The sequence below is a fragment of the Metabacillus hrfriensis genome (assembly GCF_030127205.1).
Lineage (GTDB): Bacteria > Bacillota > Bacilli > Bacillales > Bacillaceae > Bacillus_P > Bacillus_P dongyingensis.
Window position 1 is genome coordinate 387,672 of the sequence record NZ_CP126116.1, and the last position, 922,746, is coordinate 1,310,417.

Genomic DNA, 922,746 nt, shown 5'->3' on the forward strand with positions numbered 1-922,746 from the left:
TATGCTTTTGCTTCCTTCTCAAGAACTTTTAACCTTTTATAATAATCAGGAAATTCGTTAAGATGAGCCAATGCAATTTTTCCGGTAATTAGAGGGTCATCCCCAGTAACATTAGTTTGGCTGGATAGTTTACCGTGTTCAAGTTCAGTATTTACTCCCATCCAAAACTCATCTAAATCAAACTTACTTTTAATAAAGTCAATACCTAAAAGTAAAGCTATTGCTGCTGCTTCCTCTTTTGAAAAGCTAGTTCTGATCCTATTTAAACTATTCAATGCAATATTATTAGTTGTAAACTTTGTTGGATATTTGTTAAGTGAATTTCTATTTGATAAATGAGTGAAATCCATATCATAGTTATAATAATTAAGGCAGTGATTCATATACGGAAAATTATTAAAGTAGTACACATAATTCACTCCTAAAACAGTAGTTATCAATACCATATGTAAATTACTGATTTATGAGCTTGTATTTAACTTTTATAAAATAATTATGGAGCAATATGAACGATATGTTACTCTTTACCTTATCCTAAAATTCTGAGGGGCATCTGCCTTAACTTTTAAATTATATAGCTTAAAAATCTAAGTTTTAAATTCAGGAATCAATCCGATGTAGATGTAGAAACTATTTCAAATGATAAAAAGATAAATTAGTAATAGATCATGAAGTATTTGGTTATATAAATAAATTTGACATAATGGACAAGGTTAAGTAATATACCCATATAGGTATTATTGCAAGGAGGTGCTGGTTTGGAATATACACAAGAAATGAAAAATCGTTTAAGAAGAATTGAAGGCCAAATTCGTGGTGTCTTGCGCATGTTAGAAGAGGAGCAAGATTGTAAAGCCGTTATCACCCAGCTTTCTGCCTCACGAACCGCTATTGATCGTACGATTGGATTAATTGTCGGCACGAACCTTGAACAATGCTTGCGTGATCAAATGGAAAACGGAGAAAAAATGAACTCCGATCTTGTAAAAGAAGCCGTTCAGCTTCTTGTAAAAAGCCGCTAATATCTGTCATAAGCATCGTCTGTTGACAGATTTTCTTTTATCATTTAATATACCCCTACGGGTATAATGAGGGTGGAGGTGACAGTTTTGGATATTACGGAAAAAGCGATCAAGTACATTCAAGAAAAATCTGTTGCTCCATATAATGTGAGAATTTTCATTGCTGGTTTTGGCTGGGTGTTGCCCTGGATGGGGGCACTTAAGCAAGTCATTCATAGAACCATATGAAAGATGCCATTATAGATTTAAATCAAATATTTTTTATGAAGGAACTTAGAGTAAGAAGTAAAATTGCAGTGTGCTAAATTTTTTTAGATTTTAATATACCTATACGGGTATAAGTATTTCGTATCATGAGTTTTGTAAGAGAGGGGGTAATAAACTGTGTCTTTTAAAACTATTGAACCACAAGAAGTTGAACGTTTAATTAAAGACGGAATTCAATTAAACCTAATTGATGTTCGTGAAAACGATGAAGTAGCTCAAGGTATGACACCTACTGCGAAACATATCCCGCTAGGGGAAGTTCCTTACCATATGAATGAATTAGATCAATCAACAGAATATATCATGGTTTGCCGCTCTGGTAAACGTAGTGAAAAAGCGTGCAGCGTTTTAGCTGCCAACAACTTCAAGGTCATTAACATGACCGGTGGCATGCATAACTGGAATGGTGAAATTAAATAAAGACAATACGGAGGTTTTAACAAATGAGTATTAAAGTAGATCAAGTTTTAGACTGTAAAGGACTTTCTTGTCCAATGCCGATTGTACGCACGAAAAAAGCAATGGATCAGCTTGAAGCGGGTCAAGTCATTGAAGTTCAGGCAACAGATAAAGGTTCATTGGCTGATATTCAAGGATGGGCTAGAAACACAGGAAACCAATATCTAGGTACAAAGGAAGAGGGAGATGTTCTTAAACACTATTTAAGAAAAGCAAACCCTGGTGAAGGAAAAGAAGCAGCAAAGTTTGAGCATACGATTCAAAACGATGAATTAGAAAAAGCTTTGGCTGAGAATAAAGACGATATGATTCTGCTTGATGTGAGAGAACCCGCAGAATATGAGTTCAAACATATACCTGGGGCAGTATCTATTCCTTTGGGAGAACTTGAAAGCAAATTAGACACACTTGATAAAAACAAAGTAATCCATGTGATTTGCCGTACTGGCTCAAGAAGTGAAATGGCTGCACAAATCTTATCTGAAAAAGGTTTTGAGCGTGTAAAAAATGTATTGCCTGGAATGTCAGAATGGATTGGAACAACTGAAGCAGGAAACCAATAATGGCTAACAAAACTGCAATTATCGCAAGTAACGGAAGTGCTTTTGACGCATACAAGGTATTCAACATCGCAACAGCTGCAACATCTGCAGATTACGAAGTAACGATTTTCTTCACATTTGAGGGCTTGAACTTAATTCATAAAGAAGGCTATAAAAACTTGCCGCTTCCAGCAGGAAAAGAAAATATTGCTGAAGGATTTAAAGCAGCAAATGTTCCTTCAATTCCGGAACTGGTTGAAATGGCTGTAGAAATGGGCGTTAAAATCATCGCATGTCAAATGACGATGGACGTTATGAACATGAAAAAAGAAGACTTTATCGATGGAATTGACGTTGGCGGAGCGATGATGTTCTTAGATTTCGCAAAAGATGCAAACATGACATTAACTTTTTAATAATAATTTTTTAGAATAAATTATACCTGGGGAGGTATTTAGTAAAATGGTTAAAGGATTAACAGCTAAAGAAGTAGCAAAACGTGTTGTTGAAGGCAAAATGTTTATTCTAGATGTTCGTAATGAAAGTGATTTTCAAGACTGGAAAATCGAAGGTAAAGGTATTGAGTCGATCAACCGTCCGTATTTCGATCTAATTGATGGTGTAGAGGACGTATTAGAACAACTTCCAAAAGAAGAAGTGTTGGTTGTTTGTGCTAAAGAAGGTTCTTCTGTAATGGTAGCGGAGATGCTTGATGAAGCAGGAATTAAAGATGTTTATTACCTTGAAGGCGGTATGAAAGCTTGGAGCGAATACTTGATGCCTGTGAAGATCGGCGACTTAAAGGATGGCGGCTCTATCTATCAATTCAACCGTATCGGTAAAGGATGCCTTTCTTACCTTGTTGAATCAAACGGAGAAGCAGCAATCATCGATTCTGCTCGTACAATTGAAGCTTATGAAGATTTTGCTAAAGAAAACAATATTGAAATTAAGCACATGATTGATACTCACCTTCATGCTGACCACATTTCGGGCGGACGCCGTCTTGCGGAAAAAACTAACGCAACGTACTGGCTGCCTTCAAAAGATGCTGAAGAAGTAACGTTCTCTTATGAAGCATTAGAAGAAGGCAAAGACATTACAATCGGTAATACAAAGATTGAAATTCAGCCGCTTTATACTCCAGGTCATACGATCGGAAGTACTTCTATGATCGTAGACGGACAATATTTGCTTTCTGGAGATATTCTGTTTGTTGATTCAATCGGACGTCCAGACCTTGCTGGTAAAGCTGAGGACTGGGTAAGCGATCTGCGTGATTCTTTATACAACAAATACAACAATCTTTCAAAAGATCTATTAGTATTGCCAGCTCACTTTGGTAAAATCAGCGAACTTGATGAAAAAGGTGCTGTTCAAGCTCTACTAGGCGAGCTGTTTGAAATGAACGAAGGGTTAAAAATCGAAAGCGATGATGAATTCCGCAGAGCTGTAACGGAAAACTTACCGCCGCAGCCTAATGCATATCAAGAAATCCGTCAGACAAACATGGGGAAAATTGATCCAACATCTGACGAACAGCGCGAGATGGAAATTGGTCCAAACCGCTGTGCAATCACTGAGTAAATAAAACAAAACTTAAACTAAAATTACCAGGAGGTTTTTCAAATGAACGTAAAACAAACTTTAGACACAAAAGGGTTATCTTGCCCAATGCCAATCGTAAAAACAAAAAAAGCAATGGATGCTCTTGCCAGCGGAGACATCTTAGAAGTACTTGCAACTGATAAAGGTGCAGTAAATGACTTATCAGCATGGTCAAAATCATCTGGTCATGAACTGTTAGACCATAAAGAAGAAGACGGCATATTCAAGTTCTGGATTCAAAAAGGTTACTAAAACATGAGGGGGGTATGTTCACATGCCTCCTTATGACATGTAAATCTAGGGGTTAATTATGAGGAGGAGATTTAATAATGGAACAACAAACACAAGATAAATCAACTATGGTCGTATTCAGCGGTGACCTTGATAAAGCGATGGCAAGTTTTATTATCGCAACAGGTGCAGCTGCTATGGGGAAACAAGTCACGATGTTCTTTACATTCTGGGGATTAAACATCTTAAGAAAAGAAGAGTACGTAAATGTGAAGAAAACATTCATGGATAAAATGTTTGCAAAAATGATGCCAAGAGGACCAGAGAAGCTTGGTATTTCTAAAATGAACTATGGCGGTCTAGGCGGAAAGATGATGAAGTATACGATGAAAAAGAAAAACATCGTAACACTTAAAGAATTAATTGAAATGGCTCAAGACCTAGATGTTAAGATGGTTGCTTGTACAATGTCAATGGATGTTATGGGTATTACGAAAGATGAACTTATTGATGGTTTAGACTATGCAGGTGTAGCTTCATATCTTGCCGATGCAGATGAGTCTAAGATCAACTTATTTATCTAATTAAAAACAGTCATGGGGAGGTGAAGTCATGGAAATAGGATTCATTATAACGATTTTTCTTATTGGCTTTATAGGTTCTTTTATATCCGGAATGGTAGGAATCGGCGGATCGATCATCAAGTATCCAATGCTTCTATATATTCCAGCGATGCTAGGCTTCACAGCATACACAGCTCATGAGGTTTCAGGTATAAGTGCTGTTCAAGTATTCTTTGCTACAATAGGCGGAGTATGGGCTTATCGTAAAGGTGGTTATTTGAACAAGACGCTAATCATCTATATGGGTACTGCCATTCTTTTAGGAAGTTTTATCGGCGGATACGGGTCACAGGGTATGACAGAGGGCCAAATCAATATTGTGTACGCAGTATTGGCTACTTTAGCTGCTGTGATGATGCTTATTCCTAAGAAGGGCATCGATGACATTCCGTTAGATCAAGTTAAGTTTAATAAATGGCTTGCAGCGGCACTAGCATTTATTGTAGGTGTAGCAGCAGGTATCGTAGGTGCAGCTGGAGCGTTTATTCTTGTACCGATCATGCTGGTTGTTCTTAAGATACCAACACGAATGACGATTGCAACATCCCTTGCTATTACTTTTATTTCTTCTATCGGTGCGACCGTTGGTAAGATTACGACTGGGCAAGTATTATTATGGCCAGCTGTAATAATGGTAGTAGCAAGCTTGATCGCGTCTCCGCTTGGAGCTCAATTCGGTAAAAAAATAAATACAAAAATCCTTCAATTTATCTTAGCAGCACTTATTATTGCAACGTCAATAAAGATTTGGCTAGATATTTTAGGATAAAAAAAGAGAAAATCCGCCTTCATTTTAGGCGGATTTTTTTAACAGGTAATAATAAATCTGCTGTCTTTATCAATTCTTAATCTTTATTGTGTGTAATGGATACAGAGGTGAGACAATATGGAGATTATTCAAATTGGGAGCATGCCTGTATCTATACAGACGCTTTCTATCTTTCTAAGCTTGGGAACTGCTTTTATAGGTTTGCTGCTGATTTACCATTATTTGATTGCCGGAAATGTTGATATAGGATAATGTGAATAAATATTTATTTTAAAGTGATAACAAATTGACCACATGATCACACGATGACCACACACTTAAGTTTCTAAAGTAAATTCATTTAACCTTAAAGTATGAAGGAACTTGGATTTACGCACTTAAATCAATTAAATAAAGTGTAATAACTAGGGTTTCATAAATACCTAATACGACGCATTGTGAAGCGGTCGCGTGTTTGGAGTTGGTATAATAGAAAAGCAGTTGATATAGAAAAAATCTATACCATCTGCTTTTTTGTTTATAAAAATACCATTCAGGACCGATTTTCGTTAAAATAAACATTGCCGATTTTCACAATAGTTTTTCACAAATTATAAATGTCCAAATGTACTTGTGTTTGATAATAAGTTATTAAGCATGATATAAGTGTAAAAGAAGTGGAACATTTGGCTTTATATTTTTTGACCGAGAGTTTGAAGTTGTATCTATAGTGAGAGGATTGAGTTTGAAATGATAGATAATTTTTGGCGTGATTTGCCACGGCCATTTTTTGTACTTGCACCAATGGAAGATGTGACAGATGTTGTTTTTCGTCACGTAGTAAGTGAAGCCGGTCGACCGGATGTATTTTTCACAGAGTTTACAAACTCGGATAGCTATTGTCATCCGGAGGGCATGAAAAGTGTGCGTGGCCGTTTGATGTTTACAGAAGATGAACAGCCAATGGTGGCACATATTTGGGGGGATAATCCCGAATATTTCCGTCAAATGAGTATTGGTATGGCAGAGCTAGGATTTAAAGGCATCGATATTAATATGGGCTGCCCTGTACCGAATGTGGCATCGAGAGGGAAAGGTAGTGGCCTTATTCTGCGTCCAGACGTTGCGGCAGAACTTATTCAAGCAGCAAAAGCGGGCGGACTGCCTGTCAGCGTGAAAACACGGCTTGGCAATAATGATGTAAATGAGTGGGAGGAGTGGCTAACGCATATTTTAAAACAGGATATTGCGAACCTTTCTATTCATTTACGTACAAGAAAGGAAATGAGCCAAGTAGATGCGCATTGGGAGCTAATTCCGGAAATCAAAAAATTACGTGACCGTATTGCGCCAAATACGCTGCTAACAATCAATGGAGACATTCCTGACCGTCAAACCGGGCTGCAGCTTGCTGAACAATATGGTATTGATGGCGTTATGATCGGTCGAGGGATTTTTAAAAATCCTTTTGCTTTTGAAAAAGAGCCAAAAGAGCATAGCAGTAAAGAATACCTTGATCTTTTAAGACTGCAGCTTGATCTGCAAGATCAATATGCGGAAGCAGTGCCGCGTTCAATCACAGGTCTTCATCGCTTTTTCAAAATTTATGTCAAAGGATTCCCTGGTGCTGCTGAATTACGAAATCAATTGATGAACACGAAATCAACAGATGAAGTGCGTGCATTGCTTGATAACTTTGAAAAAGAATATTGATGGGACGGGGACAGTGAAATGATGTTATTCTCAAAAAGTTAGAGTGAATTTATGAATTACATCAACTCATGTGTACTTATTTTATTCAGCATCACATGTGTTGTCACATACACACCACACATGTGGAGTGTGTGGCACAGTTAGTTTTAAACGAATAAATAGGTTCCTAATAAGAAACCTGCTCCTGTTCAAATGCGGGGACGGCAAATCGGTAATGAATAACCGGGGTGCCGTCCTCTTTTACATTGATCTGATGTCTGTGACAACACCCTTAGCCTGAAGCACTTCCTATGAGCGGTACAAGAGTAATCTTTCTTGTAAACCTTCCAAGACTTCTTCTGGCATCTCCATGACCTTAACATCTGGACCTAGAAAAAGCAGCCAACTGGTTATTTCGATCAGTTCTTCGGTCTTGTTCACATTGATAAAAGTCTTTAGAATAGCTGTGGTTTGGTATGGATTTGTATAGGAAATTGAAATATTTAAAGGATGATATTTTTTGAACTGGGCGATCGCTTCTGGGCCTAGCTCAAGGACAAGGTTGTGTGCTTGTTCCTGTTTTCTTAATTTTTCTAAGATCTTTGTCTTGCTGACTCTTTTTCTTGCCGGGTAGGGTTTGACATCGGTGAGATGGTCGACAGGAATGATCTTCTTTTTTTCTTCTTTTAAGTCAAAGCCTTCAATCAACCATGCGCTTTTTTCACGATAAAGGTGCAGGAGATAAATTGGATATGACATTGTTTCCTTCTCTTCTTTAATGGTAATGAATAGATAGCTGTCTGTAAGAAGGGTTTGGATGAGTGTTTCTAACATGGGGTGTGGGAGGTCAGAAAGATCAAGCAGGTCGGGGTTATGGGGATTGGTCCCTTCAAAAAGCAGGATTTGATTTAGAAGAACAAGGTCATCCTGCTGGTTTTCGGAAATGAGGCCAAGTAATTTTTCAGCTAAAGACTGACGGCTCTTCAGGTAGGGAAGCTGCTGGTTTCTTGTGGCCATAAAGGCAATAAACAGTGCTTTGACCTCATTGTTGGTAAAACGAACATCCGGAAGGACGGAGTTGTGCATGACAAAATAACCCCCATCCCTTCCAACCTCTGCCACAAGCGGCATCCCCATGGCCTCAATTTCTCTAATATCTCTAATGGCTGTCGAACGGGAGATGTTAAACTCCCGCATAATTTCAGAAATGGTAAAGCTTGCGCGGTTATTGATATACCGCATGATGATATTAATCCGTTCAACTTTTTTCATGAGAGCTCCTAAACAGTATCATTATTTGACATGATTTAAGACTATGATATACCTAGAAAGAGAATAATACAAATCATTGAAAAAATGTAGAAAAGAGGTATTGTTAATGGCGATTTATACGCTGGAAGAAAAAGAAGGCTTTACCGTGATCGGTCTTGGAACTGAGCTTAAGAGCGATTACACAGACTATGCAGGCATAAACAAAGAAAAGTCCGATTTTTGGCAAGCTGTCAGCCAAGATGGAAGACTGGATGCTTTAAAATCCATGGCTTCCAATGACTTCGTTTTTGCTGTGAACGAAGCGGTAAATAACAAGATGATGCATTATGCTGGTGTCATGACAGAGGAACCGGCACCAGAAGAAGCGAGAGTAATCCAATTTCCTAAAGGGGAATACGTAGTGGTTAAAGGGGAAGGAAAGACAGCTGATGATTTGAATAACAAGCTTGCTGCTGTTGCCTTTGGTCAAGTCTTTCCAGAAGCAAAGGATGTTGCCTATGTTGGCGGACCAAATGCAAGTGTTGAGATTGAGCATCGAAACGGCATGATTTATGGTGAAATGTGGATTCCTGTAGTCAGAAAATAAGAAAAGGAGGAAATGCAATGTCCTGTATAGTTGATTATAAAAACGTGTCAGCAGCTGGTTTAGAATCTTCATCTGCAGCTGAAGCTCTTGCTGGTTTACGTGCAAATGAATCCCGTTACTTTATGAACAAATACAAACACGAATTTGCGGTTGTACCAGCGAGCGAAAGCCAGGAGACGCTCGATTATGTGAACCGGATTTTAAAGGAGGAACGTGATATCGAATTTGCGGCCAAACCATTGGAAACGTCCAGGTTTCAAGTGGCAAATATTAAATTTGCCTACGTCTTTTATGAGGATGGTCTCGCGGTCAACGTCATGTATACGGTTGATGATCAGAAGAAGCGGGCAGTGGGTTTTAAGCTTTCTGAGGGAATGGAGATACCAAAGGAGTTAGAAGGCAAGTTTAAGTTTGCCAGACAGAAGTCTAAACTCGCTGGAACCATCCGGGGCTCGTTTTTTGTCATCAAAGGAGAATATTAAGGTAGCGCAGTACAGTGAAACGGAAAACAATTTTATTGAACAGGAAGATAAATAAACTCACCAGCAAATCGCCAGTGTTGCTACAAACACTCAAGGAATGTGGAATGTGTGACAAAGCTCGTTTTAAATTATGAAGCAGAAACCATTAAAAGGTTCCTGCTTTTTTTCATTGAGATTAAATGTAGGATTCAAAGGTTGATTTCATGATAAAATAATATTGGGAAATTACGGAAAGAGAAAATTGTGAAAAAAAAGGCAACAATATTAAGCACTTGATTGCCCTTTAGACAACAGGTGTTTTTGTCTTTTTGACGATATGAACGACACTTATGTGTTACGAATCACAGGAGCCATAAATAAAAAACGCAAGACTTCTGTAAGAAAATGGGATAAATCATTGAACTTGGGTAAGAGATTGATTTTCTATAAAGAAGTATTATGAAAATTATCATAAATTATTGCGGGATATGGGAGGTACTCATGGGAAGATTAGTTCATTTTGAAATTCATGTGAGTGACATGGAACGGGCAAAGAAGTTTTATGGAGAGGTATTCGGATGGTCATTTCAAGATTGGAGTGAGTATGCAGGAATGCCTTACTTTGGAGCAGTGACTGGCAATGAGAATGAACCTGGAATCGATGGTGCACTGATGCAGAGGCATAGTAGTGCAGCGCCGGAAACAAACCAGCCTTTAAATGGATTTGCTTGTACGATGGGAGTGGAAAATTACGATGTAACAGAAGCTAAAATTATTGAGAATGGCGGCACGGTCGCATTACCCAAATTTGCACTGCCTGGAATGGCGTGGCAAGGATACTATATTGATACCGAAGGCAATACATTCGCAATTCATCAGCCCGATGCGAATGCAAAATAGAATTTAGGTGAATAAAAAACATGAAATCACAAGACACGGCAGGCATGCTTGAAAATTTGCGCAATATCTGTCTTGCACTGCCCGAAGCTGTTGAAATAATTGACGGTTTCGGCCACAATACGTTTAAAATTAATGGAAAATCATTCGTGATATCAGGTGAAAGCGAAAAAGGATTCAGCATGTCGTTCAAGTCAGATCTGGAAACTCAAGAGTTATTGCTGCAGAAGGAGCATTTTTTCAAAACCCCATATATAGGACATCACGGCTGGGTATCTATTCTAAATCCGGTTGGGGAAGACTGGGATGAATTGACCGATCTAATTCAAGAAGCCTATTTACGTGCGGCACCGAAACGTTTGGTTAAGAAATGGATTGAGCTGCATAAAAAATGAAGAAAGGCAGAATATCTGCCTTTCTTTTATCAGCTTTTAAAGATACTAGTAGACAAAAGTAACGACCATTAGTTAAATTGATTTCACCTGCCCGTATACGATCATGAAAGCCCTGAAAACTGTTTTTTTTATATTCATATCAGTTTGGGGTCCATTAAAGTGAAGATCCCCTGCCAGTCCTTTAAGTCAAGCTCAGAATGAAACTCTCCGGCGGAACATTTTGCAAAAAGGGACTTGGTTCGCCTGCACTGTATAGCTGCAAGTGATGCAAAGCCCGGGTGCAGGCGGTGTAGAACAATCTGCGCAGGCTCTCATCGCCGTATACTTGCGCAGATGCGTCATAAATGATGACAGCGTCGAATTCTATGCCTTTGGCTAAATACGCCGGTATGACAACAACGCCTTGCTCATACTCAATCGAGCTGCTCTTCACCAGCTTGATTTCTTCGACGCTGCCCAATGCCTCGTATGCATAGGTGCTTTCCGCAGCGGATTTGCATATAATCGCGATCGTATTATACCCACGCTGCCGAAAGTCTGCGACTGTAGACGCGATGCGGCGGTGCAGTTCGGCACGATCGGACAATTGCGTCAGCACAGGCTTCTCGCCGTCACGTTCAAAAGCGGTAATCCGTTCTCCGTCAGGCACGAGTCCGCGTGTAAATTCGGTAATCGGTTTTGTGGACCTGTAGCTGCGGCTCAAGATTATCGCATCTGTTTCATCCGGTCCGTATAAGCCGGTGAGGGTGTGAAAATCGGCCATTTCGCTGGCATGGACGAATATAGCCTGGTTGAAATCTCCGAGCACGGTCATCTTTGCCGAAGGAAATAAACGTTTCAAAAACTCAAATTGAAACGGAGAATAATCTTGTGCTTCGTCTATAAGCACGTGCTTGATTGAGGTGTTTGTCTGAAACCCTTGAATCTGCTCTTTCAAAAGTAAAAACGGAGTAGCATCTTCGTAAAACAGCTTGCCTTCGTCCATCATATTCATTGTCAACAGACAAATATCCTCCCACTCCTCAGGTGTTTTCCCGGCCATCCACAATTTGATCCGCGCTGGATTGGAAAAAAGCTGCTTGTAGATTTCCGTAAAGTTGACGAAACGAAGCGTTCGAACCCATTTCCGGAGTGGCTTCAATTTCTTGCGGACGATCATTCTCCCTAGCACTTGGATTTCTTTCTCGTAATCGTCAAGCATGTCTTCCTTATAGCCATGTTTTTTCTGTAAGTAGGTATAAGCCTTTTGATACTCATCTTTGCTGAGCAATTCGATTTCTTCCTGTACCCACGACTTGGTCAGCTCGGATTTTTCCATTTCATCTATTCGCTCGTTTAGCCATTCTGTCAACTTCTCAATCCTGTTGTGAAAGCGGAGAGAGGTGTCGCTGCTATAAAACCTTTCCGCGATTTGTTTGGCGGAGACTAGTGGTTTTCCTCTGAATTTAATTCCTTTGAAGATCATACCGGATAATTCCAGAGACTGACTGTATGTTTTGATTGTCTCAAAAAAAAGGGCCGATGCCTTGAAGCGGATGCTCTCGGTCCTAGTACGGTGGGAAGGATCTTCCGTTGCAGTCAGCACATATTCCAATTGCTCATAAGGATCCTCGACTTGAAATGCGTTGCTCAGCCGATGGTACAAGTATTCTTGGAAGGTAACCTGCTGCATATTCTCTTCTCCGAGTTCAGGCAAGACATTGGATACGTAGCTGTTAAACATCGAGTTAGGCGAAAATAGAATGATTTGATCGGCCTTCAGCCTATCTCGATACTTGTAGAGCAAGTAAGCGATCCGCTGCATGGCAGCCGATGTCTTTCCGCTGCCGGCGGCGCCTTGCACTATGAGCAGCCGGCCGCTGACATGCCGAATGATCCGGTTTTGCTCCTGTTGAATGGTGGCCACTATGCTGTGCATATGTTTATCTGTTCCTTTGCCCAGAACCTGCTGTAAAATCTCGTCTCCAATGGTGAGACTGGTATCGAACATTGATTCAACTACGCCCGCGCGGATGATATATTGCCACTTTTTCTCCAGCTTGCCTTGAATGACGCCTCCGGGTGTAGTGTATTCAGCCGGACCGGGCGGATAATCGTAGTAGACACTCGAGACCGGCGCCCGCCAGTCATAAATCAGGAAGTTCTCTCCGCTTGTATCCGTTAGCGTTGAAATGCCGATATAGATTTTTTCTGCTGTCTGAGTTCCTTCTTCAGTGAAATCGATACGTCCAAAATAAGGCGCTTTATGCATACGCTGCAGGACAGATTGCCGGTTGGAGGCATGCCTGTGGGTGCTTTGGCTTACGGTCAGGGCTTGAGCCTGCTGTCTTAAGCCGATGATCGTCTCGAGATAATCGTCAAAAGTATCTGTGTTAACCTTGACTTCATCCCAAAAGTGTTTTTGAATATGGACTACTTCTTTTCGACGCCGGCCAGTTTCGTCTTCCAGCTTGCCGATTTGCTCCGTGATCGTCTCGACCACGTTATCCAATCGTTCTTGCTCCTGCCGAAGTTCATTATTCATACAAGCACTCCTTCAAAAAATGAAAATAGGGATTGACTGAAGACAATTTTTAGTGTAAGATTAAAATAAGGATAATTATATATTATAATCTACAAAAAAGTGTTTCTATCATAATTTAACACAGTTTCTCGTTTTTATCAATGTATACTTGAATATGAAACCGCGGCTTTTTATTAGCTGCTAAATAAATAGTTAAACAAGGCGAGCATAGGATTAACTACGCTCGCCTTGTTTATTACACCAATGGTCTCTTTGATTAAGCCGTAAAATTGCCGTCATAACTTAACATAATCGCCGATTTAACGCCTTCCATACTTGAAATATTATTAATAAAGCTCATGTCATTCTCTTTGACGCGGATTTCGTAGGTCACTTCAAAATCATTACCGGGCATAACCGATTTTGATTTAAGGGAATGTTTTTTTTTGCATGTCCGGAAATAACATGTTCAAGAGAGTTTTCAATGGATGTTTCATTGTAGCGGACGACTAATAAATAAGGATTTTCAACGGTAATGCGATTAATAAATATGATCAAGACTAACCCGATTAAAATAGAACCGATAATGGCGAGCGGAATGAAGCCTGCACCGCATAAAATACCGGCAACAATCGCCCAGAAAATATAAACAATATCCATAGGGTCTTTGATGGGTGTTCTAAAACGAACGATTGATAATGCGCCGACCATGACTCATATCTATAAAAGAAAAAGGCCATTCATTTTGAACGGCCCTTTTCTTTGTGTCTAAGTATCGTTTAAAATGGGCCCACCCCTGGTTGTTTGGCCAGGGAATAAAAAATCCAAAGATCATAAGGGTGAACATTTTGAAAACTTTTGTGAACAATGTTTAATTAATCAGCGTTTAAAATTCATATTTATTGCTCTTGATCCTAGAACAAAAAATGTTATATTTTCTTCCATTTTATATTTTTTGTGTTAGATAATGTTCCTTTTTTTAACCGGAATTCCATTTGAGGTGATACTATATAATAAATTCATGTAATGGTGAGTCAATTTGACAATCAAGAAGGAACAAAATTCCTTGTCAACAGCTGCCCGTGAAACAATTGTAATCTTAGTAAGAAAACGACCGAATTTGAAGACAATGTATTAGTAAGGATACATCAAAACGTCAAATACAAAAAGTATAGTAAGCATGTTCATGTCAGGCGCACAAGCTGTACGATGACTTTTCATGCTTCTGGAAAAGACAGCAAAGATGCTGTTAGGCCATTAAATACGATTTATTACAAAGTGATAATGGAATAATCGTGCAGGACTGTGTCTGCGAAGATAAAGGGGGTTATCAATGAATGAGGGAGACATGGAGGATTACCTCGCAAAAAGCGATTTTTGAGTTCAGTAAACTTCCGGCTTTTCGTATCGCTATCCCATCAATATTACAATTTATCTTAAATGCATCATTAATCATACTTGCGACGGTTTTATGTATTTTAATGGCTAAAGAAATCATTCATTTTTTAGAATTCATTGTCACATCTGATAAACCCAATTTTCAACATTTCCTCGAACAGATCCTTGTCTTTTTTCTCTATTTTGAATTTATCTCAATGATCTTAAAATATTTCCGCGAAAACTACCATTTTCCGATGCGATACTTTCTCTACATTGGCATTACAGCAATGATCCGTTTAATTATTGTTGATCATGATGACCCATTCAATACATTATTACATGCTTTCGTTATCCTCATTTTAATTTTAAGCTACTATATTATTAACAATACACCTGCCAGGAAATCCTCCAATGCTAAATAATAGGTTAGAATTCGATGATGCCAGGCTTGCTGTCAATACGATTACGTTGTTTACATGTCTTCAATGTAAAATTTTTAAAGACTTTTTACTCCTAAGGATAGATAATCGTGTATTTACAACGTTAAGGGTATTAGAGCATTAAAAATCCCAATTTCTCATTGTTATAAATGAGAAATTGGGATTAAATTATTCAACATTTTTTAAGAACTTTTTTAGCATTATTGTATTATTTTTCTTTTCCAATTTTCAGAAAGAAACGAAGCTATGTCGCAGTAGGAGGAGGGTTTACAGCCGTGAACTTTAGTAAGTTATAAACATTACCTATTAAAATCTAAAAGTCCGATATAAAAACACCCCTCCGGCTACTCATAACCAGAGGGGTAAAACATCGTACCTTTTTATTAACATCGCAACTTTGATTCAAATCTGCACTGAAAGATCAATCATTCTTATTGTGGTTATGTGCCAGTCTGAAATGAGTTACCTCTTTGTCAGTTCACAGCACCTTGCTTCATTTTCAAACTCTGTTCTTCAGGCACAGCCCGTTTGATAAATAATGAAACGATCCATGCGATGGCAACTAGTCCGAATGCAAACAGGAACGCGCTTTTCATTCCAGAAATCATCCCTAGAATTTGTAAGGTAGCCGCGTCTTCCTTAATCAGTGTATTTTCCATAAAACGAGCAGAACCATTGGTCATGATAGAGACAAGCAATGCTGTCCCGACAGCGCCGGCAACCTGCTGAAGCGTACTGATAATAGCCGTACCGTGCGGATATAACGGAGGCGGCAGTTGATTCAAAGCGTTGGTCATGATCGGCATCATAACCATTGAAATCCCCAGCATTAACAGCGTATTGAAAATCATAATCGTGCTGTAGGAGGTTGACACTGTGATAAAGGCAAATTGCCACAGTGTATTCGCGATCAGCCCCAACCCGATAAGTGCAAGCCACTTGGCACCAAATTTATCAAATAACCGGCCTGTAATGGGTGACATGATCCCCATGACAATCCCACCCGGAAGCATGACCAAACCTGCCTTCAACGGACTGTAACCTAACGCATTCTGGAGAAAAATCGGCAGCAGCATCATCGCTGAAAACATCGCCATCATGATAATCATCATAATCAGCGTTGACATCCTGAAAATGTTGTATTTAAAAGTTCGTAAATTCAGCAGCGGCTGTGAAATCGTCAATTGCCTCCAAGTAAACAAGGCTAAAGAAACAACGCCGATTGCAAGTGGGATGAGAACTTCATAGCTCGACCAACCACCCTGTCCTTCTCCGGAACTGCTGAATCCGTACACAATCCCCCCGAATCCTAAGGTTGAAAGGAGAAGCGAAAGCGGATCAATCTTCGGATTACTTGTCTCCGTCACGTTTTTAAGCTTCATAAATGCAAAGATAATAACAATCAGTGCGATCGGCAGAACGCCGTAAAAGAGAACCCGCCAGCTGAAATGCTCTACAATGATCCCTGATAGAGTAGGCCCAATCGCGGGAGCAAACGTAATGACAATTCCAATGGTCCCCATTGCCGAACCCCTTTTTTCAATAGGAACGATTGAGAATACCACATTGGTCAGTAAAGGAAAGAGCAGCCCTGTACCCGCTGCCTGAAGCAGCCTTCCGATTAAAAGCATTTCTATCCCTGGTGCGATAGCCGCTACAAATGTCCCCGCCGTAAACAATCCCATAGCTCCAAGGAACAAGCTTCTTGTCGTGAAACGCTGAATTAAATAAGCGGTGACCGGTATAAGTACACCTATAACAAGGAGATAACCAGTAGTCAGCCATTGCGCGGTACTCGGCTCAATTCCGAAGTCATCCATAATTTTTGTTAAGGCTACGTTAAGCAGCGTTTCATTTAAAATGGCTACAAACACACCCAGAATCATAATCATGACCAGCAAAAAATTTTCTCTGCTCCCGAATGTTCCTCCGTTTTGAGCCGATTCGTTTTGATTTTTCAAATTCTTTCTCCTTTCATTTGCAAAATGCCTAATTAAAATATTGTTGCATCAACGTCAGAAAAGTAACAATGATAGGATCGTAAGTTCAGAACATTTGAAGTTGCTGTGCATTACTTTCTCGTTTCATTTCTTGTTGTGTTCAGGCGTGATGAAATCATCTGCTACAGAAAAATACTCAGTCGCTATCCTGCACCTGCTTTCTGTCCATATTCTTTTATTCTTGCCAAATACAGAACAAATATTCGCATTAATACTACCACATAAATGGAACTTTTGCCAAACGATGAAACCTAAAAACACGTGAGCCTACACCAAGGATATGCTTCCTGTTGTTGGGGATTTAGAATAGAAGAATTATTTTAATGAGCTGTAATATATATTGGGGGAAAACTTTTTGGCTTCAGCATTCAATACTGCTGCATGGGAGTATATCACACTAGCAGACACCTTTGATGATTTCTTACTGCAATTGTTTCGTGTACCTTTATTTGACCCTAACAAATTATAATGACAGGTTATGAATGAAAAAATGATTCAACTAATTCAGTTTATAAAAGCTCACTCTTATTCCATTAGGCTTTTTGAAGTAAGAATAGAGCTCTATCATTTATGTATATGGCTATTTAATTGAATAAGACTTCCAAACAAAGCGTAACAGCACCACAATAACCTAATGTCCTTTGTGTTTGTATAACATATATTAGTGAGAAAAATAGACGGGTTGCCCCGCCTATCTTTTCAAACGACTGATTTATTTTGTTTTTTTTCAACAGATATTAATTCCTCTTTTTCTTTCTTTTCCTCTGACAATAATCCTTTTGTAGCACTCTTGAATTCTGTTAAGGTGCGTCCAAAAGCTCGTCCAATTTCCGGAAGCTTTGAAGGGCCAAAAATAATCAAAGCGATAACTAGAACCAGAATTAACCCTGGAATTCCAATGTTTGATAACATATACACACTCCTAATAAATGAATGATTTTATAAGGTGAAGTGAATTAATTCATCACTTTGTCGTGTTTTTTGTCCGTTTGTTTTTCATGTGCACGGCTATGGGCACGGTTGCGGTCTTCCTCCACTTCATTGGAAACTTTAACTCCTTGTGGAACTTGATTTGCCTCTACTTTATTCAAGCCCAGGCCATCTTTTTTATAAACAAATGAAGCTCTTGTTGAAATGGCGGCACCCGGTTCTGTCACAAATGGAATTACTCTGTAATCAGCTTGCCATCTATCCGGTGTGACTGTACAGCGGACATATCCGCGATAATTATTAAAGAATTTAATATGGGGGTTTTCCCCTAAAATATGATCTGTATCTGCTCTTTCATCGGACCCGTTCCCACCTGAGGTGATGGAGGTGCCTACAAATTCTGCACCAATTTTCTTGGCGTTTGGATTATTGAAATCTTCCAATAGGTTGGATGCCCAGCTTGCATGAACATCACCCGTAATTACTATTAGATTGTTCATATTCTTGCTGCTGACGTAATCTATGATGCGCTGGCGTGCAGCCGGATAGCCGTCCCAGGAATCCATACTGTATATTGGTGCAGAACTAGTCCCGAAATTCCATTTGGCAAAGAAAATCTGTTGTGCAAGCACATTCCAGTGAGACTTCGAATTGCCAAGATTTCGCAGCAGCCAATCTTCCTGGTCTTTTCCAAGGAGCGTGCGAGCAGGATTCATAGATTCTGGCGATGGTGCTTTGTTTCCGTCATCATTTGCCTGATCATCACGATATTGACGTGTATCCAGTACATTAAAAGATGCTAAATTACCGAACGTAAAATCACGATAGAGCTGCATATCGGCACCGTTTGGCAACGATGATATACGAAGAGGCATGTGCTCGTAATAGGCTTGATATGCAGCTGCGCGGCGTTTAATAAATGCTTCAACAGATTGGCCCTTCTCAGGAATAATATTTGCGTAGTTATTTTCGACTTCATGGTCATCCCATGTAACAACCCAAGGAAAAGCAGCATGAGCAGCTTTAAGATTCGCATCTGAACGGTACTGGGCATGACGATTTCGGTAATCTTCAAGCGTGATAATCTCCGGACCGCTGTGAGTACGAACATTTCCTGTTCCTGATACATATTCATTTGGACCGTACTCATAAATATAATCTCCTAAATGGAATACAAGGTCTAAATCTTCTTTAGCCATATGTTCATATGCTGTATAGTAGCCATGCTCATATTGCTGGCAGGAAGCAAAAGCAAATGTCATGCGGGCAACATCGGCACCAGCTGCTGGAAGTGTCTTCGTTTTTCCAACAGGGCTTAGTTCATGACCAGATATAAAACGGTAATAGTAAATTTTGTCCGGTTTAAGTCCATCCACTTCTACATGAACAGAATGAGCTAATTCTGGTCTAGCAATGACTCTTCCTTGTTTTACAATTTTATGAAAATCCTCATCTTTTGCCATTTCCCATTTGACTGGAACAGACTGATTTGGCATCCCACCCCCATTAAGCGGATCAGGAGCTAATCGTGTCCATAAAACAACACTATCGGAAAGAGGGTCACCAGAAGCAACACCGAGTGTAAAGGGATAGCTTTGAAACTTTGGTGCGGCACTAACTTTTGATTCTCCTAAACCCATTGAACCGGCGATGGTTAATCCTAAAGATAGACCAGCAATTTTACCTGCTCCCTGTAGAAAATTGCGACGATTAAACTCTTTCTTCTCTAAACTATCCAAATTCAACTTCTTAATCAATTCATCAATTTGTCTTTCCGACATCCTTATTTTCCCCTCTCTTAAAAAAACTATAAATTCGACATTTATTATAGATAGCTTTTATTAATGATTTATAAAGAATTGTTAAGAGGCCAATATGTATCTTTCAAAAAATAAGCTAAATGTAATGAGACTTTTATATTGGAAAAATTCAATATCTCCAAAATTACAATGAAAAAATGTTTTTGTTTTATAAATAGTGACAAATTCTTCATTGTTCACGGTCTTTCGCTCCTGTATTTCTTTACTTTATTTTTAAAGAAATATAACAAAAAATAGTAAAATATTTCGGATTAAGCTCTTTGATATGATTTTGATTTTCTATATCTAGATTCACCCTATAGATCAGCTAAAATATACAACCTTAACGTCAAGTTCCGGGTCATCAACTAATTTTACTTTATTAATTTATATAGTTTTTCAGGAGGAGAATGATGGCTGCTGTATCAAAGAATTGATAAAGCAATCTAAATCATTATGTAATCGGAACATTAACGATAATCCTATTAACTAGAATTCTGCGATATAACAACGATTCATAAAGGGGTTTTTTTGGGGAATTTCAACGTGTTTTGTATTTTTCCGTATGATTTTGTAGTTCATATTATAAATTAAAGCTAAATCTAATTCGGAGAAAGTAGGTGAAAAGAAAAGGGGTCATACTACATCTTTACTATCCTGCTACTTTAATTTTAGGATTCTATGAGGGAAGGTATTTTCGGCTTTAAAATGCAAAATTCTCAATCAATCTATGGAAAAGGCTAAAGAATGCTTAATTGGAGGAATTTTTCTCGTGTGGATAATCACTGCCCATTTAAAGAACAATATCAAAATGTATGAATTTGACAATAAAAAAGAAGCCAAAGAAGCTTTTGAAAGAATTCAAGGTTATAAAATACTTACTGAAGTAATTTACTTTAATGATTATTGTTTAGTTAACTCATAAAAATCTGGAAGCATCTACAGTCGATTTAACAGATCTTCCTTTTCAAATTTTAGTGTTAATTTAGATGGCGAGCCTTGTAACAGAAACAATCTAAAGATGTCCAGACCATAATGTGTCTGAACATCTTTTTGTCGTTACATGGCATTTTCTTTATTTAAGGATGAAATAGCTTGAGAGTGCTCCCAACATTCAATGTTTTCATGATTCTTAATAGTATCTTTATAAAATACAGGATTTTTACCATCCTTTTTCTGGTTTATGTAATCATTTAATGCAGCAAAGGCCACTTTTGATAATAAAAGAATGGCAATTAAGTTTACGATAACCATGAAGCCCATAAATAAATCAGCCAAATCCCATACAAGCTGAACCTTTGCAACTGAACCGAATACAACCATGGCTAAAACACTTATTTTATAAAGCATTAACAATGATTTACTTTTGGTTAAAAATTCGATATTAGTTTCTCCGTAGTAATAATTACCAATTAACGTACTAAAAGCAAATAATAAAATCATAAAGGCGAGGAAGCCTGATGCCCAAGAACCAATGTGCGTGCTTAGAGCAGCTTGTGTAAGCTCAATACCACTTAGTCCTGGTTGTTTATAAGAAGAGGATAATAAAATAATAAATGCTGTACTCGTACAAATTACCAAAGTATCTGTTAATACACCAAAGGCCTGAATAAGTCCTTGCTTTACCGGGTGACTTGTTACTGCAGTTGCCGCAGCATTTGGTGCACTGCCCATACCTGCTTCATTTGAGAATAATCCACGTTTAACGCCATTGATTATTACAGCACCAAGTGAGCCGCCTACAGCTTGTTCAATACCAAAGGCATTTTTAACGATAAGAGAAAGTACTACTGGAATTTGCGTAATGTTAGTAAGAACGATGAATAAAGCTACCCCAATGTATACCACTGCTAGAATAATAACAATGTACTCGGACATTTTTGCAATACGCTTAACACCGCCAAAAATAATGGCAGCCAAAACAATTGTTATGATTATTCCTAATGTTAAGCGGTCTGTGCCAAAGGAGTTTTCAAATGCAATTGTAATCGTGTTTGATTGCACAGCATTAAATACAAGACCGAAAGACAGGGTAATTAATATGGCAAATATAGCACCCATCCAACGTTTATTTAAGCCTTTTTCCATATAATACGCGGGACCGCCGCGGAAACCATCTTTATCTTTCACTTTATAAACCTGTGCTAACGTACTTTCAATAAAGCTAGACGCTGAACCAATTATCGCAATAATCCACATCCAGAATATCGCCCCTGGTCCACCTAATGCAATTGCAATCGCAATACCCGTAATATTACCTGTCCCAACACGAGCTGCCATACTAATACAAAACGCTTGAAACGGTGAAATACCGTCTTTAGAACCCGATGTACCTTCTTTTAAAACACGAACCATTTCTTTTAACATGACAATTTGTAAAAATCTCGATTTAAATGTGAAATAAAGACCAAAAGAAACAAGCATAATAATTAATAAGTTTGACCAAAGAAAATCGTTTGTTACGCTAATAATTTCTTGAAGTAATTGTTGCATGTTTATCACCCCTGTAAAAGTTTAATAGCTTGATAGCAAAATCTAAAGATATAGCGACTTATTGTCTTCCTTTATTATTTTCACCAAAAGCAAAGTTTCTACATTATGCTTTTTAGAAAATACTCAGATCCCATTCTTGTGCTATATGTTTCAGTAACTTAACACCCGTTAGGCTATTCCCATATTCATCAATAGCGGGTCCATATATACCAATACCACATCCATTTTGAAATGGCAGCTCTTTTCTAACGCTTGGAGGTACTAGTGCCATAATGCCTCCAGATACACCACTTTTGGCTGGCAAACCTACAAATGCTGCAAATTTACCAGAAGCATTGTACATACCACAAGTAAGCATTAATGCTTTGGCTAATTTAGCCACATTTTTAGGCAGGACTTGCTCTTTACGAATTGGATGATATCCATCATGTGCAAGAATCAGTCCAATCAACGCTATGTCTTCTGTATTAACTTCTATTGAACATAGCTTTAGGTAAACCTCTAAAGATTCTTCCACCTCCGATTCTAAAAAACCGGTCTCTTTTAAATAATAAGCTAAGGCTCTATTTCGATGAGCCGTCTGCCACTCTGATCGAAACACTTCCTCATTGATGGTCGGGCGTTTCCCTATCATTTTTTCAATGAATACATCTAGAAATTCTAATTTATTTTGTGATGATTCCCCTGGGAGTAATGAAGCTATGGTAATTGCTCCAGCATTGATCATGGGATTAAACGGTTTTCCTGGTTTATGCATCTCTAAACGAATAATGGAGTTGAAGGCATCTCCAGTTGGTTCCACATCCACCCGTTCTAACACATAAGGAATACCGCGACTCAAACATGCAGCTATAAAGCTTATCACTTTTGAGATACTTTGCAAAGTGAAAGAGACTTCACAATCCCCTGACTTTATCATTGTTCCATCTGGTACAATGATGCAAATGCCTAAATGGGATGAGTTTATCGTTCTTAAAGCAGGAATATAATTGGCGGTTTGTCCATAAGTAGAATAGGATTGATAGTGTGTTACCCATTCATCTAAGCAAGCTTTACTTTGACTATACATCTGAACGTTATTCTCTTTTATTCTATCTTCAACCATATTATTTCACTCCTCACATTTTTACACTTTCATAATTTCTCATATATAAAAAGATAATAAAATTTGTTGTTCATACCGTTCGTGCAACAAGATTTGATCTTTTTACGTATTTAGCTAACACCGGTCAACAATTCATAGTCGCAGCTTTAGCATCATAGTCCTATAATGCTATTCCTAACTCTTATATAATGCATACCTGTAATAGCTTTTGCTGAAAAAATAATCACATATTCATTTGAAAATAGTGTAAAAACTTACATTGTTAAGCGCTTTCAATTATGACCTGCAAAAACTTAGATTAAATTTATAACTGAAACTACATGATTATACAAAAAACTACAAAAATAAAATTTTTTTAAAAAATAAAGGTTGAAAAGTTTGACAAGTATGATGCTAATATTATCAATAGATAAATAGAGTATTGTTGAAGATTAGCCGTATCAAGAAAGTAAGCGTTGTTTTGACGCAGATAAAGCTATATACTGATTTTTAAACAAAATTGGGAGGATCATCTTGAACTTTAGTACTTTAGTGAAAAAAGACGTTTATATTATTGTTCTGATGTTGCTTACAGTGCCACTAGCAGGTGAAATAAAGTTTTATCCATTAAATGAAACGTTTCGAGTAAGTTTTGGTGCGCCGGTATTTTTCTTTTTTTTATTATTATTACAGAAAACACCAGCAGTTTTATCGGGTATTTTGACAGGAACGATAGTTGTTAAATTTCGAATTCTAATAGACTTTATTCAGCAGGAGAATTTTGACTGGACATCCTCTTTTCTAGTCCAATATCCCAGTTTTTTCTTTTATTTCACTTATTCTTGCCTCTTCTATTTAGTGAAAACCAACCGTTTTCATAACAGACCTTTGATAATCGGATTTTTCGGCCTCATAATTGAAATATTGTCTGACTGTGTAGAATTAATCATTCAATTTTTCGTGTTGCAAACAACGATTACGTTTGCGGATCTAAATGAAATGATCATGATCGCTTTCGCTCACAGTTTTATTGTTCTAAGCTTTTTTAATATGATGAAACTGTATGAAGCACAGACGAGGGAACGACAAATAAGAGAACAAAATGAACACATGTTAATGCTCATTTCCAATTTATTTGAGGAAACAGTTCATTTAAAGAAAACATTAAAAAATGCAGAGAATATTACAAGAGAATCGTATCTTTTATATCGGAATTTAAAAGAACAGGAAAAAGAACAGAATGTATTTAAACAGCAGTTTAGTCAAAAAGTGTTGCGTATTGCTGGTGAAATACATGAAGTTAAAAAAGATAACCAACGAATTTTTGCAGGTCTCTCTAAATTGATTACTAACGAAAGTTTAAAGGACTATATGACTGCTGCTGAAATCATTCAATTAATTATACAAATAAATAAAAAATATGCCGTTTCACTAGGAAAAGATATTAAATTTTTATACTCGGTAGAAGGGAACCATCCAAATTATCATGTATATACTGTGTTATCTCTTATCAATAATTTAGTAGCAAATGCAGTAGAAGCAATTAAAGAGAAGGGAACAGTCAGTTTAAGTTTGGGTAAACTTAACGATACTGTAGAATTTCAAATTGCTGATAGCGGACCTGGCATATCGCCAAAATATGAGGATGCTATCTTTAAGCCTGGATTTACCTCGAAGTTTGACCATTTAGGAACACCTTCAACAGGGATTGGGCTCTCATATGTAAAAGAAGTAGTGAAAGACCTTGGTGGAGAGATCATATTTCAGAATAAACATAACATCGGTGTCGTTTTTTTGATAAAGTTACCGATTAATAATTTGATTCAGAAGGGGTAGGGTGATTCCGTGCGTTTTTTTATAACAGATGACGATTACGCTATACGTTCAATCTTAAACCAAATTATAGAAGACGAAGATTTAGGAGAAGTTGTGGAAGAAGCAGAAGATGGCTATCTATTAGATGGACACATTTTGAATTTAAAACAGATCGATATATTATTTATTGATTTATTGATGCCAATCCGTGATGGTATTGAAACAATTCGCCATTTAAAAGGCATTTTTTCCGGAAAAATTATCATGATTTCGCAAGTTGAATCAAAAGATCTAATTGGTGAAGCTTACTCTCTTGGGATCGATTATTATATTACTAAACCAATAAATCGTATGGAAGTGTTAACAGTTATTCGAAAAGTAATGGAACGTATTTATTTAGAAAGGTCGATCAATAATATCCAGGCTTCTTTAAATAGTTTAGTAAATTTAGCTCAGCCAAAAGTTGATACTTTTAATGAGAAAAGTATTCTAAAGGTCGGTGAATATCTTTTGTCTGAATTAGGAATCGTGGGAGAGAATGGACATAAAGATTTTATAGAAATACTTCAATATTTATTTGAAAATGAAAACGCTTATACTTTTGAACAGCAATTTCCAACTCTTAAAGATATTTTTGAAGAAATATCGAAAAAAAAACTCGGACCATCAGCTGCACAAGCTGATATTAATCGTGAGATAAAAGCTTCTGCACAACGAATACGCAGAGCGATTAATCATTCATTAAATTATTTTGCGTCACTTGGTTTAACAGATTTTTCAAATCAAAAGTTTGAAAATTACGCTTCAAAATATTTTGAATTCACAGTCATCAGCCAAAAGATGAAAGAATTGAAAAATGCAAAAAGACGTCTTACTCCTACTCAAGTAAATACAAAAAAATTTATTCAAGTATTCTATTTTGAAGCGAAGCGTTTGATTTCAGGGGAATATTTATAAGAAGATAAGACGTCTTCTTTTTGGAAATTGGAACATTGGACGTTAACTTGTGTTGAATAGTAGGAAGCAAGCGAGACATAGTATTTATGGTGCCTTTCCTTCCAATTCTCGCTTAGCTCTAATAAAAGCAATAAATTGGTGCATTTCTTCTACAGAAAGAAAGATTCCATCGACTGCCAGCTCTAAATTTGGTAGATCAGTTAATTCCATAAATTGAACTGACTTTATTGTATCCTCTTCAAGCTGAAAAGTTGGATGATCAACTCTACCTAAAAGGTAATCGGTTGATGCGTCAAATAAATCAGCCATTGATTTAAGGGCTTCTAATGAAGGGCGGCGGTGCCCCGATTCGTAACCGGCATAAGTACTCTTTGCGATTCCGAGTCGATCAGCCGTATATTGCAATGACCACCTTTTGCCCTTCCTTAATGTAGTTAATCTATTTAAAATCATCTTATTACTCTCCTTTTATTTCAATTTATTATATCATCATATGAATACAAAATGTACGCGTTATGAATATCATTTGCTTGATTTCACCCTGAAACATCACTATAATTACAAATAAAGTACGCGTAACGCGTATTTTACTAAAAATACATTTTTTTCTGTCAATATGCTTATAGTAATTTTAATGCTGAAACAAGGGAGTTTTTAGGGAGGAATTATATTGAAGAAGTTGATGTTACTTACTACCGGTGGGACAATTGCTTCGTTAGAAGGGGAAAATGGGCTAGTTCCTGAGATGAAAGCCGAAGAAATTTTAAGTCATCTACCGGGATTAAATAGTCTCTGTCAGATTGATAGTAAGCCTTTGATGAATATTGATAGTACAAATATGCAACCGGAATATTGGGCTGACATGGCAAAATCTATTTATGAAAAATACAATGATTACGACGGCTTTGTTATCACCCATGGGACGGATACAATGGCTTACACTTCAGCTGCGCTCTCATATATGTTACAAGATGTAGATAAACCAATAGTGATTACAGGTTCTCAAATCCCAATTGCCTTTAAGAAAACAGATGCCAAAAGAAATATCTCTGACGCGGTTCGATTTGCTTGTGAAGATATTGGCGGGGTATATGTGGTTTTTGACGGTAGAGTTATCCAGGGAACAAGGGCCATTAAACTGAGAACGAAAAGCTATGACTCGTTTGAAAGTATTAATTATCCTTATATTGCCTCTATACATGAAGATGATATTAAGTATAATAAGTCTTTTCATTCACCAAAGAATAAGGAAATTAAGTTAGATACTTCCCTTTGTACGGATGTTTCTTTGGTTAAGTTACATCCCGGGATTAAGCCAGAATTCTTTGATTTTCTGAAAAATCAATGTAAGGGAATTGTAATTGAAAGCTATGGAAGCGGTGGCATTCCATTTCAAGGAAGAAACATTTTGCAGAAATTGAATGAGTTGACCGAGTGTGGAATATCAGTTGTCATTACTACTCAATGTTTAGAGGAAGGGGAGGATATAGATATATATGAAGTGGGGCGAAAAGTAAATCAAAATATCATCATTCGTTCCAGAAATATGAATACAGAAGCTATCGTTCCTAAATTGATGTGGGTATTAGGAAAGACACAGGACCCACACAAGGTGAAGGAAATGATGGAAACACCAATTGCAGATGACATTACAGTCTAAAACATACAAGAGGAGCAGGGGAAAATGGTCAGAGTTGAGAGAGCATACCGAATTGAGAAAGATTTTCTCGGTGAAAAGGAAATTCCTGCAGATGTTTATTATGGAATACAAACGTTACGCGCTGTAGAAAATTTTCCAATCACTGGCTACAAAATTCATAATGAAATGATTAAAGCGCTAGCAATGGTAAAAAAAGCAGCCGCACTAGCCAATATGGATGTCAAGCGTCTATATGAAGGAATTGGTGAAGTAATCATTCGATCCTCAGATGAAATACTGGAAGGAAAATGGCACGAGTATTTTATAGTCGATCCAATCCAGGGCGGAGCCGGCACTTCAATGAATATGAATGCAAATGAAGTCATTGCAAACCGTGCGCTTGAACTGCTCGGTCATAATAAAGGTGAATATGGAAAATTAAGTCCGAACAGTCATGTAAATATGTCGCAATCAACGAACGATGTGTTTCCGACAGCCATTCACATCTCAACCCTTAATTTGCTGGAAAAGTTACTGGATACCATGAATGACATGTTGGATGTCTTCAAGAAGAAAGCTCAGCAATTCGATCATGTCATAAAAATGGGACGCACCCATCTTCAAGATGCCGTACCAATTCGCCTTGGTCAAGAATTTGAAGCTTATAGCCGCGTATTGGAACGGGATATTAAACGAATTGGGCAAACACGCCAGCATCTTTACGAAGTGAATATGGGCGCGACAGCGGTAGGGACAGGTTTAAATGCGGACCCTCGCTATATCAAAAATGTCGTCAAGCACCTTGCAGACATAAGCGGATTGCCGCTTGTCGGCACTGAGCACCTTGTCGATGCAACACAAAACACGGATGCCTACACAGAAGTGTCAGCTGCATTGAAGGTTTGTATGATGAATATGTCCAAAATCGCGAACGACTTACGATTGATGGCTTCCGGCCCGCGTGCTGGACTTGGTGAAATTACCTTACCTGCACGTCAGCCTGGTTCCTCCATTATGCCTGGAAAAGTCAACCCAGTAATGGCGGAGCTCATTAACCAAGTCGCCTTTCAGGTCATCGGAAACGATCATACAATTTGCTTGGCCTCTGAAGCGGGACAGCTTGAATTAAACGTGATGGAACCCGTGCTAGTCTTTAACTTGCTTCAATCCATCAGTATTATGAATAATGCGTTTAAAAGCTTTACAGACTATTGTCTAACCGGTATCGAGGCAAACGAAGACCGGATGAAAGAATATGTTGAAAAAAGTGTGGGAATAGTTACAGCCGTGAATCCGCACTTAGGATATGAAGTTGTATCCCGAATTGCACGGGAAGCCATTTTAAAAGGCAAATCGGTGCGAGAGCTTTGCCTGCAATATGACGTGCTGACAGAGGAAGAACTCGATTTGATTTTAAACCCCTACGAAATGACAAATCCTGGTATATCAGGTGGTGCTTTATTCGATCGAGAGTAACCATTAAATCTCCAGATGAAATAAATGTATTTTGAATTTCTATAGGAAGAACCTGCCTATTAGGTGCCATAGCTTGATAGGCAAAGTCATTGATCGTTTATTTATTCTAATTCGATTTTGGTTATGAGTCACTTAACTGGCGAATGATTGTAAAACAAGGATGAATTTTTAAAAACAAGATTTTGAAAGCGTTTTATTTAAAGGGGGCGTAAGAGTGAAGCATGTACGATTACCATCTATGTTAGAAATTATTTTTACATTGGGGTTGTTTTTAGCCATTGTTTTTTCATTTACCGCGATGTTTGATTTACCGATACAACTAGCACTATTTATATCGTGGTTCATTGTTATTTTACTTGGATTACGATTAGGACACCGATACCAGCAACTGCAAGGCGCTATTACAAACGGGATTTCGAATGGTCTTGAGGCTATATTAATTCTGATTGCAGTCGGTGCCCTTATCGGGACGTGGATTGCAGGAGGAGTCGTACCGACACTTATTTATTACGGATTGGAATTTATCCACCCTAGCATTTTCTTATTAGCCACTCTCGTCATTTGCTCGATCACATCTTTGGCAACAGGTACGTCTTGGGGAACAGTCGGGACTGCTGGAATCGCAATGATGGCAATTGGAGAGGGAATGGGTATCCCTCTGCCGCTTGTAGCTGGTGCCGTTCTTTCCGGTGCATACTTCGGAGATAAACTTTCTCCATTATCTGACAGTACCGTACTCGCAGCATCAATGTCGAAAGTGGATGTTATTGCACACGTACGTGCCATGTTATATTTAGATGTCCCTGCATACATCATTACTGCTATTCTTTTTACCATAGCAGGGTTTATGTATGGCGGGAAAAATACAGATTTAGAAAAAGTAGAATTTCTGAAGACTGCATTACTAGAAAACTTCGATATTCAAATTTGGATGCTAATTCCTGCGATATTTGTCATTCTAATGCTCGCACTAAAACAACCTTCTATGCCAACGATTGCTGCAGGGGCTCTCTTAGGGATCATTTGGGCTACCGTATTCCAAGGGATGGATTTTTCTGCGGCCCTCGGTACGGCTTACAGTGGTTTTTCAATTGATACAGGCATTGAATTCATGGATGATCTTCTAAACCGTGGGGGGATCGAGGGAATGCTTGGCTCAATTGTTGTTATTATTTTCGGATTGGGATTTGGTGGTCTATTGGAGCATTTAGGAGTACTAAAAGTAATTGTTTCCAAATTCCAGAACCAGCTAACTTCAGCAGGTAATGTAACCCTGTCAACATTAATTGTTGCCTTTTTAGCAAATGTATTTGGTTGTGCTATGTACGTTTCATTAATTTTAACACCAAAGATCATGGAAGAAAACTATGATAAATTACACATTGATCGGAGAGTTTTAGCTCGAAATTCTGAGGTCGGCGGTACGCTAACATCTGGGATGATTCCTTGGTCCGACAACGGAATTTTCATGGCAGGGATTCTAGGTATATCTACCTTTTCCTATGTTCCATTCATGTGGTTAAGTTTTGTTTCCATTGCACTTGCGATCATTTATGGTTATACAGGGAAATATATTTGGTACACTAACAATAACGTACAGGCGCTGCAGCAGAAGGCTAATTAATCTCGTCTGCACAATGGTTTATAGTTGAGTCTCAAGAAAGCTAGCAAATACTTACGCCTAGCTATGGTTTAATTAGAAGTGTTTGCAACGAATTGACGATTCCAGTAAATGTAATGATTTGGCCGCATACCCGGAGCTTTGTTATTCCGATGCAGAGTTGAATATTATGTTAGAAGATATTGAAACCTGCAGGAAATTAGGTGCAGCTGGAGTTGTTATTGGTGCTCTTACGAACGAGAAGGAAATACATGAAGAAATGCATACTAAATTAATCAGAGCAGCAAGGGTTAGATATTACCTTTCACCGCCCATTTGACGAGGTCGATCATCAGGTCACTGCTTTAGGAGTTCTTCAAAAGTACTCTGACATATCTAGAGTACTCACATCTGGCAGCAAGGATAAAGCTACAGAAGCTATAGAAGAGCTAAGTCAGCTGACAGATCTTTCAGCAAGTACTGGTCTTTCAATTATGGCAGGATCAGGGTTAACACCTTTAAATTTGCCTGCATTCTTAGAAAAAGTTAACGTGAGAGAAGTTCATTTTGATTCGGGAATCCGTTATGAATCAACTTATAGTGACCCTATCGATTCCATTCAAATAAGAGCGATCAGAAAAATTGTATCAGAATAGAACTGCAAAAAAAAAGCTGCATGCATAAATGTCAGAGGTGCAAAACACTAAAATCGTATACAAAATAACACATCATTTAGCACACCAATAGCACTTCCTATAATGGTTGGAGCTACAGGATTAGATCTTTTCAAAAGCTGGAATCATCTAAGCATAAGTGAGTTACCTATGTTTGTTGTTGGTTTTATTACTTCTTTTGTGGTAGCTCTTATGGCAGTTGTCACTTTTGTGAAGTGGATTAGTAAAATCGGTTTAATTCCCTTTGCTTTATATCGTTTTGTTTTAGCCATCGCGTTTTATATTTTCGTGTTGTACTAAAACCCTTATTCAACAATCGGGGGCTTATCAGGAATAACTGGTAAGCCTCTTAAGTATTAATTGATCTTCCGAATCGGGCCATTATATTGAATAAGAGGTTGCATAAAACCCCACTTTTTTATGCAGCCGCCAGGCTTCTTCAGAAGTCAAAAATGTGAATTTAGGTTTAATTATGATCACAATAAATTTGTGAATCTTTATCTATACCTTTTATAATTGCATACTTATTACCCCATTCACACATTGTGTTTAATACTGGTACAAATGATCTTCCTAGATCAGTTAAGCTGTATTCTACTTTTGGTGGTACCTCTTTAAATATTTCTCTTCGTACAAGTCCATCTCTTTCTAATTGTTTCAATTGATCTGTTAAGACTTTTTGTGTAATTCCAGGTATTAATTCGTAAAACTCTTTTGTCCTTACTGATTTTTGGCTTAAGAAAAAGAGTATTAAACATTTCCATTTTCCACCCGCAATGTTCATAAAAATGTTGATTCCAGTATTATAGTTAACCATGTGCTGTCCCTCCTGAATAGGCACTTAAAAGTGGCTATACCACATTTTTGTGCGTTATTTTCTCATTTATTATTGCTTACTATAATTAAAGGAGCAATAAATAAAAATTTCGGAGTTGATAAAATGAGTGTAAAAAATATCTTGGAAAAAAGACGATCAGTTAGACATTATGATTCAAGTTATAAAATAAGTTCAGAAATTCTAACCTCATTAATTGAAAGTGCGAGTAAGTCACCTAACGGAAATAATATTCAAGCAACTCGATACTTGATTATTGATGAACCAGACTTGAAAAATTTATTGCTACCTATAGCTTTTAATCAACATCAAGTGGTAGAAGCTTCAACTTTAATTGTTATGTTGGGTGATTATCAAGCATTTGATAAAGATAATATTATTAAGATACATGAAGAAGGCTTTCAAGCAGGTTTTTTTGATGAATCGCTAAGAGATTATCTAGCGAATGCTGCAATAAAATATTATGAAAATAAATCGAATGAAGATCTAAAGCTAGAATTAACTAGAGATATAAGTCTTGCGTCAATGTCATTAATTTTGTTAGCAAATGAAGCAGGTTTTGAAACAATTACTATGTCAGGCTATGATTCTAAGAAATTAAAAGCAATCTTAAATATTTCTGATAGGTATTTAGATGTTATGCTTATAGCTATTGGTAAAGGTACTAAGGCCGGTCATAATACCGTAAGGCATAATGTAAATAAGGTAATGTATAGAAACAAAATAATTTAGGGTTCTTATCTGATTATGTGAAATAGGTATACAAATAACTTTTCATATTTCTCAACACTTGGTTGTTAATTTTGATATTTAAAAATAAAAGGAAGAAAAGGAGTGACAGCTCCTTACACATGCGGGGTGCTGTTCACTACTTGTAAAAAAAAGAATAATAGATGTAACGAGGAAAAGATCTTATCGAATAAATGGATAAGATCTTTTTTAATATTATTGGTGAATTGTATAACTTGAAGTTAATTGTTAGATTTCACTTTATTTTAATCTAGCATATTAGTATTCTTTACCTTTGTGTTATAGGAAATTAATAATCTACTGCTAATCTTAAAAAGTAGTTTATTAAGAGATGGGAGATGGAAAGATTGAAAAGAAAATGGGTGTCGGTGATAGGTGCTCTGGTCATTGGAATCGGTTTTACAGCAGGCGGAGGAACAGCTATGGCAAAGGAAAAACATAAGGACATCGTAAATGTGTCACACCGAGGTGCATCTGGATATGCTCCAGAACATACCATTACATCCTATCAAATGGGCGATAAAATGCACGGGGAATATATTGAAGTAGATTTGCAGATGACAAAGGACGGCAAGTTAATTGCCATGCATGATGAGACCGTAGATCGAACGACAGACGGGACAGGTCTTGTTAAAGATTACACACTAGAACAAATCAAGCAGCTGGATGCAGGCAGCTGGTTTAATGAAAAATACCCGCAATATGCAAACCTGGATTATGCTGGATTAAAAGTGCCGACTCTTGAAGAGGTTTTTCAAAAGTTCGGAAAAAATGCAAAATATTATATCGAAACGAAATCGCCTGAAGTTTATCCTGGTATGGAAAAAGAACTTTTGCGTCTGGTAAATGATTATAATATCAACAAAAATACGCTTCTAGTACAGTCTTTTAGTTCTCTCAGCCTGAAAACAATGAATGAACTCGATCCATCGGTCAAGCTCGTTCAATTGCTTTCCTATAAAACCAATGCTGTTATAACTGACGCTGAAATTGCAGCCATCAAACAATACGCAATGGGCGTTGGTCCAAACTATACTTATTTAAATCAAGATTATGTTCAAAAAGTGGCAGGCAGCGGACTAGCAATACACCCATATACCGTAAATGACAAGGAAACGATGAAGAAGCTGATTGACTGGGGTGTAACAGGAATGTTTACTAACTTTCCAGACAGACTGCATGAAGTAATGAAAGGAAAGTAGGCCAAGCAGATTTGGTAAGGCCGGAAAGTAAAAGATAATAAGGACCAAAGATATAATTGAGGTAAATGAATATCAAAAAGTTAAAACTTTATATATAAATTTATCAGAGGTGCTAAAAGAAGAAGCAGGAACCATTTAAATGATTCCTGCTTTTTTCGTTTAGAGTAAATGCCTGTAAATAATCAACATAAAAACTTTATCGATACAGAATTGGATCTAGTTCAAGTAGGTAAAACCAAAATCACTAACGACTGGACTTTTTACGTTTTAAGCGATTTTGGTTTTTTGTTTGAGGATACCTTAATTGAACTGCAAAAACCACTTAAGGTAGCCGATAGAAAGATCTATTCCAAACGACGAATAGTAAAAACAGCGAGCAATGGGTCACTTTTAAAAGATATAATAATAGATTCCAGTTTAGCAGGGATAAGGGCATTTATGAGTTTACCTTTTGGTCATATTGGGCCCTGAGACGCTTTACATCTTCTCTAGGCGGAGAACCAAACATACGGGAATATTCACGGCTGAATTGTGATGGACTTTCATAGCCAACCCGGAATGCAACTTCAGCGGCATCCGCAGACTCGGACAATAACAGGCGCCGGGCTTCCTGAAGTCTCAGTTGTTTTTGGAACTGAATTGGGCTCATAGCGGTTACCTCTTTAAAGTGCCTATGAAGGGAAGCAACACTCATATTCGCTATTTCAGCAAGCTCCTCAATTCGATAAGACCTATCATAGTTATTCGTGATTTGTTCGATAACTTCTCTGATACCATAGGCAGAGCTTCCTTCTATTGCAATTTGTTCAAGCGTGCTCCCATGCTGCCCTTGCAGAACCCTATAGATAATTTCCTTCGTAATTAAAGGAGCAAGTACCGGTATATCCTTCGGATTGTCCAGCAAACGGGCCAACCTCAATACAGCATCCAACATAGATAACTCGATGGTGCTGACAAACATGCCTCGCTTCTCACTGTCTTTCTTTCTGCCTCGTATTTCAGTATCATTTAAAACTTCTAAGATTTGGCTTGGAGTAAATACAAGATTGAGAGCTAAATACGGAACGTCGTAAGAGGCTTCCACAACTTGACTGGTAACCGGCAGGTCAACCGATGAAACCAGGTAATTGACAGGATCGTACCTAAAACGCTCCTGTGCTAGCAATACCTCCTTCGCACCTTGAACAATAAAGCATAAGGAAGGCTTGTAAACACCGTTCTTTGGCCCGGTAACATTAGAGTGGCGAATAAAAAATACAGATGGAATCAAAGTCGAGTGAACACCATCCTGTCCTGAATAACGCTCTATGAGTTTGGCAATCTCATCCTGCAGTTGATAGATTCGGTCAGACATAAGATCCTCCTTATTCCTTCATCCTTAATAGTTCCATTATAATGCATTTTCGTGAGTGAAAAATGGGTGTGAGAAGATTAGGCAATCATTTGCGACAAATAGGATAACGGTCTTTTTTTTCTTGCTGCATAATTAAATAGAACGCAACTCTGACATTACTCTTTTATTTGCTTTAGGGTCAGTTTAATAATTAGTCAATAAACAGCCAGGTTCTTTTATCTGGCTGTTTTTATAAATATTGGTGGAAGTAAAGAATGATCTGTTGTTTATTAGCAGCATTTTTGAACTCTAAGGAGGGGGAATTTTGTATAAACGGTTTAAAAAACTGTTTGCGATAAAAGGATATCGTTTATTTGTCATTTGTATATTGCTGGTTGGTATCGGTATTTCTATTACTCAGCCGTATTTATCCTTGTATGCTACAGAAGATTTGGGAATGAGTGCAGGAGCTTTTGGAGTTTTCATGGCAGTGAGTTCATTAAGTGGAGTGGTGGTCAACTCGCTAATTGCTAAACGATCCGATAGCGGGATGGACCGAAAACAGTTGATTATTTTAGCGATGCTTTCATCTGCTTTGGGATATGCTTCGTATTTAGTCTTTCATAACTACTTTATTCTGTTGATCGTCATCACTTTTTTTAATGGATTAGGGGCTCCTGCCATGCCGCAAATCTACGCTTACGCACAGGAATCGGCAAAGGCAAGTCAAACCAATGATATGACTTTTGCGATGTCTGCATTACGTTCTCTAGTATCTCTCGGATTCCTGATAGGACCATTAGTCGGTACATTCATTTTGGGGGTACTTGGATATAAAGGACTTTTCCTGGGGACATCCGCCATCTATCTTACAATTGCATCTCTAGTATTCTTTTTTCTGCAAAAACGAAAATCTGTTCAACCTGATGACAGGAAACGAAAAAGTACAGGCAGTTCATCTCTTGAAAATAGGAAAATCATGCAGCCGCTTATCGCCTTAGTCTTTCTGTTTGCGGTCAATGCGATTAATGGAATCAACACTCCGTTGTTTATTGTAAATGAGCTCAATGGTACGCTTACGGATGTCGGTTTAGTTGTTAGTATTTCTGCTGGTATGGAAATTCCCATAATGCTTCTTTTAGGTGCCCTGGGCAGAAAAATATCGAACCATTCCTTAATGATGATCGGCTGCTATGTGGCTCTGGCCTATTACATCATCTTAAGTATATCAACCGATTCTTGGCACCTTATCGCAGCACAGCTCCTTCAGGCAACGTATGTAGCTATAGTCATGGGTAATGGACTAAGCTATTTCACAGATTTATTACCTAATTATCCGGGGCTGTCCACAACACTTTATTACAATGGGTCAATCATTGGAAGGCTAGTGGGAAATATGGGGGGAGGTATCATTGCCCAGTTTGTAGGGTTTCGCCATGTATATTGGGCGTGTCTCGCAATTGTGATTTTCTCGTTGTTTATCTTATGGAGAACAAAACCTCATAAGGAAATCGAAGCAGGATATTAAAATTGATACAAAAGTATAAAGGTTCCATGGTAAATGTTGATTTAACGGTATTTAGATACTTACACTTGCAGGTCACTCTTCAGGTTGAGCAGAGAAGGGGCAGTATACATGAAGTTACTCACCTCTGCAAAACATCTTACAGTGTGCACATTAAAGCCCGTTATATCAACAAAAAAAGGGTACAAATCGCCGTGCAATTTAGTACCCTTTTTCGTCTGAATGATGATTCCTGCTTTTTAACACTGTTAGTCATACTACTTAATAATAGAAGCGCCTACCAATGATTCAGGTGTCATGCCAAGTATTAATTGACTGATTTTTGAGTAACCGGTACTTCTGTATTCAGAAAAAGTTTGTTTCAGTACTGGGAAATCAAGGTCATCTTTTAATTTTTGCAATTCTTTTTTATACAATTTCAGAACCGATCCATATGCAAATTTCGGGGTATATGCACCAGGATCTTCATTCATAATTAAACATCCCAGGTAATGGTATTTAAATTGAAAGGCACGAGTAAGAAAAACCATATCCAACAATTTTTCAAAAAGGTCTGGATAGTCTTTTTTTAACTTCTCAAGGGCATCTTTAGTATCTTTCAATTCATCAATACTAGATAAAGTTATCATCATACTTCCTCCTCTTAATTGTCCCAAGGTTTATCCAATGAAATATACGCAGCTAATTCTTTACTTTTCTGTCTTCTTAATTTGCGCATTTCTGCTCTTTCTTTCCCTGTTTCGTAAAGAAATGCTTCTTCTTCTGTTTCAGGAATGATACTCGGAACTTCAACCGGCCGTTTATTTTCATCTAAGGCTACAAAAGTCAGAAATGCTGTAGCAGCAATTCTGCGATTGCCATTCATCATATCTTCGGCAATCACTTTACAAAAAATCTCCATAGAACTTTTTCCTGTATAAGTTACAAACGATTCGACACAGACTGAATCAGTCTGATGAATAGGGCATAAGAAATCGATATGGTCAGTAGATGCCGTTACGCATTCTTTCACTCGAGAATGTCTGCGGGCTGATAAAGTTGCGGCGTCATCGAGCTTTTTCATCAAAACTCCGCCAAACAGTGTATTATAGTTATTTAAATCGCATGATAATACTTGAGCTGTATTAATAATGCGGCTTTCTTTTGCTTTTTTTGCTTCCATTAAAATGCTTCCTTTCATGAATGGATGCTAGATAGTTAATACTATATCCACGTGATTAAAGGTTTTTTTTACCTAAAACAAGTGTACGCCGCGCTCGATTGTAAGTAAAATGGTTATATTTTATCCAAAGCATAGCTTTTATCTATGTAAATGCTTTCAATTATTCCGTTTATAAATAGGAGATTATTAGAAAAAAAGACGGTTCAATTAAAATGAACCGTCTTCCGGGAATATGGATCATATTAAATTAATCATCTTTAAATCCCTTTGTGAGCTGTTCTTTCGTGAACTGCAGCCATTCTTTTGCAGCATAAGAGAAGTATTGATTTTTGCCCCAAATAATCGCTAAGTTCCAGCTGATTGACGGGTTTACTACTCTTACCGACTTTACATTTGTATTTAGATTATCACAGATACTCTCAGGCAAAAGAGAAATTCCAAGTTTGTAAGCAACCATTTCCTCAATGAAAGACTGCTGTGAACTTTCAGAGATAATATGCGGATTAAAGCCTACACTGTTGCAAGAAAGAATAATTCGATCGTTTAAGACAAAGTCCTTATTAAACAAAATAAAAGATTCATCAGCCAATTCAGCTAATTGGACTTCCTCTTTTTCTGCCAATGGGTGTGAAGGGTGAAGGATGAGCTTAAGGTCTTCTTCCATAAAAGAGAAATGGTCGAAGATGTCGTTCTTAGTCGGAAGAACAATGATCCCAACATCAAGAAGATTGTTGGCCACATCTTCTTCTATTTTTTTTGAACCGTCTTCTACTAATTGAAAGGTAATCCCAGGATATTTTTCGTGAAAGCTGCTGATAATTTTCAAGAAAAAATGCGCATCAAATATTGGCGGCAACCCAATACGAATATGCCCTTTTTTTAGCCCTGTCAGGTTGTCCAATTCCGTTTCTAAATTATTAAAGGCTTTGTCAATTAATTTTGCCTGCTCCAAAATGATCTGTCCTGCATCGGTCAAGGCTAATTTCTTGCGGGAGCGGTCAAAAAGTTCAACTCCGAGCTCCGTCTCAAGATTTTTAATCATTTTACTAATAGTTGGCTGGGTGATAAATAAATGTTCTGCCGCACGGGAAAAACTATTAAAATTCGACACCTCAATAAAATATTGTAAATGTTTGATATCCAAAATCGTACACCTGCTTGTGGTTTTTAGGTTATGTTTCCACTTTGATTGGAAATAACAGAAATTCTATATAGCTTAGCGATCCTATCCTTTGCTATAGTATATCCTTTTTCTTAGTAATAAAAGAAGCAGTGAAGTGAAAGTAGAAAGTGAAGTAGCCATTCACTATAAGTGTGGTTTAAAATGTAGTGACAGGTTTTGATGAAACTGCACGCTAATAGGAGGTTTTATGATGGATAATAACGATATTTTAATTCGATTAAGATACGCACTGGATCTGAAAAATACAGAAATGGTTGAGATTTTTAAGCTTGGCGGGATTGAAGTGAGCAGGCAGGATTTGCCTAAAATCCTCACGAAATCAAAAGACAGCTACGACGATGAGATCGCTGAGGATGAAGAGAACATTAAATGTGACAACGTGATGTTTGAGTCCTTTTTAAATGGCTTCGTTACGTTTAAAAGAGGCAAACAGGAGCAAAAGCCGGGCCAGCCTGAAACACCGGAATTAACTTTGGGGAGAAGCGCTAATGTGAACAATCTTCTTTTGAAGAAAGTGAAAATCGCCCTCGCAATGACAAGTGAGGACATGCTTGATATCTTCGAAAAAGCGGGCATCCATGTGACAAAAGGGGAATTAGGCGCTTTATTAAGAAAAGAAGGCCATAAGAATTATAAAGAGTGCGGGGATAAATTCGCAAGAAACTTCCTAAAGGGTTTGGCTGTCAAATACAGAGGAGAATAAGCGAGTATGATTCATACTTACTCAGGGGAGACCATTCAGTTTGAGGTTACGTATAAAAAGCGTACGTCCATTGGCCTTTCGATGGACCAATATGGGAATGTAGAGGTCCTGGCTCCGAAAGGAACATCTGATGAACGTGTGCTTCAGATATTAGAGGAAAACTGGGACCTGATTCAGGAAAAAGCAAAAGAAATGAAGCATCGGATGCTTGGGCCGAAGGAGAGAGTGTATGAACACGGTGAAACTTTTCTTTTTTTGGGAAGGGACTATCCGATTCAGATTGTTCATGATGAAAACATCCAGCAGGATCATGCTGTGTTTGAAGGAGACAAGCTCCATATCTATGTGAAGCAGCTTGATGATGAGAAAATCAAACAGGCGCTGAAACGATTTTATTATCAGCAATGTAAAACGATCGTTGAGAAGAGCATCAAGTCCTATCAAAGCAACTTTAAAACTAAGCCGCGTTCGGTCCGTATTGTAGATAGCAAAAAGAACTGGGGAACCTGTGATGCAAACCTGCAGCTGACCTTTAACTGGAAGCTGGCCATGGCACCTTTGAAGGTGATCGAATACGTAGTCGTTCACGAAATGTGCCATATGGTTCATCTGAATCATGACCGGTCTTTCTGGCGTCTGGTTGGAAAGATTATGCCGGGTTATAAGGAACAGGAAAACTGGTTGGCTGTATCAAGTTGGAAAATGACTGTTTAAGGAAATATAGGTGCCTGACCCTCAGTATGATAATGGGTGACAAATCCCTAGCTTGTTATGACCAAAACCATATAAAAGGCCTGACCTTAACTTAAGGGCCAGGCTTTCTCTCATTTTGACTTGCTATTCACCTTTTTGTATTAAAATTCAATTATATAAATTATAAAATATGAATCATGGATTGATAATCTTTTTTAAGCTAGAAAAGCATACTAATTTGGAGAGGGAAAACAAAAAGAGACGCAAGACCTCGAAGGACCTTGCAGCCATTTCCTATCTTTTACTGAACCGGTCGATCCTCGAAATCATAGTCGACTGGACCAGGTGCAACTCTGGCATGTTCCAAAGCCGGAGTATCCGGTCTAGCAATCTGGTAAACAGATGCTCCAACAATTTCTGCCGCTTCCTGCAGTTTGTTTTTATCAATTTTATCAATCGTGTCAGCTGGAGTGTGGTACCATGGTTCAACCGGTGAGTGGATGAACAAGGCTGCCGGAATACCAAGCTCATGGAAAGGCTGGTGGTCACTTCGACCCAGCTGGCCGTAAGGAATGACTTCCGCTGCTGCTGTTCTCGCGCCTGCTGCCGCGGCTAAATCTGTTACAAGGTTTTTCTTTCCGTCAATCGTATACATAATTAAGCCGCCTGCAGGATTATCCCCTCCGGCATCCTTGCTTCCGATCATATCCATTTGAAAATGGGCGACAATTCGATCCGCCTCTTTATCACTTATAGTACTTGCATAATGATAGGAGCCCAACAGCCCTTTTTCTTCTGCCCCGAATGTAACAAAGCGGAGCTCTGTATCCGTTGGCATGTTGGCCATTACTCGGGCAAGCTCAAGGACTGCCGATACACCGGATGCATCATCATTAGCCCCCGGTCCGCCGTGGACAGAATCGTGATGTGCGCCAACCATGACGACTTGGCCATTATCTTTGTTTTTATGTGGTTTCAATTTGGCGATGACGTTGTAAGATGTTTTTTCAACATAGCCTGAACCAGTTACTTTAATCGTGGAAGTAAGCGGCTCTGTCTTTAATTTATCCACTAAAGCAAGTCCTTCAGCTCTAGTAATGGCCACTGCAGGGATATTTTGTCCATAGGCAGCCTGTCCAAAAGCATTTGAACTTCCGCTGCTATTGTACATGATGACCCCGATGGCACCTTTGTCCTGAACATGTTGGATTTTTTCCACGAAGGTGATGTCTCCGCGCTCAATAAGAGCGATTTTTCCTTTCACCTCATCAGAAACTGTACCGGCAAGAGCTTTGCCGACGTGAATCACCTGTCCTGATACCTCAGCACTGTAAGAACCGCTGAATACATAAGGAGTGAATACTTGGCCGTTCACTTGAAGGGCGCCGGATGCATTATTTCTAACTGTCTCATAAAAAGGAAACGGCTGCAATTCAGTCTCGTAGCCATACTTCTCAAATTGACTTTTTATGTACTGAGCTCCCACCAGTTCTCCGTCGGTACCAGCCTCACGCGGTTGCTGCGACAGTTTTGCAACTGTGTTATACATATTATCAGAGCTGATCTTCTTGATAATCTTGTTGTCAAAAGCAGAACTGGATTGAGCGTTAGGTGCCTGAACCGGGCCTTCAGCCATAACTCCATTAAAACTAAACGCTACTCCGGCGGCTAATAATCCCGCCATGGTTTTTCTATACATGTAACTCCCCCTCACTAGATAAATAGGATACTGACTAATAAATTATCAACTATTAGAAAAAATTGTTAAATAGAAAGAAAATGACAAAACATGACAAAGAGTTAAAATTTCAATGATTATTTTCTAATACCATCGTAATATATTTGTAATTTCCTGTTGGTATTAGAAGAATTTTAGAAGAAAAACAGGAGGATTCACACATAAATCTTGTTCTATCTTGCAGGAACATGGCGGTTTTTTAGGGAATAGGTAATAGTTTGACATCGGCTGTTGAGGCACGAAAGCAGAGGAGAGAAACATGAACGAGATTTTCGCAAAATATAACTTCAAACCAACAAAAGAAACAACCAAAGCAATAGAATACGAACATATTATAAGTAAAGACGTTATCTACGCATTGGCGACTAAGGGAATTGGGATTGTTCTTCATCCGGATACGGCAGAGTCGCTTAAACTGACCGGCAGGAGCGATGGGTTTGTACATAATACTGCGCTGAGCAGGTTTCCCAGAAGGAAGAATGATGGGAAGACGTATATTCATTATGGTAGTTCATTTAAGTTTCAGTCTGAGGAGCAGTTGGACGAATTCATAAATGGTTTAGGTGAGTTATTTAAAAATCGATAAAAAATAAGAAAAACGATCAGTCACTGATCGTTTTTCTTTTAGTCATTTTGTTTATTTATAATTCATAGTTAAATCCGTCATAACAGGATAATGATCGCTTGGGAATTGACCATTCTTTTGGTAGTTAATAATTTCAATCGTTTTTGCTAAGATGTTTCCTTTTGCAAGAATCCAATCAATACGGCTTTCAGGTCCCTTGCCAGTAGGATCATTAAAACCATTAAACGTTCCTAAATCTTCGTTCACGCGAGTTTGAGCTGTATCCCAAAGATCACTGAACTCCCCGTCTTTTGTCAGGGTCTGATGTGGAAGACTGGCAGGACCAGCATTGAAATCACCTGTTAAGATGACAGGTAAATCCGGATTGAACGATTTTGTTTTTTCTAAGATTAATGCGGCGCTTTTTTCTCTGGCTTCTGGTGATTGGTGATCAAAATGAGTATTTACTACGTAGAATTGCTGGTTGCTCTTTTTATCAAGAAACTTTGCCCACGTTACCATACGTGGAATTTTGTTCCCCCAAGATTTAGACCCAATAACATTTGGAGTATCTGAAAGCCAGTAGTGATCATATTCAATTGGGGTATACTTGTTTTCGTTATAGAAAATAGCTGAGTATTCACCTTTGCTTCCGCCTTCACGACCTAAGCCAATCCAATTGTATTCAGGTAGTGTGTCTTTTAAATCTTGAATTTGCTGGTAGACAGCTTCCTGAGTTCCAATGATATCTGGCTGTTCCCTCTGAATAAGCTTCTTAATAGTAGGAATCCGCTCCGCCCAAGTATGCGGGGAAGGATCAGTGCTGTTTAAGTATCTTAAATTATAAGTCATAACCCTTAAATCTACCTCTGATGCTTGTTTGGATTTTTCTGTAGCTGAAACATTTTGCATTCCTGAAAACAAACTGCTTACCATGGCGAGTACCATTGCCGCGAATAAAATAGGTTTTAATCCTTTTTTCAACTGTTTTCCCTCCTAGTATGTATGCTTACCTACCAAGCATAACGTCTGTTTGTAAAAAGTATGTTTTAGAGGGAATAATGTTTGTAAAGTAGAATACGAGTTAGGAATACTCTTGAAAAAACAAGGGTTTGACTGTTAAATTTAGGAGATTAGTTTTATAGAGGTGAGAGATTTATTTCCTAGAAAAATTTACAGAGGTTTTATTATGTTACGTCAATTTAACCAAGTGGACGAAGTTTTGCAAAGCAGTTGCTGATATTTACTTGATTAAAAAGCCTGCCTTCAAATAGAAAGCAGGCTTTTATTAACGTTCAACAGCTTTATTAAAAACAAAAAACGCCACAAAAGTCCCCAAACTCCCCAATCCAAGCAGAATCAGAAGAGGAAAGATGCTGGTACTTATGTAAAACAGGATCCCAATCCCCACGGTAATCCCAACTGTATGCAACGGCTTCCCAATCGACAGCAGCATTGCGTTCTTAAGCGATTGAAACAGTTTCAGATGAAAGTGCACCGTGTTGGAGAAGAAGTGCAGCGTGAAAACGAACATGAATACGCCTCCGGCCAGGAAGAGATAGTAGAGCGGCGAGCTGGTTTTGGCAAAGTAAACGTAGTCGATGACCAGGATGAACCAAAGCGGAACAATAAGCAGGCCGCCTATCATGCTTCGGATATAATTTTCTTTGTAGAAACGCCAGTAGGAACGGATCAGAGGAACTTGGCTGTCCGTAGTCACCCATTTGCGTATAATACCAAAGAGAGCGGTTGTGGCCGGAAACAGGATGAACGGAGCGAAGAACGCAATGGTCAGTCCGTTGACAATTAAGCCCGCCGGGTCCTTGATTGCAAATAGATTGAAGGTTAAGTAGACGATCGGCAGGTTGAAGAATAGCCATAGAATGTTGGCTGTGAAGATTTTGGTGATCCATTCGGTTACGGTGTTGAGCTGCTGCAGCAATCCTCCGGTTTTCATTGATATCCCCCTGATTAATTGAAAACGTTTTTCTCGTTTTTCTCTTATCATAGCATATTCATTTTGAGCTTTGGACGGTATCCAACAATGAAGAAGTAGAAGAGTTTTTAAAGTTTAACAAGTTAATAGAATCACAGGTAGTGCATTAGCCTATGGAAGTTGTAGGCAATGCTTTTTATTTTGACAGATTAAATGTCAGGTGAAAAAGATAACAACTTTTTAGAACCTTTAGTTGAAATTTATATCAATTAATGAACAACAAAAGTCCCTCTAAGAGAGCAACGGTTTAACGAGTTTTCTTATTTTCTCACGCCCATTACATTCCTAAGCAGAAATAAAATAATTGTATAGGGTATTATGATATGGTATTATAAAAACATCAAATCACATATATGATTTAGAATCACATATGTGATTTCGGAGGTATGACATGTCAGTAAAATCTGCAGAACGAGTATTAAGAGTATTTGAATTAGTAGCTCATCACCCAGAAGGTCTAACTATTAAAGAAATCAGTGAAAATCTTTCGTTCCCACAGAGCAGTACATCTAATTTAGTTGGTACTCTTTTTGAGGAAGGATATCTAAACCAAGATTCCCTTAAGCGTTATAAATTAGGGCCAAAACTGGTTCAGCTTGGAACACTTGCAATGGAATCTCTGGACATTTCTTCTCAAGGAACACCACATCTTAAAAAACTGATGGAAGATGTGCAAGAAACAGTATTCATGGCTGTATTGTCAGAAAGAGAGTTAGTTTACGTGGCTAAGATAGACAATAATCGGTCTATTCGAACAACCGCTCAACCGGGTTATCGGAAACCTTTATATTGCACGGGACTGGGCAAAGCATTTCTGGCTTTCCTGCCCCAGAATGAGAAAAATGCTATTTTGGACTATGCTGAACTTTCCCCTATCACAAAAAATACAATCACGGATCGCCAAGAATTAGAGAAGGAATTGAAAAGGTTTGCAGGTATGGGATATTCCATTGATGATGAGGAAAATGAAGAGGGTTTATATTGTTTAGCAGCACCCATTTTCGGTGCCGATCATACCATTCAAGCAGCCATTAGCGTAGCCGGGCCAAAAGAAAGAATGATCAGCCGCAAGGAGTTCATAGCGGACAAACTTCTTCAAACATCAAAGGAAATCTCCAAAAGCATAGGGCATTCATAAGAGCTGCAAGAGAGAGAAAAGGAGGCGCAGTATGGATGTAGTGAGTATGGGAGAAACGATGGTTTTGTTTACTCCGGATACACAAGGGCAGATGAGGTACGCCAGGAATTTCTCGTCAAAAATGGCTGGTGCCGAAACCAACACATTAATCGGGCTGGCAAAGCTCGGCCACAAGACAGGATGGATCAGTCGTGTAGGGAAGGATGAATTTGGATCGTTCGTCCTTTCGGCTGTCAGGGCTGAAGGAGTCGATACAAGTCAAGTCACAACTGACAAAAATGCACCAACAGGTATCTTTTTTAAAGAGATGCTGAATGAAAAAAATGTTCGAATATACTATCATCGAAAATATTCTGCGGCCAGTTTTCTGGATCCTATTTATATCAAAGAAGAGTATATCGCGAACACGAAATACCTTTACATAACAGGTATTACTCCAGCACTAAGCCAATCTTGCCGAGACAGCATCTTTTATGCTATTGAGATAGCAAAGAAACATGGCAAAAAAGTTGTCTTTGATCCTAATATTCGACGTAAATTATGGAGCGATGAAGAAGCTCGAAAAACGCTTCTTGCAATCGCTGAAATGGCTGACATTGTGCTGCCGGGCATTAATGAAGGGGAATTTTTGTTTGGAACAGAAGATTGTGAAGAATTAGCAGAGCTATTTCATAATCATGGAGTTGCAACCGTTATCATCAAACGCGGAGAAAAAGGAGCTTATTATTCGGCTTCTTCTGAAAAAGGATATGTACAAGGCTTTAAAGTGGAAAAAGTAGTGGATCCGGTCGGTGCAGGTGACGGTTTTGCAGCTGGTGTGCTTTCAGGTTTATTGGATGGGCTTACTCTTGAGAAGTGTGTGCAGAGAGGCTGTGCCATTGGTGCTTTAGTAACGACTGTTAGCGGAGATATTGAAGGGCTGCCTGACCGAGAAATATTGGAAGCGTATACTGAGTTGCCGGGTTCAGATGATGTTACACGTTAAATAGAAAGAGGAGGACCATAATCTCTATGGATATATTGTCAAGCATTCTAGAAACCAAAATTGTAGCTATTATCCGCGGTGCAAATCCAAATGATGTTTTAAAGATTGCAAAAGCACTTCATGAAGGCGGAGTAGGCGCTTTGGAAATTACGATGAATTCTCCAAAACCTTTATCTGTGATCGAAAAGGTATCAGATGAATTGGGAGATCAAGTGATAATAGGGGCGGGAACAGTTTTGGGTCCTGAAACGGCCCGTGCCGCTATCTTAGCGGGTGCTAGTTTTATTTTGTCACCTACTGTCAATATTGAAACGATTAAAATGACGAAGAGATATGGGGCGGTAAGCATTCCAGGTGCGTTTACTCCGACTGAGATTCTATCAGCCTATGAAAATGGCGGAGATATTATTAAAGTTTTCCCTGCTGCTTTAGGACCTGGCTTCATAAAAGATATACGGGGACCTCTTCCGCAAATTCCATTACTTCCAACAGGCGGCGTAGATCTAAGCAATATTCAGGCATTTATGAAAGCAGGTGCTGTTGGCTGTGGACTTGGAAGCGCTCTTGTGGATACGAAGCTTGAGGTAACAGATGAATATTTAGTGCAATTAACAGAAAAAGCGAAACAATTTGTTTCAGCTGTAAAATCAAACGACTAAAAAGGGGAGTATCTATTATGAAAATTACTAGTTATGAATTATTTCAAGTACCGCCGAGATGGTTGTTTTTAAAAATTGAAACAGATGAAGGAATTATCGGATGGGGCGAACCTGTTATTGAAGGAAGAGCTGAGACGGTAGGAACAGCCGTAAAAGAATTAATGGAGTATTTGATTGGAAAAGATCCGTTAAGAATTGAAGATCATTGGAATTATATGTATCGATCAGGTTTTTATAGAGGCGGCCCTATTTTTATGAGTGCAATTGCTGGAATCGATCAAGCGCTTTGGGATATAAAAGGGAAATTTTATAATGCGCCAGTCTATCAGCTATTAGGCGGAGCATGCAGGGATTCCATTCGCGTATATTCATGGATAGGCGGAGATCGCCCTGCTGAAGTGGGATCTTCAGCGAAGGCAGCTGTTGAAGCCGGATTTACTGCAATAAAAATGAATGGAACCGAGGAACTGCAGATCATTGATTCCTATGAAAAAATTGATCAGGCAGTCGAACGTATTGCTGCTGTTCGTGAAGCTGCCGGACCTTATGTCGGTATAGGCATTGATTTTCACGGGCGAGTACATAAGCCGATGGCAAAAATATTAGCGAAAGAACTTGAAGCCTACCGGCCAATGTTCATCGAAGAGCCGGTGCTTCCGGAAAATAATGAGGCGTTAAGGGAGATTGCGCGGGCAACCAATATACCGATTGCAACGGGGGAAAGAATGTTTTCAAGATGGGAATATAAGAACCTTTTAATGGATGGTTATGTAGATATTATTCAGCCGGATTTATCCCATGCAGGCGGTATTACAGAATGCAAAAAAATAATCTCGATGGCTGAAGCATTTGATGTTGCTGCAGCTCCGCACTGTCCTTTAGGACCAATTGCATTAGCTTCATGTCTTCAAGTTGATGCTACGTGTCACAATGCGTTTATTCAAGAACAGAGTCTTGGAATTCATTATAATCAGGGAAGCGATTTACTGGATTACATTGTCGATAATCGTGTATTCAAATATGAAAACGGTTACGTGAAAATACCGGATGGTCCTGGTTTGGGAATTGAAATCAACGAAGAACATGTGAGGAAAATGGCAGAAATCGGTCACAATTGGAGAAATCCAGTTTGGAGACATACTGATGGAAGCATCGCTGAGTGGTAATAATAAATACGGATGAAGCGGGTGGTTAAAGTGAGCAAGAGAATGACAAAAGTGCGGTATGGTGTTGTTTTTATGTTGTTTATCACCGTCATTATAAATTACATGGATCGAAGCAATATTGCAGTAGCTGCCCCATTTATTTCAAAGGAACTAGAGTTAGACCCTGTGCAGATGGGCCTTATATTTTCGGCGTTTGGATGGACCTATTGTGCTCTTCAAATACCTGGCGGATGGATACTGGACAAGCTGGGAAACAGAAAAACCCATGCCATAGGCATAGCTGGATTCTCTATAGCAACTTTACTGCAGGGGTTTGTACACGGTTTCTCGGGATTTATCTTACTTCGCGTTGGATTGGGAGCGTTTGAGGCACCAGCTTTCCCGACAAATAGTAAAGTAGCGGCCAGCTGGTTTCCGGAAAAAGAAAGAGCTAGAGCCGTTGCGATTTATACCTCTGGACAGTTTATAGGATTGGCCTTTTTAACTCCAGCCTTAATTTTTTTACAGCAATGGTTTGGCTGGAGGGGCCTGTTTATCATTACAGGTATTATTGGAATATCTTGGGCAATTCTTTGGTATTTACTTTATCGTGATCCTCAGCACAGTAAAAAGGTTAATAAACAAGAACTCGATTATATTCGTGAAGGCGGAGCAATCTTTGATGCTATTGCAGATGATAAGTCTGTAAAATCTACAGTAGGCATAAAAGACTTTGCAATCGTATTAAAAAGCAGGAAGTTATGGGGTATATACATTGGACAATTTGCAGTGGCATCCACGCTATGGTTTTTCTTAACCTGGTTTCCCACGTACCTTGTTGAATATAGAGGATTAACGTTTGTAAAAACCGGTTTATTGGCTTCATTACCATTTTTAGCAGCATTTGTAGGTGTATTATCTTCTGGATTCTTGTCTGATTTCCTTGTGAAAAAAGGGGTTTCTGACAACGTTGCTAGAAAAGTGCCTGTTATTACTGGGTTATTGCTGGCAACCTCTATAATTGGGGCAAACTATGTGGAAAATACAAATTTAGTCATCATGTTTATGTGTATAGCTTTTTTCGGGAACGGTTTCGCTTCGATTACCTGGGTGTTTGTTTCACTGTTGGCACCAAAACGGCTTGTTGGGATAGCTGGAGGGGTATTTAACTTTATTGGCGGTACAGCATCTATCATTATTCCTATTGTAATTGGTTTTTTAGCAAAAGGAGGAAATTTTGCTCCTGCACTTACTTTTATCGCCTGTGTAACTCTGATAGGAGCTTTATCATACATTTTCTTAGTTGGAAAAGTTGAGCGGATTCAGGTAAAAGAAGAAGAATCTTTAAAAGGTTATGAATCTGCATAACTTATAAATAGGTATATGGGAATTGTGGTGTTTAAAGACTAATCCTAAAGGGATTAGTCTTTTTTATTTATAGGGGAATCAAACGCTCTCTATGAGTATCCAAATCTAGGATTGTGCCAGTATAGGGGAATCAAACGCTCTCTATGAGTATCCAAATCTAGGATTAAGCCTGTAAAGAGGAATCATACGCTCTCTATGAGTATCCAAATCCAGGATTAAGCCTGTAAAGAGGAATCATACGCTCTATGAGTATCCAAATCCAGGTTTGAGCCTGTAAAGAGGAATCAAACGCTCTCTATGAGTATCCAAATCTAGGATTGAGCCAGTATAGGGGAATCAAACGCTCTCTATGAGTATCCAAATTTAAGATTGAGCCAGTATAGAGGAATCAAACGCTCTCTATGAGTATCCAAAACCAGGATTGACCCAGTATAGGGGAATCATACGCTCTCTATGAGTATCCAAAACCAGAATTATGCCTGTAAAGAGGAATCAAACGCTCTCTATGAGTATCCAAATCCAGGTTTAAGCCTGTAAAGAGGAATCATCCGCTCTCTATGAGTATCCATATCCAGGATTAAGCCTGTAAAGAGGAATCATCCGCTCTCTATGAGTATCCAAATCCAGGATTAAGCCTGTAAAGAGGAATCAAACGCTCTCTATGAGTATCCAAATCCAGAATTAAGCCTGTAAAGAGGAATCAAACGCTTTCTATGAGTATCCAAATCCAGGATTGAGCCAAAATAGGGGAATCATACGCTCTCTATGAGTATCCAAAACCAGGATTAAGACTGTAAAGAGGAATCAAACGCTCTCTATGAGTATCCAAATCCAGGATTAAGCCTGTAAAGAGGAATCAAACGCTCTCTATGAGTATCCAAAACCAGGATTGTGCCTGTTTAGGGGAATCAAACGCTCTCTATGAGTAATTGAGACTGTTCCTCTGCAAACGGAGATTGCAACAACAGCTAAGTGTCCGGCAAGGGAAGAGATGTTGATGATGTGGCCTTGTTTTCTTCCTCTCATCCTTCTTAAAAGGAAAAAGCCAAAGTTTCCTCTGGCTTTACTTTTTCATGGATTGGATAAAAGGTGTTTTATTCTTTTTACGTAAACAGTTGAATTATGAATGAAATCAATATTCCAACGACCCCAAAGTCCGAATCTCCAAATGTTGTCCCTTCAAATCCTAATGATCCAAGGACAGGCAATAACAGTGCCGGTAAAAATGAGATTAATAGCCCGTTGGCAAATGCTCCAATAATAGCGCCGCGTCTGCCGCCAGTGGCGTTTCCGAATACTCCTGCAGCAGCACCTGTGAAGAAATGGGGGATGAGACCTGGTACGATTATTTTTAAGTCCAGTATAGGCAAGATAAACATGGATAATGCCCCAGCCAAAAAGCTTGATAGAAAGCCAATGATTACAGCATTTGGTGCGAAAGGGAAGACGGCGGGTGCATCAAGAGCGGGCTTCGCATCCTTTACAACTTTATCCGCGATTCCTTTAAATGCAGGAACAATTTCAGCAATTAACATCCGAACCCCTGCTAAGACAATGTACACCCCAGCAGCGAAAGTGATTGCCTGCATAAATGAGAAGACAAGGAAGTTTGTGCCGCTGCTTAGTTCTGCTTCGACAAAGCTTTTTCCTGCTATCGGGGCGACAATCAAAAAGAGGATTGTCATCGTTAAGCTCATTGCCACTGATGTATCGCGCAAAAATCCAAGGGATTTGGGCACTTTGATATCCTCAGTTGATTTCGATTTGTCTCCTAATCTTTTTGCCAGAAAGGCAGAAGTGAAATATCCAATGGAACCAAAGTGGCCAAGAGCGATGCTGTCATTGCCTGTAATTTGCCGTACATATGGCTGGAGCAGTGCAGGCATGAGCACCATCAAACTCCCTAATATAAGTGACCCGATAATAATTAACGGAATGCCCGTTATTCCGCCTGTTGCGAATACAGCAGACAGCAAGCAAGCCATAAATAAGGTATGATGCCCAGTTAAGAAAATGTATTTGAACGGAGTGAACCGTGCAATCAGGATGTTAACGAGCATCCCGAAAAGCATGATCATGGCTGTTTCCGTTCCAAGCGTTTCTTGTGCAATCGCAACGATTGCTTCATTATTAGGAATAATCCCCTGAATATTGAACGCTTTTTCAAACATGCTGCCAAAAATGTCAAGAGCACCAATTAATATCGTGGCTCCGGCACCGAGAATAACAAATCCCATAATGGTTTTCAGTGTTCCTGAAACCGTATCTGCCATTCCTTTTTTCTGAAGAAGCAGTCCAATAAATGCAAACAATCCAACAAGAATGGCTGGTGTACCCAGCACATCCTTCATAATAAAATCAATCATTCGAGACCCTCCTCTTTACTTGAGCAGTTCTTTCTATTTAAGGTGTTTTTCTAAGACTCTTTTAAGCTCATTTGTGTCTAAAATATTCGTTAAACCTTCCACTGTTCTTGTTCCATCATCAAGTGATTCTACTAAATCCTTTGATCCTAAATACAGGTCCGCCTGCTCAGATTTACTTGTTGTTAAATCTGTATGAGATACTTCAGCTTGAACGCCAAGCTCATTTAAAATCGTTTTTACATTCATTTCAACAATAAAGCTGCTTCCTAATCCATTCCCGCAAACTACTAAAATCTTTTTCATCATTTTTCCTCCTAATTGGTTGAATATTTTTCGATAACGGCTAAAACCTCATCTGTTGTTTCGGCTTGTACCAGTTTATTGATATTTTCTGGATTTGAGAGCATCATTGAAAATTGAGATAATGCTTTTAAGTGCGTTTCATTGTCGATTGCTGCCAGAACGAATAAAAGGTTTACCCGGTGCTCAGGTTTTTCTGTAAATGAACAGCCCTCTTTTATTCTGAGAAAACTCATTCCCACTTTGTTTACTCCATCTTCTGGTCGTGCGTGCGGCAGAGCGATTTTTGGAGCAATGACGATATAAGGTCCGAGTTTTTCTACATTGCTGATCATTGCCTCGATATAGCTTTCCTTAATCGACTTATTTGCTAAAAGAGGCTTTGCACCGAGCTTTATCGCTTCCTTCCAGCTGTCAATCTGATCTGCAAACTGAATGGTGTCTTTGGTTAAGATGTCATTTAACATTGGTTTCTTCCTCCCCTGATTATCTGATGATCGATTTGCTATAAAGTATTGGGAGAGTTCTTGCTGCAGTCCTTTTTCATCCGTGATCACACCATGTTTTTTCATTATGGTCATTAATGCTTCAATTTCCCCCGGCAGTGAAGGATTAGGAGAAGCTTCTATTTGTGACAGCAGATTGGCCTTTTCAGTATGGGTTAAAATGGGATGAACAATGAAAACAGGAACATCCCGTTTCTGAATAGGAGTTGTCGAGATGACATAATCAATCTGTCCGAGCTCGCTTTCATGATATTCTCGTTTAGTCATTACCTTAACTACATCTAATGTTGGAATTAAATCCTCCAGCTGTTTTTGCACAATTCGAGAGGTTCCAATCCCGCTTCCGCATACAACTGCTGCTTTCTTCCGGGCTTTTACTGAAACACCTTCTTTTTCGATCCAGCCCCCAAAATGCAGGGCTACATAGGCAATTTCATCTTTAGAAACCTTTTTTCCAAGCACATCTTCAAAGTGATAAATCACTTTTTCTGTTAACAAGTAAATATCCTGATATTTATCTTTTACAGAGGAAGTCAGTGGATTTTCAAGGTCAATTCCATATTTAATTCGATAGTATGCAGGCCTTAAATGCAAAAATAGGTTTTTCTCCAGAGCCTTTCTTTCTGTAAATACTACGCATGCATATGTTTGAAAGGAATCCACCATCCTGGAGATGATTTTCTTCATGTTTAAAGCATCTTGATCATCAATCGGTTCCCGTTTATACTCGCTGATTTTGGCTCCCAGAAGATAGGTTGTTAGATAATAAACTTCATCTTCCGGAACGGAAATACGGTAAACGTTTTCAATTTTTAAGGAAATAGATTTAGCTGCCTGAAATTCTTTTGTTTGTTTAATAACCTGTTTTTCTACATCATTTATTGTTACAAATTTTGATTGTGCAAAACGTTTAATAAATGAAGCAAGGTGGACGCTCATTTGATTGATAATATCATCAGTAAACCTGACACCTATTACCTGCTCCGCCTCATTTAATAGAGTATGAATCTCATGAATGGTGAGTCTGTTAAAGTCTTGCAGAGGAGTTGGTCCGCATGCTGTTAAGCTGTGCTGGACTTCCGTTAAAAGCTGATCTAATCCATGTCCGTCAATCAGCTCTGTGATATATGAAACCAATGCACTTCGTTTGTCTTGCTCAGATCCTGATAGATAGTACCCTTTTTCTTTTTTGAATAGAAGTATTAGGTTGTAGCTGCTTAGCTCCTGTTTTATCTGTTTAATATCCGTAAGCATGGTGCTTCGGCTAACAAGAAAACGGTCAAGAAACGTTTTAAGAAAAACAGGATTTTCCCTTGTAAGAATCATCACCACAGCCCAGGCTTTTCTTTCTCTGGGAGAATCTTCATACACATGAGCCTGCCGGGTTTGTGCGATTTTTTGTTTGATTTGTTCACGTGTCACATCGGTTACATAAAAACCGGCTGAGCGGATATAATTTAAAGCTTCAAGCTCTTGATTCTTCAGCCAATCATTAATCTTATCGACATCATAATAGACAGTCCGCTTTGAAATGTTCATCTCTTCCATAATCTCTGAAGTCGGCACATAGCGGGGAGTTTGCACAATTTTGTTTAATATCCCCACACACCGCTGATCTAATGTCACAGGAATCCTCCTTCCTTAATAGTGAAAAGAGATTTTTTTCATTCTATGTGGAGTTTGCAAATATCAAACTTCAATAAGTATTTCTTACTTTCATTATACTGCGCAGATACTAGATGATAAGTCCAAATGTTTACTTAGGAAGTTTGCAAAGATTGAACTTTTATTTAGCATCATGTCAAATTATAGGCTTCCAGATAAAGAGTATGATGGATTGTAGATTGAAACAAAGGGATAAAGGCCTCCCGCAAAGAATACATTCCAATAGAAACAAATCTGAGGCAGCAGCAAACTGTCTCATTTTGGAGTGTGAAAAAATGAGTGCTCAGGAACAGATTATCAGTGTGAATGGCTTGGTCAAAACATATGGGGATTTTACAGCGGTTAATGGCATCGCTTTTGATGTATTTAAAGGCGAAGTGTTTGGAGTGCTGGGTCCGAATGGAGCGGGGAAGACGACCACTTTGGAGATGCTGGTGGGACTGCGGAAGCCGGATGGCGGTTCGGCTGATATTGGCGGGTTTGATGTGGTGAGGGATTTAAAGAAGGTGAAGGAAGTCATTGGTGTCCAGCTGCAGTCGACAACTCTTTTTGAGCTTTTGACGGTGGAGGAGATCCTCCATTTGTATGCGAGTTTTTACAAGAAACAGATTCCGATTCATCCGCTGATTGAGGATATGCTGCTCACGGATAAAACGAAGAGCCGGATCAAAAGCCTGTCAGGCGGACAGAAGCAGAGACTTGCGATTGCGCTCGCTCTTGTTCATGATCCGCTGATTATTTTTCTGGATGAGCCGACAACAGGACTAGATCCCCAGGCCAGAAGAACACTGTGGGATATTATTTTTAACCTGAAGGAAAAGGGAGTTACGGTTGTTTTGACTACTCATTACATGGATGAAGCCCATGTGCTTTGCGACAGAATTGCCATTATGGATCAGGGAAACCTGATTGCACTCGATACCCCTGCCGAGCTTGTGCGCAGTCTTCACTCTGAAAATGCGGTGGAATTCCGGTTTGAGGAAGAAGCAGCTGAGATGGATCTCACTCAAATTGAAGGCGTCAAGCAGGTTGGAAGGCAGAAGGATGCAACCATTCTGTATACGGATAATCTTCAGGCAACCTTAACGAGCCTCATTCAAACGGCCGCAGACCTGGGCTTGAAATTGGCAGATTTACAGATTCGGACGGCAACGCTTGAAGACGTCTTTATCCATATGACGGGAAGGAGGCTGCGGGAAGCATGAAGGCATATTGGCAATTAACGTTAACCCAGCTGCGTATTTTCCTCCGCAATCGCCAGGTATTATTTTGGACGCTTGCGTTTCCGATTTTTCTTATGATCATGCTAGGGTCGTTTCTCGGGAATGGCAGCAGCATGTCGGTTACGGTTGGAGTCGTCGATCAGGATCAATCCGGTGAATCGAAGGCATTTGTTGCGGCATTAAAGAAAAATAAGGCGATGGAGCTTGAAATGGAGCTGAAGGAGGACAAAGCCTTCAATGAGGTAAAAAAGGGAAATCTGCAAATCTTGATTGTGATTCCAAAAGGTTATAGTGAAGAGCTTGGTCAAGAGTCTCCTTTTAAACTCCCAGTCTATTATGATGAAACAAATACGGCGGCCTCCCAGGTAGGCCTGCAGCTTGTAAACGGAGCGGTTGATCAGATCAGCAAAGAAAAAGCAGATTACAAGCCTGTGGTCGTCACTGAGGCAAAAGGAATCGAAACGCTGAACCTGCAGTATATTGACTTTTTGGTACCCGGAATTGTGGCGATGATGATTATGAGCAACAACATGAACGGGGTAGCCGGGCAAATTGCTGCGTGGAGAGAGCGGGGCATTTTGAGAAGAATGCAGGGAACGACGCTTAAGGCATCTACCTTCATTGCGGCGCAGATAACGGCTCGTCTTATGCTGAATGGCTTGCAGGCTTTGCTTGTACTTGTAATAGCACAGCTTATTTTCGGAGTCGATGTGCGCGGATCCTGGCTGACACTTATCACCTTCGTGATTTTAGGTACTCTTGCCTTTATGGCGATTGGATTTATCATTGCCGGAATTGCAAAAACACCGGAAAGCGCCGCGCCGATCGCAGGATTTCTTTCCTTCCCAATGCTCTTTTTAGGAGGCGTCTTTTTCCCGATTAAAAATATGCCCGAATTTTTGCAGCCGATTGTCGGTGTGCTCCCGATTTCCCACTTAAGCCATGCATTAAGGGAAGTCATGAACGTCGGAGCATCCTTTTTGACGCTTGGAACCGAAACCTTGATACTGGGATGCTGGGTCTTGGGTGCGTTTATTGTGGCGAGCTATACGTTTAAGTGGGAATAAGGAAGTGGAATAGAGAGAAAAAGATATGGGAAGCTGCAATGTCGATCATTCTAGTGAGGACGCTCTTCAAAAGTTTAAAAATAAGCAGGGCAACTTATCTAAAAAGTTCGCCATCTATACCACAGCAGCCTGTCAAGAAAGTCCCGAACATCATGATAGCAAGTAATAAATATTCAAAAAAACCTTAAAATAAGAAGCTGACTCAAAATAGTCGTTATTCAACAACCTTTTGAGTCAGCCTCTTTTATTGTAAGATAAAAAAACAAGTTTATTCTCTCGGTAATTTTTATAATAAAGGTTTCAATAGTATACTCTAATTACCAATACCATCACTTAAAAGAGGGGGGATAAAGCAATTATTGTTATTCAACAAGAATAATTTTTTTCCAATAATTCATACTATTATATTACTTTATACTTATGCTATATTATAGAAAAGTAATATTGTTATATCCTACATAGTAATAATAATCTAAGATTGGAGTGTTTTGAATGAAGAAACTGGGTTTGCTTAGTATGTTTTTGATTCTTACTATCTTTATCGCAGCATGTGGAAACAATGATACTGCAGGCGAGAAAGAAAAAAGTGATAAGGTATATAAAGTGGGTGTAGATACAACGTATCCTCCATTTGAATTTAAAGAGGGAAACGAGTATAAAGGAATTGATATTGAATTAATCAATGCAATAGCGAAAGACCAGGATTTTAAAATCGAACTTTCTCCGATGGACTTTGGCGGAATCATTCCAGCGATGCAAGCCAATCAGCTTGATGTGGCTATTGCAGGGATGAGCATTACAGATGAGAGAAAAAAGGTAGTGGATTTCTCAACTCCGTATTTTAATGCAGGATTAACAGTAGTAGTTAAAAAGGATAATACAACTACTAAATCAGTTGATGACCTTAAAGGAAAAACGGTAGCAGTTAAAAAAGGAACAACAGGTGCTAAATATGCACAGGATAATTCCGCAAAACTGGGAATCAAAGTTGTTCAATTCAATGATAGTCCCGCTATGTTCCAGGAAGTGGCAAACGGCAATGCCGATGCTCTTATAGAAGATTATCCTGTTATCTCCTATGCCATTGCTCAAAAAGACCTTGGTTTAAAGACCGTAGGTGATCGTTTGAATGGAGATAAGTATGGTATTGCTGTATTGAAAGGACAAGACAAGGATTTATTGGAAAAGATAAATAAAGGTCTTGCTAATCTTAAAAAAGATGGAACATACGATAAAATTATAAAATCCTATCTTGGTGAATAAAAATTTTATGCTCATTAAGCGCGCTTAAGGCGCGCTTTCTTTTTGAAGGGAGATGAATAGAATGGATATCATTATTGCGGCTTTGCCGATTTTATTAAAAGGACTTCAGGTAACCCTTTATGTCTTTATCATTGCCATTCTTCTAGGTTTTTTAATTGGTTTAGTTGTTGCCTTGATGCGGTTAGCACCTGTCAAAATCTTGACCTGGATTGCAAAAGTTTATATTGATGCTATACGAGGAACGCCGTTTATTGTTCAATTGTTCTTTATCTATTTCGGCATCAATTCACTGAATTTAATTTCATTAAACAGTACAACAGCTGGTATCATTACCGTTGCAATTAATGCAGGGGCCTATTTTGCTGAAATCATAAGAGCAGGCATTCAGTCCATTGATAAAGGCCAAACAGAAGCAGCAAGATCAATCGGATTTACTGGTGGACAAACAATGCGCTATGTCGTGCTGCCCCAGGCTTTCAGAAGAATGCTCCCTACGATCACGAATCAATCGATCATTAGCTTAAAAGATACTTCTCTTTTGTCTGTCATTGGTATTGCAGATTTAACACAGCAGGGACAAATTCAAGCCTCGGCTACCTTTGAAGCATTCAAAATTTGGCTTGTTGTCGGTATCATTTACTTTATCGTCATTTATTTGTTATCCCTAATTGCTAATTTCGTAGAAAAGAGGTTTGAACTTCGATGAGCATGATAACGGTAAAAAACCTGAGAAAATCATTTGGAACCGTCGAGGTTTTAAAAGATATTAATGCAATCGTGCAAGAAAAAGAAGTCGTTTGTGTAATAGGCCCTTCTGGATCGGGAAAAAGCACATTCCTGCGCTGTCTGAATCTCCTGGAGGAAATTTCAGGCGGTGAGGTAGTCATTAATGGACATGATATAACGAATCCAAAAACAAAAATCAATATAAACAAAGTTAGACAAGAAGTTGGAATGGTTTTTCAGCATTTTAATCTTTTCCCTCATAAAACTGTTTTAGAAAACATCACATTGGGACCTATTAAAATTCGAGGCACCCAGAAAGCAGAAGCGGAAAAATTAGCGCTTGAACTGCTGGATAAGGTAGGACTGAGGGAAAAAGCAAATAGCTATCCTGGAGAACTATCCGGAGGACAAAAACAACGGGTTGCCATAGCGAGGGCACTGGCAATGAATCCGAAAATCATGCTATTTGACGAACCTACTTCTGCACTTGACCCTGAAATGGTCGGAGATGTTTTAGAGGTAATGAAGCAGCTTGCTAAAGAGGGTATGACAATGGTCGTTGTTACCCATGAAATGGGCTTTGCCCGTGAAGTCGGAGACCGTGTTATATTCATGGACGGCGGGTATATCGTTGAAGAAAATGAACCGAATGAAATATTCGGCAACCCTCAGCATGAGAGGACTAAATCCTTCTTAAGCAAAGTTCTTTAGGCTGCAAGGAATGCAGAGTGTCAAAGTGACTGCCTAAAAGAATGAAAGCGTCCGAACGCCGCAGCATCCTTTTTGGAACCTGGAACTGTGTCAGCAGTGTTGTGGTCGCTTTGATCGTGGTAAGCTTTGCATTTAAGCGGGAGTATGAAAGTGTTAAAAATAGAAATAAATTGGTGCCTGATCCCATGAAGGGGTCAGGCACTTTTACGTAGGATGAGAGATGGCGGGGGATATTAAGTTTTTATGTTCGAGTAACAGTTAAAGTCAGAAAAAAGGTATAATTTACGTGAAAAGGATATTGCTTAAATAAAAGATAAAGGAGCCGTTAAAATGACTACACCAGCCACTTGGAAGAAAGCAGACGATTACTTTATTTCTAAACTTCATTCAGCTGACCCGGATATGTCTTACATCCTTAAAGCAAACGAAGAGGCGGGGCTGCCTGAGATTGATGTAGCACCTAATCAAGGCAAACAGCTTTACTTGCTTGCGAAGCTGAAGGGTGCGAAAAAGATTCTTGAAATAGGGACGCTCGGCGGCTATAGCAGTATTTGGCTGGCGCGGGCACTGCCTGAAGACGGTAAGCTTGTCACTCTTGAATATGAGGAGAAGCATGCGAGGATCGCAAAGGAAAATATGAAAAAAGCCGGCCTAGATGATAAAATTGAAATTATTGTGGGAGCTGCGCTTGATACGCTGGATACATTACAAGATCGGGCACCGTTTGATTTTATTTTTATTGATGCAGATAAAGTGAACTATCCGGGCTATTTCGAATGGGCGGTGAAGCTTTCTAAACCTGGAACCGTTATTTTTGGAGACAATGTTGTCCGCGGCGGGAAGGTCATAGATGAAAACAGCGGGGATGAGAATGTGAGCGGTGTCCGCACCCTTATGGATTTTCTTTCAGAGGAGCCCCGAATTGAGGCAACGGTTATTCAAACGGTTGGCAGCAAAGGATACGACGGGTTTATTCTCGGTATTGTAAAATAAAAGGGGTGCAGCTGCTAAAACTATGGCAGCTTCTTTTTTGTGAATGAATAGCAAATCATTGGCTGAGGCAACTTTCATTGGCTTTTTTGATTGTTTTCGCTGAAAAAAAGCGAAAAGAAAAAGGAACTGGCATCATTAAAAAGAATTATTAAGTAACATATTAATTAGACAGGGAGACAGCATATGAAATACTGCATTATTAAAGAAGATAATCCGTACAGCAAAAATATCGTCAATCAGAAGCTTTATGAGTACAATTCCTTGCACTTTCCGGAGGATTTAAACGGCAGGTATGAAGAAATCAATTTGTACCTCAAAGATGAAAACGGCATGGTCCGCGGAGGCATTTTAGGAGAAATCTGCTGGAACTGGCTTGAGATCCATACCCTTATGATCGATGAGGACCTGCGCCATTCAGGGCATGGATCAAAGCTTCTGGCAGAAGCGGAGAACCTTGCTGCGCTCAAAAAATGCGACTTTGTTAAAGTAGACACCCTCAGCTTTCAGGCAGTTGATTTTTACAAAAAGCATGGGTACGAGGTATATGGCACTCTTGATGGAGTTGGAAGAGACTTTAAGCATCACTACTTGAAAAAAGACCTGTAAAAGGAGCAGATCTATGGCGTACGAATTGAAAACGAAGCAGACTGACAACAGCGTGATTGAATTTATTGAGGCTGTAGATTCGCCGAAAAAGCGGGAGGATGCTTACCAGCTGCTTGATATTTTTACAGAAACGGCAGGCTTTGAGGCTAAGATGTGGGGGCCAAGCATTATTGGATTCGGTTCTTATCATTATAAATATGCGTCAGGTCATGAAGGGGATGCGCCGCTTGTCGGCTTTTCACCCCGGAAGGCAAAAATCAGTTTATACTTTGCGCCTGGTGAAACGAAGCGGGAAGAGCTTTTAAAAGAGTTTGGAAAGCATACGAACGGAAAGGCATGCGTCTACATAAACAAAGTAGCTGATATTAATATTGAGGTGCTGAAGAAGCTGATACAGGAGTCAATTACGTTTTTGCAGAAAACGTATCCGGCTCAATAAAGGGGGGCATTATGGCAGATTCTCTGTTTGTAGATGATGAGATCCTTATCGACGCTCCCCCTGAAACAATTTGGAGGGTGCTGACAGAATCAAAATATGTAGCACAGTGGGATGAACTGCCTGAGGGTTATCCTGAAGGAGCCATGAGTACGGGAAGCAAGGTGGTTTGGGAGCTTCCTGACGGGGGACAATCTATCACCACGATCATAAATGCAGAGCCTCAAAAAGAGTTAAAGATTTCTCTTTTCGTCTCAAAGTGGGAAGAAAAGATAAAAGAAGGGGATATAGCTTATCTATATCAGCTTGAGGAGCGCGGCAGGAGCACACTTTTAAAAATCAGGATCGGTGATTTTTCTTTGATTAAAAACGGCCGGAACTATTATGAGGCTTCTGTTGAATTTGCAGGTAACTCTAAAAAAGTGATTAAGGAATTGGCAGAGTCCTAATCGGAGAGGTTCTTTAGAAGATTCTAACCTGAGGAACAAAAGAAATAAAGGTGTGAATGAAAAGCAGGACTTCTTCCAGTTAGTATGAGATTTGAGGAAAGCGGACAAATAGTCCCTTTCCTTTTTTCGTTTACAATGAAATTTAAGAGAGTCATTTACCAATAAACATTATAACGTTATATATTTTTATTCTAAACATTATAACGTTATATTTACTTTATTAATATTTTATGATATCCTTCAGGTGTGAATGTAAGCGCGTTCCGAGAGGATCATGGAAAAGGGTGACAGGTATGAAGGAACGATTTGTATTGCGAAATGTAAAGCTTGTGAATGAAAAGGAAATGGATATTGTGGTTGAAGACGGTAAAATTGCCGAGCTGACAAAGGCTGGGAGCGGATGCGGAGAGGAAGTATACGATTACTCTGGTGCTTATGTTTCAAGCGGCTGGATTGATTTACATGTCCATGCCTTTCCTGAATTTGATCCGTATGGCGATGAAATCGATGAAATAGGAGTAAAACAAGGTGTTACTACCATTATAGATGCGGGAAGCTGCGGGGCGGACCGGATTGCGGATCTTGCTGCAAGCAGGGAAAGGGCTAAAACGAATTTGTTTGCCTTTTTAAACATTTCCCGGATTGGCTTAAAACGAGTGGATGAATTATCTAAGTTAGAATGGATCGATACAGAGAAAGCTGTACAGGCGGTACATGAGTATAAAGATTTCATTGTCGGATTAAAGGCGCGGATTAGTAAAAGTGTAGTTCGTGACAGCGGCATTGATCCTTTGCGTATTGCCCGGGCCCTTTCAAGGGAAACATCTCTGCCCTTAATGGTGCACATTGGCTCTGGACCGCCAAACATTGAAGAGGTCATTCCGCTCTTGGAAAAAAGGGATGTGATTACTCATTATCTCAACGGAAAAGAAAATAACCTTTTTGATGATAAAGATAAACCGCTTCAAGTATTTACAGATGCGATCAACCGCGGTGTGCATTTGGATGTCGGTCACGGAACGGCGAGTTTTTCATTTAAGGCAGCGGAAGCAGCAAAGGCTAATCTCATAGGTTTAAATACAATCAGCACGGATATCTACCGAGGGAACCGAGAAAACGGTCCCGTCTATAGCATGGCAAACGTTTTAACGAAATTCCTTTATTTAGGATACTCACTTAAAGAGGTGATCGCAGCTGTCACGACTAATGCTGCAGGATGGCTTGAAAAACCGGAACTGGGACGAATCGAGGTTGGAGACGCTGCAAACTTAACCCTATTTACCGTGCAAAGCGATCCAATTACTCTCATCGATTCCGAAGGGGATGAACGGGTAGCTGAAAAAAGGATTGAAACAAAAGGAGTGGTTGCAAATGGCGAATTCATTAAATGCTAAATATGGACTGAAACGAGTGATTAATGCAAGCGGACGAATGAGTATCCTTGGTGTATCAGCTCCGACGGATACGGTGATGGATGCAATGAAACAAGGCGGTCAAAGGTATACAGAGATCGCAGATTTAGTGGATAAAGCCGGCGATTATGCAGCGGATATCCTTGGTTCAGAGGCAGCTGTTATCGTGAACTCGGCATCGAGTGGGATTGCGCTTTCAGTTGCGGCGCTGGTGACTAAAGGGAATCGCCGGAAGAGCGAGCGCCTTCATCAAGAACTCATTCCTCAAAATGAAATCATCATGCTGAAAGGCCACAATGTCCAATACGGAGCACCGGTTGAGACGATGATCTATTTGGGCGGCGGAAAGCTCGTTGAAGTTGGCTATGCCAATGAAGGAAAGGCAGAACATGTTGAAGATGCCATTTCAGAAAACACAGCAGCCATTCTTTATGTCAAATCGCATCATGCTGTTCAAAAAAATATGATTTCCGTTGAGGAAGCATGGGAGGTTGCCATGCGAAACGGCGTACCGCTTATTGTGGATGCTGCTGCGGAAGAGGATCTTCAGAAATATGTGAAATACTCGGATCTTGCGATTTACAGCGGTTCAAAGGCTATTGAAGGACCGACTTCCGGAATCGTGGGCGGCAAGAGAACCTACATTGAATGGCTGAAAGTGCAGCTTCATTGTATAGGAAGAAGCATGAAAGTCGGCAAAGAAACGACGTTCGGCCTCCTTCAGGCACTTGATGAATATGGCGTAAAGGAAGATAAAAGCGAACAAGAAAAAGATGCCTTGCAAGTGTTGATGCCGCTGAAGGAGATTCAAGGAGTCAATGTGACGATTGTACAAGATGAAGCGGGCCGGGCCATTTTCCGTGCGCGCATTCAAATAGATCCAGAGCAGGCAAATACAACTGCAAAAGATATCGCAGCGGGACTGCGTGAAGGGGACATTGCCATCTACACACGTGATTATGGTGTGAGACAAGGCTATTTCGATATCGATCCGCGTCCGCTGCAAGGCGATGATATCCATGTCATAGAAGCGAAAATCCGCGAATTAGCAGAAGGGGGAAAATAAGATGTCAACTATAACAAAACGGTTTTACAAAGATCGTGTTGCATTAAATGTTCTGGCCAGCAGCATAGAAAATGCGAAAGAAGTATTTGAAGCGGCAGAAGGGCATGTTTTAGTCGGTGTTCTTTCAAAAGATTATCCGACAGCAGAAGAAGCAGTTGCAGCGATGAAAGAATACGGAAAAGAAATTGAGGAGGCTGTATCGATTGGACTGGGTGCAGGTGACAATCGCCAGGCTGCTGTAGTGGCGGAGATTGCGAAACACTACCCTGGCAGTCATATTAATCAAGTTTTCCCTGCAGTTGGAGCAACACGTGCCAACCTTGGGGAAAAAGACAGCTGGATCAACAGCCTGGTATCTCCGACAGGACGCCCGGGATATGTGAATATCTCAACAGGCCCCGTTAGCGCTGCACAGGACGAGCATGCGATTGTACCGGTAAAAACGGCCATTGCCCTTGTGCGTGATATGGGAGGCAATGCATTGAAATACTTCCCAATGCAAGGATTAAGCCGTGAAGACGAGTTCCGTGCTGTTGCAGAGGCATGCGGTGAAGAAGGATTTGCGCTTGAGCCGACTGGCGGAATCGACAAAGAGAATTTTGAAGCCATCTTGCGCATTGCCCTTGAAGCGAACGTACCGCAAGTTATCCCTCATGTGTATTCATCGATCATTGATAAAGAAACCGGAAAAACAAATGTCAGCGATGTGCGGGAATTGCTTGAAACGATGAAGAACTTGGCTGATCAAAATGGCTAAAAAAATTGCGGCTTTTGGTGAGATCATGATGCGCTTGCAAGTACCTGGATATGAACTCTTGTCACAAGCGGGCACATTAAACTATTCCTTCTCAGGGACGGGCGTGAATGTCACATCAGCGCTTGCACGTTTTGGGCATACCGGGTACCTCGTATCCGCACTGCCGGATAATACAATCGGTGAAGCTGCCCTTTCGCACCTTCGAAAATTGGGAGTTTCTCAATCATTCATTGTACGGGATGGGAAATATGTTGGCATGTACTTTTTAGAAAACGGATTCGGAGCGCGGCCGAGCCGCGTAACCTATTCAAACCGTCAGGAAAGCAGCTTCAATACAGCCCCTGCAGGAACGTATGAGTTTGAAGAGATTGCCAAAAGAATCGATATTGTTCATTTTTGCGGTATAACACTCGCGATGAATGATTCGGTCCGCCATCATATGAAAACGTTCGCAGCAGCGGTCAAAGAAAATGGCGGCACAGTTGTCTTCGATTGCAACTACCGCCCGTCCCTTTGGGGGAATGACGGGTATGAAAAAGCGAAGCCGGAATATGAAGAAATGCTGCATCTGTCAGATACAGTCATGATGAATGAAAAAGATGCGATGTTTGTTCTTGGTATGGAAACAGAGAAGGAAGAACGGACTGAACAGCTTATGGATCTGATTCCAGCGATTGCAAAAAAGTATAATATCTCCGTCATAGCGGGCACTCATCGTTCAATCAATGGCGACAATACTCATTCCTTGCAGGGCTTTATGTTTAAGAATCAAGCATTCACCTTTTCAAAAGAACTCACGTTTTCCGTCTATGATAGAATAGGTGCTGGAGATGCCTATACTAGCGGTATCGTACATGGTGAGGCAGAAGGATTTTCACCGAAAAAAACGGTAGCGTTTGCAGCAGCAGCAGCAATGCTTGCGCATACGATTGCTGGCGATACCCCAATGTCAACGGAGAATGATATCCTCCGCGCAATGACGGAATCAGTGGGCGATGTAGAAAGGTAGAGGATGTAACAGTGAACGTATCTCGAAAAAAAGGACCCTTATATTTACAAATAAAGAAAATCTTAAAAGACCGGATTTTACATGGGGTGTATCCTCTTGAAGCAAATATACCTTCAGAACCGCAATTGGAAAATGAATTCGAGGTGAGCAAAATTACTGTCCGCAATGCCATAAATGAGCTTGTTCTGGAAGGATACCTTGAAAAGAAGAGCGGCAAAGGCACGAAGGTTATCCGAAATACTTCTGCCTCAAAGCTTTCCAAAGGGAAACGTTTTACGGAAGTATTAGTAGAAGAAGGGCATAAAATTCAAAAACAATTGCTGAAAGCTGAAATAATAAGCAATCAAGAAGGCTCAGAACCGTATCGATTATTCGGGGAGCATTGTTTTCGAATCGAACGGCTTTATCGTCTTGATGGGGTTCCCTATATTCATTTCACGCATTATTTAGATACAAGGTGTATAAAAGGGACGGACCCATCAGATTTAAGTGTGCAATCCTTATATGATTTGATTGAAGAACAAGATATTTCTTTAGAAAAGTTTCGGGATGGGTTTGCTGTTGCCATCGCACCTTCGTCTGTGGCGGAAATATTGCGTGTGAAAGAGAGAACATCTTTATTAAAGAGGTCGCGTTATTCCTATGATGAAGCGGGCGATGTGATCGAATACAGTGAAGGTTACTATAACACGGACATGCAGCATTATATAGTTAATTTTGATAGATAGGAAACGCGGGAAAAAAGGGATGCAGCACCTTTTCCTGACGGGCTTTTGAAAGCGTTTTCTGTATGGGGGAGGGGGAATTTAGTATGGAAATGTATCTATTAATGGTTACTTTTTTATCCATTGTGATTGTTATTTTAGGAGTAGCATGGTGGAAATGGCATGCGTTTATTAGTTTAACGGTTGCAAGCTTGTTCTAGGCCATCATGTCTGGATTATCAATGGATAAAATTATTGGAGCTTATGAAACTGGAGTTGGAAGCGTTTTAGGTCACCTGGTTGGGATTTTGGCGCTGGGCACGATTCTAGGAAAGCTGATGTCAGATTCAGGTGCCGGAATGCAAGTAGCAGATTTTTTCATTCGGTTCTTTGGTGTAAAGAGATTGCCGTGGGCAATGCTTTTCTCAGGTTTTATTATTGGAATCCCGGTATTTTTTGAAGTGGGAATCGTGATCTTATTGCCGCTGGTCATATCAATTTATAAAACTACAAAACAGAACATTTTATTAATCGCACTGCCTGTTATTGCAGGATTATCCATTGTACATGGTCTTGTTCCGCCGCATCCGGGGGCAATGACCGCAATCGGCATCTATGATGCCGATATGGGAAAAGTCCTGATTTATTCTCTTGTTATTGCGCTGCCTGCGTCCATCATTGCAGGACCATTGTTTGCGAAGTGGGTGCATAAACGCGTGATTCCTGAAGGAGAGCCGGAGCTGATCCGTATCAACACGGCATCAAAAAAATTACCGGGTACAGGAATTTCATTCGTCATTATCTTATTACCTGTTATCTTAATGATTCTGTCGGTTGTTGCGCCTTATATGGCACTGCCTGATGGCGTCGTGAAATTCTGCCTGTTCATCGGCAGTCCAGTAATGGCCCTTCTAATTGCTTGTTTTGCAGCCTACTACTTCCTTGGATTTCGCCAAGGTTTCGATAAAAACTTATTGAAAAAGTTAACGGACGAATGCCTGCTTCCGGTTGGTTCAATCATTCTCATCATCGGTGCAGGAGGCGGGTTTAAGCAAATCCTTATTGATAGCGGTGTCGGCACTTCAATTGCTCAAATGTCTGAGCAGGCATCCTTATCTCCTATTGTTTTAGCATTTATGGTAGCAGGTTTAATTCGAATTGCGACAGGTTCGGCAACGGTCGCATTAACAACCGCTGCCGGTATCGTTTCACCAATTATTGAGCACATGTCCGGTGTGAACTTGGAATTATTGGTTATTGCGACTGGTGCAGGTTCACTCATGTTCTCACATGTAAACGATGCCGGTTTCTGGCTGGTAAAAGAATACCTGGGGTTAACTGTAAAAGAAACCTTTAAAACATGGACTGTATTAGAAACATTATTGTCATTTATCGCTTTTGGAACTGTTTTGCTGTTTGATCTGTTCTTATAAAATCAATGCCCCTCTGCATGCCAGCAGAGGGGGTTTTTATTTATAAGGAATATTTTTTGATAGAAAGGTATGGGAGTAAAAGTAAAAAGAACAATCATTCCCTGAAGAAGTGAGCATGATCATGATCGTGCTCTTTTTGTTGTTGGTTATCTCTTCTCATTAGAGAGGTTCTTCTAATTCTGTGATTTATACGCATCCAGCAAAATAGCAATTTGACTGATAGTGAAGGTAATAGAATCAAAAAATACGCATTCAGTTGAAAGGATTATAATCTTTGCTTGCTGATCCTGTTAGGATTTTTTTACATAAAATTAATGAAAATTGGTTAATGAATTAATATAGCAATCTTAAAATATTATTAAACACACATAAATTGGACCAGCCGTTACAACGATCGATGATCTTAAAATATGGAAAAGATCACTTACGAACACTGAAGTTAAGGCTCTTTCAGACTCATATAAATAAATGATTAGAAAAATGGAGAGGCGGCCCTTATAAAAAAGGTGCTGCCTTCTTTCATTCATCACCTCGCAGCATGTTTTATAAGGGACATCGCTCCTTATTTATGGCATGATAAAAATAGCTTCCCTGTATTTTGAAACTTTCCGATGTGTTCTTTCGTAAATAGTGATATAAAGGAACGGTTGAAAATAAGTGCTGAAAATAAGAACCGAACAGGTTTGGCTATTGGGATTCACTGGGAGCGGGAATTGGCATTGCACTTGATAATCTTGCTTGCTATGGGAATTACAATCGGGATTGTTTTTGGAATAGCATTCAGTTAAAAAAATAAATCGTAAGGCGGGATCGCATGAAAAATTGGACGGTTGTATTTCTTTGTCTCTTTTCTGCCTCTATTGCAGGAGGTATGGCGCTGAATTCTATTATTGATTACGCCATGCTTGCAGGTTCGGGGCTAGGGATTTTCTGTTTGCTGACGGCTGGCTTTTTTCAGGGCAGAAAAATGGAAGCTGAAATGGAGGGGAAGCAATGAAGGAAAACATGAAAAAGGAAATTTGGAGCTGGACGAAATCGCTCCTGCTTGCCGTCGCTCTTGCTTTTATTTGCAGGGAATTCCTTTTCGCGCCGGTCTTGGTGGAAGGAAAGTCCATGCAGCCGACATTTGAAGATCAAAACCGGCTGATTATCTCCAAAACGAGCGAAATCCAGCGTTTTGACAAGGTGGTCTTTCACTCGCCTGAGCCAGGAAAAGATTACATCAAGCGTGTCATCGGGCTTCCAGGTGATACGGTTGAAATGAAACAGGATACTTTATACATTAACGGAAAGAAATACGATGAGCCTTATCTGGCTGAATCTAAGCAGAACCTCCCTGAGGGGGAACTGCTGACTGAAGACTTTCAGGCAACCGTACCTGAAGACGCCTACTTTGTTATGGGAGATAACCGGAGACAAAGCAGGGACAGCCGTGAGATAGGCGAGGTTTCTGCGAAGGAAATGATTGGTGAAGTAAAGCTGCGGTTTTTTCCGTTAAATGTTGCAGGTTTTCCTGAATAAGTGAACTTGCACTCTCTATTAACTTGTCTGCAGGAGCAGGCAGGCGAGGTAAACAGAATGATGAAGGTGCTGTCTTCAATTGATGACAGCACCTTTTTTATGGAGCTTTTTCTTTTTCCACGGCTTCCAGACTGAAATGATGATGATGAAAATAGTAATGGCAATCTGAATAATGACGGCGTACTGTCTGATGGAATGATTCTGAATGAATACGGCATTGCTTAAAGCTGCGCTGCCTTCAGCCTCAAGAAGAGCCATGTTTGCCATCATCAGTTTGTCGACGATAAAAATTCCATTGAGAGTCTGCAGGATGAAAAGAATCCATTTCACTGCAAGCCAGCGGTGCCTGAAAAATCCCCAATTCGTAAAAAATCCATAAATAAATGCAAGAAGCAAAGTTCCAATGGCACCGGTCCGAACAATCAAATCGCTTATTTCAACAAGGTGTTTGTACGTTGAAAGCGTATCTGTATAAACGGCCAGTGACAAGCCATAATTCAGCGCTAATGAGCTCATGATTCCGCCAAAGAATAGGGAAATGAGCAGAATGTGAGCAATTTTGAGCCATTTCAATCCGGCGGGTCCAGCTTTTTTCATGAAGTTCCTCCTTTCACTATTTTCATGAAGCCTATTCAGTCTATCAATCGAAAAGAAAGGCAGGGATGGTCCGCAGATGCATTTGCAGATAGGGCGGGAGGCTGATTTTAAAAATGGATACATGTTCATCAGAGAGGATTGCCGATATATGATATCTGAGCCCATTTCAATATAGATGTTTATGTCCGTTATTTAATGGGGAATTTTAGTAATAAACATTCGGAATGGAGGCACCTCGTTATGGATCCTGCACAATCGGCTCAAAGGGAGGCATATTCTTCCCGTAATCTGCTGTCAGGCATTTTGTTTGGCCTGGGTCTTGTGGCATTTATTGATGAAACTATATTTCATCAGCTGCTGCACTGGCATCATTTTTATGATAAATCCACAACGGATATCGGATTAGTCTCGGATGGTCTGTTTCATGCGTTCAGCTGGCTTGCAACAATAGGAAGTTTATTTTTGTTTGCGGATCTAAGACGCCGGAATGCCTTGTGGATTAAGAGGTGGTGGGGCGGTGTCTTGTGTGGGGCCGGGGCTTTTCAATTGTATGACGGCACAGTTCAGCATAAGCTGATGGGGCTTCATCAGATTCGGTACGTGGATCATGTGTACATATATGATTGGATCTGGAATATCATCGCAGCGTTGATCCTGATTGCCGGGATCATTCTCATCGCCCGGACAAGAAAGCGGAAAGCTGATTAGTATGCATCATTCACATCATGTTATCGGAATCGGGCCTCAGTTACTGTTGGCCCTGCCATTTATCGCTGCTTTGGTTTTGTATGGTATTGCTGTATCGATCTCTAATCGCAGCCGAAGAAAATGGCCTGTTTACCGGTCTGTTTTTTGGTTTATTGGGATTTTTTGCGCTGTTTCTGCAGTGAGCGGTCCTTTAGCCAACCGTGCCCACATGGATTTTACCGCGCACATGCTCGGACATTTGCTCCTCGGCATGCTGGCGCCGCTTCTCATGGTGCTTGCTGCACCAATGACTCTCCTCATGCGATCCTTAAAGGTGAATCAGGCAAGAAGGCTCACTCATGTTCTGAAAAGCTTGCCAATACGGATTTTAAGTGATCCTCTCACTGCTTCCTTGCTGAATGTGGGAGGACTTTGGCTCCTTTATACGACGGATTTATACCCAGCCATGCATCAGAATTCCATTCTCCATATCGTTATCCATTTTCATGTTTTCTTAGCGGGGTATTTGTTCACCGTGTCTATGATTTATATTGATCCGGCACCGCATAGGACGAGCTTTGCTTATCGTGTGATTGTGCTGGTGCTGGCGTTCTCCGGCCACGGAATTTTGTCTAAGTTCATTTATGCTCATCCGCCAAATGGAGTGTCTCTGGAGCAGGCCGAGGCTTCGGGAATGCTAATGTACTACGGCGGAGACGTAATAGATATTGTGATTATTTTTATTCTCTGCCTGCAATGGTACCGTGATGCACGTCCGCGTGTCGGGGAGCTATCCGTAAATTAGAAAGGAGGTAACCTAAATGACAGCTCATCCATTTTGGACAGAGGAAAACGTAAGAACAACCCTTCCGAAAAGAGAGGCTTCAGGTCACAAAGGAACCTACGGAACTGGTCTCCTTTTAGCGGGAAGCAGAGATATGCCAGGAGCAGCGCTGCTTTCAGGACTTGGAGCGATGCGCAGCGGGATTGGCAAACTGGAAATCGGGACTGATGAAGAAGTGATCCCGTATATTGTCCCTGTTTTGCCTGAGGTGACCTATTTGAGAAATGGATTGCAGAAAACGGCGGAAAGTTCCGTTGACCTGGCAAAATATAAGGCTGTTGCTGCAGGTCCTGGTATAGAACCAAATGAAGAAACGGAGAAGGCCACTCATCAGCTGATGAAATCGGAATCTCCCCTCATATTGGATGCGGGGGCTTTAACTGAGCGGATGTATGATGAAAGACAGGAACCTGTGATTCTCACTCCCCACCCTGGTGAATTTTCGAAAATAACGGGAGTTGACCTAAAAGAGCTTCAGCAAAATCGCTCGCATCATGCATCCATTTGGTCTGAGAAGCTTGGTGTAACCATTGTTCTTAAAGGAAACGAGACAATCATCGCTTTCCCTGATGGTGAAGCCTGGACAAATCCGACAGGGAACAGCGCGCTTGCAAAGGGAGGCACCGGCGACACACTAACTGGTATGATGCTTGGCATGCTGTGCTGCCATAAGGAATGGAGACATGCGGTCTTAAACGCGGTCTATCTTCACGGAGTATGTGCCGATAAATGGTCCGAGCAAAGGTCAGCCCATACGATGCTCGCCCATGAATTAACGGAGCTGCTTCCTGTGGTCTGGAAGGGGTTTGAATAGGTTAAGGCCGGAACAGCAGGTTTAAGAGTTCAATACTAGATTAACAAGCGAACTAACTGACCAAGTATATCCTAATTAAAGGGGGCAATTGCAGCATAAAGCAATCGTCCCCTTTAGGTCATATAATGGCTGGATGCTGAGTAAGATTTCTTAGAAAAAATGCCTTGTTCCTTTTTTTATAAAAATCCCTTATAAGGGGCAGCACTATAAAAGTTTTAACTCAATGGTTGTTGAGAACCAGCTGGGACGTAAAACGGCGGTACTTTAATCCATCCGCGTTTACGCATTAAATGTTTTAATCTAGTCGCGTAAGCCAATTTTTCTGCTTGAAACTGAACAAACAATAAACCAACATCTGTACGAATTGACTCAGTAGCGGCACCAGCTGCTTTCATAATCAAACTAATGATTTTTAAAGATAATTCGTTTGCAATCACATCATCCGTTAATTTAACACCAAGAGGAATACTGTTAGAATCTGATATTGGCATATCTTCAGGGGCAGGAGGCAGTGTAATGCCTTCCTTAATCATGAAATCATGGAGTTGTTTCCTTTGACTGTTTCCGAGTTTCATATCTTCTTCAAGAATTGCTTTTAATTCATCATCCTCCGTCGTATTTAAACCTGCTTGAACGGATACTTTGGCTAATTCAAGACCTGCCAAGTAAATCCAGCATGCCATCACTTCTCCGACATGAAGAGGTTGATCTTTATCTTGAACTGTCATTGATTTCATTGCATCCAAAACTGTTTCCCATACATTTACCATGTGATTCCCTCCTGCTTTTGTCGCTTAATTATTTATATTGTTTGTCCCATAAGATTTTTTATTCAATAGTTGATAATGAGAGATTAGGGATTAGGGAAAAAATATATTATTTTTATTTTGTAATCGGGGCGCTTTTCTTTAATTGGAACGGCGTCTTTCTTTATGAAACGGGCCAGTATCCAAAATCCTGATTGTGAGGGTTTTGGGTAATCAAACAATCTTTTTGAGTTTCCAAAATCCTGATTATGCGGGTTTTGGGGAATCAAATGCCCTCTATGAGTATCCGAAATCCTGATTATGCGGGTTTTGGGGAATCAAATAACCTCTTTGAGTATCCGAAATCCTGATTATGCGGGTTTTGGGGAATCAAACAATCTCTTTGAGTTTCCAAAATCCTGATTATGCGGGTTTTGGGGAATCAAATGCCCTCTATGAGTATCCAAAATCTTGATTATGCGGGTTATGGGTAATCAAACGCCCTCTTTGAGTATCCGAAATCCTGATTATGCGGGTGTTGGGTAATCAAACGCTCGCTATGAGTATCCAAAATCCTGATTATACGGGTTTTGGGGAATCAAAGAACCTCTTTGAGTATCCAAAATCCTGATTATGCGGGTGTTGGGTAATCAAATGCCCTCTATGAGTATCCAAAATCCTGATTATACGGGTTTTGGGGAATCAAATAACCTCTTTAAGTATCCAAAATCCTGATTATGCAGGTGTTGGGTAATCAAACGCTCGCTATGAGTATCCAAAATCCTGATTATGCGGGTTTTGGGGAATCAAACGCTCGCTATGAGTATCCAAAATCCTGATTATGCGGGTTTTGGGGAATCAAATGCCCTCTATGAGTATCCAAAATCCTGATTATGCAGGTTTTGGGGAACCAAACAACCTCTTTAAGGGAAGGGATTTTCATAATAAATCGAAGATACTTAGAGGATGTAATTTCTGTTAGCGATCAGGACATTTGTTTCAGCAAAAATAAAATAAGGAAATGATTTGTCATGACATTACGAACGATTTCAGAAGTACGGTTTAATTGATAATCCCGGATGAGCTAGTATAATTTATCTTAAAACAAACTAATTGGCGCTTTAAAGGGAAAATGCAATTGCTGAGTTTGTTCAGAGATGGAGTGAAAGGTATGGAAAGTACCAAAGTTTTAGTAATTATAGATGTTCAAAAAGCTTTTAACCACAAAAAATGGGGAGAACGAAATAATTTTCATGCCGAAGAAAACATTAAGAAAGTGCTGGATATATGGCGTGATAAAGGATGGGAGGTAGTCCATGTTCAACACTTATCTGAAAAACCAGGTTCAGTTTTTTATTATAAAGAGGACGGTTTTTCTATAAAAGACATCGTTGCTCCTCTCAATCATGAAAAAGTAATAACCAAAACGGTTAATAGTGCTTTTATTGGAACTAATCTTAACGAATATTTAAAAAGTATTAATACGGACAAAGTAGTAGTTACTGGCTTAACTACCCCGCATTGCGTTTCAACCACTACAAGAATGAGCGGGAATTTGGGTTATGATACTTATCTGCTTTCAGATGCAACAGCAGCTTTTGGAATGAAGGATCATAACGGTGAATATATAGATGCAGAAACGATTCATAATCTTTCTCTTGCGACTGTTCACAATGAATTTGCCACCGTGTTAAACACCGAGCAATTTATTAAATCTATTTTGTGAATTCAATGGACTGAACCAGTTAATTACGAATTGCTAGAGCAGATAATTGAATTTAATATCAAGGATAAGGCTTTAGAATTCGAATTTTTGGCGGCAATAGCATAATATCGAAGGAGGAAGACATGGAAGTTTTCGCAAAATATTTAGCAGGTATTGATAACCCCGACCACCGCGATCGAACAGAGGAAATTTTGACGTGGGTTGCTGATAAATTCCTGAATTTGGAACCGCACATCAAGTGGAATACGCCAATGTTTTCCGATCACGGCACATTTATCATCGGCTTTTCCACAGCGAAGCATCATTTGAGCGTTGCACCCGAAGAAGCAGGCATTACCCACTTTGCCGATGACATTGCACAAGCTGGCTACAGCGCTACCAAAGGCTTGTTTCGAATTCGGTGGGCTGAGCCGGTAAATTACGAATTGCTTGAGAAAATGATTGAATTTAATATACAGGATAAAACAGAATATACGAATTTTTGGCGGGAATAATCCATTACGCCGTATCTAAAAAAGCATGACACAAAAAATGTCATGCTTTTTTGCAGCTCAGGTAGTAGCCGTATGCGAACGCCCGTTAAAATACTTCCCCAGCACCGGTTATTAGATGTTAGCGAGTATGAAGAGGATTCTAACGTTTTTTCATATATAGAGACAAAACATTTTGATCATTTCTTCCAAAAGGAGAAATGCTCTTTTTTATTGAAGTAAAGGGCAGGATTTTTAACAATTACTGACGAAATCATTATTTTTAAAGGAAAACTGTTCAAGGAGGAGATGACTTTGAATCGTATTGAATTCCTTATAAACGTGCTAGATTCGACGTTTGATAAGGAGAGTTGGTATGCTCCGCTTAAACATGCAATTGAAGGAGTCACGGCAGAACAAGCCAGTTGGAGACCAGCTGGAGAGGCAGCCAAAACAATCTGGGAGAATGTTAATCATCTCATTTATTACAAAGAGAGACTTGTAGCAGACATGGAAGGCCGTGAATGGACACATCATCTAAGCGGTGACGAAAACTTCTATCTCACCGAACAATCAAATGAAGATAAGGAATGGAAGAAAGTCATTGAACGTGCTGAAAACGTTCATCGCAGTTTAAGGCAGATACTGAGTGGAACTTCTGTTGAAGAGCTTGACCAAAATTCCCTTGAAGGGAAACTGCTGGATATATTTCTTCACGACGCTTACCATACGGGTCAAATTATTCAGATCAGAAAAATGCAGGGGTCCTGGCCATCCCATCGTTGACCGAACGAAGAAATACTGGGTGAAATAAATTATTATATATCTAACCAGATTATAAATAGTCTCTAAAGGCAGCGTAGCTGTCTTTTTAAAATAATTCAAGTGAAAGAGGTGTCCATTAAGGACACCTCTTTCACTTGAATATTCCTTCATGCTTTACGATGTCATTTCAAACTTGCCTGTTGCAATAGGTTGACTTTTTTATCCTGAAAATACCTTTTAGGATTTTCTGCGTCAATTTTATTAGGAAACTTGCTTTGGGTTTTTAACTAATTTCATTTCTTGCTCTTTTTTTGCGGATTTTTTCGCCCAGTACGTGGCAATCAAAGGTCCAGAAATATTGTGCCACACTGAGAAAATCGCACTCGGAACAGCAGTAAGCGGTGAGAAATGGGCGGTTGCTAATGCTGCAGCAAGTCCTGAGTTCTGCATCCCGACCTCAATCGAGATTGCCTTTTGATCGGCATAAGGGAATTTACACCATTTTGAAATAAAGAAGCCTAATAGCAATCCAACAAAATTATGCAGAACGACTACACCGAGGATCGCCAAACCGGATTCAAGGATATTATCTTTATTCCCGGCTACCACTGCTGAGATGACGCCGACGATCCCAATTACTGAGACAAGCGGCAGGATTTTCGCCCCTTCTTCTGCTTTGTCCTTCAATATCCATTTGAAGACGATACCGAGAATAATAGGAATAAGAACGATTTGAACCGTCGAGAGAAGCATATCTTTTCCTGATACAGGAAGCCACTGGCTCGCTAATAAGTAAATAAGCGCCGGAGTCAGGATAGGTGATACCAAAGTCGCTACCGATGAAACCGCAACTGACAGGGCGACATTTGCTCTTGCCAGGTACGCCATTACATTCGATGCAGTTCCCCCAGGGCAGCAGCCGACCAATATCACGCCAACAGCCACTTCAGGAGGAAGATTCAACCCTACGGCCAGAAGATAAGCGGCACCAGGCATAATGATGTATTGAGCAGCAACCCCTACGAACACGGCCAGGGGCTGTTTGAATACAGCCTTGAAATCTTTAAAAGACAGCGTCAATCCCATTCCGAACATGATAATTCCAAGAAGGAGCGGGATAAAAGGTGCTATCCAGGTAAAACCTCCTGGAAACAACAAGGCCAAAGCCGTGAATAGTAAGACCCAGTAGATAAAAGTGTTACCTGCTGCTGTACTTATTCTTGCTAGCAAATTCATTCTATAAGCCACCTTTTTTAGAATATTTTTTATAATATTCAGATAATATATCATATTTTTCGATAAAAAAACACAAAAACCCCAGAATCCGAAAATTTTTAGCGGATTTTGCTATTTGACAGGTTCACCAATAAACTTCGATTTTTATATCTGCCAAACTTCATTAGCTGAATCCTCATAAGCTGTGCGGTATTATTAAGAGGCTTTTGGATACTAACAGGCAGGATTATTTATCGTTTTAAAGATGGAAAATTGGTTCTATTCAACAATCGGGGGCAATTATGAAGAAAAATAAACCCAAATTTCACATTTATGATGCTGAGAAACTGGGCTTTTAATTTGGGAAATTGATTGTTCCCCTATTCGGCAAGTCTGCTTATTATCATTGATAAACGGCGCAGACCGTCTTCTAAACTTGGAAGAGATGCAAAGGAATAGGAAATGCGCAGATATTGGCCAGCCTGATTATCATAGACGTTTCCGGGGTTTAGTAATATGCCTTCTGCAAGTGCATGTTCAAATAGTTTTCTTATAGAGATTGACGGCAATAAACGTACCCAAACATAAAATCCTCCACTTGGCTTTTCCCATGTTGCAATACTGGAAAAATACTGGTTTAAAGTATTTAATGTAAAATCTCTTCGTATTTTAAGCTGTTTTCTTATTTCCTTAAGATGCTGATCATAAAGTCCGCTGGAAAACCATTCTGCTGCGGCCCACTGTGATAAAGAACTGGAACCATAGTCGGTTTGCATTTTAATATCTGCTAAGTGCTCAATAACTGGTTCTGGACCAACTACCCAACCAATTCGAAGACCTGGACTTAATGATTTAGATAAACTTCCCAAATATAAATCAAGGCCATTTTTGTCAAAAGCCTTAAGGGGTTTTGGCGGTTTTTCCTCTAACCATAACTCTCTATATACATCATCCTCGATTATTGGCAATTGTTCTTGTTGACAGATGTTTAACAATTGATCTCGTCTTTCAACAGTCATTAAAGTTCCAGTAGGGTTGTGAAAAGAAGGAATTGTATAAAGTAATGCAGCTTTATGTTGTTTTTTATATTGTGGGATATGTTCTGCTTCAATTCCTTCTTTATCTAACGGGATGCCGACTAATTGCATACCTGCTGATTGGAAGACATGCACTGAATTGAGATACGATGGCTTTTCTGTTAATACGGTAGAACCTTTATGTAATAAACCAACACTAATAAGCTGCAGGGCTTGTAAAGCAGGTTGTAACTGCATATGATGAATTAACAGCGGAAGGACTTATTGAAGGAAAAACCGGCAGTGGAACAAGAGTGGTTAATAATACATGGAACCTTTTAACAACTGCCCCTCCCCCGGATTGGAGTTCCTACGTAAATTCTGGCATTCACAAACCCAACTTGCCAACGATTCAAGAAATAAATCAAGCTGAATTTATTCCTGACATACAGGTGAAGACTTATTTGGCTTCCAATCGATTGAAAACATCCAATGGTTCTCCTTTTTATTATTTATTATATTATTTGGTTGGTTTGAATTCCATCCAATTGGTCGGAGACATGGTCCATATCTTCAACTAAACTATGACTAATTTAATAAAATGGAAGAAAGGGAGAACATTGGATGTTAGAACCATTTATTCATGGATTTATTCTTGCACTGGGATTGATTCTGCCTCTTGGCGTCCAAAATATTTTTGTTTTTAATCAAGGGGCGCTGCAGCCGCGATTTATTAAAGCATTACCTGTTGTGATTACTGCCTCTTTGTGTGATACGCTTTTGATTTTAGTGTCTGTCTTAGGGGTTTCCTTACTGATTCTAGGTTCATTTTGGATCAAAACAATCCTTGTTGGGGGAGGTTTTATCTTTTTAATTTATATGGGATGGACCACATGGAATAGTAAACCGAGCAATGAAAGAGCAGAAATTGCAAAGAAATTTTCTTTGAAGAAACAAGTCTTGTTTGCGGCATCTGTTTCCTTACTTAACCCTCATGCAATAATGGACACGATGGGTGTGATCGGACCAGGTTCGTTAAGATACGAGGGGGAAGAAAAAGTTATATTTGTTTTTTCATGCATGGTGGTTTCGTGGAGTTGGTTTTTAGGACTTGCGCTAATTGGGCGAATGAGTGGAAAACTCGATAAATCAGGAAACTTTATGTTTGTATTGAATAAAATATCTGCCTTAGTAATGTGGGGGGCAGCCGTTTATCTTGGACTATCTTTAATTAATCATTAAGCTAAGTAAATAAAGTTGTAAGGACTTAAATCGGCTGCAACACTCGGGGGCTTTCTTTTGGATAAGCCCCGTTCCTATTTACTGAGCTGGGTTTTTCATCTGATTGCAGGAATCTTGATCTTCACCGTAAATTCCTCTTTTTTATAAACAAAATCTAAATATCCCTGATGCTCGTTCACGATATCATGAATGATTTTCGTGCCGAGACCAGCATGTCCGTCTGATTTTGTCGTGATCCCGTATATTTCATACAATTGATCTAGAATATCGTTTGGAATTGGCATGGCAGTATTCTTGCATATGAGTATGTAAAGACCGCTTTTTTTGTAAAATTGCAGGGAGATCTGTGCCTGTTCTTTATGTGCTTCCTGCCATTCTTTGCTTGCATCAATGCTATTGGATAGAAGATTGCCAATCAAAGCCACGATGTTATGGTCTGAAAACGGCAGGGAAGATAAAGGGAGGTCGAGATCATAGACAATGGAAATGCCGGCCGCATGAGCAGTTTTATACATCTGGTGCAGGGCTCCCGCGACAATTCCCCGTTCTCCTTTAATCGAGAGGTTCGTTTCTTCATATCCGCCAACTAATTCATCCAAATAGTCTTTCGCTTCCTTGTTTTTGCCGTTTTCAAGCAGGAAATGAACAGCAGAAACATGTTTCAGAAAATCATGCCGTTCGCTTCGGACAATTCTGAACGTTTCATTCATGTGATTCCGCTGTTCTTCAAACTGCTGAAGCTCGTGAGATAAAGTGTGCAGTTTCTTTGAACCGGCTTGCCGGACCGCTTCTAGACCGATAAAAATCAGAAAAGGGACGAGCTCTATTAAAAAAGGCAGATCCGCTATATAAAAGGTAATGAGTATCATCTGCATTAAGAATAAATAAATATGCCATTTTACTTCCAGTGCACTAAGGTTTAAAGCGGATTTTCTATAAATAAAATAAGCGATTCCTAAGGCCAGTAAACTAGTATAATAAATGGGCGTTTTCCAAGGAAGGTTCATGACCAAAGCCTGAAGATGAACCGTTCCAAGGATAGCAGTCAGTGCCCAGTATAATTTATGTGTTTTCACCATTTTCCCGCCTTTAAAAGTAATGCTGCTGCAAGAAATCCACTTTTTCCTTCGTAATCATGGCTTGTGCATCCAAGCCTTCAAATGTCACGATGTAGGAATTTTTGGCATACAGCGAAAAGTTTTTTACGTAATGGATATTGATGATAAAAGACCGGTGGGACCGGATGAAATCCCGTTCTCTCAGTTCTCCTTCAAGTTCATTCAGCGTCAGGTACGTCTTGATAGAACCAGATTTGGTATAAATGGTCGTTGATCTGCCTGATCGTTCAATGAAAATGATGTCTTTCTTCTGAAGGATATGAATGTCATTTTTTTGTTTTAAATACAGTCTTCCGGCGATTTCCGCTGATTTTGATTTTTCTTTCAATCGTTCAATTGATTTGATCAGCCGTTCTTTCGAATAAGGCTTCATAATGTAGTCATGAACATTCAGTTCAAATGCGTGAACGGCATAGCCGCTGCTTCCGGTCACAAAGATAACTGAAATATTCAGTGCATGCGAATGAATCACATCGGCTAGTTCATAGCCCGACAGATTCGGCATTTCAATGTCCGCAATCAGTACATCAACTGCCTCTTTCTTTATATGCTCGTATGCCTCCTCAGCCGATTGAGTGGAGAACACAATTTCGAGTTCTGGTATGCCTGCGATTATTCCATTTAATTTATCAAGGTCAATAAACCGGTCGTCTACTAGTCCAACTTTCATTGATATGTCTCACCTGCCGTCGTATTGCTGAACTTCTTAATTTGTAAGATTCTCTTTATTTTACCATTTATATGATGTTATTTGGCATATTCACGACACCAAACGGACGATTCACGACATAAGTGCAGATTCCTCTGCGGTTTGTTTGTATATTAATGACAAGAAGACACACAAAGAGGTGGAATAATGATGATTGAGATTCATGAGGTTACGAAAACGTTTCAGGATAAAAAAATATTTGTCACAGCGCTTAAGCATGTATCATTTTCCATGAAAAAAGGAGAAGTGGTCGGCTTGCTTGGAGAAAACGGAGCGGGAAAAACAACGCTGCTGCGGATGATCGCGACTCTGCTATCTCCAACTGAAGGTCAGGTCAGTGTGGCAGGGTACGACACGATAAAAGAACCGGATGAAATCAAGAAACGAATTGGCGTGCTGTTCGGAGGGGAAACCGGCTTGTATGATCGCCTCACCGCTCGGGAGAACTTGGAATACTTTGCCCGATTGTATGGACTCAGCAAGCATGAAACAAAGGTGCGAATAGATGACTTAGCAAAAATGTTCGGAATGAGGGATTATTTAAACCGGAAAGTTGGCGGCTTTTCAAAGGGAATGCGTCAAAAAGTCGCAATAGCCAGAGCGATTATCCATAATCCCGACATCATTCTTTTTGATGAACCGACAACGGGTCTGGATATTACTTCATCTAATGTCTTCCGCCAGCTTGTTCATCAGCTGAAAAGAGAAGGAAAAACGATTGTATTTTCAAGCCACATCATGGAAGAAGTCACTATGCTCTGCGACTCTGTTGCGATGATGCACAAGGGAGAGCTAGTCTATCAGGGAAACCTGGAGAGTCTTTATCAAGCAGAAGGCAGCCGTGATTTGAATTATATTTTCATGAGCAAGCTAGTTAGGAGAGATGATTATGCTTCTTGAAATCTATCTAAAAGAAATGAAGGACTGTTTCCGTGACCGGAGAACGCTATTTTTAACTGTATTGCTTCCGATTGTGATGATGACTGGATTGACGCTTTTTTATGAGAGTTTAGTATCAGACGGAGAAGACAATACGTACACGCTGGCTCTTGATGAAAACATAAGCGGAGCGGAAGCCGACATTTTTAGTGTTCTTGAAAATGTGAAGATTATCAAAACGGAAAATCCTGAAGAAGTCATTAAAGAAGGTGATGCGCAGGCAGCCGTTCTTCTTGACTCTGATTTCACTGCTAAGATTGAGGACGGTCAAGCAGCATCCATCACAATCATTGGGGATTCTTTCAGTCAAAATTCATCTGCTCTTATGACACTCGTATCAGGTGCCTTGACGGCATATGAAAAAACAATTGTTTCCGAAAGGCTTGCTCAAGAGGGAACAGATCCATCCCTTATTCAGCCGCTTTCTATTGAACAAAAAGAAGTATCGGAAGAAGACCCGACGATTAACTTACTTGCGCTTCTGGTTCCGATGATTCTTGCATTAGCAGTCGGCATCGGGGCTGGTCCTGCTGCATCCGATCTTTTTGCTGGAGAAAAAGAGAAGAAAACAATGGAGGCGCTCTTAATGACTCCAGTGAGCAGGTCAACGCTGCTATTCTCAAAATGGCTGACCATTTCTTCTATAGGGACCATTACAGGTATGATCACACTGGCTGTAGTAGCACTTGAGATAGCCTTTTTAACAGAAAACCTCAGAAAAGCTGTTTCATTCGGTGACGATGCTCCGCTTATTATCGGCATTGCTATTCTTATTTCTGTCATCTATGCCATGTTTATTGCATCAGTGCTAATGGTGACGAGCATTATCGGCAAAACGGTAAAAGAATCGCAAAGCTACAGCACACCAATCATGATGCTTGTCACGATCCCTGCCCTTACAACAGCAAACCTCAGCATCAATGAACTTGCGTTTCATCACTTTGCGATTCCAATATTGAACCTCTTCAGTCTTCTGAAAGAATTGCTGTTTGGCGTCATTCAGTATGATCACATCCTAATCGTGATTGGCAGCAATGTATTGTTTATGGCACTCGCTTTTGTAATCGGAAGAGCGCTGTTTATGAAGGATAAATGGGTTATAAATTAGAAATCTGTCAGAAAGTGTCCCGTTATTAGAATGGGGCACTTTTTTCAATGAATACTTTCCATTTTCAACAAAATACTTTCTTTTTTACTAGATTTACTTTCTATAATCGGAATTTTACTTGCCGGAGCAGCTCAAATACTTTCTTTTTTCCAAATGTCTCCCAGACCATTCTCCAAATATCAGCAAATAACCCGATTACAGCCGATTATTCCTGTTTAAACGAATTCACTCATAGGTAACCCCTCAATGATAACGCTTCCCTTCACTATCTCGGTCTATTCCTTATAATTGTCCTGTATTCCCTTGAATCTATCTCTCAGCATGTTACGATAATAAACGTTGAAAAAATACGAACGGACACGAACAGAGTTTTTGAGGGGGCTCATTATGTTAAGAGAAAAAACAGTTGCATTTTTAGGGGCAGGTTCGATGGCAGAGTCAATGATTTCAGGGATTGTACAGGTCGGCATCATTCCGGCAGAAAATATTTATGTCACAAATAGAAGCAATCAATTGCGGCTTGAAGAATTGAATCATGTGTACGGAGTAAATGCGGTCCATCAGAATGACTTGCCTTACGAAGAAATTGATTTGTTTATTTTAGCCATGAAACCTCAGGGCGCAGCGGATTCACTCCGAGCACTAAAGGATAAAGTTAGAGCGGATCAGGTAGTGATTTCTGTTTTAGCGGGGATTTCGACAACGTTTATGGAAGATCATTTAAGAATGAATCAGCAGGTTGTGCGCGTGATGCCGAATACATCGAGCATGATTCAAGAATCGGCTACAGCCCTAAGCCCTGGCAGACATACGGCGGTGGACAACGTGCTTGCTGTGAAAGAGCTGCTCAGCTGTATGGGAAAAGTCTTTTTAATTGAAGAAGAGCAGATGGATATTTTTACAGGGATTGCAGGAAGCGGCCCGGCTTACTTTTATTATTTAATGGAGCATATGGAGCAGGCTGGCGTTGAAAAAGGAATGGACGAAGAGATGGTCCGCGAGATTGTTGCTCAAACCATCCTTGGCGCAGCGAAAATGATTATGGCAAATGACGAAGCACCGGCGAGTTTACGAAAAAAAGTCACTTCACCAAATGGAACGACGGCATCAGGACTTGAAGCATTGCGGAAAAATAATGGCGGAAAAGCCATTTCACAGGCGGTTCATCATGCGGCGAAACGTTCAAAAGAGCTGAATGAAGAGATGGCAGGGGCATTAGTGACGTCTTAACCCGAATATGAATTGCAAGGCTAGACAGAAAAAATCAGGAGGGATAGGATGTTGAAAAAAGAGAAGCAGATAAAAAGAGTTGTTATTAAGATCGGAAGCAGCTCGCTGACAAGCATGCACGGTGAGATAAGCCGCAGAAAGCTTGAGAAGCTTGCAGATCAGATAGTAGAGCTTAAGGATGCCGGCTACGAAGCAGTTGTAGTTTCATCAGGAGCTGTTGCAGCGGGCTACCGTAAGCTAGGATGCATTCAGCGGCCGTCATCGCTGCCTGAGAAGCAGGCCGCAGCTTCCATCGGACAGGGTCTGTTAATGGAATCTTACTCAGAACTCTTTTTATCTCACGGCTACGTCGCTTCACAGCTTTTAATTACTAGAAGCGATTTTTCCGATGAAACACGCTATGGCAATATGAAAAATACGATGAATGTGCTGCTGGAACGCGGCATTATTCCGATCGTAAATGAAAATGATACGGTAACAGTAGACCGGTTAAAGTTTGGCGATAATGATACGCTCTCTGCTAAGGTTGCAGCATTAATCGGCGCAGATATGCTGATTATTTTATCGGATATTGATGGGCTTTATAATGGTAATCCAAACAGTATTCCGAATGCTAAACTTCTTGAGAAAGTGGATGCCATTACCCCTGAAATCGAAGCAGCAGCGGGCGGTTCAGGCAGCGCAGTCGGAACAGGCGGCATGAAGTCTAAAATTGCAGCCTTCAAAATTGCGATGGCATCAGGCATTCAATCCTTCTTAGGAAAATCAAGTACAAGAGATATCTTAATGCATGCTGTAAACGGCACAGCGAAAGGCACGTATTTTAAACCGAAGCCGAATGCTTTCAACCTTGATAAGAAAAAGCAATGGATTGCGTTCCATTCAGGTCCTGAAGGCAAGATTATGATTACTAATGAAGCGAAAACAGCCATGATCGATAAACAGCGAAACATTTATCCGATCGATATACAGGAAGTGAACGGACGCTTTAACGATGGTGCGGTCGTCACAATCCTTGATGAAGACGGAGAAGAATTTGGTCTTGGCAGAATCAATTTTTCAACTGAAAAATTAATGGATAAAACGAAGTACGGAACAACGGCAGTGATTGATCAGGAGACATTTGTCTGCTCTCTCGATTTTTCAATAAAGGTACCAAGTTAAAAAATGAACTGGAGGCGTTTTGATGAGTATTGCAGCTCTTAAACCAATGACGGTGGAAGAACAGGCAATCACAGCAAAAAAAGCACAGAAAGCATTAAACATGTTAACAACAGATGAAAAAAATCAAGGACTTCGAATTGCTGCAAATGAGTTAGAAAACGAATACCAAGTCATTTTGGATGCGAATAAAGAAGACCTGGAAAAAGGCAGAGAAAAGGGCTTTGATGAAGCATATATGGATCGACTGGCTCTCACTCAGGAGCGTATTGCCGATTTTGCAGAAGGTCTGCGCCAAGTAGCTGATCTTCCAGATCCAACGGGGGATGTCTTATCTGATTGGACGCTTGAAAACGGCCTTAAGGTAGAAGAAGTACGAGTTCCACTCGGCGTCATCGGCATGATTTATGAGGCACGCCCAAATGTAACGGCAGATGCGGCAGGACTTGCCTTAAAGTCCGGCAATGCGATTTTGCTGAAAGGCGGATCTTCGGCTTTATCGTCCAACCAAAAGATAGTTGAAGTGATGCATCGAGCACTAGAAAAAACGAAGATCCCGAAAGAAGCTGTTCAGTTTATCGCTTCAACTGACCGTGCGGCAACACAGAAGCTCTTCACTATGAAGGAGCATATTGATGTTTTGATTCCAAGAGGCGGCGCTTCATTAATCAAAGCGGTTGTTGAAAATGCCACAGTACCTGTTTTAGAGACAGGTGTAGGGAACTGCCATATTTATTTTGATAAAGAAGCTGACACGGAAAAGGCACTGAACATCCTCATTAATGCGAAAACAGACCGTCCGGCCGTATGCAATGCAGCAGAAACACTGATCGTTCATAAAGACTGGCTGCATGGGAATAAAGAAGTGCTTGCAGATACTATTAAGAAGAACGGCATTACCATTCATGGTGACAAAGAAGCAGCAGATACTCTTCCAAATGTCATACCTGCAAATGAAGAAGACTGGGCCAATGAATATCTAAGCCTGGATCTTGCGATTAAAACAGTGAACAGCCTGGATGAAGCCATTGATCATATTGATCAGTACGGCACGAAGCATTCTGAAGCGATCATCACAGAAAACGCTGAGTCAGCTAAGCGGTTCATGCACTTAGTTGATGCCGCAGCCCTTTATCATAATGCGTCAACGCGATTTACAGATGGCCGCGCGCTCGGCTTTGGAGCAGAAATCGGCATCTCGACCCAGAAGCTCCATGCACGCGGACCAATGGGGCTGCCGGCGCTGACAACGATAAAATATATGATGACAGGGAATGGACAAGTGAGGTAAGTTATTAAAATAGCATTAATAGCAGAAAACGCCCGATTATTAGTTGGGCGTTTTTATCTTTTTTACTTTATAAGAGACTTAAAACGGCGGGGAGTTTTGCTGTAAAAGTGTATTTATGAAGATGATGTATCAAACAGGTCTCCACCGGGATTTTGAGCAGTCATACAACCGCCTCTATGATTACCTTTGTCTAAGAAATTTATGGATTTGAGTACTCATACCGCCTTTATGGTTACCATTGTCTAAGAAATTTCCGGATTTGAGTACTCATACCGCCTCTATGGTTACCATTGTCTAAGAAATTTCCGGATTTGAGTACTCAAACCGCCGCTATGATTATCTTTGTTTAAGATTTTCCCGGATTTGAGTACTCATACCGTCCCTATGGTTACCTTTGTTTAGCATTTTCACGGTTTTGGGTACTCATAAAGCTTCTATGGTTACCTTTGTTTAGCATTTTCACGGTTTTGAGTACTCATAAAGCTTCTATGATTACCTTTGTATAAGAATTTTCCGGATTTGTGTACTCATCCTGCCTCTATGGTTACTTTTATTTAGCATTTTCACGATTTTGGGTACTCATCCAGCTTCTATGGTTATCTTTGTTTAGGATTTTTCCGGATTTGAGTACTCAAACCGCCTCTATGGTTACCTTTTTTTAAGAATTTTCCGGATTTGAGTACTCAAACCGCCTTTATGGTTACCTTTGTTTAAGAATTTACCGGATTTGGGTACTCATACCGCCTTTATGGTTACCTTTGTTTAGCATTTTCACGGTTTTTGGTACTCATAAAGCTTCTATGGTTACCTTTGTTTAGGATTTTTCCGGATTTGAGTACTCATACCACCTCTATGGTTACCTTTGTTTAGCATTTTCACGATTTTGAGTACTCAAACCGCTTCTATGATTACCTTTGTTTAGTATTTTTCCGATTTTGAGTACTCAAACCGTCTCTATGGTTACTTTTGTATAAGAAATTTCCGGATATGAGTACTCAAACCGCCTCTATGGTTACCTTTGTCCAAGATTTTCCGGTTTTGACAGTATAAAAAGCGGTCCGGATTGCAGATGGCTTTATTCAATAAAAGTAAAAGTGAGGTGCCTGCGCAGCTCACTTTTTTAATACCATAATGTTTTTTGGGGAAGAAAAAGTGAAACCGATTGAACCTTCCATTTCGTTATATATTATGTACAAACCAAAAGGGGGGCCTCCCAATTGAAGAAAGAGGATGAGCTTATAAAGAGAATCAGAGAAGGGGACAAGGATGCATTTGGTCATTTAGTCAAAGATCTGCTGTCTTCAGCCTATCAAACCGCCTTCTTGATTATCCGGTCAAAAGAGCATGCGGAGGATGCCCTTCAGAATGCTTTGGAAGGTGCGTATATCAGCATCATGAAAAACAGTGATATGACTCATTTTAAACCTTGGTTTTACCGGGTTGTCTATTCAAAATCAATTGATTTATACAGAAAAAACAATAGGCATGGGGTAACGGAACTGGATGATTACCATCAGCAGGAAGGGAATGGCGGCTTTAATTCAGCCCAGCAGATCATCATCCAGAAGGAGAACAAACAGGAAATGCTGTCTTGTATCCTGGAGCTGAAAAAAGAACAAAGCCTCCCAATCTATCTTCATTATTATGAAGAGATGAGCATTAAAGAAATTTCGCTTGTTCTGGGAGAAAATATGAACACTGTGAAAACAAGAATGAAACGGGGAAAACAAATGCTCGCCCGCGTTCTGAAAGACTCAAACAGGTACACTGAGGGGGTTAAAGCAAATGGGCTCTAAAAGGGAAAAAAACATCAAGGATTTCAGTGAGTGGCAGGTGCCAGGCTCAATCGAAACTTTCATAGGAAAACTTCCGGAACGGTATTCGGAAGGACAAATCAGGATAGAGGCGGAAGGTCAGATGGACTTGGAATGGCGTGCTTTTCAGGCAGACCTTAAAAAGAACAGCTTCTTTAAGAAAAAACCGGTTCTTGCTGTGCTCTCTTTAGCTGCTGTCATCATGCTTTTCATTGGCACTGCCTTTGCGTTGCCTAGTGTAGCGCAGGTCGCTGCAAAAATTCCGATTTTAAATCTTTTATTTGAAACAGAAAAACAGCCGCTTATGGAAGAACTGCAAAAAGCGCTGGAAGATAAAGGGTACAAATGGGACGGCTTGGGGGTTGGGGTGCAGCCGAGGGAGATCAGCGTAAGAATCGTCGGCACCGATGAATATTATGATGATGTGAAGCAGGATGTGGAAGAACTGATTCAAAGAATTTTAATGAAAAGAAACGATAATGCTTATACCATCGACATCTCTAAATCAGAACCAGTGGAAGAACCATCAGAAGCTGACTTAGATCAAGTGAGAGAGCAGCACAAAATAAGTGAGGATGTGCTGGAAATCCTGGCAGAATACGGATATACACAGACGGGCTTTGGCATTCAAGAGGGCGTGATTGAATTTAATCTGCCAAAGGATGAACCGCGAATAGAAGAAATCAAAAAAGCTGTCTCCGATCGTATTAAAGAGAAACAGTTTGGTGACTATTCAGTTAAAGTGCGTACATTCAACAGAGCCAAAAAAGAGCGTGAAGACAGATGGATGCCGATCTTTAACACCATTGCAGACGGCCTGACTGCCAAAGCTGAATATAAAGTAAAAGGGATCGGCTACACGAATAAATATGATTATTTCGCCATTTATATCACGACAAACGTTTCTATTAAGGACGATGATGCCAAGGAACTTGCGGATGCTATTGAAAAAACAATTGACGTTTATTTAACTTCTGAAAAAGTAAAGAATTCTATTATAGGAGATGACTATAAAATCATCGTAAACAGCAAGGAAGGTAAACAACTGAATGATTGAGGAAGAAGCCTGGAGAATTCCAGGCTTTTGTTTTTCTGGAAAATGTTATAAAAAAGGTTTATCTTTTTATGGGCAGGTGGTATTAGATAATTGGGATATTTTTCTTTAATCCTATCATCACAAAGTCCTAATGATTTCCTAATTTGAACAATAGTCTATTCAAAAGCATTACTTTCCTCGCTCAAAAGTCTGAACATTCGGTCTTAGAAAATGTTACTGGAGACTTATGGAAATTGGAAATTGAATCTAGTAATATTTTCTTATATGTGTAAAACGGGATGATTTTGTAGAAATTTGAAGGATATACATAGAAAAATGTAAGAATTGGTGAGGTGAAAATAATGAATTCTGAACACGTCAGAGCACTTGCAAGGGTATTTCAGGAAGCATCAGATTCCGTTAAAGACCAGGAAGCAAAATTGCTTCAAGACATAAACAATAATGCAGCTACATGGAGCGGTAAAAGCCGCAGCAAATTTGATTCCGCCATGGACGAAGCCCAGATTCTGTTCCAGAGACACTCAGACAACCTCTACGACATCAGCCGCGAACTCGAAGCCGCCGCCGACTCCGTTGACAGAGTGCGGGAAGAGATTGAAAGACAAGAAGAATTAGAGAGACTTGAGAGAATTCTCCGCCTGAAAAAATTAGATGTGCAGTAGAACAGTTAGGGGTGCAGCATGAATCATCGTTCAGGCAAAAAGAAAAAGAAAGTGGACGAAAGACAGGGAATGAATGACGGCTGCGTGCCGGGATGCGTCGACTTTTTTATCATTCCGATTCAAGTCGGCATCGTTGCTTATCAATTGATTCAGATATATATCATATAAGTTTTCTGTTGTGTGATAAAATGAATCCTCTATATGATCATGATCCAAATTATAATCGTAAGAAAAAGAAGAGAGATATACCGGGTGACGAAGGATACTTCCCTAGCTGTCTTGATATATTCTTACTTCCTTTACAAATAGGAATATCAGGGAAATTATTTCCAATAACTTATTTAATAATGTTTTAATTTAGGATAATAGAAAAAATGCTGAGGTGCAGAATGAGCAATTATGATAAGAATAAGAAAAGAAGTAAAGAAGAAGCTGATGATGCTGCAAGGGGCGGCTGTATGTTGCCAGGATGTATAGATTTTTTTATTATTCCTTTGCAAGTCGGTATCTTGGGGTACCAATTTATCAATATGATTTAAAACTAAAATCTTTGCTCAAGAAATGAGGTCGAAAAAACTAATGAGTGGTAAAATATCCGTCGATCCGAATAGACTAGATGAACTCGCCAACCAATTCGTTTTTAAATTAAATGACATCGAAGAAGAATCTAAGCGTCTGCATATTGAACTTGCAAATTTGATTTTGAGTGCTCCCCCGGAGTACAGTCATTGCTTTTATTCTATCGGTGATTCATGGGGAACAGGTCAAGCTCTAGCAAATAGATTAAGTGAGTTGGAACAGGATGTCAGAATGACTGCCAACAAGTTTGCTGAAAGAGATGACCTGCTTGGGCGACTTTTTAATATGCATGAAAAATACGGCACAATGGTTGCAATGGGTGGTTTGGTATCCAGACAGCTTGCTTATTATGGTTTGGGTTTCACTCAATTTGCTAAAAATGCAGATGAGATCTATTCATTCCGTCATATGAGTGCACTCAGTAAATTTTCAGAAGTTGTAGATGGCTCAAAGTATAAAAGAGCTGCTAAAGGATTAGTCAGCTGGACCTTTCTTTCAGGAAAATATAAAGATACTCCATTTGCAGATCTTGTACATAAAAAGTATTCAAAATATTTGCCTGGTGATGTTGTGGACTTTACCTCAAGCACAAGGGGAGTATGGGGTGGAATGATTAAAAATAATGTAACATCGACCATGTGGAAAGATCTTGGGAAGAATGCATTGAAATTTGGTAAAACCAATGCTGCTAGTGCATTAGTTGTAACAGGTGCTATGGAAACTGTTGGAATGGGGCTTAAGATATCTGAGAATTATGCTAAGTATGGAGACATGCCTGATGTTCTTAAACGGGAAAATGCTAAAGCGGTAGGTAAAGCTGTTAATAATACAGTTGCAATTTCTGCAGGATCAATAGGCGGTGCTGTAATTGGCGGAGCGATTGGAAGTGCTATAGGTCCAGTGGGAACAGTGGTAGGAGCTGCAGCAGGCTCCTTTGTTGGCGGATTAGTTGGAGAACAAGTCGGGAAATTCACGGCAGGTTTTGCTGAGAAAGCAGCGATTGCTCTTGAAACACCAATTCAAGGTACTTTAGATTTAGTCAGAGGCGGTTTTGAACAAGCTGGAAAAGCAGTTGAAGGATTTAATAAAGTAAAAGATGCAGCTAACGAACAAATAAAAGAAGCTATTGTTGATCCTATTGGAAAAGTTAAGGATATAGGTGAAGGACTATCTAAGGCAAAAGATACGGCAGATTCGCTGATTGACGGAGCCAAAAGTTTTATTGGTAAAAAAATTTCTTGGTAAAAAATTCTCATTCTCATAAGGAGGAATTATGGAAACGATCAAGTTAAGTATTGAAGAATTAATTTTCTCATTTTATAGTGAGGGTTTTTTTGAACAAGGAATGTCAATCAAAGAAATGTATTTTCCTGAAATGAAGGATGAAGAACTTAAAATTTTGTTAGAATTTGCATCTCGTTCACTTTTAGCAAAAGATTTGGTGACAGAAGTAAATAATCGATATAAAGTTAAGGAAGATTATATTGGCTTTATAAAAATAATGAATCATGCAGAAAGAACTGTCAAAGCATCTAAGTTCAGTACAGACTTAAAAAATGAAGAAACTATTTCAGTTCATATGAGTGGGGATGAAGTTTATCTTCATAAACTTTTATATGATAATCAGATTCATCAAATTAGTAAGATTTCCAGCAAAGAAGACACAATGGAATTAGTTAAAGAGTTTTTCAGTTTTAAAGATTTAACAATAGCTCATAATGAAGTTCTTTTCTCGATGAAGAGGACAGAGTTTGAGGAACTTTTAGAAACAGTTAGCCAAGGATTACCTTCTCAGTCTTTTATGGAAGGTTTTACTGGAAATGAAATGATTAAAGAATTAATAAATGATTTAATCTATAGAAAAGCAAGGATGGATAGCTTGCTCTATATGGAGTACGACGAGGAAAATACCCCTGATCTATTAGACGTATGTTTTGTGATTCCAGGTAAAGCTCAATCATGGTTAGTAACAAGAAATCAAACTGATGAATACAACTTTGAAAAATGCAATGAAAATACGTTAGGTCAATTTATTTTTAAAAATAAAGTTATAACCCTTTAAAGGAGCTGAAAAACTTGTCCAATACACCTGGAGATAACAGCATAATAAAAGTAAGAGGTCCATTATTAATGTATATATGGATGGGACTTTTTGTTTTTGGAGGTTTAATAGCTTGTTATATTTTAATCACCTACGGATTGAAGTTTGAATCGGATTATTCCTTAATATATTTGGGAGGCGGCCTAATTTTATCTCCTTTTTTTATTTACGAAGCACTTTGGGCATTTCCGGGATTTGTTCCAGGGAAGGTTTTATTTAGAATACATCAAGGAGAAAATGGCAGCATTGTCTCTAAGAAAAATACTGTTCAGTTCAAGAATATCAGGAATATTGATTTAAAGAGAAACCCTTTAAATTTCTTTAATGAGGTTTTCGTAAAGACATATGATAATAGGACAGTTAAGTTCAAAACATATAATTTACTTCATGAGGTAAACTTTTACGATGTTGTGGATGAACATATCTTTCCGCATATGACAGATGAAGCAAAAATAGTTTGGAATAGAAAAATCACAGATGATCAGTTCCTTAAAAGTATGAATTATGAGAGAAAAAATCATAATGTGGAATAAATTTATTCAATGAAGCGGTCAGGAATATACCTGGCTGCTTTTAATATATACTAAATCAAACTCAAGGAATCTAATTATTAAATAATGTGAACAAAATTGGAAACACATATGGTGTCAGGCATACAAGCTATTACAGTAAAGAGGGGGAGAAGTCGTTGCTAAACTTAAAGAAGGAAAATCAATTAATCAAAGTGAAAGGCTCTAAGTTTATGTACGGATGGATGCTTCTTGCGACATTTGGCGCTTTGGCTGCCAGTGTATTTTTGATCCTGAATGGGTTCAAATTTGAGTCAAAGTACTCGCTGATTTACATTAGTGGTGGATTTGTATTTTTACCGGTTTTTCTCTACTTAACATTATGGTCTCTTCCAGGTTTTATTCCAGGGAAAATACTGTTCATTCTTAAAGAAGGAGTGAATGGTTCAGTAATTACTAAAAAAAGAAAAATTCTCTTCAATGAAATTCTTAATTTAGCATTTGTCAGAAATCCAGTGAACTTAATAAATGACATTATCATTGAGTCAATTGATGGAAAAATCACAAAAATATGTACTTATAATTTAATCGATGATACCGACTTTGCTGTTCTGGTAGATAAATATGTTTATCCAAACATGAGAGAAGATGCAAAGGCAGTCTGGGACCGTCAAGTGAATCAAAGTGAGTTATATCAACATGCAAAATATGAGAGAAAGACAGACATCTAATTTTATATGAGTCCAGCGATTATTTTTGGAGGGAACAAATGCTTAATGCAATATCAAAGAACTCAAAACTATATATTAAAGGAAACAAGTTTTACTACGGAGTTTTGGCAGTTTTTATTTTAGGAGGGCTATGTGGGTCAAGTTATGCAATCTCAGAAGGGTTTGGGTTTGTTGGCGGCTTTCTATTCTTTCCAATCTTCCTCTACTTGTTTTTCTGTTTTTTTCCAGGACTCATTCCTGGTAAAGTGCTTATTTCGCTCGTCCAAGGTGAAAATGGCTATTTAGTTACCAAAAAAGGCAACGTCCCATTTCACCATATTCGACAAATCAACCTAATGCGTAACCCTCTCAACTTGGTTAATAGCATGGTAATTGAAACTTCTGATCAAAAAGTTCATAAGATCCCGACTTATGATCTTATCGATGAAGTCGATTATGTTGTAATTGTAGATAAATATATATTTCCGCATATGACTAGTGAGGCGAAGGCGGTATGGGACCGCAAAGTAAACCTTGATAAGTTATATGAGGAAGTAAAGTATGAGAGGAAATTTGATTTGAAGAGCTAATCATTTTCCAAACTCCTAATAAATACTGGACTAGTTCAGAGTATTAAAAACATAGAATTGGTTAAATAAAATCAATAAACCCCCAATCCCCGTATTCCGACCGAATACGGGGATTTTTCATCCCCATAACGAGAAAAAATCCCTTTCAGATCACTTTGTAATCATCTTGTAACAAAATTGACATTCTTGTCTTAATTCTCTTTGAGATCTTCAGAAACTCCCTCCATTAAAGCATTTTATAATTACGTTTTCCAAATCTGAAGCGGAATTAATAGAAAATCATGGTAAGGGATTTCATCTATTTTCCAACCTATGTTTTAAGCCAAGTTTTAAAAGGTATATCCCAAATAACAAAGCGATTAGGGCTTGCCCAAATTTACATCGTCAATGAAGGGAGCTAAAAGAGAGATGAGTATTCAAAAAAGTGCGGATAGTTCGAGTTTAGCGGAAGTTATTGACCGGATTCTTGACAAAGGAATTGTAATTGATGCATTTGCCAGGGTATCGCTTGTAGGAATTGAGATTTTAACGATTGAAGCAAGGGTTGTAATTGCAAGCGTCGATACGTGGCTGCGATATGCAGAGGCTGTCGGGCTGCTGCGTGATGAGGTGCAGGAGGAAGGTCTTGCAAATCGTCAAAAGAATGAACGAAGCTCACAATCAGCTTTTAACATTTAATATATGAATCATTATTAATAAGAAGAAATGGGGATAAATCATGGCGGGCAAAGATAAGAAAGAAAAAATGGAAAATCAGGAAGAATCAAATCAGCAAGAAGAACAGAATCAAGAAGAGAAGCAGCACAATTCCTTAAATTACGCCATTTTAGGCGGAGTTGTTGGAGCGGGTATCGGATTGCTGTCAAGTCCTGAGACAAGTAAAAAGGTGTTTAACAGTCTTGGGCAATCAGAAGTGGTAAGAGTGGCCGGCAAGGAATTAAGAAGAACGGCACAGGAAATCATTACTGAGCAGGCAATGGCTGCGCTCAGACAGACAGCAACAGGCTACCTTGATAAAGGAAACTTAAGCAGCCTGCTTGCTCCGAAGAAAAAGAAAGAATCTTCTTCAGAAAATGAGAAAAGTGAGGATAAGGAATTAGACTCTTCTCAATATGATGAGCTGAAAGAGGAAAACAAAAACATGAATGACCAGCTTCAGCGCATTGAAGAAATGCTGAATCAGCTCATTGAAGCAAAGAAATAATTGATCTGCCCTGAAGGGGTGATTAGATGGATAAAATGAAAAAAGCTGCTTTAAAAGCTGGAAAAAAAATCATTGAAAATACGCCTGAACCTATTAAAGAAAAGGTTGAGGATAAGATCAAAGAAAAGGCGAAGGAAAAATTCGTCGAGAAGACAGAAGAAAAGCTGCAGGAAAAAGTAAATGCAGCTGCCGAAAAGCTTGGCCATGCAAAAGACGAGAACGCGGATAAAGTTCACGGCAAAGCTGAAGAAGCGAAAGAAAAGGTTCAGGATATTCTGCTGTCTGTCAGAGATAAGCTTGGAAATGTGAAAGAAGCAGGAGAAGATTTTCAAGAAAAAATCTCTTCTAAAGATGATAAGAAAAAAGTAAAAGGCTATAAAGGCATCAAAGGCGTTAATCAAATTAAAAGCTCCACAGATCTAAAAAGCTCTACGAAGATCAAAAGTTCCAATGATATTAAATCTTCTACAGATATAAAATCAATTGGATCTTAACCTGAGAGGAGAATACAGAAATGTCGATTCAAAAAAGCAACAACAGTTCAAGTTTAGCAGAGGTTATTGACCGGATTTTGGATAAAGGGATCGTAATTGACGCATTTGCAAGGGTGTCAGTAGTCGGAATTGAAATCTTAACGATCGAAGCACGTGTCGTAATTGCGAGTGTTGATACATGGTTGCGATATGCAGAGGCTGTTGGCCTGCTTCGGGATGAAGTAGAAGAAAAAGGTCTCCCTGCACAATCGAATGAAAGAAGTTCACAGTTTAGTATTTAAGATGATTAAGGCTTGGAGCCATTCACAAGATGGCTCCTGCTTCTTAGCTTAAAACGGCTGAAGGAACAATCGGAGGCGACACTATGGCTATAAAAGATATTTTGAAAAACGTAAACGACTTTTTCAACGAACATGTAGCACCGCCGCACAAAATCACTTCTGTTGAAGCGATGGAAGAGGGCTGGAGAGTGACGGTTGAAGTGATTGAAGAAAAAGAATATATGAAGAAATACGCAAAAGATGAAATGCTCGGAACCTATGATTGTCAGTTAAATAAAGACGAAGAAGTGATTTCGTTTAAACGGCTGGACATTCGGTACCGAAGCGCAATCGGTATGGAACAGTAAGGGATGAGCGGGCAGGAGGCAAGGAAAGATGACGGTCTTAAAAGAAAAGGTAAAGAAAGATGCAAGAGCATTGATACAGGACGATGAGACGAAGGATATTCTCAAGCGTTCACTGCAATACTTGAAAGCCGGATATTCAGTTCATTTTACAGGCCCCTCAGGTGCAGGAAAAACCTCCCTTGCGCTTGCTCTTGCCAAAAAAAGAAAACGGCCGGTCATGCTTATGCACGGAAATCACGAATTAAACAATAAAGATTTAATTGGAGATTTTACAGGGTATACGAGTAAAAAGGTCGTTGATCAGTATGTCAGATCTGTTTATAAAAAAGATGAAAGTGTCAGTGAAATGTGGAAAGATGGCCGGCTCCTTGAAGCAGTTAAAAACGGATATACGTTAATTTACGATGAGTTCACCAGGTCACGCCCTACTACCAATAATATTTTTCTATCGATTTTAGAAGAGGGTGTTCTGCCGTTATATGGCTCTAAGTTAACAGAACCATTTGTCCGGGTGCATCCCGATTTCGCAGTCATATTCACCAGTAATCCTGCTGAATATGCAGGAGTTTATGATACTCAAGATGCCTTGCTTGATCGCTTGATCACGATGTTCATTGATTATAAAGATGTTGAACGCGAGACGAGGATCGTAGCCGAAAAAACAGATGCAGAAGAAAACGAAGCAAGAGCTATTACCACTCTCGTTACGAATTTGAGGGATGCTTGCTCAAACGATAAAAATAATGGTCCTAGTTTGAGAGCTTCGATTATGATAGCGAAGCTTGCAGCAGAACAGGATATTCCAATAGATGGCGCGGATCCGGATTTTCAGCGCTTATGCATTGATATTTTATGTCATCCCATCAGCCGGTGTCTTGATTCGGATCACGCAAAAGCAGATGCAGAGCAGTTAATAATTGATGAATGCAGCAAAATGGACGTCTTGGATTAGAGGAGTGTTGGATAATGAGTGAACAAGAAATGGGTATATATATTTTCAGCGGAATTCAAACGACGGAAGATGAGGAATTTGGGACAGTAGAGATTGAAGGCGAAGAGAGGGAAACCTTTACGATTCGCTACAAAGATGCAGCGATGGTTGCAGCTGAGGTGCCAATGAAAATCTATAATCCGAATCGTCAAAATTTGATGATGCATCAGCACGCTGTTGCCGCAATTATGAGCAAAAATGATACAGTCATTCCGATCAGTTTCGGGAATGTTTTTAAGTCCAAAGAAGATGTAAAAGTCCTTCTGGAAAATCTGTATCCTCAGTTTGAAAAGCTCTTCCCGGCGATTAAAGGGAAGATTGAAGTCGGGTTAAAAGTCATCGGCAAAAAAGAATGGCTTGAAGCAAAAGTAAATGAGCATCCAGAGGTCGGAAAAATGTCAGCTTCTGTGAAAGGCAAGTCTGAAGCGGCAGGCTATTATGAACGCATTCAGCTTGGAGGCATTGCCCAGAAACTGTTTGCTGATCTTCAAAACGAAGTGAAAGCCGAGGTATTCACACCGCTTGAGGAAGCAGCTGAAGCCGCAAAAGCAAATGAACCGACTGGAGAAACAATGCTTTTAAATGCCGCATTTTTAATTGACCGTGATTCTGAGGAGCTTTTTGATCAAAAGGTTAATGATGCACATGAAAAATGGAAAGATAAAGTCGATTTTAACTACAGCGGTCCATGGCCTGCATACAACTTTGTGAACATCAGGTTAAAAGTAGAGGAAAGCTGATATGCTTCATAAATTGGTTACCGCACCAATGAATCTTGTAGTTAAAATCGGACAAAAGGTACAGGAAGAAGCAGAAAAAGAGTTATATGACCTTCCTACTATTCAGCAAAAGCTCATTCAGCTCCAAATGATGTTTGAGCTCGGCGAGATTCCTGAGAAAGCTTTTCAAGAAAAAGAAGATGAGCTTTTGACAAGATATGAAATTGCCAAGCGCAGGGAAATGGAAGAGTGGGATAAGCTGACGAAACCAAGAAACGAGGGATAAGCAGATGGGCGACTTGATTTATTTATATGGATTGATACCAACTAAAGAAGCGGCAGCACATCAATCGTTTCCATCTTTTACAGGCTTTGATGGTGAACGCAAGCTATACACCATTCCGATCAACAATGTCACAGCAGTTGTTTGCAAACTGGATTCTGATCATTATTCAGAAGAAGCCATTAAAGACAAGATCGACAGTGATATGGACTGGCTGCAGGAAAAAGCGTTCCATCATCATGAAACGGTTGCTGCCCTTTATAAGAGCTTCACAATCATTCCGCTTAAATTTTGCACGATTTATAAGAATGAAGATAGTCTGAAGCAAACCATTCAATCTAGTGAAACGAGGATTGAAGAGACTCTTTCCATGCTTTATGGAAACGAAGAATGGAATGTGAAAATCTATTCTGACGATAATGAACTGAAAAAGCAGGTAAGTGAAAACAATTCAGCAATCGAAGCGAAGAAACAGGAAATAAGCGAGCTGCCTCGCGGAAGACAATTTTTTGAAAAGAAAAAGATTGATAAGATGATCGAGGATGAGCTTGAAAATGAGAAGAATCGAGTTTGTGAACACGTGCATGAGAAGCTGAAGGAGCATTCGCTTCATGCAGCTATTAAGAAAAATTGGAGCAAAGATGTCACAGGTCTAAAAGAAAATATGGCCTGGAACAGTGTGTTTCTTCTTCCGATTCCGAAAGTGGAAAGCTTCTTGGAAGAAATGAAGCAGTTTGAACAGGAACTTGGCGGCACTGGCTGGAGATTCGAAGCTACAGGCCCATGGCCGGCGTACCATTTCTCCAGTTTTTCATAAAAAGTGAGGGATCTGACAGATGTCTCTTAGAGAATCAGTTGAAAACAAGGATATAGCACTTATTGATATTTTAGATGTCATTCTCGACAAGGGTGTGGCCATCAAAGGTGATTTAATCATTTCGATTGCAGGTGTAGATCTAGTGTATTTGGATCTAAGGGTTTTGATTGCTTCAGTTGAAACGCTTGTCCAATCAAAAGCAGGCAACCGAAAGCCCGTCACATCTGATCAATTCGATAAACAGAGGGAGGAGTTAGTCGATGCAACAGGCCAGCCGAACAAATGGTAGGATTCAGCTTGATCCTGACAATGCCGAACACGGACTTGCGCAGCTAGTCCTGACCGTCGTTGAGCTTCTCAGGCAAATTGTCGAACGTCATGCGATGAGGCGGGTGGAGGGTGGAACGCTGACGGACGAGCAAATTGAAAATCTTGGTGTAGCCTTGATGAACCTGGAAGAAAAAATGGAAGAATTGAAAGAAGTCTTTGGCCTTGACGCTGAAGATTTGAATATAGATCTCGGTCCTTTAGGCAGCTTGTTATAACCTAACGCGGCCACTTGGAGGGACATGAAATGGCAGTCCAAACTACTGGGCAATCGAGCTCAATTGTAGATGTACTTGAAAAGATTTTGGATAAAGGGGTCGTCATCGCAGGCGATATTACCGTCGGAATTGCGGATGTCGAACTGCTGACAATTAAAATCCGCCTCATAGTCGCTTCTGTTGATAAAGCAAAAGAAATCGGCATGGACTGGTGGGAGAATGATCCTTATCTAAGCTCCAAAGCGGAGAATAACAATACAAAGGCTCTGGAAGAAGAAAACAGGAAATTGAATGAACGATTAGAGCTGCTTGAAAATCAGCTTGGCTCAAATCGTTTAAATACAGCTAACCAACTAAAATAATGGAGGGATTTACAATGGCAGAACAAACAAAATTAGACAACTCACAGGTGGAAAATCAAAAGGAAAATACGAAAGCCGCGAACTCAAATAAAGAGAACTCGAACAAAGAGCAATCTACTCAGGAAAAATCATCAAGAAGAAGCGCGCCAATTAAACGCACTGTCGCAGGCAGTATACTTGGCGCTACAGTAGGCTATCTGGCAACACCTGAAAACGGGAAGAAGCTTCTTGCCCGCATTGATACAGATGAAATAAAAAGCAAAGCTGCGGACTTTGGAAAAGCAGCTAAAGAAAAATCATTCCAAGGTGCTTCAAGCTTAAAATCATCAGCTACTAATCTATTTAAAAAAGATAAAAATCAGTCAGATGATTCTGATCAAGAAGATTCAGTGAACAATTCATCAGAAGAAGAAACTGCATCTTCAAATTCAAATGAAGAATTCGAGGCATTAAAGCAGGAAAACCAGACTCTTCAAGAACGTCTTCAGCAGCTTGAGGAAAAAATGAACCAATTAAGCGGCCAAAGCAATTCAGAAGAAGATGATGAAGAAGACGATGAGGAAGAAGAAGAAACACCAAGCAAGAAAAAAACAAGCAAATCAAAAGCGGAATCTGATGACTCAGAAGAAGACGAAGATGATGATGATGAGATAGAAGAGGACGAAGAAGAAGAAGAAATGATGTACGATGGCAAAGATGAAGACAAAAAGCCGAAAAAATCAACACGCGGAAGAAAACCAAAGACTTCAAAATCATCAAAAGCTAAAGATGAAAAAGCTAAGGATGAAAAAGAGGAAGAAGAATCAGAAGATACTTCTCTAAGCAGCGACGATGATACATCATCTTAACTGAGACTAAAAAGGAGGAGAGATGGAGATGAGTACAGCAGCAGCCTCATCAAAAGACAGTGTACTTGAATTCTTTGTACATGCTTCAAATAAACATGACTTTGCATTAGACATCACGTTAAACGTTAACGGGGCAGTCATTTCCGGCACAATTGTTTCTGCTAAGGAATACTTTGATGCCCTAAGTGAAACGTTTGAAGACGGAAGTGAAGTCGCCCAAAAATTAAGTGAACAATTATCACGTGCAAGCGAATCCGTTGAATCAAACGGAGATGCTGAAGCCCATTTCATCCACTTGAAAAATACAAAAGTGTATATCGGCGACAGCAAATCCACCCCTTCTAAAGGACAAATCCTTTGGAGAGGCAAGTTAAGTGAAATTAATGGATTTTTCCTGGGGAAAATCTCAGATGCCAGACCAGCAAGCAAAAAAACAGAATAGAGTTAGAGGCAAAGCCGGGACCAGAGTTTCCCGGCTGTTTTTTTTTGGCTGGAGAAAACCCTGCTTAATTGACAGACGCACAAAATTTGAGCTCTTGATCAGAAAGTAATCTGCGCACCTCTCTACGTCTCAAGTCCTACATCTCCTACTATTGCCGACCAATAGAAAAATCGGCGGCGATGCTGTATATTAATGAGAAAGGACTATTTTCCATTTTTATTCCACCAGGACTGAAACCCTTCACTATATACATACGTATTAAAATAGAGACTTTATGTAAGGAGTCGATTAATAATGAATCCGTTTATGGCATTCAGTGTCCGGATGATGGCCGCAATACCGGCTGCAGGGACAGTTGGGACTGTTAGTTTTATCGGTTTTGACCAGCCTTTTTTAGCGGCAGCCGCATATTCTATTGCTGGGGGAGCGTCTGCATATTCGATTGCTTCTGTGAGTATGAACTCCAGATTTTTAAAGAAAAATTCTCTTACCCGCAAAGATTATAAATACATTAAAAAACAGCTGGACGAAGCGAAGCCTAAGATGGCACGCCTGCAGAAGACGCTTTTAACTATCCGTCATCTTCCTTCTTTAAAGGAGAGAATTGAGCTTGTGCGTGTCGCCCGCAGAATTTACAGCCTGACGATAAGAGAGCCGAGGCGTTTTTACAAAGCCGAGAAGTTTTTCTTTTCTCATTTGGATTCTGCTGTGCTTCTCACTGAGAAATACGTCTTTTTATCCTCTCAGCCAAAGAGGAATTGGGAGCTTGAGAAATCATTAAATGAGACGAGAAAAACATTAAACGAACTGACGCGTCTGATTGAACAGGATTTGTACTTGGTGGTGCAGGACGATGTCGATGAGCTAAATCTTGAAATTGATGTAGCAAAGCATTCCATTAAAACAAATAAAGATACGAAACATCTCGATGAAAGCCGGAAATTTAAATGAACGAGATCGATTTATTTCAGCAAGTAAACACGTCACGGCTTATCGATGTCCTATCTGAAGAAGAAAAAGTCAGGGCACACAAGCTGGCCGAACAAATTAATCCGAAAAACCATGCTCTATTGGTATCATTCGGACTGCCGGCGCAATCCAAGCTGCTCGCTTTCTCAAATGTGATGCTTGAGCAGGTACAGCGAAAGGATATCGGGCAGGTTGGTGAAATCCTTGACGAATTCATGAAAAACCTGAATGAGGTTCATCCTGAGGATTTACAGCAGGAAGAAACCTCTTTTTTAGCGCGTCTGTTTGGAAAACGAAAGAAATCCATTCAAGAGGTTCTCTCCCGGTTTCATAAAACAGGGGCACAGATCGACAGAATCAGTGTAAAGCTTGAGCGCAGCAAAAATATGCTTTTATCAGATAATGTGATGCTCGACAGGCTCTATGAAAATAACAAAGACTATTTTCACTCATTGAATGTGTACATTGCAGCAGGAGAAATGAAGCTCGAAGAACTCCACAATAAAACAATTCCTGCTTTGAAAAAAGCGAGTCTTGGTTCGAATGATCCAATGAAGCAGCAGGAAGTCGAGGATCTTCTTCAATTTGCTGATCAATTGGACCAGAGATTGTATGACTTGAAAATCAGCAGAGAAATGACGATACAAAGTGCACCTCAAATCCGCATGATTCAAAAGTCAAACCACAAAATGGCCGAAAAAATTCATTCCTCTTTAATGACCGTTATTCCACTTTGGAAAAACCAAGTGACCATTGCTTTGGCATTAATTCGTCAGAGTCATACAGCAGCCGCAGGAAGGAATATTTCAGCATCTGCAAGTGATCTTTATCAAAAACAGTTCAATTTTATAACAGGAACTGAAAGAGGACGATTTGAGATAGAGACACTAAAAGAGATACAAGGAAATTTACAGGCCTCCATTCAAGAAACATTGGAAATCCATTTTGATGGGAAGCGAAAGCGTGAGGATGCTGGAGCTGAACTGTCTGTAAGAGAAGGAGAGCTTAAGCGGAAACTGAATGCTTGAGAAAACAGAACGATTTCTGAAGTCGTTCTGTTTTTGCATTCTAGCCCATTTACAATTGAAGAATTTAAGGATAAACAAAAAAAGCAGCAAAAGGCTGCTTTCCATTAAAAACCGTCTTCAGCTGTAAACGGAATATTGAGTCTGTTTTCGACTGCACGAAGGCGCTGGTTTAAACGGTTTAATCGTCTTGTATGGCGCTCAACCACTTGGTTAAGTCGATTCACTTCCTGATTTGTTTGGTTAAGCTCTCTTCTGAGATTTCTGAGTTCCTGGTTTTGACGGTTCAGTTCTCTTGATTGCTGCTCGTTTTGTCTTTCTAGAGCATTAATTCTTCTTTCAAGGGACTGAAATTGAGGCGGCTGGCGATCTGGATCAAATTGATCTTGTACTTGCTGCGGCTGATAAGGGTTGTATTGATAATTCATATAATAATCGGTTTGCTGAGGGACATAGCCTTGATAAAACTGATATGGATTCATATGGACTGCACTCCTTTTTGTGTAATGATACTTAAATAGCCTATGTATAGAGGCCTGGAGTGACAGGGCAGATGCCCATAGACAGCCTAAAATAATTCTGAAGGGAGCAAAAAAGCCATGAGCTTTTAAGCCTCAAGCTCATGGCAGCCGTGATAAAAGGATTGATAATGGGATTCGATGATTTCCTCGTCTGAATGAGGAACTTCTATTCCTTTTACAATTTGCGCTCCATTTATGCAGCCGCTTGTAAGGAGGATGATGTCATCAGGTTCACCTGCTGAAAGAGAAGCGATGACTCCTTCTTTTCTGGTGAGGGCAGCTCTGATGTTCGGCGCTTTCGGTTCCGAAAATCCTTTCATCACTTGATCAATGATGATTTGCGGATCATGATGTCCGGGGTGGTCAACTGTTACAATCACTTCGTCTGCTTGGCCTTCAATTGCTGCTGCCATCTTAGGCATCTTATTAAAGTCACGAATGCCTATACCTGCAATCATGACAATCAGACGGTTGTAATCCATCTTTTTGACTTCCTCCACCAGGCGGGTGAGTGCCACGGGGGTGTGTGCATAATCCAGGATGATTTTTTTATTGTCTGGGCCGGTTATAACCTGGAAGCGGCCTTCAGGACTTTCAAGCATCGGCAAGACGCGCAGAATATCTTTTATTTTGTAGTCGAAAAGCAGGGCAGTACCTATGGCAGCAAGTGCGTTGGCAATATTATAGGTTCCGAAAATAGGAGCAGTCGCCTGATGAATCTTCCCGTTATAAGAAAGATCAAACGTAGTTCCGATATCTGAGAATTGAATATTGTCAGCGCATAGATCAGCTCCGGTCAGAGGAGATAAGCTATAGGTGATTTTTTTGCCGCTGTATGTCCGGTCAAGCTCAAGGCCCATTTCGATGTCATCGAGATTAATGACAGCCGTTTTAGTCTGATTAAATAGAGCCAGTTTGCATTTTTTATAGTGTTCAATCGTTTTATGATATTCAAGGTGTTCTTCAGAGAAATTCGTCAGAATCGCTGCATCAAATTCAATGCCGTGCACCCGTTTTTGGTCTGTTGAGATTGAGGAAACTTCCATAACGGCTGCTTTGTCCCCAAGCTCCGCCAAATCATGAAAGATTTGATGCAGATCAGTGGATTCAGGTGTTGTCGGCGTGCTCTTTTTATATGTAAGCTTGTGAGTTGAAGCCCATATTCCCGTTGTGCCGATTGAACCTGCTGGAAGATCTAATAAAGTCAGAAGAGAGCGCACATAGGCGGCAACAGTCGTCTTTCCATTAGTGCCGGTCACTCCGATGGTTTTCAATTTTTCATCGGCATGATCATGGAACATCTTTGCTAAAAGAGCCATTGTTTCTCTGACGTCTTCAGCAAGTATGAAAGTATGATCAGGGTATTCGCGGCTAAGCTGCTCAAGCTTTTCAGAACTCGTTCCGATAACGGCAGCGGCTCCGTGCGCAATGGCCTCATCAATATACTGGTGACCGTCATGCTCTTCGCCTTTCATGCTGAAAAAAAGGGAACCGGGCTTGACCTGTTTTGAATGAAAAGCAAGGCTTGTTATGTTTTGAGAGGCTTGTCCGAAAATATGCTGCAGAGTAAGGTTTTCTAGTTGATCAAATTGGATAATCATTCGTGTTCCTCATTTATGATTCTGAATTTGTATTAGTCTTTATATTTTCCAATACAAGCGCCCTTCCTATACTAAAAATTTATAACAATCAGTAGCCTTTTTTATAATCGACTAAGTTAATAGAAGGAGTGTCTCCCTTTAGATACTGCTTCAGATTAGGAATCAAAATGTTTTCTGCAAGGCGCTTGTTATAGAATTCAGTTGAACCGGATGTATGAGGGGTGATGATCACATTTTCAAACTCCCACAAGAGACTCTTTTCCCCGAGTGGTTCATTTTCAAACACATCAAGACCTGCTCCAGCAATTTCTTTTTCCTGTAGCGCTTTTATGAGATCTTCTTCCGACACTGTTTCGCCCCTGCCGATATTAATAAAGAAGGCGGAGGATTTCATTTTTTTAAACTGCTCATATTTGAAAAGCTGGTGAGTATCTTTTGTAAGCGGCAGTGTCACTACGACATAATCACATTCAGGAAGGACATGATCCAGCTCCTCACTTGTATACATTTCATCAACAAACTCTGCAGGCTTGCCCGAATGGCGCACACCAATCACATTCATGCCAAACGCTTTAGCGATCTTTGCTGTTTCCTGACCGATCGCTCCGACCCCAATCATTCCAATCGTTTTTTCGTGAATCTCAAGCTTCATATCGGCATGATGCCATTTCCGTTCGGCCTGGTTTTTAACATAGGTATGTATTTTTCTCGTCAGCCCGAGCATGAGAGCAAAAATCGTCTCTGAAATAGGAAAAGCGTGCACGCCGTTTGCGCTGGTTAAGAGAACCTCTTTCTCTTTAAGAGCTTGAAGCGGCATACTATTGACACCGGCACTCCAGGACTGCACCCATTTAAGCTTTGAGTCTGCTGCAAGGCACTCTTCTTCCATCCCTTTTTTCCAGCCTGCAATCACTTCAGCGTCCTTAAGATGAGCCTGCCAAACGGATTTGTCTCTTCCTGCAATGATTTCCCAATCAGGGATGCTGGCAGTAATTTCACTTAAGTGTTTTTGTTCCAGGTCTTGTGTGATGATGAGTTTTCTTTTAGTCATGTCTGAACCTCCTAGTTATGTCTGTATAAAGGTAATATTATCAGAAAATTCGATTTATCTATGCATGGGAAGTTTTATATTGACTAATTTATATTTCTTTCTATGTAATTTTCAAAAAAAATTGTTTTTTCGCTTGAAATATGGGTATAGAGTTAGGAGGGAAAATTTCCTAGTTTTGCAGCGAACTATAGATGATGAGGTGATTTTCAACAATATGAAAATACTTCAAGAGCGTTTTTATCCAAGTGTCAGCAGGGTTTTGGCATTAGCAGGAGATCATGAGAATAACCCGCAGTTTCTGATTGGCTATGACGTAGAAGGCAATCAGCTCTTTCATGTAACATGCCCAAATGGCTATTCCTTTCTCTACTTGTCATCCCATCTCAATGCTGATGCAGCTGTTGTTTGCGGTACGGAGAATAATCAATCAGAGTCTTGGCCCGATTTTCATTTTTCTGTGGATCACGAGAGCGGAGCGCTGAACCGAATTTGCCGTGCCAAATGAATACGCCTTTCCTTTGTTTCGCAATCCAACTATAATTATGTGTATTAATTATGCAGGAAAGCGAGAATAAAACATGTATCTTACGATTAAAGAAACAGCCGAGCATTTATCCATGCCTGAAGCGTATATTGAAAATCTGATCTTGCAGAAACAAATCAGAGCGGTTCATGACGGAGAGCAGTATTTGATCAACAAAGAACAGTTTACGACACACTTGGAACAGATGGAAAAATACAAAGAACAGCTGGAAGAGTGGCTCAGCAAGCCAATTCCCGAAGACATAGACATCAAGGATGAAGATTAAGAAGTGCACACGCTGCACTTCTTTTTTGTCGTTAACCAGGATAAAAAAAGTCAAAAGGTTGTTGATTATTAAATAAAGGTATCTGCGTCCAGCTCCGGCGCCTAGATCCTCGGTCAGAACGAATCCGCCAAAAAAGTCAAACCCGGACTTTTCTGTCGGATTCTTATCTGCCTGTCGGATCTAACCAAGGCGCCTCCGCTTTTGTTCTAAGAAAAACATGACGGCTGCCAAATTAAAGCCAATGGTCCTATTCAACGGTACTACTATCTACCTTATACTATAAAATATGGAAATTAATTCGATCAGAGGTGATCAAAATGAGTTTTTCGGAAATGCTGAATCAAATTCATGGTGCGATATCCTATCAATCATCTGAACTGAACGACCAGATTAATAGACTTCAGCGAGCAAAGCAGCAGATTGAACACGAACAGACCGAATGCATGAACGAGATGCGCAAAATCCTTGACCCTGAGCTTGATCATTTATGGAAAGGGTCAAGAGCGGATGACTTTCACGAAGATCGCAATGAGGCTTATAAAGTGATGCGGAATATTGCAGATGAAGATTACGATGCTTATAAGCAGCGCATTCAGGGGAAAATTAACGCCCTTGAATTCGACAGAACGGTCTTAAATGCAGTAAGCGGACTTGCACATGAAGCAGATAAACTGCTGGCGGTGGGCGAAGATGCATTTGAAGAACTTGGAAACAGACTAGATGATTTAAAAAGGCGGTTGTTTTAAATGACCCAAATTAAACTGAATCATGCCGAAATGATGAAGCAGCTGGATGAAATCAAACGGGCATTGGATGCATTGGTTTTGGAAGGAACAGACGATGTCGGCCAAAACAAGCTTGATTTTACACAAAAATGGCAGGAGCGGGAGGAAATGATTCATCAATTTGTCTCGCAATACGTAACAATTGTTCAGAAAAATGTGGAAGATACGCGTGCAAATGTGGATTCATTGAAAGAACAAGATGAAGCGATTGTCCACAGATAAAAAAGGACAAAAGGGAGGTGGCAGAGATTAAAGTTTATGAAGCAAAAACGTTAGTGTCCGCTATGGAAAAGAGAGCCAAGCAGTACGAAGAGCTGAAGGAACAGCTGAATCAGCTGAAAAAACAGTTTTTAGATATCGTAAATTCTGGTGATGAATTCCAGGGAAAAGGCGCAGAAGCGATAAAAGGCTTTTATTCTGCCCAAGTCGATGTAGTGGAAGCCTGGATGAGGCTGATCGATAAAAACATTGCTTTTTTCAGGGGAATTCCCGGCAACACGGAAGATATGAAGCTCTCAGGCGATACCTTTGTCCAAATGTCCTTTTTAGAAGAAAATGTGCCGCGTGCTCAAAATCGTGCGAAAGAAATGGTCCAAGGCCAGCAGGATGCCATGCAGTCCATCTTCCGCAGTATTGATGATCTTGTCCCGCTGCATGTTTTTTCAACGGACACATTCGAAGATCACATGGCAAAAGCCGAAAAAGAACGCACCCAAACGATAGACGCGGTTAATCAGCTCGATCAGGCGCTGACAGAAGAATACGCCATCTCAGAAAACGATCAAAGCTACCTGGTCGGCCTGTTCGGACAGCTGCTAGAATCATCAAGACAGGGCAGCACCATCACACCGATCAACTTCGATGCAAAAGCCTATCAAAACAGCGAAATCTACAAAATGAAAAAGGACATCGAAAACAGCTCCAAAGAATATCTCGCCTTCAAGAACGATCTAGCAGAAGCAAGAAAACAAGCAAAAATTGCCGAGGAGCTCGAAAACCGCCCATGGTACGAAAAAGCATGGGACACCACAAAAACCTTCACCGGCGAAGTATCCGGCTACTACGACTACAAACGAGCCACAGAAGGCGTCGACCCCGTTACAGGAGAAAAGCTCACAGATGCCCAGCGCATCGCAGCTGGAGCCATGGCAGCAGCAGGCTTCATCCCTGTTGTCGGCTGGGCAGGCCGCGCTGTCAAGGGAGGAAGTGCGATTTACAAAACGGTTAAAGCGTATAATGCAGCGGATCATGCGCTTGATGCTTATAAAACTTCTAAATCGTTTAGTGCTCTGCAGAAGACGGAGATGGGGATTTATGGGCTGGTGTCGGCTAATGGGCTGGGTGAGGCTGTGACAGGCAAAGATATGTTTGGTAATCAGCTGACAGATCAGCAAAGGCAGCAGAGTCTGATGCAGGCCCTTGGGATTTTGGGAGTTGGCGGAGCGGCTTATGGATTGGATAAATTGGCTGCGAAGAGTGGCGGATTGTTGCCATATAGTAATCGGTTTGTTAATCAGAAGATTGAACATGCGAATGCTATTTTAACCGATATTGGAAGAAGGGTAGGTAATATTCCTGTTCCGATTAGGGTTAAAAGTGAATCTTTGGCGACTAATACTGGGTTGAGTATGAGTGGTTTTAACGTGGAGTATAAGGCTTTAGGTGATATAATATCATTGGCGAAGAGTGATGTTGTTTATAAGGGAACTGGCAAAGGTGTTTTGGGTAGTAATAGAAGTGATATCCCGCCTGCCTTTAAGCAAACTGAATTTGCCAGTTCATACGAATCAAGACTAAGCCAAACCCCTGCGCCTAATAATTTAAAGGTTTGTTTTGAAGGAACAAGGGGTGAATCTGAATGCATACTCAAGCCGCCGCCAGATCGTCTATTAGCACAAATCTTAGATGAAGTTGGGATTAATGGTATCCAATATCAACATGCTATTCCTGATTTTTCACCAGTAGCAAAAGCACAAGTAGAGATTGAATATATGCTTGGTGGCAAAGGGGGATTTGGTGCGAAAGCTAGACGAGCTAATTTTATTCAATCAGACCAAAAATTAGCTGATCAACTTAATGATTCACCTGAATTAGCAAGCCAATTTGGTATGGAGTCTGGTGAAATTAGTGCAAGAGATATAAAGTTATATCGAGAAAAAAATAAATTAACTTGGCATGAATTGAATGATGTTAAAACAATGCAACTTGTGCCAACAAAAATAAACAGTGAATTCGGCCACCTGGGTGGTGTAGGTGAGGTAAACGCAGGAGCATTTGAACCTGGAGGATTTGCTAATAAACAAAAAGAGGAGATACTGAAATGACAATAAACGATCCAATTTTCGGTGAACTCGAGTATGAATATGGTTGGACTAAGGATACCACAATTAAATTTTTTGGAAAAGAAACGGATATAGCTTTGATGATAGATGGTGAAGAAGATGGCAATTTTGAGGAAGCTCAATATACAGCATATCAATCATTAATGCAAAAGTGGGAAGAGTTGCAAATAAGTATATTGCAATCCATTTTAGACTATTACAATCAAAAGCGAATTGAACTAGGTTATGATATTGAAGTAAACGAAAATTATCCACTAGTTGAAACAACAGATCAAATACTAGAAATGATAAGTTTAGATGGAATAGTTGTTCCATATGCGGGTATTTATGAAGGTCGAGATATGGGAATTACATTTAATTGTATATGGGATACAGAAAACGGACTAGGACTTCGTCTATTAAATGAAAAAGTAACTGAAGTAGGTTACCAGGATGTTGCAATTTAATTATTGCTATTTGCTAGGAATACACATAAAAGAGTATAAATGACTGTTTTATTTTGAAAGTTAATGAAAAAAACAGCAGAGATGGATTCTAGAAATCTCTGCTGTTTTTTATATGCAAACGGGAAGATTACACGCGAAGTAGCAGGATACTACGACTACAAACAAAATTCTCAGATGCCCAGCACATCCCAGCCGGAGCCATGGCCACTGCTGACATGGTCCCTATAGTGGGGTGGGCAGGCCGAGCATTTAAAGGCGGTACCGACAACTACAAAACCGCAGATTCCGGACTGGATGCCACTAAAACTTCTAAATCGTTTAGTACTCTGCAAAAAACAGAGATGGGCATCTACGGACTCGTCTCCGCTAACGGTCTGGGAGAAGCTGTGTTAGGAAAAGACATGTTCAGCAACCAGCTTTCTTAAAAACAGAGACAACAGAGTCTGATGCATGCCCTTGGGTTTTTGGGAGTTGGCGGAGCTGCTTATGGATTGGATAAATTGGTGGTGGTGGACAAGCAATCGCCATTCCACAACCGTTGCATCCAGGTAGTGGAGGGATCCATAATATCGAGAAACAGTTAGGTATATGGCCAATTCAGTCACCTGCTCGAATCCTCCAGACAGGGAAACAGCATCATACCGATTCATTTTGACGCAAAAGCCTACAAAGACAGCGACATCTTCAAAATGAAAAAATACATCGTGAACAGCTCGAAAGAATACCTGGCCTTTAAAGCAGAACAGGCAGAAGCCAGAAAGTAGATGAAAATCGCCCAGGAACTCGAAGACCGCCCGTGTTTCGAAAAACTCTAGGACACAACCAAAACATTCACGGGTGAAGTATCAGGCTACTATGTCTACAAACGCGCCACAGAAGGCGTCGATCCCGTCACCGGCGAAAAACTTTCAGATGCCCAGCGCATCGCAGCAGGAGCTATGGCCACGCCGGCATGGTCCCGGTAGTAGGCTGGGCCGGTTGCAGCTCCAAATACGGTACCCAGAAGGGAAGAGTAGACATGTCCTAGGGGAAAGACGTGTTAAAAGAAATAGAAAAAATTGTAGAGAAATATGGAAGTTCATTTAGAAATCCAGTATCAGATACAGAAATTATTAAAATGAAACAACATATTCAGCTGAAATTTGGAAACATTGCATTACCTGAGTCAACAGTAGATCTTTGGGAAAGGTGGTATAACAAATAATGTATCAGAACGAATACCGATTTTTAGTCGATGAGGTTGTAGAGTTTTCGAAAAAATTTAGTGTATCTTCAAATTTAAATGCTTCAATAAGAATTAGTGCAATCAGTGACATTGATGAAGCTATGCATCTCGCTTTTGATGAAGTGTATGGAGAGGAAGAATACTCTTGGAAAGATATTAGAGAGTTGGAAATGAGTCAAGTTTGGGATGTATACTATACCCTCTCTGAAGATGTAAGACCTGTTAACTTAGAAGAATTATTAGAACTTATTTCTGAAAATGTTAGAAACTCACTAAATAAATATGATGAGTTTTATGAGGAAATAGTAACTGATTTAAACAATTGCGCAATTAGCCGTGCAGTGAATGGAAAAGATGAAACTAATTTTTTTGAAAAGTTATTTGAAATTCACAAAGCAGGAGAATTACCTTGTGGCTGGCAAGGTGAATATCCAGATGGGAAAATAGTTGCATATTTACCTTGAGAGTAAGTATTTTGCATTGCAAGGTTAACAAAGAAAAATGATATAAAAAAAATTTCATTGGGAACATACTTTGAAGTCATTTTTTGTTGATAAGGATCTTAGGATTCTCAATAGATATACAAATGATATTAATTAATAATTAACCCCTATGAAGTTGAAAAGATAAGAATCGTTCAAAATTCGAAGATATTAATGTTAAAAGACTTTAACTACCTTGAATGGATAAGTGCCTTTCAAGGCTTTTTCCTTTTATCTTTAAAGGTACTTCTAAAAGGCACATCTTATGAAGACAAAATATTACCTCAATTAATAGAACATTATGGTGAATCTATAAAGGAAAACTTTAATAGTGTGATAAGGCTTTATGATTTTGAGTACAATGAGGTTGAAGATGAGGTCAAATCAGCGAATAATAATATTCTATTTATGAGTGCAGTAACTTATTAAGAATGGGATGAATAGTTATTAATTTTAAAAACGTGAAATTTATTTTATATCCACATTTTTTGCTTACAAAGTTTTTTTAGCACATGAAATTTTAAAGAATATTCATAATTGAATTCATAACTCATGAAGGTTGTACCATTTCTAATAACAACAAAGATCAAAAAGTGATAATGGAGGAGGTTTATAAATGATTTCACCCCAAGAATTTTTAGAACGTTGGAACAAAGATATATATGGACTAGTTAGTTTTAAAGAAGAGGGCCTAAATGAAATTGGAATTACTTCTTCTGCTAAAGAATTTTTGTTAATTGCTGGATTACCAGAGTCTGCTGCACCTTTCTTAACTTTTGAAGGTTCAGACCAAGGTGGAGGAAGTCCATTGAGTAATAAATATGAAATAAGCAGAGACAAGGTTAGTGAATATATTTATATTGGATTTACTGGAGAAAATGACCCCATATGTATTTCTAAAAATAATGGAAATGTTATTTGTTTTGATTATCAGAATGATTTTATGGAGATTTTTATAAATTCAAATATCAATCAATTTGCAGAATCTCTTTTAACATATGTTGAATTTATAAGTAAAATAAAATCAGTCAACGGAAGAAAGGCTTTTTTAGAAAAAAACGCACCTAGTGAATCAATTTTGTGGTTAGAAAAAGAACTAAAAAGAATAGATAAAAACTCTTTAAATGAAAGCAGTTTTTGGAAGACAGAGATTGAAAGTTATGCAAATTAGACTTCTGAAAAATAAGAAACATTTATAAAAGATAATTAAGGAGTTGGATAAATTGATATCACCTGAAAATTTCTTGAAGAATTGGAACACTGCAAAAGAAGGAAAATTAATAGTTTTTAATGAAAATGATTTAATTATTAATTCGATTTCTCCACAAACAAGAGATTTCTTGGTGAATGCTGGTTTACCTGAAACACCCCCACCCTATCTTGAATTTACTTCATCAAATGGAATTTTGCACAGTCTTATAGAAAAATTTAATATGCCTTCAAAATTTAAAGATTATTGGTATTTAGGTACTACTGGCTCTGGTGATCCAGTTTGCTTAAAGGTAAATGATAATATCGTTTATTTAAATAATGGTGATAATTATAATGAAATATTTATAAACTCTTCAATTAATCAATTTGCTGAATCAATTTTACTTTTCAATAACATGATTGATAAAGCAATAGAAGTAAATGGAGAAGATGCTTTTCTTGAAAATGATATACCTGAGGAATTGATTACAAGGTTAAAAGAAGACTTAAAAAGAATTGACAAGAAATCCATAGATTCTAATTCATTTTGGAGAACGGAAATTGAAAATTTACAGGAGTAGTTTAAATTATGAAAAGAAACCTTAAAGTATCAATAAGTATGGATATGATATATGGAATGAATTTTTGAACACATTTCCTTGATAACTTAATTAATGGGGGCAGTTGAATAACTTATGCAAAAAGAAGGTTTTGTATCCTTATGGGTAGGTAATATTAATTCCTCTAAGGAACCAGATAATCTGCTGAAAACTTCTTATACAGAGGATGGAGATTTTATTCCATCTAAGTTTGCCCATAGTTTTGATATTGAAAGATATGATGATGCTACTCGTGAAGCGGAGTTTTATGATGATGCTGATAATACACTTAGTGGATTATTAGAAGATTTTTCTTATGATGATATAATTATTCCGAAGTTTTCATTGGTATGTGGAGAACACTTGAATTGTCATTATAATCTTGTTATTCTTTTATACAATTTTAAGTATGAAGGTGTGAAAAAGAAAACGAATGTTGATACAAGTGAGCTGGAGTTTTTAGATTCAGTGGAATACATATAATGAAATTAGAATCCTTGAGAGGTCTTATTCCTTTCAAGGTTTTTTTCTTAAATAAAATAAATACCTTATCAAAGATTCGCTGCATAATCCATTGACACCCACCCCAAAATAAGATATAAATAAATTAACAATTAACAACTTGTTAATTAAAAACGAAATAAGGAGCCAGTTATTCATGTCAAACGATGAAGCTCTTAAGAAATACGATATAAAAAAATATCGGACTCCTGATGGATACACGTCAGATATTTGTGTGTTTACGATTGTGTCTGAAAGCGACGGGGAGTATAAGCCGCCGTTGATGGATTTGAAGCTTATGCTGATCCAGCGTGCAGCGTTAGATGCAGAGGGGAATCCAAACATTGAGGCAAGCAAGTGGGCGGTACCAGGGGGATTTGTTCAGGATGATGAATCAGCGTTTGAAGCGGCAAAGCGGGAATTAGAAGAGGAAACGAGTGTTTCCGGGGTTCATATGAAGCACTTTGGTGTGTATGATAAGCCGGGACGTGATCCGCGCGGCTGGATTATCTCGAATGCGCATTATGCAATTGTTCCTGAGCATTCGCTGTCCCTGAGAAAAGCTCAGGATGATGCTGCAGAGGTAGACCTTTTTTCAATCAACGATGTTCTGAATCTGGATCTCGCTTTTGATCACAGAGAAATCATTGAAGATGCCATTAAAATGATTACGAATGATCTTTTGCAGACGACTGTGGCAAAGAATTTTCTTCCGGAATACTTTACATACTCGGAGCTGCAGGCAGTGCTGAAGACGGTGACGGATGATCCTGCCATTGCAAGTGACCAGTCTTTTTCAAGGAAAATTAAGACCCTTCCATTTATCAGGGAGGCTGAAGGAAAGACATCACGAACGTCCAAAAAACCGACGCAGCTTTATACATTTGTTGAGATGGATGTTGTCAAACCGATCTATACGGCACGTTATTAGATTTGATAATTAACAATTCATTAAGTGTTAAATACTAAAGGGGAGTGGACATTTATGAAAAGAGCGTTAATTAACATAGACTATACAGTGGATTTTGTAGCGGATGACGGGGCTCTTACTTGCGGAAAACCGGGGCAGGCAATTGAGGATGAAATTGTAAAGCTGACAGAGGCTTTTATTGATGCAGGGGATTATGTGGTTTTTGCGATTGACAGGCATGATGAGAACGATGAGTTTCATCCTGAAAGTGCTTTGTTCCCGCCTCATAACATTGAAGGAACAGATGGCCGCAGACTTTTTGGGAAGCTAGAAGACGTTTATGAGCAAAATAAAGAGAAAAATCATGTACAATGGATGGATAAAACAAGATACAGTGCGTTTGCGGGTACGGATCTTGAATTGAAGCTCCGCGCACGGGGCATTACAGAAATTCATCTGGTTGGGGTTTGTACGGATATTTGTGTGCTGCATACGGCAGTTGACGGTTTTAATAAAGGCTTCAAAATGGCTGTTCATGAAAAAGCAGTGGCAAGCTTCAATCCTGAGGGTCACACATGGGCGCTATCTCATTTTAAAAACAGCTTAAATGCACGGGTTGAATAGACAGATGGAGGTTCCTTTGATGAAATACACAGACGACAGTTTAATGCTTCACACGGATCTTTACCAAATTAACATGGCAGAAACGTACTGGGAAGATAACATGCACAACCGGAAAGCAGTATTTGAAGTCTTTTTCAGAAAGCTGCCGTTCAGCAATGGATATGGGGTTTTTGCCGGTCTTGAACGCATTGTCGAGTATTTGCAGAGTTTTTCATTTACAGAAAGTGACATTGAGTACTTAAGAGATGAATTGGGATACAAAGAAGATTATCTGGAGTATTTAAAAGAGGTTCGTTTTACTGGAACCGTCCGTTCAATGGTTGAAGGAGAGCTGGTTTTTGCCAATGAACCGATACTGCGGATTGAAGCGCCGCTTGCAGAGGCGCAGATGATTGAAACAGCTTTGCTTAACATTGTGAACTATCAAACATTGATTGCGACAAAAGCTTCACGCATCAAGCACGTTGTAGGCGAGCAAAGTGCGATGGAATTCGGAACACGCAGAGCGCATGAAATGGATGCGGCAGTGTGGGGCACCAGAGCTGCTTACATTGGCGGTTTTGATGCGACTTCTAATGTGCGCGCAGGTAAAATGTTCGGCATTCCTGTTGCGGGCACTCACGCTCATGCATTGGTTCAGGCTTATCGTGATGAATACACTGCGTTCCATAAATACGCGCGCCGTCATAAAGACTGTGTTTTCCTCGTCGATACATATGATACGTTAAGATCCGGGGTTCCTATTGCGATTAAAGTGGCCAAAGAGCTTGGCGATAAAATTAACTTCAAAGGGATTCGCCTCGATAGCGGAGATCTTGCTTATTTATCGAAGAAAGCAAGAAAAATGCTGGATGAAGCAGGATTTACAGAGACGCAGATTATTGCTTCGAACGATCTGGATGAAAATACGATTATTAACCTGAAATCTCAGGGTGCACAAATCGATTCATGGGGTATCGGCACGAAGCTGATTACCGCTTATGATCAGGCCGCTCTTGGTGCTGTCTATAAATTAGTATCTATTGAAAATGAAAACGGGGAAATGAAGGACACGATTAAAATCAGCGGAAATCCTGAAAAGGTGACAACGCCGGGGATTAAAAAGGTATACCGGATCATCAATTCCCTCAATAAAAAATCAGAGGGCGATTATATTGCGCTTGAGGATGAAAATCCGCAAGCGGAGGAGCGCTTAAAAATGTTCCATCCTATTCATACATTCGTCAGCAAATTCGTGACGAATTTTGAAGCGAAGGAACTGCACCGTGATATTTTTGTAGATGGAAAATTGGTTTATAAACTTCCTGAGCTCCAGGAGATTCAAGACTATGCCGCTCAGAATATGGATGTTCTATGGGATGAGTACAAACGGACCATGCATCCTGAGGAGTATCCGGTCGATTTAAGCGAGCGCTGCTGGGAGAACAAGATGCGAAATATTGAAGAAGTTCAATCTAAGGTTAAGAATATGATTGAACAGGGAAAGAAGTAAGTAGAGGACGATGGGAGAGAAGCGCAAGTGGGGAAGATAGGGATTTACGGTTCGTCGTTTGATCCGATTACAAATGTACATTTATGGACGGCAAGCACCGTTGCACATCGATGCAGACTTGATAAAATTATTTTTCTGCCATGTTCAAACAAACGGAAAGATAAAGTGATGAAAACATCTGATCTGCACCGCTGGAATATGCTTGAGCTTGCACTTCAGGGAAATGACAAGTTTTTGGCTGATGATTATGAAATTAAGCAGGAAGCCTGGAATGTCTATACGTATTACACGCTGGAGCACTTTAAAAAGAAATACCCGAATGATGAAATATACTTTATTATGGGTGCAGATCTGCTTGTTGATATTGCAGACGGCAAGTGGAAATATGATCAGGAACTGATTTCAAGCAATAAATTTATTGTCATGGCTAGAGAAGGCATTGATATGCTCCGTACAATTTCCCGTTCCCCGATTTTGCGGAATCATGATGACGGTTCAACTTTTCACTTGATTGATAAGGGGCTTGCGATGGAGATCAGCTCTACATACATCCGGGATGAGTTTTCAAAAGGCGGGGAACCGCGCTACCTGCTGCCTGATGCTTGTTATGATTACATTAAAAAACATTCTTTATATCAATAGGAGGAATTTTTGATGAGCTTGCAAGAGAAGATTATGAGTGATTTAAATGTTAAACCTGAAATTGATCCGAAGGCAGAAATAAGAGAACGCATTGATTTTTTGAAAGACTATCTGAAAAAAACGGGTGCGAAAGGATTTGTTCTTGGTATAAGCGGAGGGCAGGATTCTACTTTGGCAGGGCGTCTTGCCCAGCTCTCTGTTGAAGAGTTAAGAAGTGAAGGCAAAAGCGATGCGAAGTTCATTGCCGTCCGCCTTCCGCACGGCGTTCAGCACGATGAAAATGATGCGCAGCTTGCTCTCAAGTTTATCAAGCCTGATCAATTAATTACGTTTGATATTAAGTCGACGGTTGATGCCTTTGAAAAGCAATATGCAGATGCCGTTCAGGATGAGCTGAGTGATTTTAATAAAGGAAATGTGAAAGCAAGAACACGCATGATTACTCAATATGCGATCGGAGGCCAGGCTGGATTGCTTGTCATCGGTACAGATCACGCTGCAGAAGCAGTCACTGGATTCTTTACGAAGTATGGTGACGGCGGAGCAGATCTTCTTCCGTTAGCCGGTCTTACTAAGCGCCAGGGCAGAAGCTTGCTGAAAGAGCTTGGAGCAGAAGAGAGATTATACTTGAAGGTTCCAACGGCTGACCTGCTTGACGATAAGCCGCAGCAGGCTGATGAGACGGAGCTCGGCATTACCTATGATGAGCTTGATGACTACTTAGAAGGGAAATCCGTTTCAGAGGAAGTTGCTTCTAAGGTGGAAAAGCGCTACTTAATGACTGAGCATAAGCGCCAATTGCCTGCAAGCAAGTTTGATGGCTGGTGGAAATAAGTAAGGAAAGCAGCTGCATGTGCGGCTGCTTTTTACGTTGACTGTGAAATTCTGCTGAAAAATATGGAGAATCGGCAGTAAGATTCTCGAATCCGGCTGATAAAAGAGTTACAGTGTTTAGCAGCGGCTGCACACTTTGCTATTTTTTCATACTATGACTCACTGCCTTCAAGATAAACAGTTTTTCCTGTGAACTCAGCATTCTCCAGCTGCCTGCTTTGATTCTCATGATTCATCGTCCTCCTTTCTGCTTAGTATTTATTTAGTTCATCCCTCATTTTTCTTTGTTAGTACGTTTATACCGCGAAAAATCAAGATTAAAACCATCCAAATCTCTGCAATGTTCGGGTTGGACTTTGACTGGAATTGTAAAAAGAGACGCTCAGGCGACGGGATTCATCTCGATAGGACAAGCTTTTTACTCTTGTCCTATCGAATGCTGAAGAACATTTCGTAAAAAAAAGACCTAAATTTCTTTGAAATTTAGGTCTTTCATATGTTTATTATAATTTAAACGAGCTTTTTAAAGAGACAATCCGGTTGTAAACAGCTTTTTCTGGCGTTGTATTCTTCGGATCCACGTTGAAATACCCGTGTCTGAAGAATTGGAATTTGTCCTGACCCTTCACATTATTCATGTTCGGTTCTACAAAGCCTTGAACGACTTCCAGCGATTGATCGTTCACGTAATCAAGGAATGTTTTTTCTTCTTCCTCTTCGCTTTTTTCCGCTTCCAGGTCTGCGTCAAGAATTAACGGCTGATACAGACGGAATTCTGCAGGCACGGCATTTTTCGCATCCACCCAGTGGATGGTGCCTTTTACTTTACGGCCTGTAAAGCCTGATCCGCTCTTAGTTTCAGGATCGTATGTGCAATGCAGTTCTACGACATTTCCATTTTCATCTTTGATGACATCTTCACATTTGATGAAGTAGGCATGCTTGAGACGAACCTCGTTGCCAGGGAAAAGGCGGAAATACTTTTTCGGAGGATCTTCCATGAAATCGTCCTGTTCGATATAGATTTCTCTTCCGAACGGAATTTGTCGCGAGCCCATTTCAGGAACCTCTGGATTAATCTCTGCATCAAGCATTTCAGACTCGCCTTCAGTATAGTTCGTAATCACCACTTTAAGCGGCTTAAGAACACCCATTGTCCGAGGTGCTTTCAGCTTAAGATCTTCTCTTGCGAAGTGCTCGAGCATGGCTTCGTCAACAGCGCCGTAACCTTTAGAAACGCCTGTTTCCCGTACAAAATTACGGATGGCATCAGATGTGTATCCTTTTCTTCTGAGTCCTGAAACCGTTGGCATGCGCGGGTCATCCCAGCCGTCTACAAAGCCTTCATCAACAAGCTGCTTCAGCTTGCGTTTACTCATGACTGTGTTCGTGATATTTAAGCGGCCAAATTCAATTTGCTTAGGCTTGCTTTCCATTTCACATTCTTCGACAACCCAATTGTAAAGAGGACGATGATCCTCAAATTCAGTTGTACAAATGGAATGTGTCACGCCTTCAATCGCATCTTCAATCGGGTGTGCGAAATCATACATCGGATAAATGCACCAAGTATCTCCTGTATTATGGTGAGTCGCGTGTGATACACGGTAAATAACAGGGTCACGAAGATTCAGGTTTGGTGACGTCATATCGATTTTAGCACGCAAAACCTTGCTGCCTGTTTCAAATTCGCCTTTGCGCATTTGATCGAACAGCTCAAGATTTTCTTCAGCAGAGCGATTGCGGTACGGGCTTTCTTTTCCAGGCTGAGTCAATGTGCCGCGGTATTCGCGGATTTCATCAGCTGTGAGGTCATCTACATACGCTTTGCCTTTTTTGATTAAAAGAACAGCGCGGTTGTACATTTCCTCAAAGTAATTTGATGCAAAGTGAAGCTCGTCCCATTCATAGCCAAGCCATTTCACATCTTCTTTAATGGAATCTACGTATTCCTGATCCTCTTTTAAAGGGTTCGTGTCATCAAATCGCAAATTGGTTCTGCCGCCAAAGTCATCGGCAAGTTCAAAGTTGATTAAGATTGATTTTGCATGGCCGATATGAAGGTAGCCATTCGGCTCAGGCGGGAAACGGGTGATGACCGTTGAATGCTTTCCGCTCTCCAAGTCCTCTTTTATGATGCTTTTGATAAAGTTTGACGAGTTATTTTCCAATATCTATCGTCCTTTCTTCTATGTAAACTTCATTATATCCATAAATCATCTATTCATTTTACAATTATATGTTTCCCGCGCCATTTATTCAAATGAATTCAGCTGTTATTTCGCCCGTGAACAAAAAGGACAAAAAGGAGCTAAAGGTTTTTATGCTCTTTACGTGTATAAACTATATTTTTTCAGAATCCTCTGTAAAATTAAGAAAACGCTTACAAAGGAGGATTTATATGTTCGGATTAAAAAAGGTATCCATGATTATGTGTGCAGGGGCACTTGCTTTTAGCTTAGGTGCCTGCAGCAGCGGAGAGAAAGCTTCTTCGGGCAGTACAGGTACAGGCTATCCATCAAAGGCTTTAACGGTTGTCGCTCCATCAGGTGCCGGAGGAGGATGGGATTTAACAGCGAGGTCGTTCGTGAAGGTGTTAAGTGAAACCAAGCTTGTAGACCAGCCGCTCACCGTAGAAAACAAACCAGGCGGAGGCGGAGCGGTATTCATGGCTGAATATGCCACACAGGATGTGCAAAATAATGAGCGGTTATTTGTCAATTCGCCGCCTGTTATTATCAATAACCTGAAGAAGGAAGGAAACAGTCCTTACGGATATAAAAATACAACTCCTCTTGCTCAATTGACGAAGGATTATGGGGCAATTGTTGTTAAAGAAGATTCAAAATACAAGGATCTGCAATCTTTATTGGAAGATGTGAAAAAAAATCCGGGCAAGCTTACGTTTGCCGGCGGATCAGCTCCAGGTTCAATGGATCACCTGATTTCAATTCTTCCAGCTTATGCAGATGGAGTGGATCCGACAAAGTTAAAATATGTTTCCTATGATGGGGGAGGAGAGGCGATTACAGCTCTTCTAGGGAACAATGCTGACGTAATTGGAACTGATGTATCAAGCGTCAAGGAGTTCTTAAAGGCAGGCAAGGTAAGAGTACTTGCTACAACTGCATCCGAACGGCTTCAAGGCGAACTTAAGGATCTTCCAACTGCGAAAGAGCAAGGAATTGACGCAGAATTCACCATTTGGCGAGGAGTTTTTGGCCCAGAGAAAATGTCTGATGAAGCTTATAAATATTGGGAGAAAACAATTAAAAATTTAGTAGAGTCTGAAGAATGGATAAAGGAAGTCGAAACACAGGGATGGGAAATGGAATATAAGAATGGCGAGGACTTTAAAGCATTTTTAGGAGAGCAGGAAAAACAAGTGCAAACCCTGCTTAAGGCTGTTGGAATGTCGAAATAATTGTGAAGCTGAAGAAGGAGGCAGTCTCCTTCTTTGCTTCAAGTTTTTTAGAAACCTTAAAATTTACCGTTTCTATATCTAGCTCCACCGCCCAACTCCCCGGCCAGAACAAATTCACTCAGGATAGTCAAATCAGACTTTTCTGAGGGAATTCTAATCTGTCATGCCTGAGCTAAACGGGCGGTTCCGCTTTTCCTATTAGAAAGGATGATTCAGATGTCAATCAAGTTTGACAGGGCAGCAGCCGTTTTGTTTTTAGCGGTGGGAGCGCTCTTTATGTATGGCAGTATGCAGATAGCGGAATCTTCATATGGAAGTGTTGTCGGACCTAATATTTTTCCGTTCTTTCTAGGTGCCATTCTTTTTCTGCTTAGCCTTCGTTTGTTTTATGAAACCTTTCATTACGAGAAAAAATACGGAAAAAAAGAACCTTTGCAGATGAAAGCTTTCATCATTATTTTTCTTGCAGCACTGCTTTACATAGCAGCACTTGAAACAATCGGATATGTTATCACGACATTTGTTTTTCTATTTATATGCTTTCAAACAATGGAGCGCGGAAAATGGTTGAAATCGATTGTAATATCTGCTTGTTTTTCTGCCGGGATCTATTACTTATTTGTTGTTGTTCTAAAAGGAACCCTGCCAAGCTTTCCGGTATGGTCTTAAGTAAATGAGATAAGAGCGTACAAAATTAAGCACATTGATGGCAAGCGCAAGCGCCTGCCCCCTCCGTCAGAACGGCTCCGCCAAAAAGTCAAATCCGGACTTTTTCACCGGATCCTTATCTGCCTGCCGGAGCTGAACAAGGCGCTTAAAGCTTTTCTTATTAAGGGAGGAAATGCACAATGGGAACTCTTGATTATCTGCTGCAGGGCTTTCAGTCAGCCTTCATTTGGTATAACATCCTTTTTGCTTTTGCAGGCGTCCTGATTGGAACGGCAGTAGGCGTCCTGCCTGGAATCGGACCAATGAGCGGTGTAGCTCTTTTAATACCGGTCACAGCTTCAATGACTGGGGGGCTGCCGCCGGAACAAGCGGCAACAAGCGCCATTATCCTGCTTGCCGGGGTTTATTACGGAGCCATGTACGGAGGCTCTACAACATCCATTCTATTAAATACACCTGGAGAATCATCTTCTGTTGTTACCACACTTGATGGCTACCAAATGGCGAAGAATGGCAGGGCGGGAAGTGCTCTTTCCATCGCTGCAATCGGATCCTTTTTTGCGGGCATCGTAACACTGATCGCACTTATTCTATTAGCAAAGCCTTTATCCAGCATAGCAATTAAGTTTGGCCCGGCGGAATACTTTTCACTGATGCTGCTTGGTATTGCAGCAGTCAGCGGTCTTGCAGGCAAATCGGTGACAAAAGCACTTATCATGACGATCACAGGCTTATTGCTTGCAACGATTGGAGTGGATAATGTTTCAGGTGTTGCAAGATTTACGTTCGATTTTCCGTGGCTTTATCAGGGAATTGAATTTTTAACAATAGCGGTTGGACTGTTTGCATTAGGAGAGGTCTTCAAGACAATCCTTGAAAAAGAAGAGGAAGACACAGAAATTGCTAAAATCAATAATATCTTACCTTCAAAAGAGGAATTGAAGGAATCCGCAGGTCCGATCGCAAGAGGTTCATTATTAGGATTCTTCATTGGAATACTGCCGGGAGCCGGCGCCACATTGGCTTCATTTTTCTCATATATTATGGAAAAGAAAATCAGCAAGGATCCATCTAAGTTCGGTAAAGGTGCAATTGCAGGTGTTGCTGCACCGGAATCTGCCAATAACGCGGCATCCGGCGGTGCGATGATTCCATTATTGACGCTTGGCATTCCGGGATCAGGGACAACTGCGATCCTGATGGGTGCCCTGATGATGTATAACATTCAGCCGGGTCCGCTGCTGTTTGAAGATCATCCTCAAGTTGCGTGGGGGTTAATTGCAAGTATGTTCATTGGAAACATTATGCTTCTCGCTTTAAATATGCCGCTTGTTAAGGTGTTTGCGAAAATTATCCAAACGCCGAAAAAGTATTTGATTCCTATTATTATCGCAATTTCGATTTTTGGTGTATATGCAGTGCAGGTATCCGTGTATGACTTACTCCTTCTCCTTGCATGCGGCGTTCTCGGCTACTTTTTATCCAAGAATGATTACCCGATTGCTCCACTGGTATTAGGCTTGGTATTAGGCCCGATGATTGAAAACAATATGAGAAGAGCGCTTACCATTTCAAATGGAGACTACAGCATTTTCTTCTCGCGTCCCCTTTCAGTATCATTCTTAATACTTACGGCGCTTTGGCTTCTGATTCCTGTTTTAATGAAAAAACGGGGAAAGGATGTAGTCATAAACGTAGAGGGCTAAAAAAACTCCTTTTTAATAAGGAGTTTTTTTACTATGATTATTCAGAGGTGAGTGAATGCGTTTACATGCTAAGCTGATGATTGGGATAAGTCTTGTGGTAGTCCTGATGGCAGGTATATTTGAACTAACCTTTAAGTCCATCATGGAGAACAATTTGAAGAAAGATAAGGGTATGCAGGCGCTGTCTGTTGCAGAGACAATCGCATATATGCCTGAGATCGCGGAAGCCTTCTTAACGGAAAATCCGTCTGAAATCATTCAGCCGATCGCAGAGAAAATCCGCAAAGAGGTGGGAGCGGAATTTATCGTCGTAGGAAACCTTGATGAAATCAGGTATTCACATCCTGATGCTGATCGTTTGGGCGAAAAAATGGTTGGCGGAGATAATGAAGAAGTATTCAAAGGGAGAACCGTCATTTCTGAATCTGTCGGTACCCTTGGACCATCTCTTAGAGGAAAAGCACCCATATTCGGTCAGAATGATAATGTAATTGGAGTCGTTTCTGTCGGATTTCTTCAGGAGGATATTGAAAAAGAACTGACAAACCTTGAAAACAAAATCTTATTTTCTACGATTGTTATCTTAATAGGCGGGATTATTTCAGCGTTATTAATCTCATTAAACATTAAAAAAGCAATCTTTGGCCTTGAACCGCGTGAGATTGCCTGGATGTATCAGGAAAAACACGCCATATTGGAATCTATACATGAAGGGATCATTGCCATTGATACCGACGGGAAAATCACGGTTGTGAATGAAAATGCCCATAAAATCCTGGAGATTCCAAATGAGATTCTTTTAAGGGGAAAGCGGATCGAAGAGATCATTAAAGACACCCATCTGCTGCAGGTTGTTGATTCCGGACAAGCTGAATATGATCAGGAATTCATCATTCTTGAGGATGTTTTCGTCGTAAACCGCATCCCTATTTTTGATAAAAGAGGAGAAGTTATAGGCGCTGTAGCGAGTTTCCGGAATAAATCTGAACTGTCACAGGTGCTGAAGGAACTGTCACACGTCAAAGCATATGCAGAGGGGTTAAGAGCGCAGACACATGAATATTCGAACAAGCTCTACACCCTGCTCGGACTCATCCAATTAGGGTCTTACAAAGAAGCGATTGAGTTTATTTCGACAGAAGTAAATGTTACGCAGGGATTTATTGGCTTCATCATGAGGGAAATTCCCGATCCTATTCTTGCGGGATTTATATTAGGAAAAATCAGTCTTGCAAGCGAATTAAAAATCCATTTTTCCATAGATGAGGAAAGCAGCTTTAAGGATGTTCCGGACTCATTGAATCGTGATGCTTTAATAACCATTTTCGGCAATCTGCTGAATAATGCCTTTGAAGCTGTCAGAGAAAAAGAAGACGGAGATAAAAAGGTATCGCTCTTTTTAACTGATCTGGGCAAAGAATTGATTATTGAAGTTGAAGACAATGGACCAGGTATAGATGAGGAGCATTTCGAGAGCATTTTTCAGCAGGGGTTCTCTACAAAGAGCAGGGACAAAAATGCAGGAATCGGTCTGAGCCTTGTCCGGCAGGCTTTGAAAAAAGTAGGAGGAACGATCACTTTTTCATCGAAGAAAGGAGAAGGAACAGCGTTTACTGTAGCCATTCCAAAAAGCAGGAGGTATGATGATGAATCAAGCCATTGAGGTGCTGATCATTGAAGACGATTTAAGAATTGCCGAGATTCAAAGAAGATTTCTTGAACAGATAGAGGGGTTTCACACCATTGGCATAGCTGCTAATTATGCTGAGGCAAAAAACTTGATTGATATATTAAAACCGGATTTAATTTTACTTGATGTGTATTTTCCTGATATGAACGGATGCGATCTTTTAAAGGAAATCAAGCAGCTTGATAAGCAAACGGATGTCATTATGATAACAGCTGCGCGGGAAATTGAGACGGTGCAGGAAGCCATAACAATCGGAGTGTTTGATTTTATTATCAAGCCTGTTGTTTTTGAACGGTTCAAGCAGTCCTTAAAAAGATACGAAGAACATTACCGCAAACTTAAAGCAATCAGATTGGAAAACAAAATCATGGGTCAGGAAGAAGTCGACAGGCTTCTTTATAAGGTGCATGAAATTTCTGAGAAGCCCCTGCTGCCAAAAGGGATCGATAAACTGACGCTGATTAAGGTCATGGAAGTGCTGGATGCGGGACAGGGAATAACGGCTGAAACAGTAGCGAAGCAAATCGGTGTGAGCCGGACAACTGCAAGGAGATATTTGGAACACCTCATCTCCCAGGAGAAAATTGCGGCTGATTTATCCTATGGAACAATTGGAAGACCAGAACGTGTTTATGTACTTAAATAAGGTTGTTTTAGTGGAATAAATGACGTGAAGTTTTTAATATATTCTAATAGTAGGAAGGAATAATTTCTTTTCTAGTCATATTCGCCTATGTGCAAAAATAGTTTAATAGATAGTTGCCGGATTCATCCCCATATTTTAACATAACTATAAGATGCTTCTAAAACAGGAAGAAGGACGTGGAAAGAATTTGTTGGATATGATCGAAGACTTCTTTGAAGACTTGGAGAGAAAGAGAAAGCAAGCCGAATACAATCGTGATGCAGATGAACTCGAAGCATATCTGGCTGCTGTTAATCGTGCAATGGGAACGTTTGATGACGGAGTTTTTCATTTTCATAACCTGCATCAGCAGTATGCAGATGAATGGACTGGTCAAACAAAAATAGCCTATGAAAGTATTCGGGATGACATTCGTGTCACTTATAATCATATATACGATATGAAGGATGAGCTTTTTCAGGAGCTGAGAAACGAAATCGGAAGGCTTAGAGAACTGGCCGCTGGCCTCGCCTAATACAGCGCTGCAATTGTTTTAGAGGAACAAAGGAGAGGTAGACGCACATGGAAATTAAAATAAGACCAGAAGAGCTTGAAGCGTTCGCACAGCACATTGAACAATCCCGCTCATATACGGGAGAAGCCCTTGATCTGTTAAACTGGGAATCTGCCAGACTGCGCTTTACCTCTGTTGCACGTGTAGGAAGGGCTCTTGATCTCCAGGAAGAGATCCGGCACTTGGTGAATCGGTTTCATACGCTGACAGATGATGCAAAAGCATTAATTGAAAACACCGCAAATGGCATGAGAGAAGCAGATGAGGCCGCCAAATCGTCTGCTTCTTCAGGCTGGGGCGGTTTTTTCTCAGGATTATGGGATGGCGCTAAGAATGGACTTACAGACGCTTGGGACGGGCTTGTATCCCTCACGGAATGGGAAACATATGAAGCAATGTGGGATGCCATCATTCACCCCCTTGAAACCCTTGAATCAATGTGGAACACGCTCTCTGAAGCTTGGGAAACAAAAGTAATAAATGGAGATATCTACAGCAGAACGGAATTCTTTACATATGGTGTCGTCTCTATTGGACTTGGCATTCTTGGAGGCAAGGGAATCGATAAGCTCGGAAAAGCTGCGAAGCTGACAAAAGTACCTGATGGGACATCCTCTAAGCCGAAAGTGGAGACTGTCACTCATGGGACAGATACGAGTTTTGATTATGCAAAACTTTCGCAGGGGAAAGGGTTTGCTGCTGAGATTAATTCGGTGCTAGATGAAGCGGGGCTTTCTAAGCAAGAATTTTTATCCCTTCAATCACAATATTATAAAGATTTAACACCTGAGGAATTGGACAAAATGCATCAAGTCCGCGAAGCTGTACCGCCTGTCAATGGATCCACCGTTTTGCAGAAGGTCATTGATCAGGATAAAATGACCTTGTATTTATCAGGTCAACTTACAGACGTCGGGGGATGTATAGCAAAAATGGATGATGTCAGCGATATTACAACGTCTGCAGATATGTACAATTCCTTGCGGATGGACTATCCGAACACACCGTTTTCTCCTGACAAAGAATACGCTGTGATCCGATTTACAACAGAACAAAGCGACCGTCTCAAAATTCCATATGCAGAGGAGCTTAATAGCCCTCATGCAGCAAAGCCTAATGAATATATCAGCTATCCCCAAACTGGCCATGGATTTACAGCTGCAGAAAATGGTAAGATTGTCCCTGAGTTTGAAACGGTTTATGGAAATAATGCCAGACCTAGCGCAGGTGAAATCTATGTTGTCAAAGACGGCGCAGAAGAACTGGTAGGAATCTATGATAAATATGATCAAAGATTTTACAGTATAGAGGAGTTAAACAGTCATGATTAAAAAAGGAGAATACGGCATCTATCAAGGAAAAGAGTATTCAATCATCCCTGAGGGAAGCGGAAAGGTCACTTTGCGCACGCGAGACAAAGCAGCTCAAGGCGCGGGATTTCAGGCAGCAGGATTGAAGAAAAACATTTTCATTAAAGAAATTGCTCAATCTGAATTAGAGGCTGCCTATGAGTATAAACCTTATGCCATCTATAAAGAGCGGGAATTTATTATTGAAGGCATCAATGAGGCAGATCAATCGGTCATCTTGAAATCTATTGATCCAAACACAGTGGATGAACTTGGATTTTCATCCCTCGGAAAATATGAGTATATAAAAACCGTTGATATAGCTAATGTAAGTATATCGGAGAAAAAGAGACCGATTTTAGGATTCGGAGAAAAATGAGCAATCCATTCAACACCTTAGAAAAAGCTTTGATTGATGCCATGAGCCACAGTGATAAAATAGCAGACTTTTACGAAATACTCGGAAAAAGTACGATTTGGCTGATTGAAAAGCAGACAAATGAAATAGCGGCAGAAGGACAAGATGTTTTTTCACTGGAGCAGTTTCAGATTATGGAGAAGAAAAACCGGAAGCTATTGCCTGTTTTTTCTTCAAAATTTCCAATTGAGAAAATGTTCAAAAATAGTACGGCATTCGCTGTGTCTTTTCAGGAAGTGCTTAATCAGATAGATGGACAAACAGGGGTCATTTTAAATCCGGACACTCCTATATCAAAGCTGCTTATTCCGCAGGAGCTGGATATGATGAGAAAGAAACAGAACTTTTTTAAAGGTTGAGAAAAAAGAAGAAGCTAAAGAGAGGAATAGGCCTCTCTTTTTTACTGCTCTTGAAAGGGACTGGTTGCCTTTTGTTATGGCAGAATCAGCCTTTCAAAAATGTTTTCGGACAAATTAACTTTTTTTACCTGTAAAATGAGCCTTTTGAATCACACGCTAATCACATAAGGGATTATTCTCCTTTAATTTACCGGTGTTTACCATTATTTCAAGGGAATCTGGATTATTTAATCACATGGATACCAACTTAAAGCCCAGGTATATATCAAATGCTGACCCGCCTAGATCCTTAGTAGTGTAAAAACCGGCAAAACGGGTATACATAAATAAAGCATTCTAAATGCATCTTTTGATAGAATAGACTATTATAGATAAGTTTCTAGTGTACGTTAGGTGGAGGATAAAATGACAAACGACAAACAGTTGATTCATAAAGCATATTTTGAAAGGTTTATGGAAGACAGTGCTTCTGCTCAGCCTGTACAGGTGCTTGGAGAACTTTATTTCGAGGAGCAGGCAAAGGAAGTTTACGATCTGTCCTATATTCGCTTTGCACAGGGTGAGGTCTATTTTCACAACAAAGATTATGAGACTGCGATCTTCAAGTGGGAAAATATCAGCAATGAATTAGAGCCATGGGCCAAGAAAAATATTGCGGACTCATATTATGCTCTTGGTCATCTTTCAGCTGCAGAGGATATTTACACATCTATTCAAAGTGATTCGAAGACTTTGAAAATGGAAGTGGCGCTTGAATTATTTTCACTTTATCTATTGAGAGACAAAATTGAACTTGCATATAAGGTTATTAAAAAGGCGCTTGATATTCATTCAGATTATCCGAATGTAACGGATCTGGCACGATCTTTCTATGAGGATCAGCAGGACTGGAAGAATGCCGTTGAGCTTGCTGTTGCTGAAGGCGTGCGAGCGGAATCGCTTGAATGGTTTGAGCTGCTGGATGAGTATGTTCAAGCGGGATATACGAAATCGTTTGATCCTGAATACTTTTATCAGCCGCTTATTTCACTTTTCCGAATCAATCAAAAATTATTTCAGAAGGTTACGGCTTCTTTGTGGGACAGCTACCGAAATGAAGATTCCTACTTATCATGGCTGAAAACCGTTAATACAATCTTCCTTAATGTTGAGGTGCAGCCTTTTGAATCCTGGACGAAGATGTCTGATATCCACCAGAATACTTACTTAAGTGTGATTAATGGCACTTATTTGGTAAAGGATTTAGAAGATATTATTCCTGTGCTTTTAGCAAACTGGCAAAAGCTTGCGAATCAGTCAAAAGCGCTATTTGCTGCAACAGCCGTACTTGCATGGAATGAAATTTTCCCATCGTCTATGGATGCTGCGACTCTTAAGACAGCGGAAAAGCTGATCTTTGATTCTGAGCATGACAGCATCAGTCTTGAATACAGCCTGGATTTATTTAAGTCTCTTGTTTCATGGGCAGAGAATAACCATATTGAAGTGGGCTATAAAAAGACATGGCTCGTTTCAGGACTTTCCGATTTAAAGACAACCCATCTTTTAATCAGCGGCACAACGGAAAGCGGAAAATCCGCATTTATTAATCATATCCTTCAGGAAAATCTGGTCAGCAACACTAGTTCACCTGTGTTTGTACGTTCTGAAGGTGATTTGGCGGAAATGAATGAAATTACAAATGCCGGCATAAGAAGGATATCTGACAATCCTGAGTATCAGGAATCAGAAAACACTTGGATTGAAGTGAAATGGCCTTCTGCTCTTTTAGAAGAGAACAATACGGTGTTCCTGCATACACCTGAATTGGATCGTATTGGAGATGTAGAACAAACAGCTGAATTTCTGCCGATATCAGATGGAATGCTGTTCGTCCTTGATAAAAATACGCCTTTTAATGAGCACGAGCTTGAATTGCTGATGAAGCTTCAGGAATATGCTCTTGAAACACCGTTTCACTTTATTCTGAATCACTCATCTGAACAGTGGAAATTGGCAGAAGAGCTGCAGGGAACAATCAACCAGTTCTTCCCGCAGTCACAGGTATTTGCTTTTTCCCCGGATAATCTTGGTCGTTTGAGTGAATTTTTGAATACTGTTTTCAGTAAATCGGACGCGAAGCTGGAAGAAAAACGCACGGCAAAACTTCTATATTTCATACGCAAAACACTCACGGATCTTTTGAACAAACGCGTTCAGATGGAGAATCGATTAGTAGAATCGGTTAAATGGAATGAGGATATTTTAGTAAGACTGAACGGCTTCATGAATCATTTAAGAGACGTGGAGCAGGAAAAGGCGAAATCCATCTCGGCTTCTTATCGTGAAGTGACTGCTGAGATGAAAAGTGACATGGCTGTGCAGCTGCCGAAAATCCTGCGCAACTGTTCTGCTCATATAAGTGAAAACAGTGATTTCAGCCAAATTCACATATCGTTAAACAAGAAAATGAATGAAGAAATTGGCGCTTATATCCATCAGAACCTGATTCCAAAATTCCAAACGTCTCTGCGTGAATGGCTTTCCCAATCAAATGAAGAGCTAAACGAAAGCCAGGCGTATCTTGATGAAATGAGTCTGTCTTTCAACGGTTTATACGGGGAAGAAAAAATGAAGCTTCTCTGCGATTTTAAAGTCATTGAAGACTGGCGCCGTGATTTAAACAGAATGACAAGCAGAGCGGATGTTGACGAGCAGAATATCCTGCTTAGATTTAAGCCGACTGAATTCCTGCTGAAAAGCGCCGGAAAGCTGTTCGCCGCTCTTCCTCAAAACAAGTCAATGCTGTACAACCAATATAAAAAATATGTCGAAAGCAAAAACTACGAGGACACAGCAGAAGAAATTTCAAAAAAATTCTTCCTTGAATTCGATTTATTTGAAAGGGCTCTGAAAGCAGATATCATCATGTTCTTCCAAAATCCGATTCTGTATGTGGAACAGACCATTCAAGAATCAGAAAATGAAATTTCAGGTTCAAAAGCAACCCTTGAGAAAATGAAAGCAAGTCCTGAGATCTATTACGATCCACTGCGTCTCTTTGAAGTAAGACTCCTTCAATATGAATTTATGGTGAAGGCAAATGAAGAGAATACGTATATTAAAAATCAATAAACAGAAGGACCCTTTATTTTAGGGTCCTTTGCTTTGTGCAAAAATTGATAATCCCCCAAAACTCAGATAAACTGAAACAAACTACAAACATAAATCCTGACTTGAAGGGGAATATCAAGCTATTGGAGAGAACATAAAGATGAAGAGTCAGCAAAATTATTCTTATGAGATCATGGAGGTTTGTCTGCTTGCCGGAAAAATTATGCTGATCAGCGGAGCTGAAACGTACCGGGTAGAAGATACGATGATGCGGATTGCTGCATCATTCGGTGTGAAGAATTCGCATAGTTATGTGACACCGACTGGCATTATCTTCTCGATAGAGTCAGATGAGCCGACGAAGACGAAATTAATTCGAATCATGGAACGAACGACGGATCTTGATAAGGTTACGAATGTGAACGCCATTTCAAGGAAAATAAGCAATGGAGATTTAAATGTTGATGAAGCCTATGATTTGTTAAAAGAAATTGATGAGGCGAACTCTACCTACTCTCTCTTTTTGCAGGTAATTGCTGCAGCGATTGCCAGCGGCTGCTTTCTGATTATGTTTCAGGGGCAGTGGTCTGATTTTATTCCTGCTGTACTGGCAGGGGGGCTCGGTTTTATGGCTGTTATTTATTTCCATCGCCTTGTGCCTATTAAATTTTTTGCGGAATTTCTGGCGGCATTCATTATAGGACTGCTTGCTTATTTGTTCGTAAGGACCGGTTTTGGATCTGAAATGGATAAAGTGATTATTGGCTCAGTTATGCCATTAGTTCCAGGACTGCTGATTACAAATGCTGTCAGGGATTTAATGGCCGGGCATTTAATATCAGGACTTTCAAAAGGAGCAGAAGCGTTTTTAACTGCATTTGCCATCGGATCTGGTATTGCGGTTGTTTTTTCATTATTTTAAGGGAGAGAAAAAATGATGTGGGTCTTGGGACAGCTAGTGACAAGCTTTATTTCTACAGCTGCATTCGGCATTATTTTTCAGGCGCCTAAACCTTCCCTCATTAAATGCGGACTTGTAGGGATGTGCGGCTGGATGATCTATATATCTTTGGTGGGCTATGGCTTTGATGCAGTTCCTGCTACTGTCATTGCAGCAGTATTTGTAGCTGTGACAAGTCAGGTTTTTGCAAAGATCTACAAAACGCCGATTATTATTTTCAGCGTAGCCGGCATTATTCCATTGGTTCCTGGAGGAATGGCGTATGACGCGATGAGAAATTTCGTTGAAAATGACTATAATACCGCGATTACATTAGCTGCAAAAGCATTTATGATATCAGGTTCCATTGCGATCGGCCTTGTTTTTTCTGAGGTAATCAATCAAGTCATAAGAAGGTCTCAGCTTCGTACAAAGGTTAAGTAAATGGGAATACAAATGAAACCGGAGACAGCGTTAAGGAGACTTGGGGAGACGGAGCTTATATTCTCAGCGCTCGGACTTGGCACGTGGCAGTCAGCAAAGGCAGCTAAATGCCTGCCCTGCAGCCTTAAAACGTATGCAGCCGCTTATTGAGCTGCTGGATCAATTGGCGCCTGAATAAAGAGAAAAAGGATACTAAATTGCACAGCAATTGGTATCCTTTTTTTACGTTTTGTGAGAAGTGATTATTATTGTCTTTCAAGTGAGCGGGTCTGTTTTGGGGAATCAACCGCCCCTTATGATTCCTCAAAACTTGTAGTAGTGCTGTTTGGGGAATCAAAGGCCCTTTATGAGTATCTAAAACCATGAAGTAGTGCTGTTTGGGGAATCATAGACCCGCTATTAGTATTCAAAACCGTCAAGTAGTGCTTGTTTGGGTAATCATAGACCCGCTATGAGTATTCAAAACCGTAAAGTAGTGCTTGTTTGGGTAATCATAGACCCGCTATGAGTATTCAAAACCGTCAAGTAGTGCTTGTTTGGGTAATCATAGACCCGCTATGAGTATTCAAATCCATGAAGTAGTGCTGTTTGGGGAATCAAAGGCCCGCAATGAGTATTCAAAACCGTCAAGAAGTGCTTGTTTGGGTAATCAAAGGCCCGCTATGAGTAGCCAAAGTGCTGTTTGGGTAATCAAAGACTCGCTATGAGTATTCAAAACCGTCAAGTAGTACTGTTTGAGGAATCATAGACTCGCTATGAGTATTCAAAATTATAAAGTAGTGCTGTTTGGGGAATCATAGCACGCATGAGTATTCAAAACCGTGAAGTAGTGCTTATTTGGGTAATCAAAGACCCGTTATGAGTATTCAAAACCGTCAAGTAGTGCTGTAGGAGGAATCATAGACTCGCTATGAGTATTCAAAGTTATAAAGTAGTGTTGTTTGGGTAATCATAGCCCCGCTATGAGTATTCAAAACCGTCAAGTAGTGTTGTTTGGGGAATCAAAGGTCCGCTATGAGTATTCAAAACCGTAAAGTAGTGCTTGTTTGGGTAATCAAAGACCCGCTATGAGTATTCAAAACCGTCAAGTAGTGCTTGTTTGGGTAATCAAAGGCCCGTTATGAGTATTCAATACCCAAGAGAAGTGCCGTTTTGGGAATCCATCCACCAAATCCACCATCAATGAGTATCCAAAACCCATGAGTAGTGCTGTTTGCAGAATCATTCACACGAACCTCGTAGTATTCCTGTAAGATGATTCTCCGCCCGAAATGATTCTCCAAAATCCGCGATTTTCCCAAGGTAGATACGTTTATGCTAAACGGTTTCTTGTATTTTACAAACCCCTAACAATTCCTTCATATAAATCTATATTATCTTCATACTGGGTTTACCTTAAAGAGGTATGATGGAATTCGTTAAGGACAAGTGAATTTAGCCATGTGGGAAAAATACCCTCAATTAAAAGTGACAGTTGATCAGCTGCATGACACAAAAGCAAATGCAGTGACACAGGGAGCGTTAATATCTGTTTTCCCTGAATCAAGACAAAGATTGTATCAGGAATGGAAAACTTTATCAGGGAATGAACCCTCAAAAAGCATTAAATCAGGCGGCGAAAGAAACAGTTCGTGCACTTAAAACAGCAGGGAAGAAACAAGGGAAATAATAGGAGGAACTGATGAATCAGTCTTTTAGATTCGTCGGTTCCTATTTTGACAGAATCTCAGAATTGCTTCATGGAAAGGAGGACAAAGTCTTGAGCAAGCCAGTTGAAATATACGCACACCGGGGATGCAGCGGCGAGTTTCCTGAGAACACGATGGCCGCATTTGAAGCGGCCTGCAAGATTGGGGCAGATGGCATTGAGCTTGATGTGCAGATGACAAAGGATGGAGAAGTTGTTGTTATTCATGATGAACAAATTGACCGGACAACGAATGGGATTGGATTTGTAAAAGATTTCAGATACAAACAATTAAAGTTGTTTGATGCAGGAAGCTGGTTTCACCCTAAGTTTTCGCGGCAAACCATTCCCTCTTTACAGGATGTCCTGGACTTAATCAAAACAAGCGGTTCTGAAATGAAAGTAAATATTGAACTGAAAAATAACGTCTTTCCGTATGAAGGGATCGAGGCGAAAGTGCTGCAATGTGTTCACCAATCCGGAATGGCGGACTCAGTCATTCTCTCATCCTTTCAATTTAAAAGCTTGGGGAAAATACGAGAGCTGGACAGCAGCATACAAACGGCCCTTTTATTTGAAGGAATCCCATCTAATATTATCGAGGAAGCCCGGAAGGTTCGCGCTAATGCTCTCCACTCTGAAGCTTCTTTTGCCGTCTCAGCTGCTGGAAAGAGAACCATTGATGCAGGGTATCCACTAAGAGTTTTTACTATTAATCAGACAGATAAGCTTGAAGCGTTCCGGAAATCAGGAGTTTCAGCCATTATTACCGACTATCCAGGCCTTTTCCTGGAGAATGAGAGTGTGCCTTTTTAGGCACACTCTTTCTTTATGTACTTTTTTTAACACGAAATGTAAGTAAAAAGAACCGAAATATATATGGGTTATTTGCGTTCTCCAAACTATTTTCATGTAACAAATGGCACATATTCTATCAAAATAGTGATTGTGCAGTTATGACTTATCACTTATAATCTAAAAAGAAAGAAAATTCAGTATTATGAGGGGGATTTTTATTGGAGGCTTTTGTTAATAGCTTAAACAGTGTTCTCTGGAGCACACCCGTTATTTACATTTGTTTGGCTGTAGGTTTTCTTTTCTCCATCTTGACCCGATTTATGCAAGTGCGTCATATCAAAGATATGGTGCGTCTGATGTTTCAGGGGAAAAGCTCTGAAGCAGGAGTTTCTTCTTTTCAGGCATTATCAATTGCGTTATCAGGACGTGTTGGTACTGGAAATATCGCTGGTGTTGCGACTGCTATCGGCTTCGGCGGACCAGGAGCAGTATTTTGGATGTGGGCAATTGCCTTCATTGGAGCATCAAGTGCTTATATTGAATCAACACTGGCTCAGATTTATAAAGTAAAACAGGACGGACAATACCGCGGGGGTCCGGCTTACTATATTGAAAAAGGAACAGGCTGGAAATGGTACGGCATTATTTTTGCATTTGCTGCTTTACTTGCGATGAGCTTGCTTATGCCTGGTGTTCAGGCTAACTCCATTGCGCTTGGCCTTGATAATGCTTTTGGCTTAAGCCCTGTTATTACTGGTTTAGGACTTATTATTGTTTTAGCACTTATTATTTTTGGCGGTGTTAAGAGAATTGCGAGTGTAGCTCAGGTAGTTGTGCCATTCATGGCGCTTGGCTACATCCTGGTTTCTCTTGTTATTATTGCTTTTAATATTACTGAGCTTCCTGCAGTTATTTCGCTTATTTTTAAAAGTGCATTTGCATTAGATTCTGCATTTGGCGGAATCGTTGGTATGGCTATTGCTTGGGGAGTTAAGCGCGGCATCTACTCAAATGAAGCTGGTCAGGGTACAGGACCTCATCCGGCTGCTGCTGCAGAAGTTTCGCATCCTGCTAAGCAAGGCTTAGTACAAGCTTTCTCTGTTTATATCGATACTCTTTTCGTATGTTCTGCTACTGCATTTATGATTTTATTCACCGGCATGTACAATACACAGGCTCCGGATGGAACGTTCATTGCGAACGAACTTGGAGCTAAGGTTGAGCCTGGCCCTGTCTTTACACAGGCTGCAGTAGAATCGGTTATTCCGATTCCGGGATTTGGTTCAGGATTCGTTGCAATTTCACTGCTTTTCTTCGCTTTTACAACAATCATGGCTTATTACTATATCGCTGAAACAAACATTGCTTACTTAACGAGGGGGAAAAGCAATAAAATCCCGATGTTCCTCGTTAAAGTCGTTCTTCTTGGAGCAACCTTCTATGGATCTGTTAAAACAGCATCATTGGCATGGGCTCTTGGGGACGTTGGACTTGGCATCATGGTCTGGCTGAACTTAATTGCCATCCTGATCTTGGCCAAACCGGCGCTGATTGCTCTGAAAGATTACGAAGCTCAAAAGAAGCAAGGTCTTGATCCAGTATTTGATCCAGTAAAGCTTGGCATTAAAAATGCAGATTTCTGGGAGCATGAATACAAGTATGAAGCCCCAGACACAGATTCTGTGCTGGATAAAAAAGACCGGACTTTAAATTCTTAAATGGCTGGACCTCTTGTTTTAGGCAAGAGGTCTTTTCATGTCGTTTTAAAGATGATCATATGGAATCATCTGCCTAGATGTGAAGTATTGACAGTTTGGCCATAAAAATGATTAATAGATAGTAAGAATCTGAGTCAGGGGGGATCATGAAGCGCTGTAAGAAGAACCCTGGGCTTGTTGCAAGGCTGATGCAGCTTCCCTCTTGTCAAAAAACTATCGAACCGCGCACGAGGGGATTCTTGCAGGCGGAAGGGAAATCACCAGAGCTGATGTCGTTCATTTTTTATTGAAGGCATGGATTCAAAATGATTTTATTCATACTTCTGCAGGTCTTTCCTATTAATGGATACGCTAATGCTGTCACTTGAGCGTATCTCTTTTTGGTTTCATTTAGATGAGAGGATTACATTAAAAGTAAAATCTAAATATTCAAATTTTAACCAATAAGGAGTATGATAGAATAGATGAAATTCAAGATATTAGTCCAGCTAAATATGTACATAGAATGTTGCAACGTTTGGAGGCAGCCACATGTCGAAAGTATTTTCTTTGCTAAGGCCTTACCGTCTTGCGATGGGTGTGGCCCTGACCCTGATGCTGATCGAGCTTGGGGTAGAGCTGCTGCATCCGCTTTTAATGGCAAAAATAATTGATGATGGCATTTTAAAAAATGATTTATCAGTTGTCATCTATTGGGGAAGCGTCATGGTTGGGATTTCAATTGCGGCCTTTGCTGCAGGTGTGACGAATTCCTTTTACGCGGCTCACGTCAGTCAGAGCTTTGGGTATGATGTACGCAAAGATTTGTTTGAGAAGGTCCAGTCCTTTTCTTTTGCGAATTTCAGCCTGTTTCCGACATCGTCTCTCATCACGAGGATGACGAATGACGTGACTCAGCTTCAGAATACGATTTTTATGAGTCTGCGGATTATGCTGCGTGCTCCCCTATTAATAGTAGGGGGGACGATCATGGCTTTAATCGTCAATTTTCAGCTGGCACTTATTCTCCTCATTTCTATTCCGCTTTTAATAGGTTTCTTATTGTGGATGATGAAAAAGGGAAGCGGTATGTTCAAAGCCGTACAGGACCGGCTTGATTCCGTCAATGGCGTTATGCAGGAGAATCTGACCGGAATGCGCATTATCAAGGCCTTTTTAAGAAGAAACTATGAAGTCTCAAGGTTTACAAAAGCGAATGAAGAGTTAAGGAGCGGGACCGTTTCAGCACTCAGGCTGATGGAGATTGCCATGCCTGTTTTATTATTGGTTATGAATATCAGTATTCTTGCCATTCTCTGGTTTGGCAGCATCAATGTGGGCACAGGAGATGCGAAGGTTGGGGAAGTAGTGGCGATTGTAAACTATGCGCTGCGGATTTCCTCTGTTTTATCCATTTTTTCTTTTATCATCATGGCTTTTTCACGTGCAAAAGCATCAGCTGACCGCATCAATGAAGTTTTGGAGACTGAAGCGGACTTGACTGATTCACTTGATGCAGAAGAAATAAGTGTGATTGAAAAAGGCCAAATTGAATTTAAATCCGTTTCTTTTACTTATCCGGGAACGGACACCGCTGTGCTGAATGACCTTTCCTTTACTGTGAATGCCGGAGAGACAATTGCCCTCCTTGGAGCCACAGGCTCTGGGAAATCGTCCATTTTCAATCTGATTCCAAGGCTTTATGACGTGACGGACGGGGCGATTTACATTGATTCAAAGAATCTGCTTGATATGAAGCTTGATAGTCTCCGGGGACAAATTGGTTTTGTCCCGCAGGAGTCCCTCTTGTTCACAGGCTCGGTCAAAGAGAATATTGCATGGGGAAAAGAAGGGGCATCACTTGAAGAAATCAAGGAAGCGGCAAGAAATGCCCAGATTCATGAAACGATTGAAAGACTTCCGAATGGCTATGATACAAGGGTGGGCCAAAAAGGAGTCAATCTATCTGGAGGCCAAAAACAAAGACTTTCGATAGCGAGAGCACTAGTCCGCAAGCCTAAAATTCTTCTGCTTGATGACAGCACAAGCGCTCTTGATTTAACTACAGAAGCAAAGCTATTAAAAGCGTTAAAATCATATGACTGCACGATTTTTATCATTACACAAAAAATCAGCACAGCTATGGAGGCGAGCCAGATCCTCTTACTGGATGAAGGAGAAGTTCTGGCTCAGGGTTCTCATCTTGAATTAATGGAAGAATCGGCTCTGTATCAGCGGATCTATGAATCCCAGTTTGGAGAGGAGGCCCTGCAGGATGTTCAAAGAGCTAAGTAAGCCATTCAAGTATCCAAAAGTAAAACAGGAAGAACCACTACAGAAAAAAACAGTGAAACCAAAAAACTGGTTTGTCACGATAACAAGGGTATGGTCGTATCTTTCTTTGAATAAAGGACTGCTTAGCCTGGTTCTTCTTATGGTAGTTCTTAGTTCCTTTTTGGCCCTTCTTGGTCCTTACCTGATTGGGAGAGTCATTGATGATTATATTGTCACCAAAGAAAGCAGCGGGTTTGTTAAGCTGCTGATTGCCTTGGTCGTCATTTACCTTGTCCAATCCGTTTCTCTGCTGCTGCAGAACGTCTGGATGATCGGAATCGCCCAGAATACCGTTTTCACCATGAGAACTCAGCTTTTCCGCCATCTGCACAGCCTGCCGATTTCATACTTTGATAAACGGCAGCACGGGGAACTGATGAGCAGGGTAACGAATGATATAGAAAACGTCAGTTCGACGTTGAACAGCTCTGTTATTCAAATTTTCTCCAGTATCCTGACACTTGCAGGAACCATTGGTGTCATGCTCTGGCTAAGTCCGCTGCTAACATTAATAACTCTTGCCATTATCCCGAGTATGTTCTTTGGGATGAGGTGGATCACGAACAGAACAGGAAAGTTATTCAAAGCACAGCAGCAGAACTTGGGGAATCTTAATGGCTTTATTGAAGAAACCATTTCAGGCCAGCGCATCGTTAAGACGTTTTCACAGGAGCAAAAAGTGATAACGGAGTTCCTGGAAAAGAGTCAGCGGCTTAAAGGAGCAGGTTTTTGGGCTCAGACCATATCGGGCTTTATTCCGAAGCTGATGAACGTCCTGAACAATTTAAGCTTTGCAGTGATTGCAGGAGTTGGCGGCATCCTCGCTCTGAATGGTCTGGTTTCAATCGGGGTAATCGTAATTTTCACTGAATACTCCAGACAGTTCACACGTCCTCTAAATGAACTTGCGAACCAGTTCAATACGATTCTATCTGCTGTAGCAGGTGCTGAGAGAGTGTTTGAAATTTTAGATGAACACGAGGAAATGAAGGATGAGAAGGATGCTTCTAACCTTCAAGAAGTGAGGGGAGAAGTTAGATTTGACGGGGTTTCATTCTCTTATGAGGAAGAACAGCAGACAATTCGAAACCTGAGTTTTCATGCATCTCCCGGTGAAACGGTAGCCATCGTCGGTCCTACCGGTGCAGGAAAAACAACGATGATTAACCTGTTATCACGGTTTTACGATCCTGATGATGGAAAGATTCTGATTGATGGGACGGAAAGCACAAAAATCAGGCGAAGCAGCCTGAGAGAGCACATGGCCTTTGTCCTCCAGGATCCCTTCTTATTCACAGGGACAATCATGGAAAACATTCGCTACGGCCGATTGGATGCAACGGATGAAGAAGTGATGCAAGCTGCAAAAGAAGCAAATGCCCATCCTTTTATCATGAAAACAAAAAATCAGTATGAAACGGTTCTTACTCAGGACGGAAGCGGGATCAGCCAGGGGCAAAAACAGCTGCTTTCCATCGCAAGAGCGATCCTTTCTAGTCCTGTTATTCTAGTTCTTGATGAAGCGACAAGCAGCATTGATACCATTACAGAGCTGAAAATCCAGGAAGCCCTTCAAAGATTGATGAAAGGCAGAACAAGCTTTGTGATTGCACACAGGCTGAATACCATTCAAAAAGCTGACCAAATCCTTGTGCTTGAGAATGGAACGCTGATTGAAAAAGGAAGTCACGAGTCTCTTCTTCGTGAAAAAGGATTTTACTGCGGTCTATATCAAAGTCAGCTGAAAGACGATGTTATTTGAATGCCTCTGTTTTTCATTAGTGAAATGGTCATGCTATACTGAATGTGGAGGTGGGACAATGCGTTTATCAAATAAAAAAGTTATTGCGCTGGTCAGTGCTGATTTTGAAGATCTTGAATTATGGTACCCTGTGCTTCGTTTACAGGAAGAAGGGGCAGCAGTCCACTTAGTAGGTGAAAAAGCAGGCGAAACCTATATCGGAAAGTATGGTGTTCCAGCCACATCGGATTATGCTTTTGGGGATATACGCTCTGAAGATTATGACGCCATTTTGGTTCCCGGAGGATGGGCGCCTGATAAATTAAGACGATATCCAGAGGTTCTTCAAATGGTGAAGGACATGCATGAGAAAGAAAAGCCGATCGGACAAATCTGTCATGCAGGTTGGGTGCTGATTTCAGCCAGAATATTAGCAGGCAGAAATGTAACAAGCACACCAGGCATCAAAGATGATATGGAGAATGCAGGTGCAACGTGGCATGATGAAGCAGTTGTAGTCGACGGACATATCGTTTCGAGCAGAAGACCGCCCGACTTGCCTCCTTATGTAAAAGCTTTTGCCGATGTTTTAGCTGAAAAATGAATATATAAAGATAATAGATAGAGAGTATCATGGAATGTGATGCTTTCTTTTTTATTTTTATATAAATTATTGCATAAATACTATTGATAATGATAGATTTTAGCCTGCTGTCTTGATAAAGGGATCAAAAGCAGCTGAAATGTCAATAGATAAAAAGAATAGAATACTATAGACGAATAGCAAATAATATTATAATATATTTTCAGAATATTAATGTTTTTTAGAAGAATCATATTATTGGGACTAAAGATCCTTTTAGGAGGTGATTCGCTTAGAATCAGGAACTGACAAGACCGAAAGTTTGCATCAAAATATGATCAAAAACGGGGGATACAAATGAAAAAGAGAAGATTAATGGCAGTGTTTATGTCACTTATGATTTCAGCTGGTGTGATGGCTGGATGCGGTGCAAAAAGCACAGGTTCATCCGAAGGAGAGACAATAAAAATCGGAGCGAACTTAGAATTATCCGGCGGGGTGGCGTCTTACGGGCAATCCATTTCAGAAGGCCTTGAACTTGCTTTAGAAGAGATCAATAAAAAAGGCATTGACGGCAAAAAGATTGAACTTGTTGAATTTGATAATAAATCAGATGCAGCTGAAGCAACAAATGGCGCTATCAAACTTGTAAGCCAAGATAAGGTAGCTGCCATCATTGGAGCTGCAACAAGTACAAATACTCTGGCTCAGGTGCAGATTGCACAAGATAATAAAGTGCCGTTAATTACACCAACTGGAACGAACCCGACAATAACAAATACAGATGGCAAAGTGAATGATTATGTATTCCGTACATGCTTTATCGATCCGTTCCAAGGAACGGTAGCTGCAAACTTTGCAACAGGCGACTTATCAGTAAAAAATGCGGCTGTACTAATCGATAGCTCAAGCGATTATGCAAAAGGTCTGGCAAAATCCTTCAAAGAATCATTTGAAAAAAGCGGCGGAAAAATTGTCTCAGAGGAAGCTTATGTGGCTAAAGACACAGATTTCCGTGCAACTCTTACAAGAATTAAATCATCAAATCCAGAATTTGTTTTCCTTCCTGGCTACTATGAAGAAGTAGGCCTAATTGTGAAACAAGCCCGTGAGCTTGGCATTGATGTTCCTTTCATGGGAGGCGATGGATGGGATTCTCCGAAGCTGATTGAAATTGCAGGCGGAGAAGCTTTGAACAACACTTTCATTACAAACCATTATTCTGCTGCTGATCCAGATGAGAAAATTCAGGATTTCGTAAAAGCGTTTAAGGCGAAATACAAAGATAAATCTCCAGATGCATTTAATGCTCTTGGCTATGATACAGGCTATTTCCTTGCTGATGCGATTAAACGTGCAGGAGGCGCTGACCCTGAGAAGCTTCAAAAAGCAATCGAAGAAACAAAAGATCTTGCTCTTGTTTCAGGCAACCTGACGCTTGATGAACTTCATGATCCGGTTAAGTCTGCTGCTATCCTTGAATACAAAGATGGCGAGCAAACATTTAATACGAAAGTAGATCCTGAATAAATAATCACATAACAGATGGAGTAGGGGGCCATGCCCCCTATTATTCTGAAATTAACAATGAAAACTGCCATACAAAATAAAAGACTTTCAGGGGAGAAAGAGACTATGGAAATTTTTCAGCAGATTGTCAACGGAATATCTCTGGGCAGTATTTATGCTTTAATTGCACTTGGCTATACAATGGTATACGGCATCGTGAAGCTCATAAACTTTGCCCATGGCGATGTGTTCATGATAGGCGCCTTTGTAGGTTTTTACTCGATTACGATTTTAGAACTAGGGTTTTTCCCGGCATTAATCATCTCTATGGCAGTTTGTGCATTATTCGGAGTATTAATCGAGAGGATAGCTTATAAACCTTTGAGAAATGCGACTAGAATTGCAGCACTTATAACAGCAATTGGAGTTTCCCTCCTCATTGAATACGGAGTTATTTACGTGAGAGGAGCACAGCCGGAAGCATATCCTGGAACAGTTCTTCCATCGGAAAGCGTTTCAATTTTCGGCGTCACAATTAGCAGTCAGTCATTATTTATTCTGGGTATTTCTGTCGGGCTTATGATCTTGCTTCAATTTATTGTTCATAAAACGAAAATCGGTAAAGCCATGCGCGCGGTTTCACATGATGCAGATGCAGCAAGGCTGATGGGAATCAACGTTGACAATACCATTTCAGCGACTTTCGCAATTGGCTCTGCTTTAGCGGGTGCAGCGGGTGTTATTTTTGGAACTTATTATATTAAAATTGAGCCGCTTATGGGGATTATTCCAGGCTTGAAGGCCTTTGTCGCTGCAGTATTGGGCGGAATCGGGATTATCCCGGGTGCGATGGTTGGCGGATTACTTCTCGGAGTCATTGAATCACTGGTAAGTGCAATGGGCTACTCCTTATGGCGTGATGGTGTAGCATTTATCGTCCTTATTCTCATTCTTATCTTCCGTCCATCAGGGTTGTTTGGCAAAAACGTTAGAGAGAAAGTGTAAGGGGGGATGACAGCAATGAAGAAATCAAAAGGGTTTTGGTTATCTATCGGTTTGGCACTTGTTGGTTTCATCGTCGTACAAGTTTTAATCACGGGCGGGTTCTTGAACATTTATCTGGTCAATGCTCTTTACTTTATGGCCATTAATATTATGCTGGCTGCAAGTCTTCATCTTATTATCGGAATTACCGGTCAATTTTCAATTGGACATGCAGGGTTTTTAGCGGTAGGGGCATATGCTTCGGCTATTATTACAATGAAGATGCAATTGCCGTTTTCGGTTGCCCTGATTGTAGGCGGACTAGCTGCAGCTGTTGCCGGTCTTATTATTGGAATACCAAGTTTGCGTTTAAAAGGGGACTATCTTGCAATTGCTACACTTGGATTTGGTGAAATTGTCCGCATTGCGTTTTTGAATATTGATTATGTTGGCGGAGCAAGCGGCATGCAGGTATCCCATCTTACAACTTGGCCGTGGGTGTTCGGATGTTTGCTCATTACGATTCTTGCCATTGTCAATTTTACGAATTCAACACATGGACGAGCTTGTATTTCTATTCGTGAAAATGAAATAGCAGCTGATGCGATGGGAATCAATACAACGTACTACAAAGTTGCTGCCTTCGTGATTGGTGCCTTTTTCGCAGGAATTGCAGGCGGACTGTTCGCTCATAACTTTTACATCATACAGCCAACAAACTTCGGATTTTTAAAGTCGTTTGATATTTTAATCTTTGTCGTTCTTGGCGGGCTCGGCAGTATGTCTGGTGCGGTTCTGGCAGCAATCCTGCTTACGATTGTTTCTACTTTCCTTCAGGAATACCCAGAGACGAGAATGATTATTTACAGTCTTGTCCTGATTGTAATGATGCTTTATCGTCCTCAAGGTTTGCTGGGTACGAAAGAGTTCACTTCATTTTTCAAAAATCGTAAAGGCATGAAAGGGGGTGCAGGTCATGACAGCAAAAACACCGTTGCTTAACGTGCAGAATTTAGGCATAAAGTTTGGGGGTCTTAAGGCTCTCTCATCTGTCACTATCGAATTGAATAAGGGTGAGCTTGTTGGATTGATCGGCCCAAATGGAGCTGGAAAAACGACCTTTTTCAATCTGTTAACAGGCGTATATGTACCAACAGAAGGATCGCTGATGCTTGAAGGTCAAAAACTGAACGGTCTTGTACCCTATAAAATTACGCGCAAAGGAATCAGCAGAACGTTTCAAAACATTAGACTGTTCAGTGATCTTTCTGTTTTGGATAATGTAAAAGTGGCCTATCATTCTCTTGCAAAGCATTCCATTGCAAGTTCTATTCTCAGGCTGCCTTCCCATTTTTCCGGAGAACGTGAAATGGAAGAAAAAGCGATTGAATTTCTTAAGATTTTTAAGCTTGATAAAGTGAAACATGAGAAGGCAAAGAATCTTCCATACGGTCAGCAGCGCCGTTTAGAAATTGCCCGTGCACTTGCAGCTAACCCTAAACTTTTGCTTCTTGATGAGCCTGCAGCAGGGATGAACCCGCAGGAAACAGAAGAACTGATGAATTTGATTGCATTTATTCGCGCGAAGTTTGATTTAACGGTTTTGCTGATTGAACATGATATGCCGCTTGTCATGGGTGTTTGTGAACGAATTTATGTACTTGATCATGGCCAGTTAATTGCTCAGGGAGTGCCTGAGGAAATCAGAAACAATCCAAAAGTCATCGAAGCGTATCTCGGCGAGGAGGTTTCATAATGCTGAAAGTAAATGGAATCAATGTATACTACGGAAATATACAAGCAATAAAGGATGTATCTCTAGAGATCAATCAAGGTGAAATTGTGACCTTGATCGGTGCAAATGGAGCGGGGAAGAGCACACTTTTAAAAACCATTTCTGGACTTTTAAAGCCTAAAAAGGGAGAGGTGCTTTTCCAAGATAAATCAATTGCAGGAAAAGCAGCTCAAACAATCGTTAAACAAGGCATATCACATGTTCCTGAGGGACGCAGGGTGTTTGCCAACATGACGGTTGAGGAGAATTTAGAGCTTGGAGCTTACTTGCGCAAAGATAAAGCAGAAATAAAAAGGGATTTTGAAAAAGTATTTGAACTCTTTCCTAGGCTGCTTGAGCGCAAAAAACAGCAGTCAGGAACACTGTCAGGAGGGGAACAGCAGATGCTTGCAATGGGACGCGCGCTAATGGCGCGCCCTAAGCTGCTCCTCCTGGATGAACCATCAATGGGACTTGCTCCGCTGCTGGTTAAAACGATCTTCAGAATTATTGAAGAGATCAATAAGACTGGCACAACCATTTTATTAGTTGAACAAAATGCAAACATGGCTTTGTCGATTGCTGATAGAGTATATGTGATTGAAACAGGCAAGGTTGTGCTGTCTGGAACGGCAGATGAATTAAATGCAAGTGATCAGCTGAAAATGGCTTACCTGGGAGGCCATTAATAGAAAAAAACCCTTCAACTCTTAAAGGTTGAGGGGGTTTTTCATTGTCTAGGAAATTATAAAAGGTAATAGGTTGTGGATAACAAAATAAAGTTATCTGCGTCCAGCGCAAGCGCCTAAATCCTCGGTCAGAACGAATCCGGCAAAAAAGTCAAACCCGGACTTTTCTGTCGGATTCTTATCTGCCTGTCGAATCTGACCAAGGCGCTTGCGCTTTTGTTCTGTTAAAACAGCTGTTTGGCTTTTGTTTCTTTTCCAAGAACGATAACAGCCAGTACACCGATCAGAATGGATACACAAAAGATTGAAAAGATCATGGTCATCGGGGTATCTTGAGCAACAAGATAACCAACAAGCAATGGCCCTAAAATTCCTCCAATACGACCGAATGATGCAGCCATTCCGGCGCCTGTTCCGCGAACAGCTGTCGGATATTGCTCAGGAGTATAAGCATATAACGCTCCCCAGGCTCCGAGATTGAAGAATGACAGGAATATTCCTGATGCAAGAAGCAGAGTGAGAGATTCAGCCGTTCCAAAGAAATAGGCGCTTAACGCAGTTCCGACTAAATAGGTCGTTAACACAAACTTCCTGCCGAATTTCTCTATAAACCAGGCTGCTGTGAAATAGCCTGGAAGCTGAGCAAGAGTCATGATAAGAACATATTGAAAGCTCTTGATTAAACTGAAGCCTTTCATAACCATGACACTTGGCAGCCATAAAAACATGCCGTAGTAAGAAAAGACGACACAGAACCAAAGAATCCAAAGCATAGTGGTCTGACGGATGTAATCCTTTGACCAGACCGTTTTAATATTCTCCAAAATGGAAGGCTTCTGTTCTTTCTTAATCTCCAAAAACTGTGGAGAGTCCGGAAGTTTGATCCGTAAGTACAGCGCATAAAATGCAGGCAATGCACTTAGAAGCAGTGCCGCTTGCCATCCGTAGCTTGGAATGATGAAATAAGAGATAAGGGCGGCAATAAGCCAGCCTGCAGCCCAGAAGCTTTCGAGCAGGACAACAATTCTTCCCCGTTTTTCAGGCGCTACACTTTCAGACACGAGAGTCGATGCAACAGGAAGCTCTCCTCCAAGCCCCATTCCAACAAAAAACCTTAATATGAGGAAGGCGGTCAATGTAGTTGTGAAAGCAGACAGTCCGCTTCCGACTGAAAAGAGAAGCAAAGTAATTATAAAAACATGTTTCCGTCCGATCCGGTCAGACAGTAATCCAAACACGAGGGCGCCAACGGCCATACCGATAGAATTCATGCTGCCGATCCAGGCCATTTGTTTAACGCTTAAACCCCATTCAGATTGAAGCGCCGCTATAATAAATGAGAGCATTCCAACATCCATGGCATCAAAAAGCCAGCCAAGTCCTGCAATTCCAAGCAGTTTTCGGGTTGGAAGTGTATTCTTTTTCTCCATCGTATCCTCCTTAACAGCTTTCACCGATAATAGAATGAAGTAATCTTTCTTATTTTAGTCTACCTTCTGAATTATATCTATCTTTGGATGAGTCTAAAGAAGGTTATTTTTAAAAAATAAGATAACTAAATTTACATACTTTTCAGATAAATATATAATGAGAGTGTGAAAATTTGGAATTAAAGGAGGTTTGGGTTTTTTATAAACTTTTAACTAAGGGGGAACCAATAGTGAGTAATGAAGAACAACAATTGAAGTCCGCACAGTCCTCAGTAGATTACACCAAAATTGTTCAGTCGCAATCCTTTCAAAAACTGCTTCAGGCAAAACGAAATTTCATCTTGCCAATGTCATTATTTTTCTTAGCATTTTATTTTACACTGCCGGTGTTAACGGCTTATTCCACCGTGCTGAATGAGTATGCAGTCGGCGCGATCAGCTGGGCATGGGTATTTGCCTTTGCCCAATTTATTATGACTTGGACGCTGTGTATGCTTTATTCCAGCCGTGCAAAGAAGTTTGATCAGATGGTAGAAGAAATCAAAGCTGAAGCAAGAAGGTAAAGGAGGAAACTTTCAATGAACATGCTGGCATTCTCTCTCTTTTTGGCAATCGTTATTATGACATTATTTATTACCTATTTTGCCTCAAAACGCACAAAGACAACCAGTGATTTTTACACCGCAGACAGCAGTTTAACCGGCTTTCAAAACGGACTGGCTATCGCTGGCGATTATATGTCCGCTGCATCCTTTTTAGGTATTGCCGGAATGATAGCGCTTTCGGGCTTTGATGGTTTCTTTTACAGCATAGGATTTTTAGTTGCTTATCTTGTGGTGTTATACATAGTGGCTGAGCCCCTTCGGAATTTGGGTAAGTATACAATGGCTGACATGATAGCAGCAAGGTTTAATAACAGTAAAGTGCGCGGTGTAGCGGCTCTGAATACGATTTCTATTTCAATCTTTTATATGATTGCTCAGTTAGTGGGAGCGGGAGGGCTTATTCATCTTCTCCTTGGCATTGAATATGTGTATTCTGTTCTGATTGTTGGCACTCTGATGACAATCTATGTGGTATTCGGAGGAATGACTGCAACGAGCTGGGTGCAGATTGTAAAAGCTGTTCTTCTTATGATAGGCACATTTATAATCTCAGTTATTGTGTTTGCTAAATTTGATTTCAGCATCATGAAAATGTTCTCTGAGATGCAGACGGCGACGCCGCTTGGCGAAAGCTTTTTGAATCCTGGGAATAAATTTAAAAATCCGCTTGATACAATTTCGCTGAATCTGGCGCTTGTTCTTGGAACAGCCGGACTTCCTCATATTCTGATTCGTTTCTTTACAGTGAAGGATGCCATTACAGCACGTAAATCCGTTGTATATGCAACCTGGATTATCGGTGCATTTTATGTGATGACTGTCTTTTTAGGTTTAGGAGCTGCAGCGTTTGTCGGCTATGATAATATTATAGCTGCCAACTCAGCTGGGAACATGGCAGCGCCATTGCTTGCAAAAGCGATCGGCGGGGATTTCTTATTCGCATTTGTTTCGGCAGTAGCATTCGCAACAATACTGGCTGTTGTAGCGGGACTCGTGCTATCAGCTGCTTCTGCATTTGCACATGACTTTTACAGCCATATTCTTCGCCGAGGAGAAGCAACTGAGAAAGAGCAGGTTGTCGCAGCCAGGTGGGCATCTATCGGTGTGGCGGTTCTTTCCATTCTTCTCGCATTGTTTGCGCAGAACATGAACGTTGCATTTTTAGTCGCACTGGCCTTTGCTGTTGCGGCAAGCGCCAATTTGCCAATTCTCCTGCTGACGATTTTCTGGAAACGGTTTAATACATCCGGCGCTGTTACAGGTATGCTGACTGGTTTGTTCAGTTCTTTGATTCTTGTAGCTATAAGCCCGAATGTATGGTCACCAGAAGCAGGAGCAGCCATTTTTGTTGGAGATCCTTTGTTCAGCCTTTCTAATCCGGGTATCGTTTCAATCCCGCTTGGATTCCTTGGTGCTTACATCGGAACCATCGTTTCAAGCAAAAAAGAAGATGCGAAGAAATTTGATGAGATTCTCGTGAAGGCGAATACTGGAATGAAATGAGGCATAAAAAATCCTTCCGCTTTGAAGCGGGAGGATTTTTGTATAAGACCAGTGACCTGATTCGGGCTGAACAAAAAGGCGGCCCGAAAGAATTGGAAAAACGGCTGAAAAAATCGCTATTTCCGCTGAAAGATTAATCACTTGAAGATTCATCTTTTGTTTTATGTTTCTTTTTTTCATCCTGAAGTCCGATTTTCACCTCTTCGGTTGGGATAGCGTCAACGGTCATTTCATTTTCCTGTTCAATAAGTGTTTTTCCGTCACGGCCTGGTATCTGCTCGGGGTTATCTTGTTTTTGTTTCGTTTTTTTATCAGTCACGCCAATCACCTCCATGTATGTACAGATACCTGTTTTACTGAGGGTTAAAACATTAAATAAACGTTTGTTTAAATATAATCTTCATTAAAAAAACAAAGAGGAGTTATGCGATTTTTGTCGAATATCAACTCAATACACAAATATAATTGAGGAAATTACGATGCTTGCAGAGAAATTAACATTACATGTTTTAATCGTTTTGGTTCCTGTCTTACTTTATACGGTTATTTTTGAAAACAAGCGCATTACGGCATCTCCTTATTTCTCCGGAGTTATTTACGGAATCGCTGCCTTTTTGTGCATGATTTTTTCGTTTTATGATTACGGTCTTTATTGGGATTTAAGGTATGTCCCAATGGTGCTGGCATTGTTGTATGGAGGTCCTGCTTCAGGCCTGATTGTTTTCTTTTTCATCCTGCTCGCCAGAACATACATAGGCGGGGAAGCGATCGTTTTTGGATATATAAGCGCCTTCCTTGCATTGATTGGACCGTTCCTATTTTCAAAGCGTTTTAGAAAGTACAAGCCTAAAAAAAGAATTCAGCTTTCTATCATTATTGGATTCTGGCCAGCTGTTGTCCAGCTTTTCATTCTGCTTTCTTTTTTAATCACATCTGATTACACCTTCAGCAGCAGCAGGGAGCTGTTATTTTATGTGTTTATCTTCGGAACTTTACAAGTTATCTCTATTGGGATGGCTGCTAAACTGATTGAAGCAGGCATTGACAGGAAGATGATGAAGCAGGAGATTATCCGTACAGAAAAACTGAACACAATTGGAGAGCTTGCTGCATCCATCGCACATGAAGTTCGAAATCCATTAACCGTTGTAAAAGGTTTTTTGCAGCTTATGGAAAAAGAAAAGAAGACCGAAGAACAATATATGCGTTTAATTTTGAGTGAGCTTGGCAGAGCAGAGTCCATTCTGAATGATTACCTTAATTTTGCTAAGCCTAAGCTTAAAAAAATTGAAGAATTTCAGCTCTCAGAAGTTATTCAGGATGTTGTCTATTTATTAAATGCACTTGCGGTCAAGCAAGGAGTTAAGTTATCCTGCCAGCTGCAGCCGGGCCTTTATGTTGAAACAGACCGAAGCCAGCTGAAGCAGGCACTTTTAAATTTCATTAAAAATGCAATTGAAGCAACTCCCGGAGGCGGAAGGGTCCGAATACAGCTTTTTTTGAAAAACAGCCATGCCCATACAGTCATATCTGATACAGGCAAGGGGATGACAACCGCGCAGCTTTCCCAGATTGGCACTGTCTTTTATTCTACCAAGGATAAAGGCACCGGTCTTGGAACAACCGTTTCTCTTCGCATTATTGAAACCATGAAAGGAAGAGTAGCTTATAAAAGCGAGCTTGGTGCAGGTACAGAAGTGACCATGATCCTGCCGGTGAAAAATAAGAAAAGAGGCGCACCACAGTAGTTACTGTGGTTTTTTATACTCTATTCAGGAAAAACGCTATTCCAGGCACCCAAAACAAAAAGAGCACTTAAATCACATCTTCCAATCTAAAATTCTAGTATTAACCTACTAAATTAGTAAAAATAATTATTTAAAAATTCAGATAACAAAAGTATAATAGGTTTGTATGTTACAGAAGGGGTGATGCAGATGAAGGCTTTGAGGTCTATTATTATTTGGGGGTTAGTCTCTGCACTGGGAGCAGCAGGATTTGCAGTCATCGCTCTCAATCAGGGGGAGAGCATTAATGCAATTTGGCTGCTGACAGCTGCTGTTTGTTCGTATGCGGTTGCATACCGTTTTTACAGCCGTTTTATTTCGAACAAGGTATTTGAGCTTGATGACAAGCGGGAAACACCTGCAGAGACACACAATGACGGCAAGGATTATGTGCCGACCAACAAATGGGTATTGTTTGGTCATCACTTTGCAGCAATCGCGGGAGCAGGACCGCTTGTAGGGCCAATACTTGCTGCACAAATGGGTTATTTGCCGGGTACGATCTGGATTATCGTCGGCGTTATCCTTGCAGGAGCCGTACAGGATTTCATTATTTTGTTCGGTTCAATGCGCCGAAAAGGAAAATCATTAGGGGAAATGATTAAAGAAGAAATTGGTCCGATAACGGGAATCATAGCCATGGTCGGTATTTTAGGTATTATGATTATTTTATTAGCAGTTTTGGCTCTCGTTGTTGTGAAAGCGCTTGTAGGAAGTCCGTGGGGAATGTTTACAATCGCAGCAACGATTCCAATTGCTGTGTTCATGGGCATTTACATGAGGTATATTCGCCCGGGAAGAGTGGGGGAAGGTTCAATAATAGGTGTCGTGCTTCTTCTATTATCGATCTTCCTTGGACAGTACGTTGCGGAAACTCCGGAACTTGCAAAGCTATTTACATATAAAGGCGAAACAATTGCTATTTTAATGATTATATACGGTTTCATAGCTTCTGTTTTGCCGGTTTGGCTCCTGCTTGCACCGAGGGATTATCTAAGTACATTCCTGAAAGTCGGAACGATTGTTGGTCTCGCACTTGGAATCATCGTTGTAGCTCCGGATCTGCAGATGCCGTCTGTTACACCATTTATAGATGGTACAGGTCCTGTATTTGCAGGGAATATGTTTCCGTTTTTATTTATCACGATTGCATGCGGTGCTGTTTCCGGTTTCCATGCTCTAGTATCTTCGGGCACAACGCCGAAAATGATCGAAAGAGAATCGCATGCCCGTCCAATCGGATATGGCGCGATGCTTACAGAATCTTTTGTCGCTGTTATGGCGATGATTGCTGCCTGTGTTCTTACGCCGGGTATCTATTTCGCTATTAATAGTCCGCCAGCATTGATTGGGACGGAAGCTGTACAAGCGGCAGCAACCGTTTCAAGCTGGGGCTATACGATCACACCGGATGATTTGACAGCGCTTGCAGACGATGTTGGAGAAGAAACGGTTCTCTCAAGAACTGGAGGAGCTCCAACTCTTGCAATCGGAATGGCTTATATCTTTTCTGAAGTCATCGGCGGTAAAGCGCTTATGGCCTTCTGGTATCATTTTGCCATTTTATTTGAAGCCCTATTTATTCTGACAACAATTGATGCAGGAACCCGGGTTGGGCGCTTTATGATTCAGGATTTATTGGGTCATGTCTATAAACCTTTGGCCAGAACGGAATATCTTCCGGCCAATATTCTTGCTACCGCACTTTGTGTTTTTGGCTGGGGGTATTTCCTCTATCAGGGTGTTATCGATCCGTTAGGCGGAATCAACACACTCTGGCCGCTGTTCGGCATTGCCAATCAGATGCTGGCAGGAATTGCATTGCTGCTTGGAACGACGATTCTTTTCAAAATGGGCAAAAAAGCATACGTTTGGATTACACTTGTTCCGACGACTTGGATTTTAATCGTAACGATGACAGCCGGATGGCAAAAGCTTTTCCATGAAAATCCGAAAATAGGATTCTTATCACATGCAAATCTGTTTAAGGGTGCGCTTGATAAAGGAGAGGTACTTGCCCCTGCTGCAAATGCCGCTCAGATGAAGCAGGTATTGGTAAATGATTATGTTGATGCAGGTCTTTGCGCCATCTTTATGCTTGTAGTAATCGCCGTCTTGATTTCGGCCATCCGCATATGGATAAAGGTATTGACCAACAAGAAGACCACATTGCACGAGGCGCCGTATATTGCCAGGTCTGAAGGAGGCATAAGCCACCATGTATAAGAAGCTGTCTACCATTCTTAAGTTCAGAAAGCAGTTTATCAGCTTGATGGCAGGTGTTCCAAGCTATGAAAAATATGTGGACCATATGATGATGCATCACCCGGATCAGCCGGTCCAAAGCAGAAAGGAATTTTTCTGCGAGGCACAGGAAGCACGCTACAACGCAAAAGGCGGAAAGGTTTCGCGCTGCTGTTAATGATGAGAAATCGCCCATCTTCCAGGTGGGCGATTTCTTTTTATCCTGAGGCTAAAACCACTAAATATCTGATAAAATAATAACAGGTGATGTCGAATGAAAGAAGTGCATATTTCAGTCAGAACACTAGTAGAATATGTTTTTAGATCGGGAAGCATTGATTCAAGATTCAGGACAGCTGCAACGATGACAGAAGGGACAAAAGCACATCAGACGATTCAGAAGACATATGAAGAAGCGGATCAAAAAGAAGTATTTTTAAAGACTGTCATCGAGCATAACCACCTCTCGTTTTTAATTGAGGGGAGATGTGACGGGCTTCTGTTAACTGAAGATATGCCATATATTGATGAAATAAAATCAACTGCGGGTGACCTTTCTTTATTAAAAGAGGATTCTCATCCAGTTCACTGGGCCCAGGCGAAATGCTACGCTTATATTGTTTCAAAAGAAAGAGCATTAGATCACATCGGTGTGCAGCTGACCTATGTCAGCGTAAAGTCAGGCGAACAAGTAAGGTTCAGAAAAATAGTTTCATCAGCAGATCTCGATTCTTTCATGGAGGAATTGGTAAAAGCTTATTCTCCATATGCTGAATTAAGAGCAGGGCATCAAAAGAAGCGTGATGAAAGCATTGAAAAGTTATCTTTTCCTTTCGAAACATACAGAGAGGGTCAAAGGAAGCTTGCTGGAACAGTCTACAAAGCGATCAGTGACAAGGAGGACTTGTTTGCTCAAGCCTCAACCGGAATCGGCAAAACGGTTTCTGCAGTCTTTCCAGCTTTGAAAGCTATGGGAGAGGGTAAAGTAGAAAGACTATTTTACTTAACGGCTAAAACGATTACAAGAAAAGCAGCAGAAGATACCTTTTCTTACATGGAAACAAAGGGACTGTGCTTAAATACCGTTACGATTACAGCAAAGGACAAGGTTTGCTTAAAAGATGAGACCCGCTGTCAAAAGGATTACTGCGAATTTGCAAATGGATACTATGACAGGATTAATGGTGCGGTGCTTGATATCCTCTCAAATGAAACCCGTTTAACAACAGACGTCATTAAGAAGTATGCGTTAAAGCATACCGTTTGCCCCTTTGAATTTTCCTTAGACCTCGCATCTGCTTCTGACGGAATGATTTGTGATTACAATTATGTGTTTGATCCGCGCGTATCCTTAAAACGTTTTTTCGATGAACAAAAGAAAAAATCGGTCCTGCTGATTGACGAAGCGCATAATCTGGTCGACAGGGGAAGGGCGATGTTTTCCGCAGACTTGAAAAAATCGGAATTTCTTCAGCTGAAAAAGGAATTTAAAACGGACAGCAGGTCCATTTTCGAACATGCAAAAAAAATAAATGATATTTTCATTGCTCTTAGAAAACAATGTGAAAATCATGAAATGCTGATGGAGAATATCCCTAATGAGCTAATTGAGCAGCTGGAACCATTTATTTCAGACGCAGAAAAAGAGCTTTTAATGGGAAGTCAGTCACAGCTTCTGTTAGATTGTTACTTTCAGGCTCAGACGTTTGTAAAAATGTCCAAGCTCTATGATGAGAGGTATGTGACGACAGTGGCAGCAGATCGAAGTGAGGCTGTGATTAAACTGCTGTGCCTTGATCCATCCTATCTTCTGCAGCAGGTGAAAAAACCGTTTCGCTCAAGTATTCACTTTTCAGCCACACTCTCTCCTATCCATTTTTACATGGACATGCTTGGAGGAGTTTCTGACGATTATCAAGTGAAAATTCCTTCCCCATTTGCCAGGGAAAACTTAGATGTCTATATCAAGCCGCTTTCTACCAGATATCACGACAGGGAAAAAAGCAAGAAGCCGATTTCTGAAGTGGTCATGCAGCTGCTTGAAGAACGGGGTGGAAACTACCTTATCTTTTTTCCTTCTTACGTTTATATGAAGGAGGTATATGAATCTTTGACAGAGGTGAATCCGCCTTTTGAAATGATGATTCAGCAGCCTCAGATGACGGAAGCAGAGAGAGAAGCTTTTTTAGCTGCCTTTCAAGAAAACAGCAGCACGACATTGATTGGATTTGCCGTCATGGGCGGGATCTTTTCAGAAGGTGTTGACCTTATAGGCAACCGGTTAAATGGGGTCATTGTTGTTGGAGTGGGTCTGCCTCAGATAGGCTTTGAAAGAAACATTATGAAAACCTATTTTCAGCAGACGGGAAAAAACGGGTTTGATTATGCCTATGTTTTCCCTGGGATGAACAAAGTTCTTCAGGCAGGCGGAAGACTGATTCGTTCTGAAAAAGATACCGGAACCATTGTGCTGGTCGATGACCGTTTCTTAACCGATAAGTACCAATCACTTCTGCCGTATGAATGGAAGAACTTTGTCATTTTAAACTGAGACCTCTTTTCTATTCATTCAAACTCTCTGTACAAGGGTTTTTAATCTGCGTATAGGGGTAAAAAGGGAAAAGAGGTGATAATAAATGAGTGAATTTTTAAAGGAATTCTTTCTATTTATAGGCGGATTCTTAAATATCGGAGTAATCCTGATGTTTGTCGTACTTGTTTTTGTCGTAATTGGAGTAAAACGAAAAAACAAACGCAAGGCTGGTCATATGAAAGATCAAAATCATTAATAGGAAGAAAAGATGCACTTCAGACAGGGGTGTATTTTTTTGTGCTTTTAGGTTTAGGGAGCACTAGTCTCATTCTCTCATCTTTTGTAAAAAAGCAGGATTATGACGCAAATTTACAAAAACGTCATAAATAGTTAATGTTCCCATAGTATTCTATTTTCGTGATAATCAGAAAAATGAGGAGGAATACCATTTTGCTTAAAAACAAACATGCTGCAGTGATCGTAAAACTGGCACTTATGATTAGTTTATTTATTCCTGTGTTTCAAGCTTCGCCATCACAAGCTTCAACTGGAGACGGCTCTTGGACAGCACCGTATTCAGTAGCTCAGGCAAATGCCAATCAAACTGGTTCTGTTAAAACGGTTAAAGGATACGTTGTGGGACAGCCGACCGCCGCTAACACGGTAGTGACATCCAATTATCCAAATGATTATGCACTTGCTCTCGCAGATTCACCGTCAGAAACAAGTACTTCTAAAATGATTTATGTCCAAATTCCATCCTCGTTCCGAACACAATTTGGTTTGAAAACGAACCCTTCTCTAAAAGGCACGGAAATGAAAGTGACGGGTAAACTTGCAGCCTATTTTTCTCACAGTGGGATAACGGGTGCGACAGCTATGGAAAAACAATCTGGAACCACTGACCCGACTGACCCGACTGACCCTAGTGATCCACCCCCTTATGATGACACATATTATCAATCTGCTATAGGGAAGACAGGCGAAGCTTTAAAGACGGAACTTCATAATATCATAGACGATCATAGAGAGCTTTCTTATGACAATGTCTGGGAAGCACTCAGAAACACAGATGAAGACCCAAACAATCCGAACAACGTCATTCTGCTTTATACAGGACGTTCACAAAGCAAACTTTCAAACGGCGGAAATGTGAATGATTGGAATAGAGAGCACGTTTGGGCCAAATCACATGGCGACTTTGGAACAAGTGCCGGTGCCGGTACTGATATCCATCATTTAAGACCAACTGATGTTTCAGTAAACAGTTCAAGAGGCAATCTTGATTTTGATAACGGAGGAACACAGCACTCTGAAGCTTTAGGCAACTACTATGACTCTGATTCATGGGAGCCGAGAGACGCTGTGAAAGGTGATGTGGCCAGAATGTTATTTTACATGGCGGTCCGTTATGAAGGTGACAGCGGCGAGCTGGATCTTGAACTGAACAACAATGTTAACAATGGATCAGCCCCGCTGCATGGAAAAATGTCTGTTTTACTTGAATGGCACAGGGAAGATCCAGTAGATGCACGAGAAAGAAGAAGAAATGACATCATCTTTAAAGACTATCAATCTAACCGCAATCCATTTATAGATCATCCCGAATGGGCTGAATCCATCTGGAACTAAGTAAATATCGGTAGCCTCCCAATCTGTATCGGGAGGCTTTTTATGTTTGATGGAATAAGAAAAAGGCAAATAGATTAGTATAAATGAAACCAAAAAGGAGACTAAATCATGCTGAAAGCTCTCTATTTGAATTGCTCTTTAAAAAAAGGAAACGAACCCTCCAACACAGAATCATTAATGAGACAATCCCAAAAACATATGCAGAATGAAGATGTTCAAACAGAAGAATTGCGGATTGCGGACTACAATATTGCATTTGGCATGTCAGAAGATATGGGCAGAGGCGATGATTGGCCGCTGATTATGAAAAAAATAGCCGAAGCTGATATCGTTGTGGTCGGAACTCCGCTGTGGCTAGGAGAAAAGAGCAGCATTGCTTCTCTTGTTATGGAAAGACTTTACGCATCAAGCAGTGAAACGAATGAAAAAAGCCAGTCTATTTATTATAATAAGGTTGGGGGAGTTGCAGTAACGGGCAATGAAGATGGCGCGAAGGAAGCAGCCCGCTCCATTTTATACGGACTGCAGCACATTGGATTTCTTATCCCGCCTAATGTGGATGTGTATTGGGTTGGAGAAGCAGGGCCGGGGCCTTCCTACATGGAAGCGGGAAAAGAAAATGCGTTTACGATTAAGAATACAAGAACAATGAGCTTAAATTTAGTTCACTTGGCGAGGCTTCTGGCCAAGCATCCGATTCCTGCTGCAGGAAATACATTATAAAAGCAATGGAGTGTGTACGATGATAATCAATGAATCCATTCAGCATGTCAGCCTGTCTGTGACAAATCTTGAGATGGCAAAGCATTTTTATGAAAATGTATTATGCCTAAAAGAAATCGAAAGACCGCCTTTTGATTCTGATGGCGTGTGGTATGAAATCGGCGACTCACAGCAAATTCATCTAATTGTCGATGAAGATTCGCAAACACTGAGAAAGAATTATACCCTGAATTCCAAAGAAGGACATCTTGCCCTGAGGATTGCCGATTATCAATCTGCGGTTGATTGGCTTATTTCACATCAAATTGAATATCGGGAAGACATAAATGGAGTGAGCGGTTTTGATCAAATATACTGCTGTGATCCAGACGGCAATTTAATCGAGCTGAATGTTGAACAAAATAAGTAAGAAAGAGGGATCATGTGTCTCTCTTTTTTTATGGGAAAGGCTGAGTTCGACATTTCCTTGGAAATAAATTAGGTTATTTGCGGATTCCTGTAGAAAAAGGATGAGAAGTTTATTGTGATTTATCCAAGCTTGTCAGTCACATAGGAATGGAAAATATCTTATGCTAGTTTTTGTGCATCTAACTGCTGTACAATATAATGAAACATTATACTAAGGGCGGATAAATAAATGAGCATTCTTTCTGTAGAGAATTTATATAAAACATATGGCGAAAAGACTTTGTTTGATCATATTTCATTTTCAATTGCTGAAAGGCAGAGAATTGGATTAATCGGGACAAACGGAACAGGGAAATCAACCCTTTTGAAATATCTTTCAGGACTTGAGACTGTTGAAGAAGGAAAAATGATTCATGCAAATTCGTTTCATATTGAATACCTTCCGCAGCAGCCTGAGCTTGAGGAAGAATTGACTGTCCTTGAACAGATCTATTACGGGGATTCCTTGATCATGCGGGCGATGCGCGATTATGAGCTTGCTCTTTCTGAACTGGAAGCAGATCCGTCTAATGAACAAAAACAGTCCAAGCTTCTTTCAATGCAGCAAAAAATGGATGAAAATGACGCCTGGGAAGCAAGTACTGTTGCCAAAACCGTCTTGACCCGACTGGGCATTTCCGACTTTGCAAGGCCGGTAAGGCTTTTATCCGGCGGTCAAAAGAAACGTGTTGCGATTGCAAAAGCTTTGATTCAGCCGGCAGATCTGCTGATTCTTGATGAGCCTACAAACCATCTGGATAATGAAACGATCGAATGGCTGGAGACTTTTTTAGCACAATACAAAGGCTCTATTCTTCTCGTGACCCATGATCGTTATTTCCTTAATCGGGTAACAAACCAAATTTTTGAATTAGAAAATGGCAAGCTGTATGTTTATGAGGGAAACTATGAAGTGTTTCTGGAGAAAAAAGCAGAGCGTGAATTCAATGCCGAACAGTCTGAAAGCAAGCGCCAAAACCTGCTGCGCAGAGAGCTTGCCTGGCTGAGACGCGGGGCTAAAGCCCGGACAACAAAACAAAAAGCACGCATTGGACGTGTGGAAGACCTTCAGGATCAGGAAGGACCGGCAGCAAAACAGAGCGTTGATTTTGCCATCGGGTCAACAAGACTTGGAAAAAAAGTAATTGAGCTTCAAGGTGTTTCAAAAGCATTTCAGGACCGTATTTTAATGACAAATGTAGATTATCTTGTGGTTCCGGGAGAGAGACTTGGAATCATCGGACCTAACGGAAGCGGAAAATCGACACTATTGAACATGATAGCAGGGCGCATTCAGCCTGACAGCGGCAAAGTTGAAATTGGCGAAACCGTTAAAATCGGCTATTATACTCAGGATCATGAGGCAATGGATGAAGATCTGCGTGTCGTTGAATATATAAAAGAAGTCGCGGAAGTTGTGCAGACAGTAGATCATCAAACGATTACAGCAGAGCAAATGCTTGAGCGCTTCATGTTTCCAAGATCGATGCAGTGGACATACATCCGCAAGCTATCAGGCGGAGAGCGCCGCAGATTGTATTTGCTTAAGGTATTAATGCAGGAGCCAAACGTTCTCTTCCTTGATGAGCCTACAAACGACTTAGACACTCAAACACTAAGCGTCCTCGAGGATTATCTTGATCAATTCCCTGGCGTTGTCGTCACTGTTTCCCATGATCGCTATTTCCTTGACCGTGTAGTGGATCATCTCCTTGTTTTTGAAGGCAGCGGCAAGGTCAGCCGATTCCAGGGAAGCTACACAGATTACATGGATGCAAGAAAAAGAATGAAAGAAGCTGAAAGTGCAGCACCAGCCCCTAAAGTTCAGGAAACGGCGGCAGCTCCGAAGCAGAGAAAAAAACTCTCCTATAAAGAGCAGCAAGAATGGGATGTTATTGAAGATAAGATTGCGGAACTGGAAGAAAAAAGAGAAGAGCTTGAAGGCCAAATCGCTTCAAGCGGCAGTGATTACGGCAAAATCCAGCAGCTGATGGAGCAGCAGAATGCTATTGATGCGGAGCTTGAAGCAACAATGGAGCGCTGGGAAGAACTCTCGCTTATGGTTGAAGAAATAGAAAATGCGAAGCAGCAATAAGTGTAAACAAGCAGCCCGGAAGGATTTTCTTTCCGGGCTGTTTGCTGCTTAAGAGAAAGGATGAAATTTTGCGCATTGGTGTCTTGCTCCACCTCCTGGCCCCTCGGCCAGAACAAATTCCCTCAGGAAAGTCAGACCCGGACTTTTCTGGGGAATTCTTATCTGTCTGTCGGGTTTGGCCAGTCGGTTCCGCTTTTCTTATTTCTTCAGATCCTTTTTCGTTTCTTCACTTCGGATGTTGATTTCTTTTGAGAATTCAGTATCCTGCTTCTTGTTGTTGGGATATTTGTTCTTCGATTCACGATTATCGTTGCGGTTAGTCAAGGTTATTCCTCCTTTAGTACAGATTAGAAGTTTATTTTGGTCCAAATCAGGCTTTTTTATCCGAAAAAAACACCTTCAGTTTAGAAGGTGCTGCAGGTTAAAGCAATGATTCTGCTCCATCAATATAGACTTCAGTGCCCGTAATATGACTGGATAAATCGGATGCAAGAAAATAAACTAGATCTGCCACTTGTTCAGGCGAGCCTGCTTTCTTTTCTAAAGGCTGCTCGCCCTCTGGAAACTCGACTGGGATTTCTACCTTTTTTATGTTTTCTTCTTCTGTAAAGGTATTGCTGTCGATGTTTGTTTCAATGGCTCCAGGACAGATCATATTGACTCGGATTTTATATCCTGCAAGCTCCAGGGCAGCCATTTTTCCAAATCCGACCTGGCCTATTTTTGACGTGCTGTAGGCTGACCGGCCAAATCCTCTGTATAAGCGGTTGCCATTAATAGAGCTGGTAATGATAATGCTGCCGCCATTTTCTTTCATATACGGAATCGCATATTTGACACTCAGAAATGTACTTCTTAAATTCGTGTTGATTGTTTGATCCCAGTCCTCTGGAGCAAGGTCCTCAATCGGGGTCCATCTGCCGTTAATCCCCGCGTTTGCAAACACGATATCGATTTGCCCCCACGTGCTGATGACTTTTTTGTAGCTGCTCTCCATTCGTTTCGCATCGGATACATCACACTCAACAATGATGGCCTCTCCGTTATTAGCTTCAATCGCAGATTTCACTTTTTTGGCATTTTCCTCTTTTATATCTAAAAGAGCTATTTTTGCTCCCTGTTCTGCAAGTTTCATTGCGGCAGCTTCACCGATGCCGGAGCTTGCGCCAGTAACAATCGCTACTTTGCCAGATAGATTCATAATGGGGACAGCCTCCTTATTATTGCACTTTTCTTGTTATTATCCCCTTATTGCCGAGTAAGGAAACCCCTTTATAAAAAGGCTGTGGCCGGATGCTTTATGTATTGTATATCTGAAGTAGTGAAGATCTCGCCATTAATATCGTTGTGTTGACTGATTTTACAGTGTGCACCATAACATTTCAAACGCATCGGGTACAAAGTGAAATTCAATCTTTGAATAGGTAATAAAAGAAAAACAGGTACATTTATGTAATGTACCTGTTTTTTGTTAAGCGCCTTTTCTGATAGGTTCATGCTGCTTTTTATTCTGAAAAAGGAATTTGGCAACATGGTTTGTTTTTGCTGAAAAAATCGGATTTAAGATGAATAGAGTCAAGAAGTTAGCTGATAATCCCCAGAAACCTTCATAAACTCCAAAAGAAAGGCCTGTTCCATATACTGTGAATGTTACCGTCAGTCCTACGAGGAGACCGATAATGGTTGCTTCCTTCGTCTGCTTTTGCCAAAAAAGGCTGAGCACGATGGCAGGGAATATCTGAACCATTCCTGATACCCCAAGCAGCTGCAGGGATACAAGAGCAGTCGGAAATAATAATCCAAAGATTAAGGCTAAACCGATTACCAGAAAAACCATGCTTCTTGTAATCATTGTCAGCTTTGCCGGTTTTACTCGGGGATTGATTAAATCTCTATAGATATTATTAGCGAATAAATTCGATGCGCCAATCGCCATGATGGAGCATGGAATGAGAGAAGCAAGGGCAATTGTTGAATAAGCGAGGCCCTGTGCAACACCGCCATAGGATGTCTGAATCAGCGTCAGCAGTGCAAATCGCGGATCCGTATCTCCCGGCAGAACGAGAAAAGCAATGAATCCCAAGAAGATGACAAGAATTAATACGACATTATATAAAGGCAAAAATATCGAATTCTTACGGATGGCATCTGCGCTTCTGGCTGTAAATACACCTGTAGCAGCATGAGCCCACATAAACAGGGCAAGAGAAGAGACAACTGCCGCACTAGAGAACCACATCAGCCCTTTTGGTCCTGATTCAGGGATCGTTAAAAGCTGGGGAGCTTCTGTCACTACTTTATCGATCATCGGTGTCCATCCCCCAAAGTGAATGATTGGAAGAGATGCAACCATGAAAAGCATAATGGCCCATACAAGAACATCTTTAATAATGGCTGTGTATGTTGGACCTTTGATTCCACTGAAGAAAGTATACAGTGCAACTAAGAAAAAAGAAGTAATAACAACGACGGTTACATTAATATATCCAGTTCCCGCAACACGCAATGTATCCATAATACCGCTGAGCTGCAAATCGATATAAGGAATCAGCATAAGTACGCCAACGATAGCAATTAACGACGAAAGCAGCTTGCTGTCAAAGCGCTCGCGTGCATAATCTGCAAGTGTTGTCAGCTGAAATTTTTTTGCCACCTTCCAGAGCTTCGGAAGGAAAAAATAAGCGATAAAGTACGCGAGCACCGAATAAGGAATCGCGAAAAAGGCAATGCTCCCGGCCTGAAATGCTGTACTGGTCAAACCAAGAAAGGTATAAGCGGTGTATAGATCTGCACCTACTAAAAACCAGACAAGCAGTCCTCCAAATTTTCTGCCTCCAACTGACCACTCTTCAACAGAGCTTCTCGATGCTTTATCACGTCCGGCTAAAAAACCAATTAATACAACCGTTAAAATAATGAATATCGTAATGCTTAGTGCTGTCACATTTCCCTGCTGCATCATTCAAGACCTCCCTGATTCTTTTGGATTTTAAAGATTCCCCACGTACATAAAGGAGTCAGGGCAATCCACAGGAAGAGCCAGAGGTGAAGGAACGGCAATCCGAGTATGATCGGATCGATCCTGTTTACGAAAGGAAGCAAGATAATCTGTAAAAATGGGATAAAAATAAGTAAACCAATAAAATATTGCTTTTTCACTAAAATGCCTCCTGTAGTTACATAGTTGAATGTTCATTATGATAACAAGGAAATAAGTATCGGACAAGAGGGAATTTTTAAAATTATATAAAAATTTAATATATTAGAAGGAATAATGTTGGACCATGCGGTCTCATGGACTGCTACGCCTCAAGTCTTAGTTCAAAATAAAGCTCTGGCTCGTTATGAGAAAACCGCAGGGAAGGTAGGATAGAGATATAGAAAGGAGGAACAGAATATGAAAAAATTCGGTTTATTGATCGCAGGGGGAATAGCAGCCATAGTCCTGCTCGCAAATCTTGCCCCAATGCTGGCACTGGCCATCAGTCTGGTTATCCTTTATTACTCGTATAAAGGATTCATGAAGACTGATTCAACTGGAATGAAAGTTTTCTGGGCAATCGCCGGAATCATTGCCTTATGTGCGTCGGCATCAAATCTTCCAGCCGTACTTGGCGCAGTCGCAGCTTACATCCTTTATATTGTCTATAAGAAATGGAACAACAAAGAAAAGACTGCTTTTAAAGAAACAAACGACCCATTCACAAATTTTGAAAGACAATGGGCAGAAATGAAAAAAAATCAATAATTGAAAGAGGAGAGGTAAAAAATGAGTAATTTGTTTACAAGAATTAAGGAAACAATCAAGGCAGATTTTCACGAAATTCTGGATCAAAAAGAGCAGAAAAATCCAATCGCTCTGCTGAATCAATACTTAAGAGAATGTGAGCAGGAAACTGATAAGGTCCGAAACCTTGTGGAAAGACAGTATTTATTAAAAGAGGAATTCACACGCGAATATAAGCAGGCAGAGCACCTTACTGAAAAACGCAAGCGCCAGGCAGAAATTGCAGCACAGGCCGGCGAGACAGAACTGCATGAATTTGCAGTGAGAGAACATGAACAGTATCAGGAGCGTACAGTAAGATTGAGCGAATCCTTAAAAGAAGTAACCCGTCAATTAGAAGATCTTGAACGCAAGTATGAAGAAATGAAGCATAAACTAAAGGACATGTATATCAAGCGCATGGAACTGATGGGCCGTGAAAATACAGCACGCGCTTCTCACCGCATGAACAAAGTATTAGACAACAGCAGCTATTCGGCTGGTTCGTATGGCCGCTTTGATGAGATGGAAAACTATCTTGAGCGATTAGAGCATCAGGTCAATACAGGCTATCACCGCAATACAATTGATGGCAGAATTGCACAGCTTGAAAAAGAACTTAAAAAAGAAGATTCTATTACACAATAAAAACATGGTATTCTAGAGAAGGCGTAGGTTTCTGCGCCTTTTTAAAAACAAAATCGGGAAGGAAAGGAGGTAAGCCCATATGCTCAAAAAAGCGAACGCTGATATGATGACGTATATTTTACTCATTGGAATCGTGCTGCTTATGCTTGAAGTCCTGTTTGATCATGGAGGGCTTATCTTTTTTCTGTTTTTCTCATCAATCTGCATATATCTTGGGAAAAAACGCCTTGCCAGGAAAACGGGAAAACTTCTCTTTTGGTTTGGCTTAATAAGTTTGATTATCACGGTCATGAATTTATGGGCAGTAAAATTTTTGATTTTCGCTTTCGCTATTTATTTATTGTTTCAATACAGGCAGTCTAAAAAAACGCCCGCTGTTATTACACCTGAAATCAAAGAATCCATTTCTCTGCAAAAAGAAGATGTTGTTTATAAGAAACCACTGTTCGGCAACAACGTTTTTGGCCAGCAGACTTCTGCAGAAGAAATCTATGAATGGAATGATATTAATATCCAAAGCGGAATCGGAGACACGATCATCGATCTCAGCAACACCGTATTGCCGAAGGAAGAATGCATCATCGTGATCCGGAATGTCATCGGAAATGTAAAAATCCTTCTCCCTTATGAGCTTGATGCAGCTTTTCAGCATTCTTCATGGGCCGGAGCAGTATCCATCTTTGAACATCGTGAGCCAAAGTTTTTTAATCAGGTTGTTTCGTATCAGACAAAAGGCTATGAGGATGCCGTGCAAAAGGTAAAAGTGGTGACATCTTCGATAGTTGGTGATCTAGAGGTGAAAAGGATATGAGCAGCATTTTTCGGCAAATGGCTTTAGGTGCAGCCATTTCTTTTTCCGTTCTCATCTTCTTATCTGCCAGTTTTTTTGTTATGTTTCCGCTTGATGACTGGAGCATTTTATGGGAAAGCGAAATGCTGGATCTTCCTTTAATCTATTTCGTTCCTGCAGTCAGTCTTTTAATTGGCTTGTTTCTCGGCTTTCTCTCGGGGATTTTTCTGCGAAGCGATATTGCACAGCTGTCGGATGGACTTTCACAGCTGGAGCAGGGAAAGTATGTAGATGGCGCTTTTAGCCGAAAATCAGGAGAGTTTGAAAAAATCTGGATACATCTGCGCAATCTTCAAAAGCACATGACAGAGCAAACAAAGCTTTCTCAAAAGCTTGCAAATGAAAAAGCGGAAGAGCAGGAAAAGCGCATTCAAAAAATAGTTTCTGAAGAGCGCAACAGGCTTGCAAGGGAGCTTCATGATTCAGTCAGTCAGCAGCTTTTTGCAGCATCCATGATGATGTCGGCAGTCAATGAATCAGCTGATCATCGCAGTGAGGCAGAAAATAAACAATTAAGCATTGTCGAGCAGATGATTCATCAGTCTCAGCTGGAAATGAGGGCTCTTCTTCTGCATCTCAGACCGGCTGCCCTAAAGGGGAAAACGCTTCACGAAGGAATGCAGGAGCTGTTAGAAGAGCTGCAGCAGAAGGTTCCGATGGAGATCTCATGGAAAATGGAAGAGATGAAGCTTGATAAAGGAATTGAAGATCACCTTTTCCGCATCCTCCAGGAATCTGTTTCAAATACTCTGCGCCATTCAAAAGCAGAAACACTTGAAGTGCTTTTTATTCAACGGGATGATCTGATATTGCTTAGAGTGATGGATGATGGAGCAGGATTTAAAGTAGATGCAGCTAAGACAGGAAGCTATGGTCTGCAGAATATGCACGAACGCGCAGCTCTGCTTGGCGGCACGATGAAAATAGTGAGCTTCCCCGGAAAAGGAACGAAGCTCGAGGTTAAAATACCAATTGTAAGGGGTGAGAATAATGATTAAAGTTTTATTTGTAGATGATCATGAAATGGTGCGGATTGGTGTGTCATCCTATTTAGCTGCTCAAAGCGACATCGAAGTAGTCGGCGAAGCTGATAACGGATTTAAAGCAATCGAACTTGCACTCGAGCTCCGTCCTGACATAATCTTAATGGATCTTGTCATGGAAGGAATGGACGGGATTGAAGCAACCAGACAAATCATCGAGAACTGGCCAGAAGCCAAAATCATTATTGTCACAAGCTTTTTGGACGATGAAAAAGTGTATCCTGCTCTAGAAGCAGGCGCCACAAGCTATATGCTGAAAACATCTAAAGCAAGCGAAATCGCAAATGCAGTCCGGAATACGTTTCATGGGCAATCTGTTCTCGAACCAGAGGTAACTGGGAAAATGATGATGAAAATGCGTCAAAAACCTATTCATAACCCTCATGATGAGCTGACCGCCAGGGAGATGGAAATTCTGCTGCTCGTGGCAGAAGGAAAAACGAATCAGGAAATTGCCGATGAGTTATTTATAGCATTAAAAACAGTAAAAACCCATGTCAGCAATATCTTAAGCAAGCTCGGCGTGCAGGACCGCACACAAGCCGTTATTTATGCATTTAAACATTCCCTTGTACAATAAGGCGTGAAGGGATACATAGAGTGAGGACAAAGTGCAGATCACAAAAGATTTGCGCTTTTTTTTTTGCGGACAATAAATAGATTTGGGACTTTAGTTTTATCTTTTTATGCCGATAGTAAGAATAGAATGTCATTTTTAAAGATTGAACGTTTTTAGATCTTCTTAATAATAGAAATCAATTCACTAATTAAAAATAAGGGGTACGAGCATGCTGAAACTTTTCTCAAAAAAACAGACGGCAGAAACATTTAATCCTGTCATGGGGTTTCCTGATAATAAACAGATGGTATTTGTTGAAGATAAAGAATTATCTTCGAGGCTTGCATACATGGGTTATACCAATGAACAGCTCGAAACATTAAAAGAACTGAAGCCAGTTGTCCTGCCGCTGCTTGATGAGCTCCTTGAATCAGTTCTGAATCACTTATATAAGCAGCCTGTATTAAGCAGGATTGCTATGGATCATACGACAAGAGCACGCTTAAAAACAGTGTTTGCTGATTATTTTAAAAGTCTCCTGAGCGGTGAAATGGATGAACGATTTTTTGAGATGAGAAACCGTATCGGCGGAACGCATAACAGTGCTCACTTGCCTGTTACATGGTTTTTGGCGACATACTCGGCAATCAGCTCCCTGCTGATTCCACAAGTCATTCAGGTGCTTCAAAATGAGCCTCAAAAACTCTCTGTGGCCCTGCTGGCTCTTACACATGCAATAAATCTGGATTCACAGTTAGTAGTTGATCAATATATGCAAAAAAGAATGAATGAGCTGAATGATCTGAACGAAGAAAATGTAAACCTTCAACGGGAGCTGTCTTCCATCAGCCAGGAAATGGCGGCATCTGTTCAGCTTACAGACTCCACTATGAACGATACAAGCTCAAAGGCCGAACAAATCCGGGAAGAAATTCAATCAACTCAAAAAAGCAGCAAAAACCTCCTGAATTTGACGAACAAGAACGAAGAGCAAATGGACGAAATGGTTTCAGCGTTTGGAGAGGTTATTGAAAAAGTGGAAAACTCTCTTGAAGGCATCGGCAACCTTAAAGGCATATCAGATCAAATTACGAGAATGACAAAAGAAATTGAAGGCATTGCAGATCAAACGAATTTACTGGCTCTAAATGCATCAATTGAAGCTGCACGGGCAGGAGATCATGGAAAAGGCTTTGCTGTTGTAGCCAGTGAAGTCAGAAAGCTTGCGGAAGATTCCAAGAGAACGAGCAACGAAATTAACTCATTAATATCAAACAGCAATAAGCATATGGATACGATTGTCTCTATCATGAGTTCAATGAATGATTCAACTCAAACCTCCCAATCTCAAATTGCACAAGTTAGAAGCGGTCTGATAACTGTAAAAATGGAGATGGAGAATTACATGGAAATGTTTGGGCGGAATAAAGTGGATTTGGACGCAATTGTTGATTCCATTCAAGAAATTAATAAAACGACAGAAAGCTTATCGGAACTGGCCAACGTTTTACTGCAAAAAGCGGAGAGACAGCTATAAATTCCATATCAATTCTATTCAATCAAAAGGCCTTACCTGAAAAAGGCAGAGCCTTTTAATTTTGGTTCCTTCAATGTCTTTAACTGGAAAGGTTTCGATATTCACTTGGCGAACAATTTTTCAAACGGCGAAATATCTTGTAAAAATTTGAAGGACTTTGGAATCCAGTTTCAAAGCAAATATCCAGATTATTTTTGTCCGTGCTTATCAGAAGATGGGCAGCCTTGTCGACTCTTATTTTTTCCAAATAGGATCGTGGAGTTTCAGCCGTTTCCTGTTTGAATAGCCGTTCGAGATAAAACGGACTTACTCCGGCATGTTCTGCAATATCCTGTAATTGGAGCTTTTGATTATAATTGTTTACCAGGAAAGCAATAACCTTTCTGACAAGTACAAGATGAGGAGAGTGTTCTATTTCTGGCTGACACCTCTTGCAGGCACGGAATCCGGCTTGTTCTGCACTTAATAGGTCATTGTAAAATTCAACATTTATTTTTTTAGGCTTTCTGGATCGGCAAGAAGGACGGCAATAAATTTTAGTTGTTTTCACTGCCGTAAAAAATAACCCATCATAGGTTTGATCACAAGCAATGATTTTCTCCCACTTTTCTTCAAAAGAAAGGTTAACATCCGGCATAATAGGACACCCCGCCTCAAGGTTATTTCTCGTATAAGTGTGCAGTATCGCTATACTCTAATAAGTGAGCGGCATTCATCTCTAATAAAGATATCATTTTGTCAGATAGTGCATTTCCGAAGCTGAAGCGTTTAACTCCTAATTCTTTAAGCTTAGTACCATTCGTTAGCCCAGGTAAAGATAAAATATTAAGCGGAGCGTTTACATGAAAGACAATTTCCTTTATTTCTTCATCTGCTGACAAACCGGGAACAAAAACTCCGCTGGCTCCGCTTTCTGCGTATGCCTTTGCCCGATCGATTGTTTCCAAAAGAGGATGTTCCTTTTGGAGATACGTATCGATTCTGGCATTTATATAAAATCCTTCAAAGCCAGTACGATCTAACTCTGTTCTCATTTTTGACAATAAGCAGCTGTGCTGTTCAACTTCTTTAAGTCCCATTTGTTTCTTCAGTGAATCCTCAATATTTATACCTGCGACACCTGCATCAGCTGTTCTTAACACATTAGAAACGATTGTATCCATGTCTTCTCCATAACCAGCCTCAATGTCTGCAGAAACGGGGATTTTAACAGAATCAGCAATCCTTTTAATAATCTTTAAATGACTATCAAAATCAATGTTTTCACCATCTGTAAATCCAAGAGAGCGGGCAATTCCAAAGCTTGTCGTGCCAATTGCTTTAAACCCTGCTTTTTCAAGTGCCAAAGCAGACAGCTGGTCCCAGGCATTGCCTAAAAATAATAAATCTTCTGTTGAGTGGAGCTCATTAAACGTATTTATTTTGTTCATTTTCCAGCCTCCTAATGTTTTGGATGTTCCTATTTTAACAAGGAAGCTGGATCCATTTCGTCCTCATTCTTGCTCTTATGGTCTTTCGGTGAGTATGGGGCTCAGAGAGGCTGAATCTTAATTATTTCCACGATAATCATACCTCGCTTTATTCATTACAAGATAAAGGAAGACCAGTATACTTGCTGTGAAAAAGCTGATCCAAATGGAGAAAATGGAAGATTGATAAAAAAGGGATATTGTTCCGGCCGTCCATCCTGCTAATGAGCAGTACGGCAAGTAAGCGGGAATTTCCTTTCGGTAGAAAATAACTGCTGCCATTGTTGGGATAATCGATGCATAGACTTGCCCAAAAAAGAAAATGAGCTCAAGTAAATTGGGAGACAGAAGAGAACTAATTGCAAACAGCGACAGAGAGAGAATACCCGCAGCGATGTAAGTATTTTTAAGCTGGGTACGTTCGTTCCAATTAAATTTGTCAGTAAGCATATTTCGGATAATCATAATAGATGTTGCATGCAGTTCGGCGCCCACTGTAGATGCTAGAGCACTGAAGCAGCAGCCGATAAACAGCAATAATAAAAATAATGAGTCCATTTTATCAATGAGCTGGAAGAGTACGGAATAAAGATTTTCATATCCTTGGCTGAAAATCGCTATGACAATCATTCCGGAGAAGGCAATGGGAATGGTTGCCCAAATAATGCCTGCCATCATGAATGATGTCCTGATTTTCTTTTTTTCAATAATGTAGAGTCGCTGCCAGCTGGCTCTATCTATCAAGACCTGCCCAAATCCGATTAATAGAGCAGTAAGGACAAAGGGGGTGACAGAGCTGTTTTTGAGAAATAATAAGTAGGGATGGTAGAGATGAAGGCCATCATAAACAGGAAAAATCCCTTCTTGGATAAAAAAATAAACGGGTATTAGAATAATAGCAGCAAAAATAAGGGAAATATGTACCCCCTCAAATTGATGAATTTTCTTCATACCGCCAATTCCACCCAGTAAAAAGCAGTATACAAAAAAAATGAACAGCCCAACAAAAACAGGAATGTCAAATAGCAAATGAAGCAATATACCTGCCCCAAGGGACTGTATAAAGAGGGAGTCAATACTTGTAATCAATAAGACTGTCATGACAAACCAGTAGGAATTCCCCTTGAGCCTTGTCGTTAAGACATCGCCAATTGTCATGGCATCTGGAAAGCGTTCTCGTATAATCGGGGCAATCCAGCCAAAAGAAAAGAGAGCAAAGGCACCCATTAATGCGTAGCCCACACCTCCTAAAAGTCCATATTTAACAAGTGTTTCTGGTGATGAAAGAATGGTATTGCCTGTAATCCATCTCGCTAAAAGAGAAACGACGCCATATGCAATCCCGAATTTAATGCCTCCTTGAATATAGTGATGATAGACTCCCTGCTTCATAATTAAACCTTCTCTCTAAGCCTGTATTCTCTCGGTGATAAACCAGTCTGTTTTTTAAATAAAACGCTAAAATAATGCTGGCTATTAAATCCGCACTCTTCTGAAATAGAAGATATGGATTTCTCTGATTCCTGCAGTAATTGTTTCGCCATTTCAATTCGATAGTCATTTAGATATTCAGAGAAACTGATTTTCATTTCTTCGTGAAACTTCCTGCTTAAATAGGCACTGTTGATATGGATTTGATTCGCCAGAAAGGAGAGGGAGAGTTTTTGGCTATATTGTTCATGGATAATATTTATTGCTTCTTGAATGATGTGTGATTGAACATCCGAATGCTGATAGTTCTCTAACACCTTGCACAGCTCTTCTTCAATAATCGGCTTGGTAATATAATCTTTTGCTCCTAATCGAATGGAAGCTTGTGCATAATCAAAAGACTGATAGGCGGTTACCATTACGATGTCAAGTTTTTTTAGCCTTTTTAATTCTAGACCTAGTTCAATGCCGGACTTTCCTGGCAGCTGAATATCCAGCAGAGCAAGTGAAATAGGATATTCATTCATTACTTTTACAGCTTTTGATGCATCAATTGCTTTATGGATAGTCCAATAAGGAAAACGGTGCTGTATGATATATTCGAGTTGTTCTAGTTCAAGAGGTTCATCATCGACAAGCAGTATATGCATATTTAACTCTCCTTTTGGAAATTATAGCGGTTTTCTATCAATAATTTTGGCCAGAGAGTTTGAACGTTTGTCCCATGCTCTTCTTGCTGCAGTTTAAGATAGGTCTGTTTTAGCGGGAACAGCATTTGCAGCCTTTTTTGAATATTCAATAGACCTAAGCCTATTTCATCGTCTTCCTGATAAGATGCGTAATCAACTTCAGGAGAAGAGGTATTCCATACATCTAATTGAATATGTTCGTTTTCTTCTTTAATAGAGATGATTAATTTGACACTGCCGGGTGTCTTTTCCAATCCATGTTTAAAAGAATTCTCAACAAGAGTTTGCAATAAGAAAGGCGGGATAAGGGCGCTTAAAACCTCATTCTCAGTTTTCCATATGATTTCAAGTCTTTCTCTGAATCGGATTTTTTGAATATCCAGATAGTACTGTGTGTATCTTGCTTCCTCTTCAATCGTGATGAAAGGCTCTGTTTCTTTGTATTTGAATTTTAAGTATTTAGAGAGAACTTCGATGGAGGAAATCAGTTCTTCTCTTCTGTTTAATCTTGCTAAACTAAGGATGACATTCAGTGTATTGAAAAAGAAATGCGGCTGTATTTGACGGCTAAGCTGATTGTATTTTGCTTCTTGAAGCTCCTGTTTCAGCATTAACTCTGTTTTTTCCTTTTTTAATTGATCTAATCTTTTCTCAAAAATGAATAAGAACAATAAGCTAAAAGCCCCGAGTAAAGGGGCTAAAACACAAATCATTATATAGAAGGAAAAGGACTCAAGTGTAATCATTGTAAGACTCCCCGAACTAATTATGTATCTATTCTAGTAGAAAAAGAAGATTCTGAAAACATCTATTAAACGTAATGACAGCGGGAAAAATGACCATCTTTTCCAATCATAGGGGGGAGTTCAGCTATACATAGATCTGTCGCTAAAGGACAGCGAGTATGGAATTTGCATCCGGACGGCGGATTTAAAGGAGAAGGAACATCTCCTTTTAAAATGATTCTCTCTTTTTTCTTTACTGAAATTTCTGCCACTGGAATTGCTGATAGTAATGCTTTTGTATAGGGATGCTGCGGCTCCTGAAACAATTGGTGTTTTGATCCTACCTCTACAAGCTTCCCTAAGTACATGACCATCACACGATCAGAAATATGTCTTACTACACTAAGATCGTGTGAAATAAATAGGTACGTTAATTGCAGCTCTTTTTGAAGCCGTTTTAATAAATTCAAAATCTGTGCTTGGATGGAAACATCGAGAGCAGAGACGGCTTCATCACAAATGATGATTTTAGGGTTAACTGAAAGCGCACGGGCGATGCCGATTCTTTGTCTTTGGCCGCCGCTGAATTCATGAGGTAAACGGTCTAATGAAGCAAGAGGAAGACCGACATAATCCATGAGTTCTTTCATTCTTTGCTCTTGCTGTGATGGTGGAAGCACCTTCTGAATAGTCATTGCTTCTTTCAAAATTTTTCTTACGGTTTGACGCGGGTTTAATGATGCATATGGATCCTGAAAGATAACTTGAATATCACCTCTCATTTTTCTTAGGTCTCTTTTAGATAGACTGGTTAGGTCTATTCCATTATATTTAATGACTCCCTCAGTTGGTTTTTCCAGCTGCAGGATAGCACGGCCGGTAGTTGATTTTCCGCATCCCGATTCCCCAACAATACTTAATGTTTCCCCTTCATAAAGGGTGAAGCTGATGTCATCAACTGCTTTTACTTCCTGTTTGGGCTGAAACAGAGATTCACGTTTAACAGGAAAGTATTGCTTGAGTCCACTGATTTCTAATAATGGCTTTTTTACTGCTATCGCTTCTGTCATTTTGCCTTCACTCCTTTTTTTGGTGAGTCTGGGGTATAAAGGAAACAGCGAATTTGACTGCCATCCTCTAAAGTAGCAAGAGATGGTTCCTCCTCATGGCATTGCGCTGTTGCCAGCGGACATCGAGGAGAAAAACGGCACCCCTTCGGCATATCGTATGGCGAAGGGACATTTCCTTTCATTGTTTGTAATTCTTCCTGGTCTTCATGCAGTTTAGGCAGAGAGGACATGAGACCGGTTGTGTATGGGTGTTTCGGGTTTACAAATAGCTGTTCAGTTGTACTGTATTCAACGATCTGACCTGCGTACATAACAGCAACTTTGTCACATAATTCAGCAACAACACCAAGATCATGAGTGATAAAAATAATGCCCATATTTAATTTCTTTTGAAGATCTTTCATTAATTCCAGGATTTGCGCTTGTATAGTTACATCAAGTGCTGTAGTCGGTTCGTCTGCAATTAATATCTCCGGATTACAAGCTAGAGCCATTGCAATCATTACCCGCTGACGCATTCCGCCGCTTAACTGAAAGGGCTCCTGTTTTGCCCGTTTATCAGGAGAAGGTATCCCAACGAGATCCAGCATCTCAACCGCTTTTTTCCACGAGTCCTTTTTAGACAGCCTTTGATGAACCCGTATCGCTTCAGCAATTTGTTCTCCAACCGGTATGACTGGATTTAAAGAGGTCATTGGTTCTTGGAAAATCATCGAAATTTGATTTCCTCTCATCTGACGCAGCTCTTTCTCAGACATTTGTAAAATATCTTTCCCCTTAAAGTTAATTGTTCCATCAACAATTTTTCCCGGGGGAGAAGGGATAAGACGAAGGATGGAAAGCGATGTCATACTTTTTCCACAGCCTGATTCCCCGACAATCCCAAGAGTTTCCCCTTCATGCAGAACAAAATCAATGCCATCGACAGCTTTGGTTACGCCCTTTTTTGATGAAAAATAGGTTTTGAGATTATTTACTTTCAGCACAACTTTTTTATCCATACCTGATCACTCCTAATTTAACTCGATTCGTTTATTAAAGAATCGATATAAAATATCAACAAATAAGTTAACAAAAACGAAGACGAGGGAGGCGATAAGAACGCCGCCTTGTACCATTGGCAAATCCCGCATGCGTATGGAATCTACGATCATACGCCCGAGACCGTTAATGGCAAAAACGGATTCGATCAAAACTGTTCCGCCAAGTAAAGCCCCAAATTGAAGTCCTACTACAGTGATAACTGGTATTAGTGCATTTCGAAGTGCATGTTTATAAATAATGACGTAACCTTTTAGACCTTTCGCTTGAGCCGTGCGAATATAATCCTTTCGCACAACTTCAAGCATGCTCGAGCGGGTCATTCTGGCTACGATTGCAGCGCCTCCTAACCCAAGGGTAAAAGCAGGTAAAATAATGTGGAGGATACTGTCCCACCCTGCAACAGGCAATAGATGCAATTTAACGGAGAAAACATACATTAAAAGCATCCCAAGCCAGAAGCTTGGAAGAGAAATACCTAATAAGGCCACAATCATGACAGTAATATCAGTAGGAGAGTATGGTCTTACTGCCGAGATAATACCTGCTGCCATTCCAAGGACAATGGTAATCATTATGCTGTAGAACGCTAATTCAATTGTAATAGGCAGTCTTGCAAGGACCTCTTGAAGGACAGGCTGCTGACTTTTTAATGATGTTCCCAAGTCTCCTTGAAAGACATTGAGGATATAGTCGCCATATTGCATGTACAGAGGTCCATTTAGACCTAATTCTTCTCGTATTTGATTGATTGTTTCTTTTGATGCACCTTCACCTGCAAGTAATACTGCTGGATCCCCTGGCACCATCTGCATAATTAGAAATACAACGAGTGTTACTCCAAATATGACTGGGATTATTTCCAGTAATCTTCGAAAAATATAAAATATCACAATTTTCTCCTCCGGTTCATTATGATTTTAGCCGCGGATCCAAGGCATCGCGCAATCCGTCTCCAAATAAGTTAAACCCGAGAACAAGAACAGAAATGGCGAGCCCTGGGAATAATGCGATATATGGAGCACTGAACAGAAAATCTCTGCCGCTGGATAGCATCGTTCCCCATTCTGGTGAAGGGGGCTGAGCTCCCAAGCCTAAGAAAGAAAGACCTGCGGCTGAAAGAATAGCTGTTGCTAAGCGCAATGTTCCTTGAATGATGATAGGTGATAGGATATTCGGCAGAATATGCTTGAAAATAATTGTCCCATCATTTGCTCCCAATGAACGAATGGCGTCGATATATTCGAGTTTTTTTGTTTCAAGAGTTGAGCCTCTCACTACCCTTGCGAATAAAGGAACCGAAAATATTCCAACAGCAATCATGACATTCACTAGACTTGGTCCTAGCGCACTGATAATGGCAAGTGCTAATAGAATCCCAGGGAAAGCGAGCATAACATCTAAAATCCTGCTGATTATTGTATCAACCCAGCCGCCATAATATCCTGCTGCAAGTCCCATGATAATTCCGAAAAATGCCCCAAATGAAACTGCAGCAAATCCGATTCCCATGGATAATCTTGATCCATAGAGGATTCTTGCCAGAATATCCCTTCCCTTATCATCTGTTCCCATCCAATGCTCAAAGCTCGGCTGCTGAAGCTTTTTGTCTAATTGAATTTCAAATGGATCATGTGCAGCAAGGAGCGGAGCAAAAAGGGCAATTAAAATATAAAAAAGGATAATCGCCCCGCCGACTACGGCTGCTTTGTTTTTAGAAAAGATTTCCCAAAATTGTCGTAACCTTCCGATGAACAGTGTTGGGCCAGGTTCAGAAAAGCTTCTTTGTACCTCTTCAGCCTTTAGTTCTGTCGTCATCATGTGTCCCCCTCATGAAATTTTTTTGTGTAACCTAAAGATAGTGGAAGCAGAAAGAAAAAAATAGACAATCTTTTAGAATTGTCAAAATAGTAAAAAAACAAGTAAAGATATTGCAAAAAATTCTGTGATTTCTTTTTTATAATGCAATTAAGCCTTGCAAACATAAAAAAGGAAGAAGGGGAAAAATGAGGAATTCAAGAAAACTTAAGAAGAGTATGAAAGGTCTTATGGTTCTATTCATCATCATGTCGATGCTTTTGGTGCAAGCATGTTCTACAGGCAATACCAGTAATGAAACAGCATCAAGTGATGAAAGCGGAAAGAAGAGAGGGGGGGTTCTAAAGGTCGTTCGACTATCTGATGCCACGAATCTGGATCCTCATTTTATTACGGATATTCCCTCGGCAAATGTTTTATATCAAAAGGTTTATGAAACATTGGTCACATTTGATAAGGACATGAAAATTGTTCCCGGATTGGCTAAAAGCTGGGAACAGACTGATGATATAACATGGGAATTCACTTTAAATGAAGGGATTACTTTCCACGACACCTCCAAGTTTAATGCAGATGCTGTAAAGAAAACCTTGGATCGTTTGATAGATCCAAAGACAGGCTCCCCTCAAAAGGATAAGCTCGGCATGATTAAGGAAGTAAACGTTCTTGATGAGAACAAGGTTCAAATCAAACTTAGTACGCCATATGCCCCTCTCCTTTCGATTTTAGCCAGTAATGAAGGGAGTATTATAAGTCCCAAAGCAATTGAAGAAAGTTCAGATACCTTATCAAAAAAACCAGTAGGAACTGGACCTTTTAAATTTGAATCCTGGAAATCAGGCGAGTCCATTACCCTTGTGAAAAATGATAAATACTGGGGAGAGAAACCTCTTATTGATGGGATTGAATTTGAAGTTGTTCCAGAGGATTCTACTCGTATTGCGATGGTTGAAACAGGAGAAGCCCATATCAATGATCAGGTGCCTGTAACGGAAATTGATAGAATTAATAACTCAGACACTCTTAACCTCTACCGGACAGAAGGACTGGCCGTTGAATACATTGGATTTAATACACAAAAAGCTCCTTTTGATAATGTGAAGGTACGCCAAGCGATCTCTTCTGCCATAGAAAGAGAAGCGATAATAAAAGGGGTTTACAACGGAGCAGGAACACTGGCCAATGCGGCAATGAGCCCAAAAGTGTTCGGATACAGCAAAGAAATAAAGCCATACGAGTATAATCCAAATAAAGCAAAAGATTTGCTGAAAGAAGCCGGCTTCAAAGACGGATTGGAGTTAACGTTAATAACAAGTGACCGTAAAGAGAGAATTAACATGGCAGAGGTCATTCAGTCACAGTTAAAAGGGATTGGCGTTAACGTAAATATTCAAGTATTAGAGTATGGAGCCTATATTGAAGCGGTGGATAAAGGTGAACAAGATATGTTTATTGGAGGGTGGGGAAATGCCACAGGAGATGGAGATTATAATCAGTATAACTTGTTCCACTCCGACTCTCATGGTTCTCCGGGAAATCATTTCTACTATACGAACAAAAAAGTCGATCAATTAATTGAACAAGCCAGAAAAGAAACAGATCCAGAAGTGAGAAAAAAGCTGTATGAGGAAGCGATGGCCATCGAAATGGACGACGCTGTGTACATTCCAATAAGAAACTACGAGCACATGGCCATATATAACAATGAAGTAAATGACTTCTGGCTTAATGCTGTCAACTATTTAATGGTAAATGACGTTACACTAGAGTAAGAGGAATAGGTGGCTCAGGCGAAAAAACGCTCCGGGTCACCATCCTTGGTTAATAGAAAAAATCAATATGGGGGGAACTTTACAGTGAATACATTTTGGCTGAAAAATGTCAGGCTTGAAACGGGTTTTAAAAAGGAAAATGGCACAGTTACGGGGACCGTTGCGCAAGAGTTTCATTTGAAAATAGAAAATGGAAAGCTAACGTCCATGACAGCAGATGAAAACGAGATCAAGAATTCTTTACCTGTTGTTGATGCAAAAGGAAAGCTCATGCTGCCATCCTTTCGTGAAATGCACATACATATTGATAAAACGTATTTTAGCGGTCCGTGGAAAGCGTGTCGTCCAATTACAAATGGCATCTTTACCAGAATTGAGGAAGAAAAGGACCTGCTGCCTAAACAATTCCCATTTGCTCAAGAACGCGCAGAGAAAATGATTGAGCTGCTGCTGCAAAATGGCCATACACATATCAGAACACACTGTAATGTTGAACCGACATCTGGCCTGAAAAATCTTGAAATAACAATAAATGCGCTAGAAAAATATAAAAATTTCATAACCTATGAAATTGTTGCCTTCCCTCAGCACGGGTTATTGCGAAGCGGCTCTGTGCAATTAATCAGAGATGCAATGAAAAATGGAGCAACACATGTAGGCGGAGTGGATCCAGCGACAATCGACCGAAATATTGAAAAATCTTTGTGGACAACATTTGATATTGCGGCAGAACACAATGCAGGTATAGATATTCATCTCCATGAACCTAATTCATTAGGAGCCTTTACTTTTGAACGTCTTGCTGATTTTACGAAAGAAGCCAAAATGAAGGGGAAAGTGACAATCAGTCATGCCATTGCACTGGGTGATCTAGAAGGTCAGCCGCTCGTAGATATTATGAATGTTTTAAAAGAACAAGAAATTGATATTACAACTACTGTTCCGATAAATCGTCATACTATTCCAATTCCTGCATTAGATAAACATGGACTAAAAGTATCTGTTGGCCACGACAGTCTTACTGATCATTGGTCTCCATTTGGAACTGGGGATACAGTGGAAAAATTAAGTGTTTTAGCGGAACGTTTCCGTTGTATTGATGAATTTTCATTAAATAGATCTTGGAAATATGCCTCAGGCGGTGTCACTCCTCTTAATGATGCAGGTGAACAAGTGTGGCCGAAAGTTGGGGACCAGGCAGACTTTATTTTAGTGGATGCAAGCTGTTCAGCTGAAGCTGTTGCAAGAAGAGCACGAATTGTATCTGTCTATAAGAATGGGAATAAAGCAGATCAATCTTGCTTAGAAAGGAATGATGAACTTGAAATGGCTGAAGAACGTTAAATTAGAGGTGGGAAATCAGCTTAACGAAGATGGACTTATTGAAACGAAAACAGATCTATTCCATATTGGAATTAAAGAGGGAAAAATTATGGAGCGGCTGCACCATACTGAAAGTATCTCAGAACAGGCAGAAGTAATTGATGCAAACGGATTACTTGCGATTCCAACCTTCAAGGAAATGCATAATCATTTGGACAAAACCTATCTATCTTTGGATTGGAAGGCTTGCAAGCCAGTAAAGAATTTAAATGAACGGCTCCATTTTGAAGCGCAGGAACTAAAAGAACTTGCACCAACAGCGAAGCAACGGGCAATGAGCATGATTGAAATGATCTTATCCAAAGGCTCAACCCACATCAGAACGCATGTTAACATTGATCCCTATATTGGTCTGAAAAATTTAGAAGGTGTTCTTGAAGCACTAGAAGAGTTCAAAGGTGTGATTACCGCTGATGTCATTGCTTTTCCGCAGCATGGATTATTAAGAGATGATGTTCCGCAGTTAATGAGAAAAGCGATGAGAAATGGAGCTACAATGGTCGGAGGACTGGACCCTGCTGGTATCGACCGCTCGATTGAGAAATCATTATACGAAACAATGGAAATTGCTGCAGAGTTTAACGCAGACGTTGATATTCATTTACACGATGGAGGAAACGTAGGAACCTATACAATAGATAAGTGGATGGATTACGTTGAAGAAGCGAACTGGCAGAACCGCTCTGCTATCAGCCATGCTTTCTGTATCGGAGAGGTTCCTGAAGCTCAGCAAAGAGCACTTGCAGAACGCTTAAGGGAAAATGGTGTCTCAATTATGTCAACCATTCCTCTTACAAAATCTTTACCGCCAATCGAGCTTTTAGATGCTCATGGCGTAGATGTCCACTTTGGCTGTGATGGTTTTTATGATTCATGGAGTCCTCATGGGAATGGAGATGTGCTCGAGAAGGTTCAAAAATATGCACAAATTAGCCGCAGAATTGATGAGGTGTCGCTTCGGAGCACGTTAAAGTGGGCAACGGGAGGCGTAACAGCGTTAACAAATAAAGGAGAATATCTATGGCCGAAAGCTGAAGATAAAGCAAATTTCATTTTCATAGAGGCTGCTTCCTCAGCAGAAGCAGTTGCAAGACGTCCAGATCGGAAAGCCATCATGATAAATGGGGAAATTGTATACGGAACGTTAAGTAAATTAGAGTATACAGTATGAAGCATATTCTTATGAGAAAGCCCATGTTCATCTATATGGGCCTTCTTTTTTGTGTCATTTGCTGGGGCAGTAACTTTATCTTTGGAGCAATCCTGATAAACTATTTCCGTCCAATGGAAATTGCATTCATACGGCTCCTTTTCATCAATCTCTTTTTATTTATCATTTTGTTTAAAGTTGTTACCGCTCATCAGCCATTTAAAAAGGGCGTCCTATTTCTTATGATGATCGGATTCATTGGTGTTACATTAAATCATTGGAGTTTCTATGCAAGTTTAACAAAAGCAGAACCTGTTACTGCGGCACTTATCTTAGCGACTGCACCCATTTTCACAGCGTTTATTAATTTTGTATTATTTAAGGAAGCAAAGAAAATCCTCTTTTGGGCTTGGAGTATGCTTAGTTTTGCAGGTGTGACTCTGGTTATCGTGAAAAAAGGTTCTATTGTAATCGGTGCTGGAGAGGGATACATCTTTCTTACTATGTTATCTTTTTCTTGTTTTATGGTTATGGTTGAAAGATACGCAAACAGTTTCTCTTCTGGAATCATAACCTTTTACTCCAGCTTTTTTGGCATGGTATTCATGACAGCCGCCCTTCCATTCTCGGACGTCAGCCTAACGAGAACTGCACCGGCAGGTATGTGGTTATTGCTCATAGTGACCGGCATTATCATGCATGGAATCTGTCCGCTTATTTGGAATCATTGTATTTCCAAGGTCGGTTCTACCAATGCATCACTGCTATTAAATATGGAGCCATTTATTGCAATGATGGCAGGTTATCTGATTTTAAAAGAAACGGTAAGTTCCATCCAATTTATTGGATCGCTGCTGATCATTACAGGGGTTGCTATGGCGATACAGTCGAATAAACGGAATGCCTTAGTAGCGGGAGACGGCATGAGCAATGAGTTTTTGCGTAATCTTGGAAAAAAAAGAGACAAATCTCTTAAACTTTAAATTGAAAGTAAGGCTGCGGGTATGTATGATACGCAGTCTTTTTGCATTGAGATAAAAAATTAACACAAATGATAATAAGAAAATAATGTAAAAAATGGTAAAGTAAAATGATGGGAGTGATTCACGTGGAGTTATTTCAATTTTTTAAAATCCTTCATATTATTGGCGGATTTATTGCTTTGTTTGTCTTTTGGGTTCCAATCGTCACGAAAAAAGGAGGCAAGGCCCACCGGGTAACAGGCTGGGTTTATACCGGCGGTATGATTGTGGTGGCAATCAGCGCTTTTTATATGGGTGCATACCGCATTTTTTTTGACCAGCATGCAAATCCAGAGCTCGTTTCATTTTCATGGTTTTTAATTTTTATTGCCATTTTAAGCTCAGCAGCAGCTTATTATGGCATTCGTGTCCTTCGGTATAAAAATCGAAAGGATCGGCACAGAAATGTACTTGATCTCTTCTATCCTTTGCTGCTCCTTTCATCTGGAATTGGAATGTGCATCTACGGGGGTGTAAATGACGTTCCTTTGCTGACATGGTTTCCGCTTGTTGGTATATTTCTTGGAATCTCCCAGCTTTCATATTGGCTTCAAAAACCGAAAAAGAAAATGCATTGGTGGTTTGAGCATTTTTCCGGTATGCTTGCCTGCTGCATTTCGACGATCACGGCTTTTATGGTATTTGGAGCTCCAAGGCTGCTTGCAATAGAATCAGTTAGTATCCTCTTGTGGTTCCTGCCGACAATCGTGATTACGCCTTTAATCGTCGGATTATCGATTTATTACAGAAAAAAATTTATAAAGAAAGCTGCTTAAGAAGAACAGAGGGGCATGGTCCCCTCTGTTTCTTTTTGATTTTAAAGACAAAGGAATACAACAAAAAAGCACACAAAACAAATTCTTAACTCCACGTTAATATTTGCTTAACATTGTGGTTTTATATTGTATTTGTAAGGAAAAATACTAAACGGGGAGAAAAAACAATGAAAAACCACATTCTTAAGCTTTTCGTTTTACTTATGTCTTTCACACTGTTGGCTGCTTGCGGGTCAAATGCAACAAACGGAGAAGCAAACAAAGAAATAGAAGGTGAACTTACGGTTTACACTGCTATTGAAGAAGAACTTATTCCAGAATACTTAAAATCGTTTGAGGAGAAATACCCGAATATTAACTTAAATATTGTCCGCGATTCAACCGGAATTATCACAGCTAAGCTTTTAGCAGAAGGTAAAGATACTGAAGCAGATGTTGTTTGGGGACTGGCTGCTTCAAGTCTGCTGGCGCTGGATGGGAAAGAAATGCTGGAAGGCTATACCCCAAAGGATTCAGATAAAATTCTTCCGGAATATAAAGATGCCAATCAGCCTGAAAAATGGGTTGGAAATACAGCATTTATGACTGGGATAGTTGTAAACGAAGTGGAGCTTGAAAAGAAAAACCTGCCAATTCCAAAAACGTATGAAGATTTAACGAAACCTGAGTACAAAGGGTTAATCGTTATGCCTCACCCTGCATCATCAGGCACAGGATACTTAACGGTAAATGCATGGCTGCAGATGATGGGCGAAGACAAAGGCTATGAATACATGGAAAAACTGCATGAAAACATCGGTACCTACACACATTCCGGGTCAAAGCCTGCTAAGCTATCTGCAGCTGGCGAATATCCAATTGGAATTTCATTAGTATACAGTGGTGTCACACAAAAACAAGATGGTGCCCCTGTAGATGTCATCCTCCCTGAAGAAGGCTTGGGCTGGGATGTTGAAGCGAATGGACTTATTGCTAAAAATGAGATGAAAAATGAAAAAGCTGCAAAAGCTTTCTTAGATTGGGCGATTACAGATGATGTGATGAAGAAATATTACGATGCAAATGGATTTTCAACAATGGAAAACAAGTTTGAAAAAGCAGAGGCATTTCCTGAAGGTGTACAAGATAAAATGTACAAAAAAAATGATCTGAATTGGGCTGCAGAAAACCGCGACATGATTCTTAAGAAGTGGGAAGCTGAATTTGGGGAAAAAGCAGAACCAAAAGAGTAAGAAAATGAGGCTGGGCGAGGACTTAGTTTCTCGCCAAATCCATTAGAAAGGCTGGTATAAAGATGCCGAATTCCTATCTGAAGGTCGAAGGAGTAAGTAAAAACTTCAATCAGTTTACAGCTCTTAACAATGTATCTTTTGACATTCGTAAAAATGAATTTGTTTGTCTGCTCGGACCGAGCGGATGCGGAAAAACAACCCTGCTGCGCATCATTGCAGGACTTGAGGAACCAAATGCAGGATGTGTTTATGTGAATGGCAAAGATATTACAGGTTTGCCTCCGGCTAAACGCAACTTCGGAATCGTGTTTCAATCCTATGCGCTGTTTCCTAATCTAACAGCTCTTCAAAATATCGAATTCGGACTGAAAACCCGCAAGGTTCCGAAAAAAAGAGTGAAAGAGAAAGCCCTGGAAGCTCTGAATCTAGTAGATCTTCTGCATGTTAAGGACAAATATCCGGCACAGCTCTCAGGCGGTATGCAGCAGCGTGTTTCACTTGCAAGAGCGATTGCACTTGAGCCGGACTTCCTGCTGCTTGATGAACCGTTATCAGCGCTTGATGCAAAGGTGCGTGAAAAACTGAGGTATGAAATTCGGGCCATTCAAGAAAAGATTGGGATCACAACCATTATGGTCACGCATGATCAGGAGGAAGCATTAACAATGGCAGATAGGATTGTCGTCATGAATCATGCTCAAATTATGCAGGCGGGTACACCGCAGGAAGTGTACCATCAGCCTAATCAGCCATTTGTTGCGAACTTTATCGGTTCTATGAATTTCTTGAACTCTGACACAAATCACCTGATGGCGATACGGCCTGAGCATGTTCAGGTTACGAATGACAGCGGAGCAAATGCAGTGATTGAAGCAGTTGAATTCAAAGGTCCTGTCTATCGTGTGAAAGTGAAAATAATAGAAAAGGAATCAAAGCTATATAATCAGAATTTGCTTGTAGATTTATCGGCTCATATGGCGCACCGGATGGATCTCTCGAAAGGGAAATCTTTGAAGATTACGCTGCCTGATCATCGATTGTTAGCCTACAAAGAACAGGTGGTTGTCTAAATGGAGATGCGTATTGCAACCGCACATTCAAAACTTTCATCGAAAAAACGTAAACAGCAAAAAGCAGGATTAAATGAATGGCTGCAGCGTTTGCTCTTGATCTTCTCGCTTTTAGCTGTTGCTGCAGTATTAGTGCTCCCATTACTGATGTTGTTTGTACAAGCATTCATTGACAGTGAAGGTATTTTTATTGGCCTGCAGAATTTTGTCAGTTATTTTCAGTCGGAAATTCTTGTTCAATCCTTGCAAAATACTCTCTTTGTTTCAAGCATTACTACAATCCTGGCAGTGAGCCTGGCATTTGTATATGCATTTGCAATCGCCCGGACAAACATTTATGGAAAAACGATCTTTCGCTATTCTGCTTTGCTTCCGTTATTTGCCCCTACGATGATGCACGGAATTGCCTTGATGTATCTTTTTGGTAATCAAGGCTTAATTACAAATGGATTTTTTGAAACGATTCCTGGGTTTAAGATCGATTTGTATGGTCCAATCGGGATCATTATGGCTGAAACAATTTACACCTTTCCACAGGCATTCCTGATTTTAATGGTTGCTTTATCAGGTGCCGATCAGCGTCTATATGAAGCAGCTGACTCTATGGGCGCAAGCGGAATAAAAAAGTTTTTCACGATTACGCTTCCATCAGCGAAGTACGGCTTAATCAGTTCCATTTTTGTTGTGTTTACTCTGAGTTTTACAGATTACGGGGCACCTAAAATAGTAGGCGGCCAATATAACGTTCTTGCGACAGATGTCTATAAGCAGGTCATTGGCCAGCAAAACATGGGGATGGGAGCCACGGTCGGCATAATTCTCATGCTTCCGGCGATACTCGCATTTGCAGCTGACCAGCTATCACAGCGGAAACAACAAGGTGCTGCCAGTTCAAAAGCAGTTCCTTATCAAATAAAACACAATCCTTTAAGAGATCGTTTAGCATTTCTTTATTGCTCTGGCATATCATTAGCCGTTTTAATCCTGTTTTTAGCTGTTTTCATTGCTGCCAGCGTGAAAATCTGGCCCTATAATATGACGTTTACTTTAGAGCATTTTGCCTTTGACAGCTTTACTGGCGATGGCTTAACGGCTTATAAAAATAGTTTGCTGGCAGCGATCCTGACTGCTGTCTTTGGAACGATTTTCACGTTCATTTTTGCTTATATGATTGAAAAATTCAGAGGCATGATTGGATTAAGGAAATTGAGTACCTTTTTGTCTCTTATTCCACTCGCAGTTCCTGGTCTTGTTATTGGTCTCGGGTACATCTTTTTTTTCAGTAAACAAAATCTATCAATCTTTGGATATACGATAGCAAATCCGTTTCATTTTCTATACGGAACCATAGCTATCATTGTCATTGTAAATATCGTTCATTTTTATTCCGTTTCGTTTATTACCGCAACAACGGCATTGAAAAAACTGGACAAAGAATTTGAGCTCGTGTCAGAGTCTATGGGCGTTCCATTTTATAAAACCTTCATGAAGGTGACGGTTCCAATGTGTCTGCCGGCTATTCTTGAAGTAGCGATGTATTATTTTGTGAATGCCATGGTGACAGTTTCAGCGGTCATTTTCTTATATACAGCTGATTTTAAACTTGCCGCAGTATCAATCGTAGGCATGGATGATGCCGGGAATTTAGCATCAGCAGCTGCCATGAGCATCTTGATTGTTGCGACGAACATTTTTGTCAGGGTTTGCTATGAACTGACTGTAAAATGGATGAAAAATCGAAAAGCATTGAAGGAGGAACTATAAATGGGGAAAATTGAAGGAATAATCTTGGATTGGGCTGGAACAACGATTGATTATGGATGCTTTGCACCGCTCCAAGTGTTTATAGAAGTTTTTGAGAATCGGGATGTGAGCATTACAGCAGAAGAAGCACGCAAACCGATGGGATTATTGAAAATTGATCATATTCGCGCACTTTGCGAAATGCCGCGCATTAAAGAAGAATGGGTGAATGTTCATGGACAGGAGCCTTCTGATCAGGATATTGAATCGATGTATGATGAATTTGAAAAGATTTTATTTGCCATTCTTCCGCAGTTTACGACACCCCTTCCTGGTGTGGCAGGAACGATACAAAAGCTACGCGGACAAGGTTTGAAAATTGGATCTACCACTGGCTACACAAAAGAAATGATGAAAATTGTGGCACCTCATGCAAAGGAAAAAGGATATTATCCCGATTATCTTTTCACTCCTGATGATGTAAAAGAAGGCCGTCCTTATCCCTGGATGTCATACATGAATGCTATGGAAATGGGCATTTATCCAATGAACAAGCTTGTAAAAGTCGGTGATACCGTTTCAGATATGAAAGAAGGCATCAACGCTGGCATGTGGGCAGTAGGAGTTATTCTTGGCAGCAATGAGCTTGGACTGACTGAAGATGAAGTGAGCACACTTGGTCAAGAAGAACTAAAGGAAAAAATGGATGCAGTCAGAGAGCGTTTCTATGACGCTGGTGCTCATTATGTAATCAATAAATTTGAAGAACTGATTCCTTTATTGAAAGAAATTGAAGAGGGGAAGACAATACATGAATAATCCATACTTGCTGTTAACGCCAGGGCCATTATCAACTTCAAAGACAGTCCGCGAGTCGATGCTGAAAGACTGGTGCACGTGGGACAAGGATTATAATGCGATCGTACAGGATATTAGAAATCGATTAACAGCTCTTGCAGCTCCCGGTTCAGAAGAATACACAGCTGTTCTCATGCAGGGGAGCGGAACATTCTCCGTTGAGTCTGTCATTTCAAGCGTAATCCCAAAAGAAAAGGGGAAGCTTCTCGTTGCATGCAACGGGGCATATGGCGAACGAATTGCAGAAATGGCGGATATCCTTGAAATTCCGACGATCATTAAAAGAACAGATGAGCAGTCTGTTTTAGATATCGAATCCATTCAAGAAATACTTGAATCCCACAAAGATCTTACGCACCTTGCAGTCGTGCATTGCGAAACTACAACCGGGATGCTTAATCCAATTGAAGATATTTGCCGTCTTGCAAAGAAGCATGGATTAATCACAATTGTTGATGCCATGAGCAGTTTTGGCGGAATTCCGATTGACGTCTCAGCCTTGAAAATCGATTATATGATCAGCAGCGCCAATAAATGCATTCAAGGTGTTCCGGGTTTTGGATTTATCATTGCTAAAAAAGAAGAGCTTGCTAAATGCAAAGGCAATGCGAGATCTCTGTCTCTTGATTTATATGATCAATTTGAAACGATGGAGAAGCATGAAGGAAAATGGAGATTTACATCCCCAACACATGTTGTCAGAGCTTTCTTTCAGGCCCTGAATGAGCTTGAAGAAGAGGGCGGTGTTTTGGCAAGGTATGAACGCTATAAGGAGAATCAGCGGCGTCTTGTCGATGGCATGCAGAAAATGGGTTTTGCTGCATTGCTGAATCATGAAAACCAATCTCCGATTATTACGGCATTCATGTATCCTAAAGACACTTCATTTACATTTGCCGGGTTTTATGAAGCATTAAAACAAAAAGGATTTGTGATCTATCCTGGGAAAATATCTAAATTGGATACCTTCAGAATCGGAAATATCGGCGAGGTTTATCCGAATGATATAGATCAATTATTAGCTGCAATTAAAGAGACATCATCAGAGGAGGCTGTGAAACTATGAAAGTATTTTGCTTAGGCGGAGCAGGGAAAATTTGCAGAGAAGCGATTTTAGATTTAGTGGAGCATTCGAAATTTGAAAAAATCACAGTAGCAGATTTCAATGAAGAAGAAGGCAAGAAGGTTGTAGAGTGGCTGAATGATCCGCGAGTCGATTTTGTAAAAGTGAACGTGTTTGATCATGAGGATACAGTCTCCAAAATGCGGGGCTATGATATTGTAATGGACGGCACCACGATAACGCTGAACGGAAAATCAACGGCTTGCATCGCCGAAGCGGGCTGTCATGGCATTAATTTAAACGGCTTTGGCGAAGAGGATTCTCAGCACGAATTATTTCAGATAAATGAAAAAACGTGTCTTCCCGGTTTTGGCATGACGCCCGGCCTGACCCAAATGATGGCCATGCATGCTGCAAATCAGCTTGAGACAATAGAGTCTGTAAGAGTCAGCCACGGTTCATTCCGTCCTATTGCGTTTTCTCGCTCGATTGCAGAAACAACTTCCTATGAGTATGATCCGAATCTCCCATCACGGGTCGTCTTTGAGAACGGTGAGTTCATACAGGTGCCTCCATTTGCGAGACCAATGGAAATTGAGCTTCCGCAGCCATATGGAAAAGGTGTGCAGTATATTATTCCGCACTCAGAAACGAAAACATTGGCTCAAGCTTTAAAGCACAAAGGAGTTCAGTTAATTGAAGTCAGAGGAACTTGGCCGCAGCAAAATATGCAGCTTGTTCGGGCATTATATGATTATGGTATTCTGCGGAATGATAAATTTGTCATAAACGGTACAGAAATAGGGATAATGGATTGTATCTCAGAGTACTTATATCAATCAAAAGAAGGCACAGAAACAGAGCAATATGGTTATGCCCTTCATATACAGGTCATTGGAACGGCAAATGGCGAAAGAGTTGAGCATATTCTAACCCATACGCATCCTTCTTCAGATGGCACGGTTCAAGGCTGGGAAGGATTGAGAGCCTACACTCGCAACGTAGCGATTCCTTTTGCAATCGCAGCAGAGCTGATTGCAAAAGGTGAGGTTGAGAAAAAAGGAATCGTAATACCAGAGGATGCTTTTACCGATCCTGTACAAATATTTAATCAGTTAGAAAAACGTGGTATATTTATCCATGAAGAAATCAATAAATTGGATGAAAATAATATTTAATATAGGAGTCTGAGGAATGTCTTTATTAGCAGAGGAAAGAAAAAGAGTCATTGCGGAGCTAATAGAAAAACAAGGTAAAGTGAAGGTCAACGATCTTGCTAAGGATTTTGACGTATCAACTGAAACCATCAGGCGTTACTTAGAAGAGCTTGAAAGTGAAAAAAAACTTAAAAAAGTGTATGGAGGCGCCGTAAAAGTTTCTGATGAAAAGGAAGAACCAGCACTTTTTGAACGGGAAATCATTAGAATTGAAGAAAAGCAGTGCATCGCACAGAAGGCTGTGTCTTCCATTAATAAAAACGACGTCATATTCATTGATGAAGGAAGTACAACTTTGCAGATGGTCAGGCCATTATGTGATTGTCCAAATGTGACCGTCATTACAAACTCCTTTCCAGTCGCATCGCTCTTGATCTCATACGCCAATAAGAATTTATTTGATGGAGAGGTTATATTTATCGGCGGAAGCGTAAGAAGCAAGCACTATCGGTCTTCGGGAGCTCTGGCAGAGCAAATGGCAAAAGAATTTTACGTGAATAAAGCCTTTATCTCGATAGACGGCATTTCCGCTGAAGAAGGCATTACTTGCTATGATCTTGAAAAGGCGGTTTTATCAAAGATACTCATCCAAAATGCAAAGGAAGTCTATGTTTTAGCCGATCACTCAAAAATTGGCTCACGCGCCAACTATAAAATGGTGCCTATAGAAAAAGTGGACAAAATTATTTCTAATGCCGATAAACCAGCAGACTGGGATATTTTGTGCGATTGGATACAATGCTGAAAAAGTCGACCGATTATGGTCGACTTTTCGTTATAGGAAGGAATATTTTACAAAGTCGGCTCAGCAATCTTTACAGGCTGCTTTCCTATATTCGTTCCTTCAAACAAGCCAAGGAATGCCTGTGGAATGTTGTCAAAGCCGTCAACGATCGTCTCTTCATATTTCAGCTTGCCTTCCTGCAGCCAGCCTGCAAGCTGTCTTGCGCCATTGCTGAAGCGGGAAGAGAAGTCTCCGACTACAAATCCCTGCATAAGGACACTTGATTTGATCAGCGTTGTTTCAATGCGCGGACCTAAGTCAGCACCTTCTGAATTATAAGTTGAAATTGCACCGCATACCGGAACTCGCGCGAACTTATTCAGCTGTTTATGGACAGCATCTGAAATTTCTCCGCCAACATTGTCAAAATAGACATCCACGCCATTCTGAGCATGCTTCCGCAAGTGCTTTTTCTACATCTTCTGTTTTATAATTAATAGCAGCATCAAATCCAAGTTCATCAATCAAATCCCTACCTGAAACAACGGCTGTTGCGCCTTCTCGATATCCCCTTGTTTTAATTTACTGCCTTTTGAATCAACAACTTCACCAACAACTCCGCCTGAAATTGGGTCATTCAGCTGAAAAGGTGCGACATAGGATTTCCCTTCATTCATGTGGCCTCTCATATAGGGGGCAACAGATAAATACAGAGAACGAATAAGGACTTGACCTTCCTCAGTGGTGTGCACAGGCGGTCTGTTGGTTTTCCTGTTGGACGATCTGCAAACAATATTTGTTTTTGTGAATACGTCATTTAATTCATCCTCCTGATAGTGTTTTTATTACCGCAACACTGATAAAAGAGTCTTTTAACATGTTCTAATGAAAAGGAAAGGGGGAATAAATTGATTACAATAAAACGATTGGATTCAGCAGATTCGGAAGGGATTTCAAAGCTTGTTGAGGAAAGTAAAGAAGATGGATTTCGTTTTTTGGAAAGACTCGTTACTGAGTATCAATCCGGAGAAAATACGTTTCAAAAGCCAGGGGAAATGCTGGTGGGTGCATATCATGATGAAACTCTGATTGGTATCGGGGGCATAAATCAGGATCCATATTCACAGCATGAAAAGGCAGGGCGGATAAGGAGGTTCTATGTTTCAAAAGAACATAGAAGGCAAGGTGTCGGCGAACTTCTATTAAGTGCTCTATTAACGGCAGCTGATGATTTCTTCGATTTCGCTGTGCTAAGAACAGATACTAAGGAAGCGTCCCTCTTTTATATACAGGCGGGATTTATAGAAGATAATCTTTTTGAAAACTCAACACATTATTTAGATTTGACGCGAAAGGGGGAAAATCAATGAAAACGAAAGACGAAATTCGACAGGATAAGTGGGACAGGCTTGAGAAAGAGAAGCTTGGAGGATTTCCGTTTCCTTTGAAAAATAGAATTCCGAATTTTAAGGGAGCAGCGGCGGCAGCAGAATATGCAGCACAGCTTGAGGTATACAAGAACGCTGATGTGATAAAGATTAATCCCGATGCGCCACAGCTTCCCCTTCGTGCCCGTGTCATAAAAGACGGAAAAACACTTCTCGTTCCGACTCCTAGGTTAAAAGCAGGTTTTATTATGCTGAAAAGAGAATGGGTTCCTGAAGGAGAAGAGCGCCGGGCTGTGAGCTTGAAGAATATTAGAGAATATGGAAAAGAAATTCCGTTATCCGGCCTGCCGAGAGTTGACTTAATTGTGGCCGGATCTGTGGCAGTTCATAAAGACGGAAGAAGAATCGGCAAAGGAGAAGGGTATTCGGATCGGGAGTATGCCATTTTGAGAGAGCTTGGGAATCCTCATGTTCCAGTCATATCAACGATCCACAGCATCCAAGTGACGGATGAGGAGTTTGAGGTGGATACATATGATTTGCCTGTGGATTATATCGTAACAGAGCTTGGTGTGATGGAAACGAACACACCATACAGGAAGCCGGACGGCATTCATTGGGATAGGGTAACAGAAGAAGAAAAACTGGAGATGCCGGTTTTAAATGAGATTTGGGAGCTGACGAAATAAACCTAAATTTCAGGAAGTTTTCACGTTTCTGCTTTTTTGTTAAGATAACTTGTACCACAAAAGAGCATAGAACATGAGTAAGGAGAGACGAGCATGAGTTCAAATAATGAAGAATTAGCAAGAGGACTGAAATCAAGGCATGTGACTATGATTGCCCTTGGCGGAGCGATCGGAGCAGGCATTTTTCAGGGCAGCAGTTCATCCATTGAGCTTGCGGGACCTGGCGTTATTTTATCTTATTTATTAGCGGGCATTATTTTATATTTTGTCATGCAGGCTATGGCTGAAATGGCTGTTCAGCAGCCTGAAGCGAAAACTTTGAGAGATTTGATTCAGACGATTCTCGGACCATATGCCGGATTCTTTGCAGGGTGGATTTATTTCATCAGCTGGATGCTTGTTATGGCAGCAGAAATGGCAGCTGCAGCCGGGTTTTTGAAATATTGGTTTCCAGATACACCGCTATGGCTGCTGTCGCTGCTTGTTTCTGTATTAATCACAGTTATTAACTTGTTTGCGGTTAATATATTTGGAGAGACAGAGTACTGGCTTTCTGCGTTAAAGGTATCCGTTTTGACCCTGTTTATTTTACTTGGAGGCGTTCTGATTTTTGCAGGCTTTAATGGAGAAAGTGCAGCCGGGTTTGGAAATCTTACCGCGCATGGCGGCTTTCTTCCGTTTGGCATATCAGGCATTGCCGCTTCTATGCTTGTTGTTATGTTTTCATTTGGCGGAACTGAAATGATCGGTATGACGCTTGGAGAAACAGAAAATCCCGAAAAGGTTATACCAAAAGCAGCACGCAGCGTTATTATCCGAATATTAGTCTTTTATGTCCTTCCGATACTTGTCATTGTCAGTCTGATGCCATGGAATGAGGTTGGCAAGCAAAGCCCGTTTGTAACAGTATTCGATACACTTGGCATTCCTTATGTAGGAGGCTTTATGAATTTTGTCCTGCTGACTGCTGTGATATCTGCGGCAAACACTGGGATGTATGCTGCATCCCGTCTCCTGTATACACAGGCTTTGGACGGAAACGCACCGAAATTTTTCTCGAAGTTATCTTCTAAGCGTGTTCCTGTCAGAGCGCTGCTTGCAAGTACTTCATTCTTATATGTCGGAGTAATCATTGCGGTATTTGCTGAAGGCGAAACGTTTGGCTATCTGATGGTGGTGCCTGGTTATGCGATTTTAACGATCTGGATTATGCTTACGATTGCTCATTTGAAAAGCAGAAAACCAGGAGTTGCATTAAAAGGTTTTTTTGTAAAAAGCTATCCATATACATCATGGTTTTCACTAATTGCATTACTTGCGATTCTAGTTGGGATATTAATGACTTCACCGCCTATTGGTACGTTTATCACACTGGCGATATGCATCATTTTGTCGCTGATATACATGATTGGTGCAAAAAAATAATCCAAGGGGATTCCCCTTGGATTTTTTTTAGAGATAAAAAAGTATAGAACTTTGCGCATTTTTGTCTAGTTTCATCGCCAGAACAAGTCCTGCAAAAAAAAGCCCGGACTTTTTTGCAGGATTTGTTCTGGCATGCCTGAGCTAAACGGACGCTTCCGCTCGTCCTATTATACCTTTTGACTAGAGGAACTGGCTGAATCAGAACAATCCTTCTTCTTGTAGACAAAACGGTAGAGAAGGAATAGGACAAGCGCCAATCCGGCAGCAATTATCATATAAGTCTGCATATCAGACATGAATGCAGTAATCGATTTTAGGCTGCCAATTTGTCCAAGCCAGAGCATGGTGATATTTAGAGGGAATACCCCTAAAAATGTAAGGCCGGCAAATGGCAAAGCCTTCACTTTTGACAGTCCTGAAACGTAAGAAATATAATTGCCGATTCCTAAGGGCCGTGCAATGGCAATGCTCCAAAGACCGCATTTATTAAACCAGCGCTGCGTTTTTTCAAATGTTTTTTTCTTTTTTGTCAGCTTCTTTTTCATTTTATGCTCTAATTTATATCCAATCCAATAAGGAATAAAACTGAATACCGTGTAAACTGCACTGCCTAAAAGGGCAATCCAGATTAATTGGAGAATCGATAAATCCAATAAATAGCCATACGCAAGGGTTATAAGTGAACCTGGAAAAGGCAGGGATGAAGCTTCAATTGCAAGACCCGCCATCAGACCCCATATTCCAAACTCCCGCAATAGATTTATGATGAAATCTAACATGAGATCTCCTTTCTCCTTTTTCGTCTTCTTACCGTGAAAATACCCTCTGTCATATATATCAAAACTGGTACATTCAGGAGAAATCAGTCAGGACAGTATTTTTTCTTTCTCCGGCAGACGCGCATCGCATTTATTTCACCGCCAAGCAAAATGGAGAAGGCTGTGAAATACAGCCAAATCAGTAAAATAATGATGCCTCCCAAACTTCCATAAGCAGCATTAAATGCTTTGAAATTATCAACGTAAAAAGAAAACCCATATGAGCTTATAATCCATAGCGTTGTGGCTAAAAGAGAACCGAAATAGATATCAAAAAATTCAAGCTTTTCATTTGGCGCAAAATAATAAAGGGCGAGCAAAACCAGGTTAATCATGAAAAATGAAAGAAACCACCTGGCCTGATTCAATAGCGGATGAATATTTTCAAGAAAGGGCGCATACCGAGTCGCACTGTAGATGATAACTCTCCCAAATACAGGCAGAAGCAGGGCAATTGTAATGATAATGATAAGGCCCGCTGCCAACAGCAAGGCATCAATGCGGACTTTAATGAAAGGACGGGTTTCTTTAATTTCCAGTGCCCGGTTAAATGCCCGAATCAAAATATGTGTTGCGTTACTTGCAGACCAGAGCGCTGCGATCAGGCCGAATGCGAGAATGTAGCTATTTGTTTCCCCAAACAGACTTTTGATCTGTTCTGTAAGCAGTTCAGCTGTTTCAGAAGGAACGTAGTGATTAATCCATGTTAATAATGGAGAAACATCGAGCGAAAAATATGGAAACATGGCAATTAAAAAAATAAGCAGCGGAAAAAGGGAAAGTAAAAAATAATAGGCAATAACGGCTGATAAGTCGTTTAATTCGTGCTGGTGAATTCTTCTTAGCAAATCTTTCATAGTCGGCCTCCCTATAACCTTTTTAATTTCCCCGTGAGATATGAAGGATAAACACAAAAAGAAGAAGAAAAGATGACAAAATAAAAAAAGCTGCTTCTTTATAAAGAAGCAGCCTTCATTTACATGCTAATCTCTGTCTCAACACCATAATGATCTGAAACGACAGGTTTATATTCACCGTTGAAAATAACTTTGGATGACAGAACTTTAACCTCATCACTTGATAAAATCAAATCAATGCGCAAATCCTGTTTATTTTCGTCCCAGCCGGCAATTTTGCCTTTAACGGTTATGCCTGAATCCTTTTCTTCAGCAAGTTTATAGGTATCATATAAACCGTTTGACAGGAGGTAGTCATAACCTTCATCTCTTATATCAGCGCTGTTATTGAAGTCACCCATTAAAAAGTAGGGATGGGATCGGTCAAGCTTTTGAAGAAGAGAATCCATCTGGAATTTGCATGGCTCCTCTTCATCATGCCACCAGCCAAGATGACATGAGTAAAAGGAGAGTAATCGCTCATTGTATTGAATCGTGGCACAAACGATAGAGCGGGCTTTCCAGGTATTCCGACCTTCGGTAACGAAGAAGATTTCTTTATTGGTTATAGGATGCTTGGATAAAATGGCCAAGCCTTCCTCGTATCCAGGATATCCCATGTGAGCAAAGCCCCAAACGAGGTGATAATCAGTTACTCCAAGCTGTTTCAGCTCATCGAGAAGTACTAACGCATAATTGTTCTTTTTTAACTGATCATAAACGATGGGCCCATCTTCAAGCTGGCTGACTTCCTGAAGGGCAATGACATCATATGATTTTTCCTGGATTGTGTTTGCCAGTGTTTTGATTTTCTCCATCTGGTTTTCTTCTTGCCAAGAGTGACAATTAAGTGTTAATAATTTCATGGTTAAGCTCCTAACGTATCTTGAATATCAGATTTTAAAACATCTGCTTTCGGTCCGTAGATTGCTTGTACACCTTTGTCTTTAATAATTAAACCAAGAGCGCCGTTCTCTTTCCATTGCGCCTCGCCTGCAACCTTGCCTGAATCTTTTACAGTAACACGAAGGCGTGTCATACATGCATCTACATCTTCTATATTAGCAGATCCGCCAAGTAAAGTAATGATAGCAGAAGCCTGTGAATCGCTGTTTACTGCACCAGTGCCTTTAGCAGCAGGCTCTTCAGAATCGATGTAGTTTCCATTGCGGCCCGGAGTAGGGAAGTTAAATCGTTTGATCATGAAGTTAGCGATTCCGAAGTTAAGACCAAAGAATACTAAACATGCAAGAACAAAGTTCACAATATCCATCCATAATCCGGCTTTAATGATCATTGGAGTACGGGTTAATAACTCAATGAAACCAAATGAGTGAACACGGATGTCGATGATATCTACGATCGCAAATGCAAGCCCTGTTGTAATAGCGTATACAACATACAGTACAGGAGCAGCGAACATGAACATGAATTCGATTGGTTCTGTTACACCAGTTAAAAATACTGCAAGACCTGCAGATAAGAACATTGATTTATATTTCGTGCGTTTTTCTTTATCAACATTGCGGTACATCGCATAAGCAATACCGATCAGTGAAGCTGTAGAAAGAATCATTTGTCCAACTTTAAAACGGGCTGGAGTCACTTCATTTAACAACTGATTGTAGCTTGCAGTATCTCCTGCTGCAAGGAAGTTATTTAAGTCGGCAATCCATGCAAGCCATAAAGGATCTTGACCGGATACTGTTGAACCAGCGCTTCCGCCAGTTAAGATTTCGTATGTTCCGCCAAGAGACGTATAATTCATCGGCACTGTCAGCATGTGATGAAGGCCGAAAGGAAGAAGCAGACGCTCAAGTGCGCCAAATATAAATGGTGCAACAATTGGTGCCGTGTTGCGTGAAGTGGCAATCCATTGACCGAAGTCATTTAAAAGTCCTTGAATAAATGGCCAAACTAGAGATAATACGATAGCGGTTACAACAGATCCGCCGATAACTGCGAAAGGCACAAAGCGCTTGCCGTTAAAGAATGAAAGCGATTCTGGAAGCTTATTGTAATTGTAATATTTGTTGAACAGGTTTGCACCAAGGAAACCTGCGATAATCCCCACGAATACACCCATGTTTAATGCCGGAGCACCTAATACAGATGTGAAGTAATCCTTAACAATTAATTCTTGTCCGAATAAAGAATTTACAGTCGCTTCAGGGTCTGCAAGCATAGCAGAATTAACTCCGAAGATCGCTCCTGTAATACGGTTAATAAGAATGAAGGCGATTAATGCAGCGAATGCTCCGCCGGCGCGTTCCTTAGCCCAGGAACCCCCAATTGCAACTGCAAACAGGATGTGGAGATTGGTAATAATTCCCCAGCCGATGTCTTCCATTACACGTGCAATCGTTTGCACGAGCGTGATGTCTCCGCCTGACATGGCGATTAACTTGCCAAGTGAGATCATAATACCGGCTGCTGGCATAACTGCTACAACAACCATCAAGGCTTTTCCGAATTTTTGCCAGAAATCAAACGATAATAAGTTCTTCATCTTTTGCCCTTCTTTCCGTTATTAAATATAAATAGTGTAAACGAATTCATTATTAGGAAGAATTGCTTACTTATTTTTTCATATAATGTTGTGCAAATATGAGTGCAACTACGTGCAATCGCTTGCATAAACCTATTTTAAATAAAGGGCTTTCATAATGCAACAAAAAAATGATAAGTTTTTCATATTTTTATAGAATATCTTTTTTCTAAAGTGAAATTCCTCCTGAGAGATATGAATTAGGCGAGAATCCTTCATGTTATATTTTCCGTATAGAAAAGTTCATCAAAGTTTTGCTTGCAATAAAAGTATGCTTGAATAGGGATGATATACTGTAAGGATATCGGAAGGAATTTTTTTTTGAAAAACTTACGTAGTTCTTACTATATAAGCTTGGTTTATTTAGGAGGTTATCGTGGCTGCACAACTTGAATATATGATAGAGGCAGAAAAATTTATCAGACAATGTTATCAGGAGCTGGGCAAAACGGAAGAAGAAACCGTTGCCCGTCTTTTGCAAATCAAATCTCTGCTGGGTAAAGAGGGTCAGTATCATTTAACGTTTGAAGAACTTGAGCACGGAGCTAAACTGGCGTGGAGAAACAGCAATAAGTGCATTGGCCGCTTATTCTGGAACACGCTAAGAGTTGTGGATGCAAGAGACCTTGTGGCGGAAGAAGAAATTAGGGACGCACTGTTTTCGCATATTGAATATGCAACCAACAATGGCAAAATCCGTCCGCTGATTACGATTTTTAAGCCTGTTGAGGATGGGACCGAACCTGTCCGAATCTGGAATCACCAGCTGCTGAGATATGCGGGCTATGAAACGGATTCAGGCATTGTCGGCGATCCAGGGTCCATCGCATTTACAAAGAAATGTGAAGAGCTTGGATGGGCGGGAGGGGGAACGGACTATGATCTGCTTCCGCTTGTCATACAGGCAGGAAATCGGGAGCCGGTGTGGTATGAAATCCCTTCTGAAATTGTGTTTGAAATTCCAATCACGCATCCTCAATTCCCGGAGTTCTGCGAGCTGAATTCCAAATGGTACGCTGTTCCGATTATATCCGACATGAGCCTTGAGATAGGCGGGATAACGTTTCCTGCAGCACCGTTCAATGGCTGGTATATGGGAACGGAAATCGGGGCAAGGAATTTAGCTGACGAGGGAAGATATAACATGCTTCCAAAAGTGGCTTCAATTATGGGAATGGATACCTCCTCCAATGCGACGCTTTGGAAAGACAGAGCACTTGTTGAACTGAATGTTGCTGTATTGCATTCTTTCAAAGAAGCAGGAGCAAGCATTGTAGATCATCATACCGCTGCCCAGCAATTTAAACGCTTTGAGCACAACGAAGCGGCAGTGGGACGGGATGTAACTGGAGATTGGACATGGCTGATTCCTCCGGTTTCACCTGCTGTGACTCATATTTTTCATAAACAGTATGAAAATAAAATCGTAAAGCCGAATTATTTTTATCAGGATCGTGCTTATTAGGACAAGCTTATTTATAGGCTTGTTTTTTTAATTTCAATGCTTTGTTCTAATGGATATACCAGCTAAAAGCTTGACAGTATTATTCTGTCTCTTCTATATTGTGTACTCTTCTTATCTAATTAAAGGTCCCTTTTTTATTGAAAAAGCATCTGCCTTTCACCCAAGCAGATGCTCCATTTATGTGTTTCTTCTATTTAGAATTGATTTTGCGTTTCATAATTAATTTTTATAAGGAAAAAGGTATTAATTTTGATTAAAAATAACTAATTTTTGTTCCGTCATTTCCTCAATGGCGTACTTTACACCTTCCCGTCCAATCCCGCTTTCTTTTACACCCCCATAGGGCATATGGTCCAGACGGAATGTAGGGATATCATTTACTATAACGCCTCCAACGTGCAGCTTTTGCGAAGCCATTAATGCCGTACGGATGTTCTCTGTGTAAATACCCGCTTGCAAGCCGTAGCGAGAATCATTGACAAGCTCTATAGCTTGATCAACTGTTGAGAATTTATTGATCAATACGATAGGGGCAAACACTTCTTGGCAAGACACTTTTTGGGACGGATCCACTTCCAATAAAACAGTGGGATGCAAAATATTCCCTTCCGATTTACCTCCTGTGGCCACTATTGCCCCTTTCTGCTTCGCTTCCTCAATCCATTCGAGGGATCGTTCTATGTCTCTGGGACTTATTAATGCAGAAACATCTGTCATCGGATCAAGAGGATCTCCTAGTTTTAGCTTTTGAGTCGCTGCAACGAATTTTTCTACAAATGTTTCATATAGTTCTTCATGAACATAAACCCGCTGAACGGAAATACAGACTTGTCCTTGAAATGCAAATGCTCCCGATACACAACGTGAAATGATTTTGTCAATATCAACGCCTTTGTCAATAATGACCGCCGCATTAGAACCCAGTTCAAGGGTGACCTTTTTTAATCCAGCTTTATTCCGAATGCCAATGCCTACGGAGGGGCTTCCTGTAAAAGATATCTTTTGAATTCTTTCATCTGTCACAAGCTTTTCCCCTATTAATCTCCCGCTTCCTGTTACCACATTGAATGCTCCTGCCGGCAACCCGGCTTCCTGGAGTAACTCAGCAAGAAATAATGAGGACAATGGTGTTTGTGCAGCCGGTTTTAAAACAACAGAATTGCCTGAAGCAAGTGCAGGTCCAACTTTATGTGCTACTAGGTTCATAGGAAAGTTAAAGGGTGTAATAGCCGCAATGACTCCTATTGGCTCCCGGACAGTATAGGCAACTCTTCCTTCTCCTCCTGGAGCAGCATCAACCGGTATCGTTTCTCCATGTATCCGTTTTGCTTCTTCAGCAGAAAATTTATATGTTTGAATCGTGCGATCAACTTCCCCTTTTGCAGTAGTTAGTGGTTTAGCTGCCTCCAGAGCAATTATTTCTGCCGCTTCATCTGATCGTTGTTCTAATAGAGCTGCAAGATTCTCTAAAATCCTTGCACGCTGGTGACTTGGCATAACTGCCATTGTTTTTCTGGCTTCATAAGCGGCAGTCAACGCCATTTCTACTTCTGTAAGAGTTGCTGCAGGAACTTCTGCAATCACCTCTCCACTGTAAGGAGATAATAAAGGACTATAGCTTTCTGCATGTACCCACTCACCGTTAATAAATAAGTTTTTTTTCATAATAAATCTCCTCGCCTTGCATATTTGTGTATGAATCATTTTTTTGTTTACTTGGCTGCACAGTTTTCTGAAGCAAGATCTGCTTCGATAACAGAGATAGAATGGTTTAGAATCTCAATCATTTTCTTGATTTCATCTTTATTAATCGTTAACGGCGGTGCAAATACTACTATATCTTGATCATCCAAGACGACGGATCTGCAAATAAGGCCTTGTTTTGCAGCTTCTAAAACAATTGCTGGAGACATAGGGGCAGCGAAACGTTCTTTTGTATTTAAATCTTTGACAATTTCAATACCTGCCATTAATCCAAGTCCTTTTACTTTACCGACTATTTTTCGCTCTTGCTTGATTCGGTAAAGTCCATTTAGCAGTTCCTGTCCCATTGCTTCAGCATTTTCTATTAAATGTTCCTGTTCAATAATCTCCAAATTTTTCAATGCAACCGCACAAGCCATCGGATGCCCGCTATACGTGTAACCATGCAGCAAAGTGCCCGTTGAGAGCTCCGTTAATTCCTGATGGATCTTTTCTGATATCATGACCCCTCCAAGCTGAGCATACCCGCTTGTGACACCTTTTGCAAAGCACATCATATCAGGTGCAACACCGTAATGATCCATTCCAAAGTACGTTCCTGTTCGGCCAAATCCAGTTATCACTTCATCTGTAATAAATAAAACTCCATACTCATCGCAAATTTCACGTACTTCCTTAAAATAATTTTCCGGAGCTACGTGAATGCCCCCTGCTCCTTGTACAGGTTCTGCAATAAAAGCCGCAATCGTTTCAGGACCTTCTGCTGCAATTAATTCACGTAAAGATTGAGAAGAAAAGTTGTCTGCGTACAGAAAATCAGGAGCCAGTGAGTTTGTGAAATCCCGAAAAGCTTTCAGCCCAGTAGCACTTGTTGCCCCCATTGAGACCCCGTGATAGGATTTTGTTCTTGAAATGATCTTTTTTCTTCCTGGCTGCCCTTTTAGAATCCAGTAATGGCGTGCAAGTTTATAAGCTGTATCATTCGCCTCCGAACCGCCAGAAGTGAAGAAAGTTGCGCTTAAATCTCCAGGAGCTATTTGTGCAAGTTTTGCGGCCAATCGAATGGCAGGTTCGTTGCTATAGGTGGCAAAACAGGAACTGAAACCCAGTTTTGACATCTGCTCCATCGCCGTTTTGCCTAATTCCACACGTCCATGCCCTACGTTTACATTCCAGAGAGATGACATACCATCAATGACTTTTTTTCCTGTTGCATCTTGAAGATAGACTCCCTTTCCTTCTGTAAAAATAAAAGCAGGCCCCTGTTCTTGCTGCTGTTTAACTGGGGATGTTGGATGGATAAAATGTTTTTTATCTAACTCTCTTAATTCCTGGATTGAGTTTTCAGTATGTGTCATCATGAACACCCTTTCATTTTGAAAAAATAAATATGATCTTACCTATTTATTATGCAAGATTCGTGCCAACTATTTTTCCTGGAGAGAAGGCTGTTTTTTAGTTTGATTGATTTAAAATTAAATCAAATATGTGGTTTTTGATTTAATTATTGATTATTTTCTCTTTTTTGATTTATATTTTAATCAACATCTATAGACATTAAAGGAGGGGACCGTATTGGAAGATGGAATACTGGAGATGGAATTAAATAAAATTATCGAAACATCGAATAATAACATTACAATTACTGATGAAAAAGGAATTATTTTACGATCTAATCGAGAACATTGGGCAATTTACGATATGCAGCCTGATACATACATCGGTACATCGGTTTATCAATTAGAAAAAGAAGGGCTGCTTTCACCTTCCATCAATGCAATCGTTTTAAAGGAAAAAAAATTCACTCGTATTATGCAGCATACAAGAACAGGCCGAGTTGTCATGTCAACTGGCTATCCACTTTTCAATAAGGAAGGCCACCTGGTTAGAGTGATCAGCTATAGTCAGGATCAAACCGAAATATGGAAATTGCAGGAGCAATACGAGGAATTACAACGCAAGGTAAAGGGCTATCAGACAGAAGTCGAGGATTTAAGGGAAAAGGAACTTGGTCATCATTCTTTTATTGCTAGAAGTAATCAAACTCAGCAGATTTTAAAAACGATTCAAAATGTCGCTAAAACCGATGCCACGATTCTTTTTTTAGGACCATCTGGGGTAGGGAAAAGTACGTTTGCACGCGCTCTTCATAATCAAAGCAATAGAATTAAAGAGCCATTTATAGAGGTGAATTGCAGCACAATCCCAGAAAGTTTGTTTGAATCAGAGATATTTGGATATGAACCAGGATCCTTTACAGGGGGGAACAAACAAGGCAGGCAGGGACTGATTGAACAAGCTGACAGCGGTACTCTTTTTTTAGATGAAATCGGGGAACTCCCCCTTGCCCTGCAAGCAAAATTATTGAAAGTGCTGCAAGAGAAAAAGATAAAGCGCATCGGCGGAAAAAAAGAAAGACTTATTAACTTCCGGCTGATCGCAGCAACAAATCAGGATTTGGAGAAGATGGTAAATGAGGGGAAGTTTAGATTAGATTTGTATTACCGTTTAAATGTGATCCCCATTCAAATTCCTTCATTACTTGAGCGTAAAGAAGATATACCAATCTTAATTCAGCATTACTTGCAGAAAACCAATGATAAATACCAGACATTAAAAAAATTACATCCCTCGACTTATGAAGTATTGACTCATTATGAATGGCCTGGAAATATACGGGAATTAGAAAATTTAATTGAACGGTTAATTCTGACCATTGATGAACCCGCTATCTATCCCAAACACCTTCCCCTCGCCATCACAGGGGCAGTGGAACAGAATGAAGATTCCTCTTCCTTCTCAATTGAACAGGAATTAAACGGAAAACAAGATCTTAAAAAGACGTTGGAAAAGATTGAAATACAATTGATTGCCAAAGCATATAAACAATGTAAAACGACATATGAAATGGCAGATTATTTGGGAATTAGTCAGCCGTCAGTCATCTATAAATTAAAGAAATACAAGGAACATCTTTGAATCATCAGAAAGAATCTCTGAAACCATATAAAAGAAATTTATCAGCTGATGAGGCTAATCCGTCATCCGCTAAACTAAACAATGGGCGGTCATTCCGAAAGCCGTTTTTTTCACCAATCAGCATCATTGGCCGGGAGTCGAATCCCTTACAGGCCATAGCAAAAGCACTTGATATTTTCTGAGTGCTTTTTTGTTCTATCATCTTTGAAAATGGAATTTTCAGATTTACATAGTTAAAGAGATAAATAGTTCAAATCCAAATGCTATAATTTACAGGTAATACTATCAATTACATAGAGCGGAGATGAAGAAATGAAATCTTTAGCAAATCAGTTTTCCACTCACTTTGAATGGATATTGAATGTGATTAATGTTGGTGTCCATATCGTTAATAAGGATGGAGATACCGTATTCTACAATGAAATGATGGCTCATATCGATGGGCTGAATCGTGAACAGGTGTTAGGAAAAAATATCTTTCAGCTGTACCCATCATTAACTGATGAATCCAGTACGCTTTATTTGGCATTGGAAAAAGGCATAGAAACGAATGAGTCTATTCAAACCTATGTCAATTTAAAGGGGGAAAAAATAACTTCTATTAATAGTACGTATTCTCTATACGAGGAAGGTAAAGTTATTGGAGCAGTGGAAATCGCCAAGGATATTACTAAGGTCATGAGCATGTACGATCAAATTGTGGATTTGCGTTCTCAGCTGGCCGAAACCCACAAGAAAAGCAAGTTCTTTGCAGGTACAGCCACTTATCATTTTAGTGATTTAATTGGGGACAGCCCTGCGTTTCAAGAAGCTATTTCTTTGGCGAAAAAAGCGGCCCGTACACATTCTCCAGTCATGATTTATGGACCTACAGGAACAGGGAAAGAACTAATTGCTCAAAGTATACATAATGTAAGTGCTCGGCGAAATCAGCCATTCATTGCACAGAATTGTGCTGCTGTTCCAAAGGAATTAATGGAGGGACTGCTGTTTGGTACAACGAAAGGGGCATTTACGGGAGCTGTGGACCGTATGGGTATTTTTGAACAGGCAAATGACGGTACCCTGTTTCTTGATGAACTGAATAGCCTAGACCTTGGACTGCAGGCAAAATTGCTGCGGGTTTTACAAGAAGGGGAAATACGCCGTGTTGGTGGATCGAAGGACCAGAAAATTAATGTGAAAATCATTGCTGCGATGAATATTTCTCCAGATGAGGCGTTAGAGCGGGAAATTATTCGCTCAGATTTATTTTTCCGTCTAAATGTTGTGACAATCCAAATGCCATCTCTCCTGGAACGCAAAGCAGATATTCCTGAAATCGCAAATCACTTTATTCACAAATTCAATCGATCATTCGTTTCGGACGTACAAGGGATCAGCCGAAAAGCTATGCAACGGCTGCTTCAATATCCATGGCCGGGAAACATTCGGGAATTGGGTCATGCTATAGAGTTAGCTTTTAACGTCATGGACGCGGGGGAAAAAACAATCGATGAACATCATCTTCCTGCTTATTTATTCCCATCAGGAAAGTATTCCGCATCAAATACGCAGAACCATCATCCTCCATTAATAAATGAGATTGATTTACCTGTCGTGCTGGAGGAAATAGAAAGGGATATGATTATAAATATGTTTGAGAAATGCAACGGGAATATAAGCAAAACAGCTGAGGCACTCAATATAAAGAGACAGGGTTTACAGTATAAGCTAAACAAATACGGGATTGAGAAAGTATTTACCGGAAGAACAAAAAAATAAAAATAATCAAGATAATTTTGGAAACGCTTCCAGTCGGATGAGGCAAAAGTAAAATTGTAATAATTGCCTTAGAAAGGACCTGCTCTTTTGTGCTGTATCATTTGGCGTAACTTTTTAGCAGAAGGCATTAATAAATTTAACTTGGAGCAAATTAATTGGCTGCAAAACATCATGCGTAACGCAAAATATCTTGCGTTTTTAAAAAGAAAGAGGGCATACAGCCCTCTTTTTTCTATGTTTTCATAGTTTTGTATGTTGGCATCATTCTTGCAAGTAGATAAATATAAAGAACAATCCAAAGTTCTTAAGATAGAAGGAGGTAATTTTAATGAGTTTGATGGAGATGGACTTAAAACGTAAAGAATACCTTGGTGGACGCAGACACTATAATGAGATTGAGCTGTGGAAAGATGTAACGGAAGAGAAATGGAATGATTGGCTCTGGCAATTAACAAATACAATTAAAACTCTTGATGATCTGAAAAAAGTTGTGAACTTGACACCGGAAGAAGAAGAAGGGGTTCGAATTTCGACTCAAACAATTCCTTTAAATATTACCCCTTACTATGCATCCTTAATGAATCCGGATGATCCTCGCTGCCCGATTCGTTTACAGTCTGTACCGCTTTCGGCAGAAATGAACAAGACCAGATATGATTTGGAAGATCCGCTGCATGAGGATGAAGATTCCCCAGTGCCAGGTCTGACGCATCGTTATCCGGACCGCGTTCTATTTCTTGTCACGAACCAATGCTCTATGTATTGCCGTTACTGTACTCGCCGCCGCTTTTCAGGCCAGGTTGGCATGGGGGTTCCTAAAAAGCAATTAGACGCAGCGATTGAATATATTCGAAACACTCCAGAAGTGAGAGACGTTCTGATTTCAGGAGGAGATGGTCTGTTAATCAATGATAAGATTCTCGAATACGTATTAAGTAATTTACGTGCTATCCCACATGTGGAAATCATTCGGATTGGTACTCGTGCACCGGTCGTTTTCCCGCAGCGGATTACAGAGAATTTATGCAATATTTTGAAAAAGTATCATCCAATCTGGTTAAATACGCATTTCAATCATTCACTTGAACTGACGGAAGAAGCGAAAAAGGCATGTGATATGTTGTCGATGGCTGGAGTGCCGCTTGGTAATCAGGCTGTCATTCTTGCTGGGATTAACGATAGTGTTCATATCATGAAAAAGTTAATGCACGACTGTGTTAAAGCTAGAGTGAGACCTTATTACATTTATCAATGTGATTTATCTGAAGGGATTGGCCATTTCCGTGCCCCGGTTTCTAAAGGACTGGAAATTATTGAAGCGCTTCGCGGCCATACATCAGGATATGCGGTGCCGACCTTTGTGGTAGACGCTCCTGGAGGAGGAGGAAAAATCGCCTTGACTCCAAATTACCTCCTTTCACAGAGTCCTGATAAAGTGGTCTTACGAAACTTTGAAGGTGTTATCACCAGCTATCCGGAACCTAAGAACTACATTCCTGGAAGTGCAGATGCTTACTTTGATGAGGTGTATGGTACGGAAGAAAGAAAAGAAGCCGTGGGAATTGCTGCTCTTATGACAGACGAAAAATTCAACTTGGTACCAGAAGGCCTCCGCCGCCTCGACAAGAGAAAAGCGTATGAGAGTACTGAGGAACATGCATCCTTAAAGGATCGCCGTGATAAACGGGATGAAATGAAAGAAAAATTGATGAAAGCTCAAGAAAAAAAGAATCAGCCGACGGTGTAGACTCGGTAAATAATAAGGCAAGGGGGAATAAAAATGGATTGCTTGTGGTGTAATGCCCCAAACGTGGAGGAAAGTGAAAAGAAGGATTGTTACTGGATTATGCCTGATGGTAAAAGATCAATAAAGGTTCTTCAAGTTCCAGCTCTGAACTGTCCGAATTGCGGAATCTATGTGTCTGACATGATGAATCAAAAGGTAGATGAAGCTTTATATATATATGACGTGAGTGAGTATCCTGATGAGTTTACGTATGAACAGCTTCTTTCAGCGCCTGTAAAGAAATTGTTTAATTGGAAATAGAATGCCGGGAGAAGGAGATGAAATCATCACTTCTCCCTAATTTAGATGAGGAGGGTACATAATGTCTGTTCAAAACCTGCCTTTTTTCACCCGAATTGAGACTGGGGAATGTTTTACGCTAGAGCTCTTTCTTGATCATGCGAATCTTCGCTTACGCATTGATGATTATCAAGGAAATATCAATAAAGCGATAGCCCGAGCACTTGTCATCGCTCAGGAACATGGTTTTACAAAAGTGATCCTTAAAGCTAGACAGGAAGATTTATCTGCGATATTGGCTCATGGATTTATGCTGGAGGGGAAATTGAACAGGTATTTTAAAGGGAATGATGCTTATTGCATGGCATTGTATTTTACCAATGAGAGGCGAACAAGCGACTATTGGATGAAAGAAGACAAAATTCTAAAAGAAATCATTGAGATTCCCAGGCTGATAGAAAAGCCGCAAATACCTGAAAATTACTCCCTCCGATTTGCTGCAGTTGAAGATGCACACGAGCTGGCAAATTTATATCGTACAATTTTTGAAACCTATCCAACGCCAATGAATGATGAGCATTATATAAAAAAAGTGATAGAAGAAGGTACGGTCTTCAGTGTTATCCAATATGAAGGATCCATCGTGAGTGCCGCATCCGCGGAGGTTAATGATATCTATCATAATGCTGAACTAACAGACTGTGCGACTATCCCTCATCATAGAAAGCATGGTTTTATGAAAGTACTTATCTCGGCATTAGAACAAGAACTGATCAGGCGAAATATTTATTGTGCCTATTCTTTAGCACGAGGTTTGTCAATGGGCATGAACGCCGTTTTTCACCAGCTGGGATATGAATATGGAGGAAGATTAACAAAGAATTGCAATATTTGGGATAAGTATGAGGATATGAATATTTGGGTTAAAGATTTATCTTCTTTAAATAGATTATTAAAATAGGAGGAAATTTTATTGGCTAAATACACATGGGTAGATAAAGATACTTGTATTGCCTGTGGAGCATGCGGTGGAACAGCACCAGATATTTATGACTTTGATGAACAGGGCCTTGCTTTCGTTGTCTTGGACGAAAATCAGGGGAGTGCCGAAATTCCGGAGATTCTTCATGATGATATGAATGAAGCAATGGAAGGCTGTCCTACAGAATCAATTCTCATTCAGGATGAACCTTTTAATAGGTAAACTCGGTTTCATAGATTCAAATTTGCCATTTATTCTTTCATTTATTTAATCGGATTTTTCCAATAGATTAAGTTGATTTGGACGTACACTCACACCTCATTTACCCTTGAACTTCATAGATCATAATATATGGTATTACCAGCTTCTAAAACAAATTGTACGAATGTACGGAATGCAGGGAATGGACAGTGGAAATCTAAATTGTTGTTCCTTTTATATATTCAAATTAATAGGTTAACTGACTCATAGAAAAAGGGCAGTGGGCAAGAAACTTAAAAAAGGAGAGATGAAATGAAGCGGAGTCATTTGATTAAGCCTATTCTAGATCATAACTATCCCACCGTCTCTCATGGGAGTGGAATATATCTTTATGACATGGATGGAAATCAATACATCGACGGATCATCAGGTGCGGTTACAGCAAGTATTGGTCATGGAGTATTAGAGGTTGTTGATGCCATGACGGAGCAGGCAAGCAAAGTTTCTTTTGCATATAGATCTCATTTCACAAGTGAAGCCGCAGAGACATTAGCACAAAAGTTAAGTGAGTTAGCTCCAGGAGACTTAAATTGGACGTTTTTTGTAAACAGCGGATCTGAAGCGACGGAAACGGCGATGAAGATAGCGATTCAGCATTGGCAAGAAAAAGGATATGAGCGGAAAAATCGCATCGTCTCCCGCTGGACGAGTTATCACGGGATTACGATGGGTGCTTTATCAATGTCCGGTCATGTGTTAAGAAGAAAACGTTTTGTTCCGCTATTAGAGGATTTTCCTGGTATCTCTGCTCCGTATTGTTATCGATGTCCTTATAATAGTGAGCCTTCTAGCTGCAGGCTGCAGTGTGCAAATGAATTGGAGACGGCCATTCAAAGAATTGGATCTGAGAATATTGCCGCATTCATTGCCGAACCAATTATCGGGGCATCCGCAGGTGCTGTTACACCGCCTGACGGATATTATCAAAGGATTAAGGAAATATGCGAACGTTACGACATTCTTTTTATTGCTGATGAAGTTATGACAGGAATCGGACGTACGGGAAAAATGTTTGCCATGGAACACTGGGGCGTAACCCCGGATATCATTGCATTGGGTAAAGGAATGAGCGCTGGCTATACTCCGATGGCTGCCACTTTGGTTAGTGATCGTGTTATGGAACCCATTTTAAAAGGCTCAAAATCAATCATGGCTGGACACACGTATAGTGCAAATCCACTATCTGCTGCTGTTTCCTTAGAAGTTCTTAATTACATTGAGCGAAAGAATTTGGTTCAGGAAGCGGAAGAGAAAGGACAATACCTATTGCAGCAATTACATGGACTTGCTGAGAGATTTGACATCATTGGTGATGTGCGGGGAAAAGGGCTTCTTCTGGGACTTGAGTTTGTTTCCAATAGAATATCAAAAAAGTCATTCCGCTTGCAAAATGGCATAACCACAAGGATCGTAAATAAAGCATTTGAGAAGGGATTGCTGATCTATCCCGCTTCTGGTGCCATCGAGGGAATCGAGGGCGATGCGGTTATTATTTCTCCGCCGCTGGTTATTTCAAATGAAGAAATTGACCGCCTTGTAAAGATGCTGGAAGCATCAATTGAGGAATTACAGCATGAATTGCACGCGGAAGGCCTGATAGAGAACATGCAGGCTATTTAGGAGGAACGATATGAAGCAAGCCATTGCGAAAAAAAACAAAATTGTAACCATAGAAGAAGCACTCAAGCATATCAACGATGGATGTACACTCATGTATGGCGGGTTTGGGGGAGTGGGGACTCCGCCAACACTCATACAGGGCATCCTGAACAAGGGTGTTAAGGAACTGACTTTGATTGGCAATGATGCAGGATTCCCTGATATCGGAATTGGCCGGCTGGTGTCTGATGAAAGAGCAAAAAAGGTCATCGCCTCTCACATCGGATCCAATCCTAATGCGGGCCGGCTCATGAATGAAGGAAAGCTGGAAGTAGAATTCTCTCCGCAAGGGACATTAGCTGAAAGGATTCGTGCAGGCGGAGTAGGCTTGGGCGGGATTTTTGTCGATATCGGAATTGGCACGATAGCTGAAGAAGGCAAGGACAAAATCGTAATCGACGGAAAGGAGTATTTGATTGAAACGGCTTTAACCTCGGAAGTGAGTGTTGTCTATGCCAAAAAGGCAGATCCGCTTGGAAATCTGGTGTATGACAAGAGTGCCCGCAACTTCAATCCGCTGGCAGCGATGGCAGGGGCCTTTACCATTGCAGAAGTCGAAGAAATTGTTCCGGCAGGCGAATTGGATCCGGAGTGTATTGCCACTCCAGGTATTTATGTAGATATGGTAATTCCGACAAAAGGAGTGAATTGGAAATGGGCATGGGAGTAGATGTACGAAACCGCATCGCCAAACGCGCTGCCAAGGAAATCCATGATGGATTAATCGTCAATTTAGGTATTGGCATTCCAACCTTAGTGGCCGATCATTTACCTCAAGATATCCATGTGCTGTTCCATGCGGAAAACGGTGTCCTTGGTACAGGTCCCAGTCCGAATCCAGGGCAAGAAGATCCTGCTCTCTGTAACGCAGGCGGGTTCCCGATTACGACCGTAACAGGGGCTTCTTACTTTGACAGTGCAACTGCATTTGGCATGATTCGTCGAGGATACATCGACATTACCATCCTTGGTGCATTGGAAGTGAGTGAAAAAGGGGATTTGGCCAACTGGATTGTCCCAGGCAAACGGGTACCGGGAATGGGCGGAGCAATGGAGCTGGCCCAAAAAGCCAAAAAGGTGATTGTCTTGATGAATCACGTGAATAAGCAGGGTGAATCAAAGATATTAAAGGAATGCACGCTTCCTTTAACCGCAAGACGAAGTGTAGATTTAATCATTACCGATATGGCTGTCATGGAAGTTAAAAAAGAGGGATTGGTGCTGAAGGAAGTTATGGCACCTTATACAGTGGATGAAGTGATTGCGAATACAGAGGCGACGCTTAAAATCCCGGCTGTTGTCAACAGCATTGAATAGCTGAGAGGAGGCAGAAGCATGAATGAGGTTGTCATCGTTGCTGGAGCGCGAACGGCAGTCGGATCATTTGGGAAATCACTCCGGAATGTTAATGCTGCCGAATTGGGCCGTCAAGTATTAGAAGGCTTAATGGAAAAGTCTGGGATAGGTAAAGAAAAGGTCGATGAAGTGATCTTTGGACATGGCTATGTTCATGGAGGCGGTCTTAACTCTGCCCGGATTTCATCGCAGATGGCTGGTTTTCCGCAAAATATCCCTGGTCACATTGTAATCAAAGCATGCGGATCAGGTTTAAAGGCCATTACCAGTGCGGCTCTAACTATCGCTGCTGGACAAGAAGACGTAATCATCGCCGGCGGAGTGGAGAGCATGAGCAATGTACCTTATATCGTGAAAAATAGATGGGGCGGTAAATTTGGAAACGTAACGTTGGAGGATGCTCTGCTGGCAGATGGATTAATATGCTCCTTAGAGAATGAGCATATGGGAATAACAGCTGAACGTCTGGCTGAACAATACGGTATCCGTCGCGAGGAACAGGATCAATTTGCTTATCAAAGCCACAAGAAGGCCTGGAAAGCTGGGGCAGAAGGTCGCTTTGATCAAGAAATTATTCCGCTGAAAATCAAGGATCGAAAAGGTCTTCATATCTTCAGCCAAGACGAAGCGGTTCGTGAGGACATTCATCTGGATCAACTAGCAGGCCTTCCTGCAGTATTCAAAAATGAAGGAACCATTACGGCAGGTAATGCCTGTCCCATGAATGATGGAGCAGCAGCTGTACTTTTAATGTCCAAGCAGCAAGCAGAAGAAATGGGATTAAGATCGCTCCTGAAAATCAAGGCTTTCGCCAGTGCAGGTGTTGAACCGGGAGTTATGGGGATCGGACCCGTACCAGCGACTCGAAAAGCATTGGCAAAAGCAGGACTATTGTTAGAGGATATCGGCCTGGTTGAACTTAATGAAGCCTTTGCTGCTCAAGCACTTGCGGTGATCAAGGAGTTAGATTTGAATCCGGATATCGTCAATGTCAATGGAGGGGCAATTGCACTTGGTCACCCTGTAGGAGCAACAGGTGCAAAATTGACAGTCACATTGATGCATGAAATGCTGCGTTCTCAGGTTAAGTACGGAATGGTAACGTTATGTATGGCAGGCGGAATGGGACTTTCAGTTATCTATGAGAATATGTGCATATAAGGAGGATAAAAGTGCCAGATATTAAAAAACGCATTCACCAATGGATCAAGGATCACCGGGAAGAAGGAACGGACTTATTGCAACGATTGGTACAAGCCCCCAGTACGCAAGGAAATGAAGCCGCGGCGCAGGATATCGTCGCCCAAAAACTAAAGGAAATGGGTCTGCAGGTTGATATTTGGGAGCCTGACGGTGAGGAACTGAAAAAGCATTCTTATTTCTATTCTCCTCGCAGCGATTTTTCAAACAGCCCTAATGTGGCGGGAATTATGAAAGGATCCGGAGGAGGCCGCTCCATTATCTTGAACGGACACATCGATGTGGTTCCAGATGGTGATCGGGAACAGTGGGATGACGATCCATACAGCGGAGCTATCAGGGATGGAAAAATGTTTGGACGTGGCGTAACAGATATGAAAGGAGGCAATGTATCCCTTATTCTGGCAATGCAGGCGTTACAGGAAAGTGGCATCCATTTAAAGGGGGATGTGATTTTTCAAAGTGTGATTGAAGAAGAAAGCGGCGGAGCCGGAACTTTAGCAGCCATTTTGAAGGGATACAAAGCCGATGCTGCCCTTATCCCTGAACCGACAAATATGAGGATTTTTCCCAAACAGCAGGGTTCGATGTGGTTCCGTATTCTGGTAAAAGGCCGGTCAGCCCATGGCGGAACAAGGTATGAAGGAGTCAGCGCCATTGAAAAGAGTATGACCGTAATAAATCACATTCGTGCTCTGGAAGAAAAGCGAAATGCACGCATCAGTGATCCGCTTTATCAGAACACACCTATCCCGATTCCTATCAATGTAGGGGTTATTGAAGGCGGTAATTGGCCTTCCTCCGTTCCCGACCTTGTGAAAATTGAAGGGAGAATGGGTGTTGCGCCGGAGGAAACGATGGAGCAGGCGAAGAACGAAATGGCTGAATGGCTGTTACAGCTAAAAGAAGTTGACGAATGGTTTAAGGAGCATGCTCCCGTTTTAGAATGGTTCGGAGCACGCTGGGTACCTGGGGCAATCGACGCAGAACATGAACTGATGAATACGCTCGTCCATCAATATCGGCAAGTTGCTGGACAGGATCCGGTCATTGAAGCTTCTCCGTGGGGGACTGATGGAGGATTGCTGACTCATGTCGGTGAAACGCCTGCAATCGTCTTTGGTCCTGGAGCAACAGAGGCTGCCCATTATCCAAATGAATACATCTTACTAGATAACGTGTTTACGACAGCGGAGATTATTGCCCTTACTTTAATTCAATGGTGTGGTATTGAAGGGGAGTAAAAAACCGATTTGCGAATGATGTGAGTCTGAAAATGTACACGGAACAAACGAAACCGTAAATTGGGAGTTGCCTGCTGGAATAATGTTTAGTGAAAATTCAAGCAGGGAGTAAGGAATGTCGTACCAATTGAACGAGACATTGATAGAAATTGAAGATCAACCCTTTATAATTTACACAAGACGGATAGAAAAAAAAGTTATGAGATTTGATGTCTAATCCCCGTTTCCTTATAAATCCAGTAAAGTGAAGCTTCCATTTGGGTAGTGGAACGAATCAGGTTCTTAAGTTAGAATAGATATGAATCTACTATCTGCTGTTAGACAATTCTCTTTTATTATTTCTGAAAATTTAAAATTCAAATGAATAGTAGGTGGGAACTAAATGGACATGAATCTCATTGAAAATCAGGAACCGACAGTTAAAAGAAAATTGAAAGCAAGGCATATGTCTATGATCGCGATTGGAGGTTCTATCGGAACTGGCTTATTTTTGGCAAGCGGTGCAACCATCCAAAGTGCAGGACCTGGCGGTTCTCTCACTGCATATGCATGCATAGGAATTATGGTTTATTTTCTTATGACTAGCTTGGGAGAAATGGCGACATATATGCCTGTATCGGGATCCTTTTCCACCTATGCTACACGTTTTGTAGATCCCGCATTTGGTTTTGCGCTTGGCTGGAATTATTGGTTTAACTGGGCGGTCACCCTTGCGGTGGAAATAGCTGCGGCAGCTATCATTATGAAATTCTGGCTCCCTGAAGTGCCAAGCATTATTTGGAGTGCATTGTTCCTTGGTCTCATCTTTATACTGAACGCTCTATCCATTAGAAGTTATGGTGAATCAGAATATTGGTTTGCCCTAATAAAAGTCGTGGCCATCATTGTTTTTATCATTATTGGATTATTGACAATTTTGGGAATTTTCGGCGGAGATATGATTGGATTTGAAAACTTTACCAAGGGTGAGGCTCCTTTCAAGGGAGGATTTTTATCGATTATTAGCATCTTTCTTATCGCCGGATTTTCTTTTCAAGGTACAGAACTGGTTGGTATTGCTGCTGGCGAAAGTGAGAATCCTGAAAAAAATGTTCCGAATGCGATTCGCCAAGTATTTTGGCGCATCTTATTGTTTTACATCGGAGCCATTTTGATACTTGGCTTGTTAATTCCATATACGAGTCCAAGTTTATTAAGCGGGGATTTAGAAAACATTTCTGTAAGCCCTTTCACGCTCGTTTTTGAACGGGCAGGACTTGCGTTCGCAGCTTCTGTCATGAATGCTGTTGTTTTAACATCATTACTATCTGCAGGAAACTCGGGGCTTTATGCATCAACTCGGATGTTATGGTCGATGGCAAAAGATAATCAGGCTCCAAAGTTTCTGGCAAAAGTTAATCGCAGGGGAATCCCTATGAATGCTTTGATTATCACGACTTTAATTGGAGGACTGGCTTTTTTAACGTCTGTTTTTGGGGATCATGTATTTACATGGCTATTAAATGCTTCAGGATTAACGGGATTTATCGCTTGGATTGGAATTGCCGTCAGCCATTATCGTTTTAGACGTGCGTACATAGCACAGGGCGGTGACTTAAACGAGTTAAAATACAAAGCAAAATGGTTTCCGCTCGGTCCGATTCTTTCATTTATCCTTTGCATGATTGTCATTGCAGGGCAGAATTACGAGGCGTATTTAAGCGGCAGTATTGACTGGTATGGGGTCGCAGTTTCCTACATTGGTTTACCATTATTTCTAGCGATTTGGCTGGGGTATAAGGTTTTTCATAAGACCAAAATAATTTCATTGAAAGATTGCCATTTTGAAAAATCACTTTAGGACATATAAATAGAGTCAAGCAGCAGATAGAAAAAAATGATATCAAGTAACCTGAGGTCCCTGCGGGACTCAGGTTCTTTTATTTAGATTGAGAAGGATTTAATATCAAGCTTTAATAAAGAACACACATATTTGATTATATGTGCGTTCTTTTGTTTTCGTATGTTTCCTTAACAAACATAAATATAAAAGAATAAAGCTATTTTTTATTTACTTGACGTCCGCTTTTTTTTTGGCTCTGTGAACTAGAATTACCGATAGAATATTCGTTTCCTGATTCAACATCATTTCTTAGATCCTGTTTCTCGATTTGATCTCTTGTCTGATTATTATTATGCATACCTTGTTTAGACATTCTTTAATCCATCTCGTTTTCATATTTAATCATCTTTAATATGCTCAAAAATAAGGGAAAAAATGATGAGTTTGAACAAAAGGAAATTACGGTTGATTCCTAACGGTGTAAATGGAAGAAGAGCATATGCACGGACACCTGGTTATTTGAATTGTACCCGAGAGAAAACGCCTGAATTGGGGGTTTTCTGGAAAAAGGGAAGTGAATGCTGAATTTATGAAAGTATCTTAAAGAAATTGGCGAGTAAAATGGTGAAAATGGAAAGTAAACATCTATCACAGTAGTACTGTTTAAAAAAGAACACATTTAATGTGTCGATGTGCCTGTTTTCGTTAAAATTATCTGTACTCACAGCCCTATCAGCATGCTTTTTAATACAATATTTCAAATGCAGCAAACCTCTCAGAATCACGTTTCTCTGTTACAGAAACGTTTTCTGCTTTGGAATATCGATTCCCTTTTTTTAAAGCATTCAGAAAAACTTCTAAATGCCCGCTTTGTCCTTGAGCCATGATTTCCACCGACCCGTCTTCTCTATTTTTCACCCAGCCTGTCAGTTCGTTTTCCGCAGCTGACGTTTGGGTGTAAAAACGGAATCCGACTCCTTGTACTCTGCCAGTTACGATTATATGTAATGTTTTCATCCTAAAATCGCCTCCTTTTTTGCCTTTTCCCGTTGTTTTCTTATTATAATCAAAATATAAGTGTCACAAAGGAGATGATGCAGTTGAAATGGGAGAAAGAAGGATACATCGTATCAGATGATAAAACACTGCTTCAAATGGGAAAAATAGAAGCATGGATCAGCGGAGCGTATTGGGCAGCAGGCCGCTCTAGAGAAATCATCGAAAAAAGCATCCAACACTCCTTGTGCTTTGGAATGTATGATAAAGATGGCAGGCAAATAGGTTTTGCCAGAGTCATTACAGATCAGGCGGTTTTTTCGTGGATTATGGACGTGATCATTGATCAGGAATTCAGAGGAAAAGGCCTCGGAAAAAAGCTCGTTGAATGTATAATCTCACATCCGGACATAGTGCATACTAAAATGGGATTAGCTACAAAGGATGCTCACGGGCTTTATCGGCAGTTTGACTTTGAAATGGATGAGTGCATGAGGAGGCCGCTCTTATAAAAAGCTGTGTACGCATAGATTGTTGGTTTTCATAAATAGGTTTCTTTCACGTCTATTAGTAAAGTATCGAGTTGCTTTCTAATAAAACCGCTCAAAACTCACCCTGAAAAAATTTGAGCGTACTTAAAACAACTTGAAAAGCAACGAAGCTTTTAGAAAAGGGCCTATAAAAATATCAGCCCGTATGCCAATAAATGCAACGGGCTTTTCTGCTTAATGTATCATTCCTTTTCTTAGTCTGACAGCCACAGCCTCTGCTCGATGCTTCACCCCTAATTTTCGAATGACGGCACTTATGTAATCCCGCAAAATCAGGATTTTGGATACTTAAAGAGGTTGTTTGATTCCCCAAAAGCCGCAAAATCAGGATTTTGGCTACTCAAAGAGGGCGTATGATTCCCCAAAAGCCGCAAAATCAGGATGTTGGTTACTCAAAGAGGTTGTTTGATTCCCCAAACCCCGCAAAATCAGGATGTTGGATACTCAAAGAGGTTGTTTGATTCCCCAAAACCGGCAAAGTCAGGATGTTGGATACTCAAAGAGGTTATTTGATTCCCTAAAAGCCGCAAAATCAGGATGTTGGATACTCAAAGAGGTTGTTTGATTCCCCAACCCCCGCAAAATCAGGATGTTGGATACTCAAAGAGGTTGTTTGATTCCCCAAAACCGGCAAAATCAGGATGTTGGATACTCAAAGAGGTTGTTTGATTCCCCAAAACCGGCAAAATCAGGATGTTGGATACTCAAAGAGTGCGTATGATTCCCCAAAATCGGCAAAATCAGGATGTTGGATACTCAAAGAGGTTGTTTGATTCCCCAAAACCGGCAAAATCAGGATGTTGGATACTCAAAGAGGTTGTTTGATTCCCCAAAACCGGCAAAATCAGGATGTTGGATACTCAAAGAGGTTGTTTGATTCACCAAAACCGGCAAAATCAGGATGTTGGATACTCAAAGAGTGCGTATGATTCCCCAAAATCGGCAAAATCAGGATGTTGGATACTCAAAGAGGTTATTTGATTCCCCAAAAGCCGCAAAATCAGGATGTTGGATACTCAAAGAGGTTGTTTGATTCCCCAACCCCCGCAAAATCAGGATGTTGGATACTCAAAGAGTGCGTTTGATTCCCCAAAAGCCGCAAAATCAGGATGTTGGATACTCAAAGAGGTTGTTTGATTCCCCAACCCCCGCAAAATCAGGATGTTGAATACTCAAAGAGTGCGGTTGATTCCCCAAAACCCTCAAAATCAGGATTTTGGATACTCATAGAGCGGGAATGATACCCCTAACCCGAAACAGCCCTATTCTCAAGGCGCTAAAATAACAACAACTTTTATGTTGCTTGCACCATTTTTGTGGGAAAATAATGATAAATAGTCTAAGACAGGATGGGGACGCCGTGAAAAGTAAAAAATATGCATTGGAATCACTGAATGTTGGCCAGCCAAGGAAGGTTTTATATAATGGACGTGAAATTGAAACGGGAATATATAAGGAGCCTGTTGATCGTCAGCTTTTCCTCTCAAAAACGAATTTTGAAGGAGATGGCCAGGCAGATCTCGTACATCACGGAGGAGAGGACAAAGCAGTTTGCGTGTATTCGTATGATCATTATTCTTTCTGGGAAAATGCCTTGAGTATACGATTAGAGCCGGGAGCTTTCGGAGAAAATCTTACAGTCAGAAGGCTGACGGAGGAAGATGTATATATTGGCGATGTCTATCAGCTTGGAGAAGCTATAGTAGAAGTAAGCCAGCCGCGACAGCCGTGCTTTAAGCTTGCTATGAAACACCAGGTGAATGATTTGCCGGTTCAAGTTCAAAATACGATGTTTACCGGCTTTTATTTTCGTGTTTTGAAAGAAGGAAAAGTCAGCAAAGAAGATGCACTGGAGCTGATTGAATCACAAGCAAACGGTGTTTCCATTGCGGCTGCTAACCATATAAAATACCACGATAAACAAAATACACAGGCTATAATGAGGATCCTTGAAGTAAAAGCATTGTCAGACAGCTGGAGATCCTCTTTTGAAAAAAGACTTTAGAGTACAGTAAATAGCACACGGACTTAAATCCGTGTGCCAGCTGTACTTCTTTTCTCATAAACCGAAAACATCAGCCAGTAGAGCAGCGCACTTACGAATGCAAGGATCCCGAAAATGGCGAACGTCCATTGAAAACCAAACCAGACTGTCATCGGGATGGAAAGCGGGGCAATCGTCCGTCCTACGGTATATCGAAGACTGGCTGCGGCAAAATATTGTCCTCGCATGTGTTCAGGAGCAAGCTTTGAGATGAAGCTTTGCTGCAAACCTGCCGTCATCAGTTCAGCAAATGTAAAGAGCGCCATAGCAAAAATAAGTCCCCAGATAAAGCTGAACTGTCCAAAGAGGAAGATCGACACTCCGTATAAAATAGAGGAAAGAATAAAAACGTTCCTTTCTTTATAGGCCGTCATCCACTTAGTTACAGAAATTGTCAGGACGGCTACAAGCAAGCCATTTTCTGAAAGCAGAAACCCGAAAGCCTGCTCACCCCCGAGAGAGACGGACCATTCTCCAATTGAGAACAGCTGCTCATTCTGCACGGTTTCTTTTGTATACACAGGAATCAGCATATCAAGCTGCATAAAGGTTTGAGCTGCAAGCACGCCTGCACCAATATAAAGCAGGAATGCTTTATCCTTAAAAATAATCTTGTACTCCCGAATCTGATGAAGAAGAAATTCATACCACTTGGAGCCGCTGCCAAGCTTGCTGCCGGCAAAAGGGGCGGTTTCGCGCGTCCATAGAAAAAGCAATCCTGCAAGCAAGAAACAAACGAATCCTGCAAACACCAATAATTCAAAAAAATAATTCACATAGAAAATAGCACCCAAAATCGGGCCAATGACGACGGCCAGATTGAGGGATGTGTAGAAGACGGCAAACACATTGCTTCGGTCTTTTTCTTCTACGACATCTGCAATCATGGCCTGACTTGCCGGCCAATAAAATGATCCGAAAACTCCTGCAAGCGCAAAGCAGATAAAACCAAGCAGCGGAGCTTCAAACCATGGTGAAACGGAAAGAGCAAACGTAAGAAATGACAGGCCCTGACCGGCAGCAGACAACACCATCATTTTCTTCCTTCCGAACCGGTCCGCGCAGTAGCCTCCCATTAAATTCGCCATAACAGAAAAAATCTGCGAAAACACAAGCAGAAATCCCGCCTGCTCCTTCCCGAATTCCTCAGCAAAATAAATCGTCAAAAAGGGGAAAAACATCCAATATGTAATATTCATCATTGCTTCGCCAAATAAGCGTATTTTTAAATTTCGATCCCAATCCCTAAGTCTCATGCTGTTTTCCTCGCTTTTTCAATATCACACCTTCTCTATGATACTCCTCAGCAGAATAGAAGAGCAACGCATTCATGCTTGTGAATACCTTTAAGAGATGATAGGTTTTAATGACAGACCGTTTTAGATTTATTTTATAGAATAATAGAAATAATTATCCGCTTGAAGAAAAGGAGTGAATCTATGGAATTCAAACTGGATCACATTGTTCATTTTGTTGACAGGCATCCACTTGAAGCCGCAAATATGTTCATAAAACAGGATTTACATGCTGTTATGGGCGGACGTCATGAAAACTGGGGGTCTCACAACAGCCTATGTTATTTCAGCGATCTGGCCTACTTGGAGTTTCTTGCTGTTGAAGACCGCGAGAAAGCAAATACGGCAAATAATCCGCTTATTCACCGGCTGTTAAAGCAGCGTGCTGAAGGCTTGGGGCAGCTTGCAATCCGGACTGAGCGGATTGAAGAAGTGAAACAGAAGCTTGAAGAAAAAGGGCTTGAGACAGGAGAAGTCATAAATGCCAGCAGAAAAAGAGAGGATGGCACTTTATTAGAATGGAGAATGCTCTTTATTCAACAAAGCGATGAAGACTGTCCGCTGCCTTTTTTTATCCAATGGAACCAGACAAATGATGAACGGAAGCAAGACTTGCATAAGAACGGTGCTTTAGGGGCTCAAAATCTCGACGTATCTATTTCAGCCGTCCATTATATCGTAAAAGATTTAAATTCCGCCGTTACCAAATGGAGAAAGTACTTTGATTTGCCAAGGGGAGAGGAAACGGTGAATGATGAGTGGCGTGCAAGAAGCTATGCCATCCAGCTTCCATCCTTTAAGCTCATTTTTACAGAAGCATCCGGAGCGGGCACCGTTCAGCAAATGCTTGAGAAGAAAGGCGAAGGTCCATATTTGGTTGAATTCGAGCCGCCGGTTTTTAAATCATACTATCAAATTTGCGGCAGTATGTTTAAATAGAAAATCCGCTTCCTTTCTATCTGGAAGCGGATTTTTTATTAAAGAATGGTTGATCTTCTTTAACTTTATTTAATAAGCTTAACCACAATAGCCTGAGAGCTTTTTTTAATCAAACAGTCTTTTAATTCTTCTTCTGAAACCATTCCAAGTGTAAGGGCGGCATCAATTTTTTGCTTGTCAGGCTGTTTTACTGAAATAATACAATCAGTTAAATTTAAGTCTTCTAAAACCTTGACTGTTTTCTCAGGATGATATTGTTCTGAATGCCGGATTTGCCTCTGAATCTTATAATCACCGATTCTCTCTTCCCCTTTGCAGAGCTTTCCGTGCGAATGATCAAAAAAGGAATTGAAGATTTTTTTCATCTCTGCAAGTTCCTCTTCAATCCTTTTCGCCTTTTCATTCAATGAAGCATATCGTGCAACCATTTCCTCAGGGATTTGAAAGGTTTTTGAATCGCTCATATGGATGCCTCCGTTTTTCGTGTGATTCTAAACTATATGCTATACAGCCCGGCTGTAGAACGTTTGTTTGATTCTTTGTCATGAAACATCTATATTTTAAGAAGGAATAACGCAGCTGATTGTATAACCTAAGTAAGAGAAGGATTTTTAAGTGGAGGGAGAAAAATGGATTTTTTCACGATTCTTTCAGAAGATAAAATTAAACAGGCGATAAAAGATGGTGAGTTTAAACAGCTTCCCGGTATGGGAAAGCCTCTTGAGCTTGAGGATTTGTCCCATATCCCGCCTGAACTCCGAATATCCTATAAAATACTGAAAAATGCGAATATGATGGATGAAGACATCGAGCTGAAAAAAGCGATTCATACGTTAGAGCAGCTGATTGCCCAATGTCCTGATGAAATGGAGAAAGAAAAGCTGCAGGTGCAGCTGAACGAGAAAGCATTTCAGCTTGATAAAGTTCTAAAGAAAAGAAATACCTTCAGTTCAAGAGCTTCTGCTTTTTATAAAGATCAGATTTTTTCGAAATGGTCCTAATAGACATCGATGATGGAGTGATTCTCATGAACGTCGTCTGGTTTAAACGTGATTTACGTATAGCTGATCATAAGCCGCTTGCTGACGCAGCTCTATATGGGGAAGTCCTCCCGCTGTATGCAGCCGAACCATCTATATGGTCTGGGGAAGACTATTCTGCAAGGCACTTTCAGTTTGTCAGGGAAAGCTTAGAGGAACTGCAGAGCGCTTTGGAAGATAGGGGCGGCAGATTATTCACCTATATGGGGGAGATGGAAGAGGCGCTTTCTGCACTCTTTAAAACATACGGCCCATTCACTTTGTATGCTCATGAAGAAAAAGCAGGGAAACGTGTACATGACAGAAATACAAGAGTGAGAGAATGGATGAGTGACAGAGGTCTCAGGTTTTTGGAGTATCCCATTAATGAAAAAAACAGCGGAAGAAAACTTCAGGAAAGATGGAACGGTTTTTGTCGAAGTGAGCCTCTCAGCCGCCCTGAGCGTGTCGAAGTACCAAAAACCATTCCAGAAAGCTTTTTCATTGGGGCGGAAAAACTTAAAGCTTTTCCTGTCAGTGGGGAACCAATCAGATTTGGCCAGCAGGGCGGTGAACAGCAGGCGCTTGAAACGCTTGAAACTTTTTTGGAGGAACGTTTTCACTTATACGAAGAGCATGGTTCTAACCTGCTTCAATCAACTGTTTCATCAAGCAGGCTTTCGCCATATTTGGCATGGGGAAACATTTCGTTTCGTACAGTTGTCCAGAAAACGTCGATAAAGATAGAAAATTGTGATAATTTGTTTCTTGTGAAACAATTAACATCTTTTCAGGAGCGTCTTAAGGAAAGGTGGAAGCTGATGGAGCAGGGAGATCTCTTTGAATTGCAGCCTTTTCCTGATGAAAAAGGTGCAGGCGATGATTTGTTTTTGAGATGGTTTGAAGGGAAAACTGGGATTCCCATGATAGATGCATCAGTAATTTGTCTTCATAAAACCGGGTGGATCCCCTCAAAATATCGGGGTATGCTTGCGTCTTTTGCAATCAATACGCTTTCCCTGAACGTGAAAATATGTTCGGATGGGCTAGCTTCCCTTTTTCTGGACTATGAGCCCATCATTCATGTTCACCAGATTCAAAAGATGCCGGAGAAAGTGCTGGATCCAGTGAAAATAGGAAAAAAAGAAGATCCAGACGGAGTTTTTATTAAAAGATACTTACCAAGTCTTTCGAATGTTCCGGCTAAACATATTCAGGAGCCTTGGCATTATCCAGGTTTTTTTCGCCTGGATTATCAGGCGCCAATAGTAGATATTAAAAAAGCGAATCAGGCTGCAAGGAAAACCAAGTCGGGTATATCAGAACGTCCTTCAAAGTCTTCTGATCATGAACAATTGAAATTCGATTTGTGAAAAGAGACTGATTTAAAACCACGCTAAATAGGGTAAGGGGCCGTTTTGAATCCTCACAATCACACCCTATTTAGCACTAGAAAAAACACCAAGATTCGCAGATTAGATCGCACCGCTTTAAGCGGAGTTTTTTGCACGCCAAAAAACTCAGTCCTTATTTGAACTGAGTTTATAACATTTTTTTATAGTTACATTATTAAAGTCCCCGATTTTCACAACCCCCCTCCAAAATTATGTAGTAGAAATCTATTGGTGGTAGTAAGGGACAGCCGTTAATTTCACCGCCTCCTTAAAGTTTGCGGCTCTTCGGACGCAGCGCCCACGAGGCGATATTTAGTGCAGCATATGAAAGCGGAAGGATAATATGAAACCCGTAATCACCAAAATCGTTGGCAAACGCATGAGATAAAGCCGCACCGGTCATTAAAAAGAAGATACCAGCATGAACCCATTCTTTAAGCCGAGGAAAACCTGGCACCACGAGAGCGATGGCTCCAAGCACTTTCCAAATCCCGAGAATGGTCAAGACGTATGATGGGTAACCAAGATTCGTCACTAACTCGAGGTTTCCCCCATATTGCATCAGTTGCCCGATACCACTTAACATAACAGCTGCTGCGAGTAGTAATGTGACTGTCCAATAAGCAATCATTTTTCCTCGGGGCTTGGTTTCTACTCTCGCGGTTGTTTCCGCACCGATTATCTTACTCATATGTTTCCTCCTCGAGACTGTTTGTTATTAATCCTAAGCTGGAACGACAGAGTCGCCATAAAAACAGTTACTCCTAACAAGAACAATCTTCCTTACGTTACCACATATACCTAAATGGCTAACCCTTCGGCGTATCCTTTAGATAGCTATTTCTGAGCTCATATGTTTCAAGTTCAAAAGACACTCTCCCTTCACTTTTAAGGAATAGTTATAGGTATTCTTTGGATTCTTTAATAATTACTTATTCAACAATCCTGCCCTTAAATTAAACAAACAAGCTTTACTCCTTCTTAAAGTAAAGCACCCATTAGTGAGATCCCTACTTTAGTTTCCAATTCATTTAAATGTGTAGCTTTCTTTGAATCATTGCCGATCTAACCTTAGTCTATGATTGATATGCCTATTAATTTTTCAATGCATTATACATCGAATAATCCACTTCACCTGAAATATTTTCCAAGCCGTTTTCACTTAACTCCACAGCCATTAAATACTCTTCTGAAGGCGGAAGGTTATTCTTGGATGCATATATACCAAATTCAGTTGATGTTCTAAACCCAAAGCGTCGATAGTATCGATAATCACCTTCAAACGATTTATTAATTGAGACAACTTCTTGTTCTTTATAATAAGACCTGCCTATAATCCCCCTTTTGTGCTATTTGCTGTTTTCTTCCCCTAATCGGAATCCCTTATAAATAGAGCGTACTTTTTTGTTTGCGGAAAATGGACTTGGGCAGTCATAAATGTTCTATTAGCGGTCAGAAAAAGGGAAAGCCCATTATAAATCATGCAAAGCATCCAGAAAAAATATTAAATAGAGTGCTTTTTTGCAGGAGTTAGAGGGTATGGATACATGAAGTGTGTGAACACAAGATTCACGAATGTCAAAAACGGAGGGATTTGGTAATAGCCTGTATAACAGAATAAGCAGCCAGAAAAATGAAAACGATTACTCTTTTTTGTTGACAACATGTATATACAGGACTACAATATGCTTATAACTTGTATATACAGGAGTGAGAAGAATATAAATTGCTGACTCTTTAGGCAATACCAGGTTATTAATGAAAACGATTACGGGAGGTTGAAATAGATGAGTGTGAACAAACAGGAAGTCCGCGATATCGTTGATGCTGTCGGCGGCAAGGACAACATTGCAGCAGCCACACACTGTGTCACTCGCTTACGATTTGCCTTGAAAGATGAAGGCAAAGTGGATAAAGAAAAACTGGAACAGATTGATATGGTTAAAGGCTCTTTTTCAACAAATGGACAATTCCAGGTTGTGATTGGACAAGGTCTTGTTGATAAAGTTTACAAGGAAATGGCAGAACAAACGGGAATGGGCGAGTCTTCAAAAGAAGATGTAAAAGATGCAGCTTCAAGCAACTTGAATCCTCTTCAAAAAGCTGTTAAAATGCTGGCTGATATTTTTATTCCGATTTTGCCGGCTATCGTAACGGCTGGTTTATTAATGGGAATAAATAATATTCTGAGCGGTTCGGGAATTTTCTTTGATGATAAATCTCTGATTGAAGTTTATCCGCAATGGGCTGATTTATCAGGCATTATCAACTTGATTGCGAATACAGCGTTTACATTCCTCCCGGCTCTAATCGGCTGGTCGGCTGTGAAACGCTTTGGAGGAAGTCCGCTTCTTGGGATTGTCCTTGGTTTAATCCTCGTGCATCCGGATCTTCTGAATGCATGGGCATATGGTGAAGCCCAGGCTAAAGGGGAGGTTCCGGTGTGGAACATATTCGGCCTCGAGATTGAAAAGATCGGCTATCAGGGGCAAGTTCTTCCTGTTTTGTTTGCCTCTTATTTACTGGCTAAAATTGAAGTCTTTTTAAATAAAAGAGTACCTGATTCAATTAAGCTATTAGTGGTTGCCCCAATTACCTTATTAGTGACTGGCTTTGCTGCTTTTATCTTAATTGGACCAATTACGTTTGCAGCAGGAAACTTCATTACAGACGGTGTTATTGCGATTTTTGATAACTTTGCAGCTCTTGGCGGTTTGCTCTATGGAGGCTTATACTCACTGCTTGTTGTAACAGGTATGCATCATACTTTCCTTGCAGTTGACCTGCAGCTTGTAGCAAGTGCTGGAGGCACATTCCTTTGGCCGATGCTTGCATTGTCGAACATCGCACAGGGTTCAGCAGCATTTGCCATGATGCGCATTGTGAAAGATGAAAAACAAAAAGGTTTGGCTCTGACTTCTGGAATCTCGGCTTACCTTGGTATTACAGAGCCTGCTATGTTTGGTGTGAATCTTAGATATCGCTATCCATTTTTCGCTGCCATGATCGGTTCTGCAATTGCAGGTATCTTTATTACAATCAATCATGTAAAAGCATTTTCAATTGGTGTTGGGGGAATCCCTGGATTCTTATCGATCCAATCCGAATACTGGACGGCATTCTTTATCGGAATGGCCATCGCAATCGTTGTGCCATTCGTACTGACTTACGTATTTGCCAAGTTTAATTGGAAGAAAAAATAATAAACAAAAAGGACAAGCCATTGTCCTTTTTGCCGTTTAAATCTAAAAGATGGTGGTGCATATGAAAATGAAACAGCCTTGGTGGAAAAAATCAGCGGTTTATCAAATTTATCCGAAAAGCTTTAATGATACGAATGGGAATGGAGTAGGCGACATTCAGGGCATCATAGAAAAATTAGATTACTTAAAAGAGCTCGGCGTTGATGTTGTATGGCTGACGCCAATTTATGAATCTCCTCAAAAAGACAACGGTTATGACATCAGTGACTACTATTCCATTCACGAGGAATATGGAACGATGGAGGATTTTGAATCTCTGTTGCAAGAGGCTCACGATCGCGGGATTAAAATCATCATGGATATCGTTGTCAATCATACTTCTACTGAGCACGCATGGTTTAAGGAAGCAAAATCATCAAAAGAGAATCCTTACCGTGATTTCTATATTTGGAAAGAAGGAAAGGAAGACGGCTCTGAACCGACTAACTGGATTTCGAAATTCGGCGGTTCAGCCTGGAAGCTGGATGAAAAAACAGGCGAATACTATCTGCATCTGTTTGACGTCACTCAGGCTGACTTGAACTGGGAGAATGAAGAAGTCCGCAGAAAAGTCTATGAAATGATGCAATTCTGGTTTGAAAAGGGTGTAGATGGCTTTAGACTTGACGTAATTAACCTCATTTCAAAAAATCAGGATTTCCCGGATGATGACGGAAGCACAGCTCCTGGCGACGGCCGCAAGTTTTACACAGACGGTCCGCGCGTGCATGAATATATGAAAGAAATGAATAAGGAAGTTTTCTCGAAATATGACAGCATGACAGTTGGGGAAATGTCTTCAACGACGATCGAAAACTGTATTGAGTATTCCAATCCGGAATCCAAAGAACTAAGCATGACATTTAATTTTCATCATTTGAAAGTGGATTATCCGAACGGGGAGAAATGGGCACTGGCAGATTTTGATTTTGGTGCACTTAAGCAAATTCTTTCAACATGGCAGGTGGAAATGCACAAAGGCGGGGGCTGGAACGCACTGTTTTGGTGCAACCATGATCAGCCGCGGATTGTTTCAAGATATGGAAATGACGGTGAATACCGCACCCAGTCCGCTAAAATGCTTGCGACAACGATACACATGATGCAGGGAACTCCTTATATTTATCAGGGGGAAGAGTTTGGCATGACTAATCCTAAATTCGAAAGCATCAATGAATATCGGGATGTAGAAAGCCTGAATACATTCGAAATTTTGAAAAACGCAGGGAAGTCAGAAGAAGAGATTATTGAGATTTTAAAAAGCAAATCGAGAGATAACTCACGTACACCAGTCCAATGGAATAATTCCAAGCATGCCGGGTTTACAACAGGAACACCTTGGATCAAACCTGCAAGCAATTATCCGGAAATCAATGCCCAGAATGCTCTTCAGGATGAAAATTCTGTTTTTTATCACTATCAAAAACTGATTCAGCTTAGAAAAGACATTGATTTAATCACGTACGGCGATTATGAACTGATCCTTGAAGATCACAGCCAGCTGTTTGCTTATGTGCGAAACGGTGATGGAGAGAAGCTGCTGGTCATCAACAACTTCTATGAAATGGAAACAGTATTTACTTTGCCGGATCATATTGATGCAGAAGGATATAACAGTGAAATTCTTATCTCCAACTATCCTGATTCTGCGCAGACATTTAAAGAAGTAACATTGCGCCCGTTTGAGTCCGTCGTTTATCATCTTAAGAAGTAATGGTAAACTAATAGTGGTGGTTAAAGATGAAAACAAACAATAAATATTTGGCGATTTTTCAGGAGTTATCAGACAGGATTAAACAAGGACTTGTAAAAGTGAATGAAACCTTGCCTTCTGAAAACGAGCTCGCTGTGCAATATGAGACTTCAAGGGAAACGATTCGCAAGGCACTTAATCTCCTTGCCCAAAATGGGTACATTCAAAAAGTTAAAGGTAAAGGATCAATTGTTCTCGATGTAACGAAAATGAGTTTCCCTGTTTCGGGTCTCGTCAGTTTCAAAGAGCTTTCGCAGAACTTAGGAAGAACCTCTCAAACAACAGTTGAGAAATTCGGCCTCATCAAGCCAGGTGATTTTATCATGCAGCAGCTGAACCTCGGTGCCCGTGACGAAGTCTGGGAGGTTGTACGCTCAAGAAAAATTGATGGCGAGAACATCATCCTTGATAAGGATTATCTCAATCGCAGGCACATTCCTTTTTTAACAAAGGAAATATGCGAAGACTCAATCTACCGCTACATTGAAGAAGAATTGAAATTAAAGATCAGCTTTGCAAAAAAAGAAATTGTTGTGGAAGAGTGCACAGAGGAAGATTATCAGTATTTGGATTTAAAAAATTTCCAGCATATTGTCGTTGTGAAAAATCACGTTTATCTGGAAGATACAAGTCTGTTTCAGTACACAGTATCACGCCACAGACTTGATAAATTCAGATTTGTTGATTTTGCGAGAAGAGGACATTAAAAAAGCCAGGCTTAATTGCCTGGCTTTTTTTAGTGGAAGCATATGAGCTGGGTTTGAATGGCTCAAGACGGAAAAATATGAAGATAAAATTTTGATTTTCACTGAAACATTTAGAAAAACGGGTGAATAGCTCTCATAAACGGCTGAATAAACCACGAAATTGGCTGTGAAAAAACCGCCGCACCGACTTTGTGCATTCTTATTCCTCAGTTAACCGTATTTCTTTCACTGTACTGTTAGCAGTCACAGACCCCAAAGTTTCAATTGCTCTGCATAATTAAAAAAACTTTTACAGAACTTAAAACAGCAGCTTTACATTTTTCACCTATGATGAAAGAGAATAATATGATGGAAAAAAGGGAAGTGAAGGTGATTCCATGTGGATTATTGTTTGTTCCATACTCGCCGTTTTATTAACTATCCTCGCTGTGTCCTGCTTTTTCAGCAGCATGATTACCGTTCCTAGAAAAGTGGCATACGAAAAAACGTATTTGCTTGGAGTAGAGAGCGGTGAAATCAATACTGATATTTTTGAAAGCGCTCAAAAAGAAGAGTGGTTTATCGACTCTTTTCATGGCTATCAAATTCACGGAATGTGGTTTCCTGTATCTGAGAGCAAAAAAGCCATCATTATCGCACATGGAATTACCTGGTCTCTGTTTGGGAGCTTCAAATATGTAGAAATGTTTCAAAAAAGGGGATATCACGTGCTCCTATGCGATCACCGTTTTCATGGTTTGAGCGGAGGAGATCACACATCTTTCGGTTATTATGAAAGTGATGACTTAAAAGCATGGGTGGACTGCCTTTATGAAAAACTGGGGAAAGATGCTTTTGTAGGGATTCTTGGGGAATCACTTGGAGCAGCTTCTGCCCTGCAATATGTAAAAAAAGATCCAAGAGTCGCGTTTTGCATCTCGGATTGTGCATTCAGCGATCTGACGGAATTGCTGAAAACAAGGCTCAGAATTGATTTTAAGGTTAAGTTTTACCCGCTGATTTCCTGGACCAGTCTTGTAACAAAGTTTCGCTACGGCTGGGGATTTGAAGAAATAAAGCCTGCCCGGGACCTTGAACATACGAAAACGCCGATTCTTTTTATTCATGGAAAAGAAGATCATTTTATCCCGATGAAAATGACGCTTGATATGTATCATTTGAAAAAGGGAATAAAGCAGCTGTATTTAGTTCCAAAAGCAGGGCATGCCCAGGCTTTTTTAACAGATCCTAAAGGATATGAGAGAAAAGTTCTGGAGTTTATTTCAACTATAGAAGAGTATAAAGAGAGTGCAGCGGAGATGATTTAAGGTTGAGCATGATCAGAAGGGTCTTTCAGCAATTTACTCCATAAAATAACCCCTTCTCGTTTTGAGAAGGGGCTTTTCTTCATTAGGTATTCCCTAACCGGCGTCTTTGAATGAAGTAAAAAATGCTTCCTGCAAGCAAAATGACTAAGCCTGTCAGGATGATGTTGAATGAGCTTGTTGCTGTGTGAGGAAGTCCGTTTCCTCCGCCATTGTGATTGCCTTTATCAGGGGTGTTTCCTTGTCCTGGGCTGCTGCCGCTGCCAGGATTGTTTCCATTCCCGGAACCATTGCCAGGATTACTTTTATCATCTGATTCCAAGACAGTAAACTCGCTGAAATGGCTTGTAGACCCATAAACAGCCCCGTCTTCATAAGCTCCATCCAGTTCTGTAAGTTTTTCTTTTTCACGGTCCACGTAGTAGACTCGAGGATTTTCAGCCTCTTCAACGAAGAAGGCAATCGCTACTTCCTCTTTGAATTTAGTCAGTGCTTGACCATCTTGAGTGAGCAAAAAGTCATATGTGTCTGTTAATGCATCTTCAATTTCTTCCGTTTTTGCAAATGAAATACTCGTTTCTTTTTCTTCAAGATTTGAAAGCGGAATATCAAGTCCGACAGCTTCATTATTGAAAGACAGACTGGAATCTTTCGCTTTTAATGCTGCGATTTGGCTGCTTGTGAACTTCAGTTCAACTGCATCAAATTCAGATGTTCCGAAAAGGTCAATCAGGACCTCATTTGTATGTTCAACATAAGGAATGAAAGTATCATCAAATGTAATCGTTGCTTTATTATCTTGAACATCAACTGAAGGTGTGAAATATTCCATAATGCGTCCTTCAATTTCTGGCTGAACGGATTTTTTTGCTTCAAGCTGCTCAAGGAATACTTCATAATCTACGAAGAAAAGATCTTCAGCATAAGAGGCTTCCTTAAAGACATCATATCCGTCACCGCCGGCACCCATAAATCCATTTGTTGCAATACGGTATGATTTTTCCAGCTCTATAGCAGAGAAGGTACCATCTTCATTCTCAACTTGAACATCCATTATTCTCTCTCCTGCAGGAAGACCTTTAGAGAATGAGAATTTAACTCCAGCAACTTGAGGGAACTGTCCTTTTCCTTCTTCTGCCGCACTTACTCCGTGCTCAAGAGCTTCGATAATTTGCTCCCCTGTTATGTCAAGAACAAATAATGTATTTCCGAAAGGCATGACGGTCAATACTTCTCCGAGGGTAATATCACCTTCGTTGATGGATTCACGGATTCCTCCGCCGTTTGTAATCGCGAGCTGAGCACCTTTTGCTTCTTTCGCTTTTGCAAGCATTCCATCAGCTATCAGGTTTCCAAGGTTTGTTTCTTTAGAACGGACGTTTTCGCGTTTTCCGTCCAGAGCAACTTTTGTATGTCCGACTACTTTATCTTTAAAGCTGTTAATCTCTTCTTTGTAGCCATCCAGCAATGCTTTTGCTTCAGGATCTTCTGCTATTGTTTCATCGATGGCAATCAGTTCTGTACTTGATTCAGCAGGAACAACTAAACCATCTTTGTTAAAGGCAACATCAAGTTTACCGAGGAACTTGCCGTAATCCTGCACTTGGGCAACGATCGTAGGCGTTTCATCCTGATCTACGACTTTTAATGTATCGACTAGTGTATGTGTGTGGCCGCCGATAATCACATCAATTCCTTCAACCTTCTCTGCAAGCTCAAGGTCTTTCTCGTATCCAAGGTGAGTAAGAGCAATTATCTTATCGACTTTTTCTGTTTCTGTAATGGTCTTTATTGTTGCTTCAGATGCTTTGATTGCATCATTGAATACAATGTTTTCACCAGGGCTTGAAGCTTCAGGCGTATCTTCTGTGGTCAGACCGTAGAGAGCAACCTTCTCCCCATTCACATCAAGAATGACGTACGGATAGATAACACCATCTTTTTTCGAAGGAAAGTCTTTAGGATCTTTTACTAGATCACTCAATTTTGATTCGTTGGCCACATCTACATTGGAACTGACAATCGGGAACTTCGCTTTTTCAATAAAAGCTCGTAATACTTCAGGTCCTTTGTCAAACTCATGATTTCCAAACGTCATTGCATCATATTGCATCATGTTCATAAATTCAACATCGGCAAGTCCGTTCCATCTAGTAAAATATAAATCTCCTGAGAATACATCGCCGGCATCTAATAGAATGCTGTTTTCTTCTTTTGCACGAATTTCTTTTACTTTTGCAGCACGTCGGGCGACGTTATCCAGATGTGCATGTGTGTCGTTCGTGTGCATAACAGTTAACTTCCAGCTGTCTGCAGGAGGCGTGACTTCGCCGCCTTTTAAATCAAGGGAATACTTTGCAAACTCATCAGCTGCTTCTCCTGCATATCGGATATTTTTCGTTTTTTCGGCAAAATCCCTTGCAGCCGGAGTTGACTCAAATACAACTTCAGCTTCTCCCTTAATTGGAGCAATGGACCAGTTTCCGTCAGCAGAAGGGTTGATTGTCTGTTCTTCTGTAATATAGTTCATTAAGGCCTGACGGTTTTCATCAGCTGAAATGTACGCAATATTTTCCGGCTTCATGTTAGGGAATCCGCCGCCTCCGGAAGCACGGTAGTTATTCGTCACAATTAAAAACTCTTGCTCCGGATTAACTTCCTTGCCTTCATATTGGAAGTTAACAATTCTGCTTGAATCAGCGTTTATCACTTTTCCATCTGCCGAGTATTTAGCGGGCTTTGTCACATCAATTTGATAGGTAACGCCGTCAATGACATCAAAGTTATAAGATCTGAAGTTTGCATCAAGCAATGCCTGTTCGCCTGTTTTAGCAGGATCAATCTGATTAAATTGTCCGGCAGACATCTCTAGCCATTCCTTTACTTGAGATCCGTTCAGCTTTATGATCTGCACAGTATTGTCGTAAAGGTATAGATCACCGATATTTTTGATGGCCAAATCGCCTTTTGCAATATTTGTGTAATAGTCAACACCGTTGCGTCCGCCGGCTTTAAACGGTGCAGCAGCGGAAAGGATCGGCAGCCCCTGTAACTTAGGGTTTTCAGCAGCGATTTTTTTCGCATACCATTTTTGAGCATCGTTCACAATTTGCACAGAAGGATCATCCTGGACTAAAGCAAAGAAGCTGTTAATGGGTGCTTCTGTCGTTCCAACTGCTTTTCTTACATAGTTAAGAGTACTTTCGTGAGTTGATTTGATTGTATTTACGATTTCTTCATCTTTAGTTGTGACAGAAGTGATTGGAGCTGCAGTTGACTGAGAATCAGTAACCGTCCATTTTCCGTCTTTTTGTCCTAATTTCAAATCGATTAAACCTAAGTGGCTTCCCCAGTTTTTAGGCATGACTACCGGGACGCCGTTTACTGTCCCTTTAGCATTGTCGATTTCAGCAATTCCATTGTACTTTTTGTCTCCGGGGAAAAGACCATGCTGATGACCTGATACGATTGCATCTATGCCTGGTACTTCTTTTGCCAAATCAAAGACCATATTTTCAGATCCTGCAGCCTGCGAAGCCGTCTCTATTCCAGTGTGAGCCATGACAACAATTAAGTCTGCACCTTTTGCTTTCATTTCAGGTATGACCGTTTTGGCTATTTCAACTATGTCTTTTGTGACAACTTTTCCTTCAAGATGCTTCTTGTCCCAAACGTTGATTTGGGGAGGGACGAAGCCGGTGTATCCAATTTTAACGGTATGCTTATTGCCGGTATTATCAATAAGTTCTTTTTCTTTAATAGCGTATTGTTTGAAATAAGGCTTGTCAGTTTGAGCATCAAAAACGTTTGCACTTACTACAGGGAAATTTGTCCCTTTGAGAGAGCCGTTAAGATAGTCTAATCCGTAATTGAACTCATGATTTCCAAGCGTGCCTGCATCATACTGAAGGGTGTTCATTGCGTCGAAAATAGGATTTGTTTTAGTGCCGGCTGCTATATCAGCACCTAAATTTTTATAAACATATTCACCCAGCGGGTTCCCTTGAATAAGATCTCCGTTATCTACTAAAATACTGTTTTTTGCACTTTTTCGGTATTCATCAATTAAAACAGCTGTGCGGGCTAATCCGTAGCTCACCGTTTCTTTATCTGAATAGTAGTCATAGTCCATAATGTGGGCATGAATATCGGTAGTTTCCATCAAACGCAGATCAATTGAGGGAAGCTCCTCAGCAGCTGCATTTAATGCCGGGAAGGGGAGAACACTGAGTAAAACAAGGAAAGCAGCAAATGAATTGAATAATTTCTTGCCAAATGTATGGCTTGTTTTTCTTTTCACAAACATCCACCTTTCAGTATTTTTCACAACATTTAAATTTTATAAATTTTTTGTCTATAAATCTATGAGTATTTTGTCATTTATTGTTAAAATAAAGTAAAGATTTACAAAACTTTGTATTTACATTTACCGTCTTTTTATGGATATAAATGACCTGTTATTGAAGATTTTTTTGTCTTTTGAAAATGGTTCGTGGTTAAAAAGTACTTGTATTTTTATAAAAATTTTCATTCTTTACACTAGCAGCCTTCATAATTCGACAAGAGCAACTATTCCTGTCATATGTTTTGTTTCTTTTACAAAGGGTAGATTAAAAAGTGTTAACAAGTAGAGGAGGTTCTAGGAGATGAGTAAAAAAATTGCTGTTGTTGTAACGGATCATTTTGAGGACTCTGAATATACGGAGCCTGCAAAAGCTTATCAAGAAGCTGGTCACCAATTGACTGTTATCGAAAATGAAAAAGGCAAAACAGTAAAAGGGAAACAAGGACAGGAAACAATCAAGGTAGATGCATCGATTGCTGAAGTAAATGCGGATGACTTTGATGCGCTGTTTATTCCAGGAGGTTTTTCACCGGATATCCTGCGCGCTGATGATAAGTTTGTCACATTCACGAAAAAATTCATGGATGATAACAAACCGGTCTTTGCTATTTGTCATGGTCCGCAGCTGCTCATTACAGCAGAAACGCTTAAGGGGAGAGATGTGACTGGGTATAAATCAATTGCCGTTGATTTAAAGAATGCCGGTGCAAATTTCCATGATAAAGAGGTTGTCGTATGCGGAAATCAGCTGGTGACAAGCCGCACGCCTGATGATCTGCCTGCTTTTACACGTGAATCGCTGAATCTTTTAAAATAAATAAAAGAATAGCCCGCGCAGAAGGCGCAGGGCTATTTTTTATCTTCCAGATCTGGATTCTCCGCATTGGGGAGCGGATCTACATTTATAGCATCTTCTGTGTGAATCGCAGTCTTAAGTGAATAAACAACAAAAACAATACAAGTAATCAATAACAGGAATAAAACAATTGTTGCAAACCACCACATTGCAGCCATTTTTCAGCCCCCTTTGTACACATATATGCAAAAGGGGACGTGCTGAGAATCTTTTTTATTCTTTTTAGAAAGGAAAGTCCGATTTAAACTTTGCGGAGGTTTCCTAGTTCTTCAACAATAGCCTGCATTTCATTGGGTGAAAATGTATTCTTCTTCATGACTAAATCGTATATATCCTTCAATTCTTCATACATTTCTTCGTCAAAATGTGACGGTTTAATCGCTCCAATGTTAATGACGCGCAGTTTTTCTTTAATTTGTTCAATCATGTATTCTACATTTTCCACTGATTTTTCTGATAGATTATTCAACTGCATTCATCCTTTCAAACTTTCCCATTTAAGTATTATTTATTGTAACATGTTTTATGTAAATAAAAGATGCTAATTATAAAATCACTTGTGTAAAGAATAGAGAAATGTACCATAAACAGAGCAAGAGGAAACATACATATAATAAAGCTTGGTTTTTACGGCACATTGTCTTAATCGCAGGAGGAAAATGATGATTAAAGTAGTATTTGTTTGTTTAGGGAATATATGCCGATCCCCGATGGCAGAAGGAATAATGAGGCACTTAATTGATGAGCAAGGGCTAAGCAGGGCTATTGTGACAGATTCAGCCGGAACAGGAGACTGGCATATCGGCCATCAGCCCCACGAAGGAACAAGGAATATTCTTGATCATCACAAAATCGGGTATGAAGGGATACAGGCAAGAAAGGTGACCCTTGATGATCTTCTGGAAGTCGATTACATTATTGCGATGGACAATGAAAACCTTGGTTACTTAAGAAGGCTTGCGGGCTACTCCAAAACCGGCTTTGTCGGAAGGTTAATGGACTTTGTGCCGGATTCAGATCTGGCAGACGTACCGGATCCTTATTTTACAGACAACTTTGAAGAGGTTTACGAAATGGTGTACACAGGATGTTCTCATTTGCTTGCGTGTATTAAAATAGAACATAACTTATAAGAAGAGGGGTTATTTCAGATGAGTAATGAATCGAACAGTTTGTTTCTAAAAGGCTTATTCGCCGGTGCAGCGGTTGGAGGAGCACTTACTCTTCTCCATAAGCCGACAAGAGATCAGTTTGTCGCACAGGGAAAATCCTTAAAAGACAAAACAGCCCTTTATATTGAAAATCCATCTCTATTGACAGAAGAGATTAAACAGCAAATTGATCAGGCAAAAAACGTGATTCAGGAAGCTAAAGAAGATATTGAATTTATCAATGAAAAAATAAATGAACTAAAAGAAACAGCGCCTCAAATGATTGAAATGATAGAAGAAACAAAAGAAAGGTTTATAACAGATCAAAAAGAGAGGTGAATAAATGAAAAGCGTGAAGCAGCGCCAGCATAAACAGAGATCCATCCTGAGAGATCTGTTTGAGCGTTTTTCAAAAGATGAAATCATTGGCCTTTCGGCAGAACTCGCCTATTTCTTTTTACTTTCACTGTTTCCGTTTTTAATCTTTTTAATGACTCTTATAGCCTTTCTTCCGCTTTCTCAGGAAGATATACTGAATTTTCTTGCGCAATATGCACCCGGAGAATCCGTTGCTATTATCAAAGAAACATTGGCTGAAATCATCAGCAATTCAAATGGAGGATTGCTGTCGTTTGGGATCCTTGCCACTTTGTGGTCTGCCTCAAATGGAATTAACGCCATTGTCCGTGCCTTTAATCGCGCCTATGATGTCTCTGAGAGCAGATCATTTATAGCAGCAAGGGGTATGTCGGTTTTGCTTACAATTGCGATGGTTTTTGTCATTTTAGTTGCCCTGCTTTTGCCTGTATTCGGGAAAGAAATTGGCATGTTCCTTTTTTCTGTATTTGGACTGTCAGATGAATTTTTAACCGTGTGGAATATGGGAAGATGGATTGTCAGTGCGCTTATTTTGTTCATTGTTTTTACAGCTCTTTATTTCTTTGCTCCGAATAAGCATTTACACCTGAAGGATGCAATGCCGGGTGCTGTTTTAGCAACAATTGGATGGGCCTTCGTGTCATTTGCCTTTTCTTATTATGTCGGGAGCTATGGCCATTACAGTGCCGCCTATGGGAGTTTGGGCGGAATCATTGTTCTGATGATCTGGTTTTATCTTTCCGGAATGATCATTATGATTGGCGGAGAGTTAAATGCCATTCTATACAAAAGAAAAGGGTCTCATTAATATTTCCAATGATTGTGTGTCATAGAGAGCGGAAAATAGTGAAACAGTAAAGAAGAAGACATGGTCTTCAAAATCTTGCTGGGCAGGTGAATCTTCATGGCAAAGCATACGAAAAAAGGCGGAAGCCATAACAAGCAGAATTCAAAAAGCAAGCCGCAGCATAAAACAAGTGGCAGTGCAAACGGTCAGAACGGCTACCATTAAACAAAAAAAGCAAACCGCTACCTGTGCGGTTTGCTTTTTTTATCTGTCTGTCGCCTCAGGCTTTCTTCTGAAATCAAGCTGATTGTGCTTTTAACTCAGGATTAATGCTAAATAGAAAAGAATTCGGCAAGTTAATTTAATTACTTATATCTAAAATATGAACGGCTAAATTAAACTTAATATCGGCTAAATAAAACGGGAAATCCGCTAAATAATTGTGAATTTCAGCTAATAAAATGGCGATTTCGGGTAAATGCTGACTCAGCAGAGCAGCTGCCACTAAAAAAAGCAAATCGCTGTCCCTGCGATTTGCTTTTTTGGGTTCCGCTTTTTGTATTATTCAGCAAGCTGGATATAACTATGGTATGCCGAAGAATAAATATGCTCGATATCCTCATCAGTCATATACATCAATGTTTCTGTTTCGATATCCTTCATTTTTGCGATAAATTCGATCATGTTTTTGCGCTCTTGTCTTTTCATAATAATAATTCCTCCTGTTATATTATTGTTATGATACAGAATGTATTTGTTAATACTATTATATAACAGACAATTCAAAATGTTCAACCTATATTTTAAAAAAAACGCCAATTTTTTAGAGATTAGGGAGTATGCAATTTTTGCGCTTACATGTCTGGCTCCATCGCCTAACTCCTCGGCCAGAAAGGATCCGCCAGTAAAGGCAAAAAGCGCCTTTTCTGACGGATCCTTATCTGTCTTTCGGAGCTAAACAGGCGCTTGCGCTTTTCTTAATTATTGGCGGTTTTATAAGCAGGCTGTTTAAAGAAAGCGGTCGTTATGAAAATAAGGAGTAAAATAAAGCTGACTACATGAAAAAAATTAGCCGATGCCACATGCTCAATATATAATCCGCCTAAAAAAGGACCGGATATGCTTCCGATGCTGAAAAAGATGCCGCACAGCAGGTTTCCTGCAGGAAGCAGGTTTTTAGGAAGCAGATCAGCCATAAAGCTGATGCCAAGCGAAAAAGTGGACCCAACAAGCATGCCAGCTGTAAAGAAACAGATAACGAGCGGAATGAGTGTGTCTGCAAAGCTTGCGGCCATAAAACTAATAAATCCAAACAGCATGACGAACAAAATGGTATTTCTTCTTCCGAATCGGTCGCTGATGATCCCGAGAGGAAGCTGAAAAACAATGGCTCCGATGGCAAAGGAAGATAAGATAATGGAAACAGATGAGACATCTAATCCTGTCCGAAGCGCATAGACAGGGTAATTTCCGTTAAGAGAGGCTTCCAAAAAGCCATATCCGAACGTAGGAAGAAATGCAACCCATGCAAGCTTTGATGCTTTTGCAAAGCGTTTTGCCGTCCCAAAAAATGAAGTCGATCCCATGTCTTGTTCAGGAAAATCATTCTTCAGAAAAAAGACGAAGGCCCATGCGATTAAACTAATGCTGCCAGAAAGAATAAAAGGCAGGCTTGGGCTTATTTCAGCAAGCGGAACCATAAGCGGCCCTGCTGCAAAGCCAAGTCCAAAAAACAGTCCATAAAGAGAGATATTGCGTCCGCGTTTTTCCTCAGAAGAGATGGATGTAATCCATGTTTGCGTTGAAAAATGGAGCATGTGATCACCTACACCAATTAAAAGCCTGAGTAAAAACCAGAACCAGAATGACTGAATCCAAAGAAAACCAAACAAGCTGAGAGCAACCATGATTCCTCCAACTAAAATCAGAGGCTTAAAGCCAAACCTCTTCAATGGCCCTTCCATAAAAGGAGAAGCAATCAAAACACCTATGTAGAGCCCTGTGGCATGCAATCCATTGACAGATGATGAGTATCCTTCCTGCTCAAAGATGATGGCGATTAATGGGAGAAGCATTCCCTGTGAAAAACCTGAAATAGCGACAATACTGACGAGGATAGCGAATTTGAATTTCGGCATAATCTTGACTCCTTACTCTATTTTCCATCCTGAATGTTACACTCATTATTCAAAGCAGACAAGAAAAATTGCATTTCCTTTTTGGGTATGATGGGAGAAAGAAAGGGATGGTGACAGTGAAATTTAAAATGAGGGAAGCAGGATTCAGCGCAAATTTTGAATACGGGGAACTGCATGCTGCAGGAAATAAAAAATATGGTTTTCGTCCCTATCAGCTTATGGTTTCGTCAATTGCCGTTTGCAGCGGCCGGAGTGCTCAGGGGAATTCTTGAAAAGAAAAGATTAGCTGCAGAGGACATCACGAAAAGAAACGAAAATCCAGTAGCACCAGTACCCAAATTCAGGGTTGAGCCAGAAAAGAGGAATCATACGCACTCAATGAGTACCCAAATTCAGGGTTGAGCCAGAAAAGAGGAATCATACGCAAGCAATGAGTACCCAAATTCAGGGTTGAGCCAGAAAAGGGGAATCATACGCACTTAATGACAGAAAAGAGGAATCATACACACTCAATGAGTACCCAAATTCAGGGTTGAGCCAGAAAAGAGGAATCATACGCACTCAATGAGTACCCAAATTCAGGATTGAGGCAGAAAAGGGGAAACATATGCACTCAATGAGTACTCAAATTCAGGGGTGAGCCAGAAAAGAGGAAACATACGCACTCAATGAGTACTCAAATTCAGGGGTGAGCCAGAAAAGAGGAATCATACGCAAGCAATGAGTACCCAAATTCAGAGTTGAGCCAGAAAAGGGGAAACATACGCACTCAATGAGTACCCAAATTCAGGGGTGAGCCAGAAAAGGGGAATCATACGCACTCAATGAGTACCCAAATTCAGGGTTGAGCCAGAAAAGAGGAATCACACGCAAGCAATGAGTACCCAAATTCAGGGGTGAGCCAGAAAAGAGGAATCATACGCACTTAATAAGTAGTACGCCCGTAGCACCCGTTGCGAGCGAAACGGATCTTGAGCATTGCCCTTCATTTTGTCATTTAGGGTAATGACCTTCCCGTGAAGAAAATAGAGCAGTCCATTAAGCTTGCCAGTGCGATCGGTGAAAGTCAGCAAAATTACTTAAAACCTTAGAAATTAAAAAATGAGACTGTGCATATCGCACAGTCTCATTTTAAAGTTCGATGATTTCAGGTTCGCTTCCCGCTTTTTGATAATACCTGATTGATTTAGGTGTTATTTTTAAAAGTAAGTAGTTTGGATCGTCTGGTCCGGAAATCCACTCTTTTAACTCCCCGTTCCAGAATTTTTCTTTTAATTCGGCAGATTCTTCTACAGAAGCACTGCCTTCTATTTCTGCATAATCATTTTTCCAGGCGTCGCCATTAAAGCCAAGAAGAACATGAACGCTTGGATTGTTTTCAATATCTTCTGCCTTGTGGGTATCTTTGTTTGTAGCTGTATATAAAGTTAGTCCATCGTGGAAAAACAGCATGAACCTCGAAAATGGTTTGTTTTGACGGATTGTGGCAAGTGTGCCGATTTTATGTTCTTTGAACATTTGCAGAACTTTTTCTTTAGGTTCACTCATATTCATTCACTCCTTTCATATCTTTCATTAATCTGCATCAAATGCGTCTTTTCATACGCAGCAAAAGCGTGTGGTTTAATTTTTCGCGAAATAGAGAAAGAATAAGTAGAAGAAAGGGTGAGAATGAAATGAATCGAATCTTTTTTATTGTTGTAATGGCAGGTGTTCCTCTATCTGTTATAGGGAGTCTAATGCACTGGCCGCAGATCCTCATGTTTGCCATTTATTGTATTACTATTATTGCTCTTGCCGGCTATATGGGAAGAGCCACAGAAAGCCTGGCAATCGTGACAGGTCCACGAATAGGCGGACTGCTTAATGCTACGTTTGGAAATGCTGTTGAGCTCATCATCTCTATTTTTGCATTAAAGGCAGGTTTAATTGGAGTGGTGCTTGCCTCATTAACAGGCTCTGTTCTTGGAAATTTGCTTCTTGTAGCCGGCCTTTCGTTTTTCGTAGGCGGATTAAAGTTTAAAAGGCAGGAGTTTAATGTATACGACGCGAGGCATAATTCTGGTCTATTAATTTTCGCTGTTGTTGTGGCATTTGTGATCCCTGAAATTTTTGCAATGGACATGGATGAGACAAAAACGTTAAACTTAAGTATAGGCATTTCAGTTATTTTAATTATTTTATATTTAGCAGCCTTATTCTTTAAGCTTGTTACTCACCGCGGTGTTTATCAGCATAAAACAGATGAAATCGAAGATCACGAGAAGCCTGAATGGACTGCTAAAAAAGCATTGTTTATTCTGTTGCTTGCAACAATTGCAGTAGCTTACGTTTCGGAGAATCTCGTACATACATTTGAGGCTGTTGGCGAGAGCTTCGGCTGGAGTGAACTCTTCATCGGGGTCATTATCGTTGCAATTGTCGGTAATGCTGCTGAGCATGCATCAGCAATCATTATGGCCTATAAAAATAAAATGAATATAGCAGTTGAGATAGCGGTAGGGTCCACACTGCAGATCGCCATGTTTGTAGCACCGCTTCTGGTCCTGATTTCCTTAATGTTCACAAAAAAAATGCCGCTTGTCTTTACAGTGCCGGAATTGATTTCAATGGTAACGGCCGTTCTGCTGACCATTTCCATTACGAATGATGGGGACACCAACTGGTTTGAAGGGGCAACCCTTCTGGCAGCTTACTTGATCATGGGCATTGGTTTTTATCTTTTGTGAAAAAAAAAGGGACTCTGTGCAAAGCACAGAGTCATTTTTACGTGTAGGACGAAACAATTAGTAAGAAGCTAACCCTCATGAAATCATGTGAGTTATTATAAATGTAGCATGTTATTTAAAAAATGTAAATATTCAGTTTTTAAATTCTCTGCTGCTAAAGAAGGACATACATATAGAGAGAAAAGGGGATGGAGAGCATGATTTATCGATTGGGCTTTTTTGTAATCGGTTTATTTGTTTTGGCATTTGGTGTGACACTGACGATTAAAGCAAACCTGGGAGCTGGAGCATGGGATGCATTAAATGTGGGATTAACCGATCAAATCGGCTTAACAGTCGGCAGCTGGATTTTTATTGTGGGAATCATAATTATTTTGTTAAACGCTGTTCTTATGAGAGAAGCTCCAAAGGTACTCGGCGTCTTTACCATTTTATTGATCGGCTTTTTTGTTGATTTTTGGATGCTTTCTATTTTTCAGGATATCATCATACAAAATCTATTTTTTAAAGCAGTCATTTTATTTTTAGGGATTTTATTAATAGCAATTGGAGTTTCTATTTATCTTCAAACAAGCTTCCCTGCAAATCCGATTGACCAGCTCATGCTGACGCTGCATCAGAAGTTTGGACTGAGTCTGATGGCTGCAAAGACGATTGGTGAAGTGGGTGCGCTTGTTCTTGCTCTGTTATTTGCAGGTCCTATTGGCCTTGGAACAATCATTATTACATTCGGAATCGGACCGCTGATTCAGCTGTGCAATCCTCCTGTAAACGCGGTAATTGGAAAATGGATGGCGAAAACTTAGTTAAAATATTGGATAAAGAAGTAAGAGCTTGAAAACAATAATTGTAAAGCAACCGAAAGGGGTTTAGGAAATGAGAAAATGGATGCTCGTTTCAATGGCTTTGCTCTTATCAATTAGTTTTTCAAGCTCTGTTCTTGCGGCGAACAAAGCAAGGGTGCCAAGCTCTGTTCTGGATATCTCCAAGGAGAATACGTATCCGAACCCAACTCAGGATCTGCCGTATCTTCAGCCGAGTGAATTTGCTCAAAGCCTGATTGAAACGTCTAAAATTCCGATTGAAAATCCTAATTTAATCCGTCTCTTGAATGAATCATCAATCTCTGATAATCCGCTGTCAATCGGATACAGAGCAACGATTTTCCTCGGGCAATGGGCATTAAATTATGAATCAAGCGAAACCGCTGTTAACTGGGAGTTCCAGAAAATCAATACAAATTTCTTTGATAACCGCGGCGGCAAGGCAACAACTCAAATTCATTATAAGCAAGAATCCCAAAAGCAGGTAAAAGGCGGATTAACTGCTCATATTCCCAGTGAAGATGATGTAAAAAAAATGATGCTCTTAAAGGCGATGAAAAAGACAAACCTGCCTTTATCATTTCAGACAATCATCGGAACAGGGTCAAAAAAAGAACAGATCTATAACATCCCGCCAAAAAGAATCGGATATTTAAATGCATACGCACCGGCAGTCAATGAAAAGGGCAAAGTAACATATGGCGAAGTCTACTTAGTGTTAAAAGGAAATAAAAGAAGAATTTCTGTTCAAAATGTGACATCCCAGGGAATAGGGGCCTGGATTCCTGTTCAGGATCATGCATCTTTCGGATTTACCGTTTCAGAACAACCGAGATAAACAAAAAAGCGAGCCTTAAACGGCTCGCTTTTTTATATGAAGGATTTCCTTTTTTGAAAATCTATATCCTGATAATAACTATTTTTCACTAAAAGGTTTGGACCAAGACATGAAACAGCCGGGCAATGGCAGTTAAGCTCGCGGGCAAGCTTAGATTCATTCCAGCGGTCATAGGCGGATTGGAGCGTATCATTTTGAATGTTGCCAAGCTCAGGCGTATCTCCAAAGTCTGTCACAATGATGTCCCCATTGAAAATATTGACATTAAGCCTTGAACGGCCGTCAGGATCATTGCGCACTGTTACGTTTTTACTTTCCCGAAGTCGTCTAATGAGCTTTATATCTTCTTCTTCCTCACTGCAAGCGTAAAAGGGCAGTGTGCCAAAAAGCATCCATACATCTTCATTTCGTATATCAAGCAGCTGATGAATAGCTGCTCTGACTTCATTTAAAGTAAGTGTCTCAAGGGCACTTGCGAAATCTGAGGGATACATTGGATGAATTTCATGACGCTGGCATTTCATATCATTCACGATTTGCTCGTGAATTTTTTCAATATGAGGCAATGTACGCTTATTCAGCATCGTTTCTGCAGAGACCATAATTCCTGCATCTACAAGGGCACGGCTGTTTTCAATCATACGATCAAAATAAGCAGTGCGCTGTTCATAAGTTGGCTTCCTGTCCATCATCGCAAATCCGCCTTCTGCGAAATCATCGAGCGTTCCCCAGTTATGAGAGATATGTAAAACGTCCAGGTATGGAGCGATTTTTTCATAACGCGCCAAATCAAGCGTCAAATTAGAGTTTATTTGCGTACGAACTCCCCGTTCGCGGGCATACTTTAGTAAAGGAAGCACATAATTGTCTACTGACTTAAGCGACATCATTGGTTCTCCGCCTGTAATGCTGATTGACCTGAGCGTTTCTGCTTCGTCCAGCCTTTTTAGGATTAAATCAATCGGCAATGCTAACGGATCTTTCGGGGAGAGTGTATAGCCTACAGCACAATGCTCACAGCGCATGTTGCATAGAGTCGTTGTCGTAAATTCAACATTTGTTAAGGTTAATTTACCATATTGCTTTATATCTAAATAAGCCTCCCACGGATCATAAGAAGGTGTAATGGGCTGCAGTATATTTCCAGCTGATGCATTCATTCATAAAACTCCTTTTTCAAGTTCACATAGAGAACATTCTATCATGAACATCATATTTTGGAATACCTTCTCCGATTGTACTGTTGTCAAAGAAGGACGAATAAGCTACGATATCACTATCAGTGAAAGGAGAGATACATCTTGGGCAACGCCGTTCATGATAAAGACTCACAGTTAAAATATTTAAAAACACGCTTAAATATGTTTATGAATGTCATCGATTCAATGGATCCTGAGTCAACAGACGTCGAGGATATTGATCGTTTAATTAAAATGCTTGATGAGCTTGAAGTGAAGCAGGAACAGTTTAAAAAGGACTGGGATAAAAAATAGAGGGAATCAGCTGCTGAGGCAGCTGTTTTTTTTATGTAATTACAAGTAAAATCAGGTGATGATTGGTAAAAGCTTTATGCGAGTAAAAAGAACATTTTGGAAAGTAATGAATATCCCCTTGTAAAAGTTTTTCGGGTAAATTCTTTCCAGGCTGTAAGCCTTTCCAACTAAAACGCAAAGGAGTATAATAAAAATTGAATGAAATTGACCGAATACTATAGACAATAAGGGGAGAAACAGGATGGAAAATTTTTATCAAAGCATGTACAACTTAATTGTCGAGACATCTACAAACCTTCCTAAGGATGTCCGCCGTGCAATCTTGAAAGCAAAAATGAAAGAGAATGCAGGTACGCGCGCTGCATTGTCTCTTGCGACTATTTCTGAAAATATCAAAATGGCGGATGAAAATGTATCGCCAATTTGTCAGGATACAGGACTTCCGACTTTCAAACTGAAAGTTCCCGTTGGTGCTAATCAGCTTCAAATGAAAGAAGAGATCAAACGCGCCATTGCTCAAGCGACAAAAGACGGAAAGCTTCGTCCAAACTCAGTGGATTCGTTAACCGGTGAGAACAGCGGAGATAATCTTGGATATGGCACACCCGTCATTAAATTTGAGCAATGGGAAAAAGACTATATTGATGCCCGTTTAATTTTAAAAGGCGGCGGCTGTGAAAATAAAAATATTCAATACAGTCTGCCGTGCGAGCTTGATGGACTTGGAAAAGCTGGCCGGGACTTGGACGGCATCCGCAAATGCATTCTTCATTCTGTTTATCAGGCACAAGGACAAGGCTGCAGTGCAGGGTTCATTGGAGTGGGAATTGGCGGAGACCGCACTTCCGGCTATGAGCTTGCAAAAGAACAGCTTTTCAGAAGTTCAGAAGACGTCAATTCAAACCCGGATCTTCAAAAACTTGAAGAGTATATTGTGGAAAAAGCCAATCAGCTCGGAATAGGCACAATGGGCTTTGGCGGGGAAGCTACTCTTTTAGGGTGCAAAGTTGGAGTGATGAACCGGATTCCTGCCAGCTTCTTTGTATCTGTTGCATATAATTGCTGGGCATATCGCCGTTTAGGGGTAAACATTGATGCTGCAAGCGGTGAAATTCAAAATTGGCTGTACCAAGAGGGCGAGATGCCAAACTTGAATGATGCAGATCAAACGGATGAAGCACCGGATTCACGTGAAGTTGTTCTGGAAGCGCCAATTACAGAAGAAAAAATCCGTGAATTAAAAGTTGGCGATGTTGTTCATATCAATGGAATGATGTACACGGGCCGCGACGCGATTCACAAATACTTATCTGACAATGACGCCCCGGTCGATCTTGAAGGTCAAATTATCTACCATTGCGGTCCAGTTATGCTGAAGGATGAAGATGGGAATTGGCACGTGAAGGCTGCCGGGCCGACAACAAGTATTCGTGAGGAGCCTTATCAGGGCGATATCATGAAAAAATTCGGTATTCGCGCAGTCATTGGAAAAGGCGGCATGGGGCCAAAAACGCTGAAAGCCCTTAATGAACATGGAGGAGTCTATCTGAATGCGATTGGCGGAGCCGCACAATACTATGCAGATTGCATTAAATCAGTTGAAGGTGTTGATCTTATGCAGTTTGGCATTCCAGAAGCGATGTGGCACCTGAAGGTTGAAGGATTTACCGCGGTAGTCACAATGGACTCACATGGCAACAGCCTGCATGCAGATGTTGATCAGTCCTCTCTTGAAAAGCTTTCACAATTCAAAGAACCTGTTTTCAGTTAAGGCGAAGCCGGATTATTCCGGCTTTTTTTATTAAAATAATAAGAGAAACTTGGCTAAAAAGACAAAATGACGAGGAAGTATTTAGTGAAAATCAAAAAAATTACATCCGTAATTAAACTCAAAAACCCGCTAAATTAATGGTGATTTTCGCAATAATAAACCTATGGACTTTCTTGAAAAACTCTTCGCAGTTCCTTCCCATATGTTACCTGCTAAAAAACAGTATGTAATTTATGCTCTTTCCGACACTATAGATAGAAACTATGTCAGGGGAGCGATTATTTTGAGATACTGTTGCGCTATTTTAAGCGTTCTGCTGTTTTTATCATTCGGAATTCATGAAGCAAAAGCGTCTGTCTCTAACCAGCCGATCAACTGGGGCTTTGAAAAAAGCAAAAATCACAAATCTGCAAATCCCGGTTTGCCGATGGAGAAGCTGCTGAATAAATATGATTCTTTTTTTATGGGTGACCCAACTCAAAAATATATTTACTTAACATTTGATAATGGTTACGAAAACGGCTATACAGGAAAAGTCCTTGATGTGCTGAAAAAAAGAAAAGTACCTGCCGCTTTTTTTGTAACAGGTCATTATTTGCTCGATCAGCCGCAGCTTGTCAAGCGTATGGCTGATGAAGGCCATATCGTTGGAAACCATTCATGGCATCACCCGGACTTAACAAAAGTCAGTGATGAACGATTTAAGAAAGAGCTGGACTCGGTAAGACTGAAAACGGAGCAGTTAACAGGCTACCATGGCATCAATTATTTGCGCCCGCCAAGAGGTGTTTTCAGTGAACGGGTTCTGTCTTTATCAAGAGAACTTGGCTATCAGCCGGTATTCTGGTCGCTTGCCTTTGTCGACTGGCATACGAATGCACAAAAAGGCTGGAGATACTCATATGATCAAATCATGACTCAAATTCACCCAGGATGTATTCTTTTGCTGCATACTGTCTCAAAAGATAATGCAGAAGCACTTGACCGTGCGATAGATGATTTAACAAAACAAGGCTATATCTTTAAAAGCCTTGATGATCTGATGATTGACCGAACATTTCACCAGAAATTCCTTTACTCCCTTTGACCTATGCTCGGAGGGAGTTTTGCGTTTCCCGCTTGTGTATTCATGGTATAATACACAGTATCAAAAATAAGGGATTTGAGATGACTATGTGGGAAGAACGTATACGTATAGAACCTCCATATGATTTTGACCGTGTGCTCGATCGTTTATCCATGGATCCGCTTCATCATGTTCGTTTAGAGGAGCGTGAGGTTTCTATACCTCTCCGAAACCAGAACAATGATCCATTTGTTGTAACCGTAAAAGGAATGGGGACAAAAACGGCTCCTGAATTTCTTCTCAGCGGCAAATCGGATAAAGACTTTGCAATAAAAGAAACGATGCGTATTTTTCAGTGGGATTTTTCTTTAGTTGATGTTCAAACACATTTTCGTTCTACAAACATTGCAGAAATATTCGAAGCGCATGACGGGACGCCGATCGTCCTTGAATTTAGTCTTTACGGCTGTCTGATGAAGTGCATTATTCATCAGCAGCTCAACCTGAAATTCGCCCATACACTGACAGAACGTTTTGTTCATACATTCGGTGAGAAGATTGACGGTGTATGGTTTTACCCGGCTCCTGAAAAAGTGGCTCAACTTGATTACAGTGATTTAAGGGAGCTTCAGTTCAGCGGCCGCAAAGCGGAGTATGTGATTGATACATCAAAGCTTATAGCTGAAGGCAAAATAAACCTTGAAGAACTTCAGAATATGGAAGATGCAGCTATTCTTAAGGAACTTGTAAAAATACGCGGTGTAGGTCCCTGGACAGTCCAGAATCTGCTTTTATTCGGACTCGGCCGTCCAAACCTTTTTCCGTTTGCAGATATAGGTATACAAAATGCATTAAAAAAGCATTTTCAGCTTGAACGGAAACCAACCTTTGAAGAAATGGAAATCCTAAGCAAAGAGTGGTCACCTTATTTAAGCTATGCATCTCTTTATTTATGGAGAAGCATTGAATAGAAATGGAGCGGCAAACATGAAGAACAATCAGAAAAACATCGGAATTACCCTTGAAAAAGGACAGACTTTTCCACTTACAATAAAAAGACTCGGCATTAATGGAGAAGGGGTAGGCTACTTTAAAAAACAAGTTGTTTTTGTGCCAGGCGCCCTTCCGAACGAGGAAGTTGTCGTAGAAGCAACGAACATCGGACAGAAATTTGCAGAAGGCAAGATCAAGAAAATCAGAAAGGCATCTCCTCACAGGGTAGATGCGCCGTGTCCGATTTATCATGAGTGCGGGGGCTGCCAGCTTCAGCATTTTTCCTATGAACAGCAATTAAAAGAAAAGAGAGACATTATTGTTCAGGCAATGGAGCGGTATTCAGGACTTGATCTGGGCAAAGTTGAAATCAGACAAACAATCGGCATGGATGATCCCTGGAACTACCGGAATAAAAGCCAGTTCCAGACTGGTTTGCGAAACGGAAAAGTCATTGCCGGCCTATACAGTAAAAACTCTCATCATCTTGTAAATATTGATCACTGTATTGTACAGCATGAAGCAACAAATAAAGCGACTCAAACAGTAAAGCAGATTTTACAGGATTTGAAGGTCTCAATTTACGATGAACGTAAGCGCAAAGGAATCGTACGTACGATTGTCAGCAGAATCGGCTTTACAAGCGGTGAGGTACAGATTGTTTTGATCACATCACAGGAGAATCTTCCTCGCAAAGAACTGATTGTCAGTGAAATTCAGAAGCGTCTTCCTGAAGTGAAATCCATCATGCAAAATGTGAACGGTGAAAAAACGTCATTGATCTTCGGAGAGAAAACCATTCACTTAGAAGGAGAAGAAGTGATTCAAGAGGAATTGGGCGATCTTTCTTTCGAGTTGTCAGCTCGGGCATTTTTCCAATTGAATCCTGTTCAGACTGTCAAGCTGTATGATGAAGTGAAAAAAGCTGCACAGCTTACAGGTTCTGAAAAAGTAGTTGATGCATATTGCGGAGTCGGCACCATTGGCATGTGGCTCTCAAAGGGTGCAAAGGAAATCAGGGGAATGGATACAATCGCAGACTCCATTGCAGACGCGAAGAAAAATGCAAAGAAGCATGGAGTTAAAAATGCAACTTATGTAAAAGGAACGGCTGAGCACTGGCTCCCAAAATGGCTCGGCGAAGGCTGGCGCCCCGACGCAGTCGTTGTCGACCCGCCAAGAACAGGCTGCGACCAAAAGCTGCTTGGTGCGATTCTTAAGGTGAAACCAAAGAAGTTTATTTATGTATCATGTAATCCGTCTACATTGGCTAAAGATATTAAGACACTTTCGAAGGCGTATAAGGTTGAATATATTCAGCCTGTGGATATGTTTCCGCATACTGCGCATGTGGAGTGTGTGGTGAGGTTTGTTTTGAAAAGTAAATAGTCAGAGTGAAGTATAAATTTAGTGAGAGAAATAGAAATTATTTCTCTCTATTTTTTTGTTTTATAGCTTAAAGATACATATGGCGATTGATTGATGTGGTATTATTTGGATAGTGAATGCGGATGAATCAGGGAGTTGTATAAATGTAACTATAGAACGTTTTCAAAAAATATAAACACCATTTGGATTAAAGATTAAGCTTGAGTGTGAAAATGAACCTTGCTGCCTGGGCAGCTGATTGAAAGCGGTAAGACTATTCCTTCTAAAACAACGCACAAAACAAAACCCAGGAATGCTCTTTGCGTTCCTGGGTTTTACTTCAATTCTTCCTCTCAAAAAGATCTTCTTATTAAGAGAAACTAGTCTCAAACTCAATCTTCCTAAACGGACTGTGTTTGGATGCCATCAGTTTAATCAAAGTGTTTTTCTGGAAGTTCAAGTATTTTTCCTGATCGTCTGTACTTTTCTGGACAAATTCTGCTCCTGCTGTGCAGGCGGTCAGGTACTCGCTCCAGCTTGTGTACATGGTCTGGGCAAGTCTGACTGCCCGGATTTCGTAGGATTGTGCTTCTTTCTGGGTAAGGAGGCCTGTCCTTTGTGCGTGCTTTGTGAGCAAAAGCGCACTGGAGAGATCGAATGCTCCGATGCTGTGCTCATTTAAGCGATGCATGTACTTCTTCACGGCAGAGAGCTTGGCAATGAGCGTTTCATCTTCGCCGATGGAAAGCAGCTCTTTGGCCTCAGCCTCTGAGAGGAAAAGGAGGGAGCTTTGCAGGACGTAAAATTCTCTTCTGTTTCCCGTTGTTAAAAACCACTCCAGTCTGTCCTGGGCGGTGTTTTTGTCTGTGATTTCATACTGTTTCAGATGTTTTCTGGCTGTGCGCTTGCTGAATGGAACCTCTGAAAGATAGAGAGAGTAGTAGAAAGTGTAATATCCAATCATACACAGGGGTGCCAGTGTGTTCACATATTTTTTCTGTTTTCGGTTCATACGGCTGCTCCTCCTTTCTATAAGAACGTTTTTCGGACGCGGTTCCATTCTTTTAACAGGGTTATGACGGTTATTGTCCATATCATCGTCCAGAACAGCGGTGTTAATGTGTACTCGAAATAAAAAGAAAGAACCGTGTATTTAAAAATAGAAAAGAGGGCGACAATGACCACCCAGACTGGATTTGACTGCCATTCTTCTCCTAGAGCAAGAAGCCTGTTATGACTCACCATTAAAAAGCTGAGAGCAAAAATCATCTTCCATTTCAAATGACAGCCCAGAAAAGCAGTCAGCTTTTGGCTGAACGTGTCAGGTCTGACATCTTTTTTAATTTCTTTCTTCGTCAGGGGCTTTCGCTTAAAGCTGTTTCTGAGAAGGAAATCATTGATCTTAGCCAGGTAAACAACTGTCTCTGCATCTTTGCCCTGAATGCTCTCTAGATGCCTAAACTGTTCACGGGCTTTCTGCCATTCCTCGGTTTCTAAATAGATTCTGCCTAAAAGACTGATGGCATCCGGGTCATCCGGATGATCAGAAAGGAACTTGAGGAAGTCCTGCTCCGCTTCTTCCAGTTTGCCGGCTTTATGCAGCAGCTTTGCAAGCAGCGTGCGGTTCTTAGTGTTTTCAGGCTGGAGCGTGCATGCTTTTTTTAAAGCAGCAGCAGCTTCTTCAAACCGGCCGATTCGTTCGAAAATCATTCCGGCTATTGTCTGCAGATGCGGGTCATCCTGAAAAATGGACAGGGCGGTCTTCAAATACGCTTCCGCTTCTTCCAGCCGATTTTCAAGGAGTTCATCAAGTGCTTTTTCCCGGTTCATCAGATAAAGATCATAGGGAATGTTCTCTATATGTAATAATGCTTGATACGAAAGAGATGGATAGAGTCCAGTGTTGTCGTTCAGACGCCGCAGAAATGCCTCAGTTTCTTCCTCACCGAGAAGGTACGGATCCTCCCGAAGCAAGTCAATCCATTGGAACGTGTCTTCAAGCAGTTTCCAGATGTAGTCAGGAAGATACGGGTTCAGTTGAAGAAAAGTCAGAAGCCGTTCACTTAGATAGTCTCTTTGCTCCAAATCCCACAGAGCATCATCATTCAGGAGCTCAAGCCATTTCTCTCTGTTAATACGTGAGGGGAAATCCTGATAGAGCTTCTCAACTTTCTCCATAAACAAATCGATAGATGCTTGGGGATCTGCTTCTGTCTCGTGCCATTCCGGAAAAGGAAAATGAGAGGAGATGAAAGGGGCAGGCTCCTCTATTGGTACGGTGACAGTCTCTTTGTAGACACTTTCCTCGCTTGTCTGGAAATTCCGGGCTATTCTTTTTCTTTCTTTTTTTACAGTTTCAAAGGCCTCCCGCAGCCTCTGATAGCCTTCAGGATCGTCTTCAGGGTGATGGATTTTGAGCTTTGCCGAATAGGCTTTTTTAATAACAGTGAGGTCGTCAGTCGGTTCGACTCCTAGAATATTCCATGCTGAATTCATCGCTGTCTGCTCCAGTTTTCCATCTCTTCGAGGATCTCTTTTAACCGTGCTGCTGCTGCGCGGATTTTCTGATCATCCTGTGAGGCGAGGATGTGTTCAAACTGTTCAAGGGCAGCGGCTGCAGCTTCCCGTTCGCGTCCGAGCGTTTCTTCATATAATCGTTCGCCTCTTGCGAGAAGGAGCCTGTTTTCTGTGCGGTCTCTCGGATGGATTTTGAGGGCCTTCAGCTCCTCCATTCTCTTTTCCATTTCAAGAGGGGTCATGCTTCCTGCGTTTTTTTCAATCATCATTTTCTGTTTGCGGCCGGTGCTGATGGTTGTGACCTCAACTTCAAGCAGCCCGTTAATGTCGTATGTATAGCGCACATCGACGGATTCCTCTCCTGCAGGCGCTTTTGGGATCTGAACAGTCAGTTCGCCGATCTTCAAATTGTTTTCAACGCGTCTGCTTTCTCCCTGATAGATGTCAATGACAATCCGGTTCTGGTTGTCCCGGATGGTGTACAGGCGCTCCACTCTGCTGACAGGAATCGGCGTATTCCGCTCTATAATCGGAAGAAAATAGCCGGAAGTATATGAGTCAGCATCATGCTGCTTCACGACGTCTGTTCCAAGTGAAAAGGGGCAGACATCTGTAAGAATCAGCTCGTCCACGGCTTCATTTCGTTCCTTCAGGGCTACCTGAACCGCTGTTCCAAGAGCTACTGCTTCATCAGGATGAATCGTAAGAAAAGGAAGTTTGCCGAAAATCTTTGTCACAATGCCTTTGATCATAGGCAGTCTTGTGGCTCCGCCAATTAGGATGACCGCATCAATCTCGTCCGTCTGCAAATCGGCATCCCGCAGCGCGCGCTCAATCGGATTCCGTAATTTCAGCATGAGCGGCTGGGACATTTTTTCAAAGGAGGACCTGTCCACACTGGATGAATACTCCTGTCCGTTGTGATGGAGTACCATATGGCCCCGCTGATGATGGCTGCCAAGCTCCCGTTTGCATGCTTCTGCCTGTTTAAACAGAACAGATTGTGCCCGTGCATCCAGGTCATCTGCCGCAAGCTTATGTTCGTTCAGAAAATAATGCATGAGCAGGTTCGTAAAATCCTCGCCTCCGAGAAAGTTGTCCCCCGCAATGGACTTAACCTCCATTACCCCTTCGAAAAGCTCGAGAATCGATACATCAAAGGTTCCGCCGCCGAGGTCAAATACGAGGAAGCGGGTATCCTCATTCTGCTGGTGAAAGCCGTATGCGATGGCAGCAGCGGTTGGTTCGCTGATCAGACGGTCGACCGTAAGTCCGGCAAGCTCGGCTGCACGCTTTGTCGCTTTCCTCTGCTGGTCATTAAAATAAGCCGGAACACTAATAACTGCATGCGTGATTTCTTCCTGCAGGAAAACTTCTGCATCTCTTTTTAAAGACTGTAGAACAAAAGAGGACAATTCCTCCGGAGATAAATGATAGGTTCCAAGATGATAGGTTTTAGCCGAACCCATATAACGCTTAAAAGCAGATGCTGTGAGGTGAGGATGTGAAATCTGACGTTCTTTTGCAATTTCGCCGACGAGGATTTCGCCGTTATCATCAATGCTGACAATGGATGGAGTCAAATTGCTTCCGAGTATGTTGGGAATAATCTTCGGTCCTTCTTCAGACCAAAACGCTGCAAGGCTGTTGGATGTTCCAAGGTCTATGCCAATGACGGTCATTCTGTTCTCTCCTCTATGAAAAGTTCTTTTTATGGAGTCTATTATATAAGCTAGAACAGAAAATTTAAATCAATAACTGGTAATTTTCAGGATGTTCTTACCGCTAGAAAGTTCAAGAGCTGTTTTTCCCTCCGCCGAAATGGTATATAATAAGAAAATGCGTCTTTCTTTATGAAAGACGGACTTCAGATACGAAAAGGTGAAAACAAATGAACAGCACATGGTCACTGCTTGAAGAAGCAAAACCATTTTTACAGGAAGCCTGGAAAAAGGCCTCGTATACAACTCCAACCGCTATACAGGAAAAAGCCGTGCCTGCCATATTGGACGGCCGCGATGTGATTGCAGAATCACCGACTGGAACAGGCAAAACGCTTGCCTATCTGCTGCCTGTCCTGCAGCGCATCAACCCTGAAAGCAAGAATGTCCAGACATTGATTATGGCGTCTTCAAGGGAACTTGTTATGCAAATCCATCAGGAGATTCAAAAATGGTCGGAGGGAAGCGGCATTTTAGGAGCTTCTTTCATCGGCGGAGCAAATGTGAAAAGACAGCAGGAAAAGCTGAAAAAGCGTCCGCAGATTATTGTCGGTACGCCGGGCCGTGTCTCTGAGCTTATTAAACAAAAGAAAATCAAAATGCATGAAGTTAAAACAATCGTCCTTGATGAAGGCGATCAGCTCCTTCAGCCTGAACATTTGTCCGATATTAAAAATATCATTAAAACAACACTTAAGGATAGACAGCTCTTGCTTTTCTCGGCAACTCTCCCGGAAAAAACAGAAGCAGAAGCGAGAAGCCTGATGCAAAACCCGGAAGTCATAAAAGTAAGCAGAGATGAAAGTGTCCAATCAGAAGTTGATCATATTTACTTCACTGCAGAAGCCAGAGATAAAATTGATTTACTTCAAAAGCTCTCAAGATTAGATGGGGCTAAAGCGATTGCATTTGTTAAAGATATTGGAAATGCAGCTGTTTTAGCAGAAAAGCTTATGTACAAAGGATTGCCGCTTGGTATTCTTCACGGGGATTCTACAAAGCGCGAGCGGGAAACAGCCATCAAAAGTTTCCGTGCAGGAGAGCTTCCGATGCTCCTTGCAACAGATGTAGCGGCAAGAGGCCTCGATATTGAAGGGGTTACACACGTTATTCATTATGACCTTCCCGAAACAGTTGAGCAATATGTTCACCGCTCAGGCAGAACAGGCCGAAATGGAGCAGACGGAACGGTCGTTTCGCTTGTGACAGAACGAGAAGAGCGTGAACTGAAGCAAATCTGCAGAGGATTAAAGGTTGAGCTTCATAAAAAGCGTTTTTATAAGGGTGAAATAGTAGAATCTAAATAAAAAAATCCCGCAGCCATCTGGCTGCGGGATTTTTTATATACGTCTCTCCTTTCTTGCTTATTACAAAACGTGTAAGGAAATGTAACATACTTACTACTTTTTTCAAGGATATATGAAATAATGATAATCTCAACTACCATCTTGAAGGATGTTGGAGGTTTCGAAATGACTAAACAAAAATTAGTAGTAGTAGGAAACGGGATGTCAGGGGCCCGATGTGTGGAGGAAATTGTTAAGAACGGCTCCGAAATGTTTGATATTACTGTCTTCGGAAGTGAACCCCACATTACTTATAATCGAATTTTATTATCTACCGTTCTGCAGGGCAGTATGACTTTTGAGGATCTTACAATAAATGATCATAATTGGTATGCCGAACATAATATACAGCTGTTTGCAGGTGAAACAGTGTTGAATATTGATACTTTGAATCAAATCATTCAAACAGATAAGGAGAGGGAGTTATCCTATGACAAGTTAATTCTTGCCACTGGTTCTGTTCCTTTTTTTCTTCCTGTCCCAGGAGCTGATAAAGAGGGAGTAATCGCTTTTCGCACAATTGATGATTGCCGGAAAATGATTGAAAGTTCGCGTCAATATAAAAAAGCGGTGGTTATTGGTGGAGGATTATTAGGCTTAGAAGCGGCGAGAGGACTATTAAACCTTGGCATGGAGGTTAGTGTCGTCCATATTTCAGAATATTTAATGGAGAGACAGCTTGATCAGACAGCATCTATCCTTCTTCAAAAAGAGCTGGAAAGGCAAGGCATGCACTTTCTTTTAAAAAAGGTGACACAGGAAATCATCGGAAACAGCCGTGCAAAAGGCGTTCGTTTTCAAGATGGAACAGAAACAGAGGCAGATTTAGTGATTATGGCTGCGGGAATCAGACCAAATATAAAGCTTGCAAAAGATAGCGGAATTCTCACAAACCGCGCTATTACTGTAAACGACTATTTAGAAACAAGTGCCGCCAATATTTACGCTGTCGGAGAGTGTGCAGAGCATCGCGGCATCGTTTACGGACTTGTAAAACCTCTTTATGAGCAAGGGGCTATAGCAGCGAAGCATATTTGCGGCATCAAAACTCAAGGTTATCAGGGATCAGTCCTTTCTACTCAGCTTAAAATTTCGGGAGTGGATGTATTTTCAGCCGGGCATTTCGATGATCAAGATTCAACAAAATCAATAACATCATTTGATGAACTTGACGGCTGTTATAAAAAGGCGGTTTTTCAAGATCGAAAACTCGTTGGCGCTGTTCTTTTTGGTGATACAAGGGCAGGTGCAAAATTATTTGATTTGATCTTGAAACAGAAAGACATATCCACAGAGGAAAAGAATAGCCTGTTTCAAACCTCCACACATTCCGGCGGAAGTCTCATTGCTGAAATGGCATGGAGTGATCTGATTTGCAATTGTAACGGAGTAACAAAAGGAGGCATTATTGAAGCTGTACAAAAGAACGGATTAACAACAGTTGAACAAGTGAAAACATGTACAAAGGCATCAAGTTCTTGTGGCGGCTGTAAGCCGGCAGTAAACGAACTTTTATTATATGTAAATAGTGATGAATTTGATGAAGTGATTGAAATAAAGAGCATGTGTTCATGTACTGATTTAACAGAAGATGAAGTCGTGCATGAAATGCAGCTCCAAAACTTATCATCTAATCAAGAAATCATGACTGCCCTTGGATGGAAAAATAGTGACGGCTGTCCAACCTGTAAGCCTGCTCTTACGTATTATCTGGGAATGATTTACCCAGAGTATGAGAACAGTCAAAAACTGATTTTTATAAACGAAAAAATGAATGCTGTCCGGCAAAGTGATGATCTGTACACGGTTATTCCCCAAATGTACGGTGGAATGACGAATGCTGAAGAACTCCGGAAAATTGCTGATGCAGCAGATAAATATAACATCCCAAAGGTTGCTGTAACAAGTGAACAAAGAATTCATTTAATGGGTGTTAAAAAAGAGGATCTAAAAGGGGTCTGGAGTGATTTAAACATGCCGCTTTCTTCTAAGGCCGGCAGCTATGTTCAAAACATCAAAACATGTACTGGAGAGCATATCTGCAGCTGCGATAAACAGCAATCCCTCATACTTGCCGTGGCTTTAGAAAAGAAACTTAATCTTATATCAGCGCCTTATCGTGTGAAAATAGGTGTATCTGCCTGCATGCATAATGGAGCAGGATCCACAACGAAAGATATAGGAATTATGGGAATTGACAGAGGCTGGGAAATATATGCAGGTGGGAGCAGCGGACGCAATGTGCGGGCGGGGGAATTATTGGCCGTAGCCAGTACAGATGAAGAAGCCATTAAATTAACCTGCGGTTTTATTCAATATTACCGTGAAACAGCCAATTATTCAGAAAGGACTTGGCAATGGATTGAGCGCGTAGGCTTACTTCATATCAGGGAAGTATTGTTTAATGAAGAACTTCTTTTGCAGCTTCTTCATTATTTTGAAAGCGACGCATCTCATCGGAAAAATTTGATGGAGAAGCAGCCGCTTATTACTTAACATTTCAGATTAATAATAAAGTGATTAAGCAAAGGACGTGAGAGCTTGACAGAGTTATTATTGAAATATTTCCGTGAGAAGCAGCAGGAAGTGCAATCGGAAAAATCATATGATACACAATGTCCATTTTGCAGTGTGCAGTGTAAGATGCAATTGCTTGAACAATCGATTGTCACAAGAAAAAAGTATGTGACAATTGGCAAAGACAATCCTGCTTCTGAGGGCCGTTTATGTATAAAAGGGATGAATGCCCATCAGCACGCTTTGCACAATGAACGTCTTAAATTTCCGTTATTAAAAATAAATGGTGAATTTATTCAAGTTTCCTGGGAGCAGGCTCTGGAACACATCAAAGAAAATTTTTATGAAATTCAAGCAAAAGATGGGCTAAATGCTTTATCTGTTTATGGAAGTGCATCCATTACGAATGAAGAAGCTTATTTACTTGGAAAATTTGCAAGAGTGGCTTTAAAAACGAAATACATCGATTATAATGGCCGTTTGTGTATGTCTGCAGCGGCTTCAGCTGCAACTCAAACTTTTGGGATGGATAGAGGTTTAACAAACAGCTTATCAGAAATTCCGTTCACAAAATGTATTATATTGGCGGGGACAAATATTGCGGAATGCCAGCCAACAATTATCCCTTATTTTGAAAAGGCAAAAGAAAATGGTGCCTTTATCATCGCAATTGATCCCAGAGAAACCGCGACAACGGATCTTGCTGACTTACATATGAAAGTTAAGCCTGGGAAGGATGCAGCTTTGGCTAATGGATTGCTGAAAGTGCTGATAGAGGAGGACCTTATCGACCATGAGTTTATCAGGAAACGTGTGGATAGTTTTGAGGAAGTAAAGGAGTATATTACTTCTTTGGATTTGGAAGAGATTGCTCACATGACTGGTGTTTCTGCTGATCAAATCCGTTTTGCAGCGAAAACGTTCGGGCAGGGAGAATCAGGAATGATCTTTACAGCAAGAGGTGTTGAACAGCAAACAGATGGATCTGCAGCAGTTCGAAATTTCCTGAATATTCTCCTCGTTACAGGGAAAATTGGAAAGCCTAACTCCGGTTATGGAGCTATTACGGGACAGGGAAATGGTCAGGGCGGGAGAGAGCATGGTCAAAAAGCAGACCAGCTGCCAGGATACCGCTCTATTGAAAACGATGAACACAGATCATATATTGCGAGTGTGTGGGGAATCGATAAAGGAGATTTACCAAGAAAAGGTGTCTCTGCTTATGAAATGATAGAGAAAATACATGAAGGTGAAATTACCGGAATGTTTTTAATGTGCTCAAATCCTATTGTTTCTAATCCAAATGCTGATTTTGTCAAAAAAGCATTAAAAAAATTAAAGTATCTTGTAGCTGTGGATATGTTTGTTTCCGAAACTGCAAAATTAGCAGATGTGATTTTGCCTGCTTCCTCCTATCTGGAAGATGAAGGAACGATGACCAATTTAGAAGGCCGAGTTACATTGCGGGAAGCAAGCTTTCCATCACCTGGACATGCGAAGCATGATTGGCAAATTATTTGTGAGATCGCTCGTGTCCTTGGAAAAGGCGAGTATTTTTCCTTTCAATCCGCTGAAGAAATTTTTAATGAATTAAGAGTGGCAAGCCGCGGGGGAACAGCTGATTATTATGGCATTACATATGATCGTCTAAGAAAAGAAGGAGGAATTCTGTGGCCATGTCCAGATATTGAACATGTTGGGACGAAAAGATTATTTGAAAAAGCTTTTGCACATCCGAATGGAAAAGCGGCTATGACACTCGTTCCAAACAGCCCGAATGTCCCGAAAGAAGAGCCGACTAAAGAGTTCCCATTATTTTTAACAACTGGAAGGGTTATGTCACACTACTTGACAGGGGTGCAAACAAGAAAAAGCTCATCACTGGCAGCCAGAAATTTCGAATCATTTATGGAAATTCACCCTAAAACAGCCAAGGAGTATCACATTAAAAATCATACGCTGGTGAAAATTGAGTCAAAGCGGGGCAGTATAATAGTCCGAAGCAAATGGTCAGAAAAGATTCGCCAGGATACCATTTTTGTCCCATTTCATTGGGCAGACTCTCAAAATATCAATCTGCTTGTCTCAAAAGAATTAGATCCGGTATGTAAAATGCCTGGATTTAAAGTGAGTGCAGTAAAAATAGCGCCTCTTGTTGAATCGGCAGAATAAATCAGAAGAATAATCCTAAAACCGGCTGCTTTTCACAGCCGGTTTTGCTTTTAAAAACATACGTTTGAAAGCAATATTTTAAATTATCAAAAAAAACAATGTTAGAAAACCTTACATAATAAGTTAAGTTTATTTCTTGCTGTGATATAGTTTAAGAAACTTTCTAGGAGGAGGAACGCCAAGTGAAGAAAAAGCTAATTCTTATCGGTAATGGAATGGCCGGCGTCAGAACCATTGAGGAGGTATTGAAGGTATCAGGCGAAGAGTTTGAGATTACGATTTTCGGAAGCGAACCACATCCGAATTATAATAGGATTTTACTTTCAAAGGTCTTGCAGGGAGATACAGAAGTTAAGGATATTACATTAAATGATTGGGAGTGGTACCAAGAAAATAACATTCAATTACATACGGGAGAAACGGTCATAAAAATTGATGCGGAGATGAAGACTGTTTTTTCTGACTCAGGAAGAGTCGAACGTTATGATGAGTTGATTTTAGCTACGGGATCTAATCCTTTTATTCTCCCTATTGCAGGTGCAGATAAAAAGGGTGTTACGGCTTTTCGTGATATAAGCGATACAGATGAAATGCTTGAAGCCTCCAAGAAATATAAAAAGGCTGCTGTCATCGGAGGAGGATTGCTGGGGCTGGAGGCGGCAAGGGGACTGTTAAACTTAGGTATGGATGTCTCTGTGATTCATCTGGCGCCAAGTTTGATGGAACGTCAATTGGATCCAATAGCTGGAAAGCTTTTGCAAAAAGAATTAGAAAACCAAGGGATGAAATTTCTGTTAGAAAAGCAAACTGAAGCGATAATCGGAAATGATCGGGCTGAAGGTTTGAGGTTTAAAGATGGTACGGAAATAGAAGCTGATTTAGTCGTAATGGCAGTTGGCATCAAGCCTAATACAAAGCTTGCAAAGGAAAGCGGGCTTTCGGTAAATCGGGGAATTATCGTCAATGATTACCTGCAAACAAATATTCCTCACGTATATGCGGTAGGCGAATGTGCAGAACATGACGGAATAGCCTACGGGTTAGTCGCACCGTTGTATGAGCAAGCGAAAGTATTAGCTAAACACATTTGCGGGAATCATACAGATCCATATAAAGGATCTGTTGTATCTACTCAATTGAAAGTATCAGGTGTTAACGTATTTTCTGCAGGCGATTTTATAGAAGGAGAAGATAAAAAAGCGATCAAGGTTTTTGATGATCAAGATGGAATCTATAAAAAAATCGTATTGCGGGGGAATCAAATTGTCGGCGCTGTTTTATTTGGAGATACGAATGAAGGCAGCCGTCTTTTCTCGATGATTCAAAAGCAAGCCGATGTTTCAGGGACATCCAAAGTATCCATCCTTCAGCCTGCAGGCGAATTGGCTGGATCAAGCCTTGTAGAAAGCATGAGTGCTGAAGAGATGATATGCGGATGCAATGGAGTATCAAAAGGAACCATTGTCGATGCTATTCAAAAGCAAGGATGCTCCTCAGTTGATGAAATAAAAGCTTGTACTAGTGCTTCCCGTTCATGTGGAGGCTGTAAGCCGCTGGTTGCAGAGCTATTGCAATGCACGCTTGGAGAAGATTTTGATGCCGGCTCTCAAAAAGAAGCGATTTGCAGCTGTACAGACTTATCAAGAGATGAAATCGTCGATGAAATTAAAGCCAAAGGATTATCGCATACAAAAGAGGTCATGAACGTTCTAGGATGGAATACAGAGGAGGGCTGTTCAAAATGCCGTCCAGCTCTGAACTATTATTTAGGGATGGTAAAACCGACTGAATATAAAGATGAGAGAGAATCACGTTTTGTAAACGAGCGCATGCATGCGAACATTCAGAGAGACGGAACATACTCGGTTGTACCCCGTATGTATGGCGGTGTTACAAATGCCAAAGATTTAAGGCGCATCGCAGATGTTGTAGAAAAGTATGAAATTCCGTTAGTAAAAGTAACTGGCGGACAGCGCCTGGATTTGTTTGGAGTTAAAAAAGAAGATTTGCCAGATGTATGGAAGGAGCTGGATATGCCTTCTGGTTATGCTTACGGTAAATCCCTTCGTACAGTGAAAACGTGTGTTGGGGAACAGTTCTGCCGCTTCGGCACACAAGATTCCATGTCACTTGGTATTGCCCTTGAAAAAAAATTCGAAGGATTGCAAACTCCGCATAAAGTAAAAATGGCCGTTTCTGCCTGCCCTAGAAGCTGTGCAGAATCTGGATTCAAGGATATTGGATATATTGGCATTGAAGGCGGATGGGAACTCTATGTAGGAGGAAATGGCGGAACGCACGTACGCGGCGGAGACTTGCTGATCAAAGTAAAAACGGAAGCAGAAGTGATGGAAATCACAGGTGCATATTTGCAATATTACCGGGAAACGGCAAACTATTTAGAGCGTACCTCCGCATGGATAGAGCGGGTTGGATTGACTCATGTTCAATCTGTTTTGGAAGATAAGGAAACATGTAAAAAGCTTAATGACCGAATGAATGAAGCTCTATCTGTCTATAAGGACCCTTGGAAAGAAATTGTAAATAATGATAAAACAAAAAAAGAATTGTTTGAGAATGTCGTTATGTCTTAATACAGCGGTCTGCAATGAAAAGGGGGAAATCATTCATGGTAAATAATAGTTTAATAAAAGTGCTGGTTTGTGCTGCTGATGAACTTCCAGAACGTTTAGGAAAAACGGTTCGTGTTGAAGGAAATGAGGTTGCGGTATTCAGATTATCTGATGGAAGAGTTCGTGCTGTCGAAAACCGCTGTCCTCATAAAGGCGGGGTGCTCACAGAAGGAATTGTCAGCGGTGAATATGTCTATTGCCCAATGCATGACTGGAAGATCTGTTTAGATAATGGCATGGTCCAGGATCCAGATAATGGCTGTGTAAAAACATATGAAACGATAATAGATGATAATGATATTTATCTTCTTTTGTAGAATGGGATCCGGTCAATGTAAATAGTATGGAGTCCAGAATCAGTTAGATACTTCTCAGAGCTGGAGGAAAAGGATGAAAAAAGGAAAAGTCTATATTGTTGGAGCTGGACCTGGTGACCCGGAATTAATTACCCTCAAAGCTGTGAAATGTCTTGCAGCAGCAGATGTCATCCTGTACGACCGTTTAGTCAATCCTGTCTTGCTGGAACATGCAAAGGAAGAAGCTGAGTTCATATACTGTGGTAAAATTCCGGGAAACCACTGTGTTCCACAAGAGGTTATTCAGAAATTGCTCATTGAAAAATCTCTTGAAGGGAAAACAGTTGTGCGATTAAAAGGCGGAGATCCATTCATCTTCGGGCGGGGTGGAGAAGAGGCAGAAGCGCTCGCCCGACTTGGCATTGCTTTTGAAATTGTGCCTGGCATAACAGCAGGAATAGCAGCGCCTGCGTATGCAGGCATTCCTGTTACCCACAGGGAGTATGGAGGTTCCTTTGCTTTTGTCACAGGTCACTGTACGACAGGTAAACCCGATAACATCCGATGGGAGTATTTAGCTAAAGGGGTTGACACGATATCCATTTACATGGGGATAAAAAATCTTCCTTATATATGCAGCCAGCTTCAATCTTGCGGTAAAAATCCCCAAACTCCAATAGCAGTAATCGAACAAGGCACGACAATGAATCAGCGGATTGTAACAGGGACTCTCGAAACAATCGTTGAAACAGTTAAAAGTGAAGCAGTCACAAATCCGGCCATGATTATTATAGGGGAAGTTGTTAATTTGTCGCAGCGTTTATCTTGGTTTTCACCAAGAAAAAGAGAGAAGGTATTCATATAAAACGGCAGTAGCTAATCAATATAAAAACGCTTAGGGAAATACCTAAGTAGCTCCGTTTTGGGAGAGCAGGCTAATTCGCAAGCGAATTAGACCTGCTATTTTTGTTGCAGTATTATGATTTTCACCGATTATGACCACTCAATTGGCTAGCGGGCAATAGTTATTGTCCAGCGAAATTTTTGTGTTAGTGTGCTATTCAACCTGTAAAACGATCCTTCTTTCTATTACGCAGTTTATTCCCAAACGTTTAATGGGATATTATTATAAATATGGGTTATTCGATTAAACGGCAGGTTAGTTGAATAATGACAAATAATTTACTCATGAATGAGTGTTGTAAGACAAGCAAAACCCCTTCAGATACATTTGAAGGGGTTTCTAAATACTATTTTTTCTCGTTGATAACGAATAAAACACCTGTGAGAATCAGGATAGAACCGATCCAAAACGTTACACCTATGTTCTCTCCCAGAATAAGCCATCCAAGTAATGTTCCAACCACGGGTTGAAAGAAGAAAAATATTCCTCCACTTGAGGCGTTAAGCATTTGTAATCCGCGATTCCAGAGTAGAAATCCGCCTGCTGTTGAAACAATACCCAAATATAAGAGTCCTCCCCAAATAGTCGGGTGAGTCAGTTCAGAGATATGAATTTCGTGTAACCGCGGCAAAACGAAAGGAGTCAACACGATTAGGGCTACTAAGATGGAATAGGTGGTTACCACAATTTGTGGATAATCACTTGGCAAAAGCTTTACAAGTACAGACATGAGTGCCCATGTTAATGCTGCAATAAGCAGTGCAATACCTCCAAGTGTGCCGGACATATTCACATCACCAATTCCGACAATGAGAAGTACTCCAATTGTCGCTAAACAAACGGAGATCCCCTTTTTTAACGTCAACCGTTCTTTAAGGATTAAGCGAGCAAAAATAACCATAAATGCTGGTGTTGAAGAAGTTATAATGGCTCCCATTTGTGCTGTGGAAAGCATTGTACCAGTTTCCTGAGCAACAATTGAAATGGTATTGCCAATGACCCCAATAGCTGTGATTAATAAGAAATAACGTTTCTCAATTCGCCAGTTTTGTCGTGTTATCAGGCCGATAACGAGAAGTGCAGCAATTGCCACTAAATATCGCATCCACACAAGTTCTAGTGGAGGTATGACCGATACTACAATTTTAACAACAACGTACATACCGCCCCAGATACTGGAAGCTAAAGTTAAATATAAAGAACCTAATAAGGTGTTTTTCATTTTTTATACCCTCCGTTTTTTAATTAGGTCGAAAATGCCCCTAACGGAGAGATGTAGTCACCTTCCCTCCACTAAGAGCAGAAGTGTGCTACTGGTACATCGTTTTCAAATAATGGAGTCCAATACATTATGTTCACCCCTAGTCCATTTTTTTCTACCTGCAATTATATGTATTTTATTATAGCAAAGAATATTATACCTGCGTTATCAGGCTTAATAGGAAATTACTATACTGAGAGCAGATTGTAAAAGGAGTGTACAAAGCAGGGTGCGTTAGTTAAAGACAAATTGTGGGTTGAGCAATTTAGGACTGAGGCCATATTGTAGTTATTCTATTAAAGGGGGGATAATGGAGTAAGATTTGAATACGGATCAAAAAGCCCAGTCCTAAAGGGACTGGGTTTTAGTATGCAAAAAACACCTCTAAAAGCGGTGCGAGATTTTAAGTTTTCCCCCTGTAAACGGACCCTTAGAAAATATCTAAGTGTTTTTTGATTTTCACCAACTTATTTGTTAAATATTATCTAAATTCTACTATAGAAGAAAATGCGTAATTAAAGCTAAATTTTGACTGACTTCTTACTGATAATCCACGTCTTTCTCCACGAAAACTGTGCTGATATTAAGATCGTCAATGCGGCAATTCCAACTACAGAAAAAACGGCAAATCCAGCATCATATGTGCCCGTAATTTGTTTTAAAGTACCAAGTATGTTTGGTACAAGAAATCCTCCTACACCGCCAGCTGCCCCTACAATTCCGGTAATAAAACCAATTTCTTCGGGAAATCGCTGTGGAACTAACTGAAAGACAGCTCCGTTACCCATACCAAGGAACAGCATGCCGAGAAACAGCAGAACCGTAACGGCAGTAAAAGATGATAGAACACTAACTCCAAGCATACTGATCGCAACGCCAACAAACAAGAACAATAGAAGTTTAACTCCGCCTATCTTGTCTGCGATAAATCCTCCAACTGGACGAAAGAAACTGCCTGCGATGACACATAATGTTACAAAGTCACCTGCTCTAACCCTGGTTAACCCGTATTCATCCACAAAATAGATGCTCAAAAAGCTGGTAAACCCTATAAAACCTCCGAAGGTTACACTATATAGCAGGCAGAAATACCAAGTATCCTTCATTTTAAATACATTAAAATATTCTTTGACTGGTTTAGCAGCAGGCTGTGATGGAGCGTCCTTTGCGATTAATAGATAAATGACGAAAACGATAGATAAAGGGATTAAGGCTAATCCCATTACATTATGCCAGCCAATTGATTCTGCAAGACGCGGTCCGAATAATGTTGCAAAAAGTGTACCGCTATTTCCTGCTCCAGCTATCCCCATGGCAAGGCCCTGCAAGTGGGGAGGATACCAGCGGCTGGCCATAGGAAGAGCAGCAGCAAAGCTTGCACCTGCAACTCCAAGCAAGATTCCAATCATATAAAGTTCTGCTAAACTTTCTCCTAATAACCATCCCCACAAAAGGGGAATCATTGTAACCAGCATACCGCCGATTGCTGTTTTCCGAGGGCCGATACGGTCTGTCAGAATACCTAAAATGAGCCGGAATAACGATCCTCCTAAAATTGGAATGGCCACAATCAATCCTTTTTCAGCTGGTAAAAGTCCAAAATCCTTTGTAATATAAACCCCTAATGCCCCTAATAAAACCCAAATCATAAAACTGACATCAAAATAAAGAAATGATGCAAAGAGGGAAGGGGCATGACCGCTTTTTCTCAAGTCATTTAATTTCATTATCATCTCTCCTAATTTAATTTTTTTAAATATTCACTTATTCTACTATTAGTGAATGGAGATTTCTTTATTCGTGTAAGGAAACATGACATACTTTTAGTTGGAGATGCTATAAATAAAAAAAGAGCTGCCTGCTGGCAGCTCTTTTTCAGATATCATGATGACAATCATTGATGTATAGTTAAAATTTGTAAAATCTCCAAAAAATATACGAATATCCATTAAAATATTTATCCACAATGAAAACCCATAAAATTTAAAGGGTCCACAAATTTATACACATTATTCACAGTTTAAATAGAGGTTGTCCACAATATTACTAAAAAATCTGACAATTTTTCATTCAATCATATTAATATGTGTCTAATTTATATTATCCACAAAATTCACATGGGTGTGGATAACATTATCCACAGATTATCTAAGAGAAATAATAAAAAGGAGAGCGCATTAAGCACTCTCCTTTTTGTATCGTATATAAATCGTTTATTTTCCCTGACGCTCATCTGCAGCTTTAGCTCTTGCTTGAGCTGTTTTATCTGCCTGATCTGCGAGTTCAGCCGAATATTCTTCATAAACTCCATCAGATTCTTTTTTAAGATTTTTTGGAACTTGTGCTAAATCATTTTTGCTTTTGCTTCTAGAATGCTGACTGTTTGCTCTGCCCATTTTTTAGCCCCCCTGAAGTTAGCTTGAACATTCATATGTTCATTGCTTAGTTTTATCTCAACTGGAGGATGGTATGCTGGCAGTTAATGACTTGATTTGCTGTTTATGTATCCGCCTGCACGGTCAGCCATTTTAAAAGCTCTTGAATAGGTTACTTCCTGTGCACCGCTTAAAGAATTGCGGGTTTTTTCGCGTTTTCTTTTATCAGCCATTTCGTTCACCCTTTCTTTTATGTGTCAGCACTATTTTTGTCATCTTTCATGAATCTCATACAAAAAAACCTGCTCAAGAAGATAAGCAGGTTTTGTATCATTATGCTTCTTTAAGATGCTGTTCCCCGGTTTCAGCGGCAGTACGCATCGTATAGAAGGTATATAGGTCTTTTGAAATTTCGTATAAGTTATAAATATCCTCGCCCTGATTGATTTCGTCGAGAAGAGGCTTTCTTGTTTCATTGGCATTTACGACATAAGGCAGCTTTTCAGCGGCTTTTGTTGAGCGAATGTTTTTCTTTCTGATGCGGAGAAAAATCCGTTCAATGTCAAGCTCAAAAAAGAGTTCATTGAAAAAAGCATCTTTAGCAGCCTGGTTATAGCCTTTTCCGTGAAATGGCTTCCCCAGCCATGTACCAAGAAACCCCGCATTGTCCTGAACATCAAATAAACTGATCGTTCCGATTGGAGAGCCCCATTCATCGAGAATGGTACGTGAAATCAATTCCCCGCGCTCTTCTGCTTCAATCGTTTGTTTGGTTAAAAATAGATATTCATCAATTGATGCAGCTTTGTGGCGCACAAAAGGGAAGACATCAGGGTGAACCATTTGATCATAGAGCGGCTGACTGTCTTGAATATCACGTTTTTTTAGCATCTGCTATCCCTCCAACCAGAGGGCAGACTTACAGACTTGTCGTGTTGAAGTCCCACCCTCGAAATTTTTTAAATTAGATAAAAAAATTTCGGGGTGGGAATCGAACCCACTAGGACCAGTTTACTGGTGGCGCACCATTTGCCTTCCCACGCATTTGCATCATTCGGTTTTTAGTAATTATTTTATTACTCTATCCTCTCGTATCATACTCGATTTTTTTTCAAAATGAAACTATTTTTTTGTTATTTTTTTATGAATTTAAGTACATTTTTTCATGCGGGAAAATGCGTATATTTCAAGAGGGAAATTCAGGTTTTTTGAAAGGCGATTTTCCCGTCAATCATTGTCAGCTCGGGCTTTGCAAGGTAGTGAAAAGGGTGGTGATTCCATAGGACTATGTCCGCGTCTTTTCCTATTTCAAGACTCCCTGTGCGATCATCAATTAACAGGTTTTTGGCAGCAGTAATGGTAATGGCTTCTAGCGCCAATTTTTCCTCAAAACCTTCTCTTACGGCGATGGATGCCACAACATTTAAGTACTGTATAGGTGTATATGGATGATCTGTTGTAATGGAGACCTCAACGCCGCGGTCTGCTAATGCCTGATAAGTAAGCCAGCTTTTATTTTTAAGCTCTACTTTGGACTTTCTTGTCAGAGTAGGACCTACGCTGACCTTTATGTTTTTGCCTATAAACTCATCTGCAATAAGATGTCCTTCTGTACAATGTTCAATTCTGAAATCAAGATTGAATTCTTCAGCAAATCGTATGGCTGAAAGGATATCGTCTGCACGGTGAGCATGAATACGTACCGGTATTTCGCGATTTAGCACTTTGCGGATGGAAATGGATCTGAAATCATCAGGCTCTTTGCTGCACTGTGCTTTGTAAAAAGCCTCTCTGAGCATCCCCATAATACCCATTCTCGTAATGGAATCTTTGTTGCCATGACTGTGAATGCGTTTAGGATTTTCCCCAAGTGCGATTTTCAAAGCGGCCGTTTCAACGACGATCATGTCCTTAATATTTACGCCATGTGTTTTAATGACAGATGTTGTGCCTCCGATCACATTTGCACTTCCAGGCATAATATGAACGGTGGTAATGCCATACTGAACGGCATCTTTAAAACCTTGATCAAGAGGATGAACCCCGTCAAGAGCGCGAATGTGAGGAGAGAGCACTTCAATGGTTTCATTGGCATCATTTCCTGCCCATCCTGTACCTTCATCATAAAGGCCAAGATGTGTATGAACATCAATGAAGCCAGGTAACAAGAATTGCTCCTTGCAGTCAATGATTTTAGTTCCTTCCGGGCATGGCAGCTGTTTGCCGATTGCCGTAATTTTGCCGCGGGAAACATAGAGATCGGATTGATAAAGTACTTTTGATGTAACGGGATAAATTGTTGCGTTCCTAAATAAAAAGCTATCCATGATAAACTCCTATTCTGGTGTCCTTATGTGGATTTTAATATGTCAGATAGAGCTTCTTCAAGCACTGAATGAGAAAATTGAAAGTTATTTTCCAGTGCGACTTTCGGAATCACCCGCTGGCCTTCGAGAACAAGCATGCTTTTTTCTCCGAGTGCCAGCTTTAAAGCGAAGCTTGGTGCGGGAACCAAATGAGGACGGTGCAGCACTTTGGCAACCGTTTTTCCGAAATCCTTCATTTGAACAGGATTTGGAGATGCTGCATTAACAGGACCTTCAATCGATTTTTGAAGAAGCAAAAAGTGAATAAGTTTCACTACATCATTTATATGAATCCATGACAGCCATTGTGTACCGGAGCCAACCGTTCCTCCAGCAAATAATTTATAAGGCAGTACAATAGAAGGAAGAGCGCCTTTCTCTCCTAAAATAATACCGAAGCGGGTAAATACAGTCCGAACACCAAGGTCTGATATCCTGGCTGCTTCTTGCTCCCATTTAATAACCGTTTCTGAGAGAAAGTCTGATGCTTTCGGTCGTGATTCCTCTGTAAATGTCTCTTCTTCCGATGTCCCGTAAATTCCGACCGCGCTTGCATTTATTAGCACCTCTGGCTTAGTCTCCAGGTTTTGAATGATCCTGTATACTTCACTGGTCGTTTTGACTCGGCTTTCAACAATTTGTTTTTTGGCTTCATCCGTCCACCTGTCATTTATGGATTTACCTGCAAGGTTAATGAAAGCACTTATTCCATCTAGTTCGCGTTCAGGAGCTGCACCTTCAGTCATCCATTCAATGTATTGAAGTCCGGATTTCGTACTTTCTTTTTTCGTTCTGCTCAAAATCAGCACTTGGTTTCCGTTTTCTAAAAGATAGTCAGTGAGCTTCTTTCCTATAAAACCGGTTCCGCCAGCAATCGCAATTTTCATTGTATCACTCCTTGTTATTCTCTATCCTTATATTTCAGCAATCAAACCCCGATAATCCTTCTTAATATGCTGAGAAACATAAGTTTCTTTAAATGGTGCGCCGTCGCTTACACTAAGCCTTCTAAAAGCGAAATATGATAAGATGAAGGAGAGGTGTCAATATGCCAATAATAACGAAAATTACGGCTCAAAAAAGCAGTGAAGAGCGTTTCAATATCTTTTTGAATGAGGGAAACGGCGAAAAATTCGCATTCAGTGTCGATCAGAATGTCCTTTTAAAATTCGGTCTTAAAAAAGGTCTTGAACTGGACGAGATGGAAATCCTGGAAATTCAATATGGAGATTCCGTGAAAAAAGCGTTCAATAAAGCCATTGAATTTTTAGGATTCCGAATGCGCTCCGAAAAAGAAGTTGCGGACATGCTTCTGAAAAAAGAATATGCAGAAGCCGTTGTTTCTGAAGTGATGCACCAGCTGCGCCACTATAAGTATGTAAACGATGAAGAGTTTGCAGATGCTTATATCCGCACGCACTGGAAAACCGGCGGAAAAGGGCCCGGTGTGATGAAGCAGGAGCTTTCATTAAAAGGAATCAGCAAGGACATTGCCGAAAAAGCTCTTTTGCAGTATTCAAAAGAAGATCAAGTGGAACAAGCGATGGTCCACGCCGAAAAGGTCGTTCGGAAAGAATCGAAGATCTCCACTGTACAGATTAAGCAAAAAGTGGAACAGACACTTATGAGAAAAGGCTTCAGCTATGATGTCATTTCTATTGTAAAAGAAGAATTAATGTATGAAAATAATGATGAAGAAGAGTGGAATTCTCTTGTTCTTCAGGCAGAAAAACTGAAAAGGAAGTATGCCAAAGGAGCAGCACAGTCACAATATAAAATGAAAATGAAGCAGGCTTTATACAGAAAGGGTTTCTCAATTGAAATCATCGACCGTTATTTAAGCGAAGAAGAGCAGGATTGATATCCTACTCTGCAATGATTTCTGTTCTGCCGTCATCAAGACGATAAATCTTTTCTGCAATAACTGCCGGTGATTTAAGACGGGTTTTATCCTTAATGTGTTCGTTATTGTCCCAAAAGGGTGTATCCATGCCGCCCATATAAGCTCCGGCAATCGAAATGTCCGTTCCGTCCAGCTCTTTTACAAGACTTTCTGTAAAACCTCTGACGGCGAATTTCGATGCGACGTACACACTTTCGTTTACCTTGCCCCGCAGTCCGGCGGTAGAGATAATATTTAGAATTTTACCTGTACCTTTTTTCGTAAATTCTTTTATAAAAGCCTGGGTTAAAAAAATGGTGCCTTTAACATTTGTATCCAGCATTTCACTGATTTCTTCAGCAGATAATGAAGTTACGGGCCCAAAGTGGCCTACTCCCGCATTGTTAATGAGTGCAGCTGCATCGTGCTTGGTGAACAACGATGTGCATAAAGTCTCTACTTCATGCTGGTTTTGGATATTCACGGTATATGTAAAGACTTCAAGCTCCTGGCTTTGCAGCAGAATGTCTTTTGTTTGCTGAAGCCGTTCTTGATTTCTCCCGATTAAAATAATTTCATTAAAACTATTGCTGTATTGCAGAGCAAGTGCTCGCCCAAGCCCAGATCCGGCTCCTGTAATAACTATAGCTGACATTGGCTCACTCCTTCTAATTATTACTTATATTCTATACTTATTTTAAAGAAATGAGAAAGGATGATCATTTTGCAGACAAAACGATACAGTACTCTGACTGAATATGAGCTAAAAACAGAAATTGCCCAGCTGCGTGAAAAAGCTCGTAAAGCGGAACAATTGGGAATGGTTAATGAATTTGCGGTTTTAGATCGTAAAATGACAATGGCGCAAGCCTATTTACTGAATCCGGACAGCTTCTTGCCGGGAGAGGTTTATGAAATAGAAGGGGCACCAGGAACGTTTTTCAAAATCACCTATATGAATGGTGTCTTTGCCTGGGGCTATCGTCTGGAAAGCCCAAGTGAAGAAGAGGGTATTCCGATTTCAATGCTCGGTGAGAAAAAGGATGAAAACGAACCACACTGAATATTTTCATTCAGCATGATTCGTTATTCATTAAAAATCTATGATCTTTTTCTTGTTTGTGCTTCTAAAATAATTAAGTCCTGGGTCAGCTGTGTCTGTCCATTTACCTGAGAATGTGCATGTTTAGGATTAGCCCAGGGCTGCTGAAACGGATTTTCATATCTGTTGTTATAGAACTTCTTATGGTTTGAACCCATTATAAGCACCTCCGCAAAATTTATGCAAAATCAAGAACCAATATCATTGCGTTCGCCTGATGCTCTCATTCTTTCCTGCGGGTTAGTGTTGGTCGTACCATTCGCTCTTTTTGAGGCGAAGTCATCTTTTGCTCTTGGTTCTCCCTCAAACTTATTGCTGGATTGAATCGGAAAGTCTTTTGCTTTATTCCGCATGCGTATGACCTCCAATGGGTTTAAAATAGCTTCAATAACTGAAGCGTATTTATAGTATGTGATGCTGATGCTAAAACTATAAGCAAGAATCAATGCCACGAGGTGATGAAAAATGGAAACATATTATGAACGTTTAACTAAGCTGCTGATGGAAAAAAATCCGTCTTTAAGCTATGAAAAAGCCCGGACGTGGATTGAACTCCTTTGGGAGGATTTTGAAGCAACCTACGCCAAAGCTGGCGAAAAATACCGCGGAAAAAATGTAACGGAGAAAATAGTGACGCAGTGGATTACCAACTACGGTGAGCATTTGCATGAGTTTTTAGCAACAAATCCTAAATATAAACATTTATTGAATGATGATGATCATTTGCTGCATTAAAAAAGTTTGATTCATGAGAAATGTTATCTTTATTGAAGGGGATAACCGAAAAATATAGATGAAAATGGGTACTGAATTTCACCGAAATTTGTACCCGTTTTTTTTGACCGATTTGTAGTCCTGTTTAAAGAATTAGTGGCCATCTTTGAGTTCTCAAAAACGGAAAGTAAATCTGTTTGAGGACTCAAAGGGGTGCTATGAGTCCTCTAAATGGGAGAGTAAGCTTGTTTGAGGACTCAAAGTCATGTTATGAGTCCTCAAAAAAGGAAAGTAAACCTGTTTGAGGACTCAAAGGCGTGGTATGAGTACTCTAAATGGGAGAGTAAGCTTGTTTGAGGACTCAAAGGCGTGGTATGAGTACTCTAAATGGGAGAGTAAGCTTGTTTGAGGACTCAAAGTCATGCTATGAGTCCTCAAAACCGGAGAGTAAGCTTGTTTGAGGACTCAAAGTCATGCTATGAGCCTCAAAAGCGGAGAGTAGTCCTGTTAGAGAACTCAAAAGTGTGGTATGAGTCCTCAAAACTGGAGAGCAGCCTTGTTAGAGGAGTCATAGGCGTGGTATGAGTCCTCAAAACCGGAGAGCAGCCTTGTTAGAGGACTCAAAGGAGTGGTATGAGTCCTTAAAAACGGAAAGTAAACCTGTTTGAGAACTCAAAGGGGTGCTATGATTCCCCAAAAACGGACAGTAAGCTTGTTAGAGGACTCAAAGGCGTGGTATGAGTCCTCTAAATGGGAGAGTAAGCTTGTTTGAGGACTCAAAGGAGTGCTATGAGTCCCCAAAAGCGGAGAGCAGCCTTGTTAGCGGACTCAAAGGAGTGGTATGAGTCCTCAAAACCGGAAAGTAAACCTGTTAGAGGACTCAAAGGAGTGCTATGAGTCCCCAAAACCGGAGAGTAAGCTTGTTTGAGGACTCAAAGGAGTGATATGAGTCCCCAAAACCGGAGAGCAGCCTTGTTAGAGGACTCAAAGTAGTGATATGAGTCCCCAAAAAACGAAAGTAAGCTTGTTTGTGGATTCCACCACCATCTATAATTCCCCGAAAAACTAAAAAAACGCCCAGATAATGAAATCAGGCGTTTTTGTTCTCTGTTAGGCTCAAGTCTTCTATTCAGGCAATAAATCCAATTTCTTTCTGAGCTTTTCCTCACTGAATATCCAGCCTGTATAAGAACTGACAATGTTTAAATCCTGATCGAGCTGAACGATGGCAACAAAGGGATAATGCCCTTTGCTCCGGTAGCGCAAGTCGATAAATTTCACCTCGTAATGGTCTGTATATTCGTCAACCTCCCACCTGTAAACAGGGGAGAAAGATAAGAACGCAGAAATATTTTCATCCTGTTCAGCAGCTTGAATAACATCTGTTTGAGGTACTGGAACCCGGTCATATTCATCAAGGATTGTCAGTTCATTATTAAGTGAACGTCCCACATAATAATGGTTTTTTGAAATGATCGCGATCCGCCATTTTCTGAATTTCATCGTCGGAGAAATAATGATTTTTTCTACATCGCCATATTTCTCATGGATTTTATGAACAATTCTTCTCTTCATGATAAATCTGAGAATGTAGTACCCGAATGCAACGATAAAGACAGTTATAAATGTATAGCCTGCAGGTGTTCCAAATATCCAAACCACAATTCCTGCTGTGTAAATCAAAAACAAGATTGGATCAAAGGTATTAATCATGCCAAGTGCGATCCACTTTTTTGAAAATGGACGAAGTGCCTGGGTTCCGTAAGCATTAAAAATATCAACAAATACATGAAGTACAACAGCAACTGAGGTCCATACGGCCAAATGCAGCAAATCAGCTCGCGGGATGATCCAGTACAAAAGAGCAGTAATTAAAACGGACCAAAGAATTACAGCAGGTATAGAGTGAGTAATCCCACGGTGATTGCGAATATATTTAGCGTTATTTCTGAATTTTAATACGGTATCAAGATCGGGAGCCTGAGACCCTGCAATGGCTCCGATCATAACAGCCTGTGCAGTCACAGGATCTGTGCCTACTGCCGGATCAAGTGTTGCAAGCCCGCCGAGAGCAATACCCATCACAACATGTGTGCCTGTATCCACCCATTAAAACCTCCTGTCACTTTCATATGATGTATAAGGTTTTCTCATCCCTTTATTTTATAGGATATATTACTGATTATTATGGTTTTTGTGAGTAGGCATGCCTGCCCCTTTTTAATTTGCGGCGAATGCTGTATGATTTTTTAGTTGACACAATCAAAGCGCAAGCGCCCGTTTAGCACCGACAGACAGATAAGAAATCACCCGAAAAGTCCGGGGTTGTATTTTTTTGGAGATTTTATTCTGGGCGCGGAGCTAGAAATCAAAGCGCAAAATTTTTATACTTTCTTAAAACTCAAATGAAAGCCTACCATCTATTTTCCCAAATTTCCTATAAAAATAACATACGGAGGATATTTAAATATGCTCGACTCAATTGAAAAAAATTTACATTCAATGAATATAGACGAATTTAGAAAAGATTTAATTTCGTGGTATTTGCTTGAGAAAAGAGATCTGCCTTGGAGACTTGATCAGGATCCTTATAAAATATGGGTTTCTGAAATTATGCTTCAGCAGACAAGAGTTGATACAGTAATTCCGTATTTTCTTGCCTTCACAGAAAAGTTCCCGACACTTGAAGCACTGGCTGATGCGGATGAAGAAGATGTTCTGAAAGCGTGGGAGGGACTTGGCTATTATTCAAGAGTACGCAACTTGCATTCGGCTGTTAAAGAGGTCATGAGCAGCTACGGGGGCATTGTACCTGATACACCTGAGGAGATCAGTAAACTAAAAGGAGTGGGTCCTTATACAAAAGGGGCCATTTTGAGCATTGCCTACAACGTGCCGGAGCCGGCAGTAGATGGTAATGTGATGAGAGTGATGGCGCGTATTCTATCTATTTGGGAGGATATCGCAAAGCCGAAAACACGCAAGATTTTTGAAAACATTCTATATGAGGTAATCTCAAAGGAACAGCCTTCAGAATTTAATCAGGCATTAATGGAGCTTGGCGCGATTATTTGCACCCCAACGTCCCCAGCATGTCTTATGTGCCCTGTCAGGGAGCATTGCCACGCGTTCCATGAAGGTGTTCAAAGTGACCTCCCTGTCAAAAGCAAGAAGAAAAAGCCTAAGCAAGTCACTATGGCCGCTGCCGTTCTTAAAGATGAAGATGGCCATTATTACATCCATAAACGCAATTCTTCAGGACTTCTCGCAAATTTATGGGAGTTTCCAAACTGTGAAACATCGATTGACATCGTCTCGCAAAAAGAACAGCTTGTGAATTTCCTAAATGATGAATATGGGACTGATGCTGAGCTTGAACCGCTTACAGGCACCATTCAGCATATATTTTCTCATTTAGTCTGGAACATTTCCGTCTATACCGGTCAGCTTAAACCTGGCAGCAGCTATAAAGATCTTGTAAAAGTGACAGAAACTGAAATGCAGAGATACGCGTTTCCTGTTTCACATCAGAAGATTTATCAGATGTCACTTCAGTAATGTTTTTGATAAAACGGGTGAGAGTGTGCAAAAAAATTTGTGGAAATTAAGTGAGTTTGCCATAATTACATAATTTACAGAGATAGGAGTTTTTCACCCGTGAACAAATTGATATGCATGCTTCATTTAAAAACACAAAACCGGCCTGATTACGGCCGATTCGTGTTAGTCATAGCTTATTTTTGTCCCGTGTGTGTAATCAGCTTCATTGCGGTTTAAACCGCCCCGTTCTTCAATTTCCTGGATGATCTCACGGTGTATTGTTTGTCCTTCGGCGTTTAAATAAAGCATCATTTGCTGAAGTCCATGATGAAAGTAAGCTAATTCATTGTCCTTCCACTCATGGATGGACATCATGGATAATTCAGTCATATCACGGCCTACATACATAAGCAATCCTCCTCTACTACTCGCTTGTCCTATTGTTTGATACAATAAAAGCAACTATACGATTAACAGCAAATAAGGAGATGTAAAAATGAACCAGAACAAAACAGCACTAATTACAGGAAGCAGCCGCGGAATCGGAAAAGCAATCGCACTCCGTCTTGCTAAGCAGGGATACAATATTGTCATCAATTATGCCAGAAGCAAAGGTGCAGCTCTTCAGACAGCAGAAGAAATTGAAGAGCTTGGCGTAAAGGCGCTTGTAGTAAAAGCAAACGTAGGAAAACCTGAAAAGATTAAAGAAATGTTTGCCGAAATAGATGAGACCTTCGGCCGTTTAGATATATTTGTAAACAATGCTGCATCAGGTGTATTAAGACCATTAATGGAGCTTGAAGAAAGCCATTGGGACTGGACTATGGATATTAACAGCAAAGCTCTTTTATTCTGTGCTCAGGAAGCTGCGAAGAGAATGGAGAAAAATGGCGGAGGAACAATAGTCAGCATCAGTTCTTTAGGTTCGATCCGCGTTCTTGAAAATTACACCACAGTCGGAGTATCAAAGGCTGCGCTCGAATCTTTGACACGCTACCTGGCAGTCGAGCTTGCATCAAAAAATATTGTAGTGAATGCTGTTTCAGGCGGAGCTGTTGATACAGAAGCACTGAAGCATTTTCCAAACCGCGAGGAACTGCTTGCTGATGCGAAAAGAATGACTCCTGCAGGACGTATGGTGGATATGGAAGATATGGTTGATGCTGTTGAATTTCTCGTTTCAGACCAGGCATCGATGATCAGAGGACAGACCATCATCGTGGATGGCGGACGTTCCCTTCTGATGTAGAAAACTGCAAAAATCAAAAAAAATTAAAACCTTTGGATATTAATTTCACCTCCGGGACATGATATATTTCGTGGAGGTGATAATCATGGCAAATCAACAACAACCAAACAAAACTCAAGCTGGCACTAACGTACAACAAGTAAGACAACAAAACGCTCAAGCTGCGCAAGGTCAACAACAATTCGGAGCTGAGTTCGCTACTGAAACAGATGCTCAACAAGTGAAAAAACAAAATCAACAAGCTGAAGCTAAGAAAAACCAAAACTCTTAATTTTAAAAACAGCTAAATAAGAGACACTTCTTCCTTGTGAGAAGAAGTGTCTTTTCTATTTTTATTTTAGCGTTGACAATCCCTTTCAACGTTTTTAATAGAGCAGCTGGCCCGACAATGTAACAATCTGCACAATTCTGCATCCGACAAAACCTCTTATTCCTCAACATATAAAGTCAAAGGAAAATGATTTATGAAGAAGAAAAAGTATGTGTACAAATAGGCAAGACGGAAGAGAGAGGTGTAGTTGGATTGAAAGATTTTGATCAATTAGTCGGCAGCCAGCTCCAGACGATGGAAAAGCTGCTGTGCCTGCAGTCTGAAATTGAGAGATGTCAGCAGTTAAAGGAGCAGCTGTGCAGTTTTCCGGATGAAATAAAATGCAAGGAGATTGAGTCAGAGATTGACTTTATGAAGGATGAACTGCATATGATTCAGAAAGTGTTTGAAAAGCAGACAGAAGAGGTAATTCTTTCTTATCAGGCTGTTCTGCCATTACGCAAATAAAGGCTATTTCAAGAGTCTCCCAAAACCTCAGGGGCGGCTCTTTTATTTTCTTTTTTTTCCTGCAAACGGTATAATAGTAAAAACAATTAGTTGAAGATCTTTGCTCTTTAGCAAAGCGGCGATACGGAAAGTAGGGGAGTAAAATGGGATTTCCCAAGGAAGGAGATAACATACAAATTCATAGCTACAAACATGATGGGCATATCCACCGAATTTGGGATGAAACAACAGTATTGAAGGCTAGTCAGCATTGTATTATCGGCGGAAATGACAGGACCGTTGTGACAGAATCCGATGGCCGAACCTGGATTACCCGTGAACCTGCCATTTGTTACTTTCATACTAAGTACTGGTTTAACGTAATAGGCATGATCCGGGAAGACGGCATTTATTATTATTGCAACATAAGCTCGCCATTCGCATGGGATGATGAAGCGCTGAAATACATAGATTATGACCTTGATGTTAAAATTTTTCCTGATATGACCTATATCATCTTAGATGAAGATGAATATGAATATCACCGTAAAAAAATGAATTATCCTGATGTCATCGATCTTATTTTAAAGAGCAACCTTGAAAAATTGCTGCGCTGGATCCGACAGCAAAAAGGTCCGTTCTCAGCAGAATTTATCGATGAGTGGTATGAACGTTATTTAACACATGTAAAATGATTTGTTATCCGTTCACACTTCCTGATGTACAGCATATAGATAGCAGATTTGGGGATGCACAGCCTGAAAGCCTGTTTGATAAACAGGCTTATTCTTTTTGCCGGTATATTTTTTAAAGCCAATCAATGCGCTGCAAAGGCAGGTATGAGATGTTCTGCTGCGCGCAAAATAGACAAAGAAAGGGGGAGACAAAGACCCTTGAGTTCTGTAAAGCGTTACATGAAATTCGTCAAACCATATAAATTTCAAATAGCAGGAACGATCCTAATTGGAATTATAAAATTCTCTATTCCTTTATTAACACCGCTGCTGCTTAAGTATGTAGTAGATGATATATTAGGCGGAAAAATGTCAGCGGATGAAAAAACGGCAAAGCTGCTGACAATAATGGGAATCATGTTCGCCATTTTCCTTATAGTCAGGCCGCCAATTGAATATTATCGTCAATATTTTGCACAATGGACAGGCAGCAAAATCCTTTATGATATAAGGGACAGCCTGTTTACACATCTGCAAAAACTCAGTCTCCGCTACTATGCAAACACAAGAGCGGGAGAAATTATCTCGAGAATCATCAACGATGTTGAACAAACGAAAAACTTTGTCATCACCGGTCTAATGAACGTATGGCTTGATATTTTTACAATCGTGATCGCAGTGATCATCATGTTTACAATGGATATCAAACTTACACTGGTATCAATCATTCTGTTTCCTCTTTACGGCTTTTCCGTCAAGTACTTTTACGGAAAGCTGAGACATCTGACTAGAGTAAGATCTCAAGCTCTGGCGCAGGTGCAGGGACATCTTCATGAGCGAGTTCAGGGTATGCCTGTCATCCGCAGCTTTGCCATTGAAGAACATGAGCAGGCTGAATTTGATAAAGAAAACCATAACTTTTTAACGAAAGCGCTCGATCATACAAGCTGGAATGCTAAGACGTTTGCAGTTGTGAATACAATTACGGATGTTGCCCCCCTGCTTGTTATATCATATGCTGCCTATCAAGTTATTCATGGGAACATGACAGTTGGGACAATGGTAGCATTTATTGCTTATATTGATCAGCTTTATAATCCGCTCAGACGCCTTGTTACTTCGTCAACTACTCTCACTCAGGCCCTGGCATCCATGGACCGTGTGTTTGAACTAATTGATGAAGAGTACGATATCACAGACAAACCGAATGCAATAGAAGCAAAAGCGGTAAATGGAACAATTGAATTTGAAGATGTCTCGTTCAAATATGAAGAGAAAGAACCGATGATCCTTGATCATGTCTCTTTAAAAGTGAACAGAGGGGAAACAGTTGCCTTAGTAGGCATGAGCGGAGGCGGGAAATCCACGTTCATCAGCTTGATTCCGCGTTTTTACGATGTTTCAGAAGGGCGCATTCTTCTTGATGGGATTGATATCAGAGACTACCGGGCTCAAAGCCTGAGAGATCAAATTGGTATGGTTATGCAGGATACGTTTTTATTCAGTCAGTCTGTTAAAGAAAATATTCTGATCGGCAAGCCTGGAGCATCGGATGAAGAAGTGTTTGAAGCCGCAAGAGCTGCAAACGCCCATGAATTCATTTTAGGCTTTCCTCAAGGCTATGATACAAAAGTCGGTGAACGCGGGGTTAAGCTTTCTGGCGGACAAAAACAAAGACTTGCCATTGCAAGAGTTTTCTTAAAGAATCCTCCTATACTTGTTCTTGATGAAGCAACGTCAGCTCTTGATTTGGAAAGCGAGCACCTCATACAGGAAGCACTGGAGAAGCTTGCTCAGGACCGAACTACGTTTATCGTAGCTCATCGTCTTTCAACCATTACACATGCAGATAAAATTGTTGTCGTAGAAAACGGGAAAATTGCAGAACAGGGGAATCATTCTGAGCTAATGGAGAAGCAAGGCCATTATTATTCTCTATTCCAGATTCAGCAATTGGATTAGTTCATGTTTTTCTATCATAATAAAATCACATTTTTAGGAAAAAAGAATTCCATATTAAGTAAAACAAGCAATCCTTTCGGGATTGCTATTTTTTTTGCTTCAAAAATGCTTCAAAAGTGCTTCAAAGGACATGAATTTAATTAACATAATCACTTTATCAAAGTAATGCAATAAAACTATTTAGGTACAAAGGACTATTTTAATATTTAGAATATTTAGTCTATAATTTGTACATATCCAATTTTTTTGTATTTTGAATAGTATCTTACAGAAATATCAAGAGAGAGCAAAGAGGATGATCCGGCATCATATGTTTTTATGGTGTTGGAAAAAGAGTGTCCTCACTGGGGGTGAACGGTCTGACACGGGAAAAAATTTTAGAAATCAGGGATTTAAGCATTACATTTATGCAAAGCAAAGAAGAAACGCGTGTTGTGGATTCCATTCGCTTTGACGTACATAAGGGAGAAATTTTAGGTATTGTAGGAGAATCGGGATGCGGAAAAAGTGTGACATCGCTTTCGATTATGGGGCTATTGCCAAAGAAAACATCAAAGCTTACAGGAGAAGTGCTGTTTCAAGGGAAGGATCTTCTGAAGCTGAACGAAAAATCACTCCGGAAAATGCGCGGAAATGAAATCGCGATGGTCTTTCAAGAGCCAATGACTTCGCTCAATCCATTATTTAAAATAGGCAACCAGCTTGAAGAGTCACTTCGTGTTCATCAGAACTTAACTAAAAAACAGGCAAAGGACCGGGTCATTCAAATTCTAAAGCTGGTAGGACTGCCGAGACCTGAGGAGTTATACGGAGAATATCCCCATCAGCTCTCCGGAGGTATGAGGCAGCGTGTCATGATTGCGATGGCGATGATCTGCGATCCGAAGGTGCTTATAGCCGACGAGCCGACAACTGCACTTGATGTAACAATTCAGGCGCAAATACTGAAATTAATGAAAGACCTAAATGAAAAGCTTGCAACGTCCATTGTCTTTATCACACATGATCTTGGTGTGGTAGCAGAAATGTGTGACCGCGTCATGGTCATGTATGCAGGTCAAGTTGTGGAAGAGGGAAGCGTCAAAACCATTTTCAAAAATCCTAAGCATCCTTACACAAAAGGGCTTATGAAATCAGTGCCTGATATCCGGCATAAAAATGACAGGCTATATTCCATTTCCGGGCAGGTGCCGCGTCCTGGCACCGTTCAACAGGGATGCCTGTTTGCAGGGCGCTGTGAATATGCAATGGCTGAGTGCATAAATGATGCACCTCCGCTGTACAAGTTAGAGGATTCCCATCAATCAAGATGCTTTCTGGCACGAGAGGAGGCTATTCATCATGACGAAGCCTTTGCTTAAAGTTGACAAGCTGTCAAAGCATTTTCCGATAAATGGCGGAGTGTTTGGCAGAAAAGTAGGTGCAGTCAAGGCGGTAAATGATTTGTCTTTTGAAGTATATGAAGGAGAAACACTTGGAATCGTCGGTGAATCGGGCTGCGGGAAGTCAACTATGGGCCGGCTTTTGCTGAAACTGATCGATGCTACAGAAGGCACTGTTTCATTTCAGGATGAACAGCTGCTCTCTAAGTCTCAAAAAGAGATGAGAAAGATGAGACGGGAGCTGCAGATGGTTTTTCAGGATCCTTATGCATCTCTCAATCCTAGAATGACTGTAGAGCGAATTCTTGAAGAGCCGCTTATCGTACATAAAATTGGAAACAAGGAGCAGCGCAGGCAAAAAGTAAAAACGATGCTGAAAATTGTCGGTCTAGATGAAGCTTACGGAAAAAGATACCCGCATCAGTTCAGCGGAGGACAGCGGCAAAGAATCGGGATTGCAAGAGCATTGATGACGAATCCGAAGCTGATCATTGCAGATGAGCCAGTTTCTGCTCTTGATGTTTCCATTCAATCTCAAATTCTGAATCTATTAAAAGACCTGCAAAAGGAATTTTCATTAACTTATATTTTCATTTCCCACGACCTGGGAGTGGTTCGCCACATCAGTGACCGGCTTGGAGTCATGTATTTGGGAAGTTTAGTAGAGCTTGCAGACAGCGAGCAGGTGTACGCTGAACCGCTGCATCCGTATACAAAAGCGCTGCTTTCTGCCGTGCCTCTCCCGGATCCTGAGGCAGTTAAAGAACAGATTGTTTTAAAAGGGGATCTTCCGAGTCCGGCCGATCCGCCTAAAGGGTGTGCTTTTCATACGAGATGCCCTGCCTGCTTTGAACCATGCAAGGTGAAAAAGCCCGCATGGACTGAAGTAAAAGAAGGTCATTATGTCGCGTGTCATTTATATCAATAATGGCACAGATGTGATTGATAGATTGATTAATAGTTTGATTAATAGGAAATAGGGGGATGTATGCGTGAAAAAGAAAAGCCTGTTGGTCTCAATTATGTTTGTGCTGCTGTTATCAGCGGCATTGATGGGATGCAGCTCAGATGACACCTCATCAGATGGTAAATCAGAAGGCGGAAGCAGCGAAAAGAAACAGGATAGTCTTGTTTTTGGACGCGGCGGGGATTCTACATCACTTGATCCAATTACAACAACAGAGGGAGAAGCATTTAAAGTAACTGTCAACGTATTTGAAACACTGTTGAATTACGGTGAGCAGGATACAACTGTTCAGGAAGGTCTTGCAACAAAATGGGAAGTTTCTGAAGATAACCTGACGTATACTCTTACTTTAAGAGAAGGTGTTAAATTCCATGACGGAACGGACTTCAACGCTGAAGCTGTTGTGTTCAATTTCGAGCGCTGGATGAATGGGGATGCCGATAAATTCCCTTACTACACAATGTTTGGCGGATTTAAAAAGGATGAAGGCCATGTTATTAAAGAAGTGAAAGCAGAAGGTGAGAATAAAGTTATTTTCACACTAAAGCGTCCGCAAGCTCCTTTCTTAAAGAACCTTGCGATGTCTCCATTTGGAATTGCAAGTCCTGCTGCAATTGAAAAGCACGGAGATAAATTCAGAGAAAATCCTGTTGGAACAGGGCCATTTAAATTTGTAGAGTGGAAGCCGAACGACAGAATCGTTCTTGAGAAAAATGAAGACTACTGGATGAAAGGATACCCGAAATTAAATCAGGTAATCTTTAAATCCATTCCGGAAAACTCAGCCCGCTTAAATGCATTGCAGACGGGAGAAATTGATTTAATGGATGGAGTGAATCCATCTGATACTGCATCTATTACAAGCAATAAAGATTTACAGACGTTTGAGCGTCCGTCCATGAATATAGGGTATGTCGGATTAACGACAAACCGCAAGCCTCTTGATAACAAACTTGTGCGTCAGGCATTGAACCATGCAGTAGATAAACAGGCGATTATTGATTCTTTCTATGGCGGCCTTGCTGAACCTGCGAAAAATCCAATGCCGCCTTCATTAGAAGGCTATAATGATGAGATCGAGCCATACCCGTATGATTTGGAAAAAGCAAAAGCGCTTCTTGCTGAAGCTGGACATCCTGATGGCTTTAAAATGGAGCTTTGGGCAATGCCTGTACCGCGTCCGTATATGCCAGAGGGTATGAAAGTGGCAGAAGTTCTTAAGTCAAGCTTTGCAAAAATCGGTGTTGAAGCTGAAATCAAAACATATGACTGGGCAACTTATTTAGACAAAGCAAGCAAAGGGGAAGCGGATTCCTTTATGCTCGGCTGGACTGGAGATAATGGAGATGCTGACAACTTCCTTTATACTCTTTTAGACAAAGACAGCATCGGCAGCAATAACTATACGTACTACAGCAATGATGAACTTCATGACATTCTGATTGAAGCACAGTCTAATGCTGACCAGGAAAAACGCAACGAGCTCTATAAAAAAGCGCAGGAAATCATTAAAGAAGATGCACCTTGGATCCCGATTGCTCACTCAACGCCAATTTTGGCCGGAAGCAGCAGCTTAACTGGATTCATGCCGCACCCAACTGGATCTGACATTTTAACAAAGGTTGAATTTAAGTAATCTTGAAGGAGGAGGACTTGTCCTCCTCCTTTTTTCAGAAATAAATGCGAGGTGAGACGATGGTTTCATACACAGTAAGAAGAATTGGATTGCTCATACCGGTTTTAATTGGGATGACACTAGTCGTTTTTTCTATAATCAGAGCCATTCCGGGCAACCCGGCACAGGTCATTCTCGGGCAGCGCGCTACACAGGAAGCAATCGAAAAATTAACGCAGCAGCTTGGTCTTGATCAGCCTTGGTACATCCAATATTTTGATTATGTTGGAGGACTGCTGACCGGTGATCTTGGTCAGTCCATTCGAACTGGAGCACAAATCAGCCAGGAGATGACTCCATATTTGGCTGCAACAATGGAATTGACGATTTTTGCTATGATAATTGCTATCGTGGTAGGAATCAATGCAGGAATCATCAGTGCCTGGTTCCGGAATTCCTGGTTTGATTATACAGCAATGGTTATCGCATTAGTCGGCGTGTCGATGCCGATATTCTGGCTTGGACTAATGGAGCAGTATGTCTTCTCCATTCAGCTTGGCTGGCTTCCTACTACAGGGCGGGAGGAAATTCGGAATCCGATAGATTCTATCACAAATCTTTACTTGCTCGACACCCTTCTGCATGGAAGATTTGATCAATTTATAGAAGTTCTCAAGCATATTCTTCTGCCGGGAATTGCGCTCGCTACGATTCCAATGGCGATCATTGCAAGGATTACCCGTTCAACCATGATTGAAGCAATGGAGTCGGATTTTATCCGGACAGCACGCGCTAAGGGCCTTCATATGTTCTGGGTTGTATACAAGCATGCTTTAAAAAATGCCATCATTCCGATTTTAACAATTATTGGACTGCAAACTGGATTATTGCTTGGCGGAGCCATTTTAACAGAGACCATTTTCGGCTGGCCGGGGATGGGAAGGTATATTTTTGATGCCATCAGCTATCGTGATTATCCGGTTATCCAATCCGGAATCTTAATTATCGCAACGATTTTTGTATTTATTAACCTGATTGTTGATCTTTTATATGCTGCAATTGACCCAAGGATTAAATATTAGGAAAGGGGGAGACTGCTATGTCACTACCATCGCTGCAGGAGCAGCAGACTGCCATTATAAAACAGGAGAAGGTTGTCACTCCTTTTCAGCAGAAGCTGCGCGTCTTTTTACAAAATAAATTAGCAATCGCAGGAAGCTTTCTCGTCCTTTTCTTTGTTATTATTGCAATCACGGCACCGCTGATTGCCCCTCAAGGCATTGATGAGCAGGAGCTCTCAAAGAGATTGCTTCCTCCTTCATCTGAGCATTGGTTTGGAACGGACGATTTTGGCCGGGATATTTTTTCAAGAGTCCTGTTTGGGGCAAGAATTTCCCTGTGGGTTGGCTTTTTCTCAGTCCTTGGATCAGCAATAGTGGGAACGCTTCTTGGTATTATGGCAGGCTACTACGGCCGTATCATTGATACCATCATTTCAAGGATTTTTGATATCATGCTTGCCTTTCCGAGCATCCTGCTTGCCATTGCGATTGTTGCTATTTTAGGACCTTCCCTGCAGAATGCACTGATCGCCATTGCTGTCATTAACATTCCGAACTTTGGCAGGCTGATCAGAGCGAAAGTGCTGAGTGTAAAAGAAGAAGAATACATACACGCAGCAAAAGCGGTCGGAACAAGCGATACCCGAATTCTGCTTGTTCATGTTCTGCCGAATAGCCTTTCGCCGATTATTGTACAAGCTTCTCTTGCGATTGCAACGGCCATTATTGAAGCAGCTGCTCTTGGATTCCTTGGACTTGGCGCACAGGCTCCAAATCCTGAATGGGGGAAAATGCTTGCCGATTCCAAGCAATATTTAGTTCAGGCTCCTTGGACACTGTTTTTCCCCGGTCTTGCCATTATGCTTACCGTTCTTGGGTTTAACTTAATGGGTGACGGACTTCGGGATGCGCTTGATCCAAAAGGGAAGCATTAATAAAAAAATACATGAAGAGTCCAGATCCTATGGGATTTGGACTTTTTTATTTGTGGGAAATACTAACGGGGAAAGAAAGATTTTTTTAGAAGGTATCTTTCGCAGTTTGTCTAGCTCCAGAACGTATCTATTAAAAATTTAAAACCCAAAAGGTACAGCTTAAAAAAAGAGGACTAACCATTAACGGGTTAGTCCTCTTCTTATTTGCAATCAATTCAAATCAGCTGGTTTCTTCGATTTCATTAATTTGAAGTTCATTTTCATCTTTATGATAATTATGGAAGCTGTTTATAAGAGTATCTAAATGCTCAAGCTGTTCGCTATAGTCAATGATGACAGCGATAAGAGGGAGCAGATGATAGAAGCATTCCTGATCAATGCAGTTTCCTTTAAATTTCATAAAAGTATCGACAAGTTCCTGCTTGTTAAACTGGCCTTCCTTAATAAGGTCAGTTGTGGACTGCGGTTTAATTTTGCCAATAAATTTCAGGAGGCTTCTTTCATGAAAATCGATCAAATAGTCCAGCTCATTGACAAGAATTTCTTTAAAATCTTCTGGAAGGTGATGCAATTCATTTTCCAGCCTGTGAAGCTTTTTCAGGGTATCCAAGGAACGATTCGATGTAACAAGCATTTGCCTGAACAGGACGAGCTTGCGCGATTTTGCATAGATATTTCTTTTGAAATAAGCCCGTTCTTCCTTATACAGCAGATAAAGCTGATCAAGCTTAATCATTTTATCTTTTATTTTCTCAATGTCTGTTTTCAGTTCGCTGTAATCGGAAACCTGCCTCATGTTAATGCGGATCCATTTAATTATTTCCTCTGTATTGTCGACAATCCTGTAATATAGCTTTGTCTCGTATTTAGGCGGGATAAAAATTAAGTTGACTATGAAGGCCGATAAAACTCCGAGCAGGACTGTTCCAAACCGGATGAGGGAAAATTCAATGAAATCTTCCCCGGGACTTTCTAAGATCGCAATAACTGTAACGATGGATACAGGAATCGTATTTTCAATTTTTATTTTTAAATTAATCGCTATGACAATAATCACAGTTAAACCAATAACAAACGGATGGGGACCAAAGATCAGCCCGAACAGTATGGCAAAGGCTGCTCCGATGATATTTGCCTGTACTTGCTCTATGACAGATAGATAAGAGCGATATATGGTTGGCTGGATTGCAAAAATGGCTGCAATACCTGCAAACGCGGGAGACGGTATATTTAATAACGTGGCCAAGTATAGAGCCAGCGTAATGGCTATCCCCGTTTTTATAATGCGGGCACCAAGTTTCATAAGGTGTGTATGGACATTCCCTTCTTTACTAATTGTTGTTGGGCTGTTTCGCACAAATGAAAAAGAACAATGTTTGCTGAAAAGCCTTCTTGTCAAATAATTAATGACTATACAACGTTTAAACAAATTATTCAAGTTACATTTTTCCGTTTTGGTAAAAAAAAAATAACACCTGACAGGCAGGTGTTATTTGAAAGTAGTATTATTCAGTTGATACAGATGGATCTGCCTGCTCTTTAACAGGCACCAGCTGAATAAAGTTATTTTTTAAATCCTGTAAAAGCAGTTTCAGTTCTTCAGCTTCATCATGTTGACCATGACGCCCGAGAGCCTCGATATATGTTGTTAGCAATTCTGATACATCACTCTCGCCTTTTGAATTTAGAGGTGAAATGTCAATTTTAGCGCCTTTTGCAATTCGGCGTTCTAAAGCCTGCTTTGTTAATCCAAGCTCAGGCTGATGTCTGACATACACGACCCCGCCAGTCATCCCTGCACAAATCCATGGGCCTGGATCTCCCATGACAAGTCCTCTGCCGTTTGTCATGTATTCGAACGCAAATCCTTTAATATTGGCGTTTACTCCAATATTACCCTTCTCATTTGCAGGAATTGGCTTATCAATCTTACCGCCAATAATCATGTCTGCTCCTGAGAGGCGAATTCCAGCGCGTGCATCCGCATTGCCTTGTACAAGCAGCAGGCCGCTTTGCGCGCCATAGCCAAATCCTTTACCAACAGAACCGTTGTAGTACTTACCGTCAGTTCCTTTAGATTTGAATACTTGGATGCTGCCTCCAAATGACGTTTTCCCTGTGCCATCCTGCGCTCCGCCTTCAACTCGGATATTAATGCCGCTTGAATTGTAGGCGCCAAGACCGTTTCCTGGAATAGAGCCTTCTTTATAATAAAGCTCAACGTCATCCAGTTTTTTGTACGAGCCATCGAGACGGCCGCGCACTCTGTGACAGGAAACCCGGCTGCCGAGGATGCGCTGTTCAGATGTAACGCTTGAGAATTCTCTTGAATCATGAAGTTCATTGTCATCGTAATCTAAATACTCAGCTCCGGCTGCAACAGCGAGACGTTTGCTTTCTAAGCTTGCTGCAACTTCTTTATGAGAAAGATTTTGAATATCCAATGTTTCAAGCAAGAGTGACAGATCCATTTCTTCTTTGCCGCGCGTTTGCTCAAGCAAGTCAGATCTTCCGACAAGCTCCTGAAGATTTGTAAATCCAAGTGATGCTGTCAGTGCCTGAAGCTCTGAACCGAATGCGCTGAACAAATTAACAAGGCCCTGTACAGCGGGATCGTATTTTCTTGGAACAAAGCGTCTTAAGCCATGCTCTTTTGCCTGAGCTTCTGATTCAATTTGAGTGGCAATCCCCACGTGGCATGTATCTAAATGACAGCCGCGGCATGTTGTACAGCCGATTGCAATCATCGATAATGTTCCAAACCCGACGCGGTTTGCTCCAAGCAGAACGACTTTCATAACGTCGAGTGCACTTTTAATTCCGCCGTCTGCCCAGAGCTCTACTTTTTCACGCAATCCAGCTTCGAGCAATGCGTTATGTGCCGCTTTAACACCGATTTCAACAGGCAGCCCAACATGCTGAAGTGCATGGATGCGGGCTGCACCAGTACCTCCGTCAAATCCGCTCAGCGTGATGATGTCGGCTCCGGCTTTTGCAATTCCTACAGCTATCGTTCCGATGTTAGGAACAACAGGAACTTTAACGGAAACCTTTGCCTGGTCATTAGCTGTTTTCAGTTCAGAAATCATTTGCGCCAAATCCTCAATCGAGTAGATATCGTGGTTATTTGACGGCGAGATGAGATCTGATCCGATCGTGGCATTCCTGGATTCTGCAATTTTCGCTGTTACTTTTGAACCCGGCAAGTGACCGCCTTCACCAGGCTTCGCTCCCTGGCCGATTTTAATTTCCAGGAGGTTGGAAGAGTTCAGAAGCTCTGCATTTACACCAAATCTTCCTGATGCGATTTGCTGTCCGCGTGTGCGCGGATATTTACCGAGCATATCTTTAATTTCTCCGCCTTCACCGTTCAGACTAACCATATTTAATTGTTCAGCAGCTTCTGCATAAGCACGGAATGCTACTTCATTTTGTGAACCGAAGGACATGGAGGCGATCACGAATGGAAGACTGTGCTCTCCGACTCCGATATTTACTTTTTCTTTTGGCACAGCAGTTTTAGTTGTTTTTAAGTCAGTTAAATGTCGAATGGTAATCGGATTGCTTTCTTCCTGCTCTGTCAGTTTTTCGCGATAACCGTCATAGCTGCCCAATTTTGCAACATCGCCAATCGCTTTCCAGATTCTCGGGAAAATATGGAATGTCTTGCTTGGACGGGCTTTTTCATTTTCAAAGTCCTGGCTTCGTTCAAGTGCATCGGCTTTGAGGCTTTCAAAATTATATTTAAGAGAACGAGAGCCTAAAAAGTTTACAATGTTAAGCTCTTTTTCGATTTCTTCATTTAATCCGATAGCCGAGAAGAGACGTCCATATCCTCTAAGCTCATGAATGCCGATTGTAGAAATGACCTTCTCAAGTCCTTTGTTTAATGATTCATACAAGTTAACAGCAGGTTTTGCAGATTCTTCCTCAGCAACAGTAGCAAAAAGGATATATGGATTGATTAAATTTGCTCCAAGACCGTATGCAATCATAATGTCATGCAGGGATCTGATGGCCCCTGTGCGAAGAACGATCGAGCAGTTTCTGCGCAGGCTTGCTTGAACCAATGCCTGATCAATAACGGCAGTAATCAAGTGCGGATCAATCCACAGCTTTCCGTTTTGATGGGCTTCCTGATCGTCAAGCACAAGTAATACAGCGCCTTCGTTTACAGCTTGAATAGCTTCAAGCTTCAGACGGTCAAGAGCGTCTTTCAGGCTCTCACTTTCAGAGTAAACAGCAGATAGGACATACAGCTGTTTTTCCTTAGAGAATGTCTCGATAACTTCTTCATATGGAAGCTGTTCAATATGCTCAGTTGCCATGATTCCAAGCTTGCCTTCAAGCAATAATGGTGAAGGAAGCTCAATCATAGCTGTTCTTTCCTGCTGCTCAGTCAGTGAAGGGCGTTTCCCGATCACAGAGCGGATGGAGAAATGCTCTGACTCGCGATCACGGTCAATCGCCGGATTGGTAACAACAGCAACACTTTCTTTAATAAAGTCAGCAATGTTTTTCCGGTCTGGATGGATGGCTGCAAGAGGACCATCATGTCCGAGCGAGCGAATCGGCTCTGCTCCTTTTTCAGCCATTTGCTCAAGCAGCTGAATGTGCTCGCGATCCCAGCCGAATGCAGCGTAATGTCCATTGTGAACTTTGAAAATAGGGGACGCTGAACATTTGCCTTTGCTGACTGGATGCGCTAATCTTCTGCGGTACCCGTCAATATCCGTTCTGCCTGAAAATCTTTTATAGACTTCCTCCTGAAGAGAAGGATATTCAAACAGTTCAATATCGTCCTTGTTCCATTTAAGTCCAAGCTTCTCGCCAGGTCCAAGCGGTTTAGGCTCGCCTGCATAAAGAGAAGTCGGAATGATTCCCGGTTCAGATGCAAATATATAGGAAGATTTTGATTCTACCTTCCACAATGGTCTGAGTCCCAAAGCATCTACGCTGAAAACTGCTTCATCTGCGAATCTCGAGATAATGCCTGCAGGACCTTGTGCGAAATGTCCCCAAGCTTCACGAATATACGTGTATAAGTCCTGAAGGTGGTCTGGATATGCTTTAATTTCATTAATAATAGGAGGAAAAAGAACATCCAGTGCTTCAAACAGGCTATAGCCGTCTCTTGCCACCAATGTTTCAATCGTTCTGTTCAAGTCTTGAGAATCACTTCCGCCGTCTGTTAGCGGAACATTCATCATTCTTGCTTCGTCACGAAGCTTTGCAATTGTATTGATTTCACCGTTATGACCTAACAGGCTAAATGGCTGCACACGAAAAAAAGTAGATAATGTATTAGTAGAATACCTGTTATGTCCAAGAGTCATCGTTGATGCTGCAAGCGGATCTGCAAGATCATGATAAAACTTCGGAAGTACATCTCCCGCACCCATAACCTTATATACAGCAGCATGCTGACTGAGCGATGCGACATGAACATTGAGATTTTTCTCAATCTGAATCGTCAGCTCAAAAAGATCCTTATTAAGAGAATCATGCTTGCCGGCTGGAATCATGGCAAATTGCCAAAAGAGAGGTTCTTCTTGCAGGGCGATGGGTCCTAATGCAGATGATGTTGTGACTTTATCTGTTTCGAAAACAAGTTCGAAATTCTTTTCGGATAGAAGGTTTTTGATTTCTTTTTTCAATTTATCAGGGCTTTCGTTTTTAGACAAAAAGAGGTGTCCGACGATAAAATCGCCACGCTCAGCCAGTTGCTGATCAAGCTTTGCGTCTGCAAGCTTCTGCTTCCACAGGGCTCTTGGAATATCAATATGAATGCCGACACCGTCTCCTTCGCCGTTTATAAACCCGGCGCGGTGATTCATCGTAATCAATGCATCTATACATAAATCAATGTTTTCTTTAGTCGGCACGTTCCGTTTTTCGATGACTGATACAATGCCGCAAGCGTCATGCTCTGCGTTGTAATATTCCTTAAACTTACTTGGGCTCCAATTTTCTTTCATAAAAGCGGCTTGAAAGGGGAATTTGTTCCCGCTTATAGCCTTCACCTCCCGATAAAATATGAATCTATCATTTGAAAATATAGATTTCTTGTGAGATTTAATAACAAAATTTTCAGAAATGTAATACTTATCATATCATTTAGATTGAAAAAATTCAATTATTTATGCATGTTTTTGAGAGGCACATACAAGTTTGAAAAGTTTAAATATTCATGAAAACTTGCGGTTGCTTATTTGTAAACGTTTTCAGCGAGGAATAAAAAAATAAAAAAACAGGGACTAAAATCCCTGTTTGAATAAATTGTATATTTATACATTATGCAATTTATTGAATGAGCGCTCGACTGCAAGCAATGTATCCTTGATATCTTCTTCTGTATGAGCTGTTGTAAGGAACCATGCCTCGTACTTAGAAGGAGCAAGATTAACCCCTTCATGAAGCATCAATTTAAAGAACTTGGCGAACATTTCGCCATCCGTTCTTTCCGCCTGTTCATAATTGACAACCTTCTCTGTCGTAAAGTAGATGGTCAAAGCACCTTTTAACCGGTTCATCGTAATTGGAATTTGATAGGTTTCTGCATGTTTTTGAATGCCTTCTTCAAGTATTTGTCCAAGTCTATCGAGATTTTCATATACCCCTTTTTCCTGAAGCACTTCAAGACAGGCGATCCCTGATAAGATAGAAGCGGGGTTGCCTGCCATTGTTCCGGCTTGATAGGCAGGACCAAGAGGTGCAACTTGTTCCATGATTTCTTTTTTTCCGCCGTATGCACCAATTGGCAGACCGCCGCCAATGATTTTCCCAAGGGCAGTCAAGTCGGGTGTGACACCAAGCATATCCTGTGCACCTCCGTACATAAAGCGGAAAGCTGTGATGACTTCATCATAGATGACAAGTGCTCCGGCATCATGAGTAAGCTCGTTAATTGCTTCTAAAAAACCTGGGTAAGGTTCGACAATCCCGAAGTTTCCTACGATTGGCTCAACCAGAACAGCTGCAACCTCGTCTCCCCATTTCTCAAGTGCTTCTTTAAAAGGTTCAATATCATTAAAAGGAACCGTGATCACTTCATTTGCAATGCTTTTTGGAACCCCTGCAGAGTCGGGTGTGCCGAGAGTCGAAGGTCCGGAGCCCGCCGCAACAAGCACAAGATCTGAGTGGCCATGGTAGCATCCTGCAAATTTAATGATTTTATCCCGGCCTGTATACGCCCTTGCAACCCGGATTGTTGTCATAACGGCCTCTGTTCCGGAGTTGACAAAACGTACCTTGTCCATTGCCGGCATTGCCTCTTTCAGCATTTTAGCGAACTTCACCTCATGGGGAGTCGGAGTTCCGTAAAGCACGCCATCTTCTGCTGCTTTTTGAATGGCCTTCGTAATGTGGGGGTGAGCATGTCCGGTAATGATTGGGCCGTATGCTGCCAGGTAGTCTATGTACTTATTGCCGTCAACATCCCAGAAATAAGCTCCTTTTGCTCTTTCCATCACGACTGGAGATCCGCCGCCTACCGCTTTATAAGAACGGGAAGGACTATTAACCCCGCCTACAATATGCTGTAACGCTTCTTCGTGAAGCTCTTCAGATTTAGTGAATTTCATGTCTTCCTCCTGAAAAAAATTTCTAAAGTCTATTCTAGCATGTTTAAAAAGGATGAAAAACTTTTGCGCATCTTTTAGTATAATAGAAAGAAATAGATGATTCAGTAAGTAAAGGGTGGACGCGGACAAGTGCTGAAAAAATACCTGACTTTTCTTATTAGTATAGTTTTCTTAACATCATGCGCCTCTCAGCAGAGCGGACCTGAAAAGAAAACCGTTTTGCTTGTTTCGGCTGCAGTAAGTTTAAAAGATTCATTGAATGAGATAAAAGAACAATTTGAGGAAGAGAATCCTTCTATTGAAGTTCGCTATAATTTTAGTTCGACCGGCGCTCTAAAGCGTCAAATAGAACAAGGGGCTCCGGTAGATGTCTTTTTTTCTGCTTCAAAAGATCTTTTTGAACAGCTGGGTAAAAAGGGCTTACTAAATGAATCCCTTCAAATGGATTATTTGGGAAACAGCTTAGTGCTTATTACAAGTAAAGAGAATGAAACATTAAAAATGCAGGATCTCGCATCAGGTGATATTGGCAAGATAGCAATAGGCACACCGGAAACGGTTCCTGCCGGCAAGTATGCGAAAGAAGCTCTTGTGCATGATGATTTGTGGGAAAGAAATAAAGATCGAATAGTATATGCCAAAGATGTGCGACAGGTCCTGTCCTATGTTGAAACAGGCAATGTTCATGCGGGAATTGTATACAAAACAGATGCCGCGACTTCAGAAAAAGTGAATCAGACCCCGATAGAACCGGCCTCTTATGAGAGTATTATCTATCCAGCCGGTGTGCTGGAGGAAACTGAACACGAAAGAGAAGCCGAAGTTTTTTTTCGTTTTCTGCAGAAAGAACAATCGATAAAAGTATTTGAGCAGCAGGGATTTAAGGTGCTTCATAAAGGTGATCGCGATGTGGAGTGAATTCAGTCAGCCTATTGCGCTGTCGCTTCAGGTTGCAGTGGTATCTAGTGTAATAGTCGTATTAAGCGGAACTTTTATTGGCAGGATCATGGCAAGAACCTCGTTTAAAGGGAAGACAGTGATTGAGACATTCCTCATGCTGCCGCTTGTTCTCCCGCCTACGGTTGTTGGATTTCTCCTGATTGTCATTTTCGGAATGAATAGCCCGGCTGGTCAACTTATTGAACGCATTGCAGGATTTCCAGTTATTTTCACCTGGTGGGCAGCCGTTATTGCGGCATGCGTAGTTTCTTTTCCGCTTATGTATCAGGCTTCTAAGCTTGGCTTTCAAATAATTGATCGTGAAATCGAAGATGCTTCGAGGGTAGATGGAGCGGATGAACGCCAGGTTTTCAGGCATGTTTCGATCCCGCTCGCGATTCCGTCACTCGTCACGGGGGCGGTTCTTGCGTTTACAAGAGCTCTCGGTGAGTTCGGGGCAAGCCTGATGTTTGCAGGGAATATTCCGGGGCAGACACAGACGGCTGCAACTGCTATATATGTTGCAATCGATTCAGGGGATATGACGATCGCGTGGCTTTGGGCTGGAGCGCTTGTCTTGCTTTCGTTCAGTCTTTTGTTCGCTGTCCAGCTTATAAGAAAATAGATGCGAAATTTAAAGACAGGCCGAATATTAAGGACCTTCTTGTATATATTGTACCATTACGTGTTTTGAACATGAGGTGCTGCATATATATGGGAGGGTTATTTGCTATAGCTGTATCGCTGTGTTTGCTGATGAGCTTTACCATCTTCATCCGCACTTTTAAGGAACGAAATTTTCTATCTATAGATACACTGTTAATTGTCATCTTCTTATATCTTTCAATTTTGATTGGCTTTAGTATGATTTTCTTAATTTTGGACTCCAGCGGGTTTGAGGTGCTTGTTGATAATGGGGTTATTATGGAAGGAACCTATCTTGACCGTTTGCATACTTGCCTGTATTTCAGCGCTGTTACTCTTTTTTCATTAGGATACGGAGATGTCATTCCGATCGGGTTTGGCAGACTGCTTGCTGTTCTCGAAGCGCTTATAGGCTATGTTCTGCCTGCTGTTTTTGTTGCAAGAACGGTATGGGGACTGGAAAAAGGGTCATAAGTTGAATCATTCTGTGGAATTGGGTAGTCTTATACTAAACCAATTTTGCGGAGGCTGATATTTTTGACAACTCAAATCGGACAAACTGCACCAGATTTTGAACTGACAGCTGATAACGGGGAAAAAGTGAAGCTTTCAGATTTTAAAGGAAAGCATGTCATACTTTATTTTTACCCAAAAGATATGACCCCGGGCTGCACAACTCAGGCATGTGACTTCAGAGATCAGCACAAAAGCTTTGAGGAGCTTGATGCTGTTATTCTTGGAGTCAGTACAGATGCACAGAGCAAGCATGAAAAATTCAAAGCCAAGTACGATCTTCCATTTCTTTTATTGGTGGATGAAAATCACGAAGCTGCTGAAAAATACGGAGTATGGAAGCTGAAGAAAAACTTTGGAAAAGAATATATGGGAATTGAACGTTCAACTTTCCTTATCAATAAGGACGGCGAGCTTGTCAAAGAGTGGCGGAAAGTAAAAGTGAAGGGTCATGTTGAAGAAGCCCTTCAATATATGAAAGAAACTTTGTCATAACAAGCCTTTTTTTTAGGAACTGAGTCAAACGTCCAGACAAAAAATAAGAACCCGGAGTATGTTGTAAAGAAGGCATAACCTCCTCATTCGTTAGCGCAATTAAGTGCAGGAACTTTGGTTCCTGCACTCTTTTTATTTTTGGTAAAATAAAAGGAAAAAGGAGAAATTGGTTTTGAAGATTTTATCAACAGTAAAGCTGCCTGTTTATTTAAAGGAAGAATTAGTAAATGAATTTCCTGATTTGGATTTTAATTTTGACAACAGGATAAATGATGTTCTTAATGAGGTAAAAGAAGCTGAAGTGATTTTGACATACGGGGAAGATCTGACAGCTGACATTATTGGGCAAGCAAAAGAACTGAAATGGCTGATGGTTGCGTCTGCAGGGATGGACAAGCTCCCTTTTGATGCTTTAATACATCAAAAAATACTGGTAACCAACTCTAAAGGCGTGCATAAGATTCCAATGGCTGAGTATACAATCTCAATGATGCTGCAAATTTCAAGAGAGTCACAGCAGCTGCGCGAGAATCAGCAGGAGAGAAAATGGGACCGCAGAGTCAAAATGCATGAACTTCATGGGAAAAAGATCTTTATATTAGGAGCAGGTGCAATCGGAACTGAAATTGCAAGGCTCGCAAAAGCTTTCGGGATGAAAACGGAAGGGATGAACAGATCCGGGAGAATCGTTGAATATTTTGATGAAATTCGTACATACAATGGTTTAGAAGAAGGAATGAGAAAAGCAGACTTTGTTGTATCTGTTCTCCCTAGTACAAAAGAAACAAAAGAGTTGTTGAATTATAAAGCATTCAGCTGGATGAAACCAGCAGGCATATTTATTAATATCGGACGCGGAGATGCTGTATGCGAAGCGGATTTAGTAAAAGCATTAAACGAGGGAAAGCTAAAGCATGCAGTGCTTGATGTGTTCGAAGAGGAGCCATTGAGAGAAAATCATCCATTCTGGAGAATGAAGGATGTCACAGTAACACCGCATTTGTCGGGCATAACTGAGAACTATCTACCAAGAGCGATGGCTATCTTTAAGAGAAATTTGGCGTTATATATAGATGGAGATTATTCATCCATGGAAAATGCAATCGATCTAAAACAAGGATACTGAGGCCTAAAATAAAAAGAAGGCTGTCTAACCGCAATTGACAAAAGTCCCAGTCACAATGTACACTATTTATAAATATTATAAAGTAAGAATGTTTTTCAGGAAAGAGGTGCATAGCAGATGTCTGAACATCAGTTAAAAGAAGCACTTGACACGCTGAAGCAGACTGGAGTGCGCATTACTCCCCAGCGTCATGCCATTTTAGAATACCTTATTCAATCTATGACTCACCCTACAGCTGATGATATTTATAAATCCTTGGAAAGCAAATTTCCAAATATGAGCGTTGCAACGGTCTATAACAATTTGCGTGTATTTCGCGAGGTAGGCCTTGTCAAAGAATTAACATACGGGGATGCTTCGAGCAGATTTGATTTTGTCACAACGGAGCATTACCATGTTATTTGTGAAAAATGCGGAAAGATTGTAGATTTTCATTATCCGGGACTAGATGAGGTAGAACATCTTGCTTCACACGTGACAGGTTTTAAAGTAAGTCACCATCGCATGGAGATCTACGGAGTGTGCGGAAGCTGCGAAAAGAAAGAAGCGCATTAAACGGACTGAATGTCTTTATAAGCATTCAGTCTTTTTTTCTAAAATATAAGCGGGGTGCATATACTGCACTCCGCTTTTTTTATTCGACCGTTTTGCGATTGTATTTTTCATCAAAGTCTTTGCCTTCCAGATTCGGATCCAGCGTCAGCGGTTCGTTGCAATACATGCACATATCAACCCTGCCGAGAATCTTCGTTGTTTTGCCGCATGAAGGGCATGTTACTTGAACAGCTTTAGTCGAGAGCATGCCGATCCAGAAGTAAACAACCGTGCTTCCTACTATAGATAATAACCCGAGCATCATGAATATGGTCATGATAATCGGAGAAGTTCTGAAGAAGATGCCAATATACATAATAAAAAATCCAATAAAGACTAAACTCAATGCAAACGTGCGGATTTTATTAATCTTGCTAGAATATTTCGCTGCCATTATTCCGACCTCCCAAATACCAATATAGCACAAATGTAAGGGATTTCGCAGAAAATATCCAATGGTGCCTTAAATAAAAAAGACAGGAAATCTCAGAAAATAATAGATTCTCTATCAGCATTCACTTATAATTTTGAAGTGCTGTATTTGAAAGGGATTTTATCTCCTATGTAGAATTCTGATATATAGTCATAAATTAAATGGGGGAATCACAATGGAAAATCTTCTCCGTCCTATTTATCAAGAGAGAGCAAGTCATCCAGACACATTAGCAATCGTCATGATTGAAAAGAGAAACCAAACATCACCGCTTACAGATAATTTGGATGTCGCGCTGCTTGTTATTGTAAAAGAAGCGAAGCAGCCTGTTTATATTAAGCATTATGAATTTGATAATCAAAAGGCTTCACTTAATATCGTGACTGATGAACAGATTCAGCAGTGGATCCTGCTTGGAACAAACCGGCGCATTGTAGAATGGATTTTAAACGGGAAAGTTCTCTTTGACAGAAATGAATACCTTGGCAAGCTTTTGGATCGTCTAAAAATGTTTCCTTTCTCAGAACGCAGATTAAAAATCGGCCTTGAGTATGGCAAGCTTATTAGAAGATACTTGGAAGGCAAGGTGTTTTTTGAATCAAAGCAGTTCCTTGATGCGTACAATCATATCGTTCACGCCCTTCATCATCTGGCCAGACTTGAAGTGATTGATCATGGATTTTATCCTGAGGTTACGGTCTGGAATCAAGTGAGGCAGATGGAACCGCAGGTTTATAAGCTGTATAAAGAGCTGGTTGAAAGTGAAGAGTCATTAGAAAAAAGACTTGAACTTCTCTTTTTGGCGAGTGATTTCCTGATTCACTCCAAATCAGAAATTGGTGCAGGACATCTGTTAAGCATCCTTTCTGAAAAAGAAGTGTGGCACTATGCAGAGCTTCTCGAGCATCCGGAAGCTAAATATTATTCGGTAGACTTAAGTGTGTTATTAGAGTTTCTTGTAGATAAAAATTTCGTTGAAGTTGTTCAGATTGAAACGAAAGGACAAAGGATTTTCCATCGCGGATATTCTGTTACAAAAAAGTATTGACTTTAGTTTTTTACGATGATATATTAATAAGCGTCGCTGCTGAAGCAAGTTCAAACATGACGGCGCAGACAGCGACTTTCAATTAAAAAAACTTCTTAAAAAAATGTTGACACTGAGTTAACGAAATGTTATATTAAGAAGGTCGCTTCAAGAGCGAAAATGATCTTTGAAAACTAAACAAAACCAAAAGCGTACCAAACGTTTTAAATTTTTAAGTCAGCAACAAATCGAGTCACAAATTTTCTTCGGAGAGTTTGATCCTGGCTCAGGACGAACGCTGGCGGCGTGCCTAATACATGCAAGTCGAGCGGACCTCTTCGGAGGTCAGCGGCGGACGGGTGAGTAACACGTGGGCAACCTGCCTGTAAGACTGGGATAACTCCGGGAAACCGGAGCTAATACCGGATAGTATCTTGAACCGCATGGTTCAAGTTGGAAAGACGGTTTCGGCTGTCACTTACAGATGGGCCCGCGGCGCATTAGCTAGTTGGTGAGGTAATGGCTCACCAAGGCAACGATGCGTAGCCGACCTGAGAGGGTGATCGGCCACACTGGGACTGAGACACGGCCCAGACTCCTACGGGAGGCAGCAGTAGGGAATCTTCCGCAATGGACGAAAGTCTGACGGAGCAACGCCGCGTGAGTGATGAAGGTTTTCGGATCGTAAAACTCTGTTGTTAGGGAAGAACAAGTGCGAGAGTAACTGCTCGCACCTTGACGGTACCTAACCAGAAAGCCACGGCTAACTACGTGCCAGCAGCCGCGGTAATACGTAGGTGGCAAGCGTTGTCCGGAATTATTGGGCGTAAAGCGCGCGCAGGCGGTTTCTTAAGTCTGATGTGAAAGCCCCCGGCTCAACCGGGGAGGGTCATTGGAAACTGGGAAACTTGAGTGCAGAAGAGGAGAGTGGAATTCCACGTGTAGCGGTGAAATGCGTAGAGATGTGGAGGAACACCAGTGGCGAAGGCGACTCTCTGGTCTGTAACTGACGCTGAGGCGCGAAAGCGTGGGGAGCGAACAGGATTAGATACCCTGGTAGTCCACGCCGTAAACGATGAGTGCTAAGTGTTAGAGGGTTTCCGCCCTTTAGTGCTGCAGCTAACGCATTAAGCACTCCGCCTGGGGAGTACGGTCGCAAGACTGAAACTCAAAGGAATTGACGGGGGCCCGCACAAGCGGTGGAGCATGTGGTTTAATTCGAAGCAACGCGAAGAACCTTACCAGGTCTTGACATCCTTTGCCACTTCTAGAGATAGAAGGTTCCCCTTCGGGGGACAAAGTGACAGGTGGTGCATGGTTGTCGTCAGCTCGTGTCGTGAGATGTTGGGTTAAGTCCCGCAACGAGCGCAACCCTTGATCTTAGTTGCCAGCATTCAGTTGGGCACTCTAAGGTGACTGCCGGTGACAAACCGGAGGAAGGTGGGGATGACGTCAAATCATCATGCCCCTTATGACCTGGGCTACACACGTGCTACAATGGATGGTACAAAGGGCTGCGAGACCGCGAGGTTTAGCCAATCCCATAAAACCATTCTCAGTTCGGATTGCAGGCTGCAACTCGCCTGCATGAAGCTGGAATCGCTAGTAATCGCGGATCAGCATGCCGCGGTGAATACGTTCCCGGGCCTTGTACACACCGCCCGTCACACCACGAGAGTTTGCAACACCCGAAGTCGGTGGGGTAACCGCAAGGAGCCAGCCGCCTAAGGTGGGGTAGATGATTGGGGTGAAGTCGTAACAAGGTAGCCGTATCGGAAGGTGCGGCTGGATCACCTCCTTTCTAAGGAAGATATGAGGACGCTTTTGGTTTTTGTTTAGTTTTGAGAGATCATTCTCTCTATGATAGAAGACAAATCATCCGATTTGTCGGTTGTTCTTTGAAAACTAGATAACGTAATTGATAACAAGTAATTCACTGAGATTTACGCTTACCATAATTAGTGATTTTCTAGACATTTATGTCTAAACAAACAACGAAATGCGAAACGCATCTTATGATGCGGTTGACCATTTAGGTTAAGTTATGAAGGGCGCACGGTGGATGCCTTGGCACTAGGAGCCGATGAAGGACGGGACTAACACCGATATGCTTTGGGGAGCTGTAAGTAAGCTTTGATCCAGAGATTTCCGAATGGGGAAACCCACTGTTCGTAATGGAACAGTATCTTTATCTGAATACATAGGATAATGAAGGCAGACCCGGGGAACTGAAACATCTAAGTACCCGGAGGAAGAGAAAGCAAACGCGATTTCCCAAGTAGCGGCGAGCGAAACGGAATTAGCCCAAACCAAGAGGCTTGCCTCTTGGGGTTGTAGGACACTCTATACGGAGTTACAAAGGAACGGGGTAGATGAAGCGACCTGGAAAGGTCCGTCAGAGAAGGTAATAACCCTGTAGTCGAAACTTCGTTCCCTCCAGAGTGGATCCTGAGTACGGCGGGACACGAGAAATCCCGTCGGAAGCAGGGAGGACCATCTCCCAAGGCTAAATACTCCCTAGTGACCGATAGTGAACCAGTACCGTGAGGGAAAGGTGAAAAGCACCCCGGAAGGGGAGTGAAAAGATCCTGAAACCGTGTGCTTACAAGTAGTCAGAGCCCGTTAATGGGTGATGGCGTGCCTTTTGTAGAATGAACCGGCGAGTTACGATCCCGTGCAAGGTTAAGTTGATGAGACGGAGCCGCAGCGAAAGCGAGTCTGAATAGGGCGTTTTAGTACGTGGTCGTAGACCCGAAACCAGGTGATCTACCCATGTCCAGGGTGAAGTTCAGGTAACACTGAATGGAGGCCCGAACCCACGCACGTTGAAAAGTGCGGGGATGAGGTGTGGGTAGCGGAGAAATTCCAATCGAACCTGGAGATAGCTGGTTCTCTCCGAAATAGCTTTAGGGCTAGCCTCAAGTATGAGAGTCTTGGAGGTAGAGCACTGATTGGACTAGGGGCCCTCATCGGGTTACCGAATTCAGTCAAACTCCGAATGCCAAAGACTTGCTCCTTGGGAGTCAGACTGCGAGTGATAAGATCCGTAGTCAAGAGGGAAACAGCCCAGACCACCAGCTAAGGTCCCAAAGTATACGTTAAGTGGAAAAGGATGTGGAGTTGCTTAGACAACCAGGATGTTGGCTTAGAAGCAGCCACCATTTAAAGAGTGCGTAATAGCTCACTGGTCGAGTGACTCTGCGCCGAAAATGTACCGGGGCTAAACGTATCACCGAAGCTGTGGACTGTTCTTACGAACAGTGGTAGGAGAGCGTTCTAAGGGCGTTGAAGCTAGACCGTAAGGACTGGTGGAGCGCTTAGAAGTGAGAATGCCGGTATGAGTAGCGAAAGAGGGGTGAGAATCCCCTCCACCGAATGCCTAAGGTTTCCTGAGGAAGGCTCGTCCGCTCAGGGTTAGTCGGGACCTAAGCCGAGGCCGAAAGGCGTAGGCGATGGACAACAGGTTGATATTCCTGTACCACCTCCTCACCATTTGAGCAATGGGGGGACGCAGGAGGATAGGGCAAGCGCGCTGTTGGATATGCGCGTCCAAGCAGTTAGGCTGAGAAGTAGGCAAATCCGCTTCTCATATAAGGCTGAGCTGTGATGGCGAGGGAAATTTAGTACCGAAGTTCCTGATTCCACACTGCCAAGAAAAGCCTCTAGCGAGGTGAGAGGTGCCCGTACCGCAAACCGACACAGGTAGGCGAGGAGAGAATCCTAAGGTGAGCGAGAGAACTCTCGTTAAGGAACTCGGCAAAATGACCCCGTAACTTCGGGAGAAGGGGTGCTTTTTAGGGTTCATAGCCCTGAAAAGCCGCAGTGAATAGGCCCAGGCGACTGTTTAGCAAAAACACAGGTCTCTGCGAAGCCGCAAGGCGAAGTATAGGGGCTGACGCCTGCCCGGTGCTGGAAGGTTAAGAGGAGAGGTTAGCGCAAGCGAAGCTTTGAATTGAAGCCCCAGTAAACGGCGGCCGTAACTATAACGGTCCTAAGGTAGCGAAATTCCTTGTCGGGTAAGTTCCGACCCGCACGAAAGGCGTAACGATCTGGGCACTGTCTCAACGAGAGACTCGGTGAAATTATAGTACCTGTGAAGATGCAGGTTACCCGCGACAGGACGGAAAGACCCCGTGGAGCTTTACTGTAGCCTGATATTGAATTTTGGTACAGCTTGTACAGGATAGGTAGGAGCCTTGGAAGCCGGAGCGCCAGCTTCGGTGGAGGCATTGGTGGGATACTACCCTTGCTGTATTGAAATTCTAACCCACAGCCCTGATCGGGCTGGGAGACAGTGTCAGGTGGGCAGTTTGACTGGGGCGGTCGCCTCCTAAAATGTAACGGAGGCGCCCAAAGGTTCCCTCAGAATGGTTGGAAATCATTCGCAGAGTGTAAAGGCACAAGGGAGCTTGACTGCGAGACCTACAAGTCGAGCAGGGACGAAAGTCGGGCTTAGTGATCCGGTGGTTCCGCATGGAAGGGCCATCGCTCAACGGATAAAAGCTACCCCGGGGATAACAGGCTTATCTCCCCCAAGAGTCCACATCGACGGGGAGGTTTGGCACCTCGATGTCGGCTCATCGCATCCTGGGGCTGTAGTCGGTCCCAAGGGTTGGGCTGTTCGCCCATTAAAGCGGTACGCGAGCTGGGTTCAGAACGTCGTGAGACAGTTCGGTCCCTATCCGTCGTGGGCGCAGGAAATTTGAGAGGAGCTGTCCTTAGTACGAGAGGACCGGGATGGACGCACCGCTGGTGTACCAGTTGTCTTGCCAAAGGCATCGCTGGGTAGCTATGTGCGGAAGGGATAAGTGCTGAAAGCATCTAAGCATGAAGCCCCCCTCAAGATGAGATTTCCCATCACATTAGTGAGTAAGAACCCTGAAAGATGATCAGGTTGATAGGTCTGAGGTGGAAGCGCGGTGACGTGTGGAGCTGACAGATACTAATCGTTCGAGGACTTAACCACAGTCTAATAAAGTGTAAAACCTGAGTGAAACTTGTTATCATACGTTATTTAGTTTTGAAAGAATAACTTCTTTCGAAAAAAAAAGCTTGAAATCTTCGGATTTCATAGTATAATAATTTTTGTCACTATGTCTGGTGATGATGGCAAAGAGGTCACACCCGTTCCCATGCCGAACACGGAAGTTAAGCTCTTTAGCGCCGATGGTAGTTGGGGGTTTCCCCCTGTGAGAGTAGGACGTTGCCAGGCTAGTGAAAATATTATTCCGCAGTAGCTCAGTGGTAGAGCTATCGGCTGTTAACCGATCGGTCGTAGGTTCGAGTCCTACCTGCGGAGCCATTTTGGAGAGCTGTCCGAGTGGCCGAAGGAGCACGATTGGAAATCGTGTAGGCGGTAACCCGTCTCAAGGGTTCGAATCCCTTGCTCTCCGCCACTACTTATATAAATGGCCCGTTGGTCAAGCGGTTAAGACACCGCCCTTTCACGGCGGTAACACGGGTTCGAATCCCGTACGGGTCACCAATATCATTTTCACTGCGGAGGATTAGCTCAGCTGGGAGAGCATCTGCCTTACAAGCAGAGGGTCGGCGGTTCGAGCCCGTCATCCTCCACCATCTTTACTGAAATAAAGCAGCAAAAAAACTTCATTTATTATTGTCGCGGGGTGGAGCAGTCTGGTAGCTCGTCGGGCTCATAACCCGAAGGTCGCAGGTTCAAATCCTGTCCCCGCAACCAAATGGTCCCGTGGTGTAGCGGTTAACATGCCTGCCTGTCACGCAGGAGATCGCCGGTTCGATCCCGGTCGGGACCGCCATTCTTAATTAAAAAAGAATAAAATGGCTTGGTAGCTCAGTCGGTAGAGCAAAGGACTGAAAATCCTTGTGTCGGCGGTTCGATTCCGTCCCAAGCCACCATTTACACTTAAATGCCGGTGTAGCTCAATTGGTAGAGCAACTGACTTGTAATCAGTAGGTTGGGGGTTCAAGTCCTCTTGCCGGCACCACTTACAGTGTGGAGGGGTAGCGAAGTGGCTAAACGCGGCGGACTGTAAATCCGCTCCCTCCGGGTTCGGCGGTTCGAATCCGTCCCCCTCCACCATTTTATTTAAAGAATATAGGGGTATAGTTTAAAGGTAGAACAGAGGTCTCCAAAACCTCCGGTGTGGGTTCGAGTCCTACTACCCCTGCCAATTTAATTAATCTTATATAGTATAATGGCGGTTGTGGCGAAGTGGTTAACGCACCAGATTGTGGCTCTGGCATTCGTGGGTTCGATTCCCATCAGTCGCCCCATTTTTTACTTAATAGGGTTTTTATTTCTGTTTTGGGCTATAGCCAAGCGGTAAGGCAACGGACTTTGACTCCGTCATGCGCTGGTTCGAATCCAGCTAGCCCAGCCATTTTCAATCTAAAGTCATCTTTGTGCAGCTCCTGCATAAAATACATTACAATGCGATTTGCGGAAGTAGTTCAGTGGTAGAACACCACCTTGCCAAGGTGGGGGTCGCGGGTTCGAATCCCGTCTTCCGCTCCAATAGTTGAGGCGGCATAGCCAAGTGGTAAGGCAGAGGTCTGCAAAACCTTTATCCCCGGTTCAAATCCGGGTGTCGCCTCCAATTTTTATTTATCACCCTTGCCGGGGTGGCGGAACTGGCAGACGCACAGGACTTAAAATCCTGCGGTAGGTGACTACCGTACCGGTTCGATTCCGGTCCTCGGCACCATCTTCATCACAATTTCATTTGCCGGTGTGGCGGAATTGGCAGACGCGCACGACTCAAAATCGTGTTCCTCTGGAGTGCCGGTTCGACCCCGGCCACCGGTATCGAAATTTTATTACTTTCAATTACAAGTGAATTAAGTAATATCAACGTTTAAAAACGTCTCTACAGTTATTGTAGAGGCGTTTTTTTGTTGTCTTTTTATCTTTTTTTCACATGACATCCTCAAATGAAATCGTGTTCCTTAATCGTGTGCACCGTTGAAGGAGGAATTATTATGACAAGGCGTAAGAATGTTTTAAATGATGATGAACTGGCTGTTATTCAAAGTAAGTAAAAGCTTATGTAGAGACATTTAAAGATGCTATTCAATTGTTCATTAAGGATTGCGAATTTCGAAATTTAAGACCTCATACAATTCAATATTACTTGAATGGAATACAAGCATTTTTAAATCAACTTAAAGATCAGGGTATTGATATTACTTTATTGAAACCATCTAACCTAACTGAAGAACATATTAAAAACAATGTGATTCTCTATATGCGTAATTTTAAGGGTAGCAGAATCGGCAGTTACTGGAACTTCTTTTCCTAAGCCGGAGTTGATTTCAGAATGGTTAGCACTTATATTTAATATTCAAATTAAATTATTTAATATTTAAGTTCGCTTTTATAAATTATTTTAAGTTGATATTTGATATTATTAAAAAACGTAGTATAATATGGTTAATAAAAGAAAGGAGCAAAACATGGCATATCCTTTACTCACAAATTGCCCGGTTTGCAGCGAATCATTAAAAATTACAAAGCTACAATGCGGACATTGTCAGACAACAATAGAAAATGAATTTGAAGCTTCAAAACTGTCTGCTTTAGGTCAGGAACAACTGCATTTTATTGAAACTTTCCTTAAATGCCGCGGGAATATAAAAGAAGTGGAGAAGGAATTAGGCATTTCCTATCCAACGGTCAGGGGTAAATTAGATGATATCATTTCCATCCTAGGATATAACGCACAAAAGAAACCGGGAGTCGATAAGAAAAAGATTGTTGGCCTTTTAGAAAAGGGAGAAATTACAGCGGAAGAAGCAATCCGTTTATTAAAAGAGGGGGAAGCAGAATGAAGGATGAAATTTCAAGGGTATTAACGTTGATGGAAGAAGGAAAGATTGATAAAGAAAAAGCGAGTGAATTAATTAATATCCTCCGAGAAAAAGACCAGCCAGAACTTTTTTCATTAAAGAAAGAAGTACCATATGGCAATAAAATATTAAAGATTCGTGTTACCTCTGAAGAAGGTGATAATGTAAATGTGAATTTACCAATTAATCTGGTAAAAGCTGTTTTGAAAGTAGGTACAAATATTGCGGAAAAAATCCCCGAGGCAGAAAAATATGTAAAAGATATTAATGTTGACCTGCTCATCGAGGCAATCGAAAACGAATTGGACGGACAGATTGTTGATATCACCTCGGCTAACGGTGATAAAGTTTTCGTGGTGATTGAGTAGTTTATGTTAAAAGTTAAGGTGAAAGTAAAGGATAAGCGGTTCTCCATTCCCGTTCCTTATGCGGTTTTAAATATGGTTAGTTTGATTATTACTTCAAAGAGAGTTAACCGCATAATTAATAAGGCAATTGAAAAGGATGGCAGTAAATTCAGTTTTCCGGAAATTGAAAGAAAAGATTTAAAACCATTGTTGCAAGGACTTTCTATGCACAAAGGCCTAGTGCTTGTGGAAACCAAATTAAAAGACGGTACCGAAGTAAAAGTGAAGTTGTGAAGCATTATTCGAATAGGGATAATGCTTTTTTAATAGGGGTAGCGTCATGGAGTTGATTTACAACTTTAAGGAAATTACAATATAAAAAAGCCCAATTTTCAGCACTGAAATTTTGAAATTGGGCTTTTTTATATTTACTTATAGTGCAAAATAGCACTTAAAATAGCCCCTAAAGGGACAGTTCAAGCAGCAAGTTATGAAGAAGGAGAAATACTAGAAAATGAAATAATCAAGCAACTAGAAGAACTTCAAAAGTAAAGTTCATGACGATTTCAACTGATGCTGGACCGCTGTTGACAGCTCTTAAACGATACGTTTCATCCCACCGAGCGGTTATTCTCCATTGCTGGTTGCCGCAGTCCAGGTACTCCCAAACTTGCACATCGTCTCCGGCAGAGATTCCGGAAGCATCCAGTACGAACTTGCTTCACCCACGTGTACTTTATATGCTCCATGGGAAACTCCATCTATCTTCCACCTTTGATCGTTCTAAATCAGGAGACATCAGTTTTTCTGATAAGTTTTCCGCCTATCATGAAACAAGAGTTACGCCAAAGAAAAAACGAGTGAAACTGAGTATTTTCGTAGACGAATCTTCCATTGAGGTATTTGGAAACGACAGCCTTTCTGTATTCCAAAATGTTGTGTTTCCGGACGGAGCAAGTGATGGCCAGAGCTTTTACAGCAAGGGGGTTCCGTTCAAGATCAGACTATAACGTCGTGGTATACATTTACTGCAGGAAATTTACAGTTATGAAATATCATCTTTGTCAATAAAATGAAAGAGTTATTTATTTTACATAAGGAGGTTTGTATATTGGGAGAAAAACTTAAGATTCTTGTGATTATGAAACACTTTCAAAAACAGTTTCCGACTTATCAATCTCTTTATGAAACGATAACTGAGCTGGAAAAACAGGCTGAGATTAAATACTGGGATAAAGATGGAGATATTCATGATATCCTGAAAACATTGAATTTTTTACCGGATTTTATTCTTCAATATGACGTAGCCTGGAATCACGCTTTCTCACCAAAGGGTAAACGGACTTGGTGAAGTCGACATACCAAAAGGCTGCATTGTCATAGATATCCATTATTCCCCTCAAATAAGGAATCAATATTTTAATGATACGAAAATAGATCTTATCTTTTCACTGACTAAATCAGCTTTTTTAAACAGGTTCGAACAGTATAGAAATAAATTTAAATGGTTTCCCTTTGCCGTCAACCCTATGATCTACAAAGATTGGAAAATGGATAAAAAAATAAACTTCTTATTGATGGGGCAAGTGCATGACCGTGAAGGAAGAGCAATTGATGTTCCAAAAACTCCCCGCGGAAAATACCCATTCAGAGAAGAAGTGCTGATAAAAATGAGGGATGTTGAAGGCTTTGTTTTCAATCCTCACCCCGGGCAAGCGACAAGGTCAAAAAATGCCATCATCAACGAGAAATATGCACAAGAAATCAATAAATCTAAAATTTTTTTTACTTGCGGGTCCATCTATAACTATCCCGTACAAAAATTTTTTGAAGCTCCTGCCTGCAGGACCTTAATGCTGGCAGAGCCTGCAGATGACATTTCAGAGTTGGGGTTTAAGGACGGACATAACTTTGTTTCATGCAACAAGGATAATTTTTATGAGAAAGCAATGTATTACTTGAAAAACGAAGAGAAAAGGCAGGAGATAACGGATAATGGGTATACGTTTATTCATCAGCATCATACAAACAAAGAAAGAATAAAAAGATTACTGCAGGACATTCAACAATTCATTGAAAGCAAAAAAAACACTACTTAGGAAGAGTTTCAGACTGTCGACAAATCCCCCTTTTTTGGGGGAATTGTCGACAGTTTTTTTTATAATTAAAGTAGAACAATTCAGAGGTGATTTGGATGTTGTCAAAAACTTGAGAAGATTACACTTGAACAGTTGGTGCCGAAAAATCACTTAGTCCGTTAAATTGAACAGGCTCTCGATTTTTCTTTCAGCAATTCTTTAGGAGAGAAAGTCTACTCCGCAGATCGAGGCCGTCCAAGTATTGACCCAGTTATTTTGATTAAAATGGCCTTCATCCAATACCTTTTCGGTATTCAATCACTGAGAAGAACCATAGAAGAGATTGAAAGGAACTGTGCCTACCGGTGATTTTTAGGATTTGCCTTATCCAAATGAATAAAAATATAGTCAAAATATTGCACCTTCTTCGTCAATTTAGTCTCCCTATATAAGTAAGCGCTACTATTATAATAAAAGAAAGCGATTACAATAAAAGGGGTGGTGATACGGTTGGAAACGAAAATTCAAACGGATCCGGTAAGCACGAAATCTCATATGGAGGCAGTACCTAAAAAGAAATTTAAGTATAAGAGTTTACTAACATACGCTGCCTTTGTTGGACCGGCACTTTTATTTTTCTTAGTTATTCAAATTTTTCCGTTCTTAATGGGTCTTTATTATTCATTTACTTCATGGAATGGAGTCAGCTCAGCTGTTGAGTGGGTAGGAATTGAGAATTATAAGAAGATCTTTACGAACGATCCGGCCTTTTTTAATTCTTTTATGTTTACGACGAAATTTATGTTTGCGGCTGTTATTATTAGTAACTTAATAGGTTTTGCGTTTGCGCTGATTTTAAATGCTGCGCTAAAAACCAAGAACATATTGCGGACCGTGTTTTTCATTCCTAACGTGATCGGCGGGTTATTGCTCGGATTTATCTGGCAGTTTATTTTTGTAAAAGGATTTGCTTCGATCGGGAACATGACGGGCATCGAATTTTTCAAAATGCCGTGGCTTGGGGATGAAACGACAGCGTTCTGGGGAATTGTCATCGTATTTGCATGGCAGACCAGCGGTTATATGATGGTCATCTATATTGCAGCGCTTCAAGGTGTGGATAATTCACTGCTGGAGGCTGCGAAAATGGATGGTGCATCAAGCTTCACACTTTTAACAAAAATCATTATTCCTTTGATATTACCGGCATTTACGATTTGTCTGTTCTTAACGATTTCGATGGCATTCAAGATCTTTGACCTGAATATTTCCCTGACAGGCGGGGGGCCATTCAATTCAACTCAGTCTGTAGCGATTAACATTTATCAGGAAGCCTTCCAGAACAACCGTTATGGATTAGGTACAGCGAAGTCCATTCTGTTCTTTGTAGTAGTTGCAATCTTTACTACAGTTCAGGTAATGATGACGAAGAAGAGGGAGGTTGAGGCTTAATGGGTAACCGGTATACAAGCAGGACGTTTATATTAGAGATAATAGCCATTGCCGTCGCGCTCATTTTCCTTGTTCCTTTTTACTTCGTGCTGATCAACTCTGTCAAGCCGTTTGCGGCAATCCTCATTGATGCTGCAGCATGGCCGAAGGAATTCATGTTTTCTAACTATGCCAAGGTGTGGGAGATCATCAACTTCCCTCGTGCATTCTGGAACTCCCTTGTGATTACAGTTTTCAGTAACATTGGTTTAGTTATCATTAGTTCGATGGCTGCATGGAAAATGGTCCGCACGCCAGGAAAGTTCAGCAAGATTTTATTCATTCTCTTCGTAGCTGCCATGGTCATCCCGTTTCAGACGGTCATGATCCCGCTTATGAAGCTTGGCGGTACGCTCGGGATAACAAATAGTATTCCAGGCTTAATCATGATGTATTTTGGATTTGGTGTTCCGCTGTCGCTGTTCTTATATCATGGATTCGTAAAAACAGTTCCTGTGGAAATTGAAGAATCAGCGAAAATAGACGGATGCAGCGAGTTCGGAGTATTTTGGAGAATTGTTTTCCCTCTCCTAAAACCGATTACTGTCACGGTCGTTATTTTGAATACACTATGGATCTGGAATGATTATCTGCTTCCATTGCTGGTTCTTCAGGATGCAGAGCTGCGGACGATTCCGCTTGCAGCAAGCTCATTCTTTGCTCAATATACGAAGCAGTGGGATATGGGTCTTGCCGCGTTAGTGCTTGGTATTACACCAGTGGTCATCTTCTTCTTATTCTTACAGAAGCACATAATCAAGGGAATTGCTTCTGGCTCGATCAAGTAGATATAAAGTTTCTGCATTCATTGGATGTAATGAGTGCAGAAAATTATATAATATAATAGTTATCAAGGAGGTCAATCCATTCATGAAACGCTTTCTGTTATTATGTATGTCTTTAGTATTCGTATTTGGTATTATGGCTGGCTGTTCTTCTAAGGAAACGGCTAAAGATGGGGAGTCAGGCGGAGATTCTAAGTCTGGTGATGAAGTAGTAACGCTTAATTTCTTCCAGTTCAAGGTTGAAATTGCTGATCAGCTTCAAGAGATGATTAAAGAATTCGAAGCTGAGCATCCAAACATTAAAGTAAAGCTTGAAACAGTTGGCGGAGGTGCCGATTACGGTGCAGCGCTTAAAGCAAAATTCGCTTCAGGTGAAGAGCCGGATATTTTCAACAACGGCGGATTTAAAGAATTAGAGCTTTGGAAAGAAAAGTTAGCTGATCTATCAGGTGAGCCATGGGTTGAGCATGTTCTTCCAATCGGAAAAGTGCCAATGACAGATGCAGACGGCAAGCTTTATGGTATGCCTGTAAACCTTGAAGGATATGGATTTGTTTACAACAAAGATTTATTTGAAAAAGCGGGTATTACAGAGCCGCCTAAAACGATTGATGAATTAAAAGACGCTGCGAAAAAGCTTGAAGCTAAAAAGATCACTCCATTCTCTGCCGGTTATGGCGAGTGGTGGGTAATTGGACAGCATTTACTTAACATTCCATTTGCTCAGCAAGAAGATCCAGAAGCATTTATCGCAGGATTATATGATGGTTCTGAGAAAATCACAGGCAACAAGCAGTTTAAAGAATTTAAAGAAGTATTAGACACAGAGCTTAAATATGCAAACGATAATCCATTAACAACAGATTACAATACTCAAGTTACACTTTTTGCTTCTGGTGAAACAGCAATGCTTCAACAAGGAAACTGGACTGAGAACATGATCACTGAAATCAATCCTGAAATCAATATGGGCTTCCTTCCAATTCCAATCAGCAATGATGAAAGTGCAGGAAACCTTCCTGTAGGCGTTCCAAATAACTGGGTATTGAATAAAAACTCAGAGCACCTTGAAGAAGCTAAAACATTCTTAAACTGGATGGTTTCTTCTGAAACTGGCAAACGCTTCATCACAGAAGAATTTGCATTCATTCCAGCATTTGATAACATTGAGCCAGCAGGTTTAGGCGATCTTGGAACATCAATCCTTGATTACTCTAAGGAAGAAAAAACAATTCCTTGGACTTGGTTCAAATGGCCGGATGGAGCGAATAAAGAATTCGCAGCAGCTATTCAGGAATACGCTGCAGGCAAAATCGATTATGATACACTGCTTGAGAGATTCCAGACATCTTGGGATAACTTGAAATAATAATAGCAGCAGAAAGCATGCCTTATGGGCATGCTTTTTTGCCGGTTCATAAATTCTCATAATAGAGGCTTTAAGCTATAAAAAGGTGATTTCAGATAATAGTAAAAAAATCAGCTTAAAAAACAGAAAACCGATTAAATAAAAGGTTCGAAATCTATAAAAATTGTTAAAATGGCTAATAAAAATTGAATTCCCTCTAAAAAGATGGTGATTTTGGCTAAAAACCAGGTTCATCAGCTTCTATTGTTTACGCTATTCAATGACTTCAGCTCAGTCTCCCTGACCCTCTGTAAATACAGGCGCCTCCGCTCTTCGAGGTATTTGCAGGAAGATTCGAAAAAGTCCTTTTAAGAGTAAGAACCTCACTATATACTAAAGGTTAAGTAAGACCTGGGAGGTCCGTCCCCATGCTGAAAAAAAGCATCCGGAATAAACTAATTGTTTTATTAATGATTACTACAATTGTGCCTTTTGGCAGTTCGATCATTATTACCTATTTATATACGAAAGGCTCCATGGAGGACCAAGTCGTTCAGGAAAGCAGCAATCTGCTGTATCAGGGCAAGGTTAACCTGGAGAGCTACCTTAATGAGCTGAATGGTCTAACTCTTTCTCTCTACAATAATCCTGATTTCATTAACTATATGAGATCTCCGGATACTGAGAATAATTATTTAACCATTGGAATTGTTAAAAATGTGATGCAGACCATTCTTTATACAGCGGATACCATTAATGAAGTGAAAATTTCATTTGCAAAGGATGACCGGGTTATTTCTGCGACGAAACGTTCTACAGTTGTTTTTTCCACAAGCATAGAAGATTCCAGGAATGAAGCGTTTAACAGTGCAGAACGCAGTCCTTATAACATGTATATTGAACCAATCTTTGCAAGCCACGAGAACAACACAAGAGGAGCAAGAGACATCATTAAAATCCACAGGGCATTGACGAATGTTCCCGGCAATGAGGTCCTTGGTTATATTACACTTGGGATTTCACCTGATAAGATTATCGATTTAAGCAGAAATTTATATAATCGTGATACAGAAGAATTCTATCTATTATCATCAGAAGGAGAACTAATTTACAGCTCAGATACAGATATCCCCGACAATCAAAATCATCAAAAATGGATTGACCGCGTTCTTGAAGCAGAGAAATCTTCAGGAACAATGGAGTGGAAAGAAGACTCTTTTAATGGGGTGATGATGTACGATCAGCTTTCGGCTTCATCTGGAGGCTGGATTTTAGTGAAAAGGGTTCCATATCACATCTTATATGAAAGTGCTTATAGTGTAGCCAAAATTAATATTCTATTTGGGGTTATTGGATTATCATTGGTTGTATTAGCTACCCTGTTTGTTTCATTTAAAATCACATCGCCTATCCGAATTTTGCTTCAAAATATTGAACAAGTGGAAAAAGGAAATATGAAGGTTCCGGTTCAGTCCTTTGGTTCAGATGAAATCGGCATTCTCGGATACAGGTTTCAGCAAATGATTGAACGGATCAATCACTTGATCACCCGTGAGTATAAGCTTGAACTGGAAAACAAGACAAATCAGCTAAAAGTGCTGCAATCACAGATCAATCCGCACTTTTTATACAATGCGCTGCAATCAATCGGTACAGTTGCTTTAAAAAATAAAGTTCCGCAAATTTATTCCTTAATTACGCACTTATCTAAAATCATGAGATATGGAATGAACATGGAGGAAGATTTAGTTCCTTTGAGTAAAGAAATAAATTATACGAAAGCGTTTCTTCTTTTGCAAAAGGAACGCTTTGGCGAAAATCTTGATTACACCATAGATGTCGATGAAAACGTCCAAGAGGTTCAGGTTCCAAAAATGATTTTGCAGCCGATTATTGAAAATTATTTTAAACATGGGTTTGATAGTCGTGAAGGTGTTGGGAGCATCCGGCTAAAGTGCTACAGGGAGAGCGATGAGCTTGTCATGAAAATAAGCGACAATGGAATCGGAGTGACGGAAAACAGGTTAAATGAGATATATGAGCATTTTAAAGCTGAGGCATTGAATAAAAAAGGAAAAGAAACAAATATAGGGCTGAAAAATGTATATGTCCGGCTAAAGCTCTATTATAATCTGCAGGCTGATTTAAAGCTTGAAAATCAAGAAGAAGGAGGCTTTATGGTAACCATGAGGCTGCCTATATGGATGGAAGGTGAAGGAAATGAAAGCAATCATCATTGATGATGAAAAGCATGTTCGTGAAGGTCTGCTTTTATTGGCGGATTGGGATAGGCACGGAATTCACACCATTCTTGAGGCTGAGGATGGCGAGGAAGCGGTAAAGCTGATCACAGAGCACAGGCCGGAAATCATTTTTACGGATATGAGTATGCCAAGAAGAGATGGTATAAGTCTGTTAAAATGGCTATATTCCGCTGATTTAGGCAGCAAAACGATTGTCGTAAGCGGATATGATGACTTTGATTATATGCGAAATGCCATTGCTTACAAGAGCTTTGATTATATTTTAAAGCCCATTGAGCCGGATGTCTTAAATGAAACATTGGAACGGGCTGTGACAGAATGGAAAGAGCAGGCCCATTCAAGAAATTCTCAGGCTGAGGAAAGCCGGGTTATGAATGAAGTGAAGCCGCTCTATTGGGACCAGCTGTTCTCGGGCCTCTGTACAAAAAAGGAAATACCGCAATCAGCAGAAGAGAAAATTGAAAAAGAATTTGGCATTTCAATGACGCTCGCTGAAAAAACAGCTGCCATCCTTCCAATAAAAGCAATTGTCATGAAATCATTCCAGGGTGATTATGAGCTTGCCTATTCTGCCCTTTCAAATATGTTCAGCGGATTATTAAGAAAACAGAATGACGGTGTTTGTTTCAGGAACATTAATAAGGAAGAAGAGCTTGTTATCCTCTTTTGGAAGAATAAGAATGTGACTTATCTTTCAGAAGAAATCAGCGCTTTAATTTATCATTCTTATAAAATCAATTGTATTCTTGCTTTGGGAAAAAGATCGATTGATTTAAGCGAAGCCTATGATTCTTCTGAGCAAGTATATATAAAACATAATTTATTGAGTAAGCAAAAGATTGTGACAAGTAATGAGGTTGATTTAAAGCCGCTTCTTCATCTGTTTGATTTTTCAAACGAACTGAAATGGGCGCTTAAATCGGGGAGTGCTGCCCAGGCGGAAATACAGCTGGATCAAATTTTCACCAAGCTGATCAATGATCATACGCTGTCGCTGGAGCAGATTAAACTATGGGAAAATCAATTTGACTTATTGAGAAGCAATTGGATCAAAGAATATGAGGTCCATCATCATCCGGCTTTTTATTCTGGTACGGATTATTGGAAGGAAGACGGTTCTTTTTCTTTTGAAAAGTTCAAAGAAGAAAAGAAAAAAGAATTCGGACAGCTAATCAAATTTCTCTCTAATGTGAAGTATCAGAAAGAAAAAAACAACATGCAGCAAATTGAAGAATACCTGCAGCAGCATTATCAGGAGGATATCAATCTCCAGGATATTGCCGATCGGTTTTTCTTAAGCCGTGAATACATTTCAAGGAAATTCAAACAGGATTATCAAGCAACACTAACAGATTATCTGACAAATATCCGCATGGAAAAAGCAAAAAAACTGCTTGAGAATCCTTATTTAAAAATATATGAAGTGGCCTATGGAGTAGGCTATCAAAATGAAAAGTACTTCAGTAAGGTGTTTAAGAAACAAGTTGGGCTTACACCAAATGAATACCGGCATTCCCTGACTTCTAAACCGTAATTGAGGATAAAGAAAAAGCAGAAATTCCTGTTTTTTCTTTATCGTAATTTCGACAAAATGTGATTTTTTATGTTGAAGAAGGGTACATTTTTTGCTATAATGTCTTTATTACCTTTTGCGGGTGTAGTTTAATGGTAAAACTCTAGCCTTCCAAGCTAATGTCGTGGGTTCGATTCCCATCACCCGCTCCATACATATATTAACGCAGTGTTTCGTTTTTTGACAAACGGGGCATTGCGTTTTTTATATTTTTGTTAAAAACGAAATCCCTCCCTGCAAATCAGGGAGGGAATGCTATGTATGCTGCTTTATTTAACTAAGCTGAACTTTCCTTCTCCGCCATGAATCTGAATGAACATTTTCGTTAATGATGATAACATTTCATCCGCATTTTCATCATTCATGCTTGGCTGGAGATAGATTAAGTGAAGTGCGTTTACCGTTTTTTCAGTGACAGCTGTCCGCTTTGAGTCCACATAAGGGCTTCCAAAGGCACCTTTCTCATCTGCTGAAAGCAGTTTTCCGTTCATGGAGACATCCCGTCCATTGATGGCCATATAAACATCAGATTCCTTGCCAACTCTGATTTCAATATTCCCGGATAGCTTATCGATATCGTAAATGCCGAATGGGATTTGATGCTGCAGAGAGAAGAAGTTATTTAAATCGACGGCTGAATGGATAGGTTCAAGATACTGCTGCTTTTGAATTCTGCGGTACAGCGCTTCGCTTGAAGGACGATACCGGCCTGGATCTGCGCCAAGCTTTTTAAAAATGCTTCGCCATTCCTGAATCGGTTTTAGATCCTGTACTTTTTTGTCTTCCATTTCAAAGAAGATTGATTCCTGGAAGAGCCTCATTCTTCCTTTAAGCATTTGCGGGGATTCTGATACACTTATTGCTGTATACTCAATAACGCCCAGCTTAAACTCAGGAAAATGCTGTTTGATTTGAGGGCTTATAGAAATTTCCATCATTTTATCCTCCACTTTTTAATGTACTTATTTTACCATATAAGATAATGTCTTTCGAAAATATAAACCGAAGGGAGGTGCAGGACATGAATTATGAAGAGCTTAAACAGGATATTCTTTCATTCAGCAAGAGCATTGGCATTGATAAAATCGGGTTTGCGCAGGCGTCTGTTTTTGATGAACTGAAGCAGCGGCTGATTGTTCACGAACAAAAAGGATATCATTCCGGTTTTGAAGAGCCTGATCTTGAAAAGCGGACAAATCCCGATCTTCTTCTGCCAGGGGCGAAATCGATTATTTCCATTGCGCTTGCTTATCCATCCAAGCTGAAGAATGCACCAAAAAGCACGAAGGAAGATAGAAGAGGTATCTTCTGCAGAGCATCCTGGGGACAGGACTATCACCATGTGTTAAGGGATCGTCTGAATAAGCTCGAGGCATATATGCGGGAGCGGGTTCCTAACGCAGAGCTTAAGTCAATGGTTGATACAGGGGAACTGTCAGACCGGGCTGTGGCAGAGAGAGCGGGCATTGGCTGGAGCGGAAAAAACTGCGCGATCATCACTCCGGAATTTGGTTCGTATGTATACTTGGGCGAAATTGTCACAAATATCCCATTTTCGCCGGATACACCAATGGAAGACCGCTGCGGCAGCTGCAATATCTGTGTGGATGCTTGTCCGACAGGTGCGCTTGTTCAGGGCGGCCAGCTTGATTCTGCTAAATGCATCGCCTTTTTAACGCAGACGAAGGGCTTTTTAGCAGATAAATACCGGAAGAAGCTGGGAAACCGTTTATATGGCTGTGATACTTGCCAAACAGTATGTCCAGAGAACAAAGGCAAGGATTTTCATCTTCATGCAGAAATGGAGCCTGACCCTGAGATTGCAAAGCCGAAGCTTAAACCCCTTCTTACCATGAGCAACCGGGAATTTAAAGAGAAGTTTGGACATGTATCGGGGTCATGGAGAGGGAAAAAACCGATTCAGAGAAATGCGATTATTGCACTCGCGCACTTTAAGGACCTAACCGCTATCCCAGAATTAATACAGCTGATGCACAAAGATGTGCGTCCGGTCATTCGCGGAACGGCTGCATGGGCAATCGGATCAATTGGTGAAAAAGAAAGTCTGATCGACCTGCAAAAAGCCCTTCAGCTTGAAGAAGACGAAGAAGTACGGAAAGAAATCAAAAAAGGAATATCGCTTATAGATGCGTAAGCTTCATACTTGCCAATCTCCTTTCATATGGTCTTACTAAAGACAAATATGGCGGTGAGGCATGGATGAAAAATAATCTTTCAGCTGCAGTAAAAGCTAAGTTAGAGCTGCTGATCAACAATCGGCGTGCTAAAGAGCTTGATATAATAGAAGACAGCAAAGTGCTGCTGCGGAAAAAAAAGATTCTCGAAAACAGGAATGTCGAGATGGTAAAAGGAAATGCTTCCGTTCAATTGCAGAATATTGAAAAGGTATCTAAACGGGAGCAGCGTGTTTCCTACCAGTGTCATTATAAGTATTTTCATAAAGATCAGGAATCCTTTTATCTTGAAGAAAAAACGGAAGACCGTATCGCTGTATTTCAAAATGGAACAATCATCAGGGATTATAAGGTAGAGCATCAATATGATGAAGCTTTTGCAGAAAGCGATGATTCTTCTAATGAAAGAGTATCTTTCTTGTACGACAGACTTGCTGCCGTTCAATATGCCGAGAGATGGTGGAACACCCACAATCCAAAGTTTAAAAATTTCGATGTAAACTGCACGAATTATGTTTCCCAGTGTCTTCATGCGGGCGGAGCTCCAATGAGAGGGTACCCGGGGCGATCAGCCGGGTGGTGGATGCAGAATAATATCTGGAGCTACAGCTGGACGGTTGCCCATTCTCTCACCCTGCATCTCGGGAATTCTAAATCAGGCTTAAGAGCGAAAGCAGTGGGAGCACCAGAAGCGTTAATGCCGGGGGATGTCATCTGCTATGATTTTCAAGGCGATGGCAGGTTTGATCATACTACCATTGTTGTCGCGAAGGATCAGGCAAACATGCCTCTTGTGAATGCAAATACGTACAACAGCAGAATGCGTTATTGGGATTATGAAGACTCAACAGCTTACACACCGAACATTAAGTATAAATTTTTTCATATCGAGGATGATTCGGGTTCTAAAAAATAAACAGTGGTATAATACGGGTAACAGATTTTGATGAGGTGAAGAAAGTGGCATTACATGTCGTACTCTATCAGCCGGAAATTCCGGCAAACACAGGAAATATTGCACGTACTTGCGCTGCAACCAATACAACGCTGCACTTAATCCGTCCTCTTGGATTTTCAACGGATGACAAAATGCTGAAGCGTGCAGGACTTGATTATTGGGAGTATGTGAATGTGGTTTATCATGATTCCTTAGATGAGCTGTTTGAAGCATATCCGCAGGGCGAATTCTACTATATAACGAAATTCGGAGAAAAACCGCATACAACATTTGATTACAGCAATCATGAGGAAGATACCTTCTTTGTTTTCGGGAAAGAAACGACAGGACTTCCGAAAGACTTAATCGCAGAAAACCTGGAAAGATGTCTGCGTTTGCCGATGACAGGAAATGTAAGATCCCTGAACTTATCGAACACCGCTGCGATTTTAATCTACGAAGCATTAAGGCAGCAGAACTATCCTGGATTACTCAAAAAAACGACCTGAGAAGCGATTCTCAGGTCGTTTTTTATATGTTTATTTTTTCAAGCCTGGCTTATCATTGTATCCAGCAGTGAATATAGAAACTAAGAAAGTGATGCATACCCCTAAGATTAATGCCGTTTTCATCGTGCTGATTCCTCCCTTATATGTAAATGATGACCCTTACATAGCTAGTCCTATTATATCCTATCCCAAATATCATGTGAATAAAAATGGGAAGATTTCCTGAATTATCTTTTTTTAGGAAGAGGCAGAAAGTATTTAGACGGAAACTGATAAATGTTTGATTTAGACTGATAAAAATGCAGTATAGACCGATAAAACGCCGTTTTAGACTGATATTTCTTTAAATTACAACGATAAGTTTTGTGGTTAGACTGATAAAACTAAGTTGGATCATTTTATGAGGCAGACTTCGATGAAACCAGCTGGAAAAGGATGATTTCATCAGTTTCGATTAAGTTCAAATAGGAGCTTTTCTATTAGAATCTTTTCTGTCTGCCGGAGCTAAACAGTCGGTTCCGCTTTTCTATACAAAAAGAGAATGTTAAAGGACATCCTTGCATAAAGTGTATTAATCGCGCTCAAGTATCACCAATGATGGAGGAGGTCCTTATGGATATCTTAAAAAAAATTGAAAAGTACAGAGAAGATGAACAGCGACTGAAGTGGGAAGGAACCTTCGTTGAGTATTTAGAGATGTTAAAAGAGAAACCATGGGTTGCACAATCGGCTCACTCACGAGTTTACAATATGATCAAAGATGCCGGTATAGAGGAAGAAAACGGATCAAGACGCTACAAGTTCTTTGATCATAAGCTGTTTGGACTTGAAGAGTCGCTTGAGAAACTTGTAGAGGAGTACTTCCACCCGGCAGCTAAGCGATTGGATGTCCGGAAACGGATTTTGCTGCTTATGGGTCCTGTCAGCGGAGGTAAATCAACGCTCGTGACCATGCTGAAAAGAGGTCTTGAGACGTATTCTCTGACAGATCGCGGTGCTGTATTTGCGATTAAAGGCTGCCCAATGCATGAGGATCCTTTGCATTTAATTCCCCACCATCTAAGAGAAGATTTCTTTCAGGAATACGGTATTCGCATTGAGGGGAATCTGTCGCCTCTAAACCTGATGAGACTTGAGCAGGAGTACGGAGGCCGCATTGAAGATGTGCTGATTGAGCGGATCTTTTTCTCCGAGGATAAGCGGACAGGAATCGGAACGTTCAGCCCGTCTGATCCGAAATCACAGGATATTGCAGACTTGACTGGAAGCATTGATTTTTCAACCATTGCGGAGTTTGGTTCAGAGTCTGATCCTAGGGCCTATCGTTTTGACGGCGAGCTGAATAAGGCAAACCGCGGGATGATGGAGTTTCAGGAGATGCTGAAATGTGATGAGAAATTCTTGTGGCACTTGCTGTCTCTTACGCAGGAAGGCAATTTTAAAGCAGGTCGATTTGCCTTAATTTCCGCCGATGAGCTCATAGTAGCGCACACCAATGAAACTGAGTACCGCTCCTTTATTTCCAACAAGAAAAACGAGGCACTCCATTCAAGGATTATCGTGATGCCTGTTCCTTATAACTTAAGAGCTTCTGAAGAAGAAAGAATTTATGAAAAGATGATTATGGAAAGTGATGTATCAAATGTTCATATTGCACCTCACACGATGCGTGTTGCAGCTATGTTTACCATTTTAACGAGATTGAAAGATCCTAAGCGCGGCGACATTGATCTCGTCAAAAAGATGCGCTTGTATGATGGCGAGAATGTAGAAGGCTACAATAACGTCGATGTAGAGGAGCTGCAAAAGGAACATGTAGATGAAGGAATGAGCGGTATTGACCCGCGGTATGTCATCAACCGAATTTCTTCGACCATCATCAGAAAAGAAATACCTTCTATTAATGCACTCGATGTCCTCAGATCTTTAAAAGAAGGATTGGATCAGCACGCATCCATCTCAAATGAAGACCGCGAACGCTACTTGAACTTTATCTCCGTTGCAAGAAAAGAATACGATGATCTTGCGAAGAAAGAAGTGCAGAAAGCATTCGTTTATTCTTACGAGGAGTCTGCTAAAACGCTTATGGATAACTACCTGGATAATGTGGAGGCTTATTGCAATAAAAATAAGATCCGCGATCCGCTGACTGGGGAAGAGATGAATCCGGACGACAAACTGATGCGCTCAATTGAAGAGCAAATCGGAATCTCTGAAAATGCGAAAAAAGCATTCAGGGAAGAAATATTAATCCGAATTTCTGCTTACGCCCGGAAAGGAAAACGATTTGATTACAACTCTCATGAGCGTCTTCGCGAAGCGATTCAGAAAAAACTGTTTGCTGATCTGAAGGATGTAGTGAAAATTACAACGTCCTCGAAAACACCGGATGAGCAGCAGCTGAAAAAGATCAATGAAGTTGTGAAAAGACTCATTGATGAGCACGGCTATAACTCAACATCTGCAAATGACCTGCTGCGCTATGTAGGCAGCCTGTTAAATCGGTAAAGGTAAGCCGGGCTAAAGTGCCCGGCTTTTATCACGTGTAAAGGGGTTGGCTGATAGGAACTGAAATCCGGCGGTTATAATCAAAAAAAGGGATGAAAGATTTCCATTTTCGGCTACAAACTGTCCAATTTCAGTAATATCCCCGATTTTGGCGGAAGAAACATAATTTAGGCAGGCGGATCCAAGGTTTGTCTATTATTCCTCATCCTTACCAAAGAATCTTAGTCCAGTTCGCATATCACATTTAGGTTTCAATTTGGATAATATCGGGAAAAGGAAAAATAATACTGGAGGTGCTTACCATGACGAAAAAAAATGAAACAGAAACAGAGAATGGCTCAATGGTGCGCAATATGAAGGATTTAGTAGAGCATTCGAAGATCATGGAGCATATGAAAACAAATCAGGAAGTGAAAAAAAGCGGCAAAAACCCTGATCCTGCTCAGCATGAAGATCATAATAAATAAAAACTCTCTGATGTGAATGTCAGAGAGTTTTTTTCTGTCCTGCTTTACACGATCACATTGCTTGGTTATAAAAAGATGCATATGTATAAAATCAGGCTTCACATGATAAGGGATATTGATCCGCTTTTTTTTGAATAAACCCAAACATGGCTTTAATAAATATACAGAATGAAACTTGTCTATTTTTTAAAGGGACAAGTCTAATTTTCTAAATTATTTGTCAATTATCTCTTTTTTCAGCATAGGATAGAGTAATCTAAACAATACCGAAATCTAGACCCAAAGCTATTTTATGTAAATAGGTGCAGTTTGGTGAATCAATTCCAAAATTTTTTTTGGAGGGGGAGAAAATAAGATGATAGAAGGAAATGGGCGCAACTTTGTCATTTCGAATGAAGATTGGTCCCTCCATCGCAAAGGCCACGATGATCAGAAACGTCACCAGGAGAAGGTTCAGGAAGCTATCCGCAGCAATTTGCCAGATCTTATTACAGAAGAAAATATTGTGATGTCAAACGGTAAAGATGTCGTTAAGATTCCGATCAGGTCACTGGATGAATATAAAATCAGATACAATTATGATAAAAACAAACATGTTGGTCAAGGAGATGGAGACAGTAAAGTCGGCGATGTTGTAGCAAGAGATGGTTCTCAGCAGAATGCAAATGGTCCCGGAAAAGGGCAGGGAGCAGGCGATCAGGCAGGCGAGGATTATTATGAAGCAGAGGTTTCGCTGATGGAACTTGAGGAGGCGCTGTTCAAAGAGCTTGAGCTGCCGAACCTTAAGAGAAAAGAGTTAGATCAGATTGTTGTAGAAAATATTGAATTTAATGATATTAGAAAAACAGGATTGATGGGAAATATTGATAAAAAACGAACAATGCTTTCTGCCTATAAGCGCAACGCGATATCAGGAGCACCAAAGTTTCATCCGATTTATCCTGAGGATTTAAAATTTAAAACGTGGAATGAAGTTGTGAAGCCTGAATCACGCGCTGTTGTTTTAGCGATGATGGATACAAGCGGATCAATGGGCATTTGGGAAAAGTATATGGCAAGAAGCTTTTTCTTTTGGATGACAAGATTTTTACGCTCCAAGTATGAAAAAGTGGAAATTGAGTTTATTGCCCATCATACAGAAGCAAAGGTTGTCTCGGAGGAAGATTTCTTTTCAAAAGGGGAAAGCGGCGGAACGATCTGTTCATCTGCCTACCGGAAAGCACTTGAAATTATTGAAGAAAAGTACCAGCCGAGCCGCTATAATATTTATCCTTTCCATTTTTCAGATGGAGATAATTTAACATCTGACAACGCCCGCTGCGTCAAGCTGGTGGGAGAACTGATGAAGGTTTCGAATATGTTTGGATACGGTGAAGTTAATCAGTACAATCGCCATTCTACTTTAATGTCCGCTTATAAGAATATCTCTGATGAAAGATTCCGCCACTATATCCTCAAGCAAAAAGTCGATGTGTTCCACGCGATGAAAGGTTTTTTCCGGAAAGATGAAGAGCAGATGTATGCTTAGAAAAAGAGGACGAAACATCGTCCTCTTTTTCTGCTTTTCAATAAAAAATGACCTTTCATTCAAGCTTAAAAATAGGTAAAATAGGATAGTTCATATCGCATACAGAAATTACATAATCCGGAGGTTCGAATGTCAGAGCATATACACAGAAAAGAACATATTTATTTTATTATCCTGCTATTAATCAGTATCCCGGTGTATTTAATACTTATCTTTACGGGAGTCGGACTTTTAATTTTACTTCCTTTTATACTGATCCCGCTCATTGCTCATTTGCTTTCTATCGGAATGATCCGCGGCAATGGAGTGAAGGTTACCCCTTATCAGTTTCCTGAGATTTATGCAAAGGTGAATGATCTTGCGGTCAAAATGGAAATAAAGAAGCTGCCCGATATTTTTATCGTTGAATCTGAGGGCATGCTGAATGCGTTTGCGACAAGATTTTTGGGCAGAAACATGGTTGTACTTTATTCCGGATTAGCTGAACTGCATGTAAAGGGAGGAAAAGAAGAACTTGATTTTGTCATTGCACACGAGCTTGCGCATATTAAAAGAAATCATCTATTAAAAAATCTCTTCGTTCTATTTGGAAACTGGGTGCCGTTCCTCGGCAGCGCCTATTCAAGAGCCTGCGAGTATACAAGTGACGCCATCGCTCATTATTATACGGAAAACCTGGATGCATCAAAACGCGCATTGACTGTCCTTGCAATTGGTCCAGTGCTATATAAACATGTTAACGAGACTGATTATCTGCAAGAAAGCAGCCGCGAAAAAAACCTGTTTGTCTGGTATAGTGAAAAATTATCTACACACCCTGTTCTTCCAAAGCGAATTCATCAATTAAATGTAAAATTTGGAGAGCCTGATCCATCCATCACATTTAAGACAACTGCTTTGTTTAAAGCTGGACTAGCAGGAGTATTTGCCTTTCTTTTGCTTCTCGGAGCAGGATGCGTCTATTTGGTTCCAATGCTGGCTAAAACAAGTCTTTACAGTGATTTTGTGCTGGACAGCGAGGAAACAACCCAGCTTATGGTTGCAGCTTCAGAGAATGACTTAGAGCGTGCAGAAGAGCTAATAGAAGATGGTGAAGATGTCAACGCTCAGGATGCATTTGGCATGACGCCCCTTATGTATGCAAGTTATCCACCCGCAGATGAGTATGAAGAAGAGCTGATCATCAACACTGAAATGGTTGAGCTGCTCCTTAAACATGGGGCAGATCCAAACATTATTTCAGATAATGGAGATTTGGCTACTGTAGATATCATCTACTCAGGCAATCTTGATTTGGCTGAACTGCTTATTGAAAAAAATGCCGATATCAATTTAGAAGACGGCTACGGGCAAACAGCGCTTACTGCTGCTGTATATGAAGAAGATGTGAAAATGGTTGAACTTCTGCTGAATGCAGGGGCTGATCCTGATTATGTCACAAGCGAAGAGGAAACAGCCCGTTCAGTAGCAGAGGAAGTGAAGGTGCCAGAAATTACTGCCATGTTAAAGAAGTAGCTTGCTAATCTTATAGAACAGGTAATTTACAACATTACACTTACAATTATTGTTCTCGTGAATATGTATGTTCTCAGTATTTTAACCTTAGAGGTAAAAATCCGCCGCGTGTGCAAGCTGCTTCCGGTAATATGGCTGTTATTCAGTCTTATCAGGAATTCCGGCCAAGATAAAAATGAACTCTCGGCTTATAGATGAGTGAAAATGATAGGTATTAAAAGTCCAAATCCCATTTGATTTGGACTTTTTTTCTGCTAAGATTCCGAGTTATTAAGTCTATACGTAAGAAAATATAAGATACGAAATTCATATCAGTCAGAAATTTTAGATGTGTTCAACTAGCGGAAACTAAAGCCTAATTTCTCACATGAAACACAGAGAAATTAGGCTTTAGTATTTGTATACCCTTAACTCCTTCATTTCCAATGAATCTATGCCTCCTGAAATTCCCCGGGTATTCTCCGATACTAATAGAAAATGAATTGACACACTAAGCAAAAAGGAATGAACACACTGACACTTTCAATACCAACACACTATTTAATGAATAAAACACAATGATCCCTCTGGCTTGATAACTCAGAAGATAAAAGAGTTGGCACAGGACTTGCATTATAAATAAGTGATAGAGAAAAACAAATGGAGGGGAAACGATGAATATTTTACTTGTATGTTCAGCAGGAATGTCGACCAGCATGCTGGTGACAAGAATGGAAAAAGCAGCGGCGGAACTAGGGGTTGAAGCAAAGATTTGGGCAGTTTCCGGTGACGCGGCAAAAGAAGAAATGAAACAGGCGGATGTTGTTTTGCTCGGTCCTCAAGTAAGATTTTTGCTGAAAAATATGAAAGCGATTGCTGATCCGCAAGGTATACCGGTCGAAGTCATCAATTCCATTCAGTACGGAATGATGGACGGCAAGGCTGTCCTTGAGACTGCTGTAGGCTTAGCGAAAAGATAGATTCTATATACTTTGAGATTGAGGGTGAAAGATGATGATGGAGTTTATTGAAAAGTATATTCTTCCCGGTGCTGTTAAATTTGGAAATAACCGTCATTTATTAGCGATTCGCGATGCACTTATTGGTATGATTTCTATAACGATGATCGGATCGTTTGCCGTCCTGTTTAATAATTTAGGCGCAGCCATTCCGCCTTATCAAAAAATGATGGTATGGATTTTCGGGGATACGTGGACAACTCTTGGCGGAGATATATGGTGGGGCACCTTTGCATTCATGACAGTCTTTGCTGTCGTTGGAATTGCCTATAAACTTGCAAGGTCCTATGATGACGATGGATTTGAGGCAATGCTTGTTGCACTGGCATCATTTTTCGTCCTTGTTCCGCAAGTTGCAAAAGTAACACTGACGATTGCAGATAAACCTGAAACAGGGGACGCATGGGGCTTTATCAGCAATACGTATTTAAACTCTACTGCTTTGTTTACAGGAATCGCAGTTTCTCTTCTTGCAACAGAAGTTTTTGTCAGATTGGCCAGAGTGAGGTTTTTAATCATCAAACTTCCAGATGGTGTACCGCCTGCAGTTGCAAGAGCCTTTGCAAAGCTCGTTCCTGGAATGATTACCATTTTTGTGTTCGGTCTTGCCGGTTTGCTATTCAGAAAGGCAACAAATGGCATGTATTTAAATGACTGGCTGAACCAAGTACTTGTTGCACCGCTTACAAATGCAGCCGATTCTCTGCCGTTTGCCATTTTACTTGCGTTTTTTATTCATGCTTTTTGGGCAATTGGTTTACATGGCCCGAATATTCTTGGAGGAATTACAACGCCTTTATTTACACAGCTTGGAAACAAGAATATTGACCTGGCTGCTGCCGGGGTTGATGATCTCAGCAAATATGCTGTTATGGCAGGTCCATATTTCGATGCCTTTGTTTTCTTGGGCGGATCAGGAGCAACTCTTGGACTATTAATTGCCTTGCTTGCTGCATCAAAAAAGCGCAAGCAAATCGTAGCCCTCGGCATGCCGCCGGGAATCTTCCAGATTAACGAACCCGTCTTATTCGGATTGCCGATTGTGCTGAATCCAATCTGGCTCATTCCATTTATCTCAACACCAATTGTCCTGACGATTACATCTTATTTAGCCATAGACATTGGTCTTGTCCATCCTGTTGTTACGAACATTCCTTGGGTTACACCTCCGATTATCGGCGGCTACCTTGCAACAGGCGCCCATTTATCAGGAGCCGTTATGGCAGGAATCAATCTCGTTATCTCAATTGCTATCTATCTGCCATTTGTCATCATGCAGGAGCGGATTGATACGAAAAAAATAAAAGAACAAACAGCAGCGGACAATAACAATTTATCTGTTTAATGAAAGGGAGGAAGCACGACCATGACAGCAAGCATTTCAATTGAACAAACGGCCTTCCAAATCATCCTTCACAGCGGCAATGCACGCAGTTCACTAATAGAGGCGATGCAATATGCAAGAGAAGGAAAATTTGAAGAAGCGGAAGCATGTTTTGAATTGGCAAAAAAAGAGCTGACAAAGGCTCATCATTCTCAAACGGGACTTATTCAAGAGGAAGCGCGCGGTCAGAAAGCAGAAGTGTCCATCCTTTTAGTGCATGCCCAGGATCATTTGATGAATACGATCACCGTCCGCGAGCTGACACAGGAGATTATCTATTTGCACAAAAAGATTGAAGAAAAAAACTGAAAAAAGAGTGAAGGAGAACGAACTGTTAACGCGCGGATGATTCCTCTTTTTTAGCCCCATCCTGGATTTGGGTACTCATAGGGTGCGTATGATGCCTCTTTTTTGGCTCTATCCAGGATTTGGATACTCATAGAGTGCGAAAGCTGCCTCATTTTTGGCCCCATCCTGGATTTGGGTACTCATAGGCTGCGGATGATTCCTTTTTTTTGGCTCCATCCTGGATTTGGGTACTCAAAGGGTGGGAAAGCTGCCTCTTTTTTGGCTCAACCTGGATTTGGAGACTCATAGAGTGCGGATGATTCCTCTTTTTTTGCTCCATCCTGGATTTGGGTACTCAAAGGGTGGGGATGATTCCTTTTTTGTGACTCATTCTTGGATTTGGTTACTCATAGGGTGGGTATGATTCCTCTTTTCAGGCTCTATCTTGGATTTGGGTACTCAAAGGGTTGGAATGATTCCTCTTTTTTGGCACAATCCTGGATTTGGTTACTCATAGGGTGCGGATGCTGGCTTTTTTTTGGCTCCATCCTGGATTTGGGTACTCATAGAGTGGGTATGATTCCTCTTTTTTTGCTCCATCCTGGATTTGGGTACTCATAGGGTGCGGATGATTCCTCTTTTTTGGCTCCATCCTGGATTTGAGTACTCATAGGGTGCGGATGATTCCTTTTTTTTGACTCAATCTTGGATTTGGTTACTCATAGGGTGGGTATGATTCCTCTTTTCAGGCTCAATCTTGGATTTGGGTACTCAAAGGGTGGGAATGATTCCTCTTTTTTGGCCCCATCCTGGATTTGGTTACTCATAGGGTGCGGATGCTGGCTCTTTTTTGGCTCCATTCTGGATTTGGTTACTCATAGGGTGGGGATGATTCCTTTTTTTTTGACTCAATCTTGGATTTGGTTACTCATAGGGTGCGGATGCTGGCTCTTTTTTGGCTCCATTCTGGATTTGGGTACTCATAGGGTGCGGATGATTCCTTTTTTTTGACTCAATCTTGGATTTGGTTACTCATAGGGTGGGTATGATTCCTCTTTTCAGGCTCAATCTTGGATTTGGGTACTCAAAGGGTGGGAATGATTCCTCTTTTTTGGCACAATCCTGGATTTGGTTACTCATAGAGTCCATATGATTCCACTTTATTGGCTCAACACTGAATTTGGATACTCATAGAGTGCGAATGATTCCCCTTTTTTGGCACAATCCTGGATTTGGGTACTCATAGAGCGCGAATGCTGCCTCTTTTCAGGCTCAATCCTTGATTTGGTTACTCATAGAGTCAATATGATTCTTCTTTTTTGGCTCAACACTAAATTAGGATACTCATTGCGGGCGTCTCCGTTCTTTTTTGGAAATAAAAGTTTTTATGTATTGATGTCTAGTTTGCCCAGTTCCTTTGCCAGAACTCTGTCATGTCAAAGCTAAACGGGCACTTGCGCTTTTCTAATTAATTTTAATGAGGTGAATGGGATGAAAATTGTAACGATTGGCGGCGGTTCAAGCTATACACCGGAATTAATTGAAGGATTTATCAAACGCTGGAGCGAGCTTCCTGTGTCGGAAATATGGCTCGTTGACATCGAAGCCGGAAAGGAAAAACTGAAGATTGTCGGACAATTGGCCAAGAGAATGATTGAAAAAGCAGGACTTCCAATAAAGGTTTCTTTAACAACAGATCGGAGACTTGCACTGAAAGGAGCGGATTTTGTAACCACCCAAATGCGTATCGGCTCCATAGATGCCCGAATATTGGATGAGAAAATTCCGCTTAAATATGATGTGATCGGTCAAGAGACAAATGGACCGGGCGGGTTATTTAAAGGGCTGCGAACCATCCCGGTGATACTTGATATTTGCCGCGATATGGAGGAGCTCTGCCCTGATGCCTGGCTGATCAATTTTACAAATCCTGCAGGAATGGTGACAGAAGCTGTATTAAGATACAGCAAGATTACGAAAGTTGTAGGGTTGTGCAATGTACCGATTGGCATGAAAATGCACATAGCTAAAACCCTGAATGTTGAAAGCGGGAGAATCCATATTGATTTTGCAGGATTGAATCATATGGTATTCGGATTGCGTGTATATTTAGATGGGAAGGACAAAACAGCTGAAGTCATTGATAAGCTGATTGCTGGGGAGAAGCAAATGTCGATGCAGAACATTGCTTCCCTTGAATGGGAACCGCAATTTTTGAAAGCACTGCAGGCCATTCCATGTCCATATCACCGCTATTATTATAAAACAAGAGAAATGCTGCAGCAGGAAAAAGAAGAAGCTGCCGTAAAAGGATGCAGGGGAGAAGTTGTGAAACAGCTTGAGAACGATTTGTTCGAACTTTATAAGGATCCAAACTTATCGATTAAACCTCCGCAGCTGGAAAAGCGGGGAGGAGCTTATTACAGTGATGCAGCCTGCAGCCTGATCAATTCCATCTATAACAACAAAGGGGACATTCAGACTGTAAATGTCCAAAATAAAGGAGCCATTACGGGTCTTTCATATGAATCTGCTGTAGAAGTGGACTGTATCATTACAAAAGAAGGTCCGAAGCCGATTGCAATGGGAGAGCTCCCAGTTGCTGTAAACGGACTTGTTCAGCAAATCAAATCGTTTGAGCGGACGGCGGCAGAGGCAGCAGTTACAGGCAGCTATGAAACGGCTTTGCTCGCCATGACTATTAATCCCCTTGTTCCTTCTGATCGTGTGGCCAAGCAACTCCTTGATGAAATGCTGGAAGCGCATAAAGAACACCTTCCGCAGTTTTTCAAAGAAGCATCTTATCGTTAATGGTATTTTTAGAGTTTGGTATTGGCGAAGAAAATGGGGTCTGTCATTTTTTGAAAATAACGATGTGAAAACAGGTTTTATTAGAAGACAGGAGGAGTCTTATGCCTCATTTTATTATCAATGCAGATGATTTTGGCTATTCACGGGGTGTAAATTACGGAATCATTGATGCACATACTGACGGCATTGTAAATTCAGCGACAATGATGGTGAATATGCCTGGTGCACAGCACGCCGTTTCGCTTGCTAAGGAGCATCCCGAGCTGCAGGTTGGCATTCATTTAACGCTCACTTGCGGAAGGGCTGCAAGCGATCAAGTACCTTCTTTAATAGATGATAATGGCTACTTTAACATTAAGAATGATCCTAACCAGAATCAGAATATAAATGCTGCCGAAGTTGAGATTGAATGGGAGACGCAAATTCAGCGGTTTTTGTCATTTGGCCTTGCTCCTTCTCATCTTGACAGTCATCATCATGTTCATTCATGGCCAGTACTAGAACAGGTTATAATGAATCTGGCAAATAAGTATGATTTGCCGGTAAGGCGTTTTTGGGAAGGGGAAAAGGAAGGACTGCAAGCATTCTCTGATGTATTTGTGCATACTTTTTACGGGGATGATTTAAGTCCGGATTATTTTACGGAGTTGAAAAAATCATATCAAGGGGATATTCGTGTTGAAATCATGTGTCATCCTGCGTATATCGATGAAGCACTATTAAAGGGTTCTTCCTACTGCTTGCAGAGAAGCAATGAACTGTCTATATTAATGGCAGCTCGACGTATATAGCTTGCAGGTCAAGAGCAAAGTGCCCAAAGGAAACTAATGAATGTGATATGTGAAAAGTGTATTAAGAAGTGAGTGATTTTGAGAAAGAAGAAACTTCAAAAGATACAAAGAAAAGCTGAAGAATCACTTCAGCTTTTTTGCAGTCTAAAAATCAAATGAGGTAATCTTACAGCGGGATTCTGCATATAGCTTCCGTGCGAACGGCGTCAGAGGAAACGTCAAATAGTGATAGCTGTAATTTATTACAAAAAAAGTAGAGTTTAAATTGACATAAAAATCAAATAAAACATCGTTGACAAATACAATAGACTTTACACATACTAACCATATTAGTTGAGGGAAATAAGAATGATTATCTCTAATGTTATAAAAGGAATCCAAGATTATCTATTAAATTTCTAAGGAGTTAGAAAATGGAAAAACCACTGTTTGATATTCCGTCAAGTACCTATTCAATGTTAAGTGAGACCGAACGTTATCTTCTTGAATATATTCACAAAAATTTAAATGATATTGCAACTATGTCGATTGTCACACTAAGTGAGCGTGCAGCTGTTTCTACGGCAACTATCGTAAGGTTAATGAAGAAAATAGGTTACAATGGCTACACTTCTTTTAAGTATAGATTAAAACAGGATAAGAAAATGGTTGATTACGATGATCAGCTTGGTGATATTGATGTTTCAATTAAGCAAGCGATAAAGAAAAATGAGGAAGAAGTTCTTAGAACGATTCAGCTTCAAAGCATCGGACAAATTGAGGATGCTGTACAGAAGATATACAATGCGGAAAAGATTTATATCTTTGGCCGCGGCTTCTCGGAAATGCTGGCCAAAGAAATGACGGTCAAGCTTCAGGTATTGGAAAAAACGTGTGAGAACCACGATGACCCGAACATTATAAGAATCAAATCTCGTAAAATGGAGAAAAATGAACTGGCTATTTTCATTTCGTTAAATGGTGAAACTCCAGAGCTCGTTGAAGCTTGTCAAAATCTAAGCATGAAACAAGTTACTACAATCACTCTAACCACCCGGATCGATTCAACTTTAAGCAAGCTATCTGATATGACATTACTAGGGTATAAGAGCGACCAATCTCTATTTCCAGAATATGAAGTTCGCTCACGTCTCTCACTCAATGTCATTGCTCGGATTCTTCTTGATGCCTATGTGATTCGTACTAGGAATAAATAATTTCAAGCCCTTCAAATTACAAGATTTGAGGGCTTTTTTATGTGGTGAGCTAAATCAGAGTTCATATTCCCAAATCGCGGATGTTCAATAATCCGGTTGGGGTTATCCTAAATGATGATACTTAAGGAAATTCAGATAGTGAAATACGAGTAAGAAAGGCTTTACATAATCTGAAAACATTTTCAGAAATAAACATGAGATACTTTCCTTATCAACAAATGAAGGAAGGTGAAGCAACCGTGCTTTATACATGCACCATGAACACTGCCATTGATTTGTACGTAGCGGTTGATGAATTAAAACCAGATACAGTAAACCGCACGCACGATGAGGATTACCAGCCGAATGGTAAAGGGGTCAACGTATCAATCATGCTAAAGCGCTTAGGTATTGAAAGTGTTGCTTTAGGGTTTATCGCTGGGTTTTCTGGTAGATATATAGAAGAATCATTACTGGAAATGGGCATTAAGACTGATTTTGTCAAAGTCGATGGCATTACACGCATTAACGTTTTTATAAATTCAGAGAATGAATACAAACTCGTTAATCAAGGACCGATGATTGAGCAAAAAGAGCAAGAGATCCTTCTGAAGAAAGTGAAGGAGATCCCTGCTGGCAGCATGCTCATTGTCTCGGGGAGTCTTCCAAAAGGTGTGTCTGATTCCATTCTCGTTGACATCGCCAAAATTTGCAGCAAACATGACGTGAAGCTCGTTCTTGATTCAAGTGTGTGCACAGTAATCGAAACGCTTGAGTATAAGCCATATTTGCTGAAACCAAATGAGGAAGAAGTAGCCAATCTATTTAATAAGGCTCATCCACTTTCAGAGACAGAGCTTATTGAATGCGGGAAAGAGCTTCTTAAACAAGGAGCTCAGAATGTAATTATCTCAAGAGGAAAGGATGGAGCCCTTTATTTTTCACAAGAAGATTTGTTAAAAGCCACGTCACCACAAGGACAAGTTGTCAATACTGCTTGCTCGGGTGATGCAATGCTTGCCGCCTTTATCGGTAAGCGTATGCAGGAAAATTCTTTGGAAGACGCACTCGCTCATGCCGTTGCAACAGGTGCATCTACTGCTTTTTCAAAAGGGCTAAGTGATTTAGCCGATATACCATCTCTTCTTAATCAAGTAACCATTTCAGCTTATAAGGGGGCATAACCATGGGACGCAAAAAAATAATAGCCGCAACTGGCTGTCCGACCGGAATTGCACATACATTCATGGCTGCTGAAGCGTTAAAAAAAGCAGCTGCTAATCTAGATGTTGATATTAAAGTCGAAACACATGGTCAAGTTGGAATTGAAAATGGTTTAACAGAACAGGATATTCGCGAAGCAGATGGAGTTATTGTCGCTGCAGATAAGGATGTTAATACGGACCGTTTCCATGGCAAACGTCTAGTAGAAGTACCGGTTGCACGAGGCATTCGTGCACCAAAAGACTTAATCAGCCAAATCTTAAATGAAGAAGCGTCTGTTCACTATGTTAGCGGTTACACAAAAGACAACCAGAAAGAATCGCCGAATTCAGCTGGAAAGGAAACATCATCAACTAATTCAGGCAGCAATAAAAAATGGCTGCATACCATCTATAAAGATCTTATGAACGGTGTCTCTCACATGCTCCCATTCGTTGTCGGAGGGGGAGTGCTCATTGCACTTTCGTTCTTGTTTGGAATTTATTCATCTGATCCCAATCATGAACAGTACAACCAGTTTGCCGCCTTATTAAATAAAATCGGCGGATTAAGTTTTAGCTTAATGGTTCCAATTCTTGCGGCTTTTATCGCTGAATCCATTTCAAAGCGTCCAGGTATGGTTGTTGGTTTTATCGGAGGTCTTCTTGCTAACCAAGGAGGAGCTGGCTTTCTGGGTGGGATAATTGCCGGTTTTCTAGCCGGTTACCTTATTATTTTGTTACAAAAGCTGTTGAAAAACATGCCAAAATCTTTAGATGGATTGAAATCAATTTTCTTGTATCCAGTCTTAGGTATTTTCCTGATTGGTGCGATTATGACACCGATTCTTGTCCCTGTTACAGGTTTAAATGAAGGAATGATGGCCTTCTTAGCCTCTGTACAATCATCTAATCCGCTTCTTCTTGGGATTATTGTTGGAATGATGTCTGGCTTCGACATGGGCGGTCCCTTTAACAAGGCGGCTTACGTAACTGGAACCGCGTTATTATCTGAAGGCAATCTTTACTTTATGGCTGGTGTATCTGCGGCTTGTATTGCACCGCCGCTTATTATTGCCTTTGCTACAGTGTTTTTCCGTAAGTATTTTACGAAAGATGAAAGAAATGCAGGAATGATTAACTTTATTTTAGGATCTACGCACATCACAGAAGGAGCGATTCCATTTGCGGCAAAGAATCCAGTTGTCGTCATTCCGATTATCATGCTAGGGTCTTCAATTGCTGCCATTATGACATATATGTTTGGCGTACAGGTCCCAGCTCCACACGGAGGGTTTTTAGTTCTTCCAGTAGTGACAGGCGCCATCCAATGGGTGTTTTCCATTCTGGCAGGTTCCATTATCGCAGCCGTAATTTATGGCTTGTATCGTAAAAAAATAGCCAAAAATATCCCAGTAGAGGAGTAATTAATCATGACAAATTTGATCCAGCCAAATTTTATTCAATTACAGGCTACAGCTTCATCGCAAACAGGTGTCTTTCAATGCATAGCGGACATCGCTGTTCAAAATGGCATTGCCACATCAGCAGATGAGGTTATTAAAGGCTTACAAACTCGTGAAGCTCAAAGCACAACTGGCTTCCAGGATGGCTTTGCTATCCCGCACACACAAACAGCAGCTGTAGTAAAGCCTGCCATAGTAATTGTTCGTACCGAAACGGGTATTGATTGGGAATCATTTGACGACCAGCCAGCTTTTTTCTTTCTTTCTCTTCTGATTCCGAAATCAGAAGCTGGCACAACACATCTACAAGCATTGTCATCTCTATCACGGGTTCTCATGGACGAAGACAAACGACAAGAACTGCTGGATGCGAAAACCAATGAAGCACTGGCTGCATTCATAGAAAAAGCAATCAGGGAGGAAAACTAAAATGGCTCTTTTATCAACAACATCTATGCTAGAGAAAGCAAAGCAAGATAAACACGGCATTGTCGCATTCAATGTTCATTCGTTTGACAGCATCTTTTGGGTACTAGAAGCAGCAGCCGATTTAAAATCACCAGTCATTCTGCAAACAACTGTTGGTACAGTCAAATCACTTGGTGCCAAAAACATTGTTGAAGTTGCAAAAGCTGCTTCCGAACATTTCAATATTCCAACAGGCTTGCATCTTGACCATTGCACAGACTTTGAAGTAATTAAAGAAGCCATACGGGCTGGCTATACATCAGTCATGATTGATGCATCGATGCATCCTTTTGAAGAGAACGCAGCCCGGACAAAAGAAGTAATGAATCTCGCTAAGTCACTGGGTGTTAATGTAGAAGCAGAGCTTGGAAAAGTAGGCGGAGTAGAAGATGATATCGTTGTAGCAGAGGAAGATGCCGAAAAAGCAGTACCAGGAGAATGTAAGCAGTTTGTAGAACTGACTGGCGTTCCAACACTTGCACCTGCAATCGGTACTGCACATGGCATATACAAGGGGAAGCCGGATATTGACTTTGACCGAATTGCAGAGATTGCTAATCTTGTAGATGTTCCCCTCGTTCTCCATGGCGGCTCTGCAATTCCTGATGAAGACGTACGCCGCTGTGTATCTCTGGGTATGGCAAAAGTCAACGTATCAACAGAACTGAAAAATGCTTATTCAGCAGCTATTCGTAAACATTTTGAACAAGAGCCAGACAGCCTAGACCCGCGTGCTTACTTGCAAAAGGCTAAAGAGGCAGCAATAGACATGGCAAAATCCAAAATTCAAATGGTGGGAAGCGAAGGCAGAGTAGTTCCATCGTTTGTATAAGACAAGATCAATGTATAGATCGGCGTAAATGCGCTATGAAAAGGTATGAGGAAAAAAAGCCGATTGTTCGTATGAATAGGACAATCGGTTTTTGGTTTTAACAAAGACTAACGTAAGGAAGGGTTATCATATGAAATTAATTGCCGTTGATTTGGATGGAACACTGTTGTCAGAAGATTGTTCAATTAGCCAAGTAAACAGGGAGGCAATTCATGAGGTTCAGAAGCAAGGGAATATTATTGTCATATCCTCTGGCCGTTCTTTTCATGATACAAAGCAAATTCTTCAAAAAGCTGGTATAGAGTGTCCAATCATATCGGGGAATGGGGCTATTTCATTCCATACAGAAAAAATTATTCAAAACTTTTCCCTTCCTGTTAATGTCATATCGGAAATGATGGAAATTTTAGATGAAACCAATTTTTACTACGAGATATATACAAGAAACGGTATTTTATTAAAACAGGATGGAAGAGACCTGTTAAAAAAGGAAATCAAATATATGCAAGAGCAAGAAACCGGTTTTCCTGAGGAATGGGCTTATGGTGAAATTGATATTCAATACAATCAACATGGTTTGCTTCATGTTCCCCACTATCAAGATATAGATTTTACCCATTTAGAGGTATACAAATTATTTGTTCTATCCTTCGATAAATGTAAACTCATTAAACTCCTGGAAAGGGTATCGGGAAGAAAAGATATATCAATTACGTCTTCAGGAGGTACAAAACTTGAAATTGGCCACTTGGATATAAGCAAGGGGAATGCATTAAAATTCATGGCAGATTATTTGGGGATCCCTTTAGAAAAAACAGTTGCAATAGGTGATAACTTGAATGACCTTTCTATGTTTGATGTTGCTGGAATGAGTATAGCGATGGGGAATGCTGTAGAAGAGGTAAAAAAGAACGGTACTTTTATTACGAAAAAACACAATGAAAATGGGGTAGCATTTGCTTTACGAAAATATATTCTTGCATAACAATCTTCTACCCCCTAAATGCCTGTTTTAAATATTGAAGAAAACTATAGGCAACATACGAAATAACAAAAATAAACAGGGTATATAGCTGGGTCCAAACCAAATTCTCTGTAATGTTTTTCAGTTCTAAAATATTTAACCCCAAATCAATTATTTTTATGAAAAAAACATGAATAATATAAATACCAAGAGCATTGCTGCCAATTTTCGTTAAAAACAAACCCTTTCCTAACTGTTTGTTATTCAGTGCAAAGGAAAATAAAAACACGGTTAGAAAAATTGTGGATAAAAAATATTCTCCATGACTGCCTGATAATATCTTTTCTAAAATGTAGCCCTCCATCACTTGCAGAACTGAAAAAACAAAAAATAAGTATAAATAAATATTTTTGTTTATTTTCAGGGGTTTCATAAATTGTGAATGAAAAGCAAAGCAAAATCCCAAAGTTGTATAAAATAAACCGAAGAAAATGGCATCTCTTGTACTTAGTGGAATTTTGTAAAACATTGAATAGGATTGTCCGAAAAGGCCTATTAAGTTCGAAATAAAACAAAGTGTTAACAGCACATTTATTTTTTTTAGTCTGAAAAAAATAAACACAATGATAATACTCCAAATTAAGGACGTTAAAAACCACAATTGATATCCGCTAGTCCCTTTGCCATAATACAAAAGATTCAGCATTGTAAATTCATCAAAATACTTTATTAATTTTTGGTTTACATTAGAATCACTTAGATATATGACGAGAACATCGTATATTGTATAAAAAATGAGCCAGCAAACGTAAATTTTAACTATTTTTATAACATACTTTTTGAAATATACAACAGACTCACTGGTATATACTATTTTAATTCCGAACAAATAACCTGAAGCGGCAAAGAAAAAAGGAACAGCGAATCTAGAAAGGTTATCAAGAATAAACAATCCAATCTGACTATCTAATGGGAAAGTATGTATCACTACTACAGCAAAGATCGCAAAAAATTTTATAAAGTCTATTGCATAATTTCTCTCCATTATTTAACCCCTTCGTTTTAAGCTTTTACCTTGTTTTAGAATTGTCTTATTATTTACTGATATTGCTTTAATAATTAAAAAAATGTCCGTCTGGAATATATCAGACGGACGTTTTATTAGTTTTAGCACTGCTCTCATTTTTTAATAAGAAATCCATAATGAAACATACTTCATCATTCGGAATGGCAATTTGATAAGCTTCTTCGATTTTATTGAGCGCTTTTCTGATTTTTAAATAGAGAAGATAATGTTCATTGATTTTCGCATCTTTATCAGGATATTTGACAAACGGCTGATTTTTCCGGAGCCTGTCCAGCATGCAGCTGATATGAAGAACAATGCCCATCAGACTTTCATGATTTAAATATGTATTTGTCTGCAGCTGGAGATCATTTAAAACGTTCCGCACAATTGTAATGACTTCGCCTGCATCGTCAATTGTGAGAGTCTGCTGCAGGGCATCAGCCATTTTAATATACGTTTCTTCATGAGTAATCAGCTCTTGAATTGTCTTGATCTCTTTCATATTCAGGATATCCTGAACATGAATGGTTCTGTATGGCAAGGCAATCTCAAAGTTGCAGACAACACAGAGAATGCTGCGCTCCTTTGATATATTAGTCAGCATTTTTTGCATTTCTTTTCGGTTGAAAATACTGATCGGCAAAATTTCAATGATTTCTGAATTAAAATGCAGATAATTTTCAAGGATATTTTTAAGGGCAATCGCACTGCCTTCCCCGGTTAAGCAGGCGGTCAGGATCACTGATTTCAGCGTCTTGCTGTTTGATTGCTTCTCTTTTTGAGTCTGCATATAAAACGGTGTTAAATTTTTAACATCCTCGTAAAGCTCATCCAAGTGATAGCCAAGGCTTGCTTTTCGTGATGCTTCGATGACATGGGCGGTGCTGACCATAGGTATGACTTTAACGGGAATAGAAAACTCCGTTTCAATCATTTCTCCGATGAAGGCAAGAGACCCCATATCGATTAACAGGAGCAGTCCGGTGCAATGGTTCAGAGGCTGCATTTCTCTTTTAACACGCTGCAAAAATTCCTCAGGCGATTCATGGAGCGGCATATCAATGCCGGTGACGTCTTCATTTCCAAGCAGATGGTTGGTTACAGCTGCCATCTCTCTTGCAATTCCATTTCCATGTGCCAAAACGAAGACTGCGGTTTGAAAGCTTGGCGTTTCATCAGAATCGACGACGAAAAACATTGTAAGAAACGCAACTTCATCAAATGGTATCGTGATCGAAAACGTATCCTCTACGAGCCTCATACTTTCTATGGCCACATTGAACTGATCCCGGTACTGCTCGCGTATCGCCGTTAAATTGGGATGGTAGATTGATTTGTGGGATTCAAGACGCTGCATTAAGGTTTGCAGATGAAGGGACAAGCCTACAAATACCTTCTCATCAAATGTGCGATTTAATCTTTTTTCAGCTAAATGAATGATTTTTTCACTGACTTTTACAATCTCGGCTGACAGAATTTTTTGGAGGTTATCTTTGCTCATCTGCTGAATCGTTTGTTTTAAATATTGTTTGAAAAGAGACTGAATGTTATGGTCCATCAGCATCGCAAGCTCTGATTGATCAATATCCCGATTTTTCAGTTCCTCATATTTCAAATCAATATGCTCATAGATAGAATGGTCAAACGAAGGCTGACTCTGTACCGAATAAGACTCGGTAGGGCTGAATGTGTACTGTTCATTCATTTGAATAAGCGTGTGCTTCGTTTTCTTTTCAATAAACAAACCTTCTTTGATATACCAGTTCAGGTCTGAAGACCGGATATGAATACTTTGTTTTTTATTGGTGACATAGTCGGCATAGGCTTTAGCACATGTCAGCTGAATATCTGCTTTCAGCTGGCCAATGTTGCTTGAGCAGGGATAAAAGAGCAATGCCCTGATGGTATTCGTTGAGACTGAGATTTCTTTCCCCAGGCGGATGCTTTCATCTGTGAAGAAGCGTTTTATTAACAGCAGCCGTTCTTCAGAGGAGCGTTCCCTAAGCGGGGGCAGGGTGATAAACATCGGCATTCTCCGCTTGAATGTCCCGAGCAGGGAAGAAACAGGATCTTCCGTTGTAGCAGCCAGAATGAGAACCTGTGCCGTCCGTTCATTCTCTGATTCTCCCAGTCTGCGGTACATGCCACCGTCAATAAATGTAAACAGCATCTCCTGTCCTTCTGGTGTAAGACGATGCACTTCATCTAAAAACAAAATGCCGCCGTCTGCTTTTTCAATCAGCCCTTTTTGCTCAACAGCACCTGTATAGGCCCCTTTTTTTACACCGAACAGCTGGCCAAGCAAAAGCTGAGGGTTATTTGCGTAGTCTGCACAATTAAAGACAACAAAAGGAGCCGTTTCATGCAGCCGGCCTGCTTCAAGCGCAAATTGATGCATGATGGATGCAAACATGGATTTTCCGACGCCTGTTTCACCGAAAATGAGCGTATGCATGCCATGTGGAGGATATAGAATAGCAGATTTAGCCTGATCAATGGCTGTCCGTAAACTGCGGTTTTCCTTTTGGAAAGAGTCTAATAAACTGACCTCGGATTTATCAGCTGCCAGATCACGATCGGCATTTAAAAAGAAAACGACAGGCCTTGATGAAGACTTTGAAAGCAGTTCTTCTTTCACGAGTTTATTCAGATCGCTGCTTACATTTGCACGGTCAAGCTGAAGCAATTCTGAAATTTCAGCTGCAGAATAGGAGACTCTGCTCTGCTTTTTAAATAAGCTGTAAATCAAATCCTTTCTTTTCATAAAATACAACAGCCTCCTTGCACAAACTAGTATAAAGCGCTTACAATAAATGGCGGAAATCTCCTGTTTTCAGTGGATAATCTACTATAAAAATAGCATAGAGTCTATAAAATGAACATCATTTTCAGGGTGTAAAATAGATCCAATGGAACAGGCCCGTTCCTAAATTGGACGGGCCTTGCTAGAAGATTTAAAGCGGGAATTTAAGCGTAATGACTGTACCTTTGCCAAGCTCGCTCCAGACGGCGATCTCGCCATTATGAGCAAGAATCAGCTGCTTTGCAATGGCAAGTCCGAGTCCGGTCCCTTTTGTTGATTCTTCTGTATTTGTGCCTCTGAAGTAACGATCAAACAGATTATCCTTTGTTGCCTCATCCATCCCATTTCCAGAGTCTTTAATCAGGATAGAGAAGTACTCTTCTTCTTTTTTTAGAGAAATCCCAACCTCTGTTGAAGATGGATTATGCTTGAATGCATTAGCAACAAGGTTTTCAATAATGCGTTGAAACCATCTTTTATCAATAGGATAATAGATTGCATCTTCCGAAGGGTGAAAATCTATTTCCCGTTCTTGATAAAGCGGGTCATTTAAAAAATGCACGATGGATCTTCTGATTGTTTCATTCATTTCCTCTGATTCAATATGAAGCGGAAGAGCATTATTTTTCAGCCGATAGGTCAGATTGAAGTCTTCAATCAAAGATGTCATATAGCTTGCTTTATCTTTCATAATTCCTGCGAAATCCTGAACCTCTTCCTTTGTCCAGTCATATTGATCAGACTCCAGCATGTATGCATAGCCGTACAGAGAGCTTAAGGGAGTCTTCAAATCATGAGACAGACCTGTAATCCACCCTTCTCTTCTTTTATCCATCATGGCCCTGTCTTTATCCTTTTGAATTAAATTAGAGGTAAGGACATTGAGAGAGTAGATAATGTCGTGATAGATTCTAAAAGAGTTTTTTAACTTTCCGTTTTGTCTCGAGCTTGCCCGGACGCCTTTTTTTGAAAGAGGTTCCTCATATCTTCCAGTGGCGAGATTTTCAAGCCATAGAATCGTATGAAGCAGCGGCTTTCCAAGCTTATTTGAATACCAGATAGAGATAATGAAAAATAAGATTCCAGTGAAAAGAACAAAAACGATTATCCATTTGAATAAAGTGATCATGAGACTGTTGTCAAACTGATCGTCGGGGAAGTACTCTTTATTTGGCGAACCAATGACATATTTATAGCCGGTTGCCGGATCGGCATAAGTGGAAATAGACGTTTTATGATTCCACGGTTCTTTTTTATAAGACATGATCTCGAAGTATTTTGGCAGATTTTTATTCTGTTTATTATGAAAGTAAATTAAAGAGTACTCAGAATCATAGACCGCAAGCCAGGCTTTTTGTTTTGAAAAATTGGCCTGCATTTCTTTAGAAAGCACTGGCTTCTCATTAAATGAAAGGCCGTTATCTATAAGGTCAGTCATCAGATCGGTATTAGCGGAATGCTTTCCGTAGAGGACAATATAGGAATCTTCTTCCTGGTGAAGCATCCAATACGTCTGGTCATAGTGAAAGGCTTTTTCCACATCTGCAAAAAAGTGAGGCAGTGAATATTTCTTCGGTATGGAAGAAGGAGTCAAGTATGAAAAGACAACGCTCCCTTCCTCATCAATTACCTGCAGCCAGCCATTTTGTTTTTTAATCGCATCTCTGGCAGACTTGTCAAGTGAGATGTCATCATCTGAAAACTGAAAGATATCTCCTATGTACAGCGGGTCAATGCGTTTCACTTCTTTTTCAAGCATGTTATTGAAATCCTGTGTCATCAAGATCGCGAGTGATGCACCCGTGATGGTTAAAAAGAAAATAAACCAGACAATCATATGAAAAATAAAAAAACGAGTGAGCTTTCTTTTTAAGTTCATGGTTTGACCCTGTCATCCACAAATTTGTAGCCAAGGCCTCTGATTGTTTTGATGTAGCGCGGCTGACTTGGATTTTCTTCAATTTTCTCTCGGAGCTTTCTGATGTGGACCATTACCGTATTATCATCGACCATGTAATGCTCATTCCAGACGTTTTCATAAAGCTGATGTTTGGTAAAAACACGATTTGGATGTTTGCAGAAGAAAATCAGCAGCTGAAAAAGCTGCGCGGAGCAGTCAACTGTCTGATTCGCTACGGTCAGTTCTGCTGAAGAAACATTTATGCTAAAGCGCTGATACTCATACTTCTCCTCTGCCGCAGTCTTTTGACTGGATTGAGGCATGGTGCGTTTTAAAAGGGCTTTAGCGCGTGCAGCCACTTCAAGAGGATTAAAAGGCTTAGTAATATAGTCATCAGCGCCGTATGCAAAGCCTGATAATTTGTCGAGATCACTGCTTTTTGCGCTTAAAAAGATAATTGGCGCATCTGTTTTTTGTTTAATAAGCGGGCAAAGCTCAAATCCGCTTAAATCAGGCAGCATGATATCAAGCACGATTAAGTCATATTTTCTATTCTCAATTGCCTTAAGAGCGCTTGCTCCCGTTAAGGCTTCATCTATATGTGAAAAGCCTTCTTTTTGCATAACAGTTCGGACGAGCTTAATAATGGCTTCTTCATCGTCCACTAATAGTATTTTGCATGTATGAATCAAGGAAATCTTCCCCTTTCTGTCCTTCATTACCTTAATTCAAATCAGTGCATATGTTAAGAGTTTCCTGCATGTTTTCATTTCTTTTTTTGTGTCATATGGCAAACAGGCCGCTAAAAAACAAAGCACCAAACAACAAGTGGTGCTCCTCTTGCGAATGATCATCCAAAATCTCTTGAAATCATCAATACACACATGCACCTTTTGCGATGAACCTGAAAATGATTCATTTAGTAAACTCTTATGCTTGCACTCTCACAAGTCTATCAGCTGAAGCTTTACACATAGTTATCAAAACCTTAAAAGCAGCTTAATTGTTAAAAACAGGAAATATATATTCAGGGGTGATTTTATCGTTATTTAATGATTGTAACAGGGGTCTATATCTTTTTTACGGAGCGGCCAGAATGGCAGTAGAATTATCAGGGATACCTATAAAACATATCTAGATTACTTTCCTTATATTGGATGACTATTTTTCCATGTCTTACTTGCTGAAAGTTCCCATTCACAAATGACCGGCATATTCTCTCTCTTTAAAAATATAATTTTATCAATGATTTTTTATAAAGGGGGGAAATTTTAATGTATAGCTATTATCGTGCAAATCAGGCTGAAATAGATCAAATTGCAAAAGCACTTGCTGGAGAATATAATGCGATTCAGTGTTATGAACATATGGCAAATTTGGCGAAGAATGAAGAAGAAAAAAAGCAAATCATGGAGATTAGAAATGATGAAATAAACCACTACCAGACATTCGCTGCTATTTATCAGAGTCTGTCCGGGATGCAATACAGTCCTAAACAAACGGAAAAATGCCCTGGGGATTATATTGGAGCGCTGACAGCGGCTTTTAAAGACGAGCAGGAGACTGTGGATTTTTATCTTGATATTGCAGAAAATGCAAGTAGCCCTTATATTCGAAAACAATTTAAAAGAGCATCAGCAGATGAACAGAATCATGCCGTGTGGTTCCTGTATTACTTTATGCAGAACAAGTGAGGCATAAATTTCATCGCTGATGCCAGCCGTTACTTCAATTGATAATCGACCTTGCTGTACAGCTTCGTTCCGTTATGAAGACCAAGCTTTTTTTCCTGATTTTCATCAAGACCGTTAATGCTGATGACAATTTCGTCTCCTCGAAGGGAAATCGTTCCTTCAACCGGCTTTTCAAGTGCAGGATCCTCTATTGTAAAAGGGCCATCGCCATTTCCGCGAATGGTCGTTTTTGTTTTGTTCTCACGCAGAATCTTGTTATCCTTCGATTTCAGTCCAAGTGTCAGCTCTGCAACCTGCCCATCCTCTGGAAAATTGACGATGGCAAAATTGCCTTCCTCTTTCACTTTTACCCGGTCTACCCAAGTTCCGTTATATATACCCTGCATACTGTAATCTTCATTCTTAAGCTGCGGACGGTTGCATCCTGCGAGAATGACTGCAGCAATAGCAACGAACAAAAGACTTATTTTGAGTTTCTTCATAGCAGATCCCTTCCTGTTCCAAATCTCTCTCTTATTATCGCCTAAAAAGGGGGAAAGAAGCAAAGGATAGGGAACTTCCGGCCAGATATGATTAAGCATTATGCAGAGCGACAGACTCGGTACCAGGGAGCCCAACTCGCAAAAATTGCTTGCCAATTAGCGAAAAAGAAACTCCAACTTGCAAGAATCCCGGTTCAACTTGCAGAAAGGAGCATTCAATTCGCAAGGCACAAATTCAATGAAAAAACCACTTAATAATGCCCATTTCTAGCTGCGGTTGGCCAGTTAAAAAAAGATTCAGCATAAAAATAAAGAGTTTCAGCTGTGTAGAGCATCAGGGCATGGTACCAGGGAGCCCACCTCGCAAAAATCGCTGGCCAATTAGCAAAAATGCAACTCCATTTCCCAGGAATCCCGGCTCAACTTGCAGAAAGGAGCATTCAATTCGCAAGGCACAAATTCAATGAAAAAACCACTTAATAATGCCCATTTCTAGCTGCGGTTGGCCAGTTAAAAAAAGATTCAGCATAAAAATAAAGAGTTTCAGCTGTGTAGAGCATCAGGGCATGGTACCAGGGAGCCCACCTCGCAAAAATCGCTGGCCAATTAGCAAAAATGCAACTCCATTTCCCAGGAATCCCGGCTCAACTTGCAGAAAGGAGCATTCAATTCGCAAGGCACAAATTCCAATGAAAAAACCTCATAATAATGCCCATTTCTAGCTGCGGTTGGCCAGTTAAAAAAAGATTCATCATAAAAGTAAAGAGTTTCAGCTGTGTATAGAGCATCAGACACGGTATGGGGGAGCCCAACTCGCAAAAATCGCTGGCCAATTAGCGAAAAAGCAGCTCCAACTCGCAAGCATCCAGGTTCAACTCGCATAAACGGGCATTCAATTCGCAAGGTTCAAATTCCAATGAAAAAACCTCATAATAATGCCCATTTCTAGCTGCGGTTGGCCAGTTAAAAAAAGATTCATCATAAAAGTAAAGAGTTTCAGCTGTGTATAGAGCATCAGACACGGTACGGGGGAGTCCAACTCGCAAAAATCGCTGGCCAATTAGCAAAAATGCAACTCCATTTCCCAGGAATCCCGGTTCAACTCGCGTAAACGGGCATTCAATTCTCAAACAAAATTCAAGTTAAAAATTTCAGCTGAACAGATAAGCAGAGATATCAGTTATCTAAAATAAGTCCGTTTAAAGTAAAAAAAAAGGGGTATACATATAGCTTACGACAAGAAAATCGCAGAAGACGAGAGGATTCCATAAATGAAATTAAAAAAGAATATCGCACTTATAGCAGCAATTAGTTTAGCAGCAATCGTTTTTATCATTCAGACTATAAAGCCAGAGATTTCAAATGGAGCCAGTGATGGAAAGCACGAAGGAACGCCGACTGTCTTTGTGCATGGCTATAGAGGCACGCTGAATTCGTTCGAAGGCATGATGGAAAGATTTCAGTCGGATTATGAATGGGGAGAAAAAACTCTTATTTGCACCTCTGATAAGAGAGTCGCGGAGTGTAAGGCCCTGACAGACGAAAAAGTGAAAAACCCCCTTATCCATGTTTACTTTGAAGACAACGATTCGAATTTTGAGAAGACAAGCATAGAACTCGGAAATATTCTTAAGCTTTTAAAGGGAAAATACGGACACGATAAGGTCAATATCGTTGCGCATTCTATGGGAGGTCTTGTTTCCGTCAATTACATTCAGGAAACAAGACAGGAAAAAGAGTTTCCTAAAGTAGAAAAGCTCGTTACAATCGGAACTCCTTTTAAAGGCATTAAGAGAGAAGTATTTGAAAAAAGATATAAGGAGAAAAAGCATGATTTAATCGCAGATTCACAGGCGATTCAGGAATTATATTCAGAAAAGGATAACTTTGATCCAAATACACAAGTATACTCAATTGCAGGTAAAATCGGTAAAAAAGAAGATGGCGACGGTCTTGTCTCAGTCCATAGTGCAACTTCCTTAAAAAATGTAGTCGCTTCAGATCATTACCGCGAACAAATCATTGTATCGAAGAAAGCAACACATAATGGATTGCATGAGAATAAAGAAGTCGATGAAGAAGTCGGCAGATTTTTGTGGAAGTAGAAGAATTGAGAGTCCAGTGCGGGCTCTTTTTTTGTGGATCAAATGCAAATTGCTTAAGGATAAAAAATTAAATATTTTCCATATTGTAAATGCTTTCATATGGTGGTACTATAAATTTACGAAAACGTTTACGTAAAAGCAGGGAGAAGGTGGGAAATGAATTATACCATCAAAGATGTAGCAAAAAAAGCGAATGTTTCGATTGCAACTGTTTCAAGAATTCTTAATAATCAGAAGGGTTACTCTGAAAAAACGAAACGGAAGGTACTTGAAGCGATTGAAGAATTGGACTACCATCCAAACGCCATTGCAAGAGGACTTATCAATAAGAAAACGTCAACGATTGGTGTATTATTTCCGGCACTATCAAGTATGTTCGTAACGGAACTGTTAGCCGGAATAGAAAAAGCAGCTCATCAGCTTGGATCAAGCGTGATTGTCTGCCATACAGAGTCCAACGGTTCAAAAACAATGAAATACCTGCAATTGCTCAATGAAAAGCGTGTTGACGGAATTATTTTCACAAGTGAAATCCTAAAAGAGGAATACTATGAATTTATTCAGAAAATGAGTATTCCCTTAGTTCTTTTATCGACGGAATCACGTATTTATTCAGTGCCATACGTCAAAGTGGATGACAGGCATGCGGCGTATTCTGCGGCTCAGTACTTAATTAAGAAAGGCCACAAGCGCATCGGCATGATCAGCGGAAATCAAAATGATCTTATAGCAGGAAAACCAAGAATTGATGGGTTTAAGGATGCGTTACTAGATCATGGCTTTCCTGTTCATGACAGTCAGATTGTCTGCAGTGAAGGATTTACCTTTGCAGACGGCAGAGAAGGATTAAAGAAAATGAGACAGCTGGCGCCTGAAGTGACAGCAATCTTTGCGGCAAGCGATGAAATTGCTTTTGGAGCGATTTCAGAGGCTTATCAGCAGGGCATAAGAATACCCGAGGAATTATCGATTATCGGCTACGATAACTTGAGTATTGCCGAAATGTCGATACCCCCGTTAACTTCACTCGCTCAGCCCTTATATGAAATGGGTGAGAAGGCAGCAAAAATGATATTTGACATGATCAATGGCGATCAGCTCGTAGAAAGCCGGATTATGCCGCATTCCATTAAGGAAAGAAGCAGTGTAGTAAAAAAAGAGGAATAGCTTCTTCTTTTTTGTAAATGACGTAAACGTTTACGCAGAATGAGCGGCAATTATTTTTTTTGCAGAAAAGAGTAAACGTTTACTTATTATGAACTGGGAGGCGAAATGATGTTCAAGAAAATTACTGCACTTTCCGCAGGCTTGGTGCTTGGCGCTGCCATATTGGCGGGATGCTCTTCAGGGGAAGAAGCGGACGGGAAGGTCACGCTGAATCTTTTCTCCAACAAATCTGAAAATATCAATACATATAAAGGTCTGATAGAAGAGTTTGAAGCAGAAAATCCAGATATCAGGATCAAATTTGATTCTCCTCCGGAAGCAGAAACCGTGCTGCGGACAAAGCTTATTAAGAATGATATTCCTGACGTTATGCTGATTGCAGGTAATGCTACATACGGTGAATTGGGAAGAGCAGGAGTGCTTGAGGATTTTGCTGATACAGAACTTATCGATTCCATCCAGCCTTCCTATCTCGACATGATTGACCGCTTAGTAGGCCCTGAAAAAGATGGGGTCTACGGACTGCCATATGCGACAAACGCAAACACGGTTATCTATAACAAACAGAAGTTTGAAGAGCTTGGCCTTGAAGTTCCGAAAACGTGGGATGAATTTATCGCCATATTGGAAAAAGCTAAAGCTGCTGGTGAAATACCAATCTATTTGACTCTTAAAGATGCATGGACTGGAATGATTTCCTTGAACTCTCTTGGAGGAAATCTGGCAGGCGAAGAATTTGCAGAAAAGAAAAGCTCTGGAAAGACGTCATTTGTAAAGAGCTACGATGAAGTCGCAGACAAGATGCTGACCCTTACAGAATACGGACACAAAGACAACTTTGGAATTGCCTACGGCGATGGCAACAATGCGTTCGCAGCAGGCGAGGGTGTCATGTATATTCAGGGGAACTGGGCGATTCCTGAGATTTTAAAAGCAAATCCTGAAGCAGAGCTTGGCGTTTTTCCGATGCCTGTAACCAACGACCCAGAGCAAAACAAACTTGTTTCAGGTGTTGATGTTCTGCTGACAATCAGCAAAGACAGCGAGCACAAAAAAGAAGCCGAAAAATTCCTCAAATTTATGCTGAAGAAAGAAACAGCAAAACGGTACATTGATGAGCAAAAGGCTTTCTCTGCAATAGAGGGAGTTTATCAGGAGGATCCGGTTTTCGAAGGAATAAAAGAAAACTTTGAAAAAGGAAAAATCACCAGTTTCCAAGATCACTATTATCCAGCAGGAATGGGAGCAGAAAACATCCTTCAGGAATTTCTGATCGAGAAAAAGAAAAGCGCTTTTTTGAAGAAAATGGATAGAGAGTGGGAGAAGGTAGAGGATCGCTAATAATTTTTAGAAGGGAGATAAATCAATGAATAATAAAAACAAAGTATTTCTCATCATGACTGTTCCTGCCGTTCTCCTGTTCTTTATTTTTCATACGTATCCTGCCCTTCAGGGGATATTCTACAGTTTTACGGACTGGAGAGGATACGGGGAGTGGAACTTTGTCGGTCTGAAAAACTATCTGAATGTATTTAAAGATGAAAGAGCTCTCAATGCGTACGGCTTCACCTTTAAGTTTGCCATTATTTCAACGATTCTTGTGAATTTTTTCAGCTTGCTTGTGGCAATGGGGCTTAATGCAAAGATTAAGTTTCAAAAAACACTTCGGGCTGTCTATTTCATGCCTTATATCCTAAGTATTCTGATCGTTGGTTTTATCTTCAACTTCATTTTCACTCATTTTCTGCCTGATATTGCAGGCGGCCTTGGAATTGAGGCATTATCTAAAAATATTCTCGGTGATCCAAACCTTGCCTGGGTTGGTATCGTTATCGTAGCTGTTTGGCAGGCAATCGCGTTCAATACAATCCTGTACCTTGCAGGTCTTGTAACCATTACGGAGGATTTATATGAAGCCGCAAGCATTGACGGTGCTGGAATTTGGACAAAGTTCTGGAAAATCACCTTTCCGCTGATTGCACCATTTTTTACTATTAATATGATTTTATCCATGAAAGGTTTTCTGATGGTTTTTGACCAGATCGTTGCCCTTACAGGCGGAGGACCCGGTCAATCAACAGAATCGATTTCGCTTCTGATCTATAGAGGCGGCTTCCAGGGCGGAGAATTTGCCTATCAGTCTGCAAATGCGGTCATTTACTTTATTGTTATTGTTATCTTTTCTATCTTTCAGCTTAAGATTCTTGAAAAAAGAGAGGTGGGCAACTGATGATCAGCAAAAAGACAAACTGGCCTGTCACCATTCTCTTAATTTTAGGGGCAATTTTCATTATCCTGCCGCTGTACTTAACCATTACCATTGCATTTAAAACACCGCAGGAGCTTGCGGGAAACCTGCTTGCTCTGCCGCAGTCATGGTCTTTTGACAACTTTGCGAAAGCGATAGAAATGACGAATTTCTTCAATGCATTAAAAAACAGCGTATTCGTCACTGTATTAGTCGTCATTTTTACTGTCCTGACGAATTCAATGGTCGCTTATGCGATTGCACGCAACATGCATAAAAAGTTTTATAAATTCACGTTTTACTATTTTGTCAGTGCGATGTTCATCCCTTTCCCGATCATTATGCTTCCGATTGTAAGACAAACAGCATTGTGGGGCATGGATAATCTGGTGGGATTAGTCATTTTGTACATTGTCTACAATCTATCTTTCAATATCTTTATCTATGTAGGGTATATAAGATCCATTCCGAAAGAATTGGAAGAAGCTGCAATAGTAGACGGCGCAACAACATGGGGAGTATTCTGGAAGGTCATTTTCCCGCTGCTTGCACCAATGAATGCAACTGTGGCCATCCTTACATGTCTTGGGGCGTGGAACGATTTTCTCCTGCCGCTCGTCGTTCTGAGCGACAGCGACATGGCAACATTGCCGCTTGTGCAGTATATTTTCCAATCACAGTTCAGCACAGACTATAACCTGGCATTTGCCTCTTATCTGCTTGCACTGATTCCGATGATTATTGTCTATGTTTTTGCACAAAAATGGATCATCAGCGGAGTAATGAAAGGATCAATTAAATAATTAGGCTTAATTAATAGGCTGGATTATTGTATATTGAAATAGATAGATTAGCTTAAATATTAAAAATAATTCACTATAGGGAGATTTAACAATGAAAATTACAGTTTGGAACGAAAACCGCCATGAACAAAAAAATCCAACAGTAGCAGAAATTTATCCTGAAGGCATTCACGGCGCCATCGCTAACTTTTTAAAAGAAAACGGCTTTGATGCTGCGACTGCAACATTAGATCAGCCTGAACACGGTTTAACAGAAGAAGTATTAAGCGAGACAGACGTTCTTTTCTGGTGGGGACACCTTGCACATGATGAGGTAACTGACGAAATCGTTGAACGAGTTCAAAAACGAGTACTTGAAGGAATGGGCTTAGTTGTTCTTCATTCAGGACATTTCTCAAAAATCTTTAAAAAGCTGATGGGTACATCTTGTGACCTTAAATGGCGCGAAGCCGACGACAAAGAGCGTCTATGGGTTGTTGATCCTTCTCATCCAATTACGGAAGGAATCGGCGAGTACATCGAAATTGAAAAAGAAGAAATGTACGGAGAGCATTTTGATATTCCGGCACCAGATCAATTAGTATTTGTCAGCTGGTTTGAAGGCGGAGAAGTGTTCCGTTCAGGATGCACATACCAAAGAGGAAACGGAAAGGTTTTCTACTTCCGCCCTGGCCATGAAACATACCCGACTTACCATAACAAAGAAATTCAAAAAGTATTAGTGAATGCGGCTAAATGGGCAGCACCTACAAAACGCGAGTATCCGGTTTACGGAAATGCTCAGCCGCTTGAGAAAATTACTGTTAAGTCATAATGAAAAAGGGTACGAAATTTCACAGGAATTTCGTACCCTTTTTTTGTTGTTTTGACAGCGTGATTTGTGGGGGAGAAGAGGGGAATTTGGGGATGAACCGCTATATATGAGTTCCCAAATACCTGAGAACAGTCCTGTTTGAGTACTCAAAGGGTAGTTATGTGTCCCCAATCCGCGCTAGAAATTCTGTTTGAGTACTCAAAGGGAAGTTATGATTCCCCAAATCGAGAGAAGAGTCCAGTTTGAGTACTCAAAGGGTAGTTATGAGTCTCTAAATCGAGAGAAGAGTCCAGTTTGAGTACTCAAAGGGTAGCTATGAGTCTCTAAATCGAGAGAAAAGTCCAGTTTGGGTACTCAAAGGGTAGCTATGAGTACCCAAAACGAGGGAGATATCCTGTTTGAGTACTCAAAGGGTAGCTATGGTTCCCCAAATCGAGAGAACAGTCCGGTTTGAGTACTCAAAGGGTAGCTATGAGTCTCCAAAACGAGGGAGAAATCCTGTTTGAGTACTCAAAGGGTAGCTATGGTTCCCCAAATCGAGAGAACAGTCAGGTTTGAGTAATTAAAGGGTAGTTATGAGTCCCCAAATCGAGAGAAGAGTCCAGTTTGAGTACTCAAAGGGTAGTTATGATTCCTCAAAACGAGTGAGAAATCCTGTTTGGGTACTCAAAGAGTAGCTATGATTCCCCAAATCGAGAAAAGAGTCCAAGTTTGGGTACTCAAAGAGTAGCTATGAGTCCCCAAATCGAGAGAACAGTCAGGTTTGAGTACTCAAAGGGTAGTTATGAGTCCCCAAATCGAGAGAACAGTCCAGTTTGAGTACTCAAAGGGAAGCTATGTGTCCCCAATCCGCGCTAGAAATCCTGTTTGAGTACTCAAAGATTAGTTATGAGTCTCCAAATCGAGAGAACAGTCCGGTTTGAGTACTCAAAGGGTAGCTATGAATCCCCAAACCGCGCTAGAAATCATGTTTGGGTACTCAAAGAGTAGCAATGATTCCTCAAATCGAGAAAGAAATCATGTTTGAGTACTCAAGGATAACTATGAACTAGTAACTAAGCTCTTCCTGAAATAAGATACTTGTTTACAGGCCTCCCGACACCGCCATATTGAATATCAATCTCTAATTTTCCTTCTCGTTCAAGGTGTTCAAGATATCGTCTAGCTGTTACTCTGGCAATTCCCACGCTTGAGGCTACATTCTCAGCTGATACAGGATCGCTTTGATCTTTGAGGTAGGTAAGAATTTTATGGAGAGTCACCTCATGCAATCCTTTTGGCAAGTCCTTTTTCTCTTCAGGCTCTTCTTTTTGAAACCTGATTGAATCAAGTTCTTTTTGTGTCAGACGGGATTTATCTTTCAGCTTTCTGCGGTAGGCTGAATAGTTTTCAAGTGATTGCTTCAGCCGTTCAAATTTGAAGGGTTTCATTAAATAATCAACGGCTCCGTGAAGCAGAACATTTCGGACTGTTTCCATATCACTTGCGGCCGTTATCGCAATAATATCAGAGGCATGTCCTTCTGCCCGAATGGCTTGAATGGTCTCAAGTCCATTCATTTTGGGCATATACATATCAATCAAAATCAGATCAGGAGCAAGCGTTCGCACAAGCTCCAGGCCTTCAGCGCCATTTGATGCGATTCCAATAACCTCAAAACCATTCACTCTGTCTAAAAACTCCCGATTCACTTCCTGGACCATTAAATCATCTTCTATCAGAAGTACGGAAACTGGTTTATCCGGCATCAAATCTCCTCCATATAAAATGTAACTGTGAAGCTTGTTCCCGCCCCTTCTGCAGACTCCGCCATGATCGTGCCATTTGCCTGCTGAACAAGCTGATTGACTAAATAAAGCCCGATTCCCCGTTCATGGCCTCCTTTTGTAGAAAAACCCTGATCAAAAATGCGGGGGTAATCTGCTGCTTTTATTCCGCTTCCATTATCTTCGACTAAGAGTGTCAGTATTTCTGCATCCTGCTCGATGCTGATAAAAATATGAGGGAAGGGACCTTGATAATGTTTAAAAGAATCAAATGCATTTTCAATCAGGTTGCCAAGGATCAGAACAAAATCATGATGATCAAGCCTATCTGGGAACCTATTAAACTGGCTGTTGCGGTCAATTTCCACGCTGATTCCAAGTTCGGTTCCTCTGCGGATTTTACTGAGCAGCAATCCCGCAATGCTCTCATCTCTGATGTTTTTACTCAAAAATTGAATCAGTTCTTCTTGCTCTTCAGTGGTTTGAAAGACAAACTGGAGCGCTTTTTCGTGATTCCCCAGCTGAATCAGTCCTGCAATCGTATGGAGCTTATTATTGTATTCATGATTCTGGACACGTAAAGCGTTTACAAAAGCTCGTACGCCTGTTAATTCTTCCGCCATCTTTTTCACTTCGGTCCTGTCCTGAAAGATGGCCACAGCTCCAACCGTTTGGCCGCTTACTTTAATCGGAACCCGATTGCTTAAAATGTTCAGGTTGCCTACATTAAGTTCTTTGCTGTATATCGCATGATCAAGCTTAAGAATTTCAGGCAAGGCGGTATCCGGAATAACCTCTCTGATGGATTTTCCAATCACGTGACCGTTTATCCGCATCATTTTCATGGCTTTATTATTAAAAATAGTAATCTTTTCATTCGTATCAATAGCTATTACACCTTCGTGCATGGCATTGAATGTTTCAGTGCGCTCGACAAGGAGCCTTGCAATTTCATGAGGCTCAAGGTGAAACATCTGTCTTTTAATTTGCCGTGCCAGAATCCAGGCGCCCCAGCCCCCAAATAATAAAGAGAGACTTGATGTGATGAAGATTTCAAGCACAAGGCTTTGCAGCACTTCTATAAAGACTGGAAGTTTATATCCCGCAAGGACGACTCCAATCTGTTCATGGTCATCGTTCATGACAGGGACAAATGCACGCATGACAGTCCCGATTTCTCCATTAGCCTTAGATGTGTAGGAGTGTTCTGCAAAGGCCGGGCCTTCATCGTTTCCCTGTGAGCGGGTGCCGATCATATCATGTACGGGATGTGTCAGTCTTTCGCGATCCATGTTTAAAACAACAATATAATTTGCGTTGTTGATGATTCTTAGGCGGTCGATTACTTTATTAAGATCATTCTGACTGCTTTCAAGAGCTTCTTTCACTTCAGGAAGTTCGGCGATCGTCTGCGCTGTTACGAATGAACGCGCCTTTAACTCTTCTTCTTTTCCGCTTATATAATTGCCGATTAAAACAATGCCTGCCAGAAAAAGAGAAAACCCTAATATAAAGAAGATTAAGCCTGTAATTTTCCATAAGATTGAAATTCGTCTCATATTGGTTCCTCATTATTCTGAAGAATAAAATATCTTTCATTGTAACATGCACCAAAATCTCATGATACAATGAATCTACTAAAAAATTGTTGAAACGGTGGATAGTATGAAATGGTTTATTAGCGCAAGTCTTTTAACTGTGCTCTTTTTAGTGGCAGTTTTTTCACATGATCCTATGCACAAAATAGAAGATGACGATGAACAGCATGGTTTGAGTGATCAAATTGTCATTAAGTTCAGTCATGTGGTTGCTGAAAATACACCTAAGGGACTGGCTGCAGAAAAATTTGCAGATATTATCGCAGACCGGACAGATGGAAAAATAAAAGTGGAAGTTTTTCCGAACGAAATTATGTATTCCGATGAAAAAGAGCTGAATGCGCTTAAAAAGGGCGATGTTCAAATGATTGCTCCTTCTTATTCAAAAATGACGGAGGTCATCCCCGAATGGCAGGTGCTTGATTTGCCTTTTATTTTTCAGGATGAGCAGCATGTACAAAACGTTTATACAGGAGAAGTTGGAAAACGGCTGCTGGGCGAACTTGAAAGTGAAAATATTAAGGGCCTCGCATTGTGGGGAAATGGCTTCAAACAAATGACAAGCAGCAGGGGGGCATTGATCGAGCCTGAGGATTTTTCAGGACAGCGCTTTAGAATAATGCCAAGTGATACAATTGCAAAACAGTTTGAATTGATGGGTGCCATTCCAAAAGCTTCTTCCTTTAATGATGTTTACATCGCTTTGGAAGGAAATGAATTTGATGGCCAGGAAAATACGATTTCAAATATTTATTCAAAAGGATTTTATCGGCTGCAAAAAGACATGACGGTTTCGAACCATGGCTATTTAGGCTATTCTGTCTTAATGAATGCAGAATTCTGGAACAGTCTGGAACCTGAACTGCAAACTCAAATACAAAAAGCCATGGATGAAACGACTGAGTGGATGCTTAAAGAATCAAAAAAGATGAATGACTCACAGCTAATTAGAATGAAACAAAATTCAAAGTTGAAAATCCATGAACTGAGTGAAGCCGAAAAAGATAGATGGCGTAAGGTGTTCATGCCGCTTTATGAAACGTATTCCTCTGAATATGGGGAGCGGTGGATTGAGGATATCCGGAATGTTCGATAAGAATTTTGGATGCATAACAAGGGACAGATAGACAGCATCTTCGGCTAAATAGCTAAGATGCTGAGATATAAGGCAAACTTCGGCTGAAAAGCTAAAATCAAATGACTCCTAAAAAATGAAATAACGGCTATTTTGGCTGATAGAGAAGCTTCAACTTAAAATGGTTGGAGCTTTTTTATGTGATTTCATAATTACGAACTCCTCGTCCAGAACGTATTTCCCAAAAGTCAAATCCGGATTTTTCCGGTGAATCCTTATCTGCCTGCGCTGAACGGGCGGTGCCGCTTTTCTGGTGACCAAAAAGACCAAAAAGAACAATAATACCAAAACGGAATGATGTCTAAATTATCAGTTAATATAAAGGTATTCTTGTAAGCGTTATCAATGAGGAGAATGGAGGATACTATGAAAATTAACTTTAAGAATTTGACGGTTCAGGTCATTATCGGAATTATTTTAGGTATTGCTGTTGGCTTTTTGTTTCCAAGCTTTGGGGTTGAGCTGAAAGTATTAGCAGATGTCTTTATCAAAATGATTAAAATGGTGATTGCGCCTATTATCTTTTTTACGGTAGTAATCGGAATTGGCAGCATGGGTGACTTAAAGAAGGTCGGAAGAATCGGAGGCAAGGCTCTCCTGTATTTTGAAATTGTGACGACCTTTGCGCTTGCAATCGGAATTATTGTAGTAGGAATTGTAAAGCCTGGCGAAGGCTTCAACACAGATGCCGTTGAGGGTGGAGATGTATCTCAGTATACGGAACAGGCAGAAGAAACAAGTCATGGCTTCATTGACTTTGTAGTCGGCATTATTCCTGAGAATGTTGTAGGCGCGATGGCTGAGGGAGAACTGCTCCCTATCTTATTCTTTGCTGTCTTGTTTGGAATTTCAATGGCAGCGATTGGGGAAAAAGCAAAACCGGTTGTCGTTTTGTTTGAAAGGCTGACAGATATTTTCTTCGGTGTTGTAAACATGATCATGAAAGTTTCACCGTATGCGGCTTTCGGAGCAATGGCATACACTATTGGACAATTTGGATTAGGATCGCTTGTTGCTCTCGGTAAGCTGATGGGATCTGTTTATATCACCATGTTCCTATTTATCATCTTTGTTTTAGGGGCCATTGCAAAATATTATGGTTTCAGCATTACAAAATTTATCGCTTTTATTAAAGAAGAGATCCTGCTTGTACTTGGAACATCTTCATCAGAATCCGCACTTCCGAAGATGATGGAGAAGATGGAGAAATACGGATGCTCTAAATCTGTTGTTGGACTGGTCATTCCGACAGGCTATTCCTTTAACTTAGACGGCACATCAATCTATTTATCAATGGCGGCCATGTTTATTGCACAGGCATATGGAGTAGACCTCAGTATTTGGCAGCAGCTGACCCTTCTTGGAATTCTGATGCTGACATCTAAAGGGGCGGCAGGAGTAACAGGATCCGGCTTTATTACATTGGCAGCAACGCTTGCTGCATTCCCGATGATTCCGGTTGAAGGCATCGCCTTACTGCTCGGAGTGGACCGTTTTATGTCTGAAGCCAGGGCAATCACTAATCTCATTGGAAATGGTGTTGCAACTGTTGTTGTTTCTAAAATGGAAGGTGAATTTCATCCTCCGGCTGAACAAGCAGAACCTGCAAAAATTTCAATTGCTAAGTAAAAAAAAGCGGAGTTTCCGCTTTTTTTTGTGTTTTTTTAAAGTTGTGTAAATTTGCTTAGAAATCATTACCATAGAAATATTTTACTAATATTAATACTTTGTAAAGATATTGTAAAAATTAACGACAAAGTCTTTTCGTATTCGACAATTACGTATATACTTTTTAAGTTGCAAATAATAGAGAGAAAAACAAAAATATATGGCTCCATGGAGGAATAAGCAATGGCTATCAAAAGAAGAAAAGATAAGTTTTCTGAAATGTTAAGTCAGATATCTGAGAACTTAAAAGAAACTGGGCAGTATTTTGTTGATTTCAAAATCAATAATGCCAATGATCTAAAAGTATTCTCAGAAACAATTAAGGATTATGAGTCAAAAGGCGACTCGTTTGTTCATACCATCATCATGGAACTGAACAATGCATTCATTACTCCGATTGAACGTGAAGACATTCTTCAGCTTGCAATGATTATGGACGATGTTTTGGATGGCATCGAACATTCTGCTGCATTGTTTGAAATGTATTCTGTTACACAGCCGACTGACTACATGGTAAAGTTTGTTGACACAATTAATGAGTGTACAATTGAAATTGCTAAATCAATTGAATTGCTTTCAAACAAAAAGTTAAGCGATATCCGCACTCATGCTATCCGTTTAAAAGAACTTGAGTCAAACTGTGATAATTACCTGCGTACTGCTGTGAAAAATTTATTTGCAATTGAAAAAGATCCGATTAAAATCATTCAATATAAAGAGATATACGAAACACTTGAAGAAATTGCTGATAGCTGTCAAGGTGTTGCCAACACACTTGAAACTATCATCATGAAGAACGCGTAAGAGGCGATATTATGGATACTATATTAATTCTTACCATTCTGGTTGTTATTTTTGCCTTAGCGTTTGACTTTATTAACGGATTTCATGATACGGCAAATGCAATTGCAACATCTGTATCAACTAAAGCCCTTAAACCAAGACAGGCAATCATCCTTGCATCTGTCATGAACTTTGTCGGTGCAATGACATTTACAGGAGTAGCAAAAACGATCACAAAGGACATTGTTGACCCGTTTACCCTGCAAAATGGATCTGTTGTTATATTAGCTGCACTGATTGCAGCCATCACGTGGAATTTAATTACTTGGTATTATGGAATTCCAAGCAGCTCCTCACATGCGATTATTGGTTCAATCGCAGGTGCTGCGATTGCTGCGGCAGGATTTAATTCTCTAAACTATTCAGGGTTTTTGAAAATCCTTCAGGCACTTATCATTTCGCCTATCTTAGCGTTTATAGTCGGTTATATTGTTTACAGTATTTTTAAAGTTGTCTTTAAAAACAATAACCTGACTAAAACAAACAGAAACTTCCGTGCGATTCAGGTTGCAACAGCTGCTTTGCAATCTTACACTCACGGTACAAATGATGCTCAAAAAGCAATGGGTATTATCACGATGGCCCTTATTGCCGGGAATCTTCAAGACTCAACTGATATTCAATGGTGGGTTCAATTCTCATGTGCACTTGCAATGGGACTTGGTACAAGTGTCGGCGGATGGAAAATCATTAAAACTGTTGGCGGAAAGATCATGAAAATTCGTCCAGTTAACGGTGTAGCAGCTGACTTAACTGGGGCAGCCGTAATATTTGGCGCTTCGATTATTCACTTGCCTGTCAGTACAACACATGTTATTTCATCTTCAATACTTGGCGTAGGCTCTGCACATCGAATCAAAGGTGTAAAATGGGGAACGGCTAAAACGATGGTCATCACATGGTTCATCACCTTGCCGATTTCTGCTACATTAGCAGCGATTTCCTACTTTATTTTAAATCTATTCTTTTAATTAGCAAACCCTCCTTAACTGGAGGGTTTTTTTTTAGGATCGTTTATAACATAAGGAGTGATCGTGCAAGAAGTCTCAAAGCTTTGAATGGACCAGAAAAACGCGCCCGCTCTTTGAAAAAAGTGCATCAAAGCAAGTGAATGCCGCAAAAAAACGCGCCCGCTCTTTGAAAAAAGTGCGTGAAAGCAAGTGAATGCCGCAAAAAACCGCGCCCGCTCTTTGAAAAAAGTGCATCAAAGCAAGAGAATGCCGCAAAAAAACCGTGCCCACCTTGAAAAAAGTACATCAAAGCTGCGAATGAAGCACTCACAGAGCGATTGGGTACTCTAAATGAACAATTCGGGATTTTGAGCACTCATAGAGCATGATTGAGTACTCAACCTGGAGTCCCCCTAGTTTTTGAGCACTCAAAGAGAGCAGTTGAGTACTCTAAATGAATAAATTCGGGATTTTGAGCACTCATAGAGCATGATTGAGTACTCAACCTGGAGTCCCCCTAGTTTTTGAGAACTCAAAGAGAGCAGTTGAGTACTCTAAATGAACGAATTCGGGATTTTGAGAACTCAAAGAGAGCAGTTGAGTACTCTAAATGAACGAATTCGGGATTTTGCGAACTCAAAGAGAGCAGTTGAGTACTCTAAATGAACGAATTCGGGATTTTGCGAACTCAAAGAGCGCAGTTGAGTACTCTAAATGAACAAATTCGGGATTTTGAGCACTCAAAGAGTATGATTGAGTACTCAAATTGAATGAATTCGGTATTTTGAGAACTCAAAGAGCGTGATTGAGTACTCACCCTGGCCTCCCCCCTAGTTTTTGAGAACTCAAAGAGAGCAGTTGAGTACTCTAAAAGAACGAATTCGGTATTTTGAGAACTCATATAGCTCAGTTGAGTACTCTAAATGAACAAATTCGGGATTTTGAGCACTCAAAGACCGTGATTGAGTACTCAACGTGGCCTTCCCCTAGTTTTTGAGAACTCAAAGAGCGCAGTTGAGTACTAAACTGGATTACAAAGCGGTGATGTACAAAACACTCCTTAAGTCCGCTTCCTATTAACCCTAGAAGATGAATACAATATCTCTCCTTCAATAAAGAAGTCACCAGTCTTAAATTGACGAAAAAAATACAGAGTGATACTATTGCTTTAGATGATAGTGAAAATCGTTATCAATTGGAGGAGAAAAAGATGATTCAGCAGCAATCTATTTCAGCAGTAATACGGGAAAGAATCTCAATCAAATCAAATTACCTTCCTCTTGAGGTAAAGGAAGAAGATATTGTAACTCTGCTAAATGACGCTGTCTGGGCGCCTAATCATGGTCTAAGAGAGCCCTGGCGGTTTTTATTTGTAAGCGGAGAGCGGAAGGAAGCTTTTATTCAGACTGTTCTTGCGTGCTACGAAGCAAAAGCACATGAAAAAGTTAGGTCAAAGCTTGCAGATGTTCCTGCATTTTTAGTTGCCATTATGCCTGAAGATCCCCGCCAGAAAATATGGGAAGAGGATTTTGCGGCGATCAGCACCCTTATTCAAAATCTGCAGCTGCTTGGCTGGGAAAAAGAGCTTGGAATGGTATGGAAAACGCCAAATCACATGTATGACCCAAAATTCCGCCGTGCCATAGGAGTTCAAAATGGTGAAAAAATCGTTGGCATTCTGCAGCTTGGCTATTTTGATCCTGCCCTGCATGTGAAAGATAGAAAACGGACGAATGCATTGGAAAAACTAAGTTCATTTTGAGAAAGATCCTTTTGTTTTCATGAATAAAGCTTGGTAAATTCAATGAAATTTCCCATACTTAAAAAATCCGTATTTCCCGGATCGAACGATAAAGATGCATGAATCCTCGAATGGGTTCATGCGTTTTGAATTTACGAATATAAATACTTAAAAATCTCGGGCACTCTCTTTCTCCATGCTGCTTCATTGTGTTCAGCATCTTCGATTACTTCATAGCGGCAATCGCTAACCTTTTCTTTTAGAATATCATATACGGCATCACTGGAATCAATATAATCCTGATGATGAAAGGAAGCAGTTATTTCTTTTGTGCCGACATCCATATAAAATTTTTCAATTGCTGACAAATCACTATCTTTTATCAAAGCTTCTATCTCTTTTTGATTAAACCAATAAGCAGATGAGAGAGAAGCGGTTTTTCTGAAGATATGCGAATAGTTGCAGGCGGCATATGTAGATATTAATCCTCCCATCGAACTTCCAGCCATTGAGGTTTCATCAGGAAGTGTGCGATACTTGCTGTCAATCAGCTGCTTTAATTCATGAACGATGAAGCTGATATATGCATCGCCTTCGCCTCCAAGATCTTCATCCTGTCCAAACAAATCCTGAGCGAGACTGCGGTTAATCCACGGACCATATTCATTAAATCGATTGTATCCGGTATGATTGCAGTCGATGCCCACCACAATCAATTCTTGGCCACTTTGTTCAAGATAATCTTTTATTCCCCAGCTGAACCCAAAGCTTGCATCACGGTCTTCAAATAGATTCTGGCCGTCGTGCATGTAAAGAACTGGATAAGATTTAGAGCTGTCTCTGTAGTTTTTAGGTAAAAAGACTGTAATTCGCCTTTCCCGTTCAAGTGTTGAGATGAATACTTCAAATTTTTCAATCATGATCGTACACTCCTGTTTAAGCTAGCTTGATATTTATATTATAGTGAAAATTTTAGAATATAGCTTGAAATATATAGCCATGACGGCAACTGCAAAACAGAAAAATATCAAACAAAATCATATTATTCTCATACTCCGCAAACAATAATAAAAAAGCGATTTTAGGAGAATGAAATGAATATATTGATTATTTATGCTCATCCGAATCCGGAAAGCTTTAATGCAGCGATATGTGATGCCGTGGAAAAAGAATTTAAAAGCAAAGACTTTCAGGTGAGAAAAAGAGATCTCTATCAGATGAAGTTCAACCCCATTTTGACAGAAGACGACTATTCATCCTTTTATCAGGATAAAGTTCCAGCTGATATTCAGGCGGAACAGAGTGAACTTATATGGGCAAATATTTTTGTCTTTGTTTTTCCAACATGGTGGGCCGGGATGCCGGCGATTTTAAAAGGGTATTTTGACAGAGTTTTTACAAACGGTTTTGCTTTTCGGTATTCTGATGAAGGTCCGGAGGGATTGCTGAAAGAAAAACAGGCACTAATTTTCCAGACTACAGGGCAGCCTGAGAAGTCTTTGAAGCCCCCGCAATTGACAATGGCCATGCAGGCATCGTTTGATGTTGGCATTATGAATTTTTGCGGAATCGAAACGCTCGCCCACAAGTTTATTTATTCGGTTCCATATGTTGATGAAGAGACACGGAAAATAATGCTGAATGAAGTCAAAGAAGTTGTTGAAATGATTGGGAAACAAAAATAAAAAAGATCTTCCTGTAAACTAACGGGTTCGGTTCAGAGGTGCAAAACATTAAAACAGCATAGTAAATAAGACAACATTTAACACCCCAATTATCAGCATAATTGGGGTGTTTTATCTTCCAATATAACCTTTTCAACTGTGTGATTTGAAATGGAAATAATGGTTATTCAGCAAGCTATTCAAAAAGCCTTATACGTAACCTGCATGGAAAAAGGCAATCCACAGAGAATGGATTGCTCTTTTTAGTTATCCCTATTAAATAAATAAAAGTAGCTTAGTGGCAAATAGACAAACGGGTTCAGAAGAAACGAAAATCCTGAGTCCAATAGAATGTGGAACCAGGTTGCCTAATTTCTTTTTTACATTTTTAAACTGATTTTATACTGAATTTTAACAAAACTCGGATTTTTACTTAATAATTTACATTTAATCTATTACTGATATAAAAAAATATTGGTGAGGAGATATGTACTTTATGAGTAGTCAAACATCTAATAATGGCATGAATAGGAGAGATTTCTTAAAAGCGGGAGGAATGGGCACACTTGCTCTAACCCTTGGATCGACTGGAGTACTAGCACTCGGTTCAAAAGCATTTGCGGATGCTGCCGATAATCCAGCCAGCGGATTTGGCGGATATGGCCCTTTGGTTCCGGATCCGAATGGTATTCTTGATCTTCCAAAAGGCTTTCATTACAAAATTATTTCCAGAGAAGGCGACCTGATGACAGACGGAAGCAAAATCCCTGGAGCTTTTGATGGAATGGCTGCATTTGAAGGGCCAAACAATACAACTATTCTTGTTCGTAACCATGAATTAAAGGATGGCCCAGCATTTGGAAGCAATCCATATGATGCAGCTGCTTTAGGTGGTACAACGGCTCTAGTTGTAGGTCCAAATCGCGAAGTTATTAAAGAATATGTAACATCTTCAGGAACGATCCGAAATTGTGCGGGTGGTGCTACACCTTGGGGTACTTGGCTGACTTGTGAAGAAACACGTTCCGAAACACACGGATATGTATTTGAAGTAGATCCACAGCAGCCGGAGAATGAAATGTCCAGAACCCCAATTAAGGAAATGGGGCGCTTTTCTCACGAAGCTTGTGCCATCGACTCTGCGACAGGTTATGTATACTTAACTGAGGATGCAAGCCCAAGTTACCTTTACCGTTTTATTCCAAATGACTTGAGCCAAAAACCAGGCGCGTTACAAAAAGGCGGTAAGCTTTATGCAGCTGCGATTGAAGCGGTAACTGATCCAACAGCAAGCACCTTTAAAACAGGACAAACATTTAAGATTGTTTGGAAGGAACTAGATCCTCATTTATGCCGCGAGGACGCTAAGGAACAAAACTGCATTGAATTCAGTAGACTAGAGGGAGCGTTCTTCCAAGAGGGTGTTTTCTGGTTCGATGACACCTCTGCCGGTGACAAAAAACTTGGACGCGTTTACCGTTATATTCCTCACACTAATACATTGGAGCTTTTCTATGAGGGAAATGATGCACGAGAAATGGAATATCCGGATAATATCTGTTGTACTCCATGGGGCGACCTTTGGTTTGCAGAAGATGGTTCAGGCCAAGATCGTATTATGGGAATTACCCCAGAAGGCAAGGTCTATCCTTTTGCCGCCAACCGTTTAAGTGGTGATGAATTGGCAGGCCCAACCTTCTCACCAGATGGAAACACACTTTTTGTCAATATTCAAAGCCCAGGCAAAACCTTTGCCATCTGGGGACCGTTCCAACGCAGAAACTCTGCGCGCGCAAGGGACATGTCTTATGCTGCTCCTGCAAATCTTGCACCGCAAGTTTCAGAAAAAGTGGCTAAGGTTGCCGAGAAACAAGGTATGTCCGTTCTAGAAGCGGCAGCATTTGAGCGCCACGGAGTAAAAATGATTTAAATTGTTTTACAGGATACCATAAAAAAGATGTAAACTAACACTTTGTATGGTTTACATCTTTTTTTACATTCCAGAGTATTTGTTGCAGGTGGACATTAAAGTGGGATCACATGTCCAGATAACCTACACTTTGATAGTAAAGGAAACCTTTGTGGAGTGGAAGATTTTGGATCGGCTTTTGTATGCCTGATACTAAAGATATTTTGTAATAAAGTTTGATCAAAATCCAGTATTGATTTAAACAGGATTTTTCTTTTTTGCTTTTGCCGATGTTGTAAAACTCCATGCGTGTTACTCCACTAAAGGGCCAAATCGTTGATTAAAGGAAGGAATTATTAGAAAATTAAAACTGAGCTTTAAGTTATTCAATTGTATGAGTTAGTTGAAGATCGGAATGGAATAAAATGTTTTTTTATCCTATTTTTTCAAAAATGATTATTCCATAAAGAATAGAAAAGCCCCTGAACAGAAGATGTCTAGGGGACACTAGTATGTTCCGGCTAAGACTTCCTTGCGAACAATACAACAAAATTAAAGTATTTATAGACACAATCTACATCTTTAAAACCACTATTTATTAGCCAATTAATTTGATTGACTAGTGTAGTCATCTTATCAAGTTTCATTCGCTCATGTGCTGCCTGAATTTCGATACCCTTTAAGCCACTCCTATTTATTTTATTTTTCCAATCATTTTTATAAATGGAATCTATAAATGGTGTATGACCAAGTACTTGATCAGCATTTATGAAAACCCCATCAGGATTCAATATGAAGTAAATATTATCGAACAACTTCTTTTTTGCTTCATCTGTTAAATGATGAATCGAAAGTGAGGACACCACAATATCAAACTTTTCTTCAAATTTATGCTCAGTATAGTCAGCAATCAGATAGTCAATATAATCATCTTCTTTAAATCGACTCTTAGCTTGTTCCAACATATTTTCGGAAATATCGATTAGTGTCATTTTTGCTTTCGGAAACTTTTTTCTTATGAAGGAAGAAAATAACCCAGTTCCAGCCCCTATGTCTAAGACCCTTGGTGATTCCTTATATGTCTCGATAATTGATATTGGAATGGAATAAAAGTCATCAAAACAAGGAATTAACTTCCTGCGTTGATTATCATATTGAAGTGCGTTTTGGTTAAACTTTTCTTTTACCTTATTAATAGTGGTATCCATAATTCATTCCCCCTGTGATGAATTTATATTACTAGAATAATCCAATTGTAAAACATTTTAGTATATAATGGAAAATAACAAAATTGTTGAAAATCGATAACTAACTGTTATTAATAAAAAGGGCTGAAATTTCATGGACATTAAGTGGTTAAAGACTTTTATAATAGCAGCAAAATATGAAAACCTTCGCCGGGCTTCTGAGGATCTCTTTTTAACACAACCAGCTCTCAGCAAACATATAAAAAGCCTTGAAAACCATTTGAATACTATATTGTTTGATCGAGTCGGCAAAAACATTTCTCTAACTCCTGCCGGTTATAAGTTTCTTTCATTTGCTACACAGATTGTAGAAAAATATGATAAGGGTATGGAAGAATTTGAAGGCTGGAAACAAGGATATAATCGCAAACTGACTATTGCTGTAGCTCCGCAAATCGCATCCTCTGTACTCCCGGATATTCTGCGGGGCTTTATAGATGAACATCCTGGTATAGAGGTCATTATAAATATTGTAAATTCATTCAAAATAGGGGAACAGATTAGACTTGGCAAAGCAGACATTGGCATCTCCAGAATGGAGCCTATTCAAAAAGACTTATCCTATGAAGTTATTCATCGAGACCCGGTTATCCTAGTGGCACCATATAGGAAGGAAAAAGAACAAAATGAACATCTTCCTGTTGAGGTAGAAATACTTAAACAATATAGGGTTTTAACAAATAACCATCCCACTTATTGGAGCAACCTTCTAACCGAGATTAAAAGATATTATCCAAGCATTCGGACAATGCCAGTTACTCAAATTGAAATTTCCAAACGGTTTATTGAAAAGGGATTAGGGGTATCATACTTGCCTTTATCTATGGTCCGCGAAGAATTAAAACACCAGAAAATGATCGAAGTAAAGCAAGATAAAATCCTTTCACCAATGTCTTTTACTTACGTTGTTACCAAAATCGAAACTCCTGAAGTGAAACTGTTTATATCCTTCCTAACAAAGGCATTTGAAAAATAGGAATAATGTTGATCACCCAAATAGGCAACTCAATTGGGCATTTTATTCTTGAACTAACAGATGCTTTTATTCAAGAGGGAGACAGTAATTTCTTACATATTGATGTAGATTGGATCTTCAACATTCGGGTGCGATTGCTTAACAAAGTGTCGCCTCTTCTTATTAAGGCAAAGGGCAGTTTAACAGAGTAAGCGGATACTGAAGTTCTTCTACATAAGGACCAGATAATTGAATAACACTTGGTTGTTAATTTGGATATTTTAAAATAGAGATTGTGAAGGAATATACTTATAGTAACGGGGCAGTTTAGTTTAATAAAAAATGCGTTACTGTTAAATAAAAAATGGTCAACCAAATATCTGGCTGACCTTACTCATAACTTAGCAATTTAATTTATTTAAAACAGAGAGATAAGAATAAGAGCAATAATTTATTACACTCCATAAATATCTATATTAATTTTTTTAGCTTCTGTAATAATATTTCGAATTAATGATTCAACGGTTTGACTTTTAGCTAATCTTGGACTCTGACCAGACCAAAGTGACATTAATTCTTTATTATTTTGTGCACTAGAAGTCTTTCTAATATCCTGGGTTAGTATATTTTGAACAGGAAAATCTGGAATATGGAAAAGTTAAAACAATATTCATTTATAGAAAAGATAAATATGTACCTACGGCATTAATTAAATTTAGCAATATGTTAGGTGAAGAGGATGGATTGTAAATAATAAGGTTTATTTTTAAAGGGTTAGCCATTGACCTGAATTATCTAGATTGTGAAGAATTAAAATTAAAGTAACGGGTGCTTGAGTTCAATAAGTGCGAGCCAGCTTCAACAGCCTTTTATCTTCAACATTCGGGTGCTTTTCTTCGATAAGACAACATAAATGATATTCAACAATCGGGGGCAATAATTGAAGAACGAAAAGGAACTCCATAAAAATCTGGAGTTCCTTATTTTTATTTACCCAATTAAATTGGTATTAGAATTAGCAGTACAAATAAACGCACTCTGCTGACCAGCATATGCTTGCTATTTCTTATGCTAATTTATGTGTTGAAAATAGCATTGTTTCCCTATATAACCCTTATAAATCAATAAAAAAACATACCAGAAGCTATGCTGATTTGTGAGCTATTTATACTGCTAATTAAGATGTTTGCACCCCGCAACCGAACCCGTTACCTGTAAACGGGAAGATCTTTTTTTACGCACAGCGTTTATTTTATAGAACTTTCGGGGAGCAAGAGCTGCAAGACTGAGGGATTTCTCTATCATAAGACTCATGAGACATGCTGCCAACAGGGGGGCGAGTATGATTTCAAATGTGAGAAAACCATTTCAAAATTTAGTCATTATATTTAGGTTTAGAGGTCTTTTTCCCAGTACAACAATCCTATGTTCATGTGATAGATTAGTAGAGTATAGAAGAAAGTGAAAAATTTTCTAATCTTGGAAACTCGGGGGAGCTGGTAGTTTTGGGAAAAGGCGTTAAGTTAACCGCTTTAATAACTTCACTTTGTGTAGCAGGAAGTGTTGTATTTATGCCGAATGTTCAGGCGGAAGCTGCACCGCAGAAGCAGCAGCTGGAGGAACTGAAGCTGAAGGAAGCGGGGTATGCATCATTCCGCAGCCATAATCGGTCCGGCGGAAAAGCGATGTTTAAAATGGAGAGCTATATCAGCAAACTTCCAAAGAATATGAAGAAGAGGCTTGAGCAGACAAGTTCAAAAAACTCGCTGTATGTCGTGCAGTTAAGAGGTCCAGTAACAGAAGCAGACCGATTATTGATTACAGGTACAGGTGCAGAAATCATTGAGTATGTACCTGATTATGCATTTGTGGTGAAGGCGGATAAAAAAGCGGTTCATTCTTTAAAAAAGGGAAAGGATACTGCGTCTGTCAAGGCTTACCTGCCATTATATAAGTTAGATCCAGCTCTATTTGAATCAGGATACAGCAAGCTCTTTGATGTTGAGTTAAAAGACGTCAACAAATCGAAGAAAAAATTGGTAAAGAAAAATCTTACAGAACTTATTGAATATGCCACTCAGGAAAATACTCTTTTTATAGCCAAAGAAAATACGTTTCAGCTTAACAACGATGCGGCAGCCGGTATAATGAAGGTCAATACAACAAGCAGCACTTATGGACTTTCAGGCGCAGGCCAGACAGTTGCGGTTGCAGATACCGGCCTTGATACAGGCAGAAACGATGCTTCTATGCATGAAGCATTCCAAGGCGGAAAGATTAAAGCACTATACGCATTAGGACGGACGAACAATTCCAGTGATCCAAACGGCCATGGAACACATGTAGCAGGATCTGTGCTTGGGGACGCTCAATTCAAAGGAATGGCTCCTAAAGCTGGACTCGTTTTTCAGTCGATTATGGATGCGGGAGGTGGCCTCGGAGGATTGCCGAGCAGCCTTAACACACTTTTCTCACAGGCCTACAGCGCAGGGGCAAGAATCCATACGAATTCTTGGGGCGCTCCTGCAGCCGGTGCGTATACATTAGAATCAAAACAAGTAGACGAATATGTCTACAATAACGATGATATGACTGTGCTGTTTGCAGCAGGCAATGATGGGCCGAGTGCCAAAACACTGAGCACACCAGGCACAGCTAAAAATGCGATCACAGTCGGTGCTTCTGAAAATAACCGTCCGTCATTTGGATCGTACGCGGATAATATCAGCCAAATCGCTGCTTTCTCATCTAGAGGGCTTACTTCAGATGGAAGGGTGAAGCCTGATATCGTTGCACCTGGAACATTTATTTTATCCACCCGTTCTTCGCTCGCGCCAGATTCAACTTTCTGGGCGAATTATAACAGTAAATATGCTTATATGGGCGGAACATCAATGGCCACTCCGCTTGTAGCGGGAAATGTTGCTCTGTTGCGCGAGCACTTTATTAAAAATAAGGGAATTACTCCAAAGCCTTCCCTTATTAAAGCGGTTCTGATTGCTGGTGCACAGGACCTTGGACTTGGCTATCCAAGCGGAAATCAGGGCTGGGGCAGAGTCTCTCTGGACAAATCAGTCAATGCTGCTTTTACAAACGAAGCAAAAGCACTCAGAACAAATGAAAAAGCAGCTTATTCGTTTCATGCTGCAAGCGGCAAACCGCTGAGAATTGCTCTGGCATGGACAGATTATCCTGGAAACCCATCAGCATCTGTTTCATTAGTCAATGATTTAGATCTTGTCATTAAATCACCTGGCGGAAAAACTTACACAGGAAACGATTTTATTTCTCCTTACAATAATCAGTGGGATGGAAGAAATAATGTAGAAACGGTTATTCTGCCAAATGCGGAAGCCGGGACTTATACGATTGAAGTGCAGGCATACAATGTTCCGTCAGGCACTCAGGATTTCTCTTTTGCAGTTGTACAATAGAACAGATAAAAGGAGCGGCTTCATGCAGAAGCGGCTCCTTTTTTGATGACATCATATCCATTAATGATTGTATGTTTTAAACGGCTAAATTTTTTCAGATTGATTTTATTGCAATAAGAGATTGACAGATAAGGAAATAAAGAATATAATTACTTTGAATTCAAGATATTTTAATTAAAAGTAATTTCCCTGCAAGGTCTGCATATAAATTAAAGAGTAAATTTTTTTAAGAATATATCTCGAATTAAAAATAATTGAAAGAAGGATGATCAGGATGTTATTAGATTTAGGACTTTTACTTATTCGTTTAGTGATTGGACTTTCGTTCATGGCTCATGGAGCACAAAAACTGTTTGGTTCATTTGGAGGTCACGGCATTAAAGGCACAGGGGGTTTCTTTGAATCAATTGGAATTAAACCTGGAGTTGCAATGGCGGTACTTGCCGGCCTTGCTGAGTTTGCCGGCGGAGCATTTTTTGCAGCAGGATTCCTTACCCCGCTTGCAGGAGCTGCATTAGCTGGCACAATGCTTATTGCGATTGTTAAAGTTCATGGACCAAACGGCTTCTGGGCTGCTCAAAATGGCTATGAATTCAACCTGACTTTGCTTGCTGTTGCAATTGGTGTAGCTTTAACAGGTGCAGGTGCTTATTCACTTGATGCATTATTCTTCTAAAAATAACAAAAGGAACTCAGTGCTTTATCAGTTCTGTACAGAGTGAAAAACAGTATATCGCAATGCAGGTTGCCCGCCATCTAGCAGTTTAAATGGCGGGCTTTTTCGTTTATATATTTGAGGCAGGTAATTGGACATTTATGCTAATATGGAAATATAAGTTATTCCATTAAAAAGATTACGGAATAAGGAGATAGCGAAACAAGCATCAAAATACTGAAAAAGTCATGTGGTGAAAGGAAAATAAATAATTACATAAGAAAAGGAGACATCTTATAATGACAACTTCACAAAAAAATTTAAGGACTTGTAATAAAGGGCACAAATATTATAAAAGCAGCGATTGTCCAACCTGTCCGATTTGTGAGCAAGAACGTAAACCTGCTAATGGATTTCTTTCCTTGCTCTCGGCACCAGCAAGACGAGCATTGGAAAACAATGGGATCAGTTCTTTGCAGGAGCTATCAAAATGCAGTGAAAAAGAGATTTTGCAATTGCATGGTATGGGACCAGCTTCTTTGCCTAAACTTAGGACTGCTTTGAAGGAAAATGGGTTATCATTCAGAAACTAAACACCAAGAATTAATACAGGAGTATGATTTTATTTGATTTTTTCTCAAGTAAATTATTAAAAATTATTATGAATGGCTGAAATATTTTCAGCGATTTTTTTGTTAATTAAAAATGAACGTTTATTCTGTACCATGAAAATAACCTTCTATAACTCCGAAAAACGACAATTGTCGCCGAAGGACTGGGGAATTGCGCTCCTCGCTGTTAAGAAGGCCTCACTACAAATCTCAATAATAAATCGACTTTTGGCATCTGATAATTTTCATCTCCCTGAATATTCAACGTCATTAGCCCGGAAAGAAGGGATAAATAGCATGATATCAGTTCACTAGGATTATCTTCTACAAGTTCCCCCTTCTTCTGTCCTTCAATGAATAGGGGTTCCAATATGTCGATGTAAGTCTTCATTGTATTCTCCTCAATAATCTTTTTGGCGGTTATTGGTACTTCATCTGACGTCCGAGCGTGATGCATCAGCATGAAATAAAGCTGGGAACCTTCATTGAGTATCTCAGCGGTTAACGTTTTTATTTTATCTAATGGGGACCCAGGCAGTTGATAGATGCTCTTGATTCCGGTAATTGATTCGTCTATTGCTTGCTGAACGAGTGTAGTAAATAGTTCGTCTTTGGATTTAAAATAGCGGTAGAGAAGCCCGGCACTTATTCCAGCTTCACTAGCGATCATGCTCATTTTCGTGCCAATAATTCCTCTTCGGGCAAAGACCTTGAGGGCTGCTTCTATAATTTGTTCTTTTCGTTCATCACGAATTTGCTGCAGCTGTTCTTCGTTTAAAGGTGCAATGATGTTTCACTCCTAGATTCATTTCATTATTATTTGCATTCAAATATTCATAAGCTGTTGAGGGAAAGGTTGGTATAATCTGAAACAATTGTTCATCAAGTGTCTGACCACTTGCCATTGAGAGTTCAGAGTGCAATTCTTTACTTTCGGAAGATGTTTCTTCAGAAGCAAGAATGGCAGCTAACATTTGCGAATTTATTATTTTATTTAGTGGTAAAAGTAAAGTATTCACCGCCCAATACAAACCATATCGTTCAAAATTACGTTTGGCAGTGGCATGTTTAATATACAATGCAAAGTATTTTTGGGCAAATTCAATCCCTTTAAGCGGTTTGCCTGCATATGTTACTCCTTGCCACGGCAGATCAGCAGCACAATTCAACCACCAGGCAGGTTCAACAATTTCATTCACTTTTTGGAGTATGTTGCGTTCAAAATAAGGCAAGGGATGATTCCGCTGTTCACGCAAGCAGGATTCTAACATTTCTGCTTCTATTGCAGCCATTGTAATTCCTTGGCCAAAAATCGGATCAAAATTGCAGTAAGCATCTCCTAAAACCAACAATCCGGATGGCCATCGCTCCATTTCTTCAAAGTGATGACGGACTAATTCATTTACTCTATAACCTCTAGGAGCTGTAATTGGTTCAAGCTCTTGCAGCACTTCTGCTATTAATGGATCGGCCAGCTGGGCAACCTCTCTTTCATATTCAGCGGCATTCGTCGTTGGATAATGCCCGCCAAGACTATAAAGTACTGTTTCAGCTATGTTATTCTCAATTATGGAAAATACCCCAGTTAAAGTCTTATTGGAGGGATCTCCAGCAATTCGAATGACATCCCACTTTACTGACAAATGAGAGGGAATCTTATAATGGCGAGTGCTGTAACCAAGCGAGACTTTGAGGATATCAGGATTTGGTACATCAAATCCGAGGTGCTGCAGCCATTTTCCCAATTTAGATGAACGGCCGCTAGTATCAATTACTAAGTCTGCCATCAGTGTTTTCTGCTGATCTAGTTGTTCTCGTTCTCGCACATGGACCCCTGTTACAACGGTTTGATCTGATGTCATTAGCAAGCCGATTACGTCAACTTTTGTAAGAAATTGAACATTTGAAATCCCTTTTACTCGCTGACGACATACCCACTCAAGCAGAGCTCTGCTGAATGTTGCATCATTTTCTGTGTTGGGCATTACAAGGGATCCATATTGATTGGTCTGGTGAATCATTTTATTTTGTGTGGATGGAGCGCCGCAAGTCAGTAATTCATCATTAAATCCAGTGAAGAATCGTTCCATTATCATTTTACCTCGAGGTGTAAATCGATGTGGGTGAAAAGCTTGAGGAGTGCCTGCGCGAATATCGGGTTTTACAGGCAGATCATCTTTTTCTATGATAAGCACTTCTGCATAATAATCAGAAAGTACTCTTGAAGAGAGTAATCCAGCCATTCCTCCACCAATTACAATCGCTCTTTCCCACTTGCCTTTTTTTAATGTTTCCCCTGTTTTGATCATCTTTATCGCCCCCATTAATATATTCATTACAAAAGCATTAATAATAAATTAGCTTGTAATGATAAATTAGCCCCGAAGAATGAATGAACAGTTCATTCAACAAAAGAATAAAATGAATTACATAAAATGTCAACAAAAATATAAACATTAATTCAGCTCTGAAAATAAGAAAATATTTGCAGTCACAAGGAGGGCTTTGCATTTAATAAATTAGAGCACATCTCAGAAAACCAACAAATTTCACCTTGGAATATTTTTTCAGCTTCAAATAAAAAAGAACTATAACAAAAAGAGGATTTCCAAAACAAAATTCTTTTAAAAATGAAGGTTGTTTATGTTAAGTGATTTTTGGTGTAACGAAAAATCCCAATTCCTCAGCATTAAAATTGAGAAATTGGGATTTAGGTATATCATTTTTTTTTACTAAAGGGAGCTACAAAATAATACAGCGAATCAACCAATTAGTGAATCAAGAAATACTCTATGGTTGTTCAACTGATTAAGGCAGTACATTACCTGCAGCACGATAAATGCCATACCACTCCTCGCGAGTAAGACGGATATCACTTGCCTTACAGCAATCCTTTAAACGGCCTTCATTCATCGTGCCGATAACCGGCTGCATGTTTGCTGGATGTCGCAATAACCACGCGATAGCGATGGTTGAGCTGCTTACTTCATATTTGTTCGCGACTTCATCAATCTTTTGATTCAATTCAGGAAACTTGTCGTTACCCAGGAAAACTCCCTCAAAGAATCCGAATTGGAAAGGGGACCATGGCTGAATGGTAATATCGTTCAGTCTGCAATAATCAAGTATGCTGCCATCTCTGTTCACAGCAGAATCATTAACCATGTTCACATTAAATCCATTAGAAATCATATTTGCATTGGTAATACTTAATTGAAGTTGATTAGCGACGATTGTTTGCTTCACCGACTTCTTAAGTAATTCGATCTGCATTGGATTCTGATTGGAAACACCAAAGTGACGAACTTTTCCAGAACTTTCAAGAATATCGAAAGCTTCTGCTACTTCTTCTGGTTCTACCAACGTATCCGGACGGTGCAGAAGCAGAATATCCAGGTAATCTGTATTCAATCTCTTTAAGCTTCGGTCAACTGATTCTAAAATATGTTCTTTTGAAAAGTCGAACATTCCTTCTCGAATACCGCACTTAGATTGCAAAACAATCTTTTCACGAATATCATCGTTCATATGGATGGCTTCAGCAAATATTTCCTCGCATGTTCCACCCCCATAAATATCAGCATGGTCGAAGAAATTTGCACCTAATTCAAGTGCTGATTGCACAAAGTGTTCAGCCTCGGCCTTTTCCAGAGAATTAATGCGCATACAGCCCACTGAAACAACAGGCACCTCTAAAGTACTTTTTCCAAGTTTCATAGTCCTCATGATAGATCCTCCCTAATGTAACTGTGTAATTTCATATAATTCGTTTGAACTTTTCTTCGGCAATGGTAGTCAATAAATTGAAAATTCGGTTATGTATCCCTTATTGATTGTGACACACTGGTAAAGCGTTTTCAAGAAATTACTCCGATGTATTCAACCTTGTCCTCCATACAGAGGGCAGTTGCTCTTTTCCATAAAAATAGTCAGACCTATATTGATATAAACCCTATTTCCCTTTTCCCTATTGTCATTAGCAAAAGAGTTCCTATTGCAATTTGCCCAGCTTACACAGCGGCGTTAAAAGAGAACCCTTATTTTATCTGTATTAATTATAAAATGAATTTAAATCTTAATAATCCTTTACAAAAATTAACTTAACGATTAATAAAGAAATGATAAAACTAAATATCTGGAGGTGAATTAATGGAGAAAAAAATCCTTGTAAAAAATAATCCTATTATAGCTGCTGTACGTGATGTCTCCTTAATTGAAAAAGCGGTTCTTTCACCTGTAGAAACGATATTTTTAATGTCCGGTGATATTTTTACAGTTGAACACTGTGTGGAGGAAAGCAGAAAAAACAACAAATCTATTTTTTTGCATGTTGATCTTATAAAAGGGATAGCCAATGACCGTGAAGGAATAAAGTATTTGTCAAAAAAAGTGAAGCCAGATGGAATTGTTTCAACAAAAAATCAGTTGATTCAAGCAGCTAAAAAAGAGGGATTACTAACCGTCCAGCATTTATTTATGATAGATACACAAGCTTATGAAAATGGTATACGAAATATTTCTACTATAAACCCCGATGCAATTGAAATTATGCCGGGATTAATGCCGCGAGTGATTCGAGAATTTTATGAAAAAATTGATTGCCCTATTATTACAGCGGGATTAATCAAACATCCAAATGAAATAAGAGAGGCAGTAGATGCTGGAGCACACGGAGTAGCCGTTGGAGCACCTGAGTTATGGGACCTGGACTATAAAAACTATTAGAATGAACTTTTTATTTAAATAAAAATGAAAAAAACACATAAAAAAATTCTATTTTAATAAATGAGTCTTAAGATTGAATTGTTGATAGGTAAAATCAATAATTCTTAACGTAAAGCTTATATAAAATTTACAATGCTATGTCAAAATATCCTTATAAGCAACAACAACTGCACACTTAACATACCCCAGGGTGGAGTATATGGAGAAAACCCAGGTATAGTTACTAGTTCTATTAAACATATAACCGTATGTTTTATTAGGACTGACTATACTTGGGTTTTTTGTTGCTAAGCTTATAAAATATCAGTTTAATTAGGAGGGAAAAACATGCCTTTTGGCAACATTGGAATTCCTGGATTAATTTTAATCATCATTCTAGCCCTTATCATTTTTGGCCCCTCAAAGCTTCCTGAACTTGGAAGAGCTGCTGGAAGTACACTGAAGGAATTTAAGAATGCAACAAAAGATCTTATGAGTACGGACAAAGAGACGAATAAGGATCAAAAATAAGATTATCGAAAACAAGTCTAGTAATCTATTAGGTTCCAGGGTAGAGGTGCCGTAGTATGAACGATAATGAGATAGAACAAATTGCTCACTTAGAAGAGTTGAGAAAGCGTCTGATGGTTGTTCTTGACCTATTTTTACATAACAGTAACGCCTGTTCTATTACTCCGCCTAATTTGATTTCAAACATTTTAGTTCTAGTTCCTCACGTTCAGCTTAGAATCTGGGGATGCAATTAAAGTTTGCAGCAGGTATATATCGGAAAATTAGTGATCTAGCAATGTCCTTACCTTTAAAAACGATCAAATGGGAGAGATACAGTTGAAATACGAAAATTGGTTAAAGGATTTTAACTCTAAAAAAATGACACGCCGAAGCTTTCTAGAATCCACTGGAAAAACAGCTGCCTTTACAGCACTCGGCTTCTCGCTGCCTGCAATCAAATCGGTTCAAGCAGAGGAGGCACCAATTTTTTCTGCTTACCCATTCACTCTTGGCGTTGCCTCTGGTGATCCATTGTCAGACAGTGTTGTTTTATGGACAAGACTTGCTCCAAACCCGCTGGCAGAGGACGGAAACGGAGGAATGGACAATCGGTACGTCCCGGTCGAATGGGAGATTGCAGAAGACGAGCAGTTCAAAAAGGTTGTTCGAAGCGGTAAAGAAGTTGCAGGCCCAGAGTTAGGTCATTCAGTGCATGCAGAAGTCTTTGGTTTGAAACCATGGAGAGAGTATTATTATCGTTTCAAGGCCGGAACAGAACTCAGTCCAATTGGCCGGACGAAGACTGCTCCTGAAGAGGGAGACCATCTGAAGAGTCTCTCGTTTGCAATCGCTTCATGCCAATCCTGGACAGGTGGCCGCTTTGCAGCTTATAAAAATATGGCACAAGAGGATTTAGATGTTGTTTTCCACCTAGGAGACTATATCTACGAAAAAGGCAATACAGAAACGCTGACAGATTATCGCCTTCTTCATGCTCAATACAAAACATCACAAGATTTGCAGGAAGCTCATCTAGCCTTTCCGTTTATCGTGACGTTTGACGATCATGAGGTTGACAACGATTGGGCGAATGATATTTCGGATCCGAATTTTCCGGAAGGGGAGCGTGAGCGTTTTCTGGCAATTCGTGCGGCAGCATTCCAGGCGTATTATGAGCACATGCCGCTTAGACGCCGTTCGAAGCCAAACGGCCCTGATATGCTTCTTTACCGTAAATTTACCTTTGGAGATCTTGCAGAGTTTAGTGTTTTGGACACAAGACAGTATCGGGATAATCAAGTCGGGACAGGATTCCCGGGAGGACCGCTTGATCCAGAAGCTTCGAATCCAGAACGAACAATCATGGGTTCTGAGCAAGGAGCCTGGCTAATCAATAACCTCAGTCGTTCGCGTGCAAAATGGAATGTGTTAGCGCAGCAAACGATGATGGCACAATATGACTATGACACAGGCGATGGCATCAGTGTAAATCATGACCAGTGGGATGGGTATTCCGCTGATCGGGACCGTCTTTTTGAATTCATTAAAAGACGCCGGCCATCCAACCCGGTTGTTTTAGGCGGCGATTGGCATTCAAGCTGGGTCAATGATCTAAAGGAGGACTTTAACAATCCTAAGTCCGAAACACTGGCAACTGAGTTTATTGGAACGTCAATCAGTTCTGGTTGTGGCTGGAAGGACAAGGTAGAAGAGGCGCTATCCGTAAATCAGCATGTAAAGTTCTTTGACGGTGACTATCGTGGATATGTACGTTTCCATGTCACACATAAATCTTGGCAAAGCGATTATCGTGCTGTTTCTTCAGCTAGTGATCCAAATGCTGCCGCTAGCTCCCTGGCATCTTTTCTTGTAAAGAATGGAAAACCTGGGGCCATCCGCATCGGTGGAATCGATGTATCCAATATTGTTGCGAAAACAATGTTCTCGGGAAAACCAAACCCTGTTTTAGTTGACCTTAGCAACGGGACAGAAAAAGCAGTTAAGGTAAAGGTGGGCATAAAGGTTGCAAAAGAATGGAAGTGCGAGTTCAAAAATATCGTCCTTGAACCGGGCAGTACGACAACAGTGGAGTTCATGGTAACACCTCCTCCCCGCATGCCGGTTGCGGAAAAACTTAGCTTAGATATAAAAGCTGGCAAAACACCTATTTATGGAGTCGCCAGAGAGTTATATGCTGTCTCAGTTCCATCAAGTGACGAGCTTGTACTCGCGCTCGATTCAGGAGGTACTTCAAGTCCAATTCTTCCGTCTTATGCCAGACTTTCTCCTGATGATAAATGGGATGAGGCCAAAGGGTATGGATGGATCGGAACTGTGCCGGAATTTAGAGACAGAAATAAGCTAGATGAACTGCAGCGTGATTTTACCTTATCTCGCAACGGAACAACCATTCTTAGACTTAAGGTGCCTGCAGGGATTCATAAAACATCTATACTGACAGGAGATGCTACTTTTTCTTCTGGAAATACAATCATAAGATCGGAGAGCAATCTTCTGGGTGAATCTGGAGAAGAACTGACTCCTGGTCAATTTAAATGGATTACCTTTGACTTAGACGGAGGAGCACTGGGAAGAGAAATTGATCTTGAAATTACCGGGGCTTTGAAGGAAGGGTTTTGGCGTATAGTTTCCTTAATTATGATGTAATATAAGGCACTTTGATCTTATAAAATGGGGCGATGGCAATATTATTGTCACCATCTTAAGCATACTGCCAAGCGTGGAGTATAGGTAAAAACCCAGGTATAGCCTTAGTTTGATGTGACATAAACTATAAAGTTTGTGTTTATGCCTAACTATACTTGGGTTTTTTCTGTTTTCTTTCATAGAAGACTGGCAAGTGATGGCTAAAAATACCTTAGTTTTTTAATTAGCTCAGCGCTGAGTTCCTTTTTCTTCTATTATCAACGCTTGATCAGACTCCAGCCTTTCAAGAATTCTTCTTTTCTGATATAACATAATTCCTGTTTCAGCAATATCCTTAACCATCGAACGATTTGTATATGCCCCGAACAGCATGCCGGCAACCGGCACCATCTGCAGCAATTTTTTCAGTCCAAATTGGTCGCGGTATGTATAAACAACCTCGCGCCATCCCTGAAGTTTTGACATCATTTCGGCAGGCTCCATGCTGCGGTTATAATATCCCGATAGTTCGTTTAGGATCGCTTGTTTGCCGACAATATCTGCTGAAGCAAATTGAAGGCACTTTACGATGAATATCCTCTCTTCCTTGTCTTCAGGATCATAGCCATAAGCAACCGAGATTTCCTGGAGCGTTTTTAAAGAAAGTCCGAGCAGGACAGGAATGTCAACGGCAAGAGTGAAAATTCCTCCAAATCCGGTTGTCGCACCCTGCACAGTGGCAACATTTCCCCGGTTTGTTCTCAGATCCCCGCTTACGAGGTTCATGACTTTTAAAGGCACTTTTTTCATATCATCTATGGTGTTTACCGTCTCATCCGGAATGAGCAGCTGGACTTTTTTCAGAATGCCGTTTTTTTGTGTTAAATACTTGCCGCCGCTTTGAATGAAGCTTCCCAGTTCATCAAGCAGAACACCGATTTTCTTTTGAATAAAAGAAGGTGTCAGCTTATCTAATAATTTAAAGGGAATCCGGCCGATTTTCTCCCAGAAAAATAACCCTTTTTGGTCATCTTCCCATTTTTCAATCTCTTTTAAATGACTGAGGAGCTGTTCTTTCGTTTCCATTGCACAAACCGCACCCTTTCACATAACAATCTTCTTCCATTTTAGCAAAAAGAAGGTGGAAATAGAAAATATGAGTCATATTTTTTGGATTTTGCAGAAGTTTATCAGATAATGAAGATAAAAGCTGAAAGGGGAATGATATCATGGCAAAAAATCTGCAGGATTCAACATTATTACATAATGGCGTGAAAATGCCTTGGTTTGGACTTGGAGTATTTAAAGTAGAAGATGGAGCCGAGGTTGTCAATTCAGTGAAATGGGCAATTAAAGCAGGCTACAAAAGCATTGATACTGCTGCTGTCTATGGAAATGAAGAAGGCGTAGGACAAGGGATTAAAGAAAGCGGCGTTCCCCGTGAAGAATTATTTATCACAACAAAAGTGTGGAACGCAGATCAAGGATATGAATCCACTTTAAAAGCATTTGATGAAAGCATGAAAAAGCTTGGCTTGGAATACTTAGATTTATATCTTGTTCACTGGCCTGTAAAAGGAAAGTATAAAGATACATGGAGAGCGCTTGAAACGCTTTATAAAGAAGGAAAAATAAAAGCAATTGGCGTAAGCAACTTCCAGATTCACCATCTAGAAGATGTGATCAAGGATGCTGAGATTGTACCGATGGTTAATCAGGTGGAATACCACCCTCGTTTAACTCAGAAAGAACTTCAGGCATTCTGCAGGCAGCACAGCATTCAGCTTGAAGCCTGGTCACCGCTTATGCAGGGAAAACTTCTTGATGATGAAACGTTAACTGAAATTGCTGAAAAGCACGGTAAATCTGTTGCCCAAGTCATTTTGCGATGGGATCTGCAGAACGAAGTTGTCACGATTCCAAAGTCTGTTAAAGAACACCGCATTTATGACAATGCATCGATCTTTGATTTTGAATTATCACAAGAAGAGATGGAACGCATTGATGGTTTAAACCACGACGAGCGTGTAGGTCCGGATCCGGATAATTTTGATTTTTAATTAATAAGTGAGACAGGCTGTCCAATGCGGATAGCCTGTTTTTTCTTGTTTATTAGCAAAAAATTTACAGCATCCAAATCAAGCTCCTGACCCTTAATCCAGTCCATTTATTTGGAAAATTCTGATGTGCAGTTTAGACATATTTGATATAATCAGATTGATTAAATGCGCGGACAAAGGGGAAGTGCCGATTCCATGAATATATTCAAAACCTTTTCACTCTTATTAATTATTGGAGGCCTTCTTTTTACGGGATATGGTGTATGGCAGATTGTTGAGACAAATGTAAAAACAAATCAGTCATTGGCAGACGCACAAGCTGCGATCAGGTCATCAGAGGAAAAGAAAATGCCTTCTCCATCACAAGAGAAAAGGTATGAACCGGAGATTGGGGATGCTGTCGGTATTCTTAAAATTGACCGCTTAAATGCAGAGCTGCCGATTGTGGAAGGAACAGATCCGGATGACCTGGAAAAAGGAGTAGGGCATTACAAGGGGAGCTACTATCCGAATGAAAACGGCCAGATCGTGCTGTCAGGGCACAGAGATACAGTGTTCCGTAAAGCGGGAGATCTGATAATTGGCGATTCATTAAAAATTCTGCTGCCATATGGCGAATTTGAATACAAAATAAAGTCCGCTAAAATTGTCGATGCAGACGACATGAGCATTATCACGCTTCAAAATGAAAAAGAAGAGCTCATTTTAACAACGTGCTACCCTTTCAGTTTTGTCGGCAATGCGCCCGAGCGCTACATTATTTATGCGGAAAAAGTAAATTAGCGGAGGTTTATCATGATTGCTATTCGGGAGATTAAAGAGGAAGATAACTTTAAGAAAGCTTATCCAGTTATGTCTCAATTGCGCACAAATCTCAGCGAGGAAGAGTATCTTCATTTGCTCGAGCCGATGAGGAAGCAGGGATACCGTTTAATAGGCCTATTTGAAAATGAACAGGTTAAGGCATTAGCAGGTATCATCGAGCTTACAAATTTCTATAACGAAAAGCACATTTATGTATATGATTTAGTCACAGATGGAGCATCTCGATCAAGCGGGTTTGGGGAAAAGCTGTTAAACTGCGTTGAAGAACTTGCTAAAGAAGCCGGCTGCGGCATGATTACATTAAGCTCAGGCAATCAGCGGATTGATGCGCATCGTTTTTATGAAGAGAAGATGGGCTTTGACCGCGTCAGTCATGTATTTAATAAGAGATTATAAAAGAATGCCCCAGAAATTATGGGGCATTTTCTTGTTTTAGGAGGAAACTGGAAAAAAGAAAGTAAAAGGCTCTTTTTGGCAAATAAATCAGAAGTTTAAGCAAGTAAATGTCTTTTTCCTGCAAGTAAAACCGGTGATTTGGAAAGTATTTGCACAAACCCCAAAATGTGATCTCTTAAAATTGCAGCTTCATCATTAATTTTTTCATATCTTCTGGGAAATCCGCGCTTACTGACACTTTTTCAGCTGTAAAAGGATGCATAACTGTTATTTCTGAAGCGTGCAGAGCTTGGCGGTTTATCAAGTTTTTGTTCCCGCCATATAAGTCATCCCCTGAAATCGGATAGCCAATGTGGCTCAGATGGACACGAATCTGATGGGTTCGGCCGGTTTCCAGCTGCAGTTTAACAAGTGACACATCAAAACGAGTATTGTAATCTTCCGTTTTAAAATGAGTTAGTGCAGGCTGACCGCTGGGAGATACTCTTCGACGGGTCGAATGATGCCGATCCTTTCCGATCGGCTGATCAATCTTTCCTTTTTTCTGCTTCAATTTCCCTTGTACGATGGCTGTATAAGTTCTTTTGATTAGCCGTTCTTCAAGGAGGCGGTCCAGGATAGCATGAGATAAGGCATGTTTGGCAAAAACGATTGCACCTGAGGTATCGTGATCAAGTCTGTGTATATGTCTTATTTTTCTAGTCATCCCCTGAACCTGTAAATGAAAGGCGACTCCATTAGCAAGTGTGCCGGTTTGGCCCGGTTCATTTGGATGTGTATCCATTCCGGCAGGTTTATTGACGATTAAAAAATGCTCGTCCTCAAATAATAAATCAAGCTCCATGTATTCTGGGATGATATCAAGATCCTCATCTTGAAATAAACGAATCATAATGGAGTCTTTTTCATTTAATGGCGCCGTCCAATTTGGAAGGGAGTCATTTATTTTTACTTCATGTTCCATCCGCCATTTATGAATGAGCGTTTTTGGTGCATTCAGTTTTTCTTTCAGAAACTGCTGGAGGGAAATCCCTGCCCATTCTTTCTTAACCGGAAATTCCATCCATTCTCCTTTGATTTTCATTGCAATCCCCTATCTATCAGTAGTCTACCAAGTATACTAAAGATGCTAATTGGATGTCCAAGCTAGAAACGGAAACACTTACCTCTCCTTCAGGCATTAGAGCTATGTTATTCTAGCAGTAAGATAAATGCCCGATCGCATTAAAGAGGTGAATGAATTTGAGAATTGTTTTTGCATCAACCGAAGAGCAGGAGCAGTACATTGAAGAACTGATTGAAACTATGTATGAAGAAATTTTCCCGCAGTATTTTTCAGATGAAGCGATTGATCAGCTGGATGAACTTGCCGTTTTAAAGCCGCAAACAGAAGACATGCAGTATAATGGCACGCTAAAAGAAGCCTTTCAAATCATGTCCAGTCTTCAAGCCCTTACAGCATTGCTTAATCATTTGGATCAGCGGTCTGAAGAAGAACACAGGGAACTTTACGACCGAAATATAACTATCTTAAAGCAGTACGGCTATCAATTCCCCCTTACATTTGATCATTTTCTTTCTTCAAAAGAGAAGGCTGAACAAATCAGCAAGTACGGGAAGCCGGCAAATAAGTGGATCGTATAATAAAAGGGTACACGGCCGTGTACCCTTTTTTTTGTATTTAGAACCCGGACTTTTCTGTCAGAGCCGTATCTGTCTGCCGGGGCTAAATGGGTGATTCCGCTTTGCTTATTTCCAATTACTCAATAAATCCTTAAAATAAGCCCCATCATTATAGCCTTCTACACGATCGACTTCTTTTCCGTTTTGATAGCGGACAAGTGTTGGAGTAGCTTCGATTCCGTACTGCTGCCAGCCGTCTTCAAACTCAAGCAGGTTGAATTGGCCGATTTCTACCCCTGCTTCTTCTGCAGCAGGCATTAATTCAGGAGTCGTTCTTTTGCAGTGTTCACAAGTTGGACTGAAGTAATAAACAACAAAGTCCTCTTTTTTATCCATTTTTTCATCTACTTCTTCAGGAAGAATGATGTTCTGATAATTTGGGTCTTCAAGCTGGTCAACAGTAGCAGGATTCAGCTTGTCCTTGCCATATGGATTGCCTTCTGCTTTTTCTGTTTGCTGATAATTTGTTACAAATGCCAAACCGCCGAATAACACGATAACAATACCTGCAAAAATTAAGAGCTTCTTCATATTAACGACCTACCTTCATTTTTCTGTAAATATTTAAGCTTGTCACAAATACAATTGTAAATCCGATTAGTGCCAGAAATGGTATTGTAATAAATCCAAGCCAGTTGATGTATTCTCCAGTACAGGGAACAATGCCGCATGATGCTGAATTTTCGCCTACAAAATCAATTTTTTGAACCGCATAATGATAAATGGAAATCGAACCGCCAATCGCAGATAAAATCATGGAATAAAACGCAATTTGGTAATCCTTCTTATAGATCGCAATGCCAAGAATGACGACAAGAGGATACATTAAGATCCGCTGGTACCAGCAAAGATTACAAGGGATGAATTCCATAATTTCTGAAAAGTATAAGCTCCCAAGCATTGAGATGAATGAAGCCGCCCATGCAATAAATAATTGATTTTCTATGTATTTTTTAAGTTTCTCTGACACATTATCGCCTCTCCATTCATGAGTTTACACTACATATTATAGTCCTCGATCAGAGTCTTGTAAAACCAAACTTTCAAACGGTCCGAAATTGAAAAAAAAGGCCCTGATATGCTGATCCGCTCATGTTTCTTTTTCTATATTCTTTTGTCTTTTTGTTTCGGTCTGATGTTCCAAATTTGTACAGTTCTGAAGCAATCCATATTAAAGGAAAACATGATCGTTTCAAATGAAGGATCCTGTTACGCCGCTCCATTTTAGTCTGCTTTCTTCTTTCAAAACGTTTATCCTCTACACCTCTTAATGAAAAAGAAAGGTGAATGCCAACTTCAAATTACCGGCAAAAATTCATGGATTTAATTGAGAGTAAAGGTCACATTTTCTAAAAGAAAAGACAGAATTAATGCACATACTATTAGCTGAAAGGAGCTGTTTTAAGTTGAATTCATCTATCAGAGAAAGTATGTCAAAAGATCTTGTCACGATTTCTTCCTCACAAAGCATTCAGGAGGCTGCAGAACTGATGAGCAGCAAAAATGTTGGTTCCATTCCTGTTGTGGACGGGGGGCAGGTAAAAGGCGTCATCACAGACCGGGACATCACGCTCCGTTCAACAGCACAAGGCAAGTCTAATGATACGAAAGTGGCAGATGTCATGTCTTCAAACCTTGTGACAGGAACACCTGACATGAGCAGCGAAGAAGCAGCGCAGCTGATGGCGTCAAATCAGATTCGCCGCTTGCCGATTGTTGAAAACAATCAGCTTGTAGGCTATGTTGCACTGGGTGACCTTGCAACTGATCAAATGTCTAATGAAGCCGCAGGACATGCACTGACTAATATTTCAGAGCAGCACTAATAAGGGAGGCACCTGCGAAGTATAAGCAGGTGCTTTCTTTTCTTTTTCCGTTATATAATGTTCTTATTAATGACAGGGGGGAAGATTCATGATTAAAGCCATTATCTTTGATTTTGACGGATTGATTCTTGATACAGAAACGCACGAATATGAAGTCCTCCAGGAAATTTTTAAAGAACAGGGCAGTGAATTGCCTATATCAGTATGGGGTAAAGTGATAGGAACCGCATCTGATTTCAATCCATTTGCGTACTTGGAAGAACAAATCGGAAAATCAGTCAATCATGAACATTTAACACACTTGCAAAAAGAGAAGTTTGAAAAGAGAATAGCAGCTGAAGCTGCCAGACCTGGTGTAGAGGCTTATTTAATGGCTGCAAAGGAATTGGGGCTGAAAATTGGCCTGGCATCAAGTTCAAGCTATGAATGGGTATCCTCGTACTTAGAAAGCTTGAATCTAATTGATTATTTTGAGTGCATACGCACATCCAATCATGTTGAATTCGTTAAACCAGATCCTGCCTTGTATATAGAAGCAGCTAAATGCCTAGGTGTTGAACCAAGCGAGTGTCTGGCCTTTGAAGATTCCGCAAATGGCGCACTCGCTGCTAAAAAAGCAGGCATGTTCTGCATCATCGTTCCAAACAGCGTGACCAGTCATTTGGAGTTTGAAGACATTGATCATCGTTTAGAGTCGATGGCTGAAATGGATCTTGAAAAAGTCATCTCGCTTATTGAGTCAAGGAACTGAATATGTTTCGGAGCGGACTAATTAGGGAATAAATTGCTGTTACTATATAAAGGAGCGATTGTTTTGACCGATACAATTGATTTGTCCAAATTCGAGAAAAAAATGATAATCAGAAATATTGAGGAGAAAGACATAGATGAAATATTAGCCATGCAGGCTTTATGTTTTCCAGGGATGGTTCCTTGGGAAAGAGAACATTTAGAAAGTCACTTGGAGCATTTCCCTGAAGGACAGTTCTGTGCTGAATTTGAAGGAAAGATTATTGGTTCATGCTCAAGTCTGATCATTAACTTTGATGAGTATGATGACCGTCACACTTGGGATGACATTACGGATAACGGCTATATATCAAACCATAATCCTGACGGCTACAATATGTATGGAATAGAAGTGATGGTACATCCTGAGTACCGCCGGATGAAAATCGGCCACAGGCTTTATGAGGCAAGAAAAGATCTTGCGAGACGGCTGAATCTTAAAAGCATTATAATCGGGGGTCGAATCCCGAATTATCATAAGTTTGAAAAAGAAATGTCTCCGCGTCAGTATGTGCAGGAAGTCATTCATCATAAAATCTACGATCCTGTACTCTCGTTTCAGCTGCTGAACGGATTTTTGCTGATGAGAATTAATCCAAACTATTTGCCTGACGATCGTGCTTCCGGTAAATACGCAACTCTAATGGAGTGGAACAATGTTGATTACATGCCAAACACTAAAAGATTCTATAAAACGGCTCTGCCGGTGCGTATTTGTGTTGTGCAGTATCAAATGAAACAAATTAACTCGTTTGAAGAGTTTGCGAACCAGGTGGAATATTATACAGACGTTGCATCTGATGCATCTGCTGATTTTGCTGTATTCCCGGAATTGCTTACGACTCAGCTGATGTCCTTTTCTGATGAAAAATCACCAAGCAGGGCGATCCGCAGACTGACTGAGTATACAGAAGAGTACATTAGTCTTTTTACAGAGCTTGCAGTAAAATATAATGTCAATATCGTTGGCGGTTCTCACTTTGTAGAGGAAGATAACGGAAAAATTTTTAACGTTGCCTACCTTTTCCGCAGAGACGGCACAATTGAAAAGCAATATAAAATTCACATCACTCCAAATGAACGCAAATGGTGGGGAATCAGCAGAGGGGATGATGTCAAAGTTTTTGATACTGACTGCGGCAAGGTCGCCATTCAAATCTGCTATGACATTGAATTCCCTGAGCTTGCGCGCATCGCTACTGAAAAAGGGGCTAAAATTATATTCACGCCATTTTGTACAGAAGATCGCCAGGGCTACTTGCGTGTCCGCTATTGCTCACAGGCGAGAGCCGTGGAGAATCAGATCTATACTGTCATTTCAGGTACAGTCGGAAATCTCCCGCAAACAGAAAATATGGATATTCAATACGCACAATCCGCTATTTTTGCTCCGTCTGATTTTGAATTTGCAAGAGACGGCATAGTTGGCGAGTGCAATCCGAACATTGAAATGGTCGTGATCGGAGATGTGGATCTTGAAATACTCCGCAGGCAGCGTCAATCCGGAACAGTCAGACAGCTGAAAGACCGCAGACATGACGTTTATGGAATTCGATATAGGAAGAACTAGGGCAAAGATAACTCATCTTTGTCTTCTTTTTTTGAAGGTATAGGAATGCACTTGATTGCAAGCGGAAGCGCCCAACTCCTCGGTCAGAACGGATCACCAAAAAAGTCAAAACCTGACTTGATACTTACCTGCCCATCGGGCTGATCAAGGCCTTTCCGCTTTTCTTGATAAAAAGAAACCTTGAGTTTACAGGAATATATGTAGTACATTCCATTTAAGCATTTATAATAAATAATTAAAGTGGGAGGTGCAGACGATGAGTTTTGAAGGTCAGCAAATATTGCCTGCTATCCGCAATATGAAGCAGTTTGAACGATTTTTGGAAAGTCCGTATCAGTACGGAGTTCTTCTTGATACTCATCTCGGACAGGTTCGAAATATTGTCAGACTGGCAAATGCTTCGAACAAGAAAATTCTCATTCATGTCGACTTAATTCAAGGCTTGAAGCATGATGAGTATGCAGCAGAGTTTATCTGCCAGGAAGTAAAGCCGGCAGGATTAATTTCAACCCGGTCAAACGTGATTGCAAAAGCAAAGCAGCGGGGTATTTATGCCATTCAGCGGCTGTTTCTTCTTGATTCGAGTGCACTTGAGAAAAGTTTAGAGCTGATTGCAAGAAACAAACCGGATTATATTGAGGTACTTCCAGGTCTTGTTCCTAGTTTGATCCAAGAAGTAAAAAAGAAAACTGGAATACCTATTTTTGCAGGCGGTTTCGTCAAAACCTCTGAAGAAGTGCATAAAGCGCTCGCAGCAGGTGCTACAGCAGTAACATCATCAGAAATGGGTTTATGGAAAAATTATCAAAAAATATAATATTTTTCTGTTGACACCGCTTACATTAGCATGTACCATAAAGGCAAGTTAATAAATGTGATGGAGAAACGGAGATCCACAGCAAATCTTTACTTATTGTAAAGTCATTTGCTGTGGATTTTTTTATTCTTTTAATCTATAAAAATCACATTTATCAGATAGGAGGATATAAAAAATGACGGCTTTTTGGGGAGAAGTAATAGGTACGATGATTTTGATTGTGTTCGGCGGAGGTGTATGTGCAGGCGTCAGCTTAAAGAAATCATTCGCGCATAACTCTGGCTGGATTGTCATTACAATGGGATGGGGATTTGGTGTTGCCATGGCTGTTTATGCAGTCGGCGGAATAAGCGGGGCGCATTTGAATCCGGCTGTTACATTTGCTCTTGCTTTTGCAGGTTCCTTTGAATGGAGTCAGGTGCCATCTTATCTTTTAGCTCAAATGATTGGAGCATTTTTAGGAGCAGTGCTTGTTTTCCTTCAGTACCTGCCGCACTGGAAGGAAACAGAGGATCCAGGTGCAAAGCTCAGTGTGTTTTCAACAAGCCCAGCGATTCCAAATCACTTTGCCAACTTTATCAGTGAAGCGCTTGGAACATTTATCTTTGTGCTCACATTACTTGCGATTGGAGCGAATACATTTACTGAGGGCTTAAATCCGCTTATAGTAGGATTTCTGGTCGTTGCAATCGGGCTATCTCTTGGAGGTACTACAGGCTATGCAATCAACCCTGCACGTGACCTTGGGCCAAGACTGGCACATTTTGTTTTGCCGATTGCAGGAAAAGGGAGTTCGAACTGGAAATATGCATGGATACCAGTTGTTGCACCTTTAGTAGGCGGATCTTTTGCAGCGGTCTTTTATAATTACGTATTTAAGGGCAATATCAATACTGCCTTCTGGTATGTAGCAGCTGCTCTTGTATTTATGCTTGGAATTGTCTATGCACTGTCAAAGAAACAATCGAGTTCGGAAAGCACAGCAACTTACTAAAGTTCAGGGGGATTTAACATGGAAAAGTATATTTTGTCTTTAGACCAGGGAACGACTAGTTCAAGAGCTATTTTATTTAACAAACAGGGTGAAATTGTTCACATTGCACAAAAAGAATTTAAACAATATTTCCCTAAGCCAGGCTGGGTAGAGCATAACGCAAATGAAATCTGGGGTTCTATTTTAGCTGTAATCGCAACTTGTTTATCAGAAACGAATGTAAAACCAGAGCAAATTGCAGGAATCGGCATCACGAATCAGCGCGAGACAGCTGTTGTCTGGGATAAAAATACTTCACAGCCTGTATACAATGCGATTGTATGGCAATCAAGACAAACGGCTGGCATTTGTGAAGAATTAAAAGAAAAAGGCTATAATGATACATTCAGAGAAAAGACAGGATTATTGATTGACGCTTATTTCTCTGGAACAAAAGTAAAATGGATATTAGATAATGTTGATGGTGCAAGAGAGAAAGCTGAAAAAGGCGATCTTTTATTCGGAACAATTGACACATGGCTGATTTGGAAGCTGTCAGGCGGTAAAGCGCATGTAACTGATTATTCAAATGCTTCCCGCACATTAATGTATAACATCCATGAATTAAAGTGGGACGATGAGCTATTAGAATATTTAACTGTGCCAAAATCCATGCTTCCTGAAGTTAAGCCTTCATCGGAAGTGTATGCAAATACAATAGACTATCACTTCTTCGGTCATTCTGTGCCAATTGCAGGCGCTGCAGGAGATCAGCAGTCAGCATTATTTGGCCAGGCATGCTTTGAAGAAGGGATGGCTAAAAATACGTACGGTACAGGCTGCTTCATGCTGATGAACACAGGCGAAAAGGCAATCCGTTCTGAAAATGGCCTGTTAACGACTATCGCATGGGGTGTGGACGGCAAAGTTGAATATGCGCTTGAAGGAAGTATTTTCGTAGCCGGTTCTGCGATTCAATGGCTGCGTGACGGACTCCGCATGTTTAAAGATGCAAAAGACAGTGAGCGCTATGCTGACCGTGTCGAGTCAACAGAAGGTGTTTACGTTGTTCCGGCATTTGTAGGGCTCGGAACACCATACTGGGACAGTGACGTGAGAGGAGCTGTTTTCGGCTTAACACGCGGCACTTCAAAAGAGCATTTTGTCCGTGCTACACTCGAATCACTTGCATATCAAACGAAGGATGTCCTTACTGCTATGGAAGCAGATTCAGGGATTTCATTAAAAACACTTCGTGTTGACGGCGGTGCTGTTAAAAATAATTTCTTAATGGATTTCCAAAGCAACATGCTTGGCGTGCCGGTTGAGCGTCCTGAAGTAAATGAGACAACTGCGCTTGGTGCAGCATACCTTGCAGGTCTTGCTGTCGGCTTCTGGGAGGACAAATCTAATATTACAAAGCAATGGAAATTAGATAAGCAGTTTGAACCGGAAATGGAAGATGAAGTCCGCGATGAGTTATACGGCGGCTGGAAAAAGGCAGTAAAAGCAGCTCAGGCTTTTAAATAAACACATCTTGTGATATACTAAAATCAAGTTAATAGAACGGTTGGAGATTTGGAGAGGCCACAACACTAGAGCAGGCATTTAATTGCTGCACTAGCTTGTTGTGGTCTCTTTTTTAATCCCTTCTGGAAAATTTTAGGAGGAATATCAAATGGCTTTTTCAAGCGATAAAAGACACGATATCTTAAATAAAATGACGCAGGAAACGTATGATGTATTTGTCATTGGCGGAGGAATCACAGGGTCCGGCATCGCGCTTGATGCTGCTTCAAGAGGAATGAAAATCGGTCTTGTTGAAATGCAGGACTTTGCAGCGGGAACTTCAAGCAGATCGACAAAGCTTGTGCACGGCGGACTCCGCTACCTCAAGCAATTTGAAGTCAAAATGGTGGCAGAGGTCGGTAAAGAAAGAGCCATTGTGTATGAAAACGGACCGCATGTAACAACTCCTGAATGGATGCTTCTTCCAATGCACAAGGGAGGAACGTTCGGACCATTTTCAACATCCATCGGTCTTCGTGTATATGATTTTCTTGCAGCTGTTAAACGCGGAGAAAGAAGAAAGATGCTAAGCGCCAAGGAAACACTTGCGAAAGAGCCGCTTGTGAAAAAACAAGGACTAAAGGGCGGCGGCTACTATGTGGAATACCGGACAGATGACGCAAGACTTACAATCGAAGTCATGAAAGAAGCTGTGCGCTTCGGTGCAGATGCAGTTAACTACGCAAAAGCAGACGGGTTTATTTACGAAAAAGGAAAAGTCATCGGTGTTCATATTGTGGATACGATTTCTGGAAAAACATATGATGTGTACGCTAAGAAAATCATCAATGCTGCAGGTCCTTGGGTCGATCAGCTGAGAGAAATGGATAAATCTAAAAATGGAAAATCTCTTCAGATGACAAAGGGAATACATCTTGTCTTTGATCAAAAAAAATTCCCGCTGAAACAGGCTATTTATTTTGATACGCCTGATAAACGAATGGTATTCGCGATACCGCGTGACGGCAAAACTTATGTAGGCACAACAGATACAGTTTACAAAGAAGATCCGAAAAATCCCCGTATGACAGTGAAAGACAGAGATTATGTGATTGAGTCCATTAACTATATGTTCCCTGACTTGTCGATCCGTGCTGAGGATGCTGAATCAAGCTGGGCCGGCATTCGTCCGCTTATTCATGAAGACGGCAAAGATCCTTCTGAAATATCAAGAAAGGATGAGATTTGGACATCTGAAACAGGACTCATCACCATTGCAGGCGGAAAACTGACAGGCTACAGAAAAATGGCAGAGCACATTATTGACTTCATTGTAAAAGATTTTAAAGAAGCAGGATTAAAGGATTTTGGAGCATGCAAAACAAGAAATATGCCCATCTCAGGCGGACATGTAGGCGGTTCATCAAGTCTTGAAACCTTTATCAAAACAAAAACTGAACAAGGCAAGACCCTTGGACTGACAGAAATGCAGGCGAAACATTTATCAAGAAGGTATGGATCTAATGCAGATGCGCTGTTTGAAAGAGTAGAGACGTTAAAACCGTTTGCTGAAAGATACGGTTTGCCTATTTACATTCTCGCTGAAATTGACTATGCAATAACAGAAGAAATGACAGCCACTCCGTCCGACTTCTTTGTCAGAAGAACAGGTGCCGTGTACTTTGATATTAACTGGGCGAGAACCTATCAGGAGCCTGTTACAGATTACATGGCGGACAAACTGAAGTGGAGTCCTCGTCAAAAGCAGCAGTACTTTGATAAGCTTCAAACTCATCTGCACGATGCAGTTGTGCCTGACGAGGTAAGAAAAGCAAACTGATAATATGAATCCGGCAGCCGAGTGATGCAAAATCACAATCGGCTGCCATTTTTCATTAGATTTTATTTTTTTGAAATTGAATTTTTTTAACAAAATTAAAATATCAGCAAGTCCCAATATGTGTTAAAATAGCTTTGGAATCGACTGATTTCTATTTTTTACATACGAATTTAGGCAGGAATTGTCTAAATAATGAAGAAATAATTACATAACACTTACAACCTAAAATTATTGGAGGTACATTATGAGTTTTGAAAAAAGCTATCAGCGCTGGAAAAGCAAAACAGATTTAGATTCAGAATTAAGACTTCTTTTATCAGATTTAGAAAATAACGATAAGGCGCGCGAGGATTGCTTTTACAAAAACTTAGAATTTGGAACAGGCGGCATGCGCGGGGAAATTGGACCTGGAATTAACCGCATGAACATGTATACTGTCCGAAAAGCATCTGAAGGCCTGGCGCTTTATATTGAGTCTTTCGGCGAAGAAGCGAAAAAACGCGGAGTGGCGATTGCTTATGATTCACGCCATAAATCACCGGAGTTTGCAATGGAAGCTGCAAAAACTCTTGCAAGCCATGGCATTCAAACATATGTCTTTGAAGAATTGCGCCCGACACCTGAACTGTCGTTTGCAGTACGGTATTTAAATGCGTTCTCTGGCATTGTCGTCACAGCCAGTCATAATCCTCCTGAATATAACGGCTATAAAGTATACGGCGAAGACGGAGGACAATTGCCTCCTGCAGCAGCAGATGAAGTCATCGCCAAAGTAAACGAAATTGAAGACGAACTTAGCATCCAGGTAAAGGATGAAGCAGAATTAAAAGCTTCAGGGCTTATTAAAATGATCGGAGAAGAAATTGACTCCGCTTATACTGACAAGCTTGTAACGATCTCTGTGAATCCGCAGCTATCTGAAGAAGTAGAATTAAATATTGTTTTTACTCCTCTTCATGGAACAGCAAATAAGCCTGTTCGACGCGGCCTTGATGCACTTGGCTATAAAAATGTAACCGTTGTATCAGAGCAGGAACTGCCTGATCCAAACTTCAGCACAGTCAAGTCTCCAAACCCTGAGGAGCATGCAGCATTCGAGTATGCCATCCGTGACGGCCAGAAAACAAATGCGGACTTATTGATTGCAACAGATCCTGATGCAGACCGCCTTGGAATCGCAGTGAAAAATTTAGAAGGAGAATATGTCGTTTTAACGGGCAATCAAACAGGGGCCATTCTTCTTCACTATTTATTGTCCCAGAAAAAAGAAAAGGGCATCCTGCCTGCCAATGGAGTTGTTCTGAAAACCATCGTAACTTCAGAAATCGGCAGAGATGTAGCGGCGTCCTTCGGTTTAGATACAATCGATACACTGACAGGCTTTAAGTTCATCGGTGAAAAAATCAATGAATACGAGCGCACTGGCCAATATACTTTCCAATTTGGCTATGAAGAAAGCTACGGATATTTGATTGGAGACTTTGCACGTGATAAAGATGCTGTCCAAGCAGCAATCTTAGCTGTTGAAGTGGCAGCTTATTATAAAAAACAAGGCAAGACGCTTTATGAGGGCTTACTCGAAATTTTTGAGCAAATTGGCTATTACCGTGAAGGACTTGAGTCATTGACACTTAAAGGAAAAGATGGAGCTGAACAGATTCAAAGCATTTTAACTTCATTCCGCAGCAATCCTCCTCAGACGATGGGAGATAAAAAAGTTGTGACAATTGAAGATTATAAAGCAGGAACCCGCTTCAACGCAGAAGCTAAAACGACAGAAGAGATCACGCTGCCGTCGTCTAACGTTCTGAAATACTATTTAGAAGACGGATCATGGTTCTGCCTGCGTCCATCCGGAACGGAGCCGAAAGCGAAATTCTACTTCGGTGTAAAAGGAGAAACACTTGCGGACAGCGAACAAAAGCTTGAAGCACTTACTTCTGCCCTTATGAAAAAAGTAAACGAATTGATCTAATAAGGAAGCTATTTTAAAAAATGCAGCTGGAAAAGGAGATGACCTTTTTCAGCTGTTTTAATGGGAAAGAGGTTTTATCATGTTGAAAAATCAGACGGCAATCGTAACGGGAGCATCTAGAGGCATCGGAAAGGAAATTGCCATTCAGCTTTCAAACCAGGGCATGAATCTCGCTTTAGTTGGAAGCTCAGATGAAATTTTTCAAACAGCTAAGGAACTTGCTGAGGCCGGCAATCAAAATATAAAAGCTTTTCAAGTGGACATTGCAAATGAAGAGCAAGTGACAGAGATGGTTAAAGAAACGATTTCTGCCTTTCAATCCATTGACGTCCTTGTAAACAATGCAGGCATCGGTTTTTTCAAAACAGTAGATGAAACATCGCTTGATGAGTGGAAAAAAGTGTTTGAAGTAAATGTACAAGGCGTATTTGTAGCTAGTAAGGCTGTTTTATCCCATATGAAAAAGCGCAAAGCTGGAACGATTATTACAATCTCATCTGATGTCGGAAGATACACGATTGCAAATGGTTCAGCGTATACAGCGACTAAATATGCGGTTCAAGGCTTTTCAGGCTCACTTGCTCAGGAAGTGCGCGAATACGGCATTCGCGTAGGCACAATCAATCCAGGAATGGTCGATTCCTATTTCAACAATGGAGTTCAGGGTGCGGAGGAGAAAAAAGACTGGCTTAAAGGAAAAGACATTGCAGATGCAGTTGTCTATATGGCAAGCGCGCCAAAGCATATGATCATTGATGAAATTGTCGTTCATCCGCTTGTACAGCAATATCCGATTTCGTGAAATCCGCTGATTCAGCGGGTTTTTTTGCTCTTTTTTCAAATCCTGGAGGGGAAATTTACATATAAGCAGCTAAAGCAAAGTAAAAAGACAGTCTCCGGGAGGAGTCTGTCTTTTTTATTCAACGTATACCGATAATGGTGATGATGGAATGTGAATCAATTATGATTTGGTTCCAACGCCAATTATTCAACTTTTCTAACAGAGTTCTCAATAATCGTTTTTGTAGGAATAATCGTACGTGCCTGCACATTTTTATTCTTCTTGATTATGTCAAATAGGAACTGGCTGCCGGCATCTCCTAATTTTTTTACTGGAATTTCTATACTAGTCAATGCTGGAGACAAAAATGGTGAAAAGTTCGAATTACTGTAGCCTACGATTGATAGCTCATCTGGAATAGATACACCATGTTGTACAGCAGATCTATAAATACTCATCACTTTTAAATCATCTGTTGCAAAAACAGCAGTCGGCCGTTCCTGACTGTCGAATAACCCTTTAATCGATTCAGATGCACTTTCGACTGTGTAGCCACTATCAATTACCCATTCTTTCCGGACCGGCAATCCATTTTCTTTCATGCAATTTTTATATCCTTCCAATCTGTCTATTGACACATAATAATCTAGAGGCGAATGCAGACAAGCAATATCACGATGCCCGTGATCTATTAAATACTTCGTTAGATTATAACTATCTTGATAGTTATTTGTATCGATGGAAAAAACATTCGTATAGCTTCCTTCTACTTTTCCTATCACAACAATTGGTATGTTAAAACCATCTAATTGTTTGAAGAAATCTTCATTTACAGGGGAACTTAGCATAATAATCCCTTTAATCATTTTTGCTTTAATTTTAGTTATGCACTTTTCTAATTCTTCTTTACTGTTTTTTGATGTCTGCAAAATGACATCAAAATTTTCATCCTCAGCTTTTCTTGAAATGGCGTTAATGATCTCAGAGAAAAAAGGATTGCTCGCAGTTGTCTTTGTAGAGCGTGATACAATCATGATGGCGTCAAAACCAGTGGATAGTGCCCTTGCTAATTTACTTGGCTGGTATTCTAATTCTTCTATAGCTTTTAATACACGAAGCCGTGATTCTTCAGAAATGTTACTTTTGTTATTTAGCACCCGAGATACAGTAGACTTTGAAACCTTTGCGATACGGGCGATATCATAAATAGTGTGGGCCAATATACCTCCCCCTTCAGCAGGATATGATCTCCCGTGAAAATAAATATTTATTATAATACTTATTTATGACCACGGCTAAGATTTTAATGTGTGAAATAGACTAATAAAGCATTTTATATACGTTCATTTGAATGTGTTTTCAATAATAATTGCATCTAACAGGTCAGGATGTTCAGCAATACGCATCAATTTTTTAAGTGCAGGGAGCGATATAGGATAAATTATAGTAATGAATGGCAGAGGTAGCAATAAAAAAAAATTTGGAAATAGATAGAGAAAAAATCTCTCATGAAAAATTTGCTTTAAATGATAGGGAATCACTAGGATAAATGCATAAAAAAACCATAGTTTCTTTTGTTGACAGTAAGCGTTTTCTATATTATATTTACTTCGTGGGAGCGGTACCACAGATGTGGTTCTATTAAAATAATATAAACTATACTTACTTTTGTGGAAACGGTACCACAAGTGTTTTTTTATCTTTATGGGAGCGGTACCACGAGGAGGATATGATGAAAAAAATTAAAGAAAGACTTTCATTTATTTATAACAATCAAGATATTGAGGGACTTTTTACAGAAATAGAGAAACGCATTGCAAAAACAAAGGCTAAATCCCTTAAACCACGAAAACAAAATTGGGATCAAGAGGATCTGGTGTTAATTACTTATGGTGATCAATTCTATGAAGATGATTATCCTACTCTCGAAACCTTTAAAAAATTCTTTGATCATTATTTATCAGATAAATTTGATATGGTTCATCTTCTTCCTTTTTACCCTTATTCATCAGACGATGGATTTTCAGTAATAGATTATAAAAAAGTAAATCCAGTCCTTGGGAATTGGGATGAAATAGAGAAGCTGTCGAAATCAACCAGAATTATGTTTGATGATGTATGTAATCATATTTCTGCAGAAAGCGATTGGTTTCAAGAATACTTAAAAGGTAACCCAGAATATGACGGCTTCTTCGTTGAGATGGATCCATCAGCTGATCTAAGTGTAGTAACAAGACCAAGAGCACTCCCATTGTTAACGAAATTTACTTTAGCAAATGGAGAAGAAAAACATATTTGGACAACATTCAGCGAGGATCAAATTGATCTTAATTTCAGCAATCCTCAAGTACTGTTCAGAATGATAGATGTCTTGCTCTTTTACCTTGAGCAGGGAGCAGAATACATTCGTCTCGATGCAATTGGATTTATGTGGAAAGAGATAGGGACTTCGTGTATTCATCTTGAAAAAACACACGAAATTGTAAAATTATTCAGAGATGTAGTAGAGGAAGCGGCAAAGGGAACAGTAATAATCACTGAGACAAATGTACCGCATAAAGATAATGTTTCTTATTTTGGAAATGGAAAAGATGAAGCACACATGGTTTATCAATTTCCACTGCCGCCATTAGTCCTTTACTCCATTCACAACGGAAATGGAAGGGCACTGACCAAATGGGCGGATGAGCTGCCTCCAACAGGGATTGATACAACATTTTTCAATTTCTTGGCTTCTCATGACGGGATTGGATTAAATCCAATCCGCGGGATCATTTCTGAAGATGAAATCCTTGAAATGGTAGAGGATTTGATAAAAGAAGGGGCACTGGTTAATTACAAGAAAAATCCAGATGGAAGTGAAAGCCCTTACGAAATTAATGTGACCTATCTGGATGCGCTAAATAAGAAATCAGATGAAGATGAGATCCGCGTAAAAAGATTTTTACTGGCTCATTCTATCCTTTTAACACTCCCAGGTGTACCTGCTGTATATATTCAAAGTATGCTGGGTTCCAGAAATGATTATGAAGGCGTTTCAAAAACAGGAATGAATCGGTCCATAAATCGGAAGAAGTACAGCATTAATGAGATAGAAACAGAATTAATGAGTACAGACTCTTTAAGGCGCAAGATCTTTACTGAATTGACAACTATCATTCAAACCCGCAAAAATGAATCTCTTTTCCATCCGAATACAGCAATGGAAGTAATGGATTTGGGGGATAAAGTGTTTGCTTTTAAACGAATGAACTCTAGAGACGACAGTTTAATAGTTATCAACAATTTGACAAATGAAACAGTAACCTGCGATCTGACAGGGAGCTTCATCAATATTAACACTGGAGAAAAAATAAGCTTTGTTGAAGATATGCCGTTAAATCCTTATCAATTCCTTTGGTTGAAACCAATTAAACAGGAGGGAAAGTAAATGCTGAAAAAAGGTTTAGGACTTATGATGATGCTGCTGCTGGCAGCAGTAATGACTGCTTGCGGCGGTGATGAGAGCGGCGATGGAAAGACAACAATTGAGTTTATGCATTCTTCTGTGGAACAAGAGCGTCTTGCTGTCATTAATAAACTGGTTGAAAAATTCGAGAAAGAAAATCCAGATATTAAAATAAAACAAGTTCCTGTAGAAGAAGATTCTTATAATACAAAAGTTGTTACATTAGCAAGTGCAGGAAAGCTTCCGGCAGTCCTTGAAGTCGGACAAGACTTTGCAAAGGTAATGGATAAAGATGAGCTAATTGACAAAGATGCAGTAAAAAATACACTTGAAAAAGCCGGTGAAGGTAATTTTTATGAAGGCGCTTTGAAATTAGTTAAAACCGAAGACGGCAAAAGCTATACCGGCGTACCGATAAGCGGTTGGGTACAAGGTATATGGTATAACAAGGAAATGCTTGCATCAAAGGGATTTGAAGAGCCTGAAAATTGGAATGATGTTCTTGCAATAGCAAAAGCATTTACGGACAGCGGAAATAAAAAATACGGAATTGCTTTGCCGACTGTTGAAGGCGGATTCTCAGAGCAGGCCTTCTCTCAATTCGCTTTGTCAAACAATGCGAATGTGCTGGATGAAAAAGGAGAATTAAACATTGATACAAAAGAGATGAGAGAGTCTCTAGCTTATTATCAAGAATTAGCACAGTACACAATGCCTGGTTCAAATGATACAACCGAGGTTAAGGATGCATTCATGAACGGAACAGCACCGATGGCCCTCTATTCCACTTATCTCCTGCCTTCTGTTTATGAAGAAGGAGAGACTGATAATATTGGTTTTGCGATTCCAGCAGAAAAAACAAAGTCTGTTTTTGGAATGGTATCGGCCTTAACCATTTCTTCTGGATTGGAAGAGACTCAAAAAGAGGCTGCACAAAAATTCACTGCATTTATGTCTGAACCAGAAAACATGACAGAATGGGTGTTAATGTCACCTGGCGGCGCACAGCCTGTGAATAAAAAAGTAACAGAAAATGCAGCTTACCAGCAAAATGAAATTGTAAAATCCTTTGGCGACCTTTCAACTGAAATCGCAGCAGCTTTTAATGATATTCAAGTATTTGGTTTAGTAGATAACAAAAACTTCTTAAAAATGGGCGATGTAACGAGTTCTGGAGCTATTGCTAAAATGGTAAATGGCACCACAGTTGGCGGAAAAAGTGTCAAAGAAGAGCTTGAAAAGGCTGAAAGTAAAATCAAAGATGTCTTAAATAAAAAATAAAATGAAACAGAGGGGAATTACCTTGGGCGGTAATACCCTCTCCTTTTTAAATGATGTTGCCTGAGCAACACCGATAGCTATAAAGAACTAAGATTTCATCAGCAAGCAAAAAATAGTGTATTTTGGTCAAATGTTACATGACAGCGTTATCGATCTTATATGAACGAAAAGGTTCATAAACAAAAACATTACTCCGGGGGGTACTATGAAAACGATAAAGAGAGGGAAATCGGATATAAAGCTTGCGGCCGCATTACTTTTTCCTAGTGTGTTTTTAGTGCTGCTGCTTGTTGCATACCCAATGATATCCAACATTCAAATCAGCTTCTTTGATCAGCCGATTAACCCAAGGTTAAGTGCAACCTTTGTCGGGCTGAAAAACTATATAGATATTCTTACAGATCCGGCATTTATTAAATCATTAGGGATTACGCTTTTGTACATGATCCTTGCAGTCGCAGGAAGTACAGCGCTTGGATTGGCGGTTGCAATTTTCTTTAATCGGCCATTTAAATTCCGGAAAATTGCCCGATCATTAATCATTTTATCTTATGTTACACCATCTATTTCATTAGTCTTTGCTTGGAAATATATGTTCAATAATGGATATGGTGTCGTGAACTTTTTGGGCGGAGACGTTTTACATTTGTTTGATAAGGCACCTCTTTGGTTTGACAATCCGGTCAGCAGCTTTATCCTGGTCGTTCTATTTGCGATATGGAGATATTTCCCATATGCTTTCATTTCATTTCTTGCCATTTTGCAAACCATTGATTCCACCCAATATGAAGCAGCTGAAATAGACGGAGCATCAGCATGGGGGAAATTTAAGATTGTTACCCTTCCGGCAATAATGCCTGTCTTGGTGACGGTTATCACATTGCGCTCCATCTGGCTGTTCTATATGTTCACAGATGTGTATCTGCTGACAAATAAAGTGAATATTCTCGGTATTTACCTGTATGAAACAGCATTTGCATTCAATGACCTTGGCAAAGCAGCATCCATTTCCGTCATTCTTTTCATTATTCTCTCGATTGTTATTATTGCAGCAAGAAAGCGGGTGAAGTTTTAATGGCAATGGCTAGCAGCAAAAAAAATAAAGCAGTAAAAAAAGTAGCATTTTACGCTGGATTAATAAGTCTGTTGACGGTTTCCCTGTTTCCATTTTTCATTATGCTGATGACTTCCTTTAAAAACTCAAAGGAAGCGGTGGCGACCAATCCGACATTCTTTCCAAAGGAATGGACAATTCAGCATTATGTAGATATTTTCAATCCGGATATTTTCCCGTATATTACCTATTTTAAGAATAGTTTAATAGTGGCGCTCACAGCAGCAGGCTTAGCTGTGGTCATTGGTATCTTCGGGGCATATGCCCTATCAAGACTGAAATTTATGGGACGGACAACAATTAATGCCAGTTTTTACACAGTATACATGTTTTCCGGCATTTTACTTGTCGTGCCTTTGTTCAAAATCATTTCTGGTTTGGGTTTATATGACACAAAAACGGCGCTAATCATAACGATGATTGTTCAGACATTGCCAACGGCCATTTTCATGTTAAAAAGTTTTTTCGATACGATACCGGATGACCTGGAAGAAGCAGCCATGATCGATGGATTAAATCGTGTGCAGATCATCTTCTATATTATTATTCCATTATCCATTACAGGAATTATATCGGTATTTGTTTATTCTTTTATGGTTGCATGGAACGATTACTTATTTGCATCCATTTTCTTATCCGATTCGGCAAATTTCACGCTGCCAATTGGGTTAAATACCTTGTTTAGCACACCTGATTATGTTTGGGGCCGTATGATGGCCGCATCGCTCGTAACAGCACTGCCAGTTGTGATTATGTATGCCATATCCGAGCATTTTATTAAAGGAAACTTAACAGAAGGCGGCGTAAAAGGTTAATCCGCCTATTCAGAGAGGAAGTAATACGATTATGAAAAAGCTTGTTGCTGTTAAACCAAGAGAAGCTGCATTGGTAGAATATGAAGATCGTACGGTTCAACCACATGAAGTGAAAATCGAAGTAGAATTTGCCTCGCCTAAGCATGGTACAGAAGTAATAGACTTCCGCGGGCAGACTCCTTTTATGGATGAGAACTTTTCTGAAGAATGGCGTATGTTTATGCCTCGAGAAGAGGGTGCTGAAAAAGGGATTGTATTCGGTGAGTTCCAGCTTGGAAATATGATTGTTGGGAAAATCATTCAAGCTGGAAGCGAAGTTGTTGAATACCAAGTGGGAGAGACGGTTTGCACGTATGGGCCGATTATGGAAACTGTCATAGTCAATGGAGTTGACAATCACCGCTTGCGCAAGATGCCAGAAGGTGCTAAATGGCAAAATGCCGTTTGTTATGATCCTGCACAATTTGCTTTAAGTGGTGTAAGGGATGCAAATGTCCGTGCAGGAGACTATGTGGTCGTAGTTGGATTGGGTGCAATTGGACAAATTGCAATCCAGCTTGCAAAAAAAGCTGGTGCAAGCATCGTTATTGGTGTTGATCCTCTTAACCATCGCCGTGATATTGCTCTTCGTAATGGCGCAGATGTTTGTTTCGATCCAATTTCATGTGATGTGGGATTTGAAGTAAAAAAACTTACAAACAAATTGGGTGCAGATTCAATTATTGAAACGAGCGGAAACGCTGCTGCTCTTCAAGCTGCACTAAGAGGAATTGCATACGGAGGCACCATTTCTTATGTAGCTTTTACAAAACCATTCCCTGAAGGGCTGAACTTTGGCCGTGAAGCTCATTTTAATAACGCCAAGATTGTTTTCTCACGTGCAGCAAGTGAACCTAATCCGGATTACCCGCGCTGGAACCGCAAGCGCATAGAAGATACGTGCTGGGAATTATTAATGAATAGCTACATTAATTGTGAAGATATTATTGATCCGATCGTTTCGTTTGAAAACAGTGCTGAAGCATACATGGAGTACGTGGATCAGCATCCGGAACTAAGTATTAAGATGGGAATCGAATATAAAAAATAGAAGAAAAGCTAATAGGGCTGGCCTTAGCGGTTGGCCTAAAAGCTTCTAATAGTATGAAAATGGCTTAATGACTAAAATCCTTCTATTTTAGATGGGTTTTGGCTGAAATAATAAATAGGAGGAGTTATCAATGAAAATTGGCACACAAAATCAGGCATTCTTTCCAGATAATATAATTGATAAGTTCCAATATTTAAAGAAGGCCGGATTTGAAGGCTTTGAAATTGACGGCAAGTTATTAGTCGACAATATAGATGAAGTAAAAGAAGCGATTGCTGAAACGGGAATTCCTGTTACCACTGCTTGTGGCGGATATAGCGGCTGGATCGGAGACTTCATTGAAGAACGCAGATTAAACGGCTTAGCAGATATCAAACAAATTTTAAAAGCATTAGAGGGAGTTGGAGGAAAAGGAATTGTTGTACCAGCGGCATGGGGAATGTTCACCTATAGGCTGCCGCCAATGGTCTCACCCCGCAGCGGGCAAGGGGACCGGAAAGCAGTAAGTGAATCTCTCATTTATTTGAATGAGGCTGCGGAAGAAACAGGCACATCCATTTTCCTTGAGCCCTTAAATCGTTATCAAGATCATATGATAAATACATTGGCAGATGCGAGAAGTTATATAGAAGAAAATGAGTTGAAAAATGTGAAGATTATTGCCGATTTTTATCATATGAATATTGAAGAGGATGACATTTCTAAAGCACTCCACGAAAATCGTGATTTAATTGGGCATATTCATCTTGCAGACAACCACCGATATCAGCCGGGCAGCGGGTCTCTTGATTTCAAAAAGCATTTTAATCAATTAAAACAAGATGGATATGAAGGATTCCTGACGCTTGAATGCCGTATAAGAGGCAACAATCCAGAAGCTGAATATTTAAAAGCATTACGACACCTGCAGGAATCATTAATCTGAGAGGGGTAACATCGTGGAAAAAAAGAGAGTTGCGATCATTGGAGGAGGACAAGTTGCAGAAAAAGTTCATGTTTCTTACTACGGTTCTCGGGAAGAAATTGAATTAGCTGCCGTCGTAAGTCCAAATGCCGATCGAGCAAAGAACTTTGCTGAGCGTAATGATATCCCTCATTATTATACGGATGCATCGGAAATGTATGCTGCGGTAAAGCCTGATATGGTCAGTATTTGTACGCCAAATCGGAATCATTATGAAAATGTCATGCTGGCTTTGGAAAATGGCTGTGATGTATTGTGTGAAAAACCACCTGCTATCTCAGCTGATGAAGCAAGGAAAATGCGGGATGCTGCCATTCAAAACAACTGTCTCCTGGCCTATAATTTTCATCATCGTTTTGCGGATGATGTGACCATTATAAGAGAAAAAGCAGAAGAAGGCATGCTTGGAGATATTTATGTCGTAAAGGTAAAAGCATTGCGACGCTGCGGAATTCCAGGCTGGGGGAGCTTTACAAATAAGGAAGTGCAGGGGGGCGGCCCTCTCATTGACTTAGGTGTTCATATGCTGGATGCTGCTTTATATGTGTTAGATTTTCCAAAGATTGAGAAGGTAACTGCTAAAATGTACCAGAAAATTGGCACAAAAAAATCTGCCGGAACCCTTGGAGAATGGGATCCGGAAAAATTTGAAGTTGAAGATTCACTTTTTGGATTTGTTGAGTTAGAAGGCGGACGATTGCTCCAGCTCGAAACATCGTTTGCTTTAAATATAAAAGAAACATCCATTATGAATGTTGAATTCTGCGGAGATCAAGCAGGAGCCACGCTTTATCCAGCTCAGATTTATACAGATGAAGGCGGAGAGCTGGTTTCGCTCTTAAAAAGAGAAATCGCTGATGCAGACAGGCATCAAAAAAGCATGCGTTCTTTTGTTGATAAATGTTTAGGGAAAGACGTAATGGTGGCTGATGGGGAACAAGGATACGTCATCCAGCAGCTCATCGAAGCACTATATGAATCTGCAGAAAAAGGTGAAAGTGTGTCCTTATGATGAGAGAACAAGTAATTTATGATAAACATTTTGATCTGCATTATATAAATAAGTTTGCTAGTTTAATGACATTAGGAAATGGCTATTTAGGTCTTCGTGCTACGCACGAAGAAGACTACGCAGAACAAACTCGCGGTATGTATGCAGCTGGTATTTATAATAAAGCTGCGGCTAATGACCCGTCAGATTTAGTGAATCTGCCAGATATGATCGGAATGAGAATAGAAATCGACGATGAGATATTCTCGCTATTAAATGGAAACATCCTTTCATATGAACGAAAATTAAATCTGGCTAATGGAGAATTGCAGCGTGAGATCCTCTGGAAAAGCAATTCAGGCTCTCGGTTTCGTCTGATTTTCCAACGTTTTGTTGCTAAAAATGACTTGCATTTACTAGCAGCAAAAGTAACGATCACTAGCTTAGACAAAAAGGCTAAGTTAAAAATTGTGACTGGAATCAATGCTCAACAAACAAACTTTGGCAAACAGCACCTTATCGAAGAGAAGGTGCGTGTTATTGATGAACAAATGATGCAGGGAGTATATAAAACGACTGAATCAGGACATACGATTGCACTCGCAGCAAGCTGCAGGTGCTCAGTTCAAAGTGATGTTTCCTTTACAGCTAAGAACAGGCAGCTGCTGTCAACCATTAAGCAAGACCTTACGGTTAACTCACCGTTTGTTCTTGAGAAAATTGGTAGCGTTTTTACATCACTCGATCAAGATCAAGCTTGCAATGACCCTGAGTCTTCAAGTGAGAACGCAATAAAAACAATTGAATCTTTTAGCTATGACGATTTACTGGCACAGTCAACACGTAAATGGGAGCAATTTTGGCAGCGAAAACGTGTAAAAGTTACGTCAACCAAAGAGTTTGATCAATTTTCACTTGATTTCGCTTTGTACCAGGTAGAGATTATGACACCTGCACATGATGCCAGATTCAGTGTTGGAGCGAAAGGATTGACTGGAGAAGGCTATAAAGGGCATGTTTTTTGGGATACCGAAATATTTATAGCACCGTTTCATCTTTTTACTGAACCGGAAACAGCCAGGAAACTTTTAAGCTATCGTTATCTGCGTTTAGAACAGGCTAAAGAAAAGGCAGCACTAAATGGCTATGAGGGAGCCCTCTTTCCATGGGAAAGTGCTTTTTCAGGAAAAGAAGAAACGCCTGAATATGCAGCAATAAATATTAGGACAGGGGAACGGCAGAAAGTAGCTTCAGCATTAGCAGAGCACCATATTGTTGCAGATATAGCTTATGCCGTGGTTCAGTATTACAGCAATACACATGATTATGCATTCATGAAAAAAGAAGGACTTGCCCTTCTTAAAGAAACCTGCCGCTTTTGGATTAGCCGTGCAGTGAAAGAAAATGGCCATTTATCCATTAAAGACGTAATCGGACCTGATGAGTATACAGAACATATCGATAACAATGCATTTACAAACTATATGGCTGCTTATAATGTGGAGCAAGCTCTCTATTTTATGGATAAGTTCGGGGACATTGATCATTTACTTATGGACCGCGGACAAGATTTCCTAAACCATTTATATTTGCCGAAACCAAATGTACATCATATCATTCCACAGGATGATACATTTTTGTCTAAACCTGAGATTGATTTAACCCGCTATAAAGAAAATCAGGGCAGCCAAGGTATTTTACTGGATTATTCCCGCCATGAAATTAATGAAATGCAAATTTTAAAACAAGCGGATGTTGTCATGCTTCTGTATCTTTTTCCAGAGCTATTTCCAAGCGAGGTGGTAACGAAAAATTTACATTATTACGAGGAGCACACGATTCATGATTCCTCACTGAGCAAAGCCATCCATGCGATTGTTGCAGCCCGATGCGGCGAAAATGAGAAAGCCTACCGCTTTTTCCAGGAGGCATGCCTGATCGATTTAGGTCCAAACCCTCATTCATCAGATGAAGGGCTTCATGCTGCATCCCTTGGAGCCATTTGGCTTGCTGCAATATTTGGATTTGCAAATCTATCTTTTAAAAACAATCGGTTAATTCTAAACCCTAAACTTCCGGCCAGCTGGTCTGAGCTTACATTTCCGCTTCACTTTCGCGGTACAAGCTTAACCATTTCATTAACCCATCAAAAAATCAAATTGACGAAGGTTGAAGGACCAGAGATTACAGTTGAGGTAAATGGCGAAGAAATTAGAGTATCCGACAAAATAGAAGTCTTCCGATAATCAAGAGGAGAAAATGAAATCTGTTGCTGTACATTCATTTAGCTTCGGAAAGAAGGGAATAAAAACATGAGTAAAAGGAATATTGATGCTGTTGTTTTTGACCTGGATGGGGTCATTACCGATACAGCACATTATCATTTTTTAGCATGGAGACAGCTTGCTGAAGAACTGGGAATTGTCATTGATGAGGTATTTAATGAAAGGCTGAAGGGTGTAAGCAGAATGGACTCTCTTGAGTTAATCTTACAAGAGGGAAATCAGCAGCATAACTTCAGTTTAGCCCAAAAAGAAGAGATGGCCGCAAAAAAAAATCTTCATTATTGTGAGTTTTTAAAGGAGTTAACACCTGATGACGTATTGCCGGGAATTTTGAACCTCATTGCAGATATTAAATCTGAGGGAATTTCAATCGGGCTTGCTTCTGTTTCAAAAAATGCGAATACGGTCTTAGAGGCATTAGAGCTGCAAAAGGTATTTGATTTTTGTGCAGACGCAGCAAAAATAAGCAAATCCAAACCTGACCCAGAAATTTTCCTGACTGCCTGCAATGGACTCGGTGCTCTGCCGCAACGGTCGATTGGCATTGAAGATGCTGCAGCTGGAATTGAAGCTATTAAAGCAAGTGAAATGTTTGCAGTTGGAGTAGGAAGCTCCCTGCACAAAGCCGATTACCAGGTAGAAAATACTGATCAGCTTTGTTGGGATAAAATTAAAGAGGCTCATAAAAACTGGATAAGCATTTAGATATTAAAAAAACTTGTAAATTTCAAATTTACAAGTTTTTTTATATATTTAAGATATCACTTATATTTTGGGATTCTCCATCAAAAGTCTGAGAAAAAATCAGTCACATTGAGAAGGCAGCAAAAGGGAAAACGCTGATATACTATCAATATAAACACTGTGAAGGAGATAGATATGTCTAACGATGAAAAACGCATTTTGGAACTGCAGACACTAAAGACAATCGCTGAAACACTGAATCAGTCAAATGATCTTAAACAAATGCTTGATGACGTTCTCAGAAAGCTTCTTCACGTAACAGGACTTGAAACAGGCTGGATCTATCTTATTGATTCAGATAAGCAATATCGATTAGCTGCGGATCATAAGCTTCCTCCTGCACTTGAAACAGATAATAAAAAAGCAATGTGCAGAGGGGATTGCTGGTGCATCGATAAATTTGCGGACGGACGTTTAAATAAGGCTGCAAATATCATAAACTGCAAACGTTTAGAAGACGCGGAGCAATTTGAATGGGGCGAAACGAATGAAATTACCCATCATGCTACCGTTCCGCTTAGAACGGGGAATGAAAAAATCGGTTTATTAAATGTAGCTTCTCCGAATAAAACCCATTTCTCGACCGAAGAGCTTGCCTTGCTCGAAGCTGTTGCTTTTCAAATAGGCACTGCCATGAAACGGATGAAGCTTGTGGAAAACGAACAGCATCTTGCTCTAATTGCGGAGAGGAACAGGCTGGCGCAGGATTTGCATGATTCCGTCAATCAGCTTCTTTTTTCAATTATGCTAACTGCAAGAGGTTCAAAGGAAATGACAGAAGATCAACAGATGAAAGAGATGCTGTCATATGTTCAAGATCTCTCACAGGAGGCTCTTTCAGAAATGAGGGCTTTAATCTGGCAGCTTAGACCTCAAGGGCTGGAAAATGGGATTGCATCTGCGCTGATGAATTACGCAAAAGTATTGGGCCTAGAACTTGAAACGGATATTCAGGGTGTTCAAACCCTCCCATGCGATACGGAGGAAGCCTTGTGGAGAATCGGTCAGGAAGCGTTAAATAATTGTAAAAAGCATGCACAAATAAAAACTGCTTCCATTCGCATACACCGTTTGAAAAATGAGGTAATCATGACAATTAAAGACCAGGGAGCAGGTTTTTCTTACAATGAAAAATTGCCGCTGCCTTCAATGGGGCTTCAGGGAATGAAAAATCGCGTTCAAAAATTAAACGGCACCTTTCAAATAACCGCCGGAATAAATAGAGGCACGGAAATAGAAGTGAAAATACCAATCTAAGGGGGCATGAACATGGGAATTCGCCTGTTAATTGCTGACGATCACAAAGTAGTCCGCAGAGGGCTGCACTTTTTTCTCTCTACCCAAAAGGATATTGAGATTGTCGGAGAAGCTGAAGACGGGGAAGAGGCTGTAAAGATGGTGCGCACGCTGCTGCCAGACGTGATATTAATGGACCTCTCCATGCCCGTCATGAATGGAGTAGATGCAACAAAGGAAATCCGCACATTCAACGAACAGATAAAAATCATTATTTTGACGAGCTACGCCGATCAGGACCATGTGATCCCAGCCATTCAGGCAGGAGCATCTGGCTATCAGCTTAAGGATGTCGAACCGGATGAACTAGTTCATACGATAAGGGAAGTGCTGAAAGGAGAAAGCAAACTTCATCCCAAAGTCACAACTCACGTCATGTCCCATTTGATGCAAACGAATCAAAAAGATGAAAAGCTATTGACACCGCTTACGAATCGGGAGAATGATGTATTAAAGGAAATTGCAAAAGGAAAAAGCAATAAAGAAATTGCCGCTTCTTTATACATCACAGAAAAGACCGTAAAAACACATGTGTCAAATATTTTATCCAAGCTGTCGCTCTCTGACCGCACACAAGCTGCCCTATATGCAGTCAAGAATGGCTTAGACAAATAAGAGAGGAAGAATGAAAATGAAATTGCTTGTTATTAATGGAAGTCCAAGAAAAAAAGGAAGAACCCGTCTTGCAGCAGCATTTATTGCTGAAAAATACGGAGCAGCGCATATCGATTTAAGTGTTCTGAATCTCCCAATGTTTAATGGAGAGGAAGACCAGGAAAAGCTTGAAGCAGTCCAGGAACTGAAAAACCAGGTTAAAGCAGCAGACGGTGTCATTTTATTATCACCTGAATATCACAGCGGCATGAGCGGAGCATTAAAAAATGCCCTTGATTATTTAGGAAGTTCTCATTTTGCACATAAGCCTGTTGGCCTGATTGCTGTTGCCGGCGGAGGAAAAGGCGGGATCAATGCTCTGAATAATATGAGAACCGTGATGAGAGGAGTTTATGCAAATGCCATACCAAAACAGCTTGCCCTTGATCCGATCTGTTTTGATTATGAAAACAAAAAACTTCTTGAGGATTCAGCGGCGGTGCTAGTTGCCCAGCTAATCGAGGAACTAAAGATGTATGTGGAATTTTATATACAAAAGCAAAAGTAAAATGGAGGGGATTCCCTCCATTTTTTTTATTAGAAATGTTAAGTCAGATAAGCATATTCTGCATCCTCAAACTCATGTCCTATTTCTACAGCGTGATCGATATAGCGAAGGAGTGAATATAATTTCTTTTCGACTTCTCCGTAATTGTTTTCGAAGTTGTATGCGTGCAGGAACTGCTCAATCCGTTTTGAGAGCATATCATCTTTTGTTCGCACCATTAAGATCAGAAGATTATCCCATTGTGATCGGTGAGTATAATATAATGCTTTGTCGTAATCGACTGTCTCCACAAACATTCCTCCCTTGAAGGAGATATGTTTATTTTGTGTGAAACGGACAATGATTTTCTGTGTAAAAGTTGGAGGGCCTGTATTCATCAGCTTGGAAGTGTTTCCCCGGGATAATTGTTCTGTAAGCGGCTCATAAACATCTTTGTTCAGGAGAAGAATAATGATTAATCACCTGTATTAGGAAGTGTAAAGAATGGATTTTTTTCATGGTCAGGAAACTCTTACATCCATTCAATGGATTCTGAGAGCTGTTTTTGCTTTTTTCTTTTTAGCCTTGTCCGCTAAAGTCATGGGCCAGAGATCGATTGCCCAGCTCCGGCTCCTTGATTTCGTGATCGCACTCATCATTGGCAATATCATGGCTCATCCCCTTTCTGATGAAGGACTTGGACTAAAAGGTTCAATGATCACGATGACCGTTTTAATTATTCTGTATACAGCGGGCATATTTATCAGTCTAAAGTGGCATGCGTTTCGTGTATTTCTTGATCCGTCCGCTTTTCCTTTAATCACAAATGGCAAGATTTCTTACAAAAACTTAAAAAAAGCAAGATTAACCATTGAAGATTTGCTTTCGGAACTTAGGAAACAGCAAATTGAAGATCCTGAAAAAGTTGCCGCAGCCCTTTTCGAATCAGACGGCAAGATATCCTGTTTTTTAAAAGCGGATCATCAAACCGTTACAAATCTTGATCTGAATTTAGCCCCGGCTCCTTTCGATCTTCCTGCAACCATCATCCGGGAAGGCAGCATAAATCAGAAAGAACTTCAGCGTTTTGGGAAAGATGAAGAATGGCTGGTCACTGAACTTAAAACTGTTCACCAGACAAAAGTGAATGAAATCCTTCTTGCCATTATGGATCAGCAGGGCAGTCTGAGGGTGTTTCTTTATTCATAATATCTCCTTAAAACAATTTTAAATGAAATACAAAATTTTGAAAAAACATGGGCATACCGATAAAAATCAGGTTTTACTAATAATGTGTAACCGGTTACATATATTTGGTAGTGCATAAAAAAATTTTATTTTTCAAGGGGGATGGCATGAGCAAAGAAATCCGGATTTTGTCACCATGCGGCATGCTTGGATACGGTTTTCCGCTTGAGAGCTTTCAGAACGGCATGAGAAAGAAGCCTCATGCGATTGTTGTGGATGCCGGTTCTACAGATGCAGGTCCGCATAAATTGGGGGCAGGTGTCGGCATCGTTTCAAAGAGAGCTGCGAAAAAAGATTTGGAGATCCTTATTTCTGCTGCTTTGGACAATCACATTCCACTTATTGTCGGTTCAGCGGGAGGGGCTGGTGCAAAACCTCATGTTGAATGGACGCTGGATATAATGGAAGAAGTCCTGTCAAATAAGAAGAGCAGACCTAAAGTTGGCGTCATTTGGGCGGATTTTAATAAATCGTCCATCACTCATGCCTTAAATGAGGGGAGAATAGAGAAAATGAGTCCGAATGTGCCCGATTTAACTCATCTATCTTTGACCGACACTCATTCAATTGTTGCCCAGATGGGACATGAACCGATTTTAGAAGCGCTTCATCAGGAGTGTGAACTTATCATTTGCGGGAGAGCATTTGATCCATCTCCGTTTGCGGCTGTTGGCATTTTTCACGGCATGGATGCAGGCCTTTCCTATCACTTAGGAAAGATATTAGAATGCGGTGCCTTATGCGCTGAACCTGGAACGACGAAGGATTGTATTCTCGGTACAATTAAGGAATACTCGTTTACTGTTCAGTCTTTAAATCCAATCAGAAAATGCAGTACAACAAGCGTGGCAGCTCATACCTTTTATGAAAAAGATCATCCCTATCTGCTCCATGGTCCAGGATTTTTATTGGATTTATCTCAGTGTGAGTTTAAAAGTGCAGGCGAAGGTTTAATTGAAGTATCTGGCAGCAAATATGTTCCTTCAAAGGATTACCATGTGAAGCTTGAAGGAGCAAGAGTGAAAGCATACAGAACATTTGTCCTTGCAGGGGTTCGAGATCCGGTTTTAATTAATAATATCGAAAGAATTGAAGCCTCTGTAAAAGAAGAAGTAATAAGCCATTATAAGGATATCCCTGAACATACTTATCAAATCAACTTTTATCATTATGGAAAAAATGCCGTATTAGGAGAAAGTGAGAGTGAACCCTTTTCAGGTCATGAAATAGGTCTTGTATTTGAGGTTGTCGCAGATACTCAAGAAGCGGCAAGCAGCATATGTGCAACACTGCGCTCCACTTTTTTGCATTACGGCTATGAAGGAAGAAAGTCGACAGCTGGAAATCTGGCCTTTCCTTTTGCTCCGAGCGATATTGAGTTTGGACCTGTATATGAATTCTCAATCTATCATCTTATGAAACTGAAAAAAGGTGAGATCCCGTTTCAATTGGAGGTTCTATGACAACTTTAGGTGAATATTCAAAGGTGCTTAGAAGCAAAAACTCCGGTCCATTTGAAATCACGCTGGATGTTCTATTTTGCAAAAGCATTGATTATTTTCATGTGAAGCATTCAAACAAAATTACCGGGGACGCTATTTGCAGGCTCTATCGTCTTAAAGCGGAGCAGCTGAAGCATATTGTTTTTTTTGATCAGGCACTTGGATTCAAGATTACCTTTTTCAGAAGCCATTCGTCCGGATCTGTGTTTGACCGGGATGTGTATGGTGCGCAGCAGCATGCACCATTAATGGACCTTGAAATAGATTAGGAGATTTGACTATGAATAAAATAGCGGTCATTGGCAGTTTAAATATGGACCTGGTTGCCGTAACAGATATTTCTCCTAAAATGGGAGAAACCGTAATAGGGAAGGATTTTCATATGTTTCCCGGCGGAAAGGGAGCCAATCAGGCAACCGCTGCTGCTAGGCTCGGCGGCTCAGTCAAGCTATTTGGAACGCTCGGAGACGATCAGCACGGAAAATTTCTGCTTCATCAATTAGAAAACAATAAAGTAGATGGATCAAGCATTCAAATGCGGCGGGATGCACCGACCGGCTGCGCGATAATTGAAATCTGCGAGGCCCAAAACCGGATCATCGTGGTCCAGGGTGCAAATGCCAAAACGGATGAAGATTATTTGCAGAAAAAAATAAATGATCTTTTAGAAGCTGATGTCATCTTAATTTCAATGGAAATTCCGATGCAGCCAATAGAATACATTATCAAAGAGCTTGCCGATCACGAAAAAATCATCATTCTGAATCCTGCCCCGGCTGTTCCTTTATCTGATGAGTTAATCAGCCATTGCACATACTTGCTTCCGAATGAACATGAAGCAAAAATTATTTTTAACGGCAAGTATGAAGAAACAGAGGCTTTAAAAAAGTATCCAAATAAGCTCGTGATTACAAAAGGAGAACAAGGCGTCACCTTCTTCAATGGACAGAAAATGGAAACCGTACCGGCCATCAAAGTAAATCCAGTTGATTCAACAGGTGCAGGTGATACGTTTGCAGGTGCATTTTCTTATGCGCTTTCAGAGGAAAAGCCTCTAAAAGAATGTATTCAATATGCTGTGATCGCTGCAGGATTGAGCGTTGAAAAACGCGGGGCGCAGAGCGGGATGCCGACCGCAGCAGAAGTAAAAGAATATTGCAGCAGGGCGGCTGTTGATGATTAAACAAAAATTAGCGCTCATGCGCAAAGACTGGGTCTTATACTTCATGATTTTCCCTGCGCTCCTGTACTTTGCTGTCTTCCATATTGTGCCCTTGATCGGCATGAAGCTCGCGTTTCAGGATTACAGAATTATTGGTGACAATGTGTGGGTTGGCCTGAAGCATTTTAATGTCCTGTTTGATTCGCCAGCGTTTTTCTCCGTGCTGAAAAATACGATCATCATCAGTACGATGAAAATCATTTTTGTCTTTCCAATTCCCATTATTCTTTCTCTTCTCATCAACGAAGTCAGAAATATGCCTTACCGGAAATATGTTCAGTCGATTGTTTATTTGCCTCATTTCCTGTCATGGGTTGTCATAGCAGGGATTTGGATCAGTCTGCTGAGCCCTGTAGACGGCGGAGTGAACGTAATCCGGAATTTCTTTCAGCTGCCTTCGCTTGACTACATGACAAGCAAGGATCAAATACGCTGGGTGCTCGTCTTTTCTGAAATGTGGAGAAGCGCCGGCTGGGACTCGATTATCTATTTAGCGGCGATTATGAAAATCAGTCCTTCTCTGTATGAAGCGGCTCGCATGGACGGAGCATCAGGCCTGCAGCAAATGAGGTATATTACGCTGCCTGAAATGAGCAATACGATCATTACGGTCTTTATTCTGAATTTAGGTTTCTTTATGAATGCAGGTTTTGATCAGGTGTTTAACTTTATGAATGATTCCGTTATCAGCGTTGTCGATATTCTGGACACATATGTATACAGAATCGGAATTCTGAACGGTCAGTATGCCTACGCTACAGCAGCGAGTCTCTTCAAAGGCGTAATTGGGGTCGTTCTTATTTTCGGCACTCATTTCCTTGCAAAACGGCTGACCGGGAAAGGAGTATGGTGAGGAATTCTTATGAAAACATTGAAACTGTCTAAAATCCTGCTTTACTCAGCCTTATTTTTAATAACACTTACAATGATTATTCCAATTGTGAATCTGCTTGCCATGTCCCTTACAGCACCTGAGAATGCTCACAAAATGACGGGGCTTTCTCTGATTCCGAAAGGGTTTTCGCTGATTAATTATCAAATTCTGCTTTCCAATCCGCTTATCGTGAAAAGTTTATTCAATTCAATTTTCATTACCGTTTCGGGTACTTTGCTGAATCTTCTTCTTACTGCACTGGCAGCCTATGTTTTAACAAGAAAAAGGCTTGTCGGCAGAAAGTTTTTTATGGTCATCCTGATTTTGATCATGGTTTTTGAGCCGGGATTGATACCTGAATATTTAGTTGTAAAGGATCTTGGTCTGCTTGATTCCTATTTATCTCTTATTCTCTATAAAGCCATCAATGTCTATTACTTGTTTATTATGATGCGATTTTTTGAAGATGTGCCCGAAAGCATTCAGGAAGCAGCGAGAATTGACGGAGCAGGTCACTTGAATATATTTTTTAGAATTATGCTGCCGCTGTCAAAGCCGGCACTTGCAACTCTAGGCTTATTTTATGCTGTCTTTCATTGGAACGAATTTTTCAGAGCTTCCATTTATCTTACGGACCCGGGAAAATGGCCTCTGCAGCTTGTGCTCAGGCAATTCGTTGTTGAACGGGATAATGCATCATTAGTCGGAGTACAGACCCTTTTAGAGTACAAAAGTGTCGCCAATCTTGATTTTGGCTCGCTGCAGGCAGGTACGATTATGCTTGCCATCGTACCCCTCTTAATCATGTATCCCTTTATTCTGAAGTTTTATGCAAAGGGTGCATTAGAGGGAGGAGTAAAGGATTAGAAAGGCAAATTCATCATAAAAAGGAGAATGGCAATGAAGAAACTTTTGCTGATTATGCTTGCAGGTCTATTTGCTTTTGCTGCAGGCTGCTCGGAAAAAACAGAAACGGCAGAGAAAAACGAGGATGGTTCAACTGCAATCCGCATAGTCATGAAGGATGAAAATCCGTCGAATCCTGCTTCAGTTGCTTACTTCGAAGCGCTGGAAAAAGGATTAAAGAACGATGAGAATCTGAATGTGAAATTTGAGCTTGTAGAAATGCCTCAGGGAAACTATGCAGAAAAACTGAATTTGCTTCTGCTGAGCGGTGATATTCCGGACATCATTTATTTCCAGGGGGGAGATCAGCAGATTGCAGATCAGGATTTGCTGGAAGATTTAACGCCTCATATTGAAAAATCGAAGTATTTGAAGGACAGTCTTGAGCCGTGGAACGAAAAGAGACTTGAAAATTATCCGTACTTATTGTGGGTGAAGCCTCTTTCTCAGAAGACGCCAGTGATCAGAGGCGATTGGTTTGAAAAAATGAAATTGTCGAAAGCGCTAGTTGCCGATCCTACGATTGATAACTACTATAATTTCTTTAAAGAATTAAAAACGAACCCTCCGGGCGGGGCAGGAAAACCTGCGTATGCTTTTACGGCTGCTGGAGATCTCGAGGAACTGAATGCCATTTTCAACATGTCGTTTGGCATTACCTCGTCATGGCTGAACAGCGGCGGGCAATTTGAGTACTACAAAGTATCGAATCAGGAGAAGGAGAAGCTTGCATTCTATCAAAAGTTATATAAAGAAGGTCTCCTTGATCCAGGCTATATCACGAAAGAATGGGATACAAAAGAAAAAGCCTTTTATGATGGGGAAGCTGGTGTGATTGTCGGTACCGCGGGCAAAGTCATTGATATCTACAATGGGAAAATGATGCAGACTAATGGCGAAAATACCGGGGTGAAGGTATTGCCGCCTGCTAAAGGAGAAGGCCAGGGATTTGGCGCTGCAGATGTCACAAAAGAAGCAAGAGGAGTAGCGATATCCTCACAATCAGAAAAGAAGGAGCTTGCATTTAAAATTCTGGATTACCTGGCCAGCCCTAAAGGACAAATGATTGACCGCCTTGGTTTTGAAGGGGAGCACTATGAGGTAACAGACGGAAAAATTGATCTTACAAGCACGTATTATGAACAATGGTTTGCGAGATTCTGGGAGCCATCTGAATTTAAACCCGAAATGCCTCTTAAAAAGCCGCTGCTCGGAAAAACGGCTGAAGAATCTTTGAATATGGTCAATGAATTCTACAAGGAAGATAACCTCTTTATTTTGCCTGAAGAATATATCGCAAATTGGGATGCAATGGAGAACCTTTATAAAGAATATGCAACAGACATCATCACGGGAAAGCGTCCGCTTGAGGATTTTGATGGATTCGTAAAAGAATGGAATGCTGCAGGCGGAAAAGAGATTACAGAATATGCAAACAAGCAATTGAAATAGAAAAAGAGAGAGCTTCTGAATTCGGGGTCTCTCTTTTAAAATGAATAAAGTTTGGCTCATCGATGGCGAGCGGAATCGCCCAACTCCTCGGCCAGAACAAATCCGCAGGAAAAGTCAAACCCGGCCTTTTCTGCCGGATTCTTATCTGTCTGTCGGAGTTAAACGGACGATTCCGCTTTTCCTATAAAAAACATAGAATGATAGCCTGTCCCCAAACGTAAGTTAGAAAGAACAGCAGGAATTACAGCGAAACTGAAATGGGAGAGGGGAATGGCGTTGATTCCTGGAGATTATCTTGAGCGTGTGTATGCAGGGTTTCTTGGAATGAATATTGGAATAAGGCTCGGAGCGCCGGTTGAGCCTTTGGAATGGACATTTGAGAGAATCGAAGATGTGTATGGTGATATAAAAGGATATCTTAAAGACTATAAAACCTTTTCTGCCGATGATGATGCGAACGGACCAGCTTTTTTTATCAGGTCTTTATATGACGATGCAGCTGACCGTGAGCTGACGGCTGAAGATGTCGGACGCGCATGGCTGAACTACACCCGCCAAGGAATCGGGATGTTCTGGTGGGGAGGAGAAGGGATCAGCACGGAGCATACGGCATATCTGAATTTGCAGAGAGGAATTCTGCCTCCTCAATCAGGATCTGCAGATCAAAATGGCTTAACGCTTGCGGAACAGATCGGGGGGCAAATTTTTGTCGATACTTGGGGGCTGCTTTTTCCGGGAGACAGCGAAAAGGCGGCTGATTATGCAGCCAAGGCGGCAAGTGTCTCGCACGACAAGAATGGTATTTACGGGGCGAGATTTATTGCTGCATGTATTGCGGAGGCTTTTCATGCAGAGAGTATCCCGGAGATCATTTCAAATGCTTTAAAAACCATTCCGTCTGACAGCACCTACGCCAAAGTCGTTAACGAAGTAATTGATTTTCATTGGGAGCATCCCGAAGACTTTAGAGCCTGCAGAACGTTTTTGGAGGAGAACTGGGGGTACGATAAATATCCGGGTGTCTGTCATATTATTCCTAATGCAGGTGTATGCATTCTAGCGCTTTTATACGGAAATGGAAGCTTTGAAAGAACGATCGAAATCGCAGCCATGTGCGGATGGGATACAGATTGCAATGCAGGCAAAATCGGGACGATTACGGGGGTATGGAATGGAACCCAAAAAATACCGGATCATTATAGGAAGCCGATCAATGACTTTATTGTACTATCAAGTGTCTCGGGCTATTTGAACATCATGGATATTCCTACATTTGCAAAAGAGCTTGCCCTGCTCGGCTATAGGGTGTCAAAGCAGCCGGCTCCAAGCGGTTTGCTGAAAAGCTTCAAAGAAGAGCACATCTATTTTGACTTTACCCTTCCAGGATCGACGCACGGTTTTCAAACGAATTATCCTTTCAAGACATTCATCAGACACAGCAATGAAATCGGTTATGAAACAAATGGGGCTCTCGAAATATTTATTGACCGGATGATAGAAGGAGAAGCAAGCAAGGTATTCTTTAAACCTTTTCACAGAAGAAAAGACTTTAATGACGAGAAGTATAAACCGTCATTTGCCCCTAAAGCCTGCAGCGGCCAAAAGGTCAGCATGCAGATTTATTGTGATAAGTGGCAGGGGGAGGATTTTTTTGTCACTCCGTATGTGAGAAACACGTTTAATGAGGAGGATATTAAACTTGAACCACTCAGGCTGATCAATCAAGCGTGGAATAATATAGAGTTTATTATTCCTGAGACAGACGGAGCGATTATAGATGAGATCGGAGTAATGATAGAAAGTCCATCTCCGCTTTTAAACCGGTCATTTGGGAAGCTATTTATAGATGAGTTTCAGATAGCAGGAAAAGCGAACTATAAAATTGATTTCAGCAAACAGGCAATAGAGTTTCAATCTGTTACACCTTTTGCCCATCACAAGGGTGCAGCTAGCCTCGAACACGGAAAAATGAGATGCAGGTCTGAGGTTGAGTGCTCTTCTTTTACCGGGAATTATTATGCCAAAAACTATAAGTTCAGAGCCGCTGTTCAGCCGCTCAGCGGTGTTCAGCACATGATGATCCTCAGGGCGGAAGGAATCTGCCGGCATTACAAAGCCGGTTTTGACGGGCAGAATAGGGTTTCTTTGGTCTTAACCGATTTTGGCATGAAAAGACTGATAGAGGTGCCATATAAGTGGACCGCTGGCGCGGAGTACTGGTTTGAAGCAAGCTGTGAGGGAGACATGATTGAGTTTTTCATAAACGGCAAACGGATTTTTCAGGTTGAAGATGATCGATTCAAGCGGGGAATGTTTGGATTCTCTGTCCTTGGAAAAGGCGAAGCTCTTCTATCAGATATAGAAGTGAAGGAACTATAGAATCATCAGGGGGAAATCACTTGAGGGAGAAGAAAGCAACGATTCGGGATGTGGCAAGGAAAGCGGATGTTTCAGTTGCCACCATTTCCAGATATCTGAATAAAAAAGGATATGTCAGTCATGCAACCGAAAAAAGAATTCAATCTGTCATGGAAAATCTGAATTATAAACCAAATGAAATTGCAAGAGGCCTCGCCAGGCAAAAAACGAATACAATTGCCCTGTTTATTCCTGATATCAGCAACCCTTTCTTTCCCCAGCTTGTTCAAGCAATCGAAAAAGAAGCAGCCCGCAAAGGATACAAAATAATCCTGGTGCCAGCCGGCTGTAAAGAAATGACGGGTATTTTTATGTGGGAAAGCTTTGAAAATATGTATATTGACGGGTTTATTTTCGCTCCCTATCAGCTTAAGGAGAAATCAATTAAGCTTCTGAAGGAAAAAAAGATTCCGTTTGTGATTATTGACCGTGCAGCCAACATAACTTCTGCAAACTCAGTGGCAGTCGATCATTATACAGGTGCAAAGCTTGCAGTCTGCCACCTAATAGATGTCGGGTGCAGAAAGATTATTCACATAGGCGGGCCGAAACAGCTCATTCCATCAAATGAGAGGCTGAGAGGTTATGCGGATAGTATAAAACAGTTTTCCAGGGAGCACCCTGTGATTCATTATGAAGGTGATTACAGTCTTGAAAGCGGGAGAATTCTGACTAAGGAGGCGCTGAAGCAGCATCCTGATGCAGATGGATTTTTTCTTGGAAACGATTTAATGGCAATTGGCTGTTTGAAAATGCTGAAGACTCTTAGGATAAAGATTCCTGAAGAGATTGCGATTGCTGGTTTTGACGGCATTGACCTCACGGCGCTTGTAGAGCCCGAGATTACAACGATTGAGCAGCCTGTGTATGAAATTGGACTGGCTGCAGCAGGCAAGCTTATTCAATTAATTGAAGGGAAAACAGGAGGGGATGAAGCATTTCCGAAGCTTGCATTAAAACTGCTGGCAAGAGCCTCCACTCTTGGTTTTAAGGGAAAGGAGAGGGACAATGACGGAGCGGATGCTTGAAAAAATAGAAGGTGTTCTATATGGCGGTGCTGTCGGGGATGCAATGGGTTCTCCGACAGAGGGGCTGCTCCCTGAAGTAATCAGGGAGAAATTCGGTGTTGTAACATCATTTCGGGAGCCGGCAAGTGATGCGTGGAAGGAACCAGGCAACATGAGACCTCTCGAAAAGGGAAACGGACACATAACGGATGACACCTTAATGGTAGAGGCGCTCCTTAAGGTATATGAAAAAAAGCAAAGGCATTTAACAGCTTATGATATAGCAGAAGAACTAGTGGAGGAAATAGCTGAAAAGAAGGTCTACATTCCTGAGCTGCGAAAGGAAGCGCCTATTATAACAAGACTTTATTATCCAGAGCAGTATCTCTTTCTAAGGCACAGGCTAGCAAATGTGGATCCCCGGGAAGCGGGCATCGGCAATATGGTGAATTGCGGAGCAGCCATGTATATGAGTCCAGTCGGAATTATGAATGCAGGAGATCCTGAACGAGCCTATCACGAAGCAATTGATCTTGCCGGTGCTCATCAAACAAGCTACGGCAGGGAAGCAGCCGGTGTAATGGCAGCTGCTGTTGCTGAAGGCATGAGCGAAAACGCAACAGTGCAAAGTATTCTAAAAGCCGTACAGACGCTCGCTAAAGACGGTACAAAGCTTGCTATTGATGCAGCGCTGGATGCTGCAGCTGTTCATTTGGATGTTCTCGAAGCAAGAGAGGATCTAAGACGGGCTATTGAACCTTTTGATACAGTGAAAACCTTTTCTGACCGCAAAAAGCAGGGAAAAGGAAATGCCAACACACCGAGCAGAATTCATTCTATTGAGGAATTGCCGATTGCCCTGGCTTTATTTTTGACAGCAGGAGGAGACACGATGAAGACGATCATTGGCGGTGTGAATTACGGCCATGATTCAGATTCTATCGCAAGCATGGGCGGAGCAATCGCAGGGGCATTAAATGGAAAATACTCATTGCCTGAGGAGCTTATGAAGGAACTTGATGCTGTTAATAAACGCTCGTTCAAAGAACTATCAAAAACAGCATATGAAACGGCCATGACTGTGATCAAGAAGGACAAAGCTTATTTTGAAAAGAGGATAAACAGAATAGGGTTGTAATAAATCTGCCGCTGCAGGATAGACTGCTGCGGCAGTTATAATTTCATAGGGATTATCCATTAAATGGATATAAATAAATGTGTAATCTGTATGAAGAGGGGGTAAAGATTAGTACAAACTAAAGAAAGAGGTACAGCGATGAGAAAACCTACCATTTACTTTCTGTCGTATTTTAACTCTTGCAGGAGCTTAATTGCAGAAGCATGGGCAAAAAAGCTGTTCTCCAGTAAGTGGCAAATCGAAAGTGCAGGTCTTGTCACATCACTGGCCGACCCTGCTTGCGTAAAGGCCATGAAAGAAGTAAATATGTTTATTGAAGACCTTGACTCGGATAAAATTAACCTGGAACTAATAAAAAATGCATCAGTTGTTGTTCAAATGTACGATTACAAACAGGAAAAAACACCTCCTGTTGAAGAAGGAAAGAATGTTTTTTCATGGAATCTGCCCAATCTGTCCATGTATTCATTTGAAAGTGACGAGGAAGAATTTGCCCACTACCAGGAACTTTGTGATGACATTGCCATGAGAGTGAAAAACCTCAATGAGAAGGTTGAAGGCAAGACATCGAATCATACCTCTTTTGTGATGTAGTGCACGGAAAAAGCTTGGCAGCTGCCAAGCATACATAGTTTATGCTAAGTATTGTTCAACCGCAGATTTAATTTCCACTTTATCCATCGCCGCTCCGGCATTGATGAAGCTTAGGCTCATCTCTGCTCTCATCCCTGTAAGAATGGTTTTTATTCCAATCAGACATACACCACGATCTCATCAACCTTTTATACTCCCGAAAAGTCGACGATCAGAGTGTTTAATTTTCAGCTTTGATACTCGAGATAATGATTGTTCAATTAAAACATTTGCTCTCTTTTCATCAATTTCGCTTAGGATTGGAAGTATGGGCATTAGGGAGGTGTTGTTTATTTTTGTGAAATAAGACGAAAAAAGACCTGTTCACTTATCATGTGCAGGTCTTTACTTCGTGCTTGCGAAAATTTCTTATCGATTTTTTCTTTTATTAACGGAAAACATAAAGCAGCGGCAGTTGCATCTGTTTACGGTGAAGAGGCATGAGGGCAGCTCAAAGAAATCTGCAGAAGCCACATTGATACTTTGTAGATTACGTATGAATTAAGCAAACACCGGTTTTGAGTACTCATAGAGTGCGTATGATTCCCCTATCAAGCAAACACCGGTTTTTGGGTACTCATAGAGTGCGTATGATTCCCCAAATCAAGCAAACACCGGTTTTTGGGTACTCAAAGAGTGCGCATGATTCCCCAAATCAAGCAAACACCGGTTTTTGGGTACTCAAAGAGTGCGTATGATTCCCCAAATCAAGCAAACACCGGTTTTTGGGAACTCATAGAGTGCGTATGATTCCCCAAATCAAGCAAACACCGGCTTTTGGGAACTCAAAGAGTGCGTATGATTCCCCAAATCAAGCAAACACCGGTTTTTGGGAACTCAAAGAGTGCGTATGATTCCCCAAATCAAGCAAACACCGGCTTTTGGGTACTCATCCATGGCGTTAAAACATACATTTTTTAGCGAAGTTCCATTACTGCGCACGAAGACCATTTTCAAACATATATAACAAACCCTGTTCAAACCCTGCAGCCCAAACCTGCATCCCGTGGCCGCCGTTTAAAATTCTGAGTTCAGCCGGGCTTCCGGGCACAGGTTCCCATTTCTCAAAAGGCCGATTAAAGACATTCGATCTGTGCAGGAATTGATAGGAGGTGACTGCCTGAACTTCCATATTGTATTTGAAGGCATCCTCCGGCAAATCCTCTTTTTCACTTATATGATTCCAGTCATCGTCTCCGGTCATAATAAAAATCGGCACTTTGAAAGGCTGCTGGCCATATGCTTCAAGAGCTTTAGGATAGTTTAACGAATCCCATATTGCAGCATCAAAGGGATCTCCGAATGAACCTCGTTCAACTGCACCTGATGTTTTAGGTGCGTCGAAAGCCTGTATGGCAGGACTTAATAGCGACGTTCCGCCGAAGAGGTGAGGATAAACAAGAGAATAGCGCAGTGCTCCATATCCGCCCATTGAATAGCCAACCAGACCGCGCCCATTCCTGTCTGGAATCGTTTTAAAATCCTTATCTATTTTCTTTATCAAATCGTTTATAAATGCAGATTCCATATTTCCATATTTGAGAGAATCCACCCAATAGCTGTTGCCTGTCACAGGTGCAACAGCCATGACGGGTTCTATCTTTTTCTCTTCAATCATTTTATCTAAAATTGGCCAGAATTTGTCCCAGCTTTTTTCATCTCCATAAGAACCATGGAGCAAGTAGAGGACTGGATATTTTTTTTCAGCAGTTGGATTATATTCTTCAGGCAAGTACACGACATACTTTAATTCATCATCGCCAGGTGTTTCATCTTGGATCAGACTTGGTGCATGGAGTGAATAAGTATTTACAGTTCCTTTCTTTTCAGAGCTGTAGCTGTCAGGATCATAGATTGGAGAAAATTCAGGACTTTCAGCTTTTCCGAACATATACTTTAATCCTTCTTGAAATCCCTTCAGCCACACATCAAGTCCATGGCCGCCTCCTATGATTCTTAGTTCAGCGGGACTTGAGGGGACATCTTCCCACTTTTGAAAATCTATGCTGAACAGGTTTTTCCTGTGGAGCTCCTGATACAGCTGCACAGCCTGAACCTCCATATTATATTTATATGCATCAGGAGGAAGGTCTTCTTTTTCACTCAAATGATTCCAGTCATCATCTCCTGATACAATATATACCGGTACCCGATAAGGCTGTTTTACGTAACTATTGATTGCAGTCGGGTAATTGTTTGCCTTCCACAGAGCAGGATCATATGGTTCTCCGAAACTGCCTCTTTCAACTGCCCCGGATGTAGCAGGAGGCTCTGCGTTTTGGATAGCAGGGCTTAAAAGAGTTGCTCCTGAAAAGAGATCAGGATAAACCATTGAATATCTGAGTGCCCCGTATCCGCCCATTGAATAGCCTGAAATAAATCTGCCGCTGCGGTCTGCAATAGAATTGTATTTCTTATCGATATGCGGAATTAAGTCATCTATAACGGCACTTTCATAATGACCGAACTTTTTAGAGTTTACCCAATAGGAATTGCCCGCTGCAGGTACTACTGCAATAAACGGTTCAATTTCTTTTTTTTCGATCATTTCGTCAAGCTTTCCAAAAAAATCATCCCAGCTGTTTTCATTTCCTTCGCTGCCATGCAGCAGATAAACGACCGGGTATCCATCAGAGCGTTTTTTATCATATCCTCTTGGAAGATAAATCTTATAGGTGAGCTTATTGTGCTTTGGCCGCTCATCTGTCAGCAAAGCTTTGGAAGTGATCGTTTCTACAACGGTTTTGCTTGCGGGATCATGCGGATTTTTTGCTGCAGTGAAAGAAGGAATTGTCAGGTTGATCATGATAAAGACAAAAAGAAGCACAAGCCATACTTTTTTGTTCCCCACTTTGGAACCTCCTTTTGAAATATTCCACTTTATATAGGTTATTTAAATGATCCTGATTTGATCATATAAGATTATTTACAAACTATTCTTATAGTCGAGCTCCAGATTGTCTCATGAAAATAAAAAAACTGCCTTATCAGCAGTTTTCTTCCATGTTATTTAATAATCGCACCAGCATCGGTTTGTTTTTAACCAGGTCTGCAAGCGTATAGCCGTCAAGCACTTCAAAATAAGCCTGCAGCGCTTTATGAAGCACCCCTTTTAATGTGCAGGCAGGGGATATCGTACATGCATTGCGTTCAGGATCGAAGCATTCCACAAGGCTGAAGTCGTCTTCGGTTTGACGGACGATGAACCCGATATTGATTTCTGAAGGATCTTTCGCCAGACGAATGCCGCCGCCCCGGCCTCTTATTGTTTCAATTACATTTAATTTGCCAAGCTCATAGGTTACTTTCATTAAATGATTTTTAGAGATTTGATAGGCTTCAGCTATTTCTTTTATATTGGATAGATTATCTTTTTCTTTTGCTGCCAGATAAATCAGCACCCGCAAAGAATAATCTGTATAGTTTGTTAATCGCATAAATTTCACATCGCCCCATTACATGAAGTACGTCTATCTTACCACAGCAGCAGAAACTTTAAAAAAAGTTGAATTTAAATTGTGACAGTTTTTCTAAAGATGTATTTGAAATATTGCTTTAAATGTTTTTTCGATCTAAGATAAAGATGTATTTTAAATACTACTTTAAAACGAAGGGGAGCATCGAAATGCTTACTCAAAAAACAATCGAAATTATTCAATCTACTGTTCCAGTATTAGAAGAAAAAGGTGTAGAAATCACATCTGTTTTCTACAAAAATCTATTTGAAAGCCATCCTGAGCTGCTGAATATTTTCAATCATGCCAATCAGAAAAAAGGAAGACAGCAGACCGCCCTTGCAAATACGGTATATGCTGCAGCAAAACACATTCATCAGCTTCATATGATACTGCCGGCAGTGAAACAAATTGCTCATAAGCATAGAAGTCTGGGTGTAAAAGCGGAACACTATCCAATCGTTGGAGAACATTTGCTTCAGGCGATAAAACAAGTTCTTGGAGAGGCTGCAACGCCTGAAATCATAAATGCCTGGGCTGAAGCATATGGCGTCATTGCCGATGTATTTATCGAAGCGGAAAAAGAATTATATGAGGGCGCAGATTGGTCTGGATTCAAGCCTTTTAAAGTCGTGCGCATTGAGAAAGAAAGTGAATCGATCTCCTCTTTCTATTTAGAGTTGCCAGAAGGCCTTCCAGCTTTCAAGCCAGGCCAGTACATTTCCGTAAGAGTCAGCATTCCTGGTGAAACATATACGATGAACAGACAATATAGTTTGTCAGGCAGCAAAGATATGCCGCATTTAAGAATTTCAGTAAAAAGGGAAGGCGGACCCGAGACTGAAGCAGGGAAGGTGTCCAATTATCTTCATGATCATATAGCAGTCGGAGATATGATCGAAATCAGTGCCCCTGCAGGTGAATTTACATTAAATGAGGCTGCTGAAACACCTGTCACTTTTATAAGCGGAGGAGTAGGCATCACTCCATTTATGAGTATGCTGCACACTATTGCAGCTGAGCAGACAGAGCGGGAAGTGACGTTTGTCCATGCAACACAAAACAGCAGCACTCATGCATTTGTAAAAGAAACAGCATCATTATGTGCAAAGCTGCCTAACAGCAGAATGTTTGCCTTTTACAGCAGCCCGTTAGATCAGGATTGCACAGATCAGCGCTTTTATAAAGAAGGCTTAATCTCTAAAGATGATTTGGAGCGTATTCTGCAGAATAAAGAAGGAGATTTCTATATTTGCGGACCTGTATTATTCATGAAAGCCATGATTCAAAATCTGCTGTCTCTCGGTGTTGAAGGAGACAAGATTAACTACGAATTCTTTGGGCCGGCAATGGACTTAAAGATAGACGTTCAACCTGTTTCTTAATATCATAAAAAGTTCCAATCCTTTCTCGTTGACAGAATGACGCCAAACAACTTAACATAGTTAAGTATTTGAAAAATGAAATACCTGATGCAGCAGTTTATTATAGAAAGAGGGGCTGTCATTTTGTCAGCAGAACAAAAGAAAAAAATGTTTATTTTGATGATCAACATGTTTATTGCGATTGGAAGCTTTGGGATTATCATTCCCATTCTGCCTGCCTATCTGGAATCCATTAATCAGGGCGGTACAGCAGCGGGTTTAATGATTGCTATTTTTGCCGGAGCACAGCTTATCTTTTCTCCAATAGCCGGAAAATGGGCGGATGAATACGGCCGCAGAAAAATGATTATTTACGGGTTAATTGGATTGACTCTTTCCATGTTTGTCTTTTATGCAGTTGATTCCATTTGGTGGCTTTATGCTTCACGTGTGATTGGAGGAATCGGAGCAGCGCTGCTTGTTCCGGCAATCTTTGCATATGTTGCAGATATCACGTCAATGGATCAGCGGGCAAAAGGAAACAGTTTTGTTTCTGCAGCAATGTCGCTCGGCATCGTAGTAGGACCTGGAATCGGCGGATTTCTTGCAGATTTCGGCCTGAAAATGCCTTTTTTGATTTCGGCGATCGTATCTTTGGCAGCCGTGATTTTCTCTATCGTTGTCCTTGAAGAAAGCGAAACGAAGGATGTTTCCGCAATGGCTATGCCGCAAGATACTGAATCAATGGCTAAAAAGATGGTGCGCTCAGTGCGCATGCCGTATTTTGTCCCGCTTTTGATTACTCTTGTCATGAGCTTTGGCCTAATGGCTTACGAATCAGTGCTTGGCCTTTTTGTAGACAATCAATTTAATGCCACGCCGCAGCAAATCGCCCTTATGATTACATCAACGGGAATCATAAGTGTTATTGTCCAGCTATTTGTAGTGGACCGTGTAGTAAGGCGATTTGGTGAAGGAATGGTCCTGAACATTTTCCTTGCCATAGCAGCCCTAGGATTTTTTCTGTCGCTGTTTGCTTCAAGCTATGTTCTTTTCTTTGGCGTTACACTGCTTATTTTCCTTGCAACATCTATCCTTCGTCCCGTGCTTAATACGCTTATCTCAAAAATGGCTGGAGACGAACAAGGTTTTGCAATGGGAATGAATAATGCCTATATGAGCATCGGGAATATTCTTGGACCAACACTTGCAGGTATGCTTTATGATGTTCAGATCGTGTATCCTTTCGTATTAGGTCTTGCCTTCCTTGTTGTGACGCTAGTTATGACAATCATTTGGCAAAAACGAACGCTAAAGCAAAATATGTATGTAAAGCCTGAACGGGTTTAAATAGAGTAAAAAGCATGGATCCTCCCATAAGGATTCATGCTTTTTTATTTGTATCGGAAATTTCTAATCTGCGCGCTAAAATGAAAGATACAATCAATAGAAAGAATAATGGCTCATTATACATAAGTTAAATCAGAAAAATCGTTCGCCAGTAAATTTCTGAAAATGGCTGAATGAATGAGAAAAATGGCTGGGAAAAACAAGATTTCGCTTTTAAAGTTTCCGTTTTTGCTGATTGCCACCCTGCATTGCACCTGCTAACCTCTTTTCTGAAGTATGATTCCTCTTTTCTGGGTCAACCCTGAATTTGTGTACTCATTGCTTGCGTATGATTCCTCTTTTCTGGGTCAACCCTGAATTTGAGTACTCATTGGGTGTGTATGATTCCTCTTTTCTGGGTCAACCCTGAATTTGAGTACTCATTGGGTGTGTATGATTCCTCTTTTCAGGGTCAACCCTGAATTTGAGTACTCATTGGGTGTGTATGATTCCTCTTTTCAGGGTCAACCCTGAATTTGAGTACTCATTGAGTGCGTATGATTCCTCTTTTCTGGGTCAACCCTGAATTTGAGTACTCATTGGGTGTGTATGATTCCTCTTTTCTGGGTCAACCCTGAATTTGTACCGGATTTCCTTCATCTTTTCCGCCCGCCATTCATACATTGTCTTAAAGACGAGATAGGGGGAAAACGCGTGAACGAAGCTTACAGAAAATCACTGGAATATGCCATTGCGGAAATCACGGAAATTGCAGATGGATTTGGACTTGACTATTATCCGATGCGGTATGAAATTTGTCCTGCTGATATCATTTATACATTTGGCGCTTACGGAATGCCGACCCGTTTTTCACACTGGAGCTTCGGAAAACAATTCTTCAAAATGAAGCTTCACTATGACCTTGGATTAAGCAAAATCTACGAATTGGTCATCAATTCGGATCCATGCTATGCGTTTTTGCTTGATACCAACTCCCTGATTCAAAATAAATTAATTGTGGCTCACGTCCTTGCCCACTGTGACTTTTTCAAAAATAACAGCAGGTTTCAAAATACGAAGCGCGATATGGTTGAAAGCATGGCTGCGACAGCCGAACGGATTAAACAATATGAAATTGATCATGGCAGGGCAGAGGTAGAGACATTCTTGGATGCCGTGCTTGCAATTCAAGAGCATATCGATCCGTCCTTAATGCGGCCGAAGCTTTCCTGGACAATGGGAGATGCTGAGGAGGAGGATGTTAAAAAGGCTTCACCGTATGATGATTTGTGGAAATTGGATGATAAGGAAAAGCCAAAAGGAGCTCCTCCAAAAAAGAATAAGAAGTTTCCGCCATCACCTGAAAAGGACATCCTGCTGTTTATTGAAGAATACAGCAGGGACCTGGAAGACTGGCAGCGCGATATCCTTACGATGATGCGAGAGGAAATGCTCTATTTCTGGCCGCAGCTCGAAACAAAAATCATGAACGAAGGCTGGGCATCCTTCTGGCATCAGCGGATACTGAGAGAGCTTGACCTCACAACAGATGAATCCATTGAATTTGCAAAGCTGAATGCAGGTGTCGTTCAGCCGTCACGGACTGGTATTAATCCTTATTATTTAGGACTTAAAATTTTTGAAGACATCGAAGAACGCTACAACAATCCCACAGAAGACATGATAAGACGAGGGGTAGAGCCCAACTCTGGCCGAGAAAAAATGTTTGAAGTGCGTGAAGTCGAATCTGACTTGTCATTTATTCGAAATTATTTGACAAAGGATCTTGTTAATAGAGAAGACATGTATCTCTTTCAAAAGCAGGGAAGAGATTACAAGGTTGTCGATAAAGAGTGGGAAAATGTCCGAGACCAGTTAATCAACATGCGTGTAAATGGAGGGTTCCCGTACATTACAGTGAACGATGGGGATTACCTTAAGAATAATGAATTGTACTTGAAGCACTGGTACGAAGATATTGAACTCGATTTAAAATATCTTGAAAAAGTGCTTCCTTATATTCATCAGCTGTGGGGACGCGCAGTGCACATGGAGTCGATTCTGGAAGGGAAGCCTGTTTTGTTTACGTATGACGGGAAGGCGATTCACCGCAAGTATTTATAAAAAAGGAAGCAGCCTGCGCTGCTTTTTTTTGATGTACAAATTTTCAGGATTCAATTGATGTTTATTAAAGATATAATTAATGAAAGATTTGTGACTTTTCTTGCTAATGAGGGTTAGTAGTCCATAGAATAGATATAGATCTTTCTAGGAGATGTGAAAAATGAAAATCAGAGCCGTTTTATTAAGCAGTGCAACAGCTTTTACATTATTACTTTCAGCATGTTCTGATCAGCCAGAGGTAAAGGGAAGTACAAGTAATGAAGAACACGCTGACCATGGTGATCATTCTTCAACTGGAGACATTCGAGAAGAAACAAAAGGTCTTGGTTCCCTGCCTTCCTTTTTAGAGGACAAACCTGAAGATATGCAGTTAATTTATTCAGCAGCAGCAAAAAACAGAGAACTTTTAGAGAATATTCCATGTTACTGTGGTTGCGGTGAATCGGCAAACCATAAAAACAATTATGATTGCTTTGTTTATGAGAACAAGGAAAATGGAGAGATTGTCTGGGATGACCATGGAACAAAATGCGGAGTTTGTCTGGAAATAGCAGCACAATCCGTTTTACAGCTGCAGGAAGGAAAATCAATTAAAGAGATCAGATCTGAAATTGATGAGAAATATAAAGAAGGATACGCTAAACCAACTCCAACCCCAGAGGTTTAATAATAAAAAGATCATTCATCAACCAAGGAAATGACCGCCAAATTTTGAGATTTTTTTTATCTTTAGTGTTTTGATGGCTGCAATATTTGCTGCTATAACATATGTAGGGATGAATATTCATATTCATTCAATAAAACTAGATACCATATTTATGAGTATGGCTATATGAGCCTTAACCTATGTTGTTTTCGTTGAAATATTATATAAAGGCTTCAAAGAAATAACTTTTCAGTCACTTTTCATTAATTTACTGGGTGTTTTAATGATCAAGGTCTATTTTCTTTTAGAGTGATTGGTTTTAGCTTTGCATGTTAATTGACTTGTATATTTTTTATTAAGACGAATTGCAGCAGATAACATAAATAAGGGAACTCCCTCTTTATTTGGAGTTCCCTCAGTTATTCATTTTTCGCCACCGATTGCGGAATATGAAAAGAACAAATCAACTCTCAGATCGGTTTGGTGGACAGTATTCATTTTAAAATTTCATCATTCTTTTGTTCTGCGAGACCATATCACGACTGGAATGAGTAATAAGGACAAAATTCCCCCAGTAAATGATAATGTTGTGTAACTTGAATTAGCTACTATCATTCCAGACATTGCTCCACCAGAAGCTCCTGCTAACGCAATAAAAACATCTACTGTCCCTTGAGTCTTGGCACGTGTTGAAGATTCTGTTGAATCGACAATTAGAGCGGTACCACTTATCAAGCCAAAATTCCATCCTAATCCAAGTAAAGAAAGAGAAATAACTAGGAGAATCATAGAATCACTTGGTGCAATTGCCGCAATTACACCTGCAAGAAGTAAAGTAGCTCCAGATGCAATAGTCATAGCAGTTCGGCCTATCTTATCTACAAGGATTCCCGTTATGAGTGAAGGGAGGAACATTGAACCTACATGCACACCAATAACAAGACCAATTTCACTTAAACCATGTCCATGATGTTTCATATGTACTGGTGTCATTGTCATAATGGCAATCATCACAATTTGAGTAAGGACCATAATTGTGGCTCCAACTGCAATGCCTCGTTTGTTATTTGCTTGTTCAGCAGCTGCCAAATTCTTTTTATGGTCACCATGTTCTTGTTTATATGCTTCTATCATTTTTGCCATTATGAATGGGTCTGGACGAAGCATAACGTAAAGGACAAGACCTGCTAAGATAAATGCGGCTGCGGCTAATATGAAAGGACCAGCAAGTGCCGGGACGCCAATAGAAAGGGCAAAATTGCCCATTACATCCACTAAGTTTGGACCGGCAACTGCACCAAACGTTGTTGAAACCATCGCAATACTAACAGCAGTCCCTCGCTGTTTCTTATTTGCCAAGTCCGTGCCTGCATAACGGGCTTGTAAATTTGTCGCAGTACCTGCACCATAAATAAGCAGGGAAGCAAATAAGAGGAAAACACTATTTGTTATAGCTGCAATGACAACACCAATCGCCCCAAGTCCTCCTGCCATAAAACCTGTCGTGAGACCTGTGCGGCGTCCAAAACGTTGAGAAAGTCTCCCTACTAATAAAGCAGCTCCTGCAGAGCCTAACGTAAATAAAGCAGCTGGCAGTCCTGCAACTGCATCTGTTCCGAGCATTTGTTGTGCAAGAAGTGCACCTACAGTAATACCAGCAGCTAGTCCTGCCCCACCAAAAATTTGTGAAATACTCACAATGATTAACGTGCGTTTGTATAACAATTTTTGTTTTTCTGGAGAATCTATATAACTCTGGGTTGATTCATCCGATTTACTAGACATTTTTATACACCTTCTTTATAAAATTCGCTGCATATTTAGTGCTAAAAAAGGTGACAATCTTGTCAGCACATTTTACAATTATAGTATAGATTGAAGACTATGGTACTGAAAACCTCTGCGTTTTATTTACTTAACTTTTAAGTATATGGATTGGTAAAATTTATATGTATCTATAGTTCAAGAGTAGAGATGTTATGAGTTCTGTTTTGAAGTATAAAACAATTACATTCAAATCTAACTAGAAAGAAAAATAAGAGCCTGACGAATGTTTCTCAGGCTCTTTAATGTATCCTGAAAAATTTGTTATTTTCCATTTTCTTTTTCATCATCTTTTCCATCATCCATCATTCCTTTAGTTGACTGCTTGAATTCTTTTAGGGTTGTGCCGACAGCTCTGCCAAGTTCCGGGAGCTTCTTAGGTCCAAAAATGATTAATGCCATCGCTCCTATTAAAACAATACTACCTGGTCCTACCATGTAAATCCCTCTTTAGAAAAAATGCGGTGAAGTACATAATCAAGATTCCAATGGTAAAACAAGTCTCACTGCGCTACACGATAAAAAAAGATACAGCAATTCTGAATCGTATAAACCACTTTTTATAGTAAGACCCTGTTTATTATTAGAATGGATAGCTTTCACAAATAGGCCGTTTACTAACGGCTGTTTTAGGCCAGTTGCTTATTTAATAAAAAACTGAAAAACAAATAATAAAATACTTGTAAAATGCAAATAATAAGCGTATAACTAAAGTATGAGGTGATTATATGGAAAACACTCGAGAACTATTTCAAATCATGACCCGGCGCTTTGGCTTACTAAATAAAAACTGCTGTACAGCAGGCGGAATTGATATTTCTTTAATTCAGAGCCATATTCTCTATGAAATTGAACATATGCATCAGCCGTCTATTCAGCAAGCAGCTGACGTTCTCGGAACAGATATTACGACTTTCAGCCGTCAAATCCAATCTTTGATAAAGTTGAACTTAATTAAAAAGACGCCGCATCCTGATGATAGAAGAGTTCATGTTCTTTCGCTGACAACCGAAGGGAAATTTGTTGCAGCAACAATTGATCATCAGATGAATGCTTATTTGGATGAGGTCTTTTCTCACATGAATGAGTTTGAAAAAGAAACGGTCATTCGCTCAATTAAACTGCTGAATGCATCTATGGCAAAATCGAGCGTATGCTGCACTCCTTTGGGGTGATTTCTTTTTAGTTAATACTTGCAAAATGCAAATAATTATTTTGCATGATGCATACTAATAATTTTATTTGATTTAAATTTAATCATAATGAGGAGGATTTTTTATGGTAAACCTTACTATCTCACTTAAAGCAAACGGGTGCTGTGCACCACAAAATCAATCTTTTCCAACAAATGCTGAGGTGTCTCATGAGCCTAAATCAAAACTGCCCGTCGCCATTATTGGAGCAGGTCCTGTAGGCCTTGCAGCAGCTGCTCATTTAGTGAGCAGAGGAGAATCCTTTATCTTATTAGAAGCTGGTCAGCAGGCCGGTGCTAATATTTTAACCTGGGGCCACGTTCGTTTATTTTCACCATGGCGGTATAACATGGATAAAGCGTCTTTAGCATTACTTGAAAAACATGACTGGACTCAGCCGGAGCCAGATGCTTTGCCGACCGGAAAGGATCTCGTGGAACAATATTTGCAGCCGCTTTCGAACCTTCCTGACATCCAGCCATTTTTACATTTAAATACAAAAGTTTTATCTATCAGCAAAAAAGATACCGATAAAATGAAAACGGCAAATCGCGATGGAGTTCCGTTTATCATCTGCGCAGAAAAAGACGGCATGTTTCAAACGTTTGAGGCAAGAGCGGTATTGGATGCAACAGGAACATGGGGGAACCCAAATCCATCTACTTCAAATGGAATATGGCTGAATGATGAAAAATCTCTTCAAAATCATATTTTTTATGGAATTCCTGATATATTGGGAAAAGAAAAAGAGCGGTATGCAAAAAAACGTGTGTCCGTTGTGGGCGGCGGCCATTCAGCAATTAATGCTTTATTAGAACTTGCAAAACTGAAAGAATCTTATCCTGATACAGAAATCATTTGGGTGATGAGAAGGCAAAGTGTTGAAGATGCCTATGGCGGGGAAGAAAAAGATGCTCTGGAAGCAAGAGGTGCATTGGGCAGCCGCATTCATCAGCTGGTTGATCAAAAGATGATAAAAGTAGAAACGCCATTTTTTATTCAGAACCTTAAAAGGTCTGAAAACGGTATAAATATGATCGGTACACAAAATGGAAAACAGCGAACTCTTTCAGGAATAGACGAAGTCATTGTTAATACAGGCAGCCGTCCAGATCTTACAATAGTCAGTGAACTGCGTACATCAATCGATCCTTCAACCGAGAGTACAGAAGCCTTAGCCCCTCTAATTGATCCTAATATTCATAGCTGTGGAACTGTACGTCCGCACGGGGAGAAGGAACTTCGCCAGCCGGAAAAGAATTTTTATATGGTCGGTGCCAAGAGTTATGGGCGTGCGCCTACATTCTTGATGGCAACAGGATATGAACAAGTCAGATCAGTTGTTGCATATTTAAGCGGAGATCATGCCGCAGCTGAAAAAGTTGAATTAGATCTTCCTGAAACAGGTGTGTGCAGTTTGAACCTTAAATCTAAATCCTCATGTGACGAAACTAGTTCTTGCTGTTAATTAGAATAAGGGAGAATTCAGTTCTCCCTTTCTGTCTGAAAAATAAACTGGATAAAGAGGTGAGTGTATGGTGATCAATCACGCAGGCACTTTAAGGCCAGAGTTTTTCATTGCCTATATGAATTTGATTATGAATGCATTTGAATGTTCAGTCGAACAGGCCCGCAATTTGACATTTGAACGCCTCTTTCAATCAAAAGAAGATGATTTAGGAAATGAAAGCTATAAACAGTTTCTTAAAGCGTATGAAGCAATAAAACAATAGGAATTTGAAAGCAGGTGATATGCAGCAATGGAGGATTCAAAAAGGAACGATCAGAATCAAAAAGTGATTACAATGGTTGCCATCATTACAGCACTAAGTTTACTGGGAGATTCCATGCTTTATATTGCCTTGCCTATTTTCTGGAGAGAAGCAGGCCTCGACTCTATTTGGCAGGTGGGAATTCTTCTTTCCATTAATCGGTTTATTCGTCTGCCCTTTAATCCAATTGCAGGATGGATTTATAAAAAAATCTCCTTAAAAACCGGGCTGATCATTGCGATCATTATTGGAGCATTTACTACGCTTGGGTATGGTATATTTAAGGGGTTTATCGCTTGGGTTATCCTCCGTGGCTTATGGGGAATTGCCTGGTCATTTTTTCGGATCGGCGGACTTTCCAGTGTGGCATTATATGCGGATGAAAACCATCGCGGTGAAGCAATGGGGTTATACAACGGAATCTATCGTCTGGGCAGTTTGTTTGGAATGCTGCTTGGAGGATTATTCGTTCCGGTTTTAGGTTTGACTGTGGTCTCTATAGTATTCGGCATGCTGACGTTGCTTGGACTTCCGCTCATTTTATTTTCCTTTTCAAAAAAGAACGATGCTCAAAAAGACACCCAATCAGATCCATTAATGCCCGCTGCCTTATCATTTGTATTTAAGCGGAAACTTCTCATTATTATCAGCGGCTTTTTTATTACCTTGCTGATTCAAGGAGTGCTGACCTCCACGTTAACCTCACTCATAGACTATCATTATGGTCAGGAAATCAGTTTCTTTGGCTTAATCGTCAGTGTGACTTTTTTATCAGGAATGATCCAGTCTGCAAGATGGATGTGGGAACCGTTCCTTGGCAGAAAAATTGGTTTCTTGTCAGATGGACCAAGCGGAAGAATTCCCCTATTTATCTCTTCCTGTATCTTAACAGCGGTTTTATTTGGACTGATTTCATACAGTCTGCCCATATGGTTATGGACCATTGTGATGCTTTCAGTTCTATTAGGAGCTACAGCTATTTCTACCCTGTCAGATGCCATTGCAATTGATGCAGCAAAGAGTGCAAATGTTGTTTCTTTCCTTACACTCTACTCAATCGTTCAGGATGTAGGAGCCGCATTGGGGCCATTCCTAAGTTACATGCTCATTGAGCTTAACCGCGGATTTATCTATTTGTATTGGGGAGGAGCCTGCGTGTTTACAGCTATAGGATTTCTATGGTTTCTCCTATACCTTGCTGAAAAGACAGCGGGATCAATTCATAACTTACATAGTTGATTAAAATTTTGAAGCTTGGAGCGTAAATCCAAGTTTTTTTGTTTTTTGATTTCAAAAAACGAATATGTTTACAATAAATTTACACAGTTTTTATACATAAGCACTTTATTATATAAGTGAAAAATTATATAATGATTTTCGACATGGAGGTGCTGGTAATTTGGAAGTGAGTTCAACGCTTGATATTCAGAAAGTGTCTCAAATACTTAAATTGCTTGGAGATAAAACACGTCTCACGATGATGAAAATGCTCGAGACAAATGATTGCTGTGTCTGTGAATTTACAGCGATTTTTAAAACAAGTCAGCCAGCAATCAGTCAGCATTTGCGTAAACTTCGTGATGCAGGATTGGTAAAAGAAAACCGGAAAGGCCAATGGATTTTTTATTCCACGAATAAAGAGAATGAATACTATCCAATCATTAAAGGATTATTAATTTATTTACCTGCACAAGATAACTTATTAATAGAACTAGAAGCACAAGGATTGCGTATTACCTGTGAATAGAGAGGGGAAGAAAGATTGACTTCAGTACTTTTAGCATCCATCATTTTTCTTTTAACTCTCATCTTAGTGATTTGGCAGCCTAAAAATCTCTCCATCGGCTGGTCAGCCTGTGGAGGAGCTTTAGTTGCTTTATTAGTTGGAGTAGTTGATTTTGGTGATGTCATGGATGTCACGTCGATTGTCTGGAATGCGACACTTGCATTTATTGCAATTATTATCATCTCTCTGATCTTAGATGAGATTGGTTTCTTTGAATGGTCTGCCTTGCATATGGCAAGAGCAGCAAGAGGAAACGGCGTAAGAATGTTTGTTTACGTATCGATTTTAGGAGCACTTGTCGCTGCGTTCTTTGCGAATGACGGTGCCGCTCTCATTTTAACTCCTATTGTTCTTGCAATGGTCCGGAACCTGAATTTCGAAGAGAAAATGGTCTTTCCATTTATCATCGCAAGCGGGTTTATCGCTGATACAACGTCATTGCCGCTTGTAGTCAGTAACTTAGTGAATATCGTTTCTGCTGATTACTTTGATATTGGTTTTATCGAATATGCTTCAAGAATGATTGTTCCTAACTTTTTTTCTTTAGGTGCGAGTATCCTCGTTTTATACTTGTTCTTCCGTAAAAGCATACCGAGAAATTATAACCTTGGTGATTTGAAGACTCCAAAGGCTGCGATTAAAGACGAAAAGATGTTCCGCCTTTCTTGGATCGTGCTAGGGGTTCTGCTCATTGGATATTTTATTAGTGAGTTATTGCATATCCCAGTATCTATTGTTGCTGGTGTCGTCGCCATTTTCTTCTTGGCTATGGCTAGACGCAGCCCAGCTGTTCATACCAAAAAAGTTTTAAAAGGGGCTCCATGGGCGATCGTTTTCTTCTCTATTGGGATGTATGTCGTCGTGTATGGTCTCAGAAATGCCGGATTAACGGCTGTTTTAGCTGATGTGATTCAGGCAGCAGCTGATCAAGGGTTATTTGTCGCAACCATTTCAATGGGCTTCATTGCCGCAGTCTTATCTTCGGTCATGAACAACATGCCGACTGTCATGATTGATGCATTAGCCATCGCAGGTACAGATACTGCGGGCACGCTAAGAGAAGCATTGATTTATGCAAATGTGATTGGTTCAGATTTAGGACCTAAAATTACACCAATCGGTTCTCTTGCCACGCTTTTATGGCTCCATGTTTTGAGCTTGAAAGGCGTCAAAATCTCTTGGGGCACGTACTTTAAAACAGGTATCATCTTAACGATTCCAACCTTGTTTATTACTCTAATTGGACTCTATCTGTGGCTGCTCATCATATAAAACATCAAACTCAACTTAAAAGGAGACAACAACTATGTCTAAAAAAACAATCTACTTCTTATGTACTGGGAACTCTTGCAGAAGCCAAATGGCAGAAGGCTGGGCAAAAAAACATCTTGGCGAAGAGTGGGATGTGAAAAGTGCCGGACTTGAAGCACATGGATTAAATCCAAACGCTGTAAAGGCAATGAAAGAAGTTGGGATCGATATCTCAAACCAAACATCAGATGTGATTGATCCTGAAATCTTAAACAATGCGGATTTGATTGTTACACTTTGCGGACATGCAGCTGACAATTGCCCTGTAACACCTCCACATATCAAACGCGTACACTGGGGATTTGATGACCCAGCGAAAGCAGAAGGAACAGAAGAAGAAAAATGGATGTTCTTCCAGCGTGTACGTGATGAAGTTGGCGAAAGAATTGAGCATTTTTCCAAGACTGGCGAATAATAAAACTGAAAACGCCGCTTCATCTTTTCGAGGCGTTTCTTCTGTCATATTAAAGTCTCAGAAATGAGGCTTTTTTCTTTTAAATAAAAAAGCTGAATTTTATAATAAATTAGAAGGAAACAAGAGATTGAGGGGTGCTTGCATTGAACTATCAAATTAAAGAAATGATTGACAGCGACTGGGATCAGGTTAAAACTATCTATCTTGAAGGCATTGCGACTGGTCATGCAACATTCGAAACGGATGCGCCTTCTTGGAAAAGCTGGAACGAAAGTCATTCAAAAACGTGCCGGCTTATCGCTAAAGACGGAAATAAAACCCTTGGCTGGGCGGCATTAAGTCCTGTCTCAGGGAGATGCGTGTACGCAGGAGTAGCAGATGTCAGCATTTATATCAGCCAATCATACAAGGGACAGGGGATTGGAACTGACTTGCTGCGTTCCATAATAGAATTAAGCGAAAAAGAAGGATTTTGGACACTTCAGTCAGGAATTTTTCCCGAAAACACTTCGAGCATAATATTACATAAAAAGGCTGGTTTCAGAGAAGTTGGGATTAGAGAACGCTTAGGCAAAATGAATGGAGTTTGGAGAGATGTCGTCCTATTAGAAAGAAGAAATGGGATTCTTTAATCTTTCAATGAAAAATAAAAAACGAAGAGTTCTTAAACAGTCTCTTCGTTTTTACTATTAAATTCAATGGATTTTCCCATTCATCTCTATTATTTGCTTAACTGTTTTTTCATCCAGTCGTTTGATGACTTCATAAAGAAGTTCAACTGCATGATCCAGATCGTCTTTGTGTACGATGGAAACGTGGCTGTGAATATATCTTGCCGGAACGCTGACTACCAGTGTAGGAACCCCCTGATAACCAAGGTGGAATTTCCCTCCATCGGTTCCTCCGCCAGGCATGATATCTACTTGGTACGGGATTGAGAGATCTTTTGCCACATTGACGACAAAATCACGGAGTTTTGGATGAGGGATCATGCTTGCATCGTAAAAGCCAAGCAATGGCCCTTTTCCTAATACCGTATGTCCTTCTTTCTCTTTCATTCCGGGTGTATCGCCAGCTACTCCAACATCAAGTGCAAACGATAGATCAGGATTGACTTTATTGACTAAAGTCTGTGCTCCTCTCAGGCCTACTTCTTCTTGTACAGTGGCCCCTGCATATAAAATATTTGACGCCTTTTTATCTGCAGCGATTTTCTCTAATGTTTTCAGGGCTACGTAGCAGCCCGCACGGTTATCCCAATTCCGGGCAAGCAGAAACTTAGGGTTTGGCAGCACTTCGAATGGGCAGACAGTCGCGATCGGATCGCCGGCCTGAACACCAAAACTCTCTGCTTCTTCTTTACTTGAAGCACCAATATCAATAAACATATTTTCGGGCTTCAGCACATTTTTGCGTTCTTCTACGGATAGAACATGAGGAGCCTTAGAACCGATGACACCTGTCAAATCTCCTTTTTTCGTCAGCACTTTTACGCGCTGCGCAAGCATGACATGACCCCACCATCCGCCTAATGTCTGAAACCTTAAAAATCCGTCATTTGTAATGGTTTTTACCATAAGGCCGACTTCATCCATATGACCGGCGATTAAGATTTTCGGGCCTTTTTTTCCCGTAACTCCAACAATACTTCCAAGATGATCTTTTTGTATCTCAGGTGTAATTTGACTTATGTTTTCTTCTAGCACCTTATGAATCCTTGCTTCAAAACCTGAAGGTCCTTCAGTTTCGGTTAATTGTTTCAACAGCTGTAAGTCTTTTTCCACTATACATCCCTCCATTAAGTAGGATGCCATGGATCAGGAGATTCTACGCTTATTTTTATATGGCATTCAAAGCTCGTTCATTCCGATTAATAATCCTATAAATGCCAGTAATAGCCCGCCTCCATATGAGAAGAGGAGATATTTAATAAGAACAGGCTTGTTATCCTTTTCACTCAGCTGGATATTCTCCAGTTTGAATGTGGAAAACGTTGTAAAAGCTCCCATAAATCCAATGCCGAACATCGAATAAAAGCTTTCAGAAACCCCTTCTCCAGTCATCCACCCGAGCAAGAATGAGCCGGCTAAATTGACCGTGAGTGTGCCGGCCGGAAATCCAGTCTGACTTTTTATATTCATCCGTGAGCTGATAATAAAACGGGCAATTGCCCCTAAACATCCGCCTGCAGCAATTAATAATAAATTCATGATGCAGCTTCGCCCCTTTTCTTGAACATGCCGCGTCCCAGGGTGTAACCGCACCACGTCACGAAAAGCCCTCCTGCAAAACTGAGCAGCACATAGATAAACGCAATGAGGATTGAACCGCTCCGAAGCAGCATAACTGTCTCAACACTAAACGTGGAAAAGGTTGTGAATGAGCCGACAAGACCTGTTCCGAGCCCTGCTAAAATATGAGGATGAAAGAGCTTCAGCCTCACAATACTAGTTGTAAACCATCCGAGAATAAAGCAGCCAATTAAATTCGCAAGAAGGGTTCCCAAGGGAAAACCATCGCTGAGCCAAGGGTGGGTAAGTACGCCTAAAGAATACCTAAGCAAACTGCCAATTATTCCACCGGCACCGATCAATAAATAAATCATCTTGCAAACCTCCAATTTCAGATAAAAAAATAGACTCCTGCCCACATTGATTATGAGCAGGAGTCATCAGCACAGAGGCGGTTGCGGCGAACGCCATCGCCTATCATCATGTCTTAATAGCCTTATTTTAATAATGAACCTCATCTTTTTCAAGTTTTTGTCATTGGAACTCTTTATAAAAACTCATAAAAACTTCACATCATTGTTATAAAATAAGGATTATACTTTGGTATAGAACTTTAAAGCTGGGTCTGAATTGAGTATACAATAAAGGTTATCATCATTGATGATGAAGAAACAATGACACATACCTCATTCAAACAGCATGGGGTGTAGGCTATAAATTTGAGGTGTAATGATTGAAACGTCTGAACTTAAGCCAGAAAGTGCTGATGCTGATCGGCATCTGCATCATTTTCAGTATCTTATTCTCGTTCTTTTTTCTTCATTTTTTATATAAAGAATTGTACTTTAACAGCATTAAAGAGTCTGTCATTTATCAAGGCGAGCGAACTGCCGCCCACTATCATTACGGTTCTCTGAGTGATGAAATTATTGAAAAAATTCACTGGTACAATGTCGTCTCTGAATATGAAGTGATTGTACTGGATGATATTGATGATTTAAGCACGTATTTTCCCTATGAAGTGAATTATGAAGCTCTCATAACAGGTGAAGACCGCAAAATCCTTGAAAATGGAGATTACATTGTAAAGGATGGCTACGTAAAAGAATTGAACCGTGAAATTATTGGCGCCGTCTTCCCGATTATGGGCGATAAAGGGCTTATAGGTTTTATCTATATATATGTTCCATTAGCAGATCTTCAAGAAGTATTCGAAGGCAGTCTGCCCATTCTTCTGCTTGTAGGCTCGCTCTTTTTTATGATACTCTTTTTAGCCGTTAATCAAATTCGGCGATCCCTTTTTCAGCCGCTGAATGAGTTTCAGGAATTTTCAAGAGAGGTGTCAAAGGGCAATTACTCAAATCGCCTTCTAAACAAAAATCATGATGAAATTGGGCAGCTGGCGCACGCCTTCAATTCCATGAGTCAGTCGCTTGAGGAGCAAGAAGCCAGGAAAAAAGAGTTTCTTGCAAATGTCGTGCATGAGCTTCGAACGCCTCTAACTTATATTGGAGGTTATAGTCAGGCACTTAAACACCAAATGTATGCCTCACCAGAAGAAGCGGATCATTATTTGATGACGATTGAAAGAGAGACAAATCGCCTGAATAAGCTGATAACCGATTTAATTGACCTTGATCATCTTCAGGAAAACATGTACACGCTGAATGCTGAACCTATAGCGATTGTTCAGCTGTTTTTAGATACCCTTGCATTATTTGATATCAGAATTAATGAAAAGAAGCTAAAAACAGAACTGGATATTCATGAAGATCTAGTCGTTACAGGAGATCCAAAACGGCTGCAGCAAGTGTTCTACAATCTCCTGGATAATGCTATAAAGTACTCTTCGGAGGAAAGCTATATTAAAATGACCCTTACTGAGGAAAACAAGCAGCTATTGTTTCGTCTGAACAATAAGGGAAATGAAATATCAGAAGATGATCTGGCCCATATAGGAGAACGTTTTTTCCGTACGGATAAAGCAAGAAGCCGAATGACAGGAGGAACGGGTCTTGGTATTTCAATTGTTAAAGAAATTGTCAGGCTGCATGAAGGTGAATTTACGATCAGCAGCGATAAATCAAACGGGACAACAGTAACTGTATTACTGCCGGGACTATTATAATTCCGCTAAACCGTCCGATTTTTTTGGACGGTTTTTCGCTGTTGATTAAAAGTGAAGTTTCTATTCTTAGTCATTGATAAGATCAAAGAGTATGAGTGGTAACGCTTGAAATGGAAAAAAAGTGTCCCAAACGCCTTTTCTGAGTCTCACAAAACACTTCTATCAGAAAAAAGTGTCTTCATCCGAAATAAAAGAAAAATGAGATTTCAATCATACCTGTGTGAAGCGGTAATGGGGGAGCAGTTGAATAAAATAGCCACAGCCGCCAATGAGATTGGCTGTCAGCTCATTTATAATGTGGAGAAAGCGTAAGCATCAAGGGAAATCAGGTGCATCAGTTTAATCAAAGAGGCCCCGCAGGGAAACATCATTAAAGGAAATTAAACAGGCCGTAAGCTGAAAGTAAAAGTTTCATTTAATAAAATGGAGGGAAGATAACCTTTAATTAAAATAATTAAGAGAGAAAGAAGGTAAATGCGATGTTATGGACGATAATTGGACTATTACTTTTATTTTGGGTGCTCGGTCTTGTATTTAATGTAGTTGGAGGAATCATTCACGTTCTTCTTGTTCTTGCTGTGATTGTATTTCTTTATAACTTTTTTGTGAAAAGACGCAAAACGAGGGTTTAAATTGAAAAGAAGACTGAGGTGAAGGCACAATGCGTGCTTTTGTCTCAGTCTTTTTTTATACCGTTTTATTAATGCCTTTCTTAGGCAGAAGGTGTGATACAATTAAATAATAGCTGTAAAAATAATGACTCGGAAAAAGAAAGTGATCAACAGTGCTAGGAGACTAAACATGACAGTAGAGAAAAATGTAAAGATTATTCCGCTTGGCGGAATGGGTGAAATCGGGAAAAATATGTACCTCGTCGAATATGAAGGTGAGATTGTGATTGTCGATTCAGGAGTAAAATTCCCTGATGAAGAATTAAGAGGCGTAGATTACATCATCCCTGATTATACATACTTAGTGAAGAATGCCCATAAAGTAAAAGGGCTTTTTATCACTCATGGACATGAAGATCATATTGGCGGTGTGCCTTTCTTATTGAAAAAGCTGAATGTTCCTGTATTTGCAGGAAGACTAGCTATGGGATTTATCAGAAGCAAGCTTGATGAGCATAACCTGCTCAGAGATGCAGAGCTGCATGAAATTACAGAAGAAAGTACGATCAATCTTGAAAGTCTGAAGGTCACGTTCTTCCGGACCACTCACAGTATTCCGGATTCGTTTGGCGTAGTCATCCATTCGCCAATAGGGAACATTGTTCACACTGGCGATTTTAAATTCGATTTGACACCGACAGGGCCGGAGCAGGATTTATCAAGGGTTGCCAAGGTTGGGCAAGAAGGTGTCCTTTGTTTGCTATCCGACAGTACTAACAGTGAAGTACCCGGTTTTTCTGTATCTGAAAAAAAGATCGGGCAAAATATTTTAGATTTGGTCCGAAAACAGTCCGGGCGGATTATTGTTGCCTTATTTGCATCTAATGTCTTTCGCCTTCAGCAGGTGATTAAAGCATCTGTTGCCTGCGGCAGGAAGGTAGCCTATACAGGAAGAAGCATGGAAAGAGCGATATCAATCGGCCTTGAGCTTGGCTATATTGAAGCGCCAAGCGGAACGTTTATTGATCCGGATGAAATCAGTTCCTATAAAAACAGCGAACTGACAATCCTGTGTACAGGCAGCCAGGGGGAGCCTTTTGCAGCTCTTTCAAGAATTGCAGAGGGAAAACATCGCCACATCCATATTGAGGAAGGCGATACCATTATTTTTTCATCGTCCCCTATACCGGGCAATGTTCTAAGTGTAAACAGAATTATTAACAAGCTGATGAAAGCCGGAGCAGATGTTATTGATAATAAGCTCTATGACATTCATACCTCAGGACATGGCGGACAAGAGGAGCTCAAGCTTATGCTGAAGCTGCTGAATCCAAAATTCCTGGTGCCGATTCACGGTGAATACCGCATGCAGAAAATGCATCAGACACTTGCAATGGAGTGCTTTATTCCAGAAGAAGACATATTCATTTTAGACAATGGACATGTCTTAAATGTTTCCAGCGATAAGGCGTATCCTGCTGGGAAAGTGCCGGCGCGTTCTGTCTATGTGGACGGAAACGGAATCGGAGATGTTGGAACATCTTTACTTGGCGAACGCAAGCAGCTTGCAGACAGCGGAATCATTTCCATTCTGATCTTTAAAAATGGAGAAGCTATCATCCGCAAACCGCAGATCATTTCAAGAGGCTTTGTTTACTTAAGAGAATCCAATGATTTCATTGTGGAAATTGAAGCATTGGCTGCTGCTGTTATCAGGGAAGATAAGATTGTTGGGGATATCGAGAAACATTTGAATTCAGTGATTTCCGATTTTATATATAAAAGACTTAAAAGATCTCCTATTGTTGTTGTTAAAGTGATTGATGTGAAAAAAGAAAAATAACACAAGCTAAAGCTCTGTACATGTACAGAGCTTTTTATTGTCTTTCAATCGGAATTTGTTCAATTTTGCCTAAAACCACAGTATAAAAGAGCAATCCAATTACTAAAACCGCCGCTGCAAGAACAAATGCTATATTAAAGGATCCTGTCTTATCAACGATGTACCCTGTCAGAAAAGTGGCAATGATCCCCCCGAATAAATTGTTCGAAAAGTTAACCATCGAGCTGAGGATAGCTGTAGTGCCCGGTGGTGAAAGCTTAGCTGCAATCGTCCATCCAACGGGGGCAGTAGCGGAAATACCAGCTAGTCCAATAGAAATAAAAAGCATAGACAGGATTGGATCCTTCGTGAAAATAGAAGCTAGAAATGTAAGGCCGACTGTCATTCCAATGATGATGATTCCCTTATAAACTTTGTTTGGAGCATAGCCTTTTCCAATGAAAAAATCGACGAGCCATCCTCCCGCAATAATTCCTGAAAGAGCGGCAATCAGCCATGGAATGGCCGTATAAAGGGAGGAGGAAAGTAAATCAAGTTTAAACTGCTCCCTGAAAAAAGTCGGAAGCCAGAGCAGCAGCAAATTAAAGGTATAGCCGTAACCAGTAAAGCCAATCATTAGTCCCCATACTTTCCTATTTTTAAAAAAGGTTTTTAATACACGAAGAACTTTGTAGGATGGTATATCTGCAAGATCCCCATACTTTTGAATGTAATTGATTTCTTCTTTTGAGATGCTCTTATGTGAACGCGGTTCATCATAATATTTCCAGAAGATGATCGTAAAGATGACATTAATGACTCCAATCGTTAAAAAGGCCATTTTCCAATCATAAAGAGTAATCAAAATTGCAACAAGCGGCCCTCCGATTACATTGGACAGTTTTGCTGATGAATCAAAAAGAGCGTTTGCGAGCCCTCGTTCATGAAAAGGGAACCAGTTGGCTGTAGCTTTTGCTGCTGCAGGAAAAGCGGATGAGCTCGTAATTCCTGTGAAAAAGCGGAGAATATAAAGAAGTAGTGTTCCTTGAACGAATACAATACTGATGGTTAAAATTGTCCAAAGGATCATGCCGATTCTCGTCACCCATCCGACTCCCCATTTATCGAGCATTCCGCCAATTGGAAGCTGCATAAGGGTATAAGCATAGTTATAAATAGTGAAAACAAGTCCCATTTCAAATGCACTGAGGGAAAAAGCCTTCTGAAGTTCAGGTGCTGCTGCAGCTACTGCTACTCGGTCAAAATAATTTAATATAATAAAACTGCTAAGGAGGGAGGAAATGGCCCATCTCGTGTTCTTGCCGTGAGGACGGATTATTTTTTCTGAATTGCTCAGGGACAGACACCTGCCTTTCAGCTGAGGAATGGAATAAAAGGATTTCCTGCTTAAGGTTTCCTCTTTTGCCATTCATCATTCTTACCGATAGGGATACACAAAAATAATTCTCTCAGAGAACGAAAAAGAGATGCACGGATGTGCATCTCTTAAGAATTAATGGTTTGCTGCTTTCGTATGTGATTTGTCATATACGGCTAATTTATTCAGAAGATTGGAACTGTCGTTATTCAGTCCTGTCATTCTGACTTCTGTTCCATTTTGCCTGTACTTAAGAACAATCTTATCAATGGCTCCTGCAGCTGAATCGTCCCAAAGATGAGCATGATTTAAGTCAATCACGACAATGTGAATCTCTTCTTTGAAATTGAATTTAGAAAGAAAATCTTCCACTGAAGCAAAAAAGATCTGACCGCTGACTTTATAAGTTTTTATTAAAGTTTTATCATTTATAGAGGTTTCTACATGAACTTTGGAAATTTTTGCTGCGAAGAACAGGGCGCTCAAAAGGACTCCTGCAAGTACACCTCTTGATAAATCATGAGTAGCAACAACTGTTACCACTGTCACAATCATTACCGCCGCGTCTGTTTTTGGCATATGATGCAGCTTTGTTAAAGAAGACCAGTCAAATGTGCCGATGGACACCATAATCATAACACCGACAAGAGCTGCCATTGGAATTTGGATAAGAAGGTCGTTTAACAATAAGATCAGAACCATTAAGAATACACCGGCAACGAAGGTTGATAATCTTCCTCTTCCGCCTGATTTAACATTAATAACAGATTGTCCGATCATCGCACATCCTGCCATACCGCCAAAAAATCCATTGATTATATTAGCAATACCCTGGCCTTTTGCTTCCTTATTTTTATCACTTTCCGTATCCGTCATATCATCTACAATCTGTGCTGTCAGCAATGATTCCAATAATCCTACAATAGCTAAAGCGAATGAGTACGGAAAAATGATTTGCAGAGTTTCAAAGTTTAATGGAATATCAGGTATCAAGAAGAAAGGCAGCGCTTGTGTGAGTTCTCCCATATCTCCTATCGTTCTTACACCTGCTCCTGTCATAACTGAAATAATCGAAATCACTATGATTGCAACTAATGGAGAAGGAACGGCAGTAGTAAATCTGGGAAGGATATAGATAATTGCTAAAGCACCTGCTACCATGGCGTACATGATCCACGTTTCACCAGCAAAATGCGGAAGCTGAGCCGTAAAGATCAGAATAGCCAATGAATTTACAAATCCAACCATAACAGACCTTGGAATGAATTTCATCACTTTTCCGAGCTTTAACACACCCATAACAAATTGAATGACCCCTGTCAGCACAGTTGCAGCCAATAAATATTGCAGGCCGTGATCAGCAACGAGCGTCACCATCAGCAATGCCATTGCTCCTGTAGCGGCCGAAATCATACCTGGTCTTCCGCCTATAAATGAAATCACAACTGCAATACAGAAGGAAGCGTATAAACCGACCATCGGATCAACTCCTGCAATAATAGAGAAAGCAATCGCTTCAGGAATGAGGGCTAAAGCAACGACGATACCAGATAAAATATCTCCCCGGATATTGCCAAACCACTCTTGTTTAATTGTCTGTACGTTCAACCTAAAAACACCTCTTTATCTTATTTTATTGGGACTTTCAACTCTCATGAAAGCCGTGGCCGTTGATAACCTGGAAATTATACCACCCTTTATGAATTAGACGTAGTTTGAAGTAAGCGAGTACATTTGCATATTGCTCTTTATTGCCTCTGTTTTCGGCCATTCACGCTGAAAAATATAAACATAGTATTGATAGCTATTAAACTTCCAATTTCCATACTGCATTTGGCCATTGTCCAAAATCAACAAATAAAGCGCTTGATTATTGTATTTTTAGAACGTTGTGAAAATTGTCGAAAAAAAGTAAGATTATCTTGTGATTACAACTTCTACAGGAGGTGTGCGTTGGCGATGGAAGCGATTACAAGGGATTTTTTCTTATTCTTATCCAAAAATAACTTACTTAATAATATTGCAAAGAAGCGCGGCGGCAGTTTTGCTGCTGGAAAAATTATTGGTGGAACAGATTTTCAAAGTTCCATCAAATTCATTAAACAGCTGAATGAGAGCGGCCTGCTGGTAACAGTCGATCATCTTGGAGAATTCGTAGATTCAGAGGAAGTAACAAGAGAAAGAACAGCGGAATGCATCGAAACAATTGAATTGATCAGCAGGGAAAAGCTTGATTCACAAGTATCTCTAAAGATGACATCCCTCGGTCTTGATATTGATCATAAGCTGGTCATTGAAAATATGACGAAAATCCTTGATACGGCGGAAAAACACAATGTTATGGTTACAATTGACATGGAGGATGAAGTCCGCTGTCAGGCTACTCTTGATATTTTCAGCCAGTTCAAAGCAAAGTACAGCTGCATCAGTACAGTCTTACAGGCTTATTTATATCGTACAGAGAAGGATTTAAGAGACCTCGCGCAGTATAAGCCATTCCTGCGTCTCGTAAAGGGAGCATACAAAGAGTCTCCTGAAGTGGCTTTCCCTGAAAAGGCAGATGTTGATGAAAACTATAAAAAGCTGATTGAGCAAAGTCTGCTTAATGGCAACTATACTGCCATCGCGTCTCATGATGACCAAATCATCGAATATACAAAAATGCTGGCTAAAAAGCATAACATTCCTAACACCATGTTTGAATTCCAAATGCTTTACGGAATGAGAAGCAAAACGCAATTGGAGCTTGTCAAACAAGGATACAAAATGCGTGTCTATGTACCATATGGGCTTGACTGGTATGGATACTTCATGAGAAGACTTGCCGAAAGACCTTCTAATATTGCATTTGCATTCAAAGGCATGGTGAAAAGTTAAGTTTTTTAAAAAAATTATTCTTAAGGAGCGATTTCTAATGATTCCATACAAACACGAACCATTCACTGATTTCACAAACGAGGAAAACAAAAAAGCCTACCAGGAAGCTCTTCAAAAAGTAGAAGGCTATTTAGGACAGGACTATCCTTTATATATCGGGGCAGAAAAGGTAACGACAGATGATAAAATTGTGTCTTATAACCCTGCTGATAAAGAAGAAGTGATCGGCCGTGTATCAAAAGCAAACCGCGACCATGCAGAAAAAGCGATGCAGGAGGCTTCTGCTGCGTTTGAAAGCTGGAAAAAAGTAAAGCCTGAAATCCGTGCTGATGTCCTATTCAAAGCCGCTGCCATCATCCGCCGCCGCAAACATGAATTTTCAGCCCTTTTAACTAAAGAAGCAGGAAAACCATGGAACGAGGCTGATGCAGATACTGCTGAAGCAATTGACTTCCTTGAGTTTTATGCACGTCAAATGCTGAAGCTGAAAGATGGAGTTCCTGTTGAAAGCCGCCCGGGCGAATATAACCGCTATGACTATATTCCATTAGGCGTCGGCATCATCATTTCACCTTGGAACTTCCCGTTTGCTATTATGGCGGGTACTGCTGTTGCTGCAATCGTAACAGGCAACACGATCCTATTAAAACCGGCTTCAACTACACCTATTGTTGCTGCTAAGTTTGTAGAAGTCATGATGGAAGCCGGACTTCCTTCAGGCGTTCTGAACTTTGTTCCTGGAAGCGGAGCGGAAGTGGGAGACTACCTTGTTGACCATCCAAAAACTCGTTTTATCTCATTCACTGGCTCTCGCGATGTAGGCCTTCGCATCTTTAACCGTGCGTCACAGCTGAATGACGGCCAAATCTGGCTGAAGCGCGTGATCGCTGAAATGGGCGGTAAAGATACAATTGTAGTAGATAAAGAGGCAGACCTTGAGCTTGCAGCTCAATCGATCGTAAAATCAGCATTCGGTTTCTCAGGACAAAAATGCTCGGCTTGTTCCCGCGCAGTTATCGTAGAAGATGTTTACGATCAGGTCTTAAACCGCGCTGTTGAATTAACAAAACAATTAACAGTCGGCAATCCAACAGAAAATCATTTCATGGGACCTGTTATCGACCAGGCTGCTTTTGACAAAATCATGAGCTATGTTGAAATCGGGAAAGAAGAAGGACGCATCCTTGCAGGCGGAGAAGGAGACAGCTCTAAAGGCTACTTCGTGCAGCCGACAATTGTTGCTGATGTTGATCCAAAAGCACGTTTAATGCAGGAAGAAATCTTTGGACCGGTTGTTGCGTTTGCAAAAGCAAAAGATTTTGACGAAGCACTTGAAATTGCCAACAATACAGAGTATGGTTTAACAGGTGCTGTCATTACGACAAACCGCTCTAACATGGAAAAAGCACGTGAAGACTTCCATGTCGGAAATCTGTACTTCAACCGCGGATGTACTGGCGCAATCGTAGGCTATCAGCCATTCGGCGGCTTCAACATGTCAGGAACTGATTCTAAAGCAGGCGGACCAGATTACCTTCAGCTTCATATGCAGGCTAAAACAACATCTGAAACATTTTAATAGATAAAGAATCAGAGATTCCATATCCATTCTTACATTATTCATGTAAGACAACTCCAGATTCAATTTGAGGAAGTGACAAAAAAGGTTGCTTCCTCTTTTTAAAAAAATATAGAAATTTCTTGGTTATGAAAGGGGTTCCTCTATGATTGATTACGCATTGGTTTTATCTATAAGCATTTATATGGCGGGAATGCTGCTTATCGGTTATTTTGCCTATAAAAGAACGTCCAATCTAAATGATTACATGCTTGGAGACCGCGGTCTCGGAGCTGCTGTTACGGCTTTAAGCGCTGGTGCAGCAGATATGAGCGGTTGGCTGCTGATGGGACTGCCGGGCGCTATGTTTGCGACAGGACTCAGCTCCATCTGGATTGTCATCGGTTTAACGCTTGGCGCTTATGCCAACTGGCTTTATGTTGCACCTAGATTAAGAACGTATACGGAAGTAGCGAATAACTCGATTACCATTCCGGCTTTCCTTGAGAATCGATTTGCGGACGGAACACGGATTCTGAGATTAATTTCGGCTTTAGTTATCTTAATATTCTTTACTTTTTATGTATCATCAGGGATGGTATCCGGCGGTGTTTTATTTCAAAGTACATTTGGGCTTGATTATCATACGGGATTATGGATTTTAACTGGTGTTGTGGTGGCCTATACATTATTCGGCGGATTTCTTGCGGTAAGCTGGACCGATTTTGTTCAGGGTATCATCATGGTTGTTGCCTTGATTCTTGTACCTATTGTTACACTTATTCATGTTGGGGGTTTTGGACCTTCCATTGACACAGCACGATCGATTGACCCTGCACTTTTAAATATTTTTACTGGAACGAGTCTTTTAGGAGTTATATCATTATTTGCCTGGGGACTTGGCTATTTTGGCCAGCCGCATATCATTGTCCGCTTTATGGCGATTAATTCAGTAAAAGAAATCAAAAAAGCCCGTAACATCGGGATGGGCTGGATGATATTCTCAAGTATCGGTGCGATGCTGACGGGATTTATCGGAATCACTTATTTTTCTCAAAATGATATGAAGCTAGACGACCCGGAAACGGTTTTCATCGTATTAGGAGAAGTACTGTTCCATCCATTTATTACAGGATTCTTAATTTCTGCTATACTGGCAGCGATTATGAGCACAATCGCTTCACAGCTTTTAGTAACTGCCAGCTCATTAACAGAGGATATTTACAAAACGTTCTTCAGACGCTCTGCTTCAGATAAAGAGCTTGTCTTTTTAGGCAGATTGTCCGTTCTGCTTATCTCGGTTATTGCCCTTATTCTTTCTTGGGAGAAAAACGACACGATCCTTGGACTTGTCGGCTATGCATGGGCTGGATTTGGTTCATCTTTTGGACCGCTGATTCTGCTCAGCCTCTTCTGGAAGCGAATGACGAAATGGGGAGCATTGGCAGGGATGATCGTAGGTGCCGCAACGGTTATCTTCTGGTCGATGGCAGGCCTGTCAGAAACTCTTTATGAAATGATCCCTGGTTTTGGAGCAAGCTTACTTGCTATTATTGTGGTCAGTCTGCTTACTGCTCAGCCTTCAAGAGAAGTAGAAGCACAATTTGAAGAGTTTGAGAAAATTGTAAAAGAATAAGTTTGAAGGGCCGGGATTTCCCGGTCCTTTTTATTCGCTGATAAATCCTGAATGACTTATTTTTGATCTCTAATGCAGCCGCTATTCCCTTCCTGCTGTTAAAAGTATTATAATTAGGTTCATCATTTATATTTGAAGCAGGAGGGCCATATATGTTGCTGGAAAAAATTCTGACACTGACAAACATTAACGATATTACAGATATGGTCAGCACTAATTTAAAAAAACCAGTCGTCATTGAAAATGATCAATTCTCTTTGCTGTCCTACAGTTCTTATTACATAGACCATTTCGATCAAGCCAATCAGCAGACCATTTTTACAAAGCATTGGCCAATTCCTATTCTTGAGAAATTCATGGATGAAGGCATTGTCGATCAGCTAAAAACGATTCCCCATCCGTTTCGGGTGAAACAGATAAAAGAAATCGGCTTAAATCAGAGGGTTGTTGTAAGCGCAATCTACAGGGAGCAGGTTTTTGGCTATATATGGGTTCAGGAAACAGAAACTATGACAGATTCAGATCTGAAATTCCTGCATGAAGTTTCGCATCATATCGGCAAACTTCTTTATCAGAAAAATCAGATCAGCCTTAGAGAGAATGAAGAAAAAAATGAGTTCTATAAAAAAATCATCGGTGAGGCGTTCCAGACTGAAAATCAGATCAAGTGGGAAGCAGCTAATCACAGTATCCTGATTCCCGAAACGTTTCTTGTTAATATTTTTACCATTTCTCAAAATGATGAAGAATTGTTTGAAGAAGTAACAGAAACAGTTCGATTATTTGCAAATGCCTTAAATCATTTGTCCCATGTTTTTACGGAACAGCTGAAGATTGTCGTTATAATCGGGAGCAATACAAAAGGCTTAAGCCAGCTTTCGGAAAGCGCAGAGGAATTAACGAGTACGGTCCTCTCCCAATTTAATGGACGAAAAGTGTATGCCGGCATTGGAAGTGAGTATTCGTCTATTCTTCAATTGAAGAAATCTTATCTTGAAGCGCTTGAAGTAATCAATGCAGCCAAATTTATCGGAACACCTGATAAACTTCCTTTCATATACAGCAAACTCGGAATTTTCCGTTATCTCGAAACGATCTCCAAGCATCATGGGATAACAGGCTACATCAATAAAAATATTCAGATTCTGCAAAAAAAGGATCAGGAAAGCCAGACAAAATTACTTCAAACGCTTGAAATCTATCTTCTTAACAACTGCCGCATCAAACCGACAGCCGAACAGCTGTTTATACACACAAACACGTTAAAATACAGAATCAATCAAATTGCTGATCTTACCTCCATTGATTTCGATGATTTTCATTCACGAATCCAGCTTTATATTGATTTACAGCTCATCAAGCAGGAAAGCTAATTCGTCTGAAAGAGCAGGGGGAAATCTCCCTGCTTTTTTAGGTGCATAAAGGGGTGGCAAAATGGTTTACACAATCTGTTTATTCTTGCTGGCAGGCCTTGCTGAAATTGGCGGGGGATATTTAATTTGGCTCTGGCTTCGGGAAGGAAAACCCATTTATTGGGGAGTTTTTGGAGGTTTATCTTTAGCTCTTTATGGAGTCATTGCTGCTATGCAGACTTTCCCTTCTTTTGGAAGGGTGTACGCTGCATATGGAGGTATTTTTATTGTGCTTTCAGTTCTGTGGGGATGGGGAGTTTACCGGAAAACACCTGATTTCTATGATATATTTGGTGCAATCATTTGTCTTGCCGGAGTGTCAGTTATGCTATTTGGGCCAAGAAATTAAGCACCTCGAGAGGTGCTTAATTTCATTAGATTTTTGAATCAACGTCTGATGTATCAACCTGATCGCCAAACCATTCAACAAGCTTTTGTTTAGCCTGATCCTTTATATCCTGATCAATGTACATGGCTACTTGCAAAAGTGCCAGGCCGAGAGCTCCAAGGTCATCTGTGTAGCCGACGCCGACAGCTAAGTCGGGAATGAGATCAAGCGGCAAAATGAAATAGCCGAGGGCGCCAATAATAATCGCTTTTGTTTTTGCCGGCACTTCCGGTTTTTGAAGCGTAAAATATAAAAGCAGCACGGCATAAACAACTGAGGATCCTGCCTTTTTTCCATACTTCTTTAATTTGCTCCAGAATTTCGTCTCTGAATAGTGTTTTTCAGATTCCTTCAATTGCTCGTATGTTTCCTGTTCCTGCTTTGATGGCACGTATTTCACCTGCTTTTCATAAGGTTTAAGTAAATTTTTGCATTGATTGGCAAGCGGAAACACCTAGATCCTTGGTCAGCACGGCTCAGTCAAAAAAAGTCAGATATTTCTCTGCCTGTCGGAGCCGGACAGTCGGTTCCGCTTTTCTAAGATGTCTAGCTTCACCTCCTAACTCCTCGGCCAGAACAAATTCCCCGAAAAAGGCAAACCCGGCCTTTTCCGGTGAATTCTTATCTGCCTGTCGGAGCTGAACAGTCGGTTCCGCTTTTCTAAGATGTCTAGCTTCACCTCCTAACTCCTCGGCCAGAACAAATTCCCCGAAAAAGGCAAACCCGGCCTTTTCCGGTGAATTCTTATCTGTCTGTCGGAGCTGAACAGTCGGTTCCGCTTTTCTAGTATACCGTACCATTATTTTACTACAATCCCTGCCCTTCATGTTAAGACTTCGATACTTAATATAAGCTGATAAACAAAATGGTAAAGAACTCCTGAATATTGTACATTGTTCACAAAAAATCCATTCTGACCGGTTTGGCTGGATAGTTTTACAGGGGATATGATAAAAGAAAGGGGAAAACTAAGAAAAACCGGAACGCAGGAGGGATCTCAAAAATGTTTTTTCATCCAATGGATATTTTGATTTTTGCGGCATTTGGACTGGCGCTTTGGGCGCAGTTTAAAGTGAAAAGTAATTTTAATACATGGTCAAAAGTTCAGGCTTCTTCAGGAATGACCGGAATGGAAGTTGCAAGGAGAATTTTAGACCACAACGGCCTTCATCATGTTCCGGTAGAACCTGTTAGAGGAAAGCTGTCGGATCACTATGATCCTTTAAAAAAAGCTGTACGGTTATCTGAACAGGTTTATTACGGAAACTCCATTGCCTCAATCTCAATTGCTTCACACGAAGTGGGTCACGCCATTCAGCACAAAGAATCCTATGGGGCTTTAACCTTAAGGCACAAAATGTTCCCGGTCGTGAATATTTCCTCAGGGATTGCTCCCTTTTTGCTTATAGGAGGCTTTTTATTAGGATCCTTCAATCTAATCGGTCTTGGAATTATCTTTTTTTCAGCTGCAGTGGCCTTTCAATTAGTCACACTGCCTGTAGAATTCAACGCCAGCAGAAGAGCAAAGGATTTTATCATTGCAGAAGGAATCATCCGCAATGAAGAAGAGCGCGGCGTAAACAAAGTTCTTGGGGCAGCAGCGCTGACATATGTAGCAGCAGCTCTCATTTCACTGTTTGAATTGCTGAAGTTTATTATGATTTTCAGCCAGGGGCGGGAAGAGTAGAAAAAGACAGCTAACTCATAATTTTGAGCCAGCTGTCTTTTTTTGCTGAAAGTGGAAAGAGGAATTAACAGAACTTTACGCTAAAAAATGCATACCGCCTTTTGGTGTTTACCAGCAACTGATACAATAAATTTATTCATTACGACACTCGCAAGAAGACTCGGAAACCCGGAAAAATCTTATTCTTCCCGGAAATGATGCTGTTGTTGCAATTTAATGAACTGCGGACCATTATAAAAAGGATATAGAAAACCTTGGAGTAACAGGAGGAAAAAAATTGCTTACTTTAATTAAAAACACAGAAGTATACGCACCCCATTATTTAGGCCGCAAGGATGTTCTGCTTGCGGCAAATAAAATAGGCTATATAAAGGATACGATTAATTTGGATTCCTCATCTATTGATGTAAAAATAATTGATGGAACAGGAAAGCTCCTTGTGCCGGGATTTATTGATGCTCATGTACATTTAATCGGCGGAGGAGGAGAAGGGGGCTTTAAAACCCGAACACCTGAACTGAATTTAACAGATGCTACAACTGCGGGAATCACAACGGTAGTTGGAGTGCTCGGAACCGATGGAACAACAAGACGGATTGAAAGTCTGCTTGCTAAGGCCCACGCTTTGGACGAAGAGGGAATCACGGCTTACATCCACTCCGGATCGTATCAGATTCCGGTGAAAACATTAACAGGGAAGATTGAAGAGGATTTAATATTTATTGAGAAAATACTTGGTGTAGGCGAGATTGCTATATCTGATCATCGTTCTTCTGAACCGGCTTTTGAAGAACTGGTGAAAATCGCAGCTGCAGCCCGAAATGGCGGTTTAATTACCGGAAAAGCAGGACTTTTGGAAATACATGTAGGCGACAGTGACCGCAAACTTGATCTTTTGTTTGAGATTGCAGAAAAGACGGACATCCCTATGCATCATTTTCACCCGACCCACATTAACCGAAACGCGGAATTATTTGAAGAAGGCATCAGGTACACGGAAATAGGCGGATATGTGGACTTAACAACAAGCACGATTCCTCACTTTCTTGAGGAAGGAGAAGTGAAGTGCAGCAAAGGCTTGCGGCTGATGCTTGAGAGAGGCGTTTCAATTAATCAGATTACGTTCTCATCAGATGGACAGGCAAGTCTCCCATATTTTAATGAAGATGGCGATTTTGCGGGTCTTCAAGTCGGGAGAGTGTCATCTCTTTATAAGGAAGTACGTTCATCTGTATTGGATGAAGGAATTCCGCTTGAATCAGCTCTTCAGGTCATCACCTCTAACCCGGCACGAATTTTAAAGCTTAAAAACAAAGGTGAGATCAAAGAAGAGAAGGATGCTGATCTTGTAGTACTGGACAAAGAGAAGCTGACGATTGATACCGTTATTGCAAAAGGAAAAGTGATGGTCGAAGGAGGAGTCCCGATCATTAAGGGGACATTTGAAAACTAAATAAACTGGAGCTGAAGGAATAACCGGCAGGTGGCAGCATTTATATTGGTGAGGCAATACTGTGGGGCTAAAGAAGAAAATCGCAGTGATTCATACCAGGTATAATTGACCATCATTTTGACAACAAAGCACAGCTTGGCAGATTGATTGCAGTGGTTTATGAAAAAGGAGAAAGCAATCAGCCGTCTATTATGCCGCTTATAAAGTTGAAAACAAGAATAATCAAGACCTTCAGGAGAAAATGCTTGAACTGAAGTCAAACAGAAATTAATTATTCTGAACTTTTTAATATCCATTGTTCAATGAAACCAATTCCTATATACTTCTAACTATTATTTTAAATTTTATATTCTTGTATAATTTCAGTCAAGATGGTCTGATCGTTTCTACCTGGCAGCCGCTAAAATGCCAGACTACAAGAAGGTATGAACAACAAAGATGAGAAGATGGAATGGTAAGGTATGCTAATCATCGATTATCCTGTTTGCTTATTAGGATTGTCTTTGAATTGCGTATTGCACAGCGATTCCGTATGCACGCTCTTATTTTTTCGTACTTTCTGTCTTGCGGCTGAAGGTATGAAAGAATAAGGGCTTTTTGGATATTGTAAAAGAATGAATGCCAGCTGATGTATAAATTCTTAACAGCCAGAGGAGAGAGACAGATGGAATTGCTAAAAGGAACGGCGCTATTATTAGTGGTACTTGGGTTATTTTCTTTATTCAGCTATAAAGCACCAAAGGGTATGAAGGCGATGGGAGCCCTCGCCAATGCAGCAGTTGCCGCTTTTCTTGTTGAAGCCTTTCAGAGGTATGTTGGAGGAGATCTTCTGAAGATTGAATTTCTTGGGGAAGTCGGGGATGCTGCAGGCGGCATGGGCGGCGTAGCAGCAGCTGCTCTTGTGGCGCTTGCTCTTGGTGTGTCCCCGGTTTATGCTCTGATGCTTGGCGTGTCATGTGCCGGACTTGGTTTGCTTCCGGGCTTTTTTGCAGGGTATCTGGTTGCATTCCTGGTAAAGGTGATCGAGAAAAAAACGCCTGCAGGTCTTGATTTGCTGGTCACCATTATAGTGGCAGCCCCGCTTGTCAGATTAATTGGAAATGCCCTTACTCCGGTTGTCGATGCAACGCTTTTGAACATTGGCGGCATTATTACTGAAACAGCCAACAGCAACCCGATTATAATGGGGATTATCCTTGGCGGTGTGATTACCGTTGTAGCAACGGCTCCTTTAAGTTCTATGGCTCTGACAGCCATGCTTGGATTAACTGGACTGCCTATGGCGATTGGTGCATTGGCTGTATTTGGTTCATCCTTCATGAACTTTGTTCTTTTCAGCCGGTTGAAATTTGGAGACAGAAGAACGACAATTGCCGTAGCCATTGAACCTCTCACTCAGGCAGATATTGTTACAGCTAACCCTGTCCCCATTTATATAACGAACTTCTTCGGAGGCGCTGCAGCCGGAGTTGTCGTCTCCTTATTCGGACTTGTTAACAACGCAACAGGAACCGCAACCCCGATAGCAGGTCTTGCTGTCATGTACGGGTTTAATGACCCATTAACAGTTACCATTACTGCCGCGCTTTGTGCTCTTGCCGGCGGAATCTCTGGACTCCTTGGATCGATTGTGTTTAAAAATTTTAAAATCAAAACAGTTTCTGATATTAGAGAAAGCAGTGATTTTAAGGAGGCTGCGTAACGAAAAAAAAGCTTCTGGAGAAATTCTTTCCTCAGAAGCTTTTTTCTTTCCTTGCTTCGATATTCAGCTTTTTCATTCTGTATTGCAGACTCTGGCGGCTTAGGCCCGCTTCTTCTGCGGTTTTTGAAATGTTGTACCCGTTTTTTTTCAGCATGACTTTTATATAGTGAGCTTCCGAGCGGTCCATGTGTTCTTTTAGCTTGGATGATTCGATTGTTTCTTCATACAGCTGTTCTTGTGCAGAAGAAGCCGTTTGTACTTTTGACTTTGAGCGGAAATGCATGGGCAGATGGTTAAAGCGAATCGTTTCCTCATCTGCCATTAAATTCATTGCTCCCTCAATCATGTGCTGAAGCTCTCGCACATTGCCCGGCCATTCGTAAGTATGAAGAGTTTCCATGACTTCCTGATCAACACGCTGAACATCCATTTGGAAGAGCTCATTGTATTTGCTGATAAAACGCTGGATAAGCAGGGGGATATCTTCGGTTCTGTCTCTTAGCGGAGGGACAAAAACAGTTACTACACTCAGTCGATAGTATAGGTCCTTCCTCATCCGTTCTTTCGTGATGGCTTCAATAGGATCTTCATTTATTGTCGCTATGATTCTTACATCGATTGGTGTATCTTTCGTATCGCCAATCCGCCTGATCATTCTCTCCTGCAAAGCCCTCAGCAGCTTTGACTGCAAATGGGGATTCAAAGAGTTAATTTCATCAAGCAGCAGTGTACCTCCTTCTGCCTGTTCAAATAAACCCGGGTGATCAATTGCCCCTGAAAAAGCTCCTTTTTTGGTGCCGAATAATAGGCTCTCAATCAGACTGTCGGGCAGTGCAGCACAGTTCTGAGAAATAAAAGGAGCCGCAGAACGGCTGCTTCCGTTATGGATGCTCTGGGCAAAAAGCTCTTTTCCTGTACCGGTCTCCCCGACTATCAAGACCGATGACGCTGTCCGGGTCGCCCGTTTTGCACTTTCAATCACTTCTTTTATCGCGGGTCCTTCTCCGATAATGCTCTCAAACGTATACCTTGTTCCTCCCTTTCTTTTAATAGTGTCCTTCATCAGCCTTTCTATCTTTGTAATATCTTTTGCAATCTCAACAGCACCGACGATCTCTTCTCCATCTCTGATGGGGAAAGTATTGTTGACTGTTGTGATTTCTTTTCCTTTGTTGTTGAAATAGGTCTGTTTGATATTCTTTGTTTCTGTACCGTTCTGAAGAGCCTGCACTAGTGTGCTGTCCCCGTCTTTAGAAAACATGAACACATCGAGTAGGTTCTTATTCATGACATCCCGGCTGTCCATTGATTCAATCTGCATCATTTTTTTATTGTAGAGGATGGTGTGTCCTTTTTTATCAATCACGTGAAGACCTACATCGATTTCATCAATGATGGCACCCATAAACAGATGCAGATCTTCTTTTTTCAGATTCATAGTCAGTCCCCCCGTTTTGACTCTTTTATTCTATTTTATCCTGTCAGCCGTATTGAAGGCAAAAAAATTTTGCGTCAAGGGTGCAAAGAAATTATGCAAAGCAAAATAATTTTGCATCTGAAGGACCTTTTACTGGCGTGATTACATGTTGGCACGAAACTTGCATTCTATATATCTGAAGAAACAAATTAGGAGGAATTGCCATGACCGTTCCATACAAACATGAGCCTTTTACTGACTTTGCAATAAAAGAGAATCAGCAGGCCCTTCAAGAAGCACTTGCATACGTTAATACCCAGCTGAATAAAGAATATCCGCTGATCGTCGGTGAAGAGCGAATTACGACAGCTGAAAAAATAACATCGGTTAATCCAGCCAATAAAACAGAAGTAGTCGGAGTTGTATCCAAGGCTACAAAAGAATTGGCAGAAAAAGCAATGGAGAAGGCAGCAGTTGCCTTTGAAAAGTGGAAAAAACAGAAGCCTGAAGCGCGTGCATCCATTCTGATCCGCGCAGCAGCCATGCTCCGCCGCAGAAAGCATGAGTTTTCAGCCTATCTGATTAAAGAGGCAGGCAAGCCATGGAATGAGGCAGATGCCGATACAGCAGAAGCCATCGACTTTCTTGAGTATTACGCACGCCAGATGCTGAAGCTGAAGGACGGCGTTCCTGTACAGAGCAGAGAGGGAGAGCAGAATGCGTTCAGCTATATCCCGCTTGGAGTAGGCATCGTCATTTCCCCGTTCAACTTTCCGCTTGCCATTATGGCGGGAACGGCAGCCGCCGCAATTGTTGCGGGAAATACGATCCTTTTAAAGCCAGCAAATTCAACACCTGTTGTTGCAGCCAAATTTGCAGAGCTCCTTGAGGAAGCGGGACTTCCTGCCGGTGTCCTGAATTACATTCCGGGAAGCGGTGCTGAAGTAGGAGATTATTTGGTAGATCATCCGAAAACCAGATTTATTTCCTTTACTGGTTCGCGTGAGGTGGGGTGCAGAATCTATGAACGCGCTGCAAAAGTCCACAGCGGACAGATTTGGCTGAAACGAGTCATTGCTGAGATGGGCGGCAAAGACACTGTAGCTGTTGATAAGGATGCAGACCTGGATTTGGCCGCTTCTGCCATCGTTGCTTCTGCTTTTGGTTTTTCGGGACAGAAATGCTCAGCGGGATCACGTGCAGTTGTTCATCAGGATGTTTATGATGAAGTTCTTGAAAAAGCAGTGGAGCTAACAAGAAAACTTACTGTGGGGAACCCAGAAGAAGCAGGTACTTATATGGGGCCTGTCATCGACCAGAATTCCTACAGCAAGATTATGAGATATATAGAAATTGGCAAGGAAGAAGGCAGGCTCATGACGGGCGGTGAAGGGGACGAATCGAAAGGATTCTTCATCCAGCCTACTATTTTTGCAGATATAAGTGAAAAAGGCCGTCTTATGCAGGAAGAAATCTTCGGACCAGTCGTTGCTTTTTGCAAAGCGGATGATTTTAACCATATCCTTGAGATTGCCAATAACACAGATTATGGATTAACCGGTGCACTCATCTCGAACAACCGTGAACATATTGAGAGAGCGAAAGAAGAGTTTCATGTCGGTAATTTATATTTTAATAGGGGCTGCACAGGCGCAATCGTCGGGTATCAGCCGTTTGGCGGATTTAATATGTCAGGAACAGATTCTAAAGCCGGCGGTCCAGATTACTTGCTGCTTCACATGCAGGCGAAAACTACTTCAGAGACGTTTTAAGGAGGAATAAAAATGACAACATTGACAAAATCCCAAGAATTAATAAAGCAGACATCCCAATACGGTGCAAACAATTATCATCCGCTTCCAATTGTTATTTCAGAAGCAGAAGGCGTTTGGGTAAGAGACCCAGAAGGCAATCAATACATGGATATGCTGAGTGCCTATTCTGCTGTAAACCAGGGACACAGACATCCAAAGATCATTCAGGCGCTTAAAGACCAGGCAGATAAAATTACGCTCACATCCCGCGCGTTTCATAACGATCAGCTTGGACCATTCTATGAGGCTGTTGCAGCATTGACTGAAAAGGAAATGGTCCTCCCAATGAATACAGGTGCAGAAGCAGTCGAGACGGCGATTAAAGCTGCACGAAGATGGGCTTATGATGTTAAAGGAGTTGCAGAAGATCAAGCTGAAATCATCGCCTGCATCGGAAATTTTCACGGACGCACGATGTCTGCAGTTTCCCTGTCTTCAGAGGAAGAATACAGGAGAGGTTTTGGGCCAATGCTGCCTGGAATTAAGCTGATTCCATATGGAGATATAGAGGCATTAAGATCTGCCATCACAGCTAATACAGCGGCTTTCTTGATTGAGCCTATCCAGGGCGAGGCAGGTATCGTAATCCCTCCGAAAGGATTTTTAAAACAGGCAGCAGAGATGTGCAGAGAGAACAATGTTGTTTTCATTGCAGATGAGATTCAATCCGGACTCGGCAGATCCGGAAAGACATTCGCGTGTGACTGGGAAGATGTAAAGCCTGATATGTATATTCTCGGCAAGGCTCTTGGGGGAGGTGTATTCCCGATTTCCTGTGTGGCAGCAGGTAAAGACATTCTCGGTGTGTTTAATCCGGGTTCACACGGTTCAACATTTGGAGGCAATCCGCTTGCATGTGCCGTTTCTGTTGCAGCCCTGCAGGTTCTAGAGGAGGAAAAACTGGCAGAGCGATCTCTTAAGCTTGGAGCTTATTTTAAAGAGAAGCTCTCTGAAATAAAAAATCCGCTTATTAAGGAAGTGCGGGGAAGAGGCTTGTTTTTAGGAGTTGAACTCACAGTGCCGGCACGTCCGTACTGTGAAAAATTAAAAGAAGAAGGACTGCTGTGCAAAGAAACGCATGAAACGGTCATCCGTTTTGCCCCGCCGCTTGTCATCTCTGAAGAAGATCTGGATTGGGCGATTGCTAAGATCACACGCGTTCTATCAAACTGAGAAAGCTGGCACAGGGGTTTAATCTCTCTCAAAAAGATGAATTCGCGCGCTTTCAAAAGTAATTCACAATACATGCGAACAAGTAAAACTCACAAGTAAAAGTAAAACAGTTTATTATTCATATCAATGGGGTGGAATCATGGGGATTGTAAAGGACATACAGGCAGATAAAGAAAAAGAAAGCTTAAATTTATTTAAATCCACGCAGACGATTATTAAAGAAGCGCTGAACAAACTAGGCTATTCAGAAGAATTTTTTGAGCTTTTAAAAGAACCGATCAGAATGCTCACTGTCCGGATACCGATTCAAATGGATGATGGTTCGGTAAAAGTATTCACAGGCTACCGCTCCCAGCATAATGATGCAGTTGGACCGACAAAAGGCGGCGTCCGCTTTCATCCGGAAGTAAATGAAGACGAAGTGAAGGCTCTGTCTATTTGGATGAGCCTAAAATGCGGAATTGTGAATTTGCCATATGGAGGCGGAAAAGGCGGAATTATTTGCGATCCGAGGGAAATGTCGCTGAAAGAATTAGAGCGGCTGAGCCGCGGTTACGTCCGCGCAGTCAGCCAAATCGTAGGTCCTACAAAAGATATCCCTGCCCCGGATGTGTTTACGAATTCTCAAATTATGGCGTGGATGATGGATGAATACAGCAGACTGCGTGAATTTGACTCCCCTGGTTTCATCACCGGAAAACCGCTTGTCCTTGGCGGATCACACGGAAGAGAAACAGCTACAGCCCGCGGCGTTACCATTTGCATAGAAGAAGCTGCAAAGAAAAAAGGAATTACTCTTGCAGGAGCTAGGGTTGTGATACAGGGTTTTGGCAATGCTGGAAGTTTTTTGGCTAAATTTATGCATGACGCAGGTGCAAAAGTCATCGGCATTTCAGATGCATATGGCGCACTTTATGATGCAGACGGTCTTGATATTGATTACTTGCTTGATCGGCGTGACAGCTTCGGTACGGTCACAACACTATTTAACTCAACGATTACAAATAAAGAATTATTAGCGCTGGATTGTGACATTTTGGTGCCCGCTGCGATTTCGAACCAAATAACAGCTGAAAATGCACATCAAATTAAAGCGTCCATCGTGGTCGAGGCTGCAAATGGTCCAACAACCATTGAAGCCACTAAAATTTTAACGGAGCGGGGCGTTCTGCTTGTACCGGATGTGCTGGCAAGTGCTGGCGGTGTTACCGTATCATACTTCGAATGGGTTCAAAACAATCAGGGGTATTATTGGTCAGAGGAAGAAGTCACAGAAAGACTTCAAAAAGTGATGGTTGATTCTTTCGAGAATACGTTTCAAACAGCACTTGTCCATAATGTAGATATGAGACTCGCAGCATACATGATCGGAAGCCGGAAAATGGCGGAAGCTTCACGTTTTAGAGGCTGGATTTAAGAGGCGGCTGTAATCTTGATTACTCTGCTCCTCATACTGCGTTCACAATTGTACGGAATTATTTTGGAAAGTCTCGGAATAAACTCCAAAAGTCTTGGAATAAAGTCTGGAAGTCTCGGAATAAATTCCAAAAGTCTCGGAATAAAGTCTGAAAGTCTGGCTGCCTCTATTTAGCGCGCATTAATGCCAAATATCGTATACAAAAAGAGCCTGGAGAACTTCTCCGGGCTCTTCTATATTTTCGCTTTAAATTTCAGGGCCACAATACAAATGACAAGCCACGCGCCTCCCGCAGCAAACCCTGCAATCACATCGCTTGGGTAATGCACACCTAGATAGATTCTACTGAAGCCAATTAAAAAAACGATGAAAAAGAACAAGGCCATAATAAGAACTTTCAGGCTTTTCTTTTTGACCATTAGAGTTAATAAGTATGCAAGAATACCAATGAACGAAAAGGAAACCATAGAATGTCCGCTTGGAAAACTATAGCCGCTTTCTGTAATAAGAGGATTAAAAGTGGGGCGGTCCCTTTTAAACATCCATTTCAAATAATAATTCAAAAGAGATGAACCAGCTACTGCCACAATTAAAAACAGCCCTTCCCACCACTTACGGTTGATGAACAGCAGAATGAGAGCGATGGACATTCCAATCATGATGCCGGTTACTGAACCAAGGGAAGTAATGCCAGACATGATTAGGCCAAGCAGAGGGGTGCGCAATTCGTGTATATATTGCATGATGGGGGTATCAAAGGAGCGCAGCTCCATTTCGATGACTTCATCAGCAAATTCAATAAAGATAAAGCTGAATGCCCCGATCATCAGGATGGAATACATGATAAAAGCCTTTGACATCTTTTCTTGTGCATCATTCTTCATTGCAAAACTCCTTACCGTATTTAATAAAGAAAATACCACTTTTGATTTTACAGCAAACATTATCGATCGTTTCAGGTTTTAAGATGCAGATTTAAGGAAAAAGAATACTACAATTGGAGGTGTCGCAGATTGATTAAAGAACTTATTAAACGAATACAGCTGCATGAAACAGGAGATCAGGCAGCTGTGCTGTCCCACTTCTTTTTACTATCCTTATTTCCGCTTCTTATTTTTTTGGTCGCATTGCTTCCTTACTTTAATATTGAAACGAGCAGTATGGTTGATATTATAAACCAATATGCGCCTGCAGAAGTAGGGGGAATGCTTTCTGACCATTTAGAAGGGTTAATAAACGAACCTAACGGAGGCTTGCTGTCATTTGGTATTTTGGCTACTATTTGGTCAGCGTCTAATGCAACAAATGCCCTTATCCGGTCGTTAAACAAAGCGTTTATTGTGGAAGAATCCCGTCCATTCTGGAAAATTCGTCTTCACGCAGTTATTATGACAATCGGTCTTGTCATTACGTTTGCCCTTACACTTTTATTGCCTGTGTTTGGAAGTGCTATTATCGGATTTATTGGCAATTATTTTTCATTTGTAAGTGACAATGAAATTATATTAAATGTAATGAGGTTTTTAATATCTTTTCTAATGATGTGTGCGGTGCTGATGGTTTTGTATTATTTGGCTCCTAATGAAGAGATGACTTTAAAAGGTGTCTGCTTCGGGGCAATCATCGCAACAATCCTATGGCAGCTCGTATCGCTTGGGTTTGCATTCTATGTTTCTCAGTTTGGGAATTTTAATGCTACATACGGCAGTCTTGGCGGTGTCATCGTTCTCATAACCTGGCTTTATTTATCGGGATTTGCGATATTGATCGGCGGAGAAATAAATGCCATCAAGGTTTGTGAGAGGAACGGAAAAAAATGTGTATAAGCCTTGATGGAAGAAACGACAGCTTTATAAATAAAAAAAAATAACTATTGACATTTAATAATAAATGATGTTAAAATTAAAAATTTGATATATACACCTCCATATGGTATACTGTAAATAGATACCATATGGAGGTGTTTTTTTGTTCAAAATAGGCGACAAAATTATGTACCCAATGCACGGAGCAGGAATTATAGAATCTGTAAAAGAGATGGAGATACAAGGCAAGAAACAGGAGTACTTTGTTATTAAGCTGTCCATCGGGAATCTGCAGATTATGATCCCTCTGCAAAAATTGAATAAGCTCGGCATTCGTCCTGTTGAAAATCAAGGAAAGCTTGAAGAAGTATTGGTTGTTTTCCATGACGGGGAATCAGATGAGCTGCTGCCTTGGAAAGAACGATATAAAACCAATATGGATAAAATAAAATCAGGGGAAATCCAGCAGGGGGCAGAAGTAGTTAGAGACCTCATGCGGAAAAGTCACGATAAGGCCTTAAACACAAGTGAAAAACAAATGCTGAACAACGCCCGGAATATCTTTGTCAGCGAACTTATCTTAATCAAAGGCTGCACGGAAAATCAGGCTAATGAAATGCTGATGACCAGAAAAATATCATAAGCTGTGCCCAAAATAGTGAGAGCTATTTTTTTTTTGCGAAAAAATCACAAAAAACATTAAAAAGTGATCTCTCAGTCTCCCTAATCCTCTCGGCAGTTTGATTTAAACAGGCTGCATAATTCATTTGAAAGAAGCTGATTCACTTCTCTTTTATTAAAAGAATAATAACTCCAAGTGCCTTTTGACTCTTTTGAAATCAACTCTCCGTCCAATAAAATTTTTAGATGATAGGATAATTTAGATTGGGGCATGTTTATCATTTCACTCAAATCGCAAACGCACACGGACTGGTGCTGGCAAATGAGATGAAGAATTTCCAGGCGTTTTTGGTCAGCGAGCGCTTTGAATTTTTTTTCAAAGAGTGCTAATGTTTCGTTATTTAGAGCTTGTTCCATATTTATCACCTTTCATCAGGATTGATCATCTTTCATCAAGGATTAAAGTATATTCGGTATGAAACGATTTGACAATGTTTTAACAATAAAAGTTGATTAATTGCTCGGTTGAAACGGAAATAGGACAAAAAACGTCTATCAGAGAAGATAGACGTTTTTTGTGTTAGAAGATGGCTGCGATAACAAGTCAGTTCTGCATTCTTTATTCCCACTTCACAAAAGCCTCCAGCAAAATTGACAGCAGAATTCCCATCATCAGACCGTTAGATAATAGCGGGGAAATATAGACGGATAAATCCTGAAAAACAGCTGGATCTGTGTTCATGATGCTTACGCCGAGCAATAAAGGAGCTGCAATCCGGAAAATGGTTTTTGAGTCAAAGTTTGTTCCTTGAATGCTTTTAAGTGCTGTGCCGAAAAGCTGCAGATAAGCAACGAAGAGGACAGCGTTTCCGACTGTTATCGGAAGCGTGACAAGAATGGCAACGAGCGGCGGGAAAATGCCCAAAAGGGTAATGAGAGCCCCGCCAATGAGAAAAGGCTTGCGCCTGAAAATTTGAGTGCTTTCCAGAAATCCGATTGTTGAAGTAAAGGGTGCATATGAAACAAGGCCAAGCAGGGAAGCACCTGCAGAATAGGAACCTGTTAAAAAAAACGACCTCCTGAAAGAAGCAGCATCAGGATGATTTTTATAAAGCTTTGCAGCAGCCTGTATAGATGCAATCGTATTGCTGAGGTTCATCATGCCTCCAAGAAAGGCAATCAGGATAATCCCCCATTCCAGATTTGGTTTTCCAAGCGGGAAGAAGATGGAACCCTGCCCGTTAACGGCCTGCATGGACCCTTCCGAAGGAAATAAAAGCAAATACAGAATCCACCCGACGACAATTCCAAGGAGGATAGAGAAATTGCCCAGAAAAGCATTTCCCTTTATTTTTAATAAGCTGACGAAAAAAACAAGGGCAATGGAAAATAAACTTACAGCAGCATTTATTGTTCCATCCGGTTCTATTTTCAGCATTCCTTTGAAAAAGGTCAAAATTAATTGAAAAGCAAGCAGGAAAAGATACACACTGGAAACCATCGGTGTGAAAATCTTCTGCACGGCGGAAGTTAAGTTTAATGCAGCCAGCACGATCGTTACAATTCCTGCAAGCATTATTCCTGTAGCAATTCCTCCGCCAATTTGCGAAAAGCTCATGCCGAGTGAAGAGGCTGACATGCCGAGATTTAAAATCAGACCCCAAATAATCCCGGAATGTCCCTCCATTATAGGGTATCTGTGGCCAATCCACCCTTGAAGAAAGCATGCGAGACCTGTAAAAATCAAAGAGCTTCTGAGAGTTATGGCAATTTGGTCTGGTGTAAGTCCAAATGCAGTACCTACTGAAATAGGAACGACAATCGTATTTGCAAAGATAAAAAACAGCCACTGTATCGAGGCAAGCGGAGTTGTAAATCGGGATAATTTCATTATTCTTTCACCTATTTCGATTATGCCTTAGAACAGAACGATAAGAAGAATATATTCTTAAAGGCGTTATTTGGAAGACGTGGCGCATTATTTATGATCATATAAAATGATCCTGAATCAATCCTTTTCATGCTATTAACTGACTAATTCCCCTTCCTATGCAGCAATGGTTTTTCTCTCATTTTTTTCGTTTCCTATTATTTATGCTATCATACGATTAAGTATATGAAAAATATTTATTTAATCAATAAACTATATGAATTTAGTATATGGAAAAGGCAGGTTATATATGGATATCAGACAAATGAAGTATTTTATCGCCATTGCAGAAGAAGGCCAAATAACTGCGGCGGCAAATCGTTTGAGAATGGCACAGCCTCCTCTCAGTCAGCAGCTGAAAGCGATGGAAACTGAGCTTGGTTTACTCTTGGCGGAAAGAAAGGGAAAATCCCTTGAGCTTACAGATGCAGGACGTAAGCTGTATCAGCATGCTCTTAAAATAACAGATGCCATGGAAGAAGCCGTGCTCGAAGTAAAAGAAACAGGATCAGGTAAAAAAGGAAAGCTTTCAATTGGAGTGAATACGTTATCGAATTATGATTTGCCGAGATTATTAAAAACATTTCAAAAAAGATATCCAGGTGTATCTTATAAGATTCAGCAAAATGAATCTACGCAGCTGTGCAAACTTCTTAAAGAAAGAGTAATCGATCTCGCAATAGTGAGATTGCCGCTTGAACTTGATGAATTTGACGCAATTTCGCTTAAACCGGAGCCTTTTTATTTCGTAACTGCTGATTCATCACTCATTATGTCATCTTCTGTTGCGTTTGAGGAGCTTACTGATATTCCGCTCATTATCCCAAGTACAGAGGGGCTTGGTTTGTATAACAAAATTTCTTTTGCTTTTACGAGCAGAGGGTTAAGTCCCGACATCATGTGCGAGTGCTCTGATATTTCCATTCTTTTTGATTTGGTTTCCTCTAAATTCGGATCTACCATTGTCCCCGAAACAGCGGTCAGACTAAATTCGCTGAAAGATTTACATGTTTATCTTGTAGAGGACACAGAAGAGCTAGGGGAATCAGGTGTAATTTTCATTAAAAATCACTACTTGCCAAAAACAGCTCAAAACTTCCTTGAACTAGTACAAGAAGGGTAATATGGCTAAACAAACAGAGGGGTAAAGGGAAAAAAGTTGTTTTAGAAACGGGTTATAAATTTTAAGAAAATCACACAGATAAGCAGGAGCCCCTGCATTTTCTGGCGAAAATAGTGGCTAAGGAGGGTTAGGAAGGAGCAAACATACAGAAAAAAACAGACGTTATCTTAATTGGCGGCTGAGTCATGAGCGCGACTTTGGGATCATTACTGAAAGAGTCGGAACTGAAATGACATATACTCTCTAAGACTTTCTAACATTGGTATTCGATTCTAAAGCCTATAAAAAATAAATATTCTAAATATATTGACATTTTTCCTTAAAAGAGATAATTTTAAAATTATAAAGTTATAATATTATAAGGAGAATTATAATGCAGATAGATAAAAACCAGCTTATTCCCCTTTACAAACAAGTGGAACACGTTTTAGAGGAGAAAATAACATCAGGTCATTGGGAAGTAGGGAGTCAATTACCAACTGAACAAGAATTATCTGACCTTTTTGATGTTAGTACCATTACTGTTAAAAGGGCCGTAATTGAGCTTGTAAATAAAGGATATCTTTTTAGGCAAAGAGGGAAGGGAACTTTTGTCTCGGGAGCTGTAAAAGAACAAGATATCAATTCTTTTATTTCTTTAACAACTGATTCTGAAGAAGAGCATCCGCATGAATTGATTAGTTTTTCTATTGAGGATGCGGGAATCGAGGTTGCAGAGAAAATGAATCTTCAAAAAGATTCACCAGTGATTAAAATAAAGCGCTTAAAAACCGAAAATAGTGAACCGCAAGCGCTTGAATATACATATCTTCCAGCCGCAAAATGCCCTGGTCTTACACCAAATGATATCAACAATGAGCTTATTTATAATTTACTTAAAGGCAAATTTAATATTGCATTAGGAAGAGCCAAGGCAATTATTAAACCTTTCATTGTACTTAATGAACAAGCGAAACTGCTCAATATTGAATCTGGCAGCGCCGTTTTTGAATGGGAAAGGTTTACCTATACAAAACAAGAAGAGATTATCGAGTACTCGAAATTTTATATTCGGCAAGATAAAGAAACTTATTATACTGAAGTCTTTTTTTAAAAAAATTGATTCCATTTACACAAGTTATAAAAATATAAAGTTATAATATTATATTTTTTTAATCATTATTATCTGATAATTTATAATATTATAATAATATAAATTATAGATGGAAAAAGGAGTGAAAATCCATTATTCTTCATCACGATCAGCTCTTTATGTGCAGGAAATGCAAGTTAAATTGTTGAGGGGGAAAAATGATGAAAAGAACAACCTTTTTTACCGTATTAATTTGTTTACTGCTAGCCATAGCTTCTGGCTGCAGTAGCCAAGCAGGAACTTCAGGTGCAGGCTCAAAAGAGAAAGATGGACAAAAAACATTAGTTTTGGCTGCCTACGGCGGTAGCTATGAACAAAAGATGAAAGAAGTTCTTATCCCTAAATTTGAAAAGGAACATGACGTAAAGATTAAGTATATTACCGGAAGTTCGGTTGATACTTTGTCAAAGCTGCAAGCTCAAAAGGACAATCCGCAAATTGATGTTGCATTTTTAGATGATGGTCCGCAGGCACAAGCAAAAGCCTTTGGGTTACTTGCGCCTTTAGATCAGGAAGTAGTTACTAATTTAGAAAATGTATACGACATCGCAAAGGATAAAGATAATATTGGAGTCGGTTTTGGAATCATTTCGACGGGACTGGCGTATAACAAAGAATTCTTTGAGAAAAATGGCTGGGAGCCATTAACATCTTGGAATGATTTGGCTGATCCTAAGTTTAAAGGGAAACTTGTATTGCCTTCGATTGCCAATACTTACGGGGTTCATATGCTTCTCATGACAGCTATTGCTAACGGGGGCAGTGAAGAAAATATAGAGCCAGGTTTTGAAAAATTAAAAGAAATTGCCAAAAATGCAGTCACATTTGATAAAACGGCAGACGTTTCCAACTATTTCATGCAGGGTCAGGCTGTGGCAAGTGTATGGGGCAGCAGCCGTGTATACACGCTGCAGGACACAGGTTTTCCAATCGAGTATGTAGTACCTGAAGAGGGGGTTCCTGCACTGATGCCAACTATTAGTGTAATTAAGGATGCACCAAATGCAGAACTTGCGCAAAAATTTGTCAATTTTATTTTAGATGAAGAAGCACAGACTTTATTTGCTAATTCATTGTTTGATGGTCCGGTTAATAAAAACGTGAAATTAGAGGGAGATATTACTAAAAAGATCATTTATGGCGAAGACCAAATTGCAAAACTTATAAAGGTAGATTGGGATGTTGTGAATAAAAAAAGAGCAGAGTGGACTGAAAAAGCAAACAAAGAAATTGAAGTAGCCCACTAACGAAGAGGTGATATGATGAGTTTTTTAAGCCTTGAAAATGTGTTAAAAACATTTAATAAAACAGAAGTGGTAAAAAAGTTAACTCTTGAGATCCAAAAAGGGGAGCTTATGTCCTTTCTTGGTCCATCTGGATGTGGAAAGACAACAACCTTAAATATGATTGCGGGATTTTTGGATGTGGATGGCGGAAAAATCAAGGTGGACGGGAAACCCGTTCACCTGACTCCTCCAAATAAAAGAGAAATGGGCATGGTATTTCAAAACTATGCTTTGTTTCCTCATATGACTGTTTTCAATAATGTGGCATATGGGCTGAAACTTCGGAAAGTCGGAAAAAGTGAATTGAATAAGCGTGTGCTTGAAGCATTGGAAATGGTCCGATTATCAGGCTATGAAAAACGTTATCCGAAAGAGCTTTCAGGCGGACAGCAGCAGCGTGTCTCCTTGGCAAGAGCTTTAGTTATCAAACCGAAAGTACTGCTGCTTGATGAGCCATTAAGTAATCTCGATGCAAAACTTCGCCAGGAAATGCGCGAGGAAATTGTGGATATTCAAAAGAAGGTCGGAATTACCACTATATTTGTTACACATGACCAAGAGGAGGCACTTGCGATTTCAGACCGGATAGCGGTTATGTATGAAGGGAGAATTGAACAGGTTGATACTCCTGCTGAAATCTATAATCACCCGAAAACTGATTTTGTGTCCCAATTTATTGGAGAAGTAAATCAAATTCAGGGAAAAGTGCTGGAAATCTATGAAGATAACAAATGCAAAATGCACTTTTTCGGTCATGAACAGATTGTTTCGGTCAATTCGAAGAAGAATTCAGAGGTTGATTTTTTTATCAGGCCTGAAAAAATACAAATCTCTTTAGTAGATCCCTCTGATAGAAATGCAGGTTTTCCGACGAAAGTCGAAAGGAAGATGTTTCTGGGTGCTAAGACAAGATATATTTTAAAAGCACAAGATAAACAGCTGGTTGCTGATATATCAAATACAGTATTAAATCCTAATCAAATTCACGAGGGAAACAACGTATTTGCTATTTGGAATCCAGAGGATTTATTACCTTCCAGAAAGGTGAGGTGACAGATCAAATGCAAACCCCTATCGGAATGGAACAAGATATATTGCTAAAACAGAAGAAAAAGAATAAAAACAGGAAACGCCTTGATACGTGGCTATTATTGGTTCCTGCTCTTGGAATATTCATCTTTTTCTTTTTACTTCCTCTCTTTTTCCTTTTTATCACCAGTTTTAAGACGTTCGATGCCGGAAGTGGAATTGGAAGTGAATGGACATTCCAAAATTATATCAAATTCATTTCGGACCCTTTTTATTTAAGCGTCGTATGGAGAACGGTAAAAATCGCTTTGCTGACAACATTGGCTTCAATCATCATTTCTTACCCTGTGGCATTTCAAATTTCAAGAGCAAGCGGAAGAGTGAAAAATTATTTAACATTGCTTGTATTATCGCCGCTGTTGATTAGTATGGTCATCCGCTGCTATGGCTGGGTTATTTTACTGTCAAATAACGGTGTAGTGAATAATACTTTGATAAACCTGGGCTGGATTGACCAGCCGTTAACTTTACTGTATACGGAGTTAAGTGTGGTTATCGGTATGGTACACGTCTTATTGCCATATATGGTGTTAAGTATCATGGGTTCGCTTGAAAGAATCGATCCTTCCGTTATAAGGGCCTCACAAAATCTTGGGGCAAGCTCATTTAGAACATTCTTTTCGGTTTTACTGCCTTTAACATTACCGGGAATTTTTGCAGGATCTGTTATGGTATTCAGTTTAAGTGTAAGTTCATTTGTTACACCTGCTATTCTTGGCGGTCCACAGGTGAAAGTTATGTCCTATTTAACATATGAGCAGGTTGCCGTTATGTTGAACTGGCCATATGGTGCAGCAATTGGCTTCTTATTAATTATTATTGCGACGATTACGATCATCGCTTATAGCAAAGTTCTTGCCAGTTCGGAAAAAGGAGTGGCAATTCAATGAAGAAAAAGAAATTTCCCAAATTTCTATTTAACTTTGTTTGTTTCATAGTATATGTCTTTTTACTTGCACCTATTGTCGTTGTATTAATGTCTTCATTAACAACCACAGATTATATTGTTTTTCCGCCAAAAGGATTGACTCTCAAGTGGTATGTTGAGCTTGTCGAACATCCCGAATTTATGCAATCTTTGGTGCTAAGTATTATTGTGGCAGTTGGTACTTCAATGATCGCAACGGCAATCGGGACGCTTGCATCCATCGCTGTTGTCAGGCGTCAATTTAAAGGGAAAACAGCCATTGTCCAATTAGTTGGATCACCTCTCTTAATACCATCCGTCGTGTTTGGAGTGGCCCTTCTCCAGTTTTATTCTTGGATAGGTTTGGCAGCAAGTCCTCTTGCTTTAATAATTGGACATATTATTCTAACAGTACCTTTCGTTATGCGCTTAGTAGTTGCTAGTTTGGCAGGCTTTGATCGCTCCATAGAACAAGCTGCCATGAATTTGGGGGCTGGGCAAGTTAAAGTGTTTTTCCAAATTACTCTTCCTGTTATTAAATCCGGGGTAATAGCAGGTGCCATTTTTGCATTTATCACATCATTTGATGATTTAACAGTAGCGTTATTTATTGTAAGTACCGATGTCGTTACGCTGCCGGTCCGGATCTATACTTACATGCAATACCAATATGATCCAATCATCACATCTGTATCAAGTATTATGATTTTATTAACCATCGTGCTGATGCTTGTCATTGAAAGAGTTTTAGGTGTAGGAAAGGTCTTTGCATCGAAAAAACAATAAGAAGGGTGTTTTTATGCATATTGAAAATCATCCCGTATTAGGGAAACAACTGACAAAGCCTGTAACGATCTATTTTAATAATAAAAAATATAAGGCATATAAACAGCAGACGGTTGCAGCAGCCTTAATAGCCAATGGAGAAATTAAATTCGGCTTAAGCAGGAAGTTAATCCAGGCAAGAGGGCTTTTTTGTTCCCGGGGCAGATGCTGCAGCTGCTATATGACGGTGAATGGAGAGGAACATGTACGCTCTTGCATGGTAAGGGTTGAAGAAGGGATGGAAATATATCCAAACCTAGAAGACCCAGAGGTAAGGAGCGATGACTATGGAGACTGATGTTCTCATTATCGGAGCCGGACCTGCGGGACTTGCAGCCGCATATGAAACGGCATCAAAAGGGATTGATGTAACGATCGTAGAGGAATCCATTTCAGCAGGCGGACAGCTAATCCAGCAAACGCAAATCATACAATCATTGCCCTCCTCTTTTCAGCCAATGCGGGGTTTTGAGCTGGCTGAAAAATTAAAAGGTCAGTTAAAAGAATTTCCTATTCGTTATTTATTCCAACATCGAGTGATTGGCTTATATGCAGATGGCAGTGTTGGAATTACGGATGAACAGAATGTTTTTCCGGTGAAAGCAAAGAAAATAATCGTGGCCACTGGAGCAGCTGAAAGCGCCGTTCTTTTTCCGAAATGGACCTTGCCGGGAGTAATAACGATTGGTGCAGCTCAAACATTAATCAACCGGGATTTTGTTCTGCCTGGCAAGGAAGCTGTCATCGTTGGTTCAAGTGACTTTGCGATGGAAGTTGCTCTCCAGCTCATAGAGGTTGGCGTTAACATTAGGGGGATTGTTGAAAGTCAGCCTCAGGTTACTGCCAGAGATAAGGAAAAAATGGAGCAAGTGGAAAGATGCGGAGTTCCATTTTATTTAAACTCTTCTATTAAAGAAGCGAGAGGAAATGGGCAGCTTGAAGAAATCGAGATTCAGCTCCAGGATGGAATATTAACAGAAAAAATCGATCTGGCTTGTATCGATGGCGGGAGAACGCCGATTCTTGATTCTTTTTATCAATTAGGATGTTCGTTCAGTTATCAGGAAAAGCTTGGCGGTTGGATCCCACAATATAATAAACGTTTCCAAACAGATCGTGAAAATGTTTTTTTAGCCGGAAATGCAGCAGGTATCAGCTCACAAGGAGTACTGCTAGTAACCGGTATGATAGCAGGTATAAGTGTATGTGAGGCCTTACAGGCAATAAGCAATGAAGCTGCTGAGGAAATAAGGCTTTCCCTTTGGGATGAGTTAGAGCTGCTCGAAACAAAACTAAATACGGAAGTCTTGCAGGGAAGAAATCAGCATATTGAAAGTTTTGCAAACCCAATGCTTAAAGATCAATTTATTTCATAGATAAATAGAATAAGTGACTAGAAGGTGAATTAGTTGGATAAAACAACAATCATTTGTCGATGTGAAGAAATAAGCTATGAGGAAGTTGAGGAAACCATTGGACATGGAGCAAGAACCTTTGATGATGTTAAAAGACTGACACGATGCGGCATGGGTCCATGTCAGGCGAAAATATGCACAAACCTTGTTGCAAATGTGATTCATGAACAAACAGGCAAGCCATTTCATGAGATTCCATTGCCTCGGATGCGGATGCCCCTATCCCCAATAAAACTTGAAACATTAGCGACTGACAGCACATTGTTTTCCGCAGTGAAATCTGTTTTAGATGAGGTGGAATTAGAGGACGGGAAGGTGAGATAAATGGAAACACGTTACGAAACAGTTGTTATTGGTGGCGGAGTCATTGGGAATGGAATTGCCTATCACCTTTCTGAACGCTATAAGGAAGGGGTACTAGTTCTTGATAAGAAATATCCTATGTCAGGAACATCAGGATCCACCCAAGCCTGGGTGTGGGTACATAATAAAACCCCATCCTGGTATGCTGAATTTAATATGTACAGTGCTGAACTCTATCCGTACTTATCTAAAAAAATTGGAGATGTTGAATATAAACGGACAGGCGGTCTATCTCCATTTTTCAATGAGAAAGACCGGGAAAAAGCATTTCAGCTTGCAGAGTCATACCGGAAGATTGGCATTAAAATTAAAGTGCTGTCAAGAGAAGAAGTACTGGAGAAGGAGCCCTCTATCAATCCTGAGGTCGCAGGAGCAACTTATAGTTCGATCGACGGAAACGTCAATCCATTTCGGTTGATAGACATGTATATGAGAGCTGCAAGGAAAAATGGTGTGAATTATTCTACTTATAACAAAGTAATAGACATACAAAAGCAGGAAGAAAAATTTATTGTTGTTTCAGACAAGGAAACCTATGTATGTAAAAACCTCATTCTCGCTGGCGGAACTTGGTCAAAGGAACTGGGAAGTATGCTTGGAATCAATATTCCGGTGAAACAATTAAGAGGGCAAATTCTTGTTTCGGAACCTCTAAAACCATTCCTGAATTATACGATAAGCGGGCTGAGACAGGCTAATAATGGTGAGGTATTAATGGGGTATTCAATGGAGGAGGCAGACTTTGACCGCTCAACAACTCTTGATGTTATTCAGGAAACAGCAAATATGGCTGTTCACTATGTACCTTCATTGAGAAAAGCAAAAGTTGTCCGTGCCTTTTCAGGAATTCGTGCCATGCCAGAGGATGGTTTCCCGATTATTGGAAAAGTGCCTGAAATTGAAAATCTATATGTGGCAGCTACACACAGCGGTGTAACACTATCTCCTCTAATTGGAACGCTAATAACTGAATTAATTTTGGATGGAGAAACATCTATTCCGATTGATCGGTATTCGGTTAGCAGATTTGGGTGAGAGTATTACATGTATTAAACAAAGGTTTATGCTAAAAACACTTAATTTGGAGGAATATAAATGCCCCACTTAATTTTCAGAGGGATTTCAGTTGAACAGGTCAAAACGATAAGTAAACCATTAGTACAGGAGCTAGCTGAAATCTGTGCTTGCGGGACTGATAACTTTACTCTAGAAATAGTACAATCTACTTTCGTATTCGATCAAAATGAAGTGCCGGGATATCCTTTTATTGAGGTGAAATGGTTTGAACGCGGCCAAGACATCCAGGATCAATTTGCCAAAGCTGTTACAAGAAATGTTCATTCTCTTGGTATTCCAGAAGCAGAAGTTGCATTTACTGCATTTTTAGAGTCTGCTTATTATTCTAACGGAAAGAGTTTCGCCGAAGAGTAAAGGACCAGGCACTACTCGTTTAGTGATTAGAATTTATAGAATAATACCTTAACCAAATATAAACCTTATCAGGTTTTAGTTCTTATGATTGCTGCTAATACTCTTGCTGCCGTCAAAGCATTTATCTATGTTTCTGCATGGGCTATTTGGTTATAAACCGGTCTACTATTATATGAAAGGTGCTGGGTAAATGGAGACAGAAGTAATCGTTATAGGCGGTGGTGTCATTGGCTCTTCTATTACTTATCACTTAGCACGTGATGGTGTAAGAGTTAAGCAATTGGAAAAGGGGAGCATCGCTAATCAAGGCGCTGCATCAAGGGCATCTGCAGGTGGAATTAGATTAAACAATCGTGATCCAAGAGAATTATCATTGGCAAAAGCGAGTATCCTTAGGTGGGAATCACTTGAAGAAGAGCTTGAAGCTGATTTAGAGTATTTGCCGGCAGGTCAAATCATGTTATTTGATCATCGCTATAATATGGAAGATCTCTTTAATCAGGTAAAGGAAGATCGAAAAAATGGGATTGTCTCTCGAATTGTCGATCAGGACGGTTTAAAAGAGTTAATCCCATTCATCTCACCTTTAATTTCAAAAGGGATCTTTTATTCAAGCGGCGGTCAAGCAAATGCATTACTTACGACAATTGCGTATTCATCAGCAGCACGGCGTTTAGGCGCAGAAATAATAACTGGCATTGAAGTACACTCGATAGCAAAACAGAATCATGCAGTTACAGGTGTATACACAAGTTCTGGCTTTATGCCATGTAATATGGTCATTAATGCAGCCGGAGTATGGGCGCCTAAATTGCATGAGACTTTAGGACTCTCCCTTCCACAAATAAAGCCTTTCTGTCATCAGATGTCTGCAACATTTGCTGCTCCTTTACTATTGCCGGGTCCCACGATTAGTGCAAAAGGGACGAAAATATCCCTAAAGCAAACGGTTGATGGACGAATAAGAGCAGGTGGAGGTTATGCTGCTAAGCCTGGACCAAACAAATATACTGGTCTATTCAATGAAGAAAGTCTTAAAGAGCAGCGTAATACTGTTTTATCCATTATTCCAGCCATTAAAGATTATGAAGTAGATTTTACATACTACGGTGCAGAAGCTCACTGCATTGATGATATTCCAATTTTAGGTCCAATCCCTGAAATTACAGGGTATTTATTGGCAGCTGGATTTAGCGGACATGGATTTACAATTTCCCCAGCTGTTGGGCAAGTATTGTCTGAAATTGCCCAACAGAAATCACCTTCGATTTCAATTGATGAACTCTCTATCAATCGGTCATTTGATGCAGAAAAATCAAAGGATCATGCAATTCGTCACATCCCAGGATGAATAAATAATAATTTATTGTAAGCACTTAATGACTATTATTTCTGAAGAACAATCTAGTGATCAAATGAAGTCCATAAAATGCTCCAGAATTTGGAGTTATTTAATCTGGAGCAGAAATTACTTTCTGTGCAAACGAATAAGTATGCAGTGAGTCATAATAGATCCAGTATCTTTCACACGAAAAACCATAGGCGGCAGATAAAAATATAAGGAAATTTCTGAAGAGCATGATCACGATCTGATCAATTGCTCTTTTAGCATTTTATTCTAGAGATTAATAAAATGAGTGATTTACATAAAATTTACTTACTTCCTAAATGAAGTAAATTATTAACTTATATCCTATTTTTATCATATCAAAAAGGAGAAACAATTTATGCGAATGAAAACTATCATAATGGCCTTATCACTCGTATGTATGATGGTTTCAATCTTTGCTTATCCTGCAGAGGCTTCTAGGTTGGCTGTACAAAAAGAATCTGACAGCATTGTGGCGGATTGGAAATTTTCGAAACAACATGTAAAAAGAGGTACGATTGAAAGCGGGAATTTGATTATTGAAGACGCAAGTGAAAACGGGAATGATTTAGAGCTAGTAACGATTGGAGATCCAGCTTCAACAGAATTAGAAAATATGATTAAATGGTCAGAAGAAGATTATTATCATCAAAAAAGTGTAGATACTTTACAATTTTCTAATTATAAGAATGCTCCTGCAGGAAGATATTTAAGAACAATCAAAGATGCACAAATCAATAAGGAAAACTTTGATAATGGATTTACCTTCGAAGCAATTTTCAAACTGCCGAGTGATTTTAATAGCAGTTTACATAGCTGGATGGGGATATTAACAAGACAAGGGCAAGCTGCTGACCTTAATAAAATGGAAGGCGAGAAAGAAATACTTACTACATTATCTGTATCAAGTGACAAAGAAATTCAATGGACAAGCCATCCATCTAATCTAGACTATAATGTAAGCAACTGGTCTCGTTCATTAAATACTGATGAGTGGTATCATTTAGCAGTTGTTAATGACGGCCAAACAACGACATTAACTGTTAATGGCGTTAGCGATTACGGAAAATCAGAACAAGTCGCAGGAATTGCAGCTTTAGAAGGTAAAGGCTGGAACATTGGTGCATCTGAGTGGGGAAATGAATTAGATGCACTATTTGCAGGCAACATCCAAGAAATACGAATTGCTAATGAGGCTTTAACCGAAGAAGAATGGCTTGTGCAAGGTGCTGAAGACGATGAACCATTCGAAGGAACTAACGATAGAATTCCATTTTTAACAAACAAAAACAATTTTAATTTTCTTTTTGTCCCAGATACACAAAAATATTCAAGCCAAAATCCAGAGATTTTTTATAGCCAAATGAATTGGATTGCTAAAAACACTAAGAAGAACAATATAGTAATGAATACATTTGTTGGTGACATTGTCGATAGTAATTCAGAAAAGCAATGGCAGAATTCCCTTGAAGCCATTTCGTATTTAGATAAAAAAGATATTCCTTATATGATTGCAGCTGGGAATCATGACTATGCCGAAGGAGATCCGTTCTTAATCCATTACGGACCGCAGCGTTTTGAGAATAAAGAATACTATAAGGGATCTTCTCCTTCCGGATATGGCTCTTATGCAATAGTTGAAGCAGGAAGTTATGAATACTTATTATTAATAGTTGATATGGAAAATCTTCAAACAGACATTGAATGGTCAAAAGATGTTTTAAATCGTCATAAAGATAAACCGACTATTATCGCTTCTCATGATATTATTTATCCTGAGATTCAAAAGAATAAAACTGTTGTCGCTGAGTCGTCTAACGGCCGACTGATTTGGGATGAACTTGTAAATGATTACAATCAAGTGTTCATGACGGTAAATGGACATTATTTTGGAATCGCTCACCACGTTAAACAAAACGCATCAGGGAACGATGTCATTCAAATGCTAGTCAATTACCAATCAAATTATCGAGGGGGAAATGGCTGGCTAAGACTTGTAGAATTTGATGAAAAGAAAAACAAATTGTTTTTCCGTACTTATTCCCCATTTGTCGATAAAATGCCAAACAAAGAAAAAACATATATCGATTATAGATTTTTAACAGATGAATACAATTTATTTGAATTAGATTTGAATTTTAAAAAGAGATTTAACTTGAATTGAAGATCCATTTAGGATGGTTCGTTTTGAGGAAGAAATTTTATATTTTTTTACTTTAAGTTTTATTCCTTCTATTTTTGTCGTTAAGGAATGCTCCATTTCGTTAAGCTGTAAGCAGCTGAATGGAATGGAGCTTTTCTTTGGAAGCTGATTCCTGAAAGGGTGCAGTCTTCGTCAGACTTTGGAAAGAAGCTTTTTGACTGTTATAGGATAAAGCGGTTACAATAGTTATCGTGTATAGACTGCTTCTTAATAGGAGAGGAAAAATGAAATGAATCGAATACTAGCAGCTTTATTTTTAATAGCCGGTTTAATGCTTGCCTCGGCCTGCACGATGGACTCAGGTGATAACTCAGCTGAAGGTTCTTTAATGGTTAACGCTGATATAAGACTGCCTTCTGAAATCAGCAAAAATAAAGAAGAAACGCTCTCTGTCGCTGTAACACAAGGCGAAGATGCTGTAGATGATGCTTCCGGCGTGGAATTCGAAATATGGAAAGCTGAAAGTAAAGAAGATAGCGAAATGATCAAAGCGGTACATAAAGGCAAAGGCATCTATGAAATCAAGAAAACGTTCAGCGAAGATGGCATCTATTTTGTTCAAACACATGTGACCGCCCGTGACATGCACGTTATGCCTAAAAAAGAATTTACCGTAGGGGAATTTCCTAAAGAAAAGGCTGAAAAAGCAAAAGAAGCTGAAAAGACAAAAAATGCAGAAGATGATCATAGTCACCACTAGGAGGCCAGGGCCGATGCTCTGGTCTCTTTTGTATTCTTAAAAAAGATAAAAAGAGGATTATTGCGGTTAACCTTTTTATCATTCAATCTTTACATAAAATTAATAATTATTTGTTACATTATTGCTAAGCAATATCGAAATCCGATATTAAGGAGGCGCTTCTTATAATTGCGTGAATTCATTCTTGGAGCCATTAAAATTCACATTCTGTATCATGCGAAAATCGAGCCGATTTACGGCTCATTCATGATTGAGGAATTGCGCAGCCACGGCTATGAAATTGGACCGGGCACACTATACCCGTATCTGCACAACCTTGAGAAAGCAGGATTCCTTACTAGGGAAGATAAAAAAGAAAAGGGGCGGATCCGCAAGTATTACAGCATAACAAAAGAAGGGGAGAAGGCATTGGAAAAATCAAAAGAGATGCTGAGAGAGCTTGCCAGAGAAGTCTTAAAGGAGGAATGGTGAAAATATGTTTAGAACGTGGCTTGAAATCCTTCTTGTGTCTACTAAGCTTGGGCTGACGTCATTTGGCGGTCCTGTTGCACATTTAGGTTATTTCAGAGATGAATATGTAAAGAAGAGGAAGTGGCTTGACGAACGGGGCTATGCTGATTTAGTGGCCTTGTGCCAGTTCCTTCCGGGTCCGGCGAGCAGTCAGGTCGGAATCTCAATTGGCATAGTCCGGGGCGGCTTGGCAGGAGGATTTTTATCATGGTTTGGATTTACAATTCCTTCTGTCATTGCCCTCATCTTATTTGCTTATTTTGTAAAAGGCTTTCAGGCGGAAGACGCAGGATGGATCGATGGTCTGAAGGTTGTGGCTGTGGCAGTTGTTGCGCAGGCCATTTTGGGCATGGGGAAAAATCTGACTCCGGACAGGCCGAGAATTACAATGGCCATTATTGCTGCTGTTTGTGCCCTTTTCTTTCCAACCGCCATTGGGCAAATCGCTATTATATTAATTGCAGGTGCTGCTGGATATTTGATATACAAAAATAAAGAGGTTTCAAAGGCAGAAAAGTTGAATCTATCCATAAGCAGAAAAACAGGTATCATAGCCTGGGTTTTATTTTTGGGGCTGCTGATTCTTCTTCCGGTGATCAGGCAAGTGTTTCCCTCTATATGGACGGCTATGTTTGATACCTTTTACCGTGTTGGTTCAATCGTATTTGGCGGGGGACATGTCGTGCTCCCGATGATTGAACGGGAAGTCGTGCCGCAAGGATGGGTAAGTGAAGAGATCTTCCTTGCCGGTTATGGAGCTGCACAGGCAGTACCGGGACCGCTGTTTACTTTTGCAAGTTATCTGGGTGCATCGATCAATGGTGTATCAGGTGCAATTGCTGCAACAGCAGCAATGTTTTTGCCGTCGTTTCTGCTCGTCGTTGCTATGCTCCCTTTTTGGAATACGCTAAGAGAAAAAAGCAGCGTACAAGCCGCATTAATGGGAGTGAATGCGGCTGTTGTCGGTATTCTGCTTGCAGCTCTTTACAATCCGGTATGGACAAGTGCAATCAAAACGTCCAGCGATTTTGCCCTCGCTTTAATAGCATTTGCACTTCTTGTCTACTGGAAGCTCCCGCCTTGGCTAGTGGTTCTTGCAGGGGCTGCCGGGGGAGTTCTCATTCAAAAACTTGGATAATAAAAGAAGAGAGAATAGTTGGAGAGGGATGATAAAATGCAAGATTTAAAGTATCCTATTGGTCTTTTTTATGCACCTGAAAAAATAGAAACAATCCATTTGAAAGGCTGGCTAGATGAACTGGCTGCAGCGCCCTCAAGATTAAAAACAGCCGTTTTGGATTTATCAGATTCACAGCTGGATACGCCCTATCGCGAAGGAGGGTGGAGTGTGCGCCAGGTAGTTCATCATTTGGCAGACAGTCATATGAATGCCTATATAAGAATAAAACTTGCCTTAACAGAAGAGAACCCGGTTATTCGTCCATATGAGGAAAAGGCATGGGCAGAATTATCAGATTCAAAGCATGGGGAAATTGAGGTGTCGCTCGTATTGCTTGAACATTTGCATAAACGCTTGGTCATGCTTGCATCGTCTCTCTCTGAATCTGATTTAAACAGGACATTTTATCACCCTGCGAATAAAACCTCCGCTACATTGGCTGAAACACTGGGTGTTTATGCGTGGCATGGGAATCATCATATTGCTCATATTGAGAGCCTTAGAAAAAGAATGGGCTGGTAAGTAAAAAGGAGATCTTCACTAAGAGATCTCCTTTTTCATTAAAAATATAGATATGGGCTAACCTGCCCAACCCCTCGGCCAGAACGGATCCGTCAGTAAAGGCAAAAAGCGCCTTTTCTGCCGGATCCTTATCTGTCTGTCGAAGCTAAACGGGCGGTTCCGCTTTTCTAGGCAGCAGGATCAACCTCAACTGCTTCATTTAACACTTCTTCAGGAATAGAGAAGTTCTTAAGCTCATTCATTTCAGAGAATTCAGATGTGATCGTTTGCTGCATCTCGATCTTCTGTTCATTTTCAGTGATAAACATTTTAATGTCCATTTTTAGTGATTTGGGGAAATAAGTTTCTTTGTCCAGTGTGTACGTATAATCAATTTGTTCTATGTCCATTTGCTCCAATGCTGCCTGCATTGTAGGATCAGAGCCCATCATATTCCCTGTAAGACTCATCAGTTTTTCACCATTGCCTTTAACATTAAGTATATATTCACCTTCGGTTTCTTCCATCTGGATATCATCTGCCATTTTTTCCAGCTGTTTGATTTGCTCAGCAGGAGTCATCGTTTTCTGCTGATTCATCATTTCACCCATGCCTGGTCCGGCCTGTTTCATTTTAACCCATCCGCCTGACTGTACATCTTTTATGTAAATGAATTCCTTATCCATATACATTTCAATTGTATTTGTTTGTCCTTCAGCTTCCATTTGCATCGTTTGCTGCATGAAAAGTGGCTCTACATTTGTTTTTGTCTGCATGTCTGCATTTGTTTCCATCGTTCCTTCTTCAGTTGTCATAATCATTTTCAGTGTGCCGTCCATAGCGAAGTTTTTAAGCTCAGCAGATTTTTCACTGGCAGCAGCCAATACTTCTTGAGATGTTGCATTTTTGTCAGTTTCACTTGTTTCTTTGGTTTCAGCTTCGGTTTCAGCAGTCTCTGCCGCTTTATCTTCTTTTTCTGTAGTAGCGGTGCTTTGACCGCATCCGGCTAAAAGCAATGCAATCAATAAACTGATAATCCATCCTGATTTTTTCAAAATTAACGAGCTCCTCTCCAATTTGGTGAATCAAGGTGTACACTTTCTTAAACGATTAAAACTAAATAAAGTTTCACTTTTTTTCCATAACCCCTAATTTATATTTGGAAAACATTTGAACTATCCCCTTTAGTATCCAATTTGAAACGCTTATTTAGAAAAAATGACAAACAAAAAAGACCATTTAAAAATGGTCCATTTTGTCTAACCTTTTATTCAGTTTCATTCATTCCCCATGTTTTCACTCCGTCTGATTCGAAAATGCCAAGAGTGACATCTGCAATATCAGGATCGGTATATAAGTGATCCTTCACCCTGATTTTAATATCATCTGCAACAGCTAGAGATAACCCGGGTTTTAGTTCCATATAGCTTTCAACATGGTATTTGCGCCCCTCCTGAAGAATACGGAGATTTTTAATGTCTTCAACGTCAGGATCAGATAGAATCATTTCTGCAATTCGGTCCTCTACATCTTTAGGGGCAGCAACTCCGATTAATCCAATTGTATTTTCATAACCGATTTTAATGGCAATGCCTATCAGCAATACTCCAATCATCATCGTACCTACACCATCTAAAACGTAAAAACCGGTGAAATAAGACACTACGATTGATACAAGGGCCAATAATGCACCAAATGTAGCAATAATGTCTTCGTAGAAAACAAGTCTTGTTGGAGGCGAAGCAAGACTTACATGTTTAAATGCATTTGCTGCAACGCCAAATCCTTTTGCTTCTGTTCTTGTCTCATGTGCAATTTCTTTCATTGCTTTAATAAGAATGAGACCGTCAATTATAACAGCGATAACAAGGATTCCCGCATTTAACAGGATATTTGTGGTTGCTTTAGGGTGCTGAATCAGTTCCCAGCCTTTATGGAGCGTTTCGTATGCCATAATGGAAATTACGATAACCGCAATCAAAACGAAGAGATTCACTACACGGCCGAAGCCGGTTGGAAATCGTTTTGTCGGAGCTTTTTCAGCAAGAGCACTTCCGATAAAAACAAACCCCTGATTAATGGCATCCGCTGCTGAATGCAAAGTGGTGGCAAACATGGTTCCATTCCCGCTTATAAAAGCAGCGATTCCTTTAATAATCGTTAATGCCGTATTCCCGAGAGCTGCAATGCCTGAAGATTTATTTCCCTTTTTAAGAAGCTGAAAAAACGTCATATGCACACCTGCCAAATCATGATTATTTTTCTATTGTTACTATCCTTCAAACCTGCTGAAATTACTCAATTTCAATGTCCGCATTCGTGTTCCGGATTGGATCGAGCCGCTCTTTCCTGAGAAGGTAAAGTCTGTAAGAATGGCTGCATATGACCTTCAATATGGCGTAGGTCGGAACGGCAAGCAGCATTCCAAGCAATCCTCCCATGCTTCCCGCAACAATCAGGAGCAGGATGATAGTTAAAGGGTGAATATCAAGTCTTTTGCCCATAATCAGCGGTGAAGAAATATTGCCGTCGATTTGCTGAACAACAATAACGACTATAAGTACTTGTACAACCATAAACGGTGAATCCAGGAAGCCTACTATTACAGCAGGAATTACTGCTATAAACGGTCCAAGGAAAGGAATGACGTTTGTCAGCATCGCAAACATCGCAAGCAGAATGGAATAATCAAGTCCAATAATTAAGTAACCTATGTACATCATTACACCAACGACAAGACTGACAAGAGCCTGTCCCTGAATGTACGAGCTTAGGGCATGATCCATATCCTTTAAAATGAGCTTCGCTTCGTTTGCTTTTGTATAAGGCAAAAAGCGCAAAACTTGTTTTGGAGCATATTCACCATCTTTCAGCAAATAAAAAACAATAAACGGCACCGTAACAAAGATTGTTGCAATGCTTGTCAGAATGCCAATGAAATTAGAAACGCTGCTGCCGATATTGCTTACATTCGACTGGAAATAGTCTGTAACAGAAGCTGTCATCTTTTCGAAAGTCAAAATATCATTCTGTTCAAACCGGGCAAACCATTTATTTTCTCTTAGAGCAAGAAGATTATCCTGCAGGGTTTGCACAATCTGAGGAAAGTTATTGATCAGTTCTTGAAATTGTTTCTGAATAACCGGTCCGATCAAGAAGATTACTAATGTTCCAAGGCCAATAACGAGCAGATAAATAATGATGATCGAGATGGTATTCGGAACGCCTTTTCTTCCTAAAAATCGCACGATCGGGCGAAGTAAATAAAAGATGATTCCTGAAACCAAAAACGGGAAAAATAAGGTCGTGAATATGATTTCAAGCGGTCTGAAAATGAAATCTACTTTAGTCGACAGCAGAATAATCGTTAAAAAGATAATGATTCCATAACCAATTTTAAAAATGCGGTCCTTCGGCAAATGATATGCACCACCTTTTGATGTATTTCTCACTTCCATGAGTTTGCGGAGATTTGCCATATGTAGCTTTTCCCATAAGGGGGAAAGGTGAAACAAATTGTTTTCATTATATCATTCCATAGCCCAGTCTCACTAACTCGGTTACAGGGATAAATGCAGCAGGCTGCGCCATGCCATTCTGTCATTCCCATAGTTTGTAATGCTTTTCAAGCTCATTAAGGGATAGTAAGTTTTTTTGCAGGGCTGGAGGACAAGAGCGGTTATATTTCATAATTTCTTTATTAATTTGTTCAGCTTCTGTTATACGTTTTTCATCATCAGTGAGTTTCATCAATTTTTCTATGCGCTGCTTAATTTCTTTCTGCATTCTAATCCATGCAGGGAGGTAGTTTGCATTTTTGACAATTTTCGTGAAGATATCCCCCTCAAGAGCGCTTTTTGGAAGTGGCTTACCCATGCCCGGCAGTTTTTCAGCACCGCCTTTTTTTTCAAAATCCTTATAAATAGAACTCATTAAATCTCTGTTTGATAAATCCTCATTGTTTTTCTTCAAAAAAAGACCCCCTATTGTTCATTTATAAGGATAACTTCTTGATGAATTTGGAAAGTCCTGTAAGAATCTTAGTCAAATTTGTGAAATAGAAAAACCTATCATAAAAGATAGGTTTCAGAGGGCGGTGTTTATGCTTTGAACATAGGTGACATCATTGTTCATTGAAATCTGTTTGGATAAAAGATGTCATAAGTAATCTATTATATAGGAGGAAGAAACATCCAGGGACTTTCATTAGGAAAATCTTTTTCCTTAGGCCAATTTCTAGACGATAAGCTGAATGTTGCGATAAAATAGACTTATTCCTCTATTAATTCTCTTCAAAACGTTGTGTAAAATGAAACTATGAGGTGATGCAGTATTGTCGTTTTCTGTTGATAATATCATATTAATTTTAGCTGTTCTTTTAACAATCGGTGTTTTGACTGCAAAGTTTTCCTCTCGGCTTGGTTTGCCTTCACTCGTTTTTTTTATTGTTGTCGGTATGGTGCTCAGCAATTATATTTATTTTGATAATGCAAAGCTTGCCCAGTTATTTGGAATTATTGCCCTGGTGATTATTATTTTTGACGGGGGATTGCAGACAAAATGGGTGGATGTCAGAAGAATTCTTGTGCCATCATCCATGCTTGCTACAATCGGCGTTTTTATTACGACGATCATAATCGGCTTATTTGCAAAATTTATTCTCGATTTAACCTGGCTTGAGGGGTTATTGTTTGGGGCAATCGTCGGATCAACTGATGCAGCAGCAGTGTTTGCTGTTCTCGGCAACAAAAACATCAGAAAGAAGTTGACGTCTACTCTGGAGGCTGAATCTGGTACGAATGATCCAATGGCCGTATTTCTGACAGTAACGATCATTCATCTGATTGGGCAGCCAGATACGAGTTTTATTGAACTTGTCTTAAGGTTCTTCTGGGAGATGGGTTTTGGTCTTGCAGCAGGTTTGCTCTTCGGAAAGCTTGCAGTGTGGACCATTAACAAAATAAATTTGGATTCATCTGGACTTTATCCCGTTTTATCGCTTGCATTTGCCATTTTAACATACAGCTTAACCACGTTCGCACATGCAAGCGGACTCCTTGCTGTTTATGTCATGGCTGTCATAGTCGGAAATTCAGATTTAACCTTCCGGCATTCCATCATTCGTTTTAATGAAGGCTTTGCTTGGATGATGCAAATTTTAATGTTTATATTACTTGGCTTGCTAGTGTTCCCGAATCAGCTTTTGGGCATCGTTTGGGAAGGTTTGCTGCTGTCAGTGATCTTAATGATAGTGGCGCGTCCAATAGGAGTCTTTATCAGCATGTTTGTTTCAAAGTTTTCAATAAAGGAAAAACTGTTTATTTCCTGGGCGGGATTAAGAGGAGCTGTTCCGATCGTTTTGGCTACTTATCCGATGCTTGCTGGACTTGAGAACAGTCAGCTGATCTTTAATGTCGTTTTCTTCGTTGTCCTGACTTCGGCATTGCTTCAGGGTGCGACGATAACACCTCTTGCCAATAAGCTGAACCTGTCAGAAAGCAAGAAAAATTCATTGAATCATACCCTTGAATTAATCTCGATCGGCAAAACTAATAATGAAATGATTGAGCTTGAGGTTGGGGAAGGCGCCAATGTTTCAGGAAAAGAATTAAAAGACATTGAGCTGCCGAATGATGCTTTAATAACGGCTGTTATAAGAGATGAAAAACTTCACACTCCGAGAGGAGATACAAATATTTTTTCAGGTGATACCTTATATATTCTCGTCTCCAAGAAAAACCGGGAAAAGATTAAAGCGATTTTTCAGGGAGAAATCGTGGAGAGTGCCGGTAATTTTGATTAAATGCAGAGGGAGAAAGCGATGCAGCACAAGCTGCATCGTTTTTTTATTGGGTTATTTAAATTCTTATCAAAACATTATTCTTGCTTTTTTTACAAAATTCGTTCTTTTTTACTACATATTGTCAGTATTGATATATAATAACATTGAATAGTGAAAAAATTACGATTAATCAGTAAAAACCAATATGAAGGAGGAATAAAAAATGAGAAAAATCATCGCGTGTGTATTAGCCATTTTCTTTTTTACCGTATATTCAGCAGTTCCTGCCGTTTTCGCTGAAGAAAACACAGGATTAAGCGAAGAAGAAATCCTTCAGCTGGTAATGGAAACAAACGAGAAGATCGATTCTTTAATCGTAAAAGCCGTTGCAGAAGCAGAGAAGATTGAGAGCAAGTACTTACATAATAAAAACAAGACGGAAGAGAAAATGGCGCAATTGCAGGCAGAACTGACAAAATTATCCTCAGAATTTCCGGATGCAAAAGATGATGAAAAAATGAAGAAGAGAATAGAGAATTTGGAAGAAAAGCTGCTGAAAGAAAAAGAAAAATTTGCAGAGTTTCAGAACGAGTTCGACAGAGAGCTTGGTGACTTAATTCAGAACTTGGTGGATGTAACAAATGAAATGTCTGCTAAGACCATCAGCAAAGCTGCTGAAAATGGCGTAACTGTGGAATGTACATGGGTTTTAGTTGAGCTCGGCGGAAAAAAGGTCTGGGTGGATCCGCTGAAAGTTGTTGGACCATAAACAGAGAACAAGGTTCCGCAATCCTTTTCTAATTTGGGGGGCTATCATATGGAAGGGCTGCATATTTTTAAAAAGGGCAGTTACATCAATAAAGTAAAACAGGAGTCGGCAGAATTAAGTCTGCTGCTGAAAAATGAAGGAACTGAAATTCTCTTTCAAAGCATAGTGAAGGATCGCATGTTCTACATTTATCCAGGAGAAAAGAGAGACTCCTTTGAATTTTATTACATCATTAAAGGGGAAGTTCTCTTTGAGGAGAATAACGAAAGCAAAGTACTGAAGGAGAAAGATTATTTCTATGTTCAGGACTTGAAAAAACCAATTTTTTTTAAAGCATTAACCGATTTAGAACTGCTTTGGTTTATTACAGAACCGGCATTTGATGATTTAAGCGACGAAATAGAGAAATGGACAAGCATGGTACAAAAAGTAGAACAAAAAGATCGCTACACATATAATCACAGCATGCGGGTTCAAGAGTATTCCATTAAGATTGCCAAAGAGATGGGGCTTGATAAGAAGAGGCTTGAGAATCTCTATGTTGCATCGCTGCTTCATGATATCGGGAAAATTAATGTAGGGACTGATATCTTAAATAAACCAGACAAACTGACTGATGAGGAATTTTCTATCATTAAGAAGCATCCCGCAGACGGAGCTGATATTTTAAAACATCAGAAAGGTGTAAGTGACATCATTCTTCAGCATCATGAAAAATTAGATGGTTCAGGCTATCCTTTTGGACTGAAATCGGAAGAAATCCTGCTGGAATCAAAAATCGTGACAGTAAGCGATACATATGATGCGATGACACAGGATCGTGTTTACCGGAGTGCGCTTAGTGCAGCCGAAGCGGTGCGGGAACTGAAGAAATGGAGTGGAATCCATTTTGATCAAGAAATCGTGAATACGTTCATTTCCCTCTTGAAAAAGGAAGGTAAAATTGACTAAGGCATCTTCCTATTCTAAAGCTTTTTATCTTAGTATAATGGAACATACATAAAGATGAAGGCAGTGAGAAAATGGAGATTTCGGAGATACTTGTTTTTATAGAGGAGTATGGCTATCTTGCCTTGTTTGTGATGCTTTCTGCCGGAACCTTTTTTATTCCTCTTCCGAATGAAGTGATTGTTATGATGGGCGGATTTGCTTCATCCCATGGGATTCTGCACCCAGTACCTGCTTTTTTTTCATCCTATTTAGGGATCATGACGGCACTCACCTTCTGGTTTTTAGTTGGGAAAAGCTTTGGGGAACTGGCTCTGTCTTTTTTAGTCAGAAGAGAAAGAGCGCAGAGCAGATTTATCAAATTTCAGCAATTATTTGCAAGACATGGCGATTATACACTGGGCATGACCTATTTTTTCCCGCTGCTGCGGCATCTGGGTCCAGTCCTGGCAGGGATGAATAAATTAAAGTTCTGGAAATTTGCTCTGCTGGCATATGGTTCATCCTTTTTGTGGGCCATTCTCTTTTTTTGTATGGGCAATAAATTCGGCGCTTCCATTGATGCAGTAAATGGGTATCTTTCTAAATTTGGACCGTTTTTTATCGGGGTTGGATGTATTCTATTTCTGTCGATTATTATTATTAGATATTACCGAAGAAAGAAATTGAGATCACCCAGAAAAGGTAATTGAATAAATATAGAAACATTTTTGTTCGAAGAAGCCATTCAGGCATATTGAAAGACACAGATAAGCAGCTTTTATATATCGATATTAAACAATTGCAGATAACTGCTGAAAAACTCGGGTCATTTTATTCTCGGGTTTTTTTTATTAGATTGAACATCCAAACAAAAGAGTATACCGTTAGCTTATTAAACAAACCTTTAAAAGACAGTGTTTAGAAAACTGTCGAATTTCTGCGAATGGGAAGATGACGGATCATGTTAAGATGAAAGTTGAATCTAGGCATAGAAAGGAATAACGATATGAAAAAGATACTCTCTCTATTAGGAATGCTCGTTTTAGTTATTTTACCGAATACAGTTTTTGCGCATACACATATGACTTCTTCAACTCCTGAAGAAGGATCAACAATAACGGAACCAATCAAAGAAATTGAGTTAACCTTTGATACAGCGATTGAGTCACTGAGTACGATTACATTAACTAAAGATGGTGCTGAGGTTCCACTGGAAGTGAAGGCTGAAGGAGAAACACTTAAAGGAATTTCATCGAGTGAACTCGAAAATGGATCATACACAGCAGACTGGAAAATTATCGGAGAAGATGGACATGAGATGGAAGGCACTCTCGCCTTTACGGTTCAGCAAGAAGTCAAGGAAGAAGAGCCTCAATCATCAAAGGAAGACGAATCAGCTGTAAATGAGGCTGAGGATAATCAGAAAGCTGATAATGAAAAGGCAGCACAAACAGATGAACAAACAGAAAGTTCGGAATCAGAGCAGGCTGAGAACAGCCCAGTCATGACGATTATCCTTGTTGCTATTGGTGTGATTGCCGTTATCGGTATTGTTTTCTTAATGAAAAAGAAAGGCTGATAAACATGGCTTATCTCATACCGATTGGAGAAGGGATCACGTATGTTCTCTTCTCTTTCTTAATTGGGCATGTTGTCCTGCAGTTTGTCAAAAAAGACAAGAAACCTGAAATTCGAATTCCAAAACCATTTTTGCTTCTAACAGTTTTGCTGGTCGTTGTTTTTTCTTTTCTGCCGGTATTAAAAATTATCCTGAGTTTTTATCATATGGCTGGTCTCAGTCAAACGATAAAATCGGTATTGGCTGATTTTCAGGCGGGTCAATCGTGGTTAATGACTGCAGCCGCAGCAGCATGTCTATGGATTGCCATATACTTGGACGGTTCTAAATATTTTCAGGGAGTACTTTTACTTTTCATGATCGCTGCATTGGGATATGCAAGCCATGCTGCAACATTATCCTTCTGGCCGGGGATCGCATCTCACAGCATTCATTTTCTTTCCGTCACATTGTGGACGGGCGTATTGCTTCATACAGCTTGGTTTTCAAAAAAAACAGCGAATTGGCAGGCTTTCCTCAGCTGGTTTACGCCGTTTGCGCTCGTATGTATGACAGTTTTGACTGCAAGCGGGTTAATCGTCATGACATTTGTCGTTGATCTGAATGATTATGTCCATGCATGGAGCCTATCTTATGGACAAGTGATTCTATTAAAACATATCAGTATAGTCCCGCTGCTGGTCTTTGCTTTTCTGAATGGCTTTGTAGGCAAAAGGGCCGGTCATATCCAGACTCTTGTCTGGGTAAGAGCCGAGAGCCTTGTCGTCATGATCGTTTTCTTTTTAACAGGAGTATTAGGGACACAGGCTCCTCCGCATGATGTCAACACAACCTTTCGTTCAGACGGTGCTTCGCCTTTATTTGAATTCATTAAAGACTTAAAGATCCAGGCGCCGATTGAAATCGGATTTGCTTTCTCACTGAATGGAATGCTGCTTTTTATTTTTGCAGCTCTTTTTCTTGGCATGATCGTGATCAGTTTTATTAAAAAAAGAAATGCATATGCAGCTTGTGCATTTGCGGTATTATTTATTGTTTCTGCTTATCTTGCTTTTATGGCGAATGTTGCTGTGAGTTAATCAGCGGGCCGATAATAAGACAATATTCTATAATAAAGGAAAGGAGGGATTCTCATGCCGGAACATTCTTTTCATTTAAAAGCACATTGGCCAGGCCTTAGAAATGACGTCGGGGAAATCGAAAGCGGAAATTTAAAAACACAGGTGTCGATTCCGCCGGAGATGGAAGGTCCTGGTGTTGGAACAAACCCTGACGAGATGCTTCTTGGAGCTGCTGCAACCTGCTATATCATCACACTTGCAGCTATGATGGAGCGCAGCCGATTGGAAAAAGAAGACCTTGCGATGACATCAGAGGGAATCGTCGATGTTACAAAAGGTGTGATTACGTATAAAAAAATTATTCATCGGCCTGTCATTGTGTTAAAAAGCACAGCAACTGTCAAAGATGAAGAGCTTGCAAGAAAGCTTGCAGAGAAGGCAGAGAGCTCTTGTATGATCAGCCGTGCGATTAAAGGCAACGTTGAAATGGGTCTTGAAGTGAGCATCATTAAAAAAGCAGTCACCTCCTAGAGGCAACTGCTTTTTTTTAGATTGAACACAAGATTCCAGTGTTGAAGTCAGAGCCGAATTCCTATAAGCAGTTTTTCTGATTAAACGTGTAATCTCTTCTTCTTAAGTGTGGTTATAATGCTATATGAAACTTCTTTCCACAGCGATTCGTCTTCTTTATACGATGCTGTTAAAGTCTGGATCATTTCTGATTGCTTTGCTTTGAAATCCGGGTGCTCTTTATCCGGCAGCGATTTTCTTAAACGTTCAACGAGCTGCTGAATTTTTGGAGCCCGGGGTCCCCAGACAGCTTTTTCGTTTCCAGCTTGATCGAAGAAGATAAAGATAGGAATCGCACGTGATGTACCGTTTGTTAAATATTGATCCATGAGCTCAAGGTTTGAGTCGCGCAGCAAAAAGCGGACGTCCATACCTGCTTCTTCTGCAATTTTTAATAGAATGGGATTGTTCAGCATGGCATCTCCGCACCAGTCCTCAGAAAGAACAATGACACGAAGGGATTGATTGCGGATGCTCTCAAGAATGGATACATCGTCTTCATCCAATGAAAACTTCTGATAGATTGTGTTCATTTCTTCTTTATTTACATTCATTTTTTCGATATATTCCTGTGCAGTTAATCCTTTAGCAAACCATGTATTTAGTGACATATTTAAGACCTCTCCCAGGATTGATTTAATGATAACGGTATCAGAATCTCCTGTAAAAATCCAGAAAGTTGAACTGATTATTTAAATTTACGATTTGTCTTTATAATGGAGCTCAGATTCATGTACAAGAATGACGCGTAAATAGCCTCTTGTTTTTAAAATTTCACAATATCCGCTTTCATATTTATGAAAAAGAGTATAGATTTCATTTTTGTAAATCACGAGGTCCTGCATTTTTCTGCCGCCCTTCAATTTGTTTTGTTACAGGAAAGACGCAGGAAATATCCTCAAAGTTACCAGTTTTTATAAAAAAATAGGGACCAAAAGACGATGAGGTTTTCGAATAGTTTAGTATAATAGTATTTTGTTAATACATAAGGTATACAGAGTAAGGGGAGAAGTTCATGATTGAAAAATATATGACGACTGAAAGTTTAATTGAAATTGCTGTAAGCATCGGTATTTTCGTGCTGTTTATGGTCCTTCGAAAACTTTTTACGAAATACGTATTCAAAATGATTTTGAAGTTCAGCAACAAAACACCGACTGATATTTTCAGGAATGTCCTGGTTGCCTATGAAAAACCGCTCCGCATGTTTTTTATTCTGATCGGTTTATATATGGCCATTCTGTATTCGCCTTTTTTAGATAACCAAAGGGACGTTCTTAGTCAATTCTATCGATCTTCCATTGTGCTTGTGCTTGCATGGGGTCTTTACAATCTGACGGCATCTTCATCTCTCTTATTTGATAAAGTGAATCGCCGTTTTGAACTTGAGATGGATGATATTCTTGGTCCCTTTTTATCCAAGGTTATGCGCTTTCTTATTCTTGCGCTGACATTCAGCATCATTGCTCAGGAATTTAAGTATGATGTAAATGGTTTTGTGGCAGGGCTCGGACTTGGCGGTCTTGCATTTGCCCTTGCAGCGAAAGAGACGATCGGCAATTTTTTTGGCGGAATCATTATCATTACAGAAAAGCCTTTTACGCTCGGCGACTGGATTAAGACGCCAAGTGTCGAAGGAGTTGTAGAGGATATCTCATTTAGAAGCACGAGAATCCGGACATTTCCGCAGGCGCTTGTAACTGTGCCAAACTCAACACTTGCCAATGAGCCCATTACGAACTGGACGAAAATGGGCAAAAGACAAATTCAATTCACTATTGGCGTGACATACGATACAACAGAATCTCAGTTGAAAACATGTGTGAAGAGAATTGAACATATGCTGTCTGAGCACGATGGGATTCATGATGACACAATCAATGTCATCTTTAATGCTTTTGGCGACAGCAGCCTTGATATTTTCTTAAACTTCTTCACGAAAACAACAGCCTATGCAGATCATTTAAGTGTGAAGCAGGATATTAATTATAAGATCATGGCGATCCTTGAAGAAGAGGGTGTAGGTTTTGCATTCCCAAGCCGCACAATATATGTGGAAGGCGCTAAGCAGGATGCATTTGAAAAAACAAAGCAGTATAGCTAGGGACCGGTGTTAAGACACCGGTTTTTTTGTGCTCTCAAGTTTGATAAAATAACGAAAGATGATAAAGAGAGGAAGAAGTTTTTTGAAAAAAAGCACGATTTTATTTATTGGGGCAGGCCGAATGGCGGAATCCATCTTATCTGGACTTGTACAATCTCCAAACGTAAAGGACATTTATGTATCGAATCATAGGAATAAAGAGAAACTGTTTTACCTTCAGAAAAAGTATCAGGTAATCCCTTCTTTAAATTGGAGGGAAGATATTGAAAAAGCGGATATGGTGGTTCTTGCAATGCCGCCAGAAGTTCATTTGAGTTTATTGCAGGATATGTTGCCGTTTATTCATAATCATTTTGTTGTTACAATAGCAGCCGGGATCGGGCCTTCTTTCTTGGAAAAGCATTTGCCTGAGAATACTCCTGCTGCATGGGTGATGCCTAATACTGCATCAGAAATCGGTCAGTCGATGTCCCTTGTCGCATACGGGAAAGCTGTGCTTGAAAATCATAAAAGCATGCTGAAGCAAGTACTTGATGCAATAGGCGAGGCTGAGGAGTGCTCAGAAGAGCAGGTTCATCAATTAACAGCAATCACAGGAAGTGCCCCCGCTTTTCTTTATGCATTTTCAGAGAGTTTAATTGACCAGGCTGAGTCCTACGGAGTCTCTCATGAAACGGCTGTCAGACTTGTCGCGCAGATGCTGGCCGGCTCATCTTCCATGCTGAAAGCCAAGCTTGCTCCACAAGAACTTAGAGAGCAAGTGACAACACCCGGAGGAGCCACCGCTGAGGGAATAAAAGTGCTTCAAGAAGGCGGATTTGACGACTTAATTAAAAATGCAGTCATTGCTACAAATAAAAAAGCCATGAGCAAAGGGAAGGAATAAGCTAAAAAGACAGGGAAGGGTCAGGCGCGTTTCGAATTTTTAATAGTTGTTTCGCGCTTTCCCGTCCCATTGCAAGCTGGGCATGTTTTTCTGAAAAATGGAAGCTTTGATCTGATCTGTCCTTTTCCGCTGCATTTTACACAAATATTAATCATTTTCATTCGCATCACCGTCTGAATTTTCTTACTATTTATTTTACCACAGAATATCAGCTTAGAGTTAGTATCAAACACCCTGAATATGGGTGTTTTTTTTTTTCAAAACAGTCATTTCAGCGATAGTCTGCACCTATATTTTAATATATAAACTAATTGGAAAAGAGTGACTAAAAGGAGGAGGATAAATGGAGCCCCATCAAATGTCCGTCATCAAACAGCACAAAAAGCTGCCAAAGGCTGAAATTGGCAAACGTATGGTGCTGATTTGTTTCGGTGCAGTCTTGATGGCAATAGGTCTGGAAATCTTCCTCGTTCCTAATCGTGTGATAGATGGCGGGATTGTGGGAATTTCCATTATCCTTTCTCATCTGACCAAAGTTAAGCTTGGTATTTACTTGTTTTTTCTGAATGTGCCCTTTTTCTTCATTGGGTATAACCAGATTGGAAAGACGTTTGCGCTTTCTACTTTGTTGGGTGTAGGAGTTATGTCTTTTACGACGGCTTTGCTTCATCCTGTTCCTGTTTTGACTGAGGATCTCTTGCTTGCATCTGTTTTTGGAGGAATTATACTTGGCATCGGAGTCGGTCTGGTCATCAGGTATGGAGGATCCCTTGACGGTACAGAAGTTCTGGCGATTTTATTTAATAAGCAATCTCCTTTTTCCGTTGGGGAAATTATCATGTTTTTTAACCTGTTTATTTTAGGAAGTGCCGGTTTTGTATTTGGCTGGGACCGGGCGATGTATTCTCTTATTGCTTATTTCATTGCTTATAAAACGATTGACGTGGTCATACAGGGACTTGATGAATCGAAATCTGCATGGATTATAAGCGAAAATCCGGATGAGGTGGGTCAGGCAATCTTAGCCCGCCTCGGCCGCGGAGTTACGTACTTGAACGGGGAAGGAGCGTATACCGGCGATAATAAAAAGGTCATTTTTTGTGTGATTACAAGACTGGAAGAAGCAAAGTTAAAATCCATTGTTGAGGAATTAGATCCTTCTGCTTTTTTAGCTGTTGCCAATATTACAGAAGTAAGAGGAGGCCGCTTTAAAAAGAAGAGTATCCATTAAAAGACATATTTTTTTAAAATACAGCAGGATAACAAAAAAAATTACACGTGCAGCTAAGTAAAAAGACCCGAATTCTTTGTAAATTGTTAAATCGTGTCGCGCCGGTCTCTTTCCATTACGAGAGTCGAAAATCTCCATTAAAAGAACGATGTATTTTGCCCTTAACCTAGTCGGGATTCAATAAATAGTCAAATAAATAGGGATAAATCATCATTTACTAAATTTTCAGATTAATTATGATATCAATAAAGGAGGAGATAAAATGGGTAAAGGAAGAATTCGTGTGGAAGAAAGTATTAAAGTGCAGACGGATGAAGAAATGTACGAAGCAACTTTAATTGAAAAAGCGGAAGAGGAAGAAGTAAAGTAAGAATCAGCCGTTTTAAGACACCGTGTGAATCCTTGATGATTTTGTCTCTAGTGAAAAAAGGTATGGTTTGCCCTGATTGTTGGATCAGAGATTTATGAACGAAACGAAGAAGAAAGGTAAAATGTTTATTACCCAGATCCTAAAGCTGAGCAATAAAAGCAGAACAGGAGATTCATAATTGCAATCGGGATATGAACAACTTTCATGGACAATAAATGGGGAGACTATCTTAGCGGATAGTCTCTTTTTTGATTTCTGTTAGAAGATTCAGAAAATAGAGTTTTAGCATATAAAAAAGAGGGTACGGTACACCGTACTCTCTCTAAGTGGTTATAGCTGTGAAGCAAGAACCACAGCACCTTCAGGAGCTTTGTTTCCTGCTTTTGGTTCATATCGTTATGGCTATAGTATCCCAATTGAGCTCGCCTTCCAGGTTCATTTCGTACATGACGGCACCATGTCCGGATGAATCTGGAACGAATGAACCGGCTGCGACTGGATTTTCATTCTCAATCAGCCAGATTTGATAGACTTCGCCGTCTTTCAGCTGCTTCAGCTGTTCAGCCTGAAGGATGACCATTTCTTTTGAATCGTTTTTCATCAGTGAGGCCATTGCCGTTACGCTATTCATTTGCTCATCTACCGGGGCAAGTGCAACTTTTTTTTTCAAATCTTCGCTGCTGAATGCTGCTCTATTGGAGGATTATCTGACATTTGTTTTAAGAAATAGCCGTTTCCGAGATGTGATGCGAAAAGCAAGGCAGCTGCTGAAGGAAGAAGTAACCTGTTGGGCCGTTTTCAAGTGTCATTTCCCAATCTCCTCTAATTTGATCATTCTTTCATAAATTAAAGGATATCATCAATAGTCGCAATTTGAACTTCTGGAGATGTCCTTCATCGTATATATAGGATAACGGATATAAAATCATTTTGTATCACTTTTTATCTAAAAGCGGCAAACAAATAAACCGCCTTTAAAAACGGTTTATTTGTTTTGTTATATATTATAGGTCATCAAATCCGTTGTCGATGGAGTTGACTTTCGTATACTGACGTGATTTTTGCTCAAAGAAATCAGACTTTCCGAGATCTACTTCTTCATAAGCTTTGATCCACTTCAGCGGATTTGTCCGGTTTTCCTCAAATGGGCGGTCAAAGCCAAGCTGATTGCACCTGACATTTGCATAAAATTTTATATAATCCTCAACGTCCTTCATATGAATTCCGTCTATTTTATTGCCTATGATAAAGCGTCCCCACTCAATTTCAAGAGCTGCAGCTTCCATAAAGGTTTCTTTGACAAAAGCTGCGAGTTCCTCTGTATGATATTCCGGGTACTCGCGCAGAACTTCTTTGAATATTTTTACAAACAAATCTACGTGTATTTGTTCATCACGGTTAATGTAGTTAATCATCGTGCTTGTCGCGACCATTTTTTGATTGCGGGCAAGGTTGTAGAAATAAGCAAAACCTGAGTAAAAAAACAGACCTTCAAGAATGACATCATACACAATGGATTTAAGAAGATTGCTGACGTTCGGCTCTTCAGCAAAGTCCTGATATCCATTCGTGACAAACTCGTTCCGTTTTCTTAAAATGGGTTCGCTTCTCCAATATTCAAATACTTCATCCTGCACATGCTTCGGAACAATGCTTGACAGAACATAAGAGTATGAATGATTATGGATGACTTCCTGCTGTGCGAGCATGATCATCAATGCGTTAATGCTTGAATCTGTTATATATTCCGAGACCTTTCCTGCATAATCGGTCTGGATGCTGTCAAGCAGTGCGAGCAGACCGATGATTTTCAGAAAAGCATCCTGCTCTTCTTTTGATAATTGAGGGAACTGCTTAATATCGCCGGACATATTAATTTCAAAGGGTGTCCAGAAGTTTGCCAGCATTTTTTTATATTTTGCGTAAGCCCAGGGATAGGAAACATCGTCCCAGTTCAATACATTGGAGCTGCTGCCGTTAATAATGGCTGTGGACCGGTTTGGTGCCCCTGCATCCATAATTGACCTTGCTTTCAATGAATGTGTCATGATTTTTCTCTCCTTTTAGCTCGCGCAAGACTCACAGTCTTCTATGGCACTTGAAGTAGACCGGACATAATAGGTGGTCTTTAAACCTGCCTTCCAGGCTGATAGGTGCAAGTTCAGCAATTCTTTTGCTTTTATCGTGTTCTGTACATAAAAATTAAACGAAACCGATTGATCAATATGCTTTTGTCTTGCGGCATTCTGCCTGATGCTCCACATTTGATCAATGAAATAGGCTGACTTATAGTACCATGTGGTTTCGGCATTTAAATCTGGAGCAGTAACAGGTATTTTATAATCCTTTTTCTCTTCAGAGTACATTTTTTGGAAAATTGGATCGATGCTCGCTGTACTGCCAGCAAGAATGGAGGTAGAAGCATTTGGCGCCACAGCCATCAAGTAGCCGTTGCGAAGCCCTTTTTCCATAACCTGCTGTTTTAATTCATCCCATGGCATATTTTCCGAAGTGTAATCTCTGCTTTCGAAATACTCTCCGGTATGCCATTTTGATCCCTCAAAAACTGGATAGGCTCCTTTTTCAGCAGCAAGCTTCATACTTGCCTGGATCGTGTAAAAGGCAATCTCTTCATATAACTTGTCAGCATACTGTACGGCTTCTTCGTCTTCCCATTTCAGACGTTTTAAAGCAAGCAGGTGATGCCAGCCGAATGTTCCAAGGCCGACTGCACGGTATTTCTGATTGGTGAGTTTAGCCTGCATCACAGGTATGTCATTCAGATCTATCACGTTATCGAGCATTCTGACCTGGATGGTAATAAGACGCTCAAGCACTTCATCAGCGGCAGCTCTTGCAAGATTAATAGATGACAGATTGCAGACAACAAAATCACCCGGCGTTTTAACGGTGATGATTTTTCCGTCTTCTGTGAATTGCTCATCCATTGTCGTTGCGCTCTGATTTTGAGTTATCTCTGTACACAGATTGCTGCAATAGACCATGCCCTTATGTGAATTCGGATTGCTGCGATTCACTTCATCACGATAAAACATGAATGGGGTGCCTGATTCAAGCTGGCCTTTCATGATGCCTTTCATAATTTCAATAGCAGGTACGGTTTGTTTAGATAGATCAGGATGATTGACGCATTCCCAATACTTATCGCGGAAGGAGCCGAAACCTTTTCCTTCATCGTAAAAATCTTCTAAGGAATACCCCATCACTTTACGGACTTCATGCGGATCAAATAAATGCCAGTCGCCGCGGTTTTCCGCCTGCTCCATGAAAAGATCCGGCAAGCAGACACCTGTAAATAAGTCATGAGTTCTTAAACGCTCATCGCCATTATTCAGCTTTGAATCCAGGAATGAAAAGATATCTTTATGCCACACATCCAAATAGACAGCGATGGCTCCTTTCCTTTGACCGAGCTGGTCTACACTTACTGCCGTATTATTCAGCTGCTTCATCCATGGGATGACACCGGATGAGACCCCTTTAAAGCCTTTGATGTCACTTCCGCGGCTGCGGATTTTTCCTAAATAAACTCCGATGCCTCCGCCTGATTTTGAAAGATTTGCAATATCTGTATTGCTGTCAAAGATTCCTTGCAGACTATCATCTACTGTATCTATAAAACAGCTCGACAGCTGGCCAACAGGCTTGCCGGCATTTGAAAGCGTCGGTGTAGCAACGGTCATGTACAAATTGCTGAGGGCCCAGTAAGCTTCTTTGACAAGCTGCAGACGGTGCTCTGTCTTTTCATTGGCCATTAGCGTCATGGCAATGACCAAATAACGTTCCTGAGGCAGTTCAAATATTTTTTTATCAAAATCTCTTGCTAAGTAGCGGTCAGACAGAGTGCGAAGTCCAATATATGTAAACAGCTTATCTTTTTCCGGCTGAATGATGGAAGAGAGGCTTTCTATTTCTTCATGTGAATAGGCGTTAAGCAAATGCGGACTGTATATGCCCTTATCAGTGAGTGTTTGGATTAAGTTCACAAACGAATCATATCCATTATGCTGATTGCGGTTGAATGCAGCTTCCTTATAAAGCTTTCTTAGATAAATGCGAGCACAAAAGTAAGTCCATTGAGGCTCAAGCTCACTAATATTGGAGAGGCCTTCGAGAATAAGGAGATTGGAGATTTGGGATGTTGTATATTCACTGCGGCCATCGATGCTTTGGATGACTCTTGTGCTGTAATCATCCAGGTCAAGCTCTTTAAAGTCGTGTCCGATTTCATCTATGAAATTCTTAATCCGTTTTTCTGAAAATGGGGATTTCTCAAGTGTAAGTTCATTAAAAATAATAGTTGCCATTGTGGTTGCCATTTGACATCCTCCTAAAAAATAATAAAAAAGCGCAAGCGCCATTATCAGCTTCTAGTTCTGAACGGGGAGCCTGAATTTTTATGCCTAAAAAAAATCCGCTCATGGGATCATGAGCGGATCAAACGATAGAATAACAGGGTGAAAGCAGTCCTGTTATTAACCATCGTTCCATCTCCTCAGTCCCCGAAGAATTCGAAACTATCTAGCAATCAAATGGCAGGTCTCCTGACTTGTGATCATTCTTCGCTGAGTCCTTCCCATACTTCAATCTCGTACAGTGGTAATCCCAGTTCGTCACACTTACAGTTGCGGGGACAGTTCCGGATTTGCACCGGATTCCCTTTTAAGCCAATAAATTGGCACCTTTGCTCGCTGTTGTTTTTCAATATGTAGTATTGTAGTTTTGATTAAATATCAATATGTTGTGTTCTTGGCTAATTTCATCATAATGGACAGGAAAAGAAATTTCAACTTAAATCTTCTGAAATTCAAATAAAAATGTAAAACCATTTTACAGACCAGCGTGTTTCATCATAACATAGGGAGAGGAAGTTTTTCATTCAATCACATTTATTCGATCCGATTTATTTTTGAAAACAGCTTTCAATCTAAATAAAGGAGCCTTCATATGTACATACTTTTAAACGGTAAATTTAAACAGAAAAACGAAGTATCCATTGACTTTGAGGATAGAGGATATCAATTCGGGGATGGTGTGTACGAGGTTATTAGAGTATATAATGGCTCATATTTTGCGATGAAAGAGCATATGGAGCGATTTGTCAGAAGTGCAAAAGAGATTAAGATTGTACTGCAGAATACAGCAGAGGAATTAACGGCGATGCTTAATGAGCTGCTTCGGAAAAATCAAGTGCAGGACGGCGCGGTCTATATGCAAATCACACGGGGCGTAACAGGGAGGAAGCACCTTTTCCCCGGGCAAGACGTTAAGCCTCAAATTGTGGCCTATCCAATTCCCTGTTCAAAACCTGCAGCAGAACAGGAAAAAGGAATTAAACTGCATTTGATGGAGGATGTCCGCTGGCTCAGATGTGACATTAAAAGTTTGAATTTGCTGGGGAATGTCCTTGCAAAGCAGGAAGCTTTTGAAAATGGTGCATATGAGGCTCTGCTGCACAGGGGCGAGCATATAACGGAAGGCTCTTCATCCAATTTTTACGGAGTAAGGAACGGTGTGATTTATACTCATCCTGCCAATAACTTGATTTTAAATGGCATCACACGGATGAAGGTCGTTGAACTGTGTGAAAAAAACGGTTTAACGCTAATCGAAGAAATGATCAAAGCAGATGATCTTGTAAACCTTGATGAAGCTTTTATTACTTCAACAACCAGTGAAGTCATTCCAGTTATTGAGATTGACTCAATGAAAGTCAATGGGGGAGTACCGGGTCCGGTTACGAGAGAACTTCAGCGATTGTTTGAGGAAATGATAGATTAAGATTTTCAGGATCATAATAAAAAAGGAAAGAGCTATAGCTCTTTCCTTTTTTTATTATGATGCAATTGATTCTAAGTTTGGATTCCCGTTATTTTTACGTTCAGGAAGAAACCCGTACAAAATGCTGAACAAAGGAGAAAGACATAAAAATAATGCAAATGGGATGTATACGATGGCGTCAACACCAAGAGTCTGTGCGAAAAAGGCTCCGCTGACCCCCCATGGAACTAATGGATTGAAGAGTGTACCGCCATCATCAAGGGATCTTGATAGATATTTTTTATTGATATTCAGTTTTTCATAAACTCCCTTGTAGGATTGACCGGGAATAAAAATGGATAAGTATTGCTCACCTGTAACTAAATTGACTCCTATTGAAGAAGAAACCGTTGCAAGGATAAGCTGGCCCTTTGTTTTTACCCGACGTATCAAACCGTTCAAAAGTGTTTGAATCAACTGCAGCTTGTCCATTAATCCACCTAAAGCAAAGGCGATCATGATAAGTGAGATGGACCACATCATGGACTGCAGACCGCCGCGATTCAGCATATTTTGAACCATTTCTTGTTCAATGCTGAAAGTTGTGCCGTTTTGAAGAACATTTAAGAATTGGGCAAAAGTGGCATGATCCTGAAATAAGATTCCAGTTGCACATGCCGTGGCAACTCCAACTGCAAGAGCAGGAATGACGGGAACTCTTGTCATAGCGAGAACAATCACTATAAGGGGAGAGATTAACGTCCAAGCACTAATCTGCACATGCTGCTGCATCACAGAAATGATTTCCTCAATATTAGCCAAGGTTGCAGCATTTATGGTTAAAGTTGTCCCTAAATACCAAAAAATAATGGCTGTGATTAAAAAGGCAGGGCCTGTTGTTTTAGAAATATGACGAATGTGCGTAAAAATATTGACTGATGAAACACCTGCTGAAAAGTTTGTCGTATCAGACATTGGCGACATCTTATCTCCGAAGCATGCTCCGCAAATAACTGCTCCCGCAGCCCATGGGGCAGGAATCCCAGCGGCAACAGCAACTCCCATTAGAGCAACTCCAACTGTACTGACTGTTGTAAAGCTGCTTCCAACCAATAATGAAATAATCGTACAGCAAATAAGCGAGAGAATGAGCAGCGATCCTGGTTCAATCAGATTTAATGCATAAACCATAACAGTTGGAATCGTTCCGCTGAACATCCAGGCACCAATCAAAATTCCAATTAAAGCCAAAATGATAATAGGCTGTACACCTGACTGAACTCCCTTAACAAGACCTTCTTCAATTTCTTTCCAGGAAAACTTATAGATGAGAGCAATTCCGCTTAAAAGGACGAGACAAAGCATAAGCGGCAAGTGCGGCTCTGTTTTTAAATAAAATAAACTAATCAGTATAATGGCAATCATGGATATGAAAATCATAACTGATGATGCAAATGAAACAGTTTTTGGATGATTCATTAATTCTAATTCCTTCCTTTTATACTTAAACGCTTTTATGCTTTTGCGCATAAAAGTATTATATCAATCTATTAACTTATGTCAACTGGAGAAATTAGTAAGCAATTAGTCCTCTGTTCAATGAGAAATATTATATAGCTGCCTAATATGGACTTTTCCTTTCATGAATACAATTTTCACTTGCGGAAACCGGTATAATACTTGCCAATGAACGCTTTTTTTTTCCATAAGTCACTAAAGAGACACAATAGAGTAAGACAGCTGAAGCAGCTTTGCTGGATTGAAGACTGAAGGAGTGCTGATGCGGGTTATAGGAGAAATTGAATGACTTTACCCTTACAAAGAATGAGAAGCCCAATAAAAAGAAAGAGCAAGCTTAACTAGTAACGGGTTCTGGTCAGAGGTGCAAAACAGCAAATCGCAATGTAAGTAGCACTCCATTCACAATCGGGCTATATTCTTGAATAAGAGAGGAATTTTTAGATAGTAAAGTTATATCTCTCCGTTGATTAAATATACAATCAATTGTATATTTATAACATAAAAGGGAGGGATTTAACTTGGAGGTAAAATTTGCTGAGGTATCGCATGCACCGATAATACACGACTTAATGATCAAGGCATTTATGGAATATAAAGACGAAGTACCACCCTCAAGTGCTTTGGAGGAAACTATACAATCTGTAGTAATTGCTTTAAAAGACGGTGAGCAGGGTTTAATTAGCTATGTTGATAATCAGCCTGTTGGAATGGTTCGTTTTCAATTAAAAGAAGACGGTTTATATTTTTATAGACTATCAGTAATTCCAGAAAAACAGGGTCTTGGTATTGCGAAAAAAATATTAGGGTCTTTAGAAGATGCCGCAATAAAAAAAGGAGTAACTACGATATTTTGCAAAGTTCGTATGACTGTGCCTAAAAATATAAAGTTATATCGTTCAACTGGGTATGGAATCTATGATGAGGAAGTTGTACATAAGCCAAACGGCATAAATATTAAAGTTGTTTCTATGAAGAAGAGACTCGATTTGGGCAAGCATCACAATAATTGATTGAGGAGTGGAGCTAGTGTATCTAATATGTGAAAGTGATAATTCAGAAGAATATTTGCTTGAATTAAACGAGATTAATTATTCTAACCCTTTGATAAAGTCGAAAGTAGATGAACTATTTAATCCATCTCAATCTGAAATTGAAAAGGCAGAGGTTGCTTTTGAATTTGTTCGAGATGAAATATCTCATTCGTGGGATATCCAAGGGAAACGAGTTACGTGTAAGGCATCAGATGTATTAACCTATAAAGAAGGGATATGCTATGCAAAATCCCATTTACTAGCATCTTTATTACGTTCACAAGGAATACCAACTGGTTTCTGTTATCAACGTTTGATGCTGTTTGATACACCAGAAAAAGGGTACTGTATTCATGCTTTGAATGCTGTCTTTTTCAAAGCACTTAATAAATGGCAAAGGCTAGACGCTCGTGGAAATAAAAAGGGAATTGAAGCCCAATTTTCAATTGATAAAGAAAAATTAGCTTTTACGCCCCAAGAGAAGTTTGATGAAAAGGATTATCCTATTATTTATAGGGAACCACATCCAAAAACAATAGCTGTGTTAAAAGAACAAACAGATGTATTAGAAATGTATAAATATCATTTACCAGAGAGCTTATAGTTATTCCATTTAAGGGCGCTATTCTTCGGTAAGACAAACTAAATGATCTTCAACAATCGGGGGCTTTCAGGGAATATCTATGCAGCGTTGATGTTCTAAGATGATCTTCAACAATCGGGCGCGTTAATCGAGGATGAAGGCTAACGACTCTGAGGTTTTTTAAAAGTTTAATCAAAATGTATCCCAAATAAAACATTGGATGTAAAATACCAAATGGCTAAGTAAAGCCTTTTTAGAAACAGGCACCAAAATTCAAGCGCATATTTTCACTCACACAGGTAACATTACTACTTGTACGATCCAAGCACATCCCTTAGGTGGTTTTCATACATCGACAAACACCGTGTGGAGACTGGTGATGTGACGCTTCATAAGGACATTGTTGAGGAAGAACAATCAGTGAATGTCCCTGTTTTACATGATCAAGTCGTTATTGAACAAAGAGCCGTTGATCACGAACCAACAGATGAACCAATTACAGAGGAAGAAACGGTTCACATTCCAGTAACTGCTGAAAAAATTAGAAAAGCATACAGTCGTCACTGGTGAAGTCTCTGCTCATAAACGTTCGGTTCAGGAAACAGAACAAGTACGCGACGTACTTCGGAAAGAAGTTGCAGATGTTGAATCGCATGGTAATACAGATATTATAAAAGAGGACTAATTGTGCCTACCTACTTAACTTCTAGTTAAGTAGGTTTCTTTCCATCCTCATATATATAAAAGAACTTCAGGAGGTCCTATGGGAAAGTATATTACTATTGGTGCGATAATCGGTAGCATAATCGGTTGGGTAACAGGTTTTACAATCGTTACAGGACTCGTTATAGGAGCAATCGCAGGCGGCATTAGTTATACAATGAATTCGAGAAGGAACATCGACAAACCGACTAAAAAAACAAATGAAATTAAAGAACAAACGCTTCAATTACGAGAAGAGCAGCTGGATATAAAAAAAAAACGAGTACAAACGGGGGAGGTTAAAGTTCATAAAGAAGTCGTCGAAGAACAGAAAACGTTCACTGTTCCTATTAAGCGTGAAGAATTGGTAATAGAGGCAGGAAATGGGGAGGAACTTCGAATTCCTCTGAAAGAAGAAGAAGTTGAAATAAACAAACACCCTGTGCAAGTAAATAAAGTATTGGTTACAAAACGACAAATTGAAGAAATAAAACAAATAAAGGAAAAGCTGAAAAAAGAAACAGCACAAGTTTACGTTACAGGTGATAATGTGGATGTCATAAAAAAGCCGCCTTCTGTAACAAAGGACTAAACCATTTCCCGCCTTATTCGTGTAGGGCAGGTGAAGGCGCTAATCAACTCCTGCTCCTTTTACGTAACCTTCGAGACCACCTTCGCCTCCAGCAATCAACAGCGCTGCATTGATAACACTATTGCAGTAAACTGCATCACAATTGAATGAACTTTCTCATGTTCCAGAGCCTCATCAGCCTACATAAGACCTCAAGAATTGATTATGAAATTAGTCCATATCAAAACATTGCCAGCATCATCAAATCCATGATAGCAAATATTAGATGAAGGAAGGGAAAAGTTTTTGCTTTCCAAATATAAAAAGAGGAAGTGCTTGAAAATGAATAACTGGATAACCGCGCTTTTGAATACAGGGAGAAGACAAAACTTTTTAAAGATGTTTGGCAGGAAAAGAAACAATAGAGGCATGATGTGGGTGTCTTTATTAGGTCTTGGAGTTAGTGCAACCGCATTTGGATTAGGCAGGAATCGAAACAGAAATATGCTGCGTCCTGTTCAAAATGTAATGAATAATATTCGAACCCGAACAGCTGGCCAAATGCCAAACGCTACTGCTATAACAGAGTTTTCAAAGGAATTAGTACCTTACAAAAATCCTATAAAAAACAAATGAATTTCAGTACACATAAAAATGCCTACTACAATGTAGGCATTTTTATGTGTAGAATTGGAACCGGTAAAAACCGAATCAAAATTTTCTATTGATAAAAGACAGATTACTGTTACAACTAATAATAATCATACATGTTTTCGACAAAAATATAGCTACTTTTGACGGGCGAAAAAACCGACTTTTTACAAAGTAATCCCTTATCGTTATTAATCTGCATTTTGCTTGTGATACTCTGAAAAAAGAGTTTGCTTTTTTTAACTAATCTGATTCCATACTCTTTCCATATCTAATGGGACATATATCTTATCCCCATTTATCTCCCTATGCACGATGGGATTTTTAAAGCTGTTCTCTAAATAATACATTTGATTTTTACGCCTTGCTTTACGATGTACTCCTAATATATTTTCTAAGCTTTCTCCTGACGTTTTCATTGTACCTTTCTCCTTTTATCTATGTTGTTTATTTATTTTCAGGGTATGGTGTCTATTTTATTAGTAATAACTGACCAAATAAATACTGCAGTAACTAGCGATAGTAATAATATATGAATCGTTTTTTATCTTTTCCCATATTTTTCACTCGAATAGACTTATGATATTTTGTAAAAAACAGAAATTTCTAAAGGGTGGTTTACACGATCAAAAAAAACAATACATTGAAAAATATGGGATTTTTATTTGTTTGAGATAATACTAAATTCAACTTGTGCATTGAGTAAGGAAATTTTAATTCCTTACGTGCTCTTTAAACATCCTTTATGAACAACTCTTGTATATTTTGTAATATATTTTCAACCTCGATAATCTTATATTTCCTTTAAAGCATTTTTTTATTATCAATTGTTTTGGTAACAAACACCTTAAATTATTTAGTTTTTTATAGCCAAGATATTAAGGTTCAGGAAATGAACAAAAATCTTAAAAAAGGTGATATAGATGAAGACAAACATGGATAAAATTTTACCGGTTTTCGCTTCAGTCGGAGTAGGTATTGCAGCTTATCAAATGATGAGTGGAAATGGTGGGAAAATGAAAAATATGATACCACTGGCCTCAAACATGATGGGAATGGGGACTGGGATGCAAGGACAGAATCAACAACAGTCCGGAAATCAATAAGGCTATGTATTAAATCAATCCTTTATGGATGAAAGGTAATTTTTATTTCAAAGCGTTCTTTGATTCATTCATTATACAGATTAGTGTTATGAATTTAAGAACGCTTTTTTTTACTCTAAAACAAAAGAACAAAATAGGAAGCCGTTTAGGCATCCAAGAATTATATTATCTTGAATCTACCCGACGGTTTGAAGCTGCTTTTTACAAATAATTAGAATCTACATTTGCTGTTTCTCAAAAGCGTTGATTTGCTTACTAGTTTGTACAGTTCATTATATTCAGTTCCAAGATGATTTTGAATTTTGGTCTATTCATTTAAAATGTCTCATCATATTTAGCTAAAATTTGTCCAACCATTACGGAAAAGTCCTGTTTTGATAATTGTTGGTGATAGGAGTTAAATTGTTTATCTAAAACGCTTCGATGCCGTTCGCAATATAAAATTGATAGTATCTGTTCTTCAAGATGTGATTTTGTTTTCCAATTTTCCAAATGGAAAACGAGGCCGAGTTTTTTTAAATATCGTAAATTAATTTCTTCCTGGCCGGGCAATGCGTGATACACAAAAATAGGAATTTTTTTGTATAAACTTTCGCTTATTGTTACTCCGCCAGGCTTCGTAATAATTGCGTCAGCTTCATTGTACAACTGATTCATTTCTTCTTTTGATGAAATGTATGACAATGGTTTGATCATCGGATTGCTCATTTGCTTAATCAAGCGATACAGCTTGTTGTTTTTTCCACATAAAACTTTATAGTGAATATTGCCAGCCGGCTCAAGTTTTTGAACGAATGTTTTGATTGAACCAACACCAAGGTTTCCACCTGATATCAATATTGAGTATGTTCTTCGTTTTTTCGGCTCACTTGTTCCTGTCTTTAACAACGGATGAATCGGAATACCAGTTACATGAATACGCTCTGATTCAATACCCCGACTTATTAAATATTCCTTTAACTCTCTGCTTGGAACGAAATGATAATCTATCGCTTCAATCCCCCATATTTGATTAATGAAGTAATCAGTATAGACATTGATAACAGGAATGGCATGTTTTTTTCTGCTTTTTAACTGGTTCAACATATAAGAAGGTAATGCATGTGTACATATAATTAGGTCCGGTTTTTTTTCTCTAATTAACTTTTCCATCCAAACTAAAAACAACAGTTCATATAAACGGAAACGTTTTTTCTCCTGCTCGTTTTCAAACACTGATTTCCGATAAATCCAACTGTACATACCAGGAAAGAGATGAATCCACTTTAGATAGAACGCTGACACAAACGTTTCCATTTTCCCATAGCTATAAGACAAAATATCAATCTTTTCACAACATAAAGATTCATCTATTTCATGCATGTATTCCATCATTCCATCTGCTGCATGATGATGACCAGATGATATCTGCAAAAAAGGCATAAATAATACCCGTTTCATGAACGCACCCACCTTTTTTTATTTAGCTTGTGTTATTGACTGTGAATCATTCCCCTGAAATTCCCATCAATATTTGTAAGAAAGCTTAGTCAAAATAAGTGTATAATCTTTTCCGCTTTATAAAAGACAATTGCAAGGAGAATAACAATGAGAGTAAGACTTTACGTTATTTCAGCTTGGAGTATAATTGATCCTTTGTATTTTTTCTTTACTCGCTTGCACTACCTTGAACAAACGAAAAAAAATGATACTATTTTCAGGGTAAGACTAACTCGCTATAAAGGTCGTTTAGTCGTCCTGTCTGATGGAACAATGATTAAGAAAAATGATGTTCTAGTCAAGATACATCTACATAACGCTCGCTTATTAAAAGAACTTCAAAGCATTGACACTGATTTTAAAAAAGCAATGCTACTTTATAAAAAAGTAAAAGAGTCGTTGCCTCATCTTGCCTTATATATTCAACGTCATAAAAATAAAGGCGAAATTAAAGGGATAATTGGTATTACGATGCTAACCAAAGGCTGCGAACGATTAGGATTTGAGTCTTATACAATTTCGAGTCCCACGTATAAATGGTTTAAAAAACTGGCACTCTACCCAATCTATCTCCTTTCAATGTCAAAACTGCCTCCTAAAGGCAAAAAAAGACCTTCTCCGAAGTACGTATTTATGTCAAAAGAAAGCTTGTATGAAAAAAGTGAACTCAATAAATCTGGATGAATCTCCATTAATTACAGGTAACAATATCCCCTCCTTTTTCCTATAATTGTTTAAAGGAGGGGATACTATTGTACATTTGGTTGACGATTATGTTGGTTGCATTTATTGTCAATTTATTATTTTTCATTGTTTACAAAGGCTATAAGAACACCCAAAACATTGTAATCAACAACGTTTCAATAAATACCAAACAAAATGAGCATCCTTATCGTGTTTTGCACATTTCCGATATGCATCTTGAAAATATCTCTATTACACCTGAACAGCTTTATGAAAGTCTAAGAAATCAACCGATTGACTTAATTGCATTAACAGGTGATTTTTTAGATCGAAAACGAAGTATTCCAAAATTAATTCCTTATTTAAAGGTGTTTAATAAATTAAAGCCAAGACACGGAACGTATGCCGTATTTGGTAATCATGATTATGTGTTGAGTCACCCAAACTTCCTTAAACTAAAGCAAGTGTTAGAGGAATATGGATGTAAAACAATGCAAAACGAAAATGATGTACTCATGATTAACGGCAAGCCATTGAATATTATTGGGATCGATGACTTTAGTACAAAACGAAGTGATATTCACAAATCATTTAAAGGACTTGCAAACGGATATAATCTTGTATTGACACATGATCCAAATATCGTTCTCAGAATGAAAGACGTTCCTTTTGATTACTTGATTTCAGGTCATTTCCATGGTGGGCAAATTCATTGGCCAAAGCCGTATCACCTAGTTAAGATGGGCAAATTAGTACGAATGAACATGGTGAAAGGTTTGCATCATCATGACGGAAAGCCATTTTATATCAGTGAAGGCTTGGGACAAACGGGACTAAACATTCGTATAGGAAGCCGACCAGAAATTACGTTTCACAATCTAAGGCTTAAGTCGAGCACAGATAAAATAGAAAAAACAGCGGAAGCAGTCTAAACCACCCAAAGAAAAAAATTCTTGGGTGGTTTTAATTTTGTCTCGCTTTTAAACTTAGAATATTTACGGTTGGCGCAAGTCATTTCCGTCGTATTAATCTTTGGAGAGGTGAGCATATTTTGGTGCCGTCAAACGAAGGGCAGTATAGTTGAAGAGTGGTTTCAAGAGTTTGATCAACAATCGGGCCAGATTGTGGAATAAGTAATAGTGAGGGCGCTTATACAGAAAAAGCATCTTTAATATTAACAAGTCTGATTTAAAGAAGCATTTATTTGATGCCATTAATTAACGAGTACAATAAATAAAAATCCAGCTGCCATTTCAGGCAGCTGGATTTTTATTTATCATAGTACGGGTTAATATTACCTATAAGAGTCATGAGTTGGACGAAACAAATCTTCCTCTGAATATCTGACCATCGAAAAGTGTTCGACATTATCATGACCATGAAGGGTACGATTATGATGCTTTATAATTTGTTCTGCACTTAAAACATCATTGTCCGTTGTTGAATGCCCATCACCGACCAATGTTACATCCAAACCACACATAGTAGCTGTTCTGACTGCACTATCTATACAGTATTGTGTTTTACAACCCATAATAACAATATGTTCAATCTGGTGAGTTTTTAAATGTTTTAGAAGACCTGTCCCGTGAAAGGAATTCGTCGCAGACTTATCGAAAATCTTTACATCCGTGGGTATATTGATTTCGTTGTGAACTTGAAATCCTCCACCTTTTCCCTCAGCAACATCAAGATCCCTTACAAACACAACTGGGACATCAGCTTCTTTAGCTTTTTCAATTACTTTATTGATATTCCTGATAAGATGTTCTTTATTAAAAACAGGACTTTCTTTTTGAGTACCATCAATTAATTCTTGTTGAGCATCGATGATTAATAATGTTTGATTCAAATGATTTTCCCCTTCCAAATTGTGGGGAAACGTTAAACTGCTTAATTAGTTAGACGTTATCCCCTTAGAATTTTCCACGCTAACATTTACTTTGTTTGTCATAATATCTACCTCCTAAGCAAGGGTTGTCTAAATATTTAAATTAATAATTTTAATATTTAGACAACTTTATTGTACCATATTTCTTCAAAAAACATTCCTTTTTTTAGAAGTGATGCATGTTTGCCTTCCATTCTTTCTTCATAGAGGGAGTTTGATAAGATTATTGTTCTTTTTCTTATTCAGCTAACCCAGCTAATAGAAGCTACCCAGTCTTCCCTATAGGTTGCTTGTATGTATAATGAAATAATTGGAAGAATCGGAGAATATAGATGCCAAAAATACACTATCTTTTAAAAGAAATGAAGAACAATATATATTAAACTCATGACTCAGGAGACAAAGACGAAATGGTATGTTATTCCATTAAAGGGCAGTTTAACGGAGTAAGCGGATACTGAAGTTCTTCTAAATAAGGGCCATTATATTGAATAAGAATTAGTTTCTGTTCAAATTTAAATTCAAATGTTATTCAGCTTCTTATCTGAAGCAAAATAAAGCCGTTTTCCTTAAAAATTACTAGGAAAATGGCTTTATTCTTAATGATACCAAGCATCTGTTTTATAAAAACACGTTGGATGCTACTTTCTTATTTCTTATAGATTCTTGCCAAAGAAATCTGTTAACTTAGGTACAGCTTGACCTATATATTCTGGGATATCATACATAGCAATATGCGTTGCACCTTCAACTTCAAATAATTCTTTTGGTCCATTTGACAATGAGTAGAATTGGTCGCTGTATCCTCGTGTGTCAGCCTCAGTTCCTACAATTAATAACATCGGTTGAGTTAGGTAGGTGCCAATTTGGCTTGATGCTGAGAATGACATCAGTTTGTCCATACTTGTAAATTGGAATCGATTTGTAGAATTAGGATGCTGTGCTCTAGGTGTTCTATAGTAGTCATAAGCTTCACGTAAAAGCACAGGTGTATCTTCGTTAATTTCTTCAAGCGTATCAGGTGCCCAAGTAAGTTGGTTCACTTCTGTACCGTTTGCTTCGGCAGTACGCTGCTTCGCAACTGCCTCAAGTGTTTGCAATTGTGTTTCAACGCTTGCTTCTCCTCGGAACATGGCACCAATATCCACTGCACTGACAGTTGCTACTGCTTTGATGCGACGTTCAGTTTGAGCGGCAGAAACAGCATAACCGCCACCGGCACAAATACCTAGTGCTCCAATCTTTTCTTGATCAATATATGGAAGAGTCGTCAAATAATCGATTGCACAACGGACATCTTCTACCCGGGCATATGGGTCTTCAAGTAAACGTGGTTCTCCCTCGCTCTCTCCCTGACAAGACGCGTCAAATGCTAACGCAACAAAACCATTGTCAGAAAGCTTTTGTGCATATACCCCTGCAGTCTGTTCTTTTACTCCTCCACCAGGATGTACAACAACAATCCCAGAATATTTTTTACTTTCTTCAAATCCCTCTGGTAAATAAAGGTTCCCTGCCATCTTTAAATCACCATTTTTAAACGTTACTGATTTTTTCATGTTTTTTTCTCCTTTTATCAAAAATTTAGCACCTACCTTCAGCCTATACACTGAAAAAGTAATCCTTTTTTGACCATATATATTTTGTTTAGCAAATAATTTTTTAGTCACCATAATGACAACAATGACATTTAATTAATTCCATAGAAAGTAAGATAATTAATTATTTCTTATTGAAATTTCCATCCCTTCTTTCGTTGAGATTTACCTGTTTTATTATGTTGCAGGCAGTGAAATGAAACACGAGAGAAATAATGCGTGTTGATGTATTATCTCGCCTGTGTGTATAATATAAAAGAAAAACAGGATGTTTTCAAACGTCAATTTCGTTGGATTCATGTATTAATGCACGAATCAATTGAAATTGTGTATTAATTTTCAAGAAAGTTTGGTGACTAAGACAATGACTAAAGTGGATAGAAGAATACTTAAATCTCAAGAAGCCATAAAAAACGCTTTTATTGAACTCATGTCGGAGAAAGATTTTGATAAAATTACGGTAAAGGATATTTGCGATGGAGCGAATGTAGGGAATAGAACGTTCTATCTACATTACCTAGATAAATTTGATTTACTCGATAAACTCATTGAAGAATATATCAATGAGCTTAAAATATTGTGTGCATCGGTATCTGAACTGAGTTTTAAAAAAGCGACTCTCATTTGGTTTGAATTTTTGGAAAATCATTATTTATTCTTTTCGACGATGTTAACAGGGAAAGGAGCCTTTGCTTTTCATAAACACTTTTTAGAATTCATCATAGAAGAATTAAAGAATGACGTAGATATTATAGATGGGAAAAATAAAGGGTTCAGTGAAACCATGATTCTTACCTTTTTTGGGTCAGCTATTGTAGGAGTAGTGGAAACCTATTTTATGAAAGGAATTCCTGATCCACCTGAAGTTGTAGCAGAACAATTGGGGATGTTATTAGATAGAAATCTGTAGTTATGAAAAAGTATCTTCATTCGAAGATACTTTTTAAAATTGGTTAATTATATTCAACAATCGGGGGCGATTGCTAGATAAGTTGTCACTCGCACCTTTATTAAAAATTGGGTGGTTTAGTTAAGGAAGATTAGCTTGAAAAATTGTAACGAGGTGAGCACTTATGGCAATTAAATTTAAAGAATTAGAAGAACGAAAACTTTATGCTGCAATGTATTTTCTTTTTAAGGGAATATCTTTATTGGATGATGTAAATTCAACTGTTTTTGAAAGATTGGATTTTGAAAATGAAATATAAAGAACCTACTGTATCAAAGTCATTGATGGTATACCCTCTGTTAATTTTCATGAACAGCAATTCTCCAATTACTGAAATTTATAAGTAATAACACCAATAATTAATAACAGGAATAATGCAAAAATGCATATCGTTCCAATTGAAGCTAAAACATTAAGGATTTTATTTGCTTTTGTACTAAACAGCTTACAAAATACAATATAAACTCCAACTCCAATAATTCCACCTAATGTATTTCCCATAAGGTCAGTTATATCGCTACCTCCTATAGCAAAGATGAATTGCAATACTTCAAATAACAAACTAACTCCTGCTATTACTGCAATCTTTTTCAAGAAAGACCAATTTGGTTTTAGCATACTGATATAAATTCCAAATGGGATAAATGCAAGTACATTAAAGATTATTTCATTAAAATCTATTTGATTATTAACACTAGCTGAACCAGCAAAAGGGATTAAGTTGATTCCCCTAAAATCCGGCAAGTCTTGAAATGAAAATTGCATTTTAACGAGTATAATCCATGTTAATACAAATAAATATACGGCCAACAAGCCAGCAGTTATTTTATTTTGATTTTTCCATATAAATCCTCAATTCCTACATAACATAGCGTTACTTCTTTTTATTTTTCTTATCGAGACTAGATCCGATAGCTACTCTAAAACAAAGACCCCTTCTTCGTCTGAAAATGTCGTTTTTAATGCGACTGCCTATCCGGAGGTTCATTTATACTGCCCGATAAATATTTTTAAAGTGTTACATCCAAGATGGATGATATAGAGTTTACAGTAAAAGATATAAAATATGCCAAAAATAGTGATCAAAGTTATCTTGATCACTATTTTAAGTTCCAAATTTCCTATGTCTTCTATATAGCAATAGTCAATATGGGTTTCCTAAATTATGAATTATATGTTTCTCTGTTTAAATTCACAATATCTTTATGTGAAAATTCAGCTGAAAACTTTTCCATTGCCTTATCCCGTAGGAATGGGGCTTTTTCTTTATTTGCCTTTTTCAATGCTTCCGTTAGTTCCTCTTTTGTTAGTTCTGTGCAGTATGCAGGAGTTCCCGGCTGTTGTCTCCACGAATCACTTAAAGAACCACTGTCTACTGCGTCGAAGCCTAGCTCGTTTACTATGTCCATAATTATTTGTTTTTGTGATAGGTCATTACCAGCAATTGCCATGGCAATGCGTTTACTAGTACCTTCGGGGGTTCCTTTATTTTCTAAAGTATAAGCTAATTGATTGTTGAATGCTTTAATGATAGGTCTACCTAATTGATTTGAAACCCAAACACTTTCAACCATCCCGTTCTCAATTTCTTCAATTTTATTGTCTCTAAAAGGATAATAATTTGAAGTGTCTACAACGATTACTTCCTCTTCAGATTTATCTACAATGTTGCGAATACTTGGCATTACATGAAAAGGGATAGATATTATAAGAAAGTCAATATTTGTTATTACATCTTCTACACTCACAGGTGTTCCAGCAAGCTCTTTTCCTTCTAAACGTTCAATTCCTCGAGCATCTGCAATTTTGACATCATGTCCATTCTTAACTAATTTTTTAGAAATAATTGCCCCTATTGGTCCTGCACCTATAATTCCAAATCTCATTATTGTTCCTCCTAAATATAATTTGTTCGATTATGATTAAATATCAGCTATGGAATTTTCCAATACCTCAACACGAAATTGTCTACATTCCTTTTTTGCAAGCATTAAGGTAATTGAGTTTTGGTTATAAATAATATAATGAACTCATTACTCTTACTTTTAAAGTAGGCAATAAAAAATGATATAGTACACTTTTTTGTACTTTATAGAAGAAAAGGGATGTAAGTATGGCTAGAATATGCAAGGATGGATTTGAAAAAGAGTTTATTAAGGAGCAAAGAGACGTTTATGGTATTGCGTATACTCAAAATATGCTTTCAGGACGCTGGAAGTATCTTATTCTTTGGTTTTTAAAAACAAAGGAACGTCGTTATAACGAAATTAAAACTTTTTTATGGGACATTTCACAAGGTTCTCTTACAAAACAGTTGAGAGAATTAGAAACAGATGGATTAATTAAACGAGAAGTTTTTCCTGAGGTACCTCCACGTGTTGAATATTCATTAACAACTAAAGGGCGTGAATTTATCCCAATACTTGATTTGATGGAGAATTTCGGCAAAAAATTCGGGGAGAAACCTGAGTGAAATAATAAAATGATATTTTTTATTAATTGGGCCGATATTGTGAAGTGTTGTACTTAAATTAACGGGGGCGTTTCTGAAACAACGGAAACGCACTTTTCTTCTTTAAGTAACCAGCTAATAGAAGCTCAATCTTATTCCATTAAAGGGCGCTATTCTTCGATTTAACGGAGTAAGCGGATTCTGAAGTTCTTCTACAAAAGGGCCAGATTGTGGAGCAACTTCTTTAAAGAAAATTGGATTTCTAAGCTGAATTTTAAAGGAGATTGTGAAATTATGTACTTAAAGTAACGGGGCAGAATAGTTTTAGAAAAAAATGTAAAAAAGAAAACGATATGATAAATAATAAGTTATATTATGGAGGTGTTATTGTGATTTGGTTATATTTATTGATACCTGTCGTTATTATAGGTGGTATTGCTGTTTATCTTGAAAAAAAATCTGGAATGACTCCACCCGATGAAAATATACAAGATGAAAAGCTAGGGGAAATTTTTAATCAAAATGGCATCAATTCTAATGGAACAGGAACAGATTATTTTAACTAACGGGTAGCGGGTGTTTAAGAAGAATTGTGAATTGAGTGAACAATTTTAGGACTGAATCCAAGTTGTAGTTATTCCATTAAAGGGGGAGATTGCTTAACAAAGTGTCGCCTCTTCTTTATTGAAGTAAAGGGCAGTTTAGTTGAATAAGAAACTATAGTCAAATTCAGTCTTAAAGAAGACAACACATTCCTTTATGGCGAACAACCGAGCTAAAAAAAAATCCAAACAACTCTATTTAATGTATTAATAAATAAGAACCCAATTTCTCTAATTTAATACAGAGAAATTGGGCTTTTTAGTATTGAAGTTTCCTTAACGTTGTAAAACCGTATTTTCCTGACGCTACCCCTTATTGAGTAGAGCGTACTAAATTAATAAACTTCCTAAGTCCTTCAGAGATTTGTTCTTCACTGGCATAGGAATAGCTTAACCGGAGCCATGAGGATGGCTCCTTTAAGGGGTCAAATATTTGGCCGGGAACAAAGGAAATTGATTGCTCCAGACTATTGACCAATAAGTCTTCTGTTGACAGGCAGCCTGGGAGCTGTACCCATAAATTCAAGCCACCATTTGGGCTGGTCCATCGCCAATCAGTTACGGACAGTTCTTCCTCCATGATTTCCTTTCGTATTTGCAGCGCAATACGCAGTTTCTCAACATGTTGCTGCAGCCTTGGAGATGATAAGTAACGCAGGAAAATCTTTTGATTTAAAAGCGGTGATCCATTATCGGCCAATGATTTTACTGCTAGCAGTGATTTCACCACGGAAGACTGACAGTTCATCATGACGGCTATTCGCAACCCCGGTGATACATATTTGCAAAAGCTTTTGATATAAATCACCATTCCGGATGTATCATAGGTATACATGGGCGGCGGAGGCTCCTGATCAAAAAAGATGTCGTTGTAAACATCGTCTTCTATTAACAGACAACGGTAGTCCTCGGCTAACTGGACTAATTGCTTTCTTTGAGCCGATGGGACCGTGTATCCGGTTGGATTATGGAAGGTTGGATTCAGATAAAACAGACGAGGTTTGTGTTTTTTCATGATGAATTCAATCTGCTCTAAATCATATCCGTACGGATGAATATCGACGGTTACAATATTGGCTCCTTGTGCTCGAAAAATATCAATGGCAGAACTATAGCTCGGCCTCTCCAAAAGGATAGTGTCTCTTGATTTTACATATGCCTGGGCAATCAGATGAATGGCTTGCTGGGAACCGGTCGTAATTAATAGCTGATCTGGATGTGTAATCGTTTTATATTGCTGATTAAAATAGTCAGAAAGTGATTGACGCAGTTGATGATCGCCTTGTACGGTGGAGTAGGTGGAGAGAACCTTTGGGTAGAGGTCAAAAACTTTTTTTACATAGTCCGTTATGAAGCGATTTGGCAAAAGATTAGGGTCAATTAATGCCTGTGAAAATTGATAGGAAACAGGTGCCTGATGGATTTCCGATAAATGATTTTTTTGTACATATGCAGAAACGATCGGATTTTCCAGGCTTTCTAATTTATTAATTTCACGGGATTGGACATAATAGCCGGATTTATCTTTGACATAGACTCTATTTTCCTGTTTAAGAAGCTGGTAGGCCTTTAATACGGTTAAGCGATGAACCTTCATCTCAGCAGCTAAATTTCTAATTGAAGGGAGCTTTTCATTCTCATTCCATTCATTGAGTTCGATTCGATGTAATACATAATCGTATACTTGTTTAAATAAGTAATCTCCATTCATTTCTTTCCCTCCCAACCCCTTTGATTTTAGCATATTTCTCCTTGATCTGGTCTAATGATTTTCATCTGTTCTATTCTCCTTCACCTATAATGGAGCAAAAAGGAGGAATTGATATGGATTTTTATATCGTAGATGTCTTTGCTGAAGAAAAATATGAGGGAAATCAGCTTGCTGTTCTAGTGTCAGACAGTAATCTCACAACGAAGGAGATGCAGCAGATTGCCAAAGAAATTCATTTTTCGGAAACGACCTTCATCATGTCCAATAAACAAGAAAATGGCGGGTATGATGTTCGAATCTTCACCCCAGATGAGGAGGTGCCCTTCGCGGGACACCCTACCTTGGGCACAGCGTATATCATCAACCGGATTATGGAAAACGGAAAAGCCTCCAAAGTCGTCTTGAACCTGCCTGTCGGACAGATTCCAGTTGTTTTCAACGGCAACACTCTCACCATGAGCCAAAACGAACCTTCCTTCGGCATGAAGATAGACCAGCTCGAATTTGTCGCAAGGGTGCTCAATATTCAAGTGGAGGACATATGGATAGATTTTCCAATCCAGCTGGTCTCCACAGGACTGCCCTGCATCATTGTCCCACTGAAAACGGTCGACGTGGTACAACGATGCAGCCTCGACCATGTACAGTTCAAACGCTTTCTGGAAACTTATTATAAATGTAACCTGCTTGTTTTTTCTGAGGAGGAAAGCAGGGACTCAAACTGCCTTCGTGTGCGTGTATTCATGAGCGACACAGGATTTTATGAGGATCCTGCGACAGGTAGCGCAAATGGAAATTTGGCGGGCTACCTTCTGAAATATCGGTTCTTCGATAAAGAAAAGATCGATGTTCGTGTCAATCAGGGCTACGAGATGGGACGTCCCTCAAATGTGAATATTGCCGCCAAATTAAAAAATGGAACATATGATATCCAGATTGCCGGGAAGGTGCAACTGGTCGCAAAGGGAGACTGGTTATCGAGTGACTGAGAGGAACACGGGGACAGGTCTCTCGTTCTACCGTATATTTACATTTGACAGAATTGATTCTGCTCTGTGGTGAGGAATTTCTGCAGGGCTCTTCTCTTTTTATATTCATTTCTAAAGTAAAAGTAAGAACAAAGTATTAGTCTGAGTACAGCACCAGATAATTTTTCTGCTCAAAGACTATACGAAAAAAATGGATACATACGGGATTCACAATTTTATCATTATGAATTAAGTTTGACTTAATAACAGTCTGATCAATTATTCAACTAAAGGGCGGATTGCGTCCTTTATTCAATTAAAGGGGACGATTGCTTAACAAAGTGTCGCCTCTTCTTATTGAAGTAAAGGGCAGTTTAATTGAAGAGTGGATTCAACTTTTTGTTCAGCATTCGGGCCAGATAATTGAATAACACCTTCAAATAGTACTGGATATTTATGTTATTATTATATGAGATTGTGAAAGAATGTACTTAAACTATTGAAGCAGTTATGCAGAACTAGAAACCACTACGCTAATCTATTCAAAATGAGGTGAAATTCCTTAATGATAATAATGATAAATGGAGCATTTGGAGTAGGTAAAACCACTATCTGTAACGAACTTTTGATAGAGATAAATAATAGTATGTTATTTGACCCTGAAGAGGTAGGTTTTATGTTAAGAAATATTATCCCAGAGGAAGTAAAGCGACTTGAAGCTGAAACAGGGGATTTTCAAGACTTGCAATTATGGAAAGAGTTAACTGTTAAGGTAGCAAAACTTTTAATTACTAAATATAATGTCAACTTAATTGTTCCTATGACTATTAGGAAACCAGAATATTTTAACTACATTTTAACTGGATTTAAAAGTGTTGATAAACAAACTTACCACTTTTGTTTGACAGCAAGTAAGGAAACTATTTACAAAAGGCTAAGGAAACGTGGAGAGGAAGAAGGAAATTGGTGTTTTCAACAAACTGAGAAATGTATAGAAGCCTATAAAGAATACAACTTTGGAGAGTATATAGACACTGAAAATGTTAGCATCACCGCCATTATCGAAAATATAAAGGACAAGCTAAACCTTTCTTGAATAAAATCGATATGTTATTACGGGTGCGTTGATCTAAGAAGGATTAGTGCTTTTTCTGTTGAAGTTATTGTACCAAACCAGCTATAGAAACTTTAATGATCTTCAGCAATCGGGCGCTTTTCCAGAACAAGGAAAGCGTGTTTTTAATGATTATTCCACTAGCGCAGGTATAAATAAATGTTTTTGTTGTCACCAATGTTACTAACGGCTAATCAAGACAGTAAATGAGTACTTATAATGTTATACTAAATCTAAATAAAGAAAAAATACGTTGAAATTCTAGGGGTTCTTTTAATGAACATACTAATCAAAAGCATAATACTTGGAATTGCTGCCACTATACAAGGTGTTGCGATGGCGACTTTTTTATTCCCGCACTTTATTCCCTCAGGTGGTGCTGCTAGTGTTGGTGTTTTGTTAAATTACATAATAAATATACCGTTTGCGATTACACTTTGGGTTGTAAATGCTAGCTTGTTACTAGCTGCAGTAAAATGGCTTGGAAAAAGTAGTGCACTTTGGACAATGTATTGTGTGTCAGTAACTTCTGCTACGATCAACTTTATTTCCCCGTTTATGAAAAATCCCATATCAAATGTGATGATTGATCTCACTTTTGGTTCAGTTGTCTTTGGTATAGGACTAGGTATATTGTTTCGAATGGGAGCCTCTTCAGGTGGGATGGATATTTTGGCCTTAATACTTTCCAAAACAAAAGGACTTTCACCAGGAAAAGCGCTCTTTTGGATAAACGGAAGTTTAGTAGTTTTAACCGGAATTGTCGTTGATTGGAAAATCATTTTGTATGCGTTGGTTTGCCAATATATTGGGACAAGGGTTTTAGATCAAATCTATAAATTCCCAATTAAATCGAGGTATTTTGAGGTTGAAAAAATTGAATCATTTTGATTAGGCTTAATTAGCTAAACAGCTAATCGAAGTTATAATGATCTTCCACGAACAGGGGGCTTTAGTGGGAGTCTCCTTAAAATAAGTGTACATATACTAATATCGATTTTCAGCCAAACGGGCGCTATTCTTCGATAAGACAACATAAATGATATTCGACAATCGGGGGCTATAATGGAATAACTGAGGGAACTCCAAATCAAGCTGAGTTCCCTTTTTATTTTACTCTGTTGTAATACCGGGTAATAAATGGCGGTACAAATAGCACCTCAATTAGCAGGACTTTATTTAGCAGCAAAGTCCTGCTGATTACTATACGATTTGATATGTTAAATATGACACACGGAAACTCTTATAAATCAATAAAAAAAGCATACCAATTCCTATTCGAATTGATACGCTAATTGATATGTTATTTGCCGTGTTATATAGCGGTTTGCACCTTTCAACCGAACCCGTTCCTTAACTAGCCTGCTCTTCTTTTTTGTATATATACAAGGTATCATCATCACCATAGTGGAAATGTATGTTGTGGCCATTACTATTTAACACTGGAATTAGGGTGTTGTGATACTCTTCATCATTAACATCTCTAAAATGAAGCTTCAAAGCTTTATTCGTCATAGAAACTTTACCGCTCAGCATTTCAAGATGCTCGGCATCTTCAATTGAGGCACGGAGAAGATTTGGATTAAGGATAAAGTATTCATGAATGTCATATAAAACAATATTTAAATTACTCATCAGCGGTCCTCCTGAATATAGATAATTTATTTATATCCAAAAGAGAAGGGAGGCATACAGTTCTGCTATAAGTCATTTGCAAACAATTTTAAGGTCGTTGATCTACTTTGAACATCGGATAAACTTGAAAAAATAGTAATGAAGACAAAAAAACGAATGCAGGAGAGCATTCGTTTACTGGGTTATTTGGCGATCAGCACCGAAATAGCTGAGTTATGGGACACTTTATCGCTTACTCCGCCAAACAGCAATTTTTTGAGACCGCCTGAATCTCTGCTGCCCATTACGATTAAATCAGCATTTATTTCTTCTGCATAATTCAGAATCGCATCTGATGGAGAACCTGATAAAATTTCAATCTCGCCAATAGCCTGATTCTCATCCATTTTCATCTTGATTCTTGAAACGATTTGATCTGCGTTATCAAAATAATCATGCTGGGTGTGAGTTTGATCGAGCTGATGTGACGGGTCAGGCGCGACCGGATAGTTTTGCAGATTGTCTGTCAAATAGCCATTAGCTGGAGCACTCGGAATAACGGGCTGAACTCCTTTGGTGTGCATCACGTGTTCTTCTTGGTAAACGTGGACAACAGTCAGTCTGGATGCTAATTGTTTGCTCAAATCTATTCCTGTTCTTAAAGCTGCCTGACTTTCATCCTGTCCATCATAAGCTACCACTATATGATTAAACGTATTCATTTTATCAAATCCTCTCTAGAGAAAATGTGTTTATTAATCAATACCCTTTTTCTGAAAAAATAATCAATTATCATAAAGAAAACGGTTTTATAAAAATATTTTGGACCTGACAGACACATTTTTCTCTAAATAGGCGTACCCCTTTGATAATTAGGGTAATAAGTAGAAGGATTTATTTTTAAATTACTAATAGAATAGAATTGTGCGCATTGATTTCTCTCTCTACTGTCCAGCTTCCGGCCAAAACATATCAGACAAAAAATTAGAAACCCGGACATTCCTCCCGGATTCTTTATGTCTGCCGGAGCTTTAGCTGGCACTTGCGCTTTTCTATATTCAGGGGGTTACTCATGGTCAAGTCACTTTTTTCAATTAAGGGTGTTTTTACGAAGCTGATTATTTTCGTGCTGCTGGCAATCATCCTTGTGTTTATGGTACATAATGTAGTCATCGCATCACAGGATGTCAGCAAATTAGAAGAAAGAGCAAATGCGCCAACTATTATTTATGATCAAAATGGCAAGATTGCAAGCAAAATTTCAACCTCTAAAAATGAATGGATAGATTATCAGGATGTGCCGGAGCATTTCTACGAAGCTCTTCAAGCGACGGAAGATCAAAATTTCTACAGTCACGGCGGCATCGATTATTTCGGCATTGTGCGCGCTGCCTTTAAGAATGTGGCGGCAGGAGGAGTAGTTGAGGGAGGAAGCACACTCACTCAGCAGCTTGCCAAAAATACGCTGCTGACTCAGGATCAAACGTTTAAACGAAAATTTGATGAGTACTTTATTGCAAAAAAGATTGAAGAAGAATATTCAAAGGAAGAAATTTTAGAACTCTATGTCAATAAAATCTATTTCGGAGAAGGAGCATGGGGGCTGAAAAGGGCAGCTAAAGTTTATTTTGGAAAAGAAGCTGCTGATCTTACAATAAATGAATCAGCTATATTAGTAGGACTTATTAAAGCGCCGACGCACTATTCTCCTGTGAAAAATCTTGAGAAATCATTAGACCGCAGGGATGTTGTCTTAAGTTTAATGAAAAATGAAAAGTTCATAACGGAAGAAGAAATGAATGAAGCGAAAAATGAAAAAGTCGTGCTCGAAAGAAAGGAACTAGATGAATATAAGGGACGCTTTCCATTCTATGTGGATCATGTCATTGAGGAAGCCATTAAAAAATATGGCCTGACTCAAAATGAAATTTTAGCTGGCGGCTTTGAAATTCATACAGAGCTGCGACAGGATATGCAATCATCCATTGAAGAGGTTTATAAGAATGATGCTAATTTTCCTGAGAGTCAGAGTGATCAGCTCGTTCAAAGCGGAGCAGTTCTCGTTAACCCTAAAACAGGAGGAGTACAGGCACTTGTTGGAGGAAGAGGGGAGCATTCATTTAGACAGTTTAACAGGGCAACTCAGCTGAAAAGGCAGCCTGGTTCGACGATGAAGCCAATTGCTGTTTATACACCTGCCTTGGAAAACGGAATGGACGTTTATTCAAAATTGAAGGACGAACCGCTTGATATAAACGGTTATTCACCTAAAAACTTTGACGGAACCTATCATGGCGAGGTTACCCTGTATGAAGCTCTAATTAAGTCATACAACGTTCCGACAGTATGGGCTCTAAATGAAATTGGCGTACAAGCGGGCGTTGATGCCTCTAAACGCTTTGGCTTGCCGATTACCGAGAATGACCAGAACTTAAGTTTAGGCCTCGGGGGTCTTGATAAAGGCGTGGCTCCTTTGAATATGGCAGAAGCTTACACTGCTTTTCCAAACGAAGGAACCCGTGTTGAGGCTCATGCCATTACCAAAATTGTAGATGTTCAGGGAAATACGATAGCAGAATGGAAAAAGAAAGAAACAAACGTTACTACAAAGGAAGTAGCTCAAAAAATGACCCATATGATGCTTGGGGTAGTAAAAGAAGGAACAGGGAAAAAAGCACAGCTTGAAAATCATGAGCTGGCCGGAAAAACCGGCTCCACACAGCTTGGTATTGATGGAATAGATGGAGTAAAAGATCAATGGTTTGTCGGATATACTCCTAACGTTGTTGGTGCCATGTGGCTTGGCTACGATCAAACAGATCAAAACAATTATCTGAACACATCAAGCAGTGCGACAGCTGCACCATTATTTAAAGTTATTATGGATGCAGCCCTTAAAAATGAAAAACCGGAGGAGTTTAATCTTCCTCCTCTCAAGGAAACGGAAAGCAAGTCAAAGAAAAAAGATCCTTCAAATAAAGAAAGCAAAAAGATACAAGCAGAAAAAAGAAAACAAGAAGCCGATGAAAAAGCTAAACGGGATGAACAGGCAAGAAAGGAAGAACAGGAACGCTTAAAACAGGAAGAAAAAGCAAAAGCCGATGCGGCTAAGCAAAAGGAAGAAGACCAAAAACAAGAGCAAAAACGCAAAGAAGAACAGGCTAGAAAAGAAGAGGAAGAAGCTAAAAAAGAAGAAGAACGCAGAAAAGAAGAAGAACGTAAAAAAGAAGAAGAACGTAAAAAAGAAGAAGAGAAAAAACAAAATGAAGAAAAACCGGCAGAACCTGAACCTCCGGCAGAACCGACAGAACCGCCAGCGGATCCAGAGCAGCCTGAAGAGCCTCCAGCAGATGGAGGCACTGACAACGGAGATACATCAGGAAATTAACAGGAAAGCTGAACGAGATCAATCTCGTTCAGCTTTTTTAATGGGCTCCTGCTCATTTACAGTCCAGCTTCTCAGGTCAGGAGGAATCTTTTTCAAAATAAAATCCACACCATGCAATGCAGGGTGTGGACTTGAAAATCTGAATTTAGTTATTAAAACATTGGTAAAATATAAGTAATTAAAAACCAGATAATACCGAAGAATATAACCAAATATGCCGCATATTTAATAAAAGTGGCTCCAAGAAGACTATTATTCGTTTTATGTTCTTCTTTTCTCTCAACATTTACTTGTTTATGTTCAGACATAAGGTTCCTCTCCCTTGTTTATCTTTATAGAATTACATTAAGCAGCCAGCCGATAACAACAATTGCTCCAATAACGATTAAAATAGTTCTGATCATAAATAATAATCTCCTTTTCTCTGATGTAATGTAAGTAAGTCATACTCCCTTATCATTTGTAGGGGTTAATTGATTTTATACCTTTACTTTTTCAGCTGTGTTTAAAAAATTAGATGAAAATCTTGATTCGGTTGAACAGATTGTGTCCATTTCATTCAAGATTTCGCTCGGATTATCCCCATCAATCAGCACTTTAATCTGTTTAGATCCAGATGTTATCAGAAAGAAAGTAATCAAAGAAGGAAACTTTGAGACATCGACAATGCTTCGTTTTCCATCTAAGAAGTACACCTTTCCTTTATAGTTTTTTGCGAGCTGATTCAAACTGATAATTTGATCCATTCTTAATTGATCCTGGGTACATAGACTAGTGGAAACTAACTGGCTCATTGTTTTCCTCCTTCAATTTTCCTGAACTTCTGTTGTTTGTTACAGTTCTTTACCTTGTTTTCTGTTATTTGAAACATCCAGAAGGTGAAAATAGTGATTTGTGCCTATTCGGCGTTCTTTTTATGGGGGTCGTTTTAAAACTGAGTAGTTGAAAAGATGCAGCTGAAAGAGGGAGGTTCATGCAATCCATCTTCATGCTCCTCAGTTTCCTGACTCATTTTGCTTCACATAGTATCGATGTGTACTTTATTTACAGTGTTAATGGCCGGACTGAAAGAAAAAAGGAGGATGATGAAAGTGATAATTGTAACCACTGACTTTGTTCCGGGAAAAGAAATTAAAGAACTTATAGGATTTGTCAAAGGAGCAACTGTGCAGACAAAGCATATAGGAAAAGATTTAATGGCGGGGCTTAAAACGATTGTTGGAGGAGAGATTTCTGAATACACTGAGATGATGGAAGAAGCAAGGCAAAAGGCAATCGGACGCATGGCCGAGGATGCAAGAAATCAAGGAGCAAACGCGATCATAGGCATGAGGCTGCAGAGTTCTGCCGTTATGCAGAATGCCTCTGAAATTATTGCCTATGGAACGGCTGTGTTTGTTGAAGATTAATTATGGGACGAAAAGCTGAAAAGAAGGAAAAATCCCAATTGACAAAATAATGAAAAAGATGGTAATCTATCTAAGGATAAAAACAATAAATTGGTAAAGGAGGGGTTTAACATGAAAAAATTAATTGTGATTGCGTACGATCGTAACGTTATTTCTTGTGCAGCCCCGCCATACCTTTATACCGTTTAGAGAAAATCAGTCTCTGAATATAAAAAGGAAAAGGCACAGGGTATGCTGCATTGTATACTTCTGTGCCTTTTTATGTTTGATTGTAAAAAGGCAGACCCCGGCATGCGGAGGTTTGCCTTTTTTATATAAATTAAATCTTAAAGGAGGAAGAAAAGATGTATGTAATGATGCTGAAAGCAGAGAAATTAGTGAAAAAGGGAGATCCAGAAAGCGGTTAGCTAAAAAGAGATAGAGAAACAAAGGAGATGATAACATGTTTGCGGTGTTAGTGAAGTTGGGATGGTTTTTTAAAAAGTATTGGAAGCGGTATACAGCTGCAATCGTATTGCTTTTAATTGTAAATGTGCTTGAAGTTATTCCCCCTAAATTGCTTGGGAATGCAATAGATGATATTCAGATTGGAAAGTTTTCGAGTGAGCTGCTTGTTCAATATATTGTATTGTTTCTTGGACTTGGTGTACTTGTTTATATTTTATCTTATTTCTGGATGTACAATTTATTTGGCGGCGCTCATTTAGCTGAAAGAATCCTAAGATCAAAACTGATGGGGCAGTTCTTGGTTATGACACCGCGCTTTTATGAGAAAAACAGAACGGGAGATTTAATGGCCCGTGCCACGAATGATTTGAAGGCTATTTCGACAACTGCCGGATTTGGTATTTTAACATTGGTTGACTCAAGCATGTTTATGCTGACGATTCTGTTGACAATGGGAATTCTCATCAGCTGGAAGCTTACTTTTGCCGCGATTCTTCCACTGCCGATTATGGCGATCGCAATGGGAATCTACGGCAAGAAAATCCACGCCAGATTTATGGCAGCTCAGGACGCTTTTGGCGACATGAATGACCAGGTGCTTGAATCAGTGGCAGGCGTGCGTGTGATTCGTGCCTACGTTCAGGAAAAAGAAGATGTAAACCGTTTTAACACATTAACGGATGATGTTTTTCGGAAAAATGTAAGTGTAGCAAAAATTGACGCTCTGTTTGAACCAACAATGAAATTGCTTGTCGGGATCAGCTATTTAATTGGACTCGGATACGGAGCTTACTTAGTCTTTCATAATGTAATCACTCTTGGTGAACTGGTGTCCTTTAACGTTTACCTGGGAATGATGATCTGGCCGATGTTTGCAATTGGAGAACTGATCAATATCATGCAGCGTGGAAACGCATCACTTGACCGGATCAACGAAACATTATCTTATGAAGCGGATGTGAAAAATCATGAGCAGCCGCAGCATATAGATTCACCTAAAAAGATTGAGTTTAATAATGTATCGTTCCAATATCCCTCATCAGAAGTGGTGAACTTAAACCATGTCAGCTTTACTGTAAATAAAGGGGACACAATCGGCATTGTCGGCAAAACCGGCAGCGGAAAGACGACAATCGTCAAACAGCTGCTCAGACAATATCCGGCTGGAAGCGGTCAGATTACAATGTCCGGGGTTCCGATTGAGAAAATCCCGCTTGAAACATTGCAGCGTTTTATTGGCTATGTTCCTCAAGATCACGTGTTATTTTCAAGAACGGTAAGAGAGAATATTTTATTCGGAAAGAAAGATGGATCAGATGCAGAACTGAATAAAGCGATTGATCTTGCTTTTTTCAGAAAAGATCTTGAAATGCTGCCGGATGGTCTGAATACATTAGTAGGGGAAAAGGGTGTTGCGCTATCCGGAGGTCAAAAACAGCGGATCTCTATTGCACGTGCACTTCTGGTCAATCCGGAAATCCTGATTTTAGATGATTCCCTGTCAGCTGTTGATGCAAAAACGGAAACGGCCATCATATCTAATATTAGAAGTGAGCGTGCTGATAAGACAACATTCATTACGACACACCGTCTGTCTGCTGTAGAACACGCAGACTGGATACTTGTGCTTGATGAAGGGAAAATCATTGAAGAAGGCAGGCACCAAACACTGCTTGCGAATAACGGCTGGTACAAGGAGCAATATGAACGCCAGCAAATTGAAGCTGAAAACGAAGGCGGGGTGGGAGCATGAGCACAGGAAAAAGACTGATTCGCTATGCAGCCCTTTATAAAAGAACATTAATACTGGCCTTAATCATGCTTGCGGTTGCAGTCGGGGCTGAACTTACAGGTCCGTTTATCGCAAAAAAAATGATTGATGACCACATATTGGGCATTGAGAAAAAGTGGCATGAAACAGCAGAAGGAGAAAATGCTGTAAACTACAATGGATCCTGGTATAAACGTGAGGATTACTTTGAACCAGGTGAAGAAAAAGGCAAGGAAATTCACATTCTGCAAGTGCAGCGTGATTATTATTTCATACCGGGTGAAATTCAGTTTGACGGAGACAGAAGAGCGGCTGGCAATTCGGTCATTATTGAACGCGGGACAGAGTCTGCTTCTTATACAGGCAACAAGCTTACTTCTGAACAGCTGTTTACGTTCTATCAGCCTGAAATCAAAGGGCTCATTACTTTGATTGCCATTTATTTTGGTTTACTTGTATTTGCCTCATTCTTTCACTATGGGCAGCGCTATTTTCTGCAGATTACATCAAATCGCATTATTCAAAAAATGCGTCAGGATGTATTTGAACATATCCAGCGCCTGCCGGTTGTATATTTTGATAACCTTCCGGCCGGCAAGGTTGTTGCAAGAATTACAAACGATACGGAAGCAATAAGAGAACTGTTTGTAGCGGTGCTCTCAACATTCTTTACAAGCGCCATTTATATAACAGGTATTTTCATTGCATTATTCCTGCTTGATGTAAAACTAGCGTTAATCTGTACAATTATCCTGCCTATCCTTGTCGTCTGGAGCATCGTATACCGAAAATACGCTTCAACCTACAATCATAAGATTCGTTCCCTTGTCAGCGATATTAACGGAACAATCAATGAATCAATTCAGGGTATGACGATTATTCAGGCTTTCCGCAGGCAGGAAGAAACGAAAGCGGAATTTGAAGAATTAAATACATCCCATTTTCACTATCAGAATAAGCTGCTGAGTTTGAACTCCCTGCTGTCGCATAATTTGGTAGGATTTATGCGGAACTGTGCGTTCGTGGCACTCATCTGGTATTTCGGCGGAGCCTCTTTAGGCGTTGGTTCAATCGTATCAATAGGAGTTCTTTATGCGTTCGTAGATTATTTAAACAGACTTTTTCAGCCAATCACTGGGATTGTGAATCAATTCGCCCAGCTTGAAACAGCACGTGTTGCTTCTGAAAGAGTGTTTAGCCTGCTTGATGAAAAAGGCACGGATGTCAGCGAGAAAAAAGAGCCGCGATATAAAGGAAATGTCGCGTTTAAAAATGTTTGGTTTGGCTATAAAGAAGACGAATATGTTTTGAAAAATATCGATTTTGAAGCGAAACAGGGTGAAACCGTAGCACTAGTCGGACACACTGGTTCCGGAAAAAGTTCGATTATGAATTTATTGTTCCGTTTTTACGATATAAAAGAGGGTAAGATCACAATCGACGGCAAAGATATTCTATCAATGCCGCGCCAGGCGGTTAGAGAACATATGGGAATTGTGCTTCAGGATCCATTTTTGTTCACAGGAACGATCGCTTCGAATGTAAGCCTTGATAATTCGGATATCACCAGAGAACAAGTGGAGAAAGCATTAAAAGATGTTGGCGCTGATCAATTGCTTAAGCATTTGCCGCTTGGGTTCGATGAGCCTGTTATTGAAAAAGGCAGCACGCTCTCATCGGGACAGCGTCAGCTGATTTCATTTGCAAGAGCACTTGCTTATGATCCTGCAATCCTCATATTAGATGAAGCTACGGCAAGCATTGACACAGAAACAGAAGCTGTCATTCAAGATGCACTTGAAGTTCTGAAAAAAGGCAGAACAACGTTTATCATTGCTCATCGGCTTTCTACTATTAAGAATGCAGATCAAATTCTTGTCCTTGACCGGGGTGAAATAGCGGAGCGGGGCAATCACGATGAATTAATGAAGCAAAAAGGAAAGTACTATCAAATGTATGAACTGCAGCAGGGAAAACAGAATACCCTTGCAGGATAAGAAAAGCACGTTCCTGATATTTTAATCAGGAACGTACTTTTTTGTTTGCCCAGAAAACAGTAAAACCTTAGTAAGCAAGTCCAGCACGTTTACAGATAAAGGACCGTTCAGTGAGAACCTGATAAGTGAAATAACCTGTATCTTCAGCAGATATTTGCTTTCCGTCCTGGGGAAGATAATCTTCTTCAAATCTGAATTTCTTTGTTAATTCTCCATCCGGCAAATAGGTGGGACAGACGATTGTCCATTGGAGATTTGACTTTTTAAGTGTCAGGAAGGCATTTAAATGTTCGTTCGCTGCTCTCGTCATTGTCCGTTTTGACTCATCTGATTGAAATCTGTAAAGCTCGGGGTTAGACCGTGCCTGTAAAATACCAGCTGTACCAATTGTAATCACTCTGTTAATGTTTGCGCTTTTCATTGCCTGGACAATAAGCGGCACTGAGACTGTCAGAGTATTATCTCCGTCCGTGCCGAGACAGCTGACAACAGCATTACAGCCTGAAACTGTATTTTCAATACATTGAAGGTCCCGTGCATTTCCGTTAATGATTTCAGCATTTTTATGTATGTCCTCTATTTTTGCAGGATCTCTGACAAGCATTCTAACCTGGTGACCGCCATTTATGGCCTGTCTTAAAAATGCTTTGCCAACTCTCCCTGTTCCGCCAATTAATGCGATTTTCATAACAAACTCTCCTGTCTTTTTCTTTCATTTTACTTCATTTACAGGAGAAGAGAAAACATACTCTGTTCCAATCTGGTTACACTAAATAAAAATAAAACAAATGAATTGACAGAAGGAAGTCTTGGAGGTAAGATTCTAACGTACTTAAATAAAATCCGATAAGATTAGTGGGGGTTGGTTTACTATGAAAAGATATTTTAGTCTATTTGCGCTTTTATCAGTGTTTGTACTGATTTTGTCTGCCTGCGGAACAGGCGGAGATACTAAGAACGAGGGAGATCAGGCAGGTTCTGGCAGTGATGCTGAACTGTTTGATAAAGTAAAAGAAGAAGGTGTCCTTGTCATTGGTACAGAAGGTACATATCCGCCTTTCACATTCCATGATGACAAAGATAAATTAACCGGTTTTGATGTAGAGATCGCACAAGAGGTTGCAAAGCGTCTTGGTGTGAAAGCTGAATTTAAAGAAACTCAGTGGGACGCAATGTTTGCCGGTCTTGATGCTAAACGCTTTGATATGATTGCCAACCAAGTCGGAATCAAGCCTGAGCGCGAAGAGAAATATGATTTCTCTGAACCATATATTTCATCGGCAGCTGTACTTGTCACACATAAAGAAAACAAAGACATCCAATCATTTAAAGACTTAAAAGGGAAAAAAGCAGCTCAATCCTTAACAAGCAACTACGGGGAAATTGCCAAGGAAAACGGAGCTGAGCTTGTTGGGGTAGAAGGATTTACACAAGCAATTGATCTCATTAATTCAAAACGTGCAGATGCAACGATTAATGACAAGCTTTCAGTACTCGATTTCCAGAATCAGCGCGGCAACGCTCCGATTCAAATTGTAGATGAGAGCAAAGATGCTGCACACAGCGGATTAATGTTCCGTAAAGACAGCGGCAAGTTAGTGGAAGAAGTGAATAAAGCATTAGCTGAAATGAAAGAGGACGGCACATACAAAAAAATCTCCGAAAAATGGTTTGGCGAAGATGTATCTGAATAATATTTTTGCAGACCCTGAACGGTTAGAACGTTTGGCCAATATTGCACAAAGTTCCCTTCTCCCTTTGGTGAAGGGAGCTTTGTATTATACTCTTCCATTAACACTCATAACATTTGTCATTGGACTTATTTTAGCTGTTCTTGCTGCTTTGGCAAGAATCTCAACAATAAAGCCTCTTCAAATAATTGCAAGAATATATGTATCAATCATTAGAGGAACACCTTTGCTTGTTCAATTATTTATTATTTTCTATGGCCTTCCAAGTGTCGGAATCACAATCAGTCCGTTTATTTCTGCAGTTATAGGGTTTTCCCTGAATGTTGGAGCTTATGCATCTGAAATAATCAGGGCAGCAATATTGTCAACACCTAAAGGACAATGGGAAGCTGGATATTCAATTGGAATGAGTTATGCACAGACTTTAAAAAGAATTATTTTGCCTCAGGCAACACGCGTGTCTATACCGCCGCTGTCCAACACCTTTATCAGTTTAGTTAAGGATACGTCACTTGCATCATTAATTCTTGTAACAGAGATGTTCAGAAAGGCACAGGAAATTGCATCGACGAATTATGAATTTCTTTTGATGTATTCTCTGGCTGGTCTTTTATATTGGATTATCTGTTTTATTCTATCTGTCATCCAGCAGCGCATTGAAGGGAAACTTGATCGCTATGTTGCAAGGTAATAAAGGAGCACTCATATGATTTCAATTAAAGGATTGCATAAAAGCTTTGGTGAGCTAGAAGTTTTAAAAGGCATTGATTTAGAGATTGAAAAAGGAAAAGTTGTTGTTGTCATTGGTCCATCCGGATCAGGGAAAACAACTTTCCTAAGATGCTTGAACGTACTTGAACTTCCGACAGAAGGAATCATTCAGCTGGATCAGCAAACACTCGATTTCAGCGGTAATGTGGCTAAAAAAACAATTACGGAGTTTAGAAGCAATACCGGCATGGTATTTCAAAGCTATAATCTTTTTCCGCATAAAACAGCTCTTGAAAATGTGATTGAAGGACCAGTCATCGTTAAGAGAGAAAACAAAGAAACAGCCGTAAAAAAAGCAAATGCTCTCCTTGAAAAAGTTGGTCTTGGGGATAAAAAGAATTTTTATCCTTTTCAGCTCTCAGGAGGACAGCAGCAGCGCGTAGGCATAGCAAGAGCTCTTGCTATGGAGCCTAAAGTGATGCTGTTTGATGAGCCTACCTCAGCCCTTGATCCAGAACTCATCGGAGACGTACTGAATGTCATGAAAGATTTAGCTTCAGAAGGAATGACCATGGTGGTAGTCACTCATGAAATGAGATTTGCAAAAGAAGTGGCTGATGAAGTGATCTTTATGGATAATGGAGTAATCGTAGAACGCGGTGCACCATCTGAAGTATTTGATCGGCCAAAAGAAGAACGGACAAAACGTTTTCTTAGAAAACTTGAAGAGTAGGCGCGAGCAAAAGCAGCCTGCTCTTTTTTTGCGGGAATTATGAATTTCCAGATGGAATCACAACTTTACTGATTTAACATCTTTCAACAGCTGCTTTTTTTCCTGTTCAAAATAATACACTCTGGGCAAGTTAAAGTGAACAATCATTTCATGTGCAAGGCTTGCACAAACGAATGTGACAGATCTCCAATCAATGGTTTCAAACATTTGAGCATTCTCCTTCTGGATGTCTTATTCATGTATATGGAGAAGGGAACTTGTTTGATACTAAGGGGCGAATAAGAAATGTTTGCTTATATCAGAAAAGAACCCGGCAGAATGCCAGGGTCCTTTAAGCCATGTTATTCAATTTTCTTATTTAGAAAATCCGCTCATGTTTGATTGAGCAAATGAAACTAAGCGCTTTGTGATTTCTCCGCCAACAGATCCGTTAGCACGAGAAGTTGTTTCTGCACCTAAGTTTACTCCAAATTCAGAAGCGATTTCGTACTTCATTTGATCAATTGCTTGCTGTGCACCAGGTACAACTAGTTGATTTGAAGAATTGCTGTTTGCTTGTGCCATGTAAATACACTCCTTGATATAATATAGTTTTTGGGTAAGCTGGAGTTGCACCAGTGCATGAGTCTTAATGATTCATGGCCTTCTCGGCTAACCCATCATGATAAGGTGCTGCTGGTTGTTTATCTGTTGTTATTACGTATTATGTATTTCCCGAGAAAATATATGCACATGCTAAAATGGTAATTATTATGGAAAAATAGGTATTACATAAAGTGAAAGAGAGTTAGGGAATATATAAAGAGGAAGCAAGTATATGAAGCTGCAGGTGATAAAAATGAACATGTGCCCGCTTTGTAATGGGTTTAACGATGAAGTCGAAGCTGCAACCTGTCCGAATTGCAAAATTAACATGATGGATCATGGGAAAATAACCGATTATATGGATGCGTACAGCGCATATATGGAGATTGATACAATGAAGCTTTTCGATGGGGTAATGGATTCTCTTGAATCACATCAGTGCATCCATTTGTTTTCATGCAGCAATTGTCTGCATGAAGAAGCAAAACAAATCAGGGAGCAGGAAACGAATGGTTATGCGGAGGGAGAAGCCTTGCAATAAAAAAAATCAGCCTGAGAGAATCTCAGGCTGATTTGGTATTTATTATTGTTCACTTGCCGGACGGATACGAACCTCTGTCTCTTTATCAAAGAAGTGAGATTTGTTCATATCAAGAGCAAGCTGAATAATTTGGTCTGGTCTTACATCTGTGCGTGAATCTACGCGTGCAATGAAGTCCTGGCCGTCGATTTTAGAGTAGAGCATCGTTTCAGCACCCATAAGCTCAGATACTTCAATTTTTGCATCTACTTTTGATCCGCGAGAAGATTCGATGAAAACTGGCTCATCATGGATATCTTCAGGTCGAACGCCCATGATCAATTCTTTGCCGACGTAGCCCTGCTCGCGAAGATACTTCATTTTCCCTTCAGGAACAACGATGGATTGAGTTCCGATTGAGAACTTGCCGTCTGTTAATTGACCTGTAAAGAAGTTCATGGATGGTGAACCGATAAATCCGCCAACGAAAAGGTTTTCAGGCTTTTCATATACTTCTTTCGGAGCGCCGACCTGCTGAATGATACCGTCTTTCATAACAACAAGGCGTGTTGCCATTGTCATTGCTTCTGTTTGGTCATGTGTTACATAAATTGTCGTTGTTTGCAGACGGTGGTGAAGCTTAGAAATTTCAGCACGCATTTGCACACGTAATTTGGCATCTAAGTTTGATAATGGCTCATCCATTAAGAATACTTTTGCGTCACGGACGATGGCACGTCCAAGTGCAACACGCTGACGCTGACCGCCTGATAATGCTTTTGGCTTGCGGTCTAAGTATTGATCAAGACCCAAAATGCGTGAAGCATCTTTCACACGGCGATCGATTTCTTCTTTAGGGAATTTGCGGAGCTTAAGTCCAAATGCCATATTGTCATAGACAGACATATGAGGATAAAGCGCGTAGTTCTGGAATACCATCGCGATGTCGCGGTCTTTCGGCGCAACATCATTCATGCGTTTGCCGTCAATTGAGAAGTCGCCTTGTGAGATTTCCTCAAGGCCTGCAATCATACGAAGAGTCGTTGATTTACCGCAGCCTGATGGGCCAACGAAAACGATGAATTCTTTATCTTGAATATGAAGGTTAAAGTCTTCAACTGCCGTTACCTTGTTATCATACAGTTTATAAATATTGTTTAATTTAAGCTCAGCCATTTGAATCCTCCTCAGAAATGAAAACGTTTTATTTAATAAATTCAGTGTAATTCATTTTTGAAGATAAGCCTATGGACAGGTTGCACAAAAAAAATGTAAGGGTTTTCGTGCAAGATGAACAGCTGAGTTATTCAGTAAAGTGTTCTAGAAACTGCATAACTAAAAATGCAGCGGCAGCTTCATGGAAGTGCTTAATATCTATTCCGGTTTTTTCTATGAATTTCTCGATTCGGTATTGGACGCTGTTCCTGTGCATATATAACTTTTTAGCGGTAAGAGAGACGTTAAGATTGCATTCAAAGTAAACTTGGAGTGTTTGAATAAGTTCCCTATCCTTAAATGATTCGGTTAAAAATTCGGAGAATACTTGCTCGCTGATCAGGCTGCTCCCATCAAAAATAAGGATGGGCAGAGCTTCATGGAAGGTTATGCATTTCTTCCGTCTAAAGGACTTATAAATCGTCTCAAAGCAGCTTTGTTCTGCAAGTATTTTCGTCTTTAATGAGCCGGTCATTCTGTGAAGCTGTCCAATATAAACATACAGCTCAATGAAAAAATCACTTGTAAATGTATCAATCCACTGATCGAAGCTTTCTTTATCAACAACGGGATCAGAGTTTTCTTCAAAAATAATCCCTTTATGACGGCTGATCCATAATATCGTCGAAGATGGAATCGATCCCTGCATCGCTTCTTCAAAGTTTTGTTTATCTGCGACCTGGTGCTTGCTGTAGAAATAATAGCACCTGATGCTGTTTGAAGAAGGTAGAAATGGAGGACTGTTTTCACCGTACAAATAATGCAGCCATTTTTCAGAACGATTGCTGTGTTCCCCGAATCCATGGTCATATGGTGTATATAATGTGGACAGCAAGTTTTCCTCCTGCTCTGTCACAGCACTTTTCAAAATGCCAAACAGCTGCCCCTCATCTGATTTAAACCACAAATATTCGGCCTTATCATGAGAATAGGCAAGAGAGAAGGCTTCTTTGTAATGGGATGCTAATTTCTCAATCATAATGATATCTCCTTTCCCTGCCTTTCTATTATATAAAAAGAAGAGAGCCTGGCGATAGCCTAGCTCTCAATTTGAGCGGGAGGTTCTTCTTGTTCGAGGTCACGTGCTTCTTCAATATTCGTGTACTTATCCCGCATATGCACAGAACCGCCTGATAATCCTTCATTGATCATTCGGTCTATATCCAGATATGCTTGATCTCTGCCCTCATACTCCGTATCTTTTTGTTCATTTGTTTCCTTGTTTTTCATGATGATCCCTCCTTCGGTGTACTGTTTTTATTTTGCGAAGGAAGAGTGGAAATTAACCATCATAAACATGAAACAGCATTAACTCGTGAATATGAGAACGAATCTGTTCTTCATCATCTAATGGAGGAGTGGAAGTTCCCCATTCGATTTCGCCATTTTTATGGTAAACCGCATCGTAGTGAATTCCTTTAAAGTAAAAAGAGACCCGCCAGCCAGGCAAATTTGTTTGTTTGAATAAAGGCTTCCATTGAAAATGTGTAATCATCTCATACATCGCTCCTTATCATTTCATCTTAAAGGAAGTTGAGAGCGAAGTGAAGATGTTCCTGCAGACAGCTGCAGAAATAAATCTGAAAGCTTGTCGATGCGGTGTGTTTGAATATGGGACTCATCAAAGCTCATAGGCTTGCTGTTTACTTCGTAAATGACCGGGCCTTTTTCTGTTACTCCAATATCCATTGAAAATTCTCCGATCTGCCCAAAATGGGTGACTAACTCCCTGCCGGCAGTTTTTACAATCAGCTGAAGCTCCTCCATGCTGACTCTGTCTGCAACTGATTCAAATGATAAAATTGACCCGCCATTTCGAACATGTGTGGTAAGTGTCTGATTATTGGCAGCTAAACGTACGCCAATTCCGCAGATGAGAAAATCATTTCCTGATAGAAGAGCAAGTAACCGAAGGTCATATTTTTTGTGATTAAACGTATTGGCGGCCATTTCTTCTTGCATGAGATAGCCATCATAAAAAGGGAATTTTTTTGCTGCAAAAACCTGTTTATCGAAGAATTCACATGTGCCGTCAACCGATGTTACCTCATAATGATGGACTGAAGAGCGTATCCGGTAGATACCCTTGCCCTGACTGCTCCTTAATGGCTTCAAATACGCACATGAACGGGAAGAGAGAAAAGATTTGATATCCAGTGCAGAATGAACTTTTTCTGTATAGGGAAGATAGGAATGCAAAGATTTGGACAGGACTTGGTGCACCTTCCACTTATCAAAAAAGAAAGGATTAAAAAATGGGATTTGTGCTGAAATCATTTGTTCTTTGAATAACTGAAAGTGCTCTCTGCTTTCTTCATCCCGGGAAGCGATCCGGTTGTAGATGACATCCGGATACGGACATGAAACTTTTGCCCATTGCTGTTTTTTCATACTGAAGGCAAATCCTTCAACATGGCGATCTTTCACGCCGCTCAAAGTAAACACATAGCAAAATCCGCCAATTGCTTTCATTTTGCGCTGAAGGCTTTTAAAGTACGTTCCATCTCCATGAAATATTTTCCCCTGTCCTCCTTCACCCGTAAGGATGCCGACGATTGGTCTGCAGAGAAGCAGGCTCATTCGTAAAGGGCCTCCGGTTCTTCAATCGCTATTTTTGTCAAATACAAAGCGTACTGCAGAGACAGCTTTCTCGAATGCAAATCTTCTTCTTTTAATGCAGGATGAGAAAAGATGGATCTTCCCGGTTTTGAATTTGCCTCAAACAGCCACACATTTTTGCAGGCGTCAATGCCCAAATCAAAACCAATCTCACCAATAAAACCCTCAATGCTTTGGTCAATCTTCTCACTTAGGACGAGAGCTGCAAGAGTGAGTGAATGAAAAGCCTGATTACGTTCATCTTCCTGTTCAAAAAGCTCTTCAAGGGTCTTGATCATCCCGCCATTATCAACATGAGTAGTAACACAGCCTTTACCTGCCATTTTGGCGGCAATGGCTGTAACATGAAAGCGGCCTTGTGAATCCTTATTTGTATGAACACGAAAGTCGATCTGCTGCTGATCAATCCGGATTAGTTTTATCCGCTCTTGCAGGAGATAATCATCCATCTTCCTGCTTCCAAATGAATACATGAAAAATTGATCCAGCGATCTGTATTTGCGCAGAATGTTATCTTCCTGATCTGAACGGTATCTGCAGTAGTAAGTCTGCTCATCTGGAGAATAGATTAACTGAAATACACCTAGTCCAAGACTGCCGTTGCGCGGCTTTAGATACACGCTATTATGCCGATGGAGCATTACTTCTATCTCCTCTTTAGAGGGAGCAAGCTTTGTTTCCGGCAAATACAAGGCTGTCTCAGCGTGGGGAAGGAGGAGCTGGTGAATGGTCCATTTATCAAAAAAACCAGGATTAAACCATGGAATTCCATACTCCGTTCTAAGACGCCTTTTGACCATTTTCAAGGCATGATGTTCTTCAATCTCCCGGTTCGGCAAACGGTCATATACAACGTTCGGAAGCGGAATCTTAAATTGTCTCCAGCCATCATCATCAAATGTAAAACCATTTACGATGCCAGTTTCCCAATCAATGTGGTGTGCCCCAAATACATAAGCAAACAATCCTGCTGATTTTTGAGCTGTTAAGTACTTCGCAAAAAATAACGAGCGATTTCCTATTGGCCGCAGAATCGAGCCGGTGAATCCGGCAGTGAATATGCCTATCAGCGGTCCAAGGTAGACAGTGTTCTGGTGAAGAATCAATTGCGTTTTTCCAAGAGGAAGGAGGAGATCATCCATTAAGTCCTTTGAAATTTTAATGGCTCCATTCAGCTCCTGAAATTCGACAAAACAACTGGAAGCTGCGGTTCCAAAGATAACCTCCGTAATATCATGATTTGTTTCATGCCTTGCGGAAGCCGGCAGAATCAATGTTTTTGAGGCCGTGAAAGTGACGGTTATGTTGTAAGAAGGATTCATAGAACACCTCCTGCATATTTTTTTATGTCAGCTTAATGGCTTTCATCCTTATAAGATTCGCTTAGAAATAGACAGTAATCAATAATTGAGCGCGCTGATGGACGTGCTCCCAAGGATTTGCGCTCTTCTGCATTTTTGGAAGGCTTTGTGTTGACTTCAATAATCCATGGATGACCTCCTGAATCAATGGCAAGATCAATTCCGAATTCGCCGAAAAGCCCGCCTGAAAACATACCAAGCGCCTCCCCAATCTCAAGTGAGAGTTCATTTAAAAGCTTTCTAATATGAGCAGCTTCTGACAATTCAAAAGAAGAAGATAATGCATCTTTAATCGTATACAGCGAGCCGCCGCGGGCTAAATTAGCTACAAATTGATTTTCTGCTGAAACCCGGGCTACGGCAGAAGAAATTTTCCACTGCGAGAAATTTCTTTTATGGCACAAAATCCGAAAATCCATTGGCCTGTTCTCGTAATTCAGCAGGTCGATTCCTTCCTGCACGATAAAAGCCTCCTTCTTTATTCTTGGAAGCAGACTTTGAAAAAGCTCGTCGAAAGAAAGGTAATCCCTCAGCAAATGTCCTGAAAATGTAGAATAATCAAGTTCAAATCCTTCATCTGAATGAGAGATTCTGTAAATCCTTTTTCCCTGGCTGCCGTTAATAGGTTTGAGGAAAACAGCAGGGTACAGTTGAACCATAGAGTTAAGAACCGTTTTTGACGTGATCAATTCTGTTTTCGGCAGGAAGGGAGTCAGGTGGGAATTTGAACTTAAAATCTGATGAACTTCCCATTTATTTAAAAATCGGTCATTAAAATAGGGAACTTTATGGTGTATGAAATCTGCTGTCATGTTAAAAAAGTCCTGTGACTTTTCCAGGGTGCGGGAATGAATGCGATTATGAACAGCACTTGGATGCGGTACGGAACATTCCTGCCATTCATTCTGTCTGAGGATGTAGCCTTTCATCTTTTCTTTATGAAAATCAGACAGGCAGAAAACATAAAAGAAGATTCCCTTATCAAAGCTGCAAGAAGCGAGTTCTCTGCAAAACAAATCAATACTTCCAAAGGATATAGGATTCTCACAAGCATTCATTTCAGTTAAAACCGCAAAAACAGGCCCAAGCTGAAGCAAGTTTCTCTCTGAATCGTATCTTATGCTTATCGTAAATGAATGAACAGGAAGCGAAAGCTCTTTAAGCAGTTCTTCATGAACAGAAACATGTGAATGTTCTTCATTCATACATACGATTTTTGCAAAAATACTATTCCTTCCGCACACTACTTTTGAGGAGCCTGATGCAAATGGCAATCTTAGTTTTTCTCTCAAAGAATGACTGATTCGAATGCTTTTTCTTCCATAAATTGTAAGGTGGGGTGATACATCTATTTTTTCTATATTCATAGGAAACCCTCATTTGCTCACTGTTCTAACAAGCACTATAATAAGTTTATAGGCAGACGCTGATATGAGCATAGTATGATAAATCAGGGAATCGGTGTGATTTGGAAGGCAGATGGATATAATTGAATTGATATTCATTTTGTTTATGGCTGCTATTGGAGAAATGCCAAACCACCTTGCTATGAAGATGTTCTTCAAGCCGTTATGCTTTTAGGATAGAGAAATGGGCACGAAATGAAATTTGTTGAATAGTTTGTTATAGTTGTAGGGTGCTTTAAGGCACTGCGTGAAAAGATGTTAGGAGGAATACTTATGGCAGCGAATGTTTATGACTTAGGATATGATCTTGAGAAAGCACTTAGAGAAAGCGATGATTTCAAAACACTAAAGAGACTTTATGATGAAGTGAACGCAGATGATTCAGCACGCACTTTGTTTGAAAGCTTCAGAGATATTCAATTAAATCTTCAGCAAAAGCAAATGTCAGGCCAGGAAATTTCTCCTGAAGAAATTGAACAGGCACAAAAATCGGTTGCCCTAGTTCAGCAGCACGATAAAATTTCTAAGCTGATGGAAGCTGAACAGCGTATGAGCATGACAATAGCAGAATTGAATAAAATCATCATGAAGCCGCTTGAAGAGCTTTACGGCAGTCTTCAGCAATAATAAGGATGAACGGAGCGAAATAGATGCTCCGTTTTTTTTATGGGTGGACATTTGCAGCTAGTAAATTGTGATTTTGGCTAATTTAAGGCACTTTCAGCTTATTGGTATGAATAATGGCTTAAACATCAATCAAAAGGATAAATCAAAATTCGGTTCAAAATGAAAAAACAGCTAATCAAAATATAACTTTCGCAAATAAATTGGGAATTGCGCTAAAAAACATGGTCCCTCCGGCATATAAGGTGATGGATTCGTTTTTTCTTAACTGCCGATCAGCAATACTTGATTATTTTTCAGAATAAAACAAATAATAAAACGCTTTCATTTTTTTATTAAAACCTCTTGTCAAAATAGGCTTAACTTGCAATAATAAATGTAAGCGTTTTTATTGCACTTATTTAATGGTTGCGATTATGGGGATAATCGCTTGAACCGTTCTGTCTTCGGAGTTTGCGGGTAACAGATTCCGGCACGTTCTAATGGGAGAAAGTTAAATATAGGGGTTTTTCACTTATATAAACAGCTCTGTGACTTGATTCACAGAGCTGTTTTCGTTTTTTAGAGGATTGATTTTTAAATCACTTAACAGAGGGTGCAGGGCATTTCGTTCTAATTTAGGATGAAAGGACATATCCTCATATTAGAAATCAGACATCAGCTGAAGGGGGATTCACAGTGATCTACCGACTACTAGCGTTAAATATTGATGGAACATTGCTTCGTTCCAACGGTCGACTTCAACCTTCTACAAGGGAAGCGGTCCATTATGTTCAAAAAAAGGGAGTTTACGTCACTCTCGTTACAAGCCGCCATTTTCAGATGGCCAAAAAACTTGCAAAAGCGCTTAAGATAAACAATATTTTGATTACGCACAGCGGTGCGTTCATTTCCGATAAAGTTGACAGATCTTTATATGAAAACAGAATATCCGAAGAAAAGACATTTAACCTTGTTCAAGTGCTTGAAACATTTGATTGCAATGTCCGGATCGTGCATGAGCGTTTTTCTCTCGGAAACCGGAAAAAAGTATCATCAAATATCGTTGGAAAAACATTATTAAGCCCAACGGATCCTTTGTTTTATCCAGTCCAGTTTGTTGATTCACTTGGAGAAAACTTAAGAGATGAACCGCTCTCGGCTCCAAAGATTGAAGCGTACTTTTCAGAAGAACATGATTGCAGAGAGGTTGAAATGATCCTTTCTGATGCGTTCGAAGGCATTACAATAAGGGTCAAAAACCAAACAGTGCTTGAAATTACAGCGAAAGGCGTTTCAAAGGAGAACGGCTTAAGGCTGCTCGGTCAGCATTTAAACATTCTGCCAGAAGAAATGGTCGCAATTGGAGACGCGGATGATGATAAAGAAATGATTGAGATGGCCGGTCTTGGAGTAGCGATGGGGAACGCGCCAAATCATGTAAAAAAAGCTGCTGACTGGATTACCAGAAATAACGATGATCAGGGTGTTTCATACATGGTAAAAGAACATTTCAGAAAGCAGCACCGGATCGAGTTTTTAGATAAATTGAAGGTTGACCGATAAAAGGAGACCACAGCTTAATAGGCTGTGGTTTTTTTAGTTCACCCTTCCTTTAAAGCTAATTGTAAATTCTATGTTAATCTGTATCCTTTTAAAAAGGATTTTTATAGATTAATAAGAAGATATAAGGATGCTGAATAAGGAGGCCCATCATGATAAACAAAGCAGCTGTACGAAAGCCGTTTCAGTTTCTTATGAAAATGTGGGAACATTACCCGAAGCTTTGGAAAGGATTAATTGATTTTGGAATACTGATGAAATACAGGACACTAGATATCAGCAAACTTCCAGACAAGATTGTGCTGCCGTCCTCAACCGTTCTTTTTGTCGATGCAAAGGAGAATCGGGGCAGAGCCCTGCTGATCAGAGGGGGAGTAACACAAAAGAGGCTTCTTTCTTTTTGGCAGCATGCTGTTGAAACGGTGAAGCCGGACTATATCATTGATATTGGCGTAAACTACGGCGAATGTATTTTCTCAGTGATTTATCCGAAACATACAAAGATATATGGGATTGAAGCAAACAGAAACCTGCTTACATATATCAGCCAATCTCGGGATGCTCATCCGAATCATTCACAAATCAGGATAGTTCATGCTTTTGCTTCTGATTCAGACGGAGAAGATAAACTCTTTTTTATAGATAATCATTGGTCAGGCACATCTTCAGCCTCCTATATGCCTGCGCATCAAATGGTAGACGAGGTCTCAATCAAGACAATAACAGTTGATTCATTATTTAAAAATGGCATGGAAAATGGAACGGTTCTTTTTAAAGTTGATGTGGAAGGATATGAGGCTTTCGTTTTAAAGGGAATGAAGCAAATATTTGAAAACAGCCGTTCAGTTCTTGGTTTTATTGAATTCAACAGTGAGTATTTTGAAAAGTCAGGAGTAGATCCGAATCACTTTTTCGAGTATCTGAATCAGTATTTTACCATTTATATTTATAAAGAGAATGACGATATTGTAAAAGTAAAATCACTCAAAATAGAAAAACTCCATGAAATGTTCGGATCTCATTATGTTCATACAGATCTTATCTTAGCGACAGATGAAGAAATGGCAGATTCATTAACAGGGATTGAAAAGAGCTGATGCATACAGCTTTTTTTTTTGAGATTTTTGTATTCTTATTAAAAACAATCTATGCAAAAACAGTCATTGTTCAAAAGAACGAGAAGGTATTTACGTTTTTATTTAGAAATAATAAGATATATATTTTTTTCGAGTGATAAGAGAGTATAAAATTTTGCGCATTGATGTCTGCCTCAACGCACAACTTTTCGGACAGAACTAATGCGTCAAAAAAGTCTAATCCGGACTTTTCTGCCAGATTCTTATCTGCCATGCCTTTAGCTGTACAGGCGCTTGCGCATTTCTTATCATGTACGGGGCAATCACACTATTCTTGGGTCACTAACTAAAGAAAGAAGGTAAAGAGATGAAAGGGGACTTCTTTTCAAATTACGAAAAGTATATTATTTTGCCGCTCGAAGTACAAAATGCTAATAAGGAATTTAATCCAGGCGAGTATCAATCGCATTTTATTCTTACACTGTCCCTTTATGATTCGCTCATCTCAAATTGGAGTGAAGCATGCAAATTTGAGATTGAAATAGGAATGGGCCTTGAAAAGGTTCTTGAAGATTTTAACCGTAAACATGGGGATAGTTATCATCTGCAAGTTCTCGAACTGGATCATGAAAAGCCATATTTTGTTTTGGCTTTCTCAAGTAAAGCCAAAATTGCGAGTGAAGAAGCCGAAGACCGGATTTCCTATGTGTTAGAGATCCTGCTTTCAAATCACTTTTATGTCGGTCAAAGCTGGTACAGGCTGATTGGTGATAAAGGGAGAATTAAACGCCAGCTTTTCAGCTACTCTATTAAAGAGTACATTGCAATGGAATCCGCTAATGTTTAATGAATAATAAATCTGTTTTAACAAGTAATATGAGACAGCTGCAGGCATTCATTGGTTTATCAGCCGGGAAAATGATATTCTATGTAAAGAGCTGACAAGGTATAGGAGGATTTTTACATGAATATTAAACTTATTGCACTTGATATGGATGGCACACTTCTAAATGAAAAAAAAGAAATTTCAGAAGCAAATCGAAAAGCGATCAGAGACGCTGAAGCTCGGGGCATACATGTCGTGATAAGCACCGGCAGAAGCATGGCGACACTGAGGGATCTTGCTAAGTCACTCAGCTTATCTTCTTATTTGGTAACTGTAAATGGAAGCGAGATCTGGGATGAGCATGGGGAACTTGTAGAGAGGAGTATTGTCCATAATGATTTGATGACATGGATGTTCGACCTTTCTAAAACACATAAAACGGGCTATTGGGCAACGAGCACAGAAAGAGTCTTCTTCAATGAAATGCCGGAGGACTTGAGCACTTATCAGTGGCTGAAGTTTGGATACGAAATTGAAGATGATAAAGCCCGCGAGACCATTTTAAAAGAACTCCGCAGCAGAGGGGAATTTGAAATCACCAATTCAAGTCCTACAAACCTTGAGGTGAATGCAATTGGAATCAATAAAGCCAAAGGCATTGAGAAGGTATGCGCACTGCTCGGCATTACAATGGAAAACGTGATGGCCTGCGGCGACAGTATGAATGACCTGGCGATGATTAAAGAAGCCGGTCTGGGTGTTGCCATGGGAAATGCACAGGAGATCGTCAAAGAAGCAGCAGACTGGGTCACTTTGTCAAATGATGAAGACGGAGTTGCAGAAGCAATTAAAAAATACGTGCTTTAAATTGGGAACAGATGGCGTTTTAGCCATCTGTTTTTTAACTTTTCCGGCTAAAAAGATGATTTCAGCTAAATCAAATATGCAGATTAATGCAGGAATGATTGGCTAGAACGAATAAGCCGTTAGCTAATTAAAATGTTTGAAATGGCTTGAATGAATCAGAAAAACCGCTATAAAACTTAAGTTTTCGCTGCTGAAAATACCATTTTCACAAAATGGCCAGCTGCATTTGGTTCAGGCTCACTGCTTCTGGCAGATTCCAGATAACAAATCCATCTCTGGTGCTTGCGAGCGCCTCTGCTTTTCTAAATTGACCATAAGCTCCAGGTTTTGTACACTTAAGGAAGTTTTGAATCTAAAAGAAGATAAGGTGAGAGTCTTGCGTTTTAATATAAATGGCATAAGCGATGAACGATTTCATCGTCCGCTGCAGTTAATTTCAAATTTGTTTTATGAAGAAACAGAGCTGAAGTTTGAAGAATCAGAAGCGGACATCAGCATTGTTTTTCAAATAGAAGAAAAGAATGGCAGCATCAGCGTCCGCGGAACATTGTCGGATGCGAAAGGATATGAACAAGCCGCAGGGCACGAAAAAGTCATTTCAGATGATCTGAGTGAAAAAGAAGTATTCAAAGCGGTCAAACATACACTCGTTTACGTGCATCTGAACCTGCTTCAGGATTACACGGGCATTATTCAGCAGTGGGGTATTTTAACGGGCATCCGACCGACAAAGCTTCTTCATAAAAAATTGCGTGAAGGCATGTCAAAAGAAAAGGCTCATCAAATGCTGAAGGAAGAATATTTAATTTCAGACGAAAAAATTCAGCTGATGCAGCGGATCGTAGACAGGCAGCTGAGCGTTGTGCCTGATTTATATGACCTTTCAAAAGAAGTGAGCATATATATTGGAATCCCGTTCTGTCCTACTAAATGTGCTTATTGCACCTTCCCGGCATATGCAATCGGCGGAAGACAGGGATCAGTCGATTCATTTCTCGGCGGACTGCACTATGAAATCCGCGAGATGGGAAAATGGCTGAAAGAGAAAAACATAAAAATCACGACAGTATATTATGGCGGAGGAACTCCAACCAGCATTACGGCAGAAGAAATGGATATGCTGTATGAGGAAATGAACGCAGCTTTTCCCGGTGTGGATCAAATTCGTGAGCTGACAGTAGAAGCGGGCCGTCCAGATACAATTACTGAGGACAAACTGAATGTGTTAAAGAAATGGAATATCGACCGAATCAGCATCAATCCTCAATCATATATTGATGAAACATTAAAAGCCATCGGCCGGCATCATTCTGTTCAGGAGACCATTGATAAATTCCATTTAGCACGCCAAATGGGCATGAACAATATTAATATGGACTTGATTATAGGACTGCCAGGTGAAGGAATTAAAGAATTTGATTATACTCTATCCGAAACAGAAAAATTGATGCCTGAATCCTTAACGGTTCATACCCTGTCCTTTAAACGCGCATCAGAAATGACAAGAAATAAACAAAAGTACAAAGTAGCAGGCCGTAAAGAAATCGAAGAAATGATGGAACATGCTGTCAAATGGACAGATGAGCACGGCTATACACCATACTACTTGTACCGTCAAAAAAATATCCTTGGAAATCTTGAAAATGTCGGCTATGCTCTTGAAGGCCAGGACAGCATTTATAACATCATGATCATGGAGGAGCAGCAATCCATCATTGGAATCGGATGCGGCGCTGCAAGCAAATTCATTCACCCTGAAACAGGTAAAATTACGCAATTTGCAAACCCGAAGGACCCAAAATCCTATAACGACAGCTTTGAGCATTATACAGAAGCGAAAATTAAGATTCTGGAAGAAATGTTTGGGTGATCAGAATATAATAGGCTTTCCCGTGGGGGAGCTTCTTTTTTATGGATTTTTAATGAAGCTGAAAAATCAGATGCAATTTAGAGCCTTTATTTCACTTATGAAAGGGATTGGGGCAATTTAGTATTTATTACTTAACATGATAGAAAGTATAGTATATTAGTTCACTTTCAAAATGAATAGAATGATCCATCGTTTTAATGAAAGATTTAGTATATGGTAGAAATAGGCAGGGACAGAAAAAATCGGAAGAATATTTCTTTAGGAAAGGAAAAAGCGGCGGCCTTCAATATAGTGACTATCATAATAAGAGCTTTTTTTCTTTCGAACTTGAGCATTTTTGGAATGCATTCTTTTGATTATGGCGGATTTCTCCCTTATAAGAATTTGAACATTTTTCATCATATGTACGGCACCCTAGTATTTACCGCCTGTAAGACAAGACGCCGTGCAGAAAGCTATCATTTGTCGTTCCTATATCGTATAGTGCCCAAAACATTAGATATGGAGGTAGGAAAATGAAGAAAAGATCGTATTGGCTATCCGTGGCCCTGATTCTGACGGTAGTGTTTAGTTTTTTAGTTCCTCCGGAGTCGATTGAGGCCAGACAGAATCAAGTGTCAGACGTTGAAGGTGCGAGTAAAAAAGTATCCTCGGAAAGTAAACCGCAGATGTATATTATCCCGACTAGTGACCCGAAAAAAGCTGATGAAGTAATGAAACAGCTTGAGCGGGGTAAATCTCCAAAAGAACTGGGTCTGATTTCTGATCAACAGCATGCCCCAAGAAAACAAACCTTGCAGCAGATGGCATCTGAAGCTGCAAAAAGTAAAAAATTCTATCCGGTTAGTGTGGACAATTTTAGAACGGCTGCTGAAGGGGACGATTGGACTCCGCCTGTTTTTGAGTATGATGATATACAATTTGATGCATGTGTTGAGAACGATCAATCCTCTGAAGGCTGGATCAAAAACCACTATTCATATTGCTGGTCTAATTATATCGTGTATTCCGATCCAGCTGGATGCGGTCCAAGCCCATTCCCGTTCTTTTGCGATTGGGTATCATTTAGATTGACCGTTATTGGCAATAGTATGAATGGGGCGCGAACCGTCTTCTACAATTATACAGTAGACGACATTGATATGGACTTTGACAGTAAAGGCTGGATCGGTTCTAAAGTATCAGTCAGTATTCAGTGTGACGGCATCTCTGAGAACCGTGATTGTTTAGGGGATGATTCACCAACCACTCGCACATTGGCTCAATGGAAATCAAATGATGATGGATCAACCTTATTTGATTCAGATCCGCCGCCAATTACTGCAGGGAATAAGGATCAAATAAGTTATATGGACCTGTGGCCGAGAGTGACAGTCGACCCGCCTGGTAATAAATACCCGCCGATTACCAATGATGGACCTAAAGAGAAGATTCGTATGGACTCAGCTGATTATCTGTTTGTGTTCAATCCTAATTTCTATCCAAAAGAAGGGGCGGTTTTTGCTAACGTCCAACCGGTTTTCTTTTATGATATGGATAAACCCTACTTTAGTGTTATGAAGGAGGCTTTTCAACATCATAAGGACGCACTTACATCCCCAGGAAGCTTAATCCCGGGGGTAGAAGGAAGGCCGCCTCTCACTCGATTGTATTCCAAATATGATCCTGCGCAATATGCAGCTAATAGAAAAGCCAAAGATGCAGCCTGTTCCAAACTAAGTAAGCCTGAAGGGTATGAATGTGACGAATTTCCGTTTGCCAGCACTTATGAAGGGGCTGGGGCAGGAGATGGAAGATTTTCGGTGCGATATATTCCAAGAGCAGCTAACAATACTCATGGACGCTGGCTTGGCGCATGGTACGCTTATGATCGAATTTTACACAAAGATCCGTTCTATATCGGATTTAAATAGTATAATTGAAACGGTTTACGCTGGGAGAGACATGATAGAAAAAGTGAGCAAAGTGTAGCCAGTTCCTTCAGATGTGTAAAACAGTAAATCGCATAGAATGTAACACACCATTTAACATAAAATGGTGTGTTTTTTTAGTTCAATTATAATGCAAGGCTTAATATAGATGACTTTGATTCATATGCCTGATCGATTCTTGCATATCAAGCATCATTAGCCTGGGGAAAATGTTTCACAATGATTGAGGACAAAACCTGCTTATCCAATTATTTTGGCATCCGGGTACGATTAACATTGGCATTAGCCGAGAACATATCATAAGAAAGGGCATATAAATATTATGTAATTCTTTATTTATGCATAGTAGATAGGAAAACCGTGATTGGCACATAGGTACCCATGTGAAAGTATAGCCGCTATTTCTTCTAATTTCTTCCAGCATACTATCTGGCATGGCGATACAAATGAGGCGAATCAAAGGAGGACTTTACAGTATGGCTGGAAATACGTTCGGCGAGGTATTCAAAATCACGACCTTCGGAGAATCGCATGGAGCGGCGGTCGGTGTCATCGTGGACGGTGTGACGCCTGAGGTCGATCTGAGCGAAGAATATATTCAGATTCAGATGAATCGCAGAAAGCCAGGCCAATCCGCCGTGACTTCACCGCGCAAAGAATACGATATCGTCCATATTTTATCAGGTGTATTTGAGGGAAAAACGACCGGTACGCCGCTTTTTGTGATCCTGCACAATCATGACATGGACCCGGCAGCTTACAGCAGTATTCAACATGCTTTCCGCCCGGGCCATGCGGACTTTACGTATCTCAAGAAGTATGGAATTCGTGATCACCGAGGAAGTGGGAGGGCATCCGGAAGGGAAACAGCAGGCCGAGTAGTAGGAGGGGCAGTTGCTCGTAAACTACTGGAACGAAGGGGTGTGCAGGTGCTCGCTTATACGAAAGAAATCGGGGGAATTGCATGCCGGTTGTTCGAAGAGCAAGCCATCGAGAAAAATGCCGTCCGTGCCTGCGACCCGACAGCAGCAGCTGAAATGACGAAGAAGGTCGAGCAGCTGGCGGCGGTTGGCGACAGCTGCGGAGGCATCGTAGAATGCCGGATCCGCGGTGTCATCCCCGGCCTTGGTGAACCGGTATTCGATAAGCTGGATGCAGAGTTAGCCAAGGCAATGTTATCTATCGGTGCAGTGAAAGGCATAGAATTTGGTTCTGGCTTCTCAGCAGCTTCGATGCTTGGAAGTGAGCATAACGACGAGATGAGCTCCGCTGGTTTTTTGTCTAATCATTCGGGCGGGATTATCGGCGGAATAAGTACAGGACAAGAAATCATTTTCCGAGTTGTCGTAAAGCCGACGTCATCGATTTCTGTTCCGCAGAAAACGATCAACATTAGAGGGGAAGAACAGGTGATTCGGACAGAAGGCAGGCATGATCCATGTATTTGTCCGAGAATCGTGCCGGTCATCGAGGCGATGGCATGCCTGGTATTGGAAGATCATTATAAACGACAAACCGCTATGCTGGGCTGAAGATTATTTGGAAGGGGGAGTTATGCATGTCTGACGACAAGCTGGAGAGAGAGAAGAAATTAATGGATTTACTGGTACGTTTAACGGATTCGCCATTTTACAGACGAAAATTAGCGGATTATAATCTGATGAACATAGGACTAAAGCAAATCTCTACATTGCCGATTACAGTAAAAGGCGAACTTCGAAAGGCAGGAGCATTTGACAATCTTGCTGTTGACCGTAAAGAAGCGGTGCATTATTGCGAATCGTTCGGCACTGCTGGAGAACCGACATCTGCTTGGTTTACGAAGGAGGATTTGGAAACCGGCATAAGACAAATAAAAGGGTGCGGGGTACGGTTTGCCAAAGAAGACATTGTACTGCTTCGATTTCCACATGGATTGACGGCTGCAGCATTGCTAATGCAGCAAACCTGTCTTAAAGTGGGGGCGACCATCATCCCCGGGCACAGTTCGGCTACACCTTATCCTAAGGTGCTTGATCTCATGAATCGATTAAACGTCACGATCATTGCCGGATCTCCTCGAGAGATAGAATTATTGGCCGAGACGACGCGCTTGCTTGGATTAAACAGCAGCGAGCATTTCCCCTCTCTTCGGGCGATCATTGTTACCGGAGAGGTAGTGGGTGAACGTCGGAAGGAGCATTTAAAACAGAGGTGGGGTGTTCCAATAATTGATATATATGGTACTGCCGAGACTGCTAATATTGCAGCTATGTGCGTGCATGGCTCGATGCATGTCTTAGAGCAGGACGTTGTGGTTGAAGCGCTGAAGGAAGATGGTTCCGGGCTTGCCAAATCGGGGGAGAGGGGGCTCGCTGCGATAACGACATTGTCCCATCAAGCTTCACCGCTGCTGCGGTATCTCAACGAAGATGTGATCTCCGTCGAGCATGGTTTATGTGCATGCGGCCAAACCGAAAGCAAGCTCGTCCATTATGGTCGACTGAAGGATAGAACTAGATTTGGGGAGATTGTGCTGGATGACAAGGATATTCAGGACGCCATATACTCGTTGACTCCCGTACCAGATGCTTGGAAAGCTATACAGCAAGAGAACGGATTTCATATGATTCTCGATTCGGAGCGATATGCCGATTGGTCGTTGGAGGGAATTCAGGTTCAATTATCCGAAATGCTGAAGGTGACGGTAACCGCGGAGATCGGCTTCGGTATGCTGCTTAACCGGGATGAGCTCGTACGAAATGTTGCTTCAAAGAGACAGGTCTATATATGTAAGCGGGACAACGAAGATCCCGACACAAGCAGCTCCATTCTACTGCGAGACTTGCTTCGTCGCGGTTACAGCGAGTTTATGAGCAGCAAGTACGAGAAAGCACAGCAATTGTTCGAAGAGGCGGTAGCACTGATTCCCGGCAGTGCAGAAGCACATGCATGGCTGGCTGCGGTTTACGGTCGGCAGATCGATGCCGCTTGGAGTTTGACGGAGAAAATTAAACTTTTTCCGAAGCTGGAAAACGAGATCACAACCGCTCTTGAAATCGACCCTGCATTGCCGCTCGCCAGGAGAATGAACGGATCCAAATTGTTGAATACGCCGGATATGCTGGGGGGAGATCCCGCCGCCGCCGCCAATGAATTCCGTTATTGTATCGACCAGGGGATGAATGACGTTGAAATATGGGTATCCCTGGCTGAATGCTATATGAAAACGGATGATCCTGTTAAAGCGAAAGAAGCACTAAAAGCAGCATTGGCTATAGAGCCAATGAATGAAAAGGCGGCACAATTATTGGAGCAAGCAAAAAAACGCAAGAATTTATGAAAAATAACGAGAGTAAAAGGTAAGAAAGTATAAAGTTCCTGAGAATATCACAGCCATAGTAACTGTGATATTTTTTGATATAATAATATCAGAATTTATAAATGGGTTCCTCATATAAGCCTGCTCGAAGAAGGGGGAAGGCTTCTATGTGCATGCACCGAAACAGAAAAAGATTGTCAAAGAGCTGTTGCAATATATTGCAGGTTATATTCGCCGATCTGTGATAGCGTTAGGACGGATCGAGGAATATGGCGGGGAGTATGTAACTTTTAAGTACGTCGATAAAAACAAATGGGAAAGAGAAGCGAGAAACACTCTCCGCAGAAGCATTTAACGGACGATTAGTGCCTCATATACCGAATGAACATTTTAAAACATTTCGTTATATGGGGTATATTCACGTCACCTTAAACGTCAAAGCAAAAAAAAATCAGCTTGTTTCAACAAACCAGCCGTCGTCAAATCGTGAAAGTGAAACGGATAGGGAGTAAAAGAAATTTGAGAGAGCGGATACAATACCAGACAGGGGAAGATCCGATGATTTGTCCTAGTGTTCGTGTTATGATGAATACAAAGGAGAAGTCTTTCCTTTTGATGGCGAGTTAGTGAAAAAGGCAGTATGTGAAACTATCATTGCTTGGATTGTTAAGAGGAAGGGGAAATTCCTTATGATGTCGTACTAGATTTTGACATCATAGATGAAGGAAATCCGACCATCCCATCACAATTCAGCTGTGAAAAATGCAGAACAGAAATGTATCCAGAATACTGCAAAGGCATTCATGGCCAGGAATACAAACTATCGGATGTCCTCTCATCATGACAAAGGACCGGGCTGGTTATGCCCGGTTTTTCTTCATACTCTTTAACCCATTCGTCATCATCTCTTGTCCAGCTGCTTTGGCACCATTCCTCAAGGTAGTAAGGATTGGGGGAGACTGATTTAAACCACTGCCGCTCGCCGCATCATCCATTTCATTGATGACTCGGGTAGCACCGGCGATCAAAGCAGTTGCAATGATAGGCTTGGATTGTTCGCCTATTTTCTTAACGATCTTCATTACAGCATCTTTTGACATGCGTGTCACCTCCTTTCAAAACAAACTTTCCCTCCCTATGGCCTGTTGCAGCATGGACTAGCGCCGTCCTTTCTTTTTGAGCTGATTGTGAGGGGTTTCTTCTTTCTTTAGCTGCTCCGCCCAGCTTATGAGCTCGCTCCCGGCGGCACGAACGGCCTTTCTTATCAAAATTGATTTGATGCTCTCGGCGTTCGGAATTTGCTCAACAGCTGGTTTCCCTTCCAAAGGCTTAAGCTTTAGGTTGAGGAGATGCAGAAAATCAGGATCCTGCGTTTCGTTCTTTAGCCTGTTCCAGCACATAGCCGCAGCCTGATTTTGACCGATCCGGCAGTATACCTCGCCAAGTTCGTAGATAAGCTGCAAGTATTTTTCGGTCTCAAGGAAGCTTTCTTTACCCTGATCGATGAGAAAGGTATAATCTTCAATCGCAGTTTGGGCCCGGTGGAAATGCTTTTCAGGCAACATATACGCGGCCTTGCCTCGCAGCAGTCGGATCATGATATCATGAGGGGCAGCACTTACCGCTCCATCAAGAAGCTTCAGTCCTGCTTTCGACCACCTCAATTTTTCCAGCGGTTTTGTCTTATCCCGAGCGATTAGAATCATGGTGCTGCCATGATATGCATCCGCAAGCGGGTGGCCCGGATAGTCGGATCGCACCCGTTCCAACAACTGATGCATATCTTGAACGGCCTTTTCATTGCCTTCCACGGCTTCCTTGTGTAGCGGAATAACCTGCTCAAGTAAATTCCCGATATCCTTCTCGCTTACATTCACCAATGTCTATTCCTCCCCTAGTATTTTTTTTTCTGTTACTTTTTCTTTGATTTCAACTTGGTTAATCGTTGCGATACTTCATTCGCCTCGCCAAATTTCCCTATATTTTGGTAAGCAGTACTTAGATCCTCCATAATTCCCCTCACTTGCTTATTAGTAAGGTAACTGGAATCTTCTTTATAACGATCAAGCAGGAAGTTGAAGTCCTCGATCGCCGTCTGTGAGCAATGGAAGAAGGACTCTGGCAGCCGCAGACATACATTCGCACGCAACAACCGAATTTCTTTCTGGTTCGGGTCCATGGAGATTGCTTGATTCAATGAATCTAGCCCTTCTTGAGCTTTATCCGCTTTTTCCAGAGGCTGAACAGCATCTCGTCCTAATAGCGCAAGAGTGCTGCCGTAATAGGCTTCAATAAGAGCATTGTCGGGCTCGGAATTGCGAAGCTTTAAGAAAATCTCATAGGCGATTTTCACAGCCTTTTTATCTCCGTCTACGCCTTTAAGAAGAATCTTTTTTCCTTCCTCGAATTCCTTCATATTGGTGTCGTTTTTTTTCATTTCAATTTTCCCCTCCCAACGAAAAATCTGGATCAAGAACAAGAATCTGATACACCTGCTGCGCTGGCAATGATACAAATCGAGAGATTCTAAATTCGGGATTGTAGACATAGATTCCGCCATCCAAGCAGCAATTCGAGAACTCGTGAGGGATTCGTAAAACATGCCTCATCCTGCTCTGTCCGATAAAGATCGTATCGTCCGTTATTGCAAGTCCTCGTGTAAAACCTGGCAGTTGAATCGGCGCCTCGTTCCCGACTATGACACTGAACGACATAGAGTCACAATATGATAGTTTGTTTTGATGCACCATTATCGAATGAGGCATATACAAACTCTTTACGACGACATGATTCGCCGGGTCTATGTCGAGGTTTTGTCCGGGATGAAAATCGGTCAAATCAATCGCGACAATCGCACCGTTTTTATGAATCGGGTCCAGATACCATTTTCCATATGGAGAAAACATAGAAACATATAAAGTACGACCATCTAACCAAATGTCATTAATATGATGAACGTCTTTATCCTCAGAATTGAATCGAATCTCCCCTATTCGGGTGAACGTATCGGTCTCATAGCATCCGATCGCATTAATCGCCGTTTCCACAACCAAAACAACATTATCATTAAACTTAACGATGTCGTGAAAATCGAGTTTCAAGTGTTTCGTTTTCTGGATGACTTGGAACCTCTGGTCCATAGTAATGATCTGATTATCGTCGGACGCTATGAATAATCGATCCTTAACCAATGTCATTCCCGAGCAACTGCCGGTATAAAGCTTCTCCAAAGCGTTATTTTTAAAGTCCAGCAAAAATAGTCCACCCTGATCTGAACCACTGGCTGGACAGCTTACCAGAAGACGTGTATTGAGATATTCAAAATCTTGATCATTCTCCAGTCCGAATAACAACACGGATCAATCCCCTCCTTAAAATAAACGATTTGTGCTAGTTACGATATGTATGGTTTATATGAAGGGTTTGGACAGAATACTCATTTTTATAAAATGTGTATTTGTCCGAATCAAGTCTGACTTTCCGTGCATTTCATAAAGAGTAAAGGAAGGAGTGAAGAACATGAGTGATGGAAAGAAAAATAAAGAAGAGAAAAAAGCCAAAAAAAATAAAGAGAAGCTGGCAAAAAAGCAGGGTAAAAATAAATCGAATTGCCAAAAAGGTTGAAGCAAGAAATTAATATAGATGGATCAAAACTGTCCAAGGAAACAAATCGCAGTATATCTAGGTTGTAAAGCTGTTTATAGATGAGGGTATGGCACGGACCGTGCCCTCACTCGTTTTTTACTTCTTAAAGGTGATTTTATCAAAATTTATGTAACGCGTTCGCTCGGCGAATGCGAAGGACGCGAACCTAAAGGTCTATATAAAAAGGTCAATGAAGGTGAAATATCCTATCCTTATGAATTCTAGTCCACAAGAGACCGTTATAGAAACCGACAATCAAACGGTAAAGATATCGTGCGCAGATCCTGTATTGCTTTACATTTCTATAATTATATTTTCTAAGAGACGCAATGATAGTTTCCGTTGGGACCGCCAAATCGATTCTATGCTTCAGGTGGCTGTAGGATGTTGTCTGCCTTAGGGCCATTGGTACATGCAGTTTAGGCAGCGCAGATTCTAAGAGTATAAAGAATACATGGAATGGAGGACTTAGATGAAGTTTCAAACTCATAAGATGACAGTTTCCGTTGACGAACATTCATCCCATCTAGAACAATTCAAGGAATTTTATAAGCAATTGGATGATGAAGGAAAAACCATTGAAATAATTTCTCATCAAAAAATAGAAGATTATCAGTTAAGAGCTGTTAACGCCACACTTGCTCATGTGTGGAACCGAAATGAATACTACCGTTCGACGTTGGAAGAGGCAGGCTTCACAGAGCCTAAAATCGATAGTCTCGATCAATTAGCTTCCGTACCGATGCTGATGAAAGATGTCATTAGAGGCGATAAACAAAAGATATTATGCGTCGATCCGAAAGAAATAGGCCAAGTTCACCTAACCAGCGGCACATCGGGTAAGCCCATATATACCTCTTACACATTAGCTGATCAATATGTATACGATCTGCTGCCGAAGTATTTGGAGCTGTTTAAGGAGTCGGACGATGATGTCGCGGCAGTAGCGCTGCCTTATGAATTTGCGCTGCCCGGCCTTGGATTTCAGCGATTATTTCAATTTGCGTTTGGTACGGCGGTTCTATCGCTTGGCAAAGGCGGTTACATGGCTCCTATTGATAAGTCGCTGGAATTAATGAAGGAATTTCAAGCCACGGTCCTTACTACAACCCCTTCTTACGCAGCACTCCTAGCAGAAGAAAGCGAGAAGTTCGGTATAAAAATTGGTGAAGATATTCGCCTGAAGAAAATTTGGCTTACCGGAGAAGGATGCTCCTCCACCTTCCGCGAACGGCTGGAAAAGTGGTGGGGATGCGAAGTCTCGTTCTTCTACGGCTCAACCGAGTGCGGAGTTATCGGTGTAGAATGCAGTAAGCATAAAGGGTATCACGTCATGGAAGGGCATGTGAAAGTCGAAATCGTTGATCCTGTTTCTGCGGAAGTGCTCCCGTACGGTCGAACGGGAGAAATCGTTGTGACAACGCTGCTGCGTGAAGGAATGCCGATGGTACGCTATCGGAGCGGGGATCTTGGCAACTTGCAAAAATCCAAATGCGATTGCGGAATCTCATTGGACGTTATGCAGCTAAGAGGCCGAATGGAGCACATGCTGCGCGTGGGTACTGAAGACTATTCTCCATTCTTGATCGAGCACTTTCTCATGGAAATTCCCGAAGTAGGTTTATGGTATCACCTAAAGCTGGATCAAGGAGTGCTCACAATTGAAGCCGAGAAGTTTCGAACGAAGCTAAGTGACGAGCAATTGGCGGCAAAAATTCAAAAGCATATGGCTGATCGGATTGGGCTGCAATGCGAAGTTGTAATCAGACACGATATCCCTCGTACGTTCGGCAAAGCGACCAGAGTATTCAATTAGCTATATACAAAAAAGGAGAGAGGAGGTGTCTTAATGAGCGACATCGATAGAGAGAGGGCGCGAAAGTTTCAGGAGATGTTTGTGCGTATTCTAAAATCCCCTCTGTACAAGAGGAAATTATCGGACTATACATTAAACGGCATTGGATTGAGTCACATCCAGTCACTTCCGTTAACGACAAAGGAAGATCTGCGGAAAGCCGGCATCTTCGGTCACCTCGCCGTCGATATGAAGGAAATCGCTCAATACCACGAATCGACCGGCACGACCGGGGAGCCCTCCGCTGCCTGGTTTACGCAAAAAGATATGATAATTGGCGGAAGACAATTGAAGGAATGCGGTGTGCGTTTGACGTCAGAAGATCTGGTGCTGATCCGCTTTCCTTATGCAATGGCTCTGCCTGCATTCTTAATGCAGCATGCAGCTTGGCAGACAGGAGCTGGGGTCGTTCCTGCAAGCGGACGTACTGTAGTTACCCCTTACCCCAGAGTATTAAGCCTGATGAAACATCTTTCTGTAACTGTGTTGGCGGGGCTCCCGCGTGAGATGGAACTGCTGGCCGAAGCGGCTCGTCTCAGTGGTTCTGAACCGAGCAAGGACTTTCCGGCTCTGCGCGCCATATGCGTCGCCGGTGAATTAATGAGCGACAAGCGCAGGGAGCATATAGAAAAGCTGTGGAGCGTGCCTGTATTTAATATGTACGGTTCGACGGAAACTGCCAATATCGCTACAATGTGCGAGAATGGCACAATGCATATCGTAGAACAAGATTTTTTCGTAGAAGTACTGAATGAGGACGGTTCAAGCCCCGTCGCTTATGGAGAAAGAGGGTTTGCGGCGATTACGACGCTTTCCCATCAGGGTTCTCCTCTGCTGCGATATTTTAATGAAGACATTATCTCTGTAGAGCCCTGTTTATGCAATTGCGGCCGAGATGGAACCAAGCTGGTTCATTACGGCAGAAGCAAGGATCGAATCCGTTTCGGAAACATCGTCCTAGATGCAATGGATATTCAGGAAGCCGTATATTCGTTGTCTCCTGCTCCGGATGCTTGGAAGGTGCTAGAGCAGGAAAAGGGGTTGCACTTTTTACTGGATTCGCATGATTCCGGGAAGTGGTCGGAGGAAAATGTTTGTTCTCGATTATTTTCTCGACTTCAAGTGCCGGTCACCATTGAAATCACTACGTTGCTCGATCGTGTCGATCTCATGAGTAACGTTCCATCGATAAAGCCTGTATATATCAAAAAGCGAAGTAATGGCGCATAGTAATAGATCCATTGAATTCGGATAGCAAAACGATAATTGGTTAGGAAGATTCCTATTAATTAGGCTGAAAGAAAGGATTGTTCATCATGAGCGACAAATTGCAACAAGAGAAATCACCGCTTCTCGTAAGCCGCCGCCATAAAAGCGAGGATACGATTATTAATATTAAGCAAGCGGTGATCGGTGGTTCTTCGCATACGCTGATCTCAGGCCCCTGCTCGGTCGAATCGAGAGATCAGCTCGTAACGGTTGCTTCCGCTTTAAAGAAAGCTGGCTTAACGGTCTTACGCGGCGGGGCATTCAAGCCGAGAACTTCTCCTTACGATTTTCAAGGGCTCGGTGAAGAAGGATTAAAAATTATGAAGGATGTGGCGGATGAAACCGGAATGGTGACAATCAGCGAAATTATGAGTCCCGCTCAAATCGATACAGCCGCCCGTTATATCGATATCTTTCAAATAGGCGCGCGCAACATGCAGAACTTCGACCTGCTGAAAGCCGTCGGCCAAACAAAGAAGCCCATCCTGCTGAAACGCGGCCTTTCCGCTACTTTGGAGGAGTTTATGCTCGCAGCAGAATATATTCTGCACCAAGGGAATGACCAGGTCATGTTAATGGAACGCGGTATACGCACTTTTGAGAAAGCGACTCGCAATACGCTTGATATTTCCGCTGTTCCAATCTTAAAGCAGGAGACCCATCTTCCAGTGCTGGTGGATGTCACTCATTCTACCGGGCGGAAAGATATTCTGCTTCCTTGTGCTAAGGCAGCGCTTGCCGCTGGCGCCGACGGGATTATGGTTGAGGTGCACCCGAATCCCCCAGCCGCTCTCTCCGACGCGAAGCAGCAAATCAACATTGAGGAGTTTCAAGCATTCTGGAAGGCGCTCTGCGATTCCGGTTTGTACCATTAACAATTTTCAAGTAACTGGCGAAGAGAGTCGCGCACAATTGTCTAATGGAGGTGAAGTATGATAGATCCACAGTTTGAGGGAAAGGCGTCGGATGTTTTACACGGATTGATATTTGACTTTCTATTAGTAACGGATGGACGGACAACGGATTTGCTGGAAATGCTGTTGAACGAGAAAATGATTGTACATGTGGTCCGGCAAGAACAAATAGGTGAAGAGGATGCAAACCTGATGGGTGAATCCTCGGGAGGTCCGTACTATATTCGAGAATCGGTTTTGATCGGCGAGAATAGTCGATTTGTCGTGTCACACAACATTGCGCTTGTATATTCTAAGCATGTACCTCCCGCTTTGTTCGAGAAAATTGCACATCAACAAGAGGGAATTGGAAAAGCGATCAGCTCACTCGGAATGCGTACATTCCGAAAGGTTGCCGACTCCGGATTCATGAACGAAACGGAAACGGTCGATCTTTTCGGGCGGCCGATCAAGATCCACTTTCCTAATCTGCAAAATAAGGTGCCTTACAAAAGATACTTCATTTATTTCGGACGTAAACCAGGGATTCAGATACTCGAATATTTCCATCCGAGCATCATCGGACACCGGTTACAGCAAGGGATGACGAAAGAGCAATCGAACAAAGAAGAATAAGATTCTAATAGAAATAACTAATCAATGGCTGGCTCTGCAGGGAGAAACGCATCCCTTAGAGTCAGCCATTGCTTTTGAATATGCAGGCCCAAGCAGTGAATTAAATGCAGCAGGCTTCCTTATTTTTTTCTCGATTTTGCTTTCATTTGTTCGAAGATATCGACTCCGGAGCCGGCCATTTGTTCACCAGCATAATGTACACCCTTCTTTACGGCTTCGAATAATTTTCCTGCAACGATATCGATGGGTTGATCACGATCTTTTACAGCTTCAATGATTTCTTGTTCGGCTAGGTCTGCTCCGTTTTTGACCGCCGTCGTGTAGGTAGCGGTAAAGGATCTAAATTCCCGATTGATTTCGCTGAAAATTCGTGATAACACTTGATTTTTCCTCGACAACTGTTTCACCTCCTTACGAAACTATATTTAGCCATTCTCGGCTCTTTCCTCGTTCAACAAATCACTGCAATACTCCGCTTCCTGAAAACGATCGACCCGTTGATGCGCTTCACCAAATTCGTAAATCATTCTATAATAAGTGTCTTTATCAAGCCCGGTTGACGTATTTCCCACTCAGGTAAGATGGATATAGTCTTCTATGGCTGTTTCCACAGGATACAAGAATCGAAGGCAACTTCACCCGAGAAGCCTCAGCTCTGTCCCGCCTGCTCTTTCTTTTCTATCTGATTCAAGGCACCCCATGCCATTAAAACCACAACGCTGCCGTTCGTTACCCGAGCATCCGGGATGATCCAGACACAATTGTGCGAATATGCGGTTTGCTTTCTAAATGGCGTCTGCATTTCCTTCTGCCCATTTATTATGAAACTAAAATCGCTTCAGCCAGCCTTTACTCGTCGGATTCAGCTTTTAACGCGATCGCAGCCTCGTCTTCCTGCATCGGAACGGACTCAATCGTTCCCGTTCGTTTCTTGCCGTCCCTAGACGTAAGCAATGCAACGATAACGCCCGCCACTAGTACGAAAACAAACACGCCGCATAAAGTCATACCGAGAATGAATAAGATTCTATCCCTAATAAAATCTATGTTTCTTGTTTTCATTCTGCTTTCAGTCCTTCCTTATAAGAATAGTTCAGTATATGATTAAATGTCCTAGATCATATAGGTAATGGACTATTATTGGGTGAATTCCGCTTCAGCCCAATCCAGATTCGCTAACTCACATAAACATATACAGAGTCATTTAACATATAAAAGGAGGTTCCCAATCAATGGATCATATCCAGAGGGAAACTGATTCTAATCCGGTCGCAGATGAAGCAGCACTTTCGGCAGTTTCGAAACAGGAGGGCGATTTGGAGTGGAAGCGGTTTATCCAAAAAGAGTTAGATAAACTAGAAAATCAGGAAAAGGATGAAGGGAAAGAAGACTCAGAGAAGGCCCCGCCGGCTGAGACGGAGTTTACTCTCAGTTCCCTTATTGAGCAGATACCTGTAGAAAAATTGATCGGTTCGGCAATACGAATGTTTAATAAGAATACAGAACCGGAAGAAACAGACGACAACCCAAAAAAGGCATCTATTATAGAAAATGAAGATGAAAAAAAGATAAAAAAGGAGAAAAGAGAAAAAGAAAAAGAAAAGAAAGAACGCAATCAATTGACAGAGAAAAAACGACAAATAGATGAAAGTAATAATAACTACCATGAAGAGAAGAAAAAGAAAAAAGAATCTAATAAAGAAAAGGAAGAAGAGAAAAAGAAAAAAAAGGAGAAAAAAGAAAAAGAAAAGAAAGAACGCGATCAATTGACAGAGAAAAAACGTCAAATAGAAGAAAGTAAAAATAACTACCATGAAGAGAAGAAAAGGAAAAAAGAATCTAATAAAGAAAAGGAAGAAGATAGAAAGATAAAAAAGGAGAAAAAAGAAAAAGAAACGAAAGAACGCAATCAATTGACAGAGGAAATCCGACAAATAGAAGAAAGTATAAATAACTACCATGAAGAGAAGAAAAAGAAAAAAGAATCTAAAAAGCATGATTATGATAAATATGAAGATGATCAGGAAGAAGAAACATTCTTAATCATCCGTTCTAAAAGGAAAAAATAAGGATTCCCGCCCTAATTTTTTCTCATTTCGTCTGTGATGTGCAATGGTTCAGATGCCGGAAAAAACAGAACCGGTAAAAAGAGAATGGCCAAAGCGACTAAGAGAAGGAGCATCTCGACTGATGAAGGAGACTCTTTTATTTTATTCCACTGTTTTACGAAATATAGCGTCATTGTTCTTATTTGGGACACTTATTATCATTTTACAAACAAATCAATACCTGCTGATGAGTATTTGGGGAATATGCGCATGGTTATTCTTCATCAATAAATCAATGAGATTTTTTATCGTGACAACGATGGCTTTCGGAATCGGATTCTTTCTATATGTCTATGTGAACTCACATTGGATCACTGACCTGAATCCTGAGGGAATGCACATCATTCTCAACAGGTTGTCGTTGATTTTTCTCATTCTTCCGTTAACAGCCATATCGCTTATTTACAAACTTCCTTTCATGCGCTATTGGCAGCTGCCGCAATGGGGTGAGTCGGTTCGCGTACCGTTTATTTTGTCAGGCTTCCATCAAACCAAGGTAAGTGCATTTCTCTCCATTGCGATGATTATAAATCTCATTGCTTTTATGCCATTTATTGTGAATAATGGCTGGGCATACATCCAGGAAATTTGGCAGTTCATGATTATTTTTTCAATCATTAACTCCGTGCTTGAAGAAATCATTTGGAGAGGCATGCTTCTAAGTCGTTTTTCTGAGCACTTTGGCAATCGATGGGCGGTAATGATAACGAGCATAGGCTTTGGGCTGCAGCATTATTCCCTTGGATACTCTTGGGGCAGTTGCCTTGTATTTACTTTGGGAGGGCTGTTTTTCGGGGCTATTACAGTCAAATCAAAAAGTATCGTTCCTGCAGTAATATGGCATATGTTAATCAATGCCTTAATGGTTCTTAGCGGAATGATATTAAAATAAACCAATGTATGGATGTCCCATGCCAAATGAAAGGAAAATCTGAAGACCAGCGTGAGAAAGAGCCTGTCCCAAAACGAAAGGAAGACATAACTCAACCTATTCCACAGCGATGATATTGAGGACGTTCATTATGAAAGAGGTGAATCTCACGGGATCGGAATTAAATCGATCCCGTATTTCCCGAGGGACAGGGGGACAGAATATCAATCTATCTTCACCAGTATCGTCAATTTCCCGTTCATTAGAGACTAGGTTTTTCGATTTCCTAATGAACTTTGTCGAACCGTATCCATAAATAATCTTAACCTCTGCTATATGTAAGTCGTTCCATTAAAGTCAATCATTTTAGGGTCTTATTTCTTTTGTGAATTATCAGCAATTCCATTTTACATAACCATCTAATGAGAGATTTAGAGATGCAATGAAGGAATTTTCAGAAAAATGATGAATGTTAATAAAGGGTTCATTTAAAAAGGCAAGACTATTACCTTATTTTTTGTAAACGCTTTCTATATAAAGGAGGAGTTTCTATGTATTTAACAATTGGAAAGACTTTTGATTTGACTGCTGAGAAATACCCAGCAAAAGAAGCAATTTACGATGTCCGCAGGGGTATTCGCTTATCGTATGCCGATTGGCAGAAGGAAGTGAATAAGCTTGCAAATGCTTTTTTAGAAGCGGGCGTAAAAAAAGGAGACCGCATCTCAACGTATCTTTTTAATACGATTGAGCTCGCAACCGCTTATTTTGCAAGTGCCAAAATCGGTGCAGTCATCAATCCAATCAACTTCAGGCTGAAAGCTCAGGAGGTCGCTTATATTTTAAATGATGCCAAGCCTTCCATCGTCCTTTTCGAACGGGCGCTTGAGCCTCAAATCAGTGAAATACAATCTCAATTTGATCAGATCTCCTTCTGGTTTATAGACAGTGAACCGCCTTCATATGCATCAAGCTACCATGATAACGTGAAGGATACAAAAAATAATCTTGAAGAAATTGAAGTAACTGAAAATGATTTATATGCCATCATGTATACGAGCGGAACGACTGGAAGGCCTAAAGGAGTTCTTCATCGTCACCGCGATATGATTGAGCAAAATCATGTTTGTATCGCTTCAAAAAGGCTGACAAAGGATGACCGGGGATTGGTAGCAGCGCCAATGTTTCACTGTGCTGAGCTCCATTGCTGTTTCCTTCCGCGTGTTCAGGCCGGCGGGAGCAATGTCATCCTACATCACTTTGAGCCGGAGCTTGTCCTCCAGCTTATTGAAGAGGAAAAAATTACGGTTTTCTTCGGAGCGCCAACGATGTGGAACATGATGCTTCAAGAAAAGATTGAAACCTATAATCTCACATCCTTGCGTTTAGGGTTATATGGGGCAGCGCCAATGGCACCGGCTCTTGTCAAGCTATGCAAAGAAAAGCTTGGAACAGATCTTATTCAGGCGTATGGCATGACTGAGATGGGTCCTGCTGTAACGTTTTTGTCAGAGGATGAGCAGCTGACAAAGGCAGGCTCGGCTGGGAAAGTATGCTACGGGCATGAACTGCGGATTGTAAAGCCTAATGAAGACGGACCATCAGAGCCTGATGATATTTTACCGCCTGGTCAGGTTGGAGAAATCATTGTGAAAGGGCCTTGTATGATGGCAGGCTATTTCAACATGAAAGAGGAGTCCGAAAAAGCGCTGTACAAAGGATGGTACCATTCAGGCGATTTAGGATACCTGGACAATGACGGCTTTTTATATGTGGCAGACCGTGTAGATGACATGATCATCAGCGGCGGAGAAAATGTGTATCCGCGAGAAGTAGAGGATATTTTATTTGAGCATTCAGGGGTTTTGGATGCTGCTGTTTTAGGGCAGCCGCACGAGAAATGGGGAGAGTGCGTAACTGCCTTTATTGTAAGGAAGGATTTGAATTTAACCGAAGAAGAGCTTGAGGAATTCTGTAAAACGAGTGATAAGCTTGCTCCTTATAAAAGACCGCGAACGTATCACTTTGTCGATGCACTGCCTAGAACCGCAAGCGGGAAAATACAGAAATTTTTATTGAGGGAAAAACTCGCAGAACAGCCAAGCACATAAAAAGGGGGACCTGATTCAAATGCCTGCAGCATATTTGCAAGATGAGCATCAGATATTTCGTGAAGCACTAAGAAAATTTCTTCAAAAGGAAGCAGTACCATATTATGATCAGTGGGAAAAAGCCGGAATGGTTCCGCGGGAGCTGTGGATTAAAATGGGAGAGCAAGGTTTTCTCTGTCCATGGACCGATGAAAAATATGGCGGATCAGGCGTAGACTTTGCTTATTCCGTCATAATAAACGAAGAACTTGAAAAAGTGGGCTCAAGTTTAATAGGCATAAGCCTTCATAATGATATTGTAGTGCCTTATTTTGATTCTTATGGAACGGATGAATTGAAGCAGAGATTTCTGCCGACTTGTGTAACGGGAGAAACGATTTCGGCAATCGCAATGACTGAGCCTGGTGCGGGCTCAGATCTCTCTGCCATTAAAACGACAGCTATTAAACAAGGAGACTGCTATATCTTAAATGGAGAGAAGACATTCATTACGAATGGGATCTGTGCTGATTTAATTGTTGTAGTCTGCAAAACGGATCCAAAGGCGGTGCCTGCTCACAAAGGAATCAGCCTTCTTGTCGTTGAAAGAAACACACCTGGCTTTAAAAGAGGAAGAAAACTGGAGAAAGTAGGCTTGCACGCTCAGGATACAGCAGAGCTCATATTTGAGGATGCTAAAGTGCCTGCAGCAAACCTTTTAGGTGAAGAAGGCAAAGGGTTCTATTACTTAATGGATAAGCTGCAGCAGGAGCGTCTCCTTGTAGCAATCGGAGCACAGACGTCTGCAGAAAGAATGCTTACGATTGCCAAACAATATACAAAGCAAAGGAAAGCTTTTGGAAAATCTATCAGCGATTTTCAAACCGTCCAGTTCCGCTTAGCAGAAATGGCAACGGAAATAGAGATTGGCCGGACATTTTTAGACTCTGTCATTATCGAGCATATGTTAGGGAAAAACGCTGTGACACGCGTTTCCATGGCTAAATATTGGATTACGGATATGGCAAAAAAGGTCGCATCAGAGGTCATGCAGCTGCATGGGGGATACGGATATATGGAAGAATACGAGATTGCCAGACGATATCGGGATATTCCGGTTTCAGCCATTTACGCCGGCACAAATGAAATCATGAAAACCATCATCGTAAAAAATTTAGATTTAGCTTAATCCAATCACCATAAATCAAGGGGGACTCACTTCCATGAGTATACAGAAAATAGCTGTTATCGGTGCAGGTTTAATGGGGAGCGGGATTGCCCAATCCTTTGCAGCGGCAGGAAAAACGGTTCACTTATATGATGTTTCAAAAAAAGCGCTGGAAAAAGCACAATTTAAAATTGATAAAAGCTTATCAAGGTTTGTTAAAGCGGGTCATCTTTCAGAAGCTGAAAAGTCAGCAGCATTAGAAAATATCCGCCATTTTACCGTGCTGGCAGATGCAGTGAATGCAGCAGAGCTGGTTGTTGAAGCAGTTCCTGAAAATCTGGACCTCAAAAAAGCGATCTTTAAAGAACTTGATGAATTAACCGAAAAAGGTGTTATCCTGGCAACAAATACGTCAGAACTAAGTGTTACAGCCATTGCAGCTGCAACAAAAAGACCGGATCAGGTTATTGGCATGCACTGGTTTAACCCGGCCCCTGTCATGAAGCTGATCGAAATTGTAAAGGGCATAGATACCTCTGACCAGACCATAGAAGCAATCAGGAAATTATCAGCTGAAATAGGGAAAGAAACGGTGTTAGTAAAAGATGCTCAGGGCTTTGTCACAACAAGAGCTCTGTCTGCTCATATGCTTGAATGCATCCGGATTTATGAGGAAGGCATTGCAAGTGCAGAAGATATCGACAAAGCGGTTAAGCTTGGACTGAATTATCCAATGGGTCCGCTTGAGCTTGCTGACTTAGTCGGCCTTGATACGATGCTGTTTGTCAGCAATGGGATGGCGGATGCATACGGTGACCGCTTTTTGCCTCCGCAGCTGTTAAGAAAGCTAGTTGAAGCCGGCCATTACGGGAGAAAAACCGGAAAAGGATTTTACATATACGAAGGAGAGAGAAAATGACACGGGAAGTAGTAATTGTTGAAGCGGTAAGAACGGCTGTTGGAAAAAGGAAGGGCGCCTTTAGAGAAACACATCCTGTTCATCTAGCAGCTGCGGTGTTAGATGAGGTTGTAACAAGAGCAGGTATGCCGAAAGAACAGGTTGAGGATGTGGTCATGGGCTGTGTATCCCCAATTGCAGAACAAGGCTTTAACATTGGCAGGCTCGCCGTTCTTGAAGCCGGATTTCCTGTCACCGTGCCTGCCGTTCAAATTAACCGCATGTGCGGATCAGGCCAGCAGGCAATTCATTTTGCCTGCCAGGAAATCAGGTCGGGTGATATGGACATAGTCATTGCAGCGGGTGTAGAGAGCATGACGAAGGTTCCGATCCTAAGCGACGGCAACGATGAAACGATCCCTGTGAGCCTGCATGAAAAATATAACTTTGTTCATCAGGGCATTTCAGCCGAAATGATTGCAGAAAAACATCAGATTACCCGGCAGGAGCTTGATGCTTTTTCACTCAGGAGCCATCAAAGGGCTCTTGAAGCCATTAAAAGAGGAATCTATCAAACTGAAATTCTGCCTCTTAAAGGGCTGAATAAAGAAGGAGAAGAAATCGTATTTGATCAGGATGAGGGCCCTCGTGCCGATACCTCTCTTGAAGCTCTGGCAAAATTAAAAACAGTCTTTAAAGAAGATGGCGTTGTAACGGCAGGCAATGCCAGCCAAATGAGTGATGGGGCAGCGGCAGTGCTATTAATGGAAGGAGACAAAGCACGAGAGCTCGGACTTAAACCCAAAGCAAGAATTGTGGCACAAGCCGTTGTAGGCTCTGATCCCACCTATATGCTTGAAGGAGTCATTCCTGCGACTCAGAAGGTACTTGCGAAAAGCGGGCTTACTGTAAACGATATTGATCTTTTCGAAATCAATGAAGCATTTGCTCCAGTTGTCCTTGCCTGGCAGAAAGTGATCGGGGCAGACCTTGAAAAAGTAAATGTAAATGGTGGAGCGATCGCTCTTGGACATCCTTTGGGTGCTACTGGGGCAAAGCTTATGACGAGCCTCGTCAATGAGCTTGAACGCAGGAATGCTCGCTACGGTCTGCTGACAATATGCATTGGACACGGAATGGCGACAGCCACAATTGTGGAGAGAATTTAAATTATCTGAAAATAATATCAATTCTTTTCAGAACGAGCTATAATAAATGGTGAGGATGGAAATTGAATTAAGGGGGATGGGTATGGAAACTGTTACATATTCGGTACATGGAAGATATGCAACGATTGAAATGAACAGGCCTGATGTTTTAAATGCCATGAATGAACAAATGCTGAGAGAACTACTTCAGGCATTGAAGCTTGCTTGTGAAAGTGAAGCGGATATTGTGGTTCTGTCTGGAAGCGGACGGGGATTCTCGGCTGGCGGGGATATTAAAACCATGCTGAATTCAATGGATAATTCAGGTTTTTCAGGGGTAATGGATTTAATTTCAGAGGTTATCACGACGCTTTATACACTGCCTAAGATAACGGTCAGCGCCATTCACGGACCGGCTGCCGGCTTAGGATTCAGTCTTGCTTTAGCGGCTGATTACGTTGTCGCACATTCAAGCTCTGTTCTTGCCATGAATTTTATCGGCATCGGTCTGGTACCTGACGGAGGCGGACACTATTTCATGGAAAAACGCTTAGGCGAAGCGAAGGCCAAGCAATTGATCTGGGGCGGTGATAAGTTAAGCGCGGATGAGGCTTACAAACTTGGACTTGTTGACCTAGTCTGCGATGTTGATTTAAAAGATGCCGTACAATCTCTTGTCAGCGAATGGCTGCAGAAACCTGTAAAAGCGATGATTGCCAGCAAAAATATTTATACTGCTGTAAAGAAATCAGAATTGGAACAAATCCTCTCACTTGAAAAAGAAACACAATATAACATGAGACAATCTAAGGATCATCAAGAAGGCATAAATGCTTTTTTAGAAAAAAGAAAACCTCAGTTTACAGGTAAATAAAGGGAGAGCGGTTGCGATTGTTGTAACCGCTTTTTTATTTCACTTTGGGAATTAGGAGGTGAATGGAAATAAGAAAGTAAATCGTTCTTTTTGGAAAGTATTTAGCAGACTTTGGAAAGTAAGCCGATCTTTTTGGAAAGTAAACACAGTTTCTGCTTGGAACAGTGCCCTTTCAAACAACAAAGTTTAACTGCAACTAGGAAAAAACTATGCGTTTTATACCGATAACTGGAAAAGAGCATTTTGAGAAGACATTTAGAGTTGCATCTAAACATAAAGAGAATGATTTCAAATAGTTACCGCCAGATTGTAAGTATAGAACGATTAAAAGGACATTCCATATAAGAAATGCCCACATCAACTTCTTTATGATATTACTATTCTTATCTTTCAAATAAAATCAATTTACCGCTTGCCGATGTACAGCGGTGCGTTTTTTTCAGATAATTTTTTTCATCAAGCATTTGCTCGCCGACTTTTTTTGCTTCCACGTCGCTGTCGGCTTCAAAGCTTTCATCCATTAATTTTTCCCCGTCTTTATTAAATGCCGTTAAGTAATACTTGCCCATTTAATAGCCCCCTTTGCATATGAAGTATAAAAATTTTATATAGGCTTACACCTATAATTCTCATTATCTTCTCTTTTTCCTGCAAGGAATGAAACATTTGCTTAATGGGATTCGTACATAAGATAGACAGGAGGAATCAGGATGACATTAAAATTGGATGGAATTACAAAACGATTTGGATCACACACTGCGGTTGATCAGCTTTCATTAACGATTCCAGAGAGTGAAATGTTTGGTTTGCTCGGGGCCAATGGCGCTGGAAAAACGACAACATTCCGGATGATTTTAGGCTTATTAAATCCATCAGCCGGACAAATTTCATGGGACGGAAAGCCAATCGGATATGATGCGAGTGATGAAATTGGCTATCTCCCGGAGGAAAGAGGGCTTTATCCTAAAGTGAAAGTGCGTGATCAGCTTATTTATTTAGGGCGGTTAAAAGGGCTGAATAAGCAGGCGGCGCAAAAAGAAATGAATGAATGGCTTGAACGTTTTAAAATTCCGGAATATGCAAACAAGAAAGTAGAGGATCTTTCAAAAGGAAATCAGCAAAAGATTCAATTCATTACAGCAGTTCTGCATCGTCCTAAGCTGCTGATTCTGGATGAGCCGTTCAGCGGTCTGGACCCAGTTAATGTAGAGCTCCTTAAGGAGGCTGTATTGGATTTGAAAAACGGCGGGACATCCATTGTATTTTCCAGTCACAGGATGGAGCATGTAGAGGAGCTGTGTCAGCATTTGTGCATTATGCATAAAGGAAAGCCGGTAGTTCATGGGGCATTAAAGGATATTAAGCGTTCCTTTGGAAGGAAAAACGTGATCGTTCATGCTGATTTTGATTTGTCCTACTTGAAGGAATTTGAAGGTGTGACAAAATATAAGCCGTTATTTGAAGGAATTGAGCTTCAGGTAACAGGCGAAGTGGTCTCGCAGGAAATAATGGCTTCTTTGCAGGGCAAAGGATTTGTCCGGAAATTTGAACTGGCAGAACCATCTCTGAATGATATTTTCATTGAAAAGGTTGGTGCGGCGTATGAATAAATTTTGGATCATCTTTTGGCATACATATTTAAGCAAATTAAAGACAAAATCATTTTTAATTACAACAGGAATTACGCTGCTGCTGATCTTTGGGCTGACAAACCTGCAAAATGTAATTGAGTTTTTTAATAATGGGGACAAAGAAGCGACTAAGGTTGCTGTTATTGATCAAACGGGAGACAAAAGTCTATATCCTGTTTTTGAGCAGAATGCTTCAGCACTGGATGAGAAACTGCAGCTGAAACGTGCAGAGAAGTCAGAGGAACAGCTGAAAAAGGATGTCCTTGATGAAAAAATGGAAGGATATTTGATTCTGAGTCTTGACCAAAATGGTTTGCCGCAGGGCTCCTTTTTTGCAAGGTCCATTGCAAATTCAAGTGTTTCAGAAACAATGGAGCAGGCCCTTCAGCAAACGAAAATAGCAGCAGGTACAGCAAACCTTGGCTTGAAAAGTGAGCAGCTGAATCAGCTGTTTGCCCCTTCAGAGCTTAAGAAAACGGCTCTTTTAGAAAATGCAAAATCTGAAGAAGAGCTCGATCAGGCAAGAGGGCTGGTTTACGTTCTGCTGTTCATTATTTATTTTTCAGTAATCTTATATGCAAGTATGATTGCGATGGAGGTAGCTGTAGAAAAATCATCACGGGTGATGGAAATTCTGATCAGTTCTGTTTCTCCCATCAAGCAAATGTTTGCGAAGCTGCTTGGAATCGGTTTACTGAGCATAACACAGTTCGGTCTTATTATCTTGGTTGGATACAGCTCTATGAAAGGGAATATGGAAAATGCCGATTTAATGGGTGACGGATTCTTCAATTTTTCAGAAGTACCTGTTGCAACATTAATCTATGCAATTGTTTTCTTTATTCTCGGGTACTTTATTTTTGCAACTCTCGCTGCTTTTTTAGGTTCGCTAGTAAGCAGAATTGAAGATGTTCAGCAAATGATTTCACCCATGACGTATATAATTGTGGGTGCATTCATTATCGCGATGTTCGGTCTTGGAAATCCTGAAGCCTCTTTCATCACGGTTACCTCCTTTATACCGCTTTTCTCTCCAATGATCATGTTCTTGAGAGTAGGCATGCTGAGTGTTCCTGCATGGGAAATCGGGTTATCAATTGGAATTTTAGTTATTACCATAATCGCTCTTGCGGTATTGGGCGCTAAAGTTTATAAAGGCGGCGTGCTCATGTACGGCAAATCCTCTTCATTCAAGGATGTCAAGAAAGCCCTGCAAATGTCAAAGGATCAATAAGAAGAAGGAAGCAGAGTCTATGCGGCTCTGTTTTTTATTTTGAATGAAGATTTGCAGTAGTTCTTATGGGCGTTTCCATATTCGGTTAAAAGTTGATTTGGCTGAAAAAGGATGATTTCAGCTGATAGAAAAGAAAAACGGCTGTAAAAATTCAATTTCCGGCTGATAAAATTGTGAATTAGGCTTAATGATTGGGTGCGGTTGTCCAAGTTCGACGGGTGACTCCGCATTTCTTATTGTCCGGCTTCACCTCCTAACTCCGCGGTCGCAATGAGTACACAAATTCAGGATTGAGCCAGTAAAGAGGAATCATACGCAAGCAATGAGTACAAAAATTCAGGATTGAGCCAGAAAAGAGGAATCATACGTACTCAATGAGTACACAAATTCAGGGTTGAGCCAGAAAAGAGGAATCATACGCAAGCAATGAGTAAACAAATTCAGGATTGAGCCAGAAAAGGGGAAACATACGCACTCAATGAGTACACAAATTCAGGATTGAGCCAGAAAAGAGGAATCATACGCACTCAATGAGTACACAAATTCAGGGTAGAGCCAGAAAAGGGGAATCATACGCACTCAATGAGTACACAAATTCAGGATTGAGCCAGAAAAGAGGACTCATAGGCAAGCAATGAGTACACAAGTTCAGGGTAGAGCCAGAAAAGGGGAATCATACGCACTCAATGAGTACACAAATTCAGGGTTGAGCCAGAAAAGAGGACTCATATGCAAGCAATGAGTACACAAATTCAGGATTGAGCCAGAAAAGAGGAATCATACGCACTCAATGAGTACACAAATTCAGGGTTGAGCCAAAAAAGAGGACTCATACGCAAGCAATGAGTACCCAAATTCAGGGTTGAGCCAGAAAAGGGGATTCATACATACGCAATGAGTACACAAATTCAGGATTGAGCCAGAAAAGAGGAATCATACGCACTCAATGAGTACCCAAATTCAGGGTTGAGCCAAAAAAGAGTACTCATACGCAAGCAATGAGTACACAAATTTAGGGTTGAGCAAAAAAAAAGAGGACTCATACGCACTCAATGAGTACCCAAATTCAGGGTAGAGCCAGAAAAGGGGAATCATACTCAAGCAATGAGTACACAAATTCAGGGTAGAGCCAGAAAAGGGGAATCATACTCAAGCAATGAGTACACAAATTCAGGGTAGAACCAAAAAAGAGTACTCATACGCAAGCAATGAGTACACAAATTCAGGATTGAGCCAGAAAAGAGGAATCATACGCACTCAATGAGTACCCAAATTCAGGATTGAGCCAGAAAAGAGGACTCATACGCAAGCAATGAGTACACAAATTCAGGGTTGAGCCAAAAAAGAGTACTCATACGCAAGCAATGAGTACACAAATTCAGGATTAAGCCAGAAAAGAGGACTCATACGCACTCAATGAGTACACAAATTCAGGATTAAGCCAGAAAAGAGGACTCATACGCATTCAATGAGTACACAAATTCAGGATTGAGCCAGAAAAGGGAAATCATACGCACTCAATGAGTACACAAATTCAGGGTAGAGCCAGAAAAGAGGAATCATTGAACGGCTCCTCCAGTAAAGACAAAAAGCGCCTTTTCTGTCGGATCCTTATCTGCCTGTCGGAGCTGACCAGTCGAATCCGCATTTCTTGTTGTCCAGCTCCATCGCCCAACTCCTCGGCCAGAACAAATTCCCCGAAAAAGTCAAAACCGGACTTTTCCGGTGAATTCTTATCTGCCTGTCGGAGCTAACCGGGCGTTTCCGCATTTCTGTTGTCCAGCTTCACCTCCTAACTCCTCGGTCAGAACGGCTCCGCCAGTAAAGACAAAAAGCGCCTTTTCTGTCGGATCCTTATTTTGCCTGTCGGAGCTGATCAGTCGGTTCCGCATTTCTTGTTTTCCAGCTCCATCGCCCAACTCCTCAGCCAGAACAAATTCCCCGAAAAATTCAAAACCGGACTTTTCCGTTGAATTCTTATCTGCCTGTCGGAGCTGATCAGTCGGTTCCGCATTTCTGTATAGAACGTGCATTCGTATTTCTGAGGTGGTACAATATAGAATAAGAGAGAAGTAAAGGAAGGAAACAAGGATGGAACCTATTCGATTTATTCATGCAGCGGATTTACATATAGACAGCCCGTTTGCCGGAATGCATCAGCTGCCGGAAAGAATTTTTGAAAGGCTGAAAGAAAGCACGTTTGCCGCTCTGGACAATTTGGTTCGCCTAGCTATCAGCGAAAAGGTTGATTTCATATTGATAGCCGGGGATTTATACGATGGTGAGGACAGGAGCTTAAAGGCGCAGCTGAAGCTGAAAAAAGCATTCGAACAGCTTGAGCAGCACAGAATTCAGGTATACGTAATACACGGTAATCATGATCATATGAGCGGAAGATGGCTGGACCTTAGCTGGCCGCAAAATGTTCATGTTTTTTCAGATAAAGAAGTGGAGTGTAAAACATTCTGGAAAAACGGAAATACACCGGTCAATTTATATGGATATAGCTATCCAAAGCGCGCTGTCGTTGAAAATATGACATCTTTCTATAAAAAGCATGGAGAGGCCGGTTTTCACATTGGACTTCTTCATGGGTCGATTGCAGGCAATACAGACCATGATGCGTATTCTCCTTTTTTGATCAGCGATCTGCTTGAAAAACAGTTTGATTATTGGGCCCTTGGCCATATTCATAAACGGATGCATCTTCATGAAAATGAACCGCCGATTCTGTATTCAGGCAATATTCAGGGAAGAAACAGAAAAGAAACCGGAGATAAGGGATGCTTTCTTGTTTCCATGTCAGAGAGCACCGTCTCTTACATGTTTAAACCGCTTCATGATGTGAAATGGGAAGAACTCGCAATTGAGATTAAAGGAAGTTTTCAGGAGTGGATCGACAGCCTGCATCAGCAGCTGCAGCAGCTAAGAGGCAACAATGAACCGCTTGTGGTTACGATCCGAATAAGCGGAACAAATGAGCTGTACCATTTGCTTCAGGAAGAGAATGTTCTGGAAGATTTAATGGATCAATGGAATGAAGAAGAAACAGGGCGTGAGAACTTTGTATGGATCTCCTCCATCATCAATGAATCAATGCCGGTTATCAGCAAGGAATCGCTTCAGCTTGATTCTCATTTTTTATCGGATTTAACAGACATTATTGAAAGCTTTGATGACTTTGAGGACACCATTCAGCCGCTGAAACAGCATGCATTATACAGGAAACACATTCCTGAATTTGATGACAAAGAACAGCAGCAGATTGAAAAAGAAGCTGAATATCTGCTGTTTCAGGAACTATTAAAGCATAGAAGACTGTGAGGGTGAAAAGATGAAAATCATTGAACTGAATATCTATGGGTATGGACAATTTAATCATATAAATTTCACCCTTCATCCCCATGCCTTTCAAGTTATTTACGGAAAAAATGAAGCAGGAAAATCTACCATTATGTCATTCATACAGAGTATCTTATTTGGATTTCCTGCAAAAATTCAAAATGAAAACAGGTATGAACCAAAACGAGTGAAAACATACGGCGGAGCCCTGATTGTCGATACAGAGCAATATGGAAAAGTCAAAATTGAGAGATTGCCTGGAAAAGCGGCAGGTGAGGTTACGCTGTACTTTGAAAATGGAGAAACCGGAAGCGGAGAACTCCTTAATCAAATGCTGGCTCATTTTGATAAATCGATGTATAAGTCTATCTTTTCATTTGATATTCACGGCATTCAGCAGGTCAGTAAAGTAAGTGCTGATGAACTCGGGAAGTTTTTATTGTCATCAGGCTTGCTTGGGACAGATGCTCTCTTACAGACGGAAAGCCATCTCTTGAAAAAACAGGAACTGCTGTATAAGCCTAATGGCAAAAAACCGGAGATTAATGCAGCATTAAGCAGACTAAAGAGTATTCATTCAGAAATGCTGAAAGCAAAAGAACTGATTCAGCCTTATGAAGAACTTATGAAAGAAAAAGAAATGATTGAACATCAGCTTAAGGAAAAAGAAGAAAGCAAGTCCATGCTGGAAGCAAAATCAAGAAGGTTTGCTGAAATAATAGATGTTCTCCCATTGTGGCTTGAAGAAGAGACGATTCATACAGAATTGACAAAGACAAATCAGGCATTTCCGGCAGATGGATTAAAGCGAATGGATGAGATTGAAGCTAAGGAAGAGCCTTTGCAATCTGAAAAGCTGTCCCTTATGCGTTCAATAGAAGACCTTCAACAAACCATTGATCAGATGAATGTCAATGAAACTATCCTTTCGCATCATGCGGAAATCGACCATCTCAGGGAGACATACTCCGCATATCATGCGAAAAGAGATCAGCATCAGCAGTACAGTCTAAAGCACGAGTCACTTACACGGCAAATTTTTGATGAAAAAATGCGGTTCTTTGCAGAAAATATAGATGATAAAGCCGTGCTTTCATTTAACACTTCTATAACAGCTAAAGAAGAAATAAGAGAAATCGTTACGGATTATCAGCAGCTGCAGCAAAGAAAACAGTTGCTTGATCAGCAGTTTGAACGGGCAAAAGAAAATCTGGAGGAAAGCGAAAATAGATTAACAGACTATGCAAAAGGAATGCTTGATCCAGAAGAGAGAAAACTTCTGGAAAAAAAGGTAAAGCAGCATGAAGCCATGCAGCAGCAAGTGCTGGATGAAAAAAGATTACAAGAAGAATATCGGAATAATGAAAAGAAAATCAATGAACAAAGCAAGACGAACCAATCTAAAAAGAATCAAATGAAAATGATGAAGGCGGCTGCGGCAGTTTTACTGATTTTATGTTCCGGATGGCTCATATATGAGCAGCAATGGCTCATCTTGCCGTTTCTCTTAGGCGTAACCGGGCTCGTTTTATTCTTTATTTTTCAAAATGATAAAGGAGAAGACGCGTTTCTCATTCATTTGCGGGACAAACAAGAGGAATTAAAACGTCAGCTTGAACAATCGAGGGTGCAAGGTTATACAGAAACGGAAGAGCTGGGAGGCATCCTTTGGAAAGATGAGCAGCTGAGACGATCTCATGAACTTGAGCAAGTGACATTTACACAGAATGAGAGAGCGTACCACCGCACAGTAAGCGGTTTTGATGATTGGGAAGAGGAACTTTATCAGTTAAACCGAAGAGTCAAAAAAGCGTACAGTCATTTTAGAGTGAGCAGTGAATTCTCTCCGCTTGCCCTGCCAGATCTTCTGCAAACATTGATTCAGCTGCAGAAAGATGTCCGGGAGAGCTCTCAAATTGAAACGAAACTTTCTGAGCTCACAGCTGCTCTTTCGGCTTATGAAAACAGGCTCGGGGAAATATGTGAAAAATGCGGTTTTGAACAAAAGACTGATTTGAATGAAACAATGCGAAATTTGTCTGCCGCACTTCAAGATTCGATTGAAAAGAAGAGCAGCCAGCTTATGTATAAAGAGAAAATAGCTGATGCCGAGGAACGATTAGCAAAAATCGAAGCAGAGCTCAGTCTTCTATCTGATAAGAGAATAGAGCTTTTCATCTTATCAAATTCAGCTGATGCAGAAGATTTTCGGAAAAAGGCAGAAGAAGCGAATCAAAGAAAAGCATTTGAGCAAAAATTAAAATGGATTCAGCAGCAGCTCCAGGCTAAACAGCATTTGCTCAAAGATGGAAAGCTGGATCTTCTGATCGATTATAAAGAAGAGAAGCTTTTATGTGATAAGCTGCTTAGAGCAGAAATGGAACAGGAAAGCGGCTTGCATCGGCGGCTGGCAGAGCTAAAGGCTTCTCTTCGGAATATAGAGAGCTCAGGCCTTTACTCTGAGCTAAAACAGAAGTATGAGCTTGAAAAGGGCGCAGTAAAGCAGCTTGCACACAAGTGGGCCGTGCTTGCAGCCGCGAAAAATATGCTGAATAAAACAGTGGAATTTAACCGCTCAGTGAGACTGCCGAAAGTATTGAAAGAGGCAGAGCACTTTTTCTCTGTCATGACGAATCAACAATACAGAAAAATATTTCTGCCGGATGCTGAACAAACATTAATTGTAGAAAGAATGGATGGAAACCGATTTGCTGCAAATGAACTATCTCAGGCAACAGCAGAACAATTATATATTTCACTGAGGCTTGCCCTTGTCCGTCACTTGAGCACAGGACAGGGCCTCCCGATTATTATTGATGATGGTTTTGTGAATTTTGATTTTGAAAGGACAAAACAAGTCCTGTCACTGCTGAAGGAATTTTCAAAACAGCACCAGATTATTTTCTTTACTTGCCAGGAGCACCTGCTGCCGCTGTTTGAAAAAGATCAAATTCTTGATTTAAAAGCAGTTGAATTAGCTTCAAAACAAGTATCTATTGGTCAGAGATTATTGTAAAATGAACTGACGAAAGGTACCTGAAAGGAAGTACATAATGCAGCAAAATAAACATGAGAAAAAGCCTTTGGGCAAACCTCTTTTTTTACTGAGCTTTAACTTATTTATTATTATGGTGGGCATAGGCTTAGTCATCCCGATTCTGCCGTTTTATGTTGAAAAATTCGGAGCAGATGCAGCAACGCTTGGATTTCTGGTTGCTGTATTTGCACTCATGCAGTTTTTTTTCGCCCCGATATGGGGGCGGTTATCTGACAGAATTGGCCGAAAACCGTTGATAACACTTGGTTTGTTTGGATTCGCATTAGCTGAGTTTATTTTCGCTTTTGCAACGGATTTATGGATGCTGTTTTTATCAAGGATAATTGCAGGTATATTCGGTGCGGCGATTATGCCGAGTGCAATGGCATACGTTTCTGATGTAACAACACCTGAAAAACGCGGACAGGGTATGGGGTATTTGGGCGCCGCAATGGGTCTTGGTATTGTAGTTGGCCCGGGGATCGGCGGCTGGCTTTCTGAATTCAGTCTTTCTTTTCCGTTTCTTTTTGCGGGTATTGCGGCATCACTGGCAGGAATTGTATCAATCTTCGTTTTGCCTGAGTCTCTGTCACAAGAAGCGATGCAAAAGACTGCTGCTGAAAATAAAAAACGCGAAAATCAGTTTATTCTAATCAAAAAAGCCCTTCAAAGCCCTGTTGGCTTTTTACTGATTCTTGTCTTTATGATGAGTTTCGCATTAACGATTTTTCAGGCGATCTTTGGCTTCTATACATTAGAGCGCTTCGGTTATGGACCTCAGGAAGTCGGTTTGATTATCCTTATAACAGGGATTGTTGGAACAATCACACAAGGAGCAGCAGTTGGAAGGCTTGTGGCTAAATTCGGCGATGAACGGGTTGTCACCTCTGCTCTTTTGTTGAGTGCATTTGGATTTGTGATTATGACATTTGCAAACTCCTTCGCAACGGTCTTATTGACAACCTCTGTCTTCTTTCTGGGGAATTCTATTTTGAGACCTTCCTTAAATACGTTTATCTCAAAATTAGCAGGAAGCAAGCAAGGTATGGTGATGGGGCTTAATAATTCTTTTATGAGTCTTGGGAATGTTGCGGGTCCTATTTTAGCGGGCTACGTATTTGAGTATCAAATCAATCTTCCTTATTATATTGGTGCTGCGGTCATGCTTGCTGCACTTATTTCAACTAAGATTTGGATTTCAAGAAGACAGCAAGCTGATGTCTCAGCCTAGCTGCAGGCAGGAAGAATAGACAAAATTTATGCTATACTCAGGATACTGAGGCAATTTGGGAGGGACCATTTTAATGATGACAAAAGGAATTAATCATTACGAGGTAGGCGAGCAAGCGGATGTTTTTCTGCTCGTTAAATCATCGACTAAAGGAATAGCCAGTAACGGAAAACCATTTTTAACATTGATTCTCCAAGATCAATCAGGGGAGATTGAAGCAAAGCTATGGGATGCAGGACCAGATGATGAGGTGTCCTACAGTTCACAAAGCATTGTAAAGATATATGGCGATATTCATCACTACCGTGGACGAAATCAGTTGAAGATCCGCAATATCCGAACTGCCTCAAACACGGATAACGTAAAAGTTTCTGATTTTCTTGAAACAGCTCCTGTTGGACAAGAAGAAATGATGGAAAAAGTAACACAATATATTTTCGAAATGAAAAACCCTAACATACAGCGTGTGACAAGATATCTCATGAAAAAGCATCAAAGTGAATTCCTTGAATATCCGGCTGCAACAAAAAATCATCACGAATTTGTATCTGGATTAGCTTATCATGTTGTTTCAATGCTTGATTTAGCAAAGTCCATTGCAGCTTTATATCCAAGTCTTGATACAGATTTGCTTTATGCAGGAGTCATTCTGCATGACCTCGGGAAGGTAACTGAGCTGTCAGGTCCGATCGGCACAACTTATACAGTCGAGGGAAACCTGATCGGCCATATTTCCATCATGGTAAATGAAATTGCCAAAGCAGCAGAACATTTAGGCATTGAGGGAGAAGAAATCGTGATCCTTCAGCACCTTGTCCTCAGTCATCATGGCAAAGCAGAGTGGGGAAGCCCTAAACCGCCGCTGATCAAAGAAGCCGAAATTCTTCATTATATTGATAATCTCGATGCGAAAATGAACATGCTTGACCGTGCATTAGAGCGGGTGAAGCCCGGCGAGTATACGGAACGTGTTTTTGCACTTGATAATCGGTCGTTTTACAAACCAACATTTCATAACTAATTTTGAGAGTCTTTCTTCTTTGAAGAAAGGCTTTTTCAGCTGTTATTGATCAATCGGAATATAGCTTGAAGTCTAGAAATAAAAATGGGAAGTCTCGGAAATTCGGAAATCGGAAAAAAGTGTGGAAGTCTCGGAAAAAAGTGTGAAAGTCTCAGAATAAAGTGTGAAAGTCTCGGAAAAAAGCGTGAAAGTCTCGGAAAAAAGTATGGAAGTCTCGGAATTAAGTGTAAAGTCTCAGAATTAAGTGTGAAAGTCGGAAAAAAGTGTGGAAGCCTCAGAATAAAGTGTGGAAGTCTCGGAATTAAGTGTGAAAGTCGGAAAAAAGTGTGGAAGTCTCGGAAAAAAGTGTGAAAGTCTCAGAATAAAGCGTGAAAGTCTCGGAATTAAGTTAAAAGGTCTCTGAAATGCTTCGGAAACTGACTATCCCGATTTATAGCATCCAAGAATCATAACAAGTTCTCTTTTCATCTTATAAAAATCATGTATAAATGGATCGAGATCCTCATATAGTGCAGTAAAGGGCTTGTCAATGAAAAGGGGGAAGCGGGAATGATCTTGCTGCCGTGGTGGGTTTACCTCTGCATACTTGGGATTTTATACAGCGGTTACATGGCTTTTTCAACAACAAGGAAAGAGAAAATTGTTGAGGAAGCCTATATAGAACAAGAGGGTAATGTATATATTGAAAGAATGCTTAAGGAACGTGAGATTCGAAGAAAAAATCAGGATGATGAAATGTGAAAAACTCCCCCATTTTTTATATGGGGGAGTTTGCTTGTTATTTTCCTTCAGCAGGCTCTGCAGGAGCTGCAGGTGCTTTGAATGTATCTTCTAATTCTTTGTCTTTAACCTGAACGTCTGCTTCTTTAAGAGCTTTGTCCAATGCTCCCTGAACAGCATCAGGCTGACTTGTTTTTTGTTTTTTTACATCTGCTTCAAGTTCTTTTTTCATTTCTTCATATGGCTTCACCGTTTTTGTCACTTTAATGATGTGATAGCCAAATTCAGATTTTACAGGCGCGCTTACTTCGCCTTCTTTAAGTGCAAATGCTGCTTTTTCGAATTCAGGCACCATTTGTCCTTCGCCGAACCAGCCTAAATCTCCGCCGTTTTGTCCAGATGGATCTTTAGAAGCTTCCTTCGCTAAATCTTCAAACTTTTCGCCTTTATCAAGACGGGCTTTGATTTCTTTTGCTGTTTTTTCATCTTCAACGAGGATGTGGCTTGCTTGTACTTTGCCTTTTAGGCTTTCATAGTATTGTTTTGTATCTTCTTCTGTTACTTTGACTTCTTTTTCAGCTGCTTTTTTGCGAAGCAGGTCGACTTTTACCATATCTTTAACAGTCTTTTCACCTTGCTGCTGAATGACTGCTTCAAATTGTGGGCCGTATTGCTGAGTTAAATTGTCAATTTCTTTATTTACTTCTTCGTCAGAAACTTTGTATTCTTTGCTTAAAACTCTTTCATGTACAAGCTCTGTTAAAACATCTTTTCCGAAGCGGTCTTTCATAGCTTCATAAAATTCATCTTTCGTTACATTGCCTGCTTTTGTTTCAGCAATGACCTCGGAACCGCTGTCATTATTACTGCATGCGCCTAGCGCCAAAACACTTGATGCTGCTGCTAATGCAAGAGCAAATCTTTTCATCTGATACAACTCCTACTTCTGTTAAATTTAAAGACTGCCTAATAATTGGAACACTACCACATTGTGCCATGAACTAAAAAGTTTTGCAATAGGACTAGAGTAATCAGGGCATTCGTCTAGGTCAAAATGGGAAACCGTCCATATGATGTATGGAACGCCGATAAGGGAGGTTTTAACATGGGTGGAGGATATTCAAACGGTTTTGCATTACTTGTTGTTCTGTTTATTTTGTTGATCATTATTGGTGCTGCTTATATTTGCTAGGAAGCAATAAGGCCTTTAGTTTTTTTAAAAAAGATTTGCCTAAAACAAATGATATATGCCTATTCGTTACATGATGATCGTGCATAGAATACCTTACCGACGCATAAAGGAGGTGTCATTATGGGAGGATACGCTGGAGGCTTCGCGTTAATCGTTGTTTTGTTCATCTTATTGATCATTGTTGGTGCAGCTTGGCTGTAAGCCAAAATAAACATAGCTGACAGGTAAATCTGTCAGCTATGATTGTATAAGCTGTGTGCTAATGATTGCATACAGCTTTTTATAATGGTGAAATCTAAGTAAATAAGATTTCTATGTAAGAAGAAACTAATAAAATGGTAATCAGGACGTTGATTGTCCTGAATACTTTTGTTTGTCGGTCTTCAGGAATCTCTCGGACCAGGCACAGCGTATTGGTCAATTTATTTATATAGAATAAAATGAACACGGCAAACAAAATGAAAAATGCTATCATATGAGATTCCCCCTCTCCTCACTGATACATATTACATTACCAAAAAAATGATGAAAAAGATAGCGATGACTCCTAATAAATAGCAAAAGAAAAGCTTCTCTAAAAAGAGAGGCTTTTCTTATTTATAAAGCATTTTATCTTCATGCTAAAAAACTGCTTAATCATATGGCCAGAATTTCTTTTATTTCTGAAATAAAATTTCAAAGCTTTCATCGGCTTCTTCAATGAAACAGGCTTTCGGAGCTTTAGAAAGCTGGCTTAAAAAAATGAAATCAGTGATACACAACCCGGTATGAAAGGCAATTCCTAAACAAAAGTAGTGCAAATAAGAAGGAAATTGAATCAGTCCTGCAGTCATAAATGCAGTGACAACTATAAAAGGTGTAATAAGAGAGAGCAGCATATTGGCTTTACTTACATTGCAGTTTGTTTTCAAAAAAAGAATCGGCATGAAAGACTGGAACTTCAGTTTAAGTGATACGCGGTATCCGGACATCCACAAAGGCAGGGCATGAAGCAGTTTGTGACATGGCACGATGCCTGCGATAAACAGCAGCAATAAGAAAAAGTAATCTTCTTTTAATTGGATAGAAGGAAAAAAGACCACAAGAGGTAAATATATGCTAATAAAGGTAATCATCATTATTAATACAGAGACTATAAAAAGTCTATGGAATCCATAATCTTTTGAAAGATTAATGGTTTTCCAGCAATTCATTTAAATCACCGTCCGAAAGTTATAAATGTTCATGCAGGAGCATGATGGATCAAGTCCCTACATACTTTACGATGTTAAGTTGGAAAAAGCAATATGAAATTTTGCGTGTAAGCGTTTTAAATAAAATAAGTAAAGTTTTACAAAATAAGAAACTTTCGAAAAAGAGAAGAATGATTTAAAATAAATAAACGAAGAAGAATGAAAGAAGTGAACCTTAGTGGAATCCTTGGAAAAAAGAATGGCAAATTTGGAGTACTACCAGAGGTTGCTTGTGCAGATGGCTGACGCGGAGAAATACCCTTTTTATCTGTCGGTCATGAAAACAGGTTTATCTGCTGAAGAAATTGAGGACATTCATCGCATTTGCGCGGAACTTGAGCAAATGCTTGCAGAACAAAAAGAGCAAGGACTCCTCGATTACATGAGCCTCCTTACTCTTTTCGCCGGACAGCTGAATCATAAGCTTTCAGTTGATGATACGATTCTTGCCTTACATAAGCAGGGAATGTATGTGCCGCTGATGACAGAATTCAAAAAAATTATTCGGAAATAGCTGAAGCCGTTTCAGCAGCAGGATCTTCCCGTTTTTTGAGCTTCCTGTTTTCCTCAACAAATTCTTTCTCGATATTCGTAAAAGAATGTTCGAAGATCTCCATAAAGTCATCTCCGTATATGTTTCGTATGATACACATCATTTCCATAATTTCAGGAAATTTCCCATATAGGTTTTGTAGCGGCAGAGCGCCTTTAAAGACAGCGTTTCTGCTTGGATCATAATCTTCTAAAAGCTTCAGCAGTATTTCCTCTCCTCGTTCCGTCAGCTGAATGTACGTATTGCGTTTGTCATTCTGCTTTTTCGAAAACTCAAGATAGCCCCTCTCTTCAAGCTTTTTTGAAAAGTTGAATGCAGTCGATACATGCATCACTCCAAATTTAGCAATCTCTGAAATAGAAGCACCCTTTAAATGATAAGCAATCCATAAGATATGATGCTCATTGATATTCAAATCATAGGGCTTAATCCATTGCTGCCAGTCTTTTTCGATGGATTTCCACAAAGCTTTGCTGAGCTGCGCGATTCTTTGGCTGAATAAAAGCGCTTCTTTTATAGAATAATCCTGTTCGTTACGTTTCATCCCCAGTCACCTACTTTTTCTCTTTTGCTCTTATATTCTATTATGCCAATAAAATAAAGATTAATAAAGATTAAATTTACGAAATTTTTAAATAAATCTTAAAAACTTAGGAAAAGCGTTGCATTTTCAGGTAAAAAAAAAGAGCGGCATGTGATGAAATCTGCCGCTCGTACAAGTTAATTGCTTTGTCTACAAAAATATTCTATTTGTTTAATGTTTGCTCTAATTCTTTAATTTTCTGTTCGATTTCATTAATTTCTTTTTGAAGTTCATTTTTATGAGGCTCAATTTCTTCTTGCCAAGTCTCAATTGATTTTTGGAGATCCGCTGTTACATCTTTTAGGACTGCAGCACTTTCTTTAGCTGTTTTCACCACTTGATCTTTTAGTGATACACTGTCATCTTTCAGCTGAATTAAAATATTTTCGAGTTTTTGTTTATTTTGCTTTAGCTGGCTGCGCAAATCTTTTCCGGAAGATGGAGCGGATAGGATTGTTGCTAACCCTCCAATAACGCTCCCAACTAAAAGACCAGCCATTAATGATTTTCCTTTTGCCATAGGTATCACTCCATTTGAGTATAATAGTATGTACTTTTCAAGAAATGAACAGGAAAGTCCTTCTTATATAAGTACCCTTTGTCAGGATAGATAAACGTTGTTTTATTCATAGCTTATGATGCCTGTGCATAGATATGAGTAAAAGGGGGGAGGAGCTTGGCTGGTGTCATCTTTCTATTTTTCGCCATAAGCTTGCTTTGTTTCATAGGTGCTTTTCATTACCTCAAACTAGCGCAGCAATCAGCATCCTATCCGCCAAAACATGTTGTTCACCAAAAAGCTGCTGTGCTTGCGGGAGGCGGCGTACTTGCTCTGATGCTCGGCATTTTATTCTATTCTTTCCAATAGGCTTCATTTTCATAGATTTTCACAAAAAACCCGACCGGCTAGGATCGGGTTTTCTTATATGTTATTCAACAGCGATGTTAGAACGCTTTAATATAGTCTGTACAATCGGATAAATGAAAACCATTGCGATAGTATTAAGGGCAACTGTCGGCAAGACAACTGCTATGAATAATGCCATAAATCCTGCACCGCCCGGAAGACCGACAATGAATAATGCGGCTGTCAGGAATACAGTACCGGAAATAAGTGTTCCGACTGCTGTCAGAATTCCTGCTCCAGCAGTGGATGCAGCAAATTTCTTAATGAAAATAACTAAAAGATAAAAAACAAATGCAGTCACAAATTTATCAATGACATTCGGCAGAAGTCCGCCTGGAAAACCAGTTGTTAAACCGGACAAGACACCAGTAACAGCTCCAAGTAAAAACACATTGCGAATGTGAGGGAACAGCAGGATGCCTAAGAACATCATAGTGAGCATCATATCTGGCTTCATCCCACTGAAAAATGGCGGGATAATACTGTGCAATGCCAGTCCCATTGCGACAAATAAAGATAAAACGACTAAAACTTTTGTATTCATTTCTCAACTCTCCTCAGACTAAGCTCTTATTTTTGAACTCCCCAATAATGACCTATGTCTTATTGCAGAAGAACTTACAAAATAGTATATCAGGTATTTCAGACCTTGTAAAAATAATTATTCGTGCTTTTTCTGGAATTCAGCCATGAATTCAGCAAGTGCTTCGCACGCTTCTAACGGCACAGCATTATAAATGGAAGCCCTGCAGCCCCCAATTGACCGGTGTCCGGCAAGACCTGAAAAGCCTTTTTCAATGGATTCTTTTAGAAAAGCCTTCGTTAAATTTTCATCTTTAAGAGTAAATGTAACATTCATTGCTGATCGGCTATCCTTTTCAGCGTGTCCCTTATAGAAGCCGCCGCTTTGGTCGATGCACGAATAAAGCAGACTTGCTTTCTTCTTATTCAGCTCTTCAATCGCTTTTAAACCGCCATTATCCTGCATCCACTCCAGAACAAGGGAAAGCATGTAGATTGCAAATGTAGGAGGTGTATTGTATAGGGAATTCTGCTTTGAATGAGTGCTGTACTTCAAAATAGCAGGGATACCCTCATTTGCATTCTCAAGCATTTCTTTTTTTACTATTACGACTGTAACACCTGAAGGGCCAAGGTTTTTTTGAGCACCGGCATAAATAAGCGAGAATCGGCTGACGTCAATTTCCCTGCTCATGATGTCGCTTGACATGTCAGCAATTAAAGGCAGTTTTGTTGAAGGGAATTTTTCCCACTGCGTGCCGTAGATCGTATTGTTTGAGGTTAAGTGTACATAGCTTCCTTCTTCAGGATCCTCAAAGCTTTCCGGAATATATGTATAACGATCTTCTTTACTTGTTGCAAGGATAGTCGTGCTTCCGAGTTTGCCTGCTTCTGATTGTGCTTTTTCAGACCAGACTCCGCTCATGATGAAATGGGCAGAAGCCCCGTCTTTTAAAAAGTTCATCGGAATCATGGCAAACTGAAGGCTTGCCCCGCCTTGAAGAAATAGTACTTCATAATCCTCAGGGATTTCCATCAGTTCTCTCAATAAAGAGGCTGCTCGGTTGTGAACTTCTTCATAAGGTTTGCTTCTGTGGCTCAGTTCCATGACTGACATGCCTGTTCCGTTAAAATCAACAAGTTCGCTTTGCGCTTTCTCCAAAACAGCAAGAGGTATTGCTGCTGGCCCTGCGTTAAAGTTATACGTTCTTTTCATGGGAAAATGACACTCCTTACTTTGTCGCGTTGCATGATTAAATACTTTTTATTATCCTAACATGAAAAAGGGGGTTGGAGTCGGAATTTTAAAAAAATATTACAATCAACAAAAAAACCCGCATTATGCGGGGGTTAGAGCAAGTCTTCCTGAATGGATGATGCGATTTGCTTTAAGTCTTCTGGTGTATATTCTTCTGTATGCGTTTTCCAGACAGCGCCAAAACCATCGCCCTTTCCATAGCGGGGAATCAGGTGAATATGATAGTGAAACACAGATTGTCCAGCTTTTTCGCCGTTATTATTAAGAATATTCATGCCGATAGGCTCGAATTGTTTTTTTATGGAATTCGCAATTTTTGGAACGACTTCAAAAAGATTTCGTGCAATATCCGGAGTAAGCTCGTAAATATTTTCTTTATGTATTTTTGGAATAACTAGTGTATGTCCTTTTGTTACTTGACTAATATCCAGAAAAGCAACCACATGTTCGTTTTCAAAAACCTTTGCGCTCGGAATCTCACCGTTCACAATTTTGCAGAAAATACATCCGCTCATCATGTTTCATCCCTTTCTCATTATAAACTGAACTTAACCGTATTTTACCATAAATAATTGAGGGATAAAATCACTTAAGAAAAGTGCAAGCGCCTTTTTGTGCAGGGATGGCGGATCCGTTCCGGCCGAGGAGTTAGGCCATACTCTGCCATCTTTGTGCAAACCCTTTCTCTTTCCTAAATAAGAAACAGGATGATCAAAAAGATCATCCTGTCCTGCAGAGGAAGCAAACTGGCGCAGCTTAAAATTTAAGGCTCGCAAAACTCTTTGTCATCTCCCTCATTTGCTAGGAAATGAAGGAAAAAAAGAGTGAATAATCGTTGTTAAACATTGTTCAAAGCAACCATCCCCTAGTTAAGAAAATCACATAAAGGATAAACTCTTAACAAATCAGTAAACGGTCTTTGACGAACACCTCATTCACAAAATGAATTTATATATGAGCATCTATTACTAAAAGTAACGGCCCGTAGACACCTCATCTCGAAATGGAAATTGATCATCATTTTATCAATGTTAACTTACTCATGGATTCCTTAACATAAACTGTCTTTAACACACACCTCATTTGAAATGAATGTCTGTGACAGCTGCTTTCCTCTACACTCATTATGATGTCCGGAAAAGAATTGATTATGCATTGTAAATTAGCAAAAGTGTCACGTGATTTGTTAAAATAAAAGAAAACGGTGAAGGGACGAAAACATGAGCTTATTAAAAGTAAATCACCTGACAGGAGGATACACACGTAATCCTGTCTTAAAAGATATATCATTTGAAATTGAAAAGCACCAAATTGTCGGTTTGATTGGTTTAAACGGAGCCGGAAAAAGCACAACAATCCGTCATGTGATCGGGTTAATGGAGCCGCATAAAGGTGAAATTTCCATTAACGGCATTTCCTTTCACCAGCAGCCGACTGAATACCGCAGCCAATTTTCATTTATTCCTGAAACACCGATTCTTTATGAGGAATTAACGCTTTATGAGCACTTGGAGCTTACGGCGATGGCGTATGGACTAAGTCAGGAAACGTTTAAACAGCGTCTTCACCCATTATTGTCTGAATTCAGAATGGAAAAAAGACTAAAATGGTTCCCAAGTCATTTTTCAAAAGGCATGAAGCAAAAAGTTATGATTATGTGTGCGTTTTTAGTTGAGCCTGAGCTGTACATTATTGACGAGCCATTTGTCGGATTGGATCCGCTTGCAATCAATGCTCTGCTTGAGATGATGAACAAAGCGAAAAAAGACGGAGCGGGAATTTTAATGTCAACACATATTTTAGCAACAGCTGAACGCTACTGTGATGCGTTTATTATTCTACATAATGGAAAAATCAGAGCAAAAGGGTCGCTTGAGGAGCTCCGGTCGGAGTTTGGAATGAGGGACGCAACGCTTGATGATTTGTATATCCAGCTCACGAAGGAAGATCAAAATGAGCAGCATTGATCAGATTTGGAAAACCCGATTAGAGGCTCATCTAAAAGAAGTGCAGTCCTATACAAAATATATGTTTAACGACCATTTAATTTTTGTTCTTGTATTTTTGGGAGCAGGCGGTGCTCTATCTTATCAGGAATGGCTGAAAACAATGCCTGATGACTTTCCGGTACTTGCGATTATGACGGCTGTATTTGCTCTGATCATTACGGCATCGAGTGTCCGGACGCTCTTAAAAGAACCTGATTTAGTTTTTCTTTTGCCTCTGGAAGAAAATATGGCCGGCTATTTTCAAAAAGCTCTTGTATACAGTTTTTTTAGTCAGCTGTATGTGTTTTTGATCGCAGCATTAGTGCTTTCACCCATGCTGTTCAGGGCTGAGAGCTTAACCGGAACAGACTTCCTGATTATCTGCATTCAAATCCTCCTTGTAAAAGGCTGGAATTTAATGCTGAATTTCCGAATATCCTTTTATACTGAGCCGTCAGCCAAAATATATGATTTTATTGTCCGACTCGCAATAAATGGATTAACCATTTTCTTTTTGCTGTCAAAAGCCTATATTTATGTATTCATTATGTATGGAGTAATGGCAGTGCTCTACATTTATTTTCAAAAAGCCACAAAAGCAAAAGGAGTTAAATGGGAGAAGCTGATAGACCTGGAGCTTGAGAAAAAGCAGTCATTCTATAGAATTGCAAACCTCTTTACAGATGTTCCAAAGCTTAAGAAAAAAGCAAAGCGCAGAAAGTATTTAGACGGTCTGCTTGCGTTTGTGAAATATAAACAGGAAAGCATGTACAGTTATTTATATACAAGGGCATTCTTTCGTTCCAATGATTATCTGGGCATCTTTTTGCGTCTGACAATAATCGGGGGAATCGTTCTCTATATTATCCCGACAAATCAGTTTAGTGTGCTCGCGATAGCAATCCTTGTTCTCTATTTAACCGGGATTCAAATGATCGGTCTTTATAAGCATTACGACATGCTTGCTCTGCCGGACTTATATCCGGTTCAGCCACAGTTTAAAAAAGCAAAATTCCTTAAACTTCTGTTTATCATGATTGTAAGCCAGCACGTGATATTAACTCTGATCGCTCTGATTTCGGGGAATATCATTCCTGCTCTGATTCTCTTTGCAGCCGGATTTATTTTTGCTTATGGGTTTGTTTATCTTTATGTGAAATTAAGGCTGGTGAAAATGGATGCCAGCGTATTCTAGGGTAAAGGCAGCTGATGCAGATGATTTATGAAAAACAGCTGGAAGAGGATCTATTTCAGTGGAAAAAGAAATTGCTGAGAAAGTCTTCCATGCTAGAACGTGTTTCTAAAAAAACACAAACGAAGATTAATGAGCATATTCCGGAAAAAGTCCATGCAATCATTACGGAGAGCATTAAAAAGATGGTGCAGGCAACACTTGCCGGATCAAACCTCACAACAAACGAAAAGAAGCTGGAAGGACTGTCACTTGAAGAAAAAGAAAAGAAAGTCAGGCAAACAATCGGCACCTTTCAAAAGACTGCTGCTGTAGAAGGAGCAGGAACCGGGGCCGGCGGAATTTTGGGGTCGGCTGCTGATTTTCCTTTACTCCTTGGCATTAAAATGAAGTGCTTATTTGAAATTGCGACTTTATACGGGTTTGACCCTAAACAATATGAAGAGAGATTGTTTTTACTCTATGTCTTTCAATTGGCTTATTCCAGTGATGAACATCGAAGGAATACGTTCGAGCTGATTGAAAGCTGGGACAAAAGAAAAAATGAACTGAAAGAGATTGACTGGCAAACCTTTCAGCAGGAATACAGAGATCACATTGACCTTGTCAAATTGCTGCAGATCATGCCGGGAATCGGCGCTGTTGTCGGCGGTGTAGCGAACTATCACCTTGTCCGGCATTTAGGTGAAACGGCAATGAATTGTTATCGGCTTCGAATTATGAATAAATAAAAAGAGTGCGATTTTAAAATCGCACTCTTTTGGATTCTACTATTTATTTCTCAACCGAAACAGTTTTGTGCTCAGACTGATAAGTCAATAATGCCAAACTTAATGTTTTTGCTGCGATCAGCATAGCTTTTTCATCAATATCGAATTTAGGATGATGGTGAGGATAAACTGTTTCTGAATAAGTTGGTTTCGCTCCTGTGAAAAAGAACGTGCCTTTAACATGCTGCAGGTAATAAGCAAAGTCTTCGCCGCCCATTTGCATTGAGCTTTCTTCGACAATTTGAACCCCGGGCACCTTTGAAGCAAGCTCTGCAAGCTGCTCTGTTTCCTCGCGGTGATTGACTACAGCTGGGTAGCCTCTCTCAAAATGATATTCGTAGTCAGCGTCATAAAGGGCGCAGGAAGCTTTGACCACACGTTCGATTTCTTTCTCAATCAAAGTGCGCACATCTTCTTCAAAAGTACGTACCGTTCCAATCAGCACCGCTGAATCTGCAATGACATTAAAAGGATTCTCAGCCACAAAGGATCCCACAGATACGACCGCTGAATGAACTGGATCAACTTTTCTGCTCACAATCTGCTGCAGGTTCAGGACAAGCTGTGAGCCAATGACAACTGCATCTTTCGTTTTATGAGGCTGTGCTCCATGTCCGCCTTTTCCATTAATCGTAATCTGGAACCGATCGGCAGCAGCCATGATAGGGCCGACACGATATTGAATTTTCCCAGTTGGTTCTCCTGCCCATAAATGGGTTCCGAAGATGACATCAACCCCGTCTAAGCAGCCATCTTCAATCATGGAAACCGCTCCGCCCGGTGCATATTCTTCAGCATGCTGATGAATAAATACTACGCTGCCTTCAAGAGTACTGCTATGTTTATGTAATATCTTTGCTAGTACAAGTAATGATGCAGTGTGGCCATCGTGGCCGCAGGCATGTGCTACACCCGGGACAGTCGATTTATAAGGAACATCTTTTTCATCCCCTATAGGAAGTGCATCAAAATCGGCGCGGAGAGCAATGGTCTTTCCAGGCAAATCACCTTTTATAACAGCAACGACTCCATTTCCGCCTACACCTGTTCTGGCTTCAATGCCAAGCTTGTGATAAAACTCGGCGATGTAGGCTGCCGTTTTGAATTCCTGGAATGAAACCTCCGGATGCATATGAAGATAGCGTCTGATCTCCACCATTTCTTCATAACTCGCATCTAAATCTGAACATATGTCAGTGTACAAAATTTCTCATCCCTTCTTTTTTAAAGACTTATATTCATCAAATCACTAATAAGATAAAATAAAACAGATATTACAATAAATTCTAGATAAGTTGTTTGAAAATTACAAGAATAAAGTTTGGAAGGGGAAAAAGATGAAAAATGAAAAAAGGTTACTTGATTGCATATTTTCTTATTCTTACAATTGGAATCATTCTTTCAATGGATACTGCATTTATAAAGCAGGCGGATGCTATTTCGCTTGAGGCCGTTTCGTGGGTTCATAATTCAAATTTCCTGCTGTCTTTTTTAGATGGTATAGGATTCCTTGCTTCGAAAACAGGAATCATAAGCATACTTGCTCTTGCCGCGATATTACTTGCACTTTTATATAAGCATATTCTTCAGCCGCTACTAATTGTATTGGCTGTTTATCTGGGAGACCTGCTTAACAAAGCATTAAAAAGCTTTTTTGGGCGTGAAAGACCTCTTGAACCGCTGCACATTGAAGAAGGCTTCAGTTTTCCAAGCGGGCATGCGATGGTCGGTGTTATTTTCTATGGATTTTTAATCTATTTGCTTGCAGGGAAAATAGCGTCATCAGCTGTAAAAAGGTGGCTTTACGCTGCCGTGAGTATTCTGATGCTGCTGATCGGCATGAGCAGAGTTGTCACAAATGCCCATTTTTTATCTGATGTAATTGGCGGATATTTCATTGGTCTGATTTGTTTAATTCTTGTGATTGCGGTATATGACAAACTGAATGAATTTCTTTCTGCTGCAAGAAGCAAAAAAAGCGGCGTATCTGTTTAAAACAGTTCAGATGCAATTCAAAGAGGCACTCTTTCGGGAGTGCCTCTCATTTATATGCTGATCTTATCTCTGGATGAGGGGACATTTTTAAGATTTGGTGAATAAATGAGCTTGGGACGTCACTTTTCTTTCTATTTATATAAGAAACATAGCCACAATCGTTGTCACAATCAGCCCAATTGTCACAGGCAGGATATTTCGTCTTGCGAGTTCAAATGGATCGACTCCGCAAATGGCAGCAGCGGGAATCAGCGCCCATGGTATGAGTGTTCCGCCTCCCACCCAGATGGCTGTGACTTGGCCTAATGCGGTTAAAGTAGCAGCTCCCGTACCAATTGCTGTGGCAAACAAGCTGGCTATTGAGCCTGCAAGCGATATACCTGAAAATCCAGAGCCATCAAGACCTGTGAGTACACCAACACCAGTCAGTGTAATTGCCCCAATTTCTTTTGTTAATGGAACAACAGTTGCGAGAGCAACCCCGAGGTCATTGACTATTCCCTGTGAAGTATTTGGTAAAAAGTCCCCGACAATTTTAATAAATCCTGCATCACCCAGATAAAAGAAAGCTGCAATCGGAATGACAGGACCAAACACCTTAAAGCCAAACTGAAATCCTTCAATCATGTATCCGGTTGTTTTTTCAAGACTTGCATTTTTATGGGCGAGCAAACAAACGGAAAGCAGAATTACCAGTGCAGTTCCTCCGATTAAAGCTGTTGCATCTCCGCCCTGCAAGTTAAGCTTAACCATTAGAAGAATATCAATCACAAATAATATGGGGATAAACATGGCCATTAACAATTTCATCCTGTCCGTCAGCAGCTGCGTTTTTTTCTCAGCAGAGATTGGCATTGTAAGAGATGGGAAAGACTTTCCAAGCTTCATATCTCTCATTAAGAAGAAATAAGCTGTAATGGTTGTAACTGCCCCCATCACAATAACGAGCGGAATGGACGCGCTGATTACATCACCAATCGGAAGACCGGCTGCATCTGAAGTAAGTTTTGGAGCGGCTTGAATGACAAAGTCGCCTGAGAGAGCAATTCCATGGCCGAATAAGTTCATGGCCATTGCTGCCCCTAATGCCGGGAGACCTGCTTTAATGGCAACAGGAAGCAGTACGGCGCCAATCAGGGCAACAGCGGGAGAAGGCCAGAAAAACCAAGAAATCGTCATCATTAATAGCCCAATTGTCCAGTAGGCAAGCGTTGGATTGCGAATGATCTTCGTAAATGGCGACACCATGGATTCATTGATTCCGGTTATTTCTAAAATCTTGCTCATTGAAACAATGATAGAGATAACAAGAATTGTCGGCAGCAGCTCAGTAATAGCATAAATGAAGCTGTTAAAGACACTTGTAATTGAATGACTCAAAGAGTGGCTTGCAACAAATGAAATGATAATGATTCCAATAATACTGATTACTGTTGTATCTCTTCTGAAAAGCATAAAGCCTATGATGCTTATAATAAAAAACACATAAAACCAATGTATGAGCGTTAACTCAGCTCCCATAGTAATCACCCCTGTATATGCCTAAATTCCTGTAATACAGGTTATGACCGGCATAGCAGGGTGTGATTGTTATTTTATAAAGAATAGGGTGCAGTATATTAGTAGAATGCTGTCATTTCCAAGGAAATATTGTCACACGAAGAGCAGAGCCGGTGTGACCGAGGAGTTTAGGAGGTGCGGTAGGACAGAAGTGTTCAAAAATCTTATCTTTGAAATAAAAAAAACCCCGCACAATGCGAAGGTTCAGTTTTTTCATTTATTCAGATACAGTATGGTAGGTTGTAACGTAAGAAGGTCTTGGGAAAATCGATTTTTGGTCCGAGCCTGCGCTTGTCCCTCTTTTTTTATGAGCCTGTTCAAAGGATTTTGATTGCTGCCAGTTTTTAAATGAGGATTCATCTTCCCATAGAGTAAGAATGACATATGTATCATCATTTACAGGTCTAAGGACGCGAATCGCGACAAATCCCGGCTCGCCTTCAATCATTCTGGCCCGTTCTTTGAAGCGCTGTTCAAAGAGAGGCTTTCCTTCGTCAGATACAGGGATATTGTTCAGCACAGCATAGCTTCCTTTTTGAAAGTCACCAGCGCCATCAAGTACTTCGTATTTTTTAGGCTCCTTAAAAAGTGATGTCGCATCGCTTTCATGTAATAGAATCCCTTTATCCTCATTTTGCATAAGAAGCATTTTTTCATTTTGATGTTCAGATACTGTTTTAGCTAAATAGTCTGCAGTTCCAAATGTGACATAAAAATTCATTTTACATTCACCTCTTTTTGTTTCATTATAACAATGATTGCACAATTATTGCTATTTTCAGCCTCCATTGTACATATTCATTCCTTTTTTTAACAATAATAAGCTTATCTAAATTAAACGAATTGTAGGTGATGATATGCAGAAAAAAATCATCCTTTCAGCAACTGTTGCGCTTTCAACAGCTATTATTGCTTTTGCAGTCTACCTGCTCATTTTAGTGATCGGCGATTATTCAATTGATGAGAAAAAGCTAGTTATGGATTCGACAACTGCTTTAGTGGATTTAAAAGGCAACGAGGTTGCAGAGCTGTATTTGCAGAACCGCGATCCTGTCACGATAAAAGAAATTCCGGCACATGTCCGCAATGCATTTATTGCTGTAGAAGATAAACGATTTTATGAACATAATGGAATCGATTTGAAGGCTATAACGAGAGCTTTGTCTAAAGATTTGATTGCAGGCCAGAAAGTAGAGGGCGGAAGCACAATTACTCAGCAGCTTGCAAAAAATACGTTTCTCTCTAACGAGAAGTCTCTTTTAAGAAAAACAAAAGAAGCTGCCATCGCCATGAGTCTTGAAAATAAATACAGTAAGAATAAACTGCTTGAAATGTATTTAAATCAGGTTTATTTCGGTCACGGTGCTTACGGCATTCAAAGTGCTGCACTTTATTACTTCAATAAGGATGCAAAGGATCTGACGGTTGAAGAAGGAGCAATGCTTGCGGGTCTCCCAAAAGCACCTTCGAATTATTCTCCGATTCTTCATCCTGAAAAAAGCAAAGAGCGACGTGATACGATTTTAAGTTTGATGGGCGATCAGAATTATCTGACACCTGAAGAAGTCGTCCGCTCACAAGGGAAGACTCTGGGTTTAAACATCTCTGAAGAATCAGAAACCCCGTGGCTTACAACCTACATTGATATGGTCATGGACGAAGCGAAAGAAAGATATGCTTTATCTAATGAAGAATTAATGCGGGGAGGCTATACAGTCACGGTTCCTATAAATACGGAAATGCAGGAAACAGCCTACGAGCTGTTCAAAAAAGAAGAATACTTTCCGGGAACAGATCAGCATGCAGAAGGAGCATTTGTCCTCCTTGATAATAAAACAGGCGGAGTTTTGGCTGCGATCGGAGGCAGAAATTATACACAAAAAGGGTTTAATCGCGTCAATACTAAAAGACAGCCGGGTTCAACATTTAAGCCGCTTGCCGTATATGCCCCGGCAATGGAGGAAGACGAATTCGGACCATATTCTCTTCTTAAGGACAAACCGGTTTCATATAACGGGTATCAGCCCAAAAATAATGATCTGAAATATGATGAAGAAGTAACCATGTATGACGCCATTGCTGCTTCTAAAAATGCACCGGCTGTATGGGCATTAAATGAAATCGGCATTTCAAAAAGCAAGAAGTACCTCAAGAAGTCGGGTCTTTCAATAAAAGATAACGGTCTTTCGATTGCCCTCGGCGGATTAAAGGACGGGGTTTCTCCTCTGCAGCTTGCAAATGCCTACAGATCATTTGCTGAGTATGGAGTTTATAGTGAGCCGTTTGTTATCAAAAAGATAGAGGACCGTGAGTCAAAAAAAATTGGCGAAGTAAAACAAGAAAAGAAGCGGATCTTTTCTTCCCAGACTGCCTGGAATATGACAAGGATGCTGCAAGAGGTTGTTGAAGACGGAACAGGACAGACAGGTTCGTACGAAGGTGAGCTTGCTGGAAAAACAGGAACAACCTCTTATGTCGATAAAAAAGGGGCTGTGAAAGATGCATGGTTTGTAGGCTACACCCCGAAAGTCTCAGGTGCTCTCTGGATGGGCTACGATAAGACAAATCGGGAGCAGCATCTAACAAATGGCAGTTCCTATCCAACGAGACTTTTTAAAGAAATCTTGATGAATACTTCGATGGATCAGGATGCTGCGTTCAGCCTTCCAAAAGATGTAGAGGAGTTGGAAGAACCAATCAGGCTGAAAAACCTGGGTGAGGTTGATGCAAAATATACATTCAAGCCGCTTGGATTATTCACCGTCACACTGAACTGGGAAGCTCAGGAGGATGACCGTGTCGTCTACAGGATTTATGAAACAATAGGAAATGAGGACAAGCTTGTTGGCTATGTTAAAGGAAGAGATTCATATGAAATCCCATATTCTAATCTTTTCTCAGAGGCTTCCTATAAAGTTGTTCCTTATAATGAGCAAACCGAAAAAGAAGGGAAAGGCTCAAAACCTGTTAAACCGAAACTATTTACATCGGCTCCTTAATAGCGGGCAGTATTTCAGCCTTTGTTAGATTTTAAATTTGCGAAACGCTGTCTGGTTTTTGCGCTAAGCCCTAGAAGGATCTGGCAGTTAAGTCAAAACCGGACTTTTCTGCCGGATCCTTATCTGTCTGCCTGCGCTGAACAGTCGGCTCCGCTTTTCGGTGCTGTCTAGCTCAGCCTCCTAGCCCCTCGGCCAGAACAAATTCACCGAAAAAGTCAAAACCGGACTTTTCCGGTGAATTCTTATCTGTCTGCCGGAGTCTGAACAGTCGGCTCCGCTTTTCGGTGCTGTCTAGCTGCGCCTCCTAACTCCTCGGCCAGAACGGGTCCGCCAGTAAAGGCAAAAAGCGCCTTTTCTGTCGGATCCTTATCTGTCTGCCTGCGCTGAACAGTCGGCTCCGCATTTCGGTGCTGTCTAGCTCAGCCTCCTAGCCCCTCGGCCAGAACAAATTCACCGAAAAAGTCAAAACCGGACTTTTCCGGTGAATTCTTATCTGTCTGCCGGAGTCTGAACAGTCGGCTCCGCTTTTCGGTGCTGTCTAGCTGCGCCTCCTAACTCCTCGGCCAGAACGGCTCCGCCAGTAAAGGCAAAAAGCGCCTTTTCTGTCGGATCCTTATCTGTCTGTCGGGTCTGAACAGTCGGCTCCGCTTTTCGGTGTTGTCTAGCTGCGCCTCCTAGCTCCTCGGCCAGAACGGCTCCGCCAGTAAAGGCAAAAGCGCCTTTTCTGTCGGATCCTTATCTGTCTGCCTGCGCTGAACAGTCGGCTCCGCATTTCGGTGTTGTCTAGCTGCGCCTCCTAGCTCCTCGGCCAGAACGGCTCCGCCAGTAAAGGCAAAAGCGCCTTTTCTGTCGGATCCTTATCTGTCTGCCTGCGCTGAACAGTCGGCTCCGCATTTCGGTGTTTACGTCAATTTTTTGACATTTAATTTTGAAATCTATACAAGCAAGATTGAAACAGTTATAGTGTAAGAAGCAAAACTTAGGATAGCGTGTTTGTTTTACATAGAAAGGTGGATTTGAGGATTTATGACGGATATAAAGCAGTTTAATGATACATTCCTTAGGGCGTGCAGAGGTGAAAAAACAGATCATGTTCCCGTATGGTATATGAGGCAGGCAGGAAGATCGCAGCCTGAGTACCGTGCTATTAAAGAAAAGTACAGTCTGTTTGAGATTACACATCAGCCCGAGCTTTGTGCATATGTCACGAGATTGCCGGTGGAGCAGTATGGTGTAGATGCGGCTATTTTATATAAGGATATCATGACACCGCTTCCATCAATTGGGGTAGATGTAGAAATCAAGTCAGGGATTGGTCCTGTAATAGATAATCCAATTAAATCGCTGTCAGACGTTGAAAAGCTTGGCGAAATCGACCCTGAAAGCGACATTCCATATGTGCTGGATACGATTAAATTGCTGACAACAGAGCAATTGAATGTTCCATTAATCGGGTTTGCGGGAGCACCATTTACAATGGCAAGCTACATGATTGAAGGCGGACCGTCTAAAAACTACAATAAAACAAAAGCATTTATGTATGCAGAGCCGAAAGCATGGTTTGCGCTGATGGACAAGCTTGCAGACATGACCATCATTTACTTGAAGGCTCAAATTAAAGCAGGGGCAAAAGCGATTCAAATTTTTGATTCATGGGTCGGAGCATTAAATGAATCGGATTATCGTTACTTTATTAAACCTGTAATGGAACGTATTTTCACTTCAATGAAGGAAGAAAATGTTCCGATGATTATGTTTGGTGTGGGAGCAAGTCATCTTGTACATGAATGGCACGACCTGCCGCTTGATGTAGTCGGTCTTGATTGGAGACTGCAGGTAGATCAGGCCCGCTCTATGGGACTTACAAAAACGTTAATGGGGAATCTGGATCCTGCAATCCTTCTTGCGCCTTGGGAAGTGATTGAAGAACGTGCTAAAACCATTCTTGATCAGGGAATGAAACAGGACGGTTATATTTTCAACCTTGGACATGGTGTTTTCCCTTCTGTCAGTCCGGATGTTCTCAGAAGATTAACAGGTTTTATTCATGATTATACAAAAACTGCCAAGCGCGCGAAGAGCATCTGATTTGGAATCTTGCCCTGAGTAATGGCAAAATAAGACTAGATCTTGTAACTAACCAAAGAGGTGTATGAAAATGACAAAGAAAACGATGGGTCTGCTCGTTATGGCATATGGAACACCATATAAAGAGGAAGACATTGAACGCTATTACACACATATTAGACACGGCCGTCCGCCTGCTCCTGAAATGCTGCAGGATTTAAAGGACCGCTACGAGGCAATTGGCGGCATTTCACCTCTTGCTAAAATCACATTGGATCAAGCCAAGTCCCTTGAAGAACATTTAAATGCTGTTCAGGATGAAGTGCAATTTAAAATGTACCTGGGACTTAAACATATTGAGCCTTTTGTTGAAGATGCAGTGAAGCAAATGAAGGAAGATGGCATTGAAGAAGCCGTCAGCATCGTGCTTGCCCCTCATTTCTCAACTTTCAGCATCAAATCATATAATGGCCGGGCAAAGCAGGAAGCAGAAAATCTGGGCGGACTTGAGATTACATCTGTTGAGAGCTGGTATAAAGAGCCTAAATTTATCGATTACTGGACGAAAAAAGTAAAAGAAACATATGCATCAATGACCTCAGAAGAACGGGAAAAAGCTGTTTTAATTGTATCTGCCCACAGCCTGCCTGAAAAGATTATTGCAGCGGGAGATCCATATCCTAATCAGCTTCAGGAAACCGCAGATCTGATCGCACAAGCTGCAGGCATTGAAAACTATGAAATTGGCTGGCAAAGTGCGGGAAATACACCTGAACCGTGGCTTGGACCAGATGTACAGGACTTAACTAGAGATCTATATGAACATAAAGGATACCGCACGTTTGTCTATATACCAGTCGGTTTCGTTGCGGATCATCTAGAGGTTTTATTTGATAATGATTATGAATGTAAAGTTGTTGCAGACGAACTTGGCGCCAAGTATTACAGACCGGAAATGCCAAATGCCAAAAAAGAATTCATTGACTGTCTGGCAACGGTTGTCTTAAAAGAATTATCGATGAAAAAGTAAGGCTCTTTCTGTGAGAGGCCAAAAGTAAACAAAAAAGAAGGCGATAAACAATGACTGACAAGAAAAAGAAAGTTGTCATCATTGGCGGAGGGATAACTGGATTATCCGCGGCATTTTACTTGCAAAAAGAAATACAGGAAAACAACCTTCAGGCAGAGTCAATCTTGATTGAAGCAAGTCCAAGACTTGGCGGTAAAATTCAGACTGTCCATAAAGATGGATTTATCATTGAACGCGGACCTGACTCGTTTCTAGAAAGAAAAGCAAGTGCACCGCAGTTTGTTAAAGATGTTGGACTCCAGTCAGAGCTTGTAAACAATGCAACAGGACGATCATATGTCCTTGCAGGAGACCGGCTGCATCCGATACCGGCAGGCGCTGTAATGGGAATCCCGACACAAATCCTTCCATTTGTTACAACAGGGTTATTTTCCATTCTGGGGAAAGCAAGAGCTGCCGGTGATTTTATCCTTCCTGCGAAACGGGAAACGGGTGATCAATCACTGGGTCATTTTTTTAGAAGACGTCTCGGGAATGAAGTTGTAGAAAATCTGATCGAACCTCTCCTTTCAGGGATTTATGCAGGGGATATAGATAAGCTGAGTTTAATGTCAACTTTTCCGCAATTTCATAAAGTGGAGCAGGATTACCGCAGCTTGATACTTGGAATGAAAAAAGGACTGCCTGCATCGAATCAAAAACATGAACCAGCCCGAAAAAAAGGGATTTTTCAAACCGTAAAAGGCGGACTGCAGAGTTTGGTGGATGCTGCAGAAAGCAGGCTTACTGATACAAAGATTTTAAAAGGTGTTAAAGTGGAAAGCATTGCGAAAAATGCCGCTGGATATATTCTCCGGTTAAGCAATGGGGAGATGATTGAAGCTGATTCCCTTATCATCACAACTCCTCATCAGCAGACTGCAAACATCCTGCCTGATAAAGAAAATTATCAATACATGCAGGAAATGCCCTCAACATCGGTCGCTACTGTTGCCATGGCTTTCCCTGAAGAAGACGTTGATATTGCAGGGAACGGCACTGGATTTGTTATTTCCAGAAACGGTGATTATACGATTACTGCATGTACATGGACTCACCGAAAATGGCCTCATACGGTACCGGCAGGCAAAGCGCTGATCCGGGCATATGTGGGAAAAGCTGGCGATCAGGCGATTGTGGAGCAGCCTGATCATGAAATTATCGCTGCTGTTTTAGAGGATTTAAATAAAATCATGAAGATTGATAAAAAACCGGATTTCACCGTTGTTTCAAGATGGAAAGAAGCGATGCCGCAATATAACGTCGGTCATCAGGAGAAAATTCTTGAGGTGAACACAAAAATCATGAAATCATATCCAGGGATGTTTTTAGCAGGTGCTTCTTATTCCGGTGTAGGGATTCCAGATTGTATTGATCAGGGAAAAATGGCTGTTGCAAATGCATTGGACTATCTCAAAAAGGCAACTCTTTAATAGAGAGTTGTTTTTTTAATGATTCATTTAATTAAATCTTGATTATGAGAAAGTCATGTGATATATTTATTTCTGTACTAATTGACCGAAATTGTCATTTGGTCATTTCGGATGGAGGTTAGACAGTTGAGCATTGATCGAAAACATTTGATTGTGGAGGCTGCAAAGAGGTCGTTTACACAATTTGGCTATAAGGCTACAACAATGGACTCTGTCGCAAAGCTTGCCAACGTGGGCAAAGGGACCATCTACACATTTTTCAAAAACAAGGAAGAACTATTTGATGAAATTGTTTCTACGCTTCTTGCTGAAATGAAAATAGAAGCAGAAAAAGCAATGGATGATGATCTGCCTTTTTTCGAAAATGTACATCGTGCTCTTTACAGCCTGCTTGAATTTCGGAAAAAACATCAATTCACGATCAAAATCTTTCAAGAAAGTACGGATGTTGGCACTCCTGCCGTCCAGGAGGTTGTACAGCGCCTTGAGAAAATGATTCTGCAATTTATTGCAGCAAAAATAGAAGCTGCAATTGCAAAAGGTGAGCTCCGGGAATGCAATCCCGAAGTAACGGCATTTGTCATGGTGAAGCTATACATTTCTCTTATTTTCGATTGGGAAAAAAATCACGAACCGCTCGAAAAAGCGGAAATAGCAGATCTTTTTCAGCTTTACTTATTAAAGGGATTGTCAAAATAGATGGTCCTCTATTTTTTTAAACAGAATTGACCAAATGAACAAAATGGTCAATATGTATATTTATAGGAGGAGATTTTTGAATGAGCTTAATTGCGAAAGAATGGAAAGCCTTAGTTTCCAACAAAAAAGTTCTAATTCCAGTACTCGCTGTTTTATTTATTCCGCTAATGTACGCCGGAATGTTCCTTTGGGCGTTTTGGGATCCATATGAACAATTAGATCAGCTGCCGGTTGCAGTAGTAAATGAAGATACTGGCGCTGACTACGAAGGAACTGATTTGAAAATTGGTTCAGAACTTGTTGATAATTTAAGAGATAATCCTGAATTTAAATGGGATTTTGTTTCAAAGGATGAGGCAGTAAGAGGCCTTGAAAATGAACAATATTATATGATGATTGAAATTCCGGAAGACTTTTCTAAAAATGCAACTACTTTAATGGATGAAAACCCTCAGTCCCTGGAATTAAAATACGTTCCGAATGAAGGCTTTAACTTCTTATCAGGGCAGATTGGGGGAACAGCGGTTGCTCAAATAAAAGAAGAAGTCTCAAATACGATTACGAAAACCTATGCAGAAAGTATTTTTGAAAACATTGATAAGCTTGCAGACGGTATTGGTCAGGCAAGTGACGGTGCCAGCGAGATAAATAACGGTGTAGGTGAATTGAAAGACGGATCAGGCAAACTGAAAGAAAATCTTCAACTTTTGGCTGAAAAATCAATCAGCTTTAAAGATGGATTGAATAGTGCATCTGCTGGTTCTAAGGAATTGACAAACGGCATCCAAAGCTTGGACAGCGGACTTGGTCAGCTCCAGAACGGCGGAAAGCAGCTTCAGAACGGATCTTCTGAAGCAGAAGCTGGGACTGGTAAGCTGAACGAAGGGCTGGGTACATCTCTTGCAGGGATGAAAAAGCTGCAGGAATCAGCTCCGCAGTTAACAGACGGTTCAGCTAAGCTTAGTGCGGGTGCGGGAGAGCTTTCAGGCGGTTTAAATCAGCTGGCTGATGGAGGCAAAGCATTATCAGCAGGTGCAGGAGACCTCTCAAGCGGCTTAAATGAACTTTCAAAAGGAAATCAGGCTGCACAGGCAGGAGCTGCTGAATTATCAGCTGGGTTATCTAGTCTGAATGATCAGTTGGCATTGATGCTTCCTCAAATTGAAAAGCTTCCTTTACCTGAAGCTGAAAAACAAAAATTAATTGAGGCAGCAAAAGGTGCAAGTCAATTATCAGAAGGAAGCAAACAGCTTGAAAGCAGTCTTGGGCAGCTTTCAGCCGGAGCTCAAAAGGCTGAAGCAGGCGCATCAGCCCTATCTGAAAAATCTATGGCTCTTTCAAAAGGTGCAAATGATTTGAGCAGCGGCGCCGCTGACCTTTCAGAAAAATCCGGGCAGCTTGCAGCAGGTCAAAAACAAGTTGAATCCGCGTTAGATCAGCTTGTTGCAGGTCAAGAAGCTTTATACGATGGTTCCGGCAAGCTTTTAACCGGCCAGCAGAAGCTTACAAATGGATTAGAAACATATAATCAGAAATTCGCCGAAGCAAAAGCAGGATCTGCGAAGCTTGCAGCAGGCAGCGGTGAACTCAATTCTGGAATCTCCAAGCTTGCAGACGGTTCATCTGCTATACAAGATGGAACGAATCAGCTTGCTGACGGTGCCGGAAAAGTAGATGAAGGTGTTGGCAAACTGTCAGAAGGAACAGGAGAGCTATCTTCTAAACTTGGAGAAGCTGCAGAAGAGACAAAAGACACTGGCGGCTCAGATAAGACCTACGACATGATTTCCGATCCTGTAAAAGTGAAAGATGAAAAAGTAAATGCAGTTCCTAACTATGGAACAGGCTTTGCACCTTACTTTTTGTCACTTGGTTTATTTGTTGGGGCATTGCTGCTTTCAATTGTATTCCCATTGAGACAGGCGGCTGGCGAACCTAAAAGTGCAATCGGCTGGTTTATGAGCAAGTTCGGCATTCTCGCAGTCATTGGCGTGATTCAGGCATTGCTTGCAGATGCGGTGTTATTATATGGATTAAACATTGAAGTACAAAGTGTTCCATATTTTATCCTGTTCAGTATTATTACGAGTCTGACATTTATTACACTTGTACAATTCTTAGTTACAACATTAGGTGATCCGGGAAGATTTGTTGCGATCATCATCCTGATTTTACAGCTTACAACAAGTGCAGGAACATTCCCGCTTGAACTGATTCCAAATGCGCTGCAGATCTTTAACGCATGGCTGCCGATGACTTACTCAGTCTCAGGCTTCAAAGCAGTTATCTCATCTGGTGACTTCTCCTTCATGTGGCAGCAGGCAGGAATTTTGGCTCTCTTTATCGGTGCTATGATGATTGGTACAATTGGATATTTCTTCAATGCTTTAAGAAAGAATAAAAGAGAAGAATTAGAAGAGGCAGTATCATAATAGAAAAACGTCTAAAGCGATATGCTTTAGGCGTTTTTTTCTGGAATTGTTTAGAGGGGTGCGAGCACAAATGCTTGTTGCACTTGGAAATTGACGGTTAGATGGCAGCCTCTGTCAATTAAAAGGGTTAAAAAGAAGGAGAAGAATGATGCTTAAACGAAAAGTGCAGAAACAATCAATCTTTTTATATATTGAAAGCCCTTACATTTTAAAATATAATGGTAAATGAGAACGATTTCATTTTTATAGAGACACCATTTGTTTGCAAGATGAGGGGGAAAGCAAGTGTCTACAATTGAGGATGTTGCCAGACTTGCAGGACTGTCAAGAACCACGGTATCACGAGTCATCAACAACCATCCGTATGTATCTGAATCTAAAAAAAGGGTTGTACTGGAAGCGATGGAAGAGCTGGGTTATGTACCTAATTCATCCGCCAGAAGTCTTCGCAATCAAAAAACAGAAATTATAGCTGTGTTCATTCCAAGAGTTCTAAATCCTTTTTTCAGCCAGTTCATTGAGACATTGGAGATTGCTTCGTCTGAAAGAAACTATCAGCTGATTGTCTGCCAGACACAATATTCTAAAACCAAAGAACTTAAATATTTAAACCTGCTTAAAACAAAGCAGGTTGATGGCGTGATTCTTGCATCCCTTGAAAATGACTGGAGCAAAATCGAACCGTATATGGAATATGGTCCAATCGTATTATGCAATGAGTTTGAAGAGAATGCAAAAGTTCCCATGATCAGGCTAGATCAGGCATTTGGAGGCTACATAGCGACAAAGCACTTGATTGAGCAGGGCCACAGACATATCGCGTATTGCTGCGGCGGCCACAGAAGCAATGTTGCAAAAGAACGGGAAAGAGGATTTAAACAAGCCTTAGCAGAAGCAGAGCTGCCTTTTGACGAAAAAACCGCGTTCAGAGACGCATTTAATATTGAAGACGGAAAGAGAGTTTTTCGTGAATTAAAAGAGCTGGAAGAAAAGCCTACAGCGGTTTTTACTGGTGCTGATGAAGTAGCTGCAGGAATCATTTCTGAAGCAAAAAAGCATGGCTGGAACGTTCCGGAGGAGCTTGCGGTCGTGGGCTTTGATAACCAGGAAATTACGGAATTGCTTGATCCAATGATTACAACTGTTCACCAGCCTGTCGGAGAAATGGCTAAAAAAGCAATGGATGTGATGATTGATAAAATTAACAGGAAAATCTATCATTCTCTTGAAATATATCAGTTTCCGCTGAAGCTTATTGTCAGGGATTCGACTGTGAGCAAGGATCTTGCGAAAGTATGAATTAAGAAGAATCATTAAATCTACTCAAAAATTTTTCTGCTAATAAAAACTTTATCTAGGCAGGCTAACATCAGCTTCTGTGAAAAAGTATAAAAAAAATCCTCGGATTAAAATAATCCGAGGATACAACTATTTAGAAATCATAATCGTCTATATTATCTTTTGTAAAAATTACACGTTCTGGCAACAGAATAATCCCGCTGTCTTCCGCTTCATAATCGTAGCCTTGAATGGAGTTAGGCTCAATCTTCACTTTACCTACATCTGGAACCTCGAATTCATCTCCAACCTTAAGCTCTTTGCCTTCTGCAGTCATTAAATAAGCAACATAAGCCGCTAATGCCCCTTGCTTTTTGACATCCCATAAGCCAAATTGTTCAACAGTACCCCGTTTGACGTAGTCTCTCATAACATTAGGAGTTGAGAACCCAGTAACAACCACTTCTTTCTCTTTTTTGAGATTTTCTGCTGCCTGAGCCATTGCAGGAAGGGCTGTCGCATCCGGGCAAATAATAGCGTTAATATCAGGGTATGTTTTAAGAATGCTTTCACCTACAGAGAGCGATTTTTGTGCATCATTTTCCCCGTATTGAGTAGTAACAATTTCCCATCCAGGATATTGCTTTTCAATTATTTCTTTTGCTTTAGTAACCCACTGGTTTTGGTCAGTAACGGTAGGGCTCGAGTAAAAGAAAGCAACTTTGCCTTTATCTCCAATTTGGTCAGAAGTCATCTTTATTAAAAGTTCCGCTAATTGTTCAGGGGTTCCTTGATTTATATAGAATGAGCGATCCTTAGGATTTACATCAGAATCCCAAGTCAAGATTTTGACCCCGCGGTGCTTCGCTCTTTTCAGTGCTTGACTCAGGCCATCCACAGAAACAGATGAAATCATAAGAGCATTGTAGCCTTGGTTTACGAAATTGTTAATATATTGAACCTGACCTGCAACAGAGGCTTCTGTAGGCCCGTCATATTTCAGGTTAGTTCCTAATGATTCAGCCATTTCTTTAGCGCCCTGTCCGCCTGAGGTAAAAAAGCCTACACCAGTAAGTTTAGGAATAAAGGCAAGTTTTACATCTTTGGTATTTTTCTTTTCTTCCCCTCCGCCAGAAGATGAGTTCACATCAGAACTAGACTTTTGATTCCCGCTGCAGCCCCATATTACGCTCATCATTAAAAGCACAATTAAGAATAATGAAATCATTTTGAAATTCTTCATTTTTGATTCCCCCTTACTATTTTTTCAAAACGGATGGTCTATTCCTTTTGAAGTTGGAACTAAGGAGATTTTTAAGATTATTCCAGTTAGTGCTTCTGAACAGAACCGCAATAATAAGCATTGAACCAATTACAATATTGGTTTGCTGGCTTGACATATTTGCCATTTGCAAACCATATTGCATCAACCCAATCACAATACTTGCTATCGCTGTGCCAAAAACACTTCCCTTGCCGCCAAAAATGCTTGTGCCTCCTAATACGACAGCAGTAATAATAGGCAATACAGCTTCAGCACCTAAATCAGAACGTGCCGAACTAAAATATGAAGTGAGAATAATCCCGCTTAAACCACCTCCAAAACCTGATAACATGTAGGTGCTCATGACTGTCCATTTCGTTTTTATACCGCTATACCTTGCAGCTTTTATATTAATCCCCACTAAATACACGTTACGTCCATAACGGGTGAAGTGAAGTAAAGCCCCAAATAAAATCATTGAAGCCAACAATATCCAAATTGGATTGGGGATCCCGGCTATTTGTCCATTTGCAATCTCAACAAATTCATTTGGAAATCCCCCAATGCCTTCATATCCAGATGCCTTTGAGCCACCTGAGAGTACAAGAGCTATTCCAGAAAATAAAAACATTCCGCCCAATGTCACTACCAATGGCTGAACATCAGTTAGCGCTATCAGCAGGCCATTAATGGAGCCAGCAATAACTGCAATTAGTAGTGCGATAATTAAGGCTGGCCAAACGTTAATTCCATTCATCCATAATACTCCGAACGTAATTGAAGATAATCCCATAATCGAACCAATAGAAACATCTATCCCGCCAGTAATGATAACAAAAGTCATTGGAATCGCCGCTAATGCAATATATACAAAATCATTAAGACTATATAAAAGATTATTTACATCAAAAAAATTGGAAGAAAGCTGGCCGAAAAAGAAGATTTCTGCAAAGAGAAATATAAATAATGCCAACTCCCATTTAAGTAGCCGTTTTATTTGGGGTGTCATGCTCTGTATCTCCTTTTTAAAAAATCTTTTGATTTATAATTTTTCCTTTTCTTTCACTTCTAGTAGTCTGCTTGATTAAATACTTTTGGAATTTAGAATCACCTACTACGATTATTAATAATAGAAGCCCTGAAATAGCGTCATTCCAGTATGCAGGTATTTTCAAGTAAACTAACGAACTATTAATCACCGTAAAGAAAACAGCACCTAATCCAGCTCCTACAACACTTCCAACCCCACCTGTTAAACTAACCCCGCCTAATACTGCAGCCGCAATTACTTGTAACTCCATTCCGCTTCCAGCCTGATTAGGAACAAATCCTATATTCATGACAAAAACCAATCCGGCTACAGACGCGGAAATACCGGAGAATATAAATGCCAGAACCTTGATTTTTTCTACTGGCAATCCGACAGATCTAGCGCCATTTTCATTGTCCCCGACAGCATAAAAATATCTGCCTGACCTTGTTCTTGTCAGATAAAAATGTGCTAGAAAGAGAATAGCTATTGTTATCCATACAGGCAATGACACCCCCAATAATGTTAATCCGGATAATTTTTTATAAAAATTCGGGATGTCTTCAATCCACATCCCCTCTGTATAAAGAAGCATAATGCCCCTAATGATGCCCAACATACCAAGTGTCATAATAATAGAAGGAATTTTAAAATAGGAAACGCCTATCCCATTTACTAATCCAATAACTGCCCCAACTAGAACAACCGCAAAAAATACTAGCCATATATTGTATCCGCTTGTAAGAAGAACACCGCAGACTGCAGCCGCAAAACCCATAATGGATCCAACAGATACATCGATATTAGAAGTGAACAGCACAAAAGACTGTCCAATTGCCATTACTAGAAGAATGACACTCGCTTTTACCATTAACGAAATGGTAGCTCCTGCGATGAATTCGTGGTTTATTGCCCCCACTACTACGAAAAAAAGGATCATAAATAGAAGAATGGATAGTTCTCTGGCTTTTAGAAGACGAAATAATAAGGACATTAAGTAATCGCCTCCTTATTGATTCCGAAAGCGGAAGTGGTGATTTCGTCAAATGTAATATCCCTTTTTTCAAGTGTCTTTACGATATGTCCCTCGTGCATGACAATAACTCTGTCGCTCAATTTTTGAATCTCTTCAATATCTGAGGAAATCAGCAAGACTGCTCGGCCTTCTGCCTTTAAATCCTCAATCATTCGATAAATATCTGTCCGGGCATTTGCATCGATTCCTCTGGTTGGTTCATCTAGCATGATTACTTTTGGTGCTGCAGCCAGGTATTTTGATAAAACTACTTTTTGTTGATTTCCTCCTGATAATTCCTTAAGCTCTTGATCACTATTCGTTGCTTTGATTTTTAAATCTGAGATGTATTTTGATGTGAGAAGTTTTTCGTGTTTAACAGGTAAAAATATACCTTTTAAACGATCTAATATAGTAGAGGTGATATTATTCTTAATTGAAGTAATTGAAAATATCCCATGAGTATGCCGGTCTTCGGGGAGATAAACGAGTCCTTTATTAATTCTTTGTCGAATTGACAGCTTACTTATATCAACTGCATCTAATAAAATTCGACCTTGCGAAAACTTGCCAATTCCAAATATAGATTCTGCTAATTCAGTACGGCCCGCTCCAACTACACCTGCAATTCCAAGTATTTCACCTGGGAAAAGCTGAAAGGAAATAGTGTGGAAACACTTACTTGAAAGTTGGTAAACATCCAGAGCAGGTTTAGTTGAAACTGTTTCTTTATTGGAAATTACGGCAGGCCCGCTATCTAAAAAATTTGTTTCTTCTTTATGTCTTCTGAGAGAGGATGCTGCAGGCACAAGTCCTTCAAGCAATTTTTCGTAGTTGAATTTTGAAACAGGACCTTTTGCCGATATTATCCCGTCTCTTAAAACTGCTACAGAATTTGCCAAAGTAAATATTTCAGAGAATCTGTGAGTTATATAGAAAACCCCTAAACCTTCAGAAGATAACTGTTTAATTGTTTGAAACAATGAGTTAATCTCACCGAAAGTAAGAGTAGATGTAGGCTCATCAAGAATCAATATTTCTGCTTCACGAACCAGGCCTCGTATAATTTCAACCAGTTGCTGTTCTGCTATAGCAAGAGAGAAAGCATTTTTTTGTAAATCAAGTGTCCAGCCTAAACGGATGAGGATTTTCTCAATTTTCTTTTTTAAAACTGTTTTCGTTTCGGATAGACCGATCATAATATTTTCTTCAACAGTCATATTCGGAAAGATCAACGGTTCCTGAGGTACTAAATAAATACCATGCAGATGGGCATCATGTGTATTTGAGAAAGAAACCTGTTTTCCTCTAATTATCATGGTTCCGCTGTCAGGCTTATATAAACCTGTGATAATTTTCATTAAAGTTGATTTTCCTGCGCCATTACCTCCAACTATGGCATAGATCTCCCCTGAACGGAGAGTTAAATCAACCCCTCTTAATACTGGATTGCCTGAAAATTTTTTATATATTTGATTGATTTCAAGTAAGCAGGCAAAGTCATTCAAGTTATTTTTCACCAGATTTTCACCACCTATATTATTAATAGTCAAAAATAAAACGCTTTCATTTTTGAGTCTAACAAGAAGTTGTGATGATCATTTTTTAATTGTATGATTATTTGTTTATTGCAGAAGAGTGCTTGTTAAATATTTACACAAATCATAAAACAATAAAAAAGGTAAGTCAACAATACTTTTATAATTTTCAGACTTTTTAAAATAAAGATTGATTTGTAAAAAAACGGATGATATACTTTTTGTAAATTTAGAACAATTATTCATCGTTCGGACAAAAGTTGAAAGGTTGATTCTTCAATGAATAAAAATATTTTTACGGAAAATTTATTAATAAAAGTCGCTTGGTACTATTACAAAGAAAATTTAACTCAAAATGATATCGCTGAAATTTTGAATATTTCTCGAAATAAAGTAGTGAGACTGCTTGATAAAGCCAGAGCAGAAGGTGTTGTACAATTTCAAATAAAAGGATATGGATCTAACTGTCTAAGTATAGAAAAAGAATTTAAGGAGACTTTTTCACTTCAAAATGCATTTGTTATTCCAACTCCCATTGCAGAAAATGATTTAAGTGCTTCATTAGCTAAGGCTGCAGCGCAATTTATTCAAAACAAGCTTGAGAAGCAAGACCTGGTAGGTTTTGGTTGGGGAAAAGCAGTTTCTAATACAATCGAACATCTGTCATTGGAGCCAGACAATGAATTATCTGTCGTAACTCTAACAGGAGGTGTGAATTATTATTTTCCTAACAGCAACTCAGTCAGTGGAGGGATTGGGAAATTTAACAAAATACATGTTATTCCGACCCCCTTCATGGTTTCAACTGAAGAAATGGCAGCTAAGTTTTTAAATGAGCCATCTGTAAAGGAATTTCTTGATCTCGCTAAATTATCAAAATATGTGGTTGTAGGAATTGGCGGTATTTATCCGGATGCAACAATTATACTTGAAGAAAAAATGACCATTAATGAACTGACTCACATTAAACAGCAAAATGCTGTAGGAGATATATTAGGTCAGTTTTTTAATAGAAACGGGGAAGTTCTGGATTTGCCTCATCATGCCAGATTGATAGGTACAAAGCTCTCAACACTTAAAGAAATGAACAATGTCATTGCAGTAGCGGGAGGTGATAAGAAAGTAGAAGCGATTTACGGCGCTTTGAAAGGTAAATATATCCATACTATGATTACAGATGAATCAACTGCAGAATCTCTAATTAAAATGGAGGTGGAAAGCAAGAATGAATTACATTCTGGCGCTTGATGCGGGCACAGGGAGTGTCCGTGCAGTTTTATTTGATTTAGAAGGTAACCAGGCATCTGTTTCACAGGCGGAATGGACTCATTTATCAGATGAAAATTATCCAGGCTCAATGGACTTTGACTGGAGCAAGAATTGGGAGCTAACTGTAAGATGTATAAAGAATTTGTTAGAAGAAAGCAACATAGATCCACATGAGATTAAAGCTATCAGCGCTACTAGTATGAGGGAGGGATTTGTGCTATACGATGAAAACGGAGAGGAGATATGGGCTTGTGCAAACGTAGATGCACGCGCTTCAGAGGAAGTTAAATTGCTTAAATCAATAGATTCAGACCTAGAACAGAAAATCTATGAACTATCTGGACAAACTTTTGCTTTGGGCGCTCTTCCCAGATTGTTGTGGCTGAAGAATCATAAACCTGAACTTTACGAAAAAGCTGCATCTATTTCAATGATAAATGACTGGATTCTTTATAAGTTGTCTGGAGAATTAAAGGCAGATCCTTCCAATGGCTGTACCACTGGCATCTTCGATTTAAGTAAACGCACATGGACTTCCGCAGTCACTGATCTTTGCGGAATAAAAAGCAGTATATTCCCTCAAGTAAAAGAAGCTGGCACCATTCTTGGCACAGTCACAAATGAAAGCGCATCCATAACAAGCTTGAAACCTGGCACCCTGGTGATTTCAGGTGGAGGTGATGCACAAATGGCATCGGTCGGAGTGGGTGCAGTCCGTAAGCACCAAACCGTTATTTCGGGCGGATCGTTTTGGCAGCAAGAGGTGAATATCGATAAGCCGCTGGTTGACAGACATGGGCGTATCCGTGTGAACTGTCATGCTGTACCAGACTTATGGCAAATTGAAACAATAGCTTTTTTTCCGGGACTTGTGATGCGGTGGTTTCGGGATGCTTTCTGTGATAGTGAGAAAGAACAAGCAGCTGCTTCCGGGAAAGATGCTTATGAAATACTAGAAGAAAAAGCAAAAGATGTACCAATTGGGTCTCATGGAATTATGCCTATTTTTTCAGACGTCATGAATTACATGTCTTGGCGACATGCATCACCTTCCTTTATCAACCTTAGTCTAGATCCTCACAAAGCAGGCAAAAAAGAAATGTTTAAATCACTCCAAGAAAACGCCGCCTTAATCACCCTAGGAAATCTAAAAATCATTCAAGAAGAAACTGGATTCTATCCAAAAGAAGTTATTTTTGCAGGTGGAGCTTCAAAAGGGAAACTATGGAGCCAAACATTGGCTGATGTTTTGGGGATTCCAGTGAAAATCCCTGCAGTAAAAGAAGCAGCTGCGCTAGGTACAGCTTTATTTGCAGGGATTGGTGCAGGTCTATATTCCGATATCTACGAAGCCGTTGAGAAAGTAGTAAAGTGGGATCGTATTCACACCCCTAATCCTGTCAGTCATGAAAAATACCTTGTTATTTATGAACATTGGAGAAATATTTATATCGAGCAGCTGCGCATTGCTGACAGTGGATTAACAAATCACATGTGGAAGGCTCCAGGCCTATAAAATTCACTTTGAAGGGAGGTGAATAGATGAAAAAAGTGAATGAAAATGACTTTGAATATCGCTTTGGAGATAACGGGCCCAAATACTTACTTCAAGGCCCTAATGTTGATATAGGGATTGTTGTTTTAAAACCGGGTCAGGATTTTCCCAATCACTATCATACAACCTGTGAAGAGGATTTCTATATTCTTGAAGGATCGATAGATTTTTATATTAATAATAATAAATATACGGCAAAGCCAGGAGATTTAATCCAATGCCGGCCTGGTGATTCTCATTATCTGTTCAATAATTCATCTGAGATATTTAAGGCTGTATTTATTAAGTCACCTCATATAACTGAAAAAGATTCCGTCATTGTTGATAACCCTATCATTAATTAAGGAGAGGATAGATTATGAGTTGGGGATTTAGAAATCGTTTGAATAAAATATTGCCGGATGGAAGAGCTGTCATGCTGGCTATTGATCATGGTTATTTTCTAGGACCAATCAGCGGGCTGGAAAAGCCGGGAGAGACGGTAAAAGAACTGCTGCCTTATACAGATTCTTTATACTTAACCAGAGGGACGCTTGCTGCAAGTATTTCCGATAACACTGAAAAGCCTATGGTCCTGCGAATTTCTGGAGGGCCAACAGTAGTTGGGAAAGACCTGGCAAACGAAACGATTGTCACATCAATAAAAGAAGCAATTCGTCATAATGTTGTTGGAGTGGGTGTTTCTGTGTTTGTTGGTTCAGAATATGAAACTCAAACAATTACAAATCTTGCACATGCTGTAACAGATGCACATGACTTTGGGCTGCCTGTTCTAGGTATTACAGCAGTTGGGAAAGAGCTTGAAAAGAGGGATGCCCGCTTCCTTGCTTTAGCATCGAGGGTAACGGCGGAAATGGGAGCAGATATTGTCAAAACCTATTACTGTGATGATTTTGAAAAAGTCACTAGTAAATGTCCAGTTCCAATCGTTATAGCTGGGGGACCTAAATTTGATACTATTCGCGAAGCATTGGAAATTACCTATAATGCAATGGAGCAAGGTGCGGCTGGAGTTGATATGGGCCGCAATATTTGGCAATCATCCCATCCTACAGCCATGATTAAAGCGATCCATTCAATTGTTAAACAAAATTACTCTGTCAATGAAGCTGTTGAGTTATATGAATCTGTTACAAGAGTTAAGACATCATAAATCTTTCAAAATCTTGAAGGTGAATAATGCAGGCAGCGAGACACTGTAAAGGCAGTGTCTTTTTTATTTTTACTCTAATTTTACAAAAAGCCTGTTTTAATTAAAAATGAGTTTCATTGCCGAAATTATGTGGTAATTCAATAGAGTAAATATAATAGAACGGAAGGATGAATCAATTGGACAAGCACTCTAAAAACAGCAAGGACGAACAGTTAGAAGCCTACCGGGTTGATGATACAGGGAAAAAGCTGACAACGAATCAGGGGCTGCGTGTTTCAGATGATGAGCATTCTTTGAAAGCGGGTGTCAGGGGCCCAACACTTATGGAAGATTTTCATTTCAGGGAAAAGATGACTCATTTTGATCATGAGCGCATTCCTGAACGAATTGTGCATGCTATGGGCTACGGGGCTCATGGTTATTTTCAGGTTTACGAGCCGATGAAAGAGTTCACAAAAGCTAAATTTCTTCAGGATCCATCTGTTAAAACACCTGTATTTGTCCGTTTTTCAACGGTGGCGGGCTCCAGGGGTTCAGGTGATACAGTAAGAGATGCAAGAGGATTTGCAACGAAGTTCTATACGGAAGAAGGAAATTATGATCTAGTCGGAAATAACATTCCGGTTTTCTTCATTCAGGATGCGATTAAGTTTCCGGATTTGGTGCACGCACTAAAACCTGAACCGCATAATGAAATGCCTCAGGCATCTACTGCTCACGATACGTTTTGGGATTTCATTGCTAACAATCAGGAATCAGCACATATGATTATGTGGGCAATGTCCGACCGGGCAATCCCGCGAAGCTACCGGATGATGGAGGGATTTGGCGTACATACCTTCAGATTTGTAAACGAGGAAGGAAAGGGCCGTTTTGTTAAATTTCACTGGAAACCAAAGCTTGGTGTTCATTCTCTTGTCTGGGATGAAGCTCAAAAGCTTGCAGGAAAAGACCCTGATTTTCATAGACGGGATCTCTATGAAGCTATCGAAAACGGTGACTATCCTGAATACGAGCTTGGTGTTCAAATTATAGAAGAAGAGGATGAATTTAACTTCGACTTTGACATTCTCGATCCGACAAAACTATGGCCGGAGGAAATCATTCCTGTAAAATTGATTGGAAAAATGACATTGGACCGCAACCAGGATAACGTATTTGCAGAAACTGAACAGGTTGCGTTTCATCCGGGAAGTGTAGTACCCGGCATTGATTTTTCAAATGATCCTTTGCTTCAGGGGCGTTTATTTTCATATACAGATACACAGCTCTCAAGACTTGGCGGTCCAAACTTCCATGAGCTTCCGATCAATCGTCCCGTCTGTCCGTTCCATAACAACCAAAGAGACGGCATGCACCGCATGACGATCAATCGCGGTCAGACGGCTTATCATAAGAATTCACTTGCTCAAAATGACCCTCGTCCCGCTGCTGAAGAAGAAGGAGGCTATGTCCATTATCAGGAAAAGGTAGAGGGAAGTAAAATCCGTCAGCGCAGTGAAAGCTTTAAGGATCATTTTTCACAGGCTAAGCTGTTCTGGAACAGCATGACAGAAATTGAAAAGCAGCACATAACTGCAGCCTTCCGCTTTGAGCTTGGAAAAGTGAAGAGCAAAGATGTTCAGCAGCAGGTTGTGGACATGATCAGTTCTATAGATATGAGGCTTGCAAAAGAAGTCGCAGCAGGCCTTGGAGCTGCCGTCAATAATGCTGCTTTAGAGTCAGGTGCAACGAACTCATCACCTGCACTCAGTCAGGAAAAAACAATAAAAGTTCCGGACACACGCAAAGTAGCGGTACTAGTTGAGGACGGATACATTGCTGCTCAACTAAATCCATTCTTAAGTGCTTTAGAAGAAGCAGGTATGACGCCAGAAGTGGTCAGTCACACCCTGAGCCCGCTTAAAAGTGATGACGGTCACGAGCTTGAAGTGGACCATACTTTCCTAACCAGTGATTCCGTTTTATTTGACTCCATTTACATTGCAGGAGGTACTAAAAGCAGGGATCTCTTACTGCAGAAAAAAGAAGCGATTGCATTCTTGAAAGAAGGCTTCAGCCATTTCAAAGCGATTGGGGCAGCATATGAAGCTGCCGAGATTCTAGAGGCAGCAGGAATTGGCAATGGTTCAGGCGTAGTAGTTGCTGAAGAAGCAGAAAAAGCGGCGACTTTCTCTGATGCATTTATTGCAGCTGCAGCCGAGCACCGCCACTGGGACAGAGAAGTTTAATAGAAGAAAAGGCACTGTTTTCTCAGTGTCTTTTTTTGCATAAAAAAAGAGAAAGAACGCAGGGCTCTTTCTCCAAATATAGGTATTGTTAGGATGAACAAAGGTTAAATGTGGTTGATTTTCATGCATTTATCGCATGTATTGCCATAACACTCATGCTGTTCTTCAATTTTATCCCCGCACTCCAAACACTTCTTTGCAGGCAGGTTTTTGAAAAATTCAGTCATTTTAACTAACATTGGTATCCCCTCCAAGTTGTTGTTACTGTTATTGTATTATAACAGATGGCAATATGTCAACATCTGTTTTGTAACAATGTCATAAAACATGCAATTTTTTATAAAAATGGGTATATTGAGAGGTAGGAATAAAAATAAAGGAGGATTGTAATGAAGGTAACAGTTGTTGGTTTTTGGGGCGGGTATCCTGCTGTTAATGAGGCGACATCAGGATATCTTTTTGAATCGGACGGGTTTAGGCTGCTTGTAGACTGCGGAAGTGCTGTTTTATCACAGCTGCAGAATTATGTGAAGCCTGAAGAACTTGATGCTGTCATTCTTTCCCACTATCACCATGACCATATTTCAGATGTGGGACCTCTGCAATTTGCAAGGCTGATTGCAGCGTATTTAAAAAAGAGCAATAAAGCACTGCCGATCTATGGACATGCTGCCAATCAGAAGGAATTTGCAGGACTTACATATAAAGATGCAACAATAGGGAAGGCTTATAATCCAAATGAACAGATTCAAATCGGTCCTTTCACCATTCGTTTTTTAAGAACAAAGCATCCGGTTGACTGCTTTGCAATGAGGATTTCTGATGGTGCTGCAGAAGTCGTTTATACAGCTGACTCAAGTTTCATTGATGAGTTTATTCCCTTTTCGGAAAATGCAGACCTGCTTCTTTGTGAGTGCAATTTTTACGGAGAGATGGATGGGTCAGGTGCAGGCCATATGAATAGCTACGATGCAGCTAACCTGGCGAGCCGTGCTTCCGTAAAGGAATTAATGCTTACTCATTTGCCGCATTTCGGTAATCATTTGGACTTAGTGGGAGAAGCCAAGACCATATATAAAGGCCCTGTCCGCCTTGCTGCTTCCGGCTTACAGTGGACACAGGAAAATTAGGAGGAACAAAAAATGCTATTTATCGATAATCAAGGGATTACGGATCCAAGAATAAACCTGGCGATCGAGGAGTATTGCCTGAAAAATTTAGATCCTGAACAAACTTACCTTCTTTTCTATATTAATGAACCTTCCATCATCATTGGGAAGAATCAAAATACAATAGAAGAAATTAATACGAAATATGTAGAAGATCAAGGGCTGCATGTTGTCCGCAGATTATCAGGGGGCGGAGCGGTTTACCATGATCTTGGAAACTTGAATTTCAGCTTTATTACGAAAGACGATGGAGACAGCTTTCACAATTTCAAAAAATTCACTGAACCTGTGACCCGTGCATTAAAACGTCTTGGAGTTGATGCAGAGCTTAGCGGAAGAAATGATATTTTAGCTGAAGGCAGAAAAATATCAGGCAACGCTCAATTCTCTACGAGAGGCAGAATGTTCAGCCATGGTACACTTCTGTTTGATTCTGAGATGGAGAATGTTGTTTCCGCTTTAAATGTGAAAAAGGACAAGATTGAATCCAAGGGCATAAAATCGATTCGCAGCAGGGTAGCAAACATCAGCGAATTTCTTGAAGAAAAAATCACGATTGAACAATTCAGAGAGATCATTCTCCGTTATATCTTTGATACAGATGGCGAAATTCCCCAGTATAAACTGACAGAATCAGATTGGGAAAAGATCACTGAACTCTCAAAAGAACGCTATCAAAACTGGAACTGGAATTACGGCAAATCTCCAGCCTTTAATCTTCAGCACTCAAACCGTTTTCCTATCGGCCAAATTGATGTTCGCCTGGAAGTTCATAAAGGCAGGATTGAAAACTGCAAAATCTTCGGGGATTTCTTTGGAGTCGGAAATGTTGAAGATATTGAAAATCGCTTAAAAGGCCAGCAATATGATCGTTCATCGATTGAAATGGCTTTCAGGGATGTTGATATCAAACACTATTTTGGAAATGTGGAAAAAGATCAATTTATCGAGCTGCTGTATTAACATAAGTAAGGGGATGTCCGAAAAATCGGGCATCTTTTTTTTGAAATAATTTAGGTGAGCCGTTTCTTGAGAATTTCTGTACCATAAAATATAATAGACTTATAGTTTTAAATTTTTAGAAAATGAATGGTTGTTCATTCATTTTTAAAAGGGGTGGGAGAATGAATTTATTATCACAGTTGTCTTTATCCGCAAAAACGCATAAAGACAAGCCGGCGTTTATCTTTGAGGGGAAGGAAACATCCTATGGGGAACTGGATGTATTAATCAGTAAATTTGCGGCCGGTCTGCAGAAGCTCGGGGTGAAAAAAGGGGATCACCTTGCTCTTGTGCTTGGAAATTCACCATATTTTGTTATATCACTATATGGAGCAATGAGGGCTGGTGCTACAGTCATTCCAATCAATCCAATCTACACACCGGATGAAATCGGGTATATTTTAAACAATGGTGATGTAAAAACAATTGTAACCCTTGATGTGCTGCTGCCTTTATTTGAAAAAATGAATGATGTTTTGCCATTGGCGGAGCATATCATATCATGCGAAACTCCTCCATCTGATGCTGGATCAGGATTGGATGTTTCGGCTCTCTCAATCAGCACAAAATTGAAATCGTTTACAAGTTTACTTGCTACATCTGTGTCTGAGCCGGAAGAAGTCATCCAGTCAGAAGAAGATGTTGCCGTCATCTTATATACATCAGGCACCACAGGTAAGCCTAAGGGAGCAATGCTCACTCACAAGAATCTATACAGCAATGCGAAGGATGTAGGATCTTATTTGAAAATGAATGATGCGGATAAGGTGGTAGCGACACTGCCAATGTTCCATGTTTTTTGTTTGACGGTTTCACTGAATGCGCCGCTGATCAGCGGAGCAACACTGTTAATCGTGCCGCGCTTCAGTTCTGCTGAAGTTTTTAAGCTGATTAAAACCTATGAAGCTACTGTATTTGCGGGTGTGCCGACGATGTATAATTTCCTATTGCAGCATGAGGCGGGAGATGCAAACGATTTACAGTCTCTCAGACTCTGCATTTCAGGGGGAGCATCCATGCCGGTTGCTCTATTAAAAGGATTTGAGCAGAAGTTTAAGGTCGTGATTTCTGAAGGCTACGGTTTATCTGAGGCTTCTCCTGTTACGTGCTTTAATCCGCTTGATCGTCCGCGCAAGGCAGGCTCAATCGGCACGAACATTCTAAATGTCGAAAATAAAGTAGTAAATGAATTAGGCGAAGAAGTCCCTCCTGGACAAGTCGGCGAACTGATTGTAAAAGGGCCGAATGTCATGAAAGGGTATTATAAAATGCCTGAGGAAACAACCCATACAATTAGGGACGGCTGGCTTTATACAGGGGATCTGGCCACGATGGATGAGGAAGGCTACTTTACCATTGTTGACCGCAAAAAAGATATGGTGCTAGTCGGCGGATACAATGTTTATCCGCGCGAAGTCGAGGAAGTTCTATACAATCATCCTGGTGTAGTTGAGGTTGCTGTTGTCGGCGTTCCCGATCCAAATCAGGGAGAAGCAGTGAAATGCTTTGTTGTATTAAAAGATCAATCACTGACAGAAGAAGGATTAAAAGCATACTGCCGCGAACATTTAGCTAAGTATAAAGTTCCAAGTTCCATTGAATTTTTAGAAGAACTTCCTAAAAATACTACGGGGAAAATTTTGCGCAGGGCGCTTAAAGATCAAGTTCTTCAAAAATAGTCAGGAGGAAGTCTGTTTTGAGCAATATTTTATACACATTAGAAAAGCACCTGGCCGTTGTCACGATAAACCGTCCAGAGGTATTCAACTGCTTCAACTATGAAACACTGCTTGAGCTTGAGGCAGCAGTTGAAGATATCCGCACGAACCCTGAAGTGAGAGCTGTGATTTTTACAGGTGCAGGGGAAAAAGCATTTTGTGCAGGCGCCGATCTGAAAGAGAGAAAGACTCTGACAGATCAGCAGGTAAAACGGAATCTATTTAAAATTGGCGAGGTATTCACAAAGATTGATGCCCTTCCTCAGCCCACCATTGCAGCCATCAACGGGTATGCATTCGGCGGTGGCATGGAGCTTGCTTTGTCATGTGATTTCAGGCTGATAGCAGAAGGCACGTCTGTCGGGCTGACCGAAACGGGCCTTGGCATCATTCCTGGTGCAGGGGGAACGCAGCGTCTTCCGCGCATTATCGGCGAGGCTAAAGCGCTTGAGCTTATTTTAACTGCCCGCAAAATTACTTCCAACCAAGCACTGGAGTATGGTCTGGTTTCAAAGACAGCTCCTGATGTCATGGCAGCTTCAGCAGAGCTTGCAGAAGAGATTCTCAGAAATGGGCCAATTGCTCTCCAGCAGGCTAAATTTGCAATCAAACAGGGAATGAATGCAGATCTTCAGACAGGCTTGCATATTGAGCGCAAGGCTTATGAAGTAACGATCCCGACCGAAGACCGTGTTGAAGCTTTAGCGGCTTTCAGCGAAAAACGAAAGCCTGTTTTTAAAGGGAAATAAGAAGGAGCGGCCAAATACCCGGCCGCTTTTTCTATGGTCTTTTTTCCCTTGGCTCCAAGTTACGATTACCATATCTTTACTATCCTCTTCTATCCTTTTTATGACACCTTCGTCAATTTCCTTTTTTGTCAGCCATCTCGAACCATCTGCTTCTAAAACAAATCCAAGAAGGATCGAACGATATAAACAGTTTGGCCATACACCAACTTGCTGCTTCCTTGAATATGAAACAGCCGCCATCTAACAGTCGATTTTGAGACTTCCTCATGTCTCATGCTTCAAAAGCGTAAGAATGAATCCAGCCGACAACAAGTGTGATTGGGCCATATCTTTCAATCGCCATTTTTATGTGCGTATTCAGCATGAAAGAATCGAGAGATAGATGGAGATTTCCTTGGACTTTAGTCTTAAAAATCAGAATATTGCTATTTCTATATTGTTCAAAATATAATACGAATGTATACTATATAAAACAAATGAAAAGGGAGAACTTATGAAATCACTGCAGGAACAAATTGGCATCAATTTAAAAAATGTCCGTAAAATGCGGCAGTATAGTCTTGATCAGCTTTCAGCCGTTACGGGAGTGAGCAAAGGCATGCTTGCGCAAATTGAAAAAGGCCAATCAAGTCCAACCGTTAATACGCTCTGGAAAATTGCGAACGGACTTGGCGTTTCTTTTTCGTCTCTTGTAGAAGAAGAACAGACTAGTGTTGCGGTTGTACGCAGGACAGATAAAACAGCCGTTCAGGATTTGAATGAATTATATAATGTCTTTTCCTATTTTCCATATGATCAGCAGAAGAAATTTGAAATTTTTCTGCTTGAGCTGCTTCCGGGATGCAAGCATGTATCAGAGCAGCATCTAAGCGGAGTCGAAGAGTATCTATTTGTAAGTGAAGGTGAAATGGCCGTTTCCATTGGTGAAGAGCATTATGAGCTGAAAAAAGGAGACTCCATCAAATTCACCGCTAATCGTAAGCATGTGTATGAAAACAAAGCGGATGGGTCCGCAACCTGTTTTCTGCTGATTTATTATCCGTAAAGAAGAGAGGGAGAAGGATGGCAACAACAGCATTTTTGAGAAAACAGTCACATTTTTCAGAAGGAATAACAGCAGGTCTCAGCATTGCAATAGGCTACATGCCTGTTGCTATAACATTCGGGCTTCTTGCAAGTGATACCGGCCTCACTCTTTCAGAAACCGTCTTAATGAGTATTTTCGTTTTCGCAGGTGCTGCACAATACATATCGCTAAGTCTGATAGCAGCAGGAACCGGGGTCTTTGAAATTATTTTTACTACTTTTATTGTGAATATCCGGCATTTTTTGATGTCGGCCTCATTAAATGAAAAGGTCGAGGAAGACAGTTTATGGAAAAAAGCGCTGTATTCATTTGGGATTACAGATGAAACATTTTCGGTTGCTTCTATGAAAGAGGGAAATGTATCAGCGGGTTATATGTTTGGGCTTATTTTCATATCCTACTCGAGCTGGGCAGTGTTTTCAGGCGTTGGACATCTGATCGGCGCCAATTTGCCGGAAACACTGCAGGAAAGCATGTCTGTAGCGTTATATGCGATGTTTATCGGGCTTTTAGTTCCTTCTATGAAAAAACAGCGGAAAGTTGTATTTTTAGCATCAGCTGCTGGGGTCATTCATTCGTTTATTTACCTGACTGGCCTGCTTTCAACTGGCTGGGCAATTGTTTGTTCTACGCTGCTTTCAGCTATTCTGATCGAAATGATCTATCCGAAGGAGGAGAAGCGCAATGATCAGTAATGTTCTGATGATGATCATCGGCATGGCAGTCGTCACATATTTGCCAAGAATGATCCCTCTGGTGGCTCTAAGCGGAATTGAATTGCCTCCTTTTGTTCAAAATGTATTAAGAAATGTTCCGTATGCGACACTTGGCGCATTGATTGTACCTGGTGTTTTTCTTATTCAGGAAGATATCTGGTTTGGAATCATTGGGGCGATTTCGGCTTTTGCCGTTGCTTATCTGGGTGTCAATGTCATTGTCGTAGTGATGAGCTCAATCCTGACGCTGATTGTATACGGACTCTTGTTTTAACCTGAATTTTAGTTCTAACTCTCTTTGTCTTGAACTACACTTATACAAAGAGCTTGTTCGAGGGGGCATCATCATGCGCAAATGGCTGACTGTATCAGTCCTTATTTACTTCTTATATGGCCTGTTTGTTTATTGGTATATCTATATGGGGGCAGACTCCGCCCTTCCAACTCAATTTCAGGGGAGCTCTGCGGACCCAAATACGTTTATGAACAGTCGTGAGCTGGAGCTGTCAGGCGAATATTCCAGTTTGAGGGATTTTCTCTATTTTGTCACTGCGCCATTTGAATGGTTTATCTTCTTCGTCATTCTTGTAATAGGATTTTCTAAAAAAATACAGCAATGGTCTGAAGGCATTTCACGCTTCTTTGTGATTCAGACAGCGGTATATGTGTTTTGGCTTTCTTTTATCGTGGCACTTTGTGCATTTCCAATTGAATGGCTGCGCTACAAGATCTCGCTTTCTTATCACATTACAACGCAAACCTTTACTGGGTGGATGAAAGATCAAATCATTGATTTCTGGGTCAATTATGCATTTATGATTTTAATTGTTGCTGTGCTGTATGGTCTTATCCGCAAGTTTTCCGGGAAGTGGTGGCTTTTTGCCTGGATTCTGTCGATTCCATTCAGTCTGTTCTTAATGTTTATACAGCCTGTTTTAATTGATCCGCTTTACAATGATTTTACCCCGTTAAAAAATAAAGAACTTGAGACCAAAATCCTTGCTATAGCGGAAAAAGCGGATATTCCCGCAGAGCATGTGTTTGAAGTGAACATGTCGGAAAAAACAAATGCGCTAAACGCCTATGTGACCGGAATTGGAGACAATTCCCGAATTGTCCTCTGGGATACAACGTTAAATAAGCTGAGTGAAGACGAAATCCTGTTTATTATGGCACACGAAATGGGACATTACGTTATGAAGCATATTTACATCGGAATTGCCGGCTACCTTGTTCTAACTCTGATTGGGTTATATCTGATCAACAGGTTAATGAATTTTACGATCAGGCGGTTCGGGCATATTCTCAATATCACCGAAAAACAGCAGCTTGCTTCACTGCCGTTATTTCTGATGCTCCTTGGGATGCTCACCTTTGCCTCAGATCCATTTTCCAACATCATTTCGCGCCATCAGGAAAAGGACGCAGATCTATACGCTATTGAAATGACTGAAAATCCCGAAGCAGCCGTCAATACGTTCCAGGAATTGACGAAAGCAGGCTTAAGCCAGGTGAACCCGCCTGGACTGGTGAAAATTTTCAGATACAGCCATCCAACGATTCTTGAGCGGATTACCTATCTTGAAGAGTGGGGAAGCAAAAATCCTGATAAGTAAAAATAGTAACAGCGCTGTCTCCATGTGGAGAAGCGCTGTTTTTATTTTCCGTAAAATGGGCTCTATTTTCATCTGCAGAACCAATCAACTCCAAAACAGCAACCGCGGAAATCTCATTCTATCAATCATTCAAACACCAAAAATAAAAAATTCAAAAAATTTAAAAGAAAATGATTCCATTTTCAATTAATCTGTTATATATTAATACTATAAAATCTTAACTGTATTATAACAAACTAAACAAACTATTGGAGGGATCAGGAAATGACAAACGAAAGAGTACAAAAATTAAAAGAGAATTGGGAAATGGATGCAAGATGGAACGGAGTAGAAAGACCATATACAGCGGAAGAAGTAATTCGTCTTCGCGGTTCCATTGATATTGAACATACACTTGCACGCAGAGGTGCTGAGAAGTTCTGGAACCTGCTGCAGAAGGAAGATTATGTACATGCACTGGGCGCACTAACAGGAAATCAGGCAGTTCAGCAAGTAAAGGCAGGATTGAAAGCGATTTATTTAAGCGGCTGGCAAGTAGCGGCTGATGCAAACCTTTCAGGACACATGTACCCGGATCAAAGTTTATATCCGGCAAACAGTGTGCCGTCGGTTGTAAAACGAATCAATCAGGCTCTTCAGCGTGCCGATCAAATTCAGCATCTTGAGGGAGAAGGAAATATCGACTGGTTCGCTCCGATTATTGCTGATGCAGAAGCTGGCTTCGGCGGACAGCTGAACGTATTTGAATTAATGAAAGGAATGATTGAAGCTGGAGCAGCAGCGGTTCATTTCGAAGACCAACTGTCATCTGAGAAAAAATGCGGCCACCTCGGCGGAAAGGTATTGCTGCCGACACAAACAGCTGTAAAGAATTTAATTTCAGCACGTCTTGCAGCTGACGTTATGGGCGTTCCAACATTAATCATTGCAAGAACAGATGCAGATGCAGCTGACTTAATCACAAGTGATGTAGATCCTGAAGATCAGGCATTTATTACAGGGGAGCGCACACCGGAAGGCTTCTTCCGCACAGCTGCCGGCATTGATCAGGCAATTGCCCGCGGACTCGCTTACGCTCCGTATGCAGACTTAGTCTGGTGCGAAACGTCAGAGCCGAACTTAGAGCAGGCGCAGAAGTTTGCTGATGCCATTCATGCAAAATTCCCAGGCAAGCTGCTTGCCTACAACTGTTCGCCATCTTTCAACTGGAAGAAAAAATTAGATGAAAAGACAATTGCCCAGTTCCAAAAAGAAATTGCTAAAATGGGCTACAAATTCCAGTTCGTTACTCTTGCCGGATTCCATGCACTAAACTACGGCATGTTCGAACTTGCAAGAAAATACCGTGATCATGGCATGGCTGCTTACTCTGAGCTGCAGCAGGCTGAATTCGCAAGCGAGCAATACGGCTATACAGCAACAAGACATCAGCGTGAAGTTGGAACTGGCTACTTTGATGAAGTATCACAAACCATTACAGGCGGAACTTCTTCAACAACTGCATTAAAAGGTTCAACAGAAGCAGAGCAGTTCACGGGTGCTCAATCTTAATAGGACAGAAAAGCTGCCGCATCATTTTGGTGCGGCAGCTTTCTTTTCGTGTACTGGAATTTAATTTCGCTGTATTTTTGAGATCAAAGAACACATATGATGCGCTTCAACCGAGAAAATCTTAAATAAAGGTACCCATAAGAGCTGTATGATGCCCCAAAACCGGGAAAATCTTAAATGAAGGTACTCATAGGAGCTGTATGATGCCCCAAAACCGAGAAAATCTTAAAAGAAGGTACCCATAGGAGCTGTATGATTGCCCAAAACCGGGTAAATCTTAAAAGAAGGTACCCATAGGAGCTGTATGATGCCCCAAAACCGAGGAAATCTTAAAAGAAGGTACCCATAGGAGCTGTATGATGCCCCAAAACCGGGAAAATCTTAAATGAAGATACCCATAGGAGCTGTATGATGCCCCAAAACCGAGAAAATCTTAAAAGAAGGTACCCATAGGAGCCGTATGATGCCCCAAAACCGGGAAAATCTTAAATGAAGGTACCCATAGGAGCTGTATGATGCCCCAAAACCGAGAAAATCTTAAAAGAAGGTACCCATAGGAGCCGTATGATGCCCCAAAACCGGGAAAATCTTAAATGAAGGTACCCATAGGAGCTGTATGATGCCCCAAAACCAGGAAAATCTTAAACGAAAGTAATCAAAGAGGCTGTTTGCCGACCTCCGAATTTTCCATCAACAACATAAAAGCAAGCCCCGCTTCGGGGCTTGCTTTTAAATGATTAAACGCAGTTCTGCATATTCTTTGGCTAACTTTAAAAATAACGGTTTGTCATTGCGGTCCAAGGACTCATCGATCTTTTCCTGAAGGAGGGACAGTTTCCGGGTTAACACAGCTTCATCCAACACCATTTGAATGTAAATATCAAGTACGGTTTCCTGTTTCTTTTCCATCTTGAATGTGTTACGGGACTTCATGATCTCGGTATACGTTTTCCTGTTTTTCACGAAAGATCACCCCTGATGCCTTTTTTTAATTATATGGATAAAAGGCCTAGAAATCAACTAAATATTTATAATTTTTAGAAAACTTATTTCTCCAAATTCTGCAATTATTAAATGGAACCGAAACAGGAGCATGAAATAAATAGGTCTGTAAAGTATGGATGAAAAGATCTCATGATGATCTTTTTGCAGAAAAATAGTCATTTTAAGGCGAATGTATTGATTAACCATTAATTGAAGAGTTTTAAAGAGTATTGATTGAAACAGGCAGCCAAGCTTTGCTGTCTGTTTTATTTTGTTTTAATCACTCAATAGGAGATAGGCACTCTTGTGAACTTTTATTAGTTATGGTGGAAAAACCTTATCATTTCATATCGTTTCATTGACTCTACTTTTCAATCAAAATATTGTTAAGGTATTAAACGAGAAACCGCTTACAATAATGAGGTGAAAAAAATGAAAAATAAGAGAACAGCACATATCATATCACACTCCCATTGGGACAGGGAATGGTACATGTCTTTTGAGAAACATCGATATTATTTAGTGAAATTAATCGACGAACTACTTGAATTATTTCAAAAAGAACCAGATTTTAAAAGTTTCCATTTAGATGGACAAACGATTCTGTTAGAGGACTACCTTGAAATTCGACCTGAAAAAAGGGAAGAATTAAAAAAAGCAATAAGTGAAAAAAAGCTTCACATTGGACCATGGTATGTTCTTCAAGATGCTTTTTTAACAAGCTCTGAATCAAACATACGAAATCTTCTCTATGGCTTAAGGGATGCTAAAGAATTTGGATCGGTCTCAAAGCTAGGTTACTTCCCGGATACGTTCGGGATTTATGGTCAGGCGCCGCAGCTGTTAAAGCAAGCAAAAATCGAGACAGCTGCATTTGGAAGAGGTGTAAAACCTACTGGATTTAACAATACGGTGGAAGATGCAAAAAACTTCGAGTCACCCTTTTCAGAACTAAAATGGGAATCACCTGATGGTTCATCCATCCTTGGAATTCTTTTTGCGAATTGGTATTCAAATGGCAATGAAGTACCAGAGGATGAGAAGGATGCTCTTAGCTTTTGGAATACAAAAATTGAGCAGGCCATGAAGTATGCGGCGACTCCACACCTGCTTTTCATGAATGGGTGTGATCATCAGCCAGTTCAGCACAATCTTCCAGCGGCCATTTTAACGGCTAAAAAGCTTTTTCCTGACATCGATTTCGTTCATGCAAGCTTTGATGATTATCTGAAAAACCTTAAAGCATCTTTACCTAATGAATTACAGACAATCACAGGGGAGCTGCGAAACCAGCGAACAGATGGATGGTCTACACTTGTGAATACAGCTTCCGCAAGAATCTATCTCAAACAAATGAATCAGGAGTGTCAGGCGTTGCTTGAAAAAGCAGCCGAACCTCTTTCGGTCATGGCACATCTCGTTGGGTTTGAATATCCGAGTCACTTCTTAAACTATGCATGGAAAACATTAATGAAGAATCATCCGCATGACAGCATATGCGGATGCAGCGTAGATGAAGTACACCGCGAGATGGTAAGCCGGTTTGAAAAAGTTTTGCAGATAACTGAAATGATTGTACAAGAAAAAGGAAAAGAAATTGCTTCCCGTATTGATACAAGGATAGATAATGACTCAAAAACTTGTATCCCTATTGTTATTTTTAACGGATCGGGTTCGAAGCGTGAAGAAGTAATTACGAAAGAAGTTGAACTTGAGAAGATTTATTTTTCAGAAATGGATTTTCAGCAAATCCCAGCTTATTTTGCCGGGAAATCTATGCCAGAGCTTGAAGTGAGTGATTCGATGGGAATCGCAGTTCCAAGTGTCTATCATGATAAAGGTATCCGTTTTGGCTATGACTTACCTTCTGACGGCTTTAGAAGACCCTATTTTGCCAGGATTGCAGAACTCACATTTTTAGCTGAAAATGTGCCCCAAATCGGTTATAAAACGTATTACGTAAACCAAAGCGAAAATCCGGCTCAATTTAAACAGATTGACATTATGAATCATGACCGTGAAATGGAAAATGATTTTGTTCATATTAAAATCCATGAGGACGGCTCTTATACTCTTACAAATAAGAAAAGTGAAAAAACATATGAATGTTTAGGAATATATGAAAATACGGGCGATATTGGCAATGAATATATGTTTAAAAATACTTTGGACTCACTCCCGCTTACTACAAAGGGTCTGAAAGCCCAAATTAAAGTGCTGGAAAACAATAGCCTAAGAGCAAGGGTTGAAATGATCCACAAATGGGTGATCCCAAAGAGCGCAGATCAAGCATTTGAAAAGGAAAAAAGGATGTTAGTCTGGCACAAAAACAGAAAAGCGTCTCGTTCAGCGGAGACCGCAACTATTCAGATAAGAACCATTATGACGCTAGATCAAACATCAAGAGGACCATCCTTTCAGGCTTTTATTGAAAATCAAGCAAAAGATCATCGAATAAGAGTGTTATTTCCAACAAATATTCAAACGGACTCTCACCATGCAGACAGTGTTTTTGAAATCGTTAAAAGAAAAAACAGCCCTGAAATAGAATGGGAGAATCCTAGCTTTGATCATCATCAACAAGGTTTTGTCAGTATGTCAGATGAACGGAAAGGATTGACCATTGCAAATAAAGGCTTACATGAGTATGAAATCATAGAAGAAAACAAAACCATCGCCTTAACATTACTTCGTTCTGTCTCAGAGCTTGGGGATTGGGGAGATTTCTCTGCACCTGAAGCTCAATGTTTAGGGGAGAATGAAGCAGAATGGATGGTTATCCCTCATTCCGGTGATGTGATTACATCTGAATCTTATCATCTTGCCTATCAATTTCAGGCGCCATTAACGATGATTCAAACGGATCTTCACCATGGGGAATTGCCTAAGGATAACCATTTCCTCGAATGGAATGGTCCATCGCTTGCCATGTCGACTTTCAAGATGGCTGAAGAGGGCGATCATGTGATCACCAGATGGTTCAATACTTCAGATGAAAAAGTTGATTTAAAAGTAAACATGCCTCTTGTTAAACAAGGATTTGCCAGCAATATCATTGAAGAGAAGCTAGAAGTTCTGCAAAGCAACAACATTGAAATAGACTTAAAACCGTTCGAGATTAAGACGGTAGCCTGGACCCATTAAAAGGAGTAGATGATGTGAACGCAACGATACCTGAGTCAATGAAAAAACTCATTTCAAGAGTGAACGAACATTTTCCGAATGATAAAAAACTTCAGGAGATGTTTGCACAATGTTTTATTAATACCTATACAACAACTTTAAAACCGCAAGAAGATGGAACAACCTTTGTAATTACAGGTGATATACCTGCAATGTGGCTAAGAGATTCAGCAGCACAAGTGAGACCTTATCTCATCTTGGCTGAAGAAGATGAGCAAATCGCAGAAATGATTGAGGGGGTTGTTTCTAAACAATTCCAGTTCATTAACCATGATCCTTATGCAAATGCGTTTAATGAAACCTCAAGCGGTAAGGGTCACCAAGGCGACAAAACAGACATGACTCCTTATATTTGGGAAAGAAAATATGAAGTGGATTCCCTTTGCTATCCCTTGCAGCTTGCCTATCTGCTTTGGAAATCAACGGGACGCACTTCCCATTTTAACGATTCTTATCAAGCGGGATTAAAAAGCATTTTGAACGTGTGGAAGGTAGAACAAAATCATGAAAATAAATCAACATACCGTTTCGAACGTGAAAATGTTCGGCAATCAGACACACTCACGCGCAGCGGCATGGGATCAGAGGTAATAAAAACCGGTATGACTTGGAGTGCATTTCGTCCCAGTGATGATGCTTGCCACTATGGTTACCTTGTTCCAGCCAACATGTTTGCGGTTGTAGCTCTTAAATATTCTGCTGAAATTTGTCTTCAGGTCTTGCTTGATTCCGAACTTGCTAAAGAATGCATGCAATTGGCTTCTGAAATAGAGGAGGGAATAGAAAAATATAGTGTGATCAACCATCCTGTCTATGAAGAAATGTACGTCTATGAAACTGATGGCAGGGGAGGTTATAACTTAATGGATGACGCGAATGTTCCAAGCCTTCTCTCGATGCCATATTTAGGTTATTGCGATTTTAACGATCGAATCTACCAAAATACGAGACATTTTTTGCTGAGCCGGGATAACCCTTATTATTATGAGGGGAAAGCAGCAAGCGGAATTGGCAGTCCGCATACCCCAGATCATTATATATGGCATATCGCCTTAGCCATTCAAGGTATGACAGCACAAGAGGAATCTGAAAAACAAAGAATATTATCCGTTTTTAAAGAAACGGATGGTGATACAGGCTATATGCATGAAGGGTTTAACTCAGATGATCCAAAGGAGTACACAAGAGAGTGGTTTTCATGGGCAAACTCTATGTTCAGTGAATTTGTTTTAAGTCTTTGCGGATATACAGTCAAAGGAAGTCCGCTGAATCAATGGCTTCAAAATAAAGAATGAAGAGGGGATGTAAGGTATGGTTCGGTCTAAAAAGGGGTTATGTTCCATTGTCGTTTTTCTGTCTGTTTGTTTTGTGATCTTTATGCCATCCGGCAGCTTTGCAGCTCAGCCGGAATCATCTTATTGGTTTCCAGAACAACTCCTTAAATGGAGTCCTGAAAGTGATCCTGATGCTCCATTCAATCGAAGTACAATTCCTTTAGCAGATAGGGAGACGCTTTATAATGTCAACAGCAATGCTCAATCAGAAGCAAAACTTGTTGCATTATCAGCGTTAAACAAAAACACTAGCGGTGTACCTTCTCAAGGAGGGAAAGAGTTCTTTGCCAACACGTTTAGTTATTGGCAGTATGTCGATTTAATGGTGTATTGGGCAGGTTCATCCGGCGAGGGCATCATTGTTCCTCCAAGTGCAGATGTGATTGACTCTTCCCACAAAAATGGTGTTCCGATTTTAGGGAATGTTTTCTTCCCTCCTGCTGTATATGGAGGAAAAATAGAGTGGTTGAATCAAATGCTTGAGCAGCGCGCGGACGGTTCATTTCCTGCAGCAGATAAATTGCTTGAAGCAGCAGAATATTATGGATTTGATGGCTGGTTTATTAACCAGGAAACAGAAGGCGGAAGCCAAGAAACCGCTCTGAAAATGAAAGAGTTTCTCATGTACCTTCAAAAAAATAAAAAAGACGGCATGCACATCATGTGGTATGACTCGATGACAGAAGATGGCAGAATTAATTGGCAAAATGCCTTAACTGACAAAAATAATGCCTTTTTGCAAGATGGAAATAACCGGGTATCCGATAGCATGTTTTTGAATTTTTGGTGGAAAAACCAGGAAGCATCTAACTTGAAAGCTAAGGAAATCGGAAGATCCCCCTATGATTTGTATACGGGCATTGACGTGGAAGCAAAAGGAACACTAACAAAAGTTCCATGGAATGGAATTTTCCCGGAAGGAAAAAGTCCAAATACTTCTTTAGGAATTTATCGTCCTGACTGGACATTTAACTCTTCTAAAACGATGAATGAATTTTATCAAAAAGAACAGGATTTCTGGTCTGGCCAAAAAGGGGATCCTTCCAGTACGGATGGAAATGGCGATTGGAAAGGAATGTCTCACTACTTTACAGATAAAACGGCAATTACTCACTTGCCATTTGTGACTAATTTCAATACTGGCAGCGGACAATTTTTTGCCGTAGAAGGAAATAGGCTGAGTCATAAATCATGGAACAACAGAAGTTTGCAGGATATCCTTCCAACTTGGAGATGGCTCATTGAAGGAACACCAATCTCTGTTCAATTTGATTGGAACCAAGCGTATACAGGTGGAAGTTCTTTAAAAGTGTCAGGTGAACTAAACGGGAATGAATCATCCCATATTAAATTGTACAAAACAAAGCTTCCGGTTGAGAAGGATACGGAACTTTCGATTACGTATAAATCTGCAAAACCAAATATGAAGGTTGGCATCAGTTTCTTAGACAAACCGAATCACTTTGAATTTTTCGATGTGAAAAAAGAGGCAAAAGGAAAATGGGTAACTCAAAAGATTAAACTGAAAAGGTTTAAGGGAAAAGAAATCGCTGCCATCTCTCTCAAATTTGATCAACAAGAAGCCATCGATATTAATATTGGTGAGATAAAAGTCTCTAACAAAAAAGATGACATAAAAAAAGTTCATCAACCTGAAAATGTCATGATAAAAGAAACGGAATTCCAAAATGGGATTTATGCAAATGTTTCTCTGACTTGGGAAAGAAACAAACAAGCAGATTACTATGAAATTTATCGGGTGCTGCCAAATGGTGATAAAGAATGGCTAGGCGGAACTCCAAACAACTACTTTTATCTCTCTGATTTAAAACGAGAGGGAAAAGAGACGAAGACCGAATTGGAAGTAAAAAGTGTTTATAAAGGAAATCAGCGCAGCAAATCTGCTGAAGATGTATTTGACTGGCCGCCCTATCCAATGCCGAAAGCGAATTTCAGTTCAGATAAAACACTGGCAGCACCAGGTGAAGAGATTCAATTTATGAATCAATCATCAGAAGTGACAGAGGAACTTGAATGGCGTTTTGAAGGAGGATCACCATCCAGCAGCACAGACGCGAAACCTGTTGTTACGTATGAATCAGAAGGAACTTACTCTGTTACTTTAGTGGCGAAAAATAGTGAAGGGGAAGATATTGTCACTAAGGATGCCTATATTACGATCTCAAAAGAAGCAAATAATGTTACGAATGCAGCATTGAATAAGCAAGCTGCTGCTGATGGTCAATGTGCTTCATCTGAAGGTCCAGGATTTGCACTTGACGGTTCTAAATCCAGTAAGTGGTGTGCTCTGGGAGATGCACCTCATTGGTTAAAGGTGGATCTTGGCAAAAATTACGCACTTTCTAAATTCGTCCTTCACCATGCCGCAGCAGGGGGAGAACCAAATGCCTTTAATACAAAAGCTTTTAGAATTGAAGGAAGTACAGATGGGGAGAATTGGTCTGAAGTTGTTAAAGTGACAGATAACGCAGCAGATGTTTCCGAACATAGTATTCAATTGACTGAAGCAAGATATGTAAGGCTATGGATTGATCAGCCTACTCAAGGGGGAGACCAAGCAGCCAGAATCTATGAATTTGAAGTTTTTGGTTATCCTGCTCCATAGACAAGTATTAAGGGGAATCCATCAGGGTTCCCCTTAAAAGCAGAAGAACCGTGTGGCATAGCGGGGGCGGCGCTTTAGATAAACATAAATGAATATCGGAAACTTATATTCTGGTATCCGCCGAAAAAAGGAGATGACGGTATCATGGGCAAATTTGTCCAGGAAGCAAGTGAGTGGATTTGGAGAATTCTTGTCGCAAACGTGTTATGGGCAGGATTTACACTGCTGGGCATTGGAGTATTTGGTCTTTTTCCATCCACAGTTGCCTTATTTACGGTTACAAGAAAATGGGTACAAAAGGATTTGGATTTTTCTATATGGAAAGTATTTAAAGATACATTTAAAAAAGAATTTATGCCTGCTAACAAATTGGGAATTTTCTTTTTAGGCATAGGATCCTTTTTGTATATTGATTTAAAATTTGCTTTTGCCATGCAAGGAACGGGGTCTGTCATTCTCTATTTCTTTTTAATCTTTGTCTCCTTTTTATTTGTGTTAACACTTATTTATTTCTTTCCATTATATGTTCATTATCATTTATCTTTTTTTCAATACATCAAACAGCCATTTATTCTCGCAATTCTTAGTCCTAAAACGACTATATTGATGGGAATCGGTCTGTTTTTTATTGGATATTTGATTAAATCGATGCCAGGGCTGTTCCCTTTTATAGCAGGGGTATTTCCGGCGTATTGGATCATGCATGTTTGTTACAAAAGATTTACAGAGGTAAAAACCGGCATTGGAAAGGAGAATACCCTTGTTTTATACGGAAAATAAGCTTGAAGCAAGAATAAAGGAATTATCAGAATACCGGTACCGGCATAAACAGGAGATTTCAATCTTCAATTGTACGCAAGATACTGGGGAGATCGGAGCCTATCCGCCGGATAAACCATCAGGCAAGACAATTAGTATTGGAGACAAATGGAGAGGCCGGGATGTTTATTTATGGCTCCAGACAGATTTAGAGATTCCGGCAGAGTGGAACGGAAAAAAAGCAGTTGGATTATTTGACTTTGGCCGGACAGGTGGAGGAAATAATTCAGGATTTGAGTCTCTTTTATTTTTAAATCAAAAGCCATTTCAGGGAGTGGATTCTAATCATCAAGAGGTCTTTTTCCCAGAAGATGCTGCTGGTCATTCTATTCGGCTTGATTTTCGCTTATGGTCAGGACTTGAAGGGGGCGGACCGCAGAAAGAGCAGGAATATACGATTCGCACTGCTGAGATTGCATGGCTTGATGAACAAATAGATGATCTATATTTCACCTCACAAGCTATCTATGAAACAATTAAAGAATTAAGAGAAGAGGCTCCAGAAAAGCAGTTATTGTTAACGTCCCTGAACCAGAGCTACAAAGAAATTGACTGGACGGAACCTGGAAGCAGCTGCTTTTATGAGTCTTGTTATCAGGCCCGGGCCATACTTAATGATCGGTTGGAACAAATTGAAAAAAATCATTCTGTTACGATTCATGCCATCGGCCACACGCATATAGATGTCGCCTGGCTGTGGAGATTAAAACATACACGAGAAAAGACGGCCCGATCTTTTTCTACAGTCTTAAGATTAATGGAACAATATCCTGATTATGTTTTTTTACAAACGCAGCCGCAGTTATACGAATATTTAAAAACAGATTATCCAGAGATCTATGAACAATTAAAAATGCGGATTAACGAAGGAATGTGGGAAGCTGAAGGGGCCATGTGGCTGGAGGCGGATTGCAATATTCCAAATGGAGAATCTCTAGTCAGACAAATTTTATATGGCAGCAAATTTTTGAAAGACGAATTTGGGATTACATGTCGTTATTTATGGCTTCCAGATGTTTTTGGTTATAGCTGGGCTTTACCGCAAATCTTAAAAAAATCAGGTATAACCACGTTTATGACCACGAAAATCAGCTGGAATCAGTATAATCGGATGCCGCATGATACCTTCAGGTGGAGAGGGATAGACGGAAGTGAAATCTTGACACATTTTGTGACGACGCCAGAACCTTGGAATTCAGATGACTCTTGGTTTTATACCTACAATGGTTTGATTACTGCTAAAACAGTTAACGGAGCTTGGAAATCCTATCGTGATAAAGATATAAATCAAGACTTGCTTCTTTCATATGGGTATGGGGACGGCGGCGGCGGAGTCAACCGTGAAATGCTTGAATTTAGGAGAAGATATGACAAGATGCCCGGTTTGCCGCATGTAAAGCCTTCAAAAGCAGGTGATTATTTTACAAGACTTCATGAAAACATCCAAGCAGCAGAAGGCTATGTTCATGATTGGGATGGAGAGCTTTATTTAGAGTATCATCGTGGAACATATACAAGCCAGGCCTATAATAAAAAAATGAATAGAAAGCTTGAGCTTGCCTATAGAGAAACAGAATGGCTGCAAGTATTGCATGCCCTTCAAAGTGAATGGAGTCACTATCCGAAGAAAGAACTGGACCAGGGCTGGAAGATCATCTTGAGAAATCAATTTCATGATATTATCCCAGGGTCATCTATTAAAGAAGTATATGAAGACTCGAAACTTGAGTATGATGAGGCGTGGAAAAAGCATAAAAAATTTACAGACCATGCAGCAGCTCAATTAACAAGTTCAAACACGGGGAAGCATTACACAGCCTGGAATTCCTCACATTGGCAATGTGAGGAGCTGGCTTTCATCCCTTTTGATGATGATAATCAAAAGGAAGGGAACTGGCATGATGACAAGGGATGCGAATTAACTGCACAGCAAACAAATGAGGGATGGCTTGTTAAACTTACCAAAACCCCGTCATTTGGCGGAATAGCACTAGAATTTCGTGCATCTTCCTTGAAAGAGAAAAAGATCATAAAAGCACCATTTCAAATGAATCAGAATTCTTTATCCACACCTTTCTATGAGATTGCTTGGAATCATGCTGGCCAATTAACTCAAATATATGATGTGTCTGAAAAGAGAGAAGTGTTAGCGGAAGGTTCAAGGGCAAATGTCCTGCAAATTTTTGAAGATAAGCCATTAGCACATGATGCATGGGATATTGATCTCTTTTACCAGGAAAAAATGCAGGAGGTAACAGAACTTATTTCAATAGAATTGATCGAATGCGGTTCAATTCGCACGATTGTACAGTTTAATTGGAGCTTTAACCAAACAAAAATCAAACAGCAGATGATTGTTTATGGTCATTCCAAACGAATTGACTTTAAAACGCATATTGATTGGCAAGAACGCCGCAAACTTCTAAAGGCTGCCTTTCCTGTAGATGTCAGAACGACAGATGCGACTTATGATATTCAATATGGGAATGTAATGAGGCCGAATCATTGGAACACAAGCTGGGATATGGCCAGATTTGAAAGCGTTGGGCATCAGTGGGCAGATTTATCTGAAACAGGATATGGTGTAAGCTTGCTTAATGATTGTAAGTATGGTTACGACATTAAGGGAAATGTTCTCCGGCTGTCTTTATTAAAGGGTGCAATGTACCCTGACCCAACCGCTGACTGTGGAGATCATGAATTCACTTATTCGATCCTTCCTCATAAAGGAGATTGGCGAGAAGGCGGGACTGTTCGTGAAGCTTGGTTTCTGAATAGTCCGCTCCTTGTACATAAAGGTAAGTTATCGGATTGCAGCCAATCATTTCTTTCTCTGTCCTCTCAAAACTTGCATATTGATGCCGTAAAAAAAGCTGAGGAACATGACATGGTGATTGTTCGGTTGCATGAATTTGAAGGAAGAAGAGGCGAGGTTACTCTTTCCTCTGATTGGAAAATAGAAGAATGGCACGAAGTGAATTTACTAGAAGAGCCCCTGTCAAAGACAAAAAGAGGTTCAAGCGTCACATTTAAAATCAAGCCATATGAAATTAAAACCTTTGCTATCCGTTTCACATGAAGCCTATGAAAGCGTTTTAAGTTTCTTTATAATAGACGTAGTGCCATTTAAGGTACTGCGTCTGTTTTATCTTTAAAGTAAGATTGATCAATGATAGAGGGAGTAACTGCTATGCTATTAAAAATAAGAGAATGGCGGAATAAGATTTTCCATCGCATTTTGTTCACATATTCTGTCATTATTTTATTGTGTATGTTTTTGCTGTTTTCGCTTTTATCTCAGTATTATACAGAAGTAGTTGTCCAAAGAGAATTGGATGCAAATACGAGAATACTAGAGAGAGTGGAAACTTATTTTAATCGCAAACATGATTATGTTGACAGTGTTTTTAAGGAACTCTATTTTAAAACAGATCTTATTGAAGATATCTCATTCGCTTTGCAGCACGATTATAATCAATATCTTTCTTATCGGCTTGACCGTTACAGTGAAAGCAGCTCTTTTGTACCAAGTGATCTCGAAACATTCATTGAGAATTACTTTAGTCAAGATTCAGATGTTAATGCGGTCAGCATCAACAGTGATGCTACCCTTAGTGAATATTTGTATATCTTTAATCACTACAGATGGTCGCAGTCAGTTAATCAAGTTAGTGAAATAAATTTAGATAAAGATTTCCTAATATCTGAAAGGAAATCCAGCGGACTTGTAAATGATATCAGTCAACGATCCATTCAAAACAGCTACCATGTCACGAAGAAATTAAATGACCCCGGCACATTAAAAAAACTTGGTGACATATCAATCTATTATAGCTTTGAAGGTTTAGAGAATCTCCTTCATTTACGTCAGCAGCAATTAAAAGGGACAGTTCTTATCTATAATAACTTAGGTGATCTTCTATATCCCTCTAAGGCAGCTTCGATAGAAAAGGAAGGAAGTAAGCCTGATTTTCAAACCATTTTAAAAAAGACAAGAATTAAAGGGGAAACCTATTATGTCAACACATTAGCAGATGAACGCTCACAGCTTATGATTGTTGGTCTAATTCCTGAAAAAGAAATCCAAGGCGTTACACTAGTTCACCGGACCATGCTGCTGATCACGATTTTGTTAACGGCTGCCGCCATTTTGCTTACCTATATTGCTATGCGAAAATACTCAAAACGCATTCAGGTCATCGAACATTCCATGTCTGAGGTACAAAAGGGAAACTTGGATGTCAGGATTCAAGATGTTCATCAAAAAGATGAATTGAGTATGATTTCAACCAGCTTTAATCAAATGGCAGAGGATTTAAATCGCTATATCGATCAAATGTTTATTTCAGAAATCAAACAAAAAGAAGCCGAAATGAAAGCCCTGCAATCTCAAATCAATCCCCATTTTTTATATAATACCCTTGAAGCGATTCGTATGAAAGCAATCGCAGATGGGTCAAAAACAACCAGCACGATGATTTATTATTTAGCTCAATTATTCCGCTATTCTTTAAAAGATAGTGAAGCTGTCACCGTACAAGATGAAATAGAGCATGTGAAACAATATCTGCAATTATTTCAGGTGCGCTATCCAGAGCGTTTACATGTACATTACGATATAGAGGAACAGGTACTAAACTATGAAATTCTTAAATTTATGCTTCAGCCCATTGTCGAAAACTATGTCATTCATGGATTAAAAAAGCATGAAAGCACGAATCATCTATACATTGGAGTTCATAGGAAGCAAACTCAATTAATCATCATGATTCGCGATAATGGAAGAGGAATCGCACCTGATCGATTAGCTGACATTCAAAAGCGGTTAAAAGAAGAACATGAAACATTTGAATCGATTGGATTATCCAACGTCCTGCAAAGGATAAGGCTGAGATTTGGAGATGAGTACGGATTAATCATCGACAGCACAGTCGATGCAGGAACAGAAGTCCAGATATCAATGCCAATCATAGGAGGAAATGAGCAGGATGTATAACGTTTTTCTTGTTGATGATGAACCATTTATTATTGAAGGAATGAAATCAATTATTAATTGGGAAGATATCGGGCTTCAAATAATCGGGCATGCCTATGACGGAGAAGAGGCTCTAAAAACACTTCAAACAAAGGAATGCGACATTCTTCTTACGGATATCATGATGCCTCAAATGAACGGTTTAGAATTGATCACAGCCTTAAAAGTCATAAAGCCTCATATGAAATATATTGTGCTGTCAGGCTACCAAGAATTTGAGTATGTTAAAAAGGGCATTTCACTTGGAATTGAAAACTATCTATTAAAACCGATTGATGAAGAAGAGCTTGCTGCAACATTACGTAATACAATCGAAAAGCTTCAGCAATTGCAGCACGAGGATGAAGACTACTATGTGCTAAGAGACAATGCAATCTGGAGATGGTTAAACAGGGATATCAGCCACCAGGAATTAAAAAAACGTTTGGACATTTACGATCTTCATCTTCATGATTCAACGCTCGTATTTGCCATTGTGCAGCTGGAACTTGCAGCTGATCATAGGGGAGAACGATCAGGGATTCGCAAATGGATTGAAGAATGCTTGGGATGTCTATGTGTGATAAATCCAGAGGAAGAGATGATATTAATTTGGTTAAGCAAACGGCCTGATGAGGTTGAAAGTGATTTACATCATTTACAAATGAATCTTGATCAAAAGCAGGAGGTTCACGATTATTTCATCGCTCTTGGAAAGGAAAATTGTTCAGCAGATGATATTTTTCTAAGTTTTTATCGAACCAGGGATCTCCTGAAATATAGATTTGTCATTTCTGAGGGCACAAAGTTAATTCTTGAAAAGGACGCAGAAAAGTTCTCCGAGACCACAGAAATGATTCGGACATTTAACTTTCAGGAACTTTTGAAACAAGTGCTGACGGGGAATCACTGTGAAGTGGAGAAATGGATACATTCTGCTTTCGATCAATTTTCTGAACGGATATCTTTGGATACCTCACAATTAGCTAAAAGCTTTTCCATCGAATTAATGTCCACCATCCGCAGTTCACTCGATTTGCCAAATGATTTAATGAAGCTTGCAAAAGAGACATCAAGTGTTCTTCAAGCGGATACAATCACTGAATTACGAAATGTGGTGATTGCATTTTTAAAAAATCTAATGGAGCAAATAAAAAATCGAAATGACCAAATGAGCCCGATTATCCATAGTGTTCTTCAATATATTCAGACCTCATACCATGAAGAGCTCTCCCTAAAAACGTTAAGTCAAAAGTTTCACGTAAACACCATTTATTTAGGGCAGCTCTTTCAAAAAGAAGTCGGAAGCGTTTTCTCTGATTATATTAATCAGCTGAGAATTGAGAAAGCAAAGATGATGTTAAAGGAATCCCATTTGAAATCGGGGGAAATTGGAAAAAAGGTAGGGTATTCAGACTCCACTTACTTTTATAAGCAATTTAAAAAAAGCATGGGTGTAACTCCAACCGAATGGAGAGCACTGCATAGTTATGAGAGCCAGTCTTAAAAGGGCTGGCTTTTTTTGTTTGGTGGACACGGCTAAATGGATCCATGAAAGCTCCTCGAGGTCACTTGAAAGACAAAACCGAACTTCTTAGCTCTATGCAGCTTGCCCCAGGGTGAACAAGGTGTTATCACTTTTCGAAGGAATCCTAAATTAGTCCATCAAATCTAAAAATTGTTAACTTTTAACCAGAAGCGTTCAAATTTACAATAAGAGTAGGAGAAGAAAGGGAGGGCCTCTATGAAACGGATCAAGAATTTCTTTGTTAATGTGTACAAAAATCGTGTGTGGCTCCTCATGGTTTTGCCAGGGACGATTTGGTTTTTATTTTTCTCTTATTTACCGATGTTTGGAACCGTTATTGCTTTTAAGAATTTTCGCTACGATGCTGAAGGATTTTTGGCAAGTGTATTAAATAGCGAATGGGTTGGATTTCAGAACTTTGAATTTTTGTTCAGTACAAATGATGCCTTCGTAATTACCAGAAACACAATCTTATATAACGCAGTCTTCATTATTTTAGGATTAATACTTTCTGTTTTTATTGCGATTGTGCTGAGTGAATTAGCGAATAAAAAACTTGCAAAAGTGTATCAGACCGGAATGTTGTTTCCTCATTTTTTATCATGGGTTGTTATTAGTTATTTTGTTTTTACCTTTTTAAGTGTAGATAGAGGATTGCTGAACAAAATTTTTGAGTGGTTTGGATTGGAAGCGGTTTCCTGGTATAGCGAAACAGAATATTGGCCTTTCATTCTTATCTTTATGTCAATGTGGAAAGGTGTAGGGTACGGAAGCATCGTCTATCTGGCAGCGATTGTTGGGATTGATCGAACATATTTTGAAGCTGCAATGATTGACGGGGCTAATAAGTGGCAGCAAATTCGCCATGTGACGATGCCGATGATTACACCGCTTATTGTCATTTTGACTATTTTAAACGTCGGGAAAATTTTTAACTCTGACTTTGGTTTGTTTTTTCAAGTGCCGAGAGATTCCGGTGCATTATATCCCGTTACAAATGTTATTGATACCTATGTCTATCGAGGACTAACGACTATGGGTGAAATAAGCATGAGCACGGCTGCAGGACTCTATCAATCGGTCGTTGGCTTTATCCTGGTTATGCTGACGAATTATCTTGTTAAGAAGATTGATAAGGAGTATGCATTATTTTAAAAAGAAAGGAGACAAAAGTGTGGGACCAGCAAATACTCAAGTAAAAGATCCGGATGTAAAGATTGACGTGCAGAAAAAAAAGAAGCGGCAAAGAAAATATAACCCGCATGAATTAAATGGCTTCCCAAATCTGATCATGAATGTGATCTTAGGCGGATTTGCCATGGTATGTGTGTTTCCTTTTATATATGTTATTATGATTTCTTTAACGGATGAAAAGACGCTTGCCGCTAATGGGTTCCAAATTATTCCTGAAAAATGGAGTCCCGCTGCCTATCAATATTTATGGGCTATGAAAGATCAGTTGTTTCAATCCTATTTCATTACGATACTCGTTACAATTTTAGGTACATTAATAAGTGTGATGACGATCTCTTTTTATGCTTACGCAATCTCAAGAAAACAGTTTTTGTACCGCAAATTTTTCACATTTTTAGCTTTCTTTACAATGTTATTTGGCGGAGGATTAGTTCCTTTTTATATCGTGGCCACTCAGGTTCTGCAATTGAAAAATACGATCTGGGCTCTAATTCTGCCGCTTGTTGTAAACGCTTTCTACATTTTGATTATGCGAACCTTTTTCATCAGATCGGTACCTGAATCTGTATTAGAATCAGCACGCATTGACGGCGCAAGTGAATGGAGAATCTTTTTTCAAATCGTTTTGCCATTATCCTTGCCTGGTATCGCAACCATCGCATTATTCAGTACACTTGGTTACTGGAATGATTGGTTTAATGCCTTGTTATTTATTGATAATCCAACACTGGTTCCGTTGCAATCTCTTTTAATGAAGGTTGAGGGCAACTTGGAATTCATTCGCCAGAATGCATTAACAAATGGTCAGCAAGCAGGAATATTAACCGCCATTCCGCAAGATGCAGCAAAAATGGCGATGGTAGTCATTTCAACCTTGCCGATCGCGATTGCTTATCCATTTTTCCAAAAATATTTTGTTAGCGGGCTGACAATCGGCAGTGTAAAAGAATGATAAGTTAAAAAGTAAACAAACAATAAGGGGGAAAAAACGTGCAAAAGAAATGGGTATCGATTTTTATGGCAGTGATTAGTTTAACCTTGATTTTATCAGGATGCATGGGGGGAGCCAAGGAGAGCAATTCAACTGAAAATGGGGAACTAAAACCATATGAACTGACGTGGTATATGATCGGAACACCTCAAAAAGATGCCGATAAAGTCATGGAAAAAGTAAATGAATACACAAAAGAAAAAATAAATACTAAAATCAACCTGAAAATGATCGACTGGGGTGACTATGATAAAAAAATGCAGGTCGTGATTGCCTCGGGTGAGCCGTTTGATATTGCATTTACAAGTTCATGGGCAGCAAACTATGTATTAAATGCCCGAAAAGGTGCTTTTGTCGAATTAGATAAATTACTGGATTCTGAAGGAAAAGAATTAAAAGAAGCATTAGACCCTGCCTTTTTAGAAGGGGCAAAAATTGACGGGAAATTGTATGCCGTTCCAGCCAATAAAGAAGTAGGACAGCAAAGTGTTTATGTTTTTAATAAGAGATTAGTTGAAAAACACAACCTGGACATTAAGAAAGTTCAGTCACTTGAAGACTTAGAGCCATTATTAAAAACCATTAAAGAAAATGAACCTGATTTCACCCCGATTTCTACGTTTAATCCATACCTGCCGTTTGATTATATTTTAGATGATAAAATGCCGTTTGCTGTTCATCTGGATTCATCGGATCACAAAATTGTCAATGTGTATGAAACACCAGAGATGGAGCAAGCATTAAAAACGATGCACAGCTTCTATAAAGCGGGATATATTAAGTCAGATGCTGCAACCAGCAACGATCCTTGGCCGCTTGAAGTAGAAAACTGGTTCGTTCGCAAAGAAATGTATCAGCCATATGCTGAGCTTACATGGGCCCGTACTTCAGGATATGATTTAGCAGTTCAGCCAATTCATGAGCCGATCACTTTTAATGGTTCAGTAACAGGCTCGATGCAGGCTATCTCTGTGACATCAAAAAATCCGGAACGTGCGATGATGTTCTTAAATTTATTAAATACAGATCCATATTTACGAACTTTATTGGATAAAGGGATTGAAGATGTTCATTATGAAAAAGGAGAGAATGATAAAATTAAAGATTTACAAGCACGTATTGATAACTTTAATATGCCAAGCTTTGCCATCGGAAATCAATTTATCTTACCTTTATATGACAATGATCCAGATGATAAATGGGATGCCTTTGAGAAATTCAATAATGATTCTATAGCTGCTCCTACGCTTGGATTCTATTTTGATCCAAATCCAGTCCGTACGGAAATCGCTGCTATCGCAAATGTCTCAAGTGAGTTTTCAAAACCGCTCATGACAGGTTCAGTAGACCCGGAAGAGTACTTGCCAAAAGCAAACAAAAAGTTTAAAGAAGCCGGACTTGATAAAGTCATGGCTGAAATTCAAAAGCAATATGATGCTTGGAGAAAAACACAGGGTAAATAATCATACATGACACCAAGCTGGATTAAGCGGCTTGGTGTCCTTTTTAAGAAAGGGGTTTAAAACTTGGAAAAACAAATGAATTATCTTTTTCCTGACGATTTTTGGTGGGGGTCTGCATCATCCGCAACGCAAATGGAAGGACATGCAGAAGGAGACGGCAAAGGGCAAAATATTTGGGATTATTGGTTTGAGACAGAACCACACCGTTTTCATAATGGAGTAGGACCCAATCATACTTCAAAGTTTTATGAGAAATACAAAGAAGATATTCAATTAATGAAAGAAGCCGGACATAATAGCTTCCGATTTTCCATCTCATGGTCAAGGCTGTTTCCGGACGGAGAGGGAGAAGTAAATCAGCAAGCGATTCATTTCTATGAAGATGTCATTAATGAATTAATTATCCATAACATCGAACCTTTCATCAATCTCTATCATTTTGATATGCCGCTTGCTCTGCAAAAAAGGGGAGGATGGGAAAGCCGTGAAGTTGTGGATGCTTATGTGAAGTACGCAAGCACCTGCTTTAAACACTTTGGTGATCGCGTGAAAAAGTGGTTTACCCATAACGAACCGATTGTGCCTGTCGAAGGCGGTTACTTATACGGATTTCATTACCCTGCTATTTGTGACTTTAAAAAAGCCGTACAAGTAGGTTTTCATACCATTTTAGCCAGTGCAAAAGCTATTGAAGCATATCATGACAGCAGGCAAGACGGAAAGATCGGAATCATATTGAACTTGACTCCTTCCTATCCGCGCAGTCAGCATCCAGAAGATGTCAAAGCAGCGAGAATGGCGGACCTATTCTTTAACCGATCGTTTTTAGACCCAAGTGTAAAAGGAAAGTTTCCTGAAGAACTAGTTGCTCTTTTGAAAAAGGAAAACTTCCTGCCTGAAATGAAAGAAAAGGATTTAGAAACCATCCAACAAAACACTGTTGATTTATTGGGGATTAATTATTATCAGCCACGGAGAATAAAAGCAAAGGAACACCTTCCAAACCTTCATGCCCCATTTGTGCCGGAAAGATATTTTGATTATTACGAAATGCCTGGAAGGAAGATGAATCCTTATCGCGGATGGGAAATCTATGAGAAAGGCATCTATGATATTTTGATGAATGTCAAAAAGGACTATGGAAACATTGAATGCTTTATTTCTGAAAATGGCATGGGTGTAGAAAATGAGGAGCGTTTCAGAGATGAAACAGGCAAAATTATTGACGATTACCGAATTGAGTTTATGCAAGCGCACCTTAAATGGATTCACCAAGCATTAAAAGAAGGCGTGAATGTCAAAGGATATCACCTCTGGACTTTTATGGATAATTGGTCATGGCTGAATGCCTATAAAAATCGATATGGGCTTGTCTCTGTTCATTTAGAAGATCAGTATAAAAGATCAATAAAGAAAAGCGGTCAGTGGTTTGCTCAGCTTTCAAAAAATAATGGATTTTAAAATTTAGAAAGCGGAGGGAGATAGTTGGAACTAACAGCGGTATTTGATATTGGAGGAACATCTGTTAAATCAGCCGTCATGAATAGTGATGGGAAGGTAATTGAATCAAACGTGCATCAAACACCACCACAAGGGAACAATGAAATTTTCACCATGCTTATTGATCAAACGGAAGAATATAAACAAAAATATTCTGTTAAAGGGATCGCACTCAGCGTTCCTGGAGCTGTTGATGTTCAAACAGGGAACGTCTTTTTTGCTGGGGCGGTAACGGATTTACAGAACAAAAGGGTTAAGGAAGAGCTTAAAAGTTTGAAACTGCCTATAGAATTAGAAAATGATGCCAATTGTGCGGCGCTTGCAGAAAAATGGAAAGGTAACGCAATCGCTAACAATCATTTTGTCGTCTTAACAGTTGGAACTGGGATTGGCGGTTCTATTTTTATCAACAATGAGTTATACAGGGGAAGACAAGGTATGGCTGGAGAGTTTGGTTTAATGTGTCTGCAAATAACGGAAAAGCTTCCTTTACTAATGGAAACAGCTACACTGAGCAGATTAGGCTCTACCTGGAATCTGATCGACCGTGTGAATAATCGGCTTCATCAAGCTTATACAGGAGAAGAGATATTTGACCTTTATCAGAAAAAAAATCAAGTGATAACCGAAGAAGTGGAAGCATTTTTCACGGCCCTTGCAGTTGGGACTGTCAACATCATTCATTCTTTAGCTCCAGAAAAAATTCTATTTGGAGGAGGCGTAAGCTCACAGGAAGCTTTCATTTCTTTATTGAAGGATAAGATTGGACTGATACGGCCTGAAGCTTTGGAACTAACGAATATCGATCATTGCCGGTACTTCAATCAATCAGGCTTGCTGGGTGCTTTATATCATTATCATAGACAAAGAAATATTGTATAGATCAAAGAAAAAAAGAGAGATATAACAATCTCTCTTTTTTTATACTAGATAGTCTGTTTTATGGTGAGTAAAAGCAGGCAATATTGGGAATTTGCAGAAAAAAAGGAAGAATACGCTAGATTTTGAAAATAGTAATTGAATAAAAAAAAAGAGTAAGCTAAAATAGATAGAGAAAGCGCTTACCTTATTTTCTTTCTTTAAATTTCTGAATATTTAGTTATTAAAACGTAAGAATTTATTGTCAGGAGTGATCACGATGGCTAAAATCCGCTGGGGAATCATTAGTGCTGCAAATATTGCATACAACGAACTAGTTCCGGCATTGCGGCGTTCAGACCGAGCAGATGTAAGAGCTGTGGCATCTAAAAGCTTAGAAAAAGCGAAACGTTTTGAAACACCTATTATTTATGAACAATATGAACAGCTTCTTGATGATCCATCCATTGAAGCCGTTTACATTCCACTGCCAAATTCACTTCATGCCGAATGGGCGGTAAAGGCATTAGAAAAAGGAAAACATGTTCTTCTTGAAAAGCCAGCAGCGTTAACGGAAGCGGAAATGGAAGCTGTGAAAACAGCAGCTAAAGACAATAACGCAGTCTTTATGGAAGCATTTATGTACCAATTTCACTGTCAGCACAAGCGAGTAAAGGAATTGCTCGGATCCGGCCTCATCGGGGAATGCCGCCATGTGAAAGCCCATTTTTCCTGGATGCTTGAAGATGAAGAAGACATTCGCTTAAATTGCGAATTAGGCGGAGGCGCTATGCGTGATGTCGGATGTTACGGTTTGCATGCAGTCACACAAATTGCCGGTTTTAAACCTGTTCAACTTTCAATGAGCGGAAAAATTCGCAACGGAGTAGATACAACATCGACTTGTGTATTAATAGATAAATATAATCGGACAGCTGAAGTATCAGCTTCAATGGAACTTCCATTTATTAATCGGTATGAAATCATTGGTCCTAAGGGCTCCATTATTGTAGATTCCTCGTTTCGTCCAGATGTATCAGCTGATGGATACGGGAAAGTAACTGTGAGAGACGAAAATGGCAATGTGATTCTTTTTGAAAGGTTCAAAGACGATCAATATTTAAATCAGGTTGAACATTTTCATGACTGTATCCTTGAGGGGAAAAAAACGGTTTACAATGAGGAACATTCCCTTTTGATGGCCCGTTATCTTGAAAAAAGCTATCAATCACTTCACAGCAAGTCTGTGTTAACAGACGTTTAATAAAAGGAGATTAAATACAATGACAAAAAAAATTCGCTCGGCTGTATTTGGATTAGGAAGGCTTGGGTATTGGCATGCAGTAAACGTGGCTAAAATTCGAAACGCAGAACTTGTGGCTGTATGTGATATGAACATTGAGACGGCCAAACGGGTTGCAGAAGAACTTGAGGCGCCGGTTTTTACGGCAAATCCTGATGATATTTTTCAAGATGATACAATTGAAGCCGTAATCATTGCCTCCCCAACGAGCACTCATTTTGATTTGTTGAAAAGAGCATCAGAATCAGGTAAAGCTATTTTTGTTGAAAAACCGCTGACAATTGATTTAAAAGAAGCAAATGAAATTAAAGGCATGATAGAAAAAAACAATTCAATCTGCCAGGTTGGTTTTATGCGCCGATTTGACCCTGCTTATGATGCAGCAAAAAAACGAATTGATGCAGGTGATATCGGTGATCCGATATACTTCCGCGGAATTTCCCGTGATCCCCATGCGCCTCATGAGGCATTCATCAAGCATAGCGGCGGGATGTTTGTAGATGTGTCCATCCATGATTATGATATTGCCCGTTATTTGATGAAGTCTGAGGTCACTTCTGTGAGCGCTCATGGCCGTGTTTTGAAATATCCTTTTTTGGAAAAGTATGGGGATGTCGATCAATCCCTTACTTATATAGATTTTGCTTCTGGTGCTGCAGGAGATGCAGAAGCAAGCCGTAACGCTTATTATGGCTACGATATACGGGCAGAGATCATGGGGACAGAAGGCTCGATTTTTATTGGAAATCTTCGGGAGCATAACATTCAGATATTAACTAAAGCGGGTAACACGCACGATATATTACCGGATTTTCCATCTCGTTTTACGGATGCCTACAATTTGGAACTCTCAGACTTTTTCCGGGTTGTAGCTGAGAACGGAACACCGCGTGTCACAGTAGACGATGGCGTAAAGGCACTCGAAATTGCTTTGGCAGCACGGGAATCCTATGAGACTGGACAAAAATTTGAGCTTTCGCAACTAGTAGTGAGTGTTAAGCAGAGTTGAAGAATAAAAGAGTGCTGTTTTTTTGAAAAAAATAAATATTCAAAATATGTTGAAATTAAGATGCGAAGTCATTATACTTCATATTAGGAAAGCGCTTTCTTAAAAAACATAAATGATGGAATGAATAGAAAGGGGTCTGTACATGGTTACTCATGCAGGAAGCCTCCTCGAAATAAAAGGAATTAAAAAGAGCTTTGGTCAAAACCATGTTTTAAAAGGGATTGATTTAGATGTAGTAGCCGGTGAAGTTCATGTTTTACTTGGTGAAAACGGTGCAGGTAAATCGACTCTCATAAAAATTTTAACAGGCGCTTACGAAAAGGATGACGGAGAAATTTATTGGGAAGGCAAGCGGGTCGAACTTAATACACCTGTTGAGGCTATGAATCTAGGCATTGCTACCATTTATCAAGAATTAAATGTCATTCCTGAATTAAAGGTTTATGAAAATATTTTCCTTGGAAGAGAATTAAAGCGTGCCGGAAAGTTGTCGCTTCTTAACCAAAAAGAAATGCGCAAGGAAGCAGAACGCTGTTTGGAGATGCTGGGCCAGAGCCCTTCACTGGCAGATAAGCAGCTTGGGGAGCTCGGAATTGGGCAGCAGCAACTTGTTGAAATTGCGAAAGCGCTTGCCCTGGATGCTAAATTGATTATAATGGACGAGCCAACATCCAGCCTTAGTGGAACAGAGGTAGAACAGTTATATAACTGTGTTGAACAGCTTACGGAAAAAGGAATCGCGATTGTATTCATTTCCCACCGCTTGGAAGAAATCAGAAGGATGGGCGATCGGTTAACCATTCTTCGAGACGGATTTAAAATAGATACACTGCAGGTTAAGACTACCGAAACTGATTACTGGATTGAGCTAATGGTTGGCCGTGCGCTTGATGAAAAGTATCCCAAGCAATCGTTTATGCTTGGAGACGAAGGATTTCGGGTTGAAAACATAATGGTAACTGGAACTTCAGAACCAGTTGGATTTTCCATCCGTTATGGTGAAATTGTTGGCATTTCCGGACTAGTCGGCGCAGGCCGTACAGAACTGGCACGAGCCATTTTCAGCGCAGATTCACATGAAGGCGGAAAAGTCTTCATAAATGGTGAGGAAGTTCGAATTAAGTCACCTCGGGATGCAATTGATGCCGGCATTGCCTTTATTACAGAGGACAGGAAAAGTGAAGGTCTCCTGCTTGATCAGCCGCTCGATTTCAACATTGCTATGGCTAATATGAAAAAATTTACAAATAAATCTAGATTAGTTGATTTAAAAGGTATCCGTGAAGAAGCAAAAAATTATATTAAAGAATTGAAGGTGCGCCCTGATAACATTGACCTTCATGCCCGAAATTTAAGTGGAGGCAATCAGCAAAAGGTTGTTATTGCCAAATGGCTATGCACACAAGCAAAGGTATATATCTTTGATGAACCGACAAGAGGCATTGACGTTGGAGCTAAAGTTGAGGTATACCGCTTAATGAATCAGTTAGTTGAAAGCGGTGCCATAGTGTTGGTGATTTCTTCAGACCTTCCAGAAATTCTTGGTATGTGCGATCGAGTCCTAGTGATGAGTGAAGGAAAAATAACCGCTGACCTGGAGATAGAAGAGGCTTCTCAAGAGAGAATTATGAAAGCGGCAACAGGAGGTTAATATAATGAGTGAAGCAGTTTTGAAAAAAACAGACAATGATGCACCAAAACAAAGCAGAAAGCTAAAGAGTTACTTAAGTAAATTTGGACCGCTTATCGGTCTTGTCCTTTTAACTACAGTGCTCACATTTTTATCGGACAAGTTTTTAACATTGAATAATATAATGAACATTGCCCGACAATCTTCTATCAATGCCATTCTTGCAATGGGGATGCTTCTTCCAATATTAACAGCAGGGATTGATTTGTCTGTTGGATCCATTCTTGCAGTCTCCATTATGGTTATGGGAATTGTCTCAGTTAACATGGGCTTGAGTCCAATCCTAGGTATTATTGTATGTCTTGCCGTCGGTGCTGGATTTGGTTTAATAAACGGGTTGTTATTAACAAAATTACGTTTGCCGCATCCGTTTATTTCTACACTTGGTACAATGAACATCGCACGTGGGATTGCGCTAATTTTAACTGCTGCAGCTCCGATTGCTGGTTTCCCATATTTAATTCAATTTATAGGCCGTGAATTTGTAGGTCCTATTCCAGTTAGTTTCCTTCTTGTTATAGTTGTATATATCATCTTTCATATTTTCCTAACCAGAACACAGACAGGGCGTTATATTTACGCCATTGGCGGTAACAAGGAAGCTGCTCGTCTGTCAGGTATTAATGTCGATCGCGTGTTAATTATTGTGTATACAATCAGTGGTTTAATGGCGGGGCTTGCAGGTCTTGTAACAGTTGGCCGAGTTAACTCTGCTTTTCCTCTTGCTGGACTTTCATACGAACTTGACGCAATTGCGGCAGTTATTATTGGCGGCGCTAGCTTTATGGGAGGCGTTGGGACTGTTTGGGGTACATTAATCGGAGCTATGATTATCGCTGTCCTGCGTAATGGCCTAAACCTTTTAAACGTTCCTGCTGATTTCCAAATGGCAGTAATCGGATTTGTTATTATCGCCGCCGTATATGTAGACGTTCTTCGACAGCGCAAAAGTAAGAAAGGGTAAACTTGTCTACTTTGGTAAAGCGCTTTACTAAAAATAAAAAAGGGGGAAATGAAATGAAAAAACTTAAATTGATTGGAACGGCATTGGCAGTATCATGTATAGCATTTGCTGCAGGCTGCAGCGGTGCAGATAAAGAAGCAAGCGGCAACGGGGACGAAAGCGTTGCAGTCGTATTAAAAACATTATCAAGCCCTTACTGGAAATATGTAGAGGCAGGAGCTAAAGCTGCCGGGAAAGATCTTGGAGTAGATGTAACGGTAGTTGGACCATCTGCAGAATCGGAAGTGATCCAACAAGTAAATATGCTCGAAGATCAAATAAGTCAGTCACCTGGTGCTATTGTAGTCGCTCCATCTCAGCCAGAAACAGTTGTTCCAGTATTAGAAACTGCATCTCAATCGGATTTACCAGTTCTTCTAATAGATTCAGATGCTGAGTTTGCAGGAAAAACAAGCTTTATTGGTACAGAAAACCATACAGCAGGTATAGAAGGCGGAAAATTGCTCGCTTCTATGCTTCAAAAGGGAGATAAAGTGGTCTTAATTTCAGGAGCGCTCGGTAATCCTGCTACAGATGACCGAATTAAAGGTGCGAAAGAAGCACTTGAAGAAGCAGGTCTCGAAGTTGTCGCTGAACAACCTGGAGATAGTGATAAAACAAAAGCTATGTCTGTTATGGAAAATATTCTTCAGAAAAATGGGGATGTAAAAGGTGTTTTCGCAGCCAATGATGATATGGCGCTGGGTGTATTGCGTGCAGTCGAAGCTAAAGGAAACGATATTAAAGTAATCGGCACAGATGGAACAGAAGAAGCAGTTGAATCTATTTTAGATGGGAAACTTGCTGGTACAATTGCACAAAGTCCTTACAACATGGGCTATCAAGGTGTCGAAAACGCATTGAAAGCAATTAAAGGGGAAAAGGTCAAAGAGCGTATAGACAGCGGAATAGACATCATTACAACTGAAAACGCAGAAGAAAAATTAGAATTTTTAAAGAGTATTTCTAAATAAGGTCTAAATTTGGTACAGCAAATTTCCTTCATGCTAAACTAATGAAAAAGACAATTCGGAGGAGTTTGAAAATACATGAAGCTCACTATCTATGATGTAGCAGAAAAGGCGGGAGTCTCAATTGCTACGGTTTCCAAGGTGCTGAATAATACAGGACGGATCAGCAATAAAACAAGGAATAGAGTAATGGAAATCATGCAAGAACTTGAATACCAGCCAAGCAGTGTAGCAGCAGCGCTGACAGGTAAGAAAACTTTTACAATCGGAGTGCTTGTTCCTGATATTTCCAACCCCTTTTTTGCTGAGGTAGCCCGGGCTTTGGAAAACAGCGCACGGGAAACGGGTTATGCCATCATATTATGCAGCACAGATTATCAGCGAGAACGTGAACAAGATTATTTAGAGCTGCTTTTAAAAAAACAAGTTGATGGAATTATTATTGCAACAGAACCAAAGGATTGGAAGGTTTTTAAAAAACTCCAAAGCAAGAGTATCCCTCTCTTAATGTTTTCGATTGATCATCCATCTTTTGCTTCTCACGTTGTTACGACTGATGATGTACGCGGCGGATATCTGGCAGGCCGTTACTTGCTGGATAAAGGTCACACGAAAATTGCTGTGATTGCAGAATTAAACCGTGCGAGCGGTGTGCTGCGTTTGCAGGGCTTTAAACATTCTCTTGCTGATGAGGGAATTCATTTAGATGAAAACTATGTTGTACATTCAAAATCAAAAATAGAAGAAGCGAAAGCGGCTGCCCGGCAAATATTGAAAATAGAGGTTAAACCCACTGCAGTATTTGCTTCTACGGATCTAATCGCTGCAATATTCATTAATGAAGCAAGAAAAGCGAAAGTGGCGATTCCACATGATATATCAGTGATTGGTTTTGATAATACGATTCATGCGGAGTTAGCAGATCCAGGTTTAACTACAATCGCACAGCCTATTGAGGAATTGGCACACTATGCTATTCAAAAGCTGCTGCTGTCAATTGGAAATCCAGATATGCCTGGACACAGAATTATGCTTGCACCAGAGCTGATTGAACGTCATTCTGTCAGAGATTTGAATGAAATTGAGGCTAAGAGATAAGGATTTAACTTGCCGGCTTGGGCCGGAATTTTTTTCAAGTCAACAGGAAAGCGCTTAATCGAACCTATAAAAATTTAAAATTAACGATTTAGGGGGAATCGGTCGATGACATTGACTGTGGGAATTATTGGAGCTGGACGTATCGGAAGATTGCATGTTGATAATTTGAGGTTGATTCCGCACATTCGGATTAAAAGTGTATCGGATGTTGCTGCCCAACATCTTGAAACAAGGGCAGAAGAAAAGCAGATTGAAGTATTAACAACAGATTATCATGAATTGCTGAATGATCCTGTTATACAAGCAATTTTTATTTGTTCGCCAACAAATACTCATGCAGACATTATTAAAGAAGCAGCAGCTGCCGGAAAACATATTTTCTGTGAAAAGCCAGTCAGCTTCTCGGTGGAAGAAACAGAGGAAGCACTTGCTGCTGTTGAAAAAGCCGGTGTAAAGCTGCAGGTTGGTTTTAACCGCCGTTTTGATCCAAATTTTCGAAAAATTCGTACACTTGTTCAAAAAGGAGAAATCGGAACACCTCACATTTTGAGAATCACCTCACGCGATCCAGAGCCTCCAGGTGTTGATTATATTAAATCATCAGGCGGATTGTTCATGGACATGACCATACATGACTTTGATATGGCGCGCTACGTAATGGGCAGTGAAGTGGTGGAAGTTTTCGCGAAAGGTGCAGTGCTTGTTGAACAGGCGATTGGAGAGGCAGGAGACATTGATACAGCTATTATTACCTTGAAATTTGCAAATGGCGCTCTTGGTGTAATCGAAAATAGCCGACGTGCAGTTTACGGTTATGACCAGCGTCTTGAAATCTTTGGTGATAAGGGAGCAGCGGAGGTAAATAACAATCGGGCAACAAACGTTGAAGTTTCAACCATTAATAGTGTAACGAAAGAGAAGCCGCTTTACTTTTTCCTTGAACGGTACACTCAAGCATATATCGATGAAGTAACTGAGTTTGCTGCTGCAGTCCTAAAAAACCATGAAGTGAGCTGCAATGGCTTTGATGGTTTACAGGCTGAACGTATTGCCAGAGCAGCAAGACAATCACTTGAAACGGGGGCCCCAGTTCAATTAAAGCCGGCTGCCCAAACTGCAGCAAATTAATTGTACGGAAGGAAGGATCATATGAACCCGCTCAAATTTGTAAAGGATAGACCCCTTGATATTATTGCTGTCGGCAGGCTTTGTATTGACTTAAATGCCAATGAAACAGATCGCCCAATGGAAGAAACGAGCACATTTACCAAATATGTCGGCGGTTCCCCGGCCAATATTGCGATTGGTTCTGCTAGATTAGGTCAAAAAACGGGATTTATCGGCAAAGTTGCTGATGACCAAATGGGCCGTTTTATCACAAATTACTTAAAGAAAAACAACATCGATACAAAGGGCGTAACAGTTGACCAAACAGGTGCGGTCACAGGTCTTGCTTTTACTGAGATAAAAAGTCCGGCTGAATGCAGTATTTTGCTGTACCGTGACAACGCCGCTGACTTGAAGCTGCATCCTTCTGAGGTAGAAGAGGATTATATTAAACAATCAAAAGCTCTATTAATTTCAGGAACAGCTCTGGCTAAAAGCCCATCCCGGGAAGCTGTATTTTTGGCGCTCGAATATGCGATTAAACATAAAGTAACGGTTTTCTTTGATCTTGATTACCGCCCGTATACATGGACTGACGAATCCGAAACAGCTGTTTATTATAACTTGGCTGCTGAAAAATGCGACGTCATTATCGGGACTCGCGAAGAGTTCGATATGATGGAAAAATTGTTGAATATCGATGAATCAGATGACCATTATACAGCGTCCCGCTGGTTCTCATACCGTGCAGATCTTGTTGTCATTAAACATGGCGGTGCAGGATCCATTGCTTATACAAAAAACAATGAATCACATAGAAGCGGAATCTTCAAGACGAATGTTCTGAAAACGTTCGGTGCAGGCGACTCTTACGCATCTGCTTTCATTTACGGCCTAATGAATGGAAAAGACGTGTCGGAAGCGATGAAGATGGGCAGTGCCTCGGCATCCATTGTTATTTCCCGCCACAGCTGCTCAGATGCCATGCCGACAAAGGAAGAGCTGATCACTCAAATGGAAACAGCAGTTTACGAACCAGTTCAAGTATAGAAAGGGAGAATATAAAATGACACAAACAACTGTAAAAACGCTAAAAAACTATATTGGCGGTGAATGGGTAGAGTCAGCTTCTGAAAAAACAGAAATCGTCTATAACCCGGCAACAGGTGAAGAGCTTGCTATAGTACCTCTTTCTACAAAAGAAGATGTGGACCGTGCTGTGCAAGCAGCGAATGAAACGTTTAAAACTTGGTCCCAGACATCCGTTCCAAAACGCGCGCGTATTCTTTTTAAATATCAGCAGCTCCTTGTAGAGAAGTGGGATGAGCTTGCAAAGCTTATAACAATTGAAAACGGAAAAAGCTTTCAAGAAGCACACGGCGAGGTGCTTCGCGGCATTGAGTGTGTTGAATTTGCTGCAGGCGCACCTACGTTAATGATGGGTAAACAGCTTCCTGATATTGCGACAAACATCGAATCTGGTATGTATCGCTACCCAATCGGTGTAGTCGGCGGAATCACACCATTCAACTTTCCAATGATGGTTCCCTGCTGGATGTTCCCGCTTGCAATTGCTTGCGGCAATACATTCGTTTTGAAGCCGTCTGAACGAACTCCGCTTCTTGCGGTACGTCTTGCAGAATTGTTTGAAGAAGCAGGCCTTCCTAAAGGTGTATTAAATATCGTGAATGGTGCACATGACGTTGTTAACGGCATTTTAGAGCACAAGCATGTAAAAGCTATTTCGTTTGTCGGTTCACAGCCTGTTGCAGAATACGTCTATAAAACAGGCACTGCAAACTTAAAACGTGTTCAAGCATTGGCAGGAGCTAAAAACCATTCAATTGTATTAAAAGATGCAAACATTGATGCAGCAGTTACACAAATTACAAGTGCCGCTTTTGGATCAGCAGGTGAACGCTGTATGGCAGCGGCTGTTGTAGCAGTCGAAGAGCAGATCGCGGATGAGCTGATTGAAAAGCTTAACAAAGCTGCTGATGAGATTACAATCGGTAATGGACTGGATGAAGGCGTATTCTTAGGACCGGTTATCCGTGAATCTCATAAAGAACGTACACTTGGCTATATCGAATCTGGTGTTAAGCAAGGTGCAACGCTTGTCCGTGATGGTCGAGGCGATGAAGCGGCAAACGGTAAAGGTTACTTTGTTGGACCTACAATTTTCGATCATGTCACACAAGAAATGAAAATTTGGCAGGATGAAGTATTTGCGCCAGTTCTTTCGATCGTGCGCGTAAAAGATTTAACAGAAGCGATTGATGTAGCAAATGCTTCACCATTTGCAAATGGGGCATGCATCTATACAGACAGTGCATATGCTATCCGCCAGTTCCGTGAAACAATTGACGCAGGCATGTTAGGTGTTAATGTTGGAGTTCCAGCACCAATGGCATTCTTTCCATTCTCAGGCAATAAAGATTCATTCTACGGCGACCTTCATGCAAATGGTACGGATGGTGTCGAATTTTACACCAGAAAGAAAATGGTTACCGCTCGTTTCGTGAAGTAAGGATTAAAAAGGGAAGTGGCGGGACCGGGTGCCGCTTCCCTTTTTCATTTTGCACTAGGAAGGCTTCAGGAAATTTTCTTTTTCAGACAAATCATGTGTGTTTCTTAATGAGAGAGGAGAGTTATAAGTGAAGACGATACAAATGACAACGGCACAGGCACTCGTGAAATTTTTAAATGAGCAGTATATAGAATTTGATGGAAAACAGGAACGTTTTATAAAAGGGATTTTTACTATTTTCGGTCACGGGAATGTGCTTGGACTTGGCCAGGCACTAGAAGAAAATCCAGGAGAACTGGAAGTCTATCAGGGACGAAATGAGCAGGGAATGGCTAATGCTGCGATGGCGTTTGCTAAACAGAAACATCGGAAACAGATCATGGCATGCACCTCATCCGTTGGACCTGGAGCAGCAAACATGGTCACTTCTGCCGCTGCTGCTACAGCGAATAATATTCCTGTTCTATTATTACCCGGTGATGTGTTCGCAACACGCCAGCCGGATCCAGTGCTTCAGCAGATCGAACAAACCCACGATCTGTCCATTTCAACAAATGATGCATTCCGGACTGTAAGTAAATATTGGGATCGCGTTACCCGGCCAGAACAGCTTATGTCTGCGATGCTGAATGCATTGCGTGTATTGACGAATGCTGCAGATACAGGAGCTGTCACGATTGCACTTCCGCAGGATGTACAGGGTGAAGCATGGGATTTCCCTCAAAGCTTTTTCGAAAAACGGATTCACCGGATTGACCGCAGGCTTCCATCTGCTGAGAGTGTGCAGGATGCAGTGAAACTTATTCAGGTAAAGAAAAAACCATTGCTGATTTTTGGCGGAGGCGTCCGTTATTCTGAAGCAGCTGACTCTTTAGTGAAATTTGCAGAAACGTTTAATATCCCATTTGGTGAAACCCAGGCTGGCAAAAGCGGTGTGGAAAGTAATCATCCGCTCAATTTGGGCGGAATCGGCGTAACGGGCAACTCGGCTGCTAACACACTGGCAAAAGAAGCAGACCTGATTATTGGGGTCGGTACGCGTTTTACTGATTTTACAACAGCGTCTAAGCAGTTGTTTGGAAAGGCTGACGTACTTACGATAAACGTTTCGGAATTCCACGCAGCAAAACTTGATGCTGTAAAAGTAGTCGCCGATGCAAAAGCCGGACTTGAAGCCATTGCAGCAAAACTTGGAGACTATCGTTCTGCTTATGAAAATGAAATTGAAGATGCGAAGCAAGGCTGGCAGAGTGAATTAAACCGATTATACGGGATTACTTATGGCGATCGCTTCACACCGGAAATAGCTGGTCACCTCGATGAAAAGCTGCCTGAATATAAAAAAGCGCTTGGCACTGAATTGACACAGACAAGCGTGCTTGGAGCATTAAATGAAATGGTGGCTGATAATGCGATTGTGGTTGGGGCAGCCGGCAGTCTGCCAGGCGACATGCAGCGTATGTGGATTTCGAGAACACGCAACACCTATCACATGGAATATGGCTACTCATGCATGGGCTACGAAATAGCTGGAGCTCTGGGAGTTAAGCTTGCCGAGCCGGACCGGGAAGTATACGCGATGACCGGTGACGGCAGCTATTTGATGCTTCATAGTGAACTCGTCACATCCCTGCAGGAAGGGAAGAAAATTAATGTTGTCCTGTTTGATAATTCAGGTTTTGGCTGCATTAACAATTTGCAGATGGAAAACGGAATGGGCAGCTTTGGTACAGAATTTCGAAAAAGAAACCCTGAAACGGGAAAAATGGATGGTCCGGTCATGGCTATTGATTATGCAAAAGTTGCAGAAGGCTATGGTGTTAAAACATACTCCGTCAGAACGATGGATGAACTTCACGCAGCCGTCATTGACTCGAAAAAGCAAACTGTAAGTACACTGATAGACATTAAAGTGCTTCCAAAAACGATGACACACGGCTACGATTCATGGTGGCATGTTGGTTTAGCCCAAGTTTCTGAAAAAGAAAGCATCAAGAGTGCATTTGAAAATAAGGAAACCAATCTTGAAAAAGCGCGTGCGTACTGACGGGGGGGAACAGCAATGTTTAAAACCAATCAAGTGAAATTAGCTATTGCACCAATCGGCTGGACAAATGATGATATGCCTGAGCTTGGCGGGGAAGTGACATTCGAGCAATGTATTAGTGAAATGGCGCTATCCGGATTTACAGGAAGTGAAGTGGGAAATAAATATCCGCGTGACACAAAGGAACTAAAAAAGGCATTGTCTTTACGCGGTTTAGAAATTGCCAGCGCATGGTTCAGCTCCTTTTTAACATCAAAACCATTTGAAGAAACTGCGGATGCGTTTAAAGAACACCGTGACTTTTTGTTTGAGATGGGTGCAAAAGTGATTGTGGTATCTGAACAAGGCAACAGCATCCAAGGACAAATGGAGACATCGCTGTTTGAGCATAAGCCAGTCTTCACAGAAAACGAATGGACACTGCTATTGGAAGGTTTGCATCATCTTGGAGATCTCGCAGCGGAAAAAGGAATGAAAATTGTCTACCATCATCACATGGGTACTGGTATTCAGACGACAGAAGAAATTGCCCGGTTAATGACTGGAACGGATCCTGAAAAGGTTTCGCTTCTATACGATACAGGGCACCTTGTATTCTCAGGGGAAGACCATCTTGCCGTGTTAAACACCTATATGGATCGCATTCATCATGTTCACTTAAAAGATGTCCGGGCCGATATTGTTAAAAAAGTGCGTGAAGAAAAGCTGAGCTTTTTACAGGCTGTCAAAGCCGGTGTATTTACAGTGCCGGGAGATGGTTTAATCGATTTCAAGCCAGTGTTTGAAGCGTTGAGTGCAGATGAATATAAAGGCTGGTTTGTCGTTGAGGCTGAGCAGGACCCAGCAGTTGCCAATCCTTTTGAATATGCAGTGAAAGCACGCCAGTATATTCGTGAAATAAGCGGGATTTAAAGTTTTGCAAATTGAGGAAGTACGTTTGAAGCAGTCCACGCTTCATTTAACCATGTGATTGAATTGGCGAACGGGGAAGCACCTTTCCGTAATTACTCAGGGCGTACCCTATATCGAAGGAGGAACTGTACATGTATGAAAAATTAGGTGAACTAACAGAAGGGTATACGGAAATGACAAAAGGCGACGGCAAACACAGCGATATGATGCAGGATATCGGTATTTATGCCATGCAGGCTGGTAAATCGGAAACGCTAAGCGACAGTATTCAAGAAACAGCGATACTGCTTCTTGAAGGTGCCGTTCAAATAGAATGGAGCGGGAAGACACAGGAAATGAAGCGTGATAGCGTTTTTGAAGAAGATCCTTGGTGTCTTCATGTTCCTAAAGGTGTAGATGTAACGATTACGGCGCTTTCAGCAAGCGAAGTGCTAGTTCAAAAAACAGACAATGACCGTATATTTGAAGCGAAATTATATACGCCGAAGGATTGTAAGAGCGCGATCGCCGGAGAAGGCGTCTGGAACGGAACGGCAGAACGTGTCATCCGGACTATTTTTGATTATAATAGTGCTCCTTATTCGAATCTTGTTATAGGAGAAGTCATTTCCTATCCAGGCCGATGGTCCAGCTATCCGCCTCACCATCATGCTCAGCCGGAAGTGTACTATTACCGTTTTGATAAACCTCAAGGCTTTGGATGTGCAATGGTCGGACCGGAAGCATACCGCGTTGAGCACAACAGTTTTATTACGATTCCAGGTGACCTTGATCATCCTCAGGCTACTGCACCGGGATATGCTATGTATTTCTGCTGGATGATCCGCCATCTGGAAAACAGTCCATGGACAGAACGAATCATGGAAGAGGAACATAAATGGCTGCTTGAGCCCGATGCAAAAATCTGGCCGGAAAAATAAATACTCCCCGCCTGCATGCATTCGAAAAGCGTGCAGGTTTTTCTGACTTTTGACAGTAAACAGACATATCAGCTTTAGCGCATGGAAGTTTCAAGGGATGGAATAGGGGAAGAAGGAAGGTGTTTTAGGGTGATCAAAGATAAAATGCGGCAGCCTCAGAATTTTCATATCGTTTTTCTCAGTATTGTTTTTTGCTTTTGGTTTTCGATGTATATTTATATCCCAACATTCAGTATTTATTTGGATGTATTAGATATGGGATATTATGCCTCAGGAATAATCATGGGCAGCTATGGGATCATGCAAATAATCATCAGATTCCCATTAGGCATCGCGGCGGATAAATATAAAATCAGCAGCAAATTATTGGTGGCCTTCGGGTTTGCCGTTTCATTCATTAGCGCACTATTGCTGGCCTTGACGAATGACTTTATGCCAATCTTTTTCGGACGGTTTCTTGCGGGTGTTACAGCTGCCATGTGGGTAGTCCTGACCATTTGGTATAGTTCTTCTTTTGAAGAAAGCCGGTCACTAAAAGCAATGGGCATTTTACAATCAATGACTGTTGCCTCTCAATTGATCAGCATGGCAATCAGCAGCTGGATTGCTGATGTTCTGGGTTTTACAAGTTTATTCTGGATCGGTGGAATTTTTGCTTTAATCGGACTCTTCCTTGTCCTATCCCTGTCTAGTGCTGACACGGTGGAGGCAGAAGACAAAACAGGGGAAGGTAAACAGGGTAAATCAATTGTCAAGCATGTGGTGAAAAATCGGAATTTGTGGTCACTAAGTCTTTTATCCCTCTTGTCCCACGCGGTTCTCTTTACAACTATTTTTGGTTTTTCATCCGTCTATTTTAATGAGCTGAATGATCATGCTGCAGCCATACTTCTGCTTGTCATCGCTTTTATGGTACCGCACGTCCTTGCTCCTGTTATGCTTGCATTGAAAAAAAGATCCTTCACTAACCCCTTTTTAATAATGTTCATTTGCTTTGTTATAGGAGCTTTATCCCTATTCCTGATGGGAGGCACAAACAATTGGGCTGTTTACTGTTTTTTGCACACGATATTAGGTTTGTCCCTTGGTTTTATCTTTCCTGTTCTCTTGGACCAAGTCAGCAAAACAAACCATAAAGCGGGATCCAAAACGGCAATGGGATTCTATCAGTCCCTCTATTCAATCGGAATTGTTGCGGGACCGATAGCAGCAGGCTATGTTGCCAGACAAGTGGACCTTAGCGCCGTCTTTATCATGTCGTCCATTTTGCTTTTCATTGGAGGTATGATATCTGCTGCAGAAAGCGCAGCTTACCAGAAATCAAGAAAATATAAAAGGGAGCATCAAGTTTCAACATAACTTTGTTTCCCACATATTTATTTCCTCACCTTGTTAAAATATTGTAAAATTGTAGAAAAAAGGAGGTGGATATGCTAGATTAAAAATAGTTCTATACTCCTATATTATTGAAGAGGTGAAAACATTTGGGAAATGAGCAAGAAGAGTATTTAACTGTATCTCCTTGTCTCACATAACCAATATTCATTATTAGACTCCTTTCGTCTATAAATTAACAATATTTTACACCTTTAATTGTAGAATATCTTTTTTTAATATAAAGTACATAAAAAATAACTTATAAAAATAAGTGTCTAGAAGTTACAACTTTTATACAAATCTTGATTGATTATAAATGTAAATAAAAGAGGAGATTTGAATCGTTCACTATTAAACAAATTTTCCTAATGGATATTTTTTGAAAGAAAACTTTTGCATAACGTTTTTGATAGTGAAAAAGGAAATAAATTAGAAAAAGGAAAATAAAATGAAAGTTCGTAATTTTACATACTGGATAGCAGCAAAGATCAAAATGAAGAACGTCAGCTTCAAGCCATGCTGGAAAATGGTCTCAATGAGCGAGATATCTTTTTGGATAAACAAAGTGGGAAAAATTTTAATCAAGAGCTATATCAGCTGCTAAAGCGGATGATCCGAAAAGGAGATATTCTTTACATTCATTCCCTGGATCGTTTTGGCCGGAACAAAGAAGAGATACTTCAAGAATGGAATGACATTACTAAAAATATTCAAGCAGATATTGTAGTGATGGATATGCCGTTATTCGACACTACCCAATATAAAGATAGCCTTGGTACATTTATCGCTGACTTGGTTTTACAGATACTTTCCTGGATGGCTCAGGAAGAACGAGATCGCATACGAAAACGGCAGCATGAGGGTATAGATGTTGCTATAAAAAACGGAGTAGCTTTTGGAAGACCAAGAGAAAAGGCTACAGAAGAATACAAAGAAGTTTATGAGCGTTGGAAATCAGGAGAGATAACTGCAGTAAAAGAAATGCAAGATTTAGGCATTAAAAAGACAACTTTTTAGAAGTTAGTTAAAGAATATGAAAATGCTATTAAAAAGATCACAATATAATAGTGGAAACTCGTCAGAATAACAGTTTCTAAAAAAAACCAAGGGTGCAAGGGAAGAAAAGTTGCTGCTACCATACCGAACAGTGAAATCATAATTGATACGGATTCCATCTATATCTTCCTTTCTTCTTTTTAGGATAATTATTCCATTTTACATTTAATCAAACCACCCCAAATTAGTGAATTTTGTATCAGTAGTTGAAAAAAATGGTATAGAATATATGTTAATTTTTATCTCTCATAGGGTTGAATTAGTGATCTAATCAATACATTTAAATCAAAAAAATATATTTAGAATGGTTTTCGCTGTGAGGAGGAGGGCCCTAGATGTTTACTCACTAGCACTAAGGGTGTGGTAGGAGTCCTTAGCAATACCTATGAGAATAAAGGGAGGCAATTCATTATGAAGCTATCATTACATCAAGCATTAATCGAATTGAAAATGTTAAACAAACGTATTCTCGGAGCTATCAATGAAAAGAAATACGTAACATACCAAATTGGAGATTTGATGTTGATTTAGAACAGTAAAAAAATAGCAAATTATGATATAATTAGACTATTGATGGAGGTGCTAAGTTGAATTTCCAAATACCTATACCAACAGACAGCGAAGGATTCTATTCTTTAAGATGTCCACATTGCAAAGGAAGATTTAAAGCCCAGGCTGGAGACATAGACGCAGAAGAGACAATTGATTTATTTTGCCCATCATGTGGCTTAATGGCTGAAAGCTCAAATTTTACTCCGCCTGAAATTATTGAGCATGCTACTATAATTGTTAAGAATTATGCTCAGGAACAAATGTTTAAAGCATTTAAACAATCAAGTAAGAAATTAAAAGGTTCAGGTATAAAAATAAAGGTAACTAAACCAAAAGAAGAGCTCCCTAAGATTCTTACTGAAGATGAAAATCTTGAGGAAATTACTCTAATTTGCTGCGACAAAACAATTAAACTTGACCTTGATCAGATAGCTTCGGTTGTTTATTGTCCTTACTGCGGGGTGAATTGATTTGTCTCAAAGCATAACCCTAAAAGAAAATGAGTTTAAAAAATTTTCTAAGCAATTCAGAATGATGGCAAGTAGGTTTTTATACACCTCTTATGATGATGCAAATGATAACTTAGATAGGTTTTTACAGTTTATCAATAGTTCTCCTATCATTTCTTCCTTTATTGAAGAACATAACAAAACCGAATACGATATGCATTCACTCATAGAAGGAAGTCAATTTAATACGAGATACAAATTACCTCTCGATCCATCAGAGGAAATTGCTTATGTGTATCAAATGCTCTCGTATGTTTCTACCAATAATATTGACTTTTTCAGGGTTATTATGGGTTATTCAGGTAGAAGATTCCAAGAAATGACTGATAGTTTTAACAACCAAGTTGTAAAAGTACTTATAGATCATATTTTAACTTATTTAGGGGAGTTGGCAGTCGATATGGGCTATGATAAAAAGTCTGGTGGTACTCATTTTAACTTTGGTGGAGATTTTAGAGGTCAACTCAACCACGCAGAAGGGCAATCTACTATTTCTGCAAATCAAACTTATATTGAAACACAAATTGCTGAGTTAAAGGGAGTTAGCCACAAATATATCAAGGCGTTAGCGGACGACCAAAGCATACCATCTGAACAGAAAGAAGAAGTTGCAGAATTTTTAGAAGCAGCAGTCGTTGAAGCTGAATCAGACAAACCTAAAAAAGCAATTGTTAAAACAGCAACTGAAAAATTACAAGATGTTCAAACTGTAGCAACAACAGGTTCTGCTGTTTATACACTCGGAGAACAGCTTCTCACCTTAGTACAAGGAATAATATCATAAAAATAATCGTCTCTAATGAGACGGTTTTTTATTTTACAAGGACTTTAGCAGTTCTTTTTTATTTGGAGGAAAACCATGACAACTATGATTACTAAAGATTCAGATGTACGTTTCACGATTGAAAACGAGACGGGCTTTTTAAACCATAGTAGAAACTCGTTAATAAACTGTAGATTATCATATTTCTAAGAAAACTTCTCTTAGAATTAGACAGTACTATTCAACTAAAAAAACATAGTAATTTATTGTAAATTTTGATATATTTATACAGTGAATTGCGATTACATTAGAAAATTTTCCTAAAAAATATAAAAGCTAGAAAATATATTTTAGGCAACGGGATATGTTATTTGTTAATTTCCTCCGAATTATGTTCTTATATGGGAGCTATTTTGAGTCATTTGTGATATTTTATCTAAAAGGCTACTCCTATAAACTTACATCAAATATTGGAGATCAAGGTTTAGATATTATCCTATACATACACAAAAGGAGTTCGCAATTGCGGCTCTTTTTTATGAATTTAAGTATATAAGTGAAAAAGGGATGAACATAATGGCCAATGAAGATTTAATAAATTTTATAGATAAAGATCATTTGAAAACATTGTTTCCTTTAAGGTCGACTCAATTTATAGCAAAGTATGGATATAAAGAAATACTTACATATATAAACGAATTCATTTTTAAAGAAAATAATGAAAAAAACCATCAAGAAGAATTTTTCTTTTTATCACAACCTTTAGTTTATGCTGCTAAAAACAGTCATCATTTAAGACAGTGTTTCTTTTTAGATCCCATTGCAGTAATTTATTTATATGATTTTGTGTTTAGAAATTCTAAATATTTTCAAATGCAAAGTATTAATTATCGTCAACGATTTGGCTACAGCTTTACAGGTAATAAATCAAATTCATCTACAAATGAATATAAAGCATTTAGAGATAGAATATCTGAACTTAAAATAAGATATTCCTATTTAGGAATGATAGATATATCAAATTGTTTCAATAATATATATCATCACGATTTAAAAAGTTATCTCTGTAGAAAAATAAGTAATAAAGAAGGCAGCAGGTTTGGGAAATACTTACGTGAAATAAATGAGGGAAGGTCTACAAGTTGTATGCCTCAGGGGTACTTTCCTATAAAAGTAATAGGAAATCACTTTCTAAGTTTTATAGAACAATCAAGAGAAATTAAAAGTGAACATATTGTAAGATTCATGGACGATATTTATCTCTTTTCTCATAGTATGGATACCATAAAAGAAGATATATTTGTGATTCAAAGATTAATTGGAGAAAAAGGTCTTTCTCTCAATGAAGAAAAAACATTTGTAGGTAATTCTAAAGATAAAGACAACAATATAGGCGATATAAAAAAATCTTTGCTGGAAAAAAGACGAACTTACATTACTTCATACCTTGATGATTATGAAGAAGATGAAGTTGATTTAATTTTGACTGAAGAAGAGACACTTTTCTTGAAGGAACTTCTTCATAATGAGAAATCTTTATTAGATGAAGATATAGAATTGATACTATCTTTGTTAATTAATGATTTAGAAGAAACATTAGATTTAGTAGAATTAGTATTAGAAAATTCCCCCCATCTAACAAAAGCACTTTATCACCATCTAAGAAAAAACGACAATATACCCAGCAATATTATTGACATATTCGATAAATTTCTGGAAAATGTCAGGATCCAAGAGTTTCAATTATTTTGGATAACAAAAATAATGATTGATTATTTTGAAATAAACGAAGACACAATTGACTTATTATTCAAAATATACTTCCATTCTTCTGCATCTAACATTATTAAATGTCTTATACTTGAATTAAATGAAAACAACTATGGATTGCTTGAAATTAAACAAAAGGTAGCTAGGGGCGCTGCTCCAGAATTAGTGATTAGTGCATTAATTGGATTGTTAAATCACGAAAAATCCAATAGAAATCATATATATAATTATGTGGGGAAATCAAGCAAATTTATGAAGATTATAACTGAAGTATTAAAAAAGATTGATATAAAAGAAGATACTGATTTATATCTTAATAAGAAAAAAGAAGTAGTGTTAATTAAGAAAGCTGTTAAGAAAAATCAATCATTAGAATTTTTATTTGGTGATTCTGATGATGATGACCTTCCATTTTAATTTATGTTTTTTGTAGAGTATTACCAATCTATTATTATATTTATACTACAGTTTACATAATGAACCTTATTTCCGGTAAAGAGCAGTTAGCGCTGCTCTTTTTGATGTATTGGCGCAGGTATCAATTTTTATGTATTTCAAAGTGTCCTGTTTTTTAAATGGAAAGGAAGGGATACAAACAGCGCACTTGAAATACAATTTATTCAACAATCAGGCCAGATTCTAGAATTAGATATTGTATAAATTTAGGTAATTTGAAATAATTGTTATAGAGATAATAGGTAAATATATCTTTTTTGACAATACTTTTTGTTATCAACACCTTATTTTAAGACTATTGCAAATAGATAGTTTAGTTTTAGAGGTTGGCCTGAAATTGGAGCGATCAGCACGGTTAATCTTTATTGTAGCCCTAAAAATGAATGAGAAATTTTAACGGTTTGATAAAAAACGATTGAATGGGAGAACACATTTAAAATGAGTGATTTTACTTATACGTTACCTTTTGCTAATGAGAAGTATCTTTCAGGAATACTTAGAGAGCTTAAAAGAAAGGGTGAAATAGAGTTATATAACTTTTTAAATAAATCTAGTCTTTCAATAGATAATTTGGGTACTTCCTTTTATGTTGATCGTTCAGGTAGGTGGAATGCACAGGGTATTAATATTAAATTCTATGTAAATCCTGCGAATATCGACTCTCTCAATATAGATACTAACAAACATAAATTATTTATAATATGCAATAATTTAATACCTGGAGAAGTAGGTTTTGATCTTAAAGAAATTGTTTTTGCTCCTGATCTGAGCATTGATTTCGAAGATGAGGAGGATATTCTCACAGATTTGGAAAATAAAGTAGGTCAAACGTCTAATTCTATTCTTAAAAGAATACTTCCAGAAGATATTAGAGAAAAGGGTAAATACATGGCAGAAGTATATACATACCTATATTCAGTGGAAAACTCACTAAGAGTTTTTATTGAAATAGTTTCGAAAGAGAAGTATGGTGAAGATTACTTTAGCAAACTAAAAATAACAAAATCTTTAGAAAATACCATATCAGGCAGAAAAGAAAAAGCTAAAAATAAGAAATGGTTAAGTGTAAGAGGTAATAATGATTTATTTTATTTAGATTTTAAGGATATTGGAACTTTAATTAACAATAATTGGGATATATTTGAAGGGTATTTCGACACCCAAGATTTTATATTACCTAAGATTAACGAGATGGCTGAGTGTAGAAATCTGATTGCTCATAATAGTTATATAGGCAAAACTGAAAGAGATTTACTTAAATCTTATTACAATTCAATTTTAAAGCAGATAGAAGATAAATTTGATGACAGCATTAATGATGTTTGGTTTTAGTGCTGTATTTGATGCAATAAGGAGAATTAACAACAATAGAATTCAAATTGATAGCAAATTATACAGCAGGAGAATTCATTATACTTATCCAAGAATTAGTGAAAATGCATGAATTGAATTGAAAACAAAATTAGTTGAGAGAGAGGTACTGGTTGTAAAGGATCTATTTGGTATATGTTAAGTTCTTTTCAATATACAATATTACCTATTTTTACAAAAAATAATATCACAGTTTATTTATAATAAGGCGTATAATTGTATATTGATATACTTACATTGTTTTCCTGCATCTTGTTTATATTCGTACCTTAAGACAAGGAGTTTAATCATGACTAATGAAGAATTAAAGAAATTAAAAGCTAGGTTATGGCAGACAGCCGACCAATTACGTGCTGGAGCGGGATTAAAATCAACTCAGTATGCTTCTCCGATACTAGGGCTTATTTTCCTGCGCTTTGCAAATAGTAAATATTCAAAATATGAACTCGAGATTCTTGAAGAATATAATAAGTCAAAGGGCACAAGGGCAGAAAGGGAAATCCATGAAATAGCAACTATTAAATGTGGATTTTACCTTCCTGAAAATGCTCGATATGATAAATTACTTAACCTTCCAGAGGAAGAAAATTTAGCGTTTAAGATAAAAGAAGCTATGATTGAAATAGAGAAATTTTCTCCAGAACTTGAAGGTGTTTTGCCTAAGGATGAATACTATGCAATAAACTCCTCCGAAGATAAATCTTTGCTTAAAAAGTTGCTTAAAAATTTTAAAGATATTCCTGATAATATAAGCATTGATATATTTGGTGAAATATATGAATATTTCCTTGGAGAATTTGCTTTAGCTGAGGGCCAAGGTGGTGGAGAGTTTTTTACACCATCTTCAGTCGTTCGATATATGGTTGAGGTTTTAGCACCAACTGAAGGGAAAATATTAGACCCTGCATGTGGTAGTGGGGGAATGTTTGTACAAACAGCACATTATATAGCAAGGCATAAAGAAAAACATGGAGAAAGCAATGAGATAAATCTACGGGCCTATGGAGTAGAGAAAACAAGCGAAACAGTAAAGTTAGCGAAAATGAATTTAGCCCTTAATAATATTAGAGGAGAAATCATTGAGGCAAATTCTTATTACAGTGATCCTCACAATAGCTATGAATCATTTGATTATGTAATGGCTAATCCACCTTTTAATGTTGACGAGGTTGAGCTTGACTTGGTTAAAAACCAGAGACGTTTTAATGAATACGGTGTTCCACAAAATAAAACAAAGTCATCTAAAAAGGATAGTGATAAGACTGAAAAAGTACCAAATGCAAATTATCTTTGGATAAATCAATTTGCAACTGCATTAAGGCCAAATGGCAGAGCATCTCTTGTTATGCCCAATTCTGCATCTGATGCGGGAAAGAGCGAAAAGGATATAAGGATTAAACTTATAGAAAGTGGGATTATCAGTCAAATGGTGACTTTACCATCTAAAATGTTTAATACTGTTACTTTACCAGCAACTCTTTGGTTTTTTAATAAAACAAAACCTAAGCCAGACGAGATACTTTTTATAGATGCAAGAAATATTTTTACATTTGTAGATAAATCACATCGTAAATTTACAGAAGAACAAATAAAAAATCTTGCTATTATTTCAAGACTGTATGAGGGGAAAAAGGAAGAGTTTTTTGCTCTTATAGATGAATACAAGTTAAATATGAAAAATGCCTTGAACAAAAATTATTGGCAAGAAAATATTGACTGGCTATTAGAGAGGTTCCCGAATGGTGAATATCAAGACATAATAGGACTCTGTAAAGCTGCTACCATTGAAGGCGAAGAGGGAATTAAAGAGCAGGATTACTCTCTTAATCCTGGAAGATATGTTGGTGTTGTCATTGAGGAAGATGGAATGACAAAACAAGATTTTAATAAAGTAATCCATGAACTAAACGAGGAACTAACGACACTAAATAAAACTGCTCAACAGCTAGAAAGGAAGATAATTGGAAATTTGTTGTCTTTGGTGAGTGAGTAATGTGGGAAAACGTACCTATCGGTTCGTTAGGAAAAGTAATTACTGGGAAAACACCTCCTACGGATCAAGCAGAATACTGGGGTGGTGATGAGTTATTTGTTTCTCCAAAAGATATGGAACGAGATAGCAGATATATATATAAAACTCAATCTTTAGTTACTTTAAAGGCTATAGAAAAATTTAAAAATCAAACGCTACCTCGGAATGCAGTGATGTACACAGCACTTAGTTATGGATTTGGAAAAATTGGTATTGCATCAAAGAAGTTAATAACAAATCAACAAATTAACTCGATAATTGTAAATGAGGAAAATGATTATCGATTTGTTTACTATTTGTTAAGGGTAAGCACTCCATATATTTTTGCATATAACTCCGGTATTGATACTCCGATTGTTCCAAAATCAGTATTTGAAAAAATAAAAGTTCTTGTTCCAAAACTTTCTACCCAAAAAAAGATAGCAGATATATTATCTGCTTATGATGACTTTATAGAGAACAACAACAAAAGGATTGAACTTTTAGAAAAAGCTGCAAATGAAATATTTAAAGAATGGTTTGTGCGTATGCGTTTTCCAGGTTACAAATCATTAAGATTTGAAAACGGTATACCACAGGGATGGGAGATAAAAAGGATTAGTGATTTTGGTAGAGTTGAGACAGGTAAAACACCTCCTACATTTAATATAGATAATTATGGGGGAAATATAATGTTTATAAAAACCCCCGATATGCATGGAAAACTTTATGTTATTGAAACTGGAGAATATTTAACCGAAATCGGACATAGCACTCAACACAAAAAATTATTACCGGCAAATTCTATTAGTGTTAGTTGTATCGGAACGGGTGGTATTGTATCCATAAATGCAGAACCTGCACATACTAACCAACAAATAAATTCAATTATTTTAGACGATATAAAATATTTAGAATGGATGTTTTTTACAGCGAGATCATTAAAGCAAACAATTGAAATGTTTGGTTCAACAGGTACAACAATGACCAATTTAAGTAAAGGGAAATTTGAGAAGTTGAAGGTTATTTGTCCAACTGAAGAATTGGTGTATCAGTTTAATGAAATTGCTTCTCCAATTTTGGAAGAAGTTAAGTGCTTACTATTGCAAAATAGCACCCTAGTTAAGCAACGTGATTTATTACTACCACGCCTTATTAGTGGTAAAATCGAGTTAGATTAGTCTTAGTAGATATGAAGCTTTCATTTATTTAAAGGGGGTTGATTTCATGGCAAAGATTATTACTGAAGATATGTTAGAAAAGGCGATGCTAGATGTATTAACATCACCAAAGCTTTCTTACTCACATATGAATTGTTTTACAATAGACCCTGATGATTTAAATGATGGTACTAATCGGGAAAATAAAAAACAAGTTATTCTATATAAAATTCTTTTGCAACAATTAAAGAAAATCAACCCCCACATTCCTATAGATATATTAAAAAACCTTGCAAATGATCAAGTTACTTCAAGATTAAGTATTGATTTAATGAAAGTTAACTATTACAACTATAATAAAATTAGAAATGAAATAAAAGTTGAATATCAAAAGAATGGCAAAAAGGAAATAGGGTATGTGAAGCTTATTGATTTTAATTGCATATATAATAATGACTTTACGGTCTGTTCTCAAATGTGGATCAAGGGTGAAACTTATTACAGGCGACCAGATTTGATTATATTCATAAATGGACTACCTATTGTATTTATAGAACTCAAAAACTCGGACATAAAGGTAAAAAATGCTTACGATAAAAACTTGAAGGATTACTTAAGAGATATTCCGCAGCTTTTTTATTTTAATCAAATTTGTGTACTTTCAAACGCTCGTGAAACAAGGCTTGGTAGCTTTAATGCTGAATATGAGTATTTTTTTGAATGGCTTAAGTTTGAAGAGAAGGAAACACCTGATAGGAAAAAAATTAAATCTGATGGAGTTAGTCTATTATATCTTGCTGAAGGATTACTTTTAAAAGAGAATTTATTAGATTACATTGAAAACTTTATTTTGTTCGATCGAAAACAATCAAAATTAATAGCAAAAAACCACCAATATTTAGGGGTTAACAATGCTGTTAAAGCATTTGAGAACAGAGAAAATTTAAATGGTAAGCTAGGAGTTTTTTGGCACACTCAAGGTAGTGGTAAAAGCTATTCTATGGTGATGTTTACTAGGAAGATAAATCGGAAATTTAAAGGCAATTTTACCTTTCTAATCATTACTGATAGAGATGATCTGGATGGTCAAATTTATAAGAATTACTTGCGAACTGGTGTTATTTCTAAAGATGAAAAGGTTCGCCCCAAAAACAGTTCTCAACTGAGGGAATATTTACAAATGAATAAAACATATATATTCTCTCTAATTCATAAATTTCGATATGATAAAGGAAAAAAATACCCAGTTCTCTCAGAACGTGATGATATTATAGTTATAGTCGATGAGGCACATAGAACACAGTATAAAGAACTTGCAGAGAATATGAGAGCCGGACTTATAAATGCACAATACATTGCCTTCACTGGAACACCTCTATTAGGTAATAAGCGCCTTACTAATGCTTGGTTTGGAGATTATATAAGTGAATATAACTTTGGACAATCTATTGAAGATGGAGCAACAGTTCCTCTTTTTTATTCAAAGCGAGTACCAACAGTTGATTTAATTAACATTGATTTAGATAATGACTTCGCCGATATTATTGAGAGTGAGGATTTATCTGAAGAAGAGCAAAAACGTCTTGAAAAGCATTACAGCCATGAATTGGAAGTGCTAAAGCGAGATGATCGTCTTGAAGCTGTTGCTAAGGATATCGTCTACCATTTCCCACGTCGAGGTTATCTCGGGAAAGGTATGGTAGTCTCTGTTGATAAATTTACTGCAGTTAAAATATATGATAAGGTGCAGTATCACTGGAACGAAGAGATAAAGCGTTTAAATAAAGAGATTAAAAAGGAATCTGATGAAATAAAGAAGGCAACGCTTAAAAATATTGTTGATTATATGCGATCAGTTAAAATGGCAGTTGTAATAAGTCAGGAAGACGGAGAAGAAGAGAAATTTGCTAAACAGGGTCTAAATATAAAAATCCATCGAGATAGAATGAACTCTGTAGATGAAAACGGGTTTGATATTGAGGACCATTTTAAAAACCCTCAACATAAGCTTTCACTGGTTTTCGTATGTTCAATGTGGTTAACAGGTTTTGATGTCCCTAGTGTATCTACAATTTATTTAGATAAACCCATGAGGGGTCATACGCTCATGCAGGCTATTGCAAGAGCAAACAGAGTTGCCCCAGGAAAAACGAGTGGTATTGTTGTTGATTATCTTAATATTTTTAAATATATGAAAAAGGCACTTGGAGAATATGCTGATTCCAAAGATGACATTGAAATGCCTGTAAAGGACATGAATAATTTAATTGAATTAATAAATCAAACTTTAAATGAAACAGAGGAGTTTTGTAGTTATATTGGGATTGATTTAAAAGCCATAATAGATGCTGATAATACATTTGAAATGTTAGAACTCTTCATGGATTATGCTAATGTTATTCTTGGCAACGATGATAATAAAAATCAGTTTAGAGTTTACTCGAATTTGGCAGAGAATTTATATGAAGCTAGTAAACCAGAGATTTTTTCTACTCAATGGGATAATCCATTACTGAAGGTAATTTTGTATTTACGGGGTATTATTGACGGCACTGTTAGCGATGAGAGGATTGAAAATGCAAAAACAAAAATTAGTGTATTGCTTGATCAGAGTATCGAAGCGGCTAGAGTAGAGGGGGCAAGTGGGGAATATGGAATTGTAAAGTCAAAAGTAATTGACCTTTCAAAGCTTGATATTGATAAAATAAGAGAACAATTTAAGGTAACTCCATATAAAAATATAGAAATTAGTGATTTGAGAGTGTTTATTGAGGAGAAACTTAATGCAATGCTGAACAAAAATGTAACTCGCTCTAAGTTTTCGGAATTGTTTAAAGGAATTATAGACCGATATAATGCTGGGGGTTCTGAAAATGAGGAATTCTACGAGGAGTTACTAAAATTTATTGAAAAAATGCATGAAGAAGATGAACGACATATTAGAGAAAATCTTAAAGAGGAAGAATTAGAGTTGTTTGATCTCCTAAAGAAAGATAAACTAACCAAAAAAGAAGAACAACAAGTTAAGTTATCTGCTAAAGAATTATTTGAAACTTTGGTAGAAAAGAAAAATGGGTTACTAATTGTTGATTGGTATAAAGATGAACAACCAAAACTAAGAGTACAGTCAGTTGTTCAAGATGTGCTCGATAAAACATTACCTCAAAGTTATGATAGATTAATATTCAAACAAAAACTTGATGTGGTTTTTAACCATATAGTGGATAGAGCTACGACTGGATATAACTATGTTGCAATGTAGCAGTAATGGTTGATGATTAATAATTATTTACAAATTCTAATAATTATCGCAAAACCCAATTGAGTGCTTTTTAAAAAACTTACTGAATAAGTAAAAATCAAGCAGGATGTATACCAAATTGTTAGTGTTCAAGAAAGGTCGGAAAGGATATATCTCATGAGCAAGCCTGAAGAATATCTGTCCGAAAAAATACGAGTGGTAATGTCCTGCATAACTAGCACTCTAATTACCTTGTTAACTTAATACAGATTATAGACAGCAGAAATATTTTAGAAGAGCAGTGAGAACTGCTCTTTTGATTGTTGACAACTGCTGCTGTTGGATGACAATAAAAAGTTTCATTTCAAATAAAGTTGTTACTTTTACAATAATAATTGTTTATATCTCCAGTTAGTTTTCCATCTAATTTACATACAAATTTATAAACAGCAACTAGAAAATGAATAGGAAGGGTCAAGAATAGCTGAGTACGATAACCTCCACCATCCATAATTAAAATAACCAAAGGCTGCGGAAGAAGGGTGAATGATTCATAAATTAAAATCCCAACAACCCAAAGGGATATATAAAATACCTTTACATACATCGTGAGCTGAACAAGCACTAATTACTTTTTTAGGACTTTAAATAAATAATCCTCCATCAGTTCGCATACTTTATTGCGTATTCGGGGATTAAAATAATTGTGCTGCTCCTCGTAGCCTTTAAAGATGAATGAATACATGGTAAAGGCTTCATCCCTTTGTACCTGGCTGACTTTAATGCTGTTTTTTTTCAGTTCATGGCGTACGACTGTCAGATCCTTTTGTGCAAGCTTGAGTGATTCTTCCACGATGTTAAGATAGGGCTGTTTAAGCTTGAATGGACTTTGTTCAATGATAGATAAGTCCCGGTTGAATATGGAAATGGTCATCGGGAGGTAAATGGACATTTCAATTGCATCTCGAAGGTCTGAGGGAATTCTCGTCATCAAAAAAACCTCGCTTCAACATTATAAAAAGAACGTATGTTCGATTTTATTTTACTTTATCAGCTTATGAAATGCAAGACTGTTTTATGCATGCTCCACACCGCAATATACCCTCTATGTTTAAAGTCTTTACACAAAAGTGTAAAATAATAGCATAGATAAAGATATAAGGAGCTTACCGCATGGAACTTGAGGCGTTTCTGGATTATTTTACAATGGAAAGAATGATGGAGTTTTTCAAAGATTACCGTTCGTTTGGCCCGCTGCTCGGCATAGGCCTGCCTTTGCTTGAAGCATTTCTGCCATTTTTGCCGTTAGTGGTTTTTGTTGTAGCCAATGCTAATTCGTTTGGTCTGTGGTTTGGTTTTATCTATTCATGGATTGGCAGCTGCCTTGGGGCACTCATTTTGTTTTGGATCATACGTAAATACGGACAGGAGAAGTTCTTCAGGGTTTTCAGCCGGAACGCGACTGTGCAGAGAATGATGGGGTGGCTTGAGAGGCACGGGTTTGGTCCTTTGTTTTTACTGCTTTGCTTCCCGTTTACGCCTTCTGCAGCAGTTAATATCGTAGCAGGACTGTCCAAGGTGAGTATTTGGCAATTCAGTTTGGCTGTGCTGTCCGGAAAGTTTGTGATGATCTTTTTGATCAGTTTCATCGGCTACGATTTGCGGGCTATGATTACGCAGCCTGAAAGAACTGTCATTGCCGCTGTTGTGATTTTTTTATTGTGGTTGATCGGCAAGCAGCTCGAAAAGCGCCTGAATGTTAAAATGCTTGAGAAGAAAAGAGATCATTAAATTTACGGAGGAGTTAAGATGAGAAAAAGATACTTGTTTTTTTCAACTGTCATCACTTTCTTGCTCATTATTACCATAAAAAATCTCGTTTTCGTTGATTACAAAGTAGAGGGTGTTTCCATGCAGCCCACTTTAACAGCCGGACATCTGCTGTCCATAAACAAGGTAAATCACCGCCTGTTTGATTTCAAGCGTTTTGATATCGTTGTGTTTAAAGCACCAGGCGGAGAAGATGCTTATATCAAAAGAGTGATCGGTTTGCCCGGGGATGAACTGGCATATAAAAACGATAAGCTGTTCGTGAATGGCAAAGCTATGGAAGAACCCTATTTGAAGTCGCAGAAAAAAGGGACTCCTTTCGGCAGATTAACAGGGAACTTTACATTAAAAGATATCACCGGAAGAAAAACAATTCCTGAAGGCTATCTTTTTGTTTTGGGGGATAATCGTCTCGTAAGCCGTGACAGCCGCCAATTCGGATTGATCAGCCAGGATGATGTGATCGGGAAAGTGAAAGAATGAGCTTATTTTCTGATTGTAAAAAGAACGGCTATGCTGTAAAAGACTGAGAATAAAAACAGAATTTCATGAAAAGAGAAGATGCCTGCAATTATAGGGCCTAAGCTTGCACGGCTAAAAGCAGAAATGAACAGAGGGATACGGCAGGTGCCCTGCCACGGCCTCCGTATTCGCCGGTAAGTGAAATGAATGCGGGTATACAAACAGAAAGCGATGCCGTGTATAAGACAGAAAATCCGGCTGACATGTAAAGGTTCGGGCGTGAAAATGTAAATGAAAGGACCATTCCAATCATTGCATACCTGACAATAGTCAGTTTCCCGTATTTTATAATCAGCTTAACACTGATGAGCGAGAAGAATACCCCGGTTAACCCTGCTGCTTTGCTCCAAAACAAAACCTCATTTGAAACAGTTCCTCATGATTATCGGAATAGCATATAATGCTGCTTGCGACCATAATGGCGGTGAGTAAAAAAAGAATGAAAGCAGATTGATTCTATTCCCTTTTCTGCCTTCGTTAACCTCCTGTTTCTGCAAAACTTGGCAAATGTGCGGGAATGGTATTCCCATGTCTTTTCAAGTAAAATAGAGGGAGAGAATACGACTGAAATAGATGAAAAAATAAAAAGGCATAATGGTATGCCTTTTTATTCTTTAAAGATAAGAAAAGATAAAAGGCTAAAGACCCAGAGTAAGGTCAAAGCGCGGTGCGCTTTTCATAGGAAACGATAAAATTTTGATCAATGATGGCAAGCAAGCGCCTAAATCCCCGGTCAGAAAGGCTCCGCCAAAAAACGTCCAGCCCGGACTTTTCCGTCGGTTCCTTATCTGCAAGCTGGAGCTGAATAAGGCGCTTGCGCTTTTCTAAGAGAGGGGTCCTGAATGTGGGAGTAAGATTTGTTTTAGGGAGATCTGGAAGCGGGAAAACACACCGGCTGTTAAATGAAATCCGCATGGATCTTTTTGATCAGCCTGAGGGAGACCCAATCGTTTATTTGGTGCCGGATCAAATGACGTTTGGCATTGAATATGAGCTGATTAAGACGCCTGATTTAGGCGGGATGATGCGGGCTCAAATATTCAGCTTCAGCCGTCTGGCCTGGAGGATTCTGCAGGAAACCGGAGGAATCAGCCGTTATCATATTTCTGGCACAGGGATTCAAATGATGCTCCGGAAGCTTGTAGAACAGCATAAGCAGGAGTTTAAAATTTTTGCAAAAGCAAGCAGCAAAAGCGGATTTATCGAACATATTGAGTCGATGATTACAGAACTGAAGCGCTATTGCCTCACGCCGCAGGATATGGAAGAGAAGCTCGAGAGGATGTCAGTAAATGCCACCCGTCAGGAAAAGGCGCTTGCTGATAAGCTTCATGATGTTATCCTCCTTTATAAACAGCTTGAGGTTGAACTCAGCGGAACGTATGTTGATTCAGAGGATTACCTCAAGCTTTTGGCAGAGAAAATTGCTGAATCATCTTATATTCGAAGTGCTGATATTTATATAGATGGATTTCACAGCTTTACACCGCAGGAGTATGAAGTAATCAAGGCAATTATGAATCATGCGAAAAGCGTAACCATTGCACTTACAGCGGACAAGCCGTTTCATGAGCATCTGCCGCATGAGCTGCATTTATTCAGAATGACGGGAATGACCTATCATAAGCTCTCAATGCTTGCTGAGGAATCAAAGATGGATGTGGATGAGGTGCTCGTATTAAACGAGATGCCGAGATTTATAGAACGTCCGTCTCTTGCCCATCTTGAACGATATCTTGAGTCAAGACCATTAAAGCCGTACGAAGGAGAAACAAACGCGGTGATTGCCCAGGCCGCGTCCCGCCGCTCAGAAATAGAAGGGATAGCCAGAAAAATCCGCGGTTTTGTTATGAATGAAAGGTACCGCTATAAAGATCTTGCCGTTTTAATTCGGAATATCGGCGACTATCAGGACTTAATTGAACAAGTGTTCAGAGATTATGAGATTCCATTTTTTATCGATCAAAAGCGTTCCATGCTGAATCACCCTGTCATTGAACTGATCAGATCCGCCCTGGAAGTCTTAAATGGCAACTGGCGCTATGAAGCTGTGTTCCGCTGTATTAAAACAGAACTCCTTCTTCCTCTTGATGCCGACAAGCAGGATATGCGGGAAAAAATGGATCAGTTTGAAAACTACGTGCTTTCATATGGGATTCAGGGCAGCAAATGGACGAAGGAAGAACGCTTTGTTTACCGCAGATACTATTCTCTGGACGATGAGTATGTCAGAACAGATGAAGAAAATGAAATGGAAGAAATGATCAATCAGCTAAGGGATCTGGTTGTCCGTCCGCTTCACGGACTCGCTCAAAGAATGAAAGGCGCTAAAAACGGCATCGGCATGGCTGAGGCTCTGTACCTGTTTCTTGAAGATCTGGATATCCCGCTTAAGCTTGAGCAGCTGAGAGTGGAAGCTGAGGAAGCGGGAAGACTGATCGAGGCAAGAGAACATGCACAAGTATGGAGTGCTGTAACAGGAATGCTTGATGAATTTGCTGAGATGATGAATGAGCATTCCCTTTCCCGCAAGCTATTTTCGGAAATGATTGAAACGGGTCTTGAAGCAATGAAGTTTGCGCTGGTTCCGCCAGCAATTGATCAGGTTGTCATCGCAAGCTTAGAACGCTCAAGGCTGCTTAACGTAAATATTTCATTTGTTGTTGGTGCGAACGATGGTGTCCTTCCTGCCAGACCGATGGAAAAAGGTGTGCTGACAGAGGAAGACAGGATGTCCCTCCACCATCAGGGGATTGAGCTTGCGCCAACTGCGCGCGAGCAGCTTTTAGATGAGAGTTTTATCATTTATTTAGCATTGGCTGGCGCATCCCATGAGCTGTATATTTCCTATCCTCTTGCAGATGAAGAGGGAAAAGCTTTGCTGCCTTCCATGATCATAAAAAGGTTAAGAGATTTATTTCCGGACATTCAAACGGAAATCTTTATAAATGAGCCTGAGGAGCTGCCTGAAGAGGAGCAGCTGTCCTTCATTGTGAATGAAGATGTTACGATATCTTATTTGACATCCCAGCTTCAAGCCTGGAAACGAAGCTATCCAATCAGCTCCATCTGGTGGGATACGTATACGTATTTTACCAAGCATGAACAAAAAGAGACGTTATCGAAAGTCGTGGGAAGCCTGTTTTACCGAAACGAGGCAGAAACGCTGCAATCAGACATCAGCAGAGAGCTGTACGGCGAGCACATTCAAGGCAGTGTTTCGCGGATGGAAATGTTTAAGGCCTGTGCGTTTTCCCATTATGCTACGCACGGATTAAAGCTAAAGGAACGGCAATATTTCCGCTTGGAGGCACCGGATATCGGTCAAATGTTTCACTCTGCTTTAAAGCTGATTTCAGATCGCATGCAGCAATTAAAGCTTGATTGGAAGGATTTATCGAAAGACCAGTGTGCCCGTCTTTCCCATGATGCAGTTGAAACGCTGGCTCCAAGGCTTCAAAGGGAAATTCTATTAAGCTCAAACCGTCATCACTATTTAAAAAGAAAGCTTGTCAGCATTATAACGAGAGCATCGTCTATCTTAAGCGAGCATGCGAAGGCAAGCGGATTTGCGCCGGCCGGTCTTGAGCTCGGTTTTGGCAAAGGCGGTCCGCTTCCTCCTATCCGTTTTCAGCTGGATAATGGATGCACGATGGAATTGATCGGAAGGATTGACCGCGTGGATAAGGCGGAAAGCTCAAAAGGGGTTCTTCTCCGAATCGTTGATTTTAAATCAAGCGATAAAGCTCTGAATCTAGCAGAAGTGTATTACGGACTTGCCCTGCAAATGCTGACGTATTTAGATGTGATTATTACACATTCTAAAAGCTGGCTTGGAGTGGAAGCGACTCCTGCAGGCGTGCTTTATTTCCATGTGCATGATCCGATGATTCAGACTGCATCTCAGCTGCCTCAGGATAAAATTGAAGAGGAGATTTTCAAGAAGTTCAAAATGAAGGGGCTGCTCCTTGGAGATGAGGAAGCTGTACGGTTAATGGATCAGACATTAGACAGCGGTCTTTCGAAAATTGTATCTGCCGGCCTTAAAAAGGATGGCAGCTTCAGGTCTGACTCTGCGATTGCAAGCGAAGGCGAATTTGATTTGCTCCGAGGACATGTGCGCTCCATTTTCCAAAGCATAGGAACCGATATTACAAACGGAGTTGTTGACATCGCTCCATACAAAATGAAGGAGAAAGTGCCATGCACGTTTTGCTCCTTTAAGTCAGTCTGTCAATTTGATCAATCATTGGCGGAAAATCAATACCGCATGCTGAAGGATGACAAAAATGATGTTATTCTCACTAGATTGCGGAACGAAGCAGGGGGGGAAGAGAATGATACCGAAACCAAGTGACAGCCAGTGGACAGATGATCAATGGAAAGCGATCGTCTCAAGCGGGCAGGATATTCTTGTGGCAGCAGCTGCAGGATCAGGAAAAACAGCGGTGCTCGTAGAGAGAATCATCCGCAAAATCATTTCAAAAGAAAATCCGGTCGATGTGGACCGGCTATTAGTCGCAACTTTCACGAATGCTTCTGCGGCAGAAATGAGAAACCGGATCGGCGAAGCTCTTGAAAAAGCATTGAAGGATAACCCCTCTTCCCTTCATTTGAGAAGACAGCTGTCCCTTTTAAATCGGGCAGCGATTTCTACGCTGCATTCCTTCTGCTTGAATGTGGTGAGGAAATACTATTACTTAATCGATTTGGATCCGGGCTTCCGGATTGCAGATGAAACAGAGGGACAGCTCCTGATTGATGAGGTGCTCGATGATATTTTTGAAGAACAATACAGCCTTGCAGATAATGATGCTTTTTTTGATCTAGTAGACCGCTATACAACAGATAGAAGTGATACAGACTTGCAGACACTTATACGTGCACTCTATCAATTTTCACGGTCACATCCGAATCCTTCCATGTGGCTTGACGAGCTTGCAAAGATGTACAGCGAAGAAGAACGGCTTGAAAACTTGCCATTTTTCCCATATCTTACAGCAGATATATCCATGCAGCTTACAAGCAGTCTCGAAAAACTGCAGCGGGCGCTTGCACTGACTGAAAAACCTGGCGGCCCCGCTCCGCGTGCGGAAAATCTGACTGATGATATCAGACAGGTCCAGGAACTGATTGAAGTAAGGGATTCTTGGCAGGAATTGGCGGGGAAAATGGCGCTGACGTCATTTTCACGGGCAAAGGCATGCAGGGGTTCTGAATACAGCAAGGAATTGCTGGAACAGACTACAGCGCTGCGAAATTCAGCAAAAAAACAGATTGAACAGCTGCAGGAAGAGCTGTTTGGACGTTCTTATGAAAGCCATTTGCAGGATTTACGGGAATTAAAACCTGTCATTGAAACACTTACAGGGCTTGTGAAGCTGTTTGGAGCACGTTTTGATGAAATGAAAAAGCAAAAAGGAATTGTTGATTTCTCAGATCTTGAGCACTACTGCCTTCAAATTCTTGGAACACCTGATGAGCTTGGTCATCTGCAGGCAAGTGAAGCAGCTCTTGATTATCAAAATCAGTTTAAAGAGGTTCTTGTCGATGAGTATCAGGATACCAATCTTGTTCAGGAAACCATTCTCAAGCTAGTAGCAAAAAGGGGTCCGGGAAACCTGTTTATGGTTGGGGATGTAAAACAATCAATCTACAGATTCCGTCTTGCTGAGCCGTTCTTATTTTTAAGCAAATATAAAACCTTCTCAAAAGAAGGACAGCACAGCGGCCTCCGCATCGATTTATCTAAAAACTTCAGAAGCCGTTCAGAAGTAATCGACGGCACAAACTTTCTTTTCAAACAGCTGATGGGAGAGAAGGTTGGGGAAGTTGCATACGACCTTGATGCTGAGCTGAAGCTTGGGGCGTCTTATCCGGATTCTGAGAAAATGCGGGCTGAACTTCTGCTTATAAACCGCGGCAAAGATGAGGAAGAGGACGATTCAGAGGATGATGCACCATTCCATCCCGAAGAACTTCAGACCGTTCAGCTTGAAGCAAGAGTCATGGCAAAGAAAATCCGCGGCATGATTCAGGATAAATTTCAGATTTATGACCGCAAAATCGGCGGAACCCGGAACATCACATACAGGGATGTTGTGATCCTGCTCCGCTCTATGCCATGGGCGCCCCAAATTATTGAGGAGTTTAAGCAGGAAGGCATTCCTGTGTATGCCAACCTCTCAGGGGGCTATTTTGAAGCAACAGAAGTCGCTATTATGATGTCACTGCTTAAAGTGATTGATAATCCATACCAGGATGTTCCGCTTGCATCCGTTTTAAGATCGCCTGTTGTTGGACTGAATACAAATGAACTGGCAATCATCCGGACGTATTCAAAAAAAGGCGCGTATTTTGAAGCGTTAAAAATTTTCTTAGCAGAAGCATCCATAGAAGACGCTGGACTCAGCAGAAGACTCCAGTCATTTTATAATCAGCTGCAAACATGGAGGGAACTCGCCCGCATGGGCTCAGTTTCCGAATTAATCTGGCAGCTGTACCGGGATACGAAATTTTTTAATTATGTCGGAGGAATGCCGGGCGGCAAGCAGCGGCAGGCAAATTTGCGGGCGCTTTATGACAGAGCCCGCCAGTATGAAGCAACAACCTTCAGAGGACTTTTTCGTTTCCTTCGCTTTATAGAGCGCATGCAAGAGCGCGGTGATGACCTTGGTGCTGCAAGAGCTCTTGGAGAGCAGGAAGATGTGGTCAGGCTGATGACCATTCACAGCAGCAAAGGACTGGAGTTTCCGGTCGTATTCGTTGCAGGGCTTGCAAGACAGTTTAATATGATGGATATGAATAAAAAATATTTGCTCGATAAGGAACTCGGATTTGCTACGAAGCTGATTCAGCCGTCCCTTCGAATCAGCTACCCGACCTTGCCGCTCTCAGCCATGAAGAAAAAGATGAAAATTGAACTGCTGTCAGAAGAGCTCCGTGTTTTGTATGTTGCTTTAACACGGGCAAAAGAGAAACTTTTCTTAGTTGGCACTTTGAAAGACGCAGGAAAAACGCTGTCTGATTGGCAAAATTCAATGACACAAGAGGAGTGGCTGCTCCCGGATTTTGAACGGGCACAGGCTAAATCGTATCTTGACTGGATCGGTCCGGCATTAGTCCGGCACGCGGATGCAGAAAGGCTCAGGGAGAACAGCGAAGAGACTAGTCCTTTCATTCTGGATCACCCATCCAGGTGGGAAGTGAACGTAATGGATGAAGAGGAACTGTATGACAGTCAAAAAGAGGAGAAAAAGTACGATCAGGAAATGCTAAGTGCATTGAAAAACCTTGAACCTGTTGCACAGCAGTCAGATTATCAAGATCAAATAAAAGCCCGGTTATCATGGACGTATCAGCATCAGTTTGCCACCGTATTCCGTTCCAAGCAATCTGTATCGGAAGTGAAAAGGCAGCAGGAATTCAGAGATGAATACAGTGATGAAACCATTCTGCGGACTCAGATAGACACCTTTATGTTTGATCGTCCAAAATTCATGCAGAAAAAATCGCTCACGGCTGCAGAAAAAGGGACAGCTATGCATGCTGTCATGCAGCAGCTCAACCTGAGAGAACCGGTAACGTCCAAAAATACCGAACAAAAAGTACAAGAGCTAATCACAAAAGAAATTCTGACGGAAGAACAGGCAGGCAGCATTGAGATTGACTCCATTGTTCATTTTTTCCAGACGGATATCGGAAAAAGACTTCAAAAAGCAGACCGAATTGAGAGGGAAGTTCCCTTCAGTTATGCATTGCCTGCGGAAGAACTATATGAAGAAGCAATGGGTGAACATGTCTTGATTCAAGGGGTAATTGACTGTTTATTTGAAGACAAAGATGGTGTTGTTTTGATAGATTACAAAACAGATGCCATTCAAGGCAAGTATCCGGGAGGATTTCAGCAGGCACGTCCTATTTTAGCGAAACGCTACAGGGTTCAGCTTGATCTTTACGGAAAAGCCATTGAAAAAATAACGACGAAACCTCTTTCATCAAAAATTCTTTACTTTTTTGATGGAGGAAATGTACTTGAAATATAGCAAATGAGAAAGAAAGGCTTTTCTTTTTTATATTGAATATTTGATAGATTGGCTAGCGCAAGCGCCGGGCTTTCCGGTCAGAACGGCTCATCCGCAAATGGCTGAGCTGACCAGGATGCTTGCGCTTTTCTTAATAGATAAGAAAGTACAAATTTTTGCGCATTGATGTCTAGCCGCATCGCCCAGCTCCTTGGCCAAAATAAATCCGGCAAAAAGTCAATCCAGGACTTTTCTGCCTGAAACTTATCTGTATGTCGGAGCTAAACGGGCGCTTGCATGAATAGAAAGGACGGGAAATCTCTATGCGGATTCTACACACAGCAGACTGGCATTTAGGCCGAACGCTTGAAGGGCGAAGCCGTCTGCGCGAGCAGGCCCAATTTTTAGACGAGCTTTCGCAGATCGTTATTGATGAAAAAGCGGATGCGGTCATTATGGCAGGAGATGCCTTTGATACCGTGAATCCTCCTGCAGCGGCGGAACAGCTCTTTTATGAAAGCATTTCGAGGCTTTCAGATATAGGCCGCCGTCCTGTCGTTGTGATAGCGGGCAACCATGACAACCCTGAACGGCTGCAGGCAGCTTCACCGCTTGCAGATACACAGGGCATCCATCTGATTGGATACCCGGCCTCAGGCGTTATAACCGTTGATGTGCCGGCTGTCAATCAATCAATGATGATGGCGGCGCTTGCTTACCCTTCAGAAGCAAGATTAAAAGAGGTGCTCTCAGACAGTCATGATGAAATTCTTTTGCGAAATTCCTATGATGAAAGAATAAGGGATTTATTCGCATATATGGCAGAGCAGTTCAGAAGTGATACAGTTAATCTGGCAATGAGTCATATATATGTAGCAGGGGGAAGCTCCACTGATTCTGAACGACCGATAGAAGTGGGAGGCGCATATACGGTAGCAGCTTCTAGTCTTCCTGAAAAAGCGCAGTATGTGGCGCTTGGGCATCTGCATCGTCCTCAGACTCTGAAGCGCGCGGGCACAATGGCAAGATACTCAGGTTCGCCTCTTGCCTACAGTTTTTCAGAATCTGGCTATGCCAAATCGGTCTCCATTGTAGACATAGAGCCGGGAGGACAGGCTCAAGTTTCTGAAGTGTTGCTCTCAAGCGGAAAACCATTAGTGAAATGGAGAGCTAAAGAAGGCTTGCACCAGGTGCACCGGTGGCTGGATGAGGGAAAAGATCAAAACGCCTGGATTGATTTAGAAGTCCATTTAAAAGATACGCTGTCACTTGAAGAGATTCATAGATTGCGAAATTCTCACCCCGGTTTTGTGCATATACGTCCTGTCTTTGAAAAAAATATAAATGAACAAAGCCGGGAAAGCAGAGCGAATCTTCCTATAGATGAACTTTTCGCCAAGTTTTATGAGCAGCAGACCGGGGGGGCACAGCCCGATCAGGAAACGATGAAACTCTTTCTGGACATGATTCACGATGAGCCCGAAGATGAGGAGGACAAGGAATGAAGCCAATATCCCTTACCATTTCAGGATTGCACAGTTTTAGAGAAAAGCAGGTTATTGACTTCAGTTCTCTTTGCGAAGGCGGCGTGTTTGGCATATTCGGCCCGACAGGCAGCGGAAAATCCTCTATTCTTGATGCGATGACACTTGCTTTGTACGGAAAAGTAGAGCGGGCAGCCAATAACACTCAGGGAATTTTAAATCATGCGGAGAATGCCATTCACGTATCTTTTACATTTGAACTTGAGAATGCAAGCAGTTCCAGACGATATTCCGTTGAACGAATGTTTAAGCGAACGGATGAGCAGCGTGTTAAAACTTCGCTTTGCCGCATCATGGAGCATACCGAAGAAAGCGTAGTTCTTGCTGATAAAGCGGCAGAAGTAAATGAAAAAGTGTATGATCTTCTTGGTCTTACAATTGATGATTTCACAAGAGCGGTCGTTCTTCCTCAAGGAAAATTTGCTGAATTCCTGTCCTTAAAGGGAGCGGAAAGAAGGCAGATGCTGCAGCGTTTGTTTCATTTAGAGCAGTATGGGGATGAGCTCGTTAAAAAGCTCAGAAAAAGATTGCTGCATGCCAAAGGGAAGCAAAACGAACTGACAGCTGAACAGGCGGGGCTTGGAGATGCTTCAATTGAAGCAGTTAATCTTGCTGAACAAGAGCTGCAAGGGGCAAATATCCTTTTTGAAAAAAGACAAAAAGAATACGATCAAACACTCAAACAATATGAAGAGTACGAAGAAGTGTGGCAGCTTCAGCTTGAAAAGGGAGAGTATGAAAGCATACAGTCAGGCCTTGAGGAGCAAAAAACTGACATTGCGGCGCTGTTGGATCGTCTGGAAGCTGCGGAGAAAGCGGACTACGTCAAGCCATATGCAGAGGCGCTTCAATCAGCTGAACAAGAAAAGAACAACAGCAGCACACAAATGAAAGAACTGCAGCAAGTCCTTATGCAGCACAAGAACCGTTATGCAAAAATAGTGAACTCCTATGAGCAAGTACGTGAAAAGAAAGCTGCAGAAGAACCCATTTTAGTGGCGAGAAAAGAACAGCTATTGCAGCTTAGGGAGTTGGAGAAAGACCTAAAAAATGAATTGACTTTCATTAAGGAATTGACGGAAAAGGCTAATGAGGCATCGAAAGATCTAAAGCAGCGGGAAGAAGCAGCGGAGCGGGCAAATGAATTATTGAAAAAAGCGCTTGAAAAGCAAAAGGCGCTAAAAGACCAAATAGATCAGAATACTGTTACTGTTCAAGAGAGAGAACAAATACGGATGGCATCCGAGCAAAGGTTTCACCTCGCTAATACGGAGGCATCCTTAGCTGAGTGGAGGAAGAGAGCGGATAAAAAAGAGGCTCTTGTCAAGCATGCAGAAGAACAGCTGAGGGACACAAGACAGAAGCACGAGGCTTGTGGCACTAAAATAAAGGAATGCTACGGTGAAGTGCAGCAATTTTATCATAGAAGCTGCGAGCTTCTTAACGTGCATCAACATCAGGCTGAAATACGCAAACGGCGCCTTTTGGATGAAAAAAACAAAGCTGAAAAACAGCGTGATCAGAAAATGGCGGCCGAGCTTGCAAAACATCTTTCACATGGCGATCCCTGTCCGGTATGCGGCTCGTCCCATCATCCGGAGCCTGCCAAAGAGACGGATCTATTAGAAATATCAGGTTCACTGGTTGAGGAGCTTGAAAAGAAAACAGCTGAAGATACAGCAATCAGCGCGCATCTTCAGCACTTAAAAGAAAAATGGGAAGAACTCTCAAGAGAAATGATTTCTGCCTGTCCCTTTTTGTCGGAGATGGTTGTTTCTTTAAATGAAGAAGAGAACCAGGATATTGATCCCCATACGGAATATAAAGCGCTGAACCAGGATTTTCTGCAAACGAAAGAACGGTTTCAAAAGCTTCAAAGCATCGAAAGAGAATGGCAGGAGAAAATCAATCATAACCTTTATACTCATAAGAACAATGAAGAAGATTTAAAGGAATTGAATGAAAAGCATGGTCAAATTGAGTCAGAATATCTTGCCGGACTTGAAAAATGGAACGGGCAGTTCAGCGGGCTCTCCTTTCTGCAGGCAGAAGAAAAGCAGCGGCAGATCAGTGAAAAGGATGCTGTTCTTGAAGACCTGAAAGCAAGAGTGAAAATAAGCGTTCAATTTATTGAAGAAAAAGAGAAGCAAATCAAACAGCTGGAGCACGAAGCCCAGCAAATCAAAAATACTCAGATAGAGCTTTCAGCTTCGGTTCAAAATAGGCAGCAGGCAGCAGACGAGAAGCAGAAAAGGCTGAATCAAGAGACAGTAAACGGTGACATTGCCTCCTTGCTCCAAGAAACAGAGCGTACATTAGAAGAGCTTGTTCAAAAGGAAAAAAATCTTTACAAAGAGTGGCAGACTGCCCTGCAGGATGTTCAAAAGGCTGAAAGCAGCAGCCATGCAGCAGAGAAGGCATTTGAACATGCAGAGCTGCGTTTTGCCCAGGCTAAAGCGAAATGGGATCAGGTAAAGCAAGCGACTCCATTCGCAGATATTGAAGCTGCTGTGAAAGCACTGGTTTCATCTGCAGAGAAACAGAAAATGAAAGATGAAATTGATTCCTATCAGGATAAAAAGAAACAAGTACTGGCAGACTTAAAACGTGTAGAAACAAAATTGAATCATCGTTCTGTCAGCCTTGAAAAATGGACAGACATTAAGCAGCTCAAGTCTGAAAGCAAGGCACAGATTGACCTTGCAGCGGAAGAAAAAGGAGCTGCAGCAAAAGCATTGCAGCTGCTGAAAGAGAAACATAAACGCTTTATGGAAATAGAAGAAAAGCGTGTGGAACTTGACAGCCTTGCCGCGCGTCTTGAAAAACTTCAATCTGTCTTTAAGGGCAACGGCTTTGTGGAATTTTTGGCAGAAGAACAGCTTCACCTGGTAGCAGAGGACGCTTCCGAACGTTTAGGACAATTGACGAGACAGCGTTATGCCATTGAAGTAGATTCGGGCGGCGGCTTTATTATGAGAGATGATGCAAATGGGGGAGTGAGGCGTCCTGTATCAAGCTTATCCGGCGGAGAAACGTTCTTGACTTCGCTTGCTCTTGCCTTGTCCTTATCCTCTCAAATCCAGCTGAGAGGGGAATATCCGCTTCAGTTCTTCTTCTTGGACGAAGGATTTGGGACTCTTGATGGGGAGCTGCTTGAAACGGTAATATCAGCCCTTGAAAAGCTGCAGTCTGACAATCTTGCTGTAGGCGTCATCAGCCATGTCCAGGAGCTTCGTGCCAGATTGCCGAGGAAGCTTATTGTAATGCCTGCTGAGCCGACTGGAAATGGAACAAGCGTATTGCTTGAAGTGATGTAGGGATAAAAAGGATGGATGGATATGGCGAAAAAAGGGCCGGGAACATGCGAGCTATGCCGACGGCAGGATGTAGAAACGACAGAACATCATTTAACTCCAAAAGAAAAAGGCGGGACCTTTTTGCCGACAGCACAGCTCTGCATACCGTGCCACAAGCAAATCCATGCTTTGTATACGAATGATGAGCTTGCCATTCGCCTGAATACAATAACAGAACTAAGGAATGACCCTAAACTTGCAAGCTATGTAAAATGGATCCGCAAGCAGCCTTCTTCAAGACTTGTCAGGACTAAAAAATCAAATGAGCGGAAGAAAAGAATATAAAATGAAAATGACGTGCTGTCTAATAGGCACGTCATTTTAGTTATTTCCAACAATATTTTGATCATTTAAATCAGGATCGATTGAATTCGTAGCACTTACAATATTATTTACGATGATAAAGTCACCTGTATTTCCCCCGCCAGAACCTGATGAAGACTTTGATGAACTCTTAGGAGAAAGATAAAACGAGTCACCGAAGTTTACAACACCGCCTCCGACAGAATTAATGCAGATAGGACCAATAATAGCTGGCATGAACGAACATCCTTTGGCTTTCTGTCATATTCACAGTCTATGCATTAAGGCTGTTTACGTTCATTCCCGCTCAGCAATTGTCTGATGTGCTTCACACGTGTTTCAGCTGAGATCGTGTTTGTGGAACCGAATTGAACAACAGCAGATGAAGAAATAGATATTACTTTAACTGCCCCAACTTTAATGGTTGGATTTTCATGATGAAAAGAGGTCTGAATCTTTTCTGTGATCAGAGGTTTTGGCAAAAGCTCCGAGTAAAAGCTGTATTGCTTTAAGTCACCCTCGTTTCCCAAAAAGATTTCTGCCTCCCTTTGCACGGCATAGACGTTAGTTCGCGGAACGATATCTACACTGTCTCCGATCTGAAAAAGCGAACTGATCCCGATGGAGTTAACATACGCCTTGTTAACTATAGATAATCGATTGATCATTGCGGCTTATTGCGGTGCAAGAGGAACAAATGGACCTATAATCAATGATTCAGGCGGCGTATCAAAAACCGATGACAATGTAATGCAGTTCACATCGCCAATAAGGAAGACGCTGGAACTTGCAACAGCGGCCACTTGGATGGCACCAACTGAAAGTTCTTTATTTACTACGTTAAAATTCATGAGTTGCTGTCGACCCCTTCTTTTGGCAGGGCTTGGATAAAGTGCGTAATGGAACGCTCCACATCCTGCTTTACTTTAGATGTAATATCCTCAATTAACGCGCTGACAGGCACGGCTTCATCATATGTTCTTTGTTTTAAGTAGTATCTGATCCGGCTGTCAATTTGCTTGCGGATATCCTCAATGATAAATTCCTTATGCGCATCATCAAGCTCATAGCTATATTGTGCAGCGAGCTGTTCAATATATTTGACGCAGTCTTCGTTCAGAAAAGCAAGCAGCCTCGCCTGAACAGCTTCAAATATTTCTTCCTCGCGCTTCGTGTTATTTACTTGGTTAACTTGAAGTCCTCTTTGATCCACCTCAAAGTTTTCAATTTGATCAGGGACGGTTGGATTAAGTCCTATATTTAATGTGCCTTCCAGCGTTTCTACTTTTAATTGATCAAATTTATACTCTATTTTTTCAATTGTTGTACTAGGGCGCTTTTTCAATTCTTCTATTTCGTCCATCATGGCGGAAACAGCGGATTCAAGTTTTTTGATTTTCTGATCCTGAGCCTGAACAATTCCGTATAAATGCTGCACACACTGCACCATTGATTGATCATAGTACAATTTCATTCACCCCGCTTATAAAATCACGTACATAGTATCTAGATTTATTTATATGCACCGTACTAAAAATGGGTGAATGCCTATGCCGGATTAAATTGGAGCAAGCGGAACGAATGGACCTTCTGTTTGAGTCTGCCATCCCGGACTTACTGCAGCAGGAGCAGGTGCTGTAAATGCCCCGGTATTATAAAGGTTTGACAGCGGTTTAATAATACCTGCGCTTCCGATTTGAAGGACAGAAGAGTTGCTTACCGCCTCCACCTTCAGGTGATTAATTTGGATTGTCTGGTTAATGTAAAAATTCATGTTTTCACCTCTTTTTATGCATTTCCCGCTATTGGCTGGTCAATCGTATCGTTGTCGTAAGTATTCGTGACACTATTTTGATTGTAAATTTTCAAACCATCTCCCGTATTGAAAGATCCAGCCCCTGCAAAGGTTTTGACTTCGCTGTATGGCGAGATGGTAATGACATCCCCGATATGAACAATGCTGCTCGTACCAACGGCATTTACTTTAAATGCTCCTACTATGGCTGGCATATCCAACATCCTTTGCTTTTTGAGGTAAAGTACTGCACCTTTAAAATATCGTATGAAAGATAGGCAAACTTGTGATAAATGCGGATTTATTTAGAGGATTTTGTTTAGCGGTATCACTGCTGGTATAGAAAAAGACCAGCACAAATTGCTGGTCCTTTCAATTAAAGCCGGTTTCACTTTTTTAGTTATTTCATTCCCGATATCGTATATCCTTCAATAATGTGCTTCTGAAATAAGATGAAAATGATTATGATTGGAACAACCATAAAGGTTGATCCAGCCATCTGAAGGGCAAAGTTTCCGCCATACTGGCCTTTTAATAAAGACAAACCAACTGAGAGGGTATACAGTGCTTCGTCATTTGCGATAATCAATGGCCAGAGGAAGCTGTTCCACCCTGCAATAAATGTCAGGATTCCCTGAACAGCAAGAATCGGCTTAGATATCGGCAGAACGACTTGTACGAAGACGCGAAATTCGCTTGCCCCATCCAGTCTTGCCGCCTCAAGTAATTCATCTGGTATTGTGGACATAAATTGCCTGAACAGAAAAATACTGAAGGCTCCAACAAGACCAGGCAGGACAATTCCAGCCATTGTATTTGTCAGCTGCAATTGATTTAAAATTAAATAAACAGGAATCATAGTGACTTGTCCAGGAATCATCATAGTAGCAAGCACCATATAAAAAATCTTTTCTCTTCCTTTAAAATTAAATTTTGCAAATGCATAACCCGCCATCGCATTTAGAAACAATCCAGCAAAAGAAAAAAGCACTACGATAATGGTGTTTTTTAAGTAAACGGTAAAATTCATGTTTGCGAACAGATTAACAAAATTTTCAAGAGTAAATTCACTTGGCCATAATGTTGGCGGTATCTGCATAACTTCACTCTCAGTTTTAAAAGCAGAGAGTATCATCCATATGAATGGAATGGAGATAAGAAAGCCTCCAATTGTTAAAATGATGCCAAGTGTCCACTGTTTATAACGCTCTTTTGAAGTTAAATACACAGGCTGTTTCATTGTCTTTGTTTTCATCGTTTTCACCTCTTCATCCTCAATAATCAACATCTTTCTTCTGTAATCTGAATTGAATCATTGTCACAATGATGATGGCGATAAACAAGATAAACGAGCCAGCAGCTGCATAGCCAAAGTTGCTGAGCTGAAATCCATTACGGTAAATAAATAAGGCGACGGAGGTTGTGCTGTCAAGCGGTCCGCCCTTCGTCATAATAAATGGTTCCTCAAAAAACTGCAGCCAGCCAATCATCGTAGTAATCGAGACAAAGAAAATCGCATAGCGCAGCAAAGGGATGGTTATTTTTGTTAACTGTTTCCAATCACTTGCACCGTCAAGCTGAGCCGCCTCATAATACGTTTTGGGGATACCTTGAAGCGCTGCTAAAAAAATAATCATATTGATCCCAATAGCCCGCCATAATGCTAATGCAATTAATGATACTTTTGCCATAACAGGGTGCTGCAGCCAGGGGACAGGAGGAATGTGGAGAAGCTCCAATATGTAGTTAAACAAACCAAATTGAGGGTTATATAAATAACTCCATACAACGGCGACTGCCACAACATTAGTGATCGAGGGCATGTAGAATACAGCTCTGAAGGCTTTAAAAATACGTGCTTTTCCATAGTTAATAAGCAAAGCGATTCCAAGGGAACAGATAATCACAAGCGGAACCCCAAAGATTACATAAAAAAGGGTGTTAAGGATAGATTTAATGAAAATCTCATCGCTTAAAACATCTGTATAATTTCGCAGCCCAATAAAGTTAATAGTTGACCAATCTGCTAAGCCTGCTAAATCAATATCAGTGAAACTGATGATCAGCGCCACGAAGATTGGCAGCAATGAAAACAAGAACAACAAGATAATCGCAGGCGCTATGAAGAAATATGGTGTTTTGTTGTTAATGATGGTTTTCAAGGGAATCCCTTCTTTCACGTTAGCCGAAATAATTGATGATGTCTGACAGACAGAGGATTCTGCCTGTCAGCACAATGCTGTCACCTTATTTGTTTAAAATTTCTTCGGACTTCTTGTTGAATTGATCTAATTCTTTTTCAACATCTGCACCGCCGCGGTAAATCTTTTCAAAAGTGCTTAAGTAAGTTTGTGCGATTTTTTCCCATTCCTTCATAACAGGCATTGATTGTGAATGCTTCATTTGCTCTCCAAACGTTTTGTAAAGAGGGTTTTCTTTTAAGGATTCATCTTCCCAAGCTGCTTTTGTTGATGGCAGTGAATTTGTCATTTCCATCCACTTAAGCTGTGTTTCAGGTTTACTCATGTACGCTAAGAATTTCAGAGATGCATCTTTATTTTTTGTATGTTCAAAGATCGATAGATTTGATCCGCCAAGTGCCGAGATATTATTTTCTTTTGCAGGAAGAACAGCAGTAGCCCATTTTCCTTCAAGTTCTGGTGCCTGGTCATTAATCAGTTTAATCATCCATGGGCCGCTGATGAACATTGGAAGAATACCGTCATCACGGAAGCCTTGGATGATATCAATTCCCAGTTCATCTTTAGGCGCTGAACCATTCTTGAAAAATCCGTTTAAGTACTCAACAGCTTCAGTAAATTCAGGTTCGTTAAACAGCGGCTTATTTTGTTCATCAAGCAGGGTTGAACCATTTTGTCTTGCGAACATGAATGCCAGGCTTTGTTCTTTTATATCAAGGCTTATGCCATACTTGCCTTTGCCGCGTTCAGATAATTTTTTTGCTGCATCCTGAAGTTCATTCCATGTCTTTGGTGCTTCGTTATAGCCTGCTTCTTTTAGTAAATCTGTACGATAATAGAGAACTCGCGTATCAATGTACCAAGGAACTCCAACCGTTTTATCTTCAAATTTCGTTGTTTCTACGGATCCTTCATAATACTTGGCAGGATCAAGTTCTGGATAATCTTTGATATGGGGTGTTAAGTCCATTAATGCATTTGCAGAAGCAAATTCAGGAATCCAAGTCGTCCCCATCTGCAGTACATCAGGGCCTTTTTTTGAAGCAACAGCGGTTAATAATTTATCATGCGCTGTATCCCATGGAATTGCCTGAACTTTTACGTCAATTTTCGGGTTTTCCTTTTCAAATTCATCAGCAATTTTTGGAAGGGACTTCGCTTCCTCGCCCATGCCCCATACTGTGATCGTGGTTTTATCTGATGATGCAGAATTACTTGAACAGCCTGCAAGCGTACCGGAAACCAGCAATGTGCCTAATACTGCTGCACTGATCCATTTTTTGCTTTTAAATTTAGCAGAATTCTTCTTCATTTTATTTCCCCCAGTTCATGTAAGTCATTGACCTGAATCAATGGTTTAAACTCCAAGCATTAAAAGTATGAAATGTGTAAGATTGAAAGATTTAACCCATCCCCCTTTAGTGAAACGTTTCTATTAAGAAGAAAAAATATAGATTGACTGATTACAGCAACGTTAATCCATCCTTTTGCAAAGTAAGAAATAAACTAAAAGGTGTAGAAACGTTTCGATAGGGCTATTATAATTGAGAGTGTAATCGTTTTCAACATAAAAATTTCAGATTATATTAATTTTTACAACACATTCCGATCATATATATACGGATAAATTAGAAATATGGATAATTAACACCTTTAAAAACGTTTCGATATAGTTTGACTGATAAAATGAAAGCGTTTATAATCCAATTAAATAGTAAATCGAAACGTTTTTATTGCATATTCCTAAAAAACTGTTAATATATGGGGGATGAAAAATAGTGAAGCAGAAACTAAACTCTATGATCCAAAAGATGACACTAGATGAAAAGATTGCTCAGTTTATTCAGCTCGCAACTCCTTTTTATAAAGGAGCAAGCAGTGAAGGGCAAATAACAGGCCCTATGGCAGAAATGGGAATCACAAAGGATATCATTCAAAATAGCGGATCCGTTTTAGGTGCATCAGGAGCGCAAGAAACAATGGATATTCAAACTGCCCATATGAAAGAAAACCGATTAGGAATACCGCTATTATTCATGGCGGATGTGGTACACGGTTATAAGACAATTTTTCCTGTACCGCTTGCTGTCGGATGTTCATGGGATCCTGAATTAGCTGAAAAAAGTGCGGAGATTGCTGCTAAAGAAGCAGCTGTGTCTGGTGTTCATGTGACATTTGCACCAATGGTTGATTTAGTCCGTGATCCGAGATGGGGTCGAGTGATGGAATCAACGGGGGAAGATCCATATCTTAATAGTCTATTTTCAAAAGCATTCGTTCTCGGTTTTCAGGGTACGGATTTAACATCCGATCTGAATCGGGTAGCGGCGTGCGTGAAGCACTTTGCCGCTTATGGAGCCGCAGAAGGCGGACGTGATTACAATACCGTTGATATGTCTGAGCGTGCGCTGCGTGAATATTATCTTCCCTCTTATAAGGCAGCGCTTGATGCAGGCTGTGAGATGGTTATGACGGCTTTTAATACAGTAGATGGCATTCCTGCAAGCGGAAATAAAAAGCTGATGCGGGATGTACTGAGAAATGAATGGGGATTTGACGGTGTTCTTATTTCTGATTGGGGAGCAGTCAAAGAGCTGATTCCCCATGGCGTCGCCGCTGATGAATCAGAAGCAGCCCTTAAAGCTTTCCAGGCAGGAGTTGATATTGAAATGATGACTGCTTGTTACGTAAAACATTTAAAGAGTTTAATAGATGCCAATTTGCTCGATGAAAAGCTTGTTGATGAAGCAGTCATGAGAATTTTGGAGCTGAAGCAAAAATTAGGATTATTTGATAACCCGTATCGGGGTGCAGATGTGCAGCTTGAAAAAGAAGTAGTTCTTAGCAGGGAGCACCGCCAAACAGCGAGAGAGCTTGCAGCCAAGTCTTGTGTTCTATTAAAGAATAAAAACGTTCTTCCTTTGAAGACAAGCCAGAATATAGCGCTCATTGGACCGTTTGCGGAAAGCGGAGATCTTTTAGGGCCATGGTCATGGCTCGGTTCAAAAAATGAAACTGTAAGGCTTATAGATGGGTTTCAAATGAAAATAGATTCTTCAAAGCTCCAGACTGCCATAGGCTGTGAGATTGAAGATGGGGATAAAAGTCAGCTTGAAGAAGCTCTAAAGGCAGCACAAAAAGCAGATGTGATCGTTCTTGCTTTAGGCGAGCATACTGGTATGAGCGGAGAAGCAAAAAGCAGGTCTAATATCCGCCTTCCTGAAATACAGGTTGAGTTAATCAAGACAATGAAACAGCTGCATAAACCGATTGTAACAGTTCTCTTTAATGGCCGTCCTTTGGATTTGCACGGTGTGATCGATCAATCGGATGCTGTCCTGGAAGCGTGGTATCCTGGGACAGAGGGCGGTGCAGCCATAGCAGATTTATTATATGGAGACGTTCATCCATCAGGTCGTTTATCAATGTCATTTCCATACTCTGTCGGACAAGTGCCTGTCTACTACAATAGCTTCAACACCGGCCGCCCGCCTGAAAATGCACAGGATGAGTATGTTTCGAAATATTTGGATATCCCTAATGAACCGCTGCTTCCTTTTGGATTCGGTCTAAGCTATACAAATTTTGCTTATAGCGGTGCCCGCCTATCTGCAGATGAGATTACACAAAATGAGACTTTGCAAGTATCAGTGAAGGTGACAAATACAGGAGAAGCAGCAGGGGAAGAAACCGTACAATTATACGTTCAAGATATTGCTTGCGAAGTAATCCGTCCTTTAAAAGAACTAAAAGATTTCCGGAAAATTCACCTCCAGCCGGGGGAAACAAAAGAAGTGACCTTCAAATTATCCGAAGCAAAGCTTCGCTACCATCATTCAGATCTGACCTATAAAAGTGATCCTGGCAAGTTTCGTATTTATATAGGTCCAAACAGTGCGGATGTTATGGCTCTGCCATTCGAATTATTGAAAGAATATGAGGGATAAAAACATGACAATGATGACGGATTCAACATTTGAAATTAAAGCGGGAGATTTTTGCTTCAGCTTTTTAAACAGCGGTGATCTGCGATTAGCCGCCCATAAAGACACAATGATTAATCAGTGGATTGCAAATCCAATAGACGGTTCATTAAATAATCTGTATTTGCGCTTGCATAAAGAGAATGAGATTGAATTTTTCCCTTTGATTGGCGTACAATCCAACAGCACAGTATCATTTTCAGATTCCGAGGTTATTTGGGAAGGAAAAGCAGAACAAGTTTCTTATCAAGTGACGTTTCATTTAACAAAAAGAGGCATTTGGTATTGGAATATTGATCTTGATGGGCATGACGTAAGTGCAGACGTAGTTTATGGACAAGATATAGGAATTGCAAACAAAGGGGCTGTCCGTACAAACGAAGCATACCTTTCCCAATATATTGATCATCGTGCATTTGAACATGATCGTCTCGGATATGTGGTCTGCTCCCGCCAAAATCAGCCTCAGAGTTCTGGATTTCCTTATATTCAACAGGGTGCTCTGACAAAAGCTGCTGGTTACTCAACGGACGGATTTCAGTTTTATGGATTATCTTATAAAGAAAAAAACATTCCTGAAGCTTTACTGAAAAAAAATCTGGCAAATGAAGTGTACCAATATGAATTTGCTTATACAGCCCTTCAATCTGAAAGAGTAACATTAGAAGGCAAAGCCCAGGTTGTTTTTTATGGGCTGTTTAAAGAAAATCATCCGGAAGCCGTTGCCGTACTGGAATATTCAAATGAGGCAGAGGATGCTTGGAACGAATACAGGACAGAAAGCAGGAAACAATCTCAATCTATTGAAAAGGTTTCAATATCTTCTGACATAGGAACTCCGTTAAAAACATTATCTATGTCTTTAGAAGAAATTAATCAATACTTTCCAAACAGACATCAGGAAGAATGGGAAGGAGACACCCTGCTTTCCTTCTTTACAGATACACATGAGCATATCGTTTTAAAGGAAAAGGAAATGCTTGTCGAACGTCCGCATGGCCATATTCTGATGACCGGGAACAATGATAAAGTGTCTGAACACATCCTGACTACCTCTTCCTTTATGTATGGGGTATATAACTCGCAGCTTGTAATCGGCAATACATCCTACAATAAAATGTTAACAAATACTCGTAATGCGCTGAATGTGATGAAAACATCCGGACAGCGCATATACGCGGAAATCGAAGGCGTTTATCAGCTTTTAACTATGCCTTCGCTGTTTGAAATGGGATTCAATTATGCCCGCTGGTACTATAAGCTTGAAAAAGATATGCTGATTATTACAAATTTCACGACAGTTGATTCACCTGAAGTTCATTTGCATGTACGTTCTTTAAATGGCAGCGCCTATCGCTATCTTGTTACGAACCAAGTTTCAATGAACAATAATGAATATGAGACCTCGTTCAAAATGGTGAAAGATGGACAAACTCTCACTTTTTATGCAGATGCTGCTTCAGATAGTGCTGGTGTTTATCCGGAATTAAAATATCGTCTTCATCTAGATGGTGCAAATGCTGTGATCAAAGATGAAAGCACACTTGCTCAAAATGCGGAGCCCCTTTCTGCTTCCTTAGTTGTAATGGAGCTATCCGAATCAAATGAATGGACCATTCGAATCACGGGGCATTTGAACGGGGAAGAAAGGTCTTCATCACTTCTTGACGCAGAACAGGAAATCGAGCGCTATCGTGCGTTTTATAAAGGGGTAATGAATGGATTCCATTTATCAATGCCAGGCGGTGAATCTGAAGAAGTTGAAAAGGTAAATGACCTTGCCTGGTGGTACACACATAACATGCTTGTCCATTATTCTGTTCCTCACGGCCTTGAACAGTACGGAGGAGCCGCATGGGGCACACGGGATGTATGCCAGGGGCCAGCTGAATATTTCATGGCAACCCAAAACTATGATTCCGTTCGCGAAATGATCAAAATCGTGTACTCTCATCAATATGAAGATGATGGAAATTGGCCGCAATGGTTTATGTTTGACAACTATTTTAAGATTCAGCATGGAGAAAGTCACGGTGACATTATCGTCTGGCCTCTTAAAGTATTGGGTGATTACCTTGCTGTTACGAAGGACTACAGTATTTTAACTGAAAAAGTGCCTTATACCATCCGCGGATCTTTTCAATTTACAGATGGAGAAAAAACAATTTTAGAGCATGCAAACAAGGAAATTGACTATATTAAAGAGCACTTTTTACATGACACCTGTTTATCTTCTTACGGGGACGGAGATTGGGATGATACTCTTCAGCCGGCAAATGCCAGTCTGAAAAAATACATGGTCAGCAGTTGGACAGTGGCATTGACATATCAGGTGATCAGCCAGTTTTCACAATGTCTGAGGGAAGTGGATGAGAAAGAGGCAGAAAGCCTTGGGAATCTTGCTGCAGGAATTAAAGCTGATTTCAATAAATATATGCTTCAGACTGATGTGATTCCTGGGTTTATTTATATGGAAAAAATGGGTGAGGAAGAGCTTATGCTGCATCCTGATGATACGAAAACAGGCATCAGCTATCGGCTTCTCCCAATGACGCGGAGCATGATCAGTGAATTGCTGACGCCAGAACAGGCGGAAGCACATTACAAGCTGATTAAACGTGAACTTTACTGCCCGGACGGTGTCCGATTAATGAACCGTCCAGCAAAGTATGCAGGAGGGGTAAGCACTCACTTCAAACGGGCAGAACAAGCAGCAAATTTCGGACGTGAGGTAGGACTTCAATATGTTCATGCTCATATCCGTTATGTTGAAGCGATGGCTAAGCTCGGAAAAGTAGATGAGGTTTGGGACGGACTTTCGCTTATTAATCCGGTTGGCATTATTCAATCAGTCCCAAACGCGGAACGCCGCCAAAGCAATGCGTACTTCAGCAGCTCGGACGGGAAATTCAATACTCGCTATGAAGCACAAGAAAGGTTTAACGAATTGCGCGATGGCACAGCTCCTGTGAAAGGCGGATGGAGAATTTATTCAAGCGGGCCTGGCATTTATATGAATCAATTAATTTCCAATTGCCTCGGAATCCGGCAATTTCAAGGTGACTTAATCATCGATCCCGTGATTCCTCAAAGATTAGATGGCCTTAAATTCCAATTTGAGTATATGGGACGGCAAATAACGTTTAATTATCACATAAAAGGTAAAAAACTAAGCCATGTTCTAATTAATGGGTATGAGATTGAAGGGGAAGTCCTAAAGAATCAATACCGCGCGGGCGGTTTACGCATTTCAAGAGATGAACTGGAAAAAGGGCTTGAACACCATACAGCTGAGATTGAAATCTTCATGTAAAGCACAGATACGGTATAATTGCCCGCCAACTTGTATAATAGCTGTAATGATAAGGGAAGAGATAGGAGAGAGTTTCTTGGTCAGTATTAAAGATATTGCTAAAAAAGCAGGAGTTTCCATTTCGACGGTTTCATACGCACTAAACGGCAGCCCGAAAGTAACAGAAGAAACCTCTGCCAAAATTTTAGCTATTGCCAAAGATTTAAATTATATTCCTAATGCTTCGGCCCGTAACCTTAAAAAGAGAGAGACAAAAGTCATTGGTGTCTATTTGACTGATTTCAGCGGAGCATTTTATGGCCAATTGCTTCAGGGGATTTTGGAATCTCTCAGCAGGAACGACTACGGACTGATTGTATGCAGCGGAGAGCATTCTCACCGGTATTTGCCTGAGCGCATGATTGATGGTGCAATTGTTCTCGATTCAACTTTTTCAAGCGACGAACTTTTGACTTATGCAGAGCGGGGGCACAAAATTGTGATTCTCGACCGGCAAATTGAACATCCCAATATTAATCAGGTTTTATTGGATAATAAAGCTGGCGCCACACTTGCCATTGATCATATTGTTGAAAAAGGACATACAAAACTGTATGTGGTGACAGGTCCGGAAGATTCATTTGATTCTATGCAGAGATTACACGCAGTAAGACAAGCCGCAAAAAGGTATCCGCATATTGAATATACAGAAATAGCAGGGGACTTTACTAAAGAAGCAGGTGAGCGGGCCGCAGAGCAAATAATGAATGAATATGATCAAATTGCTGCTGCCTTTTGTTTAAATGATGAAATGGCTATCGGCATGTACAATTACTTGGCTAATACAGAGTACAGGGCAGGAGAGCATATTCATATCATCGGATTTGACAACCTGGAGGTTTCACATTACACTAAGCCCCGGCTATCTACGATTGACTATTCAAAACGCAAATGGGGTGCACTGGCTTCCGAACAATTATTGAAGCTGATCAAGGGTGTTCCTGTTGAAAATGAACGGATTTATGTTACCTTGATTGAAGGCGAATCGATTAGTGAAAAAAAAGCTTAAACCGTATAAGGCGGGAGTGAAAGGAATCAGTAAGGATTCTTTTCATTCCCGTCTTTGTTTGTTCACTGCCAAAATTAAATTTCTCCTGCTGTACACCCCCTAAACTTAGTGAGAAATCTATATTTAGGATCTGGCGGTGCCGTGTTTTGTATTTCTTTTTCAAAGAAGATGTTTCATACTGTAGATAGAATGAGAGGACATCAGGTACAAATAAAAAAACTCTTATATGTTTTTCTTTGGTAAAAAATATAGTTCATGATAAGGATTACTCCATAAAAAATGATGGTATCAGAGACGGGAATATTATTAGCAGCATTAAATACTGTCATTGATAGATAATCCTAATTTCTCTTGTTTTTAATTTATTTTAAAAAACAAGTGTGCTCAATACTTAACGGGTTCGGTTCAAAGGTGCAAAATGAATATTCACAATAAAATTGTTGAATGACCATAAAGATGTTTAATTACAAATTAAGTTGCTACATTTACAATAAAGTTTGAAAACCCAGCCATGTTATTCCATTAAAGGGCCATTTAATTGAGTAAGAGGTTGAACAAAACTCCACTTTTTTATGCAACTTCCAGGCTTCTTAAGAAGCCCAAAAAGTATAAATGTATACCTCCATTATGTCCTCGACCTTTGGTTTGAGAAAAGGGTTAGAAAACAGTGCAAAGGACAAGCATATATAGTGAGATATGCAGATGATTTTGTTTGTTGTTTTCAATATAAGAGTGAAGGTCAGGAATTCTTCCATTCTTTAAAGATGAGATTAAAGAAGTTTAACCTAGAAATAGCTGAGGATAAAACCAAAATTATTCCCTTCGGGAGGTTTGCGGAGAAAAATGCAAATCAAAAGGGAGAGGGTAAACCAGCAACCTTTGATTTCTTAGGCTTTACAAACTCAAGGAATCTAAAGAATGGTTAAAGAATAATAGAAATAAAGATATTCATATGATTATGGATAGATTCAAACGCTCACTAACAGGTTATTACAACTATTACTGCATCACAGATAATACCCAAAATGTTAACAACTTCAAAGACAAAATCCAATACTTATTGTTTAAGTGGCTCAATAGAAGAAGTCAAAGAAAATCCTTTACTTGGGGTAAGTACAGACTCTTTCTTGATAAATATCCACTACCATCACCAAGAATTAAAGTGAATATATACGATTTAAGAAAAGAGATTAGCTACATTCTGTAAATGATGACTAGGAGGAGCCGTGTGCGTTAATAGCGCAAGCACGGTTCTGTGAGGGGGGAGAAACACAATCTACCGCAAGGTAGAGAGGTTCTCTTCTACTCGACTTGTTTAAATAGAATCTTTTAAAACAATAAATGCATGAATTCCAAAGAAGGAGATTCATGCATTTATTGTTTTTTCATGTATCATTCTAAAACGCTTTATATCTTCTCTTGGTGGTAACCCAAACATCCGAGAATATTCACGACTGAATTGAGAAGGACTTTCATAACCAACCCTAAATGCTACATCGGATGCATCTGAAGACTCAGATAATAACAAACGGCGTGCTTCTTGAAGTCTCAGATGTTTTTGGTATTGAATCGGACTCATAGCAGTAACCTCTTTAAAATGCTTGTGTAGCGTTGCTACACTCATACTTGCTATTTCCGCAAGTTCTTCAACCCTGATTGTTCTTTCAAAGTTGTTCATAATATGTTCGATAACATCTTTGATACGTAAGGTACTACTCCCCTGTACTGCGATTTGTTGCAATGTAGCCCCTTGTTCTCCGTTCAGTACCCTATATAGAATTTCCTTCTTGAACAAAGGTGCAAGTACAGGAATATCCTGTGGATTGTCTAGTAAACGTACTAATCGGATCACAGCATCCAACAAAGGCGAATCTATACGGCTAACATACATAGCTCGTTTAGTGGTGCCTTTGGACTGAACAAATAACTCTGAATCCCTTAAAACATCTAATATTTCACTTGGGTTAAACTCAAGTTTGAAAGCTAAATATGGAGATTCGGGAGTGGCTTGGATGACCTGACCAGTTATAGGCAAATCAACTGATGCTATAAGGTAATCTGAAGGTCCGTACTTATAGCTTTCCCGTCCCAATAATATCTCTTTATCACCTTGGACGGTAATACACAAGGAAGGGTTGTGAACTCCATAATTTGGACCTGTAACATCGGAGAAACGAGACAAAAATAAATATGGAATAGTTGTAGAATAATATCCATCCTGACCCGTGTGCCTTTCAACTAAGTCAGCAAGTGTTTCTTGCTTTAAAGGTAATTCTTTAAACATAATATCATTCCCCCGTTAGGTGATTATTTAAATCTTGCTACATATTCATAGGATTTATAAATGGGATTAAGAGGATTAGGCAAATATTTAAGATTAATTTGATAACGGTGGCTTTTGAGTCTGCTGCATAATAAGTTTATGCCACTGTAATACTCTTACTATCAAAATAGATAAATAAGCAAATAGGAGGAATTATTTATGCAAAAAGTAACATTAAACAATGGTGTTGAGATGCCTATTCTTGGCTTTGGGGTTTTTCAAATTCAGGATGAAAACGAATGTGAACAAGCTGTATATGATGCAATTATGGCAGGCTATCGTCTAATCGATACAGCTGCTTCCTATCTAAACGAAGAAGCTGTCGGTAGAGCAATCAAGAGAAGTGGTGTTCCAAGAGAAGAATTATTTATTACTACAAAACTTTGGGTTCAGGATGCTGGTTATGAAAGCACAAAGAAAGCATTCACAAAATCACTCGAAAGACTTCAATTAGATTATTTAGATTTATACTTGATTCATCAGCCATTTGGTGATGTATATGGTTCATGGCATGCAATGGAAGAATTGTACCGAGATGGAAAGGTTAGGGCAATTGGAGTAAGTAATTTCCATCCAGATCGTTTAGTTGATTTAATTATTCATAATGAGGTAGCTCCTGCCGTAAATCAAGTTGAAACTCATGTCTTTAACCAGCAAATCGAAAGTCAAAACATTATGATAGAGAACAATGTTCAGATAGAGTCATGGGGACCGTTTGCTGAAGGGAAAAATAACATGTTCCAGAACGAATTATTAGTATCAATAGCAGAAAAGTATAATAAATCTGTTGCGCAGGTTGTCTTACGATGGTTGACACAAAGAGGTGTCGTGGCGATTCCGAAGTCTGTTCGTAAGGAAAGAATCGAAGAAAATATCAATATTTTCGACTTCGAATTAAGTCCAGAGGATATGGAAAGAATCGCAACGTTAGATACGAAAGAGAGCTTATTCTTTTCACATAGAGATCCTGCAATGGTGAAAGGGATTGGTACTCATAAAATTCATGACTAATTTTCATCGTAAAGTTAAAAAAACAAGGGATTTCCTTAGGGAAAACCTTGTTTTTTTATATTAAAATCAACTCTTATTCAACAATCGGGGGCGTTTGCTGCATAATGTGGTAGCTCACTTCATTAATAATCATATTAACTTTTTATTTTGTTTAAGGGGTAAACCAATGAAAAAAAGAATTAGGAAAAAGCTTAATAAGAGGAACAGAGAAGAATTAGTCAAAGCCATTTATGAAGGTCATTTTGGAAAAGTGAAATTGTTAGTTCGAAGTAATTCAAGTGCAGATAACAAAGACGAGGATGGATGGACCCCACTCCATTGGGCAACACAAGAATGCCAAATGGAGATTATCCAATACCTTTTGTCTAAGGGAGCTAACATCAATACCAGGGATATTAACGGCTTTTCTCCGTTGTATCAAGCAGCCTCTGAAGGTCGTTATAAAAACCATTTCTAAGGACTTTGAAGCCACATATAACATTGACTTGAATATGATATTCAACAATCGGGGACGATTGCTTAACAAAGTGTCGCCTCTTCTTATTAGTAAAGGGCAGTTTAATGGAGCAAGCGGATTCTGAAGTTCTTCTACATAAGGGCCATTTAATGGAATAAATCTAACCGTTTCTAGAGGAAACGGTCAGATTGACGAGAGAAAGTTTATTCACTCGTATTTCTTTAAAACAATAGCTGCATTATGACCTCCGAAACCAAATGAGTTAGATAGACCCGTATTTATTTTCACTTGGCGAGCAACAGATGGTACATAATCTAGATCACATAATGGATCAGGATTTTCTAAGTTAATTGTTGGAGGAACTATCCCTTCCTTTATGCTCATTGCTAAAGCAATTGCTTCAACTCCACCAGCTGCCCCTAACATATGACCAAGCATAGATTTATTAGCTGTTACTGGAATCTGATAAGCTTGTTTTCCAAACAGCTGCTTAATAGCCATCGTTTCAGAGATGTCCCCCACTTTTGTACTTGTTGCATGGGCACTAATAACATCAATTTCTTCAGGCGATAAATTGGCATTTTTTAAAGCTGATCTCATTGCAAGATAGGCACCTTTACCTTCCGGATGTGTAGCTACGATATGGTGTGCGTCTGAACTTGCACCATATCCAATAACTTCTGCATAAATCTTTGCGTCTCTACGTAAAGCATGAGATAAAGATTCTAAGATTAGAATTCCAGCTCCTTCTGACATGACAAATCCGTCTCGATTTTCATCAAATGGACGACTAGCTTTAGTAGGCTCATCGTTTCTTGTTGATAGTGCTGTAGCATTACCAAAGCTTGCTATTGATAAATCTGTTATAGCTGCCTCCGTTCCACCCGCAAACACAACGTCAACTTCTCCATAACGAATTAATCTAAAGGCTTCTCCAATAGCTGTATTTCCAATTGCACAAGCAGAAACAGGCGACATAGAAGGCCCCATCGCGTTCCACTTGATACTAATTTGTGCTGCTGCAGCATTAGAAATCATGGCAGGTACTAGGGTCGGGCTGACTCTTCTTGGCCCCTTCTGCCTAAGCGCATCAATATTTTCAATGAAGGTTTCAATTCCACCTATACCTGAACCTACGTATACGCCAAACCTTTCTACATCTATACGATCGAGGTCTAACTCAGAATCTGCCCAAGCTTGTTCAGCTGCAGCCAAAGCAAATTGAGAAAAGCGATCTAAACGTCTTGCTTCGTTCTTTCCTAAAACTTCATCTGCATCAAAATCTTGGACGATACCTGCAATTTTTGTTTTATGATTAGTAACATCAAATGTATCAATAGTGGATATACCAGATTCCCCGTTAATCAGATTGTTCCAAAATGTTTTGATGTTGTTTCCTATAGGAGACACTACTCCCATACCGGTAATCACAACTCTTTCCACTTTTCATCCCTCCAAATCAATAATTTACTTGTATTTTACATCTCTTTTATCCTATTACAAGGGATAGTTTATCCTGGTATAATTACTACTAGGTTAAATTGATAAGATGAGGAGTTTTAAAAATGAATGATCAAACTAGGCTTGAAGCTTTGTCGACATTCTTAAAAGCTAAGCGTGCCCAAATTAAGCCAGAGTCTATTGGTTTGCCTGCCGGAACCCGGAGAAGGACACCTGGGTTACGAAGAGAAGAGGTTGCACAATTAGCAGGTGTTAGTACCACTTGGTATACATGGCTAGAGCAAGGAAGAGATATAAAAGTTTCTTCAATCGTACTTGATTGTATTTCTGCAGCTCTACAATTAAATAATGATGAAAGAGACTACATATATGACCTAGCATTAGAGGCAAAATCAGAAATTACCCATCAAGAAAAGGATCAATCAGAGCTTAGCCCTTCTTTAAAGCGAATACTAGCTGAATTAATATATTGTCCGACTATCATTACGGATCGACATTGCCATATTGTGGGCTGGAATCCTGCAGCTGCTCATGTTTTTTTAGATTTTGAACGAATACCGAATGATCAAAGAAATTTGATTCGTTTAGTGTTCACTAGAAAAGAATTAAAAGCATTGGCCGTCAATTGGGAACATTTTGCGAAAGGTTTTCTTGCTATTTTCCGTACCTATTATGGACACTATTTAGGCGATGAATGGTACAACCAATTTATTAAAGAAATGAGTCATTCACATTCAGAATTCCAGGATTTATGGCAAGAAAGTCAAGTGAGTAAGGCTCCAGAAATGGTAATTGAATTTAGACATGCTAAAGCAGGCAAAATGTTGTTTAATTTAACTTCTCTTCAAGTTCAAGGTGATATGGATTTGCGGTGCAGTATCTATACACCAGTAGAGGAAACAGATACAGAAAATAAATTAAAGCGATTAATGAAGAGGGTTTCCGTTGAAAATTAATAAAGTAATTTCATTACACTAGCGAAATGATACTGATTACTTAACGAAGTTATTATTCCTTATGGTAAAAAGAGTTAACTTTACTGTTGTCCTCTTGTTCTGCCATGATGCTTTGAAAATACTGAACTTCTATATTGAAAAGAGATCAGTAAATTATGTAGTAGATGTCGATATTAAAGGATTCTTTGACAACGTTGAGCACAAATGGATGATGGAGTTCTTAAAACTTCGAATCGCTGACCCTAACCTACTAAGAATAATTGGTAGGTTTCTTAAAGGTGGATACATGGAGGAAAGTAAGAAATACAAAACAGACAATGGCACACCGCAAGGTGGAGTAATATCTCCGGTATTAGCCAATGTGTATCTCCATTATGCCCTCGACTTATGGTTTGAGAAAAAGGTCAAGAAACAATGCAAGGGACAGGCATATATAGTAAGGTATGCAGATGATTTTGTGTGGTGTTTTCAATATCAGAGCGAAGCTCAGGAATTCTTCCAATCATTAAAATTTAGATTAAAGAAATTTAACTTGGAAATTGCCGAGGATAAAACCAAAATTATTCCCTTCGGGCGATGTGCCGAAAAATATGAAAAGCAAAGGGAAATAGTAAACCAGCAACCTTTGATTTCCTAGGCTTTACACACTATTGTGGGAAAAGTAAACAAGGGAAATTTCGGGTGAAACGGAAATCGAGTAGAAAGAAAGTCCAAGGTAAATTAAAAGAGTCTAAAGAATGGCTGAAGAAGAATAGAAATAAAGATATTCAAATGATCATGGACAGATTTAGACGCTCGCTTATAGGTTATTACAACTATTATTGCATCACTGATAATACCCAAAATGTTACCAACTTCAAAGACAAAATCGAGACCTTACTGTTTAAATGGCTCAATAGAAGAAGTCAAAGGAAATCCTTTACATGGGATAAATTCAGACTATTTCTTGATAAATATCCACTACCTTCACCAAGAATTAAAGTGAATATATATGATTTAAGAAAAGAGATTAGCTACATTCTGTGAATGATGACTAGGAGGAGCCGTGTGCATTAATAGTGCAAGCACGGTTCTGTGAGGGGACGGAGTGCAATTTACCGTAAGGTAGAAAGGCTCCCTTCTACTCGACTTCTGCAGCAAGAATTGTGATCTTTCTTTATGTTAAGGGCCATTTTCTTGAATAAGAAGTTGCATAAAATCCCACTTTTTTATACAGCCACCAGGTGCGCTTGAGTGTGCGCAAACTTTTATTAATGATAAAATCCTGCATAAACAGTAAATAGTGACAGGTTGAACCCCTTAGTTCCCAAGGTGTTTTAAGAGGGAGCTTCTGTTAGGACATATTATGTCAACCTAATATATTAACATATATACATAATTTTTGTTCTTTTTTGGAAATATAAAATTGTACCGTTTATAAGAAATAGCGTGGAAAAATGAGAAGTAATGAACTTTCTGAAAGTAGTAACCCTGAATTGTGAATAAGGAAGTGACCAGCAATGATTACCAGTTTTAAAGACCGAATCACGACTGAGCAAGTAACTGTTATTGTAATCAATGCTATATTCGGGGTAGGAATCCTCACCTTGCCCAGAACTGCAGTAGAGAAGGTGAAAACCCCAGATATATGGATCAGCGTTATTTTAGGCGGTCTGATCGCGATGATCGCAGGAGTGATCATTGTTAAATTAAGCCAACAGTTTCCCGGAAAAACCTTTTATGAATACAGTCAAGAAATTGTTGGTAAATGGGTTGGAGGGTTACTTAGTCTGCTTATTGTATGTTATTTTTTTACAGCTTGTGGGTTTCAAGTCCGAGCGCTAGCAGAAGTATCGAATTTTTTTTTGTTGGAAGGCACCCCTACCTGGGCAATCATAATGCCATTTATGTGGGTAGGTCTGTATCTAATCATTAGCGGAATAAATCCAATCGCCCGAATATTTGAAATTATCTTGCCTATTACCGTCATCTTTTTTATAATTGTTGCCTTTATGAGCTTCAAAATATTTGAAATTGATAATCTACGCCCGGTTCTAGGGCAGGGAGTGATACCGGTACTAAAAGGAGTACAGACAACTGGTCTATCATACACTGGTTTTGAAACCATTTTGTTCCTTTTGCCATTTATGAAAGAACCAAAGAAAGCAGTAAAAGCCGTTCTAATTGGAATTGCTTTACCGTTGATTTTTTATTTGATGACAGTCGTGATGGTCATCGGAGCATTTTCCGTCGATGGAGTAGTTACAAGAACATGGCCGACGCTTGATCTCATGCGAAGTTTTGAAATTCCCGGTTTGATCTTTGAACGGTTTGAGTCTTTATTGCTCGTGATATGGATTATGCAAATGTTTTCTTCCTTTACGATCTTCTACTATGGTGCTGCTTTAGGACTGGCTCAACTCTTCAAAAAAAGCATTCGTCCATTTATGTATGGCTTGCTTCCGGTTATCTACATCATTGCCATGATTCCGAAAAATATCAATGATATGTTTAAATTAGGGGATTTACAGGGCAATGTCGCGTTGTATTTATTCGGTTTACTGCCACTGGTGCTTCTAATGGTCTCGCGATGGAAGGTTAGAAAACAAGAAGTAAAGTCATAACAATTTACGGTTTCTTTTGGTTTCGTTGTTGGTTCTTTTTCTCCTATCTCTTACCATAGATTTCTAATAAAGCGACTTCCGATAACTATTTTCATGTAAAATAGGCAGACAAGTTTATTCCGCAATCGGGCTATATTGTTGAGTAACTTATTTTCAAAAATGGATATATAAGTAAATGTCGGTATGAGATTGTGAAGAAATGTACTTAAAGTAACGGAGCAGGATAGTTTAATAAGTACAATAATATCGTCGGCTTGTTTTTGAGGGAAAGTCAGGTAATTTAGATTAAAACGTATGCAAATGTCGCTCTTGTTTGGAATAGCAGAGATGTAACTAGCCCTATTATTAAAGAAAATGCAGAAATTTGCCAAAAGACCTGTCCGAATTTCAAAGGATTTAGCGGTGAAATGGAGGAAACTTCAGAAGTATTTAACAGCTTTTTTAAGAATGGAAAGTATGAGTTTAAAAAGTATCAAAATGATTTGCTATTTGATTATGAAGGATTTTTAGGAAGGAATTTATCAGCGTCCTATGCTCCGAAAAAAAATGACGAAGAGTATGGAACTATTTATTTTGAAGAAGCCTACGTTAGAAAACTGATCGTTCTTCTTGCGTAAAAGATTTTTATGTATTATAATGTAATTGATCAATCACTAACTATTGTTGAAGCAGGTGTTTTATGTTGACTAGACCAAAAAAAGAGGAACGCAGGGAAGATATTCTTGAGGCTAGTTTGGAAGTATTTTCCGAAAACGGCTATTATAATACAACTACTGCACTCATTGCAGAAAAAGCTGGAATATCACAACCATATGTTTTTAGATTTTTTAAAACAAAAGAGGAGTTATTCATAGCAGCTCTTGATCGTGCATATGAAAGGATACTCCAAACGTTTAAAAATGTAGAGGCAGAGCCTGAGCAATTGGTCACCAAAATGATTGAAGCTTATGAAGAGTTATCTGTGTCACATCCTAATGAAATTGAGCTGCAAGTCATTGGACTTTCAATCACAGAAGAAACCATAAAAAAGTCTACAAAATCAGGTCTTTCTAGTATTAGGAACTACATTTTGGAAAGGTTTCATTCAGCAGGTATTCCCAATTCGGAAAAAGAAGTTACGACATTCTTAGCAAGAGGAATACTTTGTAATATTTCTTATTTTATCGACTTTCCGGAACTTATTGATGGAAAAGGTAAATAGCCGAGTATCTCGGTTTTTCATTTCAAATTTTAGTTAGTGATCAATCACTAACTAAAATTTGAAATATAGGAAATACCTTTAACTTTTTTCTGATGTGTTCTAGTTGATTTAAAGGAGATGATAGCCATGTGAAACAAAAAAATTATTCTTTTAACAACTTCAATAATATTAGGCATAATAGCCATTGAGACATTATTATTTTTCATTTTAAAATGAGTAAAAGAAAATTGGTAGGCATAAATCACTAACTAAGTTTTTTTTAAATTAATTGTAATTGATCAATCACTAACTAAGGATTTTTTAATAAAATTTAATTGATTAATCACTAAATAAAAGGAGAGGTAAAAAATGAATAAAGCAATCGTATTAGGAGCAACTGGCGGGACTGGTCAAGTAATTGTTACAGAACTATTATCCAGAGGAATAGAAGTGATTGCATTTGGACGGTCTGAAAATAAATTAAAGGATTTAATCACACAACACCATTCTACACCATTGTTAACATACAAACTTGGCGATATCTTTGAATATCAAACCATTGTCGAAGCAGCAGTTGATGCGGATGTAATATTTCAGTGTGCAAATGTTCAATATCATGAAATGGCTGATAAACTACATTTACTTGGAGAAAGTGTGATGAAAGCAGCAGATATTTTAGGCAAGAAAATTGTAATAGTTGATGGAATTTATGTCTACGGCCGCCAAATTGCAAAAGGAGATGAAAATCATTTAAAACAACCTCATACAAAAAAAGGGAGTATTAGGGTAGAATTTGAGAATTTAGTATTTGATAAGAAATGGAAGAATGCAAAAGCATTAATTGTAAGATTACCGGATTATTATGGTGTAACTTCTCAAAATTCTTATTTACAACCTACATTGACGGGGCTAGCTGCAGATAAAATATCTGTTTTTATAGGCAATTTAAAAACACCAAGAGAATATGTTTATTTACCAGATGCAGCTAAGATGATTGTGGAAATAGCAATCAAAGATGATTCCTATGGGGAAAATTGGAATATTCCTGGCGGAGGATTGATTACAGGAAAAGAAATAATAAAAATTGCACACGAAATAACTGGAAATAGAAAATTAGTCATTCCTTTAAACAAAAATGCAATTCGAATCATTGGCTTATTTGATCCAGTTATGAGGGAAGCAGTAGAAATAATGTATCTTACAGAGGAAGGATTTATTCTAAGTGGTGAAAAATATGAAAATAGAATAGGGAAAATTGCAGCAACACCATATAAAGAAGGACTAGAGGAAACGTTAAAACTGTTAATGAAAAAAGGAAAATCTTAAAACGACATTTTAAACAATGATTCTTCCGCAATCGGGCGCATTTCTGGAATAAGGAAAGCGTCCGTTTCCATGTTTCCCAACAACTTCGAGCTTTTACAATAAAGTAAATCTATTAGATTGTTGAATAACCATCGTATAAAATCTACTCTTCCTGTTCATACTAGTCTCAAGATTAAATATTGAATTATAGGTGGAATTTATAGATATTAGTTTTATAATGTCTCTCTTTATCACTAAAGGCAGCACTACTTCTAAAGTAATGCTGCCTTTTAATCTAATTGGAAAAATTTCCTTATTTTGAAAAAATTAAAAAAATGAACCTCCAGGTTCTCTATTGGTAATAAGTAAGTGAAAGGAGGCATTATTTTGGATGAGACAATATTAATTAAAAGAGCTTTAAAAGGAGATGACGATGCTTTTAACACTTTATTAACGCCATATATAAAGCGAGCTCATCAAACTGCTTATTTACTTTTAAATGAATATACTCTTGCGGAAGATGCCGTACAAGAAGCACTTATTCAAACTTATTCTTCACTAAAAAGGTATGACTCTAATAAAGCTTCTTTTAAAACGTGGTTTAATCGAATTGTTGTAAATTGTTCTTTAAAGCAAAAAAGAAAAAAACGTTCTCATATTCAACTGAAAGACATTTATCCAAGTGATGAAAACGCAGAGATAGACTATGTTCTTAAAGAAGAAGAACATTCCATTTTTACTGCAGTAAGTTCTCTTAAAGAAAAGTATCAAACAATTTGATAATGCATTATCAACAATGGCATCAATTATAAATGAAGATGATGTTCTGCTTTTTTATTTTTCTGGGAATGGTCAAAATTTTGATCAACAACATCATCTTATATTAAGTGACGATTTTATAAGCACAAACGAGTTAATAAAGAAATTAGAAAAAGTTCCTGCAAAAAGTAAAGTAGTATTTTTAGATTGTTGTTATTCTGGTAATTATTCAATTGAAGACCCAGTAAATCCAGAAGTTAATCAAATGATTGCAGACTTTCAAGGAAAAGGTTACGCAGTTTTCTCCTCAAGTAATGCGGAACAAGTCTCATATGGACATCCGGATAAACCGATTAGTATCTTTACAAGTTTTTTATGTGAAACATTTGAAAACAAATTGATTGTTAAAAAAGGTAGAGTTTCTTTAAAAGATATACATAAACTGGTAAATATTTATTTGGATGTTTGGAATAAAAGAAATCCTACATTGCAACAAAATCCAATTTTCAAAAGAAATATGGAGGGAACTATTTTCTTTAAGGTTGATGATTACAAACCTTTCAATACAGTGAAGATATATTTCGAAAGCAATCAATATATCATTTATGAAGTTGAACCAGTGCATACTGGGAAATGTAAAAGATATGGAGTAAAGGTCATTCTAAAAGAACCACTTTCCTTTGAAGAGATCTCTAAAGTATCCATTGAAATAAGGGATAAAATTAAAACGGCTGAAGGATATAAAAATCAAAGAAGTTCTGAAAGGTGGAATGGTAAATTAGCCAATATAGTATGGATATATTTTGGCTTTGATGAAAGTGACATGAAAAGAGGTAATTTCATATGGCATACGACTTGGTGTGATGATAATCAGAACAAAGATTGGTGGTATAATATAGATGGTTCAAACAAGTTTATTATAAAAGACACACATTTTAATGTGCATGCTTATTATGAAAGCCTCAAAACTCTTAATCAGGATAACACAGGTAACAAAGAAGAATTAATGTTAGCTGTAAAAGAAATATCTAGAACAATGTTAAAATCAGCTGAAGAAGTAATTAGTCTTTATAATGAATATACGAACGGATTAATTTCAGAAGCAAAATTTGGTTGAGCAAATAGCGCCTGCACTTTCTAAAATTGAAGAATTTTTCATGGCAAGTACAGAATCAGAACTCGCGCCTAATGATTTATATGACTGGATGCAAGCTTACTCAAATATTTTTGCAACAATTCATGACTTTACATTTTGTTATAACAAAAAACATATATCACAACGTACACCTGAAAATAGAAAAGCCTGTATGGAAATGACTATTAAAAATTACTATACTGAGTTAGAAGAAATAGTAGAATTAGAAAGTTAGAAGATTTATAACTTTTTAACGAAGTAAAATTAAAAAGCGTCAAATAATGTTCGCATTTCTGGGCGTGATATTATTTGACGCTTACTTGTTTGACTTATTAAAAAAGTCGAACAAGACTTATACCTTATAATATATAGAATAAAGGAGATTGACCTATAAATGGGATGCGTATTAATCTTGGCAGAAAAACCTGATCAGGGGCGTAAACTCGCTGCTCCATTTCCTTTTGTTAAAAGAGAAGGATACTTGGAGATTGGGTCATGCTCTGCTTTTCCAAATGGTGCGAAGGTCACGTGGGCAATCGGCCATTTAGTTGAGCTTAAAAATCCGGATGAATATAAAGATGAATGGAAAAAGTGGAGGCTTGAAACTCTGCCGATTATTCCAGACCAGTTTTTGTATAAAGTAAGTAAAGGAAAAGTGAAGCAATATAAGATTGTTAAAGATCTATTAAAAGAAGCGGACGAAATTATTATCGGAACAGATCCGGCACGGGAAGGTGAAAACATCGCACGCCTGCTGATCATGATGGCTGGAGCAAACCAAAAGCCGATAAAACGGCTCTGGACCTCTTCTTTGACAGAGAATGCGATCATAAAAGGCTTTAACGAGCTGTATGACGGCAGCAAAACCATTCATCTGTTCCACGAAGCACAGGCCCGGCAAATATCGGACTGGCTTGTCGGATTAAATGCAAGCAGGCTCTATACCCTTCATCTTCAAAAAAAGGGGATCCGCGATGTGTTCAGTGTCGGCCGTGTGCAAACCCCTGTATTAAAATTAATTTATGACAGGCAAAAAGAAATCGAGAATTTTAAACCAGAACCTTTCTTCGAGCTTCAGGCAGCCTTCAAGGTCGAGAACGGGGAGTATACAGGCAAGCTGAAAGGCCGATTTAAAACATCTGAAGAGTTGTTTGCAGCAGTAGCACCTGATATAACGGAAAATCAGAAAACGTATGATGCAAGGGTTAAAAGCACCGAAGTTGCTGAAAAACGTGTGCCTTCGCCTAAGCTTCACAGTTTGTCCACCCTGCAGGCAAAGCTGAATAAACAAAGGAAATTGAGTCCGAGCCAGGTGTTGAAAACGGCTCAATCTTTGTATGAAAAAGGATATATTTCTTATCCCCGGACGGATTCGCAATATATTACAGATGAAGAGTTCAGTTACATCAAAGCAAACATCAGCCAGTATCAGCAGGCACTTTCCCTGTCTTTTAACCCTGTGCGCCTTCATCCATCCAAAAGATATGTAGATTCTAAGCGTGTCAGCGATCACTATGCCATCGTGCCGACTGAAAAAAAAGTCAGTCCTTCTGTTTTTAACTCTTTTAGCTATGAACAAAAATCCGTCTACGAAGAGGTAATCAAAACGGTACTTGGAATGTTCATGGATGACTATGTATTTGATGAAACAACCATTGTCACTTCTATTGGAAAAAATGAGTTCATCAGTAAAGGAAAAACAATGAAAAATCGGGGATGGAAGTCGCTGTATCAAAAGGAACCCGTTGAAGCGGATGAAAAAAAAGAAGATCAAATGCTTCCGAAAGTAACCAACGGTGAAGCAGCCGTTGCCTCTGTAAAAGTAAAGGATGGCATGACACAGCCGCCTAAACCTTACACTCAGGGCCAGCTGATTACCCTTATGAAAACTGCAGGCAAACATGTTGAAGACAAGGAAATGAGAGAAGCGCTGAACAGCACCGAAGGCCTTGGAACAGAAGCAACACGCTCTGGAATTATTGATACCTTGCTGATGAGAAAATTTATTGAAGTCAAAAAGAACGAGGTTTTTGTTACAGGGAAAGGAGAAATTCTCTGTGAAGCTGTTGAGGGTACACTGCTTTCCAAACCAGAAATGACGGCTAAATGGGAGGTTTATCTGAAAGGAATCGGCAGCGGTGAAAAGTCAAAAGATGTCTTCATTGATACTGCAAAAAAATTCTGTTTCACATTGCTGGATCAGGCAAGTGTAAGTATGGAGAAATTAGAAGTGACTGCACAGCCGGCTGCTGCAGACACAAGAGAAGCCATCTGTCTTTGTCCTGCATGTAAAACGGGCAGCATCATGGACCGCAAAACTTTTTATGGGTGCACGGATTACAAAACTGGCTGCAAACAGACGTTTCCGAAAAAGCTTTTGGGAAAATCTATTTCGGCGGCGCAAATTAAACAGCTTTGCCTTAAAGGAAAAACGAACAAGCTGAAAGGCTTTAAAGGGAAGAAACCATTTGATGCAAGCCTTGTCCTTAAAGAAGGGAAGATCGAATTTTCATTCTCATAAATCACTCATTAAAATCCCTGGTCTTTCATTAATCAGCCTATAATTTTCGCTGAAAATGAAGGGAGAGCAGGCCGCAGCATAAGCTGTGCTATGGCAACAGAACGGCGTCAATCCAGAAGATATTTTGAAGCTTGCAGATCAGGCGCTGTATGTTTCTTAGACTTCGGGAAAAGATAGATGAGTTTTGTACAAAAGAAAAACGCTTAGGGAATCGTTCCTAAGCGTTTTTTCAATCAACTCAAATCCTTATTCGTCTGATTCTTCACCAGAACGGCTTTTTTGAGTCGGAAGTGTATCCCAAAAGCTTACATCCGCATTCTCGATTGATCCGTCTGCGATGGCTCTGACTGTAGAGTCAAGCGTTGTGATCGTTTGTTTAATCAGGTAGCCATTGCTTTTTTGTCCAAGCGCATAGGATTCAATATAGTGATCGGACATTCCGCGCATTTCAAACAGAAGAGTAGAAATGCCATAACGGACAGCTGCTCCGTTGCGTCCGATATTTTGACCGCTGCCTCCATCGTATTTGCCAATATGGCCCCAGCCAGTGTTTTCAATAGAATGATAGACAACCGATCCCAGTTTTTTGGAACGCTCAAGAACATCAGCATCGACATTAGAATTAGTCGGATGCAGAATTGATCCTGATACAAGCTCCCCCTCTGTTTCACTTAGTGTTCCTTGATGATGAAGGTCTATCATGTAATCAATCTTGTACTTTTCAAACACATTTTCATATAAAGCTTTAACTTCTGCCTGCATGCTGCCAATCGGTTTATCATGCTCCCGGTTTAAATCAATCTCATTTGCATTATACCGGGTTAAATGGCGGCCGCCATCAGCTAAATAGTTATCCAGTGAAAAATTCACATCACCCATGGCACCGTCAGCATTTAGCATTGGAATGACCAGGATATTCACATTCTCTAGAATACCTTTTGTTTTATTGGTGCCTAAGTGTTTGATGAATTCAAGGGCTCCCTCTGTTGTCAGCTGCTCGTTGCCGTGCTGCTGTGTTAAAAAGAGAATAGTAGGGTTGTCCGGGTTTGATATGTATTTTGCTAAGTAAATATCCCGGCCTTTTACTGTTTGGCCGATGATTTCAAGCTGCATGGCCTCCTGCTTGGCATCTTGTGTTTTTAAATAGTCTACCATGCTGTCATAAGTATGAAGAATGGATGTTTGGATTGATCCATTCCCTGCGCCAGGTCCATTGCCGACTGCACTTACTGGTGAAGAAACAACGGAAATAGCGCTAATTGCCATAAGACCGGATAGAGAAACAGACAATACTTTCTTTTTAAGATTCATTGAAATCCTCCAAATGTTTAATGATAAATAATTCGTTATGCGAAATATTTATACTTATATGCTATCTTCTAAAGGTTTCTTTGTTAATAAAAGGTTAGTCCTGTTGTTTTGACAGTTTATTCTGGGTATTAAGGCGATAAAATCAGATTTATGGGCATTTTATATGAAAATAGTAACTGATATCGCGTTTTTTATACTGGAGGAAATACCTATAAATAATCTTTCATTCAATTCTGCAAAAAAAATGTCGAAAGGAAATAGTCATGAGGATATGTAATAAGAAAAAGGGCGTTTATAGACTTGTAAAGCAATGTGATATGATATTTTGTAACTAGAAGAAATTGGAGGATATGATGGATTCATTATACGCAATACATAAAAAAGACCGGCTTCATGTACTTGACATCTTGAGAGGGTTTTCGCTGCTGGGGATTTTATTGGTGAATATGAAATCGTTCCATGAGCCTGCTTTGTACGAAAGCAGCTTTGTAAGCAGTACGACTTCACTGGATAGGCTTATAGAACAATTTATTAATTTATTTGCACAAGCGAGTTTTTATCCGCTTTTCTCGTTTCTTTTCGGTGCGGGAAGTGTGATTTTTTATGAGAGGGCAAAAGAAAAAGGACATTCGTTTGGCCGATATTATTCAAAGAGGCTGATCGGACTTTTCATCATCGGAATACTTCATGCAACTTTGATTTGGCACGGGGACATCCTGATTAATTATGCAATCATTGGGTTTATCTTTATGATTTTTCTTAAATGGAGTGCTGAGCGTCTTATGAAATGGGCACTGTGGATTCTAATCCTGCCGAATGTCCTGATGTCGCTTGCTCTGTTGATTGCATATATGGGGGAACCAGGAAGTCTTGACCCAGGAAAATATGGATCACAGGAAGCGATTCAGCAATCATTGGAGGTTTACCAAACGGGAAATTTTATTGAAATCACGCAGCAGCGGCTGACGGATTGGGCGTATGTAAACAATGCTGAGAATGCTATTTTTCTGATCTTATCGATTCTTCCGCTGTTTATGCTTGGAGCGGCTGCATATAAGAGGGGCTGGTTTCATCAGTCCATGATAAAAGAATGGAAACGGACGGCGATCATTACAGGTGCTGCAGCTGCCGTTTTTAAAGCCATGCCATATTATTGGGATGAAAGTATCCTTACTCAGCATCTGCAATTATCACTTGGAGGGCCTGCTTTAACCCTTTGTTATGTATCGCTTGCCCTGCTGTTTTTATATAAATTCAAATTCAGGCTTGAGCCAATAAGAGCTGCAGGCAGAGGATCACTCAGCAATTATCTGCTGCAATCGATCATATGCACGTTTATCTTTTATTCTTACGGTCTTGGGTTCTATGGTGAAATTTCTGAATGGACTGGTTTCATCCTTGTTCTATTCATTTACGGGATACAGGTGTTTTTAAGTCACCTTTGGTTTAAGCGCAATGCATTTGGACCTGTTGAATGGCTGCTGCGAAAATGGATTTACTTTTCACATCGGGCTTAGTTGACAGCAGACTGAAGGGGCATATGATTTTTAAGCTGCTGTTTAATTTGTTCGATAATCAATAAATCAAGTTCCTGGCTGCAGCGCACGGTTTCTGAGGAGTTCATGCCATAGTCTTTTGCAGCTTCGAATAGCTTTTGTCTGTAGTTTTCAATCTCGTTCAGTGCCATTATCTTTTCTCCAACTTTCATGGTTTAATGTGTCTTGTTTTCAGGCGGGAAATGTACCTGAAATTGTGAAATGGATTCCTGAAAAAGCATGTCTGTATAGGTAATAAACTTATTATACACAGGGTTGTACAAAATGGTTTACATTCGATAAAATAACAAAAAACATTACAGATTTCTACAAAAACCCGTTGTTTTGCGGATTGGGTAGAGTGATTGCTTCATATTTTCAGAATGGAAGCTTGCGCTCTTGCAGCTGCAGATTTTCAAGTTGAAAGTTGACTGGGTTTGAAACTTCACCTGTTTTTTTAGAGGAAATATGTCATTGTTTAGCGAATATTTTACTTTAGAGAAGGCAAGGTACAAGCAAATGTTCAATCAAAGGCAAAATGGGGGAAAACTATGAGACTAGCTACTGCACAGCTTCACGGTCGAACATTCATCGGACTGATTATGGAAGAAAATAAAATTCTCGATATTCAAAGGGCAGAAAAAAAATTGTTTGATTTGACTTCAGCCCCGCAGACGGTTATTGAATGCATTGAAATGGGAGAAAAATTCATCAATCATTTAAAACAGCTCGAACTATGGGTGAAAAAATCAAATGAAACCGAATCTTATTTATATTCATTTTCAGATATCAAATGGCTCGCACCTATCCCGAATCCCCGCAAGAATATTTTTTGCGTCGGAAAGAATTACCGGGAACATGCGATTGAGCTTGGAAGCGAAGCGGATATTCCTGAACATGTTATGCTTTTTTCTAAAGCGCCCACGACAGTGATTGGGCATGAAGAACCGATTGATCCGCATTTGCATCTTACAAGAGAACTTGATTATGAAGGGGAACTTGCGGTTATTATCGGGAAAAAAGGAAAACTCATTTCTGAAGAGGAAGCCATGGATTATGTGTATGGCTATACCATTATTAATGATGTAACGGCGAGAGACCTGCAAACAAGGCATAAACAATTTTTGCTCGGTAAAAGCCTCGATACATCATGTCCGATGGGTCCTTACATTGTACATAAATCAGCTGTGCCGGATCCATATACACTGAATCTGATGACAAAGGTGAACGGGGAAGTAAGGCAGAATGGACATACGAAAGACATGATCTTTCCAATAGAAAAGGTGATCTCCACGATCTCGCAGGGAACAACACTTGAGCCGGGGGATATCATTGCTACGGGAACACCTGCAGGCGTCGGCAAAGGGTTTAAGCCGGCTAAATATTTAAAGCCGGGTGATGTTGTAGAAATTACGATCGACAATATAGGTACACTCTGGAATAAGATTGGAGAATAAATGAAACACGCCAGTGGAACTGCTGGTGTGTTTTTAATAGGAGGAAACATATAAAAGCTGTTTTTTATGGCGGATCGATCGGCAATGGGAATATGATAGAGACCCTGAGAATTGTGGTGGATCCATATAAATGGAAAGATTTCATCCAAAATAAGAAAATCAGGCCAAATAGGTAAGGGAAACGTTCTGTTATACGAAGACTTTAAAAGACTAATAGAGCATTTAATGCATTTAATTATTTAAACTTTGCTCCTCAAACAAAAACAGTGTTAATCCAAGGACGATTAACACTGTTTAAAGAACTATTAGGCGAGAACCTTTTTCACTTTTTCAATCGCCCAGTCAAGATCTTCTTTTGAGATGACAAGCGGCGGTGCAAAGCGGATCACTGTTTCGTGCGTTTCTTTGCAGAGAAGTCCTTCTTCTTTAAGCTTTTCGCAGTACGGGCGTGCTGATTCAGTCAGTTCCAAGCCGATGAATAAGCCTTTGCCCCGTACTTCTTTAATAATCGGATTTTCAATTTCGCGCAGGCGGTCCTGCATGTAGCTTCCAAGTTCCAATGAGCGCTCAGAAAGTTTTTCATCAACAAGCACATCCAAGGCTGCAATGGAAACAGCACATGCCAGCGGATTACCGCCGAATGTTGAACCGTGTGATCCTGGCTCAAAAACGCCAAGTACATCTTTATTAGCGGCTACACATGAGATCGGGAAAACACCTCCGCCGAGTGCTTTTCCAAGAATATACATATCCGGTTTAACATCTTCCCAGTCACAGGCAAACAATTTTCCCGAGCGGCCAAGTCCTGCCTGGATTTCGTCTGCCACATAAAGGACGCTGTTTTCTTTACAGATGTCATATGCAGCCTTCAGGAAGCCTTCTTCAGGAATGTGAATGCCTGCTTCGCCCTGAATTGGTTCAAAGATGAAAGCGGCTGTATTTGGCGTAATTGCCTCTTTGAGCGCTTCCAAATTGCCGAATGGAATCACTTTAATGCCAGGAAGCATAGGGCCGAAGCCGCGTTTGTATTCTTCGCTTGAGCTCATTGATACCGCTGTCATTGTACGGCCATGGAAATTCTCCTCGCATACAATAATCTCTGCTTGATCTGACGGAACACCCTTTACATCGTAAGCCCAGCGGCGAACGGTTTTAACGGCTGTTTCGACTGCCTCTGCGCCTGTATTCATTGGAAGAACCATTTCTTTTCCTGTAAGATTAGAAACCTTTTCATACCACGGACCAAGCTGATCGTTGTGGAAGGCTCTTGATGTTAAAGTGATTTTATCTGCCTGCTCCTTTAGAGCAGCAATAATTTTTGGATGACGGTGTCCTTGGTTTACAGCAGAATAGGCGCTGAGCATGTCCATATACTTGTTGCCTTCAGGATCTTCTACCCAAACTCCTTCTGCCTTTGAAATAACGATTGGCAGCGGATGATAATTGTTTGCTCCATATTTTTCAGTCAGGTCGATGATTTGTACTGATTTTGACACAATATCTCCTCCGAATACGATTAAGTCTGGAAATACATAAATCTAGCATTCCCTCATGTACTACAATATCCTACCTTTTTTAAGAAAACAATAGACAAGTCAATGCGCTTACATTTCATTTTTTATAGGCATTCATGATACTATATGGATGGGAAGTTATGAAAAAGAGGAGGATTTACCAATGACTACACACTTACATATTACGACATGGGTTGTCGCACTTATTCTATTTTTTGTCGCGAACTCCCTCTTTAAGTCGGGAAAAGAAAAACCTTTCAAAATTGTGCACATGACTTTAAGACTTTTCTATTTATTGATCATCGCTTCAGGCCTGCAGTTATTACTCAGTTTGGCAGTTATCAGCGGCGAATATATCGGAAAAGCAATTCTTGGCATCTACGTGATTGCGATGATGGAAATGATCCTTGTTCGAGCTAAAAAGAGAAAGCCGACACGCGTTTTCTGGATTCAGTTTGTGATTGTTCTGATTGTCGTGATTTTGCTGGGACTGCGTTTGCCAATCGGTTTAAGATTATTTTAATGGAAAGAACCTCTGCCGGGTGCAGAGGTTCTTTTTATAGCTTGAATTTGTTTTCGGATAAGCAGAGATGAATAGAGCAAACCGTATTTTGCAGCTATTGCTGCATCTGTGTTAAAATCGCCCTTTTTCCCGTGCAAGTTGTAAATTCAAAACGGTCTTCATTCTTGCTGCCCCTAGAAAAGTGATGCTGTACTCCGCAAATGGCCTCTTCGTTGTCAAATTGAAAGAAAGAAACCCCTTTTTTATCCGTTTTTCCGTCCTGAAAAACCATATGATTATAGCTGTATATACAATCATGGATAGAGAATGACAAAGCATTCAGCTTAGCTGTAAAAGCAAGAAAAGAATCGTCACTGGATTCCTTCAGCATATATTCTAATGCGAAAGGCACCTTTTTTTGAATGCGCAGCGTATCATTTGTTTTCAATTGATGGATGCCCATCGGAATAGAAAGCTGTCCATCTTTTAAATAGTTGCCCGTATACCAGCTGTCATTCAGCAATATCTCCAATGATTCATCCTGTTTAAATTGCAGAATGGAAACCTCTTCATGCACATCATCATAAAATAATAATTCCTGATCTTCGCCAATTTCAATTGAACCTGTGACGTGAGCCCGTTCCTGCCGCTCGAGCAGGCGGTGTTTTTGTTTTGAAAGCACCTGAATGAACCTCCCTTAAAATAGATTCTTTATCGTTCGTTTTTTCCATTAAGAGGGAAGTTTATTCAATACACCTTTTTATGGAAAGGAAATTTGTGATCGATTATTCACAGACATTCGGGCTAAACTTGCCAAAAGCACCCCTTTACAAATAAAAACGTGATACGGACAAATCAACTCTTCATAAGTTAAGCATAGGATAGGTACATCTTTTACTGTCTGAGTAAAACTCAGGCTGTTCAAATGGGGGAGATGATAGGCGGATGTGTGGAATAACAGGCTGGGTTCATTACCAGAAAGATCTGCAGCAGCATAAAAATGTCATAACAAATATGGCGGAATGCTTATCAAAGAGGGGACCGGATGATGCGAATGTGTGGGGAGAGCAGCACATTCTTTTTGGCCATAAACGTCTTGTAGTTGTCGATCCTGCAGGAGGAAGACAGCCGATGACCCGCAAAAAAGGAGAAAATACATTTACAATTTGCTACAATGGCGAGCTATATAATACAGAAGATATCCGCCTGGAATTACTAAAGCGGGGGTATACCTTTGCAGGCCATTCTGACACAGAAGTTCTGCTTTCAGCGTACATGGAGTGGAAAGAAGAATGTGTGCATCATTTAAATGGTATTTTTGCCTTTGGGGTTTGGGACTCGGGTAGTGAAAAACTCTTTATTGCAAGAGATCGATTAGGGGTAAAGCCGCTTTTTTATTCAGAGCAGAAGGCATCTCTTATTTTTGGCTCAGAACTGAAGGCAATCCTTGCACATCCTGATCAAAAGGCCGTTCTTGATCGGGAAGGATTAAGTGAGGTATTTGGACTTGGACCTTCCAGAACTCCTGGAATAGGCGTTTTTAAGGGAGTAAAGGAGCTCCGTCCTGCTCATGCAATGACGTTTTCAAAAGAAGGGCTGAAGGTTTGGAGATATTGGAACGTACAAAGCAGAAATCACCTTGATTCTTTTGATGAAACAGTCAGCCGCGTTGGATTTTTAGTCAATGATGCAGTGACTCGCCAGCTTGTTTCGGATGTTCCAGTGTGCACATTTCTTTCAGGAGGACTTGATTCAAGTGCGATCACCGCCATTGCTGCAAAAGAGTTTGAAAAAGAAGGCAAAGGTCCCCTTCACACGTTTTCCATTGATTACGAAGATAATGATAAGTTTTTTAAAGCGAATGAATTTCAGCCAAACTCAGACGCTCCATGGATTGATAAAATGACGGATGCTTTTCAAACGGTTCACCACCGGTCAATCATCACACAGCAGCAGCTTGTTGATTACTTAACGGAAGCCGTTGAAGTCAGAGATCTGCCTGGTATGGCGGATATTGATTCTTCTCTTCTATGGTTCTGCAAAGAAATTAAAAAAGATTTTGTCGTAGGACTGTCAGGGGAATGTGCAGATGAAATATTCGGCGGATATCCGTGGTTTCACAGGCCGCAGGATTTATCCGAAGATGCATTTCCGTGGATGAGATCAACGGATGCGAGGATGAATCTGCTTCGTACAGATTGGCAAAGCAAGCTGAATTTAAAAGAGTACGTGAAAACAAGATACCAGGAAACATTGAAAGAGACACCTCTTCTTGATGGTGAGTCTGAAACGGAATCTAAACGCAGGCAGCTGTTTTATCTCAATATTCTTTGGTTCATGACGACCTTGCTGGACCGGAAAGACCGCATGAGCATGGGAGCGAGTCTCGAAGTCCGTGTTCCGTTTGCGGACCATCGCCTCGTAGAGTATGTTTGGAACATTCCATGGGATATGAAAATGCATGGAAACCGGGAAAAAGGAATTCTCCGCAAAGCATTAGAAGGCGTGCTTCCGGAAGAAGTCCTTTACCGTAAAAAAAGCCCGTATCCAAAAACACATAATCCTCACTATACAAAAGCCGTAAAAACTTGGCTTCAGTCATTGACGAAAAACCAGGATTCTGCCCTTCACGTCTTTTTTGATAAAAAAGCGCTGAACGATATTATCGAATCAGAAGGCAATGCGTTTCAGGCGCCTTGGTACGGACAGCTTATGACAGGTCCACAGCTGCTGGCACACCTTGCGCAGATTCATGTCTGGTTTGAAAAGTACAGAATCAATATCGAGGAATCTTAAAGAGTCAGCTGAAGTAAGCTGGCTTTTTGTTTTTGTGAGCGCGCAGAAATATAGCTGTAACCTATTAAACAGTAAGAAGATCTTTATAAAAAGGATTAAGTTTGAAGGTTGTCCGCAGATCCAAGGAGTGAGCCAATTTAGGGAAATCATACGCTCTCATTGAGTATCCAAATCCAGGATTGAGACTGTAAAGAGGAATCACACGCACTCAATGAGTATCCAAAACCAGGATTGTGCCTGTTTAGGGGAAACATACGCACTCAATGAGTATCCAAAACCAGGATTGAGCCTGTTTAGGGGAATCATACGCACTCTATGAGTATCCAAAACCAGGATTGAGACTGTAAAGAGTAATCACACGCACTCTATGAGTATCCAAAACCCGGATTGTGCCTGTTTAAGGGAAACATACGCACTCTATGAGTATCCAAAACCAGGATTGAGACTGTTTAGGGGAATCATGTGCTCTCTATGAGTATCCAAAACCAGGATTGTGCCTGTTTAGGGGAATCATACGCACTCTATGAGTATCCAAAACCAGGATTGAGAATGTTTAGGGGACATACGCACTCAATGAGTATCCAAAACCAGGATTGAGCCTGTTTAGGGGAATCATACGCTCTCTATGAGTATCCAAAACCAGGATTGAGACTGTAAAGAGGAATCATACGCACTCTATGAGTATCCAAAACCAAGTTTGAGACTGTTTAGGGGAAACATACGCACTCTATGAGTATCCAAAACCAGGAGTGAGAATGTTTAGGGGAATCATACGCACTCAATGAGTATCCAAATCCAGGATTGAGACTGTAAAGAGGAATCACACGCACTCTATGAGTATCCAAAACCAAGTTTGAGAATGTTTAGGGGAATCATGCGCTCTCTATGAGTATCCAAAACTAGGATTGAGACTGTTTAGGGGAATCATACGCACTCTATGAGTATCCAAAACCAAGTTTGAGAATGTTTAGGGGAATCATACGCACTCTATGAGTATCCAAAACCAGGAGTGAGAATGTTTAGGGGAAACATACGCTCTTTATGAGTATCCAAAACCAGGATTGAGCCTGTTTAGGGGAAACATACGCTCTCTATGAGTATCCAAAACCAGGATTGAGACTGTAAAGAGGAATCATACGCACTCAATGAGTATCCAAATCCAGGATTGTGCCTGTTTAGGGGAAACATACGCACTCTATGAGTATCCAAATCCAGGATTAAGCCTGTAAAGAGGAATCATACGCTCTCAATGAGTATCCAAGATTTTCGGCTAGGCTAATAAGAGGGCATGTTAACTTAATAAAATGAGAAATCACAAAATACTGCGTTTTTCAGCTTAATCAAATAAGGGTATGGCAAAATAAAGTATTTATTAATAGATTCTTATCTGTCTGCATCACACTTTTTTGATTATTCTAAAATAATGATTGACAGAATGAAGCTGTGAGTATATTATACAGATATTCGAATTTAATAGCTTGCTTATCAAGAGAGACTGAGGGAACAGGCCCTGCGAAGTCCGGCAACCTCCTTAAATGGAACGGTGCTAAATCCTGCAGAATGATTATTCATTCTGGAAGATAAGTCGTCATACATACGATTCCTCTTTCTGAATGAAAGGGGAATTTTTTGTGTAAAAAAAGGAGGAGAACAAATGAAAAAAACAGTTTTAGCACTTATTGTACTTGTAATGGGAGTATTATCTGCATGCGGAGCAGAAGGCTCAAATGGAGAAAAGAAAAGCATCAAAATTGGAGCATCGGCAGGTCCGTACACGGATATGGTTGAACTGGCGATCAAACCGGGACTTGAGGAAAAAGGATACGAGGTTGAAGTTGTTCAGTTTAATGATTACATTCAGCCAAATCAGGCGCTCGGCAATGATGAGCTTGATGCCAATCTGTTTCAGCATAAAATCTATATGGAAACCTTCGCAAAACAAAGCAAAATGGATTTATCTGAAGTGATTACTGTCCCTACTGCTCCGATGGGGATCTATTCTGACAAAGTCAAATCACTCAGTGAAGTGAAAGAGGGCGCGACCGTCGCCATTCCGAATGATCCAACGAACGCAGCGCGTGCGCTTCAGATTTTGAAAGATGGAGGATTAGTTGAGCTGAATGAAGATGTGAGTCCTATCCAAGTATCTGAAAAAGATGTGACTGAAAATCCAAAAAAATTAACCTTCGTTCCAGTAGAAGCGGCCCAATTGCCAAGAGCGGTGGAAGACACAGACTTGTCAGCTGTACCGGGAAATTTCGCTTTAGCCGCGAAAATGAATCTTGCAGATTCCGTCCAGCTCGAGAATATGAATGATGTGCATCGCAATCGTGTAGTGATGAATACGAAAGATGCAGATTCAGAGCTTGCTAAGGATATTAAAGAAGTTGTTGAATCTGAAGGATTTGAAAAAGCAATTGATAAAAACTTTCAGGGATTCGGAAAACCCGATTGGATGGAACAGAAGAAATAAAGAGAAAAACCACTTCATGGGAAGTGGTTTTCTTTAAAAGAGCTGTTCAATATCTTTTTGCTAAAGCCTCTCCTGAAATTATTCTCCTTTTCTTTCAAGCCGTAGTCTTTTTACCTGAATTGCTTTCTTCAACAGCTGCAAATGATTCAGGATAGCCGTAGCTGCCATGTTCACTCATATCGAGTCCGATCATTTCTTCTTCTTCCGTTACGCGGATTGTGCCCATAACTTGTTTCATCACTTTTAAAATGACGTAGGAGATGACAAACGCGTAAGCAGCGCATGATACGATTCCAATCGCTTGAACACCAAGCTGAGTGAAACCTCCGCCGTAGAATAATCCTGCTAAACCGCCGTTTCGTTCTGCGAGTTCCGGAGTTGCAAAGAAGCCGGTCGATAAAGTTCCCCAGATTCCGGCAGCACCATGAACAGACAGGGCGAAAATCGGATCATCAATTTTAGCTTTATCAAATAGCTTCATGCTGAAATAGACAATGACCCCGCCGATTAATCCAATTACAACAGCTGCCCAAGGAGCAACAAATGCACAGGATGCTGTAATAGCTACAAGTCCTGCCAGTGCGCCATTCAAGGTTGTTGGAATATCCGCTTTTCCTGTCATCATTCGAACAATAATCATTGCAGCAACTGCACCTGCAGCAGCGGCTAGCTGAGTGTTTAATGCTACATAGCCAAAGAATCCGTCTGACACGCCAAATGTGCTTCCTGCGTTAAAACCAAACCATCCAACCCAAAGGATCAGAACTCCTAATGCTGTATACACTTGATTGTGGCCGGATAATTGATTCGTTGTTCCGTCTTTCCCGTATTTCCCTAGCCTTGGTTTAAGGACGATTGTAGCTGCAAGAGCTGCCATTGCGCCAGTTAAATGAACAACAGTAGAGCCTGCGAAGTCCTGTTTGCCTAAATCCTTCAGCCAGCCTGCTCCCCAAATCCAGTGTGCGACAACAGGATAAACCAGGGCTGAAAATAGAACTGCGAAGATTACGTAAGCTGATAATTTAGCACGCTCTGCAAAGCCTCCGAAGGCAATTGTCAATGCAATTGCTGCGAATGCCAGCTGAAAAAAGAAATCAACCGAAGTCGTTAATCCGTCCTGTGCAGGTGCTGCATCTCCATAAAAGAAACTAGATAGACCGATGAATTTATTGCCATCCCCATAAATAAATCCATAGCCGACTGCCCAGAAGACAAGAGATGCAATTCCGATTGTGAAAATGGTTTTGCCGGCAATGTGGCCTGCATTTTTCATTCGGGTAGAACCCGCTTCAAGTAAAATGAAGCCGCCTTGCATAAGCAGAACCAATATTCCTCCAATAATTACCCACAAATTGTCCATTAACACTAAAGCATCCATAAAACACGCTCCTTCTTTCAAAATGGTGAACAAGAAATAAATAAGACCAAAGACAGAGAGATGATTCAAAGTGATGTTAGGAAATATAACACTTGTTGTTATGTTTATTATCATATGCCATGAATATGCAGAAATCAAGTATTTTTCTGAAAATTTAAATAAAAAATATAGGGAGAAAAGACTATAAATAAATGAAGCGATTTCGTTTCCTGTTAATTTTTCTAACATAAAAAAACCTGACTGATTAAGTCAGGTTTATGATACTGCTTTTTGTGATTGTAAAATAAATCCTTTATTCACCCATACTTTTGATCTCCATCGAATTAACATCAGGATGCCCCGAAGCCATTCATCAGCTATAAAAGCCACCCAGATTCCTGCAAGGCCTAATTCAAAATGTATTCCCAAAAGGTATGCGAGCGGAACGCTTATTCCCCACATCGACAGAATTCCCATATAGACAGGAAATTTGACATCTCCTGTTGCCCTTAAAGCGCTGATAATCACAAGATTAAATGCCCTGCCTGGTTCAAGAATAACCGTCAGCAGCAGAATGGTCGCGCCAATTTGCAGAATTTCCGGATTGCTTGTAAAGATTCCGAATAAGAAATCAGTGGAAATACTGAATACAACAGCAATTGCAGTGGACATTCCAATCGCCCAATAAAGTGTATTGATACATCGTTTATAGGCTCTGTCATACTCCCGGGCGCCTGCCATTTGCCCGATAAGAATCTGATTTCCCTGACTGATGGCTAAGCTGAAAAGAAAAATGAACATCATTAAATTTTGAGCATAAACCTTTGTTGTTAACGCTTCAGCTCCAATCATTGTAATAAAAATGGTTATGACAATCTGCGATCCATTGTATGACAAATGTTCACCAGCTGAAGGAACGCCGATTTTAAGCAGATTTTTAAGATGTGATACGGGGAGTTTGAAAACTTGCCGAAATTTTTGTTCAAATGAAATTCGTTTTACAAGAAGATAAGAAATGACGATCAGTCCGATGAATCTAGAAGCAACAGTAGAAAATGCAACACCTTCAACACCAAGAACCGGCAGTCCAAAAGGCCCGTAGATAAAAATATAATTTCCAAAGATATGCAGAATATTCATGCCGATTGTAATGTACATCGTGTCTTTTGTGAAGCCGTAGCTTTTTAAAACGGCACCGATCGTCATAATCAAGGCCTGAATGAAGCATAACCCGCCTACTAAGCGAAGATAATAGTTAGCTTCTGGCAGCAAGTCTGCAGGAAGATTCATCATTTTCAGCATGGATTCGCTGAAAATGATCACAATCAATCCTACCGCAATGCTGAGAATCAAATTGGCTGCAATCGAAATTTGAGAAATCTCAAGCGCACTTTTATTGTTATTTGCACCTATATTTTGAGTGATTAGAACAATGGTGCCAGTTGCAATAAAACCAAACATGACAATCAGTACATTCAAGATCTGGTTAGCAACTCCGACAGCTGCAACAGAATGATCTGAGTATTGACTAAGCATGATGGTATCGGCGCTTCCCATCAGCATATGTAAAAATAATTCAATGAATATAGGCCAAGTAAGAGCGAATAATGTCAATTTTCGATCTTTTATTTTTTGAGGCAAGCAGGGCACTCCCTTCTGAAAAACACTTATAAAATCATTACTAGTTTACATAGGATCTTATATAATAAAAAGAGATGATTTCGATCATTCTTGGAAAAATACGACCTGACAAAAGGGAGAACAGCATGACTTACATTGGTTTTGATATTCCGCCGTTTCCTACTTTTATTACAGGAGGAGATGCCATATTTAAAAAAGGAACGAAACACTTTAAACGAGTTTTTACCGTTTTTGATATGCTTTATGTTCAGTCAGGAGAGCTTTATATAACTGAAAATGAACAGCCATTTATAATAAAAGAGGGACAATATCTTATATTGATACCGGGGTTTGAGCATTATGGCCATAAAGCCTGCAGGGAGGATACTAGAGTTTACTGGACTCATTTCAAAATGGAGGGCCCATTTTCTCTTTATGATAAAGGAAATGAAAACTGGGCAGAGGTGCAAACCGTCGACGGGGATTTCGTGGAACCATCTAAATTTCATTTTAAGATTCCTGCTTTTGGGGAATGCATACATATAGACTTTGTAGAAAAGCTGTTTGATAATTTGGTCAGCATGAATCATCAGACCCCTGATTATCCTTTAAGACAGCAGATCTACTTTGAAGAATTGATTCTTCATTTGCAAAAGGAGTCTCTGCAAATACCGAGTGCTGCCGAAAAAGTAGTGGAGGAAACTCTAAGGTTTCTAAGAAAGAATTATATGGAAGAGATCAAAATGGAGGATTTTGCGAGAGAGCTGCATTTTCATCCGGATTACATCACCCGGTGCATGCAGAAAACGATGGGGCTGACGCCAATTCAATACTTGACCCACTACCGGATGGAGCAGGCTAAGCGGCTGCTGTCGACTGCGGATCACAAAATTTCATCGATTGCAAAAGAAGTGGGAATCCCTGACGCTGCTTATTTCACTAAAATATTCAAACGTCTTGAAGGTGTATCCCCGCTTGAGTACCGCAAAATTGTTTCAAGAAAGAAATGAAATTTTGATTAAATTGCCGGATAATAGGTGAGGATGGTACTACTTTAAAATGGAGGAGATACAATGCCGACAATACATGTTCCTGGGAAAGGCTCGTTTGAGACAGAAATGGGAAGAAAGCTCGTTTTAGCCCTTGAGGATAACGGAATTGACATTCTTCACCGCTGCGGCGGGAAAGCAAAATGCACATCCTGCCGAGTCGAAATTCTTGACGGTGATTTTGAGGATTTAACGAATGTAGAAAAAAACGCCTTTGCAGAAAAAGGCGTTGAAGACCATTTGCGTTTATCGTGTCAAATCCGTGTAAATGGCGATGTAACCTGCAGGCCGATTATGACCGTTGAAAGCAGAGGCATTGATGCCGGGCCGCGTCCCGAAGAGTGATTGATTGGATAGAAAGAAGGCAGGCTGATTAACAGCCTGCCTTCTTTCCTGAACAGTTAACTAATTTTATGATCGGCATATGTTTTATCGTTTTTCTTGTGATACCCTTTGCCGTAATAAATCCCTACAAGAAGCAGGATCCATGCAGGTCCTACAATTAAGGCAATTCTCGTATCAGGGAAAAATGCCATAAGCCCAACCACCAATACAAGAAATGCAAGTGAAAGGTATGAGGTGAAAGGATATAGCGGCAGTTTGTATTTTAACTTCTTCGATTCACCTGGTTTCAGTGATTTACGGAACTTCAGCTGAGAAAGCAGAATCATTGACCATGTCCAAATTGCACCGAATGTTGAGATGCTTGTTACATACATAAATACCTTCTCAGGAACAAGATAGTTTAATACAACACCAATCAGTAATGCTCCTCCAGTTGCCATAATAGCAAAACCAGGAACGCCGCCTTTTGTGAGTTTTTCAAAAGATTTTGGAGCTTCGCCCTGTTCAGCTAGATTAAACAGCATCCGTCCAGTACTGAAGATTCCTCCATTACAAGATGATAATGCAGCAGTTAAAACAACGAAGTTAATAATGCCTGCTGCTGCAGGTATCCCGATTTTTTCAAAGGTTAAAACGAATGGACTTCCCTGTGTTCCAATTTGATCCCAAGGATAAATGGACATAATAACAAACAGTGCGCCTACGTAGAAAATGAGAATTCTCCAAAAAACAGTATCGATTGCTTTTGTTAACGTTTTTTCTGGATTTTTTACTTCTCCTGCAGTAACTCCAATGAGTTCAATGCCAAGATAAGCAAACATAACCATTTGGAGGGACATCAGGACACCTGTAAAGCCGTTAGGGAAGAATCCTCCATTTTCCCATAAGTTGCTGATGCCTGTCGCGACACCGCCGTTACCGAATCCGAACAAAATCATTCCAAATCCAACAATGATCATAAAAATGATTGCGACTATTTTAATCATAGCAAACCAGAATTCGAGTTCACCGAAAAACTTTACAGCCAGAAAATTGACCGTTGTCATAATGGCAAGAGCAGCCAGAGCCCAGATCCATCTTGGCACATCAGGATACCAGAATTCCATATAGATGCCGACAGCAGTGATTTCAGCCATACATGTAATCACCCATAAGAACCAGTAGTTCCACCCGGTAATGTATCCTGCGAGCGGTCCCAGATAGTTCCTTGCATATCTGCTGAATGAACCAGCTACAGGATTATGCACGGCCATCTCGCCTAGTGCTCTCATAATAAAGAACATGATCATTCCGCTAAATGCATACGCAAGCAGAATCCCTGGGCCTGCCATTTGAATCGCCTTTGCAGAACCGTAAAACAGACCTACTCCGATAGCAGCTCCCAAAGACATTAGTGAGATATGTCTTGGTTCAAGACCACGCTGAAGTTCTTGGTTGTGTTCACTCATTTTTTAATCCTCCTATTGTTAAAACTGCAGATGAATGTGAACGCTTTCAAAAGTTATTGAAAAAATAAAACATAATGGTTATTGAAAAGCATTACTCCATAAAGCTGATGAATGATAAAATCATAGCAAAAGAATCGATGAAAATCAAATATATTAATATAGTAAAATCTGCTTAATAAAGTCTAGTAATTCTATAGGGAAAGAAAAACTGGTAAAAATCATGATGATTCTTACCAGTTATCCATTAATCTTCAATTAAGAAAAATGCCATTTCGTAAGGCTGAACGTCAACAGTCAGTTTCTTTGCATGCGCGGCATATTCTTTGCCTGTCATTAAGTCGATTAATTTTTTATCCTTTAAATCAAAAGGAAGAGCTGCTGTTAACTCTGTTTCAGAATTATTAAGGACTGAAATCATTTTTTGCGCTTCGTTTTGTTTCGTGAAAATGACATGATTGGTTTCATCGTTTGCTTCAATAAATGTAATATCTCCGCCGTTTCCGAATACAGGATATTGCTTGCGGAGGCCAATCAGTTTTTTCACATAATTGAAAAGCTCACGATCCTGCTTCTCCTCATCCCAGATCATGCATTTGCGGCAGCCCGGATCCTGTTCTCCGTCCATGCCGATTTCGTCACCGTAATAAATACAAGGAGAGCCGATAAAGCTTAATTGATAGGCAAAAAGCAGCTTAAGTTTCGCTTTGGAGTGCTTTGCTGTATTTAAGATGCGCGGAGTATCATGGCTGCCAAGTAAATTGAAAGCTACTTCATTGACGTTTTTCGGATAAGAGTGAAGCACGCTTTCCATAATATTTACGAATTCCTGAGCCCGTACTTTATCATTGGCAATAAAATTCATTGTGCCCGTAGTAAACGGATAATTCATTACAGCATCAAACTGATCGCCTAAGAGCCAGGGCATCGAATCGTGCCAGATTTCTCCTAAGATATAAACATCTTCTTTTTCAGCGCGTACCGCCTGTCTGAATTCTCGCCAGAACTGATGATCCACTTCATTTGCAACATCAAGTCTCCAGCCGTCAATGTCAAATTCGCGAACCCAGTAACGGCCAACCTCAAGCAAGTATTCCTTCACTTCAGGATGTTCAGTATTCAGTTTGGGCATGCTCTCTACAAAAGCAAATGCATCATAGTTTAATGTATGATCTTCATTTTTCAGCGGGAACTGATGAATATGGAACCAATCCTTATACTTGGAATCCTTTCCATGTTCGAGCACGTCCTGAAATTGAGGGAAGTAATAGCCGCTGTGATTGAAAACCGCATCAAGCATAATTTTAATTCCGTTATCATGACATGTTTGAACAAGTCGTTTGAACGTCTCTTTATCTCCAAATTGGGGATCGAGCTCCATGTAGTCGATTGTGTCATATTTATGATTGGAGTACGCTTTAAAAACAGGTGTGAAATAAAGGCCGCTTACGCCCAATTCTTTCAGATAACCGATATTTTTGATAACGCCTTCAAAGTCTCCGCCAAAGAAATTGCCGCTCGTCGGCTCCGTGCTGCCCCAGTCTAATGTCTCTTCTGGATTAATAGAAGGATCTCCATTTGCAAATCTTTCGGGGAATATTTGATACCAGACTGTATCCTTTACCCATTCTGGTGCTTTAAAGACATCAGCCTTGTTCAAAAAAGGAAACGCAAAATAGGGAGCAGTGTCATCTGTTGTTATTTCATTCATAAACCCTTTTTCTGTATAAATGAGCTTTTCTTCTCCGGAAGAGAGCTGAAATCCGTACCGCAGCCGGCGGTATTCGGGCTGAACAGCTGCAAACCAGTAATCAAACAGCTCGTCCGAACCGCTTTTATGCATCGTATCCAGTTTGAATTGCCAGCCTTTTTCGCTCCATTCATATGGATCGCCATGAATCAGACTGACAGCGTCAGCGTCATTCTTTTTTGTGCGGAGTCTGAGATGCATTGTTTTTTCATCATAAGCATAAGCAAACTGATTTTTAGGGCGGTGGTAGATGGCTTCTTTTAACAAGATGTTCACTCTCTTTTCTTTATAAATATGATGGATTAAGGCGAATTCAGCAGAGACACGCAAAAATAGAAAACATGACTTTCATCCTATTCTATTGATTACCTGCATTAGCCAAAATTTAGAATATGTACCCATTATAAAACATTGGGAAAACGTTTGCATATATTTAGAAAAAAATATTGACTTTTAATTCTGGCAATCTTAAAATAAAAATTAGTTAGTAGGGAAAACGTTTGCACAACTGATTGCAGACTGTGCTCACAAGTTGATTTCAGTTTTTTTTTGAGAATGATAGGAAGCGTTTTCACTATTGGACTATGAGACTTTGGTTTCAGTTGTGCGCATTGCCTTCGGGCACTAAGTGCAATGAAATAGATTACAACAAAATAAAAGGTGGGGAAATTATGAGAAAGATTTTATCTTTATCTCTCATTGCTTTGTTGATGTTTGTTATGGTTGCATGCAGCAAGCCTAGCAGCCAAGAGCCGGCAAAAACAGAAGGCGGCGACAAAGAGGGCGGCAAAAAGACAGAAGAAAAAGTAGATTTAACACCTGAAGAAGGGGCAGAATTAGTCCTTTGGGATAACGCGGATTCAGAAGCTGAATGGGCATCTTATGTAGCAGAAGAATTCACAAAGAAATACGATATCCCTGTTGAAGTACAAGAAGTAAACCACGTTGACGCTGCTGGAAAGCTTGAAGTTGACGGACCTGCTGGCCTTGGTGCTGACGTATTCCACGCACCTCATGACCACGTAGGAAACATGGTTAAAGCTGGTCTTATTTATGAAAACGTTTTAGCAGATGAGTACAAAGAAAGCTTCCTGCCTGCTGCAATCAGCGGTACTTCTTACACTGAAGAAGGCGGCGAATCTACTCTTTACGGATTCCCGATGGCAATTGAAACTTATGCACTTTACTACAACAAAGATTTAGTAGACAAGCCTGCAGAAACTTTTGACGAAATTTTCGATCAATCTAAAGGCTTTGCTGGAGACGGCAAATACGGCTTCATGATGGAGCCTGCAAACTTCTACTTTGCACATGCATTCTTCGCTGGATATGGCGGATACATCTTCGGAAACGAAAACACAGATGCATCTGATCTTGGGATTAACAATGAAGGCGCTGTTGCTTCAGGTGAATTCATGCAGCGCATGAATAAAGAACTTCTTCCATTGAAAAAAGAAGATATTACTGGTGACTTAATCAGTTCTTTCTTTAACGATAATAAATTGATGTACCGCATCTCAGGTCCATGGGATATTAAAAACCATGAAGAAGCAGGCATCAACTTCGGTATTGCTCCGCTTCCTAAATTAGACAACGGCGAAACTCCAAAAAGTTTCTCTGGAATCAAAGCTTACTATGTAAACTCTTACTCTAAATATCCAAAAGCTGCTACTTTGTTAGCACAATTCGCTACAAGCAAAGACATGCTTGAAAAACGCTTTGAAATGACAGGACAGCTTCCTCCTCAAACGGAATTAATTGAAAGCGAAGCTATCCAAAACAACGAAATCGCTTCAGCATTCTTAGAGCAGGCTGAATCAGCACTGCCAATGCCTAACATTCCTGAAATGCAATCTGTATGGGGTCCAATGGAGACAGCTTACACAACAATGTGGAATGATGGCACAGAACCTAAAAAGGCACTTGACGCAGCACTTCAGCAAATTGAAGATGCTATCTCTTCACAAACGAAGTAATAGTCAGTTTGAGCCGATACCTATGGTATTGGCTCAAATTTTATACATTAACCTTTATTGGCAGGCAGCAGCCTCTACCTCTATGCGTATGGGATGCATGGAAAAGAGGTGCAGGCTAACTGCCCGTAAATGGGGACAGCAAAGGGACAATGGGGTAAAAAACAAAATCAATTTTCTCAAATGACACTACTTTCAAACAACGTGAGGAGGCCTGACATAATGCGCGGACCAGCTAGAATAGGTGCATTACTATCATTTTTATTAATGGGGCTTGGACAAATCTACCACCGTCAATATCTTAAAGGAATTTTATTTATTCTTTTAGAAGTTTACCTTCTGGTATTCTGGTCTTTGCCTTTCAGATATGCAATGTGGGGCTTAACAACACTTGGCGACACCCCGCAATCAAGAAATGGATTTACAGTCGTACAAGGTGATCACTCCATTTTCTTAATGATCGAAGGAATTATTTTCTTAATATCCTTCCTGCTTTTCTTATGGGTTTACTACTTAAACATTCGTGATGCATATAAAGTAGGAAAAATGCGCGAGCGCGGCATTAAGCCAAACACAGCAAAAGAAACACTTACTAATGTATGGGAAAACGGTTTTCCTTACATCCTTTTAACACCATCGATTCTATTTACAATGTTTTTAACAATTCTTCCTCTGTTATTTGGAGTCATGATCGCATTCACAAACTATTCCGGTCCAAATCATCTGCCGCCAAAGGCTTTGGTTGACTGGGTAGGATTTGATACTTTCTTAAACCTTTTCCAATTAAAAACATGGAGCACAACGTTCTACGGAGTTTTTGGCTGGACGGTTGTATGGGCGATTTTATCAACAGCGACTACATTCTTCCTGGGGTTGATCTTTGCTGTACTGATCAATCATAAAGGCATTAAGCTCAAGCGCTTATGGCGCAGCATCTATATTCTGCCATGGGCTATTCCTCAATTTGTCAGTATTTTAATCATGAGAAATATCTTCAACGGTGAATTTGGACCGCTGAATCAATATTTAAAAGCACTTGGACTTGAGGCTATTCCATGGCTGTCTGATCCGATGTGGGCAAAAGTAACGCTTGTAACAGTTAACATGTGGTTTGGATTCCCGTTCTGGATGGTTCTTATGAGCGGTGTTATGACTACGATTGATAAAGAAATGTTTGAAGCGGCAGATGTTGACGGGGCAACGCCTTGGAGCAAGTTCTGGAAGATTACAATGCCGATCGTTATGTTCTCAACAGCTCCGCTCCTAATCATGAGCTTTGCAGGCAACTTCAATAACTTCAACATTATTTACCTATTAACTCAAGGTAATCCTGTTAACGTGAATTACAGCTATGCCGGATCAACGGATATCCTTATCAGCTGGATTTACAAAATGACGCTTGAACAAAGTCAATTTGCTACCGCTTCTGTTGTATCGATCTTGATCTTTATCGTAGTAGCAACTCTTTCTATCTGGAATTTCAGAAAAACAAAAGCATTTAAGGAAGAGGATATGATGTCATGATGAATAAAAAATTAACTGATAAACTCGTCGTTGGCTTTATATACGCCATTTTAATCATAACAGCGATTCTTGTTCTTTATCCTGTTTATTTCATCCTGATCGGATCATTAAATCCAGGAGATTCATTGTTTGCAACTAAACTGATTCCTGAAGCATTAACTCTTGATCACTATCGTTATTTGTTTGAAGAAACAAAATATCTGACATGGTATCAAAATACGTTCAAAATTGCCTTTTTTAACATGCTGATTTCAACATTCCTTGTAGTAACTGCAGCATATGCTTTTTCGCGCTTCCGTTTTCCGGGCCGCAAACAGGGATTGATGGCGATGCTTGTTCTGCAAATGTTCCCGAGCTTCATGGGGATGATTGCGATTTACATTTTACTTCTTCAAATCGGCTTATTAGACAATCACTGGGGCCTTATCTTAGTGTATGCAGGCGGATCGATTCCTTTTGGAGCATGGCTTGTAAAAGGGTACTTTGACGGCCTTCCAAGAAGTTTGGAAGAAGCAGCTAAAATGGACGGTGCCAGTCATACTACGATTTTCTTTAAAATTATGATGCCATTGTCAAAACCTATCTTAGTATTTATTGCTGTTAATAACTTTATCGGACCTTGGATGGACTTCATTTTTGCCCGTCTGATTCTCCGTTCAAACGAGAACAAAACACTTGCAGTTGGTCTATTTGAATTCGTTACAGGCAGAACGAGCACTCAATTTACTACTTTTGCAGCAGGAGCGGTTTTAGTAGCTGTTCCAATAACGATTCTGTTCTTGATCTTCCAAAAGTACATTGTTGAAGGATTGACAGCCGGAGCGAATAAAGGGTAAAATTCGGAAATCGATTTCATATTGAAATAAAAGACATAGTTTAATAGTCTTATACGTAAAGCTGTCTGGAATCCGCACTAATGGAGACGGGGCAGCTATTACGCAGTAAGGGGGGCTGAGGGATGTATAAACGTATATTTCAAGTACTGATCATCCCTTTTTTCCTTCTCTCAGGTTTTTCAGTAAACACTGTTCGGGCACAAGAGAAGGAAGAACGATCGTGGCAAGATGAAAGTATGTATTTTATTATGATTGACCGTTTCAATAATGGAGATACAAGCAACGATTTTGAAGCAAATCCTAAAAATCCGAAGGCATATCATGGCGGTGATCTCCAGGGAATTATCGATAAACTGGATTACATTCAGGAAATGGGGTTCACATCTATTTGGCTGACTCCGGTCTTTGATAATGAAGAAGGCGGATATCACGGATATTGGATTCGTGATTTTAAAAACGTTGATGAGAACTTCGGAACACTTGATGATTTTAAGACGCTTGTAAAAGAAGCGCATAAACGAGATTTGAAGGTCATGCTTGATTTTGTCGTCAATCATACTGGCTATAAGCATCCATGGCTGAATGATCCGGAAAAGAATGACTGGTTCCATGAAAAAAAGGACATTGCCAACTGGCAAAATCAAGAGGAAGTAGAAAATGGCTGGCTGTTTGGATTGCCTGATTTAAACACAGAAAATCCTGAAACGAAAGCCTATTTAATGGATGCTGCCAAATGGTGGATTACCGAGACAGACATCGACGGATATCGCCTGGATACTGTTCGTCATGTACCAAAAGCCTTTTGGGAGGAATTTTCAAAAGAAGTAAAATCAGTAAAGAAAGATTTCTTTCTGATGGGCGAGGTATGGGATAAAGATCCGCGCTACGTAGCGGGTTATACGGAATCAGGACTAGATTCTGTGGTTGATTATCCTTTTTATGAAGATGCTTCCAATGTGTTTTCAAAAGCAGGAGGCTCAACAGGCATGCTTGCCAACGTGTTTAAGCGCAATCAAGTTCTTTATAAGGATCCTTATCTATTAGGAAATTTTATTGATAATCATGATAATGAACGATTTACAAGGAAAGCTATTACAAATAATCAAAATCCGGTTACCCGGCTGAAAATGGCATTGACGTACATGTATGCTGCACCTGGTATGCCGATTGTGTATTATGGGACAGAGATTGCGATGGATGGCGGCAATGATCCGGACAATCGCCGGATGATGAACTTCCGTGCCAATGATGATCTCATCAAGTATGTGTCAAAGCTTGGGAAAATCCGCTCTGAATTTCCATCTTTAAGACGCGGTGACCTGGATGTTTTATATGATGAAAAAGGAATGACCATTCTTAAAAGATCCTATAAGAACGAGGTAACTGTTATTGCCCTAAATAACTCCGCTGAATCAAGAAATGCTATTGTCCCTGCAAAAGCTCTTGATGAAAATAAAGAATTGCTCGGGTTGCTCACAGGCGATATAACGGAAGAAAAGAATGGAGAGTATGAATTTATTCTCGACCGTGAAACTGCTGAGATCTTTGAGGTTGGGGAAAAAACAGGCCCAAACTTTCCGCTGATCAGTGTATTCGTGGCAGTTCCAGCAGTATTTGCGGGATTCTTATATATGAACAGAAGAAAGAAGCAAGCATAATGCAAGTGTTCCAAAGGGAATGATCTAAGTCCCTTTGGTTATAAAGTCTTTAAACTGAATGCGTTTACAAAATTGGCTATTTTAATAAAATATGTTAAATTAGACTTTTCAATTTGGAGAAAAAACGGCTCCAAACAAGTTGAAAGTAAGAGAGGGATGGGATTGTGGCAACAATAAAAGATGTCGCAAGGTTAGCAAATGTAGCTCCATCAACTGTTTCGAGAGTGATTGCTAATAACCCGCGTATAAGTGAGAAAACAAAAGAAAGAGTAAGAGAAGCAATGACTGAGCTTGGATATCATCCTAATTTCATTGCCAGAAGTCTTGCAAATCAATCAACTCAGGCAATTGGAATTGTGATTCCAGGTTCTGCTGACAAAGCGTTTTTAAATCCCTTCTTCCCAGAAGTCATTCGCGGCATCAGTAAAGGAGCCCACCAGAAACATTATGCCCTGCATATGTCCACTGGTGAAACCGATGCAGAAATTATGGAAGGTGTCGTGCAGATGGTTGAAGGAAAACGGGTCGACGGCATTGTTCTCTTATATTCACAAGTAGATGATAAACTGACTAAATATCTTCTTTTGAAAAATTTCCCGTTTGTAATCGTTGGAAAACCATTTAAGGACGTTGAGTTAATCACACACGTAGACAACGATAATTACCGGGCTGCAAAAGAAGTAACAGAACATCTGATAGAACTTGGACACGAACGAGTTGCATTTATTGGCGGTAATCTCAAGCTGGTGGTAACCGTTGAACGCCTTTTAGGCTATGAAAAGGCCATACGCAATGCAGGTTTGGAATACCGCGATGACTATATTGTACATGCTCAATTTCTTAAAGAAGGCGGACAGGCTGCGGTTCAGGAATTGTTTAAATTGAATGAGCCGCCAACTGCACTTGTCGTAGCCGATGATCTGATGGCACTCGGAGTGCTGAACATGCTTGATGACATGGGCATCAATGTTCCTAATGATGTCTCTGTTGTATCGTTTAATAACGTAATGCTGTCAGAAGTTTCAAGACCGCCGCTTACGACTGTGGATATTAACATTTTTCAATTAGGCTATGAAGCTGCCAAGCATGTGATCCAGCTGGTTGAAGATCCACTGGACCCGATAAAACGGATTATCATTCCTCATAAATTGATGAAGCGTCAATCCTGTATAGAATATCACTCAAAGAAAAAACTGCACCAGGAATAATGGTTAGAGGCTGCCCGGAAAATTTCAGGCGGCTTTTTTCTTTTATCGGATGACGGGAACTAATTTCAATCATTCCCAAACTGCATTTAGTTGGAAGTGAATTTTTATTAGCGGAAATGTTGAATTATTTAGCCAAAGACGGTAATTTTTTATCCAAGCCCTCATTTATTAACATTTTGTATCATTAATATGGAACATTTCGCAGGAAATGAAGTAAATTCGTCAGCCGCAGCCGACAAAAAAATCTTCAAAGCTAACATCCTGAATAAAAACAGACAGCATGCAAAGGCATGATGTCTGTTCTTATCATTCCGGTCATTTCTCCGGCAATAATGTCAATTTCTCTCCCGCATGCTCAGGCTGTATATCCGTCACATGATAAGTACCGTTTACCCAATCCTGAAGCTGATCCTGATACCAGCTGCTTCTGACATGACCTGACTGGCCCGGTCCGACAATGTGATGTCCTTTGGCGAGGTCTGCTGCATCAATGACAAACCTCCAAGAAGCGCCGTGGTCCACAATTCCCTCTTCATTGTAATTTGCTGCGCCCACCGTAATTTGGCTGCCGCCGACAGGCACTGGTTTCTCATGATTAAACAGCCATTTTAAAACTGGGGAGGCATTTGAGAGAGGGTGTCCGAAATAAAGCTGATGATAGTCACCCCATTTCCATGCCTTAGGGTTATCCCCGTATTCTTCTTTAAGAGAAACTACCACATTCTCAAAAGAAGTGAGCAATACTTGATCAAGGCCGCCCTTATCTGAGAACCACTCAGATTCATCGCCGTTAAATGCACGTCTAAGGAGTTCATCAACGATTCCCTGTTTTCCTTCAAATAAGTCATCCATTTCTTTTGGTACAGCATCCTTAAAAAGGGTGAGCGGAATTTCTTTCATCAGCAAGTGAAAGAGAAGAGGAGCTGCCAAGTCTTTATCATCTGTCATATTCCATTTTGAAAGCAAATTCACAGAAGCTTTTTCGGCCTTATTCAGATCACCCGCTCTAATCCTTTCAAGAATAAAAGGCAAAAATTCTTCGGCATATAAATTCCGCTGATCCATCTGCAGTTTTTTCATATCATTTAAAGTGAACTTTTCTTCTTTCTCTAAAACCTCTTTTATCCTCATATACCGATAAGGCTGGGCCCAATGATGACTGAGATGGTAAGGATAAGAATCATCAATCACCTTATTGTTTGCCGTAGCAACAAACCCTTCTTCGGGATTGACCGAACGGGGAAGCTCGTCATAGGGGATGAATCCTTCCCATTCATATTCATCTGTCCAGCCCGGTACAGGAATCATGCCGTCTCCTTTTTTCCTGATTGGAATTTTCCCGTTGGCTTTATAGGCAATCGTTCCGTCTGCCCCGGCAAAAACAAAATTTTGCGTTGGAACGTGAAAATCTTCAAGTGCCTGTTCGAATTCGTTCCAATCTTTAGCTTTGTTCATTGAGAGCACTGCCTGGAATTCTGTTGACGGCATAAGGGCTGTCCATTTCATTGAGAGTGCTGTATTCTGTTTTTTATCAAATGCAAATTCAGACATAATCGGACCGTGTCTTGTTTCAATAACCTCATATTCAAGTGTCTTTTCATCCTTAACCGCAATTGGCTCTTTAAACACTTTCGCATCTTCCCATTTGTTGTTATATAAAAATTGGTGCGGATTAACCGGATTTCGTTTTTCAATATATAAATCCTGTACATCTGGTCCTGTATTTGTCACCCCCCAGGCAATATGATCATTGTGTCCAAGAATAATTCCCGGGACCCCGGCAAAGACAACGCCGCTGACATTCATGCTGTCACTTTGCAGATGCATCTGATACCAAATCGACGGTGTGGCGAGTGAAAGATGGGGATCATCTGCAAGCAGCGGCTTTCCGCTTTCGCTTTTCTCACCGCTTACAACCCAGTTGTTGCTTCCGTTAAATTCAGGTGGAATAACGGCACTTGCAAAACTTTTTTCCAAGTTCATATCCACTTCCTCATAAGCGGACAGAATTTCAGGTGCATCCTTTGGATAGGACGGGAATAAGTCATATGCTTTCTCTTTTGAAAATGTACCTAAAGCCCAGTAGCGAAACGCCTGCCCGGACCAGTGACCGCCTAAATCAAAAGCCATGTATTTGCCGATTGTAAGTGAATCGATTGGTGTCCATTCTGCCGGCTCATATTTCAGCAGTTTAAATTCAAGAGGCAGCGTACCTTCTGCTTTTGCTTCTTTCATAAAAGCATTTACACCGTCTGCAAACCACTGCATAGCATCTCTGGAGGATTGATCATACTCAGGATATGAAGCTTCAGCTGCCCTTCTTAAGCCCAGCGTTCTGAAAAACTTGTCCTTATCAATAGTGTCCGTGCCTACCACTTCACTCAGCATTCCTGATGCCTGTCTCCTGCTTAAATCCATCTGGAAGAGGCGATCCTGAGCCTGTACATATCCCTGCGCGATGTATAAATCCTTTTCAGATTGCGCGGTAATATGCGGAACTCCATTTTTATCCCTGGTTACTTCAACTGCATTGGTCATTCCGCTTACAATTACTTCTCCCTTTAGTTGGGGAAGACTTTTCTCAATGAAAAGGTTTACAAAAATAAATGCACTTATTAATAGAAAGAGAAGTGCACCAAGTCCAATCCATAAACTCCTTCGCCGCTTAGGTTCAAATCTTCGTTCAGCCTTTGCTTCCATGATTCTCACACTCCAAATATCAGTTAAGTGAATATATTACACTCTGTTCGTGAAAATCCTGTATGCTAAAAAAATTTTGAACTAATCCTCTTTTTTCGGAGGAAAACGTATCATTCAATCTTTTTTAAATCCATATATATAACCAACTGACAATAGAAAATAGGTGGATTCATAATGAAAAAGATTTTACTGTTTGCAGATCCCGGCATTGATGATTCTTTAGCCATTATCTATGCTTTATTAAGCCCCGAGATTGAGCTATTAGGCATTGTTACAAGTTATGGAAATGTAACGAAACAGCAGGCAACAGAAAACGCAGCATATCTGCTTAAGCTCGCAGGAAGAGAAGACATTCCAGTGGTAGAGGGGGCGACCTTTCCTTTGAGCGGCGAGGTTTCGGTCTATTATCCTGAAATACATGGAGAAGAAGGACTGGGCCCGATTAGACCTCCAAAGGGATTGAATGTAGTTGTGAGGGATTTTAGTTATATTTTCGATATCATTAAACAAAACAAAGATATCACCATAGTTGATACCGGCAGAACTACCTCTCTGTCTAATGCATTTAATTTAAAACTTGAATTGATGAAAGAAATCAATGAAATCTATTTAATGGGAGGTGCTTTTTTTGTACCGGGAAATGTAACCCCTCTTGCAGAAGCAAATTTTTATGGAGATCCAATAGCTGTTAATGTTGTCTTAGACTATGCAAACGAAGTCTATATCACACCTTTAAACGTCACCAACCGAGCTATTGTTACAAGAGAAATTGCTAATTATATTTATTCAATAGCCTCAAATCCTTTCAAAGAGCTTATTCCGTCCATAACAAACTATTATGCAGATGCTTATGCTAAACTGAGGCCTGGAGGGAGAGGGGCCTCTATTCATGACGTGTTTACGCTTTACTATATGCTGAATAAAGACAAGATTTATTCTGTTACTAAAGATGTGGAGGTATCTGTCTTAGAAACGGCAAGAGGACTCAGCTATGCTGATTTTCGCACTAATCAGATGCAGCCAGGTGCAAGGCATACCATTGCCCTTAATTTTCAGTATCAGGACTTCCTGGCTGATTTTATTAAAGTTATGTCTTCACCGCTTAGGTAAGCAAATTGTATGCTCTGATAACCTGCATATTGTACTTGGTGTGCAGGTTTTTTTATTAGAAAAAAACGGCTTACAAACTATATAAAACAAAGTATATTTAAAGAGAAGAAATTTACATTCTGAATAATCTGGCGAGGGGTAAAAATGAAGATATCATACATAGAAGAAATGCTGAAAAAACATGACTATTCTGCTGCAATCCGTCACTTTTTAGAAGGATACAGGGAAGTCGCGGAGGAGAAAAAGCTTACGCGTTTCCGCGGTTTCATCCGGTCATTCCTGGATGAAAGCCAACTAAAATACTTGCTTCAAGTTTTAGATGCATCATTAATGGACCAACTTAGCGGTATCATTATAAGAGACAGTTACCGCAGATTAAAATCTCCTCAAACGGCTCTATGGTATTGCGAGCAGCTGATTGATGAGAACAAGCTGATTGAGGCAGAAGAACTTTTAAAGGAATTAGAAGAGCAGGAACTACCCGATGAACTGAGGGAAAAGCTTTATTTTACAATGGCAAGTGCACTTATTGGGATGCGGCGATTAAAGGCTGCCGAGGCTTATCTGAAGAAGTGCGAATCAGCAGCCGATGATCCGATGGATACACGCTGGGCGTACTTTTATTTGCAGACCGGAGAATGGGACAAGGCTGTTTCATACTTAGAAGCAGGTACAAAAGATAAAAAAGATGGTGTGATCGCTTATTTGCTGCTTGTTCAGCATTATGCCATTCAAGGCGAAGCCGGAAAGTCACAGACTCTATTGGAAGAAGGACTATTACTTTATCCAGCCTATCCAAAACTGATCCTTGAAAAAATTAGACTTAGCTATAAACAGAAGCGCTGGACGGAGATGGAGAAAGCAATCTCAGACTTAAATCAGCTGGCTCCTTTTCATGAATATAAAAGAATGGCAGAGTATTACACGGCTGATTCCTTATATGACCAGAAAGAATTTGAGAAACTTCAAGCATTTTTGGCAGAGCATAGTGAATTTAAAAAAGAATCCCATTATAAAAATTTTACTGGCCGAACGGACGATGCTGCTAAAATGCTGAACTTTAAGCCGGTTGTACAAAAATATAATTATTGTGTCCCGGCATGTGCCGAAATGATTTTCAGCATGTACAGCAAATCATATAAACAGGATGAAATCGCAGACTTTGTTTATTCAGTTTCAGGTTCAAAACTCTCCAAAATGATCGAGTATTTTGAAGAAAAAGAGTTTGCAGGCAAATACTTTTTTGGAAATCCCGACGTTTTCAAAACCCTGATTGACCAAAATACGGCTGTTATGATTAATATCGACTTTCCAACGACATCCCATGTTCAATTTCTTGCGGGCTACGATGACAATTTACAAGTCTTCCACGTTCAGGATCCTAATCTCAGAGACACACATGAAGTGATGTATGAGGACCTTGAACGGGAGTATGGGAACAACGGAGCCTTGTCATTAGCTATTCTTCCTGAAAATGAAACTGCAAAATTGGAGGTTTTGTCTGACAATGAACACGAATTAGCAATCAAACTCTTTTCATTGACCGAGATCTCTCACGGGCAGCTGAGTGATTCTGAACAATCCTTTTTAAAAGAAAATCTTCACAATATGGCTGTCTCTGCCTATATCATTAAATATCTTCCTGATTTAGTAGCAGAAGAGATTTTGGATGCAGCGGCAAAGCATGTTTTTGAGCATTCGAAGGAGTCAGAATACCGCAGCCTCTCTGCAGCCATGGCGTATTTCAGCGTAAAAAACAATGACCGCGCAGTGGAATACTTGGAACAAATTCCTTTTAGGCATAACCTTGCTGCTTATTGGTATGCAAAAGGCAGATTATGCTATAACAAGGATGACTATGACAGTGCTTTTACGGCATTTACTGAAGCCTTGAAATTTGAACCGGATGACCATATTCTTTGGGGCTATCTTGCTCTGACTGAACTAAATAGAGACCGTGTAAAGGAAGCTTTGAGATATTCGGAGATTGCGATGGATATTAATGAGGAAGATGGGTTTTCACAAATCAACCATGGAATTATTCTAATGGATATGAACGAGCATGAAAAAGCGAGAAACCTCTTCCACACTTTCTTGAAAAGAGAAAAGCAGGACGGGTATGTATGGTTTCAGCGGGCGTTGTGCGATAAAGAATTAGGCAGATACCATCTTGCAAGGAGAGGATTTCAGACTGCTATTGCACTGGAGCCGGAAACACCGCTTGGATATAAAGAGCTTGCAGGGCTTTATGAATTTGTATATGAGGATGTTCCTGCAGCGAAAGAGATACTTGAGCAGGGGATTAAAGCTGCTGAAGATAAACAGATGCTGATCCATGAAGCGGGAGATTTATTTGAGCGTGCCGGAGAATTTGATCAAGCAAGGCGATTCTATCAACAGGCAGCTGAGCTGAACCCGAAAGATGTGTATGCTCGTATTTCCCTTGCAGCTCTTTATAAAGAGGAAGGTAAAACAGATCAATTTTTCAAGACCATTCACCTTGATTTTGAACAATTTCAAAAGGACAGTGAATTTCTAATCAATGCCGGAAAGCTTATGTTTGCTGCTAGTGTTGAAATGGAAGAAAAGGATTCATATATGGACCTGGCACTTTCTTATGTAGAAAAAGGAGTTTTATATGCAGATGCAAATATAGGGGAAGCCGTTGAGATTTATGTTGATCTGGTGTCTGAAACGCCATATTCACGCCGAGGGGTGGAGTTTTTAGAAAGCTTGAAAGAAGGAAAAAAAGACGAATTTTTTCTTATCAGCTATATCGGCTGTTTATATGAGTCTCAGGGTCTTTTGGATAAAGCAAAGCAGTATTTAAAGCAGGCTATTTCCTTAAATAATGATGATGTTCTTCCTTTTTACCGGCTTGGGGAGATCGCCTTAAATCAAGAAAATTTTGATGAGGCAGAAAAACAGTACAAACGGGTGCTCGCGCTTGATCCTGCACATGAGCAGGCGTTGCTGGATCTCGCTTCCATAGCAAATGCCAGAGAGGACAGGGAAGCAGAAAAAGAATACCTGATGTCTGCATTTAAACTCGATCCATATTGCATTTCTGCAGAAGCAGTACTTGGAGTACTGGAGTCTGAGCAGGAAGTTGAAGCGTTTAAAGCTCTTCTGATGAGCGTGAAAGTTGAGAAAGCTTTCCTCTATGATACTCTTGCCCATATACACGGAAAGCTTGGAAATCTGAAAGAAGAGGAAGAAAACTTGATTAAAGCGTTTGAACTTGCGCCATCCCAATTCCAGATCCTGCATCATCAAGTCAAACTCTGGATAAAGCAGGGCAAAACGAAACAAGCAAAATCCCAGCTTCACACGCTGCTTATGGAAAACAAAGAGAATAAAATTCTTTACGATACATGGATTGAATTGATGCTGAGCACAAAGTCCATGCATAAAATTGAGACTGAAATTAAAAAAATGAAGCTTTCCAATGAAGAGAAAAGCGTAGTCTTTATGAATGCAGCAGCTGCATACGAACGTCAAATGCAATCCATTCGTGATGCCTGCGAAGAAATGGAAGAACAAAAAGGATGGCTGAAGCGGTTCACGAATTTTTCAAAGATGAGTCTGAAATTCGGTATGGTAATTGGACTATATGAAGAGGCGATGAAGCATGACCGTGAAAATGTAACAGCCGTTATGTGGTACGTCGATTTTCATTTAGAGGCAGGATTAGCAGAGGATGCCATTAAAATTCTGGAACAGTGGCTCCGCTACCAGTGGGAGCCTGATGTTGCCTCCAGGCTTGCTGTTCTTTATGTAAATGAATTTGAAAATGTTCCAGAGAAAAAAGCAGTTAAGTATTTGTCAGGAGCATGCAGCCTAATTGAAACGCTGCTTGAAGAAAACGAGGATCCAGACTATCTCATTTTGCTTGGAATGGCTTTACTTGAACTTGGCGAATATGAAGAATCAGAAAAAGCTCTCATGCGTGCATTAGAAATTGAGCCTGCTGTGGAAAAAGGATACTTTCACCTGGCTAGAGTCTATGAAGCTATAGATAAATACAGCAAAGCAGAAGAGGCAATCCGGCAAGCAATCGCTGTAAATCCAGACGATCATGACAACTATAATCAGCTCGGCCTGATTTATAGACATCAAAATAAACTAAAACCGGCACTAGAAGCAGTTGAGAAAGCTATTTCAATGGAGCCGGAGGATTTAATCAATTTATATAACAGGGCTTGTTATCTTTCAGCTTTGGGCAGATACAAAGAATCTGGCGAGCAGCTTGAATCTCTATACGAGCTTGATGAAACATTTATTTTCACTGAGATGGCAGAGGAAGACGAAGATTTAGAACCGTTGAAGGAAGCGGGATATTTTCCAATGAATCCGCTTCTGAAGAGATAATAATGAATGAGATGGACATTGTCGGCGAAGGCTCTACAGCCATTATATATTCTTATGGAAAAGATAAGGCTGTGAAGATTTATAGAGTTCATTCACCTGATATTCACTGTGAATTTCAAGTGAACAGCTACTTGAATCAGCATTCCGGAAGCTTATGAGCTTGTGGCTTTTGGAACTGCCTTTAGCTGCAGCCAGACTTTCAGTGCCAACTCCGCAACATGAAATGCAACAGCTGCCTGTAATCATAAGACCACACTTGAAAAAGTAAGCAAAACGGTTAATAATAAAGTGTATCTTCAAATAAACTTAAAAAAATAGACAGTAAACGGCACAATTTTCTGTTAAAATAAGAAAATATACGCCCTTTGATGCGGCAAAAAATCTATAGTATTTACAGCAAAGGAGTTTTTTAGATGGAAAAAGTTTTAATCTTTGGTCATAAAAATCCCGATACAGATACAATTTGCTCTGCAATTGCGTATGCTGATCTTAAAACAAAACTAGGATTAAATGCTGAACCGGTGCGCTTAGGTGAAATCAACGGTGAAACTCAATTCGCATTAAATGCATTTGGAATCGAAACTCCCCGCCTTGTAGAAACGGTGGCAAATGAAGTAAGCGGGGTTATTTTAGTTGATCATAACGAGCGTCAGCAAAGTGTAAGTGACATTGATGATGTCCGAGTACTTGAAGTTATTGACCATCATCGCATTGCCAATTTTGAGACAAGCGATCCATTGTACTATCGTGCAGAGCCAGTTGGCTGCACAGCTACCATTTTAAACAAAATGTACAAAGAAAATGGCGTAAGCATTTCTAAAGAAATTGCTGGATTGATGCTTTCTGCCATTATTTCAGATTCTTTATTATTTAAATCTCCTACATGTACAGAGCAAGATATTGCAGCAGCCCGCGAATTAGCGGAAATTGCAGGCGTTGATCCGGAGGTCTACGGCCTTGATATGCTTAAAGCAGGTGCAGACTTAAGCGACAAAACAGTAGCTGAGCTGATTTCACTTGATGCTAAGGAATTTTCTATGGGTAACTATAAAGTAGAAATAGCGCAAGTAAACGCTGTAGATCCAAACGATGTATTAATTCATAAAGAAGAAATTGAAGCATTGATTTCTGCTGTTATCGCTGAAAAAGAATTGGATTTATTCATCTTCGTTGTAACAGACATTTTAATTAATGATTCCGTAGCATTGGCTCTTGGACGCGAAACACGTGCTGTAGAACAGGCATATGATGTAAAGCTTGTGGATAACACAGCTGTTTTAAAAGGTGTCGTTTCCCGCAAAAAACAAATCGTGCCAGTCATTACAGACATTTTAACAAGTACACAAGTTTAATATGAAAACGCATGGATTCTAATCAATTCATGCGTTTTTTCTATATGAAAAATCAGAAACGGCTTACCTATAAGGCAAGCCGTTCATTTGTTATTAGCAGCAGCCGTGGCCGCCGTAGTCAGCTCCGCCGACAAAAGAAGCACCGATGATGATCAATAAAATAAACAATACGATAATTAACGCGAAACCGTTGTTGTAGCCGCCGCCGCAATTTCCATCTTTACTCATTAAAAATTCCTCCTAATTTTAAATCGAGATGATGAGCATTTTCATGACTCAAAGTTAAGGTATGCCAGATAAAGAATTATGTTAGCCTATTTATGGTTTAGTCAAAAGCTTCAATATGTATAAAAAAAGACCGGCAATCCAATTGCCGGCCAAAAAACATGACTACTTATTAAATAAGCTTTTAACGCCGTGAAAGATTAGAACAAAAGAAAAAACTAAAATTGCTAAAACGCCCACGACAGTTGTGAAAGGCTCAATGCTTGCCAAGAATGTACCTGCTAACGGCATTTCAACTAAAGCAAAGCCGGCAAGAATAGCAGCTAAGAATAAGAAGATTAATCGATCCATGATTTTCCCCCCTTCCTAGTACATTATATGTAAACGCTTCCAAAAAAGTATTAGTCATTCACACATTTTATAGAGGGGGAAAATAAAATTTCAAACAAAAAAACGCCTGAATCTTCAAACTCAGGCGTTCCTGAAACTAGGTTTATCCGTTAATGATTTTTCCGCCATTTACGTGAATCATCTGACCCGTTATATAAGTAGAATCGTTGCTGGCAAGGAAAACGTAGCTTGGAGCAAGTTCATCAGGCTGGCCGGGACGCCCCATAGGAGTGTCAGCCCCAAATTCCGAAACTTTTTTTGCATCAAAGGTAGATGGAATGAGAGGGGTCCAAATTGGGCCAGGGGCCACTCCGTTTACCCTTATACCTTTTTTTACAAGGGACATGGAAAGAGATCTTGTAAATGTTGTAATTGCACCTTTCGTTGATGAATAATCAATCAGCTGCTCATTGCCCGCATATGCTGTAATGGAGGACGTATTGATTATACTGCTTCCTTTTTTCAGATGAGGAAGTGCTGCTTTCACCATATAAAAAAAGGAGAAGATATTCGTTTTGAACGTCCGTTCGAGCTGTTCTTTTGATATCTCTTCAATTCCTGCCTGAGGATGCTGCTCTGCGGCATTATTTACAAGGATATCGAGTTTTCCAAGCTGATTGATGGTTTCTGAAACAATTTGTCCGCAAAAAGATTCTTCGCCTATATCTCCCGGCATAAGAATACATCTTCGGCCTTCTTGTTCAATAAGCCGTTTCGTTTCATTTGCATCCTCATGCTCGTCTAAGTAAGAAATGACGACATCTGCGCCCTCCTTTGCGTAATGGACTGCAACTGCCCGTCCAATTCCTGAATCTCCTCCTGTAATAATAGCCACTTTATCAAGCAGCTTCTCACTGCCCTTATATTGAAGTGCATCAAATTCAGGCAGAGGGTTCATTAAGTTCTCATGTCCCGGCTGTACATCCTGATGCTGTGCTGGCATTGTTTTTTTGCTTTGATTATCTTGACTCATCCAAATCCCTCCATGGTTTAATCATGATTAGTATGGTGAAAAGTATGTTGAATATGTAGCTGTTCTTTAGAATATATTCCCTGAATAAATGAGATGAAACGTAAAAATTCCCATAAAAAAAGAACTAAAACCTAAGTTTTAGTTCAATACATTGAAATATCTTGCTTCTGGATGGGCAACAACGAGTGCCGTTACTGACGCTTCCGGCTCCATCATGAAGCCTTCAGTCAGGTTCACGCCGATATCTTCCGGAGATATGAGGTCAAATAATTTAGCCTGGTCATCCAGATTCGGACAGGCCGGGTATCCGAAAGAAAAACGCTGACCCTGATATTTCGCAGAAAAGCGCTGATCCATAGTAAAATCCGGAGGATCAGGAAAGCCCCACTGGTCACGGATCAGCTGGTGAGTCCGTTCTGCAAGGCCTTCGGCAAGCTCAAGTGCCAATGCCTGTACAACATGGCTCTTTAAATAATCTCCCTGCTCTTTAAAACGGTTGGCAATTTCCCTTACTTTTTTTCCGGCGGTTACCGCAAAGAAGGAGACATAATCTCTTTGTTTGTTCTCATCTTTTGGACGGATATAATCAGATATGCAGCGGTGCGGCAGCTTTGATTGCCTTGGGAATTCAAATGTCTGCAAGGTTTTTTCCGTTTCGGGATCCAGAATATGAAGCATATTGCCATCTGACTCTGCAGGGAAAAATTGATAAACGGCTGCAGGCTGGAACCATTTTTCCGCGTAGCCCTGTTTAAGAAGCTCATCTATTGTTTCTTTTAAGGCAACAGCTTTCGGATCTTTATTTTTAAGCATTTCCTTTACTTTTCCTTTTAGGCCAAGATGATGGCCAATCAGCATCTGCATGTTAATGTAAGGAATCAGATGTGACAGTTCGATATCTTTAATAATATGCCGCCTGCAATCCTCTGGCACAAAATAAGGAGAGGGAGTGAGTGCAGCCCTTTTTTCCAGCAGCTCTATTACTGCCGGAATTGCTTTCTTTTCAGCAGATCTTTCAGGAACGGCTTCTTTTTTCTTAAATTGTGTAGGATCTATTCTGATTCTGTTTGCAAGGGACAGTCCATCCATTGCATCCTTGGCGTAAATGACAGGTCCGCCGTACTGTGGAGCAATTTTTCCGTCAGCAAATTTTCTGGATAAGGCAGCACCGCCAACCATGATTGGCACGGAGATTTCAGCTTCTTTTAAATCCTGTGCAGTCAATACCATTTGCTGGGCGGATTTTACGAGAAGACCCGAAAGTCCGACGATATCGGGATTTTCTTTTTTGACAGCCAGAATTAAGTCCTGAGGTGTCACTTTTATGCCTAAGTCTACAACCTTGTAGCCATTGTTGCTCAAGATGATATCGACTAGATTTTTGCCGATATCATGAACGTCTCCTTTTACCGTAGCAAGCAGAATTTTGCCTTTCCCGCTGTCATCCTTTTTTTCCATGTGTGGCTCTAAAAAGGAGACGGATGCTTTCATGACTTCTGCGCTTTGCAGCACTTCGGCAACAATAAGCTGGTTTGTATTAAACAGCTCTCCTACCTCAGCCATGCCTTTCATAAGTGGACCGTTTATTATATCCAGCGGTGTTGCGTACTCTTTTAAGGCAATCTCAAGATCTGCAAGCAGTCCTTCTTTCGTACCCTCGACCACATATTGAGCAAGGCGTTCTTCTAGAGGAAGAGACTGAACCGGTTTTTTTACGGTTTTCTTTTTGCCTCTGTAGTGATTTGTAAAGGCAGCCAATGTTTCGTCATTCGTATTGAAAAGAAGAGTTTCTGACATTTCAATTTCTTCTTTTGGAATCGATGCAAATCGTTCGAGTTTCTCCGTATTGACGATTGCATAATCAAGTCCTGCCTGAGTGCAATGATACAAATAAACGGCGTTCAGTACTTCGCGTCCAACAGGCGGGAGGCCGAAGGATACATTGCTGACTCCAAGGATTGTCAGGCATTGCGGCAAGCGTTCTTTAATTAAGCGGATGCCCTTTATCGTTTCTTCTGCTGAGCCGATATATTGCGCGTCTCCTGTTCCGACAGGGAATACGAGCGGATCAAAGATGATATCTGATGGATTTAACCCGTATTTTTGAGTCAGCAGCTCGAAGGAACGGACTGCGATATCAAGCTTTTGCTCAGCAGTCAGCGCCATTCCTTTTTCATCAATCGTTCCAACAACAACAGCTGCCCCGTATTTGTGAATGAGCGGGACGACTGCTTCAAATCTCTCTTCACCGTCTTCTAAGTTGATGGAATTGATGATCACTTTCCCTTGAGAATAGGAAAGTGCCTTTTCAATGACTAACTCATCCGTTGAATCTATGACAAGAGGTGCCTTTACTTTTTTCGTAATCTCTTTTATGAAGGCTTCCATATCTTCTACTTCTTCGCGGTCAGGATCAGCCAGACAAATATCGATTACATGGGCGCCATTCTTAACTTGAGCTCGGGCAATTTCAGCTGCTTCTTCAAATTTCCCCTCCGCTATTAGTCGTTTAAACTTTCTGGAGCCAATTACATTTGTCCGTTCTCCGACGAAGAGAGGCCGCATGGAATCATCATAAATAAGCGGCTCGATGCCAGAAACAGTATGAGCCGGATCACGTTCCGGAACGGAGCGGGGCTCGAGTTCACCTACAGCATCAGCAATGGCGGTAATATGTGCAGGTGTAGTCCCGCAGCAGCCTCCGACAATGTTCAGCCAGCCCTGTTCTGCAAATCCTTTTACTTTCTGAGCAAGAGAACGGGGAGATTCATGATAATTTCCTTCCTCATCAGGCAGGCCGGCATTAGGATAGCAGCTGACAGCTGTATGGGCCATGCCTGATAGCGTCCGGATGTGGTCGGTCATGAATTCTGGCCCTGTTGCACAGTTTAGACCTACAGATAAAGGCTTCATGTGCTCAAGCGAGATGAAAAAGGCTTCGATATCCTGGCCGGCAAGCGTCGTTCCCATAGGTTCAATTGTCCCTGATATCATCAGCGGAATTTCTTTGCCTGCTTGTTCAAAGGCGCGTTTAATGCCGAGAAAGCCTGCTTTCACATTTAATAAGTCCTGGCTCGTTTCAAGAAGAAGCAAATCAGCACCGCCTGCAAGCAGGCCGAGCGTCTGTTCTTCGTAATTTTGAATAAGCTCTTCAAACGTTGCTCCGCCTGTAACAGAAAGTGTTTTTGTCGTAGGGCCCATTGAGCCCGCAACATAACGCGGCCAGTCAGGAGTTGAATATTTTTCAGCTGCCTTTTTGGCGATCTCCGCCGCTTTTTTATTTAACTCAAAAGCGAGGTGACCGAGATTATATTCATCAAGAACAATCTTGGTAGCGCCAAATGTGTTGGTTTCAATAATATCTGCTTTAGCGTCCAGGTAAGCATCATGAATGGATTCGATGACTTCTGGTGCAGTAATCGTTAAATACTCATTGCAGCCCTCGTATTCTTCTCCGCCGAAATCATCTGCAGAAAGATTTGCATCCTGTATCATGGTGCCCATCGCTCCGTCCAGAACGAGGATTTTTTTCTCAAGCTGCTTTTTTATATCAGACATGCGTAATCTTCCTTTCATTGACCTCAATTTGTTTCTTGTGAATGTAATTTGTCAGTTCAACGGTTAATTCATAGTTTAAAAATGGTGTAATTAAGTAGATTCCATTAAATAAGTCAAAGGCAGCATCGATCAGTCTTTTAGAAATCGCCAATCCTTCCTGATAGGCTTTCTCCCGATTGTCGCCTGCCCGGGCCATTCTTTCACGAATACTGTCAGAAAGAGTAATGCCCGGAATTTCGTTATGGATAAATTCTGCATTGCGGCTGCTTGTGAGCGGCATAATGCCGATATAAATCGGAACGGTTAAGTGCTTCGTTTCCTCATAAACATCAATCAGCTGTTTTTCTGAGTAAATTGGCTGTGAAATGAAATAATCTGCACCGCAGGCAATTTTCTTCTCCAGTCTTTTTACCGCTTTATCTAGATATTTAACATTGGGATTAAACGCAGCGGCAACTGAAAAATTGGTTTTTTCCCCAAGAGGTTTTCCTGAATAAGAAAGACCATCGTTAAATTGTTTAATTAAGCTGATCAAATCAAATGATGAAAGATCATAAACGGAAGTAGCTCCCGGAAAATCCCCGATTTTTGATGGATCGCCCGTAATCGCCAGCACATCCGTAAGTCCCAGCGTATGAAGACCCATTAAATGAGATTGAAGGCCAATTAAGTTGCGGTCGCGGCATGTAATATGAATTAAGGACCTGAGTCCAAGTGTTTGCTGAACGATGGACCCTACAGCCACATTGCTTATTCTCGGTGATGCAAGTGAGTTGTCTGCAAGTGTTAAGGCATCGATTCCAGCAGCTTGCAGTGCTTTTGCACCTTTTATAAATTTGTCCAGCCCAAGCTTTTTAGGAGGATCGAGTTCTACAATCAGAGAGCGCTTTTTATTGACTATTTCCGGCAGGGGAGGGTACTTTCTTTCCGCTGCAGACGTGACAGAAATCTCTTTCTTTCTTATTTTAACTTTCTTTTCTGTAACTGGAGGGAGTCCTTTAAGCGCTGCTGCCATTGCTTCGATGTGGATTGGGGTTGTGCCGCAGCAGCCTCCAATCAGTCTTGCTCCCTGATTTCTGAAGGCTAGAGCGCTTTCTGCAAAATATTTTTCTCCAGAGCCATAGACAAGTCTTCCTTCTTCAAGAGTAGGCAAGCTGCTGTTGGGATAAACAGATAAGAACGCTCTTTCCGGGAGCGGAATTTCTTCAAGTGATGAAAGCATATGGTAAGGACCAAGTCTGCAATTCAGACCGACAACGTCAGCACCAAGGGCCTCAAGCTGAGAAAGGCCTTCTTGCAGGGGTGTTCCATCCTGCAAGACTCCAATTTCGTGAAGGGAGATGTTTGTAATAATCGGGATATTCGTTTCTTTTCTGGCGATCTCTAATACGGTTTTAATTTCTTCAAGATCATAATAGGTTTCAAGCAGCAGACCGCTTACCTCTTCACTGAGCATAAGGTAAAGCTGTTCTCTGAAATTTCGTTTAATGTCCTCAAGGGAATAGGCATTTTTCTTGAAAGCACGGATGCCGCCTATTGTTCCAAGAACATAGGTGTTATTGCCGGCTGCTGCTTTTTTAGCAATCTGAACGGCAGTACGGTTAATTGCTCTCACTTCATCTTCAAGTCCATATCTTGATAGTTTAATATAGTTTGCACCGTAAGTATTTGTCTGAATGACATCTGCACCGGCTGCAATATACGCCTTATGAACATTTAATATTTCATCAGGCTTCGATAAATTCAATTCTTCAAAACACCTGTCAACTCCGTGTGAGTAAAGCAATGTTCCCATTGCTCCGTCGCCAATCAGGATCTTCTTCTGTAAATCGTTTAAAAGTGTCAAACTCCAAACCTCCTTAGTGCAATAAAAAAACAAAAAAAGCCTTCCAAGAAGAAGACTTTTGAACGTTCAGGACTTCTTCTTATCGTTCGATGGATGCATCGCTGGAATTAGCACCTTGGATTGAAATCTCTGATGAAGACAGATGATTTCATTATGCCAGGTTGCTGAAGCTTCAAAGGGCCAGTCCCTCAGCTTCTCTAGATAAGAATGGTGAAATATGAAATTTTAGAAAAAGATATTATATCTAATTTACATGTTTTTTCGGATAGATTCAATACAAAAATAAAACTTTTCTGAATAGACGGGGAATTTGTTGAGGGGAAATCGAAGCAGATACTTGCAGAACAACGAAAAAAACACTCAGCAGAGGATAGCCCGAGTGTTTGTTCACTTTATCTGAAATTAATGAATTGAACATCTATCGGCAGGTCGGCTCCGCGAACGGCTGCGATCACCTGCTGAAGGTCGTCCTTATTTTTGCCGGTCACACGGACCTGATCGTCCTGAACCTGAGTTTTTACTTTTAATCCGGAATTTTTAATAATGGCATTAATCTTTTTTGCATTATCCTTATCAATACCCTGAATGAGCTTAGCGCGCTGGCGAATCGTTCCGCCCGATGCACCTTCGATTTTTCCGTAATCAATATTTCGTGTCGCTACATTGCGCTTTATCAATTTAGAAATAAAAACATCCTTTAACTGATCCATTTTAAACTCATCATCTGAAACTAAAACAATCTCTTCTTTTTCAAGAGAAATGCTGCTTTTGCTCCCTTTAAAATCATAGCGGGTGCCAATTTCCTTCATTGTCATCGTAATTGCATTCGTCACCTCAGGCATATCCACCTTTGAAACAATATCAAAAGAACTGTCCTTCGCCATAAGAATCCTCCCAAAAGTTTATATTATCTATAGATTATAGTAGAATGAACAGGGGATAACAACTAACGAAGTGCGGAATCGCCCGTTTAGCTCCGACAGACAGATAAGAATTCCGCCGAAAAGTCCGGGTTTGACTTTTTGGGGGAATTTGTTCTGGCCGAGGAGCTGGGCGATGGAGCCGGACAATACGAAGTGCGGAATCGCCCGTTTAGCTCCGACAGACAGATAAGGATCTGCCAGAAAAGGCGCTTTTTGCCTTTACTGGCGGATCCGTTCTGGCCGAGGAGCTGGGCGATGGAGCCGGACAAGACGAAGTACAAAACGTAAAAGTTGGAGTAGTCTGCAGCAATGAGGATGAAGTCCGGGTTTGACTTTTTGGGGGAATTTGTTCTGGCCGAGGAGCTGGGCGATGGAGCCGGACAATACGAAGTGCGGAATCGCCTGTTTAGCTCCGACAGACAGATAAGGATCTGCCAGAAAAGGCGCTTTTTGCCTTTACTGGCGGATCCGTTCTGGCCGAGGAGTTAGGCGATGGAGCCGGACAATACGAAGTACAAAACGTAAAAGTTGGAGTAGTCTGCAGCAATTAAGCACCCGATTAGCCCAGACGATTAGCCGTTAAGGTGCACATTCATACATAAATGTCCGCTTCAATTTGAAAACTAACAGCAGATGCAACCTGCAAAAGAAAGGAACGAAATACAATTGATGAATCCAGGAACGTTTATGACGCTTTCGATAGATGAAAAATTAGATTATGGCTATTATTTAACAGATGGGGAAAGCCGTGTGCTCCTTCATAAAACGGAAATCACGGAACCGATTGATGACAAAGAAGAAGTAGAGGTTTATTTAATTGTTGATCATGAAGACCGTCTTGCTGCAACAATGAAGAAACCGAAAATTACCGAGGATCATTACGACTGGGTTGAAGTTGTAAGCGTAAGAGAAGACATGGGAGCGTTTGTTGATATTGGTTTATCCAAGGATGCCCTGGTAGCAAACGATATCCTTCCAGCGTTTATCGAGGTTTGGCCTGAAGAGGGGGACATGCTTTATTGTTCTTTGAAGGTAACGAAAAATGGCAGGTTTTTCACGAAGCTTGCAACGGAAGATGTCATGCAGGAGAATATCGTATCAGCAGAAGGTGCAGCCAACAATCAAACTGTGACAGGCAGAGTTTACAGAATGATTATTGCCGGCTCATATATTATTACAGAAGAAGGCTACAAAGGATTTATTCACTCTTCGCAGCGTAAAAGAGAGCCTCGTTTAGGCGAGCTGGTAACAGGACGTGTAATTGAAGTGAAAGACGATGGAACAATCAACGTATCTCTGCTTCCCAGAAAGCATGAAGCATTGGATGAGGATGCACAGCAGCTTTATGATTACATGGAATCAAGAGGCGGAGCGATGCCATTTTTCGATAAGAGCGACCCAGAGGATATTAAAGAACGCTTTAACATGAGCAAAGGCGCGTTCAAGCGTGCAATCGGATCATTAATGAAAGCTGGGAAAGTTTATCAGGAAGACGGCTGGACATATTTCAAAAAGGAACAGTAAGCGAGTTGATCGCTTGCTGTTTTTTTTGAGCAATTTCAGGTTTGGTTGATAAAAATCCCAATTTTAGCGGATAAATTCTGAAATTTAATTAATATCATTATGCGTCTCAGTTATCTCAAAAAAAATTTACTCGCTTTACCCTTCCTGCAATAAAGATTTCCGTAAATCAGTCGATATGACATGAGGAGATACTTTTAAAGGGGAGAATACATCAAATGAAAAGAAAACATATTGCTGTGCTGCTTTCATTTTGCATCACGATTTTGCTTGCAGGCTGCGGACAAGCTGCAATGGAGAGCAATGCAGATGAAAAGATAAAGGTTGGGATTATGCTATCTGACGTCGGACTGGGAGATCAGTCATTTAGTGATTCAGCATTTGGCGGACTAATTAAATCCCGTGATGAGCTTGGAATCTTATTTGATTATAGGGAAATTAAAGATACTGGCACCTATGAAAAGGGGTTGACTGAATTAGTTGAAGAAGGCAATGACCTTGTTATCGGACTGGGTTTTATGGTTCAGGAGGATCTTGAGAAGACGGCGAAAAAATATCCGAAACAGAAATTTATATTAATTGATGCGATTTCAGAGCTGGATAACATCACGTCGATTACGTTTAAAGAGGATGAGGGAAGCTTTTTGGCAGGAGTTGTTGCCGCCATGACATCAAAATCGAATACTGTAGGATTTATTGGAGGAGCGGATGTTCCGCTTATCAATAAGTTTGCAGATGGATTTTCAGAAGGTGCTAAAGCGGTTAAACCGGATATTGCCATTATCACGGAATATGCCAATGATTTCGGCAACGATAAACTTGGCAGTGAAATAGCGAAAAAAATGATTGGCAATAAGGCTGATGTTTTATATGCTGCTGCTGGCTTTACCGGAGTAGGGGCACTAAAAGCAGCACAAGAAAACCGTATTTACGCAATTGGAGTTGACAGCGATCAGTATTTTTACGCTGAGAAATCAGTGATAACCTCTATGCTCAAGAATGTAGACGTGGGTATCTACCAGCTGCTTAAGGAGTATGCAAGAGAAAATAAGGTTCCTGAAGGACATATAGAATTAGGTTTAAAAGACAATGGTGTTCAGCTGGCGCCAATCCGCGTTATTTCGCTTACGGATGAACAGCGGAAAACTCTTGATGAATGGCAGAAAAAATTAGCAGAAGGCAACTAGGGGGATGACTTGTGTCACTTAAGAAAAAACTTTTGCTGAATTCACTCAGCATCATTATTATGGCAACTTTGATGATTGGTTATATTATCGTGAATATGCTTTCCATTCAATCATCTAATCAAAATGAGGTTCCTGTTCTGCTAAATATTGAAAAGCTGCAGGGAGAGCTTACTGTAACAAAACAAAGTCTGAACAACTTTGCCTTTTCATTGACAGATGCTCAAAAAGAAGAGACTCTTCAATCACTTCAGAGAAATGAAAAACTGTTTGAAGAAATAAATCAAACCGTGAAGGATAAAAATACAAAACAAGCATTTCAAAAGGCTTCAATTAAATTTAAAGCTTTTAAAGAAGAAACAGGCCAGGCTCTGAATCAAAAAAATCAAGCAGAAGCCAAGCGCCAGTCTGTTCGTGTTGATGGGATTTCCAATGATGTGCACTTGATGAATTTTTATGCGAATGAACGATATGAGATGCTTCAGGAGAACTTGAAAAAACAAATCGAATTCGTTATATTATCGGCAATAATCGGTACAGCTCTTTTAATTTTATTATCTTCTTATATTGTGATTCGAATGACAAATGCCATTACAAAGCCTCTCAAAGGGCTTTCCCATCAGGCAAGTGAAATTGCAAATGGAAATTTGGCAGTGGCTGCTATTTCCTATAAGGGAAAAGATGAAATAGCAGCACTGAATGATTCTTTCACTTCAATGACACATCAGCTTAAAGGACTTCTATTCTCAATCGACAGCGTGAGTAAAGAAGTAGAAGGTTTTGCAAAAGATCTCGAGGAAGAGAACAGAGCATTAACTGAAATCAGTAATCAGGTAGCTGTTTCTACAGATGAATTATCTGCAGGATCACAATCGATCTCCTCCGATCTTCAAGATGCGGTTACTTTGATTGAGAGAATGGATTTTGATTTCAGCGTAAATGTAACCCGGTCTGAGCAATCCGTTCAATATGGAAAAGAAACGGTGAATGCCATCACATCAGGACAGAGCGCGATTAAAGCACAGCGGCTGCTTATTCAGGAGAATATGAATACGACCCGGCAAATTGAAGAATCAACAAGAACATTTATTGGGTATATGACGAAAATAGAAGATATGGCTAAGGTTGTTTCAAATATTGCGGATCAGACGAATCTGCTCGCTTTAAATGCCGCCATTGAGGCTGCGCGTGCCGGTGAGGCAGGCAAAGGTTTTGCTGTTGTTGCTGCTGAAGTGAGAAAGCTTGCAGAAGAATCCACCGGTGCAACATCTCAAATATTTGAAATGGTCAGTTTAATTCAGTCAGGAATATCCAGTATTTCAGAATCTGTTGTGAATGGGGTATCGATTGCTCAAAAACAGCAGAACGGAATGGATCATACAACAAGTGCTTTTGAAGCTATCGATCATAAAGTAAAAGGAATTACATCCGAATTGAATGATTTAAAATCAGGAATATTGAATTCCAAGAAACTTGGAGAACAAGTGCTGCAAAATGTAGAAAGCATCAGTGCCGTTGTAGAAGAGACAGCAGCAGGAAGCGAGCAAATTTCTGCTTCGACAACTGAACAGCTCCTCGCATTCGAAAAAATGGTGGAAAAAGTGATTGAACTCAGACAGCTGACAGATGATTTAAATCAGACGCTTTCGAAGTTTAAGCTTCAATAAAACAAAAACAGCAGCGGAAAATCGCTGCTGTTTTTATATAAGAAATTAAGAAATTTTGCGCATTTATGTCTAGCTTCAGGCCTAATTCCCAGGTCAGAAAGGATCCGCCGCAAAAAAGTCAAACCCGAACTTTTCCAGCAGATTCTTATCCTTTCAGAGCAAACCAGGCCGCTTTTGCTTCTCTTATAAACGGTCGGTCTTTTTAGAATATTGTCTTTCGCCTTTTTGGCGGTTTTTCTCGCGCATCATGTTTCTTTCATGTTCTTTGGCATTATTGTCTTTTGCTTTTTTGTCGTTATCGCTTGTATGCGGCATCATAAAAACTCCTTTACTGAAAAGATACGTTTATGTTGCCCTGTAAGTATAATATTATGAGATCGGTTTGTTTGAAAAGAAAATGGCAATCGTGCCAGGTCCGGAATGCGCTCCAACTGAACAGCCGACTGTGTTTATATATACTTCTTTCGGATGAAATTCAGTTTCAATCATTGCTTTTATTTCCTTGGCGGAGACCTCATCATCCCCGTGACTGATGGCGATGGTCTGACTTTCAAGATTTACGCCCCGCTCTTTCATCAGCTCGATGACCCTTCGGAAAACTTTTTTCCGGCCTCTTAGTTTTTCAAGCGGAATCAGCTTGCCGCCTTCGACATGAAGAAGCGGTTTGATGTTGAGAAGACCGCCTACAAAGGCAGATGCTTTGCTGATTCTGCCGCCTCTTGCTAAATATTCTAAGTTGTCGACGGTGAAGATGTGCTCTGTATGTTCACAAAAGTCTTTTACAGAAGCTTCAATTTCTTGCAGAGTGTTTCCTTTACTGGCCAGGTCAACTGCATATTTAACTGAAAGTCCAAGGCCAAGGGAAGCACATTTGGAATCCACAATGGAAAGCTCAAAATCAGGATATTCTTCTTTGACTTCGTTTCCAATCATGACAGCAGTCTGATAGGTTCCGGAAAGCTCCGATGAAAAAGCAACATACAATACCGGCACTTTTTTCTTAGCAAATTCAGTGAATGTCTCTTTTACATCAAGAGGAGAGATTTGAGTCGTTTTAGCTATTTTCCCTTCACGCATCGCGTCGTATACTTCTTTAGGGGAAATCGTGACTAAATCGCGATAGTCATTTTCCTCAATATGTACACCAAGAGGGAGAAGTGTTACGCCGTGTTTCTCATAAAATTCAAGCGGCAGATCGCATGCGCTGTCTGCGACGATATGGACCGTCATTTTGACACCTCATTTCATCTGGTTTTACCCGCAAAACGGGATAATAGCCTCATATATAGTTCTAAATTAGCACTTAGCCAAAAAGAAGTAAAGAATGTTACGCTGTCCTAAAACACAATATTTGTATTGATCTGCAAGAAATTGTGGTAAATCAGAAATACTATCATTATCTTATAGCCCGGGAGGATTTTCTGCAAATGGTTTATGATGAAGTAAAAAAAACGGTTGTCGTTATTTTTGGAGCGCTGCTGAATGCTGTCGGCCTGAATTTATTCATGATTCCTGCTGATGTTTATGCGAGCGGATTTACCGGCATCGCCCAGCTTTTATCAAGTGTAATTAAAGAATACACCCCCCTTTACATATCGACAGGGGTGCTTCTGCTCCTTCTTAACATTCCAGTAGCCATACTTGGATGGAAAAAAGTTGGGAAATCGTTCACGCTGTACAGTTTACTTAGTGTAGCAGCCACCACAGTATTCTTATCAATCGTCCCTTTATATCCTTTGTCGGAGGATATTTTGCTTAACGCTGTATTTGGAGGCGTCATTGTTGCGATTGGCGTAGGCATTACGCTTAAATATGGTGCTTCAACAGGCGGACTGGATATTGTAGCTATGATCCTTTCGAGAATGAAGGATAAACCTGTCGGCACTTATTTCTTTATCTTAAACGGAATTATCATTTTTACAGCGGGATTGCTATATGGATGGGAAAAAGCGCTTTACACTCTTGTTACGCTTTATGCTTCAACACGTGTTATTGATACAATTCATACACGACATGAAAAATTGACAGCCATGATCATTACAAAAAAAGCTGATGATCTAAAAAAGGCCATTCATGCTAAAATGGTAAGAGGGATTACAATGGTTCCTGCTAAAGGTGCTTTTACAAACGAGCAAAAGGACCTGCTGATGATTGTGATCACACGCTATGAGCTTTATGATTTAGAAAAAATCATTAAGGAAGTTGATCCAAAGGCATTTACAAATATCATTCAAACAACAGGAATCTTTGGTTTCTTCCGCAAAGAATAGGAGACGTGCACGATATGAAAAAGCTTGTATTCATTATGCTGGGCTTATTATTTCTTGTCGGCTGCGGTCAAACTGCTGAAAATAAGGATGAAGCGGAAGAGGTGTCCGGTGACGTGGAAACGAAAGAAGTTCAATTAGCTGTTGAGACGAAGGAAAGCCCTGAAAGTGTGCAAATCAATATCACTCTAAAAAACAATACAGATGAAGAAAAGAATTTCGAGTTCTCATCAGGACAGAAATATGAAATTATCATTACAGATCCAAACGGAGCAGAAGTGTACAAATATTCAAAGGGAAGAATGTTCACTCAAGCACTGCAGTATCTAAAGCTGCCTTCAGGAGAGAGTCAAACCTGGCAGGAAACATGGGACAAGAAAAGTGCAGGGAATAAAATTGAAGCCGGTGAATACACAGTAAAGGTTTTATTAACCGGAAAAGCAGAAGGTGTAAAAGCCTTAGAAGCAAAAGCTAAATTCACGGTAACTGAATAAAGAGAAAAGCTGCGGAAAATTCCGCAGCTTTTTTATTACTATGGGCTAATCATGATGCCCTGCTTCATTGCTGACATCTTGGTGCGAACGGATCTGCCAGTAAAGAAAAACGGCTATTTCTGCTTATCTGCTAACCGGCCGTTTTAGCCCTTTTTACTACATATTCTTCAATTCGTCTTGAAGTTCGCTTAGCTGTTTTTGTTCCGCAGGAGAAGCGTTTGCAAAGGCGGACATGAGTGCACCTTCTGCTTTTGCTTTTGCGTCTGCATCTACGCCCTGGTGGCTGTTCTGTGCGCCATTTTGGCCTTGGTGCTGACTTGAATACTGATTTTGCTGACTGTCATCATGCTGGCTGAATTGGTTCTGCTGATGATTATGATCGTCATTCATCTTGCCGCTTAAAACCTCGCCAGCCTTTTCTACCGCTTTTCTTGCTGCCTGAAATAGTTGATTGCCCATATTAAAAGCCTCCTAAAGAGGATTTTTCTGCCATTTGAGCTTTGCGCTCTTCTGACTCAGCCATTGTTGTGTGATAAGGGAAACGTTCATCATGTTTCGTAACGGAATCTTTACCTTGCTGTACAAAGCGTTTAGATTTATTGCTGCTCATGCGAAATTCCCCCTAAAAGAATATTTGCTGACGCTGCTGATGCGTCTTCTTTATTTTGTCTCATTGGGGTTTGTTCTATGGATGGTAATCTTCACTAAAAAAGGACGCCCTTATAGCGACAAGGTGTCCTTTAAGTAAATGGCAATGCCATCCTCTTCATTTGTTTTCGTTTCTCTGTTCGCAACCTTCTTGAGTTCAGGAATGGCATTACCCATTGCAACACCCTGACCAGCATATTTCAGCATTTCAAGATCATTGTCTTCATCGCCGAATGCAATGATTCTTTCTGCGGGAATGTTGTACGAATCAGCAATTTTTTTTAATCCCACGGCTTTATTCATTCCGTGCTTGATGATCTCAATAACGTGCCACGGGGCAGCCCAGCGTCTGTGATCGACAAGCTCAGCATGAACATCTGATAAGTAGTTGCGGATATTGTCCACTTCTTCCTCAGAAGCATGGATTAGAATACTTGTTACATCATCTCCAAGATTTTTACGCAGGTCTCCAACTGTGATGTCTGAAGTATTCATTGTGAAAATATCCAGAAGTTTTTCGTCGTGATAATGGAAATACACATGATCCATTACTTCAGCAAGTATATTATTGACGTTGTGCTTTTCGCACACTTCAACGATTTGCTTTACAACATCTAAGGAAAGAGTTGTGTGAAACGCTCCCCACTTATCATCTTTTGGATGATGGACGAATGCTCCGTTAAAGTTGACGATTGGCGTATCGAGTCCAAGCTCCTCGTAATACATTGAACTGGCACGATACGGCCGTCCTGTTGAAATGCAGACAATATGTCCTGCTTCTTTTGCTTTTTTAATGATTTCTTTTGAATAAGCAGAAATCGTTTTATCATCTTTTAATAAAGTACCATCTAAATCAAGGGCAATTAAATAAGGTTTTGTTGTCATAGAAGCTCCTTTATTCTTTGAATTAAAAAACCAGTCCTACTAACAGTGTATCTTTTTTCCAAGATTATTGTCTACATGTTACACTTAAGATAAAGAAAAAGAGGGAGGCATAAAACATGATCGCTGTTGAAAAAATGAATGCAGCAGGTATTCCATTACTTCATGTGGTAAAGGATTCTGCCAAAAATGAAAAAACGCCGTTTGTCATTTTTGTCCACGGTTTTACAAGCGCGAAGGAACATAACCTGCACTATGCCTACCTGCTTGCTGAAAAAGGAATTCGTGTTGTACTGCCGGATGCCCTGCATCACGGAGAAAGAAGTGAAAATCTTGCAGGACTAGAGTTAAATATGCAATTTTGGAGCATTGTAATAAATGAAATCAATGAATTGCAGATAATTAAGGACTATTTTGAAAATGAAAAACTGATTGATCCCGGTCAAATCGGTGTTGCAGGAACTTCCATGGGCGGGATTGTGACCCTTGGAGCATTGACGCAATACAAATGGATCAAAGCAGCTGCAAGCTTAATGGGAAGTCCTTATTATGAACAGTTTTCCCGGCAGCAAATACAATATATACAAAAAATGGGCATTAAAGTTCCGCTCACTGATGAAGAGCTTGAGCAGCACTTCTTAAGTCTGCAGGCTTATGATTTAAGTATACATACTGAAAAGCTCGCAGCACGTCCATTATTATTCTGGCACGGTAAGAAGGATCAGGTCGTTCCTTTTGATCCGACCTACACGTTTTTCCAGGAAATCAAATCGTCCTATGAGGAAAAGCCTGAATATCTGAAATTTATCGCAGATACTAATGCAGATCATAAAGTTTCAAGAGAAGGACTTATTGCAACTGTCGACTGGTTTGCCGATTTTTTACTTGAAAGCAGATAATTTCAGATTGCTGCATGGTTTCGATATACTTTGCTATGAGGAGTGATTGCTATGGAAGAAGCATTAAAAGAAAATATATATGGAGCGCTTGAACTTGTCGTTGACCCGGAGCTTGGTGTTGACATTGTGAATCTTGGACTTGTTTATGATGTAGAGCTTGACGAGAACGGCACAGCGCTTGTCACGATGACCTTAACTTCAATGGGCTGTCCGCTTGCCGGGACAATCATTGATCAAGTAAAAACAGCCTTGCGTGATATTCCTGAAATTAAAGAAACAGAAGTAAACATCGTCTGGAATCCGCCTTGGACAAAAGACAGAATGAGCCGAATCGCAAAAATAGCATTAGGCGTGCAGTGAGAGTAAATTCCAGTTCTATATTTATAGGGCTGGGATTTTTTTTTTTGAAATCGGGAATCATCTGAAGCTATTTAGACTCGTCCAGACTGGATTTATTCCAAATTGCCAAAATCTTCTGAATCGGCATATTCCGGAATTTGTTCTTTTCCTTTTCGCAATCAATCTATAAAACTTAAAAATATTTAAATATACAATTGATTTTATTTTTATGCAGTATTATAATGGGTACTAATTCAAACAGCAGAACGATATAAATTAAAGGGTGATACATTTGAATGTAGGTATTATAGGCGCAACGGGCTACGGAGGCAATGAGTTATACCGGCTTCTCACAAAACATCCAAAAGTGAATAAATGTATTCTTTATACATCTTCTGAAGAAGGAAAGCCATACAGGGAATCTTATCCGCATTTAACCGGCATCAGTGATGAATTACTGGTCAGCATAGACAGTAAAAGGATTGAAAAAGAGGTTGATACCCTTTTTATGGCTTCTCCGCCTGGAGCTGCGGCTGAGATTTTGCCTCAAATCAACCTGGATGAGGTAAAGGTAATTGATTTATCAGGAGATTTGAGATTAAAAGATTCTGCTTTATACGAGAAATGGTATAAACGAAAGGCTGCAGACCAGAGGATTGTTGATGAAGCGGTATATGGTCTTTCTGAGCTGAATAAACCATCTATTATGAACGCATCCATTCTGTCAAATCCAGGCTGCTTTCCGACAGCTTCCATCCTCGGCATTGCGCCGGCTGTATCTAGTGAGCTGATCAAGGAAACTTCCATTATTATAGATGCGAAAACAGGTGTTTCCGGTGCAGGCCGAAAAGCAGGCGCAGGTGTTCATTATTCAGAAGTAAATGAAAACTTGAAAATCTACAAAGTGAATGAACATCAGCATATTCCTGAAATTGAACAAGCGCTTCAGTGCATGAATGAAAACATTTCAGCTATTACCTTTCAAACGCATTTAGTTCCAATGACAAGGGGTATAATGGCAACCATCTACGCGAATACAAAAGGAAAAATGAGTTCAGAGGAATTACTTGCATGCTATCAAGCTTTTTACAGAGATTCCTATTTTGTAAGAGTGAGGCCGCTTGGGGAATTTCCATCAACTAAAGAGGTATACGGTTCAAATTTTTGTGACATCGGTCTTTCTTATGATGAGCGGACAGAAAGAATCACGATCGTTTCAGTGATTGATAACTTAATGAAGGGCGCTGCAGGCCAGGCAGTGCAAAACTTTAATATTATGAATGGATATCAAGAAACAATGGGACTTGAGCTCACACCGCTATATCCATAGGAGGTTGTATTATGCTGAAAGTTAAAGAGTCAATCGGGCTCCGGAAAATAGATGAAGGATCGGTTACATCGCCTGCTGGATTTACGGCAGATGGCGTACATACCGGGTTGCGATATGCAAAAAAAGATTTAGGCGTTTTGATAAGCGAAGTTCCGGCAAGCTGTGCTGCAGTTTACACGCAAAGTCATTTTCAGGCAGCCCCGCTGAAAATAACACAAGAAAGCATTGAAATGGATCACAAACTGCAGGCACTTATAGTGAACAGTGCGATTGCCAATGCATGTACAGGAGAGCAGGGATTAAAAGATGCATATGAGATGAGAGCTTTGTGCGCGAATTCTTTTGCATTAAAAGAAGAGCATGTGGCTGTTGCTTCAACAGGAGTTATCGGAGAATACTTGAAAATGGACTGCATTCGGAATGGTGTGGATGATATTTCTCCTTCAAAAGACGGGTCACCGGCTTTTCAAGAGGCGATTTTAACGACCGATACAGTGACGAAGAAAACATGCTATGAGATGACGATTGACGGAAGAAAAGTCACAATCGGCGGCTGTGCAAAAGGCTCAGGGATGATCCATCCCAACATGGCGACAATGCTTGCATTTGTTACAACTGATGCCTCCATAGAAAGCAGTGTTCTGCAGCAGGCCCTCAGTGAATTAACAGATGTATCTTTCAATCAAATTACGGTCGATGGCGAAACTTCAACGAACGATATGGTTTTAGTCATGGCAAACGGCTTGGCGAATAATGAACCTCTGACACCGCAGCATGATGATTGGGTTACCTTCAAACAAGGCCTTAAACTTGTATGCGAGGATCTTGCAAAGAGCATAGCAAGAGACGGTGAAGGCGCTACGAAGCTGATTGAAGTGACAGTTGAGGGAGCAGCAAATGATGCGGAAGCCAGAATTACAGCAAAAAAAGTGGTAGGTTCAAGTCTTGTTAAAACAGCCGTTTATGGATCTGATGCAAACTGGGGAAGAATTATCGGTGCAATCGGCCACAGCAGCGCAGAAGTGAATCCTGATAAAATCGGCATCTTTTTAGGTGATCAATGTCTGTATCATAATGGCCAGCCTCAGAATTTTTCAGAAGATAAGGCAAAAGAAGTGCTGGACAAAAACACAGTGAATATTCATATTGACCTCCGAATCGGAAACGGAGAGGGAAAAGCCTGGGGCTGTGACCTGACATATGATTATGTCAAAATTAACGCAAGCTACAGAACGTAAGGAGAGAATCATGAGCAAAGTTGTCGTGTTGAAGTGCGGAGGAAGTATTGTTGATGAACTGTCTGAGGCTTTTTTCGGAAGCCTGCACGAGCTGAAAAAACAAGGCTATAAAGTCGTCATTGTCCATGGCGGCGGACCTGCAATCAACAGCGTTCTCAAAAGCATGAACGTTCAGACTCAATTCATTAATGGGCAGAGAAAAACAACAAAGCAGGTCCTGAATATCGCTGAAATGGTGCTTGCAGGCCAAATCAATAAGCAGATTGTAAGAGCTTTGGAACAAAATAATCTCATGTCAGCAGGAATTGCGGGCTCTGATGGCGGAATGCTGACTGCCGAGTTTTTGAATGAAACAGAACTTGGGTACGTCGGAAAAATTTCTAACGTCCATACTCACCTGATTAAAACTCTGATTGACGGCGACTACGTACCTGTCATCGCCCCGATAGCGAGAACAGAAGATCATCAAACTCTTAATGTTAACGCTGATACAGCAGCTGCAGCTATAGCAAGTGCACTTGGTGCCCAAAAACTGCTGTTTGTTACAGATGTGCCAGGCATTTTGAAGGAAAAACAAGTAATTAATCATACAACGCCAGATGAAATCGAAGAAATGATTGGTGCAGGCATTATTAACGGCGGGATGATTCCTAAAGTCCAGGCAGCGATGAAGTCATTGTCTCAGTCTTTAAAAGAAGTGATGATTGTCAGCGGTCAATCAATGTTTGTTGCAGAACAATCCATCTTGGGAACAAAAATTACCATGAACAAGGAGGCTGCATTAAAATGAGTCATGTATTTCCTACATATGCGCGATGGGATTTGGAGATAAAGGAAGCAAACGGTTCAGTCGCCACCGATCAAAATGGCAAAACCTATCTTGATTTTATCTCTGGAATTGCTGTTTGTAATTTAGGCCATGGAGACAAAGATGTGAAGCAGGCTGTTCAAGATCAGCTTGATAAAGTCTGGCACGTTTCCAATCTTTTTCAGCATTCATTGCAAGAGGAAGTTGCGGAAATTCTCACAGCAAACAGCTGCGGTGATGCAGTATTTTTTTGCAACAGCGGCGCTGAAGCAAATGAAGCTGCGATAAAGCTTGCGAGAAAGCACACGGGCAAAACGAAGATTGTTACCTTTAAGCAATCGTTTCATGGAAGAACATTTGCTACGATGTCTGCAACAGGCCAGTCCAAAATTCATGATGGCTTCGGACCATTATTGCCGCAGTTTGAATATTTGCCTTATAACGATACAGAGTCTCTTCAGCAATTAGAAGGAGATGGTTATGCTGCTATTATGCTTGAGGTTATTCAGGGAGAGGGAGGAGTCGTACCGGCAGAAGCCTCTTTTATAGAAGAAGTAAAAAAGACATGTGAACGTCTTTCCGCCCTCCTGATTATTGACGAAGTGCAGACTGGCATTGGACGGACGGGACTACCGTTTGCTTATCAGCATTTTCAAATTGAGCCTGATATTATTACAGCAGCCAAAGGACTCGGCAGCGGATTTCCTGTTGGAGCCATGATCGGAAAAAAAGAATTGATTGCATCCTTTCAGCCAGGCTCACATGGGACGACGTTTGGGGGAAATCCACTTGCTATGGCTGCAGCAAAAGCCACGCTCACAAAGATTTTTCAGCCCCAATTCTTGCATGAAGTTGTGAAAAAATCAGAGAAAATGGCCGATTTGCTTAAAGATTCATTGCTTCATGCTCCTGCTGTAACTGAGATTAGAGGTAAAGGCTTTATGATCGGTATTCAATTAAATCAAGAATCAGCCCCAATTATTTCTGAACTGAGAAGCAATGGTTTATTAACACTCCCTGCAGGTCCTGATGTAATCCGTCTTCTTCCTCCGCTTACTGTAACGGCTGATGAGATAGATGAAGCGATTGCTATCATTGAAAAAACGATCAAGCACACAGCACTGACAGTAAGTCAGTAACATAAATTTTTTTGTGATAAATTGTATAATTATACTTATATATTAATAAAAATTCATTACGAGGTGAATGAAAATGAGCGGTTACCTGCTTCTTGAGGATGGCACAAGCTACAAAGGAAATCTGAACGGTGGCGACAGTGAGGGCGAGATCGTATTTTATACAGGCATGACAGGCTATCAAGAGGTGCTGACAGACCCTTCCTATCAAAATCAAATCATCGTATTTACTTATCCTTTGATCGGCAATTACGGCATTAATGCAGTTGATTTTGAAAGTGAGAGACCGCAAGTAAAAGGTGCCGTTTTTTATGAATGCTGTGAACATTTCTCTCATTATGAGGCCGCTTATAGTGTTAAAGAATACTTAAGCAAATGGAATATTCCATTTATCAGTCATGTTGATACTAGATCCATCGTCAAGCAGATCCGCAAAAACGGGACGATGAAAGCACAGCTCTCGGCGGATTATTCAAACCTAATACAGAGTCAGCCGATAAAGAAGAAATTGCCTGAAATCGAACAGGGGATCACTACTCTTGGAGAAGGATCCATCCACATTGCATTACTTGATTTCGGATTCAAAAAATCAATCCTGCAATCTTTTCTGAAGAGAAACTGCAAAGTAACAATTATTCCTTATACAGAGCTGAAGGAACTTGAACGTATTCAGCCTGATGCAGTGGTTCTTTCAAATGGTCCTGGAGATCCGAAAGAACTTGAAAACTATTTGCCTGAAATAAACAAGATTGCCGGCAGCTATCCAACTCTCGGCATTTGTCTTGGGCATCAGCTCATTGCTCTAGCTTATGGAGGAGACACGATGAAGCTGCCGTTTGGTCATAGAGGAGCAAATCACCCTGTCATGGACCGGAAAAAAGGAAAAGTCTTTATGACATCCCAAAATCACAGCTATGTGGTGACGTCGGGTCATCATAAAGAGTTCGGAGTCAGGTTTGTGAATGTGAATGATCAGTCGGTTGAGGGCATGTTTCATCAGACACTTCCGATTCTATCTGTTCAATTTCATCCAGAAGCACATCCCGGACCTGCCGAAAGTGAATATATCTTTGATGAATTTCTGGAAATGGTTCTAAACACAAGGAGAGAAATGGTATATGCCTAAACGTCATGATATAAATAGCATCTTAGTAATCGGCTCTGGCCCAATTATCATTGGCCAGGCTGCAGAGTTTGATTATTCGGGGACCCAGGGCTGTATTGCCTTGAAAGAAGAAGGCTACAAGGTCGTTCTTGTGAACAACAATCCGGCAACAATTATGACGGATCATCAATATGCAGATGAGGTCTACTTTGAACCATTAACGGTAAAGAGCCTCACGAAAATTATTGAAAAAGAAAAACCGGATGGCCTGCTTGCAACTCTTGGAGGTCAAACGGGACTCAATTTGGCTGTAAAGCTTCATGAAGCCGGTGTCCTGCAAAAACATAACGTGCAAGTTCTCGGTACATCCGTCCAGTCGATCCAAATGGGAGAAGACAGAGAAAAATTCAGAAAACTGATGTATGATCTGAAACAGCCTGTACCTGCGAGCGAAATTGTAACAGGTGCACAAGAAGCGTTGGCCTTTGCAAAGGAAATCGGCTACCCGATCATCGTCCGCCCGGCTTACACACTTGGCGGTAAGGGAGGCGGAATTGCGGATAACGAGAAGGAATTGATTGAATTGATGAAAAGCGGGTTAAGTGCAAGTCCGATTCATCAATGCCTAGTTGAAAAAAGCATCGCAGGCTTTAAAGAGGTTGAATACGAAGTCATGAGGGATGCAGCCAATACGTGTATAACTGTATGCAATATGGAAAATATCGATCCTGTCGGGATTCACACTGGGGATTCAATTGTTGTAGCTCCTTCACAAACTTTGACTGATCATGAATATCAAATGCTCCGGAGTGCTTCATTAACCATCATTTCTGCTTTAAATGTAGTTGGGGGCTGCAACATACAGTTTGCTCTAGATCCGGTAAGCAAGCAATATTACGTCATAGAGGTGAATCCGCGTGTCAGCCGTTCATCAGCTCTTGCCTCAAAGGCGACTGGCTACCCAATCGCAAAACTTGCAGCAAAACTTGCAGTTGGCTATGCGTTAAGCGAGCTTAAAAACCCATTGACACAGTCTACATTTGCAAGCTTTGAGCCTGCTCTTGATTATGTGGTCGTGAAATTTCCAAGATGGCCTTTTGATAAATTTAAAGACGCTGACCGCACACTTGGCACCAAGATGAAAGCAACCGGTGAAGTGATGGCGATTGAGAGAAATCTCGAAGCGGCTATTCAAAAAGCAGTATCATCACTTGAACTCGGAAATATAGGAATATACTTTGAAGAGATATCACTGCTGTCAGATCTTCAACTTTTAAACATCATTAAAAAGGCAACAGATCAGCGGTTCTTTGCCATTATAGAGCTGTTAAGAAGAGGAGAAAGCTTAAACGTCATTCATAATGAAACAGGAATTGATTATTATTTCCTAAACAGCTTTCTCTCACTTGTCACATTGGAAAAACAGCTTAAATCAGAAACATTGCATCAGTTGACAAAAGACCTCCTTTCATATGCAAAGGAAAAAGGCTGTTCAGATGAGTACCTCGCACATTGTTTAAATGAAGATGAATCAGCTGTTAGAACTCTGAGAAAATCATACGGCATCACAGCTAAATTTAAGCTGGTTGATACATGTGCAGCGGAATTTGAAGCAAGAACCAATTATTATTATTCGACTTATTTCGGAGAATGCGAGCTTGAAAAAGCTGCAAACCCAAGAAAAAAAGCACTGGTCCTTGGATCAGGTCCTATCCGCATCGGACAGGGAGTTGAGTTCGATTACAGCGCTGTGCAAGGAATACAAGCCTTGCAGAAGCTTGGCTATGAAGCGATTATGATCAACAATAATCCTGAAACAGTCAGCACAGATTTTGAAACTGGAGACCGTCTGTACTTTGAGCCGCTGACAGTCGAACACGTACTGAATGTGATTGAAGCTGAACAGATAGACGTAACGATCGTGCAATTTGGAGGGCAAACCGCCATCAATCTTGCAGCTGGACTTGAGGAAAGCGGAGCAGTCCTTCTCGGAACAGATTCAGAAACACTTGATATTCTTGAAGAACGGGAGAAATTTTATCACCTATTAGACGAATTAGACATTGCTCATCTTCCGGGGACAACTGCCCATAACGCAGATGAAGCTATCATGGAAGCAGAAATAATCGGCTATCCTGTGTTAATCAGACCTTCTTACGTCATCGGGGGGAAAGGCATGATTGTGCTTGAGAATAAAGAGCAGCTTAAGAAACAGGTTGAAAAAGCCGGCAATCAATCTTATCCCATCTTAATTGACCGCTATGTCTTAGGCCAGGAAGCAGAAATTGATCTCGTTGCAGATGGGGAAAGCATCCTTATTCCAGCAGTGATGGAGCATATTGAACCAGCTGGTGTGCATTCAGGAGACAGCATGGCGATTATCCCTTCCAAGAATATAAGTGACGAGTTGAAGCAAGAAATGCATCTTGCGGCTAAGAAGATTGTGAAGCAGCTTGGCTTTAAAGGAATCATGAATATTCAGTTCCTGATTCAAAATGAAAAGCTGTATGTTCTGGAAGTCAATCCAAGAGCAAGCCGGACAGCACCGATTGTCAGCAAGGTGATGAATGTCCCTATGATTGAACTAGCAGCTGGGATGATGAATGGCGAAAAGCTGACACATGTTTATATAGAAGACGAAAGACCATATACGGCTGTAAAATATCCCGTTTTTTCCAGTCATGCCCTTCAGAATGTAGATCTTAAGCTAAGTCCTGAAATGAGATCAACAGGGGAAGGCTTGTGCCTTGCACCTACATTGAAGGAAGCACTCGGAAAAGTATTTGATGAAGATCGTGATAAAAGCAGCATCAGTATTTTTATGGATGAAATCGATTATTCCCTGCTTCAAAAAGCAGAAGCCGCTGGACTGAAAACAGAAACTGAATCCTTTGAAAAATGGGCTGACACTGCTGAGAACGGCGTGTTTGTCAGTCTGAAAAGTGAAGAATCCAGAGAAAAACGCCTGCTTGCTGCTGAAAAAGGAATAAAGGTGTTTTCAGATGCATCATCCTTTAAGGCTTACTTGAAAGCGGCACCTGACTACGAGGTTTATTCAATCAGAGAATTAACAAGAACGGGAGTGAACATGATATGAGTTCTGTAAAAGTGGCACAAACTAAATCTGCACTATTGGGAAAAGATTGTTTGACCCTGCTTGATTATACGACTGAGGAAATTCTGCATCTTGTTGAAGAAGGCATACAAATGAAGAAATTTCCCATTCAATCCATTCTGTCCGGAAAAATATTGGCAATGATTTTTGAAAAATCGTCAACTCGGACTCGGGTTTCGTTTGAAGCGGGAATGCAGCAGCTTGGAGGCAGCGCGCTCTTTTTAAGCAGTCAGGATCTTCAATTGGGCCGGGGAGAAAGCGTAGCTGATACAGCCAAAGTCCTGTCAGGTTATGTAGATGCCATTATGATCCGCACGTTTGAGCATGAAAAAGTAGAGGAGCTTGCGCTGCATGCTTCGATTCCTGTTATTAATGGACTGACAGATACCTTCCATCCATGCCAGGCCCTTGCAGATTTAATGACGATTCTGCAGCTGAAAAAATCGTTTAAAGGAACAAAGGTAGCTTACGTTGGCGATGGAAATAATGTTGCGCACTCTTTACTAATTGCATGTGCGAAGGTAGGAATGGATGCAGTCATTGCTCATCCAGAAGGTTATGGGCCAGATCACCAAGTGATGGGAAAAATAGCTGAGATCTGCAAACAGACAGGTGCTGTGATCACAGCCGTAACGAATCCGCAAGAGGCTGTTCATCAAGCAGATATCGTGTATTCAGATGTATGGACGAGTATGGGGCAGGAAAAAGAAAATGAAATCCGCCTCTCGGCTTTTAACGCCTATCAAATTAACGAAGAGCTAATGAGCTTCGCCAAAAAAGACAGTCATTTTCTTCACTGTCTGCCGGCTCATCGGGGAGAAGAAGTTACAGCGGAAATTATTGACGGAAGCCAATCTGCCGTCTTTCAGCAGGCCGAAAACCGTCTGCATGTTCAAAAAGCGCTGCTGAAAGAGCTGCTGATCGGGTAGTTACTTCTAGGCTGTCATTGAACTGTAATTTTGAAATAGCACCCTGCAAATAAAAAACGGATGGATCAGCGGTCTGATCCATCCGTTTTGTCATGCGAGAACATTAAAAGCAGCCTTGCAGGTTAAATTTCTATTTCAAATTACATGTAATCATAAGAGATTTGCCATACTAGTTAAAGAAGGAACCTTAAGGAGGGATCTTATTTTGGGGCAGCAGCATCGCTTTAGATCAGGTCAAAAAGCACCTAATAATGGCATCTACGTAGAAGTTGGAGAAACAGGTTCAATGGTCAAAAATCCTCAAAAAATTAAGCTTCAGGCAGGAGATCGTTTCCCTGAAACGTCAAATGATGACCGGCACTGGACGTATCAAAGAAAACCTTAATAGTGAAACCAAAAAAAAACCCTACTATCTATAGTAGGGTTTTTTGTGTGCAGAGTCGAAAATTAGGTATTAATGATGTCCATCTGCAGTTCGGTCCGGCACAACTTCCCCGAGGATCAGGATGAGAACGGTTGCAACAACAGCAAGAATAGAAGCAGTAACAAAGTTATATGCAACACCTGTCATTGAAGAAACGACGTAAGCCATCATTTGCATTAATAAAAACGTCCAAAAAAATGTCCAAAAATAGCGCAATCTGTTCACCTCATTCTTCAAACAATTCTATGTCCATATTATCATACATAGATTGTGGAATAAAAGCTTTATTTACCCTTAATGTTGACTATTTCTTGAACGTTCATTGCTGAATAATTAGGTATATATCCATTCGCTTTCACATGACCGAACATATCTTATATAAAGTGCTCAAAGTACGAATGAAAGGTGGTGGGCAAAAGATGGGAATTACAAAGCGGTTTTTTCAGCTGGAATCAGAATGGAACGTCATCCATTACCCTTATAAACCAAATGGATTCGCGGTCTTTATCTTAGGCGACAAAACGCATTTTGTGGATGGAGAAACGAGCTTTTGGCTGCAGCATTACGGCAGAAATCAGCTCCTTTCAATCTTGCTTGACGCAGGCTATACAGTTTTCACATCTAATCTTTACGGTGCGAATTGGGGCAGTCCAAAAGCGCTGAATCTTACAATGAAGATTTATCATATAGTCATGAAAAAAGAAATTTTAAATGAGCGGGTTCATATTCTTTGTGAAGGAATGGGAGCTCTGATAGCAAAAGAATTTATGAAGCTTTCAAACGAAAAAATTCGTTCTGTCGCAATGCTTAATCCATGTTTAAATCTGCAAGCCCACCTTGAAAAAGAAAGAGAGAATATGTTTTTTTATAAGAGACTGACGAAAGAAATAGCTAATGCATATGAGATAGACTCAAAAAAGATTAAAGACTGCAGTTTTGAATCAAGCTTCGACAGCTCAAACCTCCCCGTTCATATATGGCAGAGAATGAACAGCATCACATACCCTTATCATGATCACAGCAAAATTTATGAAGACTTCAGAAGCAAGCAGGGCTCCCCGATCGACTTGACCTTTCACCTGGCTGATAACCAATACAGGCTAAATCATTCCGTAGTGAAATTTTTCAAAGAGAATGAAAAAAAATTATAAACGAATCGTTCCTGATGATACTGGGGACGATTCTTTTGTGCTGAAATGCTGCATACGATACTATAACGCTTTCTAAAAGGAGGAAAGGAATTATGCGAAAAGCATTAATTGCAGGATTCGGACAATTTGTAGGTTTTGCTCTATGCAGCCGTCTGCTCGAAGAGGGCATCGGGGTTGATGGATATATGAATAAGTATCAAGATGATCAAGAACAAAAAATAGCCGAAGAAAAAATGATGCTGATTGGCAGAAACGCTTTGTTTGAAAATATATCCTCAATCACAGAAGCGAAAGAAAACGATGTCATATTTTATTGCATTCAGGATCCAACAGATCAGGAGAATAGACTCGATTTGAATTTATTAAGGGATTGTGCTGATCTTTCTATTAAACAAAAAATCCCATTTATTCTCATATCATCTGCTGAAGTATTCGGCGAGATGCAAAAGGAGATTGAAAAGGACACAGTTCCCGTTCCTTCAACCGAAAATGGGAAGGCACATCTGAAGCAGGAGTCAGAAATCAGAGAGCTCTTTGGAGAATCGGAGCAATTTAAGATTGTCAGGATTCCTGGACTTTATGGACCATGGCAGCCGCAGTCAAGCTTTATTCACCAGTCCATCATTTCAGAGTTAACGGGAAAAAAATCAGCAGCTGATGCAAACGAAGAAAAAAGAGATATTCTTTACATCGATGATGCTGTCAGAACTCTATTGGATATCGCAGCCACATCTCCTTTTAAGGAACCAGTTGTTCACCTCTCATCCATGAAAGAGGGCCAGTGGAGTGAAATAGTTGAATTATTTTCTGAAAAGGCCGAGAGAAACCCTTCTTATAAGTTATCGAAGGATATCATCCACCCAGTTAAAAATAGTGTTTCATTAGAAAGAGGAATACAGATACAAACAGAATGGGTCAAGCAAAACCTGTATATTTACCAATAATTTTAGATAAAATTCAAGTTTTAATCGTTATTGGGAAATATATCCTTGTGCGATGAATTGATTACAGTCTAAAATATAGGTGTAATCATGACTTGCACAAGCCAAAAGGAGTTGCTTGTAATGCTGAAGAAAAGTATTCTTTTTGCCATATGCCTTTTTTTTCTGACAGGATGCGGACAACCAAGGCAGAATGAACTTGAGAAAGTGGGCTTGCTTGTCCCGGATACAATCAGCGATCAAGTATGGGGCACGAAGGGATACAAAGGATTATTAAAAATACAATCACGTTACGGTATTGAAGTTTTTTATAAAGAAGGGATGAATAACCAAGAAGTAGTTAGAGAAGCGGTAAAAGAGTTTTCGGGAAAAGGCGTCAATCTCATTTTCGGTCATGGCAGTGAATATGAAACTTTTTTTGCAGAATTGAATGAAGAATATGATGATATTCATTTTGTCTTTTTCAATGGAGAGGCAAAGGGAGATAATATGACAAGCCTTAATTTTGACTCAAATGCTATGGGTTTTTTCGGGGGGATGATTGCCGGTGAAATGACAAAGACAAATAAAGTCGGTATACTGGCAGCTTATGAATGGCAGCCTGAAATTGATGGTTTTTATGAGGGTGCGAACTATCAGAATCCTGATGTTCAGGTTAAAATCCAGTATGTGCAAAGCTGGGATGATGTAAAAAGCGCCCTTAATCATACAGATGAAATGCTTGCAGAAGGCATAGATGTTGTATATCCTGCAGGCGATGGGTATAATGTACCTGTCATTGAGCGGATAAAAGAGAAAGGTTTGTATGCAATTGGTTTTGTTTCCGACCAGTCAGATCTTGGCGAAGCAACTGTCCTTACAAGTACGATCCAGCATGTAGACCTTTTATATGAGCTTGTTGCTGAAAAATATTTGAATGGTGAGCTTGAAAGCGGAAATTTGTATTTTGATTTTCAGGATGATGTCATTGAACTCGGCAAGTACAGTCCAAATGTGGACAAGTCCTTTCAAAATAAAATCCAAGAGCATATAGAAATATACAGGCAGACAGATAAGCTGCCTAATCAATTTTAAAAAAGGAGAATACATATGAACAACGAACCTAAAACATTAGAATTTATGCAAATCGCCATGAAATATCTTCCGGAAGCCAAAGCAAAGCTTGATGAAGCAGGCATAGAAATTACGGCTGACCATCTTCAGCCGATGATGGAACTGCTCACAAAAGTTATGAATGATGCTTACGAATTAGGAAAAAATGAAGCAGGCAAATAATGAATGAACCGCAGCAGAACATGCTGCGGTTTTAATATGTAATAAAACCGGATATGCTATCCGGTTTCATAGATTATTTCTTATTTGCTTTTTTTCGCTCTTTTTTCTCTATATAGGCGAGTTCTCTTTGCAGCTTGCGATAGCTTTGAAGTCTGGAGGCAGTTAAATTCCCTTCCTCTATTGCCTGGTTAATGGCGCATTTAGGTTCGTTCTGATGGCCGCAGTCTCTGAAGTAACAGGCTGAAGCAAGTGACTCAATGTCTTCAAAGCTATGCTGAAGTGATTCTGAATCCCAAAGCTGCAATTCTCTCATACCAGGTGTGTCGATCAGAAGTCCTTTTTTTGGAACGGCTATTAATTCGCGGTACGTTGTTGTATGCCGGCCGCGGCTATCGTCTGCCCTCACTTCTCCGGTCTGCTGCCTTTCTGTTCCTATTAAGGCATTTATCAATGTTGATTTACCTGCACCTGACGAACCAACAAAAGCAGAGGTGGAACCTTCTTTAAGATAAGTTGAAAGCTGTTCAATACCGCTTCTTTCAAGCGCGCTTACCGGATGTACCGGGACTCCGAACGCTATACTTTCCGCAGAACTGACAAGTTCGTTAAGTTTACTGCAAAGATCTGATTTAGTTAATAAGATAACAGGGTTTGCCCCGCTTTCCCACGCCATGACGAGGTAACGCTCAAGTCTTCTTAGGTTAAAATCATGATTCAAAGCCATAACAATGAAGAGATTATTAATATTTGAGGCTATTAATTGCTCCCTCCCGCTTGTTCCTGCAGCTTTTCTCGATAGCTTGCTGAATCTTGGCAGCACGTGATGTATCGTAGCCTTCATTTCTTCTCTCATTGATAGGGCTACCCAATCCCCGACTGCCGGATAATCCTCCTCCGAATAAACTTCAAACCGGAACTTACCGGATAAAGACGCTAAAACCTCACCATGAGCAGTCATTACTCGATATAAGTGTTTGTGTTCTAATGAGATCCGCCCGAATATAAGCGGCTGATAAGAAACACTTATTTCCTCAAAATAATCGTTCCAGCCCAAATGCTGTTTGCCATTGAATAAATTCATATTGTTCCTCCTGAACTGTTTTTGAATATGAAAAAAAACCATGAGCAGACACAGCCCATAGTTCCTTGATCAATCAATTCAGGTAGAAAATGATCATCATTCCGGAAGATGAACAGCGGGCTGTGTATATGAAATTAACGGCATCAGTACAATTAACATTTTCATAAAACATCCCTCGCTCTCTCTTGGTTAATAATTCCATAATATGAAAATAATTCGGGTTTGTAAACGTTTATTTTAATTTTTGTTTGAAATAGTCCAAAATAGGAGAAAATTCCTTTATCACTGGCTTTAATTCTTTTAAAGAGTCCATAATATCATCAATTTGCATAAAAATCTGAAAAAAATCAGTCCCTGACTGAGGTTCCTGCTCATCTAGAGCGGGGCTTTCTTCAGCTTCCTCCTGTTTTATGCTCCGCTCTCTTTTTTCTCCAAACATAAAGGATGAAAAGAAATCTCCTGACTCTTCAGATCGTCTTTTTTCGCTCAACACAAACACCTCGCTTATTCTTCCTTATTCATACTGTATGTTTTGTTTAATAACTTGTACGGGGCATGTGCACAGATTTTTGATTGAAATTTTAAAATAGATAGGATAAAATTAGTACCAGGTAATAATAATTGATTCTAAATACAAGATTAAAGGAGCTGCGTATATGAGTGCAGGGATAATTGGAATCGGACGGTATAATCCAGAACGCGTTGTAACAAATGCGGATTTGGAGAAAATAATGGATACGTCGGATGAATGGATACGCACACGGACTGGTATTGAAGAGCGAAGACTTGCAAATGATGAAACAGATACTTCTGATATGGCCTATTATGCCGCAAAAAAAGCAATTGAGAATGCGGGAATAACAGCTGAAGATATAGATATGATCTTGGTGGCTACTGTCACACCTGATCAGGCCTTCCCATCTGTAGCGTGTATGCTTCAAGAAAAATTGGGAGCAAAAAAAGTGGCTGCGATGGATTTGAGCGCAGCATGCGCGGGCTTTATGTATGGATTAATTACGGCCCAGCAATTTATTGAAACAGGTGCTTATCAAAATGTTCTTGTAGTAGGAGTAGAAAAACTCTCAAAAATCACAGACTGGAATGACCGGAATACAGCTGTTCTTTTTGGAGATGGCGCAGGAGCAGCAGTCGTCAGTAAAGTTACACCGGGCAAAGGTTTCCTTGCATTTGAGCTTGGATCAGACGGTTCTGGCGGAAAGCATCTCTATCAGGATGAGAAGCTTATTATGAATGGACGCGAGGTGTTTAAATTTGCGGTCAGACAAATGGGTGAATCCAGCGTAAATGTTATTGAAAAGGCAGGACTTAAAAAGGAAGATGTTGATTACTTGATTCCGCATCAGGCAAACATCCGAATTATGGAAGCTGCCAGGGAACGTTTAGAGCTTCCGGTGGAAAAAATGTCAAAAACGGTTCACAAGTATGGGAATACTTCTGCAGCATCTATTCCTATTTCTCTTGTTGAAGAACTGGAAGCAGGAACGATTAAAGACGGAGACGTCCTTGTTATGGTTGGTTTTGGCGGAGGTTTAACATGGGGTGCCATTGCTATGAGATGGGGCAAATAATAAATATTACAGCTAGAGAAAGGTATGGTGTTTTTATATGAGTAAAAGGCGAGTTGTCATTACGGGTATGGGAGCAATTACTCCGATTGGAAATGATGTTGCATCAACATGGGAGAGCGCGGTAAATGGAAAGTCAGGCGTAGGTCCGCTTACCCGCATTGATTCAAATGACTATCCGGCTAAGGTAGCTGCGGAAATAAAAGATTTTGATGCTGAGAAATTTATGGATAAGAAGGAAGCCAGAAAAATGGACCGCTTCACTCAGTATGCGGTAGCTGCATCTTTCATGGCCGTACGTGATGCCAATCTTGAAATTACTGAAGAAATCGCTCCGCGCGTTGGCGTCTGGATCGGTTCTGGAATCGGCGGAATGGAAACCTTTGAAAATCAGTTTGAAACACTTCTTACTAAAGGCGCAAGACGCGTAAGTCCATTTTTCGTTCCAATGATGATTCCTGATATGGCAGCAGGACAGGTTTCAATTGCTCTAGGCGCAAAAGGCTTTAATTCCTGTACAGTGACAGCATGTGCTACTGGTACAAACTCCATTGGTGATGCTTTTAAAGTTATTGAACGGGGAGATGCTGATGTCATGATTTCCGGAGGAACGGAGGCGCCAATTACCAGAATGGCATTTGCAGGCTTCTGTGCAAGCAAAGCTCTTTCAACAAATCCGGATCCTGCTACAGCAAGCAGACCATTCGATGCAAATCGCGATGGATTTGTCATGGGTGAAGGAGCGGGGATTTTAGTCCTGGAAGAACTTGAACACGCCATTGCCCGCGGAGCAGAAATTTATGCAGAAATTGTCGGCTATGGCGCAACAGGCGATGCCCACCACATTACAGCTCCTGCTCCGGGCGGGGAAGGCGGAGTACGTGCCATGAGAATGGCCATGGAAAACGGCGGACTTTCACCTGAAGACGTTGATTATGTGAACGCTCATGGAACAAGCACATCCTACAATGATAAGTTTGAGACGCTTGCCATTAAAGAGGTTTTTGGAGAGCATGCTTATAAGCTTGCGGTTTCATCAACTAAATCAATGACAGGCCACTTGCTTGGAGCAGCCGGCGGAGTTGAAGCGATTCTTTCTATTCTTGCAATTAAAGAGGGCATCATCCCTCCTACGATAAATTACAGCGAAAAAGATCCTGAGTGCGACCTGGATTATGTGCCGAATGAAGCGAGAAAAGCACAAGTGAATGTGGCTTTAAGCAATTCACTTGGATTTGGCGGACATAACGCAACGATTATTTTCAAAAAATACGAGCAGTAAAACAGAAAAGTCAGCATAGCTGGCTTTTTTTTTATTCACGGAATCATGTAATGGGGGCTGCTCATCCATTCACTTCCTTAAATACACCTTCATAGAATACGGCAGGAGGGAGTGTGGGGGTTCCATGACGGTCGTCAAAACAAACGAATGGCTCGAACAATCCGCAGATCATTTGAAAATATGCGAGCGGCTGAAACCGTACTTTCATGAGAATAATCCTGAGGACATCAGCAAATATCTTCATGCATTTGGAATGTTCAGAGGAGAGCAGACTGGTCAAAGCCTTTATTCAAATTTAAAGAAGAACAAAGTTTGGGAGTTTGTAAAATCAGATGAAGCTTTTTTGAAAAAAGAGTGGGGCGGCCCAGACGTGCCGATTTTTATTTTGCCGGCAGATGCAGGTAACCGGAAGATGAGAAATGAATTTGGAGGAAAATCAGGCCTGGCTTTTCATGATAAGCTTTTTTTATTTTTATCCGATAACAGCAAAAAAGAGATTCAGGTCATCCTCACGCATGAGTACCATCATGTATGCAGACTTGCTAAGGACCCTAAAAAAGAAAAGGACTATACGCTGATTGATGCCGTCATTCTTGAAGGTCTCGCTGAGAATGCTGTGCGGGAGAGAATGGGGGAAGAGTTTGCCGGTTCATGGACAAAACGTTATTCAAAAGAGCAAATCTCTCAATTTTATCAATCAATCATTGAACCTAATCAGGATTTAAAAAGAGATTCCCGCAAGTTCTCTCAATTGATGTTTGGAACCGGCTTTTATCCAAAAATGCTGGGGTATGCCGCAGGATATCATATAGTTAAATGTTACATGGAGATGACAAAAACGAATATTAAAGATTTATTCGCCGTTTCATCAGATGAAATAGTGAAAAAGTCATTGATTAAACCCAATTAAGGGTTTTTTTGTTGGTATTTTTTCCTAGTAATGGTCGTATTATTAATATAAAATTACATTTTTTTAAAAATTAGCTTGATTTTGTAAAACTTTTGTAATACTATACAAATATATATTTTCTGACTATTCTATTTATATAAAAAGTTATGATGATTTGTAAAATTAAGTTTTTAAGCGGTTTTATCTTTTACATCATAGGGCGGTGAAGGGTATTGTCAGTACTGTTGGAAGTTAAAAATCTAAAAACATATTTCTACAAAAAGAAACAAGCTGTCCCGGCTGTGGACGGTGTTGACTTAAAGATACATAAAGGCGAGACGGTTGCATTAGTAGGAGAATCTGGTTCAGGTAAAAGTATCACTTCTTTATCGATTATGGGACTTGTTCCAAGCCCTGGAGGCAAAATTGTTGATGGCGAGATCTTATTAAATGGCAAGGACTTGGTGAAGTTACCTGAAAAAGATTTGTGTAAAGTCCGCGGAAATGATATATCGATGATCTTTCAGGAGCCGATGACATCTTTAAATCCGGTGCTTACAATCGGAGATCAGATTACAGAAGTGCTTATGTATCATCAAAAACTTCCAAAAAATCAAGCAGTTAAAAAAGCAATTGAGTTACTTAGATTAGTAGGCTTCTCTCGTGCTGATGAAATCATCCATGATTATCCCCACAGATTATCAGGCGGTATGCGCCAGCGTGTGATGATCGCCATTGCCATGAGCTGCAATCCGAAGCTGCTTATAGCAGACGAGCCAACAACAGCACTGGATGTAACCATTCAGGCGCAAATTCTTGATTTAATGAAGGACGTCAGTCAAAAATTTGATACTAGTATTCTATTAATCACTCATGATCTGGGGGTTGTATCTGAAATTGCAGAGCGGGTGGTTGTTATGTATTGCGGTCAGGTGGTAGAAGAAGCTTCTGTTGATGACTTGTTCAATGAGCCGCTCCATCCGTATACACAAGGATTAATGGAGTCCATTCCTTCCATTGATGGAGATATAGAAAAGCTTAATTCGATTCCGGGAAACGTTCCGACTCCTGATAATCTGCCGGCGGGATGCCGATTTGCTCCAAGATGCCCGAAAGCATTTGACAAATGCTTCAGTGCACTTCCCGCGTTAACGGAAAAATCAGCTCATCGCTCTGTCCGCTGCTTTTTATACGATGATGAGGAGGCCGCTGTTTAATGAAAGTAGTAGACGCAGAAAAAAAATCACAGCTTCTGAAACCGGATGAAACCATCCTCCAGCTGATAGATGTTCAAAAGCACTTTCCGATCAAAGCAGGGATTCTGCAGAAGACAGCAGGACATGTAAAAGCTGTTGACGGCATTAATTTAACGGTAAAAAAAGGTGAAACCATTGGAATTGTAGGAGAATCAGGCTGCGGAAAGTCTACAGCAGGCCGCACCATTATCCGCCTGTATGAACCGACAGGCGGCAAAATTATTTTTGACGGCCAGGATATTTCACATCTGCCCGAAAGTGAACTCCGCAAAACTGTCCGCAAAAATATTCAAATGGTGTTTCAGGATCCATTTGCATCATTGAATCCAAGAAAAACACTCGGTTCCATCATTAAAGAACCAATGGATACACATAGTTTATATAAAGGAAGAGAGCGCTTAGAAAGAGTAGAAGAGCTGCTTGAAAAAGTAGGCTTAAACGCCTCTTTCATTAACCGCTATCCGCATGAATTTTCCGGTGGCCAGCGGCAGAGAATCGGCATTGCAAGAGCCATCGCCCTGAATCCGCAAATGGTTATTGCCGATGAAGCAGTTTCAGCGCTTGATGTTTCCATTCAGGCTCAAATTATTAACCTGCTTGAAGATCTTCAGGATGAGTTTAACTTAACATATATGTTCATCTCGCATGATTTAAGTGTAGTCCGCCATATCAGTGACCGTGTGGGCGTTATGTACCTTGGTAAAATGATGGAGCTTGCAGACAAGCACAGTCTCTATTCAGATCCACTGCATCCTTATACTCAAGCCCTTTTGTCCGCAGTGCCAGTTCCAAGAAAAGCAGGTCAGGCCAGACGTGAGCGCATCGTTTTAAAAGGAGAGCTTCCAAGCCCGGCCAATCCGCCGCAGGGCTGTGTTTTCCATACAAGATGTCCTGCTGCTACAAGCGTATGCCGCGAAGCGGTGCCTCAATTTAAAGAAGTAAAGAAAAATCATTTTGTTGCCTGCCATCTATACTGATGGCAGGATCAGCATATAATCACCTTCTTGAAGGGAGGAGATGGACCAACAATAATAGGCATGTTAAGAAAACTATAAATTCGAATTTTTAAGGGGGAAATACGAAGTGAAACAACGTAAAAGTTTATTAACATTACTCAGCTTATTGTTAGTTTTCTCTTTGTTCTTAGCTGCTTGCAATAGTGGCGCAGGCGAAAAAACACCTGCTTCAGGGTCAGGCGGAAAAGAAGATAAACCGGCTGAAGATGCAGGCGAACCGCAAATGGGCGGAGACTTAGTTGTTGGTTCAATTGGCGGACCAACATTGTTCAACCCTATGTATTCTACAGATGCTTCAAGCTCTGATATCGAAGGCTTCATTTTTGACGGTATTGTAAGCTCAGACACTGAGTTCAACCCGACTTTGAACTTGGCAGAAAAAATTGATCCGTCTGAAGATGGCTTAACATACACTGTAAAACTCAGAGAAGATGTTAAATTCCATGACGGAGAACAGCTTACTGCTGATGACGTAGTATTTACATACGGCATCCCTAAGAGCCCTGACTATGTAGGTGAGCGCGGTTCTGCTTTTGAATCTTTAGAGTCTGTAACGAAAAAAGGAGACTATGAAGTAGAATTCAAGCTTTCTAAGAAAGATGCTTCATTCTACCCTGTAGCTCTTAGCTACGGAATCCTGCCTGAGCACATCCTTGGAAAAGTTCCGGTTGGTGAGCTTGGCGAAAACGAATTCAATACAAAATCTCCAATCGGTACAGGACCATTCAAATTCGTTGAGTGGAAAGACGGAGAATATGTAAAAGTGGAGAAAAACCCTGATTATTTCTTGGGCGAGCCTTACTTAGATTCAATCACTTATAAAATTGTTCCTGACCAGGATGCTTTATTGGCACAGCTTCAAGCTGGCGATGTTCATTTCACTGAAGTTCCAGGAACAGATATTGAAACAGTTAAAAGCACATTCAGCGGTGTGAAAGTTGAGTCTGGCTTAGGTCTTTCTTACACTTACATCGGCTGGAACCAAAAGAACGACCTATTCAAAGACGTGAAAGTGCGTCAAGCTTTAACAATGGCACTTGACAGAGAATCAATGGTTTCTTCTGTTATGAACGGTGACGGAGAAGTTGCACACGTTCCTGAAAGCCCGCTATCTTTTGCTTACAGCGACGATGTAACAAAATTCTCTTTTGACCAGGAGAAAGCTAAATCATTATTAAAAGAAGCTGGCTGGGAAGATACTGACGGCGACAAAATCTTAGACAAAGACGGCAAAAAATTCTCATTCTCTTTAAAAACGAACCAAGGAAACAAAATCCGTGAAGACATCGCTGTAGTTGTTCAGCAGCAATTAAAAGAAATCGGCATCGAAGTAAAGCCTGAGATCATTGAATTCTCTGCTTTCATCGAGCAAGTGTCTGCACCAAACTGGGATTTTGATGCAATGATCTTAGGATGGAGCTTGTCAACATTCCCTGATCAATATGACATTTTCCACTCAAGCCAAATTGCTGAAGGCTTAAACATGATTGATTACAAAAACGAAGAAGCAGATAAGTTAATGGAAGAAGCGAAACAAATTCTTGATCAAGATGAGTATGCTGCAAAACATGCTGACATCTACAAAATTCTTGCTGATGATCAGCCATACACATTCTTGTACTATCCTAACGTTCACCGCGTAATGCCTGAAAACTTACAAGGCTATGAGTTCAACGCTAAGAGCGAATACTACAACATCCACAAATGGTGGTTAAAACAGTAATTATTCATTGATTGCTGCAACACTTCGGGGAAACATGCAGAGGGAAGGGAATACTCCCTTCCCTCGTTTTTTATGAATTTGAAAATTGAACGGGTCTGCTGAGTATTTTGGACATTGTTTTTATTTATAGAAAAATGAGAAGGAAAGGGGAGAACTAGCTGTGCTTTCTTATATCATCCGCCGTACATTAATGGCTATTCCCTTATTATTAGGCATCACCATTATCTCTTTTGCGATCATTCGTTTAGCTCCAGGAGATCCTACAACCTTATTGATGGATCCATCAATAAGTCCTGCTGATAAAGCGAAATTTATGGAGAAATACGGATTAAATGATCCTGTGCACATTCAATATTTAAAATGGCTTGGAAGCATGGTGCAGGGAGACTTTGGCACATCATTGATCCGTAAAGGGGTACCTGTAAGTGAAATGATTATGAACCGTTTGCCAAACACTTTGCTGTTAATGGTTGTATCAACTATTCTTGCTTTAATTATTGCCATCCCGTTTGGAATTATTTCTGCAGCTAGACCGTATACGAAAGTTGATTACACTGTTTCGGTTACTTCCTTTTTAGGTCTGGCTACACCCAATTTTTTTCTCGGTTTGATTTTAATTATGGTATTTGCAGTCCATCTTAACTGGTTCCCGACAGGGGGGACCTCCACCTTGAATGCTGAATTCAGCGTGTGGGACAGAATCCATCATCTCATGCTGCCTGCATTTGTACTGGCCTCAGCCGATATGGCAGGGTTAACCAGGTATTCAAGGTCCAGTATGTTTGATGTCCTTAAACAGGATTACATGAGAACAGCCCGTGCAAAAGGCTTCAAAGAATCGAAGGTCATCATCAAACATGGTGTCCGCAACGGATTAATTCCAATTATCACGATTTTTGGTTTGATGATTCCTTCATTTATTGGGGGAGCCGTTGTCGTTGAGAAAATCTTCTCATGGCCTGGTATTGGTCTATTGTTCATTGATTCAGCATTCCAGCGTGATTATCCGGTCATAATGGCTTTAACAGTTATCTCAGCTGTATTTGTAGTCATCGGAAACTTAATTGCGGATATTCTTTACGCAATCTTTGATCCGAGAATTGAGTATTAGGAAGGGGGAGCAAAATGGCACAAACAAACCTAACACCGGAAACCTCTAATCAGCTGGCGATTCATGGGAATTTAAAAGAGAACCCTGATACGTTAACGAAAATATTTTTCAGGAAATTCTGCAAAAACAAATTAGCTATAGCTGGCGCTGTTTTTCTAATCTTCATTATATCTACAGCGATCTTAGCGCCTGTCATTGCGCCATATGCTTACGATACTCAGGATCTGACTAAAAAACTGGTTCCTCCTGGAGGCAGTGAAAACATTCTCGGAACGGACCGGTTTGGAAGGGACTTGCTGACGCGTTTGTTGTACGGTGCCCAAGTATCCTTACTGGTTGGATTTGCCTCTGTGCTCGGTTCCATTACAATCGGTACGGTAATAGGAGCTATTGCTGGTTACTTTGGAGGCATCATTGATGCTATTTTAATGAGATTTGTTGATATTGTTCTTTCCATTCCTCAAATCTTTCTTCTTATTACACTAGTGACAATCTTTAAACCAGGTGTAGACAAGCTGATAATTATTTTTGCTGTACTGGGATGGACAACAACTGCACGTCTTGTACGAGGTGAGTTTTTGTCGCTGCGGACACGCGAATTTGTCCTTGCATCCAAAACAATTGGGACGAAAAGCTTTAAAATTATCTTCTCGCATATTCTTCCCAATGCGATTGGACCAATCATCGTATCTGCCACGCTTTCTGTAGGGGGAGTAATCCTTGCTGAATCAACGCTGAGCTACCTGGGTCTTGGAATTCAGCCTCCAACGGCGAGCTGGGGCAACATGCTTCAGGACGCACAGAACTTTACTATTCTTTTGAATTCACCATGGTATCCGTTATTACCGGGTATGCTGATCCTCTTTACCGTCCTTGCCTTTAACTTTGTAGGAGACGGGCTGCGGGATGCACTCGATCCAAAAGTGAATGAATAAGACAATGTAGTCAAGAATTTATTCTTGACTATTTTTTATGGCTTTGTTCAGCTCAAAGTATTGAGCGATTTTACTGCTTCACGGATAAAAACGTATTTTCGCTGATAGAATTGCCTTTAACTGTTTGAACAGAATAAAGATTGATTCAAAGAATACTCAGGGAGAACTTTATTAGGGTCGGGCATGGAAAAACTACTATTTATGTGGATATACGATGATAAAGGTTAGTTTATTTTTCTCTTGTAAAATTGACTCACTTTTTCCTGATGGGAGAGCCTTTTTTTGTGCTGCAAGCTCCAGTTTGACGCACTTCCTTCGGGGAAGAGAGCCTTTTGTGTGCTGCAAACTCCGATTTGACGCACTTTCTTCGGGTGAGTGATCCTACTTTGTGCTGCAAACTCCAGTTTGACGCACTTCCTTAGGGTGAGTGATCCTACTTTGTGCTGCAAACTCCAGTTTGACGCACTTCCTTCGGGTGAGTGATCCTACTTTGTGTTGCAAACTCCTATTTAACGCACTTCCTTCGGGTGAGTGATCCTACTTTGTGCAGCAAACTTCGGTTTGAAGCACTTCCTTCGGGTGAGTGATCCTACTTTGTGCAGCAAACTCCGATTTGACGCACTTCCTTTGGGTGAGTGATCCTACTTTGTGCTGCAAACTTCGGTTTGACGCACTTTCTTCGGGTGAGTGATCCTACTTTGTGCAGCAAACTCCAGTTTGACGCACTTCCTTAGGGTGAGTGCTCCTACTTTGTGTTGCAAACTTCGGTTTGACGCACTTTCTTCGGGCGAGTGATCCTACTTTGTGTTGCAAACTTCGGTTTGAAGCACTTCCTTAGGATGAGTGATCCTACTTTGTGCAGCAAACTTCGGTTTGACGCATCTTCTTCGGGTGAGTGATCCATCTTTGTGCTGCAAACTCCAGCTTGACGTACTTCCTTCAGGTGAGTGATCCATCTTTGTGCAGCAAACTCCGATTTGAAGCACTTCCTTCGGTCAGGAGAGCCATTTTTGTGCTGCAAATTCCTATTTGACGCACTTTCACCTGGTTGGAGAGCCTTTTTTGTGCAGCAAACTCCAGTTTGACGCACTTTCTTCAGGTGAGTGATCCATCTTTGTGCAGCAAACCCCGATTTGAAGCACTTCCTTCGGGTGAGTGATCCATCTTTGTGCTGCAAACTCCGATTTGACGCACTTTCTCCTGGTTGGAGAGCCATTTTTGTGCTGCAAACTCCAGTTTGACGCACTTTCTTCAGGTGAGTGATCCATCTTTGTGCTGCAAACTCCGATTTGAAGCACTTCCTTCAGGTGAGTGATCCATCTTTGTGCTGCAAACTCCGATTTGAAGCACTTCCTTCGGGTGAGTGATCCATCTTTGTGCTGCAAACTCCAAGTTTGACGCACTTCCTTTGGGTAGGAGAGCCATTTTTGTGCTGCAAACTCCGATTTGAAGCACTTCCTTCGGGTGAGTGATCCATCTTTGTGCAGCAAACTCCGATTTGAAGCACTTCCTTCGGGTGAGAGAGCCATTTTTGTGCTGCAAACTCCGATTTGAAGCACTTTCTTCGGGTGAGTGATCCATCTTTGTGCTGCAAACTCCGATTTGACGCACTTCCATCGGGCCAGAGATCCATTTTTGTGCTGCAAATTCCGATTTGAAGCACTTCCTTCGGTCAGGAGAGCCATTTTTGTGCTGCAAATTCCTATTTGAAGCACTTCCTTCCACGAATTTCGTTTAGACTGATAGAACATAGATTTACACTGATACAATTTCATTTTTACTGAGAAAACACAAAAAACACTGATAGGAAAACTCTAAGTGTAAAAGACTAATAACAGACCTTGCTCAAAAATTGTCGAAAGAAAACATCCATAAAATGAATGGAATGGAATATATTTTCTTCTCCCTGCCTATACTGAAAGACAAAAGCATCGGAAGTGAGGGGTAATAAATGTTGTTTCTTCATGATGTATGGGTGAACTGGTTTGAAGGAGAAGAAAACGGGTACAATGTGTGTCATTTTCATGAATGGAGAAAAGATGACAGTGTTGAGCTTCTGGACCAAGTTCCTCTATTTAAAGTAAACTCGGTCTTATACCATTATATTGAGAATGATTTGTCGGAGCTGCCGCAGGGACTGTTAAAAGATGCCTTTCAAAAAGCGTATATTCGCAAAAATCATGAGCGCATTCAGCTGGATTACTGTTTCGTCATAACAGACGGACAGGGTATACTTGCAGTCGATACGATCGGCTACAGCATACCAGTCCGCAAAAGCCGGTTAATTCCGCGCCAGGAACAGCTTGTCTATGAAATGATTAAAGATGTTGAGGCAGAGGAATACTTGTTTGAGGCGGAATCGATGGAAAAGGAATTTCATATCCTGTCGCCAAGTCCGTCACATATGAGCGGTTTAACAAGAAAAGAACGCCAGTTAAAACAGCTGCTGTTTATGGCCCTGGATCAGCTGCAGTCAACAAAAAATGCTGCTGAGGTTAAATACTGGTACACAGAGTGGAATCCGACAATGTATGAAACGATTCAAGAACTGAGCTTTGAGGACGTTTGGAGAAAGCTTTACGATGAAACGGTAAGCGGCTGGAGTCCCAAGCATAAGACGCTATGTGAACATCTGATAAAAGGGCAGCCTTTTTTTGAGAAGCTGTGGGAAATGGAGCATGAATCAAAAGTGAATTAGGACAAGCATTAATGAAAGAAACCAATTCTATATATAGAATATGGTTTCTTTTTTTATGTGAAAAAACGGTATGAACTGAAAATGAATGGTAAACTAAACAGTATGCGACTATTAACGATTAGCGAGGGTTCATATATGAGCAGTGAAAAAGAACAAATTGCAGCTTTACAGTCGGAAATTCTCGAACTTAAAAAGCAATTAGAAGCAAGTGCTGAGATAATAAAGGAGATTTCTGTTCCGATTATCCCGTCCATTATTCCTGATACTATACTTGTGCCCATAACAGGAAGGCTTTCTTCTGAAAGGTTTGATCAGATTATCTCAAAAATATTAGAGGTTTCCCATTCAGATGAAATTTCTAATGTTATTGTCGATTTTTCAGCAATCTCAGAGAAAGAAATATGGGAGCTTGATCTGTTTGGAGCCTATATCCATAATATGACGTCAGCAATCAGGCTGATGGGCATTCAAATATTATATGTAGGCTTTGGACCGGCTTTAACCCAGCTGCTTGTCACTTCTGGATTAACGAACTACAATGATATTCAGTCATTTTTGACGTTCAGGACAGCCCTTCAATATTTAATGAGTCAAAAAGGATTGGAAATTGAACAGCAAATATAAAAAGAGCATCGCAAGATGCTCTTTTTATATTTGCTATCTTTTTCTGCCAAGTCCCATTGCGTTTTCCATTTTTTTAATCATTTTATTAGCTGCAGCATTTGCTCTTTCTGCGCCCCGGTCTAAAATTTGATCCAATTCTTCTGACTCTAATAAAGCATGGTACTTTTCTTGAATTGGCTTCAGCACTTCAATCACAGCAGCTGCTGTATCGTTCTTGAAATCCCCGTAGCCTTTGCCTTCATATTTTTTTTCTAAATCAGCAATTGATTCTCCAGAGAGAATGGAATAGATAGATAGAAGATTCGAAACACCTGGCTTGTTTTCTTTGTCGTATTTTACAATTCCTTCTGAATCAGTTACTGCGCTCTTTATTTTCTTTTCAATCGACTTAGGTTCGTCTAAGAGAGTAATAAACGATTTTAAGTTTGAATCTGATTTGCTCATCTTTTTCAGAGGGTCTGCAAGCGACATGACTCTAGCGCCGACTTTTGGAATTCGGACCTCAGGGATTGTAAAGATGTCGTTATACTTCTTGTTAAAGCGCTCTGCCAGATCACGTGTAAGCTCTAAATGCTGTTTTTGATCTTCTCCGACAGGAACGATGTCCGTTTTATATAGTAGAATGTCGGCAGCCATTAGTGGAGGATAAGTTAATAATCCAGCAGAAACAGCTTCTTTTCCAGTAGATTTATCCTTAAATTGCGTCATTCTCTCAAGCTCCCCGATATATGCAACACATTGAAGCATCCACCCTGCCTGAGCGTGCGCAGGAACTTCAGACTGTACAAATAATGTTGCTTTTTCAGGATCGATGCCGATCGCGAGGTAAAGTGCTGCAAGACTGCGGATATTTTTGCGCAGCTGGAGGCGGTCCTGAGGGACAGTTATAGCATGCTGATCGACGATGCAAAAGTAGCAATCGTAATCATGCTGCAGATCAATAAATTGCTTCAATGCCCCGATATAATTTCCTAATGTAACGTGTCCTGAGGGCTGAATGCCCGAAAAAATGGTTTTCATTTTATCACTCCTATATTGGTTTACATACAAAAAAGCCCATTCGTGTCCTGCTGAACAGGGACGAATGGACCGCGGTGCCACCCTAATTATTTCTAAAAGAAATCACTTAACGTCTTTTAACGCAAGACGAAACGGCTGATCCTACTAACTTTCAGTCAGCTGCTCAAAAGTCCATTCCACAGTTTTCATTACCCGCATCCCAGCAGCAGCAGGCTCTCTATAAATGAATTCACTATGTACTACTCTTTATCATCGCTTTTTAAATAAAGATTTTATTAAAGATATAGGAAAGTTTAAAGTTTTGCAGACATTGATGTCCAGCAAAAGTGCCTGATCCCCGGTCAGAACGGATCCGCCTTTCGGAGCTGACCAAGGTTCTTCCGCTTTTCTTATTATAAAAGCTTACACCAAGATAATCAACTGCATTAGAGGTAATAGAACACCAATCCTGTAAACATGGTGGCGGCAAGAAGAAGTCCTGCTAATAGGAAGGGCATATATTCAACGCTGAGCAGCTCTGAAAACAGCCTCATTTCCTCTACCTCTTCCTTTTCTAAATCTCTGCCTTTTGATTGAAAGGTTCTTCGGAAGCCTTGGGTAATTCCATCAAAAAATCCGCCCTCAGCTACAAGCAGGAACATCGAAATGAAGAGCAGGATTCCAGATAGATAAAAAGAAATATTGATATAGTGAAGAAGCGTAATTTCTCCATAAAATAAAAGGGAAAGCATAAAAACTAGAACAAACGACACGGAAAACGCTAATAAAAATAAATTTCGTTTCATAAATACCCTCTTTTTTTAACTAATTATACTAAAGTGCAATCCGTTAAATAGTAATTTTGTATAGAAATATACGAAAGATATTATAGCAAGAATAATAAAACTAGTCAGAATCTTTTCATTATGCCCGCAAAATAGTTTATTAGCTATTGTTGTATATTGTATACATTTTATATTTTACACACTATTTAACTTCTTTACAAAGACTAAGCCTTTAGTATTCGCTGTGTTATTCAAATGAAATATCAGGACTAATTCCGACACTTTATATAGGTATAAAGAACTATTTTTCATTCAAAATAGTCTTAATTTTATTGCATTTGTGTAAATTTTATTAAAAAAATGAATGTACAAAAATTCGAAAGCTTGTATAATAGTGTTTGTAAGAATTTTTTAAAAATAAAAGGGAGGGTTATTAATGAAAAAGTCAAAATTTTCATTGCTTTTAGTTCTTTCGCTTGTTTTAAGCGTTTTCTTAACGGCTTGCTACGGCGGAGGCAATCAGGGTTCTTCTGACGGAGGAGACAAAGATAAAGACTCTAAAGAAGAATCAAATGTGGCACAGGAGCTTAAAGTTTTAGAATCATCTGAGATTCCATCGATGGACTCAGTACTAGCTGAAGATACTATCAGTTTATCTCAATTAAACAATACGAACGAGGGTTTATACCGTATTGATGAAAACCAAGAGCCAGTGCCTGGTATGGCTGACGGCGAGCCTGAAGCCAATGAAGACGGCACAGAATATACAATTAAATTAAGAGAAGATGCTAAATGGTCTAACGGTGAGCCTGTTACTGCAAACGATTTCGTATTTGCTTGGCAGCGTGCTCTTAATCCTGAAACAGGATCTGCATATGGTCCATACATGATGATGGGTAAGATTAAAAATGCAGAAGCATTATATAATGGAAAAGCGAAACCAGAAGATTTAGGTGTTAAAGCTAAAGATGAAAAAACATTGGTGATTACTCTTGAAAAACCAATTCCTTTCTTTAAATCATTAATGGCTTTCCCGACATTCTATCCTCAAAACCAAAAGTTTGTTGAAGAACAGGCTGCAAATTTCGGTAAAAAATCAGAAAATTTAGTGTTCAATGGACCTTTCACGATTCAAGGATGGGAAGGACCTGCTGATACTGAGTGGACTTTAGAGAAAAATGCTGAATACTGGGATGCAAAAAATGTAAGCCTTGAGAAAATTCAATTTAACGTTTCAAAAGATCCTCAAGCTGCAGCAAACGCATTTGAAGCTGGAGAAGCAGATGTGACTCCTAAACTTTCAACACCAGCAGTTATCGCACAATATGAAGGTGACGACCGCCTGTTAAGATGGTTAGAGCCTACAATTTTCTGGCTTAAATTAAATCAAAAGAACGAGGCGCTTGCAAACGTTAACATCCGTAAAGCAATTGCTATGGCTTTCAACAAAGAAGATTTAACAAATGAAATCTTAAACAATGGTTCTATTCCAGCAAACTATGCTGTACCAAAAGAATTCGTTACACATCCTGAAAGCGGCAAAGACTTCCGTGAAGCTAATGGAGACTTACTAACTTATAACGCAGAAGAAGCTAAAAAACTTTGGGCTAAAGGCTTAGAAGAAATTGGCCAAAAAGAAGTGACATTAGTTTACCTAGGCGGAGATACTGAAACGTCTAAAACAGTTGACTCTTACATGAAAGATCAGCTTCAAAACACACTTGAAGGATTAACGATTGATGTACAAAGTGTTCCTTTCAGTGTTCGTTTAGATCGTGACAAAACAATGGATTATGATATCCAGGCTGCAGGCTGGGGTCCTGACTATCTAGATCCAATTTCATTCTCAGATCTATGGATAACTGATGGCGGAAATAACAGAATGGCATACTCTAACGAAAAGTATGACAAATTATTGAAAGATGCTCAAACAACTTTAGCTAACGATCCAGCTAAACGTTTCGAAGCACTTCAAGAAGCTGAAAAAGTTGTATTAGATGAAGATGCAGGTATCGCTCCAATGTATCAGCGTGCTTCTAACCTTCTTATCAACAAAAACGTTGAAGGTTTCACTTATCACCTTGTAGGACCTGAATACAGCTACAAGTGGATTAAAATCACTGACGCTGAGTAATAATTATTTACGAAATTAAGGCAAATGATTATAATCAAAAAGAATAAAAAGAGAGTATATGGTATATACTCTCTTTTTACCTGCTAAAGAATTGTCGAATTATGTAGATGATTCTGAATTTTCCATATAGTTCTAGGAGGTGCACACATGGTTAAATATTTAGGCCAACGTATGATTTACATGCTTATTACTCTTATATTAATTGCTTCATTTACATTTTTCCTTATGAAACTGATCCCCGGTACTCCATTTAATAACGGTAAGTTGTCAGATGCACAGGTGGAAATTATGAAAGACAATTATGGGTTGGACCAGCCTGTACCCGTGCAGTATTTTACTTACATGACAAACTTGGCTAAAGGTGATCTTGGAGTATCATTCCAATTTGACAACACTCCGGTATCAGAGCTGCTTGCTGCTCGTATAGCCCCATCTGCTATCCTCGGATTTCAGGCAATGTTTGTAGGAACGTTATTCGGAATATTTCTAGGTATTATCGGTGCACTGCGCCAAAACACTTGGGTAGATTACGGTGCAACATTCTTTGCTGTAATCGGTAAATCCATCCCCTCATTTGTTTTTGCCGGTTTATTGCAATATTACATCGGAGTCAAGCTCGGATGGCTGCCAGTTGCATTCTGGCGCGGACCTGAATACAGCATTTTGCCTACAATAGCTCTTGCTATGTTCCCAATTGCGATTGCTGCACGTTTTATGAGAACGGAAATGATCGATGTTTTAAATTCTGATTACATTACACTTGCAAAAGCAAAAGGTGCAAGCTACTTTGAAATTGCCTTTAAACATGCCCTGCGAAATGCATTAATTCCAGTTGTAACGGTTTTAGGACCGCTTGCAGTAGGACTCATGACAGGATCACTTGTTATTGAGAAAATATTCTCCGTTCCTGGACTTGGCGAACAGTTTGTTAAGTCAATTACTGTGAACGACTACCCAGTCATTATGGGTACAACCCTTTTATTTGCTTTCCTATTTGTCTTAATTATTCTTGTTGTCGATATTTTATACGGCATCATTGACCCACGAATTCGTTTAGCGGGAGGTAAAAAATAATGGCACAAAAAGAAATCAACAAAGAATTATTTCAACCCGCTAAAATTGATTCTTCAAAGAGTGAAGAAATAAATAAGCCGAGTCTCAATTATTGGCAGGATGCATGGCTGCGAGTAAGAAAGAATAAAGCTGCCGTTTTCAGTTTAATTGTAATCGTTCTATTAACTCTTTTAGCATTTATCGGGCCTGCTGTCAGCGGATACGACTCAGCCCGTCAAAAAGCAACACATGCTAATTTGCCTCCACGTATTCAAGGACTTGAAAACATCAGCTGGCTGCCTTTTGATGGAACAAGAACTCTTAATAATGGTGAAGAAATAAAGATTTATGAACAAAAACAAATTAAAGAATATTACTGGCTTGGAACAGATAACCTGGGCCGAGATCAGTTTACCCGCATCTGGAAAGGGACACAAATTTCTCTCTATATTGCCTTTTTAGCTGCATTCATCGATATGATCATCGGTGTAGCTTACGGTGCAATCTCCGGTTACTTTGGAGGACGAATTGATAACGTCATGCAGCGTATCATCGAAGTTCTGATGGGGATACCGAACCTTGTTGTCGTTATACTCATGATATTAATTTTAAAACCTGGTATTATCTCCATCACAGTTGCATTAACCATAACTGGATGGGTTGGAATGGCCAGGGTCGTTCGTGCACAAGTTCTTAAACTTAAGAATCAGGAATTCGTACTGGCATCGAGAACACTTGGTGCAAGTCATGGAAAAATTATCTTTAAACATCTCATTCCAAACTTAGTTGGGGTAATAATCATCAATACAATGTTTACCATACCGAATGCTATTTTCTTCGAGGCGTTCTTAAGCTTCATCGGACTTGGATTACAGGATCCTCTTGCCTCTCTAGGAACGTTAATTGACGAAGGGTTTAAATCAATGAGAGCGTTCCCTTATCAAATGATATACCCGGCGATCGTAATCAGTGTCATTATGATTGCATTTAACATGATTGCAGATGGACTGCGCGATGCGCTGGATCCTAAGATGAGAGACTAGAAAAAGGCAGGTGACCCAAAGATGGAAAAAATATTAGAAGTAAAAGATTTGCATATATCGTTCCACACGTTTGCAGGAGAAGTACAAGCCATTCGCGGTGTGGACTTTGACTTGAAAAAAGGGGAAACTCTGGCGATTGTAGGTGAATCAGGCTCTGGTAAATCAGTTACAACAAAGTCCATCATGCGATTATTGCCTGAGAGCAACTCTGAAATCAAAAAAGGGGAAATCCTCTTTAATGGAAAGAACTTAGCTTCCTTAACGGATAAGCAAATGCAGAAGATCCGCGGTAAAGATATTTCGATGATCTTCCAGGATCCTATGACTTCTTTAAATCCGACGATGATTGTTGGAAAGCAAATCATGGAACCTATCGTAAAGCACCAAAATATGAGCAAAGCCCAGGCAAAGGAAAGAGCGATTGACCTTTTGCGCCTCGTTGGAATTCCAAAGCCTGAACTGCGCTTCAAACAATATCCTCATCAATTTTCGGGCGGTATGAGACAGAGGGTTGTTATTGCCATCGCGCTTGCATGTAATCCGAAAGTTTTAATTGCGGACGAGCCTACTACCGCACTTGATGTTACGATTCAGGCACAGATTCTTGAGCTTATGAAGGATCTGCAAAAGAAAATTGACACATCGATTATTTTCATTACCCACGATCTTGGAGTAGTTGCAAATGTAGCTGATCGTGTAGCAGTTATGTACGGCGGAAAAATCATCGAGATCGGAACAGTAGATGAGATTTTTTACAATCCGCAGCATCCATATACTTGGGGCCTGATTAGTTCAATGCCGAGCCTTGATTCACAAGATCAGGAGCTGTATGCGATACCTGGAACGCCTCCAAACTTATTGCATCCTCCAAAAGGTGACGCTTTTGCACCGCGTAACGAATATGCGATGCAAATTGATTTAGAAGAACAGCCGCCAATGTTTAAAGTATCTGATACACATTATGCTGCAACATGGCTGCTTCATCCTGATGCACCAAAGGTTGAACCGCCTGCAGCGGTAAAACTTCGCCAGCGCAAGTTCCCTGAAATGAAGGAGGGAAAGTAGAAGATGAAAAGAGAAAAACTTCTTGAGGTTAAAAACCTAAAACAGCACTTTAATGTAGGAAAAGCAAATGAAGTAAAAGCAGTTGATAATATTTCATTTGATATATATAAAGGTGAAACTCTTGGTCTTGTAGGTGAATCAGGCTGCGGAAAGTCAACGACCGGCCGTTCAATTATCCGTTTATACGACGCTACAGACGGTGAAGTAAAGTTTAACGGCGTAAATGTTCACGGAAAAAAATCCAAAAGCGAGCTGAAAACCTTTAACCGCAAAATGCAGATGATTTTCCAAGATCCATACGCTTCCTTAAACCCTCGTATGAAGGTATCTGACGTTATTGCCGAGGGAATTGATATCCACGGTCTGGCAAAGTCCGATAAAGATCGGATGGAAAGAGTGTACGAGCTTCTTGAAACAGTAGGTCTGAATCGTGAGCATGCAAACCGTTTTCCTCATGAATTCAGCGGCGGACAGCGTCAGCGTATCGGAATCGCGCGTGCACTTGCAGTAGATCCGGACTTCATTATTGCAGATGAGCCAATCTCTGCTTTAGATGTATCGATTCAGGCACAAGTAGTAAACTTAATGAAGAATCTGCAAAAAGAAAAAGGACTTACGTATCTATTTATTGCGCATGACCTTTCAATGGTAAAATACATCAGCGACCGCATCGGTGTAATGTATTTCGGCAAGCTGGTTGAGCTTGCAGACGCAGAAGAGCTTTATAACAATCCGATTCATCCGTATACTCAAGCTTTGCTTTCTGCTATACCGCTTCCGGATCCTGATTATGAGCGCACTCGTATTAGAAAGAAATACGACCCGGCTCAGCATCAGTATACAGAAGGAGATGAGCCGCAGTTCCGCGAAGTAAAACCAGGCCATTTCGTGATGTGTTCAGAAGCTGAATATAAGCAGTACAAAACTTTATATGCAAAATAATGAAAAGTGATCTCATGAACTGAGATCACTTTTTTTTTGAAAAGCATGAGAAATGACAACAGAAAGCTGTTGGAAATTGTCAAAATAAGTCCCAATACATGTATAAACATCCTGATTTTTCATTTATAATGAGGACAGATCAGCAAATGGAGGGTGTTAACCGTGGCTTTTTTTAAAAAGATTGTACCTGCATGCCTGGTAGCAGGTTCTATAGCTGCAGCAGGAGCAGGCAGTCAGACAGAAGCAGAAACAGGCTTAGTTGCATCTGCACACGATAGTAAAGCACTTGTGTATCAAAAGAAAGAACTCCCGGAATCGATGCCCCGTTTTGTTTTTGACTCGGGACTGAACTTTGAATATCCAGATGCAATCAGAGGAATCTACGTGTCGGGACACTCTGCCGGCGGCAGTAAATTTGCACAGCTGACAAAGCTAATGGATTCGACTGACCTAAACGCAATGGTTATTGATGTGAAAGATGATTATGGAAATTTAACTTACCGCCCTGATCCATCTTCTCCTTATTACGATATTAGTCATCAATACATAAAAGATCCGCGGGCGATGCTGAAAGAGCTTGAGAAAAAGAAAATCTATCCGATTGCGAGAGTTGTTGTATTTAAGGACTCGGTTCTCGCAAACAAAAAGCCGGAATGGTCTTTTAAAGATGGAAACAGCGTCTGGAAGAACGGGCGGGGAGAGTCATTTGTAAACCCATTTGTAAAAGAAGTATGGGATTACAATGTACAAATTGCCATTGAAGCTGCAAAGCTCGGTTTTCAGGAAATTCAATTTGATTACGTCCGTTTTCCTGAAGGATTTGAGAATAAAGATGCCACGTTAAAATACAGCCATGGTGATTATACAGATACCAAACAAGATAATGTTCAGAAGCGTGTAACAGCGGTAACGGACTTTGTTGAATACGCGAGGGGAAAATTGAAACCTTATGGCGTTAAAACCTCAGTTGATATCTTTGGATATACAGCTACATTGCCAGAAGCACCGGGTATTGGCCAAAACTTTACAAAGATCTCTGACCATGTTGATGTCATATCATCGATGATTTATCCTAGTCACTGGACGGCCTATTTTGGAATTGAGAAGCCCGACTTAAAACCATACGAACTCATTACAGAATATGCCAAGCTTGAAAATAAAAAACTTGATGAGCTGAAAACAAGACCAGTGTCGCGGCCATGGCTTCAGGATTTTACGGCTTCATGGCTCGGCAGCGGAAACTACAAAAAGTATGGAAAAGAAGATATAGAAGCTCAAATCAAGGCATTGAATGATCAGGGTATAAAAGAGTACCTTCTGTGGAATGCCGGAAATAACTATACAAAAGGCGTAGATTACACGCCTTGATTATCAGCAACTGCTTATTTAAATAATCGGATTCTTTTTGAAGGGATACAATTGCACTGCAATTTGTATCCTTTTTCTGTTGGTTTTGTGCAGTAAGTGCATTCTATGTTCCAAAAAAACCTGTGTTAGGTCGGTTTTGGTGAGTAAATGAACTGTATGATTCCCCAAAATTCAGTATCTGTGTGATTAGAGTACCCAAAGGCTTGCTATGATTCCTCAAAATTCAGTATCAGCGTGATTAGAGTACTCAAAGGCTCGCTATGATTCCTCAAAATTTTGATTCAGTCTGATTAGAGTACTCAAAGGGCGTCTATGATTCCTCAAAATCCAGATTCAGCGTGATTAGAGTACTCAAAGGCTTGCTATGATTCCACAAAATCCAGACTCAGCGTGATTAGAGTACTCAAAGGGCGTCCATGATTCCTCAAAATTCAGTATCAGTGTGATTAGAGTACCCAAAGGCTTGCTATGATTCCCCAAAATCCAGACTCAGCGTGATTAGAGTATTCAAAGGGCGTCTATGATTCCTCAAAATCCAGACCCAGCGTGATTAGAGTACTCAAAGGCCATCTTAGATTCCCCAAAATCCAGACCCAGCGTGATTAGAGTACTCAAAGGCCGTCTATGATTCCTCAAAATCCAGACTCAATGTGATTAGAATACTCAAAGGGTATCTATGATTCCCAAAAATTCTGATTCAGTCTGATTAGAGTACCCAAAGGCTCGCTATGATTCCCCAAAATCCAGATTCAGCGTGATTAGAGTACCCAAAGGCTTGCTATGATTCCCCAAAATTCAGTATCAGCGTGATTAGAGTACTCAAAGGCTCGCTATGATTCCTCAAAATTTTGATTCAGTCTGATTAGAGCACTCAAAGCCCGTTTATGATTCCACAAAATTCAGTATCAGCGTGATTAGAGTACTCAAAGCCCGTCTATGATTCCCCAAAATCCAGCCTCAGCGTGATTAGAGCACTCAAAGCCCGTCTATGATTCCCCAAAATCCAGCCTCAACCTGATTAGAGTACTCAAAGCCCGTTTATGATTCCCCAAAATCCAGACTCAGCGCAAATAGAGCACTCAAAGCCCGTCTAAGATTCCCATCAATCGGATTTCTCTCACTTCAAATCAAAACAAAAAAAGCGGTCAAAAATGACCGCTTTTCTTCATTAAATATTAACTTCGTCTGCCGCCGACTTTTCGCCATCCTGCCTGGGTTTTTAAAGTGTGTTCAACGTTTTCATTTTTCTTTTTTCCGCTGAAGATGGTTTCTCCGATTCCATTCGTTATGACTCCCATTAAAGCTGTTATTCCAATAACCAATACAGCAACAAGCAGAAAATCGAACGCATATTCAAACAAAATCCTCACCATCCCATTATTTACTTATAATTTTATAGTAGCTCATGTTTAACACTAAGAAAAGAGGGTATATCTAAATTAGAAAGAAATGAACGTAAAAACGTGCAAGGAGCGGGTCAATGAACTGGTATGAGAAATTAAATCAATACTTTCCTATTGAGGAAATGAAATCTAAAGAACACATTGAAACTCTTTTGAAAGAGCGGGGTGATATTTATCATAAAGATGAAGGGGAATATCATGTTCTTATGTATGCTGAATTAGAAGATTTCATCTTTATTGATTACTTGTTTGTATCGAAAAAAGCAAGAGGACAGGGTCTCGGACATAAGCTGATTTCAAATTTAAAAGAATTAGGAAAACCAATTATTCTAGAGGTGGAACCCGTGGATGAAGATATTCTTGATACGGGCAAGCGCTTAAAGTTCTATCAGCGAGAAGGATTTCAGCATGCAAAATCAATCGGATACAGAAGAAAGTCGCTTGCTACAAACGAAGTGAATGCAATGGAAATTCTTTATTGGTCCCCTGAAGATTCTTCAGAAGAATTAATTTATGAAGCAATGAAAAAAACATACTTAATGATTCATACTTATAAAGATAAAGAATTTTACGGAAAAGAATATCAGGATGTACAGGAAGTTTTATCCATGCAGGAGCAGGATAATCAGAAAGATATTTTCGATGGACTGGATTAATTGAGAATCAGATGACCGCATTCAGAGGGATTAATGATGTTGAAAGAACAGGGATTCTGAGTGAATTTGATAAAAGTATTACATATATTCCTCCAATATTTACGGAATTGTAACTGTTTTGTCAAACATTTGTATTTAAAAAGTGTATACTTACTTACTTTTCTATAGTATAATTCGTTATAGATATTACTTAATTGTAGTAATTTCAATTTAAAAGCAAAGTAATACTTATTACTATTATAAGCAGTCTGCTCATTTTACACAAAAAGGAGTGAAAGGTTTATGGTAACGTTATATACTTCACCAAGCTGTACTTCTTGTCGTAAAGCGAAGGCATGGTTAGAAGAACATGAAATCGCATATACAGAGCGCAACATTTTTTCTGAGCCGCTATCAGTTGACGAGATTAAAGAAATCTTGCGCATGACTGAAGATGGAACAGATGAAATCATTTCTACTCGTTCAAAGATCTTTCAAAAATTGAACGTAAATGTTGAAACAATGCCTCTTCAAGATCTTTATGATCTGATTCAGGAGCACCCAGGCCTATTAAGACGCCCTATCATCATTGATGAAAAGCGATTGCAGGTCGGATACAATGAAGATGAAATCAGACGCTTCTTGCCTAGAAAGGTACGCACATATCAGCTGCGTGAAGCACAGCGTTTAGTGAATTTCAGTTAATGAATCATAACCCATAGAAAACCTTCCTTAGCTGTTAAGGAAGGTTTTCGTTTTTTTCTATGCGCTGATAAATGAAGCCAGATAAAATCAAAAACAAAATGAGCAAATAAGGAAGCATGACCCCCATGCTTGGATGAGTATGGAATATTGGCGCAAGCTTGTGTTCATGGATAATCATTTTGCCTGCCGTATAAGCAAGCATTCCTCCACCGATATAAATGAGAGCAGGATATTTGTCTAATATTTTTAGAATGAGATTGCTGCCCCAAATCATGATCGGGATCGAGATTAACAAGCCGATTATCACTAGGAATGTCTGGCCATTAGCTGCCCCGGCAACCGCAATGACATTATCCATTCCCATCAGCATATCAGCCAGTACAATCGTCTGAACCGCTTTTCTCAAAGATTGATGGCTTTTTATTTCTTCTTCTTTTTCCTCAGTTCCTACAATTAAGTGATAGGCGATATAGAGGAGCAGAATCCCGCCAATCAGCTGCACAAAAGGAATCTGGAATAAATAGACTGCGACTGAAGTAAGCATGATGCGAACCCCTATTGCGAAGACCGTTCCTAAAATGACTGCTTTTTTTCGCTGTTTAGGGGGCAGATTTCGGCTTGCCATTGCAATAACGATCGCGTTATCTCCTCCAAGGAGCAAATCAATGCCGATAATCATAATCAAAGACATGAGAAATTCCTGTTCCATTTAAGTACCTCTTTCCCTGTTATTGACTGCTCGTACCATATATATGAAGCGATCTTTGAATTATGAGCCATTCTATATAGGTAAATAACTGTTTTTGTAAATTCAAGGTTTTTTTATTTCATTCGGAGCTGTTTTATCATAAAATAGGAGTACAAGAATCTTGAAAGGCAAGTCTCATTTTCAAGACAAGTTTTATAAGCTAATGATGCGTTGCGCTGACGATTAAATAGCTGCTGATTTGGGTAAAGTGTAGAAAAGTGCAACTTATTTAGGGGTTTAGTTGTCCCTTCACCATCATATATAGAAGGGAAGGTTGTAAAGATGGAGATAGAACGTATTAATGAATATACCGTAAAGTTTTATATTTCATATCTTGATATAGAGGAACGCGGTTTTGACAGAGATGAAATCTGGTACAACCGCGAAAGAAGTGAAGAGTTATTTTGGGAAATGATGGATGAAGTTCACGACGAGGAAGACTTCATGGTGGAAGGGCCGCTATGGATTCAGGTTCAGGCTCTCGATAAAGGCTTAGAAGTCATTGTAACAAGAGCTCAGCTGTCAAAAGACGGCCAGAAAATTGAACTTCCTTTATCTGAGGATAAAGTGAGGGAATTACCGGTCGATGAGAACATTGAATCTATTTTAGATCAGCACTTTAATGATGATCTTGATGATAAATCAGACGGTTCGGCGGAGGAAGAAGAGCAGCAGCTGCAATTTCTGATAAAATTTAATGATTTTGAACATATTATTGCTTTAGCACAAGTTCCTGTGAGCGGATTTGTCAATTCACTTTACTCACTGGATAAAAACTACTACCTATATGTAGAGTTTGATGAGCAGCATTCAGATGAAGACATTGAGAATATGCTGAGTATTATTCTCGAGTATGGACAAGAATCGCGCATGACCATTCACCGAGTCACGGAATACGGCAAGGAAATTATTGCGAATGAAGCTCTTGACGTTGTTAAGAAACATTTTAGCTAAAAAGTAAGAAATGCCGATTTCATGAAGTTTGAAGTCGGCTTTTTTTAGCATTAAATTTTATACAGGCTGTTTTCGGACAATTTTTTTGTATAAGCATCCGCAGTTATCGCTAATACTAAAGAACCTTTTATAAAAGTCAGGGGTAAAACATGAAAAATACGGTTCGAGTGCTTTTGTTTGCAATTATTATTGGTTTTTTTATCTACATAATTCAAAATTTTACGGGCAGTATTTCAAGTGAATGGATGATTACAGCTACCACTGTTCTCTTTGCATTTTCAGTTATCTTTATCGGATTTGTCATTTTTCTTGAAAACCGGAAACCCTCTCAAACGATTACATGGCTTGTCGTTCTTGGAAGTTTTCCGCTGATCGGCTTTTTATTTTACCTTGTATTTGGACGCAATGTGAGAAAGAAGAAGTTATTTGACCGAAAAGCGCTGGTTGATGAAAAAATCATGTTTGAAATTGAAGGTAATCAATCGTCTTATGAGGATAAGATTGATTTAATGGGCGACCATCAGCAAATGCTTTTTAATTTAGCGCATCGCCTTGGACATACTCCAATTTCATTTGCTACAAGGACGAAAGCCTTGACGAATGGCAATGAGACATTTAATCATATTTTCGGGGAAATTGAGAAGGCTGAGCATCACATCCATCTTGAATATTATATTGTCAGGCACGATGAAGTCGGCAACAAATTAAAGGATGCTTTGATTAAGAAAGTGAAAGAAGGCGTAGAGGTTCGCTTTTTATATGATTCAGTCGGAAGCTGGAAATTATCAAAGGCGTACATTAAAGAAATGCAGCAGGCAGGCATTGATGTTGTTTCATTCCTACCTGTGAAAATGCCCTTTTTGAATAACAAAGTCAATTTCCGCAATCACAGAAAAATCATAGTCATCGATGGAACTGTCGGGTTTGTCGGCGGCTTGAATGTCGGTGATGAATATTTAGGCAAGAATGAGTTTTTCGGTTTTTGGCGTGATACCCATTTAATGGTGTGGGGCGAAGCCGTCCGCACGCTGCAAATGATCTTTCTTCAGGATTGGTATTACATGACGGGAGAAAATATTGTGAAGAAGGAATATATGACGCCTTCTGTTAAGCTTGAAGAGCATGAAGGGGGCGTACAGATAATTGCTGGCGGACCTGATAACAAATGGGAGGTCATTAAGAATCTGTTCTTCTCGATGATTACATCTGCCAAAGATTCCATCTGGATCGCATCTCCTTACTTTGTACCGGATGAAGATATTCTTTCAGCCTTAAAGGTAGCTTCATTGAGCGGTGTAGACGTAAGGCTGCTTGTGCCGAAGCGTCCAGATAAAAAAATTGTCTTCTATGCTTCAAGGTCTTATTTCCTGGAATTGCTTGAAGCTGGTGTGAAAATTTACGAATATGAAGAAGGCTTTATGCACAGCAAGATTGTCATTGTTGATTATGAGCTTGCTTCTATAGGAACTGCAAATATGGATATGAGAAGCTTCCATTTGAATTTTGAAGTGAATGCCTTTCTTTACCGGACAAGAAGCACGCAAAAGCTTGTCGATGAGTATGAGCGTGATCTCAAAGTATCTCATGAAATTATCATGGATGAATTCAACAATCGCCCATTCAGGCAGAAGCTTTATGAATCAATGTCCAGACTGCTTTCCCCCTTGTTATAATTTAAGGAGACATGCCGTAAATGGCATGTCTTTTTTTGGTCGTATTGATAAAATTTACGTGCTTATATGGCTAGCGCAAGCGCAGATCCCCGGCCAGAAAATATCGGCCAACTTGCGCTTTTGTTATAAAAACAGATTCCTTAATAAGGAAACTTTTTATATAATGAAGAAGATCATAACAAAGGAGCTGATGCAAAGTTATGCTAGTTGCCAAAACCGGCAAAGGAACTATGATTAATCTTTCGGACAAGCAATGGGAAGCACAGATCCTTATGCAATTAAGAAGGAAAGAGGCCTTCTACTGTCCAGTGTGTGAAAATCCGCTTGATTTAAAGATTGGCAGCATTAAAGTCCATCATTTTGCACACCAAAAAAATAAAACGTGCTCCATAGAGACTGAGCCTGAAAGCGAGTACCATCTGAATGGGAAGCTCCAGCTTTATAAGTGGCTTCAGGGGCAAGGAGTCCAAAGTGCAAAGCTCGAACAATACCTCCCAAGTATTTCTCAGCGCCCTGATGTGCTTTTTAAAAACAGGAATAAATACACAGCTGTAGAATATCAATGCTCAGTGATGCCTGCTTCTCTTTTTTCAAAAAGAACCAGCCAATATAAAAAAGCCGGGATTAATGAGATGTGGATATTAGGCGGTAAAAATACTGCACGGTTAAGCAGTCATACCTTTCGCATTTCCCCTTTTCAGTGGCTGTTTGCAAGAGCAGGTGAAGACCCGCTCGATCCGCCGTTTATCCCTACGTATTGTTCAAAAGTGCAGGCATTCCTTCTGATTGAACACCTCATTCCTTTTTCAAAACAAGTCTTCTTCTCCATTCCAAGATATTTGCCTCTAAATCAAACCGCCATTTCTGATCTTCAAAGTCCAAAAACGCATTCTATTAAGTCCCATCTTTCAAAGTGGATTCACCTCATCAAATCACATCGTTTAAAACCGGCTGTACATCTTCAGAGGGAAATGATCCTGCTTCAGAAAGAACTTTATGAAAAGAAGCAGACTCCGCTTTCCCACCTTCCTGCTGAAGCCTTTCTTCCAATCAAAACCAGCTATCTGTTTGATTCCCGCATTTGCCTTTGGCAAACCAAAATTCTCTTGTTCATAGATCAGATCCAAACACACACAGTTTTTACTCTTGAAGAGGTTACAAGGGAAATAAGGGCAGATCCTTCAACTAAAGTCCGTGATCTAACACATTTAAAGCATCTTACTATTGGGGCACCGATTCTTGAATATTTGGAGGCATTATCGTTTATGGGCATGCTTCAGCGTGTAAATAAAAACAAATATGTGAAACAAAAAGAAATTACATGGCAGAGTAAACCTGCTGATTTATTAAAGAGAGATGAGCTTGTTATGAAGCTATTTACTCAATATAAATGATTTGTATGAACAGGGTAAGGACGAAGCAACCTATGAAAGAGTGAATATGAATGGAGGAATGATGATGTTTTATAAAAAAAGAAGGAAAAGCAATTTGTTTGATTACACCTTAACAGCTGTCAGCACAGGAGCCATTGCATACCTGATGACGAAGTCGATGCGCGAAAATGGAGAGAAGGATGTCGACAGCCGTCAGGACTTGTCTGATATGCAGGGAAAATAGCAAGACTCTTAGATTGATTTGCAAGAAAATATAGAATATTATTGGGTTAATCATGTTAAAAGGGGGATTTGGATAACTATGGCAGAACAAACAGCCGTTAAAACATTGCCGAAAAGAACGGACATCGCCGTCGAAGATACATGGAAACTTGAGGATATTTTTGAAAATGATGAAGCTTGGGAAGCGGAGTTTAAAGAAGTGAAAGCTTCCTTGCCTAAAATTGGAGAATTCAAGGGCAAACTCGGAGATTCAGCTGATGGTTTTCTAGAAGCACTTACATATCAGGATGCTGTGATGGAGAGATTAGGAAAGCTTTATACATATGCCCACATGAGATACGATCAAGACACAGGGGATTCACACTATCAGGGCTTAAATGACCGTGCATCAAACCTTTACACACAGGCGAGCAGTGTTTCGTCCTACATTATACCTGAAATCCTATCAATGGATGAAGCGAAAATTAAAGGCTTCTTAAATGAAAAAGAAGAGCTGAAGGTTTACGGGCATACGTTAGACGAAATTAACCGCCAGCGTCCGCATGTATTATCTGCAGAGCAGGAAGCCCTTTTAGCGCAGGCTTCAGATGTATTGGGATCATCAAGCAATACATTCGGCATGCTGAATAATGCAGATCTTGAATTTCCTTCAATAAAAGATGAGGACGGCGAAGAGGTAGAAGTAACCCACGGCCGCTATATCCGATTTTTAGAAAGTGAAGACCGCAGAGTTAGGCAAGATGCTTTTAAAGCGGTATACAGCACATATGATAAATATAAGAACACATTTGCAAGCACGCTTGGCGGAGCGATTAAAAAAGATAACTTCTACGCAACAGTAAGAAATTATCAGTCAGCACGCGAAGCAGCCCTCAGCAATAATAATATTCCTGAAGAAGTGTATGAGAATCTCGTTAAGACGGTAAACGATAATCTCCACCTGCTTCATAAGTACATCGAGCTCCGCAAAAAAGTGCTCGGACTTGATGAGCTTCATATGTATGACCTTTTCACACCGCTTGTGAAAGACGTCAAGATGAAAATTCCTTATGCTGAAGCAAAGGACTATTTGCTGAAAGGTCTTGCTCCGCTTGGCGAGGATTACCTGGCTATCTTGAATGAAGGCTTTGAAAACCGCTGGGTTGATGTGCACGAAAACAAAGGGAAAAGAAGCGGTGCCTACTCTTCTGGAACTTACGGAACAAACCCATATATCCTGATGAACTGGCAGGATAATGTGAACAATCTCTTTACATTGGCCCATGAATTCGGTCACTCCGTGCACAGTTATTACACAAGAAAATCTCAGCCGTATCAATATGGACATTATTCAATCTTCGTAGCAGAGGTTGCGTCTACATGCAACGAAGCGTTATTGAATGATTATCTGTTAAAAACCATTGATGATAAGAAAAAACAGCTTTATCTCTTAAATCATTATTTAGAAGGATTCAGAGGCACAGTATTCCGTCAAACGATGTTTGCTGAGTATGAACATACGATTCATAAAAAAGCACAGGAAGGCGAACCGCTGACCCCAGATCTATTAACGAAGCTATATTATGATCTGAACAAAAAATACTTTGGTGAACACTTGGCAGTGGACGAAGAAATAGGCCTGGAATGGGCAAGAATTCCACATTTCTACTACAATTACTACGTGTATCAGTATGCAACTGGATACAGTGCAGCAACTGCACTCAGCAAGCAGATCCTTGAAGAAGGAGAGCCTGCGGTCCGGCGCTACCTTGAGTTCCTCAAATCAGGAAGCTCGGATTATCCGATTGAAGTGCTGAAAAAAGCAGGCGTGGATATGACGTCGCCCCAGCCAATTGAAGAAGCATTGAAGGTATTTGAAGAGAAGCTGAATGAGATGGAGCAGCTTTTGTCAGAGTAAAATAAGAAGAATGCAGCCTGGGAGCTGCATTCTTTTTTAGTATCTGCAGAAGGCGGGAAGAGAATAAAAAAGCCTTAAAAGTACTATTAAATGACCGCTGTTTTTCTGTTCAAAAAACGGTTCAGCTAAATGTTACTTAATATTTCTGGGAGAAGCTTGATAATCGGCTAAAAAATTAACAAATTCCGCTTGAAAACGATGGCTTGAAAGAGCTGGCCAAAATACTGGTATCGATTGAATTTAATCAGTATACAGAGCCGCGGCTAAAACCCCTTAAAAGTTTTCCGGTGATTCATTAAATATAGTGTCACAAAGATTGAAATAAACAAAAGCGGGGACGATACCAGCAATGGAAACATCTCCATTAATCCAAGTATATTTAGAAAGAAACTAATAATAAGCAGAATGATACTGATAATCAGGGGAAGGCTGCTGTTCAATTTGAAATCCTCCTTGTTTGTCCTTTCTAAAAAATATGAAAGCCACGCTGTATTTATGTTTGTGACAAATTTGTGAAATGAGTTTCAATGGGTTGTCATAACTCGACAATTTCTGATATATTATAGATGTGAAATCAATCACAAACAAACATTTACCCCTTTGTTTGACCGTGAAAAATTTCTCCCATCCCCTTTGTTGTCGTTAAGACATACAGAAGACTCCGTATTACCCGTGCGGAGTCTTTTTAAGAATAATAAAGTAAACGTTTTCAGGTTAAAAAAGAAGAAATCCGGTACAGGAAATTGTACCGGATTTCTTTCTTTTTTATCCAATGTATCTCCAGAACGTACCATGCTTCGCTGGCACGCGCTCAACCTTTTGAGCAAGCAAATACTTTTTCATTTCCTTTTCCGCGTCTTCTGCCGTCATATTGTAAACTGCCGCAATCTCGGCTGTAGCGACAAATTGAAAATAGCTTAAAAAGATTTCAAGCGGCGGAGCTTGAGATGGCTTCGGTACATCCCCGAGCATTTCTGATAAGATGCCAACATACATTTCATAAGGATAATACCCGCTGATTTTCAGCCCTTCCTGATCAACATTCTGATTAAAGAAAGTGAGTGTAGGATTTTCCTGAACGTCCATTTCCGCAGATATTTTTAAATCACATTGCAGCGCTTTGGCGGCACTGGCTGAATGAAGATCTTTTACAAACTCATCAGCATCAAGGCCGACTTCTTGTGCTATTTGTACAAGAACTTTCTCTTCTGCAATATTCTTTGTTTGAAGAAATAAGACTTCCTGAAGTTTCCGCAAATAGCGGATACCTGCTTTTCTGCCCTGAAGTTCTGCTGATTTTATCGCAAGCGAAGCTGCAAATGGAGATGAAATCGAACTTTCAGATCTTAGTATCCCATCACAGGACATCCCAGTTAAACTGGCTGTTTTTTCCCAGGCTTGCGCAAGATTTGCCGGATTTTTCCGTTTTATCTGGTTAAGCGTTTTGATGCGTCCGCTGATAATATGTTTTAGTGTAAAGAATCTCCCATATTCAATCAGCAGTTTTTTTATGATCGGTTCAAGTGCCCAGCAGTCAGGGCATAGTGGGTCGATGAAGATATAGATTTCGAGCGGTTTTTTTGAATTGCCCTGACAGTGAGAGAAAAATGGAGCTGATTTTTGATTCTCACTGTGCTGAATCATCATTGCGGAGAACCCTTCGGCTGCTGTTTTTCATCTGGAGTGTTAACCATGTGCTGGGCTGTCAGTTCCAGCCGTTCAAAAAACCATTCCCGAAATCGTTCATCAAGGTCTAATTCATCCATAGCTTCTTCCATGCAAGAAAGCCATGCCCCGGCTCTTGCAGGGGTAATTTGAAAGGGTAAATGTCTTGCCCGCAGCATGGGATGTCCATGTTCTTCTGTATATAAAGACGGTCCGCCTAAGTATTGCGTCAAAAATTGTTTTTGTTTTCTAGCTGTTTCCGACAAATCATCTGGAAAAATCGGAGAGAGCAGAGGATGCTTGTGCACTTTATGATAGAAGGCATCAACCAGCTGCGAAAGTGTATCTTCCCCAATCGCTTCATATGGTGTTGCAAATTGATCAGCCATGCCTGTGATCTCCTTTATTAATAAGATAAGCTTATTGTAACAATTGACCTAACATTGCTCAAACAAACTGCCTTGAAAAGAATATCTTGTTTAAGATAATAGCGGTCATGTTATATTCTAATCCATATAATCAAGATGGAAAATGGGCGATAAGCCTTTTTTTAGTCTCAGTATTTATTTAGTCTCCAGGAGTATATCTCCAGCTCCATAGCTTATATCAAAGGTCAGATGGGATCTGGAGCTGCTTCCGCTTTTCTTAGTATATGTGCAGGGCTTCTTTCTATGAAATGAAAAAGGGAGCTGATTTAAAGCCGCTTTCGCTTTAAATCAGCTCCTTTATTAAGCAAAATAGGAAGCAGTAATTTTTTGTACGTAGTTTTGTGTTTCTTTAAACGGGGGAATGCCGCCGTACTTATCAACATTTCCAGGCCCGGCGTTATATGCTGCAAGAGCAAGTGGGATATCACCATTGTATTTCGTTAGCATCTGCTTTAAATACTTTGTTCCGCCTTCAATGTTTTGAGCGGGGTCAAAAGTATTCAAAACGCCAAGTGACTGTGCCGTTTTTGGCATAAGCTGCATAAGTCCTGCAGCCCCTGCAGCACTCTTGGCATTAGGGTTGAAACCCGACTCTTGAGAAATGACGGCTCTGATCAGTTTTTCATCCAAGCTGTATTTGGCTGCCATTTCAGAAATAAGGCTGTCAATTTCCTTGCTGCCTGCCGGTTCAGAAGGTGTCGTACGGACATTTACGTTTACTTGCGGCATTGTCAAAGGGACGGCAGCTTGCTTAAATTGAGGCGGGACTTCTTCAGTCTGACCGTCAATATAAGACTGAAAGATATCCTTGAACATGTACGCAGATGAGGACTCGGACGTTTCATCCGTTTGGGACAGGCTCCGTAAAGCCTGAAGCTGCATCATTGCTTTCATATGGTTAATTTCCACTATTAAGCTCCTTCTCATTAGCGATCTGACGTTTATGATCATAAAAACGTTTAATTTTGTTTGGCGTTGTGCGCAGAGGAATCTGCAGGGAGGCGAGCAGCTCGTGAAAAGCAAGCAGTCCTTCTTCTGCATCCAAGACCTCATATTCAACCTCATAATCCTCTTTATTTATATATCGGCTGTGATCAAGAACAATTAAGCCATTTTTATAGGTTTTCTCTGCCCGATTTGTGGATAAAGTTCCAAAGAAGGAAATGCCTTCAGAAAGGATTCCGAGTAAGAGTATCCGTTCTAAAACCTGGCCTTTTGGAAGAGCTGAAGCGGATGAAAGAAGCTCAGCCGCTTTTTTTTCTGTAATTTCCTGGTGAGTTTCAAGCAGGCCGACAGGTGCAGGTTCTTTTAATGTCAGTACGTACCTGCCGTTTTTAAAGCGAATTCGAAGGGCCGCACCCAGCTTTTTAAGATGGAATTCGGGCGTATCAAAATAATGATTTTCCTGGTGTCTGAAGTCATCATCAGAGATTTGAAAAAAATCAGTCAGTCGGGAGAATTCATTTTCAGTAAGCAGATTTTTATATTCAATTTCAATTTCCTGGGTCATGGTTATAACGTTCCTTTCGGTTATCAGATATTAATATGGTAAGCAACATTGCATGCGGGCTCCGCTTTTCGGTGTTGTCCAGCCCCAGAACGGGCGATTCCTCATTTCTATTTATTATGGCAATTAAAAAAACGGTTTTCAATATTTATCATGCACAGGGTGAATATGATAAAATAGACGTGGAATTGATTTGGAAGGAGATTTTTATGAAACGAAGAATTGAAGTGAATGAAGCCGTACTTGATCAAGAAAGAATGATACTTAAAGCGATGCCTTTTGGAGAAAATGATTTGAATGGTTTGACTGCAAAGGGACAGATGCTGGTCGACTCCGATCAATTGGCGTTTATTTACATAATGGATAATAAGGAAGACTTTATTTATACAAACCTGCCAGCAGAAGTTTGGCCGCAGCTGAAAACTGCATTAGACAGCGGAATCCCCGTAGATCTGAATGTAAACGGATTGACGATTGAGCTGACAGATATCCATGATGAATTATCCTATTTGCTTGAAAATATTAAAGATAACGCAAACTATGGGGAAGAAATGGAAAAGAAAGTCGTTGAGGCATTTGGTTTAGATGACTAATACATAAAAGCGTGTTTATTTATAAATAAGATAAAGTTTGCGCATTGATGGCAAGCGGAGTGGTCCAACTCGCTCGGCCAGAACAAATCCGCCAAAAAAGTCATACCCGGACTTCTCTGCCGGATACTTCTGCCATGTCAGAGCTAATCGGGCGCTTCTGCTTTTCTAAATGACGAGGGGGAAGGCTATGATCGGCAGAAAATGGGAAGTATTTTTAGCACCGTATCATCAGGCGGTTGATGAGTTGAAAGTAAAGCTTAGAGGAACAAGAGCGCAATATGAACTAGAAGGCAGCCATTCGCCGATTGAATTTGTTACAGGAAGAGTTAAACCCATTGCCAGTATTCTTGATAAAGCAAGACGCAAAAATATTTCGCTTGATGCGCTTGAGACTGAAATGCAGGATATAGCTGGAATTCGCATGATGTGCCAGTTTGTAGATGATATAAAGCTTGTCGTCGAAATGCTCAGACATCGGAATGATTTTGAAATCATTGAAGAACGTGATTATATTTCGCAAAAAAAAGCAAGCGGATACCGCTCCTATCATGTAGTGGCCAAATATCCTGTTCAGACAGTTTCAGGTGAAAAAAGCATTTTGGTTGAAATTCAAATCAGAACGCTTGCGATGAATTTTTGGGCAACTGTTGAACACTCTCTTAATTATAAGTACAGCGGGAATTTCCCCGAAGACATTAAGATCAGGCTGAAAAGTTCAGCAGAAGCAGCTTTTCTTTTAGATGAAGAGATGTCCAAGATTCGCGGAGAAATAAGAGATGCACAAGTCATTTTTTCAAGGAAAACAGAAACGAAAGATAAATGATGAATAAAGGGGCATGCTGTTATGAAATTTGCGGTCACTTCTAAAGGAGATACCGTTTCAAATACACTAATGCATAAGATGAAAGCCTATTTAATGGATTTTCATCTCGAATATGATGAGGACAAGCCTGATATTGTGATTTCAGTCGGAGGAGACGGGACACTTTTATATGCCTTTCACCGCTACCGCAGCAGGCTTGATAAAACGGCATTTGTAGGAGTACATACTGGTCATCTGGGTTTTTATGCCGACTGGGTTCCGGATGAGATTGAGAAGCTTGTGATTGCGATTGCAAAGACACCATATCAGGTTGTTGAATATCCGCTGCTTGAAGTCATCATCAGACATAATGACGGAGGACGGGAAGCACGCTATCTTGCCTTAAATGAATGTACCGTGAAAGCGATTGAAGGCTCTCTTGTCATGGATCTTGAAATCAAAGGGCAGATTTTTGAAACCTTCCGCGGAGATGGTCTTTGCATATCTACACCATCAGGAAGTACAGCTTACAACAAGGCACTTGGCGGAGCTATTTTGCATCCATCAATTCCTGCGATTCAGGTTGCGGAAATGGCTTCTATCAATAACCGGGTATTCAGAACAGTAGGTTCTCCTCTTGTTTTGCCGGATCACCATACTTGTTTATTAAAGCCGGTTAATGATGTTGATTTCCAAATCACCATCGATCATTTAACGCTTCTGCATAAAGACGTAAAATCGATTCAATGCCGTGTTGCCAATGAAAAAATCAGGTTTGCGAGATTCAGGCCATTTCCATTCTGGAAAAGAGTCCGCGACTCATTTATTTCCGAATAGGATCCTGAGAGGAAGATAGTTGTGAACGCGTTTCAATTAACATGGACAATCCCTGCTGCTGAAGAAGGCATGCTCATAAGGGATTATCTTAAGGAAAAGAATATATCAAAGCGCGCTTTAACCGATATCAAGTTCGGAGGCGGATGCATTTTAGTAAATGGTGAACATGCAACCGTCCGCTTCGAGCTTAAGTCAGGAGATGTGCTCAAAGTCATCTTTCCTGTTGAAAAGCCAAGTTCAGGCATGCTTCCTGAAAAAGTAAACTTTGATATTGTGTATGAAGATGAATGGTGTCTTGTAATTAATAAGCCGCCTTATCTTCCAACAATTCCCTCACGTGAACATCCAGGCGGGACGCTTGCAAATGGTCTGCTCTTTTATTACAGGGAAAAAGGGATCGATGCAACTATTCATGTTGTCAACCGTCTCGATAAAGATACATCCGGGCTAATGCTTGTCGCAAAGCACCGTTTCGCACACTCCTTGTTTTCCTCTCTTCAAAAGCAGGGCGGAATCAAACGGACTTACGCTGCTTTGGTTGAAGGGAAAGTGTTGATGAAGCAGGGTACAATTTCTGCGCCAATCGGCAGGAAAGAGGACAGCATTATAGAACGGACCGTCAGAGATGATGGCAAGCTTGCTGTTACCCATTACCATGTTATTGCGTTTTCCGAATGCAATACACTAGTTTCCCTGAAGCTTGAAACAGGAAGAACGCATCAAATAAGAGTTCATATGTCCCACATCGGCCATCCGCTGTGCGGCGACAGTTTATATGGGGGAAGTCATCAGCTTCTATCAAGGCAGGCGCTGCACAGTGCTGAACTTTCATTCTTTCATCCGTTTTTGGAAAAAGAAATGAACTTCAAGATTGATTTGCCGAATGATATCCAATCGGTTATAAATAAGAAAGACTCATGCTGAGTACGGCATGAGTTTTTTTGATATTTAAAAGTGGTGATCGGAAATAAATCCGATGATATCGAAAATAGATTTACTCTTACCCTAATATCAGGCTCTTCAATCCATCTCCCGGAACCTAGATTCGTCATACGGCAAAGATGATTTGACTGTGACAATCTCTTTTTCGGGATATCTGAGCGCTGTTAAATAGCCTCCAAATACTGCTCCAGTATCAATGTTCACCGTATTGCCGACAAACCGTGCTTCCCGTACTGGTGTATGCCCATAGACAATGAACGGTTTACCTTTATAAAGCTTTGCCCAGTCTCTTCTGACAGGAGTTCCGTCAGGGTTAGTCTGGCCGGTTATGTCCCCGTAAAGCACAAATTCTTTTACTTTTTTGTGCGTTTTACCTATGTAGTCAGCCCTGATTCCTGCATGGGCAATGACCAGTCTGCCCTCATCCAATACCTGATAGAGAGGAGATTGATCGTAGAGCTTCATAAAACTCTGATAGACATCCTTTCGTTCCTCTTCTCCCAATGCTTCAAGTTCTGCCGCTGTCGTTTCCAAACCGTGTGCAACCTGGACTTTGTTTCCGAGCATGTAACGGTAAAGTTTGTTGCAGTGGTTGCCTGGCACATAATATCCTGCTTGGTTCGAAGTGATTTTTATAACGGCCTCGATTACTTTTATAGAATGGGGTCCCCTGTCAGCCAGATCTCCTACAAAAGCAAGTTTTCTGGTGCTGTGAACAGGAAACCCATTATTCCAATCATAGCCAAGCTTTTCCGTAAGCTCGCAAAACTCGTCAAAACAGCCGTGAATATCACCGATAATATCAATTTTCATCTGAATCCGTCCTCATTTGTCTCTTTTTCTAAGATGATAGCAGATATCTTTAAAGAATCAAAAATATCATATACCTTCATCGTTCCATTAAAGAAAGAAAAGAATTCAGGATAAAAGAAAAAACCCGTTATAAAAACGGGTTTCATCATTAGTCAAACATATACTTTCTGGTTCGTGATCTGACATTCAACACAATGCCGATGGCAATCATGTAGGTTGCAAGTGAACTTCCTCCATAGCTGATAAAAGGAAGCGGGAGTCCTGTAATTGGAAGGAGGCCAACGGTCATGCCGACGTTTTGGAAAACCTGAAACGTGATCATGCCGATGACTCCTGTGCATAAAAAGCTTCCGAATGGGTCGTTGCTCTCAAGTGCAATATGAATCATCCGGTAGATAAGAAGGAAGAAAAGAGAAATCACGATACTGCCGCCGATAAATCCGAACTGCTCAGAGATAATGGCGAATATAAAGTCTGTATGCCCCTCAGGCAAGTAAACCTCAAGCTGCTGATATCCTTTTCCGTAAAGCTCACCCGAACCGATTGCAAGAAGAGATTTGATAAGCTGAAATCCGATATCGCTGGAATATTCATACGGATTAAGCCAGCCATAAACACGATCTAGTTTATAAGAATTGGTGTCTAAAATGTACTTGTTGAAGAAATCCGGAAATGTGAAAAAAATAAATACGCCAATAGCGGCCATTCCCGCACCTGATAATATAAAGCTGAAGATGATTTTCCATTTAACACCCGAGACAATAATTAATGAACCGATAATAGCGCAAAAGACCATTGTCATCCCTGTATCCGGCTGTCTCATCAGCAGGAGTATGGGAGGTGCCGCTGCGGCAAATACTTTACCTAACAGGAGCAGGTCATCTCTGACTGTATTTGTGGCGTATTTTTCCCGGTGGTCAGTAATGATTTTGCTAAGAACAATAATCATAAAAATTTTCATCAGTTCTGATGGCTGGAAATTACCGATTCCAGGAAGGGTATACCAGCTTTTTGCACCTTTAATCGGCTCTACAATAGGCGACGGCAGAACTTCAAGCCCCAATAGCAAAATCATCCCAAATCCATATAAATACCATGAGAGCTGTTTGAAGCGGTCAAAATCAATGACCATTGTTCCGATGACTGCGATAATACCGATGATGTACCATCTAAGCTGAAGAAAGGCAAAGTTTATATTCTGCAATTTTTCGGGTAGAGTAGGTTGGGCACTGCTTATCGCAATGGCACTGGTCAGCGCCATTAAAAACATGATAAAAATAAGTGTGTAGTCTAACTGCTGCTGTGGGGATTTATCTGTGTTCATTATGGATCCCTTTCTATTAAAAAACTAATAATGCAATGAATGATATTTTTTATTCTCAACCACCAAACAGTGGGGAATAAACTCCCTGTGAGTGAAGTTTCACTTTATCAATCTTAGCGAAAATTAATGAATTTGCAAAGGATTCATTTGTAAAACATCGCAAAACATGCTACCTTATCACAAGGAAAAAACGACAGTACAGAGCGCAAACGCTAGTGCTGCGCATGTTTTCTGCATGTATATAAAATGTATCACAATTTGATGACATTTTGATGTCTTGGCTTTAATATAGGAACGGATTGGGGAAGGAGGAGACTCTGGATGTCAGATGAAAGAGAAAAATTAGAGATTGAAGCTGCGGAATTGGTAACAGCTTTGGAAAATGAAGACTTAGACGGGTTTCGCTCCATGTTTTTGGAGCAGCATCCGTATGATCAGGCGAAAATCTTTGTGAAGCTTGAGCAAGAGGAGCGAATGAAGCTTTATCATTATTTGTCTCCTGAAGAAATGGCTGCTCTTTTTGAGAATATTGAAGATGAAGAGTACAATTACGAAATGTATTTATCCGAAATGGATCCGCGTTTTGCATCACAAATGCTTGAGCACATGTACGCGGACGATGCGGTAGACGTGCTTAACGAATTAAACAAAGATCAGGTAGCAAGCTATCTGACCATCATGGATGATGAAGCTGCACAGGAAATTCGTGAACTTCTGCATTACGAAGAATTTACGGCAGGAAGTATCATGACCACGGAATTCATTGCCATTATTGCAAATCAAACTGTCAAATCGGCCATGCATATTTTAAAGCATGAAGCTCCTGACGCTGAAACGATTTACTATCTTTATGTAATCGATGAAGATAAGCATCTAGTGGGCGTTATCTCGCTTCGTGATTTAATAGTCAGCGATGATGATCTCATGATTGGCGAAATTATGAGTGAACGGGTATTTTCCGTATCTGTAGGAGAAGATCAGGAAGATGTAGCAAGAAAAATGAGAGATTATAATTTCCTTGCACTGCCGGTAGTTGATTTTCAGAATCATCTTTTAGGAATTATAACGGTTGATGATATCGTTGATGTTATCGATGAAGAAGCATCTGATGACTATTCGAAGCTTGCAGCTGTATCTGATGTGGATTCCATAGACAGGGGTCCTCTGTCAGCCGCTAAAAAAAGATTGCCCTGGCTTGTGATTCTATTATTTCTCGGAATGTTAACGGCAAATTTAATAGGACAGTTTGAAGAAACGCTTAATAAAGTGGCCATTCTTGCTGTTTTTATCCCGTTAATTGCCGGAATGGCGGGGAACACTGGTACTCAGGCACTTGCGGTAGCCGTCAGAAGAATAGCGATGGGTGACCTTGAAGAAGGCGGTAATTTTAAAATTATTGCCAGAGAAGCTGGTACAGGAATTATCAATGGTGCCGTGTGCGGGGTTCTAGTGACAGGCGTCGTCTATTTTTGGCAGCATGATTTCTTCCTGGGACTTTTAGTAGGCATTTCCATTCTTGCAACCCTGACTGTTTCGACAATCGCGGGCGCTTTTGTCCCGCTGGTGATGCACCGGCTCAAAGTTGACCCTGCTGTTGCATCAGGTCCATTTATTACAACGATTAATGATATTATTTCCATATTTATTTATTTTGGTATGGCTACATTGTTCATGCAATATTTAATCTAGATTTAGTTAGGAGGGAAATACTGTGCATGGAGATTCCTTTTCATCACTAGTTATCGTACTGTTAGCCGCTTTTGTAACCCCTCTCCTGCTGCATCGCTTTAAAATTAAAGTCATGCCTGTTGTAGTTGCCGAGATTATAATGGGGATTATTATCGGGCAAAGCGGATTTAATCTTGTTCAGGAGGATATGTGGCTCGAAACGCTATCCATGCTCGGTTTTATTTTTCTTATGTTTTTGAGCGGACTTGAAATTGATTTCACTGCTTTTATCGGTGGACGGAAGAAAGAATTGCTGCCGAGCGGGAAGGAAGCGCCAAATACGTTTGCCGTTTCTTTTCTTGTCTTTGTTGGCATCTTTATCTTGTCTCTGCTCTTATCGTATTTGTTTGTTTTCTTTGGTTTTATAGAAAATGCCTTCTTGATGACGCTGATCATTTCCACCATATCGCTCGGGGTGGTGGTCCCTACACTGAAGGATGCAGGCATTATGAAGTCGAATATCGGACAGATTATCTTGCTCGTTGCTGTCATAGCAGACTTAGTGACGATGATTCTGCTTGCCGTGTTTGCATCGATTTATGGAGGAGAAAATACAAATACATGGCTGCTGCTGCTGTTATTTGGTGCTGGAATTGTTTTATATTTTCTCGGCAAAACCTTTCAGAGCAGATCATTTATTGAAACGATGTCTAAAGGTACGATTCAAATTGGGACAAGGGCTATTTTCACTCTGATCATTGTCCTTGTTGCCTTATCAGAAACAATCGGGGCAGAAAACATATTAGGAGCGTTTTTAGCGGGTGTTCTGGTCTCACTGCTGTCCCCAAACAAAGAAATGGTTCAGAAAATGGATTCCTTCGGCTACGGATTTTTGATACCGATCTTCTTTGTTATGGTTGGTGTCGATCTTGATGTATGGTCGATGTTTAAGGATCCAAAAATTTTAATGCTGATCCCATTGCTGTTTATTGCCTTGCTGATCTCTAAAATTGTGCCGATTTATTTACTGAAGAGATGGTATGACACAAAAACAACGCTTGCTTCAGGATTTTTGCTGACATCAACCCTTTCCCTTGTTATTGCGGCAGCTACCATTGGAGAAAGAGTAAATGTGATTGATGCACAAATGTCAGGTGCGCTCATTTTAACGGCTGTTCTGACGAGTATTTTTACTCCGATTGGATTTAAGAAGCTTTTCCCTGAACAGCTGTCTTCGCAAAAGAAGCTGAAGGTAGCTTTTATAGGAGCCAATCAAATGACACTGCCGGTGACACGCGAGTTAAATCCGAAGATGTACGATACGACGGTGTATCATACTTATGTCGATAAAAATGAACAGCAGATCGCTGAATCATTGTTTCATATTGAGGAGCTTGAAGATTACTCAATTGAGACCCTGCAGTCCCAGGGAGTATTTGAAGCTGATATCCTTATTGCTGCTGCAGGAGATGAGGATACGAATGCTGAAATCGCCATGTTTGCAAAAGAGGTTGAAGTTGGACGGGTGATTGCAAGCATCTCATCACCATTATTAGACGAGCAGCTAAGAGCGAAAGACATTGATGTCTTCTCTGTTCTGCTTTCTACCAAAACCTTGCTGAGGGCTCTTATTGAAGCACCTGGCATCATGAAGATTCTGACCAATAACGATTCAGCTCTTTATCAGATAAAAATGAACAACAGACGCTACGATGGCATGGTGCTCCGCAGCTTTCCATTTACAGGCGACGTTATTTTTGTCCGTATTTTCAGGGAAAATGAATCGATTGTGCCGCATGGCGATACAGAGCTGAAACGCGGAGATTTACTGATTCTGACTGGATCAGCTGAATATGTGGATGAGCTCAGGCAAGAGCTTGAGTTCCATAAAAGTTGATAATTTTGACTTGAAAGTTTCTTTGAGCATGGTATGATGTACATGTAAATATTTCTAAAATAATATATAAACAACCGCTAGGGGAGCCCTTTTAGAAGGGCTGAGATTGAAGTTTGCCTTCAAGACCCTCCGAACCTGATCTGGCTAAAACCAGCGTAGGGAAGTGGTGTAAAGGTCTATTCATACACCACTTTTCTATGCGAAAAGTGGTTTTTTGCCGTTTTTATACTAAAAATGAGGAGGAACAAAACATGTCATTTTCAAAAGAATGCCGGGAGTATGCAGATAAATGGTGGGAAGGAAGCTTTGAACATCCTTTTGTAAAAGGAATTGGCGAAGGCAGCCTTTCAAAGGAGAAATTTAAATACTATGTGATGCAGGATTCTTATTACTTAACGCATTTTGCAAAAGTGCAGGCTTTTGCAGGGGCGATGGCCCCTGACCTTCATACAACATACCGGATGTCCGTTCATTCACAGGGAACCTATGAAGCAGAGCTCTCTTTGCATCAGCAATTTTCTGTCCTGCTTGGAATCACAGACACCGAACGGAAGGAGTTTAAGCCATCGCCAACTGCGTATGCTTACACCTCCCATATGTACCGTTCAGTTGCGACAGGAAATCTTGGTGAAATCATTGCAGCTCTGCTTCCATGCTATTGGCTCTATTATGAAGTCGGGGAGCACCTGAAAGATTGCAAGCCTGGTGATGAAGTTTATGAGAAATGGATTGCGACTTATCACGGTGATTGGTTTAAAGAGCTTGTCCTCGAGCAGATTGCAAGATTTGACGAGCTTGCTCTGCGTGCAAGCGATCACGAGAGACAAATGATGAAGGAAAACTTCCTCATCAGCTCGATGTATGAATATCGTTTTTGGGATATGGCGGAAAAGATGGAAGCGTGGGATGAGACACAAACCATGCTGATGCAAAAGTGAAATTGCACCTTGTCACAGATGGACGGCACTCTGCTGCAGAGCTCGTAAAAATCATCACAGATATACATACCTCTGCAGATGCCATTCATATTAGAGAGAAGAATAAATCAGCTGGGGAACTGATCAGCTTAATTGAAGAGCTCCATCAAAATGGGGTTCCGAAATCAAAGCTTGTCATGAATGACCGTGTGGATGCAGCTGTTCTTTCTGGTTTGCATCAGGTTCAGCTCCCATCGCACAGCTTCAATGTGAAACTGGTGAAACAGCGCTTCCCGCATCTTGAGGTAGGCTGTTCAGTCCACACTGCTGCTGAAGCAGTATATTGTGCTGAAAATGGGGCAGATCGTCTCCTTTTCGGGCATGTATTCCAAACATCATCAAAAAATGGTCTAGAAGCAAGAGGGATAAGCAAGCTTGCGGAAATAGCGGAATCTGTCAGCATTCCAGTCATTGCAATTGGAGGAATCAATCCTGCTGTCATTCCTGATCTAAGAGATATAAAGATTGAGGGAGCAGCCGTGATGTCCTATGTTTTTTCAGCGGAGCATCCAAGTCATGCGGCACTTGAACTTGCTGATCAATTAAAAAGGGGGATGGGCCATTGAAGCCTTTATTTGATGCCGGCATTATCGGCGGAGGAGTCATCGGGCTTGCCTCTGCCTATTATTTAGCGAAAGCCGGACTTCGAGTTGCGGTATTTGAAAGCGGAAAAACAGGCAGCGGAGCATCCAGTGCTGCGGCGGGTATGCTTGGCGCCCATACTGAAACTGAAAAGGATGATGCTTTTTTCAGGTTTGCTAAAGAAAGCCAGGCGCTTTATCCAAAATTAGCTCATGATTTACTGCTGGAAAGCGGAATTGACATACAGCTTCAATACAATGGAATGTACAAACTGGCAATGACGGCTGAGGAAGCCGATTCTTTGAAAAAAAGAGCAGAAATTGAAAAGGACGTAGAATGGCATTCCAAAGAAAAAGTCCAAGAATATGAAAAAGGCATAACAGATGCGATTTACGGGGCTCTGAAAATTGAAAAAGATGGAAAGCTTACTCCAGCCGCGCTGTGCAAAGCCTTTACAAAAGCCATTCAGCTGATGAGCGGAAAAATCTTTGAAAACACACCAGTATACAAAGTCAGCAGATTTGAAGGCTCACACTATGAAATCGAAACGCCTCAAGATACGTTTTTTTGCGAAGCTCTTATTCTTGCAAATGGCACATGGAGCAGCCGGCTGATAAAGGAGTTCACACGCAATATATTTGTACATCCTGTTAAGGGCGAATGTTTGTCTGTGACAATGAAAGATGGAAAACTATCTTCTACTGTTTTTCATGAAAGCTGTTATCTTGTGCCAAAGCTTGATGGAACAATAGTTATTGGGGCAACGATGAAAGAAGGAACCTGGAATACAGAGCCTTCCGTACAAGGAATCGCTGCTCTCATGAATAAAGCAGTTAAAATTATGCCGGCAATTGAAGATGCCTCTTTTCAGCGTGCATGGGCAGGATTAAGGCCGGGAACAGCCGACAGCAAGCCATTTATTTTCAAGCATCAGGGCATACCGAATCTCTTTGTGGCAACAGGGCATTACCGAAATGGCATCCTGCTCGCTCCCAAAACAGGTGAAATGATCAGAGATTTATTTTTTAATCGACCGGCAGCTGAAGAATACGTTCATGCATTTAGAATGGACCGTGCGGCAGGGGTGAAACTATGAACATAAAAGTGAATGGCAGCATGATAGAAATGCAGTCTTCAGTGCGCACCGTTCAAGATTTGCTTGCTTTTTATGAGGTGAGCAAAAGAATCATCATCGTGGAACATAATTCAGAAATAATAGCCAAAGAAGAATACGCGAAAACAGTTATTAATGATGGGGATGTTTTTGAAATTGTTCAATTTGTAGGAGGAGGATAATTTATGTTAACGATTGCAGGAAAAACCTTTCAATCAAGACTGTTGCTTGGAACGGGAAAATATCCCTCTTTTGATATTCAAAAAGAAGCGGTAAAAGCGGCTGAAGCAGATATTTTAACATTCGCTGTGAGAAGAATGAATATTTTTGAACCGTCTCAGCCTAATTTTCTGGAGCAGCTTGATCTTTCCCGCTACACGCTGCTGCCGAACACCGCTGGTGCGAAAACGGCTGAAGAAGCTGTCAGAATCGCAAAACTCGCTAAGGCTTCAGGGTTATGTGATATGATTAAAGTAGAAGTGATCGGGTGTGCGAAAACATTGCTTCCCGATCCTGTTGAAACCTTAAAAGCAAGTGAGGAGCTTGTAAAGGAAGGATTTATTGTACTTCCTTACACGTCTGATGATGTCGTGCTTGCAAGGAGACTTGAAGAAGCAGGCGTTCATGCGATTATGCCAGGCGCGTCTCCAATCGGTTCAGGACAGGGCATTATCAACCCTTTGAATCTATCATTTATTATCGAACAAACGAATCTGCCGGTTATTGTGGATGCAGGGATTGGATCAGCTGCTGATGCAGCAAAAGCGATGGAGCTTGGAGCGGATGGTGTTCTGTTGAACACTGCTGTTTCTGCTGCAGGCAATCCGGTAAAAATGGCAGCTGCTATGAAGCTTGCCATTGAAGCAGGAAGGTTAAGCTTTGAGGCAGGCAGAATACCAGTAAAATCTTATGCATCTGCAAGCAGCCCTGAAGAAGGAATGATTACATCCTAAATGGAACGGTACTCTAGGCAAATCTTATTCTCTCCAATAGGAGAAAAAGGACAGCAGAACATTCGAAATGGTCATGTGTTAATCATCGGTGCGGGAGCTCTTGGGACAGCAAATGCGGAAATGCTTGTTCGTGCGGGTGTCGGCACACTGACGATTGTGGACCGTGATTACGTAGAATGGAGCAATTTGCAGCGTCAGCAGCTTTACACTGAAGAAGATGCGGTTTTGCGTCTTCCTAAAGCAGCTGCTGCAAAACAAAGACTTTCCCAGATTAATCATGAAGTGGAAGTCCAGGCGGTCATTGAAGATGTAACAGCTGAAAATATTTTTGCATTCAGTCAGCATGCAGACGTTATTGTAGATGCGACGGATAACTTTGAAACTCGTCTTGTGATAAATGATGCAGCGCTTAAGCAGGGTATTCCGTGGATCTACGGCGCATGTGTCGGAAGCTACGGCCTGACTTATACAATTATACCGGGACTCTCGCCATGTTTGAATTGCCTTTTAAAGCAAATTCCAATGGAAGGCCAGACGTGTGATACAGTTGGCATTATTAGTCCAGCGGTCCAAATGGTTGCCTCTTATCAAACAGGGGAAGTGCTGAAATTGTTAACCGGTGCAGCGGATCAGGTGAGAAAAGAATTGCTTTCTTTTGACGTTTGGAGAAATCAATTTTCACAAATAAAAGTGCATGCACTAAAAGACGAAGCCTGTCCATCATGCGGGGACTCTGCCGTTTATCCATTTTTATCACGCAGTAATAGTGTGAAAATGTCGGTTCTCTGCGGCAGAGATACGGTTCAAATAAGGCCGGCAGTCTCTAAAGAAATGAACTTTAAGGAGCTTGCAAAAGCACTTGGAAGAGCAGTAAATGATATAACTGCAAATCCGTATTTGCTCTCTTTTCAAACCGAACATCACAGAGTCGTTGTGTTCCAAGACGGGCGAGCCCTGATTCATGGGACGAAAGATATGGCTGAAGCAAAACGTATTTATCAGCGTTATTTGGGATAAGAATATAGAATAAAAAAACTGGCCATGATTTTGGCCAGTTTTTTATATGATATGATTGGATTTATTTCTCTTTTTAGACTAGCATGGATAAAAAGATATACTTTTTCATTTTATTTTATAAAGATTGAGGGTACGAACATGTCTAATAAATCAAAACATTTGGCAGGAATCTCACTTGCCATTATGGGAACGGGGTTTGCAGCAACAATTCCTTTTCAAGGAACAATTGCTGGAGAATTTTTGCAGGGAGGATTTGAAGCTGGCCTGGTTGGGGGATTAGCTGACTGGTTTGCCGTTACAGCGTTATTCAGACACCCATTCGGCGTGCCTATTCCTCATACAGCTTTATTGCCAAAAAATCGAAACAGAATGATTAGGGCTCTCGTTAACACAATTGAAAATGATTGGCTGTCAAAGGAGAGTATTCAAACTAAATTAGCCCAAATAAACTTGACAGAAAAGCTGCTGCCAATACTTGAAAAAGAGCTTCATTCCGATTCTTTCAAGAAAACAATGAAATCTCTCATCATGCAAATGATTGAAAGTGCAGATTTGGAAAAGATTGCTCCTCTTATTAAGAATCAGCTAAAAGGATACCTTACATCCAATGAAGTAATGAAACTGCTTCAAGCTCTCATTCATCAAGTACTTGAGCGGAAATATGATGAAAAGTGCTTTGATTATCTGCTTTTAAAGACTGAGGAATGGGCATCAAGACGTGATCAAAGAGAGGAATTTGGCAGATTTGCCATGAGAGCAATGGACCATGTAGAGGCAGATGGATTTTTGCAATTCGCCTTAAAATCCTTTCAAAATATTGTAAATGAAGAAAAGCTCGGAAAGATCCTTCAAGATATTATTCTTAATGTCATCAGAGGTTTGCGCAGACCAGATAGTGAAAATCGTCAGGCAATCCTTGATCATATTCGAAAAGAATTGCTCAATATTCAGGAAAATCAAGCACTGGCAGTGGAAATAGACCGCGTGGTTTCAGAGTGGGACCCTTCCGGAAAGCTGCTGACAATTTTAAAGAAAACTCAAATAAAAGCACTAAATTATATAGAAGAAGGTTCTTTTATTGAGGATCATCTCATGCCTTTTGCTGCTCGATTACTGGAAAATATCAGTGGTGACAAGGAAAAAACGGATGCAATCGAGAACAAAGTACAGGAACAAATTACTCTTTTCATTGAAAAAAATCATTCAAAAATCGGTAAACTGGTCGAAGAGAATTTAAACAAACTGGATGATGAGAAATTAATTGATATGATAGAAAATAATGTAGGGAAAGATTTACAGTGGATCCGTGTGAACGGTGCGGTGTGCGGATTTTTCATCGGTATCGTTTTGACGGGACTTAAAATGCTCTTTTAATTAGCTGAAATGATCCAGGTTCATTCATGAAATCCAGCAGCGGTCTAGAAATACGGCAAATAGCATGCTATAATTATAACCAGGTACTAATAACATGTATTAATTAGGAGGATTCCAAATGAATTTATCATTAGCTGGACGCAATGTAGTCGTAATGGGCGTCGCAAACAAACGAAGCATTGCCTGGGGAATTGCCCGTTCTCTTCATACGGCAGGAGCGCGTCTTATTTTTACATATGCAGGTGAACGCCTTGAAAAATCAGTGCGGGATTTAGTTGAAACGCTTGACCGCAATGATTCGATTGTTCTTCCTTGTGATGTAACAAATGATGCTGAAATTGACACTTGTTTTGAAGCGATTAAAAATGAAGTAGGCGTTATTCATGGAATTGCACATTGCATCGCGTTTGCACAAAAGGAAGAACTGAGCGGAGAATACATGAATACAACCCGCGACGGATTTTTGCTTGCTCACAATATCAGCTCTTATTCACTGACAGCTGTGGCAAAAGCTGCAAGAGGCTTGATGACAGAGGGCGGAAGCATTGTGACACTCACATATCTTGGCGGAGAAAGAGTCCTTCCTAACTACAACGTTATGGGAGTTGCGAAGGCATCACTTGATGCAAGTGTGAGATACCTGGCAAGCGATTTAGGAAAAGACGGCATTCGCGTGAATTCGATTTCTGCCGGCCCAATCCGTACGCTTTCTGCTAAAGGAATCAGCGATTTCAACTCCATCCTGAAAGATATCGAAGAACGCGCGCCGCTGCGCCGTACAACAACTCCAGAAGAAGTTGGGGATACAGCACTTTTCTTGTTCAGTGACCTTGCCAGAGGGATGACTGGAGAAAATCTTCATGTAGACTCTGGATATCATATCTTAGGTTAATCAAAGCCTGCAGTCTCTTTAATTTTAATGGAGATAACAAAATACAGAAGAAAACGGGTAATGAATTGCACAGCAATTTTTGCCCGTTTTTTTTTGTTTGGGTGAGTATTGTCAAGTTGTGATTTTAGGAAATACCGTGTTTAGGGGCTCAAAGGGCCTGTATGATTTTCCGAATCAAGGATGGATGGTGATTAGAGGACTCAAAGTCCCCGTATGATTCCCCAAATCCAGGAAAGAGGATGATTAGAGGACTCAAAGGGCTTGTATGATTCCCCAAATCCAGGAGTGAAGGTGATTAGAGGACTCAAAGGGCCAGTATAATTCCCCAAATCCAGGAAAGAGGGTGATTAGAGAACTCAAAGGGCCAGTATGATTCCCCAAATCCAGGAAAGAGGCTGATTAGAGAACTCAAAGTCCCCGTATGATTCCCCAAATTCAGGAAAGAGGATGATTAGAGGACTCAAAGGCTCGGTATGATTCCCCAAATCCATGAAAGATGGTGATTAGAGGACTCAAAGGGCTTGTATGTTCCCCAAATCCATGAAAGATGGTGATTAGAGGACTCAAAGGCCCTGTATGATTCCCAAAATCCAGGAAAGAGGGTGATTAGAGAACTCAAAGGGCCTGTATGATTCCCCAAATCCATGAAAGAGCGTGTTTAGAGAACTCAAAGGGCCTGAATGATTCCCCAAATCCCGGATTGAGGGTGAATAGAGGACTCAAAGGCCCTGAATGATTCCCTAAATCCCGGATTGAGAGTGATTAGAGAACTCAAAGGGCCTGAATGATTCCCCAAATCCCGGATAGAGTGCGATTAGAGCACTCAAAGGCCCTGAATGATTCCTCAAATCCCGGATTGAGAGTGATTAGAGAACTCAAAGGGCCTGAATGATTCCCCAAATCCAGGATAGAGTGCGATTAGAGGACTCAAAGGGCCTGAATGATTCCCCAAATTCCGGATAGAGTGCGATTAGAGCACTCAAAGGCCCTGAATGATTCCCTAAATCCCGGATTGAGAGTGATTAGAGAACTCAAAGGGCCTGAATGATTCCCCAAATCCCGGATAGAGTGCGATTAGAGCACTCAAAGGCCCTGAATGATTCCCCTAAAACAGTAAAGAGCGCGTTTAAAGGATCTAAAATCCCTGTATAATTCCCCAAATCCAGAAAAGAACGCGTTTAAAGGAATCAACTACCCTCCTGATAGTCTCTTTAATGAGGCGGTTTTTTTATTCCTGAAACAAAAATGTTTTTGCTTGTCTATGCGGTGTCTCCAATTCTGATAAAATATGGATAAGGAATAAATCCTAATCATAAGGAGGATTGATTATTGCATGAGTGAATTTCAAGATCAAGTCACTGTAAATGCACCGCTTGACCAAGTATTCAATTTTGCCGCTGACGTTGAAAATGCCCCTCTGTTTATGCAAAATGTGACGAAAGTCGAGAAGCTGACGGATGGACCTGTTCAAGCAGGCACGAAATACAGAGAAACCCGTGAAATAAGGGGAAGAGAGGCTACAGCGGTTATTGAATTTATAGAGTATGTTCCGAGCGCAAAGTACTCAGTTAAAAGTGAAATGAAAGGGATGGAAGCCATCTATCATTACACGTTTTCTGCATCAGGCAATCAGACGACAATCCGTTTTGAATGTGAAATCAATGCGAAAAAATTCACAATGAAACTCATTAAGCCGGTATTTGTGAAGATTATGAAAAAAGAAGACGGAGATCATCTTCAGCATCTAAAAAAAGCATTGGAAGCTCAGGCTGCAGAAGATAAAAAAGGACAGTGACCAATTATGGGGTTAACATTTAAACTGGCAGCATCAGACGAATTAGAAGAAATTTACGAATTAGCCGGCGAAAACCGCAGGGAAGCAACCAATCACGTTTCGGACGATAATAAGGAAAAAATGATTGAAGTCTATGAACATTCCGCAAAATATCAGGCTTATTTTGTTTGCTTGATGGACGGCAGCACACTGCTTGGCTGGATCATGATTGATAAAGCATTCGATTTCTTAACGGGCGATGAAATTGGCTGGATTAATGATCTATATGTAAAAGTGCCATACAGAGGCAAGGGATACTCCAAGTTATTGATGGAGGAAGCAATAAAAGAATTCAAAAATAGCGGGTACAGCGATGTTAGGCTGAATGTGTATGCACATAACCAAAAAGCAATGAAACTGTATGAACAAATGGGATTCAAAGACGTCAGCAAATTTATGAAAATATCTCTATAACCCTCTCATCATAAAACTGATCTCCTTGCATATACTTCTTTGTAGAGCATGAACATGAGGAGGGACGTCTGTGAAAAAGCATCAATCTGTTAAAAATCCTCCGCTGCTGTATATCGTTCAGCCGGAATTGGAACCTGTTTTAACATCTATGCAAAAAACATATGTCTTAAGAAAAGATCTGCCGGCAGAAACAGCAGCGGTACCTGAAGAGCCAGTATTGAGCGGGGAAGTGAAAGCAGAGCCTGCTGTGCTAAAAGAAAAAAGGCTGACAAAGCCTCTGCATTCGTTTAACGATCTTACAAATAAAGAGAAAATTGAGCTGCTTCTAAATTTACCTGAGAGACTCTCCAGTTTAAATTGCAGCATCAGTACAAATGTAAAGACTCATATTGGAAAAGTAACAGAATATAAAGATGAGTGTATTTTGATTAATGGGGAGAAGATTCCGTTAAACGAGATTCAGGCTATCACTTTAAAAGATTTATAAAAGAACCCCGGTTTTCCGGGGTTCTTTTATGTTCTCAAAAGATCTTTTTTCTGTCTCTTTCTTCTTTTAAAATTTCTACGGCTTCTCTAAACCTCTGAGAATGAATGATTTCCCGTTCCCTTAGAAATCTGAGAGAATCATTTAAATCAGGATCATCAGACATATCAATAATCCATTGATAGGTAGCGCGGGCTTTTTCTTCTGCAGCAATATCTTCGTATAAATCAGCAATAGGATCTCCTTTTGCCTGTATATATGAAGCAGTAAAAGGAACTCCAGCAGCATTTTGGTAAAACAATGCGCTGTCATGACTTACGTAATGATCTCCAATCCCTGCTTCTTTCAATTGCTGGGGGGTTGCGTCTTTTGTTAATTTATAAATCATTGTAGCGATCATTTCTAGATGAGCGAATTCTTCTGTTCCAATATCAGTAAGAAGTCCAACAACTTTATCAGGAATGGTATAGCGCTGATTCAAATAACGCAATGCAGCAGCAAGCTCACCGTCCGCTCCTCCATATTGTTCCATTAAAAATTTGGCCAAAGTAGGGTTGCATGTACTGACTCTAACAGGGTATTGCAGCTTTTTATCATATGTCCACAAACTGATCCACTCCTTTCGTCATACTTGCCATGGCCATGGACCGCTTTTCCATGTCCAGTATTCTCCAGAAGGATTAGGACTTCCTTGACTGAGAGGTCCAAATTGAGATTCGAACGTTCGTTTGATTTGTCTGCCATATTGTGCATACTGGTTATATTGGGAGATCGCCTGAGAATCATCAGGATGCGTGTCTAAATATAAGGTTAGTTCGACAAGAACAAAATCAACCGCCTGGATTTCCTCTAACTTCTGATAGTATTCGGGCGGAAGTGTTTTAGCCATCTTCAGCTTCCTCCTTTTTTATATGGATTTTCATAATAATCATAAAAAACAGGCCATAATGTACCTTTTTTTAAGGCTTCATATGGGGAGAATTGAGGAAGATTGGGCGGCTGAAATCCCAGATATAAGTTTGGGGGGGTCGAGTAGTATTTTTTGCCGATCGGCGGACAGGGATCGAATTGGCTGTGAAAAGGAATATAGGATTTAACCGTGGAGAAAGATTCCTGATTTTTCATTTTCTTACACCTCTCATTATTTTAGTCTCTTACGAATGTATTCCTTTAGTAATTAAATAATGAATGACTTGGAAGGATATAGATTTGTACCAAGATTAATGGTTTAACTCAGCATGGTTTTGTCTTTTATTAAAATAAAAAAAGATGACAGCAGCCAGCAGCTGAAATCATCTTTTGATTAACTTTATGAATTAATTAAGCTGTTTAAATGTGCTTCTTTGATTCTTTCATACTGGAAAGCCTGAGCAAGCTCTTCTGGTAACATATCTGTTTTTCTGACGAACTTTTCCCGAGCAATATCATACATTTCATAAGGGAAAAGCATATCGATATACATCACTTCTTTTTGTTCAGATGTTAAAGGATTGACACTTTCATAAGCATTCATCATTAATTGGAATCTTGCTTCATCCCACACTCCTGTTGTATCAAGTAAAGGTATAATCATTTTTCGCAGGTCGCGGATAGGAAGATCATAAGAGACCGTATCTAAGTCGATGACCCAAATCTTGCCGTCATTCCCAAGCACAGTATTTCCTGCGCCATAATCCTGATGACAAAGGGTTGGATTTGCAGACTGTTCTTCAATCCAAGGGACATACTTTGAATTCATCAGACGGTCAAGGGTTTGGCGTCCCTGTTCGATGAAATAGTCAATTTCCTGCAGATACAATTGAGAGAACGGGTTATCTGGAGTATTTTGGGCGATGATTTTCCATGACTCCATTTGCTGACATCTTTTAATATAGTGATTTGGCCAGCGTCCGAGCTTTTTAAACACAGGAATGCCCTCTGGCGGATGATAACCTTCAGACCAAAGATGAAACTCCGCCAGGCCTTTCATAACTACTTCCAAATCAGGATCCACTGCTAAATCAAATACGCCGCCTTCAATCCAGTCATAAAGAACGAATAAAAAAGGACCTTGTTTTGTAAAGAGATCGTTGTGTATGTTACGGATGATTCCAGGTACTCTGCCGCCTTTTTCGGCTAAGTAATTCTGTGCATTAATGGAGAATAATGCTTTCTTCTCAGGACGGTGAATCCGCTTTAAACAGACCGGTCCATTGCTCGTGTGAATTTTCCAAACGAGTGCCATTTGCCCGCCTTGAATGACTTCAATCCGGTCAACCTGAACGTCCCAGCTCTGAATAATGTATTCCGCAAGCTTAACAAGTTTGGCTTCTTCTTCAGGAGTAAGAACGTATACTTCTTCTTCTTCGTTCGCTTCCTTGCGATCCTCTTTTTTCATTTTCGCTTCTTTGAATATTTTTTCAGTAAATGGGTCAAGTGCGATAAAATCATCTGTCGTTTTTAGTTTTTCTTTTCTTGCTTTTGCCTCAGATGACATCGGTTTCTTTTTCTTTTTTTCCTTCTTTGATTTTGGAACACTTTGCTTTGCAGAGACAGTGTTTTCTTCCTCTGCTGCTGTTTCTTTTTCTGTTCTTTTTGCCGAAGTTTCTTCCAATGCTTTTTTGCCTGGCTTTTGTTCTGGCGTCGCTTCAGATAAAAATTTGACAGAAGCATGTTTTTTCTTTGAATTGTTCCTGCTTTTTTGGCGCCTTCTTGAGCTTAGCACGACTTGTTCAGCTGAATCTGTTTCTATTGTTTGCTTTGGTGCTTCTATTGATTGATTAGGTGCATTGTCAGCAGCTTTTTTTTGATCAATAAGTGAAAAAATATTTACCGTATCCTTTACTGAAGCATGAAAGGATCCTGTGTTTGCGTTTTCTTCCAATATGGTCACCATCCCATCCTTTTACTTCATAGATTATGAGAAAAGGTTGTTTTTTGTCCTAGGATAAATGCCGCCGTCTGAAAAAAGATTAAAAAATAATCATATCGCCTTTTTTGAAAATGTTACATGAAGAATAGCACATACTCCCAGTTTTTTCGTATTTTAAGATAAGGGCTTACTAGACGAATGGAGGTAACGTATGAAGATTGCATTAATAGCGACTGAAAAACTCCCTGTTCCCGCAATTAAAGGAGGAGCCATCCAGATCTATCTGGATTCCATTGCCCCGCTTATTGCACAAAAACATGAAGTGACAATCCTTTCAATTCAGCATCCAGATCTTCCTGAAAATGAAACGAGAAATGGTGTTCATTATATACGTTTTGCACAAAGCGAATATCTGTCTTTTCTCGGGGATCATTTAAAGAATACAAAGTACGATGTGGTTCACCTGTGCAACAGACCAGCCTGGATTCCTGCCCTGCATGCCCAGTCGCCGAATACGAAATGGATTTTAAGTGTTCACAATGAGATGTTCGCGGTAGAAAAAATGACGGATGAAGAGGGCAGAGCCTGTATTGCAGCCGTTGCTCAAATCGTAACGGTCAGTGATTATATTGGCCGTACCATTACAGACAGATTCCCTGAAGCAAAAGGGAAGGTAAAAACCGTTTATTCAGGTGTAGACCTGCAGACTTATTTTCCCGACTGGACGCAGGAAGGCAGAAGGCTCAAGGAAAAAGTGCGTTCTGAATTAAATCTGAAGAATCAGAAAATCATTTTATTTGTAGGACGTTTAAGTAAGGTAAAGGGGCCTCATATCCTCCTGCAGGCAATGCCTAAGATCCTTGAAAAACATCCTGATGCTGTTATGGTTTTCATTGGCTCGAAATGGTTTGGCGACAATGAAGTCAACAACTATGTCAGACATTTATATACACTCGGGGCCATGTATCCTGAAAATGTTCAATTCATTCAGTTCGTTCAGCCTAAAAATATACCCACTCTGTATGCCATGTCAGACATTTTTGTATGTTCATCGCAATGGCAGGAACCGCTGGCACGTGTTCATTACGAAGCGATGGCCTGCGGTCTTCCAATCATTACAAGCAACCGCGGGGGTAATCCCGAAGTCATTGATGAAGGCAGAAACGGTAAGGTTATCAATAATTTTGAAGAACCTCTTGCTTATGCTGAAGCCATAAACTCCCTGCTTGACAGCTCTGGAAAACGTAATGAAATGGGAAGATACGGAAGATCAAAAGCAGAACGTGAATTCAGCTGGAACACAGTAGCCGGGAATTTACTTAGAGTTTATGAAAATGGAAGATAGAAAGGGTGAAACATCTTGGATACAGAACTAAACAAGTATGAGCTCCAAATGAATATCCTAAACTTGTACCCTTTTGATGTGCAGTCGATAACCCTTTTAACCAACAAAAGCGGGCGTACGACTTGGAAAGTAGAGACGGGTCAGGGTGTGAAGATTTTAAAGAGAGTTGTCATGAAGCCTGCAAGGATGCTTCTGATTGCAGAAGGACATGAGCATCTGCAGGACAATGGTCTGCCGATTGCAGGCATACACCGCACAAAAGCAGGAGCAATCTGTGTCGGAGCTGATAATTCAGCATATGTCCTGTATGATTTGCAGGAAGGAAAAGAAGTGCTCTATTATGATAAAAAACAAATGCTTCAAATCATGGAGTTCATTGGAAAGTTCCATCAAACCTCAGCAGGCTATATGCCGGATGAAATGAGCAAAAAAAGAAGCCGTCTCGGCAAATGGCATAAATTATTCAGATGGAAGCTGCAGGAACTTGAAGGAAATAAAATGCTCGCTATAAAATCGGATAAAGAAAACAATCTTCCAGCTCCGGCTGTCATCGAACCTGATGCAGAACAAACATGGCTTCAGGATCCCTTCTCAAAAATGGTGATTGAATCAATTGATGAAATGATTCTCCGCGGCAAGCAGGCTCTTCTGGAACTTGATGAAGGGCATTATGAGAAATGGTCTCTGGAATGCCTTGAATCCAGAATGTTTTGCCAGCAGGATTTTACCCTTGCCCGTTTTATTGAGACGGAAGAGGGGCTTGCTATGAAAGAACTGCATTCGATTACATCCGATCTTCCATCAAGGGACTTACGGGTTATTTTAAATAAAGTGCTGAAAAAAATGTCAGTCTGGGATACTGAGCTTGTCATTGAGCTATTAAGAACATATGACAAAATAAATCCTCTTACAAAAGATCAGTACAGGGTTTTATGGACAGATTTGAAGTTTCCTCATTTATACTGTTCGATTGTTCATAAGTATTTCCTCGGTCAAAAAACATCCTGGTCAGATGAGAAATATATATGGGCCCTGCAGAACATTATTTCTGTTGAGCAGTCAAAGCATGAATTTTTAACTGACTTCGATGGGTTATTTTCAAAAATTAAAGCATAAAGGAGGGTGAGCAAGATGAGTATGAATCACTCTGAATTCAGTGAAATTCCAAAAGTGGAACTAGTGAACTTTTCATTTTCTCCTCCTGGTCCGATGGGATGGAGCTCAGCTGAATATGAAACGATGCTTGAAGATCCAGAGACTTTCTTGTCAAAGTATAAAGTACGGCATGAAGAGCCTGCAACTGGAAATATAGAGCTGGTTGAACTGCCAATTAAGAAACGGAAGCTCCAAGTAACTAATCTGAATGTAGAGCCATTGAACGAAGAGGTGCAGGAAATCGTTCAACTGCCGGTTCAAGAAATACTAGAGACAGCAGAAGAACCTGCAGTAAAAAAAGGGAAAAAGTCTAAGAAGGTGAAAAAACAGCAGATTGCATCTGAGCCTGCAGCTGAGATGCCGAAATTAGAGGTGCAAGAGCCTGCTGCATTAGCTGAAGCTGAAGAAATGCTCCCTGCAGCTAGGCTTGAAACGAAACAAGAACAGCAGGCGGAGGCATCAGAACCGTCATTAACCGAATCTTTAAAAGTTGCCGGAAGCAGAGATAAACAAGTTTACAGCTATGACAAATTAATTGATATATTTAATGGAGTCAACTCGGATTCCAATCAATCAAGCAAAAATCAAGATCGAACAGCGCTTCGCTTTTCCTCAAGAAAATCAAAATCAGTGTCTTCGACGCGCAAAAACAGAATCATATTTTTAGATTAAAACAATGAAGTTTGGATATCAGCTAGCTGATATCTTTTTTATTATTAGATTAATAAGCCGTCCCTAAATGAAAAGAACCAGCCATTCAGCCGGTTCTTTTAAGCATTTAAATAGATTTGCTCCAATTTTTCTGCTGTCTTTAAAAATGAAAAATTCATTTCAGCATAAAGGCGGCCATTCTTCCCCAGAGCTGCAGAGAGTGCAGTGCTCGTAAGCAAATCTGAGATATGTGCTGCAAATGCCTTTGGCTGATCATACTCTTTGATAACATAGCCATTCATTTCATCGATAATGACTTCTGAATTTCCTCCTCGATCTGTCGTTATGATTGGAAGACCGGCTGCCATGGCCTCGTAATGAATTCTCGCCAAAGGTTCATGCCATTGCGAGCTGCATACGAGCATATCTCCCATGAGAAGTACATTTGGTATTTCTTCAGAAGGTATATATTTTGTAAATAGGATATGTTTTTTTAAAGACTCTGATTCATCGTATAAGTACTGAACATATTCATTTATTCCATTTTCACTGAACCATTTTCCTCCGACAATGACCAAAACGGCGTCAGGGTGCTCTTTAATGACTTCCTCCATCGCTCTTATTAAAAGGTGGGGTCCCTTAGTCCGGCTTAATCTGCCGATAAAAAGGATCACTTTTTTATTTTGCAGTCCGTACTTATTCCTCCATAAATCCTTAATTTTGATGCCTTCAGGAGACCCGCTTGGATAAAACTTTGAAAAATCAACACCAGAGTATACAACATGAGTTTTTTCTTCTGCCTCCGGATAGCGGACAGTGACAGTGCGTTTAATGTATTCACTCACTGTTGTGATTGCATCGCAGTCTTGAATGGCTGTCAATGCCTGATTGGGTTTTAGTTTTCTCGTTGAGAACATATCGTTATGCAGGCTGAGAATCAGTTTGCTGTCTGGGGAAGCCTGTTTATATCTCCAAATTTCGTTCGGGCGATTAAAAACATGAATATGTGTAAAAGATTTTTCCTTTAGATTATGTGCTGTCTCCTCATGAAAGGATGACCTTGGAAAACGAATATATGAAATGCCATTTTCAGTATTTTCAGCAGGTAGAAGAGGGTCTGTAATCGAATAAATTGTGACGCTGTACTTTTGGCTGAAATAAGGGGAGATGCCGTCCAGCATAAGCTGAATGGCACCTCCTTTCACAGCTGGTGCGGGGAGTTTTTCCGTGCAGATAAAAGCGAGATTCATGGCGATTCTCCTTTTAAAATGACCTTCATATAGTTAAATTCTTTTATAAGCCCTTCGCTAAGGGAAATATCAGGTGAATAGCCTAACACCCTCGCTGCGTGAGAGATATCTGCATGAGTGTGTTTCGGTTCTCCGATAGCTGCATCTAAATACCGAATGACAGCTTTCTTTCCTGTAATTTTTTCCATTTCACTTATGATTTCATGAATGGCTGCTCTTTCCTTTCCGCCGATGTTAAAAATTTTTCCGATGGTATTCTCTGCGTTCATGACAGCGGCTGTTCCTTTAACGCAATCATCAATGTACGTGAAATCACGGGATTGAGTGCCGTCGCCAAATAGAGTGAGCGGCTGATCCGTTAGAATTTGTTTAAAGAAGCGGTGAAAGGCCATGTCCGGCCGCTGTCTTGGACCGTACACGGTAAAATAGCGCAAAATCGTAACAGGAACATTAAAGTTCTGATGATAAACGGAGCATAAATGCTCGCCTGCAAGCTTTGTTACCCCATAAGGCGAGAGCGGATCGGGCATCGCATCTTCAGAGACCATTCCATGTTTGTATCCATAAATAGACGAGGTGGAAGCATAGATGAACTTTTTGAGACTTACAGACTTAGCAGCCTCCAATAAACGCTGTGTAGCAAGGATATTATTTTCAGTATAAGGGAAAAAATCCCTTCCCCAGCTTGCTCTTACTCCAGGAATACCTGCAAGGTGATAGACGATATCTGCTTTTTTCAGGAGGTCGGCACAGTCAATATTCATGATTGATTCTTTAATCAGCTTAAAGCGAGGATGAGGCAGCAGATTAGATACGTTTAAATCTTTCAAAGAGCCTGGTGTGGGACCGATAAAGCAATCAATCCCGATAACTGTATTTTCTTCTTGTTCCAGCAGCTTTTCGCATAAATGAGAGCCAATAAATCCAGCGCATCCTGTCACAATAATTCTCATAGTCGGCCAACTCCAATATAATCTAAATCAGCATTCCTGATGAGAGCAGGATTAAGACAATTTCTTGCATCGATTACTGCTTTGCCTTTCATAATATGCCGTACCTGCTTCCAGTCGAGGCCGATGATTTGCTTCCAATCCGTAGCGACAACAATTAAATCTGCATTCAGAATAGCTTCATAAGGAGTCTCAGTCTGCTCAACCATACTGAGCTCTTTTGGCAAAGCTGCTTTGGGATCATAAGCAGACACTGTACATCCATATTCATGCAGTTTTTTAATGAATGCAACAGCTGGGGATTCCCGGATATCATCTGTATTTGGCTTAAAAGAAATGCCAAGAACGGCAATTTTCATAGAGGACAGAGCCGGAAACAAAGCTTTTATTTTCTCAAAATAGACGTTGATTTGTGTGGCATTTACAGATTGAACAGCATCCAGTATGAGCGGCTGCAGCCCGTTATCTTTAGCAGTAAAGCTTAACGCTTTTAAGTCTTTTGGAAAACAGGAGCCTCCGTACCCAATGCCTGCCTGCAAAAAAGAATGGCCAATTCGCGCATCCAGGCCGATCCCTTTAGCTACATGTGTTACATCCGCGCCAAAAAGTTCACAAACCCGGGCGACTTCATTTATAAAACTGATTTTAGCAGCTAAAAATGCATTAGAAGCATATTTAATTAATTCTGCTCCAGCATAATTTGTTACGATGACGGGCGCTTCAATTCCTTTATAGAGTTCATTTAATTTACCAAGTAAATCCTCGTTTTCTTCCGCTAAGCCATAAACGATCCGATCAGGAAACTTCATATCATGAAGAGCTGATCCTTCCCTCAAAAATTCCGGATTTGAAACAAGATCAAATAGGGAAGGCTGATATCCTTTTTCTTTCAGAAATTTCAGGATTGCGGCATTGGTGCCCGGAGGAACTGTACTTTTTATCATGATTATTTTATAGGAAGCGAGATGGTCCATCACATCAATCATCGCTTTATAAAGAAAGCTTAAATTAGAGCTGCCATCCGGCAGGGACGGTGTTCCTACTGCCATAATAATGATTTCTGTATTGCTTAAGCCTGATGAAAGATCGTCAGTAAAGCGGAGCCTGCTTTTATTTTTCTGGACGCAATCTTCTAAATCAGGTTCAAAAATTGGAATAGAGCCGTTCTGCAACGATGCAATCTTATCAGTGTCCTGATCGATGCATGTAACGTGATGACCAAGATCTGAGAGAACTGCTGCAGTTGTTAAGCCAACATAGCCAGCGCCAATCACGCAAACATTCATAGTAGAAACCCCTTTCTAAACACCATCTCCCATAGCCTATTATGAAACAAGCATGAAAGGTTACAGCTGATGAGAAAAAACTCATAAAAGGGCCTTTTCACAGGGACAAATTACATTCAGGGCATCTTGTGAATAGGCTACAACATAAAAAAATGAAGAGCGGTGAGGTAGAAGAATTCTTATCTTTACCTTGAGCAGAGGAGTGAATCTTCTCAGATGGAAACAATTGCGCATTATTTAATGGAAGATGTGAAAATCAATCAGCGCTTTATATATAATCAAATGGTTTATCAAGGGCAGTACCGCACTATTGTAATCGGTCCATTTCAAAGGAAGCAGGACACGGATTTCCCCTTAGATTCTTTTTATAATATAAATGAGATTCCGGATCTGAATGCCTTTTTTAAAGAACAGAGGGTAGCAGCCATTCATGCACATCATGGCAAGCATGCCGTTGATGTCTTTCCGCTTGCTATGCAGCATAACCTTCCATTTATAGTCAGCATCCGCGGTTCTGACGGTTCAGCACAAAGCGAAGCGCTGTATAATAGAAACTTTTCGCGCTACCGTTCAATTGTCAATCATGACAGTTTATTCGTGCCGGTTTGTGAATATCTTGGAAATGAGCTTCTGAAGCTTGGGGTTCCAAGCAGCAAAATAAATGTTCTGTATGGAGGAATTGACCTGGATGTTTTTCCATTTCAAGAACGACGCAAACCTGCTGATGGGGAATTTGTCATCATTTCAGTCGGAAGACTGGTTCAAAAAAAGGGGCATGATATACTGATACGAGCTTTTAAGTCGGTCCATGAAACATATCCGAATATTAAGCTTAAAATCATCGGAGGAGGAAAGGAGAGAGCTAATCTCGAAGCGCTGATCGGGGAACTGCATCTAACGGATGCTGTGTTTTTATTAGGAAAAATGAGCTTGTTTGATATAGCTGAAGAACTGAAAAAAGCACACCTCTTTTGTTTGCCGAGTGAAATAGCCCAAAACGGAGATGTGGAAGGCATTCCAAATGCTATTAAAGAAGCGATGGCGATTGGTCTGCCAGTGATATCAACCAGGCATGCAGGAATACCTGAGCTAATCTCTCATCTTCGCACAGGCTATTTAATTGAAGAAAGAAATGTTCAGCAGCTCTCGGACGGAATTGAATCATTCCTCCGTTCACAAGAAACATGGAGTGACTATACCCATGCTGCAAGACATGTGATTGAAGAACAATTCGACTTGAAAAAACAGCTGATTAAGCAGCATGAAATGTATGAAAAATTTCTTAAGAGGAATTGGAAATAAACGCAGAGAGAAATCTGCGTTTTTTTCTGCTGCCGTTAAGAAAAGCCCAAGTGCCTTGGCAAGCGCAGGCATGGAGGATCCATTCAGTCTGAGGATTATGGCGCCGAGTGCGGCTATCTTTCTTACCCAATAAAAAAACACCTGACTAGGTGCCAAAGTAATTGCTGTTTGCATCCATGATAAGCTGAGGAACCTCATGCAATCCCTCTCTTTTTAAAAAGGCAAGCAGCTTCTCTTTTTCCTGCTTCGTGACATTCCAATCTGATGGGATTTCTGCGAGAATTTCCCAAATTTCCTCTTGCTTTACATTTCTCATTTTTTCACTGAAATCATAAAGCAAAAAGGGATCCTTAAGAAGAGAACTAGCCCATTTGTATACAGGCATGTTAACGCGGTAAACAGGCTCTTTAGAAAGGGTTTCTTCATTCCATTCATACATGCCCGGAAAACATCTGCCATGATCAATCATCCAGAAGAAATAGGTTCCGTTTTCTTTTTCTTCAAACAGTATATTTGTCCGGCTGCGGTCATTGTTGTTCACCCACTGATCAAACACGAGCATTCCCGCCAGGTCCTTCATATTTACCAGGTTTTCTTTTTGCGGAGGCATCGCAAGCTCTGCATAAGATTTTACATTTGTCAGATATGGAAAAGCCACATGATTACCTGGCTTATATGAGGAATAGCGGTATGGAGGTATATCTGCCAGAGAGTCTTCAGGAATATGAACAACCTTAATAGGCAAACCAGGCAAATCAAGAAGATGGGCAAGCTTTGCTGTAAGCCATTCATTTACGATTTCCCGTTTGCGGTATTTCCTCACCATATGAAATTTAACCACATAATGATTCCCATCACTGAATAAAAACAGCTGGGCATAATTTCCTTCCAATGTTTTTAAGTATTGTACTGGCATGATCTCTTTATCTGACAAGAATCCATCCCCCTCATACTAGGTAGAGCTTTTATCTACAGCTATTTACTCATCCTCTCCTTCAACAGCATCTTCACTGAGCGGAAGCTCAAGTCCAGTAATTTCATCTAAATGGAAAGTAACGAGTTCTCCTCCATTTTCATAAAAACGGTCGATGATAAAAGCTGCTGTTTCATCTTTTGAATTGTATGATTTGAAGGCAGCTTCATAATGAATTTTTTCCCCGAGATGAACATTTACTTCATCTCCCTCTGTTAATCCGGCCAATTTTTGTTTTATATTATTTGATTCTTCAAAGTTAAAAAAGATTACTTTTCTCATAATATCCTCCTTCGATGCTTCATTTATTAAACAGTATATGTAACACCTCCCCAGAAAGTATGGATATTTAACCAGTAAACGCGAACTTCAGTCATAAACACCCTGACCTTTCATAAAATGTATCATTATTCAATGCAGAGAAGGAGAAATATATGATTGGATGGATCGACTTTATCTTACTGTTTTTAGCGAGCTTCAGGCTTACCAGATTGCTTGTTTATGATAAAATAACAGCTTTTATCAGAAGGCCCTTTCATAAGGAAGCAGAAGAAGTTTTACCGGATGGAAGCAAATTTTCCTATATTGAAATAAAGGGAGAGGGGCTGCAGAGGTGGATCGGCGAATTGCTCAGCTGTTACTGGTGCACGGGTATTTGGACTTCTGCCTTTCTGTATATTATTTTCATTAACATGCAGGACCTCGCCTCTCCGCTAATACTCATACTGGCGATCGCAGGCTGTGCAGCGATTCTTGAATCTATCATTGAAAAATTAATCTTCTAAAAAAAGAGTCTATGCCGCTAGACTCTTTTTTGTATTCTTTGCACATAATCCTTGGGGCGGGCTAAAAAGAGTATTTTTCCTGTCTGGTCCTTATCTGTCTTCCTGCGCTAAACGGGCGGCTCCGCTTTTCTTTATTGTCCAGCTCCGCCTCCTAGCCCCTCGGCCAGAACAAATTCCCCCAAAAAGTCAAACATGGACTTTTCGGGTGAATTCTTATCTGTCTGCCCGAGTCTGATCAGTCGGCTCCGCTTTTCTTTATTGAATCGAAATTTTGTTTAACGAGGGCACTCCTCTCTGCAGTTCTTTGGTGTAAACAAAGCCATTTACGGTTATGGGACGGCTGTCTGGTTTTGGGAAGGATATTTCGAAACTTGAGAAAACTAGATGATCATTTGGTTTAATTGGTGCATCGCTTAAAGGCTGGAGCCAGTATTGATTGTCGCTGCGGATTCGCTCACGCCAATTTTCATGGACGTGTTTCCAATGATTATTTGCAGCATCTTCGTAAACTTTTGTATCATCCATTTTTCGCTGCAGGATGATTTTTCCGCTTAATGATCCAAAGAGAAGCGGTGTAATTTGTATACAGATAATCGGCTGATGCAGAGGCTGATTGCCGGTATTTTTTATGATGAAGTCTCCAAATACAGTCAAGTTGTCATCTTCTTCCTGAGGAAGGAGGATGGAAGCCTGAAAGTGGGCGCTTGCTTGCACAACCGGTTCTATGACAGCTGGTTTTGCCTGATCTTCCTGCATCAGTATTTTTTTGCGCAGATCAGCTGTCCGTTTTTTTTCTTCCTCAAGAGCGACTTCCAGTGTGAGCACTTTTTTCTCAAGCTTAAACACCTCTTTTTCAAACTGATCGGTGTGGGTATGGAGTGCTTCGTTGAGTTTTTCCTGCAAATACTGATTCCGGATGAGCTCTTTCTTTACTTGATTTTCTGCATCATTGACAAGCTGCTGCATACGGCTTAGTTCAGAACGGTAATGCAGAATTTGCTGCTGCAGCTGAAGAGAGCGCTCACCGGAATTGGGCTTTTCTTGCTTTTTCATTTTTGCAGCTCCTTTCTGAACTCCCTAAAGCATATGTATGAAGGAAAGCATCAAATCATTTCTTGGTACCTGCATATAAAACAAAAAAATAAGAGGCTGTATGTGATAACAGCCATCTTAGTTTAATTAGTGTACTGGGAAGATTTCAGGGCATTGCGGCGGGAATTTATTGTTGTCGCATGCATTGATTGCTTCTGTTAACTCTTCACGCGGCTTGCAGATTTTAGCTTCAACTTCTAGTTTCACGTCAGCTTCCATTTGGATATCTAAGCAGAATGAAATGGATACATCAAGTTGTGAGAACACGTCTGTGCAAACTAAAGTTGCATCGCACTCAAAGAAGTTAACATGGCAGTCAAGTTCAGTTCCTTCTGGGGCACAAAGGATGAATGTTTGAGCTGTAGCAAACGGAATTGGTTTTGATTCACAAATAACCATGTCATTTGCATCTAAGAGTTCAACTGTTACAAAGCCTTTAACAAGAACTTTTACTTTCTGCAAAGTAACTTCGTCCCCGTTTGGAAGGTTTACTGTTACATCTTGTCGTTTGTCAACCGGTGAAATCTCCATGCAGAGAAATGACTTGCTTTTCTCGTTTGGATCAATGCGATCACCGTCTTTATCACTTAGGAAGCAGTTTACTGTTACGTCTCTTGTATGACCCTGTTTCTTTAAGAACCTGCAAATATCGTCTGTTTTGCCGTCGCAGTCAAATATTTTATCTAATTCATTATCGTTCACACTGATTAGAGGCAGCTCTACTGGACGTGTAACCCAGTCGTAAACTTTACGCGTCTTAATACAAACTTTTTCTTTTCTAGATTGACTCACTGTTGTTTTCCTCCTATCTTAATTTCTCCCGTCCAATTTAATGAACAGATACATTAGGTGTCGGGACTAATGTATAGTATGTTTTTTCCCAATTTGTGTGCCGTGATATGAGCGGAATTTTAGGTGAATGTCAGTTTCCTGCATAAAACCTCTGAAGGCTGAATCTCTTAGTAGTAAGGGAATAATTTAATATATGGATGGGAGAGAGGATTGTGACAAATCAACAGACAGAAAACGTAAAAGCTCTAAAAGCGCGGATCTCTTACTTGCAAAGAGAACTTTCACATACGCGGGCCCAGCTGCTGGATTATGAAGAGGATGGTTCTTACAATGAACTGCGCAGAGAAAATAAAGAACTAAAGGCAAAACTCAATCATCTTGAAGGAGAAAATCTCGTTCTATTTGAATTGCTTACAAAAACTAAAGATGCAAAAGAAAAAACAGATTCTGCGCAGGAAGATAAATATTATGACTCATGGTTTATCAGCAACCTGAAAAATCAAGCTTCAAAAGATGACGATAAACCGAAAGAATAACATACTCTTAAATAAATGACTTACCAGGTGTCCCGCTTTTAATTTTAGTTCTTTTGCTGAAGTCAAAGGGATGGTTTGTGACATAGATTATAAGCAAGAAACGTAAGGGAGGATTATCATGCTAAATAAAAAAGCAACGAAAGCGCCAAAATCAAATTCAGCCGTCTTTTATGGCTCTTCCCACTATAATCAGCAGACTTATGGCAGCATGAAGAAAACAGGCTGCGGCTGCGGCAAGAAGAAGATGATTGTCAGAGATTAAATAAATGATAAAAGTCCTCTGCATTTTGCAGAGGATTTTTATTTTCTGGAATAAATCTTAAGCACTCTGCAGGCAAGCGGCTTGTAAACCAAAAACAAATCCTTTAAATCCTGAATAGGTTAATAGATGAGGTGAGTGATTTGGGAAAGATTAGCGGGAAATTCGAAAAGTTTCTTGATGGGATGTATGGCCGCCATGATGAGAACCAGGTAAAGCATTCAAAATGGATGAACCAGAAGGAAAAGGATCTATTAGATCTTGAAAAATCTGCAGGCTGCTTTGAAAAACGCATGGAACAGATGGCAAATGAAGCAGAGAGATGGATGACAGCTCAGGAAAAGCACCTAAAGTCTTAAATTTCCGCACTTGACCTGCTCAATTTGTCCAACCAAAACTGTATCACTGTCATATGCTGTATAGACGAAAGATAGAAGGAGGTGGCTAAGATATGGGTTACGGATACTATGGCGGATGTGGCTACGGCGGAGGTTACCAAGGCGGAGGATACTACGGTTCAACATTCGTTTTAATCGTAGTGTTGTTCATCTTATTGATCATCGTAGGTACTTCTTTCTTCCACTGCTAAGCAATTCTAAACGTGATAAAAAGGGAAGTACGGGCATTATTGTCCGTACTTTCCTATTTTAAAAAAGATAAGCACATCAGATACAGAGCTTCATAGGATATATCATCGTAAAGGAGGCAACAAACATGGATAATCACTTCTTTAAAAATCTTGAAAAGAAAACAGGCGTCAATATGAAGGAAGTATTGGATCTTGCAAACTCCCTTCAAAATGCCAATTTCCAAGATGAACAAACCGTCCGCAGCGTCATTCGCCGCGTCTCTCAAATTGCTAATAAACCAGTTAATAAAGAAATGGAAGACAAAATCGTAAACAGCATTGTGAATGGAAAAGAGAAGCTGGACTTTGGAACAATTTCTAAGATGATTAATAAGAAATAAGAAAACGGCCTCTCCAAATCTGGAGAGGCCGTTCCATTAGCGGGTTGGCTGAAAGAATCATGATTTCCGCTGATTGCCTCAAACTCTAAACCATCAATCCTCTGATAAAGCGTGACGGAATCGCTTTCCGTCCCCGTCTGTATTGAGGTACAGAAACAGACAGAGAAGATTTAGCACGTGTCATGGCGACATACATTAAGCGGCGTTCTTCTTCAATTGGCTTTTCATCGCCTTTTCGGAAGGAGTCCAGGGCGAAATCATGCGGAAGGCCTCCGTCTACAGCACCTAAAATATAGACATGTTCATACTCTAACCCCTTCGCCCGGTGCACCGTCATCAACTGAACGGCATGGGGTTCCCGCTTTTGTTTCCATTCTTTCGATTTGGCTGTCATATGCTCGACATGCGCAAGAAGTTCTGCGATCGTATCGAATTTATTGGCAAGCACTCTTAAATCTTTCAGATCGTCCGAGCCTTTTTCAATGGCATTCCCTTCATTGCCTCTTTTTTTCAAAAAGTCAGAGAACCCCATATCTTTTTCAATCATATCAATGGCAGCTGTCGGCTTTAATGCTTTCAATTTTGCAAACATAGGGACAATCCGCTTGATTTTTGCCTTTTGAAAAGGCTGAAGGGAATCTAGTTTGGTCAGCGCTTCAACAAATGTGCAATCGTGTGTGATGGAAAAAGCCTTTAAGTCGTTCAGGGCACTCTGTTTTATGAACAGGGCGCTCATCACATGGACGATGGCTGCAGAATCATCAGGGTTCATCCCAAGCCTTAAGTAAGCAAGCAGCCCCTTAACCATTCTCCTTTCGTAAAAAGAAAGGCCTTCCTGTTCAATCGTAAAAGGAATGCTCGATTGAGCGAGCCGCTCGAAAATGGCGCGGCCTGCCGTATGGGTCCGGTACAGGACGGCAAACTCACCCGGTTTTGCTCCGTTTTCAAGCTTTTCCTTCATGTCATTCACAACTAGCGTCGCTTCCTCTTCTTCATCATGAGGAAAAAAGAAGAGCGGAGGTGCCTCATTTTGATATTGTGCGTTCATGGCTTTTTGGTGGCGCTGTTTATTTTTAGAAATAACAGAATTGGCGCTTGAAACGATTTCATGGCTTGACCGGTAATTTTCTGCAAGTGTCACAATTTTCGCGTCAGGAAAATCACTTTTGAAATTCAGAATAAAAGAAGGATCGCTGCCCCTGAATGCATAAATAGATTGATCATCATCGCCGACAACACAAAGCTGATTTGTGTGAGATGACAGCATTTTTAGCAGCTCGTACTGAACGGGATTAATGTCCTGGAACTCATCCACGAGAAAATAACGGAATCGGTTTTGATATTGGGCAAGCAGATCAGGATTTTCTGCTAAAAGCTCGTAGCATTTGATCAGCATATCATCAAAATCGAACTGGTTCTGAGCGCTCTTCATTTCTTCATATTTTTCGTATAGAAATAAGGCCTGTTCTTCCCATTCTGTTTCAGGCTTAATGCCGCGGTTAGAGAGAAACGTATTTTTCCAAAAGCTAATCTGCTGCAGAGCCTGATCGTATGGAAACTCTTTTTCATTTAGACCAAGCTCGCGTCCGGCGGATTTTATGTACTGCTCTTTCTGCCAGTCCCATTTAATTAAGTGCTGACCATTCCATCTTTCGGGATCACTGTGCATCAATATTTTGTAAAAAATGCTGTGGAAGGTACCGCAAACCAGCCTTCCTGATGAAGGCGATGCGGCATATTCATTTAAACGGTGTTTCATTTCCTGTGCGGCCTTTGAAGTGAAGGTGACAAGCATAATGGAGGCTGGGTTTATTTGCTGTTCCTCCATCATGTAAAGAGCGCGTGTGGTTAAAACACGGGTTTTGCCGCTCCCGGCGCCAGCGAGAACAAGAAGCGGACCGTCAATAGTAGTAACAGCTTCAAGCTGTGTATCATCAAGCTTTACTTCCAGAATGCTTTTTGCAGCCGTTTTTTCTTTTGCACGCAAGGGTGTTTGTCCGAGTTTTGCAAGCTGGTAAGGCTTCCAGGCAGTTTCTTTTTTAGGCTGATCCCCGCCTATGGCTCTTTGGGCAGGCATACGGAAACCGTTTGTTTCTTTATAAACGATCTCTTTTGAGGCAGCAGCCTGCTGAATCGTTTCGCTGTATTGTTCACATTGTTCATGTATCGCATGATCAGCATGATAAAAATAAGGTTTTTGTTTGATGCCTAAGTATAGCTTTAATGGCTGATTACAGCATGCGCATGTTACTTTTCCATGAAGGCTTGCTTCATAGACCTGCTGAAAACGTTCTCTGGCCAAGTAAGGGAGCTGTATAAATTCATCTTTAAATTTTCCGCAAATCAACGAAAGTCCTCCCATAATTTCACAGTAAAATGCGTACCTTTATAAATAAAGACACACAAGCTCTATCTTATCAAAAGGAAGCAAAACAAAAAAGGGGAAGGAACATTCGTTTTAGAGAACGAAATAATGGGAATAGATACTGACAGGGGTGATGGAGATGAGTTACGCAGCACCAATTCTTATAGATCAATATGTGCAGTACACCAATCGGATGGTCAGGCAAAAGCCGGATTATGCAGAATTATCAAGTGTCGCGCGAATTGAACTAAACACCAGATCGAGGAAGGAAGAGAAGAAATTTGACCATATGCTGAATCAGTCAAAACGGACAAAGCGGCTAAGTGAGGTTTATTTGAAAACTTTGACAGGGAATGGACGTCTGTTTAACGAATCGATTTGAAAAGACTTAGTCAAAAGGGGTATGTCATGAAATGCATCAAACTAACGGAAAAATGCTTTTATTTTCAAGGTGCCGTTAATATCGGCTATATCATGAGCGGCAATTATGGCATGCTTATTGACGCAGGACTGGATCCTCAAACAGCAAAAAAAGTCTGCAGGCAATTAACAGCCCAAGGCTTTCCATTAAGCCATTTATTTATCACGCATGCTCACGCCGACCATTACGGCGGCGCTGCATATATTCAGGAAAATCATCCAGTTCATACATACGCTTCAAAAGAAGAGGCAGCCATATTAACCAATCCGATATTAGAACCGCTTTATTTATTTCAAGGCAACAAGCCCCTCCCTGAGCTGCGGAACAAATTTCTGGAAGGGGCACCTATTATCATTGATGAAGTGGTAACGGAAGGAAAACACCAATTTGGCGATGTCTTATTTGAATGCATGGCATTCCCCGGTCACAGTCTTATGCAGCTTGGCGTGATAGTGGACGGCATATTATTTGCTGCGGACGCCTATTTTGGTGCAGAACAGATAAAAAAACATAAGATTCCTTACATCATAGACGCCGAAGATACACTTAAATCCTTAGAAAAACTTTTAACCATCGAATGTCTCGGAGCGGTGCCGGGTCATGGGAATTATGAGGAAGCGTTTCAAGAAACGGTCAAGCTAAATATAGAGTATCATCATTACGTTCTCTCCGTCCTTTTGGACATTCTCTCAAGCAGTCCTCATACTCATGAACAAGTCATCCAAAAAATGTGCCGTCATTTTGGCGTTAATCCATCATCCCTTTCATCATGGCTGCTGTTTAGAACGGCAATCATGGCATACGCGACGATGCTGATAAAAGATCAAAAAGCCGAAATGGTGATTGAGGATGCCATCCTTTATTTAAAAAGTTAATTCATTTTTTGAAGGTAAAGCCCTTCTCCTTCAAGCCATTCAGCGTATAAGACCTCTTTGTAGGTCTTTATATTTTGCTTCTTGAGCTCTTCCTGCAGCCATTCTTCTGAAAATCCTGCTTCCTGTACATTATCAAGCAGGACTTCACCATCAAGAATCATTGAAAAAGGCAAAATAGCCTTTTCTTGCGGTATGCTAAAATCATTTCGCGTCGGCATTTCAAATTCGGGTTTTTTTAAGATGTTTACGGTCCCATCTGTTTCCAGAACAGCAAAAGCTACTTCACTCAATGAAAATGCGCCTCTTGCTCTTACCAGATGCTGAAGCTGATTGAGATCAAGCTTGCTTGCTTTTAAACTCTCACGAATAATTCTGCCCTGATGAATAATAATAGTGGGTCTTCCTTCTAAAAAGGCTCTCGTGTTTTTCCATTTTTGCGTAATAATTTCAAGGAGATAAATAAGAGATCCCCATACAGAAATGGCGAAGAGTATTTTAAGTATGCCGGTATCGGCGTCAAATACGGCATTTCCTACAAGCTCCCCAAGTACTAGAGCAGAAATGAAGTCAAATGTAGTAATTTGGGTAATTTGGGTTTTACCTAAAATTCTTGTTAAAAAAAATAATCCGAAAAAACCAACGATTAAATCAACACCTGTATGTAAAAACTCCATAGCGTCACCTTGTCTCGTATTAGATGAAGTTAGCATGTGCAGGTTTGGCCTTTTTTATTGAAGAAGAAATCTTAAAACATCGGTATTAATTGATGCTGCTGGAATTTAAATTCTAAAAAACAAGACAGCATCAAGTATTACGGTGTATAAGTACTTAAAAAAAGCCAGCTCCATGGGATTGAGTACTCAAAGAAGGTGTATGAGTACTCAAAAAAGCCAACTTCAGGGTTTTGGGTACTCAAAGAAGGTGTAGGAGTACTTAAAAAAGCGCCAGCTCCATGGGCTTGAGTACTCAAAGAAGGTGTATGAGTACTCAAAAAAGCCCACTTCAGGGTTTTGAGTACTCAAAGAAGGTGTAGGAGTACTCAAAAGAGCCAACTTCAGGGTTTTGAGTACTCAAAGAAGGTGTAGGAGTCCTCAAAAAAGCCCGCTCCAGGGTTTTGAGTACTCAAAGAAGTTGTATGATTCCTCAAAAGAGCCAGCTCCAGAGTTTTGAGTACTCAAAGATGGTGTATGATTCCTCAAAAGAGCTCACTCCATGGTTTTGAGTACTCAAAGAAGGTGTATGAGTCCTCAAAAGAGCTAACTTCAGGGTTTTGAGTACTCAAAGAACACTCTATGGTTTTGAGTACTCAAAGAAGGTGTATGAGTACTTAAAAAAGCCAGCTCCAGGTTTTTGAGTACTCAAAGAAGGTGTATGAGTACTCAAAAAAGTCAACTCCATGGGTTTGAGTACTCAAAGAAGGTGTATGAGTCCTCAAAAGAGCTCACTCCATGGTTTTGAGTACTCAAGGAAGGTGTATGAGTCCTCAAAAGAGCTCACTCCATGGTTTTGAGTACTCAAAGAAGGTGTATGAGTCCTCAAAAAAGCCAGCTCCATGGGCTTGAGTACTCAAAGAAGGCGTATGATTCCTCAACAAAGTCAACTTCAAGGTTTTGAGTACTCAAAGAAGGTGAATGAGTACTCAAAAAAACCAACTCCATGGTCTTGAGTACTCAAAGAAGGTGTATGATTCCTCAAAAGAGCCAACTTCAGGTTTTTGAGTACTCAAAGAAGGTGTATGAGTACTTAAAAAAGCCAGCTCCAGGTTTTTGAGTACTCAAAGAAGGTGTATGATTCCTCAACAAAGTCAACTTCAAGGTTTTGAGTACTCAAAGAAGGTGAATGAGTACTCAAAAAAACCAACTCCATGGTCTTGAGTACTCAAAGAAGGTGTATGAGTCCTCAAAAGAGCCAACTTCAGGTTTTTGAGTACTCAAAGAAGGTGTATGAGTACTTAAAAAAGCCAGCTCCAGGTTTTTGAGTACTCAAAGAAGGTGTATGAGTACTCAAAAAAGCCAGCTCCAGGGTTTTGAGTACTCAAAGAAGGTGTATGAGTACTTATAAAAGCCAGCTCCAGGTTTTTGAGTACTCAAAGAAGGTGTATGATTCCTCAAAAGAGCCAACTTCAGGTTTTTGAGTACTCAAAGAAGGTGTATGAGTACTTAAAAAAGCCAGCTCCAGGTTTTTGAGTACTCAAAGAAGGTGTATGAGTACTCAAAAAAGCCAGCTCCAGGGTTTTGAGTACTCAAAGAAGGTGTATGATTCCTCAAAAGAGCCAGTTCCATGGTTTTGAGTACTCAAAGAAGGTGTATGATTCCTCAAAAGAGCCAACTCCATGGTTTTGAGTACTCAAAGAAGGTGTAGGATTCCTCAAAAGAGCCAACTTCAGGGTTTTGAGTACTCAAAGAAGGTGTAGGAGTACTCAAAAAAACCAACTCCATGGGTTTGAGTACTCAAAGAAGGTGTAGGATTCCTCAAAAGAGCTAACTTCAGGGTTTTGAGTACTCAAAGGAGGTGTATGAGTCCTCAAAAAAGTCAACTCCTTGTTTTTGAGTACTCAAAGAAGGTAAATGATTCCTCAAAAGAGCTCACTCCATGGTTTTGGGTACTCAAAGAAACCCTAAGAACAAATAATCACAACAAAAAAACGGATACCACTTGCACAGTGCAATGTAGTACCCGTTTTCTTCTTTATTTTGCTGTTTTATCGCCTTAAAAACTCAACCCGTTAGCTGTTTTTTAAGCTTTTATTTCTTTTACCATCGTAACATGCGGAATGCCTGCATCTAAAAATGTTTCTTTTGAAATGGTGTTATAGCCAAGCTTCTCATAGAAAGGCTCTGCATGTGTTTGTGCATTCAGCTTTAGGGTCTGCATTTCTTTTGAAGCAGCGATCTCTTCAAGTTTTTCCATGATGATTTTGCCTGCGCCTTTAGAACGGTAATCAGGAAGCACGCAAATTCGTTCAATTTTGCCGATGCCGTTCAGGATGCGAAAACGTCCTGCACCAACCGGTTTGTCTCCGTCATATAAAACAACGTGAGAAGCTTCTCTTTCAAACTGATCGATTTCTTCTTCCTCAGGCACATGCTGTTCTTCTACAAATACTTTTGTTCGGACATCATAGGCGTCCTGCAATTCTTCATCTGACTTCACAATTCTTGCGATCACTTACAGACCTTCCTTTCCAAGAAGAAATGTCTCATAAACCGTCCATGATCCATTTTCCAGCTGATAGAGGAGATGGAAGCGGTCAACAGTTTCTTCATGCTGAAAATCTGTCATTTTCAGGCGGCCAAGCACATCTGAATGCTCATCATCAGACAGATTTTGACCAATCGTAATATGAGGAACAAAGGCATATTCAGGCTCAATATGTGAGAAATATTCTCCATGAAGAGCATCATACAGATTCAGGATTTCTTCTGTCGGTTCAACTTTAAGATAAATGACGTTGTTTACTGGTGAAAAGGAACTGAATTTTCTGATAGAAAGTGAGAGCGGCTGCATTCTTTGTGCAATCTGACGCAGTTCTCTTGAAATGTCCCTTAGCTGCTCTTCTGTCGCTTCAAATGGCTGTTTAAGCGTCAAGTGAGGCGGAATCAAAGCGTAATTGGGATCATAGCGCTTTCGGTAAGAGTTGACTGAATCCTGCAGTTTTTTTGATGGAAAAATGGCAATACCGTACTTCATAAGTGTTCCCTCCCATGTATAAATATGTATTCATAGTATATCAAAAATTACGGTTTAAAGCATATGAGCCAATTAGAACATTGTTTTTAAAATCTTTTTCAAAGACGGCTGCCAGAAAGTCCATTTGTGGTCGCCTTCAAATTCTTCATAGACGGATGGAATTCCTTTAGCGTCAATGGCCGCGTGCAGTTTCCTGTTTGGGGCAAGGAAGTCCTGAACTGCGCCGTCAGTCGTTTTGACTTCTGTTTCTTTCGTGCCAATTTGATGATAGACCGATAATAAGGCAGGAGAAGAAAAGTCCTCTACCATTTGCAGAACCGTTTCATCTGAATAAGGTGATTGCATAATTACTTTACCAAACGTATTCGGATAAGTAAGAGCAGTCATAAAGGATACCGTTCCAGCCAGAGAATCTCCAATTAGAGCCCGCCCGGCACCCATTTGATAGGTTGGAAACTCCTTGTCCAGAAAAGGAACAACTTCATGAGCCAAAAAGCGAATATAAGCTTTTTGCTTCGGCCCTTCAGGATGATATTTATCACGGCGGTCATGCACGTCACGATACGGTATGCCGACAATGATCACATTTTCAATTTCTTTCTCACTTAACAGCTCTTCTGTCTGCCTTGAGATGCGCCCGAGTCTGAAGTAATCCTGACCGTCCTGTGCAATGATCAGGCTATACTTATAAAGCGGCGAATAATTCTTCGGCAGATAAATCAGGAGCGTTACTTCTTCTTCTAATTCTTTTGAATAAAGCAGCGTCTCTTTTACAATTCCTGCTTTTGCTGTCATCACAAATACCTCCAAAGATGTTGGACGCTGTCACATCCATTATTAAAAACGCTTCCATTTATTTTAGCATGAATTGTGACAAAATTCTTGCTTCATGCACGATTGATTTTTGCTGATACGTCTGAAATGAATTGACGGGCCTCATCCGCATTCAGAAGAATAACATTTGCGTTCTTTGCTCCTGCTGGAACAGGCTGCATAAATGGAAATCGGTAAATCGCCGCATTTGATCCCGCTATGAGAAGAACAAGGATTGTAAAAAGACCCCATTTTGGCTTTGTTAATGAATATGTCATCCGTATTGCCGCCTTTCACTTATAGGATAAATATACCAAGGTAATCTGTAAAAAAAAGACAGTTCATTTGAACACTTTTTGACAGATTTAAACCCGTCATAATTCCTTTATTCCGTACATATTCCTTATAAGAAGACAAGCCTGATAAAGGGAAGGATGCCTGAAAATGAGGAAATCAATTCATGTTACAGCAGGTATCTATGCAGCTGTCTCAATTTCGTTCTGGGGAATTTCCTTTGTATCAACAAAAGCTGTTTTAGTTCAGCTGGAACCTTTTACATTGCTTGTTTTGCGTTTTGGTATTGCATCTCTCTTTTTATTCCTCCTTCTTTTCCTTTTTCGTCAGCCTTTAAAAATAAAAATGGATTATCTCCCTGAGGTTTTTATACTTGCCGTACTCGGAATCTTTGTCCATCAAATCATACAGGCTGCGGCATTGAAGTCTATTCAGGCATCAGAAGCAGGATGGATCATCTCTTTTTCCCCGATATTCACAGCAGTTCTGGCATCTCTATTTTTAAAAGAAACGTTTACGCTTTTTAAAGCTGCAGGCATGTCAATTGCTGTACTTGGCGTTCTCTTGATTACATCTTATGGACAAGGCGGGTCATTAACCTTTCATGCTAATATGGGATATGCACTGATGATCTTAAGTACATTAAATTGGGCGGTTTATTCCATTCTTATAAAAAAATTAAAAATCCCTTATCCTGCATTAACCATTACTTTTTATACAAGCCTTATTGGTTTTTTGATGACAATTCCATTCTTTATGAGAAATAACGGCTGGGTTCAGCTGACTGTGCTGACACAGGAAAACTGGACTCATTTGCTGTTTCTCGGAATCTTTGTCTCGGCAGTCGCTTACTGGTTTTGGGGAAAAGCCCTGGAGGTCATGGAGGCGGCTAAAGTGTCATCCTTTCTTTACTTTGAACCGCTTGCAACTGTTATTGCGGCAGTCATCTTGCTGAATGAACCTTTTTTATTAATGAGCGGGGCAGGCGGTTTGTTGATTATTGCAGGTGTGATGATTGTGAATCGTAAATATTCATAAAAAACCCCTTGCAAAATATTTGATAATGAGATAAGGTTATAAAAACAATTCAAAAAGTTCATACTATTTATTCTTATCCAGAGAGATGGAGGGTTCTGGCCCTGTGAAATCTCAGCAACCGGAAAAGAACAGAGAATGTTCCTGTTCGAACCAAGGTGCTAAATCCAGCAAGCGCAGGTAATAAGCTTGGGAGATAAGGAGAAGCAATCATTCGATATCAACGTCTTCTTCTTAAATGAGGAAGACGTTTTTTATTTTAGAAAAAACAATGGGACGGTGTTGGAAATGTCAGAACGCATTGAAACAATCTTGGCGCAAATTGGAAATCGAAGTGAAAACGTAACGGGAACAGTGAATCCGCCCGTCTATTTTTCTACAGCATACAGGCACAATGGAATTGGGGAATCAACTGGATTTGATTACATCCGCACTGGAAATCCTACTCGGGCGATACTTGAAAAAGCCATTGCAGAGCTTGAGCATGGAGATCAGGGATATGCCTTCAGTTCAGGAATGGCAGCGATTCAGACATTGATGGCATTGTTTAAAAGCGGAGACGAGCTCATTGTATCCTCAGATTTGTACGGAGGAACCTACCGTTTATTCGAACGGGAATGGAGAAAATACGGACTTGTTTTTCATTACGCTGATTTTAACGACGAAAACTGTACGCAGCAGCTGATCAATGAACGCACAAAGGCCATTTTTCTGGAAACTCCGACTAATCCTTTGATGCAGGAAACAGAGGTCAGCAAGATTGCTAAAATAGCCCGTGAAAACCATCTGCTGCTGATTGTCGACAACACCTTCTACACGCCGATCCTGCAAACGCCGATTTTAGATGGAGCGGACATTGTCATACATAGTGCCACCAAATATTTGGGCGGACACAATGATGTGCTTGCCGGTTTGGTTGTTGCTAAGGGAACAGAGCTTTGTGAAGAGCTTGCACAGCATCACAACGCGATCGGGGGGGTGCTTTCTCCTTTTGATTCATGGCTCTTGATCCGCGGCATGAAAACCCTGGCCCTGCGGATGAACCAGCATGAAAAAAATGCCGGAAAGCTTGCAGTATTTCTTGAAAATCAAACAGAAGTGACAGAGGTGCTTTATCCTGGCAAAGGCGGAATGCTTTCATTCAGGCTGCAGAAGGAAGAATGGGTGAATCCATTTTTGAAAGCCTTAAAGACGATCACATTTGCAGAAAGCCTGGGCGGAGTGGAAAGCTTTATCACATATCCAGCGACTCAGACTCATATGGATATTCCTGAAGAGATTCGCGTTGCAAATGGCGTGTGCAACAGGCTATTGCGCTTTTCTGTCGGAATTGAATACGCAGGAGATTTGGAAAAGGATTTAACAGAAGCATTTGAACTGATGAAGGAGGCGGAGAAAGTTGAGCAACGATGATTGGAAATTCGAGACGAAGCTGCTCCACAATCGTCAAAAGGTGCAAAAGGAAACAGGAGCGGTAAGCGTGCCGATCAATCATTCCTCTACTTTTCACCAATTTGACTTTGATGACTATGGAAAATTTGATTACAGCAGATCGGGGAACCCGACACGCGAGGCATTAGAAGAAACAATTGCCGAACTAGAAGGCGGTACCAAAGGATTTGCCTTTGCTTCTGGAATGGCGGCCATTTCAACCTGTTTCTTGCTCCTTTCTAAAGGAGACCACGTTCTAATTACTGAAGATGTATACGGCGGAACATACAGGATCATCACAGATGTATTGAGCAGATTCGGCATTGAATACAGCTTTGTCGACATGACCGATTTGCATGAAGTGGCGTCACACATCAAGCCGAATACAAAAGTTATCTATGTTGAGACACCGTCAAATCCGCTTTTGAAAATTACCGACATCCAGGGCATTACGAAACTTGCAAAAGCAAATAACTGTTTAACATTTTTAGACAATACGTTTTTAACACCAGTCCTTCAGCGTCCACTCGAGCTAGGAGTCGATATCGTGCTTCACAGCGCAACCAAGTTTTTGGCCGGACACAGTGATGTACTTGCAGGACTCGCGGTTGTAAAAGACGAAGAGCTTGCTGCACAGGTAGGAAAACTGCAAAATGCGTTCGGTGCGGTACTCGGCGTGCAGGACAGCTGGCTTGTGCTCCGCGGAATGAAAACACTGAACGTCAGACTACAGCAATCATCAGCATCTGCGAGGAAGCTGGCAGAGTACTTGTCTAAGCATAAAGCTGTCCGAAACGTTTATTATCCAGGATTAACGTTCCATCCTGGCCACTCGATTCAGCGTTACCAGGCGGATGGACCAGGTGCCGTGCTATCATTCACATTAGCCGATGAAGACGCTGTCCGCACCCTTGTTAAAAATGTGGAGCTCCCTGTATTTGCTGTAAGCCTCGGCGCAGTAGAATCTATTCTTTCCTATCCGGCCAGAATGTCTCACGCTGCCATGCCAAAAGAAGAGCGGGAGCGCCGCGGGATCTCGGATGGTTTATTGCGCATCAGCGTAGGTCTTGAGGATGCAGACGACTTGATCAAAGATTTTGAGAAGGCCTTGGCGAAGCTGCCTGCACATGCTATTAATAAATTGAGAGCTTGATAGAGTTTAGGACGATTCCTTTGTGGGGAATCGTTTTTTTTTTCGTGTTGTATAGAAACTTTCGCAAGACAACTATGAAATGGATGGTCAAAATTATTCCAAATTGGACGGTTATTACATTTGTTCTTAATTGTATAATACGGTAGAGTTTATAAGTAACGCAGATAAGCTGAGAAGCTGCCTGTGCAGATAATGAGGTGTATACCATGGAACTTGCAATAGGTTTAGTGATAATTATTGGAATCGTTTCACTTATTTCCACTTTATTAATAGCTGGAAAAGGCGATAAAGATTATAGGAACGCAGTAAAACGAAACACTTCCAATTTAACTTGGATTTACGTTATTGTTATTTTTATTTCTCTTATTGCAGTAGGCGTATATGTATCATGGTTTGCCTAATTTAGATCATGTCAATAACCTAATGGATCTATAAATCAGAAGAACGTGATAATAATTTTGTCAGGTGTACATTTCCTGTGGAAAAAGAAGAAAATATTGATTTAGGTATTTAAAGAATTTAGGACACATCATTAGGTTTATAGTGTTATAAAAGTTCAACTATTAAAGGAAGGAGAATGATAAATATGACTTGGGCAGTTTTGATTTCATTAATTCTAATGAGTGCTCTTAAAATAGTAATAACCTGTATTCCAACGTTTGGTGTTGAATGGCTTCTCAGCAAATTTGAGATTCATTCAAAACTTAGTGACTCAAATTCCACACTAACTATTAATGGGAATTTATTGGAAGGTGAAGAAAAAATTCAAGTTATTAATTATTTTAACGAAGCTACATTTTTTAAAAAATATTATATCTATCCAGGGAGCGAGAAATTATTTTTACATCCAGATAACAGCGGGACTCCAATAGTTATTGATACTAAAAGAGGAAAAAAGGATGTTAGGTTATTTGTATACAGTTACAAAGATCACGTTTATGTAGTAAAACAGTACAAAAAGAAAATAGCCGCCTACAGTCTGCTTTCTGATAGCCTCCAAAAACGTTCGAATTCATTAACAGAGGAAATCGTTTAAAAACTTGGCATAATCCTTCTGCCAAAAAGAGTGCAAATAACTCACCTCAAGCATTCGTGACTAAAATACAGGTATCCGCCTGCCTCTCATTACTGCATCTTAACCGGCAGCTGAAAAAACAGAAAATACATTCTCGAACTTCCAGATGAATGATATTATTTTAGAGAGAGGTGTGAGATGCAGTGGGGTGTTTAGGTTTTTTGTTTAGACTCTTTTTTCTTTTAGGTGCGTCATTTTTTGTTTTGATTACAGGAGTGCTTGCCATTTTTAAGTTTATTGCGATTCCTTTTGAGGGGACCTTCGGTGAATTCCTGCAGATATACTTGATCTGGCTTGTGGGGAGCTACTTTGTTGGATGGTTCATTGAGGAAAAAATGAGAAATGATGATGTTGAGACCGGCAGTTTTTTTATGGATGCATTGTTGTGGTTTAATGTTTTAAATTATAAAATGATCAATCAGATTTTCAGACGGAGACATAATCGGGAAAGCAGCCGTTAAGTTTGACTATAAAAAAAAGATAAGCTATCTTTCTATACATATGCTGATCGGAAAACCGAAGGCCCTTAACATCCACTTGTTAGGGGTTTTTTCTATTAGGAGGGATTTGTTCATGAACTATAGTTATCTATCACATTTAAGCTGTCCGAAATGCGGGGCGGAGTATTCAGCAGAAACGATTCAGCAGCTTTGCGCGTGCGGATCGCCGTTACTGGTAAACTATCATTTGGATCAAATTAAATCTGTTTTGACGAAAGAAGAGGTAAGTCAGCGGGAGAACAGTCTATGGAAATATCATGAGCTGCTGCCGGTAGAAAATCCGGACAATATTGTTTCGATGGGAGAGGGCATGACACCGCTGCTTAAGATGGCCAGAATCGGAGGCGAACTCGGGATTCAACATCTTCTTATGAAAGATGAAGGTCTCATTCCAACCGGTTCTTTTAAAGCGAGAGGAGCTGCTGTCGGTATTTCCAAAGCGAAGGAACTGGGTGTGAAAACATTTGCAATGCCGACAAACGGGAATGCGGGTGCAGCGTGGTCACTCTATGCAGCAAGAGCGGGAATTGAGCCGTATATTATCATGCCTCTTGATGCGCCTCTTATTACTAGAAAAGAAACAGCAATATCCGGTGCGAACTTGTATTTAATTGATGGATTAATAAGTGATGCAGGCAAAGTTGTAGCGCAGGTTGTAAGTGATGAGGGTTTTTACGATGCTTCTACTCTAAAAGAGCCATACCGCATTGAAGGGAAAAAGACGATGGGGTATGAAATTGCGGAACAGCTGAATTGGAGTGTACCTGATGTTATTTTGTACCCGACTGGCGGGGGTGTGGGCATAATCGGAATCTACAAAGCACTTCTTGAATTGCAGGAGCTTGGCTGGATCAGCAAGGACAAGCTTCCCCGTCTTGTTGCTGTTCAGGCTGAGGGCTGCGCGCCAATTGTGAAAGCTTTTGATGAAGGCAAAACGGAATCAGAGTTCTGGGAAAACTCGCAGACGGATGCGTTTGGCATTAATGTTCCTAAAGCGATAGGTGATTTTCTGGTTCTTCAGGGAATTTATGATACGAATGGCTGTGCAATTGCTGTTTCTGAAAAAGAGATTCAAGCGGAGCAGTCACATGTTGCTGAATTAGAAGGCTGTTTTATTTGTCCCGAGGGGGCGGCGACTTTTGCAGCGGCACGTATTTTAAGAGAAAGAAACTGGATTAAAGAAGATGAGACAGTAGTCTGCCTGAATACAGGGCAGGGAATCAAATATCCGGAAACTGTTCATGCAGAAGCACCGCTTCTTCGAAAAGGTGAAATGCTGAAACTATAAGCTTCTACTGGCCATGGCCGAAACATATAATTTACCAATGTACAGCATGTCTTGTACATAATCGGCCGTGGGGGTGCTATATGTTAATTGAGCTAAGTGCTGTCGGAGCTGCTTTAGCGTTTATTTGTCTTGTCGGGTATTTGATTCAAACGCTCAGAAGGGGAATGGTTACACTTGAAGAGACTAATGAGACGCTAGTTGAGGTAAGAAAGGCTGTTCATGATTTGACTGGAGAGGCTGAGGATCTGATTCATTCTGCCAATCAAATTACAGTCGATGTGAAAAGCAAGATGAAATCGGTAGAACCTTTGCTTGAATCTGCTCAGGATATGGGCGAGGTCATCCACAGTGTAACGAATACAGTAAAACAGGCGGCAACTGGGTATGGATATGGACTTCCGCCGGTGAAAAACGATAAGGCGCCAAACCGCGAAGTGAAAATTAAGCTAAAATGAAAATTCCCCGGAAAGGGGAATTTTTTAATGGTTATACCGATCCAGCATGGCACGCGCATGTGATAATATCACCTCTATCAGTTCCTGTGGTTCTTCTACGCAAGCGTCCCCTCCAAGCAAATAAAAGTATCTCGCCATATAGTTGATTTCATCAATAGGGATTTTGGAAGAGATGCTGCCTGTTCCATCATTATGCAGAGTGATATGTTCAGCAAGGGATGGTATGCTCTTGCATTCCCTCACTCCATTTTTGGTCAATTGAACCTTAAAAGGAATCTGTTCCCGCTCTTCCATTTTAGAAACCCATTCTGACAGGTTCGTTCTTATAGATACTTCTGCATCCATGAACTTAATGCCGCAGATTCGGTCCACTCTGAATAATCGGTCTTCCTGATGGCTGTAGTCATAGGCTGGACAATACCATAACCCTTTAGATGCATAAATGCCATATGGAAGAATTTTGCGAAAGGCTTTTCCTTTTTTTCCCTCATATTCTATCTCGATCTGCTTTTGGCTGACGGCGCTGACGAGAACATCATTTAAAAAAGGCGCGGAAACTTTCTGAGGAGGAGTCCAAAAGGAAATGTGATTCTTTATTTCGTTTATTTTCTTTTTGATTGCGTCATTAAATGATAAATATAGTTTATCGGAAGCGGCCTTAATTTCAGTTTGAAACGGCAGGGTTTGGTAGTGCATCAGGTGCTCATATGAAAAATATAAAGCCAGTCCTTCGTCTTCAGTAAAGAAAAGCGGCGGAAGAATGTTATTTTTCAAAACAGTGTACCCCCCGTGAGGTCCTTGTTTACTATATAGAGGCATGCCCCATTGTTCAAGCTCGGCCAAATCACGCTGGATAGTGCGGACAGATACTCCAAACTCATTAGATAATTCGTCTGCCGTTACTTTTCTGTTCCGGTTTATGTAGAACAGGATACTGAATAATCGCTGAAATTTTGACATGTTTTTTTCCTTTCTGATCACGACTAATTTTGTCGTCATTATCTGTTACTATGAAAGCGAAAGTCAATCCTAATTACTAAAGGAGATGTAAATATGAGCCGGAAGATTGTTTTATTCATTGTAATTAGTCTTGATGGATACATTGCACGAAGACAGCACTTAATGCGGGCTTCAACACTAGATAAGTGCTTCAGAACCGAATTTGTAGCACTTAATATGGGCTCCGACACGATATAAGTGCTTCATAACCGAATTTGCTGCACTTAATATGGGCTCCGACACAATATAAGTGCTTCATAACCGAATTTGCAGCACTTACTGCGGACTTCAGCACCAGATAAGTGCTTCAAAACTGAATTTGCTGCACTTACTGCGGGCTTCTACACCAGATAAGTGCTTCAAAACTGAATTTGCTGCACTTAATGTGGGCTCCGACACGATATAAGTGCTTCAAAACTGAATTTGCTGCACACCAGATAAGTGTTTCATAGCCGAATTTGCTGCACTTAATATGAGATGGGGATATCAGCTGGCTAGATGAGGTTCAGGGTGAAGGGGACAATGGCTATAGTGAGTTTATCGGATCCGCTGATACGGTCGTGATGGGGAAAAAAACGTATGACCATGTTCTTGTTTTAACCAATAATCAGTATCCGTATGAAGGAAAAACCAGCTATGTATTTACAAGAAAAGAAACCAGCACAAATTCAGATATTCATTTTACAAATGAAGACCCTGTTTCGTTAGCTGGAAAATTAAAATCACAGCAAGGCAAAGACATATGGCTTGTTGGAGGAGCCGGACTATTGGACAGCTTTATGAAAAAAAATTTGGTCGATGAGTACATCATCACGACTGCCCCAATTATTTTAGGTGATGGCATTCCGCTGTTTAAGACAAATAATCCTGAAATCAGGCTAAAGCTGAAGAGCACCAGACAGTTTGGGGAATTTGTACAGAATCATTATGTGAATGTCTGAAAAAACGCATGTAAGCTCCATGCGTTTCCTGAACTTTATACGAACAGAATTTCATCCGTCAAACGATATTCGCTCGGGGTAATGCTCACATATTTTTTAAAGGTAGAGCTGAAATAGTTCGGGGTATTAAAGCCAAGTTCATCTGCAATTTGCTCAATTGTCTGATCCGTATGCCGGAGCATCCAGACGGCGCGCTGCAGCCTGACGAAGGTTACATATTCTACAAAGCTGCGTCCGGTTTCCTTTTTGAAGAGTTTGCAGAAATAAGGGACACTGATGTTAATTTGATCTGCAACAATTTTAGTCGTCAGATCACTTTGACAGTGTTCAGCAATAAAGCTTGTACATGTATTGATTTGAGGATGATCGGTTATTTCCTCAAAATAGCGAAGGGAGAGCCGGTTGTAATGCGGAGTACGTCTTGCTTTGCGTGCTTCCCGGTAAGAATTGGACAAAAGCAAAGGCTCTCTGTAAATGGAACCGACACCTATATATAAATGAATGCCATGTTTATTTTTCAGTACTTCTATACCATGGAGCAATTTGCTTTCGCCTTCCTGCCAAGTCCGAATGGAAGAGAAGCCATGCGGAACCTGGATGAGCATAAGCAAATGTTTTTTGTAAGCAAGAAAAGACGGCTGCTGGCCCACTTGGGAAAAAAGCTCTTTAAAGACTGTCTGAATGAGAAGAGGGGCAGATTCTGCTTTTTCCCTGCTCTGATTGTGAATAAATCCCTGTATAAAGCAAACTGCGTTTGGGACTGAGTTATCAGGAAGATAGGGCCGTGCTGCAAACAGCTCTTCTTCTGATTTTACTTCGGCACGGAGCAGTCTGCGCAGGAAAGCTTCTTGAAAAGGAAGGAGACGGGCATCAGTCCCGCGGTCCTGTTCCATCTGCTGAACGATCGAATCATAATTTGTTATGACTGCGCTTTCATTTTTATTGGACGTAATCACTTTTCTTAAGCTTTTAATAAATGTATGTTTTTTGACGGGTTTTACAAGCATGGATTGCAGCTGCAGTTCGATGGCAATTGGAGATGTTTTCAGCATAGATGTGTCAAGAAGCGGAAAGATGATGCAGTCATGGTGCTGTTTTTGCAGCCGGTGAATTTTGACCCAGTCAAATAGCTTGGCAATCTCTACAACGGCAATAGTAAGAGAACCGATTTTATTGCCTTCATCTGTTTGCAGGGAATCCTCTAATTCTTCATGTATCCATGCAGCCATTTTATCTTTTTCTGCTGTTTCTTCCACTATGAATGTAACGTTGTACACGCGTAATTCCCCATCCCTTACAGTATGTCTCTAGTACTAGTATACATGAAATGGTGAATATATTAAATATTTATACATTTCTGATAATTTATTGTAAGGTATGCCGTTTCCTTCTATTGTAAAATACAGGCATGCAGTGAAAATAGATAAAAACAAAGGGGGAACGGATTTTGGCCGCTGAGTTTAAAGACTATGATTATGTAGAAGCAGGGACAGTTGACGTTCGGGAGCTTGCGCCGCTTGATCAGCAGACACGCCACTTGATGAAAAGTGAATTTCGTACAGGTTCGAAACTCACACTGTTTTATTTTGCCTTTATTTTTGCGATGCCGATTCTGAATTGGTTTGCACCCGAGTTTATGTTTTCAAGTTTTTACGGCGGAATGACATATGCCTGGTTTTTTACAGGGATTGTTGCGATGGGAATGGCCTTTATTATTGCTTATATTCATACTGCTTTATATGAGAAGAGATTGAGAAAGAGCCAGACGACAGAAAGCTCCATTCATCCTTCTGACGGAAGAGGTGTCAACTGATGGCTGCTTTATTCGAACCAAAAATGCTGCTCACCATTTTTCTGATGGGAACGATTGTCTACATTACGTATCTTTCAAAGCGGAACACAACGGCTTCTGACTTTTTTGTAGGCGGCCGGAGCTTCGGATGGTTTACAAATGGATCTGCCATCGGAGGGGATTATTTAAGTGCTGCCACATTCCTCGGGATTGCAGGCCTGACGTTTCAGCTTGGCTATGATGGAGCCTATTATGCTTTTTGCTTCTCTATCGGATTGACCCTTCTGGCAATCTTTGTTGCGGGACCGCTGCGCAGATTTGGTGCCTATACGGTTGCGGATTTTCTTGGCTACCGCTTTCACAGCAAACGGGCCCGACTGGCCGCGGTTGCCGTCGTATTGGCTATTTCAGGTTTCTATGCTGCACCGCAATTATTGGGAGCGGCACAAATTTTAAGCATGTTCTTTGGTACAAGCTATGAATTTGGAATTATTTTTACTTGCAGTGTCATGATCTTCTATGTTGGAATCGGCGGAATGAAAGGAACTACTTTAAACCAGGCGCTCGAATTATGGATTCGACTTGGCGCATTTATTTTAATGGTAGTAGCGGCCATTTACGGCGGTTTATATTATGAAAGAATTCTTGCATCCGTTACAGAATTTACAGGAACCATTGCCGGAACTGCAACGTTTGCCCCTGACGGAAAAGACGTTGTTCATGACGGTCAAACTTGGATTGGCACCGGAAACTACTTTCCTTCCTTCTGGCAGACTATTTCCATGACAATCGGACTTGCGTTAGGTACGATTGGTCTTCCGCATATTCTATTGCGCTTTTATACAAACCCAAGTGCAAAGGCCGCTCGTAAATCAGCTCTTATGGCGATCCTAATTGCAAGCGTTTTCTTTTTCTTCGCGGTTTACCTTGGAGCAGTTGGCAGATCTATTTTCTTAAGCGGTTCAGCGGATCCTCAAGTGATGAAAGATCTTGTAGCCGGTGGAAACAACATGGTCATTCCTTCAACTGCACAGGCTCTAGGCGGAGAATGGCTGCTTGGGCTTGTTATTGCAGGCGCATTTGCAGCAGTATTCTCAAACTTGTCCGGATTATTTATCGCAAGCTCTGGTGCTTTGGCACATGATTTATATGCTACTTTTTTAAGAAAAAATATCACTCAAAAAGAACGCGTTATAGCAGGTAAGGTCTCGATTCTCGTTTTAGGCGTTCTATATGGAGCTCTTGGTCTTCTTGTAAAAGAAGCATCAATTGGTCACCTTGTTGCACTGGCCTTTACTGTTGCTGCAAGTACATTTACACCTATCTTCATCCTCGGTATCTGGTGGAGAGGCATGACAGAAAAAGGGGCAATTGCAGGACTGGTTCTCGGGCTGCTTTCTTCCATGTATATGATTTTCTTCCCGACGACACTGCCTGAATTCCTTCAATTCAGAGTACCTGGACTGATTACCGTTCCAATCGGATTCCTGTCTGTTTACATTGTATCGAAACTTGACCGTAAAGTTCCATCTGATGTAAACGACTTTATGAGAAAAGTGCATTCGAAAGAATCTGAGATTGCTTAACAATAATAGGGAAGAGGGCTGAATCCAGCTCTCTTTTTTTGTGGTCATTTTAGATTTGCATAGACCCGTAACCTTATGGACAAGGCGAATTCAGCGATCATGTTCCATTAACGGAGGCGGGTATCTTTTTACTATTGAATAATGAATGGTTAAAAAGGGAATCGAAAAAATCCACATTTTATGCTTGGCGGTCAAACCCCCCCGCGGTGCTTCCAAAACTTGAAAAACTTCTTCAATTGGGAGCTTAAAAAGATACTGTTTGTAAGCTAAGTAGACACCCGCATCTGAATCCGGCTTCTCTCTTTTGCTGGAAAGCTGAAGGTTCTGCCCATTCTGCTTGAGTTCCAGTATCCCAATCATCGCTGAGCCGGGGAGAGGAAGCGCAATGTTCATATAGGTTATTTCATTTGTTCTGTGATACGAATAGAGGGCTACAAAGGCAGTTTCGCCATTTACTTTCCTCACCCATGCACGGGCAGATTCTCTCTCATCGTGTTCTTTTTTTACCGGATAGATGTTTCCGGTCATTTCAGCCTGCTTGCTTGATACCGGCAGATTAATTTGTTTCACTTGCCGGCTGAATAGTCGGTAGAGGATTGCGAATGGCTTGAACCAGTTGTGCCATTTCACCTCTGCAAGCAGGCGGTATTGATTCGTATTTTCATAAAAGCTGATAATGTCTTTAGACAGTGTTTTCAGAGAAATGTGAGGTTCATAGATTCCCATATTATCTACCAGTCCATCGTATTCAGCTGAATTCTTGTCTGCAATCTTATCCAGTATTTTTTCGCCAATTACTTTTTTTCCTCTGACTTTGCTGATTGGAAAGGGCGCAGCATCTGGGGCAGAAGGCGTGAAAATGGACCATCCAATCACCCCAAGTAAAGCAAATAAGCCGCAATTCAGGATGCCATGAAAAGTTAGCATAAAGGTAATGGTTACGGTGAAATCTCCCCATACATTTCCCAGGGCATAAGCCAAAGAAAAAAGAATCGTGATCCCAAGAGATGAAAAGGACAGTCTGATCAGCCATTTCGCTTGATGAAGCGGCACATTAAATGAGAGATAGATCAAACCATAAATGCCAACAATGTAAAATAGGACAGACAATAGCTCAAGCCAGACTGAAAAAGTAATCCCCAGAGCTACTATAATTGGCGATACAATCAGGATGGAAGTCGAAAGCCGGTAAAATGGAGGTTTCGAAATTCTCCCCAAAAACCCTGCAAAAATCGGCAGCAAAAAGGAAGAATAGTGAAAGTGAATGCCTGTAAGCCACCTGATGATAGGGGAAAAGCCAGTTTCAATGTCTGCTGTATGGGCAAAGAACCAGGCACCGCCGACCATTAAGGAAAACAGACCCATATCCACGGAAAACTCCTCAAAATGGATAAAACCCCGGCTTAAAAAACGTGAGCATCCATAAACTGCTGCGATAATCGTAAAGAACAAATAGACACCTGCAAAAAAGACATCCAATGAGTTTTCACCCGTTATTTGCAAGATAAATACAGATGCATAACCAGGAATCGAAACATAAGGATACAGCTTATAAAACCAATCTCCTTTTTTCATAACGAGCTGCAAAACAAGCGGAACATAGACAAGCTGTGCTGCTGTAAGCAGTAGAAAATACCATGGACCTGCATGGAAAAGCACGGATAATAGAAATAAAACAATGTGAATAATAGCTATGCTACGAAATTTCATCTGCTGTAAACTCTCCTTCATATGTAAAAACAGTGCCAATGACAGGATTTTTGACTGCAACCTTTATTAAAAAGATATTTCTTTCATCGTCATATGATTCTGTAACCGAGGCCATTCCCTGAAGCATTCTCGGCATGGGAATCTCAAGATTTAATAGAATAAGCCGCTGACATCTGGACTCTATTTTTAATTGCCCGCTATCATTCACATGGAAAGCTAAATCTGAATAGAACAGTTTCGGCTCACCCAGGTAATCTTTAATCAAGTTTTTCTTAGAATCCAGTCTCATTAATGCATTGAAGTACCTTTTTTTATTTTTAAAATAAAAGATCCGTTCCCAGTGAACCTGTTCTTCTCCGTTTGAACCAGTGCACGGTGTATTCCTGATCGTAAACGGAATATCTTTCCCATACTCCGGAAACAGGATTTTAAAGCGGACTCCTGCTAAAAAGAAGGGATATAACCATTTAGGACCGCCTTTTATTGTTCTCATCACCCCTTTAGCTGTAAAGGGAACCTCATACCTTTTTTGAAGCTTGGGATGGAGCCGTTTATACTGATCGCCTAAAACACTTCTATAAATAGACATCGTTATCTCCTAATCTCTTTCTCTTGCAGCTGCTTGCTGTCGGAAGATCCCGGCTTTGGAAAAATCCAATGATAGAAAGGATGAATAAAGCAGCATTGAAGGTAATTGGACTGAATGGATGAACCAGGTTTGCAGGCTCCGCCAAAACGGCTGAAAGCGATAGAAGCGGAAAAGCCATGATCTGCACGCCAAATAACCTTCTTTTATTAATCGGAAAAAGCCACAGCAGTCCGAATAGAATTTCAGCTATGCCAACAGCAGATACGATTGAGGAAGCCTGTCTCACGGAAATGGACAGCAAGTTTTGTGTCATAGATACTTCTTCAGGCTGCTGGAAAAGCAATTTAGGCACTGTGCCATGATAGGTCCATATAAAAAAGAAAAGAAAGGAAATAAGCCATGTACTAAAAAAGCGTAAATACTGGGAGGCTGGCGCTTCGTTCTTTTCAAGCCATCTTTTCAGGACATCAAAGCTTAAGGCAGTTGCCCAGCCGATTAACGGCCGAAAGATCATTCCATCACAGAACGTTCCTAATCGGCCAAAGTTCACTTTATAATCGTATTGTGTAAGAAAAGCAAGTTTGTCTTGTTTTTGTATGTACTTCCAGTAACCCTTGCCTTCTTTGATAAGAGACATTTTTTGATCAGTTCCGAAATGAAGGGAAGATGTCCTCGATCCATCTTCAGCATGAAAGGTCCCTGCACTTTTTCCCCATCCTTGGACGCTCTGCCCAAAGCCAATGTTGGTTTTGTATAAAAAATGCTGAGGTTCGTTCTCTTTTTTCGGAAGGTATGTAATCGATGAAAAACGCAAATCCCAGCTCGAATGCAAGTCTGGAGTTTGTGTTGCGTTCCATAGTTTTTCCATGTCTGAGCCGATCAGTATTTCTACGTAAATTGGTTTTCTTTTCATCGTCTTCACCTCACTTTTAGAGTATCATAATCTTAGATGGAAGAATTAGAGAATGATAGAAATTAATTGAAAGGAATGGATCCGATCATGACGAAAATAGGGATTATCCGGCATGGACGCACGGCTTGGAATGTAGAGAGAAGAGCACAAGGGAGCTCAGATATTCCGCTTGATGAAAATGGAATGGCAGAAGCAGTGAAGCTCGCGGAAAGGTTAAGCTCTGAGGACTGGAATCTGATTTATGCAAGTCCGTTAGCAAGGGCAAAACAGACCGCGGAATACATAGCAGCAAAGCTTGGAAATCTGCCTATTCAATTCGATGCAAGACTAAAGGAAGTGGATGGAGGTCAAATAGAAGGAACGACAGAAGCGGAAAGAATAAAGAAATGGGGAGCTGACTGGAGGGAGCTCGATCTTGGAATTGAGAAGACTGAAGCTGTCATCAAAAGAGGTCAGTTGTTTTTTGAAGAATTAATAAAGAAGCACCCTGAAAAAAACATTTTGATTGTCAGTCACGGAATGTTTATCTCCCACTTTTTAAGACAGGCGGTGCCTCATTTAGAAATGAAGGATGCACTGAGAAATACGTCGATCTCGACAATCGTCAAAGGGGAAAAGGGATGGGATTGCGACTTATATAATTGTACAAGGCATTTGTAAGAGCAGTCACCGCAAAGCATAAAATGACAGGATTTGAAGAATCTGAATTGGTAAGATTGGTTCAAGGAGTGAGCGATATGACATGGATTAAGTCAATACAGAAGGCGATTGACTATATGGAAGAACATTTGCTTGAAGATATTTCAATTGAACAGATTGCTAAAGAGGCAAATGCTTCAGCCTTTCATTTTCAGCGGACGTTTACCATCTTAACGGACATTTCTGTTGGGGAATATCTTCGGCGCAGACGTTTAACATTAGCCGCCCAGGAACTTGCAAACAGCCGCTCTAAAGTGATTGATCTTGCCTATAAGTATGGCTATGACACTCCCGAATCGTTTACAAAGGCTTTCAGGCGGCAGCACGGGATTTCACCTAGTGATGCCAGAAAAAGCACGTGTAAACTAAAATTCTACAGCCGCCTGACCATTCAGGTGAGTTTGAAAGGGGCAGATCCATTGAATTACAAAGTGGCAGAACGAAAAGGGTTTGATGCAGTCGGGATTAAACGTGAGTTTTCTTGTGAGAATGAGGAAAATCTGATTGGAATTCCTAAGCTTTGGAATGAAGTAAATCAGGATGGAACCAATGAGCAGCTGATGAATCTGAACAATGGAGAAATTAAAGGCGTGATGGGAATTTGTGTAGCAGGCAGCAACAAGATGATGGATTATTGGGTAGCTGCAGAGTATGACGGTGAACCGCCTGTAGGCCTGTCAAAGCTTACAATTCCAGCGGCAAAATGGGTTGTATTTGAAGTTCATGGCCCTATGCCGGATGCCATGCAAAATGCGTGGAAGCAAATTTTCTCAGAATGGTTCCCGACGAGCGGATATGAGCATGCCGGCACACCTGATTTAGAAGTGTATTCAAATGATGATCCATTTAGTTCAGACTATTATTCAGAGATTTGGATTCCGGTTAAAGCATAAAAGATGATATAAGATAAACACTCCTGATTTATTTTAAGGGGTTCCGTTTAAGGAGAGAAAACAGTATATAGCATTAAAAATAGCAGGGTAATTCGCATATGAATTAGACCTGCTTTTTTTGTTGATATAACAAGGATTTCAACCGTTTTTGAGTAGAATTAGCACCCTATTTAGCAAAAGGACAATAGCTATTGTCCATCATAAAATTAGTGTGCGAAATAATGTGCTAATTGGTTTACGAATTCCCAATCAATTTATTACCGGATGACTGTTGAAGCACCACGTTTAAATGGGACTTTTATGATATTATTATAAATAATGGATATTCCATTAAAGGGCAGGATTGTGGAGGATTCGATTTCTTTCATCTTTAGTTAAAGGGGCATCTAAATAAATTAGTGTTTTAGGCAAAAAACGCTTTCTTTAAATAAGTCATATTGAATCTAAGTACATTCCCTTAATAAGTGCATAGGATAATTTTATATTCTGTGAAGGGATTGAGAAAAATGTACTATGATCCTTATATGTATCCATATCAATATTCTTATCAATATCCTTATTATGTTAATGTGCCAATGAATAACTATGGAAGACAATCTGTTTACTGGACGTTTCCTAATCAGATCGTGCATGCAAACAGATTTGATGCTTTTCGCTCTTCAAGCGGTGATGGAAGTAATTTGTTAACAGATTATGGACCAAAATCATTTGTCGTAAATATCAATGAAGCAACGAAGCAAAACAATACTTATCGTACTGCTTTATGGACAGGAACACATTTACAAGTGACTTTAATGAACCTCAATGTTGGTGAAGATATCGGTTTGGAAATGCATCCTGACGTAGATCAATTCTTACGTATTGAACAAGGCCAAGGGATTGTTCAAATGGGCAAGAGTAAAGATAATTTAAACTTTGAAAGAAATGTCTATGATGATTCTGCAATAATTATACCTGCTGGAATATGGCATAATCTTACAAATACAGGGAACATTCCGCTAAAACTTTACTCGATATATGCTCCTCCTAACCATCCATTTGGTACTGTTCATGTTACCAAATCAGATGCATTGGCTGCGGAAGAGGGCAACGGTCATAGCAATGGAAAAACAGTTATCTTTGGCAGGACTCCAGATGAATGGGTACAGTACACGGAATTTTTGGTAAAAGAAGGGTTAGAGGATGTTAAAAGAGGAATAAATGCTACACACATTCTTCAAGAATTTGTTCTAATGGGAGTTCTTGTAGGGAAGGGATATACCCCTGAAAAAGCATATGAAACAGTTGAAGAATGGGAACGTACAGGACAATCCAAACTTCTTCAGCAAAGCAAAATGATGTAGAAACAGAATAAAAGGATATCGTTAAGAAAAAGAAATTTATAGGGTTTTGTCAGATTGGCGAACCCTTTTTATTTTTACATAATAAATATAACGCAAAATGTTAAATCCACAATTGGGGGAAATTCAAGAGTATGAATTGCGTCCATTGTTCCGTTAAAGGGGGCGATTGCTTAACAAAGTGTCGCCTTCTCTTATTGAAGTAAAGGGCAGTTTAATGAAATAAGGATTTAGCGAAACTTATATTTAAGTATTAGCGTCCTACTTAGAAAAGGTGGGGATTTTATGAAAAAGTTAGAATTTATTCCGATGCTAATTCTTTTATCAATAACTTTATCTGGTTGTAATTTATTTGATTCTAAAAATAATTTACCGATTGAGATGGTCGCATTTAATAGCCTTACGGATAAAGAAAAAGATATGATTCCAGTAAGTCCTAAAGATTCAATTGTAGAAAAAGTGACTGTTAATGGTGATGTTAAATCTTTAATTGATAACAATTATGGCAAAGACAAAGTTTACTCTGTTACATTTAATCATACCAAAAGTGTGCCTTTTGGGAATCTTGTAGTTTTTGTTGATTTGGATGAAAAAACAGTATTAGGGAAAGGGTTTAGCAGCAAATAAATAGCTCTTCCTCCACAAACGGGGGCGATTGCTTAACAAAGTGTCGCCTCTTCTTATTGAAGTAAAGGGCAGGATTGTTGAAGAAGGAGATAATTAATAACTCTCGAATTTTTAATCTAACTTTTATGAAAAGAAGTGATTTCTTTATGAAATATCAACAAAGAGAGTTTTCAGAGGATTTATTGGAGAAGATCAGAAATACCGAAGTTGCTTTAAAAGACCATATTGATCGTTTGTTATTGAAGTATAAACCTGTTTTTGCTAAGAAGAATTTAGATTTAAATGCTGGGTTTTATAAAGAGGGTAACGACCCTTTTATGCCTGAATATCGTTCCTCGGTTTCGATTGGAATTGCTGAAGAAAATGAGGAACTTATTGATTTACATACAATTAACATATGGGAATGCAATCGTTATTTTTTAGGAATGCCCACTTCAAAAAAAATTCCTGGCAGTAAAATTATTGGGGAATTACTTGATGAGACGATTGAAGATGTTAAAGAAGAATTAAAAGAATATATTAATGACTTTTTAGAAGAGTAACGTATGATTTTATTCCACAATCGGGTGTTTTTCTCAAGTAGGAGAAGTGCTCATTTTTATTGAAGTAAAGGGCAGAAAGTTAAACAAACGTTACCGTATACTAATGAAACCGCCTATTAAAGGGGGAGTATTATTGTCATATTCGAGCATTGAAATTATTCAATATGATGAACAATGGATAACCAATTTTAAATCAATAAAACAAGTGATAAGTAAGTCTTTATGTGACTTGATTATTGATATTGAACACGTTGGAAGTACATCTATACAAGGGCTTGCTGCCAAACCAATTTTGGATATTGATATCGTTATAGAGAATTATGATGTTTTTCCTAATGTAATACAAGGTCTTGAAAAGATAGGGTACCTACATCAAGAAGAATGGAGCTTTGAAGGTAGAGAAGCATTCGGTAGAATAGACACACTTACTCCGTGGGATGGAAAAGGTACGCAATGGATGGAGCATCACCTTTATGTATGTGACAAAGATAGCGAAGAACTTCTTAGGCATTTAGCATTTAGAGACTATCTTCGAAATAACAGAGAAGCAGTAATTGAATATGAAAATTTAAAAAGGAAATTAGCAAACACAGTTAAAGATCGAAATTCCTTTTCACTAGGTAAAACAGAATTTATAAACGGAATATTAAAAAAAGTATTAGGTTAAAGGACAATCTTATTCAACAATCGGGGACTATAATGGAATAACTTATTAACTCAGTTCAACAATGAACTGAGTTTTATTATGCAAAAAAACACCGCTAAAAGCGGTGCGAATTAGTGTAATAATCCTAATGCTATTCCCGGTGCTAAATAACGTGTGATTTCAGGTTTTCCCTCTCAAAAAGGAACCCCTTAAATTTATTTGGAGTGTTTTTTTGTAATAGGCAGAGGCTGATGCAAATACCTCTGAACTGATTTGCGTTTTTTCTCAAGAAAGGTCCCTCCCTCCATCAATTGATATGATTGAGCTTATTTTCTTGTCTGATTATATTCATCCATTTATTACTGATGCATTTTTTGATACGCATTTTATGATAGTGTTAGATTAAATGAAAATGCGGGGTATTAGGAATGAAACAGGATAAAATTTTAGAAAAGGATTTATATCTGCCAATACAAAGATATTTTTTAAAACAGGGATTTGAGGTGTATGGAGAAGTAAATGACTGTGATCTGGCTGCGGTTAAGGCTGAAGAACTGATTTTAGTTGAACTGAAGCTCAGGTTAAACGTAGACTTGCTCATTCAGGCTGCAAAAAGACAGCGGTATACTGAGCAAGTTTATATTGCTATTCCCAAACCATCATACAGTTTGCGTTCAAAAAAATGGAAGGATCTTTGCTACTTGGTGAAGCGGCTGGAGCTCGGTCTGATTATCGTGTCTTTTCGTCAAGGAAAAGGCTATGCTGAAATGAAAATGGAGCCTGCTTCCTTCGATAGAGGTAAAAGTATGAAGCAAAGCAAGAAAAAGAGAGACAGAATACTCGCTGAAATTGCCGGGAGAAGCGGAGATCATAATGTCGGCGGAGTGAACAAAACGAAAATCATGACAGCTTACAAGGAAAGATGCATTCACATTGCCTGCTGCCTCGAGCGGAAAGGTCAGCTCAGTCCTAAAATTCTCCGAGAAATGGGAACGGGCGATAAAACGCTCTCGATCCTAAATAAAAATTACTATGGCTGGTTTAAGAGGGTAGAGAGAGGGACGTATACCTTGAGTGAAACCGGAAAAAAAGGATTGCTGATGCATGAAGCATTGAGTGAGTACTACTATACTAAGATTGAAGATTAGATCCTGCGGTTATGTGTGCTGCAGGTTTTTATTGTTAGTCTGAAGATTTCTGATTTTAGCAGAACAAATAGGAAAACGGATTTAATAGTTGAATGACGGCTGAAAATTTGACAAGGTCGGTCTTGGGTGAGAGCAAAATGACATGATGCAAGTAATTATTCGAAATATAGCACGAAAAATCAAAAAAGGAATACAGGCATCTTGTAAAATATGGGTATAGGGAAGACGACGAAGGGTGTGAAGACATGGATACGTATCATCGGATTCAAAATGCAATTGAGTATATTGAAACAAATCTCTTTGAAGATTTAAAGATTCACCACGTTGCATCTCAGGCTTTTTTCTCTCCGTTTCACTTTCAGAGAATGTTTCAGGCAATTTCAGGATTTACTGTTCAAGAATATATTCGAAACAGAAGGCTGTCTGAAGCAGCTGTTCTTCTGAAAAAAGACATACCTATATTACAAATAGCACTCGATTGCCAATATGGCTCGCAAGAATCGTTTACAAGATCATTCTCTGCTTTCGCAGGAATACCGCCATCTAAGTACCGTAAATCACAGATATCCCTAAAGCTGCAGCCTAAAATGAATTTTCTGGATTTCAAGCAAAGGATTAGAGGTGAATTTCAAGTGAACAAGCCTCAGATTGTGAACCTTTCACATATTCATATCATCGGATGTGAATACAAAACAAACTTAAACAATAATGCCCATTATGAAGAAATACCAGGATTCTATCATGATTTCGGCATGAATGAATACTATATGAAAATAGCAGATAAACTCGCGCCGGGCATGGCCTACGGTATCGCCTGCAGCTTTAAAGATGATGGAGGTTTTTCATTTATCATTGGTGAGGAAGCAAAAGAATCAAAAGCTATATTACATGAGCCCCTTATTCATTTTAATATTCCTGAAGGGAAATACGCGGAATTCAAAGTGAACGGCTCCGCCGACTCGGTTCAAAATAATCGCAGGTACATATACGGCACTTGGCTGCCTCAATCCAATTTTGAACGGAGAGAGGGACCGGATTTTGAGGTAACGGATGTACTGGGCTCAAGCTACCCTGACAAAATGAAGATAAATATTTATATTCCTGTTTATTAAACCAATTCTTCCGAGAAGAATTGGTTTTTTGATGACAGAAATCTGTAAAATGGGTTTAGAGCTGATTTGAGGAATCATACACCTCCAATGGTTACCAGATTCATGTTATTGCGCAGTTAAAGGGAATCAAACGCTCAGTATAATTACCTGGGCCACATAAGGTCACGATTGGAAATTTTTTTTCGAAAGCTTATACACAAATGGTTTGAGATTCTAACCGTATAGTACTATCCTTATAGATAGAACATCGTTTTGGAAAGGAGAACCATGCAGTCTGAAAACAAATTAAACATAACCCTTAAGAAAATAAATAAAGAGATTATAGATCAAAAACAAGAACTGATCCAAGCAATAAAAGGAGAAAAGGGCATCAAATATCCGAATTTCAATCAGTCTAGCAGCGGGGACCTTTCAAATTGGAGAGAAAAATTGGTGAATGTTTATGCTGAAGCGATTTTGCTTGAGAAGCAGGAATCCATTGTTTTCTTAAACAGCTGGGGAAGAGAAACGGCTGATTTGCTGATTGCGATTCAATTTCCGCTGGATCTTGCCATGAAAGAAATCAAGTTTTACCGGGATATGATTGGCGGCATTATTAAAGAACAGGCGAAGGCCGCCAGTTTATCTCTGGATGAATTTTACGAACTGCTTTCTTCTTTTGATCATGTGGTGGATCATGCCATTCATCTGATCAGTGTATTTTATATGAAAAAATACTCAACTAACATTCAATCTGCCAAAAATGCAGTTGATGAGTTATCTGTGCCAATCGTGAATGTATCAGAAAAAATTGGGGTTCTTCCTTTAATCGGAGACCTTGATACACAGCGTGCACAAGTATTGATGGAGGTTGCTTTAACGAAAAGTGCTGAATGTGAATATGAGTATTTGATTATTGATTTATCGGGCGTGCCAGTCATTGATACGATGGTGGCACACCAAATTTTCAAAGTGCTGGATGCTCTTCAGCTGCTGGGCGTTGAAACAAAATTGAGCGGAATCCGCCCAGAAATTGCCCAGACTATGATAAGTCTCGGTCTTGATTTTAAAGATGCAAAATCCTTTTCAAGTCTGCATCTTGCCTTGAAATATATAGGATTTGAACAGATAAATGGAGGATAGCCTGACGCGGTATCTCTGTATGGGATGCCGTGTTTTTAATAACGGGCGCATTCGTTTTAAAAGATTCAGCAAAGGGAAATGATTTTAAAGAAAAGGCCGCAGTGAAGGAGTGAAGTAATTGGAGAACTGGATTACAGATTTTATGGAGCAATATGGATACTTTGGCATCTTCCTGATGATCGCATTAGAAAACATATTCCCTCCTATTCCTTCAGAAGTTGTTTTGCCTTTTGGAGGCTTCATGACAACCAATTCCGATATGAATGTGATTGGAGTCATACTCGCCGCTACAGCAGGTTCTGTTGTCGGTGCAGTCATTTTATTCTGGATTGGACTGCAGCTGGATGTTGAACGGCTCGAAAAAATCATTGATAAGTGGGGGCATGTCCTAAGGGTAAAGAAGAAGGATGTCCACCGGGCAGATGCATGGTTTGATAAATACGGCATATGGACCGTCTTTTTCTGCCGTATGATTCCTCTGCTTCGCAGCCTCATCTCCATTCCGGCGGGCATGTCGAATATGAATTTTCTGAAATTTGTTCTATTTACAACCTTTGGAACCCTAATTTGGAATATTGCACTTGTTATGCTGGGGGCATCACTCGGTGAGGCCTGGCCTAAAATCAATGATTATGTAGGTGTCTATTCGTCAGTCATTTATGCAGTCCTTGGAGTTGCCGCAGTTGTATTTATTATCTGGTTTATTCGCAGACGGCAAACGAAGCGTACACAGTAAAAGGATGAAAAAGACCAAATCCGAGTGGGGATTGGGTCTTTTTTTTTATGCAGCCTGAGGCTTGCTGTATGTCTGTTTAAATGTATTCATCATGGAAATGTTCACAAGTATTCCAGCAGAGATGCAGAGCAGGATCAGCGATGATCCCCCGTAGCTTACGAATGGAAGGGTAACGCCCGTAATCGGAAGCAGTCCGGCTACCGCTCCAAGGTTGACGATTGCCTGAATCCCGATCATGGATGAAATGCCGATCGCAAGGAGTGAGCCAAATGGATCCGGACAGTTTTTGCTGATCGCAAAGCCTTTTAGCACGATAAACGCAATCAGCCCGATGACAAAGAGTACTCCGAACAGCCCTAACTCTTCACTGATGACTGCCATAATAAAATCCGTATGACTTTCAGGCAAATAGCCATATTTTTGAATGCTGTTTCCAAGGCCGAGCCCGACCATGCCGCCGCTGCTGATTGCATAGTAGGAGCTGACCAGCTGATAGCCTGAATCGGCGATATTTTCAAAAGGATCCATAAAACCTGTAAATCTCGACATCCTCTCAGATGAGAAAACATCTGCTAATTTATTTGTGACAAATAAAAGCAAAAGCCCGAGCGTCACTGCAAGCGCTGTAAAAGCCGATAATTTAATAAAGCTTTTTAACGTAATACCGGAACAAAGAATGATGATCGCGGCATTCAATAAAATGATGAGTGCTGTTCCAAAATCGGGCTGAAGCAAAATCAAAATAAAGATCACCACAACAAAAATAACAGGCGGCAAAATGGCGTTGCCGAAATCATCCATATATCTCTGCTTTTTTGCAAGCAGAGCTGATAAATAAATAATCACCCACATCTTTGCAAACTCTGCGGGCTGAATAGCTGCTCCGCCGAATTTCACCCAGCTTTGAGCATTTCCGGCTGTATGCCCAAAAACGATGACAAACAATAAAGAACCAATGGATATGTAAAATAAGAGCTTAATCATTTTTTTCTGAAAAAAGATTTTATAAGGGAAAAATGATAGGACAGCAAACATAATGAACCCTATCAGCAGAGAAATACTCTGTTTTTTGAAAAAATAGCTGCTCGTCACATCGTATCTTAAGATGGATGTTATCACACTTGAGCTGTAAACCATAAGGAGCCCGAACGTACTTAAAATAAAAATGGCTGCTATTAATGAATAGTCGTAAGATTTAAGAATTCTGATGAACATGGTTGTGGCTCCTCTATTAAATTGGTGTGCAACATAGTAGATGTACCCAAAAAATTTGATGGAATAACCTAAAAAGACGTTTTTTTAAATAATATATGAAAATCTTTGCCTGTAAAGCAGGAGCAGTTTAAGAGAATCGCTGAAAAGGCCATCCTTTTTATTTATCGGAAGACATACAGATAAATTAACAATCTAAGCTGCATTCATGAAAAATCATAATGGAAGGGAAGTCCAGTGTGAGAGCCTGCCCTAACCAGCCATAATGTTCATTGTTATATAACACATTCTCTCATTTGTGCTATAATTACTGTGAAAAATAATTGAATATTTCGACTAAAAGGGGATGAAGAGATGAAGGTGCCATTGCTGCTGCCCCAGTTTTTGGATCGGGCTGTCAAGCTTTACGGGGAGAAAACAGCTGTGATTGATGAGTTAAAAGAATTTACATATGCAGAAGTAAATGAAAGAGTCAATCAGCTTTCGCGGGGGCTAAGGGAATTAGGGATTGAAAAAGGGGATCGCGTTGCGTATCTTGCACCCAATTCTTCTGAAATGTACGAGGGGTTTTACGGGGTTCTTCAGCTTGGAGCTGTTATTGTTCCTCTGAATACAAGGCTGATTCCGGATGATTATGTGTATATATTAAATCACAGTGAAACAAAAGCATTGTTTGTTGATCATGAACTTTATTCACAGATTGAGCCTGTCGCAGATCAATTGAAAACCGTTAAAACCATTATTGTCCATGGTCTTGAAATCAGTGGAGACGGGCTGGTTGCTTATGAGCAATGGCTTAGTCAATATGAAAAACATGAAATCGACCGTCCTGAGATGGAGGAGGACGATCTGGCAACTCTCCTTTATACGAGCGGGACAACCGGAAAGCCTAAAGGTGTCATGCTGACACACCGCAGCAACTATTTGCATGCACTCGCTTCGATGCATCATCTTCGGGTTTCTGATCGGGATGTTCTTCTGCATGTTCTTCCAATGTTCCATGTCAATGGATGGGGATCGCCATTTTATTACACGGCAAATGGCGCGACACAGGTATGTCTTCGAAAAGTGCTGCCGGCCGATATTTTCAAAAAGTTAAATGACTATGGAGTAACCGTCATGCATATGGCTCCAACTGTCCTAAACAGCCTGCTTCAGTTCTCGGAAGTGAACGGCTTCACAAAACAGCCGCAGGATATCCGGATTGTCATAGCAGGATCTGCCCCGCCGCCTGCATTTGTGAAGCGGGTCGAAGAGGAATTGAAGTGGGAGTTTATCCAAGTCTATGGCATGACTGAAGCATCCCCGCTAATTACAACTTCCATTATTCGTGATACACAGGAGCATCTTAAACCGGAGGAAAAATATCGTTTAAAAGCAAAAGCAGGCTATCAGTTCATTGGAAGCGATGTGAGAGTTTTTAATGAGCTTGGCGAGGAAGTTAAGCACAACAGTCAGGAAATCGGTGAGATTGCGGTGCGCGGAAACGGTGTAATGGAAGGCTATTGGAACAATCAGGAAGGAACGGATGAAGTCATTCGCGGCGGCTGGTACTATACCGGTGACATGGCTGTTGTGGATAAGGATGGCAACATTGAAATTGCTGATCGAAAAAAAGATATTATTATCAGCGGAGGAGAAAACATTTCTTCCATCGAAGTAGAAGGCGTCCTGTATGATCACCCTGCAGTGCAGGAGGTCGCTGTCATTTCTGTTCCCCATGAAAAATGGGGAGAAACGCCGCAGGCCATAGTCGTCATAAAGGATGGACTGCTGACAAGCGAGGAAGAACTTATCGCCTTTGCGCGCAGCAAGCTAGCCCATTTCAAAGCTCCGACGAAAGTGATATTTGCAGATGAGCTGCCTAAAACGGCATCAGGCAAAATTCAAAAAGTTCATCTTCGGAAGGAATTCTGGAAGGAAAAAGAGAAGTTTGTAAACTGAAAAAAGAGGCGTGCAAGATCAAATGAAAACCAGGGAAACCTGGTTCTTTTTTAAGGAGAAAAGGGGTGAAACATGTTTCCAATCCTTTTATTTATGTTCGTTTTTGCCTCTGGAGCGGCTTACATGGCAGCCATTTATTATAAAAAAGAAACATGGATGTATGCACTGAAGCCAGGAACGATGCTTTTGATCATTGGAATTGCCTTAATTAATTTTAAAGCCGCAGGAATTTACGGAATACTGGTTGTCTCGGGATTGCTGTTTTCGCTTTCAGGCGATGTTTTTCTCATGTTGCCTGCTGATCGTTTTTTGCAGGGGTTAAGTTCTTTTTTTATAGCTCATGTTCTTTACACTGCGGCTTTTATCTCTGAGTGGGCAGAAGGTGAAAGCAATCCCCTTATTTGGAGTGTGCTGATTGTCCTTGCGCTCCTCTTTTTCCGCCTTCTTTTTAAAGGAGTAAAAGAAAAAGGCGGGATTGCTATGATCGCAGCTGTATCGCTGTATATAACGGTCATTACTCTGATGACCGGGACGTCTTTTTTCAGCGGACAAGTTCTGATCATCGCAGCAGCATTATTTTTTTACCTATCAGATGCAGTGCTGGCATGGGACCGGTTCAGGAGTTCTTTAAAATACAGGGATTATCTGGTGATGAGCACTTATTTTCTGGCGCAGCTTCTATTTGCTGTCAGTGTCTATCTTTTTAAATAAGAAAGGGTGATTGAAATGAAAGCAACAGATGAAATCTTATCAGTATGGAAGAAATTTGATGAATTTCCGATGGAAACCCTTACTAAGGCATGGTATTACGGGAAAGCCGGTTCAAAAAAGCAGAGAGATCTTTCGTTAATGAAGGAACACAAGGAGCAGTACGGCATAACAGGCAACTGTTTTGATTTATCGATTTGGCTGCTGGATGAGTTTGCAAAAGGAGGAATTGATGCTTACCCTATTGGAGTAGATCACGCTGCTGTCATCGCGCTTGATGAATCGGGCAGAAGATATTTGTGTGACTTGGGAGATCAGTGGCTGAATCCAATTTTGATTGACGCCAATGCACAGGATTTCACGACTGAAAAACTAAAGGGATTTTTTCCTGCAGCAGAAATAAAGGTGGAACCGGACGGAGATGATGTGAAGATTACTTACTATCGTCCGAACGGAAAGTGGTCCGCACAAATCTATCAGACTATACCAATCGATCGAACACTGTTTATGGCAGCAGCTGAACAATCTCAAAATACAATCAAGCGGGAGCCGCTTTTAGAAAAAAGAATTGAACTTGGAAATGAAACAGCTCATTGGGAATTTTATAATTGGAAAAGCTTTTTAAGCACCAACAGCGGATTGTTTGACGACCTGGATGCAGAAACCATAGATGAATGGGCTGATCGAATTCATCAAAAAACGGCGTATGATAGAGACTTTCTATTAGAAACATTGATGATTTATAAAAAGATGGAAAAATAGCTGCGTGTTCCCCTATTTTTGTTAAGTTATATAATGGAAATTTATAAAGAAGAGAATTGAGGGGTCTTCAAAAGATGGATAAAGAATTACTTCGTATTTATGATGAGAATCACAATCCAATAGGAACAGCTGCCCGCTCAGATGTCCATAAGTCAGGCTACTGGCATGAAACCTTTCATTGCTGGTTTGCGGGAAGAGAGAATGGCAGGGTGTACCTCTATTTTCAATTGAGAAGCAAAGTGAAAAAGGATTACCCCAATTTATATGATATTACGGCTGCAGGCCACATTCTGGCCAATGAAACGATTGAGGATGGAACTCGGGAGGTAGAAGAGGAAATCGGCATTCGCCTCTCCTTCTCAGATCTAGTCCTGTTGGATGTCCTGAAGTATAGTGTATCTCAAAAAGGGTTAATTGATAATGAAATTGCATATGTGTTTTTTTATCCATTTAATCAGCCCTTTGAAAGATTTACCTTGCAAAAAGAAGAAGTAGCGG

General features: G+C 40.3%; 864 protein-coding genes, 17 tRNA genes, 3 rRNA genes, 12 pseudogenes, 7 riboswitches and 1 other annotated feature (2 of these 904 running past the window's edge). Of the genes and pseudogenes, 648 read left to right on the forward strand and 248 right to left on the reverse strand.

What is annotated here, in order from left to right; all coding sequences use genetic code 11:
* On the reverse strand, positions 1–410 hold the 5' portion of the coding sequence (locus tag QLQ22_RS02015) for a DUF5661 family protein (protein WP_284015905.1). The gene continues 13 nt to the left of window position 1, outside the view; 410 of the gene's 423 nt are visible here — the first part of the coding sequence; the start codon lies at positions 408–410; its stop codon lies beyond the left edge, outside the window.
* Positions 411–758: 348 nt separating this feature from the next.
* On the opposite strand from QLQ22_RS02015, the gene QLQ22_RS02020 reads away from it, so the two are divergent.
* The 11 genes from QLQ22_RS02020 (at position 759) to QLQ22_RS02070 (ending at position 7,213) form a co-directional block, all read left to right on the forward strand.
* A complete protein-coding gene (locus tag QLQ22_RS02020; RefSeq protein WP_252207940.1) occupies positions 759–1,022 on the forward strand; it encodes a metal-sensitive transcriptional regulator in 264 nt (87 codons plus the stop codon).
* A gap of 87 nt (positions 1,023–1,109) precedes the next feature.
* Positions 1,110–1,250 carry a hypothetical protein gene (locus QLQ22_RS02025; RefSeq protein ID WP_223439121.1) on the forward strand — a complete coding sequence of 47 codons (141 nt, stop codon included), beginning with the start codon at positions 1,110–1,112 and terminating at the stop codon, positions 1,248–1,250.
* Positions 1,251–1,406: 156 nt separating this feature from the next.
* Positions 1,407–1,709, forward strand: a complete 303-nt coding sequence (locus QLQ22_RS02030; protein WP_223439124.1) for a rhodanese-like domain-containing protein — start codon at positions 1,407–1,409, stop codon at positions 1,707–1,709.
* Between the two features lie 23 nt (positions 1,710–1,732).
* A complete protein-coding gene (locus tag QLQ22_RS02035) occupies positions 1,733–2,311 on the forward strand; it encodes a sulfurtransferase TusA family protein (RefSeq protein ID WP_284015906.1) in 579 nt (192 codons plus the stop codon).
* Entirely contained in the window at positions 2,311–2,706 is a 396-nt protein-coding gene (locus QLQ22_RS02040) for a DsrE/DsrF/DrsH-like family protein (RefSeq protein WP_284015907.1), read from the forward strand. The genes QLQ22_RS02035 and QLQ22_RS02040 overlap by 1 nt, the downstream gene beginning before the upstream one ends.
* 46 nt (positions 2,707–2,752) lie before the next feature.
* Positions 2,753–3,877: an MBL fold metallo-hydrolase gene (locus tag QLQ22_RS02045; protein ID WP_223439128.1), complete on the forward strand. Its 1,125-nt coding sequence runs from the start codon at positions 2,753–2,755 to the stop codon at positions 3,875–3,877.
* A 42-nt stretch (positions 3,878–3,919) separates the two neighbouring features.
* A complete protein-coding gene (locus tag QLQ22_RS02050; RefSeq protein ID WP_284015908.1) occupies positions 3,920–4,150 on the forward strand; it encodes a sulfurtransferase TusA family protein in 231 nt (76 codons plus the stop codon).
* A 77-nt stretch (positions 4,151–4,227) separates the two neighbouring features.
* On the forward strand, positions 4,228–4,713 hold the full coding sequence (locus tag QLQ22_RS02055; RefSeq protein ID WP_077363618.1) for a DsrE/DsrF/DrsH-like family protein: 486 nt from the start codon (positions 4,228–4,230) through the stop codon (positions 4,711–4,713).
* Positions 4,714–4,741: 28 nt separating this feature from the next.
* Positions 4,742–5,521, forward strand: a complete 780-nt coding sequence (locus tag QLQ22_RS02060) for a sulfite exporter TauE/SafE family protein (protein WP_223439133.1) — start codon at positions 4,742–4,744, stop codon at positions 5,519–5,521.
* 117 nt (positions 5,522–5,638) lie between these two features.
* Positions 5,639–5,773: a hypothetical protein gene (locus QLQ22_RS02065; RefSeq protein WP_275976730.1), complete on the forward strand. Its 135-nt coding sequence runs from the start codon at positions 5,639–5,641 to the stop codon at positions 5,771–5,773.
* 477 nt (positions 5,774–6,250) lie between these two features.
* Positions 6,251–7,213: a tRNA dihydrouridine synthase gene (locus QLQ22_RS02070; protein WP_223439135.1), complete on the forward strand. Its 963-nt coding sequence runs from the start codon at positions 6,251–6,253 to the stop codon at positions 7,211–7,213.
* Between the two features lie 288 nt (positions 7,214–7,501).
* Here the strand turns inward: QLQ22_RS02070 and QLQ22_RS02075 are convergent, their stop codons facing one another.
* Positions 7,502–8,464 carry a helix-turn-helix transcriptional regulator gene (locus QLQ22_RS02075; protein WP_223439137.1) on the reverse strand — a complete coding sequence of 321 codons (963 nt, stop codon included), beginning with the start codon at positions 8,462–8,464 and terminating at the stop codon, positions 7,502–7,504.
* Between the two features lie 106 nt (positions 8,465–8,570).
* Between QLQ22_RS02075 and QLQ22_RS02080 the strand changes: the two genes are divergently transcribed.
* The 4 genes from QLQ22_RS02080 (at position 8,571) to QLQ22_RS02095 (ending at position 10,803) form a co-directional block, all read left to right on the forward strand.
* Positions 8,571–9,050: a GyrI-like domain-containing protein gene (locus QLQ22_RS02080; RefSeq protein ID WP_223439145.1), complete on the forward strand. Its 480-nt coding sequence runs from the start codon at positions 8,571–8,573 to the stop codon at positions 9,048–9,050.
* Between the two features lie 17 nt (positions 9,051–9,067).
* Entirely contained in the window at positions 9,068–9,532 is a 465-nt protein-coding gene (locus tag QLQ22_RS02085; RefSeq protein ID WP_252207944.1) for a DUF8821 family protein, read from the forward strand.
* Between the two features lie 480 nt (positions 9,533–10,012).
* Positions 10,013–10,411 carry a VOC family protein gene (locus QLQ22_RS02090; RefSeq protein WP_284015909.1) on the forward strand — a complete coding sequence of 133 codons (399 nt, stop codon included), beginning with the start codon at positions 10,013–10,015 and terminating at the stop codon, positions 10,409–10,411.
* Between the two features lie 20 nt (positions 10,412–10,431).
* Positions 10,432–10,803 carry an MmcQ/YjbR family DNA-binding protein gene (locus tag QLQ22_RS02095; RefSeq protein ID WP_284015910.1) on the forward strand — a complete coding sequence of 124 codons (372 nt, stop codon included), beginning with the start codon at positions 10,432–10,434 and terminating at the stop codon, positions 10,801–10,803.
* A 181-nt stretch (positions 10,804–10,984) separates the two neighbouring features.
* Here QLQ22_RS02095 and helD read toward each other — a convergent pair whose 3' ends face one another.
* Both helD and QLQ22_RS02105 read right to left on the reverse strand, forming a co-directional pair.
* The gene (gene helD / locus QLQ22_RS02100) at positions 10,985–13,327 is read right to left on the reverse strand and encodes an RNA polymerase recycling motor HelD (RefSeq protein ID WP_284015912.1); all 2,343 of its coding nucleotides are present in this window, start codon (positions 13,325–13,327) and stop codon (positions 10,985–10,987) included.
* 369 nt (positions 13,328–13,696) lie between these two features.
* Positions 13,697–14,017, reverse strand: a complete 321-nt coding sequence (locus QLQ22_RS02105) for a DUF4956 domain-containing protein (RefSeq protein ID WP_349654968.1) — start codon at positions 14,015–14,017, stop codon at positions 13,697–13,699.
* A 626-nt stretch (positions 14,018–14,643) separates the two neighbouring features.
* On the opposite strand from QLQ22_RS02105, the gene psiE reads away from it, so the two are divergent.
* Entirely contained in the window at positions 14,644–15,108 is a 465-nt protein-coding gene (gene psiE, locus QLQ22_RS02110; RefSeq protein WP_223439169.1) for a phosphate-starvation-inducible protein PsiE, read from the forward strand.
* 491 nt (positions 15,109–15,599) lie between these two features.
* On the opposite strand, the gene QLQ22_RS02115 is transcribed toward psiE, so the two are convergent.
* The 5 genes from QLQ22_RS02115 to QLQ22_RS02135 form a co-directional block, all read right to left on the reverse strand.
* The gene (locus QLQ22_RS02115; RefSeq protein WP_420828852.1) at positions 15,600–17,018 is read right to left on the reverse strand and encodes a DHA2 family efflux MFS transporter permease subunit; all 1,419 of its coding nucleotides are present in this window, start codon (positions 17,016–17,018) and stop codon (positions 15,600–15,602) included.
* An 807-nt stretch (positions 17,019–17,825) separates the two neighbouring features.
* Positions 17,826–18,038, reverse strand: coding sequence for a twin-arginine translocase TatA/TatE family subunit (locus QLQ22_RS02120; protein WP_223439175.1), 213 nt, complete (start codon positions 18,036–18,038; stop codon positions 17,826–17,828).
* A gap of 44 nt (positions 18,039–18,082) precedes the next feature.
* Entirely contained in the window at positions 18,083–19,837 is a 1,755-nt protein-coding gene (locus QLQ22_RS02125; RefSeq protein ID WP_284015913.1) for an alkaline phosphatase D family protein, read from the reverse strand.
* 1,077 nt (positions 19,838–20,914) lie between these two features.
* A complete protein-coding gene (locus QLQ22_RS02130; protein WP_284015914.1) occupies positions 20,915–22,348 on the reverse strand; it encodes an alanine/glycine:cation symporter family protein in 1,434 nt (477 codons plus the stop codon).
* Between the two features lie 112 nt (positions 22,349–22,460).
* On the reverse strand, positions 22,461–23,453 hold the full coding sequence (locus QLQ22_RS02135; RefSeq protein ID WP_284015915.1) for a glutaminase: 993 nt from the start codon (positions 23,451–23,453) through the stop codon (positions 22,461–22,463).
* A gap of 561 nt (positions 23,454–24,014) precedes the next feature.
* Here QLQ22_RS02135 and QLQ22_RS02140 point away from each other — a divergent pair.
* Positions 24,015–25,268, forward strand: a complete 1,254-nt coding sequence (locus QLQ22_RS02140) for a sensor histidine kinase (RefSeq protein WP_284016731.1) — start codon at positions 24,015–24,017, stop codon at positions 25,266–25,268.
* A gap of 9 nt (positions 25,269–25,277) precedes the next feature.
* On the forward strand, positions 25,278–26,204 hold the full coding sequence (locus tag QLQ22_RS02145) for a response regulator (RefSeq protein WP_284015916.1): 927 nt from the start codon (positions 25,278–25,280) through the stop codon (positions 26,202–26,204).
* Between the two features lie 84 nt (positions 26,205–26,288).
* Here QLQ22_RS02145 and QLQ22_RS02150 read toward each other — a convergent pair whose 3' ends face one another.
* Positions 26,289–26,657 carry a helix-turn-helix domain-containing protein gene (locus tag QLQ22_RS02150; RefSeq protein ID WP_284015917.1) on the reverse strand — a complete coding sequence of 123 codons (369 nt, stop codon included), beginning with the start codon at positions 26,655–26,657 and terminating at the stop codon, positions 26,289–26,291.
* Between the two features lie 217 nt (positions 26,658–26,874).
* Here QLQ22_RS02150 and QLQ22_RS02155 point away from each other — a divergent pair, with 217 nt between their 5' ends.
* From QLQ22_RS02155 to QLQ22_RS02170, 5 genes and pseudogenes are all read left to right on the forward strand, one after another.
* The gene (locus tag QLQ22_RS02155) at positions 26,875–27,864 is read left to right on the forward strand and encodes a type I asparaginase (protein WP_223439187.1); all 990 of its coding nucleotides are present in this window, start codon (positions 26,875–26,877) and stop codon (positions 27,862–27,864) included.
* 24 nt (positions 27,865–27,888) lie between these two features.
* Positions 27,889–29,319 (forward strand): aspartate ammonia-lyase, encoded by a 1,431-nt coding sequence (gene aspA / locus QLQ22_RS02160; protein WP_223439189.1) that lies wholly within the window; start codon positions 27,889–27,891, stop codon positions 29,317–29,319.
* 214 nt (positions 29,320–29,533) lie between these two features.
* Positions 29,534–30,943 carry a Na+/H+ antiporter NhaC gene (nhaC, locus tag QLQ22_RS02165; protein ID WP_223439191.1) on the forward strand — a complete coding sequence of 470 codons (1,410 nt, stop codon included), beginning with the start codon at positions 29,534–29,536 and terminating at the stop codon, positions 30,941–30,943.
* Between the two features lie 47 nt (positions 30,944–30,990).
* Positions 30,991–31,575, forward strand: a pseudogene (locus QLQ22_RS25075) (copper homeostasis protein CutC).
* Positions 31,576–31,632: 57 nt separating this feature from the next.
* Complete coding sequence (locus tag QLQ22_RS02170; protein WP_284016732.1) at positions 31,633–31,893, forward strand: undecaprenyl-diphosphate phosphatase; 261 nt, start codon at positions 31,633–31,635, stop codon at positions 31,891–31,893.
* A gap of 166 nt (positions 31,894–32,059) precedes the next feature.
* Here QLQ22_RS02170 and QLQ22_RS02175 read toward each other — a convergent pair whose 3' ends face one another.
* Positions 32,060–32,410: a winged helix-turn-helix transcriptional regulator gene (locus tag QLQ22_RS02175; protein WP_243551253.1), complete on the reverse strand. Its 351-nt coding sequence runs from the start codon at positions 32,408–32,410 to the stop codon at positions 32,060–32,062.
* Between the two features lie 123 nt (positions 32,411–32,533).
* On the opposite strand from QLQ22_RS02175, the gene QLQ22_RS02180 reads away from it, so the two are divergent.
* Both QLQ22_RS02180 and QLQ22_RS02185 read left to right on the forward strand, forming a co-directional pair.
* The gene (locus tag QLQ22_RS02180; protein WP_284015918.1) at positions 32,534–33,160 is read left to right on the forward strand and encodes a nitroreductase family protein; all 627 of its coding nucleotides are present in this window, start codon (positions 32,534–32,536) and stop codon (positions 33,158–33,160) included.
* Between the two features lie 356 nt (positions 33,161–33,516).
* Entirely contained in the window at positions 33,517–34,380 is an 864-nt protein-coding gene (locus QLQ22_RS02185) for a glycerophosphodiester phosphodiesterase (RefSeq protein ID WP_223439195.1), read from the forward strand.
* A 436-nt stretch (positions 34,381–34,816) separates the two neighbouring features.
* Here QLQ22_RS02185 and QLQ22_RS02190 read toward each other — a convergent pair whose 3' ends face one another.
* Positions 34,817–35,734, reverse strand: coding sequence for an AraC family transcriptional regulator (locus QLQ22_RS02190; RefSeq protein WP_252207950.1), 918 nt, complete (start codon positions 35,732–35,734; stop codon positions 34,817–34,819).
* Between the two features lie 304 nt (positions 35,735–36,038).
* Here QLQ22_RS02190 and QLQ22_RS02195 point away from each other — a divergent pair, with 304 nt between their 5' ends.
* The gene (locus tag QLQ22_RS02195; protein ID WP_284015919.1) at positions 36,039–37,241 is read left to right on the forward strand and encodes a sugar efflux transporter; all 1,203 of its coding nucleotides are present in this window, start codon (positions 36,039–36,041) and stop codon (positions 37,239–37,241) included.
* Positions 37,242–37,495: 254 nt separating this feature from the next.
* Here the strand turns inward: QLQ22_RS02195 and QLQ22_RS02200 are convergent, their stop codons facing one another.
* The 3 genes from QLQ22_RS02200 to cidR all read right to left on the reverse strand — a co-directional run bounded on the left by QLQ22_RS02200 (position 37,496) and on the right by cidR (position 39,544).
* Complete coding sequence (locus QLQ22_RS02200) at positions 37,496–37,867, reverse strand: hypothetical protein (RefSeq protein ID WP_223439201.1); 372 nt, start codon at positions 37,865–37,867, stop codon at positions 37,496–37,498.
* Between the two features lie 14 nt (positions 37,868–37,881).
* Complete coding sequence (locus tag QLQ22_RS02205; protein ID WP_070879517.1) at positions 37,882–38,400, reverse strand: acyl-CoA thioesterase; 519 nt, start codon at positions 38,398–38,400, stop codon at positions 37,882–37,884.
* Between the two features lie 247 nt (positions 38,401–38,647).
* A complete protein-coding gene (gene cidR / locus QLQ22_RS02210; protein WP_252207951.1) occupies positions 38,648–39,544 on the reverse strand; it encodes a cidABC operon transcriptional activator CidR in 897 nt (298 codons plus the stop codon).
* Between the two features lie 229 nt (positions 39,545–39,773).
* On the opposite strand from cidR, the gene QLQ22_RS02215 reads away from it, so the two are divergent.
* Both QLQ22_RS02215 and QLQ22_RS02220 read left to right on the forward strand, forming a co-directional pair.
* A complete protein-coding gene (locus QLQ22_RS02215; RefSeq protein ID WP_284015920.1) occupies positions 39,774–40,286 on the forward strand; it encodes a YehS family protein in 513 nt (170 codons plus the stop codon).
* Between the two features lie 6 nt (positions 40,287–40,292).
* Positions 40,293–41,000: a M48 family metallopeptidase gene (locus QLQ22_RS02220; RefSeq protein ID WP_284015921.1), complete on the forward strand. Its 708-nt coding sequence runs from the start codon at positions 40,293–40,295 to the stop codon at positions 40,998–41,000.
* 280 nt (positions 41,001–41,280) lie between these two features.
* On the opposite strand, the gene QLQ22_RS02225 is transcribed toward QLQ22_RS02220, so the two are convergent.
* Positions 41,281–42,678: a M28 family peptidase gene (locus QLQ22_RS02225; RefSeq protein WP_284015922.1), complete on the reverse strand. Its 1,398-nt coding sequence runs from the start codon at positions 42,676–42,678 to the stop codon at positions 41,281–41,283.
* A gap of 298 nt (positions 42,679–42,976) precedes the next feature.
* Here QLQ22_RS02225 and QLQ22_RS02230 point away from each other — a divergent pair, with 298 nt between their 5' ends.
* Entirely contained in the window at positions 42,977–43,303 is a 327-nt protein-coding gene (locus QLQ22_RS02230) for a hypothetical protein (protein ID WP_223439211.1), read from the forward strand.
* Between the two features lie 51 nt (positions 43,304–43,354).
* On the opposite strand, the gene QLQ22_RS02235 is transcribed toward QLQ22_RS02230, so the two are convergent.
* Positions 43,355–44,266, reverse strand: coding sequence for an endonuclease/exonuclease/phosphatase family protein (locus QLQ22_RS02235; RefSeq protein WP_284015923.1), 912 nt, complete (start codon positions 44,264–44,266; stop codon positions 43,355–43,357).
* 304 nt (positions 44,267–44,570) lie between these two features.
* Positions 44,571–45,239, reverse strand: coding sequence for a YesL family protein (locus QLQ22_RS02240; protein WP_284015924.1), 669 nt, complete (start codon positions 45,237–45,239; stop codon positions 44,571–44,573).
* A gap of 430 nt (positions 45,240–45,669) precedes the next feature.
* Between QLQ22_RS02240 and QLQ22_RS02245 the strand changes: the two genes are divergently transcribed.
* From QLQ22_RS02245 to QLQ22_RS02265, 5 genes are read left to right on the forward strand one after another with little or no spacing between them, the layout of a single operon-like run.
* Entirely contained in the window at positions 45,670–46,416 is a 747-nt protein-coding gene (locus QLQ22_RS02245) for an IclR family transcriptional regulator (RefSeq protein ID WP_223439217.1), read from the forward strand.
* Between the two features lie 31 nt (positions 46,417–46,447).
* Complete coding sequence (locus QLQ22_RS02250; RefSeq protein ID WP_284015925.1) at positions 46,448–47,401, forward strand: sugar kinase; 954 nt, start codon at positions 46,448–46,450, stop codon at positions 47,399–47,401.
* Positions 47,402–47,427: 26 nt separating this feature from the next.
* Entirely contained in the window at positions 47,428–48,060 is a 633-nt protein-coding gene (locus QLQ22_RS02255) for a bifunctional 4-hydroxy-2-oxoglutarate aldolase/2-dehydro-3-deoxy-phosphogluconate aldolase (protein ID WP_284015926.1), read from the forward strand.
* Between the two features lie 17 nt (positions 48,061–48,077).
* Complete coding sequence (gene dgoD / locus QLQ22_RS02260; RefSeq protein ID WP_223439223.1) at positions 48,078–49,226, forward strand: galactonate dehydratase; 1,149 nt, start codon at positions 48,078–48,080, stop codon at positions 49,224–49,226.
* Between the two features lie 42 nt (positions 49,227–49,268).
* Positions 49,269–50,573, forward strand: coding sequence for an MFS transporter (locus QLQ22_RS02265; RefSeq protein ID WP_284015927.1), 1,305 nt, complete (start codon positions 49,269–49,271; stop codon positions 50,571–50,573).
* A 1,103-nt stretch (positions 50,574–51,676) separates the two neighbouring features.
* Here the strand turns inward: QLQ22_RS02265 and QLQ22_RS02270 are convergent.
* From QLQ22_RS02270 to QLQ22_RS02280, 3 genes are read right to left on the reverse strand one after another with little or no spacing between them, the layout of a single operon-like run.
* Complete coding sequence (locus QLQ22_RS02270) at positions 51,677–52,939, reverse strand: PTS ascorbate transporter subunit IIC (RefSeq protein ID WP_284015928.1); 1,263 nt, start codon at positions 52,937–52,939, stop codon at positions 51,677–51,679.
* Between the two features lie 33 nt (positions 52,940–52,972).
* The gene (locus tag QLQ22_RS02275; protein WP_223439227.1) at positions 52,973–53,242 is read right to left on the reverse strand and encodes a PTS sugar transporter subunit IIB; all 270 of its coding nucleotides are present in this window, start codon (positions 53,240–53,242) and stop codon (positions 52,973–52,975) included.
* 11 nt (positions 53,243–53,253) lie between these two features.
* Positions 53,254–55,371, reverse strand: a complete 2,118-nt coding sequence (locus QLQ22_RS02280; RefSeq protein ID WP_284015929.1) for a BglG family transcription antiterminator — start codon at positions 55,369–55,371, stop codon at positions 53,254–53,256.
* Between the two features lie 314 nt (positions 55,372–55,685).
* Between QLQ22_RS02280 and QLQ22_RS02285 the strand changes: the two genes are divergently transcribed.
* The 17 genes from QLQ22_RS02285 (at position 55,686) to lepB (QLQ22_RS02365) (ending at position 70,786) form a co-directional block, all read left to right on the forward strand.
* A complete protein-coding gene (locus QLQ22_RS02285) occupies positions 55,686–56,615 on the forward strand; it encodes an ABC transporter ATP-binding protein (protein ID WP_223439231.1) in 930 nt (309 codons plus the stop codon).
* Positions 56,612–57,700, forward strand: coding sequence for an ABC transporter permease (locus tag QLQ22_RS02290; protein ID WP_223439233.1), 1,089 nt, complete (start codon positions 56,612–56,614; stop codon positions 57,698–57,700). The genes QLQ22_RS02285 and QLQ22_RS02290 overlap by 4 nt, the downstream gene beginning before the upstream one ends.
* Positions 57,701–58,192: 492 nt before the next feature.
* Positions 58,193–58,963, forward strand: a complete 771-nt coding sequence (locus tag QLQ22_RS02295; RefSeq protein WP_284015930.1) for a transporter substrate-binding domain-containing protein — start codon at positions 58,193–58,195, stop codon at positions 58,961–58,963.
* A gap of 61 nt (positions 58,964–59,024) precedes the next feature.
* The gene (locus QLQ22_RS02300; RefSeq protein WP_284015931.1) at positions 59,025–59,669 is read left to right on the forward strand and encodes an amino acid ABC transporter permease; all 645 of its coding nucleotides are present in this window, start codon (positions 59,025–59,027) and stop codon (positions 59,667–59,669) included.
* A complete protein-coding gene (locus QLQ22_RS02305) occupies positions 59,666–60,400 on the forward strand; it encodes an amino acid ABC transporter ATP-binding protein (RefSeq protein WP_275976732.1) in 735 nt (244 codons plus the stop codon). The genes QLQ22_RS02300 and QLQ22_RS02305 overlap by 4 nt, the downstream gene beginning before the upstream one ends.
* 330 nt (positions 60,401–60,730) lie before the next feature.
* Positions 60,731–61,393: an O-methyltransferase gene (locus QLQ22_RS02310; RefSeq protein ID WP_284015932.1), complete on the forward strand. Its 663-nt coding sequence runs from the start codon at positions 60,731–60,733 to the stop codon at positions 61,391–61,393.
* Positions 61,394–61,576: 183 nt separating this feature from the next.
* Entirely contained in the window at positions 61,577–61,999 is a 423-nt protein-coding gene (locus QLQ22_RS02315; RefSeq protein WP_223439241.1) for a GNAT family N-acetyltransferase, read from the forward strand.
* 13 nt (positions 62,000–62,012) lie between these two features.
* Positions 62,013–62,438, forward strand: a complete 426-nt coding sequence (locus QLQ22_RS02320) for a DUF1801 domain-containing protein (protein WP_284015933.1) — start codon at positions 62,013–62,015, stop codon at positions 62,436–62,438.
* A gap of 11 nt (positions 62,439–62,449) precedes the next feature.
* Positions 62,450–62,884 (forward strand): SRPBCC domain-containing protein, encoded by a 435-nt coding sequence (locus tag QLQ22_RS02325; RefSeq protein ID WP_252207960.1) that lies wholly within the window; start codon positions 62,450–62,452, stop codon positions 62,882–62,884.
* Between the two features lie 293 nt (positions 62,885–63,177).
* Positions 63,178–64,278 (forward strand): amidohydrolase/deacetylase family metallohydrolase, encoded by a 1,101-nt coding sequence (locus QLQ22_RS02330; protein ID WP_284015934.1) that lies wholly within the window; start codon positions 63,178–63,180, stop codon positions 64,276–64,278.
* Positions 64,256–65,362, forward strand: a complete 1,107-nt coding sequence (locus tag QLQ22_RS02335) for a DgaE family pyridoxal phosphate-dependent ammonia lyase (protein WP_284015935.1) — start codon at positions 64,256–64,258, stop codon at positions 65,360–65,362. Before QLQ22_RS02330 ends, QLQ22_RS02335 begins: the two co-directional genes overlap by 23 nt.
* Before the next feature lies 1 nt (position 65,363).
* Positions 65,364–66,119 carry a 2-dehydro-3-deoxy-phosphogluconate aldolase gene (dagF, locus tag QLQ22_RS02340; RefSeq protein WP_223439251.1) on the forward strand — a complete coding sequence of 252 codons (756 nt, stop codon included), beginning with the start codon at positions 65,364–65,366 and terminating at the stop codon, positions 66,117–66,119.
* Complete coding sequence (locus QLQ22_RS02345; RefSeq protein ID WP_284015936.1) at positions 66,112–67,128, forward strand: sugar kinase; 1,017 nt, start codon at positions 66,112–66,114, stop codon at positions 67,126–67,128. The genes dagF and QLQ22_RS02345 overlap by 8 nt, the downstream gene beginning before the upstream one ends.
* A gap of 11 nt (positions 67,129–67,139) precedes the next feature.
* On the forward strand, positions 67,140–67,856 hold the full coding sequence (locus tag QLQ22_RS02350) for a GntR family transcriptional regulator (RefSeq protein ID WP_284015937.1): 717 nt from the start codon (positions 67,140–67,142) through the stop codon (positions 67,854–67,856).
* 203 nt (positions 67,857–68,059) lie between these two features.
* Complete coding sequence (locus QLQ22_RS02355) at positions 68,060–69,265, forward strand: GntT/GntP/DsdX family permease (RefSeq protein WP_284015938.1); 1,206 nt, start codon at positions 68,060–68,062, stop codon at positions 69,263–69,265.
* A gap of 814 nt (positions 69,266–70,079) precedes the next feature.
* Positions 70,080–70,262 carry a hypothetical protein gene (locus QLQ22_RS02360; RefSeq protein WP_284015939.1) on the forward strand — a complete coding sequence of 61 codons (183 nt, stop codon included), beginning with the start codon at positions 70,080–70,082 and terminating at the stop codon, positions 70,260–70,262.
* The gene (lepB, locus tag QLQ22_RS02365) at positions 70,259–70,786 is read left to right on the forward strand and encodes a signal peptidase I (protein ID WP_223439269.1); all 528 of its coding nucleotides are present in this window, start codon (positions 70,259–70,261) and stop codon (positions 70,784–70,786) included. Before QLQ22_RS02360 ends, lepB (QLQ22_RS02365) begins: the two co-directional genes overlap by 4 nt.
* A 75-nt stretch (positions 70,787–70,861) precedes the next feature.
* Here lepB (QLQ22_RS02365) and QLQ22_RS02370 read toward each other — a convergent pair whose 3' ends face one another.
* Entirely contained in the window at positions 70,862–71,383 is a 522-nt protein-coding gene (locus tag QLQ22_RS02370) for a DUF2269 domain-containing protein (protein WP_223439271.1), read from the reverse strand.
* Positions 71,384–71,623: 240 nt separating this feature from the next.
* Between QLQ22_RS02370 and QLQ22_RS02375 the strand changes: the two genes are divergently transcribed.
* The 3 genes from QLQ22_RS02375 to QLQ22_RS02385 are packed head-to-tail and all read left to right on the forward strand — an operon-like array spanning position 71,624 to position 73,728.
* Positions 71,624–72,091, forward strand: a complete 468-nt coding sequence (locus tag QLQ22_RS02375; RefSeq protein ID WP_284015940.1) for a DUF2243 domain-containing protein — start codon at positions 71,624–71,626, stop codon at positions 72,089–72,091.
* On the forward strand, positions 72,087–72,875 hold the full coding sequence (locus tag QLQ22_RS02380) for a cytochrome c oxidase assembly protein (RefSeq protein ID WP_423246251.1): 789 nt from the start codon (positions 72,087–72,089) through the stop codon (positions 72,873–72,875). The genes QLQ22_RS02375 and QLQ22_RS02380 overlap by 5 nt, the downstream gene beginning before the upstream one ends.
* A gap of 16 nt (positions 72,876–72,891) precedes the next feature.
* The gene (locus QLQ22_RS02385; RefSeq protein ID WP_284015942.1) at positions 72,892–73,728 is read left to right on the forward strand and encodes an NAD(P)H-hydrate dehydratase; all 837 of its coding nucleotides are present in this window, start codon (positions 72,892–72,894) and stop codon (positions 73,726–73,728) included.
* A gap of 215 nt (positions 73,729–73,943) precedes the next feature.
* Here the strand turns inward: QLQ22_RS02385 and QLQ22_RS02390 are convergent, their stop codons facing one another.
* The gene (locus QLQ22_RS02390; RefSeq protein WP_284015943.1) at positions 73,944–74,498 is read right to left on the reverse strand and encodes a DUF3231 family protein; all 555 of its coding nucleotides are present in this window, start codon (positions 74,496–74,498) and stop codon (positions 73,944–73,946) included.
* Positions 74,499–75,645: 1,147 nt separating this feature from the next.
* On the opposite strand from QLQ22_RS02390, the gene QLQ22_RS02395 reads away from it, so the two are divergent.
* From QLQ22_RS02395 to QLQ22_RS02405, 3 genes are all read left to right on the forward strand, one after another.
* Positions 75,646–76,200 carry a cysteine hydrolase family protein gene (locus QLQ22_RS02395; protein WP_223439282.1) on the forward strand — a complete coding sequence of 185 codons (555 nt, stop codon included), beginning with the start codon at positions 75,646–75,648 and terminating at the stop codon, positions 76,198–76,200.
* 122 nt (positions 76,201–76,322) lie between these two features.
* Entirely contained in the window at positions 76,323–76,694 is a 372-nt protein-coding gene (locus tag QLQ22_RS02400) for an iron chaperone (protein ID WP_284015944.1), read from the forward strand.
* A 285-nt stretch (positions 76,695–76,979) separates the two neighbouring features.
* Entirely contained in the window at positions 76,980–77,456 is a 477-nt protein-coding gene (locus QLQ22_RS02405; RefSeq protein WP_423246223.1) for a DinB family protein, read from the forward strand.
* A 240-nt stretch (positions 77,457–77,696) separates the two neighbouring features.
* Here QLQ22_RS02405 and QLQ22_RS02410 read toward each other — a convergent pair whose 3' ends face one another.
* Positions 77,697–78,671 carry a bile acid:sodium symporter family protein gene (locus QLQ22_RS02410; protein ID WP_284015946.1) on the reverse strand — a complete coding sequence of 325 codons (975 nt, stop codon included), beginning with the start codon at positions 78,669–78,671 and terminating at the stop codon, positions 77,697–77,699.
* Between the two features lie 359 nt (positions 78,672–79,030).
* A pseudogene (locus QLQ22_RS02415) lies at positions 79,031–79,909 on the reverse strand (aminotransferase-like domain-containing protein); the annotation flags it as partial.
* 2 nt (positions 79,910–79,911) lie between these two features.
* Between QLQ22_RS02415 and QLQ22_RS02420 the strand changes: the two are divergent.
* Positions 79,912–80,115: pseudogene (locus QLQ22_RS02420) on the forward strand (PLP-dependent aminotransferase family protein); the annotation flags it as partial.
* Positions 80,116–80,290: 175 nt separating this feature from the next.
* Entirely contained in the window at positions 80,291–80,908 is a 618-nt protein-coding gene (locus QLQ22_RS02425) for a LysE/ArgO family amino acid transporter (RefSeq protein WP_223439292.1), read from the forward strand.
* Positions 80,909–81,003: 95 nt separating this feature from the next.
* Here the strand turns inward: QLQ22_RS02425 and QLQ22_RS02430 are convergent, their stop codons facing one another.
* Both QLQ22_RS02430 and QLQ22_RS02435 read right to left on the reverse strand, forming a co-directional pair.
* Positions 81,004–81,984, reverse strand: a complete 981-nt coding sequence (locus QLQ22_RS02430; RefSeq protein WP_223439294.1) for a sensor histidine kinase — start codon at positions 81,982–81,984, stop codon at positions 81,004–81,006.
* 13 nt (positions 81,985–81,997) lie between these two features.
* Positions 81,998–82,696 carry a LytR/AlgR family response regulator transcription factor gene (locus tag QLQ22_RS02435; protein ID WP_223439296.1) on the reverse strand — a complete coding sequence of 233 codons (699 nt, stop codon included), beginning with the start codon at positions 82,694–82,696 and terminating at the stop codon, positions 81,998–82,000.
* Between the two features lie 189 nt (positions 82,697–82,885).
* Here QLQ22_RS02435 and QLQ22_RS02440 point away from each other — a divergent pair, with 189 nt between their 5' ends.
* From QLQ22_RS02440 to QLQ22_RS02590, 31 genes are all read left to right on the forward strand, one after another.
* The gene (locus tag QLQ22_RS02440; protein ID WP_223439298.1) at positions 82,886–83,635 is read left to right on the forward strand and encodes an ABC transporter ATP-binding protein; all 750 of its coding nucleotides are present in this window, start codon (positions 82,886–82,888) and stop codon (positions 83,633–83,635) included.
* Positions 83,625–84,782 (forward strand): ABC transporter permease, encoded by a 1,158-nt coding sequence (locus QLQ22_RS02445; protein WP_223439303.1) that lies wholly within the window; start codon positions 83,625–83,627, stop codon positions 84,780–84,782. Before QLQ22_RS02440 ends, QLQ22_RS02445 begins: the two co-directional genes overlap by 11 nt.
* Before the next feature lie 387 nt (positions 84,783–85,169).
* Positions 85,170–86,012 (forward strand): pyrroline-5-carboxylate reductase, encoded by an 843-nt coding sequence (proC, locus tag QLQ22_RS02450; protein WP_223439305.1) that lies wholly within the window; start codon positions 85,170–85,172, stop codon positions 86,010–86,012.
* A 48-nt stretch (positions 86,013–86,060) separates the two neighbouring features.
* A complete protein-coding gene (gene proB / locus QLQ22_RS02455; RefSeq protein WP_223439307.1) occupies positions 86,061–87,176 on the forward strand; it encodes a glutamate 5-kinase in 1,116 nt (371 codons plus the stop codon).
* A 19-nt stretch (positions 87,177–87,195) separates the two neighbouring features.
* Positions 87,196–88,464, forward strand: coding sequence for a glutamate-5-semialdehyde dehydrogenase (locus QLQ22_RS02460; protein ID WP_286676722.1), 1,269 nt, complete (start codon positions 87,196–87,198; stop codon positions 88,462–88,464).
* A gap of 1,217 nt (positions 88,465–89,681) precedes the next feature.
* On the forward strand, positions 89,682–90,260 hold the full coding sequence (locus QLQ22_RS02465; RefSeq protein ID WP_284015947.1) for an RNA polymerase sigma factor: 579 nt from the start codon (positions 89,682–89,684) through the stop codon (positions 90,258–90,260).
* Entirely contained in the window at positions 90,250–91,335 is a 1,086-nt protein-coding gene (locus QLQ22_RS02470; RefSeq protein WP_284015948.1) for a DUF4030 domain-containing protein, read from the forward strand. The genes QLQ22_RS02465 and QLQ22_RS02470 overlap by 11 nt, the downstream gene beginning before the upstream one ends.
* Before the next feature lie 341 nt (positions 91,336–91,676).
* A complete protein-coding gene (locus QLQ22_RS02475) occupies positions 91,677–91,997 on the forward strand; it encodes a WXG100 family type VII secretion target (protein WP_223439313.1) in 321 nt (106 codons plus the stop codon).
* A gap of 18 nt (positions 91,998–92,015) precedes the next feature.
* Positions 92,016–92,165, forward strand: coding sequence for a hypothetical protein (locus QLQ22_RS02480; RefSeq protein ID WP_223439322.1), 150 nt, complete (start codon positions 92,016–92,018; stop codon positions 92,163–92,165).
* A gap of 221 nt (positions 92,166–92,386) precedes the next feature.
* Positions 92,387–92,536 carry a hypothetical protein gene (locus QLQ22_RS02485; protein WP_223439330.1) on the forward strand — a complete coding sequence of 50 codons (150 nt, stop codon included), beginning with the start codon at positions 92,387–92,389 and terminating at the stop codon, positions 92,534–92,536.
* A gap of 40 nt (positions 92,537–92,576) precedes the next feature.
* On the forward strand, positions 92,577–93,821 hold the full coding sequence (locus QLQ22_RS02490; RefSeq protein ID WP_284015949.1) for a glycine zipper domain-containing protein: 1,245 nt from the start codon (positions 92,577–92,579) through the stop codon (positions 93,819–93,821).
* Positions 93,822–93,849: 28 nt separating this feature from the next.
* Positions 93,850–94,638, forward strand: coding sequence for a hypothetical protein (locus QLQ22_RS02495; RefSeq protein ID WP_252207979.1), 789 nt, complete (start codon positions 93,850–93,852; stop codon positions 94,636–94,638).
* Positions 94,639–94,652: 14 nt separating this feature from the next.
* Complete coding sequence (locus QLQ22_RS02500; protein ID WP_223439349.1) at positions 94,653–95,210, forward strand: DUF5381 family protein; 558 nt, start codon at positions 94,653–94,655, stop codon at positions 95,208–95,210.
* A gap of 155 nt (positions 95,211–95,365) precedes the next feature.
* Positions 95,366–95,917, forward strand: coding sequence for a DUF5381 family protein (locus QLQ22_RS02505; protein ID WP_284015950.1), 552 nt, complete (start codon positions 95,366–95,368; stop codon positions 95,915–95,917).
* A 38-nt stretch (positions 95,918–95,955) separates the two neighbouring features.
* On the forward strand, positions 95,956–96,486 hold the full coding sequence (locus QLQ22_RS02510) for a DUF5381 family protein (protein WP_284015951.1): 531 nt from the start codon (positions 95,956–95,958) through the stop codon (positions 96,484–96,486).
* Between the two features lie 408 nt (positions 96,487–96,894).
* Positions 96,895–97,164, forward strand: a complete 270-nt coding sequence (gene gvpJ, locus QLQ22_RS02515; protein ID WP_223439387.1) for a gas vesicle protein GvpJ — start codon at positions 96,895–96,897, stop codon at positions 97,162–97,164.
* A 40-nt stretch (positions 97,165–97,204) separates the two neighbouring features.
* Entirely contained in the window at positions 97,205–97,690 is a 486-nt protein-coding gene (gvpT, locus tag QLQ22_RS02520; protein ID WP_223439389.1) for a GvpT/GvpP family gas vesicle accessory protein, read from the forward strand.
* A gap of 26 nt (positions 97,691–97,716) precedes the next feature.
* Positions 97,717–98,184, forward strand: a complete 468-nt coding sequence (gene gvpQ / locus QLQ22_RS02525) for a gas vesicle protein GvpQ (RefSeq protein WP_223439391.1) — start codon at positions 97,717–97,719, stop codon at positions 98,182–98,184.
* A 20-nt stretch (positions 98,185–98,204) separates the two neighbouring features.
* Entirely contained in the window at positions 98,205–98,465 is a 261-nt protein-coding gene (gvpJ, locus tag QLQ22_RS02530) for a gas vesicle protein GvpJ (protein WP_070879559.1), read from the forward strand.
* Between the two features lie 83 nt (positions 98,466–98,548).
* On the forward strand, positions 98,549–98,812 hold the full coding sequence (gene gvpO, locus QLQ22_RS02535; protein ID WP_223439393.1) for a gas vesicle protein GvpO: 264 nt from the start codon (positions 98,549–98,551) through the stop codon (positions 98,810–98,812).
* Between the two features lie 28 nt (positions 98,813–98,840).
* Positions 98,841–99,764, forward strand: coding sequence for a gas vesicle protein GvpN (gene gvpN / locus QLQ22_RS02540; RefSeq protein WP_223439395.1), 924 nt, complete (start codon positions 98,841–98,843; stop codon positions 99,762–99,764).
* 14 nt (positions 99,765–99,778) lie between these two features.
* Positions 99,779–100,543: a GvpL/GvpF family gas vesicle protein gene (locus QLQ22_RS02545; RefSeq protein ID WP_223439396.1), complete on the forward strand. Its 765-nt coding sequence runs from the start codon at positions 99,779–99,781 to the stop codon at positions 100,541–100,543.
* A gap of 1 nt (position 100,544) precedes the next feature.
* Positions 100,545–100,808 (forward strand): gas vesicle protein GvpG, encoded by a 264-nt coding sequence (locus QLQ22_RS02550; RefSeq protein WP_101568586.1) that lies wholly within the window; start codon positions 100,545–100,547, stop codon positions 100,806–100,808.
* A gap of 4 nt (positions 100,809–100,812) precedes the next feature.
* Positions 100,813–101,622 (forward strand): GvpL/GvpF family gas vesicle protein, encoded by an 810-nt coding sequence (locus QLQ22_RS02555; RefSeq protein WP_284015952.1) that lies wholly within the window; start codon positions 100,813–100,815, stop codon positions 101,620–101,622.
* A gap of 19 nt (positions 101,623–101,641) precedes the next feature.
* Positions 101,642–101,911 (forward strand): gas vesicle protein, encoded by a 270-nt coding sequence (locus QLQ22_RS02560; protein ID WP_101568588.1) that lies wholly within the window; start codon positions 101,642–101,644, stop codon positions 101,909–101,911.
* Positions 101,883–102,167: a gas vesicle protein K gene (locus QLQ22_RS02565; protein WP_223439400.1), complete on the forward strand. Its 285-nt coding sequence runs from the start codon at positions 101,883–101,885 to the stop codon at positions 102,165–102,167. Before QLQ22_RS02560 ends, QLQ22_RS02565 begins: the two co-directional genes overlap by 29 nt.
* 29 nt (positions 102,168–102,196) lie before the next feature.
* Entirely contained in the window at positions 102,197–102,529 is a 333-nt protein-coding gene (locus QLQ22_RS02570; protein WP_223439402.1) for a gas vesicle protein, read from the forward strand.
* 14 nt (positions 102,530–102,543) lie between these two features.
* Positions 102,544–103,377 carry a GvpT/GvpP family gas vesicle accessory protein gene (gvpT, locus tag QLQ22_RS02575; RefSeq protein ID WP_284015953.1) on the forward strand — a complete coding sequence of 278 codons (834 nt, stop codon included), beginning with the start codon at positions 102,544–102,546 and terminating at the stop codon, positions 103,375–103,377.
* A 28-nt stretch (positions 103,378–103,405) separates the two neighbouring features.
* Positions 103,406–103,819 carry a gas vesicle accessory protein GvpU gene (gene gvpU / locus QLQ22_RS02580; protein ID WP_284015954.1) on the forward strand — a complete coding sequence of 138 codons (414 nt, stop codon included), beginning with the start codon at positions 103,406–103,408 and terminating at the stop codon, positions 103,817–103,819.
* A gap of 294 nt (positions 103,820–104,113) precedes the next feature.
* Positions 104,114–104,770 (forward strand): 5-bromo-4-chloroindolyl phosphate hydrolysis family protein, encoded by a 657-nt coding sequence (locus QLQ22_RS02585; RefSeq protein WP_223439408.1) that lies wholly within the window; start codon positions 104,114–104,116, stop codon positions 104,768–104,770.
* The gene (locus QLQ22_RS02590; RefSeq protein WP_284015955.1) at positions 104,767–105,816 is read left to right on the forward strand and encodes a toxic anion resistance protein; all 1,050 of its coding nucleotides are present in this window, start codon (positions 104,767–104,769) and stop codon (positions 105,814–105,816) included. Before QLQ22_RS02585 ends, QLQ22_RS02590 begins: the two co-directional genes overlap by 4 nt.
* Positions 105,817–105,920: 104 nt before the next feature.
* Here the strand turns inward: QLQ22_RS02590 and QLQ22_RS02595 are convergent, their stop codons facing one another.
* The 3 genes from QLQ22_RS02595 to QLQ22_RS02605 all read right to left on the reverse strand — a co-directional run bounded on the left by QLQ22_RS02595 (position 105,921) and on the right by QLQ22_RS02605 (position 108,986).
* Positions 105,921–106,295, reverse strand: coding sequence for a hypothetical protein (locus QLQ22_RS02595; RefSeq protein ID WP_223439412.1), 375 nt, complete (start codon positions 106,293–106,295; stop codon positions 105,921–105,923).
* Positions 106,296–106,420: 125 nt separating this feature from the next.
* Positions 106,421–107,935, reverse strand: a complete 1,515-nt coding sequence (locus QLQ22_RS02600; RefSeq protein ID WP_223439414.1) for a UDP-N-acetylmuramoyl-L-alanyl-D-glutamate--2,6-diaminopimelate ligase — start codon at positions 107,933–107,935, stop codon at positions 106,421–106,423.
* An 88-nt stretch (positions 107,936–108,023) separates the two neighbouring features.
* Positions 108,024–108,986 (reverse strand): D-2-hydroxyacid dehydrogenase, encoded by a 963-nt coding sequence (locus QLQ22_RS02605; RefSeq protein ID WP_223439416.1) that lies wholly within the window; start codon positions 108,984–108,986, stop codon positions 108,024–108,026.
* Between the two features lie 214 nt (positions 108,987–109,200).
* On the opposite strand from QLQ22_RS02605, the gene QLQ22_RS02610 reads away from it, so the two are divergent.
* The 20 genes and pseudogenes from QLQ22_RS02610 to nadE all read left to right on the forward strand — a co-directional run bounded on the left by QLQ22_RS02610 (position 109,201) and on the right by nadE (position 121,868).
* A complete protein-coding gene (locus tag QLQ22_RS02610; protein ID WP_252207985.1) occupies positions 109,201–109,491 on the forward strand; it encodes a hypothetical protein in 291 nt (96 codons plus the stop codon).
* Between the two features lie 73 nt (positions 109,492–109,564).
* Positions 109,565–109,795, forward strand: a complete 231-nt coding sequence (locus QLQ22_RS02615) for an excisionase family DNA-binding protein (RefSeq protein ID WP_252203459.1) — start codon at positions 109,565–109,567, stop codon at positions 109,793–109,795.
* A 317-nt stretch (positions 109,796–110,112) separates the two neighbouring features.
* Complete coding sequence (locus tag QLQ22_RS02620; protein WP_284015956.1) at positions 110,113–110,541, forward strand: YwqH-like family protein; 429 nt, start codon at positions 110,113–110,115, stop codon at positions 110,539–110,541.
* The gene (locus tag QLQ22_RS02625) at positions 110,542–110,802 is read left to right on the forward strand and encodes a YwqI/YxiC family protein (RefSeq protein ID WP_284015957.1); all 261 of its coding nucleotides are present in this window, start codon (positions 110,542–110,544) and stop codon (positions 110,800–110,802) included.
* A 17-nt stretch (positions 110,803–110,819) separates the two neighbouring features.
* Positions 110,820–111,725 (forward strand): annotated as a pseudogene (locus QLQ22_RS25005) (ribonuclease YeeF family protein); the annotation flags it as partial.
* 483 nt (positions 111,726–112,208) lie between these two features.
* Positions 112,209–112,904 (forward strand): HNH endonuclease, encoded by a 696-nt coding sequence (locus QLQ22_RS25010; protein ID WP_338037032.1) that lies wholly within the window; start codon positions 112,209–112,211, stop codon positions 112,902–112,904.
* On the forward strand, positions 112,901–113,368 hold the full coding sequence (locus tag QLQ22_RS02635) for a DUF6985 domain-containing protein (RefSeq protein ID WP_223439428.1): 468 nt from the start codon (positions 112,901–112,903) through the stop codon (positions 113,366–113,368). Before QLQ22_RS25010 ends, QLQ22_RS02635 begins: the two co-directional genes overlap by 4 nt.
* Before the next feature lie 215 nt (positions 113,369–113,583).
* A complete protein-coding gene (locus QLQ22_RS02640) occupies positions 113,584–113,793 on the forward strand; it encodes a hypothetical protein (RefSeq protein ID WP_223439430.1) in 210 nt (69 codons plus the stop codon).
* Between the two features lie 456 nt (positions 113,794–114,249).
* Positions 114,250–114,333 (forward strand): annotated as a pseudogene (locus tag QLQ22_RS25240) (pre-toxin TG domain-containing protein); the annotation flags it as partial.
* A 71-nt stretch (positions 114,334–114,404) separates the two neighbouring features.
* Positions 114,405–114,572: a hypothetical protein gene (locus tag QLQ22_RS02645; protein ID WP_252207987.1), complete on the forward strand. Its 168-nt coding sequence runs from the start codon at positions 114,405–114,407 to the stop codon at positions 114,570–114,572.
* Entirely contained in the window at positions 114,572–115,057 is a 486-nt protein-coding gene (locus QLQ22_RS02650; RefSeq protein WP_284015959.1) for a hypothetical protein, read from the forward strand. The genes QLQ22_RS02645 and QLQ22_RS02650 overlap by 1 nt, the downstream gene beginning before the upstream one ends.
* 192 nt (positions 115,058–115,249) lie before the next feature.
* Positions 115,250–115,504 (forward strand): hypothetical protein, encoded by a 255-nt coding sequence (locus QLQ22_RS02655; protein ID WP_223439433.1) that lies wholly within the window; start codon positions 115,250–115,252, stop codon positions 115,502–115,504.
* 187 nt (positions 115,505–115,691) lie between these two features.
* Positions 115,692–116,246, forward strand: a complete 555-nt coding sequence (locus QLQ22_RS02660; RefSeq protein ID WP_223439435.1) for an SUKH-4 family immunity protein — start codon at positions 115,692–115,694, stop codon at positions 116,244–116,246.
* A gap of 52 nt (positions 116,247–116,298) precedes the next feature.
* Positions 116,299–116,847 (forward strand): SUKH-4 family immunity protein, encoded by a 549-nt coding sequence (locus QLQ22_RS02665; protein ID WP_223439436.1) that lies wholly within the window; start codon positions 116,299–116,301, stop codon positions 116,845–116,847.
* A 114-nt stretch (positions 116,848–116,961) separates the two neighbouring features.
* Complete coding sequence (locus QLQ22_RS02670) at positions 116,962–117,348, forward strand: immunity 22 family protein (protein ID WP_284015960.1); 387 nt, start codon at positions 116,962–116,964, stop codon at positions 117,346–117,348.
* A 175-nt stretch (positions 117,349–117,523) separates the two neighbouring features.
* Complete coding sequence (locus tag QLQ22_RS02675; protein ID WP_284015961.1) at positions 117,524–118,297, forward strand: NUDIX hydrolase; 774 nt, start codon at positions 117,524–117,526, stop codon at positions 118,295–118,297.
* 54 nt (positions 118,298–118,351) lie between these two features.
* Entirely contained in the window at positions 118,352–118,900 is a 549-nt protein-coding gene (locus QLQ22_RS02680; protein ID WP_223439442.1) for a cysteine hydrolase family protein, read from the forward strand.
* A gap of 19 nt (positions 118,901–118,919) precedes the next feature.
* The gene (locus QLQ22_RS02685) at positions 118,920–120,392 is read left to right on the forward strand and encodes a nicotinate phosphoribosyltransferase (RefSeq protein WP_252207990.1); all 1,473 of its coding nucleotides are present in this window, start codon (positions 118,920–118,922) and stop codon (positions 120,390–120,392) included.
* Between the two features lie 27 nt (positions 120,393–120,419).
* Positions 120,420–121,034, forward strand: a complete 615-nt coding sequence (nadD, locus tag QLQ22_RS02690) for a nicotinate (nicotinamide) nucleotide adenylyltransferase (protein WP_223439446.1) — start codon at positions 120,420–120,422, stop codon at positions 121,032–121,034.
* A 12-nt stretch (positions 121,035–121,046) separates the two neighbouring features.
* A complete protein-coding gene (gene nadE, locus QLQ22_RS02695; RefSeq protein ID WP_223439448.1) occupies positions 121,047–121,868 on the forward strand; it encodes an NAD(+) synthase in 822 nt (273 codons plus the stop codon).
* 503 nt (positions 121,869–122,371) lie between these two features.
* Here the strand turns inward: nadE and QLQ22_RS02700 are convergent.
* Positions 122,372–124,039 (reverse strand): glutamine--tRNA ligase/YqeY domain fusion protein, encoded by a 1,668-nt coding sequence (locus QLQ22_RS02700; protein WP_284015963.1) that lies wholly within the window; start codon positions 124,037–124,039, stop codon positions 122,372–122,374.
* 230 nt (positions 124,040–124,269) lie between these two features.
* On the opposite strand from QLQ22_RS02700, the gene QLQ22_RS02705 reads away from it, so the two are divergent.
* The 25 genes from QLQ22_RS02705 (at position 124,270) to QLQ22_RS02825 (ending at position 150,955) form a co-directional block, all read left to right on the forward strand.
* Positions 124,270–125,292 carry a Bug family tripartite tricarboxylate transporter substrate binding protein gene (locus QLQ22_RS02705; protein ID WP_284015964.1) on the forward strand — a complete coding sequence of 341 codons (1,023 nt, stop codon included), beginning with the start codon at positions 124,270–124,272 and terminating at the stop codon, positions 125,290–125,292.
* 216 nt (positions 125,293–125,508) lie between these two features.
* The gene (locus tag QLQ22_RS02710; RefSeq protein WP_284015965.1) at positions 125,509–125,961 is read left to right on the forward strand and encodes a tripartite tricarboxylate transporter TctB family protein; all 453 of its coding nucleotides are present in this window, start codon (positions 125,509–125,511) and stop codon (positions 125,959–125,961) included.
* Between the two features lie 179 nt (positions 125,962–126,140).
* Positions 126,141–127,667 carry a tripartite tricarboxylate transporter permease gene (locus tag QLQ22_RS02715; RefSeq protein ID WP_223439455.1) on the forward strand — a complete coding sequence of 509 codons (1,527 nt, stop codon included), beginning with the start codon at positions 126,141–126,143 and terminating at the stop codon, positions 127,665–127,667.
* A 55-nt stretch (positions 127,668–127,722) separates the two neighbouring features.
* Positions 127,723–129,330 carry an ATP-binding protein gene (locus QLQ22_RS02720; protein ID WP_252207992.1) on the forward strand — a complete coding sequence of 536 codons (1,608 nt, stop codon included), beginning with the start codon at positions 127,723–127,725 and terminating at the stop codon, positions 129,328–129,330.
* Positions 129,314–130,003, forward strand: a complete 690-nt coding sequence (locus QLQ22_RS02725) for a response regulator (protein ID WP_423246224.1) — start codon at positions 129,314–129,316, stop codon at positions 130,001–130,003. The genes QLQ22_RS02720 and QLQ22_RS02725 overlap by 17 nt, the downstream gene beginning before the upstream one ends.
* A 190-nt stretch (positions 130,004–130,193) precedes the next feature.
* Positions 130,194–130,517 (forward strand): hypothetical protein, encoded by a 324-nt coding sequence (locus tag QLQ22_RS02730; protein ID WP_423246225.1) that lies wholly within the window; start codon positions 130,194–130,196, stop codon positions 130,515–130,517.
* A 47-nt stretch (positions 130,518–130,564) separates the two neighbouring features.
* On the forward strand, positions 130,565–131,887 hold the full coding sequence (locus tag QLQ22_RS02735) for a hypothetical protein (RefSeq protein ID WP_284015967.1): 1,323 nt from the start codon (positions 130,565–130,567) through the stop codon (positions 131,885–131,887).
* Entirely contained in the window at positions 131,880–132,284 is a 405-nt protein-coding gene (locus QLQ22_RS02740; RefSeq protein ID WP_223439466.1) for a hypothetical protein, read from the forward strand. The genes QLQ22_RS02735 and QLQ22_RS02740 overlap by 8 nt, the downstream gene beginning before the upstream one ends.
* Complete coding sequence (locus tag QLQ22_RS02745) at positions 132,281–132,682, forward strand: SseB family protein (RefSeq protein ID WP_223439468.1); 402 nt, start codon at positions 132,281–132,283, stop codon at positions 132,680–132,682. Before QLQ22_RS02740 ends, QLQ22_RS02745 begins: the two co-directional genes overlap by 4 nt.
* 405 nt (positions 132,683–133,087) lie before the next feature.
* Positions 133,088–135,796, forward strand: a complete 2,709-nt coding sequence (locus QLQ22_RS02750; protein WP_284015968.1) for a GTP-binding protein — start codon at positions 133,088–133,090, stop codon at positions 135,794–135,796.
* 139 nt (positions 135,797–135,935) lie between these two features.
* On the forward strand, positions 135,936–136,697 hold the full coding sequence (locus tag QLQ22_RS02755) for a threonine/serine exporter family protein (RefSeq protein WP_223439472.1): 762 nt from the start codon (positions 135,936–135,938) through the stop codon (positions 136,695–136,697).
* Between the two features lie 15 nt (positions 136,698–136,712).
* Positions 136,713–137,159 carry a threonine/serine exporter family protein gene (locus QLQ22_RS02760; RefSeq protein ID WP_223443085.1) on the forward strand — a complete coding sequence of 149 codons (447 nt, stop codon included), beginning with the start codon at positions 136,713–136,715 and terminating at the stop codon, positions 137,157–137,159.
* Between the two features lie 12 nt (positions 137,160–137,171).
* The gene (locus QLQ22_RS02765) at positions 137,172–137,309 is read left to right on the forward strand and encodes a hypothetical protein (protein WP_223439475.1); all 138 of its coding nucleotides are present in this window, start codon (positions 137,172–137,174) and stop codon (positions 137,307–137,309) included.
* A gap of 1,290 nt (positions 137,310–138,599) precedes the next feature.
* The gene (locus QLQ22_RS02770; protein WP_420828819.1) at positions 138,600–138,800 is read left to right on the forward strand and encodes a hypothetical protein; all 201 of its coding nucleotides are present in this window, start codon (positions 138,600–138,602) and stop codon (positions 138,798–138,800) included.
* A gap of 40 nt (positions 138,801–138,840) precedes the next feature.
* Positions 138,841–139,662 (forward strand): glycerophosphodiester phosphodiesterase, encoded by an 822-nt coding sequence (locus QLQ22_RS02775; RefSeq protein WP_284015970.1) that lies wholly within the window; start codon positions 138,841–138,843, stop codon positions 139,660–139,662.
* Positions 139,663–139,862: 200 nt separating this feature from the next.
* Positions 139,863–141,362, forward strand: a complete 1,500-nt coding sequence (locus tag QLQ22_RS02780; protein WP_284015971.1) for an alanine/glycine:cation symporter family protein — start codon at positions 139,863–139,865, stop codon at positions 141,360–141,362.
* Positions 141,363–141,564: 202 nt separating this feature from the next.
* The gene (locus QLQ22_RS02785) at positions 141,565–141,705 is read left to right on the forward strand and encodes an NAD(P)-dependent oxidoreductase (RefSeq protein ID WP_252207998.1); all 141 of its coding nucleotides are present in this window, start codon (positions 141,565–141,567) and stop codon (positions 141,703–141,705) included.
* Positions 141,706–141,893: 188 nt separating this feature from the next.
* Positions 141,894–143,636: an ABC transporter ATP-binding protein gene (locus tag QLQ22_RS02790; protein ID WP_284015972.1), complete on the forward strand. Its 1,743-nt coding sequence runs from the start codon at positions 141,894–141,896 to the stop codon at positions 143,634–143,636.
* Positions 143,617–145,437, forward strand: a complete 1,821-nt coding sequence (locus tag QLQ22_RS02795; RefSeq protein WP_284015973.1) for an ABC transporter ATP-binding protein — start codon at positions 143,617–143,619, stop codon at positions 145,435–145,437. The genes QLQ22_RS02790 and QLQ22_RS02795 overlap by 20 nt, the downstream gene beginning before the upstream one ends.
* A gap of 58 nt (positions 145,438–145,495) precedes the next feature.
* The gene (locus QLQ22_RS02800; RefSeq protein ID WP_223439483.1) at positions 145,496–146,020 is read left to right on the forward strand and encodes a type 1 glutamine amidotransferase domain-containing protein; all 525 of its coding nucleotides are present in this window, start codon (positions 145,496–145,498) and stop codon (positions 146,018–146,020) included.
* A gap of 336 nt (positions 146,021–146,356) precedes the next feature.
* Positions 146,357–147,529, forward strand: a complete 1,173-nt coding sequence (locus tag QLQ22_RS02805) for an ABC transporter substrate-binding protein (protein ID WP_223439485.1) — start codon at positions 146,357–146,359, stop codon at positions 147,527–147,529.
* Between the two features lie 105 nt (positions 147,530–147,634).
* The gene (locus QLQ22_RS02810; RefSeq protein ID WP_223439487.1) at positions 147,635–148,513 is read left to right on the forward strand and encodes a branched-chain amino acid ABC transporter permease; all 879 of its coding nucleotides are present in this window, start codon (positions 147,635–147,637) and stop codon (positions 148,511–148,513) included.
* Positions 148,514–148,519: 6 nt separating this feature from the next.
* Positions 148,520–149,494, forward strand: coding sequence for a branched-chain amino acid ABC transporter permease (locus tag QLQ22_RS02815; RefSeq protein WP_223439489.1), 975 nt, complete (start codon positions 148,520–148,522; stop codon positions 149,492–149,494).
* A complete protein-coding gene (locus QLQ22_RS02820; protein WP_223439491.1) occupies positions 149,469–150,248 on the forward strand; it encodes an ABC transporter ATP-binding protein in 780 nt (259 codons plus the stop codon). The genes QLQ22_RS02815 and QLQ22_RS02820 overlap by 26 nt, the downstream gene beginning before the upstream one ends.
* Entirely contained in the window at positions 150,248–150,955 is a 708-nt protein-coding gene (locus tag QLQ22_RS02825) for an ABC transporter ATP-binding protein (protein WP_223439494.1), read from the forward strand. The genes QLQ22_RS02820 and QLQ22_RS02825 overlap by 1 nt, the downstream gene beginning before the upstream one ends.
* Positions 150,956–151,179: 224 nt before the next feature.
* Here QLQ22_RS02825 and QLQ22_RS02830 read toward each other — a convergent pair whose 3' ends face one another.
* On the reverse strand, positions 151,180–152,385 hold the full coding sequence (locus QLQ22_RS02830; RefSeq protein WP_284015974.1) for an MFS transporter: 1,206 nt from the start codon (positions 152,383–152,385) through the stop codon (positions 151,180–151,182).
* Positions 152,386–152,615: 230 nt separating this feature from the next.
* Here QLQ22_RS02830 and QLQ22_RS02835 point away from each other — a divergent pair, with 230 nt between their 5' ends.
* Both QLQ22_RS02835 and QLQ22_RS02840 read left to right on the forward strand, forming a co-directional pair.
* The gene (locus QLQ22_RS02835) at positions 152,616–152,948 is read left to right on the forward strand and encodes a DUF485 domain-containing protein (protein ID WP_223439498.1); all 333 of its coding nucleotides are present in this window, start codon (positions 152,616–152,618) and stop codon (positions 152,946–152,948) included.
* 15 nt (positions 152,949–152,963) lie between these two features.
* Positions 152,964–154,493, forward strand: coding sequence for a solute symporter family protein (locus QLQ22_RS02840; RefSeq protein WP_284015975.1), 1,530 nt, complete (start codon positions 152,964–152,966; stop codon positions 154,491–154,493).
* 133 nt (positions 154,494–154,626) lie between these two features.
* Here the strand turns inward: QLQ22_RS02840 and QLQ22_RS02845 are convergent, their stop codons facing one another.
* Complete coding sequence (locus QLQ22_RS02845) at positions 154,627–154,812, reverse strand: hypothetical protein (protein ID WP_223439503.1); 186 nt, start codon at positions 154,810–154,812, stop codon at positions 154,627–154,629.
* 160 nt (positions 154,813–154,972) lie between these two features.
* Between QLQ22_RS02845 and QLQ22_RS02850 the strand changes: the two genes are divergently transcribed.
* The 9 genes from QLQ22_RS02850 (at position 154,973) to QLQ22_RS02890 (ending at position 165,954) form a co-directional block, all read left to right on the forward strand.
* On the forward strand, positions 154,973–156,241 hold the full coding sequence (locus QLQ22_RS02850) for an ATP-binding protein (RefSeq protein ID WP_284015976.1): 1,269 nt from the start codon (positions 154,973–154,975) through the stop codon (positions 156,239–156,241).
* Between the two features lie 189 nt (positions 156,242–156,430).
* Positions 156,431–158,506, forward strand: a complete 2,076-nt coding sequence (locus tag QLQ22_RS02855; RefSeq protein ID WP_223439507.1) for a carbon starvation CstA family protein — start codon at positions 156,431–156,433, stop codon at positions 158,504–158,506.
* Positions 158,499–158,702: a YbdD/YjiX family protein gene (locus QLQ22_RS02860; RefSeq protein WP_223439509.1), complete on the forward strand. Its 204-nt coding sequence runs from the start codon at positions 158,499–158,501 to the stop codon at positions 158,700–158,702. The genes QLQ22_RS02855 and QLQ22_RS02860 overlap by 8 nt, the downstream gene beginning before the upstream one ends.
* A 96-nt stretch (positions 158,703–158,798) precedes the next feature.
* Positions 158,799–161,075, forward strand: a complete 2,277-nt coding sequence (locus QLQ22_RS02865) for an ATP-dependent DNA helicase (protein WP_284015977.1) — start codon at positions 158,799–158,801, stop codon at positions 161,073–161,075.
* 85 nt (positions 161,076–161,160) lie between these two features.
* Positions 161,161–161,313, forward strand: a complete 153-nt coding sequence (locus QLQ22_RS02870) for a hypothetical protein (RefSeq protein WP_284015978.1) — start codon at positions 161,161–161,163, stop codon at positions 161,311–161,313.
* Positions 161,314–161,552: 239 nt separating this feature from the next.
* Positions 161,553–162,689 (forward strand): endonuclease, encoded by a 1,137-nt coding sequence (locus QLQ22_RS02875; RefSeq protein ID WP_284016734.1) that lies wholly within the window; start codon positions 161,553–161,555, stop codon positions 162,687–162,689.
* A gap of 108 nt (positions 162,690–162,797) precedes the next feature.
* The gene (locus tag QLQ22_RS02880; RefSeq protein WP_284015979.1) at positions 162,798–163,412 is read left to right on the forward strand and encodes a flavodoxin family protein; all 615 of its coding nucleotides are present in this window, start codon (positions 162,798–162,800) and stop codon (positions 163,410–163,412) included.
* A gap of 19 nt (positions 163,413–163,431) precedes the next feature.
* A complete protein-coding gene (locus QLQ22_RS02885) occupies positions 163,432–163,821 on the forward strand; it encodes a VOC family protein (protein WP_223439513.1) in 390 nt (129 codons plus the stop codon).
* A gap of 228 nt (positions 163,822–164,049) precedes the next feature.
* A complete protein-coding gene (locus QLQ22_RS02890) occupies positions 164,050–165,954 on the forward strand; it encodes an ABC-F family ATP-binding cassette domain-containing protein (RefSeq protein ID WP_223439515.1) in 1,905 nt (634 codons plus the stop codon).
* Between the two features lie 198 nt (positions 165,955–166,152).
* On the opposite strand, the gene QLQ22_RS02895 is transcribed toward QLQ22_RS02890, so the two are convergent.
* The 4 genes from QLQ22_RS02895 to QLQ22_RS02910 all read right to left on the reverse strand — a co-directional run bounded on the left by QLQ22_RS02895 (position 166,153) and on the right by QLQ22_RS02910 (position 169,113).
* Positions 166,153–166,278: a hypothetical protein gene (locus QLQ22_RS02895; RefSeq protein WP_275976734.1), complete on the reverse strand. Its 126-nt coding sequence runs from the start codon at positions 166,276–166,278 to the stop codon at positions 166,153–166,155.
* A gap of 97 nt (positions 166,279–166,375) precedes the next feature.
* Positions 166,376–167,155: an SDR family oxidoreductase gene (locus QLQ22_RS02900; protein WP_284015981.1), complete on the reverse strand. Its 780-nt coding sequence runs from the start codon at positions 167,153–167,155 to the stop codon at positions 166,376–166,378.
* Between the two features lie 270 nt (positions 167,156–167,425).
* Positions 167,426–168,913 carry a sodium:solute symporter family protein gene (locus QLQ22_RS02905; protein ID WP_284016735.1) on the reverse strand — a complete coding sequence of 496 codons (1,488 nt, stop codon included), beginning with the start codon at positions 168,911–168,913 and terminating at the stop codon, positions 167,426–167,428.
* The gene (locus QLQ22_RS02910; RefSeq protein WP_223439519.1) at positions 168,913–169,113 is read right to left on the reverse strand and encodes a DUF3311 domain-containing protein; all 201 of its coding nucleotides are present in this window, start codon (positions 169,111–169,113) and stop codon (positions 168,913–168,915) included. The genes QLQ22_RS02905 and QLQ22_RS02910 overlap by 1 nt, the downstream gene beginning before the upstream one ends.
* A 238-nt stretch (positions 169,114–169,351) precedes the next feature.
* Between QLQ22_RS02910 and QLQ22_RS02915 the strand changes: the two genes are divergently transcribed.
* The 6 genes from QLQ22_RS02915 (at position 169,352) to QLQ22_RS02940 (ending at position 174,357) form a co-directional block, all read left to right on the forward strand.
* Entirely contained in the window at positions 169,352–169,702 is a 351-nt protein-coding gene (locus QLQ22_RS02915; protein ID WP_223439521.1) for a lmo0954 family membrane protein, read from the forward strand.
* A gap of 21 nt (positions 169,703–169,723) precedes the next feature.
* On the forward strand, positions 169,724–170,368 hold the full coding sequence (locus tag QLQ22_RS02920) for a PspA/IM30 family protein (RefSeq protein WP_223439523.1): 645 nt from the start codon (positions 169,724–169,726) through the stop codon (positions 170,366–170,368).
* A 79-nt stretch (positions 170,369–170,447) separates the two neighbouring features.
* Positions 170,448–171,179, forward strand: a complete 732-nt coding sequence (gene liaF, locus QLQ22_RS02925; RefSeq protein WP_223439525.1) for a cell wall-active antibiotics response protein LiaF — start codon at positions 170,448–170,450, stop codon at positions 171,177–171,179.
* Positions 171,176–172,216 (forward strand): sensor histidine kinase, encoded by a 1,041-nt coding sequence (locus QLQ22_RS02930; RefSeq protein WP_223439527.1) that lies wholly within the window; start codon positions 171,176–171,178, stop codon positions 172,214–172,216. The genes liaF and QLQ22_RS02930 overlap by 4 nt, the downstream gene beginning before the upstream one ends.
* Complete coding sequence (locus tag QLQ22_RS02935) at positions 172,209–172,841, forward strand: response regulator transcription factor (RefSeq protein ID WP_223439529.1); 633 nt, start codon at positions 172,209–172,211, stop codon at positions 172,839–172,841. The genes QLQ22_RS02930 and QLQ22_RS02935 overlap by 8 nt, the downstream gene beginning before the upstream one ends.
* A gap of 208 nt (positions 172,842–173,049) precedes the next feature.
* Entirely contained in the window at positions 173,050–174,357 is a 1,308-nt protein-coding gene (locus QLQ22_RS02940; protein ID WP_284015982.1) for a globin-coupled sensor protein, read from the forward strand.
* Positions 174,358–174,436: 79 nt separating this feature from the next.
* On the opposite strand, the gene QLQ22_RS02945 is transcribed toward QLQ22_RS02940, so the two are convergent.
* The 9 genes from QLQ22_RS02945 to QLQ22_RS02985 all read right to left on the reverse strand — a co-directional run bounded on the left by QLQ22_RS02945 (position 174,437) and on the right by QLQ22_RS02985 (position 182,600).
* The gene (locus tag QLQ22_RS02945) at positions 174,437–174,994 is read right to left on the reverse strand and encodes a bifunctional transcriptional activator/DNA repair enzyme AdaA (RefSeq protein ID WP_223439533.1); all 558 of its coding nucleotides are present in this window, start codon (positions 174,992–174,994) and stop codon (positions 174,437–174,439) included.
* Between the two features lie 22 nt (positions 174,995–175,016).
* Positions 175,017–175,787: an isocitrate lyase/PEP mutase family protein gene (locus QLQ22_RS02950; protein ID WP_284015983.1), complete on the reverse strand. Its 771-nt coding sequence runs from the start codon at positions 175,785–175,787 to the stop codon at positions 175,017–175,019.
* Positions 175,788–175,904: 117 nt separating this feature from the next.
* The gene (locus QLQ22_RS02955) at positions 175,905–177,218 is read right to left on the reverse strand and encodes an SLC5/6 family protein (protein WP_223439537.1); all 1,314 of its coding nucleotides are present in this window, start codon (positions 177,216–177,218) and stop codon (positions 175,905–175,907) included.
* A gap of 2 nt (positions 177,219–177,220) precedes the next feature.
* Positions 177,221–177,907 (reverse strand): response regulator transcription factor, encoded by a 687-nt coding sequence (locus QLQ22_RS02960; RefSeq protein WP_223439539.1) that lies wholly within the window; start codon positions 177,905–177,907, stop codon positions 177,221–177,223.
* A gap of 2 nt (positions 177,908–177,909) precedes the next feature.
* A complete protein-coding gene (locus QLQ22_RS02965) occupies positions 177,910–178,692 on the reverse strand; it encodes a sensor histidine kinase (RefSeq protein ID WP_223439542.1) in 783 nt (260 codons plus the stop codon).
* Between the two features lie 65 nt (positions 178,693–178,757).
* Positions 178,758–179,741, reverse strand: a complete 984-nt coding sequence (locus QLQ22_RS02970) for an ABC transporter ATP-binding protein (RefSeq protein WP_223439544.1) — start codon at positions 179,739–179,741, stop codon at positions 178,758–178,760.
* The gene (locus QLQ22_RS02975) at positions 179,738–180,742 is read right to left on the reverse strand and encodes an ABC transporter ATP-binding protein (protein ID WP_284015984.1); all 1,005 of its coding nucleotides are present in this window, start codon (positions 180,740–180,742) and stop codon (positions 179,738–179,740) included. The genes QLQ22_RS02970 and QLQ22_RS02975 overlap by 4 nt, the downstream gene beginning before the upstream one ends.
* A 12-nt stretch (positions 180,743–180,754) precedes the next feature.
* Positions 180,755–181,675: an ABC transporter permease gene (locus tag QLQ22_RS02980; RefSeq protein ID WP_223439548.1), complete on the reverse strand. Its 921-nt coding sequence runs from the start codon at positions 181,673–181,675 to the stop codon at positions 180,755–180,757.
* Positions 181,676–181,694: 19 nt separating this feature from the next.
* Complete coding sequence (locus QLQ22_RS02985) at positions 181,695–182,600, reverse strand: ABC transporter permease (RefSeq protein WP_338037012.1); 906 nt, start codon at positions 182,598–182,600, stop codon at positions 181,695–181,697.
* A 188-nt stretch (positions 182,601–182,788) separates the two neighbouring features.
* On the opposite strand from QLQ22_RS02985, the gene QLQ22_RS02990 reads away from it, so the two are divergent.
* The 12 genes from QLQ22_RS02990 to QLQ22_RS03045 all read left to right on the forward strand — a co-directional run bounded on the left by QLQ22_RS02990 (position 182,789) and on the right by QLQ22_RS03045 (position 196,631).
* A complete protein-coding gene (locus QLQ22_RS02990; RefSeq protein WP_223439550.1) occupies positions 182,789–184,372 on the forward strand; it encodes a glutathione ABC transporter substrate-binding protein in 1,584 nt (527 codons plus the stop codon).
* Positions 184,373–184,456: 84 nt separating this feature from the next.
* Entirely contained in the window at positions 184,457–185,716 is a 1,260-nt protein-coding gene (locus tag QLQ22_RS02995; protein ID WP_223439552.1) for an amidohydrolase family protein, read from the forward strand.
* Positions 185,685–186,926 (forward strand): amidohydrolase, encoded by a 1,242-nt coding sequence (locus QLQ22_RS03000; protein ID WP_223439554.1) that lies wholly within the window; start codon positions 185,685–185,687, stop codon positions 186,924–186,926. Before QLQ22_RS02995 ends, QLQ22_RS03000 begins: the two co-directional genes overlap by 32 nt.
* On the forward strand, positions 186,923–187,888 hold the full coding sequence (locus tag QLQ22_RS03005) for a DMT family transporter (protein ID WP_223439557.1): 966 nt from the start codon (positions 186,923–186,925) through the stop codon (positions 187,886–187,888). Before QLQ22_RS03000 ends, QLQ22_RS03005 begins: the two co-directional genes overlap by 4 nt.
* 125 nt (positions 187,889–188,013) lie before the next feature.
* Positions 188,014–188,703: a DUF2306 domain-containing protein gene (locus tag QLQ22_RS03010; protein WP_223439559.1), complete on the forward strand. Its 690-nt coding sequence runs from the start codon at positions 188,014–188,016 to the stop codon at positions 188,701–188,703.
* Between the two features lie 167 nt (positions 188,704–188,870).
* Positions 188,871–189,935, forward strand: coding sequence for a putative 2-aminoethylphosphonate ABC transporter substrate-binding protein (locus QLQ22_RS03015; RefSeq protein WP_420828820.1), 1,065 nt, complete (start codon positions 188,871–188,873; stop codon positions 189,933–189,935).
* 62 nt (positions 189,936–189,997) lie between these two features.
* Positions 189,998–191,005, forward strand: a complete 1,008-nt coding sequence (locus QLQ22_RS03020; RefSeq protein ID WP_223439561.1) for an ATP-binding cassette domain-containing protein — start codon at positions 189,998–190,000, stop codon at positions 191,003–191,005.
* A 6-nt stretch (positions 191,006–191,011) separates the two neighbouring features.
* Positions 191,012–192,769, forward strand: a complete 1,758-nt coding sequence (locus QLQ22_RS03025; RefSeq protein WP_223443098.1) for a putative 2-aminoethylphosphonate ABC transporter permease subunit — start codon at positions 191,012–191,014, stop codon at positions 192,767–192,769.
* The gene (gene phnX / locus QLQ22_RS03030) at positions 192,770–193,567 is read left to right on the forward strand and encodes a phosphonoacetaldehyde hydrolase (protein WP_223439563.1); all 798 of its coding nucleotides are present in this window, start codon (positions 192,770–192,772) and stop codon (positions 193,565–193,567) included. It begins immediately after the preceding gene.
* Positions 193,560–194,672, forward strand: coding sequence for a 2-aminoethylphosphonate--pyruvate transaminase (gene phnW, locus QLQ22_RS03035; RefSeq protein ID WP_223439566.1), 1,113 nt, complete (start codon positions 193,560–193,562; stop codon positions 194,670–194,672). Before phnX ends, phnW begins: the two co-directional genes overlap by 8 nt.
* Positions 194,669–195,847 (forward strand): saccharopine dehydrogenase family protein, encoded by a 1,179-nt coding sequence (locus tag QLQ22_RS03040; RefSeq protein WP_223439568.1) that lies wholly within the window; start codon positions 194,669–194,671, stop codon positions 195,845–195,847. The genes phnW and QLQ22_RS03040 overlap by 4 nt, the downstream gene beginning before the upstream one ends.
* Before the next feature lie 16 nt (positions 195,848–195,863).
* Positions 195,864–196,631 (forward strand): DeoR/GlpR family DNA-binding transcription regulator, encoded by a 768-nt coding sequence (locus QLQ22_RS03045; protein ID WP_223439571.1) that lies wholly within the window; start codon positions 195,864–195,866, stop codon positions 196,629–196,631.
* Between the two features lie 47 nt (positions 196,632–196,678).
* On the opposite strand, the pseudogene QLQ22_RS03050 reads toward QLQ22_RS03045, so the two are convergent.
* Positions 196,679–197,427 (reverse strand): annotated as a pseudogene (locus QLQ22_RS03050) (zinc-binding dehydrogenase).
* Positions 197,428–197,518: 91 nt separating this feature from the next.
* Between QLQ22_RS03050 and QLQ22_RS03055 the strand changes: the two are divergent.
* The 3 genes from QLQ22_RS03055 (at position 197,519) to QLQ22_RS03065 (ending at position 200,112) form a co-directional block, all read left to right on the forward strand.
* Positions 197,519–197,980, forward strand: a complete 462-nt coding sequence (locus QLQ22_RS03055; protein WP_223439573.1) for a GNAT family N-acetyltransferase — start codon at positions 197,519–197,521, stop codon at positions 197,978–197,980.
* Positions 197,977–198,687 carry a 5-formyltetrahydrofolate cyclo-ligase gene (locus QLQ22_RS03060; protein ID WP_223439575.1) on the forward strand — a complete coding sequence of 237 codons (711 nt, stop codon included), beginning with the start codon at positions 197,977–197,979 and terminating at the stop codon, positions 198,685–198,687. The genes QLQ22_RS03055 and QLQ22_RS03060 overlap by 4 nt, the downstream gene beginning before the upstream one ends.
* Positions 198,688–198,780: 93 nt before the next feature.
* Positions 198,781–200,112, forward strand: a complete 1,332-nt coding sequence (locus QLQ22_RS03065; RefSeq protein WP_223439577.1) for an amino acid permease — start codon at positions 198,781–198,783, stop codon at positions 200,110–200,112.
* Positions 200,113–200,279: 167 nt separating this feature from the next.
* Here the strand turns inward: QLQ22_RS03065 and QLQ22_RS03070 are convergent, their stop codons facing one another.
* The 4 genes from QLQ22_RS03070 to QLQ22_RS03085 form a co-directional block, all read right to left on the reverse strand.
* A complete protein-coding gene (locus tag QLQ22_RS03070; RefSeq protein WP_223439579.1) occupies positions 200,280–200,891 on the reverse strand; it encodes a DedA family protein in 612 nt (203 codons plus the stop codon).
* An 83-nt stretch (positions 200,892–200,974) separates the two neighbouring features.
* Entirely contained in the window at positions 200,975–201,787 is an 813-nt protein-coding gene (locus QLQ22_RS03075) for a YihY/virulence factor BrkB family protein (protein ID WP_223439581.1), read from the reverse strand.
* Positions 201,788–201,906: 119 nt separating this feature from the next.
* Entirely contained in the window at positions 201,907–202,692 is a 786-nt protein-coding gene (locus tag QLQ22_RS03080) for an endonuclease/exonuclease/phosphatase family protein (protein WP_284015986.1), read from the reverse strand.
* A gap of 2 nt (positions 202,693–202,694) precedes the next feature.
* Positions 202,695–204,335, reverse strand: a complete 1,641-nt coding sequence (locus tag QLQ22_RS03085; RefSeq protein ID WP_223439585.1) for a PTS transporter subunit IIBC — start codon at positions 204,333–204,335, stop codon at positions 202,695–202,697.
* 436 nt (positions 204,336–204,771) lie between these two features.
* Here QLQ22_RS03085 and QLQ22_RS03090 point away from each other — a divergent pair, with 436 nt between their 5' ends.
* On the forward strand, positions 204,772–205,839 hold the full coding sequence (locus QLQ22_RS03090) for a nitric oxide synthase oxygenase (protein ID WP_223443100.1): 1,068 nt from the start codon (positions 204,772–204,774) through the stop codon (positions 205,837–205,839).
* A gap of 243 nt (positions 205,840–206,082) precedes the next feature.
* Here QLQ22_RS03090 and QLQ22_RS03095 read toward each other — a convergent pair whose 3' ends face one another.
* Entirely contained in the window at positions 206,083–207,504 is a 1,422-nt protein-coding gene (locus tag QLQ22_RS03095) for an aldehyde dehydrogenase family protein (protein WP_223439587.1), read from the reverse strand.
* Positions 207,505–207,551: 47 nt separating this feature from the next.
* Positions 207,552–208,901, reverse strand: coding sequence for an aminotransferase family protein (locus QLQ22_RS03100; protein ID WP_223439589.1), 1,350 nt, complete (start codon positions 208,899–208,901; stop codon positions 207,552–207,554).
* A gap of 238 nt (positions 208,902–209,139) precedes the next feature.
* Between QLQ22_RS03100 and QLQ22_RS03105 the strand changes: the two genes are divergently transcribed.
* The 12 genes from QLQ22_RS03105 to QLQ22_RS03160 all read left to right on the forward strand — a co-directional run bounded on the left by QLQ22_RS03105 (position 209,140) and on the right by QLQ22_RS03160 (position 222,854).
* Positions 209,140–210,522 (forward strand): sigma-54 interaction domain-containing protein, encoded by a 1,383-nt coding sequence (locus QLQ22_RS03105; protein ID WP_223443105.1) that lies wholly within the window; start codon positions 209,140–209,142, stop codon positions 210,520–210,522.
* 312 nt (positions 210,523–210,834) lie between these two features.
* Complete coding sequence (locus QLQ22_RS03110) at positions 210,835–212,286, forward strand: sigma-54 interaction domain-containing protein (RefSeq protein WP_223439591.1); 1,452 nt, start codon at positions 210,835–210,837, stop codon at positions 212,284–212,286.
* Positions 212,287–212,629: 343 nt separating this feature from the next.
* Complete coding sequence (gene kamA / locus QLQ22_RS03115) at positions 212,630–214,033, forward strand: lysine 2,3-aminomutase (RefSeq protein ID WP_223443108.1); 1,404 nt, start codon at positions 212,630–212,632, stop codon at positions 214,031–214,033.
* A gap of 33 nt (positions 214,034–214,066) precedes the next feature.
* Entirely contained in the window at positions 214,067–214,333 is a 267-nt protein-coding gene (locus QLQ22_RS03120; RefSeq protein ID WP_223439593.1) for a YokU family protein, read from the forward strand.
* Between the two features lie 61 nt (positions 214,334–214,394).
* A complete protein-coding gene (gene ablB, locus QLQ22_RS03125; RefSeq protein WP_223439595.1) occupies positions 214,395–215,273 on the forward strand; it encodes a putative beta-lysine N-acetyltransferase in 879 nt (292 codons plus the stop codon).
* A gap of 12 nt (positions 215,274–215,285) precedes the next feature.
* On the forward strand, positions 215,286–215,516 hold the full coding sequence (locus QLQ22_RS03130) for a ferredoxin (protein ID WP_223439597.1): 231 nt from the start codon (positions 215,286–215,288) through the stop codon (positions 215,514–215,516).
* A 291-nt stretch (positions 215,517–215,807) separates the two neighbouring features.
* Positions 215,808–217,175 (forward strand): aspartate aminotransferase family protein, encoded by a 1,368-nt coding sequence (locus tag QLQ22_RS03135; RefSeq protein WP_223439599.1) that lies wholly within the window; start codon positions 215,808–215,810, stop codon positions 217,173–217,175.
* A gap of 10 nt (positions 217,176–217,185) precedes the next feature.
* Entirely contained in the window at positions 217,186–217,884 is a 699-nt protein-coding gene (locus QLQ22_RS03140; RefSeq protein ID WP_223439601.1) for a CoA transferase subunit A, read from the forward strand.
* Positions 217,869–218,531 (forward strand): 3-oxoacid CoA-transferase subunit B, encoded by a 663-nt coding sequence (locus tag QLQ22_RS03145; RefSeq protein WP_223439603.1) that lies wholly within the window; start codon positions 217,869–217,871, stop codon positions 218,529–218,531. Before QLQ22_RS03140 ends, QLQ22_RS03145 begins: the two co-directional genes overlap by 16 nt.
* A gap of 18 nt (positions 218,532–218,549) precedes the next feature.
* A complete protein-coding gene (locus tag QLQ22_RS03150; RefSeq protein WP_284015989.1) occupies positions 218,550–219,731 on the forward strand; it encodes a thiolase family protein in 1,182 nt (393 codons plus the stop codon).
* A gap of 11 nt (positions 219,732–219,742) precedes the next feature.
* Positions 219,743–221,014 (forward strand): peptidase, encoded by a 1,272-nt coding sequence (locus tag QLQ22_RS03155; RefSeq protein WP_223439607.1) that lies wholly within the window; start codon positions 219,743–219,745, stop codon positions 221,012–221,014.
* A gap of 382 nt (positions 221,015–221,396) precedes the next feature.
* Complete coding sequence (locus QLQ22_RS03160; protein ID WP_223439609.1) at positions 221,397–222,854, forward strand: amino acid permease; 1,458 nt, start codon at positions 221,397–221,399, stop codon at positions 222,852–222,854.
* Between the two features lie 199 nt (positions 222,855–223,053).
* On the opposite strand, the gene QLQ22_RS03165 is transcribed toward QLQ22_RS03160, so the two are convergent.
* Positions 223,054–223,209, reverse strand: a complete 156-nt coding sequence (locus QLQ22_RS03165; RefSeq protein ID WP_223439611.1) for a hypothetical protein — start codon at positions 223,207–223,209, stop codon at positions 223,054–223,056.
* A 371-nt stretch (positions 223,210–223,580) separates the two neighbouring features.
* Positions 223,581–223,853: an acylphosphatase gene (locus QLQ22_RS03170; RefSeq protein ID WP_223439614.1), complete on the reverse strand. Its 273-nt coding sequence runs from the start codon at positions 223,851–223,853 to the stop codon at positions 223,581–223,583.
* 77 nt (positions 223,854–223,930) lie between these two features.
* Between QLQ22_RS03170 and QLQ22_RS03175 the strand changes: the two genes are divergently transcribed.
* Together QLQ22_RS03175 and QLQ22_RS03180 are read left to right on the forward strand one after the other, a co-directional pair.
* Entirely contained in the window at positions 223,931–224,344 is a 414-nt protein-coding gene (locus tag QLQ22_RS03175; RefSeq protein ID WP_338037013.1) for a GNAT family N-acetyltransferase, read from the forward strand.
* Positions 224,345–225,710: 1,366 nt separating this feature from the next.
* Positions 225,711–226,388 carry an MOSC domain-containing protein gene (locus QLQ22_RS03180; RefSeq protein WP_223439619.1) on the forward strand — a complete coding sequence of 226 codons (678 nt, stop codon included), beginning with the start codon at positions 225,711–225,713 and terminating at the stop codon, positions 226,386–226,388.
* A 23-nt stretch (positions 226,389–226,411) separates the two neighbouring features.
* On the opposite strand, the gene QLQ22_RS03185 is transcribed toward QLQ22_RS03180, so the two are convergent.
* Complete coding sequence (locus tag QLQ22_RS03185; protein WP_284015991.1) at positions 226,412–227,683, reverse strand: MDR family MFS transporter; 1,272 nt, start codon at positions 227,681–227,683, stop codon at positions 226,412–226,414.
* 183 nt (positions 227,684–227,866) lie between these two features.
* Here QLQ22_RS03185 and QLQ22_RS03190 point away from each other — a divergent pair, with 183 nt between their 5' ends.
* Positions 227,867–228,661, forward strand: coding sequence for a VOC family protein (locus tag QLQ22_RS03190; protein WP_284015992.1), 795 nt, complete (start codon positions 227,867–227,869; stop codon positions 228,659–228,661).
* A gap of 65 nt (positions 228,662–228,726) precedes the next feature.
* On the opposite strand, the gene QLQ22_RS03195 is transcribed toward QLQ22_RS03190, so the two are convergent.
* Entirely contained in the window at positions 228,727–229,125 is a 399-nt protein-coding gene (locus tag QLQ22_RS03195; protein WP_284015993.1) for a hypothetical protein, read from the reverse strand.
* Positions 229,126–229,290: 165 nt separating this feature from the next.
* Between QLQ22_RS03195 and QLQ22_RS03200 the strand changes: the two genes are divergently transcribed.
* Positions 229,291–229,662: a DnaJ family domain-containing protein gene (locus tag QLQ22_RS03200; RefSeq protein WP_223439628.1), complete on the forward strand. Its 372-nt coding sequence runs from the start codon at positions 229,291–229,293 to the stop codon at positions 229,660–229,662.
* Positions 229,663–229,688: 26 nt separating this feature from the next.
* Positions 229,689–231,053 (forward strand): FAD-binding domain-containing protein, encoded by a 1,365-nt coding sequence (locus QLQ22_RS03205; RefSeq protein WP_284015994.1) that lies wholly within the window; start codon positions 229,689–229,691, stop codon positions 231,051–231,053.
* A gap of 289 nt (positions 231,054–231,342) precedes the next feature.
* On the opposite strand, the gene QLQ22_RS03210 is transcribed toward QLQ22_RS03205, so the two are convergent.
* Complete coding sequence (locus QLQ22_RS03210) at positions 231,343–231,765, reverse strand: DoxX family protein (protein ID WP_284015995.1); 423 nt, start codon at positions 231,763–231,765, stop codon at positions 231,343–231,345.
* Between the two features lie 1,096 nt (positions 231,766–232,861).
* Between QLQ22_RS03210 and treP the strand changes: the two genes are divergently transcribed.
* The 4 genes from treP (at position 232,862) to QLQ22_RS03230 (ending at position 238,083) form a co-directional block, all read left to right on the forward strand.
* Positions 232,862–234,277 (forward strand): PTS system trehalose-specific EIIBC component, encoded by a 1,416-nt coding sequence (treP, locus tag QLQ22_RS03215; protein WP_284015996.1) that lies wholly within the window; start codon positions 232,862–232,864, stop codon positions 234,275–234,277.
* Between the two features lie 67 nt (positions 234,278–234,344).
* Entirely contained in the window at positions 234,345–236,030 is a 1,686-nt protein-coding gene (treC, locus tag QLQ22_RS03220) for an alpha,alpha-phosphotrehalase (RefSeq protein WP_223443111.1), read from the forward strand.
* A 26-nt stretch (positions 236,031–236,056) separates the two neighbouring features.
* Positions 236,057–236,776 (forward strand): trehalose operon repressor, encoded by a 720-nt coding sequence (treR, locus tag QLQ22_RS03225; protein ID WP_223439636.1) that lies wholly within the window; start codon positions 236,057–236,059, stop codon positions 236,774–236,776.
* Between the two features lie 377 nt (positions 236,777–237,153).
* Positions 237,154–238,083: an alpha/beta hydrolase gene (locus QLQ22_RS03230; RefSeq protein WP_223439645.1), complete on the forward strand. Its 930-nt coding sequence runs from the start codon at positions 237,154–237,156 to the stop codon at positions 238,081–238,083.
* 82 nt (positions 238,084–238,165) lie between these two features.
* Here QLQ22_RS03230 and QLQ22_RS03235 read toward each other — a convergent pair whose 3' ends face one another.
* The gene (locus QLQ22_RS03235; protein ID WP_284015997.1) at positions 238,166–242,380 is read right to left on the reverse strand and encodes a bifunctional 2',3'-cyclic-nucleotide 2'-phosphodiesterase/3'-nucleotidase; all 4,215 of its coding nucleotides are present in this window, start codon (positions 242,378–242,380) and stop codon (positions 238,166–238,168) included.
* A 346-nt stretch (positions 242,381–242,726) separates the two neighbouring features.
* On the opposite strand from QLQ22_RS03235, the gene QLQ22_RS03240 reads away from it, so the two are divergent.
* On the forward strand, positions 242,727–243,242 hold the full coding sequence (locus QLQ22_RS03240) for a type 1 glutamine amidotransferase domain-containing protein (protein ID WP_223439649.1): 516 nt from the start codon (positions 242,727–242,729) through the stop codon (positions 243,240–243,242).
* 32 nt (positions 243,243–243,274) lie between these two features.
* On the opposite strand, the gene QLQ22_RS03245 is transcribed toward QLQ22_RS03240, so the two are convergent.
* Both QLQ22_RS03245 and QLQ22_RS03250 read right to left on the reverse strand, forming a co-directional pair.
* Entirely contained in the window at positions 243,275–243,439 is a 165-nt protein-coding gene (locus QLQ22_RS03245; RefSeq protein WP_223439651.1) for a hypothetical protein, read from the reverse strand.
* A gap of 83 nt (positions 243,440–243,522) precedes the next feature.
* Positions 243,523–243,750 (reverse strand): DUF1128 domain-containing protein, encoded by a 228-nt coding sequence (locus tag QLQ22_RS03250; protein ID WP_083328402.1) that lies wholly within the window; start codon positions 243,748–243,750, stop codon positions 243,523–243,525.
* Positions 243,751–243,943: 193 nt separating this feature from the next.
* Here QLQ22_RS03250 and QLQ22_RS03255 point away from each other — a divergent pair, with 193 nt between their 5' ends.
* The 3 genes from QLQ22_RS03255 to QLQ22_RS03265 are packed head-to-tail and all read left to right on the forward strand — an operon-like array spanning position 243,944 to position 245,618.
* Positions 243,944–244,414: a low molecular weight protein-tyrosine-phosphatase gene (locus QLQ22_RS03255; RefSeq protein ID WP_223439653.1), complete on the forward strand. Its 471-nt coding sequence runs from the start codon at positions 243,944–243,946 to the stop codon at positions 244,412–244,414.
* A gap of 18 nt (positions 244,415–244,432) precedes the next feature.
* The gene (locus tag QLQ22_RS03260; protein ID WP_223439655.1) at positions 244,433–244,771 is read left to right on the forward strand and encodes a YtxH domain-containing protein; all 339 of its coding nucleotides are present in this window, start codon (positions 244,433–244,435) and stop codon (positions 244,769–244,771) included.
* A 4-nt stretch (positions 244,772–244,775) separates the two neighbouring features.
* Positions 244,776–245,618 (forward strand): YihY/virulence factor BrkB family protein, encoded by an 843-nt coding sequence (locus QLQ22_RS03265; RefSeq protein WP_252208015.1) that lies wholly within the window; start codon positions 244,776–244,778, stop codon positions 245,616–245,618.
* A 340-nt stretch (positions 245,619–245,958) separates the two neighbouring features.
* Here the strand turns inward: QLQ22_RS03265 and QLQ22_RS03270 are convergent, their stop codons facing one another.
* The 3 genes from QLQ22_RS03270 to QLQ22_RS03280 form a co-directional block, all read right to left on the reverse strand.
* Complete coding sequence (locus tag QLQ22_RS03270; RefSeq protein WP_223439659.1) at positions 245,959–246,114, reverse strand: hypothetical protein; 156 nt, start codon at positions 246,112–246,114, stop codon at positions 245,959–245,961.
* A gap of 44 nt (positions 246,115–246,158) precedes the next feature.
* The gene (locus tag QLQ22_RS03275; RefSeq protein ID WP_223439661.1) at positions 246,159–246,305 is read right to left on the reverse strand and encodes a BH0509 family protein; all 147 of its coding nucleotides are present in this window, start codon (positions 246,303–246,305) and stop codon (positions 246,159–246,161) included.
* Positions 246,306–246,574: 269 nt separating this feature from the next.
* Complete coding sequence (locus tag QLQ22_RS03280) at positions 246,575–247,735, reverse strand: MFS transporter (protein WP_223439662.1); 1,161 nt, start codon at positions 247,733–247,735, stop codon at positions 246,575–246,577.
* Between the two features lie 107 nt (positions 247,736–247,842).
* Between QLQ22_RS03280 and QLQ22_RS03285 the strand changes: the two genes are divergently transcribed.
* On the forward strand, positions 247,843–248,007 hold the full coding sequence (locus QLQ22_RS03285) for a hypothetical protein (protein WP_423246226.1): 165 nt from the start codon (positions 247,843–247,845) through the stop codon (positions 248,005–248,007).
* 859 nt (positions 248,008–248,866) lie between these two features.
* Here the strand turns inward: QLQ22_RS03285 and QLQ22_RS03290 are convergent.
* Positions 248,867–249,289 carry a pyridoxamine 5'-phosphate oxidase family protein gene (locus QLQ22_RS03290; RefSeq protein WP_284015998.1) on the reverse strand — a complete coding sequence of 141 codons (423 nt, stop codon included), beginning with the start codon at positions 249,287–249,289 and terminating at the stop codon, positions 248,867–248,869.
* 122 nt (positions 249,290–249,411) lie between these two features.
* Here QLQ22_RS03290 and cax point away from each other — a divergent pair, with 122 nt between their 5' ends.
* From cax to QLQ22_RS03305, 3 genes are all read left to right on the forward strand, one after another.
* On the forward strand, positions 249,412–250,464 hold the full coding sequence (cax, locus tag QLQ22_RS03295) for a calcium/proton exchanger (protein WP_223439668.1): 1,053 nt from the start codon (positions 249,412–249,414) through the stop codon (positions 250,462–250,464).
* A gap of 197 nt (positions 250,465–250,661) precedes the next feature.
* A complete protein-coding gene (locus tag QLQ22_RS03300; RefSeq protein WP_223439670.1) occupies positions 250,662–251,270 on the forward strand; it encodes a YczE/YyaS/YitT family protein in 609 nt (202 codons plus the stop codon).
* Between the two features lie 70 nt (positions 251,271–251,340).
* On the forward strand, positions 251,341–252,126 hold the full coding sequence (locus QLQ22_RS03305; protein ID WP_223439673.1) for a YfkD famly protein: 786 nt from the start codon (positions 251,341–251,343) through the stop codon (positions 252,124–252,126).
* A gap of 32 nt (positions 252,127–252,158) precedes the next feature.
* Here the strand turns inward: QLQ22_RS03305 and yfkAB are convergent, their stop codons facing one another.
* Positions 252,159–253,286, reverse strand: coding sequence for a radical SAM/CxCxxxxC motif protein YfkAB (gene yfkAB / locus QLQ22_RS03310; RefSeq protein ID WP_252208016.1), 1,128 nt, complete (start codon positions 253,284–253,286; stop codon positions 252,159–252,161).
* A 141-nt stretch (positions 253,287–253,427) separates the two neighbouring features.
* On the opposite strand from yfkAB, the gene QLQ22_RS03315 reads away from it, so the two are divergent.
* The 5 genes from QLQ22_RS03315 to rlmD all read left to right on the forward strand — a co-directional run bounded on the left by QLQ22_RS03315 (position 253,428) and on the right by rlmD (position 258,838).
* Complete coding sequence (locus tag QLQ22_RS03315; protein WP_223439676.1) at positions 253,428–253,619, forward strand: SE1561 family protein; 192 nt, start codon at positions 253,428–253,430, stop codon at positions 253,617–253,619.
* A 241-nt stretch (positions 253,620–253,860) separates the two neighbouring features.
* Complete coding sequence (locus QLQ22_RS03320; protein ID WP_223439679.1) at positions 253,861–255,390, forward strand: fumarate hydratase; 1,530 nt, start codon at positions 253,861–253,863, stop codon at positions 255,388–255,390.
* A 280-nt stretch (positions 255,391–255,670) separates the two neighbouring features.
* Positions 255,671–256,477: a delta-lactam-biosynthetic de-N-acetylase gene (pdaA, locus tag QLQ22_RS03325; RefSeq protein WP_420828854.1), complete on the forward strand. Its 807-nt coding sequence runs from the start codon at positions 255,671–255,673 to the stop codon at positions 256,475–256,477.
* Between the two features lie 86 nt (positions 256,478–256,563).
* Positions 256,564–257,427 carry a DNA-3-methyladenine glycosylase family protein gene (locus tag QLQ22_RS03330; RefSeq protein WP_284016736.1) on the forward strand — a complete coding sequence of 288 codons (864 nt, stop codon included), beginning with the start codon at positions 256,564–256,566 and terminating at the stop codon, positions 257,425–257,427.
* A 16-nt stretch (positions 257,428–257,443) separates the two neighbouring features.
* Positions 257,444–258,838: a 23S rRNA (uracil(1939)-C(5))-methyltransferase RlmD gene (rlmD, locus tag QLQ22_RS03335; protein ID WP_223439683.1), complete on the forward strand. Its 1,395-nt coding sequence runs from the start codon at positions 257,444–257,446 to the stop codon at positions 258,836–258,838.
* A 349-nt stretch (positions 258,839–259,187) separates the two neighbouring features.
* Here rlmD and QLQ22_RS03340 read toward each other — a convergent pair whose 3' ends face one another.
* The 3 genes from QLQ22_RS03340 to QLQ22_RS03350 are packed head-to-tail and all read right to left on the reverse strand — an operon-like array spanning position 259,188 to position 263,016.
* Positions 259,188–259,829, reverse strand: coding sequence for a DUF1266 domain-containing protein (locus QLQ22_RS03340; RefSeq protein ID WP_252208019.1), 642 nt, complete (start codon positions 259,827–259,829; stop codon positions 259,188–259,190).
* Between the two features lie 17 nt (positions 259,830–259,846).
* The gene (locus QLQ22_RS03345; protein WP_284015999.1) at positions 259,847–261,313 is read right to left on the reverse strand and encodes a J domain-containing protein; all 1,467 of its coding nucleotides are present in this window, start codon (positions 261,311–261,313) and stop codon (positions 259,847–259,849) included.
* A complete protein-coding gene (locus QLQ22_RS03350) occupies positions 261,310–263,016 on the reverse strand; it encodes a molecular chaperone HscC (RefSeq protein ID WP_284016000.1) in 1,707 nt (568 codons plus the stop codon). The genes QLQ22_RS03345 and QLQ22_RS03350 overlap by 4 nt, the downstream gene beginning before the upstream one ends.
* A 209-nt stretch (positions 263,017–263,225) precedes the next feature.
* Between QLQ22_RS03350 and QLQ22_RS03355 the strand changes: the two genes are divergently transcribed.
* The 6 genes from QLQ22_RS03355 to cobA all read left to right on the forward strand — a co-directional run bounded on the left by QLQ22_RS03355 (position 263,226) and on the right by cobA (position 272,884).
* A complete protein-coding gene (locus tag QLQ22_RS03355; protein WP_223439692.1) occupies positions 263,226–264,362 on the forward strand; it encodes a DEAD/DEAH box helicase in 1,137 nt (378 codons plus the stop codon).
* A 165-nt stretch (positions 264,363–264,527) separates the two neighbouring features.
* Positions 264,528–266,897, forward strand: a complete 2,370-nt coding sequence (gene nirB, locus QLQ22_RS03360; RefSeq protein ID WP_284016001.1) for a nitrite reductase large subunit NirB — start codon at positions 264,528–264,530, stop codon at positions 266,895–266,897.
* A gap of 45 nt (positions 266,898–266,942) precedes the next feature.
* On the forward strand, positions 266,943–269,090 hold the full coding sequence (gene nasC / locus QLQ22_RS03365) for an assimilatory nitrate reductase catalytic subunit NasC (RefSeq protein WP_284016002.1): 2,148 nt from the start codon (positions 266,943–266,945) through the stop codon (positions 269,088–269,090).
* Between the two features lie 182 nt (positions 269,091–269,272).
* Entirely contained in the window at positions 269,273–271,684 is a 2,412-nt protein-coding gene (gene nirB / locus QLQ22_RS03370) for a nitrite reductase large subunit NirB (RefSeq protein ID WP_284016003.1), read from the forward strand.
* Between the two features lie 35 nt (positions 271,685–271,719).
* Positions 271,720–272,040, forward strand: coding sequence for a nitrite reductase small subunit NirD (gene nirD / locus QLQ22_RS03375; RefSeq protein WP_284016004.1), 321 nt, complete (start codon positions 271,720–271,722; stop codon positions 272,038–272,040).
* A gap of 73 nt (positions 272,041–272,113) precedes the next feature.
* The gene (cobA, locus tag QLQ22_RS03380; protein WP_252208022.1) at positions 272,114–272,884 is read left to right on the forward strand and encodes a uroporphyrinogen-III C-methyltransferase; all 771 of its coding nucleotides are present in this window, start codon (positions 272,114–272,116) and stop codon (positions 272,882–272,884) included.
* Positions 272,885–273,269: 385 nt separating this feature from the next.
* Here the strand turns inward: cobA and QLQ22_RS03385 are convergent, their stop codons facing one another.
* From QLQ22_RS03385 to QLQ22_RS03415, 7 genes are all read right to left on the reverse strand, one after another.
* A complete protein-coding gene (locus tag QLQ22_RS03385; RefSeq protein WP_284016005.1) occupies positions 273,270–274,145 on the reverse strand; it encodes a DMT family transporter in 876 nt (291 codons plus the stop codon).
* Positions 274,146–274,705: 560 nt separating this feature from the next.
* Positions 274,706–275,911, reverse strand: coding sequence for a NarK family nitrate/nitrite MFS transporter (locus QLQ22_RS03390; protein WP_284016006.1), 1,206 nt, complete (start codon positions 275,909–275,911; stop codon positions 274,706–274,708).
* Positions 275,912–276,397: 486 nt separating this feature from the next.
* Positions 276,398–276,580 carry a YfhD family protein gene (locus tag QLQ22_RS03395; RefSeq protein WP_223439710.1) on the reverse strand — a complete coding sequence of 61 codons (183 nt, stop codon included), beginning with the start codon at positions 276,578–276,580 and terminating at the stop codon, positions 276,398–276,400.
* 83 nt (positions 276,581–276,663) lie between these two features.
* Positions 276,664–276,792, reverse strand: a complete 129-nt coding sequence (locus tag QLQ22_RS03400) for a YfhE family protein (protein ID WP_083328406.1) — start codon at positions 276,790–276,792, stop codon at positions 276,664–276,666.
* 100 nt (positions 276,793–276,892) lie between these two features.
* A complete protein-coding gene (locus QLQ22_RS03405; protein WP_252208026.1) occupies positions 276,893–277,450 on the reverse strand; it encodes a GNAT family N-acetyltransferase in 558 nt (185 codons plus the stop codon).
* Between the two features lie 308 nt (positions 277,451–277,758).
* Positions 277,759–278,886, reverse strand: coding sequence for an amidohydrolase (locus QLQ22_RS03410; protein WP_223439713.1), 1,128 nt, complete (start codon positions 278,884–278,886; stop codon positions 277,759–277,761).
* A gap of 23 nt (positions 278,887–278,909) precedes the next feature.
* A complete protein-coding gene (locus tag QLQ22_RS03415) occupies positions 278,910–279,812 on the reverse strand; it encodes a TIGR01777 family oxidoreductase (RefSeq protein ID WP_252208027.1) in 903 nt (300 codons plus the stop codon).
* 161 nt (positions 279,813–279,973) lie between these two features.
* Here QLQ22_RS03415 and recX point away from each other — a divergent pair, with 161 nt between their 5' ends.
* Complete coding sequence (gene recX, locus QLQ22_RS03420) at positions 279,974–280,786, forward strand: recombination regulator RecX (protein ID WP_223439717.1); 813 nt, start codon at positions 279,974–279,976, stop codon at positions 280,784–280,786.
* A gap of 4 nt (positions 280,787–280,790) precedes the next feature.
* Here the strand turns inward: recX and QLQ22_RS03425 are convergent, their stop codons facing one another.
* Entirely contained in the window at positions 280,791–281,462 is a 672-nt protein-coding gene (locus QLQ22_RS03425) for an SDR family NAD(P)-dependent oxidoreductase (protein WP_223439719.1), read from the reverse strand.
* Between the two features lie 69 nt (positions 281,463–281,531).
* Here QLQ22_RS03425 and QLQ22_RS03430 point away from each other — a divergent pair, with 69 nt between their 5' ends.
* Positions 281,532–281,870 carry a YfhH family protein gene (locus tag QLQ22_RS03430; protein WP_223439721.1) on the forward strand — a complete coding sequence of 113 codons (339 nt, stop codon included), beginning with the start codon at positions 281,532–281,534 and terminating at the stop codon, positions 281,868–281,870.
* Between the two features lie 38 nt (positions 281,871–281,908).
* Here the strand turns inward: QLQ22_RS03430 and QLQ22_RS03435 are convergent, their stop codons facing one another.
* Together QLQ22_RS03435 and QLQ22_RS03440 are read right to left on the reverse strand one after the other, a co-directional pair.
* The gene (locus QLQ22_RS03435; protein ID WP_223439723.1) at positions 281,909–282,067 is read right to left on the reverse strand and encodes a YpzG family protein; all 159 of its coding nucleotides are present in this window, start codon (positions 282,065–282,067) and stop codon (positions 281,909–281,911) included.
* Between the two features lie 30 nt (positions 282,068–282,097).
* Positions 282,098–282,262 (reverse strand): small, acid-soluble spore protein K, encoded by a 165-nt coding sequence (locus QLQ22_RS03440; protein ID WP_252208029.1) that lies wholly within the window; start codon positions 282,260–282,262, stop codon positions 282,098–282,100.
* 112 nt (positions 282,263–282,374) lie between these two features.
* Here QLQ22_RS03440 and QLQ22_RS03445 point away from each other — a divergent pair, with 112 nt between their 5' ends.
* The gene (locus QLQ22_RS03445) at positions 282,375–282,644 is read left to right on the forward strand and encodes a YfhJ family protein (RefSeq protein ID WP_223439727.1); all 270 of its coding nucleotides are present in this window, start codon (positions 282,375–282,377) and stop codon (positions 282,642–282,644) included.
* A 1,104-nt stretch (positions 282,645–283,748) separates the two neighbouring features.
* Here QLQ22_RS03445 and QLQ22_RS03450 read toward each other — a convergent pair.
* Positions 283,749–284,729: a metal-dependent hydrolase gene (locus tag QLQ22_RS03450; protein ID WP_284016007.1), complete on the reverse strand. Its 981-nt coding sequence runs from the start codon at positions 284,727–284,729 to the stop codon at positions 283,749–283,751.
* A 363-nt stretch (positions 284,730–285,092) separates the two neighbouring features.
* On the opposite strand from QLQ22_RS03450, the gene mutY reads away from it, so the two are divergent.
* Positions 285,093–286,181: an A/G-specific adenine glycosylase gene (gene mutY / locus QLQ22_RS03455; protein WP_284016008.1), complete on the forward strand. Its 1,089-nt coding sequence runs from the start codon at positions 285,093–285,095 to the stop codon at positions 286,179–286,181.
* 165 nt (positions 286,182–286,346) lie between these two features.
* On the opposite strand, the gene QLQ22_RS03460 is transcribed toward mutY, so the two are convergent.
* Positions 286,347–286,571, reverse strand: coding sequence for a hypothetical protein (locus tag QLQ22_RS03460; RefSeq protein ID WP_223439733.1), 225 nt, complete (start codon positions 286,569–286,571; stop codon positions 286,347–286,349).
* Positions 286,572–286,659: 88 nt separating this feature from the next.
* On the opposite strand from QLQ22_RS03460, the gene fabL reads away from it, so the two are divergent.
* The 10 genes from fabL (at position 286,660) to QLQ22_RS03510 (ending at position 296,765) form a co-directional block, all read left to right on the forward strand.
* Positions 286,660–287,412 (forward strand): enoyl-[acyl-carrier-protein] reductase FabL, encoded by a 753-nt coding sequence (gene fabL, locus QLQ22_RS03465; protein WP_223439735.1) that lies wholly within the window; start codon positions 286,660–286,662, stop codon positions 287,410–287,412.
* An 85-nt stretch (positions 287,413–287,497) separates the two neighbouring features.
* Positions 287,498–287,683: a gamma-type small acid-soluble spore protein gene (locus QLQ22_RS03470; RefSeq protein WP_223439737.1), complete on the forward strand. Its 186-nt coding sequence runs from the start codon at positions 287,498–287,500 to the stop codon at positions 287,681–287,683.
* A gap of 186 nt (positions 287,684–287,869) precedes the next feature.
* Entirely contained in the window at positions 287,870–288,190 is a 321-nt protein-coding gene (locus tag QLQ22_RS03475; RefSeq protein ID WP_338037014.1) for a YgaB family protein, read from the forward strand.
* A gap of 143 nt (positions 288,191–288,333) precedes the next feature.
* Positions 288,334–288,864 (forward strand): nucleoside tri-diphosphate phosphatase, encoded by a 531-nt coding sequence (gene ntdP / locus QLQ22_RS03480; protein WP_133313127.1) that lies wholly within the window; start codon positions 288,334–288,336, stop codon positions 288,862–288,864.
* 219 nt (positions 288,865–289,083) lie between these two features.
* A complete protein-coding gene (locus QLQ22_RS03485; RefSeq protein WP_420828855.1) occupies positions 289,084–290,805 on the forward strand; it encodes an ABC transporter ATP-binding protein in 1,722 nt (573 codons plus the stop codon).
* 407 nt (positions 290,806–291,212) lie between these two features.
* On the forward strand, positions 291,213–292,166 hold the full coding sequence (locus tag QLQ22_RS03490) for an ABC transporter ATP-binding protein (protein WP_420828856.1): 954 nt from the start codon (positions 291,213–291,215) through the stop codon (positions 292,164–292,166).
* A complete protein-coding gene (locus QLQ22_RS03495; protein ID WP_223439741.1) occupies positions 292,147–293,115 on the forward strand; it encodes an ABC transporter ATP-binding protein in 969 nt (322 codons plus the stop codon). Before QLQ22_RS03490 ends, QLQ22_RS03495 begins: the two co-directional genes overlap by 20 nt.
* 64 nt (positions 293,116–293,179) lie before the next feature.
* Positions 293,180–294,790: an ABC transporter substrate-binding protein gene (locus QLQ22_RS03500; protein ID WP_284016010.1), complete on the forward strand. Its 1,611-nt coding sequence runs from the start codon at positions 293,180–293,182 to the stop codon at positions 294,788–294,790.
* A gap of 59 nt (positions 294,791–294,849) precedes the next feature.
* Positions 294,850–295,851: an ABC transporter permease gene (locus QLQ22_RS03505; RefSeq protein WP_223439746.1), complete on the forward strand. Its 1,002-nt coding sequence runs from the start codon at positions 294,850–294,852 to the stop codon at positions 295,849–295,851.
* A 17-nt stretch (positions 295,852–295,868) separates the two neighbouring features.
* A complete protein-coding gene (locus tag QLQ22_RS03510; RefSeq protein WP_223439748.1) occupies positions 295,869–296,765 on the forward strand; it encodes an ABC transporter permease in 897 nt (298 codons plus the stop codon).
* A gap of 220 nt (positions 296,766–296,985) precedes the next feature.
* Here QLQ22_RS03510 and QLQ22_RS03515 read toward each other — a convergent pair whose 3' ends face one another.
* From QLQ22_RS03515 to QLQ22_RS03525, 3 genes are all read right to left on the reverse strand, one after another.
* Positions 296,986–298,068, reverse strand: coding sequence for an aromatic acid exporter family protein (locus QLQ22_RS03515; protein WP_223443122.1), 1,083 nt, complete (start codon positions 298,066–298,068; stop codon positions 296,986–296,988).
* Between the two features lie 202 nt (positions 298,069–298,270).
* Positions 298,271–302,743 carry a glutamate synthase-related protein gene (locus QLQ22_RS03520; protein ID WP_284016011.1) on the reverse strand — a complete coding sequence of 1,491 codons (4,473 nt, stop codon included), beginning with the start codon at positions 302,741–302,743 and terminating at the stop codon, positions 298,271–298,273.
* Positions 302,744–303,052: 309 nt separating this feature from the next.
* A complete protein-coding gene (locus QLQ22_RS03525) occupies positions 303,053–304,348 on the reverse strand; it encodes a glutamate-1-semialdehyde 2,1-aminomutase (protein ID WP_223439753.1) in 1,296 nt (431 codons plus the stop codon).
* Between the two features lie 129 nt (positions 304,349–304,477).
* Here QLQ22_RS03525 and modA point away from each other — a divergent pair, with 129 nt between their 5' ends.
* The 6 genes from modA to perR all read left to right on the forward strand — a co-directional run bounded on the left by modA (position 304,478) and on the right by perR (position 308,621).
* Positions 304,478–305,266, forward strand: a complete 789-nt coding sequence (modA, locus tag QLQ22_RS03530; protein ID WP_284016012.1) for a molybdate ABC transporter substrate-binding protein — start codon at positions 304,478–304,480, stop codon at positions 305,264–305,266.
* Positions 305,256–305,912 carry a molybdate ABC transporter permease subunit gene (gene modB, locus QLQ22_RS03535; RefSeq protein ID WP_223443125.1) on the forward strand — a complete coding sequence of 219 codons (657 nt, stop codon included), beginning with the start codon at positions 305,256–305,258 and terminating at the stop codon, positions 305,910–305,912. Before modA ends, modB begins: the two co-directional genes overlap by 11 nt.
* 89 nt (positions 305,913–306,001) lie before the next feature.
* A complete protein-coding gene (locus tag QLQ22_RS03540) occupies positions 306,002–306,406 on the forward strand; it encodes an ion channel (RefSeq protein WP_223439757.1) in 405 nt (134 codons plus the stop codon).
* A 63-nt stretch (positions 306,407–306,469) separates the two neighbouring features.
* Positions 306,470–306,940, forward strand: coding sequence for a thioredoxin-dependent thiol peroxidase (gene bcp / locus QLQ22_RS03545; protein WP_284016013.1), 471 nt, complete (start codon positions 306,470–306,472; stop codon positions 306,938–306,940).
* A 172-nt stretch (positions 306,941–307,112) separates the two neighbouring features.
* Positions 307,113–308,066 (forward strand): D-2-hydroxyacid dehydrogenase, encoded by a 954-nt coding sequence (locus tag QLQ22_RS03550; protein WP_284016014.1) that lies wholly within the window; start codon positions 307,113–307,115, stop codon positions 308,064–308,066.
* 117 nt (positions 308,067–308,183) lie between these two features.
* Complete coding sequence (gene perR / locus QLQ22_RS03555; RefSeq protein WP_223439763.1) at positions 308,184–308,621, forward strand: peroxide-responsive transcriptional repressor PerR; 438 nt, start codon at positions 308,184–308,186, stop codon at positions 308,619–308,621.
* Between the two features lie 79 nt (positions 308,622–308,700).
* On the opposite strand, the gene QLQ22_RS03560 is transcribed toward perR, so the two are convergent.
* Positions 308,701–309,054: a YgzB family protein gene (locus QLQ22_RS03560; RefSeq protein WP_284016015.1), complete on the reverse strand. Its 354-nt coding sequence runs from the start codon at positions 309,052–309,054 to the stop codon at positions 308,701–308,703.
* A 214-nt stretch (positions 309,055–309,268) separates the two neighbouring features.
* On the opposite strand from QLQ22_RS03560, the gene QLQ22_RS03565 reads away from it, so the two are divergent.
* The 23 genes from QLQ22_RS03565 to QLQ22_RS03680 all read left to right on the forward strand — a co-directional run bounded on the left by QLQ22_RS03565 (position 309,269) and on the right by QLQ22_RS03680 (position 318,588).
* Positions 309,269–310,141, forward strand: a complete 873-nt coding sequence (locus tag QLQ22_RS03565; RefSeq protein ID WP_223439765.1) for a nucleotidyltransferase-like protein — start codon at positions 309,269–309,271, stop codon at positions 310,139–310,141.
* A 242-nt stretch (positions 310,142–310,383) separates the two neighbouring features.
* Positions 310,384–311,921: ribosomal RNA gene (locus QLQ22_RS03570) — 16S ribosomal RNA — on the forward strand.
* Positions 311,922–312,155: 234 nt separating this feature from the next.
* Positions 312,156–315,086: ribosomal RNA gene (locus tag QLQ22_RS03575) — 23S ribosomal RNA — on the forward strand.
* 130 nt (positions 315,087–315,216) lie between these two features.
* Positions 315,217–315,332: ribosomal RNA gene (gene rrf / locus QLQ22_RS03580) — 5S ribosomal RNA — on the forward strand.
* Together the 16S, 23S and 5S rRNA genes with 16 tRNA genes alongside form the textbook arrangement of a ribosomal RNA operon.
* Positions 315,333–315,347: 15 nt before the next feature.
* A tRNA-Asn gene (locus QLQ22_RS03585) sits at positions 315,348–315,422 on the forward strand.
* 4 nt (positions 315,423–315,426) lie between these two features.
* Positions 315,427–315,516: transfer RNA gene (locus QLQ22_RS03590), tRNA-Ser, on the forward strand.
* A gap of 14 nt (positions 315,517–315,530) precedes the next feature.
* A tRNA-Glu gene (locus tag QLQ22_RS03595) sits at positions 315,531–315,605 on the forward strand.
* A gap of 16 nt (positions 315,606–315,621) precedes the next feature.
* Positions 315,622–315,697: transfer RNA gene (locus QLQ22_RS03600), tRNA-Val, on the forward strand.
* Between the two features lie 44 nt (positions 315,698–315,741).
* Positions 315,742–315,818, forward strand: a tRNA-Met gene (locus tag QLQ22_RS03605).
* 3 nt (positions 315,819–315,821) lie between these two features.
* Positions 315,822–315,897, forward strand: a tRNA-Asp gene (locus QLQ22_RS03610).
* 24 nt (positions 315,898–315,921) lie between these two features.
* A tRNA-Phe gene (locus QLQ22_RS03615) sits at positions 315,922–315,997 on the forward strand.
* Positions 315,998–316,010: 13 nt separating this feature from the next.
* Positions 316,011–316,086: transfer RNA gene (locus QLQ22_RS03620), tRNA-Thr, on the forward strand.
* Between the two features lie 10 nt (positions 316,087–316,096).
* A tRNA-Tyr gene (locus QLQ22_RS03625) sits at positions 316,097–316,181 on the forward strand.
* A 17-nt stretch (positions 316,182–316,198) separates the two neighbouring features.
* A tRNA-Trp gene (locus QLQ22_RS03630) sits at positions 316,199–316,272 on the forward strand.
* 27 nt (positions 316,273–316,299) lie between these two features.
* Positions 316,300–316,375: transfer RNA gene (locus QLQ22_RS03635), tRNA-His, on the forward strand.
* A 32-nt stretch (positions 316,376–316,407) separates the two neighbouring features.
* A tRNA-Gln gene (locus tag QLQ22_RS03640) sits at positions 316,408–316,482 on the forward strand.
* A 59-nt stretch (positions 316,483–316,541) separates the two neighbouring features.
* Positions 316,542–316,616: transfer RNA gene (locus QLQ22_RS03645), tRNA-Gly, on the forward strand.
* 8 nt (positions 316,617–316,624) lie between these two features.
* Positions 316,625–316,698 (forward strand) — tRNA-Cys (locus QLQ22_RS03650).
* A gap of 19 nt (positions 316,699–316,717) precedes the next feature.
* Positions 316,718–316,806, forward strand: a tRNA-Leu gene (locus QLQ22_RS03655).
* Between the two features lie 20 nt (positions 316,807–316,826).
* A tRNA-Leu gene (locus QLQ22_RS03660) sits at positions 316,827–316,907 on the forward strand.
* Between the two features lie 647 nt (positions 316,908–317,554).
* Entirely contained in the window at positions 317,555–317,929 is a 375-nt protein-coding gene (locus QLQ22_RS03670; protein ID WP_223439769.1) for a DUF2089 domain-containing protein, read from the forward strand.
* Positions 317,926–318,315, forward strand: coding sequence for a hypothetical protein (locus tag QLQ22_RS03675; RefSeq protein WP_284016016.1), 390 nt, complete (start codon positions 317,926–317,928; stop codon positions 318,313–318,315). Before QLQ22_RS03670 ends, QLQ22_RS03675 begins: the two co-directional genes overlap by 4 nt.
* A 3-nt stretch (positions 318,316–318,318) precedes the next feature.
* A complete protein-coding gene (locus tag QLQ22_RS03680) occupies positions 318,319–318,588 on the forward strand; it encodes a hypothetical protein (RefSeq protein WP_223439773.1) in 270 nt (89 codons plus the stop codon).
* 229 nt (positions 318,589–318,817) lie between these two features.
* Here the strand turns inward: QLQ22_RS03680 and QLQ22_RS25085 are convergent, their stop codons facing one another.
* Positions 318,818–318,970 carry an RICIN domain-containing protein gene (locus QLQ22_RS25085; RefSeq protein WP_423246227.1) on the reverse strand — a complete coding sequence of 51 codons (153 nt, stop codon included), beginning with the start codon at positions 318,968–318,970 and terminating at the stop codon, positions 318,818–318,820.
* A gap of 64 nt (positions 318,971–319,034) precedes the next feature.
* On the opposite strand from QLQ22_RS25085, the gene QLQ22_RS25090 reads away from it, so the two are divergent.
* From QLQ22_RS25090 to QLQ22_RS03730, 10 genes and pseudogenes are all read left to right on the forward strand, one after another.
* The gene (locus tag QLQ22_RS25090; RefSeq protein ID WP_423246228.1) at positions 319,035–319,304 is read left to right on the forward strand and encodes a glycoside hydrolase family 32 C-terminal domain-containing protein; all 270 of its coding nucleotides are present in this window, start codon (positions 319,035–319,037) and stop codon (positions 319,302–319,304) included.
* Between the two features lie 101 nt (positions 319,305–319,405).
* Entirely contained in the window at positions 319,406–319,645 is a 240-nt protein-coding gene (locus QLQ22_RS03690; protein ID WP_284016018.1) for a hypothetical protein, read from the forward strand.
* Between the two features lie 199 nt (positions 319,646–319,844).
* Positions 319,845–320,393: a glycosyltransferase family protein gene (locus tag QLQ22_RS03695; protein WP_284016019.1), complete on the forward strand. Its 549-nt coding sequence runs from the start codon at positions 319,845–319,847 to the stop codon at positions 320,391–320,393.
* A 117-nt stretch (positions 320,394–320,510) separates the two neighbouring features.
* Positions 320,511–320,738, forward strand: a pseudogene (locus QLQ22_RS03700) (transposase); the annotation flags it as partial.
* A gap of 144 nt (positions 320,739–320,882) precedes the next feature.
* Positions 320,883–321,824 carry a carbohydrate ABC transporter permease gene (locus QLQ22_RS03705; RefSeq protein WP_423246229.1) on the forward strand — a complete coding sequence of 314 codons (942 nt, stop codon included), beginning with the start codon at positions 320,883–320,885 and terminating at the stop codon, positions 321,822–321,824.
* A complete protein-coding gene (locus QLQ22_RS03710; RefSeq protein WP_223439777.1) occupies positions 321,824–322,651 on the forward strand; it encodes a carbohydrate ABC transporter permease in 828 nt (275 codons plus the stop codon). The genes QLQ22_RS03705 and QLQ22_RS03710 overlap by 1 nt, the downstream gene beginning before the upstream one ends.
* An 82-nt stretch (positions 322,652–322,733) precedes the next feature.
* Positions 322,734–324,017 carry an ABC transporter substrate-binding protein gene (locus QLQ22_RS03715; RefSeq protein WP_223439779.1) on the forward strand — a complete coding sequence of 428 codons (1,284 nt, stop codon included), beginning with the start codon at positions 322,734–322,736 and terminating at the stop codon, positions 324,015–324,017.
* A 407-nt stretch (positions 324,018–324,424) separates the two neighbouring features.
* Positions 324,425–326,236 carry a cache domain-containing sensor histidine kinase gene (locus QLQ22_RS03720; RefSeq protein WP_284016020.1) on the forward strand — a complete coding sequence of 604 codons (1,812 nt, stop codon included), beginning with the start codon at positions 324,425–324,427 and terminating at the stop codon, positions 326,234–326,236.
* Complete coding sequence (locus QLQ22_RS03725; protein WP_284016021.1) at positions 326,217–327,794, forward strand: response regulator transcription factor; 1,578 nt, start codon at positions 326,217–326,219, stop codon at positions 327,792–327,794. Before QLQ22_RS03720 ends, QLQ22_RS03725 begins: the two co-directional genes overlap by 20 nt.
* Before the next feature lie 117 nt (positions 327,795–327,911).
* Positions 327,912–327,985 (forward strand) — tRNA-Gly (locus QLQ22_RS03730).
* Between the two features lie 117 nt (positions 327,986–328,102).
* Here QLQ22_RS03730 and QLQ22_RS03735 read toward each other — a convergent pair.
* Positions 328,103–328,768 (reverse strand): B3/B4 domain-containing protein, encoded by a 666-nt coding sequence (locus QLQ22_RS03735; protein WP_252208039.1) that lies wholly within the window; start codon positions 328,766–328,768, stop codon positions 328,103–328,105.
* Positions 328,769–328,854: 86 nt separating this feature from the next.
* Between QLQ22_RS03735 and queG the strand changes: the two genes are divergently transcribed.
* The 18 genes from queG to QLQ22_RS03825 all read left to right on the forward strand — a co-directional run bounded on the left by queG (position 328,855) and on the right by QLQ22_RS03825 (position 349,892).
* Positions 328,855–329,988: a tRNA epoxyqueuosine(34) reductase QueG gene (gene queG, locus QLQ22_RS03740; RefSeq protein WP_284016022.1), complete on the forward strand. Its 1,134-nt coding sequence runs from the start codon at positions 328,855–328,857 to the stop codon at positions 329,986–329,988.
* A gap of 65 nt (positions 329,989–330,053) precedes the next feature.
* A complete protein-coding gene (locus tag QLQ22_RS03745; RefSeq protein ID WP_284016023.1) occupies positions 330,054–330,944 on the forward strand; it encodes an amidase domain-containing protein in 891 nt (296 codons plus the stop codon).
* Positions 330,945–330,988: 44 nt separating this feature from the next.
* Positions 330,989–331,474 carry a tRNA (uridine(34)/cytosine(34)/5-carboxymethylaminomethyluridine(34)-2'-O)-methyltransferase TrmL gene (gene trmL / locus QLQ22_RS03750; RefSeq protein ID WP_373464639.1) on the forward strand — a complete coding sequence of 162 codons (486 nt, stop codon included), beginning with the start codon at positions 330,989–330,991 and terminating at the stop codon, positions 331,472–331,474.
* Between the two features lie 612 nt (positions 331,475–332,086).
* The gene (locus tag QLQ22_RS03755) at positions 332,087–333,982 is read left to right on the forward strand and encodes a PrkA family serine protein kinase (RefSeq protein ID WP_223439794.1); all 1,896 of its coding nucleotides are present in this window, start codon (positions 332,087–332,089) and stop codon (positions 333,980–333,982) included.
* 302 nt (positions 333,983–334,284) lie between these two features.
* Positions 334,285–334,449, forward strand: a complete 165-nt coding sequence (locus QLQ22_RS03760; RefSeq protein WP_223439796.1) for a hypothetical protein — start codon at positions 334,285–334,287, stop codon at positions 334,447–334,449.
* A gap of 355 nt (positions 334,450–334,804) precedes the next feature.
* A complete protein-coding gene (gene yhbH, locus QLQ22_RS03765; protein ID WP_223439799.1) occupies positions 334,805–335,977 on the forward strand; it encodes a sporulation protein YhbH in 1,173 nt (390 codons plus the stop codon).
* Positions 335,978–336,106: 129 nt separating this feature from the next.
* A complete protein-coding gene (locus QLQ22_RS03770; protein WP_284016024.1) occupies positions 336,107–337,492 on the forward strand; it encodes a M48 family metallopeptidase in 1,386 nt (461 codons plus the stop codon).
* Positions 337,493–338,145: 653 nt separating this feature from the next.
* Positions 338,146–338,451 (forward strand): PTS sugar transporter subunit IIB, encoded by a 306-nt coding sequence (locus tag QLQ22_RS03775; protein WP_223439804.1) that lies wholly within the window; start codon positions 338,146–338,148, stop codon positions 338,449–338,451.
* A gap of 34 nt (positions 338,452–338,485) precedes the next feature.
* On the forward strand, positions 338,486–339,835 hold the full coding sequence (locus QLQ22_RS03780) for a PTS sugar transporter subunit IIC (protein WP_284016025.1): 1,350 nt from the start codon (positions 338,486–338,488) through the stop codon (positions 339,833–339,835).
* A 33-nt stretch (positions 339,836–339,868) separates the two neighbouring features.
* Positions 339,869–340,183, forward strand: a complete 315-nt coding sequence (locus QLQ22_RS03785; protein ID WP_284016739.1) for a PTS lactose/cellobiose transporter subunit IIA — start codon at positions 339,869–339,871, stop codon at positions 340,181–340,183.
* 1,461 nt (positions 340,184–341,644) lie between these two features.
* Positions 341,645–342,973 (forward strand): 6-phospho-beta-glucosidase, encoded by a 1,329-nt coding sequence (locus tag QLQ22_RS03790; RefSeq protein ID WP_284016026.1) that lies wholly within the window; start codon positions 341,645–341,647, stop codon positions 342,971–342,973.
* Positions 342,974–343,074: 101 nt separating this feature from the next.
* Complete coding sequence (gene chbG / locus QLQ22_RS03795; RefSeq protein WP_284016027.1) at positions 343,075–343,764, forward strand: chitin disaccharide deacetylase; 690 nt, start codon at positions 343,075–343,077, stop codon at positions 343,762–343,764.
* 413 nt (positions 343,765–344,177) lie between these two features.
* Positions 344,178–344,960: a MurR/RpiR family transcriptional regulator gene (locus QLQ22_RS03800; protein WP_223439814.1), complete on the forward strand. Its 783-nt coding sequence runs from the start codon at positions 344,178–344,180 to the stop codon at positions 344,958–344,960.
* Between the two features lie 239 nt (positions 344,961–345,199).
* Complete coding sequence (pfkB, locus tag QLQ22_RS03805) at positions 345,200–346,123, forward strand: 1-phosphofructokinase (RefSeq protein WP_223439817.1); 924 nt, start codon at positions 345,200–345,202, stop codon at positions 346,121–346,123.
* Between the two features lie 2 nt (positions 346,124–346,125).
* Positions 346,126–347,568 carry a PTS fructose transporter subunit IIC gene (locus tag QLQ22_RS03810; RefSeq protein WP_223439819.1) on the forward strand — a complete coding sequence of 481 codons (1,443 nt, stop codon included), beginning with the start codon at positions 346,126–346,128 and terminating at the stop codon, positions 347,566–347,568.
* Positions 347,569–347,574: 6 nt separating this feature from the next.
* Complete coding sequence (locus QLQ22_RS03815; RefSeq protein ID WP_223439821.1) at positions 347,575–348,036, forward strand: PTS sugar transporter subunit IIA; 462 nt, start codon at positions 347,575–347,577, stop codon at positions 348,034–348,036.
* Between the two features lies 1 nt (position 348,037).
* The gene (locus QLQ22_RS03820) at positions 348,038–348,907 is read left to right on the forward strand and encodes a class II fructose-bisphosphate aldolase (protein ID WP_252208044.1); all 870 of its coding nucleotides are present in this window, start codon (positions 348,038–348,040) and stop codon (positions 348,905–348,907) included.
* A 130-nt stretch (positions 348,908–349,037) separates the two neighbouring features.
* A complete protein-coding gene (locus QLQ22_RS03825) occupies positions 349,038–349,892 on the forward strand; it encodes a Cof-type HAD-IIB family hydrolase (RefSeq protein ID WP_223439826.1) in 855 nt (284 codons plus the stop codon).
* A gap of 7 nt (positions 349,893–349,899) precedes the next feature.
* Here QLQ22_RS03825 and QLQ22_RS03830 read toward each other — a convergent pair whose 3' ends face one another.
* From QLQ22_RS03830 to QLQ22_RS03845, 4 genes are all read right to left on the reverse strand, one after another.
* Positions 349,900–350,916 (reverse strand): acyltransferase, encoded by a 1,017-nt coding sequence (locus QLQ22_RS03830; protein WP_252208046.1) that lies wholly within the window; start codon positions 350,914–350,916, stop codon positions 349,900–349,902.
* A 100-nt stretch (positions 350,917–351,016) separates the two neighbouring features.
* Positions 351,017–353,704, reverse strand: a complete 2,688-nt coding sequence (locus tag QLQ22_RS03835) for a sigma-54-dependent transcriptional regulator (RefSeq protein WP_284016028.1) — start codon at positions 353,702–353,704, stop codon at positions 351,017–351,019.
* A gap of 190 nt (positions 353,705–353,894) precedes the next feature.
* Positions 353,895–355,622, reverse strand: coding sequence for a sensor histidine kinase (locus QLQ22_RS03840; protein WP_252208048.1), 1,728 nt, complete (start codon positions 355,620–355,622; stop codon positions 353,895–353,897).
* Complete coding sequence (locus tag QLQ22_RS03845) at positions 355,619–356,332, reverse strand: response regulator transcription factor (protein ID WP_223443135.1); 714 nt, start codon at positions 356,330–356,332, stop codon at positions 355,619–355,621. Before QLQ22_RS03845 ends, QLQ22_RS03840 begins: the two co-directional genes overlap by 4 nt.
* Before the next feature lie 585 nt (positions 356,333–356,917).
* On the opposite strand from QLQ22_RS03845, the gene QLQ22_RS03850 reads away from it, so the two are divergent.
* The gene (locus QLQ22_RS03850; RefSeq protein WP_223439834.1) at positions 356,918–357,337 is read left to right on the forward strand and encodes a ferritin-like domain-containing protein; all 420 of its coding nucleotides are present in this window, start codon (positions 356,918–356,920) and stop codon (positions 357,335–357,337) included.
* A gap of 29 nt (positions 357,338–357,366) precedes the next feature.
* Here QLQ22_RS03850 and QLQ22_RS03855 read toward each other — a convergent pair whose 3' ends face one another.
* Positions 357,367–357,819, reverse strand: coding sequence for a hypothetical protein (locus tag QLQ22_RS03855; RefSeq protein ID WP_284016029.1), 453 nt, complete (start codon positions 357,817–357,819; stop codon positions 357,367–357,369).
* Positions 357,820–359,090: 1,271 nt separating this feature from the next.
* Here QLQ22_RS03855 and QLQ22_RS03860 point away from each other — a divergent pair.
* From QLQ22_RS03860 to QLQ22_RS03885, 6 genes are all read left to right on the forward strand, one after another.
* Positions 359,091–359,924: an alpha/beta hydrolase gene (locus QLQ22_RS03860; RefSeq protein ID WP_223439838.1), complete on the forward strand. Its 834-nt coding sequence runs from the start codon at positions 359,091–359,093 to the stop codon at positions 359,922–359,924.
* A 114-nt stretch (positions 359,925–360,038) separates the two neighbouring features.
* Complete coding sequence (locus QLQ22_RS03865; protein ID WP_284016740.1) at positions 360,039–361,091, forward strand: LacI family DNA-binding transcriptional regulator; 1,053 nt, start codon at positions 360,039–360,041, stop codon at positions 361,089–361,091.
* A gap of 108 nt (positions 361,092–361,199) precedes the next feature.
* On the forward strand, positions 361,200–362,432 hold the full coding sequence (locus QLQ22_RS03870) for an ABC transporter substrate-binding protein (RefSeq protein WP_284016030.1): 1,233 nt from the start codon (positions 361,200–361,202) through the stop codon (positions 362,430–362,432).
* Between the two features lie 25 nt (positions 362,433–362,457).
* A complete protein-coding gene (locus QLQ22_RS03875) occupies positions 362,458–363,321 on the forward strand; it encodes a carbohydrate ABC transporter permease (protein WP_284016031.1) in 864 nt (287 codons plus the stop codon).
* Positions 363,321–364,142: a carbohydrate ABC transporter permease gene (locus QLQ22_RS03880; protein ID WP_223439844.1), complete on the forward strand. Its 822-nt coding sequence runs from the start codon at positions 363,321–363,323 to the stop codon at positions 364,140–364,142. The genes QLQ22_RS03875 and QLQ22_RS03880 overlap by 1 nt, the downstream gene beginning before the upstream one ends.
* Positions 364,143–364,233: 91 nt before the next feature.
* Positions 364,234–364,956, forward strand: a complete 723-nt coding sequence (locus QLQ22_RS03885; protein ID WP_223439846.1) for a ThuA domain-containing protein — start codon at positions 364,234–364,236, stop codon at positions 364,954–364,956.
* Between the two features lie 1,055 nt (positions 364,957–366,011).
* Here QLQ22_RS03885 and QLQ22_RS03890 read toward each other — a convergent pair.
* Both QLQ22_RS03890 and QLQ22_RS03895 read right to left on the reverse strand, forming a co-directional pair.
* Positions 366,012–366,704 carry a response regulator gene (locus QLQ22_RS03890; RefSeq protein ID WP_284016032.1) on the reverse strand — a complete coding sequence of 231 codons (693 nt, stop codon included), beginning with the start codon at positions 366,702–366,704 and terminating at the stop codon, positions 366,012–366,014.
* Entirely contained in the window at positions 366,704–368,281 is a 1,578-nt protein-coding gene (locus tag QLQ22_RS03895; protein WP_284016033.1) for an ATP-binding protein, read from the reverse strand. Before QLQ22_RS03895 ends, QLQ22_RS03890 begins: the two co-directional genes overlap by 1 nt.
* A gap of 106 nt (positions 368,282–368,387) precedes the next feature.
* On the opposite strand from QLQ22_RS03895, the gene QLQ22_RS03900 reads away from it, so the two are divergent.
* The 5 genes from QLQ22_RS03900 (at position 368,388) to QLQ22_RS03920 (ending at position 374,678) form a co-directional block, all read left to right on the forward strand.
* Positions 368,388–369,416: a TRAP transporter substrate-binding protein gene (locus QLQ22_RS03900; RefSeq protein ID WP_284016034.1), complete on the forward strand. Its 1,029-nt coding sequence runs from the start codon at positions 368,388–368,390 to the stop codon at positions 369,414–369,416.
* 405 nt (positions 369,417–369,821) lie between these two features.
* On the forward strand, positions 369,822–371,084 hold the full coding sequence (locus QLQ22_RS03905; RefSeq protein ID WP_223439855.1) for a dicarboxylate/amino acid:cation symporter: 1,263 nt from the start codon (positions 369,822–369,824) through the stop codon (positions 371,082–371,084).
* A gap of 222 nt (positions 371,085–371,306) precedes the next feature.
* On the forward strand, positions 371,307–371,927 hold the full coding sequence (locus QLQ22_RS03910; protein WP_223439857.1) for a DUF47 domain-containing protein: 621 nt from the start codon (positions 371,307–371,309) through the stop codon (positions 371,925–371,927).
* Positions 371,928–371,938: 11 nt separating this feature from the next.
* Positions 371,939–372,937: an inorganic phosphate transporter gene (locus QLQ22_RS03915; RefSeq protein ID WP_223439859.1), complete on the forward strand. Its 999-nt coding sequence runs from the start codon at positions 371,939–371,941 to the stop codon at positions 372,935–372,937.
* 1,189 nt (positions 372,938–374,126) lie between these two features.
* Positions 374,127–374,678: a nitroreductase family protein gene (locus tag QLQ22_RS03920; RefSeq protein ID WP_223439861.1), complete on the forward strand. Its 552-nt coding sequence runs from the start codon at positions 374,127–374,129 to the stop codon at positions 374,676–374,678.
* 131 nt (positions 374,679–374,809) lie between these two features.
* Here the strand turns inward: QLQ22_RS03920 and QLQ22_RS03925 are convergent, their stop codons facing one another.
* Positions 374,810–375,577 (reverse strand): alpha/beta hydrolase, encoded by a 768-nt coding sequence (locus QLQ22_RS03925; protein ID WP_284016035.1) that lies wholly within the window; start codon positions 375,575–375,577, stop codon positions 374,810–374,812.
* Positions 375,578–375,751: 174 nt separating this feature from the next.
* On the opposite strand from QLQ22_RS03925, the gene QLQ22_RS03930 reads away from it, so the two are divergent.
* Positions 375,752–376,342: an NAD(P)H-dependent oxidoreductase gene (locus tag QLQ22_RS03930; RefSeq protein WP_284016036.1), complete on the forward strand. Its 591-nt coding sequence runs from the start codon at positions 375,752–375,754 to the stop codon at positions 376,340–376,342.
* A gap of 475 nt (positions 376,343–376,817) precedes the next feature.
* Positions 376,818–378,251, forward strand: coding sequence for an alkaline phosphatase PhoX (locus QLQ22_RS03935; protein ID WP_284016037.1), 1,434 nt, complete (start codon positions 376,818–376,820; stop codon positions 378,249–378,251).
* A 500-nt stretch (positions 378,252–378,751) separates the two neighbouring features.
* Here the strand turns inward: QLQ22_RS03935 and QLQ22_RS03940 are convergent, their stop codons facing one another.
* Positions 378,752–379,438 (reverse strand): class I SAM-dependent methyltransferase, encoded by a 687-nt coding sequence (locus QLQ22_RS03940; RefSeq protein WP_284016038.1) that lies wholly within the window; start codon positions 379,436–379,438, stop codon positions 378,752–378,754.
* A 133-nt stretch (positions 379,439–379,571) separates the two neighbouring features.
* Between QLQ22_RS03940 and QLQ22_RS03945 the strand changes: the two genes are divergently transcribed.
* The 4 genes from QLQ22_RS03945 (at position 379,572) to QLQ22_RS03960 (ending at position 385,114) form a co-directional block, all read left to right on the forward strand.
* Positions 379,572–380,453: a LysR family transcriptional regulator gene (locus tag QLQ22_RS03945; protein WP_223439873.1), complete on the forward strand. Its 882-nt coding sequence runs from the start codon at positions 379,572–379,574 to the stop codon at positions 380,451–380,453.
* A 1,484-nt stretch (positions 380,454–381,937) separates the two neighbouring features.
* The gene (locus QLQ22_RS03950) at positions 381,938–383,866 is read left to right on the forward strand and encodes a S8 family serine peptidase (RefSeq protein WP_284016039.1); all 1,929 of its coding nucleotides are present in this window, start codon (positions 381,938–381,940) and stop codon (positions 383,864–383,866) included.
* A gap of 274 nt (positions 383,867–384,140) precedes the next feature.
* On the forward strand, positions 384,141–384,542 hold the full coding sequence (locus tag QLQ22_RS03955; RefSeq protein ID WP_223439877.1) for a DoxX family protein: 402 nt from the start codon (positions 384,141–384,143) through the stop codon (positions 384,540–384,542).
* A gap of 278 nt (positions 384,543–384,820) precedes the next feature.
* A complete protein-coding gene (locus QLQ22_RS03960; protein ID WP_223439879.1) occupies positions 384,821–385,114 on the forward strand; it encodes an RNA polymerase alpha subunit C-terminal domain-containing protein in 294 nt (97 codons plus the stop codon).
* A 205-nt stretch (positions 385,115–385,319) separates the two neighbouring features.
* Here the strand turns inward: QLQ22_RS03960 and QLQ22_RS03965 are convergent, their stop codons facing one another.
* The 3 genes from QLQ22_RS03965 to QLQ22_RS03975 all read right to left on the reverse strand — a co-directional run bounded on the left by QLQ22_RS03965 (position 385,320) and on the right by QLQ22_RS03975 (position 388,858).
* Positions 385,320–385,919, reverse strand: a complete 600-nt coding sequence (locus tag QLQ22_RS03965) for a TetR/AcrR family transcriptional regulator (protein ID WP_223443140.1) — start codon at positions 385,917–385,919, stop codon at positions 385,320–385,322.
* On the reverse strand, positions 385,879–387,441 hold the full coding sequence (locus tag QLQ22_RS03970; protein WP_284016040.1) for an FAD-dependent oxidoreductase: 1,563 nt from the start codon (positions 387,439–387,441) through the stop codon (positions 385,879–385,881). The genes QLQ22_RS03965 and QLQ22_RS03970 overlap by 41 nt, the downstream gene beginning before the upstream one ends.
* Before the next feature lie 499 nt (positions 387,442–387,940).
* The gene (locus QLQ22_RS03975) at positions 387,941–388,858 is read right to left on the reverse strand and encodes an aldo/keto reductase (RefSeq protein WP_223439883.1); all 918 of its coding nucleotides are present in this window, start codon (positions 388,856–388,858) and stop codon (positions 387,941–387,943) included.
* Positions 388,859–389,281: 423 nt separating this feature from the next.
* Between QLQ22_RS03975 and QLQ22_RS03980 the strand changes: the two genes are divergently transcribed.
* From QLQ22_RS03980 to QLQ22_RS03990, 3 genes are all read left to right on the forward strand, one after another.
* Positions 389,282–389,857 carry a glycerol-3-phosphate responsive antiterminator gene (locus tag QLQ22_RS03980; protein ID WP_223439885.1) on the forward strand — a complete coding sequence of 192 codons (576 nt, stop codon included), beginning with the start codon at positions 389,282–389,284 and terminating at the stop codon, positions 389,855–389,857.
* Between the two features lie 327 nt (positions 389,858–390,184).
* The gene (gene tatA / locus QLQ22_RS03985) at positions 390,185–390,367 is read left to right on the forward strand and encodes a twin-arginine translocase TatA/TatE family subunit (protein WP_223439887.1); all 183 of its coding nucleotides are present in this window, start codon (positions 390,185–390,187) and stop codon (positions 390,365–390,367) included.
* A 318-nt stretch (positions 390,368–390,685) separates the two neighbouring features.
* On the forward strand, positions 390,686–393,016 hold the full coding sequence (locus QLQ22_RS03990) for an alkaline phosphatase D family protein (RefSeq protein ID WP_284016041.1): 2,331 nt from the start codon (positions 390,686–390,688) through the stop codon (positions 393,014–393,016).
* A 228-nt stretch (positions 393,017–393,244) separates the two neighbouring features.
* Here the strand turns inward: QLQ22_RS03990 and QLQ22_RS03995 are convergent, their stop codons facing one another.
* On the reverse strand, positions 393,245–394,081 hold the full coding sequence (locus tag QLQ22_RS03995; protein WP_223439893.1) for an EcsC family protein: 837 nt from the start codon (positions 394,079–394,081) through the stop codon (positions 393,245–393,247).
* A gap of 143 nt (positions 394,082–394,224) precedes the next feature.
* On the opposite strand from QLQ22_RS03995, the gene QLQ22_RS04000 reads away from it, so the two are divergent.
* The 3 genes from QLQ22_RS04000 (at position 394,225) to QLQ22_RS04010 (ending at position 396,276) form a co-directional block, all read left to right on the forward strand.
* Entirely contained in the window at positions 394,225–395,055 is an 831-nt protein-coding gene (locus QLQ22_RS04000; protein WP_284016042.1) for an aldo/keto reductase, read from the forward strand.
* A 195-nt stretch (positions 395,056–395,250) separates the two neighbouring features.
* Positions 395,251–395,838 carry a class D sortase gene (locus tag QLQ22_RS04005; protein ID WP_284016043.1) on the forward strand — a complete coding sequence of 196 codons (588 nt, stop codon included), beginning with the start codon at positions 395,251–395,253 and terminating at the stop codon, positions 395,836–395,838.
* A 12-nt stretch (positions 395,839–395,850) separates the two neighbouring features.
* Entirely contained in the window at positions 395,851–396,276 is a 426-nt protein-coding gene (locus tag QLQ22_RS04010) for a GNAT family N-acetyltransferase (protein WP_284016044.1), read from the forward strand.
* 175 nt (positions 396,277–396,451) lie between these two features.
* Here QLQ22_RS04010 and QLQ22_RS04015 read toward each other — a convergent pair whose 3' ends face one another.
* Positions 396,452–397,360, reverse strand: coding sequence for an RluA family pseudouridine synthase (locus tag QLQ22_RS04015; RefSeq protein WP_223439901.1), 909 nt, complete (start codon positions 397,358–397,360; stop codon positions 396,452–396,454).
* A gap of 158 nt (positions 397,361–397,518) precedes the next feature.
* On the opposite strand from QLQ22_RS04015, the gene QLQ22_RS04020 reads away from it, so the two are divergent.
* Entirely contained in the window at positions 397,519–397,920 is a 402-nt protein-coding gene (locus QLQ22_RS04020) for a DUF5365 family protein (RefSeq protein ID WP_223439903.1), read from the forward strand.
* 105 nt (positions 397,921–398,025) lie between these two features.
* Here QLQ22_RS04020 and QLQ22_RS04025 read toward each other — a convergent pair whose 3' ends face one another.
* Positions 398,026–398,490, reverse strand: a complete 465-nt coding sequence (locus QLQ22_RS04025; RefSeq protein WP_223439905.1) for a thioredoxin family protein — start codon at positions 398,488–398,490, stop codon at positions 398,026–398,028.
* Position 398,491: 1 nt separating this feature from the next.
* Complete coding sequence (locus QLQ22_RS04030) at positions 398,492–398,929, reverse strand: disulfide oxidoreductase (protein ID WP_223439907.1); 438 nt, start codon at positions 398,927–398,929, stop codon at positions 398,492–398,494.
* A 460-nt stretch (positions 398,930–399,389) separates the two neighbouring features.
* Here QLQ22_RS04030 and QLQ22_RS04035 point away from each other — a divergent pair, with 460 nt between their 5' ends.
* The 9 genes from QLQ22_RS04035 to QLQ22_RS04075 all read left to right on the forward strand — a co-directional run bounded on the left by QLQ22_RS04035 (position 399,390) and on the right by QLQ22_RS04075 (position 410,060).
* Complete coding sequence (locus tag QLQ22_RS04035; protein ID WP_223443143.1) at positions 399,390–399,785, forward strand: CBS domain-containing protein; 396 nt, start codon at positions 399,390–399,392, stop codon at positions 399,783–399,785.
* 88 nt (positions 399,786–399,873) lie between these two features.
* Positions 399,874–400,536 (forward strand): HAD family hydrolase, encoded by a 663-nt coding sequence (locus QLQ22_RS04040; protein WP_252208063.1) that lies wholly within the window; start codon positions 399,874–399,876, stop codon positions 400,534–400,536.
* Positions 400,537–400,638: 102 nt separating this feature from the next.
* Positions 400,639–402,144, forward strand: a complete 1,506-nt coding sequence (locus QLQ22_RS04045; protein ID WP_420828857.1) for a GNAT family N-acetyltransferase — start codon at positions 400,639–400,641, stop codon at positions 402,142–402,144.
* A gap of 256 nt (positions 402,145–402,400) precedes the next feature.
* Entirely contained in the window at positions 402,401–402,961 is a 561-nt protein-coding gene (locus QLQ22_RS04050; RefSeq protein ID WP_284016045.1) for a glycerol-3-phosphate responsive antiterminator, read from the forward strand.
* A 175-nt stretch (positions 402,962–403,136) separates the two neighbouring features.
* Entirely contained in the window at positions 403,137–403,955 is an 819-nt protein-coding gene (locus tag QLQ22_RS04055; RefSeq protein ID WP_223439915.1) for an MIP/aquaporin family protein, read from the forward strand.
* A gap of 18 nt (positions 403,956–403,973) precedes the next feature.
* On the forward strand, positions 403,974–405,464 hold the full coding sequence (glpK, locus tag QLQ22_RS04060; protein WP_223439917.1) for a glycerol kinase GlpK: 1,491 nt from the start codon (positions 403,974–403,976) through the stop codon (positions 405,462–405,464).
* A gap of 148 nt (positions 405,465–405,612) precedes the next feature.
* The gene (locus QLQ22_RS04065) at positions 405,613–407,283 is read left to right on the forward strand and encodes a glycerol-3-phosphate dehydrogenase/oxidase (RefSeq protein WP_223439919.1); all 1,671 of its coding nucleotides are present in this window, start codon (positions 405,613–405,615) and stop codon (positions 407,281–407,283) included.
* A 244-nt stretch (positions 407,284–407,527) separates the two neighbouring features.
* On the forward strand, positions 407,528–409,258 hold the full coding sequence (locus tag QLQ22_RS04070; protein WP_223439921.1) for a phospho-sugar mutase: 1,731 nt from the start codon (positions 407,528–407,530) through the stop codon (positions 409,256–409,258).
* 79 nt (positions 409,259–409,337) lie between these two features.
* Positions 409,338–410,060, forward strand: coding sequence for an SDR family oxidoreductase (locus QLQ22_RS04075; RefSeq protein ID WP_223439924.1), 723 nt, complete (start codon positions 409,338–409,340; stop codon positions 410,058–410,060).
* A gap of 182 nt (positions 410,061–410,242) precedes the next feature.
* On the opposite strand, the gene QLQ22_RS04080 is transcribed toward QLQ22_RS04075, so the two are convergent.
* Positions 410,243–411,259, reverse strand: coding sequence for a LacI family DNA-binding transcriptional regulator (locus QLQ22_RS04080; protein ID WP_284016046.1), 1,017 nt, complete (start codon positions 411,257–411,259; stop codon positions 410,243–410,245).
* A gap of 512 nt (positions 411,260–411,771) precedes the next feature.
* Here QLQ22_RS04080 and QLQ22_RS04085 point away from each other — a divergent pair.
* The 12 genes from QLQ22_RS04085 to QLQ22_RS04140 all read left to right on the forward strand — a co-directional run bounded on the left by QLQ22_RS04085 (position 411,772) and on the right by QLQ22_RS04140 (position 425,229).
* Entirely contained in the window at positions 411,772–413,469 is a 1,698-nt protein-coding gene (locus QLQ22_RS04085) for a sugar phosphorylase (protein WP_284016047.1), read from the forward strand.
* Positions 413,470–414,768: an ABC transporter substrate-binding protein gene (locus QLQ22_RS04090; RefSeq protein ID WP_284016048.1), complete on the forward strand. Its 1,299-nt coding sequence runs from the start codon at positions 413,470–413,472 to the stop codon at positions 414,766–414,768.
* Positions 414,769–414,973: 205 nt separating this feature from the next.
* Positions 414,974–415,843 (forward strand): carbohydrate ABC transporter permease, encoded by an 870-nt coding sequence (locus tag QLQ22_RS04095; protein ID WP_284016049.1) that lies wholly within the window; start codon positions 414,974–414,976, stop codon positions 415,841–415,843.
* A gap of 5 nt (positions 415,844–415,848) precedes the next feature.
* Positions 415,849–416,697 carry a carbohydrate ABC transporter permease gene (locus QLQ22_RS04100; protein WP_420828858.1) on the forward strand — a complete coding sequence of 283 codons (849 nt, stop codon included), beginning with the start codon at positions 415,849–415,851 and terminating at the stop codon, positions 416,695–416,697.
* Between the two features lie 31 nt (positions 416,698–416,728).
* Entirely contained in the window at positions 416,729–417,787 is a 1,059-nt protein-coding gene (locus QLQ22_RS04105) for a zinc-dependent alcohol dehydrogenase (protein ID WP_223439937.1), read from the forward strand.
* 130 nt (positions 417,788–417,917) lie between these two features.
* Positions 417,918–418,712: a sugar phosphate isomerase/epimerase family protein gene (locus tag QLQ22_RS04110; protein WP_223439940.1), complete on the forward strand. Its 795-nt coding sequence runs from the start codon at positions 417,918–417,920 to the stop codon at positions 418,710–418,712.
* Positions 418,713–418,725: 13 nt separating this feature from the next.
* Positions 418,726–419,763 carry a Gfo/Idh/MocA family protein gene (locus QLQ22_RS04115; RefSeq protein WP_284016050.1) on the forward strand — a complete coding sequence of 346 codons (1,038 nt, stop codon included), beginning with the start codon at positions 418,726–418,728 and terminating at the stop codon, positions 419,761–419,763.
* Positions 419,760–421,988 (forward strand): glycoside hydrolase family 65 protein, encoded by a 2,229-nt coding sequence (locus QLQ22_RS04120; RefSeq protein ID WP_284016052.1) that lies wholly within the window; start codon positions 419,760–419,762, stop codon positions 421,986–421,988. Before QLQ22_RS04115 ends, QLQ22_RS04120 begins: the two co-directional genes overlap by 4 nt.
* Before the next feature lie 66 nt (positions 421,989–422,054).
* Complete coding sequence (pgmB, locus tag QLQ22_RS04125) at positions 422,055–422,732, forward strand: beta-phosphoglucomutase (protein ID WP_252208067.1); 678 nt, start codon at positions 422,055–422,057, stop codon at positions 422,730–422,732.
* Between the two features lie 174 nt (positions 422,733–422,906).
* On the forward strand, positions 422,907–424,028 hold the full coding sequence (locus QLQ22_RS04130) for a GAF domain-containing sensor histidine kinase (RefSeq protein ID WP_275976736.1): 1,122 nt from the start codon (positions 422,907–422,909) through the stop codon (positions 424,026–424,028).
* 12 nt (positions 424,029–424,040) lie between these two features.
* Positions 424,041–424,682, forward strand: coding sequence for a response regulator (locus tag QLQ22_RS04135; protein WP_223439947.1), 642 nt, complete (start codon positions 424,041–424,043; stop codon positions 424,680–424,682).
* Between the two features lie 16 nt (positions 424,683–424,698).
* Entirely contained in the window at positions 424,699–425,229 is a 531-nt protein-coding gene (locus tag QLQ22_RS04140; RefSeq protein ID WP_284016741.1) for an NADPH-dependent FMN reductase, read from the forward strand.
* A 38-nt stretch (positions 425,230–425,267) separates the two neighbouring features.
* Here QLQ22_RS04140 and QLQ22_RS04145 read toward each other — a convergent pair whose 3' ends face one another.
* Complete coding sequence (locus QLQ22_RS04145; protein WP_223439949.1) at positions 425,268–425,519, reverse strand: YhdB family protein; 252 nt, start codon at positions 425,517–425,519, stop codon at positions 425,268–425,270.
* 193 nt (positions 425,520–425,712) lie between these two features.
* Here QLQ22_RS04145 and QLQ22_RS04150 point away from each other — a divergent pair, with 193 nt between their 5' ends.
* The 12 genes from QLQ22_RS04150 to QLQ22_RS04205 all read left to right on the forward strand — a co-directional run bounded on the left by QLQ22_RS04150 (position 425,713) and on the right by QLQ22_RS04205 (position 437,569).
* Positions 425,713–426,417, forward strand: a complete 705-nt coding sequence (locus tag QLQ22_RS04150; protein ID WP_223439952.1) for a DUF421 domain-containing protein — start codon at positions 425,713–425,715, stop codon at positions 426,415–426,417.
* A gap of 146 nt (positions 426,418–426,563) precedes the next feature.
* A complete protein-coding gene (locus tag QLQ22_RS04155; protein ID WP_284016053.1) occupies positions 426,564–427,919 on the forward strand; it encodes an acyclic terpene utilization AtuA family protein in 1,356 nt (451 codons plus the stop codon).
* Positions 427,916–428,227, forward strand: coding sequence for a DUF4387 domain-containing protein (locus tag QLQ22_RS04160; protein ID WP_223439956.1), 312 nt, complete (start codon positions 427,916–427,918; stop codon positions 428,225–428,227). Before QLQ22_RS04155 ends, QLQ22_RS04160 begins: the two co-directional genes overlap by 4 nt.
* An 11-nt stretch (positions 428,228–428,238) precedes the next feature.
* Positions 428,239–429,141: a ribokinase gene (gene rbsK / locus QLQ22_RS04165; protein ID WP_223439958.1), complete on the forward strand. Its 903-nt coding sequence runs from the start codon at positions 428,239–428,241 to the stop codon at positions 429,139–429,141.
* Positions 429,134–430,033 carry an ABC transporter permease gene (locus QLQ22_RS04170; RefSeq protein ID WP_223439960.1) on the forward strand — a complete coding sequence of 300 codons (900 nt, stop codon included), beginning with the start codon at positions 429,134–429,136 and terminating at the stop codon, positions 430,031–430,033. The genes rbsK and QLQ22_RS04170 overlap by 8 nt, the downstream gene beginning before the upstream one ends.
* A 9-nt stretch (positions 430,034–430,042) precedes the next feature.
* Complete coding sequence (locus QLQ22_RS04175) at positions 430,043–430,921, forward strand: carbohydrate ABC transporter permease (RefSeq protein WP_223439962.1); 879 nt, start codon at positions 430,043–430,045, stop codon at positions 430,919–430,921.
* Between the two features lie 33 nt (positions 430,922–430,954).
* The gene (locus QLQ22_RS04180) at positions 430,955–432,412 is read left to right on the forward strand and encodes an extracellular solute-binding protein (RefSeq protein WP_284016054.1); all 1,458 of its coding nucleotides are present in this window, start codon (positions 430,955–430,957) and stop codon (positions 432,410–432,412) included.
* Between the two features lie 40 nt (positions 432,413–432,452).
* Positions 432,453–432,599 (forward strand): hypothetical protein, encoded by a 147-nt coding sequence (locus QLQ22_RS04185; protein ID WP_284016055.1) that lies wholly within the window; start codon positions 432,453–432,455, stop codon positions 432,597–432,599.
* Between the two features lie 83 nt (positions 432,600–432,682).
* The gene (locus tag QLQ22_RS04190; protein WP_284016056.1) at positions 432,683–434,791 is read left to right on the forward strand and encodes an ADP-ribosylglycohydrolase family protein; all 2,109 of its coding nucleotides are present in this window, start codon (positions 432,683–432,685) and stop codon (positions 434,789–434,791) included.
* A 20-nt stretch (positions 434,792–434,811) separates the two neighbouring features.
* Positions 434,812–435,858, forward strand: coding sequence for a LacI family DNA-binding transcriptional regulator (locus QLQ22_RS04195; RefSeq protein WP_223439968.1), 1,047 nt, complete (start codon positions 434,812–434,814; stop codon positions 435,856–435,858).
* On the forward strand, positions 435,839–436,975 hold the full coding sequence (locus QLQ22_RS04200; RefSeq protein ID WP_223439970.1) for an ADP-ribosylglycohydrolase family protein: 1,137 nt from the start codon (positions 435,839–435,841) through the stop codon (positions 436,973–436,975). Before QLQ22_RS04195 ends, QLQ22_RS04200 begins: the two co-directional genes overlap by 20 nt.
* A gap of 138 nt (positions 436,976–437,113) precedes the next feature.
* Positions 437,114–437,569 carry an arsenate reductase/protein-tyrosine-phosphatase family protein gene (locus tag QLQ22_RS04205; protein WP_223439972.1) on the forward strand — a complete coding sequence of 152 codons (456 nt, stop codon included), beginning with the start codon at positions 437,114–437,116 and terminating at the stop codon, positions 437,567–437,569.
* Positions 437,570–438,539: 970 nt separating this feature from the next.
* Here the strand turns inward: QLQ22_RS04205 and QLQ22_RS04210 are convergent.
* Positions 438,540–440,459, reverse strand: a complete 1,920-nt coding sequence (locus tag QLQ22_RS04210) for an alpha/beta hydrolase (protein ID WP_284016057.1) — start codon at positions 440,457–440,459, stop codon at positions 438,540–438,542.
* Positions 440,460–440,595: 136 nt separating this feature from the next.
* Complete coding sequence (locus QLQ22_RS04215; protein WP_223439978.1) at positions 440,596–441,045, reverse strand: Rrf2 family transcriptional regulator; 450 nt, start codon at positions 441,043–441,045, stop codon at positions 440,596–440,598.
* Between the two features lie 188 nt (positions 441,046–441,233).
* Between QLQ22_RS04215 and hmpA the strand changes: the two genes are divergently transcribed.
* The 4 genes from hmpA to QLQ22_RS04235 all read left to right on the forward strand — a co-directional run bounded on the left by hmpA (position 441,234) and on the right by QLQ22_RS04235 (position 446,547).
* Entirely contained in the window at positions 441,234–442,448 is a 1,215-nt protein-coding gene (hmpA, locus tag QLQ22_RS04220; protein WP_223439980.1) for an NO-inducible flavohemoprotein, read from the forward strand.
* A 123-nt stretch (positions 442,449–442,571) separates the two neighbouring features.
* Positions 442,572–443,777, forward strand: a complete 1,206-nt coding sequence (locus QLQ22_RS04225) for an MFS transporter (protein WP_252208079.1) — start codon at positions 442,572–442,574, stop codon at positions 443,775–443,777.
* 693 nt (positions 443,778–444,470) lie between these two features.
* Complete coding sequence (locus tag QLQ22_RS04230) at positions 444,471–445,880, forward strand: SpoVR family protein (RefSeq protein WP_223439984.1); 1,410 nt, start codon at positions 444,471–444,473, stop codon at positions 445,878–445,880.
* A gap of 160 nt (positions 445,881–446,040) precedes the next feature.
* The gene (locus QLQ22_RS04235) at positions 446,041–446,547 is read left to right on the forward strand and encodes a PCYCGC motif-containing (lipo)protein (RefSeq protein ID WP_284016058.1); all 507 of its coding nucleotides are present in this window, start codon (positions 446,041–446,043) and stop codon (positions 446,545–446,547) included.
* Between the two features lie 489 nt (positions 446,548–447,036).
* Here the strand turns inward: QLQ22_RS04235 and QLQ22_RS04240 are convergent, their stop codons facing one another.
* Positions 447,037–448,311 (reverse strand): MFS transporter, encoded by a 1,275-nt coding sequence (locus QLQ22_RS04240; RefSeq protein WP_284016059.1) that lies wholly within the window; start codon positions 448,309–448,311, stop codon positions 447,037–447,039.
* 303 nt (positions 448,312–448,614) lie between these two features.
* Positions 448,615–448,788 carry a twin-arginine translocase TatA/TatE family subunit gene (locus QLQ22_RS04245; protein ID WP_284016060.1) on the reverse strand — a complete coding sequence of 58 codons (174 nt, stop codon included), beginning with the start codon at positions 448,786–448,788 and terminating at the stop codon, positions 448,615–448,617.
* Positions 448,789–449,078: 290 nt separating this feature from the next.
* On the opposite strand from QLQ22_RS04245, the gene QLQ22_RS04250 reads away from it, so the two are divergent.
* The 8 genes from QLQ22_RS04250 to QLQ22_RS04285 all read left to right on the forward strand — a co-directional run bounded on the left by QLQ22_RS04250 (position 449,079) and on the right by QLQ22_RS04285 (position 455,459).
* Complete coding sequence (locus tag QLQ22_RS04250; RefSeq protein WP_284016061.1) at positions 449,079–449,525, forward strand: MarR family winged helix-turn-helix transcriptional regulator; 447 nt, start codon at positions 449,079–449,081, stop codon at positions 449,523–449,525.
* Positions 449,526–449,628: 103 nt separating this feature from the next.
* The gene (locus tag QLQ22_RS04255; protein WP_284016062.1) at positions 449,629–451,011 is read left to right on the forward strand and encodes an FAD-dependent oxidoreductase; all 1,383 of its coding nucleotides are present in this window, start codon (positions 449,629–449,631) and stop codon (positions 451,009–451,011) included.
* Between the two features lie 67 nt (positions 451,012–451,078).
* Positions 451,079–451,276, forward strand: coding sequence for a hypothetical protein (locus QLQ22_RS04260; protein ID WP_284016063.1), 198 nt, complete (start codon positions 451,079–451,081; stop codon positions 451,274–451,276).
* Between the two features lie 27 nt (positions 451,277–451,303).
* Complete coding sequence (locus QLQ22_RS04265) at positions 451,304–452,554, forward strand: MFS transporter (RefSeq protein ID WP_284016064.1); 1,251 nt, start codon at positions 451,304–451,306, stop codon at positions 452,552–452,554.
* 160 nt (positions 452,555–452,714) lie between these two features.
* A complete protein-coding gene (locus QLQ22_RS04270) occupies positions 452,715–453,062 on the forward strand; it encodes an ArsR/SmtB family transcription factor (protein WP_284016065.1) in 348 nt (115 codons plus the stop codon).
* A gap of 15 nt (positions 453,063–453,077) precedes the next feature.
* Positions 453,078–454,373, forward strand: coding sequence for an arsenic transporter (locus QLQ22_RS04275; protein WP_252208085.1), 1,296 nt, complete (start codon positions 453,078–453,080; stop codon positions 454,371–454,373).
* Between the two features lie 34 nt (positions 454,374–454,407).
* Positions 454,408–454,827: an arsenate reductase (thioredoxin) gene (gene arsC, locus QLQ22_RS04280; protein ID WP_284016066.1), complete on the forward strand. Its 420-nt coding sequence runs from the start codon at positions 454,408–454,410 to the stop codon at positions 454,825–454,827.
* Positions 454,828–454,970: 143 nt separating this feature from the next.
* Positions 454,971–455,459: a GNAT family N-acetyltransferase gene (locus QLQ22_RS04285; protein WP_284016067.1), complete on the forward strand. Its 489-nt coding sequence runs from the start codon at positions 454,971–454,973 to the stop codon at positions 455,457–455,459.
* Between the two features lie 63 nt (positions 455,460–455,522).
* Here the strand turns inward: QLQ22_RS04285 and QLQ22_RS04290 are convergent, their stop codons facing one another.
* From QLQ22_RS04290 to crcB, 3 genes are all read right to left on the reverse strand, one after another.
* Positions 455,523–456,611 (reverse strand): M42 family metallopeptidase, encoded by a 1,089-nt coding sequence (locus tag QLQ22_RS04290; protein WP_423246230.1) that lies wholly within the window; start codon positions 456,609–456,611, stop codon positions 455,523–455,525.
* Between the two features lie 66 nt (positions 456,612–456,677).
* A complete protein-coding gene (locus tag QLQ22_RS04295; protein ID WP_284016068.1) occupies positions 456,678–457,037 on the reverse strand; it encodes a fluoride efflux transporter FluC in 360 nt (119 codons plus the stop codon).
* Positions 457,034–457,432 carry a fluoride efflux transporter CrcB gene (gene crcB, locus QLQ22_RS04300; RefSeq protein ID WP_284016069.1) on the reverse strand — a complete coding sequence of 133 codons (399 nt, stop codon included), beginning with the start codon at positions 457,430–457,432 and terminating at the stop codon, positions 457,034–457,036. The genes QLQ22_RS04295 and crcB overlap by 4 nt, the downstream gene beginning before the upstream one ends.
* A 50-nt stretch (positions 457,433–457,482) precedes the next feature.
* Positions 457,483–457,542, reverse strand: a riboswitch (Fluoride riboswitch).
* Positions 457,543–457,791: 249 nt separating this feature from the next.
* Here crcB and QLQ22_RS04305 point away from each other — a divergent pair.
* From QLQ22_RS04305 to QLQ22_RS04315, 3 genes are all read left to right on the forward strand, one after another.
* Complete coding sequence (locus QLQ22_RS04305) at positions 457,792–459,186, forward strand: sensor histidine kinase (protein WP_284016070.1); 1,395 nt, start codon at positions 457,792–457,794, stop codon at positions 459,184–459,186.
* A gap of 479 nt (positions 459,187–459,665) precedes the next feature.
* A complete protein-coding gene (locus tag QLQ22_RS04310) occupies positions 459,666–459,818 on the forward strand; it encodes a lmo0937 family membrane protein (RefSeq protein ID WP_223440000.1) in 153 nt (50 codons plus the stop codon).
* A 169-nt stretch (positions 459,819–459,987) separates the two neighbouring features.
* A complete protein-coding gene (locus tag QLQ22_RS04315; protein WP_284016072.1) occupies positions 459,988–461,640 on the forward strand; it encodes a ribonuclease J in 1,653 nt (550 codons plus the stop codon).
* A gap of 34 nt (positions 461,641–461,674) precedes the next feature.
* Here QLQ22_RS04315 and QLQ22_RS04320 read toward each other — a convergent pair whose 3' ends face one another.
* Both QLQ22_RS04320 and QLQ22_RS04325 read right to left on the reverse strand, forming a co-directional pair.
* Positions 461,675–463,048, reverse strand: a complete 1,374-nt coding sequence (locus QLQ22_RS04320; protein WP_223440003.1) for an MFS transporter — start codon at positions 463,046–463,048, stop codon at positions 461,675–461,677.
* Positions 463,049–463,132: 84 nt separating this feature from the next.
* Positions 463,133–464,605: a SulP family inorganic anion transporter gene (locus QLQ22_RS04325; protein WP_284016073.1), complete on the reverse strand. Its 1,473-nt coding sequence runs from the start codon at positions 464,603–464,605 to the stop codon at positions 463,133–463,135.
* A 351-nt stretch (positions 464,606–464,956) separates the two neighbouring features.
* On the opposite strand from QLQ22_RS04325, the gene QLQ22_RS04330 reads away from it, so the two are divergent.
* The 5 genes from QLQ22_RS04330 (at position 464,957) to QLQ22_RS04350 (ending at position 470,829) form a co-directional block, all read left to right on the forward strand.
* Positions 464,957–465,874 carry a proline dehydrogenase family protein gene (locus QLQ22_RS04330; RefSeq protein WP_223443158.1) on the forward strand — a complete coding sequence of 306 codons (918 nt, stop codon included), beginning with the start codon at positions 464,957–464,959 and terminating at the stop codon, positions 465,872–465,874.
* Positions 465,875–465,911: 37 nt separating this feature from the next.
* Positions 465,912–467,453, forward strand: a complete 1,542-nt coding sequence (gene pruA, locus QLQ22_RS04335; protein WP_223440005.1) for an L-glutamate gamma-semialdehyde dehydrogenase — start codon at positions 465,912–465,914, stop codon at positions 467,451–467,453.
* Positions 467,454–467,598: 145 nt separating this feature from the next.
* Positions 467,599–469,068, forward strand: a complete 1,470-nt coding sequence (gene putP, locus QLQ22_RS04340; protein WP_423246231.1) for a sodium/proline symporter PutP — start codon at positions 467,599–467,601, stop codon at positions 469,066–469,068.
* A gap of 152 nt (positions 469,069–469,220) precedes the next feature.
* The gene (locus QLQ22_RS04345) at positions 469,221–470,441 is read left to right on the forward strand and encodes a PucR family transcriptional regulator (RefSeq protein WP_284016074.1); all 1,221 of its coding nucleotides are present in this window, start codon (positions 469,221–469,223) and stop codon (positions 470,439–470,441) included.
* 61 nt (positions 470,442–470,502) lie between these two features.
* Positions 470,503–470,829, forward strand: coding sequence for a YnfA family protein (locus QLQ22_RS04350; protein ID WP_284016075.1), 327 nt, complete (start codon positions 470,503–470,505; stop codon positions 470,827–470,829).
* 25 nt (positions 470,830–470,854) lie between these two features.
* Here QLQ22_RS04350 and QLQ22_RS04355 read toward each other — a convergent pair whose 3' ends face one another.
* On the reverse strand, positions 470,855–471,259 hold the full coding sequence (locus QLQ22_RS04355; protein WP_223440010.1) for a YkvA family protein: 405 nt from the start codon (positions 471,257–471,259) through the stop codon (positions 470,855–470,857).
* 85 nt (positions 471,260–471,344) lie between these two features.
* Entirely contained in the window at positions 471,345–471,668 is a 324-nt protein-coding gene (locus QLQ22_RS04360) for a hypothetical protein (RefSeq protein WP_284016076.1), read from the reverse strand.
* Positions 471,669–471,871: 203 nt separating this feature from the next.
* On the opposite strand from QLQ22_RS04360, the gene QLQ22_RS04365 reads away from it, so the two are divergent.
* The 3 genes from QLQ22_RS04365 (at position 471,872) to QLQ22_RS04375 (ending at position 475,710) form a co-directional block, all read left to right on the forward strand.
* Entirely contained in the window at positions 471,872–472,555 is a 684-nt protein-coding gene (locus QLQ22_RS04365) for a zinc metallopeptidase (RefSeq protein ID WP_223440011.1), read from the forward strand.
* 277 nt (positions 472,556–472,832) lie between these two features.
* Entirely contained in the window at positions 472,833–474,008 is a 1,176-nt protein-coding gene (iadA, locus tag QLQ22_RS04370; protein WP_284016077.1) for a beta-aspartyl-peptidase, read from the forward strand.
* Positions 474,009–474,340: 332 nt separating this feature from the next.
* A riboswitch (purine riboswitch) is annotated at positions 474,341–474,444 on the forward strand.
* A gap of 228 nt (positions 474,445–474,672) precedes the next feature.
* Positions 474,673–475,710: a PTS sugar transporter subunit IIC gene (locus tag QLQ22_RS04375; protein WP_223440014.1), complete on the forward strand. Its 1,038-nt coding sequence runs from the start codon at positions 474,673–474,675 to the stop codon at positions 475,708–475,710.
* Between the two features lie 31 nt (positions 475,711–475,741).
* On the opposite strand, the gene QLQ22_RS04380 is transcribed toward QLQ22_RS04375, so the two are convergent.
* Positions 475,742–477,148 (reverse strand): sigma-54 interaction domain-containing protein, encoded by a 1,407-nt coding sequence (locus QLQ22_RS04380; RefSeq protein WP_252208093.1) that lies wholly within the window; start codon positions 477,146–477,148, stop codon positions 475,742–475,744.
* A gap of 203 nt (positions 477,149–477,351) precedes the next feature.
* Here QLQ22_RS04380 and pruA (QLQ22_RS04385) point away from each other — a divergent pair, with 203 nt between their 5' ends.
* The 3 genes from pruA (QLQ22_RS04385) (at position 477,352) to QLQ22_RS04395 (ending at position 481,531) form a co-directional block, all read left to right on the forward strand.
* The gene (pruA, locus tag QLQ22_RS04385; RefSeq protein ID WP_252208094.1) at positions 477,352–478,899 is read left to right on the forward strand and encodes an L-glutamate gamma-semialdehyde dehydrogenase; all 1,548 of its coding nucleotides are present in this window, start codon (positions 477,352–477,354) and stop codon (positions 478,897–478,899) included.
* A 12-nt stretch (positions 478,900–478,911) separates the two neighbouring features.
* Entirely contained in the window at positions 478,912–480,114 is a 1,203-nt protein-coding gene (locus QLQ22_RS04390) for an ornithine--oxo-acid transaminase (protein ID WP_284016078.1), read from the forward strand.
* 139 nt (positions 480,115–480,253) lie between these two features.
* Complete coding sequence (locus QLQ22_RS04395) at positions 480,254–481,531, forward strand: Glu/Leu/Phe/Val family dehydrogenase (protein ID WP_223440019.1); 1,278 nt, start codon at positions 480,254–480,256, stop codon at positions 481,529–481,531.
* Positions 481,532–481,764: 233 nt separating this feature from the next.
* Here the strand turns inward: QLQ22_RS04395 and QLQ22_RS04400 are convergent, their stop codons facing one another.
* Complete coding sequence (locus tag QLQ22_RS04400) at positions 481,765–482,415, reverse strand: phosphatase PAP2 family protein (RefSeq protein ID WP_284016079.1); 651 nt, start codon at positions 482,413–482,415, stop codon at positions 481,765–481,767.
* Between the two features lie 129 nt (positions 482,416–482,544).
* Between QLQ22_RS04400 and QLQ22_RS04405 the strand changes: the two genes are divergently transcribed.
* Both QLQ22_RS04405 and QLQ22_RS04410 read left to right on the forward strand, forming a co-directional pair.
* On the forward strand, positions 482,545–483,357 hold the full coding sequence (locus QLQ22_RS04405; protein ID WP_223440020.1) for a YihY/virulence factor BrkB family protein: 813 nt from the start codon (positions 482,545–482,547) through the stop codon (positions 483,355–483,357).
* 142 nt (positions 483,358–483,499) lie between these two features.
* Positions 483,500–483,979, forward strand: coding sequence for a CarD family transcriptional regulator (locus tag QLQ22_RS04410; protein WP_223440021.1), 480 nt, complete (start codon positions 483,500–483,502; stop codon positions 483,977–483,979).
* An 80-nt stretch (positions 483,980–484,059) separates the two neighbouring features.
* Here QLQ22_RS04410 and QLQ22_RS04415 read toward each other — a convergent pair whose 3' ends face one another.
* Both QLQ22_RS04415 and QLQ22_RS04420 read right to left on the reverse strand, forming a co-directional pair.
* Entirely contained in the window at positions 484,060–484,374 is a 315-nt protein-coding gene (locus QLQ22_RS04415) for an ArsR/SmtB family transcription factor (protein ID WP_223440022.1), read from the reverse strand.
* Positions 484,375–484,576: 202 nt separating this feature from the next.
* On the reverse strand, positions 484,577–485,848 hold the full coding sequence (locus QLQ22_RS04420; protein ID WP_284016080.1) for a uracil/xanthine transporter: 1,272 nt from the start codon (positions 485,846–485,848) through the stop codon (positions 484,577–484,579).
* 289 nt (positions 485,849–486,137) lie between these two features.
* On the opposite strand from QLQ22_RS04420, the gene QLQ22_RS04425 reads away from it, so the two are divergent.
* From QLQ22_RS04425 to QLQ22_RS04505, 17 genes are all read left to right on the forward strand, one after another.
* A complete protein-coding gene (locus QLQ22_RS04425; protein ID WP_223440025.1) occupies positions 486,138–487,010 on the forward strand; it encodes a LysR family transcriptional regulator in 873 nt (290 codons plus the stop codon).
* 373 nt (positions 487,011–487,383) lie between these two features.
* Positions 487,384–488,103 carry a GntR family transcriptional regulator gene (locus QLQ22_RS04430; RefSeq protein ID WP_223440027.1) on the forward strand — a complete coding sequence of 240 codons (720 nt, stop codon included), beginning with the start codon at positions 487,384–487,386 and terminating at the stop codon, positions 488,101–488,103.
* A 200-nt stretch (positions 488,104–488,303) separates the two neighbouring features.
* Positions 488,304–489,389 (forward strand): ABC transporter substrate-binding protein, encoded by a 1,086-nt coding sequence (locus QLQ22_RS04435; RefSeq protein ID WP_223440028.1) that lies wholly within the window; start codon positions 488,304–488,306, stop codon positions 489,387–489,389.
* Between the two features lie 15 nt (positions 489,390–489,404).
* A complete protein-coding gene (locus QLQ22_RS04440; protein WP_284016081.1) occupies positions 489,405–490,481 on the forward strand; it encodes an ABC transporter ATP-binding protein in 1,077 nt (358 codons plus the stop codon).
* An 8-nt stretch (positions 490,482–490,489) separates the two neighbouring features.
* Positions 490,490–491,407: an ABC transporter permease gene (locus QLQ22_RS04445; RefSeq protein ID WP_284016082.1), complete on the forward strand. Its 918-nt coding sequence runs from the start codon at positions 490,490–490,492 to the stop codon at positions 491,405–491,407.
* The gene (locus QLQ22_RS04450; protein ID WP_223440031.1) at positions 491,404–492,210 is read left to right on the forward strand and encodes an ABC transporter permease; all 807 of its coding nucleotides are present in this window, start codon (positions 491,404–491,406) and stop codon (positions 492,208–492,210) included. Before QLQ22_RS04445 ends, QLQ22_RS04450 begins: the two co-directional genes overlap by 4 nt.
* 13 nt (positions 492,211–492,223) lie before the next feature.
* The gene (locus QLQ22_RS04455; RefSeq protein ID WP_223440032.1) at positions 492,224–492,547 is read left to right on the forward strand and encodes a (2Fe-2S)-binding protein; all 324 of its coding nucleotides are present in this window, start codon (positions 492,224–492,226) and stop codon (positions 492,545–492,547) included.
* Entirely contained in the window at positions 492,537–493,625 is a 1,089-nt protein-coding gene (locus QLQ22_RS04460) for an NAD(P)/FAD-dependent oxidoreductase (protein ID WP_223440033.1), read from the forward strand. The genes QLQ22_RS04455 and QLQ22_RS04460 overlap by 11 nt, the downstream gene beginning before the upstream one ends.
* Before the next feature lie 33 nt (positions 493,626–493,658).
* Positions 493,659–493,988 carry a (2Fe-2S)-binding protein gene (locus QLQ22_RS04465; protein WP_223440035.1) on the forward strand — a complete coding sequence of 110 codons (330 nt, stop codon included), beginning with the start codon at positions 493,659–493,661 and terminating at the stop codon, positions 493,986–493,988.
* On the forward strand, positions 493,989–495,062 hold the full coding sequence (locus tag QLQ22_RS04470; protein ID WP_223440036.1) for an NAD(P)/FAD-dependent oxidoreductase: 1,074 nt from the start codon (positions 493,989–493,991) through the stop codon (positions 495,060–495,062).
* A gap of 60 nt (positions 495,063–495,122) precedes the next feature.
* Positions 495,123–495,458 (forward strand): DUF1904 family protein, encoded by a 336-nt coding sequence (locus tag QLQ22_RS04475; protein WP_223440037.1) that lies wholly within the window; start codon positions 495,123–495,125, stop codon positions 495,456–495,458.
* A 190-nt stretch (positions 495,459–495,648) separates the two neighbouring features.
* Positions 495,649–496,809: an NAD(P)/FAD-dependent oxidoreductase gene (locus tag QLQ22_RS04480; RefSeq protein WP_284016084.1), complete on the forward strand. Its 1,161-nt coding sequence runs from the start codon at positions 495,649–495,651 to the stop codon at positions 496,807–496,809.
* A gap of 376 nt (positions 496,810–497,185) precedes the next feature.
* Positions 497,186–498,991 (forward strand): laminin G domain-containing metallophosphoesterase family protein, encoded by a 1,806-nt coding sequence (locus QLQ22_RS04485; RefSeq protein WP_284016085.1) that lies wholly within the window; start codon positions 497,186–497,188, stop codon positions 498,989–498,991.
* A gap of 268 nt (positions 498,992–499,259) precedes the next feature.
* Positions 499,260–499,730, forward strand: coding sequence for a FixH family protein (locus QLQ22_RS04490; RefSeq protein ID WP_223440040.1), 471 nt, complete (start codon positions 499,260–499,262; stop codon positions 499,728–499,730).
* A gap of 168 nt (positions 499,731–499,898) precedes the next feature.
* Positions 499,899–500,201, forward strand: coding sequence for a PadR family transcriptional regulator (locus QLQ22_RS04495; RefSeq protein ID WP_223440041.1), 303 nt, complete (start codon positions 499,899–499,901; stop codon positions 500,199–500,201).
* Between the two features lie 4 nt (positions 500,202–500,205).
* Entirely contained in the window at positions 500,206–501,378 is a 1,173-nt protein-coding gene (gene chrA / locus QLQ22_RS04500) for a chromate efflux transporter (protein WP_223440042.1), read from the forward strand.
* Between the two features lie 36 nt (positions 501,379–501,414).
* Positions 501,415–501,942: a YfiT family bacillithiol transferase gene (locus tag QLQ22_RS04505; RefSeq protein ID WP_223440043.1), complete on the forward strand. Its 528-nt coding sequence runs from the start codon at positions 501,415–501,417 to the stop codon at positions 501,940–501,942.
* Between the two features lie 167 nt (positions 501,943–502,109).
* On the opposite strand, the gene QLQ22_RS04510 is transcribed toward QLQ22_RS04505, so the two are convergent.
* From QLQ22_RS04510 to QLQ22_RS04525, 4 genes are all read right to left on the reverse strand, one after another.
* Positions 502,110–502,976: a DUF6612 family protein gene (locus QLQ22_RS04510; protein WP_284016086.1), complete on the reverse strand. Its 867-nt coding sequence runs from the start codon at positions 502,974–502,976 to the stop codon at positions 502,110–502,112.
* A gap of 212 nt (positions 502,977–503,188) precedes the next feature.
* Complete coding sequence (locus QLQ22_RS04515; protein ID WP_223440045.1) at positions 503,189–504,154, reverse strand: cation diffusion facilitator family transporter; 966 nt, start codon at positions 504,152–504,154, stop codon at positions 503,189–503,191.
* Positions 504,155–504,215: 61 nt separating this feature from the next.
* Positions 504,216–505,400, reverse strand: coding sequence for an AI-2E family transporter (locus QLQ22_RS04520; protein ID WP_284016087.1), 1,185 nt, complete (start codon positions 505,398–505,400; stop codon positions 504,216–504,218).
* Positions 505,401–505,521: 121 nt separating this feature from the next.
* Entirely contained in the window at positions 505,522–505,893 is a 372-nt protein-coding gene (locus tag QLQ22_RS04525) for a DnaJ family domain-containing protein (RefSeq protein WP_223440047.1), read from the reverse strand.
* 361 nt (positions 505,894–506,254) lie between these two features.
* Between QLQ22_RS04525 and QLQ22_RS04530 the strand changes: the two genes are divergently transcribed.
* The 7 genes from QLQ22_RS04530 to QLQ22_RS04560 all read left to right on the forward strand — a co-directional run bounded on the left by QLQ22_RS04530 (position 506,255) and on the right by QLQ22_RS04560 (position 512,573).
* Positions 506,255–507,724 carry a potassium/proton antiporter gene (locus QLQ22_RS04530; protein WP_284016088.1) on the forward strand — a complete coding sequence of 490 codons (1,470 nt, stop codon included), beginning with the start codon at positions 506,255–506,257 and terminating at the stop codon, positions 507,722–507,724.
* A 202-nt stretch (positions 507,725–507,926) separates the two neighbouring features.
* On the forward strand, positions 507,927–508,472 hold the full coding sequence (locus QLQ22_RS04535; RefSeq protein WP_284016089.1) for a hypothetical protein: 546 nt from the start codon (positions 507,927–507,929) through the stop codon (positions 508,470–508,472).
* A 48-nt stretch (positions 508,473–508,520) separates the two neighbouring features.
* Positions 508,521–509,423, forward strand: a complete 903-nt coding sequence (locus QLQ22_RS04540) for an HD-GYP domain-containing protein (protein ID WP_223440052.1) — start codon at positions 508,521–508,523, stop codon at positions 509,421–509,423.
* Between the two features lie 71 nt (positions 509,424–509,494).
* Positions 509,495–510,112, forward strand: coding sequence for a DedA family protein (locus QLQ22_RS04545; RefSeq protein ID WP_284016090.1), 618 nt, complete (start codon positions 509,495–509,497; stop codon positions 510,110–510,112).
* A 296-nt stretch (positions 510,113–510,408) separates the two neighbouring features.
* Positions 510,409–510,981, forward strand: a complete 573-nt coding sequence (locus QLQ22_RS04550) for a copper resistance CopC family protein (protein ID WP_223440055.1) — start codon at positions 510,409–510,411, stop codon at positions 510,979–510,981.
* 5 nt (positions 510,982–510,986) lie between these two features.
* Positions 510,987–512,060 carry a copper resistance D family protein gene (locus tag QLQ22_RS04555; protein ID WP_284016091.1) on the forward strand — a complete coding sequence of 358 codons (1,074 nt, stop codon included), beginning with the start codon at positions 510,987–510,989 and terminating at the stop codon, positions 512,058–512,060.
* A gap of 54 nt (positions 512,061–512,114) precedes the next feature.
* The gene (locus QLQ22_RS04560) at positions 512,115–512,573 is read left to right on the forward strand and encodes an OsmC family protein (RefSeq protein ID WP_223440057.1); all 459 of its coding nucleotides are present in this window, start codon (positions 512,115–512,117) and stop codon (positions 512,571–512,573) included.
* Between the two features lie 80 nt (positions 512,574–512,653).
* On the opposite strand, the gene QLQ22_RS04565 is transcribed toward QLQ22_RS04560, so the two are convergent.
* Positions 512,654–513,223 (reverse strand): thioredoxin family protein, encoded by a 570-nt coding sequence (locus QLQ22_RS04565; protein WP_223440058.1) that lies wholly within the window; start codon positions 513,221–513,223, stop codon positions 512,654–512,656.
* 87 nt (positions 513,224–513,310) lie between these two features.
* Positions 513,311–513,457 carry a hypothetical protein gene (locus tag QLQ22_RS04570; RefSeq protein ID WP_223440059.1) on the reverse strand — a complete coding sequence of 49 codons (147 nt, stop codon included), beginning with the start codon at positions 513,455–513,457 and terminating at the stop codon, positions 513,311–513,313.
* Positions 513,458–513,627: 170 nt separating this feature from the next.
* Here QLQ22_RS04570 and QLQ22_RS04575 point away from each other — a divergent pair, with 170 nt between their 5' ends.
* From QLQ22_RS04575 to QLQ22_RS04590, 4 genes are all read left to right on the forward strand, one after another.
* A complete protein-coding gene (locus QLQ22_RS04575; RefSeq protein ID WP_223440060.1) occupies positions 513,628–514,716 on the forward strand; it encodes a mechanosensitive ion channel family protein in 1,089 nt (362 codons plus the stop codon).
* 82 nt (positions 514,717–514,798) lie between these two features.
* Positions 514,799–515,602, forward strand: a complete 804-nt coding sequence (proC, locus tag QLQ22_RS04580; protein WP_284016092.1) for a pyrroline-5-carboxylate reductase — start codon at positions 514,799–514,801, stop codon at positions 515,600–515,602.
* Positions 515,603–515,945: 343 nt separating this feature from the next.
* Positions 515,946–516,833, forward strand: coding sequence for a YitT family protein (locus QLQ22_RS04585; protein ID WP_223440063.1), 888 nt, complete (start codon positions 515,946–515,948; stop codon positions 516,831–516,833).
* Positions 516,834–517,095: 262 nt separating this feature from the next.
* Complete coding sequence (locus QLQ22_RS04590) at positions 517,096–517,203, forward strand: YhdX family protein (RefSeq protein ID WP_223440064.1); 108 nt, start codon at positions 517,096–517,098, stop codon at positions 517,201–517,203.
* Between the two features lie 388 nt (positions 517,204–517,591).
* On the opposite strand, the gene QLQ22_RS04595 is transcribed toward QLQ22_RS04590, so the two are convergent.
* The 3 genes from QLQ22_RS04595 to QLQ22_RS04605 form a co-directional block, all read right to left on the reverse strand.
* Positions 517,592–517,873: an anti-sigma factor gene (locus QLQ22_RS04595; RefSeq protein WP_284016093.1), complete on the reverse strand. Its 282-nt coding sequence runs from the start codon at positions 517,871–517,873 to the stop codon at positions 517,592–517,594.
* Positions 517,874–518,207: 334 nt separating this feature from the next.
* Positions 518,208–519,251 carry a ribonucleotide-diphosphate reductase subunit beta gene (locus QLQ22_RS04600; protein ID WP_284016094.1) on the reverse strand — a complete coding sequence of 348 codons (1,044 nt, stop codon included), beginning with the start codon at positions 519,249–519,251 and terminating at the stop codon, positions 518,208–518,210.
* A 15-nt stretch (positions 519,252–519,266) separates the two neighbouring features.
* Positions 519,267–521,543, reverse strand: coding sequence for a ribonucleoside-diphosphate reductase subunit alpha (locus tag QLQ22_RS04605; RefSeq protein ID WP_284016095.1), 2,277 nt, complete (start codon positions 521,541–521,543; stop codon positions 519,267–519,269).
* A gap of 198 nt (positions 521,544–521,741) precedes the next feature.
* Positions 521,742–521,924: riboswitch (cobalamin riboswitch) on the reverse strand.
* Between the two features lie 247 nt (positions 521,925–522,171).
* On the opposite strand from QLQ22_RS04605, the gene dat reads away from it, so the two are divergent.
* Positions 522,172–523,005: a D-amino-acid transaminase gene (dat, locus tag QLQ22_RS04610; RefSeq protein ID WP_284016096.1), complete on the forward strand. Its 834-nt coding sequence runs from the start codon at positions 522,172–522,174 to the stop codon at positions 523,003–523,005.
* A gap of 54 nt (positions 523,006–523,059) precedes the next feature.
* On the opposite strand, the gene nhaC (QLQ22_RS04615) is transcribed toward dat, so the two are convergent.
* Positions 523,060–524,463, reverse strand: a complete 1,404-nt coding sequence (gene nhaC, locus QLQ22_RS04615; RefSeq protein WP_284016097.1) for a Na+/H+ antiporter NhaC — start codon at positions 524,461–524,463, stop codon at positions 523,060–523,062.
* Positions 524,464–525,023: 560 nt separating this feature from the next.
* Between nhaC (QLQ22_RS04615) and QLQ22_RS04620 the strand changes: the two genes are divergently transcribed.
* The 5 genes and pseudogenes from QLQ22_RS04620 to QLQ22_RS04640 all read left to right on the forward strand — a co-directional run bounded on the left by QLQ22_RS04620 (position 525,024) and on the right by QLQ22_RS04640 (position 528,028).
* Positions 525,024–525,515, forward strand: a complete 492-nt coding sequence (locus QLQ22_RS04620) for a GNAT family N-acetyltransferase (RefSeq protein WP_223440072.1) — start codon at positions 525,024–525,026, stop codon at positions 525,513–525,515.
* 16 nt (positions 525,516–525,531) lie between these two features.
* Complete coding sequence (locus tag QLQ22_RS04625) at positions 525,532–526,140, forward strand: transglutaminase-like domain-containing protein (protein ID WP_284016098.1); 609 nt, start codon at positions 525,532–525,534, stop codon at positions 526,138–526,140.
* A gap of 360 nt (positions 526,141–526,500) precedes the next feature.
* A pseudogene (locus QLQ22_RS04630) lies at positions 526,501–526,804 on the forward strand (YsnF/AvaK domain-containing protein).
* A gap of 78 nt (positions 526,805–526,882) precedes the next feature.
* A complete protein-coding gene (locus QLQ22_RS04635; protein ID WP_284016099.1) occupies positions 526,883–527,413 on the forward strand; it encodes a YsnF/AvaK domain-containing protein in 531 nt (176 codons plus the stop codon).
* 321 nt (positions 527,414–527,734) lie between these two features.
* Positions 527,735–528,028, forward strand: coding sequence for a hypothetical protein (locus QLQ22_RS04640; RefSeq protein ID WP_252208118.1), 294 nt, complete (start codon positions 527,735–527,737; stop codon positions 528,026–528,028).
* Between the two features lie 254 nt (positions 528,029–528,282).
* Here the strand turns inward: QLQ22_RS04640 and QLQ22_RS04645 are convergent, their stop codons facing one another.
* Entirely contained in the window at positions 528,283–528,462 is a 180-nt protein-coding gene (locus QLQ22_RS04645; RefSeq protein ID WP_284016100.1) for a hypothetical protein, read from the reverse strand.
* 504 nt (positions 528,463–528,966) lie between these two features.
* On the opposite strand from QLQ22_RS04645, the gene QLQ22_RS04650 reads away from it, so the two are divergent.
* Positions 528,967–529,149: a hypothetical protein gene (locus QLQ22_RS04650; protein WP_223440077.1), complete on the forward strand. Its 183-nt coding sequence runs from the start codon at positions 528,967–528,969 to the stop codon at positions 529,147–529,149.
* A 315-nt stretch (positions 529,150–529,464) separates the two neighbouring features.
* Here QLQ22_RS04650 and QLQ22_RS04655 read toward each other — a convergent pair whose 3' ends face one another.
* On the reverse strand, positions 529,465–530,589 hold the full coding sequence (locus QLQ22_RS04655; protein ID WP_223440079.1) for an MGDG synthase family glycosyltransferase: 1,125 nt from the start codon (positions 530,587–530,589) through the stop codon (positions 529,465–529,467).
* Between the two features lie 147 nt (positions 530,590–530,736).
* On the opposite strand from QLQ22_RS04655, the gene QLQ22_RS04660 reads away from it, so the two are divergent.
* Positions 530,737–531,312 (forward strand): YkoP family protein, encoded by a 576-nt coding sequence (locus tag QLQ22_RS04660; protein WP_223440080.1) that lies wholly within the window; start codon positions 530,737–530,739, stop codon positions 531,310–531,312.
* Between the two features lie 89 nt (positions 531,313–531,401).
* On the forward strand, positions 531,402–532,244 hold the full coding sequence (locus QLQ22_RS04665) for a metallophosphoesterase (RefSeq protein WP_284016744.1): 843 nt from the start codon (positions 531,402–531,404) through the stop codon (positions 532,242–532,244).
* A gap of 362 nt (positions 532,245–532,606) precedes the next feature.
* Here QLQ22_RS04665 and QLQ22_RS04670 read toward each other — a convergent pair whose 3' ends face one another.
* Together QLQ22_RS04670 and QLQ22_RS04675 are read right to left on the reverse strand one after the other, a co-directional pair.
* The gene (locus tag QLQ22_RS04670) at positions 532,607–533,164 is read right to left on the reverse strand and encodes a cysteine hydrolase family protein (protein ID WP_223440081.1); all 558 of its coding nucleotides are present in this window, start codon (positions 533,162–533,164) and stop codon (positions 532,607–532,609) included.
* Between the two features lie 695 nt (positions 533,165–533,859).
* On the reverse strand, positions 533,860–534,762 hold the full coding sequence (locus QLQ22_RS04675) for an alpha/beta hydrolase (protein WP_284016101.1): 903 nt from the start codon (positions 534,760–534,762) through the stop codon (positions 533,860–533,862).
* 403 nt (positions 534,763–535,165) lie between these two features.
* On the opposite strand from QLQ22_RS04675, the gene QLQ22_RS04680 reads away from it, so the two are divergent.
* A complete protein-coding gene (locus tag QLQ22_RS04680) occupies positions 535,166–535,711 on the forward strand; it encodes a TetR/AcrR family transcriptional regulator (protein ID WP_223440083.1) in 546 nt (181 codons plus the stop codon).
* A 163-nt stretch (positions 535,712–535,874) separates the two neighbouring features.
* Positions 535,875–536,009 (forward strand): hypothetical protein, encoded by a 135-nt coding sequence (locus QLQ22_RS04685; protein ID WP_275976739.1) that lies wholly within the window; start codon positions 535,875–535,877, stop codon positions 536,007–536,009.
* 68 nt (positions 536,010–536,077) lie between these two features.
* On the opposite strand, the gene QLQ22_RS04690 is transcribed toward QLQ22_RS04685, so the two are convergent.
* Both QLQ22_RS04690 and QLQ22_RS04695 read right to left on the reverse strand, forming a co-directional pair.
* Positions 536,078–536,563, reverse strand: coding sequence for a VanZ family protein (locus tag QLQ22_RS04690; RefSeq protein ID WP_284016102.1), 486 nt, complete (start codon positions 536,561–536,563; stop codon positions 536,078–536,080).
* 350 nt (positions 536,564–536,913) lie between these two features.
* A complete protein-coding gene (locus QLQ22_RS04695; RefSeq protein ID WP_223440085.1) occupies positions 536,914–537,636 on the reverse strand; it encodes an NADPH-dependent F420 reductase in 723 nt (240 codons plus the stop codon).
* Between the two features lie 227 nt (positions 537,637–537,863).
* Here QLQ22_RS04695 and QLQ22_RS04700 point away from each other — a divergent pair, with 227 nt between their 5' ends.
* The gene (locus QLQ22_RS04700; RefSeq protein ID WP_223440087.1) at positions 537,864–538,223 is read left to right on the forward strand and encodes a winged helix-turn-helix transcriptional regulator; all 360 of its coding nucleotides are present in this window, start codon (positions 537,864–537,866) and stop codon (positions 538,221–538,223) included.
* A 368-nt stretch (positions 538,224–538,591) separates the two neighbouring features.
* Entirely contained in the window at positions 538,592–538,768 is a 177-nt protein-coding gene (locus QLQ22_RS04705; protein WP_223440088.1) for a hypothetical protein, read from the forward strand.
* Positions 538,769–539,117: 349 nt separating this feature from the next.
* Here the strand turns inward: QLQ22_RS04705 and QLQ22_RS04710 are convergent, their stop codons facing one another.
* A complete protein-coding gene (locus QLQ22_RS04710) occupies positions 539,118–540,515 on the reverse strand; it encodes an aminotransferase-like domain-containing protein (RefSeq protein WP_223440089.1) in 1,398 nt (465 codons plus the stop codon).
* A gap of 113 nt (positions 540,516–540,628) precedes the next feature.
* On the opposite strand from QLQ22_RS04710, the gene QLQ22_RS04715 reads away from it, so the two are divergent.
* From QLQ22_RS04715 to QLQ22_RS04730, 4 genes and pseudogenes are all read left to right on the forward strand, one after another.
* Complete coding sequence (locus tag QLQ22_RS04715; RefSeq protein ID WP_284016103.1) at positions 540,629–541,504, forward strand: PhzF family phenazine biosynthesis protein; 876 nt, start codon at positions 540,629–540,631, stop codon at positions 541,502–541,504.
* Between the two features lie 132 nt (positions 541,505–541,636).
* Positions 541,637–541,747 (forward strand): annotated as a pseudogene (locus QLQ22_RS04720) (GNAT family N-acetyltransferase); the annotation flags it as partial.
* Positions 541,748–542,048: 301 nt separating this feature from the next.
* Positions 542,049–542,579, forward strand: coding sequence for an AAA family ATPase (locus QLQ22_RS04725; RefSeq protein WP_223440091.1), 531 nt, complete (start codon positions 542,049–542,051; stop codon positions 542,577–542,579).
* Between the two features lie 294 nt (positions 542,580–542,873).
* Positions 542,874–543,488 (forward strand): YitT family protein, encoded by a 615-nt coding sequence (locus tag QLQ22_RS04730; RefSeq protein ID WP_223440092.1) that lies wholly within the window; start codon positions 542,874–542,876, stop codon positions 543,486–543,488.
* A gap of 462 nt (positions 543,489–543,950) precedes the next feature.
* Here the strand turns inward: QLQ22_RS04730 and QLQ22_RS04735 are convergent, their stop codons facing one another.
* Both QLQ22_RS04735 and QLQ22_RS04740 read right to left on the reverse strand, forming a co-directional pair.
* A complete protein-coding gene (locus tag QLQ22_RS04735) occupies positions 543,951–544,232 on the reverse strand; it encodes a hypothetical protein (protein WP_223440094.1) in 282 nt (93 codons plus the stop codon).
* Positions 544,233–544,414: 182 nt separating this feature from the next.
* Positions 544,415–544,933, reverse strand: coding sequence for a universal stress protein (locus tag QLQ22_RS04740; RefSeq protein ID WP_223440096.1), 519 nt, complete (start codon positions 544,931–544,933; stop codon positions 544,415–544,417).
* A 350-nt stretch (positions 544,934–545,283) separates the two neighbouring features.
* On the opposite strand from QLQ22_RS04740, the gene QLQ22_RS04745 reads away from it, so the two are divergent.
* Positions 545,284–547,599 (forward strand): transglycosylase domain-containing protein, encoded by a 2,316-nt coding sequence (locus tag QLQ22_RS04745; protein ID WP_284016104.1) that lies wholly within the window; start codon positions 545,284–545,286, stop codon positions 547,597–547,599.
* Between the two features lie 152 nt (positions 547,600–547,751).
* On the opposite strand, the gene QLQ22_RS04750 is transcribed toward QLQ22_RS04745, so the two are convergent.
* Positions 547,752–547,907, reverse strand: a complete 156-nt coding sequence (locus QLQ22_RS04750; RefSeq protein ID WP_180850280.1) for a hypothetical protein — start codon at positions 547,905–547,907, stop codon at positions 547,752–547,754.
* Positions 547,908–548,078: 171 nt separating this feature from the next.
* Positions 548,079–548,393 carry a hypothetical protein gene (locus tag QLQ22_RS04755; protein ID WP_284016105.1) on the reverse strand — a complete coding sequence of 105 codons (315 nt, stop codon included), beginning with the start codon at positions 548,391–548,393 and terminating at the stop codon, positions 548,079–548,081.
* Positions 548,394–548,690: 297 nt separating this feature from the next.
* On the opposite strand from QLQ22_RS04755, the gene QLQ22_RS04760 reads away from it, so the two are divergent.
* The 3 genes from QLQ22_RS04760 to QLQ22_RS04770 all read left to right on the forward strand — a co-directional run bounded on the left by QLQ22_RS04760 (position 548,691) and on the right by QLQ22_RS04770 (position 553,223).
* Positions 548,691–549,008 carry a YbjQ family protein gene (locus QLQ22_RS04760; RefSeq protein WP_284016106.1) on the forward strand — a complete coding sequence of 106 codons (318 nt, stop codon included), beginning with the start codon at positions 548,691–548,693 and terminating at the stop codon, positions 549,006–549,008.
* A gap of 442 nt (positions 549,009–549,450) precedes the next feature.
* The gene (gene bmrC / locus QLQ22_RS04765) at positions 549,451–551,208 is read left to right on the forward strand and encodes a multidrug ABC transporter ATP-binding protein BmrC (RefSeq protein ID WP_223440101.1); all 1,758 of its coding nucleotides are present in this window, start codon (positions 549,451–549,453) and stop codon (positions 551,206–551,208) included.
* Entirely contained in the window at positions 551,205–553,223 is a 2,019-nt protein-coding gene (locus QLQ22_RS04770; RefSeq protein WP_284016107.1) for an ABC transporter ATP-binding protein, read from the forward strand. Before bmrC ends, QLQ22_RS04770 begins: the two co-directional genes overlap by 4 nt.
* A 67-nt stretch (positions 553,224–553,290) precedes the next feature.
* Here the strand turns inward: QLQ22_RS04770 and QLQ22_RS04775 are convergent, their stop codons facing one another.
* Positions 553,291–553,911: an NAD(P)-dependent oxidoreductase gene (locus QLQ22_RS04775; RefSeq protein WP_284016108.1), complete on the reverse strand. Its 621-nt coding sequence runs from the start codon at positions 553,909–553,911 to the stop codon at positions 553,291–553,293.
* A gap of 184 nt (positions 553,912–554,095) precedes the next feature.
* Here QLQ22_RS04775 and QLQ22_RS04780 point away from each other — a divergent pair, with 184 nt between their 5' ends.
* Genes QLQ22_RS04780 through QLQ22_RS04790 form a run of 3 tightly spaced genes read left to right on the forward strand, consistent with a single transcriptional unit; the run spans position 554,096 to position 556,358 of the window.
* Positions 554,096–554,917 carry an amino acid ABC transporter substrate-binding protein gene (locus tag QLQ22_RS04780; protein ID WP_284016109.1) on the forward strand — a complete coding sequence of 274 codons (822 nt, stop codon included), beginning with the start codon at positions 554,096–554,098 and terminating at the stop codon, positions 554,915–554,917.
* Positions 554,904–555,605, forward strand: a complete 702-nt coding sequence (locus QLQ22_RS04785) for an amino acid ABC transporter permease (RefSeq protein ID WP_223440105.1) — start codon at positions 554,904–554,906, stop codon at positions 555,603–555,605. Before QLQ22_RS04780 ends, QLQ22_RS04785 begins: the two co-directional genes overlap by 14 nt.
* A 15-nt stretch (positions 555,606–555,620) precedes the next feature.
* Positions 555,621–556,358, forward strand: a complete 738-nt coding sequence (locus tag QLQ22_RS04790) for an amino acid ABC transporter ATP-binding protein (protein WP_284016110.1) — start codon at positions 555,621–555,623, stop codon at positions 556,356–556,358.
* A gap of 57 nt (positions 556,359–556,415) precedes the next feature.
* Here QLQ22_RS04790 and QLQ22_RS04795 read toward each other — a convergent pair whose 3' ends face one another.
* Positions 556,416–556,565 carry a hypothetical protein gene (locus QLQ22_RS04795; protein WP_223440107.1) on the reverse strand — a complete coding sequence of 50 codons (150 nt, stop codon included), beginning with the start codon at positions 556,563–556,565 and terminating at the stop codon, positions 556,416–556,418.
* 147 nt (positions 556,566–556,712) lie between these two features.
* A complete protein-coding gene (locus QLQ22_RS04800; protein WP_223440109.1) occupies positions 556,713–556,922 on the reverse strand; it encodes an alpha/beta-type small acid-soluble spore protein in 210 nt (69 codons plus the stop codon).
* Positions 556,923–557,175: 253 nt separating this feature from the next.
* On the opposite strand from QLQ22_RS04800, the gene QLQ22_RS04805 reads away from it, so the two are divergent.
* Positions 557,176–557,484 (forward strand): hypothetical protein, encoded by a 309-nt coding sequence (locus tag QLQ22_RS04805; RefSeq protein WP_223440110.1) that lies wholly within the window; start codon positions 557,176–557,178, stop codon positions 557,482–557,484.
* Between the two features lie 42 nt (positions 557,485–557,526).
* Here the strand turns inward: QLQ22_RS04805 and QLQ22_RS04810 are convergent, their stop codons facing one another.
* From QLQ22_RS04810 to QLQ22_RS04840, 7 genes are all read right to left on the reverse strand, one after another.
* On the reverse strand, positions 557,527–558,639 hold the full coding sequence (locus tag QLQ22_RS04810) for an ABC transporter ATP-binding protein (RefSeq protein ID WP_223440111.1): 1,113 nt from the start codon (positions 558,637–558,639) through the stop codon (positions 557,527–557,529).
* Between the two features lie 127 nt (positions 558,640–558,766).
* The gene (locus QLQ22_RS04815; RefSeq protein WP_284016111.1) at positions 558,767–559,657 is read right to left on the reverse strand and encodes a PucR family transcriptional regulator; all 891 of its coding nucleotides are present in this window, start codon (positions 559,655–559,657) and stop codon (positions 558,767–558,769) included.
* A 59-nt stretch (positions 559,658–559,716) separates the two neighbouring features.
* Complete coding sequence (locus QLQ22_RS04820; RefSeq protein ID WP_223440113.1) at positions 559,717–559,908, reverse strand: hypothetical protein; 192 nt, start codon at positions 559,906–559,908, stop codon at positions 559,717–559,719.
* Positions 559,909–559,960: 52 nt separating this feature from the next.
* Entirely contained in the window at positions 559,961–560,173 is a 213-nt protein-coding gene (locus tag QLQ22_RS04825; RefSeq protein ID WP_223440114.1) for a YheE family protein, read from the reverse strand.
* Between the two features lie 23 nt (positions 560,174–560,196).
* Positions 560,197–561,258: a YheC/YheD family protein gene (locus QLQ22_RS04830; protein WP_284016112.1), complete on the reverse strand. Its 1,062-nt coding sequence runs from the start codon at positions 561,256–561,258 to the stop codon at positions 560,197–560,199.
* On the reverse strand, positions 561,255–562,619 hold the full coding sequence (locus QLQ22_RS04835; RefSeq protein ID WP_284016113.1) for a YheC/YheD family endospore coat-associated protein: 1,365 nt from the start codon (positions 562,617–562,619) through the stop codon (positions 561,255–561,257). Before QLQ22_RS04835 ends, QLQ22_RS04830 begins: the two co-directional genes overlap by 4 nt.
* A gap of 32 nt (positions 562,620–562,651) precedes the next feature.
* Complete coding sequence (locus QLQ22_RS04840; protein ID WP_284016114.1) at positions 562,652–564,025, reverse strand: YheC/YheD family endospore coat-associated protein; 1,374 nt, start codon at positions 564,023–564,025, stop codon at positions 562,652–562,654.
* Between the two features lie 312 nt (positions 564,026–564,337).
* Between QLQ22_RS04840 and QLQ22_RS04845 the strand changes: the two genes are divergently transcribed.
* From QLQ22_RS04845 to QLQ22_RS25095, 11 genes are all read left to right on the forward strand, one after another.
* Positions 564,338–564,691: a YlbF/YmcA family competence regulator gene (locus tag QLQ22_RS04845; protein WP_223440119.1), complete on the forward strand. Its 354-nt coding sequence runs from the start codon at positions 564,338–564,340 to the stop codon at positions 564,689–564,691.
* Between the two features lie 675 nt (positions 564,692–565,366).
* Entirely contained in the window at positions 565,367–566,233 is an 867-nt protein-coding gene (locus QLQ22_RS04850; protein ID WP_284016115.1) for a Cof-type HAD-IIB family hydrolase, read from the forward strand.
* 149 nt (positions 566,234–566,382) lie between these two features.
* A complete protein-coding gene (locus QLQ22_RS04855) occupies positions 566,383–567,327 on the forward strand; it encodes an FkbM family methyltransferase (protein WP_284016116.1) in 945 nt (314 codons plus the stop codon).
* 346 nt (positions 567,328–567,673) lie between these two features.
* Positions 567,674–568,153 (forward strand): hypothetical protein, encoded by a 480-nt coding sequence (locus tag QLQ22_RS04860; RefSeq protein WP_223440122.1) that lies wholly within the window; start codon positions 567,674–567,676, stop codon positions 568,151–568,153.
* A 117-nt stretch (positions 568,154–568,270) separates the two neighbouring features.
* Entirely contained in the window at positions 568,271–568,999 is a 729-nt protein-coding gene (locus QLQ22_RS04865) for a Cof-type HAD-IIB family hydrolase (protein WP_223440123.1), read from the forward strand.
* 376 nt (positions 569,000–569,375) lie between these two features.
* Positions 569,376–570,869, forward strand: coding sequence for a coproporphyrinogen III oxidase (locus QLQ22_RS04870; RefSeq protein ID WP_223440125.1), 1,494 nt, complete (start codon positions 569,376–569,378; stop codon positions 570,867–570,869).
* Positions 570,870–571,384: 515 nt separating this feature from the next.
* A complete protein-coding gene (locus QLQ22_RS04875; RefSeq protein ID WP_223440126.1) occupies positions 571,385–572,782 on the forward strand; it encodes a NucA/NucB deoxyribonuclease domain-containing protein in 1,398 nt (465 codons plus the stop codon).
* 494 nt (positions 572,783–573,276) lie between these two features.
* A complete protein-coding gene (aroC, locus tag QLQ22_RS04880) occupies positions 573,277–574,332 on the forward strand; it encodes a chorismate synthase (protein WP_223440127.1) in 1,056 nt (351 codons plus the stop codon).
* 26 nt (positions 574,333–574,358) lie between these two features.
* Complete coding sequence (locus tag QLQ22_RS04885) at positions 574,359–576,122, forward strand: tetratricopeptide repeat protein (RefSeq protein WP_223440128.1); 1,764 nt, start codon at positions 574,359–574,361, stop codon at positions 576,120–576,122.
* 148 nt (positions 576,123–576,270) lie between these two features.
* Complete coding sequence (locus QLQ22_RS04890) at positions 576,271–576,456, forward strand: transposase (RefSeq protein WP_284016117.1); 186 nt, start codon at positions 576,271–576,273, stop codon at positions 576,454–576,456.
* A complete protein-coding gene (locus tag QLQ22_RS25095) occupies positions 576,404–576,613 on the forward strand; it encodes a transposase (protein WP_423246252.1) in 210 nt (69 codons plus the stop codon). Before QLQ22_RS04890 ends, QLQ22_RS25095 begins: the two co-directional genes overlap by 53 nt.
* A 348-nt stretch (positions 576,614–576,961) precedes the next feature.
* Here the strand turns inward: QLQ22_RS25095 and QLQ22_RS04895 are convergent, their stop codons facing one another.
* From QLQ22_RS04895 to QLQ22_RS04910, 4 genes are read right to left on the reverse strand one after another with little or no spacing between them, the layout of a single operon-like run.
* Positions 576,962–577,201, reverse strand: coding sequence for a hypothetical protein (locus tag QLQ22_RS04895; RefSeq protein WP_223440129.1), 240 nt, complete (start codon positions 577,199–577,201; stop codon positions 576,962–576,964).
* A 57-nt stretch (positions 577,202–577,258) separates the two neighbouring features.
* The gene (locus QLQ22_RS04900; protein WP_223443171.1) at positions 577,259–577,978 is read right to left on the reverse strand and encodes a hypothetical protein; all 720 of its coding nucleotides are present in this window, start codon (positions 577,976–577,978) and stop codon (positions 577,259–577,261) included.
* 35 nt (positions 577,979–578,013) lie between these two features.
* Complete coding sequence (locus QLQ22_RS04905) at positions 578,014–578,538, reverse strand: tetratricopeptide repeat protein (protein WP_223440130.1); 525 nt, start codon at positions 578,536–578,538, stop codon at positions 578,014–578,016.
* 1 nt (position 578,539) lies between these two features.
* The gene (locus QLQ22_RS04910; RefSeq protein WP_284016118.1) at positions 578,540–579,355 is read right to left on the reverse strand and encodes a DUF4915 domain-containing protein; all 816 of its coding nucleotides are present in this window, start codon (positions 579,353–579,355) and stop codon (positions 578,540–578,542) included.
* A 469-nt stretch (positions 579,356–579,824) separates the two neighbouring features.
* Between QLQ22_RS04910 and QLQ22_RS04915 the strand changes: the two are divergent.
* The 5 genes and pseudogenes from QLQ22_RS04915 to QLQ22_RS04935 all read left to right on the forward strand — a co-directional run.
* Positions 579,825–579,971, forward strand: a pseudogene (locus QLQ22_RS04915) (adenylyl-sulfate kinase); the annotation flags it as partial.
* Between the two features lie 247 nt (positions 579,972–580,218).
* Positions 580,219–581,562 carry a phenylacetate--CoA ligase family protein gene (locus QLQ22_RS04920; protein ID WP_223440133.1) on the forward strand — a complete coding sequence of 448 codons (1,344 nt, stop codon included), beginning with the start codon at positions 580,219–580,221 and terminating at the stop codon, positions 581,560–581,562.
* A gap of 33 nt (positions 581,563–581,595) precedes the next feature.
* Entirely contained in the window at positions 581,596–582,831 is a 1,236-nt protein-coding gene (locus QLQ22_RS04925) for a phenylacetate--CoA ligase family protein (protein ID WP_223440135.1), read from the forward strand.
* Between the two features lie 71 nt (positions 582,832–582,902).
* Positions 582,903–583,745, forward strand: a pseudogene (locus QLQ22_RS04930) (bifunctional 3-deoxy-7-phosphoheptulonate synthase/chorismate mutase); the annotation flags it as partial.
* Positions 583,746–583,802: 57 nt separating this feature from the next.
* Complete coding sequence (locus tag QLQ22_RS04935) at positions 583,803–584,399, forward strand: 4-hydroxybenzoate synthetase (RefSeq protein WP_223440139.1); 597 nt, start codon at positions 583,803–583,805, stop codon at positions 584,397–584,399.
* A 119-nt stretch (positions 584,400–584,518) separates the two neighbouring features.
* Here the strand turns inward: QLQ22_RS04935 and QLQ22_RS04940 are convergent, their stop codons facing one another.
* A complete protein-coding gene (locus QLQ22_RS04940; protein ID WP_223440142.1) occupies positions 584,519–584,797 on the reverse strand; it encodes a hypothetical protein in 279 nt (92 codons plus the stop codon).
* A 451-nt stretch (positions 584,798–585,248) separates the two neighbouring features.
* Complete coding sequence (locus QLQ22_RS04945; RefSeq protein ID WP_223440144.1) at positions 585,249–585,461, reverse strand: hypothetical protein; 213 nt, start codon at positions 585,459–585,461, stop codon at positions 585,249–585,251.
* Between the two features lie 170 nt (positions 585,462–585,631).
* Between QLQ22_RS04945 and QLQ22_RS04950 the strand changes: the two genes are divergently transcribed.
* The 7 genes from QLQ22_RS04950 to QLQ22_RS04980 all read left to right on the forward strand — a co-directional run bounded on the left by QLQ22_RS04950 (position 585,632) and on the right by QLQ22_RS04980 (position 593,556).
* Entirely contained in the window at positions 585,632–586,468 is an 837-nt protein-coding gene (locus QLQ22_RS04950; RefSeq protein WP_284016120.1) for a hypothetical protein, read from the forward strand.
* A 121-nt stretch (positions 586,469–586,589) separates the two neighbouring features.
* Complete coding sequence (locus QLQ22_RS04955) at positions 586,590–587,399, forward strand: CPBP family intramembrane glutamic endopeptidase (protein ID WP_284016122.1); 810 nt, start codon at positions 586,590–586,592, stop codon at positions 587,397–587,399.
* Positions 587,400–587,929: 530 nt separating this feature from the next.
* Positions 587,930–589,489, forward strand: a complete 1,560-nt coding sequence (locus QLQ22_RS04960; RefSeq protein WP_284016123.1) for a fatty acid--CoA ligase — start codon at positions 587,930–587,932, stop codon at positions 589,487–589,489.
* 19 nt (positions 589,490–589,508) lie between these two features.
* Positions 589,509–590,657, forward strand: a complete 1,149-nt coding sequence (locus QLQ22_RS04965) for an acyl-CoA dehydrogenase family protein (protein WP_284016124.1) — start codon at positions 589,509–589,511, stop codon at positions 590,655–590,657.
* Between the two features lie 34 nt (positions 590,658–590,691).
* A complete protein-coding gene (locus QLQ22_RS04970) occupies positions 590,692–591,555 on the forward strand; it encodes a 3-hydroxyacyl-CoA dehydrogenase family protein (protein WP_252208144.1) in 864 nt (287 codons plus the stop codon).
* Positions 591,552–592,703 carry a thiolase family protein gene (locus QLQ22_RS04975; protein WP_223440151.1) on the forward strand — a complete coding sequence of 384 codons (1,152 nt, stop codon included), beginning with the start codon at positions 591,552–591,554 and terminating at the stop codon, positions 592,701–592,703. The genes QLQ22_RS04970 and QLQ22_RS04975 overlap by 4 nt, the downstream gene beginning before the upstream one ends.
* 82 nt (positions 592,704–592,785) lie before the next feature.
* Positions 592,786–593,556 carry an enoyl-CoA hydratase gene (locus QLQ22_RS04980; RefSeq protein ID WP_240549814.1) on the forward strand — a complete coding sequence of 257 codons (771 nt, stop codon included), beginning with the start codon at positions 592,786–592,788 and terminating at the stop codon, positions 593,554–593,556.
* A 383-nt stretch (positions 593,557–593,939) separates the two neighbouring features.
* Here QLQ22_RS04980 and QLQ22_RS04985 read toward each other — a convergent pair whose 3' ends face one another.
* Positions 593,940–594,125, reverse strand: coding sequence for a YhzD family protein (locus QLQ22_RS04985; RefSeq protein WP_223440154.1), 186 nt, complete (start codon positions 594,123–594,125; stop codon positions 593,940–593,942).
* 141 nt (positions 594,126–594,266) lie between these two features.
* Here QLQ22_RS04985 and QLQ22_RS04990 point away from each other — a divergent pair, with 141 nt between their 5' ends.
* Both QLQ22_RS04990 and QLQ22_RS04995 read left to right on the forward strand, forming a co-directional pair.
* On the forward strand, positions 594,267–595,166 hold the full coding sequence (locus QLQ22_RS04990) for an ABC transporter ATP-binding protein (RefSeq protein ID WP_284016126.1): 900 nt from the start codon (positions 594,267–594,269) through the stop codon (positions 595,164–595,166).
* Entirely contained in the window at positions 595,159–596,421 is a 1,263-nt protein-coding gene (locus tag QLQ22_RS04995; RefSeq protein WP_284016127.1) for an ABC transporter permease, read from the forward strand. The genes QLQ22_RS04990 and QLQ22_RS04995 overlap by 8 nt, the downstream gene beginning before the upstream one ends.
* Positions 596,422–598,154: 1,733 nt before the next feature.
* Here QLQ22_RS04995 and QLQ22_RS05000 read toward each other — a convergent pair.
* A complete protein-coding gene (locus tag QLQ22_RS05000; RefSeq protein ID WP_284016128.1) occupies positions 598,155–598,454 on the reverse strand; it encodes a hypothetical protein in 300 nt (99 codons plus the stop codon).
* 58 nt (positions 598,455–598,512) lie between these two features.
* On the opposite strand from QLQ22_RS05000, the gene QLQ22_RS05005 reads away from it, so the two are divergent.
* The 5 genes from QLQ22_RS05005 to QLQ22_RS05025 all read left to right on the forward strand — a co-directional run bounded on the left by QLQ22_RS05005 (position 598,513) and on the right by QLQ22_RS05025 (position 605,793).
* Positions 598,513–599,745, forward strand: coding sequence for a metallophosphoesterase family protein (locus tag QLQ22_RS05005; protein ID WP_284016129.1), 1,233 nt, complete (start codon positions 598,513–598,515; stop codon positions 599,743–599,745).
* A gap of 10 nt (positions 599,746–599,755) precedes the next feature.
* Complete coding sequence (locus QLQ22_RS05010) at positions 599,756–602,779, forward strand: ATP-binding protein (RefSeq protein WP_284016130.1); 3,024 nt, start codon at positions 599,756–599,758, stop codon at positions 602,777–602,779.
* A gap of 37 nt (positions 602,780–602,816) precedes the next feature.
* A complete protein-coding gene (locus QLQ22_RS05015; protein WP_284016131.1) occupies positions 602,817–604,031 on the forward strand; it encodes an MFS transporter in 1,215 nt (404 codons plus the stop codon).
* Positions 604,032–604,107: 76 nt separating this feature from the next.
* Positions 604,108–605,052, forward strand: a complete 945-nt coding sequence (gene yhaM / locus QLQ22_RS05020) for a 3'-5' exoribonuclease YhaM (RefSeq protein WP_223443175.1) — start codon at positions 604,108–604,110, stop codon at positions 605,050–605,052.
* A gap of 549 nt (positions 605,053–605,601) precedes the next feature.
* Complete coding sequence (locus QLQ22_RS05025; RefSeq protein ID WP_223440166.1) at positions 605,602–605,793, forward strand: sporulation YhaL family protein; 192 nt, start codon at positions 605,602–605,604, stop codon at positions 605,791–605,793.
* A gap of 37 nt (positions 605,794–605,830) precedes the next feature.
* On the opposite strand, the gene QLQ22_RS05030 is transcribed toward QLQ22_RS05025, so the two are convergent.
* Positions 605,831–606,700, reverse strand: coding sequence for a peptidylprolyl isomerase (locus tag QLQ22_RS05030; protein ID WP_223440167.1), 870 nt, complete (start codon positions 606,698–606,700; stop codon positions 605,831–605,833).
* A 177-nt stretch (positions 606,701–606,877) separates the two neighbouring features.
* Here QLQ22_RS05030 and QLQ22_RS05035 point away from each other — a divergent pair, with 177 nt between their 5' ends.
* The gene (locus QLQ22_RS05035; protein WP_223443178.1) at positions 606,878–606,964 is read left to right on the forward strand and encodes a YjcZ family sporulation protein; all 87 of its coding nucleotides are present in this window, start codon (positions 606,878–606,880) and stop codon (positions 606,962–606,964) included.
* Between the two features lie 120 nt (positions 606,965–607,084).
* The gene (locus tag QLQ22_RS05040; protein WP_101567585.1) at positions 607,085–607,165 is read left to right on the forward strand and encodes a YjcZ family sporulation protein; all 81 of its coding nucleotides are present in this window, start codon (positions 607,085–607,087) and stop codon (positions 607,163–607,165) included.
* A 94-nt stretch (positions 607,166–607,259) separates the two neighbouring features.
* Here the strand turns inward: QLQ22_RS05040 and QLQ22_RS05045 are convergent, their stop codons facing one another.
* A complete protein-coding gene (locus tag QLQ22_RS05045; RefSeq protein WP_070879396.1) occupies positions 607,260–607,439 on the reverse strand; it encodes a hypothetical protein in 180 nt (59 codons plus the stop codon).
* Positions 607,440–607,620: 181 nt separating this feature from the next.
* Positions 607,621–608,157 (reverse strand): DUF3267 domain-containing protein, encoded by a 537-nt coding sequence (locus QLQ22_RS05050; RefSeq protein ID WP_223440168.1) that lies wholly within the window; start codon positions 608,155–608,157, stop codon positions 607,621–607,623.
* Positions 608,158–608,434: 277 nt separating this feature from the next.
* On the opposite strand from QLQ22_RS05050, the gene QLQ22_RS05055 reads away from it, so the two are divergent.
* A complete protein-coding gene (locus QLQ22_RS05055; protein WP_420828825.1) occupies positions 608,435–608,710 on the forward strand; it encodes a DUF1878 family protein in 276 nt (91 codons plus the stop codon).
* Here the strand turns inward: QLQ22_RS05055 and QLQ22_RS05060 are convergent.
* Together QLQ22_RS05060 and QLQ22_RS05065 are read right to left on the reverse strand one after the other, a co-directional pair.
* Positions 608,697–609,293, reverse strand: a complete 597-nt coding sequence (locus QLQ22_RS05060) for an HTH-type transcriptional regulator Hpr (RefSeq protein WP_223440170.1) — start codon at positions 609,291–609,293, stop codon at positions 608,697–608,699. The two genes, QLQ22_RS05055 and QLQ22_RS05060, sit on opposite strands and share 14 nt — an antisense overlap.
* Before the next feature lie 202 nt (positions 609,294–609,495).
* The gene (locus QLQ22_RS05065) at positions 609,496–609,852 is read right to left on the reverse strand and encodes a YtxH domain-containing protein (RefSeq protein ID WP_223440171.1); all 357 of its coding nucleotides are present in this window, start codon (positions 609,850–609,852) and stop codon (positions 609,496–609,498) included.
* Between the two features lie 156 nt (positions 609,853–610,008).
* On the opposite strand from QLQ22_RS05065, the gene yhzF reads away from it, so the two are divergent.
* Positions 610,009–610,200 (forward strand): membrane protein YhzF, encoded by a 192-nt coding sequence (gene yhzF, locus QLQ22_RS05070; protein WP_223440172.1) that lies wholly within the window; start codon positions 610,009–610,011, stop codon positions 610,198–610,200.
* 61 nt (positions 610,201–610,261) lie between these two features.
* On the opposite strand, the gene QLQ22_RS05075 is transcribed toward yhzF, so the two are convergent.
* The 4 genes from QLQ22_RS05075 to QLQ22_RS05090 form a co-directional block, all read right to left on the reverse strand.
* Positions 610,262–610,783 (reverse strand): tryptophan transporter, encoded by a 522-nt coding sequence (locus tag QLQ22_RS05075; RefSeq protein WP_284016132.1) that lies wholly within the window; start codon positions 610,781–610,783, stop codon positions 610,262–610,264.
* 117 nt (positions 610,784–610,900) lie between these two features.
* Entirely contained in the window at positions 610,901–611,977 is a 1,077-nt protein-coding gene (gene serC, locus QLQ22_RS05080) for a 3-phosphoserine/phosphohydroxythreonine transaminase (RefSeq protein WP_284016133.1), read from the reverse strand.
* A gap of 134 nt (positions 611,978–612,111) precedes the next feature.
* Positions 612,112–612,534, reverse strand: coding sequence for an HIT family protein (locus tag QLQ22_RS05085; RefSeq protein WP_223440175.1), 423 nt, complete (start codon positions 612,532–612,534; stop codon positions 612,112–612,114).
* Positions 612,535–612,567: 33 nt separating this feature from the next.
* A complete protein-coding gene (locus QLQ22_RS05090) occupies positions 612,568–612,795 on the reverse strand; it encodes a hypothetical protein (protein WP_223440176.1) in 228 nt (75 codons plus the stop codon).
* Between the two features lie 444 nt (positions 612,796–613,239).
* On the opposite strand from QLQ22_RS05090, the gene QLQ22_RS05095 reads away from it, so the two are divergent.
* From QLQ22_RS05095 to QLQ22_RS05105, 3 genes are read left to right on the forward strand one after another with little or no spacing between them, the layout of a single operon-like run.
* A complete protein-coding gene (locus QLQ22_RS05095; RefSeq protein ID WP_223440177.1) occupies positions 613,240–613,986 on the forward strand; it encodes an ABC transporter ATP-binding protein in 747 nt (248 codons plus the stop codon).
* The gene (locus tag QLQ22_RS05100) at positions 613,973–615,202 is read left to right on the forward strand and encodes an ABC transporter permease (RefSeq protein ID WP_284016134.1); all 1,230 of its coding nucleotides are present in this window, start codon (positions 613,973–613,975) and stop codon (positions 615,200–615,202) included. Before QLQ22_RS05095 ends, QLQ22_RS05100 begins: the two co-directional genes overlap by 14 nt.
* A gap of 14 nt (positions 615,203–615,216) precedes the next feature.
* Positions 615,217–615,930, forward strand: coding sequence for an EcsC family protein (locus QLQ22_RS05105; RefSeq protein ID WP_338037018.1), 714 nt, complete (start codon positions 615,217–615,219; stop codon positions 615,928–615,930).
* A gap of 43 nt (positions 615,931–615,973) precedes the next feature.
* Here QLQ22_RS05105 and QLQ22_RS05110 read toward each other — a convergent pair whose 3' ends face one another.
* Positions 615,974–617,128: an amidohydrolase gene (locus tag QLQ22_RS05110; protein WP_284016745.1), complete on the reverse strand. Its 1,155-nt coding sequence runs from the start codon at positions 617,126–617,128 to the stop codon at positions 615,974–615,976.
* 185 nt (positions 617,129–617,313) lie between these two features.
* On the opposite strand from QLQ22_RS05110, the gene QLQ22_RS05115 reads away from it, so the two are divergent.
* On the forward strand, positions 617,314–617,964 hold the full coding sequence (locus tag QLQ22_RS05115) for a phosphatase PAP2 family protein (RefSeq protein ID WP_223440179.1): 651 nt from the start codon (positions 617,314–617,316) through the stop codon (positions 617,962–617,964).
* 135 nt (positions 617,965–618,099) lie between these two features.
* Here QLQ22_RS05115 and QLQ22_RS05120 read toward each other — a convergent pair whose 3' ends face one another.
* Complete coding sequence (locus QLQ22_RS05120) at positions 618,100–619,485, reverse strand: hypothetical protein (RefSeq protein ID WP_284016135.1); 1,386 nt, start codon at positions 619,483–619,485, stop codon at positions 618,100–618,102.
* Positions 619,486–619,741: 256 nt separating this feature from the next.
* Positions 619,742–620,245, reverse strand: coding sequence for an antibiotic biosynthesis monooxygenase family protein (locus QLQ22_RS05125; RefSeq protein ID WP_284016136.1), 504 nt, complete (start codon positions 620,243–620,245; stop codon positions 619,742–619,744).
* Between the two features lie 136 nt (positions 620,246–620,381).
* Between QLQ22_RS05125 and QLQ22_RS05130 the strand changes: the two genes are divergently transcribed.
* The 7 genes from QLQ22_RS05130 (at position 620,382) to QLQ22_RS05160 (ending at position 631,522) form a co-directional block, all read left to right on the forward strand.
* Positions 620,382–622,523 carry a transglycosylase domain-containing protein gene (locus QLQ22_RS05130; protein WP_284016137.1) on the forward strand — a complete coding sequence of 714 codons (2,142 nt, stop codon included), beginning with the start codon at positions 620,382–620,384 and terminating at the stop codon, positions 622,521–622,523.
* Between the two features lie 1,026 nt (positions 622,524–623,549).
* On the forward strand, positions 623,550–624,611 hold the full coding sequence (hemE, locus tag QLQ22_RS05135; RefSeq protein ID WP_252208155.1) for a uroporphyrinogen decarboxylase: 1,062 nt from the start codon (positions 623,550–623,552) through the stop codon (positions 624,609–624,611).
* A gap of 70 nt (positions 624,612–624,681) precedes the next feature.
* A complete protein-coding gene (hemH, locus tag QLQ22_RS05140) occupies positions 624,682–625,620 on the forward strand; it encodes a ferrochelatase (RefSeq protein ID WP_223440185.1) in 939 nt (312 codons plus the stop codon).
* Between the two features lie 50 nt (positions 625,621–625,670).
* On the forward strand, positions 625,671–627,092 hold the full coding sequence (gene hemY / locus QLQ22_RS05145; protein WP_223440186.1) for a protoporphyrinogen oxidase: 1,422 nt from the start codon (positions 625,671–625,673) through the stop codon (positions 627,090–627,092).
* A gap of 126 nt (positions 627,093–627,218) precedes the next feature.
* On the forward strand, positions 627,219–627,791 hold the full coding sequence (locus tag QLQ22_RS05150) for a TetR/AcrR family transcriptional regulator (RefSeq protein WP_223440187.1): 573 nt from the start codon (positions 627,219–627,221) through the stop codon (positions 627,789–627,791).
* An 80-nt stretch (positions 627,792–627,871) separates the two neighbouring features.
* Positions 627,872–630,223, forward strand: coding sequence for a YhgE/Pip domain-containing protein (locus QLQ22_RS05155; protein WP_284016138.1), 2,352 nt, complete (start codon positions 627,872–627,874; stop codon positions 630,221–630,223).
* Between the two features lie 285 nt (positions 630,224–630,508).
* Positions 630,509–631,522: a LacI family DNA-binding transcriptional regulator gene (locus tag QLQ22_RS05160; RefSeq protein ID WP_252208160.1), complete on the forward strand. Its 1,014-nt coding sequence runs from the start codon at positions 630,509–630,511 to the stop codon at positions 631,520–631,522.
* 133 nt (positions 631,523–631,655) lie between these two features.
* Here QLQ22_RS05160 and lsrB read toward each other — a convergent pair whose 3' ends face one another.
* Genes lsrB through QLQ22_RS05180 form a run of 4 tightly spaced genes read right to left on the reverse strand, consistent with a single transcriptional unit; the run spans position 631,656 to position 636,330 of the window.
* A complete protein-coding gene (gene lsrB / locus QLQ22_RS05165) occupies positions 631,656–632,744 on the reverse strand; it encodes an autoinducer 2 ABC transporter substrate-binding protein LsrB (RefSeq protein WP_338037019.1) in 1,089 nt (362 codons plus the stop codon).
* A gap of 16 nt (positions 632,745–632,760) precedes the next feature.
* Positions 632,761–633,774, reverse strand: coding sequence for an ABC transporter permease (locus QLQ22_RS05170; RefSeq protein WP_284016139.1), 1,014 nt, complete (start codon positions 633,772–633,774; stop codon positions 632,761–632,763).
* Positions 633,775–633,790: 16 nt separating this feature from the next.
* A complete protein-coding gene (locus QLQ22_RS05175; RefSeq protein ID WP_223440194.1) occupies positions 633,791–634,789 on the reverse strand; it encodes an ABC transporter permease subunit in 999 nt (332 codons plus the stop codon).
* Complete coding sequence (locus QLQ22_RS05180) at positions 634,789–636,330, reverse strand: sugar ABC transporter ATP-binding protein (protein WP_284016140.1); 1,542 nt, start codon at positions 636,328–636,330, stop codon at positions 634,789–634,791. Before QLQ22_RS05180 ends, QLQ22_RS05175 begins: the two co-directional genes overlap by 1 nt.
* A 297-nt stretch (positions 636,331–636,627) precedes the next feature.
* Here QLQ22_RS05180 and QLQ22_RS05185 point away from each other — a divergent pair, with 297 nt between their 5' ends.
* From QLQ22_RS05185 to QLQ22_RS05205, 5 genes are all read left to right on the forward strand, one after another.
* Entirely contained in the window at positions 636,628–637,596 is a 969-nt protein-coding gene (locus QLQ22_RS05185) for a sugar-binding transcriptional regulator (RefSeq protein WP_284016141.1), read from the forward strand.
* Positions 637,574–639,133, forward strand: coding sequence for an autoinducer-2 kinase (gene lsrK, locus QLQ22_RS05190; RefSeq protein WP_223440197.1), 1,560 nt, complete (start codon positions 637,574–637,576; stop codon positions 639,131–639,133). The genes QLQ22_RS05185 and lsrK overlap by 23 nt, the downstream gene beginning before the upstream one ends.
* 26 nt (positions 639,134–639,159) lie before the next feature.
* On the forward strand, positions 639,160–639,516 hold the full coding sequence (locus QLQ22_RS05195; RefSeq protein WP_223440198.1) for a cupin domain-containing protein: 357 nt from the start codon (positions 639,160–639,162) through the stop codon (positions 639,514–639,516).
* A 14-nt stretch (positions 639,517–639,530) separates the two neighbouring features.
* Positions 639,531–640,325 carry a 3-hydroxy-5-phosphonooxypentane-2,4-dione thiolase gene (gene lsrF / locus QLQ22_RS05200; RefSeq protein ID WP_223440199.1) on the forward strand — a complete coding sequence of 265 codons (795 nt, stop codon included), beginning with the start codon at positions 639,531–639,533 and terminating at the stop codon, positions 640,323–640,325.
* 167 nt (positions 640,326–640,492) lie between these two features.
* Complete coding sequence (locus tag QLQ22_RS05205; RefSeq protein WP_423246232.1) at positions 640,493–642,556, forward strand: catalase; 2,064 nt, start codon at positions 640,493–640,495, stop codon at positions 642,554–642,556.
* A 104-nt stretch (positions 642,557–642,660) separates the two neighbouring features.
* On the opposite strand, the gene yhfH is transcribed toward QLQ22_RS05205, so the two are convergent.
* Positions 642,661–642,795, reverse strand: a complete 135-nt coding sequence (yhfH, locus tag QLQ22_RS05210; RefSeq protein ID WP_070879296.1) for a protein YhfH — start codon at positions 642,793–642,795, stop codon at positions 642,661–642,663.
* A gap of 150 nt (positions 642,796–642,945) precedes the next feature.
* Here yhfH and QLQ22_RS05215 point away from each other — a divergent pair, with 150 nt between their 5' ends.
* From QLQ22_RS05215 to aceA, 9 genes are all read left to right on the forward strand, one after another.
* Positions 642,946–643,686 carry an MBL fold metallo-hydrolase gene (locus tag QLQ22_RS05215; protein WP_252208162.1) on the forward strand — a complete coding sequence of 247 codons (741 nt, stop codon included), beginning with the start codon at positions 642,946–642,948 and terminating at the stop codon, positions 643,684–643,686.
* Positions 643,687–643,698: 12 nt separating this feature from the next.
* The gene (gene lplA, locus QLQ22_RS05220; RefSeq protein WP_223440204.1) at positions 643,699–644,688 is read left to right on the forward strand and encodes a lipoate--protein ligase; all 990 of its coding nucleotides are present in this window, start codon (positions 643,699–643,701) and stop codon (positions 644,686–644,688) included.
* 161 nt (positions 644,689–644,849) lie between these two features.
* Positions 644,850–646,406, forward strand: a complete 1,557-nt coding sequence (locus tag QLQ22_RS05225) for a fatty acid--CoA ligase family protein (RefSeq protein ID WP_223440207.1) — start codon at positions 644,850–644,852, stop codon at positions 646,404–646,406.
* Between the two features lie 17 nt (positions 646,407–646,423).
* Positions 646,424–647,194, forward strand: coding sequence for an enoyl-CoA hydratase-related protein (locus QLQ22_RS05230; protein ID WP_284016143.1), 771 nt, complete (start codon positions 646,424–646,426; stop codon positions 647,192–647,194).
* A 493-nt stretch (positions 647,195–647,687) separates the two neighbouring features.
* Positions 647,688–648,239, forward strand: a complete 552-nt coding sequence (locus tag QLQ22_RS05235; protein WP_284016144.1) for a helix-turn-helix domain-containing protein — start codon at positions 647,688–647,690, stop codon at positions 648,237–648,239.
* A 17-nt stretch (positions 648,240–648,256) separates the two neighbouring features.
* A complete protein-coding gene (locus QLQ22_RS05240) occupies positions 648,257–648,976 on the forward strand; it encodes an AzlC family ABC transporter permease (RefSeq protein ID WP_284016145.1) in 720 nt (239 codons plus the stop codon).
* Complete coding sequence (locus tag QLQ22_RS05245) at positions 648,966–649,271, forward strand: AzlD domain-containing protein (RefSeq protein ID WP_223440212.1); 306 nt, start codon at positions 648,966–648,968, stop codon at positions 649,269–649,271. Before QLQ22_RS05240 ends, QLQ22_RS05245 begins: the two co-directional genes overlap by 11 nt.
* Positions 649,272–649,344: 73 nt before the next feature.
* Entirely contained in the window at positions 649,345–650,613 is a 1,269-nt protein-coding gene (locus QLQ22_RS05250) for a M48 family metallopeptidase (protein WP_223440213.1), read from the forward strand.
* Between the two features lie 264 nt (positions 650,614–650,877).
* A complete protein-coding gene (aceA, locus tag QLQ22_RS05255) occupies positions 650,878–652,164 on the forward strand; it encodes an isocitrate lyase (RefSeq protein WP_223440214.1) in 1,287 nt (428 codons plus the stop codon).
* Positions 652,165–652,893: 729 nt separating this feature from the next.
* On the opposite strand, the gene QLQ22_RS05260 is transcribed toward aceA, so the two are convergent.
* Complete coding sequence (locus QLQ22_RS05260; protein WP_101567527.1) at positions 652,894–653,127, reverse strand: IDEAL domain-containing protein; 234 nt, start codon at positions 653,125–653,127, stop codon at positions 652,894–652,896.
* Between the two features lie 453 nt (positions 653,128–653,580).
* Here QLQ22_RS05260 and QLQ22_RS05265 point away from each other — a divergent pair, with 453 nt between their 5' ends.
* The 33 genes from QLQ22_RS05265 (at position 653,581) to QLQ22_RS05425 (ending at position 702,535) form a co-directional block, all read left to right on the forward strand.
* Complete coding sequence (locus QLQ22_RS05265; protein WP_284016147.1) at positions 653,581–656,292, forward strand: alpha-mannosidase; 2,712 nt, start codon at positions 653,581–653,583, stop codon at positions 656,290–656,292.
* A gap of 14 nt (positions 656,293–656,306) precedes the next feature.
* A complete protein-coding gene (locus QLQ22_RS05270; protein ID WP_423246233.1) occupies positions 656,307–657,626 on the forward strand; it encodes a glycoside hydrolase family 125 protein in 1,320 nt (439 codons plus the stop codon).
* A gap of 16 nt (positions 657,627–657,642) precedes the next feature.
* Entirely contained in the window at positions 657,643–660,291 is a 2,649-nt protein-coding gene (locus tag QLQ22_RS05275) for an endo-beta-N-acetylglucosaminidase (protein WP_284016148.1), read from the forward strand.
* 144 nt (positions 660,292–660,435) lie between these two features.
* Positions 660,436–661,071, forward strand: coding sequence for a YesL family protein (locus tag QLQ22_RS05280; RefSeq protein WP_223440217.1), 636 nt, complete (start codon positions 660,436–660,438; stop codon positions 661,069–661,071).
* Positions 661,052–664,189: an alpha-mannosidase gene (locus QLQ22_RS05285; protein WP_284016149.1), complete on the forward strand. Its 3,138-nt coding sequence runs from the start codon at positions 661,052–661,054 to the stop codon at positions 664,187–664,189. The genes QLQ22_RS05280 and QLQ22_RS05285 overlap by 20 nt, the downstream gene beginning before the upstream one ends.
* 111 nt (positions 664,190–664,300) lie before the next feature.
* Positions 664,301–666,106 carry a sensor histidine kinase gene (locus QLQ22_RS05290; protein ID WP_223440220.1) on the forward strand — a complete coding sequence of 602 codons (1,806 nt, stop codon included), beginning with the start codon at positions 664,301–664,303 and terminating at the stop codon, positions 666,104–666,106.
* Positions 666,099–667,631 carry a response regulator transcription factor gene (locus QLQ22_RS05295; protein ID WP_284016150.1) on the forward strand — a complete coding sequence of 511 codons (1,533 nt, stop codon included), beginning with the start codon at positions 666,099–666,101 and terminating at the stop codon, positions 667,629–667,631. Before QLQ22_RS05290 ends, QLQ22_RS05295 begins: the two co-directional genes overlap by 8 nt.
* A 237-nt stretch (positions 667,632–667,868) precedes the next feature.
* Complete coding sequence (locus QLQ22_RS05300) at positions 667,869–668,807, forward strand: ABC transporter permease (RefSeq protein WP_284016151.1); 939 nt, start codon at positions 667,869–667,871, stop codon at positions 668,805–668,807.
* Positions 668,808–668,943: 136 nt separating this feature from the next.
* On the forward strand, positions 668,944–669,798 hold the full coding sequence (locus QLQ22_RS05305; protein ID WP_223443187.1) for a carbohydrate ABC transporter permease: 855 nt from the start codon (positions 668,944–668,946) through the stop codon (positions 669,796–669,798).
* Between the two features lie 38 nt (positions 669,799–669,836).
* Positions 669,837–671,300, forward strand: a complete 1,464-nt coding sequence (locus QLQ22_RS05310; protein ID WP_284016152.1) for an ABC transporter substrate-binding protein — start codon at positions 669,837–669,839, stop codon at positions 671,298–671,300.
* A gap of 75 nt (positions 671,301–671,375) precedes the next feature.
* Positions 671,376–672,761: a glycoside hydrolase family 1 protein gene (locus QLQ22_RS05315; protein ID WP_284016747.1), complete on the forward strand. Its 1,386-nt coding sequence runs from the start codon at positions 671,376–671,378 to the stop codon at positions 672,759–672,761.
* Between the two features lie 24 nt (positions 672,762–672,785).
* Positions 672,786–673,682 (forward strand): ROK family protein, encoded by an 897-nt coding sequence (locus tag QLQ22_RS05320; protein ID WP_284016153.1) that lies wholly within the window; start codon positions 672,786–672,788, stop codon positions 673,680–673,682.
* 256 nt (positions 673,683–673,938) lie between these two features.
* Complete coding sequence (locus QLQ22_RS05325) at positions 673,939–674,922, forward strand: Gfo/Idh/MocA family protein (protein ID WP_223440225.1); 984 nt, start codon at positions 673,939–673,941, stop codon at positions 674,920–674,922.
* A 19-nt stretch (positions 674,923–674,941) separates the two neighbouring features.
* Entirely contained in the window at positions 674,942–675,970 is a 1,029-nt protein-coding gene (locus QLQ22_RS05330) for a Gfo/Idh/MocA family oxidoreductase (RefSeq protein WP_284016154.1), read from the forward strand.
* A 142-nt stretch (positions 675,971–676,112) separates the two neighbouring features.
* Positions 676,113–677,621 (forward strand): sugar ABC transporter ATP-binding protein, encoded by a 1,509-nt coding sequence (locus QLQ22_RS05335; protein WP_223440229.1) that lies wholly within the window; start codon positions 676,113–676,115, stop codon positions 677,619–677,621.
* 4 nt (positions 677,622–677,625) lie between these two features.
* Positions 677,626–678,624, forward strand: coding sequence for an ABC transporter permease (locus tag QLQ22_RS05340; protein WP_223440231.1), 999 nt, complete (start codon positions 677,626–677,628; stop codon positions 678,622–678,624).
* 53 nt (positions 678,625–678,677) lie between these two features.
* Positions 678,678–679,637 (forward strand): sugar ABC transporter substrate-binding protein, encoded by a 960-nt coding sequence (locus QLQ22_RS05345; RefSeq protein WP_223440233.1) that lies wholly within the window; start codon positions 678,678–678,680, stop codon positions 679,635–679,637.
* A gap of 75 nt (positions 679,638–679,712) precedes the next feature.
* On the forward strand, positions 679,713–680,732 hold the full coding sequence (locus QLQ22_RS05350) for a LacI family DNA-binding transcriptional regulator (RefSeq protein WP_284016157.1): 1,020 nt from the start codon (positions 679,713–679,715) through the stop codon (positions 680,730–680,732).
* Positions 680,733–680,837: 105 nt separating this feature from the next.
* Positions 680,838–681,860 (forward strand): inositol 2-dehydrogenase, encoded by a 1,023-nt coding sequence (gene iolG, locus QLQ22_RS05355; protein WP_284016158.1) that lies wholly within the window; start codon positions 680,838–680,840, stop codon positions 681,858–681,860.
* A gap of 21 nt (positions 681,861–681,881) precedes the next feature.
* On the forward strand, positions 681,882–682,889 hold the full coding sequence (gene iolC, locus QLQ22_RS05360) for a 5-dehydro-2-deoxygluconokinase (protein ID WP_284016159.1): 1,008 nt from the start codon (positions 681,882–681,884) through the stop codon (positions 682,887–682,889).
* Between the two features lie 16 nt (positions 682,890–682,905).
* Positions 682,906–684,369, forward strand: coding sequence for a CoA-acylating methylmalonate-semialdehyde dehydrogenase (locus QLQ22_RS05365; protein WP_284016160.1), 1,464 nt, complete (start codon positions 682,906–682,908; stop codon positions 684,367–684,369).
* A gap of 127 nt (positions 684,370–684,496) precedes the next feature.
* Positions 684,497–686,416: a 3D-(3,5/4)-trihydroxycyclohexane-1,2-dione acylhydrolase (decyclizing) gene (iolD, locus tag QLQ22_RS05370; protein ID WP_284016161.1), complete on the forward strand. Its 1,920-nt coding sequence runs from the start codon at positions 684,497–684,499 to the stop codon at positions 686,414–686,416.
* 15 nt (positions 686,417–686,431) lie between these two features.
* A complete protein-coding gene (gene iolE / locus QLQ22_RS05375; RefSeq protein WP_284016162.1) occupies positions 686,432–687,328 on the forward strand; it encodes a myo-inosose-2 dehydratase in 897 nt (298 codons plus the stop codon).
* 131 nt (positions 687,329–687,459) lie between these two features.
* Complete coding sequence (locus QLQ22_RS05380) at positions 687,460–688,248, forward strand: 5-deoxy-glucuronate isomerase (RefSeq protein WP_070879276.1); 789 nt, start codon at positions 687,460–687,462, stop codon at positions 688,246–688,248.
* Between the two features lie 144 nt (positions 688,249–688,392).
* The gene (locus tag QLQ22_RS05385) at positions 688,393–689,607 is read left to right on the forward strand and encodes an MFS transporter (RefSeq protein WP_284016748.1); all 1,215 of its coding nucleotides are present in this window, start codon (positions 688,393–688,395) and stop codon (positions 689,605–689,607) included.
* Between the two features lie 486 nt (positions 689,608–690,093).
* Complete coding sequence (locus QLQ22_RS05390) at positions 690,094–690,642, forward strand: recombinase family protein (RefSeq protein WP_284016749.1); 549 nt, start codon at positions 690,094–690,096, stop codon at positions 690,640–690,642.
* Between the two features lie 626 nt (positions 690,643–691,268).
* On the forward strand, positions 691,269–691,703 hold the full coding sequence (locus tag QLQ22_RS05395) for a hypothetical protein (protein WP_284016163.1): 435 nt from the start codon (positions 691,269–691,271) through the stop codon (positions 691,701–691,703).
* Between the two features lies 1 nt (position 691,704).
* On the forward strand, positions 691,705–692,526 hold the full coding sequence (locus tag QLQ22_RS05400; protein ID WP_284016164.1) for a hypothetical protein: 822 nt from the start codon (positions 691,705–691,707) through the stop codon (positions 692,524–692,526).
* Positions 692,527–693,081: 555 nt separating this feature from the next.
* Positions 693,082–694,692: an RNA-directed DNA polymerase gene (locus QLQ22_RS05405; RefSeq protein ID WP_284016165.1), complete on the forward strand. Its 1,611-nt coding sequence runs from the start codon at positions 693,082–693,084 to the stop codon at positions 694,690–694,692.
* Between the two features lie 477 nt (positions 694,693–695,169).
* A complete protein-coding gene (locus QLQ22_RS05410; protein ID WP_284016166.1) occupies positions 695,170–696,063 on the forward strand; it encodes a Swt1 family HEPN domain-containing protein in 894 nt (297 codons plus the stop codon).
* 328 nt (positions 696,064–696,391) lie between these two features.
* The gene (locus QLQ22_RS05415) at positions 696,392–698,095 is read left to right on the forward strand and encodes a class I SAM-dependent DNA methyltransferase (protein WP_284016167.1); all 1,704 of its coding nucleotides are present in this window, start codon (positions 696,392–696,394) and stop codon (positions 698,093–698,095) included.
* Positions 698,095–699,294, forward strand: coding sequence for a restriction endonuclease subunit S (locus QLQ22_RS05420; protein WP_284016168.1), 1,200 nt, complete (start codon positions 698,095–698,097; stop codon positions 699,292–699,294). The genes QLQ22_RS05415 and QLQ22_RS05420 overlap by 1 nt, the downstream gene beginning before the upstream one ends.
* A 46-nt stretch (positions 699,295–699,340) precedes the next feature.
* Positions 699,341–702,535 (forward strand): type I restriction endonuclease subunit R, encoded by a 3,195-nt coding sequence (locus QLQ22_RS05425; RefSeq protein ID WP_284016169.1) that lies wholly within the window; start codon positions 699,341–699,343, stop codon positions 702,533–702,535.
* Positions 702,536–703,142: 607 nt separating this feature from the next.
* Here QLQ22_RS05425 and QLQ22_RS05430 read toward each other — a convergent pair.
* Positions 703,143–703,505, reverse strand: a complete 363-nt coding sequence (locus tag QLQ22_RS05430) for a YhjD family protein (RefSeq protein ID WP_284016170.1) — start codon at positions 703,503–703,505, stop codon at positions 703,143–703,145.
* 182 nt (positions 703,506–703,687) lie between these two features.
* On the opposite strand from QLQ22_RS05430, the gene QLQ22_RS05435 reads away from it, so the two are divergent.
* Together QLQ22_RS05435 and lepB (QLQ22_RS05440) are read left to right on the forward strand one after the other, a co-directional pair.
* Positions 703,688–704,305: a TVP38/TMEM64 family protein gene (locus QLQ22_RS05435; RefSeq protein WP_284016171.1), complete on the forward strand. Its 618-nt coding sequence runs from the start codon at positions 703,688–703,690 to the stop codon at positions 704,303–704,305.
* 18 nt (positions 704,306–704,323) lie between these two features.
* Positions 704,324–704,827 carry a signal peptidase I gene (gene lepB / locus QLQ22_RS05440; protein WP_284016172.1) on the forward strand — a complete coding sequence of 168 codons (504 nt, stop codon included), beginning with the start codon at positions 704,324–704,326 and terminating at the stop codon, positions 704,825–704,827.
* Between the two features lie 97 nt (positions 704,828–704,924).
* On the opposite strand, the gene QLQ22_RS05445 is transcribed toward lepB (QLQ22_RS05440), so the two are convergent.
* Positions 704,925–705,221, reverse strand: a complete 297-nt coding sequence (locus QLQ22_RS05445; RefSeq protein ID WP_284016173.1) for a hypothetical protein — start codon at positions 705,219–705,221, stop codon at positions 704,925–704,927.
* A 489-nt stretch (positions 705,222–705,710) separates the two neighbouring features.
* Between QLQ22_RS05445 and addB the strand changes: the two genes are divergently transcribed.
* From addB to QLQ22_RS05470, 5 genes are all read left to right on the forward strand, one after another.
* Positions 705,711–709,223, forward strand: coding sequence for a helicase-exonuclease AddAB subunit AddB (gene addB, locus QLQ22_RS05450; RefSeq protein WP_284016174.1), 3,513 nt, complete (start codon positions 705,711–705,713; stop codon positions 709,221–709,223).
* Positions 709,204–712,911 carry a helicase-exonuclease AddAB subunit AddA gene (gene addA, locus QLQ22_RS05455; RefSeq protein WP_284016175.1) on the forward strand — a complete coding sequence of 1,236 codons (3,708 nt, stop codon included), beginning with the start codon at positions 709,204–709,206 and terminating at the stop codon, positions 712,909–712,911. The genes addB and addA overlap by 20 nt, the downstream gene beginning before the upstream one ends.
* Before the next feature lie 302 nt (positions 712,912–713,213).
* A complete protein-coding gene (locus tag QLQ22_RS05460; RefSeq protein ID WP_284016176.1) occupies positions 713,214–714,395 on the forward strand; it encodes an exonuclease SbcCD subunit D in 1,182 nt (393 codons plus the stop codon).
* Entirely contained in the window at positions 714,392–717,751 is a 3,360-nt protein-coding gene (locus tag QLQ22_RS05465) for an SbcC/MukB-like Walker B domain-containing protein (RefSeq protein ID WP_284016177.1), read from the forward strand. The genes QLQ22_RS05460 and QLQ22_RS05465 overlap by 4 nt, the downstream gene beginning before the upstream one ends.
* A gap of 21 nt (positions 717,752–717,772) precedes the next feature.
* Complete coding sequence (locus QLQ22_RS05470) at positions 717,773–718,075, forward strand: HNH nuclease-like protein HlpB (protein WP_223440256.1); 303 nt, start codon at positions 717,773–717,775, stop codon at positions 718,073–718,075.
* A 36-nt stretch (positions 718,076–718,111) separates the two neighbouring features.
* On the opposite strand, the gene QLQ22_RS05475 is transcribed toward QLQ22_RS05470, so the two are convergent.
* The 9 genes from QLQ22_RS05475 to QLQ22_RS05515 all read right to left on the reverse strand — a co-directional run bounded on the left by QLQ22_RS05475 (position 718,112) and on the right by QLQ22_RS05515 (position 723,401).
* Complete coding sequence (locus QLQ22_RS05475; RefSeq protein ID WP_223440257.1) at positions 718,112–718,330, reverse strand: spore germination protein; 219 nt, start codon at positions 718,328–718,330, stop codon at positions 718,112–718,114.
* 44 nt (positions 718,331–718,374) lie between these two features.
* Positions 718,375–718,761 carry a spore germination protein GerPE gene (locus tag QLQ22_RS05480; protein ID WP_252208180.1) on the reverse strand — a complete coding sequence of 129 codons (387 nt, stop codon included), beginning with the start codon at positions 718,759–718,761 and terminating at the stop codon, positions 718,375–718,377.
* Positions 718,762–718,767: 6 nt separating this feature from the next.
* A complete protein-coding gene (locus QLQ22_RS05485) occupies positions 718,768–718,944 on the reverse strand; it encodes a spore gernimation protein GerPD (protein ID WP_223440261.1) in 177 nt (58 codons plus the stop codon).
* Entirely contained in the window at positions 718,941–719,567 is a 627-nt protein-coding gene (gene gerPC / locus QLQ22_RS05490) for a spore germination protein GerPC (protein WP_252208181.1), read from the reverse strand. The genes QLQ22_RS05485 and gerPC overlap by 4 nt, the downstream gene beginning before the upstream one ends.
* A gap of 84 nt (positions 719,568–719,651) precedes the next feature.
* Positions 719,652–719,867 (reverse strand): spore germination protein GerPB, encoded by a 216-nt coding sequence (locus tag QLQ22_RS05495; RefSeq protein WP_284016178.1) that lies wholly within the window; start codon positions 719,865–719,867, stop codon positions 719,652–719,654.
* Between the two features lie 14 nt (positions 719,868–719,881).
* The gene (locus QLQ22_RS05500; protein WP_223440266.1) at positions 719,882–720,103 is read right to left on the reverse strand and encodes a spore germination protein; all 222 of its coding nucleotides are present in this window, start codon (positions 720,101–720,103) and stop codon (positions 719,882–719,884) included.
* A gap of 185 nt (positions 720,104–720,288) precedes the next feature.
* Complete coding sequence (locus tag QLQ22_RS05505) at positions 720,289–721,143, reverse strand: carbohydrate ABC transporter permease (protein ID WP_420828828.1); 855 nt, start codon at positions 721,141–721,143, stop codon at positions 720,289–720,291.
* A 19-nt stretch (positions 721,144–721,162) separates the two neighbouring features.
* On the reverse strand, positions 721,163–722,050 hold the full coding sequence (locus tag QLQ22_RS05510) for a carbohydrate ABC transporter permease (RefSeq protein WP_223440268.1): 888 nt from the start codon (positions 722,048–722,050) through the stop codon (positions 721,163–721,165).
* A gap of 85 nt (positions 722,051–722,135) precedes the next feature.
* Complete coding sequence (locus QLQ22_RS05515; RefSeq protein ID WP_223440270.1) at positions 722,136–723,401, reverse strand: sugar ABC transporter substrate-binding protein; 1,266 nt, start codon at positions 723,399–723,401, stop codon at positions 722,136–722,138.
* Positions 723,402–723,867: 466 nt separating this feature from the next.
* Here QLQ22_RS05515 and QLQ22_RS05520 point away from each other — a divergent pair, with 466 nt between their 5' ends.
* The 5 genes from QLQ22_RS05520 to QLQ22_RS05540 all read left to right on the forward strand — a co-directional run bounded on the left by QLQ22_RS05520 (position 723,868) and on the right by QLQ22_RS05540 (position 731,640).
* Positions 723,868–726,036 carry a glycoside hydrolase family 3 N-terminal domain-containing protein gene (locus tag QLQ22_RS05520; protein WP_284016179.1) on the forward strand — a complete coding sequence of 723 codons (2,169 nt, stop codon included), beginning with the start codon at positions 723,868–723,870 and terminating at the stop codon, positions 726,034–726,036.
* 4 nt (positions 726,037–726,040) lie between these two features.
* Positions 726,041–729,385: a GH36-type glycosyl hydrolase domain-containing protein gene (locus QLQ22_RS05525; RefSeq protein WP_284016180.1), complete on the forward strand. Its 3,345-nt coding sequence runs from the start codon at positions 726,041–726,043 to the stop codon at positions 729,383–729,385.
* Positions 729,386–729,461: 76 nt separating this feature from the next.
* Positions 729,462–730,433: a LacI family DNA-binding transcriptional regulator gene (locus tag QLQ22_RS05530; RefSeq protein WP_284016181.1), complete on the forward strand. Its 972-nt coding sequence runs from the start codon at positions 729,462–729,464 to the stop codon at positions 730,431–730,433.
* A gap of 572 nt (positions 730,434–731,005) precedes the next feature.
* Positions 731,006–731,359, forward strand: coding sequence for a reverse transcriptase domain-containing protein (locus tag QLQ22_RS05535; RefSeq protein ID WP_284016182.1), 354 nt, complete (start codon positions 731,006–731,008; stop codon positions 731,357–731,359).
* A 32-nt stretch (positions 731,360–731,391) separates the two neighbouring features.
* Positions 731,392–731,640 (forward strand): group II intron maturase-specific domain-containing protein, encoded by a 249-nt coding sequence (locus QLQ22_RS05540; protein WP_240549815.1) that lies wholly within the window; start codon positions 731,392–731,394, stop codon positions 731,638–731,640.
* Between the two features lie 159 nt (positions 731,641–731,799).
* On the opposite strand, the gene QLQ22_RS05545 is transcribed toward QLQ22_RS05540, so the two are convergent.
* The gene (locus QLQ22_RS05545; RefSeq protein WP_252208190.1) at positions 731,800–732,717 is read right to left on the reverse strand and encodes an AraC family transcriptional regulator; all 918 of its coding nucleotides are present in this window, start codon (positions 732,715–732,717) and stop codon (positions 731,800–731,802) included.
* 198 nt (positions 732,718–732,915) lie between these two features.
* On the opposite strand from QLQ22_RS05545, the gene QLQ22_RS05550 reads away from it, so the two are divergent.
* Entirely contained in the window at positions 732,916–733,767 is an 852-nt protein-coding gene (locus tag QLQ22_RS05550; protein WP_284016183.1) for an aldo/keto reductase, read from the forward strand.
* Positions 733,768–733,873: 106 nt separating this feature from the next.
* Positions 733,874–734,224 carry an ankyrin repeat domain-containing protein gene (locus QLQ22_RS05555; protein ID WP_284016750.1) on the forward strand — a complete coding sequence of 117 codons (351 nt, stop codon included), beginning with the start codon at positions 733,874–733,876 and terminating at the stop codon, positions 734,222–734,224.
* A gap of 207 nt (positions 734,225–734,431) precedes the next feature.
* Here the strand turns inward: QLQ22_RS05555 and fabF (QLQ22_RS05560) are convergent, their stop codons facing one another.
* Positions 734,432–735,667: a beta-ketoacyl-ACP synthase II gene (gene fabF / locus QLQ22_RS05560; RefSeq protein WP_223440277.1), complete on the reverse strand. Its 1,236-nt coding sequence runs from the start codon at positions 735,665–735,667 to the stop codon at positions 734,432–734,434.
* A gap of 122 nt (positions 735,668–735,789) precedes the next feature.
* Between fabF (QLQ22_RS05560) and QLQ22_RS05565 the strand changes: the two genes are divergently transcribed.
* From QLQ22_RS05565 to QLQ22_RS05615, 11 genes and pseudogenes are all read left to right on the forward strand, one after another.
* Complete coding sequence (locus QLQ22_RS05565; protein ID WP_223440279.1) at positions 735,790–736,641, forward strand: helix-turn-helix transcriptional regulator; 852 nt, start codon at positions 735,790–735,792, stop codon at positions 736,639–736,641.
* Between the two features lie 61 nt (positions 736,642–736,702).
* Complete coding sequence (locus tag QLQ22_RS05570; protein ID WP_284016184.1) at positions 736,703–737,278, forward strand: reverse transcriptase domain-containing protein; 576 nt, start codon at positions 736,703–736,705, stop codon at positions 737,276–737,278.
* Between the two features lie 140 nt (positions 737,279–737,418).
* Entirely contained in the window at positions 737,419–737,667 is a 249-nt protein-coding gene (locus QLQ22_RS05575; RefSeq protein ID WP_284016751.1) for a group II intron maturase-specific domain-containing protein, read from the forward strand.
* Positions 737,668–738,140: 473 nt separating this feature from the next.
* Positions 738,141–739,244, forward strand: a complete 1,104-nt coding sequence (locus tag QLQ22_RS05580; RefSeq protein WP_284016185.1) for a spore germination protein — start codon at positions 738,141–738,143, stop codon at positions 739,242–739,244.
* 284 nt (positions 739,245–739,528) lie between these two features.
* Positions 739,529–739,819 (forward strand): annotated as a pseudogene (locus QLQ22_RS05585) (class I SAM-dependent methyltransferase); the annotation flags it as partial.
* Between the two features lie 104 nt (positions 739,820–739,923).
* A complete protein-coding gene (locus tag QLQ22_RS05590; RefSeq protein ID WP_223440283.1) occupies positions 739,924–740,445 on the forward strand; it encodes a TetR/AcrR family transcriptional regulator in 522 nt (173 codons plus the stop codon).
* A gap of 348 nt (positions 740,446–740,793) precedes the next feature.
* Complete coding sequence (locus tag QLQ22_RS05595) at positions 740,794–741,750, forward strand: NAD-dependent epimerase/dehydratase family protein (RefSeq protein ID WP_284016186.1); 957 nt, start codon at positions 740,794–740,796, stop codon at positions 741,748–741,750.
* Between the two features lie 366 nt (positions 741,751–742,116).
* Positions 742,117–742,509: an RNA polymerase sigma factor gene (locus QLQ22_RS05600; RefSeq protein WP_284016187.1), complete on the forward strand. Its 393-nt coding sequence runs from the start codon at positions 742,117–742,119 to the stop codon at positions 742,507–742,509.
* A 16-nt stretch (positions 742,510–742,525) separates the two neighbouring features.
* Positions 742,526–743,605, forward strand: a complete 1,080-nt coding sequence (locus tag QLQ22_RS05605) for a caspase family protein (RefSeq protein WP_284016188.1) — start codon at positions 742,526–742,528, stop codon at positions 743,603–743,605.
* Positions 743,598–743,858, forward strand: a complete 261-nt coding sequence (locus QLQ22_RS05610; protein WP_284016189.1) for a hypothetical protein — start codon at positions 743,598–743,600, stop codon at positions 743,856–743,858. Before QLQ22_RS05605 ends, QLQ22_RS05610 begins: the two co-directional genes overlap by 8 nt.
* 159 nt (positions 743,859–744,017) lie before the next feature.
* Positions 744,018–746,144 carry a type IA DNA topoisomerase gene (locus QLQ22_RS05615; protein WP_284016190.1) on the forward strand — a complete coding sequence of 709 codons (2,127 nt, stop codon included), beginning with the start codon at positions 744,018–744,020 and terminating at the stop codon, positions 746,142–746,144.
* 246 nt (positions 746,145–746,390) lie between these two features.
* On the opposite strand, the gene QLQ22_RS05620 is transcribed toward QLQ22_RS05615, so the two are convergent.
* Entirely contained in the window at positions 746,391–747,455 is a 1,065-nt protein-coding gene (locus tag QLQ22_RS05620) for a M14 family zinc carboxypeptidase (protein WP_252208201.1), read from the reverse strand.
* A 353-nt stretch (positions 747,456–747,808) separates the two neighbouring features.
* On the opposite strand from QLQ22_RS05620, the gene QLQ22_RS05625 reads away from it, so the two are divergent.
* A complete protein-coding gene (locus QLQ22_RS05625; RefSeq protein ID WP_223440293.1) occupies positions 747,809–748,972 on the forward strand; it encodes a DUF418 domain-containing protein in 1,164 nt (387 codons plus the stop codon).
* Here QLQ22_RS05625 and QLQ22_RS05630 read toward each other — a convergent pair.
* Entirely contained in the window at positions 748,969–749,142 is a 174-nt protein-coding gene (locus QLQ22_RS05630) for an aspartyl-phosphate phosphatase Spo0E family protein (protein WP_223440294.1), read from the reverse strand. The two genes, QLQ22_RS05625 and QLQ22_RS05630, sit on opposite strands and share 4 nt — an antisense overlap.
* Positions 749,143–749,541: 399 nt before the next feature.
* Here QLQ22_RS05630 and QLQ22_RS05635 point away from each other — a divergent pair, with 399 nt between their 5' ends.
* Positions 749,542–750,447, forward strand: a complete 906-nt coding sequence (locus QLQ22_RS05635) for a fumarylacetoacetate hydrolase family protein (protein ID WP_223440295.1) — start codon at positions 749,542–749,544, stop codon at positions 750,445–750,447.
* A gap of 305 nt (positions 750,448–750,752) precedes the next feature.
* Here the strand turns inward: QLQ22_RS05635 and QLQ22_RS05640 are convergent, their stop codons facing one another.
* Entirely contained in the window at positions 750,753–751,943 is a 1,191-nt protein-coding gene (locus tag QLQ22_RS05640) for an ornithine--oxo-acid transaminase (RefSeq protein WP_223440296.1), read from the reverse strand.
* Positions 751,944–752,124: 181 nt separating this feature from the next.
* Between QLQ22_RS05640 and QLQ22_RS05645 the strand changes: the two genes are divergently transcribed.
* Entirely contained in the window at positions 752,125–752,484 is a 360-nt protein-coding gene (locus tag QLQ22_RS05645) for a YisL family protein (RefSeq protein ID WP_223440297.1), read from the forward strand.
* 94 nt (positions 752,485–752,578) lie between these two features.
* Here QLQ22_RS05645 and QLQ22_RS05650 read toward each other — a convergent pair whose 3' ends face one another.
* Positions 752,579–753,145, reverse strand: a complete 567-nt coding sequence (locus QLQ22_RS05650; RefSeq protein WP_223440299.1) for a DUF2777 family protein — start codon at positions 753,143–753,145, stop codon at positions 752,579–752,581.
* A gap of 263 nt (positions 753,146–753,408) precedes the next feature.
* On the opposite strand from QLQ22_RS05650, the gene asnB reads away from it, so the two are divergent.
* The gene (gene asnB, locus QLQ22_RS05655) at positions 753,409–755,259 is read left to right on the forward strand and encodes an asparagine synthase (glutamine-hydrolyzing) (RefSeq protein WP_223440300.1); all 1,851 of its coding nucleotides are present in this window, start codon (positions 753,409–753,411) and stop codon (positions 755,257–755,259) included.
* Positions 755,260–756,738: 1,479 nt separating this feature from the next.
* Positions 756,739–756,846: riboswitch (SAM riboswitch) on the forward strand.
* Between the two features lie 67 nt (positions 756,847–756,913).
* Positions 756,914–757,732: a MetQ/NlpA family ABC transporter substrate-binding protein gene (locus tag QLQ22_RS05660; protein ID WP_284016191.1), complete on the forward strand. Its 819-nt coding sequence runs from the start codon at positions 756,914–756,916 to the stop codon at positions 757,730–757,732.
* Between the two features lie 94 nt (positions 757,733–757,826).
* On the opposite strand, the gene QLQ22_RS05665 is transcribed toward QLQ22_RS05660, so the two are convergent.
* Positions 757,827–759,110, reverse strand: a complete 1,284-nt coding sequence (locus tag QLQ22_RS05665; protein WP_284016192.1) for an ammonium transporter — start codon at positions 759,108–759,110, stop codon at positions 757,827–757,829.
* Between the two features lie 255 nt (positions 759,111–759,365).
* Positions 759,366–760,730, reverse strand: a complete 1,365-nt coding sequence (locus QLQ22_RS05670; RefSeq protein WP_284016193.1) for an MATE family efflux transporter — start codon at positions 760,728–760,730, stop codon at positions 759,366–759,368.
* Between the two features lie 125 nt (positions 760,731–760,855).
* On the opposite strand from QLQ22_RS05670, the gene QLQ22_RS05675 reads away from it, so the two are divergent.
* Both QLQ22_RS05675 and QLQ22_RS05680 read left to right on the forward strand, forming a co-directional pair.
* Positions 760,856–761,719, forward strand: a complete 864-nt coding sequence (locus tag QLQ22_RS05675; RefSeq protein ID WP_284016194.1) for a helix-turn-helix transcriptional regulator — start codon at positions 760,856–760,858, stop codon at positions 761,717–761,719.
* Between the two features lie 63 nt (positions 761,720–761,782).
* Positions 761,783–762,103, forward strand: a complete 321-nt coding sequence (locus QLQ22_RS05680) for a 2Fe-2S iron-sulfur cluster-binding protein (protein ID WP_223440305.1) — start codon at positions 761,783–761,785, stop codon at positions 762,101–762,103.
* Positions 762,104–762,159: 56 nt separating this feature from the next.
* On the opposite strand, the gene QLQ22_RS05685 is transcribed toward QLQ22_RS05680, so the two are convergent.
* Positions 762,160–763,551, reverse strand: coding sequence for an amino acid permease (locus tag QLQ22_RS05685; protein ID WP_284016195.1), 1,392 nt, complete (start codon positions 763,549–763,551; stop codon positions 762,160–762,162).
* A 244-nt stretch (positions 763,552–763,795) separates the two neighbouring features.
* A complete protein-coding gene (locus QLQ22_RS05690) occupies positions 763,796–765,565 on the reverse strand; it encodes a glycoside hydrolase family 13 protein (RefSeq protein ID WP_223440308.1) in 1,770 nt (589 codons plus the stop codon).
* A 404-nt stretch (positions 765,566–765,969) separates the two neighbouring features.
* Between QLQ22_RS05690 and QLQ22_RS05695 the strand changes: the two genes are divergently transcribed.
* The 5 genes from QLQ22_RS05695 to QLQ22_RS05715 all read left to right on the forward strand — a co-directional run bounded on the left by QLQ22_RS05695 (position 765,970) and on the right by QLQ22_RS05715 (position 772,497).
* Positions 765,970–767,274 carry a sugar ABC transporter substrate-binding protein gene (locus tag QLQ22_RS05695; RefSeq protein WP_284016196.1) on the forward strand — a complete coding sequence of 435 codons (1,305 nt, stop codon included), beginning with the start codon at positions 765,970–765,972 and terminating at the stop codon, positions 767,272–767,274.
* Positions 767,275–767,493: 219 nt separating this feature from the next.
* Complete coding sequence (locus tag QLQ22_RS05700) at positions 767,494–768,795, forward strand: carbohydrate ABC transporter permease (protein ID WP_223440310.1); 1,302 nt, start codon at positions 767,494–767,496, stop codon at positions 768,793–768,795.
* On the forward strand, positions 768,795–769,631 hold the full coding sequence (locus QLQ22_RS05705) for a sugar ABC transporter permease (protein ID WP_223443203.1): 837 nt from the start codon (positions 768,795–768,797) through the stop codon (positions 769,629–769,631). The genes QLQ22_RS05700 and QLQ22_RS05705 overlap by 1 nt, the downstream gene beginning before the upstream one ends.
* 122 nt (positions 769,632–769,753) lie before the next feature.
* Positions 769,754–771,289 carry an alpha-amylase family glycosyl hydrolase gene (locus QLQ22_RS05710; protein ID WP_284016197.1) on the forward strand — a complete coding sequence of 512 codons (1,536 nt, stop codon included), beginning with the start codon at positions 769,754–769,756 and terminating at the stop codon, positions 771,287–771,289.
* Positions 771,290–771,450: 161 nt separating this feature from the next.
* The gene (locus QLQ22_RS05715) at positions 771,451–772,497 is read left to right on the forward strand and encodes a LacI family DNA-binding transcriptional regulator (RefSeq protein ID WP_223443206.1); all 1,047 of its coding nucleotides are present in this window, start codon (positions 771,451–771,453) and stop codon (positions 772,495–772,497) included.
* Between the two features lie 315 nt (positions 772,498–772,812).
* On the opposite strand, the gene QLQ22_RS05720 is transcribed toward QLQ22_RS05715, so the two are convergent.
* A complete protein-coding gene (locus QLQ22_RS05720; RefSeq protein ID WP_284016199.1) occupies positions 772,813–775,197 on the reverse strand; it encodes a penicillin acylase family protein in 2,385 nt (794 codons plus the stop codon).
* A 174-nt stretch (positions 775,198–775,371) separates the two neighbouring features.
* On the opposite strand from QLQ22_RS05720, the gene QLQ22_RS05725 reads away from it, so the two are divergent.
* From QLQ22_RS05725 to QLQ22_RS05740, 4 genes are all read left to right on the forward strand, one after another.
* Positions 775,372–776,307 (forward strand): nucleoside hydrolase, encoded by a 936-nt coding sequence (locus QLQ22_RS05725; protein WP_284016200.1) that lies wholly within the window; start codon positions 775,372–775,374, stop codon positions 776,305–776,307.
* Positions 776,308–776,451: 144 nt separating this feature from the next.
* Positions 776,452–780,678 carry a tetratricopeptide repeat protein gene (locus QLQ22_RS05730; protein WP_284016201.1) on the forward strand — a complete coding sequence of 1,409 codons (4,227 nt, stop codon included), beginning with the start codon at positions 776,452–776,454 and terminating at the stop codon, positions 780,676–780,678.
* A gap of 2 nt (positions 780,679–780,680) precedes the next feature.
* On the forward strand, positions 780,681–780,836 hold the full coding sequence (locus QLQ22_RS05735; RefSeq protein WP_223440318.1) for a hypothetical protein: 156 nt from the start codon (positions 780,681–780,683) through the stop codon (positions 780,834–780,836).
* A 255-nt stretch (positions 780,837–781,091) separates the two neighbouring features.
* Complete coding sequence (locus QLQ22_RS05740) at positions 781,092–782,030, forward strand: manganese-dependent inorganic pyrophosphatase (RefSeq protein WP_223440319.1); 939 nt, start codon at positions 781,092–781,094, stop codon at positions 782,028–782,030.
* 93 nt (positions 782,031–782,123) lie between these two features.
* On the opposite strand, the gene QLQ22_RS05745 is transcribed toward QLQ22_RS05740, so the two are convergent.
* From QLQ22_RS05745 to QLQ22_RS05770, 6 genes are all read right to left on the reverse strand, one after another.
* Entirely contained in the window at positions 782,124–782,258 is a 135-nt protein-coding gene (locus tag QLQ22_RS05745; protein ID WP_223440320.1) for a YjcZ family sporulation protein, read from the reverse strand.
* A gap of 162 nt (positions 782,259–782,420) precedes the next feature.
* Positions 782,421–782,606, reverse strand: coding sequence for a hypothetical protein (locus QLQ22_RS05750; protein WP_223440321.1), 186 nt, complete (start codon positions 782,604–782,606; stop codon positions 782,421–782,423).
* A gap of 142 nt (positions 782,607–782,748) precedes the next feature.
* Positions 782,749–783,618: an SDR family oxidoreductase gene (locus tag QLQ22_RS05755; RefSeq protein ID WP_252208206.1), complete on the reverse strand. Its 870-nt coding sequence runs from the start codon at positions 783,616–783,618 to the stop codon at positions 782,749–782,751.
* A 138-nt stretch (positions 783,619–783,756) separates the two neighbouring features.
* Positions 783,757–787,176, reverse strand: coding sequence for a methionine synthase (gene metH / locus QLQ22_RS05760; RefSeq protein ID WP_252208208.1), 3,420 nt, complete (start codon positions 787,174–787,176; stop codon positions 783,757–783,759).
* Complete coding sequence (locus QLQ22_RS05765) at positions 787,169–789,022, reverse strand: bifunctional homocysteine S-methyltransferase/methylenetetrahydrofolate reductase (RefSeq protein WP_223440327.1); 1,854 nt, start codon at positions 789,020–789,022, stop codon at positions 787,169–787,171. The genes metH and QLQ22_RS05765 overlap by 8 nt, the downstream gene beginning before the upstream one ends.
* A gap of 76 nt (positions 789,023–789,098) precedes the next feature.
* Positions 789,099–789,230, reverse strand: a riboswitch (SAM riboswitch).
* A 184-nt stretch (positions 789,231–789,414) separates the two neighbouring features.
* Positions 789,415–789,906 carry a YajQ family cyclic di-GMP-binding protein gene (locus tag QLQ22_RS05770; RefSeq protein ID WP_223440329.1) on the reverse strand — a complete coding sequence of 164 codons (492 nt, stop codon included), beginning with the start codon at positions 789,904–789,906 and terminating at the stop codon, positions 789,415–789,417.
* Between the two features lie 708 nt (positions 789,907–790,614).
* On the opposite strand from QLQ22_RS05770, the gene QLQ22_RS05775 reads away from it, so the two are divergent.
* From QLQ22_RS05775 to QLQ22_RS05785, 3 genes are all read left to right on the forward strand, one after another.
* Positions 790,615–791,469: a CvfB family protein gene (locus QLQ22_RS05775; RefSeq protein WP_223443208.1), complete on the forward strand. Its 855-nt coding sequence runs from the start codon at positions 790,615–790,617 to the stop codon at positions 791,467–791,469.
* A 215-nt stretch (positions 791,470–791,684) separates the two neighbouring features.
* The gene (locus QLQ22_RS05780; protein WP_284016202.1) at positions 791,685–792,653 is read left to right on the forward strand and encodes a BMP family lipoprotein; all 969 of its coding nucleotides are present in this window, start codon (positions 791,685–791,687) and stop codon (positions 792,651–792,653) included.
* A gap of 11 nt (positions 792,654–792,664) precedes the next feature.
* On the forward strand, positions 792,665–794,317 hold the full coding sequence (locus tag QLQ22_RS05785; RefSeq protein WP_284016203.1) for a methyl-accepting chemotaxis protein: 1,653 nt from the start codon (positions 792,665–792,667) through the stop codon (positions 794,315–794,317).
* Positions 794,318–794,500: 183 nt separating this feature from the next.
* On the opposite strand, the gene QLQ22_RS05790 is transcribed toward QLQ22_RS05785, so the two are convergent.
* Both QLQ22_RS05790 and QLQ22_RS05795 read right to left on the reverse strand, forming a co-directional pair.
* Positions 794,501–794,632 carry a DUF3941 domain-containing protein gene (locus QLQ22_RS05790; RefSeq protein WP_223440335.1) on the reverse strand — a complete coding sequence of 44 codons (132 nt, stop codon included), beginning with the start codon at positions 794,630–794,632 and terminating at the stop codon, positions 794,501–794,503.
* Between the two features lie 54 nt (positions 794,633–794,686).
* Positions 794,687–795,547 (reverse strand): DegV family protein, encoded by an 861-nt coding sequence (locus QLQ22_RS05795; protein WP_223440337.1) that lies wholly within the window; start codon positions 795,545–795,547, stop codon positions 794,687–794,689.
* A 197-nt stretch (positions 795,548–795,744) separates the two neighbouring features.
* Between QLQ22_RS05795 and QLQ22_RS05800 the strand changes: the two genes are divergently transcribed.
* Positions 795,745–796,587, forward strand: a complete 843-nt coding sequence (locus QLQ22_RS05800) for a YitT family protein (protein ID WP_252208213.1) — start codon at positions 795,745–795,747, stop codon at positions 796,585–796,587.
* Between the two features lie 14 nt (positions 796,588–796,601).
* Positions 796,602–797,078, forward strand: a complete 477-nt coding sequence (locus QLQ22_RS05805; RefSeq protein ID WP_223440341.1) for a BsuPI-related putative proteinase inhibitor — start codon at positions 796,602–796,604, stop codon at positions 797,076–797,078.
* A gap of 156 nt (positions 797,079–797,234) precedes the next feature.
* Here QLQ22_RS05805 and QLQ22_RS05810 read toward each other — a convergent pair whose 3' ends face one another.
* The 3 genes from QLQ22_RS05810 to QLQ22_RS05820 form a co-directional block, all read right to left on the reverse strand.
* Positions 797,235–797,537 carry a DUF3813 family protein gene (locus QLQ22_RS05810; RefSeq protein ID WP_252208218.1) on the reverse strand — a complete coding sequence of 101 codons (303 nt, stop codon included), beginning with the start codon at positions 797,535–797,537 and terminating at the stop codon, positions 797,235–797,237.
* Position 797,538: 1 nt separating this feature from the next.
* Positions 797,539–797,688: a hypothetical protein gene (locus QLQ22_RS05815; RefSeq protein ID WP_223440344.1), complete on the reverse strand. Its 150-nt coding sequence runs from the start codon at positions 797,686–797,688 to the stop codon at positions 797,539–797,541.
* A gap of 110 nt (positions 797,689–797,798) precedes the next feature.
* The gene (locus QLQ22_RS05820) at positions 797,799–798,611 is read right to left on the reverse strand and encodes a Cof-type HAD-IIB family hydrolase (protein WP_223440346.1); all 813 of its coding nucleotides are present in this window, start codon (positions 798,609–798,611) and stop codon (positions 797,799–797,801) included.
* A gap of 116 nt (positions 798,612–798,727) precedes the next feature.
* Here QLQ22_RS05820 and QLQ22_RS05825 point away from each other — a divergent pair, with 116 nt between their 5' ends.
* The 10 genes from QLQ22_RS05825 to QLQ22_RS05870 all read left to right on the forward strand — a co-directional run bounded on the left by QLQ22_RS05825 (position 798,728) and on the right by QLQ22_RS05870 (position 809,892).
* Positions 798,728–799,507: an alpha/beta fold hydrolase gene (locus QLQ22_RS05825; RefSeq protein WP_223440347.1), complete on the forward strand. Its 780-nt coding sequence runs from the start codon at positions 798,728–798,730 to the stop codon at positions 799,505–799,507.
* A gap of 51 nt (positions 799,508–799,558) precedes the next feature.
* Positions 799,559–799,867 (forward strand): metal-sulfur cluster assembly factor, encoded by a 309-nt coding sequence (locus tag QLQ22_RS05830; protein WP_223440348.1) that lies wholly within the window; start codon positions 799,559–799,561, stop codon positions 799,865–799,867.
* A gap of 271 nt (positions 799,868–800,138) precedes the next feature.
* Positions 800,139–801,176 carry an N-acetyl-gamma-glutamyl-phosphate reductase gene (argC, locus tag QLQ22_RS05835; RefSeq protein WP_284016204.1) on the forward strand — a complete coding sequence of 346 codons (1,038 nt, stop codon included), beginning with the start codon at positions 800,139–800,141 and terminating at the stop codon, positions 801,174–801,176.
* Positions 801,177–801,187: 11 nt separating this feature from the next.
* A complete protein-coding gene (gene argJ / locus QLQ22_RS05840) occupies positions 801,188–802,414 on the forward strand; it encodes a bifunctional ornithine acetyltransferase/N-acetylglutamate synthase (protein ID WP_223440350.1) in 1,227 nt (408 codons plus the stop codon).
* Between the two features lie 10 nt (positions 802,415–802,424).
* On the forward strand, positions 802,425–803,204 hold the full coding sequence (argB, locus tag QLQ22_RS05845; protein ID WP_252208223.1) for an acetylglutamate kinase: 780 nt from the start codon (positions 802,425–802,427) through the stop codon (positions 803,202–803,204).
* Entirely contained in the window at positions 803,201–804,361 is a 1,161-nt protein-coding gene (locus tag QLQ22_RS05850) for an acetylornithine transaminase (protein ID WP_223440352.1), read from the forward strand. The genes argB and QLQ22_RS05850 overlap by 4 nt, the downstream gene beginning before the upstream one ends.
* A 73-nt stretch (positions 804,362–804,434) precedes the next feature.
* On the forward strand, positions 804,435–805,484 hold the full coding sequence (locus tag QLQ22_RS05855) for a carbamoyl phosphate synthase small subunit (protein WP_223440354.1): 1,050 nt from the start codon (positions 804,435–804,437) through the stop codon (positions 805,482–805,484).
* The gene (locus tag QLQ22_RS05860) at positions 805,477–808,560 is read left to right on the forward strand and encodes a carbamoyl-phosphate synthase (glutamine-hydrolyzing) large subunit (RefSeq protein WP_284016206.1); all 3,084 of its coding nucleotides are present in this window, start codon (positions 805,477–805,479) and stop codon (positions 808,558–808,560) included. Before QLQ22_RS05855 ends, QLQ22_RS05860 begins: the two co-directional genes overlap by 8 nt.
* A complete protein-coding gene (gene argF / locus QLQ22_RS05865; RefSeq protein WP_223440356.1) occupies positions 808,557–809,507 on the forward strand; it encodes an ornithine carbamoyltransferase in 951 nt (316 codons plus the stop codon). Before QLQ22_RS05860 ends, argF begins: the two co-directional genes overlap by 4 nt.
* Positions 809,508–809,712: 205 nt before the next feature.
* Positions 809,713–809,892, forward strand: a complete 180-nt coding sequence (locus QLQ22_RS05870) for a YjzC family protein (RefSeq protein WP_223440358.1) — start codon at positions 809,713–809,715, stop codon at positions 809,890–809,892.
* Positions 809,893–809,961: 69 nt separating this feature from the next.
* Here QLQ22_RS05870 and QLQ22_RS05875 read toward each other — a convergent pair whose 3' ends face one another.
* Positions 809,962–810,147, reverse strand: a complete 186-nt coding sequence (locus QLQ22_RS05875; protein ID WP_223440360.1) for a YjzD family protein — start codon at positions 810,145–810,147, stop codon at positions 809,962–809,964.
* A 203-nt stretch (positions 810,148–810,350) separates the two neighbouring features.
* Between QLQ22_RS05875 and QLQ22_RS05880 the strand changes: the two genes are divergently transcribed.
* The 4 genes from QLQ22_RS05880 (at position 810,351) to QLQ22_RS05895 (ending at position 813,298) form a co-directional block, all read left to right on the forward strand.
* On the forward strand, positions 810,351–811,082 hold the full coding sequence (locus tag QLQ22_RS05880) for a hypothetical protein (protein ID WP_284016207.1): 732 nt from the start codon (positions 810,351–810,353) through the stop codon (positions 811,080–811,082).
* Between the two features lie 92 nt (positions 811,083–811,174).
* The gene (locus QLQ22_RS05885; protein WP_223440365.1) at positions 811,175–812,026 is read left to right on the forward strand and encodes an NAD-dependent epimerase/dehydratase family protein; all 852 of its coding nucleotides are present in this window, start codon (positions 811,175–811,177) and stop codon (positions 812,024–812,026) included.
* A 120-nt stretch (positions 812,027–812,146) separates the two neighbouring features.
* Positions 812,147–813,097 (forward strand): BMP family ABC transporter substrate-binding protein, encoded by a 951-nt coding sequence (locus QLQ22_RS05890; protein ID WP_284016208.1) that lies wholly within the window; start codon positions 812,147–812,149, stop codon positions 813,095–813,097.
* Between the two features lie 15 nt (positions 813,098–813,112).
* Positions 813,113–813,298 (forward strand): ComZ family protein, encoded by a 186-nt coding sequence (locus QLQ22_RS05895; protein WP_223440367.1) that lies wholly within the window; start codon positions 813,113–813,115, stop codon positions 813,296–813,298.
* Between the two features lie 73 nt (positions 813,299–813,371).
* Here QLQ22_RS05895 and rsgA read toward each other — a convergent pair whose 3' ends face one another.
* Both rsgA and QLQ22_RS05905 read right to left on the reverse strand, forming a co-directional pair.
* Entirely contained in the window at positions 813,372–814,379 is a 1,008-nt protein-coding gene (rsgA, locus tag QLQ22_RS05900) for a ribosome small subunit-dependent GTPase A (protein ID WP_284016209.1), read from the reverse strand.
* A gap of 232 nt (positions 814,380–814,611) precedes the next feature.
* A complete protein-coding gene (locus QLQ22_RS05905; protein ID WP_223440369.1) occupies positions 814,612–814,869 on the reverse strand; it encodes a hypothetical protein in 258 nt (85 codons plus the stop codon).
* A 166-nt stretch (positions 814,870–815,035) separates the two neighbouring features.
* On the opposite strand from QLQ22_RS05905, the gene QLQ22_RS05910 reads away from it, so the two are divergent.
* The 8 genes from QLQ22_RS05910 to opp4C all read left to right on the forward strand — a co-directional run bounded on the left by QLQ22_RS05910 (position 815,036) and on the right by opp4C (position 824,177).
* The gene (locus QLQ22_RS05910; protein WP_223440370.1) at positions 815,036–815,968 is read left to right on the forward strand and encodes a beta-ketoacyl-ACP synthase III; all 933 of its coding nucleotides are present in this window, start codon (positions 815,036–815,038) and stop codon (positions 815,966–815,968) included.
* Between the two features lie 37 nt (positions 815,969–816,005).
* On the forward strand, positions 816,006–817,247 hold the full coding sequence (gene fabF, locus QLQ22_RS05915; protein WP_223440372.1) for a beta-ketoacyl-ACP synthase II: 1,242 nt from the start codon (positions 816,006–816,008) through the stop codon (positions 817,245–817,247).
* A 124-nt stretch (positions 817,248–817,371) separates the two neighbouring features.
* Positions 817,372–818,157, forward strand: coding sequence for a DUF2268 domain-containing putative Zn-dependent protease (locus tag QLQ22_RS05920; RefSeq protein ID WP_252208229.1), 786 nt, complete (start codon positions 817,372–817,374; stop codon positions 818,155–818,157).
* Between the two features lie 212 nt (positions 818,158–818,369).
* On the forward strand, positions 818,370–819,353 hold the full coding sequence (locus QLQ22_RS05925; protein WP_223440374.1) for an ABC transporter ATP-binding protein: 984 nt from the start codon (positions 818,370–818,372) through the stop codon (positions 819,351–819,353).
* On the forward strand, positions 819,353–820,369 hold the full coding sequence (locus QLQ22_RS05930) for an ABC transporter ATP-binding protein (RefSeq protein WP_223440375.1): 1,017 nt from the start codon (positions 819,353–819,355) through the stop codon (positions 820,367–820,369). The genes QLQ22_RS05925 and QLQ22_RS05930 overlap by 1 nt, the downstream gene beginning before the upstream one ends.
* A gap of 106 nt (positions 820,370–820,475) precedes the next feature.
* Positions 820,476–822,131: a peptide-binding protein gene (locus tag QLQ22_RS05935; RefSeq protein WP_223440376.1), complete on the forward strand. Its 1,656-nt coding sequence runs from the start codon at positions 820,476–820,478 to the stop codon at positions 822,129–822,131.
* A gap of 160 nt (positions 822,132–822,291) precedes the next feature.
* A complete protein-coding gene (locus QLQ22_RS05940) occupies positions 822,292–823,242 on the forward strand; it encodes an ABC transporter permease (protein WP_223440377.1) in 951 nt (316 codons plus the stop codon).
* 14 nt (positions 823,243–823,256) lie between these two features.
* Positions 823,257–824,177 (forward strand): oligopeptide ABC transporter permease, encoded by a 921-nt coding sequence (gene opp4C, locus QLQ22_RS05945; protein WP_223440379.1) that lies wholly within the window; start codon positions 823,257–823,259, stop codon positions 824,175–824,177.
* A 1,040-nt stretch (positions 824,178–825,217) separates the two neighbouring features.
* Here the strand turns inward: opp4C and QLQ22_RS05950 are convergent.
* The gene (locus tag QLQ22_RS05950) at positions 825,218–825,928 is read right to left on the reverse strand and encodes a hypothetical protein (RefSeq protein WP_284016210.1); all 711 of its coding nucleotides are present in this window, start codon (positions 825,926–825,928) and stop codon (positions 825,218–825,220) included.
* Positions 825,929–826,128: 200 nt separating this feature from the next.
* Here QLQ22_RS05950 and QLQ22_RS05955 point away from each other — a divergent pair, with 200 nt between their 5' ends.
* Positions 826,129–826,875, forward strand: a complete 747-nt coding sequence (locus tag QLQ22_RS05955) for a YjbA family protein (RefSeq protein WP_223440380.1) — start codon at positions 826,129–826,131, stop codon at positions 826,873–826,875.
* Between the two features lie 135 nt (positions 826,876–827,010).
* Complete coding sequence (locus QLQ22_RS05960; protein WP_284016211.1) at positions 827,011–827,499, forward strand: STAS domain-containing protein; 489 nt, start codon at positions 827,011–827,013, stop codon at positions 827,497–827,499.
* Positions 827,500–827,532: 33 nt separating this feature from the next.
* Here the strand turns inward: QLQ22_RS05960 and trpS are convergent, their stop codons facing one another.
* Positions 827,533–828,519 (reverse strand): tryptophan--tRNA ligase, encoded by a 987-nt coding sequence (gene trpS, locus QLQ22_RS05965; RefSeq protein ID WP_223440384.1) that lies wholly within the window; start codon positions 828,517–828,519, stop codon positions 827,533–827,535.
* Positions 828,520–828,572: 53 nt separating this feature from the next.
* Positions 828,573–828,781, reverse strand: a binding site (T-box leader).
* A 163-nt stretch (positions 828,782–828,944) separates the two neighbouring features.
* Positions 828,945–829,304 (reverse strand): DUF3899 domain-containing protein, encoded by a 360-nt coding sequence (locus QLQ22_RS05970; RefSeq protein ID WP_284016212.1) that lies wholly within the window; start codon positions 829,302–829,304, stop codon positions 828,945–828,947.
* 415 nt (positions 829,305–829,719) lie between these two features.
* Between QLQ22_RS05970 and QLQ22_RS05975 the strand changes: the two genes are divergently transcribed.
* The 6 genes from QLQ22_RS05975 (at position 829,720) to QLQ22_RS06000 (ending at position 836,888) form a co-directional block, all read left to right on the forward strand.
* Positions 829,720–831,417, forward strand: a complete 1,698-nt coding sequence (locus QLQ22_RS05975) for a peptide ABC transporter substrate-binding protein (protein WP_284016213.1) — start codon at positions 829,720–829,722, stop codon at positions 831,415–831,417.
* 147 nt (positions 831,418–831,564) lie between these two features.
* Positions 831,565–832,491, forward strand: coding sequence for an oligopeptide ABC transporter permease (opp3b, locus tag QLQ22_RS05980; protein WP_284016214.1), 927 nt, complete (start codon positions 831,565–831,567; stop codon positions 832,489–832,491).
* Entirely contained in the window at positions 832,491–833,513 is a 1,023-nt protein-coding gene (opp3C, locus tag QLQ22_RS05985; protein WP_223440392.1) for an oligopeptide ABC transporter permease, read from the forward strand. The genes opp3b and opp3C overlap by 1 nt, the downstream gene beginning before the upstream one ends.
* 21 nt (positions 833,514–833,534) lie before the next feature.
* On the forward strand, positions 833,535–834,578 hold the full coding sequence (locus QLQ22_RS05990) for an ABC transporter ATP-binding protein (RefSeq protein ID WP_223440394.1): 1,044 nt from the start codon (positions 833,535–833,537) through the stop codon (positions 834,576–834,578).
* Positions 834,579–834,581: 3 nt separating this feature from the next.
* Entirely contained in the window at positions 834,582–835,520 is a 939-nt protein-coding gene (locus tag QLQ22_RS05995; protein ID WP_223440396.1) for an ABC transporter ATP-binding protein, read from the forward strand.
* Between the two features lie 162 nt (positions 835,521–835,682).
* Positions 835,683–836,888: a putative glycoside hydrolase gene (locus QLQ22_RS06000; protein ID WP_223440398.1), complete on the forward strand. Its 1,206-nt coding sequence runs from the start codon at positions 835,683–835,685 to the stop codon at positions 836,886–836,888.
* 1,175 nt (positions 836,889–838,063) lie between these two features.
* Here the strand turns inward: QLQ22_RS06000 and QLQ22_RS06005 are convergent.
* The gene (locus QLQ22_RS06005) at positions 838,064–838,249 is read right to left on the reverse strand and encodes a hypothetical protein (protein ID WP_223440400.1); all 186 of its coding nucleotides are present in this window, start codon (positions 838,247–838,249) and stop codon (positions 838,064–838,066) included.
* A 119-nt stretch (positions 838,250–838,368) separates the two neighbouring features.
* On the opposite strand from QLQ22_RS06005, the gene QLQ22_RS06010 reads away from it, so the two are divergent.
* Both QLQ22_RS06010 and spxA read left to right on the forward strand, forming a co-directional pair.
* A complete protein-coding gene (locus QLQ22_RS06010; RefSeq protein ID WP_223440401.1) occupies positions 838,369–838,947 on the forward strand; it encodes a GNAT family N-acetyltransferase in 579 nt (192 codons plus the stop codon).
* 282 nt (positions 838,948–839,229) lie between these two features.
* Positions 839,230–839,631 (forward strand): transcriptional regulator SpxA, encoded by a 402-nt coding sequence (gene spxA, locus QLQ22_RS06015; protein WP_070879181.1) that lies wholly within the window; start codon positions 839,230–839,232, stop codon positions 839,629–839,631.
* A gap of 34 nt (positions 839,632–839,665) precedes the next feature.
* Here spxA and QLQ22_RS06020 read toward each other — a convergent pair whose 3' ends face one another.
* Positions 839,666–840,340 (reverse strand): TerC family protein, encoded by a 675-nt coding sequence (locus QLQ22_RS06020; RefSeq protein ID WP_284016215.1) that lies wholly within the window; start codon positions 840,338–840,340, stop codon positions 839,666–839,668.
* Positions 840,341–840,661: 321 nt separating this feature from the next.
* On the opposite strand from QLQ22_RS06020, the gene mecA reads away from it, so the two are divergent.
* The 5 genes from mecA to pepF all read left to right on the forward strand — a co-directional run bounded on the left by mecA (position 840,662) and on the right by pepF (position 846,519).
* Positions 840,662–841,333 (forward strand): adaptor protein MecA, encoded by a 672-nt coding sequence (gene mecA, locus QLQ22_RS06025; protein ID WP_223440403.1) that lies wholly within the window; start codon positions 840,662–840,664, stop codon positions 841,331–841,333.
* 149 nt (positions 841,334–841,482) lie between these two features.
* Positions 841,483–843,006 (forward strand): cardiolipin synthase, encoded by a 1,524-nt coding sequence (cls, locus tag QLQ22_RS06030; RefSeq protein ID WP_223440404.1) that lies wholly within the window; start codon positions 841,483–841,485, stop codon positions 843,004–843,006.
* 200 nt (positions 843,007–843,206) lie between these two features.
* The gene (locus QLQ22_RS06035; protein WP_284016216.1) at positions 843,207–844,400 is read left to right on the forward strand and encodes a competence protein CoiA; all 1,194 of its coding nucleotides are present in this window, start codon (positions 843,207–843,209) and stop codon (positions 844,398–844,400) included.
* A 64-nt stretch (positions 844,401–844,464) separates the two neighbouring features.
* A complete protein-coding gene (locus QLQ22_RS06040) occupies positions 844,465–844,623 on the forward strand; it encodes a hypothetical protein (protein ID WP_223440406.1) in 159 nt (52 codons plus the stop codon).
* 78 nt (positions 844,624–844,701) lie between these two features.
* Entirely contained in the window at positions 844,702–846,519 is a 1,818-nt protein-coding gene (pepF, locus tag QLQ22_RS06045) for an oligoendopeptidase F (RefSeq protein ID WP_284016217.1), read from the forward strand.
* 263 nt (positions 846,520–846,782) lie between these two features.
* On the opposite strand, the gene QLQ22_RS06050 is transcribed toward pepF, so the two are convergent.
* The 5 genes from QLQ22_RS06050 to QLQ22_RS06070 form a co-directional block, all read right to left on the reverse strand.
* Positions 846,783–846,941 carry a hypothetical protein gene (locus tag QLQ22_RS06050; protein ID WP_223443210.1) on the reverse strand — a complete coding sequence of 53 codons (159 nt, stop codon included), beginning with the start codon at positions 846,939–846,941 and terminating at the stop codon, positions 846,783–846,785.
* 343 nt (positions 846,942–847,284) lie between these two features.
* Positions 847,285–848,166: a ClpXP adapter SpxH family protein gene (locus QLQ22_RS06055; RefSeq protein ID WP_284016218.1), complete on the reverse strand. Its 882-nt coding sequence runs from the start codon at positions 848,164–848,166 to the stop codon at positions 847,285–847,287.
* The gene (locus QLQ22_RS06060) at positions 848,163–848,573 is read right to left on the reverse strand and encodes a globin domain-containing protein (RefSeq protein ID WP_223440408.1); all 411 of its coding nucleotides are present in this window, start codon (positions 848,571–848,573) and stop codon (positions 848,163–848,165) included. Before QLQ22_RS06060 ends, QLQ22_RS06055 begins: the two co-directional genes overlap by 4 nt.
* Before the next feature lie 339 nt (positions 848,574–848,912).
* Positions 848,913–849,521: a lytic transglycosylase domain-containing protein gene (locus QLQ22_RS06065; RefSeq protein WP_284016219.1), complete on the reverse strand. Its 609-nt coding sequence runs from the start codon at positions 849,519–849,521 to the stop codon at positions 848,913–848,915.
* Complete coding sequence (locus QLQ22_RS06070; protein ID WP_252208237.1) at positions 849,511–850,122, reverse strand: CYTH domain-containing protein; 612 nt, start codon at positions 850,120–850,122, stop codon at positions 849,511–849,513. The genes QLQ22_RS06065 and QLQ22_RS06070 overlap by 11 nt, the downstream gene beginning before the upstream one ends.
* Before the next feature lie 206 nt (positions 850,123–850,328).
* Between QLQ22_RS06070 and QLQ22_RS06075 the strand changes: the two genes are divergently transcribed.
* The 4 genes from QLQ22_RS06075 (at position 850,329) to QLQ22_RS06090 (ending at position 853,275) form a co-directional block, all read left to right on the forward strand.
* Entirely contained in the window at positions 850,329–850,712 is a 384-nt protein-coding gene (locus tag QLQ22_RS06075; RefSeq protein ID WP_223440413.1) for a UPF0738 family protein, read from the forward strand.
* A gap of 187 nt (positions 850,713–850,899) precedes the next feature.
* The gene (gene yjbM / locus QLQ22_RS06080; RefSeq protein ID WP_423246234.1) at positions 850,900–851,535 is read left to right on the forward strand and encodes a GTP diphosphokinase; all 636 of its coding nucleotides are present in this window, start codon (positions 850,900–850,902) and stop codon (positions 851,533–851,535) included.
* A gap of 21 nt (positions 851,536–851,556) precedes the next feature.
* Positions 851,557–852,351 carry an NAD kinase gene (locus tag QLQ22_RS06085; protein WP_223440417.1) on the forward strand — a complete coding sequence of 265 codons (795 nt, stop codon included), beginning with the start codon at positions 851,557–851,559 and terminating at the stop codon, positions 852,349–852,351.
* 21 nt (positions 852,352–852,372) lie between these two features.
* A complete protein-coding gene (locus QLQ22_RS06090; RefSeq protein WP_284016220.1) occupies positions 852,373–853,275 on the forward strand; it encodes an RluA family pseudouridine synthase in 903 nt (300 codons plus the stop codon).
* A gap of 96 nt (positions 853,276–853,371) precedes the next feature.
* Here QLQ22_RS06090 and prpE read toward each other — a convergent pair whose 3' ends face one another.
* On the reverse strand, positions 853,372–854,106 hold the full coding sequence (prpE, locus tag QLQ22_RS06095) for a bis(5'-nucleosyl)-tetraphosphatase PrpE (protein ID WP_223440419.1): 735 nt from the start codon (positions 854,104–854,106) through the stop codon (positions 853,372–853,374).
* Positions 854,107–854,254: 148 nt separating this feature from the next.
* A complete protein-coding gene (locus tag QLQ22_RS06100) occupies positions 854,255–855,430 on the reverse strand; it encodes an FtsW/RodA/SpoVE family cell cycle protein (RefSeq protein ID WP_223440420.1) in 1,176 nt (391 codons plus the stop codon).
* Between the two features lie 321 nt (positions 855,431–855,751).
* On the opposite strand from QLQ22_RS06100, the gene mgtE reads away from it, so the two are divergent.
* The 13 genes from mgtE to QLQ22_RS06165 all read left to right on the forward strand — a co-directional run bounded on the left by mgtE (position 855,752) and on the right by QLQ22_RS06165 (position 868,639).
* A complete protein-coding gene (gene mgtE / locus QLQ22_RS06105) occupies positions 855,752–857,119 on the forward strand; it encodes a magnesium transporter (protein WP_223440421.1) in 1,368 nt (455 codons plus the stop codon).
* Positions 857,120–857,141: 22 nt separating this feature from the next.
* Entirely contained in the window at positions 857,142–858,995 is a 1,854-nt protein-coding gene (locus tag QLQ22_RS06110) for a monovalent cation:proton antiporter family protein (protein WP_284016221.1), read from the forward strand.
* A 69-nt stretch (positions 858,996–859,064) separates the two neighbouring features.
* A riboswitch (TPP riboswitch) is annotated at positions 859,065–859,174 on the forward strand.
* 72 nt (positions 859,175–859,246) lie between these two features.
* A complete protein-coding gene (gene tenA, locus QLQ22_RS06115; RefSeq protein ID WP_223440425.1) occupies positions 859,247–859,933 on the forward strand; it encodes a thiaminase II in 687 nt (228 codons plus the stop codon).
* Entirely contained in the window at positions 859,930–860,538 is a 609-nt protein-coding gene (tenI, locus tag QLQ22_RS06120) for a thiazole tautomerase TenI (RefSeq protein WP_223440427.1), read from the forward strand. The genes tenA and tenI overlap by 4 nt, the downstream gene beginning before the upstream one ends.
* On the forward strand, positions 860,535–861,650 hold the full coding sequence (gene thiO / locus QLQ22_RS06125; protein ID WP_252208240.1) for a glycine oxidase ThiO: 1,116 nt from the start codon (positions 860,535–860,537) through the stop codon (positions 861,648–861,650). The genes tenI and thiO overlap by 4 nt, the downstream gene beginning before the upstream one ends.
* Positions 861,647–861,850, forward strand: a complete 204-nt coding sequence (gene thiS, locus QLQ22_RS06130; protein WP_223440431.1) for a sulfur carrier protein ThiS — start codon at positions 861,647–861,649, stop codon at positions 861,848–861,850. The genes thiO and thiS overlap by 4 nt, the downstream gene beginning before the upstream one ends.
* Before the next feature lie 3 nt (positions 861,851–861,853).
* A complete protein-coding gene (locus QLQ22_RS06135; RefSeq protein ID WP_223440433.1) occupies positions 861,854–862,621 on the forward strand; it encodes a thiazole synthase in 768 nt (255 codons plus the stop codon).
* The gene (locus QLQ22_RS06140) at positions 862,622–863,638 is read left to right on the forward strand and encodes a thiazole biosynthesis adenylyltransferase ThiF (protein WP_223440435.1); all 1,017 of its coding nucleotides are present in this window, start codon (positions 862,622–862,624) and stop codon (positions 863,636–863,638) included.
* A gap of 138 nt (positions 863,639–863,776) precedes the next feature.
* Positions 863,777–865,012: a DUF445 domain-containing protein gene (locus tag QLQ22_RS06145; RefSeq protein ID WP_223440436.1), complete on the forward strand. Its 1,236-nt coding sequence runs from the start codon at positions 863,777–863,779 to the stop codon at positions 865,010–865,012.
* Positions 865,013–865,130: 118 nt separating this feature from the next.
* Positions 865,131–865,904, forward strand: coding sequence for an enoyl-ACP reductase FabI (fabI, locus tag QLQ22_RS06150; RefSeq protein ID WP_223440437.1), 774 nt, complete (start codon positions 865,131–865,133; stop codon positions 865,902–865,904).
* Between the two features lie 1,333 nt (positions 865,905–867,237).
* Positions 867,238–867,699 carry an SRPBCC family protein gene (locus QLQ22_RS06155; RefSeq protein WP_284016222.1) on the forward strand — a complete coding sequence of 154 codons (462 nt, stop codon included), beginning with the start codon at positions 867,238–867,240 and terminating at the stop codon, positions 867,697–867,699.
* 6 nt (positions 867,700–867,705) lie between these two features.
* Positions 867,706–868,152, forward strand: a complete 447-nt coding sequence (locus QLQ22_RS06160; RefSeq protein ID WP_223440439.1) for a GNAT family N-acetyltransferase — start codon at positions 867,706–867,708, stop codon at positions 868,150–868,152.
* Between the two features lie 70 nt (positions 868,153–868,222).
* Entirely contained in the window at positions 868,223–868,639 is a 417-nt protein-coding gene (locus QLQ22_RS06165) for a CotO family spore coat protein (RefSeq protein ID WP_223440440.1), read from the forward strand.
* A gap of 34 nt (positions 868,640–868,673) precedes the next feature.
* Here the strand turns inward: QLQ22_RS06165 and cotJC are convergent, their stop codons facing one another.
* From cotJC to QLQ22_RS06185, 4 genes are all read right to left on the reverse strand, one after another.
* On the reverse strand, positions 868,674–869,243 hold the full coding sequence (gene cotJC, locus QLQ22_RS06170) for a spore coat protein CotJC (RefSeq protein WP_223440441.1): 570 nt from the start codon (positions 869,241–869,243) through the stop codon (positions 868,674–868,676).
* Between the two features lie 18 nt (positions 869,244–869,261).
* The gene (locus QLQ22_RS06175) at positions 869,262–869,525 is read right to left on the reverse strand and encodes a spore coat protein CotJB (RefSeq protein WP_284016223.1); all 264 of its coding nucleotides are present in this window, start codon (positions 869,523–869,525) and stop codon (positions 869,262–869,264) included.
* A gap of 2 nt (positions 869,526–869,527) precedes the next feature.
* Positions 869,528–869,761: a spore coat associated protein CotJA gene (locus QLQ22_RS06180; protein ID WP_223440444.1), complete on the reverse strand. Its 234-nt coding sequence runs from the start codon at positions 869,759–869,761 to the stop codon at positions 869,528–869,530.
* A 184-nt stretch (positions 869,762–869,945) separates the two neighbouring features.
* Positions 869,946–871,013, reverse strand: a complete 1,068-nt coding sequence (locus QLQ22_RS06185) for a spore coat kinase CotI (RefSeq protein WP_223443214.1) — start codon at positions 871,011–871,013, stop codon at positions 869,946–869,948.
* Positions 871,014–871,698: 685 nt separating this feature from the next.
* Between QLQ22_RS06185 and QLQ22_RS06190 the strand changes: the two genes are divergently transcribed.
* Genes QLQ22_RS06190 through QLQ22_RS06200 form a run of 3 tightly spaced genes read left to right on the forward strand, consistent with a single transcriptional unit; the run spans position 871,699 to position 874,659 of the window.
* Positions 871,699–872,832 carry a glycosyltransferase family 4 protein gene (locus tag QLQ22_RS06190; RefSeq protein WP_223440446.1) on the forward strand — a complete coding sequence of 378 codons (1,134 nt, stop codon included), beginning with the start codon at positions 871,699–871,701 and terminating at the stop codon, positions 872,830–872,832.
* Positions 872,833–872,880: 48 nt separating this feature from the next.
* Positions 872,881–873,948, forward strand: coding sequence for a CotS family spore coat protein (locus QLQ22_RS06195; RefSeq protein WP_420828859.1), 1,068 nt, complete (start codon positions 872,881–872,883; stop codon positions 873,946–873,948).
* A gap of 15 nt (positions 873,949–873,963) precedes the next feature.
* Positions 873,964–874,659: a hypothetical protein gene (locus tag QLQ22_RS06200; protein WP_284016224.1), complete on the forward strand. Its 696-nt coding sequence runs from the start codon at positions 873,964–873,966 to the stop codon at positions 874,657–874,659.
* A gap of 98 nt (positions 874,660–874,757) precedes the next feature.
* On the opposite strand, the gene QLQ22_RS06205 is transcribed toward QLQ22_RS06200, so the two are convergent.
* The 3 genes from QLQ22_RS06205 to QLQ22_RS06215 are packed head-to-tail and all read right to left on the reverse strand — an operon-like array spanning position 874,758 to position 878,124.
* Positions 874,758–875,888 (reverse strand): glycosyltransferase family 4 protein, encoded by a 1,131-nt coding sequence (locus tag QLQ22_RS06205; protein ID WP_223440449.1) that lies wholly within the window; start codon positions 875,886–875,888, stop codon positions 874,758–874,760.
* Complete coding sequence (locus tag QLQ22_RS06210; protein WP_284016225.1) at positions 875,885–876,841, reverse strand: NAD-dependent epimerase/dehydratase family protein; 957 nt, start codon at positions 876,839–876,841, stop codon at positions 875,885–875,887. Before QLQ22_RS06210 ends, QLQ22_RS06205 begins: the two co-directional genes overlap by 4 nt.
* Entirely contained in the window at positions 876,838–878,124 is a 1,287-nt protein-coding gene (locus tag QLQ22_RS06215) for a UDP-glucose dehydrogenase family protein (RefSeq protein ID WP_252208242.1), read from the reverse strand. Before QLQ22_RS06215 ends, QLQ22_RS06210 begins: the two co-directional genes overlap by 4 nt.
* Positions 878,125–878,340: 216 nt before the next feature.
* Here QLQ22_RS06215 and QLQ22_RS06220 point away from each other — a divergent pair, with 216 nt between their 5' ends.
* Positions 878,341–879,426, forward strand: a complete 1,086-nt coding sequence (locus QLQ22_RS06220; protein ID WP_223440452.1) for a glycosyltransferase — start codon at positions 878,341–878,343, stop codon at positions 879,424–879,426.
* 145 nt (positions 879,427–879,571) lie between these two features.
* Here QLQ22_RS06220 and QLQ22_RS06225 read toward each other — a convergent pair whose 3' ends face one another.
* Together QLQ22_RS06225 and QLQ22_RS06230 are read right to left on the reverse strand one after the other, a co-directional pair.
* Complete coding sequence (locus QLQ22_RS06225) at positions 879,572–880,360, reverse strand: HipA family kinase (RefSeq protein ID WP_284016226.1); 789 nt, start codon at positions 880,358–880,360, stop codon at positions 879,572–879,574.
* A gap of 45 nt (positions 880,361–880,405) precedes the next feature.
* Positions 880,406–880,681: a hypothetical protein gene (locus QLQ22_RS06230; RefSeq protein WP_223440455.1), complete on the reverse strand. Its 276-nt coding sequence runs from the start codon at positions 880,679–880,681 to the stop codon at positions 880,406–880,408.
* A 152-nt stretch (positions 880,682–880,833) separates the two neighbouring features.
* Between QLQ22_RS06230 and QLQ22_RS06235 the strand changes: the two genes are divergently transcribed.
* On the forward strand, positions 880,834–881,184 hold the full coding sequence (locus QLQ22_RS06235) for a DUF1360 domain-containing protein (RefSeq protein ID WP_223440456.1): 351 nt from the start codon (positions 880,834–880,836) through the stop codon (positions 881,182–881,184).
* Positions 881,185–881,439: 255 nt separating this feature from the next.
* Here QLQ22_RS06235 and QLQ22_RS06240 read toward each other — a convergent pair whose 3' ends face one another.
* Positions 881,440–882,237: a hypothetical protein gene (locus QLQ22_RS06240; protein WP_223440457.1), complete on the reverse strand. Its 798-nt coding sequence runs from the start codon at positions 882,235–882,237 to the stop codon at positions 881,440–881,442.
* A 126-nt stretch (positions 882,238–882,363) separates the two neighbouring features.
* Positions 882,364–883,068 (reverse strand): BMQ_0737 family morphogenetic spore coat protein, encoded by a 705-nt coding sequence (locus tag QLQ22_RS06245; protein ID WP_223440458.1) that lies wholly within the window; start codon positions 883,066–883,068, stop codon positions 882,364–882,366.
* A gap of 212 nt (positions 883,069–883,280) precedes the next feature.
* Here QLQ22_RS06245 and QLQ22_RS06250 point away from each other — a divergent pair, with 212 nt between their 5' ends.
* The 5 genes from QLQ22_RS06250 (at position 883,281) to spoVIF (ending at position 884,832) form a co-directional block, all read left to right on the forward strand.
* A complete protein-coding gene (locus tag QLQ22_RS06250; RefSeq protein ID WP_284016227.1) occupies positions 883,281–883,604 on the forward strand; it encodes a hypothetical protein in 324 nt (107 codons plus the stop codon).
* Between the two features lie 118 nt (positions 883,605–883,722).
* A complete protein-coding gene (locus QLQ22_RS06255) occupies positions 883,723–883,866 on the forward strand; it encodes a hypothetical protein (protein WP_223440460.1) in 144 nt (47 codons plus the stop codon).
* A gap of 140 nt (positions 883,867–884,006) precedes the next feature.
* Positions 884,007–884,222, forward strand: coding sequence for a hypothetical protein (locus QLQ22_RS06260; protein WP_223440461.1), 216 nt, complete (start codon positions 884,007–884,009; stop codon positions 884,220–884,222).
* 92 nt (positions 884,223–884,314) lie between these two features.
* Positions 884,315–884,452 carry a YjcZ family sporulation protein gene (locus QLQ22_RS06265; RefSeq protein WP_223440462.1) on the forward strand — a complete coding sequence of 46 codons (138 nt, stop codon included), beginning with the start codon at positions 884,315–884,317 and terminating at the stop codon, positions 884,450–884,452.
* A gap of 125 nt (positions 884,453–884,577) precedes the next feature.
* The gene (gene spoVIF, locus QLQ22_RS06270; protein ID WP_223440464.1) at positions 884,578–884,832 is read left to right on the forward strand and encodes a sporulation-specific transcription regulator SpoVIF; all 255 of its coding nucleotides are present in this window, start codon (positions 884,578–884,580) and stop codon (positions 884,830–884,832) included.
* An 85-nt stretch (positions 884,833–884,917) separates the two neighbouring features.
* On the opposite strand, the gene QLQ22_RS06275 is transcribed toward spoVIF, so the two are convergent.
* Positions 884,918–887,179: an ATP-dependent helicase gene (locus QLQ22_RS06275; RefSeq protein WP_223440466.1), complete on the reverse strand. Its 2,262-nt coding sequence runs from the start codon at positions 887,177–887,179 to the stop codon at positions 884,918–884,920.
* Between the two features lie 157 nt (positions 887,180–887,336).
* On the opposite strand from QLQ22_RS06275, the gene QLQ22_RS06280 reads away from it, so the two are divergent.
* Both QLQ22_RS06280 and QLQ22_RS06285 read left to right on the forward strand, forming a co-directional pair.
* A complete protein-coding gene (locus QLQ22_RS06280; RefSeq protein WP_284016228.1) occupies positions 887,337–887,579 on the forward strand; it encodes a hypothetical protein in 243 nt (80 codons plus the stop codon).
* 26 nt (positions 887,580–887,605) lie between these two features.
* Entirely contained in the window at positions 887,606–888,493 is an 888-nt protein-coding gene (locus QLQ22_RS06285; RefSeq protein WP_284016229.1) for an MBL fold metallo-hydrolase, read from the forward strand.
* Here the strand turns inward: QLQ22_RS06285 and QLQ22_RS06290 are convergent.
* The 5 genes from QLQ22_RS06290 to QLQ22_RS06310 all read right to left on the reverse strand — a co-directional run bounded on the left by QLQ22_RS06290 (position 888,490) and on the right by QLQ22_RS06310 (position 893,274).
* Complete coding sequence (locus QLQ22_RS06290) at positions 888,490–889,167, reverse strand: DUF421 domain-containing protein (protein ID WP_284016230.1); 678 nt, start codon at positions 889,165–889,167, stop codon at positions 888,490–888,492. The genes QLQ22_RS06285 and QLQ22_RS06290 overlap by 4 nt on opposite strands.
* A 2,062-nt stretch (positions 889,168–891,229) precedes the next feature.
* Entirely contained in the window at positions 891,230–891,661 is a 432-nt protein-coding gene (locus QLQ22_RS06295; RefSeq protein WP_223440474.1) for a GNAT family N-acetyltransferase, read from the reverse strand.
* Positions 891,662–892,183: a YjcG family protein gene (locus tag QLQ22_RS06300; protein WP_223440475.1), complete on the reverse strand. Its 522-nt coding sequence runs from the start codon at positions 892,181–892,183 to the stop codon at positions 891,662–891,664.
* Between the two features lie 72 nt (positions 892,184–892,255).
* Positions 892,256–892,978, reverse strand: coding sequence for an alpha/beta hydrolase (locus QLQ22_RS06305; protein ID WP_223440476.1), 723 nt, complete (start codon positions 892,976–892,978; stop codon positions 892,256–892,258).
* Between the two features lie 92 nt (positions 892,979–893,070).
* A complete protein-coding gene (locus tag QLQ22_RS06310; RefSeq protein ID WP_223440477.1) occupies positions 893,071–893,274 on the reverse strand; it encodes a hypothetical protein in 204 nt (67 codons plus the stop codon).
* 166 nt (positions 893,275–893,440) lie between these two features.
* Between QLQ22_RS06310 and QLQ22_RS06315 the strand changes: the two genes are divergently transcribed.
* From QLQ22_RS06315 to QLQ22_RS06350, 8 genes are all read left to right on the forward strand, one after another.
* Positions 893,441–894,328, forward strand: coding sequence for a DMT family transporter (locus QLQ22_RS06315; RefSeq protein WP_284016231.1), 888 nt, complete (start codon positions 893,441–893,443; stop codon positions 894,326–894,328).
* A gap of 70 nt (positions 894,329–894,398) precedes the next feature.
* A riboswitch (SAM riboswitch) is annotated at positions 894,399–894,528 on the forward strand.
* An 85-nt stretch (positions 894,529–894,613) separates the two neighbouring features.
* Complete coding sequence (locus QLQ22_RS06320) at positions 894,614–895,738, forward strand: methionine biosynthesis PLP-dependent protein (protein ID WP_252208248.1); 1,125 nt, start codon at positions 894,614–894,616, stop codon at positions 895,736–895,738.
* On the forward strand, positions 895,725–896,909 hold the full coding sequence (metC, locus tag QLQ22_RS06325; RefSeq protein ID WP_252208250.1) for a cystathionine beta-lyase: 1,185 nt from the start codon (positions 895,725–895,727) through the stop codon (positions 896,907–896,909). Before QLQ22_RS06320 ends, metC begins: the two co-directional genes overlap by 14 nt.
* 206 nt (positions 896,910–897,115) lie before the next feature.
* Complete coding sequence (locus tag QLQ22_RS06330; protein WP_223440482.1) at positions 897,116–897,310, forward strand: hypothetical protein; 195 nt, start codon at positions 897,116–897,118, stop codon at positions 897,308–897,310.
* 185 nt (positions 897,311–897,495) lie between these two features.
* A complete protein-coding gene (locus tag QLQ22_RS06335; RefSeq protein WP_223440484.1) occupies positions 897,496–897,945 on the forward strand; it encodes a YfmQ family protein in 450 nt (149 codons plus the stop codon).
* Positions 897,946–898,145: 200 nt separating this feature from the next.
* Entirely contained in the window at positions 898,146–898,445 is a 300-nt protein-coding gene (locus QLQ22_RS06340) for a hypothetical protein (protein ID WP_252208252.1), read from the forward strand.
* Between the two features lie 112 nt (positions 898,446–898,557).
* Positions 898,558–899,772, forward strand: coding sequence for a threonine synthase (locus tag QLQ22_RS06345; RefSeq protein WP_284016232.1), 1,215 nt, complete (start codon positions 898,558–898,560; stop codon positions 899,770–899,772).
* An 80-nt stretch (positions 899,773–899,852) separates the two neighbouring features.
* Entirely contained in the window at positions 899,853–900,227 is a 375-nt protein-coding gene (locus tag QLQ22_RS06350) for a DUF948 domain-containing protein (RefSeq protein WP_223440490.1), read from the forward strand.
* Positions 900,228–900,251: 24 nt separating this feature from the next.
* Here the strand turns inward: QLQ22_RS06350 and QLQ22_RS06355 are convergent, their stop codons facing one another.
* Entirely contained in the window at positions 900,252–901,187 is a 936-nt protein-coding gene (locus QLQ22_RS06355; protein WP_284016233.1) for a helix-turn-helix transcriptional regulator, read from the reverse strand.
* A gap of 93 nt (positions 901,188–901,280) precedes the next feature.
* Here QLQ22_RS06355 and QLQ22_RS06360 point away from each other — a divergent pair, with 93 nt between their 5' ends.
* Positions 901,281–901,424: a dihydrofolate reductase family protein gene (locus QLQ22_RS06360; RefSeq protein ID WP_284016234.1), complete on the forward strand. Its 144-nt coding sequence runs from the start codon at positions 901,281–901,283 to the stop codon at positions 901,422–901,424.
* Positions 901,425–901,789: 365 nt separating this feature from the next.
* Positions 901,790–902,167 carry a dihydrofolate reductase family protein gene (locus QLQ22_RS06365; RefSeq protein ID WP_284016235.1) on the forward strand — a complete coding sequence of 126 codons (378 nt, stop codon included), beginning with the start codon at positions 901,790–901,792 and terminating at the stop codon, positions 902,165–902,167.
* Positions 902,168–902,202: 35 nt separating this feature from the next.
* Here QLQ22_RS06365 and QLQ22_RS06370 read toward each other — a convergent pair whose 3' ends face one another.
* Complete coding sequence (locus tag QLQ22_RS06370) at positions 902,203–903,444, reverse strand: helix-turn-helix domain-containing protein (RefSeq protein ID WP_284016236.1); 1,242 nt, start codon at positions 903,442–903,444, stop codon at positions 902,203–902,205.
* Between the two features lie 170 nt (positions 903,445–903,614).
* Here QLQ22_RS06370 and QLQ22_RS06375 point away from each other — a divergent pair, with 170 nt between their 5' ends.
* Together QLQ22_RS06375 and QLQ22_RS06380 are read left to right on the forward strand one after the other, a co-directional pair.
* Positions 903,615–903,980 carry a DUF485 domain-containing protein gene (locus tag QLQ22_RS06375; protein ID WP_223440500.1) on the forward strand — a complete coding sequence of 122 codons (366 nt, stop codon included), beginning with the start codon at positions 903,615–903,617 and terminating at the stop codon, positions 903,978–903,980.
* The gene (locus QLQ22_RS06380; RefSeq protein ID WP_338037034.1) at positions 903,977–905,545 is read left to right on the forward strand and encodes a sodium/solute symporter; all 1,569 of its coding nucleotides are present in this window, start codon (positions 903,977–903,979) and stop codon (positions 905,543–905,545) included. Before QLQ22_RS06375 ends, QLQ22_RS06380 begins: the two co-directional genes overlap by 4 nt.
* Before the next feature lie 90 nt (positions 905,546–905,635).
* On the opposite strand, the gene QLQ22_RS06385 is transcribed toward QLQ22_RS06380, so the two are convergent.
* From QLQ22_RS06385 to QLQ22_RS06395, 3 genes are read right to left on the reverse strand one after another with little or no spacing between them, the layout of a single operon-like run.
* On the reverse strand, positions 905,636–907,255 hold the full coding sequence (locus tag QLQ22_RS06385) for a YndJ family protein (RefSeq protein WP_284016237.1): 1,620 nt from the start codon (positions 907,253–907,255) through the stop codon (positions 905,636–905,638).
* Positions 907,242–907,844, reverse strand: a complete 603-nt coding sequence (locus QLQ22_RS06390; protein WP_284016238.1) for a DUF4166 domain-containing protein — start codon at positions 907,842–907,844, stop codon at positions 907,242–907,244. Before QLQ22_RS06390 ends, QLQ22_RS06385 begins: the two co-directional genes overlap by 14 nt.
* The gene (locus QLQ22_RS06395; RefSeq protein WP_284016239.1) at positions 907,831–908,757 is read right to left on the reverse strand and encodes a DoxX-like family protein; all 927 of its coding nucleotides are present in this window, start codon (positions 908,755–908,757) and stop codon (positions 907,831–907,833) included. The genes QLQ22_RS06390 and QLQ22_RS06395 overlap by 14 nt, the downstream gene beginning before the upstream one ends.
* Positions 908,758–908,844: 87 nt before the next feature.
* Here QLQ22_RS06395 and QLQ22_RS06400 point away from each other — a divergent pair, with 87 nt between their 5' ends.
* The 10 genes from QLQ22_RS06400 (at position 908,845) to QLQ22_RS06445 (ending at position 917,622) form a co-directional block, all read left to right on the forward strand.
* Positions 908,845–909,417 carry a histidine phosphatase family protein gene (locus QLQ22_RS06400; RefSeq protein WP_223440505.1) on the forward strand — a complete coding sequence of 191 codons (573 nt, stop codon included), beginning with the start codon at positions 908,845–908,847 and terminating at the stop codon, positions 909,415–909,417.
* 77 nt (positions 909,418–909,494) lie between these two features.
* Positions 909,495–910,349, forward strand: coding sequence for an AraC family transcriptional regulator (locus QLQ22_RS06405; protein WP_284016240.1), 855 nt, complete (start codon positions 909,495–909,497; stop codon positions 910,347–910,349).
* 506 nt (positions 910,350–910,855) lie between these two features.
* A complete protein-coding gene (locus QLQ22_RS06410) occupies positions 910,856–911,692 on the forward strand; it encodes a cupin domain-containing protein (RefSeq protein WP_284016241.1) in 837 nt (278 codons plus the stop codon).
* 282 nt (positions 911,693–911,974) lie between these two features.
* Entirely contained in the window at positions 911,975–912,316 is a 342-nt protein-coding gene (locus QLQ22_RS06415) for a hypothetical protein (RefSeq protein WP_284016242.1), read from the forward strand.
* 146 nt (positions 912,317–912,462) lie between these two features.
* Positions 912,463–912,858, forward strand: coding sequence for a hypothetical protein (locus QLQ22_RS06420; RefSeq protein ID WP_284016243.1), 396 nt, complete (start codon positions 912,463–912,465; stop codon positions 912,856–912,858).
* Between the two features lie 133 nt (positions 912,859–912,991).
* Complete coding sequence (locus QLQ22_RS06425) at positions 912,992–913,525, forward strand: GrpB family protein (protein WP_284016244.1); 534 nt, start codon at positions 912,992–912,994, stop codon at positions 913,523–913,525.
* Positions 913,526–913,932: 407 nt separating this feature from the next.
* Positions 913,933–914,652 (forward strand): DUF2161 domain-containing phosphodiesterase, encoded by a 720-nt coding sequence (locus QLQ22_RS06430; protein WP_284016245.1) that lies wholly within the window; start codon positions 913,933–913,935, stop codon positions 914,650–914,652.
* Positions 914,653–914,897: 245 nt separating this feature from the next.
* The gene (locus QLQ22_RS06435) at positions 914,898–915,764 is read left to right on the forward strand and encodes an AraC family transcriptional regulator (RefSeq protein WP_284016246.1); all 867 of its coding nucleotides are present in this window, start codon (positions 914,898–914,900) and stop codon (positions 915,762–915,764) included.
* A 267-nt stretch (positions 915,765–916,031) separates the two neighbouring features.
* The gene (locus QLQ22_RS06440; RefSeq protein ID WP_284016247.1) at positions 916,032–916,886 is read left to right on the forward strand and encodes an STAS domain-containing protein; all 855 of its coding nucleotides are present in this window, start codon (positions 916,032–916,034) and stop codon (positions 916,884–916,886) included.
* 118 nt (positions 916,887–917,004) lie between these two features.
* A complete protein-coding gene (locus QLQ22_RS06445; protein WP_223440512.1) occupies positions 917,005–917,622 on the forward strand; it encodes a DedA family protein in 618 nt (205 codons plus the stop codon).
* A 45-nt stretch (positions 917,623–917,667) separates the two neighbouring features.
* On the opposite strand, the gene QLQ22_RS06450 is transcribed toward QLQ22_RS06445, so the two are convergent.
* The gene (locus QLQ22_RS06450) at positions 917,668–918,837 is read right to left on the reverse strand and encodes an FtsW/RodA/SpoVE family cell cycle protein (RefSeq protein ID WP_223440513.1); all 1,170 of its coding nucleotides are present in this window, start codon (positions 918,835–918,837) and stop codon (positions 917,668–917,670) included.
* A gap of 351 nt (positions 918,838–919,188) precedes the next feature.
* Here QLQ22_RS06450 and QLQ22_RS06455 point away from each other — a divergent pair, with 351 nt between their 5' ends.
* From QLQ22_RS06455 to QLQ22_RS06470, 4 genes are all read left to right on the forward strand, one after another.
* Positions 919,189–920,778, forward strand: coding sequence for a long-chain-fatty-acid--CoA ligase (locus QLQ22_RS06455; protein WP_284016248.1), 1,590 nt, complete (start codon positions 919,189–919,191; stop codon positions 920,776–920,778).
* 72 nt (positions 920,779–920,850) lie between these two features.
* Positions 920,851–921,489, forward strand: a complete 639-nt coding sequence (locus QLQ22_RS06460; RefSeq protein WP_223440515.1) for a lysoplasmalogenase — start codon at positions 920,851–920,853, stop codon at positions 921,487–921,489.
* A gap of 15 nt (positions 921,490–921,504) precedes the next feature.
* Positions 921,505–922,248 carry a hypothetical protein gene (locus QLQ22_RS06465; protein ID WP_284016249.1) on the forward strand — a complete coding sequence of 248 codons (744 nt, stop codon included), beginning with the start codon at positions 921,505–921,507 and terminating at the stop codon, positions 922,246–922,248.
* A 74-nt stretch (positions 922,249–922,322) separates the two neighbouring features.
* Positions 922,323–922,746, forward strand: partial view of an NUDIX hydrolase gene (locus tag QLQ22_RS06470; protein WP_223440518.1) — the 5' portion only. Its footprint extends 206 nt past the window's final position; the window shows 424 of its 630 coding nt (coding positions 1–424); the start codon lies at positions 922,323–922,325; its stop codon lies off the right edge, out of view.

What these genes read in the sequence shown, in the direction of transcription:
- QLQ22_RS02035 (WP_284015906.1), top strand. Translation starts at nt 1,733, where the DNA reads ATGAGTATTAAAGTAGATCAAGTTTTAGACTGTAAAGGACTTTCTTGT.
- QLQ22_RS02040 (WP_284015907.1), top strand. Translation starts at nt 2,311, where the DNA reads ATGGCTAACAAAACTGCAATTATCGCAAGTAACGGAAGTGCTTTTGAC.
- QLQ22_RS02045 (WP_223439128.1), top strand. Translation starts at nt 2,753, where the DNA reads ATGGTTAAAGGATTAACAGCTAAAGAAGTAGCAAAACGTGTTGTTGAA.
- QLQ22_RS02050 (WP_284015908.1), top strand. Translation starts at nt 3,920, where the DNA reads ATGAACGTAAAACAAACTTTAGACACAAAAGGGTTATCTTGCCCAATG.
- QLQ22_RS02055 (WP_077363618.1), top strand. Translation starts at nt 4,228, where the DNA reads ATGGAACAACAAACACAAGATAAATCAACTATGGTCGTATTCAGCGGT.
- QLQ22_RS02060 (WP_223439133.1), top strand. Translation starts at nt 4,742, where the DNA reads ATGGAAATAGGATTCATTATAACGATTTTTCTTATTGGCTTTATAGGT.
- QLQ22_RS02065 (WP_275976730.1), top strand. Translation starts at nt 5,639, where the DNA reads ATGGAGATTATTCAAATTGGGAGCATGCCTGTATCTATACAGACGCTT.
- QLQ22_RS02070 (WP_223439135.1), top strand. Translation starts at nt 6,251, where the DNA reads ATGATAGATAATTTTTGGCGTGATTTGCCACGGCCATTTTTTGTACTT.
- QLQ22_RS02075 (WP_223439137.1), bottom strand. Translation starts at nt 8,464, where the DNA reads ATGAAAAAAGTTGAACGGATTAATATCATCATGCGGTATATCAATAAC.
- QLQ22_RS02080 (WP_223439145.1), top strand. Translation starts at nt 8,571, where the DNA reads ATGGCGATTTATACGCTGGAAGAAAAAGAAGGCTTTACCGTGATCGGT.
- QLQ22_RS02085 (WP_252207944.1), top strand. Translation starts at nt 9,068, where the DNA reads ATGTCCTGTATAGTTGATTATAAAAACGTGTCAGCAGCTGGTTTAGAA.
- QLQ22_RS02090 (WP_284015909.1), top strand. Translation starts at nt 10,013, where the DNA reads ATGGGAAGATTAGTTCATTTTGAAATTCATGTGAGTGACATGGAACGG.
- QLQ22_RS02095 (WP_284015910.1), top strand. Translation starts at nt 10,432, where the DNA reads ATGAAATCACAAGACACGGCAGGCATGCTTGAAAATTTGCGCAATATC.
- helD (WP_284015912.1), bottom strand. Translation starts at nt 13,327, where the DNA reads ATGAATAATGAACTTCGGCAGGAGCAAGAACGATTGGATAACGTGGTC.
- QLQ22_RS02105 (WP_349654968.1), bottom strand. Translation starts at nt 14,017, where the DNA reads ATGGTCGGCGCATTATCAATCGTTCGTTTTAGAACACCCATCAAAGAC.
- psiE (WP_223439169.1), top strand. Translation starts at nt 14,644, where the DNA reads ATGAGGGAGACATGGAGGATTACCTCGCAAAAAGCGATTTTTGAGTTC.
- QLQ22_RS02115 (WP_420828852.1), bottom strand. Translation starts at nt 17,018, where the DNA reads ATGATTATGATTCTGGGTGTGTTTGTAGCCATTTTAAATGAAACGCTG.
- QLQ22_RS02120 (WP_223439175.1), bottom strand. Translation starts at nt 18,038, where the DNA reads ATGTTATCAAACATTGGAATTCCAGGGTTAATTCTGGTTCTAGTTATC.
- QLQ22_RS02125 (WP_284015913.1), bottom strand. Translation starts at nt 19,837, where the DNA reads ATGTCGGAAAGACAAATTGATGAATTGATTAAGAAGTTGAATTTGGAT.
- QLQ22_RS02130 (WP_284015914.1), bottom strand. Translation starts at nt 22,348, where the DNA reads ATGCAACAATTACTTCAAGAAATTATTAGCGTAACAAACGATTTTCTT.
- QLQ22_RS02135 (WP_284015915.1), bottom strand. Translation starts at nt 23,453, where the DNA reads ATGGTTGAAGATAGAATAAAAGAGAATAACGTTCAGATGTATAGTCAA.
- QLQ22_RS02140 (WP_284016731.1), top strand. Translation starts at nt 24,015, where the DNA reads ATGTTGCTTACAGTGCCACTAGCAGGTGAAATAAAGTTTTATCCATTA.
- QLQ22_RS02150 (WP_284015917.1), bottom strand. Translation starts at nt 26,657, where the DNA reads ATGATTTTAAATAGATTAACTACATTAAGGAAGGGCAAAAGGTGGTCA.
- aspA (WP_223439189.1), top strand. Translation starts at nt 27,889, where the DNA reads ATGGTCAGAGTTGAGAGAGCATACCGAATTGAGAAAGATTTTCTCGGT.
- QLQ22_RS02175 (WP_243551253.1), bottom strand. Translation starts at nt 32,410, where the DNA reads ATGGTTAACTATAATACTGGAATCAACATTTTTATGAACATTGCGGGT.
- QLQ22_RS02180 (WP_284015918.1), top strand. Translation starts at nt 32,534, where the DNA reads ATGAGTGTAAAAAATATCTTGGAAAAAAGACGATCAGTTAGACATTAT.
- QLQ22_RS02185 (WP_223439195.1), top strand. Translation starts at nt 33,517, where the DNA reads ATGGAAAGATTGAAAAGAAAATGGGTGTCGGTGATAGGTGCTCTGGTC.
- QLQ22_RS02190 (WP_252207950.1), bottom strand. Translation starts at nt 35,734, where the DNA reads ATGTCTGACCGAATCTATCAACTGCAGGATGAGATTGCCAAACTCATA.
- QLQ22_RS02200 (WP_223439201.1), bottom strand. Translation starts at nt 37,867, where the DNA reads ATGATAACTTTATCTAGTATTGATGAATTGAAAGATACTAAAGATGCC.
- QLQ22_RS02205 (WP_070879517.1), bottom strand. Translation starts at nt 38,400, where the DNA reads ATGGAAGCAAAAAAAGCAAAAGAAAGCCGCATTATTAATACAGCTCAA.
- QLQ22_RS02215 (WP_284015920.1), top strand. Translation starts at nt 39,774, where the DNA reads ATGGATAATAACGATATTTTAATTCGATTAAGATACGCACTGGATCTG.
- QLQ22_RS02220 (WP_284015921.1), top strand. Translation starts at nt 40,293, where the DNA reads ATGATTCATACTTACTCAGGGGAGACCATTCAGTTTGAGGTTACGTAT.
- QLQ22_RS02225 (WP_284015922.1), bottom strand. Translation starts at nt 42,678, where the DNA reads ATGTATAGAAAAACCATGGCGGGATTATTAGCCGCCGGAGTAGCGTTT.
- QLQ22_RS02230 (WP_223439211.1), top strand. Translation starts at nt 42,977, where the DNA reads ATGAACGAGATTTTCGCAAAATATAACTTCAAACCAACAAAAGAAACA.
- QLQ22_RS02240 (WP_284015924.1), bottom strand. Translation starts at nt 45,239, where the DNA reads ATGAAAACCGGAGGATTGCTGCAGCAGCTCAACACCGTAACCGAATGG.
- QLQ22_RS02245 (WP_223439217.1), top strand. Translation starts at nt 45,670, where the DNA reads ATGTCAGTAAAATCTGCAGAACGAGTATTAAGAGTATTTGAATTAGTA.
- QLQ22_RS02250 (WP_284015925.1), top strand. Translation starts at nt 46,448, where the DNA reads ATGGATGTAGTGAGTATGGGAGAAACGATGGTTTTGTTTACTCCGGAT.
- QLQ22_RS02255 (WP_284015926.1), top strand. Translation starts at nt 47,428, where the DNA reads ATGGATATATTGTCAAGCATTCTAGAAACCAAAATTGTAGCTATTATC.
- dgoD (WP_223439223.1), top strand. Translation starts at nt 48,078, where the DNA reads ATGAAAATTACTAGTTATGAATTATTTCAAGTACCGCCGAGATGGTTG.
- QLQ22_RS02265 (WP_284015927.1), top strand. Translation starts at nt 49,269, where the DNA reads ATGACAAAAGTGCGGTATGGTGTTGTTTTTATGTTGTTTATCACCGTC.
- QLQ22_RS02270 (WP_284015928.1), bottom strand. Translation starts at nt 52,939, where the DNA reads ATGATTGATTTTATTATGAAGGATGTGCTGGGTACACCAGCCATTCTT.
- QLQ22_RS02275 (WP_223439227.1), bottom strand. Translation starts at nt 53,242, where the DNA reads ATGAAAAAGATTTTAGTAGTTTGCGGGAATGGATTAGGAAGCAGCTTT.
- QLQ22_RS02285 (WP_223439231.1), top strand. Translation starts at nt 55,686, where the DNA reads ATGAGTGCTCAGGAACAGATTATCAGTGTGAATGGCTTGGTCAAAACA.
- QLQ22_RS02290 (WP_223439233.1), top strand. Translation starts at nt 56,612, where the DNA reads ATGAAGGCATATTGGCAATTAACGTTAACCCAGCTGCGTATTTTCCTC.
- QLQ22_RS02295 (WP_284015930.1), top strand. Translation starts at nt 58,193, where the DNA reads ATGAAGAAACTGGGTTTGCTTAGTATGTTTTTGATTCTTACTATCTTT.
- QLQ22_RS02300 (WP_284015931.1), top strand. Translation starts at nt 59,025, where the DNA reads ATGGATATCATTATTGCGGCTTTGCCGATTTTATTAAAAGGACTTCAG.
- QLQ22_RS02305 (WP_275976732.1), top strand. Translation starts at nt 59,666, where the DNA reads ATGAGCATGATAACGGTAAAAAACCTGAGAAAATCATTTGGAACCGTC.
- QLQ22_RS02310 (WP_284015932.1), top strand. Translation starts at nt 60,731, where the DNA reads ATGACTACACCAGCCACTTGGAAGAAAGCAGACGATTACTTTATTTCT.
- QLQ22_RS02315 (WP_223439241.1), top strand. Translation starts at nt 61,577, where the DNA reads ATGAAATACTGCATTATTAAAGAAGATAATCCGTACAGCAAAAATATC.
- QLQ22_RS02320 (WP_284015933.1), top strand. Translation starts at nt 62,013, where the DNA reads ATGGCGTACGAATTGAAAACGAAGCAGACTGACAACAGCGTGATTGAA.
- QLQ22_RS02325 (WP_252207960.1), top strand. Translation starts at nt 62,450, where the DNA reads ATGGCAGATTCTCTGTTTGTAGATGATGAGATCCTTATCGACGCTCCC.
- QLQ22_RS02330 (WP_284015934.1), top strand. Translation starts at nt 63,178, where the DNA reads ATGAAGGAACGATTTGTATTGCGAAATGTAAAGCTTGTGAATGAAAAG.
- QLQ22_RS02335 (WP_284015935.1), top strand. Translation starts at nt 64,256, where the DNA reads ATGGCGAATTCATTAAATGCTAAATATGGACTGAAACGAGTGATTAAT.
- dagF (WP_223439251.1), top strand. Translation starts at nt 65,364, where the DNA reads ATGTCAACTATAACAAAACGGTTTTACAAAGATCGTGTTGCATTAAAT.
- QLQ22_RS02345 (WP_284015936.1), top strand. Translation starts at nt 66,112, where the DNA reads ATGGCTAAAAAAATTGCGGCTTTTGGTGAGATCATGATGCGCTTGCAA.
- QLQ22_RS02355 (WP_284015938.1), top strand. Translation starts at nt 68,060, where the DNA reads ATGTCTGGATTATCAATGGATAAAATTATTGGAGCTTATGAAACTGGA.
- QLQ22_RS02360 (WP_284015939.1), top strand. Translation starts at nt 70,080, where the DNA reads ATGAAAAATTGGACGGTTGTATTTCTTTGTCTCTTTTCTGCCTCTATT.
- lepB (WP_223439269.1), top strand. Translation starts at nt 70,259, where the DNA reads ATGAAGGAAAACATGAAAAAGGAAATTTGGAGCTGGACGAAATCGCTC.
- QLQ22_RS02370 (WP_223439271.1), bottom strand. Translation starts at nt 71,383, where the DNA reads ATGAAAAAAGCTGGACCCGCCGGATTGAAATGGCTCAAAATTGCTCAC.
- QLQ22_RS02375 (WP_284015940.1), top strand. Translation starts at nt 71,624, where the DNA reads ATGGATCCTGCACAATCGGCTCAAAGGGAGGCATATTCTTCCCGTAAT.
- QLQ22_RS02385 (WP_284015942.1), top strand. Translation starts at nt 72,892, where the DNA reads ATGACAGCTCATCCATTTTGGACAGAGGAAAACGTAAGAACAACCCTT.
- QLQ22_RS02390 (WP_284015943.1), bottom strand. Translation starts at nt 74,498, where the DNA reads ATGGTAAATGTATGGGAAACAGTTTTGGATGCAATGAAATCAATGACA.
- QLQ22_RS02395 (WP_223439282.1), top strand. Translation starts at nt 75,646, where the DNA reads ATGGAAAGTACCAAAGTTTTAGTAATTATAGATGTTCAAAAAGCTTTT.
- QLQ22_RS02400 (WP_284015944.1), top strand. Translation starts at nt 76,323, where the DNA reads ATGGAAGTTTTCGCAAAATATTTAGCAGGTATTGATAACCCCGACCAC.
- QLQ22_RS02405 (WP_423246223.1), top strand. Translation starts at nt 76,980, where the DNA reads ATGACTTTGAATCGTATTGAATTCCTTATAAACGTGCTAGATTCGACG.
- QLQ22_RS02410 (WP_284015946.1), bottom strand. Translation starts at nt 78,671, where the DNA reads ATGAATTTGCTAGCAAGAATAAGTACAGCAGCAGGTAACACTTTTATC.
- QLQ22_RS02425 (WP_223439292.1), top strand. Translation starts at nt 80,291, where the DNA reads ATGTTAGAACCATTTATTCATGGATTTATTCTTGCACTGGGATTGATT.
- QLQ22_RS02435 (WP_223439296.1), bottom strand. Translation starts at nt 82,696, where the DNA reads ATGAAAGTTGGACTAGTAGACGACCGGTTTATTGACCTTGATAAATTA.
- QLQ22_RS02440 (WP_223439298.1), top strand. Translation starts at nt 82,886, where the DNA reads ATGATTGAGATTCATGAGGTTACGAAAACGTTTCAGGATAAAAAAATA.
- QLQ22_RS02445 (WP_223439303.1), top strand. Translation starts at nt 83,625, where the DNA reads ATGCTTCTTGAAATCTATCTAAAAGAAATGAAGGACTGTTTCCGTGAC.
- proC (WP_223439305.1), top strand. Translation starts at nt 85,170, where the DNA reads ATGTTAAGAGAAAAAACAGTTGCATTTTTAGGGGCAGGTTCGATGGCA.
- proB (WP_223439307.1), top strand. Translation starts at nt 86,061, where the DNA reads ATGTTGAAAAAAGAGAAGCAGATAAAAAGAGTTGTTATTAAGATCGGA.
- QLQ22_RS02470 (WP_284015948.1), top strand. Translation starts at nt 90,250, where the DNA reads ATGGGCTCTAAAAGGGAAAAAAACATCAAGGATTTCAGTGAGTGGCAG.
- QLQ22_RS02475 (WP_223439313.1), top strand. Translation starts at nt 91,677, where the DNA reads ATGAATTCTGAACACGTCAGAGCACTTGCAAGGGTATTTCAGGAAGCA.
- QLQ22_RS02480 (WP_223439322.1), top strand. Translation starts at nt 92,016, where the DNA reads ATGAATCATCGTTCAGGCAAAAAGAAAAAGAAAGTGGACGAAAGACAG.
- QLQ22_RS02485 (WP_223439330.1), top strand. Translation starts at nt 92,387, where the DNA reads ATGAGCAATTATGATAAGAATAAGAAAAGAAGTAAAGAAGAAGCTGAT.
- QLQ22_RS02490 (WP_284015949.1), top strand. Translation starts at nt 92,577, where the DNA reads ATGAGTGGTAAAATATCCGTCGATCCGAATAGACTAGATGAACTCGCC.
- QLQ22_RS02495 (WP_252207979.1), top strand. Translation starts at nt 93,850, where the DNA reads ATGGAAACGATCAAGTTAAGTATTGAAGAATTAATTTTCTCATTTTAT.
- QLQ22_RS02510 (WP_284015951.1), top strand. Translation starts at nt 95,956, where the DNA reads ATGCTTAATGCAATATCAAAGAACTCAAAACTATATATTAAAGGAAAC.
- gvpJ (WP_223439387.1), top strand. Translation starts at nt 96,895, where the DNA reads ATGAGTATTCAAAAAAGTGCGGATAGTTCGAGTTTAGCGGAAGTTATT.
- gvpT (WP_223439389.1), top strand. Translation starts at nt 97,205, where the DNA reads ATGGCGGGCAAAGATAAGAAAGAAAAAATGGAAAATCAGGAAGAATCA.
- gvpQ (WP_223439391.1), top strand. Translation starts at nt 97,717, where the DNA reads ATGGATAAAATGAAAAAAGCTGCTTTAAAAGCTGGAAAAAAAATCATT.
- gvpJ (WP_070879559.1), top strand. Translation starts at nt 98,205, where the DNA reads ATGTCGATTCAAAAAAGCAACAACAGTTCAAGTTTAGCAGAGGTTATT.
- gvpO (WP_223439393.1), top strand. Translation starts at nt 98,549, where the DNA reads ATGGCTATAAAAGATATTTTGAAAAACGTAAACGACTTTTTCAACGAA.
- gvpN (WP_223439395.1), top strand. Translation starts at nt 98,841, where the DNA reads ATGACGGTCTTAAAAGAAAAGGTAAAGAAAGATGCAAGAGCATTGATA.
- QLQ22_RS02545 (WP_223439396.1), top strand. Translation starts at nt 99,779, where the DNA reads ATGAGTGAACAAGAAATGGGTATATATATTTTCAGCGGAATTCAAACG.
- QLQ22_RS02550 (WP_101568586.1), top strand. Translation starts at nt 100,545, where the DNA reads ATGCTTCATAAATTGGTTACCGCACCAATGAATCTTGTAGTTAAAATC.
- QLQ22_RS02555 (WP_284015952.1), top strand. Translation starts at nt 100,813, where the DNA reads ATGGGCGACTTGATTTATTTATATGGATTGATACCAACTAAAGAAGCG.
- QLQ22_RS02560 (WP_101568588.1), top strand. Translation starts at nt 101,642, where the DNA reads ATGTCTCTTAGAGAATCAGTTGAAAACAAGGATATAGCACTTATTGAT.
- QLQ22_RS02565 (WP_223439400.1), top strand. Translation starts at nt 101,883, where the DNA reads ATGCAACAGGCCAGCCGAACAAATGGTAGGATTCAGCTTGATCCTGAC.
- QLQ22_RS02570 (WP_223439402.1), top strand. Translation starts at nt 102,197, where the DNA reads ATGGCAGTCCAAACTACTGGGCAATCGAGCTCAATTGTAGATGTACTT.
- gvpT (WP_284015953.1), top strand. Translation starts at nt 102,544, where the DNA reads ATGGCAGAACAAACAAAATTAGACAACTCACAGGTGGAAAATCAAAAG.
- gvpU (WP_284015954.1), top strand. Translation starts at nt 103,406, where the DNA reads ATGAGTACAGCAGCAGCCTCATCAAAAGACAGTGTACTTGAATTCTTT.
- QLQ22_RS02585 (WP_223439408.1), top strand. Translation starts at nt 104,114, where the DNA reads ATGAATCCGTTTATGGCATTCAGTGTCCGGATGATGGCCGCAATACCG.
- QLQ22_RS02590 (WP_284015955.1), top strand. Translation starts at nt 104,767, where the DNA reads ATGAACGAGATCGATTTATTTCAGCAAGTAAACACGTCACGGCTTATC.
- QLQ22_RS02595 (WP_223439412.1), bottom strand. Translation starts at nt 106,295, where the DNA reads ATGAATCCATATCAGTTTTATCAAGGCTATGTCCCTCAGCAAACCGAT.
- QLQ22_RS02600 (WP_223439414.1), bottom strand. Translation starts at nt 107,935, where the DNA reads ATGATTATCCAATTTGATCAACTAGAAAACCTTACTCTGCAGCATATT.
- QLQ22_RS02605 (WP_223439416.1), bottom strand. Translation starts at nt 108,986, where the DNA reads ATGACTAAAAGAAAACTCATCATCACACAAGACCTGGAACAAAAACAC.
- QLQ22_RS02610 (WP_252207985.1), top strand. Translation starts at nt 109,201, where the DNA reads ATGAAAATACTTCAAGAGCGTTTTTATCCAAGTGTCAGCAGGGTTTTG.
- QLQ22_RS02615 (WP_252203459.1), top strand. Translation starts at nt 109,565, where the DNA reads ATGTATCTTACGATTAAAGAAACAGCCGAGCATTTATCCATGCCTGAA.
- QLQ22_RS02620 (WP_284015956.1), top strand. Translation starts at nt 110,113, where the DNA reads ATGAGTTTTTCGGAAATGCTGAATCAAATTCATGGTGCGATATCCTAT.
- QLQ22_RS02625 (WP_284015957.1), top strand. Translation starts at nt 110,542, where the DNA reads ATGACCCAAATTAAACTGAATCATGCCGAAATGATGAAGCAGCTGGAT.
- QLQ22_RS25010 (WP_338037032.1), top strand. Translation starts at nt 112,209, where the DNA reads ATGAGTGGTTTTAACGTGGAGTATAAGGCTTTAGGTGATATAATATCA.
- QLQ22_RS02635 (WP_223439428.1), top strand. Translation starts at nt 112,901, where the DNA reads ATGACAATAAACGATCCAATTTTCGGTGAACTCGAGTATGAATATGGT.
- QLQ22_RS02640 (WP_223439430.1), top strand. Translation starts at nt 113,584, where the DNA reads ATGGTCCCTATAGTGGGGTGGGCAGGCCGAGCATTTAAAGGCGGTACC.
- QLQ22_RS02650 (WP_284015959.1), top strand. Translation starts at nt 114,572, where the DNA reads ATGTATCAGAACGAATACCGATTTTTAGTCGATGAGGTTGTAGAGTTT.
- QLQ22_RS02655 (WP_223439433.1), top strand. Translation starts at nt 115,250, where the DNA reads ATGTTAAAAGACTTTAACTACCTTGAATGGATAAGTGCCTTTCAAGGC.
- QLQ22_RS02660 (WP_223439435.1), top strand. Translation starts at nt 115,692, where the DNA reads ATGATTTCACCCCAAGAATTTTTAGAACGTTGGAACAAAGATATATAT.
- QLQ22_RS02670 (WP_284015960.1), top strand. Translation starts at nt 116,962, where the DNA reads ATGCAAAAAGAAGGTTTTGTATCCTTATGGGTAGGTAATATTAATTCC.
- QLQ22_RS02675 (WP_284015961.1), top strand. Translation starts at nt 117,524, where the DNA reads ATGTCAAACGATGAAGCTCTTAAGAAATACGATATAAAAAAATATCGG.
- QLQ22_RS02680 (WP_223439442.1), top strand. Translation starts at nt 118,352, where the DNA reads ATGAAAAGAGCGTTAATTAACATAGACTATACAGTGGATTTTGTAGCG.
- QLQ22_RS02685 (WP_252207990.1), top strand. Translation starts at nt 118,920, where the DNA reads ATGAAATACACAGACGACAGTTTAATGCTTCACACGGATCTTTACCAA.
- nadE (WP_223439448.1), top strand. Translation starts at nt 121,047, where the DNA reads ATGAGCTTGCAAGAGAAGATTATGAGTGATTTAAATGTTAAACCTGAA.
- QLQ22_RS02705 (WP_284015964.1), top strand. Translation starts at nt 124,270, where the DNA reads ATGTTCGGATTAAAAAAGGTATCCATGATTATGTGTGCAGGGGCACTT.
- QLQ22_RS02710 (WP_284015965.1), top strand. Translation starts at nt 125,509, where the DNA reads ATGTCAATCAAGTTTGACAGGGCAGCAGCCGTTTTGTTTTTAGCGGTG.
- QLQ22_RS02715 (WP_223439455.1), top strand. Translation starts at nt 126,141, where the DNA reads ATGGGAACTCTTGATTATCTGCTGCAGGGCTTTCAGTCAGCCTTCATT.
- QLQ22_RS02720 (WP_252207992.1), top strand. Translation starts at nt 127,723, where the DNA reads ATGCGTTTACATGCTAAGCTGATGATTGGGATAAGTCTTGTGGTAGTC.
- QLQ22_RS02725 (WP_423246224.1), top strand. Translation starts at nt 129,314, where the DNA reads ATGAATCAAGCCATTGAGGTGCTGATCATTGAAGACGATTTAAGAATT.
- QLQ22_RS02735 (WP_284015967.1), top strand. Translation starts at nt 130,565, where the DNA reads ATGGAAATTAAAATAAGACCAGAAGAGCTTGAAGCGTTCGCACAGCAC.
- QLQ22_RS02740 (WP_223439466.1), top strand. Translation starts at nt 131,880, where the DNA reads ATGATTAAAAAAGGAGAATACGGCATCTATCAAGGAAAAGAGTATTCA.
- QLQ22_RS02745 (WP_223439468.1), top strand. Translation starts at nt 132,281, where the DNA reads ATGAGCAATCCATTCAACACCTTAGAAAAAGCTTTGATTGATGCCATG.
- QLQ22_RS02750 (WP_284015968.1), top strand. Translation starts at nt 133,088, where the DNA reads ATGACAAACGACAAACAGTTGATTCATAAAGCATATTTTGAAAGGTTT.
- QLQ22_RS02755 (WP_223439472.1), top strand. Translation starts at nt 135,936, where the DNA reads ATGAAGAGTCAGCAAAATTATTCTTATGAGATCATGGAGGTTTGTCTG.
- QLQ22_RS02760 (WP_223443085.1), top strand. Translation starts at nt 136,713, where the DNA reads ATGTGGGTCTTGGGACAGCTAGTGACAAGCTTTATTTCTACAGCTGCA.
- QLQ22_RS02765 (WP_223439475.1), top strand. Translation starts at nt 137,172, where the DNA reads ATGAAACCGGAGACAGCGTTAAGGAGACTTGGGGAGACGGAGCTTATA.
- QLQ22_RS02770 (WP_420828819.1), top strand. Translation starts at nt 138,600, where the DNA reads ATGTGGGAAAAATACCCTCAATTAAAAGTGACAGTTGATCAGCTGCAT.
- QLQ22_RS02775 (WP_284015970.1), top strand. Translation starts at nt 138,841, where the DNA reads ATGAATCAGTCTTTTAGATTCGTCGGTTCCTATTTTGACAGAATCTCA.
- QLQ22_RS02790 (WP_284015972.1), top strand. Translation starts at nt 141,894, where the DNA reads ATGTCGAAAGTATTTTCTTTGCTAAGGCCTTACCGTCTTGCGATGGGT.
- QLQ22_RS02795 (WP_284015973.1), top strand. Translation starts at nt 143,617, where the DNA reads ATGTTCAAAGAGCTAAGTAAGCCATTCAAGTATCCAAAAGTAAAACAG.
- QLQ22_RS02800 (WP_223439483.1), top strand. Translation starts at nt 145,496, where the DNA reads ATGCGTTTATCAAATAAAAAAGTTATTGCGCTGGTCAGTGCTGATTTT.
- QLQ22_RS02805 (WP_223439485.1), top strand. Translation starts at nt 146,357, where the DNA reads ATGAAAAAGAGAAGATTAATGGCAGTGTTTATGTCACTTATGATTTCA.
- QLQ22_RS02810 (WP_223439487.1), top strand. Translation starts at nt 147,635, where the DNA reads ATGGAAATTTTTCAGCAGATTGTCAACGGAATATCTCTGGGCAGTATT.
- QLQ22_RS02815 (WP_223439489.1), top strand. Translation starts at nt 148,520, where the DNA reads ATGACAGCAATGAAGAAATCAAAAGGGTTTTGGTTATCTATCGGTTTG.
- QLQ22_RS02820 (WP_223439491.1), top strand. Translation starts at nt 149,469, where the DNA reads ATGACAGCAAAAACACCGTTGCTTAACGTGCAGAATTTAGGCATAAAG.
- QLQ22_RS02825 (WP_223439494.1), top strand. Translation starts at nt 150,248, where the DNA reads ATGCTGAAAGTAAATGGAATCAATGTATACTACGGAAATATACAAGCA.
- QLQ22_RS02830 (WP_284015974.1), bottom strand. Translation starts at nt 152,385, where the DNA reads ATGGAGAAAAAGAATACACTTCCAACCCGAAAACTGCTTGGAATTGCA.
- QLQ22_RS02840 (WP_284015975.1), top strand. Translation starts at nt 152,964, where the DNA reads ATGAACATGCTGGCATTCTCTCTCTTTTTGGCAATCGTTATTATGACA.
- QLQ22_RS02850 (WP_284015976.1), top strand. Translation starts at nt 154,973, where the DNA reads ATGCTTGCAGAGAAATTAACATTACATGTTTTAATCGTTTTGGTTCCT.
- QLQ22_RS02855 (WP_223439507.1), top strand. Translation starts at nt 156,431, where the DNA reads ATGAAGGCTTTGAGGTCTATTATTATTTGGGGGTTAGTCTCTGCACTG.
- QLQ22_RS02860 (WP_223439509.1), top strand. Translation starts at nt 158,499, where the DNA reads ATGTATAAGAAGCTGTCTACCATTCTTAAGTTCAGAAAGCAGTTTATC.
- QLQ22_RS02865 (WP_284015977.1), top strand. Translation starts at nt 158,799, where the DNA reads ATGAAAGAAGTGCATATTTCAGTCAGAACACTAGTAGAATATGTTTTT.
- QLQ22_RS02870 (WP_284015978.1), top strand. Translation starts at nt 161,161, where the DNA reads ATGAGTGAATTTTTAAAGGAATTCTTTCTATTTATAGGCGGATTCTTA.
- QLQ22_RS02875 (WP_284016734.1), top strand. Translation starts at nt 161,553, where the DNA reads ATGATTAGTTTATTTATTCCTGTGTTTCAAGCTTCGCCATCACAAGCT.
- QLQ22_RS02880 (WP_284015979.1), top strand. Translation starts at nt 162,798, where the DNA reads ATGCTGAAAGCTCTCTATTTGAATTGCTCTTTAAAAAAAGGAAACGAA.
- QLQ22_RS02885 (WP_223439513.1), top strand. Translation starts at nt 163,432, where the DNA reads ATGATAATCAATGAATCCATTCAGCATGTCAGCCTGTCTGTGACAAAT.
- QLQ22_RS02890 (WP_223439515.1), top strand. Translation starts at nt 164,050, where the DNA reads ATGAGCATTCTTTCTGTAGAGAATTTATATAAAACATATGGCGAAAAG.
- QLQ22_RS02900 (WP_284015981.1), bottom strand. Translation starts at nt 167,155, where the DNA reads ATGAATCTATCTGGCAAAGTAGCGATTGTTACTGGCGCAAGCTCCGGC.
- QLQ22_RS02905 (WP_284016735.1), bottom strand. Translation starts at nt 168,913, where the DNA reads ATGCAGCAGGGAAATGTGACAGCACTAAGCATTACGATATTCATTATT.
- QLQ22_RS02915 (WP_223439521.1), top strand. Translation starts at nt 169,352, where the DNA reads ATGAAAAAATTCGGTTTATTGATCGCAGGGGGAATAGCAGCCATAGTC.
- QLQ22_RS02920 (WP_223439523.1), top strand. Translation starts at nt 169,724, where the DNA reads ATGAGTAATTTGTTTACAAGAATTAAGGAAACAATCAAGGCAGATTTT.
- liaF (WP_223439525.1), top strand. Translation starts at nt 170,448, where the DNA reads ATGCTCAAAAAAGCGAACGCTGATATGATGACGTATATTTTACTCATT.
- QLQ22_RS02930 (WP_223439527.1), top strand. Translation starts at nt 171,176, where the DNA reads ATGAGCAGCATTTTTCGGCAAATGGCTTTAGGTGCAGCCATTTCTTTT.
- QLQ22_RS02935 (WP_223439529.1), top strand. Translation starts at nt 172,209, where the DNA reads ATGATTAAAGTTTTATTTGTAGATGATCATGAAATGGTGCGGATTGGT.
- QLQ22_RS02940 (WP_284015982.1), top strand. Translation starts at nt 173,050, where the DNA reads ATGCTGAAACTTTTCTCAAAAAAACAGACGGCAGAAACATTTAATCCT.
- QLQ22_RS02945 (WP_223439533.1), bottom strand. Translation starts at nt 174,994, where the DNA reads ATGCCGGATGTTAACCTTTCTTTTGAAGAAAAGTGGGAGAAAATCATT.
- QLQ22_RS02950 (WP_284015983.1), bottom strand. Translation starts at nt 175,787, where the DNA reads ATGAACAAAATAAATACGTTTAATGAGCTCCACTCAACAGAAGATTTA.
- QLQ22_RS02955 (WP_223439537.1), bottom strand. Translation starts at nt 177,218, where the DNA reads ATGAAGCAGGGAGTCTATCATCACTATATTCAAGGAGGCATTAAATTC.
- QLQ22_RS02960 (WP_223439539.1), bottom strand. Translation starts at nt 177,907, where the DNA reads ATGCATATACTGCTTGTCGATGATGAACCTCTTGAACTAGAACAACTC.
- QLQ22_RS02965 (WP_223439542.1), bottom strand. Translation starts at nt 178,692, where the DNA reads ATGATTACACTTGAGTCCTTTTCCTTCTATATAATGATTTGTGTTTTA.
- QLQ22_RS02970 (WP_223439544.1), bottom strand. Translation starts at nt 179,741, where the DNA reads ATGACAGAAGCGATAGCAGTAAAAAAGCCATTATTAGAAATCAGTGGA.
- QLQ22_RS02975 (WP_284015984.1), bottom strand. Translation starts at nt 180,742, where the DNA reads ATGGATAAAAAAGTTGTGCTGAAAGTAAATAATCTCAAAACCTATTTT.
- QLQ22_RS02985 (WP_338037012.1), bottom strand. Translation starts at nt 182,600, where the DNA reads ATGACGACAGAACTAAAGGCTGAAGAGGTACAAAGAAGCTTTTCTGAA.
- QLQ22_RS02990 (WP_223439550.1), top strand. Translation starts at nt 182,789, where the DNA reads ATGAGGAATTCAAGAAAACTTAAGAAGAGTATGAAAGGTCTTATGGTT.
- QLQ22_RS03000 (WP_223439554.1), top strand. Translation starts at nt 185,685, where the DNA reads ATGATGAACTTGAAATGGCTGAAGAACGTTAAATTAGAGGTGGGAAAT.
- QLQ22_RS03005 (WP_223439557.1), top strand. Translation starts at nt 186,923, where the DNA reads ATGAAGCATATTCTTATGAGAAAGCCCATGTTCATCTATATGGGCCTT.
- QLQ22_RS03015 (WP_420828820.1), top strand. Translation starts at nt 188,871, where the DNA reads ATGAAAAACCACATTCTTAAGCTTTTCGTTTTACTTATGTCTTTCACA.
- QLQ22_RS03020 (WP_223439561.1), top strand. Translation starts at nt 189,998, where the DNA reads ATGCCGAATTCCTATCTGAAGGTCGAAGGAGTAAGTAAAAACTTCAAT.
- QLQ22_RS03025 (WP_223443098.1), top strand. Translation starts at nt 191,012, where the DNA reads ATGCGTATTGCAACCGCACATTCAAAACTTTCATCGAAAAAACGTAAA.
- phnX (WP_223439563.1), top strand. Translation starts at nt 192,770, where the DNA reads ATGGGGAAAATTGAAGGAATAATCTTGGATTGGGCTGGAACAACGATT.
- phnW (WP_223439566.1), top strand. Translation starts at nt 193,560, where the DNA reads ATGAATAATCCATACTTGCTGTTAACGCCAGGGCCATTATCAACTTCA.
- QLQ22_RS03040 (WP_223439568.1), top strand. Translation starts at nt 194,669, where the DNA reads ATGAAAGTATTTTGCTTAGGCGGAGCAGGGAAAATTTGCAGAGAAGCG.
- QLQ22_RS03045 (WP_223439571.1), top strand. Translation starts at nt 195,864, where the DNA reads ATGTCTTTATTAGCAGAGGAAAGAAAAAGAGTCATTGCGGAGCTAATA.
- QLQ22_RS03060 (WP_223439575.1), top strand. Translation starts at nt 197,977, where the DNA reads ATGAAAACGAAAGACGAAATTCGACAGGATAAGTGGGACAGGCTTGAG.
- QLQ22_RS03065 (WP_223439577.1), top strand. Translation starts at nt 198,781, where the DNA reads ATGAGTTCAAATAATGAAGAATTAGCAAGAGGACTGAAATCAAGGCAT.
- QLQ22_RS03070 (WP_223439579.1), bottom strand. Translation starts at nt 200,891, where the DNA reads ATGTTAGATTTCATCATAAATCTATTGCGGGAGTTTGGAATATGGGGT.
- QLQ22_RS03075 (WP_223439581.1), bottom strand. Translation starts at nt 201,787, where the DNA reads ATGAAAGATTTGCTAAGAAGAATTCACCAGCACGAATTAAACGACTTA.
- QLQ22_RS03080 (WP_284015986.1), bottom strand. Translation starts at nt 202,692, where the DNA reads ATGAAATTATTAACACTTAATTGTCACTCTTGGCAAGAAGAAAACCAG.
- QLQ22_RS03085 (WP_223439585.1), bottom strand. Translation starts at nt 204,335, where the DNA reads ATGAAGAACTTATTATCGTTTGATTTCTGGCAAAAATTCGGAAAAGCC.
- QLQ22_RS03090 (WP_223443100.1), top strand. Translation starts at nt 204,772, where the DNA reads ATGATAGAGGCAGAAAAATTTATCAGACAATGTTATCAGGAGCTGGGC.
- QLQ22_RS03095 (WP_223439587.1), bottom strand. Translation starts at nt 207,504, where the DNA reads ATGAAAAAAAACTTATTTATTAACGGTGAGTGGGTACATGCAGAAAGC.
- QLQ22_RS03100 (WP_223439589.1), bottom strand. Translation starts at nt 208,901, where the DNA reads ATGACACATACTGAAAACTCAATCCAGGAATTAAGAGAGTTAGATAAA.
- QLQ22_RS03105 (WP_223443105.1), top strand. Translation starts at nt 209,140, where the DNA reads ATGGAATTAAATAAAATTATCGAAACATCGAATAATAACATTACAATT.
- QLQ22_RS03110 (WP_223439591.1), top strand. Translation starts at nt 210,835, where the DNA reads ATGAAATCTTTAGCAAATCAGTTTTCCACTCACTTTGAATGGATATTG.
- kamA (WP_223443108.1), top strand. Translation starts at nt 212,630, where the DNA reads ATGGACTTAAAACGTAAAGAATACCTTGGTGGACGCAGACACTATAAT.
- QLQ22_RS03120 (WP_223439593.1), top strand. Translation starts at nt 214,067, where the DNA reads ATGGATTGCTTGTGGTGTAATGCCCCAAACGTGGAGGAAAGTGAAAAG.
- ablB (WP_223439595.1), top strand. Translation starts at nt 214,395, where the DNA reads ATGTCTGTTCAAAACCTGCCTTTTTTCACCCGAATTGAGACTGGGGAA.
- QLQ22_RS03135 (WP_223439599.1), top strand. Translation starts at nt 215,808, where the DNA reads ATGAAGCGGAGTCATTTGATTAAGCCTATTCTAGATCATAACTATCCC.
- QLQ22_RS03140 (WP_223439601.1), top strand. Translation starts at nt 217,186, where the DNA reads ATGAAGCAAGCCATTGCGAAAAAAAACAAAATTGTAACCATAGAAGAA.
- QLQ22_RS03145 (WP_223439603.1), top strand. Translation starts at nt 217,869, where the DNA reads ATGGGCATGGGAGTAGATGTACGAAACCGCATCGCCAAACGCGCTGCC.
- QLQ22_RS03150 (WP_284015989.1), top strand. Translation starts at nt 218,550, where the DNA reads ATGAATGAGGTTGTCATCGTTGCTGGAGCGCGAACGGCAGTCGGATCA.
- QLQ22_RS03160 (WP_223439609.1), top strand. Translation starts at nt 221,397, where the DNA reads ATGGACATGAATCTCATTGAAAATCAGGAACCGACAGTTAAAAGAAAA.
- QLQ22_RS03165 (WP_223439611.1), bottom strand. Translation starts at nt 223,209, where the DNA reads ATGTCTAAACAAGGTATGCATAATAATAATCAGACAAGAGATCAAATC.
- QLQ22_RS03170 (WP_223439614.1), bottom strand. Translation starts at nt 223,853, where the DNA reads ATGAAAACATTACATATAATCGTAACTGGCAGAGTACAAGGAGTCGGA.
- QLQ22_RS03175 (WP_338037013.1), top strand. Translation starts at nt 223,931, where the DNA reads ATGCAGTTGAAATGGGAGAAAGAAGGATACATCGTATCAGATGATAAA.
- QLQ22_RS03180 (WP_223439619.1), top strand. Translation starts at nt 225,711, where the DNA reads ATGATAAATAGTCTAAGACAGGATGGGGACGCCGTGAAAAGTAAAAAA.
- QLQ22_RS03185 (WP_284015991.1), bottom strand. Translation starts at nt 227,683, where the DNA reads ATGAGACTTAGGGATTGGGATCGAAATTTAAAAATACGCTTATTTGGC.
- QLQ22_RS03190 (WP_284015992.1), top strand. Translation starts at nt 227,867, where the DNA reads ATGGAATTCAAACTGGATCACATTGTTCATTTTGTTGACAGGCATCCA.
- QLQ22_RS03195 (WP_284015993.1), bottom strand. Translation starts at nt 229,125, where the DNA reads ATGAGCGATTCAAAAACCTTTCAAATCCCTGAGGAAATGGTTGCACGA.
- QLQ22_RS03200 (WP_223439628.1), top strand. Translation starts at nt 229,291, where the DNA reads ATGGATTTTTTCACGATTCTTTCAGAAGATAAAATTAAACAGGCGATA.
- QLQ22_RS03205 (WP_284015994.1), top strand. Translation starts at nt 229,689, where the DNA reads ATGAACGTCGTCTGGTTTAAACGTGATTTACGTATAGCTGATCATAAG.
- QLQ22_RS03210 (WP_284015995.1), bottom strand. Translation starts at nt 231,765, where the DNA reads ATGAGTAAGATAATCGGTGCGGAAACAACCGCGAGAGTAGAAACCAAG.
- treP (WP_284015996.1), top strand. Translation starts at nt 232,862, where the DNA reads ATGAGTGTGAACAAACAGGAAGTCCGCGATATCGTTGATGCTGTCGGC.
- treC (WP_223443111.1), top strand. Translation starts at nt 234,345, where the DNA reads ATGAAACAGCCTTGGTGGAAAAAATCAGCGGTTTATCAAATTTATCCG.
- treR (WP_223439636.1), top strand. Translation starts at nt 236,057, where the DNA reads ATGAAAACAAACAATAAATATTTGGCGATTTTTCAGGAGTTATCAGAC.
- QLQ22_RS03230 (WP_223439645.1), top strand. Translation starts at nt 237,154, where the DNA reads ATGTGGATTATTGTTTGTTCCATACTCGCCGTTTTATTAACTATCCTC.
- QLQ22_RS03240 (WP_223439649.1), top strand. Translation starts at nt 242,727, where the DNA reads ATGAGTAAAAAAATTGCTGTTGTTGTAACGGATCATTTTGAGGACTCT.
- QLQ22_RS03245 (WP_223439651.1), bottom strand. Translation starts at nt 243,439, where the DNA reads ATGGCTGCAATGTGGTGGTTTGCAACAATTGTTTTATTCCTGTTATTG.
- QLQ22_RS03255 (WP_223439653.1), top strand. Translation starts at nt 243,944, where the DNA reads ATGATTAAAGTAGTATTTGTTTGTTTAGGGAATATATGCCGATCCCCG.
- QLQ22_RS03260 (WP_223439655.1), top strand. Translation starts at nt 244,433, where the DNA reads ATGAGTAATGAATCGAACAGTTTGTTTCTAAAAGGCTTATTCGCCGGT.
- QLQ22_RS03265 (WP_252208015.1), top strand. Translation starts at nt 244,776, where the DNA reads ATGAAAAGCGTGAAGCAGCGCCAGCATAAACAGAGATCCATCCTGAGA.
- QLQ22_RS03275 (WP_223439661.1), bottom strand. Translation starts at nt 246,305, where the DNA reads ATGAAAAGACAAGAGCGCAAAAACATGATCGAATTTATCGCAAAAATG.
- QLQ22_RS03280 (WP_223439662.1), bottom strand. Translation starts at nt 247,735, where the DNA reads ATGCCGAAATTCAAATTCGCTATCCTCGTCAGTATTGTCGCTATTTCA.
- QLQ22_RS03285 (WP_423246226.1), top strand. Translation starts at nt 247,843, where the DNA reads ATGGTGACAGTGAAATTTAAAATGAGGGAAGCAGGATTCAGCGCAAAT.
- QLQ22_RS03290 (WP_284015998.1), bottom strand. Translation starts at nt 249,289, where the DNA reads ATGAATATGAGTGAACCTAAAGAAAAAGTTCTGCAAATGTTCAAAGAA.
- cax (WP_223439668.1), top strand. Translation starts at nt 249,412, where the DNA reads ATGAATCGAATCTTTTTTATTGTTGTAATGGCAGGTGTTCCTCTATCT.
- QLQ22_RS03300 (WP_223439670.1), top strand. Translation starts at nt 250,662, where the DNA reads ATGATTTATCGATTGGGCTTTTTTGTAATCGGTTTATTTGTTTTGGCA.
- QLQ22_RS03305 (WP_223439673.1), top strand. Translation starts at nt 251,341, where the DNA reads ATGAGAAAATGGATGCTCGTTTCAATGGCTTTGCTCTTATCAATTAGT.
- yfkAB (WP_252208016.1), bottom strand. Translation starts at nt 253,286, where the DNA reads ATGAATGCATCAGCTGGAAATATACTGCAGCCCATTACACCTTCTTAT.
- QLQ22_RS03320 (WP_223439679.1), top strand. Translation starts at nt 253,861, where the DNA reads ATGGAAAATTTTTATCAAAGCATGTACAACTTAATTGTCGAGACATCT.
- QLQ22_RS03330 (WP_284016736.1), top strand. Translation starts at nt 256,564, where the DNA reads ATGTGGGAAGAACGTATACGTATAGAACCTCCATATGATTTTGACCGT.
- rlmD (WP_223439683.1), top strand. Translation starts at nt 257,444, where the DNA reads ATGAAGAACAATCAGAAAAACATCGGAATTACCCTTGAAAAAGGACAG.
- QLQ22_RS03340 (WP_252208019.1), bottom strand. Translation starts at nt 259,829, where the DNA reads ATGAACCGAAAACAGAAAAAATATGTGAACACACTGGCACCCCTGTGT.
- QLQ22_RS03345 (WP_284015999.1), bottom strand. Translation starts at nt 261,313, where the DNA reads ATGAATTCAGCATGGAATATTCTAGGAGTCGAACCGACTGACGACCTC.
- QLQ22_RS03350 (WP_284016000.1), bottom strand. Translation starts at nt 263,016, where the DNA reads ATGACCGTCATTGGCATAGACCTTGGAACATCCAACAGCCTTGCAGCG.
- QLQ22_RS03355 (WP_223439692.1), top strand. Translation starts at nt 263,226, where the DNA reads ATGAACAGCACATGGTCACTGCTTGAAGAAGCAAAACCATTTTTACAG.
- nirB (WP_284016001.1), top strand. Translation starts at nt 264,528, where the DNA reads ATGACTAAACAAAAATTAGTAGTAGTAGGAAACGGGATGTCAGGGGCC.
- nirD (WP_284016004.1), top strand. Translation starts at nt 271,720, where the DNA reads ATGGTAAATAATAGTTTAATAAAAGTGCTGGTTTGTGCTGCTGATGAA.
- cobA (WP_252208022.1), top strand. Translation starts at nt 272,114, where the DNA reads ATGAAAAAAGGAAAAGTCTATATTGTTGGAGCTGGACCTGGTGACCCG.
- QLQ22_RS03385 (WP_284016005.1), bottom strand. Translation starts at nt 274,145, where the DNA reads ATGAAAAACACCTTATTAGGTTCTTTATATTTAACTTTAGCTTCCAGT.
- QLQ22_RS03390 (WP_284016006.1), bottom strand. Translation starts at nt 275,911, where the DNA reads ATGAAATTAAATGACTTGAGAAAAAGCGGTCATGCCCCTTCCCTCTTT.
- QLQ22_RS03395 (WP_223439710.1), bottom strand. Translation starts at nt 276,580, where the DNA reads ATGGGCAGAGCAAACAGTCAGCATTCTAGAAGCAAAAGCAAAAATGAT.
- QLQ22_RS03400 (WP_083328406.1), bottom strand. Translation starts at nt 276,792, where the DNA reads ATGGCTGATAAAAGAAAACGCGAAAAAACCCGCAATTCTTTAAGCGGT.
- QLQ22_RS03405 (WP_252208026.1), bottom strand. Translation starts at nt 277,450, where the DNA reads ATGCTAAAAAAACGTGATATTCAAGACAGTCAGCCGCTCTATGATCAA.
- QLQ22_RS03410 (WP_223439713.1), bottom strand. Translation starts at nt 278,886, where the DNA reads ATGGATAGCTTTTTATTTAGGAACGCAACAATTTATCCCGTTACATCA.
- QLQ22_RS03415 (WP_252208027.1), bottom strand. Translation starts at nt 279,812, where the DNA reads ATGAAAATTGCGATTGCTGGCGGAACCGGTTTTATAGGAAAGAAGCTC.
- recX (WP_223439717.1), top strand. Translation starts at nt 279,974, where the DNA reads ATGCCAATAATAACGAAAATTACGGCTCAAAAAAGCAGTGAAGAGCGT.
- QLQ22_RS03425 (WP_223439719.1), bottom strand. Translation starts at nt 281,462, where the DNA reads ATGTCAGCTATAGTTATTACAGGAGCCGGATCTGGGCTTGGGCGAGCA.
- QLQ22_RS03435 (WP_223439723.1), bottom strand. Translation starts at nt 282,067, where the DNA reads ATGGGTTCAAACCATAAGAAGTTCTATAACAACAGATATGAAAATCCG.
- QLQ22_RS03440 (WP_252208029.1), bottom strand. Translation starts at nt 282,262, where the DNA reads ATGCGGAATAAAGCAAAAGACTTTCCGATTCAATCCAGCAATAAGTTT.
- QLQ22_RS03445 (WP_223439727.1), top strand. Translation starts at nt 282,375, where the DNA reads ATGGAAACATATTATGAACGTTTAACTAAGCTGCTGATGGAAAAAAAT.
- mutY (WP_284016008.1), top strand. Translation starts at nt 285,093, where the DNA reads ATGCTCGACTCAATTGAAAAAAATTTACATTCAATGAATATAGACGAA.
- QLQ22_RS03460 (WP_223439733.1), bottom strand. Translation starts at nt 286,571, where the DNA reads ATGTATGTAGGCCGTGATATGACTGAATTATCCATGATGTCCATCCAT.
- fabL (WP_223439735.1), top strand. Translation starts at nt 286,660, where the DNA reads ATGAACCAGAACAAAACAGCACTAATTACAGGAAGCAGCCGCGGAATC.
- QLQ22_RS03470 (WP_223439737.1), top strand. Translation starts at nt 287,498, where the DNA reads ATGGCAAATCAACAACAACCAAACAAAACTCAAGCTGGCACTAACGTA.
- QLQ22_RS03475 (WP_338037014.1), top strand. Translation starts at nt 287,870, where the DNA reads ATGATTTATGAAGAAGAAAAAGTATGTGTACAAATAGGCAAGACGGAA.
- ntdP (WP_133313127.1), top strand. Translation starts at nt 288,334, where the DNA reads ATGGGATTTCCCAAGGAAGGAGATAACATACAAATTCATAGCTACAAA.
- QLQ22_RS03485 (WP_420828855.1), top strand. Translation starts at nt 289,084, where the DNA reads ATGAAATTCGTCAAACCATATAAATTTCAAATAGCAGGAACGATCCTA.
- QLQ22_RS03490 (WP_420828856.1), top strand. Translation starts at nt 291,213, where the DNA reads ATGCAAAGCAAAGAAGAAACGCGTGTTGTGGATTCCATTCGCTTTGAC.
- QLQ22_RS03495 (WP_223439741.1), top strand. Translation starts at nt 292,147, where the DNA reads ATGACGAAGCCTTTGCTTAAAGTTGACAAGCTGTCAAAGCATTTTCCG.
- QLQ22_RS03505 (WP_223439746.1), top strand. Translation starts at nt 294,850, where the DNA reads ATGGTTTCATACACAGTAAGAAGAATTGGATTGCTCATACCGGTTTTA.
- QLQ22_RS03510 (WP_223439748.1), top strand. Translation starts at nt 295,869, where the DNA reads ATGTCACTACCATCGCTGCAGGAGCAGCAGACTGCCATTATAAAACAG.
- QLQ22_RS03515 (WP_223443122.1), bottom strand. Translation starts at nt 298,068, where the DNA reads ATGAAACTTGGTGCCCGCATTATAAAAACGGGGATAGCCATTACGCTG.
- QLQ22_RS03520 (WP_284016011.1), bottom strand. Translation starts at nt 302,743, where the DNA reads ATGAAAGAAAATTGGAGCCCAAGTAAGTTTAAGGAATATTACAACGCA.
- QLQ22_RS03525 (WP_223439753.1), bottom strand. Translation starts at nt 304,348, where the DNA reads ATGAAATTCACTAAATCTGAAGAGCTTCACGAAGAAGCGTTACAGCAT.
- modB (WP_223443125.1), top strand. Translation starts at nt 305,256, where the DNA reads ATGTGGAGTGAATTCAGTCAGCCTATTGCGCTGTCGCTTCAGGTTGCA.
- QLQ22_RS03540 (WP_223439757.1), top strand. Translation starts at nt 306,002, where the DNA reads ATGGGAGGGTTATTTGCTATAGCTGTATCGCTGTGTTTGCTGATGAGC.
- perR (WP_223439763.1), top strand. Translation starts at nt 308,184, where the DNA reads ATGTCTGAACATCAGTTAAAAGAAGCACTTGACACGCTGAAGCAGACT.
- QLQ22_RS03560 (WP_284016015.1), bottom strand. Translation starts at nt 309,054, where the DNA reads ATGGCAGCGAAATATTCTAGCAAGATTAATAAAATCCGCACGTTTGCA.
- QLQ22_RS03565 (WP_223439765.1), top strand. Translation starts at nt 309,269, where the DNA reads ATGGAAAATCTTCTCCGTCCTATTTATCAAGAGAGAGCAAGTCATCCA.
- QLQ22_RS03670 (WP_223439769.1), top strand. Translation starts at nt 317,555, where the DNA reads ATGGCATATCCTTTACTCACAAATTGCCCGGTTTGCAGCGAATCATTA.
- QLQ22_RS03675 (WP_284016016.1), top strand. Translation starts at nt 317,926, where the DNA reads ATGAAGGATGAAATTTCAAGGGTATTAACGTTGATGGAAGAAGGAAAG.
- QLQ22_RS03680 (WP_223439773.1), top strand. Translation starts at nt 318,319, where the DNA reads ATGTTAAAAGTTAAGGTGAAAGTAAAGGATAAGCGGTTCTCCATTCCC.
- QLQ22_RS25090 (WP_423246228.1), top strand. Translation starts at nt 319,035, where the DNA reads ATGCTCCATGGGAAACTCCATCTATCTTCCACCTTTGATCGTTCTAAA.
- QLQ22_RS03695 (WP_284016019.1), top strand. Translation starts at nt 319,845, where the DNA reads ATGGATAAAAAAATAAACTTCTTATTGATGGGGCAAGTGCATGACCGT.
- QLQ22_RS03710 (WP_223439777.1), top strand. Translation starts at nt 321,824, where the DNA reads ATGGGTAACCGGTATACAAGCAGGACGTTTATATTAGAGATAATAGCC.
- QLQ22_RS03715 (WP_223439779.1), top strand. Translation starts at nt 322,734, where the DNA reads ATGAAACGCTTTCTGTTATTATGTATGTCTTTAGTATTCGTATTTGGT.
- QLQ22_RS03720 (WP_284016020.1), top strand. Translation starts at nt 324,425, where the DNA reads ATGCTGAAAAAAAGCATCCGGAATAAACTAATTGTTTTATTAATGATT.
- QLQ22_RS03725 (WP_284016021.1), top strand. Translation starts at nt 326,217, where the DNA reads ATGAAAGCAATCATCATTGATGATGAAAAGCATGTTCGTGAAGGTCTG.
- QLQ22_RS03735 (WP_252208039.1), bottom strand. Translation starts at nt 328,768, where the DNA reads ATGGAAATTTCTATAAGCCCTCAAATCAAACAGCATTTTCCTGAGTTT.
- queG (WP_284016022.1), top strand. Translation starts at nt 328,855, where the DNA reads ATGAATTATGAAGAGCTTAAACAGGATATTCTTTCATTCAGCAAGAGC.
- QLQ22_RS03745 (WP_284016023.1), top strand. Translation starts at nt 330,054, where the DNA reads ATGAAAAATAATCTTTCAGCTGCAGTAAAAGCTAAGTTAGAGCTGCTG.
- QLQ22_RS03755 (WP_223439794.1), top strand. Translation starts at nt 332,087, where the DNA reads ATGGATATCTTAAAAAAAATTGAAAAGTACAGAGAAGATGAACAGCGA.
- QLQ22_RS03760 (WP_223439796.1), top strand. Translation starts at nt 334,285, where the DNA reads ATGACGAAAAAAAATGAAACAGAAACAGAGAATGGCTCAATGGTGCGC.
- yhbH (WP_223439799.1), top strand. Translation starts at nt 334,805, where the DNA reads ATGATAGAAGGAAATGGGCGCAACTTTGTCATTTCGAATGAAGATTGG.
- QLQ22_RS03770 (WP_284016024.1), top strand. Translation starts at nt 336,107, where the DNA reads ATGTCAGAGCATATACACAGAAAAGAACATATTTATTTTATTATCCTG.
- QLQ22_RS03775 (WP_223439804.1), top strand. Translation starts at nt 338,146, where the DNA reads ATGAATATTTTACTTGTATGTTCAGCAGGAATGTCGACCAGCATGCTG.
- QLQ22_RS03780 (WP_284016025.1), top strand. Translation starts at nt 338,486, where the DNA reads ATGATGGAGTTTATTGAAAAGTATATTCTTCCCGGTGCTGTTAAATTT.
- chbG (WP_284016027.1), top strand. Translation starts at nt 343,075, where the DNA reads ATGCCTCATTTTATTATCAATGCAGATGATTTTGGCTATTCACGGGGT.
- QLQ22_RS03800 (WP_223439814.1), top strand. Translation starts at nt 344,178, where the DNA reads ATGGAAAAACCACTGTTTGATATTCCGTCAAGTACCTATTCAATGTTA.
- QLQ22_RS03810 (WP_223439819.1), top strand. Translation starts at nt 346,126, where the DNA reads ATGGGACGCAAAAAAATAATAGCCGCAACTGGCTGTCCGACCGGAATT.
- QLQ22_RS03815 (WP_223439821.1), top strand. Translation starts at nt 347,575, where the DNA reads ATGACAAATTTGATCCAGCCAAATTTTATTCAATTACAGGCTACAGCT.
- QLQ22_RS03820 (WP_252208044.1), top strand. Translation starts at nt 348,038, where the DNA reads ATGGCTCTTTTATCAACAACATCTATGCTAGAGAAAGCAAAGCAAGAT.
- QLQ22_RS03825 (WP_223439826.1), top strand. Translation starts at nt 349,038, where the DNA reads ATGAAATTAATTGCCGTTGATTTGGATGGAACACTGTTGTCAGAAGAT.
- QLQ22_RS03830 (WP_252208046.1), bottom strand. Translation starts at nt 350,916, where the DNA reads ATGGAGAGAAATTATGCAATAGACTTTATAAAATTTTTTGCGATCTTT.
- QLQ22_RS03835 (WP_284016028.1), bottom strand. Translation starts at nt 353,704, where the DNA reads ATGAAAAGAAAGGATTTGATTTACAGCTTATTTAAAAAGCAGAGCAGA.
- QLQ22_RS03840 (WP_252208048.1), bottom strand. Translation starts at nt 355,622, where the DNA reads ATGAACTTAAAAAGAAAGCTCACTCGTTTTTTTATTTTTCATATGATT.
- QLQ22_RS03850 (WP_223439834.1), top strand. Translation starts at nt 356,918, where the DNA reads ATGTATAGCTATTATCGTGCAAATCAGGCTGAAATAGATCAAATTGCA.
- QLQ22_RS03855 (WP_284016029.1), bottom strand. Translation starts at nt 357,819, where the DNA reads ATGAAGAAACTCAAAATAAGTCTTTTGTTCGTTGCTATTGCTGCAGTC.
- QLQ22_RS03860 (WP_223439838.1), top strand. Translation starts at nt 359,091, where the DNA reads ATGAAATTAAAAAAGAATATCGCACTTATAGCAGCAATTAGTTTAGCA.
- QLQ22_RS03870 (WP_284016030.1), top strand. Translation starts at nt 361,200, where the DNA reads ATGTTCAAGAAAATTACTGCACTTTCCGCAGGCTTGGTGCTTGGCGCT.
- QLQ22_RS03875 (WP_284016031.1), top strand. Translation starts at nt 362,458, where the DNA reads ATGAATAATAAAAACAAAGTATTTCTCATCATGACTGTTCCTGCCGTT.
- QLQ22_RS03880 (WP_223439844.1), top strand. Translation starts at nt 363,321, where the DNA reads ATGATCAGCAAAAAGACAAACTGGCCTGTCACCATTCTCTTAATTTTA.
- QLQ22_RS03885 (WP_223439846.1), top strand. Translation starts at nt 364,234, where the DNA reads ATGAAAATTACAGTTTGGAACGAAAACCGCCATGAACAAAAAAATCCA.
- QLQ22_RS03890 (WP_284016032.1), bottom strand. Translation starts at nt 366,704, where the DNA reads ATGCCGGATAAACCAGTTTCCGTACTTCTGATAGAAGATGATTTAATG.
- QLQ22_RS03895 (WP_284016033.1), bottom strand. Translation starts at nt 368,281, where the DNA reads ATGAGACGAATTTCAATCTTATGGAAAATTACAGGCTTAATCTTCTTT.
- QLQ22_RS03900 (WP_284016034.1), top strand. Translation starts at nt 368,388, where the DNA reads ATGAAATGGTTTATTAGCGCAAGTCTTTTAACTGTGCTCTTTTTAGTG.
- QLQ22_RS03905 (WP_223439855.1), top strand. Translation starts at nt 369,822, where the DNA reads ATGAAAATTAACTTTAAGAATTTGACGGTTCAGGTCATTATCGGAATT.
- QLQ22_RS03910 (WP_223439857.1), top strand. Translation starts at nt 371,307, where the DNA reads ATGGCTATCAAAAGAAGAAAAGATAAGTTTTCTGAAATGTTAAGTCAG.
- QLQ22_RS03915 (WP_223439859.1), top strand. Translation starts at nt 371,939, where the DNA reads ATGGATACTATATTAATTCTTACCATTCTGGTTGTTATTTTTGCCTTA.
- QLQ22_RS03920 (WP_223439861.1), top strand. Translation starts at nt 374,127, where the DNA reads ATGATTCAGCAGCAATCTATTTCAGCAGTAATACGGGAAAGAATCTCA.
- QLQ22_RS03925 (WP_284016035.1), bottom strand. Translation starts at nt 375,577, where the DNA reads ATGATTGAAAAATTTGAAGTATTCATCTCAACACTTGAACGGGAAAGG.
- QLQ22_RS03930 (WP_284016036.1), top strand. Translation starts at nt 375,752, where the DNA reads ATGAATATATTGATTATTTATGCTCATCCGAATCCGGAAAGCTTTAAT.
- QLQ22_RS03935 (WP_284016037.1), top strand. Translation starts at nt 376,818, where the DNA reads ATGAGTAGTCAAACATCTAATAATGGCATGAATAGGAGAGATTTCTTA.
- QLQ22_RS03940 (WP_284016038.1), bottom strand. Translation starts at nt 379,438, where the DNA reads ATGGATACCACTATTAATAAGGTAAAAGAAAAGTTTAACCAAAACGCA.
- QLQ22_RS03945 (WP_223439873.1), top strand. Translation starts at nt 379,572, where the DNA reads ATGGACATTAAGTGGTTAAAGACTTTTATAATAGCAGCAAAATATGAA.
- QLQ22_RS03955 (WP_223439877.1), top strand. Translation starts at nt 384,141, where the DNA reads ATGTTATTAGATTTAGGACTTTTACTTATTCGTTTAGTGATTGGACTT.
- QLQ22_RS03960 (WP_223439879.1), top strand. Translation starts at nt 384,821, where the DNA reads ATGACAACTTCACAAAAAAATTTAAGGACTTGTAATAAAGGGCACAAA.
- QLQ22_RS03970 (WP_284016040.1), bottom strand. Translation starts at nt 387,441, where the DNA reads ATGATCAAAACAGGGGAAACATTAAAAAAAGGCAAGTGGGAAAGAGCG.
- QLQ22_RS03975 (WP_223439883.1), bottom strand. Translation starts at nt 388,858, where the DNA reads ATGAGGACTATGAAACTTGGAAAAAGTACTTTAGAGGTGCCTGTTGTT.
- QLQ22_RS03980 (WP_223439885.1), top strand. Translation starts at nt 389,282, where the DNA reads ATGGAGAAAAAAATCCTTGTAAAAAATAATCCTATTATAGCTGCTGTA.
- tatA (WP_223439887.1), top strand. Translation starts at nt 390,185, where the DNA reads ATGCCTTTTGGCAACATTGGAATTCCTGGATTAATTTTAATCATCATT.
- QLQ22_RS03995 (WP_223439893.1), bottom strand. Translation starts at nt 394,081, where the DNA reads ATGGAAACGAAAGAACAGCTCCTCAGTCATTTAAAAGAGATTGAAAAA.
- QLQ22_RS04000 (WP_284016042.1), top strand. Translation starts at nt 394,225, where the DNA reads ATGGCAAAAAATCTGCAGGATTCAACATTATTACATAATGGCGTGAAA.
- QLQ22_RS04005 (WP_284016043.1), top strand. Translation starts at nt 395,251, where the DNA reads ATGAATATATTCAAAACCTTTTCACTCTTATTAATTATTGGAGGCCTT.
- QLQ22_RS04010 (WP_284016044.1), top strand. Translation starts at nt 395,851, where the DNA reads ATGATTGCTATTCGGGAGATTAAAGAGGAAGATAACTTTAAGAAAGCT.
- QLQ22_RS04015 (WP_223439901.1), bottom strand. Translation starts at nt 397,360, where the DNA reads ATGAAAATCAAAGGAGAATGGATGGAATTTCCGGTTAAGAAAGAATGG.
- QLQ22_RS04025 (WP_223439905.1), bottom strand. Translation starts at nt 398,490, where the DNA reads ATGAAGAAGCTCTTAATTTTTGCAGGTATTGTTATCGTGTTATTCGGC.
- QLQ22_RS04035 (WP_223443143.1), top strand. Translation starts at nt 399,390, where the DNA reads ATGTCAAAAGATCTTGTCACGATTTCTTCCTCACAAAGCATTCAGGAG.
- QLQ22_RS04040 (WP_252208063.1), top strand. Translation starts at nt 399,874, where the DNA reads ATGATTAAAGCCATTATCTTTGATTTTGACGGATTGATTCTTGATACA.
- QLQ22_RS04045 (WP_420828857.1), top strand. Translation starts at nt 400,639, where the DNA reads ATGATAATCAGAAATATTGAGGAGAAAGACATAGATGAAATATTAGCC.
- QLQ22_RS04050 (WP_284016045.1), top strand. Translation starts at nt 402,401, where the DNA reads ATGAGTTTTGAAGGTCAGCAAATATTGCCTGCTATCCGCAATATGAAG.
- QLQ22_RS04055 (WP_223439915.1), top strand. Translation starts at nt 403,137, where the DNA reads ATGACGGCTTTTTGGGGAGAAGTAATAGGTACGATGATTTTGATTGTG.
- glpK (WP_223439917.1), top strand. Translation starts at nt 403,974, where the DNA reads ATGGAAAAGTATATTTTGTCTTTAGACCAGGGAACGACTAGTTCAAGA.
- QLQ22_RS04065 (WP_223439919.1), top strand. Translation starts at nt 405,613, where the DNA reads ATGGCTTTTTCAAGCGATAAAAGACACGATATCTTAAATAAAATGACG.
- QLQ22_RS04070 (WP_223439921.1), top strand. Translation starts at nt 407,528, where the DNA reads ATGAGTTTTGAAAAAAGCTATCAGCGCTGGAAAAGCAAAACAGATTTA.
- QLQ22_RS04075 (WP_223439924.1), top strand. Translation starts at nt 409,338, where the DNA reads ATGTTGAAAAATCAGACGGCAATCGTAACGGGAGCATCTAGAGGCATC.
- QLQ22_RS04085 (WP_284016047.1), top strand. Translation starts at nt 411,772, where the DNA reads ATGAAAAAAATTAAAGAAAGACTTTCATTTATTTATAACAATCAAGAT.
- QLQ22_RS04090 (WP_284016048.1), top strand. Translation starts at nt 413,470, where the DNA reads ATGCTGAAAAAAGGTTTAGGACTTATGATGATGCTGCTGCTGGCAGCA.
- QLQ22_RS04095 (WP_284016049.1), top strand. Translation starts at nt 414,974, where the DNA reads ATGAAAACGATAAAGAGAGGGAAATCGGATATAAAGCTTGCGGCCGCA.
- QLQ22_RS04100 (WP_420828858.1), top strand. Translation starts at nt 415,849, where the DNA reads ATGGCTAGCAGCAAAAAAAATAAAGCAGTAAAAAAAGTAGCATTTTAC.
- QLQ22_RS04105 (WP_223439937.1), top strand. Translation starts at nt 416,729, where the DNA reads ATGAAAAAGCTTGTTGCTGTTAAACCAAGAGAAGCTGCATTGGTAGAA.
- QLQ22_RS04110 (WP_223439940.1), top strand. Translation starts at nt 417,918, where the DNA reads ATGAAAATTGGCACACAAAATCAGGCATTCTTTCCAGATAATATAATT.
- QLQ22_RS04120 (WP_284016052.1), top strand. Translation starts at nt 419,760, where the DNA reads ATGATGAGAGAACAAGTAATTTATGATAAACATTTTGATCTGCATTAT.
- pgmB (WP_252208067.1), top strand. Translation starts at nt 422,055, where the DNA reads ATGAGTAAAAGGAATATTGATGCTGTTGTTTTTGACCTGGATGGGGTC.
- QLQ22_RS04130 (WP_275976736.1), top strand. Translation starts at nt 422,907, where the DNA reads ATGTCTAACGATGAAAAACGCATTTTGGAACTGCAGACACTAAAGACA.
- QLQ22_RS04135 (WP_223439947.1), top strand. Translation starts at nt 424,041, where the DNA reads ATGGGAATTCGCCTGTTAATTGCTGACGATCACAAAGTAGTCCGCAGA.
- QLQ22_RS04140 (WP_284016741.1), top strand. Translation starts at nt 424,699, where the DNA reads ATGAAATTGCTTGTTATTAATGGAAGTCCAAGAAAAAAAGGAAGAACC.
- QLQ22_RS04150 (WP_223439952.1), top strand. Translation starts at nt 425,713, where the DNA reads ATGGATTTTTTTCATGGTCAGGAAACTCTTACATCCATTCAATGGATT.
- QLQ22_RS04155 (WP_284016053.1), top strand. Translation starts at nt 426,564, where the DNA reads ATGAGCAAAGAAATCCGGATTTTGTCACCATGCGGCATGCTTGGATAC.
- QLQ22_RS04160 (WP_223439956.1), top strand. Translation starts at nt 427,916, where the DNA reads ATGACAACTTTAGGTGAATATTCAAAGGTGCTTAGAAGCAAAAACTCC.
- rbsK (WP_223439958.1), top strand. Translation starts at nt 428,239, where the DNA reads ATGAATAAAATAGCGGTCATTGGCAGTTTAAATATGGACCTGGTTGCC.
- QLQ22_RS04170 (WP_223439960.1), top strand. Translation starts at nt 429,134, where the DNA reads ATGATTAAACAAAAATTAGCGCTCATGCGCAAAGACTGGGTCTTATAC.
- QLQ22_RS04175 (WP_223439962.1), top strand. Translation starts at nt 430,043, where the DNA reads ATGAAAACATTGAAACTGTCTAAAATCCTGCTTTACTCAGCCTTATTT.
- QLQ22_RS04180 (WP_284016054.1), top strand. Translation starts at nt 430,955, where the DNA reads ATGAAGAAACTTTTGCTGATTATGCTTGCAGGTCTATTTGCTTTTGCT.
- QLQ22_RS04185 (WP_284016055.1), top strand. Translation starts at nt 432,453, where the DNA reads ATGAATAAAGTTTGGCTCATCGATGGCGAGCGGAATCGCCCAACTCCT.
- QLQ22_RS04190 (WP_284016056.1), top strand. Translation starts at nt 432,683, where the DNA reads ATGGCGTTGATTCCTGGAGATTATCTTGAGCGTGTGTATGCAGGGTTT.
- QLQ22_RS04200 (WP_223439970.1), top strand. Translation starts at nt 435,839, where the DNA reads ATGACGGAGCGGATGCTTGAAAAAATAGAAGGTGTTCTATATGGCGGT.
- QLQ22_RS04205 (WP_223439972.1), top strand. Translation starts at nt 437,114, where the DNA reads ATGAGAAAACCTACCATTTACTTTCTGTCGTATTTTAACTCTTGCAGG.
- QLQ22_RS04215 (WP_223439978.1), bottom strand. Translation starts at nt 441,045, where the DNA reads ATGCGATTAACAAACTATACAGATTATTCTTTGCGGGTGCTGATTTAT.
- hmpA (WP_223439980.1), top strand. Translation starts at nt 441,234, where the DNA reads ATGCTTACTCAAAAAACAATCGAAATTATTCAATCTACTGTTCCAGTA.
- QLQ22_RS04235 (WP_284016058.1), top strand. Translation starts at nt 446,041, where the DNA reads ATGAAAATCAGAGCCGTTTTATTAAGCAGTGCAACAGCTTTTACATTA.
- QLQ22_RS04240 (WP_284016059.1), bottom strand. Translation starts at nt 448,311, where the DNA reads ATGTCTAGTAAATCGGATGAATCAACCCAGAGTTATATAGATTCTCCA.
- QLQ22_RS04245 (WP_284016060.1), bottom strand. Translation starts at nt 448,788, where the DNA reads ATGGTAGGACCAGGTAGTATTGTTTTAATAGGAGCGATGGCATTAATC.
- QLQ22_RS04250 (WP_284016061.1), top strand. Translation starts at nt 449,079, where the DNA reads ATGGAAAACACTCGAGAACTATTTCAAATCATGACCCGGCGCTTTGGC.
- QLQ22_RS04255 (WP_284016062.1), top strand. Translation starts at nt 449,629, where the DNA reads ATGGTAAACCTTACTATCTCACTTAAAGCAAACGGGTGCTGTGCACCA.
- QLQ22_RS04260 (WP_284016063.1), top strand. Translation starts at nt 451,079, where the DNA reads ATGGTGATCAATCACGCAGGCACTTTAAGGCCAGAGTTTTTCATTGCC.
- QLQ22_RS04265 (WP_284016064.1), top strand. Translation starts at nt 451,304, where the DNA reads ATGGAGGATTCAAAAAGGAACGATCAGAATCAAAAAGTGATTACAATG.
- arsC (WP_284016066.1), top strand. Translation starts at nt 454,408, where the DNA reads ATGTCTAAAAAAACAATCTACTTCTTATGTACTGGGAACTCTTGCAGA.
- QLQ22_RS04295 (WP_284016068.1), bottom strand. Translation starts at nt 457,037, where the DNA reads ATGAATTTATTATTAATTGCTGCAGGCGGATGTTTAGGGGCAATTGCC.
- crcB (WP_284016069.1), bottom strand. Translation starts at nt 457,432, where the DNA reads ATGATTTATTTATTGATCGGTGCCGGTGGAATAATTGGCAGTTTGCTT.
- QLQ22_RS04310 (WP_223440000.1), top strand. Translation starts at nt 459,666, where the DNA reads ATGTTATGGACGATAATTGGACTATTACTTTTATTTTGGGTGCTCGGT.
- QLQ22_RS04315 (WP_284016072.1), top strand. Translation starts at nt 459,988, where the DNA reads ATGACAGTAGAGAAAAATGTAAAGATTATTCCGCTTGGCGGAATGGGT.
- QLQ22_RS04320 (WP_223440003.1), bottom strand. Translation starts at nt 463,048, where the DNA reads ATGGCAAAAGAGGAAACCTTAAGCAGGAAATCCTTTTATTCCATTCCT.
- QLQ22_RS04330 (WP_223443158.1), top strand. Translation starts at nt 464,957, where the DNA reads ATGGAAGCGATTACAAGGGATTTTTTCTTATTCTTATCCAAAAATAAC.
- pruA (WP_223440005.1), top strand. Translation starts at nt 465,912, where the DNA reads ATGATTCCATACAAACACGAACCATTCACTGATTTCACAAACGAGGAA.
- putP (WP_423246231.1), top strand. Translation starts at nt 467,599, where the DNA reads ATGATTGATTACGCATTGGTTTTATCTATAAGCATTTATATGGCGGGA.
- QLQ22_RS04345 (WP_284016074.1), top strand. Translation starts at nt 469,221, where the DNA reads ATGTTGCTGGAAAAAATTCTGACACTGACAAACATTAACGATATTACA.
- QLQ22_RS04350 (WP_284016075.1), top strand. Translation starts at nt 470,503, where the DNA reads ATGGTTTACACAATCTGTTTATTCTTGCTGGCAGGCCTTGCTGAAATT.
- QLQ22_RS04360 (WP_284016076.1), bottom strand. Translation starts at nt 471,668, where the DNA reads ATGGTACGGTATACTAGAAAAGCGGAACCGACTGTTCAGCTCCGACAG.
- QLQ22_RS04365 (WP_223440011.1), top strand. Translation starts at nt 471,872, where the DNA reads ATGTTTTTTCATCCAATGGATATTTTGATTTTTGCGGCATTTGGACTG.
- QLQ22_RS04375 (WP_223440014.1), top strand. Translation starts at nt 474,673, where the DNA reads ATGGAATTGCTAAAAGGAACGGCGCTATTATTAGTGGTACTTGGGTTA.
- QLQ22_RS04380 (WP_252208093.1), bottom strand. Translation starts at nt 477,148, where the DNA reads ATGAATCTGAAAAAAGAAGATCTGCATCTGTTTATGGGTGCCATCATT.
- pruA (WP_252208094.1), top strand. Translation starts at nt 477,352, where the DNA reads ATGACCGTTCCATACAAACATGAGCCTTTTACTGACTTTGCAATAAAA.
- QLQ22_RS04390 (WP_284016078.1), top strand. Translation starts at nt 478,912, where the DNA reads ATGACAACATTGACAAAATCCCAAGAATTAATAAAGCAGACATCCCAA.
- QLQ22_RS04395 (WP_223440019.1), top strand. Translation starts at nt 480,254, where the DNA reads ATGGGGATTGTAAAGGACATACAGGCAGATAAAGAAAAAGAAAGCTTA.
- QLQ22_RS04400 (WP_284016079.1), bottom strand. Translation starts at nt 482,415, where the DNA reads ATGAAGAATGATGCACAAGAAAAGATGTCAAAGGCTTTTATCATGTAT.
- QLQ22_RS04415 (WP_223440022.1), bottom strand. Translation starts at nt 484,374, where the DNA reads ATGGAACAAGCTCTAAATAACGAAACATTAGCACTCTTTGAAAAAAAA.
- QLQ22_RS04420 (WP_284016080.1), bottom strand. Translation starts at nt 485,848, where the DNA reads ATGAAATTATCCCGATTTACAACTCCGCTTGCCTCGATACAGTGGCTG.
- QLQ22_RS04425 (WP_223440025.1), top strand. Translation starts at nt 486,138, where the DNA reads ATGGATATCAGACAAATGAAGTATTTTATCGCCATTGCAGAAGAAGGC.
- QLQ22_RS04430 (WP_223440027.1), top strand. Translation starts at nt 487,384, where the DNA reads ATGCAGATAGATAAAAACCAGCTTATTCCCCTTTACAAACAAGTGGAA.
- QLQ22_RS04435 (WP_223440028.1), top strand. Translation starts at nt 488,304, where the DNA reads ATGAAAAGAACAACCTTTTTTACCGTATTAATTTGTTTACTGCTAGCC.
- QLQ22_RS04440 (WP_284016081.1), top strand. Translation starts at nt 489,405, where the DNA reads ATGAGTTTTTTAAGCCTTGAAAATGTGTTAAAAACATTTAATAAAACA.
- QLQ22_RS04445 (WP_284016082.1), top strand. Translation starts at nt 490,490, where the DNA reads ATGCAAACCCCTATCGGAATGGAACAAGATATATTGCTAAAACAGAAG.
- QLQ22_RS04450 (WP_223440031.1), top strand. Translation starts at nt 491,404, where the DNA reads ATGAAGAAAAAGAAATTTCCCAAATTTCTATTTAACTTTGTTTGTTTC.
- QLQ22_RS04455 (WP_223440032.1), top strand. Translation starts at nt 492,224, where the DNA reads ATGCATATTGAAAATCATCCCGTATTAGGGAAACAACTGACAAAGCCT.
- QLQ22_RS04460 (WP_223440033.1), top strand. Translation starts at nt 492,537, where the DNA reads ATGGAGACTGATGTTCTCATTATCGGAGCCGGACCTGCGGGACTTGCA.
- QLQ22_RS04470 (WP_223440036.1), top strand. Translation starts at nt 493,989, where the DNA reads ATGGAAACACGTTACGAAACAGTTGTTATTGGTGGCGGAGTCATTGGG.
- QLQ22_RS04475 (WP_223440037.1), top strand. Translation starts at nt 495,123, where the DNA reads ATGCCCCACTTAATTTTCAGAGGGATTTCAGTTGAACAGGTCAAAACG.
- QLQ22_RS04480 (WP_284016084.1), top strand. Translation starts at nt 495,649, where the DNA reads ATGGAGACAGAAGTAATCGTTATAGGCGGTGGTGTCATTGGCTCTTCT.
- QLQ22_RS04485 (WP_284016085.1), top strand. Translation starts at nt 497,186, where the DNA reads ATGCGAATGAAAACTATCATAATGGCCTTATCACTCGTATGTATGATG.
- QLQ22_RS04490 (WP_223440040.1), top strand. Translation starts at nt 499,260, where the DNA reads ATGAATCGAATACTAGCAGCTTTATTTTTAATAGCCGGTTTAATGCTT.
- chrA (WP_223440042.1), top strand. Translation starts at nt 500,206, where the DNA reads ATGTTTAGAACGTGGCTTGAAATCCTTCTTGTGTCTACTAAGCTTGGG.
- QLQ22_RS04505 (WP_223440043.1), top strand. Translation starts at nt 501,415, where the DNA reads ATGCAAGATTTAAAGTATCCTATTGGTCTTTTTTATGCACCTGAAAAA.
- QLQ22_RS04515 (WP_223440045.1), bottom strand. Translation starts at nt 504,154, where the DNA reads ATGACGTTTTTTCAGCTTCTTAAAAAGGGAAATAAATCTTCAGGCATT.
- QLQ22_RS04520 (WP_284016087.1), bottom strand. Translation starts at nt 505,400, where the DNA reads ATGGCAAATCTCCGCAAACTCATGGAAGTGAGAAATACATCAAAAGGT.
- QLQ22_RS04535 (WP_284016089.1), top strand. Translation starts at nt 507,927, where the DNA reads ATGAGAAAAATCATCGCGTGTGTATTAGCCATTTTCTTTTTTACCGTA.
- QLQ22_RS04540 (WP_223440052.1), top strand. Translation starts at nt 508,521, where the DNA reads ATGGAAGGGCTGCATATTTTTAAAAAGGGCAGTTACATCAATAAAGTA.
- QLQ22_RS04545 (WP_284016090.1), top strand. Translation starts at nt 509,495, where the DNA reads ATGGAGATTTCGGAGATACTTGTTTTTATAGAGGAGTATGGCTATCTT.
- QLQ22_RS04550 (WP_223440055.1), top strand. Translation starts at nt 510,409, where the DNA reads ATGAAAAAGATACTCTCTCTATTAGGAATGCTCGTTTTAGTTATTTTA.
- QLQ22_RS04555 (WP_284016091.1), top strand. Translation starts at nt 510,987, where the DNA reads ATGGCTTATCTCATACCGATTGGAGAAGGGATCACGTATGTTCTCTTC.
- QLQ22_RS04560 (WP_223440057.1), top strand. Translation starts at nt 512,115, where the DNA reads ATGCCGGAACATTCTTTTCATTTAAAAGCACATTGGCCAGGCCTTAGA.
- QLQ22_RS04565 (WP_223440058.1), bottom strand. Translation starts at nt 513,223, where the DNA reads ATGTCACTAAATACATGGTTTGCTAAAGGATTAACTGCACAGGAATAT.
- QLQ22_RS04570 (WP_223440059.1), bottom strand. Translation starts at nt 513,457, where the DNA reads ATGCAGGACCTCGTGATTTACAAAAATGAAATCTATACTCTTTTTCAT.
- QLQ22_RS04575 (WP_223440060.1), top strand. Translation starts at nt 513,628, where the DNA reads ATGATTGAAAAATATATGACGACTGAAAGTTTAATTGAAATTGCTGTA.
- QLQ22_RS04585 (WP_223440063.1), top strand. Translation starts at nt 515,946, where the DNA reads ATGGAGCCCCATCAAATGTCCGTCATCAAACAGCACAAAAAGCTGCCA.
- QLQ22_RS04590 (WP_223440064.1), top strand. Translation starts at nt 517,096, where the DNA reads ATGGGTAAAGGAAGAATTCGTGTGGAAGAAAGTATTAAAGTGCAGACG.
- QLQ22_RS04600 (WP_284016094.1), bottom strand. Translation starts at nt 519,251, where the DNA reads ATGACACATTCATTGAAAGCAAGGTCAATTATGGATGCAGGGGCACCA.
- QLQ22_RS04605 (WP_284016095.1), bottom strand. Translation starts at nt 521,543, where the DNA reads ATGGCAACCACAATGGCAACTATTATTTTTAATGAACTTACACTTGAG.
- dat (WP_284016096.1), top strand. Translation starts at nt 522,172, where the DNA reads ATGTACATACTTTTAAACGGTAAATTTAAACAGAAAAACGAAGTATCC.
- nhaC (WP_284016097.1), bottom strand. Translation starts at nt 524,463, where the DNA reads ATGAATCATCCAAAAACTGTTTCATTTGCATCATCAGTTATGATTTTC.
- QLQ22_RS04635 (WP_284016099.1), top strand. Translation starts at nt 526,883, where the DNA reads ATGGGAAAGTATATTACTATTGGTGCGATAATCGGTAGCATAATCGGT.
- QLQ22_RS04640 (WP_252208118.1), top strand. Translation starts at nt 527,735, where the DNA reads ATGAATAACTGGATAACCGCGCTTTTGAATACAGGGAGAAGACAAAAC.
- QLQ22_RS04645 (WP_284016100.1), bottom strand. Translation starts at nt 528,462, where the DNA reads ATGAAAACGTCAGGAGAAAGCTTAGAAAATATATTAGGAGTACATCGT.
- QLQ22_RS04650 (WP_223440077.1), top strand. Translation starts at nt 528,967, where the DNA reads ATGAAGACAAACATGGATAAAATTTTACCGGTTTTCGCTTCAGTCGGA.
- QLQ22_RS04655 (WP_223440079.1), bottom strand. Translation starts at nt 530,589, where the DNA reads ATGAAACGGGTATTATTTATGCCTTTTTTGCAGATATCATCTGGTCAT.
- QLQ22_RS04660 (WP_223440080.1), top strand. Translation starts at nt 530,737, where the DNA reads ATGAGAGTAAGACTTTACGTTATTTCAGCTTGGAGTATAATTGATCCT.
- QLQ22_RS04665 (WP_284016744.1), top strand. Translation starts at nt 531,402, where the DNA reads ATGTTGGTTGCATTTATTGTCAATTTATTATTTTTCATTGTTTACAAA.
- QLQ22_RS04675 (WP_284016101.1), bottom strand. Translation starts at nt 534,762, where the DNA reads ATGAAAAAATCAGTAACGTTTAAAAATGGTGATTTAAAGATGGCAGGG.
- QLQ22_RS04680 (WP_223440083.1), top strand. Translation starts at nt 535,166, where the DNA reads ATGACTAAAGTGGATAGAAGAATACTTAAATCTCAAGAAGCCATAAAA.
- QLQ22_RS04685 (WP_275976739.1), top strand. Translation starts at nt 535,875, where the DNA reads ATGGCAATTAAATTTAAAGAATTAGAAGAACGAAAACTTTATGCTGCA.
- QLQ22_RS04695 (WP_223440085.1), bottom strand. Translation starts at nt 537,636, where the DNA reads ATGAGATTTGGAATTATAGGTGCAGGACCAATAGGGGCAATTATTTCT.
- QLQ22_RS04700 (WP_223440087.1), top strand. Translation starts at nt 537,864, where the DNA reads ATGGCTAGAATATGCAAGGATGGATTTGAAAAAGAGTTTATTAAGGAG.
- QLQ22_RS04710 (WP_223440089.1), bottom strand. Translation starts at nt 540,515, where the DNA reads ATGAATGGAGATTACTTATTTAAACAAGTATACGATTATGTATTACAT.
- QLQ22_RS04715 (WP_284016103.1), top strand. Translation starts at nt 540,629, where the DNA reads ATGGATTTTTATATCGTAGATGTCTTTGCTGAAGAAAAATATGAGGGA.
- QLQ22_RS04725 (WP_223440091.1), top strand. Translation starts at nt 542,049, where the DNA reads ATGATAATAATGATAAATGGAGCATTTGGAGTAGGTAAAACCACTATC.
- QLQ22_RS04730 (WP_223440092.1), top strand. Translation starts at nt 542,874, where the DNA reads ATGAACATACTAATCAAAAGCATAATACTTGGAATTGCTGCCACTATA.
- QLQ22_RS04735 (WP_223440094.1), bottom strand. Translation starts at nt 544,232, where the DNA reads ATGAGTAATTTAAATATTGTTTTATATGACATTCATGAATACTTTATC.
- QLQ22_RS04740 (WP_223440096.1), bottom strand. Translation starts at nt 544,933, where the DNA reads ATGAATACGTTTAATCATATAGTGGTAGCTTATGATGGACAGGATGAA.
- QLQ22_RS04745 (WP_284016104.1), top strand. Translation starts at nt 545,284, where the DNA reads ATGGTCAAGTCACTTTTTTCAATTAAGGGTGTTTTTACGAAGCTGATT.
- QLQ22_RS04750 (WP_180850280.1), bottom strand. Translation starts at nt 547,907, where the DNA reads ATGTCTGAACATAAACAAGTAAATGTTGAGAGAAAAGAAGAACATAAA.
- QLQ22_RS04755 (WP_284016105.1), bottom strand. Translation starts at nt 548,393, where the DNA reads ATGAGCCAGTTAGTTTCCACTAGTCTATGTACCCAGGATCAATTAAGA.
- bmrC (WP_223440101.1), top strand. Translation starts at nt 549,451, where the DNA reads ATGTTTGCGGTGTTAGTGAAGTTGGGATGGTTTTTTAAAAAGTATTGG.
- QLQ22_RS04770 (WP_284016107.1), top strand. Translation starts at nt 551,205, where the DNA reads ATGAGCACAGGAAAAAGACTGATTCGCTATGCAGCCCTTTATAAAAGA.
- QLQ22_RS04775 (WP_284016108.1), bottom strand. Translation starts at nt 553,911, where the DNA reads ATGAAAATCGCATTAATTGGCGGAACAGGGAGAGTTGGCAAAGCATTT.
- QLQ22_RS04780 (WP_284016109.1), top strand. Translation starts at nt 554,096, where the DNA reads ATGAAAAGATATTTTAGTCTATTTGCGCTTTTATCAGTGTTTGTACTG.
- QLQ22_RS04785 (WP_223440105.1), top strand. Translation starts at nt 554,904, where the DNA reads ATGTATCTGAATAATATTTTTGCAGACCCTGAACGGTTAGAACGTTTG.
- QLQ22_RS04790 (WP_284016110.1), top strand. Translation starts at nt 555,621, where the DNA reads ATGATTTCAATTAAAGGATTGCATAAAAGCTTTGGTGAGCTAGAAGTT.
- QLQ22_RS04795 (WP_223440107.1), bottom strand. Translation starts at nt 556,565, where the DNA reads ATGTTTGAAACCATTGATTGGAGATCTGTCACATTCGTTTGTGCAAGC.
- QLQ22_RS04800 (WP_223440109.1), bottom strand. Translation starts at nt 556,922, where the DNA reads ATGGCACAAGCAAACAGCAATTCTTCAAATCAACTAGTTGTACCTGGT.
- QLQ22_RS04805 (WP_223440110.1), top strand. Translation starts at nt 557,176, where the DNA reads ATGAAGCTGCAGGTGATAAAAATGAACATGTGCCCGCTTTGTAATGGG.
- QLQ22_RS04810 (WP_223440111.1), bottom strand. Translation starts at nt 558,639, where the DNA reads ATGGCTGAGCTTAAATTAAACAATATTTATAAACTGTATGATAACAAG.
- QLQ22_RS04815 (WP_284016111.1), bottom strand. Translation starts at nt 559,657, where the DNA reads ATGATTGAGAAATTAGCATCCCATTACAAAGAAGCCTTCTCTCTTGCC.
- QLQ22_RS04820 (WP_223440113.1), bottom strand. Translation starts at nt 559,908, where the DNA reads ATGAAAAACAAGGAAACAAATGAACAAAAAGATACGGAGTATGAGGGC.
- QLQ22_RS04825 (WP_223440114.1), bottom strand. Translation starts at nt 560,173, where the DNA reads ATGATTACACATTTTCAATGGAAGCCTTTATTCAAACAAACAAATTTG.
- QLQ22_RS04830 (WP_284016112.1), bottom strand. Translation starts at nt 561,258, where the DNA reads ATGAGCCTGCTTCTCTGCAGACCAATCGTCGGCATCCTTACGGGTGAA.
- QLQ22_RS04835 (WP_284016113.1), bottom strand. Translation starts at nt 562,619, where the DNA reads ATGAATCCTTCTTACAACATAACCGTCACTTTCACGGCCTCAAAAACA.
- QLQ22_RS04840 (WP_284016114.1), bottom strand. Translation starts at nt 564,025, where the DNA reads ATGAATATAGAAAAAATAGATGTATCACCCCACCTTACAATTTATGGA.
- QLQ22_RS04845 (WP_223440119.1), top strand. Translation starts at nt 564,338, where the DNA reads ATGGCAGCGAATGTTTATGACTTAGGATATGATCTTGAGAAAGCACTT.
- QLQ22_RS04855 (WP_284016116.1), top strand. Translation starts at nt 566,383, where the DNA reads ATGATAAACAAAGCAGCTGTACGAAAGCCGTTTCAGTTTCTTATGAAA.
- QLQ22_RS04860 (WP_223440122.1), top strand. Translation starts at nt 567,674, where the DNA reads ATGAAAGGGGACTTCTTTTCAAATTACGAAAAGTATATTATTTTGCCG.
- QLQ22_RS04865 (WP_223440123.1), top strand. Translation starts at nt 568,271, where the DNA reads ATGAATATTAAACTTATTGCACTTGATATGGATGGCACACTTCTAAAT.
- QLQ22_RS04875 (WP_223440126.1), top strand. Translation starts at nt 571,385, where the DNA reads ATGAAGAAAAGATCGTATTGGCTATCCGTGGCCCTGATTCTGACGGTA.
- aroC (WP_223440127.1), top strand. Translation starts at nt 573,277, where the DNA reads ATGGCTGGAAATACGTTCGGCGAGGTATTCAAAATCACGACCTTCGGA.
- QLQ22_RS04885 (WP_223440128.1), top strand. Translation starts at nt 574,359, where the DNA reads ATGTCTGACGACAAGCTGGAGAGAGAGAAGAAATTAATGGATTTACTG.
- QLQ22_RS04895 (WP_223440129.1), bottom strand. Translation starts at nt 577,201, where the DNA reads ATGTCAAAAGATGCTGTAATGAAGATCGTTAAGAAAATAGGCGAACAA.
- QLQ22_RS04905 (WP_223440130.1), bottom strand. Translation starts at nt 578,538, where the DNA reads ATGAAAAAAAACGACACCAATATGAAGGAATTCGAGGAAGGAAAAAAG.
- QLQ22_RS04920 (WP_223440133.1), top strand. Translation starts at nt 580,219, where the DNA reads ATGAAGTTTCAAACTCATAAGATGACAGTTTCCGTTGACGAACATTCA.
- QLQ22_RS04925 (WP_223440135.1), top strand. Translation starts at nt 581,596, where the DNA reads ATGAGCGACATCGATAGAGAGAGGGCGCGAAAGTTTCAGGAGATGTTT.
- QLQ22_RS04935 (WP_223440139.1), top strand. Translation starts at nt 583,803, where the DNA reads ATGATAGATCCACAGTTTGAGGGAAAGGCGTCGGATGTTTTACACGGA.
- QLQ22_RS04945 (WP_223440144.1), bottom strand. Translation starts at nt 585,461, where the DNA reads ATGAAAACAAGAAACATAGATTTTATTAGGGATAGAATCTTATTCATT.
- QLQ22_RS04950 (WP_284016120.1), top strand. Translation starts at nt 585,632, where the DNA reads ATGGATCATATCCAGAGGGAAACTGATTCTAATCCGGTCGCAGATGAA.
- QLQ22_RS04955 (WP_284016122.1), top strand. Translation starts at nt 586,590, where the DNA reads ATGAAGGAGACTCTTTTATTTTATTCCACTGTTTTACGAAATATAGCG.
- QLQ22_RS04960 (WP_284016123.1), top strand. Translation starts at nt 587,930, where the DNA reads ATGTATTTAACAATTGGAAAGACTTTTGATTTGACTGCTGAGAAATAC.
- QLQ22_RS04965 (WP_284016124.1), top strand. Translation starts at nt 589,509, where the DNA reads ATGCCTGCAGCATATTTGCAAGATGAGCATCAGATATTTCGTGAAGCA.
- QLQ22_RS04970 (WP_252208144.1), top strand. Translation starts at nt 590,692, where the DNA reads ATGAGTATACAGAAAATAGCTGTTATCGGTGCAGGTTTAATGGGGAGC.
- QLQ22_RS04975 (WP_223440151.1), top strand. Translation starts at nt 591,552, where the DNA reads ATGACACGGGAAGTAGTAATTGTTGAAGCGGTAAGAACGGCTGTTGGA.
- QLQ22_RS04980 (WP_240549814.1), top strand. Translation starts at nt 592,786, where the DNA reads ATGGAAACTGTTACATATTCGGTACATGGAAGATATGCAACGATTGAA.
- QLQ22_RS04985 (WP_223440154.1), bottom strand. Translation starts at nt 594,125, where the DNA reads ATGGGCAAGTATTACTTAACGGCATTTAATAAAGACGGGGAAAAATTA.
- QLQ22_RS04990 (WP_284016126.1), top strand. Translation starts at nt 594,267, where the DNA reads ATGACATTAAAATTGGATGGAATTACAAAACGATTTGGATCACACACT.
- QLQ22_RS04995 (WP_284016127.1), top strand. Translation starts at nt 595,159, where the DNA reads ATGAATAAATTTTGGATCATCTTTTGGCATACATATTTAAGCAAATTA.
- QLQ22_RS05000 (WP_284016128.1), bottom strand. Translation starts at nt 598,454, where the DNA reads ATGCACGTTCTATACAGAAATGCGGAACCGACTGATCAGCTCCGACAG.
- QLQ22_RS05005 (WP_284016129.1), top strand. Translation starts at nt 598,513, where the DNA reads ATGGAACCTATTCGATTTATTCATGCAGCGGATTTACATATAGACAGC.
- QLQ22_RS05010 (WP_284016130.1), top strand. Translation starts at nt 599,756, where the DNA reads ATGAAAATCATTGAACTGAATATCTATGGGTATGGACAATTTAATCAT.
- QLQ22_RS05015 (WP_284016131.1), top strand. Translation starts at nt 602,817, where the DNA reads ATGCAGCAAAATAAACATGAGAAAAAGCCTTTGGGCAAACCTCTTTTT.
- yhaM (WP_223443175.1), top strand. Translation starts at nt 604,108, where the DNA reads ATGACAAAAGGAATTAATCATTACGAGGTAGGCGAGCAAGCGGATGTT.
- QLQ22_RS05025 (WP_223440166.1), top strand. Translation starts at nt 605,602, where the DNA reads ATGATCTTGCTGCCGTGGTGGGTTTACCTCTGCATACTTGGGATTTTA.
- QLQ22_RS05030 (WP_223440167.1), bottom strand. Translation starts at nt 606,700, where the DNA reads ATGAAAAGATTTGCTCTTGCATTAGCAGCAGCATCAAGTGTTTTGGCG.
- QLQ22_RS05035 (WP_223443178.1), top strand. Translation starts at nt 606,878, where the DNA reads ATGGGTGGAGGATATTCAAACGGTTTTGCATTACTTGTTGTTCTGTTT.
- QLQ22_RS05040 (WP_101567585.1), top strand. Translation starts at nt 607,085, where the DNA reads ATGGGAGGATACGCTGGAGGCTTCGCGTTAATCGTTGTTTTGTTCATC.
- QLQ22_RS05045 (WP_070879396.1), bottom strand. Translation starts at nt 607,439, where the DNA reads ATGATAGCATTTTTCATTTTGTTTGCCGTGTTCATTTTATTCTATATA.
- QLQ22_RS05050 (WP_223440168.1), bottom strand. Translation starts at nt 608,157, where the DNA reads ATGAATTGCTGGAAAACCATTAATCTTTCAAAAGATTATGGATTCCAT.
- QLQ22_RS05055 (WP_420828825.1), top strand. Translation starts at nt 608,435, where the DNA reads ATGGCTGACGCGGAGAAATACCCTTTTTATCTGTCGGTCATGAAAACA.
- QLQ22_RS05060 (WP_223440170.1), bottom strand. Translation starts at nt 609,293, where the DNA reads ATGAAACGTAACGAACAGGATTATTCTATAAAAGAAGCGCTTTTATTC.
- QLQ22_RS05065 (WP_223440171.1), bottom strand. Translation starts at nt 609,852, where the DNA reads ATGGCAAAAGGAAAATCATTAATGGCTGGTCTTTTAGTTGGGAGCGTT.
- QLQ22_RS05075 (WP_284016132.1), bottom strand. Translation starts at nt 610,783, where the DNA reads ATGAATACAAAAGTTTTAGTCGTTTTATCTTTATTTGTCGCAATGGGA.
- serC (WP_284016133.1), bottom strand. Translation starts at nt 611,977, where the DNA reads ATGAAAAGAACGTATAACTTTAACGCAGGGCCAGCAGCAATACCTCTT.
- QLQ22_RS05085 (WP_223440175.1), bottom strand. Translation starts at nt 612,534, where the DNA reads ATGAGCGGATGTATTTTCTGCAAAATTGTGAACGGTGAGATTCCGAGC.
- QLQ22_RS05095 (WP_223440177.1), top strand. Translation starts at nt 613,240, where the DNA reads ATGAGCTTATTAAAAGTAAATCACCTGACAGGAGGATACACACGTAAT.
- QLQ22_RS05100 (WP_284016134.1), top strand. Translation starts at nt 613,973, where the DNA reads ATGAGCAGCATTGATCAGATTTGGAAAACCCGATTAGAGGCTCATCTA.
- QLQ22_RS05105 (WP_338037018.1), top strand. Translation starts at nt 615,217, where the DNA reads ATGCAGATGATTTATGAAAAACAGCTGGAAGAGGATCTATTTCAGTGG.
- QLQ22_RS05110 (WP_284016745.1), bottom strand. Translation starts at nt 617,128, where the DNA reads ATGGTGGAGATCAGACGCTATCTTCATATGCATCCGGAGGTTTCATTC.
- QLQ22_RS05115 (WP_223440179.1), top strand. Translation starts at nt 617,314, where the DNA reads ATGAAAAAAGGTTACTTGATTGCATATTTTCTTATTCTTACAATTGGA.
- QLQ22_RS05120 (WP_284016135.1), bottom strand. Translation starts at nt 619,485, where the DNA reads ATGGGAGCTGAGTTAACGCTCATACATTGGTTTTATGTGTTTTTTATT.
- QLQ22_RS05125 (WP_284016136.1), bottom strand. Translation starts at nt 620,245, where the DNA reads ATGAATTTTTATGTCACATTTGGAACTGCAGACTATTTAGCTAAAACA.
- QLQ22_RS05130 (WP_284016137.1), top strand. Translation starts at nt 620,382, where the DNA reads ATGCAGAAAAAAATCATCCTTTCAGCAACTGTTGCGCTTTCAACAGCT.
- hemE (WP_252208155.1), top strand. Translation starts at nt 623,550, where the DNA reads ATGACGGATATAAAGCAGTTTAATGATACATTCCTTAGGGCGTGCAGA.
- hemH (WP_223440185.1), top strand. Translation starts at nt 624,682, where the DNA reads ATGACAAAGAAAACGATGGGTCTGCTCGTTATGGCATATGGAACACCA.
- hemY (WP_223440186.1), top strand. Translation starts at nt 625,671, where the DNA reads ATGACTGACAAGAAAAAGAAAGTTGTCATCATTGGCGGAGGGATAACT.
- QLQ22_RS05155 (WP_284016138.1), top strand. Translation starts at nt 627,872, where the DNA reads ATGAGCTTAATTGCGAAAGAATGGAAAGCCTTAGTTTCCAACAAAAAA.
- lsrB (WP_338037019.1), bottom strand. Translation starts at nt 632,744, where the DNA reads ATGAAGAATTTCAAAATGATTTCATTATTCTTAATTGTGCTTTTAATG.
- QLQ22_RS05170 (WP_284016139.1), bottom strand. Translation starts at nt 633,774, where the DNA reads ATGACACCCCAAATAAAACGGCTACTTAAATGGGAGTTGGCATTATTT.
- QLQ22_RS05175 (WP_223440194.1), bottom strand. Translation starts at nt 634,789, where the DNA reads ATGTCCTTATTATTTCGTCTTCTAAAAGCCAGAGAACTATCCATTCTT.
- QLQ22_RS05185 (WP_284016141.1), top strand. Translation starts at nt 636,628, where the DNA reads ATGAATAAAAATATTTTTACGGAAAATTTATTAATAAAAGTCGCTTGG.
- lsrK (WP_223440197.1), top strand. Translation starts at nt 637,574, where the DNA reads ATGAATTACATTCTGGCGCTTGATGCGGGCACAGGGAGTGTCCGTGCA.
- QLQ22_RS05195 (WP_223440198.1), top strand. Translation starts at nt 639,160, where the DNA reads ATGAAAAAAGTGAATGAAAATGACTTTGAATATCGCTTTGGAGATAAC.
- lsrF (WP_223440199.1), top strand. Translation starts at nt 639,531, where the DNA reads ATGAGTTGGGGATTTAGAAATCGTTTGAATAAAATATTGCCGGATGGA.
- QLQ22_RS05205 (WP_423246232.1), top strand. Translation starts at nt 640,493, where the DNA reads ATGAATCAATTGGACAAGCACTCTAAAAACAGCAAGGACGAACAGTTA.
- yhfH (WP_070879296.1), bottom strand. Translation starts at nt 642,795, where the DNA reads ATGTTAGTTAAAATGACTGAATTTTTCAAAAACCTGCCTGCAAAGAAG.
- QLQ22_RS05215 (WP_252208162.1), top strand. Translation starts at nt 642,946, where the DNA reads ATGAAGGTAACAGTTGTTGGTTTTTGGGGCGGGTATCCTGCTGTTAAT.
- lplA (WP_223440204.1), top strand. Translation starts at nt 643,699, where the DNA reads ATGCTATTTATCGATAATCAAGGGATTACGGATCCAAGAATAAACCTG.
- QLQ22_RS05225 (WP_223440207.1), top strand. Translation starts at nt 644,850, where the DNA reads ATGAATTTATTATCACAGTTGTCTTTATCCGCAAAAACGCATAAAGAC.
- QLQ22_RS05235 (WP_284016144.1), top strand. Translation starts at nt 647,688, where the DNA reads ATGAAATCACTGCAGGAACAAATTGGCATCAATTTAAAAAATGTCCGT.
- QLQ22_RS05240 (WP_284016145.1), top strand. Translation starts at nt 648,257, where the DNA reads ATGGCAACAACAGCATTTTTGAGAAAACAGTCACATTTTTCAGAAGGA.
- QLQ22_RS05245 (WP_223440212.1), top strand. Translation starts at nt 648,966, where the DNA reads ATGATCAGTAATGTTCTGATGATGATCATCGGCATGGCAGTCGTCACA.
- QLQ22_RS05250 (WP_223440213.1), top strand. Translation starts at nt 649,345, where the DNA reads ATGCGCAAATGGCTGACTGTATCAGTCCTTATTTACTTCTTATATGGC.
- aceA (WP_223440214.1), top strand. Translation starts at nt 650,878, where the DNA reads ATGACAAACGAAAGAGTACAAAAATTAAAAGAGAATTGGGAAATGGAT.
- QLQ22_RS05265 (WP_284016147.1), top strand. Translation starts at nt 653,581, where the DNA reads ATGAAAAATAAGAGAACAGCACATATCATATCACACTCCCATTGGGAC.
- QLQ22_RS05275 (WP_284016148.1), top strand. Translation starts at nt 657,643, where the DNA reads ATGGTTCGGTCTAAAAAGGGGTTATGTTCCATTGTCGTTTTTCTGTCT.
- QLQ22_RS05280 (WP_223440217.1), top strand. Translation starts at nt 660,436, where the DNA reads ATGGGCAAATTTGTCCAGGAAGCAAGTGAGTGGATTTGGAGAATTCTT.
- QLQ22_RS05290 (WP_223440220.1), top strand. Translation starts at nt 664,301, where the DNA reads ATGCTATTAAAAATAAGAGAATGGCGGAATAAGATTTTCCATCGCATT.
- QLQ22_RS05295 (WP_284016150.1), top strand. Translation starts at nt 666,099, where the DNA reads ATGTATAACGTTTTTCTTGTTGATGATGAACCATTTATTATTGAAGGA.
- QLQ22_RS05300 (WP_284016151.1), top strand. Translation starts at nt 667,869, where the DNA reads ATGAAACGGATCAAGAATTTCTTTGTTAATGTGTACAAAAATCGTGTG.
- QLQ22_RS05305 (WP_223443187.1), top strand. Translation starts at nt 668,944, where the DNA reads ATGAATGTGATCTTAGGCGGATTTGCCATGGTATGTGTGTTTCCTTTT.
- QLQ22_RS05315 (WP_284016747.1), top strand. Translation starts at nt 671,376, where the DNA reads ATGAATTATCTTTTTCCTGACGATTTTTGGTGGGGGTCTGCATCATCC.
- QLQ22_RS05325 (WP_223440225.1), top strand. Translation starts at nt 673,939, where the DNA reads ATGGCTAAAATCCGCTGGGGAATCATTAGTGCTGCAAATATTGCATAC.
- QLQ22_RS05330 (WP_284016154.1), top strand. Translation starts at nt 674,942, where the DNA reads ATGACAAAAAAAATTCGCTCGGCTGTATTTGGATTAGGAAGGCTTGGG.
- QLQ22_RS05335 (WP_223440229.1), top strand. Translation starts at nt 676,113, where the DNA reads ATGGTTACTCATGCAGGAAGCCTCCTCGAAATAAAAGGAATTAAAAAG.
- QLQ22_RS05340 (WP_223440231.1), top strand. Translation starts at nt 677,626, where the DNA reads ATGAGTGAAGCAGTTTTGAAAAAAACAGACAATGATGCACCAAAACAA.
- QLQ22_RS05345 (WP_223440233.1), top strand. Translation starts at nt 678,678, where the DNA reads ATGAAAAAACTTAAATTGATTGGAACGGCATTGGCAGTATCATGTATA.
- QLQ22_RS05350 (WP_284016157.1), top strand. Translation starts at nt 679,713, where the DNA reads ATGAAGCTCACTATCTATGATGTAGCAGAAAAGGCGGGAGTCTCAATT.
- iolG (WP_284016158.1), top strand. Translation starts at nt 680,838, where the DNA reads ATGACATTGACTGTGGGAATTATTGGAGCTGGACGTATCGGAAGATTG.
- iolC (WP_284016159.1), top strand. Translation starts at nt 681,882, where the DNA reads ATGAACCCGCTCAAATTTGTAAAGGATAGACCCCTTGATATTATTGCT.
- QLQ22_RS05365 (WP_284016160.1), top strand. Translation starts at nt 682,906, where the DNA reads ATGACACAAACAACTGTAAAAACGCTAAAAAACTATATTGGCGGTGAA.
- iolE (WP_284016162.1), top strand. Translation starts at nt 686,432, where the DNA reads ATGTTTAAAACCAATCAAGTGAAATTAGCTATTGCACCAATCGGCTGG.
- QLQ22_RS05380 (WP_070879276.1), top strand. Translation starts at nt 687,460, where the DNA reads ATGTATGAAAAATTAGGTGAACTAACAGAAGGGTATACGGAAATGACA.
- QLQ22_RS05385 (WP_284016748.1), top strand. Translation starts at nt 688,393, where the DNA reads ATGCGGCAGCCTCAGAATTTTCATATCGTTTTTCTCAGTATTGTTTTT.
- QLQ22_RS05405 (WP_284016165.1), top strand. Translation starts at nt 693,082, where the DNA reads ATGGCCAATGAAGATTTAATAAATTTTATAGATAAAGATCATTTGAAA.
- QLQ22_RS05410 (WP_284016166.1), top strand. Translation starts at nt 695,170, where the DNA reads ATGAGTGATTTTACTTATACGTTACCTTTTGCTAATGAGAAGTATCTT.
- QLQ22_RS05415 (WP_284016167.1), top strand. Translation starts at nt 696,392, where the DNA reads ATGACTAATGAAGAATTAAAGAAATTAAAAGCTAGGTTATGGCAGACA.
- QLQ22_RS05420 (WP_284016168.1), top strand. Translation starts at nt 698,095, where the DNA reads ATGTGGGAAAACGTACCTATCGGTTCGTTAGGAAAAGTAATTACTGGG.
- QLQ22_RS05425 (WP_284016169.1), top strand. Translation starts at nt 699,341, where the DNA reads ATGGCAAAGATTATTACTGAAGATATGTTAGAAAAGGCGATGCTAGAT.
- QLQ22_RS05430 (WP_284016170.1), bottom strand. Translation starts at nt 703,505, where the DNA reads ATGACGAGAATTCCCTCAGACCTTCGAGATGCAATTGAAATGTCCATT.
- QLQ22_RS05435 (WP_284016171.1), top strand. Translation starts at nt 703,688, where the DNA reads ATGGAACTTGAGGCGTTTCTGGATTATTTTACAATGGAAAGAATGATG.
- lepB (WP_284016172.1), top strand. Translation starts at nt 704,324, where the DNA reads ATGAGAAAAAGATACTTGTTTTTTTCAACTGTCATCACTTTCTTGCTC.
- addA (WP_284016175.1), top strand. Translation starts at nt 709,204, where the DNA reads ATGATACCGAAACCAAGTGACAGCCAGTGGACAGATGATCAATGGAAA.
- QLQ22_RS05460 (WP_284016176.1), top strand. Translation starts at nt 713,214, where the DNA reads ATGCGGATTCTACACACAGCAGACTGGCATTTAGGCCGAACGCTTGAA.
- QLQ22_RS05465 (WP_284016177.1), top strand. Translation starts at nt 714,392, where the DNA reads ATGAAGCCAATATCCCTTACCATTTCAGGATTGCACAGTTTTAGAGAA.
- QLQ22_RS05470 (WP_223440256.1), top strand. Translation starts at nt 717,773, where the DNA reads ATGGCGAAAAAAGGGCCGGGAACATGCGAGCTATGCCGACGGCAGGAT.
- QLQ22_RS05475 (WP_223440257.1), bottom strand. Translation starts at nt 718,330, where the DNA reads ATGCCAGCTATTATTGGTCCTATCTGCATTAATTCTGTCGGAGGCGGT.
- QLQ22_RS05480 (WP_252208180.1), bottom strand. Translation starts at nt 718,761, where the DNA reads ATGATCAATCGATTATCTATAGTTAACAAGGCGTATGTTAACTCCATC.
- QLQ22_RS05485 (WP_223440261.1), bottom strand. Translation starts at nt 718,944, where the DNA reads ATGAATTTTAACGTAGTAAATAAAGAACTTTCAGTTGGTGCCATCCAA.
- gerPC (WP_252208181.1), bottom strand. Translation starts at nt 719,567, where the DNA reads ATGAAATTGTACTATGATCAATCAATGGTGCAGTGTGTGCAGCATTTA.
- QLQ22_RS05495 (WP_284016178.1), bottom strand. Translation starts at nt 719,867, where the DNA reads ATGAATTTTTACATTAACCAGACAATCCAAATTAATCACCTGAAGGTG.
- QLQ22_RS05500 (WP_223440266.1), bottom strand. Translation starts at nt 720,103, where the DNA reads ATGCCAGCCATAGTAGGAGCATTTAAAGTAAATGCCGTTGGTACGAGC.
- QLQ22_RS05505 (WP_420828828.1), bottom strand. Translation starts at nt 721,143, where the DNA reads ATGAAAACAAAGACAATGAAACAGCCTGTGTATTTAACTTCAAAAGAG.
- QLQ22_RS05515 (WP_223440270.1), bottom strand. Translation starts at nt 723,401, where the DNA reads ATGAAGAAGAATTCTGCTAAATTTAAAAGCAAAAAATGGATCAGTGCA.
- QLQ22_RS05525 (WP_284016180.1), top strand. Translation starts at nt 726,041, where the DNA reads ATGACAATGATGACGGATTCAACATTTGAAATTAAAGCGGGAGATTTT.
- QLQ22_RS05535 (WP_284016182.1), top strand. Translation starts at nt 731,006, where the DNA reads ATGCAACTTCCAGGCTTCTTAAGAAGCCCAAAAAGTATAAATGTATAC.
- QLQ22_RS05540 (WP_240549815.1), top strand. Translation starts at nt 731,392, where the DNA reads ATGGATAGATTCAAACGCTCACTAACAGGTTATTACAACTATTACTGC.
- QLQ22_RS05545 (WP_252208190.1), bottom strand. Translation starts at nt 732,717, where the DNA reads ATGTTTAAAGAATTACCTTTAAAGCAAGAAACACTTGCTGACTTAGTT.
- QLQ22_RS05550 (WP_284016183.1), top strand. Translation starts at nt 732,916, where the DNA reads ATGCAAAAAGTAACATTAAACAATGGTGTTGAGATGCCTATTCTTGGC.
- QLQ22_RS05565 (WP_223440279.1), top strand. Translation starts at nt 735,790, where the DNA reads ATGAATGATCAAACTAGGCTTGAAGCTTTGTCGACATTCTTAAAAGCT.
- QLQ22_RS05570 (WP_284016184.1), top strand. Translation starts at nt 736,703, where the DNA reads ATGGTAAAAAGAGTTAACTTTACTGTTGTCCTCTTGTTCTGCCATGAT.
- QLQ22_RS05575 (WP_284016751.1), top strand. Translation starts at nt 737,419, where the DNA reads ATGGACAGATTTAGACGCTCGCTTATAGGTTATTACAACTATTATTGC.
- QLQ22_RS05580 (WP_284016185.1), top strand. Translation starts at nt 738,141, where the DNA reads ATGATTACCAGTTTTAAAGACCGAATCACGACTGAGCAAGTAACTGTT.
- QLQ22_RS05590 (WP_223440283.1), top strand. Translation starts at nt 739,924, where the DNA reads ATGTTGACTAGACCAAAAAAAGAGGAACGCAGGGAAGATATTCTTGAG.
- QLQ22_RS05595 (WP_284016186.1), top strand. Translation starts at nt 740,794, where the DNA reads ATGAATAAAGCAATCGTATTAGGAGCAACTGGCGGGACTGGTCAAGTA.
- QLQ22_RS05605 (WP_284016188.1), top strand. Translation starts at nt 742,526, where the DNA reads ATGGCATCAATTATAAATGAAGATGATGTTCTGCTTTTTTATTTTTCT.
- QLQ22_RS05615 (WP_284016190.1), top strand. Translation starts at nt 744,018, where the DNA reads ATGGGATGCGTATTAATCTTGGCAGAAAAACCTGATCAGGGGCGTAAA.
- QLQ22_RS05620 (WP_252208201.1), bottom strand. Translation starts at nt 747,455, where the DNA reads ATGAATCTTAAAAAGAAAGTATTGTCTGTTTCTCTATCCGGTCTTATG.
- QLQ22_RS05625 (WP_223440293.1), top strand. Translation starts at nt 747,809, where the DNA reads ATGGATTCATTATACGCAATACATAAAAAAGACCGGCTTCATGTACTT.
- QLQ22_RS05630 (WP_223440294.1), bottom strand. Translation starts at nt 749,142, where the DNA reads ATGGCACTGAACGAGATTGAAAACTACAGACAAAAGCTATTCGAAGCT.
- QLQ22_RS05635 (WP_223440295.1), top strand. Translation starts at nt 749,542, where the DNA reads ATGAGACTAGCTACTGCACAGCTTCACGGTCGAACATTCATCGGACTG.
- QLQ22_RS05645 (WP_223440297.1), top strand. Translation starts at nt 752,125, where the DNA reads ATGACTACACACTTACATATTACGACATGGGTTGTCGCACTTATTCTA.
- asnB (WP_223440300.1), top strand. Translation starts at nt 753,409, where the DNA reads ATGTGTGGAATAACAGGCTGGGTTCATTACCAGAAAGATCTGCAGCAG.
- QLQ22_RS05660 (WP_284016191.1), top strand. Translation starts at nt 756,914, where the DNA reads ATGAAAAAAACAGTTTTAGCACTTATTGTACTTGTAATGGGAGTATTA.
- QLQ22_RS05665 (WP_284016192.1), bottom strand. Translation starts at nt 759,110, where the DNA reads ATGGATGCTTTAGTGTTAATGGACAATTTGTGGGTAATTATTGGAGGA.
- QLQ22_RS05675 (WP_284016194.1), top strand. Translation starts at nt 760,856, where the DNA reads ATGACTTACATTGGTTTTGATATTCCGCCGTTTCCTACTTTTATTACA.
- QLQ22_RS05680 (WP_223440305.1), top strand. Translation starts at nt 761,783, where the DNA reads ATGCCGACAATACATGTTCCTGGGAAAGGCTCGTTTGAGACAGAAATG.
- QLQ22_RS05685 (WP_284016195.1), bottom strand. Translation starts at nt 763,551, where the DNA reads ATGAGTGAACACAACCAAGAACTTCAGCGTGGTCTTGAACCAAGACAT.
- QLQ22_RS05695 (WP_284016196.1), top strand. Translation starts at nt 765,970, where the DNA reads ATGAGAAAGATTTTATCTTTATCTCTCATTGCTTTGTTGATGTTTGTT.
- QLQ22_RS05700 (WP_223440310.1), top strand. Translation starts at nt 767,494, where the DNA reads ATGCGCGGACCAGCTAGAATAGGTGCATTACTATCATTTTTATTAATG.
- QLQ22_RS05705 (WP_223443203.1), top strand. Translation starts at nt 768,795, where the DNA reads ATGAATAAAAAATTAACTGATAAACTCGTCGTTGGCTTTATATACGCC.
- QLQ22_RS05710 (WP_284016197.1), top strand. Translation starts at nt 769,754, where the DNA reads ATGTATAAACGTATATTTCAAGTACTGATCATCCCTTTTTTCCTTCTC.
- QLQ22_RS05720 (WP_284016199.1), bottom strand. Translation starts at nt 775,197, where the DNA reads ATGGAAGCAAAGGCTGAACGAAGATTTGAACCTAAGCGGCGAAGGAGT.
- QLQ22_RS05725 (WP_284016200.1), top strand. Translation starts at nt 775,372, where the DNA reads ATGAAAAAGATTTTACTGTTTGCAGATCCCGGCATTGATGATTCTTTA.
- QLQ22_RS05730 (WP_284016201.1), top strand. Translation starts at nt 776,452, where the DNA reads ATGAAGATATCATACATAGAAGAAATGCTGAAAAAACATGACTATTCT.
- QLQ22_RS05735 (WP_223440318.1), top strand. Translation starts at nt 780,681, where the DNA reads ATGAATGAGATGGACATTGTCGGCGAAGGCTCTACAGCCATTATATAT.
- QLQ22_RS05740 (WP_223440319.1), top strand. Translation starts at nt 781,092, where the DNA reads ATGGAAAAAGTTTTAATCTTTGGTCATAAAAATCCCGATACAGATACA.
- QLQ22_RS05745 (WP_223440320.1), bottom strand. Translation starts at nt 782,258, where the DNA reads ATGAGTAAAGATGGAAATTGCGGCGGCGGCTACAACAACGGTTTCGCG.
- QLQ22_RS05750 (WP_223440321.1), bottom strand. Translation starts at nt 782,606, where the DNA reads ATGGATCGATTAATCTTCTTATTCTTAGCTGCTATTCTTGCCGGCTTT.
- QLQ22_RS05755 (WP_252208206.1), bottom strand. Translation starts at nt 783,618, where the DNA reads ATGAGTCAAGATAATCAAAGCAAAAAAACAATGCCAGCACAGCATCAG.
- metH (WP_252208208.1), bottom strand. Translation starts at nt 787,176, where the DNA reads ATGTCTGATATAAAAAAGCAGCTTGAGAAAAAAATCCTCGTTCTGGAC.
- QLQ22_RS05770 (WP_223440329.1), bottom strand. Translation starts at nt 789,906, where the DNA reads ATGGCGAAGGACAGTTCTTTTGATATTGTTTCAAAGGTGGATATGCCT.
- QLQ22_RS05775 (WP_223443208.1), top strand. Translation starts at nt 790,615, where the DNA reads ATGAATCCAGGAACGTTTATGACGCTTTCGATAGATGAAAAATTAGAT.
- QLQ22_RS05780 (WP_284016202.1), top strand. Translation starts at nt 791,685, where the DNA reads ATGAAAAGAAAACATATTGCTGTGCTGCTTTCATTTTGCATCACGATT.
- QLQ22_RS05790 (WP_223440335.1), bottom strand. Translation starts at nt 794,632, where the DNA reads ATGCCGCATACAAGCGATAACGACAAAAAAGCAAAAGACAATAATGCC.
- QLQ22_RS05795 (WP_223440337.1), bottom strand. Translation starts at nt 795,547, where the DNA reads ATGACGGTCCATATCGTCGCAGACAGCGCATGCGATCTGCCGCTTGAA.
- QLQ22_RS05800 (WP_252208213.1), top strand. Translation starts at nt 795,745, where the DNA reads ATGGTTTATGATGAAGTAAAAAAAACGGTTGTCGTTATTTTTGGAGCG.
- QLQ22_RS05805 (WP_223440341.1), top strand. Translation starts at nt 796,602, where the DNA reads ATGAAAAAGCTTGTATTCATTATGCTGGGCTTATTATTTCTTGTCGGC.
- QLQ22_RS05810 (WP_252208218.1), bottom strand. Translation starts at nt 797,537, where the DNA reads ATGGGCAATCAACTATTTCAGGCAGCAAGAAAAGCGGTAGAAAAGGCT.
- QLQ22_RS05815 (WP_223440344.1), bottom strand. Translation starts at nt 797,688, where the DNA reads ATGAGCAGCAATAAATCTAAACGCTTTGTACAGCAAGGTAAAGATTCC.
- QLQ22_RS05820 (WP_223440346.1), bottom strand. Translation starts at nt 798,611, where the DNA reads ATGACAACAAAACCTTATTTAATTGCCCTTGATTTAGATGGTACTTTA.
- QLQ22_RS05825 (WP_223440347.1), top strand. Translation starts at nt 798,728, where the DNA reads ATGATCGCTGTTGAAAAAATGAATGCAGCAGGTATTCCATTACTTCAT.
- QLQ22_RS05830 (WP_223440348.1), top strand. Translation starts at nt 799,559, where the DNA reads ATGGAAGAAGCATTAAAAGAAAATATATATGGAGCGCTTGAACTTGTC.
- argJ (WP_223440350.1), top strand. Translation starts at nt 801,188, where the DNA reads ATGCTGAAAGTTAAAGAGTCAATCGGGCTCCGGAAAATAGATGAAGGA.
- argB (WP_252208223.1), top strand. Translation starts at nt 802,425, where the DNA reads ATGAGCAAAGTTGTCGTGTTGAAGTGCGGAGGAAGTATTGTTGATGAA.
- QLQ22_RS05850 (WP_223440352.1), top strand. Translation starts at nt 803,201, where the DNA reads ATGAGTCATGTATTTCCTACATATGCGCGATGGGATTTGGAGATAAAG.
- QLQ22_RS05855 (WP_223440354.1), top strand. Translation starts at nt 804,435, where the DNA reads ATGAGCGGTTACCTGCTTCTTGAGGATGGCACAAGCTACAAAGGAAAT.
- QLQ22_RS05860 (WP_284016206.1), top strand. Translation starts at nt 805,477, where the DNA reads ATGCCTAAACGTCATGATATAAATAGCATCTTAGTAATCGGCTCTGGC.
- argF (WP_223440356.1), top strand. Translation starts at nt 808,557, where the DNA reads ATGAGTTCTGTAAAAGTGGCACAAACTAAATCTGCACTATTGGGAAAA.
- QLQ22_RS05880 (WP_284016207.1), top strand. Translation starts at nt 810,351, where the DNA reads ATGGGAATTACAAAGCGGTTTTTTCAGCTGGAATCAGAATGGAACGTC.
- QLQ22_RS05885 (WP_223440365.1), top strand. Translation starts at nt 811,175, where the DNA reads ATGCGAAAAGCATTAATTGCAGGATTCGGACAATTTGTAGGTTTTGCT.
- QLQ22_RS05890 (WP_284016208.1), top strand. Translation starts at nt 812,147, where the DNA reads ATGCTGAAGAAAAGTATTCTTTTTGCCATATGCCTTTTTTTTCTGACA.
- QLQ22_RS05895 (WP_223440367.1), top strand. Translation starts at nt 813,113, where the DNA reads ATGAACAACGAACCTAAAACATTAGAATTTATGCAAATCGCCATGAAA.
- rsgA (WP_284016209.1), bottom strand. Translation starts at nt 814,379, where the DNA reads ATGAATTTATTCAATGGCAAACAGCATTTGGGCTGGAACGATTATTTT.
- QLQ22_RS05910 (WP_223440370.1), top strand. Translation starts at nt 815,036, where the DNA reads ATGAGTGCAGGGATAATTGGAATCGGACGGTATAATCCAGAACGCGTT.
- fabF (WP_223440372.1), top strand. Translation starts at nt 816,006, where the DNA reads ATGAGTAAAAGGCGAGTTGTCATTACGGGTATGGGAGCAATTACTCCG.
- QLQ22_RS05920 (WP_252208229.1), top strand. Translation starts at nt 817,372, where the DNA reads ATGACGGTCGTCAAAACAAACGAATGGCTCGAACAATCCGCAGATCAT.
- QLQ22_RS05930 (WP_223440375.1), top strand. Translation starts at nt 819,353, where the DNA reads ATGAAAGTAGTAGACGCAGAAAAAAAATCACAGCTTCTGAAACCGGAT.
- opp4C (WP_223440379.1), top strand. Translation starts at nt 823,257, where the DNA reads ATGGCACAAACAAACCTAACACCGGAAACCTCTAATCAGCTGGCGATT.
- QLQ22_RS05950 (WP_284016210.1), bottom strand. Translation starts at nt 825,928, where the DNA reads ATGTTCTATCAGTCTAAACGAAATTCGTGGAAGGAAGTGCTTCAAATA.
- QLQ22_RS05955 (WP_223440380.1), top strand. Translation starts at nt 826,129, where the DNA reads ATGTTGTTTCTTCATGATGTATGGGTGAACTGGTTTGAAGGAGAAGAA.
- QLQ22_RS05960 (WP_284016211.1), top strand. Translation starts at nt 827,011, where the DNA reads ATGAGCAGTGAAAAAGAACAAATTGCAGCTTTACAGTCGGAAATTCTC.
- trpS (WP_223440384.1), bottom strand. Translation starts at nt 828,519, where the DNA reads ATGAAAACCATTTTTTCGGGCATTCAGCCCTCAGGACACGTTACATTA.
- QLQ22_RS05970 (WP_284016212.1), bottom strand. Translation starts at nt 829,304, where the DNA reads ATGAAACGAAATTTATTTTTATTAGCGTTTTCCGTGTCGTTTGTTCTA.
- QLQ22_RS05975 (WP_284016213.1), top strand. Translation starts at nt 829,720, where the DNA reads ATGAAAAAGTCAAAATTTTCATTGCTTTTAGTTCTTTCGCTTGTTTTA.
- opp3b (WP_284016214.1), top strand. Translation starts at nt 831,565, where the DNA reads ATGGTTAAATATTTAGGCCAACGTATGATTTACATGCTTATTACTCTT.
- opp3C (WP_223440392.1), top strand. Translation starts at nt 832,491, where the DNA reads ATGGCACAAAAAGAAATCAACAAAGAATTATTTCAACCCGCTAAAATT.
- QLQ22_RS05990 (WP_223440394.1), top strand. Translation starts at nt 833,535, where the DNA reads ATGGAAAAAATATTAGAAGTAAAAGATTTGCATATATCGTTCCACACG.
- QLQ22_RS05995 (WP_223440396.1), top strand. Translation starts at nt 834,582, where the DNA reads ATGAAAAGAGAAAAACTTCTTGAGGTTAAAAACCTAAAACAGCACTTT.
- QLQ22_RS06010 (WP_223440401.1), top strand. Translation starts at nt 838,369, where the DNA reads ATGAACTGGTATGAGAAATTAAATCAATACTTTCCTATTGAGGAAATG.
- spxA (WP_070879181.1), top strand. Translation starts at nt 839,230, where the DNA reads ATGGTAACGTTATATACTTCACCAAGCTGTACTTCTTGTCGTAAAGCG.
- QLQ22_RS06020 (WP_284016215.1), bottom strand. Translation starts at nt 840,340, where the DNA reads ATGGAACAGGAATTTCTCATGTCTTTGATTATGATTATCGGCATTGAT.
- mecA (WP_223440403.1), top strand. Translation starts at nt 840,662, where the DNA reads ATGGAGATAGAACGTATTAATGAATATACCGTAAAGTTTTATATTTCA.
- cls (WP_223440404.1), top strand. Translation starts at nt 841,483, where the DNA reads ATGAAAAATACGGTTCGAGTGCTTTTGTTTGCAATTATTATTGGTTTT.
- QLQ22_RS06035 (WP_284016216.1), top strand. Translation starts at nt 843,207, where the DNA reads ATGCTAGTTGCCAAAACCGGCAAAGGAACTATGATTAATCTTTCGGAC.
- QLQ22_RS06040 (WP_223440406.1), top strand. Translation starts at nt 844,465, where the DNA reads ATGTTTTATAAAAAAAGAAGGAAAAGCAATTTGTTTGATTACACCTTA.
- pepF (WP_284016217.1), top strand. Translation starts at nt 844,702, where the DNA reads ATGGCAGAACAAACAGCCGTTAAAACATTGCCGAAAAGAACGGACATC.
- QLQ22_RS06055 (WP_284016218.1), bottom strand. Translation starts at nt 848,166, where the DNA reads ATGATGATTCAGCACAGTGAGAATCAAAAATCAGCTCCATTTTTCTCT.
- QLQ22_RS06060 (WP_223440408.1), bottom strand. Translation starts at nt 848,573, where the DNA reads ATGGCTGATCAATTTGCAACACCATATGAAGCGATTGGGGAAGATACA.
- QLQ22_RS06070 (WP_252208237.1), bottom strand. Translation starts at nt 850,122, where the DNA reads ATGACCCAGGAAATTGAAATTGAATATAAAAATCTGCTTACTGAAAAT.
- QLQ22_RS06075 (WP_223440413.1), top strand. Translation starts at nt 850,329, where the DNA reads ATGAAACGAAGAATTGAAGTGAATGAAGCCGTACTTGATCAAGAAAGA.
- yjbM (WP_423246234.1), top strand. Translation starts at nt 850,900, where the DNA reads ATGATCGGCAGAAAATGGGAAGTATTTTTAGCACCGTATCATCAGGCG.
- QLQ22_RS06085 (WP_223440417.1), top strand. Translation starts at nt 851,557, where the DNA reads ATGAAATTTGCGGTCACTTCTAAAGGAGATACCGTTTCAAATACACTA.
- prpE (WP_223440419.1), bottom strand. Translation starts at nt 854,106, where the DNA reads ATGAAAATTGATATTATCGGTGATATTCACGGCTGTTTTGACGAGTTT.
- QLQ22_RS06100 (WP_223440420.1), bottom strand. Translation starts at nt 855,430, where the DNA reads ATGAACACAGATAAATCCCCACAGCAGCAGTTAGACTACACACTTATT.
- mgtE (WP_223440421.1), top strand. Translation starts at nt 855,752, where the DNA reads ATGTCAGATGAAAGAGAAAAATTAGAGATTGAAGCTGCGGAATTGGTA.
- tenA (WP_223440425.1), top strand. Translation starts at nt 859,247, where the DNA reads ATGTCATTTTCAAAAGAATGCCGGGAGTATGCAGATAAATGGTGGGAA.
- thiS (WP_223440431.1), top strand. Translation starts at nt 861,647, where the DNA reads ATGAACATAAAAGTGAATGGCAGCATGATAGAAATGCAGTCTTCAGTG.
- QLQ22_RS06135 (WP_223440433.1), top strand. Translation starts at nt 861,854, where the DNA reads ATGTTAACGATTGCAGGAAAAACCTTTCAATCAAGACTGTTGCTTGGA.
- QLQ22_RS06140 (WP_223440435.1), top strand. Translation starts at nt 862,622, where the DNA reads ATGGAACGGTACTCTAGGCAAATCTTATTCTCTCCAATAGGAGAAAAA.
- QLQ22_RS06145 (WP_223440436.1), top strand. Translation starts at nt 863,777, where the DNA reads ATGTCTAATAAATCAAAACATTTGGCAGGAATCTCACTTGCCATTATG.
- fabI (WP_223440437.1), top strand. Translation starts at nt 865,131, where the DNA reads ATGAATTTATCATTAGCTGGACGCAATGTAGTCGTAATGGGCGTCGCA.
- QLQ22_RS06155 (WP_284016222.1), top strand. Translation starts at nt 867,238, where the DNA reads ATGAGTGAATTTCAAGATCAAGTCACTGTAAATGCACCGCTTGACCAA.
- QLQ22_RS06160 (WP_223440439.1), top strand. Translation starts at nt 867,706, where the DNA reads ATGGGGTTAACATTTAAACTGGCAGCATCAGACGAATTAGAAGAAATT.
- QLQ22_RS06175 (WP_284016223.1), bottom strand. Translation starts at nt 869,525, where the DNA reads ATGGCTAAAACACTTCCGCCCGAATACTATCAGAAGTTAGAGGAAATC.
- QLQ22_RS06180 (WP_223440444.1), bottom strand. Translation starts at nt 869,761, where the DNA reads ATGAAAAATCAGGAATCTTTCTCCACGGTTAAATCCTATATTCCTTTT.
- QLQ22_RS06185 (WP_223443214.1), bottom strand. Translation starts at nt 871,013, where the DNA reads ATGAAAAAAGAGGATCGCAAGGAAGCGAACGAAGAAGAAGAAGTATAC.
- QLQ22_RS06190 (WP_223440446.1), top strand. Translation starts at nt 871,699, where the DNA reads ATGAAGATTGCATTAATAGCGACTGAAAAACTCCCTGTTCCCGCAATT.
- QLQ22_RS06195 (WP_420828859.1), top strand. Translation starts at nt 872,881, where the DNA reads ATGAATATCCTAAACTTGTACCCTTTTGATGTGCAGTCGATAACCCTT.
- QLQ22_RS06200 (WP_284016224.1), top strand. Translation starts at nt 873,964, where the DNA reads ATGAGTATGAATCACTCTGAATTCAGTGAAATTCCAAAAGTGGAACTA.
- QLQ22_RS06205 (WP_223440449.1), bottom strand. Translation starts at nt 875,888, where the DNA reads ATGAATCTCGCTTTTATCTGCACGGAAAAACTCCCCGCACCAGCTGTG.
- QLQ22_RS06210 (WP_284016225.1), bottom strand. Translation starts at nt 876,841, where the DNA reads ATGAGAATTATTGTGACAGGATGCGCTGGATTTATTGGCTCTCATTTA.
- QLQ22_RS06215 (WP_252208242.1), bottom strand. Translation starts at nt 878,124, where the DNA reads ATGAATGTTTGCGTGATTGGCGCTGGCTATGTTGGCTTAACAACTGCA.
- QLQ22_RS06220 (WP_223440452.1), top strand. Translation starts at nt 878,341, where the DNA reads ATGGAAACAATTGCGCATTATTTAATGGAAGATGTGAAAATCAATCAG.
- QLQ22_RS06230 (WP_223440455.1), bottom strand. Translation starts at nt 880,681, where the DNA reads ATGAGAAAAGTAATCTTTTTTAACTTTGAAGAATCAAATAATATAAAA.
- QLQ22_RS06235 (WP_223440456.1), top strand. Translation starts at nt 880,834, where the DNA reads ATGATTGGATGGATCGACTTTATCTTACTGTTTTTAGCGAGCTTCAGG.
- QLQ22_RS06240 (WP_223440457.1), bottom strand. Translation starts at nt 882,237, where the DNA reads ATGAAAAAGCAAGAAAAGCCCAATTCCGGTGAGCGCTCTCTTCAGCTG.
- QLQ22_RS06255 (WP_223440460.1), top strand. Translation starts at nt 883,723, where the DNA reads ATGCTAAATAAAAAAGCAACGAAAGCGCCAAAATCAAATTCAGCCGTC.
- QLQ22_RS06265 (WP_223440462.1), top strand. Translation starts at nt 884,315, where the DNA reads ATGGGTTACGGATACTATGGCGGATGTGGCTACGGCGGAGGTTACCAA.
- spoVIF (WP_223440464.1), top strand. Translation starts at nt 884,578, where the DNA reads ATGGATAATCACTTCTTTAAAAATCTTGAAAAGAAAACAGGCGTCAAT.
- QLQ22_RS06280 (WP_284016228.1), top strand. Translation starts at nt 887,337, where the DNA reads ATGAGTTACGCAGCACCAATTCTTATAGATCAATATGTGCAGTACACC.
- QLQ22_RS06285 (WP_284016229.1), top strand. Translation starts at nt 887,606, where the DNA reads ATGAAATGCATCAAACTAACGGAAAAATGCTTTTATTTTCAAGGTGCC.
- QLQ22_RS06290 (WP_284016230.1), bottom strand. Translation starts at nt 889,167, where the DNA reads ATGGAGTTTTTACATACAGGTGTTGATTTAATCGTTGGTTTTTTCGGA.
- QLQ22_RS06300 (WP_223440475.1), bottom strand. Translation starts at nt 892,183, where the DNA reads ATGAAGTACGGTATTGCCATTTTTCCATCAAAAAAACTGCAGGATTCA.
- QLQ22_RS06305 (WP_223440476.1), bottom strand. Translation starts at nt 892,978, where the DNA reads ATGACAGCAAAAGCAGGAATTGTAAAAGAGACGCTGCTTTATTCAAAA.
- QLQ22_RS06310 (WP_223440477.1), bottom strand. Translation starts at nt 893,274, where the DNA reads ATGACATATTCATTAACAAAGCCAAAATGGGGTCTTTTTACAATCCTT.
- QLQ22_RS06315 (WP_284016231.1), top strand. Translation starts at nt 893,441, where the DNA reads ATGAGGAAATCAATTCATGTTACAGCAGGTATCTATGCAGCTGTCTCA.
- QLQ22_RS06320 (WP_252208248.1), top strand. Translation starts at nt 894,614, where the DNA reads ATGTCAGAACGCATTGAAACAATCTTGGCGCAAATTGGAAATCGAAGT.
- QLQ22_RS06330 (WP_223440482.1), top strand. Translation starts at nt 897,116, where the DNA reads ATGGAACTTGCAATAGGTTTAGTGATAATTATTGGAATCGTTTCACTT.
- QLQ22_RS06335 (WP_223440484.1), top strand. Translation starts at nt 897,496, where the DNA reads ATGACTTGGGCAGTTTTGATTTCATTAATTCTAATGAGTGCTCTTAAA.
- QLQ22_RS06345 (WP_284016232.1), top strand. Translation starts at nt 898,558, where the DNA reads ATGAACTATAGTTATCTATCACATTTAAGCTGTCCGAAATGCGGGGCG.
- QLQ22_RS06350 (WP_223440490.1), top strand. Translation starts at nt 899,853, where the DNA reads ATGTTAATTGAGCTAAGTGCTGTCGGAGCTGCTTTAGCGTTTATTTGT.
- QLQ22_RS06355 (WP_284016233.1), bottom strand. Translation starts at nt 901,187, where the DNA reads ATGTCAAAATTTCAGCGATTATTCAGTATCCTGTTCTACATAAACCGG.
- QLQ22_RS06360 (WP_284016234.1), top strand. Translation starts at nt 901,281, where the DNA reads ATGAGCCGGAAGATTGTTTTATTCATTGTAATTAGTCTTGATGGATAC.
- QLQ22_RS06365 (WP_284016235.1), top strand. Translation starts at nt 901,790, where the DNA reads ATGGGGAAAAAAACGTATGACCATGTTCTTGTTTTAACCAATAATCAG.
- QLQ22_RS06385 (WP_284016237.1), bottom strand. Translation starts at nt 907,255, where the DNA reads ATGAAATTTCGTAGCATAGCTATTATTCACATTGTTTTATTTCTATTA.
- QLQ22_RS06390 (WP_284016238.1), bottom strand. Translation starts at nt 907,844, where the DNA reads ATGTCTATTTATAGAAGTGTTTTAGGCGATCAGTATAAACGGCTCCAT.
- QLQ22_RS06395 (WP_284016239.1), bottom strand. Translation starts at nt 908,757, where the DNA reads ATGAAAAGAAAACCAATTTACGTAGAAATACTGATCGGCTCAGACATG.
- QLQ22_RS06400 (WP_223440505.1), top strand. Translation starts at nt 908,845, where the DNA reads ATGACGAAAATAGGGATTATCCGGCATGGACGCACGGCTTGGAATGTA.
- QLQ22_RS06405 (WP_284016240.1), top strand. Translation starts at nt 909,495, where the DNA reads ATGACATGGATTAAGTCAATACAGAAGGCGATTGACTATATGGAAGAA.
- QLQ22_RS06410 (WP_284016241.1), top strand. Translation starts at nt 910,856, where the DNA reads ATGTACTATGATCCTTATATGTATCCATATCAATATTCTTATCAATAT.
- QLQ22_RS06415 (WP_284016242.1), top strand. Translation starts at nt 911,975, where the DNA reads ATGAAAAAGTTAGAATTTATTCCGATGCTAATTCTTTTATCAATAACT.
- QLQ22_RS06420 (WP_284016243.1), top strand. Translation starts at nt 912,463, where the DNA reads ATGAAATATCAACAAAGAGAGTTTTCAGAGGATTTATTGGAGAAGATC.
- QLQ22_RS06430 (WP_284016245.1), top strand. Translation starts at nt 913,933, where the DNA reads ATGAAACAGGATAAAATTTTAGAAAAGGATTTATATCTGCCAATACAA.
- QLQ22_RS06435 (WP_284016246.1), top strand. Translation starts at nt 914,898, where the DNA reads ATGGATACGTATCATCGGATTCAAAATGCAATTGAGTATATTGAAACA.
- QLQ22_RS06440 (WP_284016247.1), top strand. Translation starts at nt 916,032, where the DNA reads ATGCAGTCTGAAAACAAATTAAACATAACCCTTAAGAAAATAAATAAA.
- QLQ22_RS06450 (WP_223440513.1), bottom strand. Translation starts at nt 918,837, where the DNA reads ATGTTCATCAGAATTCTTAAATCTTACGACTATTCATTAATAGCAGCC.
- QLQ22_RS06455 (WP_284016248.1), top strand. Translation starts at nt 919,189, where the DNA reads ATGAAGGTGCCATTGCTGCTGCCCCAGTTTTTGGATCGGGCTGTCAAG.
- QLQ22_RS06460 (WP_223440515.1), top strand. Translation starts at nt 920,851, where the DNA reads ATGTTTCCAATCCTTTTATTTATGTTCGTTTTTGCCTCTGGAGCGGCT.
- QLQ22_RS06465 (WP_284016249.1), top strand. Translation starts at nt 921,505, where the DNA reads ATGAAAGCAACAGATGAAATCTTATCAGTATGGAAGAAATTTGATGAA.